At 33.1% G+C, this 892,203-nt stretch carries 638 protein-coding genes, 23 tRNA genes, 1 other RNA gene and 11 pseudogenes (1 of these 673 cut by a window edge); 236 read left to right on the forward strand and 437 right to left on the reverse strand.

Features of this window, described 5'->3' with window-relative positions:
• The 5 genes from MRU_RS07865 to cysK all read right to left on the reverse strand — a co-directional run.
• Positions 1 to 1,421: the 5' portion of an acetate--CoA ligase family protein gene (locus MRU_RS07865; protein ID WP_012956369.1), read on the reverse strand. Its footprint begins 679 nt before the window's first position; 1,421 of the gene's 2,100 nt are visible here — the first part of the coding sequence; the start codon lies at positions 1,419 to 1,421; its stop codon lies off the left edge, out of view.
• 478 nt (positions 1,422 to 1,899) lie between these two features.
• Complete coding sequence (gene cysS, locus MRU_RS07870; protein WP_083777649.1) at positions 1,900 to 3,360, reverse strand: cysteine--tRNA ligase; 1,461 nt, start codon at positions 3,358 to 3,360, stop codon at positions 1,900 to 1,902.
• Between the two features lie 325 nt (positions 3,361 to 3,685).
• Positions 3,686 to 4,066 carry a transcriptional regulator gene (locus MRU_RS07875; protein WP_012956371.1) on the reverse strand — a complete coding sequence of 127 codons (381 nt, stop codon included), beginning with the start codon at positions 4,064 to 4,066 and terminating at the stop codon, positions 3,686 to 3,688.
• 77 nt (positions 4,067 to 4,143) lie between these two features.
• Positions 4,144 to 4,884 (reverse strand): serine O-acetyltransferase, encoded by a 741-nt coding sequence (cysE, locus tag MRU_RS07880; RefSeq protein ID WP_012956372.1) that lies wholly within the window; start codon positions 4,882 to 4,884, stop codon positions 4,144 to 4,146.
• A gap of 444 nt (positions 4,885 to 5,328) precedes the next feature.
• Positions 5,329 to 6,285: a cysteine synthase A gene (gene cysK, locus MRU_RS07885; protein WP_012956373.1), complete on the reverse strand. Its 957-nt coding sequence runs from the start codon at positions 6,283 to 6,285 to the stop codon at positions 5,329 to 5,331.
• A gap of 610 nt (positions 6,286 to 6,895) precedes the next feature.
• Between cysK and MRU_RS07890 the strand changes: the two genes are divergently transcribed.
• Positions 6,896 to 7,501: a methylated-DNA--[protein]-cysteine S-methyltransferase gene (locus MRU_RS07890; protein ID WP_012956374.1), complete on the forward strand. Its 606-nt coding sequence runs from the start codon at positions 6,896 to 6,898 to the stop codon at positions 7,499 to 7,501.
• A 146-nt stretch (positions 7,502 to 7,647) separates the two neighbouring features.
• Here MRU_RS07890 and MRU_RS07895 read toward each other — a convergent pair whose 3' ends face one another.
• The 7 genes from MRU_RS07895 to MRU_RS07925 form a co-directional block, all read right to left on the reverse strand.
• A complete protein-coding gene (locus tag MRU_RS07895; RefSeq protein WP_012956375.1) occupies positions 7,648 to 8,295 on the reverse strand; it encodes an endonuclease III domain-containing protein in 648 nt (215 codons plus the stop codon).
• A 3-nt stretch (positions 8,296 to 8,298) separates the two neighbouring features.
• On the reverse strand, positions 8,299 to 9,666 hold the full coding sequence (gene aroA / locus MRU_RS07900; protein WP_012956376.1) for a 3-phosphoshikimate 1-carboxyvinyltransferase: 1,368 nt from the start codon (positions 9,664 to 9,666) through the stop codon (positions 8,299 to 8,301).
• Between the two features lie 256 nt (positions 9,667 to 9,922).
• Positions 9,923 to 11,542 (reverse strand): ABC1 kinase family protein, encoded by a 1,620-nt coding sequence (locus MRU_RS07905; protein WP_012956377.1) that lies wholly within the window; start codon positions 11,540 to 11,542, stop codon positions 9,923 to 9,925.
• 318 nt (positions 11,543 to 11,860) lie between these two features.
• Positions 11,861 to 12,271, reverse strand: coding sequence for a DUF1810 domain-containing protein (locus MRU_RS07910; RefSeq protein ID WP_012956378.1), 411 nt, complete (start codon positions 12,269 to 12,271; stop codon positions 11,861 to 11,863).
• A 127-nt stretch (positions 12,272 to 12,398) separates the two neighbouring features.
• Positions 12,399 to 13,184 carry an ADP-ribosylglycohydrolase family protein gene (locus MRU_RS07915; protein WP_012956379.1) on the reverse strand — a complete coding sequence of 262 codons (786 nt, stop codon included), beginning with the start codon at positions 13,182 to 13,184 and terminating at the stop codon, positions 12,399 to 12,401.
• Positions 13,185 to 13,344: 160 nt separating this feature from the next.
• Positions 13,345 to 14,073, reverse strand: a complete 729-nt coding sequence (locus tag MRU_RS07920; protein ID WP_012956380.1) for a S24/S26 family peptidase — start codon at positions 14,071 to 14,073, stop codon at positions 13,345 to 13,347.
• 252 nt (positions 14,074 to 14,325) lie between these two features.
• The gene (locus tag MRU_RS07925; protein ID WP_012956381.1) at positions 14,326 to 14,547 is read right to left on the reverse strand and encodes a hypothetical protein; all 222 of its coding nucleotides are present in this window, start codon (positions 14,545 to 14,547) and stop codon (positions 14,326 to 14,328) included.
• A 395-nt stretch (positions 14,548 to 14,942) separates the two neighbouring features.
• Between MRU_RS07925 and MRU_RS07930 the strand changes: the two genes are divergently transcribed.
• A complete protein-coding gene (locus tag MRU_RS07930) occupies positions 14,943 to 16,001 on the forward strand; it encodes an IS5-like element ISMru1 family transposase (RefSeq protein WP_012956382.1) in 1,059 nt (352 codons plus the stop codon).
• 148 nt (positions 16,002 to 16,149) lie between these two features.
• On the opposite strand, the gene MRU_RS07935 is transcribed toward MRU_RS07930, so the two are convergent.
• Positions 16,150 to 18,912, reverse strand: a complete 2,763-nt coding sequence (locus MRU_RS07935; protein WP_048812479.1) for a valine--tRNA ligase — start codon at positions 18,910 to 18,912, stop codon at positions 16,150 to 16,152.
• Positions 18,913 to 19,378: 466 nt separating this feature from the next.
• Between MRU_RS07935 and MRU_RS07940 the strand changes: the two genes are divergently transcribed.
• Positions 19,379 to 19,735, forward strand: coding sequence for a hypothetical protein (locus MRU_RS07940; RefSeq protein WP_012956384.1), 357 nt, complete (start codon positions 19,379 to 19,381; stop codon positions 19,733 to 19,735).
• A gap of 185 nt (positions 19,736 to 19,920) precedes the next feature.
• Positions 19,921 to 21,576 carry a phenylalanine--tRNA ligase subunit beta gene (gene pheT, locus MRU_RS07945; protein ID WP_012956385.1) on the forward strand — a complete coding sequence of 552 codons (1,656 nt, stop codon included), beginning with the start codon at positions 19,921 to 19,923 and terminating at the stop codon, positions 21,574 to 21,576.
• A gap of 223 nt (positions 21,577 to 21,799) precedes the next feature.
• Here the strand turns inward: pheT and MRU_RS07950 are convergent, their stop codons facing one another.
• From MRU_RS07950 to MRU_RS07960, 3 genes are all read right to left on the reverse strand, one after another.
• Positions 21,800 to 22,498, reverse strand: a complete 699-nt coding sequence (locus MRU_RS07950; protein WP_012956386.1) for a hypothetical protein — start codon at positions 22,496 to 22,498, stop codon at positions 21,800 to 21,802.
• 194 nt (positions 22,499 to 22,692) lie between these two features.
• Positions 22,693 to 24,360: a succinylglutamate desuccinylase/aspartoacylase domain-containing protein gene (locus MRU_RS12075; protein ID WP_012956387.1), complete on the reverse strand. Its 1,668-nt coding sequence runs from the start codon at positions 24,358 to 24,360 to the stop codon at positions 22,693 to 22,695.
• 94 nt (positions 24,361 to 24,454) lie between these two features.
• On the reverse strand, positions 24,455 to 24,883 hold the full coding sequence (locus MRU_RS07960; protein ID WP_012956388.1) for a secondary thiamine-phosphate synthase enzyme YjbQ: 429 nt from the start codon (positions 24,881 to 24,883) through the stop codon (positions 24,455 to 24,457).
• A gap of 185 nt (positions 24,884 to 25,068) precedes the next feature.
• On the opposite strand from MRU_RS07960, the gene MRU_RS12185 reads away from it, so the two are divergent.
• Positions 25,069 to 25,191: a zinc-ribbon domain-containing protein gene (locus tag MRU_RS12185; protein ID WP_012956389.1), complete on the forward strand. Its 123-nt coding sequence runs from the start codon at positions 25,069 to 25,071 to the stop codon at positions 25,189 to 25,191.
• A 181-nt stretch (positions 25,192 to 25,372) separates the two neighbouring features.
• Here the strand turns inward: MRU_RS12185 and MRU_RS07965 are convergent, their stop codons facing one another.
• From MRU_RS07965 to MRU_RS07990, 6 genes are all read right to left on the reverse strand, one after another.
• Entirely contained in the window at positions 25,373 to 25,891 is a 519-nt protein-coding gene (locus MRU_RS07965) for a hypothetical protein (RefSeq protein WP_012956390.1), read from the reverse strand.
• Between the two features lie 273 nt (positions 25,892 to 26,164).
• Complete coding sequence (locus MRU_RS07970) at positions 26,165 to 26,401, reverse strand: hypothetical protein (RefSeq protein ID WP_048812480.1); 237 nt, start codon at positions 26,399 to 26,401, stop codon at positions 26,165 to 26,167.
• Positions 26,402 to 26,681: 280 nt separating this feature from the next.
• Complete coding sequence (locus MRU_RS07975; RefSeq protein ID WP_012956392.1) at positions 26,682 to 27,314, reverse strand: vWA domain-containing protein; 633 nt, start codon at positions 27,312 to 27,314, stop codon at positions 26,682 to 26,684.
• Positions 27,315 to 27,716: 402 nt separating this feature from the next.
• Positions 27,717 to 29,330 carry a HEAT repeat domain-containing protein gene (locus MRU_RS07980; RefSeq protein ID WP_012956393.1) on the reverse strand — a complete coding sequence of 538 codons (1,614 nt, stop codon included), beginning with the start codon at positions 29,328 to 29,330 and terminating at the stop codon, positions 27,717 to 27,719.
• Positions 29,331 to 29,635: 305 nt separating this feature from the next.
• Complete coding sequence (locus MRU_RS07985) at positions 29,636 to 29,941, reverse strand: hypothetical protein (RefSeq protein ID WP_012956394.1); 306 nt, start codon at positions 29,939 to 29,941, stop codon at positions 29,636 to 29,638.
• 169 nt (positions 29,942 to 30,110) lie between these two features.
• Positions 30,111 to 30,350, reverse strand: coding sequence for a hypothetical protein (locus MRU_RS07990; RefSeq protein ID WP_012956395.1), 240 nt, complete (start codon positions 30,348 to 30,350; stop codon positions 30,111 to 30,113).
• Positions 30,351 to 30,616: 266 nt separating this feature from the next.
• Between MRU_RS07990 and MRU_RS07995 the strand changes: the two genes are divergently transcribed.
• Together MRU_RS07995 and MRU_RS08000 are read left to right on the forward strand one after the other, a co-directional pair.
• Positions 30,617 to 31,507 carry a DMT family transporter gene (locus MRU_RS07995; RefSeq protein WP_012956396.1) on the forward strand — a complete coding sequence of 297 codons (891 nt, stop codon included), beginning with the start codon at positions 30,617 to 30,619 and terminating at the stop codon, positions 31,505 to 31,507.
• 48 nt (positions 31,508 to 31,555) lie between these two features.
• Positions 31,556 to 32,068: a hypothetical protein gene (locus MRU_RS08000; RefSeq protein WP_012956397.1), complete on the forward strand. Its 513-nt coding sequence runs from the start codon at positions 31,556 to 31,558 to the stop codon at positions 32,066 to 32,068.
• 173 nt (positions 32,069 to 32,241) lie between these two features.
• On the opposite strand, the gene MRU_RS08005 is transcribed toward MRU_RS08000, so the two are convergent.
• From MRU_RS08005 to MRU_RS08030, 5 genes are all read right to left on the reverse strand, one after another.
• On the reverse strand, positions 32,242 to 32,457 hold the full coding sequence (locus tag MRU_RS08005) for a hypothetical protein (protein ID WP_012956398.1): 216 nt from the start codon (positions 32,455 to 32,457) through the stop codon (positions 32,242 to 32,244).
• Positions 32,458 to 32,567: 110 nt separating this feature from the next.
• Positions 32,568 to 33,482 carry a transcription initiation factor IIB gene (locus tag MRU_RS08010; RefSeq protein ID WP_048812637.1) on the reverse strand — a complete coding sequence of 305 codons (915 nt, stop codon included), beginning with the start codon at positions 33,480 to 33,482 and terminating at the stop codon, positions 32,568 to 32,570.
• A 1,259-nt stretch (positions 33,483 to 34,741) separates the two neighbouring features.
• Positions 34,742 to 35,269, reverse strand: coding sequence for a beta-class carbonic anhydrase (locus tag MRU_RS08020; RefSeq protein ID WP_012956401.1), 528 nt, complete (start codon positions 35,267 to 35,269; stop codon positions 34,742 to 34,744).
• 490 nt (positions 35,270 to 35,759) lie between these two features.
• Positions 35,760 to 36,596 carry an Mrp/NBP35 family ATP-binding protein gene (locus MRU_RS08025; protein ID WP_012956402.1) on the reverse strand — a complete coding sequence of 279 codons (837 nt, stop codon included), beginning with the start codon at positions 36,594 to 36,596 and terminating at the stop codon, positions 35,760 to 35,762.
• A 537-nt stretch (positions 36,597 to 37,133) separates the two neighbouring features.
• The gene (locus tag MRU_RS08030; RefSeq protein ID WP_143714328.1) at positions 37,134 to 40,115 is read right to left on the reverse strand and encodes a transglutaminase domain-containing protein; all 2,982 of its coding nucleotides are present in this window, start codon (positions 40,113 to 40,115) and stop codon (positions 37,134 to 37,136) included.
• Positions 40,116 to 41,267: 1,152 nt separating this feature from the next.
• Here MRU_RS08030 and MRU_RS08035 point away from each other — a divergent pair.
• On the forward strand, positions 41,268 to 43,745 hold the full coding sequence (locus MRU_RS08035) for a phage holin family protein (RefSeq protein WP_012956404.1): 2,478 nt from the start codon (positions 41,268 to 41,270) through the stop codon (positions 43,743 to 43,745).
• A gap of 212 nt (positions 43,746 to 43,957) precedes the next feature.
• Here the strand turns inward: MRU_RS08035 and MRU_RS08040 are convergent, their stop codons facing one another.
• The 4 genes from MRU_RS08040 to MRU_RS08055 all read right to left on the reverse strand — a co-directional run bounded on the left by MRU_RS08040 (position 43,958) and on the right by MRU_RS08055 (position 47,756).
• The gene (locus tag MRU_RS08040; protein ID WP_012956405.1) at positions 43,958 to 44,446 is read right to left on the reverse strand and encodes a hypothetical protein; all 489 of its coding nucleotides are present in this window, start codon (positions 44,444 to 44,446) and stop codon (positions 43,958 to 43,960) included.
• Positions 44,447 to 44,506: 60 nt separating this feature from the next.
• Positions 44,507 to 45,013, reverse strand: coding sequence for a hypothetical protein (locus MRU_RS08045; protein ID WP_012956406.1), 507 nt, complete (start codon positions 45,011 to 45,013; stop codon positions 44,507 to 44,509).
• Positions 45,014 to 45,301: 288 nt separating this feature from the next.
• Positions 45,302 to 46,798 carry a transposase gene (locus tag MRU_RS08050; RefSeq protein WP_012954927.1) on the reverse strand — a complete coding sequence of 499 codons (1,497 nt, stop codon included), beginning with the start codon at positions 46,796 to 46,798 and terminating at the stop codon, positions 45,302 to 45,304.
• 346 nt (positions 46,799 to 47,144) lie between these two features.
• On the reverse strand, positions 47,145 to 47,756 hold the full coding sequence (locus MRU_RS08055) for a flavodoxin family protein (protein WP_012956407.1): 612 nt from the start codon (positions 47,754 to 47,756) through the stop codon (positions 47,145 to 47,147).
• Positions 47,757 to 48,064: 308 nt separating this feature from the next.
• Here MRU_RS08055 and MRU_RS08060 point away from each other — a divergent pair, with 308 nt between their 5' ends.
• Positions 48,065 to 48,859, forward strand: coding sequence for a TlyA family RNA methyltransferase (locus MRU_RS08060; protein WP_012956408.1), 795 nt, complete (start codon positions 48,065 to 48,067; stop codon positions 48,857 to 48,859).
• 183 nt (positions 48,860 to 49,042) lie between these two features.
• On the opposite strand, the gene MRU_RS08065 is transcribed toward MRU_RS08060, so the two are convergent.
• The 12 genes from MRU_RS08065 to MRU_RS08120 form a co-directional block, all read right to left on the reverse strand.
• Positions 49,043 to 49,435, reverse strand: coding sequence for a C-GCAxxG-C-C family protein (locus MRU_RS08065; RefSeq protein ID WP_012956409.1), 393 nt, complete (start codon positions 49,433 to 49,435; stop codon positions 49,043 to 49,045).
• Positions 49,436 to 49,702: 267 nt separating this feature from the next.
• Positions 49,703 to 51,775, reverse strand: coding sequence for a heavy metal translocating P-type ATPase (locus tag MRU_RS08070; RefSeq protein ID WP_083777650.1), 2,073 nt, complete (start codon positions 51,773 to 51,775; stop codon positions 49,703 to 49,705).
• A 512-nt stretch (positions 51,776 to 52,287) separates the two neighbouring features.
• Complete coding sequence (locus MRU_RS08075; protein WP_012956411.1) at positions 52,288 to 53,109, reverse strand: nicotianamine synthase family protein; 822 nt, start codon at positions 53,107 to 53,109, stop codon at positions 52,288 to 52,290.
• Between the two features lie 472 nt (positions 53,110 to 53,581).
• A complete protein-coding gene (locus MRU_RS08080) occupies positions 53,582 to 54,193 on the reverse strand; it encodes an ABC transporter ATP-binding protein (RefSeq protein WP_012956412.1) in 612 nt (203 codons plus the stop codon).
• Between the two features lie 46 nt (positions 54,194 to 54,239).
• The gene (locus MRU_RS08085; RefSeq protein ID WP_012956413.1) at positions 54,240 to 55,304 is read right to left on the reverse strand and encodes an ABC transporter ATP-binding protein; all 1,065 of its coding nucleotides are present in this window, start codon (positions 55,302 to 55,304) and stop codon (positions 54,240 to 54,242) included.
• An 8-nt stretch (positions 55,305 to 55,312) separates the two neighbouring features.
• Positions 55,313 to 56,173, reverse strand: a complete 861-nt coding sequence (locus MRU_RS08090; RefSeq protein WP_012956414.1) for an ABC transporter permease — start codon at positions 56,171 to 56,173, stop codon at positions 55,313 to 55,315.
• The gene (locus MRU_RS08095) at positions 56,166 to 57,158 is read right to left on the reverse strand and encodes an ABC transporter permease (RefSeq protein ID WP_012956415.1); all 993 of its coding nucleotides are present in this window, start codon (positions 57,156 to 57,158) and stop codon (positions 56,166 to 56,168) included. The genes MRU_RS08090 and MRU_RS08095 overlap by 8 nt, the downstream gene beginning before the upstream one ends.
• Before the next feature lie 628 nt (positions 57,159 to 57,786).
• Entirely contained in the window at positions 57,787 to 59,400 is a 1,614-nt protein-coding gene (locus MRU_RS08100) for an ABC transporter substrate-binding protein (RefSeq protein ID WP_012956416.1), read from the reverse strand.
• A 723-nt stretch (positions 59,401 to 60,123) separates the two neighbouring features.
• Positions 60,124 to 61,089: a methenyltetrahydromethanopterin cyclohydrolase gene (mch, locus tag MRU_RS08105; RefSeq protein WP_012956417.1), complete on the reverse strand. Its 966-nt coding sequence runs from the start codon at positions 61,087 to 61,089 to the stop codon at positions 60,124 to 60,126.
• A 312-nt stretch (positions 61,090 to 61,401) separates the two neighbouring features.
• Complete coding sequence (locus MRU_RS08110) at positions 61,402 to 62,358, reverse strand: methionine synthase (protein ID WP_012956418.1); 957 nt, start codon at positions 62,356 to 62,358, stop codon at positions 61,402 to 61,404.
• A gap of 86 nt (positions 62,359 to 62,444) precedes the next feature.
• The gene (locus tag MRU_RS08115) at positions 62,445 to 62,753 is read right to left on the reverse strand and encodes a DUF1894 domain-containing protein (protein ID WP_012956419.1); all 309 of its coding nucleotides are present in this window, start codon (positions 62,751 to 62,753) and stop codon (positions 62,445 to 62,447) included.
• Between the two features lie 73 nt (positions 62,754 to 62,826).
• Positions 62,827 to 63,288 (reverse strand): DUF1890 domain-containing protein, encoded by a 462-nt coding sequence (locus tag MRU_RS08120; RefSeq protein WP_012956420.1) that lies wholly within the window; start codon positions 63,286 to 63,288, stop codon positions 62,827 to 62,829.
• A gap of 167 nt (positions 63,289 to 63,455) precedes the next feature.
• Here MRU_RS08120 and MRU_RS08125 point away from each other — a divergent pair, with 167 nt between their 5' ends.
• On the forward strand, positions 63,456 to 63,971 hold the full coding sequence (locus MRU_RS08125) for a metallophosphoesterase (RefSeq protein ID WP_048812481.1): 516 nt from the start codon (positions 63,456 to 63,458) through the stop codon (positions 63,969 to 63,971).
• 225 nt (positions 63,972 to 64,196) lie between these two features.
• Here MRU_RS08125 and MRU_RS12190 read toward each other — a convergent pair whose 3' ends face one another.
• Entirely contained in the window at positions 64,197 to 64,325 is a 129-nt protein-coding gene (locus MRU_RS12190) for a hypothetical protein (RefSeq protein ID WP_012956423.1), read from the reverse strand.
• 221 nt (positions 64,326 to 64,546) lie between these two features.
• Complete coding sequence (locus MRU_RS08130; RefSeq protein WP_012956424.1) at positions 64,547 to 65,050, reverse strand: type II toxin-antitoxin system antitoxin SocA domain-containing protein; 504 nt, start codon at positions 65,048 to 65,050, stop codon at positions 64,547 to 64,549.
• 531 nt (positions 65,051 to 65,581) lie between these two features.
• Here MRU_RS08130 and MRU_RS08135 point away from each other — a divergent pair.
• The 3 genes from MRU_RS08135 to MRU_RS08145 are packed head-to-tail and all read left to right on the forward strand — an operon-like array spanning position 65,582 to position 69,821.
• Positions 65,582 to 67,390 (forward strand): ABC transporter ATP-binding protein, encoded by a 1,809-nt coding sequence (locus MRU_RS08135; protein ID WP_012956425.1) that lies wholly within the window; start codon positions 65,582 to 65,584, stop codon positions 67,388 to 67,390.
• Between the two features lie 44 nt (positions 67,391 to 67,434).
• A complete protein-coding gene (locus MRU_RS08140) occupies positions 67,435 to 69,222 on the forward strand; it encodes an ABC transporter ATP-binding protein (RefSeq protein WP_012956426.1) in 1,788 nt (595 codons plus the stop codon).
• Positions 69,219 to 69,821, forward strand: a complete 603-nt coding sequence (locus tag MRU_RS08145) for a MarR family winged helix-turn-helix transcriptional regulator (RefSeq protein ID WP_012956427.1) — start codon at positions 69,219 to 69,221, stop codon at positions 69,819 to 69,821. The genes MRU_RS08140 and MRU_RS08145 overlap by 4 nt, the downstream gene beginning before the upstream one ends.
• Positions 69,822 to 69,996: 175 nt before the next feature.
• Here MRU_RS08145 and MRU_RS08150 read toward each other — a convergent pair whose 3' ends face one another.
• The gene (locus MRU_RS08150; RefSeq protein ID WP_012956428.1) at positions 69,997 to 70,734 is read right to left on the reverse strand and encodes an SDR family NAD(P)-dependent oxidoreductase; all 738 of its coding nucleotides are present in this window, start codon (positions 70,732 to 70,734) and stop codon (positions 69,997 to 69,999) included.
• A gap of 307 nt (positions 70,735 to 71,041) precedes the next feature.
• Between MRU_RS08150 and MRU_RS11955 the strand changes: the two genes are divergently transcribed.
• A complete protein-coding gene (locus MRU_RS11955; protein WP_171776171.1) occupies positions 71,042 to 71,206 on the forward strand; it encodes a hypothetical protein in 165 nt (54 codons plus the stop codon).
• On the opposite strand, the gene MRU_RS08155 is transcribed toward MRU_RS11955, so the two are convergent.
• The 7 genes from MRU_RS08155 to lonB form a co-directional block, all read right to left on the reverse strand.
• A complete protein-coding gene (locus MRU_RS08155; protein ID WP_012956429.1) occupies positions 71,179 to 72,210 on the reverse strand; it encodes a DUF354 domain-containing protein in 1,032 nt (343 codons plus the stop codon). The genes MRU_RS11955 and MRU_RS08155 overlap by 28 nt on opposite strands.
• Before the next feature lie 209 nt (positions 72,211 to 72,419).
• Complete coding sequence (gene hypB / locus MRU_RS08160) at positions 72,420 to 73,181, reverse strand: hydrogenase nickel incorporation protein HypB (RefSeq protein ID WP_012956430.1); 762 nt, start codon at positions 73,179 to 73,181, stop codon at positions 72,420 to 72,422.
• Between the two features lie 207 nt (positions 73,182 to 73,388).
• Positions 73,389 to 73,763: a hydrogenase maturation nickel metallochaperone HypA gene (gene hypA, locus MRU_RS08165; protein ID WP_012956431.1), complete on the reverse strand. Its 375-nt coding sequence runs from the start codon at positions 73,761 to 73,763 to the stop codon at positions 73,389 to 73,391.
• A gap of 287 nt (positions 73,764 to 74,050) precedes the next feature.
• On the reverse strand, positions 74,051 to 74,971 hold the full coding sequence (locus tag MRU_RS08170) for a ribose-phosphate diphosphokinase (protein ID WP_012956432.1): 921 nt from the start codon (positions 74,969 to 74,971) through the stop codon (positions 74,051 to 74,053).
• 488 nt (positions 74,972 to 75,459) lie between these two features.
• Positions 75,460 to 76,563 carry a hypothetical protein gene (locus MRU_RS08175; RefSeq protein ID WP_012956433.1) on the reverse strand — a complete coding sequence of 368 codons (1,104 nt, stop codon included), beginning with the start codon at positions 76,561 to 76,563 and terminating at the stop codon, positions 75,460 to 75,462.
• Between the two features lie 392 nt (positions 76,564 to 76,955).
• Positions 76,956 to 77,435 carry a hypothetical protein gene (locus tag MRU_RS08180; RefSeq protein WP_012956434.1) on the reverse strand — a complete coding sequence of 160 codons (480 nt, stop codon included), beginning with the start codon at positions 77,433 to 77,435 and terminating at the stop codon, positions 76,956 to 76,958.
• 436 nt (positions 77,436 to 77,871) lie between these two features.
• Entirely contained in the window at positions 77,872 to 79,725 is a 1,854-nt protein-coding gene (gene lonB / locus MRU_RS08185) for an ATP-dependent protease LonB (protein ID WP_227717065.1), read from the reverse strand.
• Between the two features lie 777 nt (positions 79,726 to 80,502).
• Between lonB and cobQ the strand changes: the two genes are divergently transcribed.
• Positions 80,503 to 82,143 carry a cobyric acid synthase CobQ gene (gene cobQ, locus MRU_RS08190; protein WP_012956436.1) on the forward strand — a complete coding sequence of 547 codons (1,641 nt, stop codon included), beginning with the start codon at positions 80,503 to 80,505 and terminating at the stop codon, positions 82,141 to 82,143.
• A gap of 205 nt (positions 82,144 to 82,348) precedes the next feature.
• On the opposite strand, the gene MRU_RS08195 is transcribed toward cobQ, so the two are convergent.
• From MRU_RS08195 to MRU_RS08210, 4 genes are all read right to left on the reverse strand, one after another.
• Positions 82,349 to 83,509 (reverse strand): thiolase domain-containing protein, encoded by a 1,161-nt coding sequence (locus MRU_RS08195; RefSeq protein ID WP_012956437.1) that lies wholly within the window; start codon positions 83,507 to 83,509, stop codon positions 82,349 to 82,351.
• Between the two features lie 150 nt (positions 83,510 to 83,659).
• A complete protein-coding gene (locus MRU_RS08200; RefSeq protein WP_012956438.1) occupies positions 83,660 to 84,700 on the reverse strand; it encodes a hydroxymethylglutaryl-CoA synthase in 1,041 nt (346 codons plus the stop codon).
• Positions 84,701 to 85,261: 561 nt separating this feature from the next.
• Positions 85,262 to 85,335, reverse strand: a tRNA-Gly gene (locus MRU_RS08205).
• Between the two features lie 13 nt (positions 85,336 to 85,348).
• Positions 85,349 to 85,422, reverse strand: a tRNA-Gly gene (locus MRU_RS08210).
• Between the two features lie 307 nt (positions 85,423 to 85,729).
• Between MRU_RS08210 and MRU_RS08215 the strand changes: the two genes are divergently transcribed.
• Entirely contained in the window at positions 85,730 to 85,996 is a 267-nt protein-coding gene (locus MRU_RS08215) for a hypothetical protein (RefSeq protein ID WP_012956439.1), read from the forward strand.
• Positions 85,997 to 86,004: 8 nt separating this feature from the next.
• Positions 86,005 to 86,292, forward strand: a complete 288-nt coding sequence (locus tag MRU_RS08220; protein WP_012956440.1) for a hypothetical protein — start codon at positions 86,005 to 86,007, stop codon at positions 86,290 to 86,292.
• Between the two features lie 132 nt (positions 86,293 to 86,424).
• Here MRU_RS08220 and MRU_RS08225 read toward each other — a convergent pair whose 3' ends face one another.
• The 10 genes and pseudogenes from MRU_RS08225 to MRU_RS12280 form a co-directional block, all read right to left on the reverse strand.
• Positions 86,425 to 87,093, reverse strand: a complete 669-nt coding sequence (locus tag MRU_RS08225; RefSeq protein ID WP_012956441.1) for a class I SAM-dependent methyltransferase — start codon at positions 87,091 to 87,093, stop codon at positions 86,425 to 86,427.
• A gap of 276 nt (positions 87,094 to 87,369) precedes the next feature.
• On the reverse strand, positions 87,370 to 87,837 hold the full coding sequence (locus tag MRU_RS08230) for a hypothetical protein (RefSeq protein WP_012956442.1): 468 nt from the start codon (positions 87,835 to 87,837) through the stop codon (positions 87,370 to 87,372).
• A gap of 547 nt (positions 87,838 to 88,384) precedes the next feature.
• Entirely contained in the window at positions 88,385 to 89,995 is a 1,611-nt protein-coding gene (gene thsA, locus MRU_RS08235) for a thermosome subunit alpha (protein WP_012956443.1), read from the reverse strand.
• A gap of 421 nt (positions 89,996 to 90,416) precedes the next feature.
• Complete coding sequence (locus MRU_RS08240; protein ID WP_012956444.1) at positions 90,417 to 91,433, reverse strand: ImmA/IrrE family metallo-endopeptidase; 1,017 nt, start codon at positions 91,431 to 91,433, stop codon at positions 90,417 to 90,419.
• Between the two features lie 404 nt (positions 91,434 to 91,837).
• Entirely contained in the window at positions 91,838 to 92,185 is a 348-nt protein-coding gene (gene cas1 / locus MRU_RS12195) for a CRISPR-associated endonuclease Cas1 (protein WP_265101233.1), read from the reverse strand.
• The gene (gene cas1 / locus MRU_RS08245) at positions 92,148 to 92,843 is read right to left on the reverse strand and encodes a CRISPR-associated endonuclease Cas1 (RefSeq protein WP_012956446.1); all 696 of its coding nucleotides are present in this window, start codon (positions 92,841 to 92,843) and stop codon (positions 92,148 to 92,150) included. Before cas1 (MRU_RS08245) ends, cas1 (MRU_RS12195) begins: the two co-directional genes overlap by 38 nt.
• A gap of 12 nt (positions 92,844 to 92,855) precedes the next feature.
• Positions 92,856 to 93,131, reverse strand: coding sequence for a CRISPR-associated endonuclease Cas2 (gene cas2, locus MRU_RS08250; RefSeq protein WP_012956447.1), 276 nt, complete (start codon positions 93,129 to 93,131; stop codon positions 92,856 to 92,858).
• Between the two features lie 767 nt (positions 93,132 to 93,898).
• A complete protein-coding gene (locus MRU_RS08255) occupies positions 93,899 to 103,060 on the reverse strand; it encodes an Ig-like domain repeat protein (protein WP_012956448.1) in 9,162 nt (3,053 codons plus the stop codon).
• A 1,213-nt stretch (positions 103,061 to 104,273) separates the two neighbouring features.
• On the reverse strand, positions 104,274 to 104,828 hold the full coding sequence (locus MRU_RS08265) for an Ig-like domain-containing protein (RefSeq protein WP_012956449.1): 555 nt from the start codon (positions 104,826 to 104,828) through the stop codon (positions 104,274 to 104,276).
• A gap of 102 nt (positions 104,829 to 104,930) precedes the next feature.
• Positions 104,931 to 105,038: pseudogene (locus tag MRU_RS12280) on the reverse strand (hypothetical protein); the annotation flags it as partial.
• Between MRU_RS12280 and MRU_RS12285 the strand changes: the two are divergent.
• The 4 genes from MRU_RS12285 (at position 105,001) to MRU_RS08280 (ending at position 107,967) form a co-directional block, all read left to right on the forward strand.
• Complete coding sequence (locus MRU_RS12285) at positions 105,001 to 105,156, forward strand: hypothetical protein (RefSeq protein ID WP_227717034.1); 156 nt, start codon at positions 105,001 to 105,003, stop codon at positions 105,154 to 105,156. The pseudogene MRU_RS12280 and the gene MRU_RS12285 sit on opposite strands and share 38 nt — an antisense overlap.
• A gap of 717 nt (positions 105,157 to 105,873) precedes the next feature.
• On the forward strand, positions 105,874 to 106,287 hold the full coding sequence (locus tag MRU_RS08270; RefSeq protein ID WP_048812483.1) for a zinc ribbon domain-containing protein: 414 nt from the start codon (positions 105,874 to 105,876) through the stop codon (positions 106,285 to 106,287).
• Between the two features lie 384 nt (positions 106,288 to 106,671).
• Positions 106,672 to 106,745 (forward strand) — tRNA-Lys (locus MRU_RS08275).
• Between the two features lie 412 nt (positions 106,746 to 107,157).
• Positions 107,158 to 107,967 (forward strand): TMEM175 family protein, encoded by an 810-nt coding sequence (locus MRU_RS08280; protein WP_012956452.1) that lies wholly within the window; start codon positions 107,158 to 107,160, stop codon positions 107,965 to 107,967.
• 459 nt (positions 107,968 to 108,426) lie between these two features.
• On the opposite strand, the gene MRU_RS08285 is transcribed toward MRU_RS08280, so the two are convergent.
• Positions 108,427 to 110,487 (reverse strand): hypothetical protein, encoded by a 2,061-nt coding sequence (locus tag MRU_RS08285; RefSeq protein ID WP_012956453.1) that lies wholly within the window; start codon positions 110,485 to 110,487, stop codon positions 108,427 to 108,429.
• Between the two features lie 693 nt (positions 110,488 to 111,180).
• Between MRU_RS08285 and MRU_RS08290 the strand changes: the two genes are divergently transcribed.
• Positions 111,181 to 111,546: a hypothetical protein gene (locus MRU_RS08290; RefSeq protein WP_012956455.1), complete on the forward strand. Its 366-nt coding sequence runs from the start codon at positions 111,181 to 111,183 to the stop codon at positions 111,544 to 111,546.
• A gap of 266 nt (positions 111,547 to 111,812) precedes the next feature.
• On the opposite strand, the gene MRU_RS08295 is transcribed toward MRU_RS08290, so the two are convergent.
• From MRU_RS08295 to MRU_RS08310, 4 genes are all read right to left on the reverse strand, one after another.
• The gene (locus MRU_RS08295) at positions 111,813 to 113,474 is read right to left on the reverse strand and encodes an MATE family efflux transporter (RefSeq protein WP_012956456.1); all 1,662 of its coding nucleotides are present in this window, start codon (positions 113,472 to 113,474) and stop codon (positions 111,813 to 111,815) included.
• A gap of 184 nt (positions 113,475 to 113,658) precedes the next feature.
• Positions 113,659 to 114,855, reverse strand: a complete 1,197-nt coding sequence (locus tag MRU_RS08300) for a right-handed parallel beta-helix repeat-containing protein (RefSeq protein ID WP_012956457.1) — start codon at positions 114,853 to 114,855, stop codon at positions 113,659 to 113,661.
• Between the two features lie 142 nt (positions 114,856 to 114,997).
• Positions 114,998 to 115,639: a DUF447 domain-containing protein gene (locus tag MRU_RS08305; RefSeq protein ID WP_012956458.1), complete on the reverse strand. Its 642-nt coding sequence runs from the start codon at positions 115,637 to 115,639 to the stop codon at positions 114,998 to 115,000.
• 370 nt (positions 115,640 to 116,009) lie between these two features.
• Positions 116,010 to 117,080 carry an adhesin-like protein gene (locus MRU_RS08310; RefSeq protein ID WP_012956459.1) on the reverse strand — a complete coding sequence of 357 codons (1,071 nt, stop codon included), beginning with the start codon at positions 117,078 to 117,080 and terminating at the stop codon, positions 116,010 to 116,012.
• Between the two features lie 376 nt (positions 117,081 to 117,456).
• Between MRU_RS08310 and MRU_RS08315 the strand changes: the two are divergent.
• The 4 genes and pseudogenes from MRU_RS08315 to MRU_RS12200 all read left to right on the forward strand — a co-directional run bounded on the left by MRU_RS08315 (position 117,457) and on the right by MRU_RS12200 (position 119,354).
• A pseudogene (locus MRU_RS08315) lies at positions 117,457 to 118,516 on the forward strand (transposase).
• Between the two features lie 100 nt (positions 118,517 to 118,616).
• Entirely contained in the window at positions 118,617 to 118,919 is a 303-nt protein-coding gene (locus MRU_RS08320; RefSeq protein ID WP_012956461.1) for a hypothetical protein, read from the forward strand.
• A gap of 10 nt (positions 118,920 to 118,929) precedes the next feature.
• Entirely contained in the window at positions 118,930 to 119,169 is a 240-nt protein-coding gene (locus MRU_RS08325; protein ID WP_012956462.1) for a hypothetical protein, read from the forward strand.
• Between the two features lie 56 nt (positions 119,170 to 119,225).
• Positions 119,226 to 119,354 (forward strand): hypothetical protein, encoded by a 129-nt coding sequence (locus tag MRU_RS12200; protein WP_265101234.1) that lies wholly within the window; start codon positions 119,226 to 119,228, stop codon positions 119,352 to 119,354.
• Positions 119,355 to 119,717: 363 nt separating this feature from the next.
• Here MRU_RS12200 and MRU_RS08330 read toward each other — a convergent pair whose 3' ends face one another.
• The 9 genes from MRU_RS08330 to MRU_RS08370 form a co-directional block, all read right to left on the reverse strand.
• Positions 119,718 to 120,494 carry a hypothetical protein gene (locus MRU_RS08330; RefSeq protein ID WP_048812485.1) on the reverse strand — a complete coding sequence of 259 codons (777 nt, stop codon included), beginning with the start codon at positions 120,492 to 120,494 and terminating at the stop codon, positions 119,718 to 119,720.
• A 32-nt stretch (positions 120,495 to 120,526) separates the two neighbouring features.
• Positions 120,527 to 120,931, reverse strand: coding sequence for an HIRAN domain-containing protein (locus tag MRU_RS08335; protein ID WP_012956465.1), 405 nt, complete (start codon positions 120,929 to 120,931; stop codon positions 120,527 to 120,529).
• Between the two features lie 19 nt (positions 120,932 to 120,950).
• Positions 120,951 to 121,709: a J domain-containing protein gene (locus MRU_RS08340; protein WP_012956466.1), complete on the reverse strand. Its 759-nt coding sequence runs from the start codon at positions 121,707 to 121,709 to the stop codon at positions 120,951 to 120,953.
• A 134-nt stretch (positions 121,710 to 121,843) separates the two neighbouring features.
• The gene (gene asd / locus MRU_RS08345) at positions 121,844 to 122,893 is read right to left on the reverse strand and encodes an aspartate-semialdehyde dehydrogenase (RefSeq protein WP_012956467.1); all 1,050 of its coding nucleotides are present in this window, start codon (positions 122,891 to 122,893) and stop codon (positions 121,844 to 121,846) included.
• Positions 122,894 to 122,946: 53 nt separating this feature from the next.
• Entirely contained in the window at positions 122,947 to 123,765 is an 819-nt protein-coding gene (gene dapB, locus MRU_RS08350) for a 4-hydroxy-tetrahydrodipicolinate reductase (RefSeq protein ID WP_012956468.1), read from the reverse strand.
• 223 nt (positions 123,766 to 123,988) lie between these two features.
• Complete coding sequence (dapA, locus tag MRU_RS08355) at positions 123,989 to 124,882, reverse strand: 4-hydroxy-tetrahydrodipicolinate synthase (protein WP_012956469.1); 894 nt, start codon at positions 124,880 to 124,882, stop codon at positions 123,989 to 123,991.
• 445 nt (positions 124,883 to 125,327) lie between these two features.
• Positions 125,328 to 126,545, reverse strand: a complete 1,218-nt coding sequence (locus MRU_RS08360; protein WP_012956470.1) for an aspartate kinase — start codon at positions 126,543 to 126,545, stop codon at positions 125,328 to 125,330.
• Between the two features lie 426 nt (positions 126,546 to 126,971).
• Positions 126,972 to 127,169 carry a 30S ribosomal protein S17e gene (locus MRU_RS08365; protein ID WP_012956471.1) on the reverse strand — a complete coding sequence of 66 codons (198 nt, stop codon included), beginning with the start codon at positions 127,167 to 127,169 and terminating at the stop codon, positions 126,972 to 126,974.
• A gap of 2 nt (positions 127,170 to 127,171) precedes the next feature.
• On the reverse strand, positions 127,172 to 127,495 hold the full coding sequence (locus MRU_RS08370) for a chorismate mutase (protein WP_012956472.1): 324 nt from the start codon (positions 127,493 to 127,495) through the stop codon (positions 127,172 to 127,174).
• Between the two features lie 497 nt (positions 127,496 to 127,992).
• Between MRU_RS08370 and MRU_RS08375 the strand changes: the two genes are divergently transcribed.
• On the forward strand, positions 127,993 to 128,862 hold the full coding sequence (locus MRU_RS08375) for an SPL family radical SAM protein (RefSeq protein ID WP_012956473.1): 870 nt from the start codon (positions 127,993 to 127,995) through the stop codon (positions 128,860 to 128,862).
• Between the two features lie 146 nt (positions 128,863 to 129,008).
• Here the strand turns inward: MRU_RS08375 and MRU_RS08380 are convergent, their stop codons facing one another.
• Positions 129,009 to 129,917, reverse strand: coding sequence for a shikimate kinase (locus MRU_RS08380; protein WP_048812487.1), 909 nt, complete (start codon positions 129,915 to 129,917; stop codon positions 129,009 to 129,011).
• Positions 129,918 to 130,204: 287 nt separating this feature from the next.
• On the opposite strand from MRU_RS08380, the gene MRU_RS08385 reads away from it, so the two are divergent.
• The 5 genes from MRU_RS08385 (at position 130,205) to MRU_RS08405 (ending at position 136,343) form a co-directional block, all read left to right on the forward strand.
• On the forward strand, positions 130,205 to 131,062 hold the full coding sequence (locus MRU_RS08385) for a S49 family peptidase (RefSeq protein ID WP_012956475.1): 858 nt from the start codon (positions 130,205 to 130,207) through the stop codon (positions 131,060 to 131,062).
• Positions 131,063 to 131,272: 210 nt separating this feature from the next.
• Complete coding sequence (locus tag MRU_RS08390) at positions 131,273 to 131,524, forward strand: thioredoxin family protein (protein ID WP_012956476.1); 252 nt, start codon at positions 131,273 to 131,275, stop codon at positions 131,522 to 131,524.
• Positions 131,525 to 132,014: 490 nt separating this feature from the next.
• The gene (locus MRU_RS08395; protein ID WP_012956477.1) at positions 132,015 to 133,121 is read left to right on the forward strand and encodes a glycosyltransferase family 4 protein; all 1,107 of its coding nucleotides are present in this window, start codon (positions 132,015 to 132,017) and stop codon (positions 133,119 to 133,121) included.
• A 432-nt stretch (positions 133,122 to 133,553) separates the two neighbouring features.
• Complete coding sequence (moaC, locus tag MRU_RS08400) at positions 133,554 to 134,024, forward strand: cyclic pyranopterin monophosphate synthase MoaC (protein WP_012956478.1); 471 nt, start codon at positions 133,554 to 133,556, stop codon at positions 134,022 to 134,024.
• 246 nt (positions 134,025 to 134,270) lie between these two features.
• Positions 134,271 to 136,343, forward strand: a complete 2,073-nt coding sequence (locus MRU_RS08405; protein ID WP_012956479.1) for a DEAD/DEAH box helicase — start codon at positions 134,271 to 134,273, stop codon at positions 136,341 to 136,343.
• A gap of 216 nt (positions 136,344 to 136,559) precedes the next feature.
• Here MRU_RS08405 and MRU_RS08410 read toward each other — a convergent pair whose 3' ends face one another.
• Positions 136,560 to 136,862: a DUF2098 domain-containing protein gene (locus MRU_RS08410; protein ID WP_012956480.1), complete on the reverse strand. Its 303-nt coding sequence runs from the start codon at positions 136,860 to 136,862 to the stop codon at positions 136,560 to 136,562.
• An 87-nt stretch (positions 136,863 to 136,949) separates the two neighbouring features.
• A complete protein-coding gene (locus MRU_RS08415) occupies positions 136,950 to 137,405 on the reverse strand; it encodes a PRC-barrel domain-containing protein (protein ID WP_012956481.1) in 456 nt (151 codons plus the stop codon).
• A 460-nt stretch (positions 137,406 to 137,865) separates the two neighbouring features.
• Here MRU_RS08415 and MRU_RS08420 point away from each other — a divergent pair, with 460 nt between their 5' ends.
• Together MRU_RS08420 and deoC are read left to right on the forward strand one after the other, a co-directional pair.
• Positions 137,866 to 139,572, forward strand: coding sequence for a tRNA uridine(34) 5-carboxymethylaminomethyl modification radical SAM/GNAT enzyme Elp3 (locus MRU_RS08420; RefSeq protein WP_012956482.1), 1,707 nt, complete (start codon positions 137,866 to 137,868; stop codon positions 139,570 to 139,572).
• Positions 139,573 to 139,916: 344 nt separating this feature from the next.
• Positions 139,917 to 140,639 carry a deoxyribose-phosphate aldolase gene (gene deoC, locus MRU_RS08425; protein ID WP_012956483.1) on the forward strand — a complete coding sequence of 241 codons (723 nt, stop codon included), beginning with the start codon at positions 139,917 to 139,919 and terminating at the stop codon, positions 140,637 to 140,639.
• Between the two features lie 301 nt (positions 140,640 to 140,940).
• Here the strand turns inward: deoC and MRU_RS08430 are convergent.
• The 8 genes from MRU_RS08430 to tes form a co-directional block, all read right to left on the reverse strand.
• Positions 140,941 to 141,013, reverse strand: a tRNA-Phe gene (locus MRU_RS08430).
• 5 nt (positions 141,014 to 141,018) lie between these two features.
• Positions 141,019 to 141,090, reverse strand: a tRNA-Val gene (locus tag MRU_RS08435).
• Positions 141,091 to 141,603: 513 nt separating this feature from the next.
• Complete coding sequence (locus MRU_RS08440) at positions 141,604 to 141,804, reverse strand: histone family protein (RefSeq protein ID WP_012956484.1); 201 nt, start codon at positions 141,802 to 141,804, stop codon at positions 141,604 to 141,606.
• A 634-nt stretch (positions 141,805 to 142,438) separates the two neighbouring features.
• Positions 142,439 to 143,716, reverse strand: coding sequence for a tRNA (N(6)-L-threonylcarbamoyladenosine(37)-C(2))-methylthiotransferase (locus tag MRU_RS08445; protein WP_048812489.1), 1,278 nt, complete (start codon positions 143,714 to 143,716; stop codon positions 142,439 to 142,441).
• A gap of 161 nt (positions 143,717 to 143,877) precedes the next feature.
• Complete coding sequence (locus MRU_RS08450; protein WP_012956486.1) at positions 143,878 to 144,510, reverse strand: HVO_0476 family zinc finger protein; 633 nt, start codon at positions 144,508 to 144,510, stop codon at positions 143,878 to 143,880.
• Positions 144,511 to 145,037: 527 nt separating this feature from the next.
• Positions 145,038 to 145,523, reverse strand: coding sequence for a homoaconitase small subunit (hacB, locus tag MRU_RS08455; protein WP_012956487.1), 486 nt, complete (start codon positions 145,521 to 145,523; stop codon positions 145,038 to 145,040).
• Positions 145,524 to 145,657: 134 nt separating this feature from the next.
• Positions 145,658 to 146,638, reverse strand: coding sequence for a beta-ribofuranosylaminobenzene 5'-phosphate synthase (locus tag MRU_RS08460; protein WP_012956488.1), 981 nt, complete (start codon positions 146,636 to 146,638; stop codon positions 145,658 to 145,660).
• Between the two features lie 421 nt (positions 146,639 to 147,059).
• A complete protein-coding gene (gene tes, locus MRU_RS08465) occupies positions 147,060 to 148,589 on the reverse strand; it encodes a tetraether lipid synthase Tes (RefSeq protein ID WP_012956489.1) in 1,530 nt (509 codons plus the stop codon).
• Positions 148,590 to 149,131: 542 nt separating this feature from the next.
• Here tes and MRU_RS08470 point away from each other — a divergent pair.
• The gene (locus MRU_RS08470) at positions 149,132 to 149,434 is read left to right on the forward strand and encodes a hypothetical protein (RefSeq protein ID WP_012956490.1); all 303 of its coding nucleotides are present in this window, start codon (positions 149,132 to 149,134) and stop codon (positions 149,432 to 149,434) included.
• A gap of 242 nt (positions 149,435 to 149,676) precedes the next feature.
• Here the strand turns inward: MRU_RS08470 and MRU_RS08475 are convergent, their stop codons facing one another.
• From MRU_RS08475 to wecB, 5 genes are all read right to left on the reverse strand, one after another.
• The gene (locus MRU_RS08475; protein ID WP_012956491.1) at positions 149,677 to 150,252 is read right to left on the reverse strand and encodes a CDP-2,3-bis-(O-geranylgeranyl)-sn-glycerol synthase; all 576 of its coding nucleotides are present in this window, start codon (positions 150,250 to 150,252) and stop codon (positions 149,677 to 149,679) included.
• 431 nt (positions 150,253 to 150,683) lie between these two features.
• The gene (locus MRU_RS08480) at positions 150,684 to 151,373 is read right to left on the reverse strand and encodes a hypothetical protein (RefSeq protein WP_012956492.1); all 690 of its coding nucleotides are present in this window, start codon (positions 151,371 to 151,373) and stop codon (positions 150,684 to 150,686) included.
• Positions 151,374 to 151,492: 119 nt separating this feature from the next.
• Complete coding sequence (locus tag MRU_RS08485; protein WP_012956493.1) at positions 151,493 to 152,515, reverse strand: hydantoinase/oxoprolinase family protein; 1,023 nt, start codon at positions 152,513 to 152,515, stop codon at positions 151,493 to 151,495.
• Between the two features lie 161 nt (positions 152,516 to 152,676).
• Positions 152,677 to 153,843, reverse strand: a complete 1,167-nt coding sequence (locus MRU_RS08490) for an ATP-grasp domain-containing protein (RefSeq protein ID WP_012956494.1) — start codon at positions 153,841 to 153,843, stop codon at positions 152,677 to 152,679.
• A gap of 253 nt (positions 153,844 to 154,096) precedes the next feature.
• Positions 154,097 to 155,425 carry a non-hydrolyzing UDP-N-acetylglucosamine 2-epimerase gene (wecB, locus tag MRU_RS08495; protein ID WP_012956495.1) on the reverse strand — a complete coding sequence of 443 codons (1,329 nt, stop codon included), beginning with the start codon at positions 155,423 to 155,425 and terminating at the stop codon, positions 154,097 to 154,099.
• 297 nt (positions 155,426 to 155,722) lie between these two features.
• On the opposite strand from wecB, the gene MRU_RS08500 reads away from it, so the two are divergent.
• Positions 155,723 to 156,364: a site-2 protease family protein gene (locus MRU_RS08500; RefSeq protein ID WP_012956496.1), complete on the forward strand. Its 642-nt coding sequence runs from the start codon at positions 155,723 to 155,725 to the stop codon at positions 156,362 to 156,364.
• A 19-nt stretch (positions 156,365 to 156,383) separates the two neighbouring features.
• The gene (locus tag MRU_RS08505; RefSeq protein WP_012956497.1) at positions 156,384 to 157,061 is read left to right on the forward strand and encodes a DUF447 domain-containing protein; all 678 of its coding nucleotides are present in this window, start codon (positions 156,384 to 156,386) and stop codon (positions 157,059 to 157,061) included.
• A 124-nt stretch (positions 157,062 to 157,185) separates the two neighbouring features.
• Here MRU_RS08505 and MRU_RS08510 read toward each other — a convergent pair whose 3' ends face one another.
• The 4 genes from MRU_RS08510 to truA all read right to left on the reverse strand — a co-directional run bounded on the left by MRU_RS08510 (position 157,186) and on the right by truA (position 160,709).
• Positions 157,186 to 157,650 (reverse strand): DUF2124 domain-containing protein, encoded by a 465-nt coding sequence (locus tag MRU_RS08510; RefSeq protein ID WP_012956498.1) that lies wholly within the window; start codon positions 157,648 to 157,650, stop codon positions 157,186 to 157,188.
• Positions 157,651 to 157,737: 87 nt separating this feature from the next.
• A complete protein-coding gene (locus MRU_RS08515) occupies positions 157,738 to 158,544 on the reverse strand; it encodes an ABC transporter ATP-binding protein (protein WP_012956499.1) in 807 nt (268 codons plus the stop codon).
• Positions 158,545 to 158,552: 8 nt separating this feature from the next.
• Positions 158,553 to 159,689: an ABC transporter permease gene (locus tag MRU_RS08520; RefSeq protein ID WP_012956500.1), complete on the reverse strand. Its 1,137-nt coding sequence runs from the start codon at positions 159,687 to 159,689 to the stop codon at positions 158,553 to 158,555.
• 147 nt (positions 159,690 to 159,836) lie between these two features.
• Positions 159,837 to 160,709 (reverse strand): tRNA pseudouridine(38-40) synthase TruA, encoded by an 873-nt coding sequence (gene truA, locus MRU_RS08525; RefSeq protein ID WP_012956501.1) that lies wholly within the window; start codon positions 160,707 to 160,709, stop codon positions 159,837 to 159,839.
• Positions 160,710 to 160,876: 167 nt separating this feature from the next.
• Between truA and nudC the strand changes: the two genes are divergently transcribed.
• Positions 160,877 to 161,773 carry an NAD(+) diphosphatase gene (gene nudC / locus MRU_RS08530; protein WP_012956502.1) on the forward strand — a complete coding sequence of 299 codons (897 nt, stop codon included), beginning with the start codon at positions 160,877 to 160,879 and terminating at the stop codon, positions 161,771 to 161,773.
• A 397-nt stretch (positions 161,774 to 162,170) separates the two neighbouring features.
• On the opposite strand, the gene MRU_RS08535 is transcribed toward nudC, so the two are convergent.
• The 6 genes and pseudogenes from MRU_RS08535 to MRU_RS08560 form a co-directional block, all read right to left on the reverse strand.
• Positions 162,171 to 162,785 carry an ABC transporter ATP-binding protein gene (locus MRU_RS08535; protein WP_012956503.1) on the reverse strand — a complete coding sequence of 205 codons (615 nt, stop codon included), beginning with the start codon at positions 162,783 to 162,785 and terminating at the stop codon, positions 162,171 to 162,173.
• Between the two features lie 406 nt (positions 162,786 to 163,191).
• A pseudogene (locus MRU_RS08540) lies at positions 163,192 to 164,127 on the reverse strand (oligopeptide/dipeptide ABC transporter ATP-binding protein); the annotation flags it as partial.
• A 115-nt stretch (positions 164,128 to 164,242) separates the two neighbouring features.
• Positions 164,243 to 164,749 (reverse strand): GNAT family N-acetyltransferase, encoded by a 507-nt coding sequence (locus MRU_RS08545; RefSeq protein ID WP_012956505.1) that lies wholly within the window; start codon positions 164,747 to 164,749, stop codon positions 164,243 to 164,245.
• 166 nt (positions 164,750 to 164,915) lie between these two features.
• Positions 164,916 to 165,770, reverse strand: a complete 855-nt coding sequence (locus MRU_RS08550) for an ABC transporter permease (protein ID WP_012956506.1) — start codon at positions 165,768 to 165,770, stop codon at positions 164,916 to 164,918.
• Positions 165,763 to 166,752 carry an ABC transporter permease gene (locus tag MRU_RS08555; RefSeq protein WP_012956507.1) on the reverse strand — a complete coding sequence of 330 codons (990 nt, stop codon included), beginning with the start codon at positions 166,750 to 166,752 and terminating at the stop codon, positions 165,763 to 165,765. Before MRU_RS08555 ends, MRU_RS08550 begins: the two co-directional genes overlap by 8 nt.
• 429 nt (positions 166,753 to 167,181) lie before the next feature.
• Positions 167,182 to 168,801, reverse strand: coding sequence for an ABC transporter substrate-binding protein (locus MRU_RS08560; protein ID WP_012956508.1), 1,620 nt, complete (start codon positions 168,799 to 168,801; stop codon positions 167,182 to 167,184).
• A 337-nt stretch (positions 168,802 to 169,138) separates the two neighbouring features.
• On the opposite strand from MRU_RS08560, the gene MRU_RS08565 reads away from it, so the two are divergent.
• The gene (locus MRU_RS08565; protein ID WP_012956509.1) at positions 169,139 to 169,831 is read left to right on the forward strand and encodes a 4Fe-4S double cluster binding domain-containing protein; all 693 of its coding nucleotides are present in this window, start codon (positions 169,139 to 169,141) and stop codon (positions 169,829 to 169,831) included.
• 227 nt (positions 169,832 to 170,058) lie between these two features.
• On the opposite strand, the gene MRU_RS08570 is transcribed toward MRU_RS08565, so the two are convergent.
• From MRU_RS08570 to MRU_RS08580, 3 genes are all read right to left on the reverse strand, one after another.
• Positions 170,059 to 170,619 carry a GNAT family N-acetyltransferase gene (locus tag MRU_RS08570; protein WP_012956510.1) on the reverse strand — a complete coding sequence of 187 codons (561 nt, stop codon included), beginning with the start codon at positions 170,617 to 170,619 and terminating at the stop codon, positions 170,059 to 170,061.
• Between the two features lie 510 nt (positions 170,620 to 171,129).
• Positions 171,130 to 171,855, reverse strand: a complete 726-nt coding sequence (locus MRU_RS08575; protein ID WP_012956511.1) for an ABC transporter permease — start codon at positions 171,853 to 171,855, stop codon at positions 171,130 to 171,132.
• A 103-nt stretch (positions 171,856 to 171,958) separates the two neighbouring features.
• Positions 171,959 to 172,981 (reverse strand): ABC transporter ATP-binding protein, encoded by a 1,023-nt coding sequence (locus MRU_RS08580; protein ID WP_083777652.1) that lies wholly within the window; start codon positions 172,979 to 172,981, stop codon positions 171,959 to 171,961.
• Between the two features lie 484 nt (positions 172,982 to 173,465).
• Between MRU_RS08580 and MRU_RS08585 the strand changes: the two genes are divergently transcribed.
• The 9 genes and pseudogenes from MRU_RS08585 (at position 173,466) to MRU_RS08620 (ending at position 182,102) form a co-directional block, all read left to right on the forward strand.
• On the forward strand, positions 173,466 to 174,221 hold the full coding sequence (locus tag MRU_RS08585) for a hypothetical protein (RefSeq protein WP_012956513.1): 756 nt from the start codon (positions 173,466 to 173,468) through the stop codon (positions 174,219 to 174,221).
• Positions 174,222 to 174,224: 3 nt separating this feature from the next.
• Positions 174,225 to 174,350: pseudogene (locus tag MRU_RS12085) on the forward strand (4Fe-4S binding protein); the annotation flags it as partial.
• 352 nt (positions 174,351 to 174,702) lie between these two features.
• Positions 174,703 to 175,443, forward strand: a complete 741-nt coding sequence (hisA, locus tag MRU_RS08590; protein ID WP_012956515.1) for a 1-(5-phosphoribosyl)-5-[(5-phosphoribosylamino)methylideneamino]imidazole-4-carboxamide isomerase — start codon at positions 174,703 to 174,705, stop codon at positions 175,441 to 175,443.
• Between the two features lie 152 nt (positions 175,444 to 175,595).
• On the forward strand, positions 175,596 to 176,048 hold the full coding sequence (locus MRU_RS08595) for an adenylyltransferase/cytidyltransferase family protein (protein WP_012956516.1): 453 nt from the start codon (positions 175,596 to 175,598) through the stop codon (positions 176,046 to 176,048).
• 61 nt (positions 176,049 to 176,109) lie between these two features.
• Positions 176,110 to 177,126, forward strand: coding sequence for an N-acetyl-gamma-glutamyl-phosphate reductase (gene argC / locus MRU_RS08600; protein WP_012956517.1), 1,017 nt, complete (start codon positions 176,110 to 176,112; stop codon positions 177,124 to 177,126).
• Between the two features lie 180 nt (positions 177,127 to 177,306).
• Positions 177,307 to 177,795, forward strand: coding sequence for a flavodoxin family protein (locus tag MRU_RS08605; RefSeq protein WP_012956518.1), 489 nt, complete (start codon positions 177,307 to 177,309; stop codon positions 177,793 to 177,795).
• 380 nt (positions 177,796 to 178,175) lie between these two features.
• On the forward strand, positions 178,176 to 179,333 hold the full coding sequence (locus MRU_RS08610; protein ID WP_012956519.1) for a protein translocase subunit SecF: 1,158 nt from the start codon (positions 178,176 to 178,178) through the stop codon (positions 179,331 to 179,333).
• A gap of 2 nt (positions 179,334 to 179,335) precedes the next feature.
• The gene (locus tag MRU_RS08615) at positions 179,336 to 180,559 is read left to right on the forward strand and encodes a preprotein translocase subunit SecD (RefSeq protein WP_012956520.1); all 1,224 of its coding nucleotides are present in this window, start codon (positions 179,336 to 179,338) and stop codon (positions 180,557 to 180,559) included.
• Between the two features lie 301 nt (positions 180,560 to 180,860).
• Complete coding sequence (locus MRU_RS08620; RefSeq protein ID WP_012956521.1) at positions 180,861 to 182,102, forward strand: GMC family oxidoreductase N-terminal domain-containing protein; 1,242 nt, start codon at positions 180,861 to 180,863, stop codon at positions 182,100 to 182,102.
• A gap of 201 nt (positions 182,103 to 182,303) precedes the next feature.
• On the opposite strand, the gene MRU_RS08625 is transcribed toward MRU_RS08620, so the two are convergent.
• Both MRU_RS08625 and pyrI read right to left on the reverse strand, forming a co-directional pair.
• Positions 182,304 to 182,732 carry an EamA family transporter gene (locus MRU_RS08625; protein WP_012956522.1) on the reverse strand — a complete coding sequence of 143 codons (429 nt, stop codon included), beginning with the start codon at positions 182,730 to 182,732 and terminating at the stop codon, positions 182,304 to 182,306.
• An 87-nt stretch (positions 182,733 to 182,819) separates the two neighbouring features.
• Entirely contained in the window at positions 182,820 to 183,281 is a 462-nt protein-coding gene (gene pyrI / locus MRU_RS08630; RefSeq protein ID WP_012956523.1) for an aspartate carbamoyltransferase regulatory subunit, read from the reverse strand.
• Positions 183,282 to 183,630: 349 nt separating this feature from the next.
• Between pyrI and MRU_RS08635 the strand changes: the two genes are divergently transcribed.
• The 6 genes from MRU_RS08635 (at position 183,631) to MRU_RS08660 (ending at position 196,276) form a co-directional block, all read left to right on the forward strand.
• Positions 183,631 to 190,398 carry an Ig-like domain repeat protein gene (locus MRU_RS08635; protein WP_012956524.1) on the forward strand — a complete coding sequence of 2,256 codons (6,768 nt, stop codon included), beginning with the start codon at positions 183,631 to 183,633 and terminating at the stop codon, positions 190,396 to 190,398.
• Between the two features lie 474 nt (positions 190,399 to 190,872).
• Complete coding sequence (locus MRU_RS08640; protein WP_012956525.1) at positions 190,873 to 192,243, forward strand: TldD/PmbA family protein; 1,371 nt, start codon at positions 190,873 to 190,875, stop codon at positions 192,241 to 192,243.
• A 327-nt stretch (positions 192,244 to 192,570) separates the two neighbouring features.
• Positions 192,571 to 193,128, forward strand: coding sequence for a TIGR00296 family protein (locus tag MRU_RS08645; RefSeq protein ID WP_012956526.1), 558 nt, complete (start codon positions 192,571 to 192,573; stop codon positions 193,126 to 193,128).
• Between the two features lie 116 nt (positions 193,129 to 193,244).
• Complete coding sequence (locus tag MRU_RS08650; protein WP_012956527.1) at positions 193,245 to 194,300, forward strand: NOG1 family protein; 1,056 nt, start codon at positions 193,245 to 193,247, stop codon at positions 194,298 to 194,300.
• Positions 194,301 to 194,725: 425 nt separating this feature from the next.
• The gene (locus MRU_RS08655) at positions 194,726 to 195,319 is read left to right on the forward strand and encodes an Hsp20/alpha crystallin family protein (RefSeq protein ID WP_012956528.1); all 594 of its coding nucleotides are present in this window, start codon (positions 194,726 to 194,728) and stop codon (positions 195,317 to 195,319) included.
• Positions 195,320 to 196,072: 753 nt separating this feature from the next.
• Positions 196,073 to 196,276, forward strand: a complete 204-nt coding sequence (locus MRU_RS08660) for a histone family protein (protein ID WP_012956529.1) — start codon at positions 196,073 to 196,075, stop codon at positions 196,274 to 196,276.
• Positions 196,277 to 196,586: 310 nt separating this feature from the next.
• Here the strand turns inward: MRU_RS08660 and MRU_RS08665 are convergent, their stop codons facing one another.
• Together MRU_RS08665 and MRU_RS08670 are read right to left on the reverse strand one after the other, a co-directional pair.
• Positions 196,587 to 197,258, reverse strand: a complete 672-nt coding sequence (locus MRU_RS08665; RefSeq protein ID WP_012956530.1) for a flavodoxin family protein — start codon at positions 197,256 to 197,258, stop codon at positions 196,587 to 196,589.
• A gap of 206 nt (positions 197,259 to 197,464) precedes the next feature.
• Positions 197,465 to 198,475, reverse strand: a complete 1,011-nt coding sequence (locus MRU_RS08670) for an SIS domain-containing protein (RefSeq protein WP_012956531.1) — start codon at positions 198,473 to 198,475, stop codon at positions 197,465 to 197,467.
• A gap of 401 nt (positions 198,476 to 198,876) precedes the next feature.
• Here MRU_RS08670 and MRU_RS08675 point away from each other — a divergent pair, with 401 nt between their 5' ends.
• Entirely contained in the window at positions 198,877 to 199,422 is a 546-nt protein-coding gene (locus MRU_RS08675; protein ID WP_012956532.1) for a DUF447 domain-containing protein, read from the forward strand.
• A gap of 127 nt (positions 199,423 to 199,549) precedes the next feature.
• On the opposite strand, the gene MRU_RS08680 is transcribed toward MRU_RS08675, so the two are convergent.
• The 7 genes from MRU_RS08680 to MRU_RS08710 all read right to left on the reverse strand — a co-directional run bounded on the left by MRU_RS08680 (position 199,550) and on the right by MRU_RS08710 (position 208,355).
• On the reverse strand, positions 199,550 to 200,920 hold the full coding sequence (locus tag MRU_RS08680; RefSeq protein WP_012956533.1) for an MATE family efflux transporter: 1,371 nt from the start codon (positions 200,918 to 200,920) through the stop codon (positions 199,550 to 199,552).
• Between the two features lie 250 nt (positions 200,921 to 201,170).
• Positions 201,171 to 203,045: an adenine deaminase gene (ade, locus tag MRU_RS08685; protein WP_012956534.1), complete on the reverse strand. Its 1,875-nt coding sequence runs from the start codon at positions 203,043 to 203,045 to the stop codon at positions 201,171 to 201,173.
• Positions 203,046 to 203,214: 169 nt separating this feature from the next.
• Positions 203,215 to 204,432: an ornithine cyclodeaminase gene (locus MRU_RS08690; protein ID WP_012956535.1), complete on the reverse strand. Its 1,218-nt coding sequence runs from the start codon at positions 204,430 to 204,432 to the stop codon at positions 203,215 to 203,217.
• Between the two features lie 352 nt (positions 204,433 to 204,784).
• On the reverse strand, positions 204,785 to 205,630 hold the full coding sequence (locus MRU_RS08695; protein ID WP_048812491.1) for a CPBP family intramembrane glutamic endopeptidase: 846 nt from the start codon (positions 205,628 to 205,630) through the stop codon (positions 204,785 to 204,787).
• Positions 205,627 to 206,241, reverse strand: a complete 615-nt coding sequence (locus MRU_RS08700) for a TetR/AcrR family transcriptional regulator (protein WP_012956537.1) — start codon at positions 206,239 to 206,241, stop codon at positions 205,627 to 205,629. Before MRU_RS08700 ends, MRU_RS08695 begins: the two co-directional genes overlap by 4 nt.
• Before the next feature lie 395 nt (positions 206,242 to 206,636).
• Complete coding sequence (gene speB / locus MRU_RS08705) at positions 206,637 to 207,611, reverse strand: agmatinase (RefSeq protein WP_012956539.1); 975 nt, start codon at positions 207,609 to 207,611, stop codon at positions 206,637 to 206,639.
• A gap of 336 nt (positions 207,612 to 207,947) precedes the next feature.
• Positions 207,948 to 208,355: a translation initiation factor IF-5A gene (locus tag MRU_RS08710; RefSeq protein ID WP_012956540.1), complete on the reverse strand. Its 408-nt coding sequence runs from the start codon at positions 208,353 to 208,355 to the stop codon at positions 207,948 to 207,950.
• 437 nt (positions 208,356 to 208,792) lie between these two features.
• On the opposite strand from MRU_RS08710, the gene MRU_RS08715 reads away from it, so the two are divergent.
• The 6 genes from MRU_RS08715 (at position 208,793) to MRU_RS08740 (ending at position 216,560) form a co-directional block, all read left to right on the forward strand.
• A complete protein-coding gene (locus tag MRU_RS08715; protein WP_012956541.1) occupies positions 208,793 to 209,254 on the forward strand; it encodes a pyruvoyl-dependent arginine decarboxylase in 462 nt (153 codons plus the stop codon).
• 280 nt (positions 209,255 to 209,534) lie between these two features.
• The gene (locus MRU_RS08720; protein ID WP_012956542.1) at positions 209,535 to 211,400 is read left to right on the forward strand and encodes a bifunctional NADP phosphatase/NAD kinase; all 1,866 of its coding nucleotides are present in this window, start codon (positions 209,535 to 209,537) and stop codon (positions 211,398 to 211,400) included.
• A 242-nt stretch (positions 211,401 to 211,642) separates the two neighbouring features.
• Entirely contained in the window at positions 211,643 to 213,277 is a 1,635-nt protein-coding gene (gene cfbE, locus MRU_RS08725) for a coenzyme F430 synthase (RefSeq protein ID WP_012956543.1), read from the forward strand.
• Between the two features lie 268 nt (positions 213,278 to 213,545).
• Positions 213,546 to 214,415 carry a hydroxymethylbilane synthase gene (hemC, locus tag MRU_RS08730; protein WP_012956544.1) on the forward strand — a complete coding sequence of 290 codons (870 nt, stop codon included), beginning with the start codon at positions 213,546 to 213,548 and terminating at the stop codon, positions 214,413 to 214,415.
• A 414-nt stretch (positions 214,416 to 214,829) separates the two neighbouring features.
• Positions 214,830 to 215,777: a Gfo/Idh/MocA family protein gene (locus MRU_RS08735; RefSeq protein WP_012956545.1), complete on the forward strand. Its 948-nt coding sequence runs from the start codon at positions 214,830 to 214,832 to the stop codon at positions 215,775 to 215,777.
• A gap of 168 nt (positions 215,778 to 215,945) precedes the next feature.
• Positions 215,946 to 216,560: an orotate phosphoribosyltransferase-like protein gene (locus MRU_RS08740; RefSeq protein ID WP_012956546.1), complete on the forward strand. Its 615-nt coding sequence runs from the start codon at positions 215,946 to 215,948 to the stop codon at positions 216,558 to 216,560.
• A gap of 223 nt (positions 216,561 to 216,783) precedes the next feature.
• On the opposite strand, the gene MRU_RS08745 is transcribed toward MRU_RS08740, so the two are convergent.
• Positions 216,784 to 217,590: a DUF169 domain-containing protein gene (locus MRU_RS08745; RefSeq protein ID WP_012956547.1), complete on the reverse strand. Its 807-nt coding sequence runs from the start codon at positions 217,588 to 217,590 to the stop codon at positions 216,784 to 216,786.
• 476 nt (positions 217,591 to 218,066) lie between these two features.
• Here MRU_RS08745 and MRU_RS08750 point away from each other — a divergent pair, with 476 nt between their 5' ends.
• Entirely contained in the window at positions 218,067 to 219,488 is a 1,422-nt protein-coding gene (locus MRU_RS08750) for a nicotinate phosphoribosyltransferase (RefSeq protein WP_012956548.1), read from the forward strand.
• Positions 219,489 to 219,692: 204 nt separating this feature from the next.
• Here the strand turns inward: MRU_RS08750 and MRU_RS08755 are convergent, their stop codons facing one another.
• Entirely contained in the window at positions 219,693 to 221,066 is a 1,374-nt protein-coding gene (locus MRU_RS08755; protein WP_012956549.1) for an MATE family efflux transporter, read from the reverse strand.
• A gap of 246 nt (positions 221,067 to 221,312) precedes the next feature.
• Here MRU_RS08755 and MRU_RS08760 point away from each other — a divergent pair, with 246 nt between their 5' ends.
• The 3 genes from MRU_RS08760 (at position 221,313) to MRU_RS08770 (ending at position 224,303) form a co-directional block, all read left to right on the forward strand.
• Positions 221,313 to 221,732: a hypothetical protein gene (locus MRU_RS08760; protein ID WP_012956550.1), complete on the forward strand. Its 420-nt coding sequence runs from the start codon at positions 221,313 to 221,315 to the stop codon at positions 221,730 to 221,732.
• A gap of 584 nt (positions 221,733 to 222,316) precedes the next feature.
• On the forward strand, positions 222,317 to 223,255 hold the full coding sequence (locus tag MRU_RS08765; protein WP_012956551.1) for a hypothetical protein: 939 nt from the start codon (positions 222,317 to 222,319) through the stop codon (positions 223,253 to 223,255).
• Between the two features lie 202 nt (positions 223,256 to 223,457).
• On the forward strand, positions 223,458 to 224,303 hold the full coding sequence (locus tag MRU_RS08770) for a hypothetical protein (RefSeq protein ID WP_012956552.1): 846 nt from the start codon (positions 223,458 to 223,460) through the stop codon (positions 224,301 to 224,303).
• Between the two features lie 39 nt (positions 224,304 to 224,342).
• Here the strand turns inward: MRU_RS08770 and MRU_RS08775 are convergent, their stop codons facing one another.
• From MRU_RS08775 to MRU_RS08795, 5 genes are all read right to left on the reverse strand, one after another.
• Positions 224,343 to 225,566, reverse strand: coding sequence for a M48 family metallopeptidase (locus tag MRU_RS08775; protein ID WP_012956553.1), 1,224 nt, complete (start codon positions 225,564 to 225,566; stop codon positions 224,343 to 224,345).
• Between the two features lie 94 nt (positions 225,567 to 225,660).
• Positions 225,661 to 226,059: a PaaI family thioesterase gene (locus MRU_RS08780; protein ID WP_012956554.1), complete on the reverse strand. Its 399-nt coding sequence runs from the start codon at positions 226,057 to 226,059 to the stop codon at positions 225,661 to 225,663.
• 91 nt (positions 226,060 to 226,150) lie between these two features.
• A complete protein-coding gene (locus tag MRU_RS08785; protein ID WP_012956555.1) occupies positions 226,151 to 227,158 on the reverse strand; it encodes an oxidoreductase in 1,008 nt (335 codons plus the stop codon).
• A gap of 88 nt (positions 227,159 to 227,246) precedes the next feature.
• Positions 227,247 to 227,822: a DapH/DapD/GlmU-related protein gene (locus MRU_RS08790; RefSeq protein WP_012956556.1), complete on the reverse strand. Its 576-nt coding sequence runs from the start codon at positions 227,820 to 227,822 to the stop codon at positions 227,247 to 227,249.
• A 238-nt stretch (positions 227,823 to 228,060) separates the two neighbouring features.
• Positions 228,061 to 229,464 carry an alanine/glycine:cation symporter family protein gene (locus MRU_RS08795; RefSeq protein ID WP_012956557.1) on the reverse strand — a complete coding sequence of 468 codons (1,404 nt, stop codon included), beginning with the start codon at positions 229,462 to 229,464 and terminating at the stop codon, positions 228,061 to 228,063.
• Between the two features lie 735 nt (positions 229,465 to 230,199).
• Between MRU_RS08795 and MRU_RS12090 the strand changes: the two are divergent.
• Positions 230,200 to 230,391 (forward strand): annotated as a pseudogene (locus MRU_RS12090) (histone family protein); the annotation flags it as partial.
• Positions 230,392 to 230,950: 559 nt separating this feature from the next.
• Here MRU_RS12090 and gdhA read toward each other — a convergent pair.
• Positions 230,951 to 232,285: an NADP-specific glutamate dehydrogenase gene (gene gdhA / locus MRU_RS08805; RefSeq protein WP_012956559.1), complete on the reverse strand. Its 1,335-nt coding sequence runs from the start codon at positions 232,283 to 232,285 to the stop codon at positions 230,951 to 230,953.
• A gap of 1,054 nt (positions 232,286 to 233,339) precedes the next feature.
• On the opposite strand from gdhA, the gene MRU_RS08810 reads away from it, so the two are divergent.
• Both MRU_RS08810 and MRU_RS08815 read left to right on the forward strand, forming a co-directional pair.
• Positions 233,340 to 233,888: an ArsR family transcriptional regulator gene (locus MRU_RS08810; RefSeq protein WP_012956560.1), complete on the forward strand. Its 549-nt coding sequence runs from the start codon at positions 233,340 to 233,342 to the stop codon at positions 233,886 to 233,888.
• A gap of 89 nt (positions 233,889 to 233,977) precedes the next feature.
• Positions 233,978 to 234,217, forward strand: coding sequence for a hypothetical protein (locus MRU_RS08815; protein ID WP_012956561.1), 240 nt, complete (start codon positions 233,978 to 233,980; stop codon positions 234,215 to 234,217).
• 1,074 nt (positions 234,218 to 235,291) lie between these two features.
• Here the strand turns inward: MRU_RS08815 and dph5 are convergent.
• The 3 genes from dph5 to MRU_RS08830 form a co-directional block, all read right to left on the reverse strand.
• Positions 235,292 to 236,089 (reverse strand): diphthine synthase, encoded by a 798-nt coding sequence (gene dph5, locus MRU_RS08820; protein ID WP_143714330.1) that lies wholly within the window; start codon positions 236,087 to 236,089, stop codon positions 235,292 to 235,294.
• Positions 236,090 to 236,723: 634 nt separating this feature from the next.
• The gene (locus tag MRU_RS08825; protein WP_012956563.1) at positions 236,724 to 238,127 is read right to left on the reverse strand and encodes an MATE family efflux transporter; all 1,404 of its coding nucleotides are present in this window, start codon (positions 238,125 to 238,127) and stop codon (positions 236,724 to 236,726) included.
• Between the two features lie 455 nt (positions 238,128 to 238,582).
• Entirely contained in the window at positions 238,583 to 240,043 is a 1,461-nt protein-coding gene (locus tag MRU_RS08830) for a transposase (RefSeq protein WP_012956564.1), read from the reverse strand.
• Positions 240,044 to 240,740: 697 nt separating this feature from the next.
• Here MRU_RS08830 and MRU_RS08835 point away from each other — a divergent pair.
• Positions 240,741 to 241,838: a class I SAM-dependent methyltransferase gene (locus MRU_RS08835; protein ID WP_012956565.1), complete on the forward strand. Its 1,098-nt coding sequence runs from the start codon at positions 240,741 to 240,743 to the stop codon at positions 241,836 to 241,838.
• A gap of 174 nt (positions 241,839 to 242,012) precedes the next feature.
• Here MRU_RS08835 and mtnA read toward each other — a convergent pair whose 3' ends face one another.
• The 11 genes from mtnA to MRU_RS08890 form a co-directional block, all read right to left on the reverse strand.
• On the reverse strand, positions 242,013 to 242,972 hold the full coding sequence (mtnA, locus tag MRU_RS08840) for an S-methyl-5-thioribose-1-phosphate isomerase (protein WP_012956566.1): 960 nt from the start codon (positions 242,970 to 242,972) through the stop codon (positions 242,013 to 242,015).
• A gap of 1,437 nt (positions 242,973 to 244,409) precedes the next feature.
• Positions 244,410 to 245,300 carry a radical SAM protein gene (locus tag MRU_RS08845; RefSeq protein WP_012956567.1) on the reverse strand — a complete coding sequence of 297 codons (891 nt, stop codon included), beginning with the start codon at positions 245,298 to 245,300 and terminating at the stop codon, positions 244,410 to 244,412.
• A 458-nt stretch (positions 245,301 to 245,758) separates the two neighbouring features.
• Positions 245,759 to 246,325: a methanogenesis marker 17 protein gene (locus tag MRU_RS08850; protein ID WP_012956568.1), complete on the reverse strand. Its 567-nt coding sequence runs from the start codon at positions 246,323 to 246,325 to the stop codon at positions 245,759 to 245,761.
• 173 nt (positions 246,326 to 246,498) lie between these two features.
• The gene (locus MRU_RS08855; protein ID WP_012956569.1) at positions 246,499 to 247,734 is read right to left on the reverse strand and encodes a methanogenesis marker 15 protein; all 1,236 of its coding nucleotides are present in this window, start codon (positions 247,732 to 247,734) and stop codon (positions 246,499 to 246,501) included.
• On the reverse strand, positions 247,735 to 248,241 hold the full coding sequence (locus MRU_RS08860; RefSeq protein ID WP_012956570.1) for a methanogenesis marker 5 protein: 507 nt from the start codon (positions 248,239 to 248,241) through the stop codon (positions 247,735 to 247,737).
• 122 nt (positions 248,242 to 248,363) lie between these two features.
• Positions 248,364 to 248,870, reverse strand: coding sequence for a methanogenesis marker 6 protein (locus MRU_RS08865; RefSeq protein WP_012956571.1), 507 nt, complete (start codon positions 248,868 to 248,870; stop codon positions 248,364 to 248,366).
• 90 nt (positions 248,871 to 248,960) lie between these two features.
• A complete protein-coding gene (gene mmp3 / locus MRU_RS08870; RefSeq protein WP_048812495.1) occupies positions 248,961 to 250,511 on the reverse strand; it encodes a methyl-coenzyme M reductase-associated protein Mmp3 in 1,551 nt (516 codons plus the stop codon).
• Positions 250,512 to 251,034: 523 nt separating this feature from the next.
• Positions 251,035 to 251,718: an amino acid ABC transporter ATP-binding protein gene (locus tag MRU_RS08875; protein WP_012956573.1), complete on the reverse strand. Its 684-nt coding sequence runs from the start codon at positions 251,716 to 251,718 to the stop codon at positions 251,035 to 251,037.
• 36 nt (positions 251,719 to 251,754) lie between these two features.
• A complete protein-coding gene (locus MRU_RS08880) occupies positions 251,755 to 252,408 on the reverse strand; it encodes an amino acid ABC transporter permease (RefSeq protein WP_012956574.1) in 654 nt (217 codons plus the stop codon).
• A gap of 281 nt (positions 252,409 to 252,689) precedes the next feature.
• Positions 252,690 to 253,514 (reverse strand): amino acid ABC transporter substrate-binding protein, encoded by an 825-nt coding sequence (locus MRU_RS08885; RefSeq protein WP_012956575.1) that lies wholly within the window; start codon positions 253,512 to 253,514, stop codon positions 252,690 to 252,692.
• A 531-nt stretch (positions 253,515 to 254,045) separates the two neighbouring features.
• Entirely contained in the window at positions 254,046 to 255,023 is a 978-nt protein-coding gene (locus MRU_RS08890) for a methanogenesis marker 2 protein (protein ID WP_012956576.1), read from the reverse strand.
• A gap of 301 nt (positions 255,024 to 255,324) precedes the next feature.
• Between MRU_RS08890 and MRU_RS11960 the strand changes: the two genes are divergently transcribed.
• A complete protein-coding gene (locus MRU_RS11960) occupies positions 255,325 to 255,480 on the forward strand; it encodes a hypothetical protein (protein ID WP_171776172.1) in 156 nt (51 codons plus the stop codon).
• 51 nt (positions 255,481 to 255,531) lie between these two features.
• Here MRU_RS11960 and MRU_RS12265 read toward each other — a convergent pair whose 3' ends face one another.
• From MRU_RS12265 to MRU_RS08900, 3 genes are all read right to left on the reverse strand, one after another.
• Positions 255,532 to 256,203, reverse strand: coding sequence for a hypothetical protein (locus tag MRU_RS12265; RefSeq protein ID WP_143714331.1), 672 nt, complete (start codon positions 256,201 to 256,203; stop codon positions 255,532 to 255,534).
• Positions 256,136 to 257,377 carry a DUF2117 domain-containing protein gene (locus MRU_RS08895; protein ID WP_012956578.1) on the reverse strand — a complete coding sequence of 414 codons (1,242 nt, stop codon included), beginning with the start codon at positions 257,375 to 257,377 and terminating at the stop codon, positions 256,136 to 256,138. Before MRU_RS08895 ends, MRU_RS12265 begins: the two co-directional genes overlap by 68 nt.
• Positions 257,378 to 257,634: 257 nt before the next feature.
• Positions 257,635 to 258,141, reverse strand: a complete 507-nt coding sequence (locus MRU_RS08900) for a type II toxin-antitoxin system VapC family toxin (RefSeq protein WP_012956579.1) — start codon at positions 258,139 to 258,141, stop codon at positions 257,635 to 257,637.
• A gap of 212 nt (positions 258,142 to 258,353) precedes the next feature.
• On the opposite strand from MRU_RS08900, the gene MRU_RS08905 reads away from it, so the two are divergent.
• Positions 258,354 to 258,872 carry a MogA/MoaB family molybdenum cofactor biosynthesis protein gene (locus MRU_RS08905; RefSeq protein ID WP_012956580.1) on the forward strand — a complete coding sequence of 173 codons (519 nt, stop codon included), beginning with the start codon at positions 258,354 to 258,356 and terminating at the stop codon, positions 258,870 to 258,872.
• Positions 258,873 to 259,080: 208 nt separating this feature from the next.
• On the opposite strand, the gene pyrE is transcribed toward MRU_RS08905, so the two are convergent.
• The 4 genes from pyrE to MRU_RS08920 all read right to left on the reverse strand — a co-directional run bounded on the left by pyrE (position 259,081) and on the right by MRU_RS08920 (position 262,226).
• The gene (gene pyrE / locus MRU_RS08910; protein WP_048812496.1) at positions 259,081 to 259,605 is read right to left on the reverse strand and encodes an orotate phosphoribosyltransferase; all 525 of its coding nucleotides are present in this window, start codon (positions 259,603 to 259,605) and stop codon (positions 259,081 to 259,083) included.
• 48 nt (positions 259,606 to 259,653) lie between these two features.
• Positions 259,654 to 259,938: a PRC-barrel domain-containing protein gene (locus MRU_RS08915; protein WP_012956582.1), complete on the reverse strand. Its 285-nt coding sequence runs from the start codon at positions 259,936 to 259,938 to the stop codon at positions 259,654 to 259,656.
• A 515-nt stretch (positions 259,939 to 260,453) separates the two neighbouring features.
• Positions 260,454 to 260,567: a symporter small accessory protein gene (locus MRU_RS12240; protein WP_012956583.1), complete on the reverse strand. Its 114-nt coding sequence runs from the start codon at positions 260,565 to 260,567 to the stop codon at positions 260,454 to 260,456.
• 9 nt (positions 260,568 to 260,576) lie between these two features.
• Complete coding sequence (locus MRU_RS08920; RefSeq protein WP_012956584.1) at positions 260,577 to 262,226, reverse strand: sodium:solute symporter family protein; 1,650 nt, start codon at positions 262,224 to 262,226, stop codon at positions 260,577 to 260,579.
• 566 nt (positions 262,227 to 262,792) lie between these two features.
• Between MRU_RS08920 and MRU_RS08925 the strand changes: the two genes are divergently transcribed.
• From MRU_RS08925 to MRU_RS08935, 3 genes are all read left to right on the forward strand, one after another.
• Entirely contained in the window at positions 262,793 to 264,094 is a 1,302-nt protein-coding gene (locus MRU_RS08925; RefSeq protein ID WP_012956585.1) for a phenylacetate--CoA ligase family protein, read from the forward strand.
• Between the two features lie 78 nt (positions 264,095 to 264,172).
• Complete coding sequence (locus MRU_RS08930; RefSeq protein WP_012956586.1) at positions 264,173 to 264,604, forward strand: amino acid-binding protein; 432 nt, start codon at positions 264,173 to 264,175, stop codon at positions 264,602 to 264,604.
• Positions 264,605 to 264,825: 221 nt separating this feature from the next.
• Positions 264,826 to 266,103, forward strand: coding sequence for a dicarboxylate/amino acid:cation symporter (locus MRU_RS08935; RefSeq protein WP_012956587.1), 1,278 nt, complete (start codon positions 264,826 to 264,828; stop codon positions 266,101 to 266,103).
• 403 nt (positions 266,104 to 266,506) lie between these two features.
• On the opposite strand, the gene MRU_RS08940 is transcribed toward MRU_RS08935, so the two are convergent.
• From MRU_RS08940 to MRU_RS08965, 6 genes are all read right to left on the reverse strand, one after another.
• Entirely contained in the window at positions 266,507 to 266,785 is a 279-nt protein-coding gene (locus MRU_RS08940; protein ID WP_012956588.1) for a hypothetical protein, read from the reverse strand.
• Positions 266,786 to 266,955: 170 nt separating this feature from the next.
• The gene (gene carB, locus MRU_RS08945) at positions 266,956 to 270,132 is read right to left on the reverse strand and encodes a carbamoyl-phosphate synthase large subunit (protein ID WP_012956589.1); all 3,177 of its coding nucleotides are present in this window, start codon (positions 270,130 to 270,132) and stop codon (positions 266,956 to 266,958) included.
• A 107-nt stretch (positions 270,133 to 270,239) separates the two neighbouring features.
• The gene (gene carA, locus MRU_RS08950) at positions 270,240 to 271,319 is read right to left on the reverse strand and encodes a glutamine-hydrolyzing carbamoyl-phosphate synthase small subunit (protein ID WP_012956590.1); all 1,080 of its coding nucleotides are present in this window, start codon (positions 271,317 to 271,319) and stop codon (positions 270,240 to 270,242) included.
• A 407-nt stretch (positions 271,320 to 271,726) separates the two neighbouring features.
• Positions 271,727 to 272,476, reverse strand: coding sequence for a hypothetical protein (locus MRU_RS08955; protein WP_012956591.1), 750 nt, complete (start codon positions 272,474 to 272,476; stop codon positions 271,727 to 271,729).
• Positions 272,463 to 272,852, reverse strand: coding sequence for a hypothetical protein (locus tag MRU_RS12095; RefSeq protein ID WP_012956592.1), 390 nt, complete (start codon positions 272,850 to 272,852; stop codon positions 272,463 to 272,465). Before MRU_RS12095 ends, MRU_RS08955 begins: the two co-directional genes overlap by 14 nt.
• Before the next feature lie 78 nt (positions 272,853 to 272,930).
• Positions 272,931 to 273,158 carry a hypothetical protein gene (locus MRU_RS08965; RefSeq protein WP_012956593.1) on the reverse strand — a complete coding sequence of 76 codons (228 nt, stop codon included), beginning with the start codon at positions 273,156 to 273,158 and terminating at the stop codon, positions 272,931 to 272,933.
• Between the two features lie 273 nt (positions 273,159 to 273,431).
• Between MRU_RS08965 and MRU_RS08970 the strand changes: the two genes are divergently transcribed.
• The 4 genes from MRU_RS08970 to MRU_RS08985 all read left to right on the forward strand — a co-directional run bounded on the left by MRU_RS08970 (position 273,432) and on the right by MRU_RS08985 (position 276,823).
• Positions 273,432 to 273,662, forward strand: coding sequence for a zinc-ribbon domain-containing protein (locus MRU_RS08970; RefSeq protein WP_012956594.1), 231 nt, complete (start codon positions 273,432 to 273,434; stop codon positions 273,660 to 273,662).
• A 94-nt stretch (positions 273,663 to 273,756) separates the two neighbouring features.
• Positions 273,757 to 274,107, forward strand: a complete 351-nt coding sequence (locus tag MRU_RS08975) for a hypothetical protein (protein WP_012956595.1) — start codon at positions 273,757 to 273,759, stop codon at positions 274,105 to 274,107.
• A gap of 303 nt (positions 274,108 to 274,410) precedes the next feature.
• Positions 274,411 to 275,829: an adhesin-like protein gene (locus MRU_RS08980; protein WP_012956596.1), complete on the forward strand. Its 1,419-nt coding sequence runs from the start codon at positions 274,411 to 274,413 to the stop codon at positions 275,827 to 275,829.
• 64 nt (positions 275,830 to 275,893) lie between these two features.
• Complete coding sequence (locus MRU_RS08985) at positions 275,894 to 276,823, forward strand: hypothetical protein (protein WP_012956597.1); 930 nt, start codon at positions 275,894 to 275,896, stop codon at positions 276,821 to 276,823.
• A gap of 87 nt (positions 276,824 to 276,910) precedes the next feature.
• Here MRU_RS08985 and rimI read toward each other — a convergent pair whose 3' ends face one another.
• Positions 276,911 to 277,357 carry a ribosomal protein S18-alanine N-acetyltransferase gene (gene rimI, locus MRU_RS08990; protein WP_012956598.1) on the reverse strand — a complete coding sequence of 149 codons (447 nt, stop codon included), beginning with the start codon at positions 277,355 to 277,357 and terminating at the stop codon, positions 276,911 to 276,913.
• A 220-nt stretch (positions 277,358 to 277,577) separates the two neighbouring features.
• On the opposite strand from rimI, the gene MRU_RS08995 reads away from it, so the two are divergent.
• The 3 genes from MRU_RS08995 to MRU_RS12205 all read left to right on the forward strand — a co-directional run bounded on the left by MRU_RS08995 (position 277,578) and on the right by MRU_RS12205 (position 281,310).
• On the forward strand, positions 277,578 to 277,991 hold the full coding sequence (locus MRU_RS08995) for a UPF0146 family protein (RefSeq protein WP_012956599.1): 414 nt from the start codon (positions 277,578 to 277,580) through the stop codon (positions 277,989 to 277,991).
• A gap of 308 nt (positions 277,992 to 278,299) precedes the next feature.
• Positions 278,300 to 281,017 carry a cation-translocating P-type ATPase gene (locus MRU_RS09000; protein WP_048812646.1) on the forward strand — a complete coding sequence of 906 codons (2,718 nt, stop codon included), beginning with the start codon at positions 278,300 to 278,302 and terminating at the stop codon, positions 281,015 to 281,017.
• Positions 281,018 to 281,187: 170 nt separating this feature from the next.
• On the forward strand, positions 281,188 to 281,310 hold the full coding sequence (locus MRU_RS12205; protein WP_012956601.1) for a hypothetical protein: 123 nt from the start codon (positions 281,188 to 281,190) through the stop codon (positions 281,308 to 281,310).
• 731 nt (positions 281,311 to 282,041) lie between these two features.
• On the opposite strand, the gene MRU_RS09005 is transcribed toward MRU_RS12205, so the two are convergent.
• The 8 genes from MRU_RS09005 to MRU_RS09040 all read right to left on the reverse strand — a co-directional run bounded on the left by MRU_RS09005 (position 282,042) and on the right by MRU_RS09040 (position 290,135).
• Positions 282,042 to 282,124 (reverse strand) — tRNA-Ser (locus MRU_RS09005).
• A 130-nt stretch (positions 282,125 to 282,254) separates the two neighbouring features.
• Positions 282,255 to 282,563, reverse strand: coding sequence for a 30S ribosomal protein S10 (gene rpsJ / locus MRU_RS09010; protein WP_012956602.1), 309 nt, complete (start codon positions 282,561 to 282,563; stop codon positions 282,255 to 282,257).
• A 325-nt stretch (positions 282,564 to 282,888) separates the two neighbouring features.
• Positions 282,889 to 284,130: a translation elongation factor EF-1 subunit alpha gene (tuf, locus tag MRU_RS09015; protein WP_012956603.1), complete on the reverse strand. Its 1,242-nt coding sequence runs from the start codon at positions 284,128 to 284,130 to the stop codon at positions 282,889 to 282,891.
• Positions 284,131 to 284,768: 638 nt separating this feature from the next.
• Complete coding sequence (locus MRU_RS09020; protein ID WP_048812497.1) at positions 284,769 to 286,964, reverse strand: elongation factor EF-2; 2,196 nt, start codon at positions 286,962 to 286,964, stop codon at positions 284,769 to 284,771.
• Between the two features lie 266 nt (positions 286,965 to 287,230).
• Positions 287,231 to 287,791, reverse strand: coding sequence for a 30S ribosomal protein S7 (locus MRU_RS09025; protein ID WP_012956605.1), 561 nt, complete (start codon positions 287,789 to 287,791; stop codon positions 287,231 to 287,233).
• A gap of 14 nt (positions 287,792 to 287,805) precedes the next feature.
• Complete coding sequence (locus MRU_RS09030; protein WP_012956606.1) at positions 287,806 to 288,231, reverse strand: 30S ribosomal protein S12; 426 nt, start codon at positions 288,229 to 288,231, stop codon at positions 287,806 to 287,808.
• Positions 288,232 to 289,397: 1,166 nt separating this feature from the next.
• Positions 289,398 to 289,829, reverse strand: a complete 432-nt coding sequence (locus MRU_RS09035; protein WP_048812498.1) for a NusA-like transcription termination signal-binding factor — start codon at positions 289,827 to 289,829, stop codon at positions 289,398 to 289,400.
• Between the two features lie 6 nt (positions 289,830 to 289,835).
• Positions 289,836 to 290,135 carry a 50S ribosomal protein L30e gene (locus tag MRU_RS09040; protein WP_012956608.1) on the reverse strand — a complete coding sequence of 100 codons (300 nt, stop codon included), beginning with the start codon at positions 290,133 to 290,135 and terminating at the stop codon, positions 289,836 to 289,838.
• Between the two features lie 447 nt (positions 290,136 to 290,582).
• Between MRU_RS09040 and MRU_RS09045 the strand changes: the two genes are divergently transcribed.
• Positions 290,583 to 291,827, forward strand: a complete 1,245-nt coding sequence (locus MRU_RS09045; protein ID WP_012956609.1) for a hypothetical protein — start codon at positions 290,583 to 290,585, stop codon at positions 291,825 to 291,827.
• 172 nt (positions 291,828 to 291,999) lie between these two features.
• On the opposite strand, the gene MRU_RS09050 is transcribed toward MRU_RS09045, so the two are convergent.
• From MRU_RS09050 to MRU_RS09105, 12 genes are all read right to left on the reverse strand, one after another.
• On the reverse strand, positions 292,000 to 293,736 hold the full coding sequence (locus MRU_RS09050) for an Hsp70 family protein (RefSeq protein WP_048812500.1): 1,737 nt from the start codon (positions 293,734 to 293,736) through the stop codon (positions 292,000 to 292,002).
• Positions 293,737 to 293,865: 129 nt separating this feature from the next.
• The gene (locus MRU_RS09055; RefSeq protein WP_012956611.1) at positions 293,866 to 295,917 is read right to left on the reverse strand and encodes a tetratricopeptide repeat protein; all 2,052 of its coding nucleotides are present in this window, start codon (positions 295,915 to 295,917) and stop codon (positions 293,866 to 293,868) included.
• A gap of 721 nt (positions 295,918 to 296,638) precedes the next feature.
• Positions 296,639 to 298,276 carry a DNA-directed RNA polymerase subunit A'' gene (locus MRU_RS09060; protein ID WP_012956612.1) on the reverse strand — a complete coding sequence of 546 codons (1,638 nt, stop codon included), beginning with the start codon at positions 298,274 to 298,276 and terminating at the stop codon, positions 296,639 to 296,641.
• Between the two features lie 12 nt (positions 298,277 to 298,288).
• Entirely contained in the window at positions 298,289 to 301,114 is a 2,826-nt protein-coding gene (locus MRU_RS09065) for a DNA-directed RNA polymerase subunit A' (RefSeq protein WP_048812501.1), read from the reverse strand.
• Positions 301,115 to 301,176: 62 nt separating this feature from the next.
• A complete protein-coding gene (rpoB, locus tag MRU_RS09070; RefSeq protein WP_012956614.1) occupies positions 301,177 to 302,988 on the reverse strand; it encodes a DNA-directed RNA polymerase subunit B in 1,812 nt (603 codons plus the stop codon).
• Positions 302,989 to 303,000: 12 nt separating this feature from the next.
• Positions 303,001 to 304,563: a DNA-directed RNA polymerase subunit B'' gene (locus MRU_RS09075; RefSeq protein WP_012956615.1), complete on the reverse strand. Its 1,563-nt coding sequence runs from the start codon at positions 304,561 to 304,563 to the stop codon at positions 303,001 to 303,003.
• A 123-nt stretch (positions 304,564 to 304,686) separates the two neighbouring features.
• Entirely contained in the window at positions 304,687 to 304,935 is a 249-nt protein-coding gene (locus MRU_RS09080; RefSeq protein ID WP_012956616.1) for a DNA-directed RNA polymerase subunit H, read from the reverse strand.
• Positions 304,936 to 305,519: 584 nt separating this feature from the next.
• Positions 305,520 to 305,593: transfer RNA gene (locus tag MRU_RS09085), tRNA-Lys, on the reverse strand.
• A 52-nt stretch (positions 305,594 to 305,645) separates the two neighbouring features.
• Positions 305,646 to 305,717, reverse strand: a tRNA-Asp gene (locus tag MRU_RS09090).
• Positions 305,718 to 305,910: 193 nt separating this feature from the next.
• Positions 305,911 to 305,984: transfer RNA gene (locus MRU_RS09095), tRNA-Tyr, on the reverse strand.
• A 12-nt stretch (positions 305,985 to 305,996) separates the two neighbouring features.
• Positions 305,997 to 306,071 (reverse strand) — tRNA-Pro (locus MRU_RS09100).
• A gap of 109 nt (positions 306,072 to 306,180) precedes the next feature.
• A tRNA-Thr gene (locus MRU_RS09105) sits at positions 306,181 to 306,254 on the reverse strand.
• A gap of 269 nt (positions 306,255 to 306,523) precedes the next feature.
• Between MRU_RS09105 and thiM the strand changes: the two genes are divergently transcribed.
• The gene (gene thiM / locus MRU_RS09110) at positions 306,524 to 307,438 is read left to right on the forward strand and encodes a hydroxyethylthiazole kinase (protein WP_012956617.1); all 915 of its coding nucleotides are present in this window, start codon (positions 306,524 to 306,526) and stop codon (positions 307,436 to 307,438) included.
• 35 nt (positions 307,439 to 307,473) lie between these two features.
• Complete coding sequence (gene thiE / locus MRU_RS09115) at positions 307,474 to 308,103, forward strand: thiamine phosphate synthase (protein WP_048812502.1); 630 nt, start codon at positions 307,474 to 307,476, stop codon at positions 308,101 to 308,103.
• 285 nt (positions 308,104 to 308,388) lie between these two features.
• Here thiE and MRU_RS09120 read toward each other — a convergent pair whose 3' ends face one another.
• Positions 308,389 to 309,621: a phosphoglycerate kinase gene (locus tag MRU_RS09120; protein WP_012956619.1), complete on the reverse strand. Its 1,233-nt coding sequence runs from the start codon at positions 309,619 to 309,621 to the stop codon at positions 308,389 to 308,391.
• A 108-nt stretch (positions 309,622 to 309,729) separates the two neighbouring features.
• Complete coding sequence (gene tpiA / locus MRU_RS09125) at positions 309,730 to 310,404, reverse strand: triose-phosphate isomerase (protein ID WP_012956620.1); 675 nt, start codon at positions 310,402 to 310,404, stop codon at positions 309,730 to 309,732.
• Between the two features lie 225 nt (positions 310,405 to 310,629).
• Between tpiA and twy1 the strand changes: the two genes are divergently transcribed.
• Complete coding sequence (gene twy1 / locus MRU_RS09130) at positions 310,630 to 311,544, forward strand: 4-demethylwyosine synthase TYW1 (RefSeq protein WP_012956621.1); 915 nt, start codon at positions 310,630 to 310,632, stop codon at positions 311,542 to 311,544.
• 87 nt (positions 311,545 to 311,631) lie between these two features.
• Here twy1 and sucC read toward each other — a convergent pair whose 3' ends face one another.
• From sucC to MRU_RS09180, 10 genes are all read right to left on the reverse strand, one after another.
• A complete protein-coding gene (gene sucC / locus MRU_RS09135) occupies positions 311,632 to 312,756 on the reverse strand; it encodes an ADP-forming succinate--CoA ligase subunit beta (RefSeq protein WP_012956622.1) in 1,125 nt (374 codons plus the stop codon).
• 263 nt (positions 312,757 to 313,019) lie between these two features.
• A complete protein-coding gene (locus MRU_RS09140; protein WP_012956623.1) occupies positions 313,020 to 313,601 on the reverse strand; it encodes a tetratricopeptide repeat protein in 582 nt (193 codons plus the stop codon).
• 243 nt (positions 313,602 to 313,844) lie between these two features.
• Positions 313,845 to 314,390, reverse strand: coding sequence for a 2-oxoacid:ferredoxin oxidoreductase subunit gamma (locus MRU_RS09145; protein ID WP_012956624.1), 546 nt, complete (start codon positions 314,388 to 314,390; stop codon positions 313,845 to 313,847).
• A complete protein-coding gene (locus MRU_RS09150; RefSeq protein ID WP_012956625.1) occupies positions 314,391 to 315,254 on the reverse strand; it encodes a 2-oxoacid:ferredoxin oxidoreductase subunit beta in 864 nt (287 codons plus the stop codon).
• An 8-nt stretch (positions 315,255 to 315,262) separates the two neighbouring features.
• A complete protein-coding gene (locus tag MRU_RS09155; protein ID WP_012956626.1) occupies positions 315,263 to 316,393 on the reverse strand; it encodes a 2-oxoacid:acceptor oxidoreductase subunit alpha in 1,131 nt (376 codons plus the stop codon).
• Positions 316,394 to 316,600 carry a 4Fe-4S dicluster domain-containing protein gene (locus MRU_RS09160; RefSeq protein ID WP_012956627.1) on the reverse strand — a complete coding sequence of 69 codons (207 nt, stop codon included), beginning with the start codon at positions 316,598 to 316,600 and terminating at the stop codon, positions 316,394 to 316,396.
• Between the two features lie 416 nt (positions 316,601 to 317,016).
• Entirely contained in the window at positions 317,017 to 317,388 is a 372-nt protein-coding gene (locus tag MRU_RS09165) for a dihydroneopterin aldolase family protein (RefSeq protein WP_012956629.1), read from the reverse strand.
• A 19-nt stretch (positions 317,389 to 317,407) separates the two neighbouring features.
• On the reverse strand, positions 317,408 to 318,169 hold the full coding sequence (locus MRU_RS09170) for a class E sortase (protein ID WP_012956630.1): 762 nt from the start codon (positions 318,167 to 318,169) through the stop codon (positions 317,408 to 317,410).
• 385 nt (positions 318,170 to 318,554) lie between these two features.
• Positions 318,555 to 320,486, reverse strand: a complete 1,932-nt coding sequence (locus MRU_RS09175; RefSeq protein ID WP_012956631.1) for a phosphatidylserine decarboxylase Psd — start codon at positions 320,484 to 320,486, stop codon at positions 318,555 to 318,557.
• A gap of 241 nt (positions 320,487 to 320,727) precedes the next feature.
• The gene (locus tag MRU_RS09180; protein ID WP_012956632.1) at positions 320,728 to 321,672 is read right to left on the reverse strand and encodes an archaetidylserine synthase; all 945 of its coding nucleotides are present in this window, start codon (positions 321,670 to 321,672) and stop codon (positions 320,728 to 320,730) included.
• Positions 321,673 to 322,386: 714 nt separating this feature from the next.
• On the opposite strand from MRU_RS09180, the gene MRU_RS11760 reads away from it, so the two are divergent.
• Both MRU_RS11760 and MRU_RS09190 read left to right on the forward strand, forming a co-directional pair.
• Entirely contained in the window at positions 322,387 to 323,238 is an 852-nt protein-coding gene (locus MRU_RS11760; protein WP_012956633.1) for a hypothetical protein, read from the forward strand.
• A 361-nt stretch (positions 323,239 to 323,599) separates the two neighbouring features.
• Entirely contained in the window at positions 323,600 to 324,670 is a 1,071-nt protein-coding gene (locus MRU_RS09190) for a rod shape-determining protein (protein WP_012956634.1), read from the forward strand.
• Between the two features lie 305 nt (positions 324,671 to 324,975).
• Here the strand turns inward: MRU_RS09190 and MRU_RS09195 are convergent, their stop codons facing one another.
• Positions 324,976 to 325,215 (reverse strand): DUF7557 family protein, encoded by a 240-nt coding sequence (locus MRU_RS09195; protein WP_012956635.1) that lies wholly within the window; start codon positions 325,213 to 325,215, stop codon positions 324,976 to 324,978.
• A 353-nt stretch (positions 325,216 to 325,568) separates the two neighbouring features.
• Here MRU_RS09195 and rnhB point away from each other — a divergent pair, with 353 nt between their 5' ends.
• Entirely contained in the window at positions 325,569 to 326,228 is a 660-nt protein-coding gene (gene rnhB / locus MRU_RS09200; RefSeq protein ID WP_012956636.1) for a ribonuclease HII, read from the forward strand.
• Between the two features lie 192 nt (positions 326,229 to 326,420).
• Here the strand turns inward: rnhB and MRU_RS09205 are convergent, their stop codons facing one another.
• The 3 genes from MRU_RS09205 to MRU_RS09215 form a co-directional block, all read right to left on the reverse strand.
• Positions 326,421 to 327,038: an IMP cyclohydrolase gene (locus MRU_RS09205; RefSeq protein ID WP_012956637.1), complete on the reverse strand. Its 618-nt coding sequence runs from the start codon at positions 327,036 to 327,038 to the stop codon at positions 326,421 to 326,423.
• 133 nt (positions 327,039 to 327,171) lie between these two features.
• The gene (locus MRU_RS09210) at positions 327,172 to 327,573 is read right to left on the reverse strand and encodes an ExbD/TolR family protein (protein ID WP_012956638.1); all 402 of its coding nucleotides are present in this window, start codon (positions 327,571 to 327,573) and stop codon (positions 327,172 to 327,174) included.
• A 47-nt stretch (positions 327,574 to 327,620) separates the two neighbouring features.
• Positions 327,621 to 328,460, reverse strand: coding sequence for a MotA/TolQ/ExbB proton channel family protein (locus MRU_RS09215; protein WP_012956639.1), 840 nt, complete (start codon positions 328,458 to 328,460; stop codon positions 327,621 to 327,623).
• Between the two features lie 251 nt (positions 328,461 to 328,711).
• On the opposite strand from MRU_RS09215, the gene MRU_RS09220 reads away from it, so the two are divergent.
• The 5 genes from MRU_RS09220 to MRU_RS09240 all read left to right on the forward strand — a co-directional run bounded on the left by MRU_RS09220 (position 328,712) and on the right by MRU_RS09240 (position 333,148).
• Entirely contained in the window at positions 328,712 to 329,476 is a 765-nt protein-coding gene (locus MRU_RS09220) for a coenzyme F420-0:L-glutamate ligase (protein ID WP_012956640.1), read from the forward strand.
• Between the two features lie 134 nt (positions 329,477 to 329,610).
• Entirely contained in the window at positions 329,611 to 330,120 is a 510-nt protein-coding gene (locus MRU_RS09225) for a hypothetical protein (protein ID WP_012956641.1), read from the forward strand.
• 139 nt (positions 330,121 to 330,259) lie between these two features.
• A complete protein-coding gene (cofD, locus tag MRU_RS09230) occupies positions 330,260 to 331,165 on the forward strand; it encodes a 2-phospho-L-lactate transferase (protein WP_012956642.1) in 906 nt (301 codons plus the stop codon).
• Positions 331,166 to 331,454: 289 nt separating this feature from the next.
• Entirely contained in the window at positions 331,455 to 332,216 is a 762-nt protein-coding gene (locus MRU_RS09235) for a GTP cyclohydrolase III (protein ID WP_012956643.1), read from the forward strand.
• Positions 332,217 to 332,434: 218 nt separating this feature from the next.
• Positions 332,435 to 333,148 (forward strand): MJ0144 family RNA dihydrouridine synthase-like protein, encoded by a 714-nt coding sequence (locus MRU_RS09240; protein ID WP_012956644.1) that lies wholly within the window; start codon positions 332,435 to 332,437, stop codon positions 333,146 to 333,148.
• Between the two features lie 206 nt (positions 333,149 to 333,354).
• Here the strand turns inward: MRU_RS09240 and MRU_RS09245 are convergent, their stop codons facing one another.
• The gene (locus MRU_RS09245; protein WP_012956645.1) at positions 333,355 to 334,335 is read right to left on the reverse strand and encodes an alcohol dehydrogenase catalytic domain-containing protein; all 981 of its coding nucleotides are present in this window, start codon (positions 334,333 to 334,335) and stop codon (positions 333,355 to 333,357) included.
• A gap of 535 nt (positions 334,336 to 334,870) precedes the next feature.
• Here MRU_RS09245 and MRU_RS09250 point away from each other — a divergent pair.
• The 6 genes from MRU_RS09250 to hemA all read left to right on the forward strand — a co-directional run bounded on the left by MRU_RS09250 (position 334,871) and on the right by hemA (position 340,973).
• Entirely contained in the window at positions 334,871 to 335,128 is a 258-nt protein-coding gene (locus tag MRU_RS09250; protein ID WP_012956646.1) for a TfoX/Sxy family protein, read from the forward strand.
• A 308-nt stretch (positions 335,129 to 335,436) separates the two neighbouring features.
• Complete coding sequence (locus MRU_RS09255; RefSeq protein WP_012956647.1) at positions 335,437 to 336,096, forward strand: DUF134 domain-containing protein; 660 nt, start codon at positions 335,437 to 335,439, stop codon at positions 336,094 to 336,096.
• Between the two features lie 266 nt (positions 336,097 to 336,362).
• The gene (gene atwA, locus MRU_RS09260) at positions 336,363 to 337,973 is read left to right on the forward strand and encodes a methyl coenzyme M reductase system, component A2 (protein ID WP_012956648.1); all 1,611 of its coding nucleotides are present in this window, start codon (positions 336,363 to 336,365) and stop codon (positions 337,971 to 337,973) included.
• Between the two features lie 470 nt (positions 337,974 to 338,443).
• The gene (locus MRU_RS09265) at positions 338,444 to 338,926 is read left to right on the forward strand and encodes a methanogenesis marker 9 domain-containing protein (protein WP_012956649.1); all 483 of its coding nucleotides are present in this window, start codon (positions 338,444 to 338,446) and stop codon (positions 338,924 to 338,926) included.
• A 98-nt stretch (positions 338,927 to 339,024) separates the two neighbouring features.
• Entirely contained in the window at positions 339,025 to 339,648 is a 624-nt protein-coding gene (locus MRU_RS09270) for a precorrin-2 dehydrogenase/sirohydrochlorin ferrochelatase family protein (protein WP_012956650.1), read from the forward strand.
• A gap of 128 nt (positions 339,649 to 339,776) precedes the next feature.
• Entirely contained in the window at positions 339,777 to 340,973 is a 1,197-nt protein-coding gene (gene hemA / locus MRU_RS09275; protein WP_012956651.1) for a glutamyl-tRNA reductase, read from the forward strand.
• A gap of 195 nt (positions 340,974 to 341,168) precedes the next feature.
• Here the strand turns inward: hemA and MRU_RS09280 are convergent, their stop codons facing one another.
• From MRU_RS09280 to MRU_RS09320, 9 genes are all read right to left on the reverse strand, one after another.
• Entirely contained in the window at positions 341,169 to 342,296 is a 1,128-nt protein-coding gene (locus MRU_RS09280) for an AAA family ATPase (RefSeq protein ID WP_012956652.1), read from the reverse strand.
• A gap of 227 nt (positions 342,297 to 342,523) precedes the next feature.
• Positions 342,524 to 343,360, reverse strand: coding sequence for a TIM barrel protein (locus MRU_RS09285; protein WP_012956653.1), 837 nt, complete (start codon positions 343,358 to 343,360; stop codon positions 342,524 to 342,526).
• A 216-nt stretch (positions 343,361 to 343,576) separates the two neighbouring features.
• A complete protein-coding gene (locus tag MRU_RS09290) occupies positions 343,577 to 344,593 on the reverse strand; it encodes a phosphorylating glyceraldehyde-3-phosphate dehydrogenase (RefSeq protein ID WP_012956654.1) in 1,017 nt (338 codons plus the stop codon).
• 180 nt (positions 344,594 to 344,773) lie between these two features.
• Complete coding sequence (locus tag MRU_RS09295; protein ID WP_048812503.1) at positions 344,774 to 345,316, reverse strand: DUF2284 domain-containing protein; 543 nt, start codon at positions 345,314 to 345,316, stop codon at positions 344,774 to 344,776.
• Positions 345,317 to 345,429: 113 nt separating this feature from the next.
• A complete protein-coding gene (locus MRU_RS09300) occupies positions 345,430 to 346,515 on the reverse strand; it encodes a hypothetical protein (RefSeq protein WP_012956656.1) in 1,086 nt (361 codons plus the stop codon).
• Between the two features lie 462 nt (positions 346,516 to 346,977).
• Positions 346,978 to 347,322, reverse strand: a complete 345-nt coding sequence (locus tag MRU_RS09305) for a hypothetical protein (RefSeq protein WP_012956657.1) — start codon at positions 347,320 to 347,322, stop codon at positions 346,978 to 346,980.
• Positions 347,323 to 347,524: 202 nt separating this feature from the next.
• Positions 347,525 to 349,177 (reverse strand): AAA family ATPase, encoded by a 1,653-nt coding sequence (locus MRU_RS11235; RefSeq protein WP_012956658.1) that lies wholly within the window; start codon positions 349,175 to 349,177, stop codon positions 347,525 to 347,527.
• A 315-nt stretch (positions 349,178 to 349,492) separates the two neighbouring features.
• Complete coding sequence (locus MRU_RS09315; RefSeq protein WP_012956659.1) at positions 349,493 to 351,469, reverse strand: heavy metal translocating P-type ATPase; 1,977 nt, start codon at positions 351,467 to 351,469, stop codon at positions 349,493 to 349,495.
• 265 nt (positions 351,470 to 351,734) lie between these two features.
• Positions 351,735 to 352,007, reverse strand: a complete 273-nt coding sequence (locus MRU_RS09320; protein ID WP_048812504.1) for a metal-sensing transcriptional repressor — start codon at positions 352,005 to 352,007, stop codon at positions 351,735 to 351,737.
• A gap of 506 nt (positions 352,008 to 352,513) precedes the next feature.
• Here MRU_RS09320 and MRU_RS09325 point away from each other — a divergent pair.
• On the forward strand, positions 352,514 to 352,963 hold the full coding sequence (locus MRU_RS09325) for a hypothetical protein (protein ID WP_012956661.1): 450 nt from the start codon (positions 352,514 to 352,516) through the stop codon (positions 352,961 to 352,963).
• Positions 352,964 to 353,161: 198 nt separating this feature from the next.
• Here MRU_RS09325 and MRU_RS09330 read toward each other — a convergent pair whose 3' ends face one another.
• From MRU_RS09330 to eif1A, 6 genes are all read right to left on the reverse strand, one after another.
• Positions 353,162 to 354,250, reverse strand: a complete 1,089-nt coding sequence (locus MRU_RS09330) for a DNA topoisomerase IV subunit A (protein ID WP_012956662.1) — start codon at positions 354,248 to 354,250, stop codon at positions 353,162 to 353,164.
• 5 nt (positions 354,251 to 354,255) lie between these two features.
• On the reverse strand, positions 354,256 to 356,055 hold the full coding sequence (gene top6B / locus MRU_RS09335) for a DNA topoisomerase VI subunit B (protein ID WP_012956663.1): 1,800 nt from the start codon (positions 356,053 to 356,055) through the stop codon (positions 354,256 to 354,258).
• 787 nt (positions 356,056 to 356,842) lie between these two features.
• Complete coding sequence (locus MRU_RS09340) at positions 356,843 to 357,445, reverse strand: KH domain-containing protein (RefSeq protein WP_048812505.1); 603 nt, start codon at positions 357,443 to 357,445, stop codon at positions 356,843 to 356,845.
• A gap of 415 nt (positions 357,446 to 357,860) precedes the next feature.
• Positions 357,861 to 358,094 carry a DUF3781 domain-containing protein gene (locus tag MRU_RS09345; RefSeq protein ID WP_012956665.1) on the reverse strand — a complete coding sequence of 78 codons (234 nt, stop codon included), beginning with the start codon at positions 358,092 to 358,094 and terminating at the stop codon, positions 357,861 to 357,863.
• Positions 358,095 to 358,118: 24 nt separating this feature from the next.
• Positions 358,119 to 358,898 carry a serine protein kinase RIO gene (locus MRU_RS09350; protein WP_012956666.1) on the reverse strand — a complete coding sequence of 260 codons (780 nt, stop codon included), beginning with the start codon at positions 358,896 to 358,898 and terminating at the stop codon, positions 358,119 to 358,121.
• 181 nt (positions 358,899 to 359,079) lie between these two features.
• Positions 359,080 to 359,400, reverse strand: a complete 321-nt coding sequence (gene eif1A, locus MRU_RS09355; protein ID WP_012956667.1) for a translation initiation factor eIF-1A — start codon at positions 359,398 to 359,400, stop codon at positions 359,080 to 359,082.
• Between the two features lie 449 nt (positions 359,401 to 359,849).
• On the opposite strand from eif1A, the gene MRU_RS09360 reads away from it, so the two are divergent.
• From MRU_RS09360 to MRU_RS09370, 3 genes are all read left to right on the forward strand, one after another.
• The gene (locus MRU_RS09360; protein WP_012956668.1) at positions 359,850 to 361,064 is read left to right on the forward strand and encodes a molybdenum cofactor synthesis domain-containing protein; all 1,215 of its coding nucleotides are present in this window, start codon (positions 359,850 to 359,852) and stop codon (positions 361,062 to 361,064) included.
• 128 nt (positions 361,065 to 361,192) lie between these two features.
• Complete coding sequence (locus MRU_RS09365) at positions 361,193 to 361,660, forward strand: GyrI-like domain-containing protein (protein ID WP_012956669.1); 468 nt, start codon at positions 361,193 to 361,195, stop codon at positions 361,658 to 361,660.
• A 116-nt stretch (positions 361,661 to 361,776) separates the two neighbouring features.
• Positions 361,777 to 362,085: a hypothetical protein gene (locus tag MRU_RS09370; protein ID WP_012956670.1), complete on the forward strand. Its 309-nt coding sequence runs from the start codon at positions 361,777 to 361,779 to the stop codon at positions 362,083 to 362,085.
• A 194-nt stretch (positions 362,086 to 362,279) separates the two neighbouring features.
• Here MRU_RS09370 and MRU_RS09375 read toward each other — a convergent pair whose 3' ends face one another.
• The 3 genes and pseudogenes from MRU_RS09375 to hypD form a co-directional block, all read right to left on the reverse strand.
• Entirely contained in the window at positions 362,280 to 363,593 is a 1,314-nt protein-coding gene (locus MRU_RS09375; protein WP_012956671.1) for a TldD/PmbA family protein, read from the reverse strand.
• 58 nt (positions 363,594 to 363,651) lie between these two features.
• A complete protein-coding gene (locus tag MRU_RS09380) occupies positions 363,652 to 364,356 on the reverse strand; it encodes a phosphoglycolate phosphatase (RefSeq protein ID WP_012956672.1) in 705 nt (234 codons plus the stop codon).
• An 85-nt stretch (positions 364,357 to 364,441) separates the two neighbouring features.
• Positions 364,442 to 365,503: pseudogene (gene hypD / locus MRU_RS09385) on the reverse strand (hydrogenase formation protein HypD).
• Between the two features lie 323 nt (positions 365,504 to 365,826).
• Between hypD and pseG the strand changes: the two are divergent.
• The 5 genes from pseG (at position 365,827) to MRU_RS09410 (ending at position 372,867) form a co-directional block, all read left to right on the forward strand.
• Entirely contained in the window at positions 365,827 to 367,551 is a 1,725-nt protein-coding gene (pseG, locus tag MRU_RS09390) for a UDP-2,4-diacetamido-2,4,6-trideoxy-beta-L-altropyranose hydrolase (protein WP_012956674.1), read from the forward strand.
• Between the two features lie 62 nt (positions 367,552 to 367,613).
• Positions 367,614 to 368,453: a hypothetical protein gene (locus MRU_RS09395; RefSeq protein ID WP_012956675.1), complete on the forward strand. Its 840-nt coding sequence runs from the start codon at positions 367,614 to 367,616 to the stop codon at positions 368,451 to 368,453.
• A gap of 146 nt (positions 368,454 to 368,599) precedes the next feature.
• Positions 368,600 to 369,670, forward strand: coding sequence for an N-acetylneuraminate synthase family protein (locus tag MRU_RS09400; protein WP_012956676.1), 1,071 nt, complete (start codon positions 368,600 to 368,602; stop codon positions 369,668 to 369,670).
• 117 nt (positions 369,671 to 369,787) lie between these two features.
• Positions 369,788 to 371,314 carry a sialyltransferase gene (locus MRU_RS09405; protein WP_012956677.1) on the forward strand — a complete coding sequence of 509 codons (1,527 nt, stop codon included), beginning with the start codon at positions 369,788 to 369,790 and terminating at the stop codon, positions 371,312 to 371,314.
• Positions 371,315 to 371,424: 110 nt separating this feature from the next.
• Positions 371,425 to 372,867, forward strand: coding sequence for a flippase (locus tag MRU_RS09410; RefSeq protein WP_012956678.1), 1,443 nt, complete (start codon positions 371,425 to 371,427; stop codon positions 372,865 to 372,867).
• Positions 372,868 to 372,995: 128 nt separating this feature from the next.
• On the opposite strand, the gene MRU_RS09415 is transcribed toward MRU_RS09410, so the two are convergent.
• From MRU_RS09415 to MRU_RS09440, 6 genes are all read right to left on the reverse strand, one after another.
• A complete protein-coding gene (locus MRU_RS09415) occupies positions 372,996 to 373,502 on the reverse strand; it encodes an acyltransferase (RefSeq protein WP_012956679.1) in 507 nt (168 codons plus the stop codon).
• A 165-nt stretch (positions 373,503 to 373,667) separates the two neighbouring features.
• A complete protein-coding gene (locus MRU_RS09420) occupies positions 373,668 to 375,653 on the reverse strand; it encodes a hypothetical protein (protein WP_012956680.1) in 1,986 nt (661 codons plus the stop codon).
• A 276-nt stretch (positions 375,654 to 375,929) separates the two neighbouring features.
• Positions 375,930 to 377,102, reverse strand: a complete 1,173-nt coding sequence (locus tag MRU_RS09425) for a glycosyltransferase (RefSeq protein WP_012956681.1) — start codon at positions 377,100 to 377,102, stop codon at positions 375,930 to 375,932.
• A gap of 173 nt (positions 377,103 to 377,275) precedes the next feature.
• Positions 377,276 to 379,063 carry a glycosyltransferase family 39 protein gene (locus tag MRU_RS09430; RefSeq protein WP_012956682.1) on the reverse strand — a complete coding sequence of 596 codons (1,788 nt, stop codon included), beginning with the start codon at positions 379,061 to 379,063 and terminating at the stop codon, positions 377,276 to 377,278.
• Positions 379,064 to 379,187: 124 nt separating this feature from the next.
• Positions 379,188 to 380,069 (reverse strand): UbiA family prenyltransferase, encoded by an 882-nt coding sequence (locus MRU_RS09435; protein WP_012956683.1) that lies wholly within the window; start codon positions 380,067 to 380,069, stop codon positions 379,188 to 379,190.
• A gap of 272 nt (positions 380,070 to 380,341) precedes the next feature.
• Positions 380,342 to 381,712, reverse strand: coding sequence for a hypothetical protein (locus MRU_RS09440; RefSeq protein ID WP_012956684.1), 1,371 nt, complete (start codon positions 381,710 to 381,712; stop codon positions 380,342 to 380,344).
• A 322-nt stretch (positions 381,713 to 382,034) separates the two neighbouring features.
• On the opposite strand from MRU_RS09440, the gene MRU_RS09445 reads away from it, so the two are divergent.
• Positions 382,035 to 383,129 carry an inositol-3-phosphate synthase gene (locus MRU_RS09445; RefSeq protein ID WP_012956685.1) on the forward strand — a complete coding sequence of 365 codons (1,095 nt, stop codon included), beginning with the start codon at positions 382,035 to 382,037 and terminating at the stop codon, positions 383,127 to 383,129.
• A gap of 425 nt (positions 383,130 to 383,554) precedes the next feature.
• Entirely contained in the window at positions 383,555 to 385,276 is a 1,722-nt protein-coding gene (oadA, locus tag MRU_RS09450; RefSeq protein ID WP_012956686.1) for a sodium-extruding oxaloacetate decarboxylase subunit alpha, read from the forward strand.
• Between the two features lie 356 nt (positions 385,277 to 385,632).
• On the opposite strand, the gene MRU_RS09455 is transcribed toward oadA, so the two are convergent.
• Both MRU_RS09455 and larC read right to left on the reverse strand, forming a co-directional pair.
• A complete protein-coding gene (locus MRU_RS09455) occupies positions 385,633 to 386,238 on the reverse strand; it encodes a hypothetical protein (RefSeq protein WP_012956687.1) in 606 nt (201 codons plus the stop codon).
• Between the two features lie 223 nt (positions 386,239 to 386,461).
• Positions 386,462 to 387,736 carry a nickel pincer cofactor biosynthesis protein LarC gene (gene larC / locus MRU_RS09460; RefSeq protein ID WP_012956688.1) on the reverse strand — a complete coding sequence of 425 codons (1,275 nt, stop codon included), beginning with the start codon at positions 387,734 to 387,736 and terminating at the stop codon, positions 386,462 to 386,464.
• Between the two features lie 133 nt (positions 387,737 to 387,869).
• On the opposite strand from larC, the gene MRU_RS09465 reads away from it, so the two are divergent.
• The 3 genes from MRU_RS09465 (at position 387,870) to MRU_RS09475 (ending at position 390,685) form a co-directional block, all read left to right on the forward strand.
• Positions 387,870 to 389,087, forward strand: coding sequence for an alpha-ribazole phosphatase CobZ (locus MRU_RS09465; protein ID WP_012956689.1), 1,218 nt, complete (start codon positions 387,870 to 387,872; stop codon positions 389,085 to 389,087).
• 86 nt (positions 389,088 to 389,173) lie between these two features.
• Complete coding sequence (gene cobS / locus MRU_RS09470; protein ID WP_012956690.1) at positions 389,174 to 390,010, forward strand: adenosylcobinamide-GDP ribazoletransferase; 837 nt, start codon at positions 389,174 to 389,176, stop codon at positions 390,008 to 390,010.
• Positions 390,011 to 390,127: 117 nt separating this feature from the next.
• Positions 390,128 to 390,685, forward strand: a complete 558-nt coding sequence (locus MRU_RS09475; RefSeq protein WP_012956691.1) for a tRNA methyltransferase — start codon at positions 390,128 to 390,130, stop codon at positions 390,683 to 390,685.
• 158 nt (positions 390,686 to 390,843) lie between these two features.
• On the opposite strand, the gene MRU_RS09480 is transcribed toward MRU_RS09475, so the two are convergent.
• The 5 genes from MRU_RS09480 to rplJ form a co-directional block, all read right to left on the reverse strand.
• Positions 390,844 to 391,965: a DUF763 domain-containing protein gene (locus MRU_RS09480; protein WP_012956692.1), complete on the reverse strand. Its 1,122-nt coding sequence runs from the start codon at positions 391,963 to 391,965 to the stop codon at positions 390,844 to 390,846.
• A 162-nt stretch (positions 391,966 to 392,127) separates the two neighbouring features.
• On the reverse strand, positions 392,128 to 392,628 hold the full coding sequence (locus MRU_RS09485) for a fumarate hydratase C-terminal domain-containing protein (RefSeq protein ID WP_012956693.1): 501 nt from the start codon (positions 392,626 to 392,628) through the stop codon (positions 392,128 to 392,130).
• A 492-nt stretch (positions 392,629 to 393,120) separates the two neighbouring features.
• Entirely contained in the window at positions 393,121 to 394,287 is a 1,167-nt protein-coding gene (gene mfnA, locus MRU_RS09490) for a tyrosine decarboxylase MfnA (protein ID WP_012956694.1), read from the reverse strand.
• A gap of 261 nt (positions 394,288 to 394,548) precedes the next feature.
• A complete protein-coding gene (ppsA, locus tag MRU_RS09495) occupies positions 394,549 to 396,819 on the reverse strand; it encodes a phosphoenolpyruvate synthase (protein ID WP_012956695.1) in 2,271 nt (756 codons plus the stop codon).
• A gap of 358 nt (positions 396,820 to 397,177) precedes the next feature.
• Entirely contained in the window at positions 397,178 to 397,660 is a 483-nt protein-coding gene (rplJ, locus tag MRU_RS09500; protein ID WP_012956696.1) for a 50S ribosomal protein L16, read from the reverse strand.
• A 747-nt stretch (positions 397,661 to 398,407) separates the two neighbouring features.
• Between rplJ and MRU_RS09505 the strand changes: the two genes are divergently transcribed.
• A complete protein-coding gene (locus MRU_RS09505) occupies positions 398,408 to 398,644 on the forward strand; it encodes a KEOPS complex subunit Pcc1 (RefSeq protein ID WP_012956697.1) in 237 nt (78 codons plus the stop codon).
• Positions 398,645 to 398,965: 321 nt separating this feature from the next.
• Entirely contained in the window at positions 398,966 to 400,195 is a 1,230-nt protein-coding gene (locus MRU_RS09510) for a hypothetical protein (protein WP_012956698.1), read from the forward strand.
• Between the two features lie 417 nt (positions 400,196 to 400,612).
• Here MRU_RS09510 and MRU_RS09515 read toward each other — a convergent pair whose 3' ends face one another.
• From MRU_RS09515 to mmp10, 29 genes and pseudogenes are all read right to left on the reverse strand, one after another.
• A complete protein-coding gene (locus tag MRU_RS09515; RefSeq protein WP_012956699.1) occupies positions 400,613 to 401,383 on the reverse strand; it encodes a peptidylprolyl isomerase in 771 nt (256 codons plus the stop codon).
• 507 nt (positions 401,384 to 401,890) lie between these two features.
• Positions 401,891 to 403,078, reverse strand: a complete 1,188-nt coding sequence (locus MRU_RS09520) for a nucleotidyltransferase family protein (RefSeq protein WP_012956700.1) — start codon at positions 403,076 to 403,078, stop codon at positions 401,891 to 401,893.
• A 247-nt stretch (positions 403,079 to 403,325) separates the two neighbouring features.
• Positions 403,326 to 403,523 carry a hypothetical protein gene (locus MRU_RS09525; protein WP_012956701.1) on the reverse strand — a complete coding sequence of 66 codons (198 nt, stop codon included), beginning with the start codon at positions 403,521 to 403,523 and terminating at the stop codon, positions 403,326 to 403,328.
• Between the two features lie 611 nt (positions 403,524 to 404,134).
• Positions 404,135 to 405,388, reverse strand: coding sequence for a dihydroorotase (locus MRU_RS09530; RefSeq protein ID WP_012956702.1), 1,254 nt, complete (start codon positions 405,386 to 405,388; stop codon positions 404,135 to 404,137).
• 302 nt (positions 405,389 to 405,690) lie between these two features.
• Positions 405,691 to 406,923: a 4Fe-4S binding protein gene (locus tag MRU_RS09535; protein ID WP_012956703.1), complete on the reverse strand. Its 1,233-nt coding sequence runs from the start codon at positions 406,921 to 406,923 to the stop codon at positions 405,691 to 405,693.
• A 15-nt stretch (positions 406,924 to 406,938) separates the two neighbouring features.
• Entirely contained in the window at positions 406,939 to 408,366 is a 1,428-nt protein-coding gene (locus MRU_RS09540; RefSeq protein ID WP_048812507.1) for a Ni/Fe hydrogenase subunit alpha, read from the reverse strand.
• 1 nt (position 408,367) lies between these two features.
• Positions 408,368 to 409,294: an NADH-quinone oxidoreductase subunit B family protein gene (locus MRU_RS09545; RefSeq protein WP_012956705.1), complete on the reverse strand. Its 927-nt coding sequence runs from the start codon at positions 409,292 to 409,294 to the stop codon at positions 408,368 to 408,370.
• A gap of 20 nt (positions 409,295 to 409,314) precedes the next feature.
• Entirely contained in the window at positions 409,315 to 409,740 is a 426-nt protein-coding gene (locus tag MRU_RS09550; protein ID WP_012956706.1) for a hydrogenase iron-sulfur subunit, read from the reverse strand.
• A gap of 927 nt (positions 409,741 to 410,667) precedes the next feature.
• On the reverse strand, positions 410,668 to 411,087 hold the full coding sequence (locus MRU_RS09555) for a type II toxin-antitoxin system VapC family toxin (protein WP_012956707.1): 420 nt from the start codon (positions 411,085 to 411,087) through the stop codon (positions 410,668 to 410,670).
• Complete coding sequence (locus MRU_RS09560) at positions 411,080 to 411,325, reverse strand: hypothetical protein (protein WP_012956708.1); 246 nt, start codon at positions 411,323 to 411,325, stop codon at positions 411,080 to 411,082. Before MRU_RS09560 ends, MRU_RS09555 begins: the two co-directional genes overlap by 8 nt.
• Before the next feature lie 335 nt (positions 411,326 to 411,660).
• Positions 411,661 to 412,902 carry a SufB/SufD family protein gene (locus MRU_RS09565; RefSeq protein ID WP_048812508.1) on the reverse strand — a complete coding sequence of 414 codons (1,242 nt, stop codon included), beginning with the start codon at positions 412,900 to 412,902 and terminating at the stop codon, positions 411,661 to 411,663.
• Positions 412,874 to 413,632: an ABC transporter ATP-binding protein gene (locus tag MRU_RS09570; RefSeq protein ID WP_012956710.1), complete on the reverse strand. Its 759-nt coding sequence runs from the start codon at positions 413,630 to 413,632 to the stop codon at positions 412,874 to 412,876. The genes MRU_RS09565 and MRU_RS09570 overlap by 29 nt, the downstream gene beginning before the upstream one ends.
• A gap of 577 nt (positions 413,633 to 414,209) precedes the next feature.
• Positions 414,210 to 414,487: pseudogene (locus MRU_RS09575) on the reverse strand (PRC-barrel domain-containing protein).
• 487 nt (positions 414,488 to 414,974) lie between these two features.
• A complete protein-coding gene (locus MRU_RS09580) occupies positions 414,975 to 415,607 on the reverse strand; it encodes a GTP--adenosylcobinamide-phosphate guanylyltransferase CobY (RefSeq protein ID WP_012956712.1) in 633 nt (210 codons plus the stop codon).
• A 264-nt stretch (positions 415,608 to 415,871) separates the two neighbouring features.
• Entirely contained in the window at positions 415,872 to 417,350 is a 1,479-nt protein-coding gene (locus MRU_RS09585; RefSeq protein ID WP_012956713.1) for a methanogenesis marker 14 protein, read from the reverse strand.
• Positions 417,351 to 417,760: 410 nt separating this feature from the next.
• A complete protein-coding gene (gene mtrH / locus MRU_RS09590; RefSeq protein WP_048812509.1) occupies positions 417,761 to 418,693 on the reverse strand; it encodes a tetrahydromethanopterin S-methyltransferase subunit H in 933 nt (310 codons plus the stop codon).
• A 15-nt stretch (positions 418,694 to 418,708) separates the two neighbouring features.
• Positions 418,709 to 418,960: a tetrahydromethanopterin S-methyltransferase subunit MtrG gene (gene mtrG / locus MRU_RS09595; RefSeq protein ID WP_012956715.1), complete on the reverse strand. Its 252-nt coding sequence runs from the start codon at positions 418,958 to 418,960 to the stop codon at positions 418,709 to 418,711.
• An 11-nt stretch (positions 418,961 to 418,971) separates the two neighbouring features.
• A complete protein-coding gene (locus tag MRU_RS09600) occupies positions 418,972 to 419,178 on the reverse strand; it encodes a tetrahydromethanopterin S-methyltransferase subunit F (protein ID WP_012956716.1) in 207 nt (68 codons plus the stop codon).
• 15 nt (positions 419,179 to 419,193) lie between these two features.
• A complete protein-coding gene (gene mtrA, locus MRU_RS09605) occupies positions 419,194 to 419,931 on the reverse strand; it encodes a tetrahydromethanopterin S-methyltransferase subunit A (protein WP_012956717.1) in 738 nt (245 codons plus the stop codon).
• Entirely contained in the window at positions 419,932 to 420,252 is a 321-nt protein-coding gene (locus tag MRU_RS09610; RefSeq protein ID WP_012956718.1) for a tetrahydromethanopterin S-methyltransferase subunit B, read from the reverse strand.
• Between the two features lie 14 nt (positions 420,253 to 420,266).
• Positions 420,267 to 421,085: a tetrahydromethanopterin S-methyltransferase subunit MtrC gene (gene mtrC, locus MRU_RS09615; protein ID WP_012956719.1), complete on the reverse strand. Its 819-nt coding sequence runs from the start codon at positions 421,083 to 421,085 to the stop codon at positions 420,267 to 420,269.
• Position 421,086: 1 nt separating this feature from the next.
• Positions 421,087 to 421,788, reverse strand: coding sequence for a tetrahydromethanopterin S-methyltransferase subunit D (gene mtrD / locus MRU_RS09620; RefSeq protein ID WP_012956720.1), 702 nt, complete (start codon positions 421,786 to 421,788; stop codon positions 421,087 to 421,089).
• A gap of 12 nt (positions 421,789 to 421,800) precedes the next feature.
• The gene (gene mtrE / locus MRU_RS09625) at positions 421,801 to 422,673 is read right to left on the reverse strand and encodes a tetrahydromethanopterin S-methyltransferase subunit E (RefSeq protein ID WP_012956721.1); all 873 of its coding nucleotides are present in this window, start codon (positions 422,671 to 422,673) and stop codon (positions 421,801 to 421,803) included.
• Between the two features lie 1,027 nt (positions 422,674 to 423,700).
• Entirely contained in the window at positions 423,701 to 425,353 is a 1,653-nt protein-coding gene (mcrA, locus tag MRU_RS09630) for a coenzyme-B sulfoethylthiotransferase subunit alpha (protein ID WP_012956722.1), read from the reverse strand.
• A gap of 14 nt (positions 425,354 to 425,367) precedes the next feature.
• The gene (mcrG, locus tag MRU_RS09635) at positions 425,368 to 426,120 is read right to left on the reverse strand and encodes a coenzyme-B sulfoethylthiotransferase subunit gamma (protein ID WP_012956723.1); all 753 of its coding nucleotides are present in this window, start codon (positions 426,118 to 426,120) and stop codon (positions 425,368 to 425,370) included.
• A gap of 2 nt (positions 426,121 to 426,122) precedes the next feature.
• Positions 426,123 to 426,719 (reverse strand): methyl-coenzyme M reductase I operon protein C, encoded by a 597-nt coding sequence (gene mcrC, locus MRU_RS09640; RefSeq protein WP_012956724.1) that lies wholly within the window; start codon positions 426,717 to 426,719, stop codon positions 426,123 to 426,125.
• A gap of 31 nt (positions 426,720 to 426,750) precedes the next feature.
• The gene (gene mcrD, locus MRU_RS09645; protein WP_012956725.1) at positions 426,751 to 427,206 is read right to left on the reverse strand and encodes a methyl-coenzyme M reductase operon protein D; all 456 of its coding nucleotides are present in this window, start codon (positions 427,204 to 427,206) and stop codon (positions 426,751 to 426,753) included.
• A 99-nt stretch (positions 427,207 to 427,305) separates the two neighbouring features.
• Positions 427,306 to 428,637 carry a coenzyme-B sulfoethylthiotransferase subunit beta gene (gene mcrB, locus MRU_RS09650; RefSeq protein WP_012956726.1) on the reverse strand — a complete coding sequence of 444 codons (1,332 nt, stop codon included), beginning with the start codon at positions 428,635 to 428,637 and terminating at the stop codon, positions 427,306 to 427,308.
• An 821-nt stretch (positions 428,638 to 429,458) separates the two neighbouring features.
• The gene (mmp10, locus tag MRU_RS09655; protein WP_012956727.1) at positions 429,459 to 430,709 is read right to left on the reverse strand and encodes a methyl coenzyme M reductase-arginine methyltransferase Mmp10; all 1,251 of its coding nucleotides are present in this window, start codon (positions 430,707 to 430,709) and stop codon (positions 429,459 to 429,461) included.
• Between the two features lie 264 nt (positions 430,710 to 430,973).
• Here mmp10 and MRU_RS11965 point away from each other — a divergent pair, with 264 nt between their 5' ends.
• A complete protein-coding gene (locus tag MRU_RS11965; RefSeq protein WP_012956728.1) occupies positions 430,974 to 431,195 on the forward strand; it encodes a hypothetical protein in 222 nt (73 codons plus the stop codon).
• Positions 431,196 to 431,227: 32 nt separating this feature from the next.
• On the opposite strand, the gene MRU_RS09665 is transcribed toward MRU_RS11965, so the two are convergent.
• The gene (locus MRU_RS09665) at positions 431,228 to 432,142 is read right to left on the reverse strand and encodes a methanogenesis marker 7 protein (RefSeq protein WP_012956729.1); all 915 of its coding nucleotides are present in this window, start codon (positions 432,140 to 432,142) and stop codon (positions 431,228 to 431,230) included.
• A 402-nt stretch (positions 432,143 to 432,544) separates the two neighbouring features.
• Here MRU_RS09665 and MRU_RS09670 point away from each other — a divergent pair, with 402 nt between their 5' ends.
• Positions 432,545 to 434,197 carry a helicase HerA-like domain-containing protein gene (locus MRU_RS09670; protein WP_048812510.1) on the forward strand — a complete coding sequence of 551 codons (1,653 nt, stop codon included), beginning with the start codon at positions 432,545 to 432,547 and terminating at the stop codon, positions 434,195 to 434,197.
• Positions 434,198 to 434,408: 211 nt separating this feature from the next.
• Positions 434,409 to 434,777, forward strand: a complete 369-nt coding sequence (locus MRU_RS09675) for a hypothetical protein (RefSeq protein ID WP_012956731.1) — start codon at positions 434,409 to 434,411, stop codon at positions 434,775 to 434,777.
• 128 nt (positions 434,778 to 434,905) lie between these two features.
• Here MRU_RS09675 and MRU_RS09680 read toward each other — a convergent pair whose 3' ends face one another.
• The 4 genes from MRU_RS09680 to MRU_RS09695 form a co-directional block, all read right to left on the reverse strand.
• Positions 434,906 to 435,703: a nitroreductase family protein gene (locus MRU_RS09680; RefSeq protein ID WP_012956732.1), complete on the reverse strand. Its 798-nt coding sequence runs from the start codon at positions 435,701 to 435,703 to the stop codon at positions 434,906 to 434,908.
• A gap of 131 nt (positions 435,704 to 435,834) precedes the next feature.
• Positions 435,835 to 436,374 (reverse strand): glutathione peroxidase, encoded by a 540-nt coding sequence (locus tag MRU_RS09685; RefSeq protein ID WP_012956733.1) that lies wholly within the window; start codon positions 436,372 to 436,374, stop codon positions 435,835 to 435,837.
• Positions 436,375 to 436,470: 96 nt separating this feature from the next.
• A complete protein-coding gene (locus tag MRU_RS09690) occupies positions 436,471 to 436,929 on the reverse strand; it encodes a flavodoxin (RefSeq protein WP_012956734.1) in 459 nt (152 codons plus the stop codon).
• Between the two features lie 113 nt (positions 436,930 to 437,042).
• Positions 437,043 to 438,155 carry a low temperature requirement protein A gene (locus MRU_RS09695; RefSeq protein ID WP_012956735.1) on the reverse strand — a complete coding sequence of 371 codons (1,113 nt, stop codon included), beginning with the start codon at positions 438,153 to 438,155 and terminating at the stop codon, positions 437,043 to 437,045.
• A 205-nt stretch (positions 438,156 to 438,360) separates the two neighbouring features.
• Between MRU_RS09695 and MRU_RS09700 the strand changes: the two genes are divergently transcribed.
• On the forward strand, positions 438,361 to 438,711 hold the full coding sequence (locus MRU_RS09700) for an arsenate reductase family protein (RefSeq protein WP_012956736.1): 351 nt from the start codon (positions 438,361 to 438,363) through the stop codon (positions 438,709 to 438,711).
• A gap of 252 nt (positions 438,712 to 438,963) precedes the next feature.
• On the opposite strand, the gene fdhD is transcribed toward MRU_RS09700, so the two are convergent.
• From fdhD to MRU_RS09735, 7 genes are all read right to left on the reverse strand, one after another.
• On the reverse strand, positions 438,964 to 439,794 hold the full coding sequence (fdhD, locus tag MRU_RS09705) for a formate dehydrogenase accessory sulfurtransferase FdhD (RefSeq protein ID WP_012956737.1): 831 nt from the start codon (positions 439,792 to 439,794) through the stop codon (positions 438,964 to 438,966).
• A 144-nt stretch (positions 439,795 to 439,938) separates the two neighbouring features.
• Positions 439,939 to 441,144 (reverse strand): MalY/PatB family protein, encoded by a 1,206-nt coding sequence (locus tag MRU_RS09710; protein ID WP_012956738.1) that lies wholly within the window; start codon positions 441,142 to 441,144, stop codon positions 439,939 to 439,941.
• Positions 441,145 to 441,214: 70 nt separating this feature from the next.
• Positions 441,215 to 441,733 carry a nitroreductase family protein gene (locus MRU_RS09715; RefSeq protein ID WP_012956739.1) on the reverse strand — a complete coding sequence of 173 codons (519 nt, stop codon included), beginning with the start codon at positions 441,731 to 441,733 and terminating at the stop codon, positions 441,215 to 441,217.
• Positions 441,734 to 441,875: 142 nt separating this feature from the next.
• Positions 441,876 to 442,448 (reverse strand): hypothetical protein, encoded by a 573-nt coding sequence (locus MRU_RS09720; protein WP_012956740.1) that lies wholly within the window; start codon positions 442,446 to 442,448, stop codon positions 441,876 to 441,878.
• Entirely contained in the window at positions 442,441 to 443,163 is a 723-nt protein-coding gene (locus MRU_RS09725) for an ImmA/IrrE family metallo-endopeptidase (RefSeq protein WP_012956741.1), read from the reverse strand. Before MRU_RS09725 ends, MRU_RS09720 begins: the two co-directional genes overlap by 8 nt.
• Positions 443,164 to 443,165: 2 nt before the next feature.
• Positions 443,166 to 443,492 (reverse strand): helix-turn-helix domain-containing protein, encoded by a 327-nt coding sequence (locus MRU_RS09730; RefSeq protein WP_012956742.1) that lies wholly within the window; start codon positions 443,490 to 443,492, stop codon positions 443,166 to 443,168.
• Positions 443,493 to 443,884: 392 nt separating this feature from the next.
• Positions 443,885 to 444,706, reverse strand: coding sequence for an amino acid ABC transporter substrate-binding protein (locus MRU_RS09735; RefSeq protein ID WP_012956743.1), 822 nt, complete (start codon positions 444,704 to 444,706; stop codon positions 443,885 to 443,887).
• Between the two features lie 402 nt (positions 444,707 to 445,108).
• On the opposite strand from MRU_RS09735, the gene MRU_RS09740 reads away from it, so the two are divergent.
• Positions 445,109 to 445,600 carry a DUF308 domain-containing protein gene (locus tag MRU_RS09740; protein ID WP_048812511.1) on the forward strand — a complete coding sequence of 164 codons (492 nt, stop codon included), beginning with the start codon at positions 445,109 to 445,111 and terminating at the stop codon, positions 445,598 to 445,600.
• A gap of 290 nt (positions 445,601 to 445,890) precedes the next feature.
• Here MRU_RS09740 and serS read toward each other — a convergent pair whose 3' ends face one another.
• Both serS and MRU_RS09750 read right to left on the reverse strand, forming a co-directional pair.
• Positions 445,891 to 447,168, reverse strand: a complete 1,278-nt coding sequence (gene serS / locus MRU_RS09745; RefSeq protein ID WP_012956745.1) for a serine--tRNA ligase — start codon at positions 447,166 to 447,168, stop codon at positions 445,891 to 445,893.
• A gap of 261 nt (positions 447,169 to 447,429) precedes the next feature.
• Positions 447,430 to 448,011, reverse strand: a complete 582-nt coding sequence (locus MRU_RS09750; RefSeq protein ID WP_012956746.1) for a hypothetical protein — start codon at positions 448,009 to 448,011, stop codon at positions 447,430 to 447,432.
• 203 nt (positions 448,012 to 448,214) lie between these two features.
• On the opposite strand from MRU_RS09750, the gene comB reads away from it, so the two are divergent.
• From comB to MRU_RS09775, 5 genes are all read left to right on the forward strand, one after another.
• Positions 448,215 to 448,997 carry a 2-phosphosulfolactate phosphatase gene (comB, locus tag MRU_RS09755; RefSeq protein ID WP_012956747.1) on the forward strand — a complete coding sequence of 261 codons (783 nt, stop codon included), beginning with the start codon at positions 448,215 to 448,217 and terminating at the stop codon, positions 448,995 to 448,997.
• Between the two features lie 248 nt (positions 448,998 to 449,245).
• Positions 449,246 to 450,412 (forward strand): TraB/GumN family protein, encoded by a 1,167-nt coding sequence (locus tag MRU_RS09760; protein WP_012956748.1) that lies wholly within the window; start codon positions 449,246 to 449,248, stop codon positions 450,410 to 450,412.
• 79 nt (positions 450,413 to 450,491) lie between these two features.
• Positions 450,492 to 450,767, forward strand: a complete 276-nt coding sequence (locus tag MRU_RS09765; RefSeq protein WP_012956749.1) for a DUF1922 domain-containing protein — start codon at positions 450,492 to 450,494, stop codon at positions 450,765 to 450,767.
• A 127-nt stretch (positions 450,768 to 450,894) separates the two neighbouring features.
• The gene (locus MRU_RS09770; RefSeq protein ID WP_012956750.1) at positions 450,895 to 452,241 is read left to right on the forward strand and encodes a hemolysin family protein; all 1,347 of its coding nucleotides are present in this window, start codon (positions 450,895 to 450,897) and stop codon (positions 452,239 to 452,241) included.
• Positions 452,242 to 452,369: 128 nt separating this feature from the next.
• Entirely contained in the window at positions 452,370 to 453,311 is a 942-nt protein-coding gene (locus MRU_RS09775) for a calcium/sodium antiporter (protein WP_012956751.1), read from the forward strand.
• A 275-nt stretch (positions 453,312 to 453,586) separates the two neighbouring features.
• Here MRU_RS09775 and MRU_RS09780 read toward each other — a convergent pair whose 3' ends face one another.
• Positions 453,587 to 454,090 (reverse strand): hypothetical protein, encoded by a 504-nt coding sequence (locus MRU_RS09780; RefSeq protein WP_012956752.1) that lies wholly within the window; start codon positions 454,088 to 454,090, stop codon positions 453,587 to 453,589.
• A 237-nt stretch (positions 454,091 to 454,327) separates the two neighbouring features.
• On the opposite strand from MRU_RS09780, the gene MRU_RS09785 reads away from it, so the two are divergent.
• The gene (locus tag MRU_RS09785; protein WP_012956753.1) at positions 454,328 to 455,683 is read left to right on the forward strand and encodes a hypothetical protein; all 1,356 of its coding nucleotides are present in this window, start codon (positions 454,328 to 454,330) and stop codon (positions 455,681 to 455,683) included.
• Between the two features lie 108 nt (positions 455,684 to 455,791).
• Here MRU_RS09785 and MRU_RS09790 read toward each other — a convergent pair whose 3' ends face one another.
• The gene (locus MRU_RS09790; protein WP_012956754.1) at positions 455,792 to 456,649 is read right to left on the reverse strand and encodes a TIGR00269 family protein; all 858 of its coding nucleotides are present in this window, start codon (positions 456,647 to 456,649) and stop codon (positions 455,792 to 455,794) included.
• A 96-nt stretch (positions 456,650 to 456,745) separates the two neighbouring features.
• Between MRU_RS09790 and MRU_RS09795 the strand changes: the two genes are divergently transcribed.
• Positions 456,746 to 457,051 carry an MTH1187 family thiamine-binding protein gene (locus tag MRU_RS09795; protein WP_048812513.1) on the forward strand — a complete coding sequence of 102 codons (306 nt, stop codon included), beginning with the start codon at positions 456,746 to 456,748 and terminating at the stop codon, positions 457,049 to 457,051.
• A 417-nt stretch (positions 457,052 to 457,468) separates the two neighbouring features.
• The gene (locus tag MRU_RS09800) at positions 457,469 to 458,167 is read left to right on the forward strand and encodes an SDR family NAD(P)-dependent oxidoreductase (protein ID WP_265101252.1); all 699 of its coding nucleotides are present in this window, start codon (positions 457,469 to 457,471) and stop codon (positions 458,165 to 458,167) included.
• Between the two features lie 327 nt (positions 458,168 to 458,494).
• On the opposite strand, the gene MRU_RS09805 is transcribed toward MRU_RS09800, so the two are convergent.
• Complete coding sequence (locus tag MRU_RS09805) at positions 458,495 to 459,598, reverse strand: DegT/DnrJ/EryC1/StrS family aminotransferase (protein WP_012956757.1); 1,104 nt, start codon at positions 459,596 to 459,598, stop codon at positions 458,495 to 458,497.
• 411 nt (positions 459,599 to 460,009) lie between these two features.
• Here MRU_RS09805 and MRU_RS09810 point away from each other — a divergent pair, with 411 nt between their 5' ends.
• From MRU_RS09810 to mptA, 3 genes are all read left to right on the forward strand, one after another.
• Positions 460,010 to 461,227 (forward strand): tRNA (guanine(10)-N(2))-dimethyltransferase, encoded by a 1,218-nt coding sequence (locus tag MRU_RS09810; protein WP_012956758.1) that lies wholly within the window; start codon positions 460,010 to 460,012, stop codon positions 461,225 to 461,227.
• A 552-nt stretch (positions 461,228 to 461,779) separates the two neighbouring features.
• Positions 461,780 to 462,259 carry an Lrp/AsnC family transcriptional regulator gene (locus MRU_RS09815; RefSeq protein WP_012956759.1) on the forward strand — a complete coding sequence of 160 codons (480 nt, stop codon included), beginning with the start codon at positions 461,780 to 461,782 and terminating at the stop codon, positions 462,257 to 462,259.
• Positions 462,260 to 462,807: 548 nt separating this feature from the next.
• Positions 462,808 to 463,749, forward strand: a complete 942-nt coding sequence (mptA, locus tag MRU_RS09820; protein WP_012956760.1) for a GTP cyclohydrolase MptA — start codon at positions 462,808 to 462,810, stop codon at positions 463,747 to 463,749.
• Positions 463,750 to 464,130: 381 nt separating this feature from the next.
• On the opposite strand, the gene MRU_RS09825 is transcribed toward mptA, so the two are convergent.
• The 5 genes from MRU_RS09825 to MRU_RS09845 form a co-directional block, all read right to left on the reverse strand.
• On the reverse strand, positions 464,131 to 464,403 hold the full coding sequence (locus tag MRU_RS09825; protein ID WP_143714333.1) for a zinc ribbon domain-containing protein: 273 nt from the start codon (positions 464,401 to 464,403) through the stop codon (positions 464,131 to 464,133).
• A 148-nt stretch (positions 464,404 to 464,551) separates the two neighbouring features.
• Positions 464,552 to 465,736, reverse strand: coding sequence for a glycosyltransferase (locus tag MRU_RS09830; protein WP_012956762.1), 1,185 nt, complete (start codon positions 465,734 to 465,736; stop codon positions 464,552 to 464,554).
• Between the two features lie 155 nt (positions 465,737 to 465,891).
• Positions 465,892 to 467,229, reverse strand: coding sequence for a radical SAM protein (locus MRU_RS11450; protein WP_083777655.1), 1,338 nt, complete (start codon positions 467,227 to 467,229; stop codon positions 465,892 to 465,894).
• Between the two features lie 188 nt (positions 467,230 to 467,417).
• Entirely contained in the window at positions 467,418 to 467,687 is a 270-nt protein-coding gene (locus MRU_RS09840; protein ID WP_012956764.1) for a hypothetical protein, read from the reverse strand.
• A 31-nt stretch (positions 467,688 to 467,718) separates the two neighbouring features.
• Complete coding sequence (locus MRU_RS09845) at positions 467,719 to 468,144, reverse strand: NADAR family protein (protein ID WP_012956765.1); 426 nt, start codon at positions 468,142 to 468,144, stop codon at positions 467,719 to 467,721.
• Positions 468,145 to 468,623: 479 nt separating this feature from the next.
• Between MRU_RS09845 and MRU_RS09850 the strand changes: the two genes are divergently transcribed.
• From MRU_RS09850 to MRU_RS09890, 8 genes are all read left to right on the forward strand, one after another.
• A complete protein-coding gene (locus MRU_RS09850; RefSeq protein ID WP_227717067.1) occupies positions 468,624 to 470,126 on the forward strand; it encodes an MFS transporter in 1,503 nt (500 codons plus the stop codon).
• A gap of 530 nt (positions 470,127 to 470,656) precedes the next feature.
• Positions 470,657 to 472,246 carry an ABC1 kinase family protein gene (locus tag MRU_RS09855; RefSeq protein ID WP_012956767.1) on the forward strand — a complete coding sequence of 530 codons (1,590 nt, stop codon included), beginning with the start codon at positions 470,657 to 470,659 and terminating at the stop codon, positions 472,244 to 472,246.
• Positions 472,247 to 472,360: 114 nt separating this feature from the next.
• The gene (locus tag MRU_RS09860) at positions 472,361 to 472,828 is read left to right on the forward strand and encodes a hypothetical protein (protein ID WP_012956768.1); all 468 of its coding nucleotides are present in this window, start codon (positions 472,361 to 472,363) and stop codon (positions 472,826 to 472,828) included.
• A gap of 347 nt (positions 472,829 to 473,175) precedes the next feature.
• Positions 473,176 to 475,113, forward strand: a complete 1,938-nt coding sequence (locus MRU_RS11765; protein WP_012956769.1) for an Ig-like domain-containing protein — start codon at positions 473,176 to 473,178, stop codon at positions 475,111 to 475,113.
• 541 nt (positions 475,114 to 475,654) lie between these two features.
• Positions 475,655 to 475,900 carry a hypothetical protein gene (locus tag MRU_RS09870; protein ID WP_012956770.1) on the forward strand — a complete coding sequence of 82 codons (246 nt, stop codon included), beginning with the start codon at positions 475,655 to 475,657 and terminating at the stop codon, positions 475,898 to 475,900.
• 373 nt (positions 475,901 to 476,273) lie between these two features.
• Entirely contained in the window at positions 476,274 to 476,735 is a 462-nt protein-coding gene (locus MRU_RS09875) for a DUF2120 domain-containing protein (protein WP_012956771.1), read from the forward strand.
• 159 nt (positions 476,736 to 476,894) lie between these two features.
• Entirely contained in the window at positions 476,895 to 477,893 is a 999-nt protein-coding gene (gene cofG / locus MRU_RS09880; protein ID WP_227717068.1) for a 7,8-didemethyl-8-hydroxy-5-deazariboflavin synthase subunit CofG, read from the forward strand.
• A gap of 174 nt (positions 477,894 to 478,067) precedes the next feature.
• Positions 478,068 to 479,390, forward strand: a complete 1,323-nt coding sequence (locus MRU_RS09890; RefSeq protein ID WP_012956773.1) for a prephenate dehydrogenase — start codon at positions 478,068 to 478,070, stop codon at positions 479,388 to 479,390.
• A 178-nt stretch (positions 479,391 to 479,568) separates the two neighbouring features.
• On the opposite strand, the gene MRU_RS09895 is transcribed toward MRU_RS09890, so the two are convergent.
• Entirely contained in the window at positions 479,569 to 480,339 is a 771-nt protein-coding gene (locus MRU_RS09895) for a class I SAM-dependent methyltransferase (protein WP_012956774.1), read from the reverse strand.
• 773 nt (positions 480,340 to 481,112) lie between these two features.
• Here MRU_RS09895 and psmB point away from each other — a divergent pair.
• The 4 genes and pseudogenes from psmB (at position 481,113) to comC (ending at position 486,925) form a co-directional block, all read left to right on the forward strand.
• Positions 481,113 to 481,736, forward strand: coding sequence for an archaeal proteasome endopeptidase complex subunit beta (gene psmB, locus MRU_RS09900; protein ID WP_012956775.1), 624 nt, complete (start codon positions 481,113 to 481,115; stop codon positions 481,734 to 481,736).
• A gap of 693 nt (positions 481,737 to 482,429) precedes the next feature.
• The gene (locus MRU_RS09905; RefSeq protein WP_012956776.1) at positions 482,430 to 484,340 is read left to right on the forward strand and encodes a beta-CASP ribonuclease aCPSF1; all 1,911 of its coding nucleotides are present in this window, start codon (positions 482,430 to 482,432) and stop codon (positions 484,338 to 484,340) included.
• A gap of 343 nt (positions 484,341 to 484,683) precedes the next feature.
• On the forward strand, positions 484,684 to 485,703 hold the full coding sequence (purM, locus tag MRU_RS09910; RefSeq protein ID WP_012956777.1) for a phosphoribosylformylglycinamidine cyclo-ligase: 1,020 nt from the start codon (positions 484,684 to 484,686) through the stop codon (positions 485,701 to 485,703).
• 192 nt (positions 485,704 to 485,895) lie between these two features.
• Positions 485,896 to 486,925: pseudogene (comC, locus tag MRU_RS09915) on the forward strand (L-sulfolactate dehydrogenase).
• Positions 486,926 to 487,493: 568 nt separating this feature from the next.
• Here comC and MRU_RS09920 read toward each other — a convergent pair.
• The 6 genes and pseudogenes from MRU_RS09920 to MRU_RS09945 form a co-directional block, all read right to left on the reverse strand.
• The gene (locus tag MRU_RS09920) at positions 487,494 to 487,886 is read right to left on the reverse strand and encodes a hypothetical protein (RefSeq protein ID WP_012956779.1); all 393 of its coding nucleotides are present in this window, start codon (positions 487,884 to 487,886) and stop codon (positions 487,494 to 487,496) included.
• A 64-nt stretch (positions 487,887 to 487,950) separates the two neighbouring features.
• Complete coding sequence (locus MRU_RS09925; protein WP_012956780.1) at positions 487,951 to 488,334, reverse strand: putative zinc-binding protein; 384 nt, start codon at positions 488,332 to 488,334, stop codon at positions 487,951 to 487,953.
• Between the two features lie 100 nt (positions 488,335 to 488,434).
• Positions 488,435 to 490,351 (reverse strand): DNA-directed DNA polymerase, encoded by a 1,917-nt coding sequence (locus MRU_RS09930; protein WP_012956781.1) that lies wholly within the window; start codon positions 490,349 to 490,351, stop codon positions 488,435 to 488,437.
• 122 nt (positions 490,352 to 490,473) lie between these two features.
• A complete protein-coding gene (locus MRU_RS09935) occupies positions 490,474 to 491,649 on the reverse strand; it encodes an AI-2E family transporter (protein ID WP_143714334.1) in 1,176 nt (391 codons plus the stop codon).
• A gap of 109 nt (positions 491,650 to 491,758) precedes the next feature.
• The gene (locus tag MRU_RS09940; RefSeq protein ID WP_012956783.1) at positions 491,759 to 492,568 is read right to left on the reverse strand and encodes a dihydroorotate dehydrogenase electron transfer subunit; all 810 of its coding nucleotides are present in this window, start codon (positions 492,566 to 492,568) and stop codon (positions 491,759 to 491,761) included.
• A gap of 21 nt (positions 492,569 to 492,589) precedes the next feature.
• Positions 492,590 to 493,496, reverse strand: a pseudogene (locus MRU_RS09945) (dihydroorotate dehydrogenase).
• A 269-nt stretch (positions 493,497 to 493,765) separates the two neighbouring features.
• On the opposite strand from MRU_RS09945, the gene MRU_RS09950 reads away from it, so the two are divergent.
• Positions 493,766 to 495,046: an NOP5/NOP56 family protein gene (locus MRU_RS09950; RefSeq protein WP_012956785.1), complete on the forward strand. Its 1,281-nt coding sequence runs from the start codon at positions 493,766 to 493,768 to the stop codon at positions 495,044 to 495,046.
• A gap of 134 nt (positions 495,047 to 495,180) precedes the next feature.
• Positions 495,181 to 495,831 (forward strand): fibrillarin-like rRNA/tRNA 2'-O-methyltransferase, encoded by a 651-nt coding sequence (locus MRU_RS09955; RefSeq protein ID WP_012956786.1) that lies wholly within the window; start codon positions 495,181 to 495,183, stop codon positions 495,829 to 495,831.
• Between the two features lie 1,026 nt (positions 495,832 to 496,857).
• Here the strand turns inward: MRU_RS09955 and MRU_RS09960 are convergent.
• The 6 genes from MRU_RS09960 to MRU_RS09985 form a co-directional block, all read right to left on the reverse strand.
• On the reverse strand, positions 496,858 to 498,078 hold the full coding sequence (locus tag MRU_RS09960) for a phosphopantothenoylcysteine decarboxylase domain-containing protein (RefSeq protein WP_012956787.1): 1,221 nt from the start codon (positions 498,076 to 498,078) through the stop codon (positions 496,858 to 496,860).
• A 152-nt stretch (positions 498,079 to 498,230) separates the two neighbouring features.
• The gene (locus MRU_RS09965) at positions 498,231 to 498,794 is read right to left on the reverse strand and encodes a PsbP-related protein (RefSeq protein ID WP_012956788.1); all 564 of its coding nucleotides are present in this window, start codon (positions 498,792 to 498,794) and stop codon (positions 498,231 to 498,233) included.
• Positions 498,795 to 498,973: 179 nt separating this feature from the next.
• The gene (locus MRU_RS12000) at positions 498,974 to 499,708 is read right to left on the reverse strand and encodes a hypothetical protein (protein WP_012956789.1); all 735 of its coding nucleotides are present in this window, start codon (positions 499,706 to 499,708) and stop codon (positions 498,974 to 498,976) included.
• A 383-nt stretch (positions 499,709 to 500,091) separates the two neighbouring features.
• Positions 500,092 to 500,919: a prephenate dehydratase gene (pheA, locus tag MRU_RS09975; RefSeq protein WP_012956790.1), complete on the reverse strand. Its 828-nt coding sequence runs from the start codon at positions 500,917 to 500,919 to the stop codon at positions 500,092 to 500,094.
• 317 nt (positions 500,920 to 501,236) lie between these two features.
• Positions 501,237 to 502,037, reverse strand: a complete 801-nt coding sequence (locus MRU_RS09980; protein ID WP_265101236.1) for a CBS domain-containing protein — start codon at positions 502,035 to 502,037, stop codon at positions 501,237 to 501,239.
• Between the two features lie 349 nt (positions 502,038 to 502,386).
• Entirely contained in the window at positions 502,387 to 503,307 is a 921-nt protein-coding gene (locus tag MRU_RS09985; RefSeq protein WP_048812515.1) for a CBS domain-containing protein, read from the reverse strand.
• A gap of 718 nt (positions 503,308 to 504,025) precedes the next feature.
• Here MRU_RS09985 and MRU_RS09990 point away from each other — a divergent pair.
• Positions 504,026 to 505,138: a DNA polymerase subunit beta gene (locus MRU_RS09990; RefSeq protein WP_012956793.1), complete on the forward strand. Its 1,113-nt coding sequence runs from the start codon at positions 504,026 to 504,028 to the stop codon at positions 505,136 to 505,138.
• Between the two features lie 237 nt (positions 505,139 to 505,375).
• Here the strand turns inward: MRU_RS09990 and MRU_RS09995 are convergent, their stop codons facing one another.
• The gene (locus tag MRU_RS09995; protein ID WP_171776173.1) at positions 505,376 to 509,818 is read right to left on the reverse strand and encodes an Ig-like domain repeat protein; all 4,443 of its coding nucleotides are present in this window, start codon (positions 509,816 to 509,818) and stop codon (positions 505,376 to 505,378) included.
• Positions 509,819 to 510,521: 703 nt separating this feature from the next.
• On the opposite strand from MRU_RS09995, the gene MRU_RS11245 reads away from it, so the two are divergent.
• Entirely contained in the window at positions 510,522 to 511,460 is a 939-nt protein-coding gene (locus MRU_RS11245) for a CRISPR-associated protein Cas4 (protein ID WP_012956795.1), read from the forward strand.
• Positions 511,461 to 511,655: 195 nt separating this feature from the next.
• Here the strand turns inward: MRU_RS11245 and MRU_RS10005 are convergent, their stop codons facing one another.
• The 19 genes and pseudogenes from MRU_RS10005 to MRU_RS10095 form a co-directional block, all read right to left on the reverse strand.
• Positions 511,656 to 512,315, reverse strand: coding sequence for a DUF5612 domain-containing protein (locus tag MRU_RS10005; protein WP_012956796.1), 660 nt, complete (start codon positions 512,313 to 512,315; stop codon positions 511,656 to 511,658).
• Between the two features lie 158 nt (positions 512,316 to 512,473).
• On the reverse strand, positions 512,474 to 512,737 hold the full coding sequence (locus MRU_RS10010) for an energy-converting hydrogenase B subunit P (RefSeq protein WP_012956797.1): 264 nt from the start codon (positions 512,735 to 512,737) through the stop codon (positions 512,474 to 512,476).
• A 109-nt stretch (positions 512,738 to 512,846) separates the two neighbouring features.
• Complete coding sequence (locus MRU_RS10015; RefSeq protein ID WP_012956798.1) at positions 512,847 to 513,845, reverse strand: respiratory chain complex I subunit 1 family protein; 999 nt, start codon at positions 513,843 to 513,845, stop codon at positions 512,847 to 512,849.
• A 137-nt stretch (positions 513,846 to 513,982) separates the two neighbouring features.
• A complete protein-coding gene (locus MRU_RS10020; RefSeq protein WP_012956799.1) occupies positions 513,983 to 515,158 on the reverse strand; it encodes a hydrogenase large subunit in 1,176 nt (391 codons plus the stop codon).
• A gap of 209 nt (positions 515,159 to 515,367) precedes the next feature.
• Positions 515,368 to 515,814, reverse strand: coding sequence for an NADH-quinone oxidoreductase subunit B family protein (locus MRU_RS10025; protein WP_012956800.1), 447 nt, complete (start codon positions 515,812 to 515,814; stop codon positions 515,368 to 515,370).
• A complete protein-coding gene (locus MRU_RS10030) occupies positions 515,815 to 516,483 on the reverse strand; it encodes a 4Fe-4S binding protein (protein ID WP_012956801.1) in 669 nt (222 codons plus the stop codon).
• Between the two features lie 13 nt (positions 516,484 to 516,496).
• Positions 516,497 to 517,957, reverse strand: a complete 1,461-nt coding sequence (locus tag MRU_RS10035) for a 4Fe-4S binding protein (RefSeq protein WP_012956802.1) — start codon at positions 517,955 to 517,957, stop codon at positions 516,497 to 516,499.
• Between the two features lie 114 nt (positions 517,958 to 518,071).
• Positions 518,072 to 518,350 (reverse strand): hypothetical protein, encoded by a 279-nt coding sequence (locus MRU_RS10040; protein WP_012956803.1) that lies wholly within the window; start codon positions 518,348 to 518,350, stop codon positions 518,072 to 518,074.
• On the reverse strand, positions 518,350 to 518,874 hold the full coding sequence (locus MRU_RS10045) for an MnhB domain-containing protein (RefSeq protein ID WP_012956804.1): 525 nt from the start codon (positions 518,872 to 518,874) through the stop codon (positions 518,350 to 518,352). The genes MRU_RS10040 and MRU_RS10045 overlap by 1 nt, the downstream gene beginning before the upstream one ends.
• A gap of 128 nt (positions 518,875 to 519,002) precedes the next feature.
• Positions 519,003 to 519,269 (reverse strand): annotated as a pseudogene (locus MRU_RS10050) (EhbH); the annotation flags it as partial.
• Positions 519,262 to 519,597, reverse strand: a complete 336-nt coding sequence (locus MRU_RS10055) for a hypothetical protein (protein WP_012956806.1) — start codon at positions 519,595 to 519,597, stop codon at positions 519,262 to 519,264. The gene MRU_RS10055 and the pseudogene MRU_RS10050, both read right to left, overlap by 8 nt.
• Positions 519,597 to 521,078: an energy conserving hydrogenase EhbF gene (gene ehbF, locus MRU_RS10060; RefSeq protein ID WP_012956807.1), complete on the reverse strand. Its 1,482-nt coding sequence runs from the start codon at positions 521,076 to 521,078 to the stop codon at positions 519,597 to 519,599. The genes MRU_RS10055 and ehbF overlap by 1 nt, the downstream gene beginning before the upstream one ends.
• A complete protein-coding gene (locus MRU_RS10065; protein ID WP_171776185.1) occupies positions 521,075 to 521,440 on the reverse strand; it encodes a cation:proton antiporter subunit C in 366 nt (121 codons plus the stop codon). The genes ehbF and MRU_RS10065 overlap by 4 nt, the downstream gene beginning before the upstream one ends.
• A 3-nt stretch (positions 521,441 to 521,443) precedes the next feature.
• Complete coding sequence (locus tag MRU_RS10070; RefSeq protein WP_012956809.1) at positions 521,444 to 521,674, reverse strand: DUF4040 domain-containing protein; 231 nt, start codon at positions 521,672 to 521,674, stop codon at positions 521,444 to 521,446.
• Positions 521,667 to 522,233 (reverse strand): energy-converting hydrogenase B subunit C EhbC, encoded by a 567-nt coding sequence (locus MRU_RS12005; protein ID WP_012956810.1) that lies wholly within the window; start codon positions 522,231 to 522,233, stop codon positions 521,667 to 521,669. Before MRU_RS12005 ends, MRU_RS10070 begins: the two co-directional genes overlap by 8 nt.
• The gene (locus tag MRU_RS10080; RefSeq protein ID WP_227717037.1) at positions 522,234 to 522,494 is read right to left on the reverse strand and encodes a monovalent cation/H+ antiporter complex subunit F; all 261 of its coding nucleotides are present in this window, start codon (positions 522,492 to 522,494) and stop codon (positions 522,234 to 522,236) included.
• Positions 522,495 to 522,618: 124 nt separating this feature from the next.
• Positions 522,619 to 522,933 (reverse strand): monovalent cation/H+ antiporter subunit E, encoded by a 315-nt coding sequence (locus MRU_RS10085; RefSeq protein ID WP_012956812.1) that lies wholly within the window; start codon positions 522,931 to 522,933, stop codon positions 522,619 to 522,621.
• Between the two features lie 682 nt (positions 522,934 to 523,615).
• Positions 523,616 to 524,353 (reverse strand): metal-dependent hydrolase, encoded by a 738-nt coding sequence (locus tag MRU_RS10090; protein ID WP_012956813.1) that lies wholly within the window; start codon positions 524,351 to 524,353, stop codon positions 523,616 to 523,618.
• Positions 524,354 to 524,549: 196 nt separating this feature from the next.
• The gene (locus MRU_RS10095; RefSeq protein ID WP_012956814.1) at positions 524,550 to 525,296 is read right to left on the reverse strand and encodes a succinylglutamate desuccinylase/aspartoacylase domain-containing protein; all 747 of its coding nucleotides are present in this window, start codon (positions 525,294 to 525,296) and stop codon (positions 524,550 to 524,552) included.
• Between the two features lie 256 nt (positions 525,297 to 525,552).
• Between MRU_RS10095 and MRU_RS10100 the strand changes: the two genes are divergently transcribed.
• Positions 525,553 to 526,728, forward strand: a complete 1,176-nt coding sequence (locus MRU_RS10100) for an argininosuccinate synthase (RefSeq protein WP_012956815.1) — start codon at positions 525,553 to 525,555, stop codon at positions 526,726 to 526,728.
• Positions 526,729 to 527,292: 564 nt separating this feature from the next.
• Here the strand turns inward: MRU_RS10100 and sfsA are convergent.
• Together sfsA and MRU_RS10110 are read right to left on the reverse strand one after the other, a co-directional pair.
• Positions 527,293 to 528,045 (reverse strand): DNA/RNA nuclease SfsA, encoded by a 753-nt coding sequence (gene sfsA / locus MRU_RS10105; RefSeq protein ID WP_048812516.1) that lies wholly within the window; start codon positions 528,043 to 528,045, stop codon positions 527,293 to 527,295.
• Between the two features lie 87 nt (positions 528,046 to 528,132).
• Positions 528,133 to 529,701 (reverse strand): bifunctional ADP-dependent NAD(P)H-hydrate dehydratase/NAD(P)H-hydrate epimerase, encoded by a 1,569-nt coding sequence (locus MRU_RS10110; protein WP_012956817.1) that lies wholly within the window; start codon positions 529,699 to 529,701, stop codon positions 528,133 to 528,135.
• Positions 529,702 to 530,039: 338 nt separating this feature from the next.
• On the opposite strand from MRU_RS10110, the gene MRU_RS10115 reads away from it, so the two are divergent.
• Positions 530,040 to 531,170 (forward strand): NAD-binding protein, encoded by a 1,131-nt coding sequence (locus MRU_RS10115; protein ID WP_052292139.1) that lies wholly within the window; start codon positions 530,040 to 530,042, stop codon positions 531,168 to 531,170.
• A gap of 105 nt (positions 531,171 to 531,275) precedes the next feature.
• Here the strand turns inward: MRU_RS10115 and MRU_RS10120 are convergent, their stop codons facing one another.
• From MRU_RS10120 to MRU_RS10130, 3 genes are all read right to left on the reverse strand, one after another.
• Positions 531,276 to 531,842, reverse strand: a complete 567-nt coding sequence (locus MRU_RS10120; protein ID WP_012956819.1) for a transglutaminase-like domain-containing protein — start codon at positions 531,840 to 531,842, stop codon at positions 531,276 to 531,278.
• A gap of 247 nt (positions 531,843 to 532,089) precedes the next feature.
• Positions 532,090 to 532,977 (reverse strand): formylmethanofuran--tetrahydromethanopterin N-formyltransferase, encoded by an 888-nt coding sequence (fhcD, locus tag MRU_RS10125; RefSeq protein WP_012956820.1) that lies wholly within the window; start codon positions 532,975 to 532,977, stop codon positions 532,090 to 532,092.
• A gap of 326 nt (positions 532,978 to 533,303) precedes the next feature.
• Positions 533,304 to 534,575, reverse strand: coding sequence for a flippase-like domain-containing protein (locus MRU_RS10130; protein ID WP_012956821.1), 1,272 nt, complete (start codon positions 534,573 to 534,575; stop codon positions 533,304 to 533,306).
• Positions 534,576 to 534,886: 311 nt separating this feature from the next.
• On the opposite strand from MRU_RS10130, the gene MRU_RS10135 reads away from it, so the two are divergent.
• The gene (locus tag MRU_RS10135; protein ID WP_012956822.1) at positions 534,887 to 536,377 is read left to right on the forward strand and encodes a TrkH family potassium uptake protein; all 1,491 of its coding nucleotides are present in this window, start codon (positions 534,887 to 534,889) and stop codon (positions 536,375 to 536,377) included.
• Between the two features lie 341 nt (positions 536,378 to 536,718).
• Positions 536,719 to 537,393, forward strand: a complete 675-nt coding sequence (locus tag MRU_RS10140) for a potassium channel family protein (protein WP_012956823.1) — start codon at positions 536,719 to 536,721, stop codon at positions 537,391 to 537,393.
• A 211-nt stretch (positions 537,394 to 537,604) separates the two neighbouring features.
• On the opposite strand, the gene MRU_RS10145 is transcribed toward MRU_RS10140, so the two are convergent.
• The 9 genes from MRU_RS10145 to MRU_RS10185 all read right to left on the reverse strand — a co-directional run bounded on the left by MRU_RS10145 (position 537,605) and on the right by MRU_RS10185 (position 540,265).
• On the reverse strand, positions 537,605 to 538,252 hold the full coding sequence (locus tag MRU_RS10145; protein ID WP_012956824.1) for an MBL fold metallo-hydrolase: 648 nt from the start codon (positions 538,250 to 538,252) through the stop codon (positions 537,605 to 537,607).
• 362 nt (positions 538,253 to 538,614) lie between these two features.
• Positions 538,615 to 538,770 (reverse strand) — tRNA-Trp (locus MRU_RS10150).
• A 27-nt stretch (positions 538,771 to 538,797) separates the two neighbouring features.
• Positions 538,798 to 538,869 (reverse strand) — tRNA-Cys (locus tag MRU_RS10155).
• Positions 538,870 to 539,015: 146 nt separating this feature from the next.
• Positions 539,016 to 539,423, reverse strand: coding sequence for a Holliday junction resolvase Hjc (gene hjc, locus MRU_RS10160; protein WP_048812517.1), 408 nt, complete (start codon positions 539,421 to 539,423; stop codon positions 539,016 to 539,018).
• Positions 539,424 to 539,754: 331 nt separating this feature from the next.
• Positions 539,755 to 539,830 (reverse strand) — tRNA-His (locus MRU_RS10165).
• 41 nt (positions 539,831 to 539,871) lie between these two features.
• Positions 539,872 to 539,954 (reverse strand) — tRNA-Leu (locus tag MRU_RS10170).
• Between the two features lie 44 nt (positions 539,955 to 539,998).
• Positions 539,999 to 540,073: transfer RNA gene (locus MRU_RS10175), tRNA-Glu, on the reverse strand.
• A gap of 40 nt (positions 540,074 to 540,113) precedes the next feature.
• Positions 540,114 to 540,187 (reverse strand) — tRNA-Ile (locus MRU_RS10180).
• A 5-nt stretch (positions 540,188 to 540,192) separates the two neighbouring features.
• A tRNA-Asn gene (locus MRU_RS10185) sits at positions 540,193 to 540,265 on the reverse strand.
• A 386-nt stretch (positions 540,266 to 540,651) separates the two neighbouring features.
• Between MRU_RS10185 and MRU_RS10190 the strand changes: the two genes are divergently transcribed.
• From MRU_RS10190 to hisE, 4 genes are all read left to right on the forward strand, one after another.
• Positions 540,652 to 541,647, forward strand: a complete 996-nt coding sequence (locus tag MRU_RS10190; RefSeq protein WP_048812518.1) for a radical SAM protein — start codon at positions 540,652 to 540,654, stop codon at positions 541,645 to 541,647.
• Positions 541,648 to 541,953: 306 nt separating this feature from the next.
• A complete protein-coding gene (gene gatB, locus MRU_RS10195; RefSeq protein WP_012956827.1) occupies positions 541,954 to 543,309 on the forward strand; it encodes an Asp-tRNA(Asn)/Glu-tRNA(Gln) amidotransferase subunit GatB in 1,356 nt (451 codons plus the stop codon).
• Between the two features lie 56 nt (positions 543,310 to 543,365).
• The gene (locus MRU_RS10200) at positions 543,366 to 544,202 is read left to right on the forward strand and encodes a CBS pair associated ParBc domain-containing protein (RefSeq protein ID WP_048812519.1); all 837 of its coding nucleotides are present in this window, start codon (positions 543,366 to 543,368) and stop codon (positions 544,200 to 544,202) included.
• 110 nt (positions 544,203 to 544,312) lie between these two features.
• Positions 544,313 to 544,600, forward strand: a complete 288-nt coding sequence (gene hisE / locus MRU_RS10205; RefSeq protein WP_012956829.1) for a phosphoribosyl-ATP diphosphatase — start codon at positions 544,313 to 544,315, stop codon at positions 544,598 to 544,600.
• Between the two features lie 167 nt (positions 544,601 to 544,767).
• Here the strand turns inward: hisE and MRU_RS11250 are convergent, their stop codons facing one another.
• A complete protein-coding gene (locus MRU_RS11250) occupies positions 544,768 to 545,406 on the reverse strand; it encodes a GNAT family N-acetyltransferase (protein ID WP_052292140.1) in 639 nt (212 codons plus the stop codon).
• A gap of 143 nt (positions 545,407 to 545,549) precedes the next feature.
• The gene (larB, locus tag MRU_RS10215) at positions 545,550 to 546,362 is read right to left on the reverse strand and encodes a nickel pincer cofactor biosynthesis protein LarB (protein WP_048812521.1); all 813 of its coding nucleotides are present in this window, start codon (positions 546,360 to 546,362) and stop codon (positions 545,550 to 545,552) included.
• A 280-nt stretch (positions 546,363 to 546,642) separates the two neighbouring features.
• Between larB and hypF the strand changes: the two genes are divergently transcribed.
• Both hypF and MRU_RS10225 read left to right on the forward strand, forming a co-directional pair.
• Complete coding sequence (gene hypF / locus MRU_RS10220) at positions 546,643 to 549,090, forward strand: carbamoyltransferase HypF (RefSeq protein WP_012956832.1); 2,448 nt, start codon at positions 546,643 to 546,645, stop codon at positions 549,088 to 549,090.
• Between the two features lie 189 nt (positions 549,091 to 549,279).
• Positions 549,280 to 549,777 (forward strand): hypothetical protein, encoded by a 498-nt coding sequence (locus MRU_RS10225; protein WP_012956833.1) that lies wholly within the window; start codon positions 549,280 to 549,282, stop codon positions 549,775 to 549,777.
• Positions 549,778 to 549,952: 175 nt separating this feature from the next.
• Here the strand turns inward: MRU_RS10225 and MRU_RS10230 are convergent, their stop codons facing one another.
• Positions 549,953 to 550,795: a 4Fe-4S binding protein gene (locus MRU_RS10230; RefSeq protein WP_012956834.1), complete on the reverse strand. Its 843-nt coding sequence runs from the start codon at positions 550,793 to 550,795 to the stop codon at positions 549,953 to 549,955.
• 180 nt (positions 550,796 to 550,975) lie between these two features.
• Positions 550,976 to 551,491, reverse strand: coding sequence for an ArsR/SmtB family transcription factor (locus MRU_RS10235; protein ID WP_012956835.1), 516 nt, complete (start codon positions 551,489 to 551,491; stop codon positions 550,976 to 550,978).
• A 710-nt stretch (positions 551,492 to 552,201) separates the two neighbouring features.
• Between MRU_RS10235 and MRU_RS10240 the strand changes: the two genes are divergently transcribed.
• The 5 genes from MRU_RS10240 to MRU_RS10260 all read left to right on the forward strand — a co-directional run bounded on the left by MRU_RS10240 (position 552,202) and on the right by MRU_RS10260 (position 559,379).
• Positions 552,202 to 552,813, forward strand: a complete 612-nt coding sequence (locus tag MRU_RS10240; protein ID WP_394296005.1) for a nucleotide exchange factor GrpE — start codon at positions 552,202 to 552,204, stop codon at positions 552,811 to 552,813.
• 269 nt (positions 552,814 to 553,082) lie between these two features.
• Complete coding sequence (dnaK, locus tag MRU_RS10245; protein ID WP_012956837.1) at positions 553,083 to 554,978, forward strand: molecular chaperone DnaK; 1,896 nt, start codon at positions 553,083 to 553,085, stop codon at positions 554,976 to 554,978.
• Between the two features lie 630 nt (positions 554,979 to 555,608).
• A complete protein-coding gene (gene dnaJ / locus MRU_RS10250) occupies positions 555,609 to 556,775 on the forward strand; it encodes a molecular chaperone DnaJ (RefSeq protein WP_048812522.1) in 1,167 nt (388 codons plus the stop codon).
• A gap of 558 nt (positions 556,776 to 557,333) precedes the next feature.
• Complete coding sequence (locus MRU_RS10255) at positions 557,334 to 558,095, forward strand: 6-carboxyhexanoate--CoA ligase (RefSeq protein ID WP_048812523.1); 762 nt, start codon at positions 557,334 to 557,336, stop codon at positions 558,093 to 558,095.
• A 39-nt stretch (positions 558,096 to 558,134) separates the two neighbouring features.
• Positions 558,135 to 559,379 carry an aminotransferase class I/II-fold pyridoxal phosphate-dependent enzyme gene (locus MRU_RS10260; RefSeq protein WP_012956840.1) on the forward strand — a complete coding sequence of 415 codons (1,245 nt, stop codon included), beginning with the start codon at positions 558,135 to 558,137 and terminating at the stop codon, positions 559,377 to 559,379.
• A gap of 102 nt (positions 559,380 to 559,481) precedes the next feature.
• Here MRU_RS10260 and MRU_RS10265 read toward each other — a convergent pair whose 3' ends face one another.
• The 17 genes from MRU_RS10265 to MRU_RS10340 all read right to left on the reverse strand — a co-directional run bounded on the left by MRU_RS10265 (position 559,482) and on the right by MRU_RS10340 (position 621,057).
• The gene (locus MRU_RS10265; protein ID WP_012956841.1) at positions 559,482 to 569,012 is read right to left on the reverse strand and encodes an Ig-like domain repeat protein; all 9,531 of its coding nucleotides are present in this window, start codon (positions 569,010 to 569,012) and stop codon (positions 559,482 to 559,484) included.
• A gap of 249 nt (positions 569,013 to 569,261) precedes the next feature.
• An RNA gene (gene rnpB / locus MRU_RS11275) (RNase P RNA component) lies at positions 569,262 to 569,544 on the reverse strand.
• 214 nt (positions 569,545 to 569,758) lie between these two features.
• On the reverse strand, positions 569,759 to 570,100 hold the full coding sequence (locus MRU_RS10270; RefSeq protein ID WP_012956842.1) for a DUF2149 domain-containing protein: 342 nt from the start codon (positions 570,098 to 570,100) through the stop codon (positions 569,759 to 569,761).
• 66 nt (positions 570,101 to 570,166) lie between these two features.
• On the reverse strand, positions 570,167 to 570,811 hold the full coding sequence (locus tag MRU_RS10275; protein WP_012956843.1) for a MotA/TolQ/ExbB proton channel family protein: 645 nt from the start codon (positions 570,809 to 570,811) through the stop codon (positions 570,167 to 570,169).
• Between the two features lie 180 nt (positions 570,812 to 570,991).
• Positions 570,992 to 571,699 carry a DUF2162 domain-containing protein gene (locus MRU_RS10280; RefSeq protein WP_048812524.1) on the reverse strand — a complete coding sequence of 236 codons (708 nt, stop codon included), beginning with the start codon at positions 571,697 to 571,699 and terminating at the stop codon, positions 570,992 to 570,994.
• Positions 571,700 to 572,013: 314 nt separating this feature from the next.
• Positions 572,014 to 577,641, reverse strand: coding sequence for a cobaltochelatase subunit CobN (locus MRU_RS10285; protein ID WP_012956845.1), 5,628 nt, complete (start codon positions 577,639 to 577,641; stop codon positions 572,014 to 572,016).
• 387 nt (positions 577,642 to 578,028) lie between these two features.
• A complete protein-coding gene (locus MRU_RS10290; protein WP_012956846.1) occupies positions 578,029 to 583,446 on the reverse strand; it encodes a DUF3344 domain-containing protein in 5,418 nt (1,805 codons plus the stop codon).
• Positions 583,447 to 584,061: 615 nt separating this feature from the next.
• Positions 584,062 to 594,417, reverse strand: a complete 10,356-nt coding sequence (locus MRU_RS10295; protein ID WP_012956847.1) for a DUF3344 domain-containing protein — start codon at positions 594,415 to 594,417, stop codon at positions 584,062 to 584,064.
• Positions 594,418 to 594,981: 564 nt separating this feature from the next.
• Positions 594,982 to 595,332, reverse strand: a complete 351-nt coding sequence (locus tag MRU_RS10300) for a DUF2149 domain-containing protein (RefSeq protein WP_012956848.1) — start codon at positions 595,330 to 595,332, stop codon at positions 594,982 to 594,984.
• A gap of 128 nt (positions 595,333 to 595,460) precedes the next feature.
• Positions 595,461 to 596,207, reverse strand: coding sequence for a MotA/TolQ/ExbB proton channel family protein (locus tag MRU_RS10305; protein WP_012956849.1), 747 nt, complete (start codon positions 596,205 to 596,207; stop codon positions 595,461 to 595,463).
• Between the two features lie 222 nt (positions 596,208 to 596,429).
• Positions 596,430 to 600,542 (reverse strand): Ig-like domain repeat protein, encoded by a 4,113-nt coding sequence (locus tag MRU_RS12290; RefSeq protein WP_012956850.1) that lies wholly within the window; start codon positions 600,540 to 600,542, stop codon positions 596,430 to 596,432.
• 609 nt (positions 600,543 to 601,151) lie between these two features.
• On the reverse strand, positions 601,152 to 604,646 hold the full coding sequence (locus MRU_RS10315) for a right-handed parallel beta-helix repeat-containing protein (RefSeq protein WP_012956851.1): 3,495 nt from the start codon (positions 604,644 to 604,646) through the stop codon (positions 601,152 to 601,154).
• A gap of 343 nt (positions 604,647 to 604,989) precedes the next feature.
• Positions 604,990 to 610,044: a right-handed parallel beta-helix repeat-containing protein gene (locus tag MRU_RS10320; RefSeq protein WP_012956852.1), complete on the reverse strand. Its 5,055-nt coding sequence runs from the start codon at positions 610,042 to 610,044 to the stop codon at positions 604,990 to 604,992.
• A 362-nt stretch (positions 610,045 to 610,406) separates the two neighbouring features.
• Entirely contained in the window at positions 610,407 to 619,313 is an 8,907-nt protein-coding gene (locus MRU_RS10325; RefSeq protein ID WP_012956853.1) for a right-handed parallel beta-helix repeat-containing protein, read from the reverse strand.
• Between the two features lie 418 nt (positions 619,314 to 619,731).
• Positions 619,732 to 619,806, reverse strand: a tRNA-Met gene (locus tag MRU_RS10330).
• Positions 619,807 to 620,103: 297 nt separating this feature from the next.
• A complete protein-coding gene (locus MRU_RS10335; RefSeq protein WP_012956854.1) occupies positions 620,104 to 620,637 on the reverse strand; it encodes a hypothetical protein in 534 nt (177 codons plus the stop codon).
• A gap of 15 nt (positions 620,638 to 620,652) precedes the next feature.
• Entirely contained in the window at positions 620,653 to 621,057 is a 405-nt protein-coding gene (locus tag MRU_RS10340; protein WP_012956855.1) for a hypothetical protein, read from the reverse strand.
• 456 nt (positions 621,058 to 621,513) lie between these two features.
• On the opposite strand from MRU_RS10340, the gene map reads away from it, so the two are divergent.
• A complete protein-coding gene (map, locus tag MRU_RS10345; protein ID WP_012956856.1) occupies positions 621,514 to 622,443 on the forward strand; it encodes a type II methionyl aminopeptidase in 930 nt (309 codons plus the stop codon).
• A gap of 186 nt (positions 622,444 to 622,629) precedes the next feature.
• Here map and MRU_RS10350 read toward each other — a convergent pair whose 3' ends face one another.
• Entirely contained in the window at positions 622,630 to 627,045 is a 4,416-nt protein-coding gene (locus tag MRU_RS10350) for an Ig-like domain-containing protein (RefSeq protein ID WP_012956857.1), read from the reverse strand.
• A 570-nt stretch (positions 627,046 to 627,615) separates the two neighbouring features.
• Between MRU_RS10350 and MRU_RS10355 the strand changes: the two genes are divergently transcribed.
• Entirely contained in the window at positions 627,616 to 628,500 is an 885-nt protein-coding gene (locus MRU_RS10355; protein WP_012956858.1) for a hypothetical protein, read from the forward strand.
• A 373-nt stretch (positions 628,501 to 628,873) separates the two neighbouring features.
• On the opposite strand, the gene frhB is transcribed toward MRU_RS10355, so the two are convergent.
• The 4 genes from frhB to frhA are packed head-to-tail and all read right to left on the reverse strand — an operon-like array spanning position 628,874 to position 632,422.
• Positions 628,874 to 629,719 carry a coenzyme F420 hydrogenase subunit beta gene (frhB, locus tag MRU_RS10360; protein ID WP_012956859.1) on the reverse strand — a complete coding sequence of 282 codons (846 nt, stop codon included), beginning with the start codon at positions 629,717 to 629,719 and terminating at the stop codon, positions 628,874 to 628,876.
• An 11-nt stretch (positions 629,720 to 629,730) separates the two neighbouring features.
• Positions 629,731 to 630,690, reverse strand: coding sequence for a coenzyme F420 hydrogenase subunit gamma (gene frhG, locus MRU_RS10365; RefSeq protein ID WP_012956860.1), 960 nt, complete (start codon positions 630,688 to 630,690; stop codon positions 629,731 to 629,733).
• Positions 630,691 to 630,702: 12 nt separating this feature from the next.
• A complete protein-coding gene (frhD, locus tag MRU_RS10370) occupies positions 630,703 to 631,176 on the reverse strand; it encodes a coenzyme F420-reducing hydrogenase, FrhD protein (RefSeq protein ID WP_012956861.1) in 474 nt (157 codons plus the stop codon).
• A gap of 28 nt (positions 631,177 to 631,204) precedes the next feature.
• Positions 631,205 to 632,422 (reverse strand): coenzyme F420 hydrogenase subunit alpha, encoded by a 1,218-nt coding sequence (frhA, locus tag MRU_RS10375; protein WP_048812525.1) that lies wholly within the window; start codon positions 632,420 to 632,422, stop codon positions 631,205 to 631,207.
• Between the two features lie 1,058 nt (positions 632,423 to 633,480).
• On the opposite strand from frhA, the gene MRU_RS10380 reads away from it, so the two are divergent.
• The 4 genes from MRU_RS10380 to MRU_RS10395 all read left to right on the forward strand — a co-directional run bounded on the left by MRU_RS10380 (position 633,481) and on the right by MRU_RS10395 (position 635,384).
• Positions 633,481 to 634,035, forward strand: a complete 555-nt coding sequence (locus MRU_RS10380) for a hypothetical protein (RefSeq protein WP_012956863.1) — start codon at positions 633,481 to 633,483, stop codon at positions 634,033 to 634,035.
• Between the two features lie 311 nt (positions 634,036 to 634,346).
• Positions 634,347 to 634,949, forward strand: a complete 603-nt coding sequence (locus MRU_RS11255) for a hypothetical protein (protein WP_012956864.1) — start codon at positions 634,347 to 634,349, stop codon at positions 634,947 to 634,949.
• A gap of 209 nt (positions 634,950 to 635,158) precedes the next feature.
• Positions 635,159 to 635,233, forward strand: a tRNA-Arg gene (locus MRU_RS10390).
• A gap of 76 nt (positions 635,234 to 635,309) precedes the next feature.
• Positions 635,310 to 635,384: transfer RNA gene (locus MRU_RS10395), tRNA-Arg, on the forward strand.
• 123 nt (positions 635,385 to 635,507) lie between these two features.
• On the opposite strand, the gene MRU_RS10400 is transcribed toward MRU_RS10395, so the two are convergent.
• Entirely contained in the window at positions 635,508 to 636,701 is a 1,194-nt protein-coding gene (locus MRU_RS10400) for a TIGR00375 family protein (RefSeq protein WP_012956865.1), read from the reverse strand.
• Positions 636,702 to 636,909: 208 nt separating this feature from the next.
• Here MRU_RS10400 and MRU_RS10405 point away from each other — a divergent pair, with 208 nt between their 5' ends.
• Positions 636,910 to 637,473, forward strand: coding sequence for a DNA-3-methyladenine glycosylase I (locus tag MRU_RS10405; RefSeq protein WP_012956866.1), 564 nt, complete (start codon positions 636,910 to 636,912; stop codon positions 637,471 to 637,473).
• Positions 637,474 to 637,538: 65 nt separating this feature from the next.
• On the forward strand, positions 637,539 to 638,015 hold the full coding sequence (locus MRU_RS10410; RefSeq protein WP_012956867.1) for a DUF2115 family protein: 477 nt from the start codon (positions 637,539 to 637,541) through the stop codon (positions 638,013 to 638,015).
• Between the two features lie 148 nt (positions 638,016 to 638,163).
• Here the strand turns inward: MRU_RS10410 and MRU_RS10415 are convergent, their stop codons facing one another.
• From MRU_RS10415 to MRU_RS10420, 4 genes are all read right to left on the reverse strand, one after another.
• The gene (locus MRU_RS10415) at positions 638,164 to 639,171 is read right to left on the reverse strand and encodes an ArsA family ATPase (protein WP_012956868.1); all 1,008 of its coding nucleotides are present in this window, start codon (positions 639,169 to 639,171) and stop codon (positions 638,164 to 638,166) included.
• 318 nt (positions 639,172 to 639,489) lie between these two features.
• Positions 639,490 to 639,621 carry a hypothetical protein gene (locus MRU_RS12215; protein ID WP_012956869.1) on the reverse strand — a complete coding sequence of 44 codons (132 nt, stop codon included), beginning with the start codon at positions 639,619 to 639,621 and terminating at the stop codon, positions 639,490 to 639,492.
• Between the two features lie 66 nt (positions 639,622 to 639,687).
• A complete protein-coding gene (locus MRU_RS11970) occupies positions 639,688 to 639,837 on the reverse strand; it encodes a hypothetical protein (RefSeq protein WP_012956870.1) in 150 nt (49 codons plus the stop codon).
• Between the two features lie 15 nt (positions 639,838 to 639,852).
• A complete protein-coding gene (locus tag MRU_RS10420) occupies positions 639,853 to 640,614 on the reverse strand; it encodes a hypothetical protein (RefSeq protein WP_012956871.1) in 762 nt (253 codons plus the stop codon).
• A 1,133-nt stretch (positions 640,615 to 641,747) separates the two neighbouring features.
• Here MRU_RS10420 and MRU_RS10425 point away from each other — a divergent pair.
• The 10 genes from MRU_RS10425 (at position 641,748) to MRU_RS10470 (ending at position 658,490) form a co-directional block, all read left to right on the forward strand.
• The gene (locus MRU_RS10425; protein WP_012956872.1) at positions 641,748 to 642,827 is read left to right on the forward strand and encodes a molybdopterin-dependent oxidoreductase; all 1,080 of its coding nucleotides are present in this window, start codon (positions 641,748 to 641,750) and stop codon (positions 642,825 to 642,827) included.
• Between the two features lie 13 nt (positions 642,828 to 642,840).
• Complete coding sequence (locus MRU_RS10430) at positions 642,841 to 643,995, forward strand: Coenzyme F420 hydrogenase/dehydrogenase, beta subunit C-terminal domain (protein WP_012956873.1); 1,155 nt, start codon at positions 642,841 to 642,843, stop codon at positions 643,993 to 643,995.
• 15 nt (positions 643,996 to 644,010) lie between these two features.
• Positions 644,011 to 644,412, forward strand: a complete 402-nt coding sequence (locus MRU_RS10435) for a hydrogenase iron-sulfur subunit (RefSeq protein ID WP_012956874.1) — start codon at positions 644,011 to 644,013, stop codon at positions 644,410 to 644,412.
• Between the two features lie 1,327 nt (positions 644,413 to 645,739).
• Positions 645,740 to 648,613 carry a leucine--tRNA ligase gene (leuS, locus tag MRU_RS10440; protein WP_012956875.1) on the forward strand — a complete coding sequence of 958 codons (2,874 nt, stop codon included), beginning with the start codon at positions 645,740 to 645,742 and terminating at the stop codon, positions 648,611 to 648,613.
• An 811-nt stretch (positions 648,614 to 649,424) separates the two neighbouring features.
• Positions 649,425 to 650,762 (forward strand): type I glutamate--ammonia ligase, encoded by a 1,338-nt coding sequence (gene glnA / locus MRU_RS10445; RefSeq protein ID WP_048812526.1) that lies wholly within the window; start codon positions 649,425 to 649,427, stop codon positions 650,760 to 650,762.
• Positions 650,763 to 651,345: 583 nt separating this feature from the next.
• Positions 651,346 to 652,263 (forward strand): glutamine amidotransferase, encoded by a 918-nt coding sequence (locus MRU_RS10450; RefSeq protein ID WP_012956877.1) that lies wholly within the window; start codon positions 651,346 to 651,348, stop codon positions 652,261 to 652,263.
• A gap of 195 nt (positions 652,264 to 652,458) precedes the next feature.
• Positions 652,459 to 653,106 (forward strand): GltB/FmdC/FwdC-like GXGXG domain-containing protein, encoded by a 648-nt coding sequence (locus MRU_RS10455; RefSeq protein ID WP_012956878.1) that lies wholly within the window; start codon positions 652,459 to 652,461, stop codon positions 653,104 to 653,106.
• Between the two features lie 11 nt (positions 653,107 to 653,117).
• Complete coding sequence (locus MRU_RS10460; protein WP_012956879.1) at positions 653,118 to 654,212, forward strand: Coenzyme F420 hydrogenase/dehydrogenase, beta subunit C-terminal domain; 1,095 nt, start codon at positions 653,118 to 653,120, stop codon at positions 654,210 to 654,212.
• Entirely contained in the window at positions 654,212 to 655,699 is a 1,488-nt protein-coding gene (locus MRU_RS10465) for a glutamate synthase-related protein (RefSeq protein ID WP_012956880.1), read from the forward strand. The genes MRU_RS10460 and MRU_RS10465 overlap by 1 nt, the downstream gene beginning before the upstream one ends.
• Positions 655,700 to 655,847: 148 nt before the next feature.
• On the forward strand, positions 655,848 to 658,490 hold the full coding sequence (locus tag MRU_RS10470) for a PEP/pyruvate-binding domain-containing protein (protein WP_012956881.1): 2,643 nt from the start codon (positions 655,848 to 655,850) through the stop codon (positions 658,488 to 658,490).
• A gap of 431 nt (positions 658,491 to 658,921) precedes the next feature.
• Here MRU_RS10470 and bioA read toward each other — a convergent pair whose 3' ends face one another.
• The 9 genes from bioA to MRU_RS10515 form a co-directional block, all read right to left on the reverse strand.
• Positions 658,922 to 660,277 (reverse strand): adenosylmethionine--8-amino-7-oxononanoate transaminase, encoded by a 1,356-nt coding sequence (bioA, locus tag MRU_RS10475; RefSeq protein ID WP_012956882.1) that lies wholly within the window; start codon positions 660,275 to 660,277, stop codon positions 658,922 to 658,924.
• 323 nt (positions 660,278 to 660,600) lie between these two features.
• Positions 660,601 to 662,160 carry a hypothetical protein gene (locus MRU_RS10480; RefSeq protein WP_143714335.1) on the reverse strand — a complete coding sequence of 520 codons (1,560 nt, stop codon included), beginning with the start codon at positions 662,158 to 662,160 and terminating at the stop codon, positions 660,601 to 660,603.
• Positions 662,161 to 662,416: 256 nt separating this feature from the next.
• Positions 662,417 to 663,115 (reverse strand): dethiobiotin synthase, encoded by a 699-nt coding sequence (gene bioD / locus MRU_RS10485; protein ID WP_012956884.1) that lies wholly within the window; start codon positions 663,113 to 663,115, stop codon positions 662,417 to 662,419.
• A 112-nt stretch (positions 663,116 to 663,227) separates the two neighbouring features.
• Positions 663,228 to 664,208: a biotin synthase BioB gene (gene bioB, locus MRU_RS10490; RefSeq protein ID WP_012956885.1), complete on the reverse strand. Its 981-nt coding sequence runs from the start codon at positions 664,206 to 664,208 to the stop codon at positions 663,228 to 663,230.
• 404 nt (positions 664,209 to 664,612) lie between these two features.
• Entirely contained in the window at positions 664,613 to 665,326 is a 714-nt protein-coding gene (locus MRU_RS10495; RefSeq protein ID WP_012956886.1) for a tRNA (adenine-N1)-methyltransferase, read from the reverse strand.
• A 299-nt stretch (positions 665,327 to 665,625) separates the two neighbouring features.
• Positions 665,626 to 668,154 (reverse strand): DEAD/DEAH box helicase, encoded by a 2,529-nt coding sequence (locus MRU_RS10500; RefSeq protein WP_012956887.1) that lies wholly within the window; start codon positions 668,152 to 668,154, stop codon positions 665,626 to 665,628.
• Between the two features lie 636 nt (positions 668,155 to 668,790).
• Positions 668,791 to 683,991, reverse strand: coding sequence for a right-handed parallel beta-helix repeat-containing protein (locus MRU_RS10505; RefSeq protein WP_012956888.1), 15,201 nt, complete (start codon positions 683,989 to 683,991; stop codon positions 668,791 to 668,793).
• A 1,176-nt stretch (positions 683,992 to 685,167) separates the two neighbouring features.
• The gene (locus tag MRU_RS10510; protein WP_048812528.1) at positions 685,168 to 686,952 is read right to left on the reverse strand and encodes a Mur ligase family protein; all 1,785 of its coding nucleotides are present in this window, start codon (positions 686,950 to 686,952) and stop codon (positions 685,168 to 685,170) included.
• Between the two features lie 197 nt (positions 686,953 to 687,149).
• Positions 687,150 to 688,646: a Mur ligase family protein gene (locus MRU_RS10515; RefSeq protein WP_012956890.1), complete on the reverse strand. Its 1,497-nt coding sequence runs from the start codon at positions 688,644 to 688,646 to the stop codon at positions 687,150 to 687,152.
• An 877-nt stretch (positions 688,647 to 689,523) separates the two neighbouring features.
• Between MRU_RS10515 and MRU_RS10520 the strand changes: the two genes are divergently transcribed.
• A complete protein-coding gene (locus tag MRU_RS10520; protein WP_012956891.1) occupies positions 689,524 to 690,495 on the forward strand; it encodes a hypothetical protein in 972 nt (323 codons plus the stop codon).
• Between the two features lie 115 nt (positions 690,496 to 690,610).
• A complete protein-coding gene (locus tag MRU_RS10525; protein WP_012956892.1) occupies positions 690,611 to 690,964 on the forward strand; it encodes a hypothetical protein in 354 nt (117 codons plus the stop codon).
• A 58-nt stretch (positions 690,965 to 691,022) separates the two neighbouring features.
• Here the strand turns inward: MRU_RS10525 and MRU_RS10530 are convergent, their stop codons facing one another.
• From MRU_RS10530 to MRU_RS10555, 6 genes are all read right to left on the reverse strand, one after another.
• Positions 691,023 to 692,258 carry an aconitase X gene (locus tag MRU_RS10530; protein WP_012956893.1) on the reverse strand — a complete coding sequence of 412 codons (1,236 nt, stop codon included), beginning with the start codon at positions 692,256 to 692,258 and terminating at the stop codon, positions 691,023 to 691,025.
• Between the two features lie 190 nt (positions 692,259 to 692,448).
• Positions 692,449 to 693,408 carry a PLP-dependent cysteine synthase family protein gene (locus MRU_RS10535; RefSeq protein ID WP_012956894.1) on the reverse strand — a complete coding sequence of 320 codons (960 nt, stop codon included), beginning with the start codon at positions 693,406 to 693,408 and terminating at the stop codon, positions 692,449 to 692,451.
• Positions 693,409 to 693,888: 480 nt separating this feature from the next.
• The gene (locus tag MRU_RS10540) at positions 693,889 to 695,187 is read right to left on the reverse strand and encodes a single-stranded-DNA-specific exonuclease RecJ (protein ID WP_012956895.1); all 1,299 of its coding nucleotides are present in this window, start codon (positions 695,185 to 695,187) and stop codon (positions 693,889 to 693,891) included.
• Between the two features lie 52 nt (positions 695,188 to 695,239).
• Complete coding sequence (locus MRU_RS10545; RefSeq protein WP_012956896.1) at positions 695,240 to 695,638, reverse strand: 30S ribosomal protein S15; 399 nt, start codon at positions 695,636 to 695,638, stop codon at positions 695,240 to 695,242.
• 289 nt (positions 695,639 to 695,927) lie between these two features.
• Positions 695,928 to 696,485 (reverse strand): XTP/dITP diphosphatase, encoded by a 558-nt coding sequence (locus MRU_RS10550; protein WP_012956897.1) that lies wholly within the window; start codon positions 696,483 to 696,485, stop codon positions 695,928 to 695,930.
• Between the two features lie 171 nt (positions 696,486 to 696,656).
• Positions 696,657 to 698,354: a bifunctional N(6)-L-threonylcarbamoyladenine synthase/serine/threonine protein kinase gene (locus MRU_RS10555; RefSeq protein ID WP_012956898.1), complete on the reverse strand. Its 1,698-nt coding sequence runs from the start codon at positions 698,352 to 698,354 to the stop codon at positions 696,657 to 696,659.
• A 530-nt stretch (positions 698,355 to 698,884) separates the two neighbouring features.
• On the opposite strand from MRU_RS10555, the gene cobT reads away from it, so the two are divergent.
• Positions 698,885 to 699,949: a nicotinate mononucleotide-dependent phosphoribosyltransferase CobT gene (gene cobT / locus MRU_RS10560; protein ID WP_012956899.1), complete on the forward strand. Its 1,065-nt coding sequence runs from the start codon at positions 698,885 to 698,887 to the stop codon at positions 699,947 to 699,949.
• Positions 699,950 to 700,211: 262 nt separating this feature from the next.
• Here the strand turns inward: cobT and MRU_RS10565 are convergent, their stop codons facing one another.
• From MRU_RS10565 to MRU_RS10575, 4 genes are all read right to left on the reverse strand, one after another.
• Positions 700,212 to 700,412: an LSM domain-containing protein gene (locus MRU_RS10565; protein WP_012956900.1), complete on the reverse strand. Its 201-nt coding sequence runs from the start codon at positions 700,410 to 700,412 to the stop codon at positions 700,212 to 700,214.
• A 110-nt stretch (positions 700,413 to 700,522) separates the two neighbouring features.
• The gene (locus MRU_RS11975) at positions 700,523 to 700,669 is read right to left on the reverse strand and encodes a hypothetical protein (RefSeq protein WP_012956901.1); all 147 of its coding nucleotides are present in this window, start codon (positions 700,667 to 700,669) and stop codon (positions 700,523 to 700,525) included.
• A gap of 202 nt (positions 700,670 to 700,871) precedes the next feature.
• Positions 700,872 to 701,645, reverse strand: coding sequence for a 5'/3'-nucleotidase SurE (gene surE, locus MRU_RS10570; RefSeq protein ID WP_048812531.1), 774 nt, complete (start codon positions 701,643 to 701,645; stop codon positions 700,872 to 700,874).
• Positions 701,646 to 701,811: 166 nt separating this feature from the next.
• Positions 701,812 to 702,522, reverse strand: coding sequence for a thymidylate synthase (locus MRU_RS10575; RefSeq protein ID WP_012956903.1), 711 nt, complete (start codon positions 702,520 to 702,522; stop codon positions 701,812 to 701,814).
• Between the two features lie 454 nt (positions 702,523 to 702,976).
• On the opposite strand from MRU_RS10575, the pseudogene MRU_RS12245 reads away from it, so the two are divergent.
• A pseudogene (locus MRU_RS12245) lies at positions 702,977 to 703,414 on the forward strand (restriction endonuclease); the annotation flags it as partial.
• Between the two features lie 1,353 nt (positions 703,415 to 704,767).
• On the opposite strand, the gene MRU_RS10585 reads toward MRU_RS12245, so the two are convergent.
• Positions 704,768 to 704,839: transfer RNA gene (locus MRU_RS10585), tRNA-Val, on the reverse strand.
• A 34-nt stretch (positions 704,840 to 704,873) separates the two neighbouring features.
• Positions 704,874 to 704,945 (reverse strand) — tRNA-Val (locus MRU_RS10590).
• 319 nt (positions 704,946 to 705,264) lie between these two features.
• Here MRU_RS10590 and MRU_RS10595 point away from each other — a divergent pair.
• Together MRU_RS10595 and MRU_RS10600 are read left to right on the forward strand one after the other, a co-directional pair.
• Entirely contained in the window at positions 705,265 to 706,188 is a 924-nt protein-coding gene (locus MRU_RS10595; RefSeq protein WP_012956905.1) for a branched-chain amino acid transaminase, read from the forward strand.
• Between the two features lie 211 nt (positions 706,189 to 706,399).
• Positions 706,400 to 707,224 (forward strand): undecaprenyl-diphosphate phosphatase, encoded by an 825-nt coding sequence (locus MRU_RS10600; RefSeq protein ID WP_012956906.1) that lies wholly within the window; start codon positions 706,400 to 706,402, stop codon positions 707,222 to 707,224.
• 1,282 nt (positions 707,225 to 708,506) lie between these two features.
• Here MRU_RS10600 and MRU_RS10605 read toward each other — a convergent pair.
• From MRU_RS10605 to MRU_RS11265, 4 genes are all read right to left on the reverse strand, one after another.
• Positions 708,507 to 709,508 (reverse strand): methanogenesis marker 12 protein, encoded by a 1,002-nt coding sequence (locus MRU_RS10605; RefSeq protein ID WP_012956907.1) that lies wholly within the window; start codon positions 709,506 to 709,508, stop codon positions 708,507 to 708,509.
• 433 nt (positions 709,509 to 709,941) lie between these two features.
• Entirely contained in the window at positions 709,942 to 710,937 is a 996-nt protein-coding gene (gene ilvC, locus MRU_RS10610; protein ID WP_012956908.1) for a ketol-acid reductoisomerase, read from the reverse strand.
• A gap of 407 nt (positions 710,938 to 711,344) precedes the next feature.
• A complete protein-coding gene (gene ilvN, locus MRU_RS10615) occupies positions 711,345 to 711,836 on the reverse strand; it encodes an acetolactate synthase small subunit (RefSeq protein ID WP_012956909.1) in 492 nt (163 codons plus the stop codon).
• On the reverse strand, positions 711,837 to 713,732 hold the full coding sequence (locus tag MRU_RS11265; RefSeq protein ID WP_012956910.1) for an acetolactate synthase large subunit: 1,896 nt from the start codon (positions 713,730 to 713,732) through the stop codon (positions 711,837 to 711,839).
• Between the two features lie 446 nt (positions 713,733 to 714,178).
• Here MRU_RS11265 and purD point away from each other — a divergent pair, with 446 nt between their 5' ends.
• The 4 genes from purD (at position 714,179) to MRU_RS10645 (ending at position 718,869) form a co-directional block, all read left to right on the forward strand.
• Positions 714,179 to 715,492 carry a phosphoribosylamine--glycine ligase gene (gene purD / locus MRU_RS10630; RefSeq protein WP_048812532.1) on the forward strand — a complete coding sequence of 438 codons (1,314 nt, stop codon included), beginning with the start codon at positions 714,179 to 714,181 and terminating at the stop codon, positions 715,490 to 715,492.
• Between the two features lie 101 nt (positions 715,493 to 715,593).
• The gene (locus tag MRU_RS10635) at positions 715,594 to 716,469 is read left to right on the forward strand and encodes a hypothetical protein (protein ID WP_048812533.1); all 876 of its coding nucleotides are present in this window, start codon (positions 715,594 to 715,596) and stop codon (positions 716,467 to 716,469) included.
• Positions 716,470 to 716,769: 300 nt separating this feature from the next.
• A complete protein-coding gene (argF, locus tag MRU_RS10640) occupies positions 716,770 to 717,684 on the forward strand; it encodes an ornithine carbamoyltransferase (protein ID WP_012956913.1) in 915 nt (304 codons plus the stop codon).
• A gap of 201 nt (positions 717,685 to 717,885) precedes the next feature.
• The gene (locus MRU_RS10645; protein WP_012956914.1) at positions 717,886 to 718,869 is read left to right on the forward strand and encodes a tetratricopeptide repeat protein; all 984 of its coding nucleotides are present in this window, start codon (positions 717,886 to 717,888) and stop codon (positions 718,867 to 718,869) included.
• 497 nt (positions 718,870 to 719,366) lie between these two features.
• Here MRU_RS10645 and argS read toward each other — a convergent pair whose 3' ends face one another.
• The 5 genes from argS to hcp form a co-directional block, all read right to left on the reverse strand.
• A complete protein-coding gene (gene argS / locus MRU_RS10650; protein ID WP_012956915.1) occupies positions 719,367 to 721,088 on the reverse strand; it encodes an arginine--tRNA ligase in 1,722 nt (573 codons plus the stop codon).
• A gap of 277 nt (positions 721,089 to 721,365) precedes the next feature.
• Positions 721,366 to 721,779 carry a signal peptidase I gene (locus MRU_RS10655; RefSeq protein ID WP_012956916.1) on the reverse strand — a complete coding sequence of 138 codons (414 nt, stop codon included), beginning with the start codon at positions 721,777 to 721,779 and terminating at the stop codon, positions 721,366 to 721,368.
• A gap of 458 nt (positions 721,780 to 722,237) precedes the next feature.
• Positions 722,238 to 723,893 (reverse strand): dihydroxy-acid dehydratase, encoded by a 1,656-nt coding sequence (gene ilvD / locus MRU_RS10660; protein ID WP_012956917.1) that lies wholly within the window; start codon positions 723,891 to 723,893, stop codon positions 722,238 to 722,240.
• A gap of 272 nt (positions 723,894 to 724,165) precedes the next feature.
• The gene (locus tag MRU_RS10665) at positions 724,166 to 724,495 is read right to left on the reverse strand and encodes a cupin domain-containing protein (RefSeq protein ID WP_048812534.1); all 330 of its coding nucleotides are present in this window, start codon (positions 724,493 to 724,495) and stop codon (positions 724,166 to 724,168) included.
• 581 nt (positions 724,496 to 725,076) lie between these two features.
• The gene (gene hcp / locus MRU_RS10670) at positions 725,077 to 726,375 is read right to left on the reverse strand and encodes a hydroxylamine reductase (RefSeq protein ID WP_012956919.1); all 1,299 of its coding nucleotides are present in this window, start codon (positions 726,373 to 726,375) and stop codon (positions 725,077 to 725,079) included.
• Between the two features lie 380 nt (positions 726,376 to 726,755).
• On the opposite strand from hcp, the gene MRU_RS10675 reads away from it, so the two are divergent.
• On the forward strand, positions 726,756 to 727,550 hold the full coding sequence (locus MRU_RS10675; protein ID WP_012956920.1) for a TrmB family transcriptional regulator: 795 nt from the start codon (positions 726,756 to 726,758) through the stop codon (positions 727,548 to 727,550).
• Positions 727,551 to 727,664: 114 nt separating this feature from the next.
• Here the strand turns inward: MRU_RS10675 and MRU_RS10680 are convergent, their stop codons facing one another.
• The 4 genes from MRU_RS10680 to MRU_RS10695 all read right to left on the reverse strand — a co-directional run bounded on the left by MRU_RS10680 (position 727,665) and on the right by MRU_RS10695 (position 732,093).
• Complete coding sequence (locus MRU_RS10680; RefSeq protein ID WP_048812535.1) at positions 727,665 to 728,417, reverse strand: hypothetical protein; 753 nt, start codon at positions 728,415 to 728,417, stop codon at positions 727,665 to 727,667.
• 527 nt (positions 728,418 to 728,944) lie between these two features.
• Entirely contained in the window at positions 728,945 to 729,343 is a 399-nt protein-coding gene (locus tag MRU_RS10685; protein WP_012956922.1) for a hypothetical protein, read from the reverse strand.
• A 418-nt stretch (positions 729,344 to 729,761) separates the two neighbouring features.
• A complete protein-coding gene (locus tag MRU_RS10690; protein ID WP_012956923.1) occupies positions 729,762 to 730,538 on the reverse strand; it encodes a hypothetical protein in 777 nt (258 codons plus the stop codon).
• Between the two features lie 466 nt (positions 730,539 to 731,004).
• Complete coding sequence (locus MRU_RS10695) at positions 731,005 to 732,093, reverse strand: glycosyltransferase (RefSeq protein ID WP_012956924.1); 1,089 nt, start codon at positions 732,091 to 732,093, stop codon at positions 731,005 to 731,007.
• A 339-nt stretch (positions 732,094 to 732,432) separates the two neighbouring features.
• On the opposite strand from MRU_RS10695, the gene MRU_RS10700 reads away from it, so the two are divergent.
• From MRU_RS10700 to MRU_RS10725, 6 genes are all read left to right on the forward strand, one after another.
• The gene (locus tag MRU_RS10700; RefSeq protein ID WP_012956925.1) at positions 732,433 to 732,891 is read left to right on the forward strand and encodes a ribonuclease domain-containing protein; all 459 of its coding nucleotides are present in this window, start codon (positions 732,433 to 732,435) and stop codon (positions 732,889 to 732,891) included.
• Between the two features lie 100 nt (positions 732,892 to 732,991).
• Positions 732,992 to 733,294 (forward strand): barstar family protein, encoded by a 303-nt coding sequence (locus MRU_RS10705; RefSeq protein WP_227717038.1) that lies wholly within the window; start codon positions 732,992 to 732,994, stop codon positions 733,292 to 733,294.
• Between the two features lie 377 nt (positions 733,295 to 733,671).
• On the forward strand, positions 733,672 to 735,498 hold the full coding sequence (locus tag MRU_RS10710) for a threonine--tRNA ligase (RefSeq protein WP_012956927.1): 1,827 nt from the start codon (positions 733,672 to 733,674) through the stop codon (positions 735,496 to 735,498).
• Positions 735,499 to 735,689: 191 nt separating this feature from the next.
• Entirely contained in the window at positions 735,690 to 736,730 is a 1,041-nt protein-coding gene (locus MRU_RS10715) for a YeiH family protein (RefSeq protein WP_012956928.1), read from the forward strand.
• Between the two features lie 270 nt (positions 736,731 to 737,000).
• Complete coding sequence (locus MRU_RS10720; protein ID WP_012956929.1) at positions 737,001 to 738,239, forward strand: bifunctional 5,6,7,8-tetrahydromethanopterin hydro-lyase/3-hexulose-6-phosphate synthase; 1,239 nt, start codon at positions 737,001 to 737,003, stop codon at positions 738,237 to 738,239.
• A 174-nt stretch (positions 738,240 to 738,413) separates the two neighbouring features.
• Positions 738,414 to 738,728 (forward strand): zinc ribbon domain-containing protein, encoded by a 315-nt coding sequence (locus tag MRU_RS10725; protein WP_012956930.1) that lies wholly within the window; start codon positions 738,414 to 738,416, stop codon positions 738,726 to 738,728.
• Between the two features lie 148 nt (positions 738,729 to 738,876).
• Here MRU_RS10725 and MRU_RS10730 read toward each other — a convergent pair whose 3' ends face one another.
• Both MRU_RS10730 and MRU_RS11790 read right to left on the reverse strand, forming a co-directional pair.
• Positions 738,877 to 739,890 (reverse strand): hypothetical protein, encoded by a 1,014-nt coding sequence (locus MRU_RS10730; RefSeq protein WP_012956931.1) that lies wholly within the window; start codon positions 739,888 to 739,890, stop codon positions 738,877 to 738,879.
• A 432-nt stretch (positions 739,891 to 740,322) separates the two neighbouring features.
• On the reverse strand, positions 740,323 to 758,196 hold the full coding sequence (locus tag MRU_RS11790; RefSeq protein ID WP_171776175.1) for a Cna B-type domain-containing protein: 17,874 nt from the start codon (positions 758,194 to 758,196) through the stop codon (positions 740,323 to 740,325).
• A 1,031-nt stretch (positions 758,197 to 759,227) separates the two neighbouring features.
• Here MRU_RS11790 and MRU_RS10740 point away from each other — a divergent pair.
• From MRU_RS10740 to hisB, 5 genes are all read left to right on the forward strand, one after another.
• Complete coding sequence (locus tag MRU_RS10740; protein WP_012956933.1) at positions 759,228 to 759,824, forward strand: flavodoxin family protein; 597 nt, start codon at positions 759,228 to 759,230, stop codon at positions 759,822 to 759,824.
• Between the two features lie 354 nt (positions 759,825 to 760,178).
• Entirely contained in the window at positions 760,179 to 761,747 is a 1,569-nt protein-coding gene (locus MRU_RS10745; RefSeq protein ID WP_012956934.1) for a flippase, read from the forward strand.
• A gap of 417 nt (positions 761,748 to 762,164) precedes the next feature.
• Positions 762,165 to 762,857 (forward strand): TOBE domain-containing protein, encoded by a 693-nt coding sequence (locus MRU_RS10750; protein WP_012956935.1) that lies wholly within the window; start codon positions 762,165 to 762,167, stop codon positions 762,855 to 762,857.
• A gap of 130 nt (positions 762,858 to 762,987) precedes the next feature.
• Positions 762,988 to 763,179, forward strand: a complete 192-nt coding sequence (locus MRU_RS11535; RefSeq protein ID WP_227717070.1) for a 4Fe-4S binding protein — start codon at positions 762,988 to 762,990, stop codon at positions 763,177 to 763,179.
• Positions 763,180 to 763,360: 181 nt separating this feature from the next.
• Entirely contained in the window at positions 763,361 to 763,939 is a 579-nt protein-coding gene (gene hisB, locus MRU_RS10755; protein ID WP_048812537.1) for an imidazoleglycerol-phosphate dehydratase HisB, read from the forward strand.
• Between the two features lie 286 nt (positions 763,940 to 764,225).
• Here the strand turns inward: hisB and MRU_RS10760 are convergent, their stop codons facing one another.
• From MRU_RS10760 to MRU_RS10775, 4 genes are all read right to left on the reverse strand, one after another.
• The gene (locus MRU_RS10760) at positions 764,226 to 765,443 is read right to left on the reverse strand and encodes an ATP-binding protein (protein ID WP_048812538.1); all 1,218 of its coding nucleotides are present in this window, start codon (positions 765,441 to 765,443) and stop codon (positions 764,226 to 764,228) included.
• 341 nt (positions 765,444 to 765,784) lie between these two features.
• A complete protein-coding gene (locus MRU_RS10765; protein WP_012956939.1) occupies positions 765,785 to 766,285 on the reverse strand; it encodes a hypothetical protein in 501 nt (166 codons plus the stop codon).
• 456 nt (positions 766,286 to 766,741) lie between these two features.
• A complete protein-coding gene (locus MRU_RS10770; RefSeq protein ID WP_012956940.1) occupies positions 766,742 to 767,578 on the reverse strand; it encodes a F420-dependent methylenetetrahydromethanopterin dehydrogenase in 837 nt (278 codons plus the stop codon).
• Positions 767,579 to 767,900: 322 nt separating this feature from the next.
• On the reverse strand, positions 767,901 to 768,542 hold the full coding sequence (locus MRU_RS10775; protein ID WP_143714338.1) for a YczE/YyaS/YitT family protein: 642 nt from the start codon (positions 768,540 to 768,542) through the stop codon (positions 767,901 to 767,903).
• 173 nt (positions 768,543 to 768,715) lie between these two features.
• Here MRU_RS10775 and MRU_RS10780 point away from each other — a divergent pair, with 173 nt between their 5' ends.
• Positions 768,716 to 769,030 (forward strand): TIGR04076 family protein, encoded by a 315-nt coding sequence (locus MRU_RS10780; protein ID WP_012956942.1) that lies wholly within the window; start codon positions 768,716 to 768,718, stop codon positions 769,028 to 769,030.
• Positions 769,031 to 769,133: 103 nt separating this feature from the next.
• Here the strand turns inward: MRU_RS10780 and MRU_RS10785 are convergent, their stop codons facing one another.
• The 6 genes from MRU_RS10785 to cfbB all read right to left on the reverse strand — a co-directional run bounded on the left by MRU_RS10785 (position 769,134) and on the right by cfbB (position 795,598).
• Positions 769,134 to 770,258 (reverse strand): hypothetical protein, encoded by a 1,125-nt coding sequence (locus MRU_RS10785; protein ID WP_012956943.1) that lies wholly within the window; start codon positions 770,256 to 770,258, stop codon positions 769,134 to 769,136.
• A gap of 53 nt (positions 770,259 to 770,311) precedes the next feature.
• Entirely contained in the window at positions 770,312 to 771,493 is a 1,182-nt protein-coding gene (locus MRU_RS10790) for an oligosaccharide repeat unit polymerase family protein (RefSeq protein ID WP_012956944.1), read from the reverse strand.
• A 573-nt stretch (positions 771,494 to 772,066) separates the two neighbouring features.
• Positions 772,067 to 789,022: a right-handed parallel beta-helix repeat-containing protein gene (locus MRU_RS11795; RefSeq protein ID WP_012956945.1), complete on the reverse strand. Its 16,956-nt coding sequence runs from the start codon at positions 789,020 to 789,022 to the stop codon at positions 772,067 to 772,069.
• Positions 789,023 to 790,322: 1,300 nt separating this feature from the next.
• The gene (locus MRU_RS10800; RefSeq protein WP_012956946.1) at positions 790,323 to 791,831 is read right to left on the reverse strand and encodes a transposase; all 1,509 of its coding nucleotides are present in this window, start codon (positions 791,829 to 791,831) and stop codon (positions 790,323 to 790,325) included.
• Between the two features lie 312 nt (positions 791,832 to 792,143).
• Positions 792,144 to 792,833, reverse strand: a complete 690-nt coding sequence (locus MRU_RS10805) for a hypothetical protein (protein ID WP_012956947.1) — start codon at positions 792,831 to 792,833, stop codon at positions 792,144 to 792,146.
• Positions 792,834 to 794,155: 1,322 nt separating this feature from the next.
• Positions 794,156 to 795,598 (reverse strand): Ni-sirohydrochlorin a,c-diamide synthase, encoded by a 1,443-nt coding sequence (cfbB, locus tag MRU_RS10810; RefSeq protein WP_012956949.1) that lies wholly within the window; start codon positions 795,596 to 795,598, stop codon positions 794,156 to 794,158.
• A gap of 639 nt (positions 795,599 to 796,237) precedes the next feature.
• On the opposite strand from cfbB, the gene MRU_RS10815 reads away from it, so the two are divergent.
• On the forward strand, positions 796,238 to 797,353 hold the full coding sequence (locus MRU_RS10815) for a radical SAM protein (protein WP_012956950.1): 1,116 nt from the start codon (positions 796,238 to 796,240) through the stop codon (positions 797,351 to 797,353).
• 81 nt (positions 797,354 to 797,434) lie between these two features.
• Here MRU_RS10815 and MRU_RS10820 read toward each other — a convergent pair whose 3' ends face one another.
• Together MRU_RS10820 and MRU_RS10825 are read right to left on the reverse strand one after the other, a co-directional pair.
• Positions 797,435 to 797,650, reverse strand: a complete 216-nt coding sequence (locus MRU_RS10820) for a hypothetical protein (RefSeq protein WP_012956951.1) — start codon at positions 797,648 to 797,650, stop codon at positions 797,435 to 797,437.
• An 83-nt stretch (positions 797,651 to 797,733) separates the two neighbouring features.
• On the reverse strand, positions 797,734 to 798,621 hold the full coding sequence (locus MRU_RS10825; RefSeq protein WP_012956952.1) for a hypothetical protein: 888 nt from the start codon (positions 798,619 to 798,621) through the stop codon (positions 797,734 to 797,736).
• A 545-nt stretch (positions 798,622 to 799,166) separates the two neighbouring features.
• Here MRU_RS10825 and MRU_RS10830 point away from each other — a divergent pair.
• Together MRU_RS10830 and MRU_RS10835 are read left to right on the forward strand one after the other, a co-directional pair.
• Positions 799,167 to 800,693, forward strand: a complete 1,527-nt coding sequence (locus tag MRU_RS10830; protein ID WP_171776186.1) for a 2-isopropylmalate synthase — start codon at positions 799,167 to 799,169, stop codon at positions 800,691 to 800,693.
• Between the two features lie 108 nt (positions 800,694 to 800,801).
• Complete coding sequence (locus MRU_RS10835) at positions 800,802 to 801,593, forward strand: DUF63 family protein (protein WP_012956954.1); 792 nt, start codon at positions 800,802 to 800,804, stop codon at positions 801,591 to 801,593.
• Positions 801,594 to 801,796: 203 nt separating this feature from the next.
• On the opposite strand, the gene MRU_RS10840 is transcribed toward MRU_RS10835, so the two are convergent.
• Positions 801,797 to 802,462, reverse strand: a complete 666-nt coding sequence (locus tag MRU_RS10840; protein ID WP_012956955.1) for a PHP-associated domain-containing protein — start codon at positions 802,460 to 802,462, stop codon at positions 801,797 to 801,799.
• Positions 802,463 to 803,075: 613 nt separating this feature from the next.
• Positions 803,076 to 804,152, reverse strand: coding sequence for a DUF1786 domain-containing protein (locus MRU_RS10845; RefSeq protein WP_012956956.1), 1,077 nt, complete (start codon positions 804,150 to 804,152; stop codon positions 803,076 to 803,078).
• Between the two features lie 477 nt (positions 804,153 to 804,629).
• On the opposite strand from MRU_RS10845, the gene MRU_RS10850 reads away from it, so the two are divergent.
• The 4 genes from MRU_RS10850 (at position 804,630) to MRU_RS10865 (ending at position 809,323) form a co-directional block, all read left to right on the forward strand.
• Complete coding sequence (locus MRU_RS10850; RefSeq protein ID WP_012956957.1) at positions 804,630 to 805,931, forward strand: TrpB-like pyridoxal phosphate-dependent enzyme; 1,302 nt, start codon at positions 804,630 to 804,632, stop codon at positions 805,929 to 805,931.
• A gap of 652 nt (positions 805,932 to 806,583) precedes the next feature.
• Complete coding sequence (locus tag MRU_RS10855) at positions 806,584 to 807,360, forward strand: ParA family protein (RefSeq protein WP_012956958.1); 777 nt, start codon at positions 806,584 to 806,586, stop codon at positions 807,358 to 807,360.
• Between the two features lie 91 nt (positions 807,361 to 807,451).
• Positions 807,452 to 808,198: a hypothetical protein gene (locus MRU_RS12010; RefSeq protein WP_012956959.1), complete on the forward strand. Its 747-nt coding sequence runs from the start codon at positions 807,452 to 807,454 to the stop codon at positions 808,196 to 808,198.
• Between the two features lie 366 nt (positions 808,199 to 808,564).
• Positions 808,565 to 809,323 (forward strand): sugar phosphate isomerase/epimerase family protein, encoded by a 759-nt coding sequence (locus MRU_RS10865; protein WP_012956960.1) that lies wholly within the window; start codon positions 808,565 to 808,567, stop codon positions 809,321 to 809,323.
• Between the two features lie 239 nt (positions 809,324 to 809,562).
• Here MRU_RS10865 and MRU_RS10870 read toward each other — a convergent pair whose 3' ends face one another.
• The gene (locus tag MRU_RS10870; RefSeq protein ID WP_143714339.1) at positions 809,563 to 810,360 is read right to left on the reverse strand and encodes an HAD family hydrolase; all 798 of its coding nucleotides are present in this window, start codon (positions 810,358 to 810,360) and stop codon (positions 809,563 to 809,565) included.
• Positions 810,361 to 811,211: 851 nt separating this feature from the next.
• Between MRU_RS10870 and MRU_RS10875 the strand changes: the two genes are divergently transcribed.
• Positions 811,212 to 812,162 carry an NADH:flavin oxidoreductase gene (locus MRU_RS10875; RefSeq protein ID WP_012956962.1) on the forward strand — a complete coding sequence of 317 codons (951 nt, stop codon included), beginning with the start codon at positions 811,212 to 811,214 and terminating at the stop codon, positions 812,160 to 812,162.
• A 166-nt stretch (positions 812,163 to 812,328) separates the two neighbouring features.
• On the opposite strand, the gene MRU_RS10880 is transcribed toward MRU_RS10875, so the two are convergent.
• The 4 genes from MRU_RS10880 to MRU_RS10895 form a co-directional block, all read right to left on the reverse strand.
• Entirely contained in the window at positions 812,329 to 812,550 is a 222-nt protein-coding gene (locus MRU_RS10880) for an AbrB/MazE/SpoVT family DNA-binding domain-containing protein (RefSeq protein WP_048812539.1), read from the reverse strand.
• Positions 812,551 to 812,846: 296 nt separating this feature from the next.
• A complete protein-coding gene (locus MRU_RS10885) occupies positions 812,847 to 813,905 on the reverse strand; it encodes a tetratricopeptide repeat protein (RefSeq protein ID WP_012956964.1) in 1,059 nt (352 codons plus the stop codon).
• A 23-nt stretch (positions 813,906 to 813,928) separates the two neighbouring features.
• Positions 813,929 to 815,047, reverse strand: coding sequence for a tetratricopeptide repeat protein (locus MRU_RS10890; protein WP_012956965.1), 1,119 nt, complete (start codon positions 815,045 to 815,047; stop codon positions 813,929 to 813,931).
• A gap of 12 nt (positions 815,048 to 815,059) precedes the next feature.
• A complete protein-coding gene (locus MRU_RS10895; RefSeq protein WP_083777659.1) occupies positions 815,060 to 816,685 on the reverse strand; it encodes a cysteine peptidase family C39 domain-containing protein in 1,626 nt (541 codons plus the stop codon).
• 297 nt (positions 816,686 to 816,982) lie between these two features.
• Here MRU_RS10895 and gatA point away from each other — a divergent pair, with 297 nt between their 5' ends.
• From gatA to MRU_RS10910, 3 genes are all read left to right on the forward strand, one after another.
• Positions 816,983 to 818,368 carry an Asp-tRNA(Asn)/Glu-tRNA(Gln) amidotransferase subunit GatA gene (gatA, locus tag MRU_RS10900; RefSeq protein WP_048812540.1) on the forward strand — a complete coding sequence of 462 codons (1,386 nt, stop codon included), beginning with the start codon at positions 816,983 to 816,985 and terminating at the stop codon, positions 818,366 to 818,368.
• Between the two features lie 110 nt (positions 818,369 to 818,478).
• Positions 818,479 to 819,048 carry a sugar O-acetyltransferase gene (locus tag MRU_RS10905; protein WP_012956968.1) on the forward strand — a complete coding sequence of 190 codons (570 nt, stop codon included), beginning with the start codon at positions 818,479 to 818,481 and terminating at the stop codon, positions 819,046 to 819,048.
• Between the two features lie 10 nt (positions 819,049 to 819,058).
• Positions 819,059 to 819,922: a hypothetical protein gene (locus MRU_RS10910; protein ID WP_012956969.1), complete on the forward strand. Its 864-nt coding sequence runs from the start codon at positions 819,059 to 819,061 to the stop codon at positions 819,920 to 819,922.
• Positions 819,923 to 820,047: 125 nt separating this feature from the next.
• On the opposite strand, the gene MRU_RS10915 is transcribed toward MRU_RS10910, so the two are convergent.
• From MRU_RS10915 to MRU_RS10935, 6 genes are all read right to left on the reverse strand, one after another.
• Complete coding sequence (locus MRU_RS10915) at positions 820,048 to 820,842, reverse strand: zinc ribbon domain-containing protein (protein ID WP_012956970.1); 795 nt, start codon at positions 820,840 to 820,842, stop codon at positions 820,048 to 820,050.
• On the reverse strand, positions 820,843 to 822,069 hold the full coding sequence (locus MRU_RS10920; protein WP_012956971.1) for a zinc-ribbon domain-containing protein: 1,227 nt from the start codon (positions 822,067 to 822,069) through the stop codon (positions 820,843 to 820,845). It lies immediately after the preceding gene.
• 118 nt (positions 822,070 to 822,187) lie between these two features.
• Entirely contained in the window at positions 822,188 to 822,568 is a 381-nt protein-coding gene (locus MRU_RS10925) for a DUF120 domain-containing protein (protein ID WP_048812541.1), read from the reverse strand.
• 66 nt (positions 822,569 to 822,634) lie between these two features.
• A complete protein-coding gene (locus MRU_RS10930) occupies positions 822,635 to 824,344 on the reverse strand; it encodes a glycosyltransferase (protein ID WP_012956973.1) in 1,710 nt (569 codons plus the stop codon).
• A gap of 344 nt (positions 824,345 to 824,688) precedes the next feature.
• Positions 824,689 to 825,003 (reverse strand): hypothetical protein, encoded by a 315-nt coding sequence (locus MRU_RS12105; protein ID WP_012956974.1) that lies wholly within the window; start codon positions 825,001 to 825,003, stop codon positions 824,689 to 824,691.
• Between the two features lie 26 nt (positions 825,004 to 825,029).
• The gene (locus MRU_RS10935; RefSeq protein ID WP_012956975.1) at positions 825,030 to 826,025 is read right to left on the reverse strand and encodes an NCS2 family permease; all 996 of its coding nucleotides are present in this window, start codon (positions 826,023 to 826,025) and stop codon (positions 825,030 to 825,032) included.
• A gap of 2,055 nt (positions 826,026 to 828,080) precedes the next feature.
• Between MRU_RS10935 and MRU_RS10940 the strand changes: the two genes are divergently transcribed.
• The 3 genes from MRU_RS10940 (at position 828,081) to MRU_RS10950 (ending at position 841,757) form a co-directional block, all read left to right on the forward strand.
• Positions 828,081 to 837,287 (forward strand): DUF11 domain-containing protein, encoded by a 9,207-nt coding sequence (locus MRU_RS10940; protein ID WP_171776176.1) that lies wholly within the window; start codon positions 828,081 to 828,083, stop codon positions 837,285 to 837,287.
• 936 nt (positions 837,288 to 838,223) lie between these two features.
• Positions 838,224 to 840,407, forward strand: a complete 2,184-nt coding sequence (locus tag MRU_RS10945) for a Tex family protein (RefSeq protein WP_143714380.1) — start codon at positions 838,224 to 838,226, stop codon at positions 840,405 to 840,407.
• Between the two features lie 300 nt (positions 840,408 to 840,707).
• Positions 840,708 to 841,757 (forward strand): acyltransferase, encoded by a 1,050-nt coding sequence (locus MRU_RS10950; protein WP_012956978.1) that lies wholly within the window; start codon positions 840,708 to 840,710, stop codon positions 841,755 to 841,757.
• Between the two features lie 204 nt (positions 841,758 to 841,961).
• On the opposite strand, the gene MRU_RS10955 is transcribed toward MRU_RS10950, so the two are convergent.
• Positions 841,962 to 845,498 (reverse strand): bifunctional glycosyltransferase/CDP-glycerol:glycerophosphate glycerophosphotransferase, encoded by a 3,537-nt coding sequence (locus MRU_RS10955; protein WP_012956979.1) that lies wholly within the window; start codon positions 845,496 to 845,498, stop codon positions 841,962 to 841,964.
• Positions 845,499 to 846,207: 709 nt separating this feature from the next.
• Here MRU_RS10955 and MRU_RS11270 point away from each other — a divergent pair.
• Complete coding sequence (locus tag MRU_RS11270) at positions 846,208 to 849,882, forward strand: bifunctional glycosyltransferase/CDP-glycerol:glycerophosphate glycerophosphotransferase (RefSeq protein ID WP_012956980.1); 3,675 nt, start codon at positions 846,208 to 846,210, stop codon at positions 849,880 to 849,882.
• Positions 849,883 to 850,014: 132 nt separating this feature from the next.
• The gene (locus MRU_RS10965) at positions 850,015 to 852,105 is read left to right on the forward strand and encodes a glycosyltransferase family 2 protein (RefSeq protein ID WP_012956981.1); all 2,091 of its coding nucleotides are present in this window, start codon (positions 850,015 to 850,017) and stop codon (positions 852,103 to 852,105) included.
• A 138-nt stretch (positions 852,106 to 852,243) separates the two neighbouring features.
• Here the strand turns inward: MRU_RS10965 and MRU_RS12220 are convergent, their stop codons facing one another.
• Both MRU_RS12220 and MRU_RS12225 read right to left on the reverse strand, forming a co-directional pair.
• Positions 852,244 to 852,972, reverse strand: coding sequence for an acyltransferase family protein (locus tag MRU_RS12220; RefSeq protein WP_083777660.1), 729 nt, complete (start codon positions 852,970 to 852,972; stop codon positions 852,244 to 852,246).
• Positions 852,959 to 853,363, reverse strand: a complete 405-nt coding sequence (locus MRU_RS12225) for an acyltransferase family protein (protein WP_083777661.1) — start codon at positions 853,361 to 853,363, stop codon at positions 852,959 to 852,961. Before MRU_RS12225 ends, MRU_RS12220 begins: the two co-directional genes overlap by 14 nt.
• 410 nt (positions 853,364 to 853,773) lie before the next feature.
• On the opposite strand from MRU_RS12225, the gene purE reads away from it, so the two are divergent.
• The 3 genes from purE to MRU_RS10990 all read left to right on the forward strand — a co-directional run bounded on the left by purE (position 853,774) and on the right by MRU_RS10990 (position 857,253).
• Positions 853,774 to 854,778 carry a 5-(carboxyamino)imidazole ribonucleotide mutase gene (gene purE, locus MRU_RS10980; protein ID WP_048812545.1) on the forward strand — a complete coding sequence of 335 codons (1,005 nt, stop codon included), beginning with the start codon at positions 853,774 to 853,776 and terminating at the stop codon, positions 854,776 to 854,778.
• Between the two features lie 169 nt (positions 854,779 to 854,947).
• A complete protein-coding gene (locus MRU_RS10985) occupies positions 854,948 to 856,210 on the forward strand; it encodes a UbiD family decarboxylase (protein WP_012956985.1) in 1,263 nt (420 codons plus the stop codon).
• Positions 856,211 to 856,281: 71 nt separating this feature from the next.
• Entirely contained in the window at positions 856,282 to 857,253 is a 972-nt protein-coding gene (locus MRU_RS10990) for an NAD(P)H-dependent glycerol-3-phosphate dehydrogenase (protein WP_012956986.1), read from the forward strand.
• A 61-nt stretch (positions 857,254 to 857,314) separates the two neighbouring features.
• Here MRU_RS10990 and MRU_RS10995 read toward each other — a convergent pair whose 3' ends face one another.
• A complete protein-coding gene (locus tag MRU_RS10995) occupies positions 857,315 to 858,403 on the reverse strand; it encodes a hypothetical protein (RefSeq protein WP_048812546.1) in 1,089 nt (362 codons plus the stop codon).
• Between the two features lie 776 nt (positions 858,404 to 859,179).
• Between MRU_RS10995 and MRU_RS11000 the strand changes: the two genes are divergently transcribed.
• Positions 859,180 to 859,896 (forward strand): phosphocholine cytidylyltransferase family protein, encoded by a 717-nt coding sequence (locus MRU_RS11000; protein WP_012956988.1) that lies wholly within the window; start codon positions 859,180 to 859,182, stop codon positions 859,894 to 859,896.
• 167 nt (positions 859,897 to 860,063) lie between these two features.
• The gene (locus MRU_RS11005) at positions 860,064 to 861,284 is read left to right on the forward strand and encodes a CDP-glycerol glycerophosphotransferase family protein (RefSeq protein ID WP_012956989.1); all 1,221 of its coding nucleotides are present in this window, start codon (positions 860,064 to 860,066) and stop codon (positions 861,282 to 861,284) included.
• A 64-nt stretch (positions 861,285 to 861,348) separates the two neighbouring features.
• Here the strand turns inward: MRU_RS11005 and amrS are convergent, their stop codons facing one another.
• The 6 genes from amrS to MRU_RS12230 all read right to left on the reverse strand — a co-directional run bounded on the left by amrS (position 861,349) and on the right by MRU_RS12230 (position 865,537).
• Positions 861,349 to 862,401 carry an AmmeMemoRadiSam system radical SAM enzyme gene (amrS, locus tag MRU_RS11010; RefSeq protein ID WP_012956990.1) on the reverse strand — a complete coding sequence of 351 codons (1,053 nt, stop codon included), beginning with the start codon at positions 862,399 to 862,401 and terminating at the stop codon, positions 861,349 to 861,351.
• 157 nt (positions 862,402 to 862,558) lie between these two features.
• Positions 862,559 to 863,800 carry a thiamine-phosphate kinase gene (gene thiL / locus MRU_RS11015; RefSeq protein ID WP_012956991.1) on the reverse strand — a complete coding sequence of 414 codons (1,242 nt, stop codon included), beginning with the start codon at positions 863,798 to 863,800 and terminating at the stop codon, positions 862,559 to 862,561.
• Between the two features lie 127 nt (positions 863,801 to 863,927).
• The gene (locus tag MRU_RS11020; protein WP_012956992.1) at positions 863,928 to 864,611 is read right to left on the reverse strand and encodes an SDH family Clp fold serine proteinase; all 684 of its coding nucleotides are present in this window, start codon (positions 864,609 to 864,611) and stop codon (positions 863,928 to 863,930) included.
• A 184-nt stretch (positions 864,612 to 864,795) separates the two neighbouring features.
• Positions 864,796 to 864,933, reverse strand: coding sequence for a hypothetical protein (locus MRU_RS11980; protein WP_171776178.1), 138 nt, complete (start codon positions 864,931 to 864,933; stop codon positions 864,796 to 864,798).
• Between the two features lie 185 nt (positions 864,934 to 865,118).
• On the reverse strand, positions 865,119 to 865,256 hold the full coding sequence (locus MRU_RS11985) for a hypothetical protein (RefSeq protein ID WP_171776179.1): 138 nt from the start codon (positions 865,254 to 865,256) through the stop codon (positions 865,119 to 865,121).
• 146 nt (positions 865,257 to 865,402) lie between these two features.
• Positions 865,403 to 865,537 (reverse strand): hypothetical protein, encoded by a 135-nt coding sequence (locus tag MRU_RS12230; protein ID WP_265101237.1) that lies wholly within the window; start codon positions 865,535 to 865,537, stop codon positions 865,403 to 865,405.
• Positions 865,538 to 865,968: 431 nt separating this feature from the next.
• Between MRU_RS12230 and MRU_RS11025 the strand changes: the two genes are divergently transcribed.
• A complete protein-coding gene (locus MRU_RS11025) occupies positions 865,969 to 866,289 on the forward strand; it encodes a C69 family dipeptidase (RefSeq protein ID WP_012956994.1) in 321 nt (106 codons plus the stop codon).
• Between the two features lie 233 nt (positions 866,290 to 866,522).
• On the opposite strand, the gene MRU_RS11030 is transcribed toward MRU_RS11025, so the two are convergent.
• From MRU_RS11030 to MRU_RS11050, 5 genes are all read right to left on the reverse strand, one after another.
• Positions 866,523 to 867,974 (reverse strand): sodium-dependent transporter, encoded by a 1,452-nt coding sequence (locus tag MRU_RS11030; RefSeq protein ID WP_012956995.1) that lies wholly within the window; start codon positions 867,972 to 867,974, stop codon positions 866,523 to 866,525.
• Positions 867,975 to 868,152: 178 nt separating this feature from the next.
• Entirely contained in the window at positions 868,153 to 868,614 is a 462-nt protein-coding gene (locus MRU_RS11035) for a GNAT family N-acetyltransferase (protein ID WP_012956996.1), read from the reverse strand.
• 35 nt (positions 868,615 to 868,649) lie between these two features.
• The gene (locus tag MRU_RS11040; RefSeq protein ID WP_012956997.1) at positions 868,650 to 869,117 is read right to left on the reverse strand and encodes a nucleoside deaminase; all 468 of its coding nucleotides are present in this window, start codon (positions 869,115 to 869,117) and stop codon (positions 868,650 to 868,652) included.
• Between the two features lie 252 nt (positions 869,118 to 869,369).
• Positions 869,370 to 870,329 carry a sirohydrochlorin nickelochelatase gene (cfbA, locus tag MRU_RS11045; RefSeq protein ID WP_048812548.1) on the reverse strand — a complete coding sequence of 320 codons (960 nt, stop codon included), beginning with the start codon at positions 870,327 to 870,329 and terminating at the stop codon, positions 869,370 to 869,372.
• 394 nt (positions 870,330 to 870,723) lie between these two features.
• Positions 870,724 to 871,122 carry a Zn-ribbon domain-containing OB-fold protein gene (locus MRU_RS11050; protein WP_012956999.1) on the reverse strand — a complete coding sequence of 133 codons (399 nt, stop codon included), beginning with the start codon at positions 871,120 to 871,122 and terminating at the stop codon, positions 870,724 to 870,726.
• Positions 871,123 to 871,603: 481 nt separating this feature from the next.
• Between MRU_RS11050 and MRU_RS11055 the strand changes: the two genes are divergently transcribed.
• The 4 genes from MRU_RS11055 (at position 871,604) to MRU_RS11070 (ending at position 874,814) form a co-directional block, all read left to right on the forward strand.
• Positions 871,604 to 872,761 (forward strand): hypothetical protein, encoded by a 1,158-nt coding sequence (locus tag MRU_RS11055; protein WP_012957000.1) that lies wholly within the window; start codon positions 871,604 to 871,606, stop codon positions 872,759 to 872,761.
• A gap of 52 nt (positions 872,762 to 872,813) precedes the next feature.
• Positions 872,814 to 873,875 (forward strand): hypothetical protein, encoded by a 1,062-nt coding sequence (locus MRU_RS11060; protein WP_048812549.1) that lies wholly within the window; start codon positions 872,814 to 872,816, stop codon positions 873,873 to 873,875.
• Between the two features lie 115 nt (positions 873,876 to 873,990).
• Complete coding sequence (locus MRU_RS11065; protein WP_012957002.1) at positions 873,991 to 874,425, forward strand: hypothetical protein; 435 nt, start codon at positions 873,991 to 873,993, stop codon at positions 874,423 to 874,425.
• Complete coding sequence (locus MRU_RS11070; protein WP_012957003.1) at positions 874,422 to 874,814, forward strand: type II toxin-antitoxin system VapC family toxin; 393 nt, start codon at positions 874,422 to 874,424, stop codon at positions 874,812 to 874,814. Before MRU_RS11065 ends, MRU_RS11070 begins: the two co-directional genes overlap by 4 nt.
• Before the next feature lie 58 nt (positions 874,815 to 874,872).
• Here the strand turns inward: MRU_RS11070 and MRU_RS11075 are convergent, their stop codons facing one another.
• From MRU_RS11075 to MRU_RS12110, 6 genes are all read right to left on the reverse strand, one after another.
• Positions 874,873 to 877,167, reverse strand: a complete 2,295-nt coding sequence (locus tag MRU_RS11075; protein WP_143714341.1) for an ABC transporter permease — start codon at positions 877,165 to 877,167, stop codon at positions 874,873 to 874,875.
• A gap of 119 nt (positions 877,168 to 877,286) precedes the next feature.
• A complete protein-coding gene (locus MRU_RS11080; RefSeq protein WP_012957005.1) occupies positions 877,287 to 877,991 on the reverse strand; it encodes an ABC transporter ATP-binding protein in 705 nt (234 codons plus the stop codon).
• Positions 877,992 to 878,253: 262 nt separating this feature from the next.
• Positions 878,254 to 879,585: a magnesium transporter gene (locus MRU_RS11085; RefSeq protein ID WP_012957006.1), complete on the reverse strand. Its 1,332-nt coding sequence runs from the start codon at positions 879,583 to 879,585 to the stop codon at positions 878,254 to 878,256.
• Positions 879,586 to 879,774: 189 nt separating this feature from the next.
• A complete protein-coding gene (locus tag MRU_RS11090; protein ID WP_012957007.1) occupies positions 879,775 to 880,383 on the reverse strand; it encodes a potassium channel family protein in 609 nt (202 codons plus the stop codon).
• Positions 880,384 to 880,484: 101 nt separating this feature from the next.
• A complete protein-coding gene (locus tag MRU_RS11095) occupies positions 880,485 to 881,846 on the reverse strand; it encodes a cysteine-rich small domain-containing protein (RefSeq protein WP_048812550.1) in 1,362 nt (453 codons plus the stop codon).
• A 181-nt stretch (positions 881,847 to 882,027) separates the two neighbouring features.
• Positions 882,028 to 882,813, reverse strand: a complete 786-nt coding sequence (locus tag MRU_RS12110) for a hypothetical protein (RefSeq protein WP_012957009.1) — start codon at positions 882,811 to 882,813, stop codon at positions 882,028 to 882,030.
• 260 nt (positions 882,814 to 883,073) lie between these two features.
• Here MRU_RS12110 and MRU_RS11105 point away from each other — a divergent pair, with 260 nt between their 5' ends.
• From MRU_RS11105 to MRU_RS11130, 6 genes are all read left to right on the forward strand, one after another.
• Positions 883,074 to 885,047, forward strand: a complete 1,974-nt coding sequence (locus MRU_RS11105) for a DNA-directed DNA polymerase II small subunit (protein WP_012957010.1) — start codon at positions 883,074 to 883,076, stop codon at positions 885,045 to 885,047.
• Between the two features lie 89 nt (positions 885,048 to 885,136).
• Positions 885,137 to 885,724: a class II aldolase/adducin family protein gene (locus tag MRU_RS11110; RefSeq protein WP_012957011.1), complete on the forward strand. Its 588-nt coding sequence runs from the start codon at positions 885,137 to 885,139 to the stop codon at positions 885,722 to 885,724.
• Between the two features lie 88 nt (positions 885,725 to 885,812).
• Entirely contained in the window at positions 885,813 to 886,304 is a 492-nt protein-coding gene (gene tsaA, locus MRU_RS11115) for a tRNA (N6-threonylcarbamoyladenosine(37)-N6)-methyltransferase TrmO (RefSeq protein WP_012957012.1), read from the forward strand.
• Positions 886,305 to 886,555: 251 nt separating this feature from the next.
• Positions 886,556 to 886,804 (forward strand): UPF0147 family protein, encoded by a 249-nt coding sequence (locus tag MRU_RS11120; RefSeq protein ID WP_012957013.1) that lies wholly within the window; start codon positions 886,556 to 886,558, stop codon positions 886,802 to 886,804.
• Between the two features lie 569 nt (positions 886,805 to 887,373).
• The gene (locus MRU_RS11125) at positions 887,374 to 887,730 is read left to right on the forward strand and encodes an HIRAN domain-containing protein (protein WP_012957014.1); all 357 of its coding nucleotides are present in this window, start codon (positions 887,374 to 887,376) and stop codon (positions 887,728 to 887,730) included.
• A 155-nt stretch (positions 887,731 to 887,885) separates the two neighbouring features.
• Entirely contained in the window at positions 887,886 to 888,893 is a 1,008-nt protein-coding gene (locus tag MRU_RS11130) for an ARPP-1 family domain-containing protein (RefSeq protein ID WP_012957015.1), read from the forward strand.
• A gap of 95 nt (positions 888,894 to 888,988) precedes the next feature.
• Here MRU_RS11130 and MRU_RS11135 read toward each other — a convergent pair whose 3' ends face one another.
• Positions 888,989 to 890,014: a cobalamin biosynthesis protein gene (locus MRU_RS11135; RefSeq protein ID WP_012957016.1), complete on the reverse strand. Its 1,026-nt coding sequence runs from the start codon at positions 890,012 to 890,014 to the stop codon at positions 888,989 to 888,991.
• Positions 890,015 to 890,225: 211 nt separating this feature from the next.
• Here MRU_RS11135 and MRU_RS11140 point away from each other — a divergent pair, with 211 nt between their 5' ends.
• Positions 890,226 to 890,690, forward strand: coding sequence for a DUF2299 domain-containing protein (locus tag MRU_RS11140; RefSeq protein WP_012957017.1), 465 nt, complete (start codon positions 890,226 to 890,228; stop codon positions 890,688 to 890,690).
• The last annotated feature ends 1,513 nt before the right edge of the window (positions 890,691 to 892,203 follow it).

Raw genomic sequence — 892,203 nt, forward strand, 5'->3', positions numbered from 1 at the left:
ATTTCTTCAACAGCTTCCTTATCAACGTCATCAAGCTCTCCTACAGGATCATCATAATTTCTATCTTGAACTGCAGCAAATCTTGCAAGGTAGTCAAATACCTTTACAGCAGTTTCAGGGAATACATAGGTAGGAATTCCATTATCCCTTAAGACATCGTTAGCATTTTCAAATATAGGTCCACCCATGTTAACAGCAATGACCGGCTTGTCAAATCCACTTGCACCTTCAACAAGTGCATCGGCAATTCCATCAGCATCTGCAGATGCAGTAGGACATACCATGACAACCAATCCGTCAACATCATCAGAATCTAAAACAGCTTCTAAAGATTCCTTATATCTTATAACAGGAGCGTCACCTAAAACATCAATAGGGTTTTTAATACTTCCCTCTTCAGGAACTGCCTCTTTAAGTCTTGCATTGGTCTTCTCATCAAATTTAACTAAATCCAAATTATATCTTTCCATAGCATCTACAGACAATACTCCTCCACCACCTGCATTTGTAATGATGGCAAGGTTACGTCCAGTAGGCAATGGACATTTGGAGAATGCCAAACCGACATCAAACAATTCATCCATAGTTGTTACTCTAAATACACCAGATTGCTTGAATGCTGTGTCAAACGCAATGTCACTACCTGCCAATGCACCGGTATGTGAGGATGCAGCTTCAGCACCAGCAGAACTGGAACCGGATTTCAAGATAATGACCGGTTTCTTATAGGACACTTTTCTTAAGGTTCTAACGAAGTCGTCATCTTCAGTGATTGATTCTAAGTAACAGATAACCACCGCAGTCTCATCGTCATATGATAAGTATTCGATAAGCTCGATTTCGGTTGTTCCAGCCTTGTTTCCTAAACTGATAATCTTACTGAAACCAATTCCGGAAGTTACGCTCCAATCGATAATAGCTACCATCATAGCTCCACTTTGGGAAATGAATGCAATATTTCCTTCAGGAGGCATGATCTGTGAAAATGAAGCATTTAATGGAGTGTGTGAATCGGTGATACCTAAACTGTTAGGACCAATAATATTTATGCCATATTTTTCTCCTAAAGCTACAAGCTGGTTTTCTCTTTCCACACCGTCTCCGCCAATTTCCTTAAATCCTGCAGTGATGACTACCATGTTTTTAACGCCGAATTCACCACATTCTTCAACGACAGGGTTTACTAAAACACTAGGAATGGAAACAATTACAAGGTCGGGTACCTCTGGTAAGTCAGATACATTTTTATATGCTTTTAATCCTTGAATTTCATCATCTTTAGGGTTAATTGGATATATATTTCCTTTAAAACCATCATTGATCATATTATTTACAATAATATAACCAACTTTTCCTTCAGAGTTGGAAGCTCCAACAATAGCAACAGAGTCTGGATTAAACATCTTATTAAGATCAGTCATAGATTTTAACTCCTTTGTCTAATTAATTTTAAATTTTAACAATTTTAATAATCCTTAACGATTAGAAGATTTTATTAAAATTATGCATACTAAAATAATTACTATTTAGATTTCAAACATGAAATTCACATGTGAAAAATAATAATTTTATAATATAATATAGTATATGTATTTTATCATATTTATAATGATAAATAATTAAGAATTATTTTAATGTTTATTTTACTTTAAAATTAATATTATTTATATATTTCTAAAAAATTTTTGTTTATGATATATGAAACTGTTTTATAAATATAAAATTAATTATGGGTCAAAAATAAACAAAATTATTAAAATTTATATTAAAATCAATAATTGAATAAAAAATTAATAAAAAATTGAATATCTAATTGGATAAAAATTGGATAAAAAAAAGAATATCTGATTGGATAAAAAAAGAAAAATCCATTAAAAAAAAAAAAAAAGTAGATTAAAATTAATCACTTACTTCAATGCCTAATGATATAAGCTTATCTCTAATTTCATCAGACAAATCATACTTCTTTTCAGCTCTTAATTTTAAACGAACATCAGCAATTATATCTAACAATTCCGCTTCATTTCCACTGGTTTCGTCCTTATAAACAAAGAAATCGATACCTAAAATTTGGCTAATGTCCTTAAACCAGTGTTTAATTGCTAAAAGATCATCTATAATCAAATCATCTTCTTCTAAGTCCTTATTTGATTGCTTTATAAATGAGAAAATTGCAGCAATTGCCTTTGGAGTGCTGAAATCATCATCCATACTTGTGAAAAACTCATTTACTCCTTCTTTTAAGGCAGGGTAATTTGATTTGAAATAATCAAAATTGATTAATTCTTCATCAAATTCATTTTCTTCCAATTCTGCTAATTTAAGAAGGTCTTCAGAGAGATTTCCCTTTTCAAATATGTCATTTATTTTCTCATCAAGATTTTCAAGATAATTCTTGATTCTAGAGACATTCCTTTCAGCCTGATGCAAGCTTACTTCACTGAAGTCAATTGGGCTCCTATAATGGGTTAAAAGAACAAATAGCCTAAAAGTGTCTCCAGAGTATTCCTTCAATAATTCTCTGATTGTAATGAAATTACCAAGAGACTTAGACATCTTTTCTCCTGAAACATTTAAGAATCCTGTATGCATCCAATATTGAACAAGAGGCTCCTTGCCAGAGACAGCTTCCATTTGAGCAATCTCAGAGTCATGGTGAGGGAAAATAAGGTCAAGTCCTCCTCCATGAATGTCATATTGAGGGCCAAAGTACTTTTCAGTGATTGCAGTATCTTCAATATGCCAGCCAGGTCTTCCTTTACCCCAAGGGGAATCCCAAACAGGTTCTCCTGCATATTCTGGAGCTTCCCTATTTTTCCATAAGGCAAAGTCATGTGGACTTTTCTTGGAACTGTCAATATCTATCCTATGGGTTTCTAAATCTTCCAATTTACGATTGGACAATTTTCCATAATCTTCAAACTTGGCAACTTCAAAGTAGACTCCAGTTTCAGTAACATAAGCATATCCCTTATCTATAAGCCTTTGGATCTGATCTAAGATTTCTTCTATGTGGTCAGTTGCCCTTGCAAAATAGTTTACGCTTGTAACATTTAATGCAGCCATATCTTCTATAAATCTCTTTTCAAACTTCTCAGCTAAGTATTTAGAATCTATGCCGCTTTCTTTTGCACGATTAATAATCTTATCATCAATATCTGTAATGTTTTGCAAGTAGAATACTGAATATCCCTTAAATTCAAGATACCTCTTGATTGTATCAAAGGATATGTAGGTCCTTCCATGACCTATATGAGCATCATCATAAACTGTAGGGCCACATACAAAGAGTTTGATCTTATCTGCGAATAATGTGTTCAACTCTCCTTTTTCCCTTGTCATTGTACTATAAATTTCCATTATATCTCCTTAAAACTAATTTTAATAAAAATAGGATAAAAATAACTATTTAAACATAATCTAACTAAATCAACGAAAATAATTATCTAAACATAATCTAACTAAATCAATGAAAATAACTATGTAAACATAATCTAACTAAATCAATGAAAATAACTATGTAAACATAATCTAACTAAATCAATGAAAATAACTATTTAAACATGATTTGAAATAATTAAATAAAATTTTAAAAAATACCTTATTAAATATAAAAATATGGCTGAAATTAGTTAAAATAAAGTCAAATCAACTAATATTCCAGCAATAGATAAAAAAAATAATATTATAATAAATGTGCCTCTGAACCTAAACATGCTTGGCAATCTGCAGGCATATGTCCTTTTTCCTTATGGATTTGACAGATTACGTCTTCTGTTTTGATTCTTTTACATATATAACAGGTACGTGGAATTATATCAAATTTGGTTGCGGTACCATCATTTAAGTCATTAGCAAATTCTTGAATCAATGCCTTAACATCATCATTAAACCCAATTCCGCTGCCTCTTTTATCAGTTAAATACTGGGATACAGCTGGTTGAGTAATATCCATTAATTCAGATATCTTTTTCTGTTTCATGCCTAATTTTAATAAGTCTTTAGCTAATTCAGATCTTATGGCTGGTATGATATACCATACTACCATTTCACAAGGTGGTTTCATAAAATACCTCCTAATCGCTTAATATTTTTTATATCATTAATATACATTTAACGTATAAAACAAATAATGAAGACCAATCATTCATCTTCAATAATATTATTCAACTTATAAAAAGACTTTTCATCAGCGCCCTTAAATACCTCTTCAACTTTAGGGTCATGACTAAATTCAACATGATCGATATCGTGAAAGTGGCTTAGAATATTGATTCTTTTTTCAAGCTCTTCCTGACGTTCGAAAAGCAAATCAATAGCTGATGAGACAGGGTCTGGGAATTCGTGCTCTAAATCCAAAACACATTTACGGTCTTCATGAATGATTCTGCTTGGAACACCAACTGCTGTAGCTCCCCTTGGAACATCCTGCAATACGACTGCTCCAGCTCCAATTTTAGAGGAACATCCTAATGTAATGTTTCCTAAAACCTTTGCTCCGGAGCCTATTACAACAGCATCTTCAACAGTAGGGTGTCTTTTTCCTTTGCTTAAACTTGTTCCACCAAGAACGACTCCTTGGTAAATCAAAACATCATCACCAACAATAGTTGTCTCACCGATTACAATTCCCATTCCATGATCAATAAACACTCTTTTTCCTATTTGAGCACCAGGGTGGATTTCAATTCCTGTGAGGAATCTTGAAATCTGTGAGAAGAATCTTCCCCAAAATGGCAAATTATGAGTCCAAAGCCAATGATTCCATCTGTGCAAAAGAATAGCCCATATTCCAGGATAACAGCAAAGAATCTCTAAGCTACTTCTTGCAGCAGGGTCTCTTGCTTTTGCAGCTTGCAGATCATCTTTTAAATCATCAAACATAATTTCACCATCTTTTTAAAGAATCTTATCTAAAATAAAACTTTATTGAATTTTAATTTAAAATACATTTTTATTTTAAATAATTCACTATTGTTATTAGAATATTCATATATTTATAACTAATTTAATATAAACTTAACACAAGTTATATAATAACAAAGTTATATTTTATCGCTCTTAATATATAAACTATTTTAAAAATAATTATTTAAGGAGATATAAATTATAAAAATAGTTTTAAAAATGATTTTAAAAAATAAAATATACTATTGTTTCAATAAGAAAAAAATAATAAGATATTCCTATTTCAATAAGAAAAAATAATAATATGCTCCTATTTCAATAAGAAAAAAAATAAATAAAAGTTTATTTTTTAAAATAAAACTCTTAAAAATGATTTAAACAAATAAACCAATATTTAAGAGTTATTTATAAATAAAAAAATTAGAATAAGTCTCCAAAGACCCATTCAGTAGACAAGTATCTCTCACCAGTGTCTGGCAAGATAACTACAATAGTTTTTCCTTTGTTTTCAGGACGTTTAGCAAGCTCTAATCCGGCCCAAGTAGCTGCACCTGAAGATATACCTGTAAAGATACCTTCTTCTCTTGCAAGTCTAAGAAGAGTGTTTCCAGCGTCTTCATCCTTAACTGGAACGACCTCATCAATTAGGTCCACATCCAATACATCTGGAACGAAACCTGGTCCGATACCTTGGATTTTATGAGGTCCTTTTTCTCCTTTTCCTAAAGTCTGAGAACTTGCAGGCTCTACAGCAACTGCCTTAAATTCAGCCTTTAAAGGCTTAATGTATTGAGCAATACCTGTTACAGTTCCGCCGGTTCCAGCTGCAGATACGACAATATCCACTTCACCATCAGTGTCCCTCCAGATTTCAGGACCTGTAGTCAATCTGTGTATTTCAGAGTTTGCCTTGTTTTCAAACTGCTGTGGCATAAATGAATTTGGAGTGCTTTCAGCCAACTCTTTAGCCTTAGCAATAGCTCCGCCCATACCTTCACTACCTGGAGTGAGGACAATTTCAGCACCGAAGACTGCTAAAAGCTTTCTTCTTTCAATAGACATGGTCTCAGGCATGGTTAAAATTAATTTATAGCCTTTTGCAGCTGCTACAAAGGAAAGACCAATACCAGTGTTACCGCTGGTAGGTTCAATAATTACTGAATCTTCCTTAAGCAATCCGTCTTTCTCTGCAGTTTCAATTAAGTTTACTGCTATACGATCTTTAATACTACTTACAGGATTAAAAGATTCTACTTTTACAAGCACTTCTGCTTCTAATCCTTCTGTTAATCTGTTTAATCTTACAAGAGGAGTGTTTCCAATAGCTTCAGTCATATCGTTAGCTATGCCTCTTTTTAGTTCTGGAATATTCACCATAATAATCACACCATAATAATTTTATAATAAAAATAATCATTTGACTTAGAAATAGATAATTATATACATTTTCAATACTAAATCAATAATTATATATTAAATTCATATTTTATATTTAAATTTAATATTAATTTGCCAATTAATATTTATACAAAATCACATTTTTAATATTTGTTATCATAAAGAATTTTAGGCTTTATATAAAATTTATATAATTTATATAGAATTTAATATAATTTTTAATATCAGCAAAAAAATGTTTTAGAGCTTTAATCGCTTAATTTACAATGATATATTAAGTTATATGATTAGGACATAATATTTCTTAAATTGAATTTAAGAAACTTGAATTAATAAGATATTTAATTTCTTGATTAAAAATTCTAAAACAAACTTTTACTGATATAAAAAAATAACAATTGTTATATTTTAACGATTGTTATATTATAGTTGATTATGATAGTATATAAATATTTCTATGAAAACAGAGATTTTTAATAAGATAAATTGAAAATATATCTTTAAATGGGGATAAATGCACCCTCTAAAAATATTTAATCTTAAAAAAAAGGATTAATTTCCATTTAAAAATCTTAAAAAAGATGATAAAATGACTCTCTTTAAATACATTATAACTTCAAGCCCTATTGGAGAAATAACAATCATTTGGAGGAAAAAACCACAATTCCAAATTGAAGAAATTATTATTTCCAATCCAAATCAGACATCATCACAAATAGCTAAAGAAAAATACGAAAAAGAAGGAGAATTAGCTATTAATAAAAAGTCAAAACAATTAAATAAGGTCTTAAGGGAAATGGAGAATTACTTTAATGAAAAGGACTATAAATTCTCCCTTAAATATCTTAATCTAGATAAATTAAAACCATTTCAAAGAGCTGTGCTTGAAGCTGAATTCAAGACTGAAAAAGGAACTGTAAATACCTATAAAGACCTTGCAAAGGAAATTGGAAGTCCTAAAGCATATAGGGCAGTTGGAAGTGCACTTGCTAAAAATCCATTTCCAATCATCATTCCATGCCATAGAACAGTAAAAGGAGATAGGACAATTGGAGGATTCAGCGGATTTGCAGGAGGTCTTGAATCTAAGAAAACACTTCTTGAATTGGATGGTTTAATGATTCAAGGCAAAAAAATAGTTGGAGATAGTCCTATAATTTCACTGGATAAGACTTCTCAAACAAAACTGGTTTAAAAACAATAAGTAAAGTAGATACGACTATCAAACAAAACTGGTTTAAAAACAATAAGTAAAGTAGATACGACTATCAAACAAAACTGGTTTAAAAACAATAAGTAAAGTAAATACGATTTCTCAAAAAAAAGTTTAATGGCTTGATACTATTCTAATTTACTCACATCATAGTCACAAAGATCACTAATAGGACATTTATCACATTGAGGGCCAATAGGCCTGCAGATAGTCTGACCAAACTGAACCATCAAATCATTCAAGTCAACCCATAAGTCCTTTGGAACCTTTTCCATTAAAACCTGTTCGGTTTCCTCTGGATCCTTTGTATCAGCAATTCCCCACCTGTTGGATATTCTATGAACATGAGTATCAACAGGAATAGCTGCATCCTGGAATGCAAAAACAATCACACAATTAGCTGTTTTTCTCCCTACACCTGGAAGCTTTAGCATCTCATCCATTTCTCTTGGAACTTCCCCGCCATATTGGTCTATCAATATCCTTGAAACCTCTAAAATACGAGCTGCCTTTACCCTATAAAATCCTGCAGGCTTGATTAGCTCTTGAACATGCTCAACAGGAGCATCAGCAACTGCGTAAATATCTGGATAAACTTCAAATAAAGCGTTTGCAGCTTGATCTGTATTTTCATCCCTTGTCCTTTGAGATAAAATTGTTCTAATCAATACCTTGTATGGGTCATGGTCATGAAAAGTACGGATAGTATAAACTTCATTTAATCTCCTAAAGATCTCTCTTATTTTCTCTTCATCATTCATTTTAAATCCTCTCATTATTTATTTAAGCTCCAAATCTATTCCAATCTCTGCCATAGCCTCTATAAAATTAGGGAATGAAACATCAAAGCATTCGCCATTTTCCACTTCAACATCATGTTTCAATCCAATCAATGAAAATGCCATAGCCAATCTATGGTCTCCATGAGACTCTACAATTCCATCTGAAATTGTATTTCCGTAGATAGTCATTCCATCTTCAAATTCCTCAAGTTTGCATCCTAATTTTTCAAGTTCCCTGCATGTAGTATCTATCCTATCGGTTTCCTTTAATCTGCCATGCTTTACTCCAGATATGGTTGTTTTTCCTTCTGCAAGTGCTCCAAGAACCGCTACAGTAAGGAGTAAGTCTGGAGCATTTGATAGGTTTACATCAATTCCCTTTAAGTTTCCATCAGACCTTAAAGAAACATAATCATCAAAAACAGTGACATTTGCACCCATTTCCTCTAAAATATCCAGAATTAACTTATCTCCCTGCTTGGAATCAGCGAATAAGTTTTGAACTCTTATATATCCACCTGCAATAGCTGTTGCTGCAAGCAAATAAGATGCAGATGAGAAATCTCCTTCAACAATATAATCACTTGCAATGTATTTTTGAGGCTTTACAATGAATTTAACCCCCAAACAATCAGTATGTTCTTTCTTGCAGGTTTCATGGAATTGATACTCTTCCTCTTCAACGGATATTCCGAATTTTTCCAAAATGGAAATGGTCATGTCAACATAAGGCTTTGATACAAATTCAGGATAAACCTCAAGCTCCACACCATTCTCAGATAAAGGAGCAGAAATAAGAATGGAAGAGATAAATTGAGAGCTGATGCTTCCCAAAATGTCTGTCTGTCCTCCTTCATATCCTGGATAAATCTTAAGAGGAGCCTTATTGTTTTCATTCAATGACTCTATCTTAACACCTAAAGTCTCCAATGCATCAATCAATGCACCCATAGGCCTTGTCTTAAGTGAATCGTCACCTGTAAATATCACTTCATTGTCAGATAAGGCTGCTACGCTTGTCATGATTCTAAGTGTGGTTCCAGAGTTTGCAAGATCAATCATGTCAGAAGAAGGGTCGTCACTAACATTATGCAATTTACCCCCAGTTCCATAAACTTCCAAATAGTCAACTGTCTGACTTTTATCTCCCTTTAAGATGATTTCTTTCTTTTTATCTATCCTTGCCCCAAGGGCTTCACATGCCCTAATGGTTGATAGGACATCTTCAGAGTACAATACATCAAAGAGCTTGGATTTGCCTTCAGATAAAGAGGCAAGAATAACTGCCCTATGACTATAGCTTTTAGAGGATGGCGCTTTAACAGTTCCATTGATTTTAGAAAAGTTTTTTATTTTAAGATTCATTTATTACAATCCTTTGATTAATTTCCTATTATAATTAATCCTTTTTTAAATTAAATATTTCTTATTAATATTTATGATTAATATTATAATTAAATCTTTATCAAAAATTTAAAAAAACTAGAAAATAATAAAAGCAAAAAAATAAGAAAAAATAGGTAAAATAAAAAGCTTAAAAAAGTAAAAAGAGCCTATCTCAAGCAAAATGAGATAAAAATTTTGGTCAAGGTTATTTGGCCGAAGGCCAAAAAAGCTTGAGTTAAAAATCCATAAAATACCTAACAACAGTAAAGACTCCAAGCGCCAAACTTATTGTAAATCCTACAAAACCAAGCAAAGGCAGTCCAAAGAGCTTTGGCCCTGCCTCAACCATCATTGCCAATGAAGAACCTATAACAAGAGCAGCAATAATGATAGCAAGGGAAATCTGGTTAGTTATCTCACTTATCTGCTTGACTTCAATATTTATAGTCAGCTCCCCTTCATCAACCTTATAGAAGGTTTTTGAAACAAGGCTTGGCAATGCTCTTAGCATATGCTCAACAGTGAAAAAGGTGTTCCTAGCATTATGAACCATTTTCTTAGGATTATACTTTTGAATCATAAGCTTGCGGGCAAATGGCTTAATGATTTCTACAATATCAATATCTGGATCTAAACTCAAACCAATATTTTCAACCATTGACAATCCTCTTGCCATTAGAACAAACTCATTTGGCAACATCACATCATATTTTTGCATTAAAAAGAGCAAATCCTCAATAACACCATTAAAACGACTGAGCTCTACCCCATAATACTTTGCAAATAAGTCGTTAAGGTCACCTTTTAAAATGCTAATGTCTGTTTTAACATTTAGAATATTCATATAAATTAACTGATTGATTAGCCCATCAATGTCACGATTTGAGAAACAAATCATCAATTCAGCCAAATCTTGTCTGAAGTTTTCATCAAGAACTCCCATCATTCCAAAATCAATGAAACATATGGAATTGTCATCTGTAATGAAAATATTTCCAGGATGAGGGTCTGCATGGAAAAATCCGTCAAGGAAAATTTGTTTAAAATAAGCACGAACCATCCTATCTGCAATGAGTATCTTATTATATTTTGGATCATCCCCTGCAATAACTTCAGATAATTTGACCCCATCAACATATTCCATAGTCAAGACTCTTTCAGAGGAATAGTCTGGATAAATAGTTGGAACAATGATCTTATCATTATGAATGAAATTGTCTCTTAAATGTCTGATGTTCATCAGTTCATTGTCAAAATCCATTTCCTTATGAATGGACCTGTCAAATTCCTTAACGACAGCGGGAAGATTAAGATGCTTAAAGGTGGTATTGAATCTGTCTGATTCATTAGCAAGGAATTTCATTATATTCAAGTCAGTTTCAACGATTTCTTGAACATTGGTTTTTTGTACCTTAACCGCTACCCTTTCGCCACTATGCAGTTTAGCCTCATGGACTTGAGCGATTGAAGCTGTAGCAAGGGCTGTATCGGAAAACTCTGTAAAAAAATCTTTTAGATTTCCTCCAAGATCCTCTTCGATAATTACCTTAATTTCCTCAAAGTCAATAGGAGGATTATCATCATGGAGCTGTGAAAGTTCTTCGCTGATTCTCTCTCCAACCAAATCAGGCCTTGTGCTTAACAATTGGCCAAATTTGATAAATGTGGTTCCAAGCTCTTGCAATGTCAATCTTAATCTTTCTGGAAAGTCTTCCTTTAATAATTCTTTATTTTCTGATCCACTTCTAAATGGGCTTATCCTATTACGGGTGGTTTGGCCTAAAACCTTATCCATATCATATTTCCTAAGAATTTTTACAATTTCATCAAAACGTGATAATGTCTTTCTTTGCATGATAAGCACCTTATTGAAGTTTATTTGAATAATAGATTATTAAATATTTATCTTAATATTTATCAGAAACCATATGATTAAATGGGATTTAAATAAAACACTTTAGAACCAATTAATTTTATTCATTGAATTATTTTTATTTCATTAACTTAAATTTCATTAAAGAAAAATTAATAAATTGCATTTTTAATTATTATATTTTCATATTAATATTTGATTTAGTAATAATATAAACTTATCTAAAATAATAAAATAGTTAAAAAATATAAATAAATGACCATTTAAAGGCAAAAATATAATTTTATGTCAGAACTTAGTTTATTTATTTGCTAAATCTAAAGTCCTCTCATCCCTATTTCCATCAAAATACTTTTCTAAAACCAAAGAAAAGACCTCATTATCACTAACCAATTCAAATAAAGTCATGGAACTCTTTAGCTTCTTGCTGTCAGTAGACCCAAATATCTCTATAGGGTCATCAGTCTCCAAATCCAATAATTTTTGAGAAATTTTTATTAGATTATTGCTTAAATACTCATTTTCCATATATTCCTTTGCTTCTTCAAGACCGTCAATTCCATAATATCTGGAAGTGGAACTATGGCCTAAGCCTTTGATTTGAGGAAATATATACCACATATAGTGATTTCTCTTTCTACCATTGTTGATTTCTCTAAAAGCCATGTCATAATCTTCTTTTTGTGCTTCTATAAACCTATCAAGACTCATAATTCTCCCCCAATGATTTTAGTAGAATTTACTAGATTCTACAAGATTTTAATAGATTTTAATAGATTTCAGTAGATTTTAAGATAAATAATTATAAAAACTTATATCTTAAAATCCTTCTAAAAGTCTATAAAAACTTGTCTTCAAATTTAATTAAAACATTCAAAAGCCTATAATCCAACCTATGAATTGATTTATATGCAATATTCCTAGGAACTTCCCAGTATGCAGCTGCAATAGGTCCTGCAATAGCAGCCATTGTATCTGCATCTCCTCCTAAAGAAACAGTGTTTCTAATGGTGTCTTCAAAGTCATCGGCCTCTAAAAAGCAGATGATTGATTCTGGAACACATCCTGCACAGGAAACATCAAACTTATAGCCTGGCCTTATCTCATCAACTGTTCTATCCAAGTCATAATCATATCTTATTTCAATATGCTCCTTAATTTCTTCCTTAGATGAACCTATCCTTGCCAAATAAATGGCATCTGCAGTGGCAAGAGCTCCTTTGATTCCTTCAGGATGATTATGAGTAACCTCAGAAGACAGCCTAGCCAATTGTTGAACTTCCTCCAGGCTCTCTCCAGCCCATGCAACAGGAGATACTCTCATGGCAGAGCCATTTCCCCAGCTTCCATAAGGCAATGGATTCTCTGACAGCACCCACTGCATAAACATTCTTCCATATCCTGCATTAGGATATTTCTGACCATAAAACTTTAATTTTTGAATTAATACATCTCTTGAATTCTTATCTTCAATTAACCAATCTGCAATCGCTAAAGTCATGACAGTATCGTCTGTAAAATGAGATTTTTTATTAAAAAGAGAAAAGTCTTTAGTTTTAATTGGATGAAACTCGTGAGTAGATCCAATTATGTCTCCGGCAATTGCTCCTATGATTCCTTTCATATTAAACCCCCTAAATTTAATATTTATTTTAATTGTGATTAATTCATTAATTTATCACTATTAATATTATGTGCATCGGAATATATAAAATCATCTTTTTTGATTGTTGGGGAGCCCTTAAAACAGATAATCCCTTGAAAATAAGGTTAAACAAATCTTTTTAATTCATAATGTCAATAATCACACCATCAATATCATCAATATTAACCCATGTAGTGATTCCCTTATATTCCACATAATAATCATCATAATACTCGCGAGTAACCTTCTTATTGTCACTGACAAGATAAACTGAATCTCCATCTATATCAGCAACCCTTTTACAGATAGGGCCATACTCTGAAGAGTTTGCTGAAACAAGGTTTCCAACGTGAATATTATGACTCTTATTCACCAAGACCTTATCTCCACTTTTTATGGTAGGAAGCATGGAATCTCCTTCAGTTGTAAAAATAACTGGAATTTCATCCTCTCCAATTACAGAATCCACATTAATCTTGACATCATCTGCACCATACTCAGAGCATATGTTCCTTATTCCATCCTTTAATGTAGTTATATTGGCTTTAGGATCTTCCATAACCTCAAATGTATAATCTATAATCTCATCATTTAAGTTATCCACATCAATGGTAGGATTTAAACTATAAAAGCTTACAGAGACATTTTCTCCATCGTTGTAAAGGTCTACGCTATCAAATGTTGGAACATACTCAAAGAGATCAAATTCTTTTTTAAAACCATCATTTAAAGCGCCATGATTAAAATCAAGATAAAAAATAGTTGGATTAAGTTGATTATCAGTTAATGGGTCAGCGTCAACTGCTGCAACAGCAGATAAGCCAAGTAAGGCAATCAACATCAAAATAAAAATGATTCTTTTAGACATTTCTCTACCCCAATACAATTATAAATATTTCTTTATTTGTAAATGAGGGGTATAAATAATTTTTTAAAAAATTCTTCAAAGATGAAAAATCCTTTAATTATCTTAATAAGATGGATATAAATTGATGAAAAAAATTCTTGAATTGCCTTAAGAAAGATAAAAATTGATGAAAAAAAATTCTTGAATTGCCTTAAGAAAGATAAAAATTGATGAAAATTATTGATATTAAATAAAAAAAAAGAATTAAAAGAATTAATAAGAGTTTACTAATTCAATAAATAAATTTACAGTATCTTCAACAGTCATTTCAGCACGTTCACTGACTTCGGAAAGGTCAGATTCCCATAAGCTAATTTTACCCATTGGAGTTACCAAAAATCCAAACTTAGGATTTTTCTTAACCAAATCTGTTTTAAGCAAAGGATATTCATTTAAGAGATCCATATATTTTGTTTTGCTAGTAATTTCAACCATAATATCACTTAAACATATCTTTTAAAATACTTATTTTTAAAGATTTTGTCACTAAAATAGGGTAAAAAGTAAAATTGGGATAGCTAGATAAAAATAGAAAATAAGAATAAAAAAAAGAAAATAAGAATAAAAAATGATTCCAATAAATGATTAGAGAAAACATCTGAAATGATTAAAAATATAATGGAAAATGAAAAAGAGTTTAAATTATATTTAGGGGCCTGAATTTTTTTATGTATGAAATCGTTCAGATTTTCTATATTTTTATTCATTACCCTATAAAAATGTATTTATTTCTAAAAATACAATTGTATTATTAGTTATATAAAAAAATAGGTCTTTAATATCGTTAAATTTAAATAATATGCTTTACAAATATATTATTGGCGATAATAATGAAGCATAGATTAAATTTAGATAATAAAGACCCAAATTATATTTTGTTGAAAGAAATATTTAAAATTATGGATTCTAGAAAATCCAAAAGTATATTAGCATCCTATGGATTTAAAAACTTAAATAGAACAATATTTACTTTTAAAATTATATTTATAAGTATGTTCTTTGGAATTGACATTCCATTCATTTTAAACGAGCTTAAATCCAAAAAAGAACTTCGCAAATACTTTAATATTTCTGAAGTTTTGACTGCAGATCAAGTTTATAAAATTTTTTCAGAAATAAACTCTGAAAAACTTATAAAATGTTTAAACAGAATCTTAAACTCAAGGAATATGGTTAAAAGAATAGGAAAAAAGACTTTTATTGTTGATGCGACCCCAGTGGACGTAGATATTAATTTCCACAGAAATAAAAAGACTAAAGAACATCTGGAAAAAATTAATCTCAAATGGAGTTATTCATCCTCTAAAGGTTATTATATTGGATTTAAAGCAACTGTTGTATTAGATTATGATTCTATGAATCCTGTTTGTATTTTAGTCCACTCTGGAGCTCCAAACGATGCAAAACTTTTCGAAGAAATTTTAGAAAACCTTCAAAAAAGACGAATAATCAGAAAAGGAGACACATTAATCTTTGATAAAGGATATTACACCTATAAAAACTACCAAATCGGAATCAGCAAATACAAAATCATTCCTTTCATTTTTCCAAAAGAAAAATTCAGCAGAACCCGATTGGATGACATTTTAACTTATCCACTAGCCGTATTTAACAAAACAAAGAGAATAATGAAAGAAAAAAGATTATACAACAGTTTAAAAATGGAATTAATGAAAAAAATAGATTCATGGGAAAAATTTAAACCAATAAGGGGCAAAATAGAAGATTTTTTCAAATTATTAAAACAAGGCTTGAATATGAGAGAAATCCACAAATATACTCCAAAATCAGTAGAAAAAACCGTTTATCTAAATGTATTTTTGGGAGCACTGATTATATCACAAGGATTTTACTCAAAAACGACCATACAACAATTATCTGAAAACTAAAATCGTCAGGCCCCTAAATAATTATATAAGAATAAATAAAAAAACCGATAAAAATAGATAAAAAAGAATAATTATATAAGAATAAATAAAAAAACCGATAAAAATAGATAAAAAAGAATGAAAAGTAAAAAAAAACAAGTTTTTTTACTTATCTAACTACTTCTACAATTACGCCAAGTTTTTCAGATTGCAAAATGTCAACCTTCTTACCGCTTGCACCTACAATTTCCTTTTTCATCTTTAAGAAATCTTCAGTGATGACGCCGTCTGCAATAGCTATCTCGCCATCTTCCTCTAGCTGTTTAGCTATCTCATTCGGATCGGTTGATTTAATGAATCCAATGACCTGACCTGCATTCTTCTTAAAGGTAGGGCCTATCTTACTCATGTCTGGCTCAATTTCAATAACCTTTTCATGAACTTCAGGCTTACCTGAGGTGACCTTAAAGTCTTGAATCTTTAAAGTGCCTTTAATGTCGTCTGCAAAGTATTCAAATACATCCTTAAGGTTCTCTGTTTTCTCATTGATGTAGACAGTAGTGCTTTCAACATCTGCATTCAATGGGATTTTGGAAGCAGACTTGAATCTTCTAACCTCTCCAATTAGTTCAATAGCCAAATCACCGTCTTCTTCCACTTGAGTGGAGTCTAAGTTAGGGTCAATCTCTGGCCAGAGAGTGCTGTGAATGCTTTTATCCTCATCAAAGTATTGATAAACCTCTTCTGCAAAGAATGGAGCAATTGGAGCAAGAAGTTTTAATGAATCTTCAATTACAGTTCTGAGAGTGTATTTTGCTGCAATCCTTGACTCTTCACTAATGTCATCATTGTATAATCTGTACTTTACAGCTTCAATGTATTCATCACAGAAATCATGCCAAATGAACTGTTCGATTGTATTTATTGCAGTAGCATAGTTATAGTCATAGAATGCTGTATCAACTATCTTATTTACCTTGTTCAATTTTGCAAAAATCCATGTGTCCATTGGGTTTAGCTTTGCTTTGATTGATTCGATGTCTCCGCTTAAGGCCTTTTCAGACTCTTCATCAAAGATGTGCATGCTGATGAATCTGAATGCATTCCAGAATTTTCTGATGAACTTGTATCCATGCTTGATGTTTTTCCAGTCAAATGCAACGTCAGAGCCTGGAACACTGTTTGCAGCCCATAATCTTAAAGGATCTGCACCATATTCAGCAATTACCTCTTCAGGACCTGTTACATTTCCACGGGATTTGCTCATCTTATATCCGTCTTCACCGAATACCATACCATTGATTACAATGTCATCAAATGGCTTCTGGCCAGTGAGGGCCAAGCATCTAAGGGTTGTGTAGAATGCCCAAGTTCTGATGATATCGTGTCCTTGCGGACGAATGCTTGATGGGAAAATCTCTTCCCAGCCAGGATTTGGCCAGTCAGCAACAGATAATGGAGATATGGAACTGTCCATCCATGTATCCAATACGTCTTCCTCAGGGATGAATTCGTTGCATCCGCACTGGCAAGGTTCAAGTGGCTTGTCTATTGTAGGATCAATTGGCAATTGCTCCTCTTTTGGAAGTATAACCTTTCCACAGTCCTTACAATACCAGACAGGAATAGGGGTTGCAAATAACCTTTGCCTTGAAATACACCAATCCCATTCCATAGCATCTGCCCAGTTTAATAAACGGCTTTCCATATGTTCTGGAACCCAACGCATTTCATTTGAAGCCTTTTTGCTTTCTTCAATCAATTTGGTTACGCCAACAAACCATTGCTTTTTGACAAGAATCTCAATAGGGGTCTTGCATCTCCAGCATTGGCCTACATTCTGGTCCACTTCCTCTTGCTTTGTAAGGTATCCTTCAGATTTTAAGTCTTCGATGGTCTGTTTCTTTGCATCCTGAAGTTCCATTCCTTCGTATCTGCCTGCAGCAGCAGTTAAGATACCTTGTTCAGAGATTGCTTCAATGACATCCAAATCATATTTATTTACCCAAGCGACGTCAGTCTTATCCCCAAATGTACAGATCATTACCGCACCGGTACCGTATTCCATATCTACCTCTTCATCTGCAATGATTTTAACTTTTTGGCCAGATAAAGGAACTTCCACATATTTTCCGAGCAATTGGTTGTACCTTTCATCATCAGGGTGAACCACTACAGCCACACAAGCAGACATAAGCTCAGGACGGGTGGTTGCAATCAATACACCTGGTACGCTTGCATCAGCATTGTCTGGACAATCTGCATATCTTACATATGAATTGCCTTCAACATTAGCCAATACTTCCTCTGGAACGTCTGCTGGCGGGAAATTGACATAGTTTAGGAAGGTGGTGTTTTCGCTGTATTCCACCTCAGCAAAAGCGATAGCTGTCTCACATCTAGGACACCAGTTTACAGGGTGAATTCCCTGATAGATCAATCCCTGATCATACATCTTTAAAAAGGACAATTGGGTTCTTTTTCTGTACTCTGGAGTCATGGTAATGTATTCCCTGCTCCAGTCTTGTGAGAAACCTACTGAGCGCATCTGTCCTCTCATAAGCTCAATGTTATGTGAGGTCAATTCAGTACACATGTCCCTAAATTCTGCCCTTGTAACATCATTTTTCTTGATATTATGTGTCTCTTCCACTTTAACCTCAGTTGGAAGACCATGACAGTCCCAACCTTGCGGGAATAAAACATCCATGCCTTTTTCTCTTCTGTATCTTGCATTGAAATCCATATAAGCCCAATTTAAGATGTGGCCCATATGAAGAAGTCCAGTTGGATAAGGCGGCGGGGTGTCTATAATGTATCTTGGTCTTGTGCCATCACCTATGAATTTGTAAATCTCATCTCCTTCCCATTTTTTCTGCCATTTTTCTTCGCTCTTATGGTCATAATCTTTAGGAATTTCTTTATTTGTCAAAATATTCCTCCAAATAAAATGAATAATAAAAATAATTAAAGTTAAAAATGCATTCATTGAAAATTAATAGTTAAATAAATAATTTAAAATTCTAAAAAGAACTATTTTCTAAATTTAAAAAACAAACACAATAATCTATTTAAAATTCTAAAAAGAACTATTTTCTAATATTATAAAATCAATTTCAATAAATAAAACATTCTATGTTAATATTTATTAAAAGTATTTATTAAAGATTTTGTAATTTTAGATTTAAGTATGTAATTTTAGATTTAAGTTAGGGAATTAAAAAAATAATCATCATAAATTATTTAAAACTTCAAAAAACAATAGTTTTATAATAAATAATGTACATAAAGAAACATAGTATAATATATAAAAGAACATATTGATGTCTTGTTGAAATGCAGGAAAAAATAAATCTAATGTTCAAAATTATTAAAAAACAAATTAACGAGGTGAAAAAATGCACTTATTATGGTTTTATGTAGCTATCGTACTTGCCATAAGTGATGAAATCCATAGCAGAATAGTATGGGGCTATGTCAGAGACTTTTACATAGTTTTTGGCGGAATCATAAGCAGTTCTCTAGATTCTGTAATGGAAACTTGGATTGTCCATGAAGGATTAGAAGCATTATTCCATATGATATTCGTATCAATAGTCTTCTTTTCATTAAAAATAGGATTTTTAGCGGCTTTAATCCATTTCCTATTAGATGTAAGTCATTCAATCGTCATAAGACATATGCCATGGTTACCTCATAGAGCATTGCACTTTGTTATTGAATGTTTATTCTTTATAGCCGTATTTGGATTATAGCATTTTTTCTATTTTTATAGAGATATCTTAAAAATAGATTATTTAAGGCTCATATTCCAATATGTCAAAAAAAAATTATATTTAACAAATGAAATACGCTTAGAAAAATCATTTTTCTAAAATAAAATATTTTTTGAAAAATTATAATTACTAAAATAAATTATTAACTGATTATAGGAGATAAAATGCCTGTTATTACATTTAAATATCAAGATTTAAAAGATTTAGGTATTGATATGGAAAAAGACGAACTTATCAATACTTTGCCAATGATGGCAAGCGATATAGAGGATTACGATGATGAGGAAATAAAAGTGGAATTCTTCCCAAATCGTCCGGACAACCTTTCTGTTGAAGGGGTTGCAAGATCATTTAAAGGTTTTTTAGGATTGGAAACTGGAATACCAAAATATGAAATAGTTCCATCAGGTGAAAAAGTCACAGTAAGTCCGGAAGTTGCAGAAATACGTCCATTTATCAAGTTTGCAAAGATTGAAAATGTGGACTTCTCTGGAGATAAGATCAAATACATCATGGACTTTCAGGAAAACCTTCACTGGGTAATCGGAAGGGACAGAAAGAAAGTAGCTATCGGAGTTCACAATGCAGATGTCATTAGCGGACCATACAAATACATAGCAACTCCAAAAGACGAAAATGCCTTTGTTGCCCTTGAAATGGAAGAGGAAATGACTCCAGGAGAAATATTGACCCAACATAAGAAAGGGGAAAAGTATGCTCACTTGATTGATAAGTTTGACAAATACCCTCTTATTCTCGATAAGGACAATCAAGTATTATCAATGCCTCCAATCATCAATGGAGAACTTACAAAGCTCACAGAAGACACTAAAAACATCATTGTGGATGTTACTGGAACTGATGAAATTGCAGTTACACAGGCTTTAGATATTTTATGCGCATCATTCGCTGAAGTGGGAGGCCAAGTCAAATCCATGGAAGTGGAATATGAAGATAGAACCGTCATAAGCCCTGACTTTACTCCAAAAGTCAAGACAGTTCATGTTGACTTGACAAACGAGCTTATCGGAGGAACTGACTTAAGCCCTGAAGATATTAAGAAGCTCCTTGAAAAGGCTAGATTTGATGCTAATATCCTTAATGAGAATGAATTGGAAGTATTCATCCCACCGTACAGAGTGGATATCCTCCATGAAGTGGACATTGTAGAAAACATTACAATCCAATATCATATCAATGCAGTTGAAGCCAAATTGCCTGATATAACCACTGTAGCAAATGAACATAATTGGTTTAAATCTGAAAAGACAATCAGAGAGCTTATGGTAGGACTTGGATTCCAGGAAATCATGAGCCTAATGCTTACCAGCGAAGAAAGCCAATATGAAAAAATGAATGCTGAGGAAATCGACCATGTTCAAGTCTCAAAGCCAATAACAATCAGCGGAACAATGATTAGAACAAGTCTTTTAAATAGCCTAATGGAATTTTTAGAAGACAACAAGCATCAGGACCTTCCTCAAAAGATATTTGAAATAGGAGATGTCCTATATATGGATGAGTCAAAAGAAAACAAGACAAAATCCGCGAAAAAACTAGCTGGAATGATTTGTCATAGCTCTGCAAACTTTACAGAAATAAAATCAACTGTTTCAAGCGTGCTTTCCAATTTAGGATACACTATGGAAATATCCAACTCAACAAATGGTAGTTTTATTCCAGGAAGAGCAGCTGATGTGATTGGTGAATCTAAAAGTGGTAAAGTGGTTGGATTCTTTGGAGAAATCTCTCCAGAGGTTATTCGTAACTTTGAATTAGAGTATCCAGTTACTGCATTTGAAATAGAGTTCAAACTTTAATAAAAAGTTTGAACAAACTTTCTTTTTTTAAACTTAAACTTTAAATTAAATAAATCTTTAAACTTATTTTCTCTTTTTTTAACTAGAATAAAAGTTTTATCTTTCATTTAAATTATTATAAATTTCTTTTTTCATTAGAATTATTTTTAACTTCTTTTCTTTCATTTAAATTATATAACTCCTTTTTTCATTTAAATTATTAAAACTTGTTTTCTTTATTATTTTAATCAATCATTTCTCTAGACCTTTCCATCGTATTTTTACCACAGATAGGACAAGGATTCTTTAGACTGATTGGATAAAACTCCTCTCCGCACTCAGGACAGACATCCATATCAAACATCTTTCCCTCCAAATCCAAATTATAATTATCCTCAGTCGAATTCATGCAAATAATAAAATCATCAAATCTATCTAGATTATCATTAATGGCATCTAAATAAAGCCCAATATCCTTTATCAATTGATTTGAATTGAATCCGGACCTTTTAGTATTCAAATAATGATTTAAATTTAATTCATAAATATTATAAACATGATTATCCTCTATAAAAGAACTAATCTTTTTCAAATTCTCATTATTCTCTATTAATTCAATCAATTCCTTATGAAAATCAATGGATTCTAAAAGAAAATCATGCTTTTTAGGAATATAGAATTTTAAAAAGTCAAAAGAAGCGTCTGTAGTGTAAATGCTAGAGTCAGGAGTGAACTGATAGATTCTTACAGTCTTCTGGCAACTTGAACAGTACTTTTCAATTACACGACCTTTGATTAAGGAATCATTACCATAATCAGAATCAGTGAATAAAGCCATATACTCTTCAATGCAATCCATTTTATCATCAAAGCAAAATCGATAGTTATGAATTGTAAAATAAAAATCACAAGATCTGCAATGATAATTAAAGACTTGAGCCATAATATCTCCTTAATAAACTAAATAAAATTAAGTAAATGAATAAACTAAATAAAATTAAGTAAATGAATAAACTAAATAAATAAAGTAAATAAATAAAGTAAATAAATAAACTAATTAAATAAAGTAAATAAATAAAGTAAAAAGATAAATTAAGTGATTTAAAAATAAAAAGAATGATTAAAAAACCTTAAAACTTAAATTGTAATCCCATAATACTTTAAAAGGGCTATCATCATATTATAAGACTTTCCAACACTGCCACTTGCTATCTTACCATGAGGAGTGAGAGCCTCACAAGTCACTGAAGTTATTCCTTTTAAATTACAAACGTCCTCAACAGCTCCAGGATACTCTTCACCTGCCTTTTTATAAATCAAAGAGGAATATCCTGTTGTCTTGGAAATATATTTAGCAAGAGTTGCACTTGATGCCATTGGAGAAGAGGTTCCCATAGCAACATTTTTACCTGGATCTCCATTTGGCCTTGTACAATGGAAATCGCCGAGAACATCCACCTTTAAAGACAAAGCAAGATTAACCAGTTTGTTTGAAACTGTTCCATTCTTATTTGCAACACTGTTTAAATTTACATTATTGAAATATCTTGCATTCTGTTCAGTCATCTTAGGGCATAAGACAGGCACTATATAGACAGTACCATTTATCTTTTTCTTTGAATTATAAATATTATTGATGAGTTTAAATGCTGCCGCTTGAGAGGAAAGCTCATGTCCATGAACTCCCGCATTAATAAATACCTTCTTGCCGCTGCCATTACCAAATTGAATTAAAGGAGTTCCATTATTACAAGCAGAGATTATAGCATTGGTTAAGCTTGATTTTGGAATATTATTCATAAGAACAGAATTCTTTTTAATGTTTCCCTTTGTTCCCCATTTTAAGACAGAGAGATTATAAGGATTTTGAGAGCTTACAATAATATTATTGGAATTTGTATTGCTATAATAAAACTTATTATCATATACAGATGAGTTTATAATATATTTTCCAATTATAAGATTTATTGGCAGGCTCACTAAGCCATTCTTATCGCTTGTCCTATAATATGTCTTTGCTGAAAGCTTTAAAGCCACCTTTATATCAGAAATAGGATTGCCGTTATCAGTTATCTTTACTTGAAAGCTATTTGAATCCCCATATTTCTTTGACAAGTCAGAGCTTGATATTGAAAGCTTCTTTTTGCTGATTGTAATGGAGTTTTTAACCACAGCAGATGAATAATTGCTATCTCCTTCAAATTTAGTGCTGATATTATATTTCCCCGGAGCCAGATTAATCATTAGACTAGCTAGGCCATCCTTATCTGTTGTTCTGTAATATGTCTTTGATAAAATGACAAATGACAGTTTTGCACCTGCAATTGGATTTTTGTTTAAATCAGTGAGTTTAGCTGTGAAATTCTTTGTCTTATAGCTAGCACTTAGATTGCTTGTGGTCAAAATAACCTTTGACTTGCTAGAAGCTGATAATGATTGGCTAGAGAGATAATTCTTAGAATGGTTCAAATTAGAGTCTTCCAAATAGGAATCTTCTGAATTAGAAACTACAAATGCAGAATCTGAATTAGAATCCTTTAAATAGGAATCTGAACTAGAACCTACAAAATAGGAACCTAAATTAGAATCCTTTTTATTAGAATAGACATTAATTAAAATAGAATCCGAACAATCAATATTTTCTATATAAACATTATTAGAATCACTGAAAATTAAATCTGAACTTTTAGCACTATCAAAATTATCTGAATTTGCATAAACTGAATTAAAACTTGTAATTAGAACTATTAGCAAAAATAAAATAGATAATGATTTTAATAGTTCAGATTTATCATTTAAAAGCATTTTAACACCTATATTAACTTTATTTAAATTGCCTTATAAATATTTTTGATATTTCTTAAAACGCACAAGTTTTGAGGTGATAAAAAAACAATTTTTATTCACCAATAAAAACCAAATCAATAGTCCTATTTCTTCTAGGACCATCCAATTCAACAAAAAAGATAGATTGCCAAGTTCCCAAATCGATTTTCCCATCTACAATCGGAATTGTCTCAGATGAACCGAGCAAAAATGACTTAAGATGAGAAGAGGCATTGTTGTCAATCCGATCATGAGCATAATTATTCTTATCGGCGACTAATTCATCTAAAATAAACTCAAAATCAGATAAGAGTCCTCTTTCATTCTCATTTACAACAATGGCACTTGTGGAATGTTTAGTGAAAATTGTTAAAATGCCATTGGAAATCGAATTAGGTTCATTAAACTTTATTTCATCAAGGATTCTACTAATCTCATTTGTGATGTCAATTATTTGAAAATTAGAGTTAGAATTAATTTTTAAAGATTTATTTATTATCATCTTAAGCACCTGTTTTTAATTTATGATTTGTCTTAAAGATTAATAATTTTTATTATCTAGAAACAAAAAGCAAAACAATAATTTTTCAAGGAATAAAAAACAATAGCATGAAAAAGGAAAAAATAACAAAAGCTTTTATATAAGCAATCAAATATATTAATTAAATAAAACTAAAGGGTGAAAAAATGATTACTTGTAATGTTTGTGGCCATTTAAATCCTCCATCTGCTCTAGTCTGTGAAAACTGCGGTTCTGATTTGTCAGACAGCCCAGACTTAGGCGGCGGATTTGATGATGACGACCGGTAAAAAAAATAAGTGAAAAGTAATTTTTAAAATTACTTCTTCATTTAAATCCAAATAAATTAAAATAAATAAAATAAAAATTTAAAAAAAGTATTATTTCAGTATTTCAACAAAAAAATATTAAAATAAGCTATTTTTAATAAAATAACTATTTAAAGAACAAAAGTTGTTTTTTATAAAACAACTATTCAATATTAATCTTAATCTTTTTAGCTCTTTCTTTTTCTTGATCCTTTTGAATCTTGATTTCATTTAATTTTTCAGTGAATTCCTGAGCGTTCTTTAATTTTTCTTCAATTTCAGACAATTCTTCCTTTAATTGAATTTCATCCCTTTTTAAGGATTTGATATAATCATCACGACCATTATAAAATTCCTCATAAATTTCTAGGATTTCCCTTGCTGAAAGTATAGAGTCTTCCTTTAGGAACCTTTTGGTATGTGGCTTTACCCTTACGCTTAATGGTTCCAATCTTTCTTTTTTGTCTTTTCTTCTGCCAGAGGCCTCTGTTTTGGATCCTTCATAGGCTTCCCAAAATTCATTGTTTAAATCCTGCAATATTTTTACTCTGTCCTTAAAGATTTGCTCCAAGTCCCAAATTTCAAACTCCTCTGCATCATCATAATCCTTAGCCTTAAATCCAGAGTTGTCAAATTCATAATTATTGGTTTTTCGTGTTTCATCTTCCTGATTTTCACTCATTTTATCACCCTAAGTAAATAATATATAGCTTAACAAAATTTTAGATTAAATAAAAAAAATATCTAAAAACTAAAAAAATTTAAACGAATGTAATACAAAAATTACTTTTGTATACTATTAAATTGTCATACAAAATATATAAATGTATTCATTTTTAGTGACAAAAAGAAAAAACTTAAACCCAAATCCTTAGAAAAAGAACTAGACTAGGCTGTAAAAATGAGAAAATATTTAAAAATAGTAAAAATAATAAAAAATAGTAAAAATTAAGCATTATTTATCTTGATTTTGCTTTTTAGTAGCTTCCACTTCCTTTAAGACCTCAAGAAGTCTTTTAGCATTCCAATATACATACTTTGAAGGAGTAGTGGGGTCTATTTCATGAGATGCCAATCTATCATTCTCATATCTATACATAAAAGACAAAATCTTAACTCTTTCATGCTGTATAGTGCGTAATGATTGTTTTTCTAACCATTCCTTATAATCGCTTGGAAACATCAATGCCATAAAATCACCCCAAAAATTAATAAAATTCATTTTAAGTTAAAAATTCAAATTCCAATTTGTATTTTAAAAAAGAGATTAAAAATTAATCTAATCCCAATAAAGTTAAAAAAAGAGATTAAAAATTAATCTAATCTCCAATAAAGTTAAAAAAGAGATTAAAAATTAATCTAATCTCCAATAAAGTTAAAAAAAGAGATTAAAAATTAATCTAATCCCAATAAAGTTAAAAAAAAGAGATTAAAAATTAATCTAATCCTCATTTATCAAGAATAGACTAATTTTAACCTAATCTTCTTTTCCAACTCATGTCATCTAAAGATCCTCCACGACTGATTTCCTCGTGAGCATCTCCAACAGAATCAAACAAAGCACCTAATCCTGCAGAAGTTTTTTCATAATTAGCTGCATGGGATTCGTCAATTCCAAGAGTTAATGCCTCTCCATAAGAGTCAATATCTGCACCGATGAATAAGAACTCCCAGTTATGATTAGCAATCATGTTTTTAATGTCGGACTTTGAAAATTCCCTTGAAGAGTTTTCCAATCCATCAGTTGTAATTACAAATAAAACATCATTGTTGACTTGCCTATCAAGGCGATTGATAGTTGTTCCAATTGCATCTAAAAGTGCAGTGCATCCATCTGCATAGTATTCATTTTTAGTGAGTTCTTCCACTTCAGCAATTGGCTTTCTAGTGTATAATACATTATATTCAGTGTCAAAAAGCACAAGAGTCACATGAGTGTTCGGATTTTTCTCTCTTTCTCTTTCAATAAATGAATTGAATCCTCCGATAGTGTCTCTAACCACACCATACATGGATCCACTTTTATCAAGTAAAAAGACTAAATCTACATCTTTTACTTGAGTTTCTTCACTTTTTACTTCTTCTGCTTTTACTTTGTCTGACATTTGTCTTTTCTTCTAAACCGTTAAAAGATTCTAAATTAGTTACATTCTTTTCCATTTCAAACATAGCCATTTTTTAGTCTCCTTAAATTCATTTATTCGTATAAAGTCTGTATTGGGAATTAATTTAATTATTTGTCTTATTCGAAAAGACAATTCTAATTAATTCTTTTTAGAGAATTCGTTTTATTTCTCTTAAAACAAGTATGTTTTGGAGCATATATAAATTGAATAAAGGAAAATATTTATAGAAAAATGAGATAGTAGAATAATTTAAAAAAAAACCAGATGAGAAAAAATAATCATAAACAAAAGAAAAAAAACCATAAAGAAATAACTTATAAAAGTAAATGAGAAAAAATAAGTTAAAAAGAAGAAAGAGTCATAAAAAATAAGTTTAAAAACTCACACATTTTCATTTTCATCCAATTTTCTTAATCTGGATTCTGAGATAAGAGATATCCAAGGGTCTTTATCGTTTTCTGCAATATATTTTAAAACATCTTTATCATAAATGCGCTCTATTGCCTTTTCACGAGGATAGTTCCATGGATTATTGAGTGCAATGTCAATTAAAGTCTCATCATCTGTAAGAGGATGCTCTGCAATGATTTTAGTAACCCAAAAGTTTGGATAACTGCCTATCTTATTTATGGTTTGTCTATCATTGAGATTAGGATTCTTTAAAGCGGCTATGATAATCATAACGTTTGGATCGTTTAAAGCTCGATCTATTAAAATGGATTCGTCTCTAATTTTAGAAACCGCCTCCTCTCTTACAGCCCAATAGGAATCATCTACAGCTAATTTAGATAAAATTTCCTGGTCATTTATTTTTCGAACTGCATATAAGCGAACTCTGTCACAATCATCTTCAAAAACCAGCTTAGATAAAAGCTCCTTATTATTAAAGTTTGGCAAACTTACAATTTCCCTTCGAAATCCAGTATATGAATCGTTTAAAGCCCAGTATTCCAATAATTCCATATCCCCTATATACTTAACCACTATTCTACGGGTCTTTTTAAATCCGGAATATACTGCCAAATCAATAAGCTCTTCTTGAGTGAACTTATGGATTGACAGGCATTCATCAAGATCGTAAGAAAATCTCCTTTGCAAACTACCTAGGGTATCGTCATATAAAGAGTGTCCTGTTCGGAAATTTGAAACAATATCAATTAAAAAATGCTCGGATTTTATCTTTTTAAGAGCAGCTAGGCGAATTCTTATATCATTTTGAACATTGAATATCTTTAACAGTTCATAATCATCTTCTGTATAATCAATTATGGCAAAGGCCAAATCCCATGTCAATATGGCCATATTAGTTAATACGCGACGAGAGAATGATTTTTCTAAATGATATGGAACTTCCTTTAAGTCTGAAAGCTTAATATTAATTAAATCATTTAAATAATCTTTAAATTTATTTAAAGCATCATGGCTTTCCTTATTAAAATCTTTAGATAGACACAAGTCAATAAAGTCAATTAATTTTAATGCATTATCAACATAGCGTCCACTGCAATTAAAGTTGTAAAATAAAGAGTTTAAAGTGCTTAAAAAAGGATATAAATCAACTGCCTTAAATGAAACCAAATCATTTGAATCCTTTACTGCAATATCCAATCTTACAGCAATATCTGAAATCTTTTCCACTGCAATCAAGCGAGAGGCAAAATCAAGGCTTTCTCGAGCGATAATTGTGAGAGTATCCTGATCGGTGATTCTTTTAATGGCTGCACGGCGAATTTGAATATTCTCATCATTTAAGCCAATATCAATAAATAATGATTGATCATCTAAATTAAGATTTTTTATGGCACCACGACGTATCTTATAGTTTAAATTAATGTTTGAAGCCAGTTCTTTTAAAAAATCCTTATTATTTAAGTTATAATTAGAAGCAGCAGCACTGCGCCTTAAATCATCTAAATTAGGATTTTGAATGATGCTTATTAATTCCTCTTGATTTTCCAATTCTTTGATTTCAGATAGTTGATAATCCAAAGTCATATTATCTCCTTAAATTAGAATATTGGTAATTTAACTAATAAATTTATGCTTATAAAAAATAGATAATTTTAAATACCTTAAAAGTCCTAAAAGAGAAAATTAATATTAAAAAAGTAAATTGAGTAAAAATTCCAATAATAAAAGAGAAAAAAAGGATTGAAAGATTATTCTAAATCCTAAAAAATTAAATAAGGCTAGAGAATAAATAATTTTAAATCCTAAAAAATTAAATAAGGATAGAGAATAAATTATTTTAAATCCTGAAAATCATGCTAAGAAATAAATTGAAAGCCTAATTAGTAAAATTATTCTTTTAAAGCTTCCTCAGCAATGTCAAACATCTTAATTGCATATTTTCTATCAGAGTCCTTCATTTCTTCAGTTAAATCCTCATATGGAATCCATAAAGCACCCCATCGTTCAAGACGGGATTCAAATTTTTCAACCAGTTCAATAGCTTCCTTATTTTCAACGCCCTTTTCGTGAGCAAACTCAATGTCCTTTTTCAATACATCAATTGCAAGAGCCAATTCCTCAGAAATGTTCTTGCTCCATTTTACCCATTCATCATGACATACTTCAGCCATATCTTCGATTACTTGATTTGTCATTTTATCACTCCCATTTTAAAAAAAATGTAATAAAAATAATTTTTTCTTAAATTAACTTATATAAGTTTTAGTATATAAATTGTATAAAGCAAATCATTGATTTAATAAAATTAAAAATAGGTTATATTAAATATAACTTATATTACAAATAGCCTATCTAATTATCTTTCTAGTCCAAATCGTCCCTAATCTCTAAGATCTTTTTTATGTGCTTGCAGTGATTGGCCTTATCACTTAGACGGACTCCTCCAAACCTTAAGTTTTCCTTTCTATACTTAAAGTCTTCACAGTCACAGCTTACAGTGCCTTCTAAAAGATCTATAGTGATAATGTATTCCTTATTGGATGATTTGCTTTTTATGAAGTAATCTTCCCACTGGTCATTTTTAGAAACTTTCTCCACTATCATAAATCATCATCAAATTTAATTAGAGATTCATAATTTATAAAGATTTTTAAAAATTTTTTCTCAAAAATCAAATAAAAGAGTTTTTACTTTAAGAAATAAAGAATAAAAATTAATAAAATAAAAATCATAAATAAAAAGAGCTAATAAAAAGAACTAATAAAAAGAGCTAACAAAAAAACAAGATAAAAAGAACTAACAAAAAGAACTAATAAAAAGAGCTAATAAAAAGACAGGACAAGAAGAACTAATAAGAATTAAGTGAAAAAATGAAAAAGATATATCTTATTTTCCCAATCCTTGCTGGAATAATGTTTGGATCTACAGGAATATTCGTTAGAACATTGACTGAAAACGGAATAGATTCTACAACATTGCTTTTCTTGCGTTTTTCAATTGCAATAATTTATATGCTAATTGCAATTGTCTTAACTGATAAAAGCCTAATAAAAGTGTCTAAGGAAGATATTCCACTATTTCTAATATGTGGATTATGCATACTTGGATTAAACCTATGCTATAATAATTCAATAAATACGGTGCCACTGTCCCTTGCTGCAGTTCTCTTAAGCACTGCCCCTGTATTTGTAGTGATATTTGCATATTTCATATTCAATGAGAAGATTAGCTCCGCTAAAGTAATTTCCATAATTCTAGTGATTATCGGATGCATATTGACAACCGGACTACTTGAAGAGAGCATGATTCCGATTACAAGCATTGGACTGATTAGCGGAATCGGATCTGCAATATTTTGGGCAATCTATACAATAGCCTCTCGAAAATCAATCGATAGGGGAAAGCATACATTTACAATATTATTCTATTCATTGATTATAATTACAATCGTTACAATACCGTTTACAAACTTTGGACAAATCGAAAGCTTTGTTTTGGCAAATCCGGCCAATAATATAATCTTTTTATTATTGCATTCATTGATTTCATTTGCTCTGCCGTATATTCTTATTACAATATCCTTAAACCATTTGGATGCAGGAACTGTGGTGATTCTATCCTCTGGAGAGCCTGTAGCTGCCCTCGTCTTTGGTGCAATAGTTTATAATGAGATTCCAAGCCCATTGATGTTTTGTGGAATAATTATAACAATTATTGCATTGATAAGCTTGAGTAGAAAAATAGAGATGAAAAGTGAATAAGAATTAAAAGATAAATAATTAATAATTTGAACCATTTTGGAGGTTTTTATGAACAATAAATACTTTTTAGGAATAATTATAATAATAATTGCAGTTTTAGCAGTGATATTTGCTTTTTCACTAGATTATCAAACAAATTATTTGAATGGAAGTTCCAATGGATCTGTAAATACTAATGAAAATAGTTCATTTAATCAATCAAATAATGGTCTTCAAACAAATGTCCAATTGACAATATCTGCCGAACAGTCATTCCCAATGGAAAAAATAGCTGAGGAAATTAAAACACACCCTGCTTATGAAGGCTACGATGAAGATACACTAAAATGGCTAGAAACCTTTAATGGAAGCATTATGTTTACATCAAAGGATTATTTTGTAGTTATGGATAAAAATGATGCAGAAAATCTACCTACAAGCTTTGTTAATGATGCATTTATTTATGATGACTTCACATGCGATATAATTGAAAAACGTTCCTTAGGAAAGGATTTAAAAGATATAATATATGTTAAAAATGTTAAATTTGAAAATCAAAGGATAGTGCCTATGATTTTTTAATCTAACATTTCCCATATATCCTTATTTTTCGTGTTTGTGTTTAAAAAGTCCCTATTAAAATAGCTACAAACTATTTTTTAAAATACAGATGATGTGAGTTGGCATATGGAATTAAATTCTAAAAATATTAAAAGTCAGGTCATTTAAAAATTTAATAAAATTTAAAAACTCTTTTAGCCTCCTTTTAAAATAATACAATCATCATCCATTTTAAAAATCAAGTTTGCATATTTGCCTTTTATAAAATTTTGCTTTTTTAAACTCTTTTCCTTTTCTATAAAATCTCCTTTATTAATAAAATCTTCTTTATGCGAAAAGAACCCCTTATACATAAAAGATTCTTTATTTTTAAAGATTCTCCTTTCTATAAATCCTTGTTTTTCAAACATAATTTACATTTATACCTCTTTTTATTCGCCTTTCTACAAAATCACCAAAATACAATCTTATCTCATTTTAATCAATTTTATAAAAGATAATGGGGAAATAAGGAATAAATTTAATTTAAATTTAATCCTTTAGTCATTTCCTTATATCGGGTCCTGATTGTTACCTCAGTTACACCTACAACGCTAGCAATCTCCTTTTGAGTTCTGCGTTCTCCAAGCACGCGAGAAGAGTAGTATAAAGCAGCTGCAGCTACACCAGCAGGGGTTTTACCTGCAATTAATCCCTTTTCATTAAGCTCATTAATTATTTCAATAGATTTAACCACTACTGGGCTAGATAACTCTAACATAGAGGCAAATCTAGGAATGTAATCAACTGGAGATGCAGGCCTTATTTTTAAAGCCAATTCTCTATTTAAAAACCTGTAGTTTTTAGCTATGGATTTTTTGCTGCCAGTTGAAACTTCAGCGATTTCATCGAAGGTACGTGGAACTCTGCATACTCTGCATGCAGCGTATAAAGAAGCAGAGATTAATAAGCTAATGCTTCTGCCTCTTACCAAATCCTTTTCAAGAGCTCTTCTGTAGATTGAAGCCGCTTCTTTATTAACGTCTCTAGGAAGGGACAGATTGGAAATTAATAAGGACAATTCACTGAATGCCCTTGCTAAATTTCTTTCACGACTGCCGCTGACTCTAGATTGTTTTTGTAATCTTCTAATACGTGCCCAACGAGCCCTGTCATGTTTAAGGTTTTCTAATTTAAAATCAGTAGCTAAACCTTTATCGTGTTTAGTAATACTGCATGGTGCTCCGTTTTGAGTGAGATTTTGACCGTCCCTGTTTATTGCGGTTCCGCTAGGGCTAAAATCAATGATGTTTTCTTCAAGAACCAAACCGCAAGACTTACAAGAGACCTCAGAACGAGCGTAGTCGATTTCGAAATCAACAGATCCGCAAGAGGGACATTTTTTAGTAGCTTCATCATTGCTTTGGATGTTAACATCCCCTAAGCCAGTTTTCATGTTTCTGCTAGCTCTTAAATTGGTTCTCATGCTTCTGTTGTCTCTTAAGTTGCTCCTTACATTTTTGCTGTTTCTTGAATTGTTTTTAACGCTTTTATTATCTAAAGTGGTTTTCATTATATCTACTCCTATAATGTTTTTTGTATGATTTTGTATTGAAACTGTTTTGACGTCTTTTGATTGTTTGAGATTATTTCTATTTGCGATATCACCTTCATTTGTTTTTTCAATATTAACTTTAATATAAGACTTAGATTCAGAATGAACCGCGTTCCAAAGAAATTAGAATCGCTATCAGTCATTTCATTGAACTTGGTTTCATTAATATTACTGTTAATACTTAACTCATTTTCACCTTTAAAATAAGCTTTACTACTGGATACATCCTTTTCTAAATTTCTTGCTTGACTCATAATTAACCTTAAAATACATATAATTCAGATTACTACTTCATTATCAAACGTTTGAATAAATAGGGAATATATGGTTTTATGCAATAGTGGTTTGATGGAAGTTGACAATAAATAGTAATTAAAGTATACTATTTTTAATTAAATCCAGTTTATTGTCTAAACTCGAATTAAACAAACAACAATGGGTGGATTCAAAATTAGAGAGAGAATAGGCTTTAAATTAAAAATATCAGAAATTAAGCGATGGAATGGTCTTAAAAGTGTTATTTTTAACTTCTTAAAGCTCAAGTCTCATTAGAACTAAAGTCAAGATCATTATCTGCCGGTTAACTCAGATAATCCAAGACTAAATTCCAAGAGCAATCTCTAAGAATTAACCCCCTTTATTGCTATATATAATTCAAATTATAGAATCATCTAAACTCCAATTTAATTTTTTTAATTAAATCTAGAACCAAAAAAAGAAACGTTCTATAGCAAATAAAAATTTTAAATATTATTATAGATGCCGCTGTCCTTCAGCAGTATAAATCAAACTCTCGTGATTCTGTATGTGTAATGGCAAATTGTCCCAAAATATGGTGTTCTTAAGGCGACTTTACCCTAAGATATAGGCGTTCTTATGACAACCTTGCCTCAACTAATAGGCATCGTTACTACAATCCCAAATTTAAAAATTAACATTTGCAAAATTTATTGAAATGTTAATTAAATTATTTAAATTAAATTATTTAAATAAATATGATGATTTAAGTGTGTAAATTAATTATAAAAGAAATATAATTAAAATAATTTTTATAAAAAATTAAATTAGATGATTGAAACAATCATCCATAGAAAATTAATCTAATAATCTTCTTTTAATACTTTTAATTCACCAGTTACAATATCAATTATAAGACCATGCACTGGAACTTCAGGAATTAATGGGTGGTTTTTAATCTTTTCTACAACATTGAGGACGTTTTCTTCCTCATCGTCAAATCCACCAATCCATTCAGCGATATCGTATTTGGCGATGTCTTCTTCTTTGATGCCTCTTGCAAGCATTTTTTCCTTTAATGCTTCAGCGTCAGCACCTGCCATACCACATTCAGTGTGGCCGACAACCAATACTTCTTCAGCGCCTAAATTGTATAATGCTGCGCCAATGGATCTGATTGCGTCTTCTCCTACAATGGAGTTTCCAGCATTTCTTACAATCTTTGCATCTCCTCTTTCAAGTCCTAAAGCAGGTTCGAAAAAGTCAATCAATCTGCAGTCCATACAAGTTAAAATAGCTAATTTTTTCTGTGCATGGTGAGACATTTCTTCTCCTTCAAAGCTTTCTACAAATTTCTTATTATCTTCTAAAATACCATCTAAAATAGTCACATTTTCACCTCTTAACTTTAAGACATACAAGAAAATGATTAAAGTCTTTATTAATTGCAACTATATAATAATATGTTTTACAAACTATATAAATCTTACCAAAAGATAAATTAAATTGATTAAAATTGTTTAAAAAGAATCAAACCAACCAAGAATATTCAAATTAATCTTTAACAATTTTAAAATCTTTAAAAATAGTTTTAGCCCATTATATGAGTCATAAAAATATTTAAAAAATAGGATAAAACAATTTACAAAAATAAGGAGTTTTTTATGAAAAAAGTTTAATAAAATTTAAAAAAATACAATAAAACTTATAAAAAATAGATAAAAAACTAGATAAAATTAAAAAAGAGATAATAAAGCTCTCTTAAAAAAACGATAAAAAGTTAATAAAATTAAAAAAGAACTAAAAAGCCCTCTTAAAAAAAATGATAAAAAGTTAATAAAATTAAAAAAGAGTTAGTCTAAAAACTCTTCTTGAATCTTATCAATCATTTCTAAAAAACTTAGTGGCAACTTCAGACTCTGCATAGGCATTTACCATAGTGCTGTCCTTATTGGCAGATTCTGGAACTTGCTCAGTTAGTGGAAGGTTTCCTAAATATTTAACTCCCATCTCATTTGCAAAGTCCTCCCCTTGGCTTTCACCAAATATATTAGTCTTTTCACCACAGTGAGGACATACATAATAAGACATATTCTCAATAAGCCCAATCTTATCAATATGGAGCATCTTAACCATTCCCACACATTTTAAAACATCCTCATGGGATAGGCTGTTAGGTGTTGTGACCATAATTACTGCATCGACTTCAGGCAAGGACTGAAGCACTGTCAATGGCTCGTCTCCAGTTCCAGGAGGGTTGTCTATGATGAGAACATCAAGATCTCCCCAAGCGGTATCTGCCATAAACTGCTTAATGGAACCTGACTTTTGAGGCCCTCTCCAAATGATAGGAGTGTCTTGAGAGTCAATTAAAAATCCCATAGACATTACCTTGATCCCGTTTCTGCTCATGACAGGAATCATTTCCCCATTTGAGATGATTACATCCTCTCCTTCGACATCCAACATTTTAGGAATATTAGGTCCGTGAATGTCAGCGTCAAGAATACCTGTCAGCAATCCTTTTTTCTGGAATGCCTCAGCTAGATTAGCAGCTACTGTAGATTTTCCTACACCGCCTTTACCGCTCATAACAGCAATTTTGTATTTGATGTTTTTCATATGTTCAAAGAGCTTCATCTCTTGCTCTATCATCTTTTTCTGTTGTTCTGGAGTTAAATTTGCAGCTCCATGATGTCCATGTCCATTATTCGCCATCCAATTCCTCGCATAATCTTTTAAAACTTTAAATCAATATGATCTCTTTAAATCCTAAATTGATATATTTAAAGCAATTTAATCATATATGAGATAAATTTAAAATATCTTTTATTATCATTTAAAGATGTTTATAAATTTCTTAACAGTTTAATATTTACTGATTTTGATATTTAAATCTATTTTTTAACTGTTGAAATAGGGATAAAAATAAGATGAAACTGGAGCAAAAATAAGTTTCTACTAAAGAAGATGTATATGTTAACCAACAATATTTATATGAAAGAATAATAAACTTATTTAAAATGATTTATTGTTTAATTAAAAACAATGAACATTAATCAAATAGCACTTTTGTGATAGCTAAAATTAAAATAAATTAAGAAAAATTTCTTCTAAAAATTGAATGGCAAAAATATCATTTTTGAATGAATGAAAAATTAATCAGGATTGAAAGAATAAAATTATAAAAAAAGAAAAATAGTTGAAGTTAAAAAAGTTATAAAAATTAAAAATAAAAAAATCTAGGTTTAAAACCTAGAAAGATAAGTGATCATACTGTTTTAAAGTATTATAATGATTGGTATTCCAATTTACAATATTTCCCAAGCTGTTTCTTCGGCTTGTAGCATCTGCAGTGTACCAAACACCATCAATGTATATCTGAGCCCATACATGACCTGCAACCAAACCGCTTGAGAAAGTACATCCTTGTGCATGTGAGAATCTTGCAGTTATATTAGCTGCTCTGCAGAGGGATACAATCAAATTGGAGTGATCACAACAGTTTCCGCTCTTTGAACTCAAAGTCCCTGCTGCGCCTTTTTTGGAATCCGCATAATAACTATAGGTAATGTTGTCTCTTGCAAAAGTAAATATTGCATTTGCCTTATCCCAAAGGGAAGTCTTTCCTGAAACCAACTTAGCTGCCAATGCTTTAATTTCAGAGTTTGTAGCATCATGGCCTGAAGCAACAAGGTATTTTGCAATCTGAGCAGCAGTCAAGGTCTCTGCCTCATTCAATCCTGCCTTGAATTGGGATGCATTTCCCCTTGCATTGCTAGGGATTACAGTTGAATGTTTCTCGCCAACATCGTCACTGCTTAAAATCAAGTAGTTTGGCAGGTAATGATCGCTGTTAAAGAAGACCAATGCCTTAGCAAGGCCAAAGCTATAGAGGTCATGGGAAACAAGACCTATATTAGTGGAAACGCTATTTGGAACGAGTTTATTTGCCTCAGCAGAGCTTATTACCTTTTTAGCCAAATCAATATAATTTGCCTTATAGAGATTAGCGTTGATACGGCTGCCGTTATTTGTATAATTAGAATCTACAGGAACTAACAATATGCTTCCAGAGGTCTTATTTGAATTAATGCTTATTGTTGCCTTAGCCATAAGATATGTAAAGCTTGTTAAGTTAAGGGAGACTCCATTCACACTAACTGTAGCTGGAACCTTCTTATTCTTCAATACATATGACTTTAAGCTTGAAGACGCTGATATAATCTGAGAGATGGTGAAGGCGTTCTTGAATTTAACAGTTAGATTGACAGTTCCAGAGGATGCTCCATAATCGCTGTCTCCAGCGAACTTATAAGTCATCTTATATGTTTTAGGAACGTTTGCATCAATCAATAGAGTGACTGTTCCGTTTGCATCAGTTATTTCATCATAGGTCTTTCCATTGAATCCAATTGATATTGTCTTATTGGAGACTAAATTGGATTTAGAATCCTTCAAGACAATATTATAGCCAGTTCCATTCATTACAGACTTACCAGAGTTTGTAAGACTTGTTGGGAACTTGACTTTTAATTTTACAGATCCTGAAGAGCCATTATAATATGAAGTACCTGAGTACTTATAAGCCAAATTATAAGTCTTTCCTGCAGCCAATCCGATTTTTAGGCTTGCTTGACCTTTAGCATTTGTAGTTCTGTTATATTTCTTAGTATCTAAAGTGAATACGATAGTCTGATTAGCTAAAGGAGTGCTATTGGAATCCTTCAAAGTTACAGTATAGGATTTTCCTTGAACAATGCTAGATGCGGAACCCTTAAGGCTTGTTGCCTTCTTGACCCTAAGACATAATGAACCGGAGCTAGGTCCGTATTTGCTGTCTCCTGCAAACTTATAGCTTAAAGGATATGACCTTCCAAAGGTCCCTTTGATTGTTAAGCTGGCTTGACCGTTGGAATTGGTTGTTTTGGCATAGGTCTTATTATTGAAAGTTATGGAAACTTTCTTATTAGCCAAAGATTTTCCATCAGCATCCTTTAAAGTGACCTTATAAGTCTCTCCGCTCACAATGGTCTTGCCAGAGTTCTTCATAGTGGTTGGAGTCTTGACAAAGAGGGAAACCTTGCCGGAAGATCCTCCATAATATGAATTGCCGGCATACTTATAAGTCAAATTATAGGTCTTTCCAGAGCTTAAACCTATCTTTAGGCTTGCTTGACCTTTTGCATTTGTAGTTCTGTTGTAAGTCTTGCCGCTTAAAGTAAAGGCTATCTTTTGATTAGACAAAACAGCACCATTGGCATTCTTTAGGGTGACTGTATAGGACTTTCCCTTGACGATGCTTGATCCGGAACCGATTATGGAAGTGCCCATCTTGACCTTAATGCTTACAGAGCCTGAACTTGAGAGATAATTGGAATCTCCTGCAAACTTATAGGTCATTTTATAAGTTTTACCTACATTTACATTTATGGTTAGGTTGACTTGGCCATTTGAATTTGTAGTCTTGGTATATTTCTTTCCATTAAAGCTAATGCTGATTTTCTTGCCGGATAAGGCCTTTCCTTTAGCATCCTTTAATGTAAGCTTATATAATTTGCCCCTGACTATTGACTTGCCTGAGTTTGAAATGCTGGTTGGAGTCTTGCTTAGAGTGACATTCACTGATTTTGAAGAGGCCTCATAAAGCTCATCACCAACAAAGGCAATTTTCACCAAGTACTTTTTAGGAGTCGCTGTAAGAGTTAAGCTAGCAATTCCTTTAGCATTTGTGGTTTTATTATAAGTTTTACCATTGAAGGTAAATGTGACTGTCTTATTAGATAATAAGGTGCTAGCATTATCCTTTAAAGTAATATTGAGAGAATTTCCTCTAACAACAGTTTTAGAAGAAACTGATATGCTGGTTGCATTTTTGATGACAGTTTCTGAACTATCAGAGGAATCACTTGATTCTGAATTGGATTGATTATTTGACTGTGAATCTAATAATGTTGAATTATCAGAATCTAAACCAGATTGAGATTGATTATTAGAATCCAAAGTAGATTGAGACTGATTATTTGATTCATTGCTTGATACATCAGAACCAAGAACATCACCAGAAGCATCATTTGAACTATCATCAGAACTAACACCACTATCAGAAGATAAAATATCTGAATTTGATGTAGATACAAGATCTAGTGAATTACTGTCTGAAATGGTTAAATCATCCAAATTATCACTTGCATTGCTTGCAGACACACATGACATTGCAAGAATAAGCAAAGCCATTAGAACTAAAAGCAATGATTTGTTTTTAATTGAAATTGTTTCACCTCATTATACAAAAAGACATTTAATGATTTGTTAAAATTGAATTAAGAATTAAATAAGAATCTGATTCAATGAAAATCATTAGCATATTAATTTATAAAAAAACTTTTACGATATTTTATTATAATTTTTGAGATACAATACTTTTATTGTAATTTTTGAAAAATTAAAAAAATAAATTTTTAAAATGATAAAATTAATTAAAGAAATTTAAACATAGTTTTGTCTAAATTAAAGATTAATTAATCCTAATAAAAGGTTTAATAATAATATAATATAAATCTTTCCATTAAAAAAAGTCAAATAAAAGGAATTTAAAGAGATTAAATAGAATATAAAGACTCATAAAAGACCCTATAAAAAAATTATACATTTATACCAGGAGAACAATTAAAATAAATACAAAAATAAATTTTTATTTAAAATAATAACAAATAATAAATTAAAATAAAAACAATATAATTAGGCTCCATTAGATAAATAAAGAGTTTATAATAACTATTTTAATAAAATATAACTAAATTAAAATTATTTAAATGAAATATTAATAATATAAAACGAATTAAATAAAAATAACTCTTATTAGACTTTATTAAATTGAAATTGAAAAAAGGTAACTTAAATATATTTATTTATAAAAAGACTTATAAGAATGTTTTTATTTTAAAGAACAGAATAAGCCCCAATAATAAAAAATAATTAAAAATCAAGAGATTTAGCCCCAAATATCCATTCTTATAAGAAATAGAAAAAAAGATAGAAAATGCTTAAATTTGGCCTTTAAAAATTGTGAAAAAATGAAGATGAATAAGAAAAAACAGGACTAAAAAACTGAAAAAAAATGAAAAATATAAAGAAAAAAAATGACTAAAAGAAATGAATAATAACTTGATTTAGTTAATATTCAAATAAAAAAATCACAAAGAATTAATAATAATAAATAAATAAAAATTACCAAATATAATATAAAATAATAGCTATAAAAATAAAAATTCCAAATTTTGATAGCAATAAATATAAAATAATAATTATAAAACCATAATCTCTCATTATGGGCAGGGATTAAAAAAATGACAAAAGCCATTTAAAACAAGTTATAAGGGTAATAAAATGATAAATAGACTAAGAAAAGACTTTGGAAGAATAATAAAACTCATAATCTTCCTTATATTGGAAGTAATTCTTTTCTTTGCAATCACCCAAACATTTGGCGGGATCATAATCCCCGACTTAAAGACTGCATTTGCAATAATCATCGCTTTATCAATATTAAACGCCCTACTTTGGCCAACTATCACTTACCTATCCCTAAGATTCATAGTCTTGACCTTAGGATTTGGAACCTTTTTAATAGACGGAGTCCTTCTTTATATAATAAGCTTATTCATACCTGGAGTGTCCATTAACGGAATAGCATTATTTTCAATTCCCCTGCTTATCGGACTAATATCCTCTATGCTTTCAATAATCCTAAACATTGATGACGACTATACCTACTATCGATACATCTTGGAAAAGGAGATGAAGGTGATACATAGGAACATCCCCAAAAAGGAGGGATTCCTATTCCTGGAAATAGATGGATTATCTTATAGAATCATAAAAGAAGCCCTAGACAACGGAGATATGCCTACCCTCAAATCATGGATTGACAAAGGCAGCCACAGATTGATCTCTTGGGAAACCGATCTTTCAAGCCAGACAAGCTCATCCCAAGCAGGAATTCTCCATGGAAACAATAACAACATACCTGCATTCCGATGGGTTGAAAAGGATCATGAAAACAGAATCATCTCCTCAAACGGAAGGACAGATTCGAAATTGATTGAAAAAAGAATATCCAATGGAAAAGGCTTATTGTCATTAAATGGAGCAAGCAGAAGCAATCTGTTCTCAGGAGATGCCAAGGACCATCTTTTAACATTCAGCAGATTCAGCGATTCAGAAAGCATCAATTCAAACAGCTGGTTTTATCTTTATTCAACTCCCTATGTAATTGCAAGAATATTGGTTCTCTTCATCTTTGACATGATTATGGAACTGTTATCAAGAGTCAGGCATCTGTTCAAGAACATTCAGCCTCGCCTCAAATGGAGAGGATTGAAGTATTTTGTAGCACGTGCAGGAACCAATGTTGTTCTAAGGGAAGCAACAACATTCACATTAATCGGAGACGTCTTTGCAGGAGAGCACAATGTAATCTATGCAACATATATGGGCTATGATGAGATTGCACATCACTCAGGGATAGAGGACTTTGACTCATTCTATAGCCTAAGGCAAATCGACAAGCAATTCAAGCATATAGAAAATGCGATAAACAATTCAAATAGGGACTATAAGATAATTGTGCTCTCAGATCATGGTCAATCAAATGGTCCAAGCTTTAAACAGAAGTTTGATATTAGCTTAAATGACTTGTTAAGTGAATTCCTACCTGAAAACATTACAGTACATAGTATTTTGCATTCAAATGATGACCACTTCAGCAAAGAGTTTTCCATAAATCACCTTGGCTCAGAAAACCTTGAAAAATTAGATAAAAGAGTGGAAAATACTAAGGAAAAGCTGGATATCAAGATAGACAATACAAAAGAAAAACTAGACCACAGAATAGACAACACAAAAGAAAAACTAGACCACAGAATAGACAACACAAAAGAAAAACTAGACCACAGAATAGACAACACAAAAGAAAAAATAGACACCACAAAAGAAAAACTAGACCACAGAATAGACAACACAAAAGAAAAAATAGACACCACAAAAGAAAAACTAGACCACAGAATAGACAATACAAAAGAAAGGATAGATTCCAACTTGGACTACACTAAAGAAAAGATCAACACCAGTTTTGATGGAGAATTAATAAATACATGGGATAAATTAATCAAATTTAAAAACAAATCATCCAATAAGGCCTTTTTAGACAAATTAAGAAAGAAAAGAACTTTAATCAATAACGATGAGCCAATAATAGATAGGATAAACAATGTTTCAGAGGACCTCTCTGAGGATTTGGAAGTTAATATAGAGCTTTCCAAAGAGAAGATAACAAGTGACAAGGCGGCTCAGACAATTGTTCTATCTTCAGGAAATCTTGGATTGATTTATTTTACAGACTGGTCCAATAGAATGAGCTATGAACAGATAGAGGATGCATTTCCTGGACTCATCAATCAACTTGCTTCACATGATGGAATAGGTTTTGTAATGGTTAAATCAGATATATATGGCACATTGGTTTTCTCCAATGACAATTTATTTTATCTTGAAAGCGAAGAGTATGTGGGAGAGAACTTTTTAGACAAGTTTGGTAAAAATACAGTACAAAAACTTAAAAGAACTGATAAATTCGCTCATGTTCCGGACATACTTGTAAACAGCGAATACAATATGGAGACAAATGAGGTCTATGCATTTGAAGAATTGATTGGAAGCCATGGAGGCATTGGAGGAACACAACAATATCCATTCATATTATGTCCAAGCAATTGGGAAAGCGAAGAGATCTTTGGTGCTGAAAATGTATATAAATTCTTTATGAAAGAGATAAATAAATCATGGAATCAAAGCAAGAATAAATAGTAAATTAATAGAATAGTGAAATAATTGAAAAATAATTAAAATAAGTAAATTAATGATAATAAATGACCAGATTAAATTACTAAAAAAGTGAAAATAATTAGAAAAATGGATTAAAATAAGTAAATTTGTGAAAATAAGAATAAAAAGTTAAAAAAAGTAAAAAATATTGGTTAATAAAAGATTAAAAAAATAAAAGATTAGCGATAAGTCGATTACCAATCGAGCTCATCACCAGAGTTTACATCATAATAATGTCCGCCAGATTCAACAACGCTGCCTCCAGAGCCTGAATCATAGCTAGAACCAGAACTGGACTGGCTAGAACTAGAACTTGAACTTGAACTAGAGGAACTAGACTGACTAGAACTAGATTGACTTGAACTAGACTGACTAGAACTAGAACTAGAAGAACTTGAACTACGCGCAGGGGAAGAACTAGACTGACTAGAACTGGAACCAGTATTTGAATTGCTTGAACTTGAATCTGAAGAATCGCCGGAATTAAAAATGCCTAATAAACCATCATCACTATTATTGCCATCATCGCTTACATTTCCAGAAGGACCTGCAATTGTAATATTGTCCCAAGAGAGAGAATTATTGCCTCCGCCATTTGAAACAATAGCAAATACCGAATAAGATCCTCCTATAACAATAAATGCAAATAATAATATAACCAAAAACATCTTTTTAGTTTCCAAGAGAAATCCTCCTTAAAATTTAAGATAAATGTTATTTTCTATATAATATCTGCTTTGGATTTAATTTGAAGATTCGCCACTGGCTGCAGGTTCAGAACCACCACTGGATGAACCGCCCCCACCAGAATCAGGAGCGACAGAACCACCATTACCAGAATCTGATGAACCACCATTACCAGAATCAGGAGCGACAGAACCGCCATTACCAGAATCAGAAGAGGAAGATCCACCATTATTGGTGTTAGAACCGCCATTATTAGTATTTGAACCGCCATTATAGGTGTTAGAGCCACCATTATAAGAGTTAGATCCACTCAAGCCATTAGAACTAGAACTGTCTATGGAACTGGATCCATAAGCCCCATTATTTAAAGGAGCATCAACTGTTGTAGCGTTAGCAGTATCATTAGTCATGTTTGTAACATTAGTTTGATTAGCTGTGAGATTTGGCTCAACAGGAGCTAAATCATTGCCTCCTGTACCGAATGTGTATAAAAATGCACAGAAAATTCCGGCCATAGCTATTAAAACTAAAAGAATTACAATAATTAAATTTTCTGTTTCCATATATAATTATCTCCTAAAAGATTAAATTCAAAAATATAAGCCAAATTCAATCCAAATGATTATGAAAATCCGATTGAAATTAGTTAATATTTTTTTCTTGTAAAAATTTATAATTATATTTTATTTATAATTATCTATTAATATATAATTTAATTTTTTAATAATATAAATATTTTTATAAAAAATCCCAGAAAATGGTTAAAATTAGGGTAAAAATAAAAAACTTAGAATAAAAAATTAAGAAAAAAGTTTAGGGTGTCCGCCAAAATAAAATTTTGACAACACCAGTTAAAATATGGTTGCTCTGACCTCTAATTTCTCTTGGACAGAAATTTTCTCACAGAAATCAACTATATCTTCTTTATCATTTTTTATTTCTTGTTCTAAGTTAAATAATCGTATTAAATTATAAGCCACGGCATCTAATAGTATTCTTTCTTCTGTCTTTGTTTTTCCTATCACTACTTCGCTTTCTATATGGAATTGTTCCTTTAAAATGCCAAAAGGTCCTTCGACAGATGACCTTTTTGCATATTCTTCCTTATATTCCTCTGTTTCCATTTTTTCCCACATTGCTTTCTTTAAACTTCCGCCATATTCGGTGATTGTTCTGTGGGTTTGGGTGGATGAAAGGCAGTTTTCACGGCAATTGCAAGCCTTACAAGCACCATAATTGGAATATAAACGCTTAATTTTGTCTGGCTTGTCCAAATCATCATTTTTTTCAGTGTATTTGTTGAAAAAATACATTATTTGGCCTTCTGGACATTCAAATGCATCAATTTCAGGGAAGTATTTGAAGTGATCCTTGTGATATGGGTTCTTGTTCAATCTTCCGATTTTTTCCTTGGATTGCTTTCTATCTGGTATAACTCCATTTATTTGATTATCTGCAAGATATGATAAGCTTTCTTCATTCAGATAGATTGTATCTGCCAATACGAATCTTGGTATTACGTTTGTGTTGTTTATTGCCTTATCTACGATTTTTGGCAATTGGTAATGGTCTGTAGGGGCTTGTACGACGTTTATTGCACAAATCATTTTTGTATCGTAATCGACTGCAGATTGGATATTATAGCTTATTTGTGAGTTTCCTTTCTTGCTTTTCATCCAACGTGCTTCTATGTCGGTTACTGGCACTGATTTTTGACCAGACAGTGTGAATTGTGTTTTAATGTCATCCAAGAGGTATAATTTTTCTTGGTTGCTGATTTTTTTATTTTCAAGAATCTCTCGGGCCGGTTTATGGAGTTTATCTAGCTCTTCCTGACTTACACGGCCTCCTTCGAAGTAACGGGTTAATATTTCAGTTTCTTTTTCTGTGATCACTTTATTTTTTGAATTGTATGCTTTTTTGATGGTTCCGTCAATGGAAACTTCGTTGAAATCAGTGTAATCCACATCTGAAGCTTTTTTTAAGGTTGCTTTTAACAATTCATTGTAATATTTGCCGTATTTTTCTCTGTATCGTTGTAATGATCGTTCTGAAGGACAAATTCCATTTCCAACGAATTTATATACGTCATGATATTTTACCATGTCTGCTAAGAATCTCATACTATCAATATGCTCGATTTTAGCATAAATAAGCAATTTTAACATCTCTTTCACAGGAAAACTGTCACGCCCTTTCTTCTTTTTATTTTCTTTGATTCCTAAAAGAGGATAATATTCGTCAATGAAATCCACAACAAAACGAGAAATATGATCCTCTGGAATGTTAAAATCTAAAGTTCTAATGCCTAATTTTATTTGTTCTTCATCAGGAATTCTTTTAACCATAAATAACACCAAAATATTAACCCTTTGTTGATATTATTTATGTTTAAAGTAGTATATAAAGTTTACTATAATATTATTGCTTTATTTCATATTTAAAGAATAATTAACAAGTAAAAAATTTTTTCAAGGTGCAAGCACCAAAATTAAAAGAAAACAATAGAAAAAACATCGAATTTTAAAAAAATAACTAAAATAAATAACTTAAAAAATTGAAAATTTTAAACTTTTTTAAAAAAATAGCTTTTTGGCGGACCCTCTTTAAGAAAAAAAAGTTTAAAAAAAAGAATTTTATAAAAAAATAATGATTTTAGAAAGACCAGAAAATTAGAATCTGAATAAAATCAAACTATCTCACAAAGTTAGTGGCTATTTTATCTTCAAGATTAGGCAAATCACTGTTTTCAATGGATTTAAGCATCCAAGCCATATTCTTTGCCAAGGTTCTCATTGTTTGAAGCCCTTCCAAGTCTTGTCTTACTTCCTCTGGAGTGTTTCCATGAACCATATTCCAATACTGTGAGGATATGATTGGCATATTTGAAATTGTGAAATACTTATTCAATCTGTCAAAGCTAGCGCTTGCTCCACCTCTGCGGCCGCTTACAACGGATGCTGCAGGCTTAAATGCAAATCTGCCACCTGATGCATAGAAAACCCTATCAAGCACAGCGCATAATGCACCGTTAGGCCCTGCATAATAAACAGGAGATCCGACAATTACCCCGTCAGCCTCAATTAGTTTATCGATTATCTCATTTGCAGGGTCATCATCAAAGGCACATTTTCCTTCCTTATGTCCGCATTTCTTACAAGCAATGCAACCTCTTACAGGCTTTGTTCCTATCCAAAAAATCTCACTATCGATATCTTCCTTTTCTAATTGGTTTTTTATTTCGCTTAAAGCTGTAAAGGTACATCCTTCCTTATGAGGGCTTCCGTTAATTAATAATACTTTCATTTTATCTCTCCAAAGCTTAATAGATTAATGATTAATTAAATTAATAATCAAATAATTTATTTTAATTAGTATTATTTAATAAACTAATTATTCTTATAATTTTAGGAAATGATAATCGAATAAAGTTAAATCAGACAATATCCTTAGAAAGTTTTTTTAAACAATTTAAATAAATAACTAAATAAGTGAAATTTCTAAAAATCTAAATGAATAAGCAAAAATTCCGAATAAACAAGCAAAATTTCTAAAAATTTAAAGAAATAATTAAAATTTCTAAAAATTAAAAATATTATTTTATTGGTGCTCTAATGAAAGAAAGATTAGATAAGTATTTGGTAAACAACAATCTTATCGCTAGCAGAACAAAATCAAAGGAAATGATTAAATCCAAGAACGTTAAGGTAAACGATAAAATTATCACCAAAGCAAGCTATACAGTCAGAGATGGAGATAAGGTGGAAATAATCAACGACGAATCCTTAAGATATGTCTCCAGAGGCGGATTGAAGCTTGAAGGAGCGATAGATTCATTCAATCTCAACTTTAATGAAAAATCCATTATGGACATTGGATCTTCAACAGGAGGATTTACCGACTGTGGGCTGCAACATGGAGCAAAGAGAGTGGTGGCTATAGATGTAGGAACAGACATAATGACAACCAGCCTTAGGGATGATGATAGAGTCGACTTATATGAACAAATGAATTTCAAAAATGCTCCAAGTTCATTATTTAAAGATATAGACATTATCGTTTCAGATGTGTCTTTTATTTCATTAAAGCACATTATTGATAGAATTGCCCAAGAAGATGATGACTTTGAATTGGTGTTTCTCATAAAACCGCAATTCGAGTGTGGAAAAGAAATAGCCGACCAATTTAAGGGAATAATTACAGATAAGGAAGTCCATAAGGATGTTATTTTAGAGATAAAAGAATATTTTAAAACAAAAGGATATTATCTAATAGATTTAGATGTGTCTAAAATAAAAGGCAAAAGTGGAAACATTGAATATTTAGGCCATTTTAAAGCAAATGAAAAAGTTAGAGAAATAGATATAGAAGAAGTAATCGATAGGGCCTTTATAGATGAAGAAAATTAAAAAAATAACATAGAAGAGTTATAGAGTAAGAAAAATAAATAAAATTAATAAAATAATTAAATAAAATAATTAATAACTAATTAATAACTCATTAATAATTAAAATAAAATAATAAAAAAAGCTAATTATCCTTTAATAAATAAAAAAAGAAAATGGATAAAAATTAATTTAAAAGAATAAAAATTATTCTTTTAAGTATTCACAGACCTTTTCACCTGCAAATAAACATACTTCAACACATGGAGACTTGTCATCACCATCTTTTGAGATGTATCCACAAGTTACAGACTCATACTTATCTTTAAATTCATTAAATAACTTTTTAGAAGCTGAAATAATCTGTTTTTCATCAGCACCTAAAAATCCTAAAGCCATTACAGCACCGGTTACAGCACCACAGGTTCCTTCAGAGAAGGTTCCGCCAATACCACCAGAGAATCCTTTTGCAAGAAGGGCCAATTCCTCAGTAGGCATGCCTCCAACTTCACAAATTCCCATAAGGGTTGCTTGTGAACAACTGTAATCTTTTCTGAGTTCTTCTATTCTTTTTACAACTTGTTCTGAGTCTAATTCCATAATAATCCCTCAATAATTAATTTAAATCAAATTTTACTTTATTCAAATCAATATCTTATTAATTTAAATAATTTAAAACATTGTTATATTTAATATAAATTTTAATGTTTATATATTTTTATAAATCATTTTAAGAAATAATTAAATTAAAAAAAGGAAAAAGTAAAAAAAGGAAGAAAGTAAAAAAAGGAAAAAGAAGTAAAAATTTAAACTAAAAAAATTAAAGCTCAAAAACTCGAAATCTAACTTTTTCTAAAAGTTTGAGGGCTAGTTGTGATAAGCCTCACAACTCTGCCGATTTAATGCATGCTTATGAATATGCATATGCTTTATTCCATTATCTGTCTTGATTTCATCAATTATCCTAATGCCTTCATGAGAATGGGAATGTTCTCCGTCATTATGGAAATGATAATGGGAGTGCTCCACATTTTCAGTGTCGATTCTTTTGATTGAATCATCAAATTTCCTATCATAAAGCAATGCTGCATTGAGCACTACAAGACAAGATCCTGCATTATGGACTATGGCACCAGTCACTGGATTCAAGAGTCCTAAAACAGAGCAAACAATAGCTACAGCATTTATTGTCATGGAAATTATAATATTTGCCTTAATTGTAAATAAAGTTGAATTTGAAAGCTTCTTAAGATATGGAATCTTGCCAATGTCATCACCTAAAAGTGCAATGTCTGCTGCCTCGATTGCAACATCACTTCCAACTGAACCCATTGCCACGCTTACATCGGCAGTCTTAAGAGCAGGTGCGTCATTCACCCCATCTCCAATCATGCAGACCTTCTTGCCTTCATCCTTAAACCTTTCAATCCAATCAAGCTTTTCCTGAGGAAGGAGATTGCCATATACCTTTCCAATTCCAAGACGTGAAGCAAAATAATTTGCAGTTTCAGTATTATCTCCTGTAAGCAATACTGTTTCGGTTCCTAAGTCATGCAAGCTCTCAATCATGGCTTTAGAATCCTCACGCATTACATCAGACAATCCGATTAAAGCTATGATCTCACCATTTAATGCAACTATAATTGAAGCCTTTCCTTCTTGTTTTAAATGATTTAATATGGAATCAACGTCCAAGTCATCCTTAGAACCAATATTAAAATCAATATTATTTTCATTTAAAAATTTGGAGTTACCTGCACATATATGGCCATAGGAATTCTTACAATATACCCCTTTGCCAGGATACATCTTAAAGTCTTCTGGCTCTTCAATATCAACTTTAGCTTCATTTGCATAATTTACAATAGCTTTAGCCAATGGATGTTCGCTTAATTTCTCACAAGATGCAACAATCCTTAATACATCCATTTCGTCTAAATCATCCTTTAAGGAGATAATATCTGAAACTGCTAAATTACCATAAGTTAATGTACCAGTCTTATCAAATACAAGAGTGTTCAATGCACCTAATGTTTCAAGCGCCTCACCAGACTTGATTAAGACTCCATATTTTGTCGCTTGGCCAATGGCTGCCATAATCGCAGTGGGTGTGGCAAGTATCAATGCACATGGACAGAAGACTACAAGAACAGTCACTCCCCTTTCAATATTACCTGTAACTAGCCAAGCTACGATTGCAATGGCCAATGCAACTGGAACAAGCCAAGTGGCCCATTTGTCTGCAATCCTTTGAGTCGGAGCCTGCTTTTCATCAGCTGCCTTTACAAGGTCAATCAATTTTTGAAGAGAGGAGTTTTCACCTAAGCTTGTTGCCTTAATGTCAATGGCACCATACATATTCATGGTACCGCAAAATACTTCATCGCCAACTTCCTTATCAATAGGTAATGATTCCCCAGTCATGATAGATTGATCAAGAGAGGAACTGCCCTTTATGATTTCACCATCAACGGGAACGCTTTCACCAGGAAGGATTCTTAAGACATCGCCAATCCTTATCTCATCAACAGAAATCACTTCTTCGCTATCTCCAACGATTCTTCTTCCAGTCTGTGGAGTTAAATTGATAAGATTTCTCAATCCTTTCTTAGCTCGCTCTACAGTCCAATCCTCTAGAAGAGCACCTAATGCCATAATCCATGCAACTTCACCTGCTGCAAAGATTTCGCCAATCAATAGTGATGCCACCATGGCTATTGCAATAAGAAGAGCAGAGGAAACCCATTTTTCGCGAATCAATCTTGTCATGGCAAGAAGAAGCATTGGAATTCCGCTAATTATTACTGTACCCCATGCAGGATTTAGATAAATCGGAGTGTCTATTCCAAAAATCATAAAAATAACAGCAATCAAGAGAAATATCCCTGAAATAATAGTCATCTTTAAGCCAAATAGGAAATCGGTTATTTCATCAATCACATTTGTCACCTTCTTTATCATTTTATATTAAACCATAATTTTTATTTAATTAAAAAGTATTACTTTTTTTAAGTTCATTTATATACTCAGTATTACTTTTTTAAATTTTTAAAAAAATCCCCACAAAAATCAAGAAGTTTTTAAAAAAAATAGGGGTTATAAAATAAAAAGTATTACTTTTTTTTGAGTTCATTTATATACTTAGTATTACTATTAATAATATGTGCAAACTCAAATATAAATGTTATTACTTTTTTTAAGTTCATTTATATACTCAGTATTACTTTTTGAAAAAATTGATAAAAAGAAGATAGCAAGAGGTATAAAAATAATAAAAAGGAATTATAAAGATAAAAAAAATAATAAAAGAAGTATAAAGATAAAAGAAATAATAAAAAAAGAATTATAAAGATAAAAAAAATAATAAAAGAAGTATAAAGATAAAAGAAATAATAAAAAAAGAATTATAAAGATAAAAAAATTATAAAAAAAGATTTATTTAAACCATCATATTAACTAATTTTTCTAATTAAAACAGAAGTATTATTTGTTTTTCCTCTAGGAAGCAACATGACTTCCTTATGGAATCCTCTTGTGTCCTTTTCAGTTACAGGAGAATAAAGAATAGCTCTCATACCTGTATAAGTCCTATAAAGCACAGGAGTGTCTTCATCTACAATGTCCCAGACATTTGCAAATACTCTGTCTTTAGGCTCTGCAAATGCAGCAATCATTAGAATGTCATAATCTAATTCTGCAATTGTCTTTTCATTACCTGTTACGATTTCAATTCCTTCATCAAGATCTAAACGCTTTAATACTTTTCTAGAAAGGTCTGCAACATCAGGGTCCTGTTCAATGCCTATGCACTTGCAGCCTGTCACCATATTAAACATGATAATTGTAAGAGGCAATGGCCCGCTTCCCAAGAATACAAAGGTCTTGTTTTCATTGAAATTAGCTAATTGCCTTTCATTATCTATAAGGCCTATGTATCTATCATAAAAGTGGAATGAATCCAAAGCGACCTTAGGATCATCGGCCTCCAATATTGTCAATGCATTTTCCCTCTCTAGCCTTGCTCCTATATAGACATAGAACTTACGAATCAATTGCAATGCCTTGTTCATCTTTTCATCGTCTAGAATGTGCTTTGCAGAGTCAAAATCGATTTCCTTATCGTGGGCTATGACTTCAATCTCATCTAAAATCTTTGTAATCTCATCAATATCAGTACCATCCAATGCAGAAAGGCCTTCATTATCCAAATCACCATAGCTTGAAAGTTTGTTTGCGATTTCTTCAATTTTTCCCCAGTATTTATAACAACTCATATTAATCACAACATAAATCAATTATTTAATTATCTGACAGTCTAATTATCTATTATCCAATTATCCAATTATCTAATTTAAAATTTTTTTAGCTAATTATTACATGAATTCTTCAATATTAATACTAATTTATATAGAATTAAGAAATCCGAAATTCATTGAATTATAAATAATAAAAACATTAAAAAAATTATTAAATTGTTTCTAATAATAAGAACAAATTTTTTACATACATTTTATATAAAATATGTTTTATAAAGTTTTGCAAAAAATAGAAAAAAATAGAAAAGATATTTTATTAAATTTTTTACTCAAGCGAATTTAAATAAGATTAAAACATATTTTTAATAATTTAAAAAAAAATCAAATCATATTAATAAAATCTCTTCTAAAAAAAATAAAAATAGATATTAAAAGTGAATAATATTCTAAAGAAAAACATAAGAAATGTTAATCCTTAGAATAAAGACAATTAAATATTATTAATGTCATCAAGGTAAATGACTTCATCACAGATAATATCCATTAAGTCCCTATCGTGGCTTACAACCAATAAACCCATATTGCGCTCTTTAACTATCTTTAAAACTGATTCGAATATCTGAACCTGTGTAATGGCGTCCAGCATAGTAGTCATCTCATCAGCTATTAAGAACTTGGTATTAGGGTTTAATGCTCTTAAGACAGAGAATCTTTGCAATTCACCACCGGAAAGCTCTGCAGGCCATCTGTTAAGCCAAGACTTTTGAATACCAAAGTCTTCCAACAAGTCATCAGGAACTTCCCAGGATTCTCCTAAAACATCATGCATCTTCCATTTAGGATTCATAACCTTTTCCGGGTGTTGGTAAATCAATTGAATAGGATCGAAGCCCTTTGGAATCTCCTGTCCATCTAGCCTTACCTCACCTTCATATCTTTTGATATGTCCTGCAAGAATCTTGCATAAGCTTGATTTTCCGCTTCCGCTGTCTCCAAACAATCCTAAAATCTTCTTGTTGTCAACGGTTATGTTAACATCCTTTAAGATTTGTCTGGATCCGGAACTGTATTTAAAGGATATGTTTTTACCAGTTAATTCCATAGAACTACCTCGCATATCTTAAATAAATAAAATTCATCCATCAAATCTACTCCTCAGAGCCATCCTTTATCTGATCCTCAGAACTGTCCATAACCTGCTCCTCAGAACTATCCACAACCTGCTCCTCAGAACTATCCACAACCTGCTCCTCAGAACTGTCCTTTATCTCTCCCTCATACTTAAAGCATCTAACCCTTTTATTCTCATCAATAGGGATTAAATGAGGTCTTGTCTTATCACAATCATCCATTTTATGAGGGCATCTGTCATAATATGGACAGCCTACCGGAATCTCACCATGCAATGGCTGATGTCCCTTTGTAAGTTCAAATCCGTTAAGAGGCAATGCCTTAAAGAGAGACTTGGTATATGGATGGAGCAAGTTCTCACCTTCGCCACTGAAATCCTCTGCATTGGCAATTTCAATTACATAGCCTGAATAGAAAATCGCAATCCTGTTTGCAACCTTCAATGCAGCATCAATATCGTGGGTAATGAGCAATACTCCCACATTGTCTGCAGCCATCTGCCTTAAATGGTTCAAGGTTTCCTCTACAGACTCCTCATCAAGCCCAGGAGTAGGCTCATCTGCAATTACAAGCTTAGGATTTGTTAGAAGAGCGGTTGATACAAGAACCCTCCTTGCCATACCACCAGAAAGCTGGAATGGGTACATGTCATCCACTTCCTCAGAGAGATTGTACTTTTCAAAGATAGCTCTTTGCTTGGCTCTTTTTTCCTTTTCCTCTGCTTCATCCTTACATTCGCCGATTACCTGATCTGAAACCTTCATCAATGGGTCTAGGAAATTGACAGACTGTGGAATAAGTGCAATCTCATCACCACGCAATTTTTCCTTTAGCTCTTCTGTCAAGACTTCTCCCTTATAGACCATTGTACCTGAAAGGTTTGCGTTATGTGGCAATATTCCAAGTATTGCATGTGCAAGCAAACTCTTACCTGACCCGCTTGAACCTAAGACAGCTACGATTTCCCCTTCCTTAATGTCTAAGGTCAAGTCGGTGATAACCTTCAATTCCCTTTGGTTAAGGCCTTTTACATATTGTGTAAATGAAATGGAAATATTTGAAACATTAATTAAATCACTCATAATATCACCTAATCATTTGCGCTTGCCGGATCTAGCATCTTCTTGATGTTTTCTCCTGCAATATCAAAGAGCAATACAAGAATCAATAATGCTAAACCAGGGAATAAAGCCAACCACCAATTACCAGTTGCAAGATATTTCATGGATTCGGAAAGAATGATACCGATAGCCGGTTCGTGTGGAGATAAACCGAAACCTAAGAATGTTACACTAGCTTCGTGCATGATTGCGTGAGGGAAAATCAATATTGTACCAACGATAACTTGGCTGATTACCAATGGCAAGATTTGCTTTCTTGCAATCCAGAACTTGGATTTTCCTAATCTTTCAGAGATTGTTACAAACTCTGAAGTCTTGATACGTTTGATTTCAGCCCTAAGGACCCTAGCAAGAGATGTCCAGTGAGTGAATGCCACACCAACCAATACACCGAATGCTCCTCCACCGAGAGCGATGGAAATAAGAATGATAAGCAAAATATGCGGAATAGAGAGGAACACATCTATAAGCCAAGATACAAAGCTGTCTAAATATTTGTTGAAGCTTGAAAGGAAAGCTAAAGCAACAGCAATGATGCTACTTAATATGGAAGCGAAGAATCCTATCTGAACACTTAATCCTAAACCCTTGATTGTACGTGTGAACATATCTCTTCCCATCCAGTCAGTACCGAATAGGTGCTCAAGGGAAGGTGGCTGATTCATAATGGACCAATCGGTTGTGATGCTTGTAGGGTCAATGAAGAAACTGACAAGAACCACTACAATCAATATGAAGGCAGAGAGTCCTATTGCAAGCAGGGTCTTGGTTCTTAAGTTCATGCTTCCTAAAACGTCAAACTTATTCATCTTATTAGCTGACTCATCCATTTTCCTCACCTTCTCTTATTCTTGGATCTACAAAGTTATAGAGAATATCTGCAATCAGGTTACCGCAATAAACGAATATCGCACTGAAGATAACGATTCCCAACAGCAGAGGTACGTCGCTTCTCAAACCTGCTGAAACGGCTGCCTGACCGATTCCAGGATACATGAATACCTGTTCGACAAGAACGGTTCCACCGAAGAGTTCACTGAATGATAAGAACTGCAAGGTGATTGCAGGTAGTAGAATGTTTCTTATACCGTGCCTTTTAATCAAGGTCCATCCGGATTCCCCTCTTGCCTTTGCAAAGAGGAAGTAATCGGTTGTCATTACTTCAATAAGCTTGTCACGAGTATAGAGTGCAATTGATGCAACTCCTAAAATGCTCAGCGTAAATGCCGGCAATATCAGGTGCTTCAACCAATCGAAGAAGGACACATCCTGACTCAGCGCCCCAATCGGAACGCCCCCGCTTACTGGGAACCATCCCAGATAAATACTGAATACCATTACAACAAGCAAAGCAATCCAGAAGGTAGGTGCAGATTGCAATACGTAACAGTATACCTTTACAACCCTATCAATCCAAGTGTCTCTTTTAAATCCTGCAAGAACTCCTAAAGCAAAGCCCAATATTCCAGAAATCACCCAACTGGTTAGCATCAAGATAAGGGATGCTGTGAACTTTTCAGCAATTACCTGCAATACAGGAGTTCTGTATATTAAGGAAGTTCCAAAATCACCAGTGATAATATTTCCTAACCAATTGATCAGTTTTTCAGTAATCGGCTGATTTACACCCCAATATGCTTCTAGTTTAGCAATCTTTTCAGGGCTTACAACCATATTGGAAATATAAGCGTTAACCGGATTAATAGGAGACATGTCAATTAATATAAAACTTAATAATATTACAACTATTAATAAAATAGCAAAACGAACGAGTTTATAACCTAAAAACTTAAGTATTTTCTGTTTGTCTAACAAAAAATAACCTCCTATATCTAAATTTTTGTATAATAATTATAAATAACTCAAAAACTTATTATATAATGCCAATCCCCAACTTAAGAATACTTATACAGACAATCTCCAACTTAAAGGGGGCATATAATAATTTAAGAGAATAATGAAAAAATTTAGGTAAAACTAAATTATGAAATCTTAAAACACATTATAATAACTAAATACACATAATGAAAAATCATGCCCTTAAAAAACTTTTCATAAATCATCTGGGAAAAAATGAAAAAGGTATAAATTATTTTTTAAGGAAAAAATAAAACTAATTTTTTTAATATGAATTAAAAAAACCAATTTAAAACTTGAAACTAAATTAATTTTTTTAATAAAATTAAAAAAACTAATTTAAAATGATAAAACTGATTCTTTTATAAAAAAAATCATATGATTAATATTTTAATGAAAATAATAATTTCTTAAAACTAAAAATATTCTTTATAATAATTAAAAAAATGCAATTTTAATTAATAAAAAAAGTAGAAAAGGTTTTTAAACTTTTAGAGTTTTTAAAACTTTCTAAAGTGTTTAAAACTTTTTAAACTGTTTAAAACTTTCTAAAGTGTTTAAAACTTTTCTACTTAATTGATATTAATTATTTTTCTGCAGTAGCGTTAGTCATGGTCCAATCATATACGTTACTGAATAAGTCTCCTCCGTGAGGTTGTAAGAGAGCGGTGTCATTGGAAATGTCCACTCTGTCGTTTACGAAGTAACCATATTTGATTTCACCTAACCATAACCAGTTTGCGTCACCTTTAGGGGAAATACCGGTAGAACCGTCCCAGGATACTGCAGACCAATCTTTGTAAGAGTCTTCACGGGATTCAGCAAATGCGTCATCCATGTGTTTGTCAACAGCACTGTTGTTTACTCTTGCAGGGTTGAAGTCAGAGGAACTGTAGTATTCTCCATACATGTCAGATGGATCTGTGGAACCGTATCCCCAGAGAACTCCTTGTGAGAATTCGTTAGGATAGATTTCGTCCCATTCAGCACCTACAGGTTCGATTTCAATACCGAATTGTTTAGCTTGTTCAGCAGCACCGACAGCTAAAGCTTGTCTTTCAGGTGCACTTGCAGAGTAGTAGATCTTAAATGAAGCTTTGGTTCCGTTTTTCTCTCTGATTCCATCTCCGTCAGAGTCAACCCAACCAGCTTCTTCTAAGGTTTTGTTTGCGTATGCAACGTCACCGTCTTCAATTGCTGCTTCTTTGTTAGCCCATGGTAATTGGTGAGCAATACCGTCATAGGAAGGATAACCTAATCCGTTTAATGCTCCTTCAGCTAAAGCAGTTCTGTTAATACCATAGTTCAATGCTTTTCTGATTGCAATATCGCAGGTTACATTGTTACCGATTGTGTAGTTGTCATCTGGAGATAATTCTCCGGTATCAGGTACACTAGGTAAAGATACACCACGAACGTCGATGGTGTCTTGTAAGTACATTGTGTAACCGTCAAGTTTTTCTTTACCATATTCGAGAGGTACAGCTACGATATCAGCTTCTCCGTTTTTAGCTAAGTTGAACGCAGCTTCGTTTTGAGCAAAGAGAATGGTTATCTTTTCGATTTCAGGTTGTTTACCATAGTAATCAGGGTTTTTCTCTAAGATAACTTGTTGACCTTTGTCCCATTGTACGAATTTGTATGGTCCAGAACCGATTGGGTTTTCACCATATGATTCGTTGTTATAAGAATCGGAAGGAACAATACCAATGTAAGCCATCTTATCTAAGAAAGTGGAATCTGATTTGTTTAAGGTGAATTTGACTTTGTAATCACCTTGAGCTTCAGCCTTATCTAAAGCGGATAAGTCTAAGCTTGCGCCAGATTCTTTAGCTGCGTTGTATGTGAATGCTACATCTTCAGCAGTCAAGTCAGAACCGTCAGTGAATTTGACATCTTTTCTTAAGTCTACAGTGTATGTCTTATAATCATCGCTAATCTCATAGTCTGTAGCCAAATCTTTTGCGTAAGTACCGTTAGGGGTCATTTTCAATAAGGTACTTTGAATGAGTGGCTCAGCATAATAGTTCCAACCTGCAATTGGATCGAAACCAGCTTCTGGTTCTCCTCCGTGACTGTAAGCTGCAACTACGATTTCTCCAGGACCTCTTTCAGTAGTGCCTCCTCCCATGAGGACAGCAGCACCAACAATTATAACAAGAAGTGCAACAACTGCACCGATAATAATTTTTTTATCCATAATTAAACTCCTTAAAGTTACAAAAATAATAAAATATCAAACAAACAATTTTAATTGGAAAGTTTTAGAATACTTTCCAAGATTAAGAAGTAATACTAATTTTAAAATTGTTAATAATTTAATACTTTATATTTATTTATTATTACTTAGGAATATAAAAATATTTCTAAAAAAAGTAATACAAAATTGATTAATTTGGACTATAAAGTAATAATTATTACTGAAATTAATTTATTTTAAATATAAAGTAATACTAGGCAAATAGAATAAGTAATACTTATTAGTATTACAAAACAAGCAAAAATAGGCAAAATAATAATACTTTTAAAATGCAAAAACATATATTCAAAAATATGAAGATTTAAATCAAAAAAGTAAAAAATCAATTATCAGAACCATGATAAAATTAAGGATTATAAAAGAATATATTATAAAAAAAATAATTATAAAAAAAATATCCTAAAAAAGAAATATTATAAAAAAAATATCCTAAAAAAGAAACTATTATAAAAAAAAATATCCTAAAAAAGAAACTATTATAAAAAAAAAATATCCTAAAAAAGAAACTATTATAAAAAAAAATAATCTAAAAAAAATATCCTAAAAAAGAAACTATTATAAAAAAAATAATCTAAAAAAAATAGCCCATAAAAGTAGATTAAAAAAAAAAAATTAAAAAAGAAAAAGGAAATAATAGCTAAAAATAGCTACTATTTATTAAATTTATTCTATACCAAAGGATTTTTTAAGCAATTCAGCGTTAACGAAACCTTCTTTGTATAATTTACCAGTGGTTAAATCGTTGATAACAACTTCAGCTGGTGCAAACATTCCTTTGTCGATTTGGTAGAAGTCAAATCCTGCATCTTTAAATACGTCAAAGAATGGTTTGCCGTATCCGTCAGCTGCTGAGGATGGTAATTGAGCTGCAACTGCTGCAATGTCATCTCCTTCTTCTGATTTGACATAATAGTAAGTTCTTCCGCCAAAGAGCACTGCATCGTTGGTTTTACCCATAGCCTTTAATCCGTCTGGGTCGATAGGAGCGATTGGTGCAATACCTGCTGCATGTACAACCTTTTTAACATCGAACTTTAAGAATTCTAACATTTTGTAGGTACCGTTTTCAACGACTCTTCCTGCAATTTGAATGGATCCAACTAAGGAAGCGGTAGGAGCTACAAGCAAGAATACGTTTGCAACATCTACGCCACATTCATCTGCAATGTATTGAGCTACATCTTCACCAGGCAATACGTCAGCTTCTAAAGTTAGAATTGCAAGATCAGCTTCATCTTTGTAATCAATTTCTTCATAGGTTTCAGCTGGTTTTAAGGATAATGCTCTAGCTGGACCGGAACCTAATGCAAAGAAGTCTCCTACACTGACGGACCAACCTGCTTTTTGTGCACCTAAGGTGGAAATAGCTGGGAAGTCTGTTTTTATTTTTACAGAAGGCAATGCGAATTTTTCAGATAAGTCTCCAGGAATGGAAATGCCTACATCAGCTAATCCTCCAAGACATACTTTAGTATATAATTCACCTGCTTTGAAACTACCTGCGACATTTACACCACAGTCAATGACAGTTGCGCCGTTTTCTAATTTGGAAACAGCAATGTTAAGATCGTCAGCCTTTTCAATCATTACATCTACAGTTTTTTTAGCTTCTAAATTGACACTAACCATATTTTAACCTCAATTAAAATATTTTTAATATTTAATATCTAATTCTATTAAATAGTTTTATAATCTTTATTCAAATAAAATGAATGAATTTTATTTAAAAATGAATAAAATATTATAATTATAATTTTGCTTATTAAACTATTTAAAATTTTATAAATCATGTTTCATTTAAATTAGAAAAATAAATAAAAATAGTTCTTAAAAAAATACGATTAATTAAAAAACGACATAAAAAAGAATATAGAATATAAATAAAAATAAAAATAGATGAATAAAAAAAGAATATGGAAAAAAATAGTTAAAAAAATAACTCTAATTAAACTCACGAGCTAAATCAGAGAGTATTTTTAACTTTTCCATAGCTATTGGAATATCCACTTTTCTAAGTCCGCAGTCCGGATCAAGAAGCATGTTTTCCTTGCCTACCGCATCGATTCCTCTTTGAACGAGTGCTCTTACCTCTTCCTTATCGTCAACTGCATTCATAGCAGAATCCACACAGCCGAATCCTAATTTCTTACCTGAAAGCAAGCTAGCGTTTTCTTCTAGAATTCCAATATTCACATTGTTTCCAGCAAACTCACAGTCCAAAATATCAATTGGAAACTTGGCAATCTCCTTAAAGCAGCCATCAAGATTACCACAGACATGCATTGCCATAGGCATTTCGATTCCATCTGTAAGGATTCCAATGGATTCCTTTGCAACCTTTAAGTCAACCATTCCAGTGGATAAAAATGGATCATCGATTTGTACATAACTGGCTCCTGCCTTCTCTGCTGACTCGACCTCACGCCTTAATGCATAGGCACAATCAATGATTGCCGGATTACGCTCCTTATAGAAAGATTCTAACCTTGAAGAGTGTACAATGGTTGAAGGTCCTGTCAGCATAAGCTTTACTCCTTTTCTATTGGCCTCATCCCCACTCATGTTTCTTGCTTTTATTTCCGCTTCAAGAACCTTTTTAGCATATTTTAAATCCTTTATCATTATATCCACTTGAGGAGCCCTTATCTTAGATACAATGACTGAAGAGTTCATTTCATAAGAGAATCCTGGAATATGCTTTACAAAAGAGCCTACCATATCTCCCCTTGGCTGACCGTCCCCTATGATGTCTATGCCACAGTCAAGCTGCAGTTTGACAGCCTCTTCGATTGCTATCTTATATGGGTCGTACATTCCAATTGAAGACTTTATCTTTTCGCCTAGAGTCTTAGGCTCCTTTAAGTCAATTCCAAAACTACCTACAACAGTTGTAATCAAATAATCACCAGAAAATAAAAATATATCCAAATATAAAAATTAAAAGTTTATTTACAAATTAAGACATAATTAAGAATAGACCTTAATTAAGCACCAATATCCATGTCCCTAACGTTTTGAATCTCTTCCTGAGAGATTGGAATCTCAATAGCTGCAGTTCCATGGCATGGCTTGGTATAAGTAATCAAAATGGTCCCTTCCTCTTCGTTTATTCCAACAGGTATTGGAGGAAGTCCAATCAATCTAGCACCTAATACTTTATCTCCAGGGTTTACATGAATAATCTCTTTTGCATTATCTTCAATGAGCTTATAGCATTGCTTGACCCCAGAACGTTGTATAAGTATTTTATAATCATCATTTTGTTGCAAATAAGTTTCTAAACAGAAAGACATATAATCACCATCATTTTCTTCTAAATATCAACTGTAAAAATTAAAATATTTTTAATTGTAAATATAAAATTTATTATTCTTCCTCTAAAGTCTTTAAATATTTGTCAAATCTTACCTTGATCGGATTCGGATTATGGAAAGCCCTTACAGCAATGATATCTGCATCGGTAGAGGATTCAACCATATCAGCAAACTCTGCAACCTCTTCTGCATCTCTTGAGAAGACAAGGGCAAGAGCCTTGCATTTTAATATATGATAATAAGTTATAAAGAAGGTGGCTGCAGCATCCTTGTGAACACAACCGACCAAGAGGTCATAATCTCCCTCTTCGATTTCATCCAAACACTTTTCAATATCTACCCTCTTCTTTACATAAACCCCTTCAGGATCTGAAATGTCCAATATCTTTCCCGCTGCAGGGTTGCTTGATACTGTAACGTCATATCCCATTTGGCCTAGCTTATAAGAAGCATACAATCCAATGGGGGTCTGTGAAGGAGCTTCAGGACATCCGAGTAAAACTAATGCTTTCATTTTATCACTTTAATAATTTTTTTAAATAGATTTTATAATAATCAATCACTTAATATTTATGTTAAATCTTATACATATAATTAATCTAAATTAACTTAAATAAAATAATTTATCATAAGACAAATACAAAAATAATATTATAAAAAATCATATCTTAAGGCAAAATCATGAAAATGGGATTAATATCAGACACACATATAAGTGAAAAGAGAGGAAAATTGTCCAATCAAATATTGGAATCTTTTAAAGGAGTCGATTTGATACTTCATGCAGGAGATATAAGTTCACAAACCGTTTTGGATAAATTGAATTCGATAGCACCAACCATAGCAGTTGAAGGAAATAATGACAGAGCTCGAAAAACCCTTGATTTAAATCCCTCTGAAATTATAGAGATCGATGGGATAAGAATACTTTTAATTCATGGCGATAAGCTTCCAAGCAGAGATTTTGATAAATACTGCAAATTTGCACTTAAAGAGAATGCAGACATTCTAATAAGTGGACATAGCCACAGACCACATCTTGAAAGACAAGAAGATATTCTTATGATTAATCCTGGGAGCCCTAACAGACCAATAAAAAGCGACGCATCAATAGCCATTTTAACAATTGATGAAGAAAAAGAGCATAAAAATAAATTAGATAAGGTTAAAGTAGAATTTATAAAAATAGAAAAATAAAAATGAAGATTAAAGATAATAAAAGATAATAATAAGAATAAAAAAGAATAAAAAATTTTGATCAAACTTTTTCTAAAAGTTTGAGTTAATAGCCAGAGCCTGGCTGGAATGGATCTAATGGATGAGTCTCAACCCAATAGCCACAGTTCCAACAACGGCCATCGCTATCCAATGGATAGCCACATATAGGACATATAAGCATAAAATTCCCCCTAAATTAAAATATTACAATTGCGGTTCGAAGTCGTCATAATCATAATCATCCGGATGGTCACATGGAGCCATGTTGTATCCGCAAACCCAACATTGACCCTTTTCGTCTAATTCACTTCCACAAACAGGACAATCTAACATAAACTCACCCCATAATTAATATAATTATTTAAGTGGATTTACAATCCAATCAAATATTTATTTAATATTTATAATGAAAATGATTACATTTAAAGTTTTCTATTTAATTATAAGATTTTAATTTTGATTATTAAACTAAAAGTCAAAAAATCAGCAATAAAAGCAAATCTTAAGCAAATAAATTCAGAAATAATAATCAATCTTAAGCAAATAAAGCAAAATCACCAATAATAATCAAGATTCCTAACAGAATAATCAAAATCCCTATAGAATACAAAACTATAATCCAAAGGCTCATCAAAGCCTGCAATCTTAAATGGTGCGTCTCCACTTATATAATCAACTATCTCAACTGCACTGAATCCCATAAGATTATCCAAGACACCACCTACAACAATCAATTCCTTATAATCCAAATCAATATTGTGAAGGCTTGTCAGATAATATTTATTGATATGATGGTAATAGTATGGCTCCCTTCTTCTGTATATCTTGTTATAATAAATCAATTCACGAACAATCTCATCAAAATGGCTTGGAACTGCTCCCAAATAGGATTTAATATATATTTCATTTGTTAATGATTCTCCATATGTTTCAAAGTAATTAAAGTCTATAAAATATAGCATGTTCGATAAGACCGTTTTTCCTACATTATAATTGTCTGAAGACCTGCTGATGATAAACATTAAAAGCTTGATGAATTTCTCTTTTTTAAAAGTCATTTTAAAAACCGATTCAATTACTCAAACCCATAATCAATTATGAACATGATTCAATTTAAAGGAAATGGGAGAGCGATTGAAAACTAATATTTCAAAGATTAACTAGAGTGACACACTAAAGACTTTATATTTTAAAGATCAACTAATGATAACTAAAACTTATATTTTAAAGATCAACTAATGATAACTAAAACTTATATTTCAAAGACCTCAAGCTTGGAAAACTAAGAAAAACTTTATATACTAAAAAACTAAAGGTACCTGTAGAAAAAATCTAAGGGTACCTGCAGGAAATAATAAAAAAGATTTGAACAAATAATCTAAAGGTACCTTTAATAAATATGAATGAGAAAAATAATTAATGAAAAAATAAGCTAAAAAACTTTAAAATAAAAATTAACTTAAGAAAGTTTAAAAAAAGAAATTAAAAGAATTAAACTTAAGTTTGAAACCACAATAAAGCAGATATATTAATCAAAATCAAGATTAAAGTAAAAATTTAGCTTAAATAAAACTAAAAAGAGCAAAATTATGAAAAACATAAGACAAACACTAAGCACAATAGGAAAAATGCTCAGTCCTCTAAAAAAGAGCATACCTTCCATATTTCTCATCTTCATATTCCTGCTTATAGACGTTTACTGTAACCTTACCCTCCCATCATACACTGCAGACATTGTAGATGTGGGAATACAGAATACAGACTTCAACTACATAATAAGCGTTGGAACAATGATGATGACCATGGTATTGATAGGAGTTCTAGCAACAATAGCGCTATCCTATTTTTCAAGCAAGGTATCAGCAGCATATGGAAGGGACTTAAGGGAAATAAGCTATGAAAAGATACTTAAATTCTCCAACTTCGAACTTAACAAGATATCAAGATCATCCCTCATAACACGTAATACAAACGATGTATACCAAATACAGATATTCTTAGGCCTGCTTTTTACAACCATCCTATTTGCACCTATATTAGGAATAGGAAGCATCATCAAGGCAATGGAACTTGGAACAGACCTCCTATGGATTATTGTAGTGACATTCGCCTCAGTTGCAATACTCCTCGGAATAATATTCATAAGAACAGTTCCCTACTTTAAGGTGATGCAGGAACTTATTGACAAGATCAACCAGACATCAAGGGAAATACTGATGGGAATGCCAGTAATCAAGGCATTCATAAGGCAGGATTACGAAGAGGAAAGGTTTGAAAAGACAAATGAGGAGTTCAAGGAAGTAAATCTCCATGTATTCAAAACCCTCTTCCTAATGATTCCTGCAATGACAATGATATTGAATGTGATGATAGTCCTTATCCTATACTTTGGGGCATATGATGCAATCAATGGAAAGATACTGACTGGAACCATCATAGCATTCATCCAATACTCCACACAGATTGTAATCTCATTCCTGATGCTTGGAGGATTTACAATCATGATTCCAAGAATCCTGGTATCTGGAAGAAGGGTTGGAGAAGTCCTGAATACAGAGATATCAATTAGTGACGGACCAATAGATAAGATAGATGAGAATCCCACAATAGAATTTAAAAATGTAGGCTACAGCTATCCAGGAAGTGAAAAGGAAACCTTAAAAGACATTAGCTTTAAGTTGGAAAAGGGAAAGACCACAGCAATAATCGGAGGAACCGGAAGCGGAAAATCCACAATCCTAAATCTTATTCCTCGCCTTCAGGATGTGACAGAGGGCCAAATCCTAGTAAACGACAAAAACATAAAGGAATATAAGCTAAGCACACTTAGAGAGCGAATATCATACACTCCTCAAAAGGCAATTCTTTTCCAAGGTACCGTAAGGTCAAACATGCAAGTGGGAAAGGAAGATGCAACAGATGAGGAAATAGAAAAAGCACTGAATATAGCACAAGTGGACTTTATAGAAAGCTTGGATGACGAGGTCACACAAGGAGCAAGCAACTTCTCAGGAGGCCAAAAGCAACGTCTTTCAATTGCAAGGTCAATAATGGACAAGCGTGACTTTTACCTATTTGATGACTGCTTCTCAGCGCTGGACATGAATACAGAGGCAAAGGTTAAGGAAAACCTTAAGGACTTGAAGGAAAGCTCTTCAATCCTTATAATTTCACAAAGAATCTCAACAATCATGGATGCAGATGAAATAATCGTTCTTGATGAAGGAAAGATTATTGATAAAGGCGGTCATGATTATCTTTATAAAAACTGTGATATCTATAAAGAGATTGTATCTTCCCAAATAGAAAGATCAGAAGACTTAATCTATGATAATGAAGAGACTGCAAGCTTTACCATAGATAGCAGTTCAATTAAAAAAGCAGCAGGAGGCAAATAATATGAAAAAAATAACACCTCCTAAAAGAGAAGGAGGCAAATAAGATGGCACCAAGACCAAGAAGATTGCCTCCGGAAAAGCCAACAAATGTAAAGGAAGCCATCAAAAACATATTTGGACTCCTAATGGGATACAAGCTAAAGCTAAGCATAACAGTCATTTGCGGTATCCTATCAACTGTATTCTCTGTAATAAGCCCTCTCTTGATTGGACTAGCTACAACTGCAATATTCGATGGAATAAACTCTGGAAACATGAATCTGGAATATATAATAAACCTTCTAATCACAGTTGTGATTCTATACATCATAAGTGCAGTCTTCTCCTATCTCCAAAGCTATTTCCTCTTGGAGATAACAACAGACATCAGCTATAACCTAAGAAAAGAGTTGATTGAAAAAATCACCCACCTATCCATGGGAGAGATGGATAAAAACACAAGAGGAGACATCTTATCAAGGATAACAAACGATGTAGACTCACTACAGACAGGACTTAATCAGACATTCAACCAATTGCTCTCTGGAGTGATTACAATAGTTGGAGTCACAATAATGATGCTTTCCATCAATATCTGGCTGACACTTGCAACAATTGTGCTTATACCAATTGCATTTTTAATCATAACATTTGTCACAAAGCATTCTCAAGACTATTATACAAAGCAGCTAACCTATAGGGGAAGCCTGAACGGACAGATTGAAGAGTCATTTACAGGCCATGAAATCATTCGTTCATACAATCAGGAAGAGCAGTCCATGGAAACATTTAGGGAAGACAATGAAAACTGGTATGAGCAGGAATGGAAATCCAAGTTCTATTCAAGCCTCTCCGCCCCTCTGATGAACTTCATCTCAAACTTCCAATATGTGATAATTGCAGTTCTTGGAGCGGTATTCGTGCTTCAGAATGCAATAGCTGTTGGAGACATATTGGCCTTTATCCAATACTCTAAAAACTTCACAACTCCTATTCAGCAGATAACAAGGGTTATGAACATGGTCCAGACTGCAATGGCAGCAAGTGAGAGAATATTTGGATTTTTAGAGATAGAAAACGAAGAGAACCCTTCAAAAGAAAAGATAGAGAAGATAAATGACTCAATCACCTTTGAAAATGTCACTTTCGGATATACAAAAGATGAACCTGTAATCAAGAACTTGACATTTACAGCTAAAAAGGGCGAAAAGATAGCCATTGTAGGTGAAACAGGAGCTGGAAAGACAACCATCGTAAAGCTTCTTATGAGATTCTATGATGTGGATGATGGAGAGATAAAAATCGACGGAGTCAATATAAACAGCTACGATAAGCACAGCGTCAGATCCCTTGTAGGAATGGTGCTTCAAGACACTTGGCTCTTTAATGACACAATCTACAACAATATCAAATACGGAAAGCTTGATGCCACAGAGGAAGAAATCATAAGCGCTTCAAAGGAAGCTCATGCAGACCATTTCATAAGGCAAATACCTGAAGGATACCAAAGCGAGCTTAATGAGGATGTGGACAATATCTCCCACGGACAAAAGCAGCTTTTGACAATTGCAAGAACAATCATATCAAACAAGCAAATCCTAATCCTTGATGAGGCAACATCTTCAGTGGATACAAGAACCGAGAAGATAATTCAAAAGGCCATGGATAAGCTGATGGAAAAGAGAACAAGCTTCGTCATAGCCCATAGGCTTTCAACAGTCAGGGATGCAGACAAGATAATTGTAATTGAAGATGGAAGAATCATAGAGCAAGGAAGCCATGAAGAATTGCTGGAACAAAAAGGATATTACTATAATACCTTAAACACTCAAAGAAGGGAGAATATTGTATGAATGGTGGAAATAACTTAGATAATAATTGTAAAAACCTTGGCAATATCCTTAATCCCACTGAAGTGAACAATCAGCTATTGTTCCATAAGTTCATAATGATAAATGAGATTCTGGATAAGCGAAACAAGAAGCAAAATCCAGAAATGAAAAGCATTACAAAGGGCCAGGGAAGATTGATTGTTCTTTTAAAGAGAAAGGACAAACTATCCACCAAAGAGCTCTCTGAAATATTGAATGTCAGTGTAAGCTCCCTTAATGAAACTCTAAACAAGCTGGAGCAAAAGAACTTCATTAAAAAGGTTCCTTCCGAAAAGGACAAAAGGATTCTTCTTGTGGAATTAACTGAAGAGGGAAGACAACTCGAATTTAAAAACCATGAAGACATTGACATCTTTGACTTCTTAAGCAAAGAAGAAAAGGAAAACCTTAACGACTATTTAAATCAATTGACACTATCCCTTCATGAGAAATTCAAAAGGGAAGACCCTGAAAAGTATGCAAAGATAGTTAAAAACAGAAAGGAAATCTTTGATAAATACTTTAAAGATGAAAATAACAATGAAACCTGCTTTGAATTCATTGATTGCAGTAAAAAATAGGATAAATTAATTTTTTTTATTTTTCAAATGAGTAATAAATAGAAAAGTTTAAAAAAAGATAGATTTTGGAAAAATAAATAAAATAATATAAAAAAACTAGTAAAGGAGTACAATACTCCCAACTAGAGAAAAAAATTTTGATCAAACTTTTTCTAAAAGTTTGCTAAAAGTTTGATTATTGAAGAACAAATCCACCGTTAGGTGAGATTACTTGTCCGGTTAAGTAAGGTGCAGTCAAAATGTATTCAAGAGCACCAGCGATTTCTTCAACTTCACCAATGTGTCCAAGAGGGATTGTTGCTGCAAGAGCGTTCAATTCATCTTGGTTTACTCCACGTAACATGTCAGTCATAATCATACCAGGAGCAATTGAGTTGACACGTACTTTTCTAGGTGCAAATTCCAATGCTAATGCACGGCATAATCCAATTACACCAGTCTTAGCAGCACAGTAGTCTGCTTGATTAATTACACCAGTCAAACCGCCTACAGAAGCAGTGCATACAATAGCAGTGTCACGGTCTACCATATATGGGAGACATAAGTGGCACATGTGCATCATGCTTACAAGGTTTGTGTTGATTACCGCTTCGTATCTTTCAGGCTCTAAGTCAATGAAGTTAGAGTTGTTGGTAATTCCTGCATTGTTTACAAGGGCATCGATTTCTTCGCCGAATGCATCAACAGCAGCTTCAACCAATTTTTTACAATCTTCAAATTTACTTACATCAGCCTGTACGGCAATGGCCTCTACACCATATTTATCTTTGATTTCTGCGATTACATCTTCAGTTAATTGTTTGGATGAGTCACTGCGATAGTTAATAACTACATTGTAACCTAATTCACCTAACTTTAAAGCCATAGCTTTACCAATTCCTCTGGATCCACCAGTAATAATTGCATTTGCCATTTTTATTCACCTTTATTTATTTAATGAAAAGTAAAATTCTAAAATAATTTTACAATTAATAATCTGTATCATAAAAGTATTAAATCTTACTATTTAAATTAAAAATAATTCATTAAAATGGAAAAATAAGTGAAAATTATTCGATAATTATCAAATAAATAATTTAGTTATTCATAATAAATAAAATAAAAATAAACATTGTTCATTTAAGTTTATAAAGCCATTAAAATTAGAATAAAATTTATTGAGAAATTGCTTGGAAACTTATAAAAAAATATGAAAAAATTACTCAAACAAATAAAGGCAGATGGAAAAAAAACAGAGATATGAAAAAATAAAAAAAATGAAAATAAAAAGAGAAAAAAAACTAAACAATAAAAAGAGAAAAAAAGAAAAAACAATGAAAAATATAAAAGTAAAAAGAAAAACCATTAAAAATAAAACTTATTTCTTAGAACCGCCCAGCTCATAAGTATTTTTCACAATCAAATCAAAGAGATCATCTGTTTTAAAGTCAATAGGCTTATGTGGATTTACAATAAAGCTAAGTGCCTGTTTAGTAATGTCCTCTAAATCTGTAGTCCTATACATAAGACCATTATTCACATAAAACTGGTCTACAGACAATGTGTCTCCAGGATAGCATGAGATAACAGGTGTCTGAAGTATTGCAGCTTCCCTATTCATTGTTCCTCCAGCTCCAATTACAAGGTCACATGCCTTAATTATGCTTGAAGTGTCTACCGGAGGCTTAAGGATTGTCACATTCTTTATTCCTTCAAATATCTCAGCCTGTTCCTTAAACCTAGGAAGAATAAGAATATTTGCATACTCCTTTAAGACATCTACAACAGGGGATAAAACTGATTTTCTGCAGTCTGTATTCAAATAGGACGCAAGAGATGGCTCAGGCCTCATAAGTATGGTTCTTTGAAGAGGCAAATCCAATCCCAAATCCTCAAAGATATTCTCATTGAATACAAAGTTATTGAAGTGCATAAGCTCAGAGGTTCCGTTATATCTAATTATATCATTAGGATTAGCCCCATACTCCATTAGTTTCCACATATCTATAATGTTTGGAACAATAATTTTGCTGCATAATGGAAGGGTCAGCTTATTGGCAGCCATTGCATGCTCATTATCCAAAACAAACAGGCTTGGAATTCCAAGGCCAAATGCAACCCTTGGAAGCTCAATGGAATGCTTTGAAAGGGCAACATCAAATCCTTCACCGGAAATCAAATCCGCTAAGTTAACGACTCTCTCTGCACTTTCCTTTAGCTTCTCTTCCAATGTGACTCCATGCTTTCCTACAGATATAAAGTCTATATCATACATATCCATTAACTTATGAATGTCTCCAAATTTACGGGCTGTAACTAAAACATCATCTCCTTCATCTTCAAAATACTTAATGACATCTTTAAAAAATCTTACATGAGGAGCATTTGATATATCAATCCATATTTTCATGAAATCACCTTATAAAATATTATTTTAGTAATACTTAATATATTTTAGCAAAAATCCAAATAAAAAAACAGAAAAAAACAAAATCGAAATAAAATAAATTAAAAAAAAAGTTAATTGCCAGCAACAATAGATAAGAATAAGCTAATTGCAAGAGGCAATAGATAAAAATTTTGGTCAAGGCTTTTAGCCGAAGGCTAAAAAAGCTTGAGTTAATGGGAATGTTCATGACTGTGACTATGGTCATGGCCATGACTGTGCTCATGGTCGTGACTGTGGTCATGCTCATGCTCATGGTCATGATGGTGATGATGTTCAGCTACATGAGCCTTGCAATCTTCAATAGCAGCAATTACTTCATCTAAACCTTTTCCTTCTTTTAAGCTTGAAGTAATAACCTTAACATCAGGATTAAGACGTTTTGCATCACATACCATCTTATCAACGCTAGCTCCAACAGCTTCTGCCAAGTCAATCTTATTGATTATAACAAGGTCAGAGTTTTGGAAGATAAGAGGGTGTTTCTCTACAGTGTCGTCACCTTCAGTAACGCTTACAACCACAACTCTCATATGTGAGCCTAATTCAAAGTCGACAGGACAGATAAGGTTTCCCACATTTTCAATGAATAGATAATCAATATCATCAAGAGGCAAGTCACCTAATCCGTGACCCACCAAGTGGGCATCCAAGTGACATTCCTTGCCGGTGTTCAATCCGACTACAGGAACATTGTGAGATTCAATTCTGCCTGCATCAAACTTGCTGATTACATCCCCAGCGATTACACCGATTTTTTCATCAACATTTTCAATAATCTCTTCAATAAGAGCTGTTTTACCAGATCCGATTGCTCCTACAAAGTCTACACAAAAGATATCGTGGTCTTCCAATAAATGTAAATTCTTATGTGCCAATTTTGCATTGGCATCCATAATGTTCTTTGCTACTTCAACATCAGCAACTTTATGCATATAATACACCTTCCAAATATATAATTATTAAATCAATGTGAATTTTTTATAAATACGATTAATATTTTTTAATAGTTTTTCTATAAGTGTTAAAATAATTAATTGTGAAATCAATTATATTAATGAGAATTAGTGACCATATTTTGAATAATATTTAAACAGAATAATTGATTTTTATAATGATTAAAAAACTGAGTCTAATAATGATTATTCGTCCTCTTTTTCAATACTAATGTTTCTAACGGTTACATCCTTGCCGTTTTTGACTTCCACCCTATGACTTTCGCATTTTGGACATAAAATCATAGGAGCATAATGATCGCTGTCATCAACATTAGCGACTCCTTCAAAGTCACAGTTGTGGCACTTGATTTCAACATCAATATCCTCTACAATAAGTTCAGCATTCTCTGCGATTGTCTCGGAACATAAGACACCTAACATAAATTTCAATTGTTCCGGATTAAGCATAGCCAATTTGCCAATTTCAATAACTATTTCAGTTACCTCAATTGCATTGTTAGCCTCTGCAGTTTCCAGCACTGCATTTAAAATTCCTTGAGCCATAGCTAATTCGTGCATTCTAAATCTCCAATTAAAAAAAATCTATTTAAAAATATAATCAAAATTAATATTAATATATTATTCATTAATATAATATAAAACTATTGATAAAATATCAAACAGTTTAAGAGTAATAAAACTAAACAAAGATTGTAATACCTAATCTGATAATAAAAAGAAAGATAAAAGTTTTATCCAAAAATGAACAGTACGGATAAAACTATCTTTAAAAAAATGATTAGTTGTTTAATGTTTATCCTAAAAAAAGGATAAAAACAGTTTAAATTAATAACTGCAAAGTAAAGTTATCTTAAGACATCAGCAATGATCTTAGCAACGGATATTGAACTGACATCTGATTTTAAGGTATCTGTACTTGCCAATTCACGAGCTCCAGCTGCAGATATCTTCAATACAGCATCGTTTACAAGAACTGGGTGAACACAATAGACATCTACTGATTTAGCGCCGTGCTCCTTTAATATGCCAATTGCATTGACGATTGTTCCTCCGGTTGCTATGATGTCGTCAATGATGATTGCTTCCTTATCCTTTACAGAATCTATATTTACCTTAGAGTCTTTCTTTACTTTAGCCAAATCTTCGCTGTCAAAATCGCTGTGAATGTCTACAATAGTAGTTTCCACCTTATCAGGACCTAATCTGACTTTGCTCATATAAGTGCAATTGCATCCTAAGATTTCAGCGATCTCTTCTGCAAATCCTAAAGCGCCCTTATCCGGAGCAATAATTATTGGATTTTCCACAGTGTTTGCAATATATTCTGCAATAGGAGGCATTGCTGAAAGATTTGCAGTTGGAATGTTGAAGAAGTCTCTAACGCTGTCCTCATGGAGATTGATTGAAATGAACTCATCAGCACCTGATTCCTCAATTAGGTTAGCTACCAATTGAGCGGAAATAGCTTCCCCATCTTTAAATCTTAATTCCTGTCTGCCATATCCTAAATAAGGCACAACCACTTTAACATGCTCTGCACCTAAGTCCTTGACAGTCCTGATTAAAAATAAAAGTTCAACCAAGTTTTCATCTTGAGGAAAACCAGTGGATTGGATAATTGTAACTTCCTTATCCACTTCTGATTTAATTCTGATATATCTCTCACCGTCAGGGAATTTTTTAGTTTCTATAGGACATAAAACATCCCCTAATTCCTTTGCAACATTAGCCGCTAGTTTTTGTGATGCTGAACCACCAATAATCATTTAATCACCAAAAATATATTAAACTAGAAAAATTAACCGTATCTTCTTAAAATAGAACCTTTTACAAATCTTTTAAATTAAATGAGTGATTTAATTAAGTTTAAATTAAAGTATTAATTAAAATATTGAGAAAATTTAAAAGATATTCATGTTTTATTTATATTGATGTTTATAATTAAATATTACTATTTTAATATTTATGAAAAAATAAGTGATAATTTTGGAACAAAGCAGTAGGTTTAATATTGGAATGGAAAGAAGATAGAATAAGTTAAACTAGTAATATGAATCAAAAGATAGAAAAATAATTACCAATAGAATAAATTAAAACTAGAAAAAATAATCTAAACTAAATAGAATAAGTTAAAACTAGAAAAAATAGTTAAAAATAGAAAAAATAATCTAAACTAAATAGAATAAGTTAAAACTAGAAAAAATAAGTTAAAAATAGATAAAAAGTAAAAATAATTAAAAAAATAAAAAATAAGTTAAATTTGTTGGCTTAAAACTTCATTGCTATCACGTCTAATAGTCACAACATGAGCCAAGACCAAAGAGCCTAAGAACAGGAATGTGAGCAGCGCCATACCGTTTATTGTCCTGTTAAAGAGGAACAAACCAATGATCGCTTGAGCAATAAATCCAGTAAGGGAACCAATTAAAAGAACTTCCTTACCTAAATATTTCTTATTGTTCTTTTCTCTTTTAAGTCTGTATTCGCGAAGAACAAGCAGGCCTATTATGATTGTAAATAAGACTAATAAAAGCAATATAACGAATGTCAAATATCCAAAGTCATATGCATAACCGAAGATACCTGGAAGCATATAGTCGATTGTATCCTTCTTGGTTACCAAAAGACCAAAGAACAATGGGAATGGCAAGCCAAACATCAAAATGAATTGCATTGGCAAGCTAATATAACCATCTGCAAATCCAGTACTGTCAGACCAATAGGATGAAGCAGGATCGTGACCTATCAATTGAGTATTTCCAATTACCAATTTTAGACTTGCCAAAGAGTTCTGAGCAAGTCTTGAAATCCTTAACAATGGAGAGAAAACTTCCATGCTTAAAATCCTGGAAACAAGCTCAAGCAAACCGAATGCAACTAAAGCTGCAAGGAAAAACATTAAAATCCTTCTGATTGTAAGGATAGACTTTTGCCTAAAGGATTTGGAAATGATAGTATAACCTATGAACAGACCGATGAACCATAGCAATAGGAATGATCTGTGCATTGCTCCACCGAATACGGTTATTGCTATAAGAAAAACATATACGATATTTTTAAGCCTTGATATATCAACACCCGACCCTTCCATAACCTTAAGCGACGCTAATGCGGTTACAATAGCCAATAGGGCAATAGGACCGAAAGGGTGAGTAAATTCATGCTGACCAAATGATAATACCAGGAAAGCCAAGTCGGCTCCAAATAGAATTGTAAATCCTCCAGATAGGAATAATGAGAGGAATGTTACCACACTTAATGATAAAGGAACCAAATTGATTACGAATATCATAGTAGCAAGTAAAATCAAACCTACTTCAAGTATAAGTTGAAAATGATTTTGAGCTATCAATAACATGAAATCACACAATAAAATAATAATTTAATAAGTTTAATAAAATTTTTGAATTTAAGAAGTTTCTTAAATTTACATAATACTATAATATTAATGTTTTTATTTAACTAAGTATTTAAATATTGGTGCTAAGAGAGGGCATTTTTTATTTCTAGGATAATAAATTATAGAAATAATAGTAGGTTGGAAAATAAAAATTTATTCCAATTTTTTAAAAAATGAAATGAATATGGATTTGGAATAAAATAAGGGTAAAAAGACTTAGTAATAGTTAAAATAAGAAAATAAATGAAAAAAAGATAAAAGATAAAAAGGGAAAATAAATGAAAAAAAGATAAAAGATAAAAAGGGAAAATAAATGAAAAAAAGATAAAAGATAAAAAGGGAAATAATAATTAGATGAACATTATCTTAATATTTCCCATTAAAATGTCTGGAATTATCGGCAAAGGATTTACAGAGGTTATGCTCATTCCAACGGCATCTCCACGGGAATGGCCTTCGACCCAATCATGCTGACGGATTGTATCCAATATATTGTCCCCAAATATATGGGCAGCAGCCTGGTCGTTTATTATAACCAGAATATGAGGATCCACATTATATGTGTACTGCATGATTGTCTTAACTTCGCCATAAGGGTCGTCAAGCATATAGATATTGTGAAGAGTACGGCCTTCAGGGTCAAAAGAGCTTCCAGGATATATCCATTGGAAACCACCATTCAAACTCCATAAAGCAGCCATATCAACTCCAGGAATTCCCCCTTCAGTATCATCCTGAGCTAAAATCACTACATTGGAAACAGCAAATATAGCCAATAAAACAACTATGATTGCTATAACAGCTAATGCAACAGTTTTTATATTTACCATATTATCACCTTCCACTTAATTAAATCAATAAAAATGGATTTTGATTAACTAATTTTTTTAATCTAAATTATTATAGTTAGATTTAAGTATATAAACTTTTTGCATATTTGTTGATGGGAGAATCAAAGGGGTTTAGAATAGTTATAAATTGATTATAAGATTTGAAATAGAAAAATAAGGAATTACAATATAGATAAAAATAAGATATAATAAGAATTGATAAAAATAGTTAAAATTAATAAAAATAGTTAAAATTAATAAAAATAGTTAAAATGGATAAAAAAATAAATAAAAGTGGTTAAAAGAATAAAAAAATAAAAAAAGAAGGTTTGAGAAAAAATAATTAATTAGAGTTTCCCAAACTAGAAAACATTTTGATCAAACTTTTTCTAAAAGTTTGAGCTAATTATGAGCAGGCTTAGACAAGCTAACCCCTTCAGTAGAGACCTTGCTTGTGACTGCTCCACTGATTTCTCTCATTTTTATTAATTAATTTTTCCTTCTTGCTTCCGTTGATTAGAATATTTTCCAATACGTCTTCGATAGTTTCGATTGGAACTATCTCAATCATATCCTCATACTTCTTCTCAAGCATGACATCTTCCATATTGGACTTAGGCAATAGAACTTTCTTAATGCCTGCTTCAGCTGCCGCTTCAATCTTAGCGGTTGCACCACCAATAGGCATGACATCTCCACGTACGCTTAAGGAACCGGTCAAAGCAATTGATTGGTCTATCGGAATGCCTTCAACAGCAGAGATAACCGCTGCAGTTATTGAAACACTTGCGCTGTCCCCTTCAACTCCATCATAACTTTGGAGGAACTGAACGTGAATGTCGTGATTGGAAATGTCCACTTGAGTGTATTTCTTAATGATTGCACTTACATTCTGAACGGAATCCAAAGCGATTTCTCCAAGCTTACCGGTAACGATGATCTTACCTTCGTTTTTGCTGTTAGCCGGAGCCATTTCAGCAGCAATTGGCATGACAATACCGCTTCTATCACCCATTACAGCTAAACCATTAACCATACCGATCTTTCCACCTGAGGAATGGAATACGCTGTATTCTTTCCTTTGGATAATGGATCTGTCTACAATTTGCTGCTCTAAGGTTCTTGCAAATCTTTTAGCGGTTACAACATGTTCAGCAGTTACCAAATCTGCACCTTCTTCAATTGCAACATCACCTGAGGAACGTACTAAACCACCTAACTCTCTTAATCTAAGAGTTAAAGCGTTCTTTCTTCCTGCTCTACGTTTAGCTTCCAAAATAATTTCATCAAGAGCGTCAGTTGCAAAGTGAGGAATTCTGCCGTCGTTCTTGACTTCTTGAGCTACAAACTGTACAAGCTTTTTACGGTTTTCTTCGGTGTCTTCCATATAATCTTTCATAAAGACCCCATAACCATATCCTCTGATTCTTGAACGCATTGCAATGTGCATTCCTTCAAGAACTTGGATATTTCCAGAAGCTACAAGAACAAAATCACATGGAACTGCTTGAGAACGGACCATAGCACCACTGCTGTTTTCACTTTGACCAGTGATTGCATATTTCTTCTCTTGCATAGCAGATAATAGCTCTTGTTGAGTTTTCATGCTCATTGTACCTATTTCGTCAATGTATAAAACTCCCTTATGAGCCTTGTGAATCATTCCGCTTTCAACACGTTCGTGTGCAGGGGTTCCAAGACCTCCAGATTGGTAAGGGTCGTGCCTTACATCACCGAGCAATGCGCCGGCATGAGCACCAGTAGCATCCATGAATGGTGCAAATCTTTTATCTCCGTTGTTTACCAATAATTTAGGAGACATGTTATTTGCCTTAGGCTTGATTTGCATGGAAATAAATATTACAAGCAATGCAGCAATGATAGCTTCAAATATTCTTTGGTATAGGATTCCAAGAACAAAGATAGCTGCAGTTGCAAACATGGTGATCATCATCTTCTTCTCATCGCCGCTTTTTGCATTGGCCTTGTTTGCCTTGACTATCTTTTTGCCCTGACCTGCAGGGACTGTCCTAATCAATGGATAATTACTGTCTTCCCCGTTTGGATAAACCAATACGTCTTCTAAGACTTCAGGAGGCAATAACTCAGCCATTCCTTTAGCGAGCATTGACTTACCTACACCCGGATCACCAATAAGAAGAACATTTCTTCTTTGCTTTGCTGCTTTTTTAATTGTTTCCACAGATTCCTCATGACCTATGACCTGGTCGATGAGAAGTGGAGGAACTTCAATTTCAGAGGTATTTGAAAGAGATTCGTAATCAAGCATAGGCTTTATCCTACGTTTTCCATCTTCTTCAACATATTCTACATCAAGAGGATTGCTATCCTCCTCTTCATCCTTGACAGATTCAGAACTGTCTATGGTTTCGCTTACCACATCCGCTTCAACCACTTCACTGGCTGTGTCAATGACTATGGTTTCTCTTACTTCAGAGGAAGTGCCAAGTTCTTCATTCTCATCAATTTCAGAGGAAGCGTCAAGTTCTTCAGTCTTGTCAATTTCATTATTCTCTACAGTGGAATCTAAGTTTAAGTCTTTAGATTCATTCACTTCAACATCTGTAGATTCTATTTTCTTTTCTTCCATTTAAAACCTCCTTAAAGTTTTTAAATTCATACTTATTAATTTTTTTATCAGTTTCATTTCAGATTGAAGTTTTTAATAATCATTTATCATTATATAATATAATCTTGGTTTATTATATTAATATATATTAAACTACATTCTTAATAACTTTATGATTTTAGTTATATAAAAAGGTTTGTATTTTAGTAACTTTAATTAACTAAAATAACAATTCAAAAAATGATAAAAATAATTGTAAAAAAAATCGAAAGATATGGGGATTAAAATAAAATTTATTATTTATAAAAAATAAATGAATAATCATATTGGAAAATCATATGAAGAAAATATAAAATTTATATAAATTTTATAAGTTTTAGCTATAATCCCTTTTAAAAAATAAATTTATATGAAATTTATAAAATTATAGTTATAATCCATTTTTAAAAAAAACCATATTAATTTTAAGGTAAAACCATGACTAAATGTTTAATGATTCAAGGAACAGCATCAAATGCTGGAAAAAGTTTGATTGTTGCAGCACTTTGCAGAATATACACAAAAAGAGGATACAAGGTTGCTCCATTCAAGTCACAGAATATGTCTTTAAATTCATACACTACAAAGGAAAATAAGGAAATAGCCATTGCACAGGTTTTGCAGGCAAAGGCTGCAAATATAGAGCCTACAGTAGATATGAACCCAATTCTCCTAAAGCCAAAGGGAGAATCATGCTCACAAGTTATCATACAAGGAGAAGCAGTTGGAAACAAGGACTTCTTTAGAAAATATGATAAGACAAAGGCCACCCAAAGGGATATAGACAATAATCTGATGGATGATGAGGACTATAGAATCATTGCAAAGGAAGCTGTAATAGACTCATTAAACAATCTCAAGGAAGATTATGACATAATCATTATGGAAGGTGCAGGATCTCCTGCAGAAATCAACCTAAGGGAAGGAGACCTTGCAAATATGGGAGCTGCAGAGATTGCAGATGCAAATGTACTTCTTGTAGGTGACATTGACAAGGGAGGAGTCTTTGCATCAATAGCTGGAACATTCCTATTGCTTGACGATGCAGACCGCTCAAGATTTAAGGGAGTCATTATAAACAAGTTCAGAGGAAAGCAGGAATTATTATGCTCTGGAATCGAAAGGCTCGAAGAAATCATTCAGGTCCCAGTCCTTGGAATTGTTCCTTATGCTGAAAACCTCCAGCTACCAGAAGAGGACTCTGCATCCTTAAAGGAGCACAACTGGACAAAGGAATTTAAGAATAATGATGATCACATAATAATTGGAGTTGTAAAGCTTCCAAAGATTGCCAACTTCACAGACATAGACCCATTTGACACAGAAGATGATGTTGAAGTGAGAATGATTGAAGTCCATAATTACAAAGACAAAATCAAGGACATTGATGCATTGATCTTACCGGGTACCCGTAACTCCACTGAAGACATTATGGAACTTGAAAAGACCGGTTTGGCACAAGAGATAAGGAAACTGTCAAATGAATCCAAGATTCCAATCATCGGAATCTGCGGAGGATACCAGATATTGGGAAACAAGATCTATGATAAAAACCATAAGGAATCCAAACTTGATGAAGTTGAAGGATTAGGTCTTTTAGACATTGAAAGTGAGTTTATAAGGGAAAGCAAGGTCGTAAAGCAAAGCATAGGTAGAATAGAAATAAATGATAATATCACTGGTCTAAATAATTCCGATGAAAATAATATCTTTTATGAAATATTCTCTAAGATCAATGGGGAAACTGTAAGCGGCTATGAGTTACATGAAGGCACTACAAATCTTATAAGCGCCAAGCCATTATTTAAAATAGAAAAGGGAATTGGAAATAATGACAATGACCAATTTGATGGTGCTTACAGCAAGAATGTATTTGGAACCTATTTCCATGGAATATTTAATAATTATAATCTTAGAAGAGAGTTTTTAAACCATTTAAGAAAAAATAAGGGTTTGGATGAAAAAACTGGTGAAGATCCATATGAAACAAGCGTTGAAAATTCTCTTGAAAAATTAGCAAATATTGTAGAAGAAGCTCTTGATATGGATTATATTGATAAATTGGTTTTTGATGAATAAAATAAGTGAAAATAATTGGATAATAATAAAATAAGAAAAATAAATTGTAAAAAAAAGAACAAAAAAGTATATAAAATAAATAATAAAAAAGAATAATTTAAAAAAATAAAAAAGAAAAGAGCAAATCTCAAAAAAAAACAGAGATAAAACTTTTGGTCAAGGTTTTACGATTTTGGCGAAGCCAAAATCGTCAAAAGCTTGGGCGTTAGTTAAGGTCTCTGCCAAATATATGAACAGCACAAGTACCGCCGGTACCACCAACATTATGAGTCATACCGATTTCAGCACCATCCACTTGACGTTTGCCTGCTTCTCCTCTTAATTGCCATACAATTTCAGCAGCTTGAGCAATACCAGTGGCTCCAAGAGGATGGCCTCTTGCCTTTAAACCACCAGATGGGTTAATCGGACAATCACCATCAATATTAGTCTGACCTTCTTCCAATACTTTGCCGCCTTCTCCTTTCTTAGCAAATCCAAGGTCTTCAATTGCAAGCAATCCATTGATTGAGAAACAGTCATGGACTTCAGTTGCATCAATATCCTTTACAGTGACTCCTGCCATATCATAAGCTTTTCTGGAAGCTGCAATGGTTGCATCCAAGGTAGTGATGTCCTTTCTGCTATGAAGCGCAATGGTTCCGGAAGACTGTGCAGATGCCCTTACATAGATAGGGGTGTCAGTGTATTCCTTAGCCTTTTCTGCTGCACAGATAACGATAGCTGCTGCACCGTCTGATACAGGGGAACAGTCAAGCAATGTTAAAGGATCTGCAACAGGAGATGAATTTAATACCTTATCTACAGTAACTTCAAATGGGAATTGAGCATTAGGGTTGTTTGAAGCGTTCTTATGATTAACTACAGACATCATAGCCAATTGTTCCCTTGTGGTTCCATATTCATACATATGTCTTTGAGCAATCATGGCGTATAATGATGGGAAAGTGGCTCCTTGCTGTGCTTCCCATTCCTGATCGGATGCTGTGGCAATAGCCGGAGTTGCATCCACCACATCAGTCATCTTTTCCACACCTGCAGCTACCACAACATCATGGTATCCGGAAGCTACAGCCATGATTCCTTGTCTAAGTGCCAATCCTCCAGATGCACAAGCAGCTTCAACTCTTGTACATGGAACAGGGTTCATTCCCATGCTGTCTGAAATAAGTGAGGCAATGTGCTCTTGACCTACAAAAAGACCTGCAGACATGTTTCCAACAAACATGGCTTCCAAGTCTGCACCGCTTAGGTTAGCGTCTTCAATAGCTCCAAGACCAGCTTGTGAAATTAATTCTCTAAATGAAACATCCCATAACTCTCCAAATTTTGTTTGGGAAGCTCCAATAATCGCAACATCTCTCATTTTTTCACCTTTTTAATAAATATCATTAATTAATTAGTCCCAAGTTTATCCTCTTAATAATTGATTAATTAGAATTATTATTCTCATTCAAAATTGATAATTAGAATTATTCTCATTTAAAATTGATTTATTTAAATTTCATCTCCACATCTATGCCATTCTAAGTTTTCCTTTGAATTTAGCATAAACTGCATAGTCAACATAAATCTTTTTAGAGAGGATCTCTTCAGTTGTAGGAGCTAAATTCCTAACTTCATCAATTCTGTCGTTTACAGTCAATGTAAATCCGTCACTTCCTGCACCTGAACCATATGATACAATAAATATCTTATCTCCAGGCTCTGCCTTGTCCAATACATTGGAAAGGGCTAAAGGAACTGCACCAGAATAGGTATTTCCAACATTAGGAGTCAAGAGCCCATCCTTATATTGCTCTGGAGTGAATCCTAATTTCTTAGCTGCCCTTAGGTAAAACTTACCGTTAGGCTGGTGGAAAATAGCATAATCATAATCTTCAACTTTAGAATCTGTCTTTTCAAGCAATCCTTTTGCTGCTCCTAAGACATGCTTGAAGTAAGCAGGGTCACCTGTAAATCTTCCTCCATGACTTGGATAAGGCTGACCTTCCCTTCTGTAGAAATCAGGAGTGTCAGTAGTGAAACTGTAAGTGGTTCCAAAGTCTGCTATTGTGTCCTTATTTCCGATGATGTAAGCAGCGCCACCGGCAGATGCAGTGTATTCCAAAGCATCTCCAGGAGCTCCTTGAGAGGTATCGGCACCTATAGCCAAACCGTATTTTATCATGCCAGAATCCACTAAACCCATTACCGCTTGAATACCTGCAGTACCTGCCTTACAAGCAAACTCCAAGTCAGCTGCAGTCATATCCGGAGTTGCACCGATTGCTTCAGCTACGATGGTTGCAGTTGGCTTTACTGCATAAGGGTGGGATTCAGAACCTACATAAACCGCTCCAATATCTTGTGGGTCAATTTGTGCTCTTCTTAATGCATATCTTGCAGAGCTAACTGCAATAGTAGCAGTGTCTTCATCAGAAGATGGAACTGACTTTTCATTAACAATTAAACCATTGGAAATTGATTCTGGGTTATCTCCCCAAACTTTTGCAATTTCTTCTACTTTTATTCTATATGAAGGCACATTAGCCCCATATCCTACAATTCCTGCCATTAAATCACGACCATATTTTTAGTTCATAATTGAATAGTTTATAATTAATTAAGAATAAATTGATTAAATTTTATTAATTCTCTTAAATTAAAATCTTCAATTTAAGAATAAATTAATTAATTCTTCTTAAACTAATAGATAATATAATTTAAAAGCCTAATTCTTAAATTAAACAATGATAGTTAATTAAATAAAATAAAAAATTAACTTTTATTAATTTGATTTTAAATTTTGAAATATTTTATTTTTAAAAATATAAACTAATTAAATAAATTAAGTTAAAAATTTTTAATTTAAAATTAGATTTAAATAAATCTTATAAATTAAAAATTAAAAAATTTTATATCTTTAAAAATCATTTAAAGTTTATATTAATAATACATTATGTTTTTACCCATATAAATATATTTAGAAAAATAGCTAAAAAAATGGAATTTTTTTAAAATAATTTAATTAAATAAAAAAAGAAATCAATTGAAAATAGGGCAAGAAAAACCTAGATCAAATAGTCCAAATAGGAAAAAATATTTTGAAAAAATAGAGTTAAAAATAGTAAAATCATGCAGCTGCCGGGATTCGAACCCGGGTTGTAGGCTTGGAAGGCCCAAGTAATAACCAGACTATACCACAGCTGCATTAAAAAAAAAGTGCGGCGTCCGGGATTTGAACCCGGGTCTCTAACGTGGCAGGCTAGAGTCTTAACCAGGCTGGACTAACACCGCATAATAACAACATATAAATGTTGGTCAACATAATATTTAAATCTTTCTATTGTTTTGTTAAGAGAAAATAGAAAATATTATAATATTGAAAAACTCGATATTTTTTACAAAAAATACAAGCAAATTATAAATACTATTAAATAAAAATAAAAATTGTTTATGGTAAAATTATATTTTTTATTAACTATTATTTGTAATTATGAAATATTTCTAAAAAAATTATTCTTAAAAAAAATTCCAAGATTTAAAATAATCATAAATAATAGCTAATACAAAGTATATTGATTAGATGAAGAGGAATGATTAGATGAGTTCAGGATTAACTATAGGATTGCTCTCCTTAATAATTTTTGGGAATATAGAAAACTTGATTCTTGCTTCACAGGGAGTAGTAAAAGCCGCAAATCCACTTAAACTTGCAATATTCAGTTTAATATGCGTAAGTTGTTGGCTAATTTTAGGAACAGTATGTACACAACAATTACAAAATTATGGAATTTACATTGAATTCATTGGCGGATTTGCAATATTCGTATTAGGACTTCAATCCATGATTGAAGCAGCGAGAGGATAGGTGAAAATATGTCATTTGCAGAATCATTAAAAGAATATAAACCATTTTTAGGTTTATTGATTTTTGGTAACATTGAAAACTTAGTTCTTGCTGCCCAAGGTGTTATTGAAGGAGCAGATCCTTTTCTTGTTGCAGGAGCAAGTGTTTGCTTTGTAATTATTTGGCAATTTATAGGAGTCTTTGGAACCAAATCAGCAATGAAATACTCTAGACACATTGAATTCATTGGCGGATTTGCAATATTCGTATTGGGAATTCAATCCATGCTTCCTTTAATATACCAATTGCTTGGATAAAAGGAAAAATTAAAAAACCACTACCTCCATACTATACTCATTACTTATTTTAAATCTATTTTTAATAAAGAGATTAACTATTAAACCGCCAAAAAGGGGACTATTTTTTATAAAAAGAGTGCAAAAGCAAAACTATTTTTTAGCTATTGCACAAATCCAACCACTTACGTCCTTGGATTCAACTTTTGAACTGCTCTTATCAAAAATAATTAAATCTGAGAATCCTGCTTGCCTTAATGATTGGTCCAACTCATCATCTGAATAAATATTCATATCCAAAAGTTCTTTAAGCTCCTCTTGACGAGCGTCCCCATCTCTAGGAATTGCTTCATTGCAGATAAATATTATTCCATCTTCCTTTAACACCCTTCTGACTTCTTTTAAGTCATTGACAAAATCTGGCCAGAAATAAACTGTTTCAAAGCCTGTTACAATGTCGAATATTTCATCATCAAAAGGCAATTCAGATACAGAGCCTTGAATGACTTCACATCTGCCTTCTTCGATTGCTTTTTGATTAAGTTTTTTAGACTTTTCTACAGCGACTTCTGAGTAATCCAAACCATAAACCTTGTTTTCAGTCATTTTAAGGAATCTTTCAACGTTGACTCCTCCGCCGCATCCAATATCTAAAATGATATCATCTTTAGAGATATCCAAATGACTTACGCCCCATTGTGCAAGAGATTCGTGACTCTTATTCATTCTATCCAATAATTGATCACCTAATTCTCCTTCAGGCTTACGTGCATTAATCAATAATTCATTATCTTCCACTCTTTCCATCTTTTCATCAGACATCTTATACCCTCCATATAAAAATTAATACAATGAATAAATTTAAAAAACTAAATAATAGCCCATAAGATTAAAAAAGCAAAAAAACGCTCTAAAGAGCATTTGTTTTTGCATAGCTTACAAAGGGCCATTAAAAATTAAAAATATTTTATTTTTAAAATCTTATCAATTATAATATAGATAGCATAATTAATAAATTTTAGTATAAAATTCATTAAACTAATTCTATGGAGGTCTTTATGAAAATGATTATTCAATGAGCCCTAAATCTAAAATAAGCTATTCCTCAAAATAGACCTCCTTAATCATATCGCTAAAGTTCATCTGGACTAAAGTAAAATCCTCAAAGACAGAAAGGAAAGCAAGCTCCTCTGGATGATTTTCAAGATATGGATTGAAATGCTCTTCCAAGGAATCCCTATTTATCCCCCCTTCCTCAAATGGATTGAAGCCTAAGCTGCAGATGTATTCTAATTCTTCATCAAAGAGAGAATAATCCACACCATCCACAGAATCGTCAGAAGTTCCATCATTATTAGAACCATTTGAATCACCTTCATCCTTAAAAGTCAAGATATTGATTATCTTCTCATCAATTGAAGATGGAACAGAATCAAAATCAGATTTAGGGGACTGACGATTGGGAAAAAACCTGCCAAGGTTAGAACTCCTATCAGATTTACTTAAATCACCATAATCAACTACATTTTTTACAAAAATATTTTCCTTATCGTTTCCAAAAGTCATTTTTTTTACCAACCTTTACATTTTTTATGAAAAAACTTCATATATAAAAATTGTTTTTAAACTATATAAACTTAAACAGAGAGCATTTGAAAACTAATATTTGATTTTGGTAAACTATACATTATAAATAGTAAATCGGATGGAAAATCGTTCTTTATATCCAAAATTAAGGCTAATTTTTATAAATAGTTATATATAGTAAACCGAACCAAAAAATTGTAAAATTTAGAAAAAATGTTAATGATACTTAAAAAAGCTAAAAAAGTGCATAGAAATTAATAATGGCATTCAGAAAATAATAAAAAAATAAGTGAAAAGCTAACTATAATGAAAAAAAGCAATCCAATACATGAAAATTAAAAATAAGATACAAATAGGTACAATAACAATAGTAAAAGAGATAAAATAAGTTAAAAACAAAAATCGATAAAAAAAGAGCAAAATAAATAAAAAAAAAAATAAAAAGTAAAATCCCGACTACAGTCGAGATAAAACTTTTGGTCAAGGTTTTACGATTTTGGCTTCGCCAAAATCGTCAAAAGCTTGCTTACATCATAGGAGGCATGCCGCCCATACCTGGGTCCATTGGCATGTCGCCTGCACTGGTTCCGCTGGAAGCGATTACATCATCGATTCTTAAAATCATTTCAGCAGCTTCTGAAGCAGATTGGATAGCTTGTTTTTTGACACGTTTAGGTTCTACAACACCTTCTTCTTTCATGTCAGTAACATCGCCAGTGAATACGTTTAATCCCATGTAAGGGGATTTTTCATGAGCAGCTCTTAAGTCCACAAGGGAGTCGATGCTGTCTAAACCAGCGTTTTCAGCTAAGGTCTTAGGAACAATTTCTAAGGATTCTGCAAATGCAGTTACAGCTAATTGTTCTCTTCCGCTGATTGATTGAGCGTATTCTTTAAGTTTTTTAGCCATAGCGATTTCAGGAGCTCCTCCACCAGCTACAACTTGACCGTCTTCTACAGTAGCAGCAACTACACCGATTGCGTCATCTACAGCTCTGTCGATTTCAGCTACGATGTGTTTGGTACTTCCTCTAACGAGTAATGTTACTGCTTTAGGTTCTTGACATTCTTCTACAAAGATCATGTCATCACCGGAAATCTTTTTCTGGATTACAGAGCCAGCGCTTCCTAAGTCAGCTTCAGTTAAGTCATCTAAGTTGGATACAACAGTAGCACCAGTTGCTTTAGCTAATTTTTCAATGTCAGATTTTTTGACTCTTCTTACAGCCATGATTCCTGCTTTAGCTAAGTAGTGTTGTGCTAAGTCATCGATACCTTTTTGTGCGAATAAAACAGTTGCGCCAGAGTCTGCAACTTTGTTAACCATGTCTCTGACCATTTGCTCTTCTTGTTCAATGAATGCTTGCATTTGAGCAGGGTCGGTGATTCTAATTTCAGCGTCAACTTCAGTTTCCTTGACTTCGAGTGGGGAGTTGATTAAAACAACTTTAGCGTCTTTTAATTCAGAAGGCATACCAGGGTGTACTTTTTCCTTGTCTACGATTACACCTTGGATTAAAGTGGATTCTTCAACTACTGCACCGTCTTTCTTCTCGATTTTAATGTGATCGGTTTCAACTACGCCGTCATCAGCAACTTGCTGTACAGCGTCTACGATTAAGTTTGCTAAAGGTTCACGAGCTTTTTCAGTTCCTTTACCAGTCATTGCAGTCATAGCTACTTTAACTAACATTTCACGGGAAATGTCTTCGATTGCAATGTCATCTAAGATTTCTTGAGCCTTTTCAGCAGCTTGTCTGTAACCCATAGCAATGATAGTTGGGTGAATGTCCATATCCAATAAGGTTTCGGATTTCTTAAGGAGTTCTCCTGCAATGATTACTGCAGTTGTGGTTCCGTCTCCTACTTCGTCTTCTTGGGTTTTTGCAACTTCAACGAGCATTTTAGCTGCAGGATGTTCAATATCCATTTCCTTTAAGATAGTAACTCCGTCGTTGGTTACTACAATGTCTCCGAGTCCGTCCACTAACATTTTGTCCATACCTTTTGGACCTAAAGTGGTTCTTACAGTTTCTGCTAATACTTTACCTGCTAAGATATTGGTTCTTTGAGCATCTCTACCTAATAATCTGTTGGTTCCTTCAGGTAAAATAAAAATAGGTTGACCTTGTGCCATATTTTACACCTCAATTTTTTTAAATAATTAGTTTTTTTAAATAGATAATAAATATAATTCAAATCATATCTTTAAAGGGATATGACCGGTTAAATCCAATTAATAGAACAATGAATCATCTTTCAAAAATTGGAATTAACATTATTAAAAATATTTATTCTATAATAACAATGGGTTTAAAGTAATATATAAAGTTTTCGTTTTTATTATAAACTTTAGGATAATTATTATTTTGAATATAATTGCATAAAAAGAGTAAAATTTTAAATAAAATTATAAAAATTTATAAAATATTTTAACAAATATATATTTTTTTAATTTAGTTACAAAAATATATTAAAATTGATAGTTCCTTTGCAGTTAACATATGTTCCTTTACGGTTTACACATGAAATGCCACATGCTTTAAAAAAAAAGATAGTTAAGAAAATAGATATCTATTAAACATAAATGGAATGAATTTCTTATTTAGATTAGTGAATCTGGAAAATTCTCCACCATTGATTATTCCCTTTTCATAAGCCTCTAAAACAACTGCACAGTAAGGCTCTCCGTTGTATTTTATCTGATTATTCAAATAATTTCCACCGGCGCCATTGGAAATAGTATCCATATTATCTGCATTTGTATTTTTGCATAAATCTTCATTTGGAACAAGAAACTCACCTGCAACTGCATTGTAGAAGATCTCTTCATCAATATTCTCATCATCTCCGCAGATTGCACTTTGGCCTAATAGAAGATGGGTCAATTCATGGAAGAGGGAAAATATCCTTCCATTTACACTATCCTTTCCATTCAATAGGATTATAGGAACTTCCTTATGGAATATGCATAATCCTCTCATTTCATTAAGGGCAACTCCTTCGCTTTCAAAGATTAGAACCCCAATCTTTCGTGTTATGATTTCCTTCCATTTATTTAAGAAATTATAATGCCTGCTGTCTTTTGACTTGTTCTTTCTTATCCATGTCTTTTGAGTCTCTAAAGAGATTCCCAATTTTTCCCTAATGTAATTTGAGACATGCTTTTTATTTAAGGAGCCTTCATATATTTCAAATGATGGAATGTTTTCCTCTAATTCATACAATAAATCAAGATAATGTTCCCTTCGGCTTTGGGATTTTCTTATTTGTTTAATTAGGCTTGGGGAGTTGTTTTCAAAAATATCATCAGCGTCTAACTTTCTATAATTAATCATTTTTGGAAAATCATCATCTTCAGGGACCTTCTCCAAAAAGAAGAATGCACTAGGAAGGCAAAACTTCTTGCTTGCCTTTCTAAGCTGTGTCCAAGTAGGCTTTTCCTCTCCACTTTCCCAAGACTTATATTTTGATTTGATGTCTTTAGGCAAGTCTTCCTCAAAGCCATTTATGTATCCTGCACGCTTTCTAGCCCATAGCATCATTGCCGGATTAATATTTGCCCTTTCTACCATTTTACTACCCTCCTTTTAAGTTTTAATACAAAATTGTTTTTTAAAAAACCCTCATTGATAATGGTTTTTTAAATTCAGCACCATAATTAACTTAAAAAGTTTTCATTTTCTTACAAGCAAAGATATATTTATTTTCAAACTTAATAAAGGTTTTTTAAATGCGAAAAAGTGATTTTGTGAAATTGTGATTCTGTGCAAAAATGCAAAAACACAAATGTGATTTTGTGCAAAAATGCTAAAATTGCTCATAGTTTTAAGAGATAAACTTTTAAATTTAGTTTGCTAAAATGTGGCTAGTGAAAGAAAAACAGTTTATTTCTTTAACTTTATTCCACATTATCTGTGAATAAATTTATCTTTTTAGGTTATCTTTATTTTAATGAATTTTTTTATGCCACTTCCATTCACCATCTTAAACTAAAGCCAGTATATTTTTCTCCATTTATCAAGTAATTAACTATTTTTTTAGCTTGCTTATCAATTATTTGAGCATAACTTAAGTTTTCTCCTTCGTAATTTATATTGGAATTGACCTTGTCCAAAACTCTGCCAATGATTAATTTTCTAACATCAAGTGAAATGCTGTTATTTCTTTTGTCCAAATCATCATTGCTGATTTGTTTTGTATTAACCAATGAAAACACTACCTTATCCACTAATTGCTGTCTGAATTCTTCCATCAAATCAAATGTCAGGCTTGTTCTCTTTTGCCTGTCAAAATGCAGGAAAACCGCAATATGAATCAAGCCCATTTATGACAAGCGCCTTGTTTACTTCGCTTGCAAGTATTGCATAGGCATAGTTAAGGCTTGCATTTGTAATATCATTAGGATGCCTGTTATTTCTTGAGAAGAAACCTATCTCTTTAGGCAGAAGTTCATTTACAGCAAGCCAATAGTCCACTGAGGCGCTTCCTTCAATTCCCATCATCTTCATTTTTGATTTTTCAATGTCTGTCCTTTCTCCAAACCGTAAACTGCCAATTTGTTTAATTGCTTCATTGATGTTTCTTTCAAAAATCTTAACATTTTCTAATTTTTTGTTTTTATTAAGGGTCTTAATTGTCGATTTTTGATTAATCATCTTAGACATTATCATTTCCCGTGCAATAATCAGACCTTTGTGGTTTTCACTTGTTTTATATTGCTGCTTTCTTAGGAATATGTTTTCATTGCTCGGATACTCAAGAGTATAGTTTATCTTTCCAAAGTAGTCTATAGACATTAGCCGGACATTATTTTCAGAGATTAGTCTCAAGGCATCAAATGTGATGGATCCTTTTCCGATAATTGTTATATCATCAATCTTTTTTATATTGATTTTTTCCAATTCCCCCTCCTTTTCCATGATTAGAATTTGATTGTCTCTCTTATGGATTGATTTGTTGTATCCCTCAATCAGTATTTTCATTCTATGGCTCCTTTAAAATATTTTGTATAATTCGTCCTTAAAGCTTAGATTTCTTCCAAATACATTCAGCTTCAGATAGCAGGATTTGCAGATGGGAATTGTCAGTATGCTGTCATATTCTCGAATGTTCTCCATAATATCGGACTGCATAGCATATAGTTCATCATATTCGACATCCCCAAAATATAAGTTTTCTTGCATCCTTCTAAAGCCAAAATGCTTTAGAATGGATATAATCTTTTCCTTGTTGGTTTTGAATTTGATTTCAAATGAAACTAAGACCTTCATATTACCACAGGATAATATATTTTAAGAAGCATATTTTAATTTTTTTAAAAAACCATAAAATGAGTTAAATAAAGAATATTCTTAGAAAAGCTTTTGAGTTATATTTAAAATTAGAAATCGGTGAATAGGACGTGATTTGTTTTTATTAAAATGTGGAAAGCTATGGCATATAACTATGTTATAAATACATTCCACAAATTTAGCACGATTTTAACATAAAGTTTATATATTAAAAGAATGAAAATGTGGAAACCTATATCATATAACTGTGTTATATTCACCTTCCACAGAAAGTTTTAAAAATAAGTGAGATAAATAGTTAAAATAAGTAAATTAAGAAAAATTAATAAGGGTTTAATTTAGTACGTTATACTGCGGTTTAACGAAACTTTTTTATTTCTTAAAATGAGTTTATTTTATTATATAATGATTTAATTACTTCTTTTCGCAAAATAAGCTTTCAATTAAGATAATTGTTTAAATAATTTTTTAAAATTAGTTTTTTATTAAAATCATCTAAGATTCTTCTTTTTAAAATTAGTTTTGTATTAATAATTTAATCTTTTAAATCGTTTTTAAAATTAGTTTTATATAGATTAAGAAATAGTTTTAATCGTTTTTAAAATTAGTTTTGTATTAATAGTTTAATCTTTTAAATCGTTTTTAAAATTAGTTTTAGTTAAAATAATCAATTATAATTCTTTTTTAAAAAAAATAAAAGCATAGGGGAAAAATCCCCTATAAAAATTCAATTTTATAACCAAGCTCTACTTTATAGTCAGCTTTGAAGTAACACTCACCTTCTTGTATGTGCTGTCTCCAGCAAAGGCTGCAGTGTATTTATAAGTTCCTTTCTTGTTAAGGCTTACGTTTACAGTTGCAATTCCTTTTTTATCGGTTATGGCTGAGTATTTCTTGCCGTTTACAGTAAAGGTTATCTTCTTGCCTACAATAGCGGTTCCCTTGAAGCTCTTGAATTTTGCAGTCAATGTCTTTGTATTTGCGCTGGCCTTATAGCTCTTGTTGCCTGCAGTCAATTTAGGGCTTTGATGTGTCACGTTTATCATGGCTACATTGAATGCGCCTGTGTAGTTGTCGTCTCCGCTGAATGTTACTGCAAAGGTGTACAGGTTTACGCATCTCAGGTTGATCTGCAGCTTGGTCCAGCCGGTTTCATTGGTTGTACGGTTGTACTTGACTCCATTGAATCCGATGCATACGTTCTTGTTGGCCAATGGGTTTCCATCCTCGTCGACTAGCTGGAAGTAGAAGTATTTTCCTATCCTTCCTTCGATTCTGTAGTCGAATGCGGTGGTTGTCATGTTCTTGAAGTTGAACCTTGTGCCTGTTCTGTTGATGTTGACGATTGCATTTGACTCGGATGCCATGTAGTTTCCGTTTCCTGCAAAGCTGATTGTCGCAATGTAGTTGCCTGCTGTCAGGTCTTTGGTAGCAATCTTGATCTGTCCGTTTGAGTCGGTAACGATTGTCCTGTTGCCGTCCAGATCTACATTCAGCTTGACTCCGCCCAAAGGATTGCCTTGGCCGTCTTTCAGCACTGCTGTAATATAGTCTTCAAGGCCATACTGTGTATTGACGTTTGTTGCAGCTATTGATGTTGGCTCCTTGTCTACAGCCACTTTGATGCTTGCGCTTGACTTGCCGTATATCTCTGTGCCTGCAAAGCTGATTGTAGCTGTGTAGTTGCCTGCAGCAAGGCTCTTCAAAGGAATTGAAATCTGTCCGCTTGAATCGCTGACATATTTTTTGCTGCCGTTGAGGCTGACGGATACTGTGGCGTTGGCTACAGGATTGCCGTTGATGTCCCTTATGATTGCGGTCAGGTTCTTGTCTGCGCCGTGGACTGTGCTTATGTCATTGGCTGAAATTGCGGTCTCCAGCTTGTTTACCCTTATTGCAGATTTTGCTGTAACAGGGTTGTGGTTTTCGTCAGGGACTGTAGTGACTTCCAGGGTGTAGCTTCCAGGCTTCAATCCGGAAACTGATATGGAATTGCCATTTATCTCTACTGTTGCGTTTGGCTGGCCGACGACTTTGGCTGTGATGCCTGTTGCGCCTTCGAATGTTGCATTGGTAGTTCCAGTGCTGTTGTAGTCGAATTCAAGGTCTTCGACAGCCAGTTCTGAGTCAAGCTTGGTTATTGTAACCTTGACGGTCTTGCTGACAGGATTGTGGTTGCTGTTAGGGATTGTTGTTACTGTAAGGTCGTATTCCCCTGCATCCAATGCGGAGATAGGGATTGTGTACTTGTCGACGCCGAGTTCCTTTCCGTCGATTTCAGCCATTATTCCACTTGCCCCTTCGGTCTTTACGGTAACGTTCATTGCAGATCCGTAGTCTACAAGGTTGTTGAAGTCAAGCTTTGAATCGATCTTGTTGACTGTGACATTGACTGTTTGGCTTACAGCCTTGTGGTTCTTGTCAGGGATTGTAGTGATTTCCAGAGTATAGTTTCCGGCATCCAATCCTGAGACGGAAATCTCCTTGCCCTTTACATTGACCTTTGCATTTGGCTGTCCGATTACTGAAGCCTTTACGCCGGTTGCGCCGGTGTATGTCACTGAACTTGTGCCGGTGCCCTCGTAGTCGAATGCCATGTCATTTGCTTCCAATGTGGAATCTATCTTGTTTACAGTGATCTGGGCTGTTTTTGTTACAGGGTTGTGGTTCCTGTCAGGGATTGTAGTCACTGTCAGGTTGTATTTGCCTGCATCCAGTCCGGAAATAGGGATGGAATATCCGTTTACTCCAATGCTCTTGCTTCCGATCTTGGCGCTGATGCCGGTAGCTCCTTCAGCTGCTGCATCAACATTGCCTGATTCGCCATAGTCCAGCTCAAGGCCTTCGACTGAAAGGCTTGAATCGATCTTTTTGACTGTTACTGTGATGTTCTTGCTTGCGCTGTTGTGGTTGTCGTCTACGATTGTTGAAACGCTTAGGGTGTAGCTGCCTGCATCAAGTCCGGATACTGTAATCTCGTTTCCGTTTACCTCGACGACGGCTTCGTCATGGCCCGCCACTGAAGCGACGATTCCTTCTGCGCCTGAAGTCTTTGCTTCGGCTGAGCCTGTCTTGCTGTAGTCAAAGGCTATGTCATTGATTTCCAGTGTAGAGTCTGCCTTTATTAGGGTCAGCTCTTTTTCTGCACTTGCATCGAGGTAGTTGCTGTCTCCTGAGTAGTTTGCAAGGATTGTGTATGTGCCTACATCGAAGGTTGGCAGGGTCAGGCTTTCGTCTACAGGAAGTTCGCCCAGTATTGTTCCGTTGCTTAGGTAGTATATCACTGTTCCTGTTGCATCTTCTGGCAGAACAGGGCTTGCTGTGACTGTTTCGCCGTATGCTGCTTCCTCTGCGCTTATGCTGATTTCGAATCCAGGGTCTGCCTGGCTTACAATCAGTGCTGTTTCTGCGCTTGCATTGAGGTAGTTCTTGTCTCCTGAATAGTTTGCCAAAATGTCATAGACATCTACATCGAAGGTTGGCAGGGTCAGGTTTTCGTCTGCTGCAAGTTCGCCTAGTATTGTTCCGTTGCTTAGGTAGTATATTACTGTTCCTGTTGCATCTTCTGGCAGTGCTGGGCTGACTGTGACTGTTTCGCCGTATGCCGCTTCCTCTGCGCTTATGCTGATTGCGAATGCAGGATCTGCCTGAATGACTGTCAATGTTACATTTGCGCTGTCTCCGTCGAAGTTTTCGTCACCGGAGTAGTTTCCGATTATAATGTATGTTCCAACATCAAGCTTAGGCAAGGTCAGGTTTTCGCTGACCGGAAGCTCTCCGAGGAGTGTTCCGTCGCTCAGATAATATGTTATATTTCCTTTGGCAAGGCTTGGCAGTCTGTGGGTGACTGTTGCAGTTTCGCCGTAGCTTATCTCTTCTGCGCTGATTCCAAGATTGAATTCCATGGATACCTCATTTACAGTCACTGTCATGCTTGCGCTTGCATTGTTGTAGTTGCCGTCTCCTGAATAGTTTCCTATAATTGTATGTGTTCCTACATTCAGTATAGGCAAGGACAGCCTTTCGTCTACCGGAAGCTCTCCAAGGAAGGTTCCGTCGCTCAGGTAGTATGAGATATTTCCTGTAGCGTCGTCAGGTAAGTTAACGAAGACTACAGGGCTATCTCCGAAGTCATAGGAAGGGAATGCGATATAGATTTCGAAATCAGGGTCTGCCTTATTGATTGTCAAGGTTGTGCTTGCGCTTGCATTGTTGAAGTTTTCGTCTCCGGAATAGTTGGCAAGAATCTCATAGCTTCCCACAGCCAATTTAGGCAATGCAAGGTCCTCGTAGTAGTATAGTTCGCCGAGGGATGTTCCGTCGCTCAGGTAATATAAGATGGTACCTACTGCAAGGCTTGGCAGTTTATGGATGACAGCTGCAGCTTCTCCGTATTTTATTTCGCTTGGGCTTGCATTGATCTCGAATACTGTTTCGGTACTTAGGACAGTAAGCCTTACGTTTGCGATTGCAGGGTCATAATTCTTGTCTCCCAAGTATTTTCCTACGATTTCATGGACTCCCACGTCGAATTCAGGAAGCTCCACTCCTGGAGTTTCGTAGTATTCCTCTCCGTCAACCATTATGATTTCATATTGGCCTATTGTTACCTTGCCCAGGTATGTGTCGTTATAGTAGAATTCCACGGTGCCTGTAGCGTCATAAGGCAAGCTTGGACGTACTGTAGTGGTCTGGCCGTATATGACGTCGTCTTCGTCAAGGTATATGTCGAACGAGAAGTCAGGATTGATTCTGAATTCCATGCTGTCTGATGCCGGAACAAAGTTCCTGTCTCCGGAATAGTTTGCGGTTATGTTATAGATTCCGACCTTCCATTTAGGTGAAACATATGTCTCGCCGACCTGCACTTCTCCAAGGAAGGTTCCGTTGCTCAGATAGTAGCTGATTGTGCCTGTAGCGCCCTCGGATATGCTATGGGTGACATAGGCAGGGTTGCCGGATATGACCTGCTGCTGGAGGCCTATATGGAATTCTGTTTCTACTTGCTTTACGAGGACATCTGCGCTGTCCCAGTCAGGCTCGAAGCTTTCGTCGCCTGAATAGTTTGCAAATATTACATAGTATCCTGCATCAAGGTCCAGTGTCAGTTTTTCTTCGACCGGCAGTTCTCCAAGGACAGTGCCGTTGTTCAGGTAATATTTGATGGTTCCTGTAGCATCTTCAGGCAATTTGTGAGTGACTTTGATGCTTGCGCCGTATGTGATTTCGCTTGCATTTGTATCAATCTCGAAATTGGTGCCTTCCTCTTCAGGATATACTGTAAATTCGGTAGCGTTTGAGATAGGCTCATAGAGATCGCTTCCTCCGAAGGATACTGTAGCTTCATAGGTGTCGGTTTCTAGGCTGCCGAAATTGACTTGGCCTATTCCTCCAATTACAGTAACGGTCTTTGTCTCTTCTCCTATTGTCACTTCATAGTCTTCGTCTACGCTGGCATAGACGATGGCCTTGACCTCTTCAGGATATGTCCTGTTGTTTACCACGATTCTCAGTTCCTCGATGTCTCCTTTAAAGACATCGAAGCTTGCAGTTGCATTGGATGATAGATAGTAGTATGTTTCAGGGATTGTGATTGTTATTGAATAGGTTCCAGGCTTCAATCCTTCTACATATAATGTCTCAGGGCTTGTAAGGTTTCCTGACTTTACTGTGTTTCCTTCGCTGTCATTGATTATGTATGTGGCCGCTTCCGCATTGCTTATGGTATAGTTGACTAGGGTATAGTTGACCTCCAATGCATCAGGATACTTGATATCCTCGCAGGATCTTATCTCTACCATAGTTGAATTCTTGGTTAGCGGATTGACATTCAGATATACTTTCTGATGGTCAAGCTGTCCCCAGATCTGTCTTGATTCTGGAGTGAGGACCACATCTGCAGTCATGTCATTCTTGTCCGCTTTGATATTGGAGTATGTGCCGTCCCCTCCAAATTTTCCGGTGGAATGGTAGAGGGTGTTTGAGCTGAAGCTCACCACATTGTTGTTGACATTTCCAGTGAAATAGACGGTTACCTTATAAGGATTTCCTGCAATAGGACGGGTATTATTGATTTTTATATTGATCTTCAGGTATTCTGCACCGAAGTCTGAAGGTTTCTTTTCTTTGTCGCTTGATACCCTGTTCTGGTCAACAAGCTGTTCAGTGAAACTAGGATTGTTTGATCCGAACCAGCATAGGGAGATGTTTGTATAGGTTCCCTTGGTGAATACGCTGTGTCCTGCCATGAATGTATATAATGTGCTGGAATGGTCATCCCTGCCGGCATAGTTGTCGACGAATGTAGAGTAGGATATCTTGGTCTTGATTTCATAGGAATCCATATAGATTGCTCCTCCTCTGCTCTTTGCTGTATTTCCTTCGAATCTGCAGCTCTTGATTTCAAAGTCGTTGTCGTTTTCTATATATATGGCTCCTCCGTCACCGTTGTTCTTTACATAATTCGCGCTGTTGTTGTGGAATCCGCAGCTGTTGATTGAAATGACCTTATGGGCATAGACTCCTCCTCCGCGTCCTGCAGAATTAAATCTGAATGTTGAAGAAGTCAGTGTTAGCTTGGCGTGTTCGGATTCCACATGAAGTCCTCCCCCTTCATCCTTGCATGTATTTGAATCGAATTGGCAGTTCTTTACTTCGGTTTTAGGGTTATCTGCAATTCTGTTAGGGTAGTCATTTTTAATGTGGACTCCTCCACCTTTGCCCTCGGTCGCCTTGTTTTTGCTGAAGCTTGACCATTGGATGGAGTTTATCATATGGGCCCATACTCCGCCTCCGTTATTCTTTGCAGTGTTGCTTGTAAAATTACAGGAGGTTATTTTCAGTACGGAATATGTTGAGTCCATGCAGAGTCCTCCTCCATTGTCTGTACATGTATTGCTTGTGAATGTACAGTCTACGAATTCGGTTGTATATCTCTTTACTGTTTCAGTAATGTGATAGTTTCTAACGTATATTCCGCCTCCTTTACCGTCGGTGGCCTTGTTGCTTATGAATCTGTTGGATGAGACTTTTGCGCTCATTTGTTGAGCATATACGCCCCCTCCTTCTTTTGCAGTGTTCTTGGTGAAGTTACAGCCGGTCAGTTCTAGGTAGGAGTATTTTGAATTAAGATAGACTGCTCCTCCTTTGTCGCCGCCCACGTTTTCTTCGAAGACTGATTGGCGAATCTTAGGATTGCAGTTTGGTTCTATGTATACTGCTCCTCCGCTTTTGCTTGCACCGTTCTTCTTGAATACTGAATTGGTGATTTCGTTAACCTTGCCGGAAAATATGGCTCCTCCTTGGCCTGCAGCATTGCCTGTGAAGTTTGAGTTGGTCACCTTTAGCTCGGAGTCATCGTTTCTTACATAGATTGCTCCTCCTTGGGAATTTTCAACTGAGGATTTGACTACGCACTTGTTGTCTGAGAATACGCAGGAATCGAACTTAGGCCAAGATTTGTCATTGATGTAGATTGCACCGCCGTCTCCATTGGTTCCAGTGTTCTTCTTGAATATTGAATTTGTCACTTCGTCATTCATCACGCTTGCATATATTGCTCCTCCATTGTTTGCGCTGTTGACTGTGAAATTGCTGTTTTTCACTGTCATCTTTCCGTCGGTATATGCTGCTCCTCCATGGTGTTTTGCCATGTTTTGCTCGAAGCTGGAATCGCTAATGCTCATATCTCCTTTTGAGAAGGCTGCGCCTCCCTGGCTGTTTTCGGTCTGTCCGTCTCCATCGACTGAATTTCTCTTGAATACGGAATTTTTGATTTCAGTCTTTCCTCTGCAGTTGAATGCTCCGCCGTCAAGATGGGCAATGTTTTGAATGAATGTGCATTTGTTCAGCCTTAAAAGTGAATTTGAATTTGCTATATAGATAGCTCCTCCGTCGCTTTCTGCAGTGTTTGCGCTGAATTCGCAGGATTCAAATCGAGCATCGCTTTGGGCGATGATGTATACTGCTCCTCCGTCACCGCTGCCTTTGGTTACTGAATTGCCGGAGAACTTTGTATTGGAAATTGTTCCTATTGTATCTGCATATAGGGCTCCTCCGTTTTGGTATGCTGTGTTGTATAAAAATGAGGAATCGCTCATTTCCAGGTGATGTGCACAGTAGACTGCACCGCCCTTGCTTGGAGCGGAGTTGCCTGAAAATTCTGAGTTTCTGATGGTTGTTGCATTTTCTGCATGGATTGCTCCGCCGTCTCTGTTTTTTCCTTGACTGCTCATGAGTTCAGAGACTGCGCTGTCTCCACGGAAAACCTTGTTTGATGAGAATGCGCTGTTTTTTGCTGTTACCTTTCGTTCGCTGTATATTGCGCCACCGCCTTCGGCTGCATGGTTTCTTTCAAATGTACATTTATCGACATTGCAGTCGAGTCCAGTGTAGAGGGCGCCTCCAACGCTGAAGTATTGGCCTGTCAGGACATCGACACTCTCTACGCCTAAAAGATCAAGGAAATTTTGCAGGGCGCCGTATATGTCCCCTATGATAGGTATGCTGCCTATAAAATTATCTATAAGGAAATCAAAGGAGTGTTCATCCATCCATGTAGTGCCTATTTCGCCACCGTTGTTGGAGAATGTTGAACCTTCTGCATTAAGGTAATAGAAACAGCTTATTGCACCTCCCACGTTTGCTACATTGTTTCTGAAAGTGGAGTTGTAAATAAATCCGGATCTGTTACAGAGGATTGCGCCACCATGCTGATCGTAAGCCTTGTTGTTGGTGAAAGTGGAGTTGCAGACGGTTATATCGTTCATGGAATGAATTGCTCCTCCACCGGTTCCCATCTCATTCGCTTCTCCTGCCTGGTTGTTGTCAAAACTTGAGTCGTTTATCTTACAGGTTCCGTTACAGAATATTGCCCCTCCTGTAGGGGGAATTACATCGACACTATAGAAACTGTAGTATTGAATTACCTTTGCCCAATATCCTTCATCTGTAAAGGTTGTGGTTAGCATGTCCATTCCTATAAGTCCATGTCTGACGCGGTTGTTGCTGAAAGAGCAACCGATAGCAGTCAAATTGCCGTTTGCATAGACTGCGCCTCCGCTTCCCAGTTCGATTTCATTGTTGAAGAATCTGGAATCTATGATTTTGAGAGATCCGTTCCAAAAGATGGCTCCTCCTCCGTTGACTGCTCCATTGTTTTCAAAGGTACAATTGTTTATGATAAAATCGGCCGGTTCGCCGCCGATTGCACCGCCTTCAGTTGTCGGGTTGTAGTATATGGCTCCTCCCCAGTTGGTTTCCAGGTTAGTGTAACTGTCCTTTTTTCCGCCGTCTTTGAATATGATGTCGTTCAGGATGATTGGCTGGGTGTTGAGGGAGCTTATGTAAAGTATGCGGTCAAGCCCTACGCCATATAGTGTATGGTTATTTCCGTTTATGGTCAATCCCTTTGTAAGCTTTAGGGTTGATCCTCCTGCTCCAAGGGAATAGTCATAGTTCAGTTCTATTGTCTCTCCGCCATCCGCTTGATTGAGAATTGTCTGCAATTCCTCAAAGGAATGGTAGTCTCCTACAGATAGGGATTGGTATTTTCCTTTATCCAATGCGTTAAGTTCTTTGTCTGATGTGATAAGAGTATTATCGTCATCTTCATATCCGATATTTCCCCCATTTCCATTAGTTGCGATAATAGTCTTATCGTCATTTTCATATCCGATTTTTCCATTATCCGTTGCGATAATATTCTCATCGCCATTTTCCTTTTCGGATGTGATAATGGCATTATCAGGATATGCACTATTTGCTTCAGATGCAATAACGGCATCTGATGTGCCATTGGATGCTGTGACTTGAATGTCTTCAAGTTCGCTGGCACTTACGCTGGCCATGGTCAATAAAACAAGAATTGCCATAATCAGCATAATCATAGTTTTTTTGCTTTTATTCATTTGTTACCTCTAAAAAAATTTTATATATTTTTAAAAAGTTTTAAACTTATAGAAAAGTTTTAAACTCATAAGAAAGTTTTAAACTTATAGAAAAGTTTTAAACTCATAAGAAAGTTTTAAACTCATAAGAAAGTTTTAAACTCATAAGAAAGTTTTAAACTCATAAGAAAGTTTTAAACTTATAGAAAAGTTTTAAACCTTTAGGAAAGTTTTAAACTCATAAAAATAGTTCTATACTTAGCAAACAAGCAAAAAATAGTTTATTTCAGCTATAAAGAATAAGTATATAGTTTAAGGTCTATCGCAGGATATATATATATATATAGCGATTGTTTTATATTGTGCATGCGCCGTTTATTTTAAAAAGCGCAAATTGGCCTTTGTCGGTTTTAAGCCATAATGCTTGGAAATCTTTTTTGTTTTATTTCTTATATTGTGGAGGCGATGTTTGCATTTTGGGCCTTGCTCTTTTAAAATTTGCAAATCTTTAATTTGTTTACTTTGTTTAGTTTTTGATTGAAATTTTTGTTTCTTCGGACCTTTTTTTCGCATGATTTTTCTTGGATTGTTTAACATTGTTAAGGTTTAATCTAATTTTGTTAATTCTGGGCAAGTGGTATTAATTTGCTTTTTATATTGATTCAGAAATAAAAAGCAGAAAGAGTATTGGGTGAATCAAAGGGTTCTTGTGTTTTTTGGTGGCAAAAATTTTAATAAAAATAAGAATTTAAGGGTTTTTATCTTCTTTCATTGGTGGAAATTTTAAAAAGCGATATGTGGGGTTTTATTGGTTTCAATTCTTTTATTGGTGGAAATTTTAAAAAGCGATATGTGGGGTTTTTATTGGTTTCAATTCTTTTATTGGTGGAAATTTTAAAAAGCGATATGTGGGGTTTTTATTGGTTTCAATTCTTTTATTGGTGGAAATTTTAAAAAAAGTGATATGTGGGGTTTTTATTGGTTTCAATTCTTTTATTGGTGGAAATTTTAAAAAAAGTGATATGTGGGGTTTTTATTGGTTTCAATTCTTTTATTGGTGGAAATTTTAAAAAAAGTGATATGTGGGGTTTTTATTGGTTTCAATTTTTTTAATGGTGGAATTTTTAAAAAAATAAGAGAAGGGGATTGAACCCCTAAAAATAGTTTATTTTGTTTTATTTTATAGGATTTGATTCCTATTTTTTATTTGATTTTATTTCGTTTATAGGATTTCCTATTTTATGGTCAGCTTTGCAGATTTAGTGACTTTCTTGTATGTCCTGTCTCCTGCAAATGAGGCTGTAAACTTATAGGTTCCTTTCTTGGATAGGCTTACCTTAACTGTAGCGACTCCTTTCTTGTTTGTCTTTGCAGTGTACTTCTTGCCGTTTATGGTAAAGGTAATCTTCTTGCTTGGAATCGGAGTTCCCTTATAGCTCTTGAATGTTGCAGTAAGCTTCTTGGTCTTGGCGCTTGCCTTGTATGTCTTGCTGCTTGTGGTCAGCTTAGGGGTCTGGATGGTTACGTTGATTGCCGCAACATCGAATGCTGCCGCATATTCATCGTCTCCGCCGAAGTTTACTGCAAATGTGTAGTATCCGGAATATTTAAGGTTGATCTGCAGCTTTGCCCATCCGGTCTCGTTGCTTGTACGGTTATATATCCTTCCGCTGAATCCGATTGAAACGTTCTTGCCTGCTACTGGGTTTCCGTATTCGTCAAGAAGCTGGAAGTAGAAGTATTTTCCTATTCTTCCCTCTATCTTGAAGTCGAATGCAGTTGTTGTCATGTTACTGAAGTTGAATCTTGTATTGATCCTGTTTATTATGACATCTGCGCTTGAAGTGGATCCTGTGTAGTTTTCATTGCCGTCGTAGCTGATTGTTACAGTGTAGTTTCCTGCTGTCAGGTCCTTTGTAGGAACCTTGATTTGGCCATTTGAGTCGGTAATGAATGTCTTCTTGCCGTCCAGGTCAATTGATAGCTCTGCACCGATTATAGGATTTCCTTGGCCATCGGTTAATGTTGCTACAAGATACTTTTCTTCCTTGCAGCTTGCATTGACATCATCTGTCTTGATTGAGCTGTTTAATTTAGTACGTTATACTGCGGTTTAACGAAACCCTATAAGATTCTACCTGTGGAAATAGATGACTATTTTGACATTTTCGGTCCAAGCGGCCACGCCAGTATGATGTACCCGGGTGACCTTGCTGGTGGTGCAGAGAATGTTGCCAATTGCCGTTGCTGGGTACGGTACACTAATGAGAGACCAAGCAACCTAAAACCATATGGAACCATATAAACAAACCCCAATGTATACTTAACTAATCAGAATAATGAAACATTCAAGTTTAATTTAGTACATTATACTGCAGTTTAACGAAAACATATATAATTTTTTAATTGTTTTTAATAGTATAAATTAGTTTATTATGATATCTTGAGTTTTAGAGTATATCCTTCCACTTTTCCCATAATCATTTTCAAAAGAAATTTTTACTAACTGATCTGGATTATTGGGAGTGATTTCTAATGTGGCATTATCTTTAATAAATATATATTTATCTTCAGTGAAAGATGTGAAATCAGGTTCTTTAAATGATGGTGGAACTCTACAAATATCATATAAATAATCTGGAAGTTCAATTTTTAAATTAAAAAAACATAATAGTTCTGAAAGTTTAATATCCCTATTTCATCATTTTAATGTTTAATTTAGTTCGTTATACGATGGTTTAATGAAACAAAAGGAGAAGATAAAAAACAATAATTTTTTTTTAATAATGTAATCAGATAAATTATATTATCAAAGAATAATAGGGGATATGTATTTGACTAAGTTTTGTCCTAAATGCGGAGAAGAAAACGAAGATGTGGCTCAATTCTGCAGTAACTACGGTCATGACTTCAAGGATGTGAATCAAAGAATGAAGGAATCGAAAAGAGAGAACTCTTCATTCCCCTTGTCTGGAACAAAGATACTGCTGTGCATTGTGCTTCTTATTGTTTTAATTATTGCAGCATTCCTCTTCACTGGCGGAAACGCTGACAAGCCTCAAAACATTACCATGATTAAGGAGAATACTTATGGCTTCACTTTTGTCAATAGAGGGGTTCTTTTCTATAATTATCACTTAGATGAGGTTTTACCAATCTGCCGGATGATTTCGAGGGCTATGACTTTAAGGCAAGATTCTACGATGCAAATGACACATTGGTTAAGGAGTATCATGATAACTATATGAAATATATATTTTCAGATTCCGAAAAGTCTCAAACAGGAACGCTCGCATCCATTCAAACCAATGAATTCTATAATATGAGTTATATTCAATTGTAGATTTTAGATCCTAACGGCACCCTTGTTTTCAATGAGAGCGTCAAGTTTGATATGGGCAAGATGGATTTAAGTGGGCTTAATGAAAAATGAATGTTTTCTATTTCTTAGATTTCTAAACCCATTATTTTTAACTTAAATTTAAGTAAATAAAGAGTTTACTAGAATGAACTCAAATTAAACAGAAAAAAGAGTTAACTAAACTGTAGTTTGAAAAAAGTTCAAAAACAAAATACTTAAATATACTAAACGATATAATATAATTATCAATTTTTATTACAATTTTTCAACGGGGCCCGTAGCTCAGTCTGGCAGAGCGCTTGGCTCTTAACCTTGTTGTCGCGGGTTCAATCCCCGTCGGGCCCGTTTCTTATTTTTTTAAAACTTTTTCTTTTAAATGCTAAATTATAACTGTTTTTATTCATCTATTTCTTATTTTAGTTTCTTAAACCCTAGTTTAGAACATAAATCAACATTTTTTTTAAAGAAATTCTAGATAAAATCGATCTGATAAAATTTTTTTAAAAAATCTCTAAGTTTTCTTTTGAGTAAATTATAGCCATAAATCACTTAGAAAAAATTAAAATAATAAAAAATACATAAAATTAATTAGATTAATTAAATTAATAGAATAATTAATTTAATAGAATTATTAGTAGATAAATTAGATTAATCAGATATCAATTATCATATTTTATGAAAGGGTGATTTTATTAAAGACAAAAGCAAATCCTCAAAGATTGATGGGGATGAAGATTTAATTGAAAGATATGAAAAGTTGAATCAGCTGAAAGAGGAAGTCGACTCTCGAATGAAATCCATTGAAGACAATGCAAGCGAAAAGACCAAGCAAAAGCTTCAAAAGAAACAGAAAAAGATCGATGACATATCAGAAGCTGACATAGACGAACAGATAGAAACACTGGAAAAGGAAAACAAGAAGCTTAAGCGCTACCAAAGAATCTTAGATGCCCTGCAAGAGAAAATGGAGATTGATTCCGGAAGGGTCATGGGCTTAACTGACGGAATATTCTCAATTGTAATGACTCTTCTAATCTTTGGAATAACATTGCCTAGCACCGAAATCCTAACTGATGCCGGACTTTCAAGTTTCATTAGTTCCATACTGCCAAATATTGGAGTCACACTTGTAAGTTTCATCTTGCTTGCCTCATTCTGGATTTACCATCATGAATTTATTAAATTAAAATGCTTAAACTTGGTTTACCTATGGCTTAGCATGTTCTATTTAGCGACAGTCTGCTTCATTCCATTTACAACAACCCTTATTGGAACATATCCTGAATTCCGCTTATCAACCAATATTTTTGGAATAAATATATTGCTAGTTATTATATTCTTCCTATTGATGCTTAATTATGCATCTAAAAGAGGATTCCTTGATGAAGAGGTAATTGAGAAAGATAAGAAATATGTCCATCACACATTATATATAATCCTAGGATTGGCAGTGATTATTAACCTTCTTGACTTTAGTGTGAATGAAAACTTCATTTACTTGTTCTTCCTAGTGCCTATTATCTCTACAATAAGGGATGTACGTTTCAAATTAAAAAATACCGAGTAAATTGTTTTTTGACAAATTAAAACACCTGCCATACCTGCCACTATTTTAATTTTTTTTATGATGAGTTAGTGTTTTTATTAAACTAAATGATTAGAAGTTTACTATTTTTGTCATATATTAAACCAAATATCATTCAAGTTTACTATTTATTACATATATTAAACCAAATAATCCATTATTTTAATTAAAATTACATACGATTATTCTATTAATATAACTAATTCCATTAAGATTATAATAGCTATTTTTAATATAATTGATTCAATATTGAAATTTATAAAAAAATAATTTATAGATGTAGATATGCCATATGAGTTATAGAAAAATAATGTGAAAATAGACTAGATAACTAAATTATAAAATATAAAAATTAAAAAAATAAGAAAAATAAGAAACAATATTCCTTAAATAAAAAAATAAAGATAAAATAGATAAAAAAAATAAAAAAATAAAAATTAATTATTCTGCAGGTATAGGAAGCTTTTTCCAGAAGAATATGTCGTTTTCCTTTTTAACAACTTCCACATATCCCTTTCTCTCTAGACTCTTTAGGATATTCTTTGTATTTCCAAATGAAAGGTTCTTGAATGCAACCTCATTAAGATAATCCTTGATTGAAAGAGTGTCCATTGCCTCATCCGGAAGAAGATAATAGATTTGGGATTGGATAGAGTTTAAGTTCTTTAGCTGAGGAGAAGTAAGCTTTTCATAAACGTCCTTATATTTGTTTAGCTCCTCTTGTTGCTTTTTATATTCTGCCTCTTGTTTTTTATAGGATTCTAACTCTTCCTTAAGCTTTTGAATCTCTGCATTATCTGATTGTGGAGCTTTGGAAGATTCTAAACCAGCAAGATTAGTCTGAGAAGAGGTATAATCTCCTTTAGAACTGGATGCATCAGTGGACTTAGATTCTTCAGCTTTTGCATCCCTACTCTTAACAAGATCATCGAAGTTATCTATCTCTGAATTTACCAATTCCTCTAAATCTGTATTTAGCTTGCTCTCATCCAATTTTACCTTTTTATCTAAATCGGCACTTGCCTTTTCATCATCAAGAAGATTCTCTTCAACTATCTTGAACTTGACCTTGTTTTCTTTCGCAAGCTCTAGCTCTTTCTTGATATTATTAAGCTCCATCAATGACTTATCATCTGAAGATGTCTTGTTAACAACAGATGAGGACTGACTATCCATAAAGCTATTGTCTGAAAGTTCAAAGAAGAGATCCTTGACCTCATTGAGGCGCTTGATCTGCAAGTCCTTCTTAGAGAGCTCATTCTTGACCTTGGCATACTCTTCCCTTGATACAGACTTGTCCTTAAGCAACTGTATCTGAACATCCTTTTCCCTTATTGCAACATCCCTTGAATCAAGCTCCCTTTGAAGGGCAACAAGATTGTCCTTATTTACAAGATTGTTCTTAAGGTCAATGATATTCTCATTCTGGGAAGCGATCCTATTGTTTAATGCCTGTATTTCAATATTCTTGTCATCGAGTGAACTAAGTGCAGTTGCCAGCTTAAGATTCAATTCATTTGCATTTGTTTTTGACTCGTTAAGCTGACGCTTCAAGTCAACGATGTCATTATTTGCAATCTTTAGGTCATTTGAGATGGATTGAATCTCATTGTCCTTAGAGGTTATGTCATTTAAGGCATTCCTTAGCTTTAGGTTAAGCTCCCCTAACTCTAGGGTTTTAAAATTAGTAAGTTCAGCATCAAAGGATTCCTTCATGTTTGAAAGGGAATCGTTCATATCAGATAGCTCCTTGACCTTGTCATTTAGCTTGTCGATTGTTTCATCCTTTGATGAAAGGAGGTCCTTTGATTTGTTTAAAACTTCAATATTGGCATTCAATGAATTGGTAAGGCTTTCTATTTCCATATCCTTAGATATGATTTCCTTATTGTAATCCTCTTTGATTTGATCAATCTCATCATTTTTGGACTTGATGTCCTCATCAAACTTTTCAAGGAAATCTGCAAGCTCTAGGCTCTTGCTCTTAAGGTCCTGGTTAAACTGCTCCTTAAGAGAGTTTATTTCGCTATCCTTAAGCTTTAGCTTATTATCAAAATCATATTCAATATCTATGATTTCATTATCCTTTAATCTCAATTCCTCATCATGCTTTTGCTTCAACTGGTCGATTTCGCTATCCTTAAGCTTCAATTCATCATTGTGCTTAACTTTAATATTGGAAATCTCTGTAGATTTATTTTCCAAATCCTGCTTATGCTGAATCTTAAGGGCAGATATTTCATTTTCTTTAGTCTTTAAATCATCATCATATTTAAGCTTCAATTCATCAAGGTCGCTTTGGTGAGAGTCCTTCAAGTCAAGGATTTCCTGGTCTTTTTCACTTAAGGATGCTTCATATTCCTTTTTAAGTTCATCAAATTCCTTATCAGACTTAAGAGAGTTTTCATTCTCCTTAAGCTTGACAATTTCCATTTTCAATTTGTTGTTTTCCAAAAGGGATGATCTTACCAATTGTTGAAGTCTTTCATTATCATTTGCCATTTTATCACTTAAATATAACTTAATTTAAAGCTAATCTACAGATTCCTAAAAAATATTTCTTTAGATTGACCTATATTTTTTATAGAAATCAATTGAGATTAATCGTTAATTAAAACTATCAATTAAAAATATGTATAAACTCTTATTTAAACTATTTGATAAAAATTGTTGTTTTAATTAAAATATTGCTATATTTGGATTAATTATATTGAAAAAAAGATAAAAAAATAAAGTGGCATTGGATAATGGAAAGTTTATGAATAATATTTAGAAAAATAAGTTTTTTTATGTGTTAAAATATATTTATTATAATAATCCACAGACAGATTTACCTTCATTTGATTTAAGAGAGGCAGTCCATTGCTCCTCATATGAGTCAATGATTCTCTCAGATTCATCATATAAATCATCCACAAGTTCACAAAAGCAAAACTAACTGACAAAAGCTTTTCCAATTATGCTCAGCATAAGAATAATTTTTATTATTTTAAAAAACACTCCCATTCACCTTTTTTAATCATTTAAAGATGCAAATAAGCACTTGCATTCGAAAAACTATTTATATACTCTTGAATAAAGTAAATACTGTGTCTGATGTGTTTAACTTAATCAAAAGTTAAAAACATCAGTCACATATCCAAAATATATTTTTATTAAAAAACCAAATGAAAAAAAAAATAAAAAGGTGAAAATATGAATAACACTACTAAAATATTAATTGGAGTTCTTATGGGACTGCTTATCGTAGGTGCTGCAGTAATGTTTGTATCAGCAACTGCAATAAATGATGTATCTGACGGAAACTCTTTTATGGGACAAGTACAAAATACTGCAAATCATGTGAAGAATGTTGCTTCCAATGACATTAAAAGTGGCAGCAACATCATAGGTGGAGGATCTGAATTCAATTCTCAAGAAGGAAATGGGTATTTTTATCAAATAAATTATACTGATGGAAATTTCCGCCAATATGATACAAAAACAGGAAAGCTTATAGGTTCAGGCTTTAATGAAGATCAATCAATCCTTGGCAATGACGATGGATTTAATTTAGAATAAGATAAAATAATTTTATTTTATTCTTTTTCTTTATTTTCTTGTTTTATTAAATTTATTTTACTTATAATCTTATATTATTTCTTTTTTTTATTTACTAATTTTATATACTTATTTTATTTAAAAATTATTTAATTCTTTTTCAAGATTTTACTAATTTTGCTTAATTTAAACCAGAGTTTTACATAATAAGACATTGACCAAAGTTTTCTTCATTAGGAGTGGTCTCTTTTCTTTTTTTCTTCATTTCTCTTTATTTTATGTTCTATTTAATCTATTTTCTCTTTTCTTTTTTCTTTTCTCTCTTCAAGACCTTGTCTAAATTCCTCTTTTTTCTCTTCCTTTCTCGCCTTTTTCTCTTCAATATTCTGTCTAAACTCTTCCTTTTTCTCTTCCTTTCTCATCTTTTTCTCTTCAATATTCTGTCTAAACTCTTCCTTTTTCTCTTCCTTTCTCAACTTTTTCTCTTCAATATTCTGTCTAAACTCTTCCTTTTTCTCTTCCTTTCTCAACTTTTTCTCTTCAATATTTTGTCTGATTCTTTCTCTTCTTTTTTCTCTTTTATCTTTCCTTTTTATTGTAAATGCCTTTACAGTGTACTTGAATTCATATTTCTTATCGAAGTGGTCGAATAGGTATCCTAAGAATTTATAATATACTATAGAAGAGATGATTTCAGAAAGTATAATTCCAATCAAGACTGAAGAGCCATCCTTCAAGTATTGTGTCAAGAGGGATATCAATGCAATTTCAATTGCGACCTTGATTATTGTAATGAGCAGGGAATAGAGACTTTTACCAAATCCGTCCAGCATCTTTGATGAGATTGTGGAAAATGGCAGTATGGTCATCATAATGATTCCGCCGACAGCTATCCAAAATATTTCATTGTCCATTCCTGTAATTGAAAATAGGCCAAATGCCCAGTTTCTAACGAAGAAGAAGACAATCATTATAACGAGTGATGTGCAGACTGCTATCTTAAGCACATACTTATACATTTCCTTCAGCTTATCGAATTGCTCCGCTCCAAACAAATGCCCTGTTACGCTCATCAATCCCCTTCCATAGCCTTTGGTAGGGGCATTGAGCAATGACCTTATCTTGTTTGACACGGAGTATAATATCGGTCCGATCTCTCCCATTGTCCCAATCAATATGACATTAATGAAAGACATTGTAAAGCTCCAGATTGCATCATCCAGGAAGTTTGGAAAGGTAACCTTAAATATTTCAACAAGTATGTAGCTGCGGAACTTGAAGTACTTTCGGCTTAAAGGAATCTTGGTCCTTCCATGAGTGTATAAAAACATCAGGACTGAGAATGTTATAAGGGAGGATAGGACGCTGGCGTAAGCGGCTCCCTTAATTCCCAAATTCAAGTCAAAAATAAAGATAGGGTCCAATATGATGTTTAGGATATTTGAACCGATAATCAGGATAGTTGGAGTATGGGAATTCCCTTCTGCCTGAAAGGTTTCAGAAAACAGATTGTTTAAGATGAATACATATGCAAAAATTATCATAGGGACCATATAATCAAAGATCAATATGTATGAATCGGCATCATCCACTTTGAACAGTATCCCCTGTGCGAATATAAGACAAAGCACAAGGATGAGCCATATGATATTTGCGATTAGAATCCCATGTATCAATGTATTGTATGCGCTTTCATAGTCTCCCGTACCTATAAAACGAGACATCATTGAATTGGTTCCCTGGCCTATTGAATCACCGAATGAGAAAATGAGAGATGTGATTGGTATTGACACTCCTATTGCATAAAATGCCTCTACACTTATCCTTGATACCCATAGCATATCAACGATGCCGTAGATTGCATCGAAGATGCAGAAAGCTATTATAGGAATGCTCAATTTCCAAAATGATTTTTTAGGCAGTGAAACCAAGTCAATTTTTTCTTGCATATTATCTATTTATATTTAAAGTACTTATAAATCTATTTATTCGCCTTTAATTAACTTAATTAAGGCTATTTATGCTTACTATGGGTATTACTCTTCTTTGAGAGGTTTTTGTAGAAATTTTAAAATAAATATCTGATAAATAAAATTATTATTATCAATTTTAAGGGGATAATCATCATTTACACTATCTAAACAACGCACCCAATGGAGGATAACCATCATCGCTCTTGTCATTATCCAAATCATCTTCAAGATTGGAATTTGTGCCATTAGATTTGCCATGACCTTTAAAGGATTCATAGATAGGAACATCCCTATCATAATCAAAAACAATCTCTCCAGAATTAATAATATTATCCTTTAATAAATTAAAGTCCTTTTCATCAATGAATAGAACATCATCATTGTTCAAATATGATCTTCCATCAATATTGCATGAAGCTATTTTACAAAGTCCGCTGTTTGCAATGACTCCCTCATCATATTTATTGGCGAAACTTGAATCTTCAACTTCCAGATATGGGCCAAAATCAAGTTCATCAGGACGGGAAACGCTAGAATACCACTGACTATTATATATCAGACTATCTTTGAATTTGCAATCGATTATACGGCAAATGCCCATATTTTTAATTGAACCAAGGATTCTGTTTTCATTTTCAAAAGTGGAATTGCTTAAGGAAACCTTTCCTGCCTCATTTAAAATGGAAACAATCAATTCTGCAAAATCATAACTGCAATATACATTTTTATTGTCTTTAAATTTGCAGTTATCCACAAGCAATTCCCCCTTTCGGTTAAAAATCACACAAATTTCACAATCTTCACCCTTGTTCTCATGAAAGATAGAGTTCTTGACTTCAATAAGCCCGTCATTTAAAATCAGCCCATAATGGGGATAGTTAACCTCATTTTGATAAAAATGAGAATCGCTAACGAATGCCTTGGAATCCTTTGCATTATAGATGCATACTGAATATCCTGAAGAGGACCTTGATAAGTAATTTCTATAAAAACAACAATTCTTTAGCCATATGTTTCCAAAATAATTATAGATTGTACCTTGATTGTGAATAAATCTGCAATTCTCAAATATCAAATCACCAGATTGATTTGATATTGGAAACTTGGATTTGAAATTTTTAAAGCAAAGATTCTTAAATGTGATGTTTTTCGCATGATTTTTTAATCTGCACAGCCCATCCTTGGCATCAATGACATGCCCATTTCCATCAATAGTTAAGTCATCAACATCCAGTTTGATTCCATCATCATATTCAGATTCTTCATCAAAATCTAATACAATATCTGAATCCAAAATAATCTCATTTGCACTGCTGTGAATCAATTCATCCAGATATTGAAAATTTTTTGAACCCATATCCAAACACCATACCTTATTTATTATCTATCATTTTATGAAAAACTCAAACTATCCTTGCCCAATTAAGATGAATTAGTTAAAATAATTTGGCTTCACATTGGCCAATGTGCTCAACTAGAATTAAATGGTAATTCAGGTTCTATTCAACATCAAAACCCTTTTCTATCATGCTGTTTTTAAGAATCTCCATGGCTTTTATCGTATCAGGTCCTGAAACCCTCTTAATCATGCGATTGTTTTCATTGAACCTTCCGATGAAATAATCCTGCTGCTCTTTGCTTACAAGGTCAAGTCGGGTATAGTTTGTAAGGCATTCCAGAAGTGCGAATACTCCCCTGTTTAAAGCCTTTGCACATGGATTGTTTTTGACGATTTTGACAACATCACTGCTTATGATATAAGCTTCCCCGTTTGATGTTATATGGTCCTTAATCGGATCCATTTTCCTAATGTCTGTGACCTCACAAATGACATATGCTTCCGCATTTTTTAATATTGCAATGTCCTCATCATCTGTAAACTCTTCAATATCCAAGTTTCCGATGGTTGAATTTACAAAATTTATAGGATCAAAGGTTATATTTACAACATATTTCCTGGTTTCCATAATGTTTTTGAGGGTTTTGGTACCGACAAATAATCTGCATCCAAGTTTGTCCTTGCCTTTGCATACAATTCCTATTGGCGCTGCATTTTTTACACCGTCCTTGCTCATGGTAGTGTAAATCCCTTCATATTTCTGTCCTTCTTCAATTCCAATATCTGTCAAATCCATAGCCATTTCATCACCTATAATAATTTACATCTTCAATATTAATATCTATTCTTTAATCTAATTAAAAATTATTATAAAAATTTAGGTATAATTGAAGTTTATTTAGTTCATTAAACCATAGTTTTACGAAACGTACCCCCCAAAAAAGAATAAAAAAACCTAAAAAAATAACTTAAAAAAAAACAGACAAAAAACACTCCCCTAAAGAATAAAAAAACTTAAAAAAAGAAAAAGAATAAAAAACTTAAAAAAAAACAGACAAAAAACACTCCCCCCAAGAATAAAAAACTTAAAAAAAGAAAGAAAATAAAAAACTTAAAAAAAACTTAAAAAACCAAATAACCCATCTAAAAAAGCACAAATAAACAAATTCAAATTATTTAGAACCTACATTAAAATTATCTGGCTTGTTGTGTTTAAATTTACAATTATTCAATTTTAAAGAATTATCATTTTCTGAATATATTGCTCCGCCAACCCTTTCGGATATGTTTGATTCAAACACAGATTGTGAAATAATGAGGTTCCCTTCAGAATAATTGAAGATTGCACCACCTTCAAACTTATTTGATTTATTTGCCCCAAATACGGATTTTTGAATGCTTGCCTTGCCATAATTAACTATTGCACCAGCATATCTAGCTGAATTTTCTTTAAAGGCAGACTGGCTTATATTCAACTTACAATCACTAGCATTGTAAATTGCTCCAGCAGATCCTGAAATGTTTTGCTTAAAAGAGGATTTGGTTATGTTCAATTGAGATCGCATCCAATTGCATATGGCCCCACCATTGCCATGATCTTCTGTAACTGAATTGTTAATGAATTCAGATTCCAAAATGCTTGCTTGGCCCCAATTATGAAATATTGCTCCACCATACCATTCTGCAGTGTTATCATCAAATATGGTTTTGGATATTGTCAAATCATTACGATTGATTATTGCGGCGCCTCTTTTTGCTTTGTTTTTATTAAATATTGATTCTGCAATATTTAACTTACCGTAATTTCTTATTGCTCCACCCTCTCCTTTAGCCATATTATTCTCAAATGTGGATTTCAATAGTTTTAAATTTCCTTTATTGAATATTGCTCCGCCATTTCCTTCATTGCATGTTCCATTTGCAATGTTATAAATAAATTTGGATTCTATAATTTCCAAATTAGAGTCCTTAGAAATCTTTATTGCCCCGCCATTTATTGCTTTTCCATTTTTCAATATTATGTTTTTAAGTCTGATATGTTTGCCGGAACAATCAAATATTCTTGCTTTCCCACATGCATCAATCCTATGGCCTTTACCATCAATAAGAACATCTTTATCTAATTTAATTCCATCCCAATATTCAAGCTCCTCATCCTCAGTTAATTCTATATCAAAATCCAAAACTATTTTTTTATCCTTTCTTAGAATCAAATCATCAAGATATTTAAAATTACGTGACATAACTAGCCCCCCGATTCATATAAAGAAATCTGTTAAATAATCAAGCATTCAAATTATTAATTAAAATAATTCACCCATTAAACTCCAAATACAAAAACAAAAAAACTCACCCATTATATTCCAAATTCAAAATTAATTAAAGTTTCGTAAAACTTGGGTTTAATGAACTAAATTAAACTCAAGTGTAAAAAATATTTAGGGGCCTGAATTTTTTGATGTGAAAATTCCCTCGAATTTTCCTTATTTTAATTCATTCTCCTAAAAAATAAGTTTAATTTCTAAAAATACAAATATTATTTAGTTATATAAAAAAATAGGTCTTTAATATCGTTAAATTTAAATAATATGCTTTACAAATATATTATTGGCGATAATAATGAAGCATAGATTAAATTTAGATAATAAAGACCCAAATTATATTTTGTTGAAAGAAATATTTAAAATTATGGATTCTAGAAAATCCAAAAGTATATTAGCATCCTATGGATTTAAAAACTTAAATAGAACAATATTTACTTTTAAAATTATATTTATAAGTATGTTCTTTGGAATTGACATTCCATTCATTTTAAACGAGCTTAAATCCAAAAAAGAACTTCGCAAATACTTTAATATTTCTGAAGTTTTGACTGCAGATCAAGTTTATAAAATTTTTTCAGAAATAAACTCTGAAAAACTTATAAAATGTTTAAACAGAATCTTAAACTCAAGAAATATGGTCAAAAGGAGAGGAAAAAAGACTTTCATTGTCGATGCGACTCCAGTGGACTTGGATATCAATTTCCGCAGAAATAAAAAGAGCAAAGAACATCTCAGAAAATTGAATCTCAAATGGAGTTATTCTTCCTCTAAAGGCTATTATATTGGATTTAAAGCGACTGTTGTGATGGATTACGATTCTATGAATCCTGTTTGCATTTTAATCCATTCTGGAGCTCCAAATGATGCAGGACTTTTTGAAGAGATTTTAGAAAACCTTCAAAAAAGACGAATAATCAGAAAAGGAGATACATTAATCTTTGATAAAGGATATTACGGCTATAAAAACTACCAAATAGGAATTGGCAAGTATAAAATCGTTCCTTTCATTTTTCCGAAAGAAAAATTCAACAGAACAAGACTTGATGATATTTTAACCTATCCATTAGCCGTATTTAACAAAACAAAGAAAATAATGGAAGAAAAAAGATTATACAACAAATTAAAAAAGGAATTATTAGAAAAATTAGATTCATGGGAGAAATTTAAACCAATAAGGGGCAAAATCGAAGATTTTTTTCAAATTATTGAAACAAGGCTTGAATATGAGAGAAATCCACAAATATACTCCAAAATCAGTTGAAAAAACAGTTTATTTGAATGTATTTTTAGGAGCGCTGATAGTATCTCAAGGATTTTACTCAAAAACGGCCATTCAAAAGTTATCTGAAAACTGAAATCGTCAGGCCCCTAAAAATATTAAAAGAATTTTAGAATTCATGTTAAAAATTCAAATAAATATATAAAATACAATAACAAAATTTTAATTAGGATACTATGTCACAAGAAAGATATAAACACATTCGCGAAAGTCTTTTTGATTATATCAATGCATTTTTAATCAACAAGTATGATGAATTATATTATTTTAATATGTACGAATCCGCTGAAAATATGAATTGGGATGTAGAATACATATTCAAATTAAAATATTCATTAACATTCCATGAAAAAAAGAATCTAGAGATTAGAATAAGAAAAGACTTGAAGAAATTTTTAAAAGAAAAATTTGAAATGAACATTTATGAACTTGCTATTTTAATTATTCTAGAGGATAATGAATTGCATTCCAAAATTTAGGAGTTAAAATATGTTTTATATTGAAGGAGAAAATATAAAATATGAAATTTTACCATATAAAAAAGGGAAAAAAGTAATTATTTACCTTAAAAAAACTGAAAACGGATTTGTTAGAAAAAACAAATGTTTTGGAACACATTATTTAGAACAGATTTTTGATTATAACAATAAATTATTAAAAGAAACAATATATGAAAATCCAAATTTTGTAGACTTAACAAATTTTCCAATTGACCTAGATTACGATTAATTCATCTTTTTAATCAATATTAAAAAAAAAAGTTTATGAATTTGGAGGTTTTTAAGATGGCTAGAATATTAATTCCAAATTATGAATTCGTTAAAAATTGGTCTGAAGATGAATTAAACGATTTTTTAACCACACCTGCAGGTATCCCACATGAACTTATGCATATAGTTCGTAAAGTTGTTTAATTTAGTTCATTAAACCATAGTTTTACGAAACAGAATAATATCCAATTCTGTATCTTCCATCCTATTTTACCCTTTTTTTGTTTAAATTTAATCCCTGCAGCCTCGCACAATGCTGTTAGTTTGACATCTAGGTTTTGTTTGTTTAATTTAGTTCATTAAACAATAGTTTTACGAAACACTCTAAAAAATCAATAAAAAAAGATTAAAAAATAATTAAAAAAAAGTAAAAAAAGAATTAATAAAAAATATTATAATATTTGTTTATTAATCAATTCAGCATTCAAAATAGAAGCCCAACTGCATCTCTAATTATAATTAAATTTACTTTTTATATAAATTTTGAAACTTAAAAAATACAAAAAATCAATAATATTTAAATTTTCTATTAAACCTTTTTAAATCAGCACAATCCTGATTTAAAAGATAAGATTCAGTGAAGTCCCCTTTTTTATTTAAAAGATTCACAATATATTCCATATGAGAAATTAATTCTTCATTAAACCCCAAATTTATATCATATTTATTAAATAAATCTTTTATGTAGTGCTTTTCAGCTACATTAAATGACTCTTCTTTAGCAATTTGAGATAATAAATTACCAATTTCTATTTGATTTATTTGTAAATAATATTCTGATAAAAACTCATAAATATAAAAAAGGTAATATTCATCATAAACAATGTCTAATGCATAATTAAAAATTTCTTCAATTTTCTCCCTATCTAATTCTATACAGTAAATTCTTAGTAATTGTCTTAAAATCCCAATATCAAATGGACTTATTTTATTAGCTAATTCTAAAAAGTATTTTGCTTTAGAAAACTCATCAAATTCGATTAATGTTTCTCCATAAGCAGCTAAAATAAATGGATAGTCATATTTTAAGATTTTATAATTTTTCAATACATCTTCTTTTTGGGAAACATTCACATATTTTGAGTGAATAAAAAAGATAAAATAAAAATTTTCTTCAAATTTATTATTAAAATAAAAATAATTCTCTTCAGATATTTTTAGAGGATATTTTTCTAAAAAATTCTCTATTTTTTTCCTTACTAAAGAATAATTCTCTTTACGAAGCAAATGATAACATTCCATGCGAAATTTTTCAAATAAATAATCTTCACTTAATTCTTCCAACTTATCCCCCCCAAACTTTAAAATTTCTGAAATTACTCTTTTAAAAAGATTTTTATTTTGACTGTCTCAAAAAAAAGATCTTTAAATAGTTCATCTAATATTAAATCATCAATTATAGCATAGATTTCTTTTCCAGAATCCATTAAACTAGACAATATAGGAATGTGTTTTCTAGGAACATAACCTATCATTAAATTATTCCATTTAACAACAATAGCTAATTCATCTAATTCATTTTGTGTATCCCTAAATAATGCTAAATAATCTCCCTTTTTAAATTGTGAAAAAAGATCTTCGAAATTACTGATTTTTCTAAATCCAACTAATTCAGTAGTTACTAAACAAATATCTTCAAAAAAAGGTTCTAATTTACCTCCTTTTTGGACATAATTGACATAATCTTTTATTTCTGAATTGATTTTTTCAATATTTGACATTTTATCCCTTTTTATAAAATTAATGCTGATTTTCAATAATTTCATTTATCTTATTACTATATTCTTCTATTTCCTCATTGCATGAATCTATTAAATATTGAATATTAATTTTATACTCCCCAATTTCTTTTTCATTTGAAAGTAGATCTAACTTATTATAAGGATATTCATTTTTAATTTTTTCAATCTTTATTTCAAATGAATGTATTAATTCTTTTAATTCATTTAAACTGGATTTTTCTTCAATATCTTCATCAGGTAGCATAGCATATAATGCTTTTAATTCCTCCAAATCACCATTTTTATATGCATTAGTAACTTTGATAAATAATTCTTTTTTAAAATTTTCTTGATGAAAATTTAAATCAGGATGTAATTTTTTTATAAGTATTTTATAAATCCTTTTAAGTTCTTTTTCATCTTCTTCATCTAATTGAAAATAGTTATCTTTATGTTTTATAATGTTTTCAAGTTCATTCATAGAGTTTTTAAGATTATTTGCATACTCCGTATATTTATCTATAACTTTTTTATCTATTTCGTTTAAATCTAATTCATTTTGATGATTAATTTCAGTTTGAAGTAATTTTAACTTAAATTTAAGTTTATTTAATTCTAACTCTTTCTTATATAATTCATATTCATATATTCCAAATTTAAGGAGATATTCCATTTCTATATTTGGACAGATATGATTTATTAAATCTTCATATTCATAAACTAAATCATATAAATGGTCCTTTAATTTTTTATACTCTGAATGAACAATCATTGACATAAATAATCATATAAACATAACAATATTTAAATTTTTATTTGAAAAATCTTAAAAAAAGTAAAAAAAATGCAAATATAAAAAATAATAAAAAAAAGACTTAAGAATAAAAATAAAAAAAGAATTAATAAAAAATATTATAATATTTGTTTATTAATCAATTCAGCATTCAAAATAGAAGCACCAGCAGCGCCTCTAATTGTATTATGTCCTACAAGAACATATTTGAAGCTGTTATCAAATGCTTGATCTTTTCTGAGCCTACCAACGGTTGCAGCCATACCGCCATAAGCCATTCTGTCCATTCTTGGTTGAGGTCTGTCATCTTCTTCTTTTACGATAACAGGTTGTTCTGGAGCAGAATGAAGACCTAATTCCTGTGGAAGTCCTCTGAAGTCAGCCATGGTCTTTTTGATCTTGTCAATGTCTGCCTCTTCATCCAACTCTACAAATACCGCTTCAGTGTGACCGTCAATGACAGGCACTCTGTGGCATGATGCGCTTAGAGAAAAGTTTGCAGGAACAACTTCATCACCATCAAGGGAACCTAAAAGATGCAAAGTTTCACTTTCCATTTTCTCTTCTTCACCGCCAATGTATGGAACCAAGTTGTCTAAGATAGCCATTGAAGGAACACCATTATAGCCTGCTCCTGAAACAGCTTGCATGGTTGAAACATAGATTCTATTAATGTTGAAGTTGTCATAAATCGGTTTTAAAGTTAAAGTCAAAGCAATGGTTGAACAGTTAGGGTTTGTTACAATGAAACCGTCCCAGTTGTTGTTTTTCTGTTGTGCTTCAATCATGTCCAAGAATTGTGGGTTGACTTCTGGAATGACTAAAGGTATGTCCTTTTTCATACGCATTGCACTAGCATTTGAAGCCACTACAAAATCCTTTGCATATTCTGGCTCGACTTTTGCAGCAAAATCAGCAGGAAGTGAGGAGAATACAATTTCCACATCCTTATCCATATGTGCAGGGTCAGTTTCAATTACTTTAATGTCCCTTACAGATTCCGGCATTTCATCATTCATATACCAAGTGGTAGCGTCTTCATATTTTTTGCCTGCAGATCTTGAGGATGCTGCAAGAGCAGCTATTTCAAAATCAGGATGATCAGCCAATAATTGGATAAATCTTTGACCTACCATTCCAGTTGCACCAAGTACACCTACTTTTACCATTTAAATCATCTCAATAATTATAAATATTCTTTTTAATTAAAAGGAATAAAAAATTAAATTCCTAAAACATCAGTCATATCATTTACTTTTCCAGGTTCTGCGGAACCTACGAATCTTAAGGCTCTGATAACACCGGCAATGAACACTTCCCTGGTATGTGCCATGTGTTTTACTTCAAGTCTTTCACCATCACCGACATACAATACAGTGTGGTCTCCTACAATGTCTCCTCCACGGACTGCATGCATACCGATTTCCTCTTTGGTTCTTTTGCCTACTTGACCTTGTCTACCATAAACGCCAACTTCTTCTGGGTTTCTTCCTAAAGCACCTGCAACAACTTCAAATGCAGTCATAGCAGTTCCAGAAGGAGCGTCTGCCTTTTGGTTGTGGTGAGCTTCAATGATTTCAATGTCAAAGTCATTTAAAATAGGAGTCAAGTCCTTTAGAACTTTGAAGAATACATTTACTCCAATGGAGAAGTTAGAGGAAATTACTGCTTTGATGTTTTTTTCCTTGATTACATCTGCATTTCCTTGAGCTTGCTCTTCAGTAAATCCGGTGGTTCCAACAACAAGGTTTACTCCGCAATCGGCAGCTCTTTTAATAGTTTCAACAGCAGCAGGAGCGATAGTGAAATCAACTAATACTTCAGCTCCAGATTCTTCCAAAGCTTTTTCCAAATCCTCTGAACCTACAATTGGCACTCCGATTTTGCCAATGCCTGCTTTTTCACCAGCGTCTACACCAGCTAAAGGAGTGTTTGGCATTTCGATAGCAGCCACTACTTCCATATCATCTTGTTCAGAGATTTTTCTTATAATTCCAGAGCCCATTCTTCCAGAGGCTCCAGTTACAGCAACTTTTATCATAATATCATCTAAGTAAATAGTTAAATAAAAATTAGGTAAAATAAAATCCTAAATAAATTTAAAATAAAAAAATTAGGTAAAATAAAATCCTAAATAAATTTAAAATAAAAAAATTGGGAAAATAAAATCCTAAATAAATTTAAAATAAAAAAATTGGGAAAATAAAATCCTAAATAAATTTAAAATAAAAAAATTGGGAAAATAAATCCCAAGAATAGCTATCCTATAATATTCCAGCATCTTCCAATGCTTTTCTTAGGATTGCTTTGTTTTCCTCTAACATAGGAACTAAAGGCAATCTTAATGGACCTGCAGGCATTCCCATCATGTTCAATGCTTCTTTTGCAGGTGCTGGGCTGGTTTCAATGAATAAGGCTTTGATTAAGTCATATTGTTGGTAATGCAATTCCATAGCCTTGTCATAGTTTCCATCCAAAATGTTGTTTACCATTTGAACCATGGTTCTAGGATCGATGTTTGCAGAAGCACTGATTACACCTCTTGCACCGATTGACATAAGAGGAAGGGTCAATTCATCACTACCGGAGAGGATTACGATTTCATCTTCCAAACCTTCGTCCCTTAAGAGTTTCATGGTTTTTGATGCTTTATCAACATCAGATGAAGCCTCTTTCAATGCAGCAATGTTATCCACTTTTGCAAGCTCGACAATGGTTTGAGGAGCCATGTCAAGGCTGGTACGGGATGGGACATTGTAAGCAATCAAGTCAATGTCTACAGAGTTTGCAATTTGGGTATAATGCTCAATTACTCCATGTTGTTGTGGTTTGTTATAGTATGGAGTGATTAGAAGAGCCATGTCTGCCCCTGCATCATCTGCATATTTAGTCAAGTCCAATGCTTCACTTGTTGCATTGCTTCCGGTACCGGCTATTGTGGTGACTCTGCCGTCAACCTCATCAATCAAGATGTCAAGAACTTTTCTGTGTTCATCATGGGTCAAGGTAGCAGATTCTCCTGTAGTTCCTACAGCAACCAAACCGTCTACATCGTTGTCAATCAACCAGTTAATATTTTGTCTGTATCCTTCTTCGTCTATGGATCCGTCCTCATGGAAAGGAGTTACCATAGCAACAGCTGTTCCTTCAAAACGCATAATAACACCCTAAATTATTAAAATTATTATTTTACTTGTTAAATACTTAAATTATTAGTTTTTATTTAAATTGAAGTTATAAAAACTTAATTAATACTTTTTATCTAATTAAAGTTCTTAAAACTTAAATAAATACTTTTTATCTAATTAAAGTTCTTAAAACTTAAATAAATACTTTTTATCTAATTAAAGTTCTTAAAACTTAAATAAATACTTTTTATTTAATTAAAGTTCTTAAAACTTAATTGTATTTTTAAAAATTTATAAAAATTCATAAATTGATTCTTAACCTTAGAAAGTTCGTAATTATTAAAACCAATTGAAATTACAAACTTTGGCAAAACCAATTGCAAAACATCAAAAATCGAAAATGAGAATAATCCCTTAATATGAAAAAAAGATTAAGGTCAAATTCCCTATAAGTTAGAATAAATAAAAGCGGAAGTTATAAAACTTCCTTTATAAGATCATATGCTGCCTTTCCATCTTCCCAATTGATGAATAAAACAATTGCAGTCTGGGATGATGAAATTTCAACAATATTAATATGATTTTCCTTTAGAGGATTGGTAATTTCAGTGATTACTCCTGGAGTTTCAATAAAATCAGGATTGATCATGGTGAGCATTGCAATGTCCCTTCCTAAGGAGATGGAGCTTAAGTTATCCTCTGCAATGACCAAATCATGCAATAAATGATAAGCGTCATCCGCTTCCTCCTTATCGAGGAACAATGTGATTGAGTTCTGGCCTGCTGAGATGCCGTAGATGTTGATGTTTGCATCAGCAACTAAGCTGGTCATCTTTGCAAGAAGTCCTATTTGATTAAGCAAGTCCTCTCCCACTACAGCCACTACAGAAATAGGCTCATGGTGTAGGCATACTTTTTTGCCCATTGAATCTTCAAAAGGGCCGACAATCTCTGTTCCAGGGTCTGATAAGTCTCCTTTTTCAAAACTGATAATCTTTGCTTTTATTTCAGGATCTTTAAATCTTAAGGCATGTGGATGCAATACTTGAGCGCCGTGTGTAGCTAAATCCCTCATCTCTTCAACTGAAATGTAATCAAGCTTTTCAGCCTCATCTATCTTCCTTGGGTCAGTTGACATGACTCCGTCAACATCGGTAACAATGATTACATTATCTGCTTTAAGGCAGTGGCCTAAAAGGAATGCAGTGACATCGCTTCCGCCTCTTCCGAGGGTTGTCACTTCCCCATTTTCAGTTCTTCCTAAGAATCCGCATACCACTGGAATGATACCTTGCTCCAAAAGTGATAAAAGACCTTGAGCTTGCTCTTCAGTTCTTTCAAAGTCGATTTGAGCCTTTCCATAGTTGTCATCAGTTATGACTGGCCATAATTCATGGCTTGGGTCAATGTATTCGGATTTCACTCCCAAGGATTCAAGGACTGAGGAAAATACTCTTATGCTGGTTCTCTCACCCAGGGATAAAATTTCCGCCAATTGCTTTTCGGTAACTTCTTTTCCAATGGACTCATCAGCAATAGCCACTAATTCATCAGTAGTCTTATTGATAGCTGAAACAACAACGACAACCTTCTTGCCATCCATATACTCATTAACAACAGATTGTGCAGCTTTCCTAATCCTTTTACCATTTCCAATCGAAGTACCGCCAAATTTGGCTACAATTAATCCCATTTGTTTACACACCTTTTTGATAAATAAAAAAAAAATAATTATGATTTTAATAAATTAAGATAAAAGTTTTTTAAAAACAAAATATCTTATTAATAAATTTTAAATAAAATTGATAAAGTTTTATACAATTATTAATTATTATTAAATGATATTAATATACTTATTTATTATTTTTACAAAAATCATTGAATTTTTGATTGATTTTTAAAAAAATCATTAGATTTTAATAAATTATTATAAAAAAGTATTAAGTTATAAAATAATTAAATTTTCAATCATTGATCCAAATTATAAAAATTAAAAATATTAAAAAGAAGTGATTAAAAATTAAAAGTTTAAGTAAAATAAGTTAAATTAAAAAATAGTTAATAAAAAAATAGTTAATTAAAAAAAGTTAATAAAAAAGAAAAGTAAAGCAAAAAGCAATTAAGCTTTGTTTGCTTCTTGTCTGACTAATCTGGTAATGTAACCAGCAATTTTGTTTCTTAAATGTTTAGTGCTTACGGTAGAGTATTCAGCTACTAAAATCTTGTTTTCTTCAAAATCGGTGGTAAATTTACCTTTGTGAGTTTCAATTAATTCTTTAGATATACGTTTTACAAATGAAGTTCTAATATTTCCCATAATCATTCCTCCAAAAATTCTCTCTGTTTATTTTTACTTAAAATTGTTAGCATGTTCATAATATCGCTAAGAATATCATCATCTATATTTTTTTCTTGAGCTAATTTACTTACCTTGGCATGGACTTCATCTTCTCTGGATTTGTCATAAATTTCCATGCCTAAAAAAACCTTAGCTGAAACTATATCCTTAGCAAGTGAAGTTCTTTCACTAATTAAGTTAACTAAATCATTATCAATTTCATCGATTCTTTTTCTAGACTTTAAAAGAACATTGCGAGCTTCTTCTTCAGTTTCATATATACTCATCAATTCCTTTTCGTCCACAAAAATAACTCCATAGTTTTGATAATAAATATACTTTATATTTCATATTATTTAAAGATAGTTATTGAAAGTGTGGAATTTATAGAAAAAATTGAAACTGTAAATTTTAAAGATAATTACAAAAGTGTGAAATTAATTTAAAGATAAAAATAATGAAAGTGAAAAATCTAGAAAGTTTTCAAAGGGGGAAGCTAAAATAAATTAAATTTTTTAATTCTGCCAATATTTAATTCTAATTTTTAAGCAATTTGAACAAAATGAGAAATTGACTCCCAAATAATGAAAATAAACCAATTAATAATAGATTTTTTATAAGGTTATACAAAGACAAAAAGCAAGAATAGTTCTCAAATGCTCTAATAACTTATTTAAATACATAAACCAATCTAATAATAATGATGATTGAAAAAGGGATAAGACACAAAAGAAATTGTGAAAATCAAGAAAAAAAAATAATAAAGATTAATAAAAAGAGATAAAGGATTAAAAGTGAAACCATGCATTACATAAACGCCAAGACAATATTATCAAGCAAAAACGGAATGAACCTATATAGGGGATGCTCCCATGGCTGCATCTACTGCGATTCAAGAAGCAAGATATACAATATGAACCATGACTTTGAAGACATTGAAGTAAAGGAAAACGGAATCAGACTCCTTAAGAATGCCTTAAAGAGAAAAAGGGAAAAGGTCATGATTGGAACAGGATCAATGACAGACCCATACATTCCTCTTGAGAGCAATCTAAAGTTTATGAGAGAATCATTGGAACTCATTTACAAATACGGCCATGGATTTACCTGCATAACCAAATCAGACCTCATCCTTAGAGACCTGGACCTAATCAAGAAAATAAATGAAAATACAAAGGCAGTTGTTCAGATGACCCTGACAACAGCTGATGATGAGCTATGCAAGATACTTGAACCTAACGTCTGCACAACAAAGGAAAGAGTCAATGTCCTAAAGACCTTAAACGAAAACAATATCCCTACAATCGTTTGGCTATGCCCAATCCTACCTTATATAAACGATACAGAGGAAAACATTAATCAAATATTGGATTACTGCATTGATGCAAATGTAAAAGGAATTTTATGCTTTGGGATGGGAATGACCCTAAGAGAAGGAAACAGAGAATATTTTTATAAAAAACTAGATGAGCATTTCCCTGGACTAAAAGAAAGATATAGAAGGACTTATAGGAATAGCTATGGGATAAAAAGCCCTAATAATAAAAAACTAATGAAGATATTCCTCCAAAGGACTGATGAACATGGCATTATGAACAATATAGAGGATATATTTGAATATCTTCATGAGTTTCCAAGCCATGAGAGCACAAAGCAGACTACTTTGATGTAAAAAAAGTATTAGAAAAATAAGAATAATATAAAAAATGAAAATAAGATAAAAAATAAGAATAAAGAAAAAAGAATGAAAATAAGAATTAAGAAAAAAGAATGAAAATAAGAATTAAGAAAAAATAATGACTAATAAAAGGAAGGAAACTAAATAAACCTAGTTCCTTCATTATTTACTTTTGTTTCAATAACATTTCCATCAAATGAAGCCCAAGCATCCTTAACATCATCAATTGTATCCTCTTCAACAATAGCAACAAAAGAGGATCCTGTTCCAGATAATCCAGAAGCTAAAGCCCCTGCACTAAGGGCATCCAAGGCAATATTATTATCAAAATTAAGTGCAGTTCCATACAAAAGACCATTCAAAGTCAATGCCTTAAGATACCTCTTATTCATAGCCTCTTCAAAAGCCATCTTAACATATGACCCTACCAATTTCATCCTATTTACATCAGATGAACCGCTTAATGACTCCTTATCAGGCATAAAAACCAAAATATCATATTCAGGCAATTTCTCCTGATGCAAAATCTTCCTTTCCATATTATCAGTTATGGTAAGTCCTCCAAAAAAGGATGCAGAAGCATCATCAAAAGCTCCGGTTATGGTTACTCCAGCCTCAAGAGATGCGTCAATTCCAAGATTAATCATTTCAAAATCGCTTAAAGGCTTTAAGAAAAATTCATCTGAAATCAAGCCTGCAGTTGCCATAACAACAGAATTAGATAAGGCACTGCTACTTGAAAGGCCAGAGCCTAAAGGAAGATTGGATTTTGTTCTAATTTTAATTCCTTCACCATTTCCAAAATCCAAATCATTTAAAAGATCATCCTGAGACAAGTCTTTTCCAATATTATAATGACTTAAAACACTTTTTACACATATGTTCATTAAATTGGGGTCCACTCCCAAGTCAGATGAACAGTCAATGCCTTGTGAAGAGAATTCCGCTTCACAAGTTATATTCAAATCAATTCCAAATGCAGAACCAAAACCGGTTGATATTGCATTTATAACTGTAGCAGAACCTGGAGACTTTACTATTTTTGCCAAATCAATCACCTAATCAAATTAACATCATACAATAAAAATAAAATTCTTTTTGATTTTTTCAATAAAAAATTATACTTAAGATTATCTTTGATTTTTTCAATAAAACTATACTTCAATATAAGCAACAAAATATATAAAATTATATATTAATTTAAACAAATATAAATTATTATAAAATAAAGTAAAATTTCAAAATATTTGATTATAATTTTATATCAATTATGAAAATAAACTGCAAACTACTGTTAGATTACTGTTAAATTGACTTAAACCAAAAGGAGAATAAAATGAGCGAAAATAATAGAACTTTGATTACAATAGGAATCGGCGCTTTTATTATAATTGCCATATTATTATTAATAGCCCTTGTTTTACCATTCAGTAATTTGGCAGTTGACAATGATGAAATAGCAGTAATCACCATAAGCGACACAATCACCTATGGAGACAATAGCACTTCTGCCCATACAAGCAAAAAGGAAATTGAAAGCGAACTTAACGATGCCTACTCAAATCCAAAGATTAAAGGAATTGTTTTGGATATAGACAGTGGAGGAGGAAGCTTGGTGGCTAGCGATGAAATTTCAGACTTAATAAAGAAATCTCCTAAACCAATTGTAAGCTATATTGGAGATAAAGGATTTGATGAAGCTTATCAAATAGCAAGTGCCACTGATTATATTTTCGCAAGCTCCTCATCATCTCTTGGAGGAATCGGCCTTAGCTATATAAATACAGACAGATACTCCGATGAAAAAGTCACAGGAGTCTTTAATGAAAAGTATCTAAAAAACAATAAAACAAAAAGCAATTCTAAAGTCAAAAGTGCAAATGACTTAGCAAATGCTCAAAAGATGGTTGATCAGGACTATACTTTATTCATTAAGAAAATCGCTGAAAACAGAAACTTAACAGCAGATTATGTTGCGGAACTGGCACATGGCAAAAAATATAATGGAAATGAAGCTAAAAAACTAGGATTGATTGATGAAATCGGCTCTAAAAGCCAATCAATAGAAAAAGCAGCTAAATTGTCAAATGCAACTAATTATACAGTAATCACTTATCCAGAGCCTCAAAAGAAATTAACTGAGATTTTAGGTGAAAATGATATTTTTAACCTTAAAGAGTTAATTAAAATCTAAATTAAAAGTAAATAATAGATACAAGAACTGATAAAATCTAAATTAAAATCTATTTTTTTCTCAAAAGTGCCAATTAAAAATTCATACTTAATAATAGGAACATTTATATATTAACGAACGAAAATATATAATCAAATTGGCATAAGTTTATCAATTGTTATACTTATAAACAAAAACCAAAATAATAAAAAATAAATTTAAGGTGATAAAATGGTATATAAAGTAGAAGTATTTACTTCCCCAACCTGCCCTCATTGTCCAGGAGCTGTAAGACTCGTAGAAAAAGCAAAAGAAGAATTAGGAGATGCTCTTGATGTAACCATTTACAATACAGCAGAAGCTGAAGCTATGGAAATTGCTAGAAAATACCACATCATGTATGTTCCTACAATCATTATTGATGGTGAAATCAAATTCCAAGGAGCTCCTAGCTACGATGAATTAATGGCAGAATTAAAATAAATAGATTTTTTCTATTTATCTTTTCATTTTTTTTATTTCTAATTTTAAACTACTAATTTTAACTATTTTTTTATAAAAACTCTAAATAATAATTTAAACTATTTTTTAAAAAACACCAAATACTAATTTTGACTTTTTAACAAGTATTTAAAACTAATTTAGATAAAATAAAGAACGAATTGCTCTTTTTTCAAATACTGATTTTTAAGTTTATTTCTAAAAATTCCAATCAATAAATCACCAATATAAAAAATTAGAATCGAAATAAATCACCATAAAAAAAATCAGAATCAAAATAAATCATTTAATATATTAAAATAAAAATAAATAAAATTAGGTTAAATATATTTAATAGAGCAATTATTTAATAATAATAAAATTAGTTTAAATATAATTAATAGAATTATTAAAGTAATCCAATTTTTATAATTAATAAAATTTTAAAATTAATGATTAAAAACCAATTAAAACTTATTTTGGAGATTAAAAAATGAAAATAGCAATGGTAGGTCAATTCCCACCCCATATCGGAGGAGTTGGAGTACATATACACAGCCTAGCAAAGCAACTAATCAGGGAAGGCCATGAAGTATATGTGATTACATACCCTCACAAGGACATTAAGGACATTGACGGAATTCATGTCATTGGAACAAAAGGAATAAATATACCAGGCCTTAGAGGATTGATGTTTGGAATTAATGCCAAAAAAGAATTAAAAAAGCTTATAAATGAAGAAAACATTGATATAATCCACGGCCATTACCTATTCCCTGCAGGATGGGCCAGCGTTAAGGCTGGAAAATCAACAAATACCAAAACCTATGTGACTGCACATGGATCAGATATCTTTGAAATGTATAAAAAACAAAAATTTATGAGGCCCTTTATAAAGAAAGTGCTCTCTGATGCAGATATAGTCCTTGCAGTAAGCAATGCATTGAAAGATGAAATAATAAAGATTGATGTTCCAGGCATAAAGGAAAAGATTAAGATTCATTGGAATTCAGTAGACATTGAAAAATACAAAACTACAGAAGAGAATAAGGATAAGTTTAAAAAGGAACTGGTTAATGAATACAATCTAGACCCAAATAAGCCAATGATTCTTTTTGTAGGAAATATAATTAAAAGAAAAAATGTGAATCTCCTTGTTGAAGCCAAAAGACTAATTAAAACCGATGCAAATCTTGTAATTGTTGGAGAAGGTTCTGAATTAGGAAAGTTAAAGGAAAAAGTAAAGAATGATGATAAAATCAATGACGTTTACTTTACAGGAGCTAGAAGAGATGTGGAAGACATCTATCCAAGCTGTGACTTGCTTGTACTGCCTTCCTTTAGCGAAAGTTTCGGACTTGTTTTAATAGAAGCATTAGCATGTGGAAATGCAGTCATTGGAAGCAATATAGGCGGAATAAAAGAGATAATCACAGAAGACGTTGGATTATTGATTAATCCAAATGATAGCCAAGACCTAGCCAATGCAATTGATAAGATACTTCAGGATGAAGAATTGTTGAATAAATTTAAATCAAATGCAAGAAATCGAGCCAAAGACTTTTCTAAAACTGAATTGCCTTATGATGAGCTGAAATAATTATATCTTAAATAAAAACCCTTGAAATAATCAAAACTCTTGGAGTTTTCTAAGATTATACTAAAAAAATAATAAAAATTCAAGAGCTTTTTAAGATCGAGACTTAATGAATTAATAAAAAATTCCAATTGTCTAATCTTATTTTTTAATTTAAACAGTTTTTAGAACTTATTCTTAAGTCACATCAAAATTGATGTCAAAGTGTGAAATTGATTTAATTTCGTAAAATTGATTTCAACTTGTTAAATTGATGTCATCTTATTAAATTGATTTAATTTCGTTAAATAAGAACTTTAAATCAATATAAAAATAAAAAAATGCTAAACATTTATTAATAATGAAAATAAAGATAAATGTAATAAGTAAAATTAAATAAAATGTAAATAATTTTTATCTAAAATATTTTAAAAAAGGAAGTAAAAGGTTGATTATATGGGAGAAAAAGAATTTACTCATTTAACAGAAAGTGGAGTTCATATGGTTGAAGTTGGTGCAAAAGCCCAACAGAGAAGAACTGCAATAGCTAGCGGAAAAATCCATCTTCAAAAAGAAACAATCAGAATGATAGAAAATGCCGAAATCAAGAAGGGAAATGTATTAACTACAGCCCAAATCGCTGGAATTCAAGCAGTTAAAAAGACATCAGACCTTATCCCTCTTTGCCATCCGTTGAATCTTAGTGGAATAGACATAGAATTTGAAGTTGAAGAAGAGGAAATCACTGCAATCTGCGAATGCAGATTAACTGGCCAAACTGGAGTGGAAATGGAAGCCATAACAGGAGTAAGCGTAGCCCTTCTTACAATATGGGATATGACAAAAGCTGTAGAAAAAGATGAAAACGGACAGTATCCTAATACAAGAATTTCAGACATTAAAGTCCTTAAAAAAGAAAAAATATAAAAAATAAGCACTTTAACTAGATTCTAATAATTTAAATAAATAATAAAGTCGTTTAAAAAAGAATATAAGACTATAAAAAAATAATACTTTTCACATGCTCTATCTCAAATTAAATTAAATATAAACAATAAAAATAATTATAAAATTTAATTTTAGAAAAGGGTAAAAACTTAATAGATCGCTGCTTTTTAAAAAAAAAAAAGAAAACTACGAACATTTCTCAACAAAAACAAAGAACTGATTACTATGAAAAACATTCCCACTAATATTAAACAAATAATAAATGATTGTTATCCATACATTAAAGAGTTCAATCCCGCCCAAAAGGCTGTAATTGAATCTGGATACCTTGAAAATGATAAGAATTACATCATAGCCATTCCAACTGCAAGCGGTAAGACTGTGCTTGGAGTCATGGCTGCACTTCAATCAATCCTATCTGGAGGAAAGGCAGTATACGCTGCCCCTCTCATATCCATACAGAATGAGAAGGTCAAGGAATTCAAGAAATTTGAAGAGCATGGGATTTCAGTTGGAAAGCATCCATCATCCTCTGACTTGTCAATCATGGTCTTTGAATCATTTGATGTCCTGACACGATTTTCCTGGGATGTATTAAGAGATGTTGACACAATAATTATCGACGAATTCCATATGATTGGAGAATATTCCAGGGGGCCTACAATCGAATGTGCAATAACAAGGGCTAAAATCATAAATCCAAACTTAAGAATCATTGCATTATCTGCAACATTGGAAAATATGTCTGAAATTGAAAATTGGCTTGATGCTACAGTTATAGAACACGATTATAGGCCAGTTCCATTGAATAAAGACGTATTGGATACAGAAATGTTCAACACTAAAAATAAAAATGATGTAGTGGTAAAAGTTATTGAAAAAGCAATTGAAGATGATTCACAGGCATTAAGCTTCGTATCAACAAGAAGGTTCACAGAAAGCCTTGCAAACTATGTTGCTGAAAAGCTAAAGAAAAAAACCACAGATGAACAAAAGAAAAGGTTTAAGGAAGTTGCAGACAAGATTCTTGAAGTTCCAGAGAAAAAAGGCTCAAGACCTACCTCCACCTGCTTGAAACTTGCTGAAAGCTGTGAGAACGGTGCAGTTTTCCACCATGCAGGACTCTTTTCCGAACAGAAGGAAATCATTGAAGAGGAATTTAGAAATGGAAACATCCTAATGATTGCAGCAACACCAAGTTTGATGTATGGAGTTAACCTCCCTTCCAAATATGTTGTTATACGAGATTACACTAGATGGACCTCCCAAGGACCTCAAGCGATTCCAGTATTTGACTACGAGCAGATGTCCGGAAGAGCTGGAAGGCCACAATACGACAATGCAGGATATTCCTATTTGATTGCAAAATCAATGGAGGAAGCTTCAACCCTGGAAGAGCGATACATCTATGGAGACATAGAGCCTACAAACTCCAAACTGATTGAAAATAAGGATGCAGTATTCAGGCAAATCATAGCCCAAGTGGCTTCCACCATATCAAAGACACCTGAAGACTTAGAAGATTTCTTTAAGAAAACATTCTATGGCTATCAGATGACAAATAACAGTTCAATGAGCTTTTTCGCAGAGGAAAGCCTAAAATTCGAAATACAGAATGCATTGGAATTTCTGCTTCAAAATCAGATATTGCAGGCTACACCAAGTGGACTTAAAACAACAGCACTTGGAAACTTAATAGCCAAATCCAACTATACAGTGGAAACTGCAGTAAAGGTTAAGGAATATGCGAACTTGGTTGACCAATTCAGTGCAGAGGAACTTATCTATCATTTAGCGCAGACTCCTGATATGCCTCTCATTTCATTTAAGGGCAGACGCTCTAAAGACCCAGTGCGAGAAAAGCTTGCTAATTATGGCCTATTTGCATTGGAGATAGCAAATCCAGAGGCAACTGCCGTGTCCCTTATCGAATGGATCGATGAGAGAAACGAATATGAGATAGAAAATGCCTATAATGTCTATGCGTCATCTACAAGACGGGCTGCATATGAAGCGTCCCTACTTGTCAGATTCACTAAAAACACATTGGAAGTTCTTGGAAAATACAATTATTCAAAGGATTTGGACTTCCTATCAGCAAGACTCTATTACGGAGTAAAGGAGGACATAATTCCTCTTGTGATTGGAGTAAAACGCTTAGGAAGAAAACGTGCAAGAGCATTGGTAAACACATTCGGAGAGGATTTAAGACCTGTTTCAGAAAATGAACTTCAAAAAGTAGATGGAATCGGACCTAAATTAGCTAAAAGCATAAGAAACTTTGCAGACAATTATTGATTCCATTCTTTAATCAAAAGCTAAAAAAAGTTGATTATTAAAGAAAGAAAGACAAATAAGTTTATAAAGAGAATAAGGAAAAATCTGGATAAAAAAAGATTAAATAAAAAAGAAAACAAGTATAAAGTAAAAAAAAAAGCTTAAACAAAAAAAAGAACAAAAATCAGATAAAAAAGGCCAAACAAAAAGAAAAAAAGAACTTAGAAGGTTAAAGGATTAACCTCCACCTTCACAGCCTTGAATATCATTTAAATTAGCATTAAGTTCTTCGTAGCCTTCTTTAATGTCTTTAACTTTTTCAAGAGTATCTCTATCCACAGTCTCAACATTAATGAGATCTTTTTCATCGACCACTTCTAAAGAATCTGCAGCATACCATAAAGCAGGTTCATCCAATTTAACCCATTGCTGTTTATCTTCTTCCTTTAAATCAACAACTTTGCTTATGGTACCTGTTCCAGTGTATCTAATAAAAGCGCCGATATCTATAGTTTCACCACGAATGTCACAAAAACTCATAGCATCACCTAAAGATAAAAAAATAGTAAAAAATAAATTATTAATAATTTATCAAATAACTATTTGCCAAATTTAAGAAAAAGAATTCTATTCTACTTTAACATCGGTAGTTTCTTCAGCTTCTACTGCTTCCTCAGCTTCTTCAGCATCGTCAACAATTTCAGCTTCAACAACTTCCACTTGTTTTTCGATTTGTTCAGCTACTGCTTCTTCTTTTTCAGCTTCTTTAGCTGCTTTTTTGGCTTCTCTTTCAGCCTTTTTAGCTTCTTTCTTAGCTTCTTTTTCAGCTTTCTTAGCTTCTTCAGCTTCTTTTATTTTAGTTTCCTTATCAATTGTAATTTTCAATAATACGTAATCTCCAATGCTTTTTACATCATTATACTCTACATCCAATTGGTCGGAAGTGAGGAAATTTTTCTTAAGGCTGACTACAATTTTTGTAATTGCACCAGTTTCAGGTTCAAAATCTGCGTCAATAATTTTACCAATTTCGTTTGCGTTATCGTCTAAAACTAACATACCTAATAGTTGTTTAATTTTCATGATTTCACCTAGAAGAAATAAAATAATTTTAAACTATTAAAAATAGTTCATATACAGTTTAATATATTATTAATAAAAAACAAATAATAAAATGTTTTAAATTAATAAATCAGTTTACATTTTTCAAGAATAAACTTGATTTCAAGATTAAACTTGATTTAATTAAAAATATGGATTGATAATATATAAACTTATCTAAATAATATTATAAAACTAAAATAAATCATTTAATTGAAGAATTTTAAAAGAAATTAATGGAAAAAGTAATAAAATTCTAATAAAATAACTATAAAAGTAATAAAAGTCTAATAAAAAAGATAGAAAAAATTATAAACCAAAAAGAGAATAAACAAAATAACTATTAAAACAAAAAGAGAATAAGCTAAAGAACTCTTAAAACCATTAAAACATAAATTTTATCAGTTAATTTATGGCATAATAAAAAAGAAGGAGGTAAAAAATGGATAAAGCATGCAGAATCATCATAGAAGACATTATGAATGGAAAAATAACTACTCGACGTGAATTGGAAGTAGAAAAAAGACAGCTATGCAGAGATAGAAAATTAAAAAAGTTCATGAGCAATTCAGTTATCCTAGAGCATGCAAGCCTTGAAGAGAAAAAGATCGTATCAAACCTATTAAGGAAAAAGCCAACTAGAACTATCTCTGGAGTGGCTATAGTGGCTGTCATGTGCCATCCACACCAATGTCCTCATGGAAGATGTTTCTATTGCCCTGAAAGTGATATTGCACCTCCAAGTTATACCGGAGAAGAGCCTGCTGCATTAAGGGGCAGAATGTTCAAGTTCCACCCTTATGTACAATGCTATAACCGATTAAAGCAACTTCATAAGGTAGGCCATCCTATCGACAAGGTGGAACTTATCATCATGGGAGGAACATTCCCTTCAAAGGATATCTGCTATCAGGAATGGTTCGTTTCACAATGTCTAAAGGCTATGTGCGATTTTGGAATTATCCTTGAAAACATCAGCCAAATCGATGATATCGAATCAATAAAGAGAGAAGGCCTTTTAAAATACCATCCTTATTCAAACAATGAATTGAAGACTTATCCCCCTAACGACTATGTCCTAATAGATGACATTCAAAGGATAAATGAAAATTCAAAGGTCAGATGCATTGGAATGACCTTTGAGACTCGTCCAGACTACTGTAAAGAGCCCCATGTAGATAGAATGCTTGACATGGGAGTTACAAGAGTAGAATTAGGAGTTCAGACAATCTATAATCACATCTACGAAAAGATAAAAAGAGGCCATAAGGTAGAGGATGTGATTGAGGCAAACAGAATCCTAAGGGATTCCGGAGTAAAGGTAGCCATGCATATGATGCCAGGGCTATTTCCACTTGCAAGGGAGAATCCAAGAATAGAACAATGTCCAGAACAGGACCTAAAGATGTTTAAGGAAATCTTCAACAATGAAAACTTTAAGCCAGATATGCTTAAAATCTATCCTTGCCTTGTAACTGAAGGAAGCGAACTTCACAAGCTTTATAAGGAAGGCAAATACAGGCCTTACACTGATGAAGAGGCTGTAGAATTGATAGTTCAAATCAAGAAGATCCTTCCCAAATGGGTTAGAACCATGAGAATCCAAAGGGACATTCCATCTACCTTGATTGAAGCAGGAGTCAAGAAATCAAACCTTGGCGAATTGGTCTATAACCGACTTGAAGAGGAAAAAATAAACTGCCAATGCATAAGATGCAGGGAAATAGGCCATAAGAAAACAGAACAGGACTATTCAATTGATGATTACAGATTATTCCAAGAAGATTACACTGCAGTGGGAGGTAAGGAACACTTCCTATCCATAGAAGATAAGAATGAGGAAAGCTTAGCAGGATTCTTAAGGCTTAGAATGCCTACAGAACAAGCCCATAGAGAAGAGATTAGAGACAATACTGCAATAGTAAGAGAACTCCATGTCTATGGGAACATGATTAAGATAGGCCATAAGGGAAACGCCATAGGTCAGCATACCGGATTTGGAGAAAGACTTCTTAAGAAAGCTGAAGAGATAAGCATCGACCAAAACAAGGAAGAGCTTTTAATAATCAGTGGTATCGGAGCACGAAACTATTATCGTAAGTTTGGTTATGAACGTAAAGGTCCTTATATGGCTAAAAAACTAATCTAATATAACTAAATAAAATATAATAAATGAAAATCAAATATTTTTATTAAAAAATCATTGCTAAAGCTTTTTAAAAAAAATTATCAAATCTAGTTTTATAATATTTGGTAAAAAAGACATGAAAATTAGAAAAGTTTCTAGTTTTCTGATAAAAAAAATAAAACAATCAAACAAGACAAAAGTATTATATAGTTCTAAATATAACTAACTATTATAGACATATGAAACTAATTAAAAAACTAAGTTTAAAAAAAATAGCTTGGTTTTAAAGGAAATAAATTTTATAATTATTTGTATTGGAGAAAAAATTGTTAAAAAACAAAGTTTTTAAATTGGAGGATGATTAAATGATTACAGCAGAAGAATTAGCTCAATATATCGAATTTACTAATTTAGATAATACTGCAACTGAAGAACAAATGAAAGCATTCTTTGATAAGGCAAAAGAATATAACTTTTATGCAGTAGTAGTCCTTCCACACTATGTTAAATTAGCAAAAGAAGAATTAAAAGACACTGATATGAAAGTTGTAACTGTTGTCGACTTCCCATTAGGTGCTGGAACCACTGAAAGCAAAGTTGCAGAGGCAAAAGATGCAATCAAAAACGGCGCCGATGAGATTGACATGATGGCAAACATCCCTGCAATCAAGGAGCACAACTTTAAGGCAGTTAAAGAAGACATCATTGCAGTTAAAGAGGCAGTTGGAGATCATATCCTAAAAGTCATCATTGAAAATGCCCTTCTTACTGTTGATGAAAAGGCAGGAGCTTCTGCAATGTGTGAAGCGGGAGGTGCAGACTTTGTCAAGACCTCAAGCGGATTCAATGGAAATGAACATTTCTATGCTTTAATGGAAAGCTTAAGAATCATGAAAAAGAACGCTCCACATAAGGAAATCAAGGCAGCTGGCGGAATTAACAATTATAAATTAGTAAATAATGTCATTGCAGCAGGAGTTACTAAAATCGGAACTTCCTCAGGACACATTATTATGGACCAGTTCAATCATGTGATGGACAATCAAAAGGTAAGTCCAGAACAGAAAACAGGCCCAAGGCTTATTTAGTTAATTAAACTGTCATTGATTAATTAAAAACAAATTGCGATTAAATTAGTTTTAAACTAATTTAATTATTTTCTTTTTTTAAACTTTTTTTAAAATATAAAAATACTCTTTTTAAAATACTTTTAAAATTGAAAAACTGATTTTTTTAAAATACTTAAAGTGAAAAAAAACTCTTTTTAAAAAATATAAAATTTAATAAAAAAAATTGATAAAAAATAGATAAACTTAGATAAAATAAGTGAAAATAATAAAAAAGTGTCAAAACAATTATAATTAAATATTTATAAAAAATAAGAAAAGATGCCATGTGCCGGACTTGAACCAGCGACATCCAGATCTTCAGTCTGGCGTTCTCCCAACTGAACTAACATGGCATAAATGGACCGAACGAGATTCGAACTCGTGATCACCTCCATGTCAAGGAGGTATCATACCCCTAGACCACCGGTCCTTTCTACTTACTAAAATATGTAAATGATTATATATAAATCTTTCTAAAATCTGAGAAATTCATATATAAATAGAAATATTTTTAAAAAAAATAGACATTTTTTTATCCAAATATCTTAAAACCGATGCCTAGAAATAAAAATTCCAATTTATTAACATTCTTATTCTGTAATTAATTATTTATATATTTTGTGGAAAAGGAAACCTTTGGAAAGTAAAATCTTCTAGAAAACTAAAACCACGATGAAAATATTAGATAGATCTGAAAAATAAGATAAATAAAGACCATGAATGCAAATATAATTAAAAATAGAGAATTATATAATGACTCGAAAAAAAATAGACTAGATAAAATAGGATTGATAAAAATAAAAAAGAAAAAGTTTAATTTGAACTAATTTTTAAAAAATGTTTTTAATGAAATCTGAAAAATAGATTCTTTTCATTAAAAAAAAATAAATTGGCCAAAAAGAATCTGGCCAATAGTTAACAGTTAAAAACTTAGATAACAAACTTATTTAATTGCTAATTTGATATCTTCAGCTTTTACGGTTTTTCTACCAGCGTGGCGTGCGAAATTAACTGCTTTTTTAGCTAATTCGTCACCTTTTTCTTCTAAAGCTTCAGCTAATGCAACTTTTGCATCATCGCTAATTCTTTGTGCGCCAGCATTTTTTAAGATACGACCGACAGGTGCGATTGGTAATTCACTCATATTTTCACCTCCAATTAAATGTTGTACTCCATATTATATAAAGGTTTTGATTTTTAATAGTATAAAATCACTTATAATCCAATATATAGTAATAGAAATATAGGAATTCAAATAATAGGAAATATTAAAAAGTATTAAAAAAATATAATAGGAAATTATAAAATATTACCCAATTAAAAGCCTAAGAACTCTTAAAAATTAAACTTTTTAAAAACTCTTAAATAAGAAAATAAAAGGTAAAATAAAGTTAAATTTACAAATAAATAAAAATAACAGTCTAAAAAAAGAAAATAAGAAAATTTTTCTTTATTTTAAAAATAAAAGATAAATTATCATTTAATAATAAAATACAAAACAAAATAAAAGTTATTTAGTAAAATAACAATATTTAAATCATTGTTTAATCCAATTTTTTAAAAGAATTTTCAAATGAAAGAATAAAGAACTTTAAGAAAAATAGATATCTAAAAAATAATAAAAAAATAGAAAATTTTTAAAATAAGTAATACTTTTTTAAAATATGGATTTGACTGATAATAATCAAATAATCAATCGGTCCTATGGACAATGCCCCATATAATAACCAAGTAATCAATCGGTCCTATGGACAATAATCTGTATAATAATCTAATAATCAATCGATTTTATGCCCAATGAGATAGGTTCCAGTTGTCTTATCAATATGAACCTTAATAAACTCTCCTAAGTTCACATCCTGAACCACAACAGGAATATATGAATTGGTCTTTGCAATGAATCCTCCTTTAGAGCCCTTTTCCACAACCAAAGCATCCATCTCCCTATCCTGCAAGAACTTATTTTCCTCTTCAAGCATTTCAAACTTAATCTCAGATAAATACTTTGATCTTCTTTTCATATCATCAAAAGGAATATTATCCAGGGAAGATGATATGGCTCCCTCCCTATGCTGATATTTGGAGAGATGAATAAGATTGAATTTGATTTCTCTAATAAGCTCTGCTGTCTTCATAAAATCCTCTTCAGTCTCTGTCGGATATCCGATAATGATGTCAGTGGCTATAGTAATATCTGGAATAGCCTGTTTGAAGCTATAGACAATATTCTTATAATCATCTACAGTATGGTTTCTTCCCATTTCCCTTAAGACCTTGTCACTGCCAGACTGTATAGGCAAATGAATGAAATCATATACTTTTTCCATCTTAAATGCTTCAATAAGATTATCCAAATCATTTCCAATGTTTCTAGGGTGCATCATTCCAACACGAACTCTAAAGTCCCCATCTAAGCTTGCAACTTCCTTAATTAAATCAGAGAGCTTTTCGCCTGTATCCTTACCAAATGCTGAAGTGTCCTGTGCAGTAAGCTCAATCTCAACGCAGCCATCTTCAATGGCCAATCTTGCTTCCTCCACAATATCCTTTATAGGATAGCTGTTTAAATGGCCGCGGGCAAATCTAGTGCAGCAATATGTGCAAGCACCTAAGCAGCCCTCACATATTTGGATAACATGAATGTATGGATCTTTTCGTATTTTAGGAACGCAGACTTTAGGTTCATCGGAAAAACCAAATTCCCTAACAATTTCACCGCCGATTGTAGATTTGACTACATCTGCAGTCTTGTTTAATTGGTGAGGACCAATCCATGAGCAATTAGGTCCGATTGCCTCAAGCTTTTTAGGATCCACTTCAACCATGCATCCTCCAACGATAATCTTCTTATCAGGGTACTGCTTTTGAAGGTTTTTGATTCTGTTTATTACCTTGCTTTCAGTAGGCAATTTTACATAGCAGGTGTTTACAATAATGGCATCAGCCTCCTCTTCAGTGGAGACAAGCCCGATATTGTTTTCATTCAATATCCCTGCCATAATTTCAGAATCCGCTTGATTAAATGTACATCCATAGGTTTCTATAAATACTTTCATATTATCCACATTAATTCTTAGTTTTCTATTATTTATGTTCTTATTCGGCCATTTTATTATGGCCTTATTAAACCGTACTACTTATTCAGCAGCTTAAAAGAAACTCATTTAAACCACAACTACTTATTCAACGGCTTAAAAGAAACTCATTTAAACCATAACTACTTATTCAATGGCTTAAAAGAAACAATAAATTTACTTAAATCATAATCGAAATGATTGAATTTAACAGGTTTTGCATAAACTCTCTTAATTACTCTTGCTTTTGCATAACCTTTAGTAGTCTTTCTCTCTTCAGTCTTTATCACATGAACTCTTGCCACATACTTGTCAATTTTAATAATGTCATCTACCGCTATCTTAAAGTCACGGTCTGTTTCGCATTTGAATGAAGCGACCTTTCCATGAAGGTCAATTGAAACACCAAAACGTGCAGGAATCTCTTCAGAAGATGCCCAAATAGTCTTTACTTCACTGGCAATAGCTTTTTGAACACGCTTTTCATCTGGAAGCTCTAAGGAAGTGATCTTCACTTCTCCAAGTTCAGACATCAAAAAATCTCCAACACGAAGTTCTTCATCAGGATACAAGTCAATTGACACCTTATGGGTGTCTTCATGCTCGCTGATAATCAATCTGAATGGTTTTGGCTTATCTTGAGTTAATCTTTCCTTATATACAGAGCCGCATTCGCCACACTTAAGTAAAAGCTCGCGAATTTCCTTAGATTTAGCGTCGATTAGTTTATTTTTTAATACGATTGCATCATCAGACCCACAAACTGGACATACCATAATCTTACCTCCTTTATAATCATTGTTAAAATCAGAATAAATATTCTTTTAGAAAAATAAAATTTTTTAAAACTTATTGTTAAAATTAGATAAAATATTTTAAAGAAATAAAATTTTTAAAAAATTTATTAAAATAAGTAAATTTTAATTATTATATTAATTTAGATTAAGTTTAATATAAACTTATTGTTTAAATGAAGTTTCTAAATTTTAAAAATGAAAAATCATAAACTTAAAAATGAAATTTCTAAACTTAAAAATGAAATTTCTAAACTTAAAAATGAAAAATCATAAACTTAAAAATGAAAAATCATAAACTTGAAAAATCAAATTTCTAAATTTAAGATAAGGAAATTTCAAATTTTAAAAATTTAAAAAATTGAATAAAAAAATTAAAAATAATTGAAAAATGATAAGAAAAAAATAAAATCAAAATGACGTGCCTAAAATTAAACATATCTTAATGTAAACTAAAGAAGAAAATCAACAAATTAATTTAATTAATCGAAGAATTAATTTAAACAAACTTATTCTTTAGTTTTAAGATAATGTTTAACTAGACCACCATCAGATAATATATTTACCATGAATTCTTTAAAAGCTTGGAATTCAACTTTAGTGTCTTTAGTCTCATTGATGATAATTCCATTTTCCAAATCAACTGAAACAATATCACCATCATCTGCTTCAATGTCTGCAACAACAACAGGAAGTCCTATGTTGATTGCATTTCTATAGAAGATACGGGCAAATGACTTTGCAATTATGACATCAACTCCTGCTGCCTTGATGGCTACTGGAGCTTGCTCTCTAGAGGAACCACATCCGAAGTTTTCACCAGCTAGAATGACATCTCCCTTTTCAACGTTTTTTGTAAAATCAGGTCTTTCCCCTTCAAGGACATGAAGGGCTAAGTCATTAGGATTGAATGTTCTTAAGTATCTTCCAGGGATAATTACATCAGTGTCAATGTTATCTCCAAAATTCCAAACTTTTCCTTTAATTTCAGCCATAGTATTCACTACAATTATAAAATATTAAAAAAATAAAAAGTTTGCCTTTTAAAAAAGGCAAAAGAAATTAAATAAACAAATAAATTAATAAATTAATAAATCAAAGAGATCACATCAATTAATTAATTATTTAATTATTTTTCTAAAACATAACCGTGGTTTTGAGCTTTTACAACTTTTACACGGTCTTCACCTACGATCTCACCTGCTGCTTTAACTATGTCTTTATTGTTCTTATCAAAGACAGTGTAAAGGGTAGGACCGAATGAACTGATACCAGTACCATAAGCACCGGCTTCATCAATCGCTTCCATAGTAGGCAAGAAACTAGCATCCAAACTGTGTTCAAGCTTATTGAAACCAACTTTTTGAAGCTCCTTGATTGCCCAACCAAAGTTGACAATGTCCTTTTCAAGCAAGAAAGGAAGAAGGTTCATTAGAATCAAGTGGGAAACTTGTTCAACCTCTGTTTTTGGAATAGGACAATAGGTTTGGAAAACATTTACTTCCTGTTGGTCATGCATATGCTCTTTAACTTCCGGAAGTGCAAGCAAAATATCCCATTCTTCAGGGAAATCGTACCTTGCTATTAATGTAGCAGGTTTTGCCTTTGAAGCGGAAGATGGCAAGAATCCAGGTTTTTCCTCTAAGCTGTGTCCACCGTCAACAATGAAACCACCTAAGTCGTGGGCAAAAGTTCCGATACCAGAGGTTCCTCCTCTGCCTACCATTGTACTTAATTCCCTGCTGGTATATTTTTGACCAACAGTCTCAGTCATCAAGTGAGCGGTACAGACTGAAATTTGAGTTCCAGAGCCTAATCCAGAGTGAGGAGGATATGCTTCTAAAACCTTAAAGTGGAATCCTGATTCAATATCACAAAGTTCTGCTATCTTTTCAGCAGCTTTTGGAATCTTTTCAATACATTCTTCCCTTGAATCTTCAGAAATAGAATCTGCAAACTCTAAAGTGTATCCTTTTTCATTTGTTTCTTCACTTTGCAATACAAATTGAGGGTCTTTAAGTGCAAGACCTATACCACCATCAATTCTCTTATAAGATCCATTTAAATCAATTAAAGACATATGGAGTCTTGAAGGTGCTCTAATAATCATTTTTAACAACCATCCGTTAATTTTTAAAAATCTAAATTATAAAAATTCCTAAAAAAAAATTTTTATAAAATATAAATATGAATATTTTTTTAAATTCATTAGCACTATATTAAACAAATGTCTAATGATAGTCAACATATTTAAATGTCCATATATAATTTATTAAAATAAGTATTTATATTTATTGTAAAAATTGCTATTGAAAAAAGAGTTAAAGGAATTTGTGATAATATATTAAAGAAAAATGTTAAAATTAAGTAAAAAAAATAGTTAAAAATTAACTAAAAAAATAGTTAAAAATTAAGTAAAAAAAATAGTTAAAAATTAACTAAAAAAATAGTTAAAAAAATTACTAAAAAAAATTAAAAAGAAGAATGGATAGAAATAAAAATTTTAATCAAACTTTTTCTAAAAGTTTGAACTAATCAGCATCTTCCTCTTCTTCTCCAGTCTTATCATTAAATTCAGTCATTTTCTGATTTAATGGAGTGGAGAACTCATCTTCTATTCCTTGCCTATAGATGGAGTTCATAGTACAGAATGGGATAACCCTTCCGTCTGGAACTGCATAGTGAATAACACAGTCCTTAACTCTGTCTGTGTCAAAGTTAAAAGGATCCATAAAGTGCATGCAAGAAATAAGCAATGAATTAATGTGGAATTCACCTAAAGCATCATAAGACTGGGTTTTGAAGATGTCCAATAATATTCTCTTCATATCCAATCCTGTAGGAGCTTCATCCTCATTTAAAACCTTAGGAAGGTTTTTAGCAGCGCTAGCCAATACTCTTGATTTTATAGCAAATCCACCATCCTCTAACTTTTCAGTATATTTATTGAGGAATGTTAGGAACTTATCAATATCCATGAAACGTGTAATAGGAATGATCTTATCATTATCCATAAATATATAGGTTGCTGAACCACAGTGCTGGTGGCAGTTTAGAGTTACTGGTGGCTCTTCATTTCTTAAAGCACCGATGAATTTTGATACTGGCTGAACAGAAGTTGCAGAATAGAAATCGTCCTTTGATATTTGGCCGTCTGTCTGCTCCTCAACCAAATTCAAGAAGTCAGGGATTGTGATTCTTTGCTCTTCCACCTGGTCAGATGGAGTCCTTCCAGAGAATGAGACTGGCTGGAAGTTTACGCCGTGAATAATGTCAATGTTTTGAATTGCAAATCTGATGATGTCTCCCACCTGTTGGTCATTTACTCCTTTAACAACAGTAGGTACAATTACAACACCTAATCCGACCTCTCTACATTTTTCAATGGCTTCCAATTTGACATCCAAGAGGTTTTTGTTTCTTGCTACAAGATAAGGCTCTTCAGTGACACCGTCAAATTGCAAGTAAACAGTGTTTAATCCTGCATCCTTTAATTCTTGAGCATAGCCTTCCTTCTTAGCAATTCTAATACCATTTGTAGCAATTTGAGTATGTGAAAATCCTTCTTCCCTTGCCATTCTAATCAAGTCAGGCAAGTCTTTTCTTACAGTAGGCTCCCCGCCAGCGTATTGAATCGCAGGGGTAGGAACAGGCTTTTCTCCTCTTAAGTTTCTAAGCATCTGACGAATCTCTTCTTGAGTAGGCTCAAAGAGCTTTTTAGAGGTTGCTGCATTTGCAAAACAGATAGGACATTTTAGATTACATCTGTTTGTAACGTCAATCAATCCTAAAACAGTGTAGGATTCATGTTCAGAACAGATACCACAGTTTTGAGGACATTTTGCAACCTTATTAACCATAGGGTTTTCTAAATCCTGAGTGATTGAATCAACTTGGTCAACCCTGTCATATAACTCTGCATCACTCCAATAAGTATTTTTAAAGACACCATGTTCTGGACATTCCTTTTCAATCCAGACCTTTCCATCCTCTTGGTAAACCTCAGCTTCTAAAGGCTTAAGGCAGTGAGGACATAAACTAGTTGTTTTCTTAATGAACATTTTACCACCGATAAATCATAGAAATAATATTAATTAAACACAATATATCAAAATAATATCATTTTAAAAATTAATTTTCTTATTAGAAAAAAACTTTAATAAAAAAGTAATTCTCTAAATTAGAAATAAATAACAAAATTTTAATCTAAAAAATTAAACTCAACAAATAAAAAAATCCCAATGCATGAATTTTTTTGAGTAATATATTATACTAATATAACTATTAATTTTATATTATTTAAAACATTTGTATAAAATAGATAAAAATCAATGGGAATTCTAAATTTAGAAAAGTATTTTTCTTGATTTTAAAAAAAGATGATAATGAGAAAAATCTCAATAGATAAACAAAGAGAGTAATAGTAAAAAAAAGATGATAATGAGAAAAATCTCAATAGATAAACAAAGAGAGTAATAGAAATATATAAAAAACAGTTAAAATATAAATAGAGTATATAAAGTTAAGTATCTATCCTTTAAATATAAAAAATGCTATTTAACTTTGAGCAATATAAAAATAAATAATCTTAAATTGGGATAATATGAAATTAAGTGAATGGATTATAATAAATAAGATACCGAACAATAAGATCTTGACTATTCTCGAAGAATATGAAAATATTGAAGCAATTGAGTTTAACGACCCTGAAGATGTAAAAGCGGAAGTGGAAGAGCATGGGCTTCGATATGTTGCCCATAAGTATGGAGTCAATGAAAAAGCGCTAAAGGAATATGGCTGGAGATTTAAAAAACGAGACGCCAAAGGCAAAAAACGAGAGGAAACTCCTATTATAAAAACAGATGAACAAAAACCATTGGTAGATATCTTTGGTGATGAAGAGTAGATAATAGACCTAATTTAAGATTATTTGAGTATTGGAATAAAAACAAAACATGAATTTTAAAAAATACTGCTAAAGCATTAAATCAAAAAAGAGCAAAGAACACTAATTTTAAAAAGAGCAGATTAAAGCATTAAATCAAAAAAAGAGTATAAAACACTAATTTTAAAAAGAGCAGATTAAAGCATAGCCAAAAATAAAAATTTTGGTCAAGGTTTTTTGGCCGAAGGCCAAAAAAGCTTGAATTAATACCAAACATCCTTAATTCCAAGCAAATATGCTATAGTATTACTACTTAAATGAAGTAAAATACTAAGCAGACAAATTATAATAAAAAAGCTCCAACTTATTCTAACAACTAAAAGGCTAAATATAAGGGCTCCAAGAACAAAATCTAATTGATCCATTATCGGAGCAGGCTGGCCACTTTGAAGATTCATTCTCCTTTTTATGAAACTTCCAACTGCATCACCGAATAAAGCGCCGAATGCCATTAAGAATCCTAATATAAGACCAGAGAATAGGCTTCCATAAACATGGAGATCGATGACTCCTCCAGTTAAAGTGCTTAAATCACCATAGTACATTCCGACTATGCCTAAAACCACACCAACAAGAGTTCCAATAATGGTTCCATTAATGCAACCTTTCCATGTTACTCCGTTTCCAATTATTCTATTCCCATCTCGGTAATTCGCTCCGCCATCAATTGGAGTTCCCCCTCCAAAAGCAAGACCACTTAAGTTAGCCACATAAGCAGGTAGCATAAAATAAACAGCTCCTAAGATGGAAATCAATAAATTCATAAGTTCTAATGCCATTATTTGCCTCGATAAATAAATTTAGTTTTTTTTTAATATTATTTTAAAAAATCTATTTGAAAAAAACTGTTATACTAATAAAATTTTTAACACATAATAATTTATAACTAATTATAAATAAATTTAGTGTTTTTTTAAATTATTTTAAAAAGAAATTGGAATAATAGAAAAAATAGAAATATAGGCATGAAGAGAAAAAAAGGCTTATAGAAAAATTGAATAAATGAATAAAATAAATTAAAATGAAAAAAAGGCTTATAGAAAAATTGAATAAAATGAATAAAATAAATTAAAATGAAAAAAAGGCTTATAGAAAAATTGAATAAATGAATAAAATAAATTAAAATGAAAAAAAGGCTTATAGAAAAATTGAATAAAATGAATAAAATAAATTAAAATGAAAAAAAAGAAAAATGATTAAATAAGCCTAATTATTTTTTCAATCGGTTATAAGTAGCATTAACTAACTGATAAGACTTATAAAATGCATTTACCTTACCATCAACTTCAGGAATCTCATAAACGAATACCCTTGTGCCAGCATCAACAATTGGCTTATCCACTTTTAAAATGGATGTGCTTGTAGTAGGTTGAGATTTATTCCTAGTGTAATGATTGAAGCCAATATCTTTAGTAACCTTTTTAGCCAGCTTTACAGAAGCATTATCCATAACAGGAGTTGCTATATAATATGCCTCACCATAGCCTGGCTCATGGTCATGTCCAATGATTACAACATCAAAGTCCTCTTTTTTAACATCTTTTACAACATAATCATGAACTAAAGATTCTCCATTGGCACGGCCTTTCGTAAAGTCTTCAGGATCTTTCGTTACATTAACAATATAATTTACAATCTTCACATCAGGATGTAAAAACGCAAAGGCCTTTGAAACATATGGCAATACATATTGATGAAGCTTTTCCCTTGAATGCATGCCTGAAACAATTCCGATTGTCACATTAGGGTCATTAGAATGACCATATGTAACCTTATACACCACACCAAGATTATTTTCACCAATCTTTTCAGAATGTCCATCAGAATAGATGAAAACACCAAGTATAGCCAATGCAATGACAATCAATATGATTGTAACAATTTTAAATATCTTTCCCATAATATCAACATTTATATATATGTATTATTATCTAATATACTTTTTCAAAAATAGGGCAATTATCTAATTTTTCAAAAAGAACCTCATTTAAAGAGAGATTGGAAAAAACAAAATAAGAACTATTTTAGATAATTCTTCATCATGATTGCTGTACCGATAGCTGGAGCAACAGTACACTCATCATCAGTGTAATAATCTCCCATGGACTTAACTTCAAGACCAAGGAGTCGAGCTGCCTCAGCACATAAAATATCCTTGCCCAAACCAGTCACAACAACTTTAGTTAATCCTTCCCTATCTGAAACATCTTTAAGGCCTGAAGCAATCTGCTTGACCTGTTCCTTATGAATATAATCGGCAATTTCTAAAATATCCTCTTTAGATAGGATATCCAAGTCTGCACATAGGATTCTTGATATTCTTCTTGCAGAGTCTTCCTTTGACTTGCCTGCACCGTCACAGGTAGCGCAAGTGAAATCATCTTCAGAGATTAGGCCTAAAACATTATAGACATCTGCAGTTGAAGCAAATAGCTCGGAAGCTACCCTATATTGGTTTCCATTCAGTGGAACTGAATCGACAAAGCTTGTAAGATTGGTTCTTAATGTGCCTGTATAGACAAGCTCTCCAGTTGCTGAGCGTTCAAAATCGGTTCTGCCCTTAGCACATTCACGCCCATCCTTGATTGGGATAATGTCTGTGGTTGTGCTTCCTGTATCTACAAATATGCAGTCCTTTTCAATTTCAGCAATGATTTGAGAGGTTGCAATCCAGTTTGCAGCTGCAACTTCAATAGGGTTTTGTACAAGTTCTGCAAGAGATAGGACTTTATCAACGCCAATATAAGCAACAGGACATTCAAATAGCTTTTCACAAGTGGTTGCAATATCCAAGACACCTTCAGTCTTTGTTTCAAATGCATCCACAAGCTCTGCAGTCATGGATATTCCAACTGCATCGATTTCTTCTAGGGGACATATCTTTTCTATTAAGTCAATTAAAACATTTCCAAGTCGGTTATTGTCTGACCACATAGGAAGATACTCGAAATCTGTTTTGATTTCCTTAATTTCATCATTTTCAAAATCAATAATTGCTAAGTCAGTGTTTGCACCACCGATGTCAAATCCTGCTACTTTCACTCTATCACCAAAAATTAAAAGAAATAATATTATAATTTTATTTTTTATTTATTAATTTAGATGAATTTATTGCTTATTCATATATTTCAATGAATATAATAACTATTCACCAGTTTAATGAATATTAATAGCCATTCATCTATTTCAATGCATCTTTATAACTATTCACCAATTTTTATATCTAAAATTCCATTTTCATCCTTGTAGAAACTTACCTTATCCTTGTATTCAATTTCACCAAGCTCTTCAATAGATATCTTCTTATCAATCAAATCTACAATTGTCTTTCCAATATTTATATTTGCAACCTTGGAAAGTCCAACATAGGAAGTTGTGAATCTAGAATTGATTTCAATCAAATAGACATCATCTGCTATAATCAAATCAACACCTACACATCCTTTTATTCCAGGGATTGATTCACAAGCCTTTTTAGCAACTTCAAAAGCTTTTTCTTTCATTTCATGCTCATATGGAACATATCCTCCAAGATATTTTCCTCCATTCTCATCGATTTCAACAATCTGTTTATTAAGACTGATTGGAATGGCGTTCTTGCCATCGCTTATTAAAGTGACACTGCAAACATCCCCTGGGATGAACTCCTGCACAATGAATCTGGAACCTTCAGGATAGATTTCTTCAAGCTCGTCAATATCCCTTTTTGATGAGATGATCTTTAGGCTTTCACAGTCCACTCCAAAGCGTGGCTTTGCAATAAGCTTGTACTTTTTAACCTCATCCCTATCTGAATTATCCAATACTGGAATGTCCTTAGGCTTTTGCATGATTGGAACTGCACCATTATCGCTTCCATCCCCATAGTCTCCATTGATCTTATCAAAGAAGATTTGGATAGCCCTTTTCCAATATGTCTTTTTATTTAGAAGAATATTATAGGTCATTGGCTGATTTACACGGTTGATTAAATAATCAAAGGTTTCATACTTGTCAGAACATAATTTGACTGCATATGAGTCAGAGCCATAAACCTTTACAGCCTTGTTTTCCAATAGCTTTGTAAGATTGTAGAGGTTCATGTCGTTTTCAGCTGCAATGAACATTGCCCTATCAAATATATAAGCATTTTCCTCAAGCCATTCCTCTAGATTATCTATTGTTATTGTTTTTACATCGAAATCAAAGTCATCGAATATGTTTTTGAATGGCTCTGCAATTAGAACATAAGTGTCTTCATCTTTTAAATCATTTACAAGTGATCTTATAAGCTCTACAGCTTCTGAAACTATTGACAAGTCTTCTATACCAGAGGCTGTGAATAATTCGAATACTAATATAGAATCATCTGTTACATCTTTTAAATCCATTTTATTACCTTTCTTTCTTTTAAAATTTTTTAACTTAAACTTTTAAAGTTTAAACTTTTCAGACTTTTTAAACTTTTAAAACTGATTAAATTCTTGAATAATTATTTAAACTTTTAAAACTGATTAAATTCTTGAATAATTATTTAAACTTTTAAAACTGATTAAATTCTTGAATAATTATTTAAACTTTTAAAACTGATTAAATTCTTGAATAATTATTTAAACTTTTAAAACTGATTAAATTCTTGAATAATTAACTATAATCTTCATAAATGATGGTTAATCCATTTAAATTAAGCTCATCATATGGGTATTTAATATCTTCCCCTTGGAATGCTATTTTTATTAATGAATTATTTTTTTCTTCAAAGTCCACAACAGTTATGTCCTCATCAACTGCTTTCATATGGCGAGTGAAACTTGCCATAACCTCATCTGGAGCCACCATCTTAAGGGTGTCATTCTTATCTGATTCCTCTATTATCTTTATCATCAGTTCTGCAGCATTTCCCATTCCATAAGGGTTTTTAGCAGATTTCATCCTATTTGCAAAGTCCTCATCATCTAAGATCTTTCTTGCATTTTCAAGTATCACTTCCTTATCGGAACCTACAAGGATGTTCCCTCCGGCAGTTACTGTTTCAGGACGCTCTGTATTGTATCTGAGGGTCAGTGCAGGAACATCAAGGGTGATTGCCTCCTCCTGAAGTCCGCCGGAATCTGTTAGGATGATTGTAGACTTGGATATGAGAAGCAAAAAGTCCAAATAGCCTACAGGCTTGATTATATGAACATGAGGGAGATCGTTTAATCTGTCAAAGAGATTGAAGTTCTCCATTGTCTTTTTAGTTCTAGGATGTATTGGGAAGATAATGTTCATGTCGCTTAATTCCTCAAGAGCTTCAATTATATTGGTTAGGCGTTCCTTATCGTCAACGGTTTCAGCCCTATGCATTGTTAGGGTGAGGATATTATCCATATTGTCAATATCCAATTCCTGAAGGCCTTCATCATATTGGTCTTTATCTCTAGACTTGGATATTTCTAGGTTCCTGAAGCAAGCATCCACTACAGTATTACCGGTTATGAAGATTCTTTTTCTGGAAATCCCTTCCATAGCAAGGTTGATTGCTGATTCTTCTGTTGGAACAAAGTATAATTTGGAGCAGATGTCTGCTGCAAGGCGGTTGATCTCTTCAGGCATAGTCTCATCAAATGATCTTAAGCCTGCTTCCACATGACCTACTGGAATGTGCAATTTGCTTGCGACAAGTGCGCCTGCAAGCACTGCATTTGTATCTCCTTGAACAAGCAATATATCTGGCTTTTCATCAAGAAGAACCTCTTCTATTCCTTCCATCATCTTGCCTGTCTGAGCTCCATGAGAGCCGGAGCCTACATGAATGTTATAATTTGGGGTAGGTAGTTTCAAGTCAATGAAGAAGTTTTCAGACATTTCCTTATCATAATGCTGGCCTGTGTGGATTAATAACAATTCATGACCTCTGTTTTCAATTTCATCCATAACAGAAGCCATCTTGATTATTTCCGGCCTTGTTCCAAGTACAATAGCTATTTTCATTTTAATACATCCTTTTGTTAGTTGAAAATTATAAAATAAATATGAATCCTATAATTTATATTAATTAAAGATATATTTTTTAAATAATATATATTTTAAGTAAATTTTAAAAAATCGTTTTAATAAAAAATAGTTTTATATTTTTAGTAAATTATTAAAGATGTCTTATGAAAGAAGTTTTAATTTTTTTATAAATTTTTAAAGAATGTCTAATGAAAGAACTTTTATATTTTTAGTAAATTTTTAAAGAATGTCTAATGAAAAAAGTTTTATATTGATAAATAAATATTTAATATTATGTTTGAATTTACAAAAAACGAATTAAGAGATTTAGTGATTGCATTTATCGTGCTTTCAATTGCTTTTGCAATAGCAAATGTCAAATTCGATTTGCATGCATTCATTTCAATTCTACCTATTGTAATGTTTGGAGTAGGAGTGGGATTCCTATTGCATGAGCTTGGACACAAATATGTGGCAAATAAATACGGTTACAAAGCGGAATTTAAATTATGGCCTATAGGATTATTAATTGCACTTATTACATCACTTATAGGATGGGTATTTGCACTGCCTGGTGAAGCCAAGATTACAGCAGAGAATATTGATGAAGAGACCACTGGAAAGATTGCAATCGCTGGACCGATGGCTAATATAGGGCTTGGATTGCTATTTATAGTAATAGCAGCTATAACATATCCATTAAAAAGCTCATTTACACTTTTTGAATTAATTTACCTAGTCAGCACTGTTGGCTTCTCTGTAAACGCATTTTTAGCTACATTTAACATATTGCCTTTCTATACATTGGATGGAACTAAAGTGATGAAGTGGAGTGTTAAAGCATTTATTGTTGCATTCGCAATAGCTGCAATCATGATGTTATCATCTATGTTTATAGGGGCTGAAAATATGATTTTAATGCTTATAGGAAGTTAATGGCTAAATTGAGGATAAGATGAACCAAGAACTAATAATAAACAATAAGGAATATAGAAAGACAGAGCCCTTAGAATCTTTGAATATGTTTAAAGGACAATTATATGAAACCATTGTCACCACCCAAAGCAATGAGCATATTAAAAATGCAGCCCCTATTGGAGTTATCTGTAAAGATTCAAATCATATAGTCATTCATTTGGACAATTGCGTCCATACACACAGAAACATTATAGAAAATGGAGAATTGATTGTAAACATTACAAAAGATCCACTTATTTTTACATATTCAACCATTGGAGAGTTGGATGATGAATATTTTGATGAATTCAATGGCTTCCCTTTAATTAAGGATTCTCTTGGATTTTTCAAGGCCCATGTAATAAAGAAAATAAACAAGAAAAGAGAAAATGACTTCAATGATGGAATCGGCCATGTAGTCACCTGTGAAGTGGAGGACATTTTTATTAGGGAGTATAATGAGATTGTTCCTCTGAATAGGGCTATGAATGCAGTTATTGAAAGCCTTGTCTATTATTGCAGATTTGATGCAAAGTACAAGCATATGCAAAAAGAGATTTGGACCCATATGAAAGAGCTGAATAGAGTTGCTCAAAAGGTGGGCAATGAGAAAGAAAAGAAATCAATGAAGGCCATCCTAGATAAAATGAGAGAAAATCATGATTATTTGGACTAATGATCTAATAATAAGAAGAATAAGATAAAATAGAAAAATATAAATTAAAAAAATAGAGAAAATAAAAAAATAATGATTTAAAAATATAAGAAAAAATTTAAAAAGAATAGAATAATAATTTAAATTACTTTTTAACAACACCTAATATGCTTGCATCAATGACAGAGTCAAAATCAACCTTATCCAACCAACCTGCCTTAGCAAACATGTCCATAAAGCATACACCAACGATCTTACCATCTTCTTTTAAGACATCACCAATCAATGCATTCAAGTCATCAAAGGCCACTTCATATTTAGGCATTGTAAGGCCTCCTAACAAGACAACAACATCAGCATCACGAGGATTTGAAACTTCATCCTTTAGAACCATGCCGTATGGCTTAAACTCAAACTGATGAGCGTCATCAATGTCAAGCAAGGGAATGAAATGATTTTCCTTATTTCTTACAGCATAGGACAATAGCTCTGCAAATGGGGTGCAAACACCAGGAGAGCCTATAAAAGTGATTTTATCTGCTCCTTCAACTTCATTTTTAAAGCTTACCAATTGTCCGTTAATTCCTTTAAATTCAGATACATCTTCCATTTAATCACGTCCTAATCATTGTTTAAAAAAATAAAGAATAATAAATTGCTTTAAATAATTAATTCATTTTACTTATCTTAAAAAGAATTAAAAATTATCAACATCTTTGACTATCTGGCCATCTTTGATTGTAATCATCCTATCAGCCATTCTAGCAACTTCCATATCGTGAGTAACAACTATCAAGGTAACATTATAAACATCATGCATTGCCCTTAAGAGATTTAAAACCATAGAACCTGTTTTTGTATCAAGGGAACCTGTTGGCTCATCAGCTAAAATGATTGATGGCTTATTTACAAGTGCACGTGCAATAGCCACCCTTTGACGCTCTCCTCCGGAAAGCTTATTAGGCTTTTGCTTTTTCTTATCAGACAATCCTACTGCATCAATCATCTCATTTGCTCTCTTTTTCATTTCCTTTTCAGGAAGTCCTGTTCCTACCAATGGAATCTGTACATTATCCCATACAGAGAGATTTGGAATCAGATTATGAAGTTGGAAAACAAAACCGATTGTTTCTCTTCTGAAATCACTTAAATCCTTTTCCTTTCCAATGTTTAATCCATCAATGAATATTTCCCCGCTTGTAGGAACATCCAATGCCCCTAGCATGTTTAAAAGAGTTGATTTACCTGAACCTGAAGGACCTATAATTGATACGAATTCCCCTTCATAGATGTCTAGGTTTACCTTGTTTAAAGCGATAACCTTTCCCTTATCATACTCCTTTACAATGTCAAACAGGCTAATTAGAGGTTCTTCATATTCATAATCTTCTGATTCATCATATTCTACATCATAATCATTTCTAGAGCCCTCATAGGTGTCATTATAAATGTATTCAGAATCATCATAAGCATTATCTTCAAAGATCTTATCCTTATCTGCCATAATATCACCTATTCATACCTCAATGCTTCTGTAGGAGCTAATTTACTTGCCTTATAAGCAGGATAAATTCCTCCAATCAATCCAACAACAATGGTTATTCCAAATGCCATGATGAAAGTGCTTGGACTGTATCCCAAAGCAAAATCTGTATCTCCCATCAGCCTGACACCGACCTCTGCAATGAGAATACCGAATGCTGAGCCTACAATACCTGAAAGGATTGTTAAAACCAAGGTTTCTCCAATAATCATCTTTAGAATCTTTCTGCTTTTCCATCCTACAGACTTTAAAACACCTATTTCCTTAGTTCTCTCATAAACAGACATGACCATTGTATTTACGATTCCTATTGCACCTACAATAATTGCAAGAGCGGAAACAGCAACGGAAACAGCATCAAGAATACCGATAACATTATCCAGCATCTGAGACATCTCTTCGCTGGTTATTGTTGTCAGATTCTCATATTTATCCTCTATCGCATCTGCCACAACAGTGTCGTTTACTCCTTCATCTGTCTTGACTATAACCTGATTTACCTTTCCTTCAGCACCTGTTACCTCATCCAAGGTTTCTAAGGAAACATAAACTCCACTATCTGCAAGGACTCCACCGGTTTCAAAAACCCCTACAATTTCAAATTCCTCTCCTAAAGCGGAAATATTATCTCCAATAGACATATTATTCATTTGAGCATATTGCTTGCCAATTATGGCCTGCTTAGTGCCTTCTTCAAAAAAGCTTCCATTTATGTCTTTTATTCCTTCAAGGTCAAGGTCTGCCCGATTTATTCCATAAAGCCTTGTAGAGGATTCCATAGAAGACATATCGTTCGATGAGGCCATATCAACAAAGTTTTGATCTGTGGCAGACAAAATCCCCGCAGTCCGTGAAACATTAGTTATGTTCTTTAACTCATCCACCAGACTGGAATCAATAGTCCCTGCACCAATTGAGGTTATATTGGTTACAGTTATCTCTGCAGCACCTTCGTTCATTGTTGTTTGAACGGACTGTTCCATACCTGTTGTAATAAGGCCCAAAGCAACTATGGTGGCAATTCCGATTGCAATTCCTACAATGGATAGGAAGCTTCTAGTCTTATTCCTAAATGGATTTTTTATGATTAAGCTTATAAATCTCATAGTTCACCTATTTTTATAAATACCCTTAAATATTACCTTAAATAATTAAAATAAATGATTATAAATTAAATTTAATCGTTTAGCAACTCAAAATCATTACAAATTAGATCAAATCGTCTAAGCAATTCAAAATCATTACAAATTAAATTAAATTAAATCGTCTAAGCAGTTCAACATAGACTCAGTTATCGAATATGTCTTCTGCAATTCAAACAAATTATCAATCAAATATCTCCTAAACCTTTCGCATGCATAGTCATCATATCTGAATCTTATCCCCTCATATTCTATATCCATAAGAATAAGATTCTCTGCATCAACCACCTTGATATAAGCCCTTGGCTCGCCTTCTTCTGGATTTAGGAGTCTTTCCACATCATCTAGAGTGAGCTTGCCATAATTTACATCCAAGAATATTCTCATCATCTTTCGAACCATGTTCCATAAGAAGCTTTCTCCATAGATATCAACAAAGATAGGGCTGTAGCTTTTGTTTAGATGAGCAAAATCACTTTTTTTGTTCTTGTCTTCTTCATCAATGATTGGCTTGGTGATTCTTATATCTTCAATGGTTCTAACAGTGGTCTTCTGCTTTCTTTTTGTGAAATTGGTAAAGTCATGGGTCCCCTTAAAGACTTCTGCTGTTTTCCTTAGAAGATCAATATCCAAGTCCTCTTCAAAGAGAATATATCTATACCAGCGCCTCTTTGCAAATCTTGGCTTGAATCCAAATCGAACTGGAGCCCAAGCGATTATTTGAATATCATCTGGCAGGCTATTATTTATCTGATTGACACGAACTTCCTTTTCGCTTTGAAAGCTTATCACATTTCCCAAGCTATGGACACCTGCATCGGTTCTTCCAGCTATCCTAAATCGGGAAGCCTTTAAATCATCTATATATTCCAGTTTCCTAAGATGATAAATTAATTCCTCTTCTACAGTCCTTACATCCGGCTGTCTTTGAAATCCATGAAAATGGGTGCCGATATAAGCAATCTTTAAAGCAGTTCGTTTCATAATAATCACAAAAAATATATCTAAATATAATTTTATCTTTATAAATTTAAATATTTAGCTATAAACTTCTATTCTATAAAAATTTGAATTGTTAAATCGTTCAAGTATTAAGCAATTCATTGAAAATTATATAAGATTTATTTATAATGATATCAAAATAATTAACTATGAGAAAAGAGAAAGAATCAAAAGAATCCATTAGCATTTATGATAATTATAAAATAGATATGGAACTTAAACACACTGACAAGCAGTATTATTTTATCTTTTATAAAAGAAGGCTTTTTCTAATAAATAACAAAATTCCGTTAGTTAAAGACTTAATATCACTTAATATTAATGATTCTGATGTGAAAAACTCCATTTACATTGGACAATTCCATTCTAAGGACTGCTTTGCAGTTGAATTGGATGAAGAATTTGACTGTGAACATTATATTAAAGCCAATGATGATTCCCAATTCATTGAATTGTATTTTGTTTTTGATATTGACGAAGAGACATACCTTGTGGCAGGCAGAGCCATACAAATAATCGATTGGGAAAACACTCACCAATACTGCGGAAGATGCGGAGCAAAAACAGTAACTTCCGATATTGAAATGGCAAAGGTATGTCCTGAATGTGGATTTACTTCTTTTACAAGGATTTGCCCTGCAATAATCACTTCCATCATTAAAAAAGATGAGTCTGAGCTTGACCAAGAGGGAAGACCTATAAATAAGGTTTTAATGGCAAGACACTCCTATCACACAGCTCCAAGATATGCATTGATTGCAGGATTTCTGGAAGCTGGAGAATCTGTAGAGGAAGCGGTTAAAAGGGAGGTTATGGAAGAGGTAGGAATTGAAGTGAAGGACATTGAATACTTTGGAAGCCAATCCTGGCCATTTCCAAACTCATTGATGATCGGTTGCATATGCAAATACAAGTCTGGTGAAATCAAGGTAGATGAAAATGAAATCCTAAAAGCAAAATGGTTTAAAAAAGAAGATATTGAAAGACCGGCATCGGAGATTTCTATATTTTCAAAATTACTCAAGAATTTCATTGAAAACTACTAAAAAACCATTTTTATTCCTTTTCTCATTTCATGTAATTACATGAAATAAAACTCTTTTTATTTAAATTGCATTAAAATAAGTATAAGTTAATAAATAAAGTTAAAAAATCAAAATAATGGATTATTGAGTTTAATATAAAAATAAGAAAATATAATATATTTTATTAAAAAAGTTATAATTCGTGAAAAAAATCAGAAATCTAAAAAAATTTGAATAAAAAAATTATAACAGTTATATAAAAATAAGAAATTTAAAAAAATTTGAATAAAAAAATTATAACAGCTATAAAAAATAAGAAATTTAAAAAAATTTGAATAAAAAAATTATAACAGCTATAAAAAATAAGAAATTTAACTATTTTTAATGATAAAAAGAAAAACTAAAAAAATCTTAATAATTAAGCCTTATTAAGATCTTTAAAGTATATTTTTTCATCACAGACAGTTTCTACCAAATCCATATCGTGACTTACCAATAAGAATCCCATTTTACGTTCCTTTACTATTTTTAAAACAGAATCTATGATTTGTGCCTGTGTAATTGCATCAAGCATTGTAGTCATTTCATCTGCTATTAGGAACTTTGTATTAGGATTAAGGGACCTTACCACTGAAAACCTTTGAAGTTCTCCACCAGACAATTCCTGTGGGAATCTGGTAAGCCAGGACTTCTGAATACCGAATTCAGATAATGTGGCATCATCAACATCCCAAGATTCAGATAAAACCTGATCCATTTTCCATTTAGGATTCATAACCTTTTCTGGATGTTGATAAATTAATTGAACTGGTTTAAATCCTTTTTTATGGAATGGCTGACCATCAAATGTTACTTCACCCTCATATTTAGTGATATAACCGGATAAGATTTTACATAATGTTGATTTTCCACTACCACTATCTCCAATCAAACCTACAATCTTCTTATTGTCTAATTCAATACTTACATCCTTTAATAGGTAGTCTTTAGCTGATGGGTATTTAAATGAAATATTCTTTGCTATAAGTTCCATTTTATGCACCTTCTTCTACTGCCTCTTCAGAAGATTCCTCAACTGTTTCTTCAGAAGATTCCTCAACTGCTTCTTCAGAAGATTCCTCAACTGCTTCTTCAGAAGATTCCTCAACTGCTTCTTCAGTGCCTTCTTCTACTGCTTCTTCTGGGACCTCAACTGCTTCTTCAGCACCTTCAACAGCTTCTTCAGCACCTTCAACAGCTTCAGCTACTTCTTCCTCAATTGCATCTTCAGTTTCACTAACAGCCTCTTCAGCACCTTCAACAGCTTCAGCGCTTTCTTCAATGTTGGATTCATCCACAAGTTCAGCAGCTTTTTCAACTACTTCATTAGCAGCATCTTCGATATTGGCTTCAGCAGTCTCCTCAATAGCACCGTCCTTAATCATATCTTCAGTGACACCATCATATTTAAAGCATCTAATCTTCTTAAGACCAATGTCCATCAATTCAGGACGCTCTTCCTTACATCTGTCAAATCTCCAGTCACATCTGTCATAGTAAGGACAGCCTTTGACTATCTCCCCATGCAATGGCTGATGTCCCTTAATGACTTCAAATCCATTTGCAGGGAGTGCCTTGTAGAGGGCCTTTGTATATGGATGCAATAAGTTTTCCCCATCTCCTGAGAAGTCTTCCTTAAGTGCAATCTCAATTACATATCCTGAATAGAATATTCCTATCCTGTCTGCAACCTCTAATGCAGCATGAATATCGTGTGTTATTAAAAGAACACCTATTCCATCATCTTTCATATGCTTAAAGTGATTCAATGTCTCTTCTACAGTCTTCTCATCAAGTCCAGGAGTAGGCTCATCCGCTACAACAAGGTCAGGGTCTGCAAGAAGTGCAGTTGAAACTAGAACTCTCCTTGCCATTCCTCCAGACAATTGGAAAGGATACATCTCATCCACTTCAGGACCTAAATTATAATGTTCGAAAATTTCTCTTTGCTTTATTTTCTTTTCCTTTTTCTCCTCTTCGCTATCACAGTGCCCTATTGCAATATCTGATATCTTCATTAAGGGATCCAAGAAGTTAACAGACTGAGGCACAAGCACTATTCCTTTACCTCTGATTTCTTCCTTATCTGCTTGAGACAATTCCTTGCCTTTAAATTTGATTTTTCCATTAAGTCTTGCATTTTCAGGCAAAATTCCAAATATTGCATGGGCAAGCAAACTTTTTCCAGAACCGCTTGAACCTAATACTGCTAAAATTTCACCTTCAGATATATCTAATGTCAAATCAGTTATAACTTTTAAATCCCTTTGATTTAATCCCTTTGTGTATTGTATAAATGAAATTGAAACATTTTCAACATCCAATAATTTATCCATCAAACCACCTAATCATTTTTAAATGAAAGGCTCCATTCATTATAAAACTAAAATAAACTAAACCAAGCCTAATTCTGTATGAATTATGCAGAGATTGGTTTAATTCATTATAAAACTAAACTAAAACCTTTATCATATGATTTGTTTCATCATAGTCATCTTCTTCTATAGTTACAGTATAACCAAGAGAGTTCCAAAATGGCAAAGCCGCTTCCAGATATCTATGAGTGTTTAAATAAATTTCTTTATATCCTTCTTCCTTTGCAAACTCTTCTATTTTTTTAACAAGAATGCGTGCAAGTCCATTTCTTCGATACTGCTCATCTACCATCAGTCTCCAAATGCTTGCTGTATTCTCTTCATTGTATTGACCTTTAAAGAATTCATAATCCTTATCATATGCCCTAACACCTGCTGTTGCAACTATCTTATCCCCATCATATGCTGCAAAGAAGGCATTTCTTTTAGGCAATATGTAATAGTCTTTCAATCCATCAATATCATAATGAAATTCAGGCATTGGACCAATACCATATTCTATTTTTATTTGAGCATATAAAAACTCTTGAACAGACTTTATTTGAGACTCATCGTTTTCTATTTCTTTGATTTTTATATCCATACAATCTCCAAAACTTAAGAATTATTGTAATTATTATCTAAACTTGTAAAATTTATTAATTTTCTAAAACTTAAATAGATTTATTTATCCTCTAAAAAGACATTTATCTTTTTAAAAGAAATTAACCCCTAAAAAAGTTTGATAAGAGAAATTATAAAAATTTCTCTTAACTTTGTGCTGTTTCAGGATTGAGGAGCTTTTCAACATTCTCTCCAATAAGATCAAATAGCAATACAACTATCAGCAAGGATAGACCAGGGTAGAATGCCAACCACCAGTATCCAGCAGAAAGATAGTGCATTGATTCAGCTAATATAACTCCAATTGCAGGCTCATGAGGTGGCAGACCGAATCCTAAGAAAGTGATTGCTGCCTCGTGCATGATTGCATGAGGGAACATTAGGATTACTCCTACAATTATTTGAGAGATAATCAATGGGAAAATGTGCTTTATAGCTATCCAAACCTTATTCCTTCCAAGATTTTCAGATAATGCAATGTATTCCTTGGTCTTAATCTCCTTGACTTCAGACCTTAGAACCCTTGCAAGAGGTGTCCAGTGTGTAAGACCTACGCCCATGATTACACCCCATACTCCTCCACCAAACATTATTGAAACGATAATGATTAGAAGAATGTGTGGAATGGAACCGAAAAGGTCAATGATTCCAGCAACAGCCTCATCTGCAAACTTATTAAAGCTTGAGAACAATCCTAAGACAATTGAAATGATGGTACTGAGAACTGATGCGATGAAACCTACCATAATGCTTAATCCAAGACCGGCAATGGTTCTTTGGAACATGTCCCTTCCCATCCAATCTGTACCGAAAAGGTGTTCAAGGGAAGGCATCTGATTAGCTGAAGCGAAATTTGTAGGGATGTCCCTTATGAAATATCCGCATACGAAAATGCTTATGATAATCAATGCTGCAAGTCCAATAATTACAAGTGTCTTTGTCCTAAGATTTGCACGGTATATAAACCATTGCTCCTTATCATTAGTTTTCTTCTTAATCATTGAACTCATTCTCCTTAATTCTTGGATCTATGAAGTAATAAGAAATATCTGCAAGCAAGTTACCTACAAATACAAATATTGCACTTATGACCACAATTCCTAAAAATAGTGGAACGTCGTTTTGAAGACCCGCTGCAACTGCAGTCTGTCCTATTCCAGGGTATGAGAATACCTGTTCCACCATGACAGCCCCTCCGAAGAGCTCACTGAATGATAAGAATTGAAGTGTGATTGCCGGAAGCATAATATTTCTTAAACCATGATCCTTTATCAGTGCCCAGCCCTTTTCCCCTCTGGACTTTGCAAACAATACATAGTCAGAGGATAGGACCTGAACCAATTCATTTCGTGTATACATTGCAATAGGAGCAAGACCTACAAGGCTTAATGTCAGCGTAGGAAGAACCAGCCTGGTTGCCCACTCAATAAAGGTTGCATCCGTACTCCTTACTCCAATAGGAACTCCGAATCCTATTGGGAACCATCCCAGATAAACAGAGAATACCATCGATATAAGCATACCCACCCAAAAGGATGGAGCGGATTGGATGGCATAACAGTAGACCTTCACTGCCTTATCAATCCAGGAACCTTTGTTTTTACCGGCTACAACTCCTAAAGCAAAACCGATGATACCGCTTAAAATCCAGGATATTGTCATCAATGCAAGAGAAGCCATGAATTTGTCAATAATAACATCCATAACTGGTCTACGGTAGATTAAGGAAGTTCCCAGATTTCCTTGAAGCAAATCCATAAGCCAATGGAAAATCTTCTCAGGCAATGGAACATTGGTACCAAAGTATTGCTGTAAAATTGCTCTTTGAGCTTCAGTTACTGCAGCACCTTTTAAATAAGCATTAACTGGGTCAATAGGGGATAAATCTAATAATACAAAACTAAATATTGCAACTGCAATCATTAATACGACAAATCGTACTAATTTCCAACCAAAATATTTTGCTATTTTTTGTTTATTCATTGCAAATAAACCCCCATAATTTTTTAAATCATATAAATTCTTTAAATTTATGTTAAAAAATTATTTTAAATCCGAATTATGTAAATTACTTAAATTAAAGTGAAAATAATACTTTAAAAATTCTTAAAGTAAAAATAATAATTTAAAACTTATATTAATCCTTTAAATTAAAGTGTAAGAAATACTTAAATCTTATATTTATCCTTTAATTTAAAGCATGGAAATTACTTAAAATTAAAATTATAAATTTGTTTAAAATTAATATGACTAAAAGTCTTTTAAATTATTTTAATAAAAAGAATAGCTCTTTTTAAACTTTATACTAATAAAAAAAGAAAGAACTTCTTTAATTATTCAAATTATTCTTAAAAAAAAACTAAAAAAAGAATAAAACTAAATTAAAAAAAATAAAAAAAGGAAATGAAAGAATTATGCAGTTGAATTGGTTCTAGTCCAATCAACAACATTAATCAAGAAGTCATTTCCTAAACCGTCAGGTTGGTCACCCATATCAATATCTTCTTTTACGAAGTAGTTGTAGTTGTAGTTAGCAAGCCATACCCATGGAGCATCTCCAGCAGGTCCCCAGCCTCCGCCGTTTACAAGGGCAGATTGAGCCCATAAGGAGTCTGCTAGTTTGAAGTCATTGGAGTGCATTGCTTGTTCCATCAACATATCGGAAGCAGTATTGTTATATAAGTTAGGGTTCATATAGAAGTCATCAGCTTCCTTAGAGTGATATTGTTGATAGATGGATTTATATGGGTCCGGTGAGGTCTGTTGCATTACAGAAGCAGAGGAATACATGTTAGCATAGATGGTATCCCAGTCAGCACCTTGGAGGTTTACTTGAATGCCTAAGTCTTTAGCTTGTTCAGCAAATACTGTTGCTAAAGATTGTCTGTCAAGGTAATCAGGTGGGTAGTATAAGTCAAAGGATGCTTTTACGCCATCTTTTTCAACGATTCCGTCACCGTCTGTGTCTTCCCATCCTCCTTCTTTGAGGATTTGTTTAGCTTTTGCTACATCACCATCTTTTACTTTAGCGTTAGGGTTTGCAAAGCTTCTGGTATCTACGCTGGTATATTCAGGTGAAGCGTGACCAGAGAATACTTCTTCACAGATTTTATCACGGTTGACACCTATGTTCAATGCTTCTCTGATGGACTTGTCAGCAGTTACATTGTTACCGATCTTTGCACCTGCTGGGCTGGTTTTTCCAGTATCTTCAAGATATGGCAAGGAGATACCTTGTGCCCTACCTGCAGACTTTTCAACAAAGTTGTATCCGTCTACAGATTCGTTAAGTGCAGAGGTTGCAACAGGAGCAATGTCAACTTGACCGGATTTAGCTAACTCTAGCCAGGTAGCTTCTTCAGGGAATAACATGGTGATTTGAGTGAAGTAAGGTTTGTCACCATACCAGTTGTCATTTGCCTTAAAGATAGCTTGTTGACCTTTATCCCAGTGGTCCAATACATAAGGTCCGGTACCGATTGGGTGTTCGCCGTAGGTAGCGTTGTCATACTCTTCAGGTACGATACCTACATACCTTAAGTCATAGATGAATGTGGATCTTGGTTCTTCCAATTCAAATACGACAGTCTTGTCATCCTTAGCTGTAACTTTCTTAAGATTGGTTAAATCTAAATCAGTTTCAGTGTCTTTTGCAGTGTTGAATGTAAATGCTACGTCTTTTGCGTCAAAAGTGGAGTTATCTGAGAATTTGACGTCATCTCTAACCTTTACAGTCCATTTTAAACCGTCAGCACTAATTGAATAGTTGGTTGCAAGGTCTGGAACTATGTCTCCATTCTTGTCTGTCTTAAAGAGACAGCTTTGTACCAATGGGTTATAGTTCATGTGTCCGCAACCCCAACCTGTAAGCGGGTTGAAACCTGCTTCAGGTTCTGCCATATTGCTGTGTGTAGCTACTGTCAAGTGGGTCGGATCGCTATCGCTGCTTCCGCCGCCTCCAAATGCGAAAACGGCAATTCCAGCAATAACGAGAATAGCTACTGCAGCTATAATGATTGTTTTCTTATCCATAATTTTTCACCGTATAAAATTATACTATTAAAATAAAAAGTATTACTTTTTAGGGAGTAAACGATAAATTAGTAATACTTATTTCTATTATTTTAATACTATACATAATTAAGTAAATAAGTATATAAAAATATATTTATTACTCTTCAAATAAACTTGATTTTTACAATATTGTACAAAATAATCCCAATTAAATTTACAAAGTTAATATTTGATATAATTAAGTTAATAATTTATTCAAATAATTAAAAAAATAATTTACAGACTAACAATTATACTTTTTATCAAAAGTAATACAAGTATAAATATAAATATTATTAAATCCAAATATTCGACCATGTCCTTATCAATAGAACTGGAAAAATACCTGAAAGGCAATGGCGCAATAGAAGTAGGATATGCAGACATCACCAATTTCACTCCAAAGAAAGGATTGAACACAGGAGTAGTCTTTTTCATCACCTACCCTAAGGAAGTGATACGAAACATGGCGAATGCTCCAACATTAGAGTACCTTTATGAATTGATTGATCTAAACACCAGACTGGATGCCCTTGGAATGATCTGTGAGGAGTTTCTTATAAATAAAGGATATAAGGCATATGCACAGACAAAAAAGAGATTAGGAGGAAACTTTGGAGAGTTCAATTCATTTGAGCTTCCACATAAGACCATAGCTACAAGAGCAGGCATGGGATGGATTGGAAAGTCAGCACTCTTTACAACATTCAAGTACGGATCCGCTTTAAGATTATGCTCAGTGCTGACAGATGCCCCTTTAGAGATAGGAGAGCCAATAATTAAGTCCAGATGCGGAAAGTGCATGATATGTAAGGAGGCATGTCCTGGAGGAGCAATAAGCGGAAGAAACTGGGATTATACTCTTAAAAGAAATGATTTTTATGATGATAAGAAGTGTGAGAAGTATGCGCTTATAGTCTCTGAGGAGAATCTGGGAAAACCTGATACAGTCTGTGGCAAATGTATTTATGCCTGCCCTCATACTCAGAAGTATGTGAAAAGAACTTGATTTTAAGAAAATAGTTATTTTTTTATCTATTTAAAAAATTATTATTATTTTATCTAATTTTAAAAAAAAATAGTTATTACGCACTAGTCTTAAAAATAGAATCTAAATTAGTGCTTTTTGAAATTAAAAATTAAATTAAACTTGTTTTAAAAATAGCGTTTAAAGTGTTATTTTTGAATGTTAATATTTAAATGAAATTAAGTTGTTAGAAAAACCCTATTTTTATTTTATAACTTAATTGCATAAGTTAAGATACCTGCTTGTGGTGAAATCTTTAATTTTTGAATGAATTTTTCCATATGGACAGTTTCAAGCTCATCACCTTCATCCAAGGTAATGATAAAGCCCATTTTCATCCAAAACTGAAGAGCCCCCTCTAATGTCCTATGAGTATGCAAATAAATATTTTTATAGTCCCTGTCTTTTGCAAAGTTTTCAGCTACGCTAAACATTTTAGAAGCCAAACCGCAACGTCTGTATCTCCTATCGACAAAAAGTCTCCAAATGCTTGATGTAGTGTCATTGGAATATATGCCTTCAAATTTTTCAAAATTCTTATCATAAGCCCTCAGACCTATTGTAGCAATAATTTCACCGCTTTCGGAATAAGCAACGAAAAATGCATTGCGTTCTGGATTTATATAATAGTCCTCCATATTCACAATGTCCTGATGCCACTCTGGGACATAATCATAGCCAAATTCAAGTTTTATCATGTGAAATAAAAAGTTTTGAACATTTTTTATTTCCTCTGGGTCGTTTCCTAACTCTTTAATATTAACATTCATATTAACACTTCAAGGAAGTTATTATTTTTTCTAAGAAAAAAACATATTTAGTAATACTTTTATGCAATTTTTGATTACTAATAATATTGAAGTTTAAAATTATATTTAAAACTTATTATTTAATCCTAGGAGAAAGGCCCAATTTAAAATTTGGCTTTAAAAGTAATACTAAATGGCTAAAAAAGACCATAAAAGTAATAAAAAATTAAATAAAGAAGAGAAAAGTATTACAAAATAAAGTAAAATGATAAAAAAAGTAATACAAAATATGATTAGATAAAATAAAAAATTGGTAAAATAGAATTAAAAAAATAAGAATAATAAGAGAATAGAAAACAGATAAAAAAAATACTAAAAAAGATGTTAGTGTGAGATAATAAAAGAGGTTGAAATGAGTTAATGAGAAACATCTTTTTTAGAATAAAAATGAATTAAATCATTCAAATAAATAGATAAATGAATAAATAAAATTTAATAAAAGGATTGTTAAATCCTTTTTTGATAGAATATCTAAAGAGGAACGTCCTTTTTAGTAAAGTAAAGATAAGAAATGACTATTCCAACTATGAAAGTAGCAAAAACCAATCCATAAGGCAATAGCATATTTATTCCATATTCTGCTATCTCTCCAGATGCAATAAGATAAGGACATACCCAAGGGACATATGGAGCCCAGGTTTGTCCGTAAACAAGCATATTAACAAGAGTTAGACTAGCTCCGCCAACCATAGCAGGCACCATATTTGTAACAAACAATGAAATAAATACAAACGGAGAGAATGTCAAAAAGAGCAATAGATTTGCAAATAGAAGCTGTGCAAAGCTGTTAATTAGCAAGTTTACAGTAAATCCGCTTAGTCCTGCAGCAAAACCAAATATCATAGTTGATAGGCTTGTAATAACTGTTAGAATCAAAATCCAAATAAGGAACATGAGATATTTAGACATCAGGAACTTTCCCCTTGAAATTGGAATGGTAAGCATCATCTTTAAGGTATGTTCATTGTATTCCCTTCCAAAGAGATATGCCATAATGATTGCAAAGATAAGAACAGCAAACAATACAGACATATACATGTTTACATTGGTAAATAGAGCGTCAAAGGCCTGGACTTCATCAAAAGCAAATGTTGCTATGTACATCAGAAGGGCTGGAAGCACAGCCATAAGAACGCTTAATAAAAATATTTTTGATCTTTTTAATTTTAAAAATTCCATTTGAATAAAAGTAAGCATTAATAATCACCTAAAAAACATTAAAAAATTTTTTAAACATTTAAATTAACTAAAAACATTAATGATATTTTAAATCTTTAAATCACCTATAAAACACCTTTTTTTAAGCAGAAGAAACAATCCTTGTAAAAAACTCTTCCAAGTTCTCTTCACATAGATTTACCTTTCTAACATCGATTCCAGAGCTTACAAATAGCTTATTGAATTGGTCTCTTAAATCAAGATTGGTCAATAAATGGATGGTTCCTCCGATGGCATTTTCACTAGATTCAAAGCCATCTTCAGAATTCACATATCCATCAGACTCAAAAGATTTAAGAGAATTCATATCTTCAATATAATTGCCAATGTTTCTTGCAAATGTAAAGTCACCGTTTTCCTCAAATCCTGTGTCCTTTAGAAGATCAACAGCAAGGTCAATGTCTGAAACCTCAAACTCTACAAACTTATTCAGTCTTGTATGAAGCTCTTCTTTTGTTATCTCATCAATCAAACATCCTTCATCCATAAATCCTATGACATCTGCAATGTTTTCTATCTCGCTTAAGATATGGCTTGATATGAGAATGGTAACTCCATACTCCCTTGATAGCCTTTTAAGAAGGTCTCTTATCTCCTTGATACCGAATGGATCAAGACCGTTTATAGGCTCATCAAGAATGAGAAGCTCAGGGTTATGCATGATTGCAGCTGCAATTCCCAATCTCTGCTTCATCCCCAATGAATAGTCCTTGAATTTCTTTGTCTTCTCATGGTCAAGATTGACCATCTCAAGAACCATCTTAATGATTAGAGGATTATACTTGCCTCTCAGCTTAGAAACTATCTCCAGATTTTCATATGCAGTCAGATTCTCATAGAATCCAGGAGTCTCTATGATAGATCCTATGTTTGAATAGACTTCCTTGGAATGCTCCTTTGGATTCATTCCAAATAGAAGGATATCTCCATCACTTGGAGCAACCAGGTTTAAAAGCATGCACATGGTAGTGGTCTTGCCGGCTCCGTTTTTGCCTAAAAGACCATAGATCTTTCCCCTTTCAACATGCATATCAATAGAATCGACAACATATTTTTTTGAATACTTTTTTGATAGATTTGTTGTCTCTATAACGTAATCAGTCACAAAATCACCTTTAATAATAAAATAATAGTTAATGAGTTGACTCATTAAGCAAATAATAGTTAATTGTTAAAATCACCTAGTCAAGAAATGACTAATATCTTTAAATCACTTATTAGTCAAAAGAATGATTAATAAGTTCCTTTTAACAATTTAAACAATGAATAAAATATGCTAATAAAATATCTTTTTATTATTTCTTAATTTTGAAAATTATGTGCACAAAATAATCAAAGGAGGAAATAAAATATATGTAATTAATTTTTTACTTTTGTTAAAAATTCTTTACTTTTGTAAAAAATATCTTACATATGTAATAATTATTTTACATCATATATAAATCTTTTGCTAAACCTGACTGAAATTCAACATAGCCCTAAAAAAAACATGAGAAAATAAGCAAAAATCAATTCAAAAAAATAATCCAATATTTTAAATAGATATAAAACAATATTAATATAGGCTTAAAACAAAAAGGGATTAAAATATGAAGAATGAGAAAACAGAAAATGAAAATAATAAAAATACTTCCTCACCACTAGTCAAATACCTGTTCCAAACAAGATTTTTCCTTTTTGGATTAACTAAAAAGTCAAAGACAATAAAAAAGATATTTAACAAAGTCTTTTTTGAAGACAATGAACTTTTCATTCTTCCAAATAAAAGCACAGTGAACAAAAGCAACACCAAAATCACTGCAAACATTGAAATTAAGGAGAGCTTTCAAAAGGATGACTCTGAGTTTCTGCCAAGTGAAATCCTTAAGGAAATAATAAAAGAAGCAAATAATATCTTTATTATGAATAAATGCATTTGCAGAAGCTCTTCAAACTGCAAAGACTATCCCCACGACTTTGGATGTATCTTTTTAGGTCCTGCAAGCAAGAAAATATCTTCAAAATATGGCAAAGCAGCCACAGTCGAGGAAGCATTGGAACATGTTGATATGGCAGACAAGCTAGGATTAAGCCATTTGATTGGAAGAAATAAATTCGATAGCCTTTTGATGAATGTGGGACCAAAAGAGGAATTGCTTACAATTTGCCATTGCTGTCCATGCTGCTGCCTATGGAAAATCATTCCAGATTTGGATGATGAAATCAGCAATAAGATAAAAAGACTTGAAGATGTGGAAGTAAATGCATTAGATGACAAGTGCAAGATGTGTAAAAAATGTTTAGAGGAAAATGTCTGCATTTCTAATGCAATAAGTCTTGAAGATGATAAGATAACTATTGATTAAGGCAAATGTGTGGGCTGTGGCCATTGTGTTCAAGCATGCAAATTTGATGCAATCCGATTAAACTATAGCAGAAAATCTGTAGATTCTGTTATTAATAGAATTGAAGAATTAGTCGACTATAAAAATTAAATAAATAAAATAAAGATAGAATTAAAGAATTAGTCGACTATAAAAATTAAATAAATAAAATTAAGACAGAATTAAAGAATTAGTCGACTATAGAAATTAAAATAAAGAGTAAGATAGATTGAAGAATTAGTTACTATAAAAAATAATTAATAAAACTTATCTGATTTTCACTTATTAAAATTTAAAAAAATCCAAGATTTGAAATGAGAAAATAAAAAATAATTAATAATATAAAAAAATAAATATTATAATATTATGATTGTTTATAGAAAGTTTTTCTATAGAAAATCAGTTTAGAATTGCTTAAAAAAATTCTAATTTAACAATTTAAAAGACTTAAAAAGGAATCAAAATGTCATTTCAAGATAATAAAATGTTAATTATGCCTGCTGTAGACATTAGAGGTGGAAAATGCGTACAGCTAGTGCAAGGAAAACCTGGAAGCGAGCAAGTAGTCATAGAAAACCCAGAGAAGGTTGCTAAAAAATGGGAAGATGCAGGGGCTGAAGTGGTCCATGTAATCGACCTTGACGGAGCCCTTGAAAGCGTTACAAATATAGAAACAATCAAAAAGATACTGAATGAAGTTTCTGTTCCCATTCAGCTTGGAGGAGGCATAAGAAGCATAGAATATGCAGAGGAGCTATTGAATCTTGATATTGATAGATTGATAATAGGCACTATGGGAATAAAGAACCCTGAGATAATAAGCAAATTATCTAACGAGTATGGCAGCGAAAGGGTGATGATCTCTCTTGACAGCAAAGACAATAAGGTAGTCATAAAAGGCTGGCAGGAAAAGATAGACAAGTCTGCAAGTGAAATAAGCAAGGAGTTTCAAGAACTGGGAGCCGGAAGCATATTGTTTACAAATGTTGATGTTGAGGGCCTGCTTGGAGGATTCTATGTAGACCCAGTAATAGACCTTGTAGACTCTGTAGATATTCCAGTTGTCTATTCTGGAGGAGTGACAAGCCTAGATGACCTAAAACAATTGCAGACAACAGGTGCAAAAGGAGTTGTAATTGGTTCTGCATTGTATAAGGATAAAATAAAGCTAGAAGATGCTTTGAAATATCAAAACATTGAATAAAAGCAATGAAAAATAGAATAATTAGAATAATAACTAGAATTTAGATTATTAATATTATTAAAATTAAAATATTTGCTTTTAAACTTATTAAAATTATTATTTATTAAAATTAATTATTAAATTTATATTTATTATTTTATGGAGAAAAGAATATGAAAGTAATGGCAACAGGAGCATTTGACATATTGCATCCAGGACATGGATTGTATCTTGAAAAGGCAAAGGAATTAGGTGGAGAAGATGCAGTCCTTGCAGTTGTAATAGCTAGAGACTCAACAGTTAAAAAGAAAAAAAGAATTCCTGTTATTGATGAAAACCAAAGATTAGAAATGATCAAGTACCTAAAGCCAGTTGATGAGGCATATATAGGCCATGATGGAGACATGTTTGAAATCGTAGAGGAAATCAAGCCTGACATAATCGCAATCGGATTCGACCAAGGCCATGATGTAAACAAGCTTCAGGAAGAGCTGGATAAAAGGGGAATAAAGGCCAAGGCAATGAGGGTTGAAGCCCATAGGATTGCAGATTTGGACAGTACTTGTAAAATCATCAAGAAGATACGTAATTCAGACTTTGAAGAGGATTATGTAAACTGTGACTAGAAGAATAATAAACTAGAATTATAATCATATTTTGTAACAAGAAAAAAATTAAGGTGTAAACATGGTAAGTATAGCAATTGTAGGCGGAAGCGGATACACAGGAGGGGAATTAATCAGAATTCTTTCTGCTCACCCTGAAGCAGAGATAGTGGACATTACTTCAAGACAGTTTGAAGGAACTCCAGTCCACAAGGTCCATCCACATATCAGAGGAACAGATTTAGTATTTAGAAACAAGAAGCCAAGCGAATTGGATGCAGACATCATATTTACAGCAACTCCTCATGGAGCTTCTATGAAGATAGTACCTGATCTCATTGAAACCGGAGCTAAGGTCATTGACCTAAGCGGAGACTACAGATTCAATGACATTGACGTTTATGAAAAATGGTATGGAATCGAACATACCTCAGACCTAAAAGGAGTTTTCGGACTTCCAGAGATTCACAGGGAAGAAATCAAGAAAACCACACTCCTTGCAAACCCAGGATGCTTTGTAACTGGAGCTATCCTTTCAGGATACCCATTGTCAAAGGCAAAACTTGCAGAGAGAATGATATTCGATTCCAAGACTGGAGTAAGCGGAGCTGGAGTAAATCCAACAACTTCCACACACTATCCAAACATTGGAGACAATGTAAACCCATATAAGGTAACAAGCCATAGGCATATGCCTGAAATCCAACAGGAGCTTGGTGCGTTCTCTGATGTTAAGATATCATTCACTCCACATCTTGTGCCAGTGATAAGAGGAATATTGACCACAAATCACTGTTTCCTAGTTGACGGTGCAGACATCACAAGCGAAGAGGTATTGGATATCTATAAGGAAACCTATAAGGGAGAGCCATTCATACAGATTTTAGAGGATGGGGAGATTCCAAGACTCAGCAGCGTAAGAGGATCCAACTATGCTCAAATAGGATGCTTTGAAATTGATGAAACCGGCAGACTTGTCATCATTTCAGCCATTGACAACCTTGTCAAAGGGGCATCAGGCCAAGCGGTCCATAACATGAACATAATGTGCGGATTTGATGAGAAGACTGGATTGGACTTCTTTGGAATGCACCCATAATCAAGCCCAAAGAAGATTGACCTAGACTTCTTTGGAATGCACCCATAATCAAGCCCAAAACATATCCATAAAAATCTTTTTATAGAATAGCAATCATAATAATAAATAATTAAAGGGTAATTTATCAATTCAGCAATAAATAAAAAAGTTTTTTTAAACAGAACTCTAAGGAGTATTTAAATGAACAGAATAATTCTATACTATTCAGAGGGAGGAACTACTCAGCAGGTTGCAGAAACATTAGCAATTAACCTAAGATGCGACATCTGCAGAATAAGAGATTTGAAAAGTAGGGACGGCTATAAAAACAGATTGTTTTCAACCTTTGATGCATTCAGAGAATCCAAGACAGAAATCTATCCTCCTAGATTAGACTTAAGCGAGTATGACACCATCTATATAGGAACTCCAATCTGGGCCAACAATCCAACCCCTGCAATAATTACCTTGATTGACAGGTATAACTTCCTTGGAAAGGACGTAGTCCTCTTTACAACATCCACCAACTCTGAAGGAGAAAACACATTTAATAAAATGGATATGAAATTAAGGGCAAGAGGAGCAAGAGTAGTTCAGGAATTCAATATCAAAACCAAGGACAAGAGCTTGGAAATGATTAGCGAAGATACTGAAAAAGCCATAAAAAACTTAGATTTAGAATTATATTAATTCTATTCTTTTTTCTTTTTTTTAAAACACCAAACATAGCCTATTTTAGCATAAAAACTTTTTACTTTTTTTAAATTACTATTATCTGCTTTTAATTATAGGATTTCCACTTAAAAAAATAATAAAACTAACCAATAATTTAATAATAATAAGAAATATAATTAATATCGTATAAATTTAAATCAATCTTTTGATTACTCATTTTTATATGCATAATCAAACCTTTGATTAATTATTTTTTATGCATAAAAATGAAACTCATTTTTATAAATTATACAAAAATAAAAGAATGCTCGTTTTTATTAAAAAGAATAGAATTGAGCTAAAATTTTATTATCATTAAAATAGAAACTAGAATTTTTAATAGGTGTAATAGAGACATGTTTGACAAAATTATGGAAAATCATAAAGCCTTAATTGCCATACCTATTATACTTGCACTTTTATCACTTGCTCTTATCTCCTTTAATGGAATAGAACAAGGAGTTGAACTTAAAGGAGGATCACTTGCTGAACTGCAACTGACAGGTTCAACAAGCGTAAATGACCTTGAAAGTCAATTAACTAAAGAATTGAATACAAACAACATAAAAGTGACAAGCAATGGCGAAAATAAGGTTACTGTAGAACTGGAAAATAATGTTAATTCAAGTACATTTTCAAAGGCCATAGATGGAAAGGCAAAGGTGATCAGCTATAATGAGATAGGTCCTGTTTTATCTGAAGAGGCAATGGGACAAATATATATCGCTATGCTATTTGCATTTTTATTTATGGCAGTTACTGTTTTTATTGTATTTAGAGAGCCTGTACCTTCAGTAGCTATTATCCTAGCAGCATTATGTGATATACTCATTGCTCTTGGAGGTATGTCCATTCTTCACATACCCTTGTCAATTGCATCTGTAGGTGCATTATTAATGCTTATTGGGTACAGTGTGGATACAGATATTCTTCTTACTACAAGACTTCTTAAAAGAAGGGAAGGAACTGTTGATGAAAGAGCTAGAAACGCTATGCACACAGGTTTGACCATGTCCTGTGCAGCTATCGCTGCAATGGGAATTCTTTACATAGTCACTGTAATTATCATGCCTGAAGCAACTACCTTAAGCAATATTTCAGCAGTTCTGGTTATTGGATTAATTGGAGATATTCTTTCAACCTGGCTTATGAACCTTGGAATCTTGAAGACTTATATTGATTGGAGACAGTCTAAAAAGCAAGATAAGTTTAATATAGATGCTCCTAAGTCTAATGAGTCTAAATCCAAATCTAAAGAAGAAGATGGCAAGTCTGAATCCAAATCATTTAAGGACAGATTTAAAAGGTCCAAGGATGATGATTCTAAAGATTCTGAATCTGAAGACTCTTCTAAAGATTCTGAATCTAAAGACTCTTCCAATGACATAGACAGTTCAGAAGAAGAAAAATCTTCAGGTAAAGATAAAAAATCTTCCAAGAAGACTAAATCCAATAAAAAAGGAAACAAACGTAAAACTAAAAAAAGCAAAAAGAAAGGGAAAGGAGGTAAATAGACATGGCTAGTAATTTATCCAAATTCTTCAAGGATAGACAAGTAATCATCCTAATTATTTGCCTCATAATCAGTATCATAAGCATAAGTTTCCTTGGAGTAGAACAAGGACTTGACCTAAAGGGCGGTTCCTCCATCCAATTGCAATTGGAACATCCTGTAAACGACTCTACAATGAAAGTGGTCACCTCTGTACTGGACAAAAGGCTTAACTTATATGGTGTAACCGATGTAAAGGTCCGTTCAAGCGGAGACCAGATGGTCATAGTTGAGATGGCTGGAAAGAGCCCCGAAGAGGTGGAGCGGCTGATTGGTAACCCAGGTATTTTTGAAGCAAAAATAGACAATAAGACAGTTCTAGTAGGCAGTGACGTTGCAACTGTAGACGCTCCTGTTGTTGGAGAGTCTGGAGAATGGCAAGTTCCATTTACATTAACTACAGAAGGAGCTAAGAAATTTGCAGAGCTTGCAAAGGGAAAAGGCGGACATGAAGTGGTAATGTATCTTGACGGAAAGCAGATAGATGACCACCCTCCTGCATTGGCTGAAGAGCTTGCAAGCGGAGAGGCTGTAACTGAAGTTCAGGTTACAGGTGGTGCCGAAGATGTTGAAACAGCAAAAGCAGAGTCAAATGAAGTATTCACTGTATTAAAGACAGGTTCACTTCCGGTAAAGATTCACACTGTAGGTTCCAATACAGTTTCCCCAGAGTTAGGTCAGCAGTTTGCACAAGGAGCATTGATTGCAGGTCTTCTTGCAATCCTTGGTATTTCAGCAGTTGTATATATCAGATATAGAAGAGCCTTCCTAGCTATCCCTATACTCATTACAACATTATCTGAGATAATCATTATCCTAGGGGTCGCTTCAATAATCCATTGGAACATAGACCTTGCAGCGATTGCAGGTTTGATTGCATCTGTAGGTACTGGGGTAGACGACCAGATCATCATTACGGATGAGGTGCTGCACCACGACGATGAAAACACCAGGCATAGAAGAACAAGAACTCAAATGAATGTGAAGAATGCTCTTTTCATCATATTTGCATCAGCAGGTACCTTGATTGCAGCTATGCTTCCATTAGCCTATGTAGGATTTGCAAGAGGAAGCAGTGGAATCGGTACAATTGCTGGATTTGCATTCACTACAATCATTGGTGTATTGATTGGTGTATTCATTACCAGACCAGCTTATGCTAAGTTTATTGAATTGTTTGTTTCTTAAATTAGCTAAAACAAAATAAATAATTCTAAAACAAAATTTAAACTTCGAATAAGTAACTACATTTTAGTTAACTTATTCTTTTCTATTTTTATTTTAATTTTTCACACTCAACAATATTCTTATAAATTAAAATATAACAATTGTTAAACTTTTTATATTAAAAAAATTAATATAAACATATAAAGAAAATAAATAATGATTAAGACTTAAATAATTAGTACTTTAAATGATTAAAATTTAAGCAATTAATATTTAAATCATTTTATAAAATTATTTTCTAAAAAAGAATTGGAGATTAAAAATGGTTATAGTTGTAGGAACTGGTGCCGGAGGAGCAATAATTGCCATGAAGCTTGCAAAGGCAAATATTCCAGTTACAATAATTGAAAGAGGCCCATATATAGCAAGCAAAGACGCATATGAAACATATGACATGAAATATTATGACAAGAGATTTGAAAGCGAACAAAGCCTAGACCTTCTTAAGACCACCTGTGTAGGAGGATCTACAATAGTGGCAGCAGGAAACGGCGTAAGGGTTCTTGAAGAGGAATTCAAGGACCTAGGCATAGACCTTAGCAAGGAATACGAAACAATAGAAGAGCTAATCGGCGTCCATCAAATGGATGACGACCATATAGGTGAAGGAACAAGGCTATTTTTGGAATCTGCAAAGGAATGCGGATTCGATGCAATCAAGATGCCTAAATTCATCAGGGATGAGGACTGCAAGCCATGCGGCAAATGTTCATTCGGATGTCCTAGAGATGCAAAATGGAGCGGAAAGGACTTTATAGACATAGCAATCGAAAACGGAGCAGAGCTTATTGAAAACGCAGAAGTCACTAAGATACTTACTGCCCACAAATCAGCAAGCGGTGTCGAATACATACAGGATGGCCAAGTTAAGACCATCGAATCAGACCTTGTTATCCTTGCAGCCGGTGCAATCGATACAGCAGTCATCCTTCAAAAGACTGGAATAGACGCTGGAAACAAGCTATTCTTTGATCCATTCATAAGCGTTGGAGGAGTCTTAAAAGACATAAAATACAACACAGAGGTACAGATGAACGGACTTGCAATAGGAAATGAATATATCCTTGCCCCACATTTCTCCTCATTCATTTCAAAATATATCAAAGAAACATACCCTGAAGTTGAGGATAAGGACATTTTAAGCATTATGGTTAAGGTTCAAGATGATATGGTAGGATCTGTAGACATTGATGGAAATGTTAAGAAATTCAATACAATAGGCGATATAAGAAGGCTTGGACAAGGAGCTGCAGCTGCAGGCTCAATCCTTCAAAAGGCAGGAGTCGATGCAACAACCATGACTTCAACAGTATTCAGGGGAGCCCATCCAGGAGGAACAGCAGCAATTGGAGAGGTTGTTGATAAGAATCTGAAAACAGAAATCGATGGCCTTTACCTTGGAGATGCAAGCGTTATTCCTATCTCTCCAGGCAAGCCACCTATTTTGCTTATCCTTGCATTAGCGGAAAGATTAGCAAACCATTTAATTGAAGAGGTTATTTAAATTGTTTTTTTAAAAAAAAAGACTGATTAAGAAGAAATAAATTCTAATTAAAAAAAGATCTAAAAGAAGAAAAAATTCTAATTAAAAAAAAGGCCTATAAGAAGAAAATAATTCTAATTTAAAAAAGACCTAAAAGAAGAAATAAATTCTAAAAAAAGATTGATTAAGAAGTTTTTAAAAACTTCTTTTATTTTTTTTTATTTAACCCATATTAATCAAAAATAATCCAACAGCACAAATAAATATGCCGCCAAGCTGCTTAAGTGTTATATTCTCACCATAAAGAATCGCCCCAACGAATACAAGAACAATGGCAAGTCCAATATTTGCAACAATTGAAGCAGAACTGACCTTCCAACCGGCACGGAATGCAAAAATATAAGCAAGCTCCAATCCCACAATAGCTATTCCAAGCACAACAGATGTCCAATTAACATGAGAAAGTTCCACCATAACATTCTCAGGCTTTACCAGAAATACAAAGATGATAGCAGTTAAAATAGCTGCAGTTATATAAGTTATCATCAATGTTCCAAAGGCATTCACATTCCCTGGAGTTGACTTGGTACAAATATTATAAATCGTATTAGATAAAATGACAAGCAAAATAGGCCAAACCATCTCCCACATAAATAAACACCTTATAAAAATATTATAAATAAAAAAAGAGTTATTTTAAGTTTTTAAATTTAAATTAGAATGTTAAAAACCTTAAAACTATTCAAACTGATTATATATCTCATCATACTGAACCAATCTTTCACAATAATGGCACCTTACTGTAATCGGATTAGAGTCAACAAGATAAAACTTAGTCTCTAGAGGCTCTTCAGTATTTGATATGCATTTAGGATTGGTGCATTTGATTATTCCATTCAACTCATTTACCTTTCTTACCTTATTTTTAGATACAATCTCATAATCCCTGATTATATTGATGGTTGCATCAGGTGCAATCAATGATATCTTATCTATTTCAGTATGAGCCAATTCCCTATTTTCAAACTTGACAATATCCTTATATCCTAATCTGGAATGGACATTCATAGCAAGTGTAACATTGGTTCCTTTCTTTGGAAGCCCTAGAATCTTTAATACCTGAAGCGCCTTATTTGCTGGAATATGGTCAATCACAGTGCCGTTTTCAATTGGCTTAACCTTTAACTCTACCTTAGTCATAAATAATTATTTCTTTAAAATTTTATTTATAATTTTTTATTGGCCTGATGAAATTAAAAGAAGAAAAAAACTTCAAAAATCATTTATGAATTGAAAAATTATATTTGAACAATTTTCAGTAAATAGATACAATATCTGAATGAATCATATCAAAGAAATTATTATATATATTATTTCGATATAAATATTATTAACCTTAAAATAGCTAAAGGGAAAAATGAAGTAAAACATTTCAATCCCAAAAATAATAAAAAGGGAAAAAAATGAAGATAAATAAGAAAAGTGATACCCTATCTTATTTATTCTAAACATTAATAAAATCTAAAAAAAGCAAATTTCAGGTGAATATATGAAATTAAATAAATTCTTCATTATCAGCATAATATTGATTATATTTCTATCAATTAGTGCAATAAGTGCAGAAAATACTGATAATGCACTCTCAACAGATACACACTCAAATGACAATGTACTCTCAACAGATTCACGATCAAATGAGAATGCACTCACAAACGAGAACACACTCTTAACAGATACACACTCAAATGAGAATGCACTCACAACAGACCCACTCACAAAGGAGAACACACATTCTTATAAGGATTCAGAAAAGTCTCTTTCATCAGATGCTTTTAATAAGACCATTTATGTAAATAAAACCGGAAGCGATGAGGGAGATGGAAGCGAAGCAAATCCTTACGCTACACTAAAAAAGTCCATTTCACAACTTGATGACTCTGACAATGCTGTCATCTACATCGGTCCAGGCAATTACACAGGTGAAAATAATTCTGCCTTGGAGATAAACTTAGACCATAAAGATCATGACGGATCCCTTAGCATTATTGGAGATTCAAATGGAGGAACTGTTTTTGATGGGGAAAACTTAAATCCAATAATAATATCAATCAGTGAGGATTCAATAGTGACCTTAATAAATATCACATTCACTCACGGCAAAAATAATATGGGCTCTGCCATTAGAAGTTCTGGAAATCTCACTATTGACAATTGCATATTCACGGAAAACTATGCAACAAATCTTGCTGCACTTTATGTTGATAAACATAGCCCTTTAACAGTAATGAACTCAAAATTTTTAGAAAATAGGGCCAAACAATGTGCAGATATCTATTTTTCACAAAACTCAGAAATAATTTTATTAAATAATCTCTTTGAAGGTTCAACTGCAGAATATTCCTATGCCTATAGCCCATCCGTATCCCTGCAAACAGGAAAAAGTTTAGTCAAAGGAAATACTTTTAAGAATCTGACAGGCGCTTATTATAAAGGTGCATTGTATATTGCCTATAACAATGGGATAAATATAGCCAACATTACTGATAATACATTCATCAACTGTAATTATACAGGGACAGATGGAGCAATCCTATTTTTCCAAAATGCCTATTTGAAGAACAATAAATTCATAGACTGCCATTCTTCCACTGCATTTCTATACTCCAACACTGAGTTTAATGCATACCTAAGTTTTGAAGATGCAGAAATTGATGGCACCACCTTCTTTTTAAAAGCCAATGTAACCGACGACATGGGAAATAAAGTTAAAAATGCAAAGGTCATATTTTACTTGAATGGAGAAAATGTGGGTTCTGCTAGTTCTGATAATAACGGCGTAGCAATGATAAGCATTAAAAAATTGCTGGAAAATGGAGAATATGTAATTTCAGGTACTCAGTCATACTCTGAAATCAATCCTTTTGGGGTAAACGTAAAAAATGCAACTGCAAGAGTTAATTACGACCACAGCTCTCTTGAAGTGTGGGTATCAACTGATGGAGATGATGGCTCTGGCAACGGCAGTGAAGACAATCCATTCAAGACTCTTAGAAAAGCATTGGATTATGGAACAGCATCTGCTGTCAATTTGACTGTGCACGTTAAAAACGGAATTTACAATGGGGATGACAATAGAGATTTGTCCTATTCCACTCTCGGCAAAATCACCATCGTTGGAGAATCCTACTCCAATGTAGTGATTGATGGAGAAAATATAACAAAGAGCATATTTGCTTTCTCTTCAACCTTAGACGTTACACTGATTAATCTGACCTTAATCAACTGTCCTTCCACTCTTATAAACGCATACACATTAAGCATGATGGACAACATTGTCATAAATTCAGGTACCATACGTGCCCAAACAGGTAACAATGGAGTAACAATTGATAATTTAAGAGTAATCAACGGTACAGATCAGGCCATAACTGGCTATAATCTGAGATTAACCAATTCCAGATTTGAAAATTGTGATGGTCTCACTCACACCGGTTTAATATGGCTATCCACCAATAATAATAAGGTCACCTATTTAGAAAACAATACCTTTTTTAATAATACAATTGCAGGATCCGCCGGCGGCGGCGCCGCATACTATATCCAAAGTGACTTAATAAGCATCAATAACACTTTCGACTCAAATTGGATTACGGAAAGTAGGGGAGAAAATGTTGCTTATGCAGGGGGCAGACATATAATTTCCATCAATGACAAATTCATCAATAACGAGGTTCCCAAATATGTTGCCCAATATCGAAGCATTGGAAACGAAGAATGTGAAATAATTGTGGAAAACATTACTTTCATCAACAACAAGGCATCTGGAAATGGTGCAGGTTTAGCGACCACTGGAGCCATAGTCAAAGGAGGGAAATTCATCAATAACAGCGCCTCTGGAAACGGCGGCGCAATATATCTCTTAAATCATGACAATACAAGTTCATATTGTCAAATGAGCCTTGAAGATGTCATTTTTGAAAACAATTCAGCCACTTGCGGAAAGGACATTTTCATCGAAGGGAGTTCTGGAAACAATATATTTACCTATTTAAATAATCTGACAATAGTTGCCAATGATTTGAATGTAACTAGTTTGTCTGATAATTTAACCGTCAGCGTATTTCACCCTTCCGGCGCCATAATCGGAGGAGGGGAAATAAGTTTCTATCTTGATGGTGAATACATTGGAAAATCCACTCTGGTCAATCAAAATGCAAGTTTAGAATATGTAGGATTTAAAAACAATACCATATACGAATTCACAAGCATTTATGAATACGCCTCTTTAAATGACACTTACATTGACGGCATAGTTTCCACCAAAATCCCTTACGCCTTGGAAAACATTGAACTTTATGTATCCGATGGCAGTGGCGATGATGAAAATGGAAACGGCAGCATAAGCAATCCATTTAAATCAATTTCCAAGGCATTGAGCGAAGGATATCAAAAATCAACAAATATTACAGTGCATATTTTGGAAGGCACTTATACAGGAAGTTTAAACAGCAATTTAAGAATTCCAACAACTGTTAACATATTGCTTATCGGCGAAGGGGCAGCCAAGACCATAATAAGTGACAGCTCCTCAGACTATTTCATTACAGCATTAAAAGGCAAATGCGAATTAAGAATATCCCAGATGACATTGAATAGGGCGGCCCGTGACACACAATCAGCCATCTATATTGAAGAGGAATCCAATGTGGCCATTGACAATGTCACATTCATTGGCGGCCAAGGAAATTACGGCGGAGCCATCAATACTGCAGGAAACCTTTCCATAAGAAATTCATATTTCCATGACAATGGATATGCAGATAGAACTTTACGTGCAAATGCCTATTACGGAGGAGCCATTTGCAATGACGGCACCCTAATCATTGACAATACAATATTTGAAAGCGACCATGCAGGCAGACTAAGTGAAATTGCGAATCAAGGCACATTATACATGAACAATTCAAAAGTGATTGACAGCATAAACGCATATAGCATAAACATGGATTTGGTTGCTATCGGCGCTTATGGTGGCCAAAAGGGCGAAATTACAATAGAAAATAGCCAATTCATAGTTAGCTCCAAGACCATCAATGAATTGAATGACAGAATCTATGATCCTACAAGGGCATTGACCTGCTTGGGCATTGGTTCATGCCAACATGCAATCCTCATCAACTCCACATTCATTGGCGAAGGGGCAGTATTCTCCCCTTATGTATTTGGCGGAATTAACTCAAATAATCTTGCAAGTGGAGGATGTACCATGATTCCAGGAGATTTGGAAGTCTACAATTCAACATTTAGAAATGTCCAAGCTGTAAATATAATATATTCAAGAACAGATAATGTGAGATATCACTCCCAAAGGGTCTTTGAAGGATGCCTATTCGATAATGTCGAATATATAATAGCTGTTTTGAATACAGGCAATTTTTCAGTTGAGATGCATGACTGCGTTATTTTATCAGATGATCTTGCTAAAATAGGATTTGGAAGTGAAAAAACCATGAAAATGGACATTTCCAATAACTGGTGGTCCTCCAACGATGGAAGCTATGACAATGCCACCCTAGGAACTACCAATTACATTTCAAATTGTGTTGTAAAACTCAAGGAAATAAGTTCAGAGACTGTTCATCCTGAAAGCTATCTGATCCTAACTCTAAATTCAAGCAATAGAACCGGTCTGCTACAGGATGCAATCCTGGCATTCAAGGCATACGACGGCGAAAACATAAGCGATTACGATGGAGCTTTATATCCTCGAAATTTCGAAATGTCTGCCATAAATGCCACTTTAGATGACCTGGAGGGCACAATAATTAACAAGGCCATCAATCCATTTGAGGGTGTAGAAAACAGCGGATATTACATTGAAGCCATTGTAGACAATCAAAAGGTCAATCTGACAGTCCATGACAGCCTATCTATCGGCAACGCATACATTTTAGCTGAGAACATTTCAATCAACTACAATGAAACACAAATAAATGTCACTGTTTTGGAAGAGAACGGCAAAAGAGCGGATGGAGGAAACGTTTCATTGAAATTGCATGATAAAACCTATATATCCGAAATCATTAACGGCACTGCCATATTCGATATAGATGTCCTTCCTAAAGGGGATTACCTATTAAATTATTCATTAAATCGTCCTAAGGTTTATCACAGCATTTCCAACTCATCAAATTTAACTGTCATTCCATTTAAAATAAATGCTTACGCCAATGCCAGCAATATCAAAGTGGGAGAGGATGCAATTGTCATAGCCTATCTAGATAAGGATGCCGGAGGCAACGTCACTTTAGGTGAGGAAATCCAAAAAGTCAATGATGGAACTGCCACTTTCATCATTTCCAATTTGGCCAAAGGGGATTACACTTACCAACTAAGTTATTCCGGAGATGAAAAATACGATAATGAAACATTCCATGTTTCATTCTCTGTTAACTTGAAGGATGCTAGCATCAGCGTTGAGAATGACACTTTGGACTTGTTTGTTGGCTCCAATGAAACCATTGTTGCCACTATCTCTCCAATAGGACTTGCCGTAAATTACAGTTGCAGCAATGAATCTGTAGCAATGGTTGATGAAAATGGTGTCGTCAGTGCAGTTGGTGCGGGAATGGCTGTAATTACCTTGACTGTCGGTGATGATGTAACTTATAGCAAAAACTCTAGCTCTGTCACTGTCATTGTCAGTAAAATCCCAACCATCATTGAGATAGTTAATGATACCATTAGCTTAGAAGTCACAGACAGCCTTGATTCCATTGCAAGTTTAAATCCAGAGGAGGGAGGCAATTTAAACTATGCAATAAGCGATGACTTGATTGCTAAGATTGACAATGGCCAAATTACTGCATTAAGTGAAGGCAGTGCCATTATAACCGTTTCATTTGATGGCAATGACAAGTATACAAAAGCTCAAAACAAAAGCATCAAGATTATTGTTAATCTTAAAGAGGCCAGCGTTAGCGCATTCAGCAATATTGACTTGCTGGTGGGTGAAAATGATACCCTTTCTCCAAAAACCTCCCCTGAAGGATTAGATGTGAGATATGAATCTAACGATACATCTGTTGTGCTTGTTGATAATGGCCAAGCCATTGCTGTTGGCGAGGGCAATGCCACCATTACATTGACTGTCGGCGGCGATGGAGTATATGCAGAAAATACAACAACAGTGAAAGTCAGCGTAAGCAGAATAGCTACCATGATTGAAATTGAAAAAGATACCATTGAATTAAAAGTCAATGAGGAATCCCCAATCGGAGCTATATTGGAGCCGGATGTTGGCAATTTAACTTACAGCATAAGTGATGAAAGCATTGCTAAAGTTGAAAACGGCAAGATAATTGCTTTAGCTGAAGGAAATGCAAGCCTAAGCATTTCATTTGCAGGAGATGAAAGATACATTGGAACAAATGCAAGTGTGGAGATTAGAGTAAATAAGATAAACACAATATTGACTGAAACAGACATAACAACAACCTACAAAGAGGAGGGCTACCTTATAGCAACACTGAAAGACAGCCAAAATAATCCAATAAGCGGAGCTGTACTGACTGTTGACTTGGATGGAATCAAAAACTATACAACTGATTCCAATGGGCAAATCAAGATAGCGACAAATAATCTGATTCCAGACACTTATACTGCAAGAATCAGCTTTGCAGGCAATGAAAACTACAGCTCATCTAATGGAAATGCAAGTGTTACCGTTAAAAGGATAGGTACAAAGCTTAATTTCAATGACATGAACACTACCGCCTTTGATTCCAATATAGAAGGAAGAATAGGAGAATATTTCTATTTCCAATTAGTTGACTGCGATGGAAATCCACTAGCCAACAAAAAAGTTATCATAGGATTCAATGGAGTCAAATACAATAGGCAAACCAATGAAACAGGATGGGCAAAGATACAGATCAACTTGAAATATGCCAATTCTTACACCTTTGCAATAGCATTCCTAGGAGATGACAACTATAGCGGATCATTCAACTTTGCAGTAATACGCGTTAGCCAACAGACCCCTAAATTAACTGCAAGTAGCAAGACCTATAAGTCAAGCGCAAAGACCAAGACACTGACTGCCACACTCAAATCCTCTAGCGGAAAAGCCATTGCAGGTAAAAAAATAAGCTTTAGACTAAATGGTAAAGTCTATACAGCAAATACCAATTCATTGGGAGTGGCTACTGTAAAGGTCTCTTTAAACAAGAAGGGAACCTATAGCTTTACAGCGCAATTCAGTGGTGACAGCACCTATAAGAAGGTTACTAAAACTGCAAAGCTAACAATAAAATAGATTTTTAGGGGGTTTAATTCCCCCATATTAACTATTTTTAATAAATTTGGACTTTATTGCTCCAATATTAACTATTTTTGATAAATCTTTTTTTAAAATTTAATTATTCTCATAAATGGCTTTTGTTTATAAAAATAAAAGCCAAAACTTTTTTTAACTCTATTTAACTCTTTTTTTTAACTTTCTTAACAAACCTATAATAAATAAAATATCTACATGCTATAATACAAAAAATATCAAATTTAAAAAACTAAAATCACAAACCTTTAACTCAATTAATAAATAGTTATATCTATTAAAAACAATAAAACAATAAATGAATAAACTTTATAAAAACTATATTTATAAAGCCATAGATAAAAAAAAACTTTATAAAAAATATATTTTTTAAAGACATAGATGAATAAAATTTATAAAAACATTATTTACAAAACCCATAAAAATTAAAAAACTAAAGAAATAAGGAGTCTTAAAATGGAAGAACACATAGACTTATTTAAAAGCATACTAAACAAGATAGAAGATAAAGTGGATTATGCAGACATAAGGGCTGGAACTGGAAACAACACAAGCATAACCATGAAAGACAATCAGATTCAAGACATTAACACAGGACTGTCAACTGTTGCAAGAATAAGAGTATTAAACAATGGAGCTTGGGGCTTTGCAACAACCAATGACTTTTCCAAACTTGAAGAGATAAGCGAAAAAGCCATAAAGATATCAAACTCACTGAAAGGAGACATCACTCTTGCAGAATGCGACATCATAGAGGATGCTGTTGCAATTGAACAGAAGATAAAGCTAAGCGATGTAAGCATAGAAGAGAAAAAGGAAATAATACAAGATGCAAACAAGGCAAGCAATGTTGGCAATGTAATAAGCACAACTGTAAGATATGGGGATGCAGAGTCAAAGACTGCATTTCTAAGCAGCGAAGGAAGCTGCATACTAACAGACAATGCAAGGGTCAGCCTATCACTTAATGCAGTTGCATCAAATGGGGAGCTTATCCAATTCCATCATGACAGCTTAGGCGGAGTCAAGGGATTTGAAGTATTGAAGAATGCAGATATCGAATCCTTTGGAAGAAAAGTTGGAGAAAAGGCCACTGAACTTCTAGATGCCAAGCCAGCACCATCAGGAAGATTTACAATCATTGCAGACAATAGCTTAACAGGAGTATTTATCCACGAGGCAGTAGGCCATGCCGTAGAGGCAGACCTTGTGCTTCAGGATGATTCCATACTTCATGACCAGATGAATAAAAAGATAGGTTCAGATATTGTTAATATCTATGACGACTCAAGCAATAAGGATGGATTCGGCTATTATCCATATGATGTTGAAGGGGTTAAAACAAGAAAGAACCAGATAGTCAAGGATGGAGATCTAATTTCATACCTATCATCAAGGGAAAGTGCAGGTAAGCTTGACATTCCGCTTACAGGTAATGCACGTTCATCAATCAGCGATCAGCCTATTGTAAGAATGAGCAATACCTATCTCCAGCCAGGAGACTTAAGCTTTGATGAGCTTATTGAAGACATTAAGGACGGAATATATCTTAAAGGCTCAAGGGGAGGTCAAGTGGATACAGGAAAAGGAATCTTCCAATTCAATGCTTCCGAAGCATATAAGATAGAAAACGGAGAGTTAAAGGACCACTTCAGAGACGTTTCCTTATCTGGAAACATACTTGAAACCTTAAAATGTGTTGATGCAATAGGATCTGACTTTAAGCTAAGCGTTGGATTCTGTGGCAAAGGTGGACAGACTGCACCAGTTGGAGATGGAGGTCCTCATACTAGGATATTGAATGCAATGGTAGGTGGAAGTAGTTAACTTTCACAAAAATAACTTTTTATATTTAAAAAGCAAAACTCTATAAAAAATATCTTATTATTTTCAATAGGAATTAATGATTAATTAAATTAAATAGAAGATAAATTATTTTATATAGTTTATGTAAAACTATTAATTTAATTATAACTTTAATTAAAATAAACAATTTATAATATATATTTAATAAATTGTAGAAAAGATATGTAGATGTGACAATTAAGAAATTATATTTTATTCAAAAATAGACTATAAAAACTAAGACATAGTGCTTGAATAATTATTTTAAAATTTTTAAAACTATAGAAAAAACAATTTGAAGGTGAAAATATGTTAAGTGAAGACGACGGCAAATATTTACTTGAATTAGCAAAAGATGCAATTGAAACCTATGTAAAAGAGCATGATAAGATTGATGTGCCTTCAGATTGTCCAGAACATCTTAGGGAAAAGCTTGGAGTATTTGTAACCCTAAACAAGAACAACAACCTAAGGGGATGCATAGGCTATCCAGAACCTATCTTTCCATTGGTTGAAGCGACTATAGAGTCTGCAATATCTGCTGCAGTAAGAGATCCTCGTTTTCCAGAAGTTGGTGAAAGCGAACTTGACAGTCTTGAATATGAAATAACAGTACTCACTAAGCCAGAGCTTATTGAAGTGGATAAGCCTATAGATTATTTGGATAATATAATAATTGGAGAGGATGGGCTTATTGTAGAGAAAGGATTCTATAGAGGATTATTATTGCCGCAGGTAGCACCTGAACACAATATGGATAAGGAAGAATTTTTATCACATACTTGTCTTAAGGCAGGTTTAAGGCCAGATACATGGTTAAATAAGGATACAAAGGTGTTTAAGTTCCAAGGGCAAATATTTAAATAATTATATTTATAAAATTAATAACTTAGTAGAAAAAACCATAGAAAAATTAATTACTTAATCTATTTACCCAGCAGAATAGATTTGATTTATAAAAAAACAATTAAAACGTGATTATTATGATGTTACCAACTATACCAACTCCAGATGAGTTATTGGATAAAGGATTTAGAAGAGGAAAGAAGGCAGCTGATTTAAGAAGAGGAGAAAAGATGCCTAAGCGCCTGAAAGGGAAGCGAATTGAAGAGACCAGAGTTATCACTGCCTGTCAGGTAATCAAGGACCGTCTTAAGATGATTCTTGATCGGACTCCTGAAATTGAAGAGCTTCCGGAATTCTATCAGGATTATATAGACATTACAGTTGGGGTTGACGACTTTAAGCAAGCTCTCGGTGCAGTCAACTGGGCTTACGGAATCATCACACAGCTTGAAAAGGAATATGGGGCAAAGATTAGGAAAGCTCCTTCTGAACGTGCCACCGGTCTTCGAAAGCAAGCCTATGGCCGTATATCATCTGTTGTACATAAGATTGAAAAGGACCTTGACTTTTTGGACTTTGCAAAGCAAAGCCTTAGAAACATGCCTACTGTAGACTTTGATGCAATAAGCATTGTAATTGCAGGATTTCCAAATGTTGGAAAGTCAACATTACTAACCCACATTACAGATGCTGAGCCTCAAGTTGCAAACTATCCATTTACAACCAAAGGTATTCAGATTGGGCATTTTGAAAAAAGATGGCAGCACTATCAAATCATTGACACTCCCGGTCTTCTAGACAGGCCTATTGGAGACATGAATGATATTGAGCTTAATGCTATGGTGGCTCTTGAGCATCTGGCTGATGCAATACTCTTTATCTTTGATGCATCTGAAACATGTGGATATGCCCTTGAGAATCAGTACAATCTTCTGGAGGAAATCAAGAATGTCTTTGATGCCCCTATCATATATTTATTTAATAAGATGGACATTTCAGACTATGATGGAGCAAGGCATGACTATGTTCAGGAGTATATTGATAAGACTGAGAATCCATTGCTTATCTCTGCAGCTGAAGGTGAAGGATTGGAAGAGATCATTCAGTTAATTCAGCAGGTTGAAAAAAGAGAGATAGCTGAAGAAGATGAAGATGAATATGAAGATGATGAAAACTATTTTGATTTGACTTAAAACTAAAATCAAGAATGAAACTTGATAAAACTATTCTGATTTGACTTAAGTCGAATCAAAACTTTTTATTTTTTTACACCTAAACACACCAAGCTACTTTCCTACAAGAATGTGAAATTTTAGCGATTTTTAAAAATTTCAAAATTAATTATTTTTTAACATTCAACAACTAAATCAAAAGAAATAAATATGAAAATAAACTATTTTTTATATGAAAAATTAAAGATCTTAAAAAATGTATACAAATTTAAAAAATGTGTACACGAATAGAAAACTTTATATACTAAAAGATCCATAGTTCAAGTATACATTAGTAACAAAAGTATACTAAAAGATTTTTGGATATGAAATTCCCTTTTTGGGAATGGAAATGTCTTAAAAAAAATGTTGAATTTTAATAAAATTATGTAAAGGAGATCGATAATATGGCTGAAGATATGAGCGAAAATATTGAAACCAAATCTGACTTTAAAGACAAAGCTGAAGAATTCAAAGCAAAAGCTGAAGCAAGAACTGAAGCTAACAAAGAAAAATGGGATGAAACCTACAACAAAGGTAAAGACGTAGCAGGAAAAGTTGGTGAAAACCTATCAAAAACCATTGATGACACCATCATTGCAATGAAAGCTATGCAAAAGAACTTTGATGACAAATACCAATCCTATAAGGAAACCTCTGCAACCAACAAAATCAGCGTTGACCTTGCAGAAACTAAAGACTTCTACTACTTACAAGCTTACCTAGCAGGTGTAGCTAAAGAAGACATCTCAATTGAAGCAACTGACAGTTCCATCTCCATCAACGCAGAACTTAAAAACATTCTCTGCAGCATTGAAGAAGATGAAGAAAACCCAGCAAACCTAATTATCACTGGAGTAAAAACTGGAGTTGCTGAAAGGACCATTAAATTAGGAGCTGAAATAGTTAAAGAGGAAATTTCTGCAAAACAAGACAATGGTATATTATTTATAACCATTCCTAAAAAAGAAATTCCTACAACTAAAATTGATATAGAATAAATATAGCAATTATTTGCTATAATTTATTTTTTTTAAAATCTCTTTATTGATTATCCCTACTATTGTTTTTTATAGATAAGAAACCTACTGTCTATAAAAAATAATATTTTTTTCTTTTTTAAAACTCTCCAAAATTCATTCTTAATTCATTTAAAAAAGGACAAAAAATATAACTTCCTATTTAGATAAATTGATTTTAAAAAAACTATATCACAACTCCCTAATTTAATTATTTAAAATGATAAAATATATCTCAAAACTCTCTTAATTTACTTAATTTTTAGAAAGGATAAACTATATTTCAAAACTCTCTTATTTTAATTATCCTTTTTTATTTTTTTTAATTTTCTTATTTTAATTGTTTTTATTCTAATATACTTATTTTACTTTCTATTAGAGTTATCCATATTTTGATTTAAATTGTTTTAATTGATTTAAATTGATTACATTTAATTATTCTAAGTTTACTCATTCTATTTTTATTTCAAAGATCAAAAGTTATTTTTAAAAAATCAACTAATAATTTTTCAAAAATTTTTCAATCCAAACCCAATATCTAAATTAAGATAACTATTGAAAAAATTTAATAATAACAACTATTTTTAACTATAGATTAATATTCATAATAATTTTAAAAAAACTACTTTAATATAAAAGTTATATAAATTTTTAAGAAAATATAAGGAAAAAAGGGAAATATTTAATACTAAGTTCGAATATAATATTACTTAACTATAAAACGGAGGTGAAAATATGGCAATTCCTAAAGCTCCTGTTAATAGGATTATTAAAGATGCTGGTGCTGAAAGAGTAAGTGCTGAAGCAGTAGATGCATTAGTAGCATACTTAGAAGAAGACGCAGCTGCTATCTCTAAAAAAGCAATTGAATATGCAAAAATCGCTAAAAGACAAACTGTAAAAGCTGACGATATTGCATTAGCTATTAAAAACGAATAAGATAATTAATTTATCTTATTTTCAAATTTTTTAAATTTTTAATTTTTTTGTATTACTTTTTTTAAAACTGATTTTTATTTATTATCTTGACTTATTTTGAAGTTATAACTGCTATAAACTGATTTATTCCTTATTTTAACTTATTTTGAATTTATAACTGCTTTTAAAGTGTTATTTCTTAAAAAAAAGAATTTAAGATAATTATCTGCCAATTTAAAAATTATGTTAAAATAAAAAAAAGAGTTTCAAGACAATTATTCAGCGAATGAAAAACTATCTTGACTTATTTAAAAAAAAAGAATCTCAATGACTATTCATTGAGTTTTAAACTATCTTGAGCTATTTTTTTGCCTAAATTATAAGCATTATCAAGATCTATTGGAAAATGCTCTTCTTTTCGTTTGGCCTTAAGTTCTGGATCAAAGGCATAGTTCTCATATTTGGAATAGTCTGAAAACTGAAAAGTGTCATAGACCTTTAAGGAATATGGCTTTGAGATTAAATTAGCCATGGCATTTTCCAAGATATCAAACTTATCTCCATAGAAAAGATTAAATCCCTCTTCTGTAACATTCATGGTATAGATCATTGCCATAGGCATTCTTTTAGGAGCATTGGACTCTCCTCCATAAACAAGTATTGAAAAAAGGAATCTTTCTAAAAAGGACCTTAACTCTCCTGTGATTTCACCAAAGTAGATAGGGCTGCCAAAGATTATTCCATCTGAATTCTGAACCTTAGGAAGCAATTCCAAAAGGTCATCCTTAATTGGACATTGTGCATAGTATTTGCCTCCTATTCTTTTGCAATGGAAGCAGGATTTGCATCCCTTAAAGTTCAAGTCATATAAATGGATTTGATGAATGTTTACATCCTCATCAATGTCCTTTAACTCATCCTTAATTCCTTCAGATGCTTTTTTAAGAAGCTCTGCAGTGTTGTATTTCTTTCTTGGCCCGCCGTTTATGATATAAAATTCCATCTTAAAATCTCCATTATAATAAAAATATACTTGAAATTGTCTAAAATAATAAAATAAAAATCATAATTAAATTGCATAAAATAATAAAATAAAAATAATCTACCTTTAATAAAATAAAATAAAGAAAAAAAGAAATCTAAAATAAAAATAAACATTAATTAACTAAATAAGTCCAATAAAAAAAAGAATAGTTAAATATTAAATAATTAATATCTAACCTTACCAATATGTCTGGTACTACCTGGATCTTCTCCATTGAAGTGTGCCAAATAATAGACAAACCATTCTAAAGGCACTACAAAGACAAATGGTGCAAGCAATGGGTTTATATCAGCATAATCCCTTAAATTATAGATTATGCAATTTGCCTTCAATTCATCCCTTGCATTTGCTATTGCTCTTTTGGTTAGCTCATCTGATTCAAGATCTGCATCCAAGAAGATTAAAGGAACTCCTTCCTCTGCCCTTTCAATTAGTCCGTGTCTGTATTCTGCGGAATATAATGGGCAAGCATGCTTTATAGCTCCTTCCATAAGCATGGTCATAGCCAATTTATATGCAAGGCCGTAATTGACTCCACTTCCTAAGCAATAGAATCCTTCTTCATCCTTTAGTTCTTCTGCTAAGTTTTTATTGTCCTCTTCAGTTGATTCCAATAGCTCTTGAACCAAGTCTGGCATGTTGGCTAATTGTTCCATAATCTCATCTGTCTTTTCATATCCTGATGCAGGGAACAATATCTGATAAAGGCAAGCCAATTGGGTTATATAGGTTTTAGTTCCTAAAATTGCAGTTTCAGTATTTCCTAAAGTTACAATAGGATATTTGGCTTCCTTAATCATGGAGCTCTCTGGCTCATTGGAAATTGAAACTGTATCAATATTAAATTCATTTGCTCTTTTTAAAGCAGTCAATGTATCTGCAGTTTCCCCAGATTGGGAAGTTGCAATGAATAATGAGTTTTCGCCATCATTTAGTTTTTTATTGTAAACGAATTCATAACCTGTAAACACTTCTATTCTTAAGTCACTGACAGATGCCAATGCATCCCTAACGGAGTAACATGTTGAAATGGAACTTCCGCAACCGATTAGATAAATGGTCTCAACGCTTCCAGCGATTTTAGATATATTTGCCATGTTTTCACTTTCAGAGGCAAATGTTCTTCTTAAAGCCTCCGGCTGCTCCATCATTTCATCATACATCTTATATCTCATAAAAACCCTCTTTTTATTTTTTATAAAAAAATCAATATGATAAATTTAGTCAAGCTTGCATTTTTTTAATTTTAAATATGATAATTATAGCTTGCATTTTTAAATTATTTGAATAAATTTAAATTAAATGTAATAAATAAATAATCTTATATGCTTATATTTGTTTTTAAAAAAGCATCTAAAGAATTTAAATGAAAAAAAATATTAAGATTGATAATATTTTTATTATTCAAATATATTATAATTATTTATATAAGTTTTAATATAAAAAGATTTTTTAAAAATTAAGGAAATTTAATAAATATTTATTAAATTCAAAATTGAAAAAAACAGAAATTTAAATTAAAAAAGTAAAATTAAATAATCAAAAATAATTTAGATGGAAATAAACGGGGCTAAACATGAATGTTGATTTAAGCAAGGCATCAATGAATGTAGGACAGCAATACGAAGCGATTCTCACTACAATAAACAATGAAGGCAAGACAAATGCAGCTCCTTTCGGAGTGAGGATAATAGAAGAAGATAAAGTCATGCTAAAGATATTTGAAGGTGGAAACACAATTAAAAACATAAAGGATAACGGAGAATTTATTGTAAACATAACAAATGACCCTATCATGTTTTCATATGCCACAACCACAAGCATCCCCGATGAATATTTAAGTAGAATAAACTATGATGACCATGAATTTGCACATATAAGCAATGCAGATGCTTATTTTATCTGTAAAGTCTATAGCATTAAGGAAGGAATGAGAAAGGATAATATTAAAGATAGTGAAGCGAATGTGATTAAGGCAGATGTTCTTGAACTTAAAATAAATAGCCCTTGCGTTAGGCCAATGAATAGAGGAATCCATGCACTTATGGAGTCTCTTGTTAACTATTCAAGAATAAATATTGTTGATAAAGATACACAGGACTTTTTTTATAGAAAGATTTAAGGAATCTGAAAGGATAGTTAAAAAAGTAGCTGGAAAAGAAGAGAAAGAGGCTATGAATATTTTAAAAGAGAATTTGAAAGAGCAGGGCTTTGACGTTTAAAATAAACTAAAAAAAAGAGTTAAAAGACTATTTAACTATAAAATAGTCTTCATGCTTTTTAAGATAATAATTTATATAAAGATAAGAAACAATAGAACCACACATCATACCACAAACCAGACCTGTATAAATCCCTATATCTGCCCAATCGAATACAAATGCAAATATGCCTGCAAATATAACCTCTAGAATGAATGATCTAAGAATGGTAAGAACTAATGAAATAGTTCCTTTTCCCATTGCCTGGAAGAGATTACCTGATATGACCCCTAAAGGCATAAGGAGAATAAAGAAACAAAGGATTCTTAATGCATCCACAACCCTTGGAGCAAGTATTGCACTATCTGCTGAATAAGAGAATATGAATGATAGCTGCTCTGCAAATACAAAGAAAATTGAACATATGATTATTGATGAAATAATTCCTAGAATCGCACTGTAATTTAGAGCTGTCTTAAAATTCTTTAGATTCTTTGCCCCATAGGCAGCACCGCCAACGGTAAGTGCTGCAACTCCAATACCAATGATTGGAGAGACTCCAATTGACACCAATCTCCATGTTGCAGTATATGCTGCAACAGCCAGGGTTCCAGCCAAGAGGGTTAGCCAATAATTCATAAGGATAGACACAAAAGAGATTATAAACTGCTCAATGCTTGCTGGAATTCCCACTACAAGAATGTCCTTATAAATCTTTAGATTGGTCTTATATTCGCTTAGCTTGATTTTTAGGAAACTGTCCTGCTTGATAAACATCCAATAGACCATTGGAAGTGTTGCAAAGGTTCCAGCAAGAACAGTTGCAAATGCAGCACCCTTGACTCCCCATCCAAGGACATATATAAAGATAGGATCTAAGATCATATTGATTATTGCATTAAGCATCAAAGGATAGGAAGCCCTATTGATTTCCCCTTCAGAACGGAATATTGCAGCCATCATTGCAGGTAAAAAGATAGAATATGCTCCAACAAGGATTATATAACCATAATTTGAAGTTTCCTCTATGATTTCACCGGCACCCATCAGCATAAGGAGAGGATTTAAAAACACCAAAAGGACGATTGTTGCAAAGATTGTGACAATTATGCTTAACATCATCGAATGGATGGCGCTGTTTCCAGCCCCCTGATAGTTTTCAGCACCGATACACCTTGATATTAGGCTGTTGGCACCTGCTCCCAATCCGTTTGCAAAACCGACCATGGCAAAGAACAATGGAGTTACAAAGCCAACTGCTGCCAAGGAATTGGATCCTAATCCAGCAACCCATATTCCATCTATGATATTGTTTAAAACCATGAAGAAGTTGCTGAAAATGATTGGAAGTGCAAGCTTGTTAATTGCCTGCTTTGGATGGTTTACGATTAAATCTATGTCTTCGTTTGCCTCTTGCAAATAATCACCTGTAATAATACTGAATACTCTAAAAAAGTTTTAAGATAGTTTAAAACACTGAAAACTTATTTAAAACATAAAGTAGTTTTAAAATACTTACAATCTTTGTAGGTTAATTGCTAAAAATGTAATTTGAAACAATTAAAATTATGAAAATAATTAAAATAATAATTAAAAATAGAATAGAGGAGTTTAAAACCCCTTTCAATGAAATAAAATTAAATATTATTGACTTAAATAGTGAATTGACTTAAATATTGTGTATTAAATCAATGAAATCGAATTTTTCAAAGTCAAACAATCCTAAGTCACTTATCTTGAATGCTGGAATAACAAGCAATGCCATAAATGACAATGTCATGAATGGGGAAGTCAAAGTGCATCCCAATCCACGGACCAGATTAAAGAGCTCGACTAACTTAGATGCCACATACTCTGCATCCTTATCAGACATAAGACCTGCAATCGGAAGGTCAAGTATGTCTTGAATGCCATCTTCCTTGCATACCACTGCAAGGCCTCCTTGATGCTGCCTAATCAGATTTACAGCATCTGCCATTTCCTCTGAATTTGTGCCTATTGCAACAATATTATGGGAGTCATGTGAAACTGTTGTGGCTATTGCTCCTTTTTTAATGTTAAATCCTTTTATGAATCCATTGGTGATATTGTTACCGCCATATCTGTTGATTACAGCGATTTTTATAATGTCCTTATCAATGTCTGGCTGAATTACCTTATTTTTTATAAGAAGGCTTTCTTCCAGTTTTCCAGTTATTAGCTCGCCATCATATGCTTCAATAACAAATACATTGGTTGTCTCATCCATTAAAGAGCTTACATAACCCATTTCCATTGTAGCGTCAAAGTCTGAAGGCTTGACTTCATCTAAATCAAAATTATTGATTATTTCAGGAGCTTCCACATCAAAGAGAACCTCTCCATCGTCAACTACAAGCTCTCCATGAACCCAGACCTTGGAAATGTTAAGGTTTTTCAAGTCATCGACCAATACAAAATTAGCTATCTTTCCCGGGTCTATTGATCCACAGTTTAATCCATAATGCTCTGCAGGGTTAAATGTGGCCATTGCAATTGCTTCCTTAGGATTGATTCCCATGGAAATTGCCTTTTTAACCAATTTATTCAAATGGCCTTTGGATAGGTCCCTTGCATCGACATCATCACATACCAAAAAGTCAAATGGAGGAACTGCCATTGCCTCATCAGTACTATCTGCAATAATGTTTCCTCTCATCTCTTCCTCTATGATATAGTTAAACCTTTCATCTGCATCAAAAAGATTATCCATATCCTTTGCAGATGAGCCTTCACGAACCATAATCTTCATGCCTGCTCTTTTCTTTTCAGCGGCTTCAGCAAAATTGCTGCATTCGTGATCTGTTGATATTCCATATGAGATATACTTTTTTAAGTCATCTCCTGAAAGAAGTGGGGCATGGCCGTCAATTGGCTTTCCAAAGTCATGAGCTGCCTTGATTTTAGCTATAACCTCTTCATCCTCAGCCAATACACCTGGGAAATTCATCATTTCCCCAAGGGCAACTATCTCATCATGGCTTAAAAGCTCTGCAACGTCCTTGCTGTCAATAATGGCTCCTGAACTTTCAAATGGAGTTGCTGGAACACAGGATGGAGCCCCATAATAAAAGTCAAATGGAACTTTATTTCCATCTTCAATCATGAACCTTACACCATCTATTCCAAGAACATTTGCTATCTCATGAGGGTCAGCTACAACTGAAGTGGTTCCATGGGTCAATGCAACCTTTGCAAAATTAGATGGGGATAGCTTGGAACTTTCAATATGGCAATGGGAATCTATGAATCCTGGAATTAGAACTCCATCATAATCTAAATCAAGTAGTGAGTCATCATCAGTGATTATTGGAATGGCATCCTTAAAAAGACCGTTTTCTATGACAATTTCAGCAGGATAGACTTCCTTTATTTCAACTTCAAGGATCCTTGCAGTTATGACTAGGTCTCCCTCTGGAGGTTCTGCATCTGTAATGGTGATATCTCCTATTTCGATATCCTCATCAAGTCCTTCTGCGCTTACTGTGATTATGTTTCCCTCATAGTCAATAGTTTTTTCATCCATATTGAAAACTCCCAATATCTAATTTTTTAAAAAAAAATATGATTTAACTTAATTAAAAAATATGATTTAACTTAATTAAAAAATAATGATTTAACTTAATTAAAAAATAATGATTTAACTTACAATGCTAAAAATATAATTAAATCGGATTTATAAAAAAATAAAAAATTTAATCATGTAATGCATTATATAAAACAGGCAAGAAAGCCCCTACGTCTGTCACAATTCCCACAACTTGAGCGCTTCCCCTATCTGCAAGCTTTGTTACTGTAGATGGATTAATATCTACACAAATACTCTTAACTCTTGAAGGGAGCAAGTTACCAGTTGCAATTGAATGGAGCATTGTTGAAATCATAATGACCATATCAACCTCTTGAGCATAATGACGCATAAGCTTCTGACTCTCTGCAGTGTCTGTAATAACATCTGGAAGTGGTCCGTCATCACGAATTGACCCTGCAAGAACAAATGGAACATCATTTTTAATGCATTCATACATTATTCCACTCTTTAAGGTTCCATCCTCTACAGCTGCCTTGATTGAGCCTGACTTATTGATCCTGTTGATTGCCCTCATATGGTGAGTGTGACCGTGAGCTACTACCTCTCCGGTTTCTATCTTTACACCAAGGGAAGTTCCAAACTGATCGCATTCAATATCGTGGGTAGCCAATGCATTTCCAGCAAAGATAACATCAATAATGCCTTCCTTAATTAGCTTTGCAACGATTGGTGCAGATCCAGTATGGACAATAGCTGGACCTCCTACAAGAGCTATCTTTCCGCCATTAGCCTTGACATTCTTTATTTCAGTTGCAACATCGTTTATGATGCTCATCATTGGCTTTTCAGAGGATACATCACTGTTCATAAACTCAAATACCCCTTGCTTTCCTCTTGACCTTTGAGGAGGTGTAATCTTTACCCCTTCTCTTCCAACTACAATTAGGTCTCCTTTCTTAAGGTCTGCAATTGGCTTGCAGGATGCTGTCTCATTCTCTTCATCAATGACAATCAGACAATCCATTTCGATTTTATCCACTAAAATCCATTTGCCTTTGTAATAAATATGAGTAACATGATGGCTTGTTGAATAAAAGCCTTCAGGAGCTACTTTATCCTTTGGAGAAGGGACTAAATTAACCTCTTCGATTTCAGATATAGAAACTCCAATAAAATTAAGTTCATCAAGTATAGAATTTAAAATATCGGGAGATTCAGCTGAAACCATAATCTTAGCTTTACTAGTGTCAGATTTACGCTTTCCTATATCAAATTCCAGTATATCAAAGTCTCCACCATTATCCATGATAATGTCCATGGTTTTAGGAAGAGTTAAAGAATCAATGATATGACCGGACAGTTCTATTTCTCTTTTATACATTGAAAATCTCCTTATTTTTAATACAAAAATTAAATTGCTTAAATAATTGATAAATACTAAAATTAATTTATATTCAATTAGAAATAAGCCCAATAAAAAGAATTGAGTTCTATATTTAAGCAATTTTTTAATATATTCTTTTATTCACTATAATATATTATAATATAACTATTAGTTAAAGTGATATTTATAGTATTTGAAAATTTTACTAGATTAATTATAAAAAAGAAGAAAAAAATAAAAATAATTAAAAAATTCTATAAAAATAAACTAAAAAAAAGAAGAATAAAATAAAAATATTAAAAAATTCTATAAAAAATAAAAAAAGAAGAAAAATAAAGGGTTTATCTGATTATTGCTGCTGGCTGCTATTGTATTCAAGCAGTCTTCCAACATGACGGGTTTCAAAGAACATATCCTTTTTAGCCATGACTATAAGAATTGCAACCACTGTTATCACTATTGTCTCCAGGCACTTTGTCTCTGGAGTCAACGCTATTTTCTCCTGCATGAAATTAACGAAGAAATGGAATATCATGCAAGCCAATATTGAACGGTCACTTTCAAGATAGACCCAAGTAATGACAAATCCCATAGGGATTCCGCTGACAAAAAAGTTAATCACATAAAGAGGATTTACCATAAGTCCTGCCTGATAGGTTCCTGAAATAAAGATTAAAGGAAAATGCCAGAAAGACCATAGCACTCCAAAAATCATGGATTCCCAAAACCAGTTCATATAGTTACCGATTGAATCCTCACAGTATCCTTTCCATCCCACTTCCTCAATTATAGAAGCAAGTGTAATTGTGATAAATGCTCCAGCAATTCCAACACCTGTAAAGGAAAAGCTTTCAGTAAAGGAAAACTGGTCAATTGGCTGTCCAAAAAGAAGTGAAAGCAAAATGGAACAGACTATTACAATCGCAAATACAATCACAGCCCAAATCACATTCAGCCATTTTACCTTATAAAAGCCGATCATTTTATTCTTAAAGTCCTTCTTAAGCAAGTCTGAGCCTGACAGCATAATGAAAACTGTAGACACAATAGCCGGAGCCAAAAGACCTATAAACATGAGTAATGGACTGATGCTTTCTGGTAAAAATATTGCCGGAATCCAGAATATCCAGGTAAAAACATAGGCCAGAGCAAAAAAGAGAACCGGTTTATAATGGTATTTTTCAGTGCTGTTCACTGGGCCCCCTCCATCTCACTCTTGTCAATTAGATCATAAATGAAGCTCATAGTTCCGTTCTCTGCTCCAAGAAGCTTTTCAGTCATGTCTATAAATACTGAAATATCTCGCTCGCTAAATGTGCCCTCATTAAAGGTACCATCGCTGATGATAAGGAGCATCTTAACACGTTCAGGGATATTGTCGCATTCAAAGATCCCTTCATCCACTCCCTCTTGTATAACTTCGGATAAAAGTGGAGTAAGAACATCAATCAATTGCTTTCGGACCTTATGGTGCATCAACACATTCTCCGGCTGGAAAAGAGTGTCCTTTATAGGCTGTTCTACTTCGGTAGGTTTCATTGATGCAATTATCCCCACTATTTTTTGAGGTACAGAAATATCCATTCCGATAATCTGCTTTGCAGTTTCGATCTCACTATCAATCATCATATCTATGACTTCTTCGAGCATCTGCTCTTTGCTTTGGAAATGGTAGTAGTATGTGCCTTTGGCTATCTGTGCCTTTTCTATGATTTCGTCAACGCTGGTATTCTCGTATCCCCTTGTAAGAAACATATCATAAGCTATCTTTAATAGCTCTTGTTTCCTTTTTTCACCTTTTTTCATAGTTGCCTCCAAAAAAGGCCATCAATCGGTTTTTATATTATGATTAGCCCAATATTCTTCTAAATAATTTTTCGACTATTGGTCGGTTTTTGTTTTTTAATAATAATTTAAACATCATCATATATAAATATATCCCTTGAGATTTACTATGGCATATAGGACTAGCAATAATAATGATATCATAAAAGGAGTGATGGATTTGTGAAAATAAAAATAGTAAAAAATATGATAAAAAAAATAAAATAAGACCCATTTTATGGGCAATTATAAATAAATAATAAAAGTAGTTTTAGAATAAAAATAAAATTACAAAAATAAAAAAAATAAAAGCAGTAGAATAAAAATGAAATTATATAAATAAAAAAAGTAGTTTTAGAATAAAAAAAGAATTTGACTCAAGCAAAGAGAGTCAAAAAGTCATAAATAACTTTAGCTGCAAGGACTCCACTAATATCTCCCAATCTGTCGCTTGCAAGCTCTACCAAGTCAAATCCAATAATATCTATCTCTTCATTAAAGCTTAGTGCTTCAAAGATAGCTTGAACATCAGCTAAAAACAGACCATTAGGAGTTGGATTTCCAACAGATGGAGCAACTGAAGGGTCAAATACATCCATATCAATTGAAATGTAGACTTTACCTTCGATTGAATCCAATTTAGACAATAAGTCTTCAAATGTGGAAACGTCTTCGTTTAGATGAATATTCTGATTCTTAATGTCCTTTGCATAAAAACTGATTATATTTTCCTTATCCTCTACAAAATCCCTTTCTTCCTCAGAGAATGATCTTATTCCTATTTGAATCAGTTCCTTAGGCTCCAAATCATAGATTCTTTTCATAATGGTGGCATGTGAATACTTTTCACCGATATATTCATCAATGATGTCTCTATGAGCATCCAAATGAATGACAGTGATGTCATTTAAATTGTTTTTATCTTCTAAAGCAGATAATGCATTAACTGAACCTAAAGTGACACTATGCTCTCCCCCTATAATGATAGGCTTGATGTTTGCTTCAATCAAGTCATTTACAGAATCTTCCAGGATTTCACAAGTCCTTTTGCAGTTTCCATGAACAACATTCAAGTCACCGCAGTCATAAAATTCGCCATCTAAAAGCTTATCGAATTCGCTGTTGTATTGTTCAAGGCCAAAAGAGGCTTCTCTTATGATTGTAGGAGCATAACGGGACCCATGGTGATAAGAACAGGTGCTGTCAAAAGGAACTCCGATTATTCCCCATTTTTTTGACTTTGAAAAATCAGAAGAACCATTTAAATTATCTTCTGAGTTAATTAAATCATAATAATCAACAGATTCATGTGAAAAAGCAAATTTGCCCGGTTCATAAGTATTGAAAAGCATATAAATCACTAATTTTAATTTTAAATGAATAACTAATAACGAATAATAACTAAATATTAAATCAATAACTAAATAATTAAATAACTTATAACTAAATAAGCAAAATAACTAAACAAATAAAGAAATTAATCCTAAAAAAAGATTATAAATAATTAATTATTTGATTAATTATCAAAATAACCTTTAAATCTTTAAAAAACAATTAATCAAGTAATTAATTAAAAAATAAAAAAATAAAAAAAGTTTATGATTTGATTTTAGATTTGATTTGATTTGAAAAAAGATTGAAATAGGATTTTTACTAAAATCCATAAAAAAGGTAAAAGAACTAAAGGATTATACTTTTTTAGTTCTCATGATTTTCATATTGCCTAAAGCAATGATATATTCTACACCTAAGTCAGTACCTACAGCGCCTCTGATTTCATCTTCGAATTCAGCAGGTATAGGTAATTCAAAGGTTTCATAGCTTTCTAAGTCCATGATTTGAACTTGATCGCCCATAACAGCTAAAATTTGACCGACTCTCTTATCAAGAATAGGTACTTCAACTTTAGTGTCTACAGGTTTTACTAAACTTCTTTTTTGACCATCAAAAATACCGACAGCTTCTAATCTTGCTTTTGCAGCTCCGTGTTTACCCGGAGATGAAGTAGTTAAGCTAGTTACTTTAGAAGCTTCACCATCTAAAACAATATATTTTCCGACTTTTACGGTTTTAAGTTCTACAACTTTTGTTGACATTTAAATAACCTCACAATAAAATTAATAATAAAAAATATCGATAATTAGATAAGTTATTAAGAAATAATTAAATTATCTAAAAATTTATTAAAATTAATAAAATTTTTTAATTATCTTAAATTCATAAAATATGAGATAATATAATCTAATATAGATTAATATTATATTAATTTAATTTTATATATAAACTTATCTTAAAAAAGAAGATTTTTGAAAAGAATTTGGAAAAAAATCATCAAATAAATTACGAATAAATAAAAATATTTAATAAATTAATATATTAAAAAAAATAAATAATAAATTAATATAACTTATAAATTAAAAACTAATAAATAAGAAATAAATTCCATTAGTAGAATAAAAGAAATAATAAATTTAAACATTTAAAAAGAACTAATGAGAATTAATAAAAAGTTAAAAAATAAAAATGTGGTAAAATGAGAATTGCTATTGTTTCCGGAAATGCAGAAGGCCCTACAGAATTAAATGCTTTTGATAATGCTTTATATGAAGCAAAAATAGGTGATGTAAACCTAATTAAAGTATCAAGCATGTTAGAAGCTAATACAAAAATAGAAAAATTGCCTAAATTAAAAGCAGGGTCTATGGTGAATTGTGTCTTATCAAGCATAGTTTCATCTAATCCTGGCGAAAACTTAACTGCATGTGTGGCAGTAGCAATCGGAGATGAATTAGGGTGCGCTGTTGAAGTTGATGGAATTGACAAAGATCCAGAAGACTTAAAGGATGAGGCAACCAAGATGGTCAAATATATGATGGATAAAAGAAATGTAAAAATCAATGAGCTGATTGTTGAAGAGGCTCATCACACAGTTAAAAACATTGGATCTGCAATTGCAGCAGTCATTTACATTACAGACGACATCTTAGAAGAATAAAAGTTCAAAAAAGAGAAGAAAATAATTTTTATTATAAAAAATATAAAAAATTTCAATAACAAACTCAAAAAACCAATATTTGAGAATAAACTCTAAAAAAACAAATATTTAAAAAAAAACTCAAAAAACCAATATTTGAGAATAAACTCTAAAAAAACAAATATTTAAAAAAAAAACTCAAAAAACCAATATTTGTGAATAAACTCTAAAAAAACAAATATTTAAAAAAAACTATAAAAAAGTCCCATTTATTAAACTAACGAAAATAAGGAGGTAAAAGATGAATCAAGACGATATACAAATTTGTAAAGAGATAGCAACTACAGTTTTCAAAAATGTAGAGAATCTCCTTGATGGCCAAGTAGGAAACCCAAAAGCAGGAGAATTTGTTAAGATAGGCGCAGACGGAACCCCTACTTCACATATCGACATCATAGCAGAAGATGAAGTAATCAAACTTCTAAAAGACGCTGATTTTGAATCTTACCTTATCAGCGAAGAAATCGGAGAACTACGACTTGGGAAAGGGAAACAACAATCTGTAAGCCTCTCTGAAGAATTGCTTAACAACACTCCGGAAAATAAAAAAGAAGAAGAAGAAATACCTCGCTATATTTTCTTAATCGATCCCCTTGACGGAACAAGCAATGCTGTTAAAAACATCCCAGCATACGGAATGTCCATTGCAGTTGCAAATGTTCCAATCGGAAGGGAAGCAACCCTTGAGGACGTCCAACTTGGATTCGTAAAAAACTACTCAAACGGTAACTTCTATGAAGCAGTCAAAGGAAATGGAGCAAAGGAAAACGGTCAACCATTGACTCCAAGCAAAGAAACCGATATAACCAAAATCACCTTAGGAGGATTCACAAAAAGCAAAACCCTCTCTGTTTCCAAACTAGTGGACACTGCAAGAAGGATGAGAGTACTCGGTTCTGTAGTATTGGAATTGGCATATATTGCAAACGGAAAATATGATGCATTCCTTGACTTAAGGGGAAGTAGAATCATCGATATTGCAGCATCCAAACTTATTGTAGAGGAAGCAGGAGCAATCGTCACAAATAAATACGGAGAAAAGCTAAACAACAGACTAAGCATCTATGAAAAGGCAGTTGTAGTAAGCGCTGGAAATGAAGATCTCCACAAACAAATCATTAAAATCATAAACAACGATGAATTGGATAAGGTAACAAGCGTTGCTATAGTCAGCAGAGTGGATGAGTATAAATCAGTCTTATTCTCACTTAAAATCTTTGAAACATTGATTGAAAAGAATATTGAAACCGTCCTTGAGACCTCCCTTGCTGAAAAGCTTGAGGAAATAAAGGAAGACCCAGAGCTTCACAAGATCATTGCAAAAACAATGAACGAGACCCCTGAAATCGCAATGCATATTGAAAGCCTGAATTTCAACTATGAGTTTATGGATTATGCCAAGCAATTGAATGAACTTAGAACAGACATTGCAATCATTCTAGGAGGAGACGGAACACTCCTTAGAACCCAAAACCAATTGACAAAGGAAATCCCTATCTTTGGAATCAATATGGGCACTGTAGGTTTCCTTACCGAAATTGAAGTGGAAAACACCTTCAAGGCCCTTGATGCAATCCTAGATGGAGAATGGTCTAAGGAGAAAAGGACACAGCTTATCATATCCCACGAAAACGAGTCTTTCCGTGCATTAAACGAAGTCGTTATAATGACTGCAAGACCTGCAAAGATGCTCCATTATGAAGTTTCAGTGGACGGGGAAGTTGTAGAGGAGCTAAGAGCAGACGGACTTATCATTTCAACCCCAAGTGGTTCAACTGCATATTCAATGTCTGCCGGAGGCCCAATTGTTGACCCTAAAGTGGGAGCATTCATCATTATTCCAATCTGCCCATACAAGCTTGGAGTAAGACCATTTGTAGTGTCCGATACAAGTGAGATTAGAATCAAGCTTTTAAGACAGGGCAAAAAGGCAATCTTTGTAATGGATGGACAGATTCAAAAAGAAGTAAACTATTTAGAGGAGCTTGTAATCAAAAAGTCTGAAAAAGACGTTTACTTTATGAGAATCAATAAGAAGTACTTCTATAAGAAGGTTAAGGATAAATTAAATGAAGGCGGACTTGAATCCATTAATAGAGTTCTATAATTAACTTTTATAAAAAATAAAAGTTAATAAAAACTCTGTTTTAAAAATAAAATTTTATAATTAGTTTATTTTGTAAATAAACTAATTAACTTTATTTTTTTAAATTTTTAAAAAATAATAAAAACTTAACTTTTTTTATTAAAGAAAATTATCCGATTTAAGTAAAAACAATCTTTTAAACAAAATCCCGATTAAAAGAAAATATTTTTATTAAAACGATTATTAAGAGCAAGAGTGAAAAAATGAATGTATTTTTAGTTGATTTAACCCATGGAGGAGTAAAAATATCCTCTGAACTTTCAAAATCCAAAAGATTTGAAAAGGTATTTGCATACGACTTATACAGCACATTAAAAGAGGAAGACGAGCATCTTTTAAAAACCTATGATGTGACCATATTAAAGGATTTCGACTCATTTAAAGAGGAATTAAAAGAAAACAGCAAAGAACTTTTAAAATCAGAAAAGGAAAAAGAAAATAATTCTAAAGACTTAATAATCAACCCAATTCACTCTTCATTAAACATTAAAGACTTATTAAATCAAATCACTGAAGAAATTAATCCAAACAATGATTTAACCCATCTCTACGAAATAATTAACCACCACCAAGCTACAAAACTTGTTCTAGAAAACTGGAAAGAAGAAACTAAAAAACATGACATAAAAACTATCGAAATAACAGGAGTAAAAGGAAAGACAAGTACAGCTTTCCTTCTAAAAGAGATATTTTTAGAAAATAATCAAAACACACTTCTACTATCCAGTTTAGGAGCATATCTATTTAGAAAAAACCAAGATAAAGAAATGGAACTTATTTTACAAAAGAATATCAGCATAACCCCTGCAAACATAATAAACACAATACAGCTTGCAAAAAAGATAGCAAACCCAAAATGCAGTTATTTCCCAAAATGCGCTGCAAACAAAAACAAGCAAGAGGAAAATGAACTGTTTGAAGAATATAACAATAACCCATACCACAATCTAAACTATGATATTGCTATTTTTGAAAACTCATTAGGAGTATGTGGCCTTGGAGATATTGGAATACTTACAAATCTTGTTGAGAATTATCCAATAGCTAAAGGATCATCCAATGCAATGGAAGCTAAAAGACAGGTATTCGATTGCTCATTAGTAATCATAGAATATGAAACTCTAAATGAATTCTACAAAGGGGAATCAGAGGAATATAAGGATAAAATCAATAGCTTTTCATTAAATAACAATAAGGCAAATGTATTTTGTAAAAATATAGATTTTGATATAGACAATACTCAAATAAAAATCACATATCAAGATTTCAAAACAAGAAATAAGAATACAATAAATGGAGAATTCACTCTTAATTGCTTCGCACCAGGACCGCATCATGTTTTAAATATCCTAACAGCTGTTTCAACTGCATTGGCATTGGAAATAGATGAAAAAACCATTATAGCTGGAATATCTAAATTCAACGGCATCGATGGAAGAACACAGGTTAAAACAGTTGAAAATTCAATAATAATAGAGGAAATAAACCCGGGAATTAATACAAAAGCCATAGAAAGCTCAATAAATATGATAAAAGATATAGATAATTATTATATCATTATCGGAGGAAAATATGGAGTTACCTGCGAAGAAATAGATGAGGAAAAACTATCCAATTATTTGAACAATTACCTTACAGATAACCCAAATACAAAGCTAATACTAACTGATGAAGTTGGTAAAAGTCTAAAAGAGAAATTAGATTTATTGAATGATAAAGATGAATACGAAATAATGTTTATTGAGAATTATGAAGAAGCTAGAGATCTTGCCATAAATGAAAATAAAAATATATTATTTATTTATAGATCCAATTATTCACAAGTTTCTAAACGTTGAATGAATAAATAAATTTCTATTCTGCAAGAAAAAACTAAATAAATATTAATCAATCAAATAATTATATTAAGAATAATTTACAAAATTATTATGATAAAGATTTGATAAAAAATAACTTTTATTAATTAAAATTTAGTTAATAATTGAAAAAAGAATTATTACACAAAATTAAGTTTAAAGCCAAATCTTAATGAAAAAACAATTCTTATTCAAAATTAAGTTCATAAATTCACAAATTTTTATATAAAAAGCTAATAGGCCTGATTAGATGATTGTTGGAACTAGAGGAAGTAAATTAGCACTTGTACAAACAGATTACATAAGACAATGTTTATACAATATCACCGGAGAAGAAGTGGAAAAGAATATTATAAAGACAAAAGGGGATAAGATTACAAACTCCCAATTATATAATATGGATTCCAAAGGACTTTTTACAAGAGAACTGGACAATGCTCTTCTAGATGAAGAAGTAGACTTTGCAGTTCACAGTCTAAAGGATGTTCCTACCGAATTGAATGAAGATTTGGAGATTGTAGCAGTCCCTATAAGAGAAAGCCCTAACGAAGTGCTTATTTCTAACTACAGCTGGAGCGAGCTTGAAGAAGGCTCCACCCTTGGTACAAGCAGCCTTAGAAGAGAAGCATTCTGCAAACACCATAATAAGGACTTTGAACTTAAGCCGATCAGAGGAAATGTTGAAACCAGAATAGAAAAGGTCATGGATGGGCAAGTGGATGCAACAATCATGGCAGAAGCCGGTTTAAATAGATTAGGACTTCAAAAATACATAAAGGCCAAGTTTCCAACCGATTATATCATGCCTGCAGCAGGTCAAGGCGCCTTAGCGGTAATGACCCGAAAAGACTCAGAGCACAAGGAAACAATCAGAAAGCTAAATCACTATTTTTCCCATCAGGAAGTCTTAGCTGAAAAGACCATCCTAGAAGAGATTGGAGTAGGATGTCAATGGCCTATTGGAGCAATATCTGGAATTAAAAACAACCAATTGGAACTAAAATCCATCCTTCTTGATAAGAATGGAGAGATCCTTTACCAAAAAACCCTTAGCGGAAGCATTAGAGAGGCTAAGGAGATGGGTGTTCAAATAGGTAAGGAAATGATTGAGTTTATCTAAAACTTAATCACTTTTTAATTTTAAATAATGTATTTGTTTAAAATGTATTACTAAAATGATAAAAAGATGCAAAATGATAATATCAAAATAACAAATAATGCATAAATAAAAAAATTATTCTAATTCTGCAGTCTAAATGATAATATCATTTCATGAAAAAATTAAAATTTTCATGTAAATTTTTTTAAATCAAAAAATCTATTTTTAATAAAAAGACTTTAAAAGAGACTTATCTTAATTTAATTAACTAAAATAAAAAAATAATAATTAAAATAACTTTATTTATTTAAAAAACCACACAAATTGGGATTAAATTTATAAACTTAAAAAAAGTTTTAAAAAAAAATTCTATTTTTAATAATCTTTATAAATTATAAGTCACAAAAATATACTTGAATAATTGGAGGAATATCTTTGAGAACTATAAATGTTGGAGTTATAGGTGTAGGAGCAATGGGATATAACCATGCTCGAGTATATTCAAAATTGGAAAATGCCAATCTGGTAGCGGTGGCTGATGTAGTAAAGCCGACCCTTGATAAGGTATGCAAAAAGTACAATACAAAAGGATACTCTGAAATTGAAGACTTATTGAAAAACCCTGAAATTGAAGCTGTAAGCGTATGTGTGCCTACAACTTTCCACCACGAAGTTGTTATGCAAGCAATAAAATACGGAAAGCACGTTTTAGTTGAAAAGCCAATTGCTTTTACAGCTGAAGAAGCTCAGGAAATGATTGATGCAGCAAAGGAAGCTGGAGTAAAGCTTGCAACAGGACACGTAGAAAGATTCAATCCTGCTGTGCAGAAAGCTAAGGAACTGATTAAAAATGAAGTAATTGGTGACTTGGTAGCAATCTCAGCTAAAAGGGTAGGTCCTTTCCCACCAAGAATAAAGGATGTAGGAGTTGCAATTGACCTTGCAATTCACGACTTGGATGTTATGAACTTCCTAATTGAAGAGCCTGTAAAACAGGTCTATGCTACAATGAGCAGCAGATTGGATCAATCTGACTTTGAAGACCATGCAGAAATCATGGTAAGCTTTGAAGAGGACATTACAGGAATCCTTGAAGTAAACTGGTTAACTCCATATAAACGAAGACAAATCGAGATTACCGGAACTGATGGAATAATCACAGTAGATTATATCGACCAAAGCATTGAAGTCTATGGTAAATTTGCTCAAGACATTCAAATAAAGCCGGTAGAACCTTTAAGCGAAGAGCTAAATTCATTCCTAACTAAGATTGGAAATGATGAAACTCCAGAGATTACTGGTGAAGATGGTCTTAAAGCACTTAAGATGGTGCTTGCAGCTAATAAATCATCTAAAGAACACAGCCCAATCAATTTTAGATAAAACAGCTTAAAATAAAAAAAATAATAAAATAAAGCAAAAAAACAATATTATTTAATTTAAAACTTTACAACTTACTACACTCAAAATTCAACTAAAGATAAACCTTAAATTTAAAAAAGAAAGATAAATCTAAATTCAAGATAAATTATTCATAAGTGAGGAATAAAAATGAATCAAGAACTCATTAACAGAGCTCAAGAACTTAGAAACCACGGATTTACCACTGGTGAAATAGCTGATGAGCTTAATGTATCAATGGATACTGCAAGATGGTTGACTTTACAGAAAACAGAAGAGCCTGTGGAAACAGAAGCTCCTGTAGACATTGCAATTAACTGGAACAGCTTAGGAGGAAGCGCAACCAGACTCAGATATGTTTCAGCTGCCTTAAGTGACATTGCATTAAAGCATGGTGACATTGACCTTGTTGTAGGAATCGCAACCAGCGGAATTCCATTTGCAACAATCATGGCAGATGTAATTGAAGAATTAACCGGAACAACTACCTGCGTATCTATTTTCCACCCTAAAAAACACAGAACCAATCCAACCAACAGCGACGAAGGAGCAATAAGCAGCAATTTCGGAACTGTGGAAGGAAAAAGAATAGTTGTTGTGGATGATGTAACCACCAGCGGTGACACAATAAAAGATGTAATCAAAGTGGTTAAGGATCATGGCGGAAATCCTATCGTAGTTACTGTTTTGATTGACAAATCCGGACTTGAAGAAGTGGACGGAGTCCCAATCGAATCATTAATCAAAGTAAGTCAATTAAGGTAAACTTAATTGTTTACTTTCTTTTTTTTATTAAAAACTAATTTAGTTTTATACTTTACGAATAAATAATATTTTCCTAAAAAACTGATTTTCCTAAAAAGAAATTTTCCCTAAAGCTAATTTTTCCTAAAGCTAATTTTTCCTAAAAAGCTAATTGAATTTATATCCAATGAAAACAAACCATCTTTTTTTAAAAAAAAAAAAATAATTAAACTGATTTTAGGAATTATTTATTCCCAAAATCATCCCAGAAATGGGTTTGAAAAACGCTATTTTTACTTAGTTCTTCCAACTTTAAAAACAATTTCCAAGGCATTGACAGATTCATATAATCATCTGGAATCAACCTTCTCATATGAGCCCTTGCTGCAAAGTCTAGAGGGCTTAATACAGGGATAGGATTATCAGAGTCTTCTTGTTCAAAAGTAAATGCGCCAATAGCCTGACATGCAGAAGCTTGAGGGGTCATTATGTGAGCACTTTCAGCCCTAAATGAACCATTCAACTGTAGGATAGCAGACAGTTCCATAGTATTTGCTGTAAAGATAACTGAATCTGGAGTTTCCCCCTCTTCAAGAAGCTCAATTGGCTTAAAAACAACATATTCTCCCTCATCATACAAAGGCCTATTCTGTATGTTTTCATATGCAGTGTCAAAGTCTGAAAATATCCTCTCTCCTTTTTTAAACATCTCTTGAGTAGGCTTTGGCAAATAGCTCAATCTTTCAAGAAAAGCATCCTTATCCTTTGCAGAATCAAGGCCAAGAGATAGAAAAGTAGCTTGAAATTCCTTGTCCTTATCTGTCTTAAATCCAGTTCCCCATCCAAATCCTGCTGATACCCCTCCGCAGGTGATGTTTTCACGGCCGAAGGCAGTGACCTTTCGCTTTGCAATGGACTGTGCAACAAAAGACATAACACAGCCTCCTCTTCCAGGCTTAGGGGCCAAAGCATCTTCTGGCTTTTCATCAGTTTTAATTAGTACAATAGGGTCAAATTGACCATTTAACTCTTTTACAATATTAAATTCCATTTTAAACAACCCTTAATTTTAAAATACCCATAAAAAACATGTTAAAAATACTTTTTATAACAAGCAATTTTTAAAGCTATAATATACAATATAAAAGTAGAAATATAAAGATTTTACTAAAAAAGACCGTTTAATTAAATGTTAATCTAATTAAGTACTATAATCAAATTCTGATTAAAACCTTTTGATAGATAAAATAATTATTTCAAAATACCAAAATCACATTTAAAAAATTTAAAAATATATAATTTATCATTTCAAAAAAAAAAATGAACCTCCTTTAAAAAATTTAAAAAGATATAATTTATCATTTTAAAACTAAACTATAAACCAGCATTTAATAATTTTTTTAAACAAAATAATAAATCTTTAAAAAATTATTAAAAATTTTTGAAAAAAATTGAGAAAAATAAACAAAAAAATGACCAAAAAACTTATAAATAAAGAAAACTAACATTTATAAAAGGGTGATATATATGATTGAAAATAACATTTGTTTATTAACAGACAGCTATAAGCTCACCCACCACTATCTACACCCAAAGGGTACAGAGAAAATCTACTCCTATCTTGAGAGCAGAACAGGTGCTGAGTTTAACAAGACTATTTTTTACGGACTGCAATACATCCTTAAAAAATACCTAGAAGGCAATGTAGTTAGCGAAGAGAAAGTATTGGAAGCAGAAAGAATCGTAGACGCTCACATTGCTCCAGGCATTTTCAATACAGATGATTGGATGTATATAGCTCAGGAATTAGATGGAAAGCTCCCAGTTAAAATCAAGGCAGTTGCTGAAGGTTCCCCAGTAAACGTAGGCAATGTATTGATGACAGTTGAAAATACAGACAAGCGTGCTTATTGGCTGCCAAACTATCTTGAATCACTGCTTCTTCAGGTATGGTATCCATCAACCATTGCAACACTCTCTGCTGAGGTTAAAAAGCTATGCAATTTCTATCTGGATGTTACAGGCTCCTCAAAGGACAATCTTAACTTTATGTTGCATGACTTTGGCTACCGTGGTGCAAGCTCAACAGAATCATCAAGATTAGCAGGATCTGCACACCTATTAAGCTTTTCAGGCACAGACACCGTTCCATCCCTTGCAATCCCAGTTAACTATTACAATACAAATGAGATCCAAGGATTTTCAGTTCAGGCAACAGAACATAGCGTAATGACAGCAATGGGTCCAGAGGGCGAAATGGAACAGGCCATCAATGTTGTAAGAAACGCCCATGATGGCATTCTATCAATTGTAATAGACAGCTACAACTATAAGAACTTCCTTGAAAACGCCTGTATCAAAGGACACAAGCTAAACGAAGAAATCAACGAATTCCTAAAGAGAACTGAAGGAAACAAGATTGTATTCAGACCAGACAGTGGAGAGCCAATCTCAACAACAATAGACTGTCTTGAGATAATTGAAAGAGGATTCGGTACCCACAATACAGACAAAGGATACAAGATCTTCAATGAAAACATAGGCCTTCTCTGGGGTGACGGTTTAGACTATCAAAAGATAAGAGACATCCTATTTGGAATAAAAGCTCAAGGATGGGCAGCTGAAAACCTCATATTCGGTATGGGTGGCGGATTGCACACAGCAGTAAACAGAGACACTCAAAGAAATGCATTCAAGTGTTCTGCCCAGCTTAGAGATGGTGAATGGATAGACATATTCAAAAAGCCATTGGACACAAGCAAAAAGTCCAAAAAAGGAAGATTCAAGTTAATAAGAAACGATAAGTTTGAATACAGCACTGTTCCAATAGAAACTGAAGGCAAAGATCAATTAAGAACCGTATTCAAAGATGGTGAACTATTGATTGATGATAGCTTTGAAGAAATTAAAAAGAGAACAGAAACTTATAATATGTTTCCTATTAAATAAATATCAATCTTAGAATCTTTAAAATAAATTTTTAAAATAATAAATTCTTTAAGAATTTATTAACTTTTTATATTTTTCTATTTTTAAATTCAACCCATTTTATTGAAATTATAATTTTTTCATAATTATAACTATTTTTTAAGAAAAAATAATATCATAATTACTATTTAAAAAAAAAAAATAAGTAAAATTAAAAACTATTTTTTAATTATTAGACCTAATCAAGCGTTTTACATGCCAATCAGCCCAAAACATAGTTATAGTATTTACAACCAACTCTCCAAGAATAATTCCCCACCAGGCTCCATACTCCCCATAGCCTAAAACCACAGCTAGAATTATAGCAAAACCAAGTGTAAATACAGTTTCCCTCAATATAGTCTGAAACATTGCAGTAATTCCATTGCCAGTTCCCTGGAAGAGAAATGTTGATGTGACACCATATCCCATTGTAGGAAAATAGATAACAATCACAGATAAAAATGCAATAAGCTGTGAGCTTAATCTCATGCTAGTGCCAGTATAGGCAAATATTGAAACAATCTGAGGAGCAAATACATAGACAACTATCGCTGCAATAAAGCCAAATAGAACCGCAATCTTCATTGAATACCTATGGGCAAGTAAAATGTCCTCATATCTTCTAGCCCCATAATTGGCAGCTACCACTGAAATCAAAGCAGTTCCTACAGCAAGCATAGGAGTTGTTGCAATTGTAACAACCCTCCATCCTGTAGAATAAACTGCAACAGCATCTGTTGATGCGACAACAGTTAAAAGAAGGGAAAAAAGTGCTGCAAAGAGGGCATTGTTAACAAGCTCCAAGCTTGCTGGAAAACCTACCTTTAAGATGTCTACTGTTATATCCTTATCAAACCTATAATTGCTTAAAAAAGGCCTTAAATAAGTGTCCTTTTTAATGTAAAACCAATAAAACAAGAGAAGGTTTACAAACAAAAGGGAAATGAGAGTTGCAATAGCTGCTCCCTTAACTCCTAAGCCCAAATAATAAATAAATATAGGATCTAGAATCATATTTAAGATAGAGGCAAATAGCATTGCATACATAGTTCTATTTCCATCTCCCTCACCTCTAAGGACCCCGTATAATGAATTGGATAGAATAACCAATATAGAGCCTGAAACTAGAATGACTCCATAATCCATTGCATAATCTATAGTATTTGATGCCCCCATTGAAAGAAGAATATCCCTTAGGAATATAAGGAAAAGAAGAGTAGTAAATATTGATACAATAACGGTTATTACTATTGCATGAACTGCACCATTGTCTGACTTTTTCTTATCCCCCTCTCCAATGTATTTGGATATTGCAGAGGTTGCTCCTGCTCCCAAACCATTCCCAATTCCCATTAGGGCAATGAATATTGGACTTACAAAGCCAACACCAGCCAATGCATCGGCACCAAGAGAGGACACCCAAACGGCATCTATGACACTATAGAGGCTTGTGATAAATAGTGAAATTATTAATGGAATTGATAATTTCCATATGGCTTTCTTAGGGTCTCCTAAGATTGATTCAACTCCTTCAAATCTAGTTTTGGACTCTTCCATTATAATTCCACCATAAAAATAAGTTTTTCAAATAAATCATTTATTTTAAAATCGTTTATAATCTTCTTTTCAAACAATAAATTACTATTAATTAATCTTATACTTATTTTATAATTAGATAAATATATACATTATTGTTAAAAAATATACATTTGTTTCAATAATGCAAAACATAAAACTTAAAAAGCAAAAAGAAAAGACTATTAAATAAGTTTAAATAGCAAATAATAAGAAATAAGTGATAGCATGGAAGAAAACAATTACATCGTCTTCAAAAAACAATACGGCAACATTAAACGCCCTAGGACCAAGGAAGTCTCAATAAATCAAAACGGAGTCAAAATTTACGAAAAGGACCAATCAATGATTATAAACATAGTTCTTCCAATAGAAGACTCAATGAAAGTATACCAATTCTTTGAAGAATTCAACTTAGGTGAAGACATACAATTTAATATCAGCAATACTGGAGACTTTGAATGCGTATTCCGAGGAATTTCTTCAGTCATTGATAAAGACAGTTACTCTTCATTCTCAATTACAGTCCAAGAGAAATATCAAAGGCCAGATCAGCTCCAAGTGGAAGCAGACTGCAATCAAGTTGATGAATATGGCAATCCAATTCAGCAATGCATAGGCTGTGGGCTTCACAGAGACGAAATATGAAAAAATTAAAAAAATTGACTTCACTTAAACAAATTTTTTTAAAAATCAAAATTTAAAAAAACCACCAAATAACCATACTTACCAAACAAATAATAAATCAAATCTCTCTATAAAAAATACTTATTTTAAACTAATTTAAACTTTTTTAATCAACTTTAAACCATTTTTACAATTTAACTATTTTTCCACCAAAAAAACCATTTACAGCATCAAGTCAATTTTGACATGATCCAAAAGTAAAAAAATGGCAAATTTTAACACATTCAAGTAAAAATTGACCTAAATCTGTAAAATTCCATTCAAAATCCACATCACTTTTTACACTTTCAAGTCAAAATTGATGTGAAGCTGTTAAAAACACCCCCAAAATTATCAAAAATTTTACAAGGTCACATCAATATTGTTACAAGAATAGTAAATTGTTTTGATATGAAAACAATTTTGATTTAAATGCGTAAAATTGTTACAATATCGTAACAATTTTCTAAAAAGAATGTAAAATTGATTTAAGAGTGTTAAATTGATGTAAAACAAAAAAGAAAGATTTATAAGTCATTAAATCGAAAATAAAACATGGTGATTCCATGATTGACGAAATTTATGACTACTACGAAAAACGTCTAAGCACTTCCAATTCTATCCTCAAGATGAGAGGAATTGACGAAGAAATAAATAAACTTCCCTTAGGGATTAATTTAGATATTGCAAACATCTTAAGCACAATCGACATATATGACTACGATGAAAAGAAAGCAGCCAAAAAGATCAAGGAAGCTTATGTTGAAGTCTTCAAGGAAGGAATATATTTGGGAATTGGCTTTGGCAAGATCTTAAAGTTCAACTATGCAAAGTCACATCCTGAAAACTATGTGGAATGTCTCGAAGAGGATTATCAACATTTTACCTTCTATGACTTTAAGATAGAGGTTCTAAAGAAGATCATTCCTCCGATAAAGGTTAAGAAATTTACCCAAGAGAGGCATCCTAAAGAGATAAACTACAGAAACGAAAGCTTTGAAGACATCCGCTCATACACCTGCATAAATGTCGAGACCCAATGGGAAGACAAATTTGACTTTGAAGTGAATCCTGATGCAAAGGAAATGGAAGATTATATCCGCCAAAGGGAGGTGAAATCATATGAGGATAATGAGGAATTAAAGAAATGTGTTGATGACTTGAAGATGGGAATTCAAAATATCCTATTCCAGAAGTTCTTTGAAGCATTGGAGGTGGATTTGGAAAAGGCAGAGAATGGCTGTGAAAACAATCTGCGCTTTGATGAGGAGACTGCAAAGGACGTCTTCATTTCCCCTGTATTCTCCAATCTGGAAGGAGAGTTTAAAATCAGAGAGCTTGTCAATAAATATCTTATTCATGTATTCAATGAAGGAAAGATCATCGGCCTTTTAAATGGCATAAAGATAGTTCTAGAGGACATTCAAAATGACAGGCTAGACTATGAAGAGATGAATTCAATGAGCTCTAGAGAAAGCTTTCTATACATTAAGGAGGGTTTATAGAAAAAGAAACTGATAAAAGAATTTTTAAATAAATTGACAAAATCCTAAAGCAAAACAAAGGATTAAAATGGAAAAATAAATAGCAAAATCCTAAAGCAACAAAAGATTAAAATGGAAAATTCAAAGTATAACGAACATTTGAAAAGCGCTACAAAGATTTAAAAACTGCAACGAACATTTGAAAAGCCAAAAGGAGACTAAAATGATAAATGAAATTGTAAACGGCTATAAAAACCAGCAAAAGGTCTATTTAAGTTCCATAATAAAAACACTGAACTTAGATATTCCAGACGTTTTAAGTGTCTATCCAAAATCAAACCACGATTTAGATAAGATATTTAAAGAAATCAAGCTAATAGACAAGGACGAAAACATCCTGGAACCTCTAGAGGAATTCTACATAGACACCTTAAAAAGAGGAATATTAAGTTCCATACCTCTTGGAAAGAGCTTCATGGTAAAGCTCCATAGGGATGATGAGGAACATTTTAACGAAGTTTTAAGGATGAACAGCGGATTGTTCTTAAATTACGTTCCTAAAATCAGTTCCCTTGAAGATTTGGAAAAATGCACTCCAAAATATGGGGAAAGAGATTACTATAAAATGAAGGAAGAAGAACAAGTCATTGTCATAGTTGAAGGAATACTACGATCCTTTTGTGAATTCACAACTGATAACAACCTAATGGTTGACTACCATTTTGAGGAATTGTTTGATGTTTTGGATATTGATCTAAAGTTGGCTAAAAAAAGATGCAATAAGAGAATCAAATTAGGTAATAAATCCAAAATAGGAATCATCTCTGCAATCTACAAGAACAAGAACGGCAAATTCAGAGTGACTGACTTGGTCAAGGAGCACTGCCAAACAATCTTTGAAGAGGGTATGAGACTTGGAATAAGAAATGGGATAAAAATAGTCATGGATGATGTTCATTCAAAAAGAATTGATCCTGATGACTTTAGCACCATGGAATTAAATGAACTTTCAGCCTATTTCTATAAGGAAATAAATGAAGAATTAGAACAGCTCGCTAGGAACTGTTAAAGTTTAAATAAGCTCAACATTAGAATTTTTTAGCTTTAACTACCTAATAAGCTTTATTCCACAGTTTACACAGAATACATCACCAGGTTTTATTTTATGACCACAGTTAAAACATTTATAATCATCTACCAATACATTGCCACAATTTGTACAAAAGACATCCCCTGGATCGATTAGAGCCCCACATCTATCACATCTAGACTTATCATCCATTCTAGAACCGCAATTAGAACAGAAGACTGCATCGGAATCCTCATAGTATCCGCAATTAGTGCAAAATACCTTTGGCCTATCCTCAATCTCATTATCTTTATCATTATACTGAGAACCAGCATATCTCTTTGTATAAATAAGGGCATTAGACCTATCATTCTTTATAATAGGTGCAAAGCAATCGTCCTTTAGATTATTTATCTCAGCAATCAGACTTTCCATATTCATAAGCCTATCATCACTTAAGGGATGTGTGGAAAAATAGTTAAACTTATTATAGTTTCCCCTAAGGAACTGGCAGAATGAAGGAATATTGCCAATATCATAATCTGCCCATTTAAGTATCATCATAGCTAATCTATCAGCCTCAAACTCCTGATTAAGACTAAATGGCTTAAATAAAAGAACATTATTATATTCTTTATCCTTAACAATAATATAATCCCTTGGATGATTAAGCAATGCATGAGCCATCTCATGAGCCAATATATATGCAATCCTTTCCTCATTATCGGCAATTGACAATATGCCAGAGTAAACCAATACCTTGCCACCAGGCATGCAGAATGCATTTTCAAATGAGCTGTTTAATAAATGAAAATCCCAATCAAAATAACTGTTAATATAATCAATTCTAGCTATCTTTAAAAGATAGTTTTCAAGAGACTCTATCAAATTAAGAAGGATGTTTGAAACTAAACGACCTTGTGAGCTATTATCCAATGAAGTGCACTGGCTAATGCTGTAGTAGTACTGAGTATTATACTCTTCTAGGTAGTTTTTATCTAAGGCCTTATCAAAATCATCATCCTTTTGCTTAAAAGGATTTATGTTTTTATTGGAATCTAAATCGTTTTTCGAATCATTTTCTTGTTTAGAATTATTGGATTTATTTTTAAAACCCATTTCTTGATTATAATTGCTAATTCTATTATTAAAATCCTTATTTTGATTAGAATTATTGGTCTTATGGTTTAAATCCTTCTCTTGATTAGAATCACTAATCCCCTGCTTTAAATCATTATTCTGATTAGAATTGTCTTTTTGCATTTTTACCCCCTTAAAAATAAAAATCTATAAAAATTAAAAACAACTATCAATCATTAACATAACTAAAAATAATTTTCAATCAATTGATCTAAAATCACATCTTATATCCAGTTCCAACAAACTGTGCTATCTCTCTTCCAGTATCATCAATTATATCCACATTGATTACAGAAGTAGTTCTTCCATTCTTTTTATAATGTGCCTTAGCAATGAGCTTTTCTCCTTTTGCTCCACTTAAATAATTAATGCTTACCTGCAATCCTACAGTAGGTCTGTGCAATTGATTAGATAAAACTGCAAATGCAAAATCTCCAAGAGTGAATATTGCTCCACCCATTACAGCACCATAGGCATTTCTAAAATCATCACATAGCTCTAAGCTGCATACACAGGAGTCATCTTCAAGCTCATCCAATTGAACTCCAATGTTAGTTGCAAACTTATCTCCCTTAAAAAACTCTCTTGCCTCTTCTATTGAACTAAAAGTTGCCATATACTCACCAAAAACAATTAAAACTATTAAAAATTAAAATAAAATATAAAAGCATCTAACTTAAAAAATTAAAATTTTTACAATAAACTATTCATTCATCACCAAACTGGAAACAATTACTCTCCTTTTTACCATAACAATTATTGCAAGCCCTGCATCTGGAAACTCCATCACCATTTTCCTTCCATTCGCTCAAGAAGTCTTGTTGAGCTACAAAAGGCTTTGCAAGTGATAAGAATTCAATATCTGTCTCATTCAAGATCTCATTCATTGTTTTCATATCTCGCAAGGTGCCCCCTAATATTACTGGAATATCCAATTCCTTTGCCATTCTATCGGCATAGGAAAGGAATGCGTGGTCTCCAGTCTCTCCAAACTTAAAGGAGATTGTTCTAGCTGTAATCTGAACGCTATCTGCACCGGCTTCAGCAAGAATCTTTGCTATCTTAAAGCTTTCATCAAGAGTCATTCCACCTTTTCTTCCATCAACAGCATTGATTCTAAAGCTTACATGACATCCTACCATCTTTTTTATAAGCTTTATAATCTCTACAACTATTCTCATTCTTTTTTCAGTGCTTCCACCATAATCATCGGTTCTCTGGTTAAAATAAGGATTGATGAATCTTGCAAGATAAAAGTTATGAGCCATGTTTATTTGAATTCCATCAAAGCCTGCAAATGAAAACTTCTTGGCAGCCATAACCACCTCTGCCTGAAGCTTTCTTATTCCTTCAAGGCTTATGTCATTTGGCTCTGCCTTCTGGTTTGTTCCATCATCAAAAAAGAAGAAAGCAAGCTGGCCTAAAATAGGAACCTCAAAGTGATGTGATAGGTTTGTAACCTGTTTATAATCCTTAATGAATCCCTTATAGTTCATGTTTGCACAGTATGGATAAAAACGGTCCTTAGGGTCAAGTGCAAACATTTCAGAGACTATTAAGCCGACCTCATTTCCAGCCATCTTTTCATATCTGTCAAAGACTTTTGGCTTTAAAAAGCCTCCGTCTTCTGTGTCTCTTTCCCATCCGCCAGTTCTGATAATTCTGCTTTTTAATTTAAACTCGCCAAACTGGCATTCATCAAATATGTCCTTCATAAAAATCCCTTTAAATAAAATATAAGTATGACTAATTAAAATACTACCATAAGCATAATTCTTTAATAAAACCATCAGTGAAAACAGATTAATCCGTTTTAACCTTCCTAATAAACTTAGCTGGAACTCCAGCAACTATGGAGTTTTCCTCTACATCCTTTGTAACCACTGCAGCTGCTGCAATGATTGCTCCATCACCAATGCTAACTCCTGGAAGAATGGTTGCATTTGAACCTATCCAAACCTTATTTCCAATCCTTATTGGAGCTGCAATCAAATTAGCACGATTATTAGGATTTTCATCATGATTTAAGGTAGCCATAACCACATTATGGCCTATAAGCACATCATCTCCAATATATATTCCTCCCTGATCCTGGAACTTGCATCCTGCATTGATGAAGACATTCTTTCCCAGATGTATGTTTTTACCAAAATCTGTAAAGAAGGGTGTAAAAACCCTGAATTCATCATCCAGCTCCTGATTGATGAGTTTGGAGAACAATTCTCTTCTTTTATCAAAGTCATTATATTGATAATTTAATTCGCAAGTAATCTTCTGTGCTTCGGCACTATAGTAATTGCAAGCATCTGTAGCTTCCTCATCCATAACCAATGTATCTCCAGCATTAAAGATATCCAAAAGTTTATCTAGTTCTAACATAATTATAAGTTGACTTTAATTAGATATAAAATTTTATAAAAAATTATCAGATGATTAAAAAAAAAATCTAAAAAACTAATCAATAAAAATATAATTAAAAATAAGATTAAAAAATTATCAATAAATTTATAAATTATTAAAAATAAGATTAAAAAACTAAACAAAAAAAAATTAAAAAATTAAAAAAAATCAGACCACTAAAAAATATAAGTAAAAACTAAAAGATCATAAAAGCTAATTACTTCCACCAATCTAGCTCTTCTTCATTTAGTCCGATCGAACTTGCCTTAAATACTGGCTTAAGTCCCATCTTCTTCTGCCTTTCATAATCCTTAAGACAATCTATAGCTGCCTTGCTTAAAAGCAAACAAACAGGAAGGTTTATCAAAGTCATTCCACCCATTGTAATGTCGGCCATAGCCCATGCGGCATCCATTGGAATGATTGCTCCAATGAAAATAATCAATGAGCATGCAATATGAAATATGTGCACGAATCTCTTTGAAGGCATCTTCTCATTGTTCATGAACATTAAGACATTATTTGTATAATAAAGGTTTCCAATCAGGCTTGTAAATGCAAAAAGAATCATAGCAACTGTAATGAATATAGGGCCTATCCATCCAAAGACAGATGAAATGGCGTTTTGGACATATGGAGCACCGGAAACCGCCGCATCCCTTACCACTCCAGTGGACAGGCACATCAATGCAGAGGCTGTACAAAGAAGAAGGGTGTCAATATATACAGATAGTGTCTGAGCCAATCCCTGTTTTGCAGGGTGGGATACATCTGCAGAAGCTGAAGCGTTAGGGGCTGAACCTACACCTGCCTCATTTGAGTACAATCCTCTTTTTATCCCATAAACCATACATGATCCTGCAACCCCTCCAAGGATGGACTGGAAATCAAATGCATCCCTAAAGATTAAAAGAAACATAACTGGCACGTTTTGAATGTTGAAAAGAATCACAATCAAACATATGATGACATAGGAAACTCCCATAACCGGAACAAGTGTGCTTGTGACACTGACAATCCTTTTTCCCCCTCCAAGTAAGCAGTAGCAGGTGATAATGGCAAGCACGGCACCTATGATAATCGGAGTTATGCTTGGATGATAGAACGGATATTCCATGAATGTTGACTGAAGGTTAAAGGAGCAAAGCATATTGAATCCTACGGCATATGTAGCAAGGAGAAATACGCAAAAGAGCAGAGCCAATTTATGCTTATGAAGACCATGCTCTATATAATATGCAGGACCTCCATAGAAGACCCCCTCCTTGTCCTTTCTTTTATAAATCTGAGCAAGTGTACTTTCCATGAATGCAGATGATGCTCCGATGATACACATCACCCACATCCAGAAGCATGCGCCGGGACCTCCCAGACATAATGCAGTGGAGACCCCTATGATATTGCCTGTTCCTACCCTTGAAGCTGTGGAGACAAGCATTGCCTGAAGGGAAGATATGCTGCCTTCCTCATCCGGAGGCTCCGTAAGGATTCTTATGGACTCTAAAAATAATCTTATCTGGACTCCTCTTGTTTTAAAAGTAAAGTAGAGTCCTGCAATTGCCATAACGATAATTAGAATAGGGTAATACATTACACTATCAATCAGATTTAAACCAGCCACTATACCATAATATCACATTTAAAAAGTTTTGTTCTCTAATAAATATCTGTGTTTTAAAAAGCTTTCTCCTATAATAGAATACCTGTGCTTAAAAAAAGCTTTCTCCTATAATAGAATACCTGTGCTTAAAAAAAGCTTTCTCCTATAATAGAATACCTGTGCTTAAAAAAAGCTTTCTCCTATAATAGAATACCTATGCTTTAAAAAAGCGTTCTTCTATAATAAAATATCTATGTATTAAAAAATTATCTTCAAGTATTATTTTTATAGTTATAAACTTAAATAGATTATTATATGGATTCGATATTTAATGCTTTATTTTTAAAAATAGGGCATAATGCTTAAATGAAACAATAATAAAAAAAAAAGAATAAATTAAAAAGAAAAAATAAGAAAAAAGTAAGAAATGACCTTAAAAATAAAAAAAGTAATTAATAGCCTAAAAAATAAAAAAAAGATGAAATACTAATTCTATCAAATTATTTCAAATCGATTAAATATCAATAGTTCTAACGATTCCTTGAGCGTTCACTATACCATACTGCCAAATTTATATATTAAGAAATATCTAATAAAAACGCCTTTATCTTATTTATCTTAGTTAAATTTATTATTTTTAGAAAATTAAGTAATCTTAACGCTTTAATACTTAATTGACTTATCTATTAAAGAGAAAAGTTTTAGTAATAATTATAATATAATAAAAATTATACCAATATAACCGAGGTGAAAAATATGGCGATTCCAAAAGCACCTGTAAAAAGGATTATGAAAGAAGAGGGCGCTGAAAGAGTAAGTGCTGAGGCAGTAGATGCATTAGTAGATTACTTAGAAACTGATGCAGATGCCATTGCTAGAAAAGCAATTGACTATGCAAAACTTGCAAAAAGACAAACAGTAAAAGCAGAAGATATTGCATTAGCTATTGGCCGCCCAGAAACTTCTGAATCCACTGCTGAGAATCCACACAACCTTTTAGAAGTGGTTCAAAAAGTATTAGATGCTGCAGCAGACGGAAAAGGCTTTGAAGAAATCATTAAATCATTTATGAAACTAGAAAAAAAAGAATAAATAAATAAATGAAGATTAAACTAAGCTAATAAAAATTTTTATTGATTTGACTTAAATCCTATAGTTTTTATTATTTGAAAATTTTATTATTTTTTTATTAAGATAAATTAGTTCTTTTTTATCTTAAATTATTTTTTTATAACTTTTTTTCATTTTTTAAAATTCAAAAAACCGCTATCTTTTAAAAATTATTTAATTTTTTACTATTTTTTAAAACACTAAAAAAATGCTTTGATAGAAAAGAAGATGGGCCATGAAAACAATGCAAAGAACTTCTTGTTCTTAACTGGAATTTAATGATACAGTAACCATTAGTTTCTTAAAAAAAATGTTTTTAAAAAAAATAAGCATTTCAAAAAAGTAAGAAGATTATAAATAATAAGAAAAAAAGTAAAAAAAAGAAAAAATAAGGAATCTATACGATTCCTTGAGCGTTCATTGCGTCAACTACTTTTAAGAATCCAGCAATGTTTGCTCCAACTACATAGTTTTTCTCAAATCCGTATTCTTTAGCAGCTGCATCTACATTTGCAAAGATATCTTCCATGATTGTTTGGAGTCTGGAATCAACTTCTTCAAAGGTCCAAGATAATCTTTGAGAGTTTTGACTCATTTCAAGAGCGGAAGTAGCTACTCCACCTGCGTTGGAAGCTTTACCTGGTGAGAATAAAACACCGTTTTCAATTAAGTATTCGGTTGCTTCCAAGGTGGTTGGCATGTTTGCACCTTCAGCTACAGCAATGACACCGTTTTCAACTAAGGTTTTAGCGTCATCAATGTCTAATTCGTTTTGGGTAGCACATGGGAATGCAACGTCAGCTTTTACGGTCCATACGCCTTTACCTTCGTGGTATTCAGCAGATGGTCTTGCTTCAGCATATGCAGTTAATCTTTCACGTCTTACTTCTTTGATTTCTTTTAATAATTCTACATCGATTCCTTCAGGGTCGTAAATCCAACCGGTGGAATCGGAACAGGTTACAGGTTTAGCTCCAAGTTGGTAAGCCTTTTCGATAGCATAGATAGCTACATTTCCTGCACCAGACATAATTACGGTTTTACCTTCTAAGGTTTCGCCGTTTGCCTTAAGCATTGCGTTAGCGAAGTATAATAAACCATATCCAGTTGCTTCAGTTCTTGCTAAAGATCCGCCGAAAGTTAATCCTTTACCAGTGAGAACTCCTTCGTATAATCCTTGGATTCTTTTGTATTGACCGAATAAGTAACCGATTTCCCTACCACCTACACCTATATCTCCAGCAGGAACGTCAGTGTCAGCACCAATGTATTTGCAGAGTTCAGTCATGAAACTTTGACAGAATGCCATTACTTCTCTGTCAGATTTTCCTTTAGGATCAAAGTTGGATCCTCCTTTACCTCCGCCAATTGGAAGGCCGGTTAAGGAGTTTTTGAAGATTTGTTCGAATCCTAAGAACTTAATGATACCTACATTTACGGAAGGGTGGAAACGAAGACCGCCTTTGTAAGGTCCGATTGCACTGTTGAACTGTACACGGTAACCGGTGTTTACTTGCACTTGTCCGTTGTCGTCTACCCAAGGGACTCTGAATTTGATTTGTCTTTCTGGGTTAACTAATCTTTCTAAAAGTGCGTCTTTTCTGTATTGTTCTTCGTTTTCTTCGATTACGACTCTTAAAGATTCTAATACTTCTTTTACAGCTTGATGAAACTCAGGTTCATCAGGGTTTTCTTTAACAATTAAGTCAATTACTTCATCTACATAGGACATAATTTATTCTCCATAAGTTATAAAAAATAAAAAGAATTGATCTTTTCAATTAATAAAACTAATAATTAATTAAAATAATAAAAATAACCGTTTTATAAAATTCAACTATATTTCAACTAACTATACTTAACTACAAAAGACATTTTAACTATTTTTTAGCTACTTTTACTAAATTAAGTAAATATTAGTTTATATTAATTAGAGATATTAATCAAAATTCTCAAATGGTCTAAAAAGCGCAAAAAATTAGTTTAAGCTTAAGATACAAAGGGAATTTGAAAAATTAATATCGAGACATTGGATAAGATTTCACTACCATAAATCTAAATTCCAAAATAAATTTATTTTAAGAACTTAAATCAAGGATAGTGGAAAACCTTTTCCGATTTTTGATGTCTAATAATAAATTGAATAATATTCAATATAAAGCTACCTATTTTTAAGAAATTTATATATACAATTCAATGTTAAAGGTTTACAAATTTAAAAAATTTTTTAAAAGATGAATTAAATGTGCAAAAAATAGCATTAATTTATCTTTAAATTAAAAATAAAAGAATTTATTATAAATTTACAATTCAATACTAAAGGTTGACAAATCGAAAAATTTATATAAAAAATAAAACAATAATAAAAAATATGAATAAAAAACTATAAAAAATCACAAAATAACAGCAAAAAATTGGACTTTTTTAAGAGGATATGGAAATCTTTTTCAAGCCAAAGAGACTTATGATTTTTTATTCATTGTATATAAAATATTGAAATAACTAAACATAATATAATTATTTTGTATAAAAATAGACAAAGTAGTATATTTAAAATATTTTAACCAATATTCATTTTCAAATCCGAAAATCTGGATTTCAGTAGGGTAGGAAAATAAAGTGCCGACCAAAAATGAACAAAATTATATAGAATTAATAAAAATTATGGACAATAATACAAACAAAACATTAAGATTCTGAACGCTAGAAAAATTCAAATTTTTTAAAAAATAGTAAAGTTTTGATTAAAGTTTTAAAAAAATAACTACTTTTCATCAGTGATAAAAATGAAAATACTAATCTCAAATTTAAAGGGAAAGGAACTTGTGGAAATAGCTATGAAAAACCAGATAGACAAGCTAATTTCAGTCTACTCAAACTATAACGAAACAAGCCTCCTTGATCAGTACATGACTAAAGAAAACATAAAGATAAGTACAACAAATGCAATTGATGCCTGCAAGCAGCTTACAGACATAATTCGCCATCAAGACACAGATGATGAGATCTATGTTGCAAGCGATGGAAACTTTTTAGGATCAATGCTGAACTTTGTTGCAAATAAGGAAGCTGCAGACTATATATTCTATTCCTTCAACAATCAGATTATCCAAATGCCTAGATTAAGCATAAATCTATCTGAAACAAAAATGAAAATTCTAAAGAGTCTGAATGAAACAGAGCAGACTGCAATTCTTATTGGAAAGAATATAGGAATCTCTAGAGCCATGGTCTATAAGCATATAAACAGCCTTATGGAAGATGGCCTGGTGGGGCAGACTAAGCAGTATGAAAAGTACTATCTAACAAATGCAGGAAAGATGCTGATTATCTAAACGAAAACATTAATTAATAGATAAACCATAATTTTAATTAGAAATAAATTGAATAAACTATTTAATTAAAATTCAAAAAGGGATTGAAAATGGCTGAAGATAAACAAGAACCTTTAAGTCCGATTGAAGAGATTAAAAAAGAATATCTTGAAAAGATAGACTACTTTGGAAATAGAAGAAGCAAATATGCTCTTTATAAAAAGTTCAGCAAAAAATACAACTTAAACCGCAGAGTCTTTATTCATATCCTGAACGAGGCTCATGAAGATGTTGGAAGCCCAAAAAGATATGAATTGAGAAGACAAACCCCTAAAGACTATAAAAGATAACTTATTTTTTAAAAATAATATGTTTTAGCCACTTCATCCTTTAATCATTTTTTGAATTCATTAGCGAAAATATATTTTTTTATATTGAAAAAACTTATTTTTTTAATCAAAAAACGAAACATTTATATGCTTTCATAACATAATATAATACGATATGTATTTAATTGCATATCATTAATAAAAAATTTTATAATCTCCAATACAAAATGATTTATTAATTTATCAATTTTAATTTAAGAGGATATTTGTTAATTTTCTTTAATTTTAAAAGTCCTATATAAATTACCTTAAAACTTGTTTATTTATACCTCCCGTATAAATATTCTTATTATAAATTACCTAAATACTATAAATACTTATTAATTTAATTTTAAAGACTTAATAAATATCCTCTAATTAATACTTTTTTTACTTCCAATTATTTTCTACCCCCCACTAATTTTCATAATTAGGATCAAATTAACTCTTTTAATTAACTTTCTCCAAAATAAGTTTTTATTCAAATTTGTTCTTAATGATAAAAAAATCAACCAAATAAATAGTTTTAATGAATAAAAACAAACTAGACAATGACTTAATAAAAAAGAAAAATAATTAAATAGTTTTGATGAATAAAAACAAATTAAATAATTATAAAAGCTATTTAATCCCCCTAAAAAACGATTTTTATAAGTCAAAAATCAAAAATGGACTAAAGTAATAACATTTGTTAAAAAATCATTACTTAAATGAAATTGATTAGAAAAATAGGAAATTTTATTAATGAAAAAAATAAAAAATATAACTAGGATTATACATCCATTGGATAAAGGGAATAATCAAATTTATTTGATTAAATTATCGGAACATAGTTAACAAAGAACCTTTATAATAATTTATAAAGAAGACGGATAAAATTTATCAAATAAAAGTTTAGAAACTAACACAAGAACACTATGTTCCCTTTTCCAATCTTTTTTTGACTTTTTTTATCAATCTTATCTCTCTTTAAGACCATGCCAACTTTTAAAAAAGAGATATAAAACTATTTTTTTAAATAAGAGATAAACCTTAAACTATTTTTAAAAAACAAGCCTATAAATCATCTAAAATCTCTTTAGGACCATCTGCAACATGAACCAAATATTCAGCTTCCACAATATGCAATTTAGATGGAATCACAATGCAATGAAGAGGGCCTCCGAAATCATAATCCAAAAGATCCTTAATGTATCCTGCCTTTACTACATTGTCCTTGGATCCTACCCTAGCAATTCCAATTGCCAAGCTGTTCTCATCAATCATCCCTTCCCTTTCAAGATTGTCCTTGATTGTCATTAGGTTTTCTAATCCTTCATTGATTGTCATATACTTATCCTTATGAGCTTGAATATCTAAAAGAACCAAAGTATGCATATCATTTTTCAAGTTCTCTTCAATAGCCATATAAGGGGACTTAGGGAAATAGTTGTACTCAAGGTCTGGGAATGGAATGGTTGTCACCTTTCCAAACTTATAGGCCTGAAGCCCTGAAATTGCAGGTGCGGAAGATAGTATGCTTGAACCGTGAATCACTTCAAAGTCGGTTCCATCCCTTGCGCATTCAACTAAAAAGTCTGAGTGGGTGGTTGCAATCAAAGGGTCTCCCCCTGTAATGAGAGCAACATCAATTTCCTTAGCTTCCTTTAAAAAAACAGATTCCTCTTCAACTTGAGTCCTATCAAGAACAATAATCTCTTTTCCAATAGTCTCTTCAATGGATTCGAAGTTAGATCCAAACAAGCGTGAAGTGAAAAATTCAGCATAAACCTTATCAACTTTTTTTAAAGTTTCAATTCCCTTTAAGGAAATGTCTTTTTCATCAAATAAACCTAATCCCACTAAATAAAACATAAAAAACACCATATAAAAGTTTAAACAATAAACAATAAGCATTAATGATTAATAATTAATTTAAAATATTAAAATCATGAAAAAAAGTAAAATTAATTAATAAAAAAAAAGGGTGCTTATTAACACAGGCCCACCATAAACCTGCTCTAGAACGTTAAAAAGCAACCCTTTTTACACCATACATCACCACTTTATTTTAAAAAAAAAGCGTAGCTGTTTTATAAACAGCTAATAATATTTAATGCATTACTAATATATAAAGTTAATCTATTAATTCAAAAGTTTTCCATATAAAACTATATAAAAACTATTTAAACCCAATGAACAATATACAAATTTTATCATAAAAAACTATACAAAATAATATGAAATAATATGAAAGCAATTTATTAGGATAAAAACTTTAAAAATAATCGAATAAAATTAATATTTAGCCAAAAATATTGAAAAATTAGAATAATATCGAAAAAAGAGAAAAAATTAAAAAATAGAATAAAATCAAAACCAAATTTTAAAAAAATAAGAAAAATCAAAGAATTACAATAAATTTAATTCAATAAAAATAAAAACAAAAAAATAAGAAAATTGTAAAGAATTGCAACAAATTCAATTTAAATAATAAATAAATTCTTTATCAACTTAAATTAGTCCCAACAGCTCTATACTCCATCCACTTGCCGCTAAAGTATCTGTAAACATAGAATGCAGCCCTAACATACCAATCTATAAACATTGCAATCCATGTTCCAAATACACCAACTCCCATAAAGTCTGCAATCACATATGACAAGGCTATCCTGCAGATAAACATTACAGACAAACTTACCGCCATCGGCCATTTCGCATCTCCAGCACCTCTGAATGTGGTAGGAAGAGTAAATGCTATCGGCCAAATTAGAACTGCAAAGATTCCATGCCAAACTACCATCTGATAGGTCAAGGCACTTGCAGCAGGAGATAGATTATATATCTGCAGTATATATGGAAGAAGAGCAAATATAAGCAGATTGATTGCCAAATGAGATAAAAAGGTTATTATAAGTATCTTCTTATTATAGAACTTGGCCTGCTCATAGTCATTATGACCAACACAGCGTGAAATGACGGCAGTCAGCCCAAGGTTTATTGCAAATCCTGGAAGAACTGAAAATATCCCAATTGCATATCCTACAGAGTTTGCAGCAATGGCTATTGTTCCGAATGTAGATACAAGGCTTAAGATAAGAATCCTTCCAAGCTGGAACACGCCGTTTTCAACCCCATAAGGAATTCCCACATTCAAGACCTTTCGAAGCAAGACCCAGTCAAACTTATGCCTAAGTGTCTTTCTGATATGTATTTCATACCTTTCCTGAAGGACAAAGTAGATCATTATGACTGCAGCCAATGCTCTTGCAAGAACAGTTGGAATGGCAACCCCTTCAACCCCAAATCCAAAGACAAATAGGAGTATGGCATTTCCAATGACATTTAAAATGTCACAGACAAACATTATCTGCATAGGAAGGTTTGCCTTGTTCATTGTACGAAATATTGCTGCTCCAGAGTTGTAGATGGCAATGAATGGAATTGAAATAGCCATATAGCTTAGATAAATGCTTGAAGTGTTAAAGACATCCGGCTCTATCTGACCAAAGAAGAGATTGATTAAAAATGGCCTGAAGATCAAGACAAGAACAGCCATTATTACTGCAAGAATGGTTGTAAACCAAACCAGCTGGTTTGAAGCGTCACATGCCTTCTCTGGCTCATCGTTTCCAAGGTACTGGCCAGCAATAACAGCTCCCCCTGTAGCAAGAGCCGAAAAGCTAAATATAAGCAGCTGAACTAAAAAGTCAACTAAGGACACCCCTGAAATCGCTACCTCCCCAAGGGAGGCAACCATCATTGAGTCGGCAAGACCTACGCAAAATTCTAAGGCTTGTTCAACAAGCAGAGGAAGAAATAAGGCAAAGAGTGCCTTATTTGAGAAGAAATATCCTCTTTCATTAACTGTCCTATCGCTTAGAATATCTATAAAACTTCTAAAAACATTCATAACAATTCAATTCTCAATTAAAATATCTTAAAACTTCTAAAAACATTCATAACAATTCAATTCTCAATTAAAATATCTTAAAACTTCTAAAAACATTCATAAAAATATAACATACGGCTTATAAATTGAACTATCAAATTTTAGTAAATATATTTTTTATTTTTCCATTTATTTATTTATTCATTTGACTTTAAAGAACTAAATCAAACTTAAATTAGACATTCCTTTAGAAATCCATTTATATTGGTGGGGAGAACTATAATTTCACTTTAAATAACATGATTAAGTATCCAAGCGAAATTAAATAGAAACTCTTATATAAGTATTCATATAATATAAAAAATATATTTATAAAATAATATATCATAAATAATATATCAAATTTGGGATTGGTATGAGTGTTGGCAGAAATTATTTTTTCTTGAATATTTTTCATTTTTCCTAAACTATTTTTTTTAACTCGATGATATGTATCTTATTGAATTAATAACAGATTGTAAACTCATATTATTTTCTTTAATAAGATTTAAGAATCTTATTAAGTTATATGAAGCTACAATGGCAAACATCAATCCCTGTACTCTTTTTAAACCGGTTATTGGAATAAAATCATAAAGATAAACCCTTTTGAAAGTCCCATTATGTGACTCTACAGTACTAGAACGCAATTTATATTCTTCAATGCCTTTTTCTGAAGATATTATCCGCTCAGTTTTATAAGCAAGCTCATGAACATATCTTGTTATTGATCTATGCCCTGTTTTGAAACATACTCCCTTATTTATGCAATTATTGCAAGCATTGAAGTTAGAATAGACTGCTTTTAGCTTGTTTCCTCCTCCTTTTTCCGGGTGTGCCTGATAAATTCCATCAAGTGTCAATTCCTGTCCTTCAGGACAAATGAAAACATTTTTATATTCATCAAAAACAAAATAACCTATAGCAAAACGATTGTTTGGCTTTTCGCCAGAATTCTCTCGATTTTGCTGAGATGTTGGAATTAAGGCAGTTATTCCTAAGTTATCCAAGTAATTTAAGTTTGCAAGCGTTAAATAAATAGTATCTGCGCTAATTTTTGTTGGTTTAAGATTTAAATTGCTTATGATTTGATTCATTAAAGCGGGTATTTGATAATGGTCTGTTGGGTTTTGGACTACGTTAACTCCGCAAATCAACTTAGACTCAGTATCTGTCCCTAATTGAAGATTATATGAAAATTTTGGATAAATCTGTCCTTTATCCTTAATTTTCATCCATCTCGCATCATGATCATTCAAACCCAGAGAACTTTGTCCAGAAAAATCCAGCAAACGCCACCATTCAAAAAGAATATCCACTTTTTCTTCGTCTGTTTTCGTTTTATCCTTCAAAAATTTCTTCGCTGTTTTTCTAAGCTTTTTAATCTCATTTTTTGTTAATTCCTCAACCATATAATGCTTAATTAATAACCGGATGTCTTTTTCCTTAATTATGTTAAAGGGAGAGTTATAAGCTTGTTTTATCGTACCGTCAATTGCAATGTACTTAAAATCACTCAAACCCAATTTATATGTTGCAATTAGTGTAAAGCTCATTATTAATTGGAATATGCTCATGAAATTCTTGCGATAATCCCTTATTGTCCGGTCGCTTGGTTCGCAGCCATGCGAAATAAAACTGTAGAGAAAATTATACTTGGCATTATGAGCCAAGACTACAGAACTCGTTATTTTATTAATGTAGCCATAAAATATCAGTTTTATCATATTCTTAATCTCAAAATGAGGCCTGCCGACTTTTGAAGTTTTTCGTTCAATTTCAAAGAAATTAAAACAACAATCGACAATTTCCGAAGCAAGTAGCATCAACTGAAATTCCTCCTCCATTTCACCAATCTTTTCATTTATTCCACTTAAAATGTAATGATTCAAAATCATATCAATCAAAAATTCATATAATTATCTGAATAGTTATAAAATTACTTATAAATAATTATATATATGTTATTTCTAATATAAATAGATTTTAATAACTTATAGTAAGAATAAAGTAATATTATAAAGTATTTTTAAAAATATAAAAAAATTTCAAAGAATTAGTAAAAATCAAAGGAAAATATAAAGAATATAAGAAAACTAAGGAATATCCTTAGAAAAAAATAGATGATTTTTAAATAAAAAAAATTTGAAAAAAAAATTAAAAAAGTGTAAAAAAAATAGAAATTGTTCAAATGTTAATAATTTTTGCCAACACTCTTTAATTTGTTACACGTTCTCTTTTTTAATCTCTTTTTGTTTATTAAGGAATTTTTAAATTTCTTTCTTTTTTATCTTTCATAATTATTTCATTTATAATCTCTGATGATTATTGGGATGATGGTTTTAATAGTTTTGAATGGTAAGGAGGAATTGAGATGAGATAGTATTAAAAAGAATAAAAATTAAATATTTATTCAAAAGAGAAATGAAATGACAAAAACAATTAAGAATACTTGCCAAAAAAAGAAAAATAAAAAAATCAAAAAATGAAAGAAAAAATCTATCCATTTAAACAAAATAATCCCTAATTAAATTAAACAAACCAACAACAAATATAATAATAATTAATCATAAAATCAATTTAATCAAAGATACCATGTTAACCATAAAAATTCCAGTGCAAAATATAGAAGCAACAAGACAAATAGTGCTAAAACATAAGATTCTTGACTATGACTATAAGATCAAGGTGGAAAACGGCTTTGGCCATATACCGATTAGAGAGGAAACAGAAGACGAAATACTCTCTAAAGTCATAGAAGAATGTAAAGAAGAAATAATAAAACAAAATAGCGATTATACTATCGAAGTAGTCGATTTAAACCAAAATGAAGAACTTGAAACTGTCAAAAGATATCCAAGAAGCATAACTGAGCTCCTTAAGGACAAGCTAAGCGATGAGGAGATAGAGGAATTAAAGAAATCCTTTGATATAATTGGTGATGTGGTTATTGTAGAAATTCCAGAGGAGCTTGAAGCACATAAGAAGGAAATTGGAGAGGCCACACTTCAGTTCACAAAACGAAAGACAGTATATATGAAAAGAAGCGCTGTTGAAGGAATAACAAGAACAAGACAGCTTGAACTGATTGCAGGTGAGGACAATCCTATAACCATCCATAAGGAACATGGAACAAGACTTAAACTAGATGTGAAGAATGTCTATTTCTCACCAAGACTTGCTACAGAGAGAAAAAGAGTTCAAGAGGAAACAAAAGATGGCGAAGAGATTCTTGATATGTTTGCAGGAATCGGACCATTTCCTATTGTTATAGCAAGAGAAAAGAATGTGGATATCACTGCTGTTGACATTAATGAATATGCAATCAAGTATCTCAATGAGAATATTAAGTTAAATAAATTGCAGCCTAATGCCCATATCACTGCAATATGTGGAGATACAAGGATAGTTGCAGATAATGAATTGAAGGGACGAAAATTTGATAGGATTATCATGAATCTTCCAGGATTAGCGCCGGATTTCTTAGATTTGGCTGTCTCCATGTGTAAGGACGGAGGAGTCATTCATTACTATGAATTCTCAGAGGGTTTTTCACAGGGAATTGAAAGGGCCCAGATAGCTTGTGAAAAACAAAATAAGGAAGTTGAGATACTTAATACAAGAAAAGTAAAGTCAACCAGCCCTGGAATGTGGCATGTAGTTATTGATTGTAAAGTTAGTGATAAAAAATAGCATAAACTCTTTGTAAAAAAAGATTAAAAAATAGAATTTGAATCAATAGCCGCAACTATTGACTCTAAACAATAAAAAAGCAATTTAAAAAAGCAATTTTACTAAAACAATTGTAAAAAAAGAATTAATTTAGAAAAGCAATTTTAATAGAAACAATTGTGAAAAAGAATAAATTTAGAAAAGCTCTTTAAAGTCTTTTTCTAAATTATTCAAATCGAAAACTCCTTTTTCTGTAATGACCCCTGTTATAAGGTCCTTTGGAACTATATCAAATGCAGGGTTAATTACTTCAGTTCCTTCCGGGCAGATTCTTGCTCCTCCATAATAAATGACTTCGTTAGGATCTCTTTCTTCTATTTCTGTATCAAAGATGCTGATTTCCTTATCAAATGTGCTGATTGGTGCGGCTACATAAAACGGAATGTCAAACCTCTTAGCAGCAAGAGCCACCATAAATGAGCCTATCTTATTTGCTATTCCATCATGGGCCACCCTGTCTGCCCCTATTACAACCTTATCTATTTTTCCTATTGACATGAGATATCCGCTTGCAACATCTGGAATGAGTTTTACAGGAATTCCTTCCTGTTGCATTTCCCAAACGCTTAGGCTTGCTCCCTGTCCTCTTGGACGGGTCTCATCACATATCACTTGAATGTTCTTTCCCTGATTGAATGCAGAGCGGAAGACTCCAAGGGCAGTTCCATAATCAACGCAGGCAAGTGCTCCTGCATTGCAATGAGTAAGGACAGTGTCTCCGTCATCAATAAGCTCTGCGCCATACTCTCCAATTGCAAGGTTTGTGTTAATGTCCTCACGAGCCATCTCTAATGCCTCATCAAGCATGTTTTCGGCTTTCATAACCCTATCAACTGCCCACATCAGGTTAACTGCAGTAGGACGTGCATTCTTCATCTCAACTGCAACCTTTTCCATGTCTTCTCCGGCAAGCTGAGCAAGTGCCATACCAAAGGCAGCAGAGACACCGATTGCAGGGGCTCCACGAACAATCATATCTTTAATTGCTGTAATCACTTGCTTGTAATTGCTGCAGTAGACATAAGTCAATTCATCTGGCAGTTTGGTTTGATCTATAAGCTTTAATTTATTGTCTTCCCATTCCAATGTTCTCATAATATCACAATAATAGTTTAATAAAAGAAAATATAATTATAAAATAAATTTTTAAGTTTAATACAATAAGATATTGGTCTTTTTTAAATAAATAACTTATTATAAAAACAATAAGAAGATGAATAGAAATAGATAAATGGAATTTTTAAATGATAACATTCTCCAATTAATTAGATTAAAAAAATAGCTAAAAATTTAAAAAATGAGCTGTAATATGTGGACAAATTCCCCAATGACCACATACTTTCCAGCACTTATATAAACGATTTTTAAAAACTTGTTTTGAACTATAAGGTGGCCCCTTACAAGTAAACTTGTAATCCATATTATATAAAAAGCATTATATAAAGATTTTGGATAAAAGAATGAAAATTAAACTAGAAAATGAAAAAATAAGGAAAATTATGATGTATTTTTATAAATAGTAAACTATACATAAAAATGGAGAACATCCTCCAATCAATTAGATTAAGAAAAATTAATGAAGAGCATACTCAAGAGAACTAATAAAAACTTCAGCTCATCACAATAAGATTTTTTCTAAATATAAGGTTGTACTAATGACCCAATAATTATAAAGAGAATACCAATAATGATATAAATGACTCCTTCTATTATCAAAGTCATACTAATTACCCCTCCATTAGAAGAACTTTGAAATGAACAACTGGTCGTCTAAGTCAAAACAAAATTCAGCTATATAAAATTCAACTATTATGCTTCTTTAGTATTTTTTATATAGATAATGAGGAATACTATATTCTAATTAAATAAAGAATATTCTCAATTATAATATGAATAAAATAAGATATATAAATAGTCCTAATGCGAAAAAACACAAAAATGAAAAAATGAAAAAAACAACAGAACACAAAAATGAAAAAACACAAAAATGAAAAAATGAAAAAAACAACAGAACACAAAAATGAAAAAACACAAAAATGAAAAAATGAAAAAAACAACAGAACACAAAAATGAAAAAACACAAAAATGAAAAATTAGATAAGTATACTCTAAAAAGAAATGATAATAATTGAAAAAGACTAGAAAAGTAAAAAAAGAAAATTATTAAAAAAAGAGCTGTTATATGTGGTCACATTCCTCTAATGACCACATATTAATTTCAGCAATCAAATAGTCAAAAATTTATAATTTTGTTTTGAACTATAGACGACCAAAAACAAGCATAACTTGTAATTTATAGTATATAAAAAGTATTATATAAATCTTTGGATAAAAAAAATGAAAATTAAAATAGGAAAATGAAAAATAAGATTAATAATAAGTTATTTTTATAAATAGTAAACTATACATAAAAATAATGTTTCAAAAATAGAGATTGTTAACATAATTAGAAAATAAAAAAAATAAAAAAAGTCCCAATTTTTAAATTATTAAAAACTGAGAACAAAACTGTTTTTAAAAAATAAGTAAATCCTAGAAGTGAGACTGTGGAGCATTTCCAATATGATGATCCTCATGTTTCTTTCCAGGAATTCCATAAGCGTCTGCTCTGCATTGGGTGCATGCCCTAAATACTGGAAGGTACTCTTCAACTTCCCCTCTAGCCTTTTCAATCTCCATGCATCCAGGTCTTGGATAGTCAGCCATCTTATTCAATGGAATAAGAGGAAGGACATTCACAAGGTCTGCACCGCATTCCTTGACTGTTCTTGCTATCTCTGGAATGTGCTCGTCATTAAGCCCTGGGATGAGAACGATATTTACCTTTACAACAACTCCAAGGTCAGTTATCTTTTTAATTCCTTCAAGCTGGTTTTTGGAAAGGATTTCAGCTGCTTCAAGTCCCTTATAGACCTTGCCTTCATAGAAAATGAATCCGTTGATTTCCTTTAATATCTCTGGGTCCACTGCATTTACAGTTACTGTAACAGTGTTTACACCTAACTCTGCTATTCTTTCAGCATATTTAGGAAGCAAAAGACCGTTTGTACTCATACATTTGATTAGGTCTGGCTTTACCTTGTTGATCTTTTCAAAGAACTCAAATGTGGCTTCATTAGCCAATGAGTCTCCAGGACCTGCAACCCCTACAACAGTGATTGCGCTGTCCTTTGTCACATTCAATACATGTTCCACTGCAGCATCTGCATCCATGATGGATCCTGCTACACCTGGCCTGTCCTCATCAGTATTGATTGACCTTATGCAGAAATTGCATCCGATATTACATTTAGGTGCGATTGGAACGTGGACCCTTCCAACCTTATCGTGGAGCTTTTCATTATAGCATGGATGCACTTTTGTAATGTGTGCAAATCTTGCACCTTTATGGTCTCCTCCACAAGTTATGTCTTTTTTAGTCATACTACTACCTCAATAATATTAAATTTTAATTAAATAAGCATTAGATTCTTCAATTAGAAGAAATGGAAAAAATCTTTAAATAGATTATTAATATCCTCCAATTTGAAAAATACAAATTTTAATAAGCATTAATTAATTTATTTCAAGTTCTCCAATACAAGTTACAAATTTTTCCGTTTAGATTTAAACTTATAACTATTGTTATTAACTAACTAGTATTTAAGTATTTCTATTTATTTTTATAATATACGAACAAAATATCAATAAATTACGAACTGTTTTAAGAAAAATAATCAAAAAGCAAAGAATTCTGAAACATTCAAATTAAAAATAAAAAATATAAAGATATATTTATAAAAAAATAAGATAAAATTATAAAAATAAATGTAAAAAAACTAAAAAATAATAGTTAAATTAAAATTAAGAAGAAAAGAATCTTTGAAATTCAATTCACACACTTAATCCCAAGTCTTTGGAGTGTTCAATTCCACCATATATCCTTTAGCCTTTTCAACCCATTCATCCTTAATCAATTCATCTGTGGCAACAATGCAGACAATGTCTCCTTCAGACATGTCTTTCATTATCTTAAATCCTTCAGGGACTATCCTAAAGACTGCATCATAAATTCTTCTCTTTAGATTTTCATGAGGGTCGTCTACAACCAAATCAGAGACATTCTTCTCTCCAGGCAAGTGAATGACATATCTGCTTGGCTGGTGAACATTTTCACGGCCATTGATTTCCCAAAGCCTTTTTAGAATGTTTGGAAGATAGTTTTCATTGTCAATGATTACCACTGTAGTGTCATCTTCAGCGTTATAGTCGACATTAGCCACTTCCTTCAAGGTAATGTGCTGTGAAGTCTTTCTCATCTTGATTGCAATTATGAAACAGACCTCATTTGGATTTACATAAGCCTTCATGTCATCAATGGAAGGTGGCAGGACCAAATCCTGAAAGATCTGTCTTATAATCATGTCGTAGACCTTTGCTCCTTCCGGATCATTTGATTCAATATACATTATAATCACTCTAATAAAAATAATAATAAAAAGAATTAGAAAAAAAAAACCAATTCAATAATAAATAAAAAGAATTAGAAAAAACCAATTCAATAATAAATAAAAAGAATTAGAAATAATCCAATTCAATGATAAATAAGATTAAATTAGAATTTTCTAAATCGATGAATTATTTATTCATGCCTTTTGCCCATACCAGATACAAGCAATGCCGCACCTACAGCTCCAATATGCTGGGAATACTCAGGGACAATTACCTCTATACCACCTAAAGTTTCACTGACAGCTTCTACAAGTCCTGAAATAAGACTGGTTCCCCCTACTTGAATCAAAGGTTCACGAATGTCGATTTCCTGTAATTGCTGTTCATATACTTGCTCGGATACAGAGTGACATGCAGCAGCTGCTACATCTGCCTTTGAGCCTCCTGCAGCTAAGGTTGTAACAAGGTCCTGAATACCGAATACAATACAGTAGGAGTTAAGCATAGCCTTTCTCCAGTCTCCTTGCACTGCAAGAGGACCAAGCTCTGTAATGTCCACATCCAATCTTCTTGAGGTCATGTCAAGGAATCTTCCGGAAGCACCTGCACAGATACCGCCCATGGTGAAATTGTCTGGAATACCATTGTTTACTGTAATAACCTTGTTATCCATACCGCCTATGTCCAGCACTGTAGCTTCCCCTTTCTGGCAGTCTGCAAGATATACTGCACCTTTTGCGTTTACAGACAATTCTTCCTGTATAAGCTCTGCGCCAAATTCCCGACCCATGGTGAACCTACCATATCCTGTGGTTCCTATTCCGTCAACATCATCCCAGTTGTAATCTGTATTGTCAAAGGCCTCTGCAGCTGCAGTCTTAGCAGATTCTATTATATCCTTGGTTGAAGTCCAACCGGTTCCAATGACCTTGTTGTTTTCCATAAGAACTGCCTTTGTGGTTGTTGAACCTGAGTCGAGACCAAGAGTAAGTCCTTCTTGCTTTTCACGAGCAAGAATGCTTCTTCTTGTAACTGTAGTTGCCAATGCTTCCATACGGATGAACAATTCATCAGCCTTTGTCCTTTCAGTGAATGAGTATGTAACCACTGGAATACGGGTGTTGTTCTGTATGAAACGTCTCACTTCGTTTCTCACCAATGCTCCTTCAGCACATCTGAAGCAGGTTGCAATGAATACTGCATCAGGCTTGCATCTGCCTTCTACAATGGACATTGCCCTTGCAATCATAAGCTTTAAGCTTGAGCTTTGAGCAGAGAATCCGAATTTTTCATAAGCTTCATTAATATAATCCAAATCAATTTCAGGAAGGATAATTTCAGCTCCAAACTTAAGAGCTGCCTTTTCGATTTCCTTTTGGATACCACTGTATTCGGTACCGCAGGAAACAAGTGCAATCTGTACCATTTATTTTCCTCCTTTAGTTCCAATCTGTTCGCCTAAAACGTCATTGTCTCCTTCCATGTCTCCTCCGCCGCCAGGCAAGGAATCCAAGAATTCCATGATTTGATTTACCATAAGCACGGTCCCATCCTCATCGTCAGGATAGACCACTTCAAGTACAGGTATGTCCTTTTTACGCAAGCAGAAAATGGACAGTTCGTTTGTTCTTGCACATCCTACACAGCCAAAGCCAAATGGAGCGCCGTCAACAATGATTGCAGCCTCTGCAGCATCTATAAGAGGTCCGATGATGGACATTCTTCCCCTAACCCCTGAAGGGACTTCAATAGCTGCATACTTCAATCCGTTTATTGGGTCTTCCTCTGTAATGTTCATTGGAGGTGAATCAATCTCCGGGTCTTTTATCTTTTGTCTTATTTGTTTTTGAAGAGCTAAAGGAGCATGACCTTTTCTCTCAATCAAGTCAGCTAAAATCAATGAATTTGGTGGATAAATAGCTACTTTTACCATAATATCATCCTCATAATCATAATATAGAAAGTTTTTAATCGTTTTTAAATTTAAAATAATAAAGTGTTTTATCAAAATCAAACTTTAAATAATTTAAAACCATTAATAATCCCATAAACTTCCTATTTGTTATCGTCCTCACTTTTTTCTTTTGAAGAACCTTCAGATTCTTCTAAAGCCTTATCTAAAACTTCTTTAAAGTAATCAACAGAAACAGGTTCTTTCTTCTCGATTTCCACATCTCTTGGATTTTTCAAGGCCTCTCCAACATAGTCAAGAATTCTGAATTCCTTCTCCATTTGGTGGAATCCTTCCCTTGGCCCATACCTGTGGCCTCTGCATCTTCTTGGGTCACCTGGAGCAAAACCTCTTTCCTTTGTAAAGATTCCGTAAGGATCCAATTTGCGAAGCTCTCTAATCGCTTGTCTGACATATTTGTCCTTGCCGCTGATCATTGCCCCATAGCAAGTCCATTTTATTGTAAGTGGCAAGTTAAGCATATGCAGGAAGTTGACGACTTCGCTTTCGCTTACATTTGCCTTGGAACTTAAAATGATCATCCTTGTAGAAACTTCCGGATCCATGTCCTCCTTACCTAAATCTGGAGTTATACATAAATTTGCAGGCATAAATCTTTCCTCCTAATTCTCACCATAAATAATAAAGGTTTATTTCTAATTAAAACCTTAAATTAAGCATTATCTAAACCTTAAATAAGGTTATTCCTCATCGTAAACCTCATAAATATAAAGAGTGCTTCCATCCTTAAGCTTGTTCAAGCCTTCAATGTTTCCAACAACCTCACCTACAATGTTTGTAGCTGAGAATGCCTCACCAGTAGGTCCGAACTCATCAGTATCGATTGTCCTTATACCAATAAGACCTAAGTTCTTCCTTGACATATTGGTTACAGCTATCTCACCGGCCTTTACAATATCTGTAGGGATATTCTCTGGAATGAGTCCCTTGGATTCGTCAGTATCCCCATTGAACATGAACATGTTCATGTCGGGAACTGCAAAGTAGACCTTCAATGTGCCTACAGGCTTTTCTGCCAATCCACTGATTTTCTCAAGATACCATCTGGTTCTTGGAGCCTTGTCAGTCAATTTGATCTTAACCAATTCATCGCTTGCAAGTCCGAAGGTGGTGACTTCCTTATTTTCCAGAATGTCAATGGTATTTTCAGGTGTCTGAATCACAACAATCGCATCGTCATCAAGGTTTCCGTCACGAACATGCTTTATTCCTAAAGATTGCATTTTTTCCTCTGCTTCCTTTTGAGTTAGCATCATAAGCATGATTCTTTCAGGATCGCTTAATACAGTAATGAAGTCTCCCTTTTTAGCGGTATCAAAGAGTTCCATACCTTGCTTGACTGTAGCAAGATTGGTATGGGTTTCAGCTCTGACCCTGTCCTCCCTATAGACATAGACTCTTCCTTTTCCGTTTCCTTCGCTTCTTAAGGTTACTGTTCCTCTCTTACGTTCACTTATCTCTTCAGCATCCTTAGTAAGACCATTTAATTCATAGAAACCTAAAAATGAGTTAGATTCAAAGTCAACCTGTATTTTGTTGTTTCTAATCAATGAGAACAGATGCTCAACTGATGCTGGAGACTTTGCATTTGGCTCTAAAAGAGCGTAGGTGAATAGCTGATTTCCCTCTTCAAGAACTTCCTCAAGATTTGAGCCTCCTGTACTGTCGGTGACTGTGCTTCTCTCAATCACAGGCTCGATTGACAATATCTCATCATCATCGGTAAGTGAGAACAATGTTCTTCTTCCTCCGATAATCCTTGCAAAGACTCCTCTGTCGCTGTATTTTGGAACTCCATATACATTTGAGTGATCGTCCTTTACAAAGATTATATGTGTGGCCTCCTTGGAAAAACCGGAGAGGCTTATTAAGACATCATTGTCAAAATACCTGAACTCATCATGAGACGGTTCAAAATTAGACTCTACCGGACCTATGGCCACTTCATTAGAGGTTTCCCAACGAACATTGTTGGAGCTGAAGAGAGAATAGTTTTCCTTGAAGAAATCAGTCAAAGGCTTTGATTTTTCAGAAACTTCCAATTCAATGAGAATACTTCCCTTAGGAGTCTTTATCTTATACTTAAGGACATTGCTTTGTATTTCGCTTTCTCCCTTGATAAGGCAGACAATGCTTCCTTTCTTATAAGGCGCATTGGAAAGCTCTATAGCGTCCTTGATGGTAGATCCTTCAGGAATATCCACATCTTCTCCATTAATTTTTATTAGCATAGGCTTGCCTCTTTTCATTAATAAAATTTGTAATAATTATTATTCGATTAATCAGTAGTTTAAAAAGATTTAAAAATTGCATTTACAGTTTTAAACTACTGAAATATAAAAATAAGAATAAATGACCTTTTTAAAATAAATCTAAATAAAATAAGTTTTATTTTAATAGGCGAAAAAATATCCTTATTTATATATATTAAATATATGTTTATTTCTAATTATATAAAATAGTTTTTAATTGATTTTGGATAATAATAAATAAATTAAAAGTATGATGCCTTAATAGGAATTTCTTTAAGACATCCTCAAGCTTAAAAATAGATTAAAAATAATAATATTAATAAGTTTTAAAAAGAGAAATTATAAAAATAATTGCTAAATTCACAAATATAAAATAAGAATTGGAATAAGACTAAAAGCAATTAAAAAAAAAGCACAATTAAAAAAATAAATTAATAAATAAAAAAAAGGAATAAAACACCAAATAAAGAAAAAAATAAAAAAAAAGAATAAATCAAGAGATTTATTCATAAAACTTGCCTAAGAACTCTTTCATTCTTTGATTGTCAGATGAGAATACCTCTTCAGGTGAGCCCTCTTCCACAATGACACCCTCATCCATGAAGATAATTGTATCAGAAACATTTCTAGCAAAGTTCATCTCGTGGGTAACAATCACCATAGTCATATGCTCAGCTGCCAAGTCCTTTATTACAGCTAATATCTCTCCTGTAAGCTCAGGGTCAAGTGCAGAGGTAGGCTCGTCAAAGAACAATATATCCGGCTTCATGCAAAGAGCCCTTGCAATGGATACTCTTTGCTGTTGACCACCAGACAATTCTGAAGGGTATGCATCTTCCTTATCAGAAAGCCCCATTTTCTTTAGAAGGTCTCTTGCATGCTCGTAAACTTCAGCCTTGTCTCTCTTTTGAACCTTTAGAGGTGCATTGGTAATATTCTTCATTACAGAATGATGTGGGAAAAGATTGAAGTTCTGGAACACCAATCCAAAGGTTCCGTCAAAATTGATCTCACCGCTGTCCTCTGTCTCAAGGTCTGTTATGCATCTTAGCAATGTGGACTTACCGGATCCGGATGGACCTATGATTGACAATACCTCACCCTTTTCAACGGAAAAGGAGATATCCTTCAAGACCACATTGTCTCCAAAGCTTTTCTTAAGATTCTTAACTTCCAATAAACTCATTAAAATCAACTCTTAATAAAATATCTGATATCTCCCCTATGTATCGTAATAATCCAATCTCTTTTCAAAGCGTTCCATAATAATTGCCACAAGCGCATTGAATACATAATAGAATCCACCTGCAATCAGCAATGCTGAAATGGAAGCTTCAGCTGCTGCAATCTGCTTTGCAACTGTAAACATCTCTGGAATTGCAAGCACAAAGGAAAGTGAAGTGTCCTTTACAAGAGTGATTACCTCATTTGTAATTGATGGAAGCACTATCTTTACCACTTGAGGCAAGATGATTATAAAGAATGTTTGAACTCTGGTATATCCCAATACCTGTGCAGCTTCATATTGTCCGTTTGGAATGGATTCGATTCCTCCACGGAAGATCTCTGCAAAGTAAGCCGCATAGTTGATGGTGAAAGCAATTATAACTGCAATCATCCTGTAATCCCTTGAAAGTGTCATTCCGAATATATAATATGGACCAAAGAATACAACAATCAGCTGCAGCATCAATGGAGTTCCTCTCATGATAGAAATATAAGCCTTCATAAACCATTGAAGTGGCTTGAAGCTGCTCATTCTTCCAGCAGCCACTGCCAAACCAAGTGGAATGGAAAACAGCAATGTAAGAAGGAATATTTCAATGGAGGTTCCCATACCCCATAATAATTCTTCTAAAATTTTACTTAATAACATTTAATTTCTCCCCAAAAAATAAACATAAAAACAATAATTGTTTAATAATAAGCCATAGGGCAAATAAGAGCCATTAGTTAAAAAAAACCCAAGATCATTAAAAAGAATGTAATGGCTTATTAAATAAACTTAAATAAATCATTTAAATAGTTAAAATAATTCAAATAATTTATTTAAACTTATCTAAAAATAGAAAACACCTTAAACAAGTTAAAAGGCTTTATAAAATAAAAAAAAAAGTTTATACATAATAATTATGCATAAACTTAAATACTATTTACTTATTTTTGAATAAGAGCGCCAGGAACTCCGTAGGTGTCGTACTTTTGTGCGAGTTTTTCTACAGTTCCGTCTTCAAACATTTCGTCTAAAGTTTTTTGGACTTGATCTTTTAATTGGTCATTTCCTTTCTTGAAACCGATACCGTATTGTTCAGATGAGATTTCTTCATCTAACATTTTGTATTGGTCGCTTCCTTTTTGGCTGATTTGGTATTGAGCTACACCAATATCAATAGCTACAGCATCACATGCACCGGTTTCTAAATCCATAAATGCAGTGTTATAGTCAGCAACTTGAGTTAAGTCTTTAAAGGTGTCAGCTAAGGTTTTGTTGTCCCCTTCAAGAGCTGCTAAAGCAGATGAATCTTTTTGGGTTTCTACAATCTTACCATCTAAGTCAGCTAAACTGTTAATACCGGAATCTGTTTTTACAACAACAACTTGCTTGTTGTCAATGTATGGTTCAGACCAGGTGTAGTCGTCTTCTCTACCGTTGATGGTAAATCCGTTCCAAATACAGTCAATTGAACCAGAGTCCAATTCGCTGTCTTTAGCATCCCAGTCTATTGGCTGTTTTACTAAAGTCCAGTTGTTTCTGTCACATACTTCTTGAGCTAAGTCTAAGTCAAATCCTACATATTCCCCGTTATCGTCTTTGTATCCGTATGGAGGGAATTCTGCATCAAAACCGACAATAAAAGTATTGTCATCATTAGTAGCAGTTCCATCGCCACCTAAAAAGTCTAAGAAACCTGCGCTGGATGCGCCGATGACTAAGAATGCTAATAATGCAATTCCTAAAATAATTGCTATTTTTTTCTTCATATTCACACCATAAATATTTTTAATTTATAATATATTATAAATTAGATGAAAAGAAAAAATCTAATCTATATAAATATTTAAGAAAATCATATTATATAAAATAGTGTTATTTATTCAAAAAAATATCAGAAATCAACGCAAAAAGGCAAGTTATGAACAAAAAAAGCCAATTAAATAAATAAATATTGTTTAAATTTTAATAAATTATAAAATCAGTTTAATTTTAAATGAAATTATAAAACAATATTATAAAAAAAATTAATAAAAATAGAAAATATAGTAAAAATTAGTTTTATATCATTAAAACAATTTTTAATCTTTAAAAAAGTTAGATAATTAAAGAACTGTGAATCAAAATAAAAGAAAATAAAGAAAAAATAGAGGACTTTAATAAAAATAAAGAGTTTTAAACTAATTTTTTAAAAAAAGTTTAAAAACACTAACAACATATAGGCATAAAAACTTATCTTGAAAATGAACATAACATAAATGTTTCAATCATGAGAAAGTGTGAAATTGCCCAAATAAAAATTAATTGCCTAAGACAAGAACAGGATTCTTCCTTTGATCAAATAGAACAGCTTCCTCATCACCTGATTTTAAAACAAGCATCTTATCCTCAATCACATCTCCAACCACTGCAACTTCAAAGGAGTAAGGACTAAGTCTATCAATAATCTCCTGACAGTTTTCCTCCTTGGCAGTCATTACAAAGGCAGCTCCAGGATAAGCCATCAGCCATTCCTCCCAAGAGACATCAGGATTTCTAGGAATCCTCTCAAGCTCTACAAATGCTCCAACACCAGATGCCTCAAGCAACATTTCCAAAGTTCCAAGGGTTCCAGGATTGCTAATGTCCTTTCCAGCAGTTGGCAAATGAGCTTCAGCTATCTCCTGCATAACAGAAATCTGATCTTGAACCAGCTTTGCATCCTTTTCATATGTGGTGTCCCAATTCAAGACAAACTGAGGATGCTGCCTGCCGTCAGTGTCAATGGCTACAATAACCTTATCTCCTACATTAGCACCAGCGGAAGTAATTAGAGAATCCTTTTTAGCAATTCCCGCAATTGCCACATCCAATGAATTGAATTCGGCATCAGGGTGAAGGTGCCCTCCAACCATTGGAACATTGAACTTGCGGCAGCCGTCTACAATTCCCTGAAGAACCCCATCATAGATTTCATCATCATTAATGGATAATGTATTTACCATGGCGATAGGCCTACCTCCCATTGCAGCAATGTCGTTAACATTAACAAGAACAGAGCAGTAGCCTGCCCAATAAGGATTGACACTCATTAACTGTCCCCAGATTCCATCGGCGGCAAGTAGAACAACCTGACCATTTCCAATATCGATTGCAGATGCATCGTCTCCAAAGTCAAGAAGAACATCTCCAGAGATATTATAAGTTTCGCTTAAAGCCTTTGTAACCTTTTCTATTGAATTTTTCCTACTTACACCAATAAACTCTTGAAGTGATTTAACAAGCTCATTAAAATTCATTCTTACACCTTAAAATGTCTAAAAATAATTTGGTTTTAAAAAATAAATGTTTTTGTATGTATTAATTGTAAAATAAATAATAAATTATAATAATTATAAATTGAATAAAAATTGAATTAAATTTAATGAAAATAATTGAAATCAAAGGTCTAAAATCAAATAATAAATCTAAATTAAAAAAATTAAAACCAAATAACTTAAAACCGAATAATAAATTTAAATTAAATAATTGAAATCTTTAAATTAATTTAATTATTCAGAATCATCTGATTCCTCATCAGGATCTCCAAATTCTTCTTTAATGTATTCTGCCCATCCATCAGATTCATCTATTTCCTCTGAATCTTCAGAATCATTGGAAACAGATTCTTCAATATCTTCAGTTAAAACTTCATCTGAAGATTCTTCATTAACTATAGGCCCTGAATATTCTTCAATATACTCCTCTTCAATATAAACTTCTTCAATAGGGGCATCTTCATAAATATCTTCTAAAGAATCATCATGTTCAACAAAAAATCTCTTCTAATGGAGCATCCTCATAAACAATCTCTTCATTAGGCTCATGCTCAACAAAAATCTCTTCTACAGGAGCATCCTCATAAACAATATTTTCATTAGGCTCATGCTCAACAATAATCTCATCTATAGAGCCGTCATCATGCTCAACAAAAATCTCCTCAACAGACTCATGCTCTACATAAATATCATCATCAGAATCATGCTCCACAAAGATCTCCTCTACAGGAACATCATCATATTCAATATAAACTTCCTCTAAAGGAACTTCACCATCCTCAATATAGACCTCTTCAACTAAAGAGCCGTCCTCATCCACATAAATCTCATTAGAGCCCTCATAGCTGCCATACTCCAGCTCTTGAATAAAGTCATCCAAGTCTTCAAATTCATAGTCCTCTTCAACGAATCCTTCATAGCTATTGACCACATTATATTCGTGGTCCTTTTCAACAAAGCTTGGAACGACTTCCTTAATGCTCTCAATGACATAAGACTTGAATACATTAAACATGATTGACTTAAAGTTCTCAGGAGAGTCTGCCTCCTCATCAAAAGGAATCTCCAAGGTGTCCTTAGAGAGGAAAAGCTTATCATGAATGTGATGGCCCAGCAATGTCATCAAAGCCTGAAGCCACTTCAATGATTGTTGACTTCTCATTTACAAATCCGTTTTCAACGACCTTATCCAAGTCTCCATCGGTTATTCCAATTATTGGAATATCAAAACGATAAAGAATATCTGAGGCCACAAGGGAAGTATCATCCCCTATTGTAACAACCAAATCAAAGTCCTTGAACTTATAGATGTCATAAGCTGCATGATCCACATAAGCAACCTTAAAGGAATAGTCATCTTCTGAAATCTCACCTGAATAGATATGCCTTTCTGTATCCTTAAGTGAAATGTCCTTATTTGATAAGACTCTCGGATTTACATCATCAGACTTTCTAAGAAGACCTGTTTTAACTATGACCCTCTCCAGATCAACAGGACCTAGCTTTTCAAGTCCGTGATACTTAATAGTTCCATTTATAATGTCGGCAATCAATCCGTCACGGGCAACCAAGACAATGGAATCTCCATTGGAATAGCCTACAACTATGCCGTTTATGAAGATGTTCTCATCAGGGCTTACTCCATGAATCTTACGGTAGGTGTAATGGCTGATGTCATAATCATCATATGAACGTAATATTTTCTCAATGTCCTCTTCATCTTTCCTTTCCTGATTATTGGAGAAATAATTGGATACGACTTCCTCTGGTGTGACTTCTACTAAATTTAAGGAAGTTTTTAAATGATCGAATAATTCTTCAAAGTTAAAGGATAATGATTCCACCATATTCTTCTTTCCCAATCCCAATTTGAATCTGCCTTTACGGCTTTTGCTTAGCTGCTCATTCAATTCTGTATTCCAGCTGATTATTGAGCCGTCCTCTTCTCCAGGACGTTCAATTTGAATTACAGGAACGCTTGCATCATATAAAGGCTTATGATTGGTAGCAAGATAATCCTCATTTGAAATCTGCTTAAAGTAATGGTTGAAAACCTTATATCCAAAGACTCTGCCAGTTTCAGGGGACTTTCCATAATTCAATAGGAAGATTATATCAACACCTTCCCTATTGAAGAGTTCCAAAGATTGGCTAGGGAGTAATTTTAAGGATATGTCTATGGCATCCTCTAAAGCAGCGTCAATAACTGCAGTCCTGCCCATAGTTCCGCCTAAACGACAATGGACATTTCCATAATTAGATAAAATATCAATAATTTTTATAGCCCAGCCAGAATCTATGATTCCGGGGCCATGTACAACAACTCCAATTTCCATATTGCACACCAAATATAGTTTAGTAGTTTTTTGAATTGATTAAATCGAAAATTCAGTCTTTTGAATGATTTAATCAAATTTTTGTCTTTTATAGTTTCTCAAAATTGAATAAAAATTCGTATTCTATAGTTATAAATGCTTAAATAAGTATAATAAAAACACAATTTTTAAAATAGCAATTAATATGCCATTGTTCTTAAAAATAAAAAATTCAACCCATTGTTCTTAAAATATAAAAAGTTCATCAATTATTTAAATTAGTAAGTTTTAATTCTTCGTTTAAATACTTTAGACCCGCATATCTCACAGTCATCAAATGGATAATCTGCAGGATACTCCTTTTTACAGCCTTCACAGGTCTTTTTCCAATTATAAACTCCTTTTATTCCTTCAGTTATAATGCTTTCATAGGGAATATCAAGGATTTTTAAAACATTTTGCATAGAATAGTCATCAGTTAAGACCTTAATCTCTTTGCCTTCATCCAATAAAGCCAAAGCAACAGCCAATAGCTTTTTATCAGGACCTGATAACCTTAAGTCATCACCAGATTTGGCAATGGTTTCATCTAATTTATCCAAGAACTCCTTTTGGGCCTCTTGAATTATAATTTTACCATCATCTATGGCTTGATTTAATATTAGTCGTGATTTTAAGTCTTTAACCTCATCAGTTATTTCAGAAACTGTAATGTTAAAATCTGATTTCGGTTCAAATCCATTTATAAATGCAGATGCATCTAAGACATAATATAAATCACTCATAAATATATTTTAGTAAAATGAATTAATAAATTTAATTATATTTTTCTGGCCAGTAATAAAAATTAAAGTAAAACTTTGAATAAATAATAATTCTAAAAAAAAATCTCATAAATAAAAATAACAAAAAACTATTTAAAATTTAAATCTCATATGATTAATAGTAATTATAAAAAAACAAGTTTTAGGTATTTAAAAAATAGCAGGTGATTTAGATGAAAAGTGAAACAATGGAATTACATAAGAAGAAAGCTCCAATAAAGGTTTCATGTGGAATTATAACACTTAGTGACAGATTCTCAAATGACAAAGAGGGAAAGGAAAAAGACTTATCCGGAAAATACTTGATTGATGAATTAAGCAAAAAATACGATGTTGACGATTACACAATCATTCCCGATGAAAAGGACATATTAAAAGACACCATAGAATCAATGATAGATAATGGAATAGATGTAATAATCACAACAGGTGGAACAGGCCTTGAATCAAGGGACATAACCATTGAAACTGTAGAACCTTTATTTGAAAAGGAAATGAAAGGATTTGGTGAAATATTCAGAGCAATTTCATATGAAGAATTAGGGGCGGGATCCCTTTTATCAAGGGCAACAGCAGGAGTTTATAAAAAGACACTCATATTCTGCATGCCAGGATCTCCTAATGCAGTAAAAACAGGAATGAAAATATTCTATGAAGAATTAGGGCATCTTAAAAAACATGCACAAAAATAGAATTTAAAAAAATTAAACCTTTTCTTTAGACAAAACCATTTCTTAGAAAAAATAGAAAAAATTAAACCTTTTCTTTAGACAAAACCATTTCTTAGAAAAAATAGAAAAAATAAACCCTTTTCTAGAAAAGATAAGAAAAAAATAAAACAGTTCTTTAAAAAAGATAAGAAAAAATAAAAAAAAGAAAAAAACATTTGATATAAATCAATTATTCAAAAAATTCGCTAACGGAAATTAAAGGTTCTAATGTAATTCCCTCATTTGCAAAGGTCTCCATTGCACCTTCTTCCCTGTCTACAACAACAAAAGCTTTTTGAACTACTCCACCATTATCAACTATTGCATTAATGGCCTTTAGTAAAGAACCTCCAGTTGTAGTAACGTCTTCAACAAGGATTACCTTATCCCCTTCATTCAAATCTCCTTCGATTAATTTAGAAGTTCCATAGCCTTTTTTCTCTTTTCTAATCATAAGGAGCGGTTTTTTAGATTCCAAAGAAACAGCAGTTGCAATAGGAACGGCTCCTAAAGCAGGTCCTGCAATCTTATCTGTATCATCATCAATCTTTTCATTGATTAGCTTTGCAATTGTAGACAAGATTTCAGGCTCTGTTATAGCTCTTTTCATATTGACATAATAGTTGCTTTTCTTTCCTGAAGCAAGAGTGAATTCCCCTTGTTCAAATACTTTGTTTTCCTTAAGAATTTCAATTAAATATTCTTTAGATACCATGCACATCACTGAAATTAAATAAAACAGTTAAGATTCTTATTAAACCACTTATAATTGGTTTTTCAAATCTTGAATCTCATCAGCCATTTGATCTAGGTCTTCTCCGAATGCATCTTTTAAAAGAATCTTATCACCGATTTTGCTTATCATATCAAAAGGAATGACCAATTCGCTTTTAGAAATGTTTAAGCTTTCCTGAATACCTCCTTTAGAGACAATGATTGATTCAATAATATTATCCTCAACATCAATATCAACATCAACGACTTTTCCCATAACGGTTACATCAGTTCCTAAGACTTCTTTACCAATTAATTCCTTTGCAATTCTCATAAAAAGCCTCCTTTATATAAAATAAGTTCAAATAATCATTAATTGAAAAACTTTCTTATGGAAAGTTGTTTAAAAACTTATTGATTAATATATCTTTTATTCTAATCAATTAATAAATATTTTGTTAGAATTAAGTTAAAGAATGATAAAAAGAAAAAAAGCTTTTTGCTAGAATTAACTTAAAGAATGATAAAAAGAAAAAAGTCTTTTGTTAGAATTAAGTTAAAGAATGATAAAAAGAAAAAAAGCTTTTTGCTAGAATTAACTTAAAGAATGATAAAAAGAAAAAAGTCTTTTGTTAGAATTAAGTTAAAGAATGATAAAAAGAAAAAAAAGTTTTTTGTTGGAATTCCATCTGAAATTAAACATTTGGCAATAGAACATTTAATCTCAAACAGAACCCCAACAATTCTAATATGAGGTACGAATAATTAAATAAAACTAAAAAATAAAAATAGGAATAAATAATTAAAACATATATTCCAATCAATAATAAAAAAGATATAAGGATTTAATTAATCCTCATTATTCCAGTTTAATGCGCCGTAGGCAACACAAACCAATGTCATTCCAATGAGTAAAACATAAACTCCCCAAATCCAAGGATCTTCTATTCCAAAAACCATCATGATATCACCTTATTCTTCAGAAAGTCCCTCAAATGACCTTTTAATTACTTTTTCATCCATCGGAGGTGAAAGCAAGCTTACAACAACTGTAAATATTACAGAAACAGGTATTGCAAATACCATCACATCAATTGAATACCAAGGCATTACATTAATCAGCATGTCCATACCAGTTAAGGCCTTACAGATTCCAAGGCCAACAGCAGTTTTCTTATATACAAATACAAGCAAGAAAAGACTTGTGAATGTACCGGATAAAAGACCTGCAATTGCCCCTTTTCTTGTTGCACGTTTCCAGAATAAGGCTGCACAATAGACCGGAAGGAATGCTGCTGCACATAATCCCATAAAGAGAGATGTACCAAGAGCTACAATACCTCCAGGCAAAATAAGACCAATGATTAAAGACAACACTACAGCAATCAAAATACCTAATTGGCTAACTGAAATAAATCCTATTCTAGTTTCCTCTTTTGAAGAGCCTTCCAAAATCTCCTCATCAGTATATTCGCGGGTAGTTCCTCTGTTTTTAAATGCGTCTACAATATCGTGACCTAATGCAGTACCTTGAGTGTGATACTGTGAGGAAAGGGTTGACATTGCCGCTGCAAGCAAGGACAAGAGGAATATGTATACAAACCATTCAGGAAGTGCAGTTGAGATGAATGTAGGGATGATTGAATCCATATTTCCACCTACATAGTCAATTGCAATCTGACCGAAGTTCTGATAGAAGTATACGTTACATAATGAACCTACGATATAAGCGGTACCGGTCATAACAGCAATGAAGACAGCTCCAATCAAGAGGGACCTGTGCAATTCCTTATTGGATTTTACAGTCATGAACCTTACTGCAAGCTGTGGCTGAGCTAATGCTCCAATACCTACACCCATGATGATAGTGGTTACGAGAGTCCACCAGAATGGGCTTCCCAGTTTAGGGAAGCTTGTCCAGCCTGTACCACCTTCTGCCAAGGCATCAGGAGGATATAGGTGAGCCATGTTTGTAAGTGCAGTGTTTGCTTCAGTAACACCGCCCAATACCCAATAGATGAATACAAGAAGAATCAACATTCCGATAAACATGATTGTTCCTTGCAATGCGTCAGTATACATAACACCCTTCAAACCGCCGAAAAGCACATATCCACAAATTACGACAGCCAATATGAAAAGGGCCAGATTAAAGTCAAGCATTAAAGAACTTTCCATAAATCTTGCTGCACCGATAAGAACCACTGCCGCATAAATCGGCATAGCACAGAAGATTAAAACTCCACTAAAGTATTGTATGAATTTACTATCGAATCTGCGGCCTAAAAACTCAGGGAAGGTTAGGGAGTTAAGATTCTTACCCATCTTACGAGTTCTTTTACCGAAGAATACAAATGCAATGAATATCCCTACAAGAATATTTAAGAATGCAAGCCATAGTATACCCATACCATATTTACCTGCCACTCCTCCAAAACCGACAATAGCTGCCGTAGAGATAAAAGTAGCCCCGTAACTTAATGCCATAATGTATGGGTGAGTTTCTCTACCTGCAACCAAAAAGTCTTCAGAGGAATTTGTTCTTTTCCATGCTAGGTAACCTACGTAACCTACCATAAGGAAGTAAACGATAAAAACAATTCCTAGTAAAAAGTAATTCATTCAATGACCTCTAAATAAAAATTTAAATAAAAATATATTGTGAAAGAAATGATAAAATTATAAACCGGAACATTATATTCTCTTTAAAAAATTGAGAAAGTATAAACCGGATAATTTATAATTTCACTTTAAAAAAATGATAAAATTATAAACCTAATTAACTATAATTTCACTTTAAAAAAATGATAAAATTATAAGTTTAGTAATAATAATTTTACAAATTAATTTTTAATTAATATTATATATAAATTTTTTTAGAAAATTAAAAATTATCTAATTAAAAAATAACATAAAACTTAATCAAGTCTTAATTAGGTTAATAGAATAATAAAAAAGAATATTTTGAAAAAATAAAAATAAAATATGCAGAAATGAATAAAAAATGTACATTTTAGACAATATTAAGAAATTTTAAACTAGTAAATTTATTAATGATTAGTAATAAAGTTAATAGTGTTATAAAAATATAAAAGTTTTTTTAAAATAATAAAAATTATGTAAAATCAAAACTTTTTTTAAAAATAATAAAATTATACTTATAATAAGAAAAATCATGGAGAAATTATATGATTTGGAATCAGAATGCAGAATGTATGGATAAGGAAGAAAAAGAAGAAATGCAACTTGCCTTACTCCAAAAACAAGTAAAGAGAGTTTATGAAAAGGTACCCTTCTATAGGGAAAAGTTTGATAAAGCAGGATTTCATCCAGATGACTTAAAAACCCTTGATGACATTACCAAAATACCATTTACAACCAAAGCGGATTTAAGAGAAGCATATCCATTTGGATTATTCGCAGTAAGCGATGATGAGATTATAGAAATTCACAGTACCTCAGGAACAACCGGAACACCTGTCGTCTCCGGATACACACAAAAGGATATTGACATTTGGGGAGAGTGCACTGCAAGGGCCATTGCAATGGCTGGCGGAGATAAAAACTCAAAAATCCAAAATTCCTATGGATACGGATTGTTTACCGGAGGATTCGGTATAGACCACGGTGCTAAAGTAATGGGAGCCACTGTAATACCAATGTCTTCTGGAAACACTGCAAGACAATTGAAGATCATGGAAGACTTCCAAAGCGACATTCTCACCTGCACTCCATCCTATGCAATGTATTTGGCAGAATCCCTTGAAAAGGAAGGATACACTGCAGATGACATCAGCTTGCACGGAGGAATCTTCGGAGCTGAAATGTGGACTGAAGAGATGAGGCGTAGCCTAGAGGAAAAATTAGGAATCACTGCACATAACATTTACGGACTTACTGAATTGATGGGTCCAGGAGTTGCTGCAGAGTGCAAATATCAGACAGGGCTTCATATTCAAGAGGATCATTTCTATCCAGAAATCATTGACCCTGAAACCGAAGAAATATTAGAAGACGGCAAAAGAGGAGAATTGGTCTTGACCAACCTTACAAGAGAAGGAATGCCGGTCATCAGATTCAGGACAAAGGATATGACCGCACTTAGAAGGGATGAATGTCCTTGCGGAAGAACCACTGTAAGAATGGATAGAATCACTGGAAGAAGCGACGACATGCTAAAAATCAAAGGAGTCATGGTTTACCCATCACAAATCGAAACAGCTATCCTACAGATTGAAGGATTGACTGCAAACTATCAGATTCATGTATCAAGACCTCATACCCTTGATGAGATAGAGGTAAAAGTGGAAACCTCACCTGAAGTATTCTCAGATGAGATGAAAAAGATAGAAGAATTTGAAAGAAGAATTGCCAAAAAGATTCAAAGCGCTATTGGCATAAGCGTGGATGTGACTTTAGTAGAGCCTGAATCCTTGCCAAGAAGCGAAGGAAAAGCAATTAGAGTAATTGATGAGAGGAACTTTGATTAAACTATTAAATTAATTTGATTAATAATTAGAATTTTAATAATTGATAAATAAACAAATATTAGTATTTAGGATGATATTATGAGCGTAAAACAACTTTCCGTATTTCTTGAAAACAAAGAGGGAAAATTAAAAAAAGCAGTTAATGCAATGTCCCAGGCTGGAGTTAACATCAGAGCCCTTTCCATTGCAGACAGCTCCAAATATGGAATTTTAAGATTAATCGTTTCAGACAACGAATTAGCTATAAAAGCCTTAAAGGAAGAAAACTTTACAGTTAAAGAAACTGAAGTTATTGTTGTAGGAGTAAAGGACGAACCAAACGGATTGAACACAATGCTTGAAATCCTTGAAAAAGAGCATATTAATGTGGAATACCTTTATGCATTCGTCAGCTCCAAGACTGATGAAGCTATTGTTGTTGTTAAGATTGGAAACTATGAAGACGGTTTAAAAGCACTTGAAAATGCTAATGCAAACCTCTTATCCAAAGAAGATTTAGCTGAATTATAAATCTTCTTACTTTTCTTTTTTTATTTTATTTAACATTTAAAACTTTTTTAACTATTTTTAAACTTAATAAGAATTTTTAAACTTATTTAACCATTTTTACTTAGAAATTTAAGCAGAAATATCCTCCCACATCTATTTTTATAAACGTAACCAAATTAATTAAAAAAGATTAAATTACTTTACTAACATACATAATATTAAGAAACATAACGGAGAATAAAATGTTAGATAGATTAAAAAGCATTAGTCTTGGAAATTGGATACTCATCGGAATGGTTTTAGGCCTAATAACAGGCGTAATATTAAACTTGTATGTTCACAGCCAATTTATTGACATAATACTCATAGATAACGTTTTCTACTTAGGAGGAAACATATTTATCAAGCTAATGAAGATGCTGGTTGTTCCTCTTGTCTTCTGTTCGATTGTGGTAGGGGTGGCCTCAATTTCAGACATTAGAAAGATTGGTACAATCGGTGGGCGAACCATCCTCATCTACCTTATTACAACTGCCCTTGCAGTTTCAATAGCTCTTCTGATTGCAAGCTTCATCCATCCAGGTGCAGGACTGCATATGGCTGGCCTTGCAACTGCCTCAAACGTTTCAACCAATGTTACAATAACCAATACAATCTTAGGAATGGTTCCAGACAACCCAATCAACTCATTGGCAAATGGAGACATGCTCCCAGTAATCATTTTTGGAGTACTGGTAGGAATCATTCTAGCTAAGCTAAAGGAAGAGACAGAAACCATAAACAAGGTCTTTGAGGAAGGCAACACAATCATGATGGAAATGACTTCAATAGTCATGAAATTTGCCCCAATAGGTGTTTTCTGTCTTATGGCTAAGACATTTGCAACCTTAGGATTCGATGGTCTTATGCCGCTGAGCAAATATGTAATATGTGTGCTCATAGGCCTTGCAGTGCAGGCATTCATTGTCTATCCGTCACTTATGGTCATATTTACAAGATTGAATCCGATCAAGTTCTTTAAGAAATTCTATTCTGTAATGCTATTTGCATTTTCATCTTCAACATCAAATGCAACAATTCCATTGAACCTAGAAAAATTAAGCGAACTTGGAGTCTCAAGGGAAGTCTCATCATTTACAATCCCTCTTGGAGCCACCATCAATATGGATGGAACCGCTATAATGCAAGGGGTTGCAGTAATGTTTGCTGCACAGGCTTATGGAATGGATTTAGGAGCAAGTGCGCTACTTACAGTAATTTTCACTGCAGTGATGGCCTCTATAGGAACTGCTGGAGTTCCTTCAGTAGGATTGATTACCTTAAATATGGTATTCACTTCAATAGGATTGCCTGTAGATGCAATAGGAATCATTATGGGAATAGATCATATCTTAGACATGTTTAGAACTGCTGTAAATGTAACAGGTGATGCAATATGTACTATAATTGTATCATTTAAGAACAAGTCTATAGATTTGGATGTTTTTAATGGTAAAAAACAAGCCGAGGGAAGTTCATAACAAAAGGAACTTCCTAAACAGTTTCCAGTTTGATAACTGGAACCTATTCTTTTTTTTAAAAATATTAGAAAAATAGTTTATATATAATTTCCAGCCCAATAAGCTGGAATCTATTCTTTTTTAAGTATGTCATTTTAAATGAGAATTAAACTTTACTCCTTTTTATCATTCTAAATGACAATTACAGATTTACTCTTTTTTATTTTTAGAATATCTCATTTTAAGAGCATTAAATAGAGAATAAGTATAAATAAAACTAATTAAAAATATTTGAAGATATTTGAATAAAGAAAATTATAAAATAATAAAAAAAGCAAAAATATGAAAAACAAAAAAATAGTATAAATTAAAAAGCTAAAAAGAATGTTAAAAGTTTAAAAAAAAGTAAAAATTAGTTAAAATATTAAAATTCCTTTAACATTTCAACTATTTCTTCTTTACCATATCCTAATTTAACTAAAAGGGATTTAAGACTGTCTCCACCTTCCCATTTTACATCTTTCCATGCTTTAAAGTCATTTCTTAAAATAGCATTTATTATAAGTTGTACAGTAATGAAATCATCACTATTAATGACCATTAAAGCATCCGCTTGTGAGAATTTTCCTTCAGGATCCACCAAATCATATTTGCCGGAGTCCATATCTTTTTTAACAATAGCACTATCGATTTTAAAAGGCATTTTAACACCAAACCAAATTTGTAAATTTATCAAGAAATGAAAATAAATAAAAATTTAAAAATTAATCAAATAATTAAATTTTATAAAACAATTAAAATAATTAGAATAATTAAAAAACTATAAAAAATTAAAAATGAATGATTAAAAAGTTATTAAGAGCAATTAGCTAGTTAAATATTAGCAATGTGCTCATTTAATGACTTAACTTTTAAATCATTTTCCTTAACAGCTGCAATTGCATTTAAAGCAGCTCTTGCTCCTGCTAAGGTAGTCACATAAGGAATTCCAAGCTCTACAGCTAAACGTCTGATTGTATAGCCGTCCTTAGAAGCCTGTTCACCATGAGGAGTGTTAATAATCATATCAACCTTTCCATCTAAAATTGCTTCCTTAATGTTAGGCTGTCCTTGGGAAACCTTCTTGACCCTTGTAATAGGAACATCAAATATTGAATTGGCTGTACCCTTGGTAGCCATTATATTAAATCCTAAAGCATGAGCCTTCTCTGCAATCGGCTGAATCTTAGGCTGATCCTGTTCCCTTACACTGATGAAGAGGTTTCCTTCCTTAGGCAAGTCCATTCCCGCTGAAAGCTGTGACTTATAGAAAGCAAGGCCGAAGTTTTCATCAATACCAATACTTTCTCCTGTGGATTTCATTTCAGGACCTAAGACACTGTCAGATTCTGTAAGCTTTAAGAATGGGAAAACAGATTCCTTAACAGCTACGTGATTGATCTTGATTTCCTTGGTTAAATTAAAGTCCTTAAGGGTCTTGCCCATCATCAAGGAGGTTGCAACCTTTGCAAGAGGAACACCAATTGCCTTACTTACAAATGGAACGGTTCTGCTCGCCCTTGGGTTAGCTTCAATGATGTAAACTCTTTCCTCATCCAATTTAACAGCATATTGAATGTTCATGAGCCCAATGACATCTAATTCCAAAGCCAATTTTCTTGTATTTTCTCTGATTACTTCAAGCAAATGCTCTGGAATGGTTTGAGGAGGTATTACACAAGCAGAGTCTCCTGAGTGGACACCAGCCTCTTCAATGTGCTCCATAATACCTGCAATGAATACGTCTTCCCCGTCGCATAAAAGGTCTACATCAAGCTCTACAGCATCTTCAAGGAACTTGTCCACAAGAATAGGATGCTCTGGAGAGACCTTTACAGCCTCTTTCATATATTCCTCAAGCTCATCTACACCATAGACGATTTCCATCGCCCTTCCGCCGATAACATAGGACGGACGAACAAGAACTGGGAAGCCTATTCTTTCTGCTGCCTCTTTTGCCTCATCAAATGAATTGGCCAATCCATAAGGGGCCTGATGAATATGCAAGTCATTCAATACTTCAGTGAATCTTTCCCTGTCTTCAACCCTATCAATGCTTTCATATGGAGTACCTAATATCTTGACTCCAGCCTTTGCAAGAGGAACAGAGAGATTGATTGATGTTTGACCTCCGAACTGAACGATGACACCCTCTGGCTCTACCTGTTCAATGATTCCCATAATATCCTCATAGGTTAAAGGTTCGAAGAACAAGTCATCTGAAACGTCATAGTCAGTACTTACAGTTTCAGGGTTGTTGTTTACAAGAATTGTTTCTATTCCTTGGTCCTTTAAGGCAAGGGAAGAATGTACACAACAGTAATCGAACTCAATTCCCTGACCGATTCTGATTGGACCTGCGCCGATAATCAAAATCTTTCTATTGTCAGACTTTACAAGCTCATTTCCTTTGTCATAGCTGCTGTAATAATAAGGGGTTTTAGCTTCAAACTCAGCAGCACAGGTATCTACCATCTTATAGGATGGCTTAATATCAAATTTATCAAGAAGTGCTTTAACATCCTCTTCTTCAATTCCTGCAAGCTTTGCAAGTGTGAAATTGGAGAATCCTAATTTTTTAGCCTTAAGCAAGAATTCTTCATCTTCAAGAGCCTCTTTTGTAACCTGATTTTCAAACTCAACTATGTTTTCAATCTTGTATAGGAAGAATGCATCCATCTTAGAGAGCTCTGCAAGCTCCTCTACGCTTCTTCCGTCCTTGATTGCAGAGTACATATGGAAGAGCCTTTCATCGGTAGGGTTTGCAAGGTTGTCTTCAGTGTATTCAAGATACTCGAATCCATGAAGGCCGATATCCAATGAACGGATAGCCTTTTGAATGGCCTCTTCATAGGTTCTTCCTATAGCCATTACCTCTCCTGTTGCCTTCATCTGAACTCCAATCTTTCTGTCGATTCCTTTGAACTTGTCAAACGGCCATCTTGGGATTTTTACAACGATATAATCAATGGATGGCTCAAAGGAAGCAGGAGTCTCTTTTGTAATGTCGTTTTGAATCTCATCCAATGTAAGTCCAAGTGCAACCTTGGAGGAGATCTTTGCAATAGGATAACCGGTAGCCTTGGATGCTAGCGCACTACTTCGGCTTACACGTGGGTTAACTTCAATAATCTTGTATTCGTTGGTTTCAGGGTTCAATGCAAATTGGATATTACATCCACCATTGATTCCAAGGTTTCTGATAATCTTAATGGAAGCGTCTCTTAGGCGCTGACAGACCTCATCATTCAGGTTTTGAATAGGAGCAACCACTATACTGTCTCCAGTGTGAATTCCCATAGGGTCCACATTTTCCATGTTACATACGATAATACAGGTGTCGTTCTTGTCTCTCATTACCTCAAATTCGATTTCCTTCCATCCTAAAACGGATTCGTCAATCAATACTTGGTTGATGTAACTCATGTCAAGACCGTGGGTGGTTACCTCAATAAGCTCTTCCTTATTGTGGGCTATTCCTCCACCGGTACCTCCTAAAGTGAATGCAGGACGTACGATGACAGGGTATCCGATTTCTTCGACAGCTTCTAAAGCCCCTTCAACAGATTCCACTGCATGACATTTAGGAATAGGCTCATCTAGCCTATCCATAAAGTTAGCAAAGAGGTCTCTGTCTTCCACATCTGCAATTGTTTGAACGTCAGAACCTATGACCTTTATTCCTTCCAAAAGACCTAATTTTCCAAGTTCAGTTGCAATGTTTAAACCGGTCTGTCCTCCCATGGTAGGTAGTATCGCATCAATATTCTCTTTTTCAATAATTTGAGCTACTAGCTCTGCAGTTAAAGGCTCTGTATAAACTGTATCGGCCATATCCATATCAGTTTGAATGGTAGCTGGATTGCTGTTAACTAGAACAGTTTCCAAACCCTCTTCCCTAAGTGATTTACAAGCTTGTGAACCGGAGTAGTCAAACTCAGCAGCTTGTCCAATCTGAATAGGCCCAGAACCAATTATAAGCACTTTATTAATATCCTTATCAACAGGCATCTTATCCTCTCTTAAATAATCTTAATTAGTTTAATAATACAATGAATGTTTATTTAGAATGATTCAAGTTTTTTCCCTCAAAATGACTCAATTTGTTTTCCCAATATCTAGTACTCCCTAATCATTTGGCCAAACTCTTCAAACAAGACCTTAGTATCATTAGGTCCAGGACCGGATTCCGGGTGATACTGAATGGTCCTTAAAGGCAATTCCTTATGCAAAAATCCTTCAGGAGTGCCGTCATTTAAGTTTATTTGATTGAGTTCCAAGTCACTTCCAGCTAAAGATTCAGGATCAATACAGAATCCATGGTTTTGTGAAGTGATAAACACTTTTCCAGTGTTTAAGTCCTTAACTGGCTGATTTGCTCCTCTGTGACCAAATTTCATTTTATATGTTGTTGCGCCAAATGCCTTAGCGATTACTTGCTGACCCATGCAAATTCCGAATACAGGGAATCTGTTAAGCAATTTTTCCACATTTTCAATTGTGCTGGTTAATCTCTCAGGGTTTCCAGGGCCTGAAGAGACCATAAGCCCATCAACTCCATAATCAAGAATTGTTTGATAATCTGTATCATATGGGAAAAGGGCAACGCCAATATTGTTTTCAAGGAAACATTTAATGATATTCCTTTTAACTCCACAGTCAATAATAGCTACAGTCTTGTCAAAGTCTCCAAAAGCCTTAATCTCTGGAGTTGAAACCAATGGAACCAAATCCAATTCAGTGATGCTTGTATGTTCACGTGCCTTTGCAACAAGTTCATCATCATCAATCTCTTCAGTGGCAAGGGCTGCCTTTAATGAACCTTTCTCACGGATTTTTAAAGTCAAGTCCCTTGTATCAATATCTTCGATTCCAGATACTTTGAATTCCTTTAAAAAGTCATCCAAGGTCTTTTTAGTTCCGAAATTGGATAATTTCTTACATGCTTCCCTTACTACAAATCCTTCTACATGAACACTGTCAGATTGATACCAATCTTCGCTTACACCATAATTTCCTTCCAAAGGATATGTGCTCATTAATATTTGTCCCTTAAAGGAAGGGTCTGTTAGGCTTTCTGTATAACCGGACATGCCAGTTGAAAAAGCAAGCTCACCTACAGTCGTAGTTTCATAACCAAAGGCTTTACCTTTTAGGACAGTTCCATCTTCCAAAGCTAATTTTGCTTCATTTCCCATTTAATCACCAAATAATTCATTGTATTTTGTTGAATTTCTATAGTTAGTTAAATAATAAAAATAAAATTTAAAATTCCTATAAAACCATAAGAATCTTCAATAAAAACTATTAAGTTTCCTTAATTATTTATGTAATTTATTTAATTTAAATGATTCTATAAGTCCTTTTGAATAATAAAAATCAATAGTTTTTTATTAATTTTTTAATCAATAATTATAGAAATAAATCTTTCATTACAAAATTTACATTAAGGAGACTATAATTTATTATAATAATATATTTGAAATTTGAAATATTTTAAGTTAACTATTAAAAAAAGAATATTTTAAAAATTGAATTAATGCTAAACTATTAAAAGAAAAATGGAAAAAAAAACAAGTGAAATATTATCAAAAAAAAGAAAAGATTAGTATTCTCCGCTAGAACATCTCTCAAATTTCATTTTCTTTTTTAAGCTTCTAGTTTCTTCCTCTGAAAGCTCCTTATTCATTTGAGAGACAAAATCAGACAATTTAGACTGTTTAGAAGAAAGAGAATTATGAGATTCATCGCCAGAATTGGAGCCATTAGAATTATTCAAATCATCTTCTTTAATAGAAGAATCATTTAAATCATTAGAATTAGTTAAATCACCAGATAAACTAGTATTTTTATTAGATTCATTCGCTTCTATCCAATCAGACTCATTTGAATTAAAATCATACTTTTTATCCAAACCAGACTTGACATAGGAATACTTCACAACCAAGGCATCATAAAACCACCTTACAGCAAATCCATCAGAACTGCTTAAAGACAAGACCCTCTTAGAATATCCGTTTTTAGAATAAACTATCCTTATGGAACTATATAAAGATGATAGAGTGGACTTAATCAAGTCCAATTCAAGAATTTCCCTATAATAAATCTTTTGAGAGCCTAAAGACTTTCGCTTAAGCAAGGATTTCTTTTTTAAAAGAATGCAATCTTCTTCAAGAGTGGTTTCAGAGATTATACTAGAAGACATTGCAAGATTAGAGAAATTAGGATCATTATGAGAGATTGAAAAATTAAGTGAATATTTGCCATTGAATGCTTTATCATTGCCTTTTACTGGATCATATTGATTATTCACATCTAAATCCTTATTAAAATCAGAGTTATCAAAATGAGACATTCAATTCACCTTCAAAAGCATAAATCAAAATTAAATAAATCACCATAGATAGAAAATAAGCCAAAATATCCAAATAATCAAATACAGAGCCTGGCTTAATGAATAAAGCAACATATTCCCAAAAGAATGCTGCAAATATTGTTATGATTACAATTATCCAGAAATTGTCTATCTTATATGGAAAAACAAGATTTAAAAAGCTGAACAATACCATAATTGCAAATAAATCGTCAAAATAAAATTTAAAGAAATCTCCAAAGGAACTTAAAAAATAAATATTCAATAAATACAAAAGCAAAGAAGCAATTAGGATTGCTAAATTATATTTTCTAAAGTTCAAATCATTTCTTTCTAATGAAAACCTATCTAAGAACATTTAAATCATAAAAAGAATTTTAAAATCAAACATATAAATTAGTTTTAGCCGTTTGGCAAATATTAATTAAAACAGATATTAACAAAATGTCAATAAGAATATTGCAATGAGAACAATTGCCACTAAAGCAAGTATAATTAACTTTTCATTGGATAAGCTAATGGTTGCAGTTCTAAATGTAGTGTTGGATGTGTAATTATTATCATTTGAACTTTTAGAGTAATCATTATCCTCTTCATCATCGCTAACTACTATTGCTGTTTCCTTAACTTCATAATCTTCAACATCTATTACTTCATCTTCCATAAGAACATTCCTTTAATTTTTTTTATCATTTTTCAATTTGCATATATACTTTATATTTCATCTATAAAAAAATTTTAGATAGTTGTAAAAATTTAAACCAAAAAAAGAAAAATAAAGGGTAGTGAAAAAAATCAAATTAAATAACCCCAATGGCTAAAAATTAGATATCTATAAAAACAACAATTTACAATAAAATAATATAGACAATTAATTAAAATTATCTATCAAATTTATCAATAGATTGCATTATTAAAAAAGAGAGAAGGTGGAAAAATGAATCAATTTTGTCCAAAATGTGGTGCAAAGCTTTTAGACCCTTATGCAAAGTTTTGTAGTCAATGCGGCACTAATCTTACTGAAAAGAAAGAAATAAACATTGATGAATTGCCTGAAGAAAGAATTGACTTAAGAGAAGGGATGACAAACACCAATAAAGGAATGTACAGATACACAAAATGGGGAAGACGAAAGAAAAAACCTGTAAATTGGGATATGGAAAAGTAATTTACCTCTTTTTAAAAAAAGAGTTAAATTAACAGATTTATTGAATAAATAATTTTTAATAAGAAATGACTATTAAATATTTTGGAGATTAAACATGAGATCATTAGAGGAAATTGGAGCTAAAATAGAAGAATTAAATGATAAAATTGCAGGAATCAGAGCAGAAGATGAGGAAAATCTAACAAATGAACTTAAAGTCATTCTTGCAGGTTCCGAATTGCAGTCAATCATATTAACAAGCACATTAACAAGCAAAGAACAGCAAGTTCGAGACTTGCTTGATAAATTTGTACAAAGAGGGGATGAGCTTAACGAAAGATACGAAGAGGCATCTATAGAAGATGATGCAGCTGCAAAAAATCAATTGCATGCTATGATTTGGACCAATGACATAAGAATTGACACCCTCAAATGGGTTCTTGAAGAAGAAGATGTTGGAATTTAATTATTCCAACAGAAACTTTTTAAAACAATCCCCCACCATCAAGAACATATAAAAACACAGCACCACTTTTTAAGTAATATTTTTTTATAAAAAATTCCTATTTTACAAGCTTATTTTTTCAAATTCGAAAATTAAACTAAAAAGTTTAAATAATAAAAAGTTTAATAAAAAGAATATAAAATATAATTAGTAACTATAAAACCTATTTAAAAAATTTAAAGGGATTGAAAAATACCTATTTTAAAAAAACAATTAAAGGGATTGAAATGAAAAGGATTATTTCCATTTATTCCATTATAAGCATTGGTTCTTATTTGCCCTATCCTTGCTGAAGAGGCACATGCAACAACTGTCTTTCTAACATCAGACAACGTTTTAGGCCACGATGAGGACATGCAAATGCTAAATGATATCAAACAGCAGATTGAGACCAAATCAAATGGGCAAATTACAGTCATAGTTGATGAGAATGCCTCAAACCCTGGAGAAGGGACTCGGGCAATGAATGCTGATTGCGACATAGCTGTAACAATTGCCTATGCCTGTGCCGGAAACCTGGTGGACCTTGGAAGCTATTCAGTACAATCCACCAAAAAGATAATCTATGTGAATGCAGGCTCACTTGACCTTACAAGCATAAACTTCTTAAGAAGGTCTTATGACGACAATTGGTCTTCATCCAGCTTTGCATCCCTTCAAAACCCTGGACAATATCTATATGATTCTGGAATAACCTTATTGCAGCCTGGACAAAAGTTCTATGGGGAAACAGACAATGGAAACCTGGACCATTGCAGCTCTGAAATAGACGGATACATTGCAGATGAAGTGATGAAGCAAGTCTATTCAAATGGAGTAATCAGAAAACTGGACTCAGATTATATAAACAGACACAAGCTGGATCCAAAATACTTAGCAGAAGATTCCAAAAAGATTGTTGACGGATTTGGAACTCCAATGGCAGATTCCTATGGCTCATACACCACACAGCAATTATTGTATATGAGCGCATCCTATTTGGTAGGATATAGTCTAGATGTTCCACAACAATTTGCCCCTCCAGAGAATCCTGCAGAATACTCTGCATTTACAAAGGGAACATATTCATTCAATGAATACTGTGAAATGGCAGATATTGTAGTGGATTATATGAATGAGCATGGAAAGGCTCCAGATTCAATAAGCTATAAGGGAGCTACAATCAGTTATTATGACTTGGTCTATAACTTTGCGCTCCTTACTCAAGATGATTTCGATGCAGCTCATATGAACTTCCCTCAAAATGCCGACTTCCAAAAATACAATTCAAATATCCTATTGGACATTCTTCCAATAGCAATTATTATAGTTGTCATTATTGCAGTGGCAATTATAATAAGAAAATTAATTAAAAAAGGAAGAAGAGGAATTAAGAGAATCAAAAACAGAGGCAAGGACAATAATTATTATAGAAATCAGGCAAGTGGAAACAGATCTAGAAAATCAAGAGGAGGTTCTAGAGACAATTATTCTAGAAACAGTGCCAGATATAATAATTCAAGAGGAAATCAATCCTCTAGAAAATCTAGAAATAGCGGAAGACCTAGAAACTCTAGAAACAGCAGAGACTCTAGAAACAGCAAAAATAAAAGGTCAACTAAACTTTTCCACAAAAATGTAGACCTTGACCAATATGATAATTCTAGATCAAAAGAGCCAAAAAGATTGAATAAGAAAAGATAAATGATTAATTTAAAAAAATTAGATAGCTATATTATTTCAATTAAAAACAAGCAGGAGGAATAAGATGACTTCTCAAACTAGCGAAAAAGAAAATCAAGAGTTAATAGATAGTTTAAACAATGAAATAGACTATCTGAAAGAGATTCTAACTAGCAAGATCTTTGAAGAAGAGCATCTTTTAAACTTCACCTGCCGTGACATTGAAACAGATTATGCCTTGAAATTTGGAGTTTATAAATACAAAATAAAAGGATATAAACTTAAAATTAAAAAAACAAAAAGAACAATTGAATTAATCAAAAAAATGGTCAATAGACAAGAGATAAATCTATTCAATAAAAAACTAGAGGAAATGCAGCCAAATCAAGCAAAAATCAATGAAACCAAGATAAATAAACCTCGATTGAATATGAAGGAAATCGAAGACCATATTGAAAATGAATTCAAAGAAGAGGACATTGAACTCGAAACAGAGACTGCAAGAACAAACATCCTTATCGAAGAGCATAGAAATAATCTGGATAGAAGAGTGCCTGTTAGAGAAATAGATGCTCTTTATAAGGAATGCATTAGAAAAATGCATCCTGATTTATTATTCAATCCAACAGAATATGAGGAAAGCCTATTTTTCAATGCAAAGGAAGCTTATGAGGATAGAGATTTCGAGGAATTGGAAGCAACATACAACCTTATACACACCCATAAGATTGAAGAGACTCCTCAAACAGTTGAAGAGATGGAAAGATTCATAGAACATTTGGAAATCCATATAAAACTAGAAGAAAGAGAGATTTCCAATATAATCAACTCCAAACCATATACTCAACAGAAATTCCTTCTAAACCAAAAAAAGGTAAATGATTATAGAGAAGGATTAGTCAAATCCCTTTTAGAGGTTGAAAAAGAGTATATTAAATGTAAAAGAGAGTTAACTGATTTGAAATCAAAAAATAACTTAAGCTACAAATTAGATTTAACTAAAAAGGACAATTAAAGTCAAAGAAAAAAAATTAGTTAAATCCTTTTTTTAAATTTAAAGAAATAGCAAAATTAATTCAACAGACAGATGTCAAAGGACAAACTAATTTTTAATGGAATCTGTATAAAAGTACATCACATAGGCATCAGATCCATCTTCATAGTAATTTGGAACTTTCCTCTCTATTTTAAAGCCGAATTTTTCATAGAAGCTAATTGCAGGAGTATTTTGAGCCTTAACCTCCAAGGTAATTTTAGGAACGCTACAATTTCTAAGAACAGTAACAGCCATCATAAGCAACCTAGTTGCTATATGTTGACCCCTAAACTTTCTATCTACAGCTAAAGCGATAATATGACCTAAGTTTTCCTCTTTAAGCCAGAAAATAATATAAGCAACAACCTGACCATTTTCAGTTGCTACAAGAAATCCTGCACCAATATCATATAATTGCTTAAGAATAGGAATATCATAAGGTGTTGAAAAGGATTCTACCTCAATTTGATAAACTCTAGCCAGATCAGATGGAAGAAATTCGCGAATAAGCATATGAATACCCTAAAAATAAAATCAATAAAACTTTTAAAACATTTTATATATAGTTTTATATAGTAAATATTGATTAATATATTATATAAACTTAATTTAAATTTTAATGCCTTATTTTTAAAATAGGACTTAAATGACCAAATTAATCAAATGAAAAAAAATAAATAAATAAATAAAAGAATAAATTAATCCAAAAAAACAAAATCAAGGAAACTATAAAATGTGGGATGACTTAGAAGAATACATTGAGAATCTATCTAATGATTATAGCTCAAAGAACAATAGAAAAACAAAGATTGTAGAGATTGGAGTTGGAAAATTCCAAACAATATCTGACCATTTAAGGGAAAATGAAAACATAGAGCTTATAATGACCGACATAGACCCTGCAAATGAGAATGTCGTTAAAGATGATGTGTTTAATCCAAATATGGACATCTACAAAGGTGCAGACATAATATTTTCAATCAGACCTCCAGGCGAAATACAAGAAGCCATTATGAAAATCAGAGATGAAATAGATTGCACTTTAATAATTAAACCTTTATTTAATGAAGATTTAAATATAAAAGCCAAAGGAATGAAATTGAAAAATTATAATAGGGCTTCATTTTACATTTATCAAAAGGAATAAGCACAATAAATAAGAAAAAGAAAGAATAATTCCTAAAAGAATAAAAACCATATCCAAAAAAATTAATAAAAAATACCTTAATATTTATTATTAAATAATAATTAAATATTTATATAATCAAATCAAACATAATAATACTAAAATTTATCAATACAAATATAATTAAATCCTTAAAATAAAGATTTAAGACTATTTTTAACTCAATTAGAGACTAAAAATAGAAAAATTCAAGACTATTTTTAACTCAATTAGAGACTAAAAATAGAAAAATTCAAGACTGTTTTTAATCAATCAGGAGATATAAATTGATAGAGGAAATCTTAAAAACCTACAATACCACAATTGAAGGTTTAACCAATCATGAGGCTAAAGAAAGATTAGAAAAATACGGCCCTAATAAGATTCAAGAGCAGGAAAGCGACGGGCTGTTAAAACTTTTTTTATCACAATTTGCCGATGCATTAATCTTTCTTCTTATAATTGCAGCGATAATCAGCTATCTAATTGGTAACCATTTAGATGCTGTTGTAATAGTTATTGTTGTAATAATTAACTCAATAATTGGATTTATTCAAGAGTATCGTGCAGAAAATGCCATGCAGGAACTAAAAAGCCTAGTGAGCAAGGAAGCCCATGTAAGAAGGGAGGGCAAGACAAAAATCATCCCTGCTGAAAAGCTTACAATTGGAGATATAGTCCTGATTGAAGAGGGAAACAAAGTCCCTGCAGATCTGCTTCTCGTTGAAAGCTATGACCTTACAATAGATGAATCTCTGCTAACTGGAGAGTCTGAAGAGGTTAGAAAAAATGCTGATTATTCCAATATGGGCAATCTTGAGGAAAAGATAAGAAATATTTCAAGCCATTACCAAGAGGAGGAATTAAGAGAAAAGATTGTCTCAATGAATTCCAATGTATTATCCGGTAGAGGCACTGGTGTTGTGATTGCAGTTGGAATGGACACTACAATCGGAAAGATTGCCACTATGATTCAAGAAGAAGATGAGGAGACTCCTTTGGCTAAAAAAGTGGACAAGCTTGGAAAAAGAATTGGAGCTTTATCCATTGCAGTCTGTATTGGAGTATTCTTTATAGATTTCTTCCAGGATTATAATATCATAGAAGGATTTATGACTGCAGTTTCCTTGGCTGTAGCTGCAATTCCTGAAGGATTACCTGCCGTTTTAACATTGACTTTGGCTTTAGGAATGCAAAAGATGGCTAAATCAAATGCAATAGTTAAAAAACTTTCTTCAGTCGAAACCTTAGGTTCATGTACATTCATCTGTACAGATAAGACTGGAACATTAACAGAAAATAGAATGACTGTTAGGGAAGACTTCTTATTGGATAATGACAAATCAGTATTAATTTCAGGCCTTTGTAATAATGCAAAATATGAAACTGTAGACGAAGGAGAGTATGAATCTCTAGAAAAAGATAATAATAGGGCTAGAAATAGTAGTGAAGAAGACAGCAAAAAGACTGAAAACAGCAAAGAAGAAAGCCAATTAATCGGAAACCCTACAGATATAGCAGCATATAACTTTGCAAAAGGCCATGGATTTGACAAATTAGACCCTGAACACTCCTACACACGTCTTGATGAGATTCCTTTTGACAGCAACAGAAAGAGAATGAGCGTTATCTATAAAAAGGAAACTCAGAATGAAACAGAATATTACATATTTACTAAAGGAGCTCCTGAATTGATTTTAAACCTATCCGATAGGATAGAAAAAGATGGAAATATCAAAGAAATCGATTCTGAAACCATATCCAAAATAAACCGCAAGATTGATGAGATGACCAATAAAACATTAAGGGTCATTGGGCTTTCCTATAAGCAAATAGATGAGGAAGACTACAATAAGATAAAAAATAGCCATAATGATAATAAAATACATGATATCCAAGAGGAATTGGAAAGAAACCTAATCTTCACAGGACTTCTTGGAATAATGGATCCTCCAAGAGCCGAAGCGATAGATGCAGTGGCAAGCTGTCAAAAAGCAGGAATTGAAGTCGTAATGATAACTGGAGACCATAAGGACACTGCTACAGCCATTGCCCGAGAAATCGGAATATTATCAAAAGAGGATTGTGAGAGCCTTAGCAAGCATGTGCTGACCGGTGAGGAACTGGACAGATTGAATGATGATGAATATAGAAATATCGTAGAGGAAATCAAGGTTTATGCCAGAGTATATCCAGAGCAAAAAAGAAGAATCATTGATATCCTGCAAAGCAAAGACCATATCGTTTCAATGACAGGTGACGGAGTCAACGACGCTCCGGCCCTTAAAAAAGCAGCCATAGGAGTTGCAATGGGAAGCGGAACAGAGGTCACCAAAGAGTCTGCTGATATGATTATTCAAGACGACAACTTTGCAACAATAGTCTCATCAATCAAAGAGGGAAGGACAATATATGACAATCTTAAGAGATTCCTTAAATTCCAGCTCTCAACAAATATAGGAGCTATATTAACAATCACTATAGGCTCATTGCTTCCTATACCAACTCCATTTACTCCAATCCAGCTTCTTTGGATTAATATTATAATGGATGGCCCTCCAGCACAGTCATTAGGATTGGAGGCCTCTGAAGACAATATTATGGAAAGGCCACCTGAAAGAGGAGAGCTTTTAGATAAGAAGACATTGATTAAGATTACAATTTCAGGAATTGTAATGACAATTGGAACCTTATCCTTATTCATTTATGAATTGGGACTAAATTCACCATATGGTAAAACAAAGGCAATTACCATGGCATTTACAGTATTCGTGTTATACCAATTGTTCAATGCATTAAATTACAGGTCAAAATCAAATGTGAAAAATAAGATGCTTATATTTTCACTTATTGGAACATTCATACTCCAAGTGCTGGTTATCTATGTGCCATACTTGCAAATAATATTCAAAACATGCCCAATAGAGCCATTCGATTGGATCTTGGTAATTATATTATCTGCAATCATTTTAGTCACTGATAAAATAGCTAATAGGCTAATCAACTAAGAGGAAAATATTAAAATAAAAAAACTTGACTAAACAACAAAAAACAAAATGAGTTAGGAAAAAAGATTAAATTTTAAATACTATATTAAATAAAACTACTATTAAGTAAAAATTAATTTTATAATTATTTTATAATTATTAATTAAATTAATGATTTAAGGAGGAAGATTATGAATTTAATAGCAGATATTGCAAGTGGTCTCTTTTGGATGAGTTTAGTTATGATTGGAGGATTTATTGTTGTTATTGCATTAATGACTTTAATTGGAAAAGGCTCTTCTGCAGATTTCTAAATTTAACTTTTAATATTGGTTTTTTAATCAATATTAATTAACCACCATTTATTCTTTTTTTTAATAAATTTTAATTAATTATTCTTTAAACCCTTTTTTTAAGTGCTTATTTTTTTATAATTATTATTTATACCCTTTTTAACTGCTTATTTTTTTAAAATCCTTATTTAAACTCTTTTTTAAGTGATTATTTTTTTAAAACTAATTATTTAAACTATTTAGACTCTTTTTTCTAAAATTTCAATCGAGTTTCTCTTTTTTAAATAGTTTATCTGTGAAAATTCATTTTTGCACAAAAACACAAAAATGATCTATCACAAAAACACAACACCACAAAAAATAAAAATCATTTTTACAAAAATGCACAAAAACACAAAAATAAAACTGTGTTATCTACATACTGTTTAATTAAAAAAATAATCAAAATATATGAATCAATTAAAATTAAAATACAACTAATTAAAACATCATAAATTGAATTAACCATTAATTTTAAAATAAGCTAAATTTAATTAAAATTAATAGGAAAATTGTTCAAAAATTTCAAACCCATAGAAAAATAGAATCATTTAAAGAAATTAATTAAATCTATTCAAAAAATGATAAAATTTTAAAAACTAAATAAAAATCAGAATAATAAAAAAAATAGTCTTTAAAAGTGAAATAAAAAATATTTAAAAAAAATAGTTGAAAGTAAAATAAAAGCATATAAAAAAAGAATTTAGAAAAAACGCCGAGACTGGGATTTGAACCCAGGCGGGGGGTACCCACGGGATTTCAAGTCCCGCGCCTTACCAGGCTAGACTATCTCGGCATATGAAAATAATAAATAATATAATCTTAAAATAAAATAAAATGAATTTAATGAACTGAAAATAATATTTCAGATCAATTTCATAATATGCTTAAATAAAATATTAAGTTAAAAAACAAAACTTAATTAATTAGTTTTTAAGTTCAATTTCAATACTTACGTTATCTGGAACGTTAACTTTCATAACTTGTCTCATAGCTCTTTCGTCAGCACCAATACCGACTAAACGTTTGTGAATACGGAGCTCCCATTTTTCCCAAGTAGCTTTTCCTTCTCCATCTGGAGATTTTCTAGTAGGAACAACTAATTTTTTGGTAGGTAATGGAATAGGACCGGAAATATCTACACCAGTTCTTTCAGAGATTTTCTTTAATTGGTCACAAACATAGTTAAGTTTTTCAGGATCAGTTCCAGTAAGCTTAATTCTTGCTTGATTCATGTTTTAATCCTCCCTATCCTAGGCAAAAATAATAATCTAGTTTTAATCTTTAAGAGATCTAAACTAGATTAAAATTAATTAACCTAAGAATAGAACCATACTAAAGATTAAAAACTTATAAAATTATTTAAAACCTAACAATAAATTTTTATAAGAAAAATTTAAAGTAAATTAAATCTTTCAAAACAAAATACAAAGTTACTATTTAAAAATAGCCTAATGATAATTTTTATATAAAAAAATTATGAAAAAATAATTAAAACTTAATTAATGGAAAAAAACCCAATAATTAAGTTAATTTATAATTTAAGTTAAATCACTAAACTTATTTTTTGTCAGTAACTTTAAGACATAAACCAGCAGCTACGGTTTGACCCATATCTCTGATAGCGAATCTTCCCATAGGTGGGATGTTAGCAGCTTCTTCCATAACCATAGGTTTGGTTGGTTTGATTTGTACGATAGCTGCGTCACCAGTCTTAATGAAGTCTGGTTTGGTTGCTTCAGGTTGACCGGTAGCAGGGTCAAGTTTGGAAGTTAAGTCTAAGAAAGTACATGCAGTTTGTGAGGTGTGACAGTGGAATACAGGGGTGTATCCAACGGTGATTACGCCAGGGTGTTGTAATACAACAACTTGTGCAGTAAATTCTTTAGCTACAGTTGGAGCGTCAGCAGTGTGTCCAGCTACGTCTCCTCTTCTGATATCGTTTTTACCTACACCTCTTACGTTGAATCCGATGTTGTCACCAGGTTCAGCTTCAGGGAAAGTTTCGTGGTGCATTTCGATAGATTTTACTTCTCCGGAAACTCCAGCAGGTTCGAAGATAACGTTGTCTCCTTGTTTCATGATACCAGTTTCTACTCTTCCTACAGGTACGGTACCTACACCAGTGATGGAGTATACGTCTTGAATAGGAATTCTTAATGGTAAGTCTACAGGTTTTTCAGGTGGTACTAATTTGTCTAAAGCAGTCATTAAAGCGTCACCTTTGTACCATGACATGTTGCCAGAGAGTTCTTTGATGTTGTCTCCTTCAAATGCAGACATAGGGATGAAAGGAGTGGAAGCAGGGTCTCTACCGATGGATCTGAGTAAGTCGGATACTTCGTCTTTTACTTCGTTGTATCTGTCTTCGCTGTAGTCAACCATGTCCATTTTGTTGATTGCGATGATTAATTGTTTAATACCTAAAGTCATGGATAAGAACATGTGTTCTTTGGTTTGTGGCATTACACCGTCGTTAGCAGCTACTACTAATACAGCTGCGTCAGCTTGGGAAGCACCAGTAATCATGTTTTTAACGAAGTCTCTGTGTCCAGGACAGTCTACTACAGTGTAGTCGTATTTGTTGGTGGAGAATTTTTGGTGAGCTAAGTCAATGGTTACTCCTCTTTCTCTTTCTTCTCCTAATTTGTCCATAACAAATCTGAATTTGTCTTCACCTTCATCTAATTGTTGTTCAGCGATAGCACCAGCTTTTAATAATAAGTGTCCTACTAAAGTGGATTTACCGTGGTCAACGTGTCCAATAAATGCTAAATTTAAATGTTCTTTTTCTTTTGCCATTTTAAAACCTCATTTATAAGTTTATTAATAATTTCATAAGTTAAGAATAAATAATTACAGTATATAATATTCTGCAATAATTAAGAATTAAATTCTAAAAATATTGAATTCGTAATTCTATGAAATCTTTATGAATTGATAAAATAAATAATAATTATCATTTTCATTACAGTAATATAATACAGTAATATAGAATACTCAACTATATGTATTTAATTATATATCTTATAATATATAAACTATATGTTTTTTCCACCGTATTTTTGAAAAAAATTCCAATATATGATAGAAAAAGATCATATGAAAAAAATTGATTATAAAAAAATCATAACATCCAGGTAAAATAATATTAGAATAATATTAATTTATATAATAGGAAGTCAGTGAAAATATAAAAAAATTAAAAATTATAAAAAAAGTAGAAAAGAAAATTAATGAATTTTGAATTTTAATTACTAAAACTATTAGAAATAAATGATTAGAAATAAAAAATTTAAATCTAAATCAAAAATTTAGAATTTGAAAAATTCAAAAATTCAAAGTCTAAATAAAAATAATTATTAATAAAATAATATTTTATAAAAAATATTAAATTAAAACATTATTTATTATTTAGAAAATGGATTATAGGATAAGAATTATCCTAAGTAGTGGTCCGGACCGAATGGTTCAGGAGCCAATCCTTTTCTTTGTCTAATTTCTCTTACAATTTGACCTTGCAATTCTCTTGGTAATCTTTCGAATCCAGAGTTTTCAGTAGACCATAAACATCTGCCTTGAGTTGCAGATCTGATCTCACCAGCAAAACCAAACATTTCAGCTACAGGTACTTTAGCTTCAACATTTACCATATCACCTTCAGTTGGCATGTCGATGATTTGACCTCTTCTGTTTAGGATTTCCTTAGTAACAGATCCCATATAGTCAGTTGGGGTGTTAATGAATACCTTTTGAACAGGTTCAAGTAATGTTGGGTCAGCCATCATCATACCACCCTTAATAGCGTTACGGATAGCAGGCAAGATTTGAGCAGGTCCTCTGTGAACTGCGTCTTCGTGAAGCTTTGCATCTACAAGAGTGAATTTCATTCCCATTGCAATCTCGTTTGCAACTGGACCTTCTTCAAGTGCAGATTCGAAACCTTCAATGACAAGCTCCTTGATCTCATCTAAGTATTGGATACCACGGGTCATGTTGATGAATAAGGACTTGTTGTAAACATCCCATACTCTTCTAGCTTCTTCCTTGTCAAGGCCGTGGTCAATGAATTGTTGAGCTTCTTCTTTAGCTTTGATTTTACCTTCCTTGATGTCACCGTTTTGCAATGCTTCAAATATTGAATCGTCTAAAGGTGAAACTTCAAGGTATAATCTGTTATGCTTGTTTGGAGATTTACCTTCTACAGGGTTTGGAGTTTTTCCTGCAACAGTTTCTCTGTATACAACAATAGGTTCGGAAGTGAGGATGTCTACACCCTTATTGTTGATTCTTACACCAATAACTTCCAAGTGAAGCTCTCCCATACCTGAAACTAAGTGTTCACCGGTTTCTTCGTTAATGTTAACGTGAATGGTTGGGTCTTCTTTTGCAGTTTGTCTTAACACTTCAATAAGCTTAGGTAAGTCCTTAGTGTTTTTAGCTTCTACAGCAACGGTAACTACAGGTTCGGAGATGTGTTCGATTCCTTCAAACTCTACAATCTTGTTTTCAGGAGAACAGATGGTTTCCCCAGCGGTAGCTCCTTTTGCACCGGTAATGTAAACAATGTTACCAGCTGGAACCTTTTCAGTAGGAACTCTTTCAGGACCGAAGAAAACACCTACTTGCTGTACTCTGGATCTTGCTTGACCTCCTACTAAGTAGACTTCACTACCTTGTTCTACAGTACCTCCGTATACTCTACCGGTAGCAACTTCACCAGCGTGCTTATCTACAGATACGTTGGTTACCATTACAGCTAAAGGTCCGTCAGGGCTGGTATTAATCATAGTTTGACCAGCTTCGCTTTCAATGTCTCCATCCCAAATGTTAGGACATCTGTATTGTTGGGAAACTTCAGGGGATGGCAAGTGTTCTACTACCATACCTAATAATACATCAGCTAAAGGTACTTTCTTAGCTAATTCTTTTTGATTTTCATCATTACAGTAATCGATAATGTCTTTGAAGTTGATTCCGGTTTCTTGCATCATAGGAATGTTGATAGCCCAGTTGTGGTATGCTGAACCGAATGCTACACTACCGTCATCCACTTTTACAAGCCATTCGTCTTTCTTATCTTTAGGAGCCATTTTAGTGATTAACTTGTTAGCTTCATTGATAATTCCAATGAACTTGTTTGCTAACTCTTCAGGTCCTAATTTTACTTCGTTGATTAATCTGTCAACTTTGTTAATGAATAATACTGGTTTAACCTTTTCTCTTAAAGCTTGTCTGAGTACGGTTTCAGTTTGAGGCATGATACCTTCAACCGCACATACAACTACTACTGCACCGTCTACAGCTCTCATTGCACGAGTTACGTCTCCACCGAAGTCAACGTGACCTGGAGTGTCGATTAAGTTAATAAGATATTCATCGCCATGGTATTCGTGTACCATGGATACGTTTGCAGCGTCAATGGTAATACCACGAGCTTGTTCTTGTTCGTCGAAATCCAAGAATCTTTGATCTCCTGCAAGCTCTTCGGAAATCATTCCAGCACCTGCCAAGAGGTTGTCGGATAATGTGGTCTTACCGTGGTCAATGTGTGCACAGATACCTATGTTTCTGATATTTTTAGGTTGGTACATCAATTCTTTGATTTTTGCAATCATTTTGTCTCGTCTACTCAAAATCATCACCATATAAACATATGTTTAATTGAAATCCATTATATTGTCATTCTTAAATGAAATTTTTTAAAAAAATAATAAAAAATTAAAAAAAATAATTAATTAATTTTGAACTGATTCTAAAATAAAACCATTTAGAAAAGTCTAAAAAATTAAAAGATTTAGAAAAGTCTAAAGAATTAAAAGATTTAGAAAAGTCTAAAAAATTAAAAGATTTAGAAATAAAAGTTTCAAAATTAATTTTATGATTATAAAAAGCACTAAAATTAGTGTGCTGCTTTTGCAACTCTTTCTTTTTCTTCTTTTTTCTGTAAAGCGAAACTTCTAGTATCTTCTTCAGAAGCAAAGATGATTTCACTTGCTAAACATTCAGCAACAGATCTTTTGTTTTTGAATGCGGATTGTAAAGTTCCTCTTGTTAAGAATCCTAAAGAAAGGTCCACTCTTCTTTGTGGAGAAATGTCTACAGCAACTTGGTATCCGATACCACCGTATTTGATACGGGTAGTTTCTTCACGTGGAGAGGTGTTTTCAATAGCCTTTACTAAAACTTGAACAGGGTTTTGTTTAGTTCTTCTATTGATAATTTCTAAAGCTTCCTTTACGATATTGTAAGCTTTGTTCTTTTTACCGGAGTTTCTTTCGGTTCTCATGATTTTGTTCATTAATCTTTCTACGATAGAAACATTGGATTTTGCAAATTGTCTTTTTACGTGTCTTCCTAAGGTATGAGGAACAATGGTTTCATCAAGGCAAATGTATCTCTTTAAACCTAAGTCTTCCACTTCCACTTCATCAAGGTCCCATTTGTTAAATAATTTAGCCATAAATATTACCTCACTTATCTTACAGGTTTATCAATCTTTCCACTTACCATTTCAGATAAGGCAACGTTGTTGACTTTACTTACTTTCCAACGAACTCCAGGAATGTCTCCCATGGATCTTCCGGATGGTCCGCCGATACCTTCAATCATTACTTCATCGTGCTCATCGATAAAACCGATTGCACCGTCACCTGGTGCGAATGCAGTAATTTGCTTACCGTTTTTGATTAATTGTACACGAATACATTTACGGATAGCGGAGTTAGGTTGCTTAGCTTCTACTCCCACTTTTTCAATAACGATTCCTCTTGCTTGAGGAGCCCCTTCGAGAGGGTCTGCTTTTACATCTAAACGTAATGCTCTTCTTTTATAATCTACGTCTTTCCATTTAAAATTTTGTCTATTCTTTTTAAGCTTTTTTGCAGCAAAAAGTCCTGGCATATTTATTCTCCTTTAAAATTTATAGGGCAAAGTCCCATTAAAGTTTTTTGAATAAATTATAAGATTAAAATAAATATTCTAAGCAAATAGAAATCCACCGCTGCGATTTACTATTATACAATGAATTAATTTAACTGAATATTCTTATTATCGCCACTGGCTGATTAGACCAGATTTTTAATATTCTTATCACTGATACTGGCTGATTTAAGCCAATATCCTTAAAATACACAAATAATGAAAATTGTATAATAGCAATCTAAACTTCTATTTAAGATTAGAATGAAATATAGAATCTAAATAAATAATAAAAAACTAATTGAATTTATTAAATAAATTAAAAAACATACAAATATTATCTTTAATAAATACCAATAGTTCTAACTTGAATTAGCATATAAACAAATCTGCTAATTAATTGAAAAATAATATTGTTAAATCTTATTTAAATAAGAGATAAATTACTCATAGGTGTCAAAATAAGTTATTTAAGATATATAATAACTAAAATAATGAATCAATTCCTATAAAATATTAGATTTAAAATATAACAATTGCACACACGTTATATTCAAATCAATATGAATTTATCTGTAAAAATGATAGGTAAACTATAAACTGAAAACCATAGCCAAAATGCACACGAAAGCTATTGGTTTTTTAATAATAAAAAGATTATAGTCAAATATTATATAAAAAATCACTAAAAAAGATATAAAAATCTTGTCTTGATATAATATTACCTATTATAACAATATATTAGAATAACTTTATTAATAAATGTTTGGTTTTTCCACATTTTTAATAAGCTAGTTAAAAAAAGTTTGTAAAAAATATTATAAAAATTATAAATATTATAAAATATTATTAATTAGAACTCAGACCTTGAGATCAAATTAAAATAAATTAAAAATTAATCCATAAGATTAATCAGATTCGGATTTTCTTAAATCGAATTTTTAAAAAAAAATAATAAAATCAAATTATATTTAAAAATAACTAGCAATTAATTTCCAAATAGGAAAATAGAATTAAACCAATTAGATTTAAATAAATAATTGATTTTATAAAACTTTATTCATAAACAATAATGCAAAAAAAGACAATTCTTTAGCAATAATAATTAAGTCCTTAAATAATGATTAATCATCAAATAAGGAAAAGACTTATTTTAAAACAATATTGCTAATGTTGTGTTGTCTTTTAGCTAATAATTTTGCTCTTTCAATGTTGATTCCGCCTTTACCAATTGCTATTCTTTTGTTTGAAGAATCGGTATTAACAAAAGCTATCTTTTCATCATTGTTTTTAGTAACAATCTTAATAGACTTCAATTCAGCTGGAGATAAGATGTTCTTAATGAACTGTTCTGGGTCCTCATTATACTCAATGATTTCCACACCTCTTCCAACTGCCTTTTTAACTTTAGTTACGGTAGTTCCGCCTTTAGCAATAGCTAAACCCATATCTCCGTTTTTAACAACAAAGGTAACCTTGGAATTTTCATCGTCAATAATGCAATCCTTAACCATTGCACCAGTCATACTCTCAAAAAGAGCAATGAATCTCATATCATTTGCATTAAATTTAATAGACACAAAAATCTACCCCATTGCTTCTAAGATAGTAGAATCTCCTGGATCGTTTATGATTAAAGTAGCTACAGTGAAAGGTTTACCACAAACAGAACCTAAGTCTACACTAGTACCTTCATATACAATGAAAGGAATTTCAGAGAGATTTGCATAATATTCAACGTCTTCTAAAATTTCTTTAGGACTGTTAGCTGCAACAACTGCAAGTTTACCTTTACCTAATTTTAAAGATTGAATAGATTTTTCAGAGCCGAGGGTCACATCTCCTGTGTCTACAGCGACTCTTATTCCTCTTTCTACGTCCATCATCTGCCTCCTAAATTTTGATTTAAAAAATTACTTTAAATAGGAATTTAAAAACCTAATAAGTAATGGTATAGATTAATTTAAAGTGCTATTAATTAAATTAAATAAAAAATTAAATAACAATTAAAAATTAAACTAACATTATTAAATATAACACTTATTATATATAAATATTCGGACTGTTTCATTATAAATTATAAATTTTTAAAATATTAAATTTTATTAAGGAAACATATGAAACACTTATAAAAATACTACTATTGAATGAAGAATCTTTTTAAATTCCTATAAAATAGTAGCATCTTTTCAGTGAAATGATTTTAGAAAAATTAATTATATCTTAAAATAAAAAAAATATTTTAAATAATAAAATTAAATATAATAATAAAGCTTTAAATTATAAAGAAGTATACAATTTAATTTTGAATAAAACACAGAGGGGGATAAATAATGGCAAAATATGACATTTCAATGATTAAAGATAATAACTATTATAAAGAACAATGTGAACATGCTGAAGAATCTCTAAACAAAAAATGGTATTCTGAATCAATTTTAACAATGGCAATAACTCTTGAAGAATTAACTGAAGAATTAATCAAATATACCAAAAATATTTCCGATGGAAAATTAAGTCAAAGAGATAAGATATGGATATTAAAAGATAATGGAATCACCAATTACAATATATATAACTATTTACGTGAAGCAAACATCTCAAGAAACAAATTAGTACATGGAGAAATACCTAGAAATTATAGCAATACTTTTTCAATGTATAAAAACTTTTTAAAAATTGTATTTTGGTATGATGAAAATTATGTAATTGGAAAACTTAATACTAAAAGTAAACTAAAACAATATTTAAATAAAGTTTGTGATGATTCACATATCCTCAATATCATAGAACAAGAAATTAATGATGGAGCAATAACTGAAAATCATCAAATAATTAAAAGACATAACAAAGAGTTAATTGATTATGTTGAATCTTTAAATATAGAATTAGAAATTAAAGAAAAATTAATAAAAGACATATATTCTGGAGTTACAAAAAATAGGTCCCAAATAGAAGAAAAAATTAAGAGAGAAAAGAAAGATCCTATAATAGGTGTTGTAAACATAGTAAATACAGAAAACATGATGAAATACACAATCCAATCAACAGATATTGACAAAGAAGTAAAAGAAAACATGGAAAAACTAGAAAACAACACACACGAAAACAAACAACTACAAGAAGACTACAACAAATACGGGCCGGAATCATTCACTACAGAAACAGTAAACATATGCAAAAACGAAGAACTTAGCAAAATAACAAAAGAAGACGAAATAATATTCAATGCAAACAAATCATATAATAATCGAAAAAAAGATATTAATCCTAAAATAGGCATTGCAAACATAATTAATACAGAAACCCTAATGAAATACACAATCCAATCAACAGACCTTGACAAAGAAATCGAAGAAAATATAGGAAAACTAGAAAACAACACCCACGAAAATAAACAACTACAAGAGGATTACAACAAATACGGGCCGGAATCATTCACTATAGAAACAGTAAACATATGCAAAAACGAAGAACTTAGCAAAATATTAAAAGAAGACGAAATAATATTCAATGCAAACAAATCCTATAATAACAATAAAAAAGAAGAAACCGGAGAAAAAAATCATACCCTGTAAAAAATCATAGCCCATAAAATCAATCTAACTTTTTTGCAATAGAGGAAAATAATCATTAAAAAAAAAACTAGACAAGAAATTAGAAAACTAATTTAAAAAAAAATGTAAAAATTTAGTTATATAAAAAAATAATAAAATAGGACTCAAACATCCTATTTTTAATAGAAATTAATTAATAATAAAAATCTTCAGATTCAATTTTTTCAATTAAATTTCGAAGATCTTTAGTAATTAATTTAATTAATTCAAAATTTTTTGGAATAACTAACAAACCTTCAAGTTTTTCAATATTCTCGTTAACTCTATTTTTATCAGATATTAACATATGGCCACTATAGTTCTCGATTAGTTTTTTTCCTTCGAAAATAACTTCCTCAGCATCGTTAATAATATTTCTTTGTTTAATCTTTTCTTCATAATCACTTAAAAGATTCTCATTATCTAAACCTGCCTTCTTAATTTCTTCACTAGACATACGGTTACTTGAATCGAATGTCGCGGATAATTTTTTATTAGTGCTTAGTTCTTTTGCAGACAATCCCATTATTCCATTTTTATCAACTTTTAATTTAACTTGGATTGCGACTTCGCCCTTAGGCCTTGGAGGAAGTCCCCTTAAAGTAAAAGAGTGAAGTGTATGATTTTCTTTTGCAAGAATAGATTCTCCCTCAACGATTTGAATATTTGCACTTGTTTGATTATCACGCATAGTATGATATTCTTTAGTAACTTCTGCTGGAAGAGGAGTGTTTTTTGGAATAAGTGGATCAGACTCTTTTTCATTAATTACAACACTCAATGTTAAAGAATTAATAGTGCCTACTGTAATTGGACCCCCTTTATATATGGATGCCCCTTGAGCAACGCATACCATTGGATCAATACCTTCTGCAGCAGATTTGCCTAAAAGTTTTTCAATGCTTTCCCTAATAAGAGGCATTTTAGTAGGGCCTCCAACAAAAACCAAAAAGTCAATATCGTCTTTTGTTAATTTAGCATCCTTAAGTGCCTCAAGAACTTTTTCTTTACTTCCTTTTACAACTTCATCAGATAACTTATTTAAATCAGACCGGTTTACATTTTTATCCAAATTAATACGTTGCCCTTTATCAGTCATTACAATAGAATCTATATGAACATTAGTAGTTTTGGTGCTGGATAATTCTATCTTAGCGATTTCAGTAGCATTATACAAATCAATAAGAGGATCATATTCAGGAGTTATATAATCTTCTAGCTTTAATCCATTTTGTTCTTCAAAGTCTCTTTGAAGATAATCCCGCAAAGCCATAGTAATATTCCGACCACCAAATCTAGCTCCAGTAGTGACTTTTGGAACAAGTTCAGAACCATCAAAGGCTCCAATGATAATGTCTAAAGTGCCCCCTCCCATATCGAATACTAAAATATTGCCTAAAAAATTTTTTGTGAGACTATAAGTCAAACATGCGGCTGTAGGTTCATCAACAAGAGCTTCGACTTCAAAACCAGCAATTTCCCCAGCTTCCATAGTTGCATTTCTAGCATCATTATCAAAACTAGCAGGTACGCTAATAACTGCTTTATTAATAGGTTTACCTAAATAAGCTTCAGCATCTCTTTTTATACGACCTAAAACATAAGAAGTAATCTCTTGAGGAAGTTTATCTTCACCATTAAATTTAATAGTTTCATTTTCACCCATTTTTAATTTAAATTCTGCAACAGAATTACTAGCATTACTTGCCATTTGCTTTTTTGCATGATGTCCCACTAGCAATTCACCATTTTCATTTACTGCAACAACACTAGGGAAATAATCATAACCCATAGCACTAGGAATTATTTGAAATTTTTCATCTTTATAAATACAAGCTGCAGAATTTGTAGTTCCAAAATCAATACCAATTATAATATCTTCATTATTCAAATTAATACCCCCTAACAATTATTATATGATAATAACTATTAATCATTATCTAATCTTATTTATGGTTAGAATTCTTTAATTTTGACAAATTTCCTTACTTTTCGTTGAAATATATCAAATTCTCCTAAATCACCAATTAAATTTTCCTTGTAATTTATCCAATTTTTTTAATTCGCCCTTAATTTCTTGTTGCAAAATCTTAATTTCACAATTAGAAATCATCCTCACAACATTGTTTTTAAATTCTTGTTCGTTTTTTGTGTCCTTAAAATTAAACTCATACTTTGAGTTTTCTTCCTGATTAGAAATACTATCCTCGGCACATTTATAACAAAAATATGCTAACTCATAAGCATCCATAGCATTGTTTCCTGCTTTTACAGTAGTTTTAACAGATTGTGAATTCGCATAATCAAAGCAAATATTGCCCAAATTAAACCATCCTATAGGATATTTTTCTTTTTTAAGTTTTTTTCCTTTATTAATTTTCTTTTCTTTTTCATTTTTATAATCTTTTAACTTTAAATTTTTAATAATAAGCCAATTAAAGTCTTCTTCTTCAAGTATCTTTTCACGAGACTTTGAAGTTAATTTTAAAAAATACCTATATTTTTTGAGTTCAGATGTTTTTCCAATTGTTTTTCTTAGACGTTCAAGACTGAAATTATAAGAAGCAGATCCAAACTTACCATTATAAAAGTCTTTAAAAGCAGATTTTAAAGTTTTAAGATCAACATCGGAAATACCACATTCATTTTTAATATATTCCAAATCATCTTGATAACACTGATTATTAATACCTGAAAGAATATTCATAGAACTTACATCTTGACACTCATTCAAATAAGATTCCATATCTTCCAAATATGAATCCATTGATTCTTTTAAACCAGAAAAAGAAGATTTAATCTCCTTAGTTGAAAAATCATAATTATCAAAACGATGTTCTGGTTGATTTATATTTTCATCAGATAATAATTCATAATTATTTCTCAACTTATCTTCTATTTTTTGATTCACTTCCTCTTTATCATTTAAATTTTCATTTAACTTTTCAATCACTTCATCCTTTTCAATTAAATTATCATTTAACTTTTCAATCACTTCATCCTTTTCAATTAAATTATCATTTAACCTTTTATTAATTGCAATTTGGTTTTTTAACTCAGTATTTACTCTTTTTTCAACATTCCTTTCATATTCAGAATTATTTTTTTTAATACGATTTTTAACTATATATTCCCTATTTTCATAAAAGTCATCGAGAGACATATCCTCGTCTAAAACATTTTCACGAATTAAATCATTAATATCATTGAAACTTAATTGTGAACTTTTAGAATAATCCATAAGTTCATTCAACATTTTTTTATCATCAATAGACATCATTCCAAGTTTAAAGGATAAACCCTCAATTAAATCCTCTTCAAAACCTGCAGATTCAAATTTGTCTTCAATATTTTTATCTTCATGGAATTTATCAATTTTATCTGCTAAAGGAGTATCATTTTCAAATAATCTAAAAATATCAAATTGCTTGTCCAAACCCTCTTCATCAAAACAATACAATCTTTTATAGTCATTAGAAAAGTTTAAAAATTCATCAAGAATCCCTTTATCCAGAGATTGTTCAATTATACGAAATAGGCTATTGCATTTATAGTAATCATGCAATTCTTCCCAAGATAAATTATCAAAGGGTTTACTAAAATACTTGGGATCATTAATATATGATTCTTTTGATTTTTGATAATTTTTATATCTAATTTTTGCAACGTTAAGATCATACTTAGGATAAAATGGATTACCATAAATTATAGCAGAGTAGTACCAAGCATCTGCATGTTCTTCATCAAGTTCATTAACTTTTTCAAAATACTTTAAAGCATCACCCAACTTATTTAAGCCAATGTAAGAAATACCAATACCAAATAAACTGCTAACATAATTTTCATCACTATTTAAAAGATTTCTAAATTTATCAATAGCATCTTGATATTTACCCATCCTATTCAAAAGATGGCCATGGTCATCAAGAACAAGAGAATTAGGAGAAAGAGAATGATTTAACTCAGCCTCAAAACGTATATCTGCTTCAGTAAAATTACCCTTACGGGCAAAAATACGGCCAAGCTCCCAATTATTACAATTAAAATCATCATTAGAACCTTTATTTACCACAACTACACCTCTCGACAAAAAACTAAAAAGAAAAAATTAAAAATAATAGTAATTATTATTTTATTAAAAAAATATATAAAATTTTTTATAAAATCTAAAAAATCGGAAAAAATAGACCTTGAAAATAGATAAAATAATAAAAAATAATAAAAAAAGTATAAAAGTATAAAAAAATGAAAATAAAAATAATTGAGGATAATATCAATAGGAAATTCTAAAATATGAAAAAGTAAATAAATTAAAAATTATTTTTAAATTATGTTTTTCAACATTATGTGACATTTTAGCCAATAATTTCCTTTTCAATAAAATAACTTTTTACAATTTCTATCTTTTTGTTAGAAAAATCAGTAATAAGAAAAGCAATTTAATTTTTGCATTCCTTATGAACTAATTAATTAATTCTGCGGAGTGAAATGTTTTTGAATATTGTTCAGAAATGTCATAAATAAAAGATTTCAAAACATTATCTCTTTTAACTTCAGCAACAATACTTCCACATTTATCAAAAGAAAGATTTATATCTCTCCTTTATAACAAAATTATTTTATTGTTATTGTCACCAATATGTAAATTAATAATTATTTATCAAAATCATTAAAAATTAAATAGATAATAACAATTATTTTTAATATTTAACATCATAATAAATAAATAAATAAATAAGGCAATATGATAATTAAAACTAAATTAAGGATTATTGTACCATTTATTAGTACTTTCAGGGAGTAATACCACTATTAACCTCCTTAGATTCAGAAGCACTACCACCAGACTTACCTTTACCGCCTTTAGCAATACCACTATTAACCTCCTTAGATTCAGAAGCACTACCACCAGACTTACCTTTACCGCCTTTAGCAATACCACTATTAACCTCCTTAGATTCAGAAGCACTACCACCAGACTTACCTTTACCACGTTTAGTTATACCTGCAGTAATAGGATATGCATCTGGTTTCATTGTAACACTTACAGAACCTGTACCAAGAGGTATAGGTTGACCTATAATAATGTTTTCAATGATTCCAGTGAGATCATCAACTTCTCCTCTGATACTTGCGTGAAGCAAGTGCTTACCGGTTTCTTCGAATGCAGCACGAGCAAGAACACTTGATTTCTCACCACTGATACCATGTCTACCAATGGACTTGACAGTTCCTTCGGAAGTCATCATGTCTGCAACCAACATGATGTGCCTGATGTCTACAGTCAAACCTTGGTCAGATAGGGTACGGTTAAGCTCATAGACAATAGCATTACGAGCTGCTTCAATACCTAAAACAACTTCTATCTCGTGAATGTCGTTTGTAGTGGATCTTACCTTGTCAATACCTTCAATCTTAAAGATTGCGCCAAGGTTGGAACCTTCGGTATGAAGAACCCATTCAGCATCGTCCTTACGAATAATAACTTTACCGATACCTTTGGTACCACTAATCTGCAAGTCACGGACCTTATCACCGAGAAGTCTAAGTTCTCTGATGGTTCTTTTGCTAGGTTCAAAGATTAATGTAATGTTTTCATCTGATTTTTTAAGATTGATGTTGGAAGGCTCTTGGACTTCTTCATCTGAAACTTGAATAGTTTCACTATCTTCTTCAGAATCAGCTTTAGCCATACCAGTTTCCTCAGCATCAGAATCCGCTTTAGCCATACCAGTTTCATCCACTTTATCGACCTTAGCAATGTCGGTTTCTTCAACATCAGAATCGACATCTTCAATATCTTTAGCCTCTTCTTCAATAAGCTCATCGTCACCATAATTAATGATTTCGAGCTTTTTGAATGTCTTTTGAACACGACTAATAATATCATCTATATCAAGTCTTCTAGACTCGATTTTCTCATTGTCAAGTACAGTGACAATCTTATAATTGAAGTAGTCAATGTCATAATCAGCTAAAATATCATTGATTGTGCTTTTACCGATTTGGTTTGCTAACTTTCTGACGAATTCCTCGTCGTTCTTGTACTCATCTTCGAAGTAAATGTCCATTGTAGGAGTGGAAATCTTTTTCCTTGCATCTACAATTTCAATAAGCCTAGGTAACCCTAATGTTACGTTTAATTCCGCTACCCCTGCGTAGTGAAAAGTACGCATGGTCATCTGAGTACCAGGTTCACCTACAGATTGAGCTGCAACAGTTCCTACAGCTTCACCTGCTTCAATATGAGCACGTTCATAAGCTTCTTCGACCTTAAGAACTAAAGTGTTCAATTCCTTATCAGTCAAATCTCTTCTGATATAAGCACTTGCCAATTCATCAATATAACTTTGAGGAAAGTCAATTTTATTCTTTTTAAGTACTTTTTCAACCTTTTTAATTGCATCAAGTTTTGCTTCAGCATCTACCATAAAATTGCCTCCTTATTTACCCTCATCTTTAATTCTCATTTCGTCAATAAGCTTGTCTAAGTTAGCCACTTTACCAAAGTCACTTTTTGCTGGGTCTATTCCATCCTCACCAAATACGGTTTGGATAACCTGATTCTTATTGTCTGTAACCAATCCGTCTGATCTTACATTCAAGTCTTCAAGTGCGTTTACAAGTCTTCTTTGCATATAACCGGATTGTGCTGTACGAATCGCTGTATCTACAAGACCTTCCCTTCCACCCATAGCGTGGAAGAAGAATTCTACAGGGTCAAGACCTTCTTTGTAGCTGGAATGTACAAATCCTTTAGCTCTAGCCCCTAATTCGTGCTTTCTAAAGTGAGGAAGCGGTCTTGCAAGATATCCTCTTGTAATACGTCCACCACGAACAGATTGCTGCCCTACACAAGCGGTAATCTGAGCAAGGTTCAACATGGATGCCCTTGCACCGGTCTTTGCCATAACTACAGAGTGGTTTTCCACAGCCATCACATGGTCATAGGAATCGTCTGGGGATTGCTTACCCATAGTGAGGTAACCTGCAGCAATGTCCCCTGCTGCGTCCCTAGCTTCCCCTAGAACTTGCACAATACGCATTTCCAGGGTTTCCTCTGCACTACGTCCAGGCAATGGTTGAAGCTCGCCCATCTCATAGGTTTCAATCAATTTATCTACCTTTTGTTCAGCATTATCCAAGTGAGCGTCAATTACCTCAATAGCCTCTTCAGGGATTTCCTCATCGTTGGTACTTGTGGTAATACCTGTTTTCATGATTCCACAGATAGCAAGGTCAGTGGAACGGTCAAGGAATTCCTTAGCGTATGCCGGACCATATTCCTTAACGATATTATCCAAGATTTTACCTGAGAAAGAACCATATGCAGCTTCGTCTATTGCACCGTGGGTCAATTGACCGTCCTTAATAACCACATAAGAATCGTATTCACAAGCTTCTGCCATACATTCCTCACATTTTCTACAGATTTCAGCTCTGTAATTCATGTTAAGGGTGCTTGGAAGTAGTAAGCTGAATAATTCTTTTCCAGTCCAATCTCTGTGTTTACGTTTGAGCTTTTCATTGTATTCCTTGATTTGCTGTTTATATTCCTTCTCATCAAGATCCCTTTTAAGATATTCATCATAAGGGCATTTCAATAAGTGGGATTTTCTTATCATTTGGAAAGCGTCATCTTCAGGTACGGTGAATCCGTCACGGGTTAAAAGATATGCTCCACTAATGTGGTCGTGAATAGCACCGATAATAGGTCCTCCGAAACGAGGAGATAAAATGTGTTCCTGTACTCTCATAAGGGATTTAGCTTCTGCACGGGACTCGTCAGTCTGGAATACGTGCATGTTCATTTCGTCTCCGTCAAAGTCTGCATTGTATGGAGGACATACACAAAGGTTAAGTCTAAAGGTCTTGTATGGAAGAACCCTTACTTCGTGGGCCATCATACTCATACGGTGAAGGGAAGGCTGACGGTTGAATAAAACAATGTCTCCATCCTTAAGATGTCTCATTACAATGTCACCGCAAGTTAACATTTCAGCTACGGTTTCCTTATTGGAATCCAATACTCTGACCTTATTGTAATCTTTGATTCTGTCATTGTATTTTCTTACATAATTTGCACCAGGATGAGCATCAGGACCATTTAGGATAGCTTCCCTTAAATCTTCAATGTTCCATTCGTTTACATAGGTAGGTACAGTTACCTCTTTTGCAATCATTTCAGGAACACCTACTTCGTTAATACTGATGTTAGGGTCAGGGGAGATTACAGTACGTGCTGAGAAGTTTACACGCTTACCGGAAAGGTTGCTTCTGAATCTTCCTTCCTTACCTTTGAGCCTTTGAGCCAAGGTCTTAAGTGGCCTTCCGCTTCTGTGCCTTGCAGGAGGTACTCCGCTTGCCTCATTGTCGAAGTAGGTTGTTACATGGTATTGCAATAACTGCCAGAGGTCCTCTACAATAAGCTGTGGAGCTCCAGCGTCCATGTTTTCAATAAGCCTTTGATTGATTCTTAAAATATCTACAAGCTTATGGGTTAAATCGTCTTCGGAACGTTCTCCAGTATCAAGGGTAATACTAGGCCTTACAGTTACAGGAGGAACTGGAAGAACAGTAAGAACCATCCATTCAGGACGTGCAACTTCAGGGTTTACTCCCAATACATAAGCGTCTTCATCTGGAATGCGCTCTAACTTTTCTCTTACTTCAGATGCTGTTAAATCATAATCTGTTGTTACAGGATTTCCATTTGCATCTGTAAGCAATTCTCCGTTTTCATCGTATTCCTTACGTACTTCAATAATGCCGATTGGCTTAACGATTTTAATGTCTTCCTGTTCAGCACCACAATGAGGGCAGACATCCTTTGCCTTTTTAGCCTTACAGATTTTGTAAACTTCTTTTATGAGATCTTCTGTGCTTTCTCCAGCTTCTTGAAGCTCATTTAACTTTTCAGTATACTCTTCAATCTCTTCTTCATCCAATAGGACACGTCCACATTCATTACAGGTAGAACGTAATATCTTATGAATGTCATCACCGAAACCTACATGAATTACAGGTCTTGCAAGGTCAATCATACCAAAGTGGCCTTGGCACTCTCCTCCTTTCTCACCGCAAGTTCTGCATTTTAAACTTGGGTCAATAACTCCTAAGCGAGAGTCCATCAAACCATTTTCAATTGGATATCCGTCTTCATCATAGGTATCCGGTCTGGTGATGTTTACAACAGACATTTCCCTAATTTGATCTGGTGACATTAATCCAAAATTAATTTGATCAATTTTTTTAATAATTCCTTTCAAAATATTGACTCCTAATAAACATTATAAGTTAAAATCTAATATTCTTAGTTTAACCTCAATTCTTAAGCTTTGTCCCCAAGAATTAATTTAGGGAAAATACATAAACTTTTAAGTTCATCTAACAACAATTTAAATGCATATGAAATCTCAACAGGATAAGTTTCACTGTCTCCACATATAGGACAGTACATCTTGTTCTTATTCTTATCATATACTGCTAACATTCCACATTCATTACATACAACTGCCTCATACTTGTCAGACTCATCCAAGAGCCTTTCCTTAAGTGCAAGAGCTGCACCGTGTGCAATAAGACAGTCTCTTTCCATCTCACCAAACCTGAGACCACCTTCACGAGCTCTACCTTCAGTAGGCTGACGTGTAAGCACTTGAACAGGTCCGGTTGAACGGGCATAAACCTTATCGGTTGTCATGTGGTGCAATTTTTGGTAATATGCAACGCCGACGAAGATTTCAGCTTCGATACGTTCTCCGGTTACACCATTGTATAATGATTCACAGCCTGCAGATTCGAATCCGTTGTCATGAAGGGCTCTCTTGATTTCTCCTTCAACATTGTCATTGAATGGAGTACCGTCCATACGGTGACCTTCCATACAACCGGCCTTACCTGCAACCATTTCCAATACCTGTCCTACAGACATCCTTGATGGAATAGCGTGAGGATTTACAATGATATCCGGAACGACTCCGTCTTCTGTAAATGGAATGTCATCTTGAGATAATATGAGACCTACAACCCCTTTCTGACCGTGTCTTGATGCGAACTTGTCACCGAATTCAGGTTGTCTTGTGTCTCTTACTCTTATTTTAGTTAATTTGCTCCCTTCAACGGTTTCGGTAAGGAGAACTGCATCTACAATACCCTTTTCACCATGCCTTACAGTGACAGAAGTCTCTCTTCTTTTCTCTGCAACGGTACCGAACTCGTCAATTTCACCAAGGAACCTTGGAGGTGAAGTCTTACCGATTAATACATCACCTGATTCAACATGGGATTCAGGGTTTACGATTCCGTCTTCGTCAAGGTTTTTATAAGCTTCTTCGGATCTGTAACCTTTAACTCCTTTTTCAGGTCTTTCAAACTTGTCCTCTTGTCCACCAGGATACCTTCTTTCAGATGCCTCATAGGACCTGAAGAAGCTGGATCTTCCCATTCCCCTTTCGAGAGAGGATTTGTTGAGAATCATTGCGTCTTCCATGTTATATCCTTCGTAAGACATAAGAGCTACAACCAGGTTCTGTCCGGATGGCCTGTCATCATAATTGATTGCATCAATGATTCTTGTCTTTACCAGTGGAGTTTGAGGGTGGTGCAATAAGTGACCACGGGTATCGGTACGCAATGCGTAGTTGGATACGTATAATCCTAATGCCTGTTTTGTCATCCCTGCTTCCATTGTGTTCCTAGGAGATGAGTTGTGGTCTGAAAATGGAATAATTCCAGCACATATACCGAGCATGGTAGATGGGTCAATCTCCAAGTGGGTGTGGTCTTCATTCAATTGGCTTAAGTTCATTGCAATATATGAATTCTCTTCCTCTTCAGCATCCAAATATTCCAAAAGACCTAATTCAAACAGATTGTCCCATTTCAATTCTCCCTTTGTAATTGCTTCAATGTGTTCATCTTTAAGCAATGGCTCACCTTTTTCAACAAGAATCAAAGGTCTTCTTGCCCTTCCAGGGTCAGTGAAAATATAAATCTCATGGTTTTCATCATAATAGGTAATGTTCATTTCATTGTGAATCTCGCCAGATCTTCTTCTAGCGCGCATTTCCTTAACAAACTCTTCAGGTTCATCACAAGTTCCTGTAAGTTTACCGTTAATATAAATTTTAGCCTTAACCATACAATCACCTGCTTAATCTATCATATCCACATTGTCCATAGTGCTTATGATGTTGACTATGTCTTCCGGATCGAATCCTTCTGAAATCTTACACATAAGGGCCAAGTTCTTTACCAAACCACAGTTAGGTCCCTCTGGAGTTTCGTTAGGGCAAATCTTACCGAACTGGGTTGGGTGCAAGTCCCTTGCTTCAAAGTGAGGTTGGCTTCTTGTAAGAGGAGATACAACCCTTCTAAGGTGGGAAAGTGTTGCCATGTAACTTACCCTATCCAATAGCTGGCTTACACCTGCTCTTCCGCCGACCCAATTACCTGTAGCAATTGCGTGCTTGATGTTTTCAGTCAATACGTCTGAACGAACAGCCTGTTTGATTGAAAGCTCTTTTCCTCTGGAGAGGCTTCTTTCAAGCCGATAGCTCATGTCTCTTGTAAGGGAGGAGAATGCTACCCTGAACAAGTCTTCCGTCAAGTCACCGGAGACCCTTAACCTTTTGTTGGTATAGTGGTCCTTGTCGTGAGGCTCTCTTTGTCCTTCAATTACTTGAAGCAACATTTCAGTCATTTCAGCTAAGTATATAGCCTTGTCATAACGTTTGTCAGATTCGATTCCCATATGTGGGAGCAAGTATCTGTCAATTACGTCTTCTGCACGTTTTATTCTGTATTCTTCAGTCATTCCTTTAGCTACCCTATTACCTATGTATTTGATAGCTGCCTTTTGAAGATATTCGTCTCTTTCTTCGTTGGATAAGCTTAATAATAAATCTGAATCCAATTTCAAGTCCTTCTCTGAAACCTGCAAGTCGTCTGCAATGTACATTTGGAAGTTGAAGTCATCGGATATTTTAGAGATAATCTCTCCGTCTGTGGATAATCCCAATGCCCTAAGCAAGATTACAAGTGGAATTTCTCCTGGAACATATGGGAATGAGATTCTTAAAAATACGCCGCTTTTACGTGGCTTTTTGTATTCGAGAGTGATTCTTGCTCTAAAACCGCTTTTGATAGAGGTTACGATTGCCTTTGCATGTCTATCTTCAATCTCATCGATTCTCTCAAGGATGATCTTGTTTGGAGCAATCTCTTCCATTGTTACGACAGCCCTTTCGGAACCGTTTACAATGAAGTATCCTCCTGGATCCTTAGGGTCTTCCCCTCTTTTTACAAGCTCCTCATCGCTAAGGCCATGCAAGTGGCAGATGCTGGACTTGAGCATGAGAGGCAATTCGCCAATGTAGACGTTTTCAAGCTCTTCCTCTTCATCGCTGTTATTGTCATGCAATGCCATTTCCAAATACATGTGAGCAGAGTAGTTTAAGTTTCTAAGTCTTGCTTCAGTAGGGTAAATCATGCTTTTAGAACCGTCCGCTTCCTTGGTGAATGGCTTTTCAATGGTAAGCTTGCCGGTTCTAAGAGTATAGTTTCCCTTTTCGTTTTCAATAGTGATAGGTTCAGTTATGTCAATAATATTCTGTATACGATTTTCGACAAAATCGTTATATGATTTGATATGATGATCTACGATATCATACTTATCAAAGAATGAGTCTACCAAACCCCATGTCTCATTATTCATCTAATTTCTCCAAAATAAATATAATCTTAATTAAAATAATTTAAAGTTTATAGTTTAATAGTTTAATAATTAATAATTTAAAATAACTATAATAGTTTAACAAATCTCGCTAATGACAATAATCTATTTATTAGCAGTAAAGCCATCAACTAACCTATAGGTAATAAAAGTACCTGCGGTTTGACTTTCACGAGTAATTTTTAAAACGTCCCCTTCTTTAGCTCCAATGGCCTTAGATACAGGATCATCTATTTTAATTTTTGGAAGTTGACTAACATCATAATCTAATTTACTAAAAATCTTTTTAATTTCAGATTTTGTTAAAATTTCATGCTTTGGAACAGCATTATGTTCTAAAATATCAAATTTCAAAATATTCCTCCAGTAAATAAATTTTAATTCAATATTAATTTTCAATTGAGTTAAATAAACTAAAATAATAATATATTTATTTCCATAATTTTAAATTTGCAAATTTCATTATTTTTACCACTTTTATCATCCTAGGAACTTCATAAAACCAATCATTGGGGATTAAAGTGAATTAGAATTCTTACATAGCCCTATCTACAATCATTAAAATCTAAAAAAATAGATAGAGTTGTCTATGGAATAATAACTATCTAAAGATCCCCCTTTAAAATAATAATTCTTCAAAGATTAATTCTCCTTTAAAAGAAATTTTTCCTTAAAATAAAAAAATTCTTAGTTTAAATTAAAATTCTCCTTAAATTAAAGATTTATGAATAAATTCTAGTAGAACCCTTGTTCTATTTTAACGCAATACACAAAATTATTAAAATACGATTTAAATAGTGTATAAATTCAAAGATATAAAATCCAAAGATAAAATTTATAGAAAATAAACTATGCAGAATGAAAAAAAATTAAAATCAATAAAATAGTTTATAAAAATATCTAAATCTTAGTTTAATAAATAAATAAAAAAATCAGAGCGGGCCCGACGGGAATTGAACCCGCGGCCGCTTGGTTAAAAGCCAAGCGCTCTGCCAGACTGAGCTACGGGCCCTGATTAAACAAATGAAAATTTATATGGCTATCAACTTAACATAAAAGTTAAGCGCCCTGGCCGGGATTTGAACCCGAGTCGCGGGCTCGACAGGCCCACATGATAGCCCCTACACCACCAGGGCAAAACTTATGAGAGTAAATTATACTCATTAAAATAATATGATTATTATTATATATAAATGTTTGTATTCTTCGAGACTCTTAAGAGAAAAAATAAAAATATTAAAAAAAGATCTTGATAAAAATCAGTCCAATCTTATTTAAATAAATAATTTTTCTCAAAAATCGAAAAATAAAGAATATATAATAATAAAATCCCGACTGCCGGACTTGAACCAGCAACATTTGGATCTACAGTCCAACGCTCTGCCAAATTGAGCTAAGTCGGGATAGATACAAAGTGGGACCACCCGGATTTGAACCGGAGTCTCAGGCTCCCAAAGCCCAAAGGATCGACCAAGCTACCCTATGGTCCCAATATACTAATATATTGTAAACAACTAGTATATAAATGTTTGCTTACTTTAGACTTAAAATAAAAATTTCTTTAAAAATCACTTATTTTAAGTTATAATAGAATATAAAAGCCCCGGACGGGAATTGAACCCGCGACCACGAGATTACAAGTCTCGCGCTCTACCAGACTGAGCCACCGAGGCAAAATAATTATAAAATGATTATGAAATTATTAAAAAATAATTATTAATAATCATAAAAATTATTCTAAAAAAGAATATTAAACTCTCAAATATTAGCATCTGCAAAAATATTCAAGAAAAATGTTCAACAATATTAATTTATTAAATACTAGCATATAAAGTTTACTATAAAAATAAATTATAATGAATAATCATGACAAATTAAGAAAACTATATATGCATTGAAAAGAAAAAATAAAAAGTGAAAAAATTTTTAAAAAAGGTAAACTATGACTAACGAAATCATTAAAGAAAATACAGAAAAGATTGAAGAAATCTTAAACGGTATCGAAGAAGCAATGGAAAACGTTAAGGCAAAAAGCCCACTTACCCACTGTATCACAAATTTTGTGACTATAAATGATTGTGCCAATGCGGCATTGGCAATTGGCGGATCACCTATCATGACAAATGACAGTCAGGAAGTTGCTGAAATTGGAAATATAGCAAGCGCTATTGTAATAAACATTGGACAAGTCAGCCAACTTCAGATCAATTCAATCAAAAAAAGCTGCGAACATGCAAATAAAACAAATACCCCTATTGTCTTTGACCCTGTAGGAGCTGGAGTAAGCAATATCAGAAATACCATCACAAAGGAAATGGTAGAGTTCTATGAACTTACAGCAATCAGAGGAAACATGTCTGAAATCAAGGCAATAGTTAATCTTATTGACCTTGAAATTAAAGACAATGAAAAGAAAGACTCTGCTGGAAAAGGTGTTGATGTAGCAGAAAGCGATATAATTACAAGAGACAACCTTTACACAAACGGACTGATTGTAAGAGAACTTGCAAAGGAACTGGAAACAGTTGTTATGGCAAGCGGACCAATCGACATCATCTCAGATGGAGAATATACCTTCGCACTTGAAAACGGAGATGCAATGATGCCTCTTATTACAGGCAGCGGATGTATGTTAAGCACAATCATTGGAACATATATAGGTGCAAATGAGCCATTGATTGGAGCAATAACAGCAAGCGCTTTAATGGCAATTGCAGGAGAAAACGCCGCAGAAGCAGTCAAAAAAGACAATTTAGGTCCAGGAAGCTTTAGAAATTTCTTGATTGATAACTTATACAAAGTAACAGCAGATGACATTTCTAAAAGAGCTAATTTGTTTGAAATCGATTTAAACTAATTAAAATGTTTAAAGCAATGAAAAAAGAGGATAAAATGAACAAAAGCAGTATTGATTATTCAGTTTATTTAGTTACAGACCACAGAGGTAAAACCGATGAGGAAATACTAAATATAATTGAACAAGCAATAAAAGGAGGAACAAGTGTTGTCCAAATTCGTGAAAAGACTGCCTCCACTAAAGATTTCTACAATCTAGCACTGAAGGCAAAGGAAATAACAGAAAAATACAATGTTCCTTTAATAGTCAACGACAGAATCGACATAGCCCTTGCAGTTAAAAGCGATGGCGTTCATATAGGACAAGACGACATGCCTGCAAAGGTAGCAAGAGAAATAATTGGAGAAGAGATGATTTTAGGTGTTTCAGCTTCTACAGTAGAAGAAGCAATGAAAGCAGAATCTGATGGGGCTGATTATATTGGCTCTGGAGCAGTTTTCCCAACTGCAACAAAAGATGATGCTGATTCCGTTTCAAAAGAAGAATTAAAAGAGATTGTTAATTCAACCAGCATACCTGTAGTTGCAATAGGCGGAATAACAATAGAAAATGCAGAATCATTAAAGGACGCTGAAATAGATGGATTTTCTGTAGTCAGTGCAATAATGAATGCAGATGACCCTAAAAAAGCATCTGAAATACTAAAAGAGATTTATAATAGATAAATCTCTTATTTTTTTTTATTAAAAATTTAATTAGTTCGGATAGATAGAAACTTTTTTTAATTTAATAATTGTGGCTTAAAATATGAAAATAATAATAAACATCTATTAAAAGAATAAATAAGCAGTGATTAAAAAGTTATTAAATAATAAGTAAAAATTAGATAATAAATAACTAAGAAACAACTAGAAAATAAGTAAAGAATAAGTAAGTAATAAATAAAATATTAATAAATAATAAGTAAAAAATAAGTAAAAACTAATTAAAAAAAGAAAAAATAAGCAGAATTATTCTTTATTATTAAATAACTCTGCAGAAGCTTCTAAAGCTTGAACAGCAGCTAACGGCTTACCTGCTAACATATTAATAGAAGCACCTCCACCACTACTAATATGATCCATCTTATCGCCATAGCCTAAATTAACACAAGCTGCTGCAATATGTCCTCCACCAATTATTGAAAATCCTTCGGAAGATGCTATTGCATTAATAATATCCTCTGTACCGATTGCAAACTTAGGATCTTCAAATACACCAGCAGGACCATTTGCAAATATTGTTTTAGCTTCTCTAATAATCTTAGAATATTCAATCAATGATTGTCTGCCAATATCAAAAATAGAAGCGTCTGGAATGTTTTCAATGGTTACATCAGCCCTATCTCCTAAAACGCTAACTGCAACGTCTTGAGGATAAATGATCTTGCCTGGGAACCTTTTAATAAGATCCCTGCACTTATCAACCATATCCAAGTATCCTCTAGCCTCAATGAAGTTTTCATTAGTGGATTTGATGTCATAGCCTGCTGCCCAAATAAATATGTTTGCAACAAGCCCTGAAACAAGAACATAATCTGCAGTGCCGTTTTCCAATACATTCTCTGTAACCATAATGGAATCGTCAGCTTTCATTCCCCCCAATGCAAAGACACAAGGGTGCTGCACATTCTCTAAAGCATTTCCAATTACAGTTAGCTCCTTCTCCATGACTCTGCCTGCCGCAGAAGGAACTACAGTTGTAAACCCAACCAAAGAGGTTTGAGACCTATGGGCCGCTGCAAATGCATCGTTTATGAAATAATCAATCAAAGGACTTAAGGACTTGACAAGAACAGATGTGGCTTCCTCCTCTGGAGAACGCTTCAATTGCTCTTCAGAATAGAATCTTACATTTTCCAAAAGCAATATCTGTCCAGGCTCCAAAGCCAAGATAGCTTCTTTTGCAGTGGATGAGAAGATAGAATCCACATATTTTACATCCATTCCCACCGCTTTGGATAAAACTTCAGCATGTTGCTTGAATGTAGTAAAGTCATTTTTACCTGGACGACTTTGATGAGCCAATAGAACTGTTTTAGCCCCTTTCAAGGATAATTCCTTAATGGTCTCAGCATGGATCTTCATACGAGTGTCATCTAAAATAATCCCAGAATTAGGGTCTACAGGAGAATTAATGTCAATTCTCATTAGGACAGTCTTTCCATTTACATCAAAATCATCAATAGTATTGAACTTAGCCATAGTTTCACTCTATAATAATTTTAACACAATTAAATCATTAGCACTTATAATCCGTGCAAAAAAATTGTTCAACTTTATAATATTTTAAGCATAAAATAGCGTAAAAACCTAAATCTTACTTACCAAATCCAATAAGGCATCTTTAGGATTTTCCGCTTTTATAATTCCAGAAGCCAATAGCACACCTTCAGCACCTAAATCAATAGCTGCAGCCATATCCTCACCAGTGGAGATTCCAGCACCGCATAAGACCTGAACATCCTTATTAATAGCCTTTACTTTAGATACGCTTCCTTCTACAACTTCAGGGTCTGCCTTAGAAACAGGTATTCCAGTTCCAATAAGTTCAGGTGGCTCTACAGCAACAAAATCTGGAGCAAGAGTTGCAGCTGCCATACTTGTTTCAATATTGTTTGTGCAAACACATGAGATTAAATCAGCTCCCTTTGTTTTTTGAACGACCTCTGCAATATCTGCAAGAGTCATTCTGCATTCAGAGTGATTCAATAAGGTTCCGTCAACACCATTTGCCACAAAGCTTTCGAATAAGTTGCTTCCAGTATGGCCTCCAGGGGAAACTGCATCAATATGTTGAGCTAAAACAGGAATGCTTGTTTCCTCTTTAATCCTATAGATATCAATGGCCTGTGGTACAGCAACCATAGTAATTCCAGATTCTTCTCCAGCGCTTTCTAAAGCATTTGCCAAATCCAATGCCTTTTGACCGCTGGATTCCAAATAAGTTTTAAAATTTAATATAACAACAGGTGTCTTAAGACTCAAATCAAATCCTCCTTAAAATTATAAAATATCAGTAGATAATTCTTTTTTTATGATAAATAATAAATAGAATAATTATAAAAATTATTACTATATTAATAAAATATATATTCTTAATTATATTTAAATTATTTTAAATTTTAAAAATCTAAATTTAAAGAAATAAAAATATTAAATTATTTTAATTATTTTAAATTATTTTTCTAACAAAACTTTAAAAGGATTATCATGACATTTACTAAAGAAGAACAAGCAAAACTAGAATACAGTGGATACAGATTCGTCGGTGAGCACGGGCATGCTGCGGCTAAAACCTGTCATTGGACTAGAAAAAGCATAAAAAATGAAGGAGTGTGCTATAAGGAACAATTCTATGGAGTAAAATCACATAGATGCCTTCAAATGTCTCCTGCCGTACCATTCTGCCACCAAAAATGTTCCTTCTGTTGGAGAGACCTATCCCAAACCCGTACAGAATGGGAAGGAGAATATGATGATCCTAAAACAATCATAGAAGGTGCAATTAAGGCACAGAACAATCTCTTATGTGGTTTTGGAGGAAACAAGAAAGCAGATAGGAAAAAGCTTGAAGAAAGCAAAAGGCCTACAAATGCAGCAATCTCACTTGCAGGAGAGCCTACGCTATACCCTGAAATAGACGAACTTATAGGAGAGTTCCACAGACAGGACTTTACCACTTTCCTTGTAAGCAATGGAATGTACTGGGAAAAGTTGGGAAGCCTTGAAAACGAACCTACACAGCTATATGTTTCATTGGACGCACCTAATGAGAAAGTCTATAATGAGCTTTGCAACCCTCAAATAGATGATGGTTGGGGCAAACTAAACAAAACACTAGAACTGATGCCTAGCTTTAAGAACAATACAGCAATTAGAATCACCTCAGTCAAGGGCAAAAACATGTTCAATACCGATGAATATGCCGAACTCATCAATAAGGCAGACCCTACCTATGTTGAAGTAAAGGCTTATATGTTTGTAGGGTCTTCCAGAAAACGATTAAGTATGGACAATATGCCTAGATTCCATGAGGTCAATGATTTTGCTAAAGAGATAGCTGATAAGACAGGTAGGGAATTAACCAAATATTCTGAAGCCAGCAGAGTTGTTTTATTGGAATAAATTGTCTTTAATAATGTAAAAATAGTAAGAATAGAAAATTAATAAAAAAATAGCATTTAAAGGCTTAAAAAAAGAAAAATAAAGAAGCTATTTGCCAGCTTCTTTTGCTTTTATCTCATTGCACATTTCAACTGCCTTTTTAGCAGCTTCTTCCAATGAGATCTCATAAGGAATGCCTGCCTCATCAAAGAGTCTTTGACCTTCCTCTTCATTAGTACCAGTAAGTCTGATTACAATATTTACATCCCACTTATTAGCTTCCAATGCTGCAATTACGCCTCTTGCAACATCATCTGCTCTAGTAATACCTCCTAAAACATTTAAGAACACTACTTTTACAGGAGGATAGTTTAAAACCAAACTTAAAGCCTTATTGATAGTCTCTTCAGATGCTCCACCACCGATATCCAAGAAAGTTGCTGGCTTTCCTCCGAATAAGGTAACCATATCCATACCGGTTAAAGTGAGCCCTGCACCGTTTCCGATAACAGCAATGTCTCCATCAAGCTTTACAAAAGCAAAGTCCTTTTGCTTGAATCTGTTTTGCTTTACTAAATCCTGATGACGGAAAAGAGCGTCATTCTCTATTTCAAGCTTTGCATCTGCAGCAATCAAGCCGTCGTCAGTTAAAATGAGAGGGTTGATTTCAGCCACTTCTGCATCATATTTATCATAAACATTATAAAGCTTCCAAATGATGCTTCCAAGAGGAGAAATCAATTCAGAGCCTACACCCATCTTTCGGGCTATTTCACGTGCCTCATAAGGCAAGAACTCCTTTAAAGGATTTACATTATATCTGATGATCTTTTCAGGTGATGTCTTTGCCAATTCTTCAATTTCAACTCCACCTTCAGCACTTGCCATGATGATAGGCCTTCTGTTGGCTCTGTCATTGGAAACGCTTAAGAAGAATTCCTTTTTGATATTTGCCTTCTCTTCAATGAGCAAGTGTTTAACCTTTTCCCCTTTTATTTCAAGTTTCAATAATTCATTAGCAATTTCAAGAGCTTCACCAGGGTTATCAGCAAACTTAATACCTCCAGCCTTGCCTCTTCCACCGACCAAGACTTGGGATTTCAATACGATAGGCCTGCCGAATTCGGTAGCCACTTCCATTGCCTCTTCAGGGGAGTATACCACATGCCCCTCTAAAATTTTAATACCTTCACTTTCAAATACTTTTTTTGCGCTATGTTCAAAAAACTTCATTTTTCTCACTCTAAATAATAAGCATGAAAATTTTATAGTAATTGAATTTTAAAAATACTTATGAATATATAAAAAAATAAAAATTAATGAATAAATTGCCCTATAAATATAGAACTAAATTATTTTTTAATCACATAATTATTTGTGCTTCATTATTATTAAAATTATTTATAAAGATTTCAAGAAATTTGGAAAAAAATTAATTATAGAAATACTGTCTTTAATAAAAAAACATTTAAAGGCCTAACTTACCAATTTAAAAATTAATCCTTTGAATTTAATATAGATAAAAGTCTTTCCTTCCTCTCTAATGCAATATTATTATTTGGATTTTTTTCTAATGCTTTATTTGCGTAAATTAAAGATGAATCATATTCTTCTCTTTTATAATAAATAAATGATTTAGTGTCATAAGCATTTGAACAATCAGGATGCATATTTAATATTTTATCTGATAAAGATAGAGCCTCATCAAATTCTTCAAGCATAAAAAAGAAATTGCATTTATTTATGAATGCTGCCTCATATTCTTCACAATTATCAATAACATAATCAAGAAGCTTAAAACCTTCTTCAATGCGATTCATATAACATAATGTTGTTCCTTTGTTTAATAAAGCCATACAAGATTTTTCCAAAGTAATTATTTCATCTATACACACTAAAGCATTTTCATAGTCTCCCATATTAGCTAAAGAGTTGTATTTGTATTTTAATACTTCTAAATTATTTTTATCCATTTCTAAAATAATATCTGCATACTTAATGGCTTTTTTAAAATCATTAGAATAATATGCTTTATTTAATTCAGAAAAATATTTTTTTACTTTAAACTTTCCAAACATAATCTTCACTCTTAAAACCCACAATATTCAAATTGTTTAAATTTTAATTACTTATCTAATAAGAACCTGATTAGAAAATTATAAACATTTAAAGTTTTATAAAAACAAAACCCCACAAACAAGAATTTAAAAGACTATAAATAAAGACAAAACCAAATAAACATGAATTTCTTAAAAATAATAATTCAAATAATTAAAAAAAAGATAAAATCTTGAAAAAAATAAAAAATAAGATAAAAATATTTAAATTAAAGCATACCCTGCTTCGAATGCTTGAATATTTTTATCCTCTGTGCCTTTTGGCACACTATCCAAAATAGCTTTTTTAGCAGCATCAACAGAAACCACATTAGTGACCTTTACAATAGCACCTATCATCACAATATTTGCCACAATCCTAAGGCCAACATCTTCTGTTGCTGTCTTAGTAGCTGGGGCTCTGTAGAGCTTGATCTTGTGCTCTTTTACAAAATCAACAATTTCCTCTTCAACGATCATGTCAGGGTCAATGATTAGAACACCTTCGTCCTTCAAGTCACCCATATATTTGATTAGGGCTTCATGGGACATAGCTACAAGAATATCTGGACTTGTCACTTTAGGATAGTCAATCTCTTCATCGCTTACAACGATTTCAGTTCTTGAAGCGCCTCCACGAGCTTCAGGACCATAGGACTGGGTCTGTACAGCATTAATATTATCATAAAGGGATGCCGCCTTTCCGATAATGATTCCTGCCATGATAACTCCTTGACCTCCAAAACCAGCTATACGAACTTCAGTTCTCATTTAATCCAACTCCTCAAATGCAGATTTGATAGCCAGTGGCATATTGGAATTCTCTTCAATCAATTTTTTAATGCTATCGGTCAATTCATCATGAGGCTTGTTTGCAAACTCGCCTACAATGATCTTTCCTTCCAATTCATCTTCTTCCATCTTTTCTGCTCTTCTTTTGTTTACGCTGTTTTCCTTAATGTATTGGAACATGGACAATGGAGTTTTAAGCTTGTTCTTACGGCCGAAATAGGTCGGACATTGGGATACCACTTCAATGAATGAGAATCCATTGTTCTCCAGACCCTTTTGAATTGCCTTTGAAAGCTGTAACGGATGGGTTGTGGTCCATCTTGCAACATAGCTTGCGCCAGCAGCTGAAACCAGCTCGGCCAAGTTAAAAGGCATATCCCTTGAGCCGTAAGGTGCAGTGGTTCCAAAGCTTCCTTTAGGGGAAGTAGGACTTATCTGACCTCCAGTCATACCATAAATATTATTGTTAATGCAGATAACTGTAAGATTGATGTTTCTTCTTGCAGCATGAATCAAGTGGTTTCCTCCAATGGAAGCGCAATCCCCGTCTCCGGAAAAGACTACAACATCCAAATCAGGATTTCCAACCTTTAAACCAGTTGCAAAGCTTAATGCCCTTCCGTGGGTGGTGTGCAATGAATCGCACTTGACATAACCTGGAATCCTTGAAGAGCATCCGATACCGGAAACCATTGCAATATTTTCAAAGTCAATGTCAGTTCCTTCAAGGCCTTTTAAAAAGGCGCTCATCACTGTACCGTTTCCACAGCCTGGACAAAATATGTGTGGCAATCTATCTTCCCTTAGATACTTCTTATATGGGCTTTCTTTTACTTCTACCATTTTACCACCTATCCGCTAATCTCCTTAATTTTAGCCAATATCTCTTCAGGCTTATGGAGGATTCCTCCAATCTTGCCGATTAAATGAACATTAGCCTCTCCTTTAGCAGCTCTTTCAACCTCATGAACCATCTGTCCCAAATTCATTTCCGGAACGATGATGTCGCTTGCAGTCTTGGCAATCTCTGCAATTTCTTCCTCTGGGAAAGGCCATGGAGTATCTATCTTAAGAGATCCTACCTTAATTCCTTCTTCCCTTGCTTTTTTCATTGCAGCGCCAACGGAACGATATGGAGAGCCGCAGGATACAATCACAATATCAGCATCATCACATTGCTCTTTCTTAACGGAACATATGTCCTTTCTGTTCATAATGACCTTATTGCATAGCCTTTCAACCAATTTGGTATGGGATTCAGGATCATTGGTGTCTGGATATCCTCTCTCATCGTGGGTAAGGCCTGTGACATGTATGTTGAATCCGTCACCGAATGCAGGCATAGGAGTGGTTCCGTCCATTGGAGCATCAAAAGGCAAGTATTGGCCATCTGGCTTTTCAGGTCTTGTCCTTTTAACAATTTCAATCTCATCTGGAATGATGAGCTTTTCTCTCATATGGCCTACAACCTCATCTGCAAGAACTGTTACAGGAACCCTGTACTCTTCAGCTAAGTTGAAAGCCTTGATTGTAAAGTCAAAGAATTCCTGTACAGATGAAGGAGCAAGAGCGATTGGCTCATAATCCCCATGGGAACCCCAGCGAACTTGCATCATGTCCGCTTGAGCAGACATTGTAGGCTGTCCGGTAGATGGGGAACCTCTTTGAACGTTAATTATAACGATAGGGGTTTCTGTAATGAAGCCGTAGCCTATGTTTTCCTGCATCAATGAAATTCCAGGACCAGAGGTAGCTGTCATAGCCTTAAGGCCACTCCAGCTAGCACCTATGATGGCACCAACTGATGCAATTTCATCTTCCATTTGAACAAAGGCGCCTCCATATTTTGGAAGCAAGATAGACATTTGTTCAGCAATTTCAGTAGATGGAGTAATTGGATAACCTGCAAAGAATCTGCAATTAGCTGCAATTGCACCTAATGCACAAGCTTCGTTTCCTTGTACAAAACGTTCTTCAGCCATTTATTCCACCTCTTTTTCAACATAAATAGCTTGATCAGGACATGACAATTCGCATAATCCGCATTTGGTGCATCCTTCCTCATGTTCAGGGAAAGGAAGATAAACGTTTTTGGTGTTTACCTTGTCAGATTTAGAATAGACCTTCTTAGGACAGGTTGCTATGCAAATATCGCATCCTTTACAAAGCTTTGAATCTATAATAATCATAAAATCAACTCTACTAAATTTAAGAATTAAGATAATAAATAAATCACTTATCTAAAATAGAAAATCATGGATTTGAATGATTTAAATAAAAATAATTTAAAACAGAAAAAAAATCACCAAGTTTTAAAAGATTTGAAGATAAATAATTTAATTATTATCTTTTTAGACTTAACGCAATACATAAATAATAATTAAAATACCTTAAAACATATCAGTAAGTAAAATATAGATAGATATGAATTAACATTAATATTTATGGTTTTATTTATTTAAATAATTTTTTAATATATAATAATAGAGCGTACAAAATTGTACATTAAAAAAAGAGTTTTTAAAAATTAATTAATAGCCTAAGTCAAGAGAAAAAATAGATTAAAAATAAGAAAATAAAATATAAAAAGATTAAATGAACTTAATTATTCAATAATATCTTCCACATACATTAAAGGATAATTAAGCTCTTCAATAAACTCTATTCTAATTACAGCCAAGACATCATCCACTTTTGAATAGATCTTAACATCCAACATGTCTCCACTTAGAGAAGTGTATTCAAACTCTGTCATAGCCTTATCCAATCTATCCAAGTCTATAGAGACCTCTACCTTATCAATGCAAGGCTGTAAAGTAAAAGATTCTTCCATAGCCTTTTCTAGGCTTTCAGCCGTCTTTCTATTGAAGGGAGTTCCTACAAATTGATGGAATAAGGCCCCCATGCTTATGGCTCCTTCAAATATAGCTCTTTCCCTATTTGAAATATTAGAGAAATATTTTTCTTTTGCACCCATAAAATACCTCGAATAAAGTTTAATTAACACCCATCATACTATTCAGCCATCCTAATTGATCTGCCCAAATCTGAGAAGAAATTGGGAATAAGCAGAAATAAACTAAAATAATAGTTATTATAATCACAACTGCTAAAATAATCTTCCTTTCCTCTTCAGGAGATAAAAATGAAACAATCAATCCTAAAGCAAAGAATCCTAAAGTTATATACCATGCCCATGATGCATGTGGATTTTCCTCCAAAGCAGTTTCATTGATTAGACTTGTAGAATTCAATTCTCCAACAACAATAAGCCTTTCAGCTGAAGAACCAAGAGGATGGCAAGTGATTAGATAAATTTCCTGATTGTGAATATCCCCTTCCATATGGCTTTCATTTAAATACAGACCATAGCTGGCTGGAACTATCTTAGAAGATTTGACTGTATAGTTTATCTCACCTATCTCAGGCCATTCGAGAGTTACAATATCTCCCTTCTTCAAACTGTCCAATCTCAAGAAAGGAGATCCCTGCAATGTCCTATGTCCAAATAGAACCACATCTCCCTTGGTTGGAAGATTAGACATCTGATCAATATAAACCCCTTGAGAGATGGAAACATTGTTTATCTTCTCAAAAACCCCAATGGATGGAATAATTACTACAGACGCATTAATATCATCATGTTCCACAACATTCTTGTAAGAGAAGTAGTTTACTTCAGTCAAGGCATATAGGCCAATGATTATAAATGCAATAATTGTAATGATTGTAGCAATTTTTATATTTTTCAAATCCATATAAAATCACCGAACAAATAATTTTAATTTATTAGTATTATCTAATTTAAATTTATTTTTATATTTAATAAATTTAAAGATTTATTCGAAAATTAAAAAAATAGATTTAAAGAATTGTTAAAATTCAAATTAAGAAGTTGTTTTTGAAAAAGAGTAAAAATATAGAAAAGTTTTTTAAATAAAAAAAGAAAAATAAAATGTTAAAAATAAAAAAAAATGATTTAGAATGGTAAAAATTAAATAAGAGCAATAATAAACAATCAAATTTAAAAACAAACTATTAAATGAGGATAATATAAACACCATCATATCAAAGAATAATTAAACATCCTCATATAAAAGGATAATTACACATCATCATATAAAATAGGATAATTACATATCCTCATATAAAAGAGGATGAATTTAAATCATAATTGTAAATATTATCATAATAAGTCTCATTCAATTCACCAATTACCCAATTCGGAGCAAATTCTGTTGGAATAGTCAGAATAAGATTATCCATATTGTTTATGACAAAACTGACATCGGAACGTGGAACTTCTAAAAGAACCAAATATTCACTATCCAAATCAGCCAGATTTGACATCCTCTCATAATTAGATAACTTTATGCCATAACTATTCAAATAATACTCTAAAGCCTTATTATCATCATAAGAATTAAATACAGAGGCTTTAAGAAGCTCTTCAACATCATTTGTATATGAACTGGTATTTTCATAAGGATCCGTAAGGTTTCCCTCAACTAAAGTATTGGACTTGCTTATTGAACTGTCTATTACACCGCTATCTTTAGAGCGCAAAATGGCCAATACAGTAGCTCCGCTTACATCCGGTTCTCCATTTTGTGAAAAACCAGAATCTTCTTCGGGATTTGAATCGACAGGCATTTTAGAAATATCTTCGCCACCACCCAAATCCTCGTTATCCTCAGACTGGTTTTCTACAAGCCCTTCTGAAGATTCGTTAAGGGCTGATGAAGACTCAAAATTGGAATCCTCGTCACCACCATAGGAATAATTGTCCTTTAGGGAATAGATATCAACGATTGAACCTACCGAAATAAGCCCTGCACTTGCCTGAAGCCGTGAAATGGAAACAGGAACGATTATAGTGTCTACCTTTTCAAATTGAATGTTTGATAGGACTCTTCCGTCATTATCCCCAACAAACTCATTTGCATCCTTGACAGACATAATAAGGTTTTTGTTTTCATCCCCATAAGCCAGCATGACCCTTCCAAAATTATCCTTGGAAGAGACTATTTTGGATTTATGATAAGTTCTCCAATCCTTCGTCGCATACATTAAAATATCAATCTTCTTTAGTTCATTTATATCATTTTCAGATTCTATTTGATTTTTTAAAATATATGCATTCTCATGAGCTTCCAATGGACCTTTATAAAGAGTATTTAATTCATTCAGCTTTGCATTCTTTTCCAAATTTAATTCATCTTGAAATGGTTGGTATACAAAGAAATAAAACATAGATGATGCCAAAACCAAAAATATCAAGATAAAAACAATTTTTCCAAAGCGGCTCTTGGAATTGTCATCCTTATTCAAAAGGCCATCTTTAAAATTAAGCAATTTGCTTTTAATACCATTGGATTTAAGGGAAGCTTTCTTTGAGTGACTGCTCTTAAAATTAGAATCATCTAAATAATCTTTATCAAAATCAGAAAAATCAGAATTACTTAAATAAGCATCACCATTCAAATAGCCATTATCCAAATCCTTTTTAAAAGAAAAATCAGAATAACTTTCATCCAAATAAGAATCATTTTTATAATTTTCACCATTATTATCTAAATCATTGTTAAAGCGTTTATCTGCATAATTCCTACTTTTATGAAAATTCCTATTTCTTCCAAATTCATTATTTAAACCATCATTATTATCTAAATCCTCCATATAGCTCGAATCTCTGGGATCCTTAAAGTTTCTATCACTTAAATCATCTCCAAAAATATATTTTGCATATCTTTTATCGACTCCATCCAAATCATATGAGTCATCCGCAGGATGAGTATAAGTCACCCCTTCAGACAAATCACCAACTGGACGAGTATAAGACACACCCTCAGGCAAATCATCCAAATAATCAGAATTGAAAAATCCAGAATCAGAGTCTAAATCAGTCGAATTCTTACGTAATGGAGAATTTTCAGGAACTATATATTCAATAGTTGATTTAGACCTTTTATTCTTAGAATTATTCTTCTTTCGATTTGAATTTCCTTTAATTTTTGGAGATATATTTTTAACCTTAGAAATTCCTTTCTTAAAGGAATTAAATCGATTAGACATATCACCAAACCCTCTGAAATGAGATAAAAACAGTAGAAAAAAGGGCAAAAACAAAATGTGGAATAGTAAAAAATAGATAAAATAAAAAAGAGAATAAAGAAAGATATTTTAAAAAATAAAGTTAAATATTGGCTAATAAGCAAATATCATAAAATAAAGTTAATTAAACTTAAAAGTTAAAAATTTGCTAAAATAAAGTGAAATAATTAAATAGCAAATATACTATTTGAAAAGAAGAAGATTATTCTACTTCTTCCACTATTTCTGCTTCTTTAACTTCTTTTTCTTCTTTTTCCTTTTCCTCTTCAGCATCTTCTTTAAGACCAACATCCAAATCCTCATTGGAGATTTGATTGATGGTATCTTTCATGTTCTTAAAGACGTCCTTTACATTAGTAACAGAACTGCTGACCTTGCTTTCGGTAATCTCCCTAACATTGCTTACCTTATCACTGGCCTTATCCCTATCAAATGTCATGTCATCATCAATAAAGAACTCTAGGAATGTCATGAACATGTAAACCAATGCTAAAACAAACAATACTAAAGCAGGAAGGTTAATAGGTCCAATAAATACTTGTATTGGCAAAATCAACAATAAGATCATTAGCGCTCCAAGACCAATAAGATAATAGTTATCCACTTTAGGATATCTGATTGTGCTTATCATTAAAAATGAAGCAAGCAACATCAAGACAGCTGCAACAGCAATATTAAATAATCCGCTTAAATAATAGGTAACCAATATTATGGCTGTTGCCGGAATTGGAAGGCCTACAAATCCCCTATAATTGATTTTATCAGCTATCACATTGTATCTGGTCAGCCTTAAAAGACCGCAAACTAAAGTAATCATACATACAATAGCTATCAGATATCCGGCCCAAGATGAAATGCTTGAACCTATGGAGTATAATATAGCCATAGGAGCTGCACCAAAGGATACAATGTCTGCTAAAGAATCTATATTCATACCAAATCCTAACGGATCCACACGATTAAGTTTTCTAGAAACCCATCCATCTACAGAGTCAAAAACAACTGCAAGAAGGATACATAGACTTGCATATATTAAATTGTTATCAATAACCATTAAAATAGCTAAGAATCCAAATGCTATGTTTAAAATTGAAATAGCATCAGATACTGCTAAAAAATATCCCATTCCAACACTTTTTAATCTCATAATTTGACTCCAATATTACTTTAAACAAACTCCTTTATTAATTTTTCTAAAAAACTAATACAATAATCTTAATTTAAATATAAGTTACAATATGATATTAATATTAACATCAAATAGTAACCATAAGCTTATATCCATTTTACGATCCCATCAATTTAATTAGCTTAAATCAAAATTGATTTAAGTTCGTAACAATTTAGCATTTTAAAATCAAAATTGACTTGAACTTAAAACAATTTACCACTTTAAAATCAAAATTGACCTGAGCGTGTAAAACTTTTTAAATTCATAAAAAATCTTAATAAATTTAATCAATTATTTAAAAAATAGATATAAAATTTATTACTTAATTATTTATGTAATTTATTACTATTTAATTTATTCTATTTTTAAGCCTTGAAATATTAAGTTTTTTGTAAAAATCTTAAAAAAATAGGGTGGAAAAATCCAATTTTTTATGAAAAATTAAAAAACTTAGACTAAAAAAAATTAAAATTTTATTTAAATATTAAACCACTTAAAAGAAAAATTTCTAAGATAAAAATTAATAAAAATCCTCCGAAGCCATTAAAATAGAAAAACAATTACGCCACCAATCAAACAAAACAAAATTTTATATTATAATAAAGATAAAAATTAAAACATAAAAGATAATAATGTAAGGATTTTAATAATTTAAAATTTAATAGGCAAATTCCTTTTAGATGTGTTTATATGATTGAAGAGAGAATACAGATTCTTAGAAGAGCTGCTCAAATCTCCACCGAAGATCGGGAGGAGAAGGTATGGTGTGTCATAGCGGGAAATGACAGATTAGTCGATGATATAGCCTACAATGCAATCACCCGCCAAGGACAGAGTCCAGATTATCCTTTAGGAGAAAATGTTTCAATTACTTCAAAGCATTCATATAAGAAGTTCGATTGCATCATGCTTAAGGGAGAAACCTTAAAAATAAGGGAATTGAAGAATAAAACCCATGAAGAAGGGGGAGCCTCTTTGCAAATCACCACAACATCCCTTGAAAGGCAGCCAAACTTATTGGTTGTAATAGGTCCCGAAGAGAGCATGAAACGTTTTGTTGGTCAGACAAGCAGACAAGAGGTTAAGATTGATATCTTGCTAGAAGATCACACCACAGGATTTATCAAATCCGAACCGAAGTCAACAAAGATTCCAAAGTTCTTAAAAAACTTTTTCAATCCAATCATAGAATCAAGCGAAGTCATCCTATCTGTTCTATTGATTTCAGTTAAGGATGAAGGAGATATTGATAAGGTAAAAGGAATCAGCCAAGAAAACAGCTTATTTGGAATTGATTTAAAATCAACAATTCAAGATAAGGAAATAGCTAGGCTGAAAGAAAGAAAAGCAAGAGAAAAGGCTAAAAAAGAGGAAGCTGAAAAGAAAGAAAAAGAAGAAAAAGAAAAAGCCAAAAAAGAATCCGAAAAGAAAGAAAAAGAAGAAAAAGAAAAAGCTAAAAAAGAAGAAAGTAAAGAAGATAAAAAAGAAATTGAAAAAGGAGAAACTAAAGAAGATAAAAAAGAAGAAGATAAAAAAGATTAAATCTAAAACTTATTTTAAAACTTAAATTATACTCCTTCTTAAAGAAGCAATAAAAGCACCACCTTTTAAAAACATCAAGCACCTACAAAATCCATCTTTTAAAAATATTATAAATTAAACATTCGCCAATAAAAGATTTAAAAAAATATCGAATAAAATATTAAAAATATTTCAAAAATAGTAAAATTATACAAAAACTTATTATTAATAAAAATAATAAATATATAATTATTATAACTTACATCAATCAATTTTTAAATATTTTAAATTAAAATGAAATTTTCATTAAAGAAATTTCTGAATTTAAATATAAAAAATTGAAAAGAAAATTTAATATTATTTTAATTATGGAGGAATAACCTTGAGTATTTTTGGAAATGAAGACGCTATTGAAATTGAACCAACTAGAGTCGTAAAAAATAGTTTAGGTATTGACTTAGGTACCTTAAACACTGTAATTGCAAAACCATCTGGAGACAAATTTGACTTATATCAAATTCCTTCAGTAGTTGCAGTCAAAAGAGATGATCCTACTGCTGTTCTTGCAGTTGGAGAAGAAGCTAAAAAAATGTTAGGAAGAACTCCTGAAGACATCATTGCTGTAAGGCCACTTAAAAAAGGTGTAATTGAAAACATTGCACAGGCACAAGCCTTGCTCATTAGAGCAATGGAAATAGGCATTAACGAAGGAGAAACTGTAGAAAGAATAGTAATCGGAATTCCTGGAGACTCTTCTGAAGTTGAAAAGAATGCTGCAGAAGAAATCGGTAGAAAAGCAGGTGCTGAATATGTTTTAGTCATCAGCGAAGGATTGGCTGCAGCTATCGGTGCAGGATTACCTATTGCAGAACCTATGGGAACCATGGTTTTAGACATTGGAGCAGGATCCACCGACATCGTTGTCATTTCCCTTGGAGGAATCAATGACATAGAAACAGTAAGATGCGGAGGAGACGACATCGACAATAGAATCGTCGAATTGATTGAAGAAAAATACAATGTTGCAATAAGCATCCACGATGCAGAAGCCGCTAAAATCGAAGTGGGTATGGTACACTGCAGTGAAGAGTTTGAAAACTTGAATTATGAAGTAATCGGAAAATCCTTAGAAACCAACAGACCTAAAAAGGTCGTTATCGATTCCATGCTAGTTGCAGATGCAGCTGAACCAATCATTAAACAAGTAATCGGCGGATTAAACCTCATCTTAGAAAGATTACCAGCTGAATTAATGATGGGAATCTATAACAACACCGTTGCAGTCGGAGGAAGTTCCAGATTAAGAGGAATCAAAGAAAGAATCTTTGATGAATCTGAAATCCCTATTAAAATTTCCGATGACCCAATGACAGTAGTAGCTAAAGGAACTGCTATTGTTGCTGCCGAACCATTAGCTTTAGAACCTGAAGTACGTTTAAAAGCTATGAAATAAGTAAAAGTCATTGAAATTATAATTAAATTAATTTTTAATCAATTAATGATTTTATACAATTTCAAGGCGCTTTTTCTAAAATACTATGAATTGTTTTATACAATTCATAATATTCCTTTATTTACACCACTACCACCTAATTAAACTATTTTTTATTAAAACAATTCTAAAATAACTATTTTTATCAAAATAAGCTTTCACAATAAATAAACTAATAAAATAAGAACACTTATTATCAATAAACTTTACAACAATTAAAATAATAAAAAAAACAATTTTTATTCTGTATTTAAAAACAAAAAGAATTAGTTTTTTCCAAAGAATTTTAAATCAACCTTTCTAATGCCTTCATAATCCCCATTTTCAAAATATTTAATCCTTTCATTATAAAAATCAGCTTCAGCATCACTCAATTCATCAAAATAGCTATTTTCATAAACATCTATCAATCTAGCAATAAGATCATTATAATTTTCAGATTCTAAAGCCAAAAGAGATAATCTGTTATAGACTTCTTCACTTAAATAAATTGTTTTCATATCCATAAAAAGACCCCCTAAAAAAGTATTATATATTAATATAAATCTTGTAATTATTATAATTGTTGAAAAATAACAAAATTTAACACACTCAAATCAAAATTGACCTAACCCTAATAAAAATCCCTAAAAAAACACCAAAGTTTAACACACCAAAATCAAAATTGTTTCAATATTAAAGCAATTTTGATGTGAGAAAAGTGAGAAAATCCCCCAATTTACAAAAGTATTTAAGAAAGAAATAATTAAGTATTAACAAAAAAGATTTAAAAATTTTCACACCCTTGATTTAATTTTAATAAAATCATTTTAAATCTTAAAAATAAAAATAAGAAATAAAATCAAAGGAAAGTAAGTAAATGAACACACTAGGATTAGATGAAGCAGGTAGAGGTCCCGTTCTTGGACCAATGGTAGTAGCCGGAATAGTCATACCTGAAAAGAAAGAAAAGATAATAGAAAGAATGGGAGTGAAGGATTCCAAAAGGATTACCCCAAAAAGAAGGGCTGTGCTCTATAGAAAACTAACCAGAATGTTTGATTATGAAACTGTGGAAATCAGTGCAAAGGACATTGATCTATTAAGGGCAAAAGGAGTAAACCTCAACCAGATTGAAAAGTTGGCCATGATGAGAATCATTGCAAAGCTTAAGGCCGACACCATAATCATAGATTCCCTTGACATAAAGGAAGGAAGGCTAGAGGAAGAGATGCAAAATTTTGTTGGAGAAGGCTCAAAGGTAATTGCAGAGCATAAGGCAGATGACAAATATATAGTTGTAGGAGCCGCTTCAATCATAGCCAAAACAAAAAGGGATGAAATAATCAACCAAATCAATAAGGAATACATAAGGTCCACTGGAAACAAGGATGGAATCGGTTCCGGATACCCAAGCGATCCAAAGACAAAGAACTTCCTTAAAAACTACAAATACGATGAAATGCCAGACTTTGTTAGAAGAAGCTGGGGAACTGTTCAAAGAATAAAAGAAGCTGAAGAAGCTGAAAAATCATTGTAAAATCAAATGATTGATCTAATCCTAAAAAGATAATAGAAAAAATCTTAAAATTAGACGAAAATAGAAGGATTTTTCACAAAAAATAGAAAAAACTAAAAAAAAGAAACTGAAAAAATAGAAGAAATAGTTAAAAAAGAAAAAACTAAAAAAAGAACAAAAAATATTAAAAAATAAAAAAAACTAAAAAAAGAATTATTCTGGATTTAATCCAGAAATATTCCATTTTCCATCAAAGATTGCTGCAACTGAACATACAGGATTTTCAAACTCAGCAAATGCACCTTCATCAAAGATAAACTTGCATGCATCATCTGGAGTTTCGGCAGAATATACAACATCTTCCGGACTGTTCTTTTCATAAGTGGAAATGAATTGAGCACCCTCATCAATCTTTTCAACCAATATCTTACTGTCAGTTACAATACCAATATATGCTTCAAAATCATCTCCACCTTTAACCACTGCAGCAATTCTAGGAGTGTTATAATCGTCCTTTTCATAATCCAAGGTAATCAAGGAATATGCCATTGCATCACGAATATTCATACCAATGGATATCTTATCTGCAATCGGATTGGTCTGTGAACCATTTGAGATAATTGCAATATCTCCTACAGTTTTTATACAGTCATAAGCAATATAAGAGTTTTTAAAAATGTCCTTTTCAAAGCCTTCCTTTGGAATGATAGCCGCTTCATCTTCAAGAACCTTTACCTGTCTGTTTGGAAAAGATCTGCTTGAAACTCTATAAGCTACAAAAGGCTTGCCATCTTCTGTTTTACCTGCTGAAATAATTCTTCCTAAATACATTTTATAACCCCAAAACTTTAATAAATAAGAAAAAACTCTAAAAGAGTTAAAAAAATAAATAAAACTCCAAAGAGCATAAAAATGCCCTAAGAGTTAAAAAAATTAAAAAAATAAAAAAAAGAATAAATTTAAACTACTCTGGCGTGTGAACCGCTTCTTGCGGACTCATACCTGGAGGCGCTTTAATAATTATCGCATGTTCACTCGTTTTAATCTGAACATCTCCCTGGTCAAGGACTCTTGCATGCACACCAATTGCATTTCCCTTAATCTCAGAGGACATATCCACACCATCTACAGTAACTTTCTGCAAACCGGCAACAGGAATCAAATAATACTCCGCATCACCAGTAGTGTCCGTCATATTCGGCTTTCCAGAACCTGAACCATTATCATCAACTGTAGCAGCTCCAAAGGTACTTGTAACCACTAAAAATATAAGCAATGTAAATAAAATGTCAATGAAAGGAACCAGTTTGATTTCAGGTTCGTCCTGTCTAAGCTTTTCCTTATGACGCTTAATGTCAATTGCCATCTAATCACCATCTTTTCCGAATAAGCCTTTTAGAAACTAGAAATCGCCTATTGTCTCAACTTACTTTCAGTAATTTCAGACTTTACATCACATTTCTCTAAAATGATATTGCTTATACTCTTTTCAAGCATACTAGGCTTGAATGAAATCTGAATATTGGAATAAGGATCTGTAATCTCCTTAACACTTACGATACCATCTGCCTCTTGAAGAGCTTCAACCACACAAGGCAATTTTTCATAAACACGAATCTTAATAACTGCATAACTCCAATTAGTCATTTTAGTTGCCAATTCGATTTTATCCATTTCATCATCAATCAAACCTTTAATATAAGTGTACAAAGGCATAAGAATAATAGCTACAGTCAAACCAGCAATTGTAGTAATAAGAGCAATGTAAATACCTTCAGCCATTGCAGCAGCATCTGGATTCACACCTAAATTCTTAAAGGTCATCCAAATACCAAGCACAGTACCGATTAGACCTAAAAATGGAGCAAGCTCAATAATGGTCTTTAAAGCACTGATCCCATTTGTCATCTTACTTAATTCGACAATAAAAATCTGCTCCATACTTTCTTCAACTTCTGTCTTATTCTTATAGCCAATCTTCAATGCTTCAGACATGATTCTTGAAACAGGGTTCTTATAGTGACTGATGTTCTTCAAGGCTTCAATAGCTCCGCCCTGTTCCATAGAAGAGGTAATTGTCCCCATAATCTCTGTAGCATCAATTTTACTTATCTTCCTAAGGTAAAATATTTTTCTAATGGATATTAAAAGACCATAGATACCAAGCAAGAGAATTATATAGGTGATAACTCCTCCGCTTTGCAGCATCTCCATAATCATATTAAATCCATCAGTTAGCATTTCTATAATCATAGTATCCTCTTATGAATTAATATCATATAATTAAATTGAATTATTTACATATCTTTGAAAATCATTAAGATTTAATAAAACTAGACTATTTAATAAAACCAAATGATTTAAAATTTTTACATATTAATAATAAATTTATTATTTTTAATATATAATTATAATGTAAGAATTTGTCAAAATAGATAAAATCCAATAATAAGATAAGCAGATAAACAATAGTTTTTTATATTCTCAAGATATAAAATTTAATTATGACTTTAGAATTATTTGGATTAAAAAAAATTCCTTTGGTAAAAAAAGGAGATGACATTGCAAAGATTATAGAAGATGACTTGAAAGAGGAAGATATCCAACTTGAAAATGGAGACATCTTGCTCATAGCTGAAACATTAATTTCAAAGGCTGAAGGAAACATCATAAAGATGGATGATGTTGAAGTAAGCGACAAAGCCATAGAAATAGCTGAAAAGTGCAAAAAAGACCCTAAGATTGTCGAAACCATCCTTCAGGAATCCAATGAAATCGTTGCAGTAGGCCCTAATTTCATAGTTACAGAAACCAAGCACGGATTTGTATGCGCCAACTCTGGAATAGACGAATCCAATGTAGAGGACGGATTGGCTACCCCAATGCCTGAAAACCCTGACAAGTCTGCTAAGGAAATCAGAGAATACTTAGAAGAAAAATATCAAAAGGAGATAGCAATCATAATCACAGACACCCAAGGAAGGGCATTTAGAGTGGGAGCAATCGGAACTGCAATCGGATGCTCTGGAATCAACCCCCTTTGGGTGAGAATAGGAGATACAGATCTTTATGGAAGGGCTCTTGAAACCACAGAAGTGGCTACAGCTGATGAGCTTGCAGCTGCTGCATCCTTATTAATGGGACAAGCAGATGAAGGAATTCCTATAGTTCTTATAAGAGGATTCGATGCATTTAATATCCTTAGAGATACTGAAACTGGAATCAAGCCACTCCTTAGACCAAAAGAGTTTGATGTGTTTAGAAAATAACTTAAAAAAAGAGTTAATCTATTTAGAAAATAACTTTTTAACAATTCTAAAACATTTAACAATAAATAAAATAATAAAATATTTATTATTAATTGTGATTTTATTTATTAATTCAATGCAATAGAGAGATAAGAATGGTTGAAATTAATTATAGTTGTACAAATTGTGACTTTTCATTCCTAGACAAAAATCTAATATTCTATTTAGACACAGCAAATGAAACTGAAAGAATAGATAATTTAGAAGAGATCTTGAATGATAAAACAGACAATTTAGAATTAATTGAAACAAGCCTAAATAAAGAAAGCTCAGATAAAATGACTAAAGCACTTATTGCAGGCTTTCTTTATGAAAATTATTGTCCTCATTGCAAGCAGTTAATAAAAACCTATGTTCCAGAGGATAATAAACTATTTACAGACCAAGAGATGGAAAAAATACTAAAAAAGGAAATTTCTAAAAATAAACAAGAAAATAATAATTTTAAAATACTGTTTTTTGATTTTAAAAATACTCTCTATAGAGATAGAAGAAAGATTCTTGAAAGCAATGAATGTCCTAATTGCAATAAGGAAATGTCTTTAGTAATTTCAGAGAAAACTCCATGTCCAGAATGTGGAGAAAAACTAAAAGAAGATTTTTAAAATAAACTAAAGAAAAGATACTATTAAAACTAAAAGAAGATTTTTAAAATAATTCTAAAGAAAAAATACTATTTAAATTAAAAACCATTAAAGATTTAAACTTATTTTCATACAAAATAAAACAATGTGAGTGCAAACTATGATTACCATACTTTCCGGAGGCACAGGAACTCCCAAACTAATACAAGGAATAAAAGAAATCTACCCTGAAGAGGAAATATCTGTCATCGTAAATACAGTGGAAAACGAATACTTTTCAGGAGGATATGTAGCTGCAGACTGTGATACAGTTATGTACACCTTTGCAGATATGATTGACGACCAATTCTTCTATGGAATTATAGGAGATACATTTAAGATAAGAAACATCCTAATTGAAATGGGAACTACAGAGCTTCTTAAAATAGGAGATATGGATCGAGCAATCAAGATTCAAAAGACAATCCTTTTAGAGGAAGGAAAGACCCTTAGCGAAATTGTAGAACATCAAAAGAACAAGCTAGGAGTTAAAGCAAAGATAATCCCAATGAGCGATGAGGACTCTGAAATAAAAATAATAACAAAAGAGCATGGCGAACTGGATTTCCATGACTTCCTAATCAAGCACCAATGCGAAGGGGAAGTTCTTGAAGTAAAATACAGCGACGTTAAGCCAAGCCCTAATGTGATTGGAACAATTAAAGATGCAGATAAGGTAATCATAGGTCCATCCAATCCGATAACCTCAATAAGGCCAATAATTGCAATTGAAGGGGTTGAAGAGGCACTTAAGGAAAAGAAAGTCATTGCAGTCTCACCATTTTTAGGAGAAGCCGCTTTCAGCGGACCTGCTGCCAAATTCATGAATGCATTTGGATATGAGGCATCATCTAAAGGAGTTGCTGAATTATACAAACCTTTCTTAGACACATTTATAATAGACAATGAGGATAAAGACAAAAAGGAAGAATTAGAAAAAATAATTCCAAATATAGTAGTTGCAAACACCTTTATGAAAACAATTGAAGATAAGATCAATCTTGCAAAAGTGGTTTTAGAACTTTAAAAAAATAATGAAAACAAATGAATCTTGCAAAAGTGGTTTTAGAACTTTAAAAAAATAATGAAAACAAATGAATCTTGCAAAAGTGGTTTTAGAACTTTAGCTTGAAACAAGACCCCAACTGAAAAACTCATTTTAAAATTTAAAGAAATGAACAAAAGCAATAAAATAATAAAAATCATAAAAAAATTATTAATAATCATACAAAAATCAGAAATTAAAGGGTAAAAATTATTAAAGTATAAATATGATTTTAGTTATAACTAAATATATTACTATTAGGTGAAAATATATGATACAAATGACTTTGATACAAATTGATAATTATGGTCCATGGACAGTAACTCCAAGACCACGTACTGAATCTGACCTTCAAATTTTACAAGCGGAACTTTTTGCAGACGTACAAAGACAGATAGCTGCTAAAAAAGGTTTAGTGTTCTTTACAAGATTTGACAACTTGCTTGCAGTTACAAACGGCTTAAATGAAGAAGACCATATGAGAATTCAAAGATCAATTAGAAACAGATACCCAATCACAATAAGCATGGGTGTAGGAGCTGCAGAGACAGCTCATGAGGCACAAAGACTAGCAACCATAGCTCTTCAAAAAGAAGGAGGAGCCCAATCCTCAGGCAGAAAAGAAATTTTAGCAATCAATAATCTTATTGAAAACCCTGAAGACAGTTTCGTACAGGCTGCACACATTGACATAAACAGCGTAACCGAAACATTAACCGACATAGAGTCTGCCTTTGACACAAGCTTCATGGTAAACAAGGCTCAACACTACCTCATGACCAAGCTTAGAGAAAAAGGAGCATTATTATTCTTCATCGGTGGAGACAATTTCATGTCCCCATGCAACGGCTTAAGCGAAGAGGACTTAACAAACATCCTTAAGGAAATCGATGAAGAGATAGGAATCGGATTAAAAGCAGGTATCGGAAGAGCAGACAATATGGAAGACGCCGCTTATATGGCAGACATCGGACTTGAAATAATCCGTGAAGGAAATAATAAAGAATGGATTCATGTAATTGAAGAACTTTAAATAAACTTATTTTCACTTAATTTAATTTTCTTTTTTATTTCTAAATTTTTATTTTTTAATTTTCTATTTTCTATTTTTATTATTTTTATAGCTATTTTTAATTAACTAAATCTAAAACTCTTTAGTATGAAAATTATTTAAATAATTAAAATCAGAAAGAAAGATGTTAAATTTAGCGAATCTATTAAGGAAGTGTTAAAATAAAAGTACTTGCGCCAATGGCCGGAATAACAAATGCAGAATTTGCAATGAAACTCATACCTTACGGATTTGACACAGTCACCATCGGAGGATACAATACAGACTCCGAATCAATAGACGCCTGTGAAAAGATTATTGCAAGAGGCCGAAAAGAGTTCAATTACCCTAAAGAGGAAATCTATAGCGTAATTGAAAATGAAGTTAACGCAATCAAAGACAGTTTTAATGTACAAGTCTCTGCAAACTTAAGAGGGAGCACACCAGACCCACTTATCAAAATCAGCAAAATAGAAAAACTGGACATAATTGAAATAAACTGCCATTGCAGACAAGAGGAGCTTGTAGCAGTAGGATGCGGACAATCAATGCTTTTAAGACCAGACTTAGAAGATTACATAAGAGAAGTGGTAAAAAAATCAGAATCAAAAGTCTCAATGAAGATGAGAGCTAACGTTGAAGGGGTAGACAATCTGGAAATAGCAAAACTGGCAGAAGACTGTGGAGTTGACTACTTACACATTGACGCCATGAAAATGGGAGTAAGAGATGCTGATTTTTATCTAATAAAAGAAATAGCCGAAAACACCAATATTTTCATCATTGGAAACAATTCAATAAATTCAATCTCTCAAGCAGAAAAGATGCTGAATGCAGGAGCAAATGGCATTTCCATAGCTAGAGCTGCAATTAGCGGAAAATTAAACTTCGATTTAAATCAAATAAAAATCTAACTAATTTTTACCTCATTTAAACCAAACAAAAAAAATAAGATTCGATTTAAATCAAATAAAAATCTAACTAATTTTTACCTCATTTAAACCATACAAAAAATAAAAAAAAGAAGGAAAGGACATTAAAAGTCCTTTATAAAGTTTATTCATCAAATTCTTCAAAGGTGATTACAGCTCTTCCTTCGACTCTTCCGTTTCTCAAGTCGTCAAGAGCTTCTAAAAACCTTACTGAATGGATATTTTTGAGCTTGAACTGTAATTTTACCAGCTTTTGCCAAGTCCATAATCTCATAAAGGTCTGTAATTGTTCCACCTTGAGTCAATCTTACCATAACACCAGGTTTGACTGTGGTCCAGCTTACAGGAAGTGTTCCTCCACCAAGACCTAAAATGGAAATGAGACCTAATCCTTTGGTGATTTGTGCAGCAAGCTCTAAAGTGTTGTCTCTTCCTACAAAGTCAAATACAGCATCTACACCTTTGCCGTCAGTCAATTCCATAATCTTATCATATGCATTGTCATCTAAAACAACCAATTCGTCAGCACCGAAGTTTGTCATCTTAGCCATCTTATCAGCTGAACGGTTTACTACAATAACACGAGCAGAGGTTGTTAAAGCTAAATATTGACAGCAGTAGAATCCAAGTCCCCCTACACCGATAACAACAGCAGTACCATTGTTTGGAATGAATGGTTTTGCAGTCTGTACAGCACCATATGGAGATAGACCTGCATCAGCCAATGCCACATATTCTGTAGGGTCAAGGTCACCTAAAGGAGCGACTTCCCTTGCATCAGCAATCATATATTCTGCCATACCTCCGTCTTCCTTAAGACCACGTGCACTTGCAACTTCACAGAAGTTGTCACGGCCTGAAAGACAGTATTGACATTTACCACATGCATGCAATGTGTCTACAATGACATTTTGTCCAACCTCAACAGTATCTACTCCAGGACCGAGTTTTGCAACAGTTCCTGCGTTTTCGTGACCAAATGTGAATGGTCCGACAAATGGAACTGTAATGAAACCTTCATCTATAACTTCAAGGTCAGTTCTGCACATTCCTGCACCTTTCATTTTAATTAAGATTTCACCAAATCCAGGTTCTGGTATAGGGACATCCTCTAATACAGGAGGTTTTCCTAATTCATTTATTCTCCAAGCTTTCATAGTTCCAGCCATATTTATTCCTCATTTTTATTTTTATTCATTAAATGATAATTCAATGAAACTAATAAAACAATTTCTTATCCTAAAATTCACTAAAGATATACAATGAACTAATAAATAATCCTAAAATTCACTAAAGATAATACAATGAAACAAATAACTAATATTCAAATAAAGATTATTCAAATAAATGATTAAAAGTATTAATTTCGTTTAATGATGTCTTTAAACAGTTGAATATTAATTAGAAAAATTCGTATTTATCTAAACATTTTATTTATAAAAATCTGATTAATATTTTATTAATCCAATTATATAATTTTTTTGAAATGTTTTTAAAGTTAAGCCTTAACTCGATAAATTTCTTAAACTTAACCCTTAAATCGATATTTTTTAAAGTTAGCTATTAATTCGATAATCCCAACAAGCAATTAGTTAAAAAGCATTGAACCATAAGTTTATGAAACTTAAAATACAAATATCAAATAAACATATCCAAAAGGAAAAATAAAAGAATATCCTTTTAAAAAATTATTGAGGCATTAAAATGAGCAAACTCTCTAAACTGCCGAATATTGGCAAGGTATTGGAAAAGCAATTAAACGATGTAGGAATAAAGACTGATGAAGACTTGATTGATCTTGGCAGTAAGGAAGCATGGCTAAAAATCAAAGAAGTAGATGACAGCGCATGCTTAAATAGGCTAATGGCTTTAGAAGGAGCCATACAGAATATTCGTTGGCATAACTTATCTCAAGAGGATAAGGACAATCTAAGAGAGTTCTATAATTCACAAAAGATATAAAATCTCTAAGTTAAAACTATCCAAACTTTTTTAAAACATTACATTCTTTAAAAAGATTTTAAGCAAAAAATCTTCACTATTTTTTTAAATCACCGCCCATTCATCAAATACCAAGACAATAAGTATTTTTAAACTATTTTTTCTATAATCTCAATACACAATACATTTTCATCCTAAAAATCAAAAGACAAACTATATATTAAATGTTATGAATATATATTCATAATAAATATATATTCATAATGATTATTTTCATTTAATATATAAAAACTTTTTAAGGAACTATTTCAAAGAAAAGGAGAGAATAAATGGTTAGGCCAAAAATAGAGCGACGAATTGTGAAAAAACCTAGCTACACTTGCATCCAACACGGCGACATATCAAGAGAAGAGGATTTCGAAAGCATCAAGATGAATCTTGATGAGTTTGAAGCAATACGCTTAGGAGACTATCACAATATCAAACAAAAGGAAGCTGCAGAACTGATGGGAATATCCCAACCAACATTTCATAGAATAATCAATTCTGCAAGAAAGAAGACTGCAATGTCTTTGATTGAAGGAAGAAAAATAGAAATAAACAATGAAAATTTCTATAGCGAAGATAAGATCTACATCTGCAACAATTGCGGATTCCAATGGAACAATCCAAAAAAGGAATATGCAAACTGTCCAGACTGTAAAAGTGAAAATATCGAACGAATTAAGGTTAATTTGAATGAAAGTGATTATATAAATAATAATCCAAATAAGATAAAAACAAATAGCCAAATATGCGATATTGATAATACAGATGTTCCTTTAAATGAAAGAAAATCATTTGGAGGACCTGGAAGTGGTAGGGGACCATCAAAAGCATGCGAATGTCCTAATTGTGGCCATATTGCACCAAAAATTAAGGGATTCCCATGCAGAAACATAAAATGTCCAGAATGTGGAACCCCTCTATGCGGATCAAAGCATAAATAAATAAAAAACTTATCTTAAAAAATAAAACAAAAGCAAAAAGAAAAAAAATAATAAAAAACTTATTAAAAAATAATAAAAAAGCAAGCAAAGATAATAAAAAAATAAAAAAATATCAAAATTTATATTAATAATATCGATTATAAATAATAAATATATAATTTAATAATAAACCATTTGATATAACATTAAATCAAAAAATATTTGATAAAAAAATTCTATCAAATAAAAAAAAATTAATAATTACAACTAATTATCAAGGCGGGCTTATGTCTTTCATAACATTAAAAAACATTAATAAGTCATTTAACGGAGAACCTGTTCTAAAAGATATAAATTTAACTATAGAGGAAGGTTCTACTTTAGGTATTCTCGGTAGAAGCGGTAGTGGAAAGTCAGTTTTAATAAACATGCTAAGAGGTACAAAGGAATATGCTCCAGACAGTGGACAAGTGCTCTTTGACCTTGCAATATGTGAAAACAAAAAGTGCTTGCATGTTGAGCCTGCTTCAAAGGCTGGAGGAAAATGTCCAGAATGTGGAGCGGAACTACAAGCAAAACAAATAGACTTCTGGAATGCAGGAAGATTGGAAAAGGCTGCAATCAGAAGAAGAATCTCCATCATGCTTCAAAGAAACTTTGCATTATACGACGAACAGACTGTAATAGACAACGTATTGAATGCAATGGGTGACGAAGGCAGATATGAAGAGGAGAATATCTACAATGCCATTGACCTATTGGAAATGGTTCAAATGAGCCACAGGGTAACCCACGTTGCACGTGACTTAAGTGGAGGAGAAAAGCAAAGAGTAGTACTTGCAAGACAATTGGCTAAAAACCCTATGTTGCTTTTAGCAGACGAACCAACAGGTACATTAGACCCTCAAACTGCTGAAAAGCTTCACCAAACCTTGATTGAAGGTGTAAAAGATGAAGGAATCAGCATGGTAATCACTTCCCACTGGCCTGAAGTTATGAATCACCTAGCTGATGATGCAATTTGGCTAGACAATGGGGAAATCATAGAACATGGCGCCCCTGATACAATTGTAGAAAACTTCCTCAAAACAGTGCCTAAAGCAGAACAAGTGGAAAAAATAGAACACACCGAAGAGATAATTAAAGTTCAAGATATTAAAAAGCATTATTATTCAATTGAAAGAGGAGTTGTAAAGGCTGTAGACGGCGTAAGCCTAACAATCAACCAAGGAGAAATCTATGGTATTGTAGGTCTAAGCGGTTCTGGAAAGACCACATTGACTAAAATGATGATCGGCCTCACCGAACCAAGTGCAGGAGAGCTTGTAATCAGATTAGGTGATGACTGGATTGACATGAAAAAGCCAGGTCCTTTAAACAGAGGCCGTGTAACTCCATACTTAGGCTTGCTCCACCAAGAATACTCTCTTTACCCACACAGAGATGTACTTGGAAACCTGACAGATGCAATCAGCCTAAACCTCCCTGCAGAGTTTGCAAAAATCAAGGCCGCACATATCCTTGAGACTGTAGGATTTGAAAAGGACAAATCCATGAGCATGCTCACAAAATGGCCTGACGAACTAAGTGGAGGAGAAAGACACAGAGTGGCTCTTGCACAAGTTCTTATAAAAGAGCCTAATATAGTGGTATTGGACGAACCTACAGGTACAATGGACCCTGTTACAAGAATCATCGTTACCAATTCCATCCTAAAGGCAAGAGATGAGTTGGATCAAACTTTCGTTATCATATCTCACGACATGGACTTTGTTCTAGATGTCTGTGATAAGGCAAGCCTTATGAGAGGAGGAAAACTCTTAAGCACTGGAACCCCAGAAGAAATCGTTGCAGAGCTTACAGGTGAAGAAAAAGCAGATATGATTAAGGACCACTAGCTCAAGCTTTTTGAGCCTTCGGCTCAAAAACCTTGACCAAAATTTTTTTCAATCGTTTGGAAAAACTTGCCCTATGATTTTTCCATCACAATTATCTTATTTTTTATTTTTTTTTCAAAAAACTATTTTACATATTTTGAATCCTAGTTATTTCTATTGATTTTACTTATTTTTAAAAAAAATATTAAATTCGAACCTATTTTTAAAAAAATGATTCTTTTTTAGAAAAAATAAGATTCCCAAAGTATTAAAAAACTAAAAAATTCAATGCAAATTTAATAATGAACCACATTTATAAAATAAAACTCACTTTTTTTAAATAAAAATTAATAAGTTTTATAAATATAAAAATATAAAATTTATAATGTTATAATACTATAAAATAAATTAAATTATAATGCTAATTTGATTTATAAAAAAATATAAAAAAATAATAATTATTTTATCATAAGAATAAATGGAGATATAAAATGGCATGGGATGATGCACCGTCACATATTTGCAGAGGAGGAGATGTAAGGGGACTCGCATTTTGCTGTCCTCCAGTAAAACCTTGCCCTGTAATGAATGCACTTAGAGAAGTGGGAATTACTCCTCAGGAATTTTTAGAAATTAAACAGAAGTTTGCAAGAGAAACCCGATTAGGGGAAGGCCCTGCAACTTGCTTCGGATCACTTGTATGGTGTTGTAAGACTTCAAAGCCTTGTCCTTTAAGAGACATGACCTTAAATCAAATTAAAATGACTGAAGATGAGTATATGACACTTAAAAAACAGTTATCTGAAGAAATCTTAAAAGCAGGCAAGCCAAAAGACAATAGCGCTGAAGCAATGGCTCTTGCAGAAACATTTAATATAAGCGTAGAAGAGGCTAAAAAGACTCTTGAAGACTGTGATAATGATTTAAGAATGGCTGTAAAATTGCTCAAATTAAAAGAGCTTGATAACGAATAGATGAATTCTATTTGAATTGTTGAAACCTAATCCTAATCGAAAAACTAAAAGAAACTAAATTAATCGATTGAATAAAAAATAGCATCAAAAGTGATAATATGGGACTTACTTCCCTTTTTTTAGAAGTGGAAAACAAAAACGTTTTTATCTTAGGCACTGGAGAAGTAGCCACCAGAAGAGCACATCGCTTTTTAGACAAAGGAGCAAATGTTATTCTAGCCGGAAACTCAATCGATGAAGAGCTAAGCAAAAAAGGAGCTATCCTAACTCCTATTAAAGACCTTGAAGAGCTTGTCAAATGGAGTGACATAATTGTCACTGCAAGCGGAGACGATGAATTATGCGAATACATCGCATCAATCAGCCAAGGAAAGTTAATCAACAGAGCAGACAAGCCTGAAAAGGGAAATATAATAGCGCCAACAAGCTTTCTTATAGACGATATAGAAATATCCATCTATACCAATGGACAAAGCCCCTTAATGGCTCGAGAGCTTAGAAAAAAAATCCAATCCATAATCACAGAGGAAGACATTCTTGAGATAAAGCTTCAGGACTATGCCAGAAAGCTCTTAAAAGAAAAGGTAGAAGACCAAAAGACAAGAAAGCAATATCTTCTAAAGATTCTAAACAACACCCAGATAAAGCAATGTCTAAAGGAAAAGAATTTAGATAAAGCCAAAGGACTTGCAGAGGAGATCATCAATTCAGAATTTAATTGATCTAATCAAAAAAGAGTAACTTTTATTTATTCAAAATTTAATTAACTAATTCAAAACCTAAAGAATAACTCTCATAAATCCCTAAACGACTTTTATTTAAAAAACTATTATATAAAGGAGAATCAAAATTGATAATCAATATACGTGTAGACCACACCCTTGCAGACATAGAAACTATGGAAAAGGTCTCAAAAGACCTAAAGGAACTCTTTTCCAACTTAAAAGAAAACTTTAACATCAGTGAATATATTGAAATCAATACCTGTAACAGATACGAATATTTCCTTTATACTAATGTTGATGACGACAGCCTAGACTGTGACAACGAATATGTCATAATAGAATATGACGATTCTGCAATTCTCCACCTATTCAGAATGACTTCAGGGCTTGAATCCATGATCATCGGCGAAGATCAAATTCTAGGCCAGATAAAAGATTCCAAAAAGAAAAGCGAAAAGGAAGGCCACTGCGGAAAGACCTTAGACACCATCTTTACAAAGGCAATACATGTTGGTCAAGTGGTAAGAAACAAGACAAAAATCAATCAAGGCTCTATCTCAATAGGCTCAGCAGCAGTTGATCTTGCAGAAGAGCATCTTGGAGATCTTCAGGACAAGCATGTTCTTGTAATCGGTGCAGGAAAGATGGGAACACTTGTTGCAAAGGCATTGGCAGAGAAAAACCTAAAGGCAATCTTTGTAGCAAACAGAACCTATTACAAAGCAGTGAAATTAGCAGAGGAACTTGATGGAGAGGCAATACTATTTGACAATCTAGAGGAAAAGCTGCTTAATGCAGACCTTGTAATAAGCTCTACAGGTTCTCCACACCCTATAGTCAATAAGGAAAGACTTATGAAAGTATTTGGAGATGAAGTCCCTGAAAAAATGATATTTATTGATATAGCAAACCCAAGAGACATTGAAGATGATGTCAAGGAATTGGGAATCGACCTATTCAATATTGATGACTTAAGAGGAATTGCCGAGAAGAATAAGAAACTTCGTGAGAAGGAAGTAATCGCAGCTGAAAAGATAATTGAAAATGAGTTTAATTTACTTAAAGAATCCTTTAATTTAATTGAAATAAATTCAATACTTGGTAGTTTAAGAGAGTCTATGGAAGAAATAAGACAACGTGAAAGTCAAAAGGGCATAGTTAAACTAAATGCGGTAGATGCGAGGGACATAAAAGTCATAGATAAGATGACTAAGTCAATAGTTAACAAGATATTTTATGACATCTCTGAAAAAGTTAAGATATCCGCTAAAAACAACGAAGAAGATGTTATTAAAATGTGTGAAGCCATCTTAAAAAGATAGCATTAAAAATTAACACCATAAAATAATCTTGTTAAAGAATAATTGTCTTAAATTACTCTTTTTAGAATAAAGATATCTTAAATTACTCTTTTTAGAATAATAGATGTCTTAAATTACTCTTTTTAAAAATAGTTAAAAATTAAAGTAAAAATTAAAATTATAAAAATAGTTAAAAATTAAAATTAGGAATGTAAATTATTCAAACATTCCTTTAACTTCTTCTTCTTTATATTTATTTACACCCAATGCAAAAGCGACATCATCCATATCAACTGTCTGCTTATCATTGATTATTGCATTGTGAAGGGCTGTCTTCAATAGCTTTTCCTTAATATCCCTTCCAGACATTCTTTTAGACACTTTTACAAGCTTCTCTATGTCTAAATCATAATCAAGAGGGAAAGTGTCAAGATTAAGCATAATTATTTCCCTTCTCTCATCATCACTCGGAAGCTTGAATTCAATTTCCTCTTCAAAACGGCTTCGGATTGCAAAGTCTATTGCAGAAGGGTTATTGGTAGCTGCAATGGTTACAACACCATCATTTGGGCTGATTCCATCCATTTCAGTCAAAAGAGAATTTACAATCTCTGCAACATCTCCCCTTAAGGACTGGAAAGACCTGTGAAGTGCAATTGCATCTATCTCATCAATGAATATTAAGGAAGGTGCATTTCTGCTTGCAGCCTCAAATAATTCATGGATCCTGCTTGCAGCATCTCCCACATGCTCACCAATCAATGAGGTTGACTTGACAAGATAAAGGCGAATGTCCAATTCATTGGCAAGGGCCTTTGCGAGCATTGTTTTACCTGTACCTGGAGCGCCATAGAACAAGACATTCTTAGGAGCCCAAGTGCCAAATTTGTCTGGATTCTGAAGATATTTGTAAATCAATTTGGATTTGCTTTTTGCATTCTCCTGACCTACAATATCATCAAAATGAACATCATATTGCTTTGACTTTATAGAGGAACGTTTATCCTTATCAACATCAGCAACCACAATAGAGGTGTTTTCAGATATGATGGAATTTTCTGGAAAAACCTTCAGAACCTTAAATGCATAATCTGGAATAATCTTTTGATCAAATAAATAAGAACCAGTCTTTACAAGAGTTCCACTCCATTGTTCAATTGCATATTGCTCAAAGAGGACATTATCTGATATTTCTAAATGAGGTCCTTCAAGAAGTGCAAAGTTAAATGGATAACCTGCAGACTCTAAGATAAGCTCTTCGGCCTCTTTATCTATAGAATCAGAACTAGATTTAATATAAACCTCTGATTTTTTAATTTTTGAACTCTTATTATCAGATTTCACTTATATCACATTCCTTTATTCTCTTTTTTCATATAAAGTCAAATTACAATTTTAATTGGATTAATTTTTATATTAAATTATAAAATTTAAAATCACATAATCAGATTAATAAGTTTATTATTAACATTATTTAAATATTATCATTACTTGATTAAGCAACCCATATCAAAGTGATAAACTATCAAATTGATTAACACTATTAAATATATCATTACTTGATTAAGAAATCATATCAAACTGTCATAAAGCTTCTTCATTCTTAAGGCATCCTGGTCAATCAAAGGAGTTTCACAGATTATAGTGGCTTTCCAATCGTTTTCAATCAGATTGAGCAATAAATCTTTAATGTGAGGCCCATATTCATCACCTTCAGCTAGAGTATGGTGCTTTCTCTCTCCCTTGTGGGAGTATTCAATTGTAGTGAAATGGCAATGAAGCCTGTCAATGTCCAGATTGTCTTCAAGCTTTGAGAATATGCAGTTATAATCGTCCTTCTTATTTAATATTCCGCGCCCTCTTGCATGAACATGGGCAAAGTCGATTGTTGGCTCGAAATGGTCAAAGCTGGCGCACATTTCAATTATCTCATCGATATTTCCTAACTGTGAACGCTTTCCTGTAGTCTCTGGAGCAAAGGTAAAGTCCTCTATCCCTTCCTCTTCACATCTTAAAAGGAGCCTCCTATAGGTTTCCTTAGCCAAATCCATACAGACATCAGCCTTTCTGTTTGAATAGAATCCTGGGTGGAAAACAAGCCTGTAGGCACCCATATATTCTCCAACCTTAGCAGATTGAATCAGTCTTTCTATGGAGCTATCAATCTTTTCTTCCTCTTTAGAACATACATTAATGTAATAAGGACAATGCATGGACATTAAAACCCCATTTCTCTCTGCAGACTCTCTAAGCTTTATTGCAGATGACTCCCCTATCCTTACGCCATAAGTGGACTGATATTCAAATGCATAAAGCCCCCTTGGACCTAAATATTCTGGAGATTCAAATGCCTTTCCCTTAAAATCAATTGGCTTACCTGCTGGACCAAAAATAACCTTATCTTTCATAAAATCCCTTAAAAATAATTATAAATTCTTTAATAAAAATTGAATAAAAATTAAGATAAACAAATAAATTAAAAATGAAATGAAAAAACTAAAAAATTAAAAATATTAGAAAAAAAGAAGAAGAAATAGATAAAATTAATTATCCATTCAAAGATTAGAAAAATTAATTATCTTTCAATTAAAGATTTTCACAGATAAAATTAATTATCTATCCAATTAAAAGATTCCCATTGCTTTATTGGTTTTTGCAATGGATTTTTCATTATCAGATTCCATTTCAAGCATTGCACGAATAGCATCCACGTTTTCAGGAACCACATCAGATTCTTGGTGCACAGCTTGCATATAGAAGAGTTCATTATCCACTACATTAATGGACTCTTTCCATACAGGAATCTCATACAAGTCATTTCTGCTTCTTCCTAAATCCTTAGCATATTCCATAAGTGCAGCAGTTGAGTCAAGGCCAGCAGCTGCTTCAACAACCATTACTCTGGAACGTTTTTCAAGAGCTTCAATTACTTCTTCCTTAGTTACATCATTTCCAATCTCAACCATAAGGTTGTGTTGGTGCATCAAGGTAGTAGGAACAAGCAAAGCCATTGTAGTAACATCTATGCCTTTCATTACAGTCTGAACGTCAGGACCGTGGTGGGAAGGGACCTTTGGAGGGTTAGGTACAATAGCGTTGATAGGACCCTTCTTGATTTCAGATGGGTCGGATCCTCTTCTTACCATTACAGCACGAACTTTCTTAATGTCAACCAATGGATTAAGGGTGTGCAAGGTACGGGTTAGACCGGTTGTGTTACAGGATACGACTCTTGCATAGTCTGCACCATATGAATCATCATAGTTAGCAAAGGAGTTAAATGACAATCCGGTTAGTTCATGGTCTTCTCCACCTTGGTAAATAGCCTTAACGCCAGCTTTCTTATACATCTCAAGGTTTTGAGGGCCGATGTTTCCAGGAGTACAGTCAACTACAATGTCTGCCTCTTGAATCATGTCTTCAACAGTTCCTGCAATTTCTATTCCTGCTTCCTTAAATAGAGGCTCTCTTTCTGGAATTCCTATATATAAAGGATATCCCTTTTCCTCAACAGCAGTTCTTGCTTCAAAGTTAGGTCTGGTTTTGCTTACACCAATAACTTTCATGTCATCTTGAGCGGCTACAGCATCAGCCACTCTTTTACCTATAGTTCCGAATCCATTAATAGCTACAGATTTCATTTTTTAAACATCCTTAAAATATTAAGTTTATAAAAAATTGTTTATGCCATTAAAAGTTTATAAAAAACTTTTAATTATATGATTAAAGATTTATAATTCAATCTATATATAATTTGATATTCAAGTTAAGATATTTAAAAAAAAGATTATAAAATTAAAAGAAAAAATTAGATTGAATGATTATTCCAATAAGACGATTCCATAACAGAAATAGCTGTTATTCTCCTCATCGATTCCTAAAATATCATAGCCATTGTTTTCAATTGTCTTATGAATGTCTACACCACAAGCCTCTCCGGAAGGCCTTGCTTCATTAGGATATTTACAGGCATCCAAACTGCATTCTTCACCTTTTGACTTGCAAACCATACAAGGCCCAGCGCCCATGCCAAATGCCTTATAATAGCCAAAGTGAGCGCAAAGGTTTTCTATATCAACCGAAACCTTAGTTATACCTCCAATGTCATCTTCAAGGGAGGCCAGACTTATTTGAAAGAGAATTGCAGTCTTATATGAATTCACCATGCCGATAAATTCCTCTGCCTTTGGAGTGAATGGAGGACATACAAGGGTCTTTCCATAATTAGGGCAGCCATATTGACATTTAAGCCTTGTCCAAGGCTCAACTACAATGGAATCTGTATCTATGTATTTGAATTCAAATCCCTTATAATCCTTGGTTAAATCATTAATTTCCTTTTTTAATTGGTCTAGATCAATCATAAAAACCATCTACAATTATTTATTATTAAAATTCATCACAACTATAAGCTCTACAGAACTACTCCTATTATAACTGTCTACAGAACTACTCATTAATATAACCGTCCAAAGAACTATTCCTTATTATAATCGTCAACAGAATTAATCAAATTATGCATATTTTCAAATAATTCAGTGATTTCCTCATCTGACTTCTCTGGAAGTCCATCATTAAGAATAAGTTCTTCTAAAAGATTATTCATCTCACCAAGCAATGAATCCATAAGTCCTATCTTATTTTTTATGGTCTCATCTACTCTTTCGCTGTATTCTGGAGCCAGATTAATCATGGTTAAAGTGGAATCTGCCTGAGAATAGAATGTCTTATGAAACTCATTTACAACTGACTTGAATCTGCCATAGCTAAGCTCTTCTTTAGTAAAACGCTTAGATAACAAATTATTAACATTGTCTTCCTTAGTCTTAAAAGCGTCTTTCAAATCCTCAACTTGAGTCTTATATCCCTTGAACTCAGGAACTATATCATCATCTGAAAGATTGTTCTCACTATAAGAATTGATTGTGTTTTCAATAGGATTTTGAGCAGGTGGCTCCTTCTTAACAGCTGTTGGACTGTAAAAGCCTCCATCCATTCTTTCCTCTTCAAAGTAGACCATAAATGTTCTAATGACAGATAGAATCATACCAATAAATCCAAGTGAAATGATAAAACTGTTTAAGGCCTTATTGCTGGGGGTGATAAAAAATAGAAGCCATAAAAATTCAAAGAAAGCACCTTCCAATATCCATTGCCGAACGTTTCTTTTAAATCCGACATATATCAAACCAAGCCCATTTAAAAAGATTATAACAGAAAAGATAACCCAAAATGAAGTGATGGACTTTTCAGTGCTTATCCGACTTTCGGCATCGTCATCTATCAATATGTCCTTATGCTTATAGTAGACATAGAGTGACCTAACAAAGGAAACAGCCATTCCCAATAAGCCTATTGTTGCAAAGAACACTCCAAGATCCTCATTATTTACAAAGATAAATAATAAAAACCAAGGAATCTCGTAAATCACACCTTCAATAATCCAATTATTTTTAAACTCCTTAGCGCCTATATAAGCAAACCCCAATCCATTTAGGGTTGGAATAAAGGAAGCCAAGACCCATAATGATTTAACTATTTTACTAAAAAAAGTATTTGCCATATTAAACCCCCTAATATCGTTTAATGTTTAATAGTAGTATATATGTTTTGATTAATATAATTTTTTAAAATTCGCTTATGAAAATAAAATATTTTTAACTGATTAAATTGGAAAGTCCAGGACATAATTCCCTATAAATTCAATGGATAAAAAATAAGTAGAATAAAGAGATATCACTAAAAAAAGAATGAAGACATTTCAACAAAGAAAAAAAATCAAAAAATCAAAAACATTTCAACAAAGAAATGAGCTAAAAAAAGAAAAAAAGATTCTAAATTAATTCAAAAAGGAATGAATTAAAAAAAAAATCAAAACAAGTTAAATTTAATTAACTTTGTTTGAATTGTATCGAAGATGACTTTTGCAGGATTGTCTTCAGAGTTTAAAATCACTGTCAAAGTCTTCATCGTCAGTTGTAACAGTCACAACAAAATTGCCATCGGGAAGATAACCATTATGTAATTATAAACATATAATGGTGGTTCCATCAACATCAGCAGAGAATGCCTGAAGGGTGATGTCCATGTCATTATAGTTCATGGATTCTTCTTTAAGCAATGTTTTTCCTTGACTGATGAAATTTTGTTTTGCTGCTTCTATATCATCGCTGACACCGGTTGCAAAGCTTATGGCATGGGTTGCATCCTTTTGCATTGCACAGGTAGTGTCATCGGATGTTGCAATAGTGTAGTCATCTGGTATTGTGAAAGTGTATGGATCAACTGTTGCGTCTTCAGCTGCAACAATGCCAACACTAGCAATGAATACCAATGCTATTATTAATAAAATTTTTTTATTGAAATTCATATAAAACCTCCTATTTTATATTTAATATTGAAATATATATATAGATTTTGATTTAATTCGGCCAAATAAGTTCTTATATATTAAAACAAATAAAATAAGAAATGAAAAAATAAACAAAATACTTTAAATCATTAGAATTGAAAAAATCTAATTTTTAAAACTAAAAATCCTTAAAGTCACCAATAAAGTTCTAATGTAAAAGCTAAAAATCCTTAAAGTCTTCAAGGGTTAATGTATTCAAATCATCATCGGAGATATCTTCCATGCCCACCAGCCTATTGGCCTGATTTGACAAGACCTTTTCATAAATATTCCTCACATAACGACCATTTGCAAAATTATCATCCCTTGAATTATAAACGTCTTCAAAATGACCTTTAAGGAATTCCTCTGCCTTTTCATCAAGCTTTAGATTGGTTTCACTGGCCATTGACACAAATATATCAAACAGCTCTTGAGGGTTGTAGTCCTCAAAATAAAGATGCTTGTTGAATCTTGATTCAAGGCCCGGATTTGAATGGAGGAACTCATCCATCAGATCAGGATATCCTGCAACAATAACAATAAAGTCATCACGATTGTCTTCCATAGCCTTTAGAATGGTATCAATCGCCTCTTGGCCAAAATCATTTTCTCCCTTTGCAGAAGACAATGCATAAGCTTCATCTATAAAGAGAATGCCTCCCATGGCTTCTTGGATAACCTCTTGGGTTTTTATTGCAGTTTGACCTACATAACCTGCTACAAGACCGCTCCTATCTGTTTCGACCAAATGGCCTTTAGACAGCAATCCAAGCTGGCAATAGATATCTGAAAGGAGTCTTGCAACTGTGGTCTTTCCAGTTCCAGGATTTCCAGAAAACACTAAATGTAAGGACATGTCAGGTTGCTTTATTCCACGCTGCTCTCTTAATTTTCTAATTTGAATAAGGTTTATTAAGGAATTTACATCACTTTTAACAGCTTCTAGACCAACTAATTTGTTTAATTTATCTAAACTCTCTTGAATGCTCTTTTTATTATCTTTTTGAGAATCGGAATCACTTGGAGAAGAGGAATTAGATTGAGAATCACTATCTAAAGAGTCATCACCACCCATATTTAAATCATCATTTGAAGAGTCAACAGAACTAACGAAATCATCATCGGATTCATTGTTAAAGAAAAAGTCATCAACCTTATCTAAGAAAGAATCATCTAATTGAGGATTGTCTAAATCAGAATCAAAAGAAGTGTCCAGATTAGAATCAGAAAAGCCATCAATTGAATTAGTATCCAACATATTATCTATCAAATCATTTTTTAAAGCCAAAACCATAAGTTCATACTGGAAGCCTCTCAAATCAGCCAGTTGCTTTTTAATATTGTCTAAAAATGAATCTAAAATATTCTTTTCAAGAGAAGACTCATTATCAAGAGCTATAAAGAGATGTCCGATTCCATTGAAAACCTCAAATAAGGAATCTACAATGCTTTCAGTCAGTTTTCCATTTTCCAATGCAAACTTATCAAATTCATAGAACACAAAAAAGGAAGGAGGAAGAGATTCGCTATAATCATCAATTAGATTATTCTTTAAATAAAGCTCCAAATCGCTTTTTGTAAAATTGAAATTTAAAACATAATTTATAAAATTCAATTCATCAGAACTGATATTTCCATCACTCAATCCTAAAAAGCTTAAAAAGCATAGAATATCATTTAGCAAAAGGGCATCTAAAGTTATGTTAAATTTTCCCTTTGCAAAATACCATAAAGGAGCAGAATCTTCATCCAATGTATCAGAATGAGTTTTTGCAAAATCCAAGATATCTTGAATAAGTTTTCTTAAATTTTCTAAATCATTATTTTCCATAATATCCTCTCAAAAAAAGAATTTGATAAAAAAAGCCTATAATTTTATTTAAAATTAAAAAATAAGAGATTTGTCTATTTACCTAACACCCCAATTTATTAAAAACTAATTATTAGTATATGACAAATATTTTATAAAATTTACTAATTGATTTAAGGATGTTTAAAAATAGCATAATCAGAAAAGAGAGTAAAATTCAACAAAAGAGAAAATAGAAAAATAGAAATTAAAAAAAGTAAAAAAAGACTAAAAAAAGGATAAAAAAAATTTAAAAAGTAAACGAAAGAAAAAAAAAAGATTTAAAAGATTTAAAGACTAATTAGCATATTCATACCTTAAAAGCAAGGATGAATAGATAATAACGATCACAGATCCAATATTATGAACAAAAGCACCTTCAATAGGTCCAATCATTCCATACATCGCAAGAACTGTTGCCAATATATTCAAGATTAAAGCAAAAGCAATTCCTCTGTTGATTGTCCTTATAGTCTTTCTAGAGAGAGCCAAGAGATGAGGAACATATTTAATATCATCACTTACAAGGCAGACGTCAGATGCTTCTATGGAGATGTTGCTGCCTACCCCTCCCATTGAAATCCCCACATTTGCCTGTCTTAATGATGGAGCATCGTTTATGCCGTCTCCAATCATTGCAACATTCAATTTAAGTGATTGAAACTTCTTGATTGTGGAGATCTTATCTTCAGGGAGGCAATTATACTGATAATCAACGATATCTGCCTCTTTGGCTATGTATTCAGCTGCTTGCTTATTGTCTCCAGTAAGGAGAGTTGAAACCACCTTAAGTCTTCTCAATTGAACAACCAAATCAGAAGCATCCTTCCTTAGGACATCAGAGAGCAATGCACATCCTAAGAATCTTGAATCCTTTGCAATGTAGATGGCTGTAGCCCCTTTTTCAAGGGATGGAGAAACAATTTCTTCAATAAATTCCTCTGGAATATCAATCCCTAATGATTTGAAGAATTCCAAATTGCCTGCACAGATATTGCTGCCATTCAGATTAGCTTTTACCCCTTTAGCAATGATCATTTCAAAATCGCTCAACTTTAAAAGGGTATCGTCATAATTATCCATATAATATTTAACGATAGCCTTAGCAAGAGGATGCTCAGATAAGTTCTCTAGTGAAGCAAGCAAATGAATAAGTTCCTTCTCTTCAGTTTCCTCATCATAGACAATGACATCAGTTAGTGTAGGCTTGCCATAGGTTAAAGTTCCAGTCTTATCAAAGACGACCCTATCCACTTTAGCCAACTTTTCGATGGTTATTCCTTCCTTTACCAAGATTCCCCTTTTGCTTAGGTTTCCAATAGATGCCATAATTGCAGTTGGAGTTGCAAGAACCAATGCGCAAGGGCAGAAGACCACCAAAACAGTTACAGCACGGATTATCTCACCAGTGAAAACCAATGCCAAGACAGCACAGATAAATGCAATTACAACAATGAGAGTTGCCCATTTATCTGCAGTCTTTACAATCTCTGCATCATTTGGATTTGAGAATTCTACCAATTTAATCAATCTTTGAAGTGAACTGTCCTCACCCTTTTTGATTGCTTTCATAACAAAGGAACCATAAAGATTGATTGTTCCGCTAAATACTTCATCCCCTTCCAGTTTATCTACAGGAATGGATTCCCCAGTCAATACGGACTGATCTATTGATGTCTCGCCACTTATGATTTTTCCATCAACTGGAACAGTCTCTCCAGGAACCACTTTCAATATGTCTCCAACTTCAATAAGATCAGCTGAGATTTCCCTTTCAGATTCATTGGACTTGTTGTAGTTTTCAATCAATCTCCCCTTTCTTGGGGTCAAATCAACAAGCTTTTCTATTCCCGCTCTTGTTTTAGAAACTGTATACTCTTCCAGATAGCCGCCGATTGCCATGATGACTGCAATCACCCCTGCTGCAAACAATTCCCCAATGAGTATTGAAGATATGATTGCAATTGTCACAAGAACATCTGCCTTTATGTCAAATTCAGTGTAAAGACCTATTGCCGCTTCCTTAAAGATTGGAATGCCGCAGAATATAATTGCTATCCAAATAAGACTGATTCCATAAATATCTACACCTAAAAGGTCTAAGGCAATAGCAATTATGGAGATTAGAATGAAAATAATGTCGATTTTCTCTATGAAATATTCCTTAATTCCCATAGAATAGCCTCCTAAAATGCTTAAATTATTATTTAAGTCTTTCTCAATAGCAACGATTTTTCTTTTTTCTTTATTTAGGAAAAATTCTTTAATTCCCATTTTTCAAACTCCTTAAAATATTGATTATTTGTTAAAAATTAAAAAATTTTTAAAACTATTCATAAAGAAAGATTCAAATTAATTTTTTAACAAAAAGCATTCGACTACCTAATACAATTATAAATACAGATTTTTTTATGCCCATCACAAATAGCAAATATATAGATATACCCCTATAGGTATAAAAGTCATTGAAAAAAATATACCTAATTTAAATCCAGAAATTTAAATTAGATAATATGATAATAATAAAGGCCCATATTAATTAAAGCCTTGAATAATACTCTAAAATTGATGAAATATCGGCTAAAGCCTCGTCTGTGTCTCCTTTTTCCATTGCATTTTTAATGCAGTTATCTAAATGACCTTCTACAATAATATATCCGACCCTATGCAAAGCAGATTTAGAAGCATTTATCTGCATTAAAATATTTTCACATGGAATATCTTCATCAATCATACGATCAATGGCATTAAGTTGGCCAATAATCTTTTTAAGTCTTCTATGTAGATTTTCAGAATCCATACATTCTTTCAATATAACACCACCATATAATTTTATACCCCAATGGGTATGTCTATATATGAATATATTTTTCTAGTATATAAACGTTTTGAAAAATTATCGGAAAAATCAAATTTTTAAAACAGTTATATAATGAGACAATAATGGTAAAATAATTATAGGAAAATAAAAAAGAGAAATAGAAGAATAAAATAAGATTACAATTGCACAAAACATCATACTAATATCAAATACTTAAACAAAGCTTAAATTACTATTTTAAGATAAAACAATTTTAACAGCCTTAATCAATATTGTTACGAAATAAAAGCAATATTGTTACGAGATAAAAGCAATTTTCTAGCGATATCAAAACAATATTGTAGCGAGATTAAAACAAGTTTGTTATTAAATTAAAACAATTTTATATCTTTAAATCAATTTTTACTTATCATACTAAGGTTAAATTTAAATACAATTAAAATAAATCAAATATTAGGCAAATAAAGAAAAATACTTAAAAAAATATGAGGTGTAATATGTCTAGTGAAAAACGAAATAGCAAAGATCAATCCTACTTAGGCTTTGAACTTATTGAAGTGGAGGACTACTATCTCCTATCAAACACAGAAAAGCTGCTTGAAACAGTTAAAAAAGACTGGTTTAAAAGCCTAATGGACGAAATAAGAGAATTGGTTGGAAAGCATTATCCAGACTTTGTAATTTACTTAGCCTATGTTGATCATGGAGATGACGGTACAATTTTAGGCTATGTGAATGTAAGGGAAGATGACAATAAGAGAGATGAAGAGTATTCAGAAGTTGCTCTAAACAAAGAAATGCTTGAGATATGTGAAAAACACAAAGAAGATAAAATATTATTTGTAACAATTCCAAGAAAGAGAAAAAGCTTTATAAAGTTAAAAAAAGGAAGCATCAGAGAACATTTCAAAGAGGCTCTATTAAAATTAGGTGCAAAGCCACTATAAAAATTAAAATGAAAAAGAGTCCGAAAAACGGAAATATCTAAAATTGAAGGATAAACTAAAAATAAGCATAAAATAAACTAATAAAAGTAAGAAAAGTAAAAAAAGTAAAAAAAACTAAAAAAAAGTAAAAAGATAAATTATTAAAAAAAATAAAAGAATTGAATTAAAAATTAATCCAATTCACTTTCCCAAAGATAATTAGTTAAGTCCTAACTTTTCAGGGAAATATGTATCTACTACATATTCAAGCCCATACTTTGAGAAAGATTGCTGTTCTGCTTTTTTACCAAGCTTAAGCATCTTTTTGATTTCTGTCTGCCAGAAGTCAGTCTGATACCTTGGGTCTTTAGAAAGCTCCTTTAACCTTAAGACGTCAATGTCCTTAAGCGGATCAGTCGGAAGGTCATAATTTTGAATGTCACTTGCAGTTACACCAATGAACTTGGCATCAGGTGTAGCCAAATCGTGATTAACGTGAGCTAACTTTGCACTTCCGGAAATGATTACCTGTGCAATGTGGAATCCCCAAGGGTCTCCGTCGTTACAGATATAAACTGGAAGGCCCAATTCTTCATTGACCCTTTTGATAAATCTTCTTGTAGCACGAGCTGCCTGACCTTTAAGACCTACAATAAGACAGTTATATCTTTCGTGAGCCTTTTCCTGAACAAGCCTATGGAACATTCCCATGGTTTCCACTGCAAGGAGGAAGTCTGCTCCGCAGTCCAATAACTCAACCTGGTCGATAGTTGGAGAAATGGTATAGCCTGATTTACCTGCTCTTGCCGCATTGATTTCATAATCTCCGTCAAGAAGGGTAATATCACCATATACAGATGCTCCGTCTTCTTCAGGCATTAATCCTAAGTCTTCACGGGTTGCACCTAATGCAACTTCCAAGTCCTCTCCAACAATGTTGGATTCCTGTTGTGTATTGAATTCAATACCCCAACCTTCAGAGATATAATACATCTCCCTGATGGTAGCAGTCTTGTCCCTTTGGACTAAATCCTTACAGAAATTAGCTACATAGACCATCTGACCTAATTTTCTGATTTGCTTAACGTTTCCGAGAGACCTTCTACCATATCTATCACCAAGGATGTAGTAACGTTTATCCTCATCATAAACAATGTTACCAGTTCCTCTTGAAGGAATCTTTAGAGTTGGCACTTTGTTCTTCTCAATGTCCTCTATGATCTCTTGGCCGAAAGCCTTAAGCTTATTGAATGTGTATTGTCTTCTTTGTTCTTTGTGAGTGTGTTCATGAGTACTTTCACCAGTCATCTAAATCATTCCTCCTGTTCTTCTGAATCAAATAAAGTAGACTGTCCTTCATCAGCGCCTTCTGATTTTTTGGACTTTTTGGATCTCTTTCTTGGCTTTTCATCATCTATAAAGGCTTCATCCAAGTCAGATTCCTGAATTCTGTCCTTTCTTGCTGAATGCTCCTTATCGACAGTGTGGCCGAATTCGTCAAGCTCTTCAAGCAAGGAATCGACGAAATCTTCTTCCTCTTCTTCTTCCTCGACCTTTTCACCCATGATTTCTGCCAATGCCCTTCTTGTTACCTTAGCAAGAACAGGCTTATAATCTGGAACTTCAGTCTCAGCAAGTGAAGCTGCCTCTTCAATGATGACTGGAACATAGTCTTCAAATATCTTGGATCTCATGGCCTTTTCCTTTTCAGCCTTTTTGGATCGGATATGCTTTTGAAGTCTTCTTGCTATTTTCATGGTAGCTTGCCTTATCTCATGAACTATTTCAGGTTCAGGGGCAATGCTCTGTTTTCCTGTAGATAAATAAGGAACTTGAGTAGAGATAATATTTACAAACAAGGTAAGAGGAGTGTTATCCAAGTCTCTAAGACCGTAACGTCTCCAATCAATAGACCTTAACGCTTCTGTAATTGCACAGCTTCCTGCATCGAAAGTCAATGGAACTCTGTTTGCAAACCTTAAGATCTCTGATTTTCTTTGTTCGTTTACGATTCTTCCTGCATCTCCTCCATAAGCGATACCTGCCTCTACAATGAAAGCCACACCACCCTTATAGGTTACAGGGCTTCTTGTGATGGTGGTAATGAATTCAGGCTTTAGAATCAATTTCATACCCTTTTCTATTTGCTCTTCACCGATAGGTATCAATCCTGAAGTTGGAGGAGCCATGAATTTCATTTTGCCGAAAGCTTCTACGATCTTTTCAGCTTCTGCCCATTCCATGTTTTTAGGACGTTTCTTCATATCTATTCCGGTAAGCTCCTGAAGTTCTGAAACCTTTTTAGAGGACATTCTTGACAAGGAACTTGTCAGCATGCTTTTGAAGTTTCTCTTATCAGTGAACTTTGCAATGGTAATGATATCGTCAGCTGTAACCCCTTTAGGGTGAGGCAATACCTCTTGAGGGAGTACTGGAACGATTTCTGCTGCCCTTTTAAAGATGTATTTATGAGCGCTAGGATCCCTGAATGTGATTTTAGCGTGAGGGTTTGCAATCATGGTTCTACGGATGTATTCGAATGCACCTTGCTCAGCTAAAGAGTAGGATACTTCCTTAAAGTGGAGCTTAATGCATACACCAGTTCCTGTAGGTGTAAATTCGCTTTTCTTGATTAAGTCACCTTTGTTTTGCTTTACATCCATCTTGAATTCCATCTTGACCCCTTTAAGCTCCCCATTTTCCATCCATCCGGAAGTTACATGGGTGGACTCACCGGTGGTCATTTGGGATAAAAGAACACATCCACTACAACCTAAACCTTGTTGTCCCCTGGATTGGATGTTTCTGAATTTGGAACCTGCAAACATCTGACAGTATACCTTCATTACAAATTCTTCAGGAATTCCAGGACCATTGTCTGAATGGGTCAATACATAATGGTCCTTACCTAATCTATCTAATTTAATGCTGATTTCAGGTAAGATACCTGCTTCTTCCGCTGCGTCAAAACTGTTAGTTATAAGTTCGTGGAAAACGATAGTTAAAGAACGAATCTTTCCTGAAAATCCTAACATCTGTTTATTTTTTCTAAAGAACTCTGATGGAGTTAACTCATTAAAGTTTTCAAAGAGTTCTTGAGCTTGTTGAGACAAATTAAACCTCCTTTAATTTAGAACAAATTTATCAATTTTTTTCTAAAATCTATTTTTAAAGAATAAATTTTATCAATCATTTACTAAAATCTATTTTTAATTAAATATAAAGAATAAATTTTATCAATTTTCTACATTAATATTAAATCTACATGATTCAAACACCAATAGCTAAAATATTTAGCATGCTATCTAGTTGAATAGTAACTTAAAAAATTCAATTTAATTAATTTTTTTATGATTAAAAAATTAAACCTAGAATAAATTAAAATTTTCTTTATAGCGGTAATGTTTGATCAAATTTCATTCTAAATAATTTATAATTTCTTAAAAATTCATGAAAAAATTAACTAAAACATAGTAAATTCTTCACTACATATACATATGTACTTGAAAGTATATAAGAGTTTGCATATATTTGAAATTATTATGCATACAATGTTAAGACTATATAGAAAAATCAAAGGCAAAGTCTATTAAATTATAGTTAACTATTTTTTTTAATATAAAAATTTTGCCTTATCCATATACTCTTGTTAAGATATAGTAAACTTTTATATAAAACTAATCCATATGAAATTTAAACAATATAATTTGAATAAGAACAATCTCAAATATAAAAATTAAAAAAAGGATAATGATTTGAAAATAATAATATTAAAAATTGGAAAAAAACAAGAAAAATATAAAAAAAATAAAGTAATGTAGATTATGAAAATAATTAATTAAATAAAAATAATTAATTAAAAGAAGAATAATTAATTAAATTAAAAATAAAAGAAAAGAATTAGTCATCCAAGTCATCACGGAATTCAATTTCATCCTTTTCAATTCCAACGACTTCCTTGAATTCTTTCATCTTACGTTCATTCTTCTTATTTTCAAGGAATGCATAGACAGACTTATGTCTTGATCCGTTAAGAATCATTTCAACTGCTTCCTTTGCAACCATGACATTATCAAGCTCGCCTATTAAGGAAACAGTCTTTCCATAAATTGCCATATCCACTTCTGCCATATCTACAATAATCTCTCTTGTCTTTCCATCCTTTCCAATGATTCTGCCCTTATACCTTGCCATAGCCTTTTTGGACTTTCCAACATATAAAGGCAATTTGATTATTTCCAAATAAGTATCATCTTTATTTAATTTTAAAGCAACATGTGGATTAAAGCCACGTGCTATAGCTTTTACAATATGGTTTGCCTTCCATACTCCAAGAGGGTCTTCCATATTTTCTCCAGGATAAATAGCTACAGTGCAGTCATCGCTGTCAATATCTAAATGAGTATTAGTTGCATTTTCAATCAAATGTTTAGTTTCACCTTTTGTTCCGATTAAAGCGCCAATCCTATCAGATGGAACTCTAAGATAGTCAGTTTCCGGCAATTCATTCACCTCATTTATTTTTTTAATTAAAATTTTGATTTTTTAAATTAAATCTTGAATATTTAATTTATTTTTAACTAATAATAATTATTTATTCCATTATTTATTAATCTTTATATCTTTATAGGTTTATCCCATTATGATTTCAATATTTATTACGCTAGAAACTAAACTATGAGAACATTAAAAATAGTTTATATATCATATATAATTTGAATTGTCCAAGAGCATATGAAAACTAATGGAGGTAGCATTTCAAGTGTAAATTTAAGAACAATGAGAAGAGATAAGTAATTAAATTAGATAAAAAAAGCAATGAAAATAAAATAATCTTAATTAGATAACAAAAGCATGAAAAATAAAATAAACTTAAAGAATAAAAAAGTTTAAAAAGAAAATAAATAACTAAAAAAAGCTATTTCTTCTTATGAGCAGTTATTATAGTAAAAGAATGCTTATTAACTGTTATTATACAGTCATCAACAGTTACATAATAGTTTTTGCCCTTCTCTTCAATTACAGCGTCCTTATCCTTAATTTTTAAAATGCAATATTCAACTGGATCCACATCAATTCCAAGATTCCTTTGAATTCTTCCAACACCCATCTCTGTTGTATGAATTTTATCAATATTATCTAATAAGCTCATGAAACCACCTGAAATAAACTATAACTAATCCTTAATCAATCGATTAGTCAAATCCTCAATGGAAGTGTCAACCCCCATCTTGGAAAATTCAAAGCTAATATTCTTAATATCCCTTGCAAGCAACTCATTTGCAATTATATGATCCCTTACAACAGATTGGGAAACGTCAATAATTACAGGCTTCTCATCAAAATTAAGAATATTGTAAGAGGAGAGGTCTCCATGAATCAGATTAGCCTTATTAATGAACCTGTCCATCTGCTCCACCAATTGCTCATAGAAGTGGGCAGGGTCTTGAGGAGGAAGATTCTTAACTGTAGGTGCAGGATTTCCATCCTCATCACCAATAAACTCAATTATAAGCACGTTGTTAAGGCTTGTGATTGCCTCTGGAACATTTACTCCAGCATCCTTTAGCCGAGTCAGATTTCTGAATTCCTTATTTACCCAATTGTTAATTAATTGTCTTTTATTGCTTGATCTGACATTAAATCTAGGGTCTCCTGCAATGTAATACTGCATCTTCTTAAAGTCAGATGTGGCTATCCTATAGATTTTAACAGCAACGATAGATCCATCCTCTTTTATGCCCTTTAAAACATTAGCTTCCTTTCCAGTGCTGATTGCACCATTTAAAACATCCAAATGGCCCTGATTCGCCAGCTTATAAAGGACTTGCAAAGTTGCCTTATCAAATATCTCGCTTGAGACCTTTCTATCATCTGCATCTTTAGTTCTTTTTCTTGAAATCAGTTTTTGAACTTCTGCATCTGCCTTAGCCACTCTTGGATTTTCATCATCCATAAAAACACCCTAAATTTAGATAAATAAATAACTAATAAAACTAAGAAAACTAAATTAATAAATAATTTAATTAAGTAAATAAATAAAAAAGAGTTCAAATTATAAAAAGGTTATAAAAGTAAATAAAGTAAGTAAATAATTAAATAAAATAAGAAAAGAAGTTAAAAAAGTAGTGAAAAACTTACATTTTTAAATAACCTTTTCTTTCAAGCCAATTGGATTCAGTCCTTGTGTATCTCCAGATAACATCAGCCTTTTGATCGGATTGGAAATCCCATGGCTTTACAAGAACAACATCCCCTTCACGAATCCAGATTCTCTTTTTCACCTTACCTGGAATACGTGTCATTCTGATATTTCCATCAGCGCATCTTACTTTAAGTTTACCATGTCCCATAATTTGCTCTACGACTCCTGGAATTTCTCCCTTCTTTGGAGTACGTACTCTTCTATATTCTTGTTGATTATTTTGTGGTTTCGCCAAAATTTGCCTCCTAAACATTATCCAAAACTTTTATTTAAATTACACTAATTATTATAATGAAAATTATTTAAACCTTTCGGAAAATTTTAAAAAACGTCCCAAATATTTATAGAATTTTAAACTTTTTGAAAATTTCAAAAATCATCCAAAATCGAATAAGTGAATAATTAAAAAATTATAGTAAATAATCATTAGTAAATAATTTATTACTATAATATATATTTGTCTTAATATAAATACTAGCAAGATTTTGAAAAAAATTTTTTATGAAAAATTACATTTGGTTCATAAAAAATCCTAAAAAATCCTAAAAAATCTAATAAATTATATAGAATAAAATAGAAAAAGAATATATGAATATTTTAATTAAAATATTTGTTAAATAATTTAATTAATATTTTTAAAATAATCAAAATTTCATGTTTAATAATTTTAAAACCAAATAAATAAACTTAATAGGTAATAAAATGGGTGTAGAGTTTTTAAATATTATAGAATCAGATGAAGCTAAAGAGATCATAAAAGAAAAGTTCGAAGAATGTTATACCGCTCAATCTGAAATCATAGACATAGCAGAAAGTGCTAATAGAATCACATATAGCAAAATTGAAAGTAAGATCGATTTTCCACCATTCAACCGTTCATTAAAAGACGGATTTGCAATCAAGGCAGAAGACAGCTATGGAGTTAATGAAGAAAATCCTAAAAAGCTTAAAGTCATTGACTTTCTTGAAGCGGGATCATTTACAGATAAGACCGTTGAGCTTGGAAGCTGTGTTGAAATAAGCACAGGGGCTCCTATTCCAGATGGTGCAGATGCTGTAATAATGGTGGAGTTTTCATATAAGTCTGATGAAAATCCAGAGCTTGAAGATGATGAGGTGGAAATCCTAACAAGCGTCACTCCTTCACAGGATATCGGCCAAAAGGGCTCAGACGTTAAGAAAGGACAGGTCATCCTTGATGAGAATATCCTATTGAACCCTCCAAAGATTGGAGTTATTGCAGCTCAAGGAATAGACACTGTAGAGGTCTATAAAAAGCCAAAAGTAGGAATAATCTCAACTGGAAACGAACTCCTAACCAACCAAGAGGAATTAAGGCCGGGCAAAATCTATGACGTCAACAGCGAAATGATCAGAGCGGGGGTAAACGCATGCGGAGCCGAAGGTGAATGCCTTGGAATAGTAAGAGACAATTATGATGACTTAAAAAACAAGATAACCGAATCATTAAAGGAATGTGACATTCTCTTATGCTCTGGAGGAACCTCTGCAGGGGTTGGAGACAACATCCGCCACATCCTTGATGAATTGGGAACAGTCTACATTCATGGAATTACCGTCCAGCCTGGAAAGCCTACCATCCTTGGAGTTGTAGATGGAAAAATCATAATAGGCCTTCCTGGAAACCCTGTTTCTGCAATTGTCATATTTAATGTGTTTGTTGCACCTGCAATCAAGAAATTAGCTGGATTCAAACAAGAGGAAGAGCAAAAAACAATAAAGGGAAAATTGGCAAAAAGAATACATTCTCCTATTGGCAGAATGCAGTACCAATTGGTTAAAGTAGAAGGAGACAGTGTTATTCCTATATTTAAAGATTCGGGAGCAATATTCTCACTTGCAAGTGCAGCAGGTTATACAAAAAAGTCTCAAAAACAGAACCCGAATTTGGTTTGAAGAAGCGAGAAAGAAGTTGAGGTTACTTTGTTTAATTAATCATTTATACAAAATAATAAATTATAAAATCAGATTAAAAAAATTTAAAATATCTAAAATAAATAAATATTATTAGATAAGGTGTAAAAATGGAGATTCAAGAAAAGACAATTGAAGACCAGAAAGTCGCTATAATGAATTATAAAGGCTATCTTAAAGATATGGAGATTTTAATTTCCAAATTAACAGGATGGATTGAGTTAGAAGAAATAGAAACCGTCGGAGACTTATTTGCAATATTTTACAACAATCCAAGAACTGCAAAGGAAGATGAAGTCGTTTATGATGTTGGAATCCCAATCAATCCAGAATTAGACCCTGATGAAACTGAAGAGATAAGGATTGTAACAATCATCGAACATAAAGTCCTATCCGGACTCCATTATGGTTCCATTGACAATATTCAAGAGACCTATAACATTATGGCAGAATACTCTATCGAAAATAAATATGACATTATCGGCTCTCCAAAGGAAGTCTACATTAAAAGCAAATTTGATGTTGAAGATGAAGAAGACATGATTACTGAAATCCAATTGCCAGTAATTAAGATGTAATTCTCCATTTTAAAAAAGAATGAAAATCCATTAAGATGCATATTATTCATTCTAAAAAACAAAAAAAGATAAAAATTTAGATTAATTTAAAAACAATTCCAAAGAGGTTTGAAATTATGGCAGAAGAAGAAAAAAGTTCTAAAAAGAAATCCAAAAGAGAATTAGAAAAGGAACTTAACAGCAAAGTAGATAAGATCATAGAAAAGAACTTCGAAGATTTTAAATCTCAAGATGAACTTGAAGACTTTATCCAAAAGGCTTTCGACGATAAAGCTTCACAATACAATAAAAAAATCGAATTAAAAGAAAAAGAGTTGGATAAAAAGTTCAAAGCTTCAAGAGAAAACGATAATAAAAAAATCGATAGAAAAATAAGAGAAATGGATAGAAAATTAAAATTAAGGTATAAAACTATGTTAAAATAATTATTATTTTACCTTAATTCTTTTTTTAATAATTAATTTACTTTAATTCTTTTTTTTAAAAAAAAAAGCCTTTTTAATCATTAAGATAAAAAGGCTCATTTACTTATTTTAAAAACTAGTTTTTAAAAGGCTTTAATTAACAAAGCCCCCTTAAACAAAACTATTTTATTCTATTTTTATAAACAAGACTAATCCTAATTTGAATTATTCCCAACCACTCTCACATTAGGTAAAAATATCTTAGGAATAATGAAAGAGCCTCTTTGTTTAGTCTCAGTACCAACAGCTTCAGCATCAGCCAAAAGATCATAAATATTACCAGAAATCATGGCTTTTTTAATAGGCTTCTTATCACCATTTGAAACTAAAAATGAATTGCTTGCCTCAACTGAAAAGTCTCCTGTAATTGGATTGGCTGTATGGGCTCCTAAAACGTCAGTAACTAAAAATGCATCATCAATGTCATCTAAGTTTCTATGGCTTTTAAAGTCAAACAATAGATTTGAAGCCCCAACTGAAGGAGTTCCCAAATAGGATGATCTAAATCCATTTGAACTGCTTTTAACTCCATCCTTATTTGCTGTGTAGATATCATATAAAAATCCTTTTAATACCCCATCTTCAACCAAACAAGTCCTCTTTGAAGCGGTGCCCTCATCATCACAGCGAGAGGAATTCAATCCACCATCGATAGTGGAATCATCATAAATGGAAAGGTTTTCGGTAATGATCTTCTCATCCATCTTATCAGCGATTCTGGATCTTCCCCTTTGAACATTATCTGCATTGAATCCGCTTAAAAAGGTAGACAATAATCCAGTGGCAGCATGATAATCTAAAACAACATCCCTATCTGAAGTTTCAATGTCTTCTCCACCTAAGGAGTCCATTGCAAGATTACAAATATCCTCTACCAAGGCCATACCATCTAAATCATAAAGGCAGGATGAATCGGAATCATAAGCAGTGGTCAATTCACCATCCTTAACTGCATTGATTGACACTCCTATTGCAAAGCCTGTAGAATTGTCATAGGCTTCAACACCATTTGAATTTATTATTAAGGTTTCACCTTCAGCAGCGGAAAATCCTCCAGAGCTTACCTGACATCCATAATCCTCAACAGAATTCAAGACAGATTTAAGTGAGCCTGTAAGCTCATCCAAATCCAAATCCTTAAATCTTTTATCATAAGTGCCTTTTACAACAGGGAGTTTTTCATATTCTGCAAATGAATAAAATTCATCCTTTGTATTGAGCTTTGAATTCAAATAAGCATTCTCACAAGTCTTTGCAATCTCATCCATATCAGATGTGAATGCAAATCCTATTGCTCCATCCTTGATAATCCTAATCCCCACTCCTAAGCTTAAATCTTCCTTTGCAAAATTAAGCTCAGTCTTTTGAGAATCAAGTTCCAATAATTCAGTCCTGTCAATATAAATTTCATAAGTGTCTGAATATTTTGATATTTCTCTTTTTGCCTCTTCTGCTATTTCATAAATCATAATATCACATAATAATTAAGATAAATATAAAAAATACCCTTTCAACTCTTTTAAAAAGCTATTCCTGATTAAAAACAAACTTATCAATAGCCTCTGCCACTCCATCACCATACTTATTCTCGCAAACATAATCAGCAATCTCTTTTAGCTCATCACATGCATTGGCCACTGCAACCTTAAATCCTCCTGCAAGGAGAAAATCAATATCATTTTCGCTATCTCCAATGCACATAATATTCTCAACATTATATCCAACGAGATTAGCCAATTTTGCAAGCCCTGTTCCCTTATCGACCGCAGGATCGGTAAGATGAAGTGCAAAACCGCTGTCATAGACCTCTACATCAAAGTCCTTCAACATCTCCTTAAGTGGCTCTGAACTCATATTCTTATAGAAAGTTATTTCTGAAACCCTTGCATCGGAATCTTCCACTATCCTAAATGGAATGTCTTTTCCAAACTTATCAAATAGAAAATCATAAGCCTTTTGAGCTTTAGAGATATCTCCTAAGACGATCACTCGATTGTCATTATATCCATCATGATAGATAACTCCCCCATTTTCACAAACAAGGCCTCCAGTAGTCCCTACAAGGGTTGCCACAGCATAGGAAAAGTGGGAAATGTTTCCAGTTGCAATAATCACTGGAATTCCAGCATCCTCTGCCTTTCTAAGAGCATCCAATGCACTATGGCAGACTCTTCTTCTGCCATCCGTAATTGTTCCGTCAACATCAACAGCTATTGCTTCTATTTTAACCATAAAAACCACTTAAAACGATTTTATTTAACCATAAACCACTTAAAACGATTTATTTTAACCATAAATCACTAAATTAAGAATTTATTTACCTGCTGTACCTATGAGCAATATTACAGGTTCCCTCTTTGCTGACCATACATGCACCAATCGGATGCATAGGATTACATGCCCTTTCTAAAACAAGCCTTACAAGTCAGTAAGGTTTTGCAAGCCCTCTAAGAATAGGTCCGCAGATGCAGCCTTTAGGAGCTTCAGTAACGTCCTTTACTTCAATATCATACTTTTCCCTTGCATTCCACTGGGAAAACTCATCATTTACTTCCAAAACAGAATCAGGGATTTTAGGAAATCCTCTCCATTCCCTGCTTTCAACATGGAAGACCTCATCCATCATCTCTTTTCCAATGACATTTCCTTCAGTTCTAACTGCTCTCTTATACTCATTGTCTATTCTAGGCTCTCCTCTATCGATTTGTCTTAATATCATATAAACAGACATTAATATATCCAAAGGATTAAATCCAGCCACCGCTTGAGGAATTCCATATTCAGTAGAGAATTTTTCAAATGGCTCTGTCCCAAGAATGGTGCAGACATGTCCTGGCTGAATGAGAGCGTTTAGATTGGTCTCTCCTGAATTGATCAAGAAGTCAAGAGCAGGAGGGATCAGCCTATGGCATGAAATGATTGAAAAGTTTTCAGGAGGCTTTTTCAAGAGCTCGGAAGCGGTTGCAGGAGCTGTTGTTTCAAATCCTGCAGACATGAATACAACATCATTATCAATCTTTTCAGCGATTTCCACAGCATTTGGAATACCGTAGACAACCCTTACATCTGCACCTTCAGCTTTAGCCTCTGCAAGAGAGCCATTAGAACCTGGAACTCTTAACATGTCTCCAAAGGTGGTTACAGTAACCCCTTTTTCTACGAGTTGCAGACATTCGTCGATTTCCCTTGAAGGAACCACACAAACCGGACATCCCGGCCCTGCAACAATCTCAATTTCCGGAGGAAGCAAGGATCTAATCCCATGTTCCATGATTGTATGCTCATGAGAACCACAAACATGCATAATCTTTACAGGAACAGCTAAATCATTAATTCTTTTTAGTATAGCATCAGCCATCTCTTTCATACTAGCCATCATAACACCATTCTTTTTTTATTTCACAAAACATTATAGAATAATTATTAATTTAAAAATCAAAAGAATTTTTATCGAATTATACTATATAAAATTATTCAATTTAAAAAATTAATCAACTAATTAATTCATTCGAAGCCATTATAAAAAACTATAATCAGCAATAATCATTAAAACTTAATTAGTTTATTTAATAAAATTTAATATTAATTAATAATATAATATAATTAGTTTGTCTTAATTAATAATATTTTTTAAATTAATTAGAATTTTATAAAATTCATAAAAATAAGAAAAAATAAAAAACAATAGCTAAAGGTTTTAAAATGTATAAAGATAATAAAATATTAGTTGTAATTCCTGCAAGAGGAGGATCCAAAGGAATTCCGCGTAAAAACATACGTTTTTTAGGTAAAAAGCCTCTCATTGCACACACAATAGAAATGGGAAAGGCATCCAAATATGTGGATGAGCTAGTTGTGACAACTGACGATGAGGAAATCAAGTTCATCAGCGAAAAATTCGGAGCAGAAACAATCAAAAGGGATGGAAAGCTAGCTGAAGACTCTATCCCACTTGATCCGGTAATCTACGATGCCGCAATTCAAAAGGAAGGAAAAAGCAATGAAAAATATGATGTTGTAATTACCGTACAGCCTACTTCCCCATTGCTTAAGACAAAAACCTTAGATTTAGCTATTGAAAAACTATTAAACCCCGACAATGAAAACAAAGATTATGACACAATCATAAGTGTTGTAGACGACAGGCACTTAAGCTGGGGCTATGATGAGAAAGAAAAAAAGTATTTCCCATTATATAAGGAAAGGGTAAACCGACAATATCTTCCAAAGGCATATAAGGAAACCGGAAGCATATTTGCAACAAGAAGAGAATTTGTAAAGGAAGATAGCCGTCTTGGAGAAAATATAGGTCTTATTGAAGTATCCAAACAGGAAAGCATAGACATTGACAACTATGAGGACTGGTGGGTAGCTGAAAGAATCCTAAACAAGAAGAAAATCCTAATAAAGGCAGATGCCTCCCACGAAATAGGAACCGGCCATATTTACAGAGGCCTCTCAATAGCTTCAAAGCTTGTAAACCACGAAGTGATTTTCCTTCTTGATGAGGCTCAGGAATTAGGAATTGAAATAGTTAAAAACAACAACTATCCATTCATAACCCATAATTCCAATAAAGGAAAGGGTAAAGAGGCAGATGAAAAAGCTAAGGAAGAGATTATAGAAAAGATAGTGGAATACGACCCAGACATTATCATAAATGACATACTAAACACCAATTCAAAATACACAAAGACCCTTAGGGATAATGGATTTTTCATAGTAAACTTTGAAGACGTTGGCGGAGGAGTCAAATACGCCCATTTAGTATTTGATGCACTATATGAACATAAGATACCTCTTAAAAACCTTTATTCAGGACACAGATATTATATCCTGAAAGATGAATTCTATTACCAATCATTTAAGAAAATAGACAAGGAGGTTAATAGAATCCTTCTTACATTTGGAGGAACCGATCCAAACAACCTTACAGAAAAAACGCTGGAAGCAATACTGGAGAGCAAATACCAAAACGAGATTGAAATAATCCTAGGATTGGGATACAGCAAAAAAGAGGAAATCCAAGAAAAATATAAAGACAACGAAAGAATCAGCATCTATGAAAACGTTAAGAACATGAGCGAACATATGCATAATGCAGACCTGATATTCACTTCAGCTGGAAGAACCATGTATGAAATAGCATCCCTTGGAGTTCCTTGCATATGCCTCTGTCAAAATGAAAGAGAATTAAGCCATATCTTTGGAAACATAGAGCATGGATTCATTAACTTAGGTCTTGGATCCAGAGTAAGCAAGGAAGACCTAATCAGAACACTTGAAAACACAATCAACGATTATGAACTTAGAATAGAGATGAATAAAAGAATGGGAAACGTAGACTTAAAGCATGGATTTGATAATATTAGAAAACTGATAAAGAAGGAATATAAAAATTGGAAAGCAGAACAGTTAAACAAATAAAAATAATAATCTATTAAGTGCAAAGTAGAATAATATCCATCAAGCCTAAGGGAGAAATTAAAATGGAATCAAAAGACATTACAAATATTGAAGAGATTATACCAAGCAATGACGTATATCCTTTAGTAAATCTACTATTCCAAAGCAAACTCTTCAAATCAAAAGAAATAAACACAAACAGCCTTGCAATCAGCTGTCTTGACCTAATCGACAAAAACAGAATAAAAATCACATTCAATGAGGAAATCGAATCAATCAAAATCAGCAAGAACCCTCTTCTTAAGACAAAAGGCCAATTGGAAAAAGAATTGGAACTCATGAAAAACATCAAATTTACAATCAATTCAAAAGAGATGAAAAAACTGGATAAAAGAGACCAAATCATCTTGAAGATGTTTAAGGACATCAACAAAAACCATGAATTTGACTTAAAATCCATGTATGATAAGATCCTAAAGCAGGATATAGCAATCAAATTTGCAAAATACTTCAAAGATTATTCCAAATCCCTTGAAAGGGAAACCAAATACTCATTGGAAAACTATAAAGACCTCATCAAGGATGGAGAGTTTACCTTTAAGGGAAATGAAATAAGCAATGAATGGAAAGAATTCAAAAGCTCTTTAAAATCAGATAAGTCCTTATACAGCCAAGACGCAGAAATAATTGACAAATATCTGATTTATGGAAGATGCCTTGAAATTGAAAAGGATGTTCTAAAAAACATTGAAAAGGCAAATCCAGACTACGATTCAGAGCTTTACAGATTCCTAAGGCATAATGGTGCAGACTTATTGAAGCTAATATTTGATAAGGCACTTGCAAACAGCAAGATAGAAAGAAAAGGAGACGGTTCAGTACCTGTTGGAAACAGCAAATACTTCGTCCCAGGATTCGGATAAAACTAAAACTTTTAAAAAATTAATTAAAAAGTGATGTGCCTTTGAAATCCGAATAAAAGAATAAAATTAATAAAAAAACCATATAAGCATTAAAATTAGAACAAAAAAACAAAATTACATATTATCAAAGATTAAAAGGTGAAAAAATGACCATATTCAATGAAGAACCATTCCTAATAGCCGAAATAGGCGTAAACTACTACGACATTGCAAAGAAGGAAAATATATCCAATATGGATGCAGCTAAACTAATGGTTAAGGAGGCTCATGACGCAGGATGCAATGCAGTTAAATTCCAATCATATAAGGCAAACACCATAGCATCCAAGAATTCTCCAGCATATTGGGACACAAACGAAGAGCCTACCCAATCACAATACGAACTATTCAAGAAGTTCGACTCCTTTGGAGAGGCAGAATATAGGGAAATCGCAGACTACTGCAAAGAAATCGGAATCCTATTCCTATCAACACCTTTTGATTTTGATTCAATAGACTATCTAGACGACTTCATGGACGTTTATAAAATATCATCCTCAGACCTTACAAACATCCCATTCATAAAAAAGATAGCCAATAAAGGAAAGGACATAATCATATCCACCGGAGCATCAACCCTTGATGAAGTAAAACTAGCTATAGAAACAATAGAAAACGCTAACGACAAATACAAAAAAGGAGAAGCTGGAATCGGAATCATGCACTGTGTGCTCTCCTATCCAACAGCAAATGAAGATGCAAACCTTCTTATGATTAAAAACCTTAAGGACCTTTATCCAAATTATGAAATAGGATATTCAGATCATACAAAGCCAGATGAGAATATGCTCATTCTTACAACAGCCTATCTTTATGGCGCCACTATCCTTGAAAAGCACTACACATTAGATAAGACACTTCAAGGAAACGACCACTATCATGGAATGGACCCAGATGACATTAGAAAGTTCAACAAAAACATAGAACTGATAAAAACAATTAACGGCCAATATGATAAGATACCTCTCCCATGTGAAGGAGAATCAAGAAAACAGGCCAGACGCTCAATAATTGCAAAGGAAGAAATCGGTGAAGGCACAATAATCACAGAGGATATGCTTACATATAAAAGGCCTGGAACTGGCATTTCTCCAAGTGAAATAGATAATGTAGTTGGCAAAAAAGCCAAAATAACCATTCCAGAAGATGAACTGATTCAATATGACTTTTTAGAATAATAATTGATTTAAAAAAACCTTTAGAATAATAATTATAAATTTTAGAACAATAATTTATCTAAAAAACTTTTAGAAAATTTATCCAATGACTAAACTTTTAATTTAAGGACCTAAAACATGACTTTTACAGTAAAGGAAATATGCCAACATATCTGGTCTCTTGAAGAGAAATATGAACTGAACCACAAAGAGATTCAAGGCTGCTATCCATGGCAATTAATCAGAATGTATCTCTACTACGAAATAACCAGAAAGACAAATGTCTTTGAGTCAGCTCAACAGTCCAGTCTTTCCCTAGCGGATAAAGTAAATACATTCCTTCCTTTTATAAAAAACAGCATTCTTTCAAACCCCTTAAGCGGAAAGGATACCAAAGATGTTTTAATATTCGACCATCCAAGAAAAGTCATATTAAATGGGGAATACCAAGACATCTATAGCTATTTTCTAAAGGACATTCTAATAAAAAACAATAAAAGCTTTGAAACAATAGAATCCCCATATCTAAACAATCATTTCAGAAGCAGTGCAAATAAGAAAGAAAATAATGTCAAATACAATGACCGAATCCTTTTAGGCTCTTTTATAAACAAAACCAAAAATAGAGGAAAATTGCCATTTACAGATGAAGAAAAAGACTTTATCGAAACAATAAAAAGAGAATTAGAGTCTGCATTCAAAATAGAAATAAATCTATTCAATATTATTGAAGATCACATACTTAATTTCCAATATGATTATAAAAAATATATAGAGCTTCTTGAAAAGAGAAAGCCAAAGCAAGTCTATCTGGTTGTAGCCTATGAAAACAAGGCATTAGTTGCAGCATGCAAGAAAAAGAATATAGAAATTATTGAATTACAGCATGGAACCATAAGTCCATACCATTTAGGATATAGTTACCCAAAAAATACAATGCTGATGAACAATACAATCAAGGAAATTGAATATTTCCCTGATAAAATACTAAGTTTTGGTGACTACTGGCAAAATTCTTCAAGCTTCCCTATAGAATCCGATAAGATAATCTCAATGGGATTTCCATACTTTGAAGACAACTCTAAAACTTTTATGAAGATGGCAGATGAGGATAAAAACAAAAAGCAAATTCTATTCATTTCACAAGGAGTTATTGGAAAATACCTTTCTGAATTGGCTTATGAACTGGCTAAAGAACTAAATGAAAAAAATAAGAAAAATGATTTAGAGAATAGTGAAAATAATGAATCTGATTTAGAAAATAATAATTATACATTCATTTACAAATTACATCCAGGAGAATATGGAACTTGGAGAGAGAATTACGAATATTTAAATAAAGCAAATGAATTTGATAACTTTAAAGTCATTGATAAAAGCGAGCCTCCTTTATATGAGCTATTTGCAAAAAGCAACTATCAAATAGGGGCCTTTTCAACAGCAATCTACGAAGGGCTTGCATTTAACTGCAAAACATTCATCATAGACGTTCCAGGAGTGGAATATTTAGATGACTTGATTGACAAGAATATTGTAAAAAAGGTTAAATCAAGTGAAGAGCTGATTAATTTTATTGAAGATGAAGATAATTTAGATTTAAAGGAATATGATAAGGATTATTTCTTTAAAAACTTCGACGAAAGCATATTTGATGAAATATTATAAGAAATATGAATTCAAAATAAATAAAAAAAATAAAAAAAATCACTATAGTGAAATACTATAAAAAATCATAATTACAGATTAACAATTATCAAAAAAGACATGTGGTTGATATGAGTGAATACGTGCGATTTATACAAAGAATAGGTCTAGTCGGGATTACAAACATCCTAATATCTCTTAGTAGCCTAATCTTTATTCCAATCATTACAAAATCCTTTACTACAGCCGAATACGGAATGTGGGCTCAAGTAAACACTACCATCGCACTTGTTCCAAACATAGCCAACCTAGGTCTTCCATACACCATGGTACGATTCCTGTCTGCTGAAAAGGATAAGGAAAAAATAAGAGATTCCTTCTATCCAATGATAAGCCTGACATTCATATCAACAGTGATCATCTGCCTATTGTTTTTAATATTTGGACACCCTATTGCAGATGCGCTCTTTAATGGAAGCATGCAGGTATTGTACATCACAACTGCAATATCCTTCTTTGCATGCATGAACCTAATGCTCATAACCTACTTTAGAACCTTCCAGGAAATGAAAAGATATTCCCTATTCCTTGTTCTTCAAAGCTATATAGGGGTTTTTGTAAGCATCTACCTTACATATGCAGGATACAATATAGAAACAGTTGTTCTCGGTCTTTTAACAGGCTATGCAGCAGTATTCATCATGATGGCATTTCTCATTGTAAGGCATCTTGGATTCAGCTTTGGAAAATGGTCAAACCTAAAGGAACAGCTTGCCTTTGCCCTTCCAACCATTCCAAGCAATGTTTCAAGCTGGGTAGTTGATTCAAGCGACAAATATGTTATTGGAATCCTTTTAGGGTCAGTGGCAGTGGGATGCTATTCACCAGGATATGCCTTAGGAAGCATATTGCTAATGTTCCTATCTCCATTTGCAGTTCTTCTTCCAACGATTCTTCCAGAGCATTATGAAAAGGGAGATATGGCAGAGGTAGACAAATATCTCAGCTATTCAATGAAATACTATCTTCTTCTCACTGTGCCAGCAGCTGTAGGGATGAGCGTACTCTCTAAGCCATTGCTTTACATAATAACAACCCCAGAGATTGCTCTTGGAGGTTATATGGTAACTCCATTTGTCTGTCTAGGTGCAATATTCATGGGAATGTATGGAATAACCAATAATATACTTATACTAGAGAAAAACACAATGATCCTTGGTAAATTATGGATAATTGTAGCCATATCCAACATTGTTTTAAATCTGATTCTTGTGCCTTATCTAAATATAATTGGAGCGGCAATAGCCACACTTCTCTGTTATATGCTAGCATTTGGAGTGACTGCCATTGCAAGCAGAAAGACAATGAGATTGCCTTTCAATAGAAAGGAACTTGTAAAAATACTTATTGCATCAGCGATTATGGGTGCAGTGGTTTATATGATGAATCCAAGTGGAATAGTTAATGTTTTAGTGGCTATATTAGTGGGAGTTGTGGTTTATTTTGCAATTATATTTGTTTTAAAGGCAGTTACAAGAAAAGAAATAGGTATATTTAAAGATTTAGTAAAATAAACCATCATAGAATTAGAATAACAACTCATATTTAAAGAATTAGTAAAATAAGTGAATGAATAAAAAAAATTATATAAGAATAGAAAAAGCAAAAGTATAAAAAATCAAATATATTCGCTTAAAAAGCATTAATGAAACTTACCTTCTTCTTTTAATTTTTCATAATGCTCCTTATCTCTAGAAGAAAATACCTTTGCCGGATGACCTCCAGCAATTGCACATTTAGGAATGTCCTTTACCACAACGCTTCCAGCCTGAATTATAGCCCCTTCACCAATACAGACTCCTGGAAGAATTATTACACGATTTCCAATCCATACATTATCTTCAATAACAACATCCTTTGAAATGACAGTCTCATCATAAGGAATCGCTTCCCCCTCATAGTTATGGCTGTCTGTGATTATCATACAGTCGATTCCAGAGTGGAAATTGCTTCCTATGCTTACATTGGCAGTTCCTTGTATCTTCATGCCATTGAAATTAACATTATCTGCCAGACTTGTCTTTGGAGTGACATAGGAGTAATTGTTTACAGTGAGATTATCTCCACAGGACTTTGACACTCTCTTTACCCTATATGTATAATAAGCCCTTTTAATGCTTTGTTTAATGTTAAAAATCTTTGAAATCATATAAATAAGTCCTTTTTATGCATTAATAATGTTAAAAATAATTAAATAAACTTTTCTATGCATTTAATATCTTAAACACCTTTGAAATCATATAATTACAAAAAATAGAAAAGAAAAATTGATAATAAAAATATAAAAAAAGTTTAATTTGAATAGAACTTCAAATTAATATACATCACAGTTTGCAGAATAATAAGAAAGTAGCCTTGCTATTTTAGCAACTGTAAGCTCATCCAATCTTTTTCTTCCACGAATTACCTTATTGAATAGCTCATCAATGAAAAGGTCCTCATTGGTTAGAATTACATTCAATATGGCCAAATCATCATTTACAAAACCGATCAATGGCTCAATATAGATTCCATTGAATCCTTTCTTATCAAGGAAAATAGCCAAGTCTTCATTTAATTCCAATGCCTTACGTTTGATTTGGCTGTTTTGAGTGAAATGAATCTCTTCATTACCAAATTGGAATCTTGATTGATTGTCATCATAATCAGTCTGAAGCTCTAGAGTATTCTTCTTTTGCCTATAGTCTTGAATGGAAGCGGATTCGCTTAACATATCTCCTGTTTCAGTGTCAGACTTAAGCTTATTCTTATAATCCTTTGAATCATATCTTTGAGAGAGAATTGTAAATATTCCAGTAGGTCCAACAACAACGTGATTTATAATGTCCTTTGATTGTGGTGGCTGAACTGCATAGAATACATAGAAATCATTTGGAAGGGCAAGCAACCTTTCACGGATGATTCTGCCTCTTGCAATATATTCATTGAAGACATATTTCTTATAAGCGCCATAGGCCAAAATAACCAAACCTAATGCAAATGCAATGAGAACATACATTATTTGGCTTACAAAGAAATAGTAAGCAAGGGAAACTATAACTATAAAAAATCCTGCTATGATTATAACATCAGCATTGGACTTTTTAGGCTCATATTTGCGATTTGATTTCATCAATTCCACAGTTTCAGGTGAGACCAATGAATCAGAATCGTCAGCATATAAATTGCTTTGCTTAACTGTCTCTCCGCCTTTTTTGATTAGGTTTTTAACTGAACGGCCAGACTTGAATTCATTTTCCATTGAAAGGAGATATTCCTCCTTAAGGATATCCAATAATCCTACATAATATTTGTATCTGGCTGCCTTAAATGCCTCATATTCTTCAGGGCTGTCAAATACCATTTGGTTTTGAACCCTGTCAAATAGCCTTTGATCCTCTTCAGATAGGACTTGCCTTGTTAAAACAACAGGAGTTTCTGGCAACTCATCCTCTGGTATGTCTATAACCTCTACATAAGGAGATTCCTCTTCGACAGAATCAACATACTCCTCTTCAATATACTCTTCCTCTAAGTAGTCTTCAGCGTATTTTCCATTAGGACCATATGCAAATCCTGAATCCTGTGAATCTTCCATATATCTTTTTTCAGCATGAATAGGAATAATTTCATCAGTTCCATCATAAGCAGGATATTCTGAAGTATAATAAAGCTCATCTAAGCTGATTTGACCTGAGCCTTCTTCTTGAAGGTCTGTTTGGTAGTATTGATCGTCATATTCGTCTTCATAGTAGGAATCAGCATCAGATTGAAGAACTTTCTCATATTCGCTTACATAGTATTGATCATCATCTTCGTATTGATTTGCATAAATTTCATCAGATTCTATAAGTTCTTCGTAATATGGGGTTTGGGAATCGGATTCTGCATGAATAGGAATGATGTCATCAGAATCAGAATAATTAGGGTCGGCATGAATAGGAATGATGTCATCAGATTGAACATAAGAAACAGTTTCATAATAACTATCAGAACCTTGAGAGTCTTGAGAGATTTGAGACTCTTGAGATTCTTCAGATTTATTGGAAAGATAATCTAAAGGACCTCCACAGCTTGCACATTCAAAATCATTGATATTGTCATCTTTTTCAATCTGGAATTTTAAACCACAATTTATACAATAAACAAGAACTGAATCAGATCCAGATGATTCATCAGATTGTTTAGGAATCTCTTCATCTGAAAAGCTTTCAAGTTCTTTTAAACTTCCAGAACAATTGGAACATTCAAATGCATTAATATCATCATCATCATTTAATTGATATTTTGCACCACAGTTCTCACATACTACAACCTTCATGCTATTCCCACTTAAAAATCTATGAAATTTTTTAAAAAAATTTAAAAAATTGTCTATTAAATCAATACTATTATAATATAAGTAAGTTATTAGATTTAAAGGTTATGGATTTATTTAATCAAAAAATCAATATTTTTTTGATAAAATATTAAAATTCTAAAATTATATGATAAAAATTATTAAAAAATACTGAAAATTAAAACAGTTTAGGAAAAATAGAATAAATTAATATGAAAAAAAATGAAAAAATGAAAAAATTATAATCTTTAATTAAAATTAGATAAATCTATTATAAATACTTAAAATCTGTTCATTAATCATATCCCAATTGTATTTTTCTTTAATTAATTTTTTACCATTTGAACTAAATGTTTCTGATAAATCATCATCAAATAAAAGTTTTTTCATAGCTTCCTTTAGAGAAATTTCATCATCATCACAGGAAATGCCTACATTTCCATCAACCCAATCATGAATATGATTGTTTTTGGTTAAAACCAATGGCTTGCCACAAGCCATTGCCTCAAGCCCACTTGTTGTAAAGGATTCATATTTTGAAGGCATTACAAACAAGTCACAGTCCACTAAAGCTTCATGCTTTTCTCTTTTATACAAAGGTCCTGTAATAATTACTTGAGATTCCAGATTATTCTCTGCTATCCTTTCATTCAAAGTGTCCAAATAGCCATCATCTGGCCCTACAATAGCTAACTTTATAGGGGAAGAACTATCCTTAATTAAAAGATTAAAGGCATCAATCAATAGATCAAGGCCTTTGATTTCATGGATTCTTCCAACAAACAGAATCAGCTTATCCCCATCAGCAATATTGAACCTTGAACGGAACTTTCCAGGTTCTGGCAAATTCTCATACTCTTCAATATTTATTCCCAAAGGGACTATTTCAATCTTGTCTTCAGAGACTCCCATTTTAATGTATTGCTCCTTTTCCACTTCAGTAAGGGCAAATACACAAGATGCATTATGAAGTATCTTAAATCCAAATGCCTTATCAAAAATGTTTTTTAATCCTTCCTTTTGGAAGAAAGGAAGTACAGATCCATGGGCCTGAACAATATATGGAATATTGTTTTTTCGAGCATAATGGCTTACTAAAATAGCTAAGGTCTGCCTATGTTCGTGAATATGAATGATGTCATGATTTTTTATATCCTTTCTAATTCTAAAATAAGCGGAAAGTGGAGTGTCTAACATGGTAGCTAATTTAAATCTGTTTGACAGATTTCTAAAGTAATCAACTTTAATTCCATCCACATCTACATCATAACGACCATCTTCAAATTTCAATCGCTGCTTACAGGAGTCTGATGTGTAAACATGCACATTATTATCTTTTACTTGATTTAAAGCAATTTGATAACTTGCATTAACTACTCCTCCAGCAGACAGACATGGATAGAAGAAATGAGCCACATGTAAAATATTCATAAATTCACCGATAAAATTAAAATAATGTTAAATAATTAAAATAATGTTAAATAATTAAAATAAAGCTAAAAAATTAAAATAAAGCTAAATAATTAAAATAATGCTAAATGAATAAAAATTATTAAAATAAACTGATAAAAACAATTTAAAGTTTAGTCAGAACTTTTCTAAATCTAATTATTTACTCTTTCATATAAGAATATGTCTTTATAATTATAAATCTTTGTATAGTTCTCCAGTTTTAAGTCTTCATCACAGATATAGTAAGTTATATTGCTTGATTCCAAGAAATCCAACTGATCTGTGGTAACAGCAATAGTGGAATCCTTTAACCACCAATTAAAGGTTCTTTGCTTAAATACAGCAATGTCCTTTGATGCATAATCCCCATCATAATCAATCAAATAATCTGCAACTATCTTATAGTCATTAAAGTCTAAATTATCCTCAAAAGTGCTTGTAAATGAAAATGCAGAAAACATGCACAATACAATCAACACTATTGGAATTATATTTGACAAATTCAAGTCACCAATCTTTAAAGATTTGCCGTCTAAAAGCCCAATAATTTCATTTAAAGCCAGAATTACAAAATAGATGAATGCTGGGAAAACTGTAATTATATACCTATTCACCTTTATGTTTAAAAAGGTAAAGAATATGAAATAGACTAAAAACCATCCTATCATAAAAATAGGGACAGAATAGTCTTTTCTATCAAGACCCTTAGACTTTAGCAAGGAAAATATGATAACCAGCCCTATCAATAGAAATGCAATTGTGATTATTGAATTTATCTTGAATCCTAAAATGGCAATAGCCAATGAAAGTAACAATCCAATATACAAAAGTGTTTTAAAATGGCTTGTCTTAAAAGAAAATTCCTTAAGATTTGAAATTGAAGAATTAACATTATCAAATTGCTTTTTATCCTCTGATTTGTTCTTATTGAAAAATCTATAAATACCCAGTGAAATTCCAATTATCAATATAAATAGAATCAAATAAGCAAGATAGCTTGCGCCGGTAAGGGTTGGAATGAAATTCTCCTGGAAAATCACCTTTTGGGAGAATAAAAAGTTTAAAAAGTCATGGAAGTAGAATAAGGTATCTGTAGTATGTGCATAATCATCCAATGCTCCCTTTGAACCTGAAGCGAATGTGCTTCCCTGCTCTAGAAATGAAAGTTCAGCCCCATAATATAAAATCACTGAAATGAAAAGCACAGCAACAATCAAAGCCAGAACCAATGCAATCATAAGATATCTGAACTCTTCAGTTTTTAAAAATGATCTTAGACTTGAAAAGGCTTCTTTTCTATCGGAGATTAATGAATCTAAAAAGCCAAACAAATCATGTTTAGATAAGTAATAGAGCAAAAACAATGGAATCAGAAAGAGACAGGTGTAGCGAGTGAAGATGCTTAAGACCAAAAAGACAAATGAAAGGATATAATATTTTGGACTCTCATCAACTGCAAGGATTAAAAATAGAATCGCCCAAACAGACAATCCTACAGCAGGCAAGTCTAAAGTTCCATTTGCCCACCAAAGCAGATTCAATGAAAAGCTTGTAAAAAGCACTCCTCCGGCAAGGCTTAAAAGAGAATTGAAATACCTTTTCAGCAAAACATAAATTCCTAAGCTTCCAAAGATTGAAAATACACCAGTAACAGCATAAATGGACACTTCATTCACAAAACCGAGTCTAAATAAAAAATGAAGTTCCACAAGACCAAAATCCAAAGGAGAGAGATATAGATAAGTGTTGTTATAGCCCATTCGGGCAAATACAAGGGAATTATAAAGATAGATATAGACATCTGAACAATATATTCCAATACTTTCATTGAAATTGATTAAAAGGACAGTTATTATTGCGCTATAGACCAATAAAAGGAATAGGCATAAATAATCCTTTCTTTCAATATTTAAATCCTTGGAAATATTAGAAAACATCATAATTTAACCTGTAAAGAGTAAAAATAAAACTATAATTCTAAAACTAAATGAGTGAAAAAAACTATAATTCTAAAACTAAATGAGTGAAGATGAATAATTAATTATCAAACTGCCCTATGAAGAATTAAAGAGCAGCAAAAATGCTAAACCAATCAAATGAACCTAAAACAAAAGCAACAAAGCTTATTAGCATAGCTATCTTTAGATTCTTAGAGACCTTTGCACAAACTTCCTCTGGGGGATTAAGCTTCAAACTATAAGCGCAGTATAGGAACATGCATATTGGAACTATCATCACAATCATATAGAAAACATTAAAGATTCCAAATATATAAAGAACCGGACACATCAAAGTGGTTACAACGATTAGAATGATTGAAACGATGGAAGGAATCTTTTTCCCATATAATATAGGAAATGTTCTTGCTCCCTCTAGCTTGTCACCTTCAATATCTTCCATATCCTTTACAATCTCACGTGCCAAAGTCATAAATAGTGCAAACAATCCCAAATAAATTGAAATAAACAATATCCTTAAAGAGGAGGTAGCACAAGCTATTACAGTTCCTGCAATTACAAAGCAGAACCCTGTTAAGGTTGCAACTGTGATGTTTCCAATCAAAGGCATTGCCTTAAGGTTTCTTGCATAAAGATACATGATTACAACTGCTGGAACGACAATTACAGAAGGCCATATGGAATTGATCATATAATCAATCACAAAGCTTAGGATGATTCCGATTGCAAAAAGAAGGTAGGAATAGTTTCTTGCATTCTTCAGACTGATTCTTCCTGAAGGTATTGGTCTGTTTGGCTTATTGATTTCATCTATCTTATAATCGAATACATCATTGATTGTATTTCCAGCGCCAGTGCAAACAAAGACGATAACTGCACAAAGAATGATTGGCAAGTCGTAATAATGGCCTACAATCATCATTAAGACAACCGATATGGCTGCCATAACTGCATTTCCCGGCCTAATAATTTCTAAATATGGGTTCATTTAATCACTCGTAGTTTATTTGAATCATAAAACACTAATAATTGATTTATTTTATAAAATCACTGATAGTTAATTTGTTTAATGTTTATTATAATAATACTTTGATATTTAAATTAATTAAAGATATCTATAAAAAGAATTAATATTCTCCATTAGTCAAAATATTTGAAAAACGAAAATCATGATTGATTTAATAAAACAAGATTTAAGCAATGTCATTTAATAAATCAGCAAATTTAGATGCCATTTTTTCCATGGAATAGTCATCTATATTAATTTCTGATTTTAAATTCCACCTTGCCAAGGCTTATAAATTCATTATAAATATCTAAAATAACCTTTTTTGTAGATTCTAAATCTGAGACATGATATCCTACATTGGTATCCTCTATCAAGTCCTTAAGGGATCCTTCCTTATACCCTATTGATAGAACTGGCTTTTGCAAAGCAAAATACTCATAGATCTTACCTGGAATAAACATTTTCTCCTTTTCATTATTCCATGATATGAGTAAAAGAACATCACTGTCTAATTGCTTTTTTAAAACCTCTTCGTGGGAGATCCTGCCACCGATTTTGATAATATCAAGCAGAGAATATTCACGAGCAATCTCTTCCAGATTGCCGCTATCTCCATAGAACTCTATGGAAATATTTGAACTATCCAATTTAGATTCGTCTTCTAATTGGCGAATGGCCTTAAATAATAATGTTGGATCTCTTTTCCCACCATATAAGGAACCTGCATAGATAAGTTTAAGTTTTCTATCAGTTGAATCAACTGTAGTGATAGAATCTTCACTAGAATTAGAATTCTCGGCAGAAACAGAACCTTCACTAGAATTAGAATCCCCAGCAGAAACAGAATCTTCACTAGAATCAGAATCATTATTTTCCTCTAAAACACTCTCTAAAAACTTAAAGTCATCTTCATCGTAACCAGATAAAATAGGCACTATACGATTATTGGGATGCAATGTTGCTAATGTTTTAGCAGCCAAATCTGTTGTAGTTGTCAATACATCCGTATTTTCAAATGTCTTCAATTCTAATCTTTTTTCAAAATAATCCCTAATAAAAGTGTGTGAAATATAAGGATCCATATTCCATAAGTCCCTTAAATCAGCTATCCAAGGAATATTATATTTATCGCTGATGTCCTTTGCTATTGTATGGCATGTAATCGGCCAAGAGGAGCTAATTATGGCATCTATCTTTTCTTCTTCAACTATCTTGGAAGCTGCTTCATAAGCAGGACCATACCAATACTTCATTCCATCAGGATATGCAAAGACTTCTCCAGCTATAGAGATTGCCTTTGAGGCAATTGGATTAGAAACAGAAGAGGAATCCTTTAGCTTTTGACTGTCTGAGGTGGAATGATTATCTGATTTATCATTAAGCTTGCTTTTATCTCCAGGCTTAAACTTAGTAAATATATGGGAAAACATGTCTTCATATTCAGTAGTTATTATTCTAGAGCTTAAATCTGCATTTGAGGAAGGTTCATAACCTAAATCTGGAACTATTACAACAACTTCCCAGCCAAATTGAGGCAAATATTTAGCTAAAGCCCTTAAACGCTTAGAAGCTATTTCATTTACCTGATTAAAATAAAATGCTATTAGAATAACTTTCTTCATCAAACCACCAAATATATAAATTAAAAAATACTTAAAATTTAATACCTCTTTTTAAAAAAATTTATATAAATCAAAATAGAATATAAATACAAACATAACAATGATTATATACTTATTAAAATAAATATCAATACATAAATGTATAATATACTATTTGATTATATTCTATTTAATTTTTATTTAAAAAGTTTCAGAAAATTCCAAGCATTTGATAAAAATTAAATGAATATATTTAATTAAAAAAAAATTAATACTTAAAAAAATATTTTAATAAATTATTAAAATCATATTAATCTATTAATTCAAGAATACTGGTGAAACTATGAGTAAAATTAAAATTGCGATTGTAGGAATCGGAAACTGTGCAAGCTCTCTTATACAAGGGATTTACTATTATAAAGATAAAAACCCTGAAGATGCAATTGGACTTATGCATTGGAAAATAGGAGAATGGGACCCAACAGACATTGAAGTGGTAGCTGCTTTTGACATTGACAAACGAAAAGTGGGAAAAACCATTGATGAAGCCATCTTTGCAAAGCCAAACTGCACCACTGTATTCCAAGAGGAAATTCCTAAAAGTGATGTTAAAGTTTGCATGGGACCTGTCCTTGATGGTGTAAGCGAACATATGGCTGACTTTGAAGAGGATTATACCTTTGTAGTGGCAGATGAAGAACCAGTTGACGTTGTTGAAGTCTTAAAGGAAAGCGGTGCAGAAATCTTGCTCAGTTACCTGCCAGTAGGTTCAGAGGAAGCTGCCAGATTCTATGCTCAATGTGCATTGGATGCAAATATTGCTTATATCAATTGTATGCCAGTATTTATTGTAAGTGACCCAGAATGGGATGCTAAATTTAGAGAAAAAGGAATTCCTATTGTAGGTGATGATATTAAAGCACAAATCGGTGCAACCATTACTCATAGAACATTAAGCAATCTCTTTAAAGAAAGAGGAGTTAAATTAGATCATACTTATCAGATAAACACCGGAGGAAATACCGATTTCATGAACATGCTTAACCGTAAACGTTTAGACTCTAAAAAGGAATCTAAAACTGAAGCTGTTCAAGCGGTCCTTGCTGAAAGAATGGACCCTCATGACATCCATATCGGCCCAAGCGATTATGTGCCATGGCAAAAGGACAATAAGGTATGTTTCTTAAGAATGGAAGGCAGAACCTTTGGTGACGTTCCTATGGAAATTGAGTTAAGATTAAGTGTGGAAGACTCACCAAACTCTGCAGGATGTGTTATTGATGCTATTCGCTGCTGTAAATTAGGTTTGGAAAGAGGAATTGGTGGACAGCTAACTTCTATCTCTTCCTATGTTATGAAACATCCACCTGAACAATTTACAGATGATGAAGCTGCTGCAAAAGTAGAGGCATTTATCAAAGGCGAAATTGAACGTTAAAATGATTTTAAAGTTAAGCTATTTACTTTAAAGTTAAAAAAAATTTTTAGTTAAGACTTTGTCTTAACTCTTAACTTTTTATTTTTAATAATACCACCAAAAAAACCATTTTTTAACAGCATCAACACTGAAGATACAATTTTACATATCTTTAAATCAAATACAATAATCCTAATCTCCCAGAAAAACTCACTCATTTTTAACCAATCACTAAACCTGATTAGGTTCTAAATTAGGCAAAATAATAGATAAGTATTATTAATAGTTTAAACATAATATATTTATATAATGAAAAAATTTTTAATATATTAGTTGTTTTATAATTATCGAACAAAGATAATTGATATATTTATTCAGTTAACAGATAATTGTAAAAAAAATATATTTATTCAGTTAATTTAAAGGAAGGAAAGTGAGGTGTAAAGATGAAAGTAAAAATAACTGAAACCGCATTCAGAGATGCTCACCAATCCCTTTTAGCAACCAGAATGAGAACAAGAGATATGGTTCCTATTGCTGAAGAGATGGATAAAGTAGGATATCATGCAATTGAAGCATGGGGCGGAGCAACCTTTGACACTTGTATAAGATTTTTAAACGAAGATCCATGGGAAAGACTTAGAATATTAAAAGAAAACTTTACCAACACTCCTCTACAAATGCTCTTAAGAGGTCAAAACTTACTCGGATACAAACATTATGCAGATGACATTGTAACCAAATTCGTAGAGAAATCCTATGAGAACGGTGTTGACATCTTTAGAATATTCGATGCTATGAACGATATTAGAAACATGGAACAATCCATTAAGGTAGCTAAGGCTCAAGGAGCTCATGTTCAAGGAACAATCAGCTACACAATCAGCCCAGTTCATACTGTAGACAAGTTTGTGGAATTTGCTAAAGAGCTTGAAGCATTGGAATGTGATTCAATAGCCATTAAGGATATGGCAGGTTTAATCAGTCCTGCTGTTGTCTTTGAATTGGTTTCAAGATTAAAGGAAGAAACTGACTTGCTTGTCAACTTGCATTCACACTGTACAAGCGGTATCACTCCAATCAGTTATTACGCTGCTTGTCAAGCCGGAGTTGACATTTTAGACACTGCAATCTCTCCATTGGCTTGGGGTACTTCACAGCCTCCTACCGAAAGTATTGTAGCATCCCTGCAAGGAACTGAATATGATACCGGATTGGACCTTAAGACATTAAACCAAATCAAGAAATACTTTGAAACCCTTAGGGCAAAATACGAAGGCTATATTGACCCAATCAGTGAAAGAATCGACACTGACGTATTGATGTATCAAATCCCTGGAGGAATGCTTTCCAACTTAATTTCACAATTAAAACAGCAAAACGCATTGGACAGATACCAAGACGTATTGGAAGAAATGCCTCGCGTAAGAGAGGATATGGGATATCCTCCACTTGTAACTCCAACAAGCCAGATTGTAGGTATTCAAGCTGTAATGAATGTAATCAATGGAGAAAGATACAAAATCGTATCTAACGAAGTTAAAGATTATATGAAAGGTTACTATGGCCGTGCTCCAGCACCAATCAATGAAGAAATCGCCAAAAAGATCATTGGTGATGAAGAGCGTATCACCTGCAGACCTGCAGACTTGATTGAGCCTGAATATGACAAGTTCAAGAAAGAGGCTGAAGACCTTAAGAACTTCGAGAAGGAAGAGGATGTTCTCACCCTTGCAATGTTACCTCCAGTAGCTAAGCAATTCCTTAACGGAGAAATCAAGGAAGAAGACTTCCCAGAGAAAAAGGTTATAGATGATGGCGGAATCAGTGCCATTCCTACTGAATACTCTGTAGAGGTTGATGGTGATGTCTTTGATGTAAAGATCATGCCAACCGGATACATAAAGATTGATGGAGAAGGCAGTGAGCCAGCTCCAGTTATCGAAGGTGCTATTACTGCATCCATGCAAGGTATGGTTCTTAAAATCAAGGTAAACACTGGAGATAAAGTACAAAAAGGCTCTGTTGTAGCAGTTCTTGAAGCTATGAAGATGGAAAACGATATTTATGCCGAAGAGGATGGTATTGTTGAACAAATATTCGTAGAAGAAGGAGACACTGTTAACGCAGGAGATAATATAATGGTAATTAAAGGATTAGATGAATAAGTCTAATTCTTTTCTTTTTTCTTTTTTTTAAACTCTTTTTTAAACTAAATAACTTATTTTACTGATTTTTAATTTAAATTCTTACTTAACTAATTTTTAATCTAAATTCTTACTTTACTGATTTTTAATCTAAATTTTTTCTTTACTAATTTTTCTAAAGATTTATTTTAGCAATTTAATCAAAAACTATTGAATTCTGATTTAAAAGATTTATTTATTCGATATTATACGAATTACTCTAAGTTAAAAAAGAAAGGTTTCAAAAATTAAAAAAGAGAATTTAAAGTAAAAAAAGTATTAAATCGACTAAAAAAGTAAAAAATAAATAAAAAAAGTAAAAATATTGGTAAGAATAATTATCCATTACCAATTCCTAAAAAGAAGTAATCAAAAGTATTATCCAAAGTAACATCATCCATCCAAGGATAAGTCTCTCTCAAATATGTTTTTATCTCATCAGAACGGGTAATAACATCGGCCTTATTTAAGAACTTTTGAGACCTAAAGTAATCATTCAAATCATCACTTATCTCTCTAGACTTTTCATACAATCTCATAAGATTAGCTGGAGGAATGTCTGGTATATACTCCCTAAGAACGTCTACAGGCAAGAGATCAAAATGATTGGCAATTGCAAGATTAAAGACTAAATTTAAAAAGATATCGTTTGCATTAAGAACAACCCTCTTTGGAATATTTTCCGCTTGCTCTTCAGTAATAGCCCCATCAGCCAAAGCCTTATCAACATTAGTTTCAACAACAACTTTAATAGGAAACTCAACCAATCCCTTTTTAAATTGTATGATAAAGATGATAATACAAATTATAGCAAATATGGCTAAAGCTAAGGCCATATAATCTAAAATCTTTGCATGAAACTGTATCTTATTTATTATCAATAGAAAAATAGCCACAAGGAGGGTAAATCTAGAGATTGATACAAAATTTATTCTTTTATCCATTTTTCTCACTACTTGTTAAAATTAACATAATTTTAAATAAAAATTTAAATAAAAAGCTAAAAATTATCTGATTTTAATGAAAAATTATTCTAAATGTTTAATAAATTATAACATTTCAGATTATATAAACTTTTCCAATGATTTTTTTTTAACGATAATAATTAATAGGGACAAATATTATTTTTTAAAATAAATTAACATCAAAAACACATTTAAATAAGTTTTATTCTCTATTATTCTCTAAAAAATCACGAATCATTGTATTTGCAACTTCCTTAATCTCTGTTAAAGGAATGTCCTCTTCTAAAGAGATTCTTTTAAGGTCTTCATACTCTGGCCTATGGGAAATAATCTCATCCCCAATAAGACCTATCTTAAAGTTAATGGTATAAATCCTATCATTAATATTAATGTCTAAAGGAACAAAATGCCTTTCAGCAATTCCCCTATGAGTGTTTTCAGAAACCCTAATGCCTAATGTTCCGGTTTGCTTAAATAATATATTCACTAGATGATCTACAAGAAGTGGCTTTGAGATAACCTTAATCAATTGCCCTGGCCTATTCTTCTTCATCACTATTGGAACCATAGAAACATCGGAAGCTCCAGCATCAAGCAACAAGTCAAATAGGAATCCTAATTCTTCCCCAGACATATGATCTATATTGGTTTCAATAACACAAACTCTATGCTTCTCATTTGTATCCTTTGACTTTATGACTCTTATGACATTAGGGAAATCAAATTCCTTAGAGCCGCAGCCATAGGCGATTCTCTCTGGAGACATCATTGGAGCAAACTCAAGGAATTCATCACAGAATTCCATATACAATGCGCAACCAGTAGGTGTTGCAAGCTCGCTTTCAACAGGCCCTCCTCGGCATTGTGCCTCTCCCTTATAGAAGTCATTGAATTCATCCTCATTCAAGCCTTTAAGAATATCCAAGCTTGCAGGTGCCGGAACAGGGATTATTCCATGGGCTGTCTTTACAGTGCCTCCTCCAACAGAAATAGGCAATCCAACAACCCTTTCCTTGTCCATATCCAAGTCAAAATAAGCGCAGATTGCACCTAAAACGTCTGCCACAGCATCAGCTGCCCCGACCTCATGAAAATGAACTTCCTCCAAAGATTTTCCATGAACTCTAGATTCAGAAATGGCTATGCGCTTAAAGACATTTTTAGCCATATCCAAGATTTCATCAGTCAAGTTTTCAATATCAAGCTCCTTTAGTGAATCAATCTTATCAATAAAGTCTGGAAAATGAATATGATGATTATTTTCATCTTCATCATGGATTGTTTTAACATTGCAGAAGTTAGCTTCGATACCTGACTTATTGACTTTAGTTATGGAAACCTCTACCTCTCCAAAGTCGTAAGCCACATCTTCCATAAGGTTCTTGACCTTTTCGCCATCTGCTCCCAAATCAACAAGAGCTCCAATAATCATATTCCCAGATATTCCTGCATTTTGAGGGTCAATAATAAAAACCATGATAAAACATCCATTGATAAAATTAAATCAGTATTCCAGAATTTTCAATTTTTTCTTATACTTATAGATATATAATTACAATTAAATAATATTTGTTATAAAGATATACTTATAATCTTAAAGAGGAATTCAATTGTCTAAAAAAAATAAGGCTAATAAAAACAAGAAAAAGAAAGAAAGTGACCAAACCATTCATGAATTAGAGATTGGAAAACTGATTAAAAACGAAGATGTGCTATACATAAACAATCCAGATTACTTTCTGACATTCAGCGACCTGGAGATAAGCGATGGAATAGACATAATTGAAAACATCATGATTCTCTCTAAAGATTATGTTAGCTTTAATAGGCAATATGAAGATGAAAAGATTAGTGACGTTGAACTGATGGAAATTACTGAAGAATATAAGGAAAACAACAATATAGAAGGAGGATACATAAGCCAAAGCTTTGATAACTCCCAATTCATCATAAATTCCTACAATGACATAACAATAATCACAGTAATTTCTAACGATTTGGAAGTCCAGAAGTTCACAGACAATCTGAAAGTTGTAAACAGCTGGAAAGGATTCCACAATGCAAAGATAAACTTTGGACAGATCATTCTAATAGACCATGCATTAAGCCCTAAGCTGCTCATTCAGCTTTATAAGACCGCAACAAAGCAAAAGGCAAAATTCTTTGAATCCCTTCACATGCCCCTCCATATAAACAATATCCTAAACAATGAAGATTTCTTGGTTATTGCTTCCAATCTGCCAGAAGAGACCTTAAATCAGGATTATATAATGGAAATAGGATTGGACATCACAAATATGGAATATGAAGATGACAAACTGGACCTTGAAGAGTTTCAAGAAAGAATTGAAGATGGGGTCACCATAAGCTGCGAGGACGCAATAAGAAAGATCAATCTGAATATTGGAATTCTAGATTACTTTGTTAGCGAAGGAATTTTAATTGGAGATTTGGTAGAGCTTGGAATGGAACTTTTAGAAAACACAGAGCCTACAGATGAGCTAAAGGAAAAGCTGAAAAAGCAATTGCTTAAATCTGTCAGTGACAGAAACATTAATGCATTGATTATGGCTGCAATACGACTGGAAGATGATTTTAGAAAGCAAAGAGTTCGTGAGATAGATTTAAATGAAAAATTAGTTCATTTCTATCCAGATGAGATTATTGGAGTAGCAATAGCCAATCAAATATCCGGAACTAAAGGAGTCTTAAATTACAGAAGATATTCAAGGCATAAACCAGGTATCTTGTATGGATTAGGCCCTATATTATCCAATACCTTTGCAGGACTTGTTGCAGGTTGTATGACTAAAATATTGGAAGAATAATTGAAATTATAAGATTTATTGTAGTTTAATAATTGGCAAAAAAGCCTAAATAAAAATCAAATTTAAAAAAAGCAAAAGTTGAAACAATGAAAGAAAAAAACAATGATGACTATTTTGAAAAGCAAAACCCTTCCATTTTACGCTCAATTGGAGGATTATTCACATTTTCAACCATCCTGCCATTAAATATCTACACAACAATTGATGAAATGGCAAAAATGACATGGTTCTGGCCAGTATTAAATGGAATTGTTGGTTTGATAGCTGCAATCATCGCATTTATCCTATGCAGATTTGCACATTTGGACGGATTGGTCATTGGAGCAATAATTTATGGATTCCTATTAATAATCAACGGATATAATCACTTTGACGGATTGATGGACTTTGGAGATGGAGTAATGGTTCATGGAGATCCTGAAAAGAAATTAAGGATTATGAAGGACCCGATGACTGGAGTTGGCGGAATAGCCACAGGATTTATCGTCGGAACTATAACAATTGCATTATATTCATCATTGATTGATTATTCCTATATGATAAGCCCAGATTTCATTTTGCTAATCATAGTTGCTGAAATTGCAGCAAAGATAGGATTAACAACCTGTTGCATCACTTCAAAAGCAGGAAAAGAAGGAATAGGCAAATACTTTATAAAATATATGAATATTAAGAACTATATTGTTGGACTTATAATTTGCTTAATCATTGCATCCTTACTTAGCATGAGGATAGGATCCCAGATAGGAATTTTAGGAATAATCGGAGGAGCATTTGGAGGTGCTTTAACTGCACTAATTGCAAAAAGACATCTTAAGATTGCAAATGGAGATGTTCTTGGAACTTCTAATGAACTAGGAAGGTTATTTTCATTGCTTGCGATGCTAATTGCAATTTCAATGCATTTTAGTGTATTAATATAAACAATAATTAAAATTAATTATCAATACATTTCAGCATCTTGAATAAATAATGATTTAAGATTAATTAACTTACAAAAATAACTTATACAGAGTAGAAAGATTAAGAAGGACAAAAATATGACAATAAACGTTTTAAGATTAGATCACAGAATTGGAAGAGACACACGTATTACAACCCATGTATGCCTAACTGCAAGAGCTTTCGGAGCAAGCAAAGTATGGTTAGCAGGTGAAGAGGACCACAGCATGATGAGAAGCGTTAGAGACATTGCAGACAGATGGGGAGGAGACTTTGAAATCGAATATAACAATTCATATATGGAAGTCATAATGAACTGGAGAGAAAAAGGTGGAAAGATAGTTCATTTGACCATGTATGGTGCACAGGCCCATGAGGTTGTAGATGAAGTGCGTGAAAGCTCTGATGACATTTTAATTATAGTGGGCGGAGCGAAAGTGCCTACAAAAGTATATAAAAACGCAGACTGGAATGTTTCTGTAACCACACAGCCTCACTCTGAAGTTGCAGCACTTGCAATTTTCCAACATTTATTGATGGAAGGAAAAGAGTTTGACTTGGAATTTAAAGACCCTGTATTTGAGGTTATTCCAACAGCCCATGGAAAAACAGTAAATGTTCATAATGAAAATAGAAAATTAAATAAAAAAGAATAAACACCCTTCTATTGATTTTAATAAAAAAGAATAAACACCATCTATTGATTTTAAAATAGAAAATTAAATAAAGATGAATAACTCTTATTCTCTTTATTTTTAATTAAACAACCACACATTAGCCACAAATAAGAAATAAATCACCAAATTCTTAAAGATTAAGAAATAAAATCATCCAATCTCTTTAAGGCCTTCATCTTATCATACTTATCTAATTTTGCCTGATAAAGAGCATCCTTAACAGTTGCAATTGAATTGTCATAGACATCCCTATCCACAGGATAAGGAAATCCATCCTTGCCTCCATGACTGAATGTGTATTTAACAGGATCCTTCCAGCTTGCAGGCTCACCAAATACCAAATCAGAAATCAATGCCAATGCCCTAATCTTTTTAGGACCTATTCCATTTAATAAAATAAGCTCTTCATAATTCTCAGGCTGTATTTCCCAAGCATTCTTTAATACTTGAAATTCCTTATCAGACAAATCCATATCCAATACCTGATGATGAGGAGGAAGGGTAAGGGTATTCTCTTGGCTAATGCTGAAATCAGTTAAAAGAAGCTGATTTGAATCTTTTCTTTTAAAATAGTCCCTTAAATGGTTAGGATTGTCATTGATTAAATCAACGCTTATCTTTTGAGCCTCAACACTATCCTTTGAAGCCATATTCAAAGCTTCCTTTTCCTTTTTATCGCAGGAAATTCCATTATGAGGGTCTTGCAGGAAACTGTCTACATTCTCCCCCATCCAATGATAGCGCCTAGCATACTTTGTTTCAGTGTTCATTCCCTGTTGCACAACAGCCCAATCTCCCTTTTCGGTTATGAAGAAATTATGAACATATAATGTATAGCCATCCTGAATGCAGGAATTATCAACCTTTGCAGATAATTTGCTGGAGTTTACCATATTATCCACATGAGAGCTTTTTAGATTGAATATCTCGCCAGCCCTTACAATCCCTTGAGGGGTCTTTCGTGAAGCAGAGCCCTTTCCGCCAGAGATGTAAATTCCATGCTTTTCAGGGTCAATTGAAGACTTTAACGCTCCAAGGGTTGTGGTGGTTGTACCTGAAGAGTGCCAATCAAAGCCCAGAACACAGGAAAAAGCCTGAAACCAGTAAGGATTAGAGATTCTGTTTAAAAATTCATTAGGACCATATTCGTCAATTACTACTTCAGTAATTGCACCTGAAAGCTTGGTCATACGATCAAATAGCCAACGTGGCGTATGACCTCCATGTAGTGGCAGATTGGTTGTACCTCTTCTTTGCATATAATCCCCTTAGAATTTTGTAAAATAAAACAAGAAAAACAATAATTGTAATTTTCATATAATATTATTTCAGAACTAATATATAAAATTAAAAAGAGCATTTGAAAACTAATATTGCAAAAAATAAATGATAAAAAAGAATTTAAAAAAAAAAATAATTAGTTATAAAGACTTTCCATGAGCAATTGCTACAATACCTGGAATATCCTTAACTTCCAGCTCAAAGAAGGCCTCCATACCTTCTTCTTCATATGCGACGCACTTTTTAGAAATTACATTATTTGTTAAAAGTGCAGCAACAGGAGGAGTTACAATAAAAATAGAATTATATTTATCCAAAGTTTTTTTAGTCTCATCAGATAAGGAACCTTTACCTATATGAAATTTAACTCCAGCAGATGATAATGCTTCCATAGAAGATTCAATTTCTGCCTTATTGCTTGTAGTTGGAGCTATACCTGCTACACTAAATGCAGTATGCATAATTGCCATGCCTTTAAAATCAAATGGATACTTATCCTCTTGGCCATTTTCAATAGATTTGGATAATTTAGGCAAAACTGCATCTCTTCCACAATACATTTTTCCTGAAAGAGAAATCTTATCCCCTATTTTTAAATCATTAATATCATCATCACTAATTGGAGTAGTTATTCTTTTCATATAATTAGATTTTTCTTCTAAATTAATAAAATTTTCTTATATTAATTCTAAATGGAATAAGAACATCTGATTGGAACAAATTTCCTCTTGAAAAAAAACACAAAATCACAAAAATGAAAAAACACTAAAAAATAATTTCATAAAAACAACTAATCACAAAAATGAAAATAAGAAAAGTAACAAAAGTTAAAAATTGAAAAATCACAAAAGTGTAAAACCATAAAATCACTTAAACACAAAATCACAAAATCACAGCAAAAATTAACTATCAAAATATTAAAAATACGATAAATTAAATTAAAAGTAAAACTTAATCTATAAAAATAATTTATCAAAAATCTAATTAAAATAAACCATATAGAAAAAAATATAATTTTATAAACTGTTATCTACATCAAGTGAAATAAATATAGAAAAATAATGAAAAATAATAAGAAATAATGAAAAATAGAGAGTATAGATTAAAAAAATAGTAAAAATAAGAGAATCGAACTAAATAGATTCAGAAATGTCTTTTAAGTCTGATATAAGTTCAACGATATGCTCTCTTTTAATATGATTCATTAAAATTACTCTTATCGCCTTAGGACAAGATGAGCAAGAGACTTTCCAATCTCTCTTCTCAATCAATTGGGCCAAGTCATCTGTTTCAAGTTTAGGATGATTGAATGCCACAATATTCAATTTAGGCTCTACTACCAACTCATAACCTAACTGCTTAACTGACTCTGCTAAAAATATTGCATTATCTAAAGATTCCTTAGCTAATCTTGCATAGCCATCCTTTCCTAAATACTTCATAACAGCAAAAGTGGCAGCAGATGTTGCTCCCATCCTTGTTCCTACAATTGTGGATTGATGTTTTATGGTTAGATAAGGAGAATTTACACTAATGGAGTCTAAATACTCTTCATTTCTAAATAGGATTCCCCCAGCTGGAATAGGGGCAAGCCCCATCTTATGAGGATCCACTGTTATGGACTTGACTCCCTTCAATGAAAAGTCAAATTCTGGAAGGCCATATCCTATCTCTTTAAGGAAAGGTATGGAAAATCCTCCAAAGGCTGCATCAACATGCAAGTGAATGTTATTTTCCAAAGCAATATTAGACAATTCTTCAATAGGGTCAATCATTCCAAGTTCTGTAGTTCCTGCAACTCCTACAATAGCTACAGTGTTTTCATTGATTTCATCCTCTACAAAACTAGCGTCCAACTGATAGGAATCATCTAAAACGATTTCCCTAAGCTTAAGATTTAAAATGTCTGAGGCCTTTTTAAATGAGAAATGAGCAGATTGAGGAACGATGATTTCTCCTTGACTTATTCCTTTTTCATCACGGGCAATATTACGTGCAGCCCTAATGGCCATAATATTGGCTTCAGTTCCTCCAGTTACAATGTGGCCAACAGGATTCTCAATGGATAAGAAAGAACCAATCATTTTTAAAACCTTATCTTCAATGGCTTTTGTTCCTTTAAAAAGACCAGGGTCTCCAAGATTAGATTCTAAAAATTGAATAAAAGCTTTTTGAGCAATAGGATGTGCTTGAGTACACATAGATCCAAGAATTCTACCATCTGAATATTTGCAATCTTGAGATTGGTAAAAATCCAATTCCTTAAAAATTTCTTCTTCGCTAATAGGTTCCTTATTCATGATATTACCTTAAAAATGAAACGATAAGTTAAAAATTAAATCAAAAAATTAATTTTAAAAACCAATAAATATTAGTTTTTTAAAAGCATCTTTAAGAAATCTAAAAAAAGCTAAATTAAAAATAATTTTAAAAAACCAATAAATAAAAATAATCTAAAATTAATAAAAATCTCAAAAATATCTGAAATAAACTGAAATTATCAAAAATAACTTAAAAAAAATAAAAAATAAAATTTAAAGATAAAAAATCTTTAAATTAAATTATAATTGTTTTCTAGCTGCATCGAGCATGATTTTCTTTTCAGCTCTTGCAACAGTCTTTCTAACCTCTTCAACAGCATCAGTATTAGATGAAACACTTGTAATTCCAAACTTAACAAGCTTTTCAACAATATGAGGCACACTTCCTGCTTGACCGCAGATACTGCATGTTACACCTGCTGCCGCACAGTGCTTGATTGTTCTTTCAATCAATGCCATTACTGCTGGGTGCTCTTCTCTGTAGTGTTTTGCAACAAATTCATTGTTACGGTCCACTGCAAGAGTGTATTGGGTCAAGTCATTGGTTCCAAGGCTTACAAAGTCAATTCCTTCTGCAATGTATTCATCAATGAGAATAGCTGCCGCTGGAATTTCAACCATCATACCGAATTCAACATCCACTTGAGGTTCCAAGCCAACTTCTCTGCAGATTTCCTTTGCTCTTCTAAGCTCAGATGGGTGTTGTGACAATGGAATCATGATTCCAATGTTTGTGTAACCTTTATCGTGAAGCTTTTTGATAGCCTTGAATTCAGCCTTTAGGATTTCAGGCTCATCCAATTCTCTTCTGATACCTCTCCAACCGAGCATTGGGTTGTGTTCCCTTGGCTCATCCTCTCCACCTTCAAGGGTGATAAACTCATCGGTAGGAGCGTCAAGAGTTCTGTACCATACTGGTTTTGGATAGAATTCATCTGCAACTTTCAATACGCCTTCAGCGATAACATCCACTAATTTGTCTTCTTCGCCATCTAAGATGAATTTTCTTGGGTGAACGCCAGTGGATAACATCATGTGCTCGGTTCTAAGTAATCCTACACCATCAGCACCAGTTGCTGCTGCCTTAGGAGCTGCTTCAGCCATACTTACATTAGCCTTTACTTCGGTTACAGTGATTAAAGGAGTTGCAGAAACTTGTACTGCAGCTGCTTCAGCAGGTTCTTCTCCTTTGATGATTCCTTTGTAGACTAAACCTTTCTTACCGTCAGCAGTTACCTTGTCGTTTTCCTTTAATGTGGTGGTAGCATCTCCAGTACCTACAACACAAGGAATTCCAAGTTCCCTTGAGATGATAGCTGCGTGACAGGTTACTCCACCTTCATCGGTTACGATACCGTTTGCCCTTTTCATAGCAGGTACCATGTCTGGAGTGGTCATGGTAGTGACCATCACATCACCTTCTTGAACCTTGTCAAGCTCATCAAGGCTTAAGATAACCTTTACAGTACCGGAAGCAAGTCCTGGACTTGCACCGAGACCTTTAATCAATACTTCTAAGTCAACATCCTCTTCAGAAGCTTTTTCTTCAGCGTCTCCAAGAGTGGTAATTGGTCTTGATTGCAATAGGAATAGGTTTCCGCCATGGAAAGCCCATTCGGTGTCTTGAGGTTTGCCGTAATGACCTTCAACCCTTTTAGCCATTTCAACTAATTTTTCTAATTCCTCATCAGATAAGACCCTTTCATTTCTCTTATCTTCAGGGACGTCCACTTGAATGGAGGTTCCATTTTCGTCATTGGTAAACATGGTTTTCTTATCACTGACAGTGATATTCAACAATTCATTGTTTTCCTTTGAGACAACATAGTTATCAGGAGTTACAGTTCCACTGACAACAGATTCACCAAGTCCCCAAGATCCTTCGATTAAGGCAATGTTTTCACCAGTGGATGGGTTTACGGTAAACATTACTCCTGCCTTTTCAGAATCGACCATTTGTTGAACTACAACTGCAATGTAAACTTGAGAGTGTTCAAAGTTGTTCTCTTCCCTGTAGAAGATAGCTCTTGCTTCAAAAAGGGAAGCCCAACATTTTCTTACATATTCGATTACATTGTCAATTCCTTGAACGTGCAAGAAAGTGTCTTGCTGACCTGCAAAGGAAGCTTCAGGCAAGTCTTCAGCAGTAGCGGAAGAACGAATAGCCACATCAGCTTCATCTACGCCGACCTTTTGGGATAATTGATTGTAAGCTTCAATGATGTAAGTGGAAATGTCTTCTGGAATTGGAGTTTCGATAACGATTCTCTTGATTTCTTCAGCAGCCTCTTGGAGCTCTTTAGTGTTGTTGATATCAGTTTGGTCCAATATATCCATAACACTATTGAAAATTCCTGTATCCATCATGAACTTCTTATAAGTTTCGGATGTTACTACAAATCCTGGAGGAACAGGAATGCCTGCTTGAGTCAATTCTCCTAAATTAGCACCTTTTCCACCAGCAATACCGATGTCATCTTTACCTAAGTCTTCAAACTTTATAACATACATAGTTTTTCCCTCTTAAAAAATCATATCTTAATAATAATCTTAAATTATGATTTAAATAAAATTAAATAATGTTTGGATATTAAATAAAAGTCCAAATAAAGATTAAAAAATTAATTGAAATTTAATAAGGAATTTTTTAAATTCAATGAATAAAAAGAATAAAAATATTCTCTAAAAATGTTTAAAACTAAAGAATAAAAAATATTCTCTAAAAATGTTTAAAACTAAAGAATAAAAAATATTCTCTAAAAATGTTTAAAACTAAAGAATAAAAAATATTCTTTAAAAATGTTTAAAACTAAAGAATAAAAAATATTCTTTAAAAATGTTTAAAACTAAAAAGAATTAATTAAAAGAATTATTTAATTAATTCAGCACCTTTTTCTACAACAATTTTACAGGAAACAGGTAATTTCATTCCAGCTCTTTTTAAAGCAACTTTAGCATCTTCGAAGTTTTTAGGGTTTACGTCAATAGACATAACCTTTTGATTGGTCTTTACAAGAGCTTCTACACTGATAGCCTTACCGAATGCATTTCTCATACCACTTTGAACCCTGTCCGCTCCTGCTCCGGTAGCCATAGGGTTTTCCCTTACGATATTGTGAGGATATACTCTTAACTTTAAGTGGTATCCTAATCTACCAGCAGATCTTTGCATGTATCTGTTGGAAGCAATACGAGCTGCTTCTAAAGCATTGTGTCTAATTTGAGCTGGTTTTTTAACAGCTAAAGATAATCTTACAGGGAAATCTTCAGATAAATTACCCATATCATATTGAACAATTCTGTTATTTGGTATTTTTCTAATATATTCTCTTCTTGAATAAGCACGAACCATTAAAAGTCCTCCATATAATCATAATTTGAATCGACTGTGAATAATTAATTCCATATAAATTTTTTTATTTCACAGCAACCCATTTTTTCAACTAGCTGAAATCCATATCATTTTATTTAACAGCTTATGTTGAAATAAATAAACGTTCTATCAGAACATTGTAATAAGGCTTTAAAGAATGATACCCATATTAAGACAATATAAGCTATAATTATATTGCTTATTATCATGATTAAAGCCATATAAAAATGATAATCTAATAAATAATTGTTTTTTAAAATATTTTTAAAAGCATATTTTAAATATTTATATAATTTTTTTATAATTATTTATTATTATTTTATTAAGTTAGATAGAATAACATTATTTATTTTTTTAAACATTAATAAATGTTATCATTCTTGGGCAAAATTTCATGAAAAAATATGATTTTTCATGGAAAAATTATAAAATTTCAGTAAAAATCATAAGAAAATGACTTGAAGGAATACAAAAGTAAATTGAAAATATAAAAAGTTAATCTAAAAAAATGAAAATGGTGAAAATTTTGAATCAAAAAAGTGCAAAAATACAATTGAAAAAAATTCTTTCAATTAAGATAATGAATATAAAAAACTGAATGGAAAATATTCTATTCAACTAAGATAATGAATAAAAAAAACTGAATGGAAAATGTAAATATAAAAAATTACAAATAGAATATTAATTCATAATTCAATATTATATTAAAAAGAGAAATGTGTTAATATGAAAATAAAATCAAATATAAGACTTAAATATAATAATTCAAAAAATGCTGAAATTGTATATAAATCTTTAGAAGTGGATAATGAGGGATTTTTAGAATCTGAATTAAATTCAGATGAAATAGAATACAATATCAAAAGCGACAAGCTTGGAAGTTTTTTAAATACTGCAGATGATTTAATAGCTTCTGAGATATTAATAGAGGATCCTTTTAAAAAACAACCTAAAAAAGATTAGATTTAAGCAAAAAAGAAAAAATCTATAAAACTAAGACCCTAAACTAAAATAAAAAAAGCTAATTTTAAAAAGATGTTTAATTGATAATAAAAATATTCGTATGGATACAAAATAAGATAAATTTAATAATAACTTAAAAGATAAATATATAATACTATAAAACTTATAAAGTATATCCTTTATATCCTTTTTTAAGTGGAACTTTGCTTAAATTTAAAGTAAGAGAGTTATAAGTTTTTTTTAAAGAAATAAAAACAAAAAACAAGTTTAATGAATATAATATTAATTTATTCGTAATTAAAACTAAATTGAAGTGTTATTATGGAATGTTATAATCACCCTGATAGAGAAGCAGTCACTACTTGTTCTGTTTGTGGAAAGGCCGTCTGTCCAGATTGTGCTATGGAAATTGCAGGAAATGTCTACTGTAAAGATTGTGTTAATGAAATTGTAACACAAAGCATAATGGAAAAGGCAAGCACTCAAGCTCCTAAAGAGGCAGCCGAACCAATAACTGAAGAAGTTCAAGAAGCTGAAGCAGTTGAAGAAGCTATCGAAGAGCCTGTTGAAATCATCACTCCTGTTCAACAAGAGGAAGTTGAAGAGATTATCCCAGAAACTCCGAAAAAAGCTCCTGAAAACTTTGAGCCTGAAGTTGAATACGAAACAGAATATGTAGAGACATATGATGAAGACGGTGTGGAAGACAGCTATTATGAAAATCCTGAAATAATTCCAGAACCTGAACCTGAGTATAAGGAAAGAGAAAGAATTGTTAAAGAGGAAGCAAAAGCTAAAGAGGAAGAGGAAATAATTGAGCCAGTTCATAAAACTGAAGACATTCCAAAAGAAGCCTATATGGATGATATGGAAGCAGACTTTTATGAGGAACAACCTAGCAAAGCTCCAAGTAAGGACCTTGAAGCCAAATATGAGAAATATTTGGAAGACCTTTATTACGATGAAGATGAAATAGAGGAAGAAATTTACGAAGCTCCAAAAACTCAAAAAAGACGTTCAAAACCTAGAAGACCTCAAAGAGAAGATAGTTACTATGATGAAGACCATAAAAGAAGTCCTAGAAACTATTCCAACCAAGGAGAATACTACATCAACCCTAGAGAAGAAGAATTTGAGGAAGAAGAATTTATCACTCCAAGCCATAGCAGAAAAAGAGCTAGAAGCGAAGAAACTGAAAGCTATGAAGAGTTAAAAAGAAGAATCGAAAGAAATTATGCTAAAGAGCAAGAAGCTAAAGAAAATCGTAGATTCAGAAGGTCTAAAAAGTCTAAAAAACAAAAAAGACCTGACTATGAATATGATGAATTAGAAAACATACAAGAAATGCACTCATTCCCAGAGTATGAAAAAGAGGATAAGATTGGTATCTTAGATATTATCTTAGCAATAATCCTTATTGTTTTAATTATACTGCTTATATTGTATGTTATTTATTTATTCAGATTAAATGGAGAGTACTTCAGCTTTATTGACTCACTTTTAGGATTAGTCAGAGATCCTAGCGGTTATATAAGCTATGTACTTAACTAAATTTAAAAACAAAGCTAATCCTTTGTTTTTAACTTTTATTTTTTAATAACACTTTAATTTTTAATTTAAAACTTTTTTTAATTATTTTTCTAATTTTACTTATTTTTTATTATATTTTTATTATTTAATCTATTTTTACTAGTTTTAAACTTTTTTTACAGTACTTAATAAAATAGCCATATAATTTTATAATATAAAAAGCTATTTTAATCAAAAAAGGCCCTTAATTTATTTAAAACAATGGTTAAAAAAAAATAGTTTCACTAAATATAAAATAAAAATAGTAATTTAAATTAAAAAAGAGAAAAAACCTATTTAAAAAAAAGAAAAATCAATACAAAATATCAAAAAAAAAGAAAATAATTACGATTGAAAAAAAATAAAAAAAAAGAAAAGGTAGGGGAATAATTAATAAAATTATTCTTCTGCATCTGCTTCTACTTCAGTTTCTACTTCTGCTTCTACTTCTTCATCAGGAGCTTCTTCTACGATTTTTTCAAATTCGTCTACGAATTGAACTTTTTCGTAATCCATATTGTCCCAAATGTCTTTAGAAATTCTGAATCTAGCAAAAGTTACATCCATATAGGATTGTTGATCGAATCTAGTGATCTCATCTAATTTAATAGAAACGGTGCTTCCATCGAATTTAATTTCAATATTATCATAATCCATATTAGGATAGGAGTAATGTAACTCAATCATGCTTTTAATTTTTTCTTCATCATCTTCAATGAGTTCTACAACAGTTACATCATATTCTAAGTTTTTACCAGCTAAATCATGGTTGAAATCAACTTTTACTCTTCCGCCATTTACAGAAATGATTTTACCGTTACCGTTTTCAGTGCTGATTTTCATGCCTCTTACAGGAGTCATGCCTTGTTTTTTAAACTCTTTCATAGGAATTAATTGAATTAAATTAGGGTTTCTTTGACCGAAACCGTTTTCAGGAGTGACTGATACATGAACAGATTCACCAGCTTCAGATCCGATAATTGCCTCTTCAATTGCAGGTAATAAATGATTTCCACCTACAATGATTGGAATTGGACCATATTTTTTATTTTCTACTAAAATACCAGCTTCTTCAGCAATGTCTTCAGAAGTGGTATCAAAAATTTCATCAGTTTCTTTAATACTACCAGTAAAGTCTACTCTTACAAAGTCACCATCTTGGATTGCCATAATATTCTCTCCATAAATTATTTAAAAATCTTTAATTGCAAATCAATTAGTTAAAAAAAAGTCTCTCACATTTCCAGAACAACTTTCTAGAACCTATTTAATTAATTAAAATGCAATTAAATAATCAATGTAATTAATAAAAGTAATTAGTAAATTCAAAAATTATCAAATTAATAAATCTTTTTTTTACTTTGAATATAATTATCAAAAAGGATTTGATAATATGATTTTATTAAAATATAATTTCAAATAATAATTACAATAATTAAATATTAAACAATCAAATATTTATAATTTATTTATTTTTGGGTAAAATTTTAGTAAATCTTAAGAGTGAAATTGGAAAAAATAGAAAAATTTCGATAAAATATGAAAATTTTAAAAAAAAAATAATCGCTAAAAAAAATAAAAAAAGAGTAACTTAAAAAAAATATTTAAAAAAAAATAACTTAAAAAATATTTAAAAGAAATACTTAAAAAATATTTAAAAAAAAAGGATAGAGAAGATTATTCATTAGTCAATTCAATTGAATTTACAAAAGGATGATCATTTAAAACCTTTTCCTCAAATTGGGTTAAAACTGTCTCATTCTTATAATTTAAAACCCTAACATTAAATGGATAGGTATTAATATAATTAGAGATGACATCCCCTCTCATTTGAGTTTCCAAAATGCTTAAAACCCTATTTTTATAATGGCTGCTAAATCCATAAAAAATAGCATCCTCTATTTCAGAGATAGATTCAAACTCCTTATTTTCCCGTTTTTCAATAAATTCATTAGCCAATTTTTCACTGAAGAAGTTTAATTTAATTAGCTCATCATAGGACAAGTTGTTTGCTGAGTTTAAAATCACTTCATAATCTCGCTGATCATGTAAAGGAGCATTATCATTATCCAATTCTCTTTTTAAAATTCTTAATGTTTCCGGAGGAAGCATTGACTCTACATCTTCCAATTTGTTTTCGGAGCAGGCTTTTCGAATTAAAGTTCCGCTAACACCTTCAATACGAGGGACAAAAATAAATTTATCCTTAAAATCAAAGCCTATTCTTTTTAAAGATTTGGAAAAGGAAACGATAACATAATTGTCTTCCTCAAGCTTTCCTTCAAGAATAGTTTCTTTTGTATCCATATCAACGATTTTATAAGGTTTTGGAGCTACACCATGTCCCATAGAAATTCTTTTTAAGATTTCATCATAGCCATCAAAAGGCCTATAGCCTCGTGGAATGAAATCTGTGTTTAAAGCTTGAAACATCTTGCATAAGCATAATGAATATTGGCCGGATCCCATTATTCCCATTGGAGGTCCTTCAACAACAATATCTGCCCCAACTTCAATAGCTATTTCTGCCCGGACATTTCTATGCATGATATAAGGCAATCCCCGACCGCTTCGCTCAAAAAGACCTGGAACAATAGCAACAAAAAGACCGTTTGGAATTTTAGACTTTGCTGTTTTCATGCAATGAAAATGACCATTATGAAGGGGAGAATACTCAGTAAAGTCTGCAATTAAAGGATTGGATGTAGATTCTTCATTAGTTTTTTCATAAGACTGTTTTGACTGTGAAGAGCCATTAGAATATCCATCATCATCAGATAAAGACTTTTGAGCTTTTTTATAATCATTGCAAAATGTTTTCTTATCTTCTTTAAGAATATTTCTTATAAAATCAATTGAAGGCATAATATATAATATTTTTATTAAAATTAATAAAATTAATTATTTAAATCTAAAAATTTAACACGTTTAGAAACCTACCAAGTCTAGAAACTTACAAAGTCTAGAAACCTACCAAGTCTAGAAACTTAGCAAGTCTAGAAACTTACAAAGTCTTGAACTTATCTCTTTCAAAATTCAAAAATTAATTTTATTAATCCAATGCAAATTAAATCCACTAAAACTGACTTCATTCATGATTTGAAAGTTTAAATCAAGTATCTTCTTCAGGAAGGTCTTCAAAGTCCTCTTCTGGATTATTCTCAATCCATAACAAAATGGCTTCCTTAATCGCCTTACTGTACCATTTCGGCTCAAATCGAAACTTCTGAGAAGCTAATCGCCTAAATTCATAATCTAACTCACTTTCAACATGTATAGTTACTCGTTTAATCTTTGTTTCTTCAGACATCAATACACAACCTAGCTAATTTATGGAAAAAATCAAAATGAAGGAAAAACTCAAAAATAACTCTATTTCTTCTTTATCTTTCAAGTTAATTTCTTTAAAAAAAGATTTACCATATATAACTATTTATAAAAATAAAGATTGAAATGAAGTTTTTCTTAAATTAATATATTATATGATTTTTATTAATAAAAAGATTTTCTATAAATCCTTAATTCATCAAAATAAGATTAAAATAGCGAAATTGATTTAATATTAAAACAATATTGATTTGAGAATATAAAATTATGACTAAATTGAAACAATTTTATAGTGAAAATAAAAAATTGTTCTTATCTCGTAACAATTTTGATTTTAAAAAATTAATTAGATTTTTAAAAAATTTCAAAAATGATATAAAAAAGATCAAGACTTAATACAATTTTTAAACAAGAAGAAAAGACCAGATTTTTAAAATACTAAAATTTGAAAATGTTTTAAAAATTGAAAAATGAGAAATTGATATGAAAAAATACTAAAAATTTGAATAAAAATTAGAATATAAATACATTAAAGACTATAAAAGCATTTAAATGTAAAAATAAAAATTTATTGGAGAATAATTAAGAAACCATTTAAATAAATAATTCATTATCCTCCATAATTACCTCTCCACCAATAATAGTCATTGTAGCAGCCCCTTGATAGTCCATTCCATCAAATGGAGAATATTCTGCTTTTGTATAAAACTCATCAATATTGAAAGTTCCTTCTTTATTTAAATCTACAACAACAAAGTCTGCATCATAATTTTCCTTAATAAATCCTTTATTTTTTAGATTGAATCTTTTAGCTGGATTTTCAGCAAATATTTTAGGAATTAAATTGAAATCCAGATTGGATTTATTCACTTCAGTCAATAATAATGATAGAACTGTTTCTAAAGAAGGAATTCCCGGACTGGAATCCCACACACCTTTATTTTTCTCCTCCAAGCTGTGAGGTGCATGATCTGTACCAATCATTGAATCTGAATCAATATCTGAAACATTAACCTTATCCTTAGATTCCCTTAAAGGAGGATTGGTCTTAACGATTGTGCCAAACTTATCAAAATAACTATTGTCAAACAATAGATGATGAGGAGTGAATTCATAGCTAATGTTGTTCTCCTTTGCAAGTTCCATTCCCTTTTTTGTGCTTAAATGACATATATGCAAATTATTTCCAAATTCTTTTGAAAGGGAAATCGTTTGAGAGATTGATTCTATCTCAGATTCGGCAGAACGGGCATAGCTATAGCTGATTGGCTTATCCTTAAGTTCTAAGTCCTCAGATAATCTTTCTGTATTTTCTCGAACAATGGATTGCTTTTCAGCATGAACAGTTAAAATAGGATTTCCATCAAGATTAGAAATGTTTTTAAATATCTCCCTAAGACGTTCATCACTTTCAAGATCCATAAAAACCTTAAAGGACATTGGATTCAATTCCAGTATTCTTTCCATCTCTTCAAATGAGGAATGACCTGAATGAAGGCCGAAATTAACAACTGACTTTGAATTGGCCATTTCTAACTTATCCTTAAATGCCTTGTATGTGTTTGTTTTAGGAAGAGTATTAGGCATATCCATAACAAAGGTAAATCCTCCATTGGCTGCTGCCATAGAACCTGTTTTAAAATCTTCTTTATAGGTGAGTCCAGGGTCTCTAAAGTGAACATGAGGGTCTATAAGTCCTGGCAAGACATATTGTCCTTTAATATCCATCTCGTTATCTGCTGAAATTGGAGTTTTAGACATCTTTGCTATCTTTCCATCCTGAATAGCAATATAAAATTCTCCAGACTCTCCTACAAGCTTTAAGTTTTTTAAGACCAAATCAAACATAAAAACACCATAAAGTAAAATAAATTAAATAAACAGTTTTTAAAGAAAAATCGTTATTAACTCAATGAAAAATATTGAAATAATTAGTAAAAATTTTAAATTTTGCTTCTAATTAAATATTTTTAATTAATATATAATAAACCTATTTTAAAATCACAAGAATTTAAAAAAAAATCAGCGTAAAAAATTAGAAAATTCATAACAAATAAGAAAATACGATAAAAAAAAAGTAAAAAAGGCACTTAACATAAGTTAAGCACCATACCTAAATAATATAGGTTTAATTTTGTATTTTGACGTACCTATTTTAAGCTAAGTGCTTCAGGGGTACATTTTGCAAGACATTGTTCACAAAGGGTACAAAAACCTGCGATTGGCAAGTTAACTTTGTATGCTTTATGTAACATATCATATGGACATGCGTCAATACATTCTCCACATTCGTCACATTTGGATGGGTTGAATATGATTCTGTCTCTCATGACAGTCTCGCCATCAATCTCTTTGTCAACATAGTCTAATTGTAATGCATCGTTAGGACAAACATTTGCACAAGCACCACATCTTACACACATGATGAAAGATTGTTCGCCCATATCTTTCTGACGGGAAGGTACTTCCATTCCTCTCTTAGTCACTACTCTTATAGCTTCAGTAGGACATTTTAAAGCACAGCCTCCATCATAGAGACATTTTTCGCCATCCCAACAGATTCCTTCAGTTGAATCGAATTTAGATGCGCCATATTCAACATCTAAATCAATTGCATCTACAGGACATACATTTACACAAAGACCACAAGCAGCACATGCTTCAGGAAGAGCTACAGTCAAGTCAGATTTAGGACTAATGAAGTCACCAGGACATGCGTCAACACAGGAATTACAGCCAATACATGCATCAGCGTCTAAAGTAAAGGATTTCATTACTTTGCTACGTTTTGCAGGTTTTGCGTTTCCAGCGATGAAAATTGCATTCCAAGGACAGGATTGTGAACATACTCCACATTGGATACATTTGTCTTCATCCACTTCGATAGGTTCTCCGTAAGCAGATAAGGTGATTGCATCTACAGGACATTCAGCAACACATACTCCACATCCTTTACAATCATCAATGTATACCGCGCCTTCTGGTTCAATTACTCTAGAAGCAGGTTCTTTAATTCCAGGAACTCCGATAACGTCAACAGGACAGATGTCCACACATTTTTGACACATTACACAGAATCCTTTAAGGAGTTGAGAATCTTCTGGATCTAATTTAAGAGTTTTAGAAGGACATGCGTCTACACAGTCTCCACATTCGTCACATTTTGTTTTGTTAAAGATTAATCTTACTTGAGTGTTTCCTTCTTCATCAATAGCTATGTCGTCTACTTGCAAAGCACCTTTGGTACAGACTTCTGCACATTTTGGTTCTTCGCTGCAAGTATCACAGTAAACGATATGATCGCCTACTTCAATAGCTGCTGTAGGACAGACTCCTTCACATGCTCCACATTTAATACAGCTATCTTCATTGAATACTATCATTTTAACACTCCAAAGTTAGATTTTGTTTATTAAGTTTCCTTCACTGTCATATACTTCTACAGTAGCTAATCTCATTTGACTGTCCATAGTGTGGGTAGCACAAGATAAACATGGGTCGTGAGCTCTGATAACCATTTCCATTAAGTTGAAAATCTTATCATCTACTTCTACACCAGGTTTGATGTAGTCTTTAGCTACTTGTTGAATACCCATTTCCATAGCAGGGTTGTTTTGGATAGTTGCTACAATAATGTTTGCTTGGGTGATTAATCCTTCGTCATCAGTTGTGTAGTGGTGGATTAAAGTACCACGTGCAGCTTCTACGATACCTGCACCTTCACCAGCAGTTCTTTCTAATGCGTCAGGGAATTTGTCACCAGATAAGTCTTGTTCTAATGCGTCAACAGCCATTTCAGCAGAAGCTAATAATTCGATTAATCTTGCCCAGTGGAATAATAATGGGTATTGTGCGTAACCGAATCTGTCTCTGAAGTCTTCTAAAGCACCTTGTGCTAAAGGAGCTGCATCAGGCATCTTATCACAAACGTTAATACGGGATAATGGAGCAACTCTGTAAATACCTTCTGGGTATCCTAATTCTTTAATGTAAGGGAATTTTAACCAGGAGTATGGTTTTACATGTTCTGCAACAATATCTTTGTATTCGAGGTTTCTGTATTCAGTGTAGATAGAACCGTCTTTGTCTTTTATTCTTACTTTACCGTTGTATACGTCCCAGTCACCATCTTTAGTTACGATACCACAGTGACGGGTGTCACCGAAGTAACCTAAGGTTTTGACTAAGTCGATTTTTTCCTCTAAGATAGGTACAGCTAATTCAATGGTAGCTTGAGCTAATTCTACGTTTTCTTTAGCTTTTGCTAATAAGTCAGCTTGAGTTTCTTCATCTAATTCGGTGGAAATACCACCAGGGGTAGAGGAAGTTGGGTGAATTGGACGACCACCGGTTGCGGATACGATGTCTAAACCGTTTCTTCTGATTTTAATAGCTTGAAGTGCAACTTCAGGCATATCTTGGATAATTTGGAAAACGTTTCTTGTTTTTCTGGTTCCGTTAGGAACTACTAAATCAGGTGCTGCTAAGAAGTAGAAGTGGAGAGCGTGAGAGTGCATGTAAGATCCCCAGTTCATTAATTCTCTCATTTTGTAAGCAGCAGGTAAGATGTCATCATCGTTAAATCCGTAGATTTGGTCAACAGCCTTAGCAGCTGCTAAGTGGTGTTGTACATCACAAATACCACAGATTCTAGGTACAATACGAGGTACTTCCTCAGCTGGACGTCCTTGTAAGAATTTTTCGAATCCTCTAAATTCCATAACATGTAATCTAGTGTCTTCTACATTTCCTGCTTCGTCAAGGTGTACAGTAATTTTTGCGTGACCTTCAATACGAGTTACAGGTTCCATAGTAAGTTTTACCATATTATTTTCCTCCTTTTTGCATTTTAGCAGGGACTAAAGCAGCTGGTAAAGTGTAAGTGTAGAAAGTACCTACAATGTCATCTAATTGATCAGCTACTTGTTCAGGGTCTACGGTCTTATCTTCGTTTACACCGTAGTCAGATGCAATCGCAGAAATCATTTTTGCACCTGCATCGTTTACTTTTGCAGTAGGTCCGTAGCAACCTCTACATGGGATAGCAATACTTGGGCATTGTGCTCCACATAAGGATACGGTTGCAGGTCCCATACATACTAAACCTTGAGCAATTAAACATAAGTCGTCTTCAGGTTTACCGATTTCAAATTGTCTTTTAATGAAGTCCATAGCGAGACCAGCAGGTGGTTTTTCTCTAGGACATACTTCACAAAGGTTTGTGGTAGGTAATTCAATAGTTCCTCCGTTTAATAAGGTAAGAATAGCTTCTGCTACTACGTCAGATTTTGGAGGGCAACCAGGAATTAATAAGTCAACTTGAATAGCTTCGCCTAAAGGTCTTACTCTGCTTTCTAAGGTTGGTACATCTTCGTTAGGAATGATTCCTTCTGGGTTTACAGTACTGCAGGAGTTAATGTAACCTTCGGTTGTTAACTCTTCAACAGTGTGTAAGTTACCGAGACCAGGAATACCACCGTAAGCTGCGCAAGTACCATATGCAATAACGAGGCCAGCTTTTTCTCTTAACATTTCTGCTAATTCTCTGTTTTCTTCGTTTCTGATTCCACCTTCTACAATGAGTACGTCTAATTCAGGTACTTCATCGTATTTAGTATCACATAATACTGGTGAGAATTCGAATTGTGCTAATTCTAAAACATCTAATAAAGATTCGTGAAAGTCCGCAATGGATAAGTGACAACCGGAACATCCTCCGAGCCACATAGTTCCTACTTTAGCTTTATCTGCCATAAATAATCCTCCAGTTAAATCTATCCTTCAGCATCTAATTGTGCTTTTAATGGGGAAGGTCCTAAATCTTTAATTCTGTCTACCATCATTTTAACAGAACTAGCGAATTTTTCTCCTTCGGAAGCGGAAATCCAGTCGTGGTGGACTCTTTCTCTTCCGATTCCCATATCTTCGACTAATTTATAAACTAATCTCATTCTTCTGTCAAGTTTATAGTTACCTGCATCGTAGTGGCAGTCACCCATGTGGCATCCTGCTACGAATACACCGTCAGCACCGTCTCTGAATGCTTTTAAAATAAACTGAGGGTCAATTCTTCCAGAACACATTACTCTTATAACACGAATGTTAGGTGGGTATTGCATTCTTGCAGTACCTGCAGTATCTGCTCCACCATAGGAACACCAGTTACAACAAAACATTACAATTTTTACATCTTCAGACATAGAGTTTATCCTCCTCTATTTTCAAATATTGTTTATAGTCCAAAAATAAAATTCTAATTTCATTTTAGACTTATCTCATTATTTCAATCAATCAAAAATATCATCAAATCAATCAAACTGATATAATTGATAGTCAATATGATTAGTATTGGCTTATTGAAACAATTCGATACTCAACCTAAATAGTTTGAACTATTAGATCAATAGTCTCACTATTTTTTTAACCTATAAAGATCCAAATCAAAAATCCCATAGATTAATTCTTGAATTCCAAATCAAAAAATTCAAGATTCCGTTTGAACTTTAAAAATCCAAATCAAAAATTTCTAAAGCTCTAGATTTCAATCTAATTTCTTTTTTAAAAAAGTTTTTCAAATCTATAATTAAAGCATTTTGATGGATGCCTTAATCTCAAATCATCGTACGTCAATGAGCTAGCTCAGCTTAACATTAATGTACTAATATATATTATATTAAGAATTAAATATAAAGCTTACTTGGAAAGTAAATACACAAACTTTATATACTATAATACTTTTTTTTAAATGTGTATTAACTATATAAAATTAAAATATGGATGATAAATAAGCGATATGAAAAAATAAGCAAAATTATTAATAAGCAGAGAAAAAAAGGAACTTTTTTATTATCACATAAAAATCAAGCTCATAAAAAGAGATTAAATTAAGTTTCAATAGTTTAAAACAATTCTATAAAATAAGAATAAATTTTAAAAAATCAGCCAAAAATTAAGGAAAACCTAAAGAAAAATTTTGATAAAAAATTGATAAAAAATTGATAAAAAATTGATAAAAAATTGATAAAAAATTGTAAAAAACTAATAGAAAAAAATGAGAAAAAGTGAAAAAATTCAAGTAAAAATCATAAAAAAACAAATAAAAAAATATAAGCATGATCCTAAAGAAATCATAAATCCAATAGATTCACATCATCAAATACCTTAAAGTTCTTATCAAAGGTAACAATATAATCCAAGCCATAATATTTATATAAAAAAGCAATGGAACAGTCTGTAAATCCCACTTTAAATGATTTTGAATTGTATCTTTTAAACATCTCAAATACCCTATCATTGAACATACTTATCTCGAACTCATTGATAATAGTTAGATTGTCCTTCATAAAGTAGTATGCTTTGACTGTCAATTCAATATCCTTTGTCCTCATCATAAGGATTGTAATGATTTCATTGAAGACCCCATTGCTTATATAACATTCATGGTTGGACAAGAGCTCCTCACAAGTGGAAATTGCCAGTTCATTGTTTGTTTCGATTTCACGGAAAATTGCAATTATGAAATTGGCATCCAAAAAATATTTACTCATTTAAATAAACTCCCCTATCAATTTTCCAATCCCCTTCAACATCATTTTCCTTTTTAATCATCCCTGCAACATCCTTTAAAGTAACTTTTTTTCTGAAAGTGATTCTTAAATCTCCAAACTCATCCACGCCCCATTCAATGATAGTGTCCTCATCTACATTGAACCTATCCCTAACTTCACTGGGAATTATGGTTTGCTTGTTTTTATACATTTTGGTATTTGCTATAATATCTATCATATAAAAATCTCCTATTAATATATATTTTAGAGGTAATATATAAAATTAATGTAAAATTTAATTTCCCTATCAAAAATGAGATTTAAATATTTTTCCGGAACCTAAATAGTGTGAAATCATTCAAAATATATCCCCCTAGTGATAGGAAAGCATTATTCAAGAAAAAAAACTATTAAAATTAATAAAAAAACTAAAAAAAGCATTATAATAAAATAAATAAAATAATAACAGAAAAATAAGTGTAAAAAAAGTAAGCTTAGGAGCATACAACTCCCAAGTAGAGATAAAAATTTTTGGTCAAGGTTTTTGAGGCCGAAGGCCTCAAAAAGCTTGGATTACATACCATCCAAACTCATATCAATCATTCTTTGGGTCTCAGCAGCCAATTCATCAGGAAGACCTGTAATATCCATGCTTAAGAAACCTCTTACAATCATGGAAGCTGCTTCCTCTTCAGTAAGTCCTCTTGAGGTAAGGTAATAAATCTCCTCTTCATCGATTTGACCTACAGCTGCCTCGTGAGACATTTCAAGGTTTGCAGCATTAGCCTCAAGCTCTGGCACAGCATAGATTGAAGAGCCATCATCCAATACCAATCCATGACATTCAAGGTGTCCCTTTACATTAGGAACGTTTCCAGCCAAGTGACCTCTTGAATAGATGCTTGATTCGTCATTTGCTACAGCACGGGAAATAATCTCAGCGCTGGTGTTAGGAGCATTTAAAAGAGCCCTTGAACCTACATCAATGATTGAATCTTTTGTTCCGCTTTGAATACTCTGGAACAATGCCCTTGCATTCTCTCCATTACAATGGGTGGTAGGATAGGATTGAATTGAATTGACAGGGCTTGTCAAAATGTAATTATTAATATAAGTGGTATTCTCCGCTTGAAGAATAGCAGTCCTAGGACGTACTTCAACCTGTTCAGCCCAATTGTGAACCATTGTAAAGGTTATTTTAGAACCTGGCTTAAGATACATCTCAGATACTCCAACGTGGAGAGCTGATGAAACGTCTTCCCCTGTTGCACAGCCTGTGATAAGGTGAAGCTCAGAGTTCTCCTCTGCAATAATAATGTTATGAGCAGTTTGCATAACATCCTGATCTGCAATAAACATACATGCCTGAACTGGGAAAACCTCTTTGGTTCCAGGAAGTGACCTTACAAAGTATCCGCTATATGACTCTTCCTCCACTTCACGAAGTGCAGTCTGAGCAGTGTATTTGTCTGCATCAGGCTTTACAGCATTCCACATGTAATCCTTTAGCCAGGAATACTTTTCAAGTGCAATTCCAGTGTTCATGACCTCTACAGAATTGGAAATGGAACTGGAGAATACATTGGACTGATCCATCTGGAGGAATGACCCTGCCCTTTCTTCAGACTCTGTATCAACACCAACTTTCAATAATGTCCTTTTGGTCTTTTTGTCAACGTCATCAATATCATCAAGGACATCAAAAGCATTTACTTCCTCTTTAGAGAAGTTTTCAATAACTATATCAGTACCTAAAGCTGCCTTTTTATCCTTTGCCCTTAAAGCATCATTTGCCACATTCCGCACAGCCAACACATCCTTTAAATCCTTCTTTTCTAATATCTTCTAAAATTTCATCAGGGTCACCGGAACAGGCAATTATACCATGCATCAACACATGTGCCTTGTCCGCTTTAACGAAGTTTAAAATATAACCTAAGTGAGTGATAAGAAGCCCTGCTCTTTTTCTTTGGCCAGGCTTTTTATCCTTATCCAATAATACATTCAACTCTCCAGCCAAAAGCTCAACATTCTCAATGTCAACACCAGAGTCTGGCTCGTCGAACATTGTAAATAGCGGCTCTTGAGCAAGCAATTGAAGAATCTCAGACCTTTTAACCTCTCCTCCGGAGAATCCTCTGTTAACATCACGGTCTAAAAACTCATCGCTGAACTTTAATTTCTTTGCAAGCTCTTGCATCCTTGGATTCAAGTCTTCATCTGGATCTTGCTTGGATTCGAACTTAAGCAAGTCCCTAACGCTTACCCCACGAATTGCAGGAGGGTTTTGGAAACTTACTCCAAGACCTTTTTGAACACGTTCGGTAGTACTTAAACCAGTGATATCCTCTCCATTGAAGATAATGGACCCTTCAACAACTTCATATTTAGGAAATCCCAAAATAGTTAAGAATAATGTACTTTTGCCGGCACCATTAGGGCCTAAGAGCACATGAGTCTCTCCTTCTCTTATAGCAAGGTTTACGCCATTTAAAACGCGTTTGCCTTCAACTTCAACAACTAAATCTTTTACTTCAAGCAACATGCTATCATATCCTAATCATTTTCAAAATTAACGAATTACAAAATATAAATAAATTTGACAGTTTATTAATAGTATTTTAAGTCAATTTCATTGACATCATTGAATTAATAAATCATTAAATTAATTATATAACATTATTATATTAGTCTTTTACTATAAAATAATTAACTATTTTTTTAATTTAGGTATGATGTGAAAGTAAATTAAAATTATAATCAATGATAAAAATGACTAAAATCAATTGAAGAATAAAATCAGAAATAATATATAATAAATAAAATAATGATATGCAAAGAAAAAATAGACTAAAATAGAGAAAACAAGCTATAACTAAATAAAATAAGGATAAACAAAGAAAAAATAGACTAAAAAACTAAAAATAACTTAACTAAGAAAAACAATAACAAATAAAGAAAAATAGACTAAAAAAACTAAAAATAACTTAACTAAGAAAAACAATAACAAATAAAGAAAAAATAGACTAAAAAACTGATAAAAAAAATTAAAAAAATTAAATTTACTAAATACAATGCAAAGAAAATAGATAAAATAAAAAAGTGAAAATATAGTTAGAAAATTATTCAGTTACAATAATGAATTCTCCAACTTTCTCAATTTTGTAAAAGGTATTAATAATAAGTCTCCTCTACGTTTAGCACCTTTTACATGGATATTACGTCCACTTTCGATTTTAACGGCAATATCCACAATTTTACCTGTTTTTTCATTAATAATCAATTCATCAAGAACTCCTAAAATACGTGCATTATTAGTAGCTACTTGATAATTTTTAATTTCACTCCATAATTTTTCTTCCCTTCTGTGAGGGTTAGGTTTAGCAACAGCATTTTCCATATTTTCACCAATAAATCTTAATAATTATAATCGAAGAGATTATGTTTCTTGAGAATATTTTTTATTTTTTCCATCTGATTTTTCAAACCAAGAAATCAAAATTATTCTCAAAAATAATACTCCATTTTAAAAAAACTAATATTTATTATTAAATTTTAGTTTACCTTATAATTCTTTATGATTAAAACAATATATAAACTTATTGATTTTTTTAATAAAAATGAGTAAAAATTAGTAAAAATTTAGATAAATTAAAGAAAAAATAGATTAAAAATAGAAAAATTAGATAAATTCATTGAAAAATTATTCTAAAACAAAAATAATTTAAAGTTTAGAAAAAATGGATTTTGAAACAAATTTTTCCAAAAGGATAATGAGAATATAAAAAAATAATGAATCTTAAAAAAAAAATGGATTTGGAAAGCATTACCAAATAGGATAATGGAGGTATAAAAAATTTTGAAAGACCTTTGGAAATGATGAAAGATCATAAAAATTTACTGGCTAATATAGATGTCTCGATAGTATTTATATTAAAAACTAACTCATACCTTGGAATAATTAAAACTTCCTCCTCTTGAACGACATTTTCACTCCTAAGTATGTTGATTCCTGCAGGGACTTTTCCATTAAAATCATAGGTATAAGGAATGCCATATTCTTCAAATATTTCTACTGGCACCAATGTGGATAATGCAGGCTTGTCATGGTCTAGATAGTATTCAATGATGTAGTCAATTATATTTTCATCCACTAAAGGAAGGTCTGCATTTATGAAAAGTAAGATGTCATCTTTTGAATGATTTTCAAAACAAGTGAGGATTTCAGAGAGATCTTCGACAAAACCTATTCCTTTGGTGTCTAAATAAAAATCGGTTTTTGTGCTATTGTAAAAATCATCATGGAAATCAGAAAAATTCAAATCATCTTTTAAATAGGATTTGGTGTTTTCCCCATTTGGGCTTACGGCAACAACTGTCTTTTCTATGTATTTGGACTTTTTTAAATTATCCAAGACATAATCCATTAAGGGTTTGTCATTGATTGGAAAAAGAGGCTTTTCTATATTTGATTTTAGTCTAAGACCCTTTCCACCAGCCATTACCAAAGCTATAATCATATAAAGACCTCTAATGAAATAATAAAAATATCTGTTTAATTTTGAAATAAAAGTTAAATAATAATTTTTTAAAATGAAAAATATTCTAAATTAAAAAATATTATAAATTGAAATATATTATAAATTGAAAAATAAATGATTAAAAAAATAAAAAAAGTTTAAAAAGCTTAAAAAGCTTAAAAAGGTTTAAAAAGATAGTTTAAAATCTTAGAATGCTTTAAAAGCTTAGAATAGTTTAAAAAGAAAAAATAAAAAAGGTACTGATTATTCTATAGTACCTTGAGCTTGCATTCTCTTCTTTAAAATACATCTTTCTCCTTGGTTTCCTCCAAGAGGGTTCTTTTGAGTTCCCATGGAGTTCATACAACGAGCCATGATTGCAGAACCGAGAGCAAGACCATCCTCAACAAATACAACATCCTTGAACTTGTCTTGAGCATACTCTAAAATAAGCTCTGGCTTCTTACCAGTTATTCCAGCTCTTCCAGTGACTCCTAAAATGGAACCGTCAAGGATAAGGTTCTCTTCAAATGCAACATCAAGAACTCTGTATACGATGTTTGCGCTTACGTGGTCCATAGTGGCAAGGAGTGTTGGAATTCCTTCATCCTCATAGATCTTTGCTCCTATTTCAACCAATCCGTCAAGGCCGTCTGCATTTGTTCCCACATCACATCCTATAAGACATGTACCTGCTGCCTTTGCTCCTGCAGCGTCTAATGGGACAGTACCGAATCTATCGATTCCTTCTGGAACCTTGCAGATGTTAATGAGCTCATGAGCTTCTTTAGCATATTGTTTTGCTTTTTCTTGGTGTTTCTTACCATCTGCCTTTTTAAGTAGTTTAGGATCAAATAGGTCCAATGCTGCACCATTCTTTTGGTCGATTTGCTTGGAACCTTTAGCTAATGAGTCTGAAATAACACCAGCCAAACCTAGGAAGTTACCTACAGTGCTTGCATAAGGCTCATCCTTGTTTACAATACGTCCTGCTAAGGTGGAACCAAAGTCTAAAGATACACAAGGGTTTCTATAGTCTACTTCAGTCCATTTAGCACCTAATTTGATTCCTGCAGTTACAAGTTCACCTTCCATTTCATTTGCTACAACTTCCTTACCTTTTGGTGGAACTACACTTACTACCGCTCCATCAAACATTACATTATCCAGGAGAGTGTATTTTTGAAGTCTTTTTGGAAGATGTGCTGAAGACATGGCTGGAGCCATTTTTGTATGGGATATTCCTGCATCCAAACAGCCATCTGCTAAAGCTTTTACCATTTGCCCCACTTCTTGAGTAGTGGCAAAACCTGCAGTTACCCCAGTGGATCTTACTACAAAGTCTAAATCTTCATCCATATCTACATGAGCTTTTTTAAGTGATTCTAATACAGTGTCTTTAATCATATCTGCAACAGATTCTTTAGAAAGTTCAATACCCCAAACTGTTTTACCGAAGACCTCTTCATCAGGTTTAGGGGCTCTAACATCCCTTGTCATATTCACAGTTTTATTGATTAGATAAGATTGGCTGTTGTTTAGGTTAGTAGCCATAATAACACATTTGGTAGTGGTGTTTCCTAACTCTACAGAAGCAGTGACATAATATTCATCCTGTTGTGCTACCATAACACCTGGGCCTTGAGGCCTGTTACCTGCTTTTAAAATACTTAAATCCCTTGATTGACTTTCAGCAATAATTGGCTTAGGTCCCTTATTAAAAATTTTATCTAAAAAAGACATATAAAAATCCCCATAATCTTTCTATATAATATATAGTATTTTCATTAAATAATATAAATTTTGTTAAAAAATTTTGAGAATAAATAAACTAGTGTGAAAATTAGAAATTTAAAATTAAATATTTGTTAAAAAATGTTAAAATAAAATAAGATAAAATAAGATAGAATAAGATAGAATAAGATAGAATAAGATAAAATAAGATAAGATAAGATAAAATAAGATAAGATAAGATAAATTAGATAAAATTAGATAAAATAAGATAAAAAAAGATAAAAATGTTAAAAAAAAGTTAAAAATGTTAAAAAAAAGTTAAAAATGTTAAAAAAAAGTTAAAAATTTAAAAATATAAAAAGAAATAATTTGAAAAAAGATTAGATGAAATAAATCATCTAATCTCGGACCCTTTCAAATTATAATAACAAGTTCAATGGGTGTGCTTCAATAGGTTCGGTACCGATATCTCTTGCTGCTTCAGCAATCATAATATCTGCCATACCACATGCTGGGAATGCGAGTCTTGAGTTTTCGATAGGACCGAAAAGTACGAAGTCTCCACCAGCCATTTGTTGTACGATGTTAGAACCTATATCACATACAGGCCATGCTTCTTTGTGTTCTTTTTTGTATTGTCTTAACCAATCCCATGCGGAAGGTACGTTGTGAATACCGGAACCTACAGGGTATCCCCATTTAGCTTTTACAGCGTAGGAAGTTCTTACTGCAGGACCTGCACCTTGACCTAAAGGAGTAACTGCTACGTCCATCCAAGGTTTGGTAATACCACATCTTTCTGCCATTTCGAGAATACCTTCGTCGATAACAGATCCACCGGTTTCCCAGATTTCGAGTTTACCAGGTACACCAGGGGTCATTGGGTTGAAACCTAAGAGAATGGATGCGTCGATGTCAGAGTTAGCTACAGCTTCGATTTCTCCAGCTTCTGCTGCCATACTTAAGGAGTTGTATACAGCTCTTTCAGCTAATCCTGCTTCTTGTACGTATTCTACACCTGCAATCTTTGCAGCTGCAGCAGTTGAGTCGATAAGGAAAGGTTTGTCACAGATGTCCCCTACAAATTCTAAGTATTTAACCATAGCTTCTGCAGTAGCACCGAAAGTTTGTACAACACAAGGGTTTCCGGTTACATCAGACATTTCTTCCATTGTTTTAATTAATCCTTCAGCAGCGTCTTTATCAAAGTCTCCTGCTTTTTCATCACTAATAATTTTGTGTCCGCCGTAAAAGATAGTTCCTGCTAAAACGGTAGGGTATTCTCCAGGTTGTCCTCCCATTTTTACTCCAGCAATATCTACGACGAGTTGTTCTTTATCAAATCTAAACATTTATAATCCTCCAATTTAGACTAAGCTTGTAAGCATAGTACTCATTGCACTTACCAAACCAAATTCAATAGATACTATTAAAATTACAAGACCTAAAATAATACCATATAAAATACCAATATCTCTACCGTTTTGTTGTCCTAAACGTTGGAAGTATTCACCAACAGCGAATTCTACTTTTTCTTCAGCTTCATCCAATTTATTAATTGCAGCTGCCATATCATCGGTAGATACAATAATTTGAGGTACTGATTCTTCTTCAGACATTTATAACACCTCTATAAACCACATAATTTAGCTAAGTATGGAATAACAACTGCTAAAGCAAGAGCTAATCCAATACCAATAGCCATTCCAGAAAATCTGGTGCTGATTACGCCAGCAAATAATCTTCCTTCTCTACCTAAGAGCTTTGCACGGTATTCTACATTATTAGAAGCATTTCTAATACCACGAGTATTTGGTTTGTTTGAAAATCTAACCATTTATAAAACCTCCAGTTATGCACCTAATAATGGTGCCATTAATAACAAGAAACCGATTACTAAAGTGAATATTAATCCAATCATGATACCTTGGACTTTTCCTGAATAGTTACCTGCCATATTTCTTTGTACAGCACCAACTAATTTTACTTGAGTGTCAATGTTTCTGATTCTTGCTTCAAGTAATGCAGTTTCAGCGGAAATAGGACGAATTTCTTCACCTTCATCTTCGTCGTCATCTCCTTCTTTCACTTCAATAACCATAGCATCTTCTTCAAAAGCACCAGGATCTTTCTCGATACATTCTTTTACTTTTGCAGTGATTGCTCCACCGTCTTCGTTGTCGATCAAGTCAACAAGTTCTACTTGTTGTTGGAATCTTTCTACACCTTCCATAGGAATGTTTTCTACGAAAGGAATAGCACCGGTAGCACCAGTGATCTTTTTCTTTTCAGGGTCGCAACCATTTTCATGTAATGCTTGGATACTTTGACCAGTAATGTGACCTTGCACTTCAGCACCACAAAGGATTAAGAATCTGATGTTTGGGTTTGAAATAATGTTTGCAACAACTTTTTCAATACCTAAGTTTTCAGTCTTACAAGGTCCAGCAATAGCTGCTCCAGCAGCAGCTGGAATATCTTCATTGTGAGAAGCTAAGGTAGTTACAGCAACAGGACTTTCAGGGTCCCCTACAATGTAGTCTCCACTTACTACAGGCCAGTTATCAGCAGCAGGTTTTTTGTCAGCCATCTATAAAACCCCCATAGCTGTTAATATAGGCATTGCTGCCATGATAAGGAACATTCCTATAATAAATCCATAAACCATATTGGTCAATGTTCCTGCAATAACAAAGTTACCTTCTCTTCCTGGGAAGGAACCTAATGGTGCGGAATTAGGATCTAAGGAATTCATTAATTCATCAGCAGCCGCTTCGACTTTTGCGATTTCTCCATTTATCTCATCCATTGAAAGAATGATTAAATCTCCACCACCTGCACCGAGAAGACCGGTTTCAGGATCAAGATTTAAGTTTAATTCAGGAATAAATTGTATTAAAGGTAATACCATCTATAACAACCTCCTTATTCCTCAACTTTTGGCCATAATCCGGACCATTTAACAGATGCTGCAGCTTCGTAGGAAGCATTAACAAACATTTTAAATGAGACGTACCAGCCGATAAGTCCAACAACTAAAATTGCAAACCATGCGTATCCTCCAGCGGAAATTGCGAGAATACCAGTAATAATCATGGTTAAGAATGCAGTGGATGCACCACATTTAAGAGTTCTAACTTGATCTTCGTTAGGTCCTAAACATGCGTTGAATGGGTGTTGGATAGCCATAGTAACTAATATGTAAAAGAGAGCAATGAATCCAGGAGCTACAACAGCGGTTAATAATAAATCAATAGAGTATCCACCTGCAATTGCAGAGGAGAATCCGAGAACAGCTAAAGCAGCAGCACCAGCGATTTCAGCTGTGCATCTTTCCATAACAGGGATTTTCATTCCAACAATCTTCTTAGCAACAATTGCAACTAATAAACCAATGAGCATTGCAAATACTAATGCAAGTATTGGTCCGAGCATTTCTAATCCTTTTAATTTAAATGCTGCAATTATACCTACACCTGCTAATGCACCGATTACACCTATACCTAAAGACATGTAACCAATAGAAGGTACACCAGTACCTAAACCGTAACTTGCTACACTACGAATAGCAAGAACTCCCCAAAGAATTGCACAAACTGCACCAAGACATGCAATGACTGGTCCAATAGTAGGCTCAAAACTTGACGCATAAATACCAATTAATCCACCGATAATACCAACTGCTAACATTACATTAGCATTTACAGCACCTTCTGCAGGTGCTCCACTTCCTCCAGCAGACATCTTAAATACCTCCTATCATTAAAACCATGAAAATAGCAGCTACAAGAGAAACAACAGCACAAGCGAGGATTCCAGTTGGGAGTCTTTTGAATTTAGGGTCTACGAAACCTTCAATAGTACCTCCAATGTTATAGGAAGCAGTTACTGAATTGATAAAGAACATACCTACAGAGAGAATAGCTGCTAAACCAGCGATAACAGTAGCGTCAAATCCAGTTAAGTTTGCAGTAGCAAATTCATTAATTGCCCAGTAGACTAATCCTCCACCAGCACCACCAAGTAAACCACCGATGATACCACTTATGTAACAGACGGTAGGAATACCGTGTCCTTCGGTACCTGGGGTTTTGTATTTTTCTTGGTTCCAACCAGTAATTGGGTCGACTGCTGCTTTACCAGATGCTGGTACTACACCAACACCGAAAATATAAATAAAGTTACCAATAAGCATGGTGATACCCATCATTAACATGGAACCAACTGCACCTGCTAATACGATTAACCATACTGGTTGACCGGTCATAGAAGCTGCGGTAATTAGTCCAGTTAATCCTGCACCAGCTGCTAACATTGCGGTACCAGTTCCTACACCGGTAGCGGTAGCCATAGCTGCAGGAGCACCACCTACAGGAATGAAGTGTACACCTCCACCCATAATAATACCTGCGATTACAACACATATAATAAATATTAAAAGATCCATAATGTAACCTCCTTATTCCTCATATGGTCCGAATTTTGCTCTTGTAGACTTTTCAAGTAAGTAATTAGCAGCGATTAATAAAATAACGATGACAATACCTACAATTTGTCCTCCTAAAGCTCCGAATACAACAGTAATCCAGAAGCTTACGAAAACAATAAGTCCAAAACAGAATCCGGTTAAAGGTCCACCATATTTAGCACAGAAGTTACCTACATCGATAGAGTTTTTAGCACCGAGAGGAGCTTTAGTTACGATATCCCCTTGAATCGCTACAGGAGTACCTCCACCGTAGTCGAATTTTTGGTATTCACTTTCTGCACCATAATGAACATCCCCTGTGGATGATCCGATTGCACCAATAGTAATTCCCCAAAGTACAGCGAGTAATGGTAATGGGAATGGGTGTCCAAGTCCGTCTAATGGAAGAGTCATTAAATAAGCGATTCCTACAATACCGAAACTAGCTATAAAACCATGAGCTGCGATAGGGCCTAAGGATTGGGTTAATACGTCCATAAATAATGGTTGTTCAAATTGAGATTGACCGACAATCCTTCCCATGTGTGATGTGACTGTATAAATTGCGTGAACAAGTGCAGCGACAGTAGAACCCATTGCAATTGCCACTATAGGTATAATACCCATACCCATAGCAAGAGCTGCAATAGCACCGGAAATACCACACCAGCATCCGTATGCTACTGGTTCCCCAGAAGCTGCCTTATTTATCATACGGTGTAAGTGTCCCATTTGTGGAGCGAGCTGAACCTGAGAGTTAGGGTTACTTTGTGAACCGATGTCAGATTCTAAGTCCTCTGCAGCACCTGCAATGGTTGCTGCTGCACCCATCAATGCGACTACACCTAATGTAATAGGGTCCATATTTTCTTTTCCTCCTTAAATTTTATTAAATTTTAATTATTTAATAAATAAATAAGTGATTAAAATTTCCCTTTTTTTAATCACTTTTAGACATATTCCAACTCAAATATAAAATACATAAAGACAACTAAAAAACGGCCTAAATAATGGACTAAAAAATAATCATTATTTAGACCATAATTAGAACATCCTATAGTAATTTTATACTTTATGATTATACTTCAAAACTTAAACAAGATTTTTAAATCAAATAAGCCAAAGTAAACCACTCAGCTTTTAATCTAGCTAGATTAAATCCTTAGTTAGTTAAGAATGAAATATTTGATGAATAAATCTAAAAATCTTAATAATTAAACAACGAATAATTAAAAAGATAAATTTTGTGAAAAACTTATTTCAAATCTAAAAAGATCACACGAATCAAATCTGAAATAGCATTTCATGTATAAAATTTGCAATTTTTGCAATATGTGAAAAATCGCAAATCAAGTTTATTTTAATAAAAATAAACTCTAAATTAATTGTTTTTGAGACAATTTAATGCCTCTAATTAATATTTTATTTTAAACTACATATATAAGTTTTACTAAAAAATCTCGAATTTTATCCATTATTTTTAGCAATGCCTAACAATTTAAGCGATTAATCAAAATTAATTGAATACATGTCAATTAAATTGAAGAAGTTTTTTCCCAAATTTGCTTTTAAAATAGTGAATAAAATAATGTCGAATTTGTAAATAAATTTTTTAATAAAAACCATTTCTTAATTAATAAATAAATGAATATAAATATAATATTTTTAAATTAAAATGAAATTTATAAGTTTCAAAAATGTTTGAAAAAAAATCCATTCTAATTTATACAAACAAATTTTTTTATTGAAAAAAATAAATAAGGTAAAACGGATTATTTCAATGGAATAAACCAATGAAAAGATTTTATGGAAAAACAATTCCAATAAAATCAATTCATTATGAAACAATCAGTTAAAAACCTTATTTATATAATTCCCGTTTACACCAAACTTATTTTGCTGGAATGATGATAGATCTTTCACCTGCAGGTTCGAATTCTCTTAAAGCACCTTTAGCGAATTCAGCTCTGACTTTGGTGAAGTCGAATGGTAAGTTCTTGTCAGCAAATGCAATCTTTACGAGAGGGTTAACTGCAAATGCGTCTCCACGAGCACTGTGAGGTGCTTGTGCGATACCTGCGTATTCACCTTGGTGACCTACGTTCATTGCATAGTTAGGATAGTTAGGTCCTCTTAATTCAAGTGGTAAACCTTCGTCGTTTCTGATTGCGAATACGTTAGCTGCACCACATTGATCTTGCAAGTCGTAACCGTAGAATCCTAATCTGGAATGTTGTTCTTTGTGTAAGTATTGTGCTAAGTACCATGCAGATAAACCGGTTTGTGCGTTTCCAGTTGCGAATGCAGTGGAAATACCTGAAGCTGCAGATACAACAGCAGCTCTTTGAGAACCACCGAAGTGAGTTTCAAGTAAAGCTGGGTATTCTTCGTATTGTTCTAATGAGTAGAATGTTACTGCAGAACCTACGTCAAGAACGGTGTCCATGTCGTTAGGTGCGGAACATAAGTCTCCGTATTTGTCTTCTACGTAATCTTTACCGAAGTAAGAGAAGTCGTCTAATACGTTATCGGTGTATGCTGCGGTAGCATATTGAGTAAATCCTACACCACCAGACATGTAAGAACCTAACCAGATTTGGTCGTATAAAGCAGCACCTAAAGCTACTACTTCTAATGCAGATTCTACAGGGTCGTCGGTTACTCTGGTTGCTTGACAGATATCTGCCATGAATCCGAATGGGACACCACCGAGTTCGTTACCTGCTCTTGCTCTTCTGATTGGTAAGTAAGTACCCATACCAATAACTTCTGCGTGTTTGGATGCGTATGCGAAGTCACCAGTAGCACCTTCACCTGCACATTGTCCGTATGCGGAAATCATGGACATACCAATTTGCATAGCAGACCATCTGGAGGTTGTACCACCGTCACAGACTCTACCTACAACAGATGGAACTCTTACAATTTGCCAAATAGCTCCGCCTACTTCAGCTTTTAAAGCTTCAGCTTGTTCTTCTGGGAACTCTTTGTTAATGTCTAATACAAATGCAGGGTCGATTTCTGCTGCTAAGTCGTCGTCACCGGTAAATACTTTTACGTAGGAGTCGTCTACGAGTAATGGGTTGGTTTCTACCATGTGTTCTTGTACTGCAGCTGCACCAGGCATAGCGTGGTTTACAACTTCTAAGTAGTTGGTAATGGTTTCAGGAGTTACTTCCATACCTAACCTTTTTTCGAGTACGTTGTGAGCAGTGTTTAAACCTACGATTACAGTTTTTCTGATATCGTCCCAAGCTTGTTGCATTGCTGCGTTGTTAATAAAGTGTAAGTCGTCCCCTTCTACGAAAGTGTCAGTACCGGATAATTGGTAGGACATTAAAGCTCTTTGACCAAGTGGGTTACCAATGTCTGGGTTGTACATTGGAATTCCTCTTGCTTCAGCGATTGCTTTACCTTCGTTTACAAATTCAGTTTTTCTTTCAGATTGAGTCCAACCGCCCATATTATAGAAGGTAGTAGTTTTTTCTTCTGGAGCTTCTTTGAACTTTTTAGTCATTGCATCTAAGAATTTTTTATCAGCCATTTTAATAAACCTCCTTAATATTCTGGGTTGTAACCAAATTGAGATCTAGTGACGTGTATTTGTCTTAAGACAGTTACAGCGTCTTCGTCGTCTTTATAAGCTTCACCATCACATCTGTAGATTGTGGTTTTAGCTCTGAGAGTTTCTTCGTCTAATGGTTCACCTAATACTACAGGTTCGTCTAATTCACGACCAATTTGGTCTTTTACCATTTCAACGTTACCGGTTTCTTTGTTGAGTACTTGTCTTCTTAACATGTCAAACATTAAACCGTTTTCGTCGAGTCTTAAAGAGTGACCGTGTACACCTGCACCTCTGATTCCAGTACGTGCAGTGTCAAAGTATTCGTTTTCTAAAATTTCTTTAGAAATTCTTTCTACATCTCTTTCACGAGCTTCGATAATTTGTCTTCCGGATAAGGTACCGGTATCGATTCCTCTGTATCTGTATACGTAGGATCTTGCTCTTAAGAAAGGTTGAGCTGGAGCAAAGTACATGGAGTCTACAAATTGGATGTATCTTACTCTGTCTCCTGCTTTTGCACCGTCAATAGGTTCTACAATTTCTCTAATAATGTCATCAGGTTCATCGAGTTCGTCGAGAGGTGGGTGAACGGATTTGTATTCTTCACCTGGAGCTCTGTGACCTAATAATTTTACTACATCTTCATCAGATATTTCTCTTAAAACTTCTAACTCAACATCTGGGTTAGTAAATTTTCTTCTGTTTTCAGCTACCTGAGAAGTTCCTGGATAATATTGTGCCATAATTATGCATCTCCTAATGTTAATCTAACTTTTCTAATAATCTCATCTAATTTTTCTTGAGAGACTGTTTGTCCCCTAATAACCCCTGATACTATGTTCATGATTTTACCTTCTGTCTTTACCTCATCAGGCATGACCTTTGCGGTTTTGACACCGATTTTTGCAAAATCTTCAAAGTCTACAGGATATTCACAAATAATAACACAAGGTTTGTTAACGTTACGCAAGATAAGTCTTGCTTTGTATGTAATATGATTTCTCACTCCACCTAAATGAACCACAATGACCTTGAACTTTTGCATCTGCTCGACTTCCTTGTCAGTCAAGCCGAATGCATTACCGGCACCTCCAGCAGGAGCATCATGCGGTACGCCGCTTCCTGCATCCAATATCATGGTGCTGGTCAATAGGTTGGCTTCGCGAAGACCGAAGGTGATTTCACAGACTGGCTTGGTAATGTGTCTTCTACCTGGAGACATTGCAACTGCCAAAACATCGCTTCCACATTCTGCAAAAGTTCCTCTTTGGGCAATTCCTCCTCCTTCACCAAGTCCTCTTGTTTCCCTGCAGTCTACAAGATGTGTGCATCTTCCAATCATATTATCTGACCCTTAATCAAACTAGATATTTTTATTCCAGACCATCTTTTCTTAGAATAGAGACATGTTCATTAAATTTAGAACGGGTATCTGCGATACCAATCAGTTCTTCAGGAATTTCTGTATTTTCACCATATTTCAATCCATCAGTAACTGTTTTTTGCTTACGGATGTATTGAGCCTTGCTAGTATTAATATCAAAACCAGTGTCAATATGCTTATCGCATATGGCTCTAATTTCCTCAATACCAGATTCATCATAGAGTTCTACAAAAATTCTACCAGTTTTAACCTTTAATTCAACTTCTTCGCCATTTACCACAATGATTCTGCGATCTCCATAGATTCTGTCAATCTCATCTTGTGGTGGGAGTCTTGGCCCTTGAATTACAGTTCTTTTAACTGAATCTAAAGATTCTAAATCATTTAATACCTTTTCAGTTGTGTCTGTACCTAAAATTCTGTGTGGAAATATTTCAATATCCATTATTTAACCTCAAATATTCAAATCAAAATGATTCAAATAATTTATTATTGTAATTGTGAATTTTAATTAGATTTTAATTAACAAAAATTAATTCGATAATTAGATGTCACCTTTAATCTCAGCAGCTGCTAAAGCAACATATTTGAGTGGTTCTCTGAATTCGTCAATCTCACTGTATACCTCTTTAATTAAACCAGAAGTTGCTTCTGGAGAGAAGAGTTGGGTACCAGCATCTAAAGCCATACCAGCAGCTACACAAGGGATGGTAAATCCTTTACTGTGTCTGGTTACTACGTGGTTACCGTTGAATAAACCAGGACCTCCTCCACCATAGATAGAGTGAGAGAAGAAAGAGAATCCAACAGCTACACCTTCAGCTCTACCGAAGTCAATACCAGGTAAACCGGTAGCGAATTCGATGTTGTCGTTGAAGTATAAAATAGTAGATGGAATACCTTGAGCAGCTCTTGCTGCACCTACGTTAACCATAATAGCAGCAGTACATCCAGCAGCAGCGTATGCGTTCCATTTAGCTGCATCGTTGGTTGCGTACATGTTGTAGTCGGTTAATTCTTTTTCTACAGCGATAACACCATCAGCTTCAGCTTTAGCAATGGTGTCTTGTACGATAGAACCTACGGTTCCTTCTTTTGCGTTGTCTTGTACGAGACCTAATACCATGTTGTCTGCGTTTAATCCTTGGTAAGCTAAACCTAATAAGTGCATTCTTTCGTATGCACCGACTGCGTCACCCATTTCAAACATAGCAGTTTGTTCAAAGATACTTGCAAGAGCAGTTGCTTGTAAAGTATTCTTTAAGGTAGCAGCTACGAAGTCGTTTGCTTTAATGTTTCTTAAAGAGTAACCTGGACCTTCTAATTTTTGTGGTACGTCTAACATGGTTTTTAAGTTGGATCCCATGTATTCTACAGATTGTGGGTATCTTCCTAAGATAGCAGCTTTTACCATGTTTGCGTCGTACATGCTTACGTCAAACTCTTTGATAATAGCTTGGGTTAATGCAGTTGCGGTAGCTAAGGTTGCTACGGAGTATTCTGCGGAAGAATCTAATCTGATAGTTGGAATTTGGACTAAAATCCTTTTTCCACCAGAGAGTATTTCACATTTAGTATCATCGTCTTCAGTTACTTGAAGCATTTCTTTTAAAGAAGCGTTAATGGAGTCAGCTTGAGCAACAATGTCAAGATCCATTTCTCTTCCTAAGATTTTAGATTTTGCTCCACCAACGGAAGCAGTTTTTAAAGATTTTTCGATACCTTCTAAGTTTACAGCTACAGTTCTTTTAACACCGCTAATAATGTTCTTAATAGCAGGGTTACGTAACGGACTTAGAGCTTCGATTGGTACATCAGATTCGACTAATGAACCTCTGTCGTCGTATAAATCGACTTTATCATCAAACTTTGCCAATTTTTTCCCTCCTTAATAAATAGAGTTAATATACCTCTCAAAAAAAACTTTATGTTTTAAGTTTTTCATGAGTAAGCCATAAAGCAAGTTTTTGCAATAGCCAGCTATTTGGTATACAAATATTATTTTATTTTAAATATAATATAAACATTATTCTAAGAATCAAATAGCAAAGTTTATAAGCAATAAACGATTCAAAATTTTTTATTATATTTGACTCAAAAAGTAATACTTTTCATTTTTAATTATAATTCTTGAATTGGAATAAAATAAGTGATTGATTAATATTTTATAAATTTAAAGTCCATAATTTGATTTCTCTAAATTATATCCCAGCATATTAGTCAAATAGGAAAAATACCCCTAATTTAAAAATGATGAAAAAAATCAAAAGTATTACTTTTAGGTTGATTTAAACTATTTTTTAAGGACATTAGAACAGTTATATATAAAATAAATATAAATTAAAGTTTTTACTCAAAAAATAAGCAAAATTTAGTCTTAAACAAAAAATACAAGATAGTACCACCAGGAGAATTAAAAAAATAATACTTTCTATTAATAAAAGAATTACAAAAAATAATATTTGAGAATAAATTAGTTTGAATATGGCTAAATTAATAATTTTTATGTATAAAAATAATACAAAAGAGCTAAAAAAAATTTCATAAAATTTTGGGATTTTTGAAAAATTTGAAAAAATTGAAAAAATTAGAAAAAATAATGGTTTTCTTAAAAAAATGCTAAAAAAAATAAAGCTAAAAATAGTTAAAAAATGTTAAAAAAAGTTATAAATAGTTAAAAATTAAATTTTAGACATATTATAACCTACGCATACCAAAGAAGTTAATAGCTTCTATTAATTCAATAAATGAACCTAATTCATGTTCAATGACTTCTTCTTCACTCATCCCACTGCTTAATTCTCCGTCAACACTTAAGGTATCAGGGCCAAATCCCACCAAACGTTGCTTTCCATCAGAGGATAGGATTCTTTCAGCATCCAATATATGAATGAAAGCTCTTCCCGGAAGAATGACAGCATCCTTTAGCTCATCCAAGTCTAAAGCCTCAAGGTCCTGCTTTGTCATAAGGCAGGCAATGTCCTTTTTAGTTGCAACTACATTTACATTGTCGGGAGCAATCTTATCAAAGATCTTCTTTAGGAAAGGAGCTGCAATCTTAGAGGTTAAAAGAGTTGCCTCTCCCCTAACTTCAGGCAGGATTCCTAAAAACTCCTCATACTCATCCTTAGCTATGATAAAAGGAGCGCCAATAGTAGGGTCCCCTAAAGGAGTTCCGGTAACTCTCATATCATATTCAGAATTGATCTCCTTTACAAGCTCTTCAAATTCAAGTGGCTCATGTGGAACGACTCCTTCAATGACAGGCTCGTTTCCAAGGATCAATCCCTGATCGTAGGAATTTGCAAATCTCATCATCATCAAGGCCTTTGCACCCCACTCCTCAAGCTTATTGCAGGTATCCACCAAAGCCTGTCCATCGTTGACTCCAGGAATTATTACAGCTGCAGCATGCAAGTCAGCCCCTTCTGCAAAGAGTTGGGCTGCCTTTAGGGACTCTTCAGGAGTAGGATCAAGCATCCATTGTTTTCTAAGAGCCGGGTCAACTGAAAAGATGGTGTATGTAACCTCATTAACGCCATAGTTTAGGAATCTGCTTGCAATATCTCCATCGTCAATTCCCTTTCCGCTTGTATATCCTAAGTGGATTGGCAATTGCCATTGGTACAATGAAGCGATAAGCTCTTCAAGCTGAGGATAGCAGCTTACATCACCACCACCGCTGATATTGACCTTAAGATTAGCGTCACGAACAGGGTTCATCATCAAAGCCATTTGTACTTCGCTTAAGACTGTGAATGGCTGTTGAAATGGCTTGCCTGCTTCCTGAACTCCTTCAAGACATCGCTCACATCCCACCTTGTTTGGAGGGCAGTGCTGACATCCTAAAGCTTCGGTTAATGGCTTTACCTTTCTAAAGTAGCAAAACTTGCAATAACCTCTACAATCCTTCCCCGGAGTTCCACCAAGATCAGCTATAACTTGCATAATTCTTCCTTCTAAATGAGATATGAAATAAATAAAAATAATCAATATGATTTATTAAAAAATAAATACTATAAATTATTATTTTAATTCTAATATTAATAGTTTATTTAATATTGATTTTAAAAAAATTAAAATAAAATTAATCTATTGAACAAAATTAGAAAAAACATAATTCAAAAAATGAAAAAAGTGAAAGAAAAACATAATAAAAAATAATTATATTATAATTTATTATATATAATAGTATTTATTTAGAAAATTTTTATGAAAATTAGAAAAAGAATAAAGAAACTAAAAAGAATAAAGAAACTGAAAAGAATAAAGAAACTAAAAAGAATAAAGAAACTGAAAAGAATAAAGAAACTGAAAAGAATAAAGAAACTGAAAAGAATAAAGAAACTAAAAAGAATAAAGAAACTAAAAAGAATAAAGAAACTAAAAAGAATAAAGAAACTAAAAAGAATAAAAAAATTAGAAAAAGAATAAAGAAAAAATAGAAAAAAATAAAAAATATATGATTAATCAACTAAAGAACTCTCAGTCAAGAGTTCTACAAGTATATAATCATAGAAATGTGATTTTTTAATGTTTGCAATGTCTTTTAGCTTTTGCTCTCCGATTACAACATTCTCAATCTCTTCATGATAATTGTCATAATCTAATTTTACCCTCAAGCCGCTTAATTGGCTTGTAACAGGTGTTGGAGAGAAAACCCCTTCAATTGCAGGGACCTGATTTTCTATCTCATTTTTAACTAGAATTGAAGGGACTATAGGAGGGTCTTGAGCCAATTCCTTTTTACGTTTTTCAAGAAGGTCTTCAATTGTTTGAACAAGATGCTTTAAAGCCCTTATGTTTTCCCCTCTTTTTAATCTGCGAGGAATTCTACCAAGCCCTGGAACATATGCATCAACACCAGGAAGCTCTTCCAAGTCAATTTCAGGAGCTCCAGTAACAATCACTGGAATGTCAATGTCATTATAAAGATAAGCCTTATCCACAATGCACTGCTTAAAGCTTCCAAGAGCAAATATTGCTATGTCATGCTCTTCAATCAATGCCTTTTCGGTTTCGCTTATTCCAGCGGTTCCCTTTCCATGCCCACGGGCCAGACCGATCATATTGTCTTTTGCACCATAACGTCTAAGGTATTCGGAGATGTCACAGGCAGCATGTGGAAGGTGATGTCTTGCAAGGGTAGGGGAGACGATAGCTATCTCAGAGCCAGCCATAGGAGCTACAGAGAGCTCTCCTAAAAGCTCATTTGCCTTATCCTCTATAATCTTAACATCATCAATAGGAACTGCCATGTTTAAGACAAGCTCCATCTGCAATATATTGGATTGGAGTACAAAACCGCCTAAATCCTCTATAAGTTCCTTTAATTCCTCACTTTTGTGAATTCCACCTGTGAATGTTAATGTTTCATACATTTCATCACCTTAAACTAATAATAATTGATAAATATAATTCCAAATTCATTTTCAAATCTAAATTTCACAATTTAATCAAAATTTTAAAAATTTATAAAGCAATTAAATATTCTAATTAAATATATTTTCATATTATATTATATAATTTATTATTTTTATCTATTATTTTTATCTCGGTGAAATTTAAAAAAGAACATCAAAATAAAATAAAAAAAAAGTTTATCAATGCAAAAACTCAAAAAGCGAAAACTCAAATAAATTCAAATAAAATTCAAGAATAAAATATATTATTTTTTATATTATTAATAATAAAGAATTAATTAACTAATTAAAAAACTAACAAAAAAATAAATATTTACAATTATATTTATTTAGAATTTTTTTAACTAAATGGGTGTTAATATGTATGCAGAAAACAATATATTGGTTGGAGCTAATGAGAATACAGAAGTTTACTTATTATCCAAATTAGCTAATCGTCATGGCTTAATTGCCGGTGCAACAGGTACCGGTAAGACAGTTACCTTAAAAACACTTGCAGAAGCTTTCAGTGACATGGGAGTTCCAGTTTTCCTTGCTGATATGAAAGGAGACGTATCAGGACTTGCAAAGATAGGGGAACCTAGCTCAAAGACAACTGAAAGAATGGAAAAGTACAATCTTGCAGATAAGGGATTCATCTTCAAGTCATATCCTGTTGAATTCTGGGACCTTTACGGCGAGAAAGGATTGCCTATTAGAGTTACAATCTCTGAAATGGGTCCTCAGCTTCTATCAAAAATATTGAACCTTACTGAAGCGCAGGAAGGTGTCTTGAACATTGTATTCCGTGTGGCAGATGATGAAAATCTCCTTCTAATTGACATTAAGGACTTAAAGTCAATGATTAACCATGTAAGCGACAATGCCGAACTCTATGAATCAAAATACGGCGCAGTGGCTAAAAAGTCAGCAACTACACTCCTCAGATCATTGCTTGCCCTTGAAGAGCAAGGAGGAGACATGTTCTTTGGAGAGCCTGCACTTGAGCTTGAAGACTTCATGCAATGCGACGATGAAGGAAAAGGAATAATCAATATCTTAGATTCCGTAAAGCTTTCTACCGCACCTGAACTCTATTCCACATTCTTGTTATGGATGATTTCCGAACTCTATGAAAAGATGCCTGAAGTTGGTGACATGGACAAGCCAAAATTCATTTTCTTCTTTGATGAGGCTCACCTCTTATTTGACGATATGGCTCCAGCGGTACAGAAGAAAATTGAACAAATAGTGAAACTTATCCGTTCAAAAGGAGTGGGACTATACTTCATTAGCCAAAGCCCATCCGACATACCTGATAGCGTCCTTGCACAGCTTGGAAACAGGGTACAGCATGCATTACATGCCTACACCCCTAAAGAGCAAAAGGCAGTAAAGACTGCTGCTGAAACATTCAGACCAAACCCTGCATTCGATACAAAAGAAGTAATTTCCAATTTAGGAACTGGTGAAGCATTGGTTTCCGTTCTTGAAGAGAAAGGTGCTCCAAGTGTAGTAGAGCAAGTGGACATACTCCCTCCACAAAGCTATATCGGAGCAATCGAAGACAATTTCAGAGCAGAACTTATGAGCATTTCGCCTTTAAGAGGCAAATATAAGGAAGCAGTCGATAGGGAGTCTGCTTATGAGATGCTATTAAATAAGATTGATAATAATCCAAACATTCAAACAGAGATACCTCCAGAAGCCCCTATTAGGGATATTCCTAATCAGGCCGAGCAAGCTCCAAGTCAGCCACAAGCACAGCAAGCCCCTCAACAGGCACCTAGTCAGCCACAAGCACAGCAAGCCCCTCAAGAAGAGGCTCCTAAACAGAAAGGATTGCTTGATGATGTTATTGGAATAGCTGTTGGAACTGCTGTAGACCAAATGACAAAACAAAACAAGACTACAAGATCTAGAAAAACCACTAAACAGACAACTGTTGAGAAAGCAACTTCAACTATGGTAAATACTGCAGCAAGAGAGGTTACAAAAGGAATTATTAGAGGATTATTTGGAAATATGAAATAAATTCATATTTTCCTCTTTTTCTTATAAAATTCCTTATTTTTCTTATTTTTTATTATTTTATTATTTTATTAATTTATTAATTTATGATTTTATTAATTATTTTTATCAAAAATCGTTGCATATAACTAATTATTATTTTAATCTTATTTTAGTATTAGAAGATTTAATTAAAAAAAGTGCTAATTTTATATATAACAATTAAGTGATTTTTATGGTGGAATTAGATAGAGAAGAATTATACAGACAACTGGAAGAAATGGAAAACGATTTAAGACTTTATCCCATTGAAGAAGGATTGGAAGATGATATAATTGATTATATCAATGGAAAAGAATTAAGTGATAATGAGAAGTGGGACCTTGAAAACAGACTTGAAGACTTCTTCTATGGTGCCAAACTCAAATGCAGAAAGCCAACCTACTACTTTACAGACGGATTTGAGTTTTATGTTACAGAAATCTATATAGACTTTAGAATATTGGAGCACGTTCGTAAATCTTTTCCTAAATTCAATCAATTATCTGTATCATCTGAAATAGAACAGGGATTTTCTACATTGTCTGTTAAATTGACATTATAAATCCCAATTTGATTTTAAACCCCAATTTTGATTTATAAATCCATTTTTGTTTATAATTATTGATGACATAAATTAAAATTTTAAAAAAAGAAACCTACATCACAATTTATTTTAATTATAGACCAAAATCACCTATAATAAACATCAATCCCCTTATGAGGCACTGTTCTTCTGTATTTCACTCTAGGATAACCTATTACAAAAGCAGAATACATATGCTTGTGTGAATCTATCCCTGGGAAAAATTCCATCAATCTATCATGATCCAACTCATCTGCCTTAAGAGTGAAAAGGGAATAGAATCCTCCAAGGCCCATTGTATAAGCAAATAGCTCAAGCCTTGTACTTGCAATCAAGGCATTGGCAGAGTTTCTAGAAAAGGCTAAAATCATTTGATGGCCTTCCCAAAGAAGAGGGTGATTCTTATAATCTCCTTCTCCACGCAAATACTCGCCAAATTGCTTTATTCTAAAGAATTTATCCTCTTCAGCACTGATTATATCATAAACAAGATGCATAAATTCATCCAATTCATTATCAAGTACAACAAATTCAACATCTTGAGCATTTTGAGCACTTGGACTGTAATATGCTGCTTCAAAGAGCTTATTAAAGGTTTCTTTATCTATCTTTTTCTTTTTAAACCAGCGAATGCTTCTTCGTTGCTTTAACAGATTCAGATAATCCTCGCTTGATACTGGAATCTCTTTAGGATTGTACTCGCCAACACGGTCTTTTTGACCATCAAAGCCCTTTAAAGAGATAGAATTTGATGGACAAATGGCTAAACAGTGGCCGCAATCAAAACAATCCCCATTATCCACTTCCACTGCCTTTTTATCCACAACAATTATATTGTCCCTAATGCAGACAGTCTCACAGAGTTTACATCCAGTACAAGTCTCTTTATTAATGTTCAACTTCATTTAATCACTCAAAATGAATTTAAAAATAAAATAATTCTTTAATAGAATAAAAAATCAATAAAAAGAATTTAAATATAACAGTCATTTTAAAATAATAAAAAAAGATAAAATATATTTGATTTGAAAAAGAATTATAATAATTCTTTAATTTGAGCTTTTACATCATCCAAACTTTGAGTTGGCTCAAATCTTGCAACTACATTGCCTTCTCTGTCAACTAAAAATTTGGTAAAGTTCCATTTAATGTCATTGCTGTCCATATAATCTGGATTAATGCTTTCAAGGATTCCTTTTAATCTTTCTGCATCTTCTCCTGTAATGTCTACAAATGGTTGCTCAGATTTTAGATAGGTGTACAATGGCTCTTCGTTTTCCCCATTTACTTCTATCTTTTCAAATATAGGGTATTGGACTAAGAAGGTTGCTCTACAAGCTTCTGCAATTTCCTCTCCAGTTCCTGGAGCTTGTTTTCCAAATTGATTGCAAGGAAAATCTAGTATTGTAAATCCTTCTTCATTCAATTCATCGAATATCTGAGTCAATTCGTTGTACTGTGGAGTGAAACCGCATTCTGTAGCTGAATTTACAATCAATAAAACCTGTCCTTCATACTCCTTAAGAGATACCATATTTCCGTTGATGTCTTTTACTTCAAAATCATATATTGACATGTTTTCACCTTTTAAACGTTTAAAATGAATAAATTATAACTCAAAATATTTGCCAAAAAGGGCATAAATTACTAAATAATAAATTTTTTAATGGACTTATTCAATAAAGGAAGCCAATTCATCTTTAAATTCATCTCTTTTAACCTGCTTGGTGGTAAGAGACAAAGTCTTCAATGGAGCTTTCCCCACATATTTGCCAAGCTGTTCAATGGTGCCTTCAAATCCACTTCCCCCTGCAGTTACAAAGAACTTAACATCATTGAAGCTGCCTTCGTTTTGCTTGATATAGCTAATCACAGGAGTTGCAGCCCTCCCAGCCCATACAGGAGTTCCTAAATAAATCAAGTCATAGTCCGCAGGATTGTATTTTAAAGAATCCAAATCAATGATCTTTTCTGAAATTGCATCCTTACCGCCACGCATATAACCTATCTTGCCGTCATACTTGACTTTAGGGACAATTTCTTCAATATCTGCATCCAATTGATTTGCAATGGATTCCGCTACCTTTTTTGTAACATTTGTCCTTGAATAATAAGCTACTAAAATACTCATGATATCACATTTTTTATTTCTATAATAATTTCAATTTAAAAACTTTTACTTATAATCTGATTAAGATTTCCATAATTTATTTTAATTTAAAGATTATTAAAACTTATCTTTACTTAATTATCATTAAACTTCTGATATTTATTCAACAAAACTCCAAAATTGGCTAATGTAATAATCAATGCCCCAATTAAGAACCCATAAATGCTGCCAACAGATAGTAAAATAGCAATACTTCCTATTAAACTAATCAAAACCATTAATGCAATGTCCTTTTTTCTTAATTCTAAGCCATCATAATAATATTCCTTATTGGCCATAATGGAGAGATAGAAGACAATCAATGAAATTATCACCATCAGGCTCGGTATCCAATAGTTTATCTCCCCGCTGTGAATCAATTCAAAGGCAACAGTAACCAGATTAATGCTTATTACAATGAAATAATGACTGAACATCAATCTTAGGCTTCTCTCTTCCCTATGATGATCGACTAGATAGTGAATTTGAAGAACATATGATCCAAACATGCCTATGACAATCAGGAATACAAGTATTGGAACAAAATCAAAGTTGTTTACATTAAAGAAATGTGTTATTCCCACAACAGCTTCACCAAAAGTAATGATTGTCAGCAATTCAAATCGTTCTATCAAATGAGGGAAATTGATAATTGACTTATCGAATTTTCCCTTAAGGAAAAACGGCAAAAAGGCTCCAGTCAAGATAGCAAGGACATTGAGCCAAATGACAACATCCATATGCCCAAATAGAATTGATAATGTGGATATAATATAAATGGAACATACAACAAGCAGAATAGTGATTGAATTACCTGCAGCTCCCTTTAATGATTTTTCCTTTATGGCATGAACAGAATACAAAAATACAACCGTAAAGAGCATTATCAGCATGGAAACATTAAATACAAAATAATTGTTCCAAGTCGAGGATATGGTATTTGCCATATAGATTACGGCAATCATGTTTATGATTGCAATGACATATTCATACCACTTCCATTGGCCATAACGGTTTACATAGTTAGTAAAGTAGAGCCATGCCTGTAAAATGACAAAGGAAGTGATAATATATGCAAATAGACTGAATGGAGCTATTCCTCCATTGACAGGTTCACTTATAATTGAAGTAAGCCTTGATATTGCATATACGAATATTAAATCATAGAAGAGTTCAATCAATTCTACCTTTTTTGAAATTATTGTCAAATTATCACTTTAAATCAATTTAATCTAAAACAATTGCTAATAATTTTTTTAATTTTTAATATATAAAAAATTAATTATATGTATTACTTTAATTCAATGAATAAATTAAATTAATTAAATAAATTTATTAAATAAATTAATTATATATGATATAAAAGTTAAAGAATAAATTAATTAAGAATATTAATTAAAAGAGGTTTTAAAGATGTTATTTATTTACTACCCAAGATGCAGCACATGCCAAAAGGCAAAGAAATGGCTAGATGAAAATGGATTCGACTATGATGAGCAGCATATCGTTGATGACAATCCAGACTACGAACAGTTAAAGGCATTGTATGAAAAAAGCGGACTTCCTCTTAAGAGGTTCTTTAATACAAGTGGTAAAATCTATAGAGAGATGCAATTAAAAGACAAGTTAGCTGATATGGATGAAGAAGAACAATTGAATCTTTTAGCTACTAATGGCATGCTTGTAAAACGCCCTATAATTGAAACTGAGGATACATGTCTTACTGGTTTTAGACAAAAAGAGTGGGAAGAGAAGTTAAAGTAATTTAACTTTTCATTTTTCTTTTTTAAAAGAGAATATCACTTAATTTTAAAAAAAAAATAAAATTGAAAACTATTTTTAAAAGATTATAAATACTTTTTTCCGCCATAGATTTTGAATTTCACCATATGAAATTTAAGAATTAGAAAATTAGCATGCTTATTTTAAATATAAAACTAAAGTTTAAAATTAAAAAGTGATTGTCTAGATTAATATTTAAGACAATCCCCTATCCAAATTAATATTTAAGATAAATCAAGCATCTAAATTAACCCTTTCAGGAGCTGTAAAAACAGTGAATCTCTTATCCCTAATGAATCCAATCATTGTTATATTTCCTGTTTGGGCCACATCAATACCTGAAGCTGCAGGTGCCGCATTTGATAAAATTATAGGAATTCCAACCCTAATGACCTTAATCAGCATATCTGCAGGCATTCTTCCACTATAAGAAATATAGCATTTTGAAAAGTCATATCCTTCTCTTGATGCAGCTCCTATCACCTTATCCACTGCAACATGACGACTTACGTCTTCTCGAATAATGATCTTATCCTCATACTTCAATTGTGCAACGTGAACTCCTGCAGTCCTTTGCCAAATCTTAGCCTCATCAGTCAAATGCTCTATATCCTTAATGATTTGGCTTGCATCAATCTTTAAGTCAGAGGTGTTAGGCTCTATTGTCTTTAATTCAGAACGAATTCCTCCAGCATTATCTGAATTGACCCCCTGATATTCCAATAGTCGGCATACACAGGCATGTTCGCAATTGCCTTTTTTCTCCTGAACTATTCCTTCCTGCTCCAAATCCTCTTCAGGGTCATGAGAGAGTGTAGTTGTAACTAAAATGTTTGTGCCGTCCAACTGGATTGATTTGATATCTGAATAATCTTTAATCAAGCCTTCACCAAGGCAGTATCCCACTGCAAAATCCTCTAAATCCTTTGGATATGTTGAAAACTTACGAGGAGGCAAATAATCTATAAACAAATAGGTATATTCATCTTCAACACTTTCCTCATTGATGGTCTGATAAGCTCCGTCATTCCATTGTATAACTTCTGTCTGCCTAATATAATCCATTACAATCAACCTCAATAATTAACAATTGTTATATTTATATTGAAGATTATAATATTTAAATATTTAGTCAAAAAATGAAAAATAAGAAAAAATAATGAACAAATTAATAAAAAAAACTTATGAAAACTAATATTTGAATGTAAATTAACTCTTAAATTTATCAATTCCCTCTTTTAATGCATTTAAACCTTCAATCAATAAATCCTTAGGACATGCAATATTCATTCTTAGGAAATTGTCTCCATTTTGGCCGAATTGTACTCCCGGAGATAAGAATAAACCGACCTCTTCTCTTAAAAACTCAGATAAAGTCTTAGAGAATTCATAGTTAGAAGATTCAATATCCTCATTTTTATTCAATTTACTGCAATCCAGCCATAAAAGATAAGTTGCATTTGCAGGCACCAATCTGATTTCAGGAATATTTTCCTCTAAAAATTCTTTCACAATCATTTTATTATTGAATAAGACTTCTCTAAGCTCATTTAACCAATCTTCGCTTTTATATGATGCAATTGTGGCATCTATTGAAAATATGTTGGGATGGCTGAAGAAGTCAGTTGCAAGCTGTCCTTTTAAAACTTCATAAAAACCTTTGTTTTGAGTGAATACTGCGGAGCTTTGAAGACCTGCAATATTAAAGGTCTTGCTTGGAGAAATGCAAGTTATGCTATTTTTGGACAGATCATCATCTAAAGATGCGAAAGGAATATAAGTCATGTCTGGATCTGTCAAATCACAATGAATCTCATCTGAAACTACTATAACATCATATTTCTTTGCTAAAACAGCAATTCTTTCCAAATCATCCTTTTTCCAAATCTTCCCTACAGGATTATGAGGATTACACAATAGCATCAGTTTTGTCTTAGGATCTTTGAATATTTTCTCCAAATCATCAAAATCAATCACATATGCAGTTTCAACATCATCAGAGTCTGGATTATAAATCAATTGATTTTCCACCACATTTCTACCATTATCCAATATGACATAAAAGAAGACATGATAAACTGGAGTCTGAATCAGTACATTATCTCCAATCTCTGTAAAGGCACGGATAATGCTTGTTATTGAAGGCATGACTCCAGTTGCAAACAACAATTCCTCTTTTTTCATATCAAGACCATATTTCTTCCACCAATTAATATAAGAATCATAGACATCCTCGTTTACAAATGAATATGCATAGACGCCATGATTTGCCTTTCTATTTACAGATTCGTAAATCAATGGAGCTGCATAAAAGTCCATATCTGCAACCCACATTGGATATTCATCACCAAACAAGTCCCATTTTAGTGAATTGGTGTTTTTTCTATCGATTATAGATTCAAAATTGTATTTCATAAATAATTACCTTTAAATAAGCATTAATAAGTAAAATAGATTAAATTTTAGCTTTAGACTTGAATTTTAATTAATAAGTCTCATAATGTATTCTAGATTCATCGAACTTATCCATAAACTTGTTTTCCCAGCCTTCTGCAGGATATCCAAGAGTTATTATGCAGAATGGCTTTAGATTATCATCTTTTGGCAATCCAACAATATCTGCAATCTTGCCCATTCTTTCCTCATCAGGAGCCACTCCGTTCCAAAGGCCTCCTAAGCCAAGGTTTACAGCTTCAAGAAGCATGTTTTCAGCTGCTGCACTCATGTCCTGTTGCCATACAGTCTTATAGAAAGCCCTTTCAATGTTTGCAATCAAAAGAATGGCAACTGGAGCATTGGTCACCCTAGGCTTGATTTCCCCAATTTTAGTTAATACTTCCTTATTTTTTATAATAAGAAACTCCCAAGGTTCTGCACCAAGCCTGCTTCCAGGAGCTTGCATTCCTGCCCTTAAGATCTTTTCAATCTTTTCATCTTCAACTTCCTTATCTTCATACTCACGTATGCTGCGCCTTATTTTAATTATCTCTTCAAAATCAGCCATCTTAACACATCCGATTAATTTAATATCTAATTTTTTATAAATCCTTATGGAAAATCATTCTTTAAATCGCTAAATTAAAATTTTTATAAATCCTTATGGAAAATCATTCTTTAAATCGCTAAATTAAAATTTTTATAAATCCTTATGGAAAATCATTCTTTAAGAATCTTTTGCAATCAATTTCATAAAGTTTATCAAAATACTCCCAAAAACTGTCCTGAGGTAACTTGATACCCCTTTCTATCATTGCAAGATATAATGAACTTGCAGTATCTTCTGAAATGATTTCCATTTCAAGGGCTTTAGTTAAAATCATAGAACTGGTAATGAGTCCTATGTCCAAGCTTTCAATATATTCCTCCACATCACTTAAATTGTTACTTGCTATGATTCCATTATTCAAATGGGCCAATGCCATTGCTGCTGATTCACCAGACCCACAAATCTGACCTGCCTTACTCCAAAATCCCTTTTCAATTGACTTATAAGCAAGGTACTGGGAAGAACCAAAAGGCATTTCTTGAATTTCTACAAATCCCTCCTTTAATTTTTTAAAATTTCTTTTTACAAGTGAGGGAGTGTTTTCCTCCATAATCTCATTATAAACTTGCTCTGGAATAATTATTTTAGAAAATAGCTCTTCTAAAATATAAGTGGCATCAACAAATAGGAAACATTCCAAACAGTCAGCATCATAGAAAACAGGCTTATTCAAGCTTGTTCACCTCATTATCATAAAGAATATCATTTCTAAAACATTTTAATAAAATTTCCTTGCGTTTTCCCCCGGTTATCTTTTTCTTACCATATGCCTTTTCAGTCAATCGCACAAGCTCTCCAATTGAGGAATATTTCTGGTCTTGAGGGGATGGCTTATAAAGACCTGTCTCATAGCCTAATCTATTAACTTCAGCAACAACATTTAATCCAAATTCATCATATTGGTCTTGACTAATCCAATTCAAGCTTTTTAGGCGATTAAGCATTGTGGAACGGCTGACTTGATAGTATTGCTCGCACTTGATTAGATCCTCAACTGACCAATCATCAATTTGATTTTTATTTCTAAACCAATATAGGGCACTGTCAGGGATTAATAATGTTGAAGCAAATTCATCTGCATTCCTTTCACTTGGTGTGTTCATATTGATTCCGCAAACGATAAAATCATCAATATCCTCATAGAGCAAGTGGTATAATTCATGAGCCAATGTGAAATTCTGTCTACCGATTGAATGGTTGGTGTTGATGAATATTACCTTGTCCTCATTTGTCTTTGAGCAACAGCCACTGATATTGGCTTTCATTGGAAACCAGAGCACAGTCAGATTTCTTATATTATTATAGACCAGAGAACGAATGTTTACTGAAGCAAAGCTTTCAATGCCCCATTCATGTCTTAAGATTTCAGCTAAAACTGTGCTATTCATGACTAATCAACCCCATCTAAACTTCTTAAAAGCTTTAAAAATCCAGTGATTTCATTCATTTTTGCAACCACATTTAAATCCACCTTTTCATCACTTCTAAAAGCTATAGTTGACTTTTCATAAAGATCTGTTTCACCAATCAAATATTCTGGAGAGCAATTGTATAATAAACACAATTTATCAAGCAAAGTCATGTTAAAGTTTCTTTCTCCATTTTCTATTTTAGAAAGATTGCTTTGAGTAATTCCCAAATAATCAGAAACCTGTTCTTGAGTATAACCGTTTTTCTTCCTTAAATCTTTTAGATTTTTTGCTACAACATCAATCATAATTGCATCCTCTTAAGTATTTAGTAATATGTACTAAAATACATATAAAGATTTCTAATAAAAATATGACAATATTGAAATCGGAGTATAAAATTAGATTAGAAAAATAAAATTAGAGCATTTAAAAATTAAAATAGAATAAATTATGATTTAATATAATAATAAATATTAAATAATTATCTAAATTATAAAATACAAACTGATAAACTTTATAATTATTTTTTAAGTAATATTCATAAAGGTAAAAAAATAATAAAAAATAAGATTTAAAAAGCCGATATAAATAATAAAAAAAGATATAGAGAAAAATATTTCTCTATTTTAGCAAATTAAATATTAAAAAGTCAATGAATATCTTTTAGATAAAATAAAGAGTGCTAAATCCATTAGACTTATTCAGGATAGATTACACCATCTGGAATTCCGTATTTGCTGTACTTTTGAGCTATCTTTTCAACGGTTCCATCCGCATACATCTCATCCAATGTCTTTTGAACCTTATCCCTTAATTCAGTGTTTCCTTTTTCAAATGCAACACCATATTTCTCATTGGAAATTGTCTGATTCAATATCTTAGTGTCATTATGCTTTTCGCTAACTAGATATCTTCCAAGACCGCTGTCTATGATTATCACATCACAGACTCCAGATTCCAAGTCCATGAATGCAGTGTCATAGCCATCCACCTGCTCAATCTTTGCAAATTTTCTCTTTAAAGTCTCATTCTTTTCGATTGTGTTTAGAATGGAGCTTCCCTGTTGAACCTCAAGGGTCTTGCCCTTCAAATCGTCAAGGTCATTGATATCGCTATCCCCTCTAACGATGACAAGCTTTGTATTGTTAAAGTAAGGTTGGGACCATGTATAGTCGTCCTCTCTTCCGTCAATGGTAAATTCACTCCAGATGCAGTCTACTTCATTGCTGTCCAATTCAAATCTTTTAGTGTTCCAATCGATGATTGGCACTGGCTTGAATGTCCAGTTGTTTCTTCGAGCAACCTCTTTAGCCAGTTCAATGTCAAATCCTGTATATTCACCATTTTCCTTATATCCAAATGGTGGAAATTGGCTGTTGAATCCAACAACAAATACATCATCAGTATTTTCACCGGAACCAGCATCATCACTTGAAAAATCAAAAAGCCCAGCGCTTGCATAGCCAATTACTAAAAATAAGGATAATATAATTGTTAAAAATATGATTGATCTTTTCATATAAAAACCCCTAAAAAACTATTAAAAATCAGTTTAATAAATTTTTTTATTTAATAAAGCAATAAAAACTTAAATAACTTAAGAATATTATTGGTTTTTCATTATAACTATTCAAATGTTTATTTTCCATAATTTATAAAAGTTTTGCAGAATAATTTTTAAAAATCATTTCATAAACAAAATCTCTAAAATGATTATATTGAATTTCAAGAAAAAAAGCTTTTTTTAAGACTTAGAGCATTATAAGGAGTTTGAATTTAAAATGAATTTTTTAAAAAAAAAATAAGGCTAAAAGAATCTCTAAATAAAAAGTCAAAATAAATATATAATAAAATATATTATATACTTAATACTAAAATATAAACAATTGACATTAATATTTAATGTAAATGAGGTGAAAAAATGGAATCAAATAAGATTTTATCCATTATAACAATATTAATTGGGTTAATGTTTATAATCTTCCCATTATTTAGCGCTAACCTAATTTCCATCATTATTGGAATAAGCGTATTGATATTTGGTATAGGATTGGCATATTCCTCATTCATTACACATGAAATCTCAGGTGCCCTATCTTCAGTTATGGGAATCTTTGGGATTGTAATGATAATCTTTGGATTATGTTTCATATTTGCAATCAATGCAATTTCCTTCCTTGTAGGATTGCAATTCTACATTGTAGCATTTATGCTGATTATGATTGCTGTAGTCGGATTCCTTTCAGATAGCAATGTTGCTAGAACCGGCGCTTTATTGTATTTGGTCCTAGGTATAGTTATTTTGCTTATTGCAATGTTTGCTGCAGAAAACCCTATACTAATTACAATTATTTTAGGTGTTATTTTAATAGCACAAGGAATAATGGGATTAATATATGGCAATGAAATATAATGAAGATTTATTCTTCATTATTTTTACTTTTTTTTAAATAAAAATAGCTTATTTTAATTATTAAAATATAAATTTAACTTTTTTTTAAATTTAATGATTAGATCTAATTTTAATTAAATATTAATGAATAATCTAACTTTTTTTAACTATTGATTAAAAAAAAATTAAAATTGAAAAAAAGAGTTTAGAGAATCTTAAAGTAAAGTTAAAAATAAAAAAATAGTTAATTAAAAAATCAATGAATATCTACTTTTTAAATTAAAAAATAAAAAAAAACAAGAAGCAATTAATTACTTTCTTGCTTCGATTACTGTTTTTCCACCCATATAAGGCACTAAAACCTCTGGAACCTTTACGCTTCCATCATCCTGCTGATAGTTTTCTAATATACAGCACATAGTTCTTTCAGTTGCTATTGCAGTACTGTTTAAGGTGTGTAAAGTCTGGGCATCTCCAGATCCTGCCCTACCATATCTGGTCTTGGTCTTTCTTGCCTGATAGTCACCACAATTGGTACAGGATACCAATTCCCTATAGGTCTTTGAACCAGGGAACCATGCCTCAAGGTCGTACTTGATTGCTGCATTGTCATTCAATGCTGAGGAAACTATGGCAACGATTTGATAAGGAAGTCCTAATTTCTTATAGATGTCCTCAGTAACTTCCAATAACCTGTGATGCTCGTTTTTGCTTTCTTCAGGAGTGGAGAAAATGAACTGTTCAATCTTTTCAAACTGATGAACCCTGAATATTCCTAAAGTGTCCTTACCATGAGATCCAGCCTCCTTTCTAAAGCAGGTAGAAAGGGCGCAATATCTCATTGGCAAATCTTCAGGATTGATGATTTCATCCCTATGCAATGCTGCAAGTGTCTGCTCAGCTGTTGCAATTAGGTATAAGTCTTCATTTTCCACCTTGTATAAGGTTTCCTCAAACTCTCCAAGCTCAGATGTCTCTGCTGCAACTTCCCCTTTTACAAAGAAGGGAGTCTGAAGTGGAATGTAGCCTCTCTCTTCAAGCTCGTTAAGGGCGAACTGGATTAAAGCCAAGTTAAGATGCAAGATGTCCCTTTTAAGATAGTAGAACCTTGCACCTGCAATGCTTGCTGCAGTTTCAATGTCTGCACCGTCAATCTTTTCAATCAAATCAACATGATTTAAAGGCTCAAAATCAAAGTCTGGCAATTCTCCAACGGTCCTAACAATAAGGTTGTCATCTTCTGTGTCAGAGACTGGAACATCCTCGTCAATGATGTTTCCAACCTTGTATCTGTAATCTTCACGCAATTGCTTATACTCTTCAATCTTAGGACCTAATTCCTTGATCTCTTCAGCAACTGCCTTGGATTGTGCAATTACCTCTTCAATGTTTCCGTCCTTTTTAGCTTGTTTGAATGATTTTGATAATTTGTTCTTCTCTGCCCTAAGAGAGTTCAATCTGCTTTCACCTTCTCTCCATAAGGTGTCATATTCAATAACTTTCTCTGCATTTTCAGTGCTTCTGAATCTTTTCTTCTCAGAGTCAAATATTAAATCAGGATTTTCTCGAAATAGCTTTATATCTAACAATTTTTATTCTCCTTTCAATTGATAAATGATTAATAGTCTGTAAGTGTAAATAAGTTTTGATTTAAATTAATTAAGACCAGCATTAAGCAAAAGCCCAGAATAATTTACAGGCAAAAATAAGCTAGTGCTTAGATTGAAATAACGCTTAATTAAATGAAACTTATATATTAAAAATTTATTATAAATTAATATATTTTTTATTATTTAATATCTTTTTGTTTAAAATAGAAATTTTAAATGAATATAGGGGGATGTGGTTTACTATATTAAACTATTTATTAAAATAGAATATCTCTCTTCAGTCCTCTCAAGAGGATTTTTAGAAACCTTTCCATGACTTGGCATCTCTATAAAGACAATGGAAGAGTCTGTAAAGTCCTCATTCTTATCTACAATGTCCTTTAAATAGTCCGGATAAACGACATATGAATAATCCTCATCAACAACAAGAGCCCCAATATCCAAAACAATATCCTTTAGAAACTCAGAATAGACCTTAACTTTCTTATTAGAGTTTGATTCCCTGATTTTATCAAAATCATCATCGCCCAAATTAGCGTACTTCAAATCATAAGATGAAAAGATATCGTCAATATCATCATCACTAAGAAGATGATCTGTTAAATCATGTTCAAAACAATAATTGGAAACTTTTAAAATGCTTTCTCTTATTTGAGAAAAGGTATTTAATTTAAGAGTTAAAGAGTTCATTTTGACCTTGCTTTCAGAAAGCAGTATAGCCAAGTCCCCTTCTTCCTCATCTGGAAACTTGTTAACTTTAAATTCCTTAAGTCCAGCCCATTCCACTATTTGCTTACACATTGGAGTAGTTACAACAATCATAATAATTCCTTAAACAATTATTTCTAAAAAGATAAATAAAGATAATTAAAGATAATCAAAGACATCAAAGACATCAAAGATAATAAACATTAATAATGATTTCTTTAAAATATATATTAATATTAATACAAAATGTTAAATATAAATTTCGAAAACTAAGACAAAAAACATCCAAAGAAAAAATGCTTGCAGATTAAAAATAAATGCAAATTATAAAAACAAGCGAAACAGAGGCCGAAAAAGTGATAATAAATTTAAGCCAGGAAAAAAGCCATAGCAAAGACGTTTCAATTATGGTAGATGCTTTAAGAGCAAGTACAACCGTAACAATAGCTTTAGACTACTTTAAAGAAGTAATTCCAGCATTCACTCCAGAGGAGGCAAGAGAACTTTCCCTAAAGCATAACGCTGTACTTGCAGGTGAGAGAAAGGGAGTTAAATTAGAGGGCTTTGATATTGGAAACTCACCTGGTGAAATAAAGGAGTTTGAAACCAACAAGAAATCCATGGTTCTTACAACAAGCAATGGAATAATGACAATGGAAAATATGCAAAACCCTAAACATGTCTTAGTTGGAGGATTCATAAATGCCAAATCCGTTGCAAAGGCAGCTGTAGAGCTAGCAGAGGAAGAGATTGAAATAGTCATGGGAGGATACAACCATGAATTTGCAATTGAAGACTTCCTTGCAGCTGGAGAAATACTCTTTTATATAGAAAAAGAGCTAAAAGAAAGAAACATGACTCCAAAAGAAAATGATGGATCCAATTATGAATTGAAGGATAGGGAAGGCTTTAGCGAATATGCAATATCTGCTATCTTAGCAAGCAGAAATCTGGAATTAACCAATGAACAAGTATTAAAATCCAAATCTGGAAAGCGATTAAGCTATTTAAACTACTCTGATGATGTAGAATTATGCATGAAGCGAAACATAACTGAAAATGTAGGCATTTTAAAAGATGGAAAGATAGTTCTATACTGATTTTAAATCTATCTTTTGAAAAAATGCAATTTAATCCAAAAATTTCAATATTGTAAAAAATATACAAAAGATTTATTAATGTAATTAATCATATTTAAATAACTGAATGTTAATATAAGTATAAAAAAATATATTAATATAATAATATTTATCAAATTATCAAAAAGTAAATTAAAACCAAACAATTAATTTACAGTTATCACAATTAATTTTCACTATAAAAATAAGATTTTAAGAAGGATAATCTAATGAGAAGAGAATGTTTAAAAATCATAGGAACTGCACACGTGTCTCAAAATAGTGTGGAAGAAGTAAAAGAAGCTATTTTAGAAGACAAACCAGAAGTAGTCGCTATTGAATTAGATAGAGGAAGATACATTAGATTAATGAATGAAAGAAATGGCATTGTAGAAGATGACCAAATCCATATTACCAAAATCATAAAAGAAAACAAAGTAGGGGTTTTCTTAGTTACAACCATCCTTTCCTATATGCAAAACAAAATTGGAGATGACCTAGACATCAAGCCTGGCTCTGAAATGATCGGCGCAATTGATGCAGCTGAAGAGACAGGTTCCAGAATCGCATTGATTGACAGAGACATAAACATCACCTTGCAAAGGGTTCTAAACCATATGAGCACTTGGGAAAAGCTTAAATTCATTTATGGAATCATCGGAGGCTTGCTCTCATCAGATGATGAGGAACTGGATGTAGAGGCATTGAAGGAACAGTCTGCAATCGATGAGGCAATGGGATACTTTAAGGAAATATCTCCAGGAGCATATGAGGCATTGGTAAATGAAAGGGATGCATATCTTGCAAACAGCATATTGCACATTCCAGAAGACCATGTCATAGCGGTTGTAGGTGCAGGGCATAAGGAAGGAATCAACAGATACCTTGATAATCCAGAAACAATACCGCCTCATAGCGAACTGATTGATATGGACAAGAAAGGAGGAATTCCTTGGCTTAAGATAATCCTTGCATTGATTCCTATCTCATTTGTTGTGATATTTTTTCTTGCTTGGATGAATGGAATCCATATAGAAGGAGACATTGTTCAATTCATTGTAATAAGCATGATAATGGGATTTTTAGGCTCAATTCTTTCAGGATCAAAGCTAGCCTCTGCAATAATCGGAGGATTAGTTGCTCCACTCACTATTATCCACCCCCTCCTTGCGGCAGGCTGGTTTTCAGGACTTGCTGAAGCAAAGTTCAGAAAGGTGAGAAAGCAGGACATTAATAATATAGGAAAAATCGAAAGCTTTAGAGACTTATGGAACAATAACATATTCAGAATCCTTCTTGTAGTGGTTGGAACCAATTTAGGAGTTAGCTTGGCAACCTTAGTTATTTTGCCTTCCCAGGTCTTTATTCCACTCTTTATGAAAATCTTCGGAGGATAATTGACCTTAACTTTATATTTGGAATTAAGAAAATCTTCTGAGAAAAATTAGCCTTAACTTTATATTTGGAGATGAATCTATGTATGTAATATTCAGATGCGATTGCGGAAGAGTGCTTTATGCAAAGCAAGGTGTAAAAACAAGAAAATGCACCTGTGGAAAAACAATCAAAGTGAAAAGCCGCAGAATCCTTCAAAAAGTAGAAACAGCAAACGATGCATCATTGGCAGTTCAAAAGATGCAAGAGGAAATCTATGGAGGAACTGCATTTAAGACTGCTGACGAGTATAAGGCAAATAAATTCATAAATCAGCTTGATAGAAGAATGAAGGAATATGAAGATGGTGACTTTTAGATTTAAAAAATTGCCAAAACTGTGCTGATATTTAAAAAAAAAACATTAAATTTATTAACATATTTGACAAATATTAAATAATATTTATAATTACACTTTATTTTTATAAAATTTTAAAAAGGACTTAATGGAAATGGACTCGATAATCATAATTAGTGAAATACTAATAATCATAATATTAATCGTACTTAACGGACTTTTCTCCCTTGCAGAAATCGCAGTTGTCTCTGCAAGAAGAATCAGAATGCAAAAAATTGCAGATGATGGAGATAAAAGAGCATTACTCGTTTTAGACTCTATGGACCACACCAGTGAATTCTTATCTACTGTACAAGTGGGCATAACCTTTACAGCAATCATCACAGGGGCATTAGGTGGAACTACTTTTTCAGAACCTTTAGGAAACTACCTTAGCCAATTCATACCTTACAGCTATCAGATAAGCTTCATTATCGTTATCCTTCTCACATCCTACTTTACAATATTGGTAGGTGAGATCGTACCTAAAAGAATGGCATTGAATGACCCTGAAGGATATGCATTGAGCACTGCAAAGTTCATGCAGATAAGCTCAATAATATGCAAGCCTATTGTAAAGCTCCTTGACAGCTCTACAAATCTTGCCTTAAGGATTGTTGGCCCATCACCAAAAGAGGATGTCGTTACTGAAGAGGAAGTCAAGCTCCTTATCGAAGAGGGCATTGAAGACGGAACAATAGCCGAAGAGGAAGAGGACATCATCAAAAGGGTATTCCGTTTAGATGACCAAAAGGTAGATATGATAATGACCCCTAGAAACGAGATCATCTGGCTAGACCTAGAAGATGAGATTGAAATTAACAAGGCTAAAATCATTGCAAGTAAAAGGTCTATTTTCCCTGTTGCAGATGCGGAATTGGATGACTTCATCGGTGTTGTTCAAGCTAAAGACCTACTCAGCAAAATATTTGAAGGAGAAGATGTTGACATTAGAGCTAATGTCAAATCTCCATTAGTAGTTCCTGAAAATATGCTTTCAATGGACTTGCTTAAGGAATTTAAGGAAAACAGAGAATATGTACATATGGTTCTTGTAGTGGATGAATTCGGAAGCGTTGTAGGACTCATCACATTAAACGACCTTCTTGAAGGAATTGTAGGAGACATTCCAGGAATCGATGAAGAGGACGATCCTAAAGCGGTTGAAAGAAAAGACCATACTTGGCTAATAGACGGCAGATTCTCTATAGAAGACTTTAAAGACCTATTTGAAATCGAAAAGGAAATGCCTAATGAAGTGGAGGACGGATACACAACCATTGCAGGATTCATCCTTTCACATGCAGGTAAAATCCCTGAAACCGGTGAAATATTCCATGAAGACAAGTTCACCTTTGAAATCGTTGACATGGATGGAAACCATATCGATAAGATCCTGGTAACAATAAACGAAGAGGATAGCGATAAATTAGACCTTGAAAGCAAGGAAGACTAATTATAAAAAAATAGGTCTTGAAAGAAAAAGAATAGTAAAAATTATAAAAAATAGACTTTGAAAGCAAGGAAAATTAGTTAAAGCAATTATATTTACTAAATTAAACAATAAGATAGGAGAAAAACCCCATGGAACTAATTATTCAAATAATCTTACTAATTATAGGATTTGTGCTTCTAATTAAAGGTGCAGATGTCTTTGTAGACGGTGCAAGTAATGTTGCATACAACTTAAAGATACCAACCATAATTGTAGGACTCACAATCGTCGCATTTGGTACAAGCGCTCCTGAAGCAGCTGTTTCAATTACCTCTGCATTTGCCGGAACAAATGCGATTTCCCTTGGAAACGTTGTAGGTAGTAACATATTCAACATATTGGCAGTTGTTGGTGTCTCTGCATTGCTTGGAACATTGACAGTGGATAAGGTATTGATAAAAAGAGATTTCCCATTTTTGGTTGTATCTTCAATAGGCCTTCTTCTAATAGCCACCATATTTGGAGAGATAAGCAGACTCTGCGGTATAATCTTCTTGATAATCATCATTGCTTATGTCTATGTCCTTGTTCAAGAGGCAAGACAGGACAAGGAAGCAATGTCTGAAGAGATTGAAGTAAAGCTTTCAATACCAAAAGCGGCAATCTACATTGTCATAGGTATTGCCGGAATCATAATCGGTTCCGATTTGGTTGTAGACTCATCAAGCTATATTGCAAGCGTATTCGGATTAAGCGATGTACTTATTGGTCTTACAATTGTTGCTATAGGAACTTCATTGCCTGAGCTTGTAACTTCTATTACTGCACTTAAAAAAGGAGACAATGGTATTGTAATTGGTAATGTGCTTGGATCAAGCATATTCAACATACTTTTCATTTTAGGTATCAGCGGAGCAATAATGCCACTCCCAATAGCACCTGAAATGGTATGGGACATACTTTTAATGACAGTGATTACAATCATTGGCGCAGCCTTTGCATACACCAAAAATGAAGTGGATAAAAAAGAAGGTGCCGTTTTAGTAGCATTATTTATTCTCTATATGGCATTTGTCATTTTAAGAAATTAACTAATATTTTCTATTAATAAAATGAATAAATGATATTCTATACTATTAAAAGAAATAAACTAATATTTTCTATTGATAAGAGAAATTAAATAATTTAATTTCTTTTTTCTTTTTTTTAGCAAAATAAAATTAGTTCGTTAATATAAGAATAAAATTAATATTGTCCAATATGAGCAATTTCTAAAAAAGATAAATAAAAAGAGATAAATTAAAAAAAGTTTAAAAATAAATAAAAAAATAAAAAAGATAAAAAATATAGCTTATGAACTAAACAATCATGCCTCAGGAATTATTTGTTCAAATAAATTATCATCTGAAGTTATTACAGTTATACAATCTCCATCTTCAGCATAGAAAAATGCATGAACCTTTAAGCCATCAAATTCATTTTCTGCAATTAAACCTTCATGACCATTGATGGTTTCTTTATCTCCCAATCCAGACTTTAGAAGTTGGGCAGTGGTTAGATTAGCTTCATAACCAGGATAACTGTAGTCTGCTACCTGAATATAAATTATATCATCTGCACCCTTATAATAGCTCTCTGCAGTTGAATAAAAAATAGCCCCATTTGAGTTGGTAGTTTCATTATCCAACACATATGACTCATTTTTTTGATATCCGTCAGGTATATTGAAATCATGTCCTGCAATGGTAGTCTTTGCTGTGGAACTAGTCTCATCAGCTGTTCCAAACAAGTCCCATGCACTAACTGAAGCTATGGAAACAATAGCTAAAAAAGCCAATGCAGTCACTAAAATCAGTTTTTTAGAATCCATTTTTATCACCTATTCCTCCAAAAATTATTTAATGATATTTCTATCTTAAAGGATTATTAAAATTATCTATTTTTTTTAATTCCCTCAATACTTAAAATATAAAATATATATTCTAAAAAACCCTTCAAATATAAAACCAAAAAAGAATGTAGATGAAAAAATAATGTAGGTAAAAAAATACTAAATTTAATATACTATACTAACTAATAGAATAATATAATTAAAATACTGATTTATATGAATGTGAATAAGAAAATATTTTTACTTGTAATCTTTATAATATCTATTTCAATAGCTGGAGTATATTGTGCAGACATCCATCAGGATAGCGATTTAACCGCAATTCTAAGCAATGAAACAGATAGTGGTTTAACAGCTATCATGAGCAATGAAACAGATAGCTTTGGCTGCTGTTCAATTGTCCTCCAATTAGATGGAAATGAATCCATAATGTGCTACAGACGTGATTCCAACTATACAGCAGATGTATTTATTGAAAAGGTCAATTGGCATGGAAAGCCTGCAATAAAGCAATATAAAACTGACAATAAATACTTCAACCATGTCATAATCACAAATGATGGCTGGATAATAGGATTAGGTGGAATAGACGATGGAATCGACAGTGAAATCTGTGAAAACATCACTGCAAAGATGATTACAAAGGATTACAGCATCTCAGAAGATTATCTAACTCAAATCCAGGAGATTAAAAAGAAGTATGGAAGAGGTCATGTTGTAATTAAGGCTCCTAATGGAAATTACGGCTTTGCAACACCTACAAAGCTCAAGACAGGGACATTAAACGTTGGAGAATACATATCCATCCCAAATAATTATGAGCTTTCCAGAAGAGGATATGTCTCACTGGATGAGCCAGATAAAATAGAGGCAATGATAAATCTATCTAGAACTGACCTTTATGGAGATGACAGACGTGAAATAATTACTTATGACGTTCATTTAAATGGCAACAACAATACAACCGACATTTACATATCCAATGAAGATGGATCACTTATTGGAAAAGACTATACTGGCTGTGTTGACAATGTAATCTTCAATAATGTGACTATAGAAGGAAAAGACATTCCTATAGCTCCAAACTATAAAAGCCTAGGTTCAATGAGCTTTGAAGTAGATAAAGTCAATCTTAGCCTAACAGATTTAGCATTTATAGTTGTAGGAGTAGTTCTAGTTATAGCACTCTTATTCGTCTTATTGCTAAGGCTCATAAGATTTATTAAAACAAGAAGATCCAGAAGAAGTGCTCCGAGAAGAACTAGAAGAGAAACTCCAAGAAGCTCCAGAGGAAGCGCCCCAAGTAGAACTAGAAGAGAAAGTCCAAGTAGAACTAGAAGAGAAACTCCAAGGCCAAATCTAAGAAATGCAAGAAGAAGAGATACAGAAGAAGATAGAAGAAGAAATGATCTAAGAAGAAATGTATTGCAAAATATAGTGGAAGATAAAAGAAGAAGCGAGCCTAGAAGGAATGTAAGAAGAAATACAAGAAACAATCGAGGAAGAAGAAGAGGACAAAATCGAGGAAGGCAGCAAACTAAGAGACCTCCAACATTATATAGGAAAGAATAAGGGTTAATTGAAAAATTATAAAAAATAGAAAGAAAAAAGGGGAAATTAAAAGAGAACACATATACTGAAAAATAATTAGTCTTACTCTTTTCCCTAATATAAAGCAGTTTAATCCCTATTTTCACTAATTATGTCCTTTATTTCACAGGCTTTACAGACCCTACCTGATGTTGGCTCTCCGCACCTTTCACACTCACTTAAAACAGTCCTTACATTCTCAACATCAAGTGTCTTTATAAATGAGTTTAAAACATTCTCCTTAGTGCCGGGATGCTTTGACTCAGTCTTATTTAAAAATTCCTTAATTTTAGCCCTTAAAGACAGATTAGAATAAGGACATTCATCCAAATGAATCTCAACACCATTCAGAATCGCCCACATCCCTACTTCCTTTTCAGGAGTGTTCCACAATGGCTTTATCCTTGGAACTAATTTTTCATGAATCTGATCAAGCTCCGGACCGAATTTAGAGAACTTTACAGTGTCTCCCCTTGAAAAGCTCATTAGAAATGACTGAATCTCATCATCAAGGTTATGTCCTGTTGCAATCTTGTCGGCACCTATTTCATAAGCGGTTTTATTTAAGATATTGCGCCTAAATACCCCACAAGGAATGCAAGCGCTCTTAAAATAGGAATAGATATCATCCAATGCAAAGCCCTCCTCTTCTTTAAAGGACTTTTGTATAAGAGGAATCTCCAAAAGCTGGGCATTATTTACTGCAGCATCTATTCCATGCTGGCGATAGCCATCTATTCCCTCATCAACTAAAATTGCCACAAGCTCAAAGTCAAAATCAGCACTATCCTTATAATTTTTAAGTGCATGAAGAGTTAAAACACTATCTTTACCACCGGATAAGGCAATGGCTATCTTTTCACCCTCTTTAATCAATTGATAATCGTCTATTAGATTATTGATTCTAGAGAATATCTTTTCATTGAATTCTTCCTTGTTTATGCTCATGATATCACTTAAAAATTTAAAAAAAATGGGACTTTAAAAATTATTAAAAAAGTTTTCTATTAACTTTTATATCATACAAAGTATAAAAACTAAACTATGATAACAGCAGATTTATGTATTATACCAATGGGAATTGAAGAGTCAGGAGTAGGGGAATACGTTTCAAAGGCAGTTCAAATAATCGAAGAGAGCGGTTTAAACTACCAAATAACCGCTATGGGAACCCAAATAGAAACAGACAATCTAAATAAATTATATGAAGTTTGTGCAAATGTTCAAGAAGCCATCTTTGAAATGGGCGTTCCTAGAGTTTATACTGTACTAAAAATAGATGATAGAAGAGATAAGGAAAATAGGACATTGAAAGAGAAAGTAAAAAGCGTTGAAGATAGAATAAAATAGAAAATGCTTTTTTTACATCACCATAATTGCATTAAACATTATTTACTCAACACTTTATTAAAATCATTCCTTTTTAGCCAAATACCTTTTTTTAAAATCATTCATTCTTTACCCACACTTTATTAAAATTATCATTATACGAAAAAATTATCATTATTTAAAACTTTCATCATTATAATAAAATATTATCATTATATTCAATTTTTTCTAATTAAAATAATAATTTACTCAATTAAAAAGAAAATTTTATATTTATTGTTCAATATAACATTCCATAACGAATTATTATATTTTTCCACTTCATCTCATTTTGTGGATAATATCTTAATTCATGAGGTGTTTAATATGAAAAACTAATTTGACATTAAGGATAAAGTAGCAGTAATTACTGGTGGATCTTCTGGATTAGGTTTCCAAATCGGAAAAGCATATGCAGACCAAGGCGCTAAAGTCGTACTTCTTGCAAGAAGAGAAGAAAGATTAAAAGAAAACGTTGAAGAAATCAAAGAAACCTATGGAGTAGAAGCATCCTACGAAGTAGTTGACGTAACCGACTATGCAAATGTTGAAGCAGCTGCTAAAAACATCATTGACAAATACGGAAGAGTTGACATCTTAGTAAACTGTGCAGGTAGAGGATACATGGCTCCTGTTGTTGAACAACCTGTAGAAGAATGGGACAAAGACATTGCAATCGACTTAACCGGTGTATTCTACTGCTGCAAAGCATTCGGAGAATATATGGTCAAACAAGAATACGGTAAAATCATTAACATGGGTTCAATCCACTCCAGAGTTGCATTAACCGGAGGATTAATTACCGGATATACCTCTGCAAAAGGAGGAGTATACAACCTTACCAAAACATTAGCAGCTGAATGGGCTCCATACAACATTACTGTAAATGCAATCGGTCCTGCATACTTCGAATCCGAACTAACCGCTGATGTTGTTGGCGATGAACAATTCGACATGTTAATTAAAGCATTCTGTCCAATGGGCAGATGGGGTAAAGAAGGAGAATTAGATGGTATTGCAATCTACTTAGCATCTGATGCTTCCAGCTTCTGTACCGGTCAATTAATTAACATTGATGGTGGATGGACTGCAATTTAGGTCCAATAAGATAAAATTAAATCTTAATTAATAAAAATCATATCAACCAAATTAGCAAGGTTATTTATTAATAATCTTGCTAAAACCTCTTTTTTAAAAAAAATAGCTAAATAAGATTATAAAAAAATACTCTTTTTAAAAAAAAAATAGTTTAAATAAATTATAAAAGAATACTCCTTTTAAAAAAATAGCTTAATATATATTATAAAAAACTCTCTATTTGATAAAAAAATAGTCTAATGAATAAAAAATACTCTTTTTGATAAAAAACAGATAATAAATAAAATAAAAAAAATAAGATAAAGAATATATAATCCATAAAAAGAATTATAACTCTTTACTTGCCTTTTTAACCTTTTCAATAATTAAATCCAAGTCAAATTTAGTAAGCTTTGCATGAATAGGAAGTGATAAAACCTCCTTAACAGTTTTATCAGTTACTTCAAGGCTTTGATTATATCCCATATCTGTATACAATACCTGGTCGTATAATGGGATTGGATAATAAATTCCATTGCCAATGCCATTTTCAATCAGATAGTCAGAAAGGGCATCCCTTTTGCCGTCTTTGACCTTAACTGTGTATTGGTGGTAGACATGCTTATATCCATCCTCTACAACAGGAGTTTCAACCAAATCGCAATCTGCCAATCCTTCATTAAGGTATTTTGCATTTTCTATTCTCTTATCATTGAATCCATCTATCTTCTTAAGCTGTTCAATACCTATAGCTGCACCAATGTCAGTCATTCTAAAGTTGTATCCCAATACATCATGATGATATTTGGTAGCAGATCCGTGAGCCCTATAGATTCTAGCGTTTTCTGCAAACTCTTCATTATTGGTGGTGATCATTCCACCTTCGCTTGTAGTCATGTTTTTAGTTGGATAAAAACTAAAGCAAGCCATATCACCAAGATTTCCAACCTTTTTGCCTTTATATTCAGCACCATGTGCCTGAGCAGCATCTTCAATAACAATCAAATCATGTTCTTTTGCAATTTTCATTATAGGATCCATATCAGCAGCTTGACCATATAATTGAACAGGCATTATTGCTTTGGTCTTATCGGTTATTGCCTCTTCTATTTTACATGGGTCAATGGTAAAGGTGTCTTCATTAATATCAACAAAAACAGGACGAGCTCCAGTGTATAAGATGGAGTTACCGGTTGCTGCAAATGTAAATGGAGTGGTTATTACCTCATCCCCTTTTCCAATTCCAGCAGCTAAAAGCGCAACATGCAATGCAGAAGTTCCAGAATTAGTTGCAATTCCGTATTTTGCACCTACAAAGTCTGCAAATTCCTTTTCAAACTCAATTACCTTTGGACCTTGAGCAATCATACCAGACTTCATTACTTCAACAACTGCATTGATCTCTTCTTCTTCAATTATAGGACTAGCTATAGAAACTTTAATATCTGCCATATTTTCACCTAAAGAACATAAAACAAAATAAAATTATATTAAATAAAAATTATAGATATAAAATGTAATTAAATATAATTAGTTGATTTTCTAAATATATAATAGTTAGTTTTTAAAATCTTAATAAATTTAGCTTTTTTATTCAGTTAAATTTTAAAATCTTAATTAAAAATTCATAGAATTAAGTAATTAAAATTCCTTATACTAAAATATTACTCTTTAATGTTATATTAGTTTTGTTATAATCAATAATTTAATAAAATCTATGAATAAAAAAATAATAAATTTTAGAATACAAAAAAATTAAACAAAAATTATCTAAATAAACATCATTAGAATAAATTAAATAAAATTAAATAAATAAAATCTAATTTAATCATTTTTACAGTCAAAAGCGTCAGAGGAGATAAAATGGAAGAATATAAAGACAATTTTCCCCAAGAGGAATTGAAAACATACACTGAAGATGAATTAAAGATCATAGAAGAAGGTAAAGTCAAAATAAAATTTCCAGACTTTGATAAGGTCTCCTCAGATGCTCCAGTCTTCTATAATCCAAAGATGGAATTTAACCGAGACAATTCCATATTAGCCCTGCAAGCCTATCAAAAGGAAGTTGACCGTGAAATAAACATCTGTGACCTTTTTGGCGGAAGCGGAATTAGGGGAATCAGATATAAAAAGGAAATAGAAGGAGTTGGAGAAGTATCTGTAAACGACATCAGCCCTCTTGCAAACGAATTTACAAGAATAAATGCAGAGCTTAACGATGTTGAAGTAAACATAGACCAAAAGGAAGCAAACATAGAGCTTAGAACAAACATGGGACTTTTCGATGTTATTGACATCGACCCATTTGGAACTCCTTCCCCATTTGTAGACTCAGCAGCATACAATCTGAAAAGGGATTCATTGCTCTGTTTGACTGCTACAGACACATCATGCCTATCTGGAACTTATCCAGAACCCTGCATTAGAAAATACAATGCAAAGCCTTATAAAAGCGAATACTATCATGAAAATGGAATTAGAATCATTATAGGATTTGCCGCCTTGACACTTGCAAAGTATCAAAAGCATATAGAGGTAAAGATGTCCCACAGCACAGAGCATTATATGAGAGTCTACCTTAAGATCATAAAAGGTTCAAAGGCAACTGACAAATCCTTAAAAAACATAGGATACATCAGCCACTGCAAAAACTGTCTATACAGAACAGAATCCCATGGACTTGCAACAAGCGTTCCCGACATATGTCCTGAATGCGGTGAAAAGCTTGTTACTGCCGGACCTCTTTGGCTAGGACCTATTCAAAATAAGGAATTTATTGAATCAATGATTGAGATAGCAGATGAAAAGGAACTCAATACCAAAAAGAAAGTATTGAAGCTACTGAATTCATGCAAGATGGAAGCAGATGCACCTGCCACATTCTATGACATCCATAAGATATGTCGAAGTCTTAAAATCAGTGCCCCTAAGTTGGATCTGGTTTTTGACAAGCTTAAGGAAAATGGATTCTATGCTGTCAAGACACATTACAGCCCTTTAGGAATAAAAACCGATGCAAGCAGTAGAGAATTGATAGAAATCGTTAAGGAATTAGCTGAAGAAGTGGAAAATAAATAATTTTACACATCCTTAAAATTGGCTGAAGAAGTGGAAAATAAATAATTTAATATTAATAAATCATTTTTCGAAAAGAAAATAAGCCAAAAATCAATAAACACTTATCCGCAAAGGAAACAATTTTAGTCAATTAATAATGATTAGAGAAAAATTAATGAAAAGTAAAAAAATACCTAAAAAGTAATATTTAAGTGAATTAAGTTTAAATAAGATATTTTAGAAATAAATCCATTCAGAACAGCCTTAGAGAAAAAATAAGAATAAAAACAATCATAAAAATAAATCTACCGAATAAAAGGCAACAAAATAAACATTAAAATTTTTAAAATAAAAATGATAAAAAAATATCAACAAAATAATAAAATATTAAGATAAAAAAACAATTTATCAAAATATAGATAAAAATAAAGGAAATCAAGCAAAATATATAAATAATAAAAAATTAATAATATAACATATAATTAATTATAAAAATGTATAAAAAATAATAAATTTTTAAGACAATATACATTTCATAATATACTATACTTAACAAGATTAAAGAGTGAAATTATGTGTGCAAAAGTTAATGAAGATATTATACAACTAGATGAAACTGACATTAGCATATTAAAAATCATAAATGATGATGTTAGAATTTCATACAGACAGATCTCCCGCGATTTAGGAATTTCAGTAGGAACTGTACACAATCGTATTGACAAAATGCTTAAGACTGGAGTAATTGAAAAATTTGCACCTGTCCTAAACCATAAGAAGTTAGGATATGCCCTTACAAGCATTATTGGAGTAAATGTCAAAGGTCAAGAATTAGAACAATGGGAACATGACATTTCCAAAAACAAGAATGTTGTAGGCCTTTATGATGTAACCGGTCAGTACGATGCAATAGTGATTGCCAAATTCAAGGACACTGATGAATTAGACACCTTCCTTAAGGAATTGCTTAAAACAGGATGCATTGAAAAGACAATTACTCAAACTGTACTTAACATTGTAAAAGAGGACGTCGGATCTGCTGACATCCTTTAAATTGATTAAATATTTTTATTTAATCCTTTTTCTTTTTAATTTTTAATTTAAAGTACTCCCTTAAAATTTATTCTTTAAATTATACTAATCCATTAAAATAAACTCTTTTTCTTTTATTTTTATATTTTTTACTAATTCTTATGTATTTTAATAATTCTATAATCATTAACTATTTTTCCAATCCAAATCATCACTATCCAAAGATAAGCTATTAAACTATTTTTCCAATCCAAATCATCACTATCCAAAGATAAACCATTTAACTATTTTTGCAATTTTCGACCCAAAAATCTAAAAACTGTCTAAAAATAATACTAAAACAATCAAATGTAATAATCAAAACTAAAACTATATAAAAGATTTTTATAAATATATTAAAGTGTATCGTTTATAATAGAAAATTATATTAAAGAAATTAATAGAAAATATATAAACATACAAATATTATAATTGAATTAAAACTATAGGAACTATAGAAATAGTTTAACTATATAGGACAAATTTTTTTATAGTATTTTATAAAAAATTTTACAAGAAGGTTAACAAAAATGGTAGTTTGTCTCCCAGACACACAAGATGATGCACCTAGAATACCTATCCATTTAAGCAGAGTAGGTGTGACAGGTGTTAAGAAGCTTTTAACTCTTAAAAGGAAAGAAAAAAGACCAATCATATTATTACCTACTTTTGACGCTTTTGTAGATTTGCCAAGCGATCAAAAAGGTACTCATATGTCTAGAACTCCTGAAGCTATCAGTGAAGTAGTAGAAGAAGTTGCTCAAAGCTCCCAAAAAGGAGTGGAATCCCTTTGCGCAGACATAGTCACAAGAATGCTTGAAAAGCATGAATACGCTAAGCGTGTTGAAGTGAGCATGGTCAGCGACTATATGTTCATGAAGGACTCTCCAGTAACTGACAACAGGTCCCAGGAAATGGGCAAACTAATAGCTAACGCTGTCGGTATCCGTGAAGATGACGACACAATCAGCATCAGAAAAAGCATTGGTGCTGAAGTCATTGGAATGACAGTATGCCCTTGTGCACAGGAATCTGTAAGGGAAGTGGATAAGAACAACTTACTAAAATTCTTAGATGAAGAAACTTGCCAAAAAGTATTGGACACTGTAACTTTCGCTTCTCACAACCAAAGAGGAGTGGGAACCATTCTTATAGAAGTTCCAGAGGATGAATATGTCGATGGGGAAAAGCTTATTGAAATAATCGAATCATCAATGAGCTCACCTATTTCAGAGCTTTTAAAACGTCCCGATGAAAATGCAGTGGTAATGAATGCCCACAAGAACCCTGTTTTTGTAGAGGATTGTGTTAGAACAATGAATGAAAAAATCGTAAAAGAGTTTTCACATCTTCCAGACGACACTCTTATAACCACAAGACAGGAAAATCAGGAAAGTATTCACAGACACAATGCTTTTGCAGAAAAAGTTTCCACTTTAGGTTCCCTTAAAGAGGAACTTAACATAAATTAGTAAAAAAACTAATTTAATTAATTTTTTCTTTTAAACATGCAAATATTGCTTATTTGCTTTAATTTATATTAATTAAAATAAGACTATTTTTAAAATTAATAGACCTAGTTAATATAAGGTTTATTAATCTCTTTTTAATAGTATTCTATAGACTTAGTCAATATCAGGCCTATTAAACTGTTTCTAATAGTAATTCCAGACTTAGTCAATATTAGGCCTATTAAACTGTTTCTAATAGTAATTCCAGACTTAGTCAATATTAGGTCCATTAAACTGTTTTTAATAATTAAAAAAAAGATTTCTGTTTTTAAACAGCATAACTCAAATAAACGGGCATTAAAAAATAAAAAAAAAGAGAATTTGAAGATTAAATTAAAAAATTTAATCCTTAGCCCATCTTTTTAACATAGGAAATACTTCATTCATCATTTTAGAAGCTTCTTCCTTGTCCATCTCCGGATGAACCTCTACCATCTTTTCAATGCAGAAATTCATCATTTCTTCCATAGTCATATCTGAAGTGAATTCACCATCCTTAAAGCAATAGATGCAGTACTCATCGTTTTTAGAACCGTCTGCATTGGTTCCATAGAGTTCTTCAGTCATAGGCATTGCACAAGATTGACAAAACTTTTGATTTTCGAAATTTTCCATAAATATCATTTTCCTTAATAAATCTATACACTTATATTAATCAAGATAATATAAATCTTTTTTCCAAGACCATATGAAAAGTATTTTTAAAAAATCCTCTCCTAAAAATTCTATCCTTTCTTGATAGAATCTATAACTAAAAATAATATTAGCCTTTCTTGATAGAATCTATAATCAAATCAATACCATTTAGTGATTTTAACTTATCTCCGATTGATTTGGAATTATTCCTAAAAGAGTCATCCTTAATGATTTTTTCACTTTCAGATTTGATAATCTCCCCTTTAAAATCAGTAATTTCCAATATTTTACCTGCATCAACCTTTTCAACTGATTTTCCATTATAAATCCGTTCAAAGACTCTTCCAGGACAAATCAATTGAGGAACTCCATAAATAAATCCATCAACCACACTGTTTTGACCTCCATGATTGATAAAGAGAACAGATTCATTTAAAAGCTTGGAGAAATCCCAGCGCTTATCAATATGAATATTATCAAAATCTGACTTCTCAAGTCCAAGAGATGCAATATAAACTTGATATTCTGTTCCAATAAATGCATCTTTGATTTCTTTAAACATCTTGTTTGGAGATATAGTCCCACTTCCCATATAGACTAAAATTGCATTCCTCTCATCTGTAGAATCCATATTTTCATCATTTTCCTTAAAGACAGAGCCTTCATTAAGATTCTTCCAAGTTCCACAGAAAGTCACATTATCCTTATCGATTGGCTCCAATTCATAAATGCTTGGAACAAATGACTTATCCGCCCAATTAAAAAGATCCAATGAGGAATTAACATCTGGAAGATTATTTTCTCTTAAAAACTTCTTTAGTCCTTTAGCATATTTGGGATTAGAAGCATATTCAGTTTGTGTAGGATAGCTTATAGTTGCATATAATCTCTTATTTTCAAGTTTAGAAGCCAATATTGCAGAGATATTAAATTCAGAGTAAATTATGTCAGGATTGAAGTCATTGATTGCCTTTCTTATATTAGCCACACTTTCACACAAATACTTATAGTCAATGTTTCCGGTAAAATGGAGAACATCTTCAAAGCTTCCTACATTCTTCCTTTCAATGATTCCCAATTTCTGTGCAATAGGAAAGGTCCTAGTTGCAATTGGCTTAGGAAGTCCAAGAGGCATAGGAACATTCAAATAATAATTTTTTATCCCATCGATTGGCTTATAATTAATGTCTTCCGCCATGCAAGTAGCTACATCAATACCAGATGCCTTTAAAGCTTCAACAAGAGCTCTAGCTCTCCCATAAGGACCTGCAGTTTCAGCCATAGCTGACATAGAACAAACTAATACGTTCATAAATATGCCTCAACACTAGAATGATATTTAATTATTAATCAAATATCATATAAAAGGTTTTTCAAAAGTTAATCTATCCCCAAAATCTTAAAACTTAACTTCACTAGCCTAATTTGACCAAAAAAAAGTAATCTTTTTCAAAATGCTTTGAATAATTATATTCCCTTTTCAAAAATGCTTTGAGAAATTAGATTCATATCCTTATCAAATTTCTGAACAAGAAGATGTGTTGAATAATCTTCTTCGACTATATTATAAGTCTTACCAGTTTTTCTAAGATTAATATGGACTACAAAATCAGATGGACAAACATCATACGCATTTGATAAAATATATTTTGAATCTAATTTATAGCCATGATCTTTAAAATTAACATAAAAATTTTTTAAATGATTTAAATCATGACAGAAATACTTAAATTCAATATATTCCCATTTATTTTCTTCCCATAACTCCAATGCATGTTTTTCCTTATCAATTTCATCTAAACCTTCAAAAGATTTTACTAGATTATTCATAATACTCAAATCAAAACAAGAATCATCTAATCTATTTTCCAAATAACCAACAGGGTAAAAAATTACAAAGAAGCCATATTTTAAATCCAAATAATCATAACACTCCTGTAATTTAGAAATAACGACTTCCTTTAAAAAGAACAGGTCGTCATTAAATATAGAATCGTATTCAAATAAGAATTCAAATTTTTTATTAAAGGAATTTGGGAATTTCTTTATATGAAAATCCAAAATCGGAGGAACCTTAAGCATAATCTCAGATAAGATATAATCCTCTACAAATTTAATCTTATTTTCATATAGCCTTTCATCAAAATCTTTTTTATTTTCCAGAGCAACACGAGAGATTTTTCTGTGTTTAGCAATCTCCACATAATTAAAGACATCTATATTAGAAAAGCCCATATCTTTAAGAGTCCGATAATTTGTTTTAACATCATCTACGGTATTTAACTTAGGAATTTTAGGAACCCGAACTCTAATCCCATCAGATCCAACTTTATCAATAAGAAATTTTAAGTTTGATAAGAATAATTCATAATCTCCTTTTGTATATAATTCATACCTATTTTTATTCATATCCTTTGTATCAACTATAAAAAAATCAATATAGTCAATAATATCCCTTAAAATATCCTTTTTAACTGAAAGTGATGTTTCCAATGTGAATTTCCAACCGGTTGATTTATATTTCTTAATAAATTCCTTGATAAATTCATGATAGAGCAATGGCTCCCCTCCACCAAAAACCAAGCCTCCGCCAGTTGATAAAAAATAGATATTGTCTCTTTTAACTTCTTCATATAATTCATCAACAGCATAAGTTTTAGGTTCAAGGGAACCGTCCCAAGAAAAAGGATTGAAACAATATGCACATCTTAAAGGACAACCCATGGACCCAATTAAAGTTGAAACACCATCCCCGTCAGTATAAGTCCTTAATCGTGAAATATTTGAAACATTTATTTTATACATTTTCATCACTTTTTCTTTAGAAATCTTAAAAATATTTTAATTCATAACAAGTAATTAAATAAATAGAAAAGAAATTACTTTAAATAATTTCTAAGCTAATAAATTAAAATAAATAGAAAAAAATTACTTTAAATAATTTCTAAGCTAATAAATTAAAATAAATAGAAAAAAATTACTTTAAATAATTTCTAACCTAATATATTTTCATCAAGAAGACCATATTCTGATTTATCAAAATCGTCTGAAGAAAATATATTCTTAATATTTATATTTTCACCAGCATTTTGTTTTTTCTCAAGTTCCTTATCCAAATATTCAAGTTCAGATTCACATTTAGGACAAGTTCCAGTGCAATCTCCTTGAAATGTACACTCTACAGCCGTATACTCGATATTATTTTCATCTGCAATTTTTTGTCTAATATTTTTAAGCAACTCACATTTATCTTTTCCTTTCATAAAATCACAACTATGTGATAAACTTTTAAAATTATTCTCTTAATTCCTCTCTAATTCTCATTAAAGTCTTTCCTAACTGGTTTCTGCCCTTTCCTCTGCAAACACCCCAATATTGATCATTCCAAGTGTTTCCTTCAATCAAGGTTGCATCGCCAGTTTCAAGCAATAATTTACGAATGTCTGGATTCTGTTCAAATTTAGCCTTACAGACTTCATACATTATATTGTCCTTGACTTCATTCCAATCTTCACGCAATTTTACCTTACGACCCAATCTTTTCGATTGCTTTGGAGTGACATTAGTAAATTTCATTTTAGTCTCATCATCGAAGACCTTTTGAGCATGAAATGCTGCCTCTGTGTGAGGATAAAGTATTCCATCATATTCAACGTCACAAATATAAAAATTACTTAAAAACAGGTATTTTCCATCGAATCTGTCTATTTCATCTACCATATTATCACCTTAATTTCTATAAAATTAAAAATCAAAATAGTATTTAAAAGGTAGAGACGATAGAGCACTCTAAAACAATTTAAAAAAATTAATTAAAACCATAATATCTCCCCCTTAAAAATAAGCTATTATAATTTTTAATAAAATTCAAGAATAAATTCTTATAACTTACTTTATAATAAATCATATAAAAAGTTTTTTAAAAAATTCGGCCAAAATTTACCTATTTAAATAAAAAAACAAGAAAATTAACAATTTTTATAAAAATAATAAATTTACAAGTATTAAGAATTTGAATTCACTATCTTCACTAAAAAGCAAATAATTATGCAAATTAGATAAAAATTAAAATTTACAACCTTTACTAAAAAGCACATATTTTTAACCAAGATAAAAAATTTAAATATAGAATTTGAACATAATTATAATTAATAAACGAAGTGATTTTGATGAATGAAACTAAAAAACAAGTATCCTGGATGCCATTAATCCTAGTGGCTTTTGCATCATTTATTATAGCTCTTGATGCCACATTCATGAATGTATCAATATCCCCACTTGTTATTGACTTAAACACAGATGTTGGAACCATACAAACCATAATCAGTTTTTATACCTTGATTACAGCTTCATTGATGCTTATAAGCTCAAAGATGCAGGATGTCTTTGGAAAGAAAAAGATATTCCTAACTGGAGCATTGGTCTACGGCTTAGGAGCATTCATTGCCTCAATCAGCCAAAATGCAATAATGCTCTTTATCGGATGGTCACTATTGGAAGGTATTGGCGGAGCATTGATGACACCTGCTACAATATCAATCATAAGTGGAACATATGACGGCCAGATGCGTACAACAGCCCTTGCAATCTCAAGCGCAATCGTCGGAATTGCAGCAGCTATCGGACCATTGTTTGGAGGTGTTGTAACCACATTCCTATCCTGGAGATATGGATTTGTATTTGAACTATTAATTATTCTTATAATATTTATCTTCCGCAAGAGAATTCCAAACTTTGCATCAACTGCAAGCAAAAAGGATTTGGACATTACAGGATCCCTTCTCTCAGCCATAGGATTAATATTGCTTGTCTTAGGAGTTTTAATGATTTCAGGAAAGACAATCGGATTAAGCATAGGCCTAATCATTGCGAGCATAATCGTGCTAATTGGATTTGGACTCTTTGAAAAGAGAAGGAAGGCAAATGGAAAGATGCCTTTATTTGATGTAAGCCTCTTAAAGGATAGAAATCTATCCCGCGGCACATTGATTAGACTTATAACTGCAATTGCAATGGGAGGCTCATTGTTTTCAATATCAATCTACCTTCAGACAGTTCTCAAGCTCTCTGCATTCAATACAGGGATTGTCCTATTGCCTCTCACCTTTGGAATGCTTATATTTTCAATAATGGCACCGAAATTCGCAATCAGACTAAGCCATAAATATGCAATGATAATCGGTTTTTCAATTGCTATTGTGGGATGCCTCCTTTTAAGCTATCAGTTTACACTAACTACAAGATTCATCGATCTCCTTCCAGGGATGTTTATCTATGGTGCAGGACTTGGTTTTCCAATGGCATTAAGCGTAGATACAGCACTTATAAACACCCCTCCCGAAAGCCAAAGCAGTGCATCAGGATTTGTAAGCACAGGACAAAGTCTGGGAATGTCTATGGGAACTGCAATCATTGGAATCATCCTAATCGTTGGAGCAGTTGGAGGAATGCATGATGCAATAAATACCTATGCTCCAGATAAGGTCACAAACCAAGAATTCCATGATAATGTGCAGGGCTACTTTGAAAAATTAGGAAATGTTAATACAACAGAGCTTAAGCATGAAAACAGCCTAAAGGAAAAGATTGTGAGCAAGGTCGTACAGGATGCTATGAGATTGGTAATGTATGTGACTGCATTGCTGCTTGCAATAGGAGGAGCATTGACTTTTACCTTAAAAAAACAAAAAATAAAAGGATAATTGTAATTTAATAGGGATTATTCATGAACAAATGTAATTTAATAAGGATTATTCAAATGGATAGTTCTTATTTTTATAATTATCCTTCTAAATTCAAGATAAAAAAACACCCGCCCACCAATAAACTAATGAATAGCTAAAACACACCACCACAGATTAAAAACTTGAATAAAAACCACCACAAGATTTAAAACTTAACCACATTAAAAAATCCCTAAAAGCTAAAAAAAACCTAAAAATCTAAAAATTGACAAAATCAAATAAAAATATGATTATTTTAAAAAATCCACTAAAAATTTAAAAAAATTAGGCAAAAATATTTAAGAATTGACAAAAAACCATAACTCTTATATAATATATATTACTATATTTTAAAGTGTAATGACTTAATAATTTAATAACTTAATTATTTAATGAATTAGCATTTTCTAAAATCTTTTTCTATATTGCATTAATTCTTTGAAATTTAAATATCCAAACATTATTAAATGCAAAATAGAAAAAATTAAATTTTTAAAAGTCGTGATTATATGGGAAATAAAGAAGAAAAGAAAGCTGCAAGACAACGTTTTGATGAGATCATCGGCGTTGCAAAAAGACACCACTTAGCAAAGCTATTAACAAATAACGAAGACGATGAAGACTTTGAAGTTTCAGACCTAAGATATGCAATGGAAGAGCTAGGTCCTGCATTCATCAAATTAGGTCAGCTTTTAGCTACAAGGCCCGATATGGTAGGAAATGATATTGCAGATGACTTAAAGCTTTTAAGGGACAACACTCCAGCAACTCCTTTTGAAGAAATGAGAAAGGTCATTGAAGGAGAGCTTGGAAAGCCATTGGAAGAAGTATACTCTGAATTCAATGAAGAACCATTAGGCTCTGCATCAATCGGCCAGGTATATAGGGCAACATTAAAGGAAAGCGGCATGGAAGTTGCAGTAAAGGTTCAAAAGCCTGGAATCTATGACGTAATCGTACCGGATGTAAAGATCTTGAATAACCTAGCTGGAACTGTAGACAAACATGTATCCGGTTCAAGAACCTATAACTTACCTGCAATGGCTAAGGAATTTGAAAGGTCAATATTCAAGGAATTGGACTATATGGAAGAAGTAAGAAACATCAATAAGATAACAAATAACTTTAAGGATGTTGAATACATTAAGATACCTGAAGTCTATCCTGAATACTGCAGTTCAAAGCTCATAAACATGGAGCTCATTGACGGATACGAAGTTACAGACCTTTTCGACAATGAGATTGAAGGCATCAACAATACAGAAATTGCCCAATATGGAACCCAATCCTACCTAAAGCAAGTATTGATTGACGGATTCTTCCATGCAGACCCACACCCAGGTAACCTCTTTGTAACAAAGGATGCTAAGCTTTGCTACATCGACTTTGGTATGATGGGAGTGGTAAACGACACATTCAGATCAAACTTCGCCCAATTGATATTGCTCCTATTGGATGGAAACTCACACCATTTAATCAATCAATTGCTCTATATGAATATCATCTCCCCAGAACAGAACACTGACGAGTTCAGGGAAGATGTTGATGACCTCTTAAACAGCTACATAGGCGTAGACCTTGATCAAATGGATGGAATATTCGATAACCTTATGAATGTAATGATCAACCACAATATTATCCTTCCAAGGGAATTCATCATGATCGGAAGAGGAATATTGCTCATTGAAGATGCAGGAAACAGATTAGACCCTCACTTCAACCTTACAGCCGAACTTGAAGAATTCGCTAAGAAAATGATTAGGACCAAATTCGAGCCTGGAAACCTTGTAGGCGGAGGATTCAACTATATTGTAGAGATTGAACACTTATTAAAAGACTTGCCTGACAGGCTTAACAGCACCCTTGACAAGGTTGAAAAAGGTGAATTAGAATTAAATATGAACCACACAGGTCTCGATGACTTGAAAAACCAATTATCCATTGCATTGATTGTATCTGCATTGCTTGTAGGTTCTTCAATTGCAATTCTAGCAGACAAAGGTCCAAAAGTATGGGACATCTCTGCAATCGGATTCTTCGGATTCCTATTCAGCGCAATCCTTGGTGCATATTTAGTTATTAAGTACATTAGAAAATAAGTTGGTTTTTAAAAAAAACTTATATAAAAGTTAATTGAATAAAAAAAAATCCTAAAAAGAATTATTTTCAAAAAATAAATGAAAATAATTCTATTATTTTTTAGAGGATGTAAAATGTATAAAAAATTAATGATACTGGCACTATTTTGTTTTATAGTCATTGGCTCAGCAAGTGCAGCAGACTTTAAAATCAATGATGGCTTTAACAGCTCACTGTCTGATTATTCTTTTTACAATGAAGACCAAAACATGTACATTAATATCTGGGATTATGATGATGAGATTCTTAGCGAAGCATATCTGGAAAACAGCAGCAGCTATCGCATAGTTTCAGGAGAAAACAATACATATAACTTTGTTTTTGACAGCTATAACGATATGGATCATGTAATCTCCTATATTACCAAAGGATATGTTGCCTTAGACTGTGGAGTATTGGAAATAGCTGAAGTTGATGGCAAAAAGCAAATCATTTTGGTTTCTAAAGAGGGAACAAATGTAGATAGCTTGAAAACATGTTATGATGAATTAATGAAATTCAATCAGAACAATAATATAGAGCCAATAGCAGATGCTATATAAAATGCTTAAACAAGCCCAAAAACAATTATTAAAAAAAGATTAACAATCTAAAAATATTATTAAAAAAAAGATTATACAAGCAAAAAGAATAATTGTTTAAAAAAAATTATTTAAAAAGAGTTAAACAATTAAAAGAACCCTAAATTAATCATATTTATCTTTGATAAACTTGTAAAAGAGAAAATTGAAAAAAATATCAATTTATCTTTGATAAACTCTTAAATCAGTAAAAAGATATTTTAAAAAGACTCTTGAATTGAACCCTAATTGAAAACGAAAACTGTTCAAAATTATTTAAAATTGACCTGATTTATTAAATTAGCATTAAACAATGGAGGTATAAAATAATGAGAATTAATAAATCTTTATTAATGATCTCACTGCTTCTTATTTCAATTCTTGCTATAAGCGCAGCAAGTGCTGCAGATGACATGGTAGACGCAGATATTGACCTAGCAAGTTCAGAAATTAGTGAAGTAAGTGTAGATGATGTACAAGCTACAGATAAAAATGTTTTATCTGATGCAGATGAAGTTTCAGTAGTTACACAAAACACTCCTTACAATGAAAATGCAACTATTGATATCAGCGTCAACGGCACTTTAGCTGATGACAGCACCATAAAACTTTTCATTGACGGTGAAGACAAAGGAGATTTAAATCTATCAGCAGAAGGAAAAGCAAGTTATGTTATTCCAGCAAGCACTCTCGATGTAGGAAAATATTTCATTGAAGCAGTAGTACATAATGGAACTTCCTCATTTGGAGGCAGATCCACCCTCAACATTACTAAAGTCACTCCTATCGTAAGCGTTAGTGATGTAACTGTAAAAAGTGGAGATTATATAACCATTCCATTTAATGTAACTGATGACAAAGGTAAAGCAATCCCTGGAGATGTCATTGTAACAATAGTCTGGGAAAATGATGTAATAAGCAAACATATTAAACTAAACGACAATAGCTCTGCAGGATTTAATATTGCTGATATTATTGGAATATTTGGCGGAAACAGCACAGGTAACGGAACAGGAACTGGAATAGGTGACTTATTCAACAGAAACGGAACCAACGGAACTGGAAACGGAACCGGAATAGGTGACTTATTCAACAGAAACGGAACCAACGGAACTGGAAACGGAACCGGAATAGGTGACTTATTCAACAGAAACGGAACCAACGGAACTGGAAACGGAACAGGCATCCCAGGTATTGGCGGAAACAGCACAGGTAACGGAACTGGAAACGGAACCGGAGACTTCGATATTGCAAGCATTCTCGCAATGTTAATGGGAGGAGGCAATAATACCGGCGCTAAATTTGCATATGTCTTTGAAAAAGGAGTCTATAATGTAAGCGTTGAATACTTAAGCAACAGAAACTACAATGGAGCCATTAACGACACTGCAAAACTAACCATTACTCCTTTAGAAGATGTTTTAATCAATGCAACCATCGAAACTGCTAAAAACATGTCTGACAACACAACTGTATCCATCCTTTTAACCGACGGATATGAAAAACCAATAGCTGGCGGAGAAATCAATGTTTTCCTAAACGGTGAAGACAAAGGAAAAGTCACTGCCAATGAGGAAGGTAAAGCAAGCATTGCCTTTAGCAACTTACTTAAAGGTGACTATGAATTATTACTCAACTATAAAGAAACCAACAAAACCTTCGACTTCTTTGTAAATGTTGAAAGAATGGGAACCGTCATTGAATATGAAGACATGAACACCACCTCTGTAAACGAAAAAGTCGATGGCAGAATCGGTGAATACTTCCAAGTCACTTTAAAAGACAACGAAGGAAAAGCTTTAGCTAACAGATTCGTCCAAATCGGATTCAACGGTAAAATCTATAACAGAACCACCGATGATAAAGGACAAACCAAATTGCAAATCAACCTTTTCTACACTGGTGATTACACCTTTGCTGTATGTTACTTAGGAGATGACGCTTATAACGCATCATTCATTGTTGCAAAAATCAAAGTAAGCAAACAAACTCCAAAGATTACAACTAAAGATGCTACATACAAAGCAGATGCCAAAACCAAAAACATTAAGGTTACATTAAAATCTGCAAAAGACAATGCAATTAAAGATAAAAAGATCAGTGTAACTGTAAACGGCAAAACCTACACTGCTAAAACAGATGAAAAAGGTGTAGCAACTGTAAACGTAAGCTTATCTAAGAAAGGAACTTACAGCTTTACTGCAAAATATGCCGGTGACAGCGGATACGCTCAAGTCAGCACAAAAGGTATATTAACCTTAAAATAAGTTTAAGATGATTGTTTTGAGTTTTTAACTCAAAACAACTACTTTTTTTAAAAAATCTTTTAAACTGAAATAATAATTCAATAAAAATTAAAAAAATATACTCTTTTAAATTGAAGCAAACTATTCAATAAGAATTAAAAAAAAACTTCAATAAAACAATTTATTAACTATTTCTAAAAATAATATTATAGCGAATCATGATTATTCTTTAATTGATTGGCTTAAATCCTAGAGAGGGATTAAAATGACTTTAGAAGAAAAGAAAGAAGAATTATCCGAAAAAGTAGAAAAAAGAAAAGAAACTGACAAAATCAAAGCCGAAGAGTAAAAGTTAAAAATTGAAAAGAACAAAGCTAACGCTAGAATCAGAGCTCAAGAGAAAAAGAACGACATCAAAACTACAATCAACGATAAGAAAATAGCAAAACATCTTGAAAAAGCTGATAAAAAGGTTGATAAGGCTTTAGATGATGCAGACAATGAGATTTTAAAATTATTAGATGCCATTGACAAAGAGCTTGACAAATACCCAGACAAACCTTTGGAACTTGTTATCTTCAAGGCAGAAAACAAATTAGAGGAAATCTTCTTAAATGCACAGTTAAAAATGCAAAAGGCTAAAAATGAATTGATTAAAAACATGGAAAAAGACATCGAGAAAGCTATTGAATTAGCTGCTATCGAAGTTGAAACCCAAATAATCAAAGAAAACATTGATATTGCTGTAGATGCCTTAGAAGAAACCATTGAAGAAGAAAAAGCAGACTTAGCCGAAAGATTTGAATAAGTCTTCTTTAAACAAATTTAAGCCAAAAGATTTGAATAAGTCTTTTTAAACGAATTTAATTAAATTCAATATTGAAGAAAATTAATCATTTTCTTCCCTTATTTTTTTATACTCTTTTTAAACACCATAAATTTCAAATAATGAAAAAACAATACCCTTCTTCTTAAAATAGCAAATCAAAAGCTCTCCTTTTTTAAAAAATTAGAAAATAATAATTTTAGAATTTACTTTGTAAAATATATATACTATCTAAATTAAAAATAACTATATAAATTCTATAAATTAATAAATGATTATTAAACCTTGTAGAAATCATAATAAAAAAAACTAATCAATTAAAAAACAATTAAAAAATGAATATATAAGTGATTTTATGTCAGAAATATTACCAAAAATTACAGGACAAATAATAGGACATTTCAATGCATTTAAAGGATCAAGACCAGCATTTCATGGTGAACACACCCTCATTGTAAGAGGAATAAGCCGTGACAAGATTGAAATAGAAGAAATGGAACCTAAATTAGCAGAGCTTGAAGACATTCTTAAGGCAAGAGAAGTTGATGTATTATCTGATGCAGGTAAAAACTTTGTAGAAAAAGTAGATTCATATATAAGAGATGCAGAATCCATTGATACAGCCCCAGACAGTGGAGGGCTCCTTAGAATGAAAGAGCAATTAGAAACTATGGGATTGCATGTGGAATACAAGCTATTCTTAATGCCATATGCTGGAGCATTTGTAGCAATCTGGAAAGACAAATCTGGATTTGGTCCATTATATGTGGAAGTTACAGCATCTGAAAGGGAAGAGACTGATAATGATATGAAATAAATATCTTCCTTTGATAATTATCTTAAAAAAAAACTGATGAAAAAATAAAATAAAAACTGGTGTAAAATGTCTAATTTATCCAATATTGATTTTGAAAACCTTAGTCGCAACGACCTAATATCCATTTTAGAATGCAAAAAGGAAGACATTCTAAAAATCATGGATTTAGCTAATTCCAAAAGGGAAAACACTTTCGTCACATATTCAAAAAATGTCTTTATCCCAATCACAAAGATATGTAAAAATGACTGTGGATACTGTGCATTCAAGCAAAGCCCAGATGATCCTGATGCAACCATATTGCTTGAAAAGGAAGAGATATTAGCCACTTTAAAGGAAGCAGAAAAATATGGCTGCAAAGAGGCATTGTTTACAATGGGAGAGGATGCAGATGAAGAACCTGCTGTAAAAATCAAGCTTGAGAAATTAGGCTATGAGAATATGCCAGATTACATTTATGACATCTGTAAAATGACAGTAGAGGAAACAGACCTTCTGCCACACACCAATGCTGGAAACTTCTCATATGAAGATATGAAAAAGCTTAAAGAATACAATATCTCTATGGGAATGATGCTGGAAAACTCATCAGAACGATTGATGAATACTATTGCCCATAAAAAGAGTCCTGGAAAAGATCCTAAAATACGTCTTGAAACTATAGAAAATGCAGGAAAACTTAATATTGCATATACAACTGGAATACTTATTGGAATCGGTGAAACAAAAGAAGAAATAGCTGATTCCCTACTTAAAATAAAGGAACTTTGTGATAAGTATGGGCATATTCAAGAGGTAATCATTCAAAACTTTACAGTAAGTCCTGGAATTGAAATGGAAAGCCATGAAGAGCCAAGCCTTTTAGATATGGTTAGAACCGTTGCAGCTGCACAATTGCTCTTTGATGAGGATGTTTCAGTTCAAGTGCCACCAAACCTCAACTATGAAACAAGCCAGATATTCCTTCTTTGCGGAACAGACGACTGGGGAGGAGTTTCTCCATTAAGTGAAGACTATGTAAATCCATCCTCACCATGGCCAACCCTTGAAAGGCTTGAAAAGCTAACAAACGATGCAGGATACCAGTTAAAGGAAAGGTTAGCCATTTATGATAAATATATTAATGAAAAATATATTGAAAAATCCTATATTAATTAGAAAAAACCTAGAAAGGCCCCAAAGAAAGAGATTGATTCTAAATAATTCATATATATATGAACTAGCTTGGCTAAACAACCCTCATTTGATTAAAAAAGTCAAAATAAATAAAAATACATCAAAAAATGCATTAAAAAAGTCAAATAAATAAAAATAAATCAAAAAAGGCAAAGAATGACTAATGAAGATAATAAAAATATGACAATTATTGGAGCTAGCAGAGGTCTCGGCAAATGGATAGCCCAACACTTAAAAGAAGACTTTAATATCACCATAACAAGCCGAAATCAAGCAGAAGGGCAAGAAGTGGCCAATGAACTAAAGGTTAGCTACAATAATGACAATATTGATGCAATAAAGGATGCAAATATAATTATCTTCAGCGTGCCTATAGAGCATATGGCCACCACCATAAAGGAAGTGGCTCCCCATGCACCTAAGGGATCATTATTAATGGATGTTGCAAGCATAAAGAAAGAGCCTGCTGAAGCATTGGAAAAATACGCTCCTAAAGATGTGGAGATATTGCCATGCCATCCAATGTTTGGTCCAAGAGTCCCTACCCTTAAAAGGCAGATAGTGGTATTGACTCCAATTGAAAACAGGTCAAATAGTTGGACACTTGTAAAGGAATATCTAGAGAAAAAGGAATGCGAAATCGTCATTACAAGCCCTGATGAGCATGACAAATATATGAGCATCGTTCAAGGACTTACCCATTTCTCATTCATAAGCCTTGCTTCAACAATAAAGAAGCTAAACATAAATGTCAAGAAGTCAAGATCATTTTCCAGTCCAGTCTATAGCCTAATGCTTGATATGATAAGTCGTGTTGTCTATCAAAACCCTTACCTTTACTATTCAATACAAAAGAACAATAAGGAAACTGCATATGCAAGAGATGCATTGATTAAAGAAAGCATGCGCCTATCAAAACTGATAGAAGAGGGAGACGAGGAAGACTTTGTAAAGGCCATTGCAGAATCAGCAGAGCATATTGATGAAATCGAAGAGGCTTTGGTACGCTCAGATAAGGCAATAAGCATGTTGAATCAAAAGGCAAATATCCTAACAAAATTAATTGGAGAAGAAGTGGGATTGGAAGATGCATTCTCCAAAAAGGCATATATAGGCATTGTTAGAAAGGTCAGCTCACAGACTGTTACAATAGAGAATGAAAACAATGAAGAGATTGAATTGAAGATTTCATCTATTGACATAATGGATAAAGATGAGCTCTTCCAATGGAAAAAGAAGAATTTGAAGTTGGAATCCTTTGATTTAACAGCAAAATTCCCTTCAAGCGCTAATGAAGACTATTTGCTTAAGATGTTTAAAAGGATTGAACCAGTTATTGATGCAAATATCATCTTTAAAGACAAAGAGATTGAAAAAGATTTAAGAACTTATAAGTTCCATTATTCCCTATTCAATAAGCAAGAAAAGGATTATGTTGAAAAATACATTCAGGGAATTGGTGGAATCCTAATAAAATAATTTAAAAATTACTTAATAAAATGACAAAACCACACTAATTGATTAAACCATACTGATTGATTGATGAGAAACTTACTGATTAATTAAAGCATATTGATTGATTGAAAAGGAACCTACTGATTGATTGAAAAGCTCTAATAAACCACAAAAATCATAAACCTAATAATGCGCCATATATTTAATAAATCCTTGCATCTAGAACTATATGCTCTACACCTGGAGCATATCTTTTTATACGCTGAATATTTAAAACCTCAACTTCCCTTTCACCGCAGTTCCATGCCATTTCCTTAACCCTCTCATAAGGCCTAGTTTCAATCAGCTTATCCGGAACGGTCTCATGATAATGAATTATGCCACCATCCTTAACGCATTCCATCGCCGGATGCAAGAAGTGATGAGTTGTCTTCACATAACCCATTAAAACCCTATCTGCAGAGTATTTAGGTGCTTCTATTGCACAATCCCCTAAAATAGGAATCATCCTATCATAACCTGCTTTTTTATTGATTTTATTTAACTCAATATTCCTTTTTAGAAAATGATAGGAATTTGGATTTATTTCAATCGAATAGATCTGCTTTGCCTGGCTATGAACCCCAATAGGAATAGAAAAGTATCCGATTCCTGCAAACATATCCAAGACAGTCTCATCCTTTTGGACTAGTTTGGCTATTCTTAATCGCTCATTATTATTTCCTTTAGCCCACATCACTTTAGACAAATCCAAGTTAAACAGGCATCCGTTTTCCTTATGAATGGTTTCTGTATCCTCACCATACAAGATATCAATTGTAGGCTCTCTCTTTTGACCTTCAATCTTTTCAATCCGGATTATGGATTTGACCTTATGCCTATGTGCAAGATCTTTTAAAGTCTTCTCATCATTCAAGTCCAAATCAAAGTTATCATCAATGATGAGAATGTCCCCTATCTTTTTCCACTTCAAACAATCACCAAAAATCTAAAATAAACTTAAAATCAAAAAGAAACTATTATAAAATTAAGCAAATTGCTTTCAATATTAAATATATACTGCCTAGTTTTTAAAAATTTCTTAAATGTTTAGGAAGATTATTTGTAAACAATAGGATATTTTTTAAAAATTTCTTAAATGTTTATGAATATTATTTGTAAACAATAGAATAAATTAAAAAACTTTATATAATACAAAGACAATAATAAGATTAAATACATTAAAATAAATTAAAGTTATTAAAATCAATAAGTAAAAATAAATAAAATAAATTGATTAAATGAACGCAAAATTAAAAAATACGAATTTAAAATACTGTAAAATTAAAAATAATCAATATCTGTAAAAATATATTAAAATAAACTAAATTAAGTAAAAAATATAAAAATGAAAAATTACTAATTATACGAAATATCGAAACTATTATATATAATGCAATACAAAATAAAAGTAGTTAGGAAAAAGTATAATTAAATCAAAGCTAAAATTCATTTTAATGATTTAAGAAAAAATCCTGACATAAAATATTTTCTAATTTTGTAACGATTAATTTTTATTAGAGATCTCTATAAAAATTAATTAGAATTTATTAATTATTTAAATTTTTTATTGGATTATTATTATTTTCTATAATTATAATTAATTCATAATTATTTTTAAATTTAAAGCCATTAGATTTATTTTATAATATTTACAATTAACAATTAAATTTAATTTTACAAAATTATTATACGAGGTGTATTAATATGAGTAATAAAAACACTTTTGAAGGTACTACAACCGTTGGTATTACCTGCAAAGATGGTGTTGTATTTGCAAGTGAAAGAAGAGCAAGTATGGGAAACCTTGTTGCTCACAAAGTAGCTGAAAAAATATTCAAAATCGACAATCACATTGCAGCAACCATTGCAGGATCTGTAGCAGATGCACAAACCTTAATGAAAGTAATAAGTGCTGAAACTTCATTGTACAGATTAAGAAATGGAAAAGACATTAGCTTAGAAGCAGCTGCTGCTGTAAGCTCTAACATATTACACTCCTCACCAGCATATGTTCAAACTCTTATCGGAGGAGTAGACGACACTGGAGCATCAATCTATTCATTAGATGCTGCAGGTGGTATGATTAAGGATACCTTCATTTCTACCGGTTCCGGTTCCACATTTGCATATGGTGTGCTTGAAGACAGATTCTATGAAGATATCACTGTAGAGGAAGCTACTGAAGTTGCCATAAGAGCAATCAAAGCAGCTACAGAAAGGGATACCTTCTCTGGAAACGGCTTTTTAGTGGCAAATGTTACTAAAGACGGATTTAAAATGTTAGAAAAAGAAGAAGTAGACGCTATTATTGAAAAGATCAATAGCTAGACGTGAGAATTATTTATTTTAAAAACTTTATTTTACAACTAATTTTACATATTACAGTATAAATAGTATATGCAATAATTAAGTAAACATCTTTTTTATGACACAATAGCTGTTTATTAAAGCATATAAGTTAAGAATATTGTTTTAAGTAACTTAAATCAATATTCTTTATTATACTACTTAATTTTATATTCTTAAAAGTTTAAGACAGTTCTATAAACTTTTAACTAAAATTAAAACATAATTAAAAACTTAGAAAAACAGTTTTTTAACTTAAATTAAAAATATAGCCAGTCCTATAAACTTTTAACTGAAATATAAATATTAAAACAGCTTATTTAAAAATTAACCAAAATTTACTTAACCAATATTTAATATTGCATTTAAACTAGAATTAAACTTTTAGAGATTGGAATAATTCAAAAAGGAATTAAACCCACAATTTAAATCACAAAAAATCGGAATAATTCAAAAAGGAATTAAATCCACAATTTAAATCACAAAAAAATCGGAATAATTCAAAAAGGAATTAAATCCACAATTTAAATCACAAAAAAATCGGAATAATTCAAAAAGGAATTAAATCCACAATTTAAAAATTAGATTTTCAAAAATAATTATTTTACAAAGATATTAGAATATTGACTTATTACCATATACTAATTTTATACAACTATTTTTCGAAGTGATTATATGGCTTCCAATGTTTTAGAACAAATTAAAGAAGAAATTACAAAGAAACTTCCAGAAGAGGTTAAATTAGCAAATATTGAATTTGAAGGTCCGGAAGTTGTAATATATACAAAAAATCCAGACATCATTGCAGACAATGGGGACCTAATTAGAAACCTCGCTAAGGACTTAAGAAAAAGAATCATCATACGTTCAGACAAGTCAGTTTTAGACTCTTACGAAGACGCAATCAAGAAGGTAGAGGAAATCGTACCTGAAGATGCTGAAATTAACGACATAAAATTTGATGAAGTTACAAATGAAATTGTCATAGAGGCAACCAAGCCAGGACTTGTAATTGGAAAATATGGAGTTACCTCAAGAGATATCGTAAGAAACACTGGTTGGGCTCCTAAAATCTTAAGAACCCCTCCAATGAGATCTGAAATTATCGACAGAATAAGAAACACCCTTTTAAACAACAGCAAAGAAAGAAAAAAATTCCTCCAAACATTAGGTGCAAGAATTCACCAAGGGGGAAAATATCCTAGCGACTGGGTAAGATTAACTGCTATGGGAGGATTTAAGGAAGTAGGACGTTCCTGCATGTTGCTTCAAACTCCAAACAGTAGAGTATTGCTTGACTGCGGAGTAAACGTAGCAGGCCAAGATGACAAAACCTCATTCCCAATGCTTGGAGTTCCTGAATTTTCAATTCAAGACTTAGATGCTGTTGTCTTATCTCACGCTCACTTGGACCACTGCGGATTCATCCCTTACCTTTACCACTATGGATACGAAGGCCCTGTTTACTGTACAAGTGCAACAAGAGACTTGATGACATTATTGCAAATGGATTATATTGATATCGCTCACAGAGATAACAATCCTCTCCCATTCAATGCAAAGCATGTTCAAAAGGAAGTTAAGCATACAATTACATTGGATTACGGAGTGGTTACTGACATTTCCCCAGACATCAAGCTTACATTGCATAATGCAGGACACATCATAGGATCTGCAATGTGCCACTTCCACATTGGAGACGGAGCACATAACCTTCTATACACAGGAGACTTTAAATATGAAAAAAGCAGACTTCTTGAACCTGCAACAACCAGATTCCCAAGAGTGGAAAGCTGCATTATGGAAAGTACCTATGGAGGACATGAGGATGTAACCCCTTCAAGAAACAATGCAGAAAAGGAATTGATGAAAACCATCTACAAAACAATTAAACGTGGCGGAAAAGTATTGCTTCCAGTGTTTGCTGTAGGAAGGGCTCAAGAATTGATGATTGTGCTTGAAGAGTATATGCATCATGACATAATTGAAACCGTACCTATACATCTTGACGGAATGATTTGGGAAGCAACTGCAGTGCATACTGCAAGACCTGAATACTTAAGCAAGGAATTAAGAGATCAAATCCTTCATATGAGCCGTAACCCATTCATGACAGAATCATTCAATCAGGTTCAAAACAATGCAGAAAGAAAGGAAATCGTTGAAGGAGAGCCTTCAATCATATTGTCAACTTCTGGTATGATGACTGGAGGAAACTCTGTAGAATACTTCAAATGGTTATGTGAAGACAAAAAGAACACTCTTATCTTTGTAGGATACCAATCTGAAGGTTCATTAGGTAGAAAAATCCAAAAAGGACATAAGCAATTACCATTTGAAGATGAAGACGGTAAGACAAGGGTTTTCAATGTAGAAATGGAAGTCAAGACCATTGAAGGATTCAGTGGTCACTCCAATAGAAGACAATTGATGGAATTTGCTAAAAGACTACACCCAAGACCGGATAAGATTATTACCTGTCATGGAGACCCTTATAAGACTGTTGACTTGGCTTCAAGCATTCATAGAAGCTTTAAAGTTGAGACAAAGACTCCAGTCATACTCGATGCAGTAAGGTTACAATAAACTTATACTAAAATTTAATAAAAAACTATTATCTTATAAAAGCTATTAAACTTTTAAAAGCTATTAAACTTATAAAGCTATTAAACTTTTAAAAGCTATTAAACTTATAAAAACTATTAATTTTATAAAAGCTATTAATCTTAAAAAAGCTATTAGAAAAATTAAGAAATAATAGTATATAATAAATAATAGCTTTAACAAATTATATATTATAACTTATTGAAAAAATAAGAAAATTCATATTAAATAATTTGAAATTTGATTCAAATAAATTAAAAAACATTAGGAAAATCTTAAAAAAGAATTTTCCTAAGTATAAAGAAATTATTAATAAGGTGTTTTTATGGTTACATATTCAGAATCAGGTGTTGACATTGACCTTGAAGCATTGACTGTTTCTAAACTTGCTTCAAAATTAAAACCAACATTAGAATACAGAAATATCATTACTGACAGTGGACATTTTGCAGCTTTAGTAGAACTTGGAGATAAGGCCATTGCAATGAGCACTGATGGTGTAGGGAGTAAAATCTTAGTGGCTAAAATGATGGAGAAATACGATACCGTTGGAATCGACATGATTGCAATGGTAGTTAACGACATTCTCTGTGTAGGTGCTGAGCCTATAGCATTAGTGGACTATTTGGCAGTTGAAGAGCCAGATCCAAAAGTTGCTGAAGAGATTGCAGACGGATTAGTCAAAGGAGCTACCGAATCCAAAATCGCAATAATCGGAGGGGAAACAGCATCACTTCCAGGAATTGTAAAGGATTTCGATTTAGCTGGAACCGGAATCGGCTTTGTAGACAAGGACAAAATTATCACTGGTGCAGACATCCAAGAAGGAGACATCTTAATCGGACTTAGAAGTAGCGGAATCCACAGTAATGGATTAAGCCTTGCAAGACGTGCAATATTCGAAGATGGAGGATTTACTGTCGATGACAAAATGCCTAATTCAGACACCACAATCGGTGAAGAATTATTAAAGCCAACCCAATTATATGTTAAAGCAATCATTGACCTTCTAGGACAAGGATTTAATATAAAAGGACTTGCTCATATGACTGGTGGCGGAGTAAACAACCTTTCAAGACTTAAAGATGGAATAGGCTTTGAAATCACTGATTATCCAGAACCTCAAGATATTTTCAAATTGATTTACCAACAAGGAGTTCCTTTAGAGGAAATGTATAAGGTCTTCAATATGGGAATAGGATTTACAGTAATCGCAAGCCCTGAGGAAGCTGATGCAGTCCTTGAAGCATTAAATAAAAATATTGAAAGTTATATTGTTGGAAAAGTTATTGGCGAAGAGAAAATAGTTGTAAAAACCTTTGAAGGCACTGAAATAACTTATTAAACTTTAAAAGAATAATTAACTTTCAAAGAAAACTAAACCTATTAAGTTTAAAGAATAATTAACTTTCAAAGAAAACTAAACCTATTAAGTTTAAAGAATAATTAATTTTCTAATTATTAAAAAAGAACCAATTAAAACTTATTAATAATTAAAACACTAAAATTTCAGCATTAAGGAAATAGGAGGGAAAGAATGAATATTAGTGTTAATAAAGAACGAGAACTAGTAAAAGAAATATTAACTAAAATCGGAGTAAAGGAAAACCAAGCTGATGTTGTAACAGAAGCAACAATAGACTCTGATTTAAAAGGATTCACTTCACACGGACTTGGAAGATTCCCACAATACATAAGAGGAATCAAAAGAGGACATATTCAAATTGATGGGGAATATGACATAGTCCAAGAAACTGAATCAATCGCATTGATTGACGGTAAAAGTCTTTTTGGACAATACATAGCTCATGAAGCAATGAGCTTAGCAATTGAAAAGGCTAAAAAGACAGGTATTGCTGCAGTAGGTACATTCAATGCTAACCACTTTGGAATAACTGGATATTACTCTGATTTAGCCATTAGAAATGATACCATCGGTATTGTAATATGTAATACAGAACCTGGAGTAGCACCTCTTGGAGGTAAAAAAGCAATTCTTGGTACTAACCCAGTGGCTATAGGAATTCCTTCCGACACTTATATTGCTGTAGACATGGCAACTTCTGTCAGCGCTCGTGGAAAATTATTGGAAGCTCAAAGAAAAGGTGAAGAGATTCCACCAAACACTGCAATCGATAAGGATGGAAACCCAACAACCGATCCTGAAGCTGCATTAGAAGGTTCCATCTTACCATTTGGCGGAGTCAAAGGATATGCATTAAGCCTTATGATTGAAATCATGTCTGGACCTTTAGTAAACGCTGCATTTGGTACAAAAGTAACCGGAACTGCAGGTGACTATAAGGAAAACTGTAATAAGGGAGACTTATTCGTTGCTATCGATCCTTCCAAATTTGTTCCAATCGAACAGTTCAAGGCAGACGTTGAAGAATTCGTTACTGAAATAAGAGAATCCGGTGACACATTCATACCAGGAGACCTTGAAGTAAAAAGAATTGCAGAAAACGAAGTCAAAGGTTTAGACATAGATGAAAAACTCTATGACACCTTAGAAAACAATTTGTGATGAATTAGATATTGATTTAGACAGTTATTTAACTGAATAAATCATTCTTTCTTTTTCTTTCCTATTTTTTTAAATTTACTCTTTTTAGCTCACAGCATACTATTTTTTAAACTGATTTTAAACCACTATTTTTATAATATTTTAGATTTAAAACTACTCTTTTTTGAAATGCTATTTTTCAAACATTTTATAACAACAACTCTTTTTAAAAAATATAAAATATTGAAAAAAAAAATTAAAAATTCAAAACAAACTCTTAAAAAAAATGAAAGTTTTTTATCTATAAAATTTTTAAAATCATCTATGATTAAATGTACAGTTAATGTAAAAACTATTAAAATAATCAATGATTTAATTAATTTAAATGAAAGAAATTAAAAAAATTATAAAAATTATATGAGGCATCTATCATTTAATAAAACAAAATTGTGAAAAAGTGCAAAATCATTTTTGCACAATTTGTGCAAAAGTGTAAAAACACAAAAACAAGAAAACAAAAATGTGAAAAAATTAAAATCTGTAAAAGTGAAGAAATGAAAAGTCACAAAAAGAAATGAAATAATAAAAAAGAGAAAAGAAATAAAAAATTGAAAAATAAATTAGGATAATTAAATAGCACAAGATGGTGCAAAGCCTAAATCGCTTAATAAAGTATCAAGACCCTTTTCAGCCATTGCATAATCATCCACTAAACAGAATATGCCTAATTTACCTTCTTTAATAAAAGTAGTCAATAAACTGGAATCATCTAATAAATCGGATGCATCCTCTTCAGTTATTGTGAAAAAGAGACCAGTATCCATCATATTAAGAGAATTATTTATATTGAATTTAGACTCAACAGTTCCTTCTTTTCTCTCAATCAATAAAAAATTCTTATCAGTTTCGCCAATAAATATAGCAATCACAGTACCTGGACTTAAAACAGCCCAATAGGATTCAGTCTCTTTAACAAACTTATCCCAAAGATTATTGTCATGAATTTTAACAGGTTTTACCATATTAACACCTAAAATAAAAATAAAATAATAAAAATCATTAATCCGGCTTAAAAAAATAAATAAATTATTCACTTAATTCATTAATTTTATCCTCTATAATGTCCTTTACAATCTTTACACAGATTTCTCCTTCATCATCTAACCTTGCAGCATCATTAGCCTTGTATTCAGTTTCTGCTAAAATATCTCCAACATTAAGTTCTCCTACAATATCAACACCCTTTTCCTTTAAGATTTTACCAACACAGTTGCCTTCACAACCGTTGATTGCTAAAATAGGATATTTATCAAGAACTCTTGTAAATCCTTCCACATTTGCAGAAGTTGAACCCATACAAATAGATAAAATCTCATGATCGTCAATAGCCAAATCATGAACTGCAACTCTTGCAACCAAACCATTTGGACTCATACCACTGCAAGCAGCTAAAGCAATTTTTTCTTCCATAAACACACATCCTTTTTATTTTAAATATAACAATTTTTAAACATTTTAATAAAATCTAATAGAATTATCTAAAATAATACTGATAGTAAAAGACCATAAATCATTCTTTTTTCATTTCAGGAACATATTTTGCATAAAATCCATCGGTATCTGCATAAATGGCCTTAAATCCAAAGTCTTCAGCTTCCTTCATGGCCTTTTTAATATGCTGACGTCCCCATGCAGTGATAGCCTGAGCGCATTCAAAGGAATACCAACGGAATCTTAAAAATCCATAAACTCCATACATTGTATTTGCCAAACGTTTCAAGGCCTGTTGCTGAACATCCAGACTTTTTCTGAGTACCGGATCTTCGGTTTGCTTCATTCTATTCTTTACCCTAAACCTTTCATTCAATACGTCTTCAATTGCTGATGGAATGAAACCTTGTGGCTCCTTTTTAAACTTAAAGAAGTGTTCAGGACAGACATAATAATCCTCCTCATCCAAATCCTCACTTGGAGTCTCTTCCAAAACACTGTCAATTTCATCATATCCTGTCTCAAAGTCTTCAAACTTGGCATTATAAGAAATATTATCAGTTACCAAAACATCGGGAGAGATGTTTTTTGAAATAATCAAGGTTGGATACAGACTCTTAAAGTCGAATTGAACAAGATTCTCATGCAAACCAATTTCAGGCTCCTTTACATAGCCTCCAGAATTGCTGCCTCTTTCACGAATGTTATTCATGGTCATATTAGGCTTGTTTGGAACAACCTCATCAACCTCATAAGCTTTTCTAACTAAAAACCACTCGGCTTGCTGGCCTGTAGACATACGGGTTACGTCAAAGAAAGGCTGACGAACGATACGGGTCAGTTCAAGGTTTAGAGGCAATGTTTCCATAGCTATCTTTAAGGTGGCTACCACATCATCCAAGGAATACTTAAAGAGATTCTTCAGCTCATCTCCGCCGTTGTCCCAGAATTCATAGATTCTCTCACCAGGAACATCGATCTTTTCCTCTCCAAAGAACTCAAGATAGACCCTTTCCAAGGTATATCTATCAAGAGACATGTATCTTCTCATAACCAAATATAAATCAACATGCAAAAGGCCTCTAAAGGCTGCAGAGTTTGCATAGCCTCTTCTTAAAAATTTAAGTCCAGAGCCGTCAACACCTAAATCCAAATCCACTTCCCATCTCTTTGCCCTATCCCTAAGGTAAGGGAAGTCAAAATTATCTGAGTTATATCCTATTATAATATCGATATTGGCATCCTTGACCGTTTGAACGAAGCGTTCAATCATTTCCTTTTCTGTTTCCACAATTTCAATAAAGTCCATTTCCTCATCATCATCAAATTCATCCCCTTTTGTTGAGATGACCTTTCTAACACCTACATTGCTGTCGATTCCAATCATAATGATTTCATCTTGATCTGGATTTGGCATTCCATGAGGGTTTCGAACCTCAAGGTCAAAGCTCATCATTCGAAATTCCTGAAAATCAGTGTTTGCAGTCTTTGGAGGGCAGCTTAGCTTAAGTATTTCAAGGGATTCATCGTCAGAATCGACTGTTTCAAATGAGTCTATAAGCTCTCCTTCAAGCTCCAATTCAGCCATAGGAACTAAGGCATTATCTATCAGGTATCTTCTATAAAATGGAATGTCGTGCTCCCTTAATTGCTTTACAGAGTTTAAGTCCCAAATTTTGTCTCTGTATTTTGGAACATCCTGAGGATGGTTTAAGGTCATCTTAATAAATTCCTTAGGAACTTGAAGGTCTTTCTTGTTTACCTTTTCCAATTTGGTAAATTCAATTTCTCCTTCTTCTTTTAGACCGTTTATGTCTTTTATGCATTTATCTATATCCTCAAGAGGCAAAATGTAAAGATAAGGGACAAAAGAGTCATCTATAGCGATGATGTCATTAGATTCTCCTCCCTTTACCTTGCCAAATAGGCGGATGACTGCCTTTTCGTCATGAGTTATATAATCAATATCTAAAAGAACAATATTCCTTTTAACCATCTTATCAACCTAAGTAAGTAAAATAATATTTTATAAGTTAAATTAACCTTTTAAGAATTTAACAAGTTTTAAATAATTTTAAATTTTTTCTTCAATTTCCAAATCCAAATCTTTTGAAAATTTTAAATTTTTTCTTCAATTCCCAAATCCAAATCTTTTGAATCTTCATTAGAATCCTTTTTATCATCAGAAACTTCATCAAGATTATCAGAAATTTCTTTTACATCTTCACTATCACCATCATCAGAACCCTCTTCATCTCCAGAGTTCCAATTATCCTTTTCTAATTCTTCTTTTAAAGACTTAATAACAGCATAACAAACTCCTAAAATTAATGGACCTAAAATAAACCCTACAATTCCAAATACATAAGGGCCGGCCATAAATCCAACCAAAAGAATCAAAGAAGGCATATCTGCATAGTTACTTGCCAATACAGGACGTATATACATATCACTTAAACTGAGAACAAATCCCCACAAAACTGTTAAGACTGCTTGAACAATATCTCCGGCTACAAATATGGCGTAAATGGCTAAAGCCCAATATACAATCCAAGGGCCAAATATAGGAATCAACTGAAATATTCCAGTGATTATTCCTAAAAACAAAGCAAATTTATAGCCTAATAAGTAATATCCTACACCGCCCATAACACCAATTATAACTGCAGTCAAAAAGTGACCGTAGAATATTGACTTCAATACATTAGCAATTTCATAGAAAGTTCTATCAAAGAAAGCCTTATGCTCATTAGGGATAAATACAAAGATATTTTCCCATATAAGGTCTCCATCACGAGTAAAGTAATAAATTGAACAGATTAATACAAATAATTGAATTAAAACATTAGAAAATCCTTTTACCAATTTAACTGTATAAGCCAATACATAAGATAAAGCGCTTTCCAAACCAGTAGATAGAGAACCCATATAAGGTTTAATGAAGCCTTGCAATTCAACTGGCAAATTACCAACGAAGGCATTTAGGGCATTATTTATATCCATTCCAGCCAAATCACTAGAATTAAAGAATACATCTGCAAAAACTGTAATTTCATAAAATACATATGCAAATAGCAGTATCAATGGAATTACAACAAGGATCAATGCTAAAAAGATAGAAATCGAAGGATATTTAATCTTTGTTTGAATCTTATTAGCAATAGGTGTCAAACCATATGCAATCATGGCACCTAAAAGGACCATATAGATTACAGGTCGAATGGTAAAAAATGACAATACCAATAAAATTATTATGATAAATATGTGTAATGCATACTTATTTTTTAGTAAAATCTATCATTTCAATCACTATCTATAAAATAAACTCCCAATAGGAGTTTAAAACTCTTAAACAAATAAATAATAAAGTTATAAAATTTTTTCTATTAATTATCAAATTTATTTAATAAAACTCTTTTAATCCAGAAGCGGTTCTATGGAACTCACCGAATTCAATTATCTCAGACATCTGATCTGTAGAAAATACAGGGCCTTCAACACAGATTCTCCATCCTGTATTGTCCACACAGCATTGGCCGCATACTCCAATGGCACATTTCATATATCTTTCCATGGAATACTCTCCATCAATCATATTTGATTCCAATGTGCCGTATAACGGCTTCATCATAACTTCAGGACCACAGACAACAGCCCAATCATACTTTTTCATAGCCATTAGCTCTATAGCCCTATGGGTTGCAAATCCCTTAAATCCGCAGGACCCGTCATCAGTGCAAGTGTAAACGGTTGCCCCTTTTTCCTTTAATCTTTCATCAAATAAGAGCTCGTCCTTTGTCTGGGCTGCACATACAACATCAACAATCGCCTTGTTTTTCAATGCCTCTTCAGCAAATGAAGCAATAGGAGCCATTCCTACTCCTCCACCAATTGCCAAGACTTTCATGTCTCTTAAATCAGTGTCAAAGCCATTACCATAAGGTCCCCTAAGACCTAATCTGTCTCCAACTTCAAGGCTGTGGAGCTGATTGGTAAATTCCCCAACATTCTTTACTGTAATTCCCAATTCTCCTTTAGCTATGTCAATATAGGAAATGGACATTGGCTTTTCGTCATTGAAATTCCAAACCATTACAAACTGGCCTGGAGTTGGAATGTTTTCACCTACCATTGTCCAATCAAAAATAAAAGTCTTAATTGAAGGAGTTTCTTCTATGATTCTTTTAATTTCTAAAACTTGTGGCACATTCATCTTATCACCTTTAGAAACTAATTATTTATGAGCATAAGCCACCATATCTTCGATAGAGCTAAATCCGCTCTCATCTACAAATTCTTCCAAGTCATTTGCGGATTCTGCCAAATATTTCAGGACCTTCATACATAATGGATGTTCCTATTTGAACTGCACTGGCACCTGCATACAAGAACTCTACAACATCAGTGTAGTTGCGAATGCCTCCAACACCTACAATAGGAATGTCTGTTGCCTCATAAGCGTCATAAACACATCTAACAGCAATAGGCTTAATTGCAGGGCCGCTCATTCCACCAAACTTATTGGCCAAAATAGGATTTCCAGTTATAATATCTATTTTCATTCCAGGGCCTAATGAATTGATTAAGGTCAAACCATCAGCTCCCCCTTCTTCAGCAGCAATAGCTATTTCAGAAATATTTGTTACATTTGGGGTTAATTTTGCAAGAACAGGAACGCTGACAGTATCCTTTACTGCAGAGACAAATTCTCTTGTTAAATCAGGATTTTGACCGATGGAAGCCCCATATCCTTCCATTGCATGAGGACAGGATATGTTCATCTCAATCATGTCAACCAAACTTTCAATCTTGCCTGCAACATATGAAAATTCATCAGGAGTTGCTCCATAGATTGAAGCGATTGATCTGCCTTTGATTCTATTTACAGATTCCAATTCCTCTATGAATGCATCAACGCCAGGGCTTGAAAGTCCGATAGCGTTTATGATACCTCCCTCAACAGCTACAGTGGTTGGATTTTTGTATCCTTCGTTTGGTTCCTTTGAGAAGGACTTTGATACAACTGCACCTGCACCAGAATTTAAAATCCAATTAAGAGAAGATGCATGGCTTCCCAAAACACCTGCAGCAAGCATTAATGGATTTTTTAAACTAATTCCGCATAATTTAGTTTTTAACATTATTAACCTCCAAATTGTATAATAATTTAATTTTAAACTGAACTTTTTAAAATCTAAGATTTCGATTTAATTATTAATTTCCCAAATATTAGATTTGTGATAGATTTTTTATTAATTTCCTAAATATTTTATATTTAGCATAATAGTATTTTTATTAATTATACTATTTTAATTTATGATTAACATATGATATATAATATTTGATTTTTTTTAAATGAAATTCTAAAAATTATGTAAAATATATTAAAAACAAAATGCAAAATAAAACTATGGAATACTATATAACACAATTTATTGCAGGATTTATTGCTTTTGATGAGGATTTGAAAATAGCCAATTATAAATTATTTGATGATGAGAATATTGTTTCAAATAATCTTAAAATTGAAAATAAGGAATTATTAGAAGAGGAGATAGAATTAATTAATGAACTGTCTTCTGATGATTCTACAATCATTATAGAAACAAGAAAAAGAAGATCCCAATATAAAGAGCTTGACAATTATGAAAATATAATAGTTGAGACTCCAAATAAAGGTGGAGAACACTTAAGAAATAATTTAGAGAGCATTCTATTGGAAATTGGCTTTTTAAATGATGATAAAGAGAATATCGATGATGTAGAAGAAAATATAAGTAATTTAGAAGAGCCAAACCAAGAAAAATACTCTGAAATTACAAAAATTTATGAGGACATAGCTAGCCTAAAAGTAAAAGAGTCCTCACAAGAAGAAGATAAACTACTTATTCAAGCAATAAACACTGTAGATGACCTTGATGAATCAATCAGCAAATTAGTGGAACGTATTCGTGATTGGTACACCATCTACTTCCCTGAGATGGACACTATAGGAAGCAATGAAACATATATCAAATTAATTGCAGAAAGCGAAAACAGGGAAGACATCATTAAAAACCATAAAGAGCACTTTGATATAGACTTGGATTTCAGCACTGGAGCAGACATAGAAGAATATGACTTAATTATGGTAAAAAGCTTTGCAGAGTCTATCTATTCACTTCAAAGGTCTAGAAAAGACTTGGAAAAATATATAGATACTAAAATGGAAGAAATTGCACCTAACTTAAGAGATTTATTAGGCCCTACACTTGGTGCAAAGCTTATCGCTCACATTGGAAGCATAAAAAGATTAGCCACTTATCCTGCAAGCACCGTTCAAATAATGGGCGCTGAAAAGGCCATATTCAGACATTTGAAAACTGGAGAGAGACCTCCAAAGCACGGTTTGATATTCCAGCACCCAAGCGTAAGAGGTGCGAAATGGTGGAATAGAGGAAAAGTCGCTAGAAATCTAGCTTTAAAAATTACTTTAGCCGTTAGAAAGGATGTCTTTAGTGGAGAATATGATCCAAAAATAGCTGAAGACTACTTGAAAAAGGTAGAAGAGATAGAAAAAGAAAATCCTTTCCCTAAAAAGACAAGCAGCCGAAGAAAGTCTGAAAGACAGATGGAAAAAGATAAAAAGTCTAAAAAGTACAAGGGAAATAAGAAAAATAAGAAGAATAAAAAGAGAAAGAAAAGGAAATAGCTTTTTTTAAAAAAAGTATAATACTACTTTAAAAAAAGAAGAATGAAAATTATTGATTTTATAAAAAAAGCTTAAAACTTATTGAATTATACTAAAAACTAAAAATAAAGAATTTAAACAACAGAGTGAGAATAATGGAAATATTTTTAAAAGATCAAGACATAGTCACAAGGAATCTAAGGCCTGGAATCAAGGTCTATGATGAAAAGCTAATCCAAGAAGAGGGTAGCGAAATCGAATATCGCAGCTGGAATCCTAGAAGGTCCAAATTAGCTGCGGCATTATTAAACGGTTTAGAAAGCTTAAAATTAGAAAATGACTCTAAGGTATTATATTTAGGAGCATCTACCGGTACAACTGTCTCACACATTTCAGACATTGCATATGACGGATTGATTTATGCAGTGGAATTCTCACCTGTAAGCATGAAAAAGCTAATTAGACTCTCTAAGCAAAGACCAAACATTGCTCCCCTTCTTGAGGATGCGACCAAGCCAAAAAATTATTTAAACAAGGTCGAAAAAGTGGATTTGGTCTATTGTGACGTTGCTCAGGAAAAACAAAGCGAATTATTCATGAATAATATGAAATTATTCCTAAAGGAAGATGGACAAGGCCTCATTACTATAAAAGCAAGAAGCATAGACGTTGTTCAGAAACCTAAAAAAATCTTCAAGGAAGAGGAGAAAAAATTAAAAGCTAATGGTTATTCCATTCTTGAAAAAATTAAGTTAGAACCTTATGAAAAAGACCATATTGCTTTTTTAGTTGAAAAATCTTTCTAAAAGATACCACCATCATTTTTCAAGAAAAAATTTTTTAAAAAACCATACAAAATCATTTTTATTTAAGATAGATTATTAAAAGATATCCAAATAAAAAATCAATACTATTTTTTATAAGATTTTTTATAAAAAGAATGAAAGAAAAACTAAAATTAATATGAACAAATATTTAAAAAATGATAAAAAAAATAATTAAAAATAAAGGTTTTTAGCTCTTTTTAGCCATTTTAAAGCATTATAATATAAGTATTACTTTTTTATGAAAACTCAAAAACTAAAATTATTTTTACCATATTATTTTCATAATCTGATTAGGAAAATCTATTTAAAATCTAAAATAGGCAATTGATAATTAAGTATGATTGACTTGAGAAAATAAATTGAAACCATATATAAAATAACTAATAATTTAATATTTCCATATCATACGAACAATATGAAAAAAGTATTACTTATGAAAGCTTTTTATATGATAAAATAACAAATATATAATTGCTAATGCAATGCAAAAAAAGTTCATAAAAATATCCTCTAAGTTTATTCACTCATAATATTACTCCATAATTACAAAACTTAGAGGATTGAACTTTTAAAGCCAAATAACTATTTTTAAACTCTTTTTCTATAAAATTTTTAAAAAAATACTAAAATTTTTCCCTATTTTTAAAAATAAGTAAAAACAACTATTTTCTTAAAAAAAGTAATACTTTTTTGATAAATTTCTTAAAATAAAAAGCACTTTAAAACTAGTTTTAAAATTCAATATATTTTTATTATTATATTCAAAAAATAAGGAATTTAAATAGAAAAATTGTAAAAAGCTAAAAAATTACTTTGAAAAAATAAGAATTAAAATAGGAAATAAAAAAATCACATTGAAAAAAAATAGAATTCGAATAGGAAATAAAAAAAAATGACTTTGAAAAAATAAGAATTAAAATAGGAAATAAAAAAATAGAAATTAGCACCATCATCTAAAGATTAGAAAAGCACCAATTATAAAAAAAGATTAAAAGCAAGAAATAGTTAAATTTTATTAGCGATTTCCTTAAATATTGATTTAGCTATCTCAGACTTGGAATTAAGACCTACTTTTTTAATCTCATCACTTACAAGAATCACTTCATTGGAATCAGATCCAAACTCACAGCCCTTCTTATAAACATCATTTGCAACAACCAAATCTGTACCTGCGTCTTGCATTTGAGTTTTAGCACATTGAATCATTCTTTCCTCTGGAATATTATACTCTGCCTTAAATCCAACTAAAAATATGTCTGGATTAATCTTCTTTATCTGATGAATAATCTTGGCAACAGGTTCGAACTCTAAGGAAAGATTTAATGATGAAGAAATCTTATAATCCTCCTTAACAATAGGAGCAAAGTCTGAAACTGCAGCAGTGGCAATGAATACATCAAAATCTGGAACCAATTCAATTGTCTTTTCGCTCATAACGCTACTGGATTTTGCATCAATCACATCAAAGACCTTAGGAATCTCCACTTCATGATGTGCAGCAAGGATTTTTAAATTAGCTCCAAGCCTATAAGCCTCTTTAGCCAATTCAAGACCCATCTTACCAGAGGACCTATTGGATATTCCCCTAATAGGATCTATCTCTTCAAATGTTCCACCTAAACTTATCAAAACATTTAATCCTGCAATTTTAGAAAGCATTTCCATATTTAAATCTTCAATTTCGCTTTCATCTAAAGAATCGTCAGTTAAATTCTTTTTAACCCTATCAAGATTAACAGTGCGAATGGATTCAAGAACAATATCCCCAATAGCTGGGAATTTTGCCTTGCCCTCATCCAAGCGAGGATTTAAGAAAACAATTCCCTCTTCCTTTAGCTTTGCCACATTCTCACTCACTGCATCATACATTGAATCATGCATAGATGGAACAAATACGATAGGAGTGTCATGGCCATAGGCAGTTATCAGAAGGGTGTTTACAGGATTATCTGAAATTCTATAAGCGAATTTACTTATTGTATTTGCAGTGGCTGGAGCAACTAAAATTAGGTCTGCTTGAGAATATTTAACATGCTCAATCTTTCCAGTGAGCTCTAGAACAACCTCTTGACCTGTTGCAAACTCTAAAGCATTTGGATGAATGATCTTTGTAGCCTCTTGGGTCATAAATGCCTTGACTGAATGGCCTTGACGCTTAAATTCACGAGCTAACTTAACAGTTTCCACTGCAGCTACACTGCCTGTTACACATAATACAATTTCCATATAATCACTTCAAAATAAAAACAAAATTAAAAAATTAACTTAAAAGAAAAGAAAAAAATTTTAATGCAAATAGAAAAAACAATTAAATTATTAAATTAATGCAAATAGAAAAAATCAAAAAATTAAATTAATTAGAAACTAACTAAATTAATCTAATTTGTTGAATTATTAAATTTAAGATTATTTATTATAAAGTCAAAAGTGCTTTCTTCCTCTGCAAACTTGCTCTGTGGCGCAGTACATAAGATAACATAAAGGTCATCCCCTTGCTTAAACCAAATGGCCTTATGCTGTTTTAAAAAACCGGTCTTACTTGAGGTATAACCTGCTTCCATACCTTCGGTACCTGCAATTGACACATTTCCTTCATATAGAATATCGTAAGAAGAGTCTCTTCCTAAAGCTTTATAATTATTATTGAATTCATACGAAAGAGAATTATAACTTGTTTTCTTTTCAATATTTATATTAACACTACTAAAACCCGCTGAGTCTTTAGAAGCAGGGTCTGCAGCTGCTATAGCTGTAGTATTAGATTCAGATTTCGCTTCCACCCAATCACCTGGAATTAACATTGTAATTCCATTTTTGCTTATCTCTATAGACTCTTGGGACTTATCTACAGTATTTTGAGAGTCCTTATAGTTTTTATAAACTAAAGAACCTCCAATAACCAATATAACTATTATAAAAATAATACCAATAATCTTTTTCATAATTTATCTCCAATGGAAAATAAATACTTAAATAACTAATAAATTTAATAATCGCTTAATATAAGCATTTTAAAACAAATAAATAAAAATCCATTCCAATAAACGCCAAATAAAAGCAATTATTAAAACAATAAAATTAATAAATCGTCGAATAATTAAAATTTAAACTAAAAGGCTTGCTAATCAATCGATACCGAACCAGAACCACCACTGGAATAGCCAGAACCTCCACTAGAGTAAGAAGAACCTCCACTAGAATAACCAGAGCCTCCACTTGAATAGCCAGAACCTCCGCTAGAATAACCAGAGCCTCCACTTGAATAACCTGATCCGCCATAGGAATTATAAGAATTATAAGAACTTCCACTAGAATAATCGCTTGAATAAGAGTTTGAGGAGTATTTAGTATAATTTGAAGTACGATTGTACTTATAAGTCTGTTTTACTTCAGGAAAAGCTGTGTCATTAATTGTTGCACTAGCTGTAATAATATCTCCTACATCACTATTTGTATTTTCGCTAAATATTCCAAAGCTAATTCCAGCACCAAATGCAAAAAGCAAGAAAATAACTGCTAAAGCAATATACCACGGGCTAGTTCCTCCGCTTTTGGTTTTCTTTCCTCTAGAATTAATATTATAAGATTCAGGATTGTGGATGTATTTTTCAACTAAACGTTCATCCTCATCACGACTTTTTTGATAATTAGCATCTTCATATTTTGAATAAGGGCGAGGAGAAACCTTCTTTTTGCCTTGCATAGTCCTTATCCTATTGCTAGTATCAATTGTATCGATCTTATGCCTATACTGGTTTGAAAGATAGATGTATTTCTCTTCGGAAATCAGACCATCATTATAATCTCTTTCAAGATTCTTTAAAATCTGCATAAGCTTCATTTTATCTTGATTCATATTTTACCTCCTATAAGTTGATTATAGAATTTAAAAATATTTATAAGAATTAATAATTGTTAAAAATTAAAAAAATTCAAAATTCAATTTCTTTTCAAGAATTTTGATAATAAATATTTTGTTTATAATATTATTATATATTGCTTTTATATATTATAAATACTCTTATAAAAAACTGAAAAAATTATTAAAAATTCGAATTTAAAAAAGGAAACCTTATAAAAAAAACTAAGAATAATTAAAAAAATAACTAAAAAAAAAGTTAAAAAAAGAAATATGAATTAATAAAAAAAATAGAGCCTAAATTAAAAAAAAACAGAATAATGATAAAAATAATGATAAAAATAATTAATAAAGTAAAAAGAAAAGAATTTAGAGAAATCTTAATCGAATAGTTCTCTAGAATAAACTGGATAAGAGCCTAAAATCTTAAAAAATGAAGTGTTGTCCTCCAAATTATTTAGAATTTTAGCAATATTCTCATCCAACCTATGACCTTCCAAGTCAACAAAGAAAATATAATGGCCCAATCCTTCTTTAGATGGACGTGACTCAATTTTAGTCAAGTTAATGTTTTCACTGGCAAAATAACCCAATAACTCATAAAGTCCACCAGGCTTATCTTCAAATAATGAAAAGGAGATGGAAGTCTTGTCATTTCCGGTAATTGGAGAATCTTCAGTATCCAAAACCACAAAACGAGTCTCATTATTATAATTCTCTTGAATGTTTGTGTCAATGACCTTTAAATCATATAATTCTGCAGCCTTCAAAGTTCCAATAGCTGCATCCTCCCCAGTTTCAGCCACATGTTTAGCTGCAGCTGCAGTGCTTAAAGTATAATGGGCGACCATATTGTGCCTTTCAAGATAAGGCTGGCATTGCCCTAAGGCTTGAGCATGCGAATAAACGTTTTCAACCTCATCCACTGAAATATCAGAGGCCGCCAATAGATTATGATTGATTGGAATGATTATCTCATTTCTAATCTTCAAATCAAAATTATGAATCAATGAATCTAAAGTTAGACTAACTGGACCTTCTATAGAGTTTTCAATTGGAACAAGCCCATATCTGCATTCCCCTCGCTCAACTGCATCCATTACAGACTGTATGGAACAGTATGAAATCAAATTATCGCTAAGCAGTGATGCAGCTTCGTGAGAAAATGTTCCTTGAGGGCCTAAAAATGCAACTTTATCATTTATCATATGAAAACTCCTATTAATTATAAAGCTAGTTAACTATTATTTTATTATTTAATTTACTATCTTTAATTTATTTCTTTTAATATAAAAAAATATGGTATAAAAACTAAAAAAAAGAGTTTGTAAATTAGTAAATGAATAAAAAAAGTACAATAATGAAAGTTAAATCTTAGTAAATAGAGTTAAGATCTTTATAAAAATAGCTTAAAAATAGCATGAAATCTTAAGAAAATAGTTTAAAAAAAATAAAAAAAAGAACATAAGGAAACCCTTATGTTAAAAAAATAAATTAAAATTAATTATTGAGTAAAAAAACCCAATTATTGAGTTTCCATCTCATAAATTAATTTTAAAAGGTCTGACTGAGTAACGATTCCTATAATCTGATCATTTGAATCAACTACAGGATAACCATTATATCCAGTCTCCAACATTGCATCTGCAAGTTCAGGAATACTTGTATCTTCACTAATTGTCTGAACGTTTGTAGACATATAATCTCCTGCAACCAGTTCCTTAATCTTGGAAGCCATATGCTTTTCAGGAGTGTGTTTCCTAAATGAAACCAATGCTTTTGCAATGTCTTTTGAAGTAATAATTCCTGCAAGTTCGTTATCTTCAGTCAATAATAGACGTCCGACTCCAGAGTCCATGATAACTTTTCTTGCATGAATCAAACGGTCATTAGCAGATATTGAAATAATATCTGGTGTCATAATATCTTTAACTGAAACCTTTTCATAAGCTTTTGCCTTACAAAGGTATATGAAATCAGATTTAGTTACAATTCCAACCATTTCACCATCTGATAAAACAGGAATGGCACCTATATTCTTTTCAATTAGAATATTAGCCACATCTGTCAAGTCATCATCTGCATCTACAGTAATCAAGTCTTTTACCATAACTGTAGATACATGGAAATGAGAAGGAGCTAAATTACCATATTTAACTGATCCTAATTTATTAGCTATATCTTTTTCTGAGATAATTCCAACTAAAGATTTTTTGTTTTCATTGGTACTGGTAACTGGTATTCTTGACAAATTGTCCTTATACATCATTCTTAGACAGTCACAGATATTTAAGTTTTTATCAATTGATACCACATTTTCTGACATTATATTTTTGATTTTCATTTTAATCCCAACGATAAATTTGAGATAGCTATTAAACTAAAAAATTATTCAAAATTGAACAATGAATATCTTATCAATAATAGCATTATCAAAGATATAAACTAACTACTTACCAATAGCTATCTCTTAAAGTTCAACAATAGCTATTTTGTTCTAAAAATTAATTTAAACACTTCAAATAATTAAATTTCCTTTAGAACAATGCAAAATCCTAACTTAATTAAGTATTAAAATAATTAAAATAATTATTCTTAAAAAGGAATTTTAAGAACAATATTTAACTTAAAATAATCGCTCTAAAGACCATATAAAGAATAATTAAATCATTTATCTACTTTTTACTAAGTACAGCATTTAAAATATCTCTTTCTGTGATAATTCCTACAAGCTTGTTATCATCCACTACAGGAACACCACCAATGTTCTTTTCAGCTAATAAATCACATAAATCTCCTAATTTAACATAAGATTCAGTTACTGAAATATTAGGTTTCACAATATCAGAGATTTGCCTTTTCAATACATCCAAACCACTGTTTGAGGTCATGGATGCAAACATTTCCTTATCACCGAAGAATCTTAAAATATCAGTAGAAGTTACAATACCTACTAACTTGTCTTCTTCAACTACAGGAATTCTTCTTAAGTTGTTTCTAACCATAATCTTAGAACAACTTTCAATAGGGGTTCCGCAAGTAGTTGTGATAACATCTTTAATCATGAGGTCCCCAACAGTTTCATTGGTCAAGGAGCCTGCAAGTGCTAAAGCAAAATCTCTTTCAGTGACAATTCCCACCAATTTACCTTCCTTATCAACGATAGGTAAAGATCCAATACCATTTTCAGTCATTTTTGTGACACTTTCCCTAATAGTAGCCTTAGGGCCAACAGAAATTACTCCACGAGTCATAATTTCCTTGACTTGATCATTGATTGCAGCCAAGAAATTATCATTGTGTTTCTTTTCTATTATGTCAAATTTACTTCCTCCTCCAAGGAAATCAAGAATATCCATAGCTGTTACGATACCTAAAAGTTTATTTGAACCAGGTTGAGTCACTGGCAATCTTCTGAATTCATGTTCTATCATCATTTCAGCAGCTTCTTTGATTGTCTTGGTTTGAGGAATGCTAATGACTTCTTTTTTAGCTAAAGTCATGATTTCGCCTTCATTTTCAGCCACTTTGCTTTCATGTTCAACAGAACCACGATTCATAGATTTTCTCAAATTTTTAGTGCTTTTGTCTTTCATTTCGACACCTCCGAATTTACTAAGTCTTTCAGGTCTAAACTACAAATATCTATTCTTTAAAATAAAAAAAATAAAAATTCATAATTTAATTTAGAAATATGGATTTGTGGGAAGTTCTAATGTATCATTAATTCCATCATTAAATTTTCGCATCTTGAAAACTCTATTAGAATTTTAAATTTTAACTATTTAATTCCATCATTAAATTTCCGAATCAAGAAAATTCTATTAGAATAACTTATCATTGATTCCATCATTAAATTTTCAAAGGAAAATTCTATTAGAATTTTAAATTATAAAAATTTAAAAAATGATATAGAACTAACTACATTTTTAATTATGTTATGCTTATTAATATTATTATCGATTTTATTCTAAAATTGCTAAATTTTCACATCAAAATTGTTTCAATGTTGAAGCAAAATTGATGTGAAGATGTGAAAAATCCATGAAAATTAGGCTGAATTTTACAGGGTCAAATCAATTTTGACTTAAGCGTGTTAAAAAATTGAAAATATGGTATGTTAAAACTAAGAAAATATGGCGGTTAAAAATATGAAAATATGGAAATAATTCTAATTAATTAATAAAAAGAAGATAAATTGAAATTTAAAATAGCAGTCCCAAAACAATAAATATAAAACATAATTAGTATAAATAAAACAATATAATTAAATAAAATTATTCTAAAAATTACCTAAATTTTAAAGGGATAAAAATGGCTGAAATAAAAAAACAAGTTAGAACAAGAGATTTCATAATTAGTACAGACGGATTATTATTCGCTTCAACAAACTACATTCACCCTGAAGATAGAATCATTTCATTCTTAAGATACATTCCAGACGAGAACGGAGACAGAGAAAAGGATGGAATCAAATACTCAAAGGTAGGCTCAGATGAAGCTTATGCCTATTTAAGGGAAAACCACCCGGATTACTTATATTTCTGCGATGTGACAAATGTTGAAATGATGGGAGTTCCAATAGATAAGGTCGAAAGAATCATCAAGCCTGAAGAGAGACTTAAAGGTCTTAGGGAAACCTATATCCCAATTATCAATGAAAAGCTAGAAAAGGGAGAGGATTTGGATTATAAGGAAGAACTTATGAGCAAGCTAATAGATCTTTCAGACTTTTTCCACTATATGGCTAGCATTGACTACAACGACCTTGGAATATCAGGATCAATATTGCCTGGCCTTCAAAAGGCAGGAACCTCAGACCTAGACTTCGTTGTATTCGGTCTTGAAAATCATAGAAATGCAATCAAGGCATATAAAGAAAACAAGGACAAACCAGTATACATTGAAGAGCTAGACAAGGAAATCACATTAAACAGAATCAATGACGACTTCTGGGACTTTGTCTATGACAAAAGAATAAAGGACGATAGCCTCACCAAAGAAGAGTTTGCTTGGTATGAAGAAAGAAAGAGCAATAGAGGCCTTATCAGAGAAACCCTTTTCGATATCTTGGCAACCAGAAACTATGATGAAATCGAAGGAACCTGGGGAGACACAGTATATGAACCTGAAGGATTTGCCAAAGTCAACTGTACAATAAAAAGCGCATTAGGAGCATTTGACAATCCTGCAGTATATACAATCGAAGATGTGGAAATACTTGAAGGACCTGACATTGAAATTTCAGAGCTTGCATCATTAACCCACACCTATGCTGGAGAGGTAATCGACGGAGAGGAAGTTGTTGCAAGAGGAAAAATAGAAAAGGTTCTTAAAAATGGAGAGTTCGAGAAATATAGAATTCTTGTAGGAACCACTAGAGAATCCTTGAATGAATATATAAAGTTAAGAGAAAGCCCTGTATAAAATTTAGAATAAAATAAGAAAAAGTTCTAAAAAAATTAAAAAAAAACTAAGAGAAAAAGCTACTAAAAAAATTAAAAAAAAACTAAGAGAAAAAGCTCTAAAAAAAATAAATAAAAACTAAGAGAAAAAGCTCTAAAAAAAATAAATAAAAATAAAAGAAAGCCTATTAGGCTTTCAATTTACTTTTTTTAAAAACAGAAATACAAAAAAGATAAAAGAACAGTAATGAATACTATTCTAAACTATTTTTACATTGAACTTTGTAGTTGTTGCCTTATACATTGTATCTCCTGCATATTTAACAGTACAACTATATGTTCCTTTTTTATTTAAAGAGATCTTTACAGTGGCAACTCCTTTTGCGTTTGTTGTTCCAGTATATGTTTTTCCATTTACAGTAAAACTTAGCTTTTTGCCACTGATTGGATTGCCATTGCTGGATTTGAATGTAGCAGTCAAGGATTTTGTCTTAGCACTTGCTTTAAATGATTTTGCAGGTGCAGTGAGCTTAGGACTGTGCTTGCTTACTGTAATGAGAGCAACTTCAAAGGAACCGGTATAATTATCATCTCCAAGGAAGCAAATAGCAAAAGTGTATTTGCCTTCGTTTCCAAGGTTTATTTGCAGTCCAACTCCACCTGTAGCATTTGTTGTACGATCATAAACCCTTCCATTGAATCCTATTTGAACCAGTTTATTTGCCAATGGATTTCCTTTGGCATCCTTCAAGCTAACATAGAAGTATTCTCCAACTCTTCCATCCACTTTAGCAACTGCAACGGTAGTCATATTATTATAAACAATCATAGTTGCAGTTCTATTAGGAGTTACATTAACATAAACAGGAACCTCAACAGTCTGATTGATATAGACAGGAACCTCAACAGTCTGATTGATATAGACAGGAACCTCAACAGTCTGATTTACATAAATGGTGTTGTTCTTTTCGACTACAGTTATATTATCTTTGACGATGACATTAAGGTATCCTGTAGTGCTTAGATTGTTTTCGTCTTTGTAGCTTGCAATCACAGTGCTGTTTCCATTTATTTTGATTGCAACCCTGCCATTTGCATCTGTAATAAGTGTGGATTCATCGCCATTTACACTAATATCCAAAGAGGCATTGGAAATAGGGACTCCATCGAGATTGGAAAGAATCGCTGATACAGAACTATCATTGGCAGTAAAGGCAATGCTTGCATTAGGAACTATGATTATGTCTTCGCGAACAATAATGCTTCCAGTGATATTTGATTCTGTATAGTTTTCGTTTCCATCGAATTTAACCTTTACATCATAAGTGTTGGCATCCAAGTCCTTTGTAGATACTTTCACCATACCATTGGAATCGGTAGAATAAACCTCATTAAAACTATAGTCCCCATCAATTCCATTCAAATCAACAGACAAATCAAAGCCGACCAAAGGATTGCCACAAGAATCCTTCAAAGCAATGATCATATAATCATCAGATTCATGAACAGTAACTAGATCTAATGCAAATAAAGAGGAAAGGGCCTTTTCAACAGTCACCTTAACAGTGGAATTTATAGCATCATAATTTGCATTGCCCTTAAAAACAATAGATGCAATATAGTCGTTTGCAGCTAAATCCTTAATAGGAACTTTCACAATACCATTGGAATCGGTTGAATAAACATCATAATCACCATCAATTCCATTCAAAGCAATAGACAAATCAAAGCCAGCCAAAGGATTGCTTTGACTATCCTCCAATCCAATAATGAGATAATCATCTGATTTATAATCTGCAATTAGATTTGAAGCAATGATCTGAGGAATATCCTTATTTACAGTCACATTAACGGTAGCATTTGAAGGAAGGTATTTTTCATCTCCTGCAAAACTTATAAGCACAGAATAATCATTTGCATCCAAATCCTTAGTTGGAATCTTTACTTGACCATTGACATCGGAAACTAAATTTTTCACTCCATCAAGATCGATAGAAAGCTCTGCACAGGATATTGGATTGCCTTTAATATCCTTTAAGCTTACATTCAAATATCCTTCATAATTGTATTGGCAAACAATATTAGAAGAGGATATGGCTGTTTGAATTTTAGAAACACTTAGATTGTCCCTATATTCAGAGGATAAATATTTTGAATTTTCCAAATAGCTTAATTCAATGTCATAATCTCCATTCTGCAAATTATAGACATTCAATATTCCCTCTCCATTTGAAATGCTTGCAGTGTACTCGCTTCCATTTATGATTACAATCACTGTACCTAAAACATCACTTGGACCAGTTATTTTAATTTGAGCCACATCTCCAACAGAGATATCTTCAATAGAGCAATGGGTAGAGGATTCCTGCTTGAATACTGTCAAGCTTTCAGATGTTGAATTTTGGCTATAGACCTTATCTCCGGAATATTTGACAAATATTGTTTTATCCCCTGCAGTTAAATTCTCAACTTCAAACTCTGCAATTCCATTGTCAATAGCAATTAAATAAGATTTGCCGTCAATTTCAAGGCTTATGTTTCCACTTGCCCCCATAGGAACTGTCACATTAATGTATCCAATATCCCCAACCTTTAAAATTGAGGAGTTTATGCCAATAGGGCTTAGATATTTTGGAACAAACACATCAACGACGGATTCCAATTTCAAATCGCTTTCATTGTCCTCGTAAAGCACATAGGCATGATGAGCCCCATAGCTTGCATTGCTTATCACAACTTGGGCAAAGCCATCGACCACAGTTGCATTGTAGACTTTTCCATCAATCTTAACGCTTAGATTTCCTGTTGCCCCATCCCATAGATAGACAGAAACTGTATTGTTTCTCTCATCGATAATCTCCATTTGACCACTGTTGACCAGCACTTTAAAGCTTTCAGAATTGTTTAGAGAAGGGAGGTATTTTCCATCACCATTATAACTTGCATTTACAGAATAAACTCCTTGATTCAATTTTGGAACTGTAAGGGTTCCCTTTCCACCGCTTACAGCAACGATATAAGTTTCATCATTGACAATCACTGTAATGTTGCCGCTTGCATCATTGGCCAATGAAAAATTAATCACTTCATTATCGCTAATTGAAATATTCTCCACAGCCACATTTAAAAATGAAGGCACTTTATTGACTGTGAAATTAATAGATTCAACAGCGGTTCTGTATTTTTCATCACCATAATAGATTGCTGGAACTGACTTGTTTCCATAACTTAAGCAATCAATGTAGAATGTGGCATTTCCATCCACTGGCTTTTGGGAAAGTTCACGGTCATCAAAGACAATGGAGACATTTTCAGATACATCGATTGGAAGGCTTACAATAATCTTAACATTGTCCCCCACATATATTTCAGTTTCATTGATTGAAATGCCTATTGAAGGAAGAACCTTGCTTACAGTAAAGATGCTTGTAAAGTTCTTATGGTCAAACTCTGTGTCATTGACTGTAGCGGTAACTGTATAAACCCCCTCGCCAAGACCTGTGACGTTAAAGACAGCCACATTGTTTTCAAAGGAACAGTTGCGATAGCTTTGCCCGTCTACCCAAACGACCACATCGTCAACATGGTCTGGAACTACAACAGAAATGATTTCATCATCATTGATGGAAATATTCTGGGCAATGATATCAAGGCCATAGGTAGTGATCTTTTTCGGAGTCACAAAGGCTTCGATCATAGCGCTTTCGAAATTCTCATTGCCCCCATATTCTATGAGAATGCGGTAAGAGGAAAAATTTGAGAGAACTCCCCCTGTAAATGCTATCATACCATAATCTTCAATAGGACAGTCCTCATATTTCTCATCTCCAACAGTAATGTTTACAAACTCGTCATGAATCTCTTCATTGATTGAAGCCAGTATTGTAGCATTGTCATAAACAGTGCATTCAAATGATACCACGCTTAAATTCGGATCTGCTTTTTTAACTTCAAATTCGGCAGATGCAGTATCGTTTTCATAATAATCATTTCCATTATATGTGGCATCAAGAGAATAGCTGCCTACAGCCAAACCAGAAACTGAAAATAATGCCATTCCATCATGAATGGCTTCAGTAATCACTGTTTGGAGAGTGTCATTGATTTTGATTGTGATATCCCCTTCAACACCATTGGGAACGCTGACTTCAATAATGGCATCTTCCCCATAATAAACTTCACCGATTTCAATCTCGCTTATTTGGGTTTGGTACTTTTCAACAGAGATAGTTTCCAATTTAAATCCTGGAAGATAGTTATCGTCCCCTCCATAATAGACTGCAATATTGTGATTTCCAAAGCCAAGTCCGGTAATATTGAATCTAGCCTGATAATCAGTAAGGTCTTTATTAAAAGATTGATCATCCACTGAGACTAAAACATATCCGCTAGCATTTCTAACTGTAACATTGACTTCAGCAGTTTCGTTAACATGGATTGAATTCAAAGCAACATCTATTTCTGGATTTAAACGTTCATCGGAATTTCCTTCATTAAGGGAATTTTTTTGTTTAAATGAATCAGACGGTTCAATAGAATTGCTATCCTCCAAAGAATCTTCAGTTGAAATTAAATTATTTTCTAAGTTTTCCTCTGTATAAACTACTTTTTCATAATTAATACAATTATCTTGATTATCGATTTTTAAATCATTTTGATTTATGTATGTATCATTAACATCACTAGCACATACACTAGCCATACTTAACATACAAATAATAAAACAAATGAATATTAATTCTTTTTTGTATTTCATTTCATTCCTCTAAAAATTTTTGCCAATTATTAAAAATTTTTTCTAAATATAATATATTATATAGTATTATTAATTTTTTGGGTAAAAATATCTTTTTGCTTTAATTTTAATAATTAATTTTATAATTTAATTAATTGATAGTGTAGATATAGATTAACAAAATAAAAAATTTATAATTTTGTTCAAAGATTAATTAAAATAAATATACATTTAATTATATTAATTAAGTCACAACAACTATTATTTAAAATTATCGTGAAATCATTTTAATTATAGGAAAAATGTTTTTAAGAAATAGTATCCTTCATCCCCTAAATAAAATTTTAAAATAAATTTTAAAAATAAAATTTTAAAATTAATCGATTTTTTTACGAACAAATCAATTTTACGAAACCACATCAATATCACACAATCAAAACAATTTTACGAAGTCACAACAATTTAACACAACCAAATCAATTTTACGAAATGACATCAATTTAACACTTTCAAGTAAAAATTGATTTTATCTCGTAAAATTGTCTGAAAATAGTAAATTGATTTCAAATTGCAAAATTGATTTCAAATTGCTAAATTGACTTGAAAAAAACTACATACTTTATATTATATGAAAAATAGAGAAAAAATAACAAAGTATGGAGTGAAGAAAATGTTAAGTATTTCAACAATTAAGACATATATGTTTTGTCCTTTGAAACTCTATTTTCAAAGTGAAATAGATGAAATCTATGACGAAGAAGAGTATTTTGTTCCAAAGACCTTGAAAGATCTAAGAATTGACATTCAAGACCTTTTACACAAGAACCTAAGACTTGTAAAAAAGGATATGGAATTAAAAGAAATCGAAGAGACATTGTCAAAAGGAGTTTTCAATCAAATTGAAACTACCTTCGAGATAATTGAAGAGCTAAACGAAACTAAAAAAGAAAAAGAAAGAAGAGAAAAGTCTTCAATCTATAAGGATTCAAATATAGAATTTTTAGACGAAGACAGACAGATTCTCAATGCATCCCTTGAAGATAATGATGGAACTCTTGAAGACTTGGATAATGAAGAAGATGAAATCAAGAAGCTGAAAGATGAAATCATCGATGAAGTAAACTTAAATCTAAAAATCCTCTCATTGAAAGCTTCACAAGCTATGAAGAACCTTGAAAAGGATGGAAACGAAATTCAGAATTTATTCTTCCAAAGTTCCATGTACAACACTCTAATTAGGGATTTGGGAATAGATTTGATTGGAGTCATAGACAAAATCGAAGTGGAAAAGGGAAAATATTTCCCAATTTTATTAAAAACTTCAAATCCTCCATCAAAAGGAGTTTGGCAGTCAGATGAAATAGAGCTAATTGCAAATGCATTGCTGGTTGAAGGAGAATTCAATACATACATTACTGTAGGATTCGTAGAATATTTAAAAATAGGCGAACGCAGACCTATAGTCATTGACACCTTTGCAAGGAAAAAGTTCTTTAAGCTTTTAACCAAAATTAACAAAATTGTTGAAGACGGAGAGATTCCTCATGTGAAAACAAGTGTTAAAAAGTGCAGAAACTGTGAATACAGAGAGTTGTGTGAAAAGGCTTAAAAAATGATTGAAAAATCCTAAGAATATACATTAAAAAAAAAACCTAGTAAAAAAAAGAATATGCTAGTAAAAAAAGAATATGCTAGTAAAAAAAGAATATGCTAGTAAAAAAAGAATATGCTAGTAAAAAAAGAATATGCTAGTAAAAAATTAAAAAGGAAATAAATGGGATGAAAAAACAGATGGAAAAAAGTACTAGAATTTATTATTTCCTTTTAAACGTTTTACATCGAAAACTGCAGTACTAGCAACTGCCATAACAGCCATTACACCTGCTTGAATAGGATCTGTAACAATCAAATCCGCTTCTTTTGTAACACTGCCAGGCATATTTAAAGTTATTATAATAATATCTTCATGTTCTTCTTTTATCTTTCTAACAGCTTCGGTAATCTTACCCCCCATTAGAGAACCTGCAAGAACCAATACGCCTACCCTAGGCAAACGACTAACAGCTTCAACAGCTTCTGTAATATTTGCTTCGCCAACTAAAGGAATAGTGTCTACACTAATGCGCTCTCCACGTATATTATGCCTATCAGCTTCTGTAATAGCACCTACAGCTACTTGGGAAACCTGTGCACCGCCACCAAAGATAAGAACCCTTTTACCGAAAATATCATTTAATGAGCCATGAATTTCTATATCCAAAATGAAATCCTTAGATTTTAAATCCCTTATAAGTTCATCAAGCTCATTGATATTTTCAAGTTCAAGATTTAAAGTTCCTACATCCTCCTTGACATAAAGATGAACATAGGATATGTTGACTCCATGACTGGTGAGAACATCAGTTATCTCATCTAAAACTCCTTTCTCTTCTTTAGTTGTAATTGTTAATGAAATACTACTCATAAAATTACCTTTACTGCAATAAAAAATTAATAAAAAATTGATAAGCAATTAAAAATTATGTATGAGGAATAATATAAATTCTTACCAATTAATAATAAAGCGCTGATAAACCGCTTAAAAGACCAAATTTAATCTAGTTTTATCTTAAAAGACCTAATTTAATCTAGTTTTGCCTTAAAAGCATCTAAATCAGCATGAGCTTTTCTATACATATTTAAATAACTGTCTTCCTTTCGAACAGGAATAACTTCAAGACCTAATGCTCTGGTTTCTTCAATCCAAGACTCATCAAATACCGGAATCTCGAATTTAATGTGCTCAGAGGTCTTGTTTACAATAATGATGTCCCTATATGGAAAATCATATTCTACAATATATCCTCCAAGACTCATCATATGATAAGGCCTTATAACAAATTTCATAAAATCACCACGAAATGTAATTCTTTAAATCATCTATTCCAAATAAAGCATTCCGAATATAATTTTCTCTCAAATTATTTCCTAGAATAAACTCCTAATTTTAATATTATTAGAATAAAGCAATCACAATAGCTAAAACTCCCATAGCAGAAACTAATAAAATAGTAGGATATAACTGTTTATTAGTAAATATTGGAGAGAATGCACTGATGGATGCCATTATAACAGGCAATATCAAGGATACAATAACAGCTGCTATAAACTTCCAAGAGAATAAAACTGGAGGAATTCCCAAGAACAATACTGAAAATACCAATCCTAAAGTGAATATTAAAAATCCTCTAGTCACATAAACAAATGAACGATATTTGGAAGCAAGCTCCATATACGGTCCTTCAATAACATCAGATTTTGCTTTAATATATGAAAACGGATATTCATTCAAAATGATCATATATCCGACAAAGAACACCACTGCTCCGATTATACCTGCCAAAGTGAATAGGAATGGGCCATTGGCTTGTTGGTATGCAACAATATCTGCTAAATAAATGCTTTTGCTTAATGCTGCCGGAACAAATAAAGCCAAATACAATGGGAATGAACCAAATACAATCATCCTTAAGGATCTTTTTGAACTGATGTCTTCAATGGATGAAACCAATGAATCTGGTCTTGCAGCCCCCTTTATATGATCAGGGAACCTTAAATTAGCAGACATCACAGATTCAGATAAGGAACCCATAAGAACATAAGCAACCTCTTCAACCTTTAAAAATCCAACAATTGCGATTAAACTTGAAAAGGCCATAAATTGATAGTTATATGGCATTAATACTAAGAATATAGCTAAAACTACAATAAAACAAAGAACTGGCATTGCCTTATATAATCCTGGAGCCATTGAATTTGGCTGGATATTCTCCTTATACAGGAACTTTATAGATGCCCATAATCCAGGGCTTGTAACGGGAGGTCCAATCCTTTGCTGAATTCTTGCCTGAACATATTTTCTTTCAATTCCAGGAATCAAAACACCGATGAATAAGGCTATTATCAGTGTTAAAACGACTTCTAAAATTGAAATAAGTGATATTTCATAAGACATTTTCTACTCCTCATATAATTTTTAATCAGTAATCAAATAAATATAATAATTAAATAATTAGAAAAAACAATTCTAATCAACCTTAATATAAAATAAAGGAAAATTAAAAGTTATCCCTTTAATTAACCTATTAAAACTTAATGAATATTAGACTTCAATATAGACTTGTCTAATTTATTATAATTTGTATCATAAACCTCTATTGCCCTATCAGAGCAAGTGAAACATGGATCGCACTGAACGATACATAACTGACCGTCAGTTATATGATTGTCAATACAAGCATACTGCATTGCTCCAATATTACTCATTGAAGGAGTTCTTATAATGCAATGGCGAACCCTTCCGTCCTCAATGGCATAGGAGTGATACAATGTTCCTCTTGGAACCTCTATATAGCTTTCAATAAGGTCTGTATCAATCATTTCCCAAGACCTGTCTGTGATTTTGCCTTCAGGCAAATCCCTGATGGCCTGACGAACGATTTTTATTGCTTCAAATATCTCAAACACTCTCATAAGAAGCTGTGCCTGTACATCACAGGTATCTTGGGTGATTATATCATAATCAAAGTTATCATATTCATACATATCTGTTCTTAAATCTCTTTTAACACCTGTAGCACGTAAAGTAGGGCCGCTTACCGCTAGTTTAAGAGCCTGTTCCTGTGGAATATATCCTGTTCCAGAAATCCTTGATGCTACAACGCTGTCCTTTACAAACCTATTTGCAAAGTCTAGAACGTTCTTTTCCACAAGGTCCATGCCGTCCAATATTCTTTGGATTCTATTGTCATCCAATTCACATCTTGGCCTTACGCCACCAATAATTGAACAGCCATATTGAACACGGTTTCCGCCAATCATTGCCAAAAGATCCATAATGGTTTCTCTAATGTAAAACACTCTCATAGAGAAGGTTTCATGAGCCAATGTTTCACAACCATGACCTAAATACAATAAATGACTATGCAAACGTTCCAGTTCACCTACAATCACTCTTATATAAACTGCTCTATCTGGAACTTCAACTCCAAGACCCTTCTCAGCAGTTCGCACTGAATTCCATGTATGTGAATTGGAACAGATTCCACATATCTTTTCAGTAAGCATATTAGCCTTTTCTACAGGGAGACCTTCCATGACACGCTCAATTCCCCTATGGTTAACTCCAATAGTGATTTCAGCATCTTTTATGATTTCGTCTTCTACGAAAAATCTAACCCTATAAGGTTCTAAAGCAGCAGGGTGAACAGTACCCATTTGAATCTCTGTTTCTATAATCTCCTGCTTTTTAGCTTTCTTTTCTTCCATCCTATCATCCCTTTTTATAAAAATCTAAAATAATAATCAATAACGCATATAATTAATAATTACTCCATTAATAATGATTAACAATAATATTAACGATAATTAACAATAATTAACAATAATTAACAATAATTAACAATTATTATTAAAATAATTAACAATAATTAACAATTATTATTAAAATAATTAACAATATATTAACATTTACTCCGTTAATCCGCATTTAATAAATGTGGCAAGGCTGCAACTACACCTGCTAAAACATCTTGAGGTCTTACAGCACAACCTGGAACCTTAGCATCCACTGGAATAACATTCTCAACTGGTCCTTCAATCTCTTCAGAAGGAATGTCTCCATGACAGTTCTTATAGACACCACCCATCAATGCGCAGGAACCTGCTGCAACAACAAGCTTTGGATTTGGAATTGCATTGTAGATGTCTTCCAATGGCTTTCTGTTGTCATAGGTTACAGGACCTGTAACGACTAGAATATCTGCTTCACGTGGATTCCAAGTTAAGAATACACCATATTGTTCCATATCAAATTTAGGAGATAAAACAGCATTTACGATTTCAATATCACAACCATTGCATCCTCCTGTATAAACTAACATGATATGAATGGCTTTTGATCTTGAAAGTGTTTTAAGACTCATTTATTCACCTCCCTCATTTTTAGAACTTTCATCTGATTCGCTAGAACTCTCGTTTGAATCATCAGCTAAAGCAGAACTTCTTTTAGCATCCTTTTCATACTTCTCATTAATATTATCCTGTATGTCCTTTATCTTGGAAACTCTTTCTAAGCCTGCTCCCACATTCTCAATCTCATCTGCATCTGATACGATGTTTTCAGACAACAATGACTTGTCAGAGAGATATTGGGCAATGAATGATATCTTTTCTTGAGAGATCTTAATAGGTTCGCTAAGCAGTTCAGCTGTGTCTATATTTATCTCACCTACATTTCCAGGGTGAATGGTTCCTGCCTCTTCAAAGAATGAATATATCGGACAGAAATCATGACACCAATAGCATACAACACATTTAAAAGGATCTAGCTCTGGAACTTCTGTCTTTACCCAACCTTCCTTAATCTTTACAGGAGTCTGCAAAGGCTTCATTGTAACTGCGCCAGTCGGACAGACATTGGCACAACCTCCACAGCCAATGCAAGCCTGCTCATCAACCTTCTTATCAGGTTCAACTGTTCCAGTAAGGATAGCATTACGGAGTTCCATATCAGTTACCCTGTCAGATGCAAAGAGGATTCTTTTAAAATTTGTATAAGTTCCATTAAGCATAATTTTTATTACATCTTTCATTAATATCAAACTCCTAATTCACCCTATTAAACTCTCTTTCGAAAATAAATGATTTAGATGGGCAGATATTCATGCAAGCCCCACAATAAATACACTTATCATCATCTACAACAAATCTCAGATTTTTATTCTTAGTTCCAAGATTTACATCTTCATTTGATATGTCAACTGTATAGATAGCCTCTTCGCCACAAATGTCCTTACATAAGCCGCATTTTACACATAAGTTCTCGTCAATGTAATTGAATCCGCCGGAAATCTTATATTTTGTGCTAGTTGTCTTAGGTATTGCATCAGTTGGACAGTGAATTCCACAGGTCTCACACATAATACACTTATCTAAATCAACATTGATTGTTCCTCTTTTAAGGCTGATTGCCTCTTTTGGACATAGCTCAGCACAGATTCCACAGGAAATACAATCGTCACTGACTTCCCCATCCCAAGAGATGGTTTGGAAGCTTCTGGCTTGTTCATTACATACTTGGGTACATTTGCCGCAGGATACACAGTATCCGAAGAGCTTATTATCCTCATTTTCGCTTAATGTTGAAACAGGACAGTTGTAAATCGCTTCAAGACGTTTCTCATTATTCTCTTCACTGTCCTTATCTTGTGAAGGGTCATATCTTAAAGCATTTTCCTTTTTAATCAATGCAGGACTGTCGAACTTTTCCCTACATAAGCCGCAATTGAGGCAACTGACAATGGTTCCTTTAGTGTTTGAACATAAAGGATTGTCCATAGAGCTGTCTTTTATGTTTCGAACAATCTTAAAGTCCTTAACCTTTAATGCATCATTTATGCAGTTTTCAACACAAGCCAAACATAATGTACAGAGGTTTTTATCATATTGGCCATCCTTTAAGGCGCCAGTTGGACAAAGGTCTTCACATATCTTGCATCCAACACAGAATCCCTCATCTTGAATTATGACCTCTATGGCACGGGTCGGGCAGTAATATGCGCATCTACCACATTTCACACATTTTTCCATGTCTGTGCTTACGCAAACCCTATCTGCAGACTTATCAGACTTTACAGGAAGCTTCATATTTTCAATCTTCTTTACCCCTGCACGATATCCGACAGTGTTTGCAACCATCTTCATGGAGTTAAGCAAGACTTTTTGCTTGTCAAGAACCAGATTATCAGTATCTGTCCTTGCATTTCTACTGCAGACGTCTTCACAAACTCCACAACGTGAACAGATTCCTTTAACGATTCCGTTATCAATATGAATGCTTTCTATAGGACATGTGAATTGACAAACACCACAGCCATTACATTTTGCCCTATCTACAACATATCCTCCGTATTTATTTTTAAATATGGCATGATTCGGACAAGCTTCGAAGCAAGCACCACAACACATACAGCTAAAGGCTTTATTATCTACAAAGCGTATTGCTTCAGTAGGACAATTTCTTATACAATCTCCTTGTCCATCACACTTATTAGTTGTTAAATACATGATTCTTCTCCTTTAATGAGTATCAATAATAATCTCAAAGTTAAATCAATAATTGACTATCATAATCTGTCCAATTATCATAAATCAATTAAAGATTAATTTGATGCTTAATTATTAATGATCTCCTTTTGCTCGTCCTCCCAGTAATGCACTACCAATCAAAAGGCCGAATAAAGCTCCTAAAAATGTAGTTGCTATTGGCAAATCATTATAGTAAGGGAATTGTCCAATTCCATATGACACTATTAATGCACCAATAATAAGAGCAATGATTCCGCTTGCGGTAAACTTAAAACTATTTTTCTCATCCAGATGGATTCTAGAACCTAGAACGAATCCAAATATAACAGAGATAATTATCGGACCAATTAAGAGATTAGCTAGAACAAACATTATTCTTCCTCCGCTAATTTTTTAAATTGGGAAAAGGCAATTACAATTGCACTTAAACCTACAAGTACCTTTAGTCCGACTGCTATATTTAAATAAGGGACCATTCCAGCATTTGTTAAATCAGGATATTTGAATATTGCTGCAATAGCCTGTGGAACAAGCCCATAAAGGTTTCCTCCTACATTATATAAGAATGAGCCTGTCAATGCAAGTCCTGCCAAACCAAGCAAGACATAAGCTAAAGCTCCGACAGATTCCAAAAGGCTAATGAATCTATGAGATAATTTTAATGGACTTCCATTTACAGTATAAACAACAACAGACAATATGATTGCTCCTGCAATCATGGCTCCACCTTGGAAACCGCCTCCTGGAGTTATATGTCCTCCTAAAATAACCATGATTCCTAAAGAAGCTATAATGAATGAAATAGGCAAGACCATGATTTTTAATATAGGACTGCTTTCATCCTTATTCCAATTTGGAGATTTCTTTGTGGTTTTTAAATCTTTATCTTCAGCCATTATTCATCATCTCCTTCATTTAAATCAGCACCATCAAGTTCTAAATCAGAATCGCCAATTTCTAAATCTGCTTCATGGGTTAAATTAGAATCTGCAGTCCCATTATCTGCATTTACATTCTTATCCAAAATCTTACCTTTTCCAAAGATAAGCAATACGACAAGCACTGCAGTAACTAAGATCAATGATTCTCCTAAAGTATCGAATCCTCTCCAATCAAATACAACTAATGTAACCATGTTTGGAGCAAGCTGAGTCCCAATAGCAGTATAAACCAAACTTATTCCCGGCTGAATTAAGTTTTTAAATCCATAAAGGGCGTCGAATAAGCTGGATGCAAAGATTATTGTTGCAACTACCATCAATATAGATCTAATGCTTGTTTTATCAGACATATTTCAACCCCCAGTAAATTACAGAAATAAGGATTCCAAGAACAATGAGTACATAAAATAACATTTTTTCCAATGAATCGGATTGTTCTGACTTTATCTTGCTTGCAAGAGGCATGTTTGTAAAGAACAATATTGCAGCTAGAATAACTACAACTATGCATGCAGCAATATTGATATGTCTAAAGAACAAAGCAGCAAGTATTAGACCAACCAATATTAAGAATTCTGCTGCCATTGCTCCTGAAACATTGTTCATAGTAGTAGGATCTTTAGAGAAACTTGATTTTAACTCCTTTACTGAGTCTAAGAATTTTTGATACAAAGTCATTAGATCAATCCTCCTGCAAATGGAATAAATACATCAGTGACAATATTCGGGAAAAGACCTAAAGCCAAACAGATTATAAGCAAAACAGCCACTGAAAATACTGTGACCCTTGGAATCTTCTCATTTACAAACTTCAAGTCCTTTGGCTTAGGCTCTAGGAATACGCTATGGAATGCCTTGACAAATGTAAAGAAGATAACCACACTTACAATAACTGCAAGGATTGCAAGCTCTGTATATCCTGCCTCTAAAGCGGCCTGAACAAGCATCAGCTTGCTTACAAATCCATTGAATGGTGGAACACCTGCCAATGCGCATCCGCCAAGCAAAATCATAACTCCCATAAGTGAGTCAACTCCAATCAATCCTCCTAGCTTGCGGGTATCTGAAGTATTTGTAAGATAATAGATTGAACCGAATCCAATAAATAGCATTGCAGTAATGACTATTTCATTTGCTGCCTGGAACAATGCAGCTGCAATGGACATTTGAGTTCCAATACCAAAACCTAAAGCGATAAATCCTAATTCACCTACAGCTAAAAATGCTATCATTCTTCTAAAGTCTACCTCCATTGCAGACATTGCAATGCTTAAAACCATTGCAAGAATGGCAAATACAATTATGGCTGTATTGAATCCTGGAATATAAGCAAATATCTTATACATAGCAATTCCAAATGCAAGCATGCACAATACTGAAAATCCTTGAAGTATTGCTGAACCGTTAGGTCTTGCCTTACTGTATACCGCTGATTTTATAGTGTGGAACGGTGGCAATCCTGCTGAATATAGCCATCCGAACAATATTAAGGCAAATCCGATTACAAGTCCTGGAGAGTAAGGATCTACAAAGTTATTGCTGATTGCATATATAATGTCTGTAATATTCACTGAACCTATTGTTCCAAGAACAAATCCAACACCTAATAAAAGCATCGGTCCGCCGATTGAACCTAAAATCAGGTATTTCAATGCGATTTCATAATTGTCCTCTGTGCTTGAGGCTACAATAATACCCACTTGAGTCAAAGCGGTTATCTCAAAGAATACATACATATTGAAGATATCGTTAGATAGAAGCAATGCAATTACAGAGGCAAGGCCCATAAAGATAAGGTAAAGGTAAGGCCCTGAGACTTCCTTCTTCTCTGTAAAGTAGGTAAATATTGAAAGGAATGCGACGATACCCATTAGGAATATGAATATTCTTTCTATATTGTCAAAAATATAAACGATACCTGTATTATAGCTTGCAACAAGGGTTCCAACTAGATTAGAAGGCAATGAATTTGCAAGAAGACCTGGATCGTGGCCTCCGAAGTATTGAACCCCAATGGCGGCAAGAATTGCAATTATAGGAATTGCAAGTCCTACAATAATGGAGAAAGCCTTCACTGTCTTGTCCTTTCCGCCTAATATGTTAACAATTAAAGCAGCCAATATTGGAATAACGACCATTAATGGAATCAAGTAATTCATTTTTCATCCCCCAATATTTCCTTTGCGCTTAATGTTCCATGCTTTCTGTATAAGACCATTGCTAAAGCCAGCATTACAGCTAATGTGCTTGCACCGATTACAATGCTTGTAAGAACCAATGCCTGTGGCAATGGATAAGCGGAATTCTGTGCAAACCAGTCTGCAGTCATGCCAGGTAAGAAAATTGGCACAACCCCTCCAGCCTTGTATCCAAGGCAGATAAGGAATAGATTTACGCCCTCTTCGATAAATGCAATACCTATTATCTTCTTTATGATATTGTCAATGAAGATTGCTGCAATCAATCCTATAATAATAAGAGCGCCTGAAGCAAATAGGGAAGCTAATTGAATATCCATAATCATTTAAGCCCCTCCTTTTGTTTTATAAACAGCCAAAGCGATAAATACTGGCACGATAGCTCCCTCTACAATGGCTTGAGTCAAAGCCACATCCGGAGCAAGCAATAAGTGGAATAGCACTGCAATGAAGAAACCAGATATTCCAACTAGAATGGCTGATTTTAGCAAGTCTTCCTGTAAAAGTGCGATGATGGCACTTATAACCGCAACAATAATTATAATATATTCAATCATTGTCGTCACCCTCACTATTATTTAAGTTCTCGACATCTTCTTCAGTAGTTTTATTATCCACATCTTCATTAGAAGCTTCTTCTTCAGAATCAGAATCTTCTTCTACATTTTCTGAAGTTTCTTCGGAATCGGAATCTTCACCATCTTGTTCTGCCACATCAACAGATTCTTCAGGTTCTTCACCATCTTGTTCTGCCACATCAACAGATTCTTCCAATTCAGATTCATCAGATTCTTCATTTAATAAATTAGGATTAAGAACAGGATTATTTAAATCATCTTCTGCATGGAAATAAGCATTAGCTAATGCATGAGCAAGTAGCGGAGCCAAGAATATATAGATAAGAGCAAATAAAGGCTGACCTAATCCAATAAATGCTATTATTCCAGCTACATCTATCATTCCCAGAATATGAATCCTTGCATATACAACATTAGGCATGTCTTTATCCATTCTTAAAATCCCAATAGCTGCAATTATAATTATAAGTGCAGAAATAATTAATAAAATTGATTGGATAATAGTTATTAAGTTCATACCCTCTAGACCTAAAGCCATTTAAGCCCTCCTTAAAAATGTTGCATAAGCTATTGTTCCAACAATTCCTAATAAAAGTAAAACCAAAGCAATGTCCTTAAAGAATTCTATGCCCCACATCATACCGACGCAGATTAGAATCAAGGTAATTGCTAAAGTTAATGAAGAAGTACCTATAAGCCCCATAGAGACAGTTTTGTAAGTAATGATTCTCATAGATGCAAATAAGAAAACAACCAATGCAATTATTAAAAAACACTCTGAAATCAATAAAAGTTCCATTATCATCACATTCTATATGATTTAAGTTATCAACAAAATAAAAGTACATAAGATAAACCGATTATGATTTATGAATTTCGGTTTATGAAATAAAATTAAATTACTTATTTAAATTTAGTAAAAACTATTCTAACATCCCCTTTATATAAGGCTCAAAAGGAATGATATCCTTTACGTCTCTTGGAGCAATAACTGCAACCTTAATCACTTGACTTTCTGAATCTAAATCAACAGATAAAGTCCCTGGAGTTAAGGTAATGCTGTTTGCTAAGATAGTTTGAGATATTGGCCTTTTTAATTCGGTATCAATATCAATGACAATAGGATCATACTGGTCTCCTTTAAATATCCTACCAGCCATATCTATAGTAGCTTTGATAATCTCCAAAATAAGCACTACCAAATAAGCAATTGCATAATAAATTCTAGATAAAAACATTAAAATACCCCAGTAATGTTTTAGTTTGATAAATTAATAATTTTTAGTGAATTAAATTTTTAATCCCTATCCAAAATCAATATAAGAATTCATAAGAATAAAAATATTGAATATTGTAAAAATTTAATTTATGAGAAAATCTATGGAATAACTGTTTTAATAAAAAAAATAATGAAAAAAATTAAAAGAGCCAAAGTCCATAAATTGAAAAAAATTATTAATTTTTTCGCTCAAGATTTCTATAAAAAATTCATTTAAATTTGATAAAAAAATATCAAAATTCCAAATGATTTTTTAAAAAAATAATGAACAATTATTATAAATTTTCATGAAAATTATTTTTTACATTATAATACTATTAATTAATATTATTATAAACACTATTATTTATCATGATTATTTATTATAAATCTTTTCATAATTTTATCAATTAAATCCCCTTTGGAAAAGATTATAAAAATTTTATATGAAAAAATAGTTAAAAAGTAATACTAAATTCTATTAAAAAAAGGCTTATTTGAAAAAATGCTTAAAAAGTAATACCTCTTTTTATGAAATTTATTAAAAAAAAATGAAGGGTCTAAGTAAAAAATAATTAATGAAAAAAATTCAGCTAAAAAATTAATGAAATATGATTAAAAAAATAAAGATTTTAAAAAAATGATGATGATTTTAGTGAATTTTAATAAAAGTGTGGGAGAAGATTAAGATAGAAATCTAATTTATTTGGAAATAAAATCAAATAAAGAGCAATTATCAAAGCAAATAAAAGCAATCCTAATTTTTTATAGCATTTTCTATCTGAAAAAGGACTGAATGGCTTTATTCCAGCCGGACTAAATGAATCTAAAATCATATGGCTGAATAGACCTAAAAACACAGAGAATATTAGAGAATAAACGTTTATCTTAAAGACAGGGACTATTCCAAAATAAACCAAAGTGATAAAGAAAAGCATTAAAAGAATGAAAATAGAGGCCAATTGCTTATTCAAGAATAGGACAGCTAAAAATATTAAAATTCCGACTAAAATAACATAGTTTAATGGAATATTAGTAATAGTGTTCAAATTAAAGTAAGAAGAAAGATCCATTCCAAAATAGACCAATAAAAATATGGCAATGCTTATTACTACAGCTCCTAAAATAGAGTGAGTAAAGCCTCTATGAGAGGATAAAAGGAAAATAAGCCCTAATAAAGCGATTATCAACCCTAAATAAATAGGCAGATTCAATAAATAAAGAAAGATGCTTAAGATCATTCCAATGGAAATAATGATTAAAACATGGTTTCGCTTAAATTCATGGTCAAAGTCAGGGATATTTGCTCCGATAACTGCAAGTGCAATTGCAAAAGGGTCATAAAACATGAGCAATGATAAGATAAAAGCAAATATTGTGTGTCCCTTATAAGATGACATAAAATCCCTCATTTTATAAATTAAATTTAATTTAAGTTAAATAATCATATTCAAATAGAATCTGTAAATTTAAGTTAAATAATCCTTTTTAAATATAATTTGTAAAAATTAGAATATAAATTAAATGAGAGCGTCTGAAAACTAATAGCAAAGAAAAAATCGTTATAATAAAAGATAGAAAAAATCCTTAGAAAAACTATTCCATATACCTATCAAAGAATCCAAAGTATTGCAAAAATGCCTTCATTTGAATTATGGACCTATAGCAAATCCTTTCATTTGCATAGCCAATTGCAGATAAGACCTCACAGGTTACAGCAGGTATGCCCTTTAGGTTGGCTTCATCCTCCAAAGCCCCCTTAAACGGAATTCCAGCAGAGGAATAGACTATCTTTTCAGAGCCTGTCACCTTTGAAATGAAATCAGCCAATCTAAAGCTTGCCATAGTAGGAACTTCAGTGCAAAATACCCCTTCCTTACCTGGATTTGAATTTGGGGCTGATGAATGAAAGTCTCCAATGGCTGAAACTTCAAGCTCAACTGCCTTTTTTAAAATAAGGTCCCCAACGGACCCCTCGATATGAGATGTCCTGTTTAAGTCCTTACCGTCAAAGTATCTGGAATTAAGCATAGATGCCTTTGGACAAGCAAATGGAACAATATAAACAGTTCCTAAAAGGTCCAAGTCATGAATCTGGTCGATAAGATTCAATGCAGAAATCTGAGGAGCCAATTCATTTCCATGAATTCCTGCAACCATCATGACCTTGGGATAGTTAGTTCCAAGTTTGATTATAGGAGTTCCTTTTATTGACTCTTTTAATATATATTTAGTGTTTTTTGTAAGATTTAAATTATTTAATATGTTCTTATTAGCAGAGATGAAACCTCCGGTCTCATAAGAAATATGATCTAAATCTAAATTATTCTTTTCTTGAGTCATATGAAAGCTCCTACAAATTAAAAAAAAGTTGAATGTCCGATTAAATAAATTAAAATAAAATATCAAACATCAAAAATATCTATTTCTATTACAGTTTTAAATTATCTTTTTTATTTTATTTAAACTTACAATTATATATAATAAAAAACAAAGTTTAAAACATAATGTTAATTCAAGGATAGACAAATTCTAGAATTAAATTTAATTAAGATATCATAATTAACTAAATGATTCAAATAATATAAAGAGTGATAATATGGAAAAAGTTGTTCTTGCATTCAGTGGTGGATTAGACACCACCGTATGTGTAAAATTATTAGAAGAGGAATACAATTACGAAGTAGTAACTGCTTGTGTTGATGTAGGTCAACCGCAAGAGGAATTGGAAAAGTCACAAAATTCTGCAGACAATATAAATGCAGGAAAACACTATATCATTGATGCAAAAGATGAATTTGCAGAAGAATATATTGCAAGAGGAATCAAGGCAAATGCAGAATATGAAGGCTATCCATTAAGCACAGCTCTTGCAAGACCTTTAATTGCAATGAAAATCATTGAAGTTGCTGAAAAAGAAGGGGCAACTGCAATTGCACACGGATGTACAGGTAAAGGAAATGACCAATTCAGATTTGAAGCAATCATCAGATCCATGTCTGACTTTAAGGTCATTGCTCCTATTAGAGAAATGAACCTTACAAGAACTGAAGAGCAAGCTTATGCAAAGGAACATGGACTTAACCTATCCTATGATAAAATCTACAGTATTGATGAAAACCTTTGGGGAAGAGCCATTGAAGGGGATGTTCTTGAAGACCCTGCCAATGAGCCACCTGAAGAGATTTATGAATGGACCAAGTCTGCTGAAGATGCAAAGGACACTCCTACCAAAGTTGCTATTGAATTTGAAGAAGGAGTCCCTATTGCAATTGACGGAGAAATAATGGGTCTTGTAGACCTAATCAATAAGGCTAATGAGATTGCAGGTGAAAATGGAGTAGGAAGAGTTGACATCATTGAAAACAGAATGATCGGTCTTAAAAGCCGTGAAACCTATGAAGTACCTGGAGCTAAATTATTGATTGCAGCTCACCAAGCTTTAGAGCAATTGGTCTTAACCACTGACGAGCTAAGATTCGCACAGTACATGAGCGGATTATATGCAGACCTTGTCTACTCAGCGCTATGGCAAGAACCTTTAAGAGAAGACATCGATCAAGCAATTGACCATATGCAAAGAAGAGTTAGTGGTAAAGTTGTAATGAAGTTATTTAAAGGCTCCATTCAACCATTAAGCAGAGAATCACCTTTCAGCTTACACAGCATTGAACAGATAACCTTTGAAGATAAGGAAACTGAACAGAGTGAAGTTGAAGGAATGATTAAATACCACGGACTTCAAGCTGCAAATTACCAAAAATTAAATAGATAAATTTAATTTTATCTATTACTTTTCTTTTTTTATTCTAATTTTTATTATTAATTCATTAATTAAAAATCAACATATAAAACCTTTTTTTAATCAAATTCTTTTTATAATTTTTATATGCTTAATTTAAACAAGTAAATTTACTAGATTAATACAAAAATTCAATGAGTAATTTTATACTATAAAATGATAGTTATATAAAGATTATACAAAAAATATATATACTAAATAAGACTAAATAAGTATAGAGAATAATATGTACTCAATTACATATCACCCCCTTTACATATGTTTTTTTTAAAAATTAAACCTTTACATATTATTCTCGCCCCTTTATAACTATTTTTAAACTTTAATTTACTCTATTCTTAATTATAACTATTTTAAAAAAATAACAATGTTTTATTTATTATTTAAAATTAAAATATAAAAACTAATTTTTCAAAAAAAGTAATAACTATTGAATTAAATTAAAATTAATAAGCGAATTTAAAAAAAGAAAAATTAAATAAATAAATAAATAAAATTTAATTAATAAACTATTTTTATAAAAAAAGCAATATCTAACTATTTATTTAAATTAAAATCTAAACAGTCCCCAACAAGTTCAATACCCTCAAAATCATTTCTAGTTTTATAGACAAGAATCTCTACACCCTCATCATATGCCTTCACCAAGGTTTCACTAAACTTAGGATCATTTTCCCAATTTGGTCTGAAACTGTTTCCATTAGGATGTTCAACTAAAAAGAACACTACAGCACGTATTCCTTCTTTTTTAAGAGAAATCAATTCTTCCAAGTGCTTTCGACCCCTATCTGTAGGAGCATCAGGAAATTGAGCAACACCATCCTTTATGAGAGTAACTGATTTAACCTCAACATAAGTTTCATCTATAATATCTTCTTTAGAATCTTCTCCAATAGATTTGGAATCAGCATTATCCTTAAAATTGCTCTTATGGTTTGCTAAATAAATATCTATTCTAGAACTACCAATAGTCTTTTCAGACTCTATGATTGAATAATTGGAAAGTTCTTTAACTTTATTCTTATTAATTGCATCAAAAACGATTTTATTGGCTTCCTGAGAGAACATAGCAACTAAAGCACCATTGTTTTCAACATAATAAAGAGAATATTTAGTCTTTCTATTAGGGTTGTCACTAGGTCGAAGGTATACAACTGCATCTTCAACTAAAAGCTCCTTGCATCTACCTGTATTTGGCACATGGGCTTTAACTATCTCTCCATTAAGCTCAACTTCTGCAATAAACCTATTAGGTCTGCTTTTAAAAATAGCTTTTACTAAATTGCTAATAAAATCACCTTAAATAAAGAATAAATATTTTAAAATTAATTAAAGATAATTTGATATCATTAAATGAAAATCATAGCAAAATAAGAATTAATCAATCAAATTAGCCATAACCGCTCCCAAATATTGAGTCAGGTCTTGTGCTCCAAATCCATATCCTTGAGCGTCCATAGCCAAATCTCCTGCTTTTCCGTTTAAATAAGGAGCCAATATGGCAGAAGTCCAACTGTCCAATCCCTGTGAGAGCAGACTTACAGCAATTCCCGCCAATGCATCCCCAGTTCCTCCAACAGTCATGCCAGGATTTCCAGTTCTATTGATTTTTAACTTATTCTTGTTGAAAATAAAATCATACTGTCCCTTTAGAATAACTGATCCATCAAAGGAAGCTGTTATGCTCTGCAAAGCATCAATCTTATCATTCACCTTAACAAAATCACTATCATCATTCAAATTTACAATATTATCCAAATTCCTTTCAATATCTCTTGGAATCTGGTTCTTAAAGAAGGATTTGAACTCTGAATAATGTGGAGTTATGATAATATCTTCCTTTTTATTGATTAAAGAAAAATCAACCAATTTTAGAGCATCAGCATCTAAAACCAAAGGCTTATCGATTTTCATAGCCAAAACATTGAATAATTTCATTGTATCCTCATTTTGAGCAGAACCTGGACCTATTAGCACTGCATCTACCTTGGAAGCCATTTCTAGAATATCATCTAAATCATCAATAGAGAGATAATCTCCTTTAGCTTCCTTTACAATAAAGTCTTCAGAGAATGATTTAATTGGAAGTGCTGCAGATTTTGGAGTGTAAATATAAACCAAATCTGCTCCTGTTGCAATTGAGGCCTTAGCAGATATTGCAGGAGCCCCGTAATAATCAAGGCTTCCTCCAACAATCAAGATCTTACCATTGTTTCCTTTGTGAGATGAGGAGGGCCTATTATTTAATCTAAGAAGATCTCCTCCTTCAACAAATAGTTCAGCTTCAATAGGGATTCCAATATCACAGGTTATTATGCCTCCAACCTTCCCTTCACCGGCAAGCTTAACTCCAGTCTTGACCTTATGGAAGCAAACGGTATAATCAGCATCAACGGCAATGTCTGCTATCTCTCCAGTTAATGGATCCAAACCTGAAGGAACATCGATAGCCACCCTTAAGCCATTTATTGCATTGATAAGTTCTACTGTCTTTCTAACCTTTTCCCTAAGCTTTCCCTTGATGCCAGTTCCAAGCAAGCAGTCTAGAACAATGCAAGGGGAATTATTGTCAAGCTTGATTTTATCCAAATCAGCAGAATCCTTAATGAATTGGACAGATAGCCTTGAGACCCTCGGTTCAAGGTTCATTAAAATCTTAAGGTTATCCAATGCATCACCAGACTTGATTTGGTCTGCAGTGTTTAAGGCATAGACATCCACTTCAAAGCCCCTGTTTAAAAGATGCCTTGCTGCTACAAAGCCATCTCCACCATTTCCGCCAGAGCCTGTAAAAATCACTATCTTAACTGGTCTTGAGTATTTATAAGTAGAAAGAATAGCGATTTCATCAGATATTGATTTACCTGCATTCTCCATCAAGCAAAGCCTTGAAAGGCCTAAATATTCACAATTATAATCTGTAGCCATCATATCAATTGGATCCATTGTTTCACCCTAATCTCTGAAATCTTTTCTTAAATTTGAAAAAGATATTTGATAAAATTTCTAAATGACATTAAAGTTTTAAAGAAAATATCCTTAAAATTTAAAGTATAAAATTATTCTAAAAAACTCTTAGAAAAATCATAAAGATAAAAAGTATTAAATTATTCTAAAAAACTTCTAGAAAAATCATAAGAAAAGAATTATCATAAATAATATAATATATTAACTTACTAATAATTAAATATACAATAAATAAGTTGATAAATAAAATTCTAATTAAAGGACAAATAAGCCCCGTCTGAATTATAATGAAAAATAGAAATGTATGGAGAATCATTATGAGTGAAATTAAAAAATATATGGAGGATTTAAAGAAAAATAAAACCGGATTAAAAGGAATCCTCGTTATTATCCTAATATTTGCTTATGGAATTTTAGGGTCTTACTATATAATGAATCTCAACATAAACAATTCTATCTATTATACAATCATAACCATAGCCACTGTAGGATATGGAGACATAATCCCTGTAACCCCTCTGGAAAAGTTCTTTTCCACAAGCTTGGCTCTAACAGGGATTGGATTGATTGCATACATATTTACAATTATCATTACTTCATTTGAAGAAAACTTGCACGACATCAGGAGTGGAAGACATATGGAAAAGAGATTGGCTAAAATGGAAGACCATTATATTCTATGTGGTTTTGGAAGGGTAGGAACCGCAGTTTATGAAGAACTGATGAAAAGAAATCAAAAGGTAATAATTATTGAAAAGAATGAAGACAAGCTGGAAGACATTGAAGAGACTGAAAATGTGGTCCCATTTAATGCAAATGCAACAGAGGACAAGACCCTTAAGAAGCTCAATATTGACAAGTCATTAGGGGTGATTGTAACAACAGGAAGCGATGTAGACAATCTATTCATTGTTCTTACAACAAGGGAAATGAATAAGGACGCTTGGATTATTTCAAGGGCAAGCAAAAAGGAAAATATCAAAAGATTAAAGCATGCTGGAGCAAATAAGGTCATATCCCCTGAGGTAAGCGGAGGAACTGACATTTACTTTGCTGCAGTGCAGCCTAATTTAGTTCATATAACTCAAAAGCATGGCATTGATTATCTTGAAAGGGAATTTGAAATACTTAAAAAGCACAATTGCCATTTGGAAAACATAGAATATCATTTTCCAGGAATTAAGACACCAGTTACCCGGACCATTGGAGTTTTAGATGAGGAAGAGAAGGATCACTTCATTGATATGGTTAAAAACAATCCAGAAGTCCATGAATCCATGGATGTGATGTATGAAACCGTTAATGGAGTTCATTCCCATTGGATTTCCGGACCTGATAAAAGTCATGTTGATATGGTGATTGAAGAGCTGAAAAAAGAAGGAAACCTTTTAGGGGTTAATCTAGACTTTAAGGAAATTAATGAGTTTACTAAACAGTTTAAGGAATAAACTAAATAAATAGGGAGTTTACTAAAAAGTTTAAGGAATAAACTAAATAAATAGAGAGTTTATTAAATAGTTTAAAGAGTAAACTCTAACTTTTTTTTATAAACACTAAAAATCCAATTCCATTTCCAAAAGATTTTCAGTTTTTTCCAAGAGATTAATCAATTTTTCATCCAAATCAGGATTATTATCCTGATAATCTACTTCTCCGAATTCTTCTCTTGGTGAGAAGGCTAAATAGTCCTTATCCAAACTAAATTCCTCATCATCATCTCCTACATTTTCACGAGCATCCATTCTAATCCATTTATCCAAATCATCCATATAAACAGTGTTTAGAGCATGAATCATATGGCCAAAGCTGTCGTCTTCTCCAATTGTCAGTAGCTGATAGCTAATTCCAGAGGGAATTTCATTTGCCCTAAGAAGAGCCGCAAGAAGGCAAGACTTTGTCCAGCATATTCCTGTCTTGTTTTTCAATACATCACTAGCTGTCCTTGAGACTGTATTTGTCTGTATGTCCCATGAATGTGGAATTTCATCTCTTACAAAGAGGAATGCTCTTTTTATATAATCTGCATCGTCAGAGGATTGCTCCTTTAGTTCTTTAACCTTTTCTTGGATGATCGGATTCATATAATCTATGCTTTTTGTTTCGCTTAAGTATTCTTTCATTAAAGATTCCTCGCTAAATTTGATTATTAATTTTTTAAGTATAAGTTGGCGGTCTGCCTAAGAATAATAGTGATTTAAATAAAAATATAGAAAAAAAGTAGAAATAAACCGTTTTTTAAAAAAAGTAGAAATAAACTATTTTTTAAAAAAAAGAAAAAATAGAAGAGATAATAATTATTATCTCTCTAGAAAAATGGACAAATAATTAAATTATCCATAACTAATTAAATTTTTAAAAATTACGCATTTAGAATAAGTCGTGTAAGTTTAAGATGTATGCACCTAACTTACCGTCAAAGTTACCTGCGCTGATTTCAAGAACTCCGTCAACTGAACAAGCAGCTACAATACCTGCTTTCATAGCTTTTTTGACAGATTCTTCATCTAAACCGTCAATAACGATTTCAAATACACCTTCAGCATCTTCTCTAATGTCAGAGTCAACTTGGTCTTTTAAAGTTACACACATTTTTTCGTTAGTGGATGCTGGTAAGAATGAGTATTTGTTGGATCCTACTTTGGAACCGGATGCAACCATACCTCCAGGGAATGGAGTGATAGTACCTGGGATGTTTCTAATAGCTGCAACAGCCATTTGAGCAGCTTTAACACCAGTAATTTGGTCTTTAGCTAAAATGAAGAAGTTTCCTCCAGCTACACCTGCTTTGAATCCGAAAGTGGATTCTACAATGAAGTCACCAGACATGATTGGGATGGAGTGTACTTTTCTTCCGTCAATGCAACAGTCTTTTTCGAAACCGTCACCGAAGTATTTGAGTTTGAAAGCGGTTTTTAATTCGTCTTCAGATTCGAGTAAGTTGAATGCTGCTGCAGTAGGAGCAGTTAAGACACACATACCGATTCTTTCCATTAATTCGTGGTCAAGAGCTTTTTTAGAAGCGTGACAAATCATGATTGCGTAACCAGGTCTTCCGTCTGGAGTGCATTCAGATGGTACAAAACAGTCAATACCTGCTTCAGCAGGACATCCGATTACAGAAGTTGCATAACCAGTAGCTTCAGTTGCTGCAATTTTTGCAAGTTTTGCAGTTGCTGCAGTTACTAAAATTCTAGTTACTTTAATTCCGAATCCTTCTGCGTAAGTTTCTTTAATTTCTACACCATTAATTTCCATTATTTCACCATTTTAAAATGATTAAATTAGATAAATTAATATTTAAAAGATTAATTTAAAATGAAATTAATCTAATTTATACTAATGATTAAATATATATTAATTCTTTAAAATAAAGTTTCCTATTTAATTCCAATATTTTGTTTGTTATAATACGAAATAAGAATTTTAAATGCTTTTGATAGTCCTAAAAATGGAATTAAATAAAAAGAATAGAGATTTTTAAAATAGAAGAAATAAAAAAAGAAATAAATTTAAAAAAAGAGTTATAAAATTCATCAATTGATTTCAAAAAAAATAGCTTAAATAAATAAAAAAATTATAATTTAGTTTTTAACTTTCTCATCTATGGCTTCTTCTTTTTCATCAAGAACATCAATAGTTGGCTCATCATCAATGACTTCAATAGTCGGTTCTTCGTCAACGACTTCAATAGATGGCTCTCCATCTAAAACTTCAAGAACCGCTTCTTCCCTATTTTCATCAGAATCCTCAGATTTATCGCCATCTTCAGATAATTGGTCCAATATCTTCTGTTCATCTTCAGTGATCTCTTCCAGATTTTCAGCTTTCTCGCTTTCTGCAAGTTTAAATGACGCATCCAAAATAGAAGTTCCATACTTCATGAGGAAGATCAGACCTAATATTGTAGTCATTCCAAATGAGATTGACCTTTCCACAACAGTTGCAGCAGCACTTAAAGAGGCAGTGATTCCTGACCTTGAATAGAATAAAATCATCACACCATCAATAGCCCCAAGGCCTCCTGGAAGCAGTGGAACCATTCCCACAAGGGATGCCAATATAAACACTTCACCAATTATTATAGGGGATACCTTGGCACCAAAGGCTAAAAAGACCACATAAACTCTTAAAATCTCAAAAACCCAAATAATAAAGGATAAAGGCAATGCATAATAAATAATATTCTTATCCCTAATCAATGCGTTCATTGTAGATTGAAAACTTGCAACAGCCTCAACAATCCTTTTTTCAAGAGCATCATTATAATTCTTATAGAATCTTTTGGTAATCTTTAGAATCCATTCTGTAAGCCTTACGCCAAATGCCTCATTGATACAGACATAAAGCAATAGAATAACTATTGCAGTGATTCCTACAACACAAAGAACCAATATGACTATCCAATAGACAGGTAAAGAGACGCTGAAAATAATTGCTATAATTGTCAGAATTGCTAGAATGACAAATGGAAATGTGTCTAATGCCCTATCGGCGATTACGGTAGCGAAGGTGTCTTCAAACTTATAATGACCTTCCTTTGCTAAAAGATAAGCCCGAACAGGCTCTCCGCCACCACGTCCGCTTGGAGTGATGTTGTTTACCGCCAGGCTTACTAAAACCATAGGAAGCAATTTCCAGATTCCCAAGGTCATGCCTGCACTCTTGTTTATAATCTGCCATCTCCATGTGTAGAGGAAATAAGTAAAAATCTGTAATAAAACAGCCAATAAAACAAACCAAAGGTTAGAATATTTGAGAGCGTCGACAACCTGATCTATACCGATGAAGTATAGCATTGCGGCCATGATTGCCAAACCAAATATTAAAAAAATTATCAATTTCTTGTTTTTCATTTTATCAGCTCTAAAAATAGTTTTTAAAACTTAACTAATTGTTTTAAAAACTTATTAAATAATTATTAAAAAATAACTGTTTTAAAAACTTAACTAATTGTTTTTAAAAAATTATCCTTTTTAAATATGAATATAATTAATATTTAATTTTAATATATAATAAAGTTTTTATTTGAGATTAAAAACCACTATTTTTATATTTGAAAATAAATAATAAACTTTTAAATAAACTTTTCAATACATTAGTTTGTAAAACCATAAACAAAACTATAATAATATTTAAATATCTAAAAGATATAATCAATATTTGTATGAAAAGGAAATATATTACTAAAGCAGATTTGTTCATCGTACTCCACTATCTTGGATACATAATGCAAGGATTAGGAGTTGTATTAATAGTCCCAACCTTAGTTGCATTAATATACGGAGAGTACGACCCTATTGCTCCTTTTATGATTCCTTGTTTTGTATCATTTGTCTTAGGAACTGCTTTTAGTAAAAAATTCAAAGACTATACCAAGCTTAGGCTTAAGCATGGTATGCTAATATCATCCTTTGCATGGCTATGGGCCTCCCTTATCGGAGCCTCAATCATGGTCCTTTCATTAGGCATCCCATTTGTCGATGCCATCTTTGAAAACATGTCCGCATGGACCGGAAGCGGAATGACTTTTTTTGTAAACGTTGAAGTATTGCCTAAATCCATCCTATTCTTAAGAAGCCTAGAACAATGGCTAGGTGGATTAGGAATTGTAATTATCTTTATCGGAATTCTAATTCGAGCAGGTACTGCAGCATCCAGATTATATAAATCAGAAGCTAGAGAAGAGAAAATCAAGCCAAACATTACAAACACCTTAAGAAAAGCTCTAGAAATCTATTTAATCTATACAGCAGTGGGAATATTTCTTTTCATCTTGGCAGGGCTTCCTATCTTTGATGCCATAAACATCACATTCACAAGCATCTCAACTGGAGGAATGTCCATTAAGAATGCAAATGTGGGATTCTACCAAGACAGCATAGTCTACCTAATCAGCATGTTTCTAATGATTTTAGGTGCAACAAGCTTTACAATACATTATAAGATTGTAAAGACAAAAGGAAAAGCACTTTTTAAAGATGTTCAATTCCAATTATTGATTACCTTAATCATAGTTGCTGGTGCATTCTTTATAGCGACAAATAAGATGGTCCCTATAGAAGAACTCTTTACCATAGTTTCAGCAGTGACAACCACAGGGGCAAATGTGGTTGATCCCCATGTGCTTGCAACATGGAACGGGTCCACATTGATTGTTCTGATGGTCTTGATGCTTATTGGAGGTTCATCAGGATCTACAGGAGGTGGATTGAAGCTCATTAGGATTATTACAGTGCTTAAAGGAATGAACTTGACTGTAACTAACCTAGTTTCACCTGAAGGAAGAGTGGTAAATACCAGAATAGGTGGAAAAAAGATAAATGAAAGGGAAATCAAGGAAGCATCTGCATATATCGTGACTTTCCTTATGTTTTTAGTTTTCGGATGGATAATTATGACAATGTATGGATATGACCCATTCACTGCATTGTTTGACGTGATTTCCATTCAAAGCAATAATGGTTTAAGTACAGGAATCGTGTATGGAGGATTGCCATTGCCTCTTAAGCTAACATTGATATTCCTAATGTGGATAGGCAGATTAGAAATCATACCTGTTTTAGTATTATTTAGAACATTTTATGGTTTAGTCAACCCTAAACGAAGGATTAAGCAAATGAAAAAAACAAATGGAAATGATAAAAAAACAAACTAAAATAATCCATTTAATTTAAAAAATAAGAAAATAATCCTCCTATTATTATAAACAAATGAAATTACACCCTTAAAATCACCAAAAAATCCTATTTTTCTAATTGTTTTAATTTATTAAAACTAACTTTACGAAAGATTTATAAATATAAATTGAGATATTAATTTTATAAATTTTTTAAGTATATGAATTTTAAGAAACTTAAAAAATATACTAAATTTTTAAAATTTTTTAAGCATATGAATTTTAAGAAACTTGAAAAATATATTAAATTTTTATAGATCTTATCATAAAATTAAAATAACTTTTAACGATTAATTTTTAAAATTTTTTAGGTGTTGATTATGTATATTGTGATTATGGGTGGAGGTCGTGTAGGGCTATCCCTTGCTGACCGTTTGATTATTCATGGATATGATGTAACAATTATTGAAAATAATGACGAATTATGTGATCACGCATCCGAAGAGTTAGATGCAATGATTATCTGTGGAAATGGAACTGATACAAAAACTTTAGAAGAGGCGAACATTGAAGAAGCTGATGTTTTTGTAGCAACTACAGGTAACGACGAATCAAACTTATTATCTTGCATTCTTGTTAAGGAATATACCAATGGAAAGATCATTGCAAGAGTAAGCAATCCTGACCACGAAGAGGCATTTAAAAAGGTTGGAATCGATAAGGTAATCAGTCCTGAGAGAACTGCTGCAGGATTCCTTGAAAAAGTCATTACAAGACCAAATGTGGCTGACTTAATGGCATTCGGTGCAGGAAACGCTGAAATATTGGATATGACCATTCAAAATCCAAAGGTATTCGGAAAAAAGGTTTCAGAGTTTTCTCCAACTAAGGATTATATAATAATTTCAAAAAACAATGACAATCATGAATTGGAAATCCCTCAGCCAGATGATATATTAAGCAATGGAGACAAAATTTCCATTCTTGTAAAAAGAAATGCCTTTGAAAAAGCAGAAAAGAAATTCATGGGTGCAGGAGGACTATTCGGATTTTAAATCCTCCTAACTTTTTTTATTTTTTAAATCCAATTAAAACAAGAAAAACTATTTTTTTTTAATTTATAATTTTATAAAAACTTATTCTATAAAAAGAGCAATAAACAATTAAAAACTAATTTTAAAAAAAATAAAAGCTCTTATAAAAACACAATAAACAATTAAAAACTATTTTTCTAAAAAAAGCAAAAAGAAGAAGATAATTAAATAATTATCTTATTCCCATATTTAAACAAGACATTTTTACATGCTCTTTACCATTTTTTACCCAAGGACCATGCCCTGGAAGCAAGTATTCAACATCAAATTCCTTCAAACGCATTAAAGAGTCCTTCATATCAATTGGGCTACCACCAATGTCCATACGGCCAACACCACCGTTTGCAAATATGGTATCTCCGCAAATGAGAATTTCTCCATCCCAAAGGGATATTCCTCCAGAAGTGTGTCCTGGAGTCAAAATGACATCGAAATTAGCTATCTTATCTCCCTCTTCAAGTTCAATGTCAACATCATGTTTTCTAACAATTGCACCAAAGAGAGAAGAGACTGTCAATTCGCTATCTGGGTCCCTTAATGCCACAGCATCCTTTTTATGAATTGCTATTTTTGCATTTGGGAAAAAGTCATTTCCACCAACATGATCAAAATGACAATGGGTGTTTACAATCAAGTCAATATCTTCTGGTTTGACTCCAATTTCACCTAATTGTGAAAATAAGAATGCATTAGATTGTCCAGTTCCTGTATCAACCAGTATATAATTATAATCCCCATCACCATCATTATTATCAATCAAATAAGAATTAGAATCTGCCATCAGTCCTTCTATACAATAGACATTTTTGATTTTCTCCATAATTTCACCAAAAAACTTAAATAAATATTTAAAAGCTAAAATAAGTTTATTTAATAAATTAAACTTAAATTAAAGAAGTTCAAAATAAATTTCATATTCCTTAATTAAGATTTTAGATTAAATAGTAAATAAAATTAACCTAAATGAAAGAAATTTAATAAAAATGAATGAAAAAAGTGATAAAATTAGTGAAAATTAATGATAAAATTGTAAAAAACTAGTGAAAATAATGATAAAACTAGTGAAAATTAATGATAAAATTGTAAAAAACTAGTGAAAATAATGATAAAACTAGTGAAAATTAATGATAAAATTGTAAAAAAAGGTGATAAAATAAAAATAAATTTAAAAAAAAGAAAAGATGGGGTCACAGGGATTTGAACCCCGATCCTGGGATTTCTCTTGCCTCAGTACTCCAATTGGTCATCACATAACCAATTTATACTGATCATCAGACTACGCGTATTTCTTCAAAGACAACTGGAGTCCCAGATGATGCCAGGTTACACCATAACCCCTAATGAGATTAACTTTCGTTAATCAAAAGCCAAGAGAGAGATTTGAACTCCCGTGTAATTGGTCTGCAGCCAACCGCTTCGCCTCTAAGCTATCTTGGCAATTAATAATACAGTACTATAAAGTATGTTTTAATAGTATTTAAATGTATTGATTAATTTCCAATAAAAAATTTCTTAGTAAAAGAGCTAAAAGGAGTATAAATAAGAAATAAAGAATTGAAATCTATCAGATATATTAAAAAGGATTAAAATTTAACCTGTGTATCAAATCCACAGATTTCATCAAGTTCTAAAGCTTTTTCTAAACAATAATCCTTTTCTATTTTATAGTTCCCATTTTTGGTCTTAAGGATATTTTCAGGTGCTAAGAAAAGCCATTTGGTATACTTGAATTTCATACCCAAGTAAGGTGTTGCCCCAAAAATATCTGAAAACTCAATTAATGCATCAATTTGAGGATGATCGATATAAATCTTATCTTTAGTAGTTGTTTTTACTTCAATTGCCAAGTAAATCTTTCCATTTCCAGCTACAACATCAGGCAATGGTTTTTTAGTTGCTCCTCCAGATGCTGGAGCCCGCATAGCTGCAAATTTCCTATCCCATAATTTATGAACTAAATCTCTTTCTTCAGCTGAACCTTTTTTAGCCATATTAAAACCCACTCATAAGTCTATTCTTCAATTAAATGATTAAATAATGAAATCGAAGAATAATATTAAATATTTGAAAAAAATCCTAATATAAAAATCCTAATAAAAAAATTATATTTATTATTGATTAATTAAATTATAAAAAATTTCTAATAATTATCTTATAGTTTATTTTTTCCTATTTAAATAAAATTGGTGAGAGCATTTGAAAACTAATCAAGGTCAATTTCAAGTGTAAAATAAAACAGAAGATTAAGGATTAGAATTAGAAAAAATAGAATATCTGAAAAGTAAATTAATAAAAATAGGATTTAAAAAAATAGATTAAAAATGGGGCCGGAGCCGAGATTTGAACCCGAGTCACAGGATCCACAGTCCCGTAGGATGACCGCCTACCCTACCCCGGCACATATAGCCCATTAGGGAAAAACAAAATATAAAAAGATTATGCGAGAGCAGGGATTCGAACCCTGGTAGATCTGCATCAACAGGTCCTAAGCCTGTCTCCTTTGGCCTCTCGGACACCCTCGCATTAAGAGAGGGAGGAGATCCCTATAACCTTTCAAAATAAAAAATGCTCCGACCGGGATTCGAACCCGAGTCTTCGGCTCGAAAGGCCGAAATGATTGGCCGGACTACACCATCGGAGCAAAAAAATACAAATGAAAATAATAAAACTAGAATATGCAATGGGCCCAATGGGATTCGAACCCATGACATCCCGGTTATGAGCCGAGCGCTCTACCTGGCTAAGCTATGGGCCCAAAAACGCCGTCGACAGGGCTCGAACCTGTGACCAATCGGTTAACAGCCGAACGCTCTACCTACTGAGCTACGACGGCAAAATAACCCACGCTTGCAAATCAAGTTTTATTTACATCACTGCAATAAGACAGTAATAATATGTTGATTAACATAGTATATAAATGTTTCGTTTTATCATAAAAAATTTGATTTTCTTAAAAATTCTTTCCAAATTTTAAAAAAAAAATCAGCGAAAAAACGCAATAAAAAAACCATCAACAATGAAAGTTAGTATCCAATAATATTTAAAACTTACTAGAAAACATTTATTTAATAAAAGATATATTAAATATAGAACTGATATGAGGACATCTTTAAGATACTTATTGCAGAATTTAAAATCTAAAAAGAAAATAAGAAAGCTTTAAAATACATAAATACTAAAAGAATGAACTTTTTAAATGAAAACCATTATCGTGATAGCATGAATGAAATAGACAGCATAGAAACTCTCGAACTAATCAATAAAGCTAACAGCCTTAGCCTAAAGAAAGGATATACAGAAATAAGTCTTGAAAGAGCTGTTTTTCTATCATGGTGGTGCGATAAGGGAGATTGCAAATTCTGCTATATGAGCACCCAGAAAGATAAAATCAAAGATCCTAAAAAGGCCAGAAGAAGAGTAAACAACATATTGGCTGAAGCTGAAATGTGCAGTCGCCTCGGTTGGAATATAGAATTTCTCTCAGGAGGATACAAATCATTCACCACAAGCGAAATCAAATCCATTGCTGAAAACATCCATTCAATAACAGGGGATGGGGTTTGGCTAAACACCGGAATCACAGATGAGCTTGAAGAGTATGGAAAGGAAATCAAAGGAATCACCGGAGCCGTCGAAGCTGCAAATCCTGAATTTCAAAGGGAAGTCTGTCCAAGCAAGCCATTGAATCAAATCAGCAATATGCTGGATAAAGCAGGAGACCTAGGATTTAAAAAGGCAATTACAATCATATTAGGTCTTGGAGAAAGCCTTGAAGATGTTGAATATCTAAAAGACTATATTAAAGAGCATAAGATAGACAGAGTAATCTTTTATTCCCTAAATCCTCATCCAGAGACAATCTATGTAAACAGTTCCCAGCCAGCATCTCTCTATTATGCAAATGTGGTATCAAGCATTCGCCTTGCATTTCCAGACATTGAAATCATATGCGGAACATGGATTGACAATCTGGCAAACATTGGAATACTCATCTTAAGCGGAGCCAATGGAATAACCAAATTCCCATTATTTAAGATGTTTGGCACAAAATATGGAAAAAGAGTTGAGGAAGAGGTCAAATGGACTGGAAGAACATTAAAAGGAACCTTTACAGATAAAGATAAGTTAGGTCCTGAAAAAAGCCAGATAAATCCGGAATTTGACCAATATATAAAAAGATACATTAAAGAGTCTTTAAAGAACAAATACCAATAATGAGGTTCAAAAAAGAGTCTTTAAAGAACAAATACAATAATAAGGTTTAAAAAAGAATCTTTAAAAAAACATACCCACAAAGCATCATCACAAATAATTTTAATATAATAATATCAAAAACATAACCAATAGCTTTTTAAAGATAATCTTTATAAATATAATACTACATAAATTAACATAATATGAATTTAGTACTATATTGTATAATAATAAAAGATTATATGATATTATAAATAAACAATTCATTCTAATATAAAATCAAATTAATTTAAAAAGATCCTCGGAGGGATTAACATAGACGTAGATATGATGTGTGGACTTGAAATTCACGTACAACTTGAAACTGACTCAAAATTATTCTGTAACTGCCCTACAAACTATCAGGAAGCACCTGCAAACACAAACGTTTGTCCGGTCTGCCTAAACCAGCCAGGGGCAAAGCCATTTCCAACCAATGAAAAGGCAATTGAAAACGCATTAATGATTTCATTAATGCTAAACTGTAAAATCGATAAGAACTTTACCTATTTCATGAGAAAACACTACGATTATCCTGATTTGCCTTGCGGATATCAGAAAACCTCTGTGCCTATAGGATATGAAGGAGAATTGAATGGCGTAAGAATCAGAGAAATTCACATGGAAGAAGATCCAGGACAATACAAACCTGACAGAGGTATTGTAGACTTTAACCGTTCAGGAATTCCTCTTATCGAAATCGTTACCGAACCTGACATGCACTCTCCAGAAGAAGCTCGTAACTTCTTAAAAGAACTTATCAGAGTATTGCAATACAGTGGAGGAGCACGTGGAGAAGGTACTATGAGAGCTGATGTAAACGTTTCCATCAACGGCGGAAACAGGGTTGAAATGAAAAACATCAACTCCATCAAAGGGGCTTACAAAGCATTGAACTTTGAAGTCATCAGACAAAAGAACCTTATGAAAAGAGGAGTGGAAGTCAAGCAGGAAACCAGAGCATACCTTGAATCACAAATGATTACCGTATCAATGAGGATGAAAGAGGATGCAGATGACTACAGATTCATTCCAGACCCTGACTTGCCACCTATGAAAATAAGCGACGAGCAAATCGACAAGGTTCTTGACATCATGCCTGAAGCTCCGCACAATAAGGTAAAAAGATTTGTAACAGACTATGGCATTGATGAGGAATCAGCAAAAGTCCTTACCTCCGAACTTGACTTAGCGCAATGCTATGAAGAAGTTGCTAAGGAAGTAGACCCAGTATTTGCTGCAAAATGGATGAGAGACGAACTTAAAAGAGTTCTTACATACAACAAACTTGACTTTGCAGACAGTGGAATCCTAGCAGATGACTTGATTGAATTATTCAACATGTTACAAAACAAGGAAATCACTACCAAAGCAGGTCAAAGAGTCATTGAACAAATGCCAAACAGCAAACAAACCCCTAGAGAAATTGCAGAGGAAATGGGATTGATTGGTGTTGTAAAAGATGATGAAGTTTTAGCAGCTGCCAAACAAGCCTTAGAGGAAAACCCTAAAGCAGTTGACGATTACCACAACGGTGAAAAGGCTTCATTAAACTTCTTGATGGGTCAAGTCATGAGATTAACCAAAGGTAAGGCAGACCCTAGAGAAACTGTTAAAATCTTAAGAGACTTACTTGAAGAATAATTGCTTAAACGCATTATTCTAAATTTTTTTTTATTAATTGAATGGAGGGAAAAACTATGGAGCAAGAAAAAGCCGCTGTAAGAGATTACATGACCAAAAATGTAATTACAGTAAGGTATGACTCTCTCAACAATGATGTTATTGCATTAATGAAAGAAACAAAGCACGACGGTTATCCTGTTGTTGATGAAGAAGGACATATTGTTGGAATAATTACTGCTTACGACCTATTGCTAAAAGATTGGGAAACCGAATATGTCAAAAGCATAATGTCTCAGGAAGTAATTGTAGCTAGAGAAGACATGCACATCAACGATGCTTCCAGAGTAATGTTTAGACATGGAATTTCAAGACTTCCAGTCGTAGATAAGGAAAGACATGTCAAAGGAATCATGACAAATACAGATATCGTAAGATCCCATATAGAACGTTCCACTCCAACTAAAGTCAGTGCATTTAGAGAGACTATGGAAAAGCTTTATGATATTAAAACCACTTTAACAAGAGAACAAGTCCCAGTTGATAAGATAAAACCTACTCAAGACAGGGTTTATGCTGATGAACTTCAAGGAAGAACCTATGAACTTGAAAAAGGATTGGCAGAGCCAACCATAGTGGTGAAAACTGGAGACAGATATATTTTAGTGGATGGCCACCACAGAGCAGTGGCAACCGTACAATTAGGATTGGATAAAATAGACTCATATGTAGTGGACTTTAATCAGGACATTACTTTAGGAATGGAAAAAACTGCAGAAAAGCAAGGATTAAAGACATTCAATGACATTACAATCATTGATGATGATCAGCATCCTTTAATTGCCTTGACTGAAACCATTAAGACTGCAAATCAGAAGCAAAAAATATCTGAAATAACAAAAAATAAAAATTAGGCAAAAACAATCCTAAAAAACAGAATAAGGAAAAAATCCAAAAAGCAAAACAAATTGGATAAAAACAATCCTAAAAGTAAAAAAATATATTATCTCAAGGAAGTGAAATAATGGATGAAAAAATCCTTAGAGAAGTTTATAATGTTTTAGAAAGTCGTAGGGACTCTCCTATTGATTCATACACTTCTAATATCATGAAAGACAGCGATAAAAAAGCAGAAGACAAGATATTAGAAAAGATAGCTGAAGAATGCGGAGAAACCATTATTGCTTCTAAAAATGATGAAAATTTAGTTTATGAGTCTGTTGACTTAATATTTCACACATTGCTCCTTTTGGTTTACAAAGGAGTTGAATTTGATGAAATCCTAGAAGAATTTGATAGAAGAAGAAAATAATTCTTTTATTCTTCTTTTTAAGAAGGAAATAAGCTTATCAAAAGAATGAAAAAAAGCCTTCTTAAAAAAATGAAATTCTTCTTTTTTTATTTGAAAAATAAATTAGTTTGAATAAATACGAATAAAATATCTATTTAAAAAAAATTTAGATTAAAATTAATCTAAATCTATTCTCTAGCGTTATCCAGAATCAATTCCATATTACGCATTCCTCTTTTTTTGCCTGGAAATCCAAATGATTTTTTATTAAATACCTTAAATCCTTTAGAACTATAAAGCCTAAATGCCCCATCGTTTCTAAAGTCAGCATCTAAAACCACCCTTTTACAGTTCAAGTCACGCGCAAGCTGAATCAACTGGTCCAAGGCCTCGGTTCCATAGCCTTTTCCTCTCTGATTGGAGCAGATGGCCAATTCGCAAATATAAAAGTCATCATCCCCTACATCAACCAAGACAAAATTATCCATAAAAGAGACTTTTGAAAGCCCTAAGGCCTCACTAAACTTCAGATGTTTAAATTGTTCTAGGATATCCTTGAATAAGGAATGCTGAACTCCTTTACCTCCATTGAACATTCCAATGATTTCCTTTTCTTCTGTATCCTCATCATCAAAGAATAGATAGAAAAGTTCATTTTCATCCTCCCTATCCTCAGCAAATTCAAAAGTCAATCTATTTTTAATGGCTTCCACACCTTCTTCCTTTGATTTGAAAACATGAACAAATGTTCTATAATCAACATCATAGATCAGTTCAGCCACCTTATAGACATCATGAATCTCTGGGTCAAAATCTCTAAAAATCAATATAAACACCGTAAATTAAAAAAATATTGAAAAATAAATAAAAAACAATAAAATTAAGCATAAAGCAAAATATTATTTTTATTAATAAAATTAAAGTAAAAAAATAAAAATTTAAAATCAACAGGTAAAACTATAGGATTAAATTATTCCTTAGACATTTTTACCTTCTTAGCAATGTTTTTCACTATTGTTAAAGCATAAACCCCTGCACCAAATCCATTATCAATATTGACAACAGACAATCCAGGAGCACAGGACTGCAACATGGAATACAAAGCAGCCTTTCCATCTGCTCCAACGCCATACCCTACAGAAGTTGGAACTGCAATTACAGGAACATCAACCAGTCCAGCTACAACAGAAGGCAATGCCCCCTCCATTCCAGCACAGACAATAAATGCAGAAACGTCCTCTTCAACCATATAAGCAATTTTAGGAAACAATCTATGAATTCCAGCAACTCCAATATCATAAGAGCTTAAGACCTCACATCCCCCTTGCTCAACGATGACCTTAGCCTCTTCAGCAATAGGTATGTCAGAGGTTCCAGCTGTTAAAATCCCAATCTTACCATATTCTGGATTAAAATCAACTAATTTATCCTTATATATAACTAAAATTCTTGCTCTAGGGTTATAATCAAATTTAATGCCATTATCCAAAAGATAAGACAAATCCTGACTTAATAAGCCGTAACGTTCCTTGGACAATCGTGTGATGATTATATTATCCTTTAGGTCAAATTCATCATCAAAGAAGCCTTTAACAATGGCTAAAAGATCTTCATAATCTTTGCTGTCCGCTAAAATGGCCTCAGGAAAACCTGTCCTATCCTTTCTGGAAATATCAATATTGGCTATATCATCCAATTGACGAATATTCTCCGCCCTAAGAAGAGTTTCACACTCCTCAATTGAAATCTCACCTTCAGCCAAACGTTTTAGAATCTTTTTCATCATATCACATACAATCAAAATAAATATATTAAAATTTAAAACAAAACTATATATTAATATTAAATCTCATATAATAAAATTTTATCTAATTAAATATTTAAAAAGATATATTATTACCATAGTATATAATTTATACTGTAACTTAATACTGAACTTAATCTGAAAAGTTAATACTGTAAAAAAAACTGTACTTATACTGTAAATTAAAATTATAAATTTTATACAAATATTTTTTTACAAATAATTTATTTTTATTTCATTTTAAAAAGATGGTGGAATTGTGGAGTCAATTAAAGTATTAGTAGAAGGAATCGTACAAGGAGTGGGCTTTAGACCCTTTGTATATAGAATAGCTACCGAGCTGGAACTGGTAGGATACGTTAGAAACTTAGGAAACGTAGTTGAAATAATATTACAAGGAACAGACAATCAATTAGCTGACTTTATATACAAACTCCAGAACGAACTTCCTCCAATAGCTAAAATAAATAATTTAAGAACTGAAGATATAGAAATTGACTCCCCATATACTGATTTTACAATCAAGGAAAGTTCAGACAGCTTTTCTGGAACTTCTGTTATCCCTCCTGACCTTGCAATATGCGATAAGTGCCTAGAGGAAATCAATGACCCCCAAAACAGACGCTACAAATATCCATTCAATGCATGCACAGACTGCGGGCCTAGATTTACAGTTATTGAAAACGTTCCATATGACCGGGACAAGACCACAATGGATGACTTTCCATTATGCGATGAATGTGAAATAGAATATAAAAATCCATTGGACAGACGTTATCATGCAGAAGCAAGCTGCTGTGAAGTCTGTGGACCTTCATTAAAACTAATGAAAAATGAAACCGAAGAAGGAATCTCTACAGATAAAGAAGGAAATGAAATAAAAGCAATGAAACGAACAGCAATCGATACAGAATCCAATGACCCATTAAAAGACACTGCAAGGCTTCTTGATGAAGGAAAGATATTTGCAATCAAAGGAATTGGAGGAACACACCTTGTTGCAAACGTTAAGGATGAAAAAGCTGTAAGCACATTAAGAGAAAGGTTAGGCAGAAAGAACCAAGCATTTGCAGTTATGAGTCCAGACATTGAAACTGTAAGGACATTTGCAATTGTATCAGATGAAGAAGAGAAAACATTGCTTTCCAAGGAAAGACCTATCGTAATTTTAAAAAAATCAAAGGATTACGACTTTGCAGAGTCTGTATCCCCAAGACTTCACAATATTGGAGTGATGCTACCTTATGCTCCTTTACATCATCTGCTCTTTAATGAAACAGATAGCCCTGCATACATCATGACATCAGCTAATGTCCCTGGAGAGCCTATGATGATTACAAATGAGGAAATCCTTCAAAACCTTGATGAAATAGCCGATTATTACCTCATTCACAACAGAAGAATCCTAAACAGATGTGACGACTCAGTTGCAAGATTCAGAAACAACGAACTTGCTTTCATAAGACGCTCAAGAGGATACACACCAGAGCCTTATGACTTAAAGGGAAAATACACAGATATCAATCCAGACTTTGACAATCTGAACATTCTTGCCCTTGGACCTGAATTGGACGTCACATTTACAATATTAAAGAATTCAAAGGCATATGTATCCCAGCATATCGGAAATACAAACAAATACAGAACCTATGAATTCCTTCAAGAAGCTATAAAGCATATGATGAGAATTACCAAAACAGACAGCTTCGATGCAATCGCCTGTGATTTGCACCCACAATTCTTTACAACAAGATTAGCTAAGGAATATGCTGAAAAATACGACTGCCCATTGATTCCAGTTCAGCACCACCACGCTCATGGAATCTCCTTATTGAATGACCATTATGATGATAATGATTTGAATGAAATGATTATTATCGCTGCAGATGGAGTTGGATATGGTGCTGATGGCAATTCTTGGGGTGGGGAAATCCTATACACAGACATAAAAGGATTTGAAAGAATGGCTTCCCTTATGCCTCAAAAGATGCCTGGAGGAGACTTATGTACCAAATATCCTGCAAGAATGATGGCATCTATCCTATCAAACCCTGAAAGCGACTATGAGAATGAGAAATACACAAAGGAATACATAGAGGAATTGCTTAACAACAATTACTTAGACTCCTTTAAACATGGATCTGTTGAAATAAAAAGCCTATTTAGACAAATGGAAACCAATCTTAATGTTGGAATAAACACAAGTACTGGAAGAGTTCTTGATTCCGTTTCAACAGCACTCCATATCTGTGATGAGCGCAGCTATGAAGGAGAAGCATCCATGAAACTAGAGTCATATGCCTTCGAATATAAAGGAGAAGGCTCTCTTGATGACTTCCCAATAATTGTTAAAGAGTATGAAGATGAAAATGGAAAACGGTTGATTCTAGATACTACAGCAATTCTAAGATACATCATAGACAAAATAGAAGAAGGAGAAGACCTCCACAAGATTGCAGCTGCAGGCCAAAAGGCAGTAAGCATTGGACTTGCAAAACTTGCCATTGAATCTGCAAAAGAAAAAGGAATAACTACAATCGGAGCAACAGGAGGAGTCTTCTATAACGAAGCCATTACAGATTACATCAAAACATACATAGAAAAAGAAGGCTTTGATTTCATTCAACACATTAACTCATGTCCTGGAGACGGTTCTGTCTCTTTAGGCCAAGCCATTGTAGCAGGAACTAATTTGAATAATTTTTAAAAAAGGAGTTTAAAAAAACTTCAAACATGAACAAAATAAATAATAAAAAAAAGGACTTTTATGAAAAGTTTCATTATATTCTCATTTAAAAAACTAAATTAAATCCGATTAAGAGCTAAAACAAGCCCTTTTAAAAGGTTTAAATATAAATATCAAAAAAGAGATATGTATTATTTAGAGATGATATAAATGAAAAGAAAAGTAATTATGATATTGGCAATATTGCTTGCCGTTGGAATGACACTTACTGCAGTAAGTGCAGAGGACAGTTGGAGTTTTAACTTCTCCAGCGAAGAAAACTCCGACGGAGGATCAATAAACTTTGAAAATGGAAAATTGACAATACAAGGTATTGAATTTACCATTCCTGACGGATATGAAATGGATGAATCATCAAAGAAAGTAGCTGAAGACGCTGAAGATTTTGATGCAAAATATTCAGCATGCAAATTCACTAAAGGCGATGATGAAATTGTTGTAAATGTCTTCTTTACAGATGGGGATTTCGAAAACCTTAGCGCAAATAATGCCGACCAAGTCGAAAAAACCTTAAACGACATTAAAGGTTTATACGAAGAAAATAAATATGGCGATAATACTCCAACATTCACTTATATTGAAGATGGTAAAGTCGTTAAAATAAATGCCCCTAATGATGAAATCATTGAATCAGTAATGGGAAAATAAGATAAATTTATATAATTTATCTTTTTTTATTTTTTTTTTAATTTTTTAAACTTAGTACAAAAAACTCATTTTAAAAAGAAAAAACATTTTCGAAAGAGAATACTTTCTAAAACAAATAATATTAACTATTTTTTAAAATAAACCACCATTAATCCAGAACTATCAAGCATGAGGGTTATAGAAAAAGAGCATCATTGCCACATTCCTTGGCACAGCTTAAGCATAAAATGCATTCTGTACCGTTTTTCTTATTTTTATCATTATTGCAAATATCAACATCCATAGGACAAACCCTATAGCATTTATTGCAACTGATACAATTTTCCCTTTTGTACTTTACCTTTAATAAAGAGTATCTTGCCCCTATCTTTAAAAAGACTGTGGTAGGGCAAATGTATTTGCAAAAAGCCCTATTGTCCTTTAAAGCATATGCAAGGATGATTCCAACTGTGTAGTAAACAATGTTTCCCGCTATAAACAGATAAAACATCACTGTGCTTAAATTAGGCACATTCATCATAAAAAGCAATCCAACACCTATTAAGGAAGCAATGAAAAGAATATATCTGATGAAACCAAAATTCTTTCTTTCATGGTCAAGGTTTTTGTTTGGAGTCTTATAAGGCAAAAGATCAAGAATCATTGCAGTCCAGCATGCATATCCACACCATCCACGGCCAAAAAGGAATGGTCCTAAGATCTTTGCAACGAGATAGTGGATCACTGCAGCTTCAAAGACCCCTAAAAAGAGATAATACCAGAATCCCTCTATCATCATGTTTTCTCTGGAGATTATTCCAAGATAAACCAGCATATATAGTCCGATGGCCAATTGAATAAAGTTTCTAGCGTATTTTGAATATTTGCTATCTACATTGTACAAATAAAGACCGATTGATAGACAGGCTCCTATGTATGTGAAATTGAATAGGTAGAAAATATCATTTAATGTAATGAATAATAGGATGGCTATTATTTCAAAAACTGCAAAAAATATAATTATTGATGATTTTTTCATTAAAACGACCTCAATTGATAATATAATATTAAGTTTAGTATATCCACATTTACGGACAAAATTAAACAAACTTAAAAAAAATAATAAAAAATAATTATAAATATATTATAAATATATTAAATCTAAAAAATTATAGTTTTAAAGTAAAAATAGTAAAAAAAGAGTAAAAATTAAAAAGAACTAATACTTATTATAAGTCCTTTCTAAAATGTATTCTGCTCTTTCTTTTAGGTTGTCATACAAACGTATCTGACTTTTCAACTCTTCAATCGCCTCAGTATGACCTTGATCAATTCTCTTTTCAATGTCCAACAACTTAGACCATTCATCACCTGAAGGCAATTGAGGAACGTGATTGGCATTTAACATATCCTGAGAGATAGCCACATTAAATGTATTTTTGGTAATTGTAATATTCACATTCACATCATTAGGCATGTCATAATACTTTCTAGGACGGCCCCTCACTACCTTTTTGGTTGAAGAAGTTAAAATACCAATATCTTCCATAGCCCTTAAATGTTCAATAATAGCTTTCTGTCCTATTTGGAGCTCTTGAGATATTTCACTAACAAATCTTGGCTCTTCCCTTAAGAGATCCATGATGTCACGTCTAGTCTTACATCCCATAACATCAAGAATAGCTTCCATATCAACATCATTTAGATTTTGTTGATTCTGCCCTTCATTTTCCATATTTGACCTCCATAAAAATTATCAATATAATTATTTTATAAAATAAATGATTTCTGAAATTTTATAAGAATTATACTTAAAAAAATCAATATTATCCTTTCACATTAAAATATAAGTCAAAAGTATTATATTAACTTTTTGTTACTAAAATTTAATACCATAATAATAAAACCCCATATAATAAAATTACTTTTTGTAAGAAAAAACCGAAATGTTTATATAACATTTTGTTACTAAAGTAAGTATAGAGAAAGATAACTTTTTGTTACTTTAATAAAATTGACAAAAATAAAATCTAAATCCTAAAGAGATTTCCCATAAATTGGCAAAAGCGACTTACCAACTACCTTTGCCGATTATGAGAAAATACAAACGTTATTGAAAGAAACCATAAAATTCTATAAGCTAATAACATAGGATGTATCAAAGAATATTTCAATTCCTCTTTAAAATCACACTATATGATAGAAAATGAAAAACGAACGACATAAAATACTTCAAATTCTTTAACCCAAAAAGAATAAAAATCAAATTTCTTTGGTAGAGTCAAATATTAAAGGAGCTAATTGATTTCTTTCTCTTTATACTTATAATTTTTAATTAATAAAAACCGTCAAAAGGTGACTTAGATGGCTAATAAAAAAGAAGAAGAAAAGGAAGAAGAATCTGAAGATGCTAAAAAAAGCACTAAAGATAAGATCAAGTCTAAAATTTCAAAATCTTCAGATGATTCCTCTAGTGACAATGAAGAATCCTCTAGCGATAAAGAGGAATCTTCTAAGGATGACGAAAAAGACAAGGAATTAGCTAAATTAAATGAAGACCTTGAAAAGAAAGATGAAGAAATAGGAGAACTTAAATCCCATATCCAACGTCTTCAAGCAGATTTCGACAATTTCAGAAAACAGAACGACAAGCAAAAGCAAGACCTAATCCGCTTTGCAAACGAAGGTCTTATCGTAAAGTTCCTGGATGTCTATGAAGATATGGAAAGGGCTCTTGAAAATTCAAAGACTGAAGAAGAACTTAGAGAAGGTTTAGAATTAATTTATTCTAAGATGAAAGGCACTTTAGAAAAGGAAGGAGTCGAAGAAATCCCTGCAGTTGGAGAGAAATTCGATCCATTCAAGCACGAAGCATTGCTTACTGTTGACAGTCCAGATCATGAAAACAACGAAATCGTTGATGAGCTCATGAAAGGATACACTCTCAAGGGTAAAGTGATTAAATATTCTAAAGTAAGAGTTTGTAAAAAAGCAAAAAAAGCTGAAATAAATAAAGCTGAAGAAGCAAAAGATGATGAGGATAAAAAAGAAGAATAACTGAATCGTCTAAAAAGCTAATCTTCAAATAAAAAAAACAAATTAAAAAAATTCTTTAAAAAGAAATACTTCTAAAAGAATAACTTAAAAAATTATTTAAAAAGAAATAATTCAAAAAAGAATAACTTAAAAAAATCATATTTATAATAATTATTTTATAATTATAGTAAACTTTTATAATAAAAATAGTAAATAAAAATTTATTATTTTTATAAAAATAATTTTTATTAAATTACAAAATTCAAAAAAACATACAAAAGGTGAGAATTATGGCTGATGCTAAAAAAGAAAAAATCATTGGAATTGACTTAGGAACCAGTAACTCTGCTGCATCCGTACTTGTCGGTGGTAAACCTACCGTTATCCCAAGTGCAGAAGGTGCAAGCCAATACGGTAAGGCATTTCCAAGTTATGTCGCATTTACTGAAGACGGACAACAATTAGTCGGTGAACCTGCAAGAAGACAAGCAGTAACCAACCCTGAAAACACAATCAGTGCAATCAAAAGAAAAATGGGTACCGACTACAAAGTAACTATCCAAGGAAAACAATACACTCCTCAGGAAATCTCTGCAAAGATCTTGCAAAAAATCAAAAAAGATGCAGAATCCTTCTTAGGAGAACCTGTAGAAAAAGCTGTAATCACTGTACCAGCTTACTTTGACGATAACCAAAGAACTGCAACCAAAGACGCAGGTACCATTGCAGGCCTTGATGTAGTAAGACTCGTAAACGAACCTACCGCAGCAAGCCTTGCATACGGAATTGACAAACAGGATGACGACGATGACGTAAACATCCTTGTATTCGACTTAGGTGGAGGTACCTTAGACGTAACCATCATGGAATTCGGTGGAGGAGTATTTGAAGTGCAATCCACCAGCGGTGACACCCAACTCGGTGGTACCGACATGGACAATGCAATCATGAAATACTTGGCAGATGAGTTCAAGGCTGAAACCGGAATCGACTTAATGAACGATGATCAAGCAGTTCAAAGATTAAGAGAAGCAGCTGAAAAAGCTAAAATCGAATTATCCACAACCTTAACCAGTGAAGTAAACTTGCCTTTCATCAGCATGGGTGCAGACGGCAAGCCACACAACCTTATCAACAACTTAACCAGAGCAAAATTAGAAGAGTTAGTGGATCCTATAGTAAACAAATGTGGTCAACCAATCAAACAAGCATTAGACGATGCTAAAATGACCAAAAATGACATTAACAAAATCATCCTTGTAGGTGGACCTACCAGAATGCCAGTTGTACAAAAATTCGTAGAAAACTACATAGGCAAACCTGTAGAAAGAGGAATCGACCCAATGGAATGTGTAGCAATGGGTGCAGCTATCCAAGGTGGAGTACTCGCTGGAGAAATCAAAGACTTAGTTCTCTTAGACGTTACCCCATTATCCTTAGGTATTGAAACCTTAGGTGGAGTATCCACTACCCTCATTGAAAGAAACACTACAATTCCAGCTAAAAAGTCTCAAATCTTCTCAACTGCAGCTGACAACCAGCCTTCCGTAGATATTCACGTAGTCCAAGGTGAAAGAAAGATGGCAGCGGACAACACCACACTTGGAAGATTCCAATTAGTGGGAATCCCACCTGCACCAAGAGGAATGCCTCAAATTGAAGTAACCTTCGACATTGACGCAAACGGTATCATAAACGTAACCGCTCAAGACAAGGGAACTGGAAAAGAACAATCAATCACAATCACTTCCTCTACAAAACTCTCAGATGAAGAGATTGAAAAAGCTGTAAAAGAAGCAGAAATGAATGCTGAAGCAGACAAAAAGAAACAAGAGGAAATCGAAGTTAGAAACAATGCAGATTCAATGATCTACACTGCAGAAAAGACCATCAATGAGGAAGAAATCAAAGACAAAGTCTCAGATGAGGAAAGAACTAACATCGAAAGATTGGTAGCTGAACTTAGAGAATTAATCAGCGGTGACGACATACCTGCAATCAAAGATAAGACAGATGAACTCACTAAAGTCGTTCAAGACATCGGTGCAAGAATCTATCAGGAAGCTGCTGCAGCCCAACAAGCAGCACAAGGTGCAGCTGGAGGAGCAGGCCCTGACCCAAGTGCAGGACCTTCAAACGATGATGATGACGGCACAATCGATGCTGAATTCGAAGAAAAAGACTAAATATATAGTTTAAAGAAGATTAATATCTAAGTTTAAAAAAAAGATTAAATATCTAAATTTAAACTAAAAAAAACATTTTAGAATTAATTCTAAGAAAAAACAAATTTCTTAGACATTAATTCAATTTTTTAATCAAATTTATTTTGAATAAATTTTAATTAAACCTCTCAAAAAATTTAAAAAAGAATTCTAAAAGGGGAATCTGTAATTTCTCATCAAATCTAAATATATATCAACTCCGTTTAATCCCCTTTGGAATTCTTTTATTTTTATTTTTTTATTTTTCAAGATCATTTTTACTATAAAATCATTTTTACTATAAAACTACTAATAATAACTAATTAAAAATTAAAATCACTAATTAAACATGTTTTTTAAAAAAAAAACTAAAAAAATTACTAATCAAAAATCACTAATTAAACAAATTTTAAATATTAAAAATTACTAATATTACTTTTAGTGAATTAAATTATAATAATAAAATATAATAAATAATTAAAATAAATAACAAACATTATTTCATAGACGAAAAAGATTATTAAAAAGAATAAAAGAATAATTTAATTCAAACTATTTTTAAAAAACTCATACTTATTATATACTCATGAAAAACACTTAAAGGTGAGAAAATTGGCAGAGAAGCGTGACTATTATGAAGTTCTTGGAGTAGATAGAACTGCTGACGAAAAGGAAATCAAAAAAGCTTACCGTAAATTAGCAAGAAAATACCATCCGGATGTAGCTGAAGAAGACAAGAAGGAAGAAGCTACCGAAAAATTCAAAGAGATAAGTGAAGCTTACGCAGTTTTATCCGACGAAGAGAAAAGACAAAGATATGACCAATTTGGACATGCAGGTATGGATGGCTTCTCTAATGAAGACATATTTAGAAACGTTAACTTTGAAGACATCTTCCAAGGCTTCGGCGGTGGCGGAGGCTTTGAAGACATTTTCGATATTCTATTCGGCGGAAGCAGCAGATCTCGCCATTATAATGCAGGACCTCGCAGAGGCGGCGACATCTACACTGAAACAACAATCACTTTAGAGGAAGCTGCAAGCGGCGTTGAAAAGGACATCAAAATAAGACATGATGTCTTATGTCCTGAATGTGGAGGTAGCAGAGCAGAACCTGGATCTGAAGTTGAGACATGTCCCGTCTGTGGAGGAACCGGTCAAAGAAAGCAAATCAGACAAAGCCTATTCGGACAAGTAATGAATGTTGTCCAGTGTGGCGAATGTAAGGGAACCGGTAAAATAATCAAGGAGCCATGTCACAACTGTAAAGGAAAAGGAACTGTCAAGGAAGACAAGACCATCAGCGTTAAAATCCCAGCAGGAGTTGAAACAGGCAACCGTTTAAGAGTTTCAGGAGAAGGCCATGCTGGAGATCTTGGAGGAGGAAACGGAGATCTCTATGTAGAGATTAATGTAAAACCACATAAAGATTTCGAAAGAGATGGCGCAAACCTCTACTATGAAAAGCAAATCAGCTTTGTTCAAGCAAGCCTTGGTGACACTGTAGACATCCCAACCATAGATGGGGCAGTGGAACTCAAAATCCCAGCAGGTACCCAAAGCGGAACTGTTTTCAGATTAAAGGAAAAAGGTATGCCTCAAATGAGAAGAAGCACCAAAGGAAACCTTTATGTTACAATAACTGTCGTAGTTCCTCAAAAGCTTAATAAAGAACAGCAAAAGCTTTTAAGAAAATTCGCACAAATAAGCGGAGATGAAATCTCTGTCTATAAAAAAGGAATTTTTGATAAAGTAAGGGATGCTATAAACAACCCTTAGTCCCTAAAAAAGTTTTTATCTGTTTTTCTAACTATTTTTCCAAAAAGGATTTCTTTAAATCCTTATTTTTTATTTTTTTATTTTTTTATTCACACTACTTTTATTCTTTTTTAAAACCTAATTTCTATTTCTTATTCTCACTACTTTTACTTCTTAAGAGGACATTTACACTAATTTTCTTGAGTTCCAACAATTTGCATAACAAAAATTATAGAAAAATGTGCAAAAATTACAAAAAATATATGCACTATGTATCAGTAAAGAAAAATAAAAAATATCATTACATGAATCATCAATTAAAATAACAAACCCTATAATTAAACATGAAAAATATACCCCCACCATCATTTTAAAAACACCTCTTTTTAATTAAAATATAATAAAAAACTTTTCAAAAAATGACTCATAAAAATCCATAATTTTTTCTCAATGAAATTTTAAATTTACATTTTTACCTCCCCAACACATCTTAAATTTAAAAACTATGAAAAACATATAAATAATAGGCAGAAAATCAAAACCAAACAAAATATCAATTAAAATTATCGGATGAAACTTATGATGTATAGTATAAAAATGCGTTCAGCTAAAGGAGGGCCTCATGAAGAGGGTGGAAAACACATATCAGGTGCAGAACGTATTTTAAGAGAAGATGAAATAGAAGAAGAGCTAATAAATGTCTATAGAAGAGCTATCACACACGAAAAGGGAAAGCCAGACTTTATCAACCTCAAGATAGAAGCCATAGACGAAGACAAGATACTCTATAAGAAGAGGCTAAATATAATTCAGCACAAAGTAAGCTCAAAGGAAGAGGGATTAAAGCTAGCAAAAGAACTTCTTATAAAAAACACTGTAAGCGAAGAGGCAGCTAAAGAAGGCATATCAAGCATACAAAAGCTCAAGGAAAGCATCCATGGAGCCATGCTACTTGACAAGGACAGCGGAAAAAGAATTGATGATAAAGGAATTAAAGGAGTCCGAGTTACAGGAATAGCCAGTGCAGACATAAAGAAATATAAAGAATCCCTTAAAAGGGACGGCAGGGAAGGACTGCATCTTGAAGAGGCACTAATCCTTGCTTCAAAGATAGCAAGCTGTAAGGCAATAGTTGCCGAACTTTGCTGGTCAGATGATCCAAGCTATGTGATTGGATATGTTGGCACAAAAGAAAACTATCATCGCATCCCTATCCTAAAAGATAAGGGAAATCCAGTAGGGGGAAGGGTTTTCTTTGTTGATACAAGCCAATTAAATGACAATTACACCTTAGAGGACTTAATAGATTATCTAGAAAAACAAATAGTCTTAATCGAATAAACCAAGATTAAAAAAGTTGACACAAAAACGAGAGATAAAATGAATCCAAATCTTGAAATGAAACTAAAGGAAGAGTTAGAAGAGCTTAAAAACAATAATCTAAATAGAACCATAGATGACTTAAGATTTATAAGCTCTACAAAGGCCATAGATAAAGATGGCAAGGAATTTCTAGTATTTGGAACTAACAACTATCTTGGATTGACTCACCAACCAGATGTTATAAATGCATCTAAAAAAGCCAGCACATATGGAACTGGCTCCACAGGTTCAAGACTCACAACAGGAGCATCATTTGAAGCAAGAGAGCTAGAAGAAAACCTATCCAAATTCAAATCAACCGAATCAACTCTTATATTTAACACCGGATATATGGCCAATCTAGGAATTATCTACACACTAACAAAGGAAGATGACATTATATTCAGTGACCAACTAAACCATGCAAGCATAATAGATGGAACAAGAATATCTAAGGCTAAAGTCAGAGTCTATAAACATAAAGACACCAAAGATTTGGAAAACCTAATTCAAACTGAAATAAAAGAATTAAAAGAAAAAAACATAAACTCATCCAATTTCTTCATTGTAACAGATGGAGTATTCAGCATGGATGGTGACATAGCACCTCTTCCAGAGCTTGTAGAAATAGCAAACAAGTACAACTGCTGCCTTATCATTGATGATGCCCATGCAACTGGAGTCATTGGAAAAACAGGCAAAGGAACAGTTGAATATTACAAGGATAAAACTGGAATAGATTTAACAGAATCTGTTGATTTGCAGATAGGCACCTTAAGCAAGGCCCTTGCATCAGAAGGAGGATTTGTATGTGGAAAGAAGACCTACATAGACTATCTCATAAACAAATCAAGACCATTCATATTCTCTACAGCACTTTCCCCATCTACAATAGCAAGTGCCAACGCTGCATTAAATCTATTGAAGAAAAATAGCAATGAATATTTAACTAAACTTCAAAATAATACAAAACTTATGAGAAATCTGCTAAAAGAGGGCGGATTGAATGTGATTGATGGAGAAACACCAATCATTCCAATTATCATAGGCCCTGCAGACTTAACAAACAAGTTTTCAAAGGAATTAGAAAAAGAAGGAATCTTAGTCTCTGCAATAAGACCGCCATCAGTACCTAAAGGAGAAAGCAGATTAAGATTAACTGTTATAGCCACACATACAAAAGAAGAAATCACTTTTACAGCCAAAACCATAATAAAAATCTGGAATGATTTAAAAAAAAAACTAGAATATGAAAATCATTAAAAGTGCTTAAAAAAAAAAGAAAACTTACAAAAAACTAAAAAATCTTAAAAAAGTTGCTTAAAAAAAAAAGAAAAAATTAAGAATAGTTATTAAAAACTATCCTTAACTAATTTTTACTTTGAATTTTACACTGGTTGCCTTTGTATTGGCATCTCCATCAAATTTGGCAGTTGCTGTGTATGTTCCTTTTTTGCTTAAGGAGACCTTTACACTTGCTACACCTTTGGAATTGGTTGTTCCAGTGTAGGTTTTGCCGTTTACTGTAAACTTGATCTTCTTGCCGCTTAGTAATGTTCCTCTTTGTGATTTAAGTGTTGCAGTGACTGTTTTTGTTTTTGCTTTTGCCTTAAATGTTTTTTGAGGGGCTGTGATTTTTGGGGTTTGTTTGTTTACAGTGATTTTTGCTACTTCGAATGATGCCTGATATTTGCTGTCTCCGAGGTATGCGATAGCGAATGTGTATTGGGTTACTTTCAGGAGGTTTATTTGTAGTTTTGCGCCTCCTGTGGCATTTGTTATTCTGTCGTAGACTACTCCGTTGAATCCTATTTTGATAGGAACTCCGGCTAAAGCCTTTTTGTTGTTGTCTACTAGTTGGATTTCGAAGTATTTTCCGGCTCTTCCTTCAGCTTTTAGGACTGATTCGGTTTTCATGTCCTTGTAGAGGATGGAGGTTTCGAGTCTTGTGTTCTTTTGTGTTTTGTTTGCTGGTTCGGCGGACTCTGAATTTGCACTGTTTGGTTTTGGATATTTCTTGTTTACGTCTATTTTTGCTACTTCGAAGGATGCGTTGTAGTTGTCGTCTCCTTTGAAGCAGATTGCAAAGGTGTATCCATCCTCTTTTGCAAGGTTTATCTGTAGTTTTGCTCCGCCTTCAGAGTCTGTTGTTCTGTTGTAGATTCTTCCGTTGAAGCCTATTTGGATAGGAACTCCTGCTAGTGCTTGATTGTTTTCATCAACCAATTTGACTCTGAAGTAATTACCTATTCTGCCATCATTTGCACCTACAGGGGCAGTGGTCATATTGTTATATATGATTCTGGTTTCGATACGGTCTCTCACGGTGAAACTAGAGCTTGCAGTGGATGAATTGTATTCAGAATCTCCTTTATAGTCTGCAGTTACTGTGTAGTTTCCTATAGTAAGATTGGAAAGAGCCTTTGAACCTTTTCCACCTGTAATAGTTACATTATAGATAGAATTGCCAACTCTTAGCTCAATGACCCCATCAATAGGAGTTTTGTCTGCAGTTGTTAAGGTCAGATTGATAAGCTCATCATTTCCATATATGACTGTGGATGTGCTAATGCCTATTAGAGTATCTTTAACAGTTGAAGAAGTACCATTACCACCAGGATCAGTACCATTTCCGCCCGGAGAGGTTCCATTACCACTAGGATCAGTACCGTTACCACCAGGGCTAGTACCATTACCACTTGGAGAAGTACCATTACCACCAGGATCAGTACCATTACCACTTGGAGAAGTACCATTACCACCAGGATCAGTACCGTTACCACCAGGGCTAGTACCATTACCACTTGGAGAAGTACCATTACCACCTGGAGAAGTACCATTTCCGCTCGGAGAGGTTCCATTACCACCTGGAGAAGTACCATTTCCTTCAGGACTAGTACCGTTTCCACTGCTTCCATTGCCACTAGGTTCAGTGCCATTTCCACTATCATCAGATGGGTTTACTACCACAGTCACAGTAGCATATGAGGCATCATATAAGCTGTTTCCAGCGAAACTGATATCAATATTATAAGTTCCTGGGTTGAAGTCAATTAAGAGTTTAGCTTGTCCCTTATTGTCAGTATTCTCATTTTTAACAGTTGATGAATTAGATTTGAATTCTATGCTGATTTCAGCTAAAGGATTGGAATATTGATCTTTTAATGTAGCAATCAGGTATTTGCTTTCATTATAGCTAACATTCATATTCTCTGAGCTTAGGCTTGTAGAAGCCTTACTTATAATCACTTTAACCTTTTCATCTGACCCATCATAGTTTTTGCTGCCGTCGAAGATGAACTGTGCCCAGTATTCTCCAGGAACAATTCCATTAGCGGACACAACAATTTGACCGTTCTCATCGGTTGTTAGGTTTTTCTCACCATTAAAGTCTACCAAAACAGTTGCATTGGCAATGGATTCATTATAATTGTCTTTAAGGATCATTATAATGTTTTCGTTTCCATTGTATGTTGTGTTCAATGGGTTAGCTGAAATTTGAGAAGCGCGCTTATTGATTGTTAATGCAATTGTCTCCTCTCCATAGCCATATTCATCTGAATCTACAAATACTAATGCGTTATAGTTTCCAGCATCCAAATCTACAGTCCATCCGTCACCGCTTAGGCAGGAATAGTTGCCAATTAATTGGTTGGAACTGTCAAATACAGAGATTGTAACATTGATTCCATCTATTTGAGTACCAACATAGGACACATTGACATATAGCTTCTCTCCTGATTTATATGTGGATGTGAAGTCATTGACGGATATTACAGGTTTAGGGACATACCAGTCATCTCCTTCTATGCCTGCGTGGTTGTTTTGGAAAATAACATTATCTGAGCAGTTTCCTCCAAAGATTGCTCCACCGTATCCGCTTGCATTGTTGTTGATGAAGGTTGAATCTTCGACTCTTCCGTTATCGCCTTCCCACAGGATAGCGCCACCATAGCCCCCCTCATTTTCACCATTCGCATTTCCGTTTGCAAAGGTAATATTATTGAGGACAACATCAGGAGCGATAACCTGGAAGATACGTGCTTTGCTTGAACCGTTTATTGTGCTTCCGTTTCCATTGATTGTAACTGTGCGGTTAATGATGATTCCATGTATGAAAGCTGAATCCAACTCTGGATTAAACTCATAATATTTGTCTAAAGTTATTTCATCATCATCATTTCCATTAATGGTTCTGTTTAAGTCACTAAAGCTTGGAGGATAAACATTTATTGATAGTGTTTGGAAGATGCCTTCTGCCTTTGCAGTTACAGTGGCAGTTCCAATATTTTGAGGAGTGAATATTATCTTTTCATCCAATCCAGCAGTGTCATTTATATTTCCATTTGATGAGCTTAGGCTTAATATGATAGGATATAATAGATTATTGTCATATTCAATAAGGTCTAATCCATCATAGGCATATAATTTAAAGCTTACATCTGAGCTACCTAAAATAGATATTGGGTTTGGATCGGCTGTTGCATTTAAGAAAAGCCATACATTTCCAACGCTGCCTGCAGGTTTCTCATTGTAATTGCTTCCATTGTTTCCAAACCAGTTATAATCTGCATTGGAGCCATCATATACATCATAATGAATCTCATTTTCCCCATTGTTTAGCAAGATGTTGTTGTTGAAATTGGAATATGATTCTGAATGATCATTATGGTATACGCTAGCGCCGTCAGTTGCAGTGTTGTTTACAAATAAGCAAGAGGATACATTTCCATATTGTTCATGCCAAGCGATAGCTCCTCCATGACCATTTATGTGGTTGTTGGAGAAATTGGAATATGACACAGTACCGTTTAAATGATCCCAAAAGATAGCGCCACCGCCATCATACCCAGTTCCACTTCCTCCATTATTGAGTGAGAAATTGGAGTATGTCACATTACCGTTTTCACCACTCCACATGATAGCTCCACCACGACTACCTGCATGGTTGTTGATTAAATTGGAGTATTTGACTGTACCATATGCACCAAGCCACCAGATGGCACCTGCATCTGTTGCACTGTTGAGATAGAAATCGGAATCTGTAATAGTGCCCTTTGCACCAGCCCACCTAATAGCTCCACCAGAACCATCTACATCATTTTGAGAGAAACTGGAGTGTTTGACAGTACCGTTTTCACCGGACCAGATAATAGCCCCTCCAGTTAGGTATGCATGGTTAAAGGTGAAATTGGAGTATGATATAATACCATTTGCACCTTCCCAACGGATAGCGCCTCCACTCCTATCAGCACCCTCGCCGCTTGCATTTCCATTTGTAAATGTAATGTTATTGAGTGTTACATTATCAGCGATAACTTGGAAGATACGAGCTTTGCCTGATGCGTTTATTGTAGTGCCGTTTCCATTGATTGTCACTGTGCGGTTAATGATTATTCCATGTATGAAAGCACCATCTGTTTCTGGATCAAATTCATAATATTTTCCTAAAGTTATTTCAGCATCTTCATTGCCATTTATGGTTCTGTTTAAGTCACTGAAGCTTGCTGCACGAACATTTATTGATACTGTTTGGATGTCAAAGCCTTCCGCTTTTGCAGTTACTATGGCAGTTCCTACATTTTGAGGAGTGAATATTGCTGTTTCTTCCAACCCTACAGTTTCATTGATGTTTCCATTTGATGAAATTAAAGTTAAGTTAATAGGATATATTAAATCATTGTCATATTCAATAACATTTGTTCCATCATAGGCATATAATCTAAAAGTAATTTCAGAACTTTCACCAAGTAAGAGCATATTAGGGTCTACTGTAGCATTTAAAAATAGCCAAATATTGCCCTCAAAACCTCCTGGTTTTTCATTGTAATTGCTTAGATTATTTCCAAACCAATTATAATCTATATTTGAGCGATCAAAAATCTTGAATTTAATTTCGTTTTTTCCATTATTTAACATAATGTTATTGCTAAAATTGGAATAGGCACCCCGTTCATTATAATATACGCTGGCCTCAACATCTGCAGCATTATTTACAAATATGCAAGAAGTGACTTCACCTTCACTATCAACCCAATATAATGCACCTCCATCATTGTCAACATGATTTTGGGTGAAGACGGAATTTTCGACATTTCCGTTTCGACCATTCCAATAGATTGCACCACCTCTTCCCATAGGCAAAATAAGATGTCCGCTATGCTTAGTTTCAGCAGTATTATTTACAAATATGCAAGAAGTGACTTTACCTTCACTATCATCCCAATATAATGCACCTCCATCATTGTCAACATGATTTTGGGTGAAGACGGAATTTTCGACATTTCCGTTTCGACCATTCCAATAGATTGCACCACCCTTAATTGCATCGTTGTTGGTGAAATTTGAATATTTTACAATACTCTCTGCACCAGAGCAATAAATCGCACCTCCAGCAAAGGTAGCATGATTTTGGGTGAAGACGGAATTTTCGACATTTCCGTTTTGACCAAACCAATAAATTGCACCCCCATTAAATGCATTATTGTTGGTGAAATTTGAATATTCTACAATACTCTCAGCACCAGAGCAATAAATCGCACCTCCATAAGAGCCAGCATGATTTTGGGTGAAGACGGAATTTTCGACATTTCCGTTTTGACCAAACCAATAAATTGCACCACCATTATATGCATTATTGTTGGTGAAATTTGAATATTCTACAATACTCTCAGCACCAGAGCAATAAATCGCACCTCCATAAGAGCCAGCATGATTTTGGGTGAAGACGGAATTTTCGACATTTCCGTTTTGACCAAACCAATAAATTGCACCACCATCATTTGCATTGTTGTTAATGAAATTTGAATATTCTACAATACCATCTGTACCAAACCAATAAATTGCACCACCATCATTTGCATTGTTGTTAATGAAATTTGAATATTCTACAATACCATCTGTACCAAACCAATAAATTGCACCACCATCATTTGCATTGTTGTTGGTGAAGTTAGAGTATGTTACCTTGCCGTTTCTACCTTGCCAGTAGATGGCACCACCCCTCATATCTTCACCATCATAGCCATTTACATATGCATTTGCATATCCATTAACAAAACTAATGTTATTGATGGTAACATTATCCCCGGTTATATGAAATATGGGTGCTTTGTTGGAACCGTTTATTGTAAAACCGTTTCCATTGATAGTCAATGTTCTGTTTATGACAATTCCATTTATGAAGGCAGTGTCAATCTCCGGATTATATGCATAATTTTTATCTAAAGTTATTTCAGCATCTTCATTGCCATTTATGGTTCTGTTTAAGTCACTGAAACTTCCATAAAAGATTGTTCCATATAAAACATTTATTGATATCTTTTGGATGTCAATGCCTTCTGCTTTTGTAGTCACTGTGGCAATTCCAAGATTTTCAGGAGCGAATATGGCCTTATCCTCTGTAATATCCTCAATATTTCCATTTAAGGATGTTAGGGTTAAGTTAATAGGGTATAAAAGAGTTCTATTATAATCAAGGATGTTTCTTCCATCGTAGGCATATAATTTATATCTTATTTCAGAGCTTTCTGAGATTGATATTGTCAATGGGTTTGCTGTTGCATTTAAAAAGAGCCAAACGTTGCCATCAAAACCTGTTGGTCTTTCATTGTAATTACTTAGATTATTTCCAAACCAATTGTAGTCTGCATTGGAGCCCTCATAGACAGTGAAATGAACTTCATTATTTCCATTGTACAACATAATGTTATTGTTAAAATTAGAATGGGAATCAGACGGATAATCATTATAATATACGCTAGCACCATCATCTGCAGTATTGTTTATAAATAGGCAGGCAGAGACATTTCCATATTGAGCAAACCAGCGGATAGCCCCTCCAGCACTAGTTGCATGGTTGTTAATGAACTCTGAGTTTATGATGATTCCATTTGGGCCTTGCCAGTTGATGGCTCCACCATCATCGTTTGCATATCCATTTATGAAAGTAATGTTATCGATAGTGACGTTAGGAGCAGTTACTTGGAAGATGCGAGCTTTATCTAAACCGTTTATTGTGTTTCCGTTTCCATTTATTGTTACTGTGTGGGTTATGTTGATTCCATTTATGAAAGCAGCATCTATCTCTGGTATATATGCATAATTTTTATCTAAAATTATTTCAAAGCCTTCGTTGCCATTTATGGTTCTGTTTAAGTCACTGAAACTTGCTTCGAAAACCTTTATTGATATTGTTTGGATGTCAGTGCCTGCTGCTTTTGCTGTTACTGTGGCAGTTCCAAGATTTTGAGGGGTGAATATGACTTTTTCTTCCAGTGCGACATTATCATTGACTATTCCATTTGTTGAACTTAAGGTTAATGTGATAGGATATAAAAGATGATTATCATATTCTTGAATTTCTCTTCCATTATAAGCATATAACTTATAGCTAATTTCTGAACTGTTTGAAATTAAGATTGTATCTGGGTTTGCTGTTGCATTTAAAAAGAGCCATATATCTCCAATTATGCCAGTTGTTGCGTCATTGTAATTGCTTGAGTTATGTCCAAACCAATTGTAGTCTGCATTGGAGCCGTTATAGACTGTGAAATGAACTTCATTATTTCCATTGTACAACATAATGTTATTGTTAAAATTAGAATGGGAATCAGATGGATAATTGTTATGGTATACGTTAGCGCCATCATCTGCAGTGTTGTTTATGAATAGGCAAGTAGAGACATTTCCATATTGGGCTTGCCAGATTATTGCTCCTCCAGCACCTGTTGCATGGTTGTTATAAAAAGTTGAGTTTTCAATATTACCATTTGCGCCAGACCAATGGATTGCACCACCATCTTTATCCTCATCAGTGCTGCCATTTGCATATCCATTTGCAAAAGTGACATTATTGATGGCGACATTAGAGGCAGTTACTTGGAAAATACGGGCATTGTTAGAACCGTTTATTGTAAAGCCATTTCCATTTATTGTTACAGTGCGATTTATGATAACTCCATTTATGAAAGCAGCATCGGTCTCTGGATCAAATATATAATGTTTATTTAAAGTTATTATGGAGTCTTCGTTGCCATTTATGGTTCTGTTCAAGTCGCTAAAGCTTGGCACATAAACATTTATTGGTACTGAGCCAATGTAACTGCCTTCTGCATATACATCTACTGAGGTATATCCAAGAGTTTGAGGGGTGAATATGGCCTTTTCTTCCAATCCTACGGTATCATTGACGTTGCCGTAGTTAGAATTTAGAGTTAATTTAATAGGGTATACAAGGGCATTATCATATTCATGAACTTCTGTTCCATCATAGGAGTATAATCTAAAAGTGATTTCGCAACTTTCGCCAAGGAAGACACTATCATGGTTTACTATTGGCTGTAAAAACAACCAAGTATTACTATAAATATTTGGTTTGTCAAGGTAATTAAGTGAATTATCTCCAAACCAGTTATAGTCTGCATTGAAGCCCTCAGATGTATTAAAATTAATTTCATTACCTCCATTGTTTAGCAAAATGTTATTGTTAAAATTAGAATAAGATTTAGACTCAAACAGGTCCTCATATACGTTTGCTCTGTAATCTGAAGTATTGTTTATAAATAAACATCCAGAAATATTGGCATATGTAAGATGGTAGTCGATAGCACCAGCGCTATAACCATGATTGTTAATGAATCTAGAATATTTTATTGTCCCGTTGTCAGCGACCCATCTTACAGCGCCAGCTAAAATTGCAGTGTTGTTAGTGAAATTGGAATTTTCTACAGTTCCGTCATTTTTAGACCATTGAATAGCGCCACCATTTCTTCCACTATTGTTGGTGAAGTTAGAATGTTTGACGGTTCCTTTTTCACCATACCACCAGATAGCGCCACCAAAAGTTGCCATTCGGTTATTAATGAAGTTGGAATGTTCTACAGTCCCGTTGGCAGTATACCATGAGATAGCACCACCATTATTGTTTGCAGTGTTGTTGGCGAAGCTGGAATGTTTGACAGTCCCCCTTTCACCTTCCCAATCGATAGCGCCACCCTCTAGATATGCAGAGTTGTTGGTGAAGTTACAGAATTCGACTGTGATATCTGATCCGTAGGTATAAACAGCACCCCCCTTCTCGCTTGCATTGTTGCTGGTGAAGTTACAATATATCGCCTTGGTGTTATTACCATACAAATAGACAGCTCCACCATTTTGCCCATTGTTGCCGGTGAAGTCGGAATATTCTACTCTGCTGTTTGAACCCACCAATACGATAGCGCCGCCACCAGCATTATTTGCATTGTTGTTAATGAATTTACAATGTTGGACTATGCTGTCTGAACCATACATAAAGATAGCACCACCATAATTTTGACGATTACTATCTCCTTCCGCATATGCATCTCTAAAAGTAATGTTATTGATGATAACATTAGAAGTAAATACTTCAAAAATACGGGCAACGCCTGAACCACTTATTGTCATGCCATTTCCGTTTATTGTTATGCTGCGACTGATCATGATACCATGAATGAATGATTCATCCCCCTCGGTATACTGATAATTGTCAGTTAAATTTATTACACTAGCTCCACTATTTATGGCTTGATTCAGCCGGGTAAAAGAATATGTGTTTGGATCGGAGAGTTTGGTCTTATCATTTTTATTATCCTCACTTATTTCACTGTTATTCTCATCTAAAATAAGTTCTTCATCATTTCCAGCTAAAATTGCATTATCATTAGCATTTTCAACTGGAATGACATCGTCATAATCATTATCAGATATGATATTCTTATCTTGAACATCATCTAAAATGATTTTCTCATCATAAACATTCTCATCCAAGATGAGATTGTCACTTGAAATGTCTTCATTAGCACTGACTGCAGAAAAAGAAAGCAGGGAAATAATAAAAATCAGTGCTATATATAGAAATATTCGCTTATTCATATTATTAACCCCAATTTATATATTATACATAATTACTATTAGTTTTATTATCATTATATTATATATTTAACTAACTGTTAAAATATATTCAATCATTCGATTAATTAAATGAATATTTTTAAAAAAAGAGTAGATTTAATCATTTTTAAATTAAACATAAATAAAAACTTTATAAAAATCAAAAAAAGAAGATTTATAAGCCAAATAGTAAAACCTTTTGATCAAACTTTTTTTAAAAGTTTGAAAATGGTATGCCGAGAGTAACCCACATTCTGTTTTATACAGCATTCGTCTTAGCGAACTACTTTGCTTCCCATAGAGGTCATCAGCACCTTTGCTCTTGCATCCTGTAGATTGGCCGTTTCACCGATTCTTTTAATGTCCATCAGTCAAGCATCATTGTCATCCATTAAAAGCCGTGTCGTTTCTGCTCCAGAGTCATACTTCTCAGCATAAGTCTTTCGACTTTACAGTCTATTTGATGTGCGGAGTTTCCCTAGTTAAAAATAACCAGCAGCTGTCTTCGGCTTACCATTAGATATAATTTTATTTTTTATAGTATAAATAATTAAAATAAATCAAAAACAGTGATAAAAAATAGTGGAAATGTGAAAATCAAAAAGTGATAAAAATAGAAAATAAAAAGATAGGATTAATTTAAAGTGATAAAAATATAAAAAAAGAAAGGAGAATTAATAAAATTCCCAATTAAAAAAAAAAAAAAAATAGAAAAAAAGAAGGCAATATTAGCCCTCAACCATAATCAGCTTACCAGTAGATGAGTCCTTATAGACCTTACCCATCTCTGTATAGCCCTTACCTGAACTATTACTTACATCTGGAGTGTCATTCAATTCCTGACCCTCTTCAAGTTCAGTTACCTGTTGCATCTGTTGCATTACTTCCTGCTTCTCTTCCGGAGTCATGTCCTCATTGAAAACGATTCCCTGCATGTTCCAAGAGATAACTAAAAAGACCAATAGACCTACTGCAATAACTAACATAGCATCCACAAGGTTTGCTGCTCCAGACATTGGATCTTCTTCTTCACCCTTATTCAAACGCTTATTAGATTTATGACGTGCCATAATATCTCCTTTAATAAGAATTAATTTTTAACAATCCAAACCTATAACCACTTACCTAATTGGAATCTATTCATTCAACCTATCCAATACAGCCTTAGATAAAGCATCTAAATTAGATAAATACTGTTCATACCATCTTCTTCTGACCTTAGAGACAACATATGCAACTGCACCGGATCCAATACCTACAACAGTAGTGTCGAAAGCTACAATGATCGCATTAGACAAGGTTGTCACATCACCGCTACCTAATGCAGCAAGACCTGGACCCATAGGAATAAGGGTACCCATCAAACCAAGGGTAGGACCAATCTTTGTAACGATATCTGTCTTTTGAAGCTTTTTCTCAATGATGTCCTCTTCATTTTCAATCAATTTTTCAGCTAATGCCTCTCTGGAGTCTTTCTTTAACTCTCCAGATCTTGCTATATTGATTAAAACCCTCTTTTGATTCTTTGGAATTCTTGCATTCTTAAGGATATTTTCCAATTCTGTAACATCCTCACTTCTAGATATTGCGTATATTAAATCCTTGATTACTTTAACGGGTACTTTCTTACGAGAACTGTATTCTGAGATAAGCCCCCCTACAGTAATTACAGCGTACACTGCAAAAATTAATAAAAATACTATTACAGGTATCTGTAAACTTTGAGAAACAACATTTAATGCGGAAGTTAGTAAGTCACTTCCAGGAATAACTGTTACCATTCATAATCACCAATAATAAAAAAATATAAAAAATAAATATAAAACATTGAAACATTAAATAATTAAATTAAATTAAAAATTAAAATAATTGAAATATTTTAAAACAATAATATTAAAATAAAAACTAAATAAAGAAAAAAACATGATTTAAGCATATGAAATATAATTAAATCTCTCTAATTAGCTTAGAATATTGTTTTTTCTTGAAAATACTATGCCAATAACTACTAAAAGCACTAAAGCAACTATAGAGCCAGCCAAACTTTCCATTGAAACTATGCTGATTGATCCCATTGACTTATTCATGATTGCTGCAATGTTCGGAATGACCAATGCAGACAAGAGGAAATAAATTCCCAAGAAGAACATGAAGTTTCCAAGTACAATCGGATAAGGCTTATCAACATATCGAACGAATATGCTTGAAGCAAAGTAAGTAACTATAATAGTTAAAACCAAAGCTGCTGCCACATATACGCTTAAATCCACAGCACCTAAACCGACTGTAGGAGCCACTAACAAGATACTGACAATAATTGAACCGAAACAGCATGGACAAGGGGCAATCACTGCAGCACAAGTGGCAGCTGTAGTATTCTTTTCAAAGACCTTCCATTCCCTTATTGTAAAGATACCTGCTAGAATCATTATAACAGCCATTATAATAAAGAACAGAGAGTTATATGTGTAGATAAGCTCAGTAATTTCAGTAGCAAAATAGGAGGAAATTTGAGCAAGAATGAGTACTCCTGCACCATATCCAATACAGACAGTAGCCAGATACTTCTTTGAGAGGTTAGCCAAACCAACAGCCAAACCTAACTTGATACCAAATACAAGAACTGCTGCCAATATTCCAAATTGCCATAGCATACTAATTGTATCCATTTTCTCACCACAAAACATTAAATCTTATCATCAATCCAAATAAAAGATAAATAATCATTATTTTTACAAAAAATAATCATTGCTTAACTTAAATTCAATATCAAGATAAATAATCATTATTTACCTAACTAAAGACAAATAATCATTATTTAACTTAAAAAACCTTTAAAATTTAAAGAATAAAAATTAAAACTTATACAAAATCTAATAAAAAAATAAAAAGAAGAGAAATATTTTTCTCTAATTTATTTAAAAATTTAAATTTTCAAAAAGATAACAAAAAATTACTCGAACGATTGAAAGGACTCTAAAGACTATTTATATTCATAATCATCATCGTCATCATCATTATAATAATCATCGTCGTCTTTTCTGTTTCTGAAATAACCGAATCCTATTAATGCCACTAAACAAATAACACAAACAATAATAGCTATAGGCATACTTACGTCCTTTGGAGCCACTGGAGTGCTTGTGCTCTTAGTGACCTCTACAGATCTGCCTTCTCCATTTGCATCGTTCATTCCTGCATCTGAATCACTGGCCATATCTGATTGGGCATCCGCTTCTGTACCTACCATATAGCCGCCGCTTGCTCCTGGAATATTAGTGTTTCCGTTAGCGCTTTGCTGACTGTTAGAGCTTGAGTTAGTCTGAACAGTTTCAGTATTGTTTGACTCTGCACTGCTGTTTGTAGTTCGGCGGTCAATATTCGAAGAGTTTGTAGGCATATCACTGCTATTTGTATAGAAGAGCGGATTTTGAGTTGCGTCATACAACTTAGGCATCAACTTAGCAAGCAAATCAGCATTCACATACTTGAATGCCCATTGCATCATTGCCACATTTCCGCAGCTGCAGTCACAGCATGCTACCCCATTTGCAACTGTAGCCTGTGCCCAAGTGTTAGCTATATCACTTAATGTAGCATCATCTGCATCCCAATATCCTGAATATGCGGAATTCAACATTGTTCCGCTCATGGATATCAATGAATATGCATTGTTTCCAGATTGGAGCCATGATTTTACTCCTAATCCGTATTTGTCCTTATAATAGGTATTGTAAACGTCATCCCAAACTGTTTCAGAGACAGATGAAGGTCTGGTTACCTGCCATCCCCATAGGTTGGAAATGAACTTGTTGGACATATATCTGGAACCGCTGTAGCCTTCCTGCATCATTCCCTTGATCCATTCAGGGTTTAGATACCTTGTATTAAGCTCGTTATAGAAAACATTCTCGAATGTTGCAACATATGCATTGTCCTTATTTGCATACATCAATACATTCATTGTAGGAGTCTTGTTGGATAGGTATTCAACTGTCATTGAGAGACCTCCCCAGTAATCAAAGAAGTCATCGTTATCCAATACTCCGTATTGGTTGGTATTACGGCTTACCACAATATGGTCTGTATCGGATAGCGCCCTCATGAATACGACAGGGTTTGTATCTCCCCAGTAATATTTTGAATACATGTTTCCCATTCTGCCAATATAGAACTCTGAAAGCTCATCTGTATCGTTCCAGGTCCATGACATTGACACAAGCTTTGATATTCCAGCACCATAATCCCCGTTAGGAGGTGCAAAGATACGGGTTATTGCATATTCTCCAGAGACTGTAGAGTTATAGCCTAGGCTTAGATAATAGATGCAATCCTCTAGCCAATGCTTAGCGACATAATTGTCTTCTAATGATTCGTTTGACATTCCCTTGAAGCTAATGCTTCTCATGATGGATCTAAGTGCATCATAGACTTGAGGCCCATATTCGCTATCCATAATTGTCTTATTGTTTACGATAGTGTAATATGAACAAGCTAAAGCCATCCTGTATGCATTGTCCATAAGACGTGCCTGTGAACTGTATAGATCACGGAACAATCCGCTGGTAATCACAGTAACGTCTATTCTCTTTTTAGCCCATCCGTCAGGACGGGTGAGGTTTTCCAATGCTATGACATTAGGCAAGTCCTCAACTTTCTTACCTGTAGGAATGCCCTCTTCGTCAAATCCTGCACTTGATGAGTTATGCCAGACAGGCTCCATTCCTAAAAGGTAGAGCACTGTAGAGACTAGGGCACCGTCATCCCTTGCAGTCTCTACACACCAGATACCCATGATTATCTTTTCTGTAGTGTCATTAAGGTCTGCCAAGGTTAGAAGTGAGAGTGTCTTAGCATAATCCCAAGCCTTTTGAGTCGGAAGCTCAGATGACTGGTCTTGGTACATGTTTGCTCCTGTAGGGAGCACTTGAGGGACAGTCACACTTTCCCCGCCTATATTGACTGGAACATATCCTCCATTTAAGGCGGAAACCATCTCTTCCAGCTCAAGGCTGATACATTGATTGTAAAGGTCAATGTATTTCTTTGCAATGTTTAATGACTCAATGAACTCTGGACTTCCTATACCAATTGTATCAGACACTGTCTCTGTGTCCCAATAGATTAAAGCCTTACAGACATCCACTGACCTGTTTAGGATATAATCACGCTTCAATGGAGTCAGATTGGAATATTTTTCCCCATAGTAATACAAGGATAGCTGATCGAATAGATTGGTCTTCTTGCCGCCATATTCAAAGTCATGAGAGACTATGATTGCAACGGTGTTCGCCAAATCCTCATCTGTCCATTTCTGACCTATTGCATGAAGTCCTAATGGATATAGGGTATTTTGAGTGTTCTTTAAGAAAGCATTTAAAGTTGAGCTTAGGGAGAACATGTCAGTATTGTTCAATTCCTCTGCAGTGAATCCAATTGTAAGGTAGTAATTGTTTGCAATTACCAAGTCCTTGATTGCTCTTGTTAGATTGTCCTCTAACTCTTGATTGATTACTTGATAAGTGATAGTCTGATTATCCTTGATTACCTGATAAGTGATAGCCTGATTATCTTTATCAGAATCAGACTCTATAATGATATGATTATTATCATACTCCTCCAATAGAGTTGCCAATACAGTTAGATTACCATATAAATGAGTATATGATTTAGGAGAATCCAAGTGGGAAATCAATACTGCAAATCCTCTTCTTTTAGCTTGTATAGCCTCTGCTAAACCATCAGTAATATAGAAATATACTTGAGGAACCTTTCCGACAACAATAGAACCATAATCATTATATGATAATAAAACTTCCTTGCCTGGCAACCATTCGTGGGTTGCGTGCCTTCCGACAAATACCATGGCATTTGATTGCCTGGTCTGCATATAATAGTAAGCAGCCAAATATTGGTGAGTAGGAGCTACAGCTGTACAGTGGTAAAGGTTTTCAATGTCAGCCTCCCAACCTCTTTGAGGTTCAGGGCCAATGAAGACATTACCGAATGTAAGACCTGGAATTACAAAGTAATCGGTTCCATTCCGATTAACCAGCATGATATTTCCAGGAGCTTCACCCCATCCGTTTAATCCAGAAACATTCAAACTTTTAAACTCATCATAATATCTTAAGAATTCATCATAGTAAAGGGATGCATTTTCATCGCCATCGGAAGATGCGTTTGCATAGAGCTTCAGGCTGTTTACAAGCTTATCCAATATATTTGTTGCAGCAACAGTCTGATTTTCAGGAAGCAATGCCTTGATTTGATTGTACCAATCATTGACCATTGTCTCCACCTCATCGGTGTAGTTGATTAGAACCGCACGCCTAACCATCTGGCCAATATAGGCAACAGGACCTTCGGTAATCTGGACTTTAACAATATCGTCTAAGGAATCAAACCATTCCAAGTATTCATCTACAGGAAGAAGAGCGACACCTGAACGGTTAGCTAACTTTTCGACTTCTCCAGGAGCCCAGTTAGCTACGTTTATACCGCAGGCAATCATCATATCTTCAAGTTCTGAAACATTGTTTGGCAAGTCTGTAAGATAGTATCCTTCATCCTTTAAGGTATAAAGCATATTATAGACACTTGTGATTGCATCCAAGTAGCTTGCACCGATATTCTGCTTACCAGGAGGGTAGTTGTAGTATACGATGGATATGTTCTTATCCTCATTTGGAGTATACTTCAAGTCCACCCAAGCGTCTACCCTATCAGTCAAGAGTTCTATATTCTCATGAACTGGAACAAAAGTCAATATGATTGCTCCTGTCCTATTTGAAATATAAGAGTCAACACCACCAACATATGTAGCATCAAAAATTCCCTGGGACTCTGCAATTGTAACGTGCCACCATTTATCACTTTTAGTGGTAGAGAGACCTACAGGGCTTAATTCCCATTGCTCATTGGTAATGTATTCAGAGTGAACCGCTCTGAATATAGGCACATTTGCATCTTCAAAGAATTTTGTGGCATTGGTGAAGTTCTCTCCACCGACACCATATGCAACCATGGAAATAATTCCATCCACATAAATGTCAAAGTCTTGTGGATTCTCTAAGAATCCGCTGATGTTTGAACAGGCACTGGTCCAATATTTCACCATGATATTTAGCTGTTCGGCGTTACCTGCCGGACAGTAAATAGGAATGACATTATATCCTTTTGATTCAAGGCGTTCTGTGATTTCATTTACCAAATCCAATTGTTGGGATTGGATATACATTGTACTTTCCAAAATCCCTATGGTACGATTTCTGGACTCATTGAAGAAGGTGAGAACGTATTCATCAAATGAATACCACCTGTCACGGAATATTCCAGATGCCTGTACTCCTGTAAAGTTTGCAGACTCATAGGAACATCCATGTCCCAATAGATAAAGGATATAGAGCAATTCGTTTTTAAGATTTGCCTTATCGTTTATATCCTTATAGAGAACCAAATTATTAAAGATGCTATTAAAAGAGCTTCCTTCATTGTCAATGTATTCTTGAATGCTTTCGAAGTTGTTTCCTCTTTTGGTAGCCTTGAAATAATTTATCAAATCGTCATTGGAAATTCCATTGAATATCTTCTTATAGTCAATTGTAGAGTTTCTAACCAAATTCAATGAACTGGAGCTTGAATTGATGTTTCCAGTAGGTGGTTCCAAGATAAGGAACAGTTTCTTATTTGACAATTCAGGATGATTGTTTAAAAGACTGGTTAATACTGCATCCACATTGGAGCTTACCCACTGGCCGATGAATGCATCGCAAGGAGCCATCAGTTCATAGATTTCATCCTCGCTCATTGCATTTATTTGGTTTCCGCTTCTTATATTGAATTTGACATTAGAAAAATTGGAATTGTCTAAGATTTCACATGCCACTGCATCAAAAAGATTATTTCCTGTATTATCACTAATTATAAAAATATTAAATGTGTTTTCATCACTTAATGGGGATTTTAAATCGTTTTTATTTAAAGAATCATCATTTTGAACATCTTGATTTAAAGACTCATCGTTTAAATAAGTTTGATCCAAATCGCCCTCATAAGTTAAAGTTCCATCTGTCTGAATAACTTCCTCAAGATTTAAATAATCCATATCGTTATTTGAATTTAAATTAAGAGTTAAATCTTTATTAAGACTTAAATCATTGTTTAAATCCAAATCTGAAAGTTTATCATTTAAATCTATATCAACATTAAAATCATTATAATTATTTTCAGAAACTAAATATGTATTAGACAAGTTAGATGAATCTTTATCTGAAGATATGCCCTTAGAACAAGCTGAATTGCTCTTAGAACAAGAAGATTTATCCATAGAACAAGCATTATCTAAAGAAAGGTCCTTAGAACAGCATGTTTTAGATTTATCCCCATCACTAACTTTATCTAAAATATAAATATTCTCATTTTTATCATCATATCCCCCATCGGATCCATAAGTAGAACTTTGATAAGTGGAACTTATTGTTAAAGGTGAATTATCTCTAGTGTAATTACCAGCATCCGATAAATCATCAACATCCCCTGCATAAATAGCTTGAGGAATTATGAGACACAATAATAAAAATAAAAAGAATATCTTTTTATTATATTTCATATAAAGTCTCCTATGATAATAAGAAATCTTTCTAACAAAGTAATTTAATTAAATAATTAACTAAATTAACGATAGAATAATCTTATTATAATAAATGCTTATATTTTTATAATTTATAAAGATTTTGAGGACAGTATTACTTTTATTTTAAAAATAGGGCAAAAAGTAATAACTTTAGAAAAAAGTAATACTATATAAAAAAAATAAAAGAAAAAGTAATAAAATTTTATGAAATTTTGATGAAAGAAATAGTAAATAATCAAAGACAAATTAAAAAATTTTAAAAAGAAAAAAAATAAATAAAAATTATTAAAATTACCTTAACTCCAAAAAAACTAAAAAAAAATAAGTAAAGAATAGTTTAAAACAAACTACTCTTTAAAACAACTATTTTATAACCACCTTACTGCTTGAAGTGGCCCCAGCATACATATCATCGCCAGCATACTTTACAGTAAAGCTATAAGTTCCCTTCTTGCTTAAGCTTACATTCACAGTTGCAGTGCCTTTTGAATTAGTTGTAGCGCTATAGGTTTTTCCATTAACAGTGAAACTAAGCTTCTTACCGCTTATAGGATTACTGCTTGCATCCTTAAGGGTGGCAGAAATGGCTTTGGTCTTAGCACTTGCCTTATATGTCTTAGAAGAAGTGGAAATCTTTGTCTTTTGAGTGTTAACCTTAATCTTAGCTACAACAAAGCTGCCATTATAATAATCATCACCAAGGAATGCAATTGCAAAGGTGTATGTTCCCTTGTATCCAAGGTTTATCTGGAGCTTGACTCCTCCTGTGGCATTTGTTGTCCTATCATATACAACACCATTAAATCCTATCTGGACCTTCTTATCCTTCAATGGATTTCCATTGGAATCTGTAAGGTTCACTTCAAAGTATTTGCCCACTCTTCCTTCAATATTTGTATTGATGGCAGTTGTAACCATGTCTTCATAATGTATTACAGAAGCTTTTTTATCTGGGATATTGCCTCCTTCTGGAACAACTACAGAGTCCTTTCCATTGAAGCTGGTTACTTCAAACATGAATGGACAGATACCTGCAATTAGATTATTGCCGCTTATGGTCAAGTTTCTAGTTGGGGCAATTGAAGACCTTTGGGACTTAAGGTCAAGAACGGTTATTGATTCTGGAACCACATCATCATCAACAAAAGAGATATTATTCTTTTTGATGTTGATTGAAGCCACATCAATTGAAGTTGGTGTGGAGCCGTTTACAGCCCTTGCTTGAAGAATTGTGTTTGCATTATCTAAAACGAACTTGACTCCAGTGATATTCACTTCCTTAGGACCTCCTGCAGAGCGGTCGGTGACAACGAAGATGGTCTCTCCCTCTCTTGCATATATTGTTCCGCCTGTTATTGTAAGGTCCTTATTGATGATTACATTTGAGACATCCTTGAATACGTTGCTTCCCAAATTCAATGTAGAGCCTGCCCTAGCTGAATTGATCATCTTTTGAAGCTCTTCACTGGACTGGTGTATAGCATCAACCACAACGAATTGCTGAAGAGCAAGAATGGTTGAGCCTGTAGCTATAAATGACACATTATTAGATGCGCTAGGGGACTTGCCTAAATCAATAATATAGGCATCCACACTATTTGCACTGCCATTGTAGACATTGTTAAATGTCTTGTTGTTGACAATGAGCTTTCCTTCTCCAGATTGGCCGCTTGCAGCAAAAACATAAAGCCTTGAGCTTTTAATCTCATCATTTGGATTCAAGGCCAAATCTAAAGCGGCATTGCTTGCAACGGTTCTACCTAAGAAGTTATTTGCATTGGACAATAAGTCTGCACCATTGTACATATAAACGGTAGTTCTATTATTTGATTCTGTACGATTATAGAATGCTAAAAGAGTGCTTGGGTAAACTGCAGTAGTTCCATTCTCTTTTTCTAAGGTAAACTTGTTTTCAGCTGATTTGATAAGCTCCCCAACATCATAAACGACAAGTCCATATCCATATTTGCCATAAGTACCCATATTGGACTGGTCTCTATAGTGGGCCACAGGTGAAACTGATACTCCATTGAAACTTACATTCCAAATAGGCATAGACCCATTGGTCTTATCCCAATTGTATGATACATAAACAAATCCATCAACTATCTTTCCATCTTTAGGAATTTCAACCTTCCAGACATCAGTTCTGCCGGTGGTTTTTGCTCCAAGATAGGTGGAATCATCTAATGTATCAATGATTACGCCCCCATTTACAGTTATGGCATCAAAGAAGCTGATATTCTCTGCCGGATAAGCCAAGTCCTTTCCTAGATTTCCATTATATAATACAATAGGATTGAGACTGGCCTCATATAAAACAAGTCCGCTGGCCTTATCAGTTACAGTTATTGTATAATTGACCTTGGCATTATTTGCACCATTTACAGTGCTTGCATCAACAGGCCTTATTTTATCATCAACTAAAAAGATTTCAGTGCTTTTACCTGCATCAAGAGGAATTTCTGTGCTGTTTACAATCTTGCCATCAATATAGAAGTCAAGCACATAAACAGATCCTCCCTGACCGTCATTGGTCAAGTCAACTTTTAATACATTATCGGTACCTGCAAATACAGCACCAGAATATTCAGAGGACACATTTGCCTTAACAGAGGATACATAATAGTCAAGAACAATGAGCTGCTGAAGTGCCATAATGGTTGAGCCTGTAGAGACAAAGGACACATCATTGGACACACTTGGAGACTTGCCTAAATCAATGATGAAACTATCTACACTGTTTACAGTACCATTCCAAACATCTTTATATGTTTTATTATTAAATATAATATTTCCTTCACCTTTTTGAGCACCGGCACTAAAAACATAAAGCTTAGCGCTAATTACTTCCTTAAAAGAGGAGATATCTAAGTGACTGTCAGATGCAACAGTCCTGTTTAGGAAGTTATTCTCATTTGCCAATAGGTCTGCACCATTATAGATATAAATGGTCTTTAAGCTATTGGAACTAGTTGCATTATAGAATGCCATAAGGGTGCTTGGATATACAGCAGTGATTCCAGCTTCTTTTTCTAAAGTGAAAGTGTTTTCCCCTGATTTGATAAGCTTGCTCACATCATAGACCACCAATCCATATCCGTTCTTGCCGAAGAATCCTATATTTGATTGGTCCCTATAGGAGACAAGAGGTGAAACTGCAACACCATTGAATCTTGCATTCCAAACTGGCATGTATCCGTTGGTCTTATCCCAATTGTAAGGAACATAAACAAAGGCATCTGTAAATACATCGCCATCAGCCACATTTACATTCCAAATATCTGTTCTGTTTGTTGCTTGAGAGTTAATATATGTGGAATCATCTAATGTATCGACAATCACGCCACCGCTTACAGTTATATTTCTAAATGAAGTGATATTCTCTGCCGGATAAGCCAAGTCCTTTCCTAGATTTCCATTATATAAGAGGCTAGGAGTTATGGTAATCTCATCTAATACCATTGATTTTTCCTTGTCAATGATGACAACTGTATAATTGACCTTAGGATTGTCTGCCCCATTTACTGTGCTTGCATCAATAGGCCTTATTGTATCATCAATAAGATATAATCCCTTATTAGCACCAGATTTTAGGGAAATTTCAGTGCTGTTTTGCTTTTTGCCATCCACATAGAAGTCAACAGTATAGATAGAATCAAATTTACCGTTATTTGTTATATTAAGAGACAAGACATTGTTGGTACCTGCAAATACAGCGTTTGAATATTCAGAGACAAGACTTGCCTTAACTGAAGGGACATTATATTGAACAACAGCCAATTGCTGAAGGGCTAGAATATTTGAGGCTGTGGAAATAAATGACACCTCATTTGATGCATTAGTGGATTTTCCTAAATCAACCACATAATCGCCGACACTTCTATTTGTACCGGCCCATACATTCTTATAGCTTTTGCCATTAACAGTCAAGTCTCCCTCTCCAGCTTGGCAATCGGCAGCAAATACATGAAGCTTAGCACTTACCAATCCATCAAAAGCGCCGATGGATAATATATTATCGCTTGAAACATCTCTTCCAAGTGAATTGTATTCATTGGATAATAGGTCTGCCCCATTGAATATGAATGCGCTTGTTAGAAGGTCTGAATCTGTTAGATTGTAAAATGCAATTAGGGTGCTTGGATAAACTCCAGCAATACCTGCTTCCTTTGATAAGGCAAAGCTATTTACACCTGCCTTAATGAGCTCTCCAACATCATAAACAAGCAATCCGTATCCGTTTTTAGCATTTTCTCCTATATTTGGCTGATCCCTATATGAAGCTATAGGATTAACTGCCGCCCCATTGAATGTGCTTGTGAACATAGGAACATTTCCATTATCAAGATTATATGGCACATAGACAAATGCATCAGTGAAGAAAGCGCCATCAGGCAGATCAATAGTCCAAGAATCGGTTTTGCCAGTCATTGAAGCATCAAGATAAGTGGAATCACCTAGACTCTCAATGATCATGCCTCCATTAACTGTGATATTCTTAAATGAACTTATCTTTTCTGCAGGATAAGCCAAGCCCTTGCCTAAATAACCGTTATAGAGGAGATTAGGGAAGATGCTGGATTCATCTAAAACCTCTCCAGTGTTCTTATCGCTAACAACTACAGTGTAATTGATCTTCTTATTATCTGCACCGCTTACAGTGTCTGCTGCAGATGGCCTAATTGTATTGTCAATCAAGGATATTACAGCTTCCCTTCCTGCAGCTAATGAGATTTGAGAACTGTTTACCTTTTTCCCATCGGCATATAAATCCAAGAGATAGGATGCAGAGCCTGTACCATTATTGGTTATGCCCACCTTAAGCAGATTTTCTGTTCCTGAAAAGACAATGTCATCATATTCAGAGCTTATGTTGACTTTAGCATAGACTGGAACTGTCTTTACCAGCTTTACCACTGAAAGAACATTTCTAAATGAGTATGAGCCTTCCCCTGGAGTGTATACAAGGGTGTTTGTCATGTTCTTAATCTTATCCAATATGTCAAACTTGTGATGGATATAATAGTATACCCCTGTTTCAGTGACTATGGACTCATCCATCTCCTTGCCATTGAAGGTATAGACACCATCCTGGCTTGAAAGGGCAAAGTTATCAAGGGTGGCTACAGTTGGGTCGTAATTCACGTTTCCAAGCTTAAATGTAGCCTTGCTTGTCTCTCCGCTATCTGTCTTTACCCAAGATGAACCTGCATTTACCCAATAATGGAATTGGTCTCCATCTCCATCATCATATGTAAATACAAGGCCTATCAGCTTGATTTTATTATAGAATGTGTATCCTTCGATAGGAGTGGCATTTACAGTGATTGTGATATTTCCCTTTGCATCCTGAAGTCTGTCTGTAAGGTTATAGGTCATCATATAGTCTGCAAAGCATTTTGTTGTGTGGTCGTTAATGACATATACCTCACCGTCTGCACTTCCCACACTTGCAACAAGTCTTTCACTTGCTATCTGTTCGCTTTCGCCGTTTTTTGTCAAAGTGATATTTGCTTCGGATCCATATACCAAATTAGAGGATCCTGCAGTATAGCTGTCAACAAAGAGCCCTGCATACTGAATGTTTTCAACACTATCTGGAATTTCGTAAGTCAATTCTCCATTTTCGACTCCAGGATTTGAGCTGGCTATGTCAACTCCACCTGAAACCTCACCGGACTGGACTGTATTTAGGTCAGCTGCTGAGACAGCTCCAAAAGACATGACCAAACCGAGAAGAATTATTGAAATTAGAATAATTTTATAATTTGTTTTCATTTTCAAACCTTCTGGAATTGTAATAATTAATTAGAATTATAATTGTTGTTTAATTGGTAAAAACTAATCAGAATTATAATTGTTGTTTAATTGGTAAAAACTAATCAGAATTATAATAATTGGTTAATTTGCCAATAGAGTTTTTTAATGATTTTCAAAATTGAAAAACTCTTCAAATAATATAAATAATAACTGTCATTAGTTAATCAAGTAAATAAACAGCCTATTATTAATTATCATTTATAATATAGTAGTAATACTTATTTAAAAATTAGTTTATTACTAAAATTGTAAAAGAAGGATAAAAAGTAATACTTTTTTAAAATAATAATACTAATTGACTTATTTTCATTAAAAAAGTAATAATTTTTAAAAAAAGGAACTAAATAAAAACTAAAAAAAGTATTACTAATTAGATTAATTTATACAAAAATATAATAATTTAAGTTCTTGACTTATTTTTAATTTAAAATTATATCCCTTCGAATAATTTCAAAAACATAAAAAAAGATTAAAAAATCAAACTAAAAAAAAAGAAAAAGAATAGTTTAAAACTATTCTTAAAAAAATTTTTGGTCAAGGTTTTTGCGGCCGAAGGCCGTAAAAAGCTTGAATCTATTTTATAGTTACCTTACCTGTAACACTTGATTTGGTGTACATATCGTCTCCAGCGAATTTGGCTGTGAAACTGTAGGTTTTCTTGGTTGAAAGGCTTACTTTAACAGTTGCTACACCTTTAGCGTTTGTAGTTGCTGAGTAGGATTTGCCGTTTACTGTGAAAGTTACTTTCTTACCGTTGATTGGTTTGTTGTACACGCTTGACTTGAGTGTTGCAGTTAATGTTTTTGTCTTAGCGCTTGCCTTATAGGTTTTTGCAGCAGTAGTAAGCTTGGTGTTTTGTGTGCTTACCTTGATCTTAGATACAACAAAGCTACCGTTGTAGTAGTCATCTCCAAGGTAGGAGATAGCAAAGGTGTAAGTTCCTTTGTATCCTAAGTTGATTTGGAGTTTGACTCCGCCGGTTTCGTTTGTTGTTCTGTTATATACTACACCGTTGAAACCTATTTGGACAAATTTATTTGCTAATGGGTTTCCATTTGTGTCTGTCAAGTTGACTTCGAAGTATTTGCCCACTCTTCCTTCAATCTTAGAGTTAACAGCAGTTGTTTCCATATCTTGATAGTGGATTACAGAAGCCTGTTTAGCAGGAATGTTACCGCCTTCTGGAATATTGGTGTCGCTGCCGTTGGATACGCCAGTTACATCAAACTCGAATGGTTTGATTCCAGCTGCAATTGCGTTGTCAGTGACCTTGAGTTCACCGGTAGGTGCAAGGACTCCTCTTTCGCTGTCAAGTTTCAATACAGTTACTGATTCAGGTACAACGCTTCCGTCTATCATGTCAATGAAGTTGTCACTGATTCTGATGTTTGGAGTGTCGATTGAAGTTGGGCTGCTTCCATTGTCAGCAGTTGCTTGAACAATTACATTTGCATCTTCCACAATAAAGTCAACGCCAGTTATGTTTACCTCATCAGGACCGTTAGCGGATTTTGCTGGAATTACAAAGATGGTCTCTCCAGCTTTGCCCATTATGGAACCGCCTTTGATGGTTAAGTTCTTATCGATTACTACATTAGCAACATCTTGGAATACGTTGTCACCTAAATCCAAGGTGGATCCAGGTTCAGCAGCATCGATGAGTTTTTGCAAGTCAGAGCTGGTTTGATATTTGGATTTTACAACGACAAATTGCTCTAATGCAAGGATTGTAGAACCGGTAGCTACAAATGATACATCATTGGATAAGCTAGGGTCATTTCCTAAATCAACAATATAAGCATCTACGCTATTAGAAGTTCCATTCCAGACATTAGTGAATGTTTCATTGTTTACAATAAGGTTTCCTTCTCCAGCTTGAGCGCTTGCAGCAAATACATAGAGTTGGCTGGATAGGATTTCATCAAATACAGTGAAATCTAATTCTAAGACATTATTGCTTGCAACAGTTCTGTTTAAGAAGTTGTTTGCATTGGATAATAAGTCTGCACCGTTGAATAAGGAAACGGTAGTAAGTACATTTGACTCGTTAACATTATATAATGCTACAAGAGTACTTGGATATACCGCTGTAGTTCCGTTTTCTTTTCCTAAGGTGAATGTGTTTAGACCTGCCTTAATGAGGTCTGATACATCATAAATGTAAAGTCCGTATCCATATTTGCCATAGGTTCCCATATTGGATTGGTCTCTGTAATGAGCAACAGGAGTGACATTTACACCATTGAAGGTGGTGTTCCATTCAGGCATTCCACTTGCAGTCTTATCCCAGTTGTATGCAACATAAAGGTATGCCACTTCGAAATCAGCATCTGAAGGAACGGTTAAGTTCCATTCATCAGTACGTCCGGTTGTCTTAGCTCCAAGATAGGTAGAATCATCTAATGTATCTATAATCACATCACCGTTTACAGTGATTGTGTCAAATAGGACGATTTCTTCTGGAGGATGTGCTAAGTCCTTGCCTAAGTTACCGTTATATAATACAGAAGGAGTGAGGGTCACTTCATCCAATATAAGTCCGGTATCCTTATCGCTGACTAAGACTGTGTAGTTTACCTTAGCATTGGCTGCGCCGTTTACAGTGCTTGCGTCAACTGGCCTGATTGTATCATCGATAAAGTATTGGCCAAAGCTTTCGCCAGAGTTGAGTGCAATTTGAGTGCTGTTTACCTTCTTGCCGTCAATATAGAAGTCGACAATGTAAGAAGTGTTAAGAGCGCCGTTGTTTGTTAAGTTGAATTGCAATACATTGTTGGTTCCAGCGAATGCAACATTAGAATATTCGCTAACGAGGCTTGCCTCAGCTGAAGGAACATTGTATTCAACAACAATGAACTGTTGCAATGCTAGAATGGTAGATCCGGTTGCAACAAATGATACCTCATTAGATGCCTTAGGGTTTTTGCCTAAGTCAATAGCATATGCATCTACGCTGTTGCTGCTGCCATTCCAGATGTCAGCTACAAGATCGCCATTTATGACAAGGCTACCTTCTCCAGCTTGAGCGCTAGCTGCAAATACTAAAAGGTCAGCGCCGACTATATTGTCAAATGAATCGATATCCAATGTGCTGTTAGATGCAACAAGTCTTCCTAAGAAGTTGTTTGCATTGGATAATAAGTCTGCGCCATTGTATAGGTATGTAGTTACATAAGTGCTGGATTCAGGCATATTATAGAATGCTACAAGGGTACTTGGATATACTGCAGTGGTTCCATTTTCTTTTTCTAAGGTGAATGTGTTTTCACCAGCTACAATAAGGTCAGATACATCGTAAACGATAAGTCCGTAGCCATATTTGCCGTAGGTTCCCATATTGGATTGGTCTCTGTAATGTGCAACAGGAGTGACAGTTACGCCATTGAATGTGGTGTTCCATACAGGCATTCCAGCAGGGGTCTTATCCCAGTTGTATGCAACATAAAGGTATCCGGCTGCAAAGATAATATCTTCATTAGTGGTTAAGTCCCATACGTCAGTACGTCCTGTTGTCTTAGAGCCAAGATAAGTGGAATCATTCATTCCTATGACAATGATATCTCCATTTACTGTAATTACATCGAAGAAAGTGATTTCTCCAGCAGGATATGCCAAGTCTTTGCCTAAGTTACCGTTGTAGAGTACAGAAGGAGTGATAGTGATTATATCTAAGACATCTCCAGTTGAATTGTCTGTGATTACAACAGTGTAGTTGACTTTAGCATTGTCTGCGCCGTTTACAGTGGTTTCATCAACTGGTCTGATGGTTGGGTCCACAAGGTATAGGCTGTCGCTTTCACCGTTTGCAAGTTCAAGTTCTAAAGTGTCTGCCAATTCGCCATCGATATAGAACTCAATGGTGTATGCGGTAGGAATTGTTCCGTCATTGGTAATGTTAAATTCTAAGACATTGTCGGTTCCAGCAAATGCAACGTTATTGTATTCAGAGCCTAATTTAGCGTCAACAGAAACAAGCTCGTATTCCACAAAGATGAATTGCTGAAGGGCTAGTATAGTGCTTCCGGTTGCAACAAATGATACTGTGTTGGATTCTTCGATATCATCTGTCAAGTTAAATACGCAAGCTTGGACTGAGTTGGAAGATCCGTTCCAAACATCTTCAAAGCTTTCTCCGTTTACTATTAGATTGCCTTCGCCTTTTTGAGAGCTTGCTGCAAATATTCCAAGTGCACAATCAATTACATCATCAGGCAATTCAATGTCTAAAACACTGTTAGATGCAACAACTCTTCCTAAGAAGTTGTTTGCATTGGACAATAAGTCTGCGCCGTTGAACATGTAAATGGTTTTCATGCTGTCAGATACTTCTTGGTCGTAGCCTGCAACCAAAACACTTGGATAGATGGCAGTCATGTTAGCATCTTTTGTTAAGGTGAATACATTATCCCCTGCTTCTAAAAGGTCGCTTACATCATATACTAAAAGTCCGTATCCATATTTGCCATAGGTTCCCATATTGGATTGGTCTCTGTAATGTGCAACAGGAGCGACAGATACACCATTGAATGTGATGTTAAGTGCAGGGATTCCTGCAGAGGTCTTATCCCAGTTGTAAGCCACATATACAAATCCAGCTACGAAATCAGCGTCTTCAGGTGCTTCAATGTTCCATATGTCAGTTCTGTTGGTAGCTCCAGATGCAAGGTAGCTTGAATCATTTTGGATTTCAATGTAAATGCCACCGTTTACTGTGATGGAGTCAAAGAATGTGATCTCCTCAGCAGGATATGCTAAGTCCTTGCCTAAGTTACCGTTATAGAGGATATCCGGAGTGATTGTAGCTTCAGCATCCTCAACAAGGTCGTCAACATCTCTTACGACTGCAGTGTAATTGACTTTTTCATTGTCTGCCCCTTTGACTGTGTTTTCTGTAACCGGTCTGATCTTCTCATCGGTAAACATTGCAATGGCACTGCCATAAGCGCCTACTTCAATCAATTGACTGCCTATTTCAACGCCGTCAGCATAAAGGGTTACATTGAAGACAGCATCTTCCTCAGCAACGTTTGTTACATTGACCTTTAAGACATTGTTTGTGCCTGCAAATGCAACGCCCTTATATTCAGAGATAATGTCAGCCTTAGCGTATGGGGCGTATTCTGAAACTATGACAAATTGTTGAAGGGCTAGGATAGTTCCTCCAGTGGAAACGAAGGACACATTATTGGATTCAGCTATGGAATCAGTTAGATTGATCATATAAGCAGCTGCACTATTGCTTGTTCCTTCCCAAACATTGGTGTATTCATCACCGTTTACAATCAAGTTACCTTCTCCAGCTTGACCGCTGGCAGCAAATACTACAAGTGTTGCTTCATCGATATCGTCAACTGAATCAATATATAAAACGCTGTTACTTTCAACAGGTCTTCCTAAGAAATTATATGCATTGTATAATAAGTCAGCGCCATTGAACATGTAAGCAGTTGTCAATATAGGTGAGTCTTCAACATCATAGAATGCTACAAGAGTGCTTGGATAGACAGCAGTGACATCATAATCCTTTAGAAGCTCAAAGCTATTTTCGCCTGCAGCGATGTACTCTGAAACATCATAGACAAGCAATCCATAGCCGTATTTTGCAGAGCTGGTTCCAAGGTTTGATTGGTCTCTGTAATGAGCTATAGGAGTGACAGTTTCACCATTGAATGTGGTATTGAAGACAGGGCAGGTGCCATTGGTCTTATCCCAGTTGTATGCAAGATAGACAAAGGCCTCAACGAATTCTGCATCATTTGGAACATCAACAGTCCATACATCGGTACGGTTGGTTGTTTTAGTTCCAAGATAGGTGGTATCATTTAAAGTGTCAATGATTACTCCACCGTTTACTGTGATAGCGTCGAAGAATTGAATTGTGTCATTAGGATAAGCGTAGTCCTTACCTAAGTAACCGTTATAGACAAGAACAGGAGTTATTGTAATTTCATCCAATATCTCATCGGTTGCATTATCACTGATTACAACTGTGTAGTTTACCTTAGCGTTGTTGTTTCCGTTTATAGTGTTTTCAGTCACTGGCCTGATTGTATCATCAATCAAGTATAGTGTACTGTTTTCACCGCAATCGATTTCAGCTTCTATGCTGTCTACCAAGTCGCCATCAGCATATAAGTCAATATGATAGACAGTGTCTACTGTACCGTTATTGGTTAAATCAAGTTTTAATACATTGTCGGTTCCGGCATATGCGGAATTTGAATATTCTGTGCTTACTTTAGCTTTAGCAGAAGTGACATCGTATTCGAAGACAATGAATTGTTGAAGTGCTAGGATAGTTCCTCCAGTTGAAACAAAGGAGACTTCATTGGATTGCTTGAGACTGTCCAATATATCGACACCAAATACATTAGTGCTGTTTGTGCTTCCAGACCAGACATTCTCATATGTTTCATTATTTACAATCAAGTTACCTTCACCTGCTTGAGCGCTTGCAGCAAATACTAAAAGGTCTGCAGATGCAAGGTCATCAACCAATTCAACTTCTAAAACGCTGTTACTTTCAACGTCCCTTCCTAATAGGTTGTAGCTGTTATATAACAAGTCAGCACCATGATACATATAAACTGTTGTAATGACATCAGGGACCTCTTGGTTATAGAATGCTACAAGAGTGCTTGGGTAAACTGCAGTCTTGTTAAACTCTTTTTCTATTAATAATGTATTTTCTCCAGCTTCAACAAGCCCAGACACATCATAAACGATTAATCCGTATCCGTATTTGCCGGAGCTGCCTAAGTTGGATTGATCCCTATAGCTTTCCATAGGAGCAACAGTTTCTCCATTGAATGTTAAGTTCAAGACAGGGATGTTTGCACCGGTCTTATCCCAGTTGTATCCAATATAGATAAATGCATCTGCAAATTCAACATCATCTGGGACATCAAGCTCCCATACATCAGTTCTGTTAAGAACTGTAGCGCCCATATAAGTGGTATCATTTAAAGTTTCAATGATAACTCCACCGTTAACTGTAATGGTGTCGAAATAGCTGATTGTCTCATTAGGATAAGCGTAGTCCTTGCCTAAGTAACCGTTATACCATATGGTAGGAGTGATTGTCTTTTCAGCTAAAAGACTTCCAGCAGCACTTACATAGACTGTGTAATTTACCTTTTGATTGTCTGCGCCATTTACAGTGTCTTCAGTCACTGGCCTGATGGTGTCGTCGATTAAGGTTAGGACATTGCTTTCGCCAACATCGATTTCAACATGTTCATAGTCGACCCTTACACCGTCAGCATATAATTCAATCAAATAATTGGCTTTTTCCAAACCGTCATTTGTTACATTGACTTTCAATGCATTTTCAGTACCAGCATAACAAGCTCCATTATATTCAGAAGCTATTGTAACGTCAGCAGAGTAAGCTTCATATTCAACAAGAACGAATTGTTGAAGTGCTAAAATGGTAGATCCGGTAGATACAAAGGAGATTTCATTGGATGCAAGAGGATTGTCTCCCAAATCAAAGACTTTCTCTTCTACAGAGCTGGTAGTACCGTTCCAAACATCCTCATATTTTTCGCCGTTGACAAGCAAGTTACCTTCACCTGCTTGAGCGCTTGCAGCGAAAACATACAAATTAGATCCGAGGACATTGCCCTCTGTACTAATGTTCAATACAGAATCTGTCATAACAAGTCTTTCCAAAACATTATAGCTACCGTAATATAATAAATCAGCACCATTATACATGTACATGGTTTTTACAGTGCTTGATTCAGTCACATTATAGAATGCCACAAGGGTACGTGGATATATAGCTGTGTCCCCTTTAGTTAATGAGTATTTGTTTTGTCCTTCCTTAATCAAAGAGGAAACGTCATAGACCACAAGACCGTATCCATATGAACCGCTTGTACCCATATTGGATTGGTCCCTATATTGAGCTACAATAGGGATGGACTCATCATTAAAGCTGGAGGCCCAGTCAGATGGTCCATTTTCTGTCTTATCCCAGGTATATGCAACATATACATAAGCTCCTGCAAAGCTTGCCCCTTCGCCAAGAGCAGGAAGAGTCCAAATGTCAGTCAATCCAGGGTTGCTATTTCCAGAGTAGCTTCCAGTGGTGTTAATGAAATAGCCTCCATTGAAGGTGACATTTCTGAATGAGCTTATGAATTCATCTGAATATTCGTATTTCTTAGATAAATAACCGTTGTATAGGACATATGGGAAATAGCTGGATTCCCCTATAACTTCTTGGGTTTCATTATCCTTAACAATTACAGTGTAATTAGCCTGTAGATTGTCATGTCCCAATATAGTTGATTCGTTTAGATCCCTTATTTTCTCATCAATAAAGTTAATATCGCTTGTGTAGCCAGCATTTACCTTAGATTCTTCAGTTCCTGCAAGCTCGCCATCCACATAAAATTCAACAAGATAGTTTCCATCTAAAGATCCGGTGTTATGCAATGAAACTGCAATAAGGTTTTCCACACCTGCATAAGTGGTATTTACATATTCGCCTCTAAAAGCAATTTCTATAGCAGAAACAGGTTCCTCTCCCACAACGATTGATCCTGTTAGGATATTGCTAAGCTCAGCCTTGGAATAGTTTCCAGTTACATAATAAGTACCTATTTCACTTGGTGTGTAGCTTGTCTTATATGTGTATCCATCCAAATCAAATTCAGTGATGTTGGTTCCATTGATCTCTACGCTTAAGCCTATGCCGTTAATGAGATTGCTGTTGTCATCTACAAGGTAAACGTCAATAGGCACTTCATCGCCGATGTCTGCATATACTACATTGGATGCAGCATCATTGGTTTCATTGACAATGAGATATAAATAAACGTCAGTCAATATTGAACCGTTTGTGTAGATTCCATCACGAAGATCATTGGTTGTGATGTTATTTTCAGATAATTTTAATTTTCCTGCATTGTTAACAATGGAATAGTTCAATACGTCTGCAGAGTTATCTACAAAATTACAGTTTCCAATACCAAGGAAATTGGCTACATTGGAATAGAGCATTACAGCACTTCCATTCTGTTTTGCATGGTTGCTGGTAAAGTTACAATCAAGAAGGTAGCATTGGTCTGCACGGAAGCCCATAGCACCTCCGTTTGCATCTGCCTCATTGTCTTCAAATGAGCAGTACATAATTAGCATTTCATTTGCACCTGCAGCGGAATAATATGCGCCACCATCTCTTCCAGCGGAATTTTCCTTAAAGATGCTGTTGACTATTGTACCGTTGATTTTACCTGCAGCCCAATTAACAGCGCCTCCATAAACTTGAGCCTTATTTCTTATGAATGTACAGTTATTGATTAATCCAAAGTTTTCCTGCCAATAGATAGCTCCTCCACCATTGCTTGAACCAGTAGCTTGATTGTCTGTAAATGTACAATTGGTTACATTTCCATATTTTCCTACCCAACTAATGGCTCCGCCGGTAGTTGCAACACAACCAGTGAAGTTAGAGTCTCTTACAACCGCAAAATCTCTAGAATTTACACGGATTGCACCACCATCCTTTCCAGTAGCATTTTCAAAGCTGCATTCCTTAACGGTGGCATTGTCTCCAGCAATGTAGATTGCGCCTCCTCCAGTACCTGTGGAAGTGGTGTTTATGAATTTACAATTTTCAATCATAACATTTTTAGAACCGGATATGTAAACAGCTCCTCCAGCTCCGGTATTATTAATGTCTTTGAAAATACAATTTGTCACAAGGCCGCCATTCGCATCGCTATCGAAATAAACTCCCCCTCCAGTTCCTTTACCATGTGTAAAAGTCAAGCCGTCCAAAGTTACATTGGCACCATATACTCTAATGTTTGCAACAGAATTGTTTCCATCGAATATTACATTTCCAGGATTTACTGCAACAATGGATGAGTAGTTTGCCCTAATGTCATAACGTTTGGATTGGGTGTAGGTACCATCCAATACATGGATTATACCATTATTAGCCAAAGCAGGAGCTGCCTTATCCATAGTGGTAGGATCATCTGCAGTAGTACCAGTTCCAGTACCGTCAGGACTTACAAATATTTCCTCTAAGTTCTTTGTAACTGTCAAGACAGAAAGTACATTCTTAAAAGATTTGGTTGAATTAAAAGTTAAATTATTTGTCTTGTTTTTTAAGAGGTCAGTTACATCCCACTTATGGTATTTGAACATGGAATCAGAGATGAGTTCCCCACCAGTTAACTCTTGCTTATTGAATGAATAATTACCGTCAGTGCTTGAAAGTGCAATATTTCTTATGTTAGCACTTAAGAAAGGACTTACAGTTCCCACAGTAAAATTAGCTTTGGTAACTGAATCCGCACTATTTGACCAAGCCTGACCGGAATCCACCCAATAATCAAATCTATTATTGCTTCCGTCATTATAAGCAAAGACCAAACCGATTAATTTGATTCTGCCATCAAAATTAGCATATCCTTCAAGTTTGGTGTTTGTTACATTGATCTTTATTTGACCGGTTGCACCTTGAACCCTATCAGTGATATTATAAATCATCTGATAGTCGGAATAGACCTTGGTGATGTGGTCATTTACTATATAGACAGTGCCGTCGCCACTGCCATCAGTATAATTTAAACTTTCGCTTGCAATTTGACTTGTCTCACCATTGGATGTTATTGAGACATTGGACTGGGCACCATAGTCTCCCTGTGCAGACCCTCCATAAACATTTACAAAGAGTCCTGCATACTGGACATCACTAACATCCTCCGGGACATCATAGCTTAATTCTCCAGATTGTATTTCTTGGCCTCCTGTTTGAGAAGCGTATGGATTGGCAGTTGCCACATCCACACCTCCAGAAACAGTTCCATTAGTCACTGGACTTAAATCTGCGGCATAAGCAGATCCTAAGGCCAGCATTAGAACAATAAGAATTAAGCTAACTATCAAAAATTTTCTATTCTTCATAATTATGCCTTTTTTAAATTTTTCCAATAAATATTAAAAATTAAAAGTCAACCGAATTAACTTTATCTTAGCCAGTTTTTTTTCATTAAGTGTGCTTATATTTAATATTTATTAATTATAATAGAGGAGTAATAATTATTTAAATCTTATTTTAATACTTAAATGGAAAAATAAGGACAAATAGTAATAATTTTTTAAAATAATATTACTAAAGAGCCTAAAATGATAAAAAAAGTATTACAAAATCAGTATTTTACAAACTTCATAAATGAAATAGTATTATTAATTACAAAATGTTATAAAAATACTGATGAATTTTGATAAAATAGGAACTAAAAAATTGAAGGAATTGATATAAAAATTGTGAAAATATGTGAAAAGATAATAAAATTCATAAATTTCATATAAGATTTTTATAAAAATAGATGAAAAATTGAATGAAAATTAGACAAAAAAATCATCAAAAAGTATAAAAAACCGGAAAAAAGTGCATGAAAAACTAAAAAAATAATTAAAAAAAGAAAAGAATTAGTCTAAAAGACTAAAAATAAAAAATAAATAAAATTAAGCAGAATTATTCTGAACCATAATCAATTTACCCGTAGACGGATCCTTATAAACCTTACCCATCTCAGTATAACCTTGACCTGTTGCATTGCTTGTATCTGGAGTCTCATTCAAGATTTGACCCTCTTGAACCTCAGTCATCTCCTGATTCATAGCATCCATGACCTGCTGCTTTTCCTCTTGAGTGAGCTGCTCATTAAAGAGCACGCTTTGCATGTTCCATGCAAGCACAAGGAAAACAAGCAGGCCTACAGCAATAACCAACATTGCATCTACAAGGTTGGCGGTTCCTGCCATAGGATCTTCTTCCTCACTTTCAAAACGTCTATTGCAACGACGACGAGCCATATAATCACCAATTTAGTTGAAATTATTGATATTTGTTGATATTACTGATATTATTGAATTATTAATATGTGTTGAATTTATTGAGATTGTTTAAACATGTTTTTAACAATAATAACCACAATCAGTGATTATTCTAGCCTATCATCCCTTTTATTGATATTGTCCAATATTGCATCCATCAAAGCATCCAAGTTAGCAAGATATTCACCGAACCATCGTCTTCTAATCTTTGATGCAAAGTAAGCGGCAGCACCTGCTCCAATACCGATAACAGTTGTATTGAATGCAATGGTGATTGCGCTTGCAAGGGTTGTCACATCCCCTGTACCCAATGCTGCAAGACCTGGACCCATTGGGATAAGTGTTCCCATCAATCCAAGTGTAGGACCTATCCTTGTAACAATATCTGTTTTTTGAAGATTTTGAGTAATCTTATCCTCTTCATTATCAATCAATCTACGAGCTAATGTCTCCCTTGATTTCTTACCAAGATGTTCACTGTCAGCAAGTTCACAAAGAATTGTCTTTTGTGAACTTTGAATATCTGAACTATTTACTATATTTTTAATTTCCTCAGCAGACTGTGCATCATAGATTGAATAAATCATTTCTTTGATTAATTTAATAGGTACTTTCTTACGAGAAAGGTATTCTGATAGAAGCTTCCCTAAAGTTACTACAGCGAATACTAAAAATATGAGTAAAAGAATGATTACAGGTATCTGTAATGCTTGTGTTATAGCAGTTAGTGAACTATCTAAAAATGGAAAGCCAGTTCCGTTTGTATTTGAGAAGATGGCGAATAGTCCATTGTTGGCTCCCTGATAAATAGCTTCATCTGCAAAAATCAATGTATTTCCAATAGCTAATGTCATTTAATCACCAAAAAAATAAATGAAATAAGTTTAAATGAAAAATAACCTAATATCCAAGAGATTTGGATAATGTTTTTTAAAAACTTCAATATTATAGAATAAAAGCAAAAAGCTTAAGCAAATCATTGAGAGAATTTTTAAAAAACAAAAAGATTTTGGCCTTTCGGCCAAAATACCTTATTATTTTAATTCATAATAGCCTTCAGACAATGCACTATTATTTTATTTTATAGTTATCTTTCCGCTTGCTGTGGAAGATGCGTACATATCATCTCCGGCATACTTTGCAGTGAAACTGTAAGTTCCCTTGCTTGAGAGGCTTACCTTGACGGTGGCTACTCCCTTAGCGTTTGTAGTTGCTGAGTAGGACTTACCGTTTACTGAGAAAGTAAGCTTCTTGCCGCTTATCGCATTGCCACTTGCATCCTTAAGTGTTGCGGAAATGGATTTTGTCTTAGCGCTTGCCTTATAGGTCTTTGAAGCAGTTGTAAGCTTAGTCTTTTGAGTGTTTACCTTGATTTTTGCAACAACAAAGCTTCCGTTGTAGTTATCATCACCAAGGAAGCAAACTGCAAAGGTGTAGGTTCCCTTGTATCCAAGGTTGATCTGCAATTTGGCTTGGCCCTTTTCATCGGTTGTTCTGTCATATACAGCACCGTTGAATCCGATTTGTATGAACTTATCTGCTAAAGGCTTGCCTGCATCATCAGTTAAGTTGACTACAAAGTATTTGCCCACTCTTCCCTCAATCTTAGCGTTTACAGCCATGGTTTCCATATCTTGGTATTGGATTTGGCTAACTTGCTTTTGAGCCAGGTTTCCACCTGATGGAACATTGATTGAATTGTTGTTGGCTACGCTTGTTACTTTAAACTCAAATGGATTGATTCCGCTTGATAAGGTATTGCTCTTGACGGAAATGTCGTTTGTTGGAGATAGGACTCCTCTTTCGCTGTCAAGCTCAAGGACCTTGATGGATTCTGGAACAGCTCCATCAACAGCGTTGAAGACATTGTTCTTGATTGAAATTTGTGCAGTGTCTATGGATAATGGGCTTGTTCCATTATCAGCAGTTGCAAGGGCAACAATGTTTCCATTGCCAAGATTGAATTCGACTCCAGTTATGCTTACATTATTTGGTCCTCCTTTGGATTTAGGAGTGATGACAAATATAGGATTGCTTCCGTCTCCAGAGATCTTTCCTCCGGTTATTGTGACATTCTTCTTGATTTGCACATTTACAACATTGTTATATTCTTGGTTTCCTAAATCAACAGTTGCACCATCCTTAGCATTATCTAAAGCGTTTTGAATATCTTTTGTGCCGTTTCCAGTATTAATTACATCGCTTACATTGAATTGGCATGCTCCAGCTCCTACTCTGTAGATTCCTCCATTTACATAAAGAACTACAAGGTCGTAGGTTCCTTTAGGATAAGCGCCAATTCCAAGTGAGGTGCTTTGGCCCTTGATAGATGTTGAATTTACAAGAGTGTTGTTTACATAAGCCAAAAGGCTTCCTACAGTTACTGTCTTATTGTCTTCATCCAATACAGTGAGGTTTAGCACAATAGGACTGTTTGACTGTGCAGTTATGTTTGTGGAGGTAACTATAGTGTCTTTTAGGACAGTTACAGTTCCATCAACAGTGTTTTCACTGCTCTTGTATGAAGCTATATTGTAAGAGTAATTGTTTGCGCTTAGGGAAATCTTATTGGATTTTAAAGTGCTCTTTGAAGAGTTGTATCCAAGCAATATGCCGATAGCATAGTAAGGGGATTTTACATTGATGGCGTTGGATTCGAATTGGTTGTTTGAGGAAACATAATCAGTGTGGTTTGAATTTCCTCCAACCACTCCAGCGCCATACATGAATGGATCATTACCATTTAATGTTATATTATTAGATTTAATGATGTTGTTATTGCTATTGTGGTGGATGAAGATTCCTCCAATAGCATTAGTTGATTCTATATAAGTAGCATAGCCTTTTTCTAATGCAGAGCTTACATCAACTTTGTTGTCTGTTACATTGTTGTTTGATGAGTATACCATGAATAAGCCATAGGTTCTGAATATTCCAGAGATTATGTGGTTTACTCCTTGTGCTCCATCTAAACAGCCATCAGCGCATCCGTCTGCACAGCCGTCAAGACAACCATCCAAGCAACCATCGAGACATCCGTCAAGGCAACCGTCTAAACAGCCATCGAGGCATCCATCAAGACAACCATCCAAGCAGGATTCATTTAGGAAAGTGTAATTTTGACCAGTTCCTATTGTCTTTAATGAATTTCCGCTTAATACTGTGTTGTTTGTATTGTATAATAAAACTGCAGAAGTTAAATAATCTCCTTTAGCTTCAAGATTATTGTTTATTAGCTTACAATCAGATGAATCAATGAGATATACTGCATATGCTGAGAATGCATCATAGATAGTTATGTTACAGTTTTTGATTGTTACATCCTTAGCTCCATTTACTTGAATACCCCATTCACGGTCGTTTTTAGCCTCATTTGGATTGTTGATTGTGATTCCATCAATGACAACGCCGTCGTCTAAAACAATTATGGTTGTGTCCTTGAAGACTGCATCAATACCTGTGATGTTTACCTTATTGTTTATGTAGATTTTGTCCTTGCTTTCTATTGGGCCAACGAAGATTAAGATGTCGTTTTCCTTGATTGTGCTCTTAAGGTATCCTGTGTTGTCGAAATAATTATAGAAGTTGGAATCTATAATGTAGTAGGTTCCGTTACCTTCTGTGCTAGGATCTGTTCCATTGGAAGCTTCCTTGATTATTCTGTTGTTTTCTACAGTTATGTTGGTAGAGTAAGCCTCTTCATAGCTGATTGGGTTTTCCTTTGTAGTGAATATTGTGTTTTCACTTACTGTAATGTCATGAGGAGCAAGAGATCTTGAGGTTTTTACAAGGGAAACAGCGGTTTCTGAGGCATTTATTATATTGCCTGAAATATCAATGTTGCTTACATTTCCTTTAGCTATGATTCCGTCATTTGTTAAGCCTAATAAGCTATTCTTATTGCAGACTACATTGTTTCCTTCAATCAAGACGCCGGTTCCTTCTATATTGGAGAGGACATTATTAGTTACATTAGTGTTTGCTGCCGCATGGATTGCTGCAGTGGAGTCTCCAATTTTGGAATCAGAGATTGAATTGTCTTTTACAATAGAGTTGGTAGTTACATATATAGTATAGTCTGCTCCATCGTCATTTGTACCTCCAGAGTACCAGGTTCCATGGATATTTGATAGATTATTGTTGACTACCTTATTTCCAGTTTGGGTAGCGCTTATGCCTCTGTACATATTATATACAGTGTTTTCAATGATTTCGTTATATGCACCCATAACTTGGATACCATAACAGAATGAAGATGGGAGAGGCTTGTTTCCATCCTTATCCTTTGCCCATTCAACTCCTCTTACGCTGTGAACTGTGTTGTTGTATATATAATTGTAGGTATTGGATCCTTGGGTGGAATCTCCCATGCTTCCTCCGCCAAGGTATCCGGTCAAGTAGATTCCATTTGAATCGTTTACAATAACATTGTTTGATGAGATATTGTTATAGTTTGAACCGCTTAATACCAAAGCAGAAGGATGTCCCCAGCCCTCCACAAAGCATGTGGTTTGGAATGTGTTAAATAGAACATCTGAATTGTTTACAGTATTGAGCAATAAGGCATAAGAGCCTGTTGCAGTTGAAAGTACTGTGTTATTTACAAAGGAGACCTTTGTAACATTGACAGCGCTTAATGCAGGAGTCTTTTCAACGCTTGTATTCATATTTAAATTGGACACCATAGAACCTTGAGCGCCACTTACAAGGTTTATGTTGGAGTTCAAGAGCTTTGCAGTGCCATCGCTACTTGTTATGGTAAGTGGAATGTTTATGACAAAAGCCTTTTTACTAAAGGTTCCGGAGAGATCTATAGTATCTCCACTTTTTAATTTGCCTGATAATATGTTTCCATCTTTATCAAAGTAAGTTAAGTAGTCTTTTTCAGTTATCTTATATGTAGATGCAAGACTGTTTGAGGAAAGTGTGTTCTTTGCATCTGTAGAGTTTTTATCTTCAATTGAACTATCCAGATTTGTTTCAATTGAATTGTCTGTATCAATTGAAGAATCTGTACTTGTATCAATTGAATTATCAATTGCATTTATTTGATTAATATTAGAATTATCTGCAGAATTAATGTCTGTTAAACTCATATCATCTATAGAATCCTCTGCACTAATAGCGCCTATGGATAAGATTAATAAGAGCAATAATCCTAATACTGCATAAGTCTTATTAGAATTCATATGTTTAAACACCTCAATAATTAAAAATAAATCAGTATAATGGTTTAGTTAGTTGTAAAACTTTAAATTATATATTAAATGGAAATTAAATATTATAAAATTTAATTCATTTTTAAAAATCAATATTGAAAAGGCTTATTTAAAGTCTTTTTAATTAAATCAAAACTTATATAATTTAAAATAACATTTATACATTTATATATCTAATTTTATTTTAATATAAATTTAACTAAATGGATTTTTTTAAATAAAATTAAAAGACAGAAATAGCTTTAATTAAAATTATAAAGTATAATTATCGTTTAAAAATAAAATACCTAACTAAAATAAAATAGTTTAATTAATAGCTTACTATGATTAACACAAAAAGAAAATATAAGATACAATTGGAAAAATAGCCAATAATAATTAAAATAAGAAAATGGTCAAAATAAGATATGATAAAAATATGAATATAGAATAAAAAACAAGAAATAACATATAAAAAGAAGAAATAAATAGTTTTAAACTATTTATATCTAAACAAGTATTAATTTTTGACTGGTATTTTCTAAAAAGAATTAAAAGAAGAATAATCAATTATTCATATCTTAAAGACGAATAAAAGAATTATTCCTCATTCTCATCATCGTTTTCATCATCCTCGTCCTTAGCATTCAAGAAGCTGAAACAGAACATTAAAACCAATAATAAAGCTGCTACAGGTACAGATAATCCACCTGCCATTGATTTGGAAGCGACCTCTTCTAACTCACTTACAATCAAGTCAGATTCGCCGTCACCAGTTTCACCGACATCTCCAGTGCCTTCACCTACTGAAGACATTGCAGTGGCAAGAAGGCCTAAATCAACTTGACCGAAGGCGCTTGAGCCTGATTCCTCTCCGCCATCATTATATCGGTTTGAGCTGCCATTAGTTGGGACTGTATTCCTCTCTCCTGAATTCTGATTGTTTGAGTTTGAGGAACTATTGGAATTTGGAACATATCTTGATCCTGTATTTCCATAGACCATGTTCTTTCCTGTCCTGTCATTTACAGCAGCATTTCCCCCGCCTTTTGTAGATGAAAGCTCATTGTTTCCAACTGTATTACCTGTTGAAGTCTCATCGAAGTCAACTGCAGCATCTCCATCGGTTTCTATAATATTATCTGAAATGTTGTTGCCGCTTGAAAATTTCTGGAGTGAGATTCCTGTATTGAATAAATCTACAGAATCTGGGTGCTCAGGTCCTTGAGCAGGTTCCTGAACCTTATTTCCATAGGTTTTGATTACATTATGAGTCACATTATTATTGCTTGAGGCATATAATGCAACGCTGCTGTAGCTTGCAGATGCATAAATCTCATTGCTTTTAATATCGTTATTATTTGATGCATAAAGCTCCATTGCATAGATTCCTGCATTTCCAGTGCTGTTTAAGACATTATTTGTGACCTTAGCCCCTTCAGATATTTCAAGGGTTATTCCATAGGTATAATTATTGGAATTCAATCTGAAATGATTGGAATCAACGATTGTGTCCTTTGAATTATGCCTTAGAATCATTCCCATAACAAAATAATCACCTTCAACTGTGATATTATTGTGTGAGAATATGTTTTCGCAAGCATAGGTCACTGATTTACTTGTGTCGTCTCCTGATGAACCGACTCCATAAAGGAAAGGATCATGTCCGTGAACATAAACATTGTTTTCGCTTATGTTATTGTAGTTTGAGGCATAATAGATGTATAAGCCTATGAGAATGTTAACTGAAGGATTATAAGGAACATGGAATCCTTCAAGGGTGGATGTCACCTCAATGTCATTGTGAATGAACTGGTTTCTAGAGGATGAATCCAGAATAACCCCATAGGTCTTTGATAGCTCTGAAATACTGTGAACGCCATCGATACAGATGGTTTCATAATAAGGGTAGAGCTCATCTGTTCCAATAGCCAATATCTTATTGTTTTCAAATAATGTGTCATAAGCCTCATATGTAAGAAGGCTGAAGACCAGATTGTCCCCTTGACAGGAAATGGTATTGTCTGAAACGTTATTGTCATAGGAATCGCATAGATAGATTCCATAGGATGTGTTCTTATCCAAAATGCTTATATTGTTTCCTACAATGCTTGCATTGTCTGCCTCAAAGACATAGACTCCCCAAAGGTTATATTCATCAATGCCGTTGTTGACGATTGTGAAATTGTGAACCCTGCAGTTTGGAGCGTTAATGAATACAGTGGTATTCTTTAGGAGAGCACCGTATCCAAAAAGATTAACTTCCTTATTTAAGGTTATCTTGCCCTTAGGAGAGAACTCTCCAACAAATATGAGACTGTCTCCATCCTTTACCTTATCGCTAAGCTTATTGGAAGAGTCGAAGTAAGTGTAAAAATTATCTTCGCTCACTTCATATACATTTCCTTCCCCATAATCTGGAACATATACAACTTCCATAGGATAGATGATGCCCTTTCCAAAGACCAGGTTTCCATAGCAGGTATAGGCCTTAGTGGAAGACTGTGAAATGTCTATTGCATAGTCATTTGAAGTATATATTGTATTGTTGCAGGTAGAAATGTTATAAGGTCTTTTGGCTCTTGATTGGTAATGTGAATAGATACCAATTCCTAGCCCAGAACCTTTAGATTCAGCTGATAAGTCTAGTGAATCAATTGAAGATATGGAATTGAGAATGTTATCATAAACAAGAGTGCTATTTGGCTCGCCGTATAGGCATATGCCTTTACCGTCAAGGAAGTCTACAGTATTATTATAGACCTTTGAATAGGATCCTCCTTCCTTATCACCTATTCTGATTCCCTCTCCGGAGCTGTTTATTTGAATGTAGTTTCCATAAACTTCAGAATTTGTACCTACAAGAATTCCTGCATTATACAATTTGGCATTATAGATGGAGTTGTTTGCTATAAGTGTGTTGTTTCCTCCATATATGCCAAAGTCACCGCCGGCACCATAGTTGTCATCCAATCCGTCAATGTCATAGAAATTATTGGAAACTATAGAGTTATATGGATAGCTTGAATGGACTCCCTGATAAAGGTGATAGAAGTCGTTTCCATATATCAGATTGTAGTTTCCAGTGATATAAACACCATAACACCAAAATGAAGGAGTTTCAGAGGTTGCCCTTATTGTATTGTTTGCAATGACATTATAGTTTGATATGGAAGCCCCATAACAGAGATAGACTCCATAGGAGTTTTCAACAGTTATGTCATTGTCAACGACAGTATTGTAATGGGCATCCCTTAGGCTAATTCCTGAATGCTGCCAACTGCTATTGTCGGAATTGTTTGTTTGATTGTCCTCATCGATATCCTTTGAGCTCATCGCTTCGCTGACAGGAACTATTGTCTTGATTGTATTGTTTGCAAGAATGCAGTTATATACAAAGCTATCCAAAGCGATAGGATATCCGTTATGACCTGTTGTGAATATATTATTGTTTAAGACCTTTATATTGCTTGAACCAATCACCCAAACGGCAGATATGTTAGCAAGGTCTGATTCAATGGTCAAGTTAGAGACAATTGCATCATATACATAGTTTTCGTTGGAAACTCCAGTGATTATGATTGGAGAGTTTCTTAGGAATGCATCGTTTTCTAAGCTTGTAATGGTCAAAGGTATTGAAAAGCGAAAATACTTTGAAGAAAAATTACCAGACAAATTAATAGTATCATTAGAGGACACTAATGAATTGTTTAGATAGCCGTTAGAATCAAAATAGAGTGAATAATTAGATTCTGTTATAGTATGAACCTTTTTAGAATTGTCTGATTTGATTTTACTATTAGAATCGTGATTTAGATTATCATCTGAACTAGAATCAGAATCTGTTTGAATATCTGTAGTGTCTGAAGATTTATTATCCAAGACAATATTAGAACTTGATTCACTAGCAATAGAATTGGAATTAGATTCAATAGCAACAGAATTAGAACTTAAATCAATATTAGAAACTGAACTAGAATTCAAGTCCAAATCAGCAGCTTTTGAAGAATCTTCAGCACTGACTGCACTTAATCCAATAATGAGAAAGACCAATATAATCAGCAGACTAAGACTAATTATTCTTTTATTTATCATCAACTCACCTCCCAGTAATTTCTTAAATTCATCATCTTAATACAATTACACTCATAGACAAAAGTTTTGATTTGAATTAAAATTAGAAGCCTAATTATGATTTTTCTATATAAAATTCTAATTTTAGTAAAAACTTATGTCATTGGAAGTATTTTAAAAAAAATAAACAATATAAAAATCTGTTTATAAACTCTAAAATACAGTTGAGTTATTGTTAATATATTTATTTTAATATTAATAAATATAACTAAAATAATTGATTAAATATAAAAAATAAAAATAGCAAAAATAAGTAAAAAAAGCAAAAGAATAGTTAAAAATTAACTATTCAATAAATAAAGGATTATTTTATAGTAAGTTTACCGCTTGCACTGGAAGATGAGTATGTATCATCTCCTGCATATTTTACAGTGAAGCTATAAGTTTTCTTGCTTGAAAGGCTGACCTTTACGCTAGCGACTCCCTTTGAATTGGTAGTTGCTGTGTATGATTTGCCATTCACTGTGAAAGTCAGCTTCTTTCCGCTTATAAGATTGCCGTTAACTGAGGACTTAAGTGTTGCAGTAAGAGTCTTGGTCTTTGCGCTTGCCTTATAAGTCTTTGATGAGCTAGTGATCTTTGTATTCTGTGTGCTTACCTTGATTTTTGCAACGACAAAGCTTCCATTGTAATTCTCATCCCCAAGATAGCTTATTGCAAATGTATAGGTTCCCTTGTATCCAAGGTTTATCTGCAATCTTACACCACCTGTTTCGTTTGTGGTTCTATTATAGACTGCACCGTTGAATCCTATCTGTACGAATTTGCCAGATAATGGATTTCCATCACTGTCAGTCAGATTAACCTCAAAGTATTTTCCTACCCTTCCATCAGCCTTTGCAACGGCAACGGTATCCATATCCTCATAATGAATTACGGATTTGACTTTGCTTTGAAGGTCTCCCCCTACTGGAACATTAACATCAGCAGCGTTAATGACGCTTTCCACAACAAAGTTAAATGGATTCATTCCAATTTCCAATGTGTTGTTTGAGACCTTGATATCATTTGTTGGAGCAAGTATGCATCTAGAAGAATCCAATTCAAGAACAGTGACTGATTCGGCTACAACACCATCATCTGACTTGATTACAGTATTATTTATTATATTAATTTCAGGGGTTTCTATAGCCAATCTGCTAGTTGAATTGACTGCTTTAGCTCTGATAAGTACATCTCCATTATTTGCCATGAATTCTATTCCGCTTATTGAAACTGAGGAAAGTCCTTCCTTAATATTGAAGACTGGCTTGCCGTCACCTGCAGTTCTGATGACTGTATTGTTTCCTACAATAGAAATATCCTTGCTTATATCAATGTTAGATACGTCAAGATATTCAAAGTTGCCTAAATCAACTACAGAACCACTAGTTGCATTATCTATAAGTTCCTGTAGATCTTTAACTGTTCTTTTAGTTATATTGTCTGTATTGTTGGTATCTGTACCATTAGTGCCATTAGTACCATTATTAGTGCCATTGTTGTCAGTTCCGTTAGTGTCTGTACCGTTAATATCTGTTCCATTAGTATTAGTGCCATTATCACCAGTGCCATTCTCTGGAGTATCATTTCCACTAGATGGGCCATCAATATGATATATTGTATTGTTAACAAATGAAACATAGGCTTCATAGTCTTTATTGTTTAAATACTCAGCTAAAACATTTGTGCTAACTGTATTGTCCTTTACAAGAACAGTATAATCCTTTCCAGAGTATTGGACTCCAAGAGCATAATTATCAACTCCTAATGCATCATGGGATGCAACTCCTTCAATGGATCCTCCAATTACAGACAGATTGTTACATAAAACAGACATATTGTAGGTCTTTCCAACGATTCCCATAACTGCCTTTTCAGAATCGGCAACGAGATTGTTGTTTTGGATTGTAGTGTCCAAGTCCATCATATTGGTCATTGGCTGACCTAATTCATTCAAGCTGCCGTCACAGCCATAATCAAGAATGGTTATTCCATAAACCATATATTTGCTTTTAAGATTCAAGTCATTTGATTCAATCATTATGTCATATGGGGATTTGACACCGGTCTTTCCTTCCCCTATGGCGCTGAATGCAGAGTCTGCAATCTGCATGCCGTAAACATATACATCATTGATTGATTCTATATTTATTTTATTGTCTAAAACAGCTGCATTTATAGGGTTGTCTAAGTAAATGCCCTCAGCCATGCCCATACTTGCAGTGCTGTTGATATTTATTGTATTGTTTTGAACGAATATATTCTGAGGGTTTGCTATGGCACCGTAGCCTCCCAAACTAACACCATATAAGTAAGGAGCAGAACCGTTTAGGAAAATATCGTTGTCTCTTACAGCCAATGAATCAACATAGCCCTTTGCATTGATTCCATAAACGCTAAAGTATAGGTTTCCAGGACTGGCTTCTGTATTTATTATGATCTTATTGTTTTCAACAGTTAGATCATAAGCAATTTCGTTTATGACTATAGCATCCTTATTATAATTATTAAAGGTCAGATTGGATATCTTTACATCACCGACCTCATCTGTGCCGTCACCTAATTGAATTGTACCGTTGTTTATTGTTCCAGAGCCTTCCTTTCCTATGATGTTTATATTAAATCCTGATGGAATTATTATGTCCTTGTTGTTTAATGAGTCGATAATTAGAGTATAATTGCCATCAACATCTAAATCAATTGGATAGCCGTTATCAAAGTAATCAGAGTAATTGTCATCATTTATGATTATTTTAATTTGATCTGTATCTGTTCCATTATTTTCAGTGCCGTTAGTATCTGTTCCGTTTGTATCAGTACCATTATTGTCTGTACCATTAGTATCAGTTCCATTAGTGCCTGTTCCGTTTGTATCAGTACCGTTATTGTCTGTACCATTATTATCTGTACCATTATCAATAATTTGCTTTTCATTTACAGTAAGAACAACAATATCAGAAACAGATGGCTCATATCCATTTCCACCAGCATAACTTGCGCTAATGTTAAAAGTGCCGGCAGTAGAAGGAACATAAGCATAATCAGAGCCAATAACTACAGAATCTAACTTCTCACCATCAATAAGAATATCAACAAGACCCTCTAAAAGAGTTCCATTGCAGCGAACAAAAGGACTTATAAGAACTGTATCATTAACCTCAACAGTGTTAGGGCTGATAAGGATTGAAGAGACTGTAAGATTAGTTGGATCATCCGGATCCTCAATTGAGCTGGACTCATTTACAGTAAGGATGAGCATATCAGAAACAGATGCACCATAACCATTTCCGCCAGAAAAGCTAGCGCTGATGTAGAAACTGCCTGAACTATTAGGAACATAACTATAATCAGAGCCTATCTCTACAGTATCTAACTTTTCACCATCTAAAAGAATATCAACAAAACCTTCTAAAAGAGTTCCATTGTAGCGAACAAAAGGACTAATGACAACAGTATCATTAAGCTCAACAGTGCTTGGGCTTATTATTATGGAAGTGGTAGTTTCCTTAGGAGTCACAGTCAGAATCAAAACAGCAGATTCAGATGGCTTATACTCTTCATTACCTGTGAAATTAGCGTTTATGCTAAAACTTCCTGCTTCAGTTGGAGTGAAAGTGTAATTAGATCCTATAGGAACAGTTGCAATCTTTTGGCTATTGACTATTATATCGACAAGGCCTTCAAGTGAAAGACCATAGGCGCTGACAGTTGGCATAATTAGAACAGATTCATTGAAATCTATTTTAGTTGAATTTATAGAAACCTTAGTTTCGCTAGAGCTAGGAACGTCAATACTAATATCTGATATGGAAGAACCATTGAGAGTATTGTCCTTTGCTGTCAGCTTGCCAATATACCCTTCAAGATAATAGATAGGAGAGACATCTGTATAGAAATCATTATTTTCTATATTGATTCTGGACGGATATTTGTCCTTTGAGCTTCTCAATAAAGTGATTGAACTGTCTGTTGAATTAATGAAGTTATCTGAAATATTAGTATTACCATATTGGCCTTTAACTCTTATTCCATTATCTGAAACATTATCAATGCGATTATGGCTAAATTCTATGAAGTTTTTAGACAAATCAGCCCCTGTACCATTGATGTTTGTTATGTTATTATACCTTACAGTTGTATTTGAACCTACAGAAATGGCCACTCCAGAGTTTTTATTAAAATGGGAATTATATATTGTATTGTTTTCAACTATGGAATTTGGTCCTACATTTATTCCATAGTCTCCGCCGTCATCCTTTGTATTTCCGCTATAATAATTTCCCTTAATATCATAAACCACATTTCCGGCAACGACACTATTTGATCCGGAAGCACTTATGCCCCTATACGCATTGTAGACCGTATTGTTCAATAATTTATTACCGCTTCCCATCACTTGTATCGCATAGCAGAAAGAGGATGGGAGAGGAGTGGTTCCATTTTCATCAACTGCCCATTCAACTCCTCGGACACTGTGAACGGTATTGTTAAAGATATAATTATTTTCATTGATTAAGTTCGCGCTAATTGTGTCTCCAACATATGTAGTGAAATAGATTCCGTTGGAATCGTTGACTATCACATTGTTTGAGGAGATATTTAAGTTATTTGCTCCAGCCAAGACAAAGGCAGAAGGATGTCCCCATCCTACAACAAATGCTGTAGTCTGAAGGGTGTTGTGATATGCAGAGGAATAGCTTACATTGCTAAAGCAAAGAGCATAGGATTTTGAAGCGCAGGAAAATAGATTGTTGTTGAATACATTCATATTGCTGACAGAATCCAAATAGATAAGCGGACTTTGTAAGCGAGAAGAGTTAATGTTTAAATTGGATATGTTAGAGCCGTCAGAGCCCTTATTGAACTTGAAGCTGCAATCAATGAATTGAGCACCGTCACTGCTTGTAACAGTCAATGGAATATCTATTTTAAAGTCCTTATTGTTGAATGAACCTGAAAAATCTAATGTATCTCCAGGGTTTACATTAGATAGGATGTTTCCACTTTTATTAAAGTAGTTAGAGTAGTTAGATTCTGTTATTTTATAAACAGAACTCAATTTAGAAGACTTTAGATTATTCTTTTCAACTGAAATATCTTCATTGTAATCAACAGTTTCTTCTTTTATATCATTTGTTGCATTAACAGATTCTTTAGAATTAGATTTATAATCAATTTCCAAATTATTTCCGCTTTCAATATAGTTTGTATTCGTATTAACTGTTAAATCCTCATTTGAGTCAAAACTATCAATTTCCAAGTTTTCATTATCGGCAGGACTTGAACTAAGATCACTTGAAGCTGCGCTTGAAGAGCCGATAATAAATAAAATCAATAGCAATAAAGCAAATAGAGGGATTGCTTTTTTAAAATCCATACTTTTCCTCCGTATAAAAATAATAAATAAATAAAGTTATAAATTGATTAAATTTGATTAAAAAAATGATTTATATAAATAAATTTAATTAATAAAATATTTAAAATTAATAAAATATTTAAAGTAATATAAGTAATTAAACTAATGAAACAATTAAAATTAAAGAATTAAATTATTTTAACTTAAAATAAAATCTCATCTAACTAATTTTACAAAAAGAATATAAAATTCTATTTTAAGTTAAAATAATCCATAAACTCATTTTTTAACAATGAAAACGAAATTTACTGAATAAAACTGTTTAAATAAAAAAATAATTAAAAAGAATAGTTTATAAAAAACTAATTCTTCTTTTAAAACATCTATTTTATAGTTACCTTACCTGTAACACTTGATTTGGTGTACATATCGTCTCCAGCGAATTTAGCTGTGAAACTGTATGTCTTCTTGGTTGAAAGGCTTACTTTAACAGTTGCTACACCTTTAGCGTTTGTAGTTGCTGAGTAGGATTTGCCGTTTACTGTGAAAGTTACTTTCTTGCCGTTAATTGGTTTGTTGTACACGCTTGACTTGAGTGTTGCAGTTAATGTTTTTGTCTTAGCACTTGCCTTATAGGTCTTAGCAGCAGTAGTAAGCTTGGTGTTTTGTGTGCTTACCTTGATCTTAGATACAACAAAGCTACCGTTGTAGTAGTCATCTCCAAGGTAGGAGATAGCAAAGGTGTAAGTTCCTTTGTATCCGAGGTTTATTTGAAGTTTTACTCCACCGGTCTCGTTTGTTGTTCTGTTATATACTACACCGTTGAAACCTATTTGGACAAATTTATTTGCTAATGGATTGCCGTTTGTATCGGTTAAGTTGACTTCGAAGTATTTGCCCACTCTTCCTTCAATCTTAGAGTTAACAGCAGTTGTTTCCATGTCTTGATAGTGGATTACAGAAGCCTGTTTAGCTGGAATGTTTCCGCCTTTTTCAACAACTACGTTTCCGCTATCGTCAGCGACACCAGTAACTTTGAATTCGAATGGATCGACACCTGTAGCAATTGTGTTTCCTTCCACTGCAATTTCGCTGGTAGGAGCAAGAACTCCTCTTTCGCTGTCAAGTTCTAATACGGTTACAGACTCAGGAACGACATCGTCATTTGCCATGTCTATGGTATTGTTCTTGATGCTGATTGCAGGAGTGTCAATGGAAGTAGGAGTGGTTCCATTATCAGCAGTTGCCTTAGCAATTACAGTTGCATCATTTACAAGGAATTCCATGCCATTGATGTTTACTTCATCAGGACCGTTTTCGGATTTAGCAGGAATAACAAAGATTGCTTCTCCAGCTTTACCTACAATGGTACCGTTGGTAATGGTTAAGTTCTTGTCGATTACAACATTGCTGATATCGGCATAGAGTACGCCATCTAAGTCAACAGTGGAGCCAGCAGGAGCTGCATCAATGATTGCTTGAAGCTCTGCAGAGCTGTTACCGCTGTGGGTAGTGTTGACTGCTTTGCCGTTTTCGGTCATGGTGTTGTTTTCTACTACAAGGTTAGTGTTCTTGTTGTCTTTATCTAAGATAGCTGCATTAGCAGTTCCTAAATTATCAGCGGAAGTGACTGAACTGTAATCTCCACCGATAATGTCAATTGTATTGTCTTTGACAATTGCAGCGTCTTGGTTGGATAATCCTACACCGATAGCGCTCATACCTAAAACTTCAACATCATTGGATTCGATTAAGACATCTTCTCCAGAGGTTGTAGCGGTAATTCCGTATCCAGTGGTTCCAGCAAGGACTGCAACATCGTTGTCAGTGATTTTAGCATGGGACAATTGATCGGTAGCAATACCATAAGCAGCTGCTTCAGATGAAGCTTCCACATCATTATTATCAATTGTTACATTCTTAGAGTCACTTACATAGACTGCTTCAGCCATGCGGGCTCCGCCATTTACGGAAACGTTGTTGTTTTCAATCTTTAGGTTAGAGTTAGTGGTATTAGCTCCCCATGTAGTGAATGCGTCAATGCCATAGAGATAGTTTGCAGAACCGTTTACTTCAATGTTGTTGCCTGTGATTGTAGTATTGTCAGTGCCTGCTGCACCGCTTTCAACTGCAATAGCTGCAACAGAGGAACCATATTTGGATCCTGCCTTGTTAACAAAGTCTGGAACTATTATGTTGTTGTTGGAAATGGTTACATCGCTTGCGCCAACTACATTAATAATGTTCTTAGAGCCAGTGTTTTCATCTCCAGTATATTCAATGTCCAAACCATTGATTGTAGTACCATCAGCACCTTCCACAACTTTAATGGTGGAATCGGTTAATTTGCTGTTATCTGCAGGTAGGATTGCTACAGGAATGTCAAATACCATATCTTTGCCGGTTAATACACCCATATAGACTACGTCTCCAGAGCCTATAGGAGCATCCTCTTTAATTTGTCCGTTTTCATCGAAGTATTTGTCATAGCTGTTGTCTTCAATGATTATAGGAGCAACTTCTTCAATTGTGTTGTTTCCAATTGTAGTTTTAGTTCCCTTATCTAAGATAGCTGCATTTCCAGTTCCTAAACTGTCTGCTGAAGTGATTGCAGTGTAGTCTTGACCTAAAATGCTGATTTCGTTTTTATCGATATTTACATTATCGCTGTTTGAGCCAACTCCGATAGCGCCGACACCAACTGCGGAAATGTTATTTCCTGTTAGGTTTACAGTGTCACTGTAAGTGCTGGTAACACCATAAGCTTGAGTTCCAGCTAAAACAACAATGTCATTGTCTTCAATTATGGAATTGGATAAAGTATCAGTTCCGATTCCGTATGCAGCTGCTTCGCCAACTGAATTAATTATGTTGTTTGAAATTTCTGCAAACTCTATTCCGCTTGCATAGATTCCTTCAGACATTCTGGAAGCACTTTGAATGCTGATTTCATTATCAGCAATAGCTATGTAACTGTTTTTGTTAGGAGCTTGCCAGGTTTGGAATACGTCAATACCGTAAAGGTATCTTGCAGAACCTGTAATGTCAATTATGTTGTTTGAAATGTCTACATAACTGCATCCGTCTTGACCGCTTTCAACTTCAATAGCGTATAAGCTGGAACCGTATTTAGCGCCAGTCTTATCTACGAAATTAGGTACGGTAATATTGTTGTAGCTGATTTCAACATCACTTGCGCCAAGGACATAGATGATTCCTACAGAACCTGTGTTCTCATCACCAGTGAATTCCATATCTAAGCAGGTAATGGTAGATCCGCTTGCATCATCTAAGACAGTGATTGTAGTGTTGACCAATTTATTTCCAGGAGCACCTTTAACGGTTAAAGGCATATCAAGAACTATGTTCTTATTGCTTAATTTTTCAAAGAAGACTAAATCGCCATCATTAAATCCTGAATCATTTCTTATGTAACCATCTTCATTGAAGTAATTGTCATAATTGCCGTCGTTAATGGTTACTGGAATGTTTTCAGTCACATTATTGTAGGAGATAGTTCCTTTGTTGTCTTTATCCAATATAGCTGCGTTTGCAGTTCCTAAGCTGTCTGATGAAGTGATTGAAGTGTAGTCTCCACCAGTGATTGCAATAAGATTGTCAGCAACAGTTACACCTTCAGAGCCCATGAATCCTATACCGACAGCACCTATACCTTCAGCATTGACAGTGTTGTTTACAATATCCACATTTGTGCTATAGGTGTTGGTAATTCCGTATGCTTGAGTTGCTGCAGCTGCTCTAACGACATTGTCAGCAATTGTGGAATTGGCTAAACTGTCAGTTCCGATTCCGTATGCAGCAGCATCGCTTTCAGAGATAATAGTGTTGTTTGCAATAATTGCATTATCAATTCCGCTTGCATAAATTCCTTCAGACATTCTGCTTGCAGGGTCGATCATGATAAAGTTATTTGTAATTGCAATGTCGCTGTTTCTCATAGGAGCTTGCCAGGTTTGGAATACGTCAATACCGTAAAGGTATCTTGCAGAACCTGTAATGTCAATTATGTTGTTTGAAATGTCTATGAAACTGCATCCGTTTTCACCGCTTTCAACTTCAATAGCGTATAAGCTGGAACCATATTTAGCTCCTGCCTTATCTACAAAGTCAATTACGGTAATTGTGTTTTGGCTGATTTCAATATCGCTTGCGCCTAAGACATAGATAAGTCCTACAGAGCCTGTAGTGTTGTCGCCAGTGAATTCCATATTTAATCTGCTTAAAGTGGAACCGCTTGCGCCAGCAGTAAGAGCGATTGTAGTGTTTACTAATTTATTGTTGTTAGCACCTTTAATGATTAAGTAATTATCGATATTGAATTTCTTATTGCTTAATTCACCGAAGAAGATTAAATCTCCATCTGCAATGCCGGAATTATTTTTAAGACTGCCGTTTTCATCGAAGTAAGTAGCATAGTTGCCGTCATTGATTGTTATTGGACAATTTTCAGTGATTGTGTTGTTTTCAATTGTTGCTTCTCCAGTTGTATCTAGGATAGCTGCATTATCAGTTCCTAAAGTGTCTGCTGAAGTGATTGTAGTGTAATCATTACCGTTGATTGTGATTTGGTTTTTAGCAATGGTTACATCTTCACTGTTTGTTCCAATACCGATTGCACCTTCACCAGTGGAGCTGATGACGTTTGCTGTGATTTCCACACCATCGCTGTAGGTGTTGGTAATTCCATAAGCTTGGGTTCCTGCATTTACTTCCATTCCGTTATCTGAGATAATGGAGTCTGTTAAGGTGTCAGTTCCGATACCGTATGCAGCAGCTTGACCTACTGAAGTGATTGTGTTGTTTAAGATTTCTAATTCGTCAACACCACTTGCATAAATTCCTTCAGACATTCTGGAAGCACCTACAACACTTATGAAGTTATCACAAATAGCCACATAGCTGTTTTTGTTTTCGCTGCCCCAGGTTTGGAATACGTCAATACCGTAAAGGTATCTTGCAGAACCTATAATGTCAATTACGTTGTCTGAAATGTCTATATAACTGCATCCGTCTGCACCGCTTTCAACTTCAATAGCGTATAAGCTGGAACCGTATTTAGCGCCAGTCTTATCTACAAAGGCAGGGACAATAATGACATTATCAGTAATTTCAACATCGCTTGCACCAAGGACATAGATAATTCCTACAGATCCGGTGTTTTCATCACCAGTGAATTCCATATTTAATTTGGTGACGGTTGAACCGCTTGCATCAGCTAAAAGGGTAATTGTAGTGTTGACCAATGCGTTGAGTGGAACACCTTTAATGGTTAAAGGAATGTCTATAGTTAATGCCTTATTGGTTAATTCGTCTAAGAAGATTAAATCGCCACCTGCAATGCCGGAATCATTTTTAATCTTGCCGCTTTCATCGAAGTAAGTAGCATAGTTGTCATCGCTAATGGTTATAGGGAAATATTCATAAATGGTATTGTTTTCTATGAGTGCTTCTCCAGTCTCATCTAGGATAGCTGCATTTGCAGTTCCTAAACTGTCGTAAGTTTGAATGCTGGTGAAGTCATCACCATAGGCACAAATGGTATTGAATGTAACGGATACATCAGTACTATCTTGAACGCCAACGCCAATAGCACCTGTACCTTCAACATCAATGCTGTTATTGAAGACATCAACATCATTAGATTTAGTAGTGATAGCTATTCCAAATGCCATTTGATTTGATCCTACACCCATTTGATTTTCTTCAATTATTAATTCGCTTACATTAGCTGCAGCAATTCCATAAGCATCACAACCAGTATTTTCGCCGAAAGAAGCGGAAACAATTGTGTTTTTATATACATATACATCTTCAAGACCAGATAAGAAAATCGCTTCTTCCATTCCAGTTCCACTTAAGATGATGGTATTCTCTAGAATCTCAACACCGGAAGCACCTTCGCCTGGAACCCAACCTTGATCATAGTTTTGTACGTTAATACCATAGGTGTAAGCATTGCCACCAGTCATGTTAATGAAATTATCCTCAATAGTGATGTCTTCAGAGCCGTTTACTGCTCCGTAAACTCCAATAGCAACGGCAGTGACATAATCAGGAATATCTGTAACAGTAATATTGTTAGATCTGATTAAAACATCGCTAACACCATCATTTACAGAAATGATAGCAAATCCGCTGTCTTTAGCAGTGTAATCAAAGACTAAACCTGAAATCAATGTACCGTCTGCACCTTCAACAAGAGCAATGGTAGTGTTTACTAATTTAGTGTCTTTACAATCAGAAATAAGTAAAGGAGCATTAATAAACAAGTCTTTATTGGTTAAATTACCAAACAATACAACTGTGCCAGTAGCAATTACGTCATCTTTTAAGTATCCGTTTTCATTGAAGTAATTAGCATAATTGCTATCATCAATAACTATAGGAACTGCAATCATATCAAGACTTGCAGTATTGTTATCCATATAGGTATCATCTTCATAACAATCCACATAAGCTGTAGATAAGAGATATCCTCCATCGATTACTTGAGCTACAATATTGTATACTTTTTCTTGACCGACAGCTAAATCTGAAACATTTAAGAGTTCAAATTCAGCATCATATTCTTCAGGAGCAGTTACAAGTAAAAGAATATCACTGAGCTCAAAGGAAACATATACATCAGAAGCAGCATTTGGACCGTTGTTTACTACAGTGATTGTGTAATTGATTAGGTCTCCTATTTCAAGAGCGTCTTTATCAGCTTCTAAGACAATTCCTAAGTCTAATGGGATGAAATTATTAAAGAATACATATTCGTCTAATACAGTTTCATCGTTTATATATTCAGCAGATACATTTGTAAAGATATTGTTCTCAAACACATCGGCATAGTAGTTACCGTCTTCTGAATCGCCATTATATTTAATGCCGACAGCATAGGTTCCTACACCTAAGTCATCATAGGAAAATACATCTGAAGCATCTCCGCCAGTGACATATAAATCATTATTATTCATGGTAATATTGTAAACCTTACCTGCAAGGCCGATAACACCTTTGGTGGAATCAGCATAGATTGTATTTTCACTGACATTTAAGAATAACTCAAATTGACAAAGTGCTAAATCTCCAGATCCGTTTACTAAAGCACCTTCACTAAGTACGGTAATACCATAAATCATATATTCGCTGCTTATGTTTAAGGTATTGCCTTTGATAGTCACTAATTCAGGTGAGGTTAATTCACCTCTATAACTAGCATATTCATATGCGGCAGGAAGTGTGTCTGCAACTTGAATACCATAAGCAAAAGTATTTCCTACAGTTTCTATGGTAATATTGTTTTCTTCAATAGTTGCATCTGAAGGACAATCTAAGTAAATAGCCTCAGCCATACTTGATCCTTCTGAAAGACTCATTTCAATAGTGTTATTATAAATTGTAATATCTTCAGGGTTAAACTCAGCTGCATATGCACTTAAAGAAATACCATAGGAATAAGGTGCATCCCCTGTAATATAGATAGAATTGTCTGTAATATTTAATCCAGTGACATATCCATTAGCAGATATTGCGTAAAGACTGAAATAAGGATTAGTTGATTCGGCAGCCTTACCTACAAGAACAATAGCATTGTCTACAATTACAATTTCATTTGATTCATCTCCAATATAAAATGCATCCTTATTGACATTTACAAAGACCAAGTCAGAAACATAGACATCTGAAACACCATCAAGGACAATGGTACCATTATTGATGTAACCTTCATCAAGACCAAGAATGACAATTTCAGAACCTGAATCGAGTACAATGTCTTTGTTGTTTAAAGGACCGATCATTAAAGTGTAATCTTCCATGTCCTCTAATACATCACTGGTTCCATCATCGTTGAAGAAGATGGAATAAGTTTCATCATCAATTACGAAAGTCTTTAAGTCTTCATTGTTTTCGAAAATTACTCTTTCATAATCATTATTGAATGCATATTCCTTAGTGACATTTGTGAAAACATCATTGTCTTTAACAACAACATAGTAAGTATCTTCAGCATAATTGCCATCATAATCAATATATAATGCATAAGTACCGTTGCCTAAAAGGTCACCAGTATACAAACCTTCAGCAGAACCTCCTATAGCAATAACAGTGTTATCTATTACAGTAAGGTTATATATTTGACCTGCAATGCCCATAACACCTTTTTTAGAGTTGGCATAAACATTATTGTTAGAAACGGTTATGTTTAAAGGCAAAGCATAAGATTCCATCTCTATACCATCCCAACCATAATTTATTGTAGTGATACCATAAATCATAAAGTCACTGTTTAAAATAAATGTATTGCCATCGATGAGTACATTATTAGGAGAAGATAAATCACCATCATAATTTGGATCCATATAACTTGCCCACATTGCAGAATCGGCTACTTGAATACCATAAGCTGGAGCATTAACTGATTCTGCTGTAACAAAGTTATTTACAACTGTTACATCCCAAACATCAGATAAATACATAGGCTCAGCCATTGCTCCGGAAGTAGATACATCAATAGTATTGCCAGATATTAAAATATCTTGAGGGTTTGAAAGAGCGTAAGCCCCATCAGAATATGCTCCTACTTCAATACCATATGAAAGCGCATCTCCTTCAACAGACATGGTGTTATTTTCAATATATAATCCTGAAATAAACCCATTGGCACTTACACCATAAACACTGAAATTAGGATCAGATGATAAAGAGCTAATTCCTATAATATTCATATTGTTATCATAGATACTGACATCAGTAGTATAATCTAAAACTTGAATAGCGTCTTTATTGGTATTGGTAAAAGTCAATCCAGATACAATTATGCTACCAGGGAATTCATCACCACCAAGAATGATGGTACCATTGTTAATGAATCCTTCACCATCCTTTGCAGTAATATTAATATCAGAACCAGATATTATCTGAATGTCTTTATTAGTAAGGGTTCCTATATTTAAGGTATAGCCACCCATTTCACTTAATTCATCAGTTGCAGTACCATCGTCTTTGAAGTATGTGGAATAAGAAGTGTCGTTGATTTCATAGCTCACACTCTCCCCATCTTCAAGGGCAACAGCACTCAGACTGTTTTTAACATCATTATCCGTAGTGTCTACGGAAACATCATCTATAGAATCGTCTACAGATACTGTGCCTGCTGTATCATCTACAGCAGCTACAGCAGCTACATCAGTATCAGAGACTGATTCTGCACTTACAGCCCCAATAGCAAGTATTGCTACAAGCAATACCGCTAAAATGACTGAAAACTTTTTAAGCTTCATAATTATAAACCTCGTTTTTAATCCAAGACTATTTTATAATCTTAAAAATCTAAATACTATAATTCAAATTTAATTTTATTGATACTCTCGATAAAAATAATTTTGAATTATATATAATTATATACTATATGATTAAAAAGTGTTTCCATTAAGGTTTATATAATGTCAAATTTAATTTAAAAGAAATTGATAGGAGTCAATGAATTAATAAAAAAAGTTTAAAATAATAGATAAAGTGATGATAAAAGAAGTAAAAAACAAAGAATTTTTAAATAATAAATATAAACTTTAAAAATTAAAAATGGGATATAAATAGATATTTTTTAAAAAAATTAGCAAAATATTGATGAAAAAAATTCAGACTTTGAATTTTAAAAGTAGAAATATAACAGTGTTATATTTGTATTCCATAAAAAAATAGCAGGGCCTAGATTTGAACTAGGGCTCTCGGGGTTATGAGCCCCGCGGGATCACCAGACTACCCCACCCTGCTAAAAGGATTTAGTAATTCAACATTATAATATTATACACCATAATATATAAAGTTTTGTATTTTTCTAATAATTTCAAAAATTAGAATGAAGCAATATAAATGGAAAATAAGAAATAAAAAACGTTTAATTTATCTAAATATTAAAATAAATTAGATATATATAGAATTAAATGAGTGAGTAAATCTAAATAAAAAAAAGAGATAAAATAAACTAGAAAAAGAAAAAATATTATAAAAAGAGATAAAACTGACTAAAAAGAGATATGAAAAATAATAAAATAAAAAAGAAGAATGAAATTATTCATCTGCTTCTTTTTCTATAGTTTCAGCGTCCTCTTCTAGAAGTTCAGAATCTTCTTCAAGTGCCTTAATACGTTTATCAAGGTCTTCAAGTTTTTCATTGGTTACATTGCTGTATTCACTGAATCTTTTCTCTAAGTCATCAATGCTGTCACAAGCAGTAACGCAACGTTTTTCCAAACTTTCCAAGTCATCAGTGGTTACTAAAGACCAATTTTCGATTAATTCTTCACTTCTTTCATCTAAAAATGCATCTAATCTTTTGGAAAATGCATCTGTAGTGTTAGAATAAGATTTATCAATGTCCTTAAAGGTATATTTAATCTTTTTACCTACAGAAACTTTTTCTTCCGCTTCATCATCATCCAGATTAACGGTGGCAGTGGCTGCTTCCCTTTTAGAAATGGTGAGATGATCCTTTAAATCATCTATATCAAAACTGCCTCCATTGACAGTCTGAAAATAATAATAGATTAAAAATACAATGGCTGCCACTAGAATAATGATAGCAATCAATTCAATAATTTCCATAATAAAGCCCCACTATTATTTGCCCTTATTGAGTTTTTTCTCTTTATCTTCAATTTCTGCAAGCATTTTTTCTAATTTTTTAAGTTCGGTTTGAGCTTCAAGACGTGCTAAACGTTCATTGATTTCACTATGCAAATAGCCTACATCGCTCATGACTTTAGCAGTGGAATCTCTGATTTGAGTAAGCTGCTCTTGCTGTTCGCTAGGTAAAGAAATAGGATTTTCCATCAAACGTTTATTTTCAAGGTCCTTTTCAACCATCGCAATCTTTTTAAGCTCAATCTCTTTTTCCATCAATTTTAAAGTATTGTCAGATTGGCGTACCTTTTTCCATTGCAATGCAATGATAATGACTACAAAAGCCAATATGACCACTAAAATAAGAATGAAAATTTCACTTGGTATAATTTCATTAGCCATGATTTTACCTCCATGAATAACTAAATAAATTAATTATTGACTTAAATATGAATCAATTAATCAGATAGTTATTGGTTTAAATAAGAATATGTATATTATATCATTAGCAATATATAAAAATTTTTATACTTTTTTGTCTATAAGATTAATTGTAGACAAATTTTAGATTAAATTCCTAATGCAAATATTGCCTAAGATAGGAATTAAAATAAAAAATTAGATTAAATTCCTAAGGTAAAAAATACCAATATAGGAATTAAAATAAAAAATTAGATTAAATTCCTAAGGTAAAAAATACCAATATAGGAATTAAAATAAAAAATTAGATTAAATTCCTAAGGTAAAAAATACCAATATAGGAATTAAAATAAAAAAACAAGATTATTACTTATTCAATGAAATATAATTTGAAAAACTAAATAAAAAAGGATATTTTAAAAAATAAGCCGTGATAAAATGGTAGATGAAATTAAATCTTATGAAGAAGCTGGAAAAATTGTATCCAAAGTCAGAAGCGATGCATCAAAAATGATAGAAAACGGACTTCCAATTCTTGACCTTGTAGAGTTTGTAGAAAGCGAAATATTAAAGTCAGGGGCAGGAATAGCATTCCCATGCAATGTTTCAATAAATGAAATAACCGCTCACTACACCTCTCCAGCAGGAGATACAAACAAGATGGTAACCGGAGACCTTGTAAAGCTGGACTTGGGAGCTGAAGTCAATGGCTACATTGCAGACTCTGCAGTTACAATCATGGTTCCAGGAGACAACTTAGAAGAGCTCTTTGATGAGGACACTCTAGAAAAGAATCAAAGAATCATAGATGCCTCAGCAGCAGGGCTTGAAGCTGCAATAAGCACTGTAAGGGCTGGAGTTAAAGTATGTGATGTGGGAAGAGCTGTAGAAGAGGCAATAGCTGAATATGGTCTCAATCCAGTTAGAAACCTTACAGGGCACAGTCTTGAACATTGGAATCTCCATGCAGGAATTTCCGTGCCTAACTATGACAACAACGATCCAACCATACTTGAAGAAGGCCAAGCAGTTGCAATCGAGCCTTTTGCAACAGATGGTGAAGGAATAGTTAATGACTGTCCTTATGCTTATATCTTTTCATTTATGCAAAGCAAGCCTTTCAGGATGAAAAACACTCAAAGAATGCTTAATCATATTGAAAAGAACTATAGATACTTGCCTTTCAGTGGACGCTGGCTTACAGAAAGCTTTAATGAGCGTAGAGTAAATACAGGACTTAAGCAATTAGGAGATGCTATGGCGATTTATCCTTATGCCGCTCTTAAAGAGAGAACTGGAGCTTGGGTGTCCCAAAAGGAACATACTATGATTGTTGAAAGTGATGGTTGTAAAATAACCACACTTTAAACTTTTTTTTACTTTAAATATAAGAAGTGCTTTTTTAAAACTAATTATTTATTGCTTTTTTTAAAATTAAATATAAAATAAGTGTTTTTTTAAATTAATAAACCTTATCACTCTTTTTAAAAATAAATAAAAAAAGAAGATATTAAGAAAAAAAGATTTTTAAAATTACTTTTTTTAACAAACAAACTATTTAATAGTCAATTTAGCAGTTTTAGTAAGAGAATTATAAGTATCATCACCCTCAAACTTAACAGTAAACTTATAAGTCTTTTTAGTGGATAAACTTACCTTTAAACTAGCAATTCCCTTAGAATTTGTGCGTGTTGTATAAGTCTTTCCATCTATGGTGATATAGACCTTCTTATTTTTTAATAAGGATCCATAGCTTGTAGTCAATTTAGCAGTCCATGTTTTAGACTTAGCGCTTGACTTATAAGTGACATTGGAAACATCAAGCTTAGGAGTCTGCTTTTTAACAGTTATCTTAGCCACTTCAAATGAGCCATTATAATATTCATCACCTAAAAATGAGATAGCGAATGTATAAGTTCCCTTATAGGCCAGATTGATTTGAAGACTTGCAGATCCGTTCTCATCTGTGGTCCTATTATATATTCTTCCATTAAATCCTATTTGAATTGCTTTATTGGATAAAGCATTTCCATTCTCATCCTTTAATGTCACTTCAAAGTATTTTCCTATCCTTCCTTCTACATTGGAATCGAAGGCTGTTGTAACCATATCTTCAAATATTATCTTAGAGGCTTTTTTAGGATTCAATGGTCCATGAGCAATATCAATATCTGAACCGGTCATTATAGAGCTTACTTCAAATACAAACGGATTCATTCCGCTGACTAATATATTGTTTTCAATGGATATGTCATTTGTAGGCGCCAATATAGCTCTAGATGATAGGAGCTTTAAGATATTTATTGATTCAGCCACTGTAGAATCATCTAAAAGCATGAACTCATTATCACATATGTTTAAGCTTGGAACCTGGATTGAAAGACTGTCTGTTCCATTGCATGCCTCTGCCAATATCAGTAAATCAGCATTATCAAGGTAATAAGCTCCATTTTGAATGTTTAAATAATCAAATGAACGATAAGAATTGTATGAATCAGAGGATGAGTGATTCAATAACTCATCATTAGGCAAAATGTGGAATAAAGGCCTCCAATTGCCAGATACAAATATTCCTCCATTTATTGTAAGGTTTTTATAAATATTAATTGTATCCAAGTCAGCAAATACCATATTTCCTAGCTCAACTGTATCTCCTTCAACTGCAAAGTCTATTAAGTTTTGAAGGTCACGTGTAGAATTATCAGTATGGACAATAGGAGACTTAAAATCATTTTCATATAATCCATTGCCCTTTAAGGACCCATTTAGTTCAGAGATGTATAAATATCCGTTCTTTAAGACATTATCATTTAAGTCATCTTGGATGAATACAGCTAAATTGGAAGCATTTAGATTTCTTTTAATATCTGCTCCGCTTGCATTGATAAGGTTATTTGCAATATTGAAGTTATTGCAATCATCCAAGTCTAAAGCATGAGCGAAACTGCCTGAATCTATATAAAAATCATTATTATGTAAATTAAAATTATTTGTATTTTTTAAATTCAAGCCATAAGCTAAATAAGCTGAATCAACTGAAAATTGATTATTAGATAAATTAAATCCAGAACTATCGCTTGAATTGATTCCACAAGCCAAATAAGTGGAATTTATTGAAAATTGATTGTTTATCATGGTCAAATTATCTACTTTAACTAGATCTAAGCCATAAATTAATGAAGAATCCTCTAAATTGCCATTTGAGCTTAAATTAAATAAATTATTCTCCAATAGTAAATTTTTAACAGAATCTGAATAGATTGCGTTTATTAATCCATTAGAATCAATCGAGAAGACATTATTTCTTATAATAAATCCGCTTGGATTGGTTTTTGAATTTAAATAATCCATCTTATTAGATAAGTATATTCCATATAATTGGCCAAAATTAGATTTGAAGTCAATAATATTGTTTTCTATGAAAATATTTCGGGAAATGTAATCGCTACCGTAGAGCCTTATTGCAGATAAGGAAGCATCATCAGATAAAGGAGAATCTATTAAAGAATCAGAGGAATCAATATCTAATTTAAAAGTATTATTATAAATCAAAACATTACTAACTCCATCCTTTATAGAAATAAAGTCTATATTTGAACTTAAATTATCTAATTCAAATTTTAAATTAGAAATAATAGTATTAGAGCTTTCACCTTCCAAGGAAATAAAGCAATTTAGCAAACTAGAGTCTTCGCTATCTGAAATAATCTTTAAAGGAATGTCTATTTTAAACATTTTATTTGTAAGATTAGCAAATCTAAGTGTATTTCCAAACTCAATAGGGAAATCATCTCTAAAACTACCGTCTTCATTGAAATAAAGAGCATAATTAGCGTCATTTATGACATAAACATCTGACGCATTTTCAGTTGAATTGATATTATCAATCAAATTCTCATAGGAATCCTTTACCTCATCATCCAGATTGTCTAAACTGCTATTGGTAGAATTATCTGAACCATTATCAGATGATTCATTCATACTGCCGTTTCCATCCATAGGAGTTTGATTGGAATCTGAGGAATTGCCTCCAGAATCTACTCCTCTTAAATCTACAGGAGATGGCCCATTAAATACAATATCAGTATAGATTTCATTTAAAGTTTCCATCATTGATTTATACTCATTATAAGGAACATTTCTATAGACATCTGAGATTCTGCTATTTACAATATCCTTTAAAGGAATTATATAATCTGTTTTTGTTATATTGTCTGTTATGCTGGAAAAGTTTCCTACAAAGACCAATGCATTGTAATTATAAGAGTCTGAATAATTTATGGTGTTATTTAAGTCTATCCAATCTGAATAATCCCTTACATTTCCTATTTCAGCGAAATAATTAAAGTATGTGTCATTATAGACAGCAATTGAATTATTGAATGAGATAATGTTTGCATCGCTTTTGATTTGGCTATAGTCAATCGGGCTTTGATTGAAGGTCTTTGAATATCCCATGATAAGATTGTTTCTTATTGTGACATCGGTAGGGTATTTTGAATTGGATTGCTTCTTTACAAGGATGCTTGATGAATCTACACTTGTTAGAATGTTGTTTTCAATGAGCAGATTGTTCATACGTCCGAATACATAAATCGGGCTTTCAACAGGCACGTCAATGATGTTATTGTATACCTTACAGTTATCGGCATAATAATTGAATTCAAGGCCGTTATGGCCGCTTATATTATAGACAATATTTCCATAGGCAGTATTATTAGGCATCAGATAGATTGCAGAGCCTGTAAGCTTGCTGTTGAATATTGTATTGTTTGCAACGATATTGTCATAGGATGCGTGAATTCCATAGTCTCCACCTTCTGTTCCGTCATTTCCTTCGAAATATCCTCCTGTAAGGTTGAAAATTATGTTTCCAGCAAGGATATTGAAGCTTCCTTCAGAATCTATTCCCCTATATACATTATGAATCGTATTATTGAGAGCAATGTTATAATCTCCCATCAGATGTATTCCATAAGCCCATGCCGAAGGGTTTGATAAACCGCTATCTTCACTGATTGCAGATGATCTTACAGTATTATTGTATATTGTATTATGATTGGACTTTTCAAATCCGTATGTTGTAAGGTAGATAGGATTTGAGTCCTTTATGGTTACATCGTTTGAAAAGATGTTATTGTAGTGAGAGTCTCCAAGAAGGATACCTGCACGTTTCCATGAAAGGTTCATATAGCCTGTAAAGTATGTCTCAAGCTTGTTTCCAAATATGTTTGAATAATTGGAGTATATCACACGGACAGGGTTTCCGTTAGCCCCTGTACAATAAATGTCATTGCCATAGACATCCACATTTGTGGATCCTTCTAAAAAGACTCCAGGACACCATTCGACGCTGTTTCTTATGTATAGGTTTGAGACACTTGAACGGCCGTCAGCAGTCATGTTTTCAAACTTAATCATACAGTTTGTGAGCTTTGCATTATTGGAGCTTGTTATATGGCATGGAATAGTAAATATGAAGTTTTTAGATATTATATTGCCTGACAGGTCTATAGTATCATATGGAGCCACTACAGATGTCTTCACATAGCCATTCTTATCAAAGTATTTTGAATAAGTTGATTGGGAGACTGTGTATGTATTTGATAAGTTTAATTGGTTTGAATTGAGTAAACTAGAATCTAATTGGTTTGAACTCAATTGATCAGATTCTAATTGGTTTGAATCCAATAAATTAGAGTCTAATTGGTTTGAACTTAATATTTTTGTAGTATTTTGGTTAGATTCCTTATCCAAATCGATTTCATCAAGACAACTGTTTTCTTTTAAATCACTAGAAACATCTAATGAATTATCAGAATTGCTTAAATCGTCATCAATAGTAAAAGAATAATCAATATCACTTAAATCGCCTTGAATAGCATCATTAGTTAAATCATTAGCACTTACACAAGAAATGCTTAAGATAACTAAAATTAAGGATATTAAAATCATTTTATATACTTTCATAATTCCACCAAAATACTTGCTTAGTTTGAAAAAATAAACTTTGAAAAAATAAACATTCTTATATTAAAAATATTATTTCTTAATATTATTTAAAATTTAATATAATAATATACAATAATTCAAAGAAATATATTATTTTTAATTTTTATGTTTTACTCTTTAAAAAGTAAATATTTTTTAACTTTCATAAGATTTTTTTAGTTTTTTAAAAATTTTATTTTTGCTTTAAAATCATTATTTTGCAATTTGCTTTGTTCTAAGAGCTTATTTCGAGTCCACATCAATTTCACACGATAACAACAATTTTACGAACTCACAACAATTTAACATCCTCAAATCAATTTCACACGATGACAACAATTTTACGAACTCACAACAATTTAACATCCTCAAATCAATTTCACACGATGACAACAATTTTACGAAATGAAGTCAATTTTACGAAATGAGAACAATTTTACGAGATAAAGTCAATTTTGACATAATCGTGTATTTATATCAAAAAAGAAACATTTATAAAGTTTAAAAACAAAAATAAAACATAATTAACCACGGGAGGCATTGATAAAAATGAATGAAAAAAATGAGTCCGCCTTTCCTATACGATGTGATCCCGAGGATGAAATATTTGTTAAATGCATGTCTCGAATTAAAGAGTTTCCCCAATATATCACAGGATACGATGATATAGAAGGACCATATGAAAGCCGCTTTATCTCTTCAGGATACAGAAACTTAAATCTTGATTCCGTAAGGATAAGATCAGATAAAAGCAGCATAAATATAGAGCATCACAGCTCAATAAGCCAAGAGGCAATGAGAAGAAATTACGAATATGCTGTAAATGTCTTTAATGCTACTGGACAAGCAGTTTATCCTTTTATCTTTTACACTGGCGACTTGCCCGTTGATAAAATAACTTACATGAACCAGTTAAATTATTTTCATCCCCAATGGTTTATATTAAAGGAAAAGGATGGCATGAAAAGATTAAATAATATTAAATATAAAACTGATAATGATATAGATATGCACATTTTTGAATTTTTAGATTACATTTGGCTTCCAAAATTCAAGTTAGAAATAACAATTGAGGAATGCATCAGGGAACTTGTTAAATTGTATAACAAGCTTTCTGCTGACGAATTTATCTTAAATTTCACTAAAGAATGTCTTGCATTATGGGTTGGAAGATATATAAAAGACCAAGATGAATTAAAATACATGGCTAGGTGTTTAAATATGTCCAAAATAGAAGAAAGACCTTTTGAAGAATCACTGAGAGGAGTAATCTTCGCAAGAAAACTAGAAGAAGCCGAAGAAAAAGGTGTGGAAAAAAATAGAATAGATTTTATCACTAAAGCTTTAAAACAAATGAGTCCTCAAGAAGTTTCCGATTTGTTTGATATTCCTATAGACTCAATACTTAGTGTTCAAAATCAATATTCAAAATAAACTTTAATTTTTCTCTTTTTCTTTTTTTATTCATTAAAAGCTAATTCTTAAATTTTAAACTTAAATAATTATAATTTTTCTATTTAAAAACTTTTCTCTTTTTTATAATTTACTATTTTTTAACAAGCATAAACGTTTTAAAACAGCACTTAAATTAAAATCTATATTTTTAAAAATTATTAAAATAATAGAAATAAATAAAAATAAGTTAAAAAGCTTAGATTAATTAAAATAAGTAAAAATAAGTTAAAAAGCTTAAATTTATAAAAATAAGTAAAAATAGCAGTTGAAATAAAAATAAAAAAAGTAATTTAAATAATTAAAATAAAAAAAGGAAAAAAGTTAAGAAAAAGTAAAAAAAGAAAAAATAGAGTTAGAAAGGACTTGGGAGTCCCATGTTAACTCTTCTTTCAATTTCTTTTCTACCTTTGTCTTTCTTACCGTTAGCTAATTTTTCGAGTAATTCTAAACCAGGTTTTACATCATCCATTGGTTTGGTTTCGATTACTCCAGCTTCTACAGCTGCGGTAAAGATGTCTGCACCACTGTCGGTTCTGGTGAATACAGTGGACCATCCATCAGGAGAACCTACAGATCCAGTAGATACATCAGCTAATTCTGCAACATAGTCGAGACAGATGTTACATCCAGCTTGTTCATATCCGTGGGTTTCTTTTAATGGAAGTCCGGATTCGCCTTCAACGTCAGTAATCCAGAATTTTCCTTTTCCAATATCCATCTTGTTTACGCCTTCTAAGGAGGAATTCATCTTACCTTCAATGAAGGTCTTTAAGGAATCTCTTGGGAAGTTTTCCATACAGAAAATACCTATAATCAATGCAAGCTTATCTGCTACGAATCTGGTAGCAAATGGATAGGATTGCATTTTTCTAAGTCCCATAATTTGACAAGGAGTTCCTACAGTTCCTATTTTTTCAAGACCGTATTGTCTTACAGCTTCTTTGAGTCTGATTGCGTTTGGAGAGAAGGTATATTTGGTACCTGCTGCTGCAATGATTTCTTCTGGAGTCATTGCAATGGTAGGTTCAGGTTTCCATGGATCTTCAGTGTTTCCAGCAACAATTGCTCCTTCAATAATGTTTTCTTCTAAAGCGTAAGTTAATAATGCGGTTACGATTCCACCATCTTGTGCGACTTTTTGGATTGCTTTATCAGTAGCTCTTGCTGATACTACGTCTTTATATGTACCGAATGCCATTTTACTTCCTCCTATAATCCTAAGTCCTTTTTAATTTGTTCAGCAGGGAACCAGGTTCTTGGACAGTGAGTAGTACATGCGCCACATTTAATACATCTGTTTTTATTGTGTGATGGTCTACCTTCTACCATTTCAAGAGCTCTGGTTGGACATGCTAATACACAAGTTCCACAACCACAACATAATGCCTTACTTACTACGTTGGTCTGTAAGTCACAGCCACAAGCTAAGTTGCATGCTGCCATGTCTAACATAGGTTGTAAGTAATCCATGTCACCGTTGATTAATGCAACAACTACTTTTGCAATAATTTCTGGGGATGCTGGGCATCCAGGAATAGCACAATCTACTTTTACCAAGTCAGAAATTGGTACAAAAGATTCGTGTTTAGGTTGTGCTAATTGTCCACCACGTGCATATCTGGTGAAACAACCAGTCATTGCACAAGATCCAAATGCGCAAACTAATCCTGCTTTTTCTCTTACTTCCATAAGTTCTTTTACACTGTGTTCATCTTGTAAACAGACAGACCCTTCGACTAATGCCAAATCCATTTCAGGCATTTCCCATAAGTCTACTAAAGTTGTTCCGTAAACGATGTCCACCATATCAGTGAGTAAGGTTGAGAGAATGTCGTAATTTTCAGTTAAAGACATACCGTCTCCAGTACACCCACTCATGTGAATATATCCTATTTTTGGTTTGTCAGCCACTTTTTCAACCTCCTGAGTTGAAGATTCTTTTAATGCTTTAGATGATTCTGCTTCTTTTTTAGCTTGAGCTTCTTCTTCAGCTTTAGCGTCAGCCTCTTTCTTAGCCTCTTCTGCTGGCTTTGATTGAGCTTCAACTTCCTTTTTAATCTCTTGTTTTAATTTGTCTTGAGTCTCAGCTTTTGCTTCATCATCTTCTGCGTCCGGTTTAGCTTCAAGTCCTAAAAATTTTCTAATGCTGTTTTTAATTCTTGCAAGCATTGCTAAACCCCTTTAAAGTTCATTTAATATCATTTCAATAGCTTTAGGAATTGCTGCCTCCACTGGCTCTGTTAAGCCCATATCTACATCTGGTGCAGTGATTTCTTTTGGTTTACATCCGACGATTACAACTTCTATACCCATATCCACCAAATCGTGGAGAGGTTCCTCTACAGGCCAGGTATGAGCGTTTTCATACTTTCCTTTAGGCATGTCATAAGGACTGAAGATCTTTAGTGTTCCAGGTTCTGCGTTCCATTCCACAACATCCACTACAATGACCTTCTTCCAATTGTCGTCAGGCATTGAAAATATGAAATGTGTGGCTCCGGTTCCCGCATCAATGAACTGGGTATCTTTAGGCATTTCAAGATTGTTTTCCTTAAAGTAATCTTCTAAAGCATGTATAACCATTGGACCGAATCCGTCATCTTTAAATAAGACGTTTCCGCATCCTACAACTAATCTTCCTGCATCATAAGGCATGATATTCCATCCTATTAAAATCAATTAATTAAATTCTCACCATTTTATTTTCGACTACAGATTTATCTTCATCGTCAACTACCATTACGTGAGTTGCACAAGATAAACATGGGTCGTAAGCTCTGATAACGTGAGGTCCCCATTCGTGGTGGAATCCTTCAGTTGCAGGACCCATGGTTGGGATGTTCCAAGTTGTTGGTACTAATGCACTGTAGAAAGCGGTTTTTCCGTCTTTTACTTGTGCCATGTGAACGTCAGTTCCCCTTGGTGCTTCGATTACACCAATACCTAACTTGTTGGTACCTCTTGGATCGAAATCTGCAAGGGTATTAGCAGCAGTATCTAATTCATCTAAGATAGCAATAGCTCTGGAAAGGTAAGTTTTCATTTCACGAGCTCTTGATAAGTGTTGTGCTACAACACCTCTTTCTTTGTAACCTTGGAACTTGTCTACTCTTGCCCTTGGACCGGTTTCAACATTTACGCCATCGTATAATGGGATGGTGGTACATGCCCTTTTACCGACTTCAGGGTCGTCATACCAAGCTTCAGGTACGATTTCAGTAAATCTGTCAAGGTCAAAGAAGTCTCTTTTACCGTATACTACATCACTTGCAAATACAGGAGCGTCAATTACACCTAATCCTTCAGGAATGTCCTTTTCAAGGATTAAGTTAGTCATCAATTCAACATGGTTGTCCACTACAGGGACTAATGCTTTGAGTCTGGCGTATAATTTCTTACGAGCAAGTTCGGAAATGTTTCTTGCCATACCGCCGATTCTTACATCAGATGGGTGAATACCTTCACCAGCTACCATATCTACAACATACTGTGCGTTTTTCCTAATGGTTCCAACACTGTCTACTGCAGTCTTGAAAAGATCTTCTGGTACAAAATCAGGAGCAACCAAGAAATGGTGAATAGCGTGACTGTTTAAGTTAGAAGCAGAAATTGTTAATTCTCTTAACAATGCAGCTGCTTTTGGAATTTCAATGTCAAGGGAGTCATCCATCGCTTCGACAGATGCTAATGTGTGAGGAATTGGACATACCCCACAGATTCTTTGACAAAGAACTGGTGCAGTCTCAGGTGCTTTACCTGTAACCATTTTCTCTAAGCCTCTGACAGGTGTGATACTAAAGTATCTACCTTTGGTAACTATCCCTTCATCGTCAATTTCCATGATAAGTTCCGCATGGCCTTCTTGACGAGATGTTGGGGATATAACTATTTTATCGCTCAAATGTGTCACCCCTTATTTTATAAAATTTTCAAAAGTTAGAAACTAACATATTATATTATTACTTAAAACAATATAAATTAACCTTTTTAAACAAAAAAGAAAACTTTAAATAAAATAATAATTTAGGCAAACCTAAAAAAAGCCTTATTTCGTAATAAATCATTAAGAATTTTCTTAAAATCCCATTATAGGACCTCAGAGAATTGGACTATATAAAAAATAGTTAATTTAGTTAAACAAAAATTCATGATAAAATATGATAGATTTTTTTAAAAATCATGACAAATTAAGCAAAGATTTTTCTTTTGAAAAATTGAAAAAAATTATTAATTTATTTAGCCCAATTTGCATAAAACTTATAAGCAATTCATAAAAAAATACAAAAAAGTATTATTTTTTATATATACATTTATAAATTAGTTAAATTTTGCAAAATTTAGCCAGTTTTTGTTTGTATATATTCGAAAAGTAATACTTTTTAGCTATTCTGATTAAAATAATTAGAATTTTAACTTGATGAGAATTAAAAATATTGGAATTTTAAATGGAATGAAATAAAAAACATTGAAACTTTAAGTTGGGGAACTTTAAGTTGGGGAACTTTAAGTTGGGGAACTTTAAGTTGGGGAACTTTAAGTTGGGGAACTTTAAGTTGGGGAACTTTAAGTTGGGGAACTTTAAGTTGGGGATAAAATAAAATAATCGAAATTTTTACTTGATCAAAATTTGAAAATTTGAAAAGCTCTAGAAGAAGAAATAATGATAATTCAACGAAAACTATATAAATTATAAAAATTAATCTTCAATAGTTTAGGAAAATTATATATAAATTGAAATTCCAATATTATAATAATTAATTGGAAAACTTTCAATTATTCATTTTTAATAAGTTATTGAAAAAAAGTTAAATTCGAAAAATATTGTTTAAATTTTATTAAGAGCAATAAAGAAAAATAAATTATTGTCTAATCAAATCAAGAACAATAACTGACTCAAATTTAAAAAAATTATCATATAATAATTTTTCAATATCTTCAAAAAGGAAGTGAGGTGAAAAAATGGACAACTCCAATATTATAATCTCAGTAATTATAGTATTATGTATTGCAGCAGGAGTAACTGCATATGGTATAAGTGAGGGTGATAATGCAGTCTTCAGTGATTTAACTGGATTTTCACCATCTAGTACTGATTCTGGAGATACTGGAATAGGAAATACTACTGGAAACAATTCTCAAGGCGGCGGAATAACCGCAGGTCAAACTAATGTGGCTACCAACACTGGCGGCAGCTCAAGCGGTGGCTCAAGTGGTTCAGGCAGTTCAGGAAGTGGTTCCGGAAGCGGTTCTGGATCATCTGGCTCTGGCGGAAGTTCCTCTGGAAATGGCGGAGGAAATACTAACCCAAGCCCAAGTCCTAGCAAAATAAGCGCAGCCCAAGCTAAAAACATAGCAGCTGGCGCAATTGCCGAAGAAGGCGCTTATATCAGCAGCGTATCAGATACTGGATCAGCCTATGTCTGTTATATTTCTAATGCAGAAGGTACTAATGTAGGTTACATTACTGTATCATACGGTGGAGCAATTATTGAAGGTGCCGGAGGCGCACCTTAATTAAAAAACTATTTTAAGAGAATATATTCTTATATTCTCAATATTTTTATTTATTTAAAAGCTATTTTTACCAAAACTTACTATTTATCCCATTTATAATTATAATTTAAATATTCATTTTTCAAACTTACTATTTTTTACGATGAAAGAAAAAAATAAATAAAAATAAATAACTATATAAATACTCAAAATAAATTATATATATTCAATTTTAAGATTCGATAACTAATCATAAAATAAAATTATTTGTAGTAAACCACAATTATTATTTACTATAAATCCTTTTTATTAAAAATTAAAGAGGTGAGCAAATGGATAATTCAAGCATTCTTATATCCGTAATCATCGTTTTATGTATTGCAGCAGGAGTAACTGCCTATGGACTTACAAATGACAGCAATACTGTATTTAATGACCTCTCTGGATTTACTCCTGACGAATCTGGAGATACCGGTATAGGAAACAATACCACAGGAGGAAACGGAAATTCAGGTAGTGGAATAACTGCAGGAACAACAGACTCTGGAAGTGGAACTGGTTCAAGCGGCACTGGTACCGGCTCAAGCAGCAGTTCAAGCTCAAGCTCAAGTTCAAGTTCAAGTTCATCAAGTAGTTCTAATACTCAGCAAAAGGCTTGGAAACCTAAAGTCAGTCCAGAAAAAGCAAAAGCACTCGCAACAAGTGCAGCAAGAAACTCAGGATGGCCTGGAGCATATTGTTACAGTGCAACATATAATTCTGGCGGATATTATGTCTGTCTTTTAAAAGATGATGCTGGAAACACTGGTTATGCGCATATCGGTTCTGGAACAGGCAGATTCTTGGAAGGATCCTGGAGCAAACAAGTAACTAAAGAGCCTAATGAAGTGGAAGACGATTATAAAGAAAATGAAACTTCCAATATTACTGAATAAGAACTGTTTAAAAAAAAAAGACAGTTGATAAAAAAAACAGGATTGTTATGGTTTCACTTCATAATAAATCCTAAAAAACTCTTTTAGGAAAAATAAAAATTGTAATAGATTTAATTTAGATTTTTTTATCTAAATTAATCTATTATTTTTTTATTCCACCACAAATTATATATACCATAAAAAATATAATATATTTATCATGTAATTTGGGGCCCGTAGCCTAGCCTGGATAGGGCGTCGGACTTCTAATCCGAAGGCCCCGGGTTCAAATCCCGGCGGGTCCGCTTATACTTTTTTTAATTTTTTTAAAAAACAATTTTAAACTAATTTTATTAAATAATTAATAATTGTATTTATTTTAGGCTTGTAGCCTAGCTTGGATAAGGCGTTAGACTCCTAATCTAAAGACCGCGGGTTCAAATCCCGCCAAGCCTGCTTTTTATCTATGACCTTTCCACGACTATTTTTCTAAAAAAAGTTATTAAAACCCTGCAAAGCCCTATTTCTTAAAAATATCCTAAAAAAGTTATTTAAACCTAAAAAAGCCCTAATTAGAAGCTAAAAAAAACTATCTAAAGTGGTCACACTCTCTTTTTTCTCAGTTTTATTAAAATCCTCACTAAATGAGATTTCCCCATACTTTCCTCCACCACCTGGAGTTATATTAAGAGTTTTTTCTCTAAATCCTTGAATGGCAAGGGAAACATCACTATCTATTTTTTCTATCTCATCAAGGGGAGTCTTAATCAATACATCAATCTCCGGACCAAAGTTATCCACCATCTTTTGCCAGATTCCCTGAACAGTCTTGGTTGTAACCCCTTTATCATAAACCATACTGATCAGCTCTCCAAGAGGCATAAGATGAACATAAGGTGGCCTATGGCTCGGATGCTTTGGCTGGCTAAAGTCTGCTATCTCGCTTATCCTATAGTCAACCCCTTTCTTTATCCGACCGCCACAAGAGCATATCATCTTATTCTCCTTAGCAATGATAGGATCAACAAGCTTATAACATTTGGTGCATGCAGTCATATGGTATTTTCCCAAATTAGGAAGCATTCCATAATTTGCTTTTACAGTCTTGTGCTTAAATGCCTTCTTTAGTGATGAAAAGGAAACATCATCCATCTCTATCTGATTAAACTCCCTTCCTAACCTATGAGGCCAAGGAGAATGTGCATCAGAATTGGATAAAAATACAAAATCAGACAATTCCTTTATGCAATCAGCCATATCAGTATCTGCAGAAAGTCCTAATTCAACAAAATCAGGCCTTTTATCATAACAGTCGTAAATGCTATCGTAATACTTATACATTCCAGTCCAGGGAGTAAATGAGTGGGCAGGTCCTATCATGCAGTCATATTCACGAACAAGCTCCAATAACTCAGCTCCCCCAAGTGGAGTCTTAGGTCTGCCATCTATAAACTTATTAGAGGACACTAACTTAGCAGAGAGCTCATGAGCAATATCCAAATCTGGAATGATAATCACATGGTGTACCTTATGCTTGCCTTCCACCTCAGTTGTAAGGACAAAGTCACAGTCCCCTCTTGAGTATATTCCATCTCCCTTATATTCTGTGCTTTGCCTAATGATATCCAACCATTTAGGATGGAATGCGTCTCCAGTTCCAACAAGTTTCAAGCCCTTTTCAAGGGATTTTGGAGCAATGTTCTCTATCAGCATGTCTTTAGATGTGGCCATGGAAAAACAGCTGTGAATATGTAAATCTGCATTAACTAACATAAGATATCATATAAATTTTTTAATATAAATATTTTAAACATTGGGCTTATCCCCACAGAAAATCAGTTTTTTAAATATAAATATTTTAAACAAATACCCCCTGAAAAGAACCTAACTTTAATATAAATATTTTTAAATAATTAAATTTATAATCAAATATAAATCTAAGAAATTCTTAAGAATTCCAAATTAAATTTAAAGTGATTTTATGAGCAAAAAAAGATGTCCATGGGCAGAAGATGTAGAGGAAATCTATGTGAAATACCATGATGAGGAGTGGGGAGTTCCCACCTATGACGATAGGGAGCTCTTTGAAATGCTCGTGCTTGAATCATTTCAGGCAGGACTTTCATGGATAACCATTCTTAAAAAAAGAGATAACTTTAAAGAGGCATTTGATAATTTTGATGTAGTTAAAGTAAGTGAATATGACGATGCAAAGGTAGAGGAGCTTAGAAACAATGCAGGAATCATTAGGCATAAGGGAAAGATCAATTCTGCCATAAACAATGCAAATGTCTTTATTGAAATTCAAAATGAGTTCAAATCATTCTCAAACTACATTTGGGGCTTTACAGACAATAAGGTTCTAAAGGATACGGAAGAAAACTATAAGACAAATTCTCCATTATCCGATAAGATAGCTAAGGACCTTAAAAAAAGAGGAATGAAATTTGTTGGAACAACCATTATCTACTCTTATTTGGAAGCAATTGGAGTGATAGACAATCATATCCATGAATGCTTTAAATACAAAGAGGAAAGTGATTAAAAGATAATTAAACATCAAATAATATTAAAATAATTTAAATCAAATAAAATATTTGAGGGATTGTAATGAAGTCATCAGTGCTTTTAGAGGAAATTAAAGAGAATATTCAAAATTATGATATTGATCATATAAAAGAAAACCTTAAAAAAGAGGATATAAATCCAATATCAAAACAGGTTTCTGAGTTTAACTTGAAAAATTATGATGAAATAATGGAAACAAAGATATCTGAGGAAGATGATTTTGAAATAAGTGATGAAATGATATATTCAATGAAAAATGAAATAGATTTGTTCTTTAAAGGATGCTCACCTGAAAGCGAAGACTCCTTTAAAAAGTTCATTGAATCAATTTGCTTATATTTAAGCCTTATTGCTAAAAAACCATTGCATCCAGTTGGAATGGATTTTAAAAACGGCAATACAGTCCATGAAGAGATTGAAGATGGAAATACTGTTTATTATTGCGATTTAAAAGAATACTTTGGCAAGCAAGAAAAGGATTACTATACTTGTAAATTTTGCGTTTGTAAAACAGTTTAAATTAAAAATAGACAACATATAAATAAAATCTAGATAAAATAAGAATAAACAATAAACTTAATTAAAAAAAATAAAATTTAATAAAAATAATGAAACAGTGCAAAAAAAGTTTAAAAAAGAAAATAATGAAGATTTATAAGTAAAGCAACTATAACTGAATCACACTTGCTTCAACTTCATCATTATCTTTTCCTTCATATAAGATTTCAGCTAGTTTTAAAAGCTTTTCCTTACCTTTTACTTCATCCTTGAATAAAGGAACTTGAGCTACGACCTGGTCAGAGAACTTTTGATCAATGAGAGCCAATCTTTTTTGCTGAAGCATATACCTTGAATGACAGAAGTCACAGTCTGAAATATCTGGCATGACCTGATTTACAATTATGCTGTCAGTTGTAATGTCATATTTGTTTAATGCCTCAATTGCCCTTTCAGATTCATAAATAGACATTTCCTCTGGAATTACAACCATCTTGAATGTAGTTCTATCGGGGTCAGACAATACTGCCTTTGCCTCATTAATCTGCTTTTTAGTCTCTTCCAACTCCTGAGAGGATTGGATATCATTTTCAGCATCCATAAATGGAATGATATTCTTAAGAGCGCTTGCAGCAGCCCCTAACTTGGATCTTGCCTTCATAAGCTTTCCAACCCAAGAGTCCATGACTTCAGGGAAGGACAATAGCCTAAGGGTGTGTCCTGTTGGCGCAGTATCAAAGACAACAACATCATATTCATTGGAAGTCATCACAGATAAAAATACTTCAAATGCTGCAGCCTCATCTGCTCCAGGGGATGCAGAAGCCAAATCCATCTGTTCACCTAGAAAATCAAGACCCAACAATTGGTCTGCAGTTGCCATGGATTTCTGGCTTTCAAGAGCCCTTTGCTTTTCTTCCATAGCCTTGTCCGGGTCAATTTCAACAGCATAGAGATTTTCACAGATCTCTACAGGATAATGGCCTATCTTTGTCTCAAGTGAGTCAGATAATGAATGAGCAGGATCAGTTGATACAATCAATGTTTTCTTGCCTTGTTTTGCTAGCCATAAAGCAGTGGCAGATGAAATTGATGTCTTTCCAACTCCACCTTTTCCGCCTACAAAAATAAAGGTAGTTTCTCCTTGTTTAAATTTAAATATGTCTTTAAATGCCATATTAATTCTCCATAAAATTGAATTAATTAATCTTTTTCTAAATTAAATTATTAAAACTTTTAGTAACAATAAGTTATTTTATTCTTATAGTTTATAAACTTTGCCTTTTAATAACAAGATAAGAATTAAAATATTAGAATGAAATATCAATTGAAAAAGATTGTTATATAATGGCCTAAAATAAAATATAAGAAAATAATAGAAATATAATTCAATGCCATTAAAGAAAAAATTAATAGATAGAATGAGAAATTAAGTAAAAAAAATAAAAAATCTTTTAAAATTAAATCAAAAAGAGTAAAAATTTTATAATAAGAATTAATAATCCAAATATTTTCTATATTTATTTTGAAGAATATTATTTTCTATTTTTTCCACTACTTCTTCTATGAATTCATCCCTAATTCTATTTGAATAAAATTTCTCTTCTGGTATTTCTTCAACAAACATTTAAACCTCCTCAAAATAAAAAAAAGTTTTTGAAAATAATAATAAGATAAAGAAAAGAAAAAATTATTAGTTTCTAGGAATATCCAATAATTGATAAATATCTTCCATCTCTTCATCAGTTATCTTATTATCTACCACATCCAAAAGTTCTCTTATAAATTCTTCTCGATTGCGGTATGTGGAAAATTGATCTTCAACTCGCTCTTCATAAAACATCTGAAAACCTCATGTTTAAAAATCTAAAGCACCCACTTCTTTGTGTTCCTTTCCCCAGTTCAATTCAAGGGCATAAACATTATCTAAAATGCCCATATTCTTCTTATCAAGCATTACGATACTTCCATTATTCAAAAATCCAATTTCAGTATCCTGCCCTACACCTTGCATTACTTCAGCATTCTTTTTTGCTTTGTAAACATTGTACAATGTAGTTCTCAAATCATCTTTTTTTGAATGTTTTTGGAACATAAGAGTGTTTTGAGCTTGAATAGAACCTGAACCAATAGTATGAAAATTAATACGATTAAAATTTCCAATTCCATAATCGGACACTTCAGCAATTCTAGCCTTATTGTTCTCAAATCCCATTAAAAGGATTGCAGATTCTAATTTTGTTTTTGCAATTTTCTTTAAAATAGCCGCTTGGAAATCATTTGTAATCGGACCTTTTAAAATATCTCTTATGAAATCCAAATCAATAGAATAAACATCTAAAATTTCTTTTTCAATAATGTTTAACCTCTTTTCCTTAAACTTTTCCTCGAATATATCAAGGATTTCAGAAAAACTATTTTCAGAATAATCTTCATCAAAGAAATAATCCATCAATAAGGCATTGCCAGCCATCATTCCAACAACATTTTCATTAAGAACGTTGTATTTATTTATACTGTGTTCAAATTGCCCTAATCCAGTAGTAATCATATGATCCACAGCAAAAACAATATGCTCTTCATTGTTCTCAGTACAAATTGCAGATATACAAATTGTCATCTTTTTACTCCATTTATTTCTTAAAATATTTAACCATTTTGTATTAAATTGCATAATAGAAAACAATTTAATACGCTAATCTTTTAAGATTAGAGCAAAATAGCTCTTAAAAACTCCTTAAATTTATATTAATCTGCAAAATTAAAAAAAATATTTTTAAATATGTTTAAATAAAAATAAACTTATTAAAAACATTTCAACTGTTGAACACCATATAATAATTTGTCCTATAACTAAATAAAGCTTTTTTAAGAGCGTTTGAAAACTAATCGAAATGAACAAAATCATAGTTATTTTTCATAAAACTTGATAAACTTTTATCAAAATTTTAAAAAACTGAATGGGTATAAAAAAATTGAAAAATAAAAATTGACCTGAGATAAGAAGAAGCCTGTAGCGTCGAGATAAATATCTGAGGGAAATAAAAATCTGCCCAAGAAAAATATCTGCAAATATCTAAAAATCATAAAAAATTTCATTAAAGATTCTTCTTAAATAGAATATGAAAGGCAAAACAATGAAAATTCTTTTTTAAAAGAATAATAATACTAATTTGAAAATAAGTATTACTTAATACTAATTTTAAAAAAAGTATTACTAAAAAATAAAAGAAAAAATATTTAGTTTTAATACAAACAAACTTAAAAAAATAGGCAAAATCCGATAATAAAAATTTAGACAAAAACTAATTTTAATTAAAAGCATATGAATTTAGAAAAAGTTTATTGCTTGAATGTAGAAAAAATAACAGTTATGATTAGATTATTACTTAAACAAAAAACTTAATGCTAAATGAATAAAATAAAAATCGATGCAACTTAACCCATCATATAATGCAAATAAACAATCTTATAAAAGAAAACACGAAATAAACCATTCTAAGAGCCTTTAACTATACTCAACAAATAATAATATTTATATAGTTATTACTAAAGATATAATATCGTTATTTATACATATAAATAACGTTTATTAGTTTAAAAACAGTTTTAATGTATTAGAACCATTTATTCTTTAAAATAAAGGCTTAGAAACACTTAACGTTTTTAACTAATATGGAGATACTTGATTCTTAATTTTAGGTAATTTATAATTATTGGATAAATTAAGAATAAATTTTGGAGAGATATTTTATGTTAGAAATCAAACATACAATATGCCCTTCATGTTCTGTAGGATGTGGATTAAACATTGTCTCCAAAGACGGAGCAGTGGTAGGAACCTATCCTTACAAAAGACATCCTATAAATGAAGGAAAAAATTGTTCTAATGGTCGTGGTTCCATTTTGCAATTTGAAAATAAGATCAATGCTCCTTCATTGGTACAGAATGGAGAGCTTGTTGAATCAGATGCTGATTCCATCATTGCAGCAATCAAAAAGGAATTGGATGCAATCGATGCAAGCGAACTCGCAATCATCTGTTCCGACAAGAACACCAATGAGGAAATTGATGCTATTAAAAAATTCGCAGAAGATTTCGGAACCGATAAAATCGGATTTTACGGATATAATTTCCCTAAATTTTCCGGAGAAATAGCAAATTATAATGATATCAATAACGCTAAATTCATTTTAGCAATTGGTGACATCTATGGAGAAAATCCTTTAGCAGCTAGAAGAATTGTTTTAGCTAAAGACAAGGAAGCAAAATTCTTTAACATAGATGACGTTGAAAAATCCATAACTGCTTTAAACGCTGACGAATACATCCAATTTAGTGATAAGGCAACTTTTGCTGACGCTATCGCATCTGTAAAAGGAGAGCTTAACGAAGAAGCTGTAATTGTCTTAAACAAAATTGCAGATGCTGAAGACTTTAAATTAGTTGAAGATTTAGCAAGCGAAACCGGCGCTAAATTACTCCCTATTTTAAACGGTCCAAACAGCAAAGGAGCTATGGATAAAATAGACCCATTAACCAAAGATGAAATTATAGACCTAATTGACGGCTCAAAAGTACTTATTGTCGTAAACGATAACTTATTAGACTATTTATCTGAAAGTGACATTAAAGGAAAAGCATTCATTGCAAATATTTCCAATTTCGAAGACGAATTCACCAAATTTTCCAACGTAGTATTACCTGGAAAAGCTTGGGTGGAAAAAGAAGGAACTTTCACCAATGCTGAAGGCTTGACCCAAAGCTTTGCTGCATCTGCAGACTTAGGTGAAGGATTAAGCGAAATTGAAATATTCGAGAAACTTGCTTAATATCGGTGATAACATGAGTGAAAATTTAATGCTTGCAAAAAGTAAAGAAAATGAAATAACTGATAGCGGAGCATGTGGGGGAGCTGTAAGTTCTATTTTTCAATATCTATTAAGCCAGGGAATTGTAGACGGAGTATTAACTCTTAACAAAGGCGAAGATGTATATGACGGTATCCCAAGACTCTTAACCGATGCTAGTGAAGTAATCGAAACTTGCGGTTCATTACATTGTGCTCCTACAATGGTTGGAGATTTAATTTCCAGTTTTTTAAGCGATCAAAAAATAGCTGTTGCAGTAAAACCTTGTGATGCAAAAGCTGTTAACGAATTGGTTAAAAGACACAGAATCAATCCTGAAAACATCATAACTATCGGTTTAAACTGTGGAGGAACTGTAAGACCAGAGACTGCACAGGAAATGATAGAAAAATTCTATGAAGTTGACCCTGCTGACGTTGTAAAAGAAGAAATCGATAAAGGTAAATTTATCATTGAAATGGCAGACGGAAGCGAAAAGGGAATCAAGATCGATGACTTGGAAGATGAAGGCTACGGACGTCGTGACAACTGTCAAAGATGTGAACTTAAAGTTCCACGTAATGCAGACCTTGCATGTGGTAACTGGGGTAGTGAACCTGGCTGGACCTTTGTGGAAGTCAATACCGAAAAAGGTAATGAAATAATCGAAGGCGCTAAGGCTGAAGGCTTCATTGAAACCAAAGACCCATCCGAAAAGGCTCTTGAAATGAGAGGCAAAGTTGAAAACATCATGATCAAGATGGGTAAGAGGAACACTAAAAAACAGTTAGAAGACGAAGCTTTAACTTTAGAGGAATGGGAAAACCAATGGAACAAATGTATCAAATGTTTCGCATGCAGAGACGTTTGTCCAATATGCTGGTGTCATGAATGTGAACTTGAAAAGTCATACTTTAAGGATGACGGACAAGCTCCACCTGATCCATTAAGCTTCCATGGTGTAAGATTATCCCATATGAGTCCAAGCTGTGTAAATTGTGGTCAATGTGACGATGTATGTCCAATGGAAATTCCAGTATCTAAACTATTCCACAAATTGCAAGTGAAATATGAAGGTCAGACTGGATATGTTGCTGGTGTCGGCGATGAAAAACCTCCATTATACAGTCCACAAAAAGAAAACTTTTAATAGGAGTTGATTATTATGGCAGACGATATTAAAATAGTAGGTTTTTGTTGTAATTGGTGTTGTTACGGTGGTGCAGATACTGCAGGTACCGCACGTATGCAATATCCTCCTAATATAAGAATTATAAGAGTTATGTGTTCTGGTAGAATCAATCCTTCTATGGTCTTTAAAGCATTTAGAGAAGGAGCTGATGGTGTATTCGTAGGCGGATGCCACATCGGAGACTGTCACTACGACGCTGGAAACTACAAATGGAATAGAAGAGCATTGATGACTAAAGATATTATTGAGGAATTTGGAATTGACAAGGAAAGATTCAGATTCGAATGGATCTCAGCTTCCGAAGGTGAAAAGTTCCAAAGAACCATGAAAGAATTTTATAATACCATTAGTCAACTTGGCCCAAGAAACAAATAATTATTATATTTTTACGGAAAGATTTAAAATGAATCTTTTAAAATGAATTTCTTAAAAAAGCTTTTTAAAAAGGAAACTTTTATTATAAAAGATGGAATTTGAAAAAACTTTTAAAAAGAAAACTCTTAAAATAACACGTTTAAGAGATTTTAAAAGAAGATTTTTAAAAAGACGGTTGAACAATTAAAACAATAAAATAAAAGATTTTGTATAAGTTTTTATTATTCTTAGAATAATAATGTATATACTTCGAAAAGGAGAATTAGTGCTTCTTATAGAAGTTGACCATATTATAAAGGGAATAAAACATCTAGAAAGCTATACAACAAAACATCCAAAAAAAGTTCTCTAAAATCAAATATTGGGAAGATTTAATAACTCAAATCAAATCATAAATTTAAATTAATTCTTTCAAATCAATTTATATTTAATACCCGCCGTATTATTTATATCTACAATTAGTTTAAATCATTAAATCTTCTAAACCTAAATAGCTCATAATTAAGTGTTAAATTAAGTTTTCTTAATTTAATAACTTAATTATTTTTTTAAAACCTTATTAAATTATTAAAATCTAATAAGAATTACTACTTTTAAAACCCTATTAAAAATCAGAAATTAATAAGAATTACTGTTTTTTTAAAAGTTTATTAAAAATTAAAGTTTAATAAAATTGCTGTTTTTTTAAAACTTTACTAAATATGAAAATTTAATAAAAATTATTAATATTCATATGAGTTGAACTTATAAAAACTGTTGAATACATATGAATTAATAATTCCCCATTGAATACTTGTTTTTAATATATTGTTTGTACTATATTAAACTATTTATTATCTTTTGAACAAATCATAATACGATTTCTTAAAAAAATTTGTTATTATCAACAAGAAGTAATACTTTCTTTAATATTTCCCCATAATAGTAATACTTTAGCTAAAAAATACATACTATTGTCAGAATATTTATTATAATCGGTTTTTTTAAAAAATTGCTAAAAATTGCTATAAAAATACTAAAAAAAATTAGCAAAATCACAACTGAAAATAGTTGAAATAAACCACTAAAATAACTACTAAAATAACTACTAAAAAAACAATTTTTAAAAACAATTCTCCAAAATGACTGGGAAATGAAACTTACTAAAATGAAAATTTTATATTAAATAAAAATAAAAATATAAATCAGTATAATTTATCAATAATATTATAGCACTTGCAATAGCAAGACTATAATAATAAATTATCTTAAAATCTATAAATTAAATTTATAAAAATCAATTCAACTATGATTTATACTTATTTAAAATTATCAAAATGGTGATTTAGTGACTAATAATGAAATAGAAAAGAAATGGCAGAAAAAATGGGCTGACGCTAAGCTATTTCAATCAGATCCAAATGAAAAAGAAAAATTATTCTTAACAGTAGCTTATCCATACCCAAGTGGTGCAATGCACATAGGCCACGGTAGAACATACACCGTACCTGATGTATTTGCAAGATTTAAAAGAATGGAAGGCTACAATGTATTATTCCCTATGGCATGGCACGTAACCGGTGCACCGGTCATAGGTATTGCAGATAGAATAAAGAGAAAAGATCCATGGACCCTTGACTTGTACGAAAGAGTACACAAGGTTCCTCATGACACTCTTCCAAGCCTCGAAGACCCAATTAACATTGTAAAATACTTCAGTAATGAATATCACACTGTAATGGATGATATGGGCTATTCAATCGATTGGAGAAGAGAATTCAGAACTATCGACCCTACATACAAGAAATTCATCACATGGCAAGCTAAAAAGCTTAAGTCCCTTGGGCTAATCAAGCAAGGGGAGCACCCTGTTAAATATTGCCCTCACGATGAGAACCCTGTAGGCGACCACGACCTTCTCGAAGGGGAAGGCGTAGGTGTAAACGAGCTTACATTGATTAAGTTTGAAGTGGAGCCTGGATTATACATAGTCCCTGCAACATTCAGACCTGAAACTATCTTTGCAGCAACCAACGTATGGCTAAACCCAGAGGTTCACTATATTGAAGTTGAAGTAAAAACAGGTGCAAATGCAAGAGAAAAATGGATAATAAGCAATGAAGCATTCTTAAATCTATCAAATCAACATGATTTGGAGATTGTTGGAGACATTGACCCTAAGCCATTAATCGGCAAATATGTCAAAAACCCACTTAACGGAGAGCCATTGCCAATATTCCCTGCAAGCTTTGTAGACCCTGAATATGGTTCAGGTACAGTATTTTCAGTACCTGCTCACGCTCCTGCAGACTATATTGCACTTAGAGACCTTAAGGAAAACGAAGAGCTAATCAAAGACTTCGATATAAAAGAAGAGGTAGCTAAAGCAGAGCCATTGAATGTTGTTACCGTAGAAGGATATGGAGAGTTCCCTGCTGTTGAAGTTGTTGAAAGGATGGGTATCGAAAACCAAAACGACCCTAAGGTACAGGATGCAACTGACGAGCTATACAAGGCAGAGCACAGCAAAGGATACATAAGCGACCATATCGAAAAATATGCAGGAAAAAGAGTCGCATTCATAAGAGATGAAATCAAGGCAGACATGATTGAAGCAGGAAGCGCAGACATAATGTACGACTTTGCAGAGAGACCAGTCATCTGCAGATGCGGAAACAAATGTGTTGTCAAGGTCATGGATGACCAATGGTTCATAAGATACGGCGATGAGGAATGGACTGAAAAGACCCAAAAGGTCTTAGCACAAGAGACAATTATCCCAGAAGAGATACGCTCAAACTTCGAATACTATCTCGATTGGCTTGACGACTGGGCATGCTCCAGAAGGGTAGGTCTTGGAACAAGAGTCCCTTGGGACGACCAATGGCTTATTGAGCCTTTATCCGACTCTACAATGTACATGTCCTACTATACAATAGCCAAATACCTTAAGGATATGGACCCTGAAGACTTAAATGAAGCATTCTTTGAAAAGGTCTTCTTAGGTGTAGACAGCGATGAAATCACAGTCCCTGAAGAGACAGTAAACCAAATCCAAGAGGAATTCAACTACTGGTACCCATTAGACTGGAGATTATCTGCAAAGGACCTTGTCGGAAACCACTTAAGCTTCCTTATGTTTACCCATGCAGCAATATATCCTGAGGAAAAATGGCCTAAAGGAACTGTAGTCTTCGGTATGGGACTTCTTGAAGGAAATAAGATGTCATCCTCCAAAGGAAACGTCATTCTCCTTGCAGATGCTATCGAACAGTACAGCGCAGATGTGGTAAGGCTTTTCCTTATGGCATCAGCAGAACCATGGCAAGACTTTGACTGGAGAGAAAAAGAGGTCAGAGGAACCCAAAGAAGACTTGAATGGTTTAGAGAGTTTGCACAAAAGGTAGAAGACATAAAAGGAGAAAAGCTAGACCTATCCAATATTGAAGAAGTGCCTTTAGAACGCAGCATCGACAAATGGATGATAAATCAATTGAACATACACATCAAGGAAGCAACTGAAGCCCTTGAAGTATTCCAAACAAGACAAGCACTCCAACATGCTTTGTTCCTACTTAAAAAAGACTTAGACCACTATCTTTACAGAGTTCAAGACCTTATTGAAGCAAAGGACCCTGCAGTAATCTATGTCTTAAGCACATTGCTCAGCAATTGGATAAGATTGCTTGCTCCATTTACTCCACACACCTCAGAAGAGCTTTGGAGCAAATATGGCGGTGAAGGATTTGTATCATTTGCTAAATGGCCAGAGTACAACGAAGATCTAATCAGCAAGGAAATAGAAAGGTCCGAGTCCCTTGTTCAAAACATAGTAAAAGACATAAACGAAATCAAGAACATTGTAGACACAGACCCAGAAAAGATACACTTATACCTTGCTCCAGAATGGAAATGGGAGCTATATAAGATAGCTGATGAAGTTGGAAAACCAGACATCGGCCAAATCATGGGCAAGGCCATAAAGGCAGACATTTATGATAACAAAAAGGAAATCGCCAATGTAGCAAAAAGAATTTCAAAAGAAATGATTAAGACAAGATACATTGGTAAGATTGATGAAGAGACTATCTTAAATGATGCAAAAGACTTCATTGAAAGTGAGGTAGGTTCAGAGATTGTTATTCATACTGATGACAGCTATGATCCTCAGAATAAGGCAAGAAATGCTATGCCTTATAAGCCTGCTATTTTTATGGAATGAACCAAGCTTTTTGAGCCTTCGGCTCAAAAACCTTGACCAAAAATTTTATTTTTTGAACTCATAGATGGACGGCAATAAAAAAGTACTTCCAATTGGAGGATAATAAAAATAAACAAGCAAAATAAATTTGTTAAATAGCTATTAAACAATAGCTATTCCTTTCTCTTTTTTAAATAAATAAAATAATTAATATAAGAAACTATTTTTAATATTCTTTTTTTTCTTTTTTAAATAAATAAAATAATTAATATAAGAAACTATTTTTAAAAATAATTACAATACATATACTCATTAATATTTTAATATATTATGAAACAGTTTTATTATGAAACTAATTTTATTATGAAACTAATTTTAAAAAAAATGACTTTACCAATCGGCAAAAAATCAAAACTTTGGCAAATTTATAGATATTTTTTGCCGGCATGGAAATAACCAACCATGTATACCAATGCTCTTTTTTGTACATTAATAACATTTTTTGAAATATTTTAATTAAGCTATCTATAGTGCTTCTTTTAATTATATTTAATTTCACCACCACTAATTAATAAATCATAATATCCACTAAGTGTATTTACTAATATTAAGTAAATATAAGCGAAAAATAAATAAAATAGTCATTTTAATTGGAATTTGAAATTTTTCTTTCATACAAAATATTTATATATCAAAAAATGCTAAACTATAAGTAGGAAGGAAACTTCCTTCCGACTATCAAAAAATCATATTCATTTAGTCAAAAGCATTTTCCACTTTCATAAAAATCCACTAAATGAAAAAAAATAAACTCGAAAAAGGATGTGAAAAAATGTCCGCAGACGATAAAAAACTAGACCAAATAATTAAGACAATCGAAGCAAATGACATAAAATTTTTGAGATTAGAACTCGCAGACATACACGGATTGCCAAAAAGCATGGCAGTTCCTCTTAAAAATGCAAATGATGTAGAAGACATAGTAAATGACGGATTATTATTTGACGGTTCATCTGTAGCAGGATTAGCTTCAATCAATGACAGTGACCTTCTTGCAAAACCAGACATAAACACCTTCTCAACCATCCCATGGAGACCTGAATCAAAAGGTACAAGCAGATTCATCTGTGACATATACACCACAGAAGGAACCCCTTATGATGGAGACCCAAGAGGAATCCTTAAGAAAACATTAGAAAAAGCTGAGAAAAGAGGATACCAATACAATGTAGGTCCAGAACCAGAATTCTTCATCATCAAAAAGGATGAAAACGGAAACTACGTCCCTGCAGACGAAGCTGAATACTTTGACGTAGAGCCATTAGACCAAGGAACAGACATCAGAAGAGAAATCGTATTCGGATTAGAAGAGTTAGGTTTCGATGTTGAAGTAAGCCACCACGAAGTGGCAGCAGGACAGCACGAAGTGGACTTCAAATATGCAGACGCTTTAAAAACAGCAGATGCAGTAATTACATTTAAGGAAGCTGTAAAAGCAGTGGCTAATAACTTAGGAGTTAAGGCTACTTTCATGCCAAAACCATTCATAGGAATCAACGGTAGTGGAATGCACTGTAACCAAAGTCTATTCAAGGATGGAGAAAACATCTTCTATGACCCAAACACTGAAACTCAAGTATCTCAAGAGGCTTTATACTTCATTGGAGGATTATTAAAACACGCACAAGCTTTATCAGCAATCTTATCCCCAACAGTTAACTCTTACAAACGTTTAGTCCCAGGTTATGAAGCACCATGCTACATAGCTTACGGATTTAAAAACAGATCAACCTTGCTCAGGATTCCTGCATCCCGTGGATTAGGTACAAGAATCGAATGCAGATCAGCTGACCCATCCTGTAACCCATACTTAGCATTTTCAGCATTGCTTGAAGCTGGTTTAGACGGTATGGACAATAAGCTCGACCCAGGAGAACCTACTGAAGAAAACTTATTCGCATTCTCCGAAGAGGAAATTGCTGAAAAAGGAATTTCCAACTTGCCAACAAGCTTATGGGAAGCATATCACGCATTAGAAGAAGATGATGTAATCATAGGCGCTCTTGGAGATAAGGTATTCAATCAATTCTACAATATCAAAAGAGCAGAATGGGATGCTTACAGAATCCAAGTATTCGACTATGAAAGAGATGAATACTTAAACGTATAGATTTAGTTTATTTGAAGAATTAATGGCCAAATATTATTAAAATATATTGGCCATTAATATTTATCATACGAATAAAGTACAAATATTCTTTTTAAAATACATTACTGTAAATATTTCCTTTAGTAGAACAATTGGCGGTTAATAAAACTTATTTTTTAAATTGACTGCCAACCCATTTTTAATTTTTTTTTTTAACTCTTTAAAAAAGAGACAATTTGAAGTTTGGAAGTTTTAAAAAAGGGATAACTAAGAGTTAAAAGGTTTTAAAAAAAGGGATAACTAAGAGTTAAAAGGTTTTAAAAAAAGGGATAACTAAGAATCAGGAGGTTTAAAAAAAGAGAACAAGAATAATAAAAAAAATTAATTAAAATAAACTGTTTTTAAAAATTAAGGCATATTGTAAAATTAAACCATATTAAAGTTATAAAGCTATATTAAAGCTATATTAAAGCTATATTAAAGGCATATAGTTATTTAAATATAAATTCATTAGGCATATGGAATTTATATTAACTTTTAAGGCATATGATAAATTTATTAATTTAAAATATGTGTATTCACCGATTATTTTGGAGGTAGAAAAATGTGTGGAATAGCAGGTGTAATATACAAAGATAAAAAAACTCACCCTGTAGGAGAAGCATTAACATCAATGCTTGAATCACTACAACACAGAGGCCCAGATTCAGCAGGATATGCTATCTACGGCAGCTTAGATTTTCCTGAAAATTATTATCAATTAAATATAGAAGTAAAAAGAAGAAGAGGAGCATTAGACAATTTAAAATCATTATTAAACCAAATCAGTCCAATATACGAAGAAGAAATAATTAAATCCGTAGGAGACTCAGATGTATATAAATGCAAAATAGCATTAGATGAATTCTCCCTTTTGCAACCATGGATAAGGGAAATAGACGAATTAGAAAATGTAAGGGTCATCAACGGATCACATTCATTTGAAATGATAAAGGACGTCGGAAAAGTAAAGGACATTGCAGAAAGATTTGACGTTCAAAGCAGAATGGGAACACATGGAATAGGACATACCCGTTTTGCAACAGAAAGTGGCGTAGACCGCTATCATGCACACCCATATCAAAGCTACATCATACCAGACATTACTGTAGTGCATAATGGACAAATCACCAATTATTGGAAAATAAGAGACCCATTAGAACGTAAAGGACACACTTTTGAATCATTTAACGATACAGAGTGCATCGTTCACTATATGGCAGACAAGCTTAATCAAGGCTATAAATTAGAAGAAGCCTTAGATCAAGCAGTGATTGACTTAGATGGGCCATTTTCAATATTGGTAGGAACACCTAACGGCATAGGCATTGCAAAGGACAAGCTTGGCCTTAGACCAGGAGTTATGGTAGAAACCGATGAAGTCTTTGCAATAGCTTCAGAGGAAATGGCATTGCATGATGTCACTGATTCTAATGAGATAGAACAGATAGCCCCAGGTGAAACAAGAGCTTACACCATATAATAAGGAGCCTTAATGAAAAGAGATAATAAAATAAGGGACTTATTCAAAACAAGCTCTTTAAAAAGGACTTTATGATAAATAAATCTTTATAAATATTTTATAAGGGTTTTATAATGAAATAATCTTATTTTAAGGAGAATTATACAAAAAAATAAGGACCTTATAAAAAGAAACAATGAATAAGGAGTCTTATCTATGAAAGAATACATCATTAATGCAAAAGATATGGAAGAGAAAGAATTAAACCGTGCTATAAAGGAACAGGCTGCACATCATGATAAACTCATTATTAACAATCCTGAATCAAGACACAATATTTGCGCAGGCTTAAGCGAAGATGTAGACATAGAAATCAACGGTTCTGCAGGATACTTTGTTGGAACCATGGTCAACGGACCAAAGATACACATCAACGGAAACGCAGGCTGGTTTGCCGGAGACAATATGACCAAAGGGGAACTTATCATCGAAGGCACAGCGGGAGACGGTGCAGGACAGGGAATCTATGGAGGAACCGTAATCGTAAAAGGAAGCACAGGCTCAAGAACTGGAGAGATCATGAAAGGAGGAACCGTAATCATTGGCGGAAACAGCGGATTCATGACCGGACTGCTTATGATGGGAGGAAAGCTCATCATTCTTGGAGATGTAACCGATGACGTCGGGGAATCAATCATGAGAGGAAGCATATATGTTCTTGGAGAGGTCAAAAGCCTTGGAAAAAACGCAATTATGGAAGAAACCACAGATGAAGATTTAAAGGATCTTGAAGAGACCCTGACAAAATACGGTTTTGAAGATATAGACTATTCAAACTTTAAAAAGATTGTAAATATTCAATAGGAGCTAATAAAATGAGTGAACATAAAATAGCAATGGTTGGAACACCATGTGAAATTATGGCAGCATCAAAACTGCAAGATTATACAGATAGCCCTATTGAGGTTAAATTGGGCTTATTCTGCATGGAGAACTTTTCATACAAATACTTTGTAAATTTCCTAAAGGAATATGACTTAAAGATGGATGACATTGAAAAGTTCCAAATTGACAAAGGATTCCTATTCCTAATACTAAAAACAAAGGAAACAGTGAAAATACCTTTATCAGTAGCTAAAAGGATAATCAGGAAAAACTGCAACATATGTGTTGAGCTTACATCTGAGACCTCTGATATCTCAATAGGTTCAATAGGTTCAGATGACGGCTGGTCAACATTGATTGTTAGAAGCGAAAAAGGAGAGGAAATAGTAAAGGGAGCAATTGAGCAAAGATTCATTGAAGTTGAAGAGCTAGAAGAATCCAAATTCCAACTGCTTAACAAACTTGCCCAAGGCAAAATAAACAGGAATCTGGAGCATATAGAACAAAGAGAATTCTTAGCAAGGCCTGTACTATACCAAAGGGAAAAGGACGACGATTCAATAAGCAAGGAAATCTCAGAATCTGACTTCTCTGACTTAAAGTCAAATGTCATAGACATTGGAGCATGCGTGCTCTGCGGAGCCTGCGAATATGCATGTCCGGATAACTTAATAATAATCGACGACACCAAACCTAGAATGAAAGGCCAATGCCCTCCAGACTGCCATGCATGCTTTGCAGTATGTCCAAGGACATTCATAGAGGAACACTTAAGAAATGACAATGAAAAGCCAATCGGAGACTATATAAATGTCTATACAGTTAGATCCCTTAAGCATAGCCAAGGTCAAGACGGTTCAATCGTCACTACAATTCTAGACTATCTTTTAAGCAATGAGATTGTAACAGAAGCCCTTATTGTTGATAAGAAAGACGATTTAGCTTGGAAACCTTACGCAAAGCTAACAAAGGACATAGACCAAGTCGTAAAATCAGGAGGAACCAAATATTCTGTATGTCCTGTATTCAAGCCACTAAAAGAAATTAATGAGGAATCATCAACTACAGAAGAGGGGGTTAACTAATGTCATTCACTGTTGAAAGGAAAATAGAAATATGCAGGCAGAACAATGACAGGCCAGGTTGCTGCTGGTATTTATGTGACAATCCAAACAAGTCAGCATGTAAGAACTGTTATAGCTGCTATTCTAACTGCCCTCACGGCGTATATGAGGTAATCAATGACGAACCACTCCCAATACATCAGGAAAACTGTGTAGGATGCAAGATCTGTGAAGAGATGTGTCCGACACATGCTATCTATGTAAGGCCTTTAGTGGATGAGGGAAGGGGAATATGGTCAAACTCAACCATGGTTGAAATCAAGCGTAAAAGCCAGACCGGTTCATATAAGGTCCGTGGATGCGGACTTACCCGAAGAATACCAAGCTTTGACGACTTGAGCATATTGCCTGCACAGGTATCAAGGCCACCAATAGACTCATACAGGGAAACATGCAAGACATCAGTAGTCCTTGGAGACCGTTTTGCAGAAAACCCAATTGAAATTGACACTCCAATCATGATTGGAGCAATGTCATTTGGTGCTTTAAGTAAAGAGGCAAAGATAGCATTGGCTATTGGAAGCAGCAAAGTCGGTTCAATAACAAACACCGGAGAAGGAGGAATGCTTCCAGAGGAAAGGCATTATGCAGACAAGCTCATTGCACAGTATGCATCAGGCCGTTTCGGTGTTTCAGCAAGCTACCTGAACAATGCAGAGGCTGTTGAGATAAAGATAGGCCAAGGCGCAAAGTCCGGTATGGGAGGACACCTTCTTGCCCATAAGGTAACTGCAGAGGTTGCAAGGGTTAGAAACATTCCGGAAGGAACCTCAGCATTAAGCCCTGCAAGACACATGGATATCGTAGGTCCGGAAGACTTAGGAATGAAAATCAATCAGCTAAGGGAAATCACAGACTGGAAAGTGCCAATCATCGTTAAATTCGCATCTGGAAGAGTGGAGCAGGACGTAAAGATTGCAGCAAAGGCTGGCGCAGACATAATTGTAGTTGACGGTATGCAAGGAGGAACCGGAGCAGGCCCTGAAGTTGTTACAGAGCATGCGGGAATCCCTACAATTGAAGCTATCGTTAAGGCTGACGACGCCCTTAAGGAGATAAACCTAAGAAGCGAAGTAAGCCTAGTTGCTGCCGGAGGAATAAGATCCGGAGCTGACGTTGCAAAAGCAATAGCTTTAGGTGCCGATGCTGTATATGTTGCTACATCAGCACTTATTTCAATAGGATGTAAGGTCTGTCAATCCTGTTCAGAAGGAATATGTCCTAAAGGAATTGCAACACAGGACAGAGCCCTTAGAAGAAGATTGGATCCTATAAGAAAAGGTCAGCAAGTTGCTAACTATATTGAGGCTATGACACAGGAGGTTACTTCATTAACCCAACAGGCAGGAAACACTGACATAGAGAATCTTGAACGTCAAGACCTTGTAGCATTGACTATGGAAGCTTCTCAATTGACTGGAGTGCCTATGGTAAGCCAAAGATATTAGTGGCTAAAAGGGAGCTAACTAAGGAAGCTAACTAAGGAAGCTAACTAAGGAAGCTAACTAAGGAAGCTAACTAAGGAAGCTAGTAGATAAAAAGAATTTTAAGATAAACGGGTATAATACATGAAAACAAAGATTAGGAGAAATTAATATGGCCGCATTCGATAGAATCAAATCAGGAATTCCAGGGCTTGATAGCGCTTTAGACAATATTCGTTTAGGAGACAACGTTGTATGGAATGTCACAAACCTAAATGAATTTTCCTATTTTGTAAATCCTTACATAAAGCAAGCAAAAGAGGACAATAGAAACTTAATTTACATCCGTTTTGCCAATCATCCTCCATTAATAGAAATGACTGAAGAAGATTTCAGATTGCTTGAAATCGAGCAGAACAATCCGGAAACCGAGTTTTCCATGATAGAGCGTGACGGAATCAAGATATATCTGGTTAATCCATATAACCAATTCGAGACATTCACATTGGAAGTTCACAGAATCATAGAAAAGGAAGGCTTCGATGCATTCTATGTCTTCGACTGCCTAAGCGACCTTCAAGCGGTATGGTCAACAGACCTGATGATGGGAAACTTCTTTAAGGTAACCTGTCCATTCCTTTTCCAGCTGGACACAGTTGCATACTTCCCAATCATCCGAGGAAGGCACTCATATGATGCAATAGCAAAGATCCGTGAAACCACACAGCTATTTCTAAACGTATACTCAAACTCTCCAGAGGAAGTTTACGTATCCCCTCTCAAGGTATGGAACAGATACTCACAGACCATGTTTTTAGGGCATAAGTTCAACCCTAGAACCGGCTTTGTCAAGGTCCTTCAGGACGGTCAGGAAGTAAGCAAATACTATAAGACCATCAATTCAGACAAATACATGAACGGACAGACCTTAGACAGCTGGGAAAGGTATATGCTTAAAGTCAGAAGAGAATACGAAGAGGGAAAGAATATCGACGAAGAGTGTGACAAGATCTGTGAGCTCATGATGACAAAGGACGAGAAGATGCTTTCCAAAATCAAGGAATACTTCTCTTTTGAGGACTATACCACAATCTATGACCGCAGAGTGGGAAGTGGACTTGTAGGAGGTAAGTCCTGTGGTATGCTTCTTGCAAGAAAGATAATTGAAAGGAACTGCCCAGAGATATACAACAATATCTTTGAGCCTGACGACTCATTCTATATAGGCTCAGACCTTTTCTACACTTACATCGTTTCAAATGACCTTTGGGACCTTAGGGTAAAGCAAAGGACCCCTGAAGGATACTATAAATATGGAAAGGAACTGGAGGAAGCCCTTAAAAACGGAAGCTTTTCAGACCAGACCAAAAGGGAATTCATAAAGATGCTGGATTATTTCGGACAGAATCCGATTATCGTCCGTTCAAGCAGTTTCCTTGAGGATGGATATGGAAATGCATTTGCTGGAAAATACGAATCAGTATTCTGTGTAAACAGAGGCTCACTTGAAGAGAGACTGGCAGCCTTTGAAGAGGCAGTGAAGGTGGTATATTCAAGTACAATGAACATTTCAGCCCTTGAATACAGAAAAATAAATGGATTGGACGACACTGACGAACAGATGGCCCTATTGGTTCAAAGGGTTTCAGGATCATACCATGGAGACTATTTCTTCCCGACAGCAGCAGGTGTAGGATTCTCATACAGCCCATATTCCCCGCTTCCGGACATGGACAACAGCAAGGGAATGCTAAGGCTTGTAATGGGTCTTGGTACAAAGGCTGTCGACCGTACAAAAAAGGACTATCCTAGAATCATAAACCTTGACAAGCCTGAAGTGACTATGGCAAAGGACATTAAGGAAAAGCACAGATATTCACAGCATTATCTTGATGTTATTGACCTTAAGGAAATCAGCCTGCATGACATTCCAGTGGATGAAGGATTGAGCGTAATTCCAAGATACTCTAAAAACATGTTGGTAGAGCATGACAGAGAAGCGGAAAGGATGTTTAGAGACAGAGGCCAACGTAGGGAAATAGTATTTGTAAACTGTGAGGGAATCGTTAAAAACGATGCATTCATAGAAACCATGAAGGAAATCATGAGCACCCTCCAGACAGCATATGACTATCCAGTTGACATCGAATACACTGTAAATGTGGGAGAGGACAAATCATTCAACATAAACCTATTGCAGTGCAGACCTCTGCAAGTTATGGTAAACAATGAGGCTATTGAAATGCCTGAAGACAAGAACGTATTCTTCCATATCAAGGAATCCTCTATGGGAATGTCCAGAAAGAACACAATAGACACAATCTGCTATGTGGATCCTCATAAGTATTATGAATATCCTTATGCTCAAAAAAGCTCTATTTCAAGAGTAATCAGCGATGTAAATGCATATCTCAAGAGCAACAACAAGACAGCGATTCTCATTGTCCCAGGAAGGATAGGAACATCATCTCCAGAACTTGGAATCCCTGTAGTCTTTGCAGACATTAGCTACTTCTCCGCAATCCTAGAGGAGTCATACAGCGATGCAGGATATATGCCAGAGTTATCCTTTGGAAGCCACATGTTCCAGGACCTGGTGGAAGCGGATATATACTACGGTGCATTGTTTGAAAATGAGAAAAAACTGGAGTTCAATAAGGACATGGTCTACGACTATCCGAACATATTAAAGGACATAAATCCAAACCTCAGCGAGGAGATTTATGACATGATACAGGTGATAGACTTTGATGAAAACAAGGCAGAGCTCTATCATGATATGAATAAGGATGAAACCTTGTGTATTTTCAAATAGGAGGTTAAAAGAGAGTTATTTGAATAAACAAAAAGAAAGCATTAAAAAACAACAATCCTTATATTTATAATGGAAAATAATTCCATTATTTGGGTTAGGTGGGTGGGACATATGCCTTTTTATTTGCAATATTTCTTTTTCTAGAAAAAAGATTTATCAAATAAAACAAAATACATAGGACAAATTTTGATGTGATCAATAACCCTATTTGATTTTTGTGAGTTTATTTTTACAAATAGGGTTATTTTTCACAGTTTTTTAAAATTAAACTTTTTTAAAACAAAAAAAATAAATTCCACACATTCTACTAATTTTTATAACTTGAAAAAAATTCAAGATATTCTACTTTTTTTAAAAAATTTAATTCAAGAATTAGAAATAAATCAATCGATATTTCCATATTTTATCAATAAAGTCAATCATTAGATAATTTAGTCTAATAATACCTTATCAATAGCCTTTTTACAAATAGCTAAAGACTCATCAAGCTCTTCCTTAGTTATGACAAGAGGAGGATTAAAATACATAACATTGCCAAGAGGCCTTAACATCAATCCATCCTTTAAAGCTTCCCTATAAATCTTATATCCTATTCTAAGGCTTGAATCAAATCCTTTTTTAGACTCCTTATCCTCAACAAGCTCGATTGCATTGATAAGACCCATCTGTCTTATCTCGCCAACATTAGGATGCTCATCAAATGTGTTGTGGAATCTTTTATTAAGCCAAATGGCCTTTTCCTGATTATTTTCAATAATCCTATCCCTTTCCATTATCTTAAGTGTGGCATTTGCAACGCTTGCAGCCAATGGATTACCGGCATAAGTATGACTGTGCATAAATGCTATATTATCCTCATAATCACCATAGAAAGCATTATAAATCTCATCTGTAGTGCATGCAACTGCCATGGCCATATATCCATTAGTGAGTCCCTTGGACACACACATAATGTCTGGAGTTATATTGGCATGGTCAACTGCAAAGAACTTTCCAGTCCTTCCAAAACCTGTAGCTATCTCATCTGCAATAAGAAGGACATCATGCTTATCGCAAAGTTCCCTAAGCTTCTTTAGATAAAGAGGAGGATAAATCTTCATTCCAGCGCTTCCCTGTATAAGCGGCTCTATAATCATTGCACAGGTCTCATGGCCATGCTCTTCAAATGCCCTCTCTGCATGCTCAAAGCACTGGCAATCACAATCATTCCTTGTCTTACCATAAGGACATCTATAGCAATCAGGAGCCTCAATCTTAATTGTATCAATCATGATTGGCTCAAAAACACTTGAATACTCATCAAGGGCTCCAACAGACAATGCGCCTAATGTCTCTCCATGATATGCATCTGTAAAGCACATGAATCTTTTCTTTTGAGCCCTACCAGTTTGAGCGCAATACTGGAATGCCATCTTCAATGCGCATTCAACTGAAGCAGAGCCGTTGTCAACAAAGGAAAACCTATTCAATCCCTTTGGCATGACCTTAATAAGACGCTCTGATAGCTCTATTATAGTCTTATGTGAAAAATTAGCAAATAAAACATGATCAAGCTCATCAAGTTGGTCCTTAAGGGCCTGGCTTACCTCTTCATTGCAATGACCAAGGATATTGCACCACCATGAGCTGATGATGTCTGTATATTCCTTTCCATCCACATCATAAAGGTGGACTCCCTTAGCATGGTCTATTACAATTGGTGGAAAGTCTTCATAATCCTTCATCTGAGAGGCAGGATGCCATATATGAGCCAAATCTTTTTCTGCACATTTTTTACTTTTATTCATATTAAAACCTTTTAGCTTTTTTTAAGTTAAAACATTTAAAACTTCCATATATACTATATTGGATGTCTATAATAAAACTTATCTAAATTGATTAAAATCAACTAAGAATAAAAAAAAAAAAAAAAAATATAAAACCCTGTTTAAAAAAATAGAAAAATAAGAAAAATTATAGAAATAAACGCTTAAAAAAAATAAGAAATATTAAAGTTTAAATAACTATAAAAAAAAGAAATATTAAAGATTAAAAAAGAATAAAAAAAAGAAATATTAAAGATTAAAAAAGAATAAAAAAATAAAAAAAGAGTTTAAATTAAAAATACAAACTATTTAAATGGATTAGACTCTGTATAAGCCTTTCCATCCACATAAAGAGTGTGTCCATTATAATCTATATCTCCATTATTCTCCAATGAGCTAAGGTGACTGTCTCCATCCAATGTCCAATCAGAATCTGAATCAATGACAAGATTAGTCTCTCCAAAGTCATCGTCTGGATTTACAGCTCCTATAAAGCTGGTTGAAGCCAAGCTCATATTCAATGAACTGATGGAATCAACAAAGACATCCCCATCAAGAATCTCATCACTTGCATCAAACTCAAGCTCACCGCCATTGGATCCTACAGTTCCCCATTGGCTTTGACCGGAAACATTCAAAAGAACACCGCTTCCGAAATTAAGTTCTGTGCTTGCAAGCTTGACAATGGCCTTTGTATTGGTAACATGGAACATAGGAGCAGTCTTATAGTATTCGGAATCCTCTTCTATGGACAAAACGCAACAGTTTGCATCAAAAAGAGAGGTTCCTACATCAGCATCTCCGCTCATGCTTTGATAGATGAACACTCCTCCTAGATCAACATATTCTCCATTATCTTCCCTATTTCCTCCTGCACCTGCAGAGAACTCACAGTTTGATAGCGCAATGCTGTTTTTTCCCTCTATGCAGGCAATCTGGGAGACATGGGCACAGCCTTCGGAATTGTCAGCTGTAATGTTTCCTGTTGAATAGATGATTGGAGAGCCTCTTCCGCTTTTCTCATCCACTCCAGTATTCAATATGCAGTTTTTCACATGGACTTCACCTTCGCCTCTGTCTGTTGCAAGAGCCGCACAGCTTTGGCCATCTGTATTGATTTCAACATCTGAAGCAATAATCTTTCCTCCAAAGGTTGCATCCAATCCGCGGGACTTGTCTCCATGTGTGGTGATTCGGACATTTGAGATGTCTGCACTTGAACTTCCTTCCACATCAGAGGAGCTAGCGCCTGGAGCAGGCATAGATTGATTTCCATCGCTAAGGGCACCTTTACCTCCTGAAGAACCGCCATATACAGAAGGTCCATCCTCAACAGGCTTTTCAGGAGGAACACCACCAGGCTCTTCAGCATCACTCTTTCCATCATGACGTTCAGTGGAATCAACAATAGGGCTGCCAGAAGAGGATGAAGAATTTGAATTAGAATCAGAAACAGCATTTGTTACAAATACTCCATTGGATCCTTTAGAATTAGTCTCTATTTCAACATCAGATAATTCTACACTTCCATTTGAATTTACAAGAACTGCAGAATTAATCCCATAAAAGTCTGCATCATCTCCAGAGCTTCCAGTGTCTCCAGTCTTATTTACAATTGAATTGCTTAATCTTAAGCTATAATTTTTAACCAAAACCACATTCTCATCAGAAGCCGAAGAATTATAATAGCCCTTTGAAGCAGTGATATCTTCAGAGTCAACGATTAAGCTTCCCCTATCCTCGAGATCAATTGCATTCAAACTAAAAGTAGCAATATCCGCTATCTGCATATTGCTAGCTGCAAATACACCTCCACATAATATTAATATGATTGCAATAGCTGCAATTAAAATTTCCTTTCTCATAAATTTTAATAAGATAATTAAAAATATAAATTTTGTCATTTAACTGCCAAAAGAGAAAATTTTAAAAAACTGAATTTTATTTTCTATAAAATCAAAGTAAAAGATATCAAAAAAATGATTTTTGCAATAAAAATGATGGTGGAAAAAATAGAAGAAAAATTTTAATTAATATAATTAAAAAATCGGATAATTAAAAGTAATAATAGGAAAATAAGTACAATAATTATAATAGTAATAATTAAAATAATAAAAAGGATTATTTAAAATAATTCATTAGAACATCTAACTGTACATCAAGTGATAAATTTTTATCATTTTTGTAGATTTTTGCAATGACATCCACTCCACCAAGCTCTTCAATCATCTTGAGATTATCATTTTCCATAGGCATGTCCTTAAAATTGTTTAGAAGAATTCCGCAAACTTGAATATCCCTATTTTTCAAATAATCCACTGTTGTTATTACAGAGTTTATTGTTCCAAGCCCTGCGTCTGCAACCAGAAGGACATTAAGGTCAAGACACTTGATTATGTCTTCAAGCAAGATATTGCTTTTGCATCCTTGCCCATCATAGCGAATAGGGCAGACTATGCCCCCGCTTCCTTCCATGACTATATAATCGTACTTCTTTGAAACTTCTTCGTATGCATGCTTGACTTTGTCCAGTTCAACAGGATTTCCTTCAATTTGGCTTGCAAGATGTGGAGAAACTGCTGTTTCATATATGTATGGAACCAAAAAGTCTGTATCCTCTTCAAGGCCAGCCATATTTATCACTTCAACAGCATCTCCAGGAATCAGTTTGCCTTCATTGTCCCTTATAGCGCCGCTTAAGGCTGCCTTAAAGTAGCTTGCATTGTAGCCATTGTCTCTTATGTACTTTAACAATAAGCCAGTTACATAAGTCTTTCCAACATCTGTGCCAGTTCCCAGTACGAATAGTCCTTTTGACATCTTTACACCTATAAAAAAATAAAATAATAAATAATGATAGAAAAAATAAAAAAATACAGATTCATTGAGAAAGAAAATTATCAAATCCAAATATCTATCCAAATATCAATAATTAAGCATCAATTGAATAAGTTATCTCAAATCCAAGCTCTTCAAGTAGTTTAAAGTCTTCTTCAAGTTCCACACCACTTGTTGTCAGCATATTTCCAAGTATTGCTGCATTTGCACCTGATTGGAATGCCTTTCTGCCATTGTCTCCAAGGAGGGTCCTTCCTCCAGCCATTCTAATGAATGCATCGGGATTTATGAAGCGGAATATTGCAATAAGCCTGCAGACCTCATCATTGGAAAGAATCTTATTATTCTCTACAGGAGTTCCCTTTATCGGATTTAAAACATTTATAGGAATTGACTTGACTCCAAGATCCCTTAACTGAATTGCAAGATCTATCCTATCTTCAAAGCTCTCTCCCATTCCAAATATTCCTCCGCTGCAGACCATAAGATTTTTGTCTTTTATAAGATCAATGGTATCCAGCTTTTCATCATAGGAATGGGTTGTGCATATATTTGAAAAATAATCCCTTGAACTTTCAAGATTGTTGTGAATTCGTTCAACATTCAGATTCTTAAGAGTGCTTATCTGCTCTTCGCTTAAAAGCCCTAATGAAAGGCATAAATGGAATTCATCAGTTCTATCCTTGTTCAATTGCTCTAATGCAGAAACAACTATATCAAATTCCTTATCCCTTATCTTTCTGCCTGATGCAACATAAGAGATTCGCTTGAAACCTGCATCCAAAAGGGAGTTGCTCTTACCTACTAGCTCTTCCTTTGATAGGAATGGATATATATCTATATCTGTATCATAATGATTGGATTGAGCACAGAATTTACAGTCTTCACTGCATCTGCCGTTTTTTACATTGATTAATGTGCATACATCAAACTTGTTGCTGCAAAAGAATTCTCTGATTTCATTTGCTGCATCTGAAAGTTCATCTAATGGAACATCAAGCAAATTCAATGCATCTTCTTTAGTGACTTTGTAATTATTCAATACTTTGTCCTTAAGCTCGATAATATTATACATGCTTTTACCTATTTAATTTTAAATTAAATATCTACTATTAATTAATTTAATGCTATTTCGATGATATTTGATTAAAATAAATCGAAATATTTTAAAATTAAACATTTCAATCCTAATCATATAATCATGACTTATTATAAGCCCATTTATACTTTATTTAATCTAATAAATAAATATTTAGAAAATATATTAAAAAGAAAAAAATAGTTAGATGAGCAAAATAAGGAGTAACAATGTTTAAAATAATTAAAAAGTAGATAAATAGACTTAAAATGAGAAAAAAGAGAGTAAAAAGATAGGATAAGATATAATACCTTAAATAAATATCATGATTAAAACATACGCATAAATAAAAATTTTGGTCAAGGTTTTTTGGCCGAAGGCCAAAAAAGCTTGATTAGAGCTTACGAGCAAAAAACCAAATAGCCACTATGACCCACCATTCTTGTCTTAGGCCTTGTTCCTTGAGGCCTTATTTCCATTTCCCTCTCTAATGTCTCAAGGATTGTAAGGTCTCTGAAATCAAGCTTCTTTGCAATTCTATAAGCCACTTCAGCTTGGTCAATATAAGGGGCATAGACAGCAAGCCATCCTCCTAATCTAAGGGCCTTTTTAACATCCTCAAAAATTTCAAATGGCTTTGGAAGGTCTAGGAAAACAAGATCAATCTCCTCTTCATCGATTCCTTCCTTGATGTCCTGATTTTTTACCTCTATGTTCTTTATTCCAAAGTTGTCAATGTTTCTCTTTGCAATCTCTGCAAAGTCTTCCCTGATTTCATAGGTGTAAACCTGACCCTTATCTCCAACCACATTTCCAAAGTTCAATGCGATTGCACCGGCTCCTGTTCCTGCATCGATGACCCTGTCTCCTGCACCTAATCCCGTTCTTGCCAGCACAGTTCCTATATCCTTTTGAATGAGAATGGAGCATCTTCTTTCCATAAGGTCAATGAAATCGTTGACTGTAGGCTTTATGACCTTAAATTCTTTATCTAAATGAGTGATTATTGTATCTCCAATTGTTGCCCTTTCCATCTGTTCCTTTTTAATAATTCCCAAATCAGTTTGGAATTCTCTATCTTCCTTTAGAAGGTATTTCTTACCTCTTTCATCCATTAATATCTTCAAATAATCACAACCTAAAAAAAATAAATTTAATTGATTAAAATTTGTAAAAATAAACTTTTAAAATTAATTGAAATTTCTAAAAATAACTCTTAAGAGAAATTTTAAAAAACCCTTAAAAAATATATTTAAGTTTTATTAAAAATATTTTTAGTTTTTATCTTATTTAATGATTTTTTAATAAAAGCAAATATTGATTAAAGCTGAAAACTTAAAAATAAAAGAATTAAAAATCAAGGATTGAAAAAAATATAGAGAAACTTTTAAAATACAAATACTTGCATCACCAGTTAAATCAATTTCTCATTCTTCTCTGGCTTTTTAAAATACAAATACTTGCCATCAACAACTTCCTTAATGCTTTTAGCTGTTTTCTTACCTATTCCATCGACTTCCTGCAATTGCTTTTCGTCAGCTTGGAGAACAGCCTTCACTGAACCGAAGTGCTCAAGGAGGTTCTTTGCATGGACTGGTCCTATGTTTGGCAAGGATTCAATTATGAATAGCTGCTGCTCCCAAAGATTCTGAGGCTTTCTCTCTGTTCTTATCTGTATGCTCTTCTTTTCACCTTGCTGTTCCCTTATTGCAATTCTCTTAATCATTGCAGCGGTGTCCTCAGGGGTTCTTGTTGGAATTATGCTGATTCCATAATCTATTGCAATGGAAGCCATTGATCCCCTTATTGCATTTGGATTTATGAAACCGGTATAGAAGTCATCTCCCTCAAGGATAAGAATAGGCTTTTTAAACTCTTCCATCATGGCCTTAGCCTGCTTGAAGAGCCTCTTATCAACAATGGAATCTACAAAGTCGCTTGCAGTTTTCCTTTCTATTGCAACATCATCGCTTACCTGATAGTCTGCAACTGCCATTGTATTGACCTTTACTTTGACTCCTATGGTGTCCAAGGCCCTTATAACCCTTGAATTTCCTTCCCTTGAGTCAACATAAACCACCAGTTCATCGCTTGTTGATGACTTTGCAAGCTCTTCAATAATGGAATCTTCCAAAGATTGCTTTTTCTTGGCCTCCTTTTCCATCAATTCCTTCTGCTTCTCTTCATTGTCGTTTTCAAGGCTTATCTCTTCAATGTCCTCATTCTTTGCTTCTTCCTCAAAGTTGTCGCTGCTGTCATCATCTCTAGGGTCTTCGATAATGACCTTTTCCCTCTTGCCAAGATCCTTAGCTGACTTTTCAACCTCTATCTTCTCCACTGCATTGAGCTTAAGCTCTTCGATGGCCTCTTGAGTTGCAAGCTGAGTCTTCATCTTGTCCTCACGCCTCATGCTGGTCCAATAGTAGCCCTCATCCCTTGTCTTTTCAGTGATCAATACTTTCATCCTTCCAGAGGATTTACGGCCTGTCCTTCCCCTTCTTTGAATCATCCTGACTTCAGATGGAACCGGCTCATACATTATGACAAGGTCAACTGCAGGTATGTCTATTCCTTCCTCTGCAACGCTTGTAGAGATTAGAACATCATAATTTCCTGTCTTAAATGACTTGATAATCTTCTTCTGCTCCTTTTGGGTAAGGCCCTTCTTGCCGTCGCTTGTTCCCTGTCCAAAGAACCTAACACTTTTGATTCCTTCCCTTTCACACCTTTCATGAATCATGTCCAAGGTGTCTCTAAACTGGGTGAAAACAATTATCTTTGGGCTGTCCTCCTTCACCTTCTCATCCATGGAAGAGTCTGAGTCGTTTCTAAGGGAAGTGAGTCTGGTCTGAGCCTCATCAACACCTAATTCCAATTTGAGAAGTTCAACTAGCTTATTCATCTTAGGATGCTCAAGTCCCTTTTCTTCAGCCTCCTTAGCAAAATAGATTGCCTTTGAAAAGTTAGGGTCAAGAAGGATGTTCTTTGCTGCCTTTGTGGTCTTCTTCCTAAGGCGCTTTATATAGTCATTGAATGGCACTACCCCTTGGGTTTCAAGAAGCTCAAGGGAATGCTGAAGGTTGATTACGGCAGATAGGATTGAAATTGCCTGGAAGCACTCCTTAGGAGGATTTACAGACTGACCTATCTTTCTTTGAACCCGTGACCTTGCCTTGAGAACATCCCGCTTTGTTACAGAGACCGTATTGATTACCCCAAGAGACTTAAGGCCTTTAAGACGAACCTTCAATGCCTTGTTGACAAGATCCCTTATCTTTTCAAGCTCCTCTCCCAACTGAACCCTTACCCAGTCGATTTGGATAGGATTGAAGTAGGGCTTGACATCAGGATCGTCTTCAGTCTTGATGGTGATGTCCTGTATGAATAGATTTTCACAAACTTCCTTGATTTTAGACTTGTCATGACCTGGTGAAGCGGTCAATCCAAGAATGAGGTGGTTATTAGACTCCTTTACATAGCGGTGAGCAAGATAGACATAGGAATATGAGCCTACGGCATGGTGGCATTCGTCAAAGACAAGCAGGGAAACATCATCAAGGGTGTAGCGCTCATTTAGAAGGTCAGATTCGATAGTCTGTGGAGTTGCACAGATGATTGAAGAGGCATCCCAACGCTTTTCACGCTCATCTGTCTTGACGGCACCAGTGATAGATGTGCAAGGCAGGTTTAGAAAGTGCTTGAAGTTCTCTTCATGCTGTATGGCAAGTGGCTTGCTTGGAGCAAGTATGAGTACCTTTGAACCTTTTAATTTCTGCAATCTGTCTGCAGCTACCAGTATTGCTATGATGGTTTTACCTAAAGCGGTTGGAGCTACAATCATAGTATTTCCATTTTTCAATACATTCGCAGCTAAAACCTGCTGATAAATCCTAGCTTCCGCTGCATTTGGCCTAATTAAAGGATGTTCGATATAAGTAACCATAAGTTATATTATATTTCTATTATATTTAAAGTTTTAAGTGAGAGCATTTGAAAAGTATTCGTTGATTAAACTTGTATTATAAGTTGTTAATTGGATTTATTCAATTAATTTAGTGTTTATTTTGATCAATTAGAATTATTAATCATTTTTGAAGATGAAATTTTAAGTTTTGCTTTATTTAAAAATCAATAGAATAAGATAAAGTTCAAAGCCCAATTTTAAGAAAAATAGTTCAAATAGAAAAAATAAGAAAAAAAGAAAATATAGCTAAAAATTATAATAATTGATAGTGAAAGATTGAAAAAATTTAGAAAAAAAGTTAGTAGAATAACTAAAAATCTAATAAAATAGGTTAAAATCAAATTAAAAAATCTCATTATAAAAAAAAAGTATGCTTCAACTTAGAATCAAAAGATCCTAAGTTGAAAAAGGTTTAATTTTATAAATTTTACATGTTTTTCCAAATTCTAAAAAACTCACTTGTGTTTCATCAGTTTTAAGAATACCCGCGAAATCTTTTATAAATAAATCAAATAAGCTTGTTTATACCTAGACCGTGATAAAATTTTTGGTCAAGGTTTTTGGCGGATTTTGGCAAAGCCAAAATCCGTTAAAAAGCTTGCGTAAAAAGCCTGTCTATTTAATTACTAACTTCGCAGTCTTAGATACAGAGGCATATGTATTGTCTTTAGCGTTCTTGACGGTAAAACTGTAAGTTCCTTTCTGGGAGATGCTTACTTTTACAGATGCCACACCTTTATCGTTGGTAGTTGCAGAGTAGGATTTACCGTTTACGGTAAATGTTAGTTTTTTACCTTTGTCCACGTTTCCAGAGCTTGTTAAGAGTTTTGCAGTTAAAGTCTTAGTCTTAGCAGAGGCTTTGTAAACCTTGCTGCTTGTGGATAGCTTAGGAGTTTGAGCGCTTACGTTGATTAAGGCTACATTGAATGCGCCTGTGTAGTTGTCGTCTCCTAAGAATGAGATTGCAAAGGTGTATCCGAATACGATTCTTAAGTTGATTTGGAGTTTAGCCCAACCGGTTTCGTTGGTTGTACGGTTGTATACTTTTCCGTTGAATCCGATGGATACGCTCTTGTTAGCAAGGGCTTTTCCGTCTTGGTCAACTAATTGGAAGTAGAAGTATTCGCCGATTCTTCCATCAACATTAGGGTTGACTGCTGTGGTATTCATGTCGTTGTAGTTGAACTTGGTTGCTTTTCTTTCCACTACGAAGTTTGCTGAGTCGCTTGAAGGAGCGTATGTAGCGTTTCCAGCGAAGTTACTTACAACAGTGTAGTGATCTGCAGCTAAGTCGCTGAATTTTACAGTTGCTTTTCCGCCGGTTACAGTTACGTTTTGTGCTTCACCGTTTAACAATACTTCAACTACACCGTCAAGAGCTTTGCCTTCTGAGGTGAATTCAATGGTTGCAGTTATGTCTGATTCACCATAGAGGATATTTTTCTTGTCTACTTTAACTGTCATGTTAGTGAGTGAAGTAGATTCTGTTACATGAGTGGAGTAGCTTGTTGGAGCATAGTTAGGGTTTACAAATTCAACGTCAACTGTGTGGTCGCCAGGAGCTAATTGGCCAATGGATACGCTTGAAGTGTCATTGCCAACTGTAGTGTTAGCGACAGGTTCGCCGTCTACATAGACAATTACAGTACCATTTATGCCTTCACCTGTGGAATCCTTAACAATTACATCAACAGTGGTTTCGTTTTCGCCTACGTTTACAGTAGCTTCAACGGTAGCATCAGTTGATGGTTCAATTGCTATGTTTTCTTCCTCATGAACAGGGGAGTGTTCACCGTCATCGAAGTCGACAGCAATAGTGTGGTTGCCAGCTTCTAATCCTTCTACAGGGACGGTTACGGTTCCGTCTTCGCCGATTGTAGCGTTAGCGTATTCTTTGCCATCTACAGTTACGGTTACAGTTGAGCCTTCAAGTGGTTTGCTTGCAACGTCCTTAAGGGTTACAGTTACATTTGTAGCTTTGCCGTATTCGTCAGGGGTGATGGATACTTCCATTTCAACAGTTTTTGGTTCGGTTAAGATAATCTTAGCCTCAGTGTTGTTTACTGGGTAATATTCATCATTTCCTAAGAATATGACAGTTACATTGTAAGTTCCAGGAGCAACATAGTTGGAGATTTGGAAAGCAGCTTCTCCAGTGCCGTTTTCAATTTCAATAAGTTCATCGACACCAGATACTTCCCAGATGACTCTTACTACTAAAGGAATGTTTAATTTTTCGCCGTTTGCACCGGTTGCATTAACTTTAACAGTTGCAACTTCACCCCATTCGACTGTTTCGCCTTCTGCTGAAATTACAGGAGTTGCTTTATCTACATTGACAATTGCGCGTCCGTAACTACCTTCAGAGTAGTTTCCGTTTGCGACTGAAACCTCGATTTCATGTTTGCCAGGGGCTAAGTCTTTAATAGAGATTTCAACTTGGCCGTCTTCAAGATCGTAGTAGCCGATTAAGTAGCCGTCTACAACAAGACATGCATCGGCATCTATAGGTTTGTCCTTGTTGGTAGCATTGACAGTTACAACAACGACATCTCCATAGCTTGGGTTATCATTGTCAGTGTCAACAAATACAACAGCTTCAGCAGGAGCAACTTTGGCTGTAGCTTCAGTTTTTGTAGGCTTGTGAGTACCGTCATCGAGAGCTACGGTGATTTCATTATCTCCTGCAGGCAATACGCCAAGGTTTACAGTGCCGTTTTCATCTACAGGGTATTCTTTGGTTTCACCGTTTACAGTTACATTGACTGCTTCTAGAGGGATTTGTTCGCCAGCGCCGTCTTCAGCAGTGACTTTGATAGTTAGTTCATCGCCGTATGATACGTCCTCTGGAACTTCAACGTTAACTGTAGCGGTAGTGGAAGCAGTTACATTAACTGTTTCAGTGTCGTTTACAGCTTCGCCGTAGTTGCCGTTTGCAATGTAGGTTACAGTTACATCGTATGTTCCTTGATGGACATATGGGCTGAGATCGAATGAAGCTTCATTGGAATCGTCAAGGTCAATTACTTGGGTAAGACCGTCAACGACCCAGTCAACAGTTACGATTACTTTACCGGATAATGGCATGCCATCAATGTCACTTACACTGACAGTTACAGTGCTAGGTTCGCCATATTCAACTTCACTTCCAGTTACACGGACTATAGGGGTAGCAGGAGTGATTTCTAAGGAAGTAATGTTGAATCCTTCGTAATTAGCACCATCATCTCCAAATGCAGCTATGATAGTGTAGGTTCCAACATCAAACCTTTCTGTAATATTGGTTACTCCAGTACCATTTTTGACAGTGACTGTTCCTTCAAATCCTGGACCGTAAATCTTAAATTCAACGGTTCCGTTTAATAGTTCACCGCCATTGCCAAGAGCTGTTACAGTAATAGGGATGGTTTCGCCATAGGTAACAGTGATAGGGTCTATGGATAATTTAGCTAGAGCTAAATCAACAATGGTTGAAGTTACGCCTCTGCCATCATAGTAGCCATCATCACTTTCAAAGTCTACAACAATCCAGTATTCGCCAGTAGGCAATATGGTATCAAGGACTGCAGTAGCGCCGTCTTTATCAAGTTCTACATCAGCTAAAACATATACAGGATCTACAGATGCTGGATCATCATATACATAAATGGTAGCAGTACCTGTTACAGGTAATCCACCTTCAGAAACGATAGGATCAATTTCTACAGTGACCTTTTCACCGTAAGTGATGCTTTCATCTGCAGTGACAAGAACATCTACATCAGACATATCCAATACTTCAAAGCTTCCGACAGCAGCAATGGAATCTGCACCGCCAGTGTTATATTTATCATCTCCATAGAATGAGACACTATAGCTGTATTTACCTACATCTAATGGAGGAACTGTGATAACATCACCGTTGCTGATGTTGTAAGTTCCATTGAATACATCGTCACCGGTTGTTGCGTCAACTACAGTGAAGTTAACTTCAATGAGGTCTCCTTCAATCATTCCATCTACATATACGGTTATGTCGATTCCTTCGCCGTAGGATACATTGTCTACATTGGAAGAATCTAAATCAAGGATTTCGGCTGTGTTTACAGTGAATACTTCAGATGTGAAGTTGTCTCCAGCGTATAATTCGCTTGTAAATTCGATTGTGTAGTAGTAGTCGCCAACTTCTAAGTCTTCGAATGAGATGCTGTCTTCCAAGCCAAGGGCAATGTTAAAGGAGTCTAATAATTCTCCAGTAGCGTTGTCGTATAAACTGACATTTGCAATTACAGTATCTTCTTGGACTATGCCGGTTACGGTTACATCAGCTTCAACATCTTTGCCATATACAATTTCTTGAGTGGTTATTGTAGAGTCGATTGCAAGTGTAGCTTGAGTGATAGTTATGTTAATGGTCTTTTCTGCATTTGCATAGTTATCATCGTCACTTAAGAATTTTACTACAATTGGATTGTCGCCCACAACTAAACCATTGAATGTTAATTCTCCAAGACCGGTTTCAGGATCGTAGATTGCACCAGACACATCTTCTGAAATAGGTTTAATAGCAATTACAGTACCTTTAACACCTTTATCATCAATGCCTGTAACATTGAATGTTATTGTATTGGTATCAGCATATACTTGTTGAGCATTCTCTACATTTAAGGTAGGGGTTGCTTTGGCCACTTTGAAGTTAGTGTAGTTAACTGATGATTCTGGGTCGTAGTTGCCTTTGTCATCTACGAAGTAGCTTATGACAGTGTAGGTTCCTACATCTAAAATATCAGTGAGGTTTACAGCACCAGATCCGTTTACAATCGCAATTTCACCTTTTTTATTTAATTCGGTTATGATGTAATATACAGTACCGTTTAATTCCTCTAGATTTACACCGAATACGGCAGCGCCGAATTCTATGGTATCGCCATATGCAATGTCTGATGATAGATCATCTGCATCCCATGGAACTAGATATAATGTAGCATTAGCTGGGCTTACATATGCACTGCATTCTTCAGGGCCGGACATAAATTCCATCATTGAATCATAGAAGTATGCATCTCCAGTGAATTTACCAACTCCGCCAGCAGTAGTGGTAGTGTTGGTTCCTTGACCGTTATTCACATATACTATGAATGAAATGTCATCATCGCCTGTAGAAATCATGCCTGTGACCATTCCAGTTAAGCTATTGCCGTCAATGTCAGTTGCGTTTTCAACTATGACAGTAAGCTTATCGCCGTAAACACCGTCTTCGATAATTATGTCGAAGTATGCAACATCAGCTATGAAGGTAATCTCTTCAGTGTCGTTTACAACTTCATTATAGTTATCGTTGCCTATGAATTTAGCGTCAATGGCCCAAGTGGTAGCAGGTAAGTCATTAATAGTGAGCTCGCCGTCACCATCTTCATCAGTTTCAACTAAGTAGGTTTCACCAGCAACAGTTACAATAACAGTGCCCTTAATACCGTTTCCATCTTTATCGGTAAGAGAAATGGTAACAGTAGCATCATCACTAGGAGGCATTAAGTATTCATCACCTTCAACAGATAAGATAGGGGTTGCTTTAGTAACACTAATTGTTTTTTGAGCAGTTTCTACATGGTATACATTTCCGTTTTCATCAGTAAATGCAGTAATTACAATAGTGTAATCACCTACATCTGGTTGATTGTCAATTAATATTGTGTAATTGCCATCAACTACTTCTGCAGTGCCAGGTGCACCGTTAATGGTGTAAATCATATTGATAGGTTTGTTGTTTACTCCCCAATCGAATGTACCATTAATGGTTATGGTTTCACCGTAAGCGTAGGTGTCTTCTGCTACAATGGTAGGTATTGTTGTATAGAAGTTATTACCTTCAAAGCCAAGAGTTGCATCTCCATTTAAGAAGATGTGGTAATTGAGAGCTTCACCTTCATTGTAGTATAATGTAGAGTCATAAAGGTTTACTGTAGTTCTATTATCAATGTAGATAGCTCCACCTTGATCTGCAACATTATATCCAAAGACACAGCTATCAATAAGTACTGATGCAGTATTACCACTAGTAGCACTTATATCTATAGCTCCACCGTTAGCAGCAGAGTTGTTATAGAATTGAGAATCTGCAATTATACCAGTAGCTTTCTTAGCTATCTTAATAGCACCACCAGTAGCAACATATCCGTTACTGCCGACACCTGTAGCATTATTGCCTATGAAAACACAGTCATTAATGTAGAATAATGTAGTACCACTACCTACATAGATAGCTGCACCGCAGTATGCTAAGTTAGTTATAAATTCACAATTTTCTACAGTTAAATCACTGAGTTCAGTGCCTATAGGTAAAGCAGTTATTGCAGAACCATAAGTACCGCTGTTGTTTTCAAAGTGGGAATTGCTGATTTTAGCTTTTCCAGAGCTTAAAATAACACCGTCAACTAATTCAGGATGATTATCATCTCCAGTTCTTATGACATAGTTTAAAAGGTTATTTGTAAATCTGGAATTGACAACATTCAAAGTGCCATTGTTAAAGATGGCAGCTCCACCATTATCATCGTTTTTAACTCTGTAAGTGATATCATTTTTATCAAATGATGAATCTTTTACATTAACAGTACCATTAGACCAAATAGCTCCACCACGGTAGGTTGCAGTGTTTTGATTAAATTCTGAATCAGCAACGTTTAATGTAGCACCGGATTCAACATATATGGCACCGCCGTTTACAGCAGTGTTATTGAAGAAGATAGTTTCTTCTACATCAGTTACACCGCTTTCAGCATAGATTGCAGCACCAGCTTCAGGGTCGTTGTTTGCGAAGTAACAGCTGTCTACAAGTAAGTAATCAGCTTCGGTGTAAATAGCAGCACCTACATCAGATTTACCATTGACAAAGCTTACATTGAATATCTTGACATTAGGAGCATTGATGTATAAGATTCTTGCTTTTTTCATACCGTCAATGATATGTCCAGCGCCAGAGATAATAATGTTATCGTCTACAAGCACACCTGTTAAGAAGAATTGTTCATCATAAGCTGCATCAAATGCGAAGTCGTATGGCAAGACTAATCTTCCATCAGCAGTGTCGATTAAGTATTGCAAGTCTGTGAAAGTACCCTTCTTAGGAGTTACAGATACAGTTACGGTTTCAGTTTGGACATCGTGTACAGTGTCATTGAATATTACAGTAATGTCGTGAAGACCATATCCTAAATTATCAATAGAAGTTTCAGCAATACCTTCTGCATTGGTAGTAATATTAGCAATCCATACGCCAGTATCATATACTTCTAAGGTAGCTCCTTCTATAGGGTTGCCTTGGAAGTCAGTGAGGGTAGCTGTAATGTTTACAGTTTCACCAGATGCAATAGGGCCGTCATCAGTTACTTCTAATTCAGAGTATGGGTTTTCGAATACTGTGAAGTTTTGTGGTTCTAAATAAGCTTCATTGTAAAGCTCATCTGCTAATAATTTAGCAGCATATGAGTAATTACCAGGTGCAAGGCCTTCTACAGTGTATGATCCTTCACCCGCAATTACAGATACGCTATAGGTATTTTCAAAGTTTACATCTTTTCCTTGGATTGTTACAAGTACAATGCCAGTTACGCCGTTGTCAGGATCGTCTATAGGACCATCTTGAACGGTTACCTTAATAGTTGCAGCATCATCATAGGTTACATCTTCAATGGTAACATTGAAGTAGGATACATTACCGGTAACTCTGAATAGAGTGTAGTTGTATTCAGGGTTATAATCAGAGTTGCCTTCGAAGTAGACGTAAACGAAGTATTCGCCAATTTCTAATCCTTCAACTTCAGTTACATTAATACCATTTTCAGTTACTACAGTATCAGTGAATGCCTTATTGATAGTGATTTTAACAGTTCCGTTTAAGCCGACACCATCTGTACCAGTTAAGTTGATGTTTACAGTAGCCTTGTCTCCTACACTAATGCTTTCAGTAGTTACGACAATGGTTGCGTTTGCTTTAGGAACATCATATTTACCATCGGTCTTTTGAGCATCATAGTTAGTGCTTACAATATTGTCTCCAGCATGTAAGATAGTGTATGTAGCAGTATATTGTTGAGTTGAATCATCATAGGATGTTTCATATTCAACGCCGTCAACAGTGATGTTGAAGTCTACATCATATATTGCATTGCCATTATCATCTGTTAAAGTAGCATATGGATGTACTTCATCACCAAGGAAAGCAAGAATTGTATTGTCTTCTGCATCTCCTAAGAATATAGCTTTGACAATTGAGTTAACAACTGAACCATTAGGACCTACATAGATTTCGGTTTCACCGGAAGTGACTTTGTTTCCTTCTAATGTTAAAACGCCATTGTTGTAAATGGCTGCACCATCACCAGTTGCGTCATTGTTTGTGAAGTTGGAATTTTTGACAGCAACTTCCAAATTGTTTTTGCTAATGCGTACAGCTCCACCATCTCCTGCTGTAGCAGTGTTGTTTTCAAAGTCACAGTTATCGATTGTCACTTTTGAAGAACTTCTGGTAGCGCTTACATCAATAGCTCCACCAGTGGTAGCGGTGTTGTTGTAGAATTTGGAATCTGTAATGGTACCTTCGGAATCTCTAGCTATAGATATTGCTCCACCTGCGCTTGTAGAACCAGTACTGCCTACACCTGTAGCATTATTGCCTATGAAAGTAGAATTCTTAATAGAATAAGTGGTTTTGCCGTTGCCGTCAGCATTAATTGAAATTCCAGCACCACAGTATGCTAAGTTATTAATAAATTCACAATTTTCTACAGTTAAGGAAGTAGCTGTAGAACCTAAACTAGCTATAGGTACAGCAGTTATAGCACCACCATAAGTACCGCTGTTGTTTTCAAAGTGGGAATTATTGATTACAGCAACACCAGAGCTTAAAATAATACCATCGATTAATTGAGGGCTGTTAGTGTCTCCAGTTCTTACAACATAACCTACAAGATCGTTTGTAAAGTTGGAATGGTCAACATTTAAAGTGCCATTGTTAAAGATAGCAGCTCCACCATTATCCACATTTCTTGCTCTGTAAGTGATATTGTTATTGTCGAAAGATGAATCTTTTACATTAACAGTACCAGTAGACCAAATAGCTCCACCACGGTAAGTAGCAGTGTTTTCATTGAATTCTGCATTATTAGCATTTAAAGTAGCAGCTGATTCAACATATACAGCACCACCGTTTAAAGCATTACCATGGCAAAGAGTTACATTATTTAAGGTTAAAGCTTTATCTGTTACATGGAAAAGTCTTGCTTTATCATCACCACAGATAGTGTGTCCATTACCATTTATAGTTACATCTTTACCAATTACGATACCATCTACAATGCTTGAATCGAATTCTTCAATGTAAGTATAGCTATCGTCCAAGTCAATGATGCCATCTTCATCAGCAGCAATGATGTTTGCTAAGTCAATTAAAGATCTGGATACAACTACAACTGAAGTGTTTACTTCTTCAACAGCATAATCAAGGCTAATCAAGTAAGTTCCAATATCAGCAGGAGTGAAAGTGCCTTGGTAGTAACCTAAACTAGTGTAGAAAGTTGCAGGAACTGAAATAGAATCAGTTGCGCCTTCTTTAGTAATTACATAGTTGAAGTTGTGGTCGTTAATTAAGTTACCCATATCATCAGTTAAGGTAGCGTTAATTACGAATCCTCCCATATGCCAGTTGTATGTATCATTAGCTAAGATTTGAGCATATACTTTGGAATCAATAGTACCCGCCCAGTTACCAACATCTGCACTGGTTGAACTGATTGTGTTTCCTTCTAATTTTAATGCACCGTCAGTTGAGATAGCATTACCCCAGCCGGCAGTGTTGCCAGTGAAGGTAGAATCTTTTACAGTTACGGTTGCATCTCCTTGAGTCCAGAGGTATACAGCTCCGCCATCATTACCAGTGTTTTCGGTAAAGGTACATCCTTCAATAAGGCTGTCTTGGTCTACACCAGCAAGGCTTACTGCACCACCAGTATTAGCGCTGTTTTTGTTGAATCTGGAATCGGTGATAGTAGCTTTAGTACCACTAGGGAATACTACAATAGCTCCACCTTGAGTACTTGCGCTTCCAGGGCTTCCTTTACCTACGCCAGCGTTTTCGTTAAAGGTACAGTCATCTACTACAAGGTTGGAACTTTCTACAAAGATTGCTCCACCGAAGGTAGCGTTGTTTCCTTCAAAGGTAGTGCCGATTACGGTTAAGGTGTAATCTTCATTGTTCATGTATCCTAATGAACTGATTGCTCCACCCCAAGATCCTGTGTTGTTTGCAAAGTATGAGTCTGTAATTAAAGTTTCGCCGCTGGTTACAACTACACCAACCAATAAGTCACCAGCATTGCCGTTACGGATAACAATGTCTTTTAAGTTATTGGTAATGTTAGATTTTTCGATTGTTAATTGGCCGTTTAAGTTGTAAACAGCTGCTCCACCGTTGTCATCGTTTGCAGATCTGAAAGTGATGTTGTTGCTGTCTAATACAGAGTTGCCTATGTATACCATACCTTCAGAGTAGATTGCTCCACCACGTTTTACAGCAGTGTTTTTAGTGAATGTTACATTATCAGCAATTAAGCTTGCGCCAGCATCTACATATACACCAGCACCTTTTTGAGCAGTACCATGACAAACGGTAGCATCTTTTAAGGTTAAAGTTGCTCCATCAGTTACTTTGAATACTCTTGCTAAATTGTTAGCACAGATTTCCACACCTTCAGCACCAACGATTGTTACAGTTTTATTTACTGTAATACCATCAAGGAATGGCACTCCATCAAATTCTTCATCGTATACAATGCTGTGGTCTAAGGTAATGGTTGCTCCTTCTTCAGCTGCATTGATCAAGTCTTGCAATTCATTGAAAGTTCCTCCAGTGTAAACAATATAACCTGGAGTAGTATGATCTTGATCGAAACCTTTTGCAGTTATTCTGTAAGAGTTTGGTTTAGTGAAAGTGTGAATTGCAGAATGAATACCAGTGGTTTTATCATAGCTTGTTTCAACTTCTTCGCCGTATACTTCTAAGACAAGGCCTTTCTCTACGATAGGGTTTCCATTATCATCAGTAATTGTAGCAGTTAAATTTTGAGTTGGATTGCCAGTTATGATAGTTTCGCCATTCAATGTGGTTACATAAATCGCTGATACAATTGTTCCATCATAGCTACCTATTGGAGTAATGGTGTAATCATTTGCAATTTCATTGTGGGATAAGCTTAAAGTACCATCACTAGAAATAGCGCTTCCGAAATTAGCTGTGTTGTCGCTGAATGAAGAGTCTTTTACAGTTACAATAGCATTTCCACCAGTCCAGAGGTATACAGCTCCACCATCATTTGCAGTGTTGTCAGTGAATGTACATCCTTCAATAAGGCTATCTTGGCCTACACCAGCGAGGCTTACTGCACCACCAGTATTAGCGCTGTTTTTGTTGAATTTGGAATTGGTGATAGTAGCTTTTGATCCAGTAGGGTGTACAACAATAGCTCCTCCTTGAGTGTTGGAAGTTCCATCGCTTCCTTTACCTACACCAGTGTTTTCGTTAAAGATACAGTCATCTACAACAAGGTTGGAACTTTCTACAAAGATTGCTCCACCGAAGGTAGCGTTGTTTCCTTCAAAGGTAGTGCCTTTTACGGTTAATGTGTAATCATCGGTGTTCATGTATCCTAATGAACTGATAGCTCCACCCCAAGATCCTGTGTTGTTTGCAAAGTATGAGTCTTTAATTAAAGTGTCGCCGGTAGTTACAACTACACCAACCAATAAGTCACCTGCATTGCCGTTACGGATAACAATGTCTTTTAAGTTATTGGTAATGTTAGATTTTTCGATTGTTAATTGGCCGTTTAAGTTGTAAACAGCTGCTCCACCGTTGTCATCGTTTGCAGATCTGAAAGTGATGTTGTTGCTGTCTAATACAGAGTTGCCTATGTATACCATACCTTCAGAGTAGATTGCTCCACCACGTTTTACAGCAGTGTTTTCAGTGAAAGTTACATAATCAGTAGATAATTTACTTCCATGGTCTACATATACACCTGCACCTTTTTCAGCAGCACCATGGCAAACGGTTGCATTTTTCAAGGTAAGGAAACCACTGGTTACATGGAAGAGTCTTGTTGAGTTTTCACCACAGATAGTGAATCCGTTTCCATTGATAACGATATCTTTATTAATTACAATACCATCTGTTAATGCACTGTCAAATTCTGCATTGTAAGCGTAATTACCATCCAAGTCAATAGTGCCATTAGTGTTTGCATCTATGATTGCTTTTAAGTCAGTTAAAGTTCTAAAGACGTTTAAAGTTCCAGTTTGAACTTCATCAGCATTTGCAAGATTGGTTGAAACTACAAATTCTCCAGCTTGAGTAGGAGTAAATGTTGCTGTGTATACACCAGTTGCAGCATCAATACTAATTCCATCGACTACATCATCACCTACTGTAAATCTGAATGCTAAATCAACAATATTATTGCCTTTATCATCTGTAACAGTAGCCGTGATATCATATGGAACCATATTAATGTTTACAGTTTCATTGTTTAATATTTTAACTTTCAATGGAGTTACAACATCAATACCCTCTTTTACATAGATTTGTGCATCATCACTACCAGTTATAACGTTGTTGGATAAGGATAATGATGAACCAGAATTATAAAGGTATATTGCATTGGTGTTTCCTGAAGCTTCATTATCAGTGAACTTTGAATTGGAAACACTTGTGTCTCCACTTGAAATTATTGCTCCTCCTCTTAAGGATGCAGTGTTTTCAGTAAACTCACAACCATCAACTATTAAATCGCCAAGACCTTCATTTTCAATAGCACCACCATATGGAGCAGTGTTACTTATGAATTCTGAATCGGTTACAGTTACGCTAGCACTTTCAGTCCAGAAGTATACTGCACCACCATCAGCATAAGCTGTGTTGTCAATAAAGGTACAATCATCAATACTACTATCAGATCCAACACCTGCTAAGCTTACTGCACCACCGCAATCAGCAGTGTTATTAATGAACTCAGAACCACTAATATCTGCAGAAGCAGTGTCATCCATTACTAATATTGCAGCACCTTGACTGTTTGAAGTACCTGGACTTCCAGGACCGATAGCACTGTTGTTGTAGAATTTACAATCTTTTACAACAAGAGGGGAATTATCGAAAATAGCAGCACCAAAGATAGCTGTGTTTTCTTCAAATATTGTGTCTTCAACAGTTAAAGTTTGATCGGTGCCAGTTTGAGTGATAGCTCCACCCCAACGGCCAGAGTTGTTAGCGAAGTAAGAATTGGTAATAGTAGTAGCACCTTTAGATACAACTACACCATCCATGATATCTCCGATAACATATGTTTTTTGGTTGTCTGTAACATTGACCTTATCTAATGTTGCAGTTCCTCCATTATTGTAGAGAGCTGCACCACCGTTATCATCAGCCATAACTCCATCTGTTTTACTGATGGTATTATTTTTAATGTTAACATTAGTTAAGTCAACAGTACCTTCAGAGTAGATTGCTCCACCTTTAGTTACAGCGGTGTTTTTAATAAAGTTTGCAGTATCTGCAATTAAGGTAGCATCTTCAGATACGTAAACACCTGCACCTTCATCAGCAGCACCATTGGTTACGTTGATGTATTTAAGGCTTAAAGATTTACCTTCAGCAACAGTAAAGATTCTTCCATCATTGTTAGCATTGATGGAAGTCTTAACATATTTATAATAAGTGTTGTATGAACCTAATATGCTAAGGTCTTTATCGATAACAATTCCATTTTTATAAGCTTCTTTTTCATCTTCAGCTTTAGTGATTTTAGACTCACCAATATATACTGTTCCACCATTTACTAAACCAATAAGATTATTTAATTGAGTGAAAGTGGTAAGACCGGTTTCAGTGGTTCTGCCATGATTATCAATTAAAACATCTCCACAGTCAGTGAATTGATTATTGTCAGCCAAATATAAATAAACTGTTCCATAATTGGTGATAGCAGTTTCACCAGAACCTTGTAAAGTAGCATTTCTTAATGTCAAGGTTTTTCCTTCAGCAACATTGAAGATTTTACCACTATTAGCTTGGATTACTTTACCTTCAGCACCGTAAATGGTTACGGTTTTATCAACATTTAAACCGTCTGCAAAGGTAGTTTCCTCTTCAGCAGTTTTAATAACATTTCCGGTTAATCTGATACCACTTGATCCACTGTCAATAAGTGCTTGTAAATCAGTGAAAGTTAAATCTCCTACAATATAAGGAGCAGTGTTAGCATTAGGAATATCACCATCTGCCACATCTACAGTTACTTGAGTACCGCTTGCTGCTTGAACATCTCTATCTGGATTATTGTAGGTGTTGTTAGTTAAAAGAACATTAGAATTTTGACATGTGTCAATTCTGGTATTTGTGAATGAAGAATCAGAAATTTCCGCATTTTTAACACGTATACCTTCGCCTCTTCCGGCATTGTCATCAAATTCACAATCAGAGATTGTGATTGTTCCTTCATTGTAAATTGCACCGGCAAATCCTCCTCTATTATTAGTTTTTCCATTAAAGGTTTCAGAGTTTGCTGAATTTGCAGTGTTATCAGTGAAAGTACAATCTAAAACCATAGTGTTTTCACAATTGACAGCACCGCCAACTACTCCGGAGTTAGCTTCAAAGTCACATCCAGAGATTAAACCTGGGTTATTTGCATCTTGAACACAGATTGCACCACCGCTTGCGTAGTTAGAATTGGTACTACCAGTTCCTTTAACATTATTGTTTTTGAATGTGGAATCAGATATGGTATAGGAAGTTCCAACTATATCAATAGCTCCACCATTGAATGCAAAGTTGTCTTCAAAGGTAGATCCGCTTACTAATAAATTTGCAGAAGTGCTCTCACCAGAGTAAATTGCACCACCGTAGGAACCACTGTTAGCAATAAAACGAGAGTTGGTTACAGTTAAATCAGCGTTATTACTTGTAACAGCAGCACTACTTAAGTCACCTGTGTAAGTACCAGTTCCTCCTCTGTGAACTATGTTCTTAAGGTTGTTGGTAACATTTGTATCTGTTATGGTTACAGAACCTCCATTGGAGTAAATAGCTGCTCCACCATAGCCATTAACTGTTCTGTCAGTTAAATCGTTACCATCAAATTCACTGGAGGTTACTAATACTTCACCGCCATTATTATAAATACCACCACCAGACTTGACTGCTGTGTTGTCATTAACTTTAGCATTCATTAAAGTTAACTTGCCGGAGTTATAAATAGCTGCACCTTCATCGGCAGCACCGTTTATGAGAGTTACACCCATAATGGTAACGCTAACTCCTTCAGGGATATTGAATATTCTTGCTTGATTATCCCCGTCAATGGTCGCACCGCCACCAATGATTGTTAAGCCATTGGTAAGAGTGATACCATTTTCAAAAGCAGTGTCGGTTGATGGATCATATTTATAATAAGCACCTGACAACATTGAAGGACTGGAAGAGACATCAGCAGCTAATTGTGTAAAAGACAAAGTTTCCCCTTCGTTTACTGCATTTGCACTAAGGGAAGTGGTTTTTGCCTTAGAATCAGCTGAGTCGCCAGTATCATTAACAATTATGTCAGTAGACTCATATGATATATCATCATTTGTTATTGTATTATCAATTGTTTGAACTTCATCTACAGTTGCTGGGGCAACAGCATCATCTGCAGCGACGTCGTCAGCTGCACTTACTGCACCTAAAGCAATGAGAGATATAAGTACAATTGATATCAACATACTTATTTTTTCAAATTTCATAAAAACACTCCAAAAAGCATACCTTTTCAAAGATCAATTTTTCAACAATTAGATACAAGTCTAATTTACCGAGTTTAAAGTTTTTTAAATTGACAATACTATTAAAATAGTTTTAAAAGAGAACTAATAGTTTTTTAAATAAATAATAGCATATATAAACCTTAAAACAAGAATTAAAGATTTATTCCAAGAATAAAATTATCCTAAAAGAAAAAATTTTATAAATTTACTCTAAAAAGAAAAAAAATTCATAAATTTATTCTAAAAAGAATATAAAACTTAAAATCATCTTTAATTTATGAATCAAAGCCCTTTTTAAAAAATATTAAACTTCCTAATTAACCTTCTAGCTCAGAATAAAATTATCAAATTAAATCGCTTAAAAGGCAATAGTCCAAAAAAGATTTTCAAGACCATTGAAAATTAAATTCTAAAAGAATTAAATTAAGCCAATTACTATAATCAACTTAAGTCATAAAAAGCCAAAATAGAATCGACTTTGCTCTTTTCGAATTAAATTAAGCCAATTATTTCAATTAACTTAATTTAAAACTTCAAGAAAAAAAGGAATTTAATTTTAATTATTTTATCTGAAATTACAGTACACCCCTTAAATTTAGTACTTACTAATCATTTTCATATCCTTTGATTGTCTTGAAATATAAAAATATCAATCAATTATTGAACAGATAACTAAATTAATATTCCATATTTAACTTATCATAGATAACGCTCGAAATAATTAATAGTGATTATATATTTAGTCATAATATTATATAAATATTGTTAAATGATATGAATGAAAAGATAAATTTTATTTTAGTTTTTTAAAAATAGTTAGTTAATTGTTTATAAAATCTAAAAAAATTTGAATGATTGTAAAAACTGCCTTATTAATGTAAATCTAAATGTTTATTATAAGTAAAAAAAATATAAATGTTGATTATACATAAAAAAAGAATAAAAATTTTTTATAAAAAAGCACTGAACTTAAATCAAAAAAAACAAGAAAAACTAAAATAAAGACAAATAAAAAAGAATAAAAATTTTTTATAAAAAAAAGCAATATCTTATCATTATAAAGACAATTAAATCTAAAATAATGAAAAATAAAAAATAAATAAAAAAAATAAATCAATTTAGATTAATTAAATATTCAAAACAGGACCTAATCAATCAAAGACTATCACAGAAGTCTTTAATAGCTGATTCAAACTTAAATGCAGCTTCTCCGATGATGAGAATGATATCAGTATCAAGGTTCAATGCCTCCTTAAGTCCTCCTATCACCTGGTCTTCGCTTGCTCCAAGTGTTTTAATGGATTCCTGCTTTAAATCCTCATCTGTCAATACAAAAGTCTTGCAAAGCTCATCTAAAGTATAAACACTATTTAAATGAAGTTCTTCTTGCCTGTTTTCCTTTGTCAACTCAATAAGCTTATCGGCAGCATACCTGCAGTCATGTGAAGCAGGGACAATATAATCCACTTTTCCAATAGCTGAATCAAGTATATCGAAGTCCCCTTCAACCCCTGACTCCGAACTGACTGTAATAACTACACAAGTCTTGTCATATATCTTGGATATGGCATCCAATATGGTCTCGACCCCTGCAGGATTATGGGCATAATCCACCATGATTGTAGTGTCTTCTATTTTATCGATTATCTCCATACGGCCAGCCACACCTTTGAATGTGGACAATCCTTTTTGAATATCCTGATTGGATAGGCCTAAAAACTCTTTTGCAGCGATTATGGCTCCAACTGCATTGTATACATTATGAAGTCCATCAAGTGTCAGCTTAAATTCAAACTCATCGTCTCGAGATGCAAGATTGAAGCTGCGATTCATTAAATCTATATCCTTTGCAATGTAAACAGGCTTTTCATACTTTATTCCACACTGGCATTCATAGAATCCGCTGCCTGAGATGGTTTCATATATCTTAATATCTCTGCCGCACCAGCATGGCTTTGTGTGGATTTTGATAGGGGAAACAGAATCAAATGAGGAATCAAAATCGAATTCATCGATTTCCAACTCAAAATTATCGAATTCATCGATTTCCACCCCAAAGCTAATGGATTTGCCGCTGTAGTTCAACTTATCCAAAAGCCCTACAATGGTAGGATCGTCGCTATTGTAAATCAATAGGCCGTCGTTTTCTTCGATTCCCTCTATAAGCTCACCCTTAACTCTCGCATATTCAAGAAATCCTCTGTCGATATGGGATACCTCATCGTCACCAATATCCAATGAAATTGCGCTTAGACTTTCATCAACGCCGTCCTTATGGTCATCAGGGTCAACCAGGTGGTCGATTGTGATGTTCGTCAAGATTCCATAATTTGGATGGGTCAAATCGATTACAGACTTCAATCCGCCAGGAGTGCCGTCTGTTCCAGTTTCCAAAATAGCCACATCCCCATGAAGCCTTGTCTGAAGTGATGGAATAAATTCGTTGTTTCCCTGCATCCCCTTAAGATTGTGTTCGGCAGGGCTTATTCCATTGGAATATGCAATATGCTTTAAAAGAGTTGTTGTGGTGGTCTTTCCATTAGTGCCGCTAATGCATAAAATAGGTTTGTTTGCCTTGAAAAGCTTAAAAATATCTCCTAAATGAAGAATATCAATCCCCTTCTCTCTTGCAAGCTCTAAAACCTTAGCATCATCACTCATGCTTGGAGGTGGAACTATAAAGTCTATTTGCTTAAAGAATTCATCTGGATGGCCTCCAAAGAATATTTCAATATCATAATCATCAAAGGATGAATAGAATCTGCAATCTTCCTTAGATGAGATGTCTGTACCGATTACCTCATATCCGTTATCCATAATGATACGAGCAACAAGGTTTCCAACTACGCCACATACTCCAATTACGCCAAAGGTCTTGCCCTCTAAGTTAAGACCTTTCAATTCTTCATCAGACATACCAGAGAGCTCTAAACTTTGCAATTTAAACACCTCATAGATAAATAAAAAAAAGAAGTAAATTTAGAATAATAAGTTCAAAACAATGATAAAATAATAATATTTCAAGATTTAAGTTTTTAGATAAACAATAAGTTCAATTATTTAAAATAATTAATTCACAGAAAAAAGAAAAATAAATAGTTTAAAACTAAAAAAAATTAAATTTTTAGATTTAAACTTCATTTGTACTTCTTACAACCTTCCTCAAGGCCTGTAACTATCTTTTCCATAATTCCTTCAGGGTCCTGCATCAATTGAGGTCCAAGGTGAAGAATGGTATCTCCTGGCTTTGAATACTTGATTGCAAGCTCAGCCCCTTCCTGCATGGTTCCAGCTATAACTTTAACTGCATCTGAGTCAACAGCTGCATCCAATAGCTCTTGAGCAGGCTCAAGATCTACCCTTTGATAAACCTCATTAAATCCTGTGGCAACCATGACATTAGCATATTTGCCCATAAGCTTACCGGTTTCCTTCTTATCTCTGTAAGTGGAAGTATCAAAGTTATCCAGAAGCAGAACAAGACTCCTATCTCCTAAAAAGTCAAGAGCGACTGTAATACCTTCAATAAGATATGATGCATCAATATAAACTTCCCTACCATTGTAGTCTCCAATATACTCCATATGGACAGAAAGACCCTTGAAGTTAGCAAGCCCTTCCTTGATTATCTCTACGCTTAATCCATATGCCATTGCTATAGCAGTTGCTGCCACCGCATTCTCATAATAATAGCTCATCATATGGAACTCAGACTGGAAGCTTCCTTTTCTAAGCTCATTTGACTTGTTTCTAAACTTATAGCCAATTTCAATAGCGCCTTTAGCACTGTCTCCAATGAAATTGCATACTTGGCCTTCTCCGATAGCTATCTCTTCAAAGTTTGCTATCTTGTCAAAGAAGAGTGATTTCTTGGATGGGTCATAAGCAGGGAGGTCCTTAACCATTGCGTAAAAGATTGCATCAGGTCTTGCTTCCTTTACGGTGTCCTTGCAGTGAATGCTTGTAATGAAGTTTTCGCTGTTTTTGGCAATGAACATCTTCCTTTGGGTGTATCTTTCCATAGAGCCACCGAACTCTGAAAGGTGCTCCTCATATATGTTTAAGAGTGCTCCAACCTTAAGCTTAAGCTCTGCCATAAGGCCGGCTGTTCCATGAGGAAGCTCAAGAACAGCAATGTCAGACTTTTCAGGAATTCCCTTGATTATTCCGTCTACAATGACTTCGCTTACAAGGTTTTGAGTCATAGATGAGCAGATCCAAACCTGATAACCTGCAGTTCTGAATATTTCAGTCACCATATGGGTGGTACTGGTCTTGCCTACGCTGCCGGTTATTCCGATTATGTCAATGTCAATGAAGCTGTCTGCCAATCTGCCAAAGTCATCATTGGTGAATACGTCTAAATCAGCTTCCTTAATGATCTTATAGGCTGGAGAGTTTTCAGGAACTGTTGGAGAGAGATAGACTGTGTCTATTCCATCAAGACTTGGCTTGAATACTCCTAAGTCCAATTCAACTCCTTCGCTTTCCATAAGCCTTAATGTCTTTTGAACATCCATATGGAAGTCTTCTATGTTCTTGGGATCTGTTATCTTAACCGTGTGGCCAGCATAATTTAATAATCTTGCAACAGGACGACCTGCATTTCCTGCTCCTACAACAATAACATTCATTTTTACACTCCAAATATGCAATAGTTTTAAATTTAGATTATATATAAGGTTAATTTTTTTAAAGAATTTTTATTGAATAAATCTGATAAGTTTTTATAAAATTATGAATAACTTATTAAAAACTTATGGTTTATTAATTTATATGATAATATTTATTATTTTTATATAACTTAAACTTTTTTAAAAAATCAGTCAATTTTAAAGAATTTTAATAAAATTTTGCTTATTAAATTTTGTCTATAGGGGTTTAGTAAAAAACTAATTTTTTTAAGAAAAATCAAATTTTAATTAAAGCTGTTTAAATTAGAAAAAAGTCAAAAATATCAGACATTTTTATAAATAGTTATATATAGTAAACTTAAACTCAAAATAGAACAATTATATTTAAATAAAAGTAATTATAAACTATCTAGCAAGAGTTCAGTTTCATACAACTTTCACACTCTCACATCAATTTTACGAAATGACAACAATTTCACACGACGAAGTCAATTTCACATTTTAATACAACTTTCACACGATGACATCAATTTTACGAAATGACAACAATTTCACACTTTCGTACAACTTTCACACGATGACATCAATTTTACGAAATGACAACAATTTCACACTTTCGTACAACTTTCACACGATGACATCAATTTAACACTATGAAGTCAATTTTACGAAATGAAATCAATTTTGATGTAAAAGTGTTAAAGAAGCAATATAAATACTTTATATTTAATATAAAGACTATTAAATGCTCTAAAAAGCAAAATATTTATATATCTGTTCGTTCATACCTTTAACTACACCCCCAAAAATAGGGATGCCTAGGTGAAATAAAATTTCTTGCAAAAAAATAGGGGAAAAATATAAACGAGCAGATACTATGAAACGACCCAAAAAAATGTACAATCCAGAGGACATGTTTATAAAAAGAAGCAATACATACCTTGGAAGAGTAATGCATAGTTTTCTTAAACTCCCAGGCAGATATGTAAACAGCAGAACAAACCAATATCCTGACTTTTTTGGAAAGGAAAGAAAAACTGATGCAACTATATTAGTTGATTTGGAATTAGAAATGGAAGAATCTGAAGTTCTAGAAAGCTCATATGAAGTTTTTGTAAGTGAAAAGGAAACTGAAGAGATCCCTCAATTAGCAGAATGCCTCCACAATGAAAAAGGAAAAATGATTATCGACATTGAAGATGAAAGTTCAAAAGTAGATAAACAGACTTTAGCAAAAGATTTTGAATATAATTATATCATTCATTATGAATCAGGATTACCAGTTTATTCTGTCATAACAACCCCTATTCCATTAAAAAGATGTAAGACATGTTACATATCTGGAAATACCGTCTTTAAGCCAATTATAAAATCTTATGATGAAATGGATGGTGAAGCTAAATTAAAAGAATTTCAAGAAAAATATGAAAGAGGAGAATATTTTTCTGATTTGGAAGGGTATGAACTAATCAGCATCCCTAGAATGTATGGTGAAAAAGGAAATGAGGTCATTGAAGAAGTTTGCATCCTATTTAATAAAATAAAAATGAAAAATGGAAGAGTGAAAATACAATTAGCAAGATGTTTAGACTGCCTTATAAACAAATATGGCGGAACATTAGAAGAAATAAATCGCTTAGAAGGACTGATAAACATGACAAAACTAATAAATCTAGAAAAAGAATATGAAGATAGACTAAGACAAGAAGGAGAAGAAAAAGGAAGACAAAAAGGAAGACAAGAAGGAAGACTAGAAGGAAAACTAGAACTAGCAAGACAATTTGTTGAAGAACTAGGTGTGGATAAAGTTTCCAAGATTTCTAAAATTGAAAAAAATCTTTTACTATAACTTCCCTCCAAGAAAAAACTCAAATTATCCTTGCTATTTTAACAGTTTAATAAGTTTTAACCAGAAGAGATATTTTTCTGATGTAGAAGGGTATGAACTAATCAGCATCCCTAGAATGTATGGCCAAAAAGGAAATGAAGTCATTGAAGAAGTTTGCATCCTATTTAATAAAATAAAAATGAAAAATGGAAGAGTGAAAATACAATTAGCAAGATGTTTAGACTGCCTTATAAACAAATATGGCGGAACATTAGAAGAAATAAATCGCTTAGAAGGACTGATAAACATGACAAAACTAATAAATCTAGAAAAAGAATATGAAGATAGACTAAGACAAGAAGGAGAAGAAAAAGGAAGACAAGAAGGAAAACTAGAACTAGCAAGGAAACTTGTTAAAGAATATGGTGTAGATGAAGTTGTAAGAATAAGTGGCTTAAGCAAAGAAAAAATATTAAATGAAAAAAATTAGAGAATTAATCCTCTAAAAGGATTAAACCCCTCATTTAGACAAAAACAAAAAAATTAGACTATTCAAAGTCCAATAAATCCTCTATATCATTATAAATTACCCTTAATCCACACATTGAAGGGACATAATTGGCTGCCTTTGCAGAGTTAACTCCAATCACTTCATAGCCCATCTGTTCGATAGGAGCAACTACCATACATGTATCACAGCAGATCTTACCACCTGCCTTTTCAATTGTCTCAAGATAGCCTAAACGTTTAGCAGCCTCTTTAATATTAATTGAAGTGCAGACCCAAAGCTCATTTTTAATTTTTTTACCCTTAACTATCTCAGCAACTTCCTTTACCTCTTCAAGGGAAGCATGCGGACAGCCTAAGCAAACCAAATCTGCATAGCCATCTGCAGTGGATAATTTCTCTCTAGTACTTACTATATCATCCTTAGTGATTGTAATCTTATTCTCCACATCATCAATAGCTGCATTTGCAAATTCCGGAGTGACATCTTCCACATGGTAAAGTGCTACGGCACCACTTGAAGCAAGTGCTGCGCCAAGTGCCTTTAGATTGCCATTGGATACCTCATAAGGTTTGTTTTGCATTTTAAAATAAGGAATTCCATCTTTAACTATCTGACCTACTGCATAGCCTAAAGCGCCAAAGTCGGCTCTCTCAAGCTCTGATTCCACTTCAACAAGAAGATTGGCCTTTCTATTTTCCTCTAAATGGAAGCCATATAAAGGAGTTTTTCCCACAATAGCTGCAGCAAGCGCCCCAGGACCTCCTTCACGATTGGTTCGAGCCCCAATAACAGAATTGACATAAGCCACAGCAGATGATTCAGACCAGGAAACATGATCTCCAAACCTTGGAACATTTCCAATGAGATATGGAGTGCAGGTACAGGTTGTGCTTATTCCTAGAGCTCCATATGCATTGCAGATATCTACTTGCTTTCGAGCAAAATCAGCTGGAAAACCAAAGTCCTCCCAGTTGTCAAGGTCAGTTCCAGCAGGATTAAGTGTAGCAGAGATTGTTGCTATCCCGCTTTTATCGCTGATTGTGCCATTTTCATTATATATGATTTCAGAAGTGCTTGCAAGGTCTTCAAGGTATTCAAGTCCGGCTTGACCTATAGTCTTATAGGACACTCCAGAGACCTGCGCAGACTTAATGTCTACGAACTTCTCGGCACCATAAATGTCTCCTAAAGCAATAAGTATGTCCATGCTTTTTCTAATGGTCTCTCCATATTCTCCATTAGCCATCTTTTCTTCTTCATTAGTTAAAAACATAAAATTCCTCGTGTTTTATGAATAAAATCATAAGTATTTAGTCCAAATAGTTAAAATAAAATGTATTTACTCCTAAGAGTTAAAATTAAGGGTATTTACCCCCAATAATTAAAATTAAGGGCATTTGTACCATATATGTAATAAAATTTTTAGTCCAGCTTTTACGTCTCAAAGGGCCGTTAAAAGTGATTTAGACCACTTCAAAATCAATAATATTAATCTTATTAGAAATCAATTCAGGATTTTCATCAATCGGCTCAGACAATTTAGTAGTTATGTACTTCTTATTGTCATCTGGAAATACTGTAGCAATCTTCAAGTCATCATTATCCATTATGACGCTTGCCAAGAAGTTAGCTCCGCTTGAGATTCCAATTCCTAAACCAAGCTTCTGTGCAATTATCTTTGACATATTGATTGCATCGCAGTCATGTATTAAGACAATATCATCAATTACGTCCTCATCAACGATTCCCGGAATGAAATCATCTCCGATTCCTTCAATAAGGTGACTGCCTTCATCCATACCCATTTTAAGAATGGATAATGTACTTGGCTCCAATGCAAATACTTTAGATTCTGGATTATAATCCTTTAATCTTTTGCCTATTCCCATAAGAGTTCCGCCAGTTCCTATTCCTGAAACAAAGGCATTTACATCTGGAAGATCATCAATGATCTCTTGGCCTGTAGTTTCATATTGGGCTTCCACATTAAGTTCATTGTCAAACTGAAGAGGCTTATATGCACCGATTTCATCTGCAAAGTCATCTACAAGCTCAAGAGCCTTCTTGAATCCTCCGTCCTCTTTTGAGACAAGATGAACTTCAGCTCCATACATTTGAATAAGCTTTCTTCTCTCAAGAGAGACCCAATCAGGCATGAATATGTGAACCTCATGGCCAAATAGCGCACCGATTGCACTGAATGCTATTCCAGTATTACCGCTAGTAACCTCTATAATCGCTTGGCCATCCTTAAGATTGCCTCTTTCCTTTTCTTTTTCAATGATATATAATGCTATCCTATCCTTTATGCTTCCAGAATAGTTGTAAAATTCAAGTTTAGTATAAATACTGCCAGTTTTTCCTTCGTATTCATAATCAATCCTAATCATTGGTGTATTTCCAACTAGTTTTCCAATATCCATAACATTACTTCCAGTATCTAATAAAAAAAAAATAATCTTAATAAATCGATAATAATTAAATATCTAATATTATAATTTATGCATTTTGATTATAAAATACTTTATTATAATTCGAGTTTTTTACTTGGAAATTTTAATTGCACTACTATTTTTATGGTTGAATATAAGAGCATTTTTACACATGCTTAAACAATTTTGACAATTATAATCTTTTAAAAAAGTTTAATCTATAAGTAAAACTATTGCTAAAATGATAAAAGTTTAAAGTATAAATAAAACTAAAAAAATAGACAAATTAACTAAATAAAAACTATCAAAGCTTAAAAACCATTAAAATATAAAAATAAGCAAATTAACTGAATAAAAACTATCAAAGCTTAAAAACTATTAAAATATAAAAATAGATGAAATAAATAACTAAAACGATAAAAAAAATCTTAAAAGTCATTAAAAAAAGAAATAGCTAAGGGAATTGCTTAACTATTGCAATTGATCTTCAACTATCTGATCAAGCAAATGTAAGAAATTATCCTTAGCCTCATAAGGTATCATAGCACCTGCAGCGATGTCATGACCTCCTCCTTGTCCGCCAAAGTTAACAGAGGCATCAGCTAAAGCCTTGCCTAAATTAACTCCACGTGCAACAAGGAATCTGGTTGCTCTTCCAGAGACTTTTATATCATTATGAAGTCTGGACAAGCCAATGACAGGTTTTTCATCGCTTAGAATCTTAGCTGACATTCCAACTCCTGCTATTGTACCCATTATGCTTTTTAAAACTTTATCTTCGCTATAAAGATACTGGATACTGCCCAATTGCTGAGCGCCTTCACGGCTGATCCATTCAAAACCTTTGGTAAGGTCTTCCCTATATCTCTTTTGAAGTTTTAAAGCCTCGTCAAGAGATTTTTCTCTTTCGCCTAAAATTATGCTTAAGGCCAAGCCATACTCCTTGTTCTTTCCACAGGCATCAAGAATTGATGAATACTCTTCCAGATCCCTTAAAACAGGATGTTCGCTTGGAACACTGTAAACGTCACCAAATATCTGTGGATTGACCTTTACAAGCTCATCCTTAACAACATCCTTTTCCTCATCTTCCAAATCCAAGAAGCTTATGCCATATGAAACCCCCATTTTCTCAAGGAGCTCTTGAGAGTTATCCAATCTGCCAGTTAATCCTGGCAAAGCAGGGTTCAAGGTATAAGCAATTGATTTGTATAGAGGCTCTTGGGCCTTGGAAACAATTTTTAAGTCCTCATGAAGTTCCAAGTTTCCAGCTTCTTGGCCGTCCTTTAAGATTAGTTGATTTATGCCTGTAAATCTATTGGCACATTGCATATCACCAAAAGCACCGATAAGCGCCATATAAGCCAAATGCTTCTTGTTCATATTTCTAACCACTAAATAGCTAGAGCCTGCTCCGCTTAAATGGCGACTTCCGTCGATTCCAAATAAGTGAGGGTTAACATGAATGAGATTATCCTTTGGCTCGTGCTCGCTTGGCTGGTGGTGATCTGCTACAATCACATCAGATTTAAGACGATTGAGCTGCTTGATACAAGCGCTTCCCATATCTGAGAAAACATATAATTCATATTTTTCCTTAGATACGTCTCTGATAACGTCCGGCTTTAATCTAGGAACAATAGTTATGTGAAACTGTCCGCCTTCTTCCTTAATGGCGTTTGCTATAACACCTGCTGCTGACAATCCGTCAGCATCATTATGAGAAATTAATCTAATAATGTCTTCATTTTCGATATGCTTCTTAAGCATATCACATGCAACACCTGCCCTATACAATAGAGCATTTTCTTCATCACTAGATTTATTTGACGAGAAGTGCTGCTTTTGTTGGATCGTATCTCCATCCTTCTGGTAATTGGCCATTTGCCGCATAGTATCTACCTAATCTACGAATTCTAGATTCAATGATAGTTAATCCTCTTCTACCATGAAGGTCTTTTGGGTTTTCTTCTAAATGATCTCTGATATTTACTGCTCTTCTAATTAAGTTCATTAAATCTTCAGGATATTCATCTGCATGTCCGTTTCTTCTTAAGATTTCAGTGATCTTCTCACCGGTTACTTCCTTAACGCTAGGAATTCCGTATTGGTCTCTTAAGATAATACCAATTTGACTTGCAGTTTTACCTTCTCTTTTAAACTTAACAATAAATTCTTCGATTTCTTCATTAGAATACATAATCCAATCTGGTCTTGCCATAAATATCCTCTCCAATAAGTTTTTTGATTATTTATAGTAAGGTCTTTTTAAAACTCCTTAAAAAAATTAATTAATGAGTAAAATGAGAAACAACTTTTATTTTAAAAAATCAACCTTTTGACTAAGCAAAATAACTTAATGACTATTCAAATCCTTTCATATACCATAGTTGAACCATAGATTAGATTGGAATTTAAAAAATCCTAGATTAAATTATCTTTGTCAAATGACAATTTAGAAAAAATTAAAAAATTATTCATCATCTTGGCCTAGATAGCAAATGATAAAATTATTCATCATCTTGGCTTACATACCAATTGATAAATTTCTCTAAAGAGTTTCTTCTATGTGAAAACTGATTTTTCTCTTCAGTAGTAAGCTCTCCAAAGGTCTTGCCCTCTTCCGGCACTAAAAATATCGGATCAAAAGCAAAGCCTAGATTGCCTCTTTCTTCATGAGCGATTTGACCTTTGACACGCCCTAAAAAGACCTTGGGCTCAGAATTGGGAGCGCAATACCCAATAACTGACCTGAATTCAGCGTATCTATCGTCAATTCCATCCATAAGTTTTAAAATATTTTCATTTCCAAGTGAATCTTGCACATAAGATGAATAAGTTCCTGGAAAACCGTTTAAAGCTCTTATGAATAAACCAGCATCTTCCACAATCACAGGTCTATTTAATTCTTGGCAAGCATATTTTGCACCAAATTTAGAAACATCCTCAAGGGTTCCTTGAGGTTCCATGTAACCTAAATCAATATGCTCGAGTTTAACACCAAAAATTTGAAAAATATTCTCTGCTTCTATTACTTTATGTTCGTTCCCAGTTATAAATGTTATCATAGTTTTAATTATATGAAAATGTTTTAATAAATTTATCTAATCAGATAAAAAACATGAAACGATTTTTTAAAAAGAATGAAAAAAAGATAAAAATTATTTAAAATAGAAAAATAAAGGCTTATTAACCCCCATTTCAATAGCAATTATGAAAATACATTAAAAAAGATAAAATCAATGAGTATATCTGCCCCTGCTTTCAATATCTGCAATATTATCAATTATCTTATCGGAACCATAAGATTCCAATATCCAATTAAAGCATTCATTTGCTATATCATAATCTATGCTTTGGAATGATTTCTTTAAAACCAAGAGGTCTGCTGCCTTATCTTCCAATAAATCTGAATACTTTCCAAGGCCGAAGTCAAAAATAGCTAAATTGTTTGCAAAATCAAGATTATCTAAATTAACGCCATTATTGAAATCGTCATCAGATTTAGAGAAATCATCATTAGAGTCATTAGAATCATCGCTTAACAAGATCATATTAGAACCAGTCAAATCTCCATGGATTATGTCTCCATCATGGAATAATCTAATGTTTTCCCCAATTGCATAAGATAATTCCTTCCTTTTATCATAATCCAATTTATGCATCACATCCTTAACAAGAGGTCCATTTAGCTTTTCCATAACTATATATTTCTCATCCAAATTGATATCATACAAAATAGGGCTTCTTATACCTGTCTTTTTAACATCTGAAAGGATTTTAGCTTCGCTTTTAGTTCTTTGCCTTCTTATCTTATCATCAATTTCTCTTATCCTATATGATTTAGAGACCCTTTGCTTTACAATAGCGTCCATTCCAAGCCATTTTGCTTCAAAAATATCAGATTCGGCACCCTTTGCCTTTAATTCTTCTGGAAGATTTAACTTTTCCTTTCTGTTATCTACCCAAGGAGCATCCACTTCGTCAGTCCTGAACCTTTGTATGATTGCAGTGTCCTTAATGTCAAGTGGACCGAAGTTATCATACATCAATTGACCTAGCCAAGCAATCATTACACCATTGTCCCCAGAATATTTCATTTCAGGCATATAGAACTTAGCATAATGCTCTTCTGCCATAATCTTCATCATGTCCCTAAGCCTGCTGTTTGCTGAAACTCCTCCACACAATAGAACCTCATCCTTTTCAGTATGAGCCAGTGCACGCTCTGTTACCTCAACAAGCATTGCAAATGCAGTTTCCTGAAGGGAAAAGCAAATATCCTCTATTCTCTCACCATTCTCATGGGCACGAAGTGCAGAGGATAAAAGTCCAGAGAAAGAAAAGTCCATGCCCTTTACAACATAAGGCAAATCAATATAAGAACCATCTTTAGCAAGCTTTTCAACAACAGGGCCTCCAGGATGTCCAAGGCCGGTCTCACGGCCAAAGTGATCAAGACAGTTTCCTATTGCAATGTCTAAAGTCTCTCCAAAAATACGGTATCTGCCAGATTCATATGCAATGACTTGACTGTTTCCACCGCTTACATATAATGTTACAGGGTTTTTTGCCCCAGTATCAAGCTTTCCTATCTCCACATGGCCAATGCAGTGATTAACTCCCACAATAGGAATTCCTAAGCTAAGGGCAAGACTTCTAGCAGAGCTTGCTACGATTCTAAGTGCAGGACCAAGTCCAGGCCCTTGTGAAAATGAGATTAAGTCAATATCCTTATAATCAAGGCCTGCCTCTTCCATTGCCTGTGGAATTAGCTGTGGAATCCATTTAGCATGATGTTCAGCAGCTTCACGTGGATGAATCCCTCCAACTTCAGGGTACAATTGCTTTCCAGCCATAGCCAATACATTTCCATCACTGTCTACAATTCCAATCCCCGTCTTTTCTGCAGTTCCTTCAATTCCTAAAGATATCACTTTCAATGCACCTATTTAAAAATTATTAGATTTAATTTCTATTATTTAATTTATAAACATACATTTATAATTTTTATCCAAAATTCAAACATTATGCTAAATTTGAATGTCTATTCTTTATCTATCTTATGCCTTTTAGGATATTTAAAAATTTGAATGTCTATTCTTTATCTATCTTATGCCTTTTAGGATATTTAAAAATTTTCATTGAAAACATAAAAAACATAAAAAATTTTTATGATTCTTATGTTACTTATGTTTCTTATGTTTTTCACTTATTTTATCCAATTATCAAAATCAACAATCATAGAAAGATATTAATATTTTATTATCCAATTAATATTTGTAGAGTTTATAATTGACTTCATAAATAATAAATGGCATTAAAAACCATATAATGCTTTTTAAGGACTAAAAATCATTAATTAATGATTAAAACTACTAAATCAGCATTATATGAATGAGTAAAATTATTAATAAAGATTATAAAAAATTCTAAAAAAAACAATTAAAACTTATAAGATGATAAAATGATTGAAGGATTAAAGACATACGGCTCAGATAAAATCGTAGATGAACTTAAAGACTTAAAGAATCCTATTTTTATATGTACAATAGCTACAACAGAAACATCTAAAATCCCAGGACTTACAGGAGCAGGAGCTACTCCAGAACTGACCAAATACACACCTGCAGGGGATGCAGAGCTTATCCTAGAGGGAGAGGTCAAATGCATGAAGGACATACCACAGACCGTCATCGGAGAGGTTGTCACTCCAACTCCTTCCATGATTACAAAAGGTTCCCTTGCCCTATGCGACTGTCCGGTTATGGTTCTTGATGCCGGAAGCGAAATAAAGGCACAAACTGATGTATTTGACATTAGCGACGGAAAGCATGGAATGGACATACGCACTGGAAAGGCTGTCGAAGACTCAGAGGAACTCTTTGAAAAAGGATACTCTCTAGGAGAGATTTTATCTGAAAAGCATGGATATATCGTTGTTGGAGAAAGCTTACCAGCAGGGACAACCACTGCCCTTGGAGTATTAGTTGGCCTCGGATATGATGCGAAAGGAAAGGTAAGCGGATGCATGAACACCAATCCACATGAGATGAAAAATGAGCTTGTTGATGAAGGATTAAAGAATGCAGGGATTGTTCCAAGCAAGGACAATAATCCATTTGATGTTGTCAACGCTGTTGGAGATCCTATGCTTCCAGCAGTTGCAGGACTTATAATGGGTTCCAGTGTGCCTGTAGTTTTAGCTGGAGGAACTCAGCTAACTGCAGCTTGCGCAATAGTTAAGGCATTGGATGATGAATTCGACTTTTCAAACACCTGTCTTGCTACAACATCCTTTGTTGTAAAGGATGAGACTGCTAATATTCTTGATATAATCAGCCAGATAGATGATATAACTGTAAATGCAGTTAATCCAAACTTTGAAATATCCAAAGTTGAAGGATTGAAGAATTATACTAAAGGATATATAAAAGAAGGTGCAGGAGCTGGCGGAGCAATGTTTTTAGCTCTTCTTTTAGGCAATGACATTAATAGCATTAGAGAATCCATAGAGGATGCATGCAGTTAAAAAAAAGTTAAAATAATGCTTAAAAAAAATAGTTAAAATTAACTTATAATAATCGAAGAAAACAAGCTTAAAAATGAATTATAAAAAATTCTTTAATTAAAATCTACATTTTTGTAGATTTTATTTTTTTGACTTAAAAATTAGTTTGAATAATATAAAACAAAACAAAGAGGGCTAAAAACTAGCCTAAAAGAGTTAAAAATTATTAAAAAGAGTTAATAAAAGTAGTGAAATGAATATAAGAAAAAAAGAAAGAATGAAATTATTCTTGAATAGAAATAAATGCTACTTTTCCACCTTTAATAACTTTTAAACCATTTCCATCATCTAAGACTAAATTTAAAAAGTTATCAATGGTGATAATTTTTCCTTCAACTTCTTCCCAATTCTTTAGTCCTATAAGGACATTTTTACCTTTAAATTTAGCAAATTGCTTGTTTACTTGAAAATTATCATTAGCCATTACAATACCTCAAAACTTTAAAAAATATAAACATTAGAAATTATTATCAATGAGTGATATTAATATTATATTTTTAATGTGTAATAAACTTATTTGAAAAACCAAAAAAATTAATTAAGATTTAATTCATGCAAAAGTTTATCTCTTTCTTCTCTAAGTTCTTTTAATAATTTTTCATCACTACATCCTTCTTTTTCCAATTTAGCTAATGTATGAGTTACAGCTTGTAATGTAGCTTCAAGTTGATTAATTGCCATATTATGTCTCCAAAAATTTTTAAAAAATATTTTTAATTAGATTTACTTTGTATCTTATATTATATATTGTTTGTGTATTATGAAATAAAATTTTTATTAGGGATTTAAATCTATCTAGAACATTATTTAAAAGGCCAAATCTCCCCAAGTATTATTTAAAAGCCCAAATCACCATAAGTATTATTTAATAACCTAAATCTCTCTAACCATACCACTCTCTTAAATAATCCATATTATGAGTCATGTCCAAAGTCAAAGGAGTGATTGTAGGTATATTCTGATTTAAAATATCAATATCTGAATCTTTAGGGTTTCCCACATATTCATCTCCATTAATCCAATAATACTCCCTGCCTCTTGGATCATGTCTTTTCTCTACAACCGGCCAATACATCCTATCTCCTAAAGGGCAAATCACAGGCTCATAGGAATCAGGATGGCTAGGAACATTAAGATTTAAAATGTCTATGCCTTTAGGAAAGCCGTCTTTGATTATCTTTTTTACAAGCTCCCTTAAGACCTTGACGCTAGATGAAAAATCTATCTCTATTTCCCCTTCATCAAACTTCAAGTCATCATCTGAAACATGCTGGCTTACTGCAATTGTCGGAATATTGAATGTGGCTGTTTCGATGGCAGCTCCTAAAGTGCCGGAAGTGGTTAGCTCTGCCTTACCAGTGTTCATACCAGTGTTTATTCCAGATATGGCCAAATCAGGACATTCGTCAAGAAGCTCGAAAAGAGCGATTGTTACAGCGTCAGTCGGAGTTCCAGAAACTCCATATCCAATGTCATTGTCGGCTAAAATAACCTTATTTACTCTTAATGGTTCAAAAAGAGTTAATGCATGCCCAATTCCGCTTTGCTGATTAGATGGTGCAACAATAATTGCATCTCCCAAGTCTTCAACTGCATGCTTTGCAGCAAGAATTCCAGAAGCGTTTACACCGTCATCGTTAGATAATAAAATTTTCATATGAATCATTTATTTAAGTAAGATTTAAAAAAAATTGAAATAATTGCTTAATAAAAAAAGAATTTTTGGCTTGAATGAATCAAGCCTAAAGCATTTAATTATTTATTAAATGTCTAATAAAAAACAATGAATAAATAAAAACCAATAAGTAATTAAATTGCTAAATCTATTTAAGAGCAGCCTTATTAGCAGAAATCAACTTCCTAGCAGCCCTCATATCATTATTATAGATATGCCCTGAGGTAGAGTGATAATGGATACCGCCAAAGTTCAATTTCTCTCCCATAATCTCCTTATTGACTTCCTCTTTCATCTTTATTCCCATATAACATATGAAGAACATATTTGAGTAGAATGCTCCAAAGATGTCATTGGAACGGAATATTACATGGATAGTCAATTCCCCATCCCTAACAAGCATCTGTACAAACTGGAGACATGGAATGTCTTCCCTATCATGGTCCAATTTAGGATCGTAGGTTACAGCAACAGCTCTGTTACTTCCTGTAGCTGTTAGGATTCTCTCTTTCATAACTTCAAACTGATCTACACCAAAATGCTCAAGGATACGATTAGGATAAGTATAGACAAAGCCCTGATCGTCTCTTATTTCAAAAGACTTTACATATTCATATAAAGCATCACCTTTAATTGGACAGGCGTCAATATCATATCTTCCCTTCTTGATTTCCTCTAACATAAGCTCTGGAGTCATATGCTGATATTTAGCTCTGAATTTCAAGTCAAGAGGATCATCAATATAGTAATAATTACCAAGATATTCCTTAAGATGATGATCGCTGTCCTTATAGGTTTCTTTACCTTCCTTAAGGATTTTATTAACAAATTCTAAGTAACATTGACCAATAGATAACATAATAAACAAACCGTTAGTCTTTTTTTAAATAAAATATTTGATTTTAATAAATTTAGCTTTTTTAAAATTAAGCCTTAAGTTTAATTTAGCTTTTTTAAAAATAGCATTTTAAGATTTAATTTAAAATTAAATTTTTTAAATTATAATATTTTTATCTATGTTTTTCCATATTAATTAATTTATTTATTTTTAAATAATTCTAGAAAAATCATCGTAATAAGTTTAGAAAAATATCTAGAAAAACAATCACAAAAAGTATAGAAAAATATCTAGAAAAAATTCTAGAAAAGTCAACACAAAAAGTATAAAAAATATCTTAAAAGACCATCTTTAAGAAGGTTTTTGAAAAACATAAACTTTAAAAGTAACAACTCCCAAGCTGAATAATAAAATAAAATTATATATATTGAAAAAATATAAATATATTATATTAAAAAATAGATTAGGTGAAAACGTGGAAAAGCCACAATTAGTTAATTTTATAGCTAAAGTGCTTGAAGATTCTGGCTTTAAAGTCTATAAGAACTTTAAAACTTCCCAACAGACCGTAGATATATATGCAGTCTTGCCAACATCAATGGGCGATTTTGGTATGGTTGTTGCATGCAAAAACTATGACAAGGAATGGGAAGTTGGAATCGATGTCTTAAAGGAAATGGAAGTTATCGGAAAGAAACTTAAGGCATCAAAGGTCAGCGTTGTCACAAGTTCAGGATTCTCCTCACAGGCAAAAAGATATGCTGAAGAGAGGAAAATCAAATTGGTAGACAGAAACGATCTTGTAGCCTTAGCTAAAAAATACAACAACAAGAAAAAACAGGAAAATGAACCGGTAAGACTTAGAAAGGAAAGTCCTGCTAATATCGATAGGGATTCATTCTATAATAGGGATGTAAGCCGTGACTACATAGACAATGTAAATGGCACCCAATATGATGCCGGACTCAATAGAGTCCCAAATCCATATGACAGCTATGAGGAATATGAATCAGATATCGATTATTATGAAAATCAGGTGGGAGGAATTGACTTAAGCGGATACAGCGCGTATGATGATGACTTATATAGGGCTGAATTCCTTAATAGGCACCCTAGCAATGAATCCAACTATAATGGATTATTGATTGCAAACAATCGAGACCCATATGTAAATTCCAAACCTAGTTCCAATAGCAGAAGTCTATTCTCTAGAAATAAAGCGACTGAAAAGCTTAGCAGCTTAAATTCAAGAGGATACACAAAAAATACAAACAATAATAATAACAGACAAAGAAATAGCAGAACCACAACTGTCAGTAGAAACAAAAGTCCTTCAAGAAATTTCATATCTTCAAGGGACAATGCTTTATCTAAGTTCTCAAGAAATGAAAGCAGATCAAGTGGCGGTTTAAAAGAAATGATTAAGCCAATACTTGGAAATACAATTGTTTCAATCATTGTTGTAATAGTTGTTGCTTATCTGATTGCATTCATACTTGGAAGCATAGTTAAAGTCCCTACAGGATATTTAGGATTAACTGAACTTGCAGTTGCATTGGTATTATCTTATGGACTAGTCTTCTATACAGACAGAGGCTCCGATGTACTTGTAAAAGGAACAATCATATTCTTTATTTCCTTAGTGGTATTGATGATAATACTGATTGCATTCTAGTAAAAAAAAAGCCTAATCTTTTTTAATTTTTGAATATTCATTTAATCAGTTCAAAATTAAGAAGATAAATCTTGCATTTATCTTCTTTTCATATTTATAAATAGTTTCACCAAATTTAAAAAGAAATTACATATCTTAAAAATAAGAAGATAACATCCAATGTCTATCTTCTTATTTTTTTGATTTAAATTTCTTTTCTACTTAAATCTTTTAAATTTCTAATTTTACTGATTTTTCTTAAAAATATCTTATTTAAGTAATTCACTCACATCATCTAAATTCTACTGTTTTTATCATTAATTTTCTTAAAATTTCTAAATTAATTTTCTTAAAATTTCTTAATTCTCACTTTATAACAACTATTAAATCATAAAGATTTAAAAAAATAGCTAAAATAAGTTAAATTATAAAGATTTAGAAAAATAGTTTAAAAAAAATAACTAAAATAACTTAAATTATAAAGATTTAGAAAAATAGTTTAAAAAAAATAACTAAAATAACTTAAATTATAAAGATTTAGAAAAATAGTTTAAAAAAAATAACTAAAATAACTTAAATTATAAAGATTTAGAAAAATAGTTTAAAAAAAAATGGTTCCGGCGAGATTCGAACTCACGATCCTCTCGTTGTAAGCGAGATATCATACCCCTAGACCACGGAACCATTGAAATACAAATGAATAAAAAAAGAATTTAAGTGGTTCCGGCGAGATTCGAACTCACGATCCTCTCGTTGTAAGCGAGATATCATACCCCTAGACCACGGAACCATACTACATTATAAATATAGTTAACCTATTATTTAAAACTTTCGATGAATGAAATTTTTTAAAATAAAAAGAAAATTAAAAATCAGATAATTGAGATTAAAATAATAAAAAGTCTATAAAAAACCTTATTATTAAGCAATATATTTAAATTATAAGTAATAAATAATTAATAAAGGAATTATTTTAATAAAAACTAAAGAATTCTTTAAATCAATTTTAAAAAGCAAAATATTAAAAAATAAAGAATTTTTCCAAATAATTCTAAAAAAATATTCATATTTAAACTACAATACATTTTAATAATTAAAAAGGTGAAAAAATGGCATTTGATGAAAATGGTAAAGTATGGATGGATGGGGAATTTGTTGCATTAAAAGATGCTAAAATCAGCGTTCTTTCCCACGTAATCCATTATGGATCTGCTGTATTTGAAGGAATTAGATGTTACGAAACTGAAAACGGACCTGCAGTATTCCGTCTTCAAGATCATGTACACAGATTATTTGATTCTGCTAAAATCTATAAGATGGACATTCCATTTACTGAAGAGGAAATCTGTGACGCTATCATAGAAACAATCAAAGTAAACAACTTAAAAAGCTGTTACATTCGTCCAATAACCTACAGAGGATTTGGCGAATTAGGTGTAAACCCATTAAACTGTCCTGTTGAAACCACCATTGCTGTATGGGAATGGGGGGCATACATAGGAGAAGAAGAAATGGAACAAGGTGCAAACATTGGTATTTCCACCTGGAGAAAACCAGCACCAGGTACCTTACCTGTTCTTGCAAAGGCTGCAGCTAACTATATGAACTCTCAGCTTGCAAACCTTGAAGCAGGTGAACACGGCTACGATGAAGCAATTCAATTAGACTACCACGGCCATGTTGCAGAAGGAAGTGGAGAAAACATATTCATAGTTGAAAAAGGCAAGATCGTAACCCCTGACTTAGGCTCTTCCATCCTTCAAGGAATCACTAGAGACAGCATTATGACCATTGCTAAAGACTTAGGATATGAAGTCTCCCAAGAAACCATCTCAAGAGAAAGGTTATACCTTGCAGATGAAGTATTCTTCACCGGAAGCGCTGCTGAAGTTACTCCAATCCGTGCAATAGACAACAGACAAATTGGAATCGGATCAAGAGGCCCTGTAACTAAAGAGTTACAAGAAAAATACTTCGACGCAGTAAACGGAAGAAGCGAAGACATTCATAACTGGTTAACTTATGTTGAATAGACATAAGTTAATTATTTTTTATTTTTAAGTCTTTAGAGAGCTTTATAAAACTTAAGACTAAAAAATTATAATCTTTAGTTTTTAATTAATATTAAATTTATAAATTTTTTATTTTAAAAAGAGATTTAATTGACTTTTTTAACATTGATAAAAAAAGTTTAATATAAAAAATAAGAAATAATTAAATCTCAATAATCAAAAAGGTGAATAAATGGATATTTTACAAGCAATAATCATTGGACTTGTCCAAGGATTAACTGAATTTCTACCTGTAAGTAGTTCTGCTCATTTAATATTTATTCAACAAGCATTAGGATTAAGCAATGTTCCACTTGCCTTTGATGTCTTATTGCATGTAGGAACCCTTGTAGCAGTATTTGTATACTTCTTTAGCGATATTATTCAAATGATTCAAGGATTCTTCTATAGCCTATTGGATTTAAGGGATGGAAATTTCATTCCAGAAATCAGAAGGGACCCTTATAAGAAGCTTGCATGGCTTACAATCATTGCCACAATCCCTGTTGGAGTTGTAGGAATCCTATTCAATGACATTATAGAGGAAATGTTTACAGGATTGACCATACCTGCATTCTTGCTTCTTATAACAGGATGTCTTTTATATGTATCCCAAAGAATGAACAGTGGAAAAATTGATGTTCAAAACATAACCATCAAAGAAGCATTGCTTATGGGATGCGGACAGGCAATAGCAGTATTGCCAGGTCTTTCACGTTCAGGAACCACAATAGCTGCCGGATTATTTGCAGGACTAGACAAGGAATTTGCTGCCAAATTCAGCTTTATCCTATCAATTCCAGCAATCTTAGGTGCTGCTGTAGTTCAATTGAAAGATCTAAGCGGAGGCAATATAGAGATTGGTGCATGTTTAGTTGGATTTATCGTAGCAGTCATTTCAGGATACTTTGCAATTAGCTTCTTGCTTAAGATAGTAAGGGAAAAGAGCTTAGACATATTTGCTTACTATTGTTGGATAGTAGGAGTAATTGTTTTGGTTGGGAGTATTCTTTTATAGCCAAGCTTTTTTGGCCTTCGGCCAAAAAACCTTGACCAAAATTTTTATCTACTTTTAGGAAAAACAGCACAATTTTATAATTTCATAGAAAAAAATCTTAAAATTTTAATAAAACTAAACTTTTTTTTGCAAATTTTTTTAACGAATTTATTAAGTCTTATTTGGTTTATAAACATATAGAACTATTTTTAATCTTTTAAAAACTATAAATTTATGCTTAATAGATATATAAATTTATTATAATTTATTTTTAATTTATTAAACATGAATGAAATCTTAATATAATTTTTTAAACATATAAGAAACTTAAATTAAAAAATAAATTATTTTAAAGCTTTTAAAAATTAGTTAAATTTCTTACGAACAAAGCAATTTCACACGATGACATCAATTTTACGAAGTCACGACAATTTTACGAAATGAAATCAATTTAACACTTTCAAATCAATTTTACGAAATGAAATCAATTTTAAATTAAGAATACTAAATTGATATGACTTTGATAAAGTTGTATGAGATTGTTAAAACTTAGAATCAAAAATAAAGACTTATATACTAGTTGTTACAAATTATAAAATAGCAATGGAATTTTCAAACGGTCATTGAAAAATATCTTCCATTGCAATAAACACGAAAAGTCCCTAATGAAATAGGGCCTATTTAGAAAAACTGAATAGATAATTGCTCTTCGAATGAAAAACATTCACTCTGGTATTCTCTCACACTATAAAAGAAAAAATCATTGAAAACGGCAAGAAAAACCTCTATAAAATCCAAGGAAAAAGTAATACCAAAGCAATGGATCCCCTTTCCATTTGCTAGATCATCCATCGAAGAGCAGAAAGGAATAATAAGGTATAGAATAATCAAATAAAGTAATATATCTTCCAATCCAAAATACGAACATTTCACCCCCTAAAATCAAAATAAGGCATTAATAACTCGTTGCAAAAATAGAACCACTCAAAGGGAAAATTATAAAACTTAATTCTATACCTATTATTTCTTTAAAAACGATAAATAGGGCAAAATACTCTTTTTAAAAATAGATATAAAAAATAAAGCAAATTATTATATAAAAATACTCTTTTTAAAAATAGATATAAAAAATAAAGCAAATTATTATATAAAAATACTCTTTTTAAAAATAGATATAAAAAATAGTAAAAAATAAATTAAAAAAAGAATTGCATATAAGAATATGCAATAAAAAAAAAATAAGTAAAAAATAAATTAAAATAATAATTGCATCTAAAAATGCAATAAAAAGTAAAAAAAGAGACTAATAGTCCACTTTTATACCCATAATATCTCTTTTTCCATTGAAGATGTCTCTTGCTATCTGTGCTGCACCGATAGCTCCAGATTCAGATGAAATAATCCTAGTCTCATACTTATTCTTAAAGTACTTATTCAATCCAGCCTCAAAGTCAACAGGCTCTTTCATAGAACCCATAGAACCTGTAAGAACAATTCCATCTATCTCATTCTTGCTAACTGCAATAAGACCTGCAATCTCCATAGCCACAGTCATAATCATTGTGTCAATAGCCAAAACAGCCCTCTCGTCCCCTTTGGAATACATTTCCAATAGCTCATCCTTCATCAATGCAACCTTATTATCAACATTAGCTATCTTAACAGCTCCTGCATGTGAGAAACATTCATTGGCAGTTCTTTTTCCCTCATCAATGTCTCTAATCATTTCAAGGTCCAATGGCCCATGAACAATACCCATTGCACCGCAACAGGCATCAATGGCTCCCTTGATCTTGCCATCCTCAATAAGAAGGTCAACACTATTGGAGCTGATGTCAGCCACTACCATATTCTCCCATTGGGTCTCAAGATAGGCATTATATACAATGCTTACCTTTTCAGGACTTGCATGGTGGGAATATGCTGCCCTAAACAATGGGTCAAGCCAATCACAATCCTTATGCAAACCTGGAATCATTAAAACCGGAAGATTAGCATTCTCTATCTCACTATAGACAGATGTTCCCCCTCCAGTTACCTTGCCGGCACCTCCAATGGAGAGTATTCCTCTATTTTCAACCTTTTCCATAGGAAGAATAGTGCTTATTCCATCTCCCATAGCATAAGTAATAATCATTAAGTCAATATCTTCTAAATCAATGCGTTTAGACAATTCTTCAATAGCTGAAACTCTTCCAGCCTTACTATCTTCTCTAGATATCTTAAAAACATCAAGAACTTTCTCATCATCCATTATAGCAAATGAAATCCCAGTAGTTCCATGATCCATACCTACATATACCATTTTTATCACTTAACGTTTGAAATAATAATTAAAATAATTTAAATAAATTAATTAGACTAATTAGTTAATTAATTTATAGCACATAGTTTAAAAAGTTTTATATAAATTTTAAAAATTATTCACATATAGAATAAGTATTCACACTATGAATAATTATTCACACAAAGAATAATTATTCGACTTATTCACATATAGAATAAGTATTCACACTATGAATAACTATCAACTTATTCTTATCTATCATTGAAACAAAGAATTTAAAAAGAAAATTAGAAAAAGCTCATAAATTCTATAAAAAAAGTTCAAGTGTGTTAAATTAAAAAAATAAGACCATACAGTCTAAAAAAAGTAAAAAACAGAAGAGAGATAAACTCCCAACTGAAATAATATTTTGGTCCAGCTTTTGCGACCCGAAGGGTCGGAAAAGGTGGAATTATTCATCTTCTTTCTGTAAACCACAAGCAATTCTTAATCTTTTACCAACGACTTCAATGGTTTCTCTTTCTTCAGCAGCTCTCATTTCCTTTAAGTTAGCTGCGTCAGTAGCGTTTTCATCAGCAAACTCTTTTTTGAATGTGCCGTCTTGGATTTCCCCTAAGATTGCTTTCATTTCTGCTTTGGTTGCATCGGTGATAACTCTGTTTCCTCTGGTTAATCCACCATATTCAGCAGTGTTACTTACATCATGCCACATTCCAGCCATACCGTTTTCATAGATGTCATCTACAATCAATTTGACTTCGTGACAGGTTTCAAAGTAAGCGATTTCTGGTTGGTATCCAGCTTCTACAAGAGTTTCAAATCCTGCCTTGATAAGTGCAGTGAGACCACCGCATAAAACGGTCTGTTCACCAAAGAGGTCTGTTTCAGTCTCTTCCTTAAATGTGGTTTCAATGACACCTGCTCTGGTAAGGCCTACAGCCTTTGCCATACCTAATGCAAGTTGCAATGCGTCTCCAGTAGCGTCTTGCTCAATAGCGACAAGACCAGGAATTCCGAATCCTTCAAGATAAGTGGTTCTTACTCTGGAACCAGGGCCTTTTGGTGCAAACATTACAATGTTTACGTCTTCTCCAGGTTGGATTAATCCAAAGTGAATGTTGTAACCGTGAGAGAATGAAATTGTGTTTCCAGCTTCAACATAAGGAGCGATTTGTTCTTTATATACTTTTTCTTGGGTTTCATCTGGAAGTAAGATGTGAATGATGTCTGCAGCTTCTGCAGCTTCTTCTATGGTTTTAACATTCATTCCATCATCAATAGCTTTTTGCCAGGATGAACCTCCTTCTCTAAGACCGACAATAACATTCAATCCGCTGTCAGCCATGTTTCTAGATTGACCACGTCCTTGACTTCCGTATCCGATTACTGCAATGGTTTTATCTGCAACAACTTCAGCGTCAACATCGTCATCATAATACATTTTCATTTTAATAACTCCTTTTTAGTTTTTAATAAATTTGTAAAATTATTTAAGCCAATGGCTAATAAATAACTAATCCTTAAGCCAATAGCCAAGATATATTCAATAGAAATTAGTAGTGATTTTCTAATTTTAGTATTAAATATAATGTTTAATATATTTAATTTAATAGTTTATAAAATTTGTTAATATGATAAGAATGAAAAAACAAGCTAAAAAACTTAATAGAATAAAATTAGTGGAAAAGATAAAAAGAGTTTAAAATAAAAAAAAGAAAATTATAATAGGTAAATAATATAAACAAAGAAAAATTAAGGTTTAATAAAAAAAGAAGAAGTTAAGAGCAAGATACTCCCAACTAGAGAAAAAATTTTGGTCAAGGTTTTTTCACCCGAAGGCCAAAAAAGCTTGAGTTAGTGATGCCCTCTCGCAATAGCAGTAGGCCCTGTACGAGCAATCTTCTTAATTCCAAAAGGCTTAAGCAATCTCAAGAAGGAATCAATCTTCTCAGGATTGCCAGTGACCTCCATTGTAATGAAATCATCACATACATCAATGATCTTTGCCTTGAAGATGTCTGCATACTCGATTATCTCAGATCTAGACTTTTCCTTTGTTGTCTTTACCTTAACAAGACAGAGCTCTCTTTTTAAAACATATTCAGGATCAAGGTCCTTAATCTTAACAACTTCAACAAGCTTGTGCAATTGCTTGATGACCTGTTCTAGAACCTTTTCATCACCTTTTACAACAAAAACCATTCTGGCCAAGCCTTCAACTTCAGATGCTCCGACAGTGATGCTGTCAATGTTAAATCCACGTCTGTTTAACAGTCCTGCAACTTTCTGAAGCACACCTGGCTTGTGTTCAACCAAAGTACTAATAACATGAGACTTTTCCCTCATCTATTTTCCCCCTTCAACGGTTTGAGAATCTTCTGATTCCTTTTGCTCTAAGTCAACGTTCTTAACATCGCTTTCATATTTATACTCACCAAGAAGGTCTGTTATAGCTCCGCCTGGCGGGAACATTGGAATAAACTCATCCTTCTCAACGGTGATGTCCAATAGAATGGCTTCATTGTCCTTAAGTGCCTTGGATAATACCTCTTGAGTCTTGTCAACTTCCTCGACTTTCACAGCATTGATTCCATAGCTTTCAGCCAATTTAACAAAGTCTGGAGTGTTTCCCATGTCAGTTTCAGAGTATCTCTTATCATACATCTTATTCTGCCATTGATATACCATACCTAACTTTCTGTTGTTGAGCATTGCAATTACAACCGGAATGTCATGCTCCTTGATTGTTGCAAGCTCTTGGGAGACCATAAGGAATCCTCCGTCACCTACAATGGCAAGGACTGCATCATCCGGACATGCAACTTTAGCGCCGATAGCTGCCGGAAGGCCGAATCCCATGGTTCCAAGACCTCCGGAAGAGATGAACTTGCGAGGCTTTGAAATGTCTAAGAAGTGTGCCGCCCACATCTGATGAATACCTACATCAGTTGTTACGATTGTATCATCTGTAATGGAGCTTGCGATTTCCTTGATTACCTGCTGTGGCTTTAAAGGAATGTCGCTATAGCTAACCCTTGGGATTGTAGCATTCTTAAAGTCAACAACTGACTTGAGCCAAGGGCTGTAACTGTCATAATTGAATTCATAATTCTCCTTAAACTTGGAGCTTTCAATTTCCTTGACTAATTTGCTCTTGTATAATTCCTTAGCCAAATCATTTTCCATCAGTCCCTTAATAATCTTGGAGCCAGACAATTCATCATCATCAAACTCTTCAGCAAATCTGGAGCTGGCCAATTCATCAGCCAATTTGGCAAGGACTATCTTAGCATCCCCTACAATAGGCAAGTCAACTGGAACGTTCTTTCCAATCTCTGCAGGATCTATATCAATATGAATCACTTGAGCATCAGGCATGAACTTCTCTAATTTTCCAGTGGTCCTATCAGAGAATCTGACTCCCACTGCAAGCAGGCAGTCACTTTTATTTACAGACTGATTTGCCACCTGCTTTCCATGCATTCCAAGCATGCCGATAGACAAGTCATCCTTCTCATCGATGACTCCCTTACCCATAAGGGTTGTTGCAACAGGCGCATTGACAAGCTCTGCAACTTGCCTAAGCTCAGATGATGCATCTGCAAGGATTGTACCTCCACCTGCTAATATTATAGGCTTTTCAGCCTCCAAAAGCATTTTAGCTGCCTTAGCTATTTGCTTATCATTTCCTTTTACGCTAGGCTTATATCCAGGGGTAGGAATGGTTCCAAGGACATATTCATCTAATTCCATCTCTTGGACTTCCTTTGGAACGTCAATCAATACAGGTCCGTTTCTGCCTGTCGAAGCAATTTCAATACTTGTATTTATAATGCTTGGAATGTCATTTGCATCCTTTGGCTGGTAGGAATGCTTTGTGATAGGCATGGTTATACCTATGATGTCCACTTCCTGAAATGCATCATTTCCAATCAGATTGCTTACCACTTGCCCGGTAATTGCAATTATAGGAGATGAATCCATATATGCATTTGCAATACCAGTGACCAGATTGGTTGCACCAGGTCCGGAAGTGGCCAAGCAGACACCAACCTTGCCGGAAGCTCTTGCATAACCTTCAGCGGCATGTGCCGCACATTGTTCATGTCTGACAAGTATATGTCTTAAGTCTGAGTCATATAGCATGTCATAGAATGGAATAACGGTTCCTCCAGGGTAACCGAATATGGTGTCAACACCTTTATCCATTAAAGCTTTTATAATAGCGTCTCCGCCTCTCATTTTCAACCGTCCTTCTTTTTTTAATAATTCAATAAGTTTGATTTTTTTAATTGTAAAATAATTAATAAATTCAATCTAGATAGATTTAAATTAATAAAACCATTCAAATTAAAAATCTGATAAGTTTTAGATTTATTAGAAATAATCCTCTAATTAAAAATTATAGATTCAAATTAGAGAAATCCAATAAAAAATTGATATTTCAAATTAGAGAATATCTAATATAAAATTGATATTTCAAATTAATCAAAACAGAAAAATCTATCCTAACAAATAATTTAAAAATTTGTAATATAATAATATTTATCTTAAGATAGATATAAATATTAACATATATTAAAAATTTGAAACTTAATATATTATCAAATACAAAGTAAAATATAATGATATTTTCTAAACTGGAAAATAATCAATTGCTTAAAAAACTCTTAAATGGAGAAATAAAAATGAAAGTATTAGTTGTTGGAACCGGTGCAAGAGAACATGCAATCTGTGATGCATTAAAAGATGATGTAGACTTATACGCTTATATGAGCAAGAACAACCCTGGAATAAGCAAGATTTCCACCTTTAAAAAAGGAGATGAAGGGGAAGTTGACGAAGTTGCCAAATTCGCAAAGGAAAATGAAATCGAATTGGCAGTTATCGGACCTGAAGCTCCTCTTGGAAAAGGAATCGTAAACGCTTTAGAAGCGGTTGGAGTCCCTTGTGTCGGACCGGCACAGGAATCAGCAAGAATTGAAACTGACAAGTCATTCATGAGAAACCTATTTGAAAAATACCAAATTAAAGGATCTTTAACCTACAAGGTATTTGACAACTACGAAGACATCAGCGCATTCCTTGATACCTATGAAAAGGATGTTGTAGTAAAGCCTGTAGGTTTAACTGGTGGTAAAGGTGTAAAAATCGTAGGAGACCACCTTAAAGATAATCAAGATGCAAAAGCCTATGCAAAAGAAGTTATGGACAATGCAATGGGTGGATTTGCACAAGTAATCATCGAAGAGAAAGTGGTTGGAGAGGAGTTCACCATCCAAGCATTCTGCGATGGGGAAAACCTAGCTGCAATGCCTGCAGCACAGGACCACCCACATGCATTCGAAAACGACCAAGGATTAATCACCGGTGGAATGGGCTCATACTCTGATGTTGGAGGATTATTGCCTTTCCTCACTCAAGAGGACTATGATGAGGCTGTCGACATTATGAAAGAGACCTTAAAGGCAATAGCTAAGGAAACAACCCCATACAAAGGAATCCTATACGGCCAGTTCATGCTATCAAAAGACGGCCCTAAGCTCATTGAATACAATGCAAGATTCGGTGACCCTGAAGCAATGAACGTGCTTCCTCTCTTAAAGACCCCTATGGTTGACGTATGTAAGGCCATCGTCGACGGCAAGCTAGAAGATGTCGAATTTGAAGACAAGGCTTCTGTCTGCAAATACATAGTTCCAGACGGATACCCAGACACTCCACATGCAGGAGAGCTTATTGAAATTGATGAAGAGGCTATCGAAGCTCTTGGAGCAAAGGTCTTCTATGCTGCAGTAAGCCAAGAGGATGACGGAGTCCACCTTTCAGGCTCCCGTGCATTGGGAATTGTAGCTCAAGGCGATACAATCGCTGAAGCTGAAAAGATAGCTGAAGAAGCCTGTGGTCTTGTTGAAGGAAATGTCTACCATAGAAGGGACGTTGGTACCGAAGCGTTAATCCAAAAACGTATAGACCATATGGAAGCAATTAGAAACGAATAAATTAAAAAGATATTCGTAAACTTTAATAAAAAAGTTCTAGTTAATTAGTTTCAGACTAATTAACTAACTAATACTTTTAGATGAATGAATGTGTGATCTTTATGTCTAAACAAGCTAAATCAAAGAATACAATAATCAAAAAGGCCAAAAAACTGGAAAGGCAAGGTAAATACATAAAGGCCTTAAAAGTCTGTGACAGCTATTTAGACAACGAAAGATCTGAAGAAACATTAATCCAACTTAAAATAGACATATTAGTCAATCTATACAATAACGACACATTCATCAATGAAATCAATGAAAACAAAAGCAAAATTACTGATTTTATAGAAAGGGATGAAGAGATAGAGCTTCTAAAGCTTTACAACACTTTAGACAATTATCTAGAATTGAACTCTCAAAATATGGCTGATGAGAGAAAGGTTGGAACCTATCTCGCCGGAGGCCTATTGGTTGACAATTTAGAGACTATCCTTGTTTTAAATGAAATGGCTAAGGACAATAAGGCTGAAAATAAGGAGCCATTTAAAGCAAATTCCGACTTGTTAGAATTCATATACAATGTCAAAAAGACAAGCTATCAATATCTGGACCTTATCCTGCCAAACTCACTTGAACTATTAGCCAATTCCAATTTTAATATTGAAGCAATCATTTCAAAGATTAGACAGTTTTTAGAGCCTAAAAAATCTACAGATTCTAAGGAAGAAAGCATTAAAGAAAATGAAGAGGATGATTCAGACCAATCCGATTCAAAAAACGCCCTAAAATCAAAAGATGATACCGAATTAATTTCAGATTATAGCATAGAAGATGAGATGAAAGGCTTAAAAGAAATGATTAGCTACTTAAATGATAAAAATGAATTTAAAAAAGCCCTAATTTACCAAAGAAGACTTGTAAAATTAGCAAGAGAGGAAAACATTAGAGCAGAACAGGACCATGATTCCAAGCAAAAGACACTTAGCGACTACTAAAATGGATTCTTACTTTTAAACATCAACAACCACAGCCATACATTATTAAACCGCTAATAGAGATTTATTAAATATAAATATATGAGCCACTATTTTTAAAAATAAATTTAAATTTTTCCTAATAAATTAAATCAATAAAGATATAATCTTTAAAATCAAATTAAAGAAACCAAACATCTTAAATACCAAACAATCAATGGTTAATGATAGAAAGTTTTAATAATATTTAAAAACAAATATTTAAATTTCTATGAAGAAATAATATCATATTTATTATCAAAATCGATGGGGAAATAGTATATGAGAAGTCTTTTATCAGTCTGTGATATAGAAGAAGAAGTAGAAACAATACTCAATATTGCAAGTGACTTTAAGGCAGGCAAAATCGAAGAAAAGCCCCTTAAGGACCAAAAGCTAGCAATGATCTTTCAAAAGTCCTCTACAAGAACAAGAGTCTCTTTTGAAGTTGGAATGTATGAATTAGGTGGAACTGCACTGTTCTTATCTACAAATGATATCCAATTAGGCAGAGGAGAGCCTATTAAGGACACCGCTAAAGTCTTAAGCAGATTTGTAGATGTAATAATGATTAGGGCAATCGAACATGACGATGTCATAGAGCTCGAGAGAGAGTCAGACGTTCCAATTATAAACGGCCTTACCAATCTTGAGCACCCATGCCAAGCATTGGCAGATATGCTCACCGTAAAGGAGCATAAGGGTGGATTCGATGGAAAATTCGTTTATGTAGGTGACGGAAACAATGTCTGTAACTCACTACTGCTTATCTGCGGATGTTTAGGAATGGATATGGCTATAGCATGCCCTGATGAATATAGGCCTAATGAAGAAATTACCAAAAAGGCTAAAGAATATGCTAAAGCTAACAATTCCACAATAACAATCACATCAGATATAGAAGAAGCAGTAAGCGGCGCAGATGTAATCTATACTGACGTATGGGTAAGCATGGGAGATGAAGAGGAATCTGAAAAAAGAAGAGCAGACTTTAAGGACTACCAAGTAAATCAAAATCTTATTGATATGGCTGATGATGATGTCATATTCATGCACTGCTTGCCTGCAATAAGAGGAGAAGAGGTTAGCGCTGAAGTGATTGACGGACCTCATTCTGTTGTCTACGATCAGGCTGAAAACAGAATGCATGCTCAAAAGGCTGTTTTATATTACTTCTTAAAAGAATTGTATAAATAAACTGTTAAAGAACTAAAAAAAGACTTATAAAAATTATATAATAAGTTGTTAAAAAGCTTTTAAAAAGTAAAATCAAATAGAATTATCTTAAAACAGATGAAAAGACTAAATTATTACCCTCATCAATTATTAATCGATTATAAAAAATAAAATTTATCAATTCATAAAAAAAAATAGTATTTAGGTAAAAAAGGTGGGAAAATGGAATTTAACGACCCTGCATTGGAGCATTTGGTAAACAAGATCACAGTTGCGCTGAACGAGAACAATAAGGAAGATGCAGCACATTATATGGACATTATCATAGATAAGTACCCTGAAGTTGCAAATATTTTAATGAACTCTATCGAGTTTCAAAACATAATGGCTCAAAACGAAGATGTTGAAGGTGAAGAAGCATCAGATGACTTTGCAATCCAGCCCGGAAGTGCTATGGAACTTGATGAAGAGAAAATCATAAATGACATGAATGCAATGCTTGATATAGAGCCAACCACAGCTCAAGAATACATTCAAAAGGGTACAGTATTAACAGTTACCGAAGAATATGAAAAGGCATTGGAATGCTTTGACAAGGCTTTAGAGTTGGACGAAAACAATCTTTCAGCACTGATATCAAAGGGAAACACCCTAGAGCTTATGGAAAAATTCGATGATGCCTCAAAGGTATATGATGATGTTATGAACACTGAAGTGGAAGAGGTCTATGACCTTATGAGCAAAGGATATATCTTTGAAGGCCACCAAAGATACAATGACGCCTTAAAAACATATGACAAGGCTCTTCAAAAGGAAAGATATAACGCTAACATTCTATTTTTAAAGGGAAGCTGTCTAATCAAGCTTGAACAGTACCAAAAGGCAATCGACAGCCTTGAGGAAGCTATAGAAAGGTATAGCGAAAACCCATATGAAACCATATTCGAGCTTGAAAACGCATACCACAACAAAGGAGTCTCATTGCATGCAATCGGTGAAGATGACGACGCTCTTGAAGCATTCAGCCTTGCATTGGGATTAAACCCAGAATACTACTACTCCTACTATGAAATAGGCATAATCCAAGAGGACAGAGAAAAGTATGACAGCGCTTTAAAGAACTATAATAAATTCTTAGAATATGACAATACCGACTCTGAAGTTGTAGAGGCTAAAGAAAGAGTAGAAGAATTGTTAAAAGAATAAATAAATAAATTAAAATTATTATAAAGTATTTTAAATATTTTATAATAATTATTTTTTTATGAAAAAATAAATAGTTCGTTATAAATGAAACTTTAATATTAGATTTTTGAAGAAAATAGCAATATCTGGAAATTTATTTTTCATTCAAAAAAAAAATTCGTTTTTATATAACCCTTATAAATGTGTTCGCAATTTGCGAACAATCCTTTATATATACATGTTCGCAATTTGCGAACAAAGATTTATATATAAGATTTAAAAATTTGCAATAAAACAAAATATAAATAACTAATTTTAAAAAAGCACATATTAAGGCATTAAAAAAAGCAATAATTTAATCAAATAAGAATTAAAAAAAGTGTTAAAAAATGAAAAAATAGTGGAGAGATTTCCTCTCCTTAAAAAAAGTTGAATTCCCTTCTAAACGAAGATAAAACCAAATAATAAATAAACATTTTGATCAAACTTTTGCGAGCCGAAGGCTCGGAAAAGTTTGGCTACATCATATCAGGCGCACTCACACCTAAAAGGTCAAGAGCATTCCTAAGAGTGATTCTAGACTTTTCAACCAAAAGAAGCCTTGCATTTTCCACATCAGAGCCAATTACCTGCTCTGCCTTATAGAACCTATTGAATGCGCTAGCCAAGTCCTGACAGTATTGAGCAATAGGATGGACCCTTCTAATCTTAGCAGAGTCTTCCACAAGACTTGGGAATTTTGCAATCAACTTAACAAGCTCCTTCTCGTTTTCATCCAAGGACCAAGTATCCTCAACAGTCAAGTCAGCTAAATCAATGCCCTTTTCCTCTTGAGCCTTCTTAAGCAATTTGCATGCTCTTGCATGGGCATATTGAATTGAAGCGCATCCTCTCTCAAAGCTTAAGGCCTCATCCCACTTGAATGTTATGTGCTTTTCAGGAGAGAGCCTTGCAATGTAATATCTGATTGCGCCGATACCAATCTCTTCAGCAATCTTATCGATAGTTTCCTTATCAAGGTCCGGTCTGCGAGAAATAATCTCTTCAGTTGCCCTTCTAACAGCCTCATCCATAAGCTCATCCACAGAGATGAAGACTCCTCTTCTTGTGGACATGGAACCTTCAGGCAAGGTAATGAACTCATAGAAAATGACTTCAATCTTATCGCTGTTTGGCTCGATTTCCTCAAGAATCTCAAGTGCAAGCTCCACCTGCCTTGCTGCAAGCTTATGGTCAGAGCCGAATATGTCAATGATCTTGTCACAGTTTTTAGACTTATAAATGTGATAAGCAATGTCCCTTGTAGAGTAAAGGGAAGTTCCATCTGCCCTTCTAAGGACTAGCTCCTTAGGAATGTCGAATTCGCTTAAGTCAAGGTATAAAACCTCTTCCTGCCTTGCATATCCAATGTCATAAAGCTCTTGGGTAAGGTTGTCTACAATGCCAGTTCTAACGAACTGTCCTTCCCATACAAAGGCGTCATGCTTTACATTCATTCTCTTCAAGGTTTCCTTTACACCTTCAAGGCAGCTGTTGACAGCATATTCAAACTTCTCATCAAGCTCGCTTGGACCGCCTTCATATTTGCGGATAGTTGCATCAACGCCATCGTTCAAGCTTTCATCTTCCTTAATCATTTGGTTTACCTTGAAGTAAAGCTCTCCCACCTTGTGGTCAATCTTGGAAGCTGGCTGGTCCTCAAGCTTCAATCCAAGCTCTTCCATACCATATACAATCATGGCCAACTGCCTTCCCATATCATTGACATAATATTGGGTATCCACATTATATCCTGCCTTTGTAAGCAATCTCCTTAATGAATCTCCGATTACAGAGTTTCTGATATGACCAATATGCAACGGACCGTTAGGGTTTGCAGAGGTGTGTTCCAATATGATCTTCTCATCTACTGCAGCCAATTGACCATAATCCTCATCAACAGAGTCCAATAGCTGCTTTGCAAAGATGTCATGATTAATGAAGAAGTTTACATAAGGACCTGTAGCTTCCACCCTTTCAAAAATCTCTGGAAGCTCGATTTTTTCAACCACTTCAGGAGCAATTAAATTAGGAGCCTTGCGAAGCAATTTAGCTAATTGGAATGAAATTGTACTTGCCAAATCACCTAATTCAGGATTAGGAGGAAACTCCAATTTAATTTCCTCATCAAATTCACAGTCAAACTGGTCGACTGCCTTTCTTAAAGCCTCTTCAGCTTCAGTCTTTATTTTAAAATACATCTAAACACCAAACATTTAATAAATATTATAAATTAGTCAGCATTAAAAAATGCAATACAAATACTGCTTTTAAACAATATGCTAAAAATGCAATATAAAAGTAAGTTTCTAGCAATTCAAATAAGAATAAATTTCATTTTAAAATAAGCATCAAAAAACAATTTCTTGAAAAAAATTTTAATTAAAATAATTAAAATAACGACTAATTAAACCAACAGTTAATTTAAAAAACATCATTTTAATTATTTATAAAATTAAAATAAACAAAGAATATTAATTAAAGACCTTTAACCCATAAAGTGATATATCCTATTTTAGGAATTACCAATGGTTGGCCATTAATTGTAATGACTCTATCTGTAATCTGCTCTGGAGTCACCCAATAAGGGTCCGATTTATTGTTATTATCTCCCTTTATCTCAAAGCAGGTAGTTCCATTGATCTCTGCAGTGTTTATAACCCTATGGATAACTGGGCTGTCATACCAAGCGGCATTATAAACAACTATATCCCCTACTTGAACATCGTGAGGGTCGAATTCATGTATTCCAAATAAATTAGCTTTTTGAAGTACTACAATATCTCCTCTATACATAACAGGTTCCATACTACCTGAGACAACTACATTTAAGTGTTGTGCGGCAATAAGAACAATTATGATAAGGATGAGATAAATAGCAATTTCTTTCATATCTATTTCCAAAAATAACACCTTACTTATTCTTAAATATTAAAATAAACATTAATTATTAAATAAATTATTAAATAAAATTCAAATAGCTTATCATCTTATTGAAAAACTTATTGAAAAAAATTCAAATAGCTTATCATCTTATTGAATAACTTATTGAAATAAATTATTTAAAAATTATATAAATTGAATGATCAGTATCAAAAATATTGAAAAAACAATCAATATATAATATAAATATTATCTTTGATAAGATATTTAAATTTAATCTTCAAGCTTTTTGGCCTTCGGCCAAAAACCTTGACCAAAAATTTTTTTTATACCTGTTGTCAACTAGACTAAAAAGAGGGTTATGTATAAACTGAAAAAGTCTATGTATAACTAGAGAGTATGTAAAAGATAAAAAAGAATGAATAAAAAAGAGTTAATAAAAATAATGAAAAATTAAGGGGATGGAACTATCTTAAGATAGCTCCTTCGTCTGCTGAGGATACGGAACGTCTGTAGATGTTAAGCCATCCTTTTACCTTCTTTTCTGGTAGGTCGGCTTTCTCTATTCTTTCTTTGATTTCCTCATCAGATAGCTCTACGCTTAAATTTCCATTTGCTATGTCTATTTCAATTATGTCTCCGTCCTTAAGGGCTGCAATAGGACCTCCGCTCATTGCTTCAGGAGATACGTGGCCTATGCAAGGGCCTCTTGTTCCACCTGAAAAGCGTCCGTCTGTGATTAGTCCTACATTCTTTATTCCCATTCCCATAATTGCTGAGGTAGGGTTAAGCATCTCCCTCATTCCAGGGCCTCCCTTAGGTCCTTCGCATCTTATTACAAGGATGTCTCCTTCCTTAAGCTGATGGTCGAATATTGCTTCCACAGCTTCCTCTTCGCTGTTGTAGACCTTAGCCGGTCCCTTAAGATGCATAAGATCCTCTGGAACTGCTGCAGACTTTACGATTGAGCCGTTAGGAGCAAGGTTTCCCTTGAGTACAGTAAGTCCGCCTGCTTCGTGGATTGGGTCGTCTAAAGTGTGTATAACGCCATTTCCTGTGACACTTGCATCCTTTAGGTTTTCTTCTAGGGTTTTTCCTGTACAGGTCATGACTGAAGTGTCTAATTTAGAGGAGATTGTCTTTAAGACAGCTGGGATTCCTCCGTCGTTATGGAGGTCTGCCATAGTGTCCTGGCCAGCTGGAGATAGAAGTGCAATATGTGCAACCTTATCGCTTATCTGGTCAAATAGGTCCAAATCTGCATGGACTCCCTTCTCCTCCAATTCATATGCGATGGCTGGAATATGCAGTGCAGTGTTGCTGCTTCCTCCAAGGGCCATGTCCATTGCAATTGCATTCTCAAAGGCTTCCTGTGTCATGATCTGGGATGGCCTTAAGTCTTCCTTTACCATTTCAACAATTCTCTTTCCTGTTTCTATTGCCAATTTCTTCTTTTCCTCTGAGAGGGCGAGTGTTGTTGCACAGTATGGAAGGCTCATTCCAAGGGTTTCGGTAATGCAGGCCATGGTGTTTGCTGTAAATAGGCCTGAACAGCTTCCAGCACCTGAGCAGGCACAGGATTCCAATTCAAAAAGCTCATCTTCAGTGATTTTTCCTGATGAGAGTTCGCCGACAGCCTCAAACACAGTTATTAGGTCTGCATTCTTTCCTTTGTAAGTGCTTGGAGCCATAGGACCTCCTGTTAGGAATATTGATGGAATGTCAAGCCTTGCAGCTGCCATAAGCATTCCTGGAACTACCTTGTCACAGCTAGGCATGAGGACAAGTCCGTCAAAGCAATGACCCATGGTCATGCTCTCGACAGTGCTTACAACGATTTCCCTTGAGGCAAGTGAGTATTTCATTCCGTCATGGTTCATGGCGATTCCGTCACAGATGGCCATGGTGTCAAATTCAAATGGAATAGCTCCAGCTTCTCTTATTCCTTCCTTTACATAGTCGACAAGTTCCCTAAGGTGAATATGACCAGGTACGATGTCTGTATAGCTGTTTGCTATTCCGATGAATGGCTTGTCAAAATCATTATCATTAAGTCCGCAAGCACGAAGAAGTGATCTGTGAGGTGCTCTTTGAACTCCTTTTTTTATATTATCGCTATTCATAATATCATTCCAATTTGTTAATTATAAGAATAATTTGATTTCGAATATTTATTCTCCTTACAATAATTTTAGTAAGTAATGTTTATTAAAGTTATAATTTTTATTGAAAAATAGATTGGAAAAAGAACGATTGATGTAATGAAAAAGTAAAAATAGACAAGAAGAAATGATTGAATTAATGAAAAAGTAAAAAGAGATTAAAATAAGAATTAAATGAAAAATTAAAAAATAATAAATTAATATTAAATAGGATCCAGTTATTATAAAAAGACCTAATCTGATTTAATCATGGTTAAGACCATTTTATACGGCATGTTAACTGCTTGCAAGGCATGTGGGACATTAGCAGGCATGATTATCATTTCGCCTTTTTTGACTGTATGAGGCTCACCTGCAAGGGTGATTTCAGCTTCTCCATCCACTATTTGAACCATGGCATCAAAAGGAGCGCTATGTTCGCTTAATCCTTGGCCTTGGTCAAATGCAAATAGGGTTACAGTTCCAAGCTCTTTTTTTATAATTTCCATGCTTACAACAGAGTCTTTTTGATATTGAATCATATCTTCTACATTTATTGGAGTTCCTTTAATATCCATAGAAATATCTCCTTAAAAATAATTTAAATTAATCAATAAAAATGATCTAGAAAATCTAGAAAAAATATCTAGGAAAATAATCTAGAAAGAAGATTTAGAAAAATATCGGGAAAAAATGAGAAAACAATATACAAGAAATAAAAAATAGCAAGTGACAAATCTAAGTTTTAAGATTTAAGTACCAGAATAACAGGCAATTAACTTTAAAATTTTAATAGAAGTATTAATGGAAGTTTTAAAAAAGGGGGTGAACTAATATTATTCAAATGCGAAACCCATTAAACCAGCAAAAAATCCTAAAACCTAAATTGTAATTATATTTTTATAACTCATATGTAATTAAGTTAACTATTTTTTTCCGATAATTTTATAAAAATTTAATGATTTCGCCATATGATGAATCAATAATTGAAAATATCTTGACTTCATCATAGACTCAACATTAATTTAATTATTCAATGACTCATCATTTTATGACTCATCATCAATAAATATTCAATGACTTATCACTTATTCGTCATCAAATATATAAAAATATATATCTATTTTCTTATTATTAATTATTTGCATATAAGTAATACTGCAAATTAACCCATAACCTTTTTAATGTCCTCCTTAGGGGTTGATATTGGAGTGAGATTGAAGTTTTCAACCAAAACATTCAATATGTCATCATTTGCCCATGCAGGAAGAACCGGTCCTATGAACATGTCAGTCTTTCCAAGATATAGCAATGTCCAAAGGATTGCAGCAGCCTTCTGTTCCATCCAGCTTAAGACAATTGTTAAAGGCAAGTCATTAAGCTCCATCTCAAAGAGCTCGCATAATGCTACTGCAAGCTCGATTGCTACAATTGCATCATTACACTGGCCTAAGTCCAATAATCTAGGAATTCCTTCAATGTCTCCCAATTCAAGATTGTTGAAGCGGAACTTATTGCAAGCTAAGGTCAATACTATGCAGTCTTCTGGAACATTCTCTACAAACTCTCTGTAATAGCTCATTCTTGGGTTTGGACTGTCACATCCTGCTACAAGGAAGAATCTTTTTATCTTGCCCTCAAGTACCAATTCCTTGATTTTAGGTGCAAGGGACAGTATTGTGCTTAATCCGAAACCTGTGCTAATGGTGGAGAGCTCTTCCGCTTCAAGTCCTCCCAATTCGATTGCCTTGTCAATCAAAGGCTTGAAGTCATAATCCTCAATTACCTGTGCACCTGGAATCTTTACTATGTCCATGGTGAATAATCTGTCAGCATAAGCGTCTTTAGGAGGCAATACGCAGTTGGTTGTTCCTAAGATGGCTACATTGTAATCAGCAAAGACTTTCCTTTGGTCAATCCAGGAGCCTCCTAGCTGACCGGCAAGGGATTCGTATTTTGCAAGCTCAGGGTATCCGTGGGCAGGAAGCATTTCACTGTGGGTGTATACCTTTACGTCAGTCCCTTCGCACTGTTTTAAAAGCTCTTCCAATGCCTTTAGGTCGTGGCCGGTTACAAGTATTCCCGGTCCTTCTTGAGCCCCTACCTTTACTTCAGCTGGCACTGGCTCACCGAAGTTTTCAATGTGGGCTTCCTTAAGCATCTTCATAACCTTAAAGTTGGCTTCACCGGAATCAAGGGCCAATTGGACAAGGTCGCCGATATCAAAGTTGACATTGGTTAGGGTAGTGTATAGCCCTTTTGTAAGGAATTCGTCTACAGATTCGTCGCTTACTCCTAACTCCTTACAGTGATAATTGTAAGCTGATATTCCTTTCATTGAAAAGATCAAATTATCCTGAAGTCTTGCAACAGTTGCGTTCTTTCCGCAAACTCCTGCATTTGTACAAGCACTGCCTCTGGCAGTTTGGCTGCATTGATAACAAAACATGTTGAAATCACTCATTTAACACACATCCTTTTCTTTTTAATGGAATTTTATAAGAGATTCTTATCTATTGGTCAATTAAGACAATAAAAATTTCTATAAAATAACCCAGTTCTTTCAATTTTTCAAGAAAAGTAAATAGCATTATAATATCAACATAGAATTATTAAAATTTAATAAAAAGGCCTAATTATAAGAATTATAATAATCTAAGCTTGTGATAAGCTTAAAACTATATGAAATATTTTTAATAACTATTTAATTCCTATGTAATTAAAGATATTTTAGAATTTGTATATAAAGATTTTGTAACTAGTTAAGGGTGAAAAGTAACAAAATATTTTTATAAAACAACTGAAATAATAGAATATAATTAGGACAATTTGGTTAGGGATTTTATGGAGAATATTATCGAATCATTGGAGAAGTTCGGCCTTACAAGGTATGAGGCAAAGGCATATATAGGAATGACAAACATCATAAGCGGAAAGGCTGAGGACATTGCCAAGGCCTCCGAGATACCGCGATCAAAGATCTATTCCACATTAAAGGAACTGGACAAGAAGGGATTCATTACAATAACCCATACAAGGCCAATCGAATATAAGGTTGTCCCTCCAAGGGAAGTCTACAAAAGGAAAAAGGAGGAATTGATTAAAGAGCTGGAAGACTCAGAGGAAAAGCTGGATGAGATATACAACAGCCAAATATCTGAAGTACAGGCTCCTATCTGGCTTATAAAAACAAGCAAGAACATAATCAATAAAGAAGTTGAGATTGTAAAGAAGACAAGAAAATCATTGAACATGAGGGTTGGATTCCTCCTTGAAGGGGAAGGTGAGGAGCTTATCAAGGCATTCAATTCAATTCCAAGAAACATACCGATCAAGATACTTGCAAGCCCATACTGCTATATAAATCAGGAAAGGATTGATATCATTGAACTGTTTGAAAGTGCAAGGCTTGAAAACCTTGAAATCATAAAGGCAGACATTCCTTTTGTTAAGATAATTATTAGGGATGAAAAGGAGCTATTCAGGACAATTGTAAAGTTTACAGGAAAGGAAAAGTCTGTATTGCCTGAGACTGCTGTAGGTGTATTGAATCAATATTCAGACATCTGCAAGAACTTTGATGAGCGTTTTGTTAATCAGTTTAATAGGATTAAGGCAAAAAAGAGTAGTATGAATTAAAAAAAAATAAGAGCATATTATTAATAAATATAAACTTTAGTGGAATAGATACCTATCTCCCAACTAAAGAAATAGCAAGTTTATTATTTTTTGCAAGGATAAACAAATGCCTTATTAAACTATTTTATAAAGAATAATAGAAATGCAAGATAAAATTAAAATAGATAGTAAAAAATAAATAAAAGTGCCTTTCTTTGTTCTAATATCAAAAGGCAAAATCTTATCCCAATAATCCGGACAAAAAATTAAAATTGTTTCTATCAAAGTAATGATTATTAAGCCTAATGCTAAAAAATTGAACTTTGAAAAAAACACGATTTTAAACATGACAAGAAAAGGAATAAATAAAGAAACACATCCAAATAAGTAAAACCAAATAGGGGAGTATCCTATAAGCTTGTCTGAATTTTTAGATATTACCTTGCTTTTTTCATTAAAAATATCTCTCCTGAAAAACATTATCCATAGAGGCAATAACCATGCCAAGGCAAATGAAAAAAATGCCCAAAAAGGACCGATGAAAATAGCGATGCTTAACCAAAAACTAAAAGCTCCTAAACTTAAGCACAATAAGTTTACTATAACTCCCTCATAACTCAATAAAACAGGATTTTCAGAAACTAACATATTAAAATAATTGGTATAAATCGAATGTAATGAAATATTTAATCCTAAAAAGAGCATTAAAAGCTCAAAAGAGATTAAAAGAGGGAAAAATAAATTAGGGCTTGCTAAAGTAATGAATGATATAAATAATAAGGAAAAAACACTCATTAGAATAAACAATAAAATCCCTTGAATAACTCTCTCTTTAGGGTTTAATAAAAATGTATTAGTATTTAATATATTAAATAAATAGTTTAACATCATACCACCTAAAATTCATCGAACATTCCACTGCCATAAGCTGTTAACACTGTATCAACACCAACAAGGCAAGTCCAGGCAAACCAGTAGGAAGAGCAATCATACCTACTTCAAACAATAAGCCGCCTATGACACTTGCGATTAATTTAGGATTGGTGAAAAGATAAAATTATCGAAAATAGAAATTATAATTAAAACACAAAAATAATTACAAAAGTAAAAATTAATAAAATTATTACTGAAAACCTATAAATTTTAGATTTATTTGAAAATCATCTGGAATTATATGAATAACCCCTATCGAAAATAAAAATGAAATTAAAAGAATTAATAAAGATTCACTTTTCATAAATATCCCACTAAGCTTTTAAAATAAAAACATGAAAAATAATTGCTAATAAAATCAAGATAATTACTATATATATCCTTTGAATTCTTTTATTCTCATCAAGTTGTAAAAATTTCTTATAATAAAAAGAAATTATAAAAAATATAAATAAAAATATGAATAAGAAAATATTATTCATTTAACCACCATTGATTGAATTTTCTATAGCAAGAATTACACTATTTTCCACATAAGCCCAAATAACAGTTGAAATCTTAGCATTTCCTTTACCTAATGACTCATCCATTATTGTTTTTCCATAGGCTTTAATTGATGGTACAAATCCTGTAACTAGTTTTTCTTGAACTTCTTTATAGAGAACCCCTCTTGCAAGTCCTTCACTAGCACCTAATCCTATAAAGTTAAGCCCCATGGATAATCCGAAGTTTAATTGATTTTCCGGCTTTGCATAACCTGGATGATCTGTTCCTAAATCATCGAACATTCCACTGCCATAAGCTGTTAACACAGTACCAAGCCCCAACAAGGCAAGTCCAGGCAAACCAGTAGGAAGAGCAATCATACCTGCTTCAAACAATAGAGCTCTATAATACTAGCCACTTATTATACTATTTTATAATTAAAAAGATTTGAAAAAGTACCAAAAAATTAAAAACAATAAGAGAACTATAATTAATTTTAATATATTTTCAGATAATTTAAAGTTATCTGATAAGAAATATGGAATAACAAGAGCCAATAGAAATATAACAAAGCCAATAAGTATTAGTAAACTATTCATCAAATCACCTAGCAGGAATTAACTGATAAATATTTTAAAATATTTTAATTACTGAATGCAATCATTAATATCAGAACTGTTATTAAGAAATATATAACTAATAAAAATTTGCTTTGATTTTTACTTAGCCTATTAGTTACAGTAGCTTTTGAAGCATAAAAACGCAAAATAAAAAATAATGCAAACAATAATAACATCAAAAAATATTTAAATTTCATCTTACACCCCATTTAAGGAAAGTGTCAAATAAGATATTTTGCAAAATATTATCAAAATAACTTTTAGCAACACCTGCTAAAACACCATTATCATCATAAAATGTCTCTTTAATTATTGTTTTTCCATAGGCTTTAATAGATGGCACGAATCCTACTACTAGTTTTTCTTGAACTTCATTGTATAAAACTCCCCTAAGAAAACCTTCACTACCACCTAAGCCTAAAAAGTTCAGTGTCATTGATAATCCGAAGTTTAATTGATTTTCCGGCTTTGCATATCCTGGATGATCTGTTCCTAAATCATCGAACATTCCACTGCCATAAGCTGTTAACACTGTACCAAGCCCCAACAAGGCAAGTCCAGGCAAACCAGTAGGAAGAGCAATCATACCTGCTTCAAACAAAAGTCCGCCGACAACACTTGCAACTAATTTAGGATCAGACAAATAGGAGACTATTGCTGTGAAATTAATATCCGAATCATTTACCAAAGATATTATCCAATTAGATAAACAATTTATATCATAGTAGGATGAGTTTACTATGCTTTTTAGATTGGAAATTATTGTGGAGTTTTTTAGGAAATTGAAGGTTCCTAAATCCATGCCTCCATTCAAATAGTTATTTTCCAATATGTCAGATGATATTAAACTTGCAACACTTCCATCTGGGCCAAATATCAATTTAGAGGAGTTGTCTGCTAATTCGAATATTATTGTTCCATTGCCCTGTGAACATTGGAAGTCTCCACCTTTGAATATTGCTTTTAACAATTCGCCAACTGCACAGGTACTTGAGTCGGATCCTGCTAGTTTTATGATTTGTTTAAAGTAGTTATTCCTGAACCTGCATAACTATAAGCAAATTTATATAACTTATTGTTTTTATAGATGCCTATCCTTAATAAATACTAAAAATAGATATGAGTAGTTTATTATATATAAATTTAACTATAAGTCATATAAATTTATTATTTTAAAAAAATAAAACGAAACCATAAGTTATAAGCAAAATAAATAAAAAATATTCAGAAAATATATTGATAACTGAATAAAAAAATATGAAACAAAAATAGAAATGAAGATTATTCAAAAGAAGAATTAATTATTGGACAATGCAAAATAAAATATATTGAAAAAAATCTTAAGAAGCAGGGAAAAAGAATAAATTTTATAAAAACTTAAAGAAAAAGAGTTGATTTAAAATTAAATATTTTTAAAAAAGTAATTTATAGCAAGCCTATTTAAAAGATTTTTCAACAATATCTGCTATATTGTCCCCTACACTTAAAATGGCTTCCTTATAGGTAGCTGTATTTTTAGCATAGTCATCATAGTTGTCCACCACATCAAATATGGCCTCATCAAGGTCTTCCAAGTCACATTCAATGGTAGCTCCCTTGAATATTGAAACCATATCATGATAGCGTCCGTATTTCACCCTTTTAAGAATGACCACCGGCAGATTGCACACCATGGCCTCATGGAGCATAAGGCCGTCATTTGTCAATACTGCAAGGTCTGCAAGATGAAGAAGATCATTTACCCAGTCTATAAAGCCTACATTGATTATCTTAGTTTCATCAATATACTTATAAAACTCCTCTTCTAGAGGATCTCCACATAAGACCAAGTTGAATCTGTCACTGTATTTTGAAAACTGGTCAATTGCCTGGGCAGTCTTTTCAAATAGGCTGGAACCTGATGAGAATACAATTGTTTGCTTAGACGGGTCAAACTCCATTGCATCTGGGTTTTTCTTCTTAAGTTCACTGCAATGTTCATTTAACTTATCAAGGGCCTTTTTCTTATCCCCAAGACTAATGTTGTCATTTACAGGCAAGAAGGACTTTACCATCCTATCTGGAATATTAGGCTCTAAAAACAGATTGTTTTCAGGAAGAATTATTGGAGTTCCAATCTTTCCGCATATCTTAGTGTCCAAAGGAGTGATTAAAAGGCTTACAGAAGGGGTTCGGGTTATCTTTGCAGCAAGAGCACCTATGATGGCTCCCCCTCCAAGGATTCCAAGGACCAGATCGAATTTCTTTTCCTTGATTAGGCTTCTTGTTTTAAATAGAGCCTTAACAGAACGTGTTGCAGCGTTTACAGTTGTCTTAAGAGTGGCAGAATGGCCTCCAGCCTGTGGAATGATAACCTTATTCCATTCCATATTGTTCTTTTTAAACAATATACCTGGTGCGGATTCATCCAATGCTATCTCACACTCCATTCCTCGTTTGGTAAGGGCATTGTAAACATTCAATGCAATTCCGGCATCTCCGCCTAATCCTCTGCCTGTTACAATAATCAAAACTTTCTTAGCCACAAAGATTCCTCAAAAAAGATTAGAATAAATTAATCCTTAGTTTTAAAAAAATAAATAATAAAATTTGTACTATATAATTTATATTCATAATATTTTATATACTTTAAGAAAAATTAATTGAATTAAGACAATATTTTAAAGATTTAGAACCAACACTTAAAAAATTTTATAAAAAATAAAAGATAAAGTAAGATTATCTAAATAAGATTTTGATTAAACTTTTTCTAAAAGTTTAAAATAATTATTATCTAATAAGATTTAAGAAAAGAATTTTGATCAAACTTTTTCTAAAAGTTTGGAATTTTAATCAGGCTTTTCTAAAAGTTTGAAGGTGATAGAATGAAAAACTGGAAAATAATTGGATTAATATTAATCATCCTTCTTGCTGTCGTTTCAGTTAGCGGCTGCATTGGTGATGACTCTTCATCTGATACCACATCAATCAGTGCAGATGCCCTTAATATTACAGAAGATGGAACCTACGACTCCAAGGAAGAGGTTGCAGCCTATATAGATGAATATCACAAACTTCCTTCCAACTACATTACCAAAAGTGAGGCAAAGGCTCTCGGATGGCATGGAGGCAGCGTTGAAAAGTATGCACCTGGAAAATGCATAGGAGGAGACATATTCTCCAATCGTCAATCAATTCTTCCTATAGGCCATGAATACAAGGAATGCGATATAGACACTCTTGGAGCTGACAGCAGAGGCCCTAAAAGAATAGTCTTCTCTACAGACGACTATGAGGTTTACTATACCGGAGACCACTATGCAAGCTTTGAGCACTTGACTTAAAGCTTTAGAAGTTCAAGTTTAACAAGGTTAAAATCGATTATTTGTACTTTAAATAAAGATCAAATAAGATTTTAACTTTATACCTATTTTAATGATTAATATGACAAATAAGCTAATAGAAAAACGACGAGAGAGAAAAAGACTTAAAAAGATAGTGGATAATATGAATGAGATAGTTTTATTTGGAGAGGATATGAAAGAAGATCCTCATAAATACATTAAAGAGACTTTGGATTTCCCAGATTATTATGGGGAAAACTTGGATGCTCTATTTGACTGTCTAAGCGAGGTTTATAATAAGACAATTATTATAAAGGACAGTGTATTGGTGGATGAAGATATAATTCAGACATTCGTTGATGCCAATGATGAAAATCCAGATATGGACTTGATTTTAGATTAGGCTGGTTTAAAAGTCTAAAATAATTTAGAATCCTTTAATGATTCTAAAATAACTTAAATTAAATCATTAAGCAAAAATGCCTAAGATGACTTAAATTAAATCATTTTAGACAAAAATCCTAAAATTAATTATTTAATACACCTAATATTTCACTGCTTTAAACATTTATTTTTAAGAACCTATAAAAATAATGAAATTTTTTATTATATTAAAAGTCTAAAAAACTCTAATTTTAACAATAATTAAATAAGATAAAAAATAAACTTATAATATTATAATGTATCCAAATTATGATTCATAGACCCATATAATTTTAAAGATACCTTATTAATCATAAAACTTATTAAAATTCTTTAAAATAAAAAACTGGTGAAAAAATGAGAGTATTGCTTATTCACTCTGATTATATAAAATATCAAGTAAAAAACAAAACTCCAGTGGCTGAAGAGATTGAAGAGGCTAAAGAATCAAATGCCTTCGAAGAGGCTTTGGTTGTCTTTACAGCTGTTGAAAAGGAAGATGAGAAAAATCCTAATGCAGTTGTCAAGAACTTAGTTGCTGAAGTTAAAAAAACAAATGAAGAAGTAAATGCTGAAAGGATTGTATTGTATCCATACGCTCACCTTTCCTCATCCTTAAGCGGCCCTAAAGTAGGGGTTCAGGTATTGAAAGACGCTGAAGCTGCCCTTAAGGAAGAAGGATTCGAAGTGTTCAGAGTTCCATTCGGCTGGTATAAGGCATTTGAACTTTCCTGTAAAGGACACCCATTATCCGAACTTTCAAGGACCATCGGTGCTGAAGAGGAAGCTGAAGAAGAGGAAGAAGAGAAAAAACCATCCAAATGGCTTATCTTTGATGATGGGGAAACAATCGAACCTAAGGAATACAATTACCAAAGCAAAGACCTTGAAAAATTAGTTGCATATGAGCTCGGCGAAGGGGCTTCAGACGAAGGAGAGCCTCCACATGTCAAGATCATGAGGGAAAAGGAGCTATGTGACTATGAAATCGCATCTGACATAGGTAACCTCAAATGGTATCCTAAGGGCAGATTGGTCCGTGACTTGCTTGCTGACTATGTATACAACTTCGTTGTAGACTTAGGTGCAATGCCTATCGAAACCCCTATCTTCTATGACCTTGCAAACGATGCAATCAGGGAACATGCAGCAAAGTTCGGAGAAAGACAATATAAGACTGCAACCAAAAAGGACCTTATGCTCAGATTCGCATGCTGTTTCGGTGCATTCAGAGTTTTAGGAGACTCTTTCCTTACCTGGAAAAACTTGCCTGCAAAGGTTTATGAACTCTCCACCTACAGTTTCAGATTTGAAAAAAGAGGGGAAGTTGTAGGTCTTAAAAGATTAAGGGCATTCACCATGCCTGATATGCACAGCTTCTGTGCAGACATGCCACAAGCATTAGAGGAATTCGACGCTCAAGTTGACATGTGTGTCCAGACTGGAGTAGACCTTGACGTAAACTATGAGGCAATCTTCAGGGCAACTGAAGACTTCTATGAGGAAAACAAGGAATGGATGGAAGCAACAGCAAAAAGAATCGGCAAGCCATTGCTTTTAGAAATCTTACCAGAACGTAAGCATTACTGGTCCTGCAAAATCGACTTTGCGGCTATCGACTACCTTGGCAGACCTATTGAAAACCCTACCGTACAGATTGATGTAGAAAGCGGTAAAAGATTTGGCATCGAATATATCGATGAAGAGGAAAATCCTCAAAACCCTATAATATTGCACTGCTCACCGACTGGAAGTGTTGAAAGGGTTATCTGCAGTTTGCTTGAAAACACTGCAAAAGAGGATGGAAAGGCTCCAATGCTACCTACCTGGCTCTCTCCATCACAAGTCAGAATCTTGCCTATAGGAGAAAAGCATCTTGAATATGCTAACCAATTGGCTGATAAGATTGCAGCGGAAAACATCCGTGTAGATCTTGACAACAGCGATGACAGGGTCGGTAAGAAAATAAGAAGCGCTTCCAAGGAATGGGTCCCTTACATAATTGTAATTGGAGACAAGGAAGTTGAAAATGATGTCTACTCTGTAACCGTTAGGGAAAGCGGTGAAAAGGTAGACATGACTGCTGAAGAGTTAATTGCAGAAGTCAAGGCAAAAACCGAAGGCATGCCATTTAGAAGACTTCCATTACCTAGAAACACAGCAGAAAGAATTAATTTTAAATAAGTTGATTAATTTCAACTTATCTTTTTCTTTTTTTAAAAAAAATCGATTTAAAAATAAACAATCAATCGTATTTTAAAAATCAGTTAAAAATAAAAACAAGCTATTTTTCTTTTTAATAAATTAATTAGTTTATGTATGGGCCCTATATTTTATAAGCAAAAATCATATTTTATTTAATAAAGAGAGATATAATGTTAAATTTAAATAAAAAAACTATCATTGGAGTAATCCTTTGTTTTATTCTTGCAATTCCTTCATTTTTGCTAGGAAATCTTTTTCCAATAATTGGAGGGCCTATCATTGCCATTTTACTTGGAATGATAATTGCAAGCTTTTGGAAAGATAAGGGAAGCGCTGAAGAGGGAATAAACTTCACCTCAAAGTACATACTTCAGCTTGCAGTCGTATTCTTAGGATTCGGCCTTAACCTAGGGGTCATAGTCGCAACAGGAATCCAATCCCTTCCAATCATCATTGGAACAATATCCATAGCCCTTATCGTTGCCTATATAATGATGAAAGTCCTTAAGATGGAGAGAAACTCTGCAATACTCATTGGTGTGGGATCTTCCATTTGCGGAGGCTCTGCAATAGCTGCTACAGCCCCTGTAATAGGTGCAAATGATGAGGAAGTTGCCCAATCAATTTCAATAATATTTTTCTTCAATGTCATAGCTGCAATTATATTTCCAATGCTTGGTAGAATGCTAGGCTTTTCTACAGTGAATGGAGATGCATTTGGCATATTTGCTGGAACTGCGATAAATGACACTTCCTCAGTAACTGCAGCTGCAGCTACATGGGACAATATGTGGGGACTTGGTTCAGCAACCCTCGATAAGGCAGCTACAGTCAAATTAACCAGAACACTTGCAATCATTCCAATAACACTTGCATTATCCTATATAATAGGAAAGAAAGATAATGGAGAAAAAAGTAATGAAGAAGGATTCAGCTTAAAAAGAGCATTTCCAACATTCATAGCATTCTTTATTTTAGCTTCAATCATAACAACAGTTGCAGTTTTTCTTGGTGTGGATGCAAGCCTATTCATTCCAATGAAAGAAATAAGCAAATTCCTGATTGTCATGGCAATGCTTGCAATCGGCCTAAACAGCGATATTGTAAAACTTGTTAGGACAGGTGGAAAACCATTGCTGCTTGGTGCAAGCTGTTGGATAGCGATTACCATTGTAAGCTTGATTTTACAGCATTTATTAGGAATTTGGTAATCTTTCCATTCTTTTTTTTTACTGTACGATATGCACTAAGATTTTATTATTACTTTTTTAAGCAAGTGAATTAAATTCCAATCAATTACTTAACTATATATTAGATTAAAATCATAAATTATAATTGTATAAATAATTACTATATTAAGAAATTGATTGTATTTTTGATTTTTAATTAGATTTTTCATAATATTGTAATATTTAAGAATAATTATTGAAAATAATGATTATTACTTTAATTAATTTTTTCCTTGATTGGAGGATATAAAAATGGTAAAAAAAGACGATACAATGTTTATAGGTGAAGCTCTTATCGGAGACGGAGACGAATTAGCACACGTTGACTTACTTATCGGCAGAAAAGATGGTCCTGTAGGAAACGCTTTTGCTAATGGATTAAGCCAATTATCAGTTGGACACACTCCATTGCTCAGTGTAATCAGACCTAACTTAATGACCAAACCTGCTACAATCATCATCCCTAAAGTCACTGTAGGTGACTTGGATGATGCAAGCAAAATCTTTGGACCAGCACAAACCGCTGTAGGAAGAGCAGTGGCAGATGCTGTGGAAGAAGGAATCATTCCTAAAAACAAGGCAGAGGAATGGGTAATTAACGCAAGTGTACTCATTAGCCCAGCTGCTGAAGATTACAGAAAAATTTACCAATACAACTATGCTGCAACAAAGCTTGCAATTAAAAGAGCATTGGACGGATATCCAGACATGAAAAAAGTATTATACGAAAAAGATCGTGGAACCCACGCCATTATGGGATTCAAGGCTATCAAGCTTTACGAACCACCTTACTTGCAAGTTGCACTTGACCTTGACAATGAAGAGGCTATGGCAAGAATCATCAAGCAACTTCCTAACAGAGAAAGAATCCTTCTTGAAGCAGGAACTCCTCTTGTTAAGAAATTCGGTGTTGGAATTGTCGGCAAAATCAGAGAATTGGCACCAAGCGCATTCATCATTGCTGACCTTAAGACCTTGGATGTAGGAAGGGTTGAAGTCAAGATGGCAGCAGATGAAACCGCTGATGCAGTTGCTATCTCTGGTCTTGGTACCATTGAATCAATTGAAAAGGCAATCCACGAAACCAGAAAACAAGGCATCTACTCTATCCTTGATATGATGAATGTAGACAACTTCACTGAAAAGCTACAACAAATCAACAAGGACTTAATGCCAGACATTGTTCTATTGCACAGAAATGTTGACCTTGAAAGTAAGCTTAGAGCAGAAGGCAAGAACCTTGATGACATAAGTGCTTGGGGTAATATCAAAGAAATTAAAGAAATTACCGGCGGCCTTGCTGCTGTTGCAGGAGGAATCACTCCTGAAAAGGCAGAAGAAGCATTTGAAAAAGGTGCAGATATCATCATTGCAGGCAGATACATCATTGGCTCTGGAGACCCAAGAAGAGCTGCAGAAGACTTCTTAGCTCATATGCCTGTAGATCCAAACCACATGAGAGTGGTTATGGAAGATGACGAACAAATTTAAATAATAATTTTTAAAAGGACTTAAGCTAATTAGATTTATCTAATTAGCTATTTTTTTTAAATGATTATTTTTATCTCATCATATAAGAATAGTTTTTATACAAACAAACAATATTTAATTAAAAAATTATCCTATAGGAATTAATCAATAAATTAAACCAAAAAAGGTGAAAATATGGGATTTTGTAACTCATGTGGAAGACCAATGGGAAGAAATGATTATGGAACCAATGAAGACGGCAGTCCAAATCAAGACTACTGCAAAGACTGTTTCCAAAATGGAGAATTTACAGAACCAGATATAACCATAAATGAAATGATTATTAGAAATGCAGAAAGAATGCTTAGAAGAAACAGAGACTTGCGTGAAGAGGAAGCCACTGGAATTCTATGCAATTTCTTGCCTAACTTAAAAAGATGGAATCCTAATCCTGATGATGAAATAGAAGATGAGGATGAACCTGTAAGAGGCTACAGAGGAGGATTCTAATTAAAAAAAGATTTTTTATAAAAATTGAATTTTTATTAAAAATTTATTAAAAAGTCTAAAAATAAGCTAAAAAAACTAAATAAGCAAAAATTTTTATTAAAAATTTATTAAAAAGTCTAAAAATAAGTTAAAAAACAAAACAAGCAAATTATTCTAATCTTGCAATGAAAGCTTTAAATTTCTCAAGTAAGCTTCTATAATGAATTACTTTAACTTTTTCATTATATAAGTTTTCTTGAGCTTCTTCATATTTTCTAAGCAAAACTATATATTCTCTTTGGAGTTCTATATAATCAGAATAGTCAAAACTTACGCTGCTTTTTACATCACTAATTAAAACTTCACTATCTTCATCAACTGTAGAACTCAATAAATGATTATTGTTTATATTTAAACCATTATTATATCCATAAAGATTATTGTTATCATATCCATTGCCATTTAAGCCATTGCCCAAACCATTATTGTCTAAACCATTATTATACCCATTACCATTCAAACCATTGCCATTATTAAATCCATTTAGGCCATTGCCTAAACCGTTATTTAATTCATTATTGTTCAATTCATTAGTTAAATTGTTTAAATTATCGTTTAGCTCTGCATTGATAGTGTTTAAGTTATCAATTTCACCATTTAATGAATCAACCTTATTATTCAATGAATTGACATACTCATTTAAATCTTCAATGATGAAGTTTTTATTATCCAATTGGTCTTTCAAATTAACAATGGTAAGCTTACTTTCTTCAAGCTGATCTCTTAAATTAGAACAGTCTTCTTTTAAAATGAGTAATTTTTTATTGGATTTATCCAATTCCAATTTACTGTCATCCAATTCCAAAGTAAAGGATTCAAGTTTAGAACTATTTGAATATAATTCCTGTCTGGCTTCATCCAAAGAATAATTCAGATTTTTAATATCTTCAGATTGCATGGCATTGAACAATTCCATTGCTGAAATCAGTTCCTCATTATCCTGAATTTCATCAAATTGATTCTTGGATAAAATAAATACTTCCTCTTTATCGTCAAAGACATTGTCGGATTTTGGTATTGTTACCTGAACCTGTTCAGTTTTATAGGTCTTTTTAGTACCATCCTTTAAGGTTCTATTATAAGACCTGAAATATTTTTTAACAATACCTTTTACAAAATCCATACTAACACCAGATTGATAAATTGAAATATATTTAAAGGAAAAATTCGAAAATTTTCCATAAAGTTTGCTATTGATTATATTATAATATGTATATTTATTTCCATTATCATATATAATTGTTTTAGTTTAATCGAAAACAAGTTCGTATATATAGAAATAATTAAAAATTTTGGAGAACTATTTGAGGACAAACAATAATTTTCCAATGATTTTAAAATTTAAAAAATAAAAAACCTTAAAAATCAAATTAAACCATTTTAAAATAATTTAAAAAAATCTTCATAGTCAATAAACTATTTTAAAATGATTTAAACATAAAATATTCACTTAAAACTATTATTAAAAAAACAGACATTTTCCTAGAAATTAAAAAAAAAATAAAAAAAAATAAAAAATAACTAGATAAAAATCTAGTTATAATTATATTTTGATTTATTCTTTCCTGCATCTTAGTCCTATACCTCCAAAGATAGCAAAGATTGCCATCAAGAATATTAGTAAAGGATTACCTGTTCTTAAACTAATATCCACACCATGTTTTGGTTTATCAGGAATAGGATCTGGATTATCGGATTTGTTATCAGCGATTTCGATAGTTGCATTATCAAAATTATTAGAAGTGTTCTTATCTGTTATTGAACAATTTACAGTAGCATTGTTAGTAAAGTTTCCAGAAATAAGTGCTTTACAACATATGTCTAATGTCACTTCTTCACCATTTGCTAAATCACCAATAGACCAAATACCTTTAGCCGCATCGAAAGTTCCCTTAGATGAATTATAAGCAATGAATTTTGTACTAGCAGGTAATGCATCATATACATAAACCTCAATTGCATCACAAGGTCCTTCATTCATGACTTTTATAATCCAATGCATTGTATCATTTACATTATACTTTATTTTATCAGATGATTTTTCAATTACTAAATCAACAATAGGATAAACTTCTGTAGTATTGTTAGCCTTATTATTTGAATAATTAGACTCAACAGTAGTAGTATTTACAGAAACTGGGTTAGTGATATTTCCTAATTCGATGACTTTAGTATATATATTAATAGTAGCACTAGAACCGCTTGACAATTTACCCACAGTCCAAGTTCCACTTTCGTCATCATACCTACCTGTACTTGCCTTATAACCAACAAACATAAGACCTTCAGGTAAAATATCACTTACACATACGTTTAAAGCTTCACTAGGACCGTTATTAGTAACTCTTACAGTCCAAGTGAGTATATCATCTATATTCACTTTTGTAGCATTAACGATCTTACTTATGACTAAATCACAAATCGGACTAGCAACTGTAGTGTTATTTGCTACATTATTAGTATAATTATTATCTAGAGTAGTAGTATTAACAGTAGCAATATTAATTAAAGTACCATCAATAAGGACTTTAGTAACTAAGACAAGAGATACTGCAGTATCCTTTTCTAAAGTACCAATAGACCACTCACTAATAACTTCATTAAAATTACCAACACTAACATTATAATCAATTAATTCTAAACCTTTCGGTAAGATTTCTTTTACAATGACATTAGAAGCATCATGTGGACCAAGATTAGTAACTGTAATATTCCATTGTACCAGATCTGAAACATTACAATTAGTACAATTTACGGCTTTAGAAATGACTAAATCACAGAGATAGTCAGCTTCAGTAAAGTTACTTGCATTATTGTTAGTATAATTAGATTCATGGCTTGTAGTATTTACAGTAGCAGTGTTTACAATAGTACCATTTACAAGAACACGGGTAACTAAGCTTAAAGAAACGGGAGTATTAGGCTCTAAATCACCAATATTCCATTCACCGGTAATATTATTATAATTGCCACCGCTTACACTAATTAATTCAAGTCCATTGTCTAAAAGATCTTTAACAATTACATCTAAAGCAGTATCCGGACCAAGATTTACAACGGTAATTTTCCATTCGACAATATCATAAACAAGAATTTCTGTAGCATTAACAGCTTTGTAAATAATCAAATCACAGACAGGTTTAGCGGTAGTATTGTTGGTATTGTTGGTTTCGTTGGTTAAATTAGAACCAGCGGAAACATTGTTTACCAAAGTACCATTTTCAACAACGTCAAAGAATACAGTGAAGTTTGCAGAATCTCCAGGTTCAAGGGAACCGACTAAGGTCCATCTGGAACCATCATAATTCCACTTGCGACTGCTATTCTCATATCTATTGTAGAGTAAACCATTTGAATAATCATCATCTATAACATATATTCCACTTAAATCGCAATCACCAACATTGCTTACAAGAATTGTAAAGCTGGTGATATTTCCGACATAAACAGATTCATCATTACTAATTTTTAAAACAGTCATTTTAGGACTGTATGCAGTTGTGTTATTTGTTGTGTTTGTTTTGTTAGTCAAGTTTGAACTTGCTGAAGCGTTGTTTACCAAAGTACCATTTTCAACAACGGTAAAGAACACAGTAAAGTTAGCTGAACTGCCAGGTGTTAAATCACCGACCAATGACCATTCGCCATTGTTGTAATTCCAATTAGCACTGCCATTAATATAATTCTTATATTTTAGACCAGTGCTGTAATCTGTATCGGTAACAACAACTTCTGATAAGTTACAGTCACCGGTGTTGCTTACAACAATTGTAAAGCTTGTGGTATTACCAAGATAAACGATTTCATCGTTAGCTACTTTCATTACAGTCATATTAGGTAAATATGCTCTTGTGCTGTTGGTAGCGTTTGTCTCATTGGTTAAATTGGATTTGGCGCTGATGTTGTTATATAAAGTACCGTTTTTGGTAACGTTGAAGTAGACAACAAAACTAGCGAAACCTTCAGGAGCAAGATCTCCTATTAAGGTCCATGTTCTTGTTTCATCGTCATAATCCCATTTGCGGTCACCGTTAGGTACCCAAACACCATTGTACTCTAAACCTTCACTGAACCAATATTCGCAAATAACAACATCAGACAAGCTACAATCACCAGTATTTTTAACAAATATGGTAAAGATAGCTGTGTCTCCAACATAGACTGTATCCTCATAAATGAGTTTTTCAACAGTCATGTTAGGTCTGTAAGCAGTAGTGTTGTTTGTTGCATTGGTTTCGTTGGTTAAATTGGATTTAACACTTGCGTTGTTTACCAATGTGCCATTGTCAATAACAATGAAGAATACTGTTAAGTTAGCGGAAGCACCCGGAGCCAAATCACCGACTAAAGTGAATTTATCTCCATCATAATTCCATTTACTGCTAGTATTCGCATATCTGCTGTACTGTAGACCAGCACTGTAATCATTATCAGTTACAACGATTTCAGATAAGCTGCAGTCACCAGTGTTAGTTACAACAATAGTGAAACTAGTGGTGTTTCCAAGATAGACAACACCATCGTTACTGATCTTTTGAACAGTCATGTTAGGTCTGTAAGCAGTGGTATTGTTAGTAGCATTGGTTTCATTGGTTAAATTAGAACCAGCGGTAGCATTGTTTACTAAAGTACCATTGTCAATTACGGTAAAGTAAACAGTTATGCTAGCATTATCACCAACAGTTAACTGACCTTCAAGGTTCCATCTGCCTCCAGCATAAGTCCAAGTGCCTTTAACAGGAACGAACTTATTGTTGTATTGTAAACCTTTACTGAAATCATCATCTTTTATATAAACACCAGTTAAGTTACAGTCACCAGTGTTAGTAACAATGATTGTGAAACTGGTCTCATTACCAACATAGACAAGTTGATCGTTACTGACCTTTTGAACAGTCATGTTAGGCCTGTAAGCAGTGGTATTATTTGTTGCATTGGTTTCGTTGGTTAAATTAGATTTAACACTTGCATTGTTTACTAATGTACCATTGTCAACAACAATAAAGAACACAGTTAAGTTTGCGGAATTACCAGGAGCCAAATCACCTACCAGAGTGAACTTGCCACCATTATAATTCCATAATCTGCTGCTGTTCTCATATCTGCTGTATTTTAAGCCAAGACTATAATCATTATCAGTCACAACGATTTCGGAAAGGTTGCAATCACCAGTGTTAGTCACAACAATAGTGAAACTGGTAATGTTACCAACATAAACAACCTCATCATTACTAATCTTTTGAATAGTCATGTTAGGCCTGTAAGCAGTAGTGTTATTTGTTGCGTTGGTTTCGTTGGTTAAATTAGATCTAACGCTTGCATTGTTTACCAAGGTACCGTTATCAATAACAGTGAAGAACACAGTAAACTCGGCAGAACTACCATTGGTTAAATCACCAACTAAACTCCAAGTATGACCTACAGCATCATAATTCCAATTCCTAGTGCCATTAGCATAAGTCAAGTAACTTAAACCAGCACTGAAATCAGAATCAGTCACAACAATATCAGACAGATTACAGTCACCAGTGTTAGTCACAACAATAGTGAAACTGGTAATGTTACCAACATAAACAACCTCATCATTACTAATCTTTTGAATAGTCATGTTAGGCCTGTAAGCAGTAGTGTTATTTGTTGCGTTGGTTTCATTGGTTAAATTAGATCTAACGCTTGCATTGTTAACCAAGGTACCGTTATCAATAACAGTGAAGAACACAGTAAACTCGGCAGAACTACCATTGGTTAAATCACCAACTAAACTCCAAGTATGACCTACAGCATCATAATTCCAATTCCTAGTGCCATTAGCATAAGTCAAGTAACTTAAACCAGCACTGAAATCAGAATCAGTGACAACAATATCAGACAGATTACAGTCACCAGTGTTAGTCACAACAATAGTGAAACTGGTAATGTTACCAACATAAACAACCTCATCATTACTAATCTTTTGAATAGTCATGTTAGGCCTGTAAGCAGTAGTGTTATTTGTTGCGTTGGTTTCATTGGTTAAATTAGATCTAACGCTTGCATTGTTTACCAAGGTACCGTTATCAATAACAGTGAAGAACACAGTAAACTCGGCAGAACTACCATTGGTTAAATCACCAACTAAACTCCAAGTATGACCTACAGCATCATAATTCCAATTCCTAGTGCCATTAGCATAAGTCAAGTAACTTAAACCAGCACTGAAATCAGAATCAGTGACAACAATATCAGACAGATTACAGTCACCAGTGTTAGTCACAACAATAGTGAAACTGGTAATGTTACCAACATAAACAACCTCATCATTACTAATCTTTTGAATAGTCATGTTAGGCCTGTAAGCAGTAGTGTTATTTGTTGCGTTGGTTTCATTGGTTAAATTAGATCTAACGCTTGCATTGTTTACCAAGGTACCGTTATCAATAACAGTGAAGAACACAGTAAACTCGGCAGAACTACCATTGGTTAAATCACCAACTAAACTCCAAGTATGACCTACAGCATCATAATTCCAATTCCTAGTGCCATTAGCATAAGTCAAGTAACTTAAACCAGCACTGAAATCAGAATCAGTCACAACAATATCAGACAGATTACAGTCACCAGTGTTAGTCACAACAATAGTGAAACTGGTAATGTTACCAACATAAACAACCTCATCATTACTGACCTTTTGAATAGTCATGTTAGGCCTGTAAGCAGTAGTGTTATTAGTTCCATTGGTTTCATTGGTTAAATTGGAACCTGCAGAAACATTGTTAACTAAAGTACCATTATCTACTACGGTAAAGTAAACAGTAAAGTTAGCAGTAGGATTATCAGTAGTGAGATTACCGACTAAAGTCCATTTAGCGCCATCATAAGTCCAATCACGAGAACCATTCTCGTATCTAAGGTAACTTAAACCTGCGCTATAATCAGAATCAACTACATAAACTCCACTTAAATTACAATCACCAGTATTTCTAACAAGAATAGTAAAGCTAGTCACATTACCGATGTAGACCACTTTATCGTTAGCGATTTTTTGAACTGTCATGTTAGGAACCGCTATAGGTGTATTAGTAACAGTCCAATTTCCAACAGTATTATTAGTAATTAGAACGCTGTAGCCATCTACACGAACCTCGCCAATAGTATAATTAATCAATTTGCCGTTATTATATTGAGGCAAACCACTGAAAGTATAAGTCCAAGCACCTCTAGCGGTTAAATTGGTCTCATTAACTTTCTTACCATCAGCAAACAACTCAATAGTCACATTAGAAGGCCTAATACCATATTTATCATTACTGTCGTTCCAGACTTTAGTTACATTAATTTCTGTAACATTTGGAACGTGAGTGTTGTAAACTGTCCAATTGGATTGATTGTAACTGACATCATAGCCAACAGGAACAACAGACTCATTGACAATGTAAACAATAGGAACAGTTGTACCGTTAAACTTAGGCAAGTCTTTGAATGTGTAATTCCATCCATCAGTTCCGGTTACAAGAACAGAGCGTTCAGTGCCGTCACTACCAATCAAGGTAATGTTAACGCTGATTGGCCTGATACCATCCTGGTTGTTAGCATCTTCCCAAACCTTAGTAACAGTAATGTTAACTAATTCAGGAACATGAGTGTTGTATACTGTCCAGTTGGTTTGGTTGTAGCTGACTTCATAGCCAACAGGAACAACAGACTCATTGACAGTGTAAACAATAGGTACAGTTGTACCGTTAAACTTAGGCAAGTCTTTGAATGTGTAATTCCATCCATCAGTTCCGGTTACAAGAACAGAGCGTTCAGTGCCGTCACTACCAATCAAGGTAATGTTAACGCTGATTGGCCTGATACCATCCTGGTTGTTAGCATCTTCCCAAATCTTGGTAACAGTAATGTTTACGATTTCAGGAACATGAGTGTTGTATACTGTCCAGTTGGTTTGGTTGTAGCTGACTTCATAGCCAACAGGAACAACAGACTCATTGACAGTGTAAACAATAGGATCAGTAGTTCCATTGTACACTGGCAAGTCAGTGAATGTGTAATTCCAGACACCGTTATTTTCGGTTACAAGAACAGAGCGTTCAGTGCCATCAGTACCAATCAAAGTAATGTTAACACTGCCTGGCCTGATTCCATCCTGGTTGTTAGCATCTTCCCAAATCTTGGTAACAGTAATGTTTACGATTTCAGGAACATGTGTATTGTATACAGTCCGGTTGGATTGGTTGTAACTTACTTCATAGCCAACAGGAACAACAGACTCATTGACAGTGTAAACAATAGGATCAGTAGTTCCATTGTACACTGGCAAGTCAGTGAATGTGTAATTCCAGACACCGTTATTTTCGGTTACAAGAACAGAACGTTCAGTGCCGTCACTACCAATCAAAGTAATGTTAACACTGCCTGGCCTGATTCCATCCTGGTTGTTAGCATCTTCCCAAATCTTGGTAACAGTAATGTTTACGATTTCAGGAACATGAGTGTTGTATACAGTCCAGTTGGATTGATTGTAGCTTACTTCATAGCCAACAGGAACAACAGACTCAATGACAGTGTAAACAATAGGATCAGTAGTTCCATTGTACACTGGCAAGTCAGTGAAAGTGTAATTCCATACGCCATCAGTCTCGGTTACAAGAACAGAACGTTCAGTGCCGTCACTACCAATCAAGGTAATGTTAACGCTGCTTGGCCTGATTCCATCCTGGTTGTTAGCATCTTCCCAAACCTTAGTAACAGTAATGTTAGTCACTTCAGGAACATGAGCGTTGTATACAGTCCAATTGGATTGATTGTAGCTTACTTCATAGCCATCAGGAACAACAGACTCAATGACAGTGTAAACAATAGGATCAGTAGTTCCATTGTACACTGGCAAGTCAGTGAAAGTGTAATTCCATACGCCATCAGTCTCGGTTACAAGAACAGAACGTTCACTGCCATCACTACCAATCAAGGTAATGTTAACACTAGTAGGCCTGATACCATCCTGGTTGTTAGCATCTTCCCAAACCTTAGTAACGGTTATGTTTACAAGCTCAGGAATGTGAGTGTTGTATACAGTCCAGTTGGATTGGTTGTAACTTACTTCATAGCCGTCAGGAACAACAGACTCATTGACAGTGTAAACAATAGGATCAGTAGTTCCATTGTACACTGGCAAGTCAGTGAAAGTGTAATTCCAGACACCGTTATTTTCGGTTACAAGAACAGAACGTTCAGTGCCATCACTACCAATCAAGGTAATGTTAACACTAGTAGGCCTGATACCATCCTGGTTGTTAGCATCTTCCCAAACCTTAGTAACGGTTATGTTTACAAGCTCAGGAATGTGAGTGTTGTATACAGTCCAGTTGGATTGGTTATAACTTACTTCATAGCCGTCAGGAACAACAGACTCATTGACAGTGTAAACAATAGGATCAGTAGTTCCATTGTACACTGGCAAGTCAGTGAAAGTGTAATTCCAGACACCGTTATTTTCGGTTACAAGAACAGAACGTTCAGTGCCATCACTACCAATCAAGGTAATGTTAACGCTGCTTGGCCTGATACCATCCTGGTTATTAGCATCTTCCCAAACCTTAGTAACAGTAATGTTAGTCACTTCAGGAACATGAGTGTTATATACTGTCCAATTGGATTGATTGTAACTGACATCATAGCCATTAGGAACAACAGACTCATTGACAGTGTAAACAATAGAATCACCAGAGCTGTTAAACATAGGTAAATCTGTGAAAGTGTAATTCCATACACCACCAGTTCCAGTTACAAGAACAGAACGTTCACTGCCATCACTACCAATCAAAGTAATGTTAACGCTAGTAGGCCTGATACCATCCTGGTTATTAGCATCTTCCCAAACCTTAGTAACAGTAATGTTAGTCACTTCAGGAACATGAGTGTTATATACTGTCCAATTGGATTGATTGTAACTGACATCATAGCCATTAGGAACAACAGACTCATTGACAGTGTAAACAATAGAATCACCAGAGCTGTTAAACATAGGTAAATCTGTGAAAGTGTAATTCCATACACCACCAGTTCCAGTTACAAGAACAGAACGTTCACTGCCATCACTACCAATCAAAGTAATGTTAACGCTAGTAGGCCTGATTCCATCCTGGTTGTTAGCATCATCCCAAACCTTAGTAACGGTAATGTTAGTAAGGGTTTCGGTAGTATTGTTCGCAACATTGTTAGTATAATTGGTCTCTGGAGTAACAGTAGTGACATTAGCAACATTGGTAAAGATACCATATTTAGTCACATTAGTTACTAAATTCATGACCATTGTACTGTTTTCATCTAAACTATTAATGCCTAAAGTAAGATTTGTAGAGTTAGTGCCATTAACTAGGGTTAAATTGACCTTATATTCCACAAATGTCTTATCACCAATAGTCCAAATGCCAGTATTGTTGTCATAAGTGGTATTCACTTCGCTAATCAAATCGCCAGTTACTTCATCATATGTTCTATTGACGAAAGTCCAAACATTGCTAGACTCATTATAGAAAGCATCTCCAAAGAGATTAGAGAAGAATGTTTCATCGAATGCTGTGTAAGTTAAAACATCATCATCCAATGCAAGAACATAATAAGTCCAAGTCTTTGCAGCTTGATCATAAGCAGCAATGCCGCTAATCCACTCACCACTAGTCTCGTTATAAACACTGAAAGACAAAGTCATAGTGCTTAAATCAAGAGTAGCGTTAGTCCATAAACTTCCAGTGCCATTATAGACCTTGACTGTCAAATTAGTTAAATCAAGACCATCAGGCAAGTAATCATTCATGGTTACATTGACTGCCTCAAAAGTACCATTGTTTAAAACTGTGACATTCCAATCGACAATGCCTGAAACATTGGTTAGATTATCGCTTACAGTCTTATTGATTACAAGGTCGTTGTAAACTATAGTGCTGTTGTTAGCAACATTGTTAGTGTAATTCTTTTCCGGACTATCTGTAGTCACATTAACAATATTGGTAAAGTTACCTCGTTTAGTCACATTGGTGACGAGATTCATAAGCACACTGCCGTTTCCATCAAATCTGCCAACATCTAAAGAAATGTCAGTAGAATTAGTATGGTTTGCTATGCTTAAACTAATCTTATTAACAAGATAAATCTTTTCCGGACTGATGTAAGATACATTTGGATTAATTGACACCAATTCTGGAACAACTAATCTATTGTTAATTGTCCAAATGCCAGAACTGACATTGTAAATGGTGTCATTTCTAATGAGGCTATCGGTTTCAGCGTCATAATATGCATTCACATATACATAGGTATTGTTTTCAGCATTATAATGATAATTGCTTCCAAATACGTCCACGAAATTTTCAGGATTGAAAATATAGTAAGTTACATTATTGGAATCATCACCATAATTAAGACTGTAATAATACCATTTGCCATCTGTTGCATTATAACTGATATTTTCATAATTCCAAGAACCATCATCATATATGGCAGTGCCAAATGCATCAACGAAGAAAGACTCATCGAAAACGCCATAAACAAAGGTATTTCCACCATAATCAAAGGTATAATAATACCAATTTCCTGTTGTTGCATCATAGCTGATATTTCTATAGGTCCAACTGTTGATGTCCTCATAATACCTGGCCTCTCCAAATGCATCAACGAAGTAAGACCCATTGAAAACACCATAAACATAGGTATGGTCATCATATTCAAATGTGTAATAATACCAATCGGCATTATCCACATCATAGCTGATATTTCTATAGGTCCAACTGTTGATGTCCTCATAATACCTGGCCTCTCCAAACGCATCAGTGTAATCGGATTGATTGAAAACACTGTAAGCAAATGTTCTGTTATCAGCCAAACTAAGGACATAATATGTCCAGGTATTGCTTGACTCATCATAACTGGCAACACCATTAATCCAGGTGCCATCTGCCTTGTTATATACACTGAAAGTCAGGTTATTGCTAGTTAAATTAAGGACAGCATTGTTCCATAGGCCACCAGTGCCATTATAGAAATGAATGGTTAGATTATCAGTTAAGTTAAGACCGTCAGGTAGGAAATCAATGATGGTAACGTTCTGAGCTTCAGACGCACCATCATTCCATATTGTGACATTCCAATCACGAATGTCGCCAACATTGGAAGTCTGATTATCAACAGTCTTGTTTGCAACCATATCAACATCAATTACTCTAAATGATGAAACATTTCTAATTTCAGTATAATAAGTAGTTTCCGGATAATATGCACTTACTACATAATTGCCCGCAGGCAAATTAGTGAGTCTTAGTGATACTGTACCAGAAATGTCTGTTTTATTGAAACCTACCAATATGGATTCATTTGTATCCCTATTGGTAATGTTATAGTATATGACTTGATTATCTTCTAAATCATCAATATATATCAAATTACCATTATCACTGTTTTCATATCCTATAATCTCTATAGGAATATCTTCATCAATTGGGGTTGTTTTGTTTATTAAAACTCCATTGTTATAAAATGGATAAGTTACGTTTCTTACGGTAATACTGCTTTCAGCATCTCTATTATGGATAGCGTTAGCAATATTATCCCCTCCAATGTGACTAATGTTAATAATTACATCCTGACCTTTCAAATAGGTCTCATCACTTGGAGTTATTAATAAGAACCAGGAATGTGCCTGGTTGTCAAAGAAACTTGAATCATGTACTCTGATGTCTGAACCATCAGAATATATTGCAGATCCGTTTGTTGCGGTGTTATAGCTAAAGTTACCTTGAACATCAATGTTAGTGGCATAGGACATGTGGAAAGCTCCACCTTCCCCTCTATCAAGTGATATGTCACCTGTAGCATGATTGCTATAGAAGGTTGAATTTGTAACATTCAAGTTATCACAGTAGAGAAGATTTGCGAACCCACCGTTTTCTGCAGTGTTGTTAAATGCATAAATCTTGTCCATAAAAGTGTCAGGTCCGAAGAATATTTGCACTCCCCCACCATTATCCTTAGCATGGTTTGAAGAGATATTGTTATTGGTGAAATTGGAATTTCCACCTAAAATGAATACTCCTCCACCCATAATGTTAAAGTCATGATCTTCATCAGTAGCTATAGCCTTATTGAAGGTAATGTTGTTGTTTGTGAATTTGGAATCCTCTCCCTCAATAAATATTCCACCACCATTGTAAGCTATGTTATTGGATATGGTACAATTCTCTACAGAATTGCTAGTTCCTCCTATATAGGTTGAACCACCATAATTCACAGCGGTGTTATTTACTGAGGTAACATTTACAAACCTGTTATCATCACCACTGATATAAACCGCACCACCATCCTCATCTGAGTGACAGTTTGAAAGGGTTACATTCTCAAAGAGACAGTTTGTACCTGTAACGTCCAAACCACCACCTCTCCAGGTAGCGTTGTTATTGTTAAGGTCACAATTAATAACTTTACAGTTATCACCTGCAACAAATGATGAACCTCCACGTTCTGCAGTGTTGTTTTCAGATGTTACATTGTTAAATGTTACGTTGTCTCCTCTAACATAAACAGCACCTCCCTCCTTATCAGCATGACAGTTTGAGAGAGTTACGTTTTCAAAGACACAACCTGAACCGTTAACATCCAAACCTCCACCACGATTGGAAGCTGTGTTGTTGTCCAGGTTACAGTTTATAACAGTCACATTGTTACCTGCAATGAAAGAGGAACCTCCTCTTTGAGCTGTGTTGTTAGTTGAATTGACATTGTCAAATAAACTGAAGTCACCAATAACGTAAACCGCACCACCGTCTTCACCGGCATCGTTATTGGACACACTGACGTTGATGACCTTACATCCGTCACCTCCGCCAATGTTAAGTCCTCCACCACGTACGGTAGCGGTGTTGTTGTCCAAGTTACAATTTTGCACTGTAACATTTGAACCGCGAATGAAAGTGGAACCTCCACGGTAAGCGGAGTTGTTGTTGGAGTGAACGCTATCAACAAGGATATTGTCCCCTACAATGTCAAATCCTCCACCTAAACCGGATTCGTCAGGTCTGGACTCATTGTAGATAGCTCTGTTGTTGTTGAGCTCACCATCCCTGATTGTTATGCCGGTACCGTTGATGAATGCAGATCCACCACGTTCTGCAGTGTTGTTGTCGGCAGTGATGTTTCTAAATTCAGTACCGTTTGATACTACATAGATACCACCGCCCATAAGGCCTGCATTGTTGTTGGATACATCAACATCATCAATAATACATCTGTCACCTGCAATGTTCAATCCTCCACCTCTAAGGGTAGCATTGTTACCGTCCAAGGTACAGTTTGCAACATATGTGTCATCACCACGAATAAATGTGGATCCGCCACGATAAGCGGTGTTGTTAGTGGAATTAACATTTGTTACATTACAGCCATCACCTTTAATGTCCAATGCACCACCAAGACCGGATTCATCTGGCCTGGTTTCATTGAAAATAGCCCTATTGTTATTGAATGTAGCATTGTCAATGGTGACATTGTTACCTTCGATAAAGGCACCTCCACCACGTTCGGCAGAGTTGTTGTTTGCAGTGATATTTCTGAACTCTGTACCGTTAGCAACTACGTAGATAGCACCGCCCATGAGACCAGCAGTGTTATTGGAAACATCCACATTGTAGACAGTACAGTTCTCACCAGCAATGTTCAAACCTCCACCTCTAAGGGTAGCATTGTTACCCTCCAAGGTACAGTTTTCAACATGAGTGTTGTCACCACGAATGAAAGTGGAACCTCCACGATAAGCAGTGTTATTGAATGAATTAACATTGGTTACATTACAGCCATCACCTTTAATGTCCAATGCACCACCAAGACCAGAGTCATCTGGCCTGCTCTCATTGAAAATAGCTTTATTGTCATTGAAGGTAGCATTATCAATTATAATGTCATTACCTTCGACAAAAACAGCTCCACCACGTTCGGCAGAGTTATTGTCAGCAGTAATGTTTCTAAAGACAGTGCCGTCAGCGATTACATAGATACCACCGCCCATGAGCCCAGCAGTGTTATTGGAAATGTCAACGTTGTGGATGGTACAGTTCTCACCTGCAATGTTCAAACCGCCACCTCTAAGGGTAGCATTGTTACCGTCTAAGGTACAGTTTTCAAGATAGGTGTTGTCACCACGAATGAAAGTGGAACCTCCACGGTAAGCGGTGTTGTTGAATGAGTCTACATTGGTTACATTACAGCCATGACCTTTGATATCCAAAGCACCTCCAATACCTGATTCGTCAGGTTTACTTTCATTGAAAATAGCTTTGTTTCCATTGAAAGTACCATTATCGATAATGATGTCGTTACCTTCAACGAATGCGCCTCCACCACGTTCAGCAGTGTTATTGTCAGCAGTAATGTTTCTGAATTCGGTACCGTCAGCAATTACGTAGATACCTCCACCGTTTTCACCAGCAGCGTTATTTGAAACATCTACATTGAATATGGTACATCCTTCACCAGCAATGTTCAATCCACCACCTCTAAGGGTAGCATTGTTATTGTCGAAAGTGGAATTTCTAATGACAGTGTCATTACCACGAATGAAAGTGGATCCACCACGATAAGCATTGTTGTTATCGGAAGTGACGTTGATGATTTGACAATTGTTACCAACAACGTCTAATGCACCACCAATACCAGATGTCTCATTTCTGCTTTCATTGAAGACAGCTGTATTATTGCTTAGATTAGTATTCTGAACCAATGTATTGTCACCGCGAATGAAAGTGGAACCTCCAAGCTCGGCAGTGTTGTTTACAGAAGTGACACCAATAACCTTACAATTGTCACCGAGAATGTCTAAAGCACCACCAATACCTGATTGGCTGCCAAGGCTTTCATTGTATAAAGCATTGTTGTTATTGAAGGTAGAATTGTAGATTGTAGTGTTTTCACCTTCAATATAAGAGGAACCTCCTCTTGATGCTGTGTTGTTTTCTGAAGTTACATTGTTAAATAAGGAATTGTGTCCAATAACCCAAATAGCACCTCCATCGGTACCTGCAATGTTATTGGAAACATTTGAATCCTTGAATGTACTTGAATTACAGAAAATAGCAAGACCTCCACCTTCGGAAGAAGCGTTGTTGTTTACAAAGGTACAATTATCTACCCAAGTCTTTCCTAATTCGTAGAAATCAACAGCTCCTCCCCTATCGGCAGTGTTGTTTTCACAGAAACAATCATACATGTTAACCTCTTGAAGGTGATAGATGTGAATAGCACCACCTTGAGCTCTGTCATCTCCACGACTTCCTTTAGCATCATTGTTTACGAATGTAGAATTTCTAAATTCAAGAATTAGAGTATCGTAAAGAAATTCCTCAGTTGTTACATCAATAGCTCCACCATTACCATCGGTAGCAGTGTTATTGTCAAACAATGAATCGTAAATGTCAAATGCACCTCTTAAAGCACCTCCATATGGTGCTTGGTTATTTACAAAAGTGGTATTTGACAAGATCATTTCAGCATCACAAGACCAAATAGCACCACCACCACGGTATATGTAATTGGTTTCACCATGTGCTTCATTTTCAGTGAATGTGGTATTATCTATAGTCCATCTATTTCCACCTGCATTATAAATAGCTCCACCAGCTAACTCAGCAGTGTTGCTGTCAAAAACAACATCTGTAAGGGTGCCGTCGTCACAACCTGATTGCAGGTAGATAGCACCACCATAGACATCATTACCATTGGTTAATGTCATGTTTGCCAAATTTACATTATCTGCATCACTGGTAATCTCAAATACTCTTGAAATTCCTTGAGCATCCAAAACAGTACCGTCGGTACCTATAATAGTAATAGGCTTATCGATTACCATCTGTCCTTGAATATCATTTAGATAAGTCTTGCCCTGTAGGAAAATAACTCCTCCAGATGGGGCATTGTCAATTGCAGCTTGAATAGCTGAAAAGTTATCCCCTACAACTTCACCCATACTTAAAGGACCTTCTTCGGTTTGTCCATCTGAAGAGGTAACCCTATAAGTGTAGGTTCCCCGTTGGAGATTGCTGTAGTCATAATAGACTTGACCATTCTCATCAGTTGCATTGGTAACACTATCAACTAAATTACCGCGAGAATCAAAAATTTCCACTGTAATGTCTTCATTGACAAAAGGATCATTTTCGACAGCTGTTCCGTCAATGCTGGTTTGAAGGCCTAATGTGGATGTTAATGCTGGATAGCCAGTACGAACATCCAAAGAAGCTTGCCTAGTTAAAGTACCTTCTTTGGTGATTAAAGTATCTCCATCCATATGAGAAGCCCTATAAGTATAGCTTCCATAAGAAAGACCACTGTAATCATATTTGATTTTACCATTCTCATCAGTTGCATTGGTAACACTATCAACTAAATTACCGCGAGAATCAAAAATTTCCACGGTAACCTGTGCATCAACTAAAGGAGTCACAGATCCTCCGGATACACCTTCAATATCACCTACAACGACATTTGAATAATCTGATCCTAAAGTAACTGTTAAAGATGAATTACCACCACTAACAGTTAAATCAGGTTTTACATCGAAATTACAGTCTGTAACCTTGCCGTCTCCATCACAGTAAATTGCTGAACCTCTTGGAGCAGTATTGCCGGAAAAATTACATCCAGTCATTTGCTCATTGTGACACTCAGACGCAATGTAAATAGCTCCGCCCTGACTTGATGCATCATTATCAGTGAAGTTACAGTTTGTTATAGCGAAATCGTCATGATAAATATATAAAGCACCACCAGTAGAAGCGTTATTGTCTTCAAATACTGAATTGGATAAGCTTAATCCATAGGATCCACCATAAACTGCTCCTCCATTAGGCGCACTATTATTTGTAAAATTACAATCTATAATCTTAGTGTTAACGCCAACAACATCAACAGCCCCAGCGTGACCATAATCCTGCATAACAGTATTGTCAGTGAAACTACAATTTTTAATCATTGTATTTTCACCGGTAGTGTATATGGCCCCACCGGAAGCCCCTGCGGTATTGTCAGCAAAGATAGAATCTGAGACCTCTGAATTGTCACCAATAAGACTTAATGCTCCACCATGAGTATGGCCTGAAACGGTGTTATTTGTGAAATTGGAATTGTTTACTTTTCCAATCCCATAAATGTAAACTATTGCTTGATCAGCACTGTTATTTTCTATAATGGAATTGGAAATATTGGCATCTGAGCCACTATAAATAGCTACACCACCGTTGGTAATGTTACAACCATCTACAAATGCATTTTCATTGGCATAAATTGCTATTCCAGCATTATTATCGAATTTAGAGTTGCTAACATCAGTTGTAGCACCTCCACTGTAAACGGAACCAACATTCTTATTGTTATAGCTTCCTGCACCATTATTGGTGAAAATTACATCTTTTATTTCAGTATTGCCTCCACTGTAAATGGAAGCACCGGCATTATCAGTGAAATTAGAATTTCTTACTTTTGTAGAACCTCCACTGATTACAGTGACAGAGCTACCGGTATTTGAAATAAAATTACAATCTATTACTTCAGTGTTTCCACCACCATAAATAGCTCCAGGGCCATTGCTAGTGAAATTACAATTGTTTAAATTAATATCACCCGCACAGTAAATTGCCCCATAATTTTGAGCGGTGTTACCCTCAAATCTAGAGTCAGTCACTTTACAGCCAGAACCTTCCAAATAAATAGCTCCACCTGATCCTCCCCATCTACCTACATTATTTGTAAAATTACAATTTGTTATAATCAAATTTGAAGCAGATGAGGTTCCATGAATAGCTCCACCTTGAGCATATTGACAGTTTTCAAATTCACAATTTATTATTGAACAATCTGAGCCATCAAAATTAATACAGCCAGGTCCATTACCACCATGAGCATTTATAACTTTAATATTAGTTAAAGTAACCCCTGATGCTTGTATATTAAATAATTTTGCACCATTAGCATTAATTGTTGATGTGCCATCAGGATTTGAACTGCTTCCTCCAGAAATAATGATGTTACTTACATTTACATTGATTAAATGATTTCCTGTCCATTCGTCCCATGATGAGGAAATGCTTTGATTTCCTAGATATATTACATCACCGGATTGAATAGTTCCTGAATTAAATAAATCAGAAATATTCTGAACGCTGGAACCAGACAAATCATAGGTTGCAGAAAGTTCATTTGCAGTCAATACATTCTTTGATGAACTGCCATTGACAACATAATCGCTGTCATCAGCAGAAACATCGAGATTTTCAACAGCATTAGTTGAAACTTCTTCATTAGAAATTTCAATACTTTCAAAATCATTTGAAGCATCAATTGATGCTATATCATCAGTATAAATATCTTCCGCCGAAGCGGTCCCCAATAAAGATATAAAACAGAATAATATCAAAATAATTAAAATCGAATTAATTATTTTAGTATTGATAAAATGTCCTCCTTTATTTAATAATAAAATTATTAAAAACGATATCATAAACTAAGTTTATCATACCGTGGCTATCTAGTTTAAAACTAGATATAGATAGAATAGAGAAATAGATTTGATTTGGCTAAAAGTGAATGCAAGACTGCAAACAAACTAAATATTTGATTTAAGCTAATTTACTTTGATTAAACTTATTTGATTTGATTAAGATAATTTATGATACAATCAAAGTCAAACTAAAGCTTAACTATATTAAGCTAATTAAATGGGGTAGGGGTTAAGCTAAATGATATAAGCTTGAAAACAATCCCAATATAACGTTAATGAATTGTCTAAAATCAAATTTCAACTTTAAAAACCAAATAAATGCAAATAAATCCGATTAATCTATTGTATTTATATCTAGTTTTAATTCTGGCTTAAAAATTATAGAATAAGAAAAAGCTTAAAAGATCATATGATGGAAAAATAGTGAGCATATCTGCAAAGTTACCCCTATAAATATGATAGATTAAGAATTTTCAAATAAAAAAAATTTAACTAAAACTTCCCAAAAATTAAATTTTTTTATATTTAAATTAATATATTATATAATTAATATGCCATAAATTGAGCGTATATAATAGTTAAAATAATAAGATATTTAAATCTTTTTATATCTTTTTTATTTCAATTAATACGAATATTCAAAATGATTAAAAAAATTAAGAAATATTTAAACAATATCTAAAAAAATAAAAATTAATTATAACAACGAATAGGAAAAAATAATCTTTATTGAATATTTTCAAATAGAACTTTTCTAAATCAATTTAATGGAAAAAATAAAAAAAACTTCTTTTAAAAAAGAATTTTAAAAAATTGTTAGAAAGAATAGATAAGTAAAATAAGATAAAATAAAAAAATAAAAGTTATTAAGTTATAAAAATAAAAATATTTATTGCAATAGCAAATAGAATTAAAACAGTCATACGGGAATAAGGATTAATGATAAAATGAAAATTTTAGGAATTTGCGGAAGTCCAAGAGATGGGGCTTCAAGTTTTCTGCTTAAAAGAGCATTGAATGAACTTGAAAAAGAAGAAAACTTCGAAACAAAGTTTATAAGCGTGAAAGACAAGAATATATCCCCTTGCACACATTGCAATTTTTGCCTTGAATCAAAAGGAGAGTGTTCAATTGAGGATGATATGAATGAAATCTACGATTCACTTAAGCAAGCTGATGGAATAATATTTGCTAGCCCAGTGCATTTTGGAAGCATATCCGCCCAATTGAAGGCTGTAATCGACAGATGCCAAGCTTTGATAATGGAGGACCTTGACATCTTCAAAAATAAAGTTGGAATTTCAATAGTTGTTGGAGGGGACAGATGTGGAGGACAAGAGTTGGCCATCCAACAGATCAATACTTTCTATCTTTTAAACAAAATAATCCCTCTAAGCGGAGGATCATTTGGAGCCAATTTGGGAGCTTGCCTATGGTCGCAAGACGAAGGGACCGATGGAGTGAAGAATGATGAATATGGTTTAAAAACTTTGGACATGACCATAAACCATTTCAAGGAATTTTTATTAGAGTTTAAACAATGAATTTGATGTTTAAACAAGACCATCTGATGTTCAAACAATGATATCTGGTGTTTAAACAAGAATATCTAATGTTTAAACAAGAATATCTAATGTTTAAACAAGAATATCTAATGTTTAAACAAGGATATATGTTCGTATATGATAAAACATATTTAACTAAAAATTTATATAATAATTCCAATTTATATTAAATAAGATAATTAAGTTAATCATGCTTAATTAAAACATTAAAAAAAGAAATCTTATTAAATTGAAGAAATTTTAATCAAGCTTTTTCTAAAGTTAGAATATAAGTATAATAGAAAAAAATTTTGATCAAACTTTTTCCAAAAGTTTGAAAGTTTGAGTGATAGAATGAGCGAAGAGTCAAGCAGTTCCAAAGTTGCAAAAGGCAGCGCAATTATCCTAATAGGAAACGTTATCTTCCGTGTAGGAGGATATATCTACCGCTTTTTAATGGCTTCCCTTTTAGGACCTGCCGCATATGGAATTCTCGGACTTACAACTCCTTTCCAAGGGATCTTTCAGGTTCTCTCTGCTGCAGGGCTTCCACCTGCAATTGCAAAGTATGTATCTGAATACAATGCCCTTGATGAGAAGGACCTTGCTCGCCAAACTATTTTTACGTCCCTTAAGATTATGGTATTCCTAGGGCTTTTCTTCGGATTCATAATGGTATTCGTAGCCGCCCCAATAATTACAAACTACTATCACAAGCCTGAGGCTCTTCTTCCATTGCAGGCTGTAGGTCTCATCACTCCTTTCAGCGTTATCGTTGGAGGATTCCGTGGAGCCTTCCAGGGAGTATATAAAATGGAATACATCCTCTATACAAGAGCTATCGAACAGATATTCATGATTCTAATGGCTACAGCACTTGTTCTTCTTGGATTATCCACCCTTGGTGCAGTATTAGGTTCCGTTTTAGGTTTTGTAGCATCTGCAATCTCTGCAGTCTACATCTTCAAAAGATATATGGGCAAATACATACCTCCGGCAAACCCAGACTTTAAGTTTCCATTGAAGGACGAGCTGAAGCTGGCTAAGACACTGATTTTCTTCTCAATTCCTGTAACCGTTGCAGCCCTTGCTGAAATGGGTATCTACAGTATCTGCACACTTCTTATGGGAGCCTTCCTCCCTGCAGCTGCAATCGGATACTTTACAGCAGCAGACCCTATCGCAAGGCTTCCTTTAGTCGTATCAAATTCCCTTGCTACAACAATACTGCCTGCAACATCTGAAGCATATGCCTTAAAGGACCAAGTGCTCCTTGAAAAATATGTGACAGCACCATATAAGTATGGAATGTTCTTTGTTATTCCAATGTGTGTAGGAATAGCTATCTTCGCAAGAGGAATAATGGGACTTGTATACTTTACAAACGCTGCATATATGAACGGAGCAGTATCCTTAGCAATTCTAGTTGTCGGAATGACTTTCTACTCAGTATACACAATATCCGGAAGCATAGTTCAAGGAATTGGAAATCCAAGAATCCCTATGTATATCCTGATTATAGGATGTGTAATCACTTTAGGTCTTGGATGGTATTTAATCCCGCTTTTTGGAATAGAAGGAGGAGCTTTAGCAACAACAATATCCTCATTTATAATGATGGTGCCAATGTTCCTGATACAGTTTAGAATGACAAAAACACATGCTCCTTATTCATTCTTAATTAAGGTGACAGTTGCATCCTTGATAATGGCAATCGTATCCATAATCGTTCCGAATAATGTATATGGACTAATCACCGGCATTGTGGTCTGTCCGATTGTTTATGTGATCATGGTAATTCTTCTTAAGACCCTATCCCATGAGGACGTTGCTGAATTTAGAAAATACGCAAATAAGCTAGGGCCAATAAGAAAATATGCCAACAAGTTATTGGACTTTATTGACAAGCATAGTTCCGACTAAAAATAAAATAATCGAAAATCACTAAAAGAACATTGATTAAAATGAATCGATAGGTTATAATTAAAAAATCAAATTAAGCCCTAATTATAATCTGATTTAAATGAAAAATTCTATTCTTATTTAATTTAACAAATAACATCATCATATCAATAATAAGAAGATAATTTATCTTCTAATACTTTTTTTTAAAATTGATTTTTATTACGATTTATAATATAAATTCATATCAAGTAATAATCTCACCTATGACTAAAAAAATAATTCCTTACGTAGCAAATCCAAATTAAATAATTTATTCCGATTAAAAATTTTATAGAACAAAATAAATAAGTTTAATAAAGAAAAAGAATATATGTATATATCAGTATAGTATAATTTTATAAGGTAATAGCTAATAAGGTAAAAAGGGACGATAATATGACAGATGTAAAAGCTGGAGTAGAATATAAAATCAACATAGATGGAAACTCCTTTCTATTAGATGAGAAGAAATTCAATCTTCTTTTATACATCAATGAAAGCGGATCCATCACAGAGGCAGCAAAAAGGACTAAAATATCCTATAGAACTGCTCTACACTATATTGAAAAAATAGAAACCACATTAAACATAGCCATTGTAAGCACTAAAAAAGGCGGAACCGGTGGTGGCGGAGGTACCAAACTCACCGAAGAAGGCTTGCAAATCGTTAAGGAATGTAAAAAAATCAATGCTATCATGGAGCTTCACAGAGATGTCAATGAGCTTGAAGCTGAAATCCTTGAAGTGGATGCAAGCAAAGGCATAATGAAAATCAAGATGGAAGACCTTACCATGACCATGCCTTTGAATAAGAAATATGTGGTTGGAGATAAGATACTTGCCTTAATCAGCTATGACAATATATTCATAATGCTAGAGCCTCAAGCATCCAGCATCAGAAACATCTTCAAGGGAATCGTTACTGAAATGAGACTTCAGGATGAGATGGTGAGAGTCAAGATAGACATTGGCGGAGTTGACATATTCTCAGACATAACTCTATCAGCAGGTAAAGACTTAGACTTAAACCTTGGAAAAGAAGTTTATATTGGCTTTAAAGCATTGTCAATAGCTACATTGAAATTATAATTGCAATAATTTTTATTTAATTTCTAAAAGATTTTAAACAACAATAATCTTTCATATTAATAGAATTAATTTAAATAGATATAATTTAATTTTTTACAGATTTTTATTCACAGGTGATATTATTTTAAAAATAGAAGTTGCTGAGGACAAATGCACAGCATGTGGAAACTGCAAGGAAATTTGTCCCAAAGGTGGATATATTTGGACCATTGATACTGTGGCACGTGTATCAAACTTGAGTTATTGTCATGTTTGTACGCTATGTGCAATGAAATGCGGTCCAGATGCAATTAAAATAATAAGAAATGCACCAGATGAATGAATAATTAATCGTGAAATTAATTAAATTATAGTTTAATTTTTTTGTGAAAATTGATTTTGATCTACTATTAAATATAGGTTAATTTTTTTAAAAAAATTAATCCCATTTGCTATTAAATTTTTAAAAAAAATTCGTCATAAATTTAATCTTTTTAGCTATGAATATAGAAAAACGTGATATCATGGAAAGAACTGCAAAAGTTTCAAGAAAGACTTCCGAAACAGATATTGAAATTGAAATGAACATTGATGGAAAAGGAAAATACGATATAGACACAGGGGTCAAGTTCTTTGACCACATGCTAGAATCATTTTCCCGCCACAGCTTTATTGACTTGAACATCAAGGCAATAGGTGACATTGAAATAGATGATCACCATACTGTTGAAGATGTTGGCATCCTACTTGGAGAGGCTTTTGCTAAGGCTATAGGAGATAAGAAAGGAATTAGAAGAATGGGACATGCGATTGTACCTATGGATGATTCCGTTGCAACTGTAGCGATTGATATCAGCGGCCGCAGCTATTGCAATATGAGTCTTGACTTTAGAAACGATAAGATTGGAGACCTTAGTTCTGATATTATTGTTCACTTTTTTGAATCCTTTGCATCTAGTGCCAAAATCAATATCTATGGAACTTGTGAAGGCTTTAATGATCATCACAAGGCAGAAGCTGTTTTTAAGGCATTTGCAAAGTCAATCTATGATGCCTGTAAGATAGAGCATGATGAGATTCTTAGTACTAAAGGCGTGCTTTAATCAAGCTTTTTGACCTTCGGTCAAAAACCTTGACCAAAAATTTTTTTTATTTTACTCTCTTTTTACTCTTTATTACTCTTTTTAATTTTATTTAATTCTTATTTTTTTTTAAATCTATTTTTCATAACACTTTATTTTATTAAGTTATTTAGCAAACTTATTGTAATTAAACGATTTTTTACTTATTTTTTAAAGACAGGCCCTTTATAAAAATTTATAAAGTCTTAATGTAACACAAAACATTTACATAACACAAAAACTGTTAGACATTTTCATTAATTGAAATTTAAGACTCAATTTTAGCGAATTCCTCGTGAAGGTTTAATGATTTCAACCAGAAATAAGTGAAATAAAACTGATTGGAAAAGCTGAACTTCAAATTGCTTTTTCGATTGCTTGTCTTAATGACTCCCAATTTTATCATGCAATCTAAAAACTCATCCCATATATTGTACTCATCCCAATTCAATTTCTCCTTAAAGTCTGTTTCAATATAACTTTGCTGCTTTTGGCTTGCTATCTTAAGCAATAAATCTTCAAAGTCATCGCTTGAAATCTGATTTACGATATTTCTTATCTGCTTTGACTCAAGCTCTCCAATTGCCTCCATAATGCCGTTTAAGACATCCTCTTCATCAATTGTGGTCTTTTCTGATAACCAATAGATTGAATAACCTATCTCCTGCATTATCAAAGGGATTCCTCCTGAGAAATATGACAATAATTCCAAGGAATTGTCATTGATTTGCTTATTTACACTTGAAAAGGTGTCTTTAAAGAATTCCTTTACCTCCAAATCGCTTAGCCTGTCAATTTCATCATAATGAAATATTCTGCCGAAGGATGGCTCTTCATATACTAGGCTGTCAAACTTATCGGGATAGGCTGCAAATAGGACATATAAGGGAAGATTGAAGTCCCCCCTATTTACTTCTATAGTGTCTGCAAAGCGCTTATACCAATCAACAAACTTTTTAGACTCGCTTAAACCATTAATGTCATCGATTATAAGGAAAACACCATTGTTGGTAGGGAGATCTTTAATGATCTGATTTAAGTAATAAGGAAAGTCCTTTTCAATATCAACAATAAGGCTTTTGCTGGGCTTAAAGCTTACCCTATTGCCTATGATTTCTACACTTTCAATGCTAGAAAATAGGGTTTTTATCTTTTCAAAAAGAACGTTGCGAGGAATTTTATTTAAAAAGGCTTGAATTATAGCTGTGATAAGGGAATTTAAAGAATTATTTCCCTTATTGGATACATATATTCCAATCATGCCATAGTTTATTTCGACATATTCCTTTACAAATTCAGCTAAGGAAGTCTTTCCCATGCCTTTATTGCCTGTTAAGAAAAAATGCTGTACATTTCCCTTTTGAACTTTACCCATATCCCTTAGAATCTTTTTAATGTTTTTCTCACGGCCTTTAAATCTGTCTGGAGATACTGATTTTCCAGGCTCAAATGGATTTTCCATATCTATATCATAATTATAATTCATCATATCACTCCCAATTAAAAATAAATATAAGTGTTGTTTAAAATGATTAATTTCTTAAATGAATATTTTAGTTAATAAAATATTTTAGTTAATGAAAAGTTTTGTGATGTAGACAATAAGTAGTAAACATATTTATTTTTATAGTATTTAAAGCTTTTTGGATAATTTTAAGGATTAACTATTTATTATAAATAGTAAACCTAAATGATATCTAATTAAAATTAAAAATAAGATTAAATAATAAGTGTTTTAAAAAAATAAGAAATTTAAAGAAAATAAAATCTAAGATTATAGACGAATATATGAATATAGAAAAAATATTTATAAAAAAAATAAAGCAATTAAAATTTATCCAAACAGAGACCATCCACTGAGCTTATCTCTCCACCGCACTTAGGACACTTGTTTTTTGATAAGATATACTTGGAAATTATACTATCACAATTAGGACAATGGTAGTCCTTATTTGAATAGAAGTTTCTATATAAATCCACGATGTAAAAGTTGTCCTTTAGGTCTGAAGATCTAATGAAAGGCTTAAGGGCCTTATTGTCTATCTGATTTTCATCTGCCAATTTTCTTATTGACTCTATAGCCGAATCCTCATCATATGGGCTTTTTATTGTAGAGATAATGTATATCTTTATCTTCTTATCGCAATTTGTGCAATAGGTCTCTATGATATCACCTGAGATATTGGAATTTGAATCCAAGTTCATGTTTGAGATAAGGAGTATGTATTCTTCTATTTTATTGTTTTCGTTGAGAAAGAAGAGGAGTGGGCCTTGATCTTTCCATCTGAATCCACAGTCTTCACATTCAAAATAGTCTATTGATGCCATATTAAAAACTTTGAGACTTTTAGTATTTATTTTTTAATTGTCTTTTCACTACTTTGAAAAATTATTCCATCACTTTTTATAAAATTAAAAAAATCATTTATATATTCATTCAAAAAATTGAATGAACCTTTATAAAAACTTATTCAAAAAATTGAATAAACCTTTATAAATACCTATTCAAATAATTGAATAAACCTTTATAAAAACTTATTCAAAAAATTGAATGAACCTTTAAAAATACCTATTCAAATAATTGAATAAGATAAATAATTAAAAAAAGTTCGAAATAATACGAATAAAACTATGGGCTAAAAAATAGGATTATTGGGATAAAAAAATGAAAAAAAGTAAATTTTGATTTTTGATTTGAGATTTGATTTTTGATTTGATTTGAATTGTTTTTAAAAAAAGAAAAAAGAAAAAATAAGTAGCTAAAAAGCTACTTAATCAAGACACTTATTTGTCTACAGGTTTGCTGATTAAATCAACTTTGCAACCTAAGTTTCCTTCTTTCATGTGAGGAGTTCTTAAGACAGTGTCGTTGGATTTTTCAATTTCTCTAGCTTCTTGAGCTAATTTAGCAGCAGCAGATGCAATTTCGTGTGCAGCAGCAACTAATGGGATGAAGTTTTCGAAGCCTTTGGTCATGAAACAACCTTTCATGTCTAAGCCTGCGACAGCTCCAGCCATTTCGTATGCAGCGATAGCTTTTGCTTTTGCGTATGGGTTTGCAAATCCTGCAGCTTCAACAGCTTTTTCAGCAGTAACAATGAGTTTAGGTAATTCAATTTCTTCGCCAGCATCAGCAGCAGCAATAACAGCGTCGAGAGTTTTTTGTACTAATCTTAAAGCACCAGTTTCTGCTAATACTTTTAAGATGTCAGCGTTAAAGATAGCCATTTCAGTTGGGTCTAACCATTCTCTTTTTGCACCGATCATTGGGTCGGACATTACAATAATGTAACCTAAACCTTGTTCATCCATTTCATCTTTTTTACCTTTACCAGGTGCGTCACCAATGATAATAGCAGGAAGATCTTTTTCAGATAATAATTCTCTTGCTCTAGCTGGACCAGGTGCTCCTGGGTTTGGGCTAATGAAAATACAGAAGTCAGGGTCGAATTGGTCGAGTTTAGGTACGACGTCTTCAACTTGTTCAGGGTTCATTTTTGCTCCAGATCCAAATACTCTTACATCGATGTTTGGTCTGTCTGCTCTTTCGTCTAATAATAAATCTAATACTGGTGAAGTACCAATATTACCACTTTTTACGATACCAATTTTAACTACCATAATATCACACATATATGTTTAGTCTAGATATTAATAGATAATATCACAATACTATGTTTAGTTTTTAGTTATTAAATAGTTTAGGGAAAAAATTAAATCAAAACTTTTATATAATAGAAAAATTTTTTAAAATTTAATAAAAAAATAGAATAAGGTAATAATACTGTTTTATATGAATTAAACTAATTATACGGAGATATCTGTTAAAAAAAGCATATGATAAGAAGATATTAATCAATCAAAAAAATAATAGCTCTGAAATGAAAAATATAAGGCCTAAACAAGCCCTGAAAACAAGAAAACAGCAAACAAAAAACATTGACTAATCAGCCAAATAAGCATCAATATTATATCCAAATATCCTGTCATAAAACTGGATGATTAATCCGACAACAATAGCTGCAAATATGGTTCCTTCACGGACCCCCTCAAGGTGGCCTAAAAATACCAATGCCAATATGGCTGCAATGGATACGATGGTAAGGTCAAAAAATGGCTTGATCTGTCCAAAGTCCCTATTTGTAACTTCAGCGATGGCTACAACTGAACCGTCACCTGGAAGCATGGTGATATCTGACTTTACTTCAATAAGCAAGCCAAATGCAAGTACAAAGCAGCTTATGATACATAGAATCCATTGGCTGATATAATCTGTAGGATTTGGAAAATTAAGTATTAGAAGACTGAAGTCAATCATATATCCAAAGAGGACGCATACAAGCATCTGAGCTATTTGGGAGATGGTGATCTTTCTAAGCAAAACCATCTGAAAAATAACAAGAAGTGCATTGAAAACTATTGTAAACTCTCCTACAGTCCAGGGAAAGGCAATTGATAGGACAGCAGGAACAGATGAAATAGGGGATGTTCCTAAAGTTGCTTTGATAGATAATGCTATCCCCATAGACATTATGATTACACCTACAATGAGCATTATATATCTGACTATTAATTTTTTGTCCATTTTATCAGCTGCCAATATTTTTAACATACTTTTCTATCGTTTAATACAACAATTAATTTTAAATTGATAATAATATTTAAAATTTTTTAACAAAGGATAAGTATTATTAGGACAAATAAAATATAAGATATTAAAAGAACTGAATAAATTTAAACTTTTAAAACGTGATTAAAATGAAAAAGGTAAAGATTACAGTTATGAAAAAGGCAAGATACGATGACCTCATTGAAAAATACGAAAATCCATTGGAGCATGAATGTGAGGTAGAGCTTGGAGATGTCTTCATTGCAAATGGTTGGGAAAAACCGGAGGACTTCTGCAGCAGCGCTTGGGATAGCATCTCTCCATTTGTATTGGCATTATCCAGCGGGGGAGAAGACTTATATGATGGATGGATGAAGGATAAAAAGTCAGCAATGATATCCTGCAATGATGGGTTTCGTCCTGTAAGTTTCTATCTTGAGGCAATGGACGAGGATGCTGATTAAATCTAAAAAGAAGAAAATTTAAAAAAGAATTAAAAATTTAAAAAAGAATTAAATATTTAAAAAGAAGAAAATCAATAAAAAAAATTAGAATTTAGAGGATAAGTTATCTAAACACCTTACGACTGTTCCAGATTTGCTTTGTTGACTTGAATCCGCTCTTTTGAAGACCATTCTCATCAAATCCATTGATTAGATCCACCAACTTATCAATGGCGATTTCACTGTTTTTAACAAGATTATTATCCTGATGAGCGGATAGCTTCTCAAAGGCATCTGGAATCTCATCTATTTTTACAATAGGAATATTAAGTTCCCTTGCAAGGTCTACGCTTCCATGGGTTTTATGAAATCCTTCAATCTTTAGTGAAGGGATATTGAATACACCCGCCTCAATGGTGAGTCCCATTCCCGCAGCATAGATAAGGTGGGATGCTGCATTCATAAAGCTTAAAAGGTCAACATACTGTGGGAGAACCTTAATGTTTGGTGAAAGGACAAGGCTTTCAACAAGATTTCTATCAAACCTATAAGGAGCAATGAGAGTCTTTAGATTAAGCTGTTCCACTGATCTTATAAGAGGCTCAATCTCATCATCCTTTAAGTCCCCTCCAAGAACAACCAGCACAAATTCCTTAACTCCATATTCGCCATATATCTCTTCCTTATCAATCAGATTATTGTCTTTTATATGATTGTCCACATATTTAGCCATAGGATAGCCGTCAATAGATGCAACGTTTTTTAAATTATATTTTCTCTCAAGATAGTCCTTATAATCCTCTTTAGGAACAGTGACTAGATTGGCATGTGAAATTACTTCAATAGGGTTGTAGATGTCCTGCTCTATATGAAGAATAGGGATTTTTAAAAGGTTGGCTGCAACAATGGACTTTCTTACATCACCTGCATTGCCTGCAGTGATTAGAAGGTCTATGTTATTTCCTTTTAGAGCATTGAATGCCTTTATTATGTCTCTTGAGATAAGATAAGCCAATTTAGCAGTTGAGTTCTTCTTTTGGCCTCGTCTTCCTTGACCTATATCATAAAGCTCATCACAATACGGCTCAAGAAGCAATTTAGATGACTCCCCATGATAAAGACCATATATCTTGTTTATTTTGAAGTTTAATTTATCTTCCTTATCTAATTCATTTAACCTTTGAATTAGAGGAATTATGGTCTTTGAAGGGGTGATCTCACCAGCAATAGCAATATTTTTAGAATTCATCAATCAAGCCTCCCAAAATAGACTTAACCCTAAGGAAAATAAAATCCATCAAATCAAGCCTCCAAGTCCCTGCTGGAACCTTTTAAAAAGAAAAGCGCCATAAGAACAATTGCAATCAAATAGAATATCCACACCACCACATCAGTTGGACCTGTCTCTATCCAAATTATTGTCTGTGCAAGCAAGATTCCATAAAATGCTGAATAAACCTCTTTCTTATGCTTTTGAATGCTGTGCAATGTCTTTAAAATGAATCCGATCAAGAGCATTTGAATGCACATTCCAATCAATCCAAAGTCAAGAAGAGCCGGTCCGAATATTGTAGATGTTATTGAATGGTTCCTTCCAAGAGTTGCTTGACCTACAAGAACCCTAGGGTCTGTGTGAGTGAAAAATCCTGTAAGGGTTGAGTAGAAAAGCTTTCCGGCAGTTGCAAACTGATTGCTGATTGCATGGCCAAGAACATTCAATGTAAATGCCGCCCTATATGACACAAGTTCTATTGGATTAAGGCTCCAGTGCTGCCAGCTTATTGCCTGTACCGCTATGAACCCTATAGCAAGCAGAAGTGCCACTGCAATGACTAAAAAGAGTCCTAAAAATAGGACCTGATACTTGAATTTTATGTTTCTTGTATAATATAATGTAATTAATATAGATAACACGATTGCAATTGGTGTAGTTCGATAGCCAGTTAAAGTAAATAAAAGCAAGCCTAAAAATACTAAAAGATAATGTGAATCCCTATTGAATTCTGCAAGGAGTATGTTAATAAATGGCAAGAAGATTATATATGATGCGAGCCATATCTTTCCTGCAGCTTCAGCCTTTAGTGTTGCTGAGAATAATGGTATTCCTCCAAGACGAACTATGTTGATTATCTGAAGGATGATTCCGATTAAAACCATGATGACCAGAATCATTTCCTTTCTTGAGTAGGATTCAAAGATTGAAAGCTTTTTTGGATTTTTGCTTATGCTAATTTTTATAGTGTCCTTAAGGGAATCTAAAGAGAGATCCTTTTTTAAAAATCTGTTTAGCAATAGATTGCTTATCAAAATTCCAAATATGAAGAAAATAAGGCCTAATCCTATGTATAGAAATAAGTCCATGCTGGGACTTGGCAATTTTTGGTAAGCATACCACATAGGAAGGGCAATGATTATGAATACAATTACCATAGCGATTATGATAAATGGATTTAAAAGGTCAATGCTTTTGTTTTCTAAGTTCATAAAATCCCACTTTATAAAAAAGATATTAATAATGAATTATGATTATTTTAAAAAATATTTCCTTGATTTAAAAAGATAAAAAGAAAATATACCTATTATAAAAAATATTTCCTTAATCTAAAAAGACTAAAAGAAATTATACTTATTATAAATGATAATTTGTTCTATCTATTATAATAATTATTCGTATAAAAGAAAAATTAATTAAAAAAAGATTTATCCTAATTTTGCTTGATAAACTATTTACTATAAATAGTAATCCATTTTATATGAGAAATATGAAAAAAAACCGACCCATAATAATAAAAAGATCCATGAAATAAAAAAATAGAGCAAAATATGAAAAAATGAAAAAAATAAAAAAATAAAAAAAGAAGAAAATGAAAAATAGGAATTTAATTAAAATTCCCAATACGTGTTTTACTTAAGTACGCGTTTATCCTTAAGTAGGCGTTATCTTAAAAAATTCGAAATCAAATGGTAAATAAAATAGGAATTGAATTATTCAATAAGAATTAATAATCATATGATTGATTAAAACTTATTAAATATAAACAATTCCTAATAACGTGTTTATTCTCTTTTTCTTCTTACAGAACTTAATCCTACTGCTGCAAGAGCAATGAGTAAGACCATTAATGGATTACCAGTTCTTGGTAATTCATGTCTTGGAACTTTTTTATTTGGAATTACAGGCTCTGGAGGAGTTACAGGTTCAGGAGGAACCACTGGCTCTGGAGGAACAGGTACCGGAGGAGTGTCATTCTTAGGCACTTTAATAACCTCAGTCACATTGGATGAGTTCTTCTCTCCAGTCTCATTGCTTGTAACACTTACATAGTTAGTGAAGTTGCCTGTAAGGTTTGTATCAAAGACAACTGTGAAGCTTGCATATTCTCCAAGAGCTAAAGTACCATTATAAGCCCATGCATTTCCTTTTTCTTCGTCAAAGATCCATTTGCCAGTCTCATCAATGAAACTGTTATAGGTCAAGCCTTCAGGGAAAGTGTCAGTAACGACAACATTAGTCAAGTTAGTTTCACCGACATTAGATACAATAATGTCAAATGAAGTTTGCTGGCCACTATAGACAGTTCTGTTAAGTGTGACCTTTATGATAGCAATATCTGGAACGAGCTTGATTACTTCAGTAATATTTGAAGCGTTCTTATCCTCGGTCTCATTGCAGCTAACTGTAGCAAGGTTAGTGAAGTTGCCTGTAAGGTTTGTGTCAAAGACAACTGTAAATCCTGCAGACTCGCCAGGAGCTAAAATGCCATCATAAATCCAAGCATTGCCCTTAGTCTCATCAAAGATCCACTTGCCGCTTTCATCAACGAAACTGCTGTAATCCAATCCTTCAGGGAAGCTGTCAGCAACGACAACATTAGTCAAGTTAGTCTCACCGACATTAGTTACAACAATATCGAAGCAGGTTTGCTCTCCGCTATAGACAGTTCTGTTAAGGGTAATCTTTTGGATAGCAATGTCTGGAATGAGCTTGATTACTTCAGTAATATTGGAAGCGTTTCTCTCGCTGGTTTGATTACTGCTTACAGTTGCAATGTTTGTGAAGTTACCTGTAATGTTTGTGTCAAAGACAACTGTAAATCCTGCAGACTCGCCAGGAGCTAAAATGCCATCATAAATCCAAGCATTGCCCTTAGCATCATCAAAGATCCACTTGCCGCTTTCATCAACAAAGCTGCTGTAATCCAATCCTTCAGGGAAGCTGTCAGCAACGACAACATTAGTCAAGTCAATTTCACCAACATTAGTTACAACAATATCGAAGCAGGTTTGCTCTCCGCTATAGACTGTTCTGTTAAGAGTGATCTTTTGGATAGCGACATCAGCAAATATTACTTCGGTAACATTGGATGAGTTTTTCTCTCCAGTCTCATTGCTTGTGACTTTTACATGGTTAGTGAAGTTTCCAGACTTATTGGTATCAAAGACAATTCTGAAACCAGCAGACTCACCAGGAAGTAGAATTCCATTATAAATCCACTTATTGCCTATGTTAAACCATTTTCCAGTGTCGTCAATGAAATTGCTGTAGGTCAAGCCTTCAGGGAAGCTGTCGATTACAGTCACATTGCTTAAATTGACATTACCATCATTGCTTACAACAATGTCAAATGAAGTTTGCTCACCGCTGTATACAGTTCTGTTGATTGTGATTTTTATAATCTCAATGCCTGGAACAGATTTAATGATTACTTCAGTAATATTGGATGCATTTTTCTCTTTAGTTTGATTGCTGCTTACTGTTACAATGTTTGTAAAGTTGCCTGTTTGATTGGTGTCAAAGACAACTGTAAAGCTTGCAGACTCACCAGGAGCCAAAATGCCATCATAAATCCAAGCATTGCCCTTAGCATCATCAAATATCCACTTGCCAGAAGCATCAACGAAGCCGCTGTAAGCCAAGCCTTCAGGGAAGGCGTCAGTAACTGTCACAGCAGTTAAATTCATTTCTCCATTATTTCTTACAATAATTTCGAAGCTGGTTTGCTCTCCGCTGTAGACTGTTCTGTTAAGAGTGACCTTTTGGATTGCGACATTTGGAATAAGCTTGATTACCTTGGTTATATTGGACGCGTTCTTATCTTGGGTTTGGTTAGTGCTTACCTTGACTATGTTAGTGAATTCACCTACTTCATCAGTGTCAAAGACAACTGTAAAGCTTGCAGACTCACCAGGAGCCAAAGTGCCATTATAAATCCAAGCATTTCCTTTGGAATCATCAAAGATCCACTTGCCGGAAGCATCAACGAAGCCGCTGTAAGCCAAGCCTTCAGGGAAGGCGTCGGTAACGACAACACCAGTCAAGTTATAGATTCCGTCGTTGGTGACAACAATGTCGAAGCTGGTTTGCTCTCCGCTCATGACAGTTTCATTTAATGTGATCTTCGCAACGGTAACATTTGCTACAACTACCTTAGTGGTATTTGAAGTGTTCTTAGGACCTGTTTCATTAGAGCTTACAATTATTGTATTGTTGAATGTGCCGCTCTTGGTTGTGTTGAATATAACAGTGAAGTTAGTGCTTTCTCCAACAGCTAAAACACCATTATAGATCCAATAATCACCTCTGTTAAACCATTTGCCTGAATCATCTATGAAGCGTGAATATACTAAGCCATCTGGATAAATTTCCTTAAGGCGGACATCAGTCAAGTCCTTAAGTCCGGTATTGGAAACGACAATTACAAATCCGGTTTCCTGACCAGTGAATACGGTTTCGTTTAAGGTGACCTTTTGAATGTCCATTCTTACATCCAATGCTTCAGTAGTGTTGTTTGCAACTGATTCGTTAGTCACGTTAGATCCTGCATGAACAACATTGGTAAAGTTGCCTGCTCTTGTTGCATTAAATACAACGACAAACTCAAGGGAATCATCACGTTCTAAAATTCCATTGTAATAGAATGTTCTGCTTGATTCATTGTAAGTCCATAAACCACTTTCATCTTTAAATTCAACGAACTTTAAGCCATCTGGGATGTATTCAACAACATATACGCCAGATAAATTACAGTCCCCATCATTAGAGACTTTAATTCTAAATTCAGTTAGCTCTCCAATATATACGGTCTTGTTTAAAGTGATTTTTCCAACAGAGATTATTGGACCCAAGACTTTGGTTGAATTCTCAGTGGACTTATTGGAAGTTTCATTAGAGCCTGCTACGACATTGTTGACAAAGATTCCAGGTACGGTTGTATTGAATCTTATAATGAATTCACCGAATGCTCCTGGAGCTAAAATGCCATCATAAAGCCATATAGGTCCGTCATCATCTTCCGTATAATTCCATTTGCCAGTCTTATTAATATAATCATAGTAAACAAGTCCGTTTGGAATGTTTTCTTTAACGAATACATTTGTGAGGTTATTGTCACCGGTGTTGTTCACACGAACAAGGAATTCTGTGATATTTCCTGGGTAAACTGTTTCGTTTAAAGTGACCTTTTCCACTTGCAAGTTATGGTAAATACTGTTTGTAGTATTATTTGCAGTTTTCACTGTACTGTTATTGACTCCGACAATTGCAACATTGGTTATGTTGGCTGCCTTGGTCACATTAAAGTACAATGTAAGGCTAATGGTTCTGCCTGCTGTCAAACCAGATCTATAGTACCATGTCTCATCGCTTTCATTATAAATCCAATAGTAACTGTTATCAGCATGGTCAAATACCAAGCCATCAGGAACCAAATCTTTTACATGAATGCCATATAATGAGAAAGGACTTTCCCAAGAATAGCCATCCCGTGATATTTGGATAGTGAACGAAACTTGATCTCCAACCCTTGCTGTAGCATTATTGCTGATTTTTCTTACCTTAATATTATAGGCAGCTGTCTGATTGGAAACAGACCTGTTGGTAGTTTGGTTGGAAGAGACATAAGCGGTATTTGTTATGTTTCCATAATAATTAATATTAGTAACATTATAGAAAACATCAAATTCGCTTACAGCTCCTACTTCAAAAGTACCATTATAATTCCAGCTAGGCACGCCTGAAGTTGCATAAGATTCATTTAAAATCCACTTGCCTGAATTGTCAACAAAGTGATCGAATACCATATAGGAGTTCCTTGTTTCATTTACATAGACATCAGTTAAGTTATATATTCCTGTGTTTCTTACCCTAATGGTAAATGAGACCTGATCTCCAACTTGTGATATTGGATTATTGCTGACTTTCTCAATTGATACACCAAATGGAATTATTGTAACATTTGCCTGAGAGGTACTCTTATTTGTCTGTTCTGTGTATCCTGTAGCAAGGTTGTACCAATTACCATATTCTGTAGCATTGCAGACAATATAAAGTCGGGCAACATAATTCTGACTGTCTGAATAATAGGTAGGAAGAGTGTTTTGCAATAGGAATCTATGTTTTCCATCTTCATCTACAAAATGAGTCCAGTTATGATTATCTGTATTGTAGAACCTAAGATATTTCAATCCTATTGGAAGAATGTCTTCTACATAAACACCAGTTAAATTCACATAACCTGTATTCTGTACGTTGATTTGGAATACCACTTCCTCTCCTATGGTTGAAGTTTTTGAGCTAACCAAGGTTTTCCAAATTGAAAAGTAAGGACGTTGTATAATTGTGTAATTGCTTGAATAACCTTCAGATGTTCCGTTTCTATAAGCATTTACTGAATTATAAGCAGACCCTACTGTTACATTGTTAGGTACTTTGAAGTAGATAATCACTCCAGCCTCTTGACCCGGATAGAGGACTTGGTTCAAGTATAATGTGTCGACATGCCAAGAAGAGCTGCTTCCTCCCCATCCGTGTCCTCCAGACCAATTACCTTTATATGAATCCCATCTATATTCGTACTCCAATTCATTTCTATTAAAATTGTCCACCAAAGTGATGTTGCTTGCTTCAAGGGTTCCTATATTTTTAACTAAAAGCAAGAATCTTACAGTTGATCCTGGAGTTACATTTTGGTCCAAAGTGATTTTTTGAACCTGTATGCGTGGCCATTTGGTTTCGGTTCTGGTAAAAGCAGATTTGTTTGAAACCTCATCACAGCCTACATCAATATAGTTTGTGATATTAGTGAGATATGTGACATTATTTACCCTAAAGTTTATATTGAATGTACCAGTTTCATGGACCTTCAGAGGCCTATTCAAGACCCAAGTCATCTCACCAGTTTGCACCCATCCTTGATTGCGGAAATCAGTGAATGATAGATAGGTAAGCATGCTGTTAGGCCTTTCGGTTACAGTCACATTATGCAGTGACACAGTACCATTGTTGTAAACAGTGACTGTGTAGTTTACAATGTCTCCAGTGCCGACATTCTCCTTGTTGGCTATTTTCTGAGGATTGAAGTCTGGAGTCTGCATAGCCATACATGAATTAATGAGAATCAGGTTCTGTCTTGTGGTAGGCATGATAAAGCTATGGAATGAAAGACAGTTATAAACTCCGTTAATCCAGTTATTGCCGTTTACAAGAGATGTGTCCTCTCTTTCTGTAAGGTTAATAACTCTTCGAATTACCCTATCTGTATTAGCACGATAGTCAGTGTCTGTAAATACATATACATAATCTTTCAAGTTATAGACATCCTCGTCAAGGTTAAAGTAGAAGTAGGATACCAATACCTTAATGTAATCTCCAACATAAGAGCCGTCCAGGCTGTTTCTTACAAAGTACAAGTCATCTACAAGAACACCAGTAGTTCCGTTCCATTGCCATGGCTTAGAGTTGTTCTGTTCAATGCAGTATGCCCAGTAATGATATTCGCTGGCATTTGGAATGCTTGCGTTTTCATATAGGAAGTACATATCATTATTGTTTAAAGCAACTCTAAGAATGGTGCTTTCATCGTAAACATAAACATCTTCATCAAGATTGAGACCTTCATTATTGTACAATAGGCTAATATTATACAATGTTGCAACTGAATCTTCACAAATGCACTCAGGTACATCACCGTTAGAGCAGTTGATTACCTTGATTTCCGCTCCGGTTATAGGGTCGATGATTGTGCTTGTGCAGGATTCGCATGCAGTGCATCCGCTGCAATCTTCACTGCTACAGTAGTAAACGTAGTAAGAGGAAACAGTGTAGTTGTAATTGTCTATATAGCCAACACTAGGAGCTCTTGTAGCGTCATTTCCACTGAATGTGTTATTATGTATAGTGGAATTGATTGTTAAAATTGCTCCAGCCTGATAAGCGTTGTTGTTAGTGAAAGTGTTGTTTATGATCTTGCTGTTGTTTGTTCCGATGGCTCCTGCATATAGGAATGCGGTGTTGTTTTCAAATGTGTTGTTATAAATCAATCCATTTGCACCATCAGTCACAAGTGCACCACCACCATAGCGTGTAGCATTGTTTCCAACAAAGTTATTGCCTATAACATTGGTGTTGTTTCCATAAACCACTACAGCTCCAGCACTTTGTGCAGAGTTGTTTGTGAAATTGTTTAGAGTAATGTTTGTTCCAGTGTTAAAGGCAGAGGTATAATTGTCTAAAAAGATAGCACCTCCAATTGTTGCACTGTTATTGACAAACTCGTTCTCTGAAATAGTGACATTCACTGTTTTATTTGAATAAATTGCACCACCATATTCGGCTTTGTTATTGACAAATGTGTTGTTTGCCAAGTTATCAAGGCCATAAGCGCTATTATATTGTTCATAATAGATTGCACCACCCTTATTAGCAATATTTCCATCGAAAATATTGTCAGTAATATTAGCAGAAATATTATAATAATTATTATAGCTATTATCATATGCTGCATAGATGGCTCCTCCATTTTCGCTTACATTATTGTCTATGAATCTGTTGTCATGAACTGTTGCATTTCCATTGACATAAAGGGTACCGCTAACACCTGTGTTGTTGACAAATGTGTTATTGTAAATGGTTTTATTACTACTAATGCTGGCAACATTCACAGCACCAACGCGAGCGGAATTGTTACAGAAAGTATTGTTAAATATATTCACTACTCCAGTAGATTGAATGGCTCCTGCAGAGAAATTGCCCTTATTGTCAGTGAAATTGTTAAAGGAAATATTCAAATTACCCCACTCAGCTGAAACAGGCAATGCAGAGTTGTTAATGAAATTATTATATTCAATTGTACCATTGCATCTATCTGAATAAACATGGGTAGAGTTAGAATCTGTAAAGTTGTTATCTCTTATGTCAATGTTTGAATAGCTGAAACGTAAAGTATTGGCCGGACTCATATGATCGAAGCTGTTATTTTCAACAGTGATATTTCCATAATATATATTAACTCCAACAGATACGTTTGATACATTGTTGTCTGTGAAGTTTACTTTGCACATTGGTTTGACTGAAGAGGATGCTGAACGATAAATCATATAAGCATCTGTTCCAGTGAAATTGGCAAAGGTGTTGTTTATGAAATTATAACTTATGCCAGCATTATCATCCCAGGCATAGAACACTCCAAAACGTTGAAAATTGGTTTTGTTTGGGAATGTCAAATTCTTGAATGTATTGTCCCTAATATCCAAATCAGTGTTTGCGAAATTAAAGATGTCGTCATCATTGAAATCTGTCACGGTGCTATTTACCATAGTGAATGTGGAATTTCTAATGTAGCTGGTAGAGAAGTTCTTCATGATAGAATCTTCAACAGTGACACTTGAATTGGTTATACTGAACATTCTAGAGCTTCCATTTGTGAAATTACAATTGCTGATTACAACATCAGTACTGTTTCCTGCAAGAATTCCATAGGATTTCAAATTGCTGAATGAACAATCTTCCACACGAGAATTGCTTGAGTTGATAAATTTCAATACAGCGTGATAATTGTTAAGGTTGTAAGATGTCATATTGGCATTCATAAAGTTAATGCCGCTTACAGTTACATTATCACCATAGAAAGTCCAATACAAACTGTTTTGATTCATTCCCCTTAAATCAACATTTACTTCAGCGCCGTCCTCAGCCTTTATAATCAAATTATTCAAACGAGTAGATAAATATCTATAATTGTTTCCTGAATAGTTTCCGCCTTTCAAAATTATGGTTTTTGTCTCAGTAGAACTGACAGTGGACAATTTAGTCAATGCTGCCCCAATAGTGAGGAGCGGATCGTCATAGGTACCTTCAGCACCTGTTCTACCATCAAGGGAAACATAAACCACTACACCTTCCCCTTCAGCAAGTGAAGAAGATGTGTAAATTGATTTGACTTTATTATCGCCGTTTACGGTACAATCATTATATCTTACAATTGAAGATGCATCTTCGCGGGATGAATCATCATCATAGGAATATTCTTTGTAATTGTCATAGTTGTCATTGGAATCATAAGATTCATCATCAATGCTGTAAAGTTCCATATCAGAACCATCTTCAGCATATTGATTTGCTTGACCGTTAGCTGCATCAGCGCTGTTTCCATCAGCTGAATTTTCCATGCCATCTTCATAGACTGTTTCGTTGTTGTCAAGGATGTAATAGTCATTGTAAGTGTCATAGCCATCATAATCGCCATAATCGCCATAATCGCCATAGCCACCATAATCATTATAATCGCCATAATCATAACTATCATATGCCATGTTTTCGCTAGTTGAATAGGAATATTGAGCCGGTTCGTGACTTACTGATTGTACAGCAACATCGCTGCCAGCATCATCATAGCCTAAATCACCAGTGTCAGCTGCTGAAATGGCTGAAACAGAAACCATCAATAAAAGACATCCGGATAAAATGATAATGCCTTTCTTCTTATCGATTTCCTTATGTTTCGCTGCTTTTCTCTCTTTGGTTTTTCTTCTTCTTCTAGTTCCACCGCTATCGCATGATGCAAATGGCACAGAACCAAGAACCACTAATACGATTAATAATAAAGCTATAGGGTTACCTGCTTTCACATCAGATAACGGATTTTTATTGGATTTAACCAATTTAGGCTGGTTCGGATTAGTTGGAACTATAGGCTTATGCGGATGTGTAGGAACATGAGGCTTAGGAGGGTTAGGACCTGGAGGGTTAGGACCAGGTGGGCTAGGACCTGGAGGGTTAGGACCTGGAGGAGTTTCATTGGTATGGTTGGTCTTGTTTTCCTTAATAATTACTTCAGTTATATTATAGGAATACTTAGGACCTACCTCAGTTGTGTTTACAGATACAACATTGGTAAAATTGCCTATATCTTTAGTGTCAAACACTACAATGAATCCAGCAGACTTGCCAGGAGTCAAAATGCCATCATAAACCCATTTGTTGCCACTGTTGGACCATTTACCGCTTTCATCAATGAAGGTCTTGTAAGTCAAGCCTTCAGGGAAGGTGTCAGTCACAACAACATTAGTCAAGTCAATGATTCCTGTATTGGTGACAACAATTTCAAATTGAGTCTCCTCACCGCTATAAACTGTTCTGTTAAGAGTTATCTTTTGAATGCCTACATCTGCAACGATAACCTCAGTAATGTTACGGGCAGACTTATTGCCTGTCTGATTGGATATTACGCTAACAATATTTGTAAAGTTGCCTGGATCTTTAGTGTCAAATATAACAATGAATCCACTAGACTCGCCAGGAGCTAGAACACCATCATACGCCCAAGTGTTGCCGCTGTTAGACCATTTTCCGCTTTCATCAATGAAGGTCTTGTAAGTCAAGCCTTCAGGGAAGGTGTCAGTTACAACAACATTAGTCAAGTCAATGATTCCTGTGTTGGTGACAACAATTTCAAACATGGTCTCTTGGCCACTTACAACTGTTCTGTTAAGAGTTATCTTTTGGATGGCAATATCCGCCAATAGGACTTCTGTTATATTGGAAGCATTCTTGGTTTTGGTTTCGTTGCTGCTTACACTTACAAAGTTAGTGAAATTACCAGTTTGATTGGTATCAAACACAACAATGAATCCAGCAGACTCACCAGGAGCTAGAACACCATTATAAAGCCATTTATTATTGTTGACAGCCCATTTTCCGCTTTCATCAATATAAGTCTTATAGGTCAAGCCTTCAGGGAAGCTGTCAGCTACAATGACATTGGACAAATCAACAAGTCCCTTGTTTGTGACAACAATTTCAAACATGGTCTCTTGACCACTGATGACTGTTCTGTTAAGTGTGATCTTTTGAATTTCAATATCCGCCACTAGAACCTCGGTTTTGTTGGAGGCATTCTTGGATTTGGTTTCATTAGTCTTTACAGAAACAAAGTTGGTGAAATTGCCTGTTTGATTAGTATCAAACACAACAATGAATCCAGCAGACTCACCAGGAGCTAAAACTCCATCATAAGTCCAAATGTTGCCGCTGTTAGACCATTTTCCGCTTTCGTCAATATAAGTCTTGTAAGTCAAGCCTTCAGGGAAGCTGTCAGTTACAGTGATATCGGACAAATCAATAATGCCCTTGTTTGTGACAACTATTTCAAATAGAGTCTCCTCACCGCTTATAACAGTTTTATTGAGGGTGATCTTTTGAATTTCAACATCTGCCAAGACAACCTCTGTTTTGTTGGAAGCGTTCTTGGATTTGGTTTCATTGGTGCTTACACTTACAAAGTTAGTGAAATTACCTGTTTGATTGGTAGCAAATACAACAATGAATTCGGCAGACTCACCAGGTTTCAAGACACCATCATAAATCCATTTATTGCCGTTTTTGGACCATTTTCCGCTATTGTCAATGAAGGTCTTGTAAGTCAAGCCTTCAGGGAAGCTGTCAGTTACGGTCACATCAGTTAAATTGCCTAATCCAATGTTTTTAACACGGATGGCAAATTGGGTGTCCTCTCCGCTTATAACTGTTTTGTTAAGTGTGAGCTTTTCAATGGAAATGTCGCAAATAAGCACTTCTGTAGTGTTGTTTGCAGTTTTATTTGGGATTCCATCGGCACCTGCAACGATGATATTGGTAAAGTTGCCTGTCTCGTTTGTATTGAATACAACAGTGAACTTAACGCTTTCGCCAGGTTTCAGGACACCATCATAAATCCATTTATTGCCGTTTTTAAACCATTTGCCTGTTTCATCGATGTAGGCATAATAGGAAAGTCCCTCGAAGGATTCCTCATATACATATACATTTGTTAAATTGCATTCGCCTACATTAGTAATGTCAATTGTAAATTCTGTCTTGTCACCTTTGACGACGGTTTTATTGTTTGCAACCTTTGTGACATTTAAGTCCTTTTCCAATACTTGGGTAGTATTATTAGCATATTCCTTCTTGGTTTCGTTAGAGCCCACTTCAACCTTATTGGTGAAGTTGCCTACCTTTGTAGTGTTGAATATGACTGTGAATACCAAAGTTTCGCGAACTTTCAATGTTCCGTCAAAGCTGATTCTTTGAGTTTTCTCATCATAGGACAATGAACCTGTATCATCCACCAATCCATAATAGACAAGGCCGTCAGGGAATATCTCATCAATATAAAGGTCGTGTAAATCGCAATCACCAATGTTTACAATGAATATCTCGAATGCAGTCAAGTCACCGCGATATACTGTTTGATTCAATGTGACCTTATCTACATACAAGAGAGGATTTAAAACCTTTGTAGTGTTTTCTGCGACAAATTCCTCTGTTTCATTAGAGGTTCCATAAACTATATTTAAAAATGTGCCTGTTTCAGTGGCATTGAATAGAATGATGAACTCTGCAGATTCTCCTGGAGCCAATATGCCTTGATAAGTCCACATTGGTTGATCATCGCTTGAAGCTCCATTTCCTCCTTCATAAATCCATTTGCCGGTTTTATTAAGATATCCAACATAGACCAATCCATCAGGAATGACTTCGCGAATAGTGACATTAGTCAAGTTCAAGTCACCGTTATTAGTTACCTTGATTAGGAATTCTGTGATGTTTCCTTTAAAGACAGTCTCGTTCAAGCTTATCTTATCTACAAGCATGCTGTAGTATCTGCTGTCGGAGCTGTTGTTGACGGTTACATTATTGCTTTGATTGGTACCGAGAATAACTACATTTGTTAAGTTCTCCATTTTGGTTACGTTAAAGAACAAGGTAAAGTTAGTTTCAGTATTAGGAACTAAAGTACCGCTATATACCCAATTGTCGGTATTGTAATCATAGGACCATTTGCCGCTTTCATCAACGTAATGGTCATAGGTCAAGCCGTCAGGAATCAGTTCCTTAACGAAGACGCCGTCAAGATATAAGTCCTTATCATAAGAATTTCCATTATATTCATGTTTGACAACAATGGTAAATGAAATTTGGTCTCCAAGTCTGGATACAGGATTGTTGCTTACTTTCCAAAGGGATAATTTATAGACTTTGGTTTCATTGCTTGCATTTCTCTCTACAGTTTCATTTGAATATACCCTAACGGTGTTTTTGATTAATCCGTTTTCAGGTATTTTAGTGATGTTATAATATACAATGAAGTCGGAATAGGTATTATTCTCCAAGCTTCCATTGTAAACCCATCTTGGGCTATCGCCTGAATCGTTATAGATCCATTTATTGGAACTATCTTCGAAATGGTCATAAACCATGTATTCATTTTGGCTTTCATTTACATAAACATCTGTCAAGTTATATATTCCTGTGTTTGTAACCCTGATTACGTATGAAACCTGATTGTCAGATTGTGAAATCGGGTTGTTGCTGAATTTCTCAACTTTCATTCCATAAGGACTGATAATGATTGTTTCATTATCAGTGACATTTTCAGTGTAGTCACTTTTTACAATAGCTGTATTGGTTAAATCGCCTATTTCATTGGCTTTAAATACAACATAAATGATTGAGGATGAAAGTGTCCTGCTGGTTTGACTGTTAGGTAGGGTGTTTTGTAAAATGAACCTATGGGTGCCGTCAAGGGTTTCATAATGAGTCCAGTTGTGGGCATCGGTATTATAGAATCTAATGTATTCCAATCCGCTTGGGAAGAAGTCCTCTACATAGACTCCTGTCAGATTGGCCTCTCCAACATTGCTGACATTTATGGCGAAAGTTACTTCATCGCCGATTGTTGCAATAGGAAGAGGATCGACCCAAAGCTTTTCAACTTTCATTGCAGAAGAGACAACTCTTGTAAAATTGGAAGCGCTTCCATCCCAAGTATTGTTTAAATATACATTGAATGAATTGGATACTGTTGTACCTTTAACACCTTCCTTCAATTTAAAGGAAACGTAAACCCCCGCCTCCTGGTTAGGAGCCAAATACCCATTAAGAGTGAAGCGTCCGGTTGATGTTGCGCTAGATCCGCTATTATACCAAGTTCCCTTATAGTTGGACCATGTCCCTTGATATAACAATTGACTTGAGCTAAAGCCACTGTCTTCAATGGCTACATTATATGCATTGGCAGTACCTATGTTCTTAACGAGAAGTATGAATCTAATTGTGGATTCAGGATAGGCAACAGGGTCCACGCTGACCTTTCGGTAAACCAATTTAGGATATATGGTTTCAATATGTTCCTCTGCTATCTTTGTGTCACTTTCATCACTTCTTGCCTCAATGACATTTGTAATGTTGGTATAGCTGGTTACCTTATTTGTCATGAAGTAGATGTGTAATTCCGCCGATTCGTTGACCTTCAAGGTTCTATTCAGCATCCATTCCATATCCCCTGTCTGGGTCCAATTATCGCTAACATCATCGAAGCCCATATATATCAACATGGAATTCATTCTTTCAGTCACTTTCAAACCATGCAAATTGCATGTTCCGTTGTTTGTAACAAGAATTGTATAGTTGATGTAATCGCCGGTTTTCACATGTGTAGCATTGGCTTTTTTAGTTATGTTAAAGTCAGGCTTGTCTAGAGGTTCGCATCCATTGATTAAAATCAGGTTCTGCCTTGTGGTAGGGTTTATGAATGTTGAGAATTCAAGGCAGTTGTAAACTCCGTTTATCCAGTTGTTACCATTCTCAAGAACTGTTGACTCATTATTGGCTAGCTTAATAATCTTTTGGATTATGCGGTCATTGTTGCTACGATAGTCGGTGTCTGTAAAGATATAGATATACTCCTTGACATTGATCTTATCCTCATCAAGATTATGATAGAAGTATGAAATCAATATCTTAAGGTAATCACCAACATAAGAGTCATCCAAACTGTTTCTGACAAAGTATAGATCATCTACATGAACTCCAAGAGTTCCATTTCCTAGCCAAGGGTAGGAATTGTTCTGCTCTATGCAATACGCCCAATAAGTGTAATTTTCAGCGCTTGTAACATTAACATTGTCATAAAGGTAATACATTCCATTGTTTTCCTTGGCAACCCTTAAAAGCTGATTTTCATGATAGGCGTAAACGTCTTCGTCGATATCAATGCCGGTATTATTATATAATAATGTTATATTATGTTCAGTTACGGTTGAGTTTTCGCAAGTGCAATTGCAACCGTCACAGTTGCTGCAATTAATAATTTTTATCTCATCCCCAGTTTCAGGGTCTACTATAGTAGTTACACAGCATTCACAATCGCTGCATCCACTGCAATTGCTGCAGTTTTCGCAGCTGCAGTTATAAGTGTAGTAAGTGAGTGCAGTGTAATTAAAGTCGTCTATATATACTATTGCCGGACCTCTAGTTGCTTCATTTCCAACGAAATCATTGTTGTGAATTGTGGAATTGATTGTTAAGATAGCTCCAGCCTGATAAGCACTGTTGTTTTCAAACTTATTGTCAATTATCTTAGAGTCGTTGGTTCCAATAGCACCACCATATAATTGAGCTGTGTTGTTTGCAAAGGTGTTGTTTACTATGATAGAGTTATTTCCGCTTGTAATCAATGCTCCTCCGCCATAGCGACTTGCATTGTTGGAAATGAATCTGTTTCCTTCCACGGTGCTGTTTTGTGAATATAATACAACTGCTCCACCACTTTGCGCATTATTTTCTGCAAACAAGTTGTTGCTAATGGTGTTATTGGTGTTGTTGTATCTGAAATCGTTTATGTATAGATAATCAACAAAAATAGCTCCTCCAATTTGAGCGCTGTTGTTTATAAAGTCATTATCATCGATAATGTTGTTGATTGATTTATTTGAGTAGATTGCTCCACCAAAGTCAGCGCTGTTGTTTATGAAGGTGTTGTTTACAATCTCCCTTTTATTATTATAGCTAGGATAGTTTTCATAATAGATTGCACCACCAAAGCTAGCATTGTTTCCATCAAAGACATTTTCCTTAATTGTAGTATTAATATTATAAAAACTATAGGAATAGATAGCTCCTCCGAGTCCGGTGACGCTGTTATTGGTGAAATTGTTATCATGTACATTAGATGATCCATATAGATATACAGTACCATTGTCGGCGCTGTTGTTTACAAAGTCATTTTTATAAATTTCAGAACCTGAAGTACTAGTAACATTGATAACATGACCACATCCATTCAAGGAATTGTTATAGAAATGATTTCCATGAATTGTAGCATTGCCAGAGTAATGTTGAATAATTGAACAATTTCCTTTGTTGTTTGTGAAATTGTTTTCTTTAATGTCATGACTGTTACCCTCAGCTCGCAAAAGACCATAGTATGATGGAATATTGTCAGTAAAGTTATTGTTTTCAATTGTAGCATTGACTCCATAGCCTAAATAAATGTAAGAGTCAGAGTTGGTGAAATTATTGTTGGTGAATGATACATTTGAATAACTTGTACTTATTCCAGAATAAGAAGGCCGGGAACTAAGACTAAGATTGTCAAAGGAGTTGCCGTCCATAGTAAGATTGGAATATCTAATATTAAGACCTAAACTAACGTCTTTAAGGCTATTGTTGACAAATGACACAGTGGTATTATCGTTAACATAGTAGTTTACCTGAAGAAGGTAATCTGTGCCTGTAAGGTTTGTAAAATTATTTCCAGTGAAATTCGCATAGGTTTCATTATTGTTATAAATACGGAACACATAATATGATGAATAATTGCTGTCTTTAAAAGTGTTGTTTATAATATCCAAACTTGAATTTTTTACTGTGAACAAATTTGAATTTACATTGTTACAGATGGTGTTGTTGATTAGCTTAAAACTTGAATTGGTAATATAGCTATCTCTAATCTTGGATAAATTTGAATCCTGAACAGTAAAGCTGGAATTCAAAACATTAAATACATTTGAACGATTACTATTGGAAACATTACAATTTTTAATAACAACATCACTTGAATCAGTTGCATTGATAAGGTATCCGTCATTGTCAAATACACAGTTTTCAACCAAAACATTAGTGGAATTAATGAATCTCAATACTGTATGGTATTTGTATACCCCATCCTCATTAAAAGAGCCGTATTGTGAATCAGTAAACTTCAATCCATCTATAGTTATGTTTTCTCCTGTAAAGGCCCAATATAAAGACCTTCGATAATCTGAAGTGCTCAGGTTAAAATGTGGACTTGCCCCTTCATCGGACTTTATAATCAAGTTGCTTAAGTTTGTGTCTACATCTGTATTGTTATAGTCATAGTATGTATCTTTATAAATCCCATCCATAACCACAATAGTGTGTGTTCCATCTGAAGTAAATAAATTCAAGGCGGAATTCATACTATCCAAAGGATCATCGCGAGTTCCTGTTGCTGTAGGGCTACCGGCAGGATGTATATAATAAATCTGATCGCCGTCCGCTTTAAGCATGGAAGTTTTCACTTTAACATAAATGTTTCCATCTGAAGTGAAATAGGAATCCTCTTGATTACTATCAGCCTGATATGAATCTTCATGATCAGAACTGATTTCATTTGTAATCGATTCATTCAAATCAATGCTTAAAGTACTATTATTTGTTATTATTTCATTTTCATTAAGTATCTCTGTAGTATTAGATTGTGTCGAATCTACATTCAGGGCAATCTTATCACTAGACGTACTCTCCATGGGCACATCATTGATTACCGTATCAGTAGATACAACATTTCCATCATCAACTTCAAGATTATCCAGATCATTTGCTGAAACTGCAGCAAGCGATAATAGCATGACAATCATTAAAGTAAAAATGAAAATCTTTTTATTTCTCATACAATCACCCTTGTTAAAATAGATATTCTGCAAAAAATTGAAATTTTTATAATCAATGGCTTCATATAACTAAACACAAAAATTCATATTTTGCAAATCAAAAAGACATCTGGGAAACAAATGTCCAAAAACATGAAACACCAGAAAAAATCACAATGCCCCAAAAAACATGAAACACCAGAAAAAATCACAATGCCCCAAAAAACATGAAACACCAGAAAAAATCACAATGCCCCAAAAAACATGAAACACCAGAAAAAATCACAATGCCCCAAAAAACATGAAACACCGAAAAACAAATGTTCGAAAATTTGAAAATAAAAATATTCCTGAATTTTTTACATAAATATCCTCTTCCAAAAAAATAATTGTTATACTTGAATTCGTGTATAATTTTCTTTATCAATAATTAAATAAATTAATTATAAGATAACTACATTAAACATTTTTATTTAAAGTTATATTTAAATCTTATGAAAATGCTTATTTTTGAAAATAAAGAAAAAATAAATCTAAAATGAAAAAAATAAAGGCTAAAACTAAAAAAAAATACAATATACAATAGAAAATATACATTAGATAATAAAAAGTATACAATAGAAAAAAGGCATGTGTAAATTTGTATGTAGATAATACTTTCTTGGAAAATTTAAAATTTTTAAGGGAAATCAGACTATTTTTATGAAAAAAATTTTAGAAATTTTAAAACTTCTCCAGAAGATCTATGAAAAAACGCAGGAATAATACAAAAAATATATAAAAATGATGATAATATCATTTTTTATACAAATATTTTTATCAATGAGATGGCTTTTTTGAGGAGTTGTAAAAAAGATGAAATGATAATGAAATGAAATTACCTGATTTGAAATGATATTATCATATAATTTTCAAAATTGAATTTAAAGTTATTTTTTACACTTGAAATATATGTCAAGTAAAATCAAAAAGTTAACGAATCATAGAATGACATTAACACAATAACTCTTTTTACAGTTGAAATATATGTCTAAGAGTTACAGAATAGATATTGAAAGACTCTAATATTGTATGATGTTAAAAATAATATGAAATGATTATGAAATGAGTTGTCTGGATTATAAATGACATTATCAATATATTTAAAAAAAAAAAAAAGTATTTCTAAAGTAAGATCATGAAAAAATTAAAAAAAGTAAAAAAATAAAAAAAATAAAAGAAGTTCCAAAAGAAAACCTTTCATTAATCTAAATGAAAAGTATCAAATGGAAATTCATTTATCTATAGGGTGTCCGCCAAAATAAAATTTTGACAACACCAGTTAAAATATGGTTGCTCTGACCTCTAATTTCTCTTGGACAGAAATTTTCTCACAGAAATCAACTATATCTTCTTTATCATTTTTTATTTCTTGTTCTAAGTTAAATAATCGTATTAAATTATAAGCCACGGCATCTAATAGTATTCTTTCTTCTGTCTTTGTTTTTCCTATCACTACTTCGCTTTCTATATGGAATTGTTCCTTTAAAATGCCAAAAGGTCCTTCGACAGATGACCTTTTTGCATATTCTTCCATATATTCCTCTGTTTCCATTTTTTCCCACATTGCTTTCTTTAAACTTCCGCCATATTCGGTGATTGTTCTGTGGGTTTGGGTGGATGAAAGGCAGTTTTCACGGCAATTGCAAGCCTTACAAGCACCATAATTGGAATATAAACGCTTAATTTTGTCTGGCTTGTCCAAATCATCATTTTTTTCAGTGTATTTGTTGAAAAAATACATTATTTGGCCTTCTGGACATTCAAATGCATCAATTTCAGGGAAGTATTTGAAGTGATCCTTGTGATATGGGTTCTTGTTCAATCTTCCGATTTTTTCCTTGGATTGCTTTCTATCTGGTATAACTCCATTTATTTGATTATCTGCAAGATATGATAAGCTTTCTTCATTCAGATAGATTGTATCTGCCAATACGAATCTTGGTATTACGTTTGTGTTGTTTATTGCCTTATCTACGATTTTTGGCAATTGGTAATGGTCTGTAGGGGCTTGTACGACGTTTATTGCACAAATCATTTTTGTATCGTAATCGACTGCAGATTGGATATTATAGCTTATTTGTGAGTTTCCTTTCTTGCTTTTCATCCAACGTGCTTCTATGTCGGTTACTGGCACTGATTTTTGACCAGACAGTGTGAATTGTGTTTTAATGTCATCCAAGAGGTATAATTTTTCTTGGTTGCTGATTTTTTTATTTTCAAGAATCTCTCGGGCCGGTTTATGGAGTTTATCTAGCTCTTCCTGACTTACACGGCCTCCTTCGAAGTAACGGGTTAATATTTCAGTTTCTTTTTCTGTGATCACTTTATTTTTTGAATTGTATGCTTTTTTGATGGTTCCGTCAATGGAAACTTCGTTGAAATCAGTGTAATCCACATCTGAAGCTTTTTTTAAGGTTGCTTTTAACAATTCATTGTAATATTTGCCGTATTTTTCTCTGTATCGTTGTAATGATCGTTCTGAAGGACAAATTCCATTTCCAACGAATTTATATACGTCATGATATTTTACCATGTCTGCTAAGAATCTCATACTATCAATATGCTCGATTTTAGCATAAATAAGCAATTTTAACATCTCTTTCACCGGAAAACTGTCACGCCCTTTCTTCTTTTTATTTTCTTTGATTCCTAAAAGAGGATAATATTCGTCAATGAAATCCCCAACAAAACGAGAAATATGATCCTCTGGAATGTTAAAATCTAAAGTTCTAATGCCTAATTTTATTTGTTTTTCATCCGGAATTCTTTTAACCCTAAATAACCCCAAAATATTAACCCTTTGTTGATATTATTTATGTTTAAAGTAGTATATAAAGTTTACTATAATATTATTGCTTTATTTCATATTTAAAGAATAATTAACAAGTAAAAAATTTTTTCAAGGTGCAAGCACCAAAATTAAAAGAAAACAATAGAAAAAACATCGAATTTTAAAAAAATAACTAAAATAAATAACTTAAAAAATTGAAAATTTTAAACTTTTTTAAAAAAATAGCTTTTTGGCGGACCCTCTATAAAAAAAAAAAAAATTAAGAAATAGAAATTCATTTATCTATAGAAGAATTATCAAATAGAAAAACTATTCCTTCTTTTCAGCTTCTAAAACATAGGTTTCCTTGACGTCATCTATTTTTAAATCGCTGTCATCAGGCAATCTATTAAGTAAACGATCTACAAAACCTCTATTTTTATATCTTTCAATTAGAAGCCTATCTGCGGTAATGACTTTATCCTTATAAGCTATATCTTTTAGACTATCCTGAAGTTGTTCATTGACTAATTTCAATTGTTTATCCTTTTCAAGGGTTAATTCATCATGTCGTTTTCTCTCATTGAGAATATCTTCCTGGGCCTGTTTGCGAGTGGCATCGGTTTTTTCCCTTTCGATTCTAATCTCTTCATTAGCCTGTGTCAGGAGCTTGTCCTTTTCCTCAATAATATCATAACATTTTTGGATAGCTGATTTGTTCTCTTCAATAAGATCCATAATTTCCTTATTTTTATCTGCTATTTCCTTATTATGATTGTCAACAACATTATTTATATTGGAATTAGCTTCGCTGCGACTTTCCCTAAGTTCAGAGATGGTTTTATTATTTTCTTCAATTTGACTCTTTAGATCTTCTATTTCATTTAGATAAGCTTCATATTCGCTCATCCTAAAAATCATTATTTTTTCTCCACCTTCAAAATTATCTTTCTTAGATAGATCAATACGATAAGTGAAACTATTTCCCCTTTTATATTGTTTTACTTCTTTCTCTAACATAATAATTCCTTCAGGATATAAAATATAATCTGGATAAATATAATGCTAATAATAAAATATCAAATATAATAAATTCAATATCCAATAGATGCAATGACAATATCATCAAAATCTATAAAAAATAAATTACAAATAGAATGCAATGACAATACAATATCATCAAAGTCTATAAAAAAGTAACCATAGCAAAATAGATGCAATGATAATATCATTTTTCAATATTTAATATTTTATTGACTTAATAAACTCTATATAATATATATGATAACTCATTGCATATAAACTTGCCTTAAAAATAAGATACAAAAGAAAAATTGAATGTAAATTGAAAAAAAGATAGATTTGGGAAAATAAAAAATATTTTTTGTGAAAAAAATTTGATAATATCATGGGAAATTTCCGTAGATTTTTTAGAGTTAACAAGAAAAAATTTGTTAATAACAAAACAAAAAATTAAAAAAAGTTATATTTCAAGTGTAAAAATTGTAGTTGAAAACTTTAAAAAAAATAACTCTCGAAAAATTATTGTAGAAAAATGATAATGTCAGTAGAAAAAATCTATAAGATAAGCCTAAAGAATAAAAATTTGATGGGTAATACTTTTTAAGAAAGACCCTGATTTTAATCATAAAATTTTATACAATAATGCATAAAAATGTGCATGTAATATCAAAGAGTTGAATGATAATGCAGATTAGATGCAAAATAACATCATTGAGTTAGCATAGAAAAAAGAATATGCTAAATTAATATCACTGAATAAATTAAAATAAATCTTTATTAAAAAAATAGCTAAAAAAACTCAATTTTAAGAAAAAAATAAAAAAATATAAAGATTTAAAAAAAATCAAAAATAAGGAATATGAAACTTAGAGATCTCAGTCATTATAAAATCTATGCTGAAGATATTATAAAATCATACAGAAATTTTTTAAAATCTGATGAAAAAGATAGGAATTAACCAGGAATATGCTAATTTTATAACAAAAATATACTGAAAAAGTATACAATAGACATAAAAAAGTAATACTTTTTGAGTAAAAAATATATTGTAAATTTTTTGAAAAAATAGTTAAAAAAAATTTTATAAAATCAAACCTATAAATATACGGGGAAAAATTTAAAAAAATGAAAAAATGAAAAAAAACAAAAATTTAAAAAAATAATAAAAAAAGATCTAGAAAAAATATGATGTAGAAAAAAATCTGTTGAAAAAAATATATTATAAAAATCTAATGAATAAAAATAGGATGTATAAAAAATCTAATGAATAAATATAAATCGAAAAAATATATTTAAAAAAAATTAATAAACGAAAAATACTAAATATCTAACTCTGAGATATTAATAGTAAAATTGTATCCAAAGTTAGGATGAGAACATGCATGAATATGAATGTAATTAGCCAGAGTATTGTTAACACAGACACCATCCATATTGTTTAGGACTCCCCTTCCTCTTAAGACATCGAATACTAAAGAATCAGTTTTATCAATATTTAATTTAGTATAATGGAACTCATGAGCTCTGAATACATCGCCCTCATTTGATATGAGATTATCTTGATTGGCCCTTGCAACAACATAATTAAGGCCTTGAACCTTATTAGTCATCTCAGATGAGTATGGAACTGCACCAACCATATCTAAGCCGTCAATTGATTTGGAAAGGTAGATCAACCCTCCGCATTCACCATAGATAGGTCTATTTTCCTTATGGAATTTATTGATATCATTTAACATGGTTTTATTATCGGATAATTCTTTTTTAAACACTTCAGGATATCCTCCGCCGATGTATAATGCATCTACATCAGGAAGATGCTCATCCTTTAATGGACTGAATGGAACAATCTCTGCAGAATTTTCCTCCAATGATTCAAGGGTTTCCTTATAATAGAAAGTGAATATCTCGTCCTGGGCAACTCCAATCTTGACCTTATTCCTGTTGCCGGTTTTCCATAATTGCCCTGGCTTTGAGTCATTGGTAACCTCTAGGTCGATTGCTTCAGTATGCTCTCTATTAAAGTCATCTTCATGCTTTTCCATTGCAATATTCTTATTGTCCCTTGCAGTAGACTTGGAGCTTGTCTTCATAATGTCCTTAAGTGCATCCAAATCTATATACTCCTCTGCAATCTCGCCCCAAAGATTAATGTTTCTTGTAATTCTTTCCTTCTCGAGAGCAGGGACAAGGCCGAGATGCCTTTCCTCTACAGTAATCTTATCGTCTCTTGGAATGCCTCCTATAACTGGAACATCAGCAAGCTTTTCTACAGATTCTTTAGCCTTTTTATAGTGACGCTGACCTTTGACCTTATTTAAAATGACTCCTTCAATCCTGACATCTGGATCAAGTGCCTTAAATCCAAGAACAACTGCTGCAGCGCTTTTAACGAGACTTCTTGCATCCATCAAAAGCACAACAGGTGCGTCTATGGCCTTAGCAATTGAAGCAGTGTTTCCAACATCTCCTATAGGACTTATTCCTTCATAAAGACCTCTGACTCCTTCGATGATACCCATATTAGAATTGGATTTTTTTAAGGCTCTTTCAAATGAATTAATTATTTGAAAATCAGTCATGAAAAAGGAGTCTAGGTTACGGCTCACATTTCCTGTAGCTATTGTATGATAGGAAGGATCTATAAAATCAGGGCCAACCTTAAATGGTTGGACATTTTCATCACTAAGCGCTTTCATAATTCCGGTTGAAATTGTAGTTTTTCCAACTGCGCTTCCAGTTCCAGCAAGTACGACTTTCATATTATTAGATTATTTAAGATTTTATATAAAAGTTTCTTTTATATTGGGAGAAAATGATTAAAAAAGAATAGATAGGTAAAAATAAATAATACTTATTAGTTAAATCTGAAAAAAGAGTAATAATAAAGATTTTAACAATGATTGATATAAAAAAAATTATTATATGAAAGCAAAAAAGACTCTAAAGACGGTTTACTATATGAAATAAATAGTAAACCAAGTAAAAGTAAAAAATAAAAAATATAAAAAGTCAAAGTAAAAAAATACTTATCATATGCTCTCTAAATAGATTTATAAGTATAAAAAACAAAATAAAATTGTAACAAGTTTAAAATAGATTTATCCTAAAACTTGTTATGGAGGTATGAATATATTTATAGAGATAGCGATACAAACCATTATATTTGTTTCTATCCCATACCTAAATATAATTAGTTTGTATCTCAAAGCCAAGTTGAGAGTTTAACTCTCACTTGGTTTTGTATTTATCTTCTATAATATATAAATCATTCTCTAAAAATTAATAAATAGTTTAAAAAATAAAAAATAATATAAATAATTTTAGAAAAAAAGAAATGAGAACAATAAAGAAAATGAATGGAAATTAAATAAAAAAATAAATTATATTGGAGAACCACCATGTCAACCTTAGAAAAGATGCAAGTATTAGCAGATTCAGCGCAATATGATTTGTGCGACTATGTTAGCCATAGCAAGAGCTCTCAAGTAAACCTGCCAGGAATATACCATGCAACAGGCCACAACGGATGCAAGATACCGCTCTTTAAAACACTGATGAGCAATAAGTGCAAAAACGATTGCAAATACTGCATAAATCAAAGCAAACGTGATTTCACCCGTCTTGAACTTAGCCCGGAAGAGCTTGCAAAGGCATTTCTCCACTACTATAACAACGGCTATGTAAACGGCCTATTCCTATCCTCTGGAATCTCTAATGAAATCGATGAAACAATGAACAAAACCATAGAGACCGCAAGGATATTGCGAAGGGACTATGGATACCAGGACTACATCCATCTTAAGATAATTCCAGGCTCAAGCAAGGATTCAATAAAAAGGGCGATGAGCCTTGCAAATAGGGTAAGCCTAAACATAGAAGCTGCAACAAAGGACGGCCTTAGCGAAATAACCTCAACAAAGGACTATAACAAGGACATCCTAAAGAGAATAGACTGGATGCATCAGATTGCAAAGAAAAATCCGGATTATGCAAAATCAGGCCACACCACTCAGCTCATTGTTGGAGCAAACGATGAAAGCGATTATGAAATACTAAAGCGAATGGACAGCCTATATAGAAAGGCAGACCTTAGACGCAGCTATTTCAGCGCATTCTCCCCTGTAGAGGGAACAGACTTTGAAAAAAGAGAAGCATGCAGCAGTGATAGAACTGCACAGCTATACCATGCAGACGCCCTATTGAATGACTATAAGTTTAAGGTGAAGGAGCTTGTATTTGATGAAGATGATAAGTTGTTCCTTAATGAGGATCCTAAAATCCTAGCAGCTCGTGAAATGGATATCTTCCCAGTTGAAATAAATACAGCACCTTATAGGGAGCTTATAAGAGTCCCTGGAATCGGCCCGAAATCAGCAAGGAGAATAATGAGCATAAGAAAAAAGATGCCTTTTAAAAAACTGGAAGACCTTCAAAAATTAGGAGTCGTTATAAAAAGGGCAGAGCCTTATATTCAATTGGAAGGCGCTTATCAAAACTCTTTAGACAATTATTAAATTAAAATTAGAGAGTTAAAAATAGTAAATCGTTTAGAAATAAAAAAAAATAGATTAAAAAAAGAAAAGAAAAAGAAATTTTTAAACATTTTTGGTATGAGACTCTTGAATACTTAAGATGGTATCTAAAGGAAGATCTAAGCTCTCAGAAATTTCTTGAGGATTCATAGTTTCCAATAGTTTAATGATGATTATATTTCTACCTTTTTCTACACCTTTTAGTTCAGCACGTTCAATTTCTCCTTCTAGGATAACTCCACGTAATTGCTCTTCAAAAGGAATCTCTTCTAAAGACATATTTATCCCTCATCCAATCATTCGAATAATATACTTTAATGATAAAACTAGAACCAATTAGATATCAGAAAAATGCAATAAACTTATTTAGAATAAGAATTTGCAATTTCATCTACATATTCAATAGGAAGCTCAAACATATTAGAAACTTCTTTAGGACTCATATGTTTCAAAGCTTTAGAAATAAAATCAATCCTATTTTTTTCTTCACCTTTTAGTTTAGCTCGTTCTAATTCTCCTTCTAGGATAACTCCACGTAATTGCTCTTCAAAAGGAATCTCTTCTAACTCAGACATATTTAAACACTCCTTAACTTTATCTAATCTTTCTTTATCCTTTATATACTTACCTGTCCACAATTTTAGACTTTCTCTACAAAACTGCAAGAACTTATTGTCAGCAGGCATCATTTTATAGATTTCAGCAAGTTCAACTATACAATCTTCAATTGACATGTCAATATCAAATTTAGGTATCCAAGCAAAATCTATAGCATCAAAAACATTCCAATCAATTTTATTAAATGTTTTATAATTAATGTTATTTAAGCTTTTCATTCCATCTTTTTCCTTTAAAATAAACCACTGAGGCTGAAAAGTATTAAAATCATTCATACGGATTATTTTATTAACAGGCAAGTCTCCAGTATAAAAGATAAAAGGATGAACAGTATATCCAGTCACATTATACAGATTTACAGCATATTCATAATTTCTTCTCATTAAATCTGGCCTTATAGAGCTATGATGCTCAATATCAATAAGACTCAAATCCTCTCTTTGCCGAACGCAATCAAGATTTAAACTAGAAAAATTAGAAGAAGAAGCAAAACGACTGTCAAATGAATTGCGAATATCCTTAAATCCAGTAATATATTGGGGAAATTCTTCAAATTGAACTAGACACTTTACAAATAATAGATCCTCAAGATGATAAACTTTATCATCTTTAGAATCTTTCGCATCCGCCATAATGTACCTCCTTTTACTTGCATTTGTACTTGATTAATTAAGTTTTATTTTAGATTTTAAAGTATATAAATCTTTCTTTTTTGATATAAAGACAGTATTAGAGCAAAATTGACTTAATCTCTTAAAATTGATGTAATATCGTAAAATTGACTTCATTTCGTAAAATTGATGTCATCGTGTGAAAGTTGTATGAAAATGTGAAATTGATGTCATCGTGTGAAATTGACTTGAAAGTGTAAAAGTTGTATGAAACTGTGAAATTGACTTGAGAATGTGAAAGTTGTATGAAACTGGAAAACACAATTAGAACCAATGCAACAATAAAATAAAGGCTAAAAATCAATATAAAAAATTAATCTTCAAAAATGAATATAAAAAAAAGATATAAAATATAAAAAATAAAACTAAAAGCAAGCATAAAAACAATTAAAAATTAGAAAAACTAAAACATAAAGATTAAAAAAAATGAAGAAAAATAATTATCAGAATTATCAAAACAAATCATATTTATCAATCATAATCAAGTTGGGGATAAGATGTATGCAATAAACATGGAACAGAACAAGAAGGAATTAAATATCCCAGATGAAATCAAGATATTTGACACCACCCTTCGTGACGGCGAACAGGCTCCAGGAATTGCCTTGACCGTGGATGAGAAAATCAAGATAGCTCAAAGGTTGGATGAGCTTGGAGTTAACGTTATCGAAATGGGATTTCCAACAGTTTCAAGCGGTGAGCGAAAGGCAGCTAGAGAGATGGTAAGCCTTGGGTTCAGCTCTGAGTTATGTGGCCTTGCAAGAGTGGTGCAAAAGGATATAGATGCATTGATTGACTCAGACCTTTCATATGCACACCTGTTTATCGGAACTTCTCCCCTTCACAGAGACTATAAGCTAAAGAAATCAAAGACAGAGATTCTAAGCCAATCCATGGAAATGGTGGAATATGCAAAGGATCATGGCCTTAAAGTTGAATTTTCAGCTGAAGATGCCACAAGAACCGAACTGAACTATCTTATCGAATTCTACAAGGGAGTGGAAAGCGCAGGTGCAGACATAATAAATGTGCCAGACACAGTTGGAATCCTTGTGCCATCAACCACAAGAACATTAATAAGAACCCTTAGAAAGAAAATTAACCTCCCAATAAGCCTTCATTTTCATAATGACTTTGGTTTAGCAGTATCAAACTCCCTAATAGGCATAGAGGAAGGTGCAAACCAAGCCCACTGTACAATAAATGGAATAGGCGAAAGAGCAGGAAACACCTCTCTTGAAGAGCTTGTAGTAAGCCTTAAAATCGCTTATGGAGCAAACCTAACAGTAGATACAACCAAGCTATATGACACTTCCAATTTCATCGGATCAATTACAGGTATAAAGATGCCTCCTACAAAACCGATAGTGGGAGACAATGCATTTGCACATGAATCTGGCATACATGTAGATGGAATCTTAAAGAACAGCTCAACCTATGAGCCAATAGCCCCGGAGATAGTAGGGCATAAAAGAAGGATAGCCCTTGGAAAGCATACAGGCCATGCTGCAATCAAGTCAAAGCTTGAGGAGTTCAATATAGAAGTGACCCAAAAGCAGTTTGACAATATCTATAATCAGGTCAAGACCCTTGGAGACAAGGGAAAATGCCTTACAGATGATGACTTAAGATCCATTGCAATAACAGAAATAGGAACAAGTGGCAAGGAATACATAAAGCTCCTAGGTCTTAGCGTAATGACAGGAGAGTCAGTCTCAGCAACAGCAACAATTAAGCTTTCAATAGACGGAAAGATTATGGAAACATCCCAGATAGGAGTGGGTCCAGTGGATGCATCTGTCTTAGCACTTAAGACACTTGTGCAGGACAGAGTTAATATAAGCCTTGATGAATACAGACTTGAAGCAATCACAGGTGGTACAGACGCATTAGCAGAAACCTTTGTAGTGATTTCAGACGACAAAGGAAACAAGGCCACAGGAAGGGCAACCAGAGAGGACGTTATTCTTTCAAGTGTAATTGCGGTCATAAACTCAATAAACAGGATACTTGACATCCAGGAGAACTGTTAAGTCTCAAATCCTATTTAAAAAAGAAAATTCAGTCAATTAGAAAAAGAAAAAGTTCAAATCTTAATTTAATAAGATTAATCCAAATCCAATTTTAGTAAAAGTGATTAGATGGCTACCGTAGACAGTTTCCTACCGGATTTCATACAAACCACCTTCTTTTCAGGATACACTATATTCAATACAGTCATCTACACTCTAATTCTTCTTATTTTTATAATAGCAATCATAAAGATGTTTAAGAAGATAAAAATAGACCCTATCTCCATAATCTATCCTATCATCCCATATATCTTTCTTGGATCTCTCATACGTGCATTGGTTGACAATGGGGTCTATCCAAAAACAGTCTTCTTAATAACCCCTGGCCTTTACATACTTGTTGGCCTTATAACAATTGCATCACTGCTATTCAGTCTATTTCTATACAACAGAAAAAACATCGACTATAGATACACCCTTTCAATCATAGGAGTCATACTTCTCATACCAAACATAATCATGATTCCTAGACTAAACATTATTCCAGTAATCTATGTGCTAATCACATGGATAATAGCAAGTTCAATATTTGTCTTGATTTCATACATTATCCCATTTTTCAAGGACAGGATAAACTTGTCAATAATTTCAGCACATATGTTCGATGCTTCAACAACATTTGTTGCTGTCGAGTTCTTCAACTACAGCGAACAGCATGTTTTAGCAAATACTCTATATCAACTATTTGATACATCTATTACAATGTTTCCTATGAAAATTATAGTCATCGTTGCAGTATTATACATAATCGATCAATATTTCGATGACGAAACCATAAAAAGTCTATTAAAATTAACCGTATTTGTATTAGGATTGGCACCAGGTTTGAGAAACTTTTTGACTATGGCAATAGGTGTATAGTTGTAAAAAATAGTGACTTTTTTTCTATGAAATAAACAAGATTAAAAAAAATTCTAGTGATTGAAAATTATTAAATTAAAAATTAGTTTAAACTGAATAAATTGAGTTATGAAAATTCAAAAATTATAGATTAGTTCAAGCATAGATTAGATAAAATTTTTGGTCAAGGTTTTTTGGCCGAAGGCCAAAAAAGCTTGATTGATTTATTCGTCCCTTTTCGGATACCTTCTAAGCACCTTCTTAACAAATACTTCTTTTGCAACCAAAAAGTTGCTTGTTCCATGACCCATGGCCCTGCAGCGTCTGTGTTTTATTGCCTTTAATATGCCATCTACAGAATCATATCCTTTAGTGTTTACCTCTGTATAGGCATCCCCGATTGATTCTAAAAAATGAGAATCGCTTGCTCCTAATCTGGCAAGCCTTTTTCGCTCAGCCAATGTTTGGGCCTGTTTGTTTGAGTATCCAAATATGTATCTTGCATTCTTGGTCTCAACACCATCCACTCCTAAGTTAGAATCCACATTGCAGAATAGACCGTGTCTATAATAGGAAAAAGGATGAGGAACTATAGCTAATCCACCAGCATCATGAATTCTATCTACAGTCTCTACAGCTGACAATCCTTTAGGAATAATCTCATCAACTCCCAATCCTAACATATGGCCTTTCTCTGTAGAAATCTCTATGGAGGGAACTACAATTATATCTCCAGGTATGCTTCTTGCAAGTCGGGAGCCTTTTATTTCATTATGGTCGCTTATTGCAATTGCATCTAGCCCTATCTTTTGGGCCTGTATGAGAATGTCTATTGGTTCCGAACGTGAGTCCCCTGAAAAAACACTGTGAATATGTGGATCAAACTTCATATAAAGTCCTCTTTTGATAATAAAAAATAAAAACTGATCTTTGAAAAAAATATTCTACAATAAATATCTAAGTATGTAAAAATTTTATAAATATATTATTATTTTAATCCATTATAAATTTTATTTAATTTCAAGATTTTGAAAATAACTGATATTAATAACGAAGAGATTGTTTGAGTTATAAGTTATAAGTTATAAGTGAAAATATTTTAAAAATTTATGAAAAAAACAGGAAAATTAAAGATACAGAGATTTTTTGAAAATATACAACTATAAAAATTGAACTTATTTTGAAAAAATAAGAATTAAAAATGTCAAATTTAATTAGTCTCAAAGATGAAAAAAAAATTATTTTGTAGAATAGAAAAAAAATCTAATGAAATTATTTTTTTATCTACTTAAAGAAAAAAATCATCAAAAAATATACAAAAAGTATATTATATTTTTAGAAAAAAGTGACATGGAATTAATGAAAAGTTACTGTAGAATTTAAAAAAATGATGAAAAAGTGAAAAAAATAATCTGAAAAAATAAGGCCAAATTATGGTTAAAATAAAAAAAATAAGAATGGAAAAATAGTTTTAATTGTATACTGTAAAACGGCTTTTAAAAACTAATTTTTCCTTAGGTACTCCATTGATTTTACTAGACCAACAGTTCCAGTCATCATCACATCTCCACCTGGAGCTGCATGATAATAGTCAAGATTTGTCTTTTCTACAAGGGCTCTTTTTGGACCTGCAACAACTACCTTCTCTATCTTTGAGATAGGATTTAGTGCAAATGCGCCATGACCTCCCTCATCGTGGACATCCTCATGCTTAATTGTGCCGTCTGCAAGTGCAAGTACAAGCTCTTCAAACCTCTCTGGACTAAGATCTCTAGTATGGTGCTCAAAAACACCTTGTATCTTGCCGTTTTCAATGGACGCAACAGTTGTATGACCGTTTCCAATGTCCATGACAATGAAACTGTTTAGCTTTAGAACTTCCTTGTCATAGCAGACCCCTGCTAAGGAAGCGAATTTGGTATCCATAAGAACTGGCTTGAATTCTGGATTTGACTCCTCTAGGGATTGGATTACAGACTGCATCCTTGTGAAATACTCTGGAACTTCTTCCCTTTCCATTGCAAAAACTTCCGGAGGAAGAGGCTCTGGCAATTTTTCCTTGATCTTTTCAAATCTGAAGTCCCTATCTCCCATATCTTCACTGTATCCATGGTCTTGAACTGCAATGATAAGCTCATCAACCTCAAGGTCTAGGTCAAATGACTTGAAAATGTCTATTAACTTATCTACATCCACATCCTTTAAGGATATCTTTTGATAATCTGCATACTTTAAGCTTGAATCTTCATTTAGCTCCTTGTCAAAGCTACCTTCTTTTACCACTTCAAAACCAAATGACTTGACTTGTTCAATGTTGTCACGAATGGTTTTGCCTGATAGTTCTTCAAATACTATCTTATATCCTTTTTCCATATGTTCAAGACATCTGTCCTTTATTTTTCCTCCACCCATGATTACTCCGTCAAAGTATAAATCAGACTCTGATTCGCTTATCATTTGTCCGATTGTAAGGTGAGGAGAAGGAATAACCAATTTCATAGAGTTTTCTATTTCCTTTTCTGTATCGTATAATAAGATATCTTCAGTACCAGTTCCTACATCAATAGCTAAAATCTTCATATCAAGATATTTGTTAGTGAAAATATTTAAATTGATTGAAATAAGAAGGGATGTTTTATTGATATAAGTTATAAGTTATAAGTTTTAATCCATATTTAGACCTAAACTTATAAGTTTTAATCTATATTTAGACCAAAAGTTACAATTTTTAATCCATATTTAGACCAAAAATCTGCAATTTTAGGCATATTTTTGATAAAAATTCAGAATTTTGAATAATAAGTTATAAGTTATAATGTATAATTTATGATATTTTAATGATTATTTTTGTAAAATCTGATAAAATAAATAAAATTGTATAAACAACAATGTACAAAAATGTACTACAAAGCTTTAAATAGTACATTAAATATATTAATAGTACAGAATGTTTATAATTAAAAAATAATGTTTATTTAATTAATTTTCATTCGGATTTCGGACTTATAAAAATAACAACAAAGTAAAAAAAAAAAAAAAAAAAATTAAAGTGATAAAATGCAATACAGAATTGATTTAACTAACGATGAAGTACCTACAAAATGGTACAATATTAACGCTGATTTACCTGTAGAGCTTCCTGCTCCTAAAAACAGTGAAGGAAAAGATCAAATATCAACCTTACCTCAAATATTTGTAAACGAGTGTCTAAACCAAGAGTTCTCCACAGAAAGATATATAAAAATTCCATCTGAAGTAAGAGAGCTCTACCAAAGATTGGGAAGGCCGACTCCTTTATGCAGAGCAAGAGGATTGGAAGAAAAGCTCAACACACCAGCAAAGATCTATTATAAGAGAGAAGACACCTCTCCAACTGGAAGTCACAAGTTAAACAGTGCAATTGCACAGGCATATTATGCAAAAAAAGAAGGAATCGAAAGAATAACAACCGAAACAGGAGCCGGACAATGGGGTACTGCATTATGTCTTGCAGCATCAATGATGGACATTGAATGTACAGTATATATGGTAAGGGTTTCATACGACCAAAAGCCATTCAGAAAGACCATCATGCAATTATACGACGGAAACGTACACGCATCCCCTAGTGAAAACACTGAAGTGGGTAGAAAAGTCCTTGCAGAAACTCCGGACACTCCTGGTTCCCTTGGAATAGCAATTTCTGAAGCTGTAGAAGACGCTTTAAAATATGATGATGTAAAATACACCCTTGGAAGTGTTTTAAACCACGTTATCCTACACCAAACCACAATTGGTCAGGAAATCAAATTACAGCTTGAAAAAGCTGAAGAAGAGCCAGACACAATGATTGCATGTGTAGGTGGAGGAAGTAACTTCGGTGGATCATTATTCCCATTCATTAAAGACAAAATCCAAGGAAACAGCGACACTGAATTCATAGCAGTTGAACCTTCAGCTTGCCCAACCTTAACAGAAGGTGAATACAGATACGACTTTGGAGACAATATGGGATTCACTCCGCTTTTAAAGATGTTTACATTAGGACACAACTTCGTTGCTCCTTCTGTACACGCTGGAGGACTTAGATACCATGGTATGAACACTCAAATATCCTTGCTTAAAAACGAAGGTTACATTACCCCTGTTACAGCTCATCAAAGAGATGTATTTGCAGCAGGTAAGATGTTTGCAATGTGCGAAGGAGTCATTCCAGCACCTGAAACAAACCACGCAATTAAAGCAGCTATCGATGAAGCTAAAAAGTGCAAAGAAACTGGCGAAGAGAAAACTATTGTTGTTAACTTCTCAGGCCATGGTTTAATGGACTTTAAAGGATACGCAAGTTACATGGACGGATCCATGGAAAATTCCAAATAGATTTTTGGCCAGGCCAAAAATCCACTTTTCTTTTTTTTTTTTTCATTTTAAAACCTTTTTCTCTTTATTTTATAACCTTTTTTTATCTATTTTTAATCTGTAAATCATTTTAATTTTTATCATTTTCAGCATCATTGAGTTAAAATATAATCCAATTGTTTAAAAAAATTTTACAAGATGAAGTAAAAATTGACCATAAAGTATAGCAATTTTAGGCTAATTTTCACAAATTTTTCAATAAAATTATTAGTTAAAGTGATAAGTTATGAGAAAATTTAGTTATAAGTTATAACTAATAACTAATAAGTTAAAAAATTATAAGAAATAACTTAATATTTATAACAAAAAACTTATAAATTAAAAATTATAAATAATAAGTTGTAAGAAATAACTTAAAACTTATATAGTATAAGTTATAAATTATAATATATAAGTTAAAAATTATTCTTAATAAGTTATAAAAAATAAGTAAAAACTAAGAAGTTTTACCTTAAAAATTCAAAGAAATAAGTTAAAAAAAATAAGTAAAAAGTTACAACTTTTACCTTAAAAATTCAAAGAAATAACTTATAAATTATAATAATAAACATTAGAGAAAATAAGTATTTTACACTAAACCACTTATTTTTAAAAAAAACGAAGGAGTACCAACATGGGAGAAACAATAGCTGTAATGAATCAGAAAGGCGGATGCGGAAAGACAACAACTGTAGTAAACTTGGCAACTTCACTTGCTGCCATGGGAAAGGCAGTCCTTGTAGTGGACATGGATCCACAAGCAAACGCTACAACAAGCTTTGGAATTAACAAGACAGAAATCAAAAAGACAGTATACACAGCTTTAGTAAACGAATGCAGTGTTCAAAAGGCAACTATACCAACAAGGATAGAAAACCTATTCCTCCTGCCAAGCAATATCGACTTAAGCGGTATCGAGGTAGAATTAAGCAAGGAAGACAACTACCACATTGCTTTAAAGAAACTGCTTGAGCCAATAAAAGGCATATTCGACTATATAATCATAGACTTACCTCCATCCCTTGGTATAATTACAATCAACTCATTAATCGCTGCTGACAGCGTAATCATACCTATCCAAGCGGAATACTTTGCACTTGAGGGACTGGCTGATCTTATGAACACAATCAACCTTGTTGAAACAAGGCTAAGAAGCCCAACTCCAATAAAGGGAATTGTTCTCACCTTATACGATGCAAGAACAAGATTAGGCAGAGAAGTATATGGAGAGCTTAAAAACTACTTCAAAGGAAAGGAATACATCTTTAAGACAGTGATTCCAAGAAACATACGTTTAGCAGAAGCTCCAAGTTACGGCAAGCCTTGCATAGCATACGACCCTGAAAGCAAAGGATCAATAGCTTACCTCAAAATGGCAAGAGAGCTCTTAAAGCTGGATGGTGAAATATAAATAAAATAATGATGCTGAAAAGCATCAAAAAATCATAATCATTAATTTATTTAAAAACAAAAAAATCTTAAAAAAATCATAGGGGATAATTATGGCAAAAAAACAAAATTCTGGATTAGGAAGAGGACTAGATTCATTGATTCCAAAAATTAAAGAAATAGAACAAGATGTAGAAGAAGGATTATCATTAGAAGACTTATTAAAAAAATCAGATGATGAAGAGGAAATAGAAGAAACAGTAGAAGAAACAGTTGAAGAAGAAGCAATTGAAGAACAAGAAGACATTTCAACTGAAGAAACTGAAACTGAAGAAGAACCTGATGAAGAAGAAGATGAACCTGTAGTAGAAAAAGATGAAACAGAAGAAGAAAAAATAGAAATTGAAGATGAACCTAAAGAAGAACTCGAAACCGAAGCTAAAGAAGAGGAAACCTCAAACTATACAAACATCTTCAGTAATGATGATGAAATAGTAACTGAAAACAGTACAAAAACCATAGAAATTTCTAGCTCAAAAAATAATGATAAAAATATTGAAAGTTCAGTTAATTTAAACAAAGAAACTGAAGAAAGTATCAAAATAAATGAAGATAAAACTAAGGAAAATGATTCTGATAGTGTTCTTAGTGAAAAAGAAGAAAAACTGGTATATGAAGTTATCGAAACTGTTGAAAAGAATCCAAGAATCACATTATGGTCTGCAAGATCAGCTGCTGTATTAAGGTATCTTAGAAAGACCGAACCTGAATTCAGCATAAGCAATGAAGCATCAAATCTTATTGATGAGGCAATTGCTCAAAAGTATCCAGAAATCTGGACATTGTTTAATCATTTATGATTATCCACTTAACATCAATAAATCGTTGATAGGTATTGGGTTTATATTTTAAATATAAATTCTTTATCTATCAATAATTTAATATCTATTTTCTATCTATCTATCTTCTATCTATCTTCAATCTATACATCATATATCTATCTATACCTATCCCTATGATAAGCACTATATAAAAACACCACTAAATAAACCATATCCCCCCCATCTATAATTAAAAATTCTAATTTTAAAGCAAAGCCCTAAAGAACTTAATATATTTTTATATATCTTGAAAAATAAAGTCTTAAATAATTATTGAGATTTCTTATTTTAATAAAGATGAATATAGGAATCTTAAATAAAAAGATAGGAATAGGGGATTTTTAAATGAAATTAGGATTTTCACTGCTTTCACTGTTTATGAAAGAAGTTGATGAGATGCTTGAGATAGCTGTAGAAAATGGATTTGACAGTGTTGAACTGCTTGCAGAGGGACCATACAGACAAGACATATTATTGGAAAGGAAAGAAATTACAGAAACATTCCACTCATATGACCTTGACATATACATTCATGGTGTAAATGTGGACATAAACCTTGCAAGCCTAAACGAGGGAATTAGAAAAGAGTCTGTAAAGCAAACAAAGGAATGTCTTGACCTTGCAGATGAGATAGGTGCAATTGGGGTTACTGCACACCCTGGAAAAATAGGAAGGCCTGAAAAATACCTTAGAGAAATGGCATTAGGTTTTTTAACTGAATCAACCCATGAGCTTGTTGCATATGCTGAAGATAAGGAGGCGAAGATATCTATAGAAAACATGCCAGAACGCTTTTCTTATCTTGGAAATAGAGCATATGAGCTAGAGAATCTGACCAATGAGACTGGCTGCAATATTACAATAGACTTAGGCCATGTTAACACATGCAAAGACCAATTAAGCTTCTTTGAAATTCCTAACATTCTTTATTATCATATTAATGATAATGATGGGATAAAAGACAAGCATCAGGCCATTGGAGATGGAACCCTTGACTTGAATCTTTTAAAATATGTGGACAATGGCATAATTGAATTGAATAATTTTGATAATGTCTTAAAAAGCAAGAAAGTTATTGAAGATTTCTTAGCAAAAAATCAATGAGTAATTTGATTGTTTTTGAAAATAAAAATAGGAGAGTACTATTTCAAGTGTAAAATTCTATAAAAAAGAACCAAGCATCCAAGTAAAAATTTAATTATAAAAGAAGCATAATAACTAATATTCAGTAAAAACAAGCAAAATAAAAAGTAGAACAGCCCATGCTTTAATGTCAGGTTAAAGCATAGCCGAAATAAAAATTTTGGTCAAGGTTTTTTGGCCGAAGGCCAAAAAAGCTTGAGTTAGAAATCAATTTGCAGCACTTCACTAATATCCTCTATAACAAAATCAGCATAAGACTTTAACTTGTCTGGAAAATCTCCATCCTTCTGTTCTGTTGTGAGAACTGCTGCATCAGCCTTTTGAAATGCTAAAATGTCATTAGGCCCATCACCAACCATCATTACCTTATAACCCTCATCCTGAAGATTAGCAACTATTTCTGCCTTTCTGTCTGTGCTTGCTGTAGCAAAGGCATGATCTTCTGGAACGCCAGTAATATTTGCAAGTTTCCTTATATCTCCTGACCTGTCTCCTGAAGCAATGAAAACATCTGTTCCGCTGTCTTGAAGCTTTGCTATTGTATCCTTTACTCCGCTAAACAATTGACCAGCAGAGGTTATTGTATAGGAAATTCTCTCTTCCTCTATGTCTATGATGACTGCTGATCCATTGCAGAGCTCCATTCCAGGAACCCTTTCCTTTAAAAGAGGGAAAGTGTCTGTAATGTCTTTGATAATAGCTGTGTCCTTTTCTAAAATGGCCTTTATTTCTTCTTTGGAAACGTCTGTTGAATAATAGCTAATGTCAAAATCAATATTATTTTCCAATACAAAATCGCTTATTAAAGTATTTGGGTCTAAATCTTTTAATCGATTTGTATTGAATTGAAGAACAACTAAAGCTGCATTTAGACAACTGTCAATTAGGTCTAAAGAGTTTACATGAGTGATAAATTCACCTGTAGATAGGTCTTTAATGACTCTAAATCGCTCAAGCAATGTTCCAGAGTTATCAAATACAATAGCTTTTTTAGTCATTTTTATCATCCTCGTTTTGAAATAGAAGTTGAATTTCTATTCGATTAAATCTCTAAATGTTTTTTATTCTTTTAGAAAAGAAAGTTTTATTCTAAAATATAATTTAAAGTTAGTAGTATATAAATTTTGAATAAAAGCAATTACAATATTAGAAAAGATAGGATATTGATTAAATTTGATATTATGAGTAAAATAAATAATTAAAAATAGTAAAATAAGCTTATAGATTATTTCATATTATATAAATAGTTTATATTTCGGCGAATGATGAATTAGGTTTAACTTTTTAATCTAAGTCTTAAAACATTCCAGATTATGCTAAATAAAATCCAATTTTCTTATAAATTAAATTTCAAAGTTTAGAATAGTGTATTTATAAAATGATTAGCATAAAAATAATTAATAGACTAAAGTTTCACCTATGCTTTAATTTAAAAAATATAGAAAAATATTTTGACATCTATTGAAAAAAGAAATAAAAAATATGCTTAAAAATAAAAATTAAAAATAAATAAGTGTCAGATAGTAAATTTCTTAAGTTAAAATCTTTCTATAAGAATCCATGATAAAAATTAATTATTGAAAAGATAAAAATAAAAAATAAGAAAAAATAGATAAAAAAACATTAATTAAAAAGCCTAAAAAACATAAAAAATAAGAAAAAATAGATAAAAAAACATTAATTAAAAAGCCTAAAAAACATAAAAAATAAGAAAAAATAGATAAAAAAACATTTTTTAAGGCTTATAAAAAACAAATAAGAATTAAAGAGAAAAAAACATTATTGAATAATGCTTAATAAAAGACTTAATAAAAACAAAAACAATTAAATTACAGAAACAAGTGAAATTATGCATCTAGACAGCCCTTTAAAAATAAAAAACATCTGCTTATCCAATCGCATAGTCATGCCTCCTATGGCTAGGGAGGAGAGCATAGACGGAAAGGTCACATATCCTCTGATTGAATACTATAGGATGAGAGCCAAATCAACAGGACTGATTATAGTGGAACATGAATATGTGAGAGAGGAAGGAAAGTCAAGCCCTAAACAGCTTTCAATGGCAGATGACAGCGTAATAGATGGCTATATAGAGCTTACCGAAAGCATACACAGAGAGGGATCCTTTGCAATAGCTCAAATAAACCATGGCAGATATGGGTCAATATCTTCAAATAATGTCAATTTAAATGGAATATCAATAGAGGAAATCGAAGATATAAAAAAGGCCTTTGTTGAAGCTGCAGTTCGAAGCCAGAAATCTGGATTTGACGGCGTTGAGATACATGCCGCCCACGAATATCTCTTGAACCAGTTCTATTCACCATATACAAACAAAAGAACTGATGAATATGGAGGAAGCCTTGAAAATCGCATGCGACTTCATAATGAAATCATTAGAGAAATCAGAGAGGCTGTAGGTGATGATTATATAATAGCCATTAGATTTGGAGCATATGACTATTTGGAAGGTGGATCTAAGATGGAAGATATTCCAGCTGCAGTCAAATCTTTTGTAGAAAGCGGAGTTGACATGATTGACATATCAGGTGGACTTTGCAGATATCAGAACCCTTATTCAAGGGAGCCTGGATACTTTAAGGACTTGAGCAAAATAGCTAAGGAATCTTGTGATATCCCTGTTATTCTTACTGGAGGGGTTAAGAAAGCAAAGGATGCTGAAAGGTTGATTAATGAGGGATATTGTGATTTGATTGGCATTGGTAGGGCTCTTTTGATGGATGGAGATTGGTCAAAGAAGGCTATAAGAAAAGTAAGAAAAATAAAATCAGACAAATAAAAACCGCCCATATTAAACCACAAGAAAAAAATCATAAAATAATTTTAATGTATTATTACTATTCGGTTGTAATGTTCTGTTCATTTCCAATTCTATAGCATTAAAAGAGTTTATTCATTCATATAAACCCTTTTCCAAATATACAGCACCCCAAGAGTTTATTCATTCAATATAAATCCTTTTCCAAATCTAAAGCATTTGTTGTAGTTTTTATTGTGCCTTTTCCTATCATATCTCTGAAGGAAATTCTTTTTCTGAATGTGACTGTCAGTTCCCCATTTCTGTTTTCTTTCCATTCCACTATGTCATTAGGTTGAACATTGTATTTTTTACGGATTTTTGAAGGAATAGTTGTCTGATTCCTTGCAGATACTTTTGTTTGTATCATGGTCATCACTATGTAAATATATAAACTCATTAGTCGTGCTCGTCTTTCTCTCGCCCTCATAGCTACGGACGCAACAAATATGTTTAGGCTTTACTTTCATGCAAGCCACCTACCGTTGCCATTGATTCATTTTAAAGGGATTAAATCGCATATAAAATTAAAACATTAGTTGTAGTACATAAACCTCTTTAAAGAAGGTACTATAACAAAATTTAAAAGACAATTACTTGTCCACTAAAAATTAAAGAAAAGATATTTTTTAAATAAATGCCTATATCAAAAGGGGAAATTAATGATTAAAACTCCCCCAATTTTTCTTTAAGTTCAATTGCTTCACTGCAATCGGATTTTAAATCTAATGATTTATTAACAAAACTCAAAGAAGTTCTATAGTCTTTCATTTCATATAGAATTCTCGCTTTTAAACAATAATTCTTAGCAGATTCCTCTTTTTCCATTAGACAATCAATAATCTTATTTGATTTGTCTAATTCATTCAATTTTAATAAGATTAGTGATTTCATATAGTAATCATTTTCATATATTCCATCATCTTCTATCAAAACATTTGATTCTAGTAAATCTAAATGTTCCTTTTTAGAAAGTTGTATTGCATTGTTAATTAGTTTTAATGCACTTGTATAATTTTTTCTTTTGAATTCTATTTTTGAGAGAAAATTATATGCCCTACTATCATTTGTAAGTTGAATATATTTATTAAAAAATCCTTCTGACTCATTCAATCTATTTAAATAATATAAAGCTTTTGCTTTAAAACTATTTAAGCTTGGATCTTCACTCTTCAATTTTAATCCATTTGATGATGTTTCCAATAGATCTTCCCACCTATTCAAATTAGATAATGGAAAACATTGGCCGATACATTGAAAAACATAAAGCTCTCCATCAGCAGGAGTTAAATCTAGAGAGATTGCATTTAATGATTCCTCAAATCTTCCTAAATTATCTAAAGCTTGAGATTTATATATGCTAAAGAAAATATCTTTAGCATATTTCTCTAAACATATCTCACACAATTCCAAGGAAATTTCGTTTCGATTAGATAATTTATAATTTGTTGAAGAAATATCCCCATCCATATAATAAGAGACTTCATCAACCCATGTAGACATATCAAAGAAACCTGTTTGTAAAGCTTTTTTATAATAGGACATTGCTTCTAAGAGCTCTCCTTGAATAACTAAAATCTTTGCCTTATTAAATAAAGCATGAGGATTATTAGAATCAATATCAAGAATCATATCACAATAAGATAGCGCTGAAACATAATCTTCTGCATCATATGAATTATTTAAATGATTAGATAGTCTCTTAATTTTTCTTTTTTCAAACATAAAATAAACCTAAATTATAAAAATTATGAAGATAATTTATCTTCAATATTGTTTTTAAGTTCTAATGCCTTATCACATTCACAATCTAATTCCAATGCCTTATCAATGAAAATTAAAGCATCTGTATAATTTCCTTCTTTAAAAAGAATCATTGATTTAAGGCAATAGTTCTTAGCAGATTCCTCTTTTTCAATTAGGCAATCACAGATTTTATTAGCTTCATCAAATCTATCCAATTTAGAAAGGATTAACGATTTATACCAATAATAAGCATGAGAAAATTCCTTTTTGTCATCAAAATTAGGATTTTTAAAAAATTTATCTAATGCAATATCAATATTTTTCAAAGCCAATGAATAATCTCCTTTTTTATATTCTATTTTTGAAAGGAGATAATAATTTCCAAAATCATCCATGGAATTATATTCTTTGCATATTTCTAGAGCCTCATCATAGTCAGACAAAGCATAATAAAGCCTAGCCTTTGTATCTATTAATTGAAGGTTGTTTGGATATAAATTTAAACCTTCATTAATTAATGCCAATGCTTCATCAAAATGATTAAGACTAATTAATATGGAAGATTTAAGAGAAATGGCTTTTTCATTATTTGGATTATGTGCCAAAATATAATTCACATTATTTAAGGCATCTCTACTGCGACCGATTTCAGATAAAACATAAGATTTGAAAAGACGGACCTCAATAATATCTGCATTATCCAATATGATATTGCATAAATCTATGAAAATTTTTGTATGAATTCCTTTATCAAATAAAGAAGGATGGCTTGCATAATATGTCATTTCATTATTCATTTTATCCAAATCGAAATTAATGGATGCCTCCTTATAAGAATTTAAAGAATTTTCATAATCATTTAAATTGCAATAAACCCTTCCTTTTAACAGGAATGCATCAATGCAATAATCTATGCTGAGCAGATGATCCAATACAGATAAAGATTTCTCGTATTCACCTTTATTATATAAAATCAAGGCTTTTTTATATAGTGCACCTAAATTATTTTCATCTAAAATTAAAATATTATTAAGAATAATCAAAGCTTTATCAAAATTTTGATTATTTAATGCAGAATCTAATTCTTTAAAAAGTTTATTAATTTTTATTTTTGTAAACATAATATCCTCCAATCAAGGATTCAATGATAATTGATTATATATAATAGCTGGAATAAACGATATTTCAAATGTAGCTAAAAATATGTAACAAATACCTCTAGATTTATTACCTGTATTGATTAGAAATTTCCCATAATTATAATTTCTAGTAGCATCCCTATATAATGCTTTAACAATCTTTGCACTATCATACAAATCATCATCTGGCCCCTTAGGTCCTAAAGAAAATTTATATGAACCTTTTTCAAATGCTTTTACATCCTTTAAAAAATAATTATAACTTGTAATATTAGTAGGTTTTTCTACTTTAGCCCTTTCGTTATTCTTAGTACTTAGATAATAATTATAAGCTTCTTGATATGCAATTATTGCAGCATTAGAAGAAGAAACTTTTCTATTACTGCTCTTATAATTATATGTATACACCTTATTATTAGTGTAGTACTTATTGCCGCTTATAGAACTGGTTACTGGATTGTAACTTACTTTAGGTCTATTTCCGTTATTTCCAGTGCTTGTAGGATATTTGACATTTCGTGGAAAATGAATTTTATTATTAGGCTTCCATGTATAATGTGGTTTTTGAATGCTTTTGGAATTGTAATGTGAGTTTGAATTCCAAACTATTGCTAAGGAGCCGGCAATTACAGTTACCCCTGCTAAAGCCAAATAACCTCCATAAGCAAGTGCTGGGAAAACAGTCCCAACTATAGTTTTCATTTTGGCTATGCTTACATTAGATACCCTATCTTTTATTGGTTCAACATCTAAAACATATCCGGAAAACATTTCGTCGAATGTTTCCCTACTTAGAACAAACAATCCTATTGAGGGATCATTTAATACAATGTCGGTGTCGTTTATGCTATAAATCACGGAGAAATGGTAGTCTTCATTTATTAAAAGCACAGCTAAGTCATTTGTCATTAGGTCTGAGCTATTTATCTTTAATACTGAGGGATTGAATCCTTTTTTGATGCAGGCTTGGTATAGTCCGTAAAGGCTGGTTCCGTTTGTATTTGTTCCTGCAATTTTGGCTATGTCCTCTTGTGATAGGCTTAATCCGAGGCTTTCGAAGATGATTGAAAGGGCTGCAGGGCCGCAGTACCACATATTGTCTTGAATCACTATTTCCCCATCATTCAATGACTGAACATTTATTAATGTATTGTTATAAACAGATGCGGATTTGTTTATGAATGAAGAGCTATACTTTAAAATGCCTAAATAGTTATTATAGACATTAGTGTTCTCTATCAATGCGCTATTGGATGCGATGAGTCGAATCCCTTGATAGTTATCGTGGATGTTATTGGATAGGAACTGATTGTATTTGGAAGAGTCCTCAATGGCAATCCAGTTATTGAATACACTATTATTTTTGAAAAGATTAATATTTGAATATTTGGCTAAGATGCCATAATCATTATTGAAAATCTTGTTTCCAATGAATGAGCCATTATCGCTTCCATCCAGATATAAGGCATAAGAACAACCAGAAATTTGATTGTTGCTCAAAGAAGCATTAATAACATCATAAAGATAAATTCCAGCAAATGAATTAAAGATCTTAGAATTGCTAATGCCAAATGCATTCCCTGTGGAAAATACTGCATTTGAAGATGCAGTTCCATATATGCTTAAATTTTTTTAAGCAATTTCAGAATAGAAAAAATTATAAAAATAGAAAAGTGCCATCATTGCAAAAATACCAAATATTATTTAAGCATGGAAAAATAAACTTAATATATTATAGAAAATATAAACTTTTAGGCCAAGTCAGTGAAAACTTAAAGGATTAGTTTAAAAATAAAGAAAATTTATAATAAACTGAATCAATTAAGGCACGAAACCTTATTAAACTACTAAATTTAGGTCTTAAAAGTTATTACACTTACTAAATTATTAATATTCTAAATGAAAAAAGGTGTTTTAATGAATATCCTTGAAAAATTAAATGCAATTAAAAATCAGGAAATAACTGCAAAGGAAAATGTTGAATCTTATATTAAAGTCATTGAAGAGAAAAACGATGAACTCAATGCTTTTCTCGAACTAAACAAAGAAGATGCAATAGCTAAGGCAGAGGAAATCGATGCTAAAATCAAGGCAGGAGAGGAAGTTGGAGCTCTTGCAGGATTGGTATTCGGTATCAAGGCTAACATAAATGTGGAAGACCTTATCATCTCTGCAGCATCCAAGACCTTGGAAGACTACATTGGAAGCTATGACGCAACTGTAGTCAAGCTCATCAAGGCAGAGGATGGAATCATTATCGGAATAAACAATATGGACGAGTTTGCAGCAGGAAGCTCTACTGAAACCTCATACTATGGAGCTGTAAACAACCCTGCAGCACCTGGAAGAATTCCTGGTGGTTCAAGCGGAGGAAGCGCAGCTGCAGCAGCTGCCGGCATGTGCGACATCGCAATAGGCTCTGACACTGGAGGATCAATTAGAAACCCATCCTCCCACTGTGGAGTGTATGGTATGAAGCCTACCTATGGCGCAGTCTCAAGGCAAGGCCTTCTTGACCTTTCAATGAGTCTTGACCAGATAGGCCCTATGGCACGTGATGTAACCGGTATCACCCTTGCATTGGATACAATCGTCAAATACGACCCTACAGAATGTACAACCTTAAAATGGGACGCTCCTAACTTTACTGAAATAGCATTAAGCGTAAAGGATAAGGAAAAACCTCTTGAAGGAATGAAGATAGCAACTTGTAAGGAATTCAAGGAAGTCACAAATGACGAAATCAATGAAATCATTGACGAATCAGTAGCTAAATTAGAATCCCTTGGAGCTGAAGTTGTTGAGCTCAGCTTTGACTATATTGACATCTGTCTTCCAACATACTATCTTATCAACTATGTTGAATTCTTCTCTGCAACCAGAAAATACGACGGCAGAAAATACGGCTCAAGAATCGAAGAGGTCTGCGGTCCTGAAGTACTTAGAAGAATCCAAATGGGTTCATACATTTCACAAAAGGAATTCAGCGGAAAATATTACCAAAAAGCACTTCAAGCAAGATCCCTCATTAGAAATGCAATCAATGACATGCTTGAAGGTGTTGACTTGATTGTAGGCCCTACTGTTCCAAAGCTTCCTCACAAACTTGGAGAGGAATTGGAGCCTATGGAAATGTATGCATACGACGTTCTTACTGTAATAGCTAACCTTGCAGGAATACCTGCAGCAAGCCTTAAGGCAGGGGAAGTTGATGGCATACCTGTAGGATTGCAATTGCAGGCCAAGCCACAAGACGATGCAAAGATCGTTAAGGCAATGGCTGCATTTGAGTATGCCCAATAAATTAATTTAAAAAATAATAGCGAAAGCTATTATTCACCTTTCTTATTTTCTTGACAAACGAAAAAATAATATTCATTTTACAAAATTGTTTCTTTTTTTTAGTGATTTAAATGATGAGCGAACTTGAAAAACTAAAATCCGGCCTTGTATACTGCTATGACGATGAGGAAGTCTCAGCAATAAAGGACAATGCAATCTATCAAAGCTTTAGATACAACAATATCGACCCAAATGACAAGCAAAAGCAATATGATGCATTGGAAGAGATTTTAGGAAGCTGTGGAGATGATGTCTGGATAGGAAAAAGATTTAGCTTTGACAATGGAAAAAACATACACATAGGAAACAATTTTACAGGAAACTACAATCTAACCATTCTTGATATAAGGGAAGTCTACATTGGAGACAATGTAATGATAGGCCCACACACCCTTATAACCACTGTAGGCCATCCATTAGAGCCAAAGGGAAGAAGGAAGCATCTTGCAATGGCTGATTCTATACATATAGGTGATGATGTATGGATAGGAGGAAACGTTACAATTCTCCCTGGAGTGAATATAGGAAACAATGTGGTTATAGGAGCAGGAGCGGTTGTTACAAAGGACATTCCAGACAATTCACTTGCAATTGGAGTTCCTGCAAAGGTGGTCCGCGAGATAGAAAACGATATAGAATGAGGGGAAAACTATGACAGATAATTCATCAAACATGGGAAGCAATTCAGATAAAAAGGAGTTTGATTCAGATAGAAAAGAGTTTAATTCTGATAAAGAGTTTAATTCTAAAAAGGAGTTTGATTCTAAAAAAGAATTTAATTCTAAAAAGGAGTTTGATTCTAAGAAAAAAGACTTTAATTCTAAAAAATTCAATTCCAATTATAAATCCAATAGAAGCAGAAATAACATAAACACAATCCAAGATTTAAAAAATTCTATCGAACTTAAGGAAAATAAGATTAATGACTTAAAAGAGCTTTTAGAAATCAAGGATGAAGAGAAGCAAGAAGTAGAATATGAGCTTTCCCTAAAGGACCAGGAATTGAATGACCTGCAAAGCAAGTTAGACATTTTAACAGTGGAAAATGAGGAATTGACCATAGAGTTAAATGAAAAGGAAAGCAAAATAAGCAAATTAAACAATGCTCTTGTAAAATGCAAATACGAAAAGGACAAAGTGGACTTGGTTTTAAAGAATGAAGTTAACATTGAAAAATCAAGGCTTAAGGAAATGGATAATCTAAACAATACAATCAAGGAAAAAATAGCAATTATCCATGATAAGCAAGAGCAAATCAATTATCTAAGAACTCTCATTGATGACTATAAAGACCAAACCAAAAACAATACAGACAATCTTGACTTGCAGCTTAAAAAGATTACAAAAACATATGAAGGACTGCTCAATCAAAAGGATTCAATTATAGAAAAGCAGGAACAAAATATAAATGAATTGATTGAATCTCAAAAGCAAATAGCTAAAGACAATAAAGCAACTATTACACGTCTTGAATTGGAAATTGGTAAATATAGGGAAGAGTTGAAGAAAAGTTAACTCTTAAAAAAAAAATTAAAATAAGATAAAAAAAGAAAAAAACTCATAAAATAAAAAAAGATTAAAAATCTCAATAATAAGATAAAAAAAGATTAAAGTCTATAATAAAAATAGTAAAAGGAAGGCTAATAATAGCCCTCATCATAATTTAAATCTAAATCATCTGGATTTGAAATAGTTCTACCACATTCGGCACATTTATACGAGTTTCCAGATTCATAAACAGCTTCACTACCGCAGAACGGACATGTTTCAGCTCCATCATCCGAGGAACCGCTTGTTGTAAATGGAGACTTGTATGAACTGGAACCTGAACTAGAGCTAGAACTAGAACTGGAACTACTTGTTTTTTCGTTTTTCTTTTTCTCCAAGTCTTTAAAATGCTCATTCACATAATAGTTCAGCATATCATACTCAGCGCCTCTTATCAGATGATTACGATTCTTATCGGATTTTTTAAAGATATCACTCATCTTTGAACTTGAAATATTAGAATATTCTATCTCAAGCTCTTCCAAGCATAATGCCCCATCATCATCTAAATCCAAACTTGAATAATTATGATAAGCGGTTTTATTTTCGCTATAAGGTTCCATATCAAATCCAAGTGCTTGAGCAGCTAAGGACAAAATGAATAAAACTATAAAAACAGCACAGCAAGCAAAAATGATCTTTTTAAAATTGCTCATATTTCTAAAATTATCAATTCCTCCGGTGGAATCTGAACTGGAACCACCAGAATTAGCGCTATGGTCATAATAGGCGCTAGCAGAGCCAGCACTCTTGCCTGTTGTAGAACCATACTCTCTTGATTTGCCATCAAGATTATATGGGTCCTTTATATCTAATTTAGCACCGCAACTATGACAAAACTTTGCTTCAGACTTATTTTCACTCCCACATTTTGAACATTTAACCATTTATACACCCCCTAGATTAATCTGGACTATAGGAGCCAAGAGATCCATATAACCTTCCTGATAGTTTAATTCCAAGTCATCAGGATTATGAATAATGCTACCACAGTCTGCACACTTATAATAGCTTCCAGACTCATAAATAGCCTCGCTTCCACAGTATGGACAGGTTAATACATAACCGTCACTGGAAGAGTCATAATCGCTAGAGCTGCTAGATGAGCTGGATGAGCTAGATGAGCTTGAACTGGAATACTTATGGGAATTTGATGAAGAAGAACTACTTGATGATGAGGAATAAGGTTTCACATCACTATAAAAGTCATCAAATTCATGGCCTATAAGATAACCATTGTTGTTCTTATCAGCTTCATTGAAATATGAACTAATGCTTGAATCAGACATTCCAGGGTTTAACTGACTAGCCTCTGAAAGTGACAATCTTCCATCCCCATCAATGTCCAATTGGTAAAATTCGTCATCATAAGTTGCTGAAAAGTTTTCAGGAAAAGCATTCAATAAAATTGCAAATATTATAAAAAGAACTAAAAGAATAACAGGAACATAGCAACAGCATATTTTCTTTAATCCAGGCCCTTCATTTCCTGTATTGGCAGTGGTAGAAGAGATTGTTGAATTAGATTGATTTTTGGTAGAGGCTGTTGAATTAGATTGATTAGCAGAAGAAGCCGTAGAACCCTGATTATTGGAACTGGAATTAGAGTTAGAACTAGAATTAGAGTTAGAACTAGAATTAGAGTTAGAACTAGAATTAGAGTTAGAACTAGAACTATAGTTAGAACTGGAATTAGAGTTAGAACTAGAATTAGAGTTAGAACTAGAACTAGATTTATCATTAGAACTAGGATCAAAAGCAAAAGAATCAGCTACACCATTGGCTCCAGCACCAAAAGGACCATTCATAACAGAACCAGGCTTATCATTAGCACCAGCACCAAAAGGACCATTCATAACAGAACCAGGCTTATCATTAGCACCAGCACCAAAAGGACCGTTCATTCCAGTGGGATTATAAGAACTAGAACTGCCAGAAGAAGAATTAGAGCTTAAGCTAGCTCCACACTTATGACAGAATTTTGCTTCCTTCACATTGGATTCGCCACATTTAGGACAAATATTTTCATTTGTTCCAAAATCCTTTGAGCCGCAATTATGACAAAATTTAGCATTATCTGGATTTTCTGAACCACATTTACTACATTTTTTCATGATTCACCCCCTAAATAAAAAGAACTATAATAAAATAAAAAAATATATAAAAGACAATTAATTATAAAATATAAAAAAAATTAAAAGTACATTAATTATAATTTAATAATAAGAATAATTAAATGTCTATTGTTATTACAACCTCATCTCCATCTTTAAAATTATATTTATCCCTCAATTTATCCTTTGAAATAAATTCCAAATAGTTTTCATCATGAGTGGTCTTGTCTGGAAATACAATTGCTCCAACAATATTCTCATTCAAATAAGCTCTGATGTGTTTGACTCCGCCAAATCCTTGATCTGGCTTTATAACATTTGTGCAACTGTTTTTCATAAGTCTGATGTCTTCGAGCTTATTCTCTTCTACAATAAGGTTTAAAGTACCTGGAAAAGGTGTAAAACCGCATTTTTCATTGAATTGACTTTTGTAGAAATCCTGACCTAGAAAGTAAGCTGCTTTTCCTAAACCTGTTGTAACAATTCCTGTAATTTCCATTTTAATCATCTAAATTGTAATCATAATTATTCTAAACTATAAGTAAATCACCAAATCAATACATCATTAAAGAGTGTACAGCTTAACAAATGAATCCCTATCGGAATCTATAAAGTTCCTTATAGAGGTATTGTTTCTGTCTTCAAACACTATCATTCCATCCTTGCCTGCATACTCAAAAGTAACATTTCCCTTCTTGATGTCGTCTCCTGTAAATGCACATAGAATATCGTCGTCATATGCAATTGTATAATAGGAATCGTTTTTGAAATTGCCCACTGATGAAAGAAGTGATTCATTATCCAATGTAAGATTGAAGAAAGTTGCATTTGTAGCCTTAGGACTTATGCTGAATTGGACATATCCTTCCATGACTTCAGAGGAATTATTGAAGTTGATGTTATGATTGACAATGACTCCATTGAAGACTTCAGCCAAACGACTGTTTGGTATGACTTCACGAGGATATAAATCCAAATCATGCCTTACTGCTTTTGAAAGGCGGAATACATCCACTTCCCCTTCTCTTGAAGTGTTGACAGAATAATATTCACCGTCTATAATCATCGTATCGTTTGCAGACATCTCCAACGTGCTCAATGCATCTGGAGGGATTCTAACCATATCTGTTTCATTTTCAATTGCGCTGTCAATGGTATAAGGCCCTCTTACTGAAATGGTTTGATGATAGTCATCTGAAGGGGAATATACAAAGTTTCTTGAAGTAAGCTCCACTGATATCCTGCCATCATTAAATGTTGCTGCTGATAAGAATGTGGAAAGCATTAGAATCAATATAAGGCCTGATACGATTACAGGAAAGTGCATCTTAACAAATGACTTTAATGCCGTACTTGTATCCCCTTTCCTTAAAATAGGAATTGACCTTTGAACTATTTTAATTATATAGGCTATAGTCAGTGCAATTCCAACAAGAGCCACTAAAACGGATATGACCAATGGAATGAATGGAACAAAGAAAATCATGAACAGTCCAAGAATGATAAGGGACAATCCCATGATGGCCATTCTGATATAATTTCCAAGGGTATCCATCATAGTGACACGGCCATAATCAACTGCCCTGTCAATGATGGTTCTAACCACTTCGTTTGCCATTTTGTTTAAATCGGCAAGGGAAGACATGTCATGTTGAATGTCTCCAATATCAACTTCCAAAATGCTTATTCCATGAACATCAGCATCCAATACTATGCCAACATCCACACCATAGTCCTTTTCAAATTTGATTTTATTAAGTGCAGAACGCTTTCCTGCAAATTGACCGCTTAAAGGCTGTTCATAATTCAATTCAGGGAAGAAGAAACTTAAAAGAGGTTTTGCAGTAAGCTCTGTAACACGGCCACTTTCCCGTGCAAATTTGGTCTTTGTAATGTCTGTCTTACCTTCCAAAATAGGCTTGATTATCTTGTCTATCTTTGTAGGAGTGAAATTGGATACATCTGCATCTATAAAGGCAACTATATCACCATGGGAATTTTTAAATCCTGTTTTGATAGCTACCCCCTTACCTTGGTTGCCTTTATGGCTTATGACAGTTGCTCCTGCCCTTTCCGCTTCCTCTACAGTTTTATCAGTTGATCCATCATCCACCACTATGACTTCGCTTATATATGATAGCTTGCGAGCTACAGTTACCACTTGAGCTACAGTCGCTTCTTCATTGAAGGCTGGTATAACCACAGACACAGATGGATTCTTAGTTGATTTTATTGAAGCAAGCAGAAACACTATAAGAACAACTAGCCAAGACACTTTTTCACCTCTTTGATTCGATAGACAAATATTGGGATATAGGTTTTTTTAATTGATTTATTTTAATAAATTTCACTTCAAGAAAAAAACAATATCCATTATAATATTCTATATTTGTTTTTAGGAATGTATATATTTTGTTATATTTATTAATTGAATTGATACTGTTCGTAATTATTAAAATAAAAAAATGCATTAGAAGCAATATAAGAAAAATTTTAAAAAAAAAAATAGTAAGCAAAAAAGCAAATTCTAAAAAAAAGTGATTAAATAAATAAAAAAATAAAAAAAATAAGAGCTTATCACATAAAGTGATAAGATCTTTTAATTGGGCTAATGATTATCTAAAGTCCGAAGAACACGTATGCTGCAAATATAATAACCATTAACCACATAATCCAACTGAACTCTTTAGCTTTGCCAGTAGCGATAGCTGCAACAGCGTAGGTGACGAATCCCCATGCGATACCTAAGGAAATTGAGTAGGTTAAAAGCATCATGATGATAGTCATGAATACAGATGCAGCTACAACCATATTGTCCCAATCAACTTCTTTCAATTGCACAATCATTAAGATACCTACAATAACCAATGCAGCAGCGGTTACAGAAGAAGTGAACAATGATAAAACAGTAGGAGCAAGGACAAGTGCAATCAAGAAGAAAACACCTGTGAATATAGCGGTTAAACCTGTTCTACCACCAAGACCAATACCGTTGCACTTTCTACATATGCAGTTAAGGTTGAAGTACCTAAGATAGCACCAATGATTCCGCTTATAGCATCACCAAGGAAAGCTTTGTCAATTCCATCAGCCTTACCTTCTTCATCGACGAAACCACATTGATTTGCTAAAGGAATCAAGGTTCCAGTAGTATCAAAGAAAGTAACGAATAATAATGAGAATAAAATCATGATAAGGTTAGGGATGTTAGTGAACAATTGTGAAAATCCTTTTAAAAATGCTCCAACTACAGAAGTGTCGAAATTAAAGGAAATGAACTCTGTAGGAATGGCAGGCATTAATGGATCTCCAGCACCGAAACCGAACAATGTAAAGATTACACCTAAAATTGCAGTTATTACCAATCCAAGGAATACAGCTGCAGGGACTTTTTTAATGTATAATATCAAAGTAAGCAATATGCCGATTACAGCTAAAAGCGCAGGAGCGGATAAGATAGTTCCCATACCTACGAGAGTAGCAGGGTCTGCTACGATAATTCCAGCACCTTTCAAACCAATGAAAGCCAAGAAGAAACCAATACCAGCACCAATCGCTAATTTTAAGTCAAATGGAAGAGCGTTAAGAATTGCTTCCCTTAAACCGGAAATGGTAATTAATAAAAAGATTATGCTTGAAACGAATACAGCTGCAAGTGCAGTTTCCCAAGTGTTACCCATAGCCAATATGATTGTATAGGTAAACAATGCATTCATACCCATACCAGGAGCAAGACCAACAGGATATTTGGAAACAAGACCCATGATGATACAAGATACCCCTGAAGCAAGAGCAGTTGCGAAAAATACTCCTGTTGCAGGCATTCCACCTTCAGCAAGCATGGTTGGGTTTACACCTAAAATATAAGCCATTGCTAAAAAGGTTGTCAAACCTGCAAGAAACTCAGTTTTTATATCAGTATTGTTTTCATCCAATTTGAAAAATTTATTTAACATAAAACACCTCATAAAAGAAATTTTAATTTATATAAAATATGAATTAAAAATTTCTCTTAATATTATTTATTAGATTAAGTATTTATTAAATTTTTGATAAAAGTATTACTTTTTTTCATATTTTTCAGGATGATTTTTGAAATTTCATTTCTCCAGCCTATGACGAATCTTCAAATTTTTTAGTTTGCATTTTTAAATTTTTTAATAACAGATACGAATTTGCAAATTTAAAATTTATCTTCAAACTTAAAATTTTCTATGAACTTATCTTCATAAAATCCTTAATGAAAATGATAGAAAAAATATACAATATATTGAATTTTAATATTGAAAAATAGCAAATTGAAAAGAGATCATAATGACAAAAATTCATGAAAAATATAAAAATTGGGCCTATGAAAAAAGTATACAATATATTTTTTTATGGAATTAAATTGCTTCAATTAAAAAAATAAGTCATTTTATTAATTTTTTAAAAATCATAATTTTTTATATTCAAAAAGTATACAATATATTTTTTTCATATCAATTGCAATAAATATCCAGAATAAAATTTTATAATTTTCATAATAAAAAAATCATATAAATTTCATAAAAATAAATCATAAAAATCATAAAAATCACAAGAAAAGATCATATAATTTCATAGAATCTGCAATGATTCTAATAAAAATGAACTAAAACTTGAAATAGTTAATTAATTTTGAAGAATATTAAGAAAAAAATACACAAATTTGTTAGGTTGTATAGAAATAATAATAAGATTTATATTTATTAAGTTAAAAATAAATATGCTTATATGAAAACTATAGCGAATATAGTGAGTATGTAGGCGTATGAAAATTTTGTTATAAAATAGTATTAAAAAAATTTTGAAATTAAATGGAAGATATTTATCCTTTATTTTTATATACCTGTTAAATTAGGTCCATTATTAATGGGTAGAATAAAAAGGGGGATAAATGTAGTTTCAACTACATTAAATAACTTAAATAACTATTTTCTATATAAGATTCCTTCTTTATAGAAATGATTTAATCATATCAGCTGTTTTCAATGGTTGATAATAGTTATTTATTTTATTTAATTATTTCAAAATTTATTTTTGTCTTTTTTTAAAATCATAACTCTGATCTTTTTTTATTGAATATTATTCATTTTCTACCATTTTTAATAAACATTGTTCAAGAATTCTTAATATTATTAGCTCTTTTTTTGAAATTTTAAATAAAAATCATAATTTTTTATATTCAAAAAGTATACAATATATTTTTTTCATATCAATTGCAATAAATATCCAGAATAAAATTTTATAATTTTCATAATAAAAAAATCATATAAATTTCATAAAAATAAATCATAAAAATCATAAAAATCATAAAAATCACAAGAAAAGATCATATAATTTCATAGAATCTGCAATGATTCTAATAAAAATGAACTAAAACTTGAAAACGTTAAGTAATTTTGAATAATATTAAGAATAAATACTCAAATTTGTTTGTTTGTATAGAAATAATAATAAGATTTATAAGTATATAATAATAAATAATTGAGTACAAGTACACTTTGATAAGTTATATATTGAAGTTGATACTTTGTACCCTTTCATTTATTTCTTTTTTTTACTATATATTTGATATGTACCAGTCAAATATGCCAAAAGGAAAAGGTACTGCGTACCGTTTCAATAATTTTTTTAATTAAGATGAGGATTTACACTTTAATAAGACTTTTCAATTATTAAAGGAGTATATTATATGCACTTTAATAACACTTTTCGATTATTAGAGAGGTAAAGAGACATCGCGAATTTTATAATTAATTTTATAATTAATTTTATAATTACATACTAATTTTAGCAAAACTTTCATTGTACTATAGTTAAACAAAATTTTCTTAGTTTTAAAAATTAAGATGTAACAAATTTTTCTAAAGTTTGTTTCAAGCGAGATGAAATTTTTAAGTATCTAGCGAGGAGAAAACCAATTTACTAAAATTTGTTTTAAACGAGGAAAAAGTATGAGTATTAAACGAATATTACTTACGAGTTTAATGCTATTTATAATAATATTTTCAATTTCGTTTGTAAGTGCAAATGAAAATGTAACAAATGACGTAAGTACGAATGAACTATCAACACAAACTGTATCAAACGATATAACTACTAGTGAAAGTATAAGCGATACTAGTCTAGACTCTGGAGAAAACCGGGGTTTGGATGAGATCAAATCGAATTCGACAGAAGAGTCATCATCATCCAATTTGGACCTTGAGGATGGCACTTTAAATAACGATGAAATTGAAAGTGATGATTGTTTAACTAAAAATGGAAAAGAAGCAACATTGCAAGCAAATAAACTTAGTCTTGACATTAATATGAGTAGAGGTACAGCCCAAGATGTACTGGACGCAATCGTACGAATTTCCAGTCAAGGGGGAGGTACACTCTATCTGAATGGTGGAACCTATACTGAAGGAGGCCATGCCAGAGTTTATAATAATGACACTGATAGTTTCCGTAATATCGTAAGGAACGATGGAATAGTAGACATTTCAAATGTTCGCGTAGTTGGTGGTAGCGTAGACAATCCAAATCAATATGCTACATTTCAACCAAATACTCGTGATAGTACTTCATTGGCCTTTAGCGGTTACGGTGTTTGGGATGGTAATGGAACTAGATATTACCCTGATTCCGGTTTTAATTTAACTAACGTTACTTTTGAAAATTTAAACTGTACAGGTAGATTCTTTAGTTTTAACAGCGGGTATTTGACAGATTGTGTTTTTAATAATCTGGAGTCCTATCAGCACCTCTTCTTCGTAACTGGAGCTTACAATGATGGTGGTAAGCCAATAGTACTAACTAATTGTAACTTCACCAATTCCAAACAAACTTACAGGGGTGACGGCCCTGGGGATGGTACTGATGGTACCGGTCAGTTTGGTGTAGTATTCGGTGCTGAAATGTATGGATGTAACTTCATCAATACAAGCACTGCTACTCACGGTGGTGCTTTTTGTCTTTCAGACGAATGGATAAGTGCTGCATGCGTTCCAAGTAAGTTAGTTGATTGTAATTTTATCAACATTACTTCTCGATGGTTTGCAGTTTACATACATGGAAATTACTCCAATACCACCAGATTTATTACAGAACCTCAAGTGGTGGAAAACTGTAGCTTTATTAATTGTACAGCAACCGGTGAATTTGGTGGTGCACTCGGAATAAGTCATAACAATGTAATTATAAATAACACTGAGTTTATCCATAACGTCGGTGGAAAAGGTTCCGCTATTATGGTTGGTGGAATCAATAATACTCATGACGGATTCTTGGGTGTTAATACGCAAGGTAATAATATTACGATTTATAATTGTACCTTTGAGGACAATATTGCAAAAATTGAAGGTCAAAGCAGTGCTCACAGTACTGATCCTCCATTCACTACTTACCCTACAGGTTATGGAGGTGCTGTTTATGTGTATGGTAATCATACCAAAATCATAGATAGTACATTTAACAACAACACTGCAGATGATTCTTGTGGTGCTGCAATCTACATTAGAGGTGACAATACCACTGTCGTTAATTCTGAGTTCTATAACCATACCAGTGAAAACGGTACTATATATTTAGTTGGTAACGATTGTAAAATCAAAGATTCCCTTTTCCACGACAACGATGCAGACTCTACTGGTGCTTGTATTTTCGTTGAAGGAAATAGGGCAGAAATCGGCAATACTACATTCGTCAACAACACCGCTCCTAATGGTGGATGTGTATTCATTATAGGTGACCATACCTTGGTAGACAATGACACCAAATTCATAACAAACAATGCTACAAACGGTGCAGGAATCTATGTTAACGGATCAAACACCATGATTCTAAATACCAGCTTTATCAACAATACAGCTGTAAACGGATCAGGTGCATTCATCTATGGTCACGACACTGACGTAAACGGCTCTTACTTTGAAGGAAACGATGCTACAAACGGTGGAGCAGTATTCATTGAAGGAAACATCAACGATATTTCCAACAATACATTCCTCAGAAACAATGCTACCAATCAAGGTGGAGCAGTATATATTGACGGAAACCATACCAAAGTCAATTATAACAACTTCACAGAGAATGAAGCGATTCCAATTAGCGAAGATCAGGAAACCGGTCTCGGTGGAGCTATCTTCATAAGGGGAAACGATACAAATACAACTGCAAACACTTTCCTCCACAACAAGGCACGTAACGGATCTGCAATCTACACAGACGGAACTAACTTCTATCTTCACAATGATCATTTCTTAGAAAACCAAGCGTGGAGTTATCTGTTAATTACAACTGCAGACCCTGCAGAAAGCTTATATAAGGAACAAGATATTGAAATCAACGTTTTATACAGAGCTGGAGACAATATTATCAATGCTATTCACAACAGGAACAAACCAAATGAAACACACTTCATGAATGTAACCTATTCCCACAGTGAATTCGGTAATATCACAACTAGTCCTGCCGACCAGTATGTCGAACCTGTAGACGGCGTTGAAAACAGTCGAGAAGGAGAGTTATTGTACCAAGACGACCGTGAAAACTATCAACAAATCGAACTCAGGGTAGAGCATGAAAATGGTGATTTAGCATTGCCAAGGACACCATTTAGAACCAACATCTACGGAAATGTTAACACTACCTTGAATAAATCTTCCTTAAGGAAAGGTTTATACGTTGTAGGGGCTGAGCACATTGAAGATTGGAACTATAAGTTCATTATGAATTCTACAAGTTTCAGAATCCTTGATACAATGGACATAATGGTTAACAAAACCAGTGACAAGGAAGAATACTTCCAAGACGAAATAGCAGAATGGGAATTAATTTTCCATAACACAGACAACGGTACTGACGCTGAAAACGTGACAATGACCGATCACTTGCCTAATGTATTTGAATTGATGAATCTCAGCTACATGTTCTATACCCCAACAGAGGCAATTACAAATGCTACACTCTACTTAAACAATAATACCTTAAGATACGGAGTATATAACTCAAGCAGTCAGCAATGGGTCTACGGCGATGCAAGATATAATGCAAGCGCCAATAGTTGGACATATTATTTCTTTGACTATGACAATGTCACTTATGTCTACACTGAATTCAACGCTGATGACTTTGTACCTGTATTCGGACCTGTCATATACAGCAACAGCACTGATGTCTGCTATGACAACATCAGCTACAACATTCCTGAAGAGGACTGGTACTATGATACCATCATGGTAAACGGTCAGGAAGTAAGATACGGTCATTTCAATGCAACAGAATTCGAACAATACTTCGGACCATCATACTATGATGAAGACAACAAGACTTGGGTTTGGATACATAGGGGAGAGGACCCATTGAATCCAGGCCAGGAAACTGATCTTCGCACTATCTATGATCCTGAGTCTAACATCTGGGTTATAGATGATTATATGCACTATCCAGAGAGAAAGACAGTTACAGAAAAAGTCGTCTTTACCATTGTAAACGACACAGCAAACAATCTGACCCATCTTTCATTATACGCAAGAGACTTTGATGTAAACGTAACAGGTTACGTAAACTTCACAACAAACTGTACAAGATCAGGTGACTACACTAACGTTGTAAACGTTACAACCCCAGACTATGACTGGGACTTGTCAAACAACGTAGCTAACAGATCTGTACTCGTCGACCCGCTTCCAAACAAGACAGTCAGCAACACAACTCCTTACTACCATGACTATGTCGACTACAACTTGACAATCATGAACACAGGCAATTCAACCTACGACCAAATCCTAACCGTTGTAGACAGCTTGCCTGAAGGACTAGTCTACAATACAACAGTAGGCATTTTATACGCTGACCAAATCGGCGAAACACTTGTGGAAAACCAAGGACGCACAGTTACCTGGAACGTTACAAACATTCCGGCAAATACCAATGCAACCATAATTGTAAGGGTATATGTAGATGCTCTTGGAAACTTGACAAACAACATGACACTCATAGCTCCAAGCGGAGACAACAGAACCGTAAACGCTACAATTACACCGGTAACCTATACCGATGTATCTGTTAACAAAACAGTCGAAAAAGAGGAATACTTCATAAACGACACTATAGTTTGGACCATAACCGTATCCGTTGCAGGAAACGGTTCAAATGCAACAAACGTCAACCTTTCAGATGTATTGCCTCCTGAAGTCGAATATATTAGCACAAACGGTACATACGACAATGCAACCAATTCCTGGTACATCGGCAACATGACCAATGGAAGCAGCGTATCAATCACAATTGATACCCGGGCAATAAGAGTTGCAGAAAATGTTACCAACGTAGCAAACGTAAGCTGTAACGAAACCGAATGGGACTATGAAAACAACAGAGACAACGCAACAGTAAGCATTATTCCTGTTCCTCAGAAAACCGTCAACGAAACAAATCCAACATTTGGCAAATACGTTGACTACAACCTAACAATAATCAACAATGGTGCAGAGCCATATACAGACACATTGACCGTTGTAGACAACTTGCCTGAAGGACTAGCCTACAATAACACCGTAAGCATTCTATATGCTGATCAAGTTGGCGACACAATTGTGGAAAACAATAACCGCACCATTACATGGTACGTTACAAACATTCCTGCAAATACAAATGCAACAATAATTGTAAGGGTCTATGTAGGCATTCTTGGCGAACAGATAAACAACTACACTCTTATAGGTCCAAAAGGATCTAACAGAACTGTAAATGCTTCAATTGTTGTAGAACCAAAAGTTGACATATCAGTTGAAAAAACAAGCGACAAAATCAACTACTTTGAAGGCGAAACCGTAATCTGGACCATTACTGTATCAAATGCAAACAATGCAACTCCAGCAACCAACGTAACCCTCAAAGACATCTTGCCAGAGGAAGTAGAATTTGTAAGTGCCAACGACACATACAGCAACGAAACCGGAATCTGGTACATCGGAGACATGGCAAACGGAACAAGCAGAACAATAGTAATTAATACTACTGCTATAAGATCCAAAACAAATGTCACAAACGTAGCAAGCGTAAACTGTACTGAAAAAGAATGGAATTACACAAACAATGTTGACAATGCAACAATAAACATCTACCCATTGATTAACAAGACTGTAAGCAATTCTACCCCTGACTATGGAGATGAAGTTGAATACAACCTCACAGTGATAAACACTGGAGACGTAATGTTCAACGAAACTGTCACACTTGTGGACAGGCTCCCAGAAGGAGTCGACTTCATAAAAGTACTAAACGAAGATGGTTTAAAGGTAATAAGTTTCGACCACTCTACCAAAAACCTAACATGGGTTGTCACAAACATATCAGCTAACACAAAAGCAACCATAACCATCCTAGCAAATTGTACCTTGGTCGGTCTCCAAGAAAACACCTGGACCATCTACGGACCAGAGGGCATGAACAGAACAGTTAACGCAACAATCGTAGTAGGACCAAAAGTAGACGTATCAGTTGAAAAAACAAGCGACAAAATCAACTACTTCGAAGGGGAAACAGTCATTTGGACCATAACCGTGCACAATGCAAACAATGGAACAAACGCAACAAACGTGACCCTTAAAGACATATTACCAGAAGAAGTCTTATACGTTAGCTCAAATGGTACATACAACAATAATACCGGAATCTGGTACATAGGCAACATGACCAATGGATCAAGCAGAACAATCGTGATCAACACCACTGCAATAAAATCCAAAGCAAATGTAACAAACGTGGCAAACGTAAGCTGTAATGAAACCGAATGGAACTACACAAACAATGTAGACGATGCTGTAATCAACATCTATCCATTAATCAACAAGACCGTAAGCAATCCAACCCCAGACTATCACGAAGAGATTGAATACAACCTCACCGTGGAAAACACTGGAGACATAATGTTCAACGAAACCGTTACACTCGTCGACAGGCTCCCAATAGGAGTTGACTTCATAAAAGTAGTGAACGTAACCGGTTTAAAGGTAATAAGTTTCGATAACACTACCAAAAACCTAACCTGGAACGTAACAAACATAACAGCACATACAAAAGCAACTATAACAATACTTGCAGTATGTAATGCTATTGGAGTCCAAGACAACACTTGGACAATCTACGGACCAGAAGGTATGAACAGAACCGTAAACGCTACAATCGAAGTAAAACCAATAGTGGACGTGTCAATTACAAAGGTAGCCGACCAAGAAATATACCACATAGGCGACAACGTAACCTGGATCATTACTGTGCACAATGCATGGAACGGAACCAACGCAACCAACGTCAACGTCAACGACATATTACCAAAAGAAGTCGAATACCTAACCCACACAGTTACACAAGGTCAATACAACAACAGAACCGGAATCTGGACTATAGGATTCATGGCAAACGGAACAAGTCAGACACTCACAATAGTATCCGTCGCAAAAATCAACAAAACCGACATAACCAATGTCGCAAACGTAAGTTGCAGCGAAAAAGAATGGAACTATTCAAACAACAGAGACTACGCAACAATAGAAATTGTTGACACTCCAATCAACAAGACTGCAAGCAAACCGGTCCCAGACTACCACGAAGAGATCGAATACTACTTGACAGTCACAAACCTAGCAAATGAAACCTATAACAAAACCGTGACACTAGTGGACAGCCTACCAGAAGGAGTCACATTCCTTAGAGTGGTAAACGAAACCGGCTTAAGAGTACTAGGCTTCGAAAGACGTGGCAATCACCAAATCTGGAACGTCACAGACATCGAACCAAACACAACCGCAGTAATTACCATACTAGCAAGATGTGACGCAGTCGGAACAAAAATCAACAACTGGACAATCTACTACCCTAACGGAGACAGCGAAACCGTAAACGCAACAATCGAGGTAAAACCAATAGTGGACGTGTCAATTACAAAGGTAGCCGACCAAGAAATATACCACATAGGCGACAACGTAACCTGGATCATTACTGTGCACAATGCATGGAACGGAACCAACGCAACCAACGTTAACGTCAACGACATATTACCAAAAGAAGTCGAATACCTAACCCACACAGTTACACAAGGTCAATACAACAACAGAACCGGAATCTGGACTATAGGATTCATGGCAAACGGAACAAGTCAGACACTCACAATAGTATCCGTCGCAAAAATCAACAAAACCGACATAACCAATGTCGCAAACGTAAGCTGCAGCGAAAAAGAATGGAACTATTCAAACAACAGAGACAACGCAACAATAGAAATTGTTGACACTCCAATCAACAAGACTGCAAGCAAACCGGTCCCAGACTACCACGAAGAGATCGAATACTACTTGACAGTCACAAACCTAGCAAATGAAACCTATAACAAAACCGTGACACTAGTGGACAGCCTACCAGAAGGAGTCACATTCCTTAGAGTGGTAAACACAAGCGGCTTAAGAGTGCTAAGCTTCAACAGCACTGAAAAAGTCCAAACCTGGACCGTAACAGACATCGAAGCAAACACAACCGCAGTAATTACCATACTAGCAAGATGTGACGCAGTCGGAATAGAAATCAACAACTGGACAATCTACTACCCTAACGGAGACAGCAAAAAAGTAGAAACTCCAATCGATGTACAGCCAATAGTTGACTTGTCAACTACAAAAACCAGCAATAAGGACGTATACTTCCTAGACGACACAGCAGTCTGGACCATTACCGTCCACAATGCATGGAATGGAACCAACGCAACAAATGTCGTCATAGACGAATTGTTCCCAAGTGAATTTGAAATCATCAACTACACAACAACAAAAGGAAGATACGATCCTAGCGCACGTGCATGGACAATTGATTTCATGGAAAATGGCACAACAGAAACATTGGTAATCACCTCAGTTGCAACAGTGGTTACACCATTCGTTGACAACCCTGTAAATGTAACAAGCGATGAAAGGGATTGGAACCTATCCAACAACCCATCCAATAAGTCTGTAAAAGTCATAGACATTCCAGATCCAGAAAAAACCGTGAACAATGCAACTCCTTACTACAATGATACCGTTGTATACAGCTTGACTATCAAAAACACTGGAGACATTAAATACACTAACAAGTTAACAGTTATTGATAGCATGCCACAAGGATTGGAATATGTCAAAACCGTTGGTATAAGTGGTGCTAAGTTAATCAAGGAAGTTGTTAAAGGACAAGTGATCACTTGGACAATTACCAATATCTCTGCACACTCAAATGCAGTGATAAAAGTAAGAGTCAGAGCAAAAGCACTTGGAAACCTAACCAACAACTTGACCATTGTAACTCCACATGCAAACAAGACTGTAAACTGTACCATTACTCCAGTACCTATTGCTGACTTAGCAGTCACAAAAACAAATGACCATTATGGCAAAGACTGCCTTAACAGCACATTTGTATACTGGACTATAAAAGTTGTAAACTACGGCCCTAACACCGCAGTGAATGCAATCGCAAAAGACATCTTACCTGAAGGAATAATCTACCTTTCAGATGATTCTGACGGAGCATACGATTACGAAACTGGAATCTGGACAATAGGAAACCTTGCAAAAGGCAAATCTGTAACAATGACCATAGAAACAATTGTTGACGCTATCGACACAAGAATCAACAACAAAGTGGTCGTCTCATCAGACACCTACGATCCGGACAAATCCAACAACCGTGACAACAGCTCTATAAAAGTCATTTCAATCGCTGACTTGAAACTCACCAAGACAGCTAACGTGACCAAAACTTATGTAGGAGAAAACTTCACTTACACTATTACCGTTGTCAACCTTGGTCCTGATACAGCAGTAAACTCTCGTGTATACGACGTATTGCCAAAAGGAGTGAAACTCCTAAGCTTCAACGAAAGCAAAGGAAGTTACAACCCTCAAACAGGCAAATGGGCCATCGGAGACATGGCATTAGGTGAAGAAGTAACCCTTAAAGTAAACGTCAGAGCATTAACAACTGGAAAAATTGTTAACGAAGCACGCGTCGAAAGTGACACTTACGACAACGACACTTCAAACAACAATGACTCAGCAACTGTAATCGTGATCGGAGACAATCCTCCAATCAAGATGCTACCTACAGGTAATCCAATACTAATTGCACTCTTGTCATTACTTGCAATTGTTGGCGTAACACTTAGAAGGAAAAGTTAAACACATTTTTTAATTGGGAAAATTCTATTTTTCCCAATTTTTAAATTTTTTTTAAAAAACTAATTTTAATAAAACTAAATTTTACTAATCTTAATAACTTAACTAATTTTAATAAAACTAAATTTTACTAATCTTAATAACTTAACTAATTTTAATAAAATAATTTTACTAATCTTATAACTGAACTAATTTTCATTTTCAGTAATTTTTAATAGAATTTTTACTCACATTAAAAACTAATTTTTTAACGATTTTAAAAAGAATTTTATATTAATGATTAAACAATTTATTAAACTCAGATAACTTGCATCTAATTTATTTTGAAGTTGATTATTTTGATGGTAATTTAAGAATATGTATAAAATAAAAATAGCTACTTTTAATTTAATTGATTTATATATTCAAATATTATTTTTCAAAATATTACATATACCATAAATGGTAGAAAGAGCTCAAAAAGTGAAAAAATTAGAAATTGAAAAAAATTTAAAATTCGATGAATTAACATTATAAAAAAAATTAATGAAATTATGATTGAAGGAATAATAAAATTTTATCTAAAAAATTAATGAAATTATGATTGAAGGAATAAAAAAATTTTATCTAAAAAATTAATGAAATTATGATTGAAGGAATAAAAAAATTTTATCTAAAAAATTAATGAAATTATGAAATTAAAAAATTATAAATATAGACAGAATTATAAAATTATTAAGGTAAAAATTAATAGAATTATATTATTTTTATAATCTTAAATTTTTTTAACTTAATTTAAAACTAATTTATAACTTAATTAATAACTTAATATATAACTTAAATTTCAATGAAAAAATGAAGATAATAGATGATTTACTTTATAATCTAAAACTTTGATTAAAATAGGAATTTAAAAAATATATTTTGGATTAAATTTTACGAGGAGGAAAAACAAACATGATGATTGCTGATACATTATCACAAGAACTTAATATAAAGATATCACAGGCTGAAAGCGTTATAAAACTTATAGATGATGGAAACACCATTCCATTTATTGCAAGATACAGAAAGGAACTTACAGGTTCCCTCGATGATGAAGTGCTACGTAAATTCGATGACAGGCTAAAATACCTTAGAAACCTTGAAGAGAAAAAGGAGACAGTGTTGAATTCAATCGAAGAGCAAGGCAAACTAACAGATGAACTTAAGCAATCCATCCTTGACTGCAAAACACTTGTAGAGCTTGAAGACTTGTATCGTCCATACAAGCCAAAGCGCAGAACCCGTGCAACAATAGCTAAGGAAAAGGGCTTGGAAGAGCTTGCAAACATTATCCTTGCACAGGAAATCGAGGTTCCATTAGAGGAAATCGCTGAAGACTACATTACAAAGGATGACTCTGTAGAAGAGGAATTAAGAGTAAACACTGTGGAAGAGGCAATCGGCGGTGCACAAGACATTATCGCTGAAATCATATCTGACAATGCAAGCTTCCGCTCCCTAATTCGTGAGCTAAGCTATGAAGATGGAGAACTAATCTCTGAAGCAAAGGACAAGGATGCAGATTCAGTCTATGACATGTACTATGAATATAGCGAAGAGGTCAGCAAGATTGCAAGCCATAGGGTGCTTGCAATCAACCGAGGAGAGAAGGAAAAGTTCCTGAAAATTAAGATAAGCGCTCCTGAAGAGGATATAATTAGCTATCTTACCAGACATGTGCTTATCAATAAGGGCGGAAAGCCAACAAAGCCTATATATAACAAGTATACTGAAGAGACTCTTAAAGAGGCCATACAAGACTCCTATAAACGTCTTATAGCTCCTGCCATTGAAAGGGAGCTTAGAAATCAGCTCTTTGAAAAGGCAGAGGACAAGTCTATAAAGCTCTTTTCAAAAAACCTTGAACAGCTCCTGATGCAGGCCCCTATCATAAACAAGGTTGTCCTTGGCTGGGACCCTGCATTCAGAACAGGATGCAAGCTTGCAGTTGTTGACGAATATGGGAAAGTCCTTGACACTACAGTGGTCTATCCAACAGAGCCTCAAAACAAGATAGCTGAAACCCGCTCAACTGTTCGCGACCTTATTTTCAAATATGATATAAACATCATTGCAATCGGTAACGGAACCGCTTCAAGGGAATCCGAGGCGATTGTAGCAGACATAATAAAGGACCTTGACGTTCAGTATGTGATAGTGAATGAGGCCGGAGCAAGCGTATACTCTGCAAGCGAACTTGCAACAGAGGAATTCCCAGACTATAATGTAGGGGAGAGGAGTGCAATCTCAATAGCAAGGCGTCTTCAGGACCCTCTTGCCGAACTTGTAAAGATAGATCCTAAATCTATCGGAGTGGGACAGTATCAGCATGACATGAACCAGAAGAAGCTAGGTGAGTCCCTTGACAATGTGGTTGAAAAGTCTGTAAATAATGTTGGGGTTGATGTAAACACAGCATCTGTATCCCTCATGGAGCATGTTGCAGGGATAAGCAAGACAGTGGCCAAGAACATTGTAAGCTATAGGGAGGAAAACGGCAAGTTCTATACAAGGGATGAGCTTTTAAATGTCAAGAAGCTTGGACCTAAGGCATTCGAACAATGTGCAGGATTCATGAAAGTCAAAGGCCCTAATCCATTGGACAACACCACAGTACACCCAGAGTCCTATGGGGCAACAATAGCTTTCTTAAGCTTCTTAGGCTATTCTATTGAGGATTTAGAGAATAAGAAGATAAAGGAATCAGACCTTGACCTTACAGACAAGCAGTTTGAGGACATGGCCCAAGAACTAGGAATAGGTTCAATAACATTGAAGGACATTGCAAAGGAGCTTAAGAAACCTGGCCGTGACCCAAGGGATGAGATGCCTCAGCCAATCCTTAGAAAGGATGTTCTAACAATGGAAGACCTTGAAAAGGGCATGGTATTAAGCGGAACTGTAAGAAACATAGTTGACTTTGGAATCTTTGTAGACATTGGGGTCCATCAGGATGGCATGGTTCACAAGTCAGAGATAACAGACAGCCAATACGTAAATCATCCTATGGACTTTGTAAGTGTAGGGGACATAATTGATGTTAAGGTCTTGGATGTGGACATTCCAAAACGTAGGATTCAGTTATCTATGATTATTTAAGTTAATTTTGATTAAATTTAGAAGATCTTAATCTAAAATAATTTATAACTTAATTTAGCTAAATTTTGATTAAATTAGAAGATTTTAATCTAAAATAATTTATAACTTAATTTAGATTATTTTAGAAAATCTTTTATCTAAGGTTATTTACTTATAAAAGAGCCTAGATTTAATTTATAATTTTTAAAAACATAAAAAGGAGGGATAAATATGCAATAAGTGAAAAATAATAGTTTTCTTAAATTTCTTGTTTTCAGTTTATAAAAAAATTTAAATAATGTTCAATACATAAACTTTACCATGGAAAGAGTCAGATTACAATACATTGATTTATTGAAGTTTTTCGCTATTTTTTCAATCATAGCATTGCATGTGTTTCTAGTATGGCCCAAAGCAAAAGTCATGGGCATAAAAGTATATTCATTATCAAGTATTGTAAGGTTCGGAGTTCCTGTTTTTATAATGATAAGCGGAGCTCTTCTTTTAAATAGGGATATTGAAATCGGTTCTTTTTTAAAAAAAAGAATAAATAGAATAACATATCCTTTCCTGTTTTTTTACATTATAACATTCATATTCATAGCATTGACTAACCATACCCATGAACAGCAAAACATATTTGCTTTCAGATGGTATTTCTGGACAATCTTAGGTGTTTATTTAAGCATACCTATAATAAATAAATATATTCAACATTCATCATTGAAAGAAATCGAATATTTCATTTACATATTTATCTTTGCATCAATATTCTATCAATTTACTTACTTCTTTGAAATAAAACAATATTTTTACTTGACTTTGTTCTTATCCCCATTAGGATATTTGGTTTTAGGTTATTACTTATCTAAAAAAGACTTTAATCTCAGTACAAGCAAGATGATTGTCATTTCCATAATCCTATTCATATTGTCTACATCCATAAAGATTTGCGGCCAGTTAGGATACATACCTATAACTGAAAATTTTGTTGCCAGCCAATCAGTCATCCTATCTTCATGGCTAGATGTCAGCTTCATAGGAATCTTGCAAGCAGCTTCATTCTTCTTATTATGTAAGAGCATTTATGAAGCTTCAAAAGGTATCTTTTCACCAATCAAGAAGTTTTTAGAATCAAATATCATTTCAAAATTTGTTCTTTCAGTAAGCAGGGCAAGCTATGGAATGTATTTAATTAATCTAATTCCTACAGTCATTGTTTATTATTATATACAGCCAATGAATTTAACAGGCAGTCAAGTCTTTTTAGCAATTCCCTTGATTTCCATAATCATCTTCTTGGTCAGTTGGATTATCATTGTAATATTATGTAAAATACCATATATTAAATATGTATCAGGTTATTCCTAAGAAAATAATAATATAGGCTTGGATAAGTCTAGCGATTGCTCCCCTATCTCCTTAGAAAGGTAAAAAAAGGAATATATATAAATTTTCTTGATATGATAAGATTTTTGATATGATAAGAAAAAGTATATGAATAAAAAATCTTAAAAAAAAAAAAAATAAATTATCTAGAAAATATTTAAAATTAATTAGATACTTGCCAGAATATTATTTTCCAGAAACCAAATCATTAAAGATCTTTTCAGAAGAATTAGCGCATTCATAAGGAATGAACTTATTTCTAAACTCTTCTCTAAGATATTTAGTATCCTCTTCTGTTTTTTCAATATTACTGATGGCATCCTCCACTTCTTTTGAGCTAAACAAAATAGGGCCGGGCTTATTCTCTTGAATATCAATATAAAATCCTCTTAGCTTTTCAGCGTAATCCTCTAAATCATAAGCAAAAAGAATTATAGGCCTATCTAAAATGGAGTAGTCAAACATTACAGAGGAGTAATCAGTGATAAGAATATCTGAAATCAAATACAGTTCCTCTATGGAATCATGTCTAGAAAGGTCATAAACAAAATCATCCTCTATAGGGGCAAAATCAGCTGAAAACATCAAATGATGGAGCCTTAGAATCAAGATATAATCATCGGAGAGGCTTTCCTTAAATGACTGGAAATCCAACATGATTTCCACCTTATTTTTCTTTCTCCAAGTAGGGGCATAAAGAATCACTTTCTTATCTAAAGGAATGTTCATTCTTTCCTTTATCTTATTTATGTCCTCTTCATTGTTCATTGTATAAAGCATGCTTGTTCTAGGATAGCCATATCTTAAGAAGTCCTTATCGAACTTAAAGCAGCTTCTGGCAATGTCTTCAACATATTCGCTCTGAACAGTGATATAATCCCAACGGCTACATCTTTCAATGAAGCGTTCCTCACTTGCTTTTGTAGGGAAATCCCCTGGAACATCCAATCCCAATGTCTTTAAAGGTGTTCCGTGCATTGTTTGAACATATCTTTGAGGCTCCCTCTTTTCATAGCGCTCATTGAAATTGACATTGTCAACAAAATACTTAGAAGTTGCAAGATAATAGAAATATTTTAGAGTCCAACGCCTTACGCGAATTCCATTTCCGTTAATAGGGATATGCTCATCATTCAAGGACCAAATGCATTCATAGTCAGGGTGGTTTTCGTCTATGTATTCATAAAGGTATCTTGGATTGCAGCTGTATTTTGCACCCCACATTGACTCAAACATTATTCGTTTCTTATTGATTGGCAAGTGCTTGAAGATTCTATATGCTCTTGTATATATTCTAGGTCTGCCATCCCACCAATTCCATTTTTTCTTTGCCCTTATCCTTAAAGTCCAAGCATTTCCCCTATAGATAGTAAAATGAAATACCTTCTTCTTAAGAAGGGCCTTGAAATCATCCAAAAGATGTATAGGTGTTGAAAAGACCAAATCGCCAAAATCATAGCGAATTAATAGATCAAAGTAACCATGATAAAGATTTTCTGTGATTATCTTATTGTTCATATTGAATTTAAAATTCAATTCATAAGTATTTTCTCCATTAAGGGAAGAAGAATCAATATCCTCACTATCCTTATCATCAATGTAAGCATTATCCCCAATATGACTATCTTGTGTAGTAGAAACATCTTTAATTATCTTAGCCTCTGCAATAGGATAAGAAGATTGATTCTTATCTAAAAAGAAATAAAGGGTTGCAGACTTCAACTGTCTATCACCAAGGTCTAAAGAGTGAAGCCTTGAAACAATATCTATCTCATTATTTCTTTCACTAATCTCAGAGACTAATGAAAAATTCTTAAACTTATTTATCTTAATATTATGATCCAAAAGACTGCTGATTACACATTGGCCTTTAGAAGAATACAAACATAAAAGCTCTTTATCTTTATAAACAAGGGATTCTCCATTATCATATAGAATCTGGCCTTCTGTTGACCGAATATTATCTAAATCTAAACGGTAACACTGATTGCCATCATCATAAGCAAATGGAATATTGCTTTCGGGACTGATGAAACTTTTATTGTAATGGAGGAAGACATCCCCATCATAAGGGCCGAATATGCATAGATCATCATCCTCAATCTCTATCCTATCATAAGAATGTCTGGCTTTTGAAACATTGATTATAATCTCGTTATTCTTATCATATCCAATGGACATATATGTTTTTCCAATGAGAACCGCCCTGTTTTCGCTCCTGCTGCGGACATTCTTTTTAGCGTTTCCTGCAAAAATATTATGAGTGACTCCCCTTTGCTTAAAGACCACTATGATTTTATTTTCTCCTAAGAAGTCCTCGTTGTCTTCAATCAATTCATAAGGAACAAATACCGTATATCCTGCAGCCTTATAAGAGAATTTCTTTCCAAAACGAAGACGATAGGAATTGATATTACCCAAATAAATCTGTTCATGACGCAAGGCAATCTTCTTGCGATTTTCGCTATTTACCAAATAAAAGGAATATTCCACATCCTTGAATTCCTTTGCCTCCAAACCGGGAATGACTACAAAACCGCTGACTTCCAATGCCTCTTCCTCTAGATTGACCTTTTGAATGTACTTTGCTTTTTTCCCTTCCTTAATGAAATCGTTTACAATGAATGATGATGTCTTAAAAACGTCCTTATCTCCTTCAATGACAACATCGGAACCTTTTGAGTGAATATTTAAAGTATAGAAATTAACATGCTCATAATTAAGCAATTTCAATAGTCTGTCAAAATCCCTTTCAAACAAATATTCATACTTGAGCTTTTCAATCTCATTTATCTCATCAAAGTATTTAGGGTCTATGTTACGGTCGATATAATCAAGCAAAAGGTCAATGATTTCTTGAGACTCGTCTATGTCCATGCTTTTTAGCTTATTGATGAAGATCATCAAATCGTTCTTTATCCATTTCAAATTCTTTACCCTATGCAATTCCTCTTCCTTGACATTTTCGTTAAAGAACTTATCCACCAATCCCATGACATAAAGCCTGTCCTCAACATTTTTCAGGTCATCTGTAGTTTGAGTTATTGATTTGGATATTCCATCCCTCACTCTCCATAAATAGCAGTTTTCATAGACTATTGAAACATTGTTTGCCAAATAATGCATAGGCATTGTAACTGGAATGTCTTCATAGAGTATTCCTTCAGGGAATTGGAAACCATGCTCTTTCCAAAAGCTAAATTTGATAAGCTTGTTCCATGCAGTGGTGTCATAAAATAGCTCAGGGCTTTCCTTAATGTGAGTAAGCTCTTTTGTTCCGCCAAAAGCGATTTCATGAATGTTGGAAGCCCAAGTCAGCTTTGAATTAAATCGCCATACAGATCCGATAGTAAGGTCGCTGTCATTTTTAAGCGCAATGCGATACATCCTTTCATATGCCTTTGGAGGAATGATGTCATCTGAATCTATAAAAATGATATAGTCCCCTTCAGCAAATTCGCATCCGTAGTTTCTTGCATGGCCTAATCCTTGATTTTCCTCATATCTGTATTCAACATTTTCATATTTGGCTGCATAAGACTTAGCAATTTCACCGCTGTCGTCGGTAGAGCCGTCATCCACTAAAATGATTTGAAGATTCCTTTGATAATCATCTACAAGGTCCCAATGATTGATAGTCTGTGCCAAGACAGATTCTATGCAATCCTCTAGGAATTCATGAACATTGTAAATTGGAATGATGACACTAATTCTGGTTTTCATTTAATCACTGAACCTTTCTTTTAAGTATAAATCTTTTTAAATAAAGCATGATGATAATTCTAAAATAAATATCATGAGTAAATTAATAATAAATCCAAATATCCTAAATAGATTAATTATAAAACTAAATATCCCAAATAGATTAAAAATAAATCCAAATATCCATAATAAATTAATAATTTTTATAAAACAAAATCTTTACTAAATTAAGCATGAAGGATACAGTCAAATATTATATTTGTTTCTTTTTAAATATATAAATAAGCATTTTTAAATTTAAAATACTTTTTCTAAATCTTTTTCCATTTTAATAAGGAATTAAATTAAAATTCTATTCAATTTTATTGTAAATTAGTTAATTTTAAGATGCACTTCATTTAGGCTATATTTACAAAATAAATTAAGAAATAAAGTTAAATTATTTATATAAAATCATACTTATATTAAATTAAATCGAGTAAATAGTAAAAATAAAATAATATAAATTAACAACCATAAAGACCAAACAAAAAGCATTGCAAAAAGAAAAAAACATCAAAAAACAAAGACCAAACAAAAAGCATTGCAAAAAGAAAAAAACATCAAAAAACAAAGACCAAACAAAAAGCATTGCAAAAAGAAAAAAACATCAAAAAACAAAGACCAAACAAAAAGCATTGCATAATGATTAAAAAACGTCCCCATTAAGATTTAATTATGGAGAATTGAAATGAAAACTAGAGTAAGCGTGATCATTCCCATTTATAATGTTTACGAATTCTTAGAGGAGTGCCTTGAATCCGTCGTTAATCAGACCATAAATGATATGGAACTGACTGACGGATATGAAAGGAATCTTCAAATAATACTGATAGATGACGGATCTACAGATTCCAGCCCTATAATCGCAAAAGAATATGCCCAAAACTACGAAAACATTGAATACCACCATGAAGTCAATCAAGGATTAGGCCATGCCAGAAACTACGGATGCGAATTTGCAGAAGGGGACTACATAATTTTCCTTGATTCAGATGATAAGCTTTCTCCAAATGCCTATGAATGGATGTATAAAACAGCCATAAGAAACGATAGCGATATGACCATTGGAGGATTCTGGAGATTTAATTCAAAAAAATACAAGATTTCAAACATTAATAAAATAGCTTTCAATGGAAACAAAGAGAAAACACACATCAGCGAAAGCCCAGAACTCTTTTATGATACAACCGCTTGGAACAAGCTAATCAAGCACAGCTTCTGGAAGAAACATAATTTCCAGTTTCCCGAAGGAATACTCTATGAGGACATACCTGTAACAATACCTATGCATTTTCTAGCAAACAACGTTTCAATAGTCTACGAAAACTGCTACTTATGGAGAATAAGGGAAGGAAAATCCAAATCGATTACACAAACAACCACCGAAATTAAAAATCTCGAAGACAGGCTTTATGTCATGGGGCTGGTGGACAAGTTTTTCGATGAGAATGTTGATGATGAAAGGCTCCGCCATGTAAAAACAATGAAATGGCTTAAAACCGACCTTCTTATTTTTATTAGAAAGCTAAGAAGCATGGATAAGGAACAGGGATATAAAATAATGTCACTAATCCGAGATTACATCCAAAATAACATAGATGCTGATGAATTCAAGTACTTGAATGAGTATGAAAGGTTAAAATATGAATATCTGATGGATGATGAAATTGACAAGATAGTTTCAATATTGAACTTCAAGGCTGAAAATATAAAGGAGACAAAGGTCTATCAAAAAAACGGACATATAATGTTCAATGCAGATAAGGAAGTGTTTAAGCAAAGCCCATTTTACATAGACCAATACATCAGGGAAAGATACAATAGAAAATACATTCAAGACATTGAGATTAGGGATGACGGATTTCTAATAAGAGGATTTATGCTTATTCCAGGACTGGATATCAAAAACTTTAAGGACAGAGAGCACAGATTCCATCTGACAAATGCCAATAGCCATAAAAAGATCAAGATAGATTCAGAAGATGTTGAAACTGGAAACATAAGCTCCTTCAACATAAGGTTTGGAAGAGGATTTTCATATGATGCTGCAGGATATAAGATCTTCATACCATTCTCTAAAATATGTGATGATGAGGACTTCTTTGGAGAGAATAGAATATCTGTAGACTTCAAGCTAAATGGCATCTATCAAAGCCCATTCCTATCTTATGAAAAAAAGGAACTCTGTCAAAATTTCTTTTTAGGATATGCGAAAAAGGACATTCGTCAAAAAACCAATATGAAAGCTGTAATCTATAAAAACACCTATTTCCTCATTAGATATACCTTGAAGGATGAAATCATTATTGAAGCACTCCCTTTAAAAAACTACTTTAAAGAGATTAGACTAGATGAAAATGTTTTAAAATTAGATAGCGACCATATCGGAAATTTATACATTTATTACGAAGCGGACTCAATAAATGAAGAAGAAAAAATAGCTTTTGAATATGACAACGAGGATAAAAGCTACCAGATAGATATTAGAAAGCTAAAGAAGAAGCCAGGTAAAATACTTTGTGATGGGGAAAATTCCATATACAAGTCAAAAGAACTTATATTATTAGATTCCAAATATGGACAATGTCTTATTAGTACCTTAAATGATTATTACTTGGACATTTATTATTTTGATAGCTTGACACAAGTTTTAGATATCAGACAAAATAGGGACAGAATTGATATTGATGCCAAATTATATTCCAATAGGTTTAATGAAACAAGAAGCACATATAAAGCAGATAGAATAAAAACAGCCAAACTATACTTTAAAGACGATTCAAGCAAAGAGAATTACATACTATCTGATGGAATGATAGATAGGCAAACCGGAGATATAAAATTCAGCATAGACTTTTCAAATAAGGAGATTACTAAAAACCTATATGAGAAGATTCATGATCTCTATGTGGAATATGCTTATGATGAAACTTCTACAGAAGAAGAAGCAATTGTAAATAAAGAAGTAGATGAAAGTGAATATGATTCAGTCTCAAAAGAAGAAAAAGAAAATAATAAAATAGAAAAAACCGAAAATGAACCAGTTCCAGTTGAAGGAAGAAACAATAAAATCAATGAAGAATCCCGATTTTCAACTGAACTCTATCTTTTCAAGGGTGATGATAAAACCATCTCTAAAAGCTACTATGAATATAAGGTCTATCATGATTTAAAAGGCTTCTTAAAACTAAAAGTCTTAAAAAGATGGCCAGTCTATGAAGACACCCCTGGAAAAAGGCTTAAACATTCACAAATATCCTATAAATTGTTTTCAAAACTGCCTATAAATAAAAAGCGCATAATGTTTGAGTCAATCTGGGGTGGAAAATACAGCTGCAATCCAAGATACCTTTATGAATACATAGACGAAAACTACCCTCACTATGAATGCATCTGGTCCTTTAAGGATGAGCATTACCCTATCAAAGGAAATGGAAAATGCGTAAGAAGATCTTCACTGAAATACCTCTATTACCTCGCAACTTCAAAATATCTAATCAATAATGTAAACTTTAAGAAGCATTTCATAAAAAGAAAAGGCCAGGTTGAAATACAGACCATGCATGGAACTCCATTAAAGACAATAGGACTGGACGCCCCAGGAGAGTTTCCAACCAAAAAGAGCCAAAAGGACTATATCAAAAAGAATAAGAATTGGGATTACCTCACTGTGCAAAGCGATTATGTTGCAGAGATAAGCAGAACATGTTTTAAATATGAAAAGGACTTCTTAAAATTTGGATATCCTCGAACAGACATATTATATACAAAAAACAATAAGGAAGACATTCAATCAATAAAAGAAAGGATGGGGCTTCCATCAGATAAGAAAGTAATCCTTTATGCCCCTACATGGCGCTTTAAAAACAATTTTGACTTGATGCTGGATTTGAAGTCCTTTAAGGAAAGCCTGAAGGATGAATACATATTGATTCTCAGATTGCATCACTTTTCAGCGGGAGGCTGGAAACAGCCTCTGGATGATGATTTCGTATATGACTTTTCAGGATATGGCTCAATCGAGGAGCTGTATCTGATTTCAGATATTCTAATAACCGATTACTCCTCTGTAATGTTTGATTATGCCATTTTAGACAGGCCAATAATACTGTTTGCATATGATTTGGAAGAATATGATGAAAAGCTTAGGGGATTCTATATGGATATTGAATCAAATAAGCCTGGACCTATTTTACATAGCTCAAAAGAGGTTGAGGAAGCCATTTTAAATATTGAAAAGACTGAAATGAAATATAAGGATTTAAGAAGAAGCTTCAAAGAAAGATTTAATCAGTATGAATGTGAAAACTCATCAGAGAAAATATTTAATAAAGTGATAGATAAAAAGAAGAATAAGAAATAATAAGAAGTTTTATTAAAATAAATAAAATGCAAAAATAAATAAAATGCAATATTGCAATAATTATTAAAAGATATGAATAAAGAGAATGTTAAAAACCTAAAAAAGAATTAAAAAGCGTTTAAAGGTGTTTATATGCAAGATCCTAAGATTTCTGTAATTATTCCAATATATAATACAGAAGACTATATCGAAGAGACATTACTGTCTGTAATTAATCAAACAATCTTTGATGAGATAGAGGTCATCATAGTTGACGATGAGTCAACAGACAATTCAAAATACATCATAGAGAAATATGCATTGGACTACAGCAATATTCAAGTTTTCCATCAAAAGAATGAAGGGCAGGGAATATCACGGAATTATGGCCTATCAAAATCCAAAGGAGAATATATCCACTTTTTAGACTCTGATGATTATCTGCCACCAACAGCATATGAAACACTATATAATATGGCCTTAAAGAATGAAAGCGATATTGTCATAGGAAATGTCTTAAGATTTGCATTATACAACGTATGGGAAGAGAGCCTTTATAAAAATGCATATAATGACTTTGATGAAGACATTGCCATCATGAGCTTAAACGAAAGGCCTTCCATATTATGGGATACCCTTGTAACAAATAAGTTATTCAATAGGGAATTCCTGATTAGGAAGAATATAAGATTCCCAAACAAAAAAATATCATTCCAAGACATTCCATTTTCACTGGAAAGTTATATCTTAGCTGATTCAATCTCATTTTCAAAGGAAATCTTCCACTATTGGAGATTGAGATCCAATCAAAGCTCCGTCACACAGCAGGACAAGAGCCTAAAGAACATTAAGGACCGCCTTGAAATCTTAAGAATTGTGCAAAATCTCTTGGAAAAGTACGAAGTTGAAGAGGAGATAAGGAATTATGAGTATTCAAAATGGCTGAATCATGACTTGAAATTCTTTTTGAAAAGGTTCAACTATTATCCTAAGGAATATCATGAAGAATTGTTTGAAGAGGTCTATGGGATAGTTAAAATAATACCAGATGCGCTGATAGACAGCTTGAATTCATATAAGAAGGTTCTTTTCACCATGATAAGAAATAAGGATTATGAGAATTTCCTCCTGTTTGCACCTTTGGAAAATGAGCTATACAAGAATCCTGAAATTCCATCGTTTTTAAATGATGAATATAAGTCCTATTTCGATTTTGAAAAAGCGATGGAAGAGGAGGAATTGAATATAGAATTGCTGGACTTTAAAAATGATAATGATAACTTATACATAGATTTTGATGGCTACCTTAATTACTTATCACCGAATGATAATTACAAGATTATAGCAAAGCTAGTTGATGAGAATGATTATGAAAATCCTCTTTTAGTAAATCATTTGGAAAATAAGCAAATAGCCATTCCATTTTATTTGCTGAAGGATAAGAAGCGTGCCCAAATTAAGGTCATTTATGAATTTGAAAGCTTCAAAAAAACTGCATATCTCAAAAACAGACATAGAAAATCCATTGAAAGAGAAAAGTTCTTTATAGATTTGGATTTAGGTAAAAATTCCTATTTATATTTAGATATACGTGAAAAAAACATAGAAAATTATATTGACATTATTGATATATCATTCAATTCCAAGGAATTTACAATAAAAGCCAAATCAAAAAAGTCGATTGATAAAATATCAATGGAAAATATAATTAGCTTCGAAAAAATAGCATATCCAATATACGATTTAAAATATGAAGAGAATGAAGATAATAATTTAAAAAATGAAGAGAATGGAGAATATACGTTTAAATTTAAAATACCTTATTATGATATTCTCAAATCAGCAGTTAAAAAATGGGAATTGAACTGTGATGAATACTTTAATTCAATAAAGCTATCCGAAACATTTGAATTTTTCACTGAAACCTATAAGATTAAATTTGTAAATACAAGAAATAAGATTTTGATCGAAAATGAAATATTTAATCCAATTAAAATGATTTATGCCTTAAATCACGAAAATACTGATCTTAAATTGAATATCAAGACATTGAAGGGTGAAAACAGTAGATTAAATAAAGAGATTAAAAAGACCAATGAAAAGAATGAGATCCTGAATGAAGAAAATAAAAAGCTTATTGATAAAAACAAGACCTTAAATAAGGAAAATAAAAAATTGAATAAGAAAATAGAGGAATATAAATCCAGGAAAGTGGTTAAAATAGTGGATAGTTTAAAGAATTAATAATCCATTATTAGGGCAGAACTAAATAAAACATCCGAATCCCTTACTTAATCAAAAGACTTTAAATAGTAAAATAAAATTATTTGGCAATAATCAATAAAAAAAATTAGTTAATAATCCAAAATAATAATTAATAAACTATTTAGCACCGATAATCCTATTTAAATATGGAACTCTATTTAATAGAGCCAATAGAGCCCAAGATGTTCCTAATGTGCAAACAAAGACTAAAAGCAAGGTTACTTTAAATGGAGCATGTTTTAAAAATATTATAATAAAGATATTCATAATAAATTCATGGCATAAATAAATCCCATAGCTATATTTTGCAATTGAGAAAGATGCTCTTCTAAAAAAACCATTTTCCTTATGGAAGATTTTAAGCTCTTTTTTATCAATGACCTTATAAAGGGTGAAAATTCCAACTACTTCAATCGCTAAAAGAATAGAATATCTATCAAAGACATACATTCCCTCTGGACTAGATAGGAAATATGAACATAGCATTATAACAATCATTCCAATCAATAAGAAAGCTAATGCATATGGAAGGCTATTGAATATTTTTCTATCCGTATGCCTTAAATAATATCCTAATACCACCATGCCTATTGGTCCTGTAAAGTAGGTCAAGGTAACAGGGAATCCGATCAATAAAGTATTGTCAAAAATGCAAGTAATTAGCCAAATAGCCAAGAAATATTCAACTTCCCTAATTGAACAATCCTTAATCCATCTATTGAAAATAGGCATGATTAAATAAGTGCCTAATATCATCCAAAAGAACCAATATTGTCCATACCACCAATTAAGACCTAAAAAAGAGCTTTTAATAAAATCCCATGAATAAATATTATATAAAGGAATGTGATATGCCGAAAAAAAGTTTTAATAAATCGGGATTGAAATAAACTGCAACTAACATTATGGAAATTAATAATGTGGCCCAGAACAGATACGGATAGGTAATTCTTGGAATTCTTTTGCCTAAAAAAGACTTGATGTCCCAATCACGCCCTAAGGACAAGGCTCCAGAGAGCATTAAAAATATATCAACACCGCATCTGCAGCAAGTCCCTAAAAAATCAGTTATAAACCAATTTAAAGAAGGAATTAATGAATATTCTGGAATTACAACCCAATTCACTCTATTGAATAAGTGCCATAATATTACAGTTATGATTGCTAATGCACGCAAATAATCTAAATACACAATTCGTTTTTTCTTAGGTTCTTTTTTATTTTCTACAATCGTCATGTTATCATTAAATAAAAAAAATATATCGACTATATAAACTTTTATAAAAATTTAATCCTTTAAAATTGCTTTATTTTTCATAATATAAATATATATCGATTAAACTTAAATCTAATTTGTATTAATCGAGTTAAGTCATTTAAACGTAAAGAAATATCAATAGTAAGATACTTGCATTTCATCATTTAAAGACATTTTTAAAACCAGCAAACTTTTAAAATAAATTTGAATCTAACCAAGATAATAAATAATAGAATCAATAAATATATTTATTGATAAACTGATAGTACTTAAAGCTAAAGCAACTACAAAAAATATTGACAAATATCCAATAGAACTCTAAGAGGGGAATTAGAGAATAATTAAAAAAAATAATTCTAAAACAAAATAATAAATAAAGGAGAATAATGATGATTCCTAAAGTTATGATAATTCTTGGAAGTGCATCTGATAAGGATATAGCAATGAAATCCATAAAGATTTTGGAAAAGCTTCAGATTCCATATAGCTTAAAAGTGGCATCTGCTCATAGAACCCACGATAAGGTTAAAAAGCTTGTTAAAGATGCAACAGATAAAGGCGTAGAAGTATTTATAGGAATAGCCGGACTTGCAGCACACTTGCCTGGCGCTATAGCTGCATATACCCACAGGCCAGTCATTGGAGTTCCTGTTGACGGAGCTGTGGGAGGTCTTGATGCATTGTATGCATGTGTCCAAATGCCGTTTCCTACAGCGGTTACAACTGTTGGAATAAACAGGGGAGACAATGCAGCAATCCTTGCCGGAGAAATCATTGCAAGCTATGACGAAAAGGTTGGTCAAAACATTTCCGATTTAAGGGTTGAATATCAGGAAAAGGTTGAAGCAGGTGAAAAGGAGCTTATCGAAAGCATTGAAGGGGAATACTTCCAAAAAGACTTCTTGGAAGAAGAAAAATACGAAAAGATAGAGTTTGAAGAGCTTGATGACACTCCAGATGTTATGATCCTTGCAGGAAGCTATTCAGATATGGAAATAGCTAAAAATGTAGCGATACTACTTGAAAGAATGCGAATAAATTATAAACTTGATTATATTTCTCCAATAAGACATGCTAAGGATTTTGAATCATATATGAGTAAAAGAAACAATGCTAAAATATTCATTGCAATAAGTGGCCTGTCTGCACTTGTAGCAGGAAGTGTTGTAGCACTTACTGAAAAGCCAGTGATTGGGGTTCCTTGTTCTAAGAAATTAAATGGCCAGGATGCATTGCTGACTATGGCAAACATGCCACCTGGAGTTCCTGTTGGAACCGTTGGAATTGATAATGGTAGGAATGCTGCAATAGTTGCTGGAGAAATCCTTGCAATATCCAATAAGGAGATAGAAGAGAACTTAAAATGGATAAAGTATAAGAATGCTGATTTATAATCTTAAAATCAGCAATAAAATTCTATAAAAAACTATGTATGCTTATTTATGAAAAAAAGATAGAAAAGAGCTAAAACTATACATGCTTATTAACAAATGACAGTAAAAAAAAGATTTGATAAACAATAATATTGACTGAAATACTAAAAAGAAGATTAGAGGGAATTAAATGGCAGAAGAATTAAACATTATTCAAATTGATGAAGAGCTAGATGCTGAATATGAAGCTGCAAAGGTGCTTCGCAAGTATCCAAAGGATACAGTCATGCTAAACAATATAAAAGGATACGACATTCCAGTTGTCTCCGGTATCTGCAATACAAGGGAAAAGATAGCACAGTCCCTTGGATGTCAGGTTGATGAAATATTATACAAGATAATTGATGGAATGAACAATCCAACTCCAATCACCAAATTCATAGACCTTAAGGATGAATACGACAGCAAAAGAGTGGATTTAGGAAAGATCCCAATACTCACCCACTATAAACGTGACGGAGGGGCATACATTACTGCAGGGGTTGTCTTTGCAAAGGACCCTGAAACAGGGATTCAAAACGCTTCAATCCATAGGATGCTTGTTCTGGAAAAGAACAAATTAGCTATTAGAATCGTCCCAAGAAACCTTTACACCTATTTCCAAAAGGCAAAGGATATGGGAAAAGACCTAGATATCTCCATTGCAATTGGAATGGAGCCTTCCATACTTCTTGCATGTACAACTTCAATTCCAATCGATGCAGATGAAATGGAAGTTGCAAACAGGTTCAAGAATGGAGAATTGGAACTTGTAAACTGTAAAAACGGAATAAAGGTTCCAGAAGCAGACATTATCTTTGAAGGTAAGATATTGATTGATGAGACCGCTCCTGAAGGACCATTTGTAGACTTGACTGACACTTATGACTATGTTAGAGAAGAGCCTGTAATCAAATTAAGCAAGATGTATCTTAAAAAGGAAAATCCAATGTATCATGCAATTCTTCCTGCCGGATTCGAGCACAAGCTTCTTCAAGGAATGCCGCAAGAGCCTAGAATATTCAATGCAGTCAAGAACACAGTTCCTACCGTGCAGAATGTAGTGCTTACCGAAGGAGGCTGCTGCTGGTTGCATGCTGCTGTAAGCATCAAGAAGCAAACCGAAGGAGATGGAAAGAACATTATAATGGCTGCACTCGCTGCACATCCATCATTAAAGCATGTTGTTGTAGTTGATGAGGATGTAAATATATTTGACCCACAGGATATTGAATATGCAATAGCTACACGTGTAAAAGGTGATGATGATATAATTATTGTACCTAAGGCAAGAGGTTCTTCCTTAGATCCAAAGGCTTCAGAAATAGATGGAACCACTACAAAAGTAGGTGTAGATGCCACTAAATCAATTTTAGAACCACATAAGTTCGAAAGAGTAAGCTTTAGTGAGTAAAAAAAAAGGAAAGTCTTGGGAGAAAGCCAAAACAATTCAAGGATTTAAAGATTAAAAAAATAGGTGAAAGAATGGATAAGGTAGGAATTATAGGAGCAGGTAGTCTAGGTACAGCTTTAGCTCAAACAGTGGCTAATAATGTAGATACAGTTTATCTGCACTTAAGAAGAGAAGAATTAGCTAAAACAATAAATTCAACTGGATATAACAGCGAATACTATCCAAACACTAAATTAAAAAACAATATCATAGCCACTACTGACATGAACGACTTGATTGATTGTAAGATAATATTTTTATCAATTCCTTCATCTGCATTCAGATCAACCCTTGAAAACCTAAAAGAGGTCATTTCAGAAGATACAATACTTGTGACAACAGCAAAAGGTATTGAATATCCCTCATTGAAATCAATGGGTCGCTTGATAGAAGAATACTTTGATGAAAACTTCGTAGCCTTGTCAGGCCCTAATTTTGCATCTGAAATTGTCTTGAACCTTGCAACCGTATCAAACATTGCTTCAAGAAGCAGTGAAAATGCCATAAAGGTCAAGAAAGTCCTATCCACACCAGAATTCAAGGTAAAAATCATTGATGATGTTGTAGGCCTTGAGATATGTGGAGTCATCAAGAATATCAATGCAATAGCAAACGGTATCTGTGAAGGAATGAACATAAATGAAAACGCAAGATATGCCGTCTTGACAAAGGGCTTTGAAGATACTGGTAGGATTATAGAAGCATTTGGTGGAAAAATATCCACAGCAAGCGAATACTGTGGATTCGGAGACCTTGTGCTAACCTCAACTTCAAGTGAAAGCAGAAACCACACCCTTGGAATGCTCTATGGCCAAAGAATCATCGTAGATGAAAAGGCAAGCGGTATAGTATTTGAGGGTAAAAACTCAATCATGGCCATAAAGGACATCTGTAATAATACCAATACTAACAGTGTGGTTGTAAACTTTGTATATGATGTAATTGTTAAACAGATTCCGCCTAAAATAGCTTTTAAAGACCTATGGAACAATATTGAGGAGTGATTTGAAATTATTAGTTTAATTTTAATCAATCAAAATAAATATTAAAAACAATATTTATTAATTAAGGCCCATAACATCCATTCTTTGTTATGGTTCCATAAGTTGCATCTGAGCTTTTTAAAAATCCACATAGATATGCGGTAGCTGTTCCTTGATAATTTCTTATGCTTCCTCCATATCTAGTTGCAGTATTATTATTGAATGAAGAGTTTGAAATTTTAAGCACACAAGTTCCATTTAAATAAATTGCACCGCCATCTTGAGAAGCAGAATTATTACTAAATGAAGTATTTAATATATTTACATTAGATGCACCGCTTATATCATTTTTAATTATCCAAATAGCTCCTCCATTGTATGTTGAAGATGTTCCTGTTTTATTTTTATTGAAACTACAGTTATTTATATCTATATTTGCACCATCTATTGTTATTGCTCCTCCACTTGTTGTTGCAGAATTTTTTTCAAATGAACAATTATTGAAACAACCTTTTGACCATTCATCACAATATATTACTGCACCATGTGCTGTTGAAGAGTTATCTGAAAAGGAGCAATTTTCTAAGTAAGTATAATTGTTTGTATTTTCCACTCCATTATTTTCGCCATTTATACACAATGAACCTCCAGACTGTGCACTGTTATTTTCAAAGCTACAATTTTTACAATACATAATATTATTATTGAAGATAGCTCCACCAAATTTTGCATAATTGTTATTGAATATACAATTGTTAAAATGTGCTTGAGATGTTTTTGCTATATATACACTACCATAATAACCATTTGTGGAGTTTAAGAATGAACAGTTATTAAAATAAGCAATAGAATTTGTAATACTAACCCTTCCATAGTTCCAAGTATTTTGGTGACCATTAATAAAATTTAAATCATAAATTTTAACGGTATTGTTATTTGCATTAATTTCCATTAAACTTGAAGTATTATTTCCATCAATGACACACCCATTTCCAAAAATGGTTATGTTTTTATTTACTAATACACCTTTCTGTAAAAAATTACTGTCTAAATTGCTATTATACTTGTAATATCCTTCTAAGATTAATATTCCGCCATTTGCAGTATTGTTTATTTCAGTTTGTAAATCTGTAAAAGATTTTATAGTAAGCAAAATTGAATCTTCACTCATCATATCACCTCATTTTTGATAATTAGAATTATATTATTAAGGAGGTCAGAAATATATTTTGTATCAAACCATGCTTATATTAATTATTTTCTTTGTTTGATTTATATTTTCATCTTTCCTTATATAATAATTATGTTTTTTATTTTATTTAAAAAAAATAATGCCATTCTAATCGTTAAATTTATTAATAAACTTCTACATATATTATTTTGTACCATATATTATTGTAAAAAATGATTCACAAGTTTAAATAGGAAAAGACGTCCCTAATTATAATTTTGATATATAGATATTTAAATAATTTGTTATATAATTTATAAAAAATAATGACTAGAAATTGTCTAAAATATGAATAAATTTAATATTTTAACAATTTTATTTAGCACCTATAATATAAAGAATATTTTTAAATCATCAAAGTTTTAGAATTTTATTTGGAACTTTGTAAAAGTTCGGATATTGTTTATGCTGTAAATCAAAAGAAATTATTGCAAGATGAAGATTAAATTCATTTCCTTTGGAAATAGATAGAATAGAATTAAAATAATCTTAGAAATGATATATTTAGTTATTTGAGGTTTATTGTTGATTCACTCGAACATGGTTAAATATAATCCATAAGAAAAAAACTGTATTGCAGATTTTGTTTATGATGAATTATTAAACAGTCCTCAAAAACAGCTTTTAAAAATTTATAGAAAAATTTTGACGAGTAATTATTTTAAATAAACCAAAAATTATAATTTAAATATTGAAAAATTTAAAAATGTGATAAAATGATCGGTGTAATATTAGCAGCAGGAATGGGCACAAGACTTATGCCCCTTACTAAAGACATCCCAAAGGCATTGCTTAAAATCAATGAAACTACCTTGCTTGAACGTATGATTAAAAACTGCATAAATGCAGACATAAGCAAGTTTATAGTGGTCGTTGGCTATAACAAGGATAAGGTAATCGACTTATGCCCCGAAATAGCTGAAAAATATGATATAGAAATCAAGACCATTGAAAACGAAAAATACGATGTTACAAATACCTCTGTATCAACCTATCTTGCAAGCAAATTCATTGAAGAAAACGACCTTGACGACTTTATTCTAGTAAACGGAGACAATGTAGTAGACCCTGAAATCATTACAAGGCTCGCAGTTTCACAAAATACAGGCATGATAATAGATAACTTCAAGGAGCTTAACGAGGAATCATTCAAGCTTATCATTGATGATGAATCCTTTAATGAAGACAAGACAATAGCTAACGGCAAAATAAACTCCATAGGAAAAGGATTAGACATTCCATCCTCTACAGGAGAGTTCATTGGAGTTTCTAAAGTCGTATCAGATGACGTAGCCCAATTCAATAGGATTTTAGAAAAATTAATTGAAGAGGACCCTCAAAACTATTATGACTTTGCTTATAAGGACTTAAGTCTTATCAAGACCATTGACTTTGTATTGACAAACGGATTAAAAATGGACCGAAATAGATGACCATACCGATTGGGAAAATGCTCAATTGCTTGTTAAAGAACTAGAAGGGTAAATTTAAAGCCCATAATAATATCTTTTAAATAATTAGGATAGTTATTTATTTCTAAAATCATAAAATTTAAAGAAAAAATATAGTTGAACTAAAAAATGAAAAAAAGCGGGATAATATGGCAGAAGAGAAAAGAAGCTTTAAAAAACTAATCAAAGACATATTATACATCTCAGCAAAGCGCAGCGCTAGAGCACTATATTATATTGGCTCATACATTATCCCTGCAAATGAAAAAATAATTCTATTTGAATCAAGCAATGGGCGAAACTACACAGGAAATCCAAAATATATCTATGAAGAAATCGTCAGCCAAGGCCTTGACAAGGAGTACAAATGCGTCTGGTCCTTCATGCATCCGGATAAGAAAATCCCAGGAAATGCCATACAGGCTAAAAGATCCTTTTTTAAATTCCTATATTACACATTGCGTAGCGGAACATGGATATTTGACTCCAGACATTTATATTACTTAAAGAAGAACAAGAAAACCAAATACATCCAAACATGGCATGGAACTCCCCTTAAAAAGCTTGCATTAGACATGGATTACATTGACATGAGTGGAAATCAGGATATTGAAGCATACCACGAGGAGTTTAGAAAAAACACATCCGCTTGGCAATATCTCATATCACAAAACGAATACTCATCAAATATATTCAGAAGGGCTTTTGACTTTAAAGGAGAGATGCTTGAGATAGGATATCCTAGAAATGACATTCTTGTAAACAAAGACAACGAAAAAGACATTGATGAGATAAAAACCAGGCTTAATATTCCAAAGGACAAGAAAATCATTCTATATGCTCCAACTTGGAGAGACAATCAGTTCTATACCAAAGGCCAATATAAGTTTGCAACAGAAATGGACTTCGATAGGCTATATGAAGAATTTTCCGATGATTATGCCTTAATTATAAAATTCCATTATTTGGTCAAGGAGAATATGGATTGGTCCAAGTACAATGATTTCATTATAGAATGCGATGCAGATTGGGACATTCAAGAGCTTTATCTAATTTCAGACATGATGATAACTGATTATTCCTCTGTAATGTTTGATTATTCCATATTAAAAAGACCTATGATCTTCTTTGCATATGATCTAGATGATTATAAAAACAATCTTAGGGACTTTTATTTTGACATGGTGGAAGATGTTCCAGGCCCTATATGCCAAACTAATGAAGAATTGGTTGATTTTATTAAAAATTACAGCGAAAATGCTTATAAAAACACGTTTGGAGAAAAATACGAAAAGTGGAATGATAAGTTCAATCAATTTGATGATGGAAAGGCGTCTCAAAAGATTATAAATCTGATAAAAGAAAGATAATTAAAAAAGCTCTAAAAAAGAGTAAAGTGTTGATAAAGAAAGGATAAGAATTTATCTAAAAGAACTAATCAAAGACAAAATTCAATTCATGTCCACAATTAACACAACATCCATCCTTTATTCTATTTTTATCCCTATTGCAATACCTATTTCTCTCTATCAATAGCTCACCACACTCCGGGCAATAAGTATTGTTATCAGCAGGCATATTTCCTAAATATACATACTCCAATCCTTCAGAGATAGCTATTTCTCTTGCCCTAATAAGATAATCAATATCAGTTGGAGCCTTATCAGTCATTTTATACATCGGAAAGAACCTTGAAAAGTGAAGAGGAACTTCAGGACCTAACTCATCTAAAACAAATCTGCTAATTGCTCTAATATGCTCCTTCTCCGTATTCAAATCATTAATTAGAAGAGTAGTTATCTCCAAATGATTATTGTACTTTTTCTTAGACTCATAAATAGTCCTTAGATTGTCAAGGACAATGTCTAGTCTGCCACCGCAAATCTTTCTATAGAGCTCATCGTCAAAAAACTTCAAGTCTATGTTGAATCCGTCAATAAAACTTACTGTTTCTTTCAAGACTTCTTCACCCATATAACCATTGCTGATGAAGACATTCTTAAGGCCTTGACTATGTGCAAGTCTAGAAGTTTCCTCAGCAAATTCAAAGTATAGTGTAGGTTCATTATAGGTCCAAGATATTGATAGGCAATCATTGTCAAGTGCATTTTTAACAATCCTTTCTGGCAGTATCTTAATTGAGTTGTTTTCATTATAAGAATTCATTGAAAGCATATAGTTCTGACAGTTCAAACATGAGAAATTACAGCCAAAACCGCCTATGGAGTAAGTGGATGAGCCTGGAAGGAAGTGGTATAGAGGCTTCTTTTCAATTGGATCTATATGGTATGAGGCAATTCTTTGGTAGTTAAGTGCAAATAGTTTGCCATCTATGTTTTTTTGACTTTTACAGAACCCTGTATTATTATTTTTTATTTTACATTCTCTAGCACATAGATTGCATTGTACTGACTTATTTGAGTTAGAGATATGGTCGGTGGAATTGTTCTCTTCATATAGTTTGATGTAAAAGCTAGATTCCTTCATGTTAATACCTGTTTTTTAATAATTTAATTCAGTTAATTTAGACTTCACAACAATATATAAAACCTAAAGTCTGATAATATACACTTCATAAGAGCAAATATTTAAAACCTAAAGTCAGATAATTTAGAGTTTTTTAAAATTGATACAATATTCATACTTATTTAAGATGCTCGTATCCTTTTGAACTTATATTTTTTATATCTCCATTAGAGAGTACTATTTCAACTGTATTATTGTTTGTAATTTCACCGATTACATAAAAATTCATATCATTTTCTAATTGGCTCTTTAGTTCTTTATTGATTGTAAATAGGAGTTCAAAGTCTTCCCCTATATGTAAAAATAAATCAAGGTAATCAATACCTAAAACATCTGCTATTTGCTTAAATTCATCGTCCACTGGAAGCTTGTCTTCATAAATTCTTATGCCTTTTGAATAATTGCTATCATCATATTCATCAATCACATCTTGATTATTTGTGTTATTCTGATTATTCTGCTGATTATTCAGATCATTCGAATCATTCGAATCATTCGGATTATGGGATTCAGTATCTTTATTGAATAGATAATACTTTTTATCGGCATTTAAAATCTCATAGAATTCACTTGCAAGGCCGTCTGTAATGTCTGTTGCAGATATTCTGTTTTCTTGACTATTATGGCTTGCTAAAATACGGCCTTCTTCATATTTGGCTTCTGGCTTTAATGCCTTAAAAAGAGCCAAATCCTTAACTGTTGGGTCAATTTTATTAATTTGGAAAATTATATCATTGTATTTGTCAATATTCTCTTCCTTGATTTTTAAAAGCTCAAAGCCTAAAGCGGCATAGCCAAGATGGTCACTTATCGAGACCAAGTCTCCTTCCTTAAATCCGTGCTTCATAAGGGCCTTGCCTTTTTCTACCTGTCCGATTGCTGTTCCAGATAAGATTATCTCACTCGCTTCATTTGTATCTCCGCCGACAAGCGGAATATTATAATTGTCGCATGCACGAATAATGCCGCAAATGAGATCGTCAAAATTGTCAAGTGATGTGTCTTTAGGGATAGCTATGTTTAAAAGGAATCCTATATTTTTAGCCCCCATGCTTGCCAAGTCGCTTACATTGACTATGACTGACTTATATCCCATCTGGTAATAAGTCATTTCTCTTGGAAAATGGCTTGATTGGATAAGCATATCAGATGATGCCACTAAATAGTGATTAGTATTTAGATTTTGGTTTAAGAGTGCAGAATCGTCTCCAATTGATGTTTTAAAATTAGAACTCGGGTAATTAGAATTGAAATCATCTAAATCAAATGGATTTTTTAGGGAACATAATTTTGATTTTTCTATGATTCTTTCTATTAGTTGTTTTTCACCAATATCAGAGACTTTAAGAGTGCTTTTCATAAAAGAATATTTGATTTTTTTAATATAAAAATATGTTTTTATCAAATAAGAAAAAATAAAGAAAAAAATAATAAGCTCCTACTTTAAATAAGTGCAATAAAAAAAAAGAGAAAAAGTAAATATAATTTTATTGTATGAAAAATTTTGAGTCATTATTAGCAACTATTTTGCAACAATCCTTATTAATACTAAAAAAATTCATACAGGCATGATGAATGGACAAAACAGTGTCTTGGAACTCGTCATCATCTTCCAAATATGAAATTTTTAGGCCTAATTCTTGACAATCTTTAGCTGATAAATGTCTGCCATGACTTTTCGTATTTTCATGAGAGCCTAATTCTAATCTTATTTTATTAATTTTTTCCTCATCCGACCCATCAAACATAGCATATCTTAAAGATTTATCTAAAATTTCATCAGACCATTTTCTTGCATTTTCACAAAGAATAATAAATGCAGGAGGATATTTTGAAATATTAGTCTGCCAAAAGGGAATGGTTTCTGGCTTTTCAGAAATTTCATTTTTAGCCCTATAAAACTCTTTAATAACTATCTCAGCAGGAATGCCATTAAATTGAGGATCAATAGGGCCCAAACTAGATTGTTTACCCATAATTATTTCTTTTGATGAGCATGCAATCATAGTCCCTCCAGACATGGCAATTTGAGGTATAATAACTCTAATATCTCCATTAAAAACCTCATACAAATAATCTATTATAGATTCTGTAGCCCCTACATCTCCTCCGGGAGCATGTAATATTAAATCAAGGCCATTATTCTTATCTAATCCCTTAATTAAATTCATAAAAGCATTTTTATCTAAATCATTGATTCCAAAATCCTTAAAACTATCTTGAAAGTTTAACCAACCAGAATAATAAACAATTACATTACGATTGGAAATTTTAAATAATTTGTTAATATATTTTGAAATAATTATTTGAGGCTCAAGTTCATTCTTTAGTTCAAAAAAACTAGGTATAAGTCACCTATACTTTCAAAGGTATCCAATGCATTAGGTCATACTTTGGAAAAAAATCGAACTCCTCATCTCCTTTATCTTTTTTTGGACGATAATAAGGGATTCCAAGATCTCTATATAATCTCTTTACATAAGATTCGTTCATTTTTATCACCTCATTAAATTCTACAGCCATATTACTAAGATTTTTTTAAATGGGATTGAAAAAACAATATCTGAAATCAAACCAAGGAGAAATATTAGTTAAATTATACAGTTTCTTAATATATTTAGAAATAATTGTTTGAGGCTTTATCTCGTCTCTAATTTCTTTTAAATCAGGCATAATCATCAAACATCTATAGGTTTTAAAGATAAATTTTTTGACCTTTTAAAAAAATCATACTCATTTTCTCTATTGTAACCCTTATGAATTTTATGAGGTAATTGGAAATCCTTATATGACTTCCTTATATCGGATTCATTCAAATTATCACCTCTTAAAAAGAAAAAATTCTACAGTCAATTTACAAAATATGTATGGCTAAAAATTTAAATTAGCCCATGTAATTCTCAATTTTTTCGTTAATTGAAAATATTTTCTTTTCTAATTTCTTAAAAGTCTGCTATAGAATCTAATCTAAGAATTTTAAAGACAAATGTTTAGAACCTTTAAAAAAATCGTATTGTTCTTCCCTCTTTTCAAAATAAATTTTTCTTTTAGGAACAAAAGGGTATCTAAAAACTTCTAGATTTTTAGATTCTTTCATTATCTCACCTCTTTAATAAAATTCATCTATCGAATATAAAATCTATTTTTAATTTACTTTTAAATAATATATTTATTTAATTATTGAATATCCTATTATATAAAGTTTGTTGAAAAAAATAAGTAGTTTACAATGGTAAACTATACATTAAAGGAAGTAGAATGTTTTAAAAGATAAAAATGGTTTACAATGGTAAACTATGCATGAACTAATAAATAAAGTTTTTGAAATTAATAAAAATATAAAAAGAGATTAATCATTTTATTTGTTGATGACTTATTTAAACTAAAGCAATCAAGCCCCAAAATAGCAATAAATTATTTAAGCTATCAAAAAAAGAGAATATTAAGGATTTAATTAACTTGATTATTATAAGCCTTAGGGCATTCTAATATATTTAATCTCATAATTTTCAAAATAGAGGGACCTTTATGTTTAAGATAAGAAAATTATCCAATAAAATTATAGTTTTGCTTATATGCGGGCTATTGATCTGTAGCATACAGGCCTGCTCGGCCTCATGCACTGCAGTCTATGTAGGGCCTGATGTCAGTGCAGACGGTTCAACAATCATTGCAAGATGCAACGACCATCAGGGAGTTTGGGGAAACCATATCACAGTGACCCCAAGGGTAGAGAACAAGTCAAGCCGTCTTATGGCTGTATGCGAAGATGGAAGCGTAAAAACAGAGCTTCCGGCAACAACTTACAAATACACAGCCACACCATATATGAACAGCACAAAAGCATGAAAAAGAGCAGTTATACCGCCATTGAATGTGACTCTAGATGCATCAAAGTATAAGAATGTCCCTGCAGTGCCTTAGTAGGGATTGAATATTTAATGCTTAAAGAATAGCTAGCTTAATATAACAAGGAATTTTCCTTGTTTTTATCTTTTTATCTTATAATAATTACTCTTTTAGTAATATATTTGATATTCTTATTTTTTTTTATTTAAACTATTAAGAGCTTTTTAATTATCCTATGACTTTTCAGGAATATTTGTAAAAACATAAGTCAAAATTATAATAAAAACTGTAATTAGACCATAAACAATCAATTCAAAGGTATTTGCATTTAAAAGCAAATGATATACTCCACTAGCCCACATGAAGAACAATAAGATAGGCAATATGTATTTTAGAACAAATACCCATGTCTTTCCTACTTTTACCCTGTCATTTTCATTCAATATAGGAATGACTCCTTCTATGTCATAGAACCATGTGAATATTATGGATTGAATTGCAATTAAAAGAAGGATGCAGAATTCTGTAATGAAGCTGTCTACAATTCCTACAAGATAGCTGCTGATTCCTGTTGTGAATAATAATGAAACTATGCAGCCTACTATTGACCATACAGTTACAGCCTTTTTACGGGACCAGTTCAGCTTATGGACTGTTGAATTTATCATCGGTTCAAATACTGCAACAGCTGAAGTAATTCCAGCGAACAATATTGCTATAAATAGCAATGGAGCGATTATATGACCTATAGCACCCATAATATTGAAAATCATTGGGAAAACAACAAATACAAGTCCTGTGCCTTCGCTTACCAATTCTACAATCGGTGTTCCGGAAGTGTAGGACATATAACCAAGAATGGAAAATATTCCAAAAGCTGTGCAGACTTCAAATGCGCAATTTGCAAAAACCACAATCAATACATTGTCGGTCAATTTAGATCCTTCAGGCAAATAGCTGGCATATGTCAGTGAAATTGACTCTCCCATGCTTAATGAGAAAATAATCTGTGAAAAGGCCGCAAGCCAAATGTTTACATTCAAAAGCATTTGCCAATCAGGATTCAGCAATGCGCTTATGCCTATGCCTGCACCTGGAAGGGTCAATGCAAATACAATTATGAAAGCCATTATGCCAAAAAGCAGAGGGATTAGAATCTTTGAAGCCTTTCCTATTCCCTCATTTAAATCCTTGTGGGAGATGTACCAGACACAAATCCACACTAAGACCATGGAAATGGTTGTTGGAATTATAAAGCTTGCCATATTGGAGAGGTTTGAGCTTCCTCCGACATTCTGCACGAAATAAAGAGCAGAATCAGCTCCCCAGCTGAAATTTATGCTTGAGCCTAAATAGACCAAATCCCAGCTTACTATAACCAGATAATAGATTAGAACAAAATAGATAATTAAAACCAATGCCCATGAAATGTATTCCAATTTAGGATTGATGCTCTTTAAGATATTGGAAAAAGAGTCTTTATGGCGGAATCCAATTCCATATTCCAATACAAGAAATGGAATTCCCATGATTAGAATTGCAACTAAATAAGGTATAAAAAAAGTTCCTCCACCGTTTGAGTAAACAACATAGCTATAACGCCAGATATTGCCTAATCCAACAGCAGCTCCAATCATTGATAATAAAAAAGCAATTCTTGAATTCCATTGATTTTGATTATCCATTTATAAGCACCGATTAATATATTTCTTTTAGAAATAATATAAAATTATTGATTTTTGTTCAACAAATGGAGATAATAAATAAAGATAATGATTAAAAAATTAGAATAATTTAATGATTACTTCACATTTAAAGCTGACAAATAAATATTTAAAAAAAAATAGGAAAATGATGAAAGAATTAAAAAATAAGAGTCTTAAACTCCTTTCTCATGCAAATGCAAGCATCATCGTCCTTAAAAAAGCCAAAATTATCTATCTTTTCATAGCCTAGCTTCTTATATAAGTTGATGGCAGCCATATTTTCACTTCCAGTTTCAATAATTGAGTATTTGAAATTGTTTTCCATAGCCAACTTCTCCAAGGCCTTGACAAGCTTATAAGCTATTTTTTTATTTCTATATCTCTTCTTTACATAGACTCGTCTGATTTCAACTGACTGCTCATCAAATATACGATAGCTGGCACAGGCTATAGGATTTCCCCAATTTAATACAAGCAATACAACATGAGGATCTTCTAAGGTGTTGTAATCGAGATACTTTAGAGAGTCTTCTCCAATATTAGAGTAATATTCATTGTTCAATTCATTAGAAAGCTCTATGAATCTTTCGTCTTTTTCGTTGGTTAATATTGTTTCCATAGTTTCACCTAAAATCTCAAAATCTCTAAAAATCTTTATTCCTTTAGCTCTGTAGTGTTTCCCACCTTAGCAAGCTCATTTTCCCATATTCCTGGATTATTGTTTACAAAGTCTTCAAAGAGCTCTTTGCATTTATCATCGTTTAAGACAATTATTTCAACACCATTATCTTTTAATAGCTTTTCTGCTCCCATAAGGGTTTGATTATCTCCGATAACGACTCTTGGGATATTGTATAGAATCACTGCACCTGAGCACATTGGACAAGGAGATAATGTTGTGTATAAGGTGCATTTTTGGTAGTCTTCGTGATTTAATCGCCCTGCATTTTCGATAGCATCCATTTCAGCATGTAGGATGGATGAATCCTTTTGAATAAGTCTGTTATGGCCTCTAGAGATTATTTGGTTTTCCTTTACAAGGACTGCTCCTATAGGCAATCCTCCCTCTTTTGATGAGATTTCGGCCTCTTTGATGGCCTCTTCCATAAATTTTTGATGCATATGATTCCTCTTTGCTTTTTGATATTATATTTAAAATAGGAAGGATAATAATTTTACTAAAAAAGAAAAGATAAAATCGAAATTCTTAAGAGAAATAGTGAAAGAAAGAGAAATAAATTAAAACAATAAAAAAGAGCAAATTTGAATTTAAAAGAGTAATATAAGTTGAAAAAGAGTTAAATTAAAGTTTAAAAAGAATTGAAGTTAAAAAAGAGTTAAATTAAAGTTTAAAAAGAATTGAAGTTAAAAAAGCTAAAGAGCTTCTTTAACCATGGTTTCTAATATTTCAATCAATATGTCATCATCACAGATTGGTTCTGGATATAAGATTTCTCCATCGAACTCCATCTTTTCATCCCCATGGGCATGATGATGGTGATGATGTCCGTGAGAGTGTCCGTGATCATGGTCATGTCCGTGGTCGTGACTGTGGTCATGGTCGTGATCATGATGGTGATGGTGATGATGTCCGCTACCATCATCCTCAATAAGGCCTAATATTGTCGGAATGTCCCTTGTTGTATGAACGCCCGGAGCAATGAATACAGGGACTACAATTAATCTGTCAACTTCATTTTCGCTTACAAGCTTGTTAATTGTAGTTGGAATGTTAGGATCTACAAGTTCCATGAATGCAAAGTCACATACATAATCGGTTTGTTCTTCAAACTGTTGGAATACGCATGAAATGAACTCTTTATTGTAGTTTAATCTGCTTCCATGGGATACAAGTAAGACTGCTGTCTTTGCATCATCATCTAGCTTGGAATCTTCAAGAGCTGTGTCTATTCTGTTGTTTATGATTTCAATAAGTCTTGGATTAGGGCCTATTGCATCGATAAGTTTTAATTCTCCATCGAAATCAACCTCTTCAAGGCCATAGAGATAGTGGCCTTCTGGGTAATTGCCGTCAGGCTGTCTTGGGTCGGTTTCCTTAGGCTCAAGGCCTAATATTATAGGAATGTCGATGTTTGTATGAATTCCAGGGGCTAAAAATACGGGAGTTGCTATGATTCTTTTTAGACCTGGGTTTCTTTCCTTTAAGATATTTATTGCCTCAGGGAGGCTTGGCTTAGCCACTTTCATATAGCCTACTTCAGCGTCAAATTCAGTCTGTTCCTTAAATTTAGCGCATATGTCCTTAAAAACTTCTTCTGCATAAGGGAGACTACTTCCATGACTTAATAATAAAACAGCAGTATCTTCACTCATAATAATCACATAATAGTTAATGTGTTACAACTTGGTTAAAGTTAATAATATCTTGACTTAAGGGCTAATTTTCAATTTACCGATTGGTTATTTAAATAAATATTATTTGTCTAAAGCATAAATTTTTACAATCAGAAAACTTAATAAAATTAAATTTAAGTCAATAAAATATAAAATTTTTTGTTAAATTTCTTTTATACTATTAATTATAGCTTTATTATTAATAAACTTTGTTAATAATTAGTTAAATTAAATTAAAAGTATTAAAATTAAAGTAAAAATTTTAAAATTAGTAATAACTTTTTTTAAAAAAGTATTAAAATAAATGCAAAAAAAAATAAAATAGCTAAAAGCTATTTTAAAATTATTTTACGATTATAAATAAAATCTATAATTATTTTACGATTTTAAACTTGAATCCATATGAGATAACGCCATCAGGGCCATCTTCACGAATCTTTCTAAAGACCATCTCTACAGGGTCGCCAATTTGAATATCATCAACATCAGCGTCAACAATCTGTGCAGTGACCTTTGCGCCCTCTTCAAGCTCAATGATAGCTACAGCATAAGGAGCTATCTTTTTAAAGTCAGAAGTAGGTGTTCTAATCACGGAATAGGTGTGAATTTTTCCTTTTCCGGAAAATTGTATATCTTCTATATTTCCTTTTCTTCTGCATTCAGGACAGATAACTCTTTGCGGGAAGAAAACTTGACCGCAGGTAGTACATTTAGATCCAATAAGATTGTATCTTTGTTGGATATGACGCCATGTTCTTACAGTATCAGACATTAAATTCCTCCTTATTGAAATTTAAGTAATTATATAATAAACTTAAAAATTTTAATTTTATTTATGTTAATTTTTCTTTATTTAGTTAACTTTTTTGCCTATTTTATAGCAAATAATCTATAACATTAATTTATTTATTTTTCATCTATAATAAACTATAAGGTTTTTAATGGTTTTGGAGTTTTATTTATTTAGCAATTTTAAATCAATTTTACACTCTCAAACAACTTTCACACTTTCACATCAATTTCACAGGATGACAACAAAATTGTTTCAACTTCACAACAATTTTACGAAGCCACGACAATTTTACAAGATAACAACAAAATTGTTTTTATTTCATAACAATTTTACGAAGCCACGACAATTTTACGGGATAACAACAATTTTACGAAGTCAAATCAACTTTTTAAGTCACAATTGTTATTTTTATCCAAAAATACATAGTTTTAAATAGTATTTCCTTGAGAAAGATTTTTTAATGACAATTAAAAAATATTTCAAAACAAGAAAAGGAACTAAAAAATCAGTCCAAGAAAGAGATTATGATAGTGATTACTCAAATAAAGGGCTCCATAAAGAATCAAGAATTAAAAACTTGCTTAATGACAATAAAGGAAACTATTCAATCGTCATTAGTGCAATTCTACTAATATCCTTTTTGATTCTCTCTATTATTGTGCTGAACACAGTTTTAGAGGAAAGGGAAGAACATACAGACACAATAGCTTCAAACCAATACCAATACATCATAGAAGATTATAAGCGAAATTTACCTAATATTGAGCGTGAGGCATTGGAAGAGCTGAGCTTATATGTCATTGAGAATAAAAGACCCTGCTTTAACTCTCGTGATGACTTAAAGGAGATAATAGATGAAAAACTGGCTCAAAAGAATCAGGAATATTATCAAAACTATAATATTGAAATAAACTCCTCAATCATAGGGATTGAAAACACTAGCGATCCATTTTCCTATAAGTTTAAAACATATATTTCAAGTGTAAAGGGAGACTTTTCCTATGAGGAGATAGATGAATCGTATGTGAACTGCTATAATCTAAAAGATCCAGTACCTGTTCTCTTTTGCGGTGATGATTCAAGCTTTAGAATAGAGGACTATAGTCTTTTAGGTGACTCTGATTTTGGAACTCATGACTCCAATTTTGAAAATGATGATTCCTCTTCCAATCAAAAGGTATTTTATGGCCATTCTTTGGCTAAATTCCTCAGAAGGCATCATGTTGAAAACTATTCATTCTATGAGAATGCAAGCTCTCCATTTATAATAAAAAGATGCCCTTACGACCCTTATAAGCATCATGGAGATGACAATGGAAGAATCATGAAAAACTGCAGAGACAATGGATACTATCACGAAAGCGCAGATGGAGCTTGCTACTTATGCAGGCTAGAAGGAAAGTCAGGATGTGACCATTATGGCTTTGAAACATTTATAAATCCTCAAAAGACCAATGAAACCGGAGGTGTCAGTGCCTGCGGCTCTGACCATGTAATATTCAGTGATGACATCTATCCAGGGGTTGAGGTTATTTATAATAGTGAAAATGGATTGAATGAAATATTATATCTTGACCCTCATGGACATAAGGTGAAGTATGGAATGAGTGAGTATTAAAATACGGCCGTGAATTAAATAATAAAAATATGGCCTATAGAGAGTGATTGAAATGATAAAACTAGTTAATGAGCTAAAAATAGACCAAAAAGGCTTAATGTACTCCTCAGAATTGATTCTGTCCCTCATATTGATTATATTCATCATAGGAATCATGGCCAATATAACAGACAGCGTCAATGAAAAGGTCCTTAGCCAAGAGGAGCTTTCCTCCCTAGAGGCCATAAGCATAGAAAGTGTAGATTATCTATTGAACAATCCTGGAAGTCCAATGAATTGGGAGGAAGATGAAGGATTGAATAATGGAATTGTATCAAGACGAATCATACCAGGACTTGCCATAAATAAAAAATCTGTGGAAAATGGCTTTTTTTATGAAGAAAGCAGTAGTGATGAAGAGATAATACCTAACTCCATATCATATATCAAGCTCTTAAAGCTTCAATCTAACTATGATGACTTGATCAATCGGAATCTATTTAATTCGACTCTTAAAAGTTCAATAACTATTTATCCCCACTCTGATATTGATATAATAGCTATGGGAGATGATTTAGAATCATCTAGTGATGTTGTGGCTATAAATAGAACAGTTAGATGTGACTATCTTAGCAATTTTGTGATATATAGGTTCAATGACTTTGAGCTTTATGGTGAGAATTATAAAAAAACCGAACTCTGCAATCATGACAGCAATGTTAATCTATCTAATCATAGCAATGATCGAAGGTATTTTTGGCTTTGCAAGAACTTTAGAATCTATAGAAGTTCTCTAAATAACTATAATTATTACTTGATTTCTGATTCGTCAATAAGGCATGCAAATAGTTATTATATACTGGAAAGCCTTAACAGAACAAGGGATGATATGGAAAGATTAAATGATGAGGTGATTGAATTAAATCCGTTCTTTGCTGAAGATATGGTAAATAGCTCTAATGAGATTTATTCAATTCATTTTAAGGTTCCACATGATGATATTGATGATTTTAAAACGGTTATGGTAGCTATCCATAAGAATATGACTGATGAGATTGTATCCAATAATCAGTTGAGATATGATTATTTTAATAGCGGGGAGGTGGATTTTGTTTTAAAAACGGCTTATAGATAGAAAATGAAAGTTAAAAAAAGAAAGAAAAATTTAATTTTGATAAAACTTTTAATGGAAAAATATATGTATACATGTATACAAATATACAAGTATTAAAGTATATGAGTTGATTTAAATGAGCACTACAATCAGAATTAACAAAGACGTGAAAGAATTATTAAAATTAAAAAGTGTTGAAACAGGTGTAAGTCAGATAGATTTAGCAAATAGATACATTCTATATGGAATCAAATACGATGATACCCCTAGTAAACCTATAAAATCAATCGAAGAAATAGAAAAACTATTAAATTACGATGAAATAAGAGAATCTGTCGAAGAAATAGATCTTAAAGATTACGAATACGAAATACCTCAAGGAATTTCATTAGTTAAAGAAGGAGAAGAAAATAAACCAATCAATACTGAAGAAGAAATTAAAAAGATATTAAAATATGATAAACCAGAAGGAGACGATGTTTCAAGAAGCATCGCCGGAATAATAAAGACAGAAGAAGTCACAGATGCGGTAAAACTAAAGAAAGAAAGATTAAAAGAGAGGTATAAATGATTTTTTTAGATACTACCTATATAATTGCATTAATAAATGAAAATGATAAATATCATAAGAAAGCTTTAAAATTGATGGAAGATGTGGATTATGAAAAGAAGATGACAAACAGTGTTGTTTTCGTTGAATCATTAAATATGTTGGATAAAAGAAGCACACAAAAGGATATAGATAACATTGTTAATAAATTATATCAATTAGACAAAATACATTGTGTAAATTCTGCAAATATCAAAAACTCACTAAATATATTTAAATTTTACAATGGTTCTATAAATTTTGCAGATTGCACTATAATTGATAGTATGATCACATATCGGATAAATGAAATAATATCTTTTGATTCTGATTTTGATAAGGTGAAAGGGATAAAAAGAATTTATATTTAAAAAATAAAAAAAGAGTTTTACATAAGTAAAACTCATTCATGTTTTAAATAGTCCTCAACTATTCATTGCTCTTTAAGGATTCGACCATATTAACCTTCTTAATCTTTCTTGAAAAGAGCAGATTAACAAGTATGGAAAGTCCGAATGTCATTATAAGGCTGATTATAAAGTTCAACGGATAGATATTTATTGGGAAATAATAGTCAGCTCCTGTTGAGCCCATCATGGCCTCCATTAGAATATATGCACCTGGAATTGCCAATATGAACCCAATTGTTGAAAACCATAGGTTTTGAGTGAGTAAAAGTCGTCTCAAGCTCTTTGTATTAAATCCAAGAACCTTAAGAGTTGCAATTTCCCTTTGAATCTCTGTAAATGAGAGAAGGCCAAGATTATATAAAACCACAACAGCCAAAATGACAGCAAATATTATAAGAACATAAACCATAAGATTCATGGCTTCAGTCATGTCTTCCCAGCCCTTTACAATATCTTCCCTTGTAGAGACACTGGTGACTCCTGTATAGTTCTTAATGTCCTTATCCTCTGTTAAAACCACATTAGTTGAATAATTATAGTCATCTCCGCCATACTTTTCATAGGTCTTTTCAGACATGATTATTCCCTGTCCGAAAGGAGTTGAATAGGTCTGAGTTATCTCTGAATCAATCCATTTAGGATTTCCAACAAGATGCCACCTTACCTTATCCCCCACTTTAAGTCCTAATACTTCAGCAAGCCTGTCTGAAATGGCAACGCCATCTGGATCTATCTCTATATAGTTTCTATTGATGTCGGTTGGTCTAAAGAGTTCTGAATCATTATAGACCGTCATCGAAGCGGTATGCTTATTTCCCCTATACTTGACCTCAATGGCCTGCTCCATCATCTCTTCGCCGTTTGTGTCCTTAACTACGGTTGATAATTGAGCATCTGTAATGTTTTCATCAAGATATAATTTTGAGTTGTAATTATAAATCTGGTTGTATTGCCAGTCCTGAACGTCATTCATAGAGTCATACATTCCAAATGCAGACATTATAAGAAGAGCACAGGCAAATACGCCAAAGATGCTCATTATTGCCCTTACCTTATTTCTTTTTGCGTCCCTATAGTTCCATCTTCCATTGAATCCCATCTTTTTCCATATCTTTGTTCTCTCCATTATTCCAGAGCTTACTGCCTTTGGAACCTTAGGCTTGATTGAGTCAGCCGGATTTTCATCATTGATTGTCTTGACAGATATGAATGTTACAAGAACGGAAATGATTACCATAAGAGCTGCCACAAGGAAAAAACTGAGATTCCATGCAGGACCCCAATATGGAAGTGAATACATTGCTGACATGCTTGGATAGAAGAGATATGGAAGGGTGAGAGGACCTATTATAAGGCCTAAAAGAGAGCCTGCAAAGGATAGGAAGAATCCATATGAGAGATAATGGAGAATGATTGTAGTATTGTCATATCCCATAGCCTTCAGTGTTCCAATCTGTGTTCTCTGTGAAGAAATCACCCTGCTCATTGTGGTTAAAAGGGTTAAAAGGGCCACCATAACAAAGATAATTGGGAAAATTCCTGAAAACATATTATGCTGGTCTATCTCATCCTGCAATGTGCTTACCCCTACATTGTCTTCCCTTGGAACGAATTGGGCATAGGTGTATTGGCCTAAAAGCTCTGATACCTCACTGCTGAACTCCTTAGCGTCAAGTTCCTTCTTGCCGTCTATTGTAATTCTATTGTACTCTATGTCAAAATCAGCTCCCTTACTTGGCATGAATGCATAGCCCACTTGGCTGAAGTCAGGTATCATGCTTCCTTCCTGGATGTAGTAGACATATTCTGGAGAGTATATAATTCCTCGGATGGTCTTAGACACTGTCTTTCCATCAAATTTAAGGGATATCTTATCTCCAATATCTAGGTCTCTTGCATCTGCAAAGCGCTTGTCAATCCATATTCCTTCCTTGTCGTTAGGATTAAAGTCTTTTCCCTTAAACAGATGGAATTTGGATATCTCTTGCTTTCCTTCCAGTATATGGAGAGTTATGTCTGGGTCCGAAGAGTAGTTGGCTACCGTATCAACTACCATCTCCCTATGGGCATTCTTGACCTCTTCCATGTTCTTTATATCTTTTAGAGTATCCTTATCAAAGTTCTCGCCATATATCCAACCATCTGCAAGATTTGTGTCTTCATAGTAGTGTGTTGACACATCTGTGATTCCAACCACTTCTCCATTTATTCCTGTAAAGGCGAATACGCCTAAAAAGGCCATAAGGAAGATGGATACAAATTGAATCTTATGGTCAGATAAGTCTCTAAGCATCTTTTTAACTAGCATTTTCATATTATCACAAAAATTAAAAAATAAAAATTAAATGTTCATAAATATATAAAAACTAATAATTATTCCTTCTTTTTAAATCTTAAACAGAATAAAAACTAAGTTAATTATTTAATGGACAGTTACCACTCAATTTCATTAATATCTAATGGATTTTCATTGATTTTAACTTCCTCTATCTGTCCATTCTTGATTCTGATAAGCTTATCAGCTGCATCTGCCAATTTGGCATTGTGAGTCACTATCACAACTGTCGTATTCTTCTCGTGACACATTGTCTGGAGCAAGGAAAGAATCAGTACTCCAGTATTAGAGTCTAATGCACCTGTAGGCTCGTCACATAATAGCATAGCCGGTTGTTTTGCAATGGCTCTAGCTATTGAGACCCTTTGCTGCTCTCCACCAGAGAGTTGAGCAGGGAATTGGTTTGCATGGTCTAAGAGACCTACAGAATCCAATATCTTATTTCCATCTACCTTTAGATTGGTTATATCACTCATAAGCTCAATGTTTTCCTTTGCTGTTAGATTAGGAATCAGGTTATAGAATTGGAATATGAATCCAACTTCCTTTGCCCTGTATTTTGTTAATTGATTATCATCATAATCTGCTATGTTTTCCCCATTTACGATTATTTTTCCGCTAGTTGCGGTATCCAATCCTCCTAAAAGGTTTAAAAATGTGGATTTTCCTGCACCTGATGGTCCTAAAATAACAACAAATTCTCCTTTTTCAATCTTTAGGCTTAAATTGTCTAATGCCTTTAATATGTGATCTCCACTTTGATATTCTCTTGAAACATTTTGAAATTCTATCATTGTTGTCATAGGATTGCTCCTTTAAAATAATAAATATGAATATTGTAAAATTTATAAAATTCTTAAGAATTTTCTTATGAATTTTTTGATTGATTCTTAACATTATATAGTTATGTAGTTCATAGTATAAATATTTAGGTATACCTAAAAGTAATTTAAAAAATAAAAATATCTATCTAAAAAGAAATAATTTAAAAATTAACTCTAAAAATGAATAAATAAAATACCTATCCAAAATTGAATAAAAGAGTAAAATTAGGGATTAAAATGTTTAAAAAACATAATTCAATAGACCTAAAGACACAACAATTAAAATTAATGTTGATATAGAGTCTGTTAGGCTAGTGGATAAAGGTATAACAATATTATCAGGGTCCAATCCTCTTCTATAAGAAATTGTAGAGATGTAGAACACTACAAGCAACATTAGAAGAATCAAAATCATACCTGCCAAGAAGCTTATTGACATTGATTCAAGTATTCCTACACCAATATTGCCAAATGCGATTGTTGATGACTCAGCCAAAAATCCTATAACCGGATACATTACAACTGAAAGGGTCAATATAGCTACAAAATTCTCTACTGTATGCTTCTTAGGTCTGAGCACTGGGTCAATAAGACCTGAGTGAAGGCCAGATGATAGCCTTGCTCCTAATATGCTTACCAATCCTCCGCTTTCACCTGAGAAGAGTGGAACAAGAGTGAGTAAAGTCTGATTCTTAAGCAAGGTTGTAAGAGAATCATTCAATATTCCACCTGCAAATGTTCCAAGGAGTGAGCAAATGAATAGTACAGGAGTGGATTGCCTTACAATATGCCTTACATCGCTTTTTGCTGTGTATCCTGCAATCAATGCTGCTATTGTAACAAATATTACCGCTACAAAGACAATCATCTTGACTATAGGGATTATGGAAATGAATCCCACTATGATTACGCTTAATATGATTGCTGGAAGGGTGAAAAAGTCTCCAACAGCTGCAATGAATGGAGTTGTAATATTGTCTGGGTCCCAGCCTCCTTCAAAGCTCTTAAGTGAGATAAACATTGTAATAGGCAGCATAATGATAGTTGAAATAAGCCCTGCAATAAATGAAATAAGAACAAAGTCATAAATGCTTATGCTTTTAAATCCAAAGGCTATGCAGACTCCTTTAGCGATTACAGCAAGCAATATGGATAGTACCATAGTCAAAATAAGGGATGCTGTAATGTTTTCGCTAAGTATCTCTGATCTTTTAAATTCAGGAGACAAAGTACCAATGTGAAGGTGTGTGCTAAGCCTTGAGCCAAAAGAGCCAAAGATGTTTCCCCTCATTCCTATTGCACCTGGAATGATTACCATAAGGCCGGGATAGGTCTTTAGGAAGAATTCCATATTTCCTAAAATGATACCTGCACATAAATCCCCTACAGCACAGATAGAAAGAGCAATCAGGCTTTCCTTTAATACTGCATCAGTATCTTCTAAAAATAGCTTTATATAGACATAAATACGATTAGGAAGGGTAAATATGTATTTAATTCCATTAAATAAAAACAGTATTAGATTGACGACAAGAGCGATGGAGGATTCCCCGAATTGACGTATCATCTTCATTAGACTTTTCAATTTCGGCACCTCCTATACTCATTCCTGTCACCTCATAAAATTTACATATTAATAAGTTGCAATAATTTAAACACTTATTTTTCAAAAATATTTAAATTCATTTTTTTTCTTGATAAATATTAATTAATTTCTTCAATAAAGTTATCCATACTTCATTTGATTAAAGATTAAAATAATCTAATTATCATCAATAAAGTCTTCCATATTGACTAAATCTTCTAAATCCATTTCTCCTTCTGCTAATTTTTCAATAATCTCTGTACCAGCTTCAGAACCTTTAGCTATCAATACATCTCCTGCAATGATAACTGTGTTTTTATCAGGTCCGTAAATCCAAGAATCTCCACGTCTGATGGAAATGATTCTCATACCAGTACGGTTTAATAATAATAAGTCACCTAATGAATTGTTTACAAGAACTGAACTTTCATCAACATTCAAACGGATAATGGTCTTTTCACTTTCTTCCATAACCATTTTAAATACTGGGTGAGGTTCGAATCCTTTCAATGTCAAGTCGGCTAAGTCTTTAGCTGCATTTCCGATGGATTCTGCAGCTTCTGCAATCTCAAGCAAGGTTGTTAGCTTTTCTGCATCCTCAAGAGATCTTGCAGCAACAAGAGATTGTTTTTTAATCTCATAATTCATGCTGTTTAACTTGTTTTCCAAGGTGATTACCTCTTCAGCAGCTGCTCTGTTGTTAAACAATACAGCTGAATAAGCTAAATCGACCATTAATTCCGACATATCTTTCATTTCAATTAAAATATCTTTTACGCTAGGCATTTTAAACACTCTTTAATATGTAATTTTATAATTTTATAAATATGAATAATAATTTATTATTGCCTTAAAACATTTAAAATAAATGTTAATTAAAGTTAAACCTATTTTAAGGTCTTTAAAAGACTCTTACGTCTTAATTTAAGTAGCTCAATATGTTTATCCTTCAAATCATCAATTTCCTTTAAGATATCATCCAAGCCTTCTCTAATAGCTACACAAGGCTCTTCCAGATGTATCCAATCACAGTGCTGACAGCTCCAAACATCCCTGTCCTTAATCCATTCTCCTCCTGTAACTCCATCTGCACAGGGATAGAATGGACAATAGCAAAAGTCACAAGCTTCCAGATTCACATGGCATGGAAGGAAATCGCAATCATAATCAAGGCCTCTTGGAACCTCTCCATTCAAATACCTTTCAAAGAACTCAATAGACCATGAGATAAGTTTAGTCTCTACAATATAATCAGAGGAAGTAACCATTGATTCCTCTAAAATATAGGATAACTTATTTCCAATGAAAAAGATTGAATTTTCATCAATATCTTCATCATAAATATTTTTAAACTCATCTATAGAGTAATAGCCATCACTATAGACTATTGCAGTCAATAATTCATCATTGTATTCGTTTATGATTGATTTAATTAAATTATAAGCCTCTCTTCCATCTTCTCTTTTATCGTCGATAGGATTTTTGATTGCCAAGACTAAATTGGCATCTAAAATGTGTTTTACCTTGTCTTCTATTTCAGATAAAGATGTAATTGGGTTTGATAGGTCTATAAGAGCAAAATCACCTAAAGGAGCACCAACTATAGATGCTGATTGGCTTATTGAAGAAACCCCAGGATATATTTTATATTTTACATCGCTATACTTGGACTTAATTTGAAGGAAGCGATTGGATAGGCCTAGGATATTTGGGTCATCTGAGACTATTAAAGCAACTTGCTTGGATTCCAATGATTTAGAGATGGCTAGTTCAATTAAGAAGTTTTCTTGAAGTATTCTTTCTAATAATGGGTTTGATTTTAGATCATCTTCTAAATCGATGTCAGATGAGTCATCTGAATCAATATCGGATTCTAAATCATCTGAACCCACATTAGATTCTAAGTCATCTGAAATAATATTAGATTCTAAATCATCTGAAATAATATTAGATTCTAAGTCATCTGAAATAATATTAGATTCTAAGTCATCTGAATTAATTTCAGAATCTAAATCCTCATCAGAATCAATATTTTCAGCTACATCATCATTTAAATCAAGATCATCTTCTAAATCTATGTCATTAATCAAATCAATAGCTGAAATAATCTCTTTGTCTTTAATTTCAGAATCAAAGAAACTTAAATCAATATCATTGTAATTAATAATAACATCTGCTTCTTTAATAGCCTTAAAAGCATTTAAAGTTATATTTCCTTTATCATTCCCAATACCAATAAGATGAATCATCATACCACCCTTGGATATGAAATAATTGATTAGATTACTCTATGAGTATTAATTTTACATTAAACCTAATTTTTTAAATAAATTGCTCAATGTGAATTTTTAATTATTCAATTAGCGAAAATAAGGATTAATTAATTATTTTCTTTCTTATTTATTATTTTTATTTTACTATATTCGCTAATTAAATAAATGAAAATATAGGACTTAATAGATTAATCACTACATCTCCACTTCCAGAACCAGAAGAAGAACCAGAACCTGAAGAAGCACCGCTATCATAACTGGAACCTCCACTATAGGAACCAGATGAAGAAGATGCTCCGCTGTCATAGCTTGAACTGCCACTGGATGAATCTGAAGAGATATAAGCATTATCATTTGAACTGGAAGAGTCAGATGAATAGCTATAGCTTTGAGAAGCGCCGCTAGGTCCTGAATCATAACCGGAATAGCTTACGTTCTTAGCGTCATTTGAGTCATATACCTTTAATATGGATTCAATATTGATAGTGTCCAAATCCGCTTCATAGCCATTTATGGTATGCTTAATTTGAACTGAAGCTACAATCTTATAATCAGGCTGTCCGCTAATAACGATTGAACCGGAATTTCCTTTAGGAGTGGAATAACCGAATGCAGTTACAGTTGCATTGAATGGCTCTTCATCAGTATCTGCACTTGTAGTGATTGTCATATTTTCCACATTGACTCCATCCACCTCTGCCACTTCAGCCAGTTCTGTGGCCAGATCATATTTATTTGTAACGTTAATGTTATCTGGATCCTTAATAAGCAATCCGCCTACATTTTCAGGGCTGAAGAATGAACTAACAGTGTTTACCTGCATATCCCATAATTCCTGAGGGTTTGGAACTTCAGCATTTACTATGGTATATGAGCTGAACAGTCCTATTTCAAAAAATACAACAAAAAGCAATAATATAAGTATAATTCTTGATATTTTCATTTTAAATCACTTTTTGAATTCATTTTAATTCTAATTGTTTAGGGATTAACCAAATCAAAAATTTTTTAAATCAGTAAATCTCTTATAATATTAAAGTTTTATTAATTATATAATTTATAATTATCGAAAAATCATACTATAAAATAGAAATATAGATTATTTTATAAACAACAAAGTAGATAATAAATATAGATAAACATTAGAGCTGAATAATTTTTTATGATAGAATTTTTAATTAAAAAAACAAAAGATTGGTATTTATGACAGCTGAAACACTTCTTAAATTTGCAAGAAAAGGAATAATATTAACACCAGGGGCGTATGATTTAATTCTAGGCTCAGATAATCCTTTAGATTTAAGTTCATCAATTATTTTAAAATTAAAAAGCGGAAAGTATTCTAATGAAGATCTGGTTCCGGTAGATGAGAAGCAGATAAAAGAAATGATGAAAGCGCTTGGAATAAGTGTTAAAGAGAACAAGGGATTAGATCATGGCTCTTTAGATGACTTTGGTAGTAGAACTAGTGGAGAAGGTCTTGAAAGAAAGATTGAAACAAGACCTGAAAAAACTGTGGAAAAAGCAGTAGAGCCACAACAAGCAGTGGAAACTAGAGAACAAAAACCACAACAAACCTTCAAACCAACACAAGAAAAAACTGTGGAGAAACCTATAGAAAAACCACAACAAACATTCGAACCAAACCAACAAAGAACCGTGGAGAAACCTATAGAAAAACCACAACAAACATTCGAAACACCTGCAAAACAAACCCGTGCAGAAAAACCAATAAAACCACAAATAAAACCAATTAGTGCAGAAAAACCAACAGAAGCACCACAAAGGCAAGAAACTAAAGAAATAGAAAAAACCATAGAAAAACCTAAATCTGATAAGCCTAAAGTAAATGCAGGCTATCCTAGTGATCATATTGTAAAAATAGACAATGTAGAAGTGTCTGAAGAGACTAAAAAGAAATACAGAAGAAACTTAACAGAATCTAAAGTCAATTTTGACGGTTTCAAGGTCCTAAAGGACACAAGCAACAAGTCATACACAAGCGGTGAGATAGGAAACCTTATCGAATATTTCCAAAACAGGTATAAGAAATTATCTGACATATTATCTAAAAGGCCAGAACTACGTACATGGCAGAAAATCAATGAAATCACCGAGACTCAGACTGATTTAAATCTTATTGTAATGATTACAGACATAAAAAGCACTAAAAACGGCCATTACTTCATAGAAGTGGAGGACGATACCGGCTCTATGCCTATCCTTGTAAGCAAGGATAACGACCAGCTGATACGAGCTGCCAAGAATCTTATGAAAGATGAGGTCATTGGTATTGTCGCTCAAAAAAGGCCGGGAAATGAGCTTGCAATCTGTCAAAACATCATAGATCCGGGAGTTCCAAGAATAGCTAAAAAGGAAGTGAACTTTGGAACAGTATTTACCTCAGACATTCACATTGGAAGCTCAACCTTCCTTGAAGACGCCTTTACAAGATTCATCAAATGGATTAATGGCGATTTCGGAAGCGAAGAGCAGATGGAAATGGCTAATAACGTTAAATACATGATTATTGGTGGAGATATCGTAGACGGAATTGGTGTCTATCCAAATCAGGATAAGGAATTGGCAATAAAAGACATTACAGCCCAATATGATGAGGCTGCACGTCTTGTAGGCGACATAAGAAGCGATGTAAAGATCATCATTACTCCTGGAAACCACGACGCTTCAAGAGTGGCTGAGCCACAGCCTGCTGTACCTGAAAAGTATGCTAAATCATTATATGAATTGAATAATGTGGAATTCCTCTCCAATCCAAGTATGGTAAGTCTAGATGGGCTTGAAGTGCTCATTTACCACGGAAGGGGAATAGATGATATGGTTATGGGTTCAAATGACTTTTCACACGAGCGAAATGACCTTGTAATGAAAGAATTCTTAAATAAAAGACATTTGGCTCCTTTATATGGTGAGAGAACCCCACTTGCTTCAGAGCTTGAAGATCACCTTGTAATCGATAGGGTCCCAGATGTACTGCACACAGGGCATGTTCACATAAATACCTATACAAACTATAAGGGAATTCATTGCATTAATTCAGGAACTTTCCAGACTCAAACAGAGTTCCAGAAGATTTATAACATTGTTCCAACCCCTGCAGAGGTTCCTATCATTGATGTTGGGGGCAATTATAAGCAATTGAAGTTTATAGACTAAACTAGAATTAAATAAAGGTTTAACAGCCATTAGTAGCTTATGGCATTTATTATTTATTTTATTTTTATACTTATTTTAGGATGATACAAATGGAAAAGGAAATAGTAAAATCAGTTGTAGAGATGTCAGCTTATGTATTTGAAAGAGGCCTTGTATCAGGGAAAGCTGGCAATGTAAGCGCAAGATTCAAGACAGACCATGGTGACATAGTCGCCATAACTCCAACACTTAAATCCCTTGCTGATTTGGAAGATAAGGACATAATTCTTGTTGATTCAGAGGGCAATAATCTAACTAAAGGCAAGCCATCCTCTGAACTTGGAATGCATCTGGCAATCTATCGTGAAAAGCCAGATGTCTATGGAATCGTACACACCCATTCACCTTATGCAACAGGATTCGCCTTTTCCAATAAAAGAATAAAGCGTTTGGAAGGATTCGGACAAATAAAATCAGAATACATTAAAGATATAGACTACTATAAGCCTGGAAGTGAAGAACTTGCTAAAAATGCTGCTGAAGCATTGAAGGAAGAGGATGTTATTGTCCTAAGGAATCATGGAGTCATCGCCACTGGATCTACTGTTAAAGAGGCTGCCACACTTGTTGAATTCGTTGAAGAAAGTGCTAAAACCCAATTTGTGACACTAGTCTTGAATTCCTTAGATGAAAAATAGCTTAATTTAAATTAAATAATTTATCTTAATAAGTATTTTTTCAATATCCATCTAAAATTATATAAACATTGAAGTTTAATATTATTGTATGAAAATTGAATTTGACACCATAGGAACAATACACTCTCCTTTTAAAGAGCTAGAGGGAATGCCTATTCAACCAACCGGTGCGAAAGGCATTAAAGGAGAAATACATATTAAAGATGAATATAAGCCTGGATTAAAGGATATTACTGGTTTTTCACATCTTATACTTATCTATCACTTACATAAAACCAATGGAAATGCATTGGAAGTGAAGCCTTTCATGGATAATAAGACACATGGAGTCTTTGCAACAAGATCTCCTAAAAGACCAAATAACATAGGAATGACTGTAGTTGCATTGGATAGCGTTGATGATGACTGTGTCTTGCACATATCCAATGTAGATATTCTTGATGGCACTCCACTTCTTGATATCAAGCCATATGTTCCTCAATTGCATGAGGACACCATTGTAGACTTAAGAATTGGATGGTTTGAAACCAATCATAAAAAAGCGAAAACACAAAAAGCGGATGATAGATTTATTAACTAATATTTCATCGTCCCATTAACTCTTTTTCTAATTTCCTATAGATTCTAAATTCCTATCTTCTTTTAAAAATTTAATTCAATTATCTTTTTTTAAAAATCCAATTTAAAAAATAAGGGAAAAATCGACATTAAATATATATAGTTTAATTAACATAATATTTAATGTTAAATCTATTTACTTTATTTGAATAATTATTACTATTTTATTTTTATTTTAGAATATTTTTCAATAGTGAATAGGGAGGAATAATTATGACAAATGAAACTTTTGAGGAAGTATCACAAATATTAAAGCATATTATGGAAAATCCTAGTGTACCACGTAATATCAGAAGAGCTGCAGATGAATCCTTCAACACTTTAAACAATGAAGAAGAAGATGAAACTGTTAGAGCAAGCGCTGTAATCATTAAATTAGATGAAATTAGTAATGATCCTAACATTCCTGTTCATGCTAGAACCTTAATTTGGGAAATCTTATCTAAATTAGAAGCTATTTAATTTAACTCTTTTTTTTTATTTTTTATACAGTTTTTATTTTACTGCTTTTTTATTTTTTTTTTTTTTTTTTAATAGCTTATTTTTTTAACTTTTATACTTTATTTTATCACTTTTTTACATCTTTTACGCTTTCTAAAATTTTAGCTTTTTTTAGACAATTTTCTTGATTTCTCCTTTTATTTTTCCATATAGTTTTTATATTATCAAACAAATTCCGATAAGGGTTTTTTATTTTAAAAAAATAAGTTTTACGAGATAAAACCTATTAAATAAATAAGGCCAATCAAGCAATATTTTTAAAATTTAAGCCTTAATAACGATTTTTAAAAAATAACTTATTTAACTGTCCTAGAGGTATATTTCAAGTGTAAAAAATTCTCATTTTCTTCAAAAGAAATAGTTTTTCAAGCCATAAAATCAAAATTAGCAATATTCAAAATAATAGAATAAAACTAGCCAAAAAAAGACGTGCATTTCAAGTGTAAAATTCGTCATAAAAATTAATTTACAAAACTTTATAAGCTATCAAAATCATACTAATATTACTAATTTTATGGGGTGTATGTAAAATGGTAAAAAATGAAAAATTCATAACTGTAATTTGTTTTAATAAATTTCATGGAAAGAAGATTTTTAAAATCGGATCTATTTTAAAGCTTGTTAAAGAGCCTGACAATGCCTATGACGCTGAAGCTATCCGAATTGAGATGAGATATGCAGGTAAGGTTGGATATTTGGCAAACAGCGTTAAAACGGTAGTGCGAGGCACAATGAGTGCAGGAAGAGTCTATGATAAAATAAATGATGAGGCTGCTTATGCTCAAGTGAAATTCATTTCAAATGAAAATGTGATTGCACGTATTCTTGAAGAGGAAGAAATAAAAGACCTTAAAAGAGATCCGGAAAGTGATTTAAACTTTATTTAATCCTTAATTTAAAATATCTTTAAAATTTAACCTTAAAGAAAGAATAATTTATTTTATCATTGAGAAATTAATTGTTTTATCAATAAAATAAATATTAACTCTATTTTTACTTTTATAAACTATAATAATTCATTTATTAATTTGGGTGATATGATATGTCAAATACAGAAAAAATAAATGTAAATGTAGAATCCAATAAAGATAAGGGATTTAGTGATGATATCAACACAATCTTCATAAACTTCAATGGTCTAAACATTAGCCTTGAACTTATGGAAAAACAATCCTATAAAAATATGGACATTATTCCTATAAAAACTGACAGCTTTGCAAAAAAAGATTTCATCACACTTAAAAAAGGCTTTGAAATGGGCCTTGTTGAAATAAAGGAGCTTGAAAATGAGGAAGTAAATACAGTAATCTGCAAAAACGATGCAGTTGTTCCGCTTATCCTAATCGATGGTGATGAAATAATAGGAGCCAAGCAAAACAGAATAATGAATGAAAGCCTTCTAATTCCAGCAAAGTCTCAAGTGAAAATCCCAGTCAGTTGTACAGAACATGGCCGCTGGAGATTCAAGTCAAACGAGAGAGAATTCCAACATTCTGATTATTCCCTTAACTTCGAAAGCAGAAGAATCAAGTCAATTGCAAGAAACGAATGCAGAGACTATCAATCTGATGTATGGAGTCATATAAGCGATCTTGAAGACAGACATTCCTTTAGATCAAGGACAAGCTCAATGAACGACAATTACGAGCATTCTAAAACCGCTCAAGATGACTATATAAAGAATTTAATGATTGCAGATGGAGCTAATGGTCTCATTTGCTTTATAAACGGTGAATTTAAGGGATTAGAGTTATTCTATAATCATAGCATCTATAAGGAATATTATGAAAAGACATTAAGAAGCTATATTATTGAAGCCATTTCTTATGGAGGAAATAATACAGTTGGCGAAGAATTATTTAGAGTGATTAATGGTGAAATGAATGATTTATCTTCATCTGAATTTATAGAATATGAAACCGTTGGCCTTGGAAAGAATATAAGATTCGCAACTAAAGGAGGATCAGGTTCTGGCCTTATATTTGAAGATGAATTAGTTCATATGACTTACTTCAAAGAGGATTCCAATAAAAACTATGAAATTTTATAGATTTAGACTTTTCTAAATCTAATTTCTCTTTTTTTTAAAAAAATTGGATTTAATATGATAAACTCGTTTTAGATAAGAATAAGATTTTTTACTTATTAAAGCATTAAAAGAATTAAATCCATAAATACAAACATGAAGAATATTGTAACTAAAAATATGGTCAGTCTTGCTAGATCCACTGCCTTTTCAATGCAATCAACATTTATTGGATTTATATTATCCCCTAAGGTATAAACTCCTTCCTTTTCTAGCTGAATGTTTAATGCTCCAGCTACTGTTGCCATCGTATATCCTGAATTAGGACTGTCACAATTGTTTGCATCCCTTCTCATAATAAACAATGCATTTTTCCAATTTAAACGTAGAAACATAGCAGATACAACAATCAAAGCTCCAGAAAACCTTGCAGGTATGTAATTTAAAGCATCATCCAAATGCGCTGGAATAAAACCGATATTGTAGAGTTCCTTAGTCTTGTATCCTACCATGGAATCCATTGTATCAACAACCCTATGGATAAATGCAGCAAGAACAGCAAGTATTATGACATCAAAGTCTCCAATTCCACATAGGCTAGCTATTATTCCAACAATTGAATAGTAGAATACAGTTGAAACATAGGAGTCAGGTATGTTTTCACTTAGAGTCTCTATTACAGCGGATATGACATGCTCCTTATTCAATTCATTAGTGTCACGGCTAACCAGATAGCTAACGGCCTGACGTGCCTTATTTAAGTTATTGTTCCTTAAGTCCTTTTCAACATCACGGGCAGAATCCAACAACAGCTTGACTGAAAATGTTGAAGTAAGAAGCAAAATCGCTATCAGCTTGAATAGATAAATCATCATATCATTATATGGCAATAGATACCTTGCTATAGCCATTGGAATTAGAACAATAAGTGATGAAACAATTATTACAGCAATTGAGAGAATCAATCCAGCTATCTTATTGTCGTATTTGATTAGGATATTCTTAAAAAAGCTTATTATTTTTCCAATCCATACTACAGGATGTATCTGCATTGGAAACTCACCTAGAAGAAGATCTACTGCAAGTGAAAATAGCAAGATTGTAAGTAACATATAAATTGAATTGGAGTAAAGTTCAGTTATCATTAAAATTAAATATATTAGGAAACTATATATAATTTATTGATAAGTAAAAATTTTTATTCATCAAAACTTAAAAAGAAAATATAATGGTGAATTAAAAATAAAATGAATTGATCATTAATTGATTAATTCATTAAATAATAAAAAAAAAAATTATTTTTAAAATTAGACAAAATGTCTAAATTAATGAACTAATTATTCAAAACGTGATAATATGGCTGTAATAGATGAAGAACAAGTAAGAGAATGGTTAATGGAAGAAGACATGATTAGAGAAAAGATTTATGATGAAAATGCTAATTTCCATTATATTATCAATTTCCCAAATAACAATGCAATGGATGTAATTCAGCCTAGAACAAAAGAAGACGTTCTCCTTATAGGCTGTGCAACAGAAGTCTCACAAGTAGAGCAAGACATGATAAAAAACACTGATAAGGCAATAAATCAGGAGTTTATATGGAACGTAAGATTTGCCTTAAACGAAATGCTTCTAGACTTTGAGTTGGAACATCCGGATGATCAATTGAAACGTTTTATCATAACTGAAGACATATTTTCTGATGGGCTTACAAAACATGTCCTTGTTAAATCAATTAAAAAGGTATTTAAAGCAAAATTACAATGTATTTGGTTGTTAGGTAAAACATATGGAACAGTCCAGATGAAAAAAGAATAAATATCTTTATATTTTTTTATATTCATTTTTTTTTTTATTTTTATTTTTATTTATTTTATTATTAGCTTTTTTTTAATTTTGATTATTATCTAATCTATATATCGATTTTATATATTATTTTATATTTACATTATTTTATTAATCTATTATTTTATTATTAAATTTATTTGTTTATTTTATTTCTGTTTTTAATATTTGTTTCAAATGTTTTTTCATTGATTAATTTTGATGAAATTCAAGGATCTTATGTTTAATTTGATGATATTTTTTATTGATTTTAGTATTACTTTTCATGTTTCATTCATCCTGGAAAAATAGTGAAATTTTGGCAATTTTTTGTAAATTTTTTGGTGAAAATTGGTGATTTTTAGAGTGAGAGAGGTATGTTTCCAGTGAAACGCAAACGAAGGTCTTGAAAAGTTAGACAGGTCTATTTCCACTGTAACTTTTTGAAATTGACCTCTCTATAATTTTTGAAAAATTTTGATAAAAAACCTTTTAAAAATGCTTTATTTAACGATTTAAGCTCGTAAAAATGTTTATTAAATTTCGTTAAATTTTTTTGTTTAAGTTTTACACTTGAAATAAATCCCTTCATTTTCGTTTCTTGCATATTTTTATTTCACTTGAAACGCACCTCTCTCTCAGAAAATTCTTTTAATCTATAATTTTTTGGTTCAAATTTTCATATTTATCATTGTTTTTTAATTTTGATGGTCAAATTCATTTATTTTTTATTTATTTATGTTATTTTTTATTATTTTTTAAAAATATCATATTTATTTTCGATTTATATATTTTCTGACTTAAAAAAGTTTTAATTTTTAAAAAGACATCAATTTCGACTGTAAAATTATTTTAAAAAATATTTTATTAAAGTTTTACACTTGAAATGGTACTCTCTCTTATTTGTTTTGTTTAATAAGAACGTTCTTATGTTATAAAACAATAATAAACTTTAAATATTTCAAGAAATAAATTATAGAAATACAGTTGAAATTTTACTATTGTAGATGAAAATTTTTACATAATTTTTATTACTTTTAGATCATGAAAAGTAAATGGAATTTTTTGGCACATTTCTTATGACTTTCATGACTTCATATGAAAATTAATTTACTAATTTTTTATAATTACAATTTTAATATTTTAATTGAATTGCATTGCTAGCATCAAATTTAATTAAAATATAAATTTAGTTGAATCTATATTAGATTTTAGTTCATTCTTGGGAAAAATATAAATGTTCTGATTTCTGGATTTGTTCTGGATTTTAGTTTGTTCTGAGATTTGTTCTAAATTAAGATCTATTTAGATTTGTTTTTACTTTGATAATTTATCAATTAATAAAGAATTACATAAGTTTTTATAAGTTCATTAAAAAAAACTTTATGATAATTTATGATTCTTTATGGTATTTTTTGGTACTTTTTGGTACTTTTTGGTACTTTTTGGTACTTTATGATAACTTTATGATTATAACTATACTTTTTAAGCTATGTGAGATGAAACT

It is taken from the genome of Methanobrevibacter ruminantium M1 (assembly GCF_000024185.1).
Classification (GTDB): domain Archaea; phylum Methanobacteriota; class Methanobacteria; order Methanobacteriales; family Methanobacteriaceae; genus Methanobrevibacter; species Methanobrevibacter ruminantium.

What these genes read in the sequence shown, in the direction of transcription:
- MRU_RS09030 (WP_012956606.1), bottom strand. Translation starts at nt 288,231, where the DNA reads ATGCCAGGACTTTTTGCTGCAAAAAAGCTTAAAAAGAATAGACAAAAT.
- MRU_RS08650 (WP_012956527.1), top strand. Translation starts at nt 193,245, where the DNA reads ATGATGTTACCAACTATACCAACTCCAGATGAGTTATTGGATAAAGGA.
- MRU_RS10655 (WP_012956916.1), bottom strand. Translation starts at nt 721,779, where the DNA reads ATGAAAGAAATTGCTATTTATCTCATCCTTATCATAATTGTTCTTATT.
- MRU_RS10085 (WP_012956812.1), bottom strand. Translation starts at nt 522,933, where the DNA reads ATGTTTTTATCTAGAATTTATTATGCAATTGCTTATTTGGTAGTGCTT.
- MRU_RS07995 (WP_012956396.1), top strand. Translation starts at nt 30,617, where the DNA reads ATGAAAAAGATATATCTTATTTTCCCAATCCTTGCTGGAATAATGTTT.
- hacB (WP_012956487.1), bottom strand. Translation starts at nt 145,523, where the DNA reads ATGGCTGAAATTAAAGGAAAAGTTTGGAATTTTGGAGATAACATTGAC.
- MRU_RS09700 (WP_012956736.1), top strand. Translation starts at nt 438,361, where the DNA reads ATGTTATTTATTTACTACCCAAGATGCAGCACATGCCAAAAGGCAAAG.
- MRU_RS10465 (WP_012956880.1), top strand. Translation starts at nt 654,212, where the DNA reads ATGTCATTCACTGTTGAAAGGAAAATAGAAATATGCAGGCAGAACAAT.
- MRU_RS10605 (WP_012956907.1), bottom strand. Translation starts at nt 709,508, where the DNA reads ATGGTATATGTAGGTATGGATCATGGAACTACTGGGATTTCATTTGCT.
- MRU_RS08610 (WP_012956519.1), top strand. Translation starts at nt 178,176, where the DNA reads ATGTTTGACAAAATTATGGAAAATCATAAAGCCTTAATTGCCATACCT.
- MRU_RS09220 (WP_012956640.1), top strand. Translation starts at nt 328,712, where the DNA reads ATGACTTTAGAATTATTTGGATTAAAAAAAATTCCTTTGGTAAAAAAA.
- ilvD (WP_012956917.1), bottom strand. Translation starts at nt 723,893, where the DNA reads ATGAATAGCGATAATATAAAAAAAGGAGTTCAAAGAGCACCTCACAGA.
- MRU_RS10115 (WP_052292139.1), top strand. Translation starts at nt 530,040, where the DNA reads ATGAGTGAAATTAAAAAATATATGGAGGATTTAAAGAAAAATAAAACC.
- comB (WP_012956747.1), top strand. Translation starts at nt 448,215, where the DNA reads ATGCAAATTATAAAAACAAGCGAAACAGAGGCCGAAAAAGTGATAATA.
- MRU_RS08830 (WP_012956564.1), bottom strand. Translation starts at nt 240,043, where the DNA reads ATGATTTTGAATCATTACATTTTAAGTGGAATAAATGAAAAGATTGGT.
- hisE (WP_012956829.1), top strand. Translation starts at nt 544,313, where the DNA reads ATGGATGAAAAAATCCTTAGAGAAGTTTATAATGTTTTAGAAAGTCGT.
- MRU_RS08770 (WP_012956552.1), top strand. Translation starts at nt 223,458, where the DNA reads ATGATAAATGAAATTGTAAACGGCTATAAAAACCAGCAAAAGGTCTAT.
- mfnA (WP_012956694.1), bottom strand. Translation starts at nt 394,287, where the DNA reads ATGAATAAGGAACCTATTAGCGAAGAAGAAATTTTTAAGGAATTGGAT.
- MRU_RS12290 (WP_012956850.1), bottom strand. Translation starts at nt 600,542, where the DNA reads ATGAATTCTAATAAGACTTATGCAGTATTAGGATTATTGCTCTTATTA.
- MRU_RS09485 (WP_012956693.1), bottom strand. Translation starts at nt 392,628, where the DNA reads ATGAAAAGAATAACTACTCCAATTAGTGATGATGATATTAATGATTTA.
- MRU_RS10410 (WP_012956867.1), top strand. Translation starts at nt 637,539, where the DNA reads ATGAAGTCATCAGTGCTTTTAGAGGAAATTAAAGAGAATATTCAAAAT.
- MRU_RS08320 (WP_012956461.1), top strand. Translation starts at nt 118,617, where the DNA reads ATGTCACAAGAAAGATATAAACACATTCGCGAAAGTCTTTTTGATTAT.
- MRU_RS10040 (WP_012956803.1), bottom strand. Translation starts at nt 518,350, where the DNA reads ATGTTTGTTCTAGCTAATCTCTTAATTGGTCCGATAATTATCTCTGTT.
- MRU_RS10835 (WP_012956954.1), top strand. Translation starts at nt 800,802, where the DNA reads ATGGCTACCGTAGACAGTTTCCTACCGGATTTCATACAAACCACCTTC.
- thiL (WP_012956991.1), bottom strand. Translation starts at nt 863,800, where the DNA reads ATGAAAAGCACTCTTAAAGTCTCTGATATTGGTGAAAAACAACTAATA.
- MRU_RS09850 (WP_227717067.1), top strand. Translation starts at nt 468,624, where the DNA reads ATGCCATTAATCCTAGTGGCTTTTGCATCATTTATTATAGCTCTTGAT.
- MRU_RS07925 (WP_012956381.1), bottom strand. Translation starts at nt 14,547, where the DNA reads ATGGTTGAAATTACTAGCAAAACAAAATATATGGATCTCTTAAATGAA.
- MRU_RS10405 (WP_012956866.1), top strand. Translation starts at nt 636,910, where the DNA reads ATGAGCAAAAAAAGATGTCCATGGGCAGAAGATGTAGAGGAAATCTAT.
- MRU_RS09300 (WP_012956656.1), bottom strand. Translation starts at nt 346,515, where the DNA reads ATGGCAAATACTTTTTTTAGTAAAATAGTTAAATCATTATGGGTCTTG.
- MRU_RS09960 (WP_012956787.1), bottom strand. Translation starts at nt 498,078, where the DNA reads ATGGAAATTGTATTATGTGTAACAGGCAGTGTAGCTGCAGTGGAAACT.
- MRU_RS09350 (WP_012956666.1), bottom strand. Translation starts at nt 358,898, where the DNA reads ATGGATGATGAAAATCCAAGAGTGGCTAAGGCAGATGCAGAAGTTCAA.
- MRU_RS09380 (WP_012956672.1), bottom strand. Translation starts at nt 364,356, where the DNA reads ATGGTTAAAATAGAAGCAATAGCTGTTGATGTTGACGGAACAATTACG.
- MRU_RS08575 (WP_012956511.1), bottom strand. Translation starts at nt 171,855, where the DNA reads ATGCTTACTTTTATTCAAATGGAATTTTTAAAATTAAAAAGATCAAAA.
- cfbB (WP_012956949.1), bottom strand. Translation starts at nt 795,598, where the DNA reads ATGAAAGTCGTACTTGCTGGAACTGGAAGCGCAGTTGGAAAAACTACA.
- MRU_RS08765 (WP_012956551.1), top strand. Translation starts at nt 222,317, where the DNA reads ATGATTGACGAAATTTATGACTACTACGAAAAACGTCTAAGCACTTCC.
- MRU_RS09205 (WP_012956637.1), bottom strand. Translation starts at nt 327,038, where the DNA reads ATGTATTTAGGAAGAATTATTTCAGCAGGTAAAACAGAAGATGGCAAG.
- gatA (WP_048812540.1), top strand. Translation starts at nt 816,983, where the DNA reads ATGAATATCCTTGAAAAATTAAATGCAATTAAAAATCAGGAAATAACT.
- MRU_RS08055 (WP_012956407.1), bottom strand. Translation starts at nt 47,756, where the DNA reads ATGAAAGTATTATTAATTAACGGAAGCCCTCATAAGGAAGGATGTACC.
- cfbE (WP_012956543.1), top strand. Translation starts at nt 211,643, where the DNA reads ATGAATGTATTTTTAGTTGATTTAACCCATGGAGGAGTAAAAATATCC.
- MRU_RS10515 (WP_012956890.1), bottom strand. Translation starts at nt 688,646, where the DNA reads ATGAATGTTATTGTTGTAGGAGCAGGAAATGCAGGTCGTCCTGTTGCA.
- MRU_RS09025 (WP_012956605.1), bottom strand. Translation starts at nt 287,791, where the DNA reads ATGGCTAAATTATTTAACAAATGGGACCTTGATGAAGTGGAAGTGGAA.
- MRU_RS09670 (WP_048812510.1), top strand. Translation starts at nt 432,545, where the DNA reads ATGTATGCAGAAAACAATATATTGGTTGGAGCTAATGAGAATACAGAA.
- MRU_RS08505 (WP_012956497.1), top strand. Translation starts at nt 156,384, where the DNA reads ATGAACCAAGAACTAATAATAAACAATAAGGAATATAGAAAGACAGAG.
- MRU_RS08655 (WP_012956528.1), top strand. Translation starts at nt 194,726, where the DNA reads ATGGCTGAAGATATGAGCGAAAATATTGAAACCAAATCTGACTTTAAA.
- MRU_RS08920 (WP_012956584.1), bottom strand. Translation starts at nt 262,226, where the DNA reads ATGAATTACTTTTTACTAGGAATTGTTTTTATCGTTTACTTCCTTATG.
- atwA (WP_012956648.1), top strand. Translation starts at nt 336,363, where the DNA reads ATGTCTTTCATAACATTAAAAAACATTAATAAGTCATTTAACGGAGAA.
- MRU_RS08150 (WP_012956428.1), bottom strand. Translation starts at nt 70,734, where the DNA reads ATGGCAAATGCAATTATTACTGGTGGATCCAGAGGAATTGGTAAAGCT.
- MRU_RS08985 (WP_012956597.1), top strand. Translation starts at nt 275,894, where the DNA reads ATGACTTCTCAAACTAGCGAAAAAGAAAATCAAGAGTTAATAGATAGT.
- MRU_RS10280 (WP_048812524.1), bottom strand. Translation starts at nt 571,699, where the DNA reads ATGGATACAATTAGTATGCTATGGCAATTTGGAATATTGGCAGCAGTT.
- MRU_RS10425 (WP_012956872.1), top strand. Translation starts at nt 641,748, where the DNA reads ATGTTAGAAATCAAACATACAATATGCCCTTCATGTTCTGTAGGATGT.
- MRU_RS10725 (WP_012956930.1), top strand. Translation starts at nt 738,414, where the DNA reads ATGGGATTTTGTAACTCATGTGGAAGACCAATGGGAAGAAATGATTAT.
- MRU_RS08750 (WP_012956548.1), top strand. Translation starts at nt 218,067, where the DNA reads ATGATTGAAAATAACATTTGTTTATTAACAGACAGCTATAAGCTCACC.
- MRU_RS11090 (WP_012957007.1), bottom strand. Translation starts at nt 880,383, where the DNA reads ATGCCTAGCGTAAAAGATATTTTAATTGAAATGAAAGATATGTCGGAA.
- MRU_RS11055 (WP_012957000.1), top strand. Translation starts at nt 871,604, where the DNA reads ATGACAATTAAAAAATATTTCAAAACAAGAAAAGGAACTAAAAAATCA.
- MRU_RS09550 (WP_012956706.1), bottom strand. Translation starts at nt 409,740, where the DNA reads ATGTCTGAAGATGTAAAAATTGTAATGTTTTGTTGTAACTGGTGTTCC.
- MRU_RS09420 (WP_012956680.1), bottom strand. Translation starts at nt 375,653, where the DNA reads ATGAAGGTTGTAGTATGTGAGAACTGTGGTGCAAAATATCAATTAAAT.
- MRU_RS09235 (WP_012956643.1), top strand. Translation starts at nt 331,455, where the DNA reads ATGATACAAATGACTTTGATACAAATTGATAATTATGGTCCATGGACA.
- MRU_RS09210 (WP_012956638.1), bottom strand. Translation starts at nt 327,573, where the DNA reads ATGGCAATTGACATTAAGCGTCATAAGGAAAAGCTTAGACAGGACGAA.
- MRU_RS11095 (WP_048812550.1), bottom strand. Translation starts at nt 881,846, where the DNA reads ATGATTCATCTTATTGGTATTGGGAATGATAAAGGAAATATAACTTTA.
- MRU_RS08305 (WP_012956458.1), bottom strand. Translation starts at nt 115,639, where the DNA reads ATGGCTATGGATTTGACAGATATTGGAATTGAAGAAGGACAGAAATAT.
- MRU_RS08615 (WP_012956520.1), top strand. Translation starts at nt 179,336, where the DNA reads ATGGCTAGTAATTTATCCAAATTCTTCAAGGATAGACAAGTAATCATC.
- MRU_RS09245 (WP_012956645.1), bottom strand. Translation starts at nt 334,335, where the DNA reads ATGGCTGGAACTATGAAAGCTTGGAGAATAAATGAATTAGGAAAACCT.
- MRU_RS09525 (WP_012956701.1), bottom strand. Translation starts at nt 403,523, where the DNA reads ATGTCTGAAGAAACAAAGATTAAACGAGTAACTATACATGTTGAAAGT.
- MRU_RS09455 (WP_012956687.1), bottom strand. Translation starts at nt 386,238, where the DNA reads ATGGATAAAAGAATAAATTTTGTATCAATCTCTAGATTTACCCTCCTT.
- MRU_RS08675 (WP_012956532.1), top strand. Translation starts at nt 198,877, where the DNA reads ATGAATGTTGATTTAAGCAAGGCATCAATGAATGTAGGACAGCAATAC.
- mtrE (WP_012956721.1), bottom strand. Translation starts at nt 422,673, where the DNA reads ATGGACCCTATTACATTAGGTGTAGTCGCATTGATGGGTGCAGCAGCA.
- MRU_RS07895 (WP_012956375.1), bottom strand. Translation starts at nt 8,295, where the DNA reads ATGAGAGGATTTAAAATGAATGATGAAGAGAAAATAAGAGAGATCTTT.
- MRU_RS10020 (WP_012956799.1), bottom strand. Translation starts at nt 515,158, where the DNA reads ATGGAAGAAAAGAAAGCTAAAAAGCAGGAGATTATAGAAACAGAGATT.
- pheT (WP_012956385.1), top strand. Translation starts at nt 19,921, where the DNA reads ATGCCTGTTATTACATTTAAATATCAAGATTTAAAAGATTTAGGTATT.
- MRU_RS11075 (WP_143714341.1), bottom strand. Translation starts at nt 877,167, where the DNA reads ATGAAAATGCTAGTTAAAAAGATGCTTAGAGACTTATCTGACCATAAG.
- wecB (WP_012956495.1), bottom strand. Translation starts at nt 155,425, where the DNA reads ATGAAAATAGCTATTGTACTTGGAACAAGGCCGGAAATAATCAAGATG.
- MRU_RS09515 (WP_012956699.1), bottom strand. Translation starts at nt 401,383, where the DNA reads ATGGCAATCCAAGATGGTGACTTTGTAAGAGTAGACTTTACTGGTAGT.
- MRU_RS10130 (WP_012956821.1), bottom strand. Translation starts at nt 534,575, where the DNA reads ATGAAAAACAAGAAATTGATAATTTTTTTAATATTTGGTTTGGCAATC.
- MRU_RS09980 (WP_265101236.1), bottom strand. Translation starts at nt 502,037, where the DNA reads ATGTCAGAAAATGTGGTATCAATTGATAAAAACTTAAATATCTGTGAC.
- MRU_RS09795 (WP_048812513.1), top strand. Translation starts at nt 456,746, where the DNA reads ATGATAACAGCAGATTTATGTATTATACCAATGGGAATTGAAGAGTCA.
- MRU_RS07970 (WP_048812480.1), bottom strand. Translation starts at nt 26,401, where the DNA reads ATGGCATTGATGTTTCCAAGCGATTATAAGGAATGGTTAGAAAAACAA.
- MRU_RS10355 (WP_012956858.1), top strand. Translation starts at nt 627,616, where the DNA reads ATGAATGAAAAAAATGAGTCCGCCTTTCCTATACGATGTGATCCCGAG.
- MRU_RS09180 (WP_012956632.1), bottom strand. Translation starts at nt 321,672, where the DNA reads ATGAGATTAAAAAGTGTTGGAATGGGATATTTTTTAGCAGTATCTGAT.
- cysS (WP_083777649.1), bottom strand. Translation starts at nt 3,360, where the DNA reads ATGGAAATTTATAGTACAATGACAAGGGAAAAAGGAGAGTTGAACACA.
- larB (WP_048812521.1), bottom strand. Translation starts at nt 546,362, where the DNA reads ATGAAAAAGATTCTAAAACGTTTGGCTGAAGGTGAGATTTCAATTGAG.
- MRU_RS09680 (WP_012956732.1), bottom strand. Translation starts at nt 435,703, where the DNA reads ATGAAGTTGAACATTAATAAAGAGACTTGTACTGGATGTAAACTCTGT.
- MRU_RS08415 (WP_012956481.1), bottom strand. Translation starts at nt 137,405, where the DNA reads ATGAAAATTAAACAACTATTAGGTATGTTAGTTTTAGACGATAACGCA.
- MRU_RS08440 (WP_012956484.1), bottom strand. Translation starts at nt 141,804, where the DNA reads ATGAGTGAATTACCAATCGCACCTGTCGGTCGTATCTTAAAAAATGCT.
- mptA (WP_012956760.1), top strand. Translation starts at nt 462,808, where the DNA reads ATGGTAGTTTGTCTCCCAGACACACAAGATGATGCACCTAGAATACCT.
- purM (WP_012956777.1), top strand. Translation starts at nt 484,684, where the DNA reads ATGGTTACATATTCAGAATCAGGTGTTGACATTGACCTTGAAGCATTG.
- moaC (WP_012956478.1), top strand. Translation starts at nt 133,554, where the DNA reads ATGGGAGAAAAAGAATTTACTCATTTAACAGAAAGTGGAGTTCATATG.
- MRU_RS09360 (WP_012956668.1), top strand. Translation starts at nt 359,850, where the DNA reads ATGGGTGTAGAGTTTTTAAATATTATAGAATCAGATGAAGCTAAAGAG.
- MRU_RS08565 (WP_012956509.1), top strand. Translation starts at nt 169,139, where the DNA reads ATGTCCTTATCAATAGAACTGGAAAAATACCTGAAAGGCAATGGCGCA.
- MRU_RS08640 (WP_012956525.1), top strand. Translation starts at nt 190,873, where the DNA reads ATGGAAGAACACATAGACTTATTTAAAAGCATACTAAACAAGATAGAA.
- MRU_RS10545 (WP_012956896.1), bottom strand. Translation starts at nt 695,638, where the DNA reads ATGGCAAGACCAGATTGGATTATGTATTCTAATGAAGAAATCGAAGAA.
- map (WP_012956856.1), top strand. Translation starts at nt 621,514, where the DNA reads ATGGTAGATGAAATTAAATCTTATGAAGAAGCTGGAAAAATTGTATCC.
- MRU_RS09250 (WP_012956646.1), top strand. Translation starts at nt 334,871, where the DNA reads ATGAGCAAACTCTCTAAACTGCCGAATATTGGCAAGGTATTGGAAAAG.
- frhG (WP_012956860.1), bottom strand. Translation starts at nt 630,690, where the DNA reads ATGCTTGCAAGAATTAAAAACAGCATTAGAAAATTTTTAGGACTTGAA.
- MRU_RS09930 (WP_012956781.1), bottom strand. Translation starts at nt 490,351, where the DNA reads ATGGTTAAAAGGAATATTGTTCTTTTAGATATTGATTATATAACTCAT.
- MRU_RS08995 (WP_012956599.1), top strand. Translation starts at nt 277,578, where the DNA reads ATGTGGGATGACTTAGAAGAATACATTGAGAATCTATCTAATGATTAT.
- MRU_RS08755 (WP_012956549.1), bottom strand. Translation starts at nt 221,066, where the DNA reads ATGGAAGAGTCCAAAACTAGATTTGAAGGAGTTGAATCAATCTTAGGA.
- tes (WP_012956489.1), bottom strand. Translation starts at nt 148,589, where the DNA reads ATGTTCATTAAGAAAACAACTAGTTTATGTCCTCACTGCCTTAAGCCT.
- MRU_RS08140 (WP_012956426.1), top strand. Translation starts at nt 67,435, where the DNA reads ATGGCACCAAGACCAAGAAGATTGCCTCCGGAAAAGCCAACAAATGTA.
- MRU_RS09545 (WP_012956705.1), bottom strand. Translation starts at nt 409,294, where the DNA reads ATGGCAGATAAAGCTAAAGTAGGAACTATGTGGCTCGGAGGATGTTCC.
- MRU_RS09075 (WP_012956615.1), bottom strand. Translation starts at nt 304,563, where the DNA reads ATGAATAATGAGACATGGGGTTTGGTAGACTCATTCTTTGATAAGTAT.
- MRU_RS08025 (WP_012956402.1), bottom strand. Translation starts at nt 36,596, where the DNA reads ATGGCGAATAATGGACATGGACATCATGGAGCTGCAAATTTAACTCCA.
- MRU_RS08285 (WP_012956453.1), bottom strand. Translation starts at nt 110,487, where the DNA reads ATGGCAAATGATAATGAAAGACTTCAACAATTGGTAAGATCATCCCTT.
- dnaK (WP_012956837.1), top strand. Translation starts at nt 553,083, where the DNA reads ATGGCTGATGCTAAAAAAGAAAAAATCATTGGAATTGACTTAGGAACC.
- MRU_RS10505 (WP_012956888.1), bottom strand. Translation starts at nt 683,991, where the DNA reads ATGAAATTTGAAAAAATAAGTATGTTGATATCAATTGTACTTATATCT.
- MRU_RS08850 (WP_012956568.1), bottom strand. Translation starts at nt 246,325, where the DNA reads ATGTATATTGAATCAAATGATCCGGAAGGAGCAAAGGTCTACGACATG.
- hisA (WP_012956515.1), top strand. Translation starts at nt 174,703, where the DNA reads ATGTCATTTCAAGATAATAAAATGTTAATTATGCCTGCTGTAGACATT.
- dapA (WP_012956469.1), bottom strand. Translation starts at nt 124,882, where the DNA reads ATGCGTTTTGAAGGAACAGCTGTTGCTATGGTAACTCCTTTCCATGAG.
- MRU_RS12075 (WP_012956387.1), bottom strand. Translation starts at nt 24,360, where the DNA reads ATGCTTTTAAATGATAAATCTGAACTATTAAAATCATTATCTATTTTA.
- MRU_RS08815 (WP_012956561.1), top strand. Translation starts at nt 233,978, where the DNA reads ATGGCTGAAGATAAACAAGAACCTTTAAGTCCGATTGAAGAGATTAAA.
- MRU_RS08865 (WP_012956571.1), bottom strand. Translation starts at nt 248,870, where the DNA reads ATGCCTGCAAATTTATGTATAACTCCAGATTTAGGTAAGGAGGACATG.
- MRU_RS11030 (WP_012956995.1), bottom strand. Translation starts at nt 867,974, where the DNA reads ATGGATAATCAAAATCAATGGAATTCAAGAATTGCTTTTTTATTATCA.
- MRU_RS09535 (WP_012956703.1), bottom strand. Translation starts at nt 406,923, where the DNA reads ATGATAGTATTCAATGAAGATAGCTGTATTAAATGTGGAGCATGTGAA.
- MRU_RS08230 (WP_012956442.1), bottom strand. Translation starts at nt 87,837, where the DNA reads ATGACTTTTGGAAACGATAAGGAAAATATTTTTGTAAAAAATGTAGTT.
- MRU_RS10145 (WP_012956824.1), bottom strand. Translation starts at nt 538,252, where the DNA reads ATGGAGAAAATCAAAAATGTCTATTGTATAGAAGGACTGATGGCAGAT.
- MRU_RS10985 (WP_012956985.1), top strand. Translation starts at nt 854,948, where the DNA reads ATGGCAGAAGAATTAAACATTATTCAAATTGATGAAGAGCTAGATGCT.
- mtrA (WP_012956717.1), bottom strand. Translation starts at nt 419,931, where the DNA reads ATGGCTGACAAAAAACCTGCTGCTGATAACTGGCCTGTAGTAAGTGGA.
- MRU_RS07990 (WP_012956395.1), bottom strand. Translation starts at nt 30,350, where the DNA reads ATGATAGTGGAGAAAGTTTCTAAAAATGACCAGTGGGAAGATTACTTC.
- MRU_RS08560 (WP_012956508.1), bottom strand. Translation starts at nt 168,801, where the DNA reads ATGGATAAGAAAACAATCATTATAGCTGCAGTAGCTATTCTCGTTATT.
- MRU_RS08900 (WP_012956579.1), bottom strand. Translation starts at nt 258,141, where the DNA reads ATGAGTGATTTATATTATGTCTTAGATGCATCTGCATTTATAAATGGA.
- MRU_RS10790 (WP_012956944.1), bottom strand. Translation starts at nt 771,493, where the DNA reads ATGAACTTAGAAAACAAAAGCATTGACCTTTTAAATCCATTTATCATA.
- MRU_RS08740 (WP_012956546.1), top strand. Translation starts at nt 215,946, where the DNA reads ATGAATCAAGAACTCATTAACAGAGCTCAAGAACTTAGAAACCACGGA.
- MRU_RS10255 (WP_048812523.1), top strand. Translation starts at nt 557,334, where the DNA reads ATGATGTATAGTATAAAAATGCGTTCAGCTAAAGGAGGGCCTCATGAA.
- MRU_RS09810 (WP_012956758.1), top strand. Translation starts at nt 460,010, where the DNA reads ATGGAAGAATATAAAGACAATTTTCCCCAAGAGGAATTGAAAACATAC.
- MRU_RS09990 (WP_012956793.1), top strand. Translation starts at nt 504,026, where the DNA reads ATGGCTGAAATAAAAAAACAAGTTAGAACAAGAGATTTCATAATTAGT.
- MRU_RS07920 (WP_012956380.1), bottom strand. Translation starts at nt 14,073, where the DNA reads ATGTCTAAAAGAATCATTTTTATTTTGATGTTGATTGCCTTACTTGGC.
- MRU_RS12010 (WP_012956959.1), top strand. Translation starts at nt 807,452, where the DNA reads ATGGCAAAAAAACAAAATTCTGGATTAGGAAGAGGACTAGATTCATTG.
- MRU_RS11060 (WP_048812549.1), top strand. Translation starts at nt 872,814, where the DNA reads ATGATAAAACTAGTTAATGAGCTAAAAATAGACCAAAAAGGCTTAATG.
- MRU_RS10850 (WP_012956957.1), top strand. Translation starts at nt 804,630, where the DNA reads ATGCAATACAGAATTGATTTAACTAACGATGAAGTACCTACAAAATGG.
- MRU_RS11050 (WP_012956999.1), bottom strand. Translation starts at nt 871,122, where the DNA reads ATGTCTGATACTGTAAGAACATGGCGTCATATCCAACAAAGATACAAT.
- MRU_RS08880 (WP_012956574.1), bottom strand. Translation starts at nt 252,408, where the DNA reads ATGTTATTAAGTAAAATTTTAGAAGAATTATTATGGGGTATGGGAACC.
- MRU_RS10940 (WP_171776176.1), top strand. Translation starts at nt 828,081, where the DNA reads ATGCTATTTATAATAATATTTTCAATTTCGTTTGTAAGTGCAAATGAA.
- mtrH (WP_048812509.1), bottom strand. Translation starts at nt 418,693, where the DNA reads ATGTTTAGATTTGATAAAGAACAACTCGTCGTAGATATTGCTGGAGTA.
- MRU_RS09325 (WP_012956661.1), top strand. Translation starts at nt 352,514, where the DNA reads ATGTCTAGTGAAAAACGAAATAGCAAAGATCAATCCTACTTAGGCTTT.
- MRU_RS10140 (WP_012956823.1), top strand. Translation starts at nt 536,719, where the DNA reads ATGTATATTGTGATTATGGGTGGAGGTCGTGTAGGGCTATCCCTTGCT.
- speB (WP_012956539.1), bottom strand. Translation starts at nt 207,611, where the DNA reads ATGCTTTTCAATACTTATGAACCGGGCAAATTTGCTTTTTCACATGAA.
- MRU_RS08710 (WP_012956540.1), bottom strand. Translation starts at nt 208,355, where the DNA reads ATGTCAACAAAAGTTGTAGAACTTAAAACCGTAAAAGTCGGAAAATAT.
- MRU_RS09225 (WP_012956641.1), top strand. Translation starts at nt 329,611, where the DNA reads ATGGTTGAAATTAATTATAGTTGTACAAATTGTGACTTTTCATTCCTA.
- MRU_RS09685 (WP_012956733.1), bottom strand. Translation starts at nt 436,374, where the DNA reads ATGTCAATATATGATTTTGAAGTAAAAGACATCAACGGAAATATGGTA.
- MRU_RS09290 (WP_012956654.1), bottom strand. Translation starts at nt 344,593, where the DNA reads ATGAAATCTGTAGCTATTAATGGATTCGGAACTATAGGTAAAAGAGTG.
- MRU_RS08895 (WP_012956578.1), bottom strand. Translation starts at nt 257,377, where the DNA reads ATGGAAATTGGAGTTGTTGTACATGGCCCCGGAATCATAGATTCTGGC.
- MRU_RS09435 (WP_012956683.1), bottom strand. Translation starts at nt 380,069, where the DNA reads ATGAACCCATATTTAGAAATTATTAGGCCGGGAAATGCAGTTATGGCA.
- MRU_RS09920 (WP_012956779.1), bottom strand. Translation starts at nt 487,886, where the DNA reads ATGGTAAAACCTGTTAAAATTCATGACAATAATCTTTGGGATAAGTTT.
- MRU_RS08410 (WP_012956480.1), bottom strand. Translation starts at nt 136,862, where the DNA reads ATGAGTTTTTGTGACATTCGTGGTGAAACTATAGATATCGGCGCTTTT.
- MRU_RS10470 (WP_012956881.1), top strand. Translation starts at nt 655,848, where the DNA reads ATGGCCGCATTCGATAGAATCAAATCAGGAATTCCAGGGCTTGATAGC.
- MRU_RS08060 (WP_012956408.1), top strand. Translation starts at nt 48,065, where the DNA reads ATGAAAGAAAGATTAGATAAGTATTTGGTAAACAACAATCTTATCGCT.
- cobQ (WP_012956436.1), top strand. Translation starts at nt 80,503, where the DNA reads ATGACTAAATGTTTAATGATTCAAGGAACAGCATCAAATGCTGGAAAA.
- MRU_RS10595 (WP_012956905.1), top strand. Translation starts at nt 705,265, where the DNA reads ATGGCATTTGATGAAAATGGTAAAGTATGGATGGATGGGGAATTTGTT.
- MRU_RS07930 (WP_012956382.1), top strand. Translation starts at nt 14,943, where the DNA reads ATGAAGCATAGATTAAATTTAGATAATAAAGACCCAAATTATATTTTG.
- deoC (WP_012956483.1), top strand. Translation starts at nt 139,917, where the DNA reads ATGATTACAGCAGAAGAATTAGCTCAATATATCGAATTTACTAATTTA.
- MRU_RS10710 (WP_012956927.1), top strand. Translation starts at nt 733,672, where the DNA reads ATGAGAGTATTGCTTATTCACTCTGATTATATAAAATATCAAGTAAAA.
- pyrI (WP_012956523.1), bottom strand. Translation starts at nt 183,281, where the DNA reads ATGACTAAGGTAGAGTTAAAGGTTAAGCCAATTGAAAACGGCACTGTG.
- MRU_RS10120 (WP_012956819.1), bottom strand. Translation starts at nt 531,842, where the DNA reads ATGAAAGAATACTTAAGCGAAACAAAAAGCATAGATTATATGAATCCG.
- MRU_RS08130 (WP_012956424.1), bottom strand. Translation starts at nt 65,050, where the DNA reads ATGACTTTTAAAAAAGAGAAATTCATCAAGCTTTTAATGTTTATCATC.
- MRU_RS07905 (WP_012956377.1), bottom strand. Translation starts at nt 11,542, where the DNA reads ATGCAAAGAAAGACATTATCACGTTTTGATGAAATTGTAAAAATTCTT.
- tsaA (WP_012957012.1), top strand. Translation starts at nt 885,813, where the DNA reads ATGAAAATTGAATTTGACACCATAGGAACAATACACTCTCCTTTTAAA.
- MRU_RS09610 (WP_012956718.1), bottom strand. Translation starts at nt 420,252, where the DNA reads ATGGTATTACCTTTAATACAATTTATTCCTGAATTAAACTTAAATCTT.
- MRU_RS07960 (WP_012956388.1), bottom strand. Translation starts at nt 24,883, where the DNA reads ATGATAATAAATAAATCTTTAAAAATTAATTCTAACTCTAATTTTCAA.
- MRU_RS10455 (WP_012956878.1), top strand. Translation starts at nt 652,459, where the DNA reads ATGAAAGAATACATCATTAATGCAAAAGATATGGAAGAGAAAGAATTA.
- MRU_RS08335 (WP_012956465.1), bottom strand. Translation starts at nt 120,931, where the DNA reads ATGTCAAATATTGAAAAAATCAATTCAGAAATAAAAGATTATGTCAAT.
- MRU_RS12190 (WP_012956423.1), bottom strand. Translation starts at nt 64,325, where the DNA reads ATGTTAGATTGTCCTGTTTGTGGAAGTGAATTAGACGAAAAGGGTCAA.
- MRU_RS08445 (WP_048812489.1), bottom strand. Translation starts at nt 143,716, where the DNA reads ATGAAAGTATTTATAGAAACCTATGGATGTACATTTAATCAAGCGGAT.
- MRU_RS09775 (WP_012956751.1), top strand. Translation starts at nt 452,370, where the DNA reads ATGGAACTAATTATTCAAATAATCTTACTAATTATAGGATTTGTGCTT.
- MRU_RS10540 (WP_012956895.1), bottom strand. Translation starts at nt 695,187, where the DNA reads ATGCTTAAGAAGCATATCGAAAATGAAGACATTATTAGATTAATTTCT.
- MRU_RS10700 (WP_012956925.1), top strand. Translation starts at nt 732,433, where the DNA reads ATGAAAAACTGGAAAATAATTGGATTAATATTAATCATCCTTCTTGCT.
- MRU_RS10920 (WP_012956971.1), bottom strand. Translation starts at nt 822,069, where the DNA reads ATGAAAAAATGTAGTAAATGTGGTTCAGAAAATCCAGATAATGCTAAA.
- MRU_RS10815 (WP_012956950.1), top strand. Translation starts at nt 796,238, where the DNA reads ATGTCAACCTTAGAAAAGATGCAAGTATTAGCAGATTCAGCGCAATAT.
- MRU_RS11760 (WP_012956633.1), top strand. Translation starts at nt 322,387, where the DNA reads ATGATTGAAGAGAGAATACAGATTCTTAGAAGAGCTGCTCAAATCTCC.
- nudC (WP_012956502.1), top strand. Translation starts at nt 160,877, where the DNA reads ATGAGAAAAGAGAAAGAATCAAAAGAATCCATTAGCATTTATGATAAT.
- MRU_RS08520 (WP_012956500.1), bottom strand. Translation starts at nt 159,689, where the DNA reads ATGAGATTTATAAGCTTAATCATAAAAAATCCATTTAGGAATAAGACT.
- MRU_RS11085 (WP_012957006.1), bottom strand. Translation starts at nt 879,585, where the DNA reads ATGAAGATGATACGTCAATTCGGGGAATCCTCCATCGCTCTTGTCGTC.
- MRU_RS08045 (WP_012956406.1), bottom strand. Translation starts at nt 45,013, where the DNA reads ATGGAAACAGAAAATTTAATTATTGTAATTCTTTTAGTTTTAATAGCT.
- MRU_RS08420 (WP_012956482.1), top strand. Translation starts at nt 137,866, where the DNA reads ATGGATAAAGCATGCAGAATCATCATAGAAGACATTATGAATGGAAAA.
- MRU_RS09665 (WP_012956729.1), bottom strand. Translation starts at nt 432,142, where the DNA reads ATGTATGAAACATTAACATTCACAGGTGGAATTCACAAAAGTGAGGAA.
- cas2 (WP_012956447.1), bottom strand. Translation starts at nt 93,131, where the DNA reads ATGAAGGTCTTAGTTTCATTTGAAATCAAATTCAAAACCAACAAGGAA.
- MRU_RS08155 (WP_012956429.1), bottom strand. Translation starts at nt 72,210, where the DNA reads ATGAAAATATGGATTGATATATCAAATGCTCCTCATGTAAGATTTTTT.
- MRU_RS10480 (WP_143714335.1), bottom strand. Translation starts at nt 662,160, where the DNA reads ATGAGAAAGGAAATTTTAATTGCAGCTATTGCAATCATATTAATATTA.
- hisB (WP_048812537.1), top strand. Translation starts at nt 763,361, where the DNA reads ATGGAAAGAACTGCAAAAGTTTCAAGAAAGACTTCCGAAACAGATATT.
- MRU_RS09215 (WP_012956639.1), bottom strand. Translation starts at nt 328,460, where the DNA reads ATGATTATAGAAATGCTAACTGATGGATTTAATATGATTATGGAGATG.
- MRU_RS10990 (WP_012956986.1), top strand. Translation starts at nt 856,282, where the DNA reads ATGGATAAGGTAGGAATTATAGGAGCAGGTAGTCTAGGTACAGCTTTA.
- cfbA (WP_048812548.1), bottom strand. Translation starts at nt 870,329, where the DNA reads ATGAGTGAAGATACTGCTGTTTTATTATTAAGTCATGGAAGTAGTCTC.
- MRU_RS09195 (WP_012956635.1), bottom strand. Translation starts at nt 325,215, where the DNA reads ATGGATATGAAAACAATTTATTTAAGTGAAGAAGTCTATAACAGATTA.
- cysK (WP_012956373.1), bottom strand. Translation starts at nt 6,285, where the DNA reads ATGGTGAATATTCCAGAACTAAAAAGAGGCATAGCTAACGATATGACT.
- MRU_RS10880 (WP_048812539.1), bottom strand. Translation starts at nt 812,550, where the DNA reads ATGATACAAACAAAAGTATCTGCAAGGAATCAGACAACTATTCCTTCA.
- MRU_RS09170 (WP_012956630.1), bottom strand. Translation starts at nt 318,169, where the DNA reads ATGGATTTGAAAAATATAAAAATTGCTACAATCATTACAATTATTGCA.
- MRU_RS10780 (WP_012956942.1), top strand. Translation starts at nt 768,716, where the DNA reads ATGAAAAAGGTAAAGATTACAGTTATGAAAAAGGCAAGATACGATGAC.
- MRU_RS09740 (WP_048812511.1), top strand. Translation starts at nt 445,109, where the DNA reads ATGGAATCAAATAAGATTTTATCCATTATAACAATATTAATTGGGTTA.
- MRU_RS08090 (WP_012956414.1), bottom strand. Translation starts at nt 56,173, where the DNA reads ATGGATGAGTCAGCTAATAAGATGAATAAGTTTGACGTTTTAGGAAGC.
- MRU_RS09965 (WP_012956788.1), bottom strand. Translation starts at nt 498,794, where the DNA reads ATGAAAAAGATTATTGGTATTATTTTTATAATAGTTATATTGGTTATT.
- MRU_RS09240 (WP_012956644.1), top strand. Translation starts at nt 332,435, where the DNA reads ATGGCCGGAATAACAAATGCAGAATTTGCAATGAAACTCATACCTTAC.
- MRU_RS08200 (WP_012956438.1), bottom strand. Translation starts at nt 84,700, where the DNA reads ATGGCAGGAATTGTAGGATATGGGGCTAATGTGCCTTCATATAGAATA.
- MRU_RS09770 (WP_012956750.1), top strand. Translation starts at nt 450,895, where the DNA reads ATGGAAATGGACTCGATAATCATAATTAGTGAAATACTAATAATCATA.
- MRU_RS10910 (WP_012956969.1), top strand. Translation starts at nt 819,059, where the DNA reads ATGACAGATAATTCATCAAACATGGGAAGCAATTCAGATAAAAAGGAG.
- mmp3 (WP_048812495.1), bottom strand. Translation starts at nt 250,511, where the DNA reads ATGCTAATAAAAATTAATGGAGAAGATGTGGATATTCCTGAAGGATCT.
- MRU_RS12200 (WP_265101234.1), top strand. Translation starts at nt 119,226, where the DNA reads ATGGCTAGAATATTAATTCCAAATTATGAATTCGTTAAAAATTGGTCT.
- MRU_RS09585 (WP_012956713.1), bottom strand. Translation starts at nt 417,350, where the DNA reads ATGTCTTTTTTAGATAAAATTTTTAATAAGGGACCTAAGCCAATTATT.
- MRU_RS11005 (WP_012956989.1), top strand. Translation starts at nt 860,064, where the DNA reads ATGGCAGAAGAGAAAAGAAGCTTTAAAAAACTAATCAAAGACATATTA.
- fhcD (WP_012956820.1), bottom strand. Translation starts at nt 532,977, where the DNA reads ATGGAAATTAATGGTGTAGAAATTAAAGAAACTTACGCAGAAGGATTC.
- rplJ (WP_012956696.1), bottom strand. Translation starts at nt 397,660, where the DNA reads ATGGTTCGTGCTTATTCAAGAAGAGAATATATTAGAAAAATACCAAAT.
- MRU_RS10460 (WP_012956879.1), top strand. Translation starts at nt 653,118, where the DNA reads ATGAGTGAACATAAAATAGCAATGGTTGGAACACCATGTGAAATTATG.
- MRU_RS08595 (WP_012956516.1), top strand. Translation starts at nt 175,596, where the DNA reads ATGAAAGTAATGGCAACAGGAGCATTTGACATATTGCATCCAGGACAT.
- MRU_RS12110 (WP_012957009.1), bottom strand. Translation starts at nt 882,813, where the DNA reads ATGAAAATATCAAGAATTATACTTATATTATTGCTTTTTGTTGTATTT.
- MRU_RS09345 (WP_012956665.1), bottom strand. Translation starts at nt 358,094, where the DNA reads ATGAGCTTATTAGATAATATTGATAAAATTCATACAACAGAGATGGGT.
- MRU_RS09405 (WP_012956677.1), top strand. Translation starts at nt 369,788, where the DNA reads ATGACTTTTACAGTAAAGGAAATATGCCAACATATCTGGTCTCTTGAA.
- MRU_RS10845 (WP_012956956.1), bottom strand. Translation starts at nt 804,152, where the DNA reads ATGAAGATTTTAGCTATTGATGTAGGAACTGGTACTGAAGATATCTTA.
- MRU_RS10680 (WP_048812535.1), bottom strand. Translation starts at nt 728,417, where the DNA reads ATGTTAAACTATTTATTTAATATATTAAATACTAATACATTTTTATTA.
- MRU_RS08080 (WP_012956412.1), bottom strand. Translation starts at nt 54,193, where the DNA reads ATGGAATTAACTGGTAAAAACATATCCTTTAAATACAGTTCCGGATCC.
- asd (WP_012956467.1), bottom strand. Translation starts at nt 122,893, where the DNA reads ATGGTAAAAGTAGGTGTACTTGGTGCAACTGGAATGGTAGGTCAAAGA.
- MRU_RS08790 (WP_012956556.1), bottom strand. Translation starts at nt 227,822, where the DNA reads ATGTTAGAACTAGATAAACTTTTGGATATCTTTAATGCTGGAGATACA.
- frhB (WP_012956859.1), bottom strand. Translation starts at nt 629,719, where the DNA reads ATGGCATTCGGTACATATAAAGACGTAGTATCAGCAAGAGCTACTGAT.
- MRU_RS10825 (WP_012956952.1), bottom strand. Translation starts at nt 798,621, where the DNA reads ATGGCGGATGCGAAAGATTCTAAAGATGATAAAGTTTATCATCTTGAG.
- MRU_RS08780 (WP_012956554.1), bottom strand. Translation starts at nt 226,059, where the DNA reads ATGGCAACTTTTAGTTCAATAGAAGAGGCAAGAGAGTTTTTTAAGGGA.
- MRU_RS08470 (WP_012956490.1), top strand. Translation starts at nt 149,132, where the DNA reads ATGAAATTAAGTGAATGGATTATAATAAATAAGATACCGAACAATAAG.
- MRU_RS08700 (WP_012956537.1), bottom strand. Translation starts at nt 206,241, where the DNA reads ATGAAAAAAGGTGAAAAAAGGAAACAAGAGCTATTAAAGATAGCTTAT.
- MRU_RS11110 (WP_012957011.1), top strand. Translation starts at nt 885,137, where the DNA reads ATGGAAAAGGAAATAGTAAAATCAGTTGTAGAGATGTCAGCTTATGTA.
- MRU_RS08170 (WP_012956432.1), bottom strand. Translation starts at nt 74,971, where the DNA reads ATGATTATTGGTGGTTCAGCATCACAAAAACTAGCGGCTAATGTTGCA.
- MRU_RS11135 (WP_012957016.1), bottom strand. Translation starts at nt 890,014, where the DNA reads ATGATAACTGAACTTTACTCCAATTCAATTTATATGTTACTTACAATC.
- MRU_RS10090 (WP_012956813.1), bottom strand. Translation starts at nt 524,353, where the DNA reads ATGTCATCTTATAAGGGACACACAATATTTGCTTTTATCTTATCATTG.
- MRU_RS10035 (WP_012956802.1), bottom strand. Translation starts at nt 517,957, where the DNA reads ATGTATTTAACAACTAATAAGTGTGATGGACAAGGAGATTGTATAAGA.
- argF (WP_012956913.1), top strand. Translation starts at nt 716,770, where the DNA reads ATGAGAAGTCTTTTATCAGTCTGTGATATAGAAGAAGAAGTAGAAACA.
- MRU_RS10200 (WP_048812519.1), top strand. Translation starts at nt 543,366, where the DNA reads ATGGAGCAAGAAAAAGCCGCTGTAAGAGATTACATGACCAAAAATGTA.
- MRU_RS08295 (WP_012956456.1), bottom strand. Translation starts at nt 113,474, where the DNA reads ATGCAAGAAAAAATTGACTTGGTTTCACTGCCTAAAAAATCATTTTGG.
- MRU_RS10380 (WP_012956863.1), top strand. Translation starts at nt 633,481, where the DNA reads ATGGACAACTCCAATATTATAATCTCAGTAATTATAGTATTATGTATT.
- mtrG (WP_012956715.1), bottom strand. Translation starts at nt 418,960, where the DNA reads ATGTCTGAAGAAGAATCAGTACCTCAAATTATTGTATCTACCGATGAT.
- MRU_RS08515 (WP_012956499.1), bottom strand. Translation starts at nt 158,544, where the DNA reads ATGGCAGATAAGGATAAGATCTTTGAAGATAATGCTTATGATGATTCT.
- MRU_RS10235 (WP_012956835.1), bottom strand. Translation starts at nt 551,491, where the DNA reads ATGGAAAATGAAGGGCAGAATCAACAAAATCTAAATGATGTTGATATG.
- fdhD (WP_012956737.1), bottom strand. Translation starts at nt 439,794, where the DNA reads ATGGATTATATTAGGCAGACAGAAGTTATACAATGGAATGACGGAGCT.
- pseG (WP_012956674.1), top strand. Translation starts at nt 365,827, where the DNA reads ATGTATAAAGATAATAAAATATTAGTTGTAATTCCTGCAAGAGGAGGA.
- MRU_RS07910 (WP_012956378.1), bottom strand. Translation starts at nt 12,271, where the DNA reads ATGAGTCTTGATAGGTTTATAGAAGCACAAAAAGAAGATTATGACATG.
- cysE (WP_012956372.1), bottom strand. Translation starts at nt 4,884, where the DNA reads ATGTTTGATGATTTAAAAGATGATCTGCAAGCTGCAAAAGCAAGAGAC.
- MRU_RS10950 (WP_012956978.1), top strand. Translation starts at nt 840,708, where the DNA reads ATGGAAAGAGTCAGATTACAATACATTGATTTATTGAAGTTTTTCGCT.
- MRU_RS10100 (WP_012956815.1), top strand. Translation starts at nt 525,553, where the DNA reads ATGGAAAAAGTTGTTCTTGCATTCAGTGGTGGATTAGACACCACCGTA.
- MRU_RS08125 (WP_048812481.1), top strand. Translation starts at nt 63,456, where the DNA reads ATGAAAATGGGATTAATATCAGACACACATATAAGTGAAAAGAGAGGA.
- MRU_RS09735 (WP_012956743.1), bottom strand. Translation starts at nt 444,706, where the DNA reads ATGAAAAGATCAATCATATTTTTAACAATTATATTATCCTTATTTTTA.
- MRU_RS11955 (WP_171776171.1), top strand. Translation starts at nt 71,042, where the DNA reads ATGGAAAAAAAACAGAGATATGAAAAAATAAAAAAAATGAAAATAAAA.
- MRU_RS08785 (WP_012956555.1), bottom strand. Translation starts at nt 227,158, where the DNA reads ATGAAGGACATATTTGATGAATGCCAGTTTGGCGAGTTTAAATTAAAA.
- MRU_RS08760 (WP_012956550.1), top strand. Translation starts at nt 221,313, where the DNA reads ATGGAAGAAAACAATTACATCGTCTTCAAAAAACAATACGGCAACATT.
- MRU_RS08930 (WP_012956586.1), top strand. Translation starts at nt 264,173, where the DNA reads ATGAGCGTAAAACAACTTTCCGTATTTCTTGAAAACAAAGAGGGAAAA.
- MRU_RS11025 (WP_012956994.1), top strand. Translation starts at nt 865,969, where the DNA reads ATGTTTAAGATAAGAAAATTATCCAATAAAATTATAGTTTTGCTTATA.
- glnA (WP_048812526.1), top strand. Translation starts at nt 649,425, where the DNA reads ATGTCCGCAGACGATAAAAAACTAGACCAAATAATTAAGACAATCGAA.
- ilvN (WP_012956909.1), bottom strand. Translation starts at nt 711,836, where the DNA reads ATGAGGGAAAAGTCTCATGTTATTAGTACTTTGGTTGAACACAAGCCA.
- MRU_RS10315 (WP_012956851.1), bottom strand. Translation starts at nt 604,646, where the DNA reads ATGATAAATAAAAGAATAATTAGTCTTAGTCTGCTGATTATATTGGTC.
- MRU_RS11255 (WP_012956864.1), top strand. Translation starts at nt 634,347, where the DNA reads ATGGATAATTCAAGCATTCTTATATCCGTAATCATCGTTTTATGTATT.
- MRU_RS07950 (WP_012956386.1), bottom strand. Translation starts at nt 22,498, where the DNA reads ATGGCTCAAGTCTTTAATTATCATTGCAGATCTTGTGATTTTTATTTT.
- MRU_RS09715 (WP_012956739.1), bottom strand. Translation starts at nt 441,733, where the DNA reads ATGGCTGATTTTGAAGAGATAATTAAAATAAGGCGCAGCATACGTGAG.
- MRU_RS09815 (WP_012956759.1), top strand. Translation starts at nt 461,780, where the DNA reads ATGTGTGCAAAAGTTAATGAAGATATTATACAACTAGATGAAACTGAC.
- MRU_RS09430 (WP_012956682.1), bottom strand. Translation starts at nt 379,063, where the DNA reads ATGATGTTTTCTAATATTTCCAAGGATTTAAATATTGAAAGAAAGGAT.
- MRU_RS10015 (WP_012956798.1), bottom strand. Translation starts at nt 513,845, where the DNA reads ATGTCTTATGAAATATCACTTATTTCAATTTTAGAAGTCGTTTTAACA.
- MRU_RS10230 (WP_012956834.1), bottom strand. Translation starts at nt 550,795, where the DNA reads ATGAAAAAATCATCAATAATTATATTTTTTGCAGTTTTTGAAATAATA.
- amrS (WP_012956990.1), bottom strand. Translation starts at nt 862,401, where the DNA reads ATGAAGGAATCTAGCTTTTACATCAAACTATATGAAGAGAACAATTCC.
- hcp (WP_012956919.1), bottom strand. Translation starts at nt 726,375, where the DNA reads ATGAGTGATTTCAACATGTTTTGTTATCAATGCAGCCAAACTGCCAGA.
- MRU_RS08720 (WP_012956542.1), top strand. Translation starts at nt 209,535, where the DNA reads ATGAATCAAGACGATATACAAATTTGTAAAGAGATAGCAACTACAGTT.
- MRU_RS08180 (WP_012956434.1), bottom strand. Translation starts at nt 77,435, where the DNA reads ATGGTAAATATAAAAACTGTTGCATTAGCTGTTATAGCAATCATAGTT.
- MRU_RS10265 (WP_012956841.1), bottom strand. Translation starts at nt 569,012, where the DNA reads ATGAATAAGCGAATATTTCTATATATAGCACTGATTTTTATTATTTCC.
- MRU_RS09475 (WP_012956691.1), top strand. Translation starts at nt 390,128, where the DNA reads ATGACAATAAACGTTTTAAGATTAGATCACAGAATTGGAAGAGACACA.
- MRU_RS10575 (WP_012956903.1), bottom strand. Translation starts at nt 702,522, where the DNA reads ATGTTATCTATTGGTCAATGTTACTTAGAATTTGTTAATAAAATCCTT.
- hjc (WP_048812517.1), bottom strand. Translation starts at nt 539,423, where the DNA reads ATGGCTAAAAAAGGTTCAGCTGAAGAAAGAGATTTAGTTCATAAATTA.
- MRU_RS10070 (WP_012956809.1), bottom strand. Translation starts at nt 521,674, where the DNA reads ATGATTGAATATATTATAATTATTGTTGCGGTTATAAGTGCCATCATC.
- MRU_RS10190 (WP_048812518.1), top strand. Translation starts at nt 540,652, where the DNA reads ATGAATGAAATAGACAGCATAGAAACTCTCGAACTAATCAATAAAGCT.
- MRU_RS12230 (WP_265101237.1), bottom strand. Translation starts at nt 865,537, where the DNA reads ATGAAAGAATCTAAAAATCTAGAAGTTTTTAGATACCCTTTTGTTCCT.
- MRU_RS09580 (WP_012956712.1), bottom strand. Translation starts at nt 415,607, where the DNA reads ATGATTATAGCTTTGGTAATGGCTGGTGGAAAGGGTCTTAGACTAAAA.
- rimI (WP_012956598.1), bottom strand. Translation starts at nt 277,357, where the DNA reads ATGCTTATTCGCGAATTTCTTCCATCTGATCTGGCTAGAGTTTATCAA.
- MRU_RS11120 (WP_012957013.1), top strand. Translation starts at nt 886,556, where the DNA reads ATGACAAATGAAACTTTTGAGGAAGTATCACAAATATTAAAGCATATT.
- MRU_RS09255 (WP_012956647.1), top strand. Translation starts at nt 335,437, where the DNA reads ATGGTTAGGCCAAAAATAGAGCGACGAATTGTGAAAAAACCTAGCTAC.
- MRU_RS09155 (WP_012956626.1), bottom strand. Translation starts at nt 316,393, where the DNA reads ATGGCTGAAGAACGTTTTGTACAAGGAAACGAAGCTTGTGCATTAGGT.
- MRU_RS11125 (WP_012957014.1), top strand. Translation starts at nt 887,374, where the DNA reads ATGGTAAAAAATGAAAAATTCATAACTGTAATTTGTTTTAATAAATTT.
- MRU_RS08480 (WP_012956492.1), bottom strand. Translation starts at nt 151,373, where the DNA reads ATGGGAAAGATATTTAAAATTGTTACAATCATATTGATTGTCATTGCA.
- MRU_RS08135 (WP_012956425.1), top strand. Translation starts at nt 65,582, where the DNA reads ATGAAAAACATAAGACAAACACTAAGCACAATAGGAAAAATGCTCAGT.
- MRU_RS10095 (WP_012956814.1), bottom strand. Translation starts at nt 525,296, where the DNA reads ATGACTCAAGAAAAGAATAATTTAGATTTAGATCATATTTCTTATGAG.
- MRU_RS08690 (WP_012956535.1), bottom strand. Translation starts at nt 204,432, where the DNA reads ATGTATAAAAGAGAAATAGAACTGTCCGGTCATATCATTGATTCTTTA.
- MRU_RS12205 (WP_012956601.1), top strand. Translation starts at nt 281,188, where the DNA reads ATGAATTTAATAGCAGATATTGCAAGTGGTCTCTTTTGGATGAGTTTA.
- mtrD (WP_012956720.1), bottom strand. Translation starts at nt 421,788, where the DNA reads ATGGATCTTTTAATATTTATTATATGTGTTGTAATCGCAGGTATTATT.
- MRU_RS09285 (WP_012956653.1), bottom strand. Translation starts at nt 343,360, where the DNA reads ATGAAAGATAAGGTTATTTTTGGTCCAGCAGGTAAGCCAATTGATTTT.
- MRU_RS10270 (WP_012956842.1), bottom strand. Translation starts at nt 570,100, where the DNA reads ATGGCACGTCATAAATCTAATAAGCGTTTGAATAAGGGTGAAGAAGAA.
- MRU_RS09905 (WP_012956776.1), top strand. Translation starts at nt 482,430, where the DNA reads ATGGCTTCCAATGTTTTAGAACAAATTAAAGAAGAAATTACAAAGAAA.
- MRU_RS07975 (WP_012956392.1), bottom strand. Translation starts at nt 27,314, where the DNA reads ATGTCAGACAAAGTAAAAGCAGAAGAAGTAAAAAGTGAAGAAACTCAA.
- gatB (WP_012956827.1), top strand. Translation starts at nt 541,954, where the DNA reads ATGATGTGTGGACTTGAAATTCACGTACAACTTGAAACTGACTCAAAA.
- MRU_RS10010 (WP_012956797.1), bottom strand. Translation starts at nt 512,737, where the DNA reads ATGAAATTTGTTATAAGGCCTTATCATATGATGAGTCTTGGAGGATAT.
- MRU_RS10885 (WP_012956964.1), bottom strand. Translation starts at nt 813,905, where the DNA reads ATGTTTGAAAAAAGAAAAATTAAGAGACTATCTAATCATTTAAATAAT.
- MRU_RS08085 (WP_012956413.1), bottom strand. Translation starts at nt 55,304, where the DNA reads ATGAGTGATTTAATTAATGTTTCAAATATTTCCATTTCATTTACACAA.
- MRU_RS10025 (WP_012956800.1), bottom strand. Translation starts at nt 515,814, where the DNA reads ATGAGTCTTAAAACACTTTCAAGATCAAAAGCCATTCATATCATGTTA.
- MRU_RS09675 (WP_012956731.1), top strand. Translation starts at nt 434,409, where the DNA reads ATGGTGGAATTAGATAGAGAAGAATTATACAGACAACTGGAAGAAATG.
- pheA (WP_012956790.1), bottom strand. Translation starts at nt 500,919, where the DNA reads ATGATAAATGATAAAGTTGCATTTTTAGGCCCTCAAGGAACATTTTCT.
- MRU_RS09790 (WP_012956754.1), bottom strand. Translation starts at nt 456,649, where the DNA reads ATGAGCATAAACAAGGAAGAATTCAATGAAAAGATATTCTCTAGAATC.
- MRU_RS12240 (WP_012956583.1), bottom strand. Translation starts at nt 260,567, where the DNA reads ATGATGGTTTTTGGAATAGAAGATCCTTGGATTTGGGGAGTTTATGTT.
- MRU_RS09505 (WP_012956697.1), top strand. Translation starts at nt 398,408, where the DNA reads ATGAAAATAAAATCAAATATAAGACTTAAATATAATAATTCAAAAAAT.
- MRU_RS10350 (WP_012956857.1), bottom strand. Translation starts at nt 627,045, where the DNA reads ATGAAAGTATATAAAATGATTTTAATATCCTTAATTTTAGTTATCTTA.
- MRU_RS11965 (WP_012956728.1), top strand. Translation starts at nt 430,974, where the DNA reads ATGAAAATTAGAAAAAGAATAAAGAAACTAAAAAGAATAAAGAAACTG.
- hypB (WP_012956430.1), bottom strand. Translation starts at nt 73,181, where the DNA reads ATGCATAAAGTTGCTGATGTTGAAGTAGCAAAGAACATTATGGATGCC.
- MRU_RS08265 (WP_012956449.1), bottom strand. Translation starts at nt 104,828, where the DNA reads ATGACAACAACTGCATTCGACTTCAAGATAGAGGGAAGAATAGGAAAA.
- MRU_RS11000 (WP_012956988.1), top strand. Translation starts at nt 859,180, where the DNA reads ATGATCGGTGTAATATTAGCAGCAGGAATGGGCACAAGACTTATGCCC.
- mcrG (WP_012956723.1), bottom strand. Translation starts at nt 426,120, where the DNA reads ATGGCACAATATTATCCAGGAACTTCTCAGGTAGCTGAAAACAGAAGA.
- MRU_RS08915 (WP_012956582.1), bottom strand. Translation starts at nt 259,938, where the DNA reads ATGAGAATTGCAAAGGAATTAATTGGTAAAGAAGTCTTAGGAACTGAT.
- MRU_RS11960 (WP_171776172.1), top strand. Translation starts at nt 255,325, where the DNA reads ATGTATTCTGCCCATCCATCAGATTCATCTATTTCCTCTGAATCTTCA.
- MRU_RS10955 (WP_012956979.1), bottom strand. Translation starts at nt 845,498, where the DNA reads ATGAAAACCAGAATTAGTGTCATCATTCCAATTTACAATGTTCATGAA.
- MRU_RS09760 (WP_012956748.1), top strand. Translation starts at nt 449,246, where the DNA reads ATGAGAAGAGAATGTTTAAAAATCATAGGAACTGCACACGTGTCTCAA.
- thiM (WP_012956617.1), top strand. Translation starts at nt 306,524, where the DNA reads ATGACTAACGAAATCATTAAAGAAAATACAGAAAAGATTGAAGAAATC.
- MRU_RS11035 (WP_012956996.1), bottom strand. Translation starts at nt 868,614, where the DNA reads ATGGAAACAATATTAACCAACGAAAAAGACGAAAGATTCATAGAGCTT.
- MRU_RS10500 (WP_012956887.1), bottom strand. Translation starts at nt 668,154, where the DNA reads ATGGTTACTTATATCGAACATCCTTTAATTAGGCCAAATGCAGCGGAA.
- MRU_RS09140 (WP_012956623.1), bottom strand. Translation starts at nt 313,601, where the DNA reads ATGTTTGGAAAGTTTAAAGTAAAAAAATATTTTTCTGAATTAAATAAA.
- MRU_RS08745 (WP_012956547.1), bottom strand. Translation starts at nt 217,590, where the DNA reads ATGGAATTTAATATTGTAAAAGAGTTAAATGGTCAATTTGACCCTATT.
- MRU_RS08255 (WP_012956448.1), bottom strand. Translation starts at nt 103,060, where the DNA reads ATGAATAAAAGCAAAAAAACTATGATTATGCTGATTATGGCAATTCTT.
- truA (WP_012956501.1), bottom strand. Translation starts at nt 160,709, where the DNA reads ATGAAACGAACTGCTTTAAAGATTGCTTATATCGGCACCCATTTTCAT.
- MRU_RS09875 (WP_012956771.1), top strand. Translation starts at nt 476,274, where the DNA reads ATGTCAGAAATATTACCAAAAATTACAGGACAAATAATAGGACATTTC.
- MRU_RS10290 (WP_012956846.1), bottom strand. Translation starts at nt 583,446, where the DNA reads ATGAAAACAAATTATAAAATTATTCTAATTTCAATAATTCTTCTCGGT.
- MRU_RS09690 (WP_012956734.1), bottom strand. Translation starts at nt 436,929, where the DNA reads ATGAGTATTTTAGTAGCTTATTATTCAAGGACAAATGTTACAAAAAAG.
- MRU_RS09370 (WP_012956670.1), top strand. Translation starts at nt 361,777, where the DNA reads ATGGCAGAAGAAGAAAAAAGTTCTAAAAAGAAATCCAAAAGAGAATTA.
- mcrD (WP_012956725.1), bottom strand. Translation starts at nt 427,206, where the DNA reads ATGGATATTGAAATATTTCCACACAGAATTTTAGGTACAGACACAACT.
- MRU_RS08390 (WP_012956476.1), top strand. Translation starts at nt 131,273, where the DNA reads ATGGTATATAAAGTAGAAGTATTTACTTCCCCAACCTGCCCTCATTGT.
- MRU_RS08660 (WP_012956529.1), top strand. Translation starts at nt 196,073, where the DNA reads ATGGCAATTCCTAAAGCTCCTGTTAATAGGATTATTAAAGATGCTGGT.
- MRU_RS08635 (WP_012956524.1), top strand. Translation starts at nt 183,631, where the DNA reads ATGAAATTAAATAAATTCTTCATTATCAGCATAATATTGATTATATTT.
- MRU_RS09955 (WP_012956786.1), top strand. Translation starts at nt 495,181, where the DNA reads ATGGAAATATTTTTAAAAGATCAAGACATAGTCACAAGGAATCTAAGG.
- MRU_RS11020 (WP_012956992.1), bottom strand. Translation starts at nt 864,611, where the DNA reads ATGAATTTAATTAAGGGATTAGATAAGAATAATGGCCTTGATTTAATA.
- mch (WP_012956417.1), bottom strand. Translation starts at nt 61,089, where the DNA reads ATGGTTAGTGTCAATTTAGAAGCTAAAAAAACTGTAGATGTAATGATT.
- MRU_RS10550 (WP_012956897.1), bottom strand. Translation starts at nt 696,485, where the DNA reads ATGATAACATTTATAACTGGGAACGAACATAAAGTAATAGAAGCAGAG.
- MRU_RS09940 (WP_012956783.1), bottom strand. Translation starts at nt 492,568, where the DNA reads ATGAATGTGCCACAAGTTTTAGAAATTAAAAGAATCATAGAAGAAACT.
- MRU_RS10730 (WP_012956931.1), bottom strand. Translation starts at nt 739,890, where the DNA reads ATGGATTTTGTAAAAGGTATTGTTAAAAAATATTTCAGGTCTTATAAT.
- MRU_RS11265 (WP_012956910.1), bottom strand. Translation starts at nt 713,732, where the DNA reads ATGAGAGGCGGAGACGCTATTATAAAAGCTTTAATGGATAAAGGTGTT.
- MRU_RS10870 (WP_143714339.1), bottom strand. Translation starts at nt 810,360, where the DNA reads ATGACTAAAAAAGCTATTGTATTTGATAACTCTGGAACATTGCTTGAG.
- MRU_RS10275 (WP_012956843.1), bottom strand. Translation starts at nt 570,811, where the DNA reads ATGGTAACAGTTATTCCTGGAAGTGACTTACTAACTTCCGCATTAAAT.
- MRU_RS08195 (WP_012956437.1), bottom strand. Translation starts at nt 83,509, where the DNA reads ATGAGAGATGTTGCGATTATTGGAGCTTCCCAAACAAAATTTGGAGAG.
- MRU_RS10785 (WP_012956943.1), bottom strand. Translation starts at nt 770,258, where the DNA reads ATGAATTCTAAAAATATTGCTATTGCTGGTGAGATCACCCCTTCAAAG.
- purD (WP_048812532.1), top strand. Translation starts at nt 714,179, where the DNA reads ATGAAAGTATTAGTTGTTGGAACCGGTGCAAGAGAACATGCAATCTGT.
- MRU_RS09160 (WP_012956627.1), bottom strand. Translation starts at nt 316,600, where the DNA reads ATGATTATTATAGATTCAAAGCTTTGTAAAGGATGCGATATTTGCATA.
- MRU_RS10760 (WP_048812538.1), bottom strand. Translation starts at nt 765,443, where the DNA reads ATGAATTATAATTATGATATAGATATGGAAAATCCATTTGAGCCTGGA.
- MRU_RS08810 (WP_012956560.1), top strand. Translation starts at nt 233,340, where the DNA reads ATGAAAATACTAATCTCAAATTTAAAGGGAAAGGAACTTGTGGAAATA.
- MRU_RS10030 (WP_012956801.1), bottom strand. Translation starts at nt 516,483, where the DNA reads ATGAAAGATGTAATAAAAATTATGCTTAATGGAACTTATACAAATTTT.
- MRU_RS09330 (WP_012956662.1), bottom strand. Translation starts at nt 354,250, where the DNA reads ATGACTGGTGAAAGTACTCATGAACACACTCACAAAGAACAAAGAAGA.
- MRU_RS08605 (WP_012956518.1), top strand. Translation starts at nt 177,307, where the DNA reads ATGAACAGAATAATTCTATACTATTCAGAGGGAGGAACTACTCAGCAG.
- MRU_RS08175 (WP_012956433.1), bottom strand. Translation starts at nt 76,563, where the DNA reads ATGTTATTGATAGCTCAAAATCATTTTCAACTTATACTTGAAGTAGGT.
- MRU_RS09730 (WP_012956742.1), bottom strand. Translation starts at nt 443,492, where the DNA reads ATGATTGATGTTGTAGCAAAAAATCTAAAAGATTTAAGGAAGAAAAAC.
- MRU_RS10770 (WP_012956940.1), bottom strand. Translation starts at nt 767,578, where the DNA reads ATGGTAGTTAAAATTGGTATCGTAAAAAGTGGTAATATTGGTACTTCA.
- MRU_RS08585 (WP_012956513.1), top strand. Translation starts at nt 173,466, where the DNA reads ATGAAGAATGAGAAAACAGAAAATGAAAATAATAAAAATACTTCCTCA.
- MRU_RS11235 (WP_012956658.1), bottom strand. Translation starts at nt 349,177, where the DNA reads ATGGAAAATAATGATTTAGAAAATTTAAGAAAACTTATTCAAGATATC.
- MRU_RS08555 (WP_012956507.1), bottom strand. Translation starts at nt 166,752, where the DNA reads ATGAATAAACAAAAAATAGCAAAATATTTTGGTTGGAAATTAGTACGA.
- MRU_RS08115 (WP_012956419.1), bottom strand. Translation starts at nt 62,753, where the DNA reads ATGTCTTTCTGTTTAGAAACTTATTTGCAACAAAATGATGATTATAAA.
- MRU_RS08905 (WP_012956580.1), top strand. Translation starts at nt 258,354, where the DNA reads ATGAAAAGTGAAACAATGGAATTACATAAGAAGAAAGCTCCAATAAAG.
- MRU_RS08940 (WP_012956588.1), bottom strand. Translation starts at nt 266,785, where the DNA reads ATGCCTTTTAAAATCGATAGTGCTATTGTTAAAAAAGATATGGACTCC.
- MRU_RS07985 (WP_012956394.1), bottom strand. Translation starts at nt 29,941, where the DNA reads ATGACAAATCAAGTAATCGAAGATATGGCTGAAGTATGTCATGATGAA.
- MRU_RS09540 (WP_048812507.1), bottom strand. Translation starts at nt 408,366, where the DNA reads ATGGTAAAACTTACTATGGAACCTGTAACTCGTATTGAAGGTCACGCA.
- MRU_RS08240 (WP_012956444.1), bottom strand. Translation starts at nt 91,433, where the DNA reads ATGGTAGAAAGGGCAAATATTAATCCGGCAATGATGCTATGGGCTAGA.
- MRU_RS10285 (WP_012956845.1), bottom strand. Translation starts at nt 577,641, where the DNA reads ATGAAATATAATAAAAAGATATTCTTTTTATTTTTATTATTGTGTCTC.
- MRU_RS10905 (WP_012956968.1), top strand. Translation starts at nt 818,479, where the DNA reads ATGATGAGCGAACTTGAAAAACTAAAATCCGGCCTTGTATACTGCTAT.
- MRU_RS09725 (WP_012956741.1), bottom strand. Translation starts at nt 443,163, where the DNA reads ATGAATAGCACAGTTTTAGCTGAAATCTTAAGACATGAATGGGGCATT.
- argC (WP_012956517.1), top strand. Translation starts at nt 176,110, where the DNA reads ATGGTAAGTATAGCAATTGTAGGCGGAAGCGGATACACAGGAGGGGAA.
- MRU_RS08845 (WP_012956567.1), bottom strand. Translation starts at nt 245,300, where the DNA reads ATGACTAAAAAAGACATAACTTGTGGAGGAGACCATAAAGGTGCAAGA.
- MRU_RS09995 (WP_171776173.1), bottom strand. Translation starts at nt 509,818, where the DNA reads ATGGCTAGTGTATGTGCTAGTGATGTTAATGATACATACATAAATCAA.
- MRU_RS09530 (WP_012956702.1), bottom strand. Translation starts at nt 405,388, where the DNA reads ATGTTTGATTTGGTCTTAAAAAACTTAAAGCTTGTAGGAGAGTCTGGA.
- MRU_RS09045 (WP_012956609.1), top strand. Translation starts at nt 290,583, where the DNA reads ATGGCAAAATATGACATTTCAATGATTAAAGATAATAACTATTATAAA.
- carB (WP_012956589.1), bottom strand. Translation starts at nt 270,132, where the DNA reads ATGCCTGTTGATAAGGATATTAATAAAGTGCTTATAATTGGTTCTGGG.
- MRU_RS08385 (WP_012956475.1), top strand. Translation starts at nt 130,205, where the DNA reads ATGAGCGAAAATAATAGAACTTTGATTACAATAGGAATCGGCGCTTTT.
- MRU_RS09060 (WP_012956612.1), bottom strand. Translation starts at nt 298,276, where the DNA reads ATGGTAGATGCTGAAGCAAAACTTGATGCAATTAAAAAGGTTGAAAAA.
- cobT (WP_012956899.1), top strand. Translation starts at nt 698,885, where the DNA reads ATGATTGAAGGATTAAAGACATACGGCTCAGATAAAATCGTAGATGAA.
- MRU_RS08120 (WP_012956420.1), bottom strand. Translation starts at nt 63,288, where the DNA reads ATGAAAGCATTAGTTTTACTCGGATGTCCTGAAGCTCCTTCACAGACC.
- MRU_RS10805 (WP_012956947.1), bottom strand. Translation starts at nt 792,833, where the DNA reads ATGTTAGAGAAAGAAGTAAAACAATATAAAAGGGGAAATAGTTTCACT.
- MRU_RS09415 (WP_012956679.1), bottom strand. Translation starts at nt 373,502, where the DNA reads ATGATTTCAAAGATTTTTAACATTAAACAAAGCATTAAAAGGGCTTAT.
- MRU_RS11795 (WP_012956945.1), bottom strand. Translation starts at nt 789,022, where the DNA reads ATGAGAAATAAAAAGATTTTCATTTTTACTTTAATGATTGTCATGCTA.
- MRU_RS08300 (WP_012956457.1), bottom strand. Translation starts at nt 114,855, where the DNA reads ATGGGTTCAAAAAATTTTCAATATCTGGATGAATTGATTCACAGCAGT.
- MRU_RS12225 (WP_083777661.1), bottom strand. Translation starts at nt 853,363, where the DNA reads ATGACGATTGTAGAAAATAAAAAAGAACCTAAGAAAAAACGAATTGTG.
- MRU_RS10890 (WP_012956965.1), bottom strand. Translation starts at nt 815,047, where the DNA reads ATGTTTACAAAAATAAAAATTAATAAACTTTTTAAAGAATTAGATTCT.
- twy1 (WP_012956621.1), top strand. Translation starts at nt 310,630, where the DNA reads ATGACATTTACTAAAGAAGAACAAGCAAAACTAGAATACAGTGGATAC.
- rpoB (WP_012956614.1), bottom strand. Translation starts at nt 302,988, where the DNA reads ATGGTTAAGGCTAAAATTTATATTAACGGTAAACTTACAGGAACTTGT.
- larC (WP_012956688.1), bottom strand. Translation starts at nt 387,736, where the DNA reads ATGGTTTTTATTATTGACCCTCAAAATGCAGGAATATCTGGGAATATG.
- MRU_RS08360 (WP_012956470.1), bottom strand. Translation starts at nt 126,545, where the DNA reads ATGGGATTAATTGTAGCCAAATTTGGCGGTACTTCGATTGGAAATGGT.
- MRU_RS11245 (WP_012956795.1), top strand. Translation starts at nt 510,522, where the DNA reads ATGTTAAGTATTTCAACAATTAAGACATATATGTTTTGTCCTTTGAAA.
- MRU_RS10335 (WP_012956854.1), bottom strand. Translation starts at nt 620,637, where the DNA reads ATGGAAATTATTGAATTGATTGCTATCATTATTCTAGTGGCAGCCATT.
- MRU_RS07890 (WP_012956374.1), top strand. Translation starts at nt 6,896, where the DNA reads ATGACTCTCTTTAAATACATTATAACTTCAAGCCCTATTGGAGAAATA.
- MRU_RS12095 (WP_012956592.1), bottom strand. Translation starts at nt 272,852, where the DNA reads ATGTTCTTAGATAGGTTTTCATTAGAAAGAAATGATTTGAACTTTAGA.
- cofG (WP_227717068.1), top strand. Translation starts at nt 476,895, where the DNA reads ATGGATTTAGCTAATTCCAAAAGGGAAAACACTTTCGTCACATATTCA.
- MRU_RS09710 (WP_012956738.1), bottom strand. Translation starts at nt 441,144, where the DNA reads ATGAAATACAATTTTGAATCTATAATCGATAGAAAAAACACCAATTCA.
- MRU_RS08310 (WP_012956459.1), bottom strand. Translation starts at nt 117,080, where the DNA reads ATGTCACGTAATTTTAAATATCTTGATGATTTGATTCTAAGAAAGGAT.
- MRU_RS08450 (WP_012956486.1), bottom strand. Translation starts at nt 144,510, where the DNA reads ATGGTATGTCCAGTTTGTGGGTCTGATGATGCAATCGTATTAAAAAAT.
- MRU_RS10525 (WP_012956892.1), top strand. Translation starts at nt 690,611, where the DNA reads ATGTATGGCCAAAAAGGAAATGAAGTCATTGAAGAAGTTTGCATCCTA.
- MRU_RS09780 (WP_012956752.1), bottom strand. Translation starts at nt 454,090, where the DNA reads ATGGATTCTAAAAAACTGATTTTAGTGACTGCATTGGCTTTTTTAGCT.
- MRU_RS10820 (WP_012956951.1), bottom strand. Translation starts at nt 797,650, where the DNA reads ATGTCTTTAGAAGAGATTCCTTTTGAAGAGCAATTACGTGGAGTTATC.
- MRU_RS10435 (WP_012956874.1), top strand. Translation starts at nt 644,011, where the DNA reads ATGGCAGACGATATTAAAATAGTAGGTTTTTGTTGTAATTGGTGTTGT.
- MRU_RS08490 (WP_012956494.1), bottom strand. Translation starts at nt 153,843, where the DNA reads ATGGATTTAAAAGATGTAACAGATGATTCTATATTAGTATTCGAATTA.
- MRU_RS09520 (WP_012956700.1), bottom strand. Translation starts at nt 403,078, where the DNA reads ATGCCTTCAATTGATTTTATAAGAAATATTCTTAAAGAAGATAAGAAA.
- mtrC (WP_012956719.1), bottom strand. Translation starts at nt 421,085, where the DNA reads ATGTCTGCTGGAGGAAGTGGAGCACCTGCAGAAGGTGCTGTAAATGCT.
- MRU_RS10320 (WP_012956852.1), bottom strand. Translation starts at nt 610,044, where the DNA reads ATGGATTTTAAAAAAGCAATCCCTCTATTTGCTTTATTGCTATTGATT.
- MRU_RS08030 (WP_143714328.1), bottom strand. Translation starts at nt 40,115, where the DNA reads ATGGCTTTGCTTATTCTTGCAATGTCATGTGTGTCTGCAAGCAATGCA.
- MRU_RS08975 (WP_012956595.1), top strand. Translation starts at nt 273,757, where the DNA reads ATGAGATCATTAGAGGAAATTGGAGCTAAAATAGAAGAATTAAATGAT.
- MRU_RS09985 (WP_048812515.1), bottom strand. Translation starts at nt 503,307, where the DNA reads ATGAAAGACAAAAGCACTAAAAATTTGAGAAAATCTATGAATCGTGGT.
- MRU_RS08885 (WP_012956575.1), bottom strand. Translation starts at nt 253,514, where the DNA reads ATGAAGAAAAAAATAGCAATTATTTTAGGAATTGCATTATTAGCATTC.
- MRU_RS09570 (WP_012956710.1), bottom strand. Translation starts at nt 413,632, where the DNA reads ATGTTGCTTGAAGTAAAAGATTTAGTTGTTGAAGTTGAAGGCAAACGC.
- oadA (WP_012956686.1), top strand. Translation starts at nt 383,555, where the DNA reads ATGAAAGTAAAAATAACTGAAACCGCATTCAGAGATGCTCACCAATCC.
- MRU_RS08405 (WP_012956479.1), top strand. Translation starts at nt 134,271, where the DNA reads ATGAAAAACATTCCCACTAATATTAAACAAATAATAAATGATTGTTAT.
- MRU_RS08890 (WP_012956576.1), bottom strand. Translation starts at nt 255,023, where the DNA reads ATGAATTTTAATGAGCTTGTTAAATCACTTCAAGAGTTTATTGGTGTA.
- argS (WP_012956915.1), bottom strand. Translation starts at nt 721,088, where the DNA reads ATGTATTTTAAAATAAAGACTGAAGCTGAAGAGGCTTTAAGAAAGGCA.
- MRU_RS08835 (WP_012956565.1), top strand. Translation starts at nt 240,741, where the DNA reads ATGTTAACCATAAAAATTCCAGTGCAAAATATAGAAGCAACAAGACAA.
- MRU_RS10720 (WP_012956929.1), top strand. Translation starts at nt 737,001, where the DNA reads ATGGTAAAAAAAGACGATACAATGTTTATAGGTGAAGCTCTTATCGGA.
- MRU_RS09315 (WP_012956659.1), bottom strand. Translation starts at nt 351,469, where the DNA reads ATGGGAATTAAAGAATTTTTCCTAAATAAAGAAAAAAGAAAAATCGTT.
- MRU_RS09750 (WP_012956746.1), bottom strand. Translation starts at nt 448,011, where the DNA reads ATGATTGTTGTAACTACTCCAATGTGTAAGCAAATAGTGGAATGGGCT.
- MRU_RS11140 (WP_012957017.1), top strand. Translation starts at nt 890,226, where the DNA reads ATGGCTGTAATAGATGAAGAACAAGTAAGAGAATGGTTAATGGAAGAA.
- rnhB (WP_012956636.1), top strand. Translation starts at nt 325,569, where the DNA reads ATGAACACACTAGGATTAGATGAAGCAGGTAGAGGTCCCGTTCTTGGA.
- MRU_RS08665 (WP_012956530.1), bottom strand. Translation starts at nt 197,258, where the DNA reads ATGGAATTTTATATCATAAACGGCGGGCCAAGAAAGAAATACAACACT.
- MRU_RS09270 (WP_012956650.1), top strand. Translation starts at nt 339,025, where the DNA reads ATGGGACTTACTTCCCTTTTTTTAGAAGTGGAAAACAAAAACGTTTTT.
- MRU_RS10705 (WP_227717038.1), top strand. Translation starts at nt 732,992, where the DNA reads ATGACAAATAAGCTAATAGAAAAACGACGAGAGAGAAAAAGACTTAAA.
- MRU_RS10750 (WP_012956935.1), top strand. Translation starts at nt 762,165, where the DNA reads ATGACAGATGTAAAAGCTGGAGTAGAATATAAAATCAACATAGATGGA.
- MRU_RS08005 (WP_012956398.1), bottom strand. Translation starts at nt 32,457, where the DNA reads ATGTTTGAAAAACAAGGATTTATAGAAAGGAGAATCTTTAAAAATAAA.
- MRU_RS11270 (WP_012956980.1), top strand. Translation starts at nt 846,208, where the DNA reads ATGAAAACTAGAGTAAGCGTGATCATTCCCATTTATAATGTTTACGAA.
- MRU_RS12265 (WP_143714331.1), bottom strand. Translation starts at nt 256,203, where the DNA reads ATGAGAAGTCAACAATCATTGAAGTGGCTTCAGGCTTTGATGACATTG.
- MRU_RS10865 (WP_012956960.1), top strand. Translation starts at nt 808,565, where the DNA reads ATGAAATTAGGATTTTCACTGCTTTCACTGTTTATGAAAGAAGTTGAT.
- MRU_RS09165 (WP_012956629.1), bottom strand. Translation starts at nt 317,388, where the DNA reads ATGGGTGCAAAAGAAAAATATTTCTCTAATATTTCAAATAGGGAAAGA.
- MRU_RS10225 (WP_012956833.1), top strand. Translation starts at nt 549,280, where the DNA reads ATGAAAAGAAAAGTAATTATGATATTGGCAATATTGCTTGCCGTTGGA.
- MRU_RS10635 (WP_048812533.1), top strand. Translation starts at nt 715,594, where the DNA reads ATGTCTAAACAAGCTAAATCAAAGAATACAATAATCAAAAAGGCCAAA.
- MRU_RS11970 (WP_012956870.1), bottom strand. Translation starts at nt 639,837, where the DNA reads ATGTTTTATGAAGAGCGAGTTGAAGATCAATTTTCCACATACCGCAAT.
- MRU_RS10875 (WP_012956962.1), top strand. Translation starts at nt 811,212, where the DNA reads ATGCATCTAGACAGCCCTTTAAAAATAAAAAACATCTGCTTATCCAAT.
- MRU_RS10965 (WP_012956981.1), top strand. Translation starts at nt 850,015, where the DNA reads ATGCAAGATCCTAAGATTTCTGTAATTATTCCAATATATAATACAGAA.
- MRU_RS08550 (WP_012956506.1), bottom strand. Translation starts at nt 165,770, where the DNA reads ATGATTAAGAAGAAAACTAATGATAAGGAGCAATGGTTTATATACCGT.
- bioB (WP_012956885.1), bottom strand. Translation starts at nt 664,208, where the DNA reads ATGTATAATATTATCGAGCTTAAGGACAAAGTATTGAATAATTACAAA.
- MRU_RS10325 (WP_012956853.1), bottom strand. Translation starts at nt 619,313, where the DNA reads ATGAAGCTTAAAAAGTTTTCAGTCATTTTAGCGGTATTGCTTGTAGCA.
- MRU_RS09265 (WP_012956649.1), top strand. Translation starts at nt 338,444, where the DNA reads ATGGCATGGGATGATGCACCGTCACATATTTGCAGAGGAGGAGATGTA.
- MRU_RS08220 (WP_012956440.1), top strand. Translation starts at nt 86,005, where the DNA reads ATGTCATTTGCAGAATCATTAAAAGAATATAAACCATTTTTAGGTTTA.
- MRU_RS10745 (WP_012956934.1), top strand. Translation starts at nt 760,179, where the DNA reads ATGAGCGAAGAGTCAAGCAGTTCCAAAGTTGCAAAAGGCAGCGCAATT.
- MRU_RS08670 (WP_012956531.1), bottom strand. Translation starts at nt 198,475, where the DNA reads ATGAGATATAAGATGTATGATGAAATGATGGAGCAGCCGGAGGCTTTA.
- MRU_RS10430 (WP_012956873.1), top strand. Translation starts at nt 642,841, where the DNA reads ATGAGTGAAAATTTAATGCTTGCAAAAAGTAAAGAAAATGAAATAACT.
- MRU_RS08375 (WP_012956473.1), top strand. Translation starts at nt 127,993, where the DNA reads ATGCATTACATAAACGCCAAGACAATATTATCAAGCAAAAACGGAATG.
- aroA (WP_012956376.1), bottom strand. Translation starts at nt 9,666, where the DNA reads ATGAATCTTAAAATAAAAAACTTTTCTAAAATCAATGGAACTGTTAAA.
- MRU_RS11070 (WP_012957003.1), top strand. Translation starts at nt 874,422, where the DNA reads ATGATTTTTTTAGATACTACCTATATAATTGCATTAATAAATGAAAAT.
- MRU_RS10450 (WP_012956877.1), top strand. Translation starts at nt 651,346, where the DNA reads ATGTGTGGAATAGCAGGTGTAATATACAAAGATAAAAAAACTCACCCT.
- MRU_RS11105 (WP_012957010.1), top strand. Translation starts at nt 883,074, where the DNA reads ATGACAGCTGAAACACTTCTTAAATTTGCAAGAAAAGGAATAATATTA.
- carA (WP_012956590.1), bottom strand. Translation starts at nt 271,319, where the DNA reads ATGGGAAATGAAGCAAAATTAGCTTTGGAAGATGGAACTGTCCTAAAA.
- MRU_RS11130 (WP_012957015.1), top strand. Translation starts at nt 887,886, where the DNA reads ATGTCAAATACAGAAAAAATAAATGTAAATGTAGAATCCAATAAAGAT.
- MRU_RS10400 (WP_012956865.1), bottom strand. Translation starts at nt 636,701, where the DNA reads ATGTTAGTTAATGCAGATTTACATATTCACAGCTGTTTTTCCATGGCC.
- MRU_RS08225 (WP_012956441.1), bottom strand. Translation starts at nt 87,093, where the DNA reads ATGTCTGATGAAAAGATGGAAAGAGTGGAAGATAATGAATTATTGATT.
- MRU_RS08395 (WP_012956477.1), top strand. Translation starts at nt 132,015, where the DNA reads ATGAAAATAGCAATGGTAGGTCAATTCCCACCCCATATCGGAGGAGTT.
- MRU_RS10935 (WP_012956975.1), bottom strand. Translation starts at nt 826,025, where the DNA reads ATGTTAAATAAATTTTTCAAATTGGATGAAAACAATACTGATATAAAA.
- MRU_RS12000 (WP_012956789.1), bottom strand. Translation starts at nt 499,708, where the DNA reads ATGAATCAAGATAAAATGAAGCTTATGCAGATTTTAAAGAATCTTGAA.
- MRU_RS08035 (WP_012956404.1), top strand. Translation starts at nt 41,268, where the DNA reads ATGATAAATAGACTAAGAAAAGACTTTGGAAGAATAATAAAACTCATA.
- MRU_RS08010 (WP_048812637.1), bottom strand. Translation starts at nt 33,482, where the DNA reads ATGAAAACTGGCTTAGGGGATGTTAACATCCAAAGCAATGATGAAGCT.
- MRU_RS10995 (WP_048812546.1), bottom strand. Translation starts at nt 858,403, where the DNA reads ATGAGTGAAGATTCAATTTTGCTTACTATAAAATCTTTTACAGATTTA.
- ade (WP_012956534.1), bottom strand. Translation starts at nt 203,045, where the DNA reads ATGGATGAAAAAACTATTGACTATGAGGGAAACATAATCACAGTAAGC.
- MRU_RS09560 (WP_012956708.1), bottom strand. Translation starts at nt 411,325, where the DNA reads ATGATAGATATTATAGCAAATACCAAAATGTATAAAAACAAGCAAACC.
- ehbF (WP_012956807.1), bottom strand. Translation starts at nt 521,078, where the DNA reads ATGAATTACTTGATTCCATTAATGGTCGTTATTCCAATATTGGCTGCT.
- MRU_RS08570 (WP_012956510.1), bottom strand. Translation starts at nt 170,619, where the DNA reads ATGAATGTTAATATTAAAGAGTTAGGAAACGACCCAGAGGAAATAAAA.
- MRU_RS10600 (WP_012956906.1), top strand. Translation starts at nt 706,400, where the DNA reads ATGGATATTTTACAAGCAATAATCATTGGACTTGTCCAAGGATTAACT.
- MRU_RS10135 (WP_012956822.1), top strand. Translation starts at nt 534,887, where the DNA reads ATGAAAAGGAAATATATTACTAAAGCAGATTTGTTCATCGTACTCCAC.
- MRU_RS10765 (WP_012956939.1), bottom strand. Translation starts at nt 766,285, where the DNA reads ATGGCATCAATAGACTATTTTGAATGTGAAGACTGTGGATTCAGATGG.
- mmp10 (WP_012956727.1), bottom strand. Translation starts at nt 430,709, where the DNA reads ATGCAAGTTATAGCTGATCTTGGTGGAACTCCGGGGAAGGATTGTAGA.
- MRU_RS08970 (WP_012956594.1), top strand. Translation starts at nt 273,432, where the DNA reads ATGAATCAATTTTGTCCAAAATGTGGTGCAAAGCTTTTAGACCCTTAT.
- MRU_RS08855 (WP_012956569.1), bottom strand. Translation starts at nt 247,734, where the DNA reads ATGGTACAGATTGCACTTGTTTCCTGCGGTACCGAATACAGTGGTATC.
- MRU_RS12185 (WP_012956389.1), top strand. Translation starts at nt 25,069, where the DNA reads ATGATTACTTGTAATGTTTGTGGCCATTTAAATCCTCCATCTGCTCTA.
- MRU_RS11450 (WP_083777655.1), bottom strand. Translation starts at nt 467,229, where the DNA reads ATGTATAAAATAAATGTTTCAAATATTTCACGATTAAGGACTTATACT.
- MRU_RS09840 (WP_012956764.1), bottom strand. Translation starts at nt 467,687, where the DNA reads ATGAAAGGAAAAGATAAATGTGAGTTGCTTAAAAATATTAGACAAAAA.
- MRU_RS09845 (WP_012956765.1), bottom strand. Translation starts at nt 468,144, where the DNA reads ATGGTAGATGAAATAGACAGATTCGATGGAAAATACCTGTTTTTAAGT.
- MRU_RS08875 (WP_012956573.1), bottom strand. Translation starts at nt 251,718, where the DNA reads ATGAGTTTATTGGAAGTTAAGAATCTTAAGAAAAGCTTTGGAGACAAT.
- dapB (WP_012956468.1), bottom strand. Translation starts at nt 123,765, where the DNA reads ATGATAAAAGTTGCTGTAACTGGAGCCTCTGGAAGAATGGGCTCTGGA.
- MRU_RS10415 (WP_012956868.1), bottom strand. Translation starts at nt 639,171, where the DNA reads ATGGCATTTAAAGACATATTTAAATTTAAACAAGGAGAAACTACCTTT.
- MRU_RS10045 (WP_012956804.1), bottom strand. Translation starts at nt 518,874, where the DNA reads ATGGCTGAAGATAAAGATTTAAAAACCACAAAGAAATCTCCAAATTGG.
- thsA (WP_012956443.1), bottom strand. Translation starts at nt 89,995, where the DNA reads ATGGCACAAGGTCAACCTATTTTTATTTTACCTGAAGGAACCAACAGA.
- cas1 (WP_012956446.1), bottom strand. Translation starts at nt 92,843, where the DNA reads ATGAAAATACTGATTGAGGGATACAACAAATCAATCCATAAGAGAGAC.
- MRU_RS07875 (WP_012956371.1), bottom strand. Translation starts at nt 4,066, where the DNA reads ATGAAACCACCTTGTGAAATGGTAGTATGGTATATCATACCAGCCATA.
- surE (WP_048812531.1), bottom strand. Translation starts at nt 701,645, where the DNA reads ATGAAAATTTTATTATCTAACGATGACGGTGTAAACGCTTCTGGAATT.
- MRU_RS11040 (WP_012956997.1), bottom strand. Translation starts at nt 869,117, where the DNA reads ATGCATCAAAAATTTATGGAAGAGGCCATCAAAGAGGCCGAAATCTCA.
- MRU_RS10055 (WP_012956806.1), bottom strand. Translation starts at nt 519,597, where the DNA reads ATGACTTTGTATCAAAAATTCTTAGACTCAGTAAAGGAGTTAAAATCA.
- MRU_RS10565 (WP_012956900.1), bottom strand. Translation starts at nt 700,412, where the DNA reads ATGGCTAATGATAATTTTCAAGTAAACAAGCAATTTGCTAAATTTAAA.
- MRU_RS10080 (WP_227717037.1), bottom strand. Translation starts at nt 522,494, where the DNA reads ATGGAACTTTTATTGATTTCAGAGTGTTTTTTAATAATTGCATTGGTT.
- MRU_RS08050 (WP_012954927.1), bottom strand. Translation starts at nt 46,798, where the DNA reads ATGGTTAAAAGAATTCCTGATGAAGAACAAATAAAATTAGGCATTAGA.
- MRU_RS09440 (WP_012956684.1), bottom strand. Translation starts at nt 381,712, where the DNA reads ATGAAGAAAGTTATTCTAATAGCATTTTATTTTAATCAGGTAAATGAA.
- MRU_RS09925 (WP_012956780.1), bottom strand. Translation starts at nt 488,334, where the DNA reads ATGGAAGAAAAAATTGCTTTAGCTGCTTGCAGTGGTATGAGTCCAAAT.
- MRU_RS08000 (WP_012956397.1), top strand. Translation starts at nt 31,556, where the DNA reads ATGAACAATAAATACTTTTTAGGAATAATTATAATAATAATTGCAGTT.
- MRU_RS09785 (WP_012956753.1), top strand. Translation starts at nt 454,328, where the DNA reads ATGAATGTGAATAAGAAAATATTTTTACTTGTAATCTTTATAATATCT.
- MRU_RS11080 (WP_012957005.1), bottom strand. Translation starts at nt 877,991, where the DNA reads ATGACAACAATGATAGAATTTCAAAATGTTTCAAGAGAATATCAAAGT.
- MRU_RS08365 (WP_012956471.1), bottom strand. Translation starts at nt 127,169, where the DNA reads ATGGGAAATATTAGAACTTCATTTGTAAAACGTATATCTAAAGAATTA.
- MRU_RS09365 (WP_012956669.1), top strand. Translation starts at nt 361,193, where the DNA reads ATGGAGATTCAAGAAAAGACAATTGAAGACCAGAAAGTCGCTATAATG.
- MRU_RS08955 (WP_012956591.1), bottom strand. Translation starts at nt 272,476, where the DNA reads ATGTCTCATTTTGATAACTCTGATTTTAATAAGGATTTAGATGTGAAT.
- frhD (WP_012956861.1), bottom strand. Translation starts at nt 631,176, where the DNA reads ATGCCTTATGATGCAGGAAGATTAGTTGTAGGATGCGGAAACGTCTTA.
- MRU_RS09375 (WP_012956671.1), bottom strand. Translation starts at nt 363,593, where the DNA reads ATGATTTATGAAATAGCAGAAGAGGCAAAAAGAGAAATATCAAAATAT.
- MRU_RS10260 (WP_012956840.1), top strand. Translation starts at nt 558,135, where the DNA reads ATGAATCCAAATCTTGAAATGAAACTAAAGGAAGAGTTAGAAGAGCTT.
- MRU_RS09400 (WP_012956676.1), top strand. Translation starts at nt 368,600, where the DNA reads ATGACCATATTCAATGAAGAACCATTCCTAATAGCCGAAATAGGCGTA.
- MRU_RS10915 (WP_012956970.1), bottom strand. Translation starts at nt 820,842, where the DNA reads ATGGTTAAATGTTCAAAATGTGGGAGTGAAAATAAGTCTGAAGCAAAG.
- MRU_RS10740 (WP_012956933.1), top strand. Translation starts at nt 759,228, where the DNA reads ATGAAAATTTTAGGAATTTGCGGAAGTCCAAGAGATGGGGCTTCAAGT.
- purE (WP_048812545.1), top strand. Translation starts at nt 853,774, where the DNA reads ATGATTCCTAAAGTTATGATAATTCTTGGAAGTGCATCTGATAAGGAT.
- MRU_RS07980 (WP_012956393.1), bottom strand. Translation starts at nt 29,330, where the DNA reads ATGACTTTGGATTATCAACTATCTGAAATCAAAGAATTGGAAAATCAA.
- MRU_RS10840 (WP_012956955.1), bottom strand. Translation starts at nt 802,462, where the DNA reads ATGAAGTTTGATCCACATATTCACAGTGTTTTTTCAGGGGACTCACGT.
- MRU_RS07940 (WP_012956384.1), top strand. Translation starts at nt 19,379, where the DNA reads ATGCACTTATTATGGTTTTATGTAGCTATCGTACTTGCCATAAGTGAT.
- MRU_RS10645 (WP_012956914.1), top strand. Translation starts at nt 717,886, where the DNA reads ATGGAATTTAACGACCCTGCATTGGAGCATTTGGTAAACAAGATCACA.
- MRU_RS09805 (WP_012956757.1), bottom strand. Translation starts at nt 459,598, where the DNA reads ATGGCAGATATTAAAGTTTCTATAGCTAGTCCTATAATTGAAGAAGAA.
- MRU_RS11980 (WP_171776178.1), bottom strand. Translation starts at nt 864,933, where the DNA reads ATGAACGAATCTTATGTAAAGAGATTATATAGAGATCTTGGAATCCCT.
- MRU_RS07965 (WP_012956390.1), bottom strand. Translation starts at nt 25,891, where the DNA reads ATGAGTGAAAATCAGGAAGATGAAACACGAAAAACCAATAATTATGAA.
- lonB (WP_227717065.1), bottom strand. Translation starts at nt 79,725, where the DNA reads ATGCTTGATTACGAATCTCTTTCAAATACCTCTGAAATTGAAGTTCCT.
- MRU_RS10715 (WP_012956928.1), top strand. Translation starts at nt 735,690, where the DNA reads ATGTTAAATTTAAATAAAAAAACTATCATTGGAGTAATCCTTTGTTTT.
- MRU_RS09480 (WP_012956692.1), bottom strand. Translation starts at nt 391,965, where the DNA reads ATGCAAAGAAGAGGTACAACCAATCTGCCACTACATGGAGGTCATACG.
- MRU_RS08625 (WP_012956522.1), bottom strand. Translation starts at nt 182,732, where the DNA reads ATGTGGGAGATGGTTTGGCCTATTTTGCTTGTCATTTTATCTAATACG.
- MRU_RS08100 (WP_012956416.1), bottom strand. Translation starts at nt 59,400, where the DNA reads ATGGATAAAAAAATTATTATCGGTGCAGTTGTTGCACTTCTTGTTATA.
- MRU_RS10775 (WP_143714338.1), bottom strand. Translation starts at nt 768,542, where the DNA reads ATGGACAAAAAATTAATAGTCAGATATATAATGCTCATTGTAGGTGTA.
- MRU_RS08935 (WP_012956587.1), top strand. Translation starts at nt 264,826, where the DNA reads ATGTTAGATAGATTAAAAAGCATTAGTCTTGGAAATTGGATACTCATC.
- MRU_RS08645 (WP_012956526.1), top strand. Translation starts at nt 192,571, where the DNA reads ATGTTAAGTGAAGACGACGGCAAATATTTACTTGAATTAGCAAAAGAT.
- cas1 (WP_265101233.1), bottom strand. Translation starts at nt 92,185, where the DNA reads ATGGGCTTGATTCATATTGCGGTTTTCCTGCATTTTGACAGGCAAAAG.
- MRU_RS08545 (WP_012956505.1), bottom strand. Translation starts at nt 164,749, where the DNA reads ATGGATATAAAAATCAAAGAAATAGAAAACGATGAGTCTCAAATAAAG.
- MRU_RS10520 (WP_012956891.1), top strand. Translation starts at nt 689,524, where the DNA reads ATGAAACGACCCAAAAAAATGTACAATCCAGAGGACATGTTTATAAAA.
- MRU_RS08145 (WP_012956427.1), top strand. Translation starts at nt 69,219, where the DNA reads ATGAATGGTGGAAATAACTTAGATAATAATTGTAAAAACCTTGGCAAT.
- MRU_RS09510 (WP_012956698.1), top strand. Translation starts at nt 398,966, where the DNA reads ATGGAATGTTATAATCACCCTGATAGAGAAGCAGTCACTACTTGTTCT.
- pyrE (WP_048812496.1), bottom strand. Translation starts at nt 259,605, where the DNA reads ATGGTATCTAAAGAATATTTAATTGAAATTCTTAAGGAAAACAAAGTA.
- MRU_RS09395 (WP_012956675.1), top strand. Translation starts at nt 367,614, where the DNA reads ATGGAATCAAAAGACATTACAAATATTGAAGAGATTATACCAAGCAAT.
- MRU_RS09445 (WP_012956685.1), top strand. Translation starts at nt 382,035, where the DNA reads ATGAGTAAAATTAAAATTGCGATTGTAGGAATCGGAAACTGTGCAAGC.
- MRU_RS07915 (WP_012956379.1), bottom strand. Translation starts at nt 13,184, where the DNA reads ATGAAAGGAATCATAGGAGCAATTGCCGGAGACATAATTGGATCTACT.
- MRU_RS08775 (WP_012956553.1), bottom strand. Translation starts at nt 225,566, where the DNA reads ATGCAAAAAGACAATTCTAATCAGAATAATGATTTAAAGCAGGGGATT.
- MRU_RS10110 (WP_012956817.1), bottom strand. Translation starts at nt 529,701, where the DNA reads ATGGATCCAATTGATATGATGGCTACAGATTATAATTGTGAATATTTA.
- MRU_RS09410 (WP_012956678.1), top strand. Translation starts at nt 371,425, where the DNA reads ATGAGTGAATACGTGCGATTTATACAAAGAATAGGTCTAGTCGGGATT.
- MRU_RS09175 (WP_012956631.1), bottom strand. Translation starts at nt 320,486, where the DNA reads ATGTCTAATCGATTTAATTCCTTTAAGAAAGGAATTTCTAAGGTTAAA.
- MRU_RS08325 (WP_012956462.1), top strand. Translation starts at nt 118,930, where the DNA reads ATGTTTTATATTGAAGGAGAAAATATAAAATATGAAATTTTACCATAT.
- MRU_RS10925 (WP_048812541.1), bottom strand. Translation starts at nt 822,568, where the DNA reads ATGGAAATTACAGGAATTGTTACAACAGGTTTAGGAAAAGCAGCTTAC.
- cobS (WP_012956690.1), top strand. Translation starts at nt 389,174, where the DNA reads ATGAAAGAAAAAAACAATGATGACTATTTTGAAAAGCAAAACCCTTCC.
- MRU_RS09860 (WP_012956768.1), top strand. Translation starts at nt 472,361, where the DNA reads ATGTATAAAAAATTAATGATACTGGCACTATTTTGTTTTATAGTCATT.
- MRU_RS09555 (WP_012956707.1), bottom strand. Translation starts at nt 411,087, where the DNA reads ATGAGTAAATATTTTTTGGATGCCAATTTCATAATTGCAATTTTCCGT.
- MRU_RS09600 (WP_012956716.1), bottom strand. Translation starts at nt 419,178, where the DNA reads ATGGTTAGATTTTCAAACAAACCAAATACTCGTGGTATTAGAAATGCT.
- MRU_RS08535 (WP_012956503.1), bottom strand. Translation starts at nt 162,785, where the DNA reads ATGGAACTTATAGCAAAGAATATTTCATTTAAATACCCATCAGCTAAA.
- psmB (WP_012956775.1), top strand. Translation starts at nt 481,113, where the DNA reads ATGAGTAATAAAAACACTTTTGAAGGTACTACAACCGTTGGTATTACC.
- MRU_RS09825 (WP_143714333.1), bottom strand. Translation starts at nt 464,403, where the DNA reads ATGGAAAATTTCGAAAATCAAAAGTTTTGTCAATCTTGTGCAATGCCT.
- MRU_RS10945 (WP_143714380.1), top strand. Translation starts at nt 838,224, where the DNA reads ATGATTGCTGATACATTATCACAAGAACTTAATATAAAGATATCACAG.
- MRU_RS12215 (WP_012956869.1), bottom strand. Translation starts at nt 639,621, where the DNA reads ATGTTTGTTGAAGAAATACCAGAAGAGAAATTTTATTCAAATAGAATT.
- MRU_RS08860 (WP_012956570.1), bottom strand. Translation starts at nt 248,241, where the DNA reads ATGGTAAAAGTAGCTATTTATCCACCAAATTCATTGATTTTAGCTGAC.
- MRU_RS11065 (WP_012957002.1), top strand. Translation starts at nt 873,991, where the DNA reads ATGAGCACTACAATCAGAATTAACAAAGACGTGAAAGAATTATTAAAA.
- MRU_RS11975 (WP_012956901.1), bottom strand. Translation starts at nt 700,669, where the DNA reads ATGGCAATTAATCAACTTGAAGCTACATTACAAGCTGTAACTCATACA.
- MRU_RS10340 (WP_012956855.1), bottom strand. Translation starts at nt 621,057, where the DNA reads ATGGCTAATGAAATTATACCAAGTGAAATTTTCATTCTTATTTTAGTG.
- MRU_RS09425 (WP_012956681.1), bottom strand. Translation starts at nt 377,102, where the DNA reads ATGAATATTTTACATGTGGCTCATTTCTTCTATCCATGTCTGTCTGCT.
- hypA (WP_012956431.1), bottom strand. Translation starts at nt 73,763, where the DNA reads ATGCACGAATTAGCTATGGCTCAAGGAATTTTAAATGCAGTGCTGGAA.
- MRU_RS10530 (WP_012956893.1), bottom strand. Translation starts at nt 692,258, where the DNA reads ATGTTTTTAACTAATGAAGAAGAAAAGATGGCTAATGGAGAATATGGA.
- mcrC (WP_012956724.1), bottom strand. Translation starts at nt 426,719, where the DNA reads ATGATTGGAAGATGCACACATCTTGTAGACTGCAGGGAAACAAGAGGA.
- MRU_RS10420 (WP_012956871.1), bottom strand. Translation starts at nt 640,614, where the DNA reads ATGACAATTTGTATATCTGCAATTTGTACTGAGAACAATGAAGAGCAT.
- mtnA (WP_012956566.1), bottom strand. Translation starts at nt 242,972, where the DNA reads ATGAGAACATTGGAATGGGAAGACAATAAATTAAAGCTTATAGATCAA.
- MRU_RS10855 (WP_012956958.1), top strand. Translation starts at nt 806,584, where the DNA reads ATGGGAGAAACAATAGCTGTAATGAATCAGAAAGGCGGATGCGGAAAG.
- MRU_RS09150 (WP_012956625.1), bottom strand. Translation starts at nt 315,254, where the DNA reads ATGGTAGAAGTAAAAGAAAGCCCATATAAGAAGTATCTAAGGGAAGAT.
- MRU_RS08340 (WP_012956466.1), bottom strand. Translation starts at nt 121,709, where the DNA reads ATGTCAATGATTGTTCATTCAGAGTATAAAAAATTAAAGGACCATTTA.
- MRU_RS08825 (WP_012956563.1), bottom strand. Translation starts at nt 238,127, where the DNA reads ATGAATGTTTTTAGAAGTTTTATAGATATTCTAAGCGATAGGACAGTT.
- MRU_RS09890 (WP_012956773.1), top strand. Translation starts at nt 478,068, where the DNA reads ATGACTAATGAAGATAATAAAAATATGACAATTATTGGAGCTAGCAGA.
- MRU_RS10005 (WP_012956796.1), bottom strand. Translation starts at nt 512,315, where the DNA reads ATGAGTAGTATTTCATTAACAATTACAACTAAAGAAGAGAAAGGAGTT.
- mcrA (WP_012956722.1), bottom strand. Translation starts at nt 425,353, where the DNA reads ATGGCTGATAAAAAATTCTTAGATGCAATGACTAAAAAGTTCAAAGAA.
- bioA (WP_012956882.1), bottom strand. Translation starts at nt 660,277, where the DNA reads ATGAATAAAAGTAAAAAATGTGCAGAAAAAGATTTGGCTCATATATGG.
- MRU_RS09830 (WP_012956762.1), bottom strand. Translation starts at nt 465,736, where the DNA reads ATGAACGTATTAGTTTGTTCTATGTCAGCTATGGCTGAAACTGCAGGT.
- MRU_RS09765 (WP_012956749.1), top strand. Translation starts at nt 450,492, where the DNA reads ATGTATGTAATATTCAGATGCGATTGCGGAAGAGTGCTTTATGCAAAG.
- MRU_RS08925 (WP_012956585.1), top strand. Translation starts at nt 262,793, where the DNA reads ATGATTTGGAATCAGAATGCAGAATGTATGGATAAGGAAGAAAAAGAA.
- MRU_RS08215 (WP_012956439.1), top strand. Translation starts at nt 85,730, where the DNA reads ATGAGTTCAGGATTAACTATAGGATTGCTCTCCTTAATAATTTTTGGG.
- MRU_RS08510 (WP_012956498.1), bottom strand. Translation starts at nt 157,650, where the DNA reads ATGGAAGATGTATCTGAATTTAAAGGAATTAACGGACAATTGGTAAGC.
- eif1A (WP_012956667.1), bottom strand. Translation starts at nt 359,400, where the DNA reads ATGTTTAGGAGGCAAATTTTGGCGAAACCACAAAATAATCAACAAGAA.
- MRU_RS08475 (WP_012956491.1), bottom strand. Translation starts at nt 150,252, where the DNA reads ATGGCATTAGAACTTATGAATTTATTGATTTCCATCTTAGGAGCTGTT.
- ppsA (WP_012956695.1), bottom strand. Translation starts at nt 396,819, where the DNA reads ATGTATGTTATAAAGTTTGAAGACTTAGGTAAAGATGACATCGGTATT.
- tuf (WP_012956603.1), bottom strand. Translation starts at nt 284,130, where the DNA reads ATGGCAAAAGAAAAAGAACATTTAAATTTAGCATTTATTGGACACGTT.
- cofD (WP_012956642.1), top strand. Translation starts at nt 330,260, where the DNA reads ATGATTACCATACTTTCCGGAGGCACAGGAACTCCCAAACTAATACAA.
- MRU_RS10305 (WP_012956849.1), bottom strand. Translation starts at nt 596,207, where the DNA reads ATGACATTAGCTATTGGAAATACATTGATTTTTGCAGATGAAGCTATT.
- MRU_RS10295 (WP_012956847.1), bottom strand. Translation starts at nt 594,417, where the DNA reads ATGAAGAATAGAAAATTTTTGATAGTTAGCTTAATTCTTATTGTTCTA.
- MRU_RS10535 (WP_012956894.1), bottom strand. Translation starts at nt 693,408, where the DNA reads ATGGATATTGGAAAACTAGTTGGAAATACACCAATGATTAGGATTGAT.
- MRU_RS08460 (WP_012956488.1), bottom strand. Translation starts at nt 146,638, where the DNA reads ATGATTATTAGAGCACCTTCAAGACTCCATATGTCTTTAATTGATTTA.
- MRU_RS10675 (WP_012956920.1), top strand. Translation starts at nt 726,756, where the DNA reads ATGGAGAATATTATCGAATCATTGGAGAAGTTCGGCCTTACAAGGTAT.
- MRU_RS08075 (WP_012956411.1), bottom strand. Translation starts at nt 53,109, where the DNA reads ATGAGTTGTTATAAATACTGGGGAAAAATTGAAGAAATCGCAAACAAA.
- ilvC (WP_012956908.1), bottom strand. Translation starts at nt 710,937, where the DNA reads ATGAAAATGTATTATGATGACGATGTTGACGCTGAAGTTGTTGCAGAT.
- MRU_RS08965 (WP_012956593.1), bottom strand. Translation starts at nt 273,158, where the DNA reads ATGGAAGATGAAGTAATAGATGTTGAAGATTATGAAGTTAAGGAAACA.
- MRU_RS08715 (WP_012956541.1), top strand. Translation starts at nt 208,793, where the DNA reads ATGAGAATTGCTATTGTTTCCGGAAATGCAGAAGGCCCTACAGAATTA.
- MRU_RS09855 (WP_012956767.1), top strand. Translation starts at nt 470,657, where the DNA reads ATGGGAAATAAAGAAGAAAAGAAAGCTGCAAGACAACGTTTTGATGAG.
- MRU_RS09305 (WP_012956657.1), bottom strand. Translation starts at nt 347,322, where the DNA reads ATGAATTTCAATAAAAAAATTTTATTAATAATAGCATTGGTATTCATT.
- MRU_RS09040 (WP_012956608.1), bottom strand. Translation starts at nt 290,135, where the DNA reads ATGATGGACGTAGAAAGAGGAATAAGAGTCGCTGTAGACACAGGAGAT.
- bioD (WP_012956884.1), bottom strand. Translation starts at nt 663,115, where the DNA reads ATGTCAAAAGGACTATTCGTACTGGGAACTGGCACAGATGTTGGAAAG.
- MRU_RS12005 (WP_012956810.1), bottom strand. Translation starts at nt 522,233, where the DNA reads ATGGCTTTAGGTCTAGAGGGTATGAACTTAATAACTATTATCCAATCA.
- MRU_RS09145 (WP_012956624.1), bottom strand. Translation starts at nt 314,390, where the DNA reads ATGAGAACTGAAGTTCGTATAGCTGGTTTTGGAGGTCAAGGAGTTATC.
- hemC (WP_012956544.1), top strand. Translation starts at nt 213,546, where the DNA reads ATGATTGTTGGAACTAGAGGAAGTAAATTAGCACTTGTACAAACAGAT.
- MRU_RS10300 (WP_012956848.1), bottom strand. Translation starts at nt 595,332, where the DNA reads ATGGCTCGTCGTCGTTGCAATAGACGTTTTGAAAGTGAGGAAGAAGAT.
- thiE (WP_048812502.1), top strand. Translation starts at nt 307,474, where the DNA reads ATGAACAAAAGCAGTATTGATTATTCAGTTTATTTAGTTACAGACCAC.
- rpsJ (WP_012956602.1), bottom strand. Translation starts at nt 282,563, where the DNA reads ATGAATCAAGCAAGAATTAAGCTTACTGGAACTGATCCTGAAAAACTT.
- MRU_RS10495 (WP_012956886.1), bottom strand. Translation starts at nt 665,326, where the DNA reads ATGGATGAAAGAGGTAAGAAATACCTTCTAAAGGAAGATAGAGAATTC.
- MRU_RS09295 (WP_048812503.1), bottom strand. Translation starts at nt 345,316, where the DNA reads ATGATTGATCTAGACCAATTAAAAAAGGAAATTAATGATTTAACCAAG.
- MRU_RS08500 (WP_012956496.1), top strand. Translation starts at nt 155,723, where the DNA reads ATGTTTGAATTTACAAAAAACGAATTAAGAGATTTAGTGATTGCATTT.
- MRU_RS11765 (WP_012956769.1), top strand. Translation starts at nt 473,176, where the DNA reads ATGAGAATTAATAAATCTTTATTAATGATCTCACTGCTTCTTATTTCA.
- MRU_RS09950 (WP_012956785.1), top strand. Translation starts at nt 493,766, where the DNA reads ATGGAATACTATATAACACAATTTATTGCAGGATTTATTGCTTTTGAT.
- MRU_RS08620 (WP_012956521.1), top strand. Translation starts at nt 180,861, where the DNA reads ATGGTTATAGTTGTAGGAACTGGTGCCGGAGGAGCAATAATTGCCATG.
- gdhA (WP_012956559.1), bottom strand. Translation starts at nt 232,285, where the DNA reads ATGTCCTATGTAGATGAAGTAATTGACTTAATTGTTAAAGAAAACCCT.
- dph5 (WP_143714330.1), bottom strand. Translation starts at nt 236,089, where the DNA reads ATGTTTTATTTAGTGGGATTAGGTTTATTTGATGAAAAAGACATTTCC.
- MRU_RS09120 (WP_012956619.1), bottom strand. Translation starts at nt 309,621, where the DNA reads ATGGCTAAGTTCAATACTATTGATGATTTTGATGTAAATGGAAAGACT.
- MRU_RS08065 (WP_012956409.1), bottom strand. Translation starts at nt 49,435, where the DNA reads ATGGAATTAGACTCAGAACAAGTTGTAAAAAGAATAGAAGAACTCAGA.
- sucC (WP_012956622.1), bottom strand. Translation starts at nt 312,756, where the DNA reads ATGAAGTTTTTTGAACATAGCGCAAAAAAAGTATTTGAAAGTGAAGGT.
- MRU_RS08290 (WP_012956455.1), top strand. Translation starts at nt 111,181, where the DNA reads ATGAATAACACTACTAAAATATTAATTGGAGTTCTTATGGGACTGCTT.